The following is a 915,537-nucleotide window of genomic DNA, read 5'->3' on the forward strand; positions in this document are numbered from 1 at the left end:
CGCATCGGCGACCTCGGCAATGGCATCAGCCGGGATTTCCTCGTGCCGCTGCTAGCTGCCTGACCGTTGCAGGAACCCCCGGCGCCACGCGCCGGGTGTGCGGTATCCCCGTCTGGGGCCGGCATGCATGTGGCGCGAGATATACCCGTGAAATACAAGATCCACCATAAGACCATCTATCGATACACCGAGCCGGTGCGCCGCAGCGTGCATGAGCTGCGTCTGGCGCCCCGCAGTGGCCCACTGCAGTCCGTGCAGTACTGGACGCTTTCCGCGCCGGGTAACTTGTCCGAAGCGCGTGACGGTTTCGGCAATATCGTCCACAACTTCACGATGGCCGGCCCGGCCCGTACGATTGCGATCGTTGCTACCGGCGAGGTCGAGGTCAGGATCGATCCAGCCCCAACGGGCCAGGCGGGCGCCGAGGCCGGGGAGGGCGGTCATGGCGCTTTCCAGGACCTGCCCGAAGCTGGTGAGTCGCGTGTGTCGCCGCTCTATTTTCTATCGGGCACGCCGCTGACACAGGCGCCTGCGGACATGCAGGCGTTCGCAGCCCCGTACCTGGCCGCTGGCCACGAGGTGCCGGCCCTGCTGGCATTGGCCGATGGCATCGCCGAGCGGGTCCAGTACCGGGCCAATACGACCGATGTCGGCACGTCCGCCGTCGAGGCTTTCCGGCTAGGCAGCGGGGTCTGCCAGGATCAGGCACAGGTTATGGTGGCGGCATGTCGCGCGCTCGGTATTCCGGCGCGCTATGTCAGTGGCTACTTCTACGATGCGGCCGCAGCCTCGCTGGCCAGTCATGCCTGGGCCGACATCTGCCTGGATGCGGACCGCGGGCTCTGGTGCAGCATCGATGTCACGCATCGCTGCATCACCGATGGGCGCCACGTCCGCCTTGCTGTGGGGCGTGACTATGCCTCGGCCGCACCAATCCGGGGCATCCTCGAAGGCGGGGCGGGGGAAACAATGGAAGTCGACATCGAGATCACGCCGCTGGCCTGAAATGGCGAAGCCAGGTTGGTTCGAAGTGCGGCGGCAGAGTAATCCTTCGGTATTCATACACCGCCGTTGCGCCTGCCGTGCGGCTAGAATGGGGCGTTGCCGTCGCGCCTCTGTCAACCCGAACCCATGACGTACTGTGTAGCCATGCGGCTGGATGCCGGTCTGGTATTCCTGTCCGATTCCCGTACCAACGCCGGTGTGGATGCCATTTCCACCGCGCGCAAAATGACCGTATTCGAGGAGCCGGGCGACCGCGTCATGGTGCTGCTGACCTCGGGCAATCTCGCGATCAGCCAGTCTGTGCGCCAATGCCTGGCCGAGGCGCGCGACGAGAAACGTTCGCTGTGGACCGCGCGCGACATGTTCGAGGCGGTCACCATCGTCGGCGAGGCGGTGCGCGCCGTGCACAAGCGCGATGCCCATGCGTTGCGCGAGGCTGGCATCGAATTCAGCGTTAACCTGATTTTCGGTGGGCAGATCCGGGGCGAGCGCATGCGCCTGTTCCATGTCTACGCTGCAGGCAACTTCATTGAGGCCACGCCCGAGAACTGCTACTTCCAGATTGGCGAGGCCAAATATGGCAAGCCGATCGTCGACCGTGTCATCACGCCGTCGGTGCCGCTGGGCGAGGCGGCCAAGTGTGCGCTGGTCTCGATGGATTCCACGCTGAAGTCGAATATCTCGGTCGGTTTGCCGCTCGACCTGCTGGTCTACGAGGCCGATTCGCTCCGCGTGACGCGCTTCGTCAGCATCGACGAGAAGAACGCATACTTCCGCATGATCCGCGACACCTGGGGCCAGCGCCTGCGCCAGGTTTTCGGCGAGATCGCCAATCCCGAATGGGATGCGAGCCAGCAGGCCGAATTCCCGCTGGCGCGCGACGAAGCCGATCGCTGGGGCCAGCCGGTACGGGCCCGCCGCGACCGAAGCTGATTCCTTTCATTCCAGGTTTTTCCGACCCATTCCATCGATCTGCCGCCATGCGCGACATCCTGCTCTTTTCCCACGCCAACGGTTTTCCGGTGCCGATCTATCGCAAGCTGTTCGGCGCGCTTGAGGACACCTTCGACATCCGCGCCGTCGAGCGTTACGGCCACAATCCGAAGTTTCCGGTCACGCGCGAGTGGCCGCATCTGGTCGACGAACTGCTTGGCGAGCTGGATCGCCCGGGGCGGAGCGGTGCCGACGCGCCCAAGGTCTGGCTGGTTGGCCATTCGCTGGGCGGTTTCCTCTCGCTGATGGCTGCGCTGCGTCGGCCGCAGCGGGTGCGGGGCGTGGTGATGCTGGATTCGCCAATCATCGCCGGCTGGAAAGCGTCGCTGGTGCGCGCGTCCCAGATGCTGGGACTCGACGAGAAGCCGGGCCCCGCCGCCGTGACCAAGAACCGGCGCACCCATTGGCCCGATACCGACGCGGTCTGGAGTCATTTCCAGTCCAAGCGCAATTTCAAGGTATGGGACCCCGAGGTTCTACGCGACTACGCCGAGCATGGTACCGAGCCCACTGGTGTGGCCAACGAACGCAAGCTGCGCTTCGATCGTGAGGTCGAATACTGGATCTACAGGACGCTGCCGACCAGCCTCGGCCGCAAGGTCGCGCGTGGCGCGCCGATCCCGGTCAGCTTCGTTGCCGGCACCCGCTCGCGCGAGGTAAGACAGGCGGGACTCGGCGCAACCCGCAAGCTTGTGGGCGACCGGCTGCGCTATATCGAAGGCGGCCACTTGTATCCAATGGAGCGGCCCCTCGAGACCGCCGGCCTGGTGCGGGACCTGATCGAGGAAATGCGCAAGTCCGGGCGCTGAAGTCTGGGAAGCCGGCGCGCGCGGCGCCGGCTTGGCTTGTGGTACGGCGTGCAGTGCGACGTATGCGCCGCAGACCGCCATTGCGTGCCGGGCCGACACCTCGATTTCACAAATTCGGCGTCGGCGGGGATCGGGCTCTCATGTATAATCCCGATTTCCCCGGCAAGCTCGGTTTATGACCAAATTCGTCTTCGTCACCGGTGGCGTCGTCTCTTCTCTCGGCAAGGGCATCGCTGCTGCTTCGCTCGCGGCTATTCTCGAGTCGCGCGGCCTCAAAGTCACCCTCCTCAAGCTCGATCCCTACATCAACGTCGATCCCGGCACGATGAGCCCCTTCCAGCATGGCGAGGTGTTCGTGACCGAAGATGGCGCGGAAACCGACCTCGACCTGGGGCACTACGAGCGGTTCGTGTCGGCCAAGATGCGGAAGTCGAACAACTTCACGACTGGCCAGATCTACGAATCGGTGATCCGCAAGGAACGCCGCGGTGAGTACCTCGGCAAGACCGTTCAGGTCATTCCCCATATCACGAACGAAATCCAGGCTTTCGTCGAGCGTGGCGCTGCCGCGTCGCACGACGGCAAGGCCGACGTGGCACTGGTGGAGATCGGCGGCACGGTGGGTGACATCGAGTCGCTGCCGTTCCTGGAAGCCGCGCGCCAGATGAGCCTGCGCCTTGGCCGCAATCACTGCGCGTTCGTGCACCTGACGCTGGTGCCGTTCATCGCCAGCGCCGGCGAGCTCAAGACCAAGCCGACCCAGCACTCGGTGCAGAAGCTCCGCGAAATCGGCATTTCGCCGACCGCGCTGCTGTGCCGCGCCGACCGCCCGATTCCGGACGACGAGCGGGCCAAGATTTCGCTGTTCGCCAACATCCCGCAGGAAGCCGTGATCTCGGTCTGGGATGCCGACAGCATCTACAAGATTCCGCAGATGCTCAACGAGCAGGGCCTCGACCGCCTGATCTGCGAGGAACTGCGTCTGGACCCGAAGCCGGCTGACCTGTCGATGTGGCAGAAGCTGGTCAAGGCACAGGAAAACCCCGAGCACGAGATCACGATCGGCATGGTTGGCAAGTACGTCGACCTGACCGAGTCGTACAAGTCACTGATCGAGGCGCTGCGCCACGCTGGCATGCATACCGCCACGCGCGTGAACATCGAGTACATCGATTCGGAAGAACTCGAGTCGGGTCACCTCGAAGTGCTGCAGCCGCTGGATGCCATCCTGGTACCGGGCGGTTTCGGCAAGCGCGGTACCGAAGGCAAGATCCGCGCGATCCAGTATGCCCGCGAGAACAAGGTGCCGTACCTGGGCATCTGCCTGGGTATGCAGCTCGCCGTGATCGAATTCGCGCGTCACGTTGCCAGCATGGGCGACGCCAATTCGACCGAATTCAACCTCGACACGGAACACCCGGTAGTCGCGCTGATCACCGAGTGGGTCGATCGCGACGGCAAGGTGGAACAGCGTTCGGCAGACTCCGATCTCGGCGGCACGATGCGCCTGGGCGCCCAGCGGGTACCCATCAAGACCGGCACCAAGGCCTCGCAGATCTATGGCGCCGAAGTCAACGAGCGTCATCGTCACCGCTACGAAGTCAACAACCACTACGTGCCGGAGCTGGAAAAGGCTGGCATGGTGATCTCGGCCCGCACGCCGACCGAGAACCTGCCGGAGATGATGGAACTGCCGGAATCGATGCACCCGTGGTTCGTCGGCGTTCAGTTCCACCCGGAATTCACCTCGACGCCGCGTGATGGCCACCCGCTGTTCAAGGCCTACGTGGAAGCCGCGCTCGCCGCGCAACGCCAAGGCGCCTGAGGCGCTGGTGGGGAAGGAAACTGCCATGAAACTGTGTGGATTCGACGTCGGCCTCGACAAGCCGTTTTTCCTGATCGCTGGTCCGTGCGTGATCGAGTCCGAGCAGATGGCGCTCGATACGGCCGGCGAGCTGAAGGCGATCACGGGTGAACTGGGCATTCCGTTCATCTACAAGTCGTCGTTCGACAAGGCCAACCGGTCGTCGGGCAAGTCGTTCCGCGGGCTCGGAATGGAAAAGGGTCTCGAGATCCTGGCCACGGTAAAGCGTCAGATCGGCGTACCGGTGCTCACCGACATCCACGAGATCGACGAGATTAAGCCCGTCGCGGCCGTGGTGGATGTGCTGCAGACGCCGGCCTTCCTGTGCCGCCAGACTGATTTCATCCGTGCCTGCGCCCAGAGCGGCAAGCCGGTGAACATCAAGAAGGGCCAGTTCCTGGCACCGCACGACATGAAAAACGTGATCGACAAGGCGCGTGACGCCGCCCGTGAGGCGGGTCTGCCCGATGACGTGTTCATGGCCTGCGAGCGTGGCGTTTCCTTCGGCTACAACAATCTTGTCTCCGACATGCGCTCCCTGGCGATCATGCGCGAGACGGGCGCCCCCGTGGTGTTCGATGCCACCCATTCGGTGCAGTTGCCGGGTGGCCAGGGCACCAGTTCGGGCGGCCAGCGCGAATTCGTGCCGGTGCTCTCGCGTGCCGCGGTGGCTACGGGCGTGGCGGGTCTGTTCATGGAGACCCACCCCGATCCGAGCAAGGCGATGTCGGACGGCCCCAACGCCGTGCCGCTGTCGCGCATGAAGGAACTGCTGACCGTGCTGCGCGATCTCGACGGCATGGTCAAGCGTGCCGGCTTCCTGGAAGACAACTTCGGCTGGCCGGCCTGCGCCTGAGTCTGCCTTGGCAACTGCCGCCCGCGCCTGACGCGGGCGGTGCCGTTTCTGGTGCCTCTGCCGGACGTCCGGCATCAATGCCGACGAAACGGTATCGAAAGACAATACAAAAGATTCGGAGATAGCGCATGGCCGCCGGTTATATCATCGCGTACGTCGATGTGACAGATCCCCAGCAGTACGAGCAGTACAAGGTGCTTTCCACGAAAGCCATGCAGGCGCACGGCGCGGAAGTGCTGGTGCGTGGCGGCCAGACCGAACGGCTCGAGGGGGATTGGGGCCCCACGCGGGTCGTGGTCCTGAAGTTCCAGAGCTACGAAGCCGCCCGCGCGTTCCACGCCAGCGAGGAATACCTGGCGGCGCGCAAGTCCCGCGAGCATGCGGCGAAGATGAACATGATCGTCGTGGAAGGCATCTGACATATTCGTCGGGCATCCTGCGCGGTAAGAAGATTCACCAGATTCAACAGTCCAGAGAGGAAATATGAGTGCAATCGTAGATATCATCGGTCGCGAGGTTCTCGACTCGCGCGGCAATCCCACCGTCGAGTGCGACGTGCTGCTGGAGTCGGGCGTGATGGGCCGTGCTGCCGTACCGTCGGGTGCATCGACCGGTTCGCGCGAAGCCATCGAACTGCGTGATGGCGACAAGTCGCGCTACCTGGGCAAGGGCGTGCTGAAGGCTGTCGAGCACATCAACACCGAGATCTCCGAAGCGATCATGGGCCTGGATGCCTCCGAGCAGGCTTTCCTGGACCGCACGCTGATCGAACTGGACGGCACCGAGAACAAGGGCCGCCTGGGCGCCAACGCCATGCTGGCTGTGTCGATGGCCGTGGCCAAGGCAGCCGCCGAGGAAGCCGGCCTGCCGCTGTACCGCTACTTCGGCGGTTCGGGCGCGATGCAGATGCCGGTGCCGATGATGAACATCGTCAACGGTGGCGCGCACGCCAACAACAGCCTGGACATCCAGGAATTCATGATCATGCCCGTGTCGCAGACCAGCTTCCGTGAAGCTCTGCGTTGCGGCGCCGAAGTGTTCCACGCGCTGAAGAAGATCCTGTCCGACAAGGGCATGTCCACCGCCGTGGGCGACGAGGGCGGCTTCGCCCCGAACTTCTCGTCGAACGAGGAGTGCCTGAACACGGTTGTGCAGGCCATCGAAAAGGCTGGCTACAAGGCTGGCGAGGACGTGCTGCTGGCGCTGGACTGCGCCGCCAGCGAGTTCTACCACGAAGCCGAAGGCGTGTACTCGCTGGAAGGCGAAGGCCTGAAGCTGACGTCGACCCAGTTCGCCGACTACCTGGCCAACCTGTGCGACAAGTTCCCGATCGTGTCGATCGAGGACGGCATGGCCGAAGGCGACTGGGAAGGCTGGAAGACGCTGACCGACAAGCTGGGCAAGCGCGTCCAACTGGTGGGTGACGACCTGTTCGTGACCAACACGAAGATCCTGAAGGAAGGCATCGAGAAGGGCATCGGCAACTCGATTCTCATCAAGATCAACCAGATCGGCACGCTGACCGAGACGTTCGCTGCTATCGAGATGGCCAAGCGCGCCGGTTACACCGCCGTGATCTCGCACCGTTCGGGTGAGACCGAAGACAGCACGATCGCCGATATCGCCGTCGGCACGAACGCCGGCCAGATCAAGACCGGTTCGCTGTCGCGCTCGGACCGCATCTCGAAGTACAACCAGCTGCTGCGTATCGAGGAAGACCTGGGCGACATCGCCACGTACCCGGGCAAGAGCACGTTCTACAACCTGCGCTGATATCGCCGGTTAGTGTTCTGAGTTCCAGAAAAAGCGCCGCCCCGGAGCACCGGGGCGGCGCTTTTTTTGTTGTCAACTGGATGCCTGTTGCGCCGTTGTTTCGCTTTGTATCGTCTTTTGTTTTGCAATCTTTGGCGGCTTGGTGGATCATTGGTCCCGGCGGAAATCGCCAAATCATCCTTTTCCTAGCGCCTTCTTCGCCCCGATGCGCCTGATTTCCCTGCTGTTGTTCGTGCTGCTGCTCGCAATCCAGTACCCGCTATGGCTGGGCAAGGGCGGCTGGCTACGCGTGTGGGATCTGAATCGTCAGGTCAACGAGCAGACCGTGCACAACCAGGCGCTCAAGCTGCGCAATGCCAAGCTGGAAGGGGAAGTGAAGGATTTGCAGGATGGCACGGGTGCCATCGAGGAGCGTGCCCGCTATGAGCTGGGCATGGTCAAGGACGGGGAAGTCTTCGTCCAGTTCGTGGCGCCGGCTCCGAAAGTCAGCGCCACGCCGCCGCTGCCGCCGCCACCCAATTCCGTCGCGGGACGCGGCGGACATTAACCGGCTTTTCCGGACTATTCTGATGTCGATGCGCGACCTTGACCGCTAGGTCAGTCGCGTTTGCGCATTCCTGCGGCGCGGTTTCGATTTCTTCTGAATCACCACCAGTACGGGGAGCCGTACGGGTAACCGCCCCAGCCCCAGCCAGGCGAGCTAATTCCCACGCCGCCACCCCAGTGGCCACCGCCCCATCCGCCGTAGTACAGATTCCAGTTTGTGCTCGGGTAGGCGTAAGCTGCCCGCGCCCAGGCTTCGGCCTGCTGCTGGCTGGCGATCACATGCTCCTGCTCGCGCAGCACTTGCTGGTTCAGCTCTGTGAGCTGCTGCTTTTCTTCGTCAGTCAGTGGGGCGGGGGGAGTCGAACCGGGCTCCAGGCGCGCGGTGGCAGGGCTGCCATACATATCGCGTGGAACGGGCGCTGCGCAGCCGGTGATCATCGCCGCCATGGCAATGACCAGCCAGGGCAGTGCGCGGGAACGATACGTCTTGGTCATGTCGGCCTCCGTCCGGCAGCTGGGGTTCGGGAGTGTCATTGGACCCGCGAGCGCGGGTATGTGGTTCCGCGCATATCCGGAACCTTTGACATACCCGTGGTCTTTTCCCCTTCTCCCTGATGGGGCAGGGGAGTGGACTGATGCTCAGTGCTGCTGCTGCGCGCCTTCGCCTGCGCCCGTTGCCACGGGTAGCGTGAAGAGCTGCGCGGCATCCACCGGGTCGAACACGTAGCGCTGGCCGCAGAAGTCGCAATGGATTTCCACGTCGCCGCGTTCGGCAATGATGCTTTCGATTTCGGCCTGGCCCAGCGACTGCAACATGCCGGCGACCTTGGCGCGCGAGCACGAGCACTGGAAATGCGGCGTCATTGGCTCGAAGACCCGCAGGCCAGCATTCTGCAGTTCTTCCCAGAACAGGCGGCGCAGCAGGGTCTCAGGCGACTCGGCCAGCAGTTCGTCCTGCTTGAGCGTGGCGCCCAACTGGCACGCGCGATCCCAGGTATCCAGGTCCTGCGCCTGCACATCACCGGAGAGCGGCGAACCGGTTTCGCCAACCTGCGCTTCCATCGTGCCGCCGTAGGACGGCAGCTTCTGCAGCAACATGCCCGCGGCGACCTGCTCATTCGAGGCAAGCCACAGGCGGGTGTCGAGCTGCTCGGACGCCTGCATGTAGTGTTCGAGCACTGCGGCCATCGAGTCGAGCGGGCCGTTCTCGTCGGAAAGCGGCACGATGCCCTGGTAGGGTTGCTGGCCCGGCAGCTTGTCTTGCGGGTCTAGCGTGATGGCAAAGCGACCATGACCATGCGCGTTGACGAGCGTCGTCAGCGTGGCATCGTCGGTAATCGTGGCGTCCTCGGCAATCTTGGCCGTGGCGCGCATCGACAGGTCGGACAGGCACTCCACCACGAGCATCCGCACCGGGCCGTCGCCGTGCAGTTGCATCACCAGCGCACCGTTGAACTTGAGGTTGGCCGATAGCAGCGCCGCGGCCGCCATCATCTCGCCCAGCAGGCGCCGCACCGGTGCCGGGTAGGCATGGCGGTTCAGCACTTCTTGCCAGGTGGCCTCCATGCGGACCAGCTCGCCGCGCACGGGGGCAGCGTCGAACAGGAATTTCTGGAGTGTGTCGGGATTCGATGTAGCGGTCACGGTTCTATCAGTCTTTCGCGTAAAGCAATGTCAATCCGGCGTATCGGTATCAGCCGATACGCTTCAAATCGGTCTTGTAAGTGGCTTGCCGCTTCGCATACGTCTCCGCATTGCGATAGAGGTTGGCCACGTCGGCATCGGTCAGTTCGCGCACCACCTTGGCGGGCGCGCCCAGGATCAGCGAGCGGTCAGGAAACACCTTGTTCTCGGTCACGACGGCACCGGCGCCGACCAGGCACTCCTTGCCGATTACGGCGCCATTCAGCACCACGGCCTGGATACCGATCAGCGAGCCTTCGCCGACCGTGCAGCCGTGCAGCATGGCCTGGTGGCCGATCGAGACCTTGTCGCCCAGCGTCAGGGGACGGCCCGGGTCGGTGTGCAGCACGGAGCCTTCCTGGATGTTCGTATCCTCGCCCACCACGATCGGTTCGTTGTCGCCACGGATCACGACGCCAGGCCAGGCGCTCGCGCGTGCCTTTAGCGTCACGTTGCCGATAATGGTGGCTTCCGCGGCCACGTAGGCATCGTCGTGAATGGTCGGGGCGATCTCGCCGAGCTGGTAAAGCGCCATGGGGTCTCCTGCCTGAAGCAATGTAGGTAATTGGGGGTGGCCGTCGCGATTAAAAGAGCCGGTTCCCGTGGGCCGGCGTGGCACCGGCGAGGCTCTACAATGACAGCTTCCCGGATTTTACGCCTATGCCAGACATCGCACCCGCCGAAATCGCCGATTCGCCACTTGCCACGCGCCGCCGGGCGCTGGCGGTGCTGTGTATCACCGACGCCAGGGCCAAGGCGGCCGCTGCGCGCGCGCTCTATACCGATCTGCAGGCGCACGGGGGCACCGTAACGGATGTGGATGAAATTTTGGTGGCCGAAGGCTCGGCGGCGATCCCGGGCCGCCCGGAGCGGCCCGAACTGGTGCCCCCGCAGCAGGTGGACCGCAGGCGCTCGCTACACACCCTGGCCGGCCGCGCGGTGATGATCCATGCGCTGTGCCATATCGAATTCAATGCGATCAATCTGGCGCTCGATGCGGTCTGGCGCTTTGCGGGGATGCCGGAGGCGTACTACCGCGACTGGCTTCGCGTGGCAGACGAGGAGGCACTCCATTTCACGCTACTGGCCGACCATCTCGCCACGCTCGGGGCGACCTATGGTGACTATCCGGCACATAACTCGCTCTGGGAGATGACCGATCGCACCTCGGGCGACGTGCTGGCGCGCATGGCGCTGGTGCCGCGCACGTTGGAGGCGCGTGGGCTCGACGCCTCGCCGCCAGTGCGTGCCAAGCTGGCCGAGGTGGGCGATACCGCGGCCGCGGAGATCATCGACATCATCCTGCGCGACGAAGTCGGGCACGTGGCCATTGGCAATCACTGGTACCGCTGGCTCTGCGCCCAGCGAGGGCTGGACCCGATCGCCACGTACGCGCGGCTTGCCGAACAGTACCGCGCGCCAAAGCTGCGCGGCCCGTTCAATCTCGAGGCTCGCCGTGCGGCCGGTTTCGACGAGGACGAACTGGCCTGGCTCGAGGCCTCCGCGGGCTAGCCGGCTGGCTTTTCGGCGCGCTCCTGTTCCTGCAGCCGCAACACGCGGCGTTGGATCTTGCCGGTAGTGGTCATCGGCAACTGGTCGATGAATTCGATCGCTTTCGGGTACTCGTACGGCGCAAGCTGGCCTCGCACATGCTGCTGGAGTTCGGCGATCAGCGCCGCATCGTTATCGAAGGAACGCGTCACCGACGGCGTCAGCACGATGAACGCCTTGACGATCGAGCCGCGCTCGGGGTCCGGCGACGGCACCACGGCGCAGTTCGACACCGCCGGATGCTTGAGCAGGCAGTTCTCGATCTCGCTCGGCCCGATGCGGTAGCCGGATGACTTGAACACGTCGTCCGCGCGGCCCTGGTACCAGAGGTAGCCATCCGCGTCGATTCGCGCGAGGTCACCGGTGCGACACCAGCGCAGGCCGTCATATTCCGAATACTTGGCCGCGGTGGCCGCTTCGTTCTTCCAGTAGCCCAGGAAGAACACCGGATCGGGATGGCCGTGGATATCGGTCGCGCAGACTGCGACTTCGCCATCCTCGCCCGGCGGGCAGGGGCGGCCGTCCTCGTCGATCACGGCCACGCGATGGCCGGGGTAGGGGCGTCCCATCGACCCAGGTCGCGCAGGCCAGCCAAGGCGGCTTTCGTCGTACTGCGCGGTGCAGTTGCCGACGATGTAGTTGATTTCGGTCTGGCCGAACATCTCGTTGACGATCACGCCCAGCGCATCGCGGCACCAGGTGAAAACCGTTTCGCCGACGGCCTCGCCGGCGCTCATGATGGCCCGCAGCTTGAGCTGGTAGTGGTCCGACGGGGTCGGGCAGGCCTTCATCATCTGCTTGAGCGCGGTCGGGAACAGGAACGTGTTGGTGACACCGTAGCGCTCGAGCAGTTCAAACGCGCGCTCCGCAGAAAATCGCCCCTGATATCCGACGATCGGACGGCCGAAGTAGAGCGCCGGCATCAGCGCATCCCACAAGCCACCTGTCCAGGCCCAGTCCGCCGGGCTCCAGAACACGTCGTCGTCCTGCGGATACCAGTTCTGCGAACACACGAAGCCGGTCAAATTGCCGATCAGTGCGCGATGCGGGATGACCGCGCCTTTCGGGGGGCCGGTGGTGCCGCTGGTGTAGATCAGCACCGCGGCTTCCTCGGCCTTGGTCTGCTCGGCGGTGAACTCGGGGATCTGCGCGGCCAGCAGCGTGTCCCAGTCCAGATCGCCGCGCCCGGTTGCGTCACCCACGCCGATGACTGTCCGCAGCGTCGGGCAGTCGGGGCGGGCGGCGAGCATGTTGTCGATCGAGGTCTCGTCGGCGATGGCCACGCGGGTCTCGCTGTGGTCGATCCGATAGGACAGGGCCTCTGGGCCGAACAGCATCGACAGCGGCATGGCTACCGCGCCGAGCTGGTAGACGGCCATGCCGGCGATCACGGTCTCGATGCGCTGGGGCATGACGATGGCCACGCGGTCGCCACGCTGCACGCCGAGTTCGCGCAGGGCGCGCGAAAGACGGTTCGCCTCGGCCTGGATATGCGCATAGGTATGCGAGGCGCGTCGGCCGTCCTCGTGCTCCGTGTAGACCGCGATGCGGTGCATCGTGGCCGGATCGCGTGCCCAGCGGCCGCAGCAGACTTCGGCCAGGTTGAATATCTCGGGCACGTCCCAGTGAAAGGAATCGTGCAGTGCGCGATAGTCGTCGCGCCGCGTGGCCGGCAAGGCGGTCATCCGGTTGTCTCCAGGTTGTCGGTCGCGCCCGGATCTCGCGAAATGGCTATAATCCGGCAAGCGAACGACCGTTCTATTTTTATCCGGGCTGCCGCGTGGGTTTGAGCCGCGCGTGCCAGAAGACCCGGACACGGAGACAGAAACAATGACCATCACGGAAACCTCGCGTTCCGAATTTATCACGCTGCGGGGGCTCCGCACGCACGTGCGCCAATGGGGAGAGCCTGGCGCGCCCAAGCTGTTCATGCTGCATGGCTGGATGGACGTGGCCGCTTCGTTCCAGTTCCTGGTAGATGCGTTCCAGCGCGACTGGCACGTGATCGCCATGGACTGGCGCGGCTTCGGCGAGACGGATCATCCCTCGCGCTATCCGGGTACCGCGTCGTACTGGTTTCCTGATTACGTCGCCGATCTCGAGGGACTGATCGACCACTACCAGCCCGACGGACAGGTGGATCTGGTGGGACACAGCATGGGTGCCAATGTAGTGTGCATCTACGCTGGCGTGCGTCCGGAGCGTGTGCGGCGCGTCGTGGACCTGGAGGGGTTCGGGATGACGCGCACACGCCCCGAGCAGGCGCCGGGCCGCATGGCGCGTTGGCTCGACGAGCTACGCAATCCGCCCGAGTTGAAGACCTACGAGAGCGAGGCAGCGGTCGCGGCGCGTCTGCAGAAGACCAATCCGCGCTTGCCCGATGACCGGGCCGCATTCCTCGCCGCGCACTGGTCGCGTCGCAATGCCGATGGCAGGTGGGAAATTCTTGGCGATGCCGCTCACAAGATGACCAACCCGATGCTGTATCGCATCGACGAAATCATGGCGATCTGGGCCAAGGTCACGGCGCCGGTGCTGCACGTGGAGGCACGCGATTCCGCCACGCTCAAGCACATCGCGCACAAGCAGACCATCGAGGAGTTCAGGGAACGCTTCCGGGTGTTCTCCGACTTCCGCGAAGCCATCGTCGACGATGCGGGGCACATGCTGCATCACGACCAGCCGGCGGTGGTGGCCAGACTGATCGAGGATTTTCTGATCTGAGGCCGGTTGCCTCCCTCTTCCACGAGCGGAAGGGGGGCAGAGGCGTCACCCGTGCGTCACCCGTGCGTGAGCCTTTCCTTGAGCGCCGCGTTGTTGCTCGTATGCACGTGCACCAGCGACTTCTCGGGGAATGCGTAGTGATAGGCCTTGCGCAGCGCCAGCGCGGCCTCGTGGAAGCCCGACAGGATCAGTTTCTGCTTGTTCGGATAGAACGCGATGTCGCCGGCCGCGAAGATGCCCCGGCGGGAGCTTTCATACGTCGTGGTATCGACCGCGATACGGCCCGCGCGCATATCCATGTCCCACTGTGCGATCGGGCCCGGCTCGGACACCAGACCATACAGGGCGACAAGGTCGTCGGCGGGAATCGTCTGCTCGCCGTCGCGCGACTTGACCACCGCGCCGGTCAGCGCGCCATCCCCATTGGTCTGGAGCCCGCCAAGCATGCCGACCACGAAATCCATCTCGCCAGCGGCTACCGCGTCACGCATCGCCTTGACCGTGTGGTCGGCCGCGCGGAATCCTTCGCGCCGGTGCAGTAGCGTCACGCGCGCCGCAGTCTTGCGCAATGCCATCGCCCAATCCAGAGCCGAATCGCCGCCGCCGGCCACGATCACACGCTTGCCGGCGAAGCGCGATAGATCGCGCACGGCGTAGTGGAGGTGACGGTCTTCCAGCGCTGCCGCTTCTGGCAGCGACACACGTTGCGGTGCGAAGGCGCCGGCACCAGCGCAGATCAGCACCGCGGCCACGTCGAAGCGCTTGCCTGCGTCGGTGGTCACCAGCAGGCGCGGATGGCCGTTTGTGCAGGTGGTGTCGCTGACCGATTCGGCACGCTGGCTGAAGTGCATCGGAAACGCAAAAGGCGCGCATTGCTCCAGCAGGCGGTCGACCAAGTCCTGGGCGAGGCAGCCCGGGACGGCCGGAATATCGTAGATTGGCTTCTCGGGGTACAGCTCCGTGCACTGGCCGCCGGCGCGGTCGAGCACATCCACGATCTCGCATTTCAGTCCCAGCACACCGGCCTGAAACGCCGCGAACAGCCCCACCGGGCCTGCGCCGACGATCAGCACATCGGTCTGGGTGGTTTCTGGCGCGGAGGTGGGTGTCGTGGACATGGCGGACGAGGAAGGTATCGGTTTCGTAACGGTTCCATCATACCTTGCGGTCGTCGGCAATCCGGGCACGCCACCTTTGCTGGCAGGGCTAAAAAGCCCTGCCGGGAGTAGAATGGTTGCCATGCAAAATGCTCACGCCATCAACGCCGATCTGCATTGTCATTCCACCGTGTCCGACGGGCTGTTGTCGCCGTCCGACGTGGCGGCCCGGGCGCACGCCGGTGGCGTCGCGTTCTGGTCGCTGACGGACCATGACGAGGTAGGCGGACAGATCGAGGCGCGCCGCGCCGCCGAAGCACTTGGCATGCGATATGTGCCGGGCGTGGAAATATCGGTGACGTGGGCCGGGCAGACCGTCCACATCGTCGGCCTGCAGATCGACCCCTTTCATCCCGAACTGATCGATGGCCTGGCGAAAACGCGCGATGGCCGCGCGCGCCGGGCGCAGGATATTGGTGACGCGCTGGCGAAAGTCGGCATTTCCGGCGCCTACGATGGCGCGCTGCGCTACGTCGGCAATCCCGACCTGATTTCCCGTACGCACTTCGCGCGCTGGCTGGTCGACGAAGGACGTTGTGCGACGATTGGCGATGTCTTCGCCGAATATCTCTCCGAAGGGCGTCCCGGCTTCGTGCCGCATCGCTGGGCCACGCTGGCCGAGGCCGTGGGCTGGATTCGGACCGCTGGCGGTATTCCAGTGATGGCGCATCCGGGGCGCTACAACTACACCGATACGCAGCATGATGCGCTGTTCGACGAGTTCACGCAGCTTGGCGGCCGTGCCGTCGAGGTGGTGACTGGCAGCCACACGCCCGATCAGTTCCGCCGCTATGCCAACGTGGCACGCCACTATGGCTTGCTGGCGTCGCGCGGTTCCGATTTCCACGGACCTGGCGAGGGCCGTGTGGAACTCGGCGCGTTGCCCCCGCTGCCGGCCGATGTCACGCCGGTCTGGTACGACTGGTAAGCGCCCTCATAGCCAGCCCACATGTCCCAATACTTCGAGATTCATCCCGACAATCCGCAGGCGCGACTGGTCAAGCAGGCCGCGCAGATCGTGCGCCAGGGCGGCCTGATCGCGCTCCCGACTGACTCGAGTTACGCGCTGGCTTGCCAGATCGACGATAAGGCCGCCGTGGAGCAGTTGCGCCGTCTGCGCGAGATCGACGAGAAGCATCACCTGACGCTGATGTGCAGCGATTTGTCCGAACTTGGCAATTTCGCCCGGGTGGACAACCGCCAGTACCGCTGGATCAAGGGCGCGACGCCCGGACCGTATGTGTTCATCCTGGAGGCGACGAAGGAAGTGCCGCGCAGGCTGTCGCACCCGGCGCGCAAGACCATCGGCGTGCGCGTGCCCGAGCATCCGATTCCATTGGCGCTGGTGGCCGAATTGGGTCAGCCGCTGATTTCCGCCACGCTGCAGTTGCCGGGCGACGACGCGCCGATGAACGACCCGGCAGAGATCCGGGCGCGTCTGGAAAAGCGCCTCGACCTGGTGATCGACGGTGGTCCGGCGCCGGCTCAGCCGACCACGGTCATCGATCTGACCAGCGGCGAGCCAGTTCTGGTGCGGGCGGGCAGGGGCGATGTGGAGCGCTTCGGCCTGAATGCGTCGGACTTCGCCACGACCTGACACACATTCGATGCCTCCGTGGGCAGGTTGCCCGATAGAATAGTCCGCATGGATTCCTCCCTGATTCAGACCTTCGCGGTCTACGCCCTGCCTGTTCTGTTCGCCATCACGCTGCACGAGGCCGCGCATGGCTATGTGGCCAAGCATTTTGGCGACAACACCGCCTACCTGCTTGGCCGGGTAAGCCTGAACCCGGTACGGCACATTGATCCGATCGGCACGGTGGCGGTGCCCCTGCTCCTGTACTTCCTGACTGCCGGCCAGTTCGTCTTCGGCTTCGCCAAGCCTGTGCCGGTGGCGTTCGATCGCCTGCGCAATCCGCGCTGGCATGGCATGTGGGTGGCGCTGGCCGGCCCGGCCAGCAATATCGTCCAGGCGTTCGCGTGGGCGCTGGTGGCCATTGGTCTGGCGCTGGCACATATCCAGGAGCCGTTCTGGAGCGAAATGGCCCGTGCTGGCGTACTGGTCAATACGGTGGTGGCGGCGTTCAACCTGTTCCCGATTCCACCGCTCGATGGTGGCCGGGTACTGACGGCGCTGCTGCCGCAGCGGCTTGCCGGCGTCATGGCGCGCATCGAGCCCTATGGCATTTTTGTCGTTCTCGCGCTGGTGGCGGCGGGTGTGATCACCAAGATCTGGATGCGTCCGGTCATGAACGGGCTGCTATCGATCGTCGAGTTGATGCTGCGTCCGGTCATGTGGCTGCTCCAGTGACGCCAGTCTCCGTCTTTCCCAATCCTTGCCTGTCCCGCGCATGACCCTGACACACCCGCCGCTCGCGGCGCCATCGCCCTGGCTGACCCGCTGGGCGCATCTGATTCGACCTGGCGGCCGCGTGCTCGACCTGGCCTGCGGCAGCGGACGCCATTCGGCATGGCTGGCGGCGCAGGGGTTTGCCGTGCTGGCGGTGGATCGCGATGCCGAGGCCATCGCGGCGCTGCCGTCGGGCATCGAGCGCCGCACGGTGGACCTGGAGCAGGGCGCCTGGCCGCTGGCCGATGCCGGCCGGTTCGACGCTGTGGTGGTCACGAACTACCTGCACCGCCCGCTGTGGCCGCACCTGATCGAGGCGCTGGCGCCCGGTGGCGTGCTGATTTATGAGACGTTTGCGGCCGGCAACGAGACGGTGGGCAAGCCTTCCCGCCCCGATTTTTTGCTGCGTCCGGGCGAATTGCTTGAGGTGGCGCATGACGCGCTGCGCGTAGTCGGTTACGAAGATGGCACGCTCGATGTGCCCCGTACGGCGTTCGTGCAGCGCATATGTGCGGTGCGCGAAGCGCCGGGTGGCGTGGATGGCACTGCGCCGCCGCGTTACCGATTGCCCACCTGAAGCGTGGGCGCAGGTGTCAGCGCGGCGGCGCCTTCACACGTTACGCCCGCTAACGTTTTCCCTCATTCCGTGGGTGTCCGGAGGGCCTGACGGTTCCGGTACAATCGCGGATGTTCGAATTTCCGAATTCCTGAGCTATGACACAGATTACCGGCAGCATCGTGGCCATCGTCACCCCGATGCACGAGGATGGCAGCCTGGACTTTCCCGCGCTGCGCGCCCTCATCGACTGGCACGCGGCGGAAGGCACCGATGGCATCGTGATCGTGGGTACCACGGGCGAATCGCCGACCGTCAACGTCGACGAGCATTGCGAACTGATTCGCGTGGCCGTCGAGCAATCCGCGGGCCGTGTACCGATCATCGCGGGCACGGGCGGCAACTCCACCAGCGAGGCGATTGAGCTGACCGCCTTCGCCAAGAAGGTGGGCGCCAACGCATCGCTGCAGGTCGTGCCCTACTACAACAAGCCGACGCAAGAAGGCATGTACCGCCATTTCCGCACGATCGCGGAAGCGGTGGATCTGCCGGTGGTGCTCTACAACGTGCCCGGCCGTACCGTGGCGGACATGAACAACGATACGATCCTGCGCCTGGCGCAGGTACCCGGTATCGTCGGCGTAAAGGAAGCGACTGGTAATATCGACCGTGCCGCGCAACTGATCAATGGCGCGCCGGAAGGCTTCGCCATCTACAGTGGCGACGATCCCACGGCCGTGGCGCTGATCCTGCTGGGCGGCCATGGAAATATCTCGGTGACCGCTAACGTGGCACCGCGCAAGATGCATGAGATGTGTGTTGCCGCGCTCAAGGGCGATGTGGTGACGGCGCGTCGTCTGCATATGGAGCTGATTGACCTCAATCGCGCAATGTTCGTGGAGGCCAATCCGATCCCCGTGAAGTGGGCGCTCCAGCAAATGGGCAAGATGGAAGGCGGTATCCGCCTGCCGCTGACCCCGCTGGCCGAAGGTCAGCATGAAACCGTGCGCCGCGCGCTCGCCGCCGCCGGCCTGCTTGGCTAAGACTTACCGGCCCACATGCGGCGATGTGCCGACTCTTGAAACCAGGATTACGTGTCAATGAAACAGAAGCTTAACCGTCGCGGCGCGACGCAAGTCCGCCGTGTCGCTGTGGTTGCGCCGGTGCTGGCGCTGTCGCTGATTGCAGGCTGCAGCAGCATCAACGAGGCCATGCAGCCCGACAAGATCGACTACAAGTCCCAGGGCAAGAAGACTGCATCGCTGGATATTCCGCCGGACCTGACCAAGCTCGAGGGCGATCGCCGCTACACGGTGCCTGATGCCGCCGGTACGTCGACGCTGTCGAACTACAGCCAGGCCAACAAGACCCGCGAAGCCTCGCCGACCGACAACGTGCTGCCGAGCACGGACGGCATCCGCATGGAGCGCGATGGCAACCAGCGTTGGCTCGTGATCAACAACGGAATGCCCCCTGACAAGCTCTGGGAGTCGCTGCGTGGCTTCTGGCAGGAGAACGGCTTCCTGCTGACGCAGGACTCTCCTGAGACCGGCATCATGGAAACGGACTGGGCCGAGAATCGCGCCAAGATCCCGCAGGACATCATCCGCAACACGATCGGCAAGGTGTTCGATGGCCTGTATTCGACGTCGGAGCGCGACAAGTTCCGCACGCGCGTCGAGCGTTCGCAGAACGGCCAACTCGAGGTGTTCATCAGCCACCGTGGCGCGCAGGAACAACTGACCGGCGTGGACAAGTCGCAGACGGTCTGGACGCCGCGTCCGGCTGATCCGGAGTTGGAGGCCGAATTCCTCTCGCGTCTGGCGCAACGCCTGGGCGTGCAGAAGGAGCAGGCCGACAAGATGGCCAAGAACCCGACGCCGGCCGGTATCGGTACGGCCCAGCCGTCGGCTGCTGCTGCGGGCGTTGGTGCCGCTGCCGCTACCGGCGCGGCCACGGCAGCCGCGACATCCAGCAGCAAGTCGTTCCTGTCGCAGGTGAATGGCTCGCCCGCGCTGCAGTTGCCGGAGCCGTTCGATCGCGCCTGGCGCTCGGTCGGTCTGTCGCTGGATCGCGTGAACTTCACGGTGGAAGATCGTGATCGCGCTCAGGGCCTGTACTACGTGCGCTATGTCGATCCGAAGACCACGGTCGATGATCGCGGCTTCTTTGGCAAGCTCTTCACCAAGCCCAATGATGGCAAGACCGCGAAGAAGTATCGCGTGGCGCTGAAGGGCAACGGTACCGGCACCACCGTGACCGTCCTGAACGATGCTGGCCAGCCTGAGAACTCCGAGATCGGCAAGAAAATCCTGACTCTGCTTGACGAACAGCTTCACTGATGATCGTCCCAGGCAGTCAAGTGGCACCGACGGCGCGAGCCGTCGAGTGCCAACCCGTGCGAGCGCATCCATGATGCGCTTTGCTTTTTTGGGCAGCGGCAGCGAGGGCAACTCGCTGCTGATCGAGGCGAGCGATGGTGCGAGCGTGACGCGCGTCCTGCTGGATTGCGGTTTCGGCATCAAGGAGACCGCTCGCCGGCTGGAGCGGCTCGGCGTCGCGCCGGAGCAACTCGACGCGGTGCTGGTCACGCACGAGCATGGCGACCATGTCGGCTCGGCCTATGCGTTTGCGGCGCGCTACAAGCTACCGGTCCACACGAGCCACGGCACGTGGCTGGCGACGTCACATATGCGAGGCGCGGATGTGGCGGATGTGCGCGTGTGCTGCGCCGATCATTCATTCTCGGTCGGTGGCTTGCAGATCCATCCCTATACGGTGCCGCATGATGCGCGTGAGCCATTGCAGTTCGTGCTGACTGATGGCGATGCACGGCTCGGTGTACTGACCGATGCAGGGATGGAGACGCCGTATGTGACCGCGCGGCTGGCGGGTGTGCATTCACTGGTGCTCGAATGCAATCACGATCGGGAGATGCTGCGTAACTCGGTCTATCCGTATTCGCTCAAACGGCGCATCGGAGGTGATTTTGGGCATCTGGCAAATGACATTGCCGCGAGTATTCTGTCTCAGGTCATGCATGGGCAGATGTCGCGCGTGGTTGCAGCGCATCTGAGCAAGCAGAACAATACGTGCGAACTGGCGGCAGGCGCACTGGCCTCGGTGCTTGGCACATCGCCGGGGGATATCCTGATCGCGGATCAGGAAGAGGGATTGGGCTGGCAGGCGGTGCGCCCATAATCTCGGCATTCATCTTCCCCGCGAATGAGGGGTGAGAAAAATCCGAGAAATAAAAAAAGCCGACCCGAAGGTCGGCTTTTTTATCGGACGAATCCGATTACTGCTTGGCAGCCGGAGCCGAAGCGTCAGCAGCCGGAGCCGAAGCGTCAGCCGGAGCAGCAGCCGGAGCCGAAGCGTCAGCAGCCGGAGCAGCAGCCGGAGCCGAAGCTTCAGCCGGAGCAGCAGCAGCCGGAGCAGCCGTGTCAGCGGCGGGAGCAGCAGCTTCTTCTTTCTTACCGCAAGCGGCCAGAGCAACAGCAGCCAGCAGGGATGCGATCAGGAGAGACTTCTTCATTGTTCGTCCTTTAACTTTTAATAACGAAAACAGGCGATGAATAATTACCGGTAATTATCGCTCTTGAACTGCGAATTTGTGGCTCTCCCGGGTGCCGACAGTGCAGTGGTCCACAGTACTAGCCAGCGGGCGATTATATCCGCGTTTCCCCTGCTTGTGTACAGTCAAGATTTGCAGGTTTGATTTGTTACGCATTATTACACGCGTTTCGGTGCAATCTGGAGCCATCCTTCCATCGCCCAGTCGTGGAAGGTATCCATCAAGTCGGGCAGCGCAACACATGCCTCGACCTCGCTCGCGGTGAGCTGACGGCGGTCAGCCAGACGTCGCAGCCACTTGGCCAGCGATGCTGGCGGCTCGTAGGCTTCGCCGTTCAGGAAGAAGTGCGTGCGGTCATAGAGCGCAACGGAAGCGGGCGCCAAAACAACACCATGCGTGCGCGCCAGCTTCGTGAACTGACGCAGCGGAATTTCCTCGATTTCGTCGAATTGCACGGACGGTTTCGGCTCGGACAAATGCGTACCAAGGAATTCCGACACCATGCCGGCGTTCCATTTGAGTGACTGAAGGCGTTCCGCCACCGCCCGTGCCAGATTTGCCGGCAGTTGCGCAGGCGTCGAGGTCGCCGATTCGCCTGCATCGGCGTAACGTCCGTCGAGGCCTTCGTTGTCGGCAACGGTCTCCGAAAGCCAGGCCAGAAAATGACCTGCGAGCTCGCGATAGGCGGGGGCGCGGAAACCAATCGAGGCCGTCATGCATTCGCCTTCGGCTACGCCGTCGTGTGCGTACTGAGGTGGCAGGTAGAGCATGTCGCCGGGCTCGAGTACCCATTCCTGCTCGGCGCTGAAATCCGAAAGGATCTTGAGGGGCAGGTCGGGGATCAGGTCGAGCTTCGTCTGTGACGAAATGCGCCAGCGGCGCCGGCCCGATACTTGCAGCAGGAACACATCGTAGGAGTCGAAGTGAGGTCCCACGCCGCCGCCGTCGGTGGCATAGCTGATCATCACGTCGTCAAGCCGGGCATCGGGAACGAAGCGGAACTGGCTCATTAGCTCGGCTGCCGCGCGATCGTGCAGGTTGACGCCCTGGACCAGCAACGACCACTTGCCGGTCTTGCGCGAGGGCAGGTTGTCCTCGGAGAACGGTCCGTGTTCGAGCTTCCAGCGGTTGCGAAAGAACGACACCAGACGTGATTCCACGTCGTCGCGATCGGCAAGCTCGAAAAGCGCCTCGCGCGACACTGGGGGCACGATTTCCGGCACGGCCTGTCGAATCAGCAGCGGCTTGCGGTGCCAGATATCACGCATGAAGGCTGAGGGCGTCATGCCGCCGAGCAGGGTGAGCGGCGCGTCGGGATCGACAGGTTCCGGAGGCAAGGCCTGCGCGTATAATGCGGAATCGCTCATGGAGTCAAGAATTGAAAATCGCTAAGAATACGGTGGTGTCCGTGGTGTATAAGCTGTCGGACGCGCAGGGCAATCTGATCGAAGAGTCGGATGAGCCCATGGTCTATTTGCACGGCGGATATGATGGCACGTTCCCCAAGATCGAGGAAGCGCTGGACGGCCACGACGCCGGCTTCGAGACCGAGTTGCAGCTGGAACCGGAAGAGGCGTTTGGCGACTACGACGCCGAACTCGTGAAGGTGGAGCCGCGTGATCGTTTCCCGGAGCCGCTCGAAGTGGGCATGCAGTTCGAGGGCGTGCCCGAGGACGGTGACGACGAAGATTCGATCATCTACACGGTGACGGACGTCGCCGAGGACAAGGTCGTGCTTGACGGCAATCACCCGCTGGCCGGCATGGCGCTGCGCTTCTGGCTGAAGGTATCGGAAGTCCGCGAGGCGACGAGCGAGGAAGTCGAGCACGGTCACGCGCACGGCGCTTCGGGCATCGAAGTGGTGGACGAAGACGAGGACGGCGAGGACGAGGCTCCTCGCACGCTGCACTAAGTCTCACAACACGAGCGATCCGCGATAGGTCATCGCGAACATGAAAAAGCCGGCATTTGCCGGCTTTTTCATTTTGTCCTCTTGTTGATGAATATCAATTGCCCTTGGGCCCATCTTGTAGCTGAACCTGGAATACCGACCGTGTGCCAGGCGTGATCGTCAGCTCCGTCCATCGCGAAGGAGTGCCGATGGGCAGTGCGACTCGCGTGAAGTTGGCAACGATCTTCCCCGACGTGTCGCGTAAAGGCTTGTCGACGCTGAAGCCGTTATCGCTTGCATGGACCAGCAGCACCTGGCCAGAGAACTTCGAGGACAGATCACGAAGCTGACGCTTGAACTCGAGATAGCCGTCGCGTGCCCCGTGACGCACGAACGCGTCCAGCAGGCTTGGTTTGCCACGTTTTTCCCAGCCGTTCCCGAATAGCGGATCGGCGTGCGCGATGACCACGATGCCGGGCAGATCGCGCTGCTCGGCAACTGAGAATGCCCTGGCCAGCCATTGCCGGTTGGCTTCGCGCCGATCCTCGAATTCGCCATTGCGCCCGCCCTCGATGCGATAGTGGTTGTTGTCGCCGGGCAGGTTCAGGCCCACCAGCATCACGCCACCGGTGACGAGCCGCACGTTTTCCCGATAGCTGCGGAACAGCGCCTGATCCGACTGACGCACCACTGGCAATGTGCGTCGCCCAAGCGTGGTGTCGAGCGGGAAGAACAGCTCCCGCAATCGATTGAGCCGCTCCACGGCATCGAACTTCCCGTTTGAGGGCTTCTGGCACTCAGCCCAGTCGGTTTCGCCAGGTACGTAGAGCAGCGGTGTGGGCGAATCGTCGAGCACCTGCAGCCGCGCATTGAGAAGGGTGTCACCACAGGATTCGGTATCGCCCTTGATGCCACCAGCGTGGACGATCATCGCGACCTGCTGCGCGTTCATCATGTCGAACAGCGCAGTCGCGTCTGCTTCCGCGGCTGGCCATTGCGGGGTGTCGGCAATTAGGGCGATCCGGGTCATCTGCACGGTCGGCACTGGCGGCGGCGCAATGCTACCCGCCCGCGCCGCGTGCGCGAGCGCCGGCACCGCGAGCAACGCGCAGGCAATGGCCGCCAAGCAAGCGGCCGCCGAGCTTCGACCCCGGAAGCGTGCCGTCATACCGTTCGCGCGGTCTCCGAGATGGACTTGAGTCGGTACAGCGCCTCGAGCGCTTCTCGCGGCGAGAGGCTGTCCGGGTCGATATCGGCCAGCGCTTCCAGCGTGGCAGCCTGCGCGGGCGGCACGGCGGACTGGCCTGCCGATTTGTCATCTTCATCGTCTGCGGACGGTGAAGACTGCGCCGAGAACAGATCCATCTGCGGCGTGGGCGTGGCGTCCGCCGATTGTTCTTCCAGCCACGCGAGATGCTTGCGCGCTGCGCGAATGACCGGTTGCGGAACACCCGCCAGTTGGGCCACCTGCAGCCCGTAGCTCTGGCTGGCCGGACCGTCCTGCACCGCATGCAGGAATACGATGCCATCGCCATGCTCCACGGCTGACAGGTGCACGTTGGCAGCCTGCGGGAACTCGACTGGCAGTTGCGTCAGCTCGAAATAATGGGTGGCAAACAGTGTGTGGCTGCGGTTGTGGGATAGCAGATGACGCGCGATGGCCCACGCGAGGGCGAGACCGTCGAAGGTCGAAGTACCGCGGCCGATCTCATCCATCAGCACCAGGCTGGATGGCGTGGCGTTGTGCAGGATGGCTGCGGCTTCGGTCATTTCGACCATGAAGGTCGAACGACCGCCCGCCAGGTCGTCGGCGGCCCCAATACGCGTGAAGATGCGGTCCACCGGGCCAATCACGGCACGGCGTGCCGGCACCCAGGCGCCGACGCAGGCCAGCAGAACGATCAATGCGGTCTGGCGCATGAACGTCGACTTACCACCCATGTTCGGGCCGGTGATCAGCAGCAGCTTGCGGGCCTCGTTCAACTGACAGTCGTTTGCGATGAACGCGACGGACTCCGCGGCCAGCTGACCTTCCACGACGGGATGGCGGCCCTGCGAGATGTCGATGACGTTCTCCTGGACGCGTTCTGGCTGGACCCAGTCGAGTGTTTTTGCACGTTCGGCCAGTGTGGCAAGCACGTCGAGGCGGGCGAGCGCGCCGGCCACGCGGCGCAGACTGCCGATATGCGGCAGCAGGGCCTGCAGCAGACCGTCGTAGAGCTGCTTCTCGCGAGCCAGCGCGCGATCCTGTGCCGAGAGCGCCTTGTCCTCGAACGCTTTCAACTCGGGTGTGATGTAGCGTTCGGCGTTCTTGAGGGTCTGCCGGCGTCGATAGTCGTCGGGCACCTTGTCGGCCTGCCCGTTGGTGACTTCGATATAGAAGCCATGAACACGGTTGTATTCGACGCGCAGGTTCGTGATGCCTGTGCGCTCGCGCTCCCGGGTTTCCAGGTCGATCAGGAATTGACCGCAGTTTTCCGAGATATCGCGCAGTTCGTCGAGCTCACTGTCGTAGCCGCGCGCGATGACGCCGCCGTCGCGAATCACCGTTGAGGGTTCATCCGCCACGGCGCGGATCAACAGTTCCAGGCAGTCCTGCGGAATGTCGATTTCCTCAAGGGTCTGCGCCAGCAGCGGCGCATCCTCTGAGCTGACCGTGGCGGCCTGCACATCGGGCAGGGCACGCAGGGTGTCGCGCAGCGAGGACAGATCGCGCGGACGTGCCGACAGCAACGCGAGTCGCGCGGTGATCCGCTCGACGTCGGCAAGCTTGCGCAGCACGGCACGCAAGCCGTCCGGCCCTTGTGTGATCAGCGCCCCAATGGCCTGCTGACGCGCTCGCGGCAGGGCCGGGTCGCGCAACGGATGATGCAGCCAGTGGCGCAGCGCGCGGCTGCCCATCGTCGTCGCGCATGTGTCGAGCAGCGAGAAGAGCGTTGGCGATTCGGTGCCACGCAGCGTTTCGGTCAGTTCGAGGTTGCGGCGCGTTGCCGAATCGAGGCCGACAAATTCGGATTCCCGCTCGACAGTGACGCCCTGCACGTGCCGCAGAGACTGGCCTTGCGTGGTGGCTGCATAGTTGAGCAGCGCGCCGGCAGCGCCTAGGGCGGCACCCAGGCCCGAGCAGCCGAACGGCTCCAGGCTGGCCACGCCGATCTGTTCGCGCAGGCGGCGAGTACCGGCTTCCTGGTCAAAGTGCCATTCCGGCAACCGGGTGCGCGCGCATGTCAGCGTCGGAAGGTCCATGCCGTCGGTGTACAGCACCTCGGCAGGACGGATACGCTCGAGTTCGCGGGACAACTGCGCGGCGTCGCACTCCATGAGTCGCAGTTCGCCACTGGCCAGGTTCAGCCATGCCAGGCCCGTCTTGCTGACGCCGCGGCGTGTGGTCTGCTGGTGCACGGCCAACAGGAACGTGTCGGACTTGTCTGGCAGCAGGGCGGCATCGGTCAGCGTGCCGGGCGTAACGATGCGCACCACTTTGCGCTCGACCGGGCCCTTGCTGGTCGCTGGGTCACCAATCTGTTCGCAGATCGCCACGGATTCGCCAAGCTTTACCAGGCGCGCCAGATACTGGTCAGCCGAATGGAATGGGATCCCGGCCATACGGATTGGCACACCGCCAGACTGGCCGCGCGCGGTCAGCGTGATGTCGAGCAATCGCGCGGCCTTCTCGGCATCGTCATGAAATAGCTCATAGAAGTCACCCATCCGGTAGAAAAGGAGCGTGTCCGGGTGGTCGGCCTTGATGCGGTGGTACTGCAGCATCATGGGCGACTGCTTCTCGGCTTTCTCGGGCTTTTCCTGCTTGCCGACTTTCTCGGCCCTGGCGGAAGTCGCGGCAAGGTCGGGCGATTCACTCGCGGTCACGGTGTTCTCGCCTTCAGCGGCAGGTACGGATAGGGCTTCTGACATGCATTCCTCTCGGGCGGCAAGCGGCGCTGGTGCCGGGCCGCCGGTGTATCGGTTGCCGGCGGTCTGGTGGCGTCTGGATTACAGGCCCACCCTGTGCGCGGCGCAAAGGGGCATTTTACTGCGACCCCACACCTCGGCTTCGTGCCGAAATCTCATTTTTGCTGGGATTTTCCGTTCTGGACTCAGACGCTGCCCGCGATGGCGTCCAGCGCGACGCGCGCGAGGAACCCGCTCCGGGTTTCGTGGCGGCGTTCCACGAACATGTCGATCTTGTGCAATACGAAACGAGGCAGGCTGATATTGATTCGCTCCGGGCGTGCGTCGAGCTTGCTCATGTCGATGTCGGCCAGCGCCCAGATCGCGTCTGCGTACTCAGGTTGGGCCATCAGCGTGCCGATCGGCGTCGTTTTCAAAACAACCTCCTCGCCAAGGGAGAGCAGGGCCACCACGTGAGTCGTGATGGCCTCGCGTGCGTTGCGGACCGCTTCCTCGATCGATTCGCCGGCGGAGTAACAGCCCGCCACATCGGGCACCGTTACGCCGTAGACCGAGTTCGCATCCTTGTGAATGGCAATGGGAAAGTCCATGTCGTTCCTCTTTGTACACGGCGCGCCGCTCATAGTCCGGCCGTCCTCAGAATGTTTCGGACCGTGCCTGTCGGCAGATCCTTCTTCGGATGGGGCACGGTCACAATCAGCATGTGCCGCGGATGTTTGAAGGTGAAATGACTGCCATGCGTGCGCACCAGCTTCCACCCCTTCTGTTCGAGCAATCGGATCAGCGTGGACGAATGCAATTTCGAGCCCTGGATGATCCGTGTGTAAGTCTACACACGGCGTTAGGGGGCGCAAGTAAACTTGTGTGTCGCGAGCAACTTTATGGCGGGTGTATCGGAAAATCCCGGGCGAGATTCTGAAAGAAAGTGTGCAAAACGAAACAGGCGCCACCGGATCTCTCCGATGGCGCCTGTTTGGAAGCAGCCTGGGGGCTAGCTAAGGATCAGACGGCGGCGGGCTTCGCGTTGTCGAGCGAGAAGGGGGCCAGCAGGCGAACCATCTGCGCGAAGGCCTTCGGGTTGCCGGCCAGCACTTCACCCTGTTCCATCTGGCGCGATTCGCCGGCGTAGTTGCCGACCAGACCGCCAGCTTCAGTGATCAGCAGCATGCCGGCAGCCATGTCCCACGGCTTGAGGCCGCGCTCGAAGAAGCCATCCAGACGGCCGCAGGCGACGTAGGCCAGGTCCAGGGCGGCGGCGCCCGGACGGCGCAGACCGGCGCAGCTACGCGTCATCAGCGCGAACATTTCCAGGTATTCGTCCATGCCTTCCAGATCGCGGAACGGGAAGCCGGTGCCGATCAGGCAATCGGCCAGCTTGTCGCGGCGCGTGACGCGGATGCGGCGGTTGTTCAGGAACGCGCCCGCGCCCTTGCTGGCGGTGAACAGTTCGTCGCGGGTTGGGTCGTAGACCACGGCTTGCGACGGCACGCCCTTGTGCAGCAGGCCGATCGATACCGCGTACTGCGGAAAGCCGTGGATGAAGTTCGTGGTGCCGTCCAGCGGGTCGATAACCCAGGTGAACTCGCTCTGTTCTTCGCCGTCGGCCCAGGACTGACCGGACTCTTCCGCTAGAATGGCGTGCTCGGGGTAGGCGGTGTGGATGATGTCGATGATGGCCGCTTCGGCCGCGCGATCGACTTCAGTGACGAAATCGTTGTGTTGTTTGCGCGAAACGCGCACCAGATCGACGTCGATCGACGCGCGGTTGATGATGGACCCCGCCTTGCGGGCCGCCTTGACGGCGATATTGAGCATCGGATGCATGAATTTCTCCAGGCGGGGCAACCGCGCCACGACGCGACATGGGACGCCACAGAAACAAGGGCGAATCGCGCGGGCTGCCGGGGCCGCCAGACAACACAACGAATTGTAGAAGAACGGGGTGCGTCGCCATGTGAGGCGCCGCACCGCAATTGGAAGGCAGCATTGTATAGGAACCTGGCCTCTCGCACGAGTCGACAACCTCGATCGAGACGGCCGGGACGCTCCGGATGACCGAAGTGTTGAACTCTCAGATGGATCCGATCCCGCGCGGCGCGGCCGCAAGTGATCTTTCGGACATTTTTGCGCATGTGCGTGTGGTGCTGGTGGAAACCAGCCACCCCGGCAACGTGGGCTCGGTCGCGCGGGCGATCAAGACGATGGGCTTCGGGCACGTGCCGGGGAGCCTGGTGCTGGTCTCGCCGCGCGAGCCGGGCGTCGTGTCGCATCCCGATGCCGTCGCGATGGCCAGTGGTGCCGACGATGTGCTGGCCAGCGCCACGATCGTCGACAGCATCGAGGCCGCGCTGGCTGGCACGGCCTTTACCGTCGCCATGACCGCCCGGCAGCGCGAATTCGGGCCGCCGAGGCTGCTACCGCGCGCCGCCGTGGCCAAGGCGCGGTCGGTGCTGGAGGCGGACCCCGCTACCACGGTCGCCTTCGTATTCGGCAATGAACGCTTCGGCTTGCCGAACGACGCGGTATTGCGCTGTTCGGCGGTGACGCATATTCCTGCCAATCCGGTTTACGCCTCTCTCAACCTGGCCCAGGCCGTGCAGCTCATTGCCTATGAGATGCGGCTGGCCCTGCTCGAGGCGCAGGAAACGGCCGGCGGGCTCCCGGACGTCGCTGGCGATATCGGCTATGCTGGTGACCCCGCCACCACCGAGCAGATCGAGGCGATGTTTGGCCACCTTCAGGCCGGGCTTGCGGCGATCGGCTTTCTGGACCCGGCGAATCCGCGCAAGCTGATGCCGCGCCTGCGCCGGTTGTTCGCGCGGACGGGCCTGGAGCGCGAGGAAGTGAACATCCTGCGTGGCATCGCCAAGCGCATGCTGCTGACGGGCGATGCAAAGCACGACGACAACAAGGAAGACTAGTTCCGTGGCGATTTTCCCGGCGTACATCATGCAAGACCTCATCCGTGGCGCGGTGTCCGGTCGCTCGGTGGTGAGGCATGCGTGCGCGCATTTGCCGGAACGATGTTGAGCCTGGTGCTGACCCGGGACGTCGTTTCAGACCCGTTCTGAGGCGGCTTTCCAAGAAGCCCTGACGTCGTCAGGGCGGGGCGGCAGGCGCGCAAATCTCTTACACTCGCTGTCTCGCGCCAGAGCCGTCCCCCACACTGACTGCTCAATACCGGCCACTGACCTCGGCGGCGACCAGTTCCATGAACGGCGCACGCTGCGGCAACACGACACGAAGAAGATGTTCACTCGCCTGAAGGAAGATATCGATACGATCATGCTGCGCGACCCCGCCGCGCGCAGCCGTCTGGAAGTCCTGACTTGCTATCCCGGGCTGCACGCCGTGGTGTTTCACCGCGTGGCCAATGCGTGCTGGCGAGGTGGATTTCACTGGCTGGGGCGCTGGATCTCGCACTGGTCCCGCTTTCTGACCGGGATCGAGATCCACCCGGCGGTCAAGCTGGGTCGTCGCGTGTTCATCGACCATGGCATGGGCGTGGTGATCGGCGAAACCGCCGAGATTGGCGACGATTGCACGATTTACCAGGGTGTGACGTTGGGCGGCACGTCGCTGTACAAGGGCCAGAAACGCCATCCGACGCTGGGTGTCGGCGTGGTGGTGAGCGCCGGCGCCAAGGTGCTCGGCGGCTTCGAGGTGGGCGCGGGCGCGCGCGTTGGATCTAATGCCGTCGTGCTGAAGCCTGTGCCCGCTGGGGCGACGGCAGTGGGGATTCCGGCACGCATCATCATGCCCGATGCGCCTTCCACGCAGCAGGGCGCGAAACAGGAATTCTCGGCCTACGGCATCACGCCGAACGCGGACGATCCCGTGTCCCTGGCGCTCAAGAGCCTGATCGACAACGCGGCCAAGCAACATGACCGCATCGAGGCCGTGCTGGCCGCGCTCGACCGGCTCGGCGAGCATCTCGAGAACACGCCGAACGACCGCTTCGACGCGAGCGAGCTGCGCAAGCTGATGAAGTAGTGGAGGCGCACGCCGGTCTGCGTGGCGATTGGCGCGAGCCAGGCATCGTCAGTCGACCTGCGGCAGCACGCGGAAGCCGGTGCCGTCGAGTTCGAGCACGGCGGCCCTCGGATGGCGGCCATCGAGGTCCCAGTCCGTCAGCACCCAGCGCTCGCCCGCTTCGTGCGTGTGGCGCGCGGGATGGTGCGTGTGGCCGTGCACCAGCGTGCCGGCCCCGCTCGAGGCGAGCAGTGCGTTGACGGCGTCCGGTGCCGCATCGCCATAGGTGACCGGCGCCGCGTCGATGTCTTGGCGCGTGCGCCCGGCCTCGCTGTCCGCCCGAAGGCGTCGGGCGATCGACAGTCGCGTGCCGAGTGGCAGCAGCAGGAACAGCCGTTGTACCCAGCCCTTGCGTGTCCAGCGGCGAAAGCGCATGTAGCGCTCGTCGTCCGTGCACAGCATGTCGCCGTGGCTGAGCGCCACGCGGCGGCCAGCACAGACGATAACCGACGGGTCCGGCAGCAGCGACGCGCCCGCCCTGGCCGCGAATCGACGGCCAAGCAGGAAATCACGATTGCCGTGCATCAGATAGACCGGCACGCCGGCATCGGCAAGCCGGCGCAGCGCGGCGGCAACCTCGGCCGCGAACGGCGAGTCGGTTTCCTCATCCCCTACCCAGAACTCGAAAAAGTCCCCCAGGATGAACAGCGTGCGCGCATCCCGTGCCGCACGCTCGAGCACACGGTGGAAGGCCGCCAGCGTGCGCGGCATGTCGGCCGTCAGGTGGAGATCGGAAATGAACCACGCCGGCGCCTGCACCTCGATCGGGGCGGCCACCGGCGTGCGGGTGGGAGCGGTCATGCGGTCCGGATGTCTGTATTCACCACGAGCGGCATGCCGCCTGTCGTTCGAATCGACGTTAAGCGCGATTACTCGACAATCGTGGCTTTCTCGATCACGACGTCCTCGAGCGGCACGTCCTGATGGAAGCCCGAGCTGCCGGTGCGCACGCCTTTGATGGCGTCGATCACGTCGGTGCCTTCCACGACCTTGCCGAACACCGCATAGCCGAAGCCTTGCGGCGTGGGCGAGCTGAAGTTCAGGAAGTCGTTGTCCACCACGTTGATGAAGAACTGGGCCGTGGCCGAGTGCGGCGCGTTGGTGCGGGCCATGGCAACCGTGTAGCGGTCGTTCTTCAGGCCGTTGCCGGCTTCGTTCTCGATCGGCGCATCGGTGTCCTTCTGCTTCATGCCCGGCTCGAAGCCGCCGCCCTGGATCATGAAGTTCTTGATGACGCGGTGGAAGATCGTGTTGTCATAGTGGCCCTTGCGCACGTACGACAGGAAGTTCTCGACCGACTTCGGGGCCTTCTCGGCGTCCAGTTCGATGACGATGGCGCCTTGCGTGGTTTGGAGTTGTACCTTGCTCATAGGGTTACCTCTGTTCGATGATGCGATGACGGTTGTATTCGGGGTTGCCTGGGGTCACTTGGTGACCACGGTGGCCGATTCGATCACGATCGGCGCGGCAGGCACGTTGCGCATGGCGCCATACGCCGTAGTCGGCGTGGTCTTGATCTTGTCGATCGTGTCCATTCCCTCTACCACCTTGCCAAAGACGGCATATCCATTGCCGTCCGGCTGTGGGTAGTCGAGGTTCGGATTATCCACCACATTGACGAAGAACTGGGCGGTTGCCGAGTTCGGGTTCGACGTGCGTGCCATGGCGACGGTCCCGGCCTTGTTCTTCAGGCCGTTCTGCGATTCCAGCGCGATCGGCGCCAGCGTCGGCTTTTCCTTCATGTCGCGGTCGAAGCCACCGCCCTGAACCATGAAGCCGTTGATCACGCGATGGAAGATCGTGCCGGAATAGAAGCCGCTTTTTACGTAGCCCATGAAGTTGGCCACGGTCTTCGGGGCGGCATCGGGGTACAGCTCGATAGTGAACTTGCCGGCGCTCGTCACGAACTGCACGCGCTCGGTCTTCGGCGCGGCGGTGGCGGGGCTGGCGCCCTGGGCCATTGCGGCCAGCGGAGACAGGGCAGTGGCGGCGGCCATCAGGCCGGTCAGGACGATGCGGCGGGAAAGGATCATGTCTGGACTCCGGGTTGCAGGTCTGGCAGTCGGCAACGTCACTTGGACGTCGCCGGATAAGGCGTTGAATACTGTGCGAGTTCAGCGTGCGTCGGGCGTGCTGGCGGGCGGGGTAACCGGCGACGTGGCCGCCTTTGCCTTGCCCTTGACCGCCGCGGCGCCCGATGCCGGGGCGGGCATGGCGGATGGCGCGGATGCGGCGGCTGGCTGCAGTTCGCGTAGGCTCGCGGCGGCGCGCTTGTCGCCGGGGTTGCGGCGCGTTGCGTCGCCATAGGCCTGGACTGCCAGGGCCCGATAGACGTCGCCCAGGTTGCTATAGGAGAGCGCGTAGTCGGGCCGGGCCTCGATGGCCAGCAGCAGTTCGGCCTCCGCGCGCTTCAGGTCGCCGCGTTTTGCGTACAGCAGCGCCAGGTTATTGTGCGGCTCTGGCAGTTCGGGGAAATCTTGCGCCATCTCGGCAAAGGCCTTGATCGCATCGTCCTCGCGGCCGGCCTTGGCCATTGCCCATGCGCGCTGGAATCGAGCCTGCGCATTGCGCGGGTTGTCGGCCAGCACGCGGTCGAATCCGGCGATGGCGTCGTCATAGCGCTTCTCGTTGGCCGCCTTCTGCGCGGGCTTCATGCCGGGGTCCGCCGATTGCGGTCCGGTCGGCGCGGCCGGTGGCGGCGTCAGCGAAAGCGGCCCGTTCTGCGCGAACGCTGGCGCTGCGCTCAGCGCGGCGGCCATCGCCAGCGCGCTCGCCAGCGCGGAAAGGGGGCCGCCACGGCGGGACGAAACAATGGTCGGGATGGGCAGAGGCAGGCTCATGTAAGGGCGGTCCGTTATACTCCGCGGCATTCTAACAAAGCGGCGGGGCGTGGAGCACAGGTCGCAAGTTCGCGTGACATTGTCGGCAGCGCGTCCGGCCGCCGTTGATGGCTTCCGGTAAGATATGGGGCTCGCGCGCCATCGACATGCTTGTCAGCGCGCGGCAGTCTCGCTCGATGTCATCGACGCCGTATCCACTCACATCCGCTTCATGCAGCAATTGAACATCTACAACACGCTCGCGCGTGAAAAGCAGCCATTCGTGCCCATCGAACCCGGCAAGGTCCGCATGTATGTGTGCGGCATGACCGTGTACGACTACTGTCACGTTGGCCATGCGCGGGTGATGGTGGTGTTCGATATGGTGCACCGCTGGCTGCGCGCCGCCGGGTACGACGTGACGTACGTCCAGAACATCACTGATATCGATGACAAGATCATTCGTCGCGCCGCGGAGAACGGCGAGACGATCGGTCAGCTCACCACGCGTTTCATCCAGTACATGCACGAGGATGCCACGGCGCTGGGCGTGATCCGTCCCGACTATGAGCCGCGCGCGACCGAATACGTGCCGCAGATGCTCAATATCATCGAGAAACTCGAAGCCAAGGGCCTGGCCTACCAGGCGACGGACGGCGACGTGAACTACTCGGTGCGCAAGTTCCCGGGCTACGGCAAGCTGTCGGGCAAGTCGCTGGAAGATCTGCGCGCCGGCGAGCGCGTCAATGCCAACGATGCCAAGCAGGATCCGCTCGACTTCGTACTGTGGAAGTCGGCCAAGGCAACCGAGCCGCCCGAAAGCAAGTGGGACTCGAAGTGGGGCAGCGGCCGTCCGGGCTGGCATATCGAATGCTCGGCCATGAGCTGCACGCTGCTCGGTGAGCATTTCGATATTCACGGCGGCGGCGCGGACCTGCAGTTCCCGCACCACGAGAACGAGATCGCGCAATCGGAAGGGGCTTCCGGCAGGCCGTTCGTCAATATGTGGATGCACAACGGTTTCGTGCGTGTGAATGACGAGAAGATGTCGAAATCGCTCGGCAACTTCTTCACGATCCGCGACGTGCTGAAGGAGTACGACGCCGAAGTGGTGCGCTTCTTCATCCTGCGCGCGCACTATCGGAGCCCGCTGAACTATAGCGATGCCCACCTTGATGACGCACGCCACGCACTGACGCGCCTGTATACAGCGCTCAAGGAAACGCAGCCCGGCGGTTGCGCGGTGGATTGGGAAGAGTCTCACGCGAAGCGCTTTGCCGAAGCGATGAACGACGACTTCAACACGCCAATCGCCATGTCGGTGCTGTTCGACCTGGCCAGCGAGGTCAATCGCACCGGTTCCGTGGCCGCGGCGCATCAACTCAAGGCGCTCGGCGGCACGCTGGGTCTGCTTGAGCGCGATCCGCACACGTTCCTGCAAGGTGGTCATGTCGCCGGCAGCCTGAGCGGCGAGCAGATCGAAGCGCAGATCGCGGCCCGCCGTGCGGCCAAGGCCGCGCGCAATTTCGCCGAGGCCGACCGCATTCGCGCCGAATTGCTCGAAGCCGGCGTGGTGCTGGAAGACAAGCCAGGTGGTGCCACCGAGTGGAGGCGTGCTTGAACGCTGCCGCGCGCAAGCCGAAGGCGGTTGCACCTGCCCAGCCGAAGCCGGTGGCGGGGAAGGCTGCCGCCAAGGTCGCGCCAAAGGCCGGCGGCAAGCCCCGCAAATCGGACCTGCCCGAGGTGGATGCGGTACCCCTGCCGGTCGAAACCGTCGTCGACGCGGTGCGGCCCGCTTATTGGGACGAGGCGTGTGCTGACCTGATGAAGCGCGACCGCATCCTGCGCAAGATGATTCCTACCTATGGTCCGGCGCATCTGGTGTCGCGTGGCGATCCGTTCGTCACACTGGCGCGCTCGATCGTCGGCCAGCAGATATCGGTGAAGGCCGCGCAATCGGTCTGGGAACGGCTCGCCGCCAGGTGCCCGCGCCTGACGCCGGCGCAGTTCCTGAAATCCGGGTCCGAGGAGTTGGCTGGTTGCGGGTTGTCGAAGCGCAAGGCGGAGTACATCATTGATCTGGCCGACCACTTCAAGGCGGGGCGCGTGCACGTCAAGGAATGGGTGGCGATGGACGACGAGGCAGTGATCGCCGAGTTGACCCAGATCCGCGGCATCGGACGCTGGACGGCGGAGATGTTCCTGATGTTCAATCTGATGCGACCCAACGTGCTGCCGCTCGACGATGTCGGGCTGATCAACGCGATCTCCACCAACTACTTCAGCGGAGAACCGGTGACACGTAGTGAGGCACGCGAGGTGGCCGCCAACTGGGAGCCGTGGCGAACGGTGGCGACGTGGTACATGTGGCGCAGTCTGGACCCCCTGCCAGTGACGTATTAGGAATGCGGCAGGAGTGCGGTAGGGTAAATTTGGAGCAAAAACGGCGTTAATTTCTGCGATTTGTGCGCAAAAATCAACTTCCTGGGCGGTCGGAAACGGTATTTTTTCCGGTAGAATGCGCCCCTTCACAGACAGGTCCGCGTTTTTATGAAAACCACCTTCCTGGATTTCGAGCAGCCGATTGCCGAGCTCGAGGCAAAGATCGAAGAACTGCGTTTTGTGCAGGACGACTCGGCTGTCGATATTTCCGAAGAGATTTCCCGGCTGGCCGGCAAGAGCCAGCAGCTGACCAAGGACATCTACGCCAACCTGACCCCGTGGCAGGTGGCGCAGATCGCGCGCCATCCGCAGCGTCCGTACACGCTGGACTATGTGCGCGAGATCTTCACCGACTTCCATGAACTGCACGGCGACCGTGCGTTTGCCGACGATCTGTCGATCGTGGGCGGTCTGGCGCGCTTCAACGGCCAGGCTTGCATGGTGATCGGTCATCAGAAGGGCCGCGACACGAAGGAACGCGCGCTGCGTAACTTCGGCATGTCGAAGCCCGAGGGATACCGCAAGGCCAAGCGCCTGATGGAGCTGGCTGACAAGTTCGGCCTGCCGATCTTCACGTTCGTCGACACGCCGGGGGCATTCCCGGGCATCGACGCCGAAGAGCGTGGCCAGTCCGAGGCCATCGGCCACAACCTTTATGTCATGGCCGGCCTGAAGGTGCCTCTGATCGCGACGATCATCGGTGAGGGCGGTTCGGGTGGCGCGCTGGCGATCGCCGTCGGCGACGTGGTGCAGATGCTCCAGTTCGCAACCTACGCAGTGATTTCGCCGGAAGGCTGCGCGTCGATTCTCTGGAAGACTGCCGAGAAGGCGCCTGAAGCCGCCGAGGCACTGGGTCTGACGGCTCATCGACTGAAGGCGCTGGGCCTGATCGACAAGATCGTGAGCGAGCCGCTGGGTGGCGCGCATCGCGATGCGAAGGGCATGGCGACGATGCTCAAGCGCTCGCTGGCCGAATCGCTGCGCCAGTTCCAGGGCATGAGCGTCAAGGAACTGCAGGCGCGTCGTCACGAGCGACTGATGGCCTATGGCAAGTTCAAGGAAACCGGCGCCCAGGAATGATGTGAGCGCAGGGAATTCGACGCAACTGATCGCGCGTCTGACCGACAAGGTCGCACAGGCTCTACAGGCCAGTGCGACCTTTGTTGTTTCTGGCGATAGGCGGTTGGAGACTGGTAGCCAACGGGCTGCCGACGGGCAGCCCGTGACCGTCGCGGTGGCGCTGTCAGGTGGCCGTGACTCCGTGGCGCTGCTCCATGCCACGCGGGAAGCCCTGGCCGCCACGTGGCCGCTTGCGCGTCTGGTGGCGCTGCACGTGCACCATGGCCTGCAGGCGCAGGCTGATGACTGGGACCGATTCTGCACCGCGCGGTGCGGCGATCTGCAGGTGCCCTTGAGCAGCGCGCGCGTGACGGTGCAGGCGGCGACGGGCGAGGGCATAGAGGCCGCGGCGCGGCGAGCTCGCCATGAGGCGCTGGGCAGGATGTGTCGCGAGCAGGGCGCACGGCTGCTGCTGTTCGCGCATCATCGTGACGATCAGGTGGAAACCGTGCTGCTGCGGCTGTTCCGTGGAACGGGTGTGGCCGGCATGGCTGGAATGCCCGCGCGACGCCCGCTCGATGAACGGGGCGACATTCAACTGGTGCGGCCATGGCTCGGTGTGACACGCGCCGAGATCGACGATTACTGCGCGTGGCAGGGGTTGCGCTGGATCGACGATCCCTCGAACGCGGACACGCGTTTCGCGCGCAATGCGCTGCGCGCGCAATTGCCTGCACTATTACAGGCGTTTCCGGCCCTCTATGAGAACGTGGCCCAGGCCGCCACGCATTTCGCACAGGCGGCCGGCATGCTCGATGCGCTGGCCGCGCAATCGCTGGCTTCGCTGGTCTGCGCCGGGCGCGATGCCGACACCATTTCAGAACTTGATCTCGCGGGCCTGCGCGCCTTGCCATCCGAGCACGCGGATGCCGTGCTGCGCCACTGGCTGCGCGATCTCGGCACCCAGTCGCCGTCGACGGCGCGCCTGGCCGCGATGCGGGCCCAACTCATCCAGCATCAAGGTGGCGAGCCGGCCATCGCGCACGATGGCCTGGTGTTGCGTCGTTTCCGTGACCGGCTGCTGGCCTGCCCAGCCGTGTCCGCTGGAATGCCGGCGCCGTTTGCATTCGAGTGGCGCGGCGAATCGCGCATCGTAGTGCCGGCATGGCGTGGCGAACTGCACTTCGAGCGTGATGACACCTTTGGTGTGCCCGAGTCTGTGCTGCGCGTGCCGTTGAGGCTGGCTGGCAGGGTAGGGGGCGAGCGCATCGTCCTGCGTCCGGGTGGCCCGGCGCGAGCGCTGAAACAGGCCTATCAGGAGGCGGATATTCCCGCATGGCGGCGAGCGCATCTGCCGCTGCTATGGAGTGCCGATGTGCTGGTCCTGGCGGCCGGTTTGGGCATGCATCGTCGCTGGCCCAACGATGCGCCACATGCCCCGCGGTGGCGCGTGGAGTGGCTCGCACGGCCCGATCTGCGCGGCTAATCTCACGGTTTTCGGCGAAAAATGGGGACAGTATCATTTCGGCTTGTGAATTATTTTCACAAGAAAATGATGCAAAATCTGCGGTGTTTTTGCCGGATTTCCCCCCTTTGGCCTTTACGGGCAGCCACTCTTCGTGTAATTTCATTGGCTTTGCACAATCGCTGGCGTCGATAAGAAGATGGCTCTCATCGTTCACAAATACGGCGGCACTTCGATGGGTTCCACGGAACGCATCAAGAATGTCGCCAAGCGCGTGGCCAAGTGGCACCGCGCCGGTCACCGCGTTGTCGTGGTGCCTTCGGCCATGTCGGGCGAAACCAATCGCCTGCTGGGCCTTGCCAAGGAAATCTCCGCGCAGCCGGACCCGCGTGAACTCGATATGCTGGCGTCGACCGGCGAGCAGGCCAGCGTGGCCCTGCTGGCCATCGCGCTGCACGGCGAAGGCATCGACGCGGTCAGCTACACGGGCTGGCAGGTGCCGGTGAAGACGGACTCGTCCTATACCAAGGCCCGCATCGAATCGATCGATGACGAGCGCATCCTGGGTGACCTCGACGCCGGCAAGGTGGTCGTGGTCACGGGTTTCCAGGGCATCGACGGCGACGGCAACATCACGACACTGGGTCGCGGCGGTTCAGATACCTCGGCCGTGGCCATTGCCGCGGCGATTGAAGCCGACGAGTGCCTGATCTATACCGACGTGGATGGCGTGTACACGACCGATCCGCGCGTGGTCGAGGACGCCCGCCGCCTGGACCAAATCACCTTCGAGGAAATGCTGGAAATGGCCAGCCTGGGTTCGAAGGTTCTGCAGATCCGTTCGGTGGAGTTTGCCGGCAAATATCGCGTGAAGACGCGCGTGCTGTCGTCGCTGACCGACCCCCTGATGCCGCTCGAACAGGAAATGCATTCGGGCACGCTGATTACTTTTGAGGAAGAGTCTGAAATGGAAGCAGCCGTCATCTCCGGCATCGCCTTTGCCCGTGACGAAGCCAAGATCACTGTCCTTGGCGTGCCGGACAAGCCGGGCATCGCCTACCAGATCCTGGGCCCGATCGCCGACGCCAACATCGACGTCGACATGATCATCCAGAACCAGTCCGTGGACGGCAAGACCGACTTCACGTTCACCGTGCCGCGCGGTGACTACCAGCGTGCGCTGACGATCCTGAACGACAACGTGAAGGGCCATATTGGCGCCGAGAGCGTGTCGGGCGATCCGAAGGTGTCGAAGGTCTCGGTGGTGGGCGTGGGTATGCGCTCGCACGTGGGCATCGCCAGCAAGATGTTCCGCACGCTGTCGGAAGAGGGCATCAACATCCAGATGATCTCCACGTCGGAAATCAAGATCTCGGTGCTGATCGACGAGAAGTACATGGAGCTCGCCGTGCGCGCGCTGCACAAGGTGTTCGAACTGGATCAGGCGTGATCCGGAACTGAAAACGTTCTGGCGAGGGCGTGGCATTTTTTGCTGCGGGTCATCGAATTTTCATTGACCAGTAGCGACACCCTCGCTAGAATACGCGCTTCGTTGTGCGGCTCCCTCGCACAACGCAAGTTTGGGAGACGTGGCCGAGAGGTCGAAGGCACTCCCCTGCTAAGGGAGCATCCGGGCCAAAACCTGGATCGAGGGTTCGAATCCCTCCGTCTCCGCCACTACATCTGTATTGGCGGCGAACCCCGGAAGATCGCGGTCTTCCGGGGTTTTGTTTTTTCTGGGGGGCGATTTTCCGACCGTAGGTTGTGGTCCTTCGCTGCGTCCCTCTCGCGTCCCTCTCTGGTCCCTCAAAAGTCCCACGCGTTTCGCTCGTTGCCCGGCCCGCCCATTGGACCGGGCCCGTACTCTATCGCCATCTCTGAGCGCGTCCCTTGCGGCGGTATCCTGAGCGCGAGAGAGAAGGGCGCCAGGCGCTTCGGGGGCGCGGCTGAGGAAAGGGTCCAGATCAAAGGCTCACGGACACCCTACGATGACCAGATCGGAGTGATTGCGCTCCAGGCTCTTTCGGCCCGTCAGGTTTTCAGTGCAATGCTCTCTGGGCGCCTTGCCGTCTTGCCGAATCATGCTAAGAGCGTCGATGCGCATGGATCTTCTAGCTTGTCGCCAAGCTGACTGCCTGGCGTGGCGCATGAACTCTGCTAAGCCATGGTGCGAGTGTGCTCGCCGTCATCGCCTTGGCGTAATACCAGCCCTGCGCATAATGCACTCCTCTTTCGAGGAGCCATGCGATCTGAACCGCCGACTCCACACCTTCAGCGACGATTTCCAAGCCCATGTCATGAGCCATCGCGATAATGTGGGGAGCGACAACACTTGAGGCAGTGTCCTGCTCGATCGTGTCGACGAACGACTTGTCGATTTTCAGAACGTCAATCTCGAAGGATTGCAGATAAGACAGACTCGAGTAGCCTGTTCCAAAGTCGTCAATGTAGATGGGGTGGCCGGCTGCCCTGAACGCGGCAATGACACCTCGTGTCTCTTCCGTATTCATGAAACTGCGCTCCGTCGCTTCGATTCGGATCTGCCGGGGGGCGATGCCCGTCCCAGCGAGCGACGACGTGAGTTGGTTAAGGAAGCGTACGCTGCGCAGATCCTCGCTGCTCACATTGATCGAGACATAGAACGTGGGATTCGCGACGAGCATCTTGCCAAGCTGCGCGATGGTCTTCTCGAGGACGACGTCTGTCAAAGACTGGATGAGGTTATTTTCCTCGGCGACTCGCACAAATACCTCGGGTGAGATCGATTGACCGTGAAGGGTCCACCTCGTGAGCGCCTCGACGCCTACGCATTCGTTGTCGGCGATGCGGATGATCGGCTGATAGACAACGTCGATCTTGCGCCGTGAAATGGCCCATTCAAGGGTTGCCGGGAATGAGAACTGCCAGGAGATGCGTTTGTACGCAAGCCATCCAAGCAATGCACCCGCAGTGACGCCAATGGAAAGCCAGGCAGCCAGCAACTTCGGCCAGTTGCCGGCGATACTGCTGCGCGGGGATTTCACAACGACGGCGATCTGTCGTGTTGAAGACTGGGCTACGGCGTAATTCCATTCGTCACTCTTCACGTTGCCACTTTGCTTCCAGGCGTTGAGCATGTCGCCTGGGTCGGCGCCGGTTGAGACGGCGATCAGCGTTCCTGTGGGGATTTGGATTGCCGCGATGGGACGCTTGGCCGGGTCGATCAGGTCGACGTAAGAACCGCGATCGATGGAGACGTAACGGCCGTTGCGTCCGATCTGGAGGTCATTGCGCTCGTTGCTAAGCGGACTCTTCCGCCTGAACCACATGGAGTACCCCTCATTGTTCTGATAATCCGGGGGAGGCAACGTTAGATCCTTCGCGCGCACGTCGCCGAGCAGTGGCGAGCAGAGGTATAGCCCATCGGCGTATGCACCGGCATCCTGGACGTACCGGTAGTTGTAGATCACGCGTGCCGCATGTTCGAGGTTGGGGGGCGAGCAAGGCGCACCCGGCTGTTGGTCAAGATCATTGAGCGCGGCAAAGGCCTGGGACGTGACAACTTCCGCGCGCATGATCGCCTTATTGGCGAAGTCCTTAATCTCGGCACGCTCTCGTCGCTCGACGTCTTTTTTCGCGACATAGAGGCTGGTGAGGACTGGGACGACCGTCGCGAGACACCCAAGGGCAACCGAAGCCGAAACAACTGTGATGCGCTTGATCATTTCGTACCCCAGGATGGACGGCAGGGAGCCAAGGGTCGGCTGAAAAGCGGGCGAGCGCCGCATCTTCAAGTGCCAGGAAAGCGAAGGATCAGAGTAAGAATAGTCTCAGGCGCTTCGTCTGCAATGTGATGCCTGGGTGAGGCTCTCTGCCTACATTTGTCGTCCGCACCCCATGCGTATCCAGAGCCACCCAGGCCAGGCGGCCGTTTGCAATGGTCAAACCGATATTCCGTACCTAGCCGGCATCCTGGGGCGCAGACGTCTCGGGCACATACACATGAACGCGGTTTCGCCCCGCTGCCTTGGCACTGTAGAGGGCGGCGTCCGCCCGTTCCTGCGCTGCCGCGAGGTCGGATTCGTCCTCGCGGTACGCCGCGATGCCAATACTCACGGTCTGCGTGATTGCTTCTCCGGACTCAAGAATGATCGGCGTGTTCTGGATGGCAGCGCGGATGCGCTCGGCGATCACCTGCGCCTGTCCCAGCGCTGTATCGAACAGGATTGCGGTGAACTCTTCTCCGCCAATTCGCGCGCCAAGGTCAGTGCTGCGCAATGCGCCCTCGAATTGCCGCGCCACCACCTGTAAAACGCGATCGCCAGCGGCATGGCCGTAGGTATCATTCACCCGCTTGAATAGATCAAGATCGAGCGCGAGTATCGACAAGGCACTGCCTTGCTTGCGCGCGTGCATGACTGCCTTCTGGGCTGCGTTTTCGAAATAGCGGCGGTTGGCGAGCCCGGTCAGTGCATCGAGGTCGGCTTGGGTTCGCAACTCCTTGAGCATCTGTTGCTGGCTGTTGACGTCGACCAGTGTGACAAGCACCGCTTTTGACGCGACTGATTCACCTCCAAACTCAAGCTGAGCACAATGCACCAGCATGTATCGCGTTCCGTCGCGCGTGAGCATGGGAATGGCTTCATCCATACGGGTCGTACATACCTGCGACCAGTCTGCGGCGTTCGCAAAGAGCCGGGAGAATGATTGCCCCGCTCCGGCCACAGCGCCGAAGTCAGCGAGTAGGGCTTCGTTAGTCAGGAGGATCTGTTCCGTGTCATGGTCGACTACGGCAACGGGCGTCGGCATGTTCTTGACGACGGTTGACACCATGCTCGCGAATCTCTCGACCCGATCCTGCAGACGACGCTCGTGGAGGATCAGCAGAATGCCACTCACCAACATGAGAAGCATGACAGCGGCGCCGGCCGCATTGATGTAGGTGCTCCGCCAGAAGCCCTCCCGGAAATCGCTGACCGAATATCCGACCGCCACCGTCCAGTGGTCGGGGGTCAGCCGTGTCGCAATGCTTCGTGTGGACACCAAACGCTCGATACCGTCGATTTGCGAGGAAGCATATTGCGTTGCGGTTGTTGGTCCGGCCCGCCCGCGATCTTCACGCAGGACCTGTCCAACGGCTAGTGTCGGATGCTCCGGATCACGCATCACCAGGCGGTGTTCGCTATCCAATAGCAGAACGGAGGTGCCGGGTGCCAGGTTCACGCCGTCAAGCACAAGGCGTTCGTAGGTCAGGATGATGACGACCACCGCATCAAGGTCGATCGCCCGGTTCTGATGCCCTTTGGCGACCACGACCGCGCCACGCTCGCCCCACGCGACGGGGAGTATGACGGCGTTTGACGGATTGGCTCGCACTCTTGCCAAAATCTGGTCAAGCGGCGGCACTTCGTTCATGAAGCTTGGACGGGAACTGGCAAGCAGATGCTCACCCTGCGGATCGAACACCCCGATTAGCGCGCGTCTCAATGGGTTATCCAGAGCCTCGGTGAGATTGACAAGTGTGGCGTCCGTGAGTGTGCCCGTATCGAGCAGACGCTCCGTTCCGCTCGTTAACGCAGTTACGTCGCGAAACTGATCTGCAATACGTCCGGCCATCAGGGAAGATTGCACATCCAGTAGCCGGGCGGCCAGGGCGTTGATTGCACGAAAGTCATAGTAGGACTGCCATACATTCACCAGGATATCTATGGCCACCAGCAGGGCCAGAATAGGTAACGCCCGCCGAAGCCACGACTTCTTCATGCGCCGATCCATCGACCAGTAAGTAGCTGAACTCTGTGAATGGCCCATGATTCCCGCTGATGAAACGTCTACTGATTGGTCAGAAATGACTTGCTCACTCACCTGGACGTGGCGGATCTTCCCCCATGCCAAAGGCGATTTGTCGCGCGAAGTCAGCATATGTAGGCAAGGTGCTGCTTGCGGCACGCGTGGATGCCCGATCCCACGTGCATATTGACTCTCACCAGCCGGCGCGCCAATCAATCATATGTCCACGCGGGGCGCTTCCAAAATTGTGTGCAGCCAGCGCTGCAAGATGGACCGTCGCGCCTGTCGTCGGGCGAGCCTGATCCCTGACGGCAGGCGCCGTCTTCCCGGCATCACGGCCGAAGGATTCCCGGTTTTTAGTTTTTTCATCCAATTTTCGAAAAGATTCACTTCCGCTGGCGGAGTCCTTCAATCAGGATTTTCTGAGTGTAGGAAGTGCGCGGCACAGCCGGGTAGAGCTGTTCCTGTCAGAAGTTCGTGTCGGCAGACGCAGAGACATTGGCTGTCTTCATTTCGCCGTGTCCTTTTCGAGGAGGTTCGGAGATGTTCGCCAAGATCGTCGCGACATATCGCTACTTCATGTCCGTGGTGCCTTTTCGGCTGACGCCGGCCATCATCACCACGGTTGTGCTTGTCACGCTGCTGCTCACACCGACGCCGGCTGGTTTGAAGGACAACGCTTGGGATCTGGTCGCCATCTTTCTGACCACGATCGTCGCCATCATTCTCAAGGTGATGCCGATCGGTGTGATGGCGATGATGGCGATCGTGATCGTGTCACTGGCGCAAGTGACCTCGAACTCGTCCAAGGGCGCCATTGCCGATGCGCTGAGCAGTTTTGATAGTCCGCTGATCTGGCTGATCGTTGTGGCCATCCTGATTTCGCGCGGCCTGAAGAAGACGGGGTTGGGCAGTCGCATCGGCCTGATGTTCATCGCGCTTTTGGGCAAGCGGACGGTCGGCATTGGCTACGGGCTGGCGATCTGCGAGCTGGTACTGGCGCCATTCACGCCGAGCAACACCGCACGCGGCGGCGGCATTGTGCACCCGATCATGCGGTCGATTGCAGGCGCCTTCGATTCTGATCCGGCTAACGGGACGCAGGGAAAGGTTGGTACCTATCTGGCACTGGTCAACTACCACGCCAACCCGATCACTTCGGCCATGTTCGTGACCGCCACCGCGCCGAACCCCCTGGTCGTCGACTACGTGGCCAAGGCCAGTGGCCAGTCGCTTCACCTGAGCTGGACCACCTGGGCGCTGTGCATGCTGCTGCCCGGCCTCGTCTGCCTGCTTCTGATGCCGCTTGTTATTCGCGTGCTCTGTCCGCCCGAACTGAAGGCGACCCCCAATGCGATCGAATACGCCAAGGGTGAGCTTGCTCGCATGGGCCCCCTGGGTGGCAAAGAGCGCGTCATGATTGGTGTCTTCGCCATGATGCTGGTTCTGTGGGCCAACGTGCCGGCAATGATCTGGGGGCCGACGTTCACGCTCGACCCGACGGTGGTCGCCTTTCTCGGCCTGTTCGCGTTGATCATTACCGGCACGATCGACTGGGACGATGTGTTATCGGAGAAGAGCGCCTGGGACACCCTGATCTGGTTCGGCGCTCTGGTAATGCTCGCGGAACAGCTCAACAAGCTTGGCGTAATCGCATGGTTCTCGGCCGATATGCGCGATGCCATTGCCGCCAGTGGAATGGGTTGGCTCTCGATTGCCGCCATATTGGTGCTGGCGTTCGTGTTTTCCCATTACCTCTTCGCAAGTACCACTGCCCATATCAGCGCGATGATGCTGGCCTTTCTGACAGTGGGCGCGCAGTTGATTCCGCAGCCTTATATCGCACCTTTCATGCTGATGATGACCGCCGGCTCGGCGATCATGATGACGCTGACCCACTATGCCACCGGCACATCGCCGATCATATTTGGCAGCGGGTATGTGACGATGGGGCAATGGTGGCGGGTCGGCGCGGTGATGTGTGTCTTTGAACTTGTCATCTTCGCCGTAGTAGGAGGTATCTGGTGGAAGATTCTGGGGTTCTGGTAGTCCGGGGCCACGGTCTCGATCCACAGTCCGTGTTCAGTTCTGGACCATCCGGATCCTGATTCATATCATGACTCTGGCGTCCGACGCCGCGTGACTATGGCATGTTTCCCGCTGTTGACGACGCGCCACCTGTAGAAGGAGCCACATATGCCAGCCATGATGAAAGCCGCAGTCGTGCGCGCGTTCGGCGCACCTCTGACTATCGACGAGGTGCCCGTGCCGCAGCCTGGCCCTGGCCAGATCCAGGTCAAGATCGAAGCGTCCGGCGTTTGCCACACCGATCTGCATGCGGCGCAGGGCGACTGGCCGGTCAAGCCGTCGCTGCCATTCATTCCCGGCCATGAAGGCGTGGGATTCGTGTCGGCAGTTGGTGCCAATGTCAAACGCGTGAAGGAAGGGGATCGCGTCGGCGTGCCGTGGCTCTACAGCGCCTGCGGTTACTGCGAACACTGCCTCCAGGGCTGGGAAACGCTGTGTGAGAAGCAGCAGAACACCGGCTACTCCGTCAACGGTGGCTACGGCGAGTTCGTGGTGGCCGATCCGAACTATGTCGGTCTGCTGCCGAAGAATGTCGACTTCATCGAAATCGCGCCGATCCTGTGCGCTGGGGTGACGGTCTACAAGGGTCTCAAGGTCACCGACACACGGCCGGGGCAGTGGGTGGTGATCTCGGGAATCGGTGGTCTGGGCCACGTGGCCGTACAGTATGCGAGGGCAATGGGCCTGCGCGTGGCCGCCGTCGACATTGACGACGCGAAGCTCGCTTTCGCGCGCAAGCTCGGTGCCGAAGTTGCAATCAATGCTCGCACTACCGACCCTGCTGCTTTCTTGCAGAAGGAAATTGGCGGCGCGCACGGTGTATTGGTCACCGCAGTCTCGCCGCAGGCGTTCTCGCAGGCTATCGGCATGGTGCGACGCGGTGGCACGATCTCGCTGAACGGCCTGCCTCCGGGAGACTTCCCCACCCCGATCTTCGACGTGGTGCTGAAGGCCATCACTATCCGTGGCTCCATTGTCGGCACGCGTAGCGATCTGCAGGAAGCGCTCGAATTTGCCGCCAGCGGTGTGGTGAAAGCCACGGTATCCACGGAAAAACTGGACTCGATCAATAGTATCTTCGACCGCATGAAGGCCGGCCAGATCGAAGGCCGCATTGTGCTGGACTTCAGCCGCTGACAAAAGCCACTCGCGCTACTGGTGCCGGGGACGTCGGGTTTCGCGTTCTGTCGTTCTGTCAGACGATATTCACCCGACGTCTTGTGCTGCGTGCAACGTTAATCTGCAGACCAGGATGTGCGCCAGCACCGCCTCAAGCGGCTCGACTGCTCCAAAGGGCTACACGATCGAACCCCACACGGGGGCGCAGACGTAACGCGGAGTTGGCGACCGGACGGAAATGTCACATGGGCAGATCAGTATTGCGCGGAGTGCTCCCACGCTACCTTGTCTTCTTGGCGTTTGCCGCTAGTGCATTCGCGGCGCACGCCTGGACCGCCGGCAGCGATGGCGGTGCCGGAGCGGCTACGGCCAGCCCCGACACGGAGTCTGGACCCTATCGGGGCATCGTGGGACCGGTAGGTACGGCGGAGCCCGCACCAGAAGCACCGAAGGAGTGGGACAGAGCACTACCGTTCTTTGCGCAGCGCGTGATCGATAAAGGCTACAACCTTCCGAATCCATACAACATCGGCTATTCCTATTACAACGGATACCAGCGATATCAGCTTAGCGACCTCGCGGTTTCCGCAGGGAGCAATCCTCTACGCGCAGCGGATTTCGTCCAGTTTCAGCAATCCAAACTTCATAACGTCTCAAACCAGTTCCAGCTCGGGGCGTGGATATTTCCGTTCTTGAACGTCTATGGGATGATCGGCACGATCGAGGGGAATGGGGCGATCGATATTTCGTTCTCGTCCAAAACGGACTTGCAGCAGTTCTTCGGCATCAATATCGGCTGCGGCGGCAGTCGGCCCCGTCCGGAGTGTTCCAACCCCATCAAGCTGCCCACGCAATTCGCGAACTATAGCGGCCACACCTTCGGTGGTGGCTTTACGCTGGTTGGCACGTACAAGCAGCTTTTTTTCTCCTTGCCCGTAACCTATACCGTTTCGGACATTACGATGTCAGAGACGCCTGTGCAGTCCATCAACATCGGCCCACGCATCGGCTGGAATTTTCGCCTTGGTCCGGGCCTCGGTCTGTTGACGCCATTTGTCGGTGTGACCTATTTCAGGACTCATGCCAAGATCACCGGCCATTTTGACGTCCCGATCCAAGATGCTGGCGGCCAGACAGCGCGCTTGAACTACGAAATCAATCAGAGTGTGGTCGGGGCATGGAGTGGATCGGCAGGCGTGAGCTGGGCAGTCAACCGCAGTCTGGGGTTCATCATGGAGTTCGGTTACGGATACAACCGGAACAATATTATTGCGACCGGCTTCTTCCGCTTCTAGAAAGACTTCATGCGCTCGCATCCACAGACCATCTGCATACTCGTGATCGGCCTGTGGTGCGCTACGGCCATCTCGGCCGAGGTCAATCAACCAGACGACAGTGAGAAGCAAGGGTGGATTGACAGGCTTCTCAACAAGCTCGGCGCGTCCAAGGAGGTGGACGTAAGCAAGGGCATCGACTGGGGCGTCCTGCCCGGGCCGTTCTATAACCCGGAGATGGGGTTCGGAATAGGGGCCGCAGCGATCGGACTCTACAAGCCCAAGAGTGCGGAGGCCGAGACACAGCTCTCCACGCTGTCGATCCGCGGCTTCGGCACGGTCAAGGGGGCTTACGGCGTATCGGTCGAAAACAATACCTTCTTTGCGGACGACAGTTACCGCGTCACGATTGAAGCGGACCTTATCAATATGCCGACGGCATATTGGGGTATCGGCTACAGCAACGCCATCGACAGCGCCAACAAGGAAGCTTATACGCGCCAAACCGTGGCGCTACAGCCGAAGATCCTGTTCCGGGTCGCGCCGAACGTCTATATAGGGGCTGGATATAGCCTGCAGTACGACAACGCCACCAAACTCGAACGTGGCGCGGAAAGCGCGCTGGCGACAGATCCACACGGTCCGCGCGTGTTGAGTTCCGGGATCAGCGCGCACTTCTCCTATGACACCCGCGACTTTATCCCGAATCCCTACCGTGGCGAGTCGCTGCTGGCCAATGCCACGGTGTATCGGCGTGCACTGGGCAGCGATACGGACATGGAGAATCTCGAGATCACCGCCAACAAGTATTTCCGGATGCGCGAGCGCGATGTGCTGGCGTTCGATCTCTACGGGAACTTCAATTTTGGGGATGTGCCGTGGGACATGATGGCGACGCTCGGTAACAACAAGCGCATGCGCGGCTACTTTCTTGGCCAATTTCGGGACAAGGTCATGGCAGGCGTTCAGGCGGAGTACAGATGGCACATCGTTGGGCGGCAGGGCATGGTGTTCTGGGTCGGTACAGGGGCCGTGGCTCCCAATCCGGGCGCGCTCACTTCCGCGCACTGGCTGCCGAATGCTGGTGTCGGATACCGTTTCGAATTCAAGCCGCGCGTGAACGTTCGCTTTGACGCAGGTGTTGGCCGCAACACGAAGGGCGTCTATTTTCAGATCAACGAAGCGTTTTGATGTTGTCGCGCTAGCGCCGACCATGCTTCAGCCGTACTTCTCGCGCGTGGCATTGTCCCGCCAGGCTGCGCCTTGCCGATGGCCGCTTCAGCACTTGAGATGGGCCCTCCATCCCGACGCGAGCCATTGACGCACATACAGGTTGGACGCACGCGGCCGGCAATGGTCCTTGGTCCAATAGACGAAAGGAATTGATCGGATTTCTATGTTGAGGACACGCGAAAATTGAAGCAAACTACGGATCTGGGTGGGCGTATGAGAGGTATCGCTTTCAGGCGAAGTTCCTTACTGCTGGCAGCCATATCCCTGCTGCTCCCGTTCATCCCGATTTGTGCGAGTGCGCAATCGAGCTCGCCGAGCTTTCGCGACCCGGAAGACGGGGCGTTTGATCTCAGCAACTATCTGCTCGAACACAAGGGTGCGTTGCCCGTCCCGTTTGTGATTACCGAGCCGGCGGTCGGATACGGTGTCGGTATCGGGCTCCTGTTTTTCTCCGAGTCCATCGCGGAAAGCGAGGCACGAGCGAAAGAGCTTGGGCAGGAGCGGGTGCCGCCGAACATCACGGTGCTCGGTGGTGCTTACACCGAAAACGGTACGTGGGCAGGCGTCGTCGGGCACTTCCATAGCTGGGACAACGACAGATACCGCTATCTTGGTGGCGTCGCCAAAGTCGATGCGAATCTGGATTACTTTGGCGTGGCAAATCAGGCGCGTGCGTATGAACTGGATGGGGTCGGACTCTTCCAGCAGCTACTGGTCCGCATTGGAAACAGCCGATGGTTCGCTGGACCACGCTATATCTTTTTCGATGCCAACGCGATATTCAAGTTCGGACAAAACCCGTCTGACGTGACCGGTCAAGGTCGGGATCAGCGTATCAGTGCGGCGAGCCTTGTGATCGACTACGATTCTCGGGACAACATTTTCTTCCCTAACCGCGGCAGCTTTGCCGAAATCGAAACCCAATTCGCTCGCGACGGTATAGGTAGCACGCAGAACTACAACATGTATGCGGCGCGCGGCTACACCTGGCTACCTCTTGGCAAGTCATTTGTCCTGGGACTGAGAGCGGACACGCGTTTCTCGACAGGAGACGTACCGTTCTTCGTTCAGCCCTATATTGACCTTCGTGGCGTAAAGAAGGCGCGTTACCAGGACCGCAATGCCATTGCCACGGAGGTCGAGTTGCGTTGGGATATCAAGCCGCGTTGGTCTGTCCTTGGGTTTTCGGGACTCGGCAAGGCTTACGGCCGGCAATCGTTCTCGGACGCGGAAAACGTGGTCAGTGTAGGAATGGGCTTCCGATACCTGATAGCCAGAAGGCTTGGACTTGCTATGGGCCTCGATGTGGCGCATAGCAAGGATCAGAACGCCATATATGTCCAGGTGGGGACTGCCTGGCATTGAGAGTGACCATGGGGCCAGGCAGCACGTGAACTAGCCAAATCGATCTCGATTTGCAGTTCTCGACAGCAGCAACTCATTTGCCGAATCAAGGTTGCCGGTGTCGGGAACGATCGCGCCTGCGTGGATGAGCCGCTTGGCTCGCCAGAGTGGAATGCGATCGATGATGGAGGCGTTCTCTGGGGTCATCACCGCAACATGCACAACATGCCGGGTAATCGGTGATCGAACGGTAATCAGGCGATGGCCCGCTGCCATCAGGCCAATGATTCTGCGCTGAAGAATGGAGTTACCCACTTCGGATACGGGATCGATGACGGGAGGATCCATGCTGCAGCCCTTTTTCCCCATGCAGTTGACATCTGATGCCTCGGTCTTCGCATTTCATGTCATGGTGCTGTGGCAGATCGCCTGGCAGTACGGGACATCAACCCAAGTTGCATTCAGGCGACGCAGATAGACGGAGGCAGTGGGGCCCGCATGTCGATTTCGATCGCTACAAGCTGGCTCTGACTTCGACGGCGCTGTTGGTGTTGCCACGCTCGTCCCTTTGGGGACTTTGAAGATTTGGCTTGAAATGCAACAAGGTTGCATTTAAGATCTGTTTGCAACAATGTTGCATTAACCGATCGCCCGCACTTGGCAGGATGCCTTGCGGGCAAACCAAATCCCCATGCTTCCAGCCAAGCTTCCTGTCACCGTGCTCTCGGGCTTCCTCGGCGCGGGCAAGACCACCTTGCTTAATCACATCCTCCATAACCGTGAGGGTCGTCGCGTCGCGGTGATCGTCAACGACATGTCCGACGTCAACATTGATGCGGGGCTTGTCCGGGATGGCGGCGCCAATCTTTCGCGGACGGAAGAGACATTGGTGGAGATGAGCAACGGGTGCATCTGCTGCACGCTGCGCGAAGATCTGCTGCTGGAAGTCGAACGGCTGGCCAGGGAAGGGCGATTCGACCAACTGGTTATCGAATCAACCGGGATCTCGGAGCCCCTGCCGGTGGCGGAGACCTTTACGTTCGAAGGCGAAGATGGCCGCAGTCTCAATGAGGTGGCCCATCTGGACACCATGGTCACAGTGGTCGACGCCTTCAATTTCCTCCGGGACTACGGCTCGCGCGACAGTCTGCAATCGCGCGGCGAGTCACTGGGCGAGGAGGACGCGCGTACCGTCGTGGACCTCCTGATCGATCAGGTCGAATTCTGCGATGTGCTGGTCTTGAACAAGGTCGATCTGATCGCCGACGCGGACCGCGAGCGCCTCCTGGCCATTCTGCGCGCCCTCAACCCCAGGGCACGCATCGAGATCGCCGAGTTTGGCCGGGTGCCACTCGAGCGGGTGCTCGGCACGGGCTTGTTCGATTTCGAGGAAGCATCGAAAGCGCCCGGCTGGTTACAGGAAATGCGCGGCCAGCACGTGCCTGAGACCGAGGAATACGGCATTCGCAGCTTCGTCTACGGCGCCCGTCGACCATTTCATCCTCAACGCTTCCACGCGTTTGTCGCGGCCGAATGGCCGGGTGTGGTGCGATCAAAGGGGTTCTTCTGGCTGGCAAGCCATCCGACGCTCGCTGGAACCTGGTCACAGGCTGGCGCCGTTGCCAGGCACGGCCCGGCCGGTTACTGGTGGGCCGCGGTGCCGCCCGAGCGCTGGCCGGACGACCCGGAGTCCGTTGCCTTGATTCGCGCCAAATGGGACGACAGCGTCGGCGATGCGCGTCAGGAAATCGTGCTGATTGGTGTCGACATGGACGAATTCGAGCTTCGCAGATGTCTGGACGCCTGCCTGTTGACGGACGACGAGATGGCGCAGGGTCCCGATGTGTGGACCACCTGGCACAACCCCTTTCCTGACTGGCCCTGACACTTTGGGCTCCCCATGCGCCCAGGACATTGGGGATGCCTTCCCAATCCGAACGAAAGCATGAGCGCAGCCCTTCCCGACGTTTCCCTGACCGAAGCCTCCCCGACCTTCACCCCGCTCGAGTGGGTCGGCATGCAGGGCATTGACCTGCCAATCAGGCTTGTCGAGCCTGGCTATCGGCGTCAGTTGCATGCCCGCGCGGACATTCATGTCGACCTGCCCGCGCCCAGGGTCAAGGGGATCCATATGTCTCGCCTGTACGCGCTGCTTGATGCGCTGGACGACGGCGAGGGGCTTTCGCCCATCCGCATACGGCAGTTGCTTGAAGCGATGGTGGACAGTCATCGCGATTGCGAGACAGGCAGCGCGCGGCTACGCCTGCGTTTTGATCTGCTAGTCCGTCGCCCCGCATTGGTCACGGAAGGCATTGCAGGATGGAAGTCGTATCCGGTGCGGTTGGACGCATCGCTGGTCGGCAATGTCTTTGCGCTGACGGCTCGGATCACGGCAGGCTACTCGTCGACTTGCCCGTGCTCCGCGGCGTTGACCCGGCAACTGGTAGAGCAAGGGTTTGCGAAGGCGTTCGCGCATGAGCGTCGAGTCGACGTCGCCAGAGTCTCGGCCTGGTTGCGGCAACACGGCACGCTGGCGACGCCGCACAGCCAGCGCAGTGAGGCGTCGATCACCGTGGACATTGCCGTCGATTTGCCGAACCTGGGGCTTCTCGACCTGGTCGACCACATCGAGCGCGCGCTGGGCACGCCAGTACAGACTGCCGTCAAGCGCGCCGATGAGCAGGCATTCGCTGCGCTGAATGGCCAGAATCTCATGTTCGTTGAAGACGCGGCGCGCCGCATTCAGGTTGCGTTGGACGGACGTTTCGCGAATCCCAGAGTTCACGTTCGGCACCTTGAGAGTCTCCATCCTCATGATGCGGTGGCTTGGGCGGCGCCGTTGCAGATGAAGCATTCACGGGAGGTGGCCGCATGACTTCCGCGCTCAGCCTCTACAACTCGCTGACCCGCAAGAAGGAGCCCTTGCGGACCGGGCAGCCGGGCCGCGTCACGATGTATGTCTGCGGGCCAACGGTCTACAACTTCGCGCATATCGGCAATGCCAGGCCGGCCGTTGTCTTCGACGTGCTGGCGCGGCTACTGCGCGAGCAATACGCAGAAGTGGTCTACGCCCGCAACTTCACCGATGTGGATGACAAGATCAACGCGAGCGCGGCGGCGGAGGGCGTACCTATCGGCACCATTACAGCGCGCTATATCGATGCCTACCACGAAGACATGCGCGCGCTGGGCGTGTTGATTCCTGACCTGGAGCCGCGCGTCACCGAGCACATCCCCGCGATCATTGCGTTGATACAGCGGCTGATCGCAAATGGGAATGCCTATGTCGAACAGGATCATGTCCTGTTTCACGTGCCGTCCTTTCCCGCGTATGGCCAACTTTCGGGTCGCCGACCTGAGGACATGCTTGCCGGCGTGCGTGTCGACGTCGCACCGTACAAGCGCGATCCGCTGGACTTTGTCCTCTGGAAGCCGTCCACTGCCGAGGTTCCGGGCTGGCCGAGTCCGTGGGGACGCGGGCGACCAGGTTGGCATATCGAATGCTCAGCCATGATCGGGCAACACCTGGGAAGCACGATCGACATCCACGGGGGTGGTCAGGATCTGATATTCCCGCATCACGAGAATGAGATTGCCCAGGGCACTTGCGCGAATGGCGAGTTGTACTGCCGCACCTGGGTTCACAACAGCTTCGTTACCGTGGACGGTCAGAAGATGTCCAAGTCGCTCGGCAACGTTCTGCTGCTGCGCGATCTGCTGGGTCAGGCGCCGGGGGAAGCGATACGACTGGCGCTGCTTTCGGCGCATTACCGGCATCCTCTCGACTGGAACGCGCAGCGTCTGTTGACGGCGCGCCAGACGCTGTTGCGCTTCTACCGGGGGCTGAAGATGGCCGAACACATCGAGATCTCGCCCGGCGAAGAGCCCGACGAGGAGGTAATCGCGGCTCTCAACAATGATCTGAACATTCCGGGTGCGCTGGCGCGACTCCACGTGTTGCTCGCCGAGTTGGAAAAGGCAGGTGCTGATGCCAGCCGATCCGTGGCCAAGGCACGGATGATGGCGTCGGGACGGTTGCTCGGATTGTTCCAGCAGGATCCAAACTCCGCGCTCCGGGGACTGGCCGGGGCAGCAGTCACCCATGGAATCGCCACTACTGCGGACGCGGCACGGATCGACCATCTGGTCGCGGAGCGCGAGCAGGCCCGCAAGCGCCGCGACTTCGCACGGGCAGACGCACTGCGTGAGGAACTTGGCGCGGCCGGTGTCCTGGTTCACGACACGCCCAATGGGAGTACCTGGACCCTTGTCGATGGAACTCCAGCATAAGGGCGGCGGGTGTCATGTGACGAAGCCATGCTGATTCGCAAGCTCTTCCGCTTCGAGAACGCCCATATCGTGCGCGGATGCAGCACGAGGCGCTGCTCGCACTCCATCCACGGGCACTCGTACAAGATCGAATTACTGCTGGAGGCACACTCACTCGACCATGGACAGATGGTCTATGACTTCGGCCTGCTCAAAGGCGGCGCGTTTACGTTGATCGACGCCTTCGACCATGCGGTCACGCTATGGACCGGCGACGACCCAGCGTATCTGGCGGCCATGCGCCAGCATTCAGAGCGTTGGGTGTTGATACCGGTGTCGCCAAGCGCCGAACAATTTTCAAGGTTGTTCTTCTTGCTGGTGGATGCGGTGCTAGCCACAACCGCCTTGCGCAATGGCGAGGGTGACGTGCGATTGCACTCCGTCATCGTCCATGAAACGGAGACCGGCTATGCGCAGTGTTTCCGTGAGGATGCCGAGAATCCCCGCATGGGACGCATCGATCTTGAATCCATCGTCTTCGCCCCAGCCATCACGGCGCAATGGAGCGACCCGGCGTTGTTCGAACGGTTAAAACGCGCGCGTGCGGATTAGCACGCCAGGAATCCGCAACATGATCAGAAAGAATCCGAGCGGCGATCTGCCGCAGATTCATCCGAGCGCCTTCGTTGACCCGACGGCCGTCCTGTGCGGCAAGGTCGTTGTTGCCGAGAACGTATTTATCGGTCCCTACGCGGTGATTCGTGCCGACGAGGTAGATGCCACCGGCCAGCTTGAGCCGATCCTGATTGGCGCGCATTCCAACATCCAGGACGGTGTCGTCATCCATTCCAAGTCTGGCGCGCGTGTATCGATCGGGGAACGTACCTCGATCGCGCATCGTGCCATCGTCCACGGTCCGTGCCGGGTCGGCAATGGGGTGTTTATCGGGTTCAACAGTGTGCTGTTCGACTGCGTTGTGGAAGACGGCTGCGTGGTGCGCTTCAACGCCGTGGTCGATGGCTGCCACCTGCCGGCCGGCTTCCATGTTCCGTCGACGATGCGCATTGGACGGTCCACCGACCTTGCCACACTCCCCAAGGTGTCCGTCGACGCCAGCGAGTTTTCCGAAGATGTCGCGCTGACCAACAACGCGTTGGTGCGCGGATACAAAGCCATCCAGAACGAGTTCTGAAACATGTCAGTTGCTCCCACGCTCCACGCTGCCACGCGCAATCGTGGAGGACACAGCGTGACGGATGGAACAGTCCCCGGCGTTGGGCTGCCATCGGCACGCCGCCATGCGGACTTGCTGGTGATCGGCGGGGCCCTCGTCACCCCCAACGGTGTCGAGCGCGCCGATGTCGCATGTGCGGCCGGTCGCATCGTGGCGCTTGGAGACCTCCAGTGCTCGTGGACGGCCGATGCCACGCTCGACGCGAAGGGTCTGCACGTACTGCCGGGGGTTATCGATAGTCAGGTGCATTTCCGCGAGCCCGGTTTGACGCACAAGGAAACGTTGGAGGCGGGCACGCGCGGTGCGGCGCTGGGCGGCGTCACGGCGGTATTCGAGATGCCGAACACGCAACCGCTCACATTGCGTGCGGAGGATCTCCGGGCCAAGCTTGATGCGGCACAAGGCCGTGCGTGGTGCGACCACGCGTTCTACATCGGCGGGTCGTCGGTGAATGCCGAGCACCTGGAGTACCTGGAGAGTCTGCCTGGCTGTGCTGGCGTGAAGATCTTCATGGGCAGCTCGTTCGGCGACCTGCTGGCGGATGACGACGAGGTGCTATGCCGGATCCTGGCGCACGGTCGCCGCAGGATGGCCGTGCATGCTGAGGATGAGGCCCGGCTGCGCGAACGCAGGATCATCGCTGAGTCGAGCGGCGACGTGCGCCAGCACCCGGTCTGGCGAGACGCCCGCAGCGCATTGCTGGCCACGCAGCGCATCGTGAAGCTTGCTGGGGATACTGGCCGGCGCCTTCATATCCTGCATGTTTCGACTGCCGAAGAGATTGCCTTCCTGGCGGATCGGAAGGATCGCGTGACAGTTGAAGTGACGCCGCACCACCTGACCCTGGAGGCGCCAGAATGCTACGAGCGACTGGGGACGCTGGCTCAAATGAATCCACCAGTCCGTGAACGTTGCCACCGGAACGCACTATGGCAGGCGATTCGCGAGGGCGTCGGCGATGTCATCGGTAGTGACCATGCGCCTCACACGCCTAAGGAAAAGAGTCGTCCATATCCAGCTTCGCCCAGCGGCATGACCGGTGTGCAGACACTGGTGCCGGTGATGCTCGACCATGTGCATCGTGGCCAATTGAGTCTTCAGCGATTCGTCGACCTGACAAGCGCCGGACCGGCCCGGATCTTCGGTGTCGAAGGGAAAGGCCGTATCGCGCTTGGCTACGACGCCGACTTGACGCTGGTCGATCTGGCGGCTCGCCGGACCATTCGCAACGACTGGATCGCGAGTGTCAGTGGGTGGACACCCTATGACGGCATCGGCGTTACGGGCTGGCCGATCCATACCGTGGTGCGTGGCCACATCGTCGTGCGGGACGAAGCGCTCGTCGGGACGACCCCTCTGGGGCGACCGTTGCGCTTCCTCGAAGCGCCACCTCGAGTGCCAGCCGGAGTCTGAAATCAGGCGGCAGGGGGCCGGGCCAGGTCGGGGCAGCCAATGAATGCTGATGGTGCGCGTGGTCGTCAGAACTGCAGCGACGCGTTCGCCAGGAACGTGCGTGTTGACGCTGGCAGGACAAAGCCATCGTACGTGGTCGTCCAGTACCGCCGTCCAAACACATTGTTGACCACAGCGCGCACTGTCAGCGTCTTGCCAGCCATGCGCGTGGTGTAGCGCGCGCCGACATCGGCGGTGGTGTATGACGGTATGTGCTGTGTGTTGGCCGAGTTGACATACATATCGCCGGTTACCTTGGCGCCGGTCCACAGCGTCAGGCCGGGGGCGAACGGGGTGTCGTACTCGATGCGGCCCGTCACGATGTAGCTCGGCGTGGCAAACACGCGCTTGCCATTGACCTGGGGATCGTCGACGCCAGAGGTCTTCGTGTCGAGCCAAAGCACACCGCCCATCAGCCGTACATCGCGTGCTACGCGCAACCAGCCGCTTGTGTCCAGACCGGTGAAACGCTGGCTGCCGTCCTGCACGAAGTAGTTGGCCGAGTTGGTGTACTCGTAGCCCTTTTCGACGCGGAACAGCGCGACATTGGCGCCCCACTTGTCGCGGTCGGTCTTGAATCCCAGTTCGTATTGCCGGCTCTTGAGCGGACCAAAGGTCTGCCCGGCGTTGACATTGGTGACGCCCGCCGAGCCTCCTTGCTCCAGCGACTCCACGTAGCTGAAATAGGCCGTGGAGAAGTCGTCGGTCTTGTACATCAGCGCAACGGTTGGGGTGAACGGATTGGCGCTGTAGTGCGAGGTTTTGACTTGCGACGGATCGTAGTTGTCCTGCGTGAAGTCGTTGTAGCGAACGCCGGCCAGTACCGAAAAACGTGGCGTGAACTGGATCGTGTCGCTCAGGTAGACCGACTTCTGCTGAATCCTGTAGTCGCGGTACGGGATGTAGTCCTTGCCCACGTCCGGCTGCTCGGGCAGCGGCACCGGGTTATACAGATTGCTGGTGCCCATGGGTATGCCATTGCCGCCAAGACCGTTGTCGAGTTCGCGCACCTGCGACAGGTAGCCGATGCCGGCAACGATATCGTGCTTGATCGCACCCGTCTCGAACTTGCCCTGCACCATTGCGTCGTACGCCTGGTAGTAGTAGGCGGTTTTCCAGCGGTAGTTGGTGTCGGAGAAATCCCCGGCACTATTGGTGACGTACAGGAAGCTGTCGGCGTTAAGCCGGTTCTGGCGTGCGAATCGATACTTGAAGCTGGCCTGCCAGGCATCGTTGATACGGTAGTCCACGCCGGTGCCTACGGTAAGCGTGTCGGTCTCGTGCGACGACCACGGCTGTGCCAGATTCCGGGCCACGCTGCTGGCGGGCGGGATGGACAGGTCCGACGCGAACGACAGGCCGAAGATCGTGCCCTGCGACTTGCGCTTCCAGTACATGACGTCGGCATTCCATGTGAGGTCCGGGGTGATGCGGAAATCCGTGGCCAGCGAGAAGGCCTGGCGCCGCACATGCACGTTCGGCTCGTTGGTGTTGCCATCCTCGTTGACCGCATTGATCCGATAGCCGAAGCGATCATCCACGCCGAAGCGGCCGCCGAGGTCGACTTTCTCGCTCCAGACGCTGTTGGCCTGGTAGCCGACCGTGACTTCCCGCAACGGCTTGTCCGTCGGACGTTTCACCACATAGTTGATGATGCCGCCGGGCGAGCCGAAGCCGTACATGAAGCCTGACAGCCCCTTGAGCAGTTCCACCTGTTCGAATGGCTCGAGCGGAATGTCGGCATCCCACGTGACGAAGTTCTGCCCATCCACCTTGGTGCCATTGAGCATGTCCACGCGCATGCCGCGCACAGCGAAGTAGGAGTTCTCGGTCCGCGCGTTATCGCCCAGCACCGACACGGCCGGGTCGTACTTGAACACGTCGTTGGCCGTCTGCGCCAGGCGTTGCTGGATCTCGTCGCCCGATACGGCCACCACGGAGAAGGGGGTATCCACGGGCTTGCGGTCGCCCAGCGCGCCGCCATTGACCCGTTCCACCTTGACGGCCTCCCCCGAGCGGTCCGCCACCACGGTAGCAGCCGGCAGCATGGTCGCGTCGGCTGTGTCCTGCGACTGTGCCTGCGCTGGCTGCGAAAGGCTGAAGCCCAGCACGGCAATGGCTACCGGCGACAGGATCGGCAGCGGGCGTGCCGAGCGCGTCGAATTGCGCGCACGCAAGCTGGCGTGCCTGTTGGATGAATCAAGCATGGACATACGGACTTCCTGGATTGCTGTTGTTCTGGTGCGTGGCTCAGCACCTGGACGTGGCTGAATTCGACCGAAATACTAATGCGAATGCAAATGATTAGTATTTATAACAATGTTTGGATGAAGGTCAAACGGGGGACGATGTTCAGGTCGTTTCCAGCAGGTGGCGTCCGATCCACTATATAAGTGATCTTTGGTTATCTTTGTGCTGTGTGCGCGGTGCCGATTCGTCGAGAAAGCAACATGTCTGCCAATGTCTTACCCAACGTACAACCCTCGTTCATCGTTCCCGACTCAAATCCGTAATGCAAACCATTATCATATGCGTTTGTGTTTGTTGGGCCTGAACGGAAGTCGTCGAATCATGAAGCAGCGTGTGTCGGTCGGATATCGCATGGCAATCGGCTCGCGGGTGATTGCCGCCGTTGTTGGTGGCTATGCGGTGGCTGCCCTTTGTACTGGCTGCCTGTCGCTGGCACTGGTGCGGTGGACCGATGTCGCCCGGGCGGAAGCCGTGATGACGGCGACGTTGATGTCGTTCCTCTGGTTTGCGTTGGCCGTGATCTGGGTGTTCGCGGCCAGTACCGCGTGGCGCGCCTGGGTCGGGTTGTGTGTGCCTGGCGTGTTGATGGCCGCCGGGTGGTTGATCCTGCGCGGTGCGTGATGGCTGAACTGAAGAAGGGGCAGGGGTTGAGGCAGTCGATGGCCTGGCTGCATACGTGGTCGGGGCTGTTGGTGTGCTGGGTCCTTTTCCTGGTGTTCTGCGGCGGCACGGCAAGCTACGTCAAGGACGAGATCTCGCTATGGATGAAGCCGGAGCTGCACGCGTCGTGGGAGGGAGACGTATCCGCCGCTGACGTCGCGCAGCGTGCCTACGCATACCTGCAACGCGAGGCGCCTGGCGCCGAGCGCTGGTTCATCAATCTGCCGGATGCCCGGCGTCCCGCGATCTCCGTATTCTGGCTGCGCAAGCCCGGTCCGGCCGATGCCGGCAAGGGCAATCGCGCGCGCCTCGAATCACGCACGCTTGATGCCCGCACTGGTATGCCAATTCCCGGCGCCCGCGATACGCGTGGTGGCGAATTTCTCTATCGGCTTCATTTCGATCTGCACTACATACCTGCGGTCCAGGCACGCTGGATCGTGGGCATCTGCGCGATGTTCATGCTCGTGGCGATCATCAGCGGCGTGATCACACATCGGCGCATCTTCACGGACTTCTTCACGTTCCGTCCGCGCAAGGGCCCGCGCTCCTGGCTCGACGCGCACAACGCCATGGCGGTACTGGCGCTGCCATTCCATCTGATGATCACCTATACGGGCCTGGTGACTCTCCTGTTCATGTACATGCCGTGGGGCATCCAGGCTGTCTACAAGGGCGACGAGAAGGCGTTCACGGCCGAACTCGCGGCTCGCGCGCCGCGCGTCAAGGCGGCGAACGAAGCAGCGGTGCTGGCGCCGATCGCGCCGATGGTGGAGCAGGCCATGGCGCGCTGGCACGGCACGCCGCCGCAGCGGATAGCGGTGGAGCAGCCCAGCAATGCCAATGCCACCGTCTCCCTGACGCGTGCGGAGAGCCGCGATATCGGCACCACGCTGCCGGTCATGGTGTTCTCGGGCGCCACTGGTGTCGTTCAGGCCGCGCTTGGCGAGAGCGTGGCCGCGGCCAGCGCCACACGCAGCACGATGGTCGGCTTGCACGTGGCGCATTTCGCACCGCCGTTACTGCGCGCGCTGTTTTTTGTCTCCGGGCTGGCCGGCGCGCTGATGGTGGCCACTGGCGCATTGCTGTGGGCGGTCAAGACGCGCCAGAGTCATGCAAAGCGTATCGCCGCCATCGGGCGCGTGCCGTCTGGGCTGCGGCTCGTCGAGGCGCTCAACCTCGGTGTCATCGCTGGTTTGCCGATTGCCTTCGCTGCCTACTTCTGGGCGAACCGGCTGCTTCCGGCCGACATGGCCCAGCGCTCCGGCATGGAGATCCGGGCCTTCTTCAGCGCCTGGGCGGTGGCGGCGCTGCTGGCGCAATGGAAACCCACGCGGGAGATGTGGCGCGTGCTGCTGTGGACCGGCGCGGGTTTGTTCGCGGGACTCCCGGTGCTCAACGCCATCACCACTACCTCGCACCTCGGGGTGACGCTGCGCCACGGCCCGATTGCCGTCGCCGGTTTCGATCTGACCGTGCTTGCCATCGGCATTGGTATCGGTGCCGCCGCATGGATGCTTGGCAAGCGGGGCCCCGAAAAACGCGCAGCTCCTGCAGTCAGGCACCGCGCGGCGGAGGTGTCGCCATGAGCCTCGAGCCAACCGCGAGTGTCGCCGGCCTTGCCTTTGCCGTGGGCGGCTTTACCTGGCTAGCCCAGGCCATCGAGCGCCATCACGCCGACATGTTCGGGCGCGGCAGCGCGCCATCCCCCGCGCGTGTCGTACGGCTGCGCGTGCTCGGCACGCTGGCGCTACTGGCGGCGCTGGCCGCATGTGTGTTTGCCGAGGGCTGGGCTTTCGGCGTCATCTACTGGACTGGACTTCTGACAATCGGTGCGCTGACTGCGATCGGCGCATTTACCTGGGCGCCTCGTGCCACGCCACGTCTTGCACGCGTGGCGATTGGCATTGGCGTTACCACCGCCCTCGCATTGATCTGCTTTCAGTAGCGAACGGGTTGAAAAAAACATTCGCGGACACGGGTTATGCCTTGCCCCTACGGCTTTTGGATCGGGCCGTGGTGCAAGGGGGTTATTTCCTTTTGGAGTCTTATCTTGTCTTTTGCTGTAGAGCGTAGTGTTCAACCGCGTGCCTTGCGGCCATCCCCGATTTACCTGCGCCATCTGGTTGTGGCGCTGGCGGCAGCCGGCGTACTGCCGTCCGTGGCGCTGGCACAGGAAGATGCGCACCCCTCCCAATCGTCGGGTGTGCCGCAAGCCGCGGCGACGTTGCCCACCGTGACCGTGCACGGCGACGCAACTCCCGATCAATTGCCGCCGCCCTATGCGGGCGGGCAGGTCGCGCGCGGTAGCCGGCTTGGCGTGCTTGGCAATCAGGACTTCATGGATGTGCCGTTCAGCATGACGACGTACACGTCGCAGGCCATCCAGAATCAGCAGGCACGAAGTATTGCCGGCGTGCTGGCTGACGATCCGTTCATCCGCACCAGCTACGGCTTCGGCAACTTCTCCGAGACGTACATGGTGCGCGGTTTCCAGCTGACAGGCGACGACCTGGGCTGGAACGGCTTGTTCGGCATCGCGCCGCGTCAGCTCGTGGCGGCGGAAGCGGTCGATCGGGTGGAAACGTTCCGGGGCGCCAGCGCGTTCCTCAACGGCGTATCGCCAACCGGTACCGGCATTGGCGGGGGTATCAACCTCGTCCCGAAGTACGCCACGGTGGCGCCGATCACGCAGGCAACGATCGACTACACCAGTGATGCCCAAGTGGGTGGCGCAGTCGATGTCGGCCGCCGCTTTGGCAGCGCCAAGGAGTTTGGGGCGCGGATCAACGCGATGGCGCGTGGGGGCGATACCCCGGTCGACGCCGAGAGCCGCCAGCAGCGCCTGCTGACGCTCGGACTCGATTACCAGGGCGAGGCGTTTCGCGTCAATGCCGATTTTGGCTATCAGAAGCAGACGGTGAATCAGGGAAGAAGCACAATCCAGCTGGCTTCGGGAACGACGGCCCTGCCGCCCGTGCCGTCGGCGAGTTCGAATTTCGCGCAACCCTGGACGAACTCGATGCTCGAGGATACGTGGGGGACGATTCGCGCCGAGTACGACTTTGCGAAGGACTGGACGGCGTATGCGGCCTTCGGCATGCATCACAGCAACGAGATTGGCAACTACGGCGGTGCCACCGTCGGCAACGACGGTTTCGGCACCTCGCAGCGGCTCAGCGTGCCGTTCAAGCAGGACACAACCACCGGAGAGGTCGGGATTCGGGGTCGCTTCGTGACGGGTCCCGTCAAGCACAGCGTGAATCTGGGGTGGTCGGGATTGGAGCAGGAAAAACGATCGGCCTACGAGATGTCCCGCACGTACGCGACCAACCTTTACGATGCCCCTGTCGTTGCGCGTCCAGCCACGGCATATTCGGGCAGCAGCATGACCGATCCACAGGTGACGGGCCGTACGAACCTGAACGGCGTGTCGGTGGCTGACACGATGTCGTTGCTGGACGACCGCGTGCTGCTTACAGCAGGCGTCAGGCATCAAGTAATCAACACGCGTGGTTACGCCTACAACACCAACGCGGTCACCCCATATGGCGACTCGGCAACGTCGCCCATGTTCGGCATCGTGATCAAGCCGCTCCAGAACCTGTCGGTGTACTACAACCACATCGAGGGACTGGCCGCCGGGCCGACGCCGCCGTCGAGCGCGACAAACCGAAACGACGTATTCCCGCCGATCAAGTCGAAGCAGGATGAGGCCGGCGTCAAATACGATGCGGGCAAGTACGGCACAACGCTTGCGTTCTTCCAGATCAAGCAGCCCAACGGCATTACGCAAGGGAACATATTCTCGGTGGCCGGCGAGCAGCGCAACCGTGGCGTCGAGTGGAGCGTGTTTGGCGAGCCGGTGCGCGGGCTCCGGCTGCTGGGCGGCGTTGGCTATATCGATACGAAGATGTCGAACACCGGCAATGCCGCGACCGAGGGCAAGGAAGCGATCGGCGTGCCGAACTACACGCTGACGGCGAGTGCCGAATACGACCTGCCTTTCGTGCCGGGGCTGACCGTCTCGGGTCGATACATCCAGACCGGCAGCCAGCAAGCCAATGCGACCAACACGATCAGCCTGCCGTCCTGGAACCGTTTCGATCTGGGCGCGCGATACATGTTCAAGGCCGCGCAGATGCGCTACACGATGCGTGCGTCGGTGGAAAACCTTGCGGACAAGGATTACTGGGCCTCGTCGTATGGCGGCTATCTGGTGGTTGGCCAACCTCGCACGTTCAAGCTGTCCATGACCGTGGACTACTAAGCGTGCCTCGTCATGCCGGGCGGCGATGGGCCACCCGGCATGACAACGGCCCGGGCATCTACCCCACGATCCACTCGCGGGCTTCGCGGGACTGGCTCATTGGGAACGTGCGGATTTGCCCGGGCACCAGGAACCGGAACACATTGATCGAGTGCCGGACCCAGTCATGGTCCGTGACCACCACAACGGACTCCCATTTCAGGTAGTGCGACACGCCGAGCTTGAAATCGTCCCACAGGGCGCCGGGCTCCATACTCGTTATCGTGAAGTCGGGCCCCAGCTCGTAGTAGAGGCGCACCTTCTCGCGGCCGGTCAGCACGGCATCGATGGCGGGAATCAGCACCTTCTCGTAGTCATCCCGCGTCAGCTTGCCGTTGCCGTGCACCGCGACGACGTTTGCGGGAAAGCCGTCCAGAATTTCCATCATGGTTGTTCTCCTTGCGGAACGGCGCGCCGTGGCACGCGCTCCCGATCGTTACCGGACCGGCCGGTGAGCACGACACACCACCGGACCGTCCGGTTTCACCGTATATCGGGCTAGCCCCCGGGGCAAGCATTCCTTGCGAATCGTCCCGGTAGGATCAAGGTTGACCGCCGATGAAGACGCGCTCGGGGTGCGGATGGCTCAGGAAGTCGTGGTGCGAGATATGCCAGCCGTACGCGCCAGCCATGGTGAAAGCGATGCGATCTCCGACACGCAGCCGATCCACTGGCACCTCGCGCGCCAGCACATCCTTCGGCGTACAGAGTTCGCCACACAGCGTCACTGGCTGCCGCTCTACCACGGGCCTCGGAAACGGATAGTCCCAGTGGTCATTCGGCAGCACCTGGAACGGATGGTTGTGCTGCCATGACACGGGCAGCCGGAAGTGGTGCGTGCCACCGCGCAGCACCGCGAACCATTTGTCGTGATTCCGCTTCAGGTCGATGACCTCGGCAACATAGCAGCCACAGCCCGCGCTGATAAAGCGGCCGCACTCGAAGACGATGCGCGTACTCGGCGCTGTCTCCCGCAGCAGGGCAGCCAGTCCATGGCAAAAACGGTCCCAGTCGAAGTGGCGCTCCGGATTCTGATAGTCGATGCCGATGCCACCACCGACGTTCAGCCATTCGAGTGTCAGGCCGTGCAGGTCGCGCAGGCGCTTGGCCAGCGCGATATGGCGGTCGATCAGGGCCAGATGGGTGTCGGCATCGAGACTGTTGGACCCGGCGTGCACATGCAGGCCAACCACGCGCACATTGGGCATCGTGCGGGACTGCGCCAGCACATCGGGTAGCAGGGCCTCGTCGATGCCGAACTGCGTGGCGCCGCCGCCCATCTGGAGCGTGGCGCCGGGCAGACCGTAGGCGGGGTTCGCGCGAAGCAGCACATCGGCGCAGCGGCCTTGCCGTCGTGCTACGGCATCCAGCCGACTTAGCTGCAGCGTGCTTTCCACGTGAATCAGGCCGACGCCAAGACGCAGCGCGCCTTCGAGCTCGGCATCGGTCTTGCCCGGGCCGCCGAATGCGATGGGTACTTCGGCATCGACGCCGCGGACGCGCTCGATCTCGCCGAACGAGGCCACTTCGAAACCATCGGCCACACCGAGCAAGGCCCGAAGGACGGGCGCGTCGCTGTTGGCCTTCACGGCGTAATACAGTGCGCATTGCTCCGGCAGCGCCGCCCGCAAGCGTGTCGTGCGCAGGCGCAGATCGTCGAGATCGTAGAGATAGGCGCAGACCGGCTCGCGAGTATCCCGCCCGGCGATGTAGCGGGTAACGTGTGTCAGATCCATGGTTGTTCCTGTTCGAGGCAGCTTATGTCCTGCTGCTGCTAGGCAATGCACGCCTGCCGGTGGGCGGCCATCGCACGGCGGGCGATGCCGCGATCGTCGCCAAGCACCATCATCCGGGTGCCCCGTGCACGCCATGCGGCGGCGTCAGCGGGTGTACGGGGCAGGGCGCAGAAGTGTTTGTCATGACGCAACGCGGCGGCGGCGATCGTATCCACGGCGTCGCGCACGTGCGGATGGCGGGTTTGCCACGGCACGCCCAGCGACTGGGAGAGATCGGCCGCACCTTCGAGCAGCACGTCGACGCCCCGTTGCGCCGCGATGTCATCGGCGTTGCGCAAGCCCGCGGCGTCTTCGATCATCGCCACAACGAGCGTGTGCCGTGCGGCGTCCTCGGCGGCTTCGCACAGATCGTCCCGGCCGTAGCCGCTGTGCCAGGTGGCATTGAGGCCGCGCTTGCCTGCCGGGATGCCGCAGGTGTGGTGGCAGTATGCCACCGCTTCGCTTGCCCGCGCTGCACCGGTAATGCGCGGGAAGACAATCCCTTGCGCGCCGGCGTCCAGCGCCGGTGCCACCTGATGCAACGCTGCCACGCGCACCAGCGGAGCGATGCCACTGGCACGCGCCGCCAGCAGCATCGCGCCAAGCAATGCGCCATCGATCAGCGTGTGCTCCAGATCGATCACCGCGAAGTCGTAGCCAGCGGCGGCGATCAGTTCCACCGTGAGCGGTGCCGGTGTCGAGCAGAACAGGCCGACGATGGGTTCGCTGCCTGGTGTGAGCAAGCGCTGCTTCAACGATTGCACGATGCCTCCGTCGGTGCGTGGGCTGTCGTAAGCCTGGTTGCGGGCGCGGCTGTGGGCGAGCCGGTGAGCGCTGATGTGGGCGCACTTGCGAGCGGGTTCGGTGCGTCGCGTGTGCGCAGGCGGACTTCCGGCAGAAAGCGGCGGCTCGCCAGCAGCTCGATGGCAATGGTCGGCACAAAGCAATCGAAGCGCGCAAATCGTTCGGCCAGCTCCGGATGATCGGCCTGGTAATCGCGGATCACGCCGGCGACGATACGCCAGAACTCAGGTTCTTCCAGATAGCCATGGTCGGCCAGCATCGCGCCGAACTCGGCCAGATTGACGAAGAACAGGGCGTCGCAGGTGAAGTCGCGCAGTTCGTCGGCATCGTCGGTCTCGATAAACGAGTTTGGATTGACCAGCGCGTGCTCCGGCGGCGGGGCCGTCAGCGTGGGCGGCTCCGCCGACAGCCATTGGCGCGAGAAACGCACGCCGTCGTGGAAGTCCTTGAGCGCGACGCGCTCGGGCAGTCCATCCACGTGGATCAGCAGCATGTTCTGCGCATGGGATTCCAGGGCGATTCCATGAACCCACAGCAGGTGCAGCACCGGCAGCCATGCGCGTTCGATCAGCCGACGCACCCATGTGGCGGCACCGTACCGATCGAGCCAAGGCGCAAGCAGGGGCTCGCCATCGCTGTCGCGGTGGGCGAGGGCGGTCATCGGCAGCGCGCGCTCTCCCGGGGCGAGATGGCCGTGGATGCTTTCGCGCCAGATGCACGACAACGCGCCGTACTGTCCCTGAGCGGGTGCCGCCGGCATGTAGCTGACGCCCGCCACCTCGCGCAACAGGATCGGCGCGGCTATCGGGGGCGTCCACGTCGTGCCTCCCACCAGGCTGGCCAGCCAGTCGCTCAGCGGCGCGGCGTTGCAGACCGTATGCGGCGCCAGCACGCGCGACGTCGACGTGTTCACCATGTTCATGGCCAGTTTCAGCGATGGCGCTCCGGGGTGATCCAGACTGGCCAGCGTACGAATCGATTGCTGGGGCAGGTAGCGCTCGGGAAGTGTGCCGATGGCGATCAGATCACCTTGCGCGAAGGCGGCGTGGAACGTCGGCGCGGCAACCTCCGCCCATTGCCAAGGGTGGACCGGTAGCGGCAGGTAGTCGGCCGGGTCAGCGCCGTATCGGGCAAGCGCCGCGTCAAAGTGCTGACGCGCGGCATCACTCAGCAAGGCGCCAGCGCTCTGCCCGGGCACGGTGGCGCTGGCCGACGTGCGGCAACGATCCCGTCGCGCGGCCAGCAGCACGGGATGTACTGCCGAGGCGCATTCCGGGGCGAAACGCGCGTTGTCGATCATGGTGAAGCCAAGGCGCGACTTGTAGGACGGGTGGTAGGGATGCGCGCCAGTCAGGCGTGCCTCGACGGTGTCGTAGTCGGCGTCGCGCAGCAGTTGGCCGCTGGCGCCGTTCGCGTGGTGCGAGTGCGCATCCTTGAGCTGCGTGGATAGCAGTTCCATCGCGAACTGCTGAATGCGCTGGGGATCGGCGTCGAACTGGCCGGCGAGTTCGTGCAGCAGGCGCGATACATCGTCCGCCGCCGTCTCGTCGCCACCGTGCGCGCGTATCACGTTGCCCAGGCGGATGCGGCCAAATGCATCGATGCGCCTGACCGCGCAGCGGTACCGCACCGGTTGGCCATCGGCTGCAACGGCTGGGAGCGTGACGGACCCGGTGGTCCAGTGGGTGTCGCGAAACACGTCCTCGAACAGCAGCGCCTCCATGAGTTGGCGGATCACGCGTTGCGTGGCACGGCGATAGTGATCGCTCTGGATCAGGGCTTGATAGTCGTCGATCTGCATGGCGGTCACGCGTGCGGGTGATGAAGCGGGTTGGCGATGGCTACCCAGGCTGGTGTTTCGCCGTGCCGTCCGAAGCAGCTCAGCAGGTTGGCCTTGGCGGGCAGCGTGGGCATGGCTGCGAGCTGTGCCAGTACCGTTCGGGCGGTGGGGCCGTCGTCATGCAGGGCGCGGGCGGTCTGTTGCCACAACGTTGCCTCGTTGCAATGGCCGGTACGGGCGATGCATGCGATGCAATGGCCGATGTGGTTCACCATCACGTAATAGGCAAAACGGTGCAGCGCTGCGTCGTCGTCGTAGAGCGCCGGGCTGCCGTCGAGGTAGACCGCCCAGGGACACCGGCTCCGGCTGATGCTGACGCCCTCCATGTCACGCACATAGCCGTGCGTGGGCCAGCCTTCGTGGAAGGAAACCATGCTGTTCTGCAGATGCGCTTCGAGGCTGATGCCATAGTCACCGAACAGGCGCGTCAGCGGCAGCAGGGTGACTTCAAGATAGTGCGCCCACCAGCGACTGACGTCTTCCACCGTCGGTGATGCGCCCAGCGCCTGGCGCAAGTGGGTCGCAAGCAGACTCGTGCCATGCGGTGGGTCTTCCAGCACAGTCGCCAGCACCTGGGCCGTATCGCCATGTCGCTCGGGCAGGCCCTGACGATAGATGACCGCAGTGCTGGCACGGAGTCCGGGGTCGTCGACGGCCAGCACTGCGCCGCCAAGTTCGGTCAGTACCGTGAAGCGATCGTTGGCGCGGGCCGATGCCGGTACTCGCGCGATGGCGCGACTTGCATCGAGCGCGCGCAGCACGTGCTCGGGAGGATTGTTGCGGACGAAATTGGTGATCCGCACATCGATCGCGAGCTTCAGGAACAGGCGCTGGCGTGGCAGCCATACGGTACGTACCGAGGACGTTGGCCAGGCGAGTTCGCCCCGTTGTCCGAGCGACAGCAGCGCGCCACGCGCGATCAGTGCGCGGATGGCGGGTTGCTGCAGCAAGTGCCGAGCTTGCCACGGGTGGCAGGGCAGCAGCCGATACTCGCCGTCGCGCAGCAGGGGGGCGGCGAACGCCATGACCTCCGGATCAATCGGCAATGGTCCGTGACCGGCGCTGTGGGACGCGAAGTGCTCGTTGGCTACCGCCAGGTAGTGCAGCGGAAATGCGGTGCCGAACTCTGGCGCGTATCGGCGCAGGTCGTCTTGCGTGAATCCTTCGGATGCCTTCGATGTTCCATGGAAGGCATGGCCGAAGCGCAACCGCTGCTCGGCAGCGATGAAGGTCGACGGCGCGGAAGACGCGGGCGCATCGGCGTGATAGAGCCGGGCCTTCTGCGCACTGTTGCGCATCAACGCGGCAAAACGCGCGGGCCATTCGTCCGTGGCTGCAGCAGGAAAGCTGGTGGCCAATGCATCGACGATGGCGTCGACGAGGGGCTCCGCCTGGACCAGTGGCGTGGGCTGGCCATCCTCGGGGTCGAGCATAGCGGCGTGGGCGACCTGGTGGTATCCGATCGGCGACACGTAGTCGAGCGCGGCCGCGAGCCATCGGTGGTTGCCACCCGCGTGGGGCAGTGCGATCACGGCAGTACGGCGGCCCGACGCCTGCCATACCGACAGCGTTGGGTCGAGCGCTGCGGGAACAGGATGATCGGCCGACAGGTGAGCGCGGCCGCAGGGATCGTGGATGCCGTTTTCGCGGCAGTAGGTGTTGAAAAACTGTTCGATCAGGTGCCGCTCCACCGGATCGACAGATGGGGTTGTCGCGGAGAAAGCACGTTTGGCGTGCAGCACGGAGACTGCAGGTTCGACTGAGAGTATTGACACGGTGTTACCTCGCATCATGGACAGGGGCGAATGAAGGAGAACGGTCTGGCAGGATCAGCAGGGCAGATACGGCAAACATGGCGGCCGTTACCCAGAGCGCGGCGTTCGGGCCACCGAGCGGCAGACTGACCATCACGGCCAGCGGTCCGACGAGTTGGCCGGCCGTCATCGCGCTTCGCGCCACGCCCGTGGCGGTGCCGTGCAGCGCTGCGGGAAGCACCCGATGGCAATGGGCGAGCACGGACAGCGCCAGTGCGGCAAACAGCGCGCCGTGAATCACGCGGAGCAGCGCGATCTGCCAGAGCGCGGTGGCCAGCGGCAGCAGTGCAATGGCCGCCGCGCATCCGGATGCGGCAAGGAGAAAATGCCGCCCGGACGCCACGCGATCATTGCGCGCGCCCCACCAGGGGCTGGCGAACATCGCCGCGAGCCAGCCGAGCGCGTGGAGCGTGCCGGCTTTGCTGGCTAGCAGCGCATCGTGCGGCGCGCGCTGCTGCAGGTAGAGCACGAACACGTTGACGAGCGCGAACGCGCCCGCCTGCGACAGACAGGCGGCGGCCAGCCAGCGGCGCAGCATCAGCACATCGCGGATGGGCCGACGCTTGCCAGTGGAAGGCACCGGCGCGGTGTGCGCAGGCATGTCGCGCAACAGGGTCGACAGCGCTAACGTCAGCAAGGCATTGAGCGCCGCCACCGCAAACAGCATCGGACGTGGTGACCAGACATCCTGCAACACGCCGCCGAGCACCGGGCCCAGCAGTGCGCCGGCTGCCACCGCCGACTCCTGAAGGCCAAACGCCCAGTTGCGCGAGGCGGGCGCGCTAACGTGTCCGATGCATGCGGTCAGCATCACGCCGATGGCGCTGGCGCCTTGCAATACCCGACCGACGATGAATCCGGCGACATGCTGCGAAGTGGCCAGGATCAGCACGCTGACCGTGAAGACGACCAGTGACACGAGCAAGACCGGGCGATGACCGACGCGATCGCACCAGATGCCGGTGAACGGCGCCACCGCGAGCGCCCCGACCGCGGGCGCGGCCAGCGCGACACTGCTCCAGTCGGTGCCATGCGTGCCCGGCATGGCTTGCAGGTAGAGCGGCAGAATCGGCACGAGCGTCATCAGACCCGTGGTGACCACCGCCTGTGTGGTCAGCAGCACTGTCAGCGTTTGGGGGCGATTGGGACGCATGACTATGGCTCCGGCTGGCGTAGCGGATTCGGCAGGCTGCTCATCGCACTGGGCATTCCCGTGCCGATCGCTTCGCGGGCGAGCAATGGCGCGAGCACTTGCTTGAACGGCCACGTGTCGGCTTCCAGCAGCGCATGCCGGGCGATGGCCGCAACGTGAGGTCTGGCGATGACGCCTTCGCGTAGCAGGGCGTCGATCCGTTCACGCACGATGCGCCAGCCGATGTTCTCGTCGGCGCCATACGCGTCGGCAATGGCCACCGCCATTGCGAACAGGTTTACGCCAATGCCTAGCGTCTGCAGGTACGCAAGCAAGGCATCGGGCGCGTCCAGGATCAGCGTGTTAGGCGTGGAGCGATCGATGGCATAGTCGGGTGCCGGCACACCGGCGTCGGCCATCAACGCCGGGCAGATGCGCAACGTGTCGTGATCGCGCAGCACGAGGCCGTGCAGGCCAGGACCGTTTTCCGTCGGGGCGATCACCAGCAGCACGTTCTGGCCATGCAACTCAGGCATGACGCCGTGCGCGAAGCAACGCAGGCTGGCTTCCAGTAACAGGTGGGAGATACGCCGGAACCAGTCCCATGCCTGTTCAGAGTCGTTGGCACCCAGCGCACGCAACGCGGGGAGTTCGCCGTCGCTGGTGACAGCGGCGCAGGCTGCCATCGGCATCAACCAGCTACCTGGCGGCAGCTGCTCTGGCGCGGGATAGCGGCGTAACAGGCAAGCCAGTTCGCCGGGCTCGCGCGTCAGGACGTCATGCTGCCGCAAGGACCACCAGTCCTGCTCGTCGCACAGGAACAGGTGTTGGTCCAGCCACGCATCACGCGCCTGTAGCCGGGCAAGGCATGCCTGCGCGAGCACGCCGTTCTGGAGATACCGGGGTGGCAGTGTCCGCGTTGCGCCCAGGGCTTGCACGTTGAGCGAAAGCTTCACGTGCAAGGGATATGGCTCAGACGAGTCCGGGACGGCCATCGAACGAAGCGACGCGGTGGGCCACGCATCGCCGTGGTTGCCCAGATCAATCCACGACATGCCGGACAGATGACGCCGTTGCCACGGATGCATCGGAAACCAGAGGTGAGAGGCATCGGTCCGGGCCGTCTCCGCCCAGGTATGCAGCCGTTCGAAGGCGTGCGGGCTCAACAAGGCTTTGGCGATGGGTTGGCCGGTTTCCGGCACGCGTACGCTGCCGCGCACCTGATTGCGCGGTAGCGCCACCCATCGCAGCTGCAGCGGTTGGCCCGTTTCGGCGTGATACCCGGGCGTGTCGGGGCGCCCCTTGTTCCCCCAAGCCTTGGCGCGCGCGAGGGGGTGGAAGGGTCGGTCACGGAGGCAAGTCAGTGCTTCCCAATGCATCAGTGCTTCGGGGGCGACGCGCGCTTTCTCCACGATGGTGTCCTCGTGGCCGAATGTGTGGGCGGATTGGGCGCGAGCCAGTTCGAACAGTGCGCGCAAACGCTCGCTGCACTGCGGCCACCAGTCGGCGGCTTGTAGCGCCGCCAATGCAGCCGCGCCATCGACCGTGGTCTCCGCGCCATCGCGCCGCAGTGTCAACGTGGCATCCTTCACGGCCAACGGGCGAATGCCGTGCAAGCGCCGCCCGCTTGCATGAAGCTCTCCCGCCCGACCGAGCGCGATGACGAGCGACGCGCCTTGCCCGGCGTCGTGATCTACGATACGCGCGTGGTTGCGAAATCCATGCAGGTCCTCCAGCCACAGCGCGTCGATCAGGTCCTGCACCAGCAGGCGTTCGTGGAAGCCGCCACTCATAGCAGCGGCAGGCGCGTGCCGGCGTTGCGTTCCAGCGCCAGGTGGTAGAAGTGGCGTGCGCAGACCATGTCGTCGAGCGCCATGCCCATCGGATTGAGCAGGATGATCTCGTCGTCGCGCTCGCGGCCGGGCTTCCTGCCGATCACGATCTCGCCCAGTTCCGCGTGCAATTGCTCGCGGCTGAAGCGGCCTTCGAGCACAAGCTGGTTGATGATTTTCTTTTCGCGGTTGGACTGGTCCCAGTCGTCGACGATCACCTTGTCGACCTTCTCGTAAACATCCTTGTGCACGTCCATGATCGACACGTTGCAGACGAAGGCGCCGGTCTTGAGCCAGGCGTGTTCGAGGTACGGCGTATCGGTGACCGTGCAGGTCACCACCACGTCGGCGGCGCGTACGGCCAGTTCGGCGCTGCCGCACAGTTCCCAGCCCACGGCGGGAAAGCGGCTGCCGAGCATCGACCGCATCGCATGCATGGCGTCGCGCGAGAGATCGAACAGGTGCACGGCGCGGATCTGCGGGAATTGCTCGAGGAGCGTCTGCATCTGCATCTGTGCGATCGGGCCGCAGCCGATGCAGGCGACATCGGTGAAGCCGCTACGCGCCAGATGCCGCGTGGCCACTGCCGTGATGGCGGCGGTGCGCATGCCGCTGATCAGGCCGCCTTCCATGATCGCCACCGGGTAGTTGGTGGTGGCGTCGTTGAGCACGATCACCGCGCTGGCGCGCTCCAGGCCGAATCGCGCGGGGTTGTGCTGGCGGCTGCCGATCCACTTGATGCCGGCGATTGGGTTGTCGCCGCCGATGTAGCAGGGCATCGCGATGATGCGGTCGGCGATATGGTCGGCGCCGGACCAGCGCAGATAGGGCTTGAGTGGCTGCACATGCTCGCCGCGCGCGTGGATGGCGAGCCCTTCGGTAATGGCTTGCACGAAGGCATCGGAGTGGCCCGCGCCCAGCGCGATCAGGTCGTCGCGGCTCAGGTAGCGTAGTTCGGGCTTGGTGTGGGAGGGGTTCGATGCAGAGGGCAAGGTGGTGGCTGTGAGCGTGGGCGAGTTGGTCATGCGGACACTCCGGCGGGGATCAATGAGGCAACGGTAGGAAGAGCGGCGAGGTTCGGCACGGCGCGACGCGCGGCGATGCGTGCGAGCCAGGCGTCGTCATAAACGGTGTCCAGATAGCGTTCGCCGCGATCTGGGAACAGGGTGAGAATGCGCAGCGGTCGATGGCTGACCGGCGTGGCGTGTAGGACCTGCTCGATGGCAGCGACGACCGCGCCGGAAGATCCGCCCGCGAAGATGCCTTCGCGCGCCAGCAGGCGCCGGCACGCCGTGGCGGCGGTGTAGTCGTCGATATGGATCACTTCGTCGATCTCGTCCCGGCACAGCAATTCCGGCACGCGGCTGGCGCCAATGCCCGGCAGCTCGCGCGCTTGCGACGGTTGGCCGAACAGCACGGAACCGACTGCGTCGACGCCTACCACGCGCATCGACGGCCATGCCTTGCGCAGCCGTCGCGCAATACCATGCACGGTGCCGGACGTGCTGACGCCGAGCACCAGCACATCTGCCGGCTGGGCAAGCTGCGCCAATATCTCGGCGGCCTCGCCGTAGTAGTGGCTTTCCCAGTTGAGCGGATTGGCGTACTGGTTGATCCAGATCGCATCGCGCTGTTCGCGCAACATCTGACGCACCCGCTCGATACGCGTTTCCAGGTATCCGCCCTGGCTGTCCTTCGCGGTCACCTGCTCGATGCCCGCGCCGTAGCAACGCAGGATCTTCAGGTTGGTGGGCGAGATCTTGGGATCGACCACCGCCGTGAAGCGCAGCCCCTTGAGGCCGCAGATCATCGCCAGGGCGATGGCGAGGTTGCCCGACGAGCTTTCGATGACATGGGAGTGCGGCCCGATCGCTCCTTCGGTCAGGCCTTTCTCCACGATGTAGCGCGCGGGCCGGTCCTTGACGCTGCCGGCCGGATTGAGCAGTTCCAGTTTGGCGAAGACCTCCGCGTCCGCGCGGCCGAAGAGCCGGCGTAGCTGGACCAATGGCGTGTTGCCGATACTCTCGATGATGCTGTTGCAGACCATGGTGCAAATCTCCTTGCTGATAGGGCGCTGTAGTGCATGGCAATGAGAAGCATTACTAATTCTGACCGTGACAAGGCCCGAAAAAGCCTTGTCACGCCGTTACCAGCGGTGCTGGTAGGTGGCGGTGAGCGTGATGCCGGCCGCCGGGAGATGGCTTGTGTTGTTGCTGTTGCGCAGAAGTTGGCTGTAGAGCGGGTAGTAGTAGCGGTTCAACAGGTTCTGGATGCCAACGGTGACCGTGTCCTTCTTCGTGACCTGATAGCTGCTGATCAGATCGAGCGTGGTGTAGCTGCTCACGTCGCGGCGGCCGAAGCTCGTCACGCCGTTCAGTCGGTAGTCGTACCCAGCGAAGAATGTGGCTTGAAGCCGGTTGTTCCATTGCGGCACGGGACGGTATTGCACGTAGCCGGTCAGCTTGAGCGGCGGGATGCGGTAGCCGGTCATCTGTTGGCTATCACGGCCTTGCGGGGTTTCGCGGCCTTGCATCCAGGTGAAGGTGCCACCCGCGCCCCAGCGTTCGTCGGTGGACAGATAGTCGGCCGATGCTTCCACGCCATAGATCTTTTCCGCGGTGCGCGTCAGGATCAGACCGTTGTTGAAGCTCTGCACGTCGCCGAGGTCCGACGTGGTGTAGAAGATCGCCAGCGAGCCGAGCGTGTTGCCGAACGCGCCACGCCAGCCCAGTTCGTAGTTGTTGGTCTTGACCGGCTGCAGGTCGGACGAGCCGATATCGAAACCCGCGCGCGCATTGCGCACCTGCAGGCCGATATCGGGCAGGTTGAAACCCTGGCTGAACGCGGCATAGAACTCGTGGTCTTTCACCGGCTTGTAGGCCACGCCGATATTGCCGAGCACGGCACTGTAGTCGACCGCGCCGCCGCTGACGGTGGCGGGATTGGTCACGCGCGATTGCGAAAGCGGCACGAAGTCGCTGAAGCTCGCCCGCGCGTACTGGTAGCGCAGGCCGCCCTCGGTCGACCACTGCTCGTTGAACTTGTGCTGCAACTGGGCAAAGCCGCCGATGCTGCGCGTGGTGATCGGCGGCATGTAGGTCAGCGTGCCAATCTTGTTGAAGATCCGGCCGCCGCTGGCGTCATAGGCCTTCAGGTCGAAGATGTCGATCGGCATGTCGCTGGTCTCCTGCTCGAAGTCCATGCCCCAGATCACGCGGGTGCGCTTGTCCGCGCCGAGCGGCGTCTTGACGGTCAGGCGGCTGCCGAAGACCTCGGAATCCTGCATCGCCTGGTCGACGTTGCCGCCGCGCACGGGCACGGCGCGGGCGTCGAACGGCGTGAAGCGGCTGTAGTAGTTCCGGTAGTAGAACTGCGCCGACAACTGGCTGCCGAGCAGGTCGCGGTGTTCGTATTCGAGATTGACGAGCGTGTTGCGGATCTGGTTCTGGTCGGCAAGTTGCAGCCCGTCGAGCGCGCGCGCGGGCACGCTGCCCGGCGGCAGTTTGGCCACGCTCGGATCCGACGCCCAGCGCGTGTCCTGCTTGGCGTCAAAATGGCTGAAGGCTAGCTGGATGCGCTGGTCGGGCGCGAAGCGCAGGCCGAGCTTGCCGCCGACGTTGTAGTTGTTCGAGTCGAACAGGTCGCCCTGGCTTGGCTCCGGCGCAATGCGCTGGCCCTTCGCATCATACGAATTGCCGATATGGCGCGCGCCTAGGTCGAACGCATAGTCGAGCATCCCGCTGCTGCCCGAAAAGTGCTGCTGCACGTTGGCGCTCAAGCCGTCCGCGCGCAGGCGGGAGAGCGGCGTGGACATCGTCACCGTGGTATCGGCCTTGGGCTCGCCGCCGGCTGGCCGGGTGGTGATTGAGACGATGCCGCCCGTGGCGCCGCCGCCGTAGATCGCGCTACTGCCTCGCAGCACCTCCACGCGCTCCACCAGTGCCGGATCGATATTGGCCAGATTGCGCGCGGAGTCTCGATTGGTGTTCAGCGGAATGCCGTCGAGCAGCACCAGCATGCCGCGCCCGCGCAGTGTCTGGCCGAAGTCTGTCACCGTGTGGCTGGAGTCGGCCATGCCGGGGATCACCTTGGACAGCACCGTGGCCAGGCTGTCCGAGCCCGTTTTCAGTTCCTCGAGTTCGGTGCGTTCCAGCACCGTCGATTGCCGCGTCGGGCGGACCAGATCGCTCGATGTCCGTGACGCGGTGACTTCCACCGGGGCCAGCACGGTGGTGGGCTGGGCCGTGGCGTGGAGCGTATCGGATGGCACCGGCGGTGCAGCGGCTGGTGCCGCGGAAACCGGACGCAGCACGAAGCCTTGGTTGCCGCTGCGCTGGTACTGGATGCCGCTGCCTTTGAGCAGCGAGTCCAGCGCTGCCTCTGGACGCATGGTGCCGTTCACGGCGGGCGCCCGTTTGCCCGCCACCAGTTCTGGCGGGAAATACAGTTGCAGCGACGTCTGGCGGCCGAGTTGCAGCAGGGCATCGGCCAGCGGCTGTGCTTCGATGTGGATTGGCACGTCACCGCGCGGCGTTTGGGCAGCGACGGGTGCCACGGCCACGCTCATCAGGACGGCGGCCGCAAGCGCGGCCATGGACCCACGCCGTCCGTAATCTCGGGCGGCGGCGCCGACCCGGTTCCCCGTAGTCGAATATGAATGTGTCACGTCAGGTTTTCTTGGATTACTTCAGAACACGACAGCCGCGGCTTCGCTGGCTATCGGGAAGAAGACGAAATCCGGAAGAAAAACCTGAATGCTTAGTGCGAAAAAATTTCGGTGCTGCCGTCTGGCAGGTTGCGCACGCCCACCGGCAGCATCTGCGGCAACGCGGCCAGCAGGCCCGACGTGTCGTCGGCGCTGAACACGCTGCTGACGCGCAGGCTGCCCGTCGCGGCATCTGCCACGCGCACGGGCTGTTGCCGATAGCGGGAGACTTCGGCCGCCACGGCCGAGAGCGGCGCGTCGTTGAAGACGAGCTTGCCTTCGCGCCAGGCCAGGACGCCGGGCAGGTCGATCGAGGCCGCGCCGGTCACGGTACCGTCGCTGGCGATGCGCGCGCCGAGCCCTGCGGACAGGCGCGTGTCGGGTGTCCGGCCGGCGTTGCCTTTCACGCTGTCTTTTGCGCTGCCTCTCACGCTGCCTCTCACGCTGCCTCTCACGTCTACCGAGCCGGATTCGACCGATACGTCCACGCCCGATGTGTCACGTCGGACGTCGAAACGGGTGCCGGTTACGGTAACGGTGCCCATGCCCGCATCAACCACGAACGGGCGTGCGGCGTCGTGTGACACCTCGAACATCGCCTCACCTTCGCGCAAGGTCACGCGACGGGTGCCGGCGCTGTAATGAATCTCCAGGCGCGAGCGGGTATTGAGTTCGATGCGCGATCCGTCGTCGAGCGTCAGCGTCCTGCGTTCGCCCGGTGCGGTCTGGTATTCAGCGTTGGTGGCAACCGCCGCGTCATGCTGCCAGCCGATCCAGCCAATGCCGATGGCCAGTGCCGCGCACAGCCCGAGCAGGGCGGGGCGCCAGCCGGCCGATACCCGGCGCGATATTGGGGGCGATAGTGGGGGTGTCGGGCAGGCGCTTTCATCCACGGCCAGCTTGCGTAGCCTGTCCGGATCGATGGCTGCCGCGGCTTGCCAGACGCGTTCGAGCGCCGCGTACTCGGCGCGATGCTCGGCGCTGGCCGCCAGCCATGCGGCAAATGCCTGTTGCTCGGCCGGGCTGAGCGCCGGGGCCTGATTGCGCGAGAACCAGCGCGCCGCTGCTTCGCGGACATCGACGGATTGGCTCATCGGATTCTCGACCGGGGCGCAAGACCGCTGCATGGGCTGCTTGGGGGGGAGCAGACGCCGCCAGACGGATATGGGGCAGGCATCGACAAGATTGTTCTAGTGAGGTGAGAGTTGGCCCAGTTGGTCGCGCAGGTGTCGCATCGCGCGAATCATGTATTTCTCGACCATGTTCTTCGAGATATTCAGCCGCTCGGCGATTTCCTGCTGGGAGCACCCGTCCAGCCGTTGCCAGATAAAGACCTGGCGGCACTTCAAGGGCAGTTCGGCCAGCGCGCGCTCCAGCCCCGCGACCACCTGCACGGCATGCAGGTCCGCCTCGGGATTTCCGGAGGGTGCGTGAATCGACTCGATGCTGTCAAGCGGCAGGTGCTCGTGCCCGTCTCGTTTGCGGAAGGTGTCGATCGCGATATTGCGGGCGGTCTGGTGCAGATAGGCGCGTGGCTGCTCGGGCGTTACCCGGGCTTCCAGCACGCGCAGCATGGCTTCTTGCGACAGGTCCTCGGCCTCGTGCCGATTGCTGAGCCTGCGCGTCCAGGTACCGACCAGCTCCTGGTAGTGCACGTACAGACCGAGGGCACGCAGGCGCGTCGAGGCCATGGATGGAGTGTCAGCTAAGAGTAAGCGTTTTGATGCAAATGCGACCTATTATCATTTGTAGGTGATGAAGGCGTCAACCGCGACATGCAATGCGCGGCTGCATGTCGCGGATGCGGCGGTTGTGGCTTGTGCGGCGCTTTCAGGCGCCGGGTTCAGAGGCCGGAGCCTTGGCGGGTTCGGTGGTGGCGCGCGCTTTCGACCAGCGGGCGATCCAGGCATAGAGCAGCGGGATGACCAGCGTGCCGAGGATCGTCGCGCCGAGCATGCCGCCCAGCACGCCCGTGCCCACCGCACGTTGGGCGCCGGCGCCGGGGCCGGTGCTGATCGCCAGCGGCACCACGCCAAGGATGAACGCGAGCGAGGTCATCACCACCGGACGTAGCCGCTGACGTGCCGCCTGGGTGGCGGCCTGCACGCGCTCCAGTCCATTGCGCCGCAGTTGCTCGGCGTACTCGACCACGAGAATCGCGTTCTTGGCCGCGAGCCCCATGATCACGATCACGCCGACCTTGAAGTAGACATCGTTGGGCAGCCCGCGCAGCCATACGGCCGACGCGGCGCCGACCAGGCCGGCCGGCACGATCGCCAGCACCGCCAGCGGCAGCGTCCAGCTTTCGTACAACGCCACCAGGCACAGGAAGATGAACAGCATCGACAGCGCGAACAGCCACGGCGCCTGCGTGCCGCTTTGCTGCTGCTCGAACGCGCGGCCACTCCAGCGCACCTCGTAGTCGGGGCCGAGTTCACGCACCAGCGATTCAAGCCGCGTCATCGCGGTACCGGTACTGGTGCCCGGCGCCACGTCGGCATTGATACGTACCGAGATCAAGCCGTTGTAGCGTTCGAGCGTGGCCTCGCCGTTGCCCCATTCCAGCGTGGCGAACGCGCCGAGCGACACCATCTGGCCCTGCGCGTTGCGCACGTGCAGGCGTGCCAGATCCTCCGGCTGCATTCGGAACGGCGCATCCGCCTGAAGGATCACGCGCCGCACGCGACCGTCGCGGGCCAGTTCGTCGATGTAGCGGGAGCCGAGCGTGGCCGCCAGCGCGTGGTGGATCGCCTCGGTATCGACGCCGAAGCTCTCGGCCTTGCGGTAGTCGATCGCCAGGTCGAGCGCGGGCACGGGCTGGCCCGCCGTGGCGCGGACTTCGGCGAACACGGGGTCGGCCTTGGCGCGTTCGATCAGCTTGTCGCGCGCGGCGTAGAGGCTCGGACGTCCGCCTTCCAGTCGCGTGACGAGCCGCATGTCCAGCCCGCTGGTGCTGCCCAGTTCCGGCAGCGCAGTGCCGTTGTACGGGTAGAGCTGGGCATCGCCGCGTCCGGGCCATTCCTCGAGGCCCTTGGTCAGCCGTGCCAGCACGACGTCCGCCGCGTTCTCGCGGCCGCGCAGCTTCCAGTCGTCGAGCGACAGGAACACGCTGGCGCGTTGCTCGCCAGATCCGCCGCTGTTCCAGCCGAGCAGCGCGAACGACGTCTTGACCGGCAGGCGCTCCTGTTTCATCCACTGTTCCAGTTGCGCGATGGTCTCCCGTGTCTGCGCCTGGGTGCTGCCCGGCGGCAGTTCCACGTCGATCACGAGTTCACCAGTGTCCTCCTCGGGCAGAAAGCCACTCGGCAGTTGCCAGAGCCCAACCGCGCAGACCGCGGCCATGGCCAGATAGACCGCGAGCCACCGCAGGCGGCGTTGCTGAAGCCGCTGCACCCAGCCGGCATAGCGCGTGGTGAACGCGGTGAAGCGATGCTCGAACCACGCTAGCGGCCCGCGTGCGGGCTGGGCGCCGTGGCGTAGCAGCGAAGCACACATCGCAGGCGCCAGCGACAGCGCGAAGAACAGCGAGAACGCGATCGAGATGGCCAGTGTCATGGCGAAGTGGCGATAGATCACCCCCACGGCGCTGCCCAGGAAGGCCATCGGCACGAACACGGCGCAGAGCACCAGCGTCACCGCGAGCAGCGCGCCCGAGACCTCGCGCATCGAACGCGACGCCGCGGTAAAGGCATCGACGCCTTCCTCGCGCATGATCCGCTCGACGTTTTCGACCACAACGATCGCATCGTCCACCAGAATGCCGATAGCCAACACCACGCCGAACAGCGTGATCACGTTCAGCGACAGCCCGAACGCGTAGAGACATGCCACCGTACCGAGCAGCGACACCGGCACGACGATGCACGGGATCAGCGTGGCCCGCAGGTTGCCGAGGAACAGGTACAGGATCAGGAACACCAGCACCGTGGCCTCGGCCAGCGTCATCAGCACGCGCGAAATCGAGCTCTGAACAAAGTGCGCGGTGTCGTACGAGATGTCATACGCCACGCCAGCCGGGAAGGCCTTGGCGGCCTCGTCGAGCGCGTCCCGGACCGTGCGCGAAGTGGCCAGCACGTTGGCGCCGTCCGCGAGCTTCAGGCCCATCGAGGCGGCCTCGCGGCCATTGAGCGTGGAGCTGTAGCGATAGTCGGCTGCGGCCATCTCCACGCGCGCCACGTCGCGCAGCAACACGGCGGAGCCATCGGCGGCCGAGCGCAGCACGATGCGGCCGAACGCTTCGGGGTCAGCCAACGGCGCAGGCGGACGCACGACCGCCTGGTAGGACTGCCCGGGCTTCGATGGCGCGCCGCCAAGCTGGCCCGGCGTGACGCTGCCGTTGCGCGCGCGAATTGCGGCTTCCACATCGGCCGTGGTCAGGCCATAGGCATTGAGCTGGTCGGGATTGAACCAGACGCGCAGCGCGTACTCGGCGCTGTATGCCTCCACCTTGCCGATGCCGGGCAGCCGCCGCAGCATGGGCAGGACCGTGCCGGCGGCATAGTCGGCCAGCGCGGTCTCGGACATCGTGCCTGTCTTCGAGATCAGCGATACGTACATGAACGGGCTGGCGCTGGCCTGATCGACATAGACCCCGCCGCGCCGCACCACTTCGGGCAGCAGCGGCTCGGCCTGGGACACGCGGTTGCGCACGTTCACCTGCGCGAGTTGCGGATCGGTGCCTTGCCGGAAGCCGATGGTGACCGTGGCCGTGCCGGCCTCGCTGCTCGAGTCGATATAGAGCAGCCCCGGTATCCCATGCATCTGCTGTTCAAGCACGGCCGTGACGCGGTCTTCCACCGTGCGCGCGGTGGCGCCCGGGTAGTCGGCGTAGAGAATGACCGTCGGTGGGGCCACCGCCGGGTACTGGGCCACCGGAATGCTGTTCAGGGCAACGAGCCCCGCAACCATGGTCAGAATTGCCAGCACCCACGCGAAGGCGGGTCGGCGAAGGAAGAATTGCGCCATGTATGACGTGCGACTGCTGACGCCGGGTCATTGCTCCGCCTATGCGGCGGCGCACCGAGGTTCGGCGTGGGTTAGGTAGGTATGTAAATCGGCCGCCGGAAGAAATAGGCGGCACGCGGGCCGGCAAGGCCCGGGGGCACGGTCCGCGCGGCCCGGTGGCTCAGCCGGGTGGCGCTGCGCGCGCTTGTCGGTATGACGCTCCGGCAACGATGGATGCGGGGGCGAGTGTGGCGGATTATATACATGGCGCATGGGCGTCGCAATCGAGCCATGACGCGCGATGGGTCATCTGGACGCGCAGGTGTTTTCCGGGTTTGCGGAATTGCACCGGCACGTCCTATCGTTACCTAGAGTGCTGGCGCAGACGCAGGACATGCAGGCTGGCACGGCATGTATGACACGCAGGACACGCAGGACATCCGTATGGCCGCCCCCCCAAAGGAGATGTCATGAGCACGAAGTCCCATATCACGACCTGGATTCTGATTGCGATGATCCTGGGCGCCGCCGTTGGCTATGCGTGCTACATCGCGTTTCCCGACCCGAAGATGGCCAAGGAAGTGGCCGGGTACATCTCGCTCATCACGGATGTGTTCCTGCGGCTGATCAAGATGATCATCGCGCCACTTGTGTTCTCTACGCTGGTGATCGGCATCGCCCATATGGGGGATGCGGGCACTGTGGGGCGGGTGGGCGGCAAGGCGATGGCGTGGTTCATTACCGCGTCGCTGGTGTCGCTGACCCTTGGCCTGATCATGGCGACGGTGCTGGCGCCGGGCCACAACATCGGCCTGCCGTTGCCCGACGTGGGCTCCGCGACCAACCTCAAAACCAACGCCTTCACGCTGAAGGACTTCGTCACCCATCTGGTGCCCAAATCGGTGGGCGAGGCGATGGCGAACAACGAGATCCTGCAGATCGTGGTGTTCTCGATCTTCTTCGGCACCGCGATCTCGATGCTCGGCGAACGTGGCGCGCGCATGGCCGGCGTGATCGACGACCTCGCGCAGATCATGCTCAAGATCACCGGCGCGGTGATGTGGCTGGCACCGATCGCGGTGTTTGCGGCGATTGCGTCCACGGTGACCACGCAGGGGCTCGGCATCCTGGTGACCTTCGCCAAGTTCATGGGCAGCTTCTACCTGTCGCTGTTCGTGCTCTGGGCGCTACTGGCGCTGGCCGGCTACATTTTCCTCGGTAGCCGCGTCTTCACGCTGATCCGGCTCATCCGCGAGCCGTTCCTGATTTCGTTTTCGACGGCGAGCTCCGAAGCGGCCTATCCGAAGCTGCTCGATTCGCTCGACCGTTTCGGTGTCGATCGCAAGATCTCGAGCTTCGTGCTGCCGCTCGGCTATTCGTTCAACCTTGACGGTTCAATGATGTACTGCACGTTCGCTGTGCTGTTCATTGCGCAGGCGTATGACATCCACCTGCCGCTGGGCACGCAGATCACGATGCTGCTGCTGCTGATGCTGACTTCGAAGGGAATGGCCGGCGTGCCGCGCGCCTCGCTGGTGGTGATCGCCGCCACGCTGAACCAGTTCGGCATTCCGGAGGCGGGTTTGCTGCTGATCATGGGCGTGGACCAGTTCCTCGACATGGGCAGGTCGGCGACCAACGCGGTCGGCAATTCGATCGCCGCCGCTGTGGTGGCCAAGTGGGAAGGGCAGCTGTCATCCGGGCCGGTTGCCGAGACCGAGAGCGCGATCGCCGCGGACGATGCGAGCACGGCGGAGGCCTGACATCATGGCGGCGCGTTTGCCGGGAATGCTGGCCGCACTGTGGCTGGGGCTGGTCGCGACGTTTGGCGCGACGCTGGCCGTGGCCCAGGACGCCACCGTGTTGAGCGGCACGCTCAAGAAAGCCAAGGACACCGGCACGCTGGTGATCGGCTATCGCGAGTCGTCGCTGCCGTTTTCGTACCTGAACCAGGCCAGCCGGCCCATCGGCTACTCGATCGACATCTGCACGGAGATTGTGCAGGCCGCTAGCGAAGAGGTGGGCCGCGAACTGGCCGTGAAGTGGGTGCCGGTGACATCGGAGAACCGATTCGAGGCGATTACCTCGGGCAAGATTGATCTCGAATGCGGATCGACCACGCGCAACGCCGAGCGCATGCAGACCGTGGCGTTCTCCCCGGTGATCTTTATCGCTGGCACCAAGCTGATGGTGCCGCGCGCGTCACCGATCAAGTCGTTCCGCGACCTGAAGGGCAAGACCGTGGTGGTCACGGCGGGCACGACCAACGAGCAGGCCGTCGCGCAGTTGTCGAAGCGCTTCGACCTGAACATCAACCTGATCCGCGTGCGCGACCATGCCGACGCATTCGCCGTATTGAGTCGAGGCGGCGCCGATGCCTACGCCGGCGACGATGTGCTGCTGTATGGCTTTCTGGCCCATTACGGCGCCGGCAAGAAGTTCATCATCACGCGCGACTTCATTTCGTATGACCCGTACGGGATCATGCTGCGCAAGAACGATCCGCAGTTCGCGACGCTGGTGGGCAAGGCCGTGCGCGACGTGATCACCTCGGGCGACATGGAGCGGCTCTACAAGCAATGGTTCATGAACAAGTTGCCGACCGGGGAGCGGCTGGGTATTCCGATGAGCGCGGAGCTGGGGGGCATTATCGACGCTACACCGGAGCGACCGGAGTAAATGTGCTGATTTGCGCACGTATGCGGTTTTGATAAGCACAGTTCCAGATTGGTGCGGCGCGATGGCGCAAACTGTACTCTTCCTGGTGGGGTAATTCTGTACGTCACGGGCGTCACATCGAGGGCCTAGTCTCTCGTGCATTGCAGCAAAAGTCGCCCCCCGATGACTACCCCGACGCCCGAAAAGGGCCATGTTGCCCCCTATGCGCACCCGGCCGCCGGCTGGGGCGCGCTCAAGCAGGTCGCCATCAACCTCGTCAAGGAGAAGGTTGCCGGCGGCAAGTACAAGACGCTGTTCAAGCAGAACCAGCCGGACGGCTTCGACTGTCCAGGCTGCGCCTGGCCGGACCGTCAGCACGCGTCGACCTTCGAATTCTGCGAGAACGGCGTCAAGGCCGTGGCGGCCGAGGCCACCAGCAAACGCGTGACCAATGCGTTCTTCGCGCAATACACGGTTACCGAGCTGATGCGGCAGTCCGACTACGAGCTCGAGCAGCATGGTCGCCTGACGCACCCGGTGCGCTATGACGCCGCCACCGACAAGTACGTGCCGGTGGACTGGGACGAGGCATTTCGCCTGATCGCCGATCATCTGCGCCGGCTGGACGACCCCGACCGTGCCACGTTCTATACCTCGGGCCGTGCCAGCAACGAGGCCGCCTTCCTGTTCCAGTTGTTCGTGCGGATGTACGGGACGAACAACTTCCCGGATTGCTCGAACATGTGCCACGAGGCCACCAGCCGTGGCCTGCCGGTGACGGTTGGCGTGGGCAAGGCCACGGTGGTGCTCGACGACTTCCAGCTTGCCGACACGATCATGGTGTTCGGCCAGAATCCCGCCACCAACCATCCGCGCATGCTCAACGAGTTGCGCGATGCGGCGAAGCGCGGCGCCACGATCGTCTCGATCAACCCGCTCAAGGAGCGCGGCCTGCAGCGCTTTACGAGTCCTCAGCACGTCAGCGAGATGCTCACCGGCGGCAGTACGAAGATCGCCACGATGTTCGTTCGCCCGAAGCTGGCCGGTGACTTCGCGCTGCTCAAGGGCCTGGGCAAGCGTGTGATCGAGCTCGACGACGCGGCCATCGCCACGGGCGGCAAGCGTGTGGTGGACGTGGATTTCATCCGCGAGCACACCGCCGATTTCGATGCCTTCGCTGCGGATCTGCGCGCCGAGAGTTGGGCCGATATCGTCGCGGAGTCCGGCGTGACGCGCGCGGACATCGATGCGCTGGCCGACGTCTATGTCCACAGCGAACGCACGATTGCCTGCTGGGGCATGGGACTGACGCAACACAAGGAATCGGTGCGCACGATCCAGTTGCTGTCGAACGTGATGATGCTGCGTGGGAACATCGGCCGGCCCGGTGCGGGCCTGATGCCGGTGCGCGGCCATTCGAACGTGCAGGGCGACCGTACGATGGGCATCGAGGAGCAGCCCGACGACGCTTTCCTGGACTGCCTTGGCGCCGCGTTCGATTTCGAGCCGCCGCGCGCCCACGGGCAGGACGTGGTGGCCGCGATCAACGCGATGCTGGCTGGCAAGGTCAAGGTGTTCGTGGGTCTGGGCGGGAATTTTTCGATCGCCACACCCGATACGCCCCGCACGTGGGAGGCGCTGCGCCAGTGCGATCTCACGGTCAATATCGCCACCAAGCTCAACCGCAGCCATCTGGTGATCGGGAAGGATTCGCTGTTGCTGCCGACGCTGGGCCGCACCGAGATCGACGAGCAGAACGGCGTGCCGCAGGGCGTGACAGTCGAGGACTCGGTGTGCATGGTTCATCTCTCGTACGGCATGAACAAGCCGGCATCGCCGCACCTGCTGTCGGAGACCGCCATCGTGGCGCGCATGGCCGACGCCACGCTCGGCTCGGACAAGGTCGACTGGCGCTGGTACGCGCAGGACTATGCACGCATCCGCGACGCGATCGAAAAGGTGATTCCGGGCTTCGAGCGCTTCAACGAGCGCGTGGCGCATCCGGGTGGCTTTCATCTGACCCCGGCATCGCGCAACCGCGTCTGGAAGACCGCGTCGGGCAAGGCCCAGTTCCTGGTGCATGCCATCGACAAGGACACGCCGATCAAGCGCGCCCGCGCCCGCTACGGCGACGACATGATGGTCATGATGACCACGCGTTCGCACGACCAGTACAACACCACCATCTACGGGCTCGATGATCGCTATCGCGGCGTGTACGGGCTGCGCCGCGTGGTGTTCATCCATCCCGCGGACCGCGCGCGGCTGGGCTTCGCGGAAGGCGAGCACGTCGATATCACGAGCGTCTGGGAAGACGGCGTGACGCGCCACGTGCAGGATTTCCGTCTGGTCGATTACGACATTCCAGAGGGTTGCCTCGGCGCGTACTATCCGGAGACCAATCCACTGGTGCCGCTGGAGAGCATTGGCGACCGATCCGGCACCCCGACTTCGAAATCGATCCCCGTGCTGTTGCGGCGCGCGGGCTGACCGGAGGCAGGAGCATGGTGGAAGACGAGTATGGGCAGGCCGGCTACGTCGAGCGCGAGATCCGGCGCCACACCGGGCGCCACACCGGTGGCCACACCGTTCCCGAGATCGATGACGTGGCGGAAGAAGTGCCGGTCGCGCTGGTCTACAACGGCATCTCGCACGCCGTGATGATGGCCACGCCGCTTGATCTGGAGGCGTTCGCGATTGGCTTCTCGCTGACCGAGGGGATCGTCGACAGCGTTGCCGAGATCCGCGACATCGAGATCGAGCCGGGTTGCGACGGCATCGAGGTGCGTATCGAGATCGGCCAGCGTGCGTTCATGGCGTTGCGCGCGCACCGCCGCACGCTGGCCGGGCGTACTGGCTGCGGCGTGTGCGGAACCGAAAGCCTGGCGCTGCTCGATCTGGAGCCGACGCCGGTTGGCGTGCCCGCGCGACGGATTGAACCGACGCCTGCGATGCTCCGTCGCGCCACCGACGCATTGCAGGCGCGACAGGTGCTGATGGCCGCCACCGGAGGCGTTCACGCGGCTGCATGGTGCGACGCGCAGGGCGACGTCGTTGCCGTGTTCGAGGACGTGGGTCGCCACAATGCGCTGGACAAGCTGATCGGCCATCTGACCCGTACCCGCACGACGTTCGGCGACGGTTTTGTCCTGCTGTCCAGCCGCGCCAGCTATGAACTCGTGCGCAAGACCGCGCGAATGCGCATCCAGATGCTGGCCACGATTTCCGCGCCGACGTCGCTGGCCATCCGCATTGCAGCGCAGGCCGGCCTGCGCCTGCTGAGTTTCTGCCGCAAGGACGGTTTCGTCGAGTACACAGCGCCAGCAGAGAACGAGGGTTTCGTATTACGATCTGAGCCGCTGGCGGTACCGGGCTGACGCCCGGCCGGGCACCGCCAGCCAGATCGGAAATTACTGGCGAAAGGTTGGCGGTGTGACTCTCTACGAAAAACTTGCGACCGATATCGAGGCGCTGGTCCAGCAAGGCGTATTGCTTCCGGGCGAGAAGATCCCCTCGGTGCGGCAGGCGGCGCAGCATCATCGCCTGAGCATCACCACGGTCGTGCGTGCGTATCTGCTGCTGGAATCGCGCGGCATCCTGGAGAGCCGGCCGCAATCGGGCTACTTCGTGCGTGCCCGGCCCGGCGAGCCACCGATCGACCTGCTCCCGACCCGACCCGCGGCACGCCCTTCGGCGGTGGATGTGAGCGCGCTCGTGCTGTCGACGCTGCGCTCGATTCGTGTCGATGACGCGGTGCCGCTCGGCTCGCCATATCCCGACCCCCGGCTCTACCCGTGGCAGCGCATCACGCAGTACGCCAATGCCATCGCCAAGCGCTACGACACGTGGAGCGTGCTCGACGACCTGCCGCCGGGCGCGCCGCCACTGATTCGCCAGATCACGCGCCGTTACCTGGAGAACGGGCTGGCCGTCGATCCGAACGAAGTGATCGTTACGATCGGCGCCACCGAGGCCATCAACCTGTGCCTGCAGGCCGTGGCAAAGCCGGGCGACACCATTGCCGTGGAATCGCCAACGTACTACGCGATGCTGCACGCGATCGAGCGGCTGGGGATGCGTGCCGTGGAAGTGGCGACCGATCCCGTGAAAGGCATCGACGTGCAGGCGCTGGCGAAGCTGCTCGACGAGCGCCCCGTGGCCGCGTGCATGGTGATGCCGAATTTCCAGAATCCGCTTGGCTTCCAGATGCCGGACGAACGCAAGCAGGCGCTGGTGGAATTGCTGACTGCGCGCGATATTCCGGTGATCGAGAACGACGTCTATGGCGAGCTGTTTTACGGTGACGTGCATCCGACCTCGCTCAAGTCCTACGATCGGGCCGGCATCGTGCTGCATTGCTCGTCGTTCTCGAAGACGTTGACCAATGCGTACCGCATCGGCTGGGCGCTGCCGGGACGGTACCGGGAAAGGGTGGAGCGGCTCAAGTTCCTGAACACGCTGACCACCTCGACGATTCCGCAATTGGCCATCGCCGAGTTCCTGCGCAAGGACGGCTATGACTTTCATCTGCGGCGCGTGCGCAAGGCCTATGCGCAGCAGGCCAACATCATGGCGGCGGCGGTGCGTCGCTTCTTTCCGCAGGGCACGCGCGTGTCGCGCCCCGCTGGCGGGTATGTGCTGTGGGTGGAGTTGCCGGAGGAGGTGGACGCGATGGCCCTTTATCACGCGGCGCTGGAGCGACGCATCACGGTGGCGCCCGGCCACATCTTCTCGCCGGTGCCGACCTATGCCAACTGCATCCGACTTAACTACAGCAGCGCATGGACGCCAGACATGGAGGCGGCCGTCGTTACGCTCGGCAAGCTGGTGGCAACATTGCAGGCGCGGGAGGCAATATGAGCGATGACGTGAACGAACAGAATGGCATCGACCCGGTGCTGGAGGCGATCCTCCGCGCGCTTTGGGAACATGCACGGGAAGCCGGCGGCGACCTGTCGCTGGCGCGACTCAGCAAGCGGGCCGAGGCGCAGATGAGCGTGCTGAGGCGGGTGCTGACGCAACTGTCCGACGCGGGACTGGCGGTGATGACGCTGGAAGAGGATGGCCGGGGCGCGGCGCGGCTGACGGAGGAGGGCGAGGCGTTGTGCGGGGCGTTGTTCGAGGGGGATGACGGGGGGATGCCGCACTGACGGGGCATGTGGTTGCCATGCCCCGCCCGAATCCTCAAACCACCTTTCCGGGGTTCATCAACCCTTGCGGATCCAGCGCCTGCTTGATGGCCCGCATCATCGCCAGTTCCACCTCGCTCTTGTAGCGGCGGTTCTCCTCGCGCTTGAGTTGGCCAAGGCCGTGTTCGGCCGAGATCGAGCCGTTGTGGACATGCACGCTGTTGTGGACGATCAGGTTGATCGCATCCTGGTGCGACAGGAACTGATCATGATCCACGCCGACCGGCGGCGACACGTTGTAGTGCAAGTTGCCATCGCCAAGATGGCCGAACGTGACCATGCGCGCGCCGGGGAAGGCGTCTTGCAGCAGCGTGTCGGTGGTCTCGATGAAGTCCGCCACGCGCGAGATCGGCACGGCGATATCGTGCTTGATGTTCTTGCCTTCCTCGACCTGCGCCAGCGGAATGTGTTCGCGCAGGTTCCAGAAATCGCGTGACTGCTGTACCGATTCGGCCACCACGGCATCCTTGACCACGCCGGCTTCGAACGCTACCTCCATCATTTTTTCGAAGATCGTCCGCGCGTGTTCTTCGCTCTCGCTGTCGGACAGTTCCAGCAGAACGAGTTGCGGATGATGGGCGGTGAACGGGTAGCGCAACTGCGGGTAGTGCTTCGTCACCAGATCCATGCACATCGCGGACATCAACTCGAAACCGGTCAGCATGGCGCCCGCGTGCGATTGCGCGATGGCCAGCAGCGCCAGCGCGGCGCGTGGGCTTTCAACGGCGGCCAGCGCGGTGACCCGCGCGCGCGGCGCCGGAAACAGCTTCATGACCGCGGCGGTGATGATGCCGAGCGTGCCTTCGGCGCCGATGAACAGGTCGCGCAGGTCATAGCCGGTATTGTCCTTGCGCAGGCCGCGCAGGCCATCCCAGACCTCGCCCTTGATGTTCACGACCTCGAGCCCCAGGCAGAGTTCGCGCGTGTTGCCGTAGCGCAGCACGGCGGTGCCGCCGGCGTTCGTCGACAGGTTGCCGCCGATCGTGCAGCTGCCTTCGGCCGCCAGCGAGAGCGGGAACAGCCGGCCGTGTGTCTGCGCGGCCTCCTGCAGTTGCTGCAGGATCACGCCGGCCTCGACGGTGATCGTGTTATTGAGCGGGTCGACCTGCCGCACGCGGTTCATGCGCTGCAGGGACAGCACCACCGTGCCACGCGCGGCAGCATCGCCGGGTTCGGGGGTGGCGCCGCCGCACAGGCCTGTGTTGCCACCCTGGGGCACCACGGCCAGCTTGTGCGCATGGCAGGCACGCATCACCGCCGCGACTTCCTCGGTCGAGCCGGGACGCAGCACGGCCAGCGCGTCGCCGGTGTAGCGGCGGCGCCAGTCGGTCAGGTAGGGTGCCTTGTCGGCCGGGTCGGTCAGCACGTTCTGCGAACCGATGGCTGCGCGGCAAAGATCGAGGAAGGAATCGGAGTGCATGGCAGTCAGTGGTTGGATTGCGTTTTGGTTGCCGTCTTGGTCGCTGTTTTGGTCAATGCCTTGGCGCGCCGCTTGAAGGGTCGCAGATAGAGGATCGTGCTGAAGAAGAACAGCAGCGTCAGCGCTACCTCGCCCCAGGCCAGCCAGGAGGACGGGGCCCGGTCGCTGGTCGCGCGGACGATGCCCTCGGTGAAGTAGAGCAGGATCAGCATCGACGACCACTGCATCGTGTAGCGGTTGCGTGCGAGCACGCCGCGCAGCACCGGCAGCAGCAGCACGAATTTCAAGACCAGCCAGGAACCACCCGGACGCAACGGCGCCAGGAACCACTCCCATGCGATGCAGAGCAGCATCAGGGTGATCAGGCTGGCCAGGCTCAGGCTCCAGAGCGCCGGGTTGTGCAGGGCGTCGGGGGAGCCGTCCCGATGGGTGTCCGGTGAGTTCATCGCGCCAGCTTCAGTGCGGTTTCTGCCAGGCGGCGGCCCATCGCGGTGGCGAGCGATGCTTCCTGCTCGGTGATCGGGCCTTGATTGTCCACGTGGGCGTAATGGCTCGGGCCGTAGGGCGTGCCGCCCGCCGTGGTGGTCATCAGGCCGGACTCGGCGTAGGGCAGGCCGACGATCAACATGCCGTGGTGCAGCAGCGGCAGCATCATCGAGAGCAGTGTGGTCTCCTGGCCGCCGTGCAGGCTGCCCGTCGACGTGAACACGCAGGCGGGCTTGCCAGTCAGCGCGCCGGAAAGCCACTGGGCGACGGTGCCGTCGAGAAAGTACTTCATCGGCGCGGCCATGTTGCCGAAGCGCGTCGGGCTGCCCAGCGCCAGGCCGGCGCATTCCTCGAGGTCGCGCAGTTCGGCATACGGGGCGCCTTCGGGCGGGATGTCCGGCGCAGTGGCCTCGCAGACCGTGGAAACCGGCGGGACGGTGCGCAGGCGGGATTGGGCGCCGGGCACACTGTCGATGCCGCGGGCGATCAGTTCGGCGAGTTTGCGGGTGGCGCCGTGGCGGCTGTAGTAAAGGACGAGAATGTCGGTCATGGATGGATTGGCGGGGCGCGGTCGGCGCAAGTGCATTGCGCGTATTATATTTGCGAGAGTTTGCCATCATCCCATCGAGGAGAAAGCCCCCGCATGACCGCTGTACGCATCGCCCGCCTGCGCAGGGAGTGGAACCTGCAGAAAGTGCGTGCACTTGCCCGCTATGCGTTGCGCCGCGCCGGCGAGGACCGCCTGCCCCAGGTATCGGCCAGCCTGACATTCACGACCGTGCTGGCCGTGGTACCGGTGCTGACCGTTGCTTTCGCGCTGCTTGCCGCGTTTCCGGTGTTCCGGGATTTCCGCGGCCAGATCGAGATGTTCCTGTTCCAGAACCTGATTCCGGGCGGCAATATCAGCGATTCGGTGTCGCGTTATATCGGACAGTTCTCCCGCAGCGCGCGTGGCCTGACGGCATTGGGCCTGGCCGGGCTGATGGTGACTTCCGTGCTGACAATGCTGACCGTCGAGGACGCGCTCAACGCGATCTGGCGCGTCAGGCGGCGCCGGCCATTCGCGCAACGGGTGCTGGTGTTCTGGGCCGTGCTGACGCTCGGGCCGGTGCTGATCGGCGCGAGCCTTTCCGTCAGTTCGTACCTGATGTCGGTCTCGATGGGTTACGTCGGCAACCTGCCGTTTGGCGTCGGGTTCGTGATCAGTCTGGTGCCGGTGCTGCTCTCTGCGCTCGCCTTTGCCTTTCTTTACATGGCGGTGCCCAATGCCTACGTGGAGTGGCGCGATGCGATTGTCGCCGGCATCGTGGCGGCCGTCGCTTTTGAAGTGGCCAAGCGCGGCTTCGGCTACTTCATCACCCATATCCCCACCTACACGGCCGTGTATGGCACCTTCGCCGTGCTGCCGCTGTTCCTGCTGTGGATGTATGTGAGCTGGCTGGTGACGCTGCTCGGCGCGACGATTGCGGCCAACCTGCCGGTGATCCGCGAGGGACACTGGCGTCGGCGGACGTTCGCGGGTAGCGAATTCTTCGACGCGCTTGGCATCCTGTATCTGCTGTACCGCGCGCGGGACGAGGTGCCGCGCAGCGTTGGCGAACTGGATATGGGTCGCAAGCTGCGGATGGAGGCCGACTATCTCTCCGGCCTGCTGACCAAGCTCAAGGCCATGCATCTGGTGGGCAAGCTCCAGCAGGATCGGGGTCAGGCGCATTGGGCGTTGCTCTGCGATCCGTCGCAGGTCACGCTGCGCACGCTGCACGACAGGCTGGTGCTGAACATGGCACGCCTGCCGCGCACGGCGCTGGCCCAACAGATGCAGGGGGCGGAGGCATTGCGGTCGATCCTGGAGAATCCGCAACTCGAGCAGACGCTGGACGCGGTGTTCCGCCAGCAGACGGCCGGGGCGGCCGCGAACGAGGAAACGGGCCACCGCGATCGCAAGGTGGTGGAAGTCGTCCCGCCGGGCTGGCACGGACAGGTCTAGGAAACCGTTTTCAGATTGATTCTGGCGTCGTTGCGGGGCCTTGCCGTACCACCGGTACTGTTTGCGGCCCCGCGTCAAGCCAGAACGGCTGCGCTTCATCCCTATACGGCTTCCGTTTTTGGGTGGCAGGACAGCCGTTCAGAACCTGATCTTGCCGCGCAGGATGTCCGCGTACATGACCCAGTCGCCCATCAGGCTGTAGAACGGGTGCTTGAACGTGGCCGGGCGGTTCTTCTCGAAGCCGAAGTGCCCGACCCAGGCAAACGCATAGCCCGACACCAGGGCCGCCAGCAGCCACCACGCATTGCCGGTGGCCAGCAGCGTCACGAGGCAGGCCAGCGCGACCGTCGATCCGACGAAATGCAGGCGGCGGCAGGTGCGGTTCCGGTGCTCGTTCAGGTAGAACGGGTAGAAATCGGAAAAGCTGGTGAATTCCTTGGTGTGGGCATGGGCCATGGCAGTCTCCTGTTTTTTTCTTTCTAGTGTTTCCTAGCGGGCGGTCTTCGCGAATCCCGCCAGCGCGTCCAGCACCTCGTCGGGCTTTTCTCCCATCATGGCGTGTCCGCTCGGCACCGTGACGATCCTGGCGTTCTTCATCTTGCCGGCCAGGGCCTGGGCTGCCTTGGGCGACGTCATCATGTCCTTGGTCCCCACCACGAACAGCGCCGGACATGCCACCGCCGCTGCGGCTTCCTCACCATGCGCGTAGCCGTTGCACGCCGAGAAGTCGGTATGGAACACATGCGCCCCGGGATTGCGCGCCGAGATCCGCTCCATCAGACGCTGGCTGCCGCCGTGCATCCACGCGCCCGGGCCGGGGGAGGAGGGCTTGCTGGCAAGGCTCGAGATCGACCACTGGTTGACCATCGCGATGGCATCGCCCTCGCGGTTCAGGGCGGCGTCGAGCAGGGCGTCGGACACCTTCATCGGATAGGCGGTGGCCAGCAGGCCGATCGCGCGCACCGCCTGGGGGTGCCGCGCCGCGCATTCGAGCGCGATCAGGGAGCCCATGCTGTGGCCGAACACCAGTGCCGGCGCCTTCACGCCGGCTGCCGCGACCAGCGCCATCACCCAGTCGGCCATGTCCTCGACCGACGTCAGCGGCGCGCCTTCGCTGCGATTGTGTCCGGGCAGGTCGACGGACAGCACCGAGAAGCCGTGATTGGCGAACCAGCGCGTCTGCAGCCCCCAGACGCTGTGATCGTTCTGCGCACCGTGCACGAAGACGGCGCAGGGCAGGGCGGGGTCGAACGGCTTGCCGCCGGTGTAGGCGTAGGCCTTGTGGCCGGAGAGTTTCAGTTCCATCAGGCTTTCCCTCCCATGGCCTTCTCGGCGGCCTTGAGGCCGCGTTTCAGGTCGTCGATCAGGTCGTCCGGATCCTCCAGGCCGATCGACAGGCGGATCGTGCCTTCGCCGATGCCGGCCGCGCGCAGCGCCGCGGCGTCCATGCGGAAGTGGGTGGTGGACGCCGGATGGATCACCAGGGAGCGCGCATCGCCCACGTTGGCCAGGTGCGAGAACAGCGACAGGCTTTCGATGAAGCGCTGGCCGGCGGTGCGGTCGGCCTTGAGGTTGAAGCTGAACACCGCGCCGCAGCCGCGCGGCAGCAGGCGCTTGGCCAGTTCGTAGTCCGGGTGAGATTCGAGCTCCGGATACGCCACCGACTCGACCATCGGGTGGCTGGCCAGGAACTGCACCACGCGCCGCGTGTTGTCGACGTGGCGGCTCATGCGCAGCGGCAGCGTCTCGATGCCCTGCAGCAACTGCCAGGCAGCCATCGGATTCATGCAGGCGCCGAAGTCGCGCAGGCCCTCGCGCCGCGCGCGCAGCAGAAATGGCGCTACCGTGCTTTCCTCGGTGAACACCATGTTGTGGAAGCCCTCGTACGGCTCGGACAGTTCCGGGAAGCGGCCCGAGGCCTGGAAATCGAACGTGCCGCCTTCTGAAAGCACGCCGCCGATCGTCGTGCCATGGCCGCCCAGGAACTTGGTGGCCGAGTGGTAGAGCAGCCCGGCGCCGTGGTCGAACGGGCGCAGCAGGTAGGGCGTGGTGAACGTCGAATCCACCAGCAGCGGAATGCCGTGTTCCTGGCCGATCTGGGCCACGGTGGCGATGTCGAGCACGTCCAGGCCGGGGTTGCCCAGTGTTTCACCGAAGAGCAGCTTCGTCTCGGGGCGGATCGCGGCGCGCCAGGCGTCGATGTCGCGCGGATTGACGAAGGTGGTCTCGATGCCGAAGCGGCGCAGCGTGTAGTGCAGCAGGTTGTGAGACCCGCCATAGAGCGCGGTGGACGCCACGATATGGGAGCCGGCGCCCATCAGCGTGGCCACGGCCAGGTGCAGGGCGGCCTGGCCCGAGGCCGTGGCGATGGCGCCCGCGCCGTTCTCCAGAGCGGCCACGCGCTCCTCGAACACGGCGACCGTGGGGTTGCTGATGCGCGAATAGACGTGTCCGGCGCGTTCCATATTGAACAGCGATGCGGCGTGCTCGCTGTCGCGGAATACGAAGGATGTGGTCAGATGGATCGGTGTGGCGCGGGCCCCGGTGGTGGGGTCGGGCGCGGCGCCGGCGTGCAGGGCCAGCGTGTCAAAGCGGGTACCGGACATGGTGAAAAGGCTCGGTTTGCCGAGCCATGGGTGGTTGTCTCCGTCCGGCATCGTAGCACCATACGCCACATGCGTAACCCGGGAATCCACGGCGGGACGGGCGCTGGAAGCCGCGCTCGCTTTACTTGAGACGGCGGTTTGGGCTAGGATCGACCATCGGGCGCGCCCCTCACGAAACCAGCCTGAATACCATCAGGCACAGCAATACGCAAAGCAGCGGAGACACCATCATGAAAGTCAGCGATATCCTGCAGCTCAAGGGCAACACGCTCTTTACCGTCACGCCGGATACGCCACTGATGCAGGCCGTCCAGGCGATGGCCGAACACGACATTGGCTCGCTGGTGGTGATGGAATACGGCGATCTCGTCGGGATGCTGACCTTCCGCGAGATCATCGAGACGATGGCGGCCAACAACGGCACGCTGGGCACCCACAGCATCCGCAAGGTCATGGACGACGCGCCGCTGACCTGCACCCCCGAGACCGACGTCAACGAAGTGCGCCGCATGATGCTGGAGCGCCACACCCGTTATCTGCCGGTACTCGACAATCGCACACTGATGGGCGTGATCTCGTTCTACGACGTAGCCAAATCCGTGGTGGAAGAGCAGAGCTTCGAGAACAAGATGCTCAAGGCCTATATCCGCGACTGGCCCGAAGAGAAGGAAGAGCGCGCCAGCTGAGCCCACCCGGCAGTCCTGGCGCCCCCTGCAGGTATGATGGCGGCGGCCTGATGCCCCGGCGGGTAACCGGGGTCAATAAGAAACGCTGCTCATGAGCCAACAAAGCCAGTTTCGCCTGCTTGGCGCGCGCCGGTTTGCGCCGTTCTTCTGGACGCAGTTCCTTGGGGCGATGAACGACAACGTCTTCAAGGTCGCTTTCACTTCCCTGGTTACCTACCATGCCACGCTGTTCGAGGGTGTCGACCCCCACAGCGCGGCATTCCTGATTTCGGCGATCTTCATCGCGCCGTTCGTGCTGTTTTCCGCCACGAGCGGCCAGATTGCCGACAAGATCGAGAAATCGAAGCTGATCCGGCTGGTCAAGTCGCTGGAGATCGCGATCATGCTGGTCGGGCTGGCCGGCTTCTACCTGCACAGCGCCACACTTCTGTACCTCGGCACGTTCCTGATGGGGCTGCATTCAACCCTGTTTGGCCCGGTCAAATTCGCCTATTTGCCGCAGCATCTGGACCAGACCGAACTGGTCGGCGGCAACGGTCTGGTGGAAATGGGCACGTTCGTGGCCATTCTGTTCGGCACGCTGCTTGGCGGCGAGATGGCCGGCATCGCGCGTGGCGATGGCACCGTGATCGGTCCGCTGTATGTCGGTATCGCCTGTGTGGCTATCGCCGTGGCGGGGCGGACGGTGTCGCAGGGCATCCCCCTGTCGCCCGCTCCGCAGCCGGACCTCCGCATCAACTGGAACCCGTTCACGGAGACTTGGCGCAACCTTATGCTCGCGCGCGAGCGCCGCGTGGTGTTCCTGAGCCTGCTCGGTATTTCGTGGCTCTGGTTCCTCGGGGCCACGTTCCTGACCTCGTTCTTCAGCTTCGCCAAGGACGTGCTGGGCGGCGATCAGAACGTGGTGACGCTGCTGCTGGCCGTGTTCTCGATCGGGATCGGCACCGGGTCGCTGCTGTGCGAGCGGCTGTCCGGGCGTCACGTGGAGATCGGCCTGGTGCCGTTCGGCTCGATCGGCATGACGGTGTTCGCCGTCGATCTGTACCTGGCGTCGCACGGGCTAGCCGCCGGTGCCTCGCTGAACGGCATCCCCGGCTTCCTGGCTCAGCCGGGCTCCTGGCGTGTGCTGGTGGATCTGTTCGGCGTGGCGATGTTCGGTGGCTTCTACAGCGTGCCGCTCTATGCGCTGATCCAGAGCCGGTCCGCGCCCACGCACCGCGCGCGGATCATCGCGGCCAACAACATCCTGAACAGCTTCTTCATGATTGGCGCCTCGCTGCTGGGTGTGTACATGACCCAGGCCGGCTACACCATTCCGCAACTGTTCCTGGTGGTGGGGCTGCTCAACGCCGTGGTGGCGATCTATATCTACACGCTGGTGCCCGAGTTCCTGCTGCGTTTCGTCGCCTGGGTGCTGGTGCATACGATCTACCGCCTGCGCCGCATCAACGCCGAACGCATCCCGGAGGAGGGGGCGGCAGTGCTGGTTTGCAACCATGTCAGCTTTGCCGATGCGGTGGTGCTGATGGCGGCCAGCCCCCGACCCGTGCGCTTCTTGATGGACCACAACATCTTCAAGGTGCCGCTGCTGTCGTGGTTCTTCCGGCAGGCCAAGGCGATTCCGATTGCGCCCGCGCACGAAGATCCGGAGATGCTGGCGCGCGCCTACGATACCGTGGCGGCCGCGCTGGCCGAAGGCGACCTCGTCTGCATCTTCCCCGAAGGCAAGATCACAGCCACTGGCGACGTCAATCCGTTCAAGAGCGGTGTGCGCCAGATCATTGAGCGAACGCCGGTGCCGGTGGTGCCGATGGCGTTGCGCGGGCTCTGGGGCAGCTTCTTCTCGCGCAAGGGCGCGCCGGCGATGACCCGTCCGTTCCGGCGCGGCATCCTGAGCAAGCTGGAACTGGTGGTTGGTGAGCCGGTGCCGCCCGAAGCGGCCACGCCGGAGAGTCTTCAACGAATGGTGCTCGCGCTGCGCGGCGACTGGAAATAGCCATGATCACGCTTTTCACGTTCGGCCCGTCGTTCGGCCTGCCCGATGCGAGCCCGTTCGTTATGAAGGCCGAGTTGCTGCTGAAGATGGCCGGCCTGCCGTACCAGACCGCGCGCGGCAACCTGCGGCGCGCGCCCAAGGGCAAGCTGCCGTACCTGGACGATATGGGCCGGATCGTCGCGGACTCGACGCTGATCCGCTGGCATATCGAGAAGACGTACCACGTCGATTTCGACGAAGGACTCAGCCCGGCCGAGCGGGGTACCGCGTGGGCCGTGGAAAAGCTCATGGAGGACAACCTCTACTGGGCGGTGGCGCGTGTGCGCTGGCTGGAGCGTGACAACTTCGAGCGTGGTCCGGCGCAGTTCTTCAACGTCGTGCCTGGGCCGTTGCGTGGCCTGGTCAAGGTGCTGGTACGCCGCAAGGTGCGGCAGATGCTCTGGGCGCAGGGCCTCGGCCGGCATAGCGAGCAGGACATGACGGCGATGGCGGTGCAGGGCATCAAGGCGATCACCGACATCCTTGGTGACAAGCCCTACCTGATGGGAAACAACCCATGCGGCGCGGACGCCACGCTGTTCGCATTTGCGGCCAGCCTGCTGTCCCCGGTATTCGAGACGCCAATTCGCGCCGCGGCCGAGTCACATCCGAACCTGATCGCCTATATGGCCCGGATGCGGACCCGGTACTACCCTGATTTCCAGGGCAGTGGGGTCTTCGCGCCAGCCTCCGCCGCAACGGCAGGCCGGCCCGAGGCGGCTTTCGGGCAGCAATAGCCCTGCAAAATAGCCGTACAATGTAGGCCGTCCCCAATTCCTGTGCGGTTTCGATCATGTCTGGCAATACCCTCGGCCTGCTTTTCACAGTTACCACGTTCGGCGAATCGCACGGGCCCGCCATCGGCGCGGTAGTGGATGGCTGCCCGCCGGGGATGTCGCTGACCGAAGCCGACATCCAGATCGACCTGGACCGCCGCAAGCCCGGCACGTCGCGCCACGTGACACAGCGCCAGGAAGCGGATCAGGTGGAGATCCTGTCCGGCGTATTCGAAGGTAAGACCACGGGCACGCCGATCTGCCTGCTGATCCGCAACACCGACCAGCGCAGCAAGGACTACGGCAACATCGTCGAGACGTTCCGCCCGGGCCATGCCGACTACACCTACTGGCACAAGTACGGTATCCGTGACTATCGCGGTGGTGGCCGCTCGTCGGCGCGCCTGACCGCACCCGTGGTGGCCGCCGCGGCAATCGCGAAGAAATGGCTGAATGAGCAGTACGGCACCGAGATTCGTGGCTACATGTCGCAGCTCGGTGAGGTCGAAGTGCCGTTCACCGACTGGAAACACGTGCCGGAGAACCCGTTCTTCGCGGCGAATGCCGATATCGTTCCCGAGTTGGAAACCTACATGGATGCGCTGCGCCGCGACGGCGACTCCGTCGGCGCGCGTATCGAAGTGGTGGCCAGCCATGTGCCGGTGGGTCTGGGCGAGCCGCTGTTCGACAAGCTCGACGCCGATATCGCGCACGCAATGATGGGCATCAACGCGGTCAAGGGCGTCGAGATCGGCGCTGGCTTCGACAGCGTGTCCCAGCGCGGCACCGTGCATGGCGACGAACTGACGCCGGAGGGGTTCCGCACGAATAACTCGGGTGGCGTGCTCGGCGGGATTTCCACCGGGCAGGACATCAAGGTATCGCTGGCAATCAAGCCGACGTCGAGCATCCGTACCGCGCGCGAATCGATCGACAAGGCTGGCAGCCCGGCCAGCGTGGAAACGTTCGGTCGCCACGACCCGTGCGTCGGCATCCGCGCCACGCCGATCGCCGAAGCCATGCTTGCGCTGGTGCTGATGGACCACGCATTGCGGCATCGCGCCCAATGCGGTGACGTCCGCGTCGACACCCCGCGCATCCCGGCGCAAGCACCGGGCAAATCCTGAGCACTCGCGTTTCCGGGTCGATCGACCCGGGGACCTATCTCCGTTTCGGACTCTTCTATCTCGGCTATTACGGCTATGTCGGCGTGATATCGCCGTACGTCAGCCTGTTCTTCGCCGACCGGGGCTTTTCGCCGGTGCAAATCGGCGTGCTGATGGCCTGTTTCCAGCTATCCCGCATCGTGGGCCCGTACCTGTGGGGCTGGCTCTCGGACGTGATGCACACACGCGTGAAGCTGTTGCGGCTGGCCGCGGTCACGGCATTGCTGGCGTTTCTGGCCGTGCCCGGCATTCAGAGCTACGGCGGCATGATGGCGATGATGATAGGGCTTAACCTGATCACGAGCGCCATGTCGCCGCTGGGTGACGCGCTGACGATCTCGACGCTGCGCCGCCACGGCGCGTTCGACCATCGCTACGGGCGTGTGCGGATGTTCGGCTCGATCGGCTTTATCGCCGCGGTGCTGACGGGCGGCGCGTTGTTTGAGCGCTTTGGCATGCAGGCGTTTCCGTGGCTGGCCAGCACGATGCTGGCGCTGTTCGCGCTGGTGGTCTTCGGCATGCGCGACGCGGCCGACGAAGGCCCGCGCGCAGCACCCCCACCTGCGCTGCCGCTGCTGCGGCGGCCCGATGTGGCCTGGTTTTTCGCATCGGCCTTCCTGATGATGTTCGCCCACGCGGCGCTCTACGTCTTCTACTCGCTCTATCTGGAGCAGCTTGGCTACAGCAAGTTTGCGATTGGCGTGATGTGGACCATCGGCGTGGTGGCCGAGATCGTGTTCTTCTTCTATCAGGGCAAGCTGTTCGGCGCGCTGGCGCTGCGCACGATTCTGGCAGGCACATTCGTGCTGGCCGCGCTGCGTTTCGGCATGACCGGCTACTTCGCGCAGTACGCCTGGCTGATTGCGCTAGTGCAGATCCTGCACGCAGCCACCTTTGGCGCGCACCACAGTGCCAGCCTCAAGCGCCTGCAACGCTGGTTCGCCGGCCCGCTGCAGGGGCGGGGGCAGGCGCTGTACACAGGGATTTCCTACGGCGTGGGCGGCACGCTCGGCGGCCTGGCGATGGGCTGGACGTGGAAGACGCTCGCGCCGATGCACACGTTCGGGCTAGCGGCGCTGGCGGCGCTGATTGGCGCGGGATGCGCCGTGATGAGTTTTCGCGGGGAGCCCGAACGGGCCTGAGATCGTCGATCTGACGGATGTCCGGCGCTACGCGCACCCCTCTTCGGTCTTTACACCGCTCGCGGAAGAGGGGTGCAAACCATCAGTTCTCCAGCAACTCCGCCACGCGTTCCGCGATCGCCAGCGACGAAGTCAGCCCGGGCGACTCGATGCCGAACAGGTTCACCAGCCCCGGCACGCCATGCGTCCGAGGCCCGTCGATCCGGAAATCGGCCGCAACCTCCGTCGGGCCGCTGATCTTCGGCCGGATGCCTGCATAACCCGGCTGCAGTGCGCCGTCGGCCAGGCCGGGCCAGTAGCGGCGGACTTCGTCGTAGAAACTGTCGGCATCGTGCGGCGGCACGCTGTATTCGATCTCGTCGATCCAGCGCACGTTGGGACCGAAGCGTGCCTGACCACCCATGTCGAGCGTCAGATGTACACCCAGGCCGGCTGCCTCGGGCACGGGGTAGATCAGCCGCGAGAACGGGGCGCGGCCGGCGAGCGTGAAATAGCAGCCCTTGGCGTAGTACTGCGGCGGGATATGTTCGGGCGGAATGCCGTCGATGCGGCGCGCCAGATCTGGCGCGGTCAGCCCCGCCGAATTGACGACCGTGCGGGCGAGCAGCACGGTCGATCCATCATCGCTACCGACCTCGAGCCGGATGCCGTCCGGCGTCACCGCGCCCGACAGCACCGGCGACTGCACGGCCAGCATCGCGCCGGCCCGCTCGGCATCGCCAAGCAGCGCGGTCATCAGGCCGTGGCTGTCGATGATGCCGGTGGAAGGTGAGAGCAGGGCGGCTTCGCATTCGAGCTGGGGTTCCATCGCCCGCGCTTCGTCGCGCGTCAGCAGTTGCATGTCGTGCACGCCGTTGGCGGCGGCCTTGGCGCGAATGCCTTCCAGCGTGGCCACCTGGGCGGTGCTGGTGGCGACGATCAGTTTGCCGCAGCGCTGATGGGCGACATGGTGGCTGGCGCAGTAGTCGTAGAGCATCGTCTTGCCGCGCACGCACAGTTCGGCCTTGAGCGAACCTGCGGGATAGTAGATGCCGGCGTGGATCACCTCGCTGTTGCGCGCGCTCGTAATCGTGCCGAACGCGTTCTCGGCCTCGAGAATGATGACCTCGCGGCCCTGCGGCGCCAGCGCGCGCGCAACGGCCAGACCGACCACGCCAGCGCCGATCACGACGCAATCTACTTGTTCCATCTCTCTGCTCCTTGTTGCTCTGATATCTGTTGTTCAGTCGAGGCCCATCCGCGCAGCGGCGGCGGACAGGTGGGCGGTGGCCGCCGCACGGGCCGTCGAGGGGTCGCCGGCCGCGATGGCCTCGACCAGGGCCGCATGTTCGGCGTCGGCGGCGCGTGGTGTGCCATGCAACGTGCCGAGGCGGGCGCTGTTCTCCCAGGCGTGCTGGCGCGCCACGAGCAATTGCTGGCTGACAAAATCCGTTAGCCCGGTAAAGCAGGGGTTGTGGGCGGCCTGGGCAATTGCGTGGTGGAACGCAATGTCGGCGGCAGCCGCGCTCGGGAAGTCTGTGGCGTGGGTCTGCATCGTGGCCAGTGCGGCACGGATCGCGACCAGATCGACATCGGTGCGGCGTGCGGCCGCCATTTCGGCGCACGCGGTTTCCACTACGCGCCGTAATTCGAATAGCTGAGCCAGCGTCGGACCACCGTCCGGGGCGCTGGCTACGCGCCAGACTTGCCCGCCTGGTGTCTCCGAGACATAGGCGCCGGACCCCTTGCGAGTGACCAGTATCCCGTCGGCCTTCAGCAGGGCGATGGCTTCGCGCACGATCGGCCGGCTTACATCGAACGTCTCCGCCAGCGTGGCCTCGGCCGGCAACCGGGCGCCAGCCGCAAAGCGTCCGGCGGCGATATCGTCGCGCAGGGCCTGGGCGATGCGGCTGGCGAGGGAGGCGGGGCGGGAGAGACGATTCATTGGAATTGATATGTCAGGCTGTCAGACAGCTTTGCGCAAGTGGCTGATTCTGCAGCGATGATTGAGCCGCGTCAAGCGGCAAGCTGCCCGTGCGCTACAGGTGGCCGATGATCGCCCGCTAATTGAGGTGTGCTGTCTGCCGGGGCGTGTGCTCTCGGAAGGGTCAAGGTTTCGTCACATTGGCCGATAGCAGCCTTCAAGGGCCGGGAGTCCATCGGTTTGGCACGGCCGCCTTTCATACATGCATCGCGCCGCATTTCCGCTCGTCCGGTCCCGGCGCATCTCATGGAGCCGCGTTCACACCATGATTCTGCTATCTCCCCAGGACCTGCCAGTGGGGCAGCCATTACCTTGGTCGCTGCTCGACGAGCAGGGCAACCTGATGCTCGACAGCGGCAGCATCATTCCCGACGCCCGCGACCTGGCCCTGGTCTTCCGCCACGGACAGGTCTGCCGGCCAGATGACATACCCGAAGCCGGCAACGAACCCGAGGTGCAAACCGCTTCGCGCCTCTCCGCTGGCCCGCTCGGCTTGCAGGTTGGCACGCTGCTGCACGTGAAGACGCCAGGCGAGAAGTCGCGCGCCGCCGCCAGCCGCCTGATCGGGTTTGTCGATCAGGGATTGTTCATCACGTGGCCAACACTTGGGGGGCGGGACCTGATGCTGCAGGCCGGCGAGCCCTTGCTGCTACGCGGCTTCTCGGGCCAGGCCATCCACAGCTTCACCTCGACGATCACGGCGGTCTGCCGCAGCCCGTTCCGGTATCTCGTGCTGTCGGCGCCAGCGCAGACCGAGCAGATGCCCGTGCGGCGTGCGGCCCGTGTGCCTACGCGATTGGCGGCCTATTTGACCGAGGGCGGGGATGAGGATGGTCAGCCGTCCAACGCCGGCATGGATGATCGTATGAGCCAAGGGATGGCGCGGCTAGGCGTGCTGTCCGATCTCAGCACCGGCGGGGCACTTGTGCAGACATCCTCGCTGGCCCCTGCCGTGGGTCAGAAGGTGCGTCTGCGTTTTCGTCTGAAGACGGCTTCGCTCGATGCCGAAGTGATCATCGACGGCACGGTGCGCAGCGCGGCTTCGCCGGACGATGACGAATTCCCGGCCTTCGGCGTGGCATTCGATGCGCTGGGCGAGCGCGAGTTGACGCTGCTCCAATGCTTCATCTACGAGCAGTTGCTGGCCACCACCTGCATGCCGGTCTGACACGGCTCTGAAGCGAGACGCGCTCCAATCCACGCGCGTACTTCGGCTAGCTTGGAATGATCGTTACACTGCCTACGCGCAATTGCGGCAAGGGGTGGCGCAGGCAGCGGGGGCATCCGATGCTGATCGATGGCTACAGGTCAATCCGTTGCGCGCACGGATGTTTGCCGATCTTTCGGAAGTGCTACGGGCCTACGTCGTCGACAAGGCACCAGCGGACGAGGGCGGGGCGTGTTGACTTGAACAAGCGGGCGCGGCGCAGTGCCAACGACTTCGATATGGCAGCCCGTGGCATGGGCACATGGCACACCAGGTACCGTCGAACCTCACGCATCCTTGAGCGTGGGGCTCGACTTCAGGCAGTCAGCGCTGTTAAGGCGGCACCGTGGAATCGACCGCCGAATAAACCATAGCGCTGTCCAGGCGCCGCTTGACAGTGCGGCCTGCTGACGGATCGCGAATCGAATCTGTACCAAACTGTCATCGTTAAAGCTCGATTGTCGAGTATCAATTCACGCATGTTTTCGCAAGCGTAGCGTGATGGACGACTTGGGTTTCCCCAACAGAGGTCGTCAAACATGAAAAGCAAATGGTCCCTGCGCGTCGTCACGGCAATCGTGGCGATTGGCATCGTTGTCTTCCTCGCGCTTACTGCTCCCACCACCTGGAGATTGCTGCATGCGTCACGTGACCTGCCTGACGCATCTCCCCCCGACTTGAAGAACGGACGTGTCATGTTCGTCGCTGGCGACTGCGCGACATGCCACGCGTCGGTAGGCAAGGGCGACGATACGCTGCTCGGTGGCGGACGTTCGCTCGAAACCGCGTTCGGCACGTTCCACATGCCGAATATCTCGTCGCATCCGAACGACGGTATCGGCCAATGGAAGCTGGAGCAGTTCATCATGGCCATGCGCGAGGGGGTCATCCCCGGCAAGGGCAATGCCTATCCGGCCTTCCCCTATACGTCGTATCAACGCATGACGGCCAATGACCTGCGCGACCTGTTCGCCTACATGCAGTCGCTGCCGCCGGTGGCCGGCACGGTACCCGATCACGAACTCAGATTCCCGTTTTCAATGCGGCGCGGCGTCGGTCTGTGGCGGCTGGCTTTCCTCGATGGCAAACCGTTGCCGGAGGTTGCGGCGGACAAGAGTGAGCTCTGGCGGCGCGGCAGGTATCTGGTGGAAGGCGCGGGCCATTGCGTGGAATGCCACTCTCCGCGCAACGTGGCGGGTGCCGTGCCACTCGCGAAACGCTTCTCCGGTGGTCCCAATCCCGAAGGCACTGGATACATCCCGAATATCACGCCCGATGAGACGGGCATTGGGTACTGGTCCGTGCACGATATCGCGCGTTATCTCGAAGACGGTGTCGGCCCGATCGGCATGAAGGCTGGCGGAGACATGAAAGAGGTCATCGAGAACACCGCGCGGCTCTCGCACAAGGATCGACTGGCGATGGCCGAGTACCTGAAGTCCGTGCCGGCCGTCGAAGCACCGAACGCTGGTGCGCCGAAGCCGAACCGCACGGCAGAGGTGATCATGCTCCCGGCTGCCCACGCGGGGGCGGGGCCATCGAAACTGACTGCGCTGTTGGCATCGCCCGATGTGATCGGCAAGAGCGATGCGCTCTACGTCGTTTCTCCCGCGCCTTTCACGCTGGAGGCGAGCGGCACGGCCGAGGATGGCAAGCTGCTTGGCGCCACGAGAGTCGCCGTCCTGTCGAGAGACGGGGGGCGCATGCGGGTACGCGTCGACGGCTGGCAACTTGACGGCTCGGACAGCGCGGTCTACGCGCTCCCGGGGCAACGGATCCTGCAGGCCGTGCTGTCGCCCGAGGCGATTGCCAGGGTGAAGCGCTTGTCGTCGATCAAGGACGAGCATACGGGTCAGCAGTGGCATCAGGCCAGTCTGGAAGTATGGATCGCCCAGAAGGGATTGTCGGCGGATCTTGCGCAACTCTGGCATCACAGCGATGAAACGTATCGCGCGTCTTGCGCCACGTGCCACGCACTGCCACACAGCGAGGATTTCCTCGCGAACCAATGGATCGGGACGCTCGGCGCCATGAAGCGCTACACGTCGCTGGACGATGCCGAGTACCGGTTGCTGCTGTCGTGGCTGCAGTATCACTCGAAGGACGTCGGTACGTCGTCGAAGGGCAACCATCCATGACGAGCGCCACCGAAGATAGCGGAGTCCCGGACGTGACGGTGGCGCCGGTGCTCGAATGGATTGCGGGCTTGCTGGTGGCGCCACCGACCGGGAACCAGATCGCGCGATTGCGCTCGCCGGAGGGTTGCGCGGTTCTCGGCGCCATTGCGGCGGAATGGTCGAGTCATGCCGCCATGCTCCAGATTCGCCGGGCGCTGGACCCTTGCAAGCCAGCGGACACCGTGGCTGCGGATTTGTCCGTCAGCTACACGCGGTTGTTCGAAGGGGTTTGCGGCATCCCTGCCGTATCACTTTACGAGAGTACCTATGCCGTTGCCGCCCGCGAGGCGCCGGCGCAGCCGAGGCTGTACGGCCGCGCCGCAGGCGAGATGGATGCGCTGCTGCGGCAATTCAGGATGGGCCTCGGCGCCACGCGCGAAGCCTCTGACCATATATCGATCGAACTCGCGCTCCTTGCAGCGCTGCTGCGCAAGGGGCACATCGGCGGCGAGGTATTGATGCGGGCGCGGCTCGCAGGCTGGATGCCGGCACTGATCGAAGGATGTATCGCGCTGGACCCGGACGGCTTCTATGGCGGGCTGGCGCGGCTGCTGGGCAATCTGAATCTGCTGGAGGCGCTGGGGCCCGATGGCCGGCCCCGCCTCGTCTCCGTGATCGATGGACAAGACGGGAGTCACCATGTCGAATGAATTTGGGAAGTCGGACACGAACATTTCTCGCCGCCGCTTTATCCAGGGCGCGCTGGCCGCGGGTACATTGGGTTCCACTGGGGCCACGCTACTGGCGTCGGGTGCGCGGTCGGCGACGGCGGGCAGTCGCGAGGTCCTGACTGGATCGCACTGGGGGGCGTTTTACATGCGTGTGGACGATGGCCGGGTAACGGGCGTCCGGCCGTGGGAGAAGGACCCGAAGCCATCGCATCAATTGCCCGGTGTGCTGGACTCGATGTACTCACCGACGCGCATCCGCCATCCGATGGTGCGCCGGGCCTGGTTGGAACGTGGGCCCGGCGCCGATCCCGAGGGGCGCGGCAAGGGCGATTTCGTTCGGGTCAGTTGGGAGAAGGCGCTCGATCTCGTGGCTGCGGAGCTGATGCGTGTGCGAAAGAAACACGGGCCGACCTCGATCTTCGGTGGCTCCTATGGCTGGAAGAGTCCCGGCAAGCTGCACAATTGCCAGACTCTGCTGGCACGCGCGCTGACCGTCAACGGCGGATTCGTCAGCCGCAGCGGGGACTACTCGACCGGCGCGGCACAGGTGATCCTGCCTTACGTGGTGGGATCGATCGACGTCTACGAGCAACCCACCGCGTGGCCGGTGCTGGCCGAGCACACGGAACTGATGGTTTTCTGGGCGGCCGATCCGATGGTCACGAACCAGATCGGTTGGCAGGTGCCTGACCATGGCGCCTATCCTGGCATGGAAGCATTGAAGAGCAAGGGCGTAAAGGTGATCTGCATCGATCCGGTGCGAACGGACACCCGCCGCTATTTCGATGCCGAATGGCTGGCACCGCGCCCGCATACCGATGTCGCGATGATGCTTGGGATCGCGCATACGCTGTACACGGAAAAGCTGCACGATGCGAAGTTCCTGGCCCGCTATACCACTGGCTTCGATCGGTTCGTTCCCTATCTGACGGGGGAGTCCGATGGTGTGGCCAAGAATGCGGAGTGGGCGGCGGGCATCTGCGAGATACCTGCGGACACGATCCGCGATCTCGCGCGCCGATTCGCTTCGAAGCGCACGATGCTGGCGGCAGGGTGGTCCATTCAGCGTCAGCATCATGGAGAGCAGTCACACTGGATGCTGGTGACGCTGGCGTCGATGCTGGGGCAGATCGGATTGCCCGGTGGGGGCTATGGCTTCACCTATCACTATGCCAATGGCGGCAGCCCCACGGCTACCGGGCCAGTGCTGCCGGGTATCGTCGGCGGTGCGAAGCCGCCGCCAGGATCGGAGTGGCTCGAAGCGGGTGGGACGGAGACGATACCGGTCTCGCGCATCGTCGAGATGCTCGAGAATCCCGGCAAGCCGTACGACTTCAATGGCAAGCGCTCGAAGTACCCTGACATCCGGCTGGCCTACTGGGTCGGTGGCAATCCGTTCATGCATCATCAGGATCGTAACCGGATGATCAAGGCGTGGCGCAAGCTCGATACGTTCATCGTGCAGGACTTCCAGTGGACAGCCACCGCGCGTCATGCGGACATCGTGCTTCCGTGCACTACGACCTACGAGCGCAATGACATCGAAGGCATTGGCGACTACTCGATGAGCCACATCCTGGCGATGCGCAAGGTGGTGGACCCACTGTTCGAGGCGCGCGACGACTACGACATCTTCGCGGCGATCTGCGAGCGCATGGGTACCGGCAAGGCGTTCACAGAGGGGCGCGACGACATGGCCTGGATTCGCACGTTCTACGAAGCGGCGCGTGTTCAGGCACGCGGTAAGCGCATGGAAATGCCAGTGTTCGATGTGTTCTGGAACAGCAACAAGCCGCTGGCGTTCCCGATCGGCGAGGAGGCGAAGGGTTACATCCGGCACAAGGAGTTCCGCGATGACCCGCTGCTCAATGCGCTCGGCACGCCCTCGGGACGGATCGAGATCTACTCGTCGAACATCGCGCGCATGAAATACGACGATTGCCCGCCTCATCCCACCTGGATGGAGCCGCTGGAACGGCTGGGTGGGCCCACGACCAGGTATCCGTTGCATATCGACAGCAGCCATCCCGGAAGCCGCCTGCATTCGCAGTTGTGCGGCACGGTGCTGCGCGGGAGCTATGCCATCAAGGGACGCGAACCGTGCCTGATGCATCCGGAAGATGCCAAGATCCGTGGGATTGCCGATGGCGACATCGTACGTGTGTTCAATGATCGCGGGCAGATGCTGGTAGGCGTCAGGCTTACCGACGACATACGCCGTGGCGTTATCCGCGTGTGCGAGGGCGGGTGGTACGACCCTGCAGAGCCAGGCAAGCCCGGGACGCTGTGCCGATATGGCGACGTCAACAACCTGACGACTGGCATCGGTACCTCGAAGCTGGCGCAAGGCAATTGCGGACACACGGCCATGGCCGACGTCGAGAAGTACCGGGGACCGGCACCTGCCGTCGAGGTGTTCAAAGCGCCGCGCGGGGGCGACGCCTGAGTCGTGGTTCGCCCAAAAGAAGGTTCGCCCAATAGAAAACGCCGGCCATTGGCCGGCGTTTTCCTTGTCCTGCAATGCCGCCTGATCCTGTCTCGGGCGGCAGCGTATTACATGCCCACGTAGTTCGGGCCGCCGCCGCCTTCCGGCGTGACCCACACGATGTTCTGCGTCGGGTCCTTGATGTCGCACGTCTTGCAGTGCACGCAGTTCTGCGCGTTGATCTGCAGGCGCTCCTTGCCGTCATCGTTCTGCACGAACTCGTACACGCCAGCCGGGCAGTAGCGCGACTCGGGGCCGGCGTACTTTTCCCAGTTGATGTTCACCGGCACGTTCGCGTCCTTGAGCGTCAGGTGCGCGGGCTGGTTTTCTTCGTGGTTCGTGTTGCTGATGAACACTGACGAGAGACGATCGAACGTGAGCTTGCCGTCCGGCTTCGGATAGACGATCTTCTCGCATTCGGCGGCCGGCTTCAGGTACACGTGATCCGGCTTTTCGCGGTGGAGGGTCCAGGGCGGGTTGCGGATGCCCAGCTTCGGCAGCAGCCATTGCTCGATACCGGTCATCAGCGTGGCGGTAGTGCGGCCCTTCTTGAACCACTGCTTGAAGTTCTTCGCTTGCAGCAGTTCCTTGTGGAGCCAGCTCGATTCGAACGCGGCGGGGTAGGCGGTCAGTTCGTCGTGCTGACGGCCGCCCTGCAGCGCGTCGTAGGCGGCCTCGGCGGCCAGCATGCCAGTCTTGATCGCAGCGTGGCTTCCCTTGATACGCGAGGCGTTCAGGTAGCCGGCGTCGCAACCCACCAGCGCGCCACCCGGGAACACGGTCTTCGGCAGCGACAGCAGGCCGCCGGCGGTGATCGCGCGGGCGCCATAGCCGATTCGCTTGCCGCCTTCAAAGTAAGCGCGGATTTCCGGGTGCGTCTTGAAGCGCTGGAATTCCTCGAACGGCGACAGCCACGGGTTCGTGTAGTCCAGGCCAACCACGAAGCCCACTGCGACCTTGTTGTCCTCCATGTGATAGAGGAACGAGCCGCCGTAGGTTGCCGGGTCGAGCGGCCAGCCAGCCGTGTGCACCACCAGACCGGGCTTATGCTTGGCCGGATCGATTTCCCACAGTTCCTTCAGGCCAATGCCGTAGCTTTGCGGGTCCTTGCCGGCGTCGAGCTTGTACTTGGCGATGATCTGCTTGCCCAGGTGGCCACGCGCGCCCTCGGCGAAGATCGTGTACTTGGCGTGGAGCTCCATGCCGAGCTGGAAGTTCTCGGTGGGCTCGCCTTCCTTGCTGATACCCATGTTGCCCGTGGCAACGCCCTTGACCGAGCCGTCCTCGTTGTACAGGACTTCGGCGGCCGGGAAGCCCGGGAAAATTTCCACGCCCAGGGCCTCGGCCTGCTGGCCCATCCAGCGCACGAAGTTCGACAGGCTGACGATGTAGTTGCCGTGGTTGTGGAAGCACTCCGGCAGCAGCGCCGGCGGGGTGCCCTTGGAGCCGGATTCGTTCAGGAACAGGAACTTGTCTTCTGTTACCGGCTGGTTCAGCGGCGCGCCGAGTTCCTTCCAGTTCGGGATCAGTTCAGTGAGCGCGCGCGGATCCATGATCGCGCCGGACAGGATGTGAGCGCCGGGCTCCGAGCCCTTCTCCAGCACACAGACATTGACGTCGCCGCCTTTTTCTTGCGCCAGTTGCTTCAGGCGAATAGCCGTGGCGAGGCCTGCAGGTCCGCCGCCAACGATGACGACGTCGTACTCCATGGCTTCTCGCGGGCCGAACTGCTCGACGAGCTGTTGCTGATCCATTGTCTCTTACCCTCTGTTTCTTCTGGGCGGCAATACTGCCGCATGGGTCGCAGTCCGTCGTGCGGGTGCTGCGGTTTGTGGGAATGCGGTGACCGGGCTCCAAGAAACTGGCGGGGATTGGCGGGGCTTTGCGAAGTCTCCCGCATTTCCCCCTTTCGCTTTGGGGACCAAGTTCTTAGAATCTCCGGCATTGTCCGGGACTCGACACCCTCAGGCAAGATTTTTTTTTGAACGACCGTTCTTTTTTTTGGTAAGCTGCGGCCGCCAGCCTATGTAACGTCGGCGCCGCACGTCCGGCTGGGCCGGGCGCCCCCCAAACTCCGAGGTAACTATGGGTCTGTCGATTAATCTGGAAGGCAAGGTCGCGCTGGTGACCGGCGCGTCAAGCGGCCTGGGCACGCGTTTTTCCAATGTTCTGGCGGCCGCCGGGGCCAAGGTGGTACTGGCTTCGCGCCGAGTGGAACGGCTCAAGGAGCTACGTGCCTCGATCGAGGCAGACGGCGGCAGCGCGCACGTGGTGCAGCTCGACGTGACCGATCCGGACAGTATCCGGGCGGCCGTGGCGCACGCCGAAACCGAGGCTGGCGCGATCGACATCCTGGTCAACAATTCGGGCGTTTCCACCACGCAGAAGTTGACCGACGTCACCGCTGACGACTTCGATTTCGTCTTCGATACCAATACGCGGGGCGCGTTCTTTGTCGCCCAGGAAGTGGCCAAGCGCATGATCGCGCGGGCCAAGGGCGCCGAAAAACTGGGCAATCCGCTGCCCCAGGCGCGAATCGTCAATATTGCGTCTGTGGCCGGTCTCAAGGTACTGTCGCAGATCGGTGTCTACTGCATGAGCAAGGCTGCCGTGGTCCATATGACCAAGGCGATGGCGCTGGAATGGGCGCGGCATGGAATCAATACCAACGCGATCTGCCCGGGCTATATCGACACCGAGATCAACCACCATCACTGGGACACCGACGCGGGGCAGAAGCTGATCCAGATGCTGCCGCGCAAGCGCCTGGGCCAACCCGAAGACCTCGATGGCCTGTTGCTGCTGCTGGCGTCCGATGCCTCGCGCTTTATCAATGGCGCGGTGGTTACGGCCGACGATGGCATGGTCTGATCCTCCCGGATTGGACCGAGAAGAATAAATAACCAAATAAGAATCACCCCGGGGCGTTAACAGAACGAAGCGAACCAGTTCTGGGCAGGGAAGGTGGCGCGGCGAGACCATGGCGCCCGTACCACGGTGCCAGAATCGTTTTGTTAGCGCCTCGGGACCGGACCGGAGGCCGGGGAGGATGGAGCAAGACAATCAGGCACGGCGCGACGCCGTGCCGCAGCATGTCGTCGATTCGGTGATCATCCCCGAAGCCGCCGACGAAGCGCGGGACAGCGAATTCCGGGTTTCACCGCGTATCGAGGACTGGATCGGCGTGATCGTGATGGGGTTGCTGGTAATCATCACGTTCGCCAACGTGGTGGTCCGCTACTTCACCGACGAATCGTTTGCCTGGACCGAGGAGTTCTCGGTCTTCCTGATGATCGTGCTGGCGCTGGTGGCTGGCAGCGCCGCCGTGGCGCGCGATCGCAATATCCGCATCGAATTTTTCTTCGAGCGTGGCAGTGCCGCGCGGCAGAAGCGGCTGGCCATCGTTTCGGCACTGGCCGTCGCGGTCATGTTCCTGGCCCTCGCCGTGCTGGGTGTGCGGATCACGTGGGACGAGTACACGTTCGGTGAGACATCACCGGGCATCGGCGTGCCGAGCTGGTGGTACTCGGTCTGGCTGCCCGTGCTGTCGATCTCAATAACGCTGCGGGCGCTGGCTCTGGCCCTGCGCAATGTCCGGGCGCTGCGTGCCCTGAAGAACGATGGGGAGCGCGCGCAATGACGCTGATCGCCATCATTCTGTTCGTGGTTTTCATTGGCCTGATGCTGCTGGGCGCGCCAATTGGCGTGTCGCTGGGGCTGGGCGGTCTGGTCGCCATCGGCCTGTCGAACCTCGATACGCAAATGTTCGGCCTGCTGGCCGTGCCCCAGAACTTCTATGCCGGTCTTGCCAAGTACCCGCTGCTGGCCATTCCCATGTTCGTGCTGGTCGGTTCGATCTTCGATCGTTCCGGCGTAGCGCAACGACTGGTCACGTTCGCCATCGCGATCGTGGGCCGTGGTCCGGGCATGTTGCCGCTGGTGGCCATCCTCGTGGCGATGTTCCTGGGCGGCATCTCCGGCTCTGGTCCCGCGAACGCGGCCGCGGTAGGGGGCGTGATGATCGCGGCGATGTCGCGTGCGGGCTATCCGGGCTCCTACAGCGCCGCGGTGGTTGGCGCGGCGGCGGCTACGGACATTCTGATCCCGCCGTCGGTGGCGTTCATTATCTACAGCGTGCTGGTGCCAGGCGCATCGGTGCCCGCGCTGTTCGCCGCCGGCATGATCCCGGGCATCCTGGCCGGTGTGGCGTTGATCGTTCCGGCCGTCTGGCTGGCGCGCAAGCACAACATGGGGCATATCGAAGCCGGCTTGCCGCGCCCGCCGTTCTGGAAGAGCCTGCGCGAGGCCGCATGGGGCCTGGTGGCGCCGTTCCTGATTCTGGGTGGCATGCGCGCGGGCTGGTTCACGCCGACCGAGGCCGCCGTCGTGGCCGTGGTCTACGGGTTGTTCGTCGGCATGGTGATCTATCGCAGCATTGGCGTGCGCGACCTGTTCACGATTTTCCAGGAGGCGGCCGAGACATCGGCGGTGATCCTGCTGGTGGTGGCGCTGGCCGGCATCTTCGCCTATGCGCTGTCCACGCTCGGCGTAATCGACCCGCTGGCCAATGCCATTGCGCATTCGGGGCTGGGCGAGTACGGCGTGCTGGCGCTGATCGTGCTGTTGCTGATGACCGTCGGCATGTTCCTGGACGGCATCTCGATCTTCCTGATCTTCGTGCCGCTGCTGCTCCCGATCGCCACCGCGTTCCACTGGAATCCGGTATGGTTTGGCGTGGTGCTCACGCTCAAGGTGGCGCTGGGTCAGTTCACCCCGCCACTGGCCGTGAACCTGATGGTGTCGTGCCGCATCGCGCGCGTGCGCATGGAAGAGACCGTGCCATGGGTGATCTGGATGCTGCTGGCGATGTTCGTCGCCATGCTGATGGTGCTGGCCTATCCGCCGCTGGCCACCTGGCTGCCCGACTACCTGGGCTATTGATATGAACGAGAAAACGAAAAGAGGAGATTCCCGGATGAAACGCCGTGCCCTGATGCTGTCCGTTGCCGCTTCGATCGCCGCCGCCGCGCTTGCGCCGGCCGGTGCGATGGCGCAGACCTACAAGTCCGAATACAAGATGTCGCTGGTGCTCGGTCCCGCATTCCCGTGGGGCAAGGGCGGCGAGATCTGGGCAGACCTGGTGCGTCAGCGCACCAATGGCCGCATCAACATCAAGCTGTATCCGGGCACGTCGCTGGTGGCTGGCGACCAGACGCGCGAGTTCTCGGCGATTCGCCAGGGCGTGATCGACATGGCCGTGGGCTCCACCATCAACTGGTCCCCGCAGGTCAAGGAACTGAACCTGTTCTCGCTCCCGTTCCTGATGCCCGACTACAAGGCGCTGGACTCGTTGACCCAGGGCGATGTGGGCAAGTCGATCTTCGCCACGCTGGAGAAGGCGGGCGTGGTGCCGCTGGCCTGGGGCGAGAACGGTTTCCGCGAGGTCTCGAACTCGAAGCACGAGATCCGCAAGCCGGAAGACCTCAAGGGTCTGAAGCTGCGTGTGGTGGGTTCGCCGTTGTACATCGAGACGTTCAACGCGCTGGGCGCCAACCCCACGCAGATGAGCTGGGCCGATGCGCAGCCGGCCATGGCCTCCGGCGCCGTGGATGGCCAGGAGAACCCGCAGAGCGTGTTCGCCGCTGCCAAGCTCTACACGGTGGGTCAGAAGTTCGTGACGACCTGGGGCTACGTGGCCGACCCGCTGATCTTCGTGGTCAACAAGCAGATCTGGGAAAGCTGGACGCCGGCTGATCGCGAGATCGTCAAGCAGGCCGCCATCGACGCAGGCAAGCAGGAAATCGCGCTGGCCCGCAAGGGGCTGAACGAGGCGGGCGCGCCGGCATGGAAAGACATGGAGCAGCACGGCGTGAAGGTGACCAGCCTGACGCCGGCCGAGCACGATGCCTTCCGCAAGGCCACCACCAAGGTCTACGACAAGTGGAAGAAGCAGATTGGCGCCGATCTGGTGACCAAGGCCGAAGCGTCCATCGCCAATCGCCGATGAAACACGTCTTCACCTTCGTGATGCCGATACGGTGGGGTGACATGGACGCCATGGGTCATGTCAACAACACCGTCTACTTCCGCTACATGGAGCAGGCGCGGCTCGAGTGGTTCGCCTCGCTGGGCCGTAGCGGCAAGGACGCCAGCGGCCATGGGCCGGTCATCATCAACGCCAGCATGACGTTCCTGAAGCAGCTTCGTCACCCCGGCGACATCGAATGCCGCGTGTACGCGGGCAAGCTCGGTCGCACGAGTTTCGAAACGTGGACGGAGATCATCCGGACCGATCTGCCTGACGTGATCTGGGCGGAAGGTGGCGCGAAGGTGGTGTGGTGCGACTATGCGGCGGAGAAGTCGGTCCCGGTTCCGGACGAAATCCGTCGCCTGATCGAGGCGTAGGCTTTACATCCGCAATCGGCAGGTTCCCTCTCCCGTCTCGCGGGAGAGGGGGCGCATCCTCAGTGATTGACAAGGCGTTGGACCAGATCCACCGCCGTATGCGCGCCATATTTCTTCATCAGACGTGCCCGGTAGATGTCCACCGTGCGTGGGCTGATTGCCAGCAGCTTGCCGATCTGCTTGCTGGTTTTGCCCTCGACCAGCTGCGCGGCGATATCGCGCTCCCGCGCGGTCAGCTCGGCTGTTACGGGCCGCTTCTGGGATAGATCTTCGAACGTCCAGATGCCGCTGCCGAGTGGATCCTGCCGGTCCAGCGCGCGGCCGGTGACATGGCACCAGAACAGCTCGCCGTTGGCGCGCTTCATGATCCGCTCGTCCGAGTACATCCCCTTTGCATTCATGATTGGCACGATCCGCGCACCGGTTCGCTCGAACTCGTCGGCGGTGGGGTAGAGCACCTGGAAGGACTCGCCGACCAGGGCATCGCGCGTGGTGCCGAAGATCCGGCAAACCTCGTCATTGCAATCCTCGATCATGCGGGCGCGCGACAGCACCAGCCCGACGGGCGCAAGCTGGAAAGCGGTCTGGTAGTCGATGGACGGCATTATCCCTTATGTACTTTTACGTAATGGCGTTGGCAGTATGCGTTGACGTATGCTTTGGGGCGGCAACGGCGGGGCCTGACCGCTGATTGTACCGTTACAGATTCCGCGTGTGGCCGGTTGGCCATGTGGCGGACCAAGAACGTCGTCGGAAGGCTTCGAACCATCCGCGCGGGACTACCGAGGAAGGAGCAAACAATGAACAAGGTCTACGCCAGCGCTGCTGAGGCGCTCGCGGGCGTCGTACGCGACGGCCAGACGATCGCCGTGGGAGGTTTCGGTCTGTGCGGCATCCCCGAAGCGCTGATCGCGGCACTGCGCGATAGCGGCGCCAAGCAGCTTACCTGCATCTCCAACAATGCTGGCGTCGATGGTTTTGGCCTCGGCCTGCTGCTTGCCACGCGGCAGATCCGCAAGATGATCTCGTCCTACGTGGGCGAGAACAAGGAGTTCGAGCGCCAATACCTGGCTGGCGAACTCGAGCTCGAATTCACGCCGCAGGGCACGCTGGCCGAGAAGCTGCGCGCCGGCGGATCGGGTATCCCGGCGTTCTTCACCAAGACCGGCGTGGGCACGATCGTCGCGGATGGCAAGGAAATCCGCGAATTCGACGGCCAGCAATACGTGATGGAGCGTTCGCTGACGGCAGACGTGGCGCTGGTCAAGGCCAAGAAGGCTGACAAGGCAGGCAATCTGGTCTTCCGCCGCACCGCCCGCAACTTCAACCCGGTTTGCGCAATGGCCGGAAAGATCACGGTGGTCGAGGTGGAAGAGATCGTTGAAACCGGTGAGATCGATCCGGACGACGTCCACCTGCCGGGCATCTTCGTGCACCGCATCGTGCTGAACACGAACCCCGAAAAACGCATCGAACAGCGCACCGTGCGTGCCAAGTAAGGAGACAGATCATGGCATGGACACGTGATGAAATGGCCGCGCGCGCGGCCCGGGAACTGCAGGACGGTTTCTATGTGAACCTCGGTATCGGCCTGCCGACGCTGGTGGCCAACCACGTGCCGGAAGGCATGGAAGTGTGGCTGCAGTCGGAGAACGGCCTGCTGGGCATCGGCCCGTTCCCGACCGAGGAAGAAGTGGACGCCGACATGATCAATGCGGGCAAGCAGACGGTGACGACGCTGCCCGGGTCGTCGATCTTCTCGTCGGCCGATTCGTTCGCGATGATTCGCGGCGGCAAGATCAACCTCGCCATCCTGGGCGCCATGCAGGTCAGCCAGCGCGGCGACCTGGCCAACTGGATGATCCCGGGCAAGATGGTCAAGGGCATGGGCGGCGCGATGGACCTCGTGGCCGGCGTGGGTCGTGTGGTGGTGCTGATGGAGCATACCGCCAAGAAAAAGGATGGCACCGAGGACATCAAGATCCTTGAGGCGTGCAATCTGCCGCTGACTGGTGTGGGTGTGGTGAATCGCATCATCACCGACCTGGCCGTGATGGACGTGACGCCGGAAGGCCTGAAGCTGGTGGAAACCGCCCCGGGCGTGAGCCGGGAGGAAGTGCAGGCGAAGACGGGTACGAAACTGATCTGAGCCGCAGGTCCGGCCGCTTGGTACGGTGGCCAACGCACAGTAGCCAAATAGAGAAAGCCCCCGCCGGTTCATGCCGGCGGGGGCTTTTTTCTTGGCGAGGGTTGCCGTTCGCGGAGCCTGGCTCGCCCGAGCCTCAGGATTTCGCCTTGTTGTAGCTCGAGAAGACCGACGCCGCGCCATTGGCCTTCACCAGCAGCACGTCGAACGGGTCCTTGCGCGGACCATATTCCATGCCCGGAGATCCTACCGGCATTCCCGGCACGGCCAATCCAGCGGCCTGCGGCTTGCTGGCCAGCAGCTTCTTGATGTCGGCTGCCGGCACGTGGCCTTCGATACCATAGCCGGCGATGACACCGGTGTGGCACGAGCCGAATCGGTCCGGAATCCCGTACTTGGTGCGATAGACGCCAGTGTCCTCCACATCGTGCGTGGTCACCGTAAAGCCATTGGCACGCAGATGCTTGACCCAGTCTTCGCAGCAGCCGCAAGTCGGGCTTTTGTAGACGTCGATGGCCAACAGCTTCGGCGACTGCGCCATGGCCAACACCGGCGCCAGCGTCAGCGAACTGGCGCCAAGGATGCGCAGGAAGTTACGTCGGTCTGCCATTTACTGCACTCCTATTTCTCTTATTGGGCCACCCAGCCGCCGTCCATGTTCCAGATCGCGCCGCGCACCTGACGCGCGGCTTCGCTCGACAGGAACACCGCCAGCGCGCCGAGTTCCTCGGGCGTGACGAACTGGCCGGAAGGCTGCTTCTCGATCACCAGTTCGCGCTTGGCTTGCTCGACCGGAATCCCTTCCTTCTGGGCGCGGGCTTCCACCTGCTTCTGTACCAGTGGCGTCAGCACCCAGCCCGGGCAGATGGCATTGGCCGTGACGCCGGTCTGCGCCGTTTCGAGCGCGGTGACCTTGGTGAAGCCGACGATGCCGTGTTTCGCGGCCACGTAGGCCGACTTTTCCGCCGATGCCACGAGACCGTGGGTCGAGGCGATATTGATGACCCGCCCCCAGTTCTTCGCCTTCATCGAGGGCAGGGCCAGGCGGGTGGTGTGGAATGCGGAGGTGAGATTGATGGCGATGATCGCGTCCCAGCGATCGACCGGAAATTCCTCGATCTTCGCCACGAACTGGATGCCTGCGTTATTGACCAGGATGTCCACGCCGCCGAAGTCCTTCTCGGCATAGCGCATCATGTCCTCGATCTCGGCAGCCTTGCTCATGTCGGCGCCGTGGTAGCCAACCTGAATGCCGCTGCCGGATTTGGCGATCTCCGCCTTTGCGCCGTCCACGTCACCGAATCCGTTGACAATGATGTTCGCACCTTGCGCGGCTAGCGCTTGGGCGATGCCGAGTCCGATACCGCTGGTCGATCCAGTGACCAGTGCCGTCTTGCCTTTGAGCATGGATGCCTCCGTTGGGCGAGTCAGGATGTGCTGTGGCATTGTACTCGCTGAGCGTACAATCCTGCTTTGGCCAAAAGCCCGCAATTTGGTTCAACCGCCCGGTTCGACCGTCGTACTTTCCGAAGTAGTCATATCGCTTAACCTTTCGCGCCATCATGCCTGCGGCGCGAGATTGCAGGGAGTCCAGATGTCTTCCAGTCCGCGCCTCGGCTTCGTACAGTGCATCAGTGCCGCCGGCCTGCATCGCATGGCCTATCACGAGTGGGGAGATCCCGCGAATCAGCGAGTGCTGGTGTGCGTGCACGGCCTGACCCGTACCGGACGTGATTTCGATGCGCTGGCACGTTCGTTGAGCGACGAGTACCGCGTGGTGTGCCCGGACGTGGCGGGCCGTGGCCGCTCCGACTGGCTGGCCGACCCGCGGGGCTACGTGTTGCCGCAGTACGTGTCCGATATGGTCACGCTGATCGCGCGACTGAACGTCGAACAGGTGGACTGGTTCGGCACGTCGATGGGCGGGCTGATCGGCATCGGGCTGGCCGGGCTGGCCAAGTCGCCGGTGCGCAAGCTGCTGCTCAACGATGTGGGTCCGCGCATCACCGCGCAATCGATGGAACGGATTGGTGCGTATCTGGGTTTGCCGGTGCGCTTCAAGACGTTCGAGGAAGGGTTGGCCTATCTGCAAACGATCAGCGCTTCATTCGGCCGTCATACTCCCGAGCAGTGGCGCGAGTTGAATGGCGCGATCCTGAAACCGGTGCAGGGCGCCGAGGGGCTCGAATGGGGATTGCATTACGACCCGGCGCTGGCCGTGCCGTTCAAGGACGCGACGCCGGAGGCGATGCAGGCTGGTGAGGCCGCGCTGTGGGCGATGTTCGAGGCCATTCAAGGGCCGACACTGGTGGTGCGCGGCGCGCAGTCCGATCTGCTGATGCGCGAGATCCTGGCCGAAATGGTGGCGCGCGGAAAGCAGGTGTCGAGCGTGGAGATTCCCGATGTGGGTCATGCTCCGACCTTCGTCGATGCGGCGCAGATTGCCATCGCCCGTCAATTTTTCCTGGGGTCTTGAGCCCCGCTACTGAACGAAAACTGTCATGAGCACCAACACCCTGAAGCGCGCCCACGTGGGCAAGCGTCTGTCCGAATACGCGGTCTACAACGGCGTGGTCTATCTGGCCGGCCAGGTGCCCGAGGTCGACCCCAAGGCCGACCTGCGCGGCCAGACGCGTGAGGTGCTGGGCCATATCGACCGCCTGCTGGCTGAAGCCGGCAGCGACAAGACACGCATCCTGATGTGTCAGATCTTCCTGACGGACATCACGCGCATTGGCGAGATGAACGAGGTGTGGGACGAGTGGGTGGCGCAAGGCAATACACCGCCGCGGGCCACCGTCCAGGCGGCGCTGGCCAATCCCGACTACCTGATCGAAGTGGTGGTGACGGCCGCGCTCAACTGATGCGGGGCGGCAAGACATGGTGACATCGACGGAGCTGACGGGGCAGACCGCGGGCGTGCCCGACGCCGGGCTCGTCGAGCGCGCGCTCGCGTATGTGCGCGAGAAGGCCGACGGCGAGAAACCCACGACACTGCCCACCGGCGAGACCGTGCTGTCTCACGCCGAGGGGATGCTGCGTATCCTGGATGGCCTGCGCGTGGACGATGCCGCGCGTGCGGCGGCGTGCCTGTTCCCGATGGTGGCGTTTGTGCCCGGCGTCGAGGCGCACATCGAGGAGCGCTTCGGCGAGGACGTGGCGCGGCTGGTGAAGGGCGTGCGGCAACTGTTGCGGATTGGCGCGATCGCCACGCAGGCCGAGGCCGTCGAAACGTCGAAGTCGCAGGCGGCGGCGCGGCAGGAGCAGGTGGAGGCGCTGCGCAAGATGCTGCTGGCCTTCGCGCAGGACATCCGTGTGGTGCTGGTGCGGCTGGCTTCGCGTCTGCAGACGTTGCGCTGGCTGGCGCAGACCAAGAGCCAGCCGCTGCCAGGCGTGGCGCGCGAAACGCTCGATATCTACGCGCCGCTGGCGAACCGGCTGGGTATCTGGCAGATGAAGTGGGAGCTCGAGGATCTGGCCTTCCGCTTCGAGCAGCCCGAGACCTACAAGCGCATCGCCAAGCTGCTCGACGAAAAACGCATCGAGCGAGAGGGCTATATCTCGCAGGCGATCGCGCGGCTGCAGTCCGAGCTGGCGGCGGCGGGCATTCGCGCCGAAGTGACCGGGCGACCCAAGCACATCTACAGCATCTGGAAGAAGATGCGGGGCAAGGCGCTCGATTTCGCCGATCTCTACGACGTGCGCGCCTTCCGCGTGATCGTCGACGACATCAAGGACTGCTATACGGTGCTCGGTATCGTGCACCACATCTGGCAACCGATTCCGCGCGAGTTCGACGACTACATTTCGCGGCCGAAGGCGAATGGCTACAAATCCCTGCACACGGTGGTGATCGGCGACGATGGCCGAGCGTTCGAGGTGCAGATCCGTACGCACGAGATGCACCACTTCGCCGAGTACGGCGTGGCGGCGCACTGGCGCTACAAGGAGGCGGGTGGCAAGGGCTATAGCGGTCAGTTCACGGCGGACAACAGCTACGACGAGAAAATCGCGTGGCTGCGGCAACTGCTGGCGTGGAAGGATGATGCCGATCATACGGTCACGCACGAGGATTCGCCGTGGGAGCAGCTCAAGCACGCAGCAATCGACGACCACATCTATGTGCTGACGCCGCAGGCGCGTGTGGTGGCGTTGCCCCAGGGCGCCACGCCGGTGGATTTTGCCTACTACCTGCATAGTGACCTCGGTCATCGTTGCCGCGGTGCGCGCGTCGATGGCGCGATGGTGCCGCTCAACACGCCGCTCAAGAACGGGCAGACCGTGGAGATCGTGGCGGTCAAGCAGGGTGGGCCATCGCGTGACTGGCTGAACCCCGAGCTGGGCTACCTGGCCAGCAGCCGCGCGCGCGCCAAGGTGCGTGCATGGTTCAATGCACTCGACTCTCAGGAGACGATTGCCCAAGGGCGCGCCCTGATCGAAAAGACGTTGCAGCGCGAGGGGAAGACGGCGGTCAATCTCGACGATCTCGCCACCCGACTCAACTTCAAGACACCCGATGATCTGTTCGCGGCGGTGGCGAAGGAAGAGTTCAGCCTGCGCCACGTGGAGCAGGCGCTGCGGCATCCGGACGGGGAAGTGCAGCCGCAGTTCAGCGAGGAAGAGGCCGTTACCAAGAAGAGTCGCGCCACCAGCGTGGCGCGCGGCGCCAAGAGTGGCGTGCTCGTGGTGGGCGTCGATTCGCTGATGACCCAAATGTCTCGCTGCTGCAAGCCGGCGCCGCCGGACGATATCGTTGGCTTCGTGACTCGTGGTCGGGGTGTGTCGATCCATCGACGCAACTGCCACACGTTCCAGCAACTGTCGACGCGAGACCCCGAGCGGGTGATCCAGACGGAGTGGGGCAAGCGCAGCGATGCCGTGTATCCCGTGGACATCCAGGTGGAGGCGATCGACCGGCAAGGCTTGCTGCGCGATATTTCCGAAGTGCTTTCGCGCGAAAAGATCAACGTCACGGGTGTGAAGACGCTGTCGAGCAAGGGTGTCGCTCGAATGCAGTTCACGGCGGAGGTTGCCGAGGCCACGCAACTTCAGCGTGCGATTTCCCTGATCGAAGAAGTGCAGGGGGTGTTGCACGCGAAACGAAAATAAGGTTATACTTGCAGCTTCGCTAGGCTCGTAGCTCAGCTGGTTAGAGCACCACCTTGACATGGTGGGGGTCGTTGGTTCGAGTCCAATCGAGCCTACCAACGAACATGCAGTAAAACGTAGCACCCGTCGGCAATCGAAGGCTGGCGCTGGCAGATCCGAATAACCTTCCAAGGAACGGAAACGCATCATGAGCAAGACAACTCGAACTACTACCGCTGGTTAGCGACAGTAGTCGAGGTGCGCCTTCGACCCGTAGTGTGTGATACGGGGAAACACAGAAAAACGCGGCCTTGGCCGCGTTTTTTTTCGTCTGTCGTTTTCCAGCATCCAGTAAGCTGCCTCGTCGCTCGCCGTGAGGCAGCCAGAAAGATTCGTTGCTGGTCGTGTCCTATAGCCGTTGAGGCGATTGGATGGGCCGGCGCCACAAAAGAAGCTATGCTCCGCTCGCCACATCGCCTGAAGGCCGGTGCAGCGGAATCCTCGAGAGGTGCAAGATGATCGTAATCACGCTGCCAGACGGTTCCCGTCGTGAGTATCCCGGCCCCGTCACGGTGGCCGAAGTGGCGCAGAGCATTGGCTCCGGACTGGCCAAAGCAGCGCTCGCCGGCAAGGTCGATGGTCGCATGGTCGATACGAGCTTCAGGATCGACCAGGATGCGTCGCTGTCCATCGTCACGGACAAGGATGCAGATGGCGTCGACGTGATTCGTCACTCGACGGCTCACTTGCTGGCCTACGCTGTCAAGGAGCTGTATCCCGACGCGCAGGTCACGATCGGTCCGGTCATTGACAACGGCTTCTACTACGACTTCTCGTACAAGCGTCCCTTCACGCCGGAAGACCTTGCCGCCATCGAAAAGAAGATGACGGAACTCGCCCGCAAGGACGAGAAGGTGTCGCGCGAGGTATGGAATCGCGATGAGGCGGTGGCCCTGTTCGAGTCGATGGGCGAGAAGTACAAGGCCGAGATCATTGCGTCGATTCCCGCGGATCAGGAGATCGGCCTCTATCGCGAAGGCAGCTTCGTCGACCTGTGCCGTGGCCCGCACGTACCGTCCACGGGAAAGCTCAAGGTCTTCAAGCTGATGAAGGTGGCCGGTGCCTACTGGCGCGGCGACTCGAACAACGAGATGCTCCAGCGTATCTACGGTACGGCCTGGGCGAAGAAGGAAGACCAGGACGCCTACCTGCATATGCTGGAGGAGGCTGAGAAGCGCGATCACCGCCGCCTGGGCAAGACACTTGACCTGTTCCATCTGCAGGAAGAGGCGCCTGGCATGGTGTTCTGGCACCCGAAGGGCTGGCAGGTGTGGCAGGCCGTCGAGCAATACATGCGCGGCCGTCTGGGTCAGGCCGGCTATGAGGAAGTGCGCACGCCGCAGGTGATGGATCGTTCGCTCTGGGAGCGTTCCGGCCACTGGGACAACTATAAAGAGAACATGTTTGTCACGGAGTCGGAGAAGCGCGATTACGCGATCAAGCCGATGAACTGCCCGGGCCATGTGCAGATCTTCAACCACGGCCTGCGCTCGTACCGCGACCTGCCGCTGCGTCTTGCCGAATTCGGTGCGTGCCATCGCAACGAGCCCTCGGGAGCGTTGCACGGGCTGATGCGTGTGCGAGGTTTTGTGCAGGATGATGCGCATATTTTCTGCACGGAAGAGCAGATCGTCGAGGAGGCCAAGGCCTTCAACGAACTCGCGTTCTCGATCTATGACGACTTTGGCTTCAAGGATGTCGCGGTGAAGCTGTCGCTGCGCCCGGAAAAGCGCGCGGGTTCGGACGCGGTCTGGGATCACGCCGAGGATGGCCTGCGCCTGGCGCTGCGTGCCTGTGGCGTGGAGTGGGAGGAGCTGCCGGGCGAGGGTGCTTTCTACGGCCCGAAGGTCGAGTACCACATCAAGGATGCAATCGGCCGCTCGTGGCAGTGCGGCACGCTGCAGCTCGATCTGGTGCTGCCGGAGCGCCTGGGCGCCGAGTACGTCTCCGAGGATAATTCCCGGAAGCGACCGGTCATGCTGCACCGCGCGATCCTTGGTTCGTTCGAGCGCTTCCTGGGTATCTTGCTGGAAAACCACGCGGGTGCGCTGCCGGCCTGGCTGGCTCCAGAGCAGGTGGTGGTGATGAATATCGCCGAATCCCAGTCGGAATATGCTGAAAACGTTGTGCAACTCTTGCAAAAACAAGGGTTTAGGGCCAAGGCGGATTTGCGTAACGAGAAAATTACGTATAAAATTCGCGAGCATTCCCTCCAGAAGATCCCTTACCTGCTGGTAATTGGCGACAAGGAGCGGGATGCCAATCAAGTGGCCGTGCGTGCCCGTGGCAACGTGGATCTGGGTGTCATGCCTGTTTCCGCGTTTGTGGAGCGTCTGCAACAGGACGTTTCCAGCAAAGCCTGAGGGTGTCGAGCACGGCTTGTTTTTTTGTCTTCTTGAGGTAACGGAACATCGCTACAGACAAAGGTCACCGTATCAACCGGGAAATCAGCGCGCCTGAGCTGCGCTTGGTAGGGGTTGATAACGAGCAGCTCGGCATCGTCAAATTCATGGACGCACTGCGCCTGGCCGAGGACAAGGACTTGGATCTCGTGGAGATCGCGCCCAACGCGACTCCGCCCGTGGCCCGCATCATGGACTACGGCAAGTTCAAGTACGAGGAAGCCAAGCGCGCCCACGAGGCCAAGCTCAAGCAGAAAATCATCCAGGTCAAGGAAGTGAAATTCCGTCCTGGCACGGATGATGGCGACTACAACGTCAAGCTGCGCAACTTGCGACGCTTCCTGGAAGAGGGTGACAAGACCAAGATCACGTTGCGCTTCCGTGGCCGTGAAATGGCCCACCAGGAAATCGGCGCGCGCGTGCTCGAGCGTCTGAAGGCTGACCTGGAGGAACTGGGTCAGGTCGAGCAGATGCCGAAGATGGAAGGTCGCCAGATGGTGATGGTGCTGGCCCCCAAGAAGAAGAAGTGATTCTTGTGCGGGGTGGCGGCCGGGGTGCCATGTGCATCCCGGCGTCGTCCTGTGCGGAAACCGTGCGCGGCGCTTCGTGTGCTGCGTACAAAAACAAGTGGATACGGGTTTTGCAAGTGACGGCGTCAGCCGTCCACCTGTATGCATGTCATAGAGCTGGAGTTTTTCATGCCTAAGATGAAGACCAAGAAAAGCGCCTCCAAGCGCTTTACTGCGCGCCCGAACGGTTCGTTCAAGCGCGGCCAGGCCTTCAAGCGTCACATCCTGACCAAGAAGACCACCAAGAACAAGCGTCAACTGCGCGGCACCCAGGACGTCCATGAGACGAACCTGAAGTCCGTTCGCGCAATGATGCCTTACGCATAACCTCAAACGATAACGAAAGGAGTTTTATATGCCTCGAGTCAAGCGTGGGGTTACTGCACGGGCCCGTCACAAGAAAGTCATCGACGCTGCCAAGGGTTACCGCGGCCGTCGTAATAATGTCTATCGCATCGCCAAGCAGGCGGTCATGCGTGCTGGTCAGTACGCCTACCGCGATCGTCGCAACAAGAAGCGCGTGTTCCGCGCGCTCTGGATTGCACGTATCAACGCTGCTACGCGTGAGCATGGCATGACCTACAGCGTGTTCATGAACGGCCTGAAGAAGGCTTCGATTGAACTGGACCGCAAGGTGCTGTCGGACATGGCTATCCACGACAAGCCTGCCTTTGCCGCCATCGTCAACCAGGTGAAAGCCACCGTTGCCTGATGCCGGCTGCGGAAGCGCCTAGATCGCGCTTCCGGGCAAGCACCGACCGCAAGGTCTGCTGAAACGGGGCTCCTCACCGAGCCCCGTTTTTATTTCGAATGCCGTGTCGATCGGAGCGATCCGAGACGGCATTCGAAATAGATGCGCCGCACGCGCATTGCCGCGTGCAGTGTCAACCTTTCCACGTATTTGTCTACGTATTGCCGCCATGTCCCTGGATCTGGATCAAGTCGTCGCCGACGCCCAGGCTGCTTTCGCCGCCGCCAACGACAACGCCACGCTGGAAAACGAAAAGGCCCGCTTTCTGGGTAAGACCGGTGCGCTGACCGAGCTGCTCAAGGGCCTCGGCAAGCTGGACCCGGACGCGCGCAAGACCGAAGGTGCGCGTATCAATCAGGTCAAGCAGCAGGTGGAAGCCGCGCTGCAGGCCCGCCGCCAGGCGCTGGCCGATGCGCTGATGAACGCGCGTCTGGCCGCGGAAGCTATCGACGTGACGCTGCCCGGCCGCTCTGTTGCGCGTGGCAGCGTGCATCCGGTGATGCGTACCTGGGAGCGCGTCGAGCAGATCTTCGGCTCGATCGGTTTCGACGTGGCCGACGGCCCTGAAATCGAAACCGACTGGATGAACTTCACCGCGCTGAACAACCCGGACAACCATCCGGCGCGTTCGATGCAGGACACGTTCTATGTGGACGGCCGCGACAGCGACGACAAGCTCCTGCTGCTGCGTACCCACACCAGCCCGATGCAGGTGCGTTACGCGCGCATGCACGTCGAGAAGTACGCCGGCCGGGCCATGCCGCCGATCAAGGTGATCTGCCCGGGCCGCACGTACCGCGTGGACAGCGATGCCACGCACTCGCCGATGTTCAATCAGGTGGAAGGTCTGTGGATTGGCGATAACGTGAGCTTTGCCGACCTGAAGGGCGTCTACACCGATTTCCTGCGCAAGTTCTTCGAGCGCGACGATATCCAGGTGCGCTTCCGTCCGTCGTACTTCCCGTTCACCGAGCCGTCGGCTGAAATCGACATGGCGTTCGGCAACGGCAAGTGGCTGGAAATCTCCGGCTCGGGCCAGGTGCACCCCAACGTGCTGCGCAATATGGGCCTCGATCCCGAGCGCTACATCGGCTTTGCGTTCGGCTCCGGCCTCGAGCGCCTGACGATGCTGCGCTATGGCATCAATGACCTGCGACTGTTCTTCGAAGGCGATGTGCGCTTCCTGCGCCAGTTCGCCTGATATGGCGTACCGCCCGAAGCAATAACGCAGCTCCAACGTCCCAGACAACTCAGAATACCTACCGGATCAGAAGCGCCATGCAATTCTCGGAATCCTGGCTTCGCACGTTCGCCAACCCTGAAAAGATCTCCACCGACGCGCTGTCGCACAGCCTGACCATGGCCGGGCTCGAAGTGGAAGAAGTGGGCCCCGTTGCGCCGCCGTTCACGAAGATCGTGGTGGCCCGCGTGCTGGCCACCGAACGCCATCCCAACGCCGACCGCCTGAACGTGTGCCAGGTGGATGCCGGCACCGGCGAAACGCTGCAGATCGTTTGCGGCGCACCCAACGTCACGCCCGGCATCGTTGTGCCGTGCGCGCTGGTCGGCGCAGTGCTGCCGCCGGGCGAAGAGGGCGGCAAGCCGTTCGAGATCAAGGTCGGCAAGCTGCGCGGCGTGGATAGCTTTGGCATGTTGTGCTCGGCACGCGAACTGAAGCTGTCCGAAGATCACGGTGGCCTGCTGGTCCTGCCGGACGACGCGCCGGTGGGTCAGGACATTCGCCAGTACCTTGATCTCGATGATCAGGTCTTCACGATCAAGCTGACGCCGAACAAGGCCGACTGCCTGTCGATCCATGGTGTTGCGCGCGAAGTGTCGGCGCTGACCGGCGCCGCGCTGACGCTGCCGGACATGTCGCCAGTAGCCGTGACGATCCAGGACAAGCTGCCCGTCAAGATCTCCTCGCCGGACCTGTGCGGCCGCTTCTCGGGCCGGATCATCCGCGGCGTGAACGCACGCGCGGCCACGCCTGCATGGATGGTGCAGCGTCTGGAGCGCTCGGGGCAGCGCAGTATCTCGGCGTTGGTCGACATCTCGAACTACGTGATGCTCGAGTTAGGCCGTCCGTCGCATGTGTTCGATCTGGACAAGATCCACGGCGGCCTGGATGTGCGCTGGGGCCGCAAGGGCGAACAGCTCAAGCTGCTCAACGGCAATACCGTCGAGGTGGACGAGCAGGTGGGCGTGATTTCCGACGACAAGGAGATCGAGAGCCTGGCCGGCATCATGGGCGGCGACAGCACTGCCGTTTCGCTCGACACGACCAATATCTACCTGGAAGCCGCATTCTGGTGGCCCAACGCCATCCAGGGCCGCGCGCGCCGCTACAACTTCTCGACCGATGCCGCGCATCGTTTCGAGCGTGGCGTGGACTACGCCACCACCGTCGAGCATATCGAACGCATCACCGCGCTGATTCTCGACATCTGCGGTGGTCAGGCCGGCCCGGTGGACGACCAGACCGTCAATGTGCCGCAGCGCCAGCCCGTGAAGCTGCGCGTGGCGCGTGCCGAGCGCGTGCTGGGTATCGAACTGTCGTCGGCGGAGATCGCTGACGTCTTCCAGCGCCTGAACCTGTCGTTCACGCGCTCGCAAGGCGACGAAGGCGAGGTGTTCGAAGTCACGCCGCCGAGCTATCGCTTCGACATCGAGATCGAGGAAGACCTGATCGAGGAAGTCGCGCGTATCTATGGCTTCGAGCGTATTCCGGCCCGCCCGCCTGTGGCCGAAAGCGAAATGCGTCCGACCAACGAAGGCCGCCGCTCGCAACACGTGGTGCGCCACGCGCTGGCCGCGCGCGACTTCAACGAGGTGATCAACTTCGCCTTCGTGGAAGAGCAGTGGGAGCAGGACTTCGCGGACAACAACAACCCGATCCGGCTGCTGAATCCGATTGCGAGCCAACTGGCCGTGATGCGTTCCACGATGATCGGTGGTCTGCTCGACAAGGTTCGCTACAACCTTAACCGCAAGGCTTCGCGCGTGCGCCTGTTCGAGGTGGGCCGCGTGTTCCACCGCGATCCGAAGGTGGTCGACGGCGGCCTGACTGTTGCCGGCTACCACCAGCCGATGATGGCTGCTGGTATCGCCTACGGCCCGGCGTTCGATGAGCAGTGGGGCGTGGCCACGCGTCCGGTCGATTTCTTCGACATCAAGGGCGATGTGGAAGCGCTGTTCCACCCGCGCGTGCCGCGCTTCGAACCAGTGGCGCATCCCGCGCTGCACCCGGGTCGCGCCGCGCGTGTGATCGTCGATGGCAAGGCTGTCGGCGTGGTAGGTGAACTCCATCCTCGCTGGCTGCAGAAGTACGAGCTGACGCAGGCGCCGGTGCTGTTCGAACTCGAACTTGACGCGCTGCGCGGTGTAGGTCTGCCGGTGTACACGGAGATTTCGAAGTTCCCGGCCGCGGTTCGCGATCTGGCTGTGGTCGTGAAGCAGTCGCTGCGTGCGCAAGACATGCTGGACGCCATGCGCGCGGCGCTGGACAAGGGCGGCTTCGGCCATTTCGTCCAGAGCCTCGTGCTGTTCGACGAGTTCCGGCCGAAGGCCGCGTCGGCGGCCATTGGCGCTGACGAGAAAAGCCTTGCGTTCCGCGTAACGTTGCAAGATACTGGGTCGACCCTCCAGGACGAGACAGTCGACAGTGCGGTGCGCTGCATGATCGACGCGCTGACGGCAGGCTTCGACGCCCGCCTGCGCGCTTAAGCGAATCAGGCAGTCCACCTTCAATTGGAGCGCCCGGGCACAGCCCCCGGGCGGATCGCGGCAGATTTTACAGAGCGATCTAGGATGAACGATCGAGACACGATTTCCATGAATGCTGCAGACCTGGGCGATGCAAGCGACCGGCACGCTGCCTCCCTCGACGACGCATCGCCGGAAGCCCGTGCCGCCGAGGTGCCTACCCTGACTAAAGCCGAACTTGCAGAGATGCTGTTCGATCAGGTTGGCCTGAACAAGCGCGAATCGAAAGACATGGTCGAAGCGTTCTTCGACGTGATTCGAGAAGCGTTGGAGCGCGGCGACAGCGTCAAGCTGTCAGGCTTCGGCAACTTCCAGTTGCGCGACAAGGCGCAACGTCCCGGCCGCAACCCCAAGACGGGAGAGATCATCCCGATCACGGCGCGCCGTGTGGTGACGTTCCACGCCAGCCAAAAGCTCAAGGCACAGGTGGAGGAGCGCGCGGGCCTGGAAGCCTGACGCGCGAGGGCATGTGCCGCACGGGCAGTATCGTCGCGGCAGCCACACATCTGTAACGACGCGCAACCGGGTGATTGCCCGCGGCGATTGCAGTCTGTATGCTGCAATGCCGCGCGCAGTTCGCGTCCAACCGAGCCAACCGGCTCTGGTCCACGGCCTGACATCAGACTACCCAACGCATGACGGAAAAATCCAGCGAGCGCGTCGCGCTGCCGCCGATTCCCGCAAAACGCTACTTCACAATCGGTGAGGTCAGCGAGCTCTGCGCCGTCAAGCCGCATGTGCTGCGCTACTGGGAACAGGAATTCACCCAGCTCAAGCCCGTGAAGCGACGCGGCAATCGCCGTTACTACCAGCATCACGAAGTCCTGCTGATTCGCCGGATTCGCGATCTGCTGTACGAGCAAGGCTTCACGATCAACGGCGCGCGCAACCGCCTCGACGAAGGGCGCCATCACGGCGCTGGCGTCGCTGGGGGTGCCGAGCCCAGTGAGGTTCAGGTTGCCGTGGAGGAAACACCTGTGCTTTCTGTTGACCTGAATGCGCTGCGCAACGACCTGGTCGAAGTGCAGCACCTGCTGGCGCAATTGAAAGAGATCGCACGGCACCAATAAATTGGCTTGGAACTACTAGCCATCGTCGAATTGACGGTGATATACTCTCCCTTCTTCGGGGCGTAGCGCAGCCTGGTAGCGTACCTGCATGGGGTGCAGGTGGTCGGAGGTTCAAATCCTCTCGCCCCGACCAGAAAATGAAAGGCCTGACAGGTTTCCTGTCAGGCCTTTTTGTCATTTGTTGCTGTCGGTCCCGCAAATGGAAGGTTTGGAATCTGAGAGTCAATAGCGCCGTCGACAGGCTGGCTTCAGTATGCTAAAAACGCACGTCCAGAAAAACAGAGGAGAGTACCTATGCGTATCGCCATTTACGGCTGCAGCGGATTCGGTCGAGAAGTCGCTCCTATTGCCAGAGATACAGCACGTCGCATTGGTTCTGGCACTTTGAATGAGGCCGTTGTTTTTGTAGACGATGATGTCTCCAACATCGGGACCATCAAGAACGGGATTCACGTTATTTCCTTTGACGAGCTTCAGTCGAAGCAATCCGATCGCTTGGTAGTTGTTGCGGTTGGCTCCAGCACCGTGCGCCGGGCGATTGTTGCCAAGTGCGAGGCGGCGGGCCTGAAGTTCGCGAGCGTCAGCGCACCGTCGGCCAGATTCCTCGATGAGGTCAGTCTTGGCGATGGCGCCATTTTCTGCGATTTCTCCATGGTGACGTCCAACGTCAGGATTGGACGTCACTTCCACGCAAACATCTATTCCTACGTGGCGCATGATTGTGTGGTCGGTGACTTCGTGACGCTGGCACCCAAGGCCTGCGTGAACGGTAATGTGATCCTTGAGGATGACGTGTATGTCGGTACAGGCGCGGTGATCAAGCAGGGGACGCCTGAAAAGCCGCTGCGCATTGGTAAAGGTGCAATCGTCGGCATGGGCGCCGTGGTTACCAAAGACGTTCCGCCTGGCGCGGTGGTCGTTGGCAATCCTGCACGCGTCAAGGAGTGACTTCCGTTCGGCGATTTGCGGCAAGGGCTGCCAACTGATGTTGGCCCCTGTTTCCGAAGGAAACACGATGCCGGCACTCGCGTTGTAAATGCGAGCGGCAAGAATGCGGGGTAGGAACACCTCTTACCCCAGATGGAAAGCGAAAGGCCTGACGGGAAACCTGTCAGGCCTTTCGCTTTCTTTCATCTTGTAACGCTGTCCGAAATAAGCGCAGCACGCTGCAATCCTTCCTTACATTTCGGACATAGGTTCTCACCCTGTCATCGACTAGCCTTTCCCCATTGCATCGACACGGCAGCTTGCGCTGTCGGAGTAGGAACGGATGAACTGGCGAGACATATTTCTGATTGGTTTTGGATGGGTGGGGGCTTGCCTGGCTGCCGGCTGGTTCCTGACGATAGCGGTCAAGGTGCTGGGTTGACCCTGGCGCCATCTCTCACCGATCGCTTCAACCTCCCTTCGATACCAGCACCGCATCATTCCGATACACGTCCGGGAACATCGTTTTCAGATTGCCGATCTTCGGCAGGTCATTGATGACGATGTACGGATAGCTCGGATTCTTGACGAGAAAATCCTGGTGATAGTTCTCGGCCGGAAAGAACCCCTTGTAATCCTCGACGCGCGTGACGATCGGCGCGCGGTACGCTTTCGACGTGTCGAGCTGGGTGATATACGCCTCGGCAATCGAGCGTTGCACCGGCGAGCGCGGGAAGATCGCCGAGCGGTACTGCGTACCGTGATCGGGCCCCTGATAGTTCAGTTGCGTAGGATTGTGCGCGACCGAGAAGAAGATCTGCAGCAGCTTGCCGTAGCTGATCTGGGTGGGGTCGTAGCGGATTTCGACCGACTCCGCGTGTCCGGTCATGCCGGTGCCCACCATCTCGTATTGGGCGTTGCTGGCCGAGCCGCCAGAGTAACCGGACGTTACCCGTGTAACGCCGCGGACATGTTGGAACACGCCTTGCACGCCCCAGAAGCATCCACCGGCGAATACCGCGGTCTCGGTATGGCTCGTGCCGGCTTTTTCGTCGACGGCCGGCGCGGGGATCTTCACGGCGGCCTCGGCCGAGATCGCGGGTAGCTCCCACATTGCGGCCGCCACCATCAGCACGGCCAAGCTTGCGAGCTTCAGCGCGGTGGGGCGGGTCCAGCGTTGCAGTGTTGTCATGGCATCCATGGTCAGACTCCTTGAAGGAAGCGTAGATCAGCCGAACGTGAACGCATAGGCCTGCACGCCGGGGTCGAGGAATTCGATGGCGAACGTGCGATCGGCGACGTCGCCTTGCTGGCGTACGAGTTGATACAGGCGCTGTCCGGTGACGGTCCCGCTGCCATCCGCGGCGACATCGGTGCCGTGCGATGCGCCCGGGACCTTGCCGTCGATCGTCACGCGGAAGCGCACTGGCTTGCCGTCCGCAGCCGGGCCGAGCACCAGGTGCAGGTCGCGGGCGTGGAAGCGATAGACGATCTTCCCGCTGGCCTGTTCCAGCGTTGCCTGTTCCTCGCCAACCTTCCAGTTGCCCGCCAGGCCCCACTCATTGAGCGTGGGGTGGGCCGGCGCAGCGTAATCCTTCGATTGATCCGGCCTGGCGCCACCCGGAGACGCGAAGTTCTCGGCACGGGCGTAGCCCACATAGGTTTCCTGCGAACGTAGCGTGCTGGCATCGGCGGGCATCTCCACGCCGTGCATGGCGTTGTCCGCGGTCATTGCCACCTTCGTCACGTCCGCGTGCCCCGCTTCGGCCAGCAGTTGCCGGATCACGGCTTCCGATTTCTCGTATTCGCCTTCGCCGAAATGATGGAAGCGCACGCGTCCCTGGGCGTCGATGAAGTAATGCGCCGGCCAGTAGTTGTTGTTGAACGCGCGCCAGATCGCGTAGTTATTGTCGATGGCCACCGGGTAGGTCACGCCGAGATCTTTCGTGGCCTTGCGGACGTTGTCGATATTGCGTTCGAACGCAAACTCGGGGGCATGGACGCCGATGACGACCAGGCCTTGATCCCGGTATTTCTCCGCCCAGGCCTTTACGTAGGGCAACGTGCGCAGGCAGTTGATGCACGAGTACGTCCAGAAATCGACCAGCACGACCCTGCCGCGCAAAGCTTCCGCAGTCAGCGGCGGCGAGTTGAGCCATTCCACCGCGCCATTGAGGCCCGGGAACTGGCCTTCCACTGGCAGCGTGGCGGGGCGGTCGACGGCTCGCATCATCATGGCTCCGCCTTCTGCTGGAAGGCTGGTGGCGGCCATCATCGCGCCGCCGCTACGGTCCTTGTGTCCCAGTGCGTCGACCAGGCGCTGCTCCAGGCCGCCGGTGGCCACGGTCGAGACGCGTGTCAGGATGCCCGTGTCGAGTCCGAGCGCGATTGCCGCCACGCCGGCCAGCATCGCCACGCCGATCCCCCGGCGAACCCATTCGCCAGCGTCGAGCGAACGCTTCATCGCGGTGAATACGCGTCCGCCGATCAACAGAGCCACCGCCAACGATGTGGCCGCGCCTGCGGCGTAGGCCAACAGCAGCAGCGTCGTGCCCAGGCTTGCACCCTGAAGGGCGGCGCCGGTCAGCACGAGGCCGAGGATCGGGCCCGCGCATGGCGCCCACAGCAGGCCGGTGGCAATGCCGAGCAGGAACGACGATGCAGGGCTGGCAGGCTTGCCGTCGGCCTGCGCGAAGTTTGACAGCCGGCTACCGGCATTCACCAGCGGCCGCATCAGGCGTTCGGCAAGCCGGGGCAGCAGCAGCGTCAGTCCGAACACGGCCAGTAGGGCGATGGCGAGCCAGCGGCCATACTGGTTGGCTTGAGCGACCCAGCCGCCACCGACCGCGGCGAGCGTGGCCACGCCGGCGAAGGTGAGGCCCATGCCGGCCAGCAGAGGCAGGCCGCTGCGCGCGAATGGTTGATCGGCGCGCGCGAACACGAACGGCAGTACGGGCAGGATGCAGGGGCTCAGGATCGTGAGCGCGCCACCCAGGTAGGAGAGGATCAGTAGGAGCATGGCAATGGGTCCGCGATAGGTCTGCGAAGGGTCTGCGATGGGCCTGGTCAGGCGGATACGGGGCGGAACGTCATGGCTACGCCGTTCATGCAGTAGCGCAGTCCCGTAGGCTTAGCAGGCTGCTGAAATACCGGCAGCGAACGTCAGCGCGACGACTTGCTGAATCGTTAATCTGAGGACTCCATACAATCCCACGTTCATGCGCGGCGCTGACACCTTCACCGAAAGTTTGTTCACCATGCGGCGGCTGGAAGATTTCGTGCCGAAGTCCCACCCCCTGCGCGCGATCCGCACCATGGCGAACCAGGCGCTGGCGAAGATGGATCGGCTGTTCGCGCAAATGTACGAGGCCGATATCAAGGGTGGCCGGCCCAGCATCGCGCCGGAGAAGTTGCTGCGGGCCATGCTGCTGCAGGTGCTCTACAGCGTCCGGTCGGAGCGCCAGCTCATGGAACAGACGCACTACAACTTGCTGTTTCGCTGGTTCATTGGCCTGGCGATGGATGATGTGGTCTGGGTGCCCAGCGTCTTCAGCAAGAACCGGGAACGGCTGATCAAGCACGATGCTGTGATCGACTTCTTCAACGAAGTGCTGGCCATCGCGCAGAAGAAGGACTGGCTGTCGGGCGAGCACTTCAGCGTCGACGGCACGTTGATTAAGGCGTGGGCTGGCCACAAGAGCTTTGTACGCAAGGATGGCGACGACCAAGACGATAACGACGGTGCTGACTTCAAGGGTGAAAAGCGCAGCAACGAGACGCACGAGTCCAAAACCGATCCCGATGCCAAGCTGTACCGCAAGGGCAAAACCGCCAGTGAACTGCGTTACATGGGTCATACCCTGAGCGACAACCGCCACGGCCTGGTGGTGAGCGCCATGGTGACCAATGCGGACGGACACGCCGAGCGCGAGGCCGCGAAGGTCATGCTCAACGATGCCAGGCAGGTGATTGAGGACCTGAATGTGGAAGTCACCGTGGGTGCGGACAAGGGCTACGACGCGCACGAGTTCATTCAAGCCTGCCTGGAGTTGAAGGTGACGCCGCACGTCGCACAAAACACCTCTGGCCGCCGCTCGGCCGTTCCCGACGCCATTGCAGGCACCAAGGGTTATGCCATCTCACAGCAGAAGCGCAAGCTGATTGAACAAGGCTTTGGATGGGCCAAGACCGTTGGGCGCATGCGCCAGGTGATGGTGCGCGGACTAAAGAAGGTCGATCAAATGTTTGTGCTGAGCATGGCCGCCTACAACCTCGTGCGCATGCGTTCGCTGGGACAAATCCGTCCGCAGTTGCAGTAATCGCGGCAATGAGGCCGGAAACGGTCGCCAAATCAACGAAAAAGTCGGTGAAGTGACGATCAGCTTCCGGATTGTGAAAAATAGCGAGCCCATCAGCCTTGCAGAGGGAAGCTTCGCTTTTATGCGGCTAGTACTTCAGCAGCCTGTTAGGGCCGTCGTCGAACACGTGGCCAAGGTGGCCACCGCATCGGCGGCAATGCACTGCCGTGCGCACCATGCCGAACGTGCGGTCCTCGGTGGTGCCCACTGCGTTGGCCAGCGGCGCCCAGAAGCTCGGCCAACCAGTGCCGCTGTCGAACTTGGTTGACGACGAGAACAGGTCGAGCTGGCAGCCCGCGCACGAGAAAACGCCCTTGCGATGCTCATCATTGAGTGGGCTGCTGAAGGGGCGCTCGGTGCCTTCGTGGCGCAGTACCGTGTACTGGGCCGGCGTCAGCTTCTGGCGCCACGCCTCATCGCTCAATGTGACTTCGAAGGATTGGGCGCCGCTTCCGGCGGCGTTGGCATTGCCGGCGGCCAGCAGCCGCCAGCCGCCGACGGCGGCAAGCGTAGCGGTCAGCGAGCCGCCCGAAAGCAGAAAGCGTCTGGTGATGCGCATGGTGGTCTCCGTGCTCGGGATGGGTTGAACGCATGGTAGGCAACCATCCATGGCGGAGTCCTCGCCAAACCTTAAACAATTCGTGATAACTGGAATGGCGGATTTCTGCACAATAGAGCCAGTTCAGAACCGAGGGCCAAGCCGCCGCACCATGGAACACGCCAAACGCATCCTGCTGGTCGAAGACGATGTCGGTATCGCCAACGTGCTGGCCATGCACCTGCGCGACGAGCGCTACGAAGTCGTGCATAGCGCCGATGGCGCCGAGGGGCTGCGCCTGCTGGAGCAGGGCGGTTGGGATGCGCTGGTGCTGGACCTGATGCTGCCCGGCGTGGATGGTCTCGAGATCTGCCGCCGGGCCCGGGCGATGACGCGCTACACGCCGATCATCATCACCAGCGCGCGTTCCAGCGAGGTGCATCGCATCCTGGGGCTCGAACTCGGTGCCGACGACTATCTGGCCAAGCCGTTCTCGGTGCTGGAGCTGGTGGCGCGCGTCAAGGCGCTGCTGCGTCGAGTGGAGGCAATGGCGCGCGATGTGCGGGCCGATGCCGGCAGTCTGGAGCTGGCCGGACTGGCCATTGATCCTCTCGCGCGAGAGGCCGCTGTCGACGGCAAGCGCCTCGACCTGACCCCGCGCGAGTTCGACCTGCTGTACTACTTCGCGCGCCATCCGGACAAGGTGTTCTCCCGCATGGACTTGCTCAACGCGGTGTGGGGCTACCAGCACGAGGGTTACGAGCACACGGTGAACACGCATATCAACCGGCTGCGCACCAAGATCGAGGTCGATCCGGCGCAGCCGAAGCGCATCCTGACTGTGTGGCGGCGCGGCTATCGGTTCGTGGCCGATCCGCAAGCCGACGCCGCGCAGGACGAAGGGGAAGCATCGTGAACCTGTCCCTGACACAACGGCTGTCCGCCGTTTTCGCCGCGTTGTTGCTGGCCTGCTGCGGGGCCTCCGCCTGGCTGCAGGTGCGGGCCAACGCGATGCATGAGAAAGAGGTGGTCCAGGACATATCGCGCGGGCTCGCCGCATACATCGCGCGCAATGCGCTGCTGGAGGATCAGAGCGCCATCGCGCCGCAGGCATTGCGCCAGCTCTTCGGGCAGTTGATGGTCGTGAATCCTAGTGTTGAGGTCTATCTGCTCGACGATCAGGGGCGCATTCGCGGGCACGATGCGCCGGCCGGCCACCTGGTGCGCGATCACGTGAACCTGGCGCCGGTGAAGAAGCTGATCGACGGTGGGGCGCTGCCGATCTTTGGCGACGACCCGCGCAGCGACAGCGGGCGGAAGGTGTTCAGCGCGGCGCCGTTGCGGCAGGGCGGCTATATCTACGTGGTGCTGCAGGGCGAGGCGCATGACAAGCTGGCCGCGCTGGCATCGCGCGACGCGGTCATGCGGACCACGCTCTGGTCGATGGCGTTGGTGGCCGCGCTCGGGCTGGTGGCGGGTCTGGTGGCTTTCGGCCTGATCACGCGCCCGCTGCGACGCCTGACGCTAGAGATCCGGCAATTTGATTCGGGTGATGCCGGCGATTTGCGGAGATCCGGCATCCCGGGTGCCGGAGCTGCCGACCGGATACAAGAGCCGATGCAGCGCGACGAGATCGCCGCGCTACGCACGGCGTTCCGTCAGATGGCCGACCGGATCGAGACACAATGGCGCGCGCTCAAGCAGCAGGATCAGGAGCGGCGCGAGATGGTGGCCAATATCTCGCACGACTTGCGCACACCGCTGACGTCGCTGCACGGGTATCTGGAAACGCTCTCGCTGAAGGCGGACAAGCTCAGCGCCGAGGAACGCCAGCGCTACCTTGCCATCGCGCTGGCGCAGAGCGCCAAGGTGGGCGGGCTGGCGCAGTCGCTGTTCGAACTGGCGCGGCTCGAACACGGCATGGTCCAGGCGATGCCCGAGACATTCTCGATCGTCGACCTGACACAGGACGTGCTCGAGAAATTCGCCCTGCCGGCCGAGGCCAAGCATCTGCAATTGCGCGCCGGCGTGCCGCCTGTGCTGCCTGCCGTCACCGCCGACCTCGGCATGATCGAACGCGTGCTGACGAACCTGCTCGACAACGCGATTCGCCATACACCGGTGGGTGGCACTGTCGAAGTCGACCTGACCAGCCAGAATGGCAGCGTGGCGGTGACGGTCAGCGATACGGGGCCGGGGATTCCGCCGGCCTTGCGCGAGTCGCTGTTCCAGCGGCCGTTTCCATCGGGCGGCGCGCACCGGGGCGGCGGCCTCGGTCTGCTGATCGTGCAGCGAATGCTCCAGTTGAACGGCAGTCAGGCGCGGCTGGTGGAGGGGCAGGTGGGCACTACGCTCCGGTTTGTCCTGCCTGTCGCGGGGCGCGAGAGTCGACCGGCGGCAATAGCCGACGCTGCAGCCACGCGATAAACACGTCGGCATCGGCCGGCACGTCTCGCGTGGCCGGGACCGCCATCAGACCGCCGCCAAACGCGGTGAATCCGAAGGGTGCCACGAGGGTGCCTGCTGCCAGTTCCGCCTGGATCAGCCGTTGTTCGATCAGCGCCACGCCCAGCCCCGACAGGGCGGCCTGGATGCAAAGATGCGTGTGCGGAAACGTCAACCCTGCGCCGGGTGCGATGTGGTGACCGGTCAGCGCTTCCCACTGGTCCCAAGCGCTCGATGTGAAATCGTGCGTGATGCGCGCGCCGGTGGCCACTTCCGGTGCATAGGCGGGCGCGCAGACCGGGCCGAAGGCGACCGGCGCCAACGGGATCGCGCGTTGCCGTTCGGCGGCGGGGTACGACGACAGGTCCCAGGCAATTACCACGTCTGCGCCTTCGGTGCGGATCTCGCGCGCCGATGTCATCGAGAGCCGGATACGGATATCGGGCCGCAGCCGATAGAAATCGACCAATTCGGGTACCAGCCAGCGCATTGCGAAGGTCGCGCTACATGCCACGTGCAGCGTCGGCCCGCGCGCTTGGTCGAGCAGACGACCGTAACCTTGTTCGAGTTGGTCCAGCGCCGTGCGTACCACCTCATAGAGCGCCTGGCCGTGCTCGTTCAGGCGCAGGCCGGTCCCCTCGCGCTCGAATAGCTCCACGCCCGCATGTTCCTGCAGTTGGCGCAACTGCCGGCTGACTGCACCGTGCGTGCGAAATAGCTCTTCGGCGGCGCGGGTCACGGAGCCCGTACGGGCCGTGGCCTCGAACGCGCGCAAGGTTGACATTGGGGGTAGGGTTCGCACCGTACGCTCCGGCTATGTGAGAAAAGCTGACGAATTGAGGAAAATAACGCGATATTCAGCTTGGTCAAAGCCTTTTAGGATCGACGAATCTTCATTTTTCTCACAAAGGGAGTGCGCGAATGAGCAAGGTGGCTGAGATCCGGGGGCTGGAGGTGCTCGATAGTCGGGGGAATCCGACGGTGGAGGTGGAGGTCGTGCTCGACGACGGTGCGGTAGGCCGTGCCATTGTGCCGTCGGGGGCATCGACCGGCGCGCGCGAGGCCGTGGAGTTGCGCGATGCCGATCCGCGACGCTATTTGGGGCGAGGCGTGTTGCGGGCGGTTCAGGCCGTCAACACCGAGTTGTGTGAGGCACTGCTCGGGCGTGATGCCGGTGACCAACCCGAGATCGACACGATCATGATCGACCTCGACGGCACCCCGGATAAGCGTCGGCTTGGCGCCAATGCGTTGCTCGGCGTGTCCCTGGCCGTGGCTCACGCGGCTGCGATGTCGAATGGTCTGCCGCTGTTCGCCTATCTTGGCGGAGAGCGCGCTTCGTTGCTGCCCGTGCCGCTGATCAACGTGATCAATGGTGGAGCCCATGCCGACAATGCGCTCGATTTTCAGGAATTCATGATCGTGCCTGCCGGGGCACCGACCTTTACCGAGGCGGTACGTGCCAGCGCGGAGGTTTTCCATACGCTACGCGCCATGCTGAAGGCTGCCGGCTACACCACCAACGTGGGCGACGAGGGTGGCTTCGCGCCCGAATTTCACGCTGCCGAGGAGGCGTTGGACATTCTGGTCGCAGCCATCGCCAAGGCAGGCTATCGCCCCGGCGAGGACATCGCGCTGGCCATCGACCCTGCCGCCAGCGAGCTATATGTCAATGGCAGCTATGTCTATCAGGGCGAGGGCGTCGAGCGCTCGCGCGAGGAGCAGGTGGCCTATCTGGTACGCCTCGCGGACCGCTATCCGATTGTTTCGATCGAGGATGGCATGGCGGAAGACGATGCGATGGGCTGGCAATTGCTGACGCGGCAGCTCGGCAAGCGGTGCCAGCTTGTTGGCGACGATGTGTTCTGCACACATCCGACCTTGCTGAGGCAGGGGGTAGAGCAGGGCATGGCCAACGCCATCCTGGTCAAGGCCAACCAGATCGGCACGCTGAGCGAGATGCGCGAGACGGTTCGCGTGGCCCATGGTTACGCGTATTCGGCCGTGATGTCGCATCGTTCGGGTGAAACCGAGGATGTGACGATCGCCGACCTTGCTGTGGCGCTGCGATGCGGGCAGATCAAGACGGGGTCGATGTCGCGCGCGGATCGCACTGCCAAGTACAACCGCCTGCTGCGCATCGAGCGCGAGCTTGGGTCGCGTGCCGAGTACGCGGGCGCATTGCTGCGGCGCCGCTAGAGCACTAGAGCAGCGCGAAGCGCGCGGCCTGTGGCCCGATCACGGCGGGGCGGCTGACCGGGTAGCGATGGTGGTCGCCGCCATCGCTGAACGAGAGGTAGTCTGGCGTCCAGCGCAGCGCATGCAGTTGCCGGATCTCCACGCCGTCGACGAGAATTGCGCCGCTCTGCACCGTGACGCTCGCGCAAGGCAGGCGCAGCATCTCGGTATCGTCGCCGAAGTAGTGGGCTTCCAGCAGGATCGAGGCAGGCTGATAGGCGGGCATGGCAGGGCGGCGGAGAAGTGATGTTTCGGATATGTCTCGGAGATTTCCGATACTGTATGAATGTACAGTATATCGACCTTGTCCACCCATTGCACGTGCCGGATTCTGATTTTCATGGAGGACCGCGTGCGCGACGCGGGGCTGGCTTCGACGTCGCATTGGTGTAACCTGAAACGCAACGAAGCTCCGGACATCCGTCCGCAGACGGAGGTGCCGATGTTGCAGCGTGATGCGCAGTTCACGAGCAGGATCTGCTGGTTCGCGGCGGGCCTTCTGGCTGGCGCGTTGGCCGCCAGCCTGTGCGCCGCGCTAGGGATGCGCCGCGCGCGGCAAGTTGCCGATGACGATGACGCAGCCACGGCGCAGGACCCCCGCGCGATGGTGCGGGCGTCCATCTCGCCGGAAAGCGGTTCGGACATGTTCGAATACCGGGGGTTTGTCGTGCACCTGTTCTGGCAGGCGCTGGGCAGGGAACGATACAAGGCGTGGTGCGATATCTGGGAAGCCGGCGCGGTGGTGCAGGAGGCGGGTGGCCCGCCTGCCACGTACCCCACGGCCGCCGAGGCCCGCATGGCGGCCGGCGCATGGGCGCGGCACTGGGTCCAGAACAACGGCTAGGCCGCCACCGCAGGCGGGGCCGCATGTTACGATTCGCCGCAATTTCCGGAGTCGACAATGTTTGTTTGCCATAACCAGTCTTGCGGTGCGCGCTGGGCGCCCGACGAGGTGGATATCCACAACGAGGGGCAGGGCCCGCTTTTTCGCTGCCCGCTCTGCGGCGCGCGTAACCACCTGAAGGCCAATCAAGGGCGCGATGGCGCCGTCACCTACAAGCAGATTCCGCGCGAGCATGTCGCGAAGACGCCGCCCAGCGCCGAGGCGAAGCGCGCCACACCGCCGCGCCGGCGAAGCTGACTTCCCCTCCTAAGGGGGAGCGTTGCGGTTGCGGCTCAAGCCAGCGTGCACGGGGCCGTTAAGACAGCCATGGAAATCAGCGACCTATCCCACGACTCCGCTTCCAACGCCGAGGTCATCGGCTGGGCGGCCGCATCGCCGCAAGTCATCGCGCGCGTGCTCAATACCGCGCTCGCGGCGCAGGACCTGTCGGGCTTTGCCGCCCTGCTGTCCGACATTGCGCGCGATCGCGGGCTCAAGGGTGCGCGCGGCACGCACCAGTCGATCTACGACATGCCCTACGCCAGCCTGCTGCCACGGCAGAAGCATCTGCTGGCGGACGCGTTCGACCTGTTCCTGCGGCTTGGCCTCGAGTTTCGCGCGCGGGGCGGCGAGCCGGATGACCTTTCCGATGACGACGGCCTGGCGCCGCTGCGCGACATGGACGATGACGACGTCATCGATGACGAGGATCGTCACGCCTGAACCCACTGGTGGCAGCCGGATTCAGGCGCGTTCGAGCAAGCCAATCTCCCTGACCGCGACCGACAGCATCGACAAGGCCGCCACGCCTGAAACGCCCGAGGCGCGTTGGTCGGCCAGCATCTGGGCATAGCGATCCAGCGCCGCCTGACGGGTGCCGCGCCAGCCCTCGATGAGCGCCTGTGGGTCATCCGTGTCGCGCGACTGGCCCAGCACACTCGTCGTCAACGCCCGCTTGAGCCGACCCAGGTCGTCGAGCGTAGTCGTGCGTGCCAGCAGATCCCAGTGCGTCTCCGCGGGTAGAGACAACGCGCGCTCGCGCAGCCATCCGAAGTTGAGTTCGGTGTCCAGGGCGAAGTAGACCCCTGCCACGGCGCCAAGGCTGCGGCCACATGTTCCAGAGACCTCCGCGATGTCGAGCGCCGCCGCCGCGATATCGCTGGCCGCCACACGTAGCGCCAGATCTTCGTCGACGCCGGCTTCGGTCAGGGCCATGGCGCGTTCGGCCATGGCCTGCGATGGCTCGGGCGGCAGCAGCGTCGGCAATTGTGGCGTGAGCCAATGCGCCGCATCGACGAACCTGGCTGCGCCCGGCTCCACGGTACCGCCCGCGCGCAGATAGCGGATGAACCAGAGCGTGGCGCGTTCGAGCAGCCGCGCCAGATCGCCGAACATGCGCGCCTGCACGGCGTCTTCGACGCGATTGTCGAGCCCGTCGATCCGTTCCCATAGCCCGGTAAGCCCGAACACATCGCGGGCCAGCAGACAGGCGCGCACGATGTCAGCGGGCCGCGCGTCGGTTTCCTCCATCTGGTGATGGACGAACGTGGCACCGACGCGGTTCACCAGCATGTTGGTCAGGTGCGTGGCCAGGATCTCGCGCCGCAGCGGATGGCGCTGCATGGCCTCCGCGTAGCGCTGGCGTAGCGGCTGCGGGAAGTAGTCGGCCAGCAGCCCGGCCACGAGCACATCCTCGGGGATATCGGACGCAAGCAGTTCGTCGTAGAGCCACATCTTGCTGTAGGCCAGCAGCACCGCGCGTTCGGGTGATGTCAGCCCGGCGCCCAGCGCCTTGCGTTCGGTGATGTCCTCGTCCGTGGGCAGAAACTCGAGCGGCCGGTTGAGACGGCCCGCGCGTTCCAGCCAGCGGATCAGCCGCGCTTCGGCATCGACCAGCACCGGCGCCACGCGGCCCGCGACCGAGAGCGCCTGGGTCTGGAAGTAATTGTCCTGCAGCACCAGCAGGCCAACCTCGTCGGTCATCTCGGCCAGCAGCTTGTTGCGTTGCTTCTCGGTCATCTCGCCATCGGCCACTACGATGCCAAGCAGGATCTTGATATTCACCTCGTGGTCGGAGCAGTCGACGCCGGCGGAATTGTCAATGGCATCCGTATTGATACGGCCGCCGTGGCGGGCAAACTCGATACGCCCGAGCTGGGTGAAACCGAGGTTCCCGCCTTCGCCCACCACCTTGCAGCGCAGTTCGTTGCCGTTGACACGTACCGGGTCGTTGGCGCGATCGCCGGCTTGCTGGTGGGTTTCGGTACTCGCCTTGACGTAGGTGCCGATGCCGCCGTTGTAGAGCAGATCCACCGGTGCCATCAGGATCGCGTGGATCAATTCGGCGGGAGGCAGCGATGCCGCCGTGATGCCGAGCACGGCCTGTACCTGCGGCGAGAGCGCGATCGTCTTGGCTGTGCGTGGATAGATGCCGCCACCTGCGGAAATCAGCGTGGCGTCGTAATCGGCCCAGCTCGAACGCGGCAGATCGAACATGCGCGCGCGCTCGGCCAGGCTCTTCGCGCAGTCCGGATCCGGGTCAAGGAAGATATGGCGATGGTCGAACGCGGCCACGAGTTTGATGTGGGGAGATAGCAGCATGCCGTTGCCGAACACGTCGCCAGACATGTCGCCAACGCCGACCACCGTGAACGGCGTGGCCTGGATATCGGTGCCCATTTCCCGAAAGTGCCGCTTGACGCTTTCCCACGCGCCGCGCGCGGTGATGCCCATCTTCTTGTGGTCGTAGCCAACCGATCCACCGGAGGCGAAGGCGTCGTCGAGCCAGAAACCGTATTCGGCCGAGATGGCGTTCGCATAGTCCGAGAACGTAGCCGTGCCCTTGTCGGCTGCCACCACGAGGTATGGGTCCGAATCGTCATGACGCACCACCTCGGGTGGCGGCACGAGGTTGCCGGAGACGAGGTTGTCGGTCAGGTCGAGCAGGCCGCGCAGGAAGGTCTGGTAGCAGGCCACGCCTTCGGCGAGGAACGCATCGCGATCGGTGGGCGGCGGCGGCCGCTTGACGACGAAGCCGCCCTTCGAGCCGACCGGCACGATGACCGTGTTCTTGACCATCTGCGCCTTCATCAGGCCCAGCACCTCGGTGCGGAAATCCTCGCGCCGGTCCGACCATCGCAATCCGCCACGCGCCACGCGTCCGCCGCGCAGGTGCACGCCCTCCACCCGTGGCGAGTAGACCCAGATCTCGAACATCGGTCGCGGCTCGGGCAGCCCCTGTACCAGCGCCGGATTGAACTTGAACGAAATGTAGGGGCGTGGATGACCGTCCGCGTCGTGATGGAAGTAATTGGTGCGCACAGTTGCGCTGATTACGTTGAGGAACAGCCGCAGGATGCGATCCTCGTCGAGATTCGGCACCTGGTCGAGCGCGGATTCGATATCGGCCAGCAGCTTGCGGCAGCGGGCATCGTCGGGTGTGCCGGCGGCGGCAACGGCCGGGTCGAAGCGGGAGACGAACAGCGAGACCAGCATCGCCGCGATACGCGGGTTTGCCGCCAGCGCCTGTTCGATATAGGCATTGCTGAACGTGGAGCCCACCTGGCGCAGGTACTTGGCGTAGGCGCGCAGGATCGTCACGTCCCGCGCGGCAAGGCCCGCCCGCAGCACCAGCCGGTTGAAGTCGTCGTTCTCGATCTCGCCATTCCAGGCGCGTCCGAAAGCGTCTTCGAACAGCGGCTTGGCGCGCTCGATCTCGATATCGACTGGCTGGCCCTCATGGTCGGCGGCGATCTCCAGGCCGAAGTCGTGGATCCATATCGGGTCGCCGGCGTCGGGTTCGATCAGATAGGGACGTTCCTCGTCGACGCGCACGCCCAGGTGTTCGAGCATGGGCAGGCTTGCCGACAGCGCGATCGGCAGGCCGGCGCGGAATACCTTGAAGCGGAACGCGCCAGGGGCGGCTTCAATCGGGCGATACAGGTTCATGGCCAGTCCGTTCGGATGCTGGCGCGCGTGCTCCATCAGTTCGATATCGCGCACGGCGGTACGCGCGGGATAGTCCTCGCGATAGCCTGCCGGGAACGAGTCGCCATAGCGGCGCAGCAACCTGTTGCCGTGCTCCTCTCCGCGCGTCTCGTGCAGCGCGGCGGACAGGTCGTCCTGCCAGCGGCGCGTGGCCTGCACGATCCGCTCTTCGAGCTCGCGGGTATCGGCCTCCGGCATCGTGCCGGGCTGCCCGCGCACCGTGATCTGGATACGTGCCAGCGGGGATTCGGACAGTAGTGGCGTGAATTCGCAGCCCGTGCCGTTGAACGCCTGCATCAGCAACTTCTGGATGCGCTGGCGCAGGTCGGTGTTGTACTTGTCGCGCGGTACGAACACCAGGCAGGAGATGAAGCGGTCGAAGCGGTCGCGCCGAACGAACAGGCGCGTGCGCTGGTGTTCCTGCAGCCGCAGGATGCCGAGTGTGATGTCGAACAGCTCGTCTTCGTCGGCCTGGAACATGTCGTCGCGTGGGTACTGTTCCAGGATGGTGATCAAGGACTTGTACAGATGGCCCTTTGTCAGGAAGCCGGCGCGCGACAGGATGTTGGCGCACTTGCGGCGTACCAGCGGGATCTCGCTGGTGCTGACCATGTAGGCCGTGGACGTGTACAGGCCCACGAAACGGCGTTCGCCGAACAGCTTGCCGTTAGCGTCTAGCAGCTTGACCCCGACGTAGTCGAGGTAGCCGGGTCGATGCACCGTGGCGCGCGAATTGGCCTTGGTCAGGAAGATCGGCGTGGCGCCTTCGATGACGCTGCGGGCGGCCGCGGGCAGGGACGTGAGGTCTTCCGCCGCAGGGTCGCGCAGGGCCTCGCGCAGAATGCCCGCGCCGGAGCCGGGCACGCCGCGCAGCCAGAACTGGCCATCGCGCGAGATCAGCTCGTAGTCGCGATGCCCGAGGAACGTGAAGTGGTCGTCCAGCATCCATTCCAGGAACGCGCGTGCTTCCACCGACTCCGGCGTGGCGGCATCTGGGGCCTGGGCCATGCCGCCGATTGTGTCGCGCGCAATCTGTTGCATGCGCGGCCAGTCTTCCACGGCTACCCGCACATCGCCGAGGACGCGCGCGATGGCATTGCGCAAGGCTTCGAGTTGCGTGGCCTCGCCTGTGCGGTCGACTTCGAAATGGATGAACGATTCGAGCCGGCAGTTGGTGGCGCCCATCTCGCCCCCGCCAAGGCCGATGCTCTCGATGCCGCCGCGCGTGTCGCGGCAGACGCGAAAGACCGGGTGGATGGCCGAGTGCAGCGTCAGTCCGTGCCGGTTGATCTCCGTGGTGACCGAATCGACCAGGAACGGCATGTCGTCGTTGACGATCTCGACAATGGAGTGGTCCGAGTGCCAGCCGTGTTCCTCGAGGTTCGGGTTGTAGACGCGCAATCGAGCGGTGCCCGGCACGAACTTCTGCGCCGTCTGCCAGTGCGCCATGACGGCGCCGTAGAGATCGGCCACGTTGCGTGCGAGCAGGTCCTCGCCATCGGCCAGGTCGTAGTAGTGCCGCAGCAGGGGTTCGACGATCCCGAACGTCGCAGCCGGCAGCCGTTCGTGCGCGAACGCGACCAACTCATCCAGCAACTGCGCAACCTTTTCTTCGTTTTCCGGGGGCATGGCGTCTCCTCGGCGGCGTGCCGGTGCATGATCACACTGTAGGAAAGAATTGCCTTGCCCGGGTGACAAAACAGAAACGCCCCGCGCGGGGCGGGGCGTCATGGCTGCGGTGCGGGTCGGTCAGGCAGCGATAGCCTGTTGCGCGACGCGGCGGAGTTCGTCCGGCACGACCATCGACATCTCGTCGCGTTCCCACGCCGCATGGCGAATATGGCGCGCAACGTGGTCTTCCAGCGTGGTGGTCATGCGATGCAGCAAGCTGCTTAGCGCCGCGCGCTCCGAGGTGCTGAACTGGCCAGCGGATACCGAGTGCAGGGCCTTGATGGCCTGCGCCGCGCGTTTCATCCGCGCGACCGACGCCGGCGCGATGCGCGGCGTGCCGTCCGCATCGAAACTGAGCCAGCCATCGTCGCCCAGTTCGCGCAGCATATGCTCGCTCTGCGCGACATCGAGAAAGATGGCGGTTTCGCACGGCTTGCCGCGTACGAATTCCTCGTGGCGGATTGCCCGCAACAGCAGCCATTTGGGATAGGTCAGCCCCGATACGCCCAGGGTCTGTTCAAGCGCGCCTTGCCAGGCCGTGACGGCCTCGACCAGCGCGAGCACTACGGGTTCGTGGGTATCGAGTGCTTTGGGCTGCATTAGCTCAGGTCTCCCATATTAGGGTTGCCGCCTGATGCAATCTGGGCCGGTGCATTGGCCGGCCCGGGCGGCTTGGGTGCCTGCCTCTCAACGCGGGCAGGTCACGCCTGGTACTGCTTGAAATCATTGGTAGGCCGAACACTAGCAGCAATGTAGAGACATTGGTGTGACAGGTCGGGTATGTCCTAGTCAGTCTTTTGGATGAGGCGAACCGGGCGCCGCCTGGTGCGCTGGAAGGGGGCGGGAAACCTGCGTGACAGCGGCAACGCAGTGACGGATCTCAATCGCGTGGGAGCGACGGATAATTCACTCGTGGGAGGCGGGGAAGCGGTAATGCGGAAGGGGTAATGCGGGAGGGAAGAGAAACATGGCCCCCGCCTGAGAACGGGGGCCATGAAGGACGACGCTTACTGCTTCTTGGCGCCGTCGGTGTACGGGTCGAACTTGCCGGATTTCGCGCCGTCAGTGTACGGATCGAACTTGCCAGACTTCGCCCCGTCAGTGTACGGGTCAGCCTTCTTGCCCGGAGCCAGTTCCGACTTGGTCGACTTCTTGGCGCCTTCGGTGTACGGATCGAACTTGCCGGACTTGGCCGCGCTCTTGTTCGGGTTGGCCTTGTCCTTCGAGTGGGCCCCGCTGTAAAGATCGCCGCCGTCCGTGTAGTTCTTCTGCGCATGGGCCAGTTGCATGGTGCCCAAGGCAGCCAGGGCGGCAACAACCAGCGTCGGTACGGTCTTCTTCAGCATCATCATCCTCACAGGTAACCGCCGGGCTTACGGGCCCGGCAAATAGGAAAAAAATGACTTCATCTGTACTGTACCGGTGATCGTGGACACTCGCCTAGCGAAAGTTGTAGTAACAATGTTCAGGCGGCGAGACAGCCACGTCACAAGGCCTGCATACGGTACTTATTGCGCCATTTACTCCAGGGTAATGTTCTGATCGACGGCGATCTTCTTGCGCAGTTCCAGTTCACGCTTGATCTGTGCCGCGTACTGTTGCGGCGTGTTGCCGTCGGGGTAGGCACCGGCGTCGTGCAGACGCTTCTTCACATTGGGATCCTGCAGGGCCTTGACCGCCGCATCGTGCACCTTGGTGATGATGGCAGCAGGGGTGCCCGCCGGGGCCACCAGGCCATACCAGGCCATGTTGTTCATGTCCTTCATGCCTTCTTCCGCGAACGTCGGCACGTTGGGCAGGCCTTCCACGCGCCTCGGCGCGGCGACGGCCAGGGCGCGCAGCTTGTCGCTCTGGATGAACGGCATCGACGACGGCAGGTTGTCGAACTGCGCGTTGACCTGTCCGGCCAGCGTGTCATTCAGCGCCGGGCCCGATCCACGGTACGGGATGTGGACCATATCGGTCTTGGTGATGTACTTGAACAGCTCGCCATCCAGGTGCGAGATGCTGCCCTTGCCAGCCGACGCATAGCTGTACTTGCCGGGGTTCGATTTCACCAGGGCAATGAACTCCTTCAGGTTCTTTGCGGGCACCTTCGGGTTCACGGTCAGCACGTTCGGCACGTTCACCAGGTTGGTGATCGGCGCGAAGTCCTTGATCGGGTCGTACGGGTTCTTGGGGTTGGTGGCCGGATTGGTAGCCATCGTGCTGACCGTGGCGATACCCAGCGTATAGCCATCAGGCGCGGACTTGGCCAGCGCATCGGCGCCGATCGCGCCGCCGCCGCCGCCGCGGTTTTCCACCACCACTGGCTGACCCAGTTCACGGCCGATCGCATCGGACACGGCGCGGCCAACGATATCCGTGGTACCGCCGGCGGCGAATGGCACGATCAGGCGGATCGGCTTGGTCGGATACGCTTGCGCGTGGGCGATGCCGGTCTGGGTCAGGCCGAGGACGGCGAGGGCGGCGATGGCGCCCGTATTCAGAACTGCTTTCAAAAGATGCCTCCAGGTGTTGCTAGTACGTGTTGCTAGTTGTGCTGGTTCCGCAATACGGAACTTCGTTCCGTGATGTGCGTCGACGGGCATTCAACCGTGAAATGGCGGGGGCGGGGAATCGGGGAGAACCCGTGGGTGCGCGCGTGAGAGCGTAGCGGGTGAGCAATGACGCGCATATGAAGCAGGAAGCGCTGCGGGAGCGCCAATGCAAAAGGCCGAAAGCAATGCTGCTTTCGGCCTTTTCTGAATTCGCTGGTGGGGCGTGAGTGACTCGAACACTCGACCTACGGATTAAGAGTCCGCTGCTCTACCAACTGAGCTAACGCCCCAACGAAGAAAGAGATTCTAGCAAGGTACCGAATACTGCGCAAGCCCTTGTTCGCAATTTTTTCATCGGCATGTCAGGTGCCGCTTACAATGCGCCCACTGTCTCAATGGCTCCCATCCGTCATGCACGCCCGTGTCCTGCGCTATCTCGATGAAGTCGTGCGCCGTGGTTCGATCCGTCGCGCCGCCGAGCATCTGCACGTGGCGCCAACTGCGATCAACCGGCAGATCCTTGAGTTGGAGGCGGAGTTGGGGGCACCGCTGTTCGACCGGATCAACCGCCGCCTGCACCTGACGCCGTTGGGTGAGATGGTGCTCGCTCACGTGCGGCAGACGCTGCGCGAGCATGAGGCGCTGCAGGCGCGCGTTGCCGAGATCAAGGGCGCGCGGCGCGGCATGGTCACGGTTGCGACCACGTCGGGTCTGGCGGGCTCCCTGCTGCCATCTCTCGTGCACGACTTCCGCCAGCATCACCCTGGCATCGTGGTGCGTGTGGCGGACCTGCCCGTGGCCGGCATCGTGGCGGCGGTGGAGCAGGGCGACGCAGACCTGGGGCTCGGCTACGACTTGCCGGAGGTGGCGGCGTTCCGCGTGATGGCCAGCCGTGACTGGTCGATTGGCGCGGTGGTGGCGCCGGGGCATCCCCTGGCCACGCAGCCGTCGACACGGCTGGCGGAGTGCGCCGGCTATCCATTGATCCTCCCGGCGCCTTCGCTGTCGATCCGCGCGCTCGTCGACGACGCCTTCGCGCGCCAGTCGGTCGAGGTGACGTCCGCTGTGGAATCGACCTCGGTCGTGTTGATCCAGCGACTCGCGGCGGCCGGGGCCGGTGTGGCGCTGCTCAATCCGCTCGATGTGATGGATGAGCGCGCGCGTGGCGCCGTGGTCTTCGTGCCGCTGCGCGACAGCGATCTACGGCAGCAAGCGTTGAGGATGGTTGCGCGGGCGCGGGCGCCGCTGAGTCCCGCAGCCGAACTGATGGCGGAGCGTATCGGCACCGCGCTGGACGGCCTGTTCCGTTAATTCCGCCCGTCAACGGTTCACGATCCAGGTGTCCTCATTTTGTGGACACCAAGCGCGAAATTCTGCGCTTTGGGTGCGTACTGGCGTTGCGTAGACTGCGCAACGTTCACAACCGATGCACATCACTATGACTTTGATCCTTCAGCACGCCGACGTACTCGTCACCATGGACGCGCAGCGGCGCGAAATTGCCGATGGCGCGCTGGTCGCGAACGGGCCGGCGGTGGAGTGGGTGGGGCCCACGGCCGAGTTGCCCGAGCAATACCGTCGGCTTGTCGACGAGGGGCGCGCCGAGGTTGTCGATATGCGCGGGCATGTGGTCATGCCCGGGCTGGTCAACACCCATCACCATATGTACCAGAGCCTGACGCGCGCCGTGCCTGCCGCGCAGGATGCCGAGTTGTTCGGGTGGCTGACCAATCTCTACATGCTCTGGTCGCACCTGACGCCGGAGATGATCCGCGTGTCGACCCAGACCGCGATGGCCGAACTGATGCTGTCCGGATGCACGACTACCAGCGATCACCTGTACCTCTATCCAAATGGATCGCGCCTGGACGATTCGATCGACGCGGCGCGCCAGATCGGCATGCGTTTTCACGCGGCACGCGGTTCGATGAGTGTCGGCCGTAGCCAGGGTGGCCTGCCGCCCGATGTCGTCGTGGAAACCGAGGCAGCGATCTTGCGCGACAGCCAGCGGCTGGTCGAGCAGTATCACGATGCGTCGCGGCACGCGATGCTGCGTGTGGTGCTGGCCCCGTGCTCGCCGTTCTCAGTGTCGCGCGACCTGATGAGGGAGTCCGCGAAGATGGCGCGCCACTACGGGGTGTCGCTGCATACTCACCTTGCGGAGAACGACAACGACATTGCCTACTCGCGCGAGAAATTCGGCATGACGCCCGCGCAGTACGCGGAGGATCTGGGCTGGGTTGGGCACGATGTCTGGCACGCGCACTGCGTGAAGCTCGATGAGGAAGGGGTGGCGTTGTTCGCCCGTACCGGCACGGGCGTGGCGCATTGCCCTTGTTCCAACATGCGGCTGGCTTCTGGCATCGCGCCGATTCGCCGGATGCGTGACGCCGGCGTGCCCGTGGGGCTCGGCGTCGGCGGCAGCGCATCGAACGACGGCGCGCACATGCTTGGCGAAGCCCGTCAGGCGATGCTGCTGCAGCGGGTCGGGTACGGCCCGGCCGCGATGAGCGCGCGCGAGGCGCTCGAGATTGCCACGCTTGGCGGGGCCAAGGTGCTGAATCGGGATGACATTGGCGCGCTCGCGCCGGGTATGTCGGCGGATATCGTCGCCTTCGATATGTCGGGCGTCGGCTACGCTGGAGCTGGGCACGATCCGGTGGCGGCCCTGGTGTTCTGCACGCCGGGCAATGTGTCGATGAGCGTTATCAATGGCCGCGTGGTGATTCGCGATGGACATCTGCTGACCGCGGATCTGCCGAACGTGCTGTCGGATCATCGGCGCCTGGCGCGCACGCTGTTCGAGCGTGCGCAGGCGGCGGGTGCATGATTCGTTGAAAGCGCTCGGCGTTTGATGAGCGGATGACATCAAACGCCGGTCGATGCCGGAGCTGGTGTGCAGCGATGGCGCATGCGCTGGATGACACTGGCGCGACATCGGCGACTCGGGGCTCGGCGCATTGAGGTGCACCAAGCCACCAAAGCAAAAGGCCGGAAGCATTGCTGCTTCCGGCCTTTTTGGTGTCTGGTGGGGCGTGAGTGACTCGAACACTCGACCTACGGATTAAGAGTCCGCTGCTCTACCAACTGAGCTAACGCCCCGACGAAGACCGAGATTCTAGCAGCATTTTTGGCTTTGTCAAATCTTTAATGAGAGATTCTTCCACTAGCCTGCACATCGCCCTGACATATACGGCTGACATGCTCGTGCCCCGCGATGGGAAATCGTCCGACATCGTGACGAGCATTGAGACACATCGCATTCTCAAATTTCCACGCATGGGATCGAAGACGATTTCCGCCAAGCCATGTTAGGATGCTTTTCCACTTGCATATTGGAGGGCTGTGATGATGGAAATCAAATTCCAGGAGCAAGACCGCTACGACATCAACAACGAAGGTTTGCTGTTCCACGCGATTGTCGATGGTGAGCAAGTGACATGTGTCGTAACACGCGAGGCGCTGTGGGAAGGCTTTAGTGCCGACCAGGTGCTGTCGCTCGAAGAGGCGTTCCGTGCTGGTCGTGAAACGATCGAGCGCGCGGCCTTGGTGCTGATAGAGCAGGGCGTGCCGCAACCTATCGTGGTCAAGCGCGCGCACGTGGCGCCGGTCTGACCCGGCGGCGCACCCCTCCGCCGCCGGCTTCGGCTACGTCTCACGCGTAGACCGGCCGGCGCGCTCACATACCTACCGTCTTTCGTCTTACATCAACGTCTGGTTGTTCCGATTGCCGCTCAGGCAGAGGCCGCTGCGTCTGACGCGTTGGCTTGTGGCGAGCGCGGCACGGCTCCCGGGCGCTGCGCGCATTCCTCGAAGATGCGCGCCTGGCATTGCGCGCAGATGTCGGGCGAAAGACTGCCGATGATCGTGTGCAGCGCCTGTCGCTTGGTGGGGAAGATGTGGTCGTCGCCGAGCTTGGCGGTGAAACCGGTCTGTTCCCAGGTCTCGAGGACCTGCGTGCGCGGACGGTGGAAATAGAGGTTGCCGCCGGCTGCACGCCGCTCGGCCAGCTCGGCTTCCCACATCTCCGCGCCGGCCAGGTCGATGAAGTTCATGCTCTTGGTCATCGCCAGCAGATGCTTCTGGCTGGCGTTGACCGTGCGCAGCCAGTGCAGGCGATCGGTGACGTATTGCACGGCGCCGAAGTAGATCGCGCCTTCCATGCGCAGGAGCTTCAACTGCGGACATTCCGGTTGGGGTCGGCGCAGTTCGTCCAGCGGTGTGAAGCGGCGGCCAGGGTCATCGGCATCCGGCACGAGGCTGCGCACGGCGGGGCGCGAGGTGCGATACAGGTACGCGACGAGCGACAGAATCGTGCCGAGCAATACGGCCATCTCGAGCCGGATCGCCAGCGTGGCGACGAACGTGCCTACCGCAATCGCGAACTCGGTGCGCGAGAGTCGCGCGATACGGCGCAGGCGCTGGAAATCGAACAGGCCCCAGGCCACGAGCAGCAGCATGGCCGAGATCGCCGCCAGCGGAATCTGCGCCAGCAGCGGCGCGCTGACCATGACGAGCACGACCAGCAGCAGCGCAGAGAACACGCTGGCCAGAGGCGTCTGCGCGCCGGCCTCGAAATTCGGGACCGAGCGGTTCAGCGATCCACAAGAAATGTAGCCGGAGAAAAATCCGCCCGCGATATTCGACAGCCCCTGGCCGATGAACTCGCGGTTGGCGTCGATGTGCTGGCCCGAGCGCAATGCCACGGCCTTGGCAATCGAAATCGACTGGCCGAGCGCGACGATGGTCAGTGCCGAGGCAATGCCCAGCAGGTCAGGCACCGTGCGCCAGTTGATGTCGGGGATATGGAATGGTGGAATCGCCGATGGAATCGGCCCCACCACGTTCACATGCCTGGCGGCGCCCCAACCAGTGGAGTTGAGCAGCAGCGCAACGCCGTAGCCGGCGAGCAGGCCGATCAGCATGAAGGGCGCGCGGCGCGAGATCCGTTTGACGAGCAGCGTGACCGCCAGCGTCACGGCGCCGACGATCAACGCGCTACCGCTGACCGTGTCGAGATTGTCGAGCAGGAAGCGCACCACGCCGAATGCGCTCGTGCCGGTTGGCACGGCAAGCCCAAGCAGATCCTTCAGCGCGTGAAGTCCGATCAAGGTCGCGGCGCCACAGGTGAAACCGAGTAGAACCGATGGCGAAATGAAATTGGCGAGCGATCCGAGCCGGAGCGCGCCTACCGCCAGTTGCAGGATGCCGACCAGCATCGTGACCGCCAGCGCCAGCGAGATATAGGCGGGGCTGCCCGCAAATGCCACCGGACTCAGCATGGCGAACAGCGCGAGGGAATTGGCGTTGGTCGGTCCCGACATCACATGCCAGCTCGAGCCGAACAGGGCGGCGACGATGCAGGGGATCACGGCCGTATAGATGCCGTACTGGGGGGGTAGACCGGCCAGCGTGGCAAAGGCCACGCCCTGCGGTAGCACCAGCACCGCGCCAAGCAGTCCGGCAACCAGATCGGCGCGCAGCGTCAGCGGCGTGACGCGCGGGAGCCAGGGAAACCAGCGCGTCAGGGCCAGATTCGCACGCATCGGCTAGCCGAGCGTGAGCGTGGCCACGACAGGGGTGTGGTCAGACGGCTGCTCCCAGCGGCGCGGCTCCTTGTCGATGACACACGTCGCGCACTGCCGCGCCAGGTCGGCCGAAAGCAGGATATGGTCGATACGCAACCCGGCATTGCGGCGGAAACCCATCATTCGGTAATCCCACCACGAGAACATTTTCTCGGGCTGTTCGAACATGCGGAAGGAGTCAACCAGACCCAGGCCGATCAATGTCTGGAACGCGTCGCGCTCCTGCGGCGAGACCAGGTTCTGGCCCTCCCACTTGGCCGGGTCGTGGACGTCGCGGTCTTCCGGGGCGATGTTGAAGTCTCCCAGCAGCGCGAGTTTCGGATACCGGGTCATTTCGGCGCGCAGCCACTCGATCATGGCCTTGAGCCAGTCGAGCTTGTAGACGAACTTGTCCGAGTCCAGCGCCTGGCCATTCGGGAAGTACGCGCTAATCAGACGTACGTCGCCGTACGTGCCGGCGATCACGCGTTGCTGCGCATCCTCATAGCCGGGAATGTTGCGCACCACGTCAGTCGGCACGGGCATGGCCGCGTTGCGTGCCAGGATCGCCACACCGTTGTAGGTTTTCTGACCTGTGAAGATGCTATGGAAGCCGGCCGCTTGGAGTTCGGCCAGCGGGTACTTGTCGTCGGGCAGCTTTAGTTCCTGCAGGCACAGCGCATCGATCGGCGTGCCCGCGGCATCCTGCGCGCCTAGCCATTGCAGCACCTGCGGCAGACGTACCTTGAGGGAGTTGACGTTCCAGCTTGCGATTCTCATATCTCGTTTTTGTTTGGATTGTCGTTGTCGCCGTGCGCGTCGCCGATGGCGTCCATGCCGCCAAGCAGTCCGCGCTGGTCCAGGATCGCGTAGGCGATTTCCGGATGGGTATCCATGCTGCGGCGGATCGCGGCCGGGATCGCCTGCCGGGTCTTGCGGCACAGGCCTGGCTGGTCCGCAAGTTCAATGCGGAAGCCGCGCGTCGTGCGTACTACGTTGTCGCTCGGCGTGATGCTGACCTCGATACCGAGCAACTCGCGCATCCTCGCCTTCATCCGCTCGAGTTCATCGAGTGTGGCAACGTTCTCCAGCCGGTCCACCAGCTTTTTCTCTTCCTGCTGCGTCAGTTGCAGGATGCGCAGATCGGCGTGGGGGTCCGCAAGCAGCGCGTCGCGATTGCAGACACAGGCGCCCGGTGGACATTCCTTGCGAATCGGGAAAGGAATGTTCATGGTCCGGGCGCCTGGGGGCAGGGCGGGGTGGGTGGCGGTCAGGCAGCGACTGCTGCTTCCGTCATGCCACCGTGCCGCAGCAGTGCGTCGATCTGCGGCGCGCGGCCGCGGAACGCCACGAACGATTCCATCGCCGGGCGGCTACCGCCCACCGACAGGATCTCGCGGCGATAACGCTCGCCGGTGGCGCTGTCGAGCACGCTGCCGGAGAGCTGCGCGGCTTCCTCGAATGCTGCGTAAACATCGGCGGACAACACTTCGGCCCACTTGTAGCTGTAGTAACCGGCGGCATAGCCACCCGCGAAGATGTGGCTGAACGTGTTCGGCCAGCGCGACAGCGGCGACTGGGGCACCACATGCTTCGCGTCGTTGATCTGGCGCGACAGCTCGAGCACCGATACCGCGCCCTGCGGGTCGTAGTCGGTATGCAGGTGCATGTCGAACGACGAGAACACGATCTGGCGCAGCGTCATCATGCCGTTCTGGAAGTTCTTCGCGGCCAGCATGCGATCGAACAGCGCGCGCGGCAGCGGCGCGCCGGTTTCCACGTGGGCCGTCATCGTCGACAGCACCTCGTATTCCCAGCAGAAGTTCTCCATGAACTGTGACGGCAGCTCCACGGCATCCCATTCCACGCCGTTGATGCCGGACACGCCGAGGTCGCCCACCTGCGTCAGCATATGGTGCAGCCCGTGGCCGAACTCGTGGAACATCGTGATCACTTCATCATGCGTGAACAGGGCGGGCTTGTCGCCGACCGGCGCGGTGAAATTGCAGGTCAGGTAGGCCACCGGCGTTTGCACGGTGCCGTTGCCGCGTTCCTTGCGGCCACGCGCATCGTCCATCCAGGCGCCGCCGCGCTTGCCTTCGCGCGCGTACAGGTCAATGTAGAACTGGGCGAGCAGTGCGCCCTGGGGCGACACCACGCGGAAGAAGCGCACGTCCTTGTGCCAGGTCTGCGTCGTGTCCGGCTGGATGCGGACCGAGAACAGCTTCTCGGCGACGCCGAACAGCCCTTCGAGCACCTTCGGTTCCTGGAAGTACTGCTTGACCTCGTCGTCGGAGAACGAATAGCGCTTCTGGCGCAGCTTTTCGGACGCGTAGGCGACATCCCACGGCGCGACGTCGTTCAGGCCGAGTTCGGCCGCGGCGAACTCGCGCAGTTCGGTCCAGTCGTGTTCAGCGAACGGGCGGGCCTTGACGGCCAGTTCGTCGAGGAACTTGAGCACTTCGGCTGGCGACTCGGCCATTTTCGGCACCAGCGAGACTTCGCCATAGTTGGCGTAGCCCAGCATATGCGCCTCTTCACGGCGTAGCGTCAGTTGCTCGCGCATATTGGCCGTGTTGTCCCAGTCGGCCTGACCATTGCCGTGCTGCGGGCCCAGTTCCGAGGCGCGCGTGACGCTGGCCTCGTACATGGTCTGGCGCAGCGCGCGGTCGTCCGCATACTGCAGCACCGGGAAGTACGACGGAAAGTGCAGCGTGAACTTCCAGCCTGCCTTGCCATCCTTCTGGGCGGCCAGCGCCGCGGCTTCCTTTGCGTCGGCCGGAATACCGGACAGGCGTGCCTCGTCCTCGATATATAGGGCGTAGCCATTGGTGGCATCGAGCACGTGGTCGGAGAACGCCTTCGACAGTTGCGCCTGCTGTTCCTGGATCTCGGCAAAGCGCGGCTTCTTGTCCTCGGCCAGTTCGGCGCCGCCCAGGCGGAATCCGCGCAGCTCGTTCTCGAGCAGTTGCTTGCGCGCTGGCGAAAGGCCTGCGAACTCGGGGCCGGCGGCGACGGCCTTGTACTTCTCGTACAGGGCCAGACTCTGGCCCAGCGATGACCAGAATTCGGTCATGCGGGGCAGGTTGTCGGCGTGTGCCTTGCGCAACTCGGGGGTGTCGGCTACGGCGCTGAGATGCCCGACCACGCCCCAGGCGCGGCCGAGCGGCTCCGTGGCGACCTCCAGTGCCTCAACGGCGCTGGCCCAGGTGGCGGGGGTGGCCGGGTCCTCGGCGCGGGCGACGGCTGCCTGCGCCTGGGCGAGCAGCACGTCCAGCGCCGGGCCAATGTGCTCGGGCCGGATCTCCGCGAAGCGCGGCAGGTCGGAGAAATCAAGCAGAGGGTTGCTGGCGCGGTCGGTAGTATCAGTCATGGTGGCAAATTCCGATTGGCTGCCGGGATGCGGCATCACACGTGCAAGATGAGGCCTATGCGCCGAAATATCCAGTACGACTTAGCTATTGGCGCAATTGGCCCATCGCTCAGGCCATCACCTAGAGCATCACTCAGGCGATGCCGGCTTCGCGTTCCGCGGCTTCCAGCGTGTTGATCAGCAGCATCGTGATCGTCATCGGGCCGACGCCACCCGGAACCGGGGTGATATGGCCGGCCACTTCGCGCACACCGGCGAAGTCCACATCGCCGCACAGCTTGCCGGCGTCGTCACGGTTCATGCCTACGTCGATCACCACGGCGCCCGGCTTGACGATGTCGGCAGTAATGATGTTGCGGCGACCCACGGCAGCGACGATCACGTCGGCGTCGCGCGTATGGGCGGCGAGGTCGCGCGTCTTGCTATTGCAGATCGTTACGGTTGCGCCAGCCTGCAGCAGCATCATGGCCATCGGCTTGCCGACGATGTTCGAGGCACCCACCACCACGGCACGCGCGCCGCGCAGCGGGTACTGGATCGATTCGAGCATCTTCATGCAGCCGTACGGCGTGCAGGGGCGGAACAGGGGGGCGCCGGTCATCAGCGCGCCGGCGTTGGCCACGTGGAAGCCGTCGACGTCCTTTTCCGGGGCGATGGCTTCGAGCACCTTGTGGCTGTCGATATGCTTGGGCAGCGGCAGTTGGACCAGGATCCCGTGGATCTTCGGGTCGTTGTTCAGTTCGTCGATGCGGGCCAGCAGGTCGGCTTCGGACAGGTCGGCCGGGTAGCGGTTCAGCGACGAATAGAATCCGTTGTCCTCGCACGCCTTCACCTTGTTGCGCACATAGACCTGGCTGGCGGGGTCCTCGCCCACGAGCACCACGGCCAGGCCGGGCTGGTGGCCGGCCGCGGTCAGGCGGGCAGCGCGCTGGGCGGCCTCGGCGCGGATTTGTTTGGCAAGGGCGTTACCGTCGATCAGGTGAGCGGACATGGGGATACGTGACTGGAGAGGCTTGGGGAAACGGGGAGCGACGCCGGCGGGGGTCGCCAGCGTCGCTCGTGAAACCCGGATTATAAAGGGGTTGATCAGAATCAGAACGGGCTGCCTGGCTTGATCGGATACAACCCGGTTTCTGGCCGGGGCTGCTAGCATCCGCCCGATGCAGATCGACGATTCCTCACTTCAGGCCCTGTTGGCAACCTGGCCGCTTCCGACCCTCTCCGTGGCGATGCTCGCCTGGGTGGTGTCGCAGCGGCCATGGCGGCTGCTGCGGCAGGAACCGCTCCAGCACGCCTGGCTCGGCGGGCTCGTCTTCCTGACCTTGCTGTGGTCGGCGCGGGCGACGGTCGGGACCGGGGTCGTGGTCCAACTGATGGGGGCCCCGCTGGCGGTGACGATGTTCGGGCTGCCGCTGGCGATGCTGACGCTGGCCATTGTCGATCTGGTGTCGCTGCTGGGGCTGGCTTACCTGGCGGGGCAGGGCTGGGCGGATATCGCCTGGGTGTCCCTGGCGCCGCGCTTCATCTGGATGGCGGCGGCTCCGGGGTTGCTGACTGCCGGGCTACAGGCCGTGATGCGACGCCGACTACCGCGCCACCCGTTCATCTTCATTCTCGGTCACGGCTATTTCGCCCCGCTGGTGGCCGCCATCGTCGCCGGCGGCCTTCGCACGCTCTGGCAGTTCCATTTGGGACCGCCCCATGCCGGGCTGACGATCGGGGACAGCCTGACCGGCGCCGTGGTGATCGGGTTCGGTGAGGCATTCCTGACGGGGATGCTGGTGGCGATCTTCGTCGTCTATCGCCCGCAATGGGTGCTGACGTTCACAGACGAGGACTATCTGACGGGGAAGTAACGAGCGGCCAAGGGAAGGACAAGCGCCGTTCGGCCGGCAGTGGGCAGGGAGGCGGCTCCTTCCCCCGCGACGGGGAGAAGGAGCGGCAAGGCGGGACTCAGCTATTGCGCGAGAGCGCCAGGCGCAACAGATCCGCCACCGTGTTGACGTTGAGCTTTTCCATGATGTTGGCGCGGTGCGCCTCCACGGTCTTGATGGAAATGCCCAGGTCGTCGGCGATCTGCTTGTTCAGACGGCCTGCCACGATGCGCTCGAGCACCTGCTGCTCGCGCGTGGTCAGCTTGCTCAGCAGGTCCTTGGCGGCACGCTGCTCGCGCGCGGCCGAGTGATCGGTGCGGGCTTTCTGCAGCATCCGTTCCACCAGCGAGCGCAGTTCCGATTCGTCGAACGGCTTCTCGATGAAGTCGATCGCGCCGCGCTTCATCGTCGAGACCGCCATCGGCACGTCGCCGTGGCCGGTGATGAAGACGATCGGGATGTCGATGTTCTCGGCGATCATGCGCTCCTGCAACTCCGGGCCGCTCATGCCGGGCATACGGACGTCCAGGATCAGGCACGAAACCTGGCTGGCGTCGTAGGCGGACAGGAACTGCTCGGCGCTGTTGAAGCTGCGCACCTGGTAGCCGTTGCCCTCGAGCAGCCAGGTCAGCGAGTCACGCATGGCTTCATCGTCGTCGACGATGAATACGGTCTCGCCACGATGAGGCGTGGGGCTGGGCGTTGCGGTCATGAAATCTCCTGGGGCAAAGTCGTTTGCAACGAAGTGTAACCGCCAGCGGCAGTGCGCAACACCCCGGGTGAACGATCCGGACGACCTCCCGATGCCCCGCGGCAGAGGGTCGTCCGCTTCGCCCGAGGGCATCCCCGTTACTGTTCGGGTAGCGCAGGCTGCAGCGGCAGGGTGATTTTAAACGTACAGCCGATGCCGTCCACATTGTTTTCTACCCACAGACGGCCTTGATGGGATTCGATGATCGAACGGCAGATATTCAGGCCCATGCCCATGCCGTCCGCTTTGGTGCTGAAGAACGGCTCGAACAGGCGCTCCTTGGTGGCTTCGTCCACGCCGGGGCCCTGGTCGATCACGTCGATACAGACGCTCTGGCCAAATTCGACGTTTTCTACGCGCGCGTGCAACCGTACCACGCCCGCGGCGCGCAGGGCCGGCATGCCGGCCATCGCTTCCACGGCATTCTTGAGCAGGTTGACCAGTACCTGCTCGATCAGCACCGGGTCCACGTAGAGCATCAGCGGCGGGGTCGGCAGGCGGGTCAGGATCGTGACGCGGCGCCGCGCGGCCTCCAGGTCGGCCAGGCCGACGGCATCGGCCACGATGTCGTGCAGCGAGGCTTCGCGCCGCTGCGGCTGGCTACGCTTCACGAAACCGCGAATGCGGCTGATGATCGTGCCCGCGCGCACTGCCTGTGCCGAGGTCTTTTCCAGCACCGGGATCAGGTCTTCCGGCGTGCTCCGGCCCGAATGCAGGCGAGCCACGGCGCCCATGCAGTAGTTGTTGATGGCCGCCAGCGGCTGGTTCAGCTCGTGCGCCAGCGACGACGCCATCTCGCCCATTGTGGTCAGGCGGCTCGTGAACTGCAGGCGTTCCTCGTGCTGGCGCGCCATTTCCTCGGCTGCCTTGCGCACCGTGATGTCGGTGGCGATCTGCATCTGCGCGAGGTGGCCGTCCACCCACTGGATATAGCGGCGGCGCACTTCAAACCATTTCTGCATGTCCGGCACGAACACCTCGCGGGCGTCGGACGCGTACGGCATCAGTTCCGAGGCGGGCAGGCCGGCATAGGCATCGACGAAGTCGGTGTTGTCGCTCGACATCTGGTCCTTGTCGAAGTCGTCCCCGGCCAGCTTCAGGTGGCCCTCGGCTTCCCAGCCGAAGAGCTGCCGATAGTAGCGGTTGGCGAACAGCAACTCGGCCTTGTCCGTGGCCAGCACAGATACAGCCGCGTCCAGGCTTTCCAGCACCGTCGTGAAGCGGTCGTGCGCGGCGGCGAGTTCCTCGCGGGCGCGCTTCGGCTCGGTGATGTCCGTCATCGAGCTCATCCAGCCCGTATGGCGGCCACGGCCGTCTACCAGCGGCGATACGTACATGCGGGCGAAGAAGCTGCTGCCGTCACGGCGCATGACGCGCATTTCATAGCCGGTGGCCGGCGACTTGCCCTGCAGCGTCAGGTCGATCTGCTTCTGCATCTCCTGCTGGTCATTGGGCGGCCAGTACGGGAAGGGCGGCACGCGGCCGACCAGATCGTTCTCGGTCCAGCCGGTCATGCGGCAGAACGCGGGATTCACGTAGGTGATTCGCCCGTTCAGGTCCAGTGCCCGCAGCCCGATCAGCATCGAGTTTTCCATCGCGCGACGGAACGAGGTTTCGGCCAGCAGGGCGCGCTGGGCTTCGGAGCGGCGGCTGGTATGGCGCCACATGCTCCACAGACTCCACAGCAGGAAGCACGACAGGCCCACCACCAGCCACAGCAACATGTTGTTGGGCAGGTTCGAGGGCGGTGGGTAGGCGTCGGCGCGCAGGGACAGCGAATGGCCCGGCGGGTCGAGCAGGACCTCGTAGGACAGCGCATTGCCCGGTACCGGCCGTACCGAGGTGCTGGCCCGGGTCTGGTTGTTCTTGTCGATCAGCGAGAAGCGGTAACGCTCGGTCAGTTCCGGTGGCAGCAGGTGCGTCAGGATGCCGTTGATCGAGTAGAGCGCGCCCAGCGTGCCCAGGAACTCGTTATCGCGCACGATCGGCACTTCCATCAGCATGAAGCTGTCGCCGCGATCGTTCATCAGCGGCCGGGAATAGACCACACGCTGGGTCTCGCGCGCGGCGTCGAACGTGTCCAGGACCTCGGGCTCGAGCGGCTGATCGGCGGTTTCGCGCAGGCGGGCGGCGAATTCCGACGTCGATGGCAGCGACCAGCGGCCGCGCCGCGTGGCGTCGAGCCAGTTGATGAAGACGATCTCCGGGTTCTCGCGCAGGATTTCCTGTGCGGCCGTCCGGTAGGCGCCCTGGTCGAGCTGCGCGGCCGCGATATCCCGCGCCAGCGAGGCCAACTGGTCCTGGTTGCTCAGCAGGGACAGGCGCACGCGCTGCTGCGCCCAGGCGGCGTCGCGGTACAGCGCGTCGCGCTGCTGCTGGTGCTCGGTTTCGTGGAGCGACCAGAGGATGACGCCCATCGCTACCGTGAACAGCACGATGGCCACGAGCGGGATGAACATGAACCAGCTCGTAGCGACGAGATTGCGCCAGCGCGTGATCCAGAGGCGGCGGGGGGCGGCGGCCAGCGGCGTGCCGCCGTCCGTGCCATCGGTGCTGTCTTGTGCCTCGACCTGGGGGGTGCCATGAGCGTTGGCACCGTTGCTACGGTCGGCATGGACTACCCCGTGAGGGGCATCGCTGACGGCGCCGGCAGGGTTCGGAGGCAGAATGGCCGTGCGCAGGCCGGAGAGAATTCGTTTGAGAAACTGCATAGGGGATTGACGGCTGACCGAGCAGTTTATCCACTTTATTGCGGTGCGTCGCTTGGGGAAAGCGCCTACACGGCACAGTATTTGCGCGCTGGTCGCGAGGCCTTGCGAGACGGACACGATGCGATTTCTGATGCACTGCCGCAATATTTCACATTATAAGAAATGACTTCGTAATCTGAAAATTTAGCTTGTCAGCACTTGCTGTGCTTCCATAGAATCGCTTCGACCGATCAATGCGGGCGGGCGCACTGCGCTTGCTGAGTACAGGATCCGGGCGATGAACGCGTCATCAGCCCCACGGAGGATCCGGCTTTGGCCTACCGATGCCAGGGCAAGGCTTGGCGCTCCGCCGCGACGTCACAAACCGTCAAGACCGGCCGCTGGAGTCCCGCGCTTCGCTGTGTGGGCACCGGGCAGGAATTCACCAGGAGACAGTCATGTCCGCTGTACCAGAGCAGATCCTCGGCGCCAGCAGCGCCAACGACGCAGATCCCCAGGAAACGCACGAATGGCTGGACGCCCTGCAGGGCGTCCTCAACGCGGAAGGCACCGAGCGCGCCGCGTTCCTGATCGACAAGCAAATCGAATACGCGCGCGTGAACGGCGTTACCCAGCCGTTCCATGCCGAAACGCCGTACATCAACACCATCCCGGTGGAGCAGCAGGCCCGCATTCCCGGCGACCAGGACATCGAGCACCGCATCCGCTCGTACACGCGCTGGAACGCGATGGCCATGGTGCTGCGTGCCAACAAGCACACCAACGTCGGCGGCCACATCTCGTCGTTCGCCTCGGCGGCCACGCTCTATGACGTGGGCTACAACCACTTCTGGCGCGCCCCGTCGGAGCAGAGCGGCGGCGACCTCGTTTTCGTGCAGGGCCATTCGGCACCGGGCGTCTACTCGCGCGCCTTCCTGCTAGGCCGCCTGACGCCCGAACAGCTCGACAGCTTCCGTCAGGAAGTGGACGGCAAGGGCATCTCGTCGTACCCGCACCCGTGGCTGATGCCGGACTTCTGGCAGTTCCCGACCGTGTCGATGGGCCTGGGCCCGATCATGGCGATCTACCAGGCCCGCTTCATGAAGTACCTGGCCAGCCGTGGCCTGGTGAACGCCGGCGACCGCAAGGTATGGGCGTTCCTGGGTGATGGCGAGACCGACGAGCCGGAATCGCTGGGCGCGATCGGCATGGCCGGCCGCGAGAAGCTGGACAACCTGGTTTTCGTGATCAACTGCAACCTGCAGCGCCTGGATGGCCCGGTGCGCGGCAATGGCAAGATCATCCAGGAACTGGAATCGGAATTCCGTGGCTCGGGCTGGAACGTGATCAAGCTGATCTGGGGCAGCCGCTGGGATCCGCTGCTGCAGCGCGACACCAAGGGCCTGCTGATGAAGCGCATGATGGAATGCGTGGACGGCGAGTACCAGACCTTCAAGGCCAAGGATGGCGCCTACGTGCGCGAGCACTTCTTCAATACGCCGGAACTGAAGGCCATGGTGGCCGACTGGTCCGACGACGACATCTGGCGCCTGAACCGCGGCGGCCATGATCCGCACAAGGTCTACGCGGCCTACAAGGCGGCTAGCGAGCACAAGGGCCAGCCGACGCTGATCCTGGCCAAGACCATCAAGGGCTATGGCATGGGCGATGCCGGGCAGGCCATGAACGTGGCCCACCAGCAGAAGAAGATGCCGGTGGACGCGATCCGCGCGTTCCGCGACCAGTTCAACATCCCGGTGGCGGACGACAAGCTGGAAGAAGTCCCGTACCTGACCTTCCCGGAAGGCTCGAAGGAACTGGAGTACATGCGCAAGGCGCGCATGGACCTGGGCGGCTACCTGCCGGCCCGCCGTATGAAGGCCGAGGCGCTGAAGGTGCCCGAGCTGTCGGCGTTCGAAGCGCTGATCAAGGCCACTGGCGAAGGCCGCGAAGTGTCCACCACGATGGCCTTCGTGCGTATCCTGAACACGCTGCTCAAGGACAAGCAGGTCGGCAAGCACGTGGTGCCCATCGTGCCGGACGAGTCGCGCACCTTCGGCATGGAAGGCCTGTTCCGCCAGGTTGGTATCTGGAACCAGGAAGGCCAGAAGTACGTGCCGGAAGACCATGACCAGTTGATGTTCTACAAGGAATCGCAGACGGGTCAGGTGCTGCAGGAAGGCATCAACGAAGCCGGCGCCATGTGCGACTGGATCGCCGCCGCCACGTCGTACTCGACGCACGGCGTGCAGATGATCCCGTTCTACATCTACTATTCGATGTTCGGCATCCAGCGTATCGGCGACTTGTGCTGGGCCGCCGCCGACATGCGCTCGCGCGGCTTCCTGCTGGGCGGCACCGCTGGCCGCACCACGCTGAACGGTGAAGGCTTGCAGCACGAGGATGGTCACTCGCACGTGTTCCACGCTGTGATCCCGAACTGTATCTCGTACGATCCGACGTTCCAGTACGAACTCGCCGTGATCATGCAGGACGGCCTGCGCCGCATGTATGCCGAACAGGAAGACGTGTACTACTACCTGACGGTGATGAACGAGAACTACGAGCATCCGGAAATGCCGGCTGGCGTGGAACGCGACATCGTCCAGGGCATGTACCAGTTCCGCAAGGGCGTGGAGAACAGCAACGCGCCGCGCGTGCAACTGCTGGGCTCGGGCACGATCTTCCGCGAGGTGATCGCCGCCGCCGACCTGCTCAAGAAGGACTGGGGCGTGGAATCGGATCTGTGGAGCTGCCCGAGCTTCACCGAACTGGCCCGCGAAGGCCAGGAAGTTGAGCGTCACAACCTGCTGAACCCGACCGGCACGCAGCGCGAATCGTTTGTCGCCCAGAAGCTCAAGGGCGTGCGCGGTCCGGTCATCGCGTCCACCGACTACATCCGTGCGTTCGCCGAGCAGATCCGTCCGTTCGTGCCGCGTCGCTACGTGGTGCTGGGCACCGATGGCTTCGGCCGCTCGGATACCCGCGAGAAGCTGCGCCACTTCTTCGAAGTGGACCGCTACTGGGTCACGGTGGCCGCGCTGAAGGCGCTGGCTGACGAAGGCGCGATCGGTCGCGAGAAGGTGGCCGAGGCCATCAAGAAGTACAACCTCGACCCGAACAAGCCGAACCCGATGTCGGTCTGACCCCGGACTTGCACGACTGAACCCCCGCAGCGCGGCACCCGCCGCGCCGCAGTGTGCCACCGGCTGACCCGGCGGCGCACCACGGCGAATGGTGATGCGCGGCAGCGTGACAGATGCGTGTGGCGAGAGTAACCTCGCCGATTGCGTTTGTCGCGTTTGTCGTATCTGGCCAGAGTGCCGGCTGCCCAGGAGAGACACTGAATGAGTCAAGCGATTGAAATCAAGGTGCCGGATATCGGCGACTACGACGCCGTTCCCGTCATCGAAGTGCACGTGAAGCCGGGCGACACGATCAACGCGGAAGACGCGCTGGTGACGCTGGAATCCGACAAGGCCACCATGGACGTGCCGTCGCCGCAGGCCGGCACGGTCAAGGAAGTCCGGATCAAGGTGGGCGATAGCGTTTCCGAAGGCTCCGTGCTGGTGATGCTCGAGCCCGCAGGCGCCGCTGCCGCCGCTCCGGCTCCCGCAGCCGCTGCTGCTCCGGCAGCTCCGGCCCCTGCCGCCGCGGCACCCGCGCCGGCGGCTCCCGCTGCCCCGGCTCCGGCCGCTGCCCCTGCTGGTGGTGGCACGGTCGAGGTCAAGGTGCCCGATATCGGCGACTACGACGCCGTGCCGGTCATCGAAATCCACGTCAAGGTGGGTGACCAGATCAACGCCGAAGACGCGTTGGTGACGCTGGAGTCCGACAAGGCCACCATGGATGTGCCGTCGCCGCAGGCCGGCACGGTCAAGGAAATCAAGGTCAAGGTCGGTGATAACGTCGCCCAAGGCACGCTGATCCTGATCCTGGAAGCTGCTGGCGGCGCTGCCGCAGCAGCTCCGGCCCCGGCAGCCGCCCCGGCGCCTGCCGCAGCCGCTCCCGCGCCCGCACCGGCGGCCGCGGCGCCGGCACCTGTTGCCGCGCCGGCCGTCGCGCCAGCGGTGCAGGGTACGACCGGCAAGGCCGCTCACGCCAGCCCGACCGTGCGCAAGTTCGCGCGCGAGCTGGGTGTCGACGTGTCGCGTGTGCCGGGCACCGCTCCCAAGGGCCGCATCACGCAGGAAGACGTGCAGAACTACGTCAAGAGCGTCATGAGCGGCCAGACTGCCACGCCGTCCGCACCGGCTGCCGCCGCCGGCACCGGCGTGGGCCTGGACCTGCTGCCGTGGCCGAAGGTGGACTTCACGCGCTTTGGCGAAGTGGAGTCGAAGCCGCTGTCGCGCATCAAGAAGATCTCTGGCGCCAACCTGCATCGCAACTGGGTCATGATCCCTCACGTCACGAACTGTGACGAAGCGGACATCACCGAGCTCGAGGCATTCCGCGTGCAGCTCAACAAGGAAAACGAGAAGGCTGGCATCAAGGTGACGATGCTTGCGTTCATGATCAAGGCCACCGTTGCGGCGCTCAAGAAGTTCCCGAACTTCAACGCCTCGCTGGACGGCGACAACCTGGTGCTGAAGAAGTACTTCAACATCGGTTTCGCGGCCGACACCCCGAACGGTCTGGTCGTGCCGGTGATCAAGGACGCCGACAAGAAGGGCGTGCTCGAGATCAGCCAGGAAATGAGCGATCTGGCCAAGCTGGCGCGCGACGGCAAGCTGAAGCCTGACCAGATGCAAGGCGGCTGCTTCTCGATCTCGTCGCTCGGCGGCCTCGGTGGCACGTACTTCACGCCGATCATCAATGCGCCGGAAGTGGCCATCATGGGCGTGTGCAAGTCGTATATGAAGCCGGTGTGGGACGGCAAGCAGTTCGCCCCGCGCCTGACGCTGCCGCTGTCGCTGTCGTGGGATCACCGCGTGATCGACGGTGCCGAGGCCGCACGCTTCAACACGTACTTCGCGGCGCTGCTGGCGGATTTCCGCCGGATTCTGCTGTAAGCATCGGCAACGCCCGCCAGCGAACCTGGCGGGCGCGTCTGCATTGCATTCAAGGGGCGAGCCATGACTACCTGCGTTGTCGTCAGGAAAGGTGACGAGGTGGCGATCGGTGCCGATGCGCTGGTGACATTCGGCGATACGCGGCTGTCGCGCGCTTATGAGCGGAACCAGAAGGTGATTCCCGTTGGCGACAGCTTCGTCGGGCTGGCAGGCACCACCGCGCATTTCCCGGTCATGCGCAGCTTGCTGACGGGCATGGGCGAGGAATGCCGGCTGCATACCCGTGACGATGTGTTCCGAACCTTTCTCAAGGTGCATGAAAAGCTCAAGAACGAGTATTTCATCAACACCAAGGAAGACGAGGACGACCCCTACGAGTCATCGCAGATCGTCTGCCTGATCGCCAATTCGGGCGGCATTTTCGGCGTTTATTCGTACCGCGAGGTGTTTTCGTTCGATCGTTTCTGGGGCATTGGCTCGGGCCGCAACTACGCGCTCGGCGCCATGCACGCGGTGTATGACCGCACGGACCTGGATGCCGGAGCGATCGCGAGGATCGGCGTGGAAGCGGGTATCGAGTTCGACAAGAGTTCGGCGGCACCGATCGACGTGCACACGGTACGGCTGCAAGTGGCAACCAACAAAGACGGCGCGGCCTGATCCCAAGGCGGGCAGGGCGCGCATCCCAGGAGGAAGAACATGAGTGTGATCGAAGTCAAGGTGCCGGATATCGGCGATTTCGACGCGGTGGAAGTGATCGAGGTGCTGGTCAAGGCTGGCGACACGGTCGAGGAAGAACAGTCGCTGATCGTGCTGGAGTCCGACAAGGCCAGCATGGAAGTGCCGTCGTCGGCCGCCGGCAAGGTCGTGGACGTCAAGGTCAAGGTGGGCGACAAGGTCGCGAAGGGCACGCTGATCTGCACCGTCGAAGGTGGCGCGGCGGCGGCTCCTGCCCCGGCGCCGGCGGCGGCGCCCAAGCCCGCGGCTGCGCCTGCTCCGGCGCCGGCAGCGGCTCCGGCGGCCGCCACGCATGCCGGTGGCGCCGACATCCAGTGCGAAATGCTGGTGCTGGGCGCAGGCCCCGGGGGTTACTCGGCGGCTTTCCGCTCGGCGGACCTCGGCATGAACACCGTTCTGGTCGAGCGCTATGGCACCCTGGGCGGCGTTTGCCTGAACGTGGGCTGCATCCCGTCGAAGGCGCTGCTGCACAACGCGGCGGTGATCGACGAGGCCAAGGCACTGGCCGCGCACGGCATCCTGTTCGGCGAAGCCAAGATCGATCTGGATGGCCTGCGGCACTACAAGGAAAGCGTGGTCGGCAAGCTGACCGGCGGTCTGTCGGGAATGGCGAAGGCCCGCAAGGTGCAGGTGGTGCGCGGCATCGGCACGTTCCTGGATCCGCATCATCTGGAAGTGCAGGAAACGGAAGGCGACAGCAAGGCCACCAATGGCAAGAAGACCGTGATCCGCTTCGAAAAGGCGATCATCGCGGCTGGCAGCCAGGCCGTGAAGCTGCCGTTCGTCCCTGAGGATCCGCGCATTTTCGATTCGACGGGCGCGCTGGAACTGCGCGACATCCCGAACAAGATGCTCGTGATTGGCGGCGGCATCATCGGCCTGGAAATGGCCACTGTCTACAGCACGCTCGGCGCGCGACTCGATGTCGTGGAAATGCTCGACGGCCTGATGCAGGGCGCTGACCGCGATCTGGTCAAGGTCTGGGACAAGGTGAACAAGCATCGCTTCGATAACGTGATGCTGAAGACCAAGACTGTCGGCGTGGAAGCGAAGCCGGATGGCATCTACGTGAAGTTCGAGGGCGAGTCCGCGCCGGCCGAGCCGCAGCGTTACGACGCCGTGCTGGTGTCGGTGGGCCGTTCCCCGAACGGCAAGAAGATCGGTGCCGAGAAGGCCGGTGTAGCAGTGACCGACCGTGGCTTCATCGATGTCGACAAGCAGATGCGCACCAATGTGCCGCACATCTACGCGATCGGCGATATCGTCGGCCAGCCGATGCTTGCACACAAGGCGGTGCATGAGGCACATGTGGCCGCCGAAGCCGCGCATGGCGAGAAGGCCTACTTCGACGCGAAGCAGATCCCGTCCGTGGCGTTCACCGATCCGGAAGTGGCATGGGCCGGCAAGACCGAAGACCAGTGCAAGGCCGAAGGCATCAAGTACAGCAAGGGTGTGTTCCCGTGGGCCGCTTCGGGCCGCGCGATCGCCAATGGGCGTGACGAAGGCTTCACCAAGCTGATTTTCGACGAGGAAACCCATCGCATCATCGGTGGCGGTATCGTCGGCACCCACGCGGGCGACCTGATCAGCGAAGTCTGCCTGGCCATCGAGATGGGCGCGGATGCCGTGGATATTGGCAAGACGATTCACCCGCACCCGACCTTGGGCGAGTCGATTGGCATGGCTGCGGAAATCTACGAAGGTGTGTGCACCGACGTGCCGCCGCCGCGCAAGCGCTGATTGCTGGCGCCGTAGTGAGAGAACCCGCCGATTCGGCGGGTTTTTTTGTCTCGACTCTCCTGCGAGCACTGGGGGGAGAACGCGACGAAAAAAAGCCCGGCCTCTGGTGGTCAGAGGCCGGGCTTGAACGATACCTTTTGGAATCGGGTACCGAGGAGACACCGGTACGAGGCGATCGGGATCGCCTCCGTTGGCAAAACGCCCCGCGTGGGCGGGGCGTTTTGCCAACGGACCGGCCAGAGCCGGCGCGTTGGTATTACAGATGCTTAGGCAGCAGCAGCCGACTTCTTGGTGGCGGTGCGGGCCGTGGCGCTGGCTTGCTGGGCAGCCTTGGTCGCGGCGGTGGCAGCGGCCTGGAAGTTGCTCTCAGCCATTTCAACGGCTTGCTTGGTAGCCTTCTGCACCGACTCGTAGGCGTTGTTGGCCGCCGAGATCGCCGACTTCACGATCGCTACGGTCGACTCCGAACCCGCCGGAGCGTTCTTGGCCAGGTTGTCGACCAGGGCTTGCACGTTCTTCGTGCCTTCGGCCAGTTGGGCTTCAGCAACCTTGGTGAACTCGCTTTGGGTTTCCGAAGCGATTTCGTACAGGTGACGCGTGTAGGCCAGGGTCTTCTCGGCAACCGGCTGCACCAGCGATGCCTGGATGGCCAGCAGTTCCTGGGCGTCCTTGGCGGTCAGCGCCTTCTTGGCGTTGTCGGCGTTCTCGGCCAGGGTGGCCTTGACTACTTGCAGGTTCAGCTCAACGAGCTTCTCCACGCCTTCGAAAGCCTTCGAGGTCAGGCCGAACAGGGTTTCGAGGTTGGCTTTTTGTGCGGCTGCAACTTGTTCCGGGGTCAGGATCATTGCGGGTCTCCAGTGGTGAGCTTCAAGGTCAAGCAAAAGTGAAATTAAGCCGCCCAGATGTCAAAGCCATGACTTCAGTGTCCTGGCCAGCCCGAGCGTGTGTCTCGTTTCTCGGCGCTGCCCGAAGGCTTTGATGCGCCGCAACAATTGCAATTCTAAGAGAACAACGATGAGTGTCAAGCGGTTTTTGTGCATTGCACAAAAAATCACCCGGAACACCCCGTCGAAAGCGCATAGAAGTCGACGTATGGCGCGTAAATTAAGGGTTTTTCCTGAGTCTGTCGCTTGATGCGGCGCGGGAGATCCTGGCGTTTTCTGGCGGTTTCGGCGATTGGTGTGCCGCAGCGGGAGGGGAGTGCTACCATCGCTGACTGCCCGGTCGGATAATGATGTCATTCAGGCACTTTCCGGGCCGCTCATCCTGCCCCATCCCGATGCTTGCCTTTTACGCCGATCATTTCGTCCTGCCGTTGCCGCCGGGTCACCGTTTTCCGATGCGCAAATACAGCATGCTGCGTGATGCGGTGGTGCGCGAGGTAGGCGGGGTGGAACTGCAAGAGGCGCCGCGTGCCGACGATGCAACACTCGCATTGGCCCACACCGCTGCCTATATCGAGGACGTTTCCACTGGCCAACTCGATGCCGCGCGTCAGCGCGAGATCGGCTTTCCCTGGTCGCATGAAATGGTGGAGCGTTCCCGGCGCTCGGCCGGCGCGACGATTGCCGCTTGCAGGGTGGCGCTGGAGCAGGGTATCGCGGCGAATCTGGCTGGCGGCACTCACCACGCGTACGCGGACAAAGGGGCGGGGTTTTGCGTATTCAATGACGCGGCGATTGCGGCGCGTCGCCTGCAGCGCGACGGCAGCGTCCGGCGTGTGGCGGTCATCGATCTCGACGTCCACCAGGGCAACGGTACCGCATCGATCCTGCGTGATGACCCGACGATATTTACGCTGTCGCTGCATGGCGAGAAGAACTACCCGTTTCGCAAGGAAGCTAGCGATCTCGACGTCGGGTTGCCGGATGGGTGCGATGACGGTACCTATGCCGTCGCGCTGGCGTCCGCGCTAGAAACCCTGTTCGCACGATTCGATCCCGATCTGCTGATCTACCTGGCCGGCGCCGATCCTCATGAGGGTGATCGCCTGGGGCGATTGAAGCTCACGATGGCCGGTCTCGCGCAGCGAGACAGCATGGTGTTCGAAGCGGCACGATCGCGTGGGTTGCCGGTCGCCGTTGCCATGGCGGGTGGCTATGGCAACCAGATCGAGGACACGGTCGCCGTGCATACGCAGACCATCATGCTTGCCGCGCGGTATCACGCACAGCTTGCCGCCGAACGCGCGAGCGTGTCATGAATCGATTGCAATCCGTTGGAACCTTGTGGCGGCCAGTGCGCTCATATCGAGCTGTCGTGCATCTGGCCGGTGCCGTTTGTCCGAGCCATTCCTGACGCCAATAACAATGAAGCCCGAACCCGATTGCCGCAGTGCCTACGCACACTTCCAGCCGATCACGACGCGTTGGATGGATAACGATGTCTATGGTCACGTCAACAACGTTGTCTACTACAGTTATTTTGATACGGTCGTTAACACGTACCTGATCCGGGCTGGTGTGTTGGACATCGAGGCGGGCGAGACGATCGGTCTGGTGATCGAGACGCAGTGCAACTACTTCTCGTCCCTGAGTTTTCCCGACACAGTGGTGGCGGGGCTGCGCGTGGCGAAGCTTGGCAATTCGAGCGTGCGCTACGAGGTAGGGCTGTTTTGCAACGATGATGACGTCGCCGCCGCCCAAGGGCATTTCGTGCACGTGTATGTCGATCGCGAAACGCGCCGGCCGGTGCCGCTGCCGCAGCCTTTGCGCCAGGCGCTCGAGGCGCTGGTGATTGGCCAGCAGGCACAGTGACCACATTAACAAGAACAAGGAGACCGCAGAGCATGTCGACCCCTGGTGACGCAGCGATCGTCGATCGCGCCATCACAACGCGCCGTTCGATCCGCGCATTCCTGGATACGCCGGTACCACGCGAGACCGTCGAGGAGATTCTTGCGGTGGCAAGCCGCGCACCCTCCGGTACCAACACCCAGCCGTGGAAGGTGTATGTGCTGGCCGGCGATGCCAAGGCCCGCCTGTGTGCGGATGTGCTGGCCGCGTACGAGGATCCCGAGCGTGATGCCAAGTACCGAGAGGAATATCCGTACTACCCGCGCGAGTGGACCAATCCGTATCTGGCGCGCCGCCGCAAGGTTGGTTGGGATCTTTACAGCCTGTTGCAGATCAGCCGCGAAGACAAGGCGCGCATGCACGAACAACATGCGCGCAATTTCCGTTTCTTTGATGCCCCTGTAGGCATGATCTTCACGATTGATCGGATCATGGAACAAGGAAGCTGGCTCGATTACGGCATGTTCCTGCAAAGCATCATGGTGGCGGCGCGCGCACGTGACCTGGATACGTGCCCGCAGGCCGCCTTTACGCAGTTCCACAGGATCATTGGGCAACACTTGCGTTTGCCGGAGGAAGAGATGGTGGTGTGTGGCATGTCGCTTGGATATGCCGACCCCGAGGCTACGGCCAATCAATTGACGACGGAACGTGAACCGGTCAGCGGGTTCGCGCGTTTTCTTTCCTGAGTCGCTGCCGGTGTCCTCAGGAATCGACGAAATCGACCGATATGGACGCCGAGGGCACTTTGATTTTGTAAAGGGTGGCTGGCTGTGCGGGGATGTCGACATGGTTTGTCGACGTGATGCCGGTTACACAGCAGCCGACCCAGCTGTTGTTTTTGGAGTTGCGGAAATATGACGAAGTCGGCGCTTTTCCCGTGATGTGGAAATGTTTGCCAACCAAACTTTAACGAGCGCTTCTAAGTCATTAATCTTGCTAACAATTTCTTAATTTCCTAAACTAGCGCCATTCCGCAGCCGCGCTGATCAGATCATGTTCCGGATCGAATCTCTCATGCCCCGATTCTTCGGCCTACCCCAATTGACCGCGCTCGCCACTTCGGCGGTCGTGTCCATTGCCCTGCTGGCCGCGCCGGCCTCGTACGCAGCGACGTCGTCGACTGCGACGAAGTCGTCGTCGAAAAAGCAGGCAAAATCCACTAAAACCACCAAAAAGGTGGCTTCCGCGAAGGCGGAGGCGTCGCCGCGCAAGGTGATCGTCGTGCGCAACGGCAAACGTACCGTCGTTGCAAGCCGCGCGGCGCCAGTGCGTGCGGCGTTCGTGCCGTCCAAGCCGTCGCTGGGCGAGGCGATGGGCCTGCGCGATACCGAGGATGCGCTTGCCCTGCGATCGTCAGTGGCGCTGGTCATGGATCAGAACACCAATGAGGTGCTGTTCCAGAAGAATCCCACGGCTGTGCTGCCGATCGCATCCATCACCAAGCTGATGACCGCGCTGGTGGTGATGGACGCACGTCTGCCGATGGACGAGATGCTCACGGTGACCGAGGAAGACCGCGATACCGAGAAGCACAGCAGTTCGCGTCTGCGCTTTGGTACCCAGCTGACCCGCCAGGAGATGCTGCTGCTGGCGTTGATGTCGTCGGAAAACCGTGCTGCTTCGGCGCTGGGTCGTAACTATCCGGGTGGCCTGCCGGCCTTTGTTGGCGCGATGAACCGCAAGGCGCGCGAGCTTGGCATGAGTGACAGCCACTTCGTCGATTCGAATGGCCTGTCGAGCAGCAATGTGTCGAGCGCGATGGATCTGGCCCGCCTGGTCAATGCCGCCTATCGCAATCCGACGATCCGCGAGTACTCGACGCAACCCGAGCACGAAGTCACCGTGTTTGGCCGTCCGATGCACTACGTCAGCACCAACCGCCTGGTGCGTGGCGGCAACTGGGATATCGGTCTGCAGAAGACCGGTTATATCTCCGAAGCCGGCCAGTGCCTGGTGATGCAGACACGCGTGAATGATCGCAATGTGGTGATGGTGTTCCTCGACTCGGTTGGCAAGCTGTCGCGCTTTGCCGATGCCACGCGCGTGCGTAGCTGGCTCGAGCATCAACCGGCGACGTCGGCGCAACCGCGCCCTTTCCCGTCGAATCCCAATCTCACTCAGGGCCCTAAATCGCCCACGGCGATCCTGGTCTCGCAGCAGTCGCACGGAACCTGAGCGACGACATCCGAACGTTTGGGCCGTACAAGAAAAACGCGCCGCCGGGCGAAAACCCGGCGGCGCGTTTTTTGTTTGCCTCGGCTGCGATCAGGCGATCAAGCTGTAGGCTCGGGGACATATCCCATGCCACGCGAGATCTGCAGCGCGGTGTCCTTGAGGTTCTGCAGCCAGCTATCCTGAAGCCGATCGGCCGGGGCAGAGAGTGACAGGCCGGCGACAAGGCGCCGCGAGTCGTCATAGATGCCTGCGGCGATACAGCGGACGCCGAGTTCCAGTTCCTCGTTATCGCGTGCGTAGCCATTCGAGCGCACCCAGGTCAGTTCGCGTTCGAGCTTGGAGATGTCCGTGATCGACGTGCGCGTATGGCCGGCCAGTCCGGTACGGGTGGCGTAGTTGCGTACACGCGCGCCTTCGTCCGCGGCCAGGAACAGTTTGCCGACCGAGGTCAGGTGCAGCGGGGCGCGGCCGCCGATGGCACGCACCACCTGCATCCCCGAGCGCTCGCTGTAGGCGCGCTCGATGTAGACGATTTCGTCGCCCTGACGTACCGACAGGTTGACGGTCTGGCCGGTGACGCGGTGCAGGGCACGCATTGGTGCCAGTGCAGCGTCACGCACCGAAAGGCGTGCCTTGACCAGATTGCCCAGCTCGAGCAGCCGCATACCCAGTCGATAGCTGCCCGGATCGGAGCGGTCGACAAAGCGGCACGCCACCATGTCGTTCAGAATCCGGTGGGCCGTGGACGGGTGCAGGCCGGTGGCCAGCGAAAGCTCTTTCAGACTGACGGGGTCGGCGTGCTGGGCCAGCGCGTCCAGCAGCGTCATCATGCGCTCGATCACCTGGATCGAGGTCTTGCCGGGTGACTTGTCTGCTTCTGCCATGGAGAAAATTTGTGCCGTGCGGCAAATTAAGCGTTTGCCTGATTCTATCTCACATCGTGAAAATTTCAACTGATGAAACGCGATTACTGAAATCAACCTCCAATCGCTTGCGCGATGACCGAACATTTCGCGTGAGCCGCATTGTGCGGCGGGATGAACAAGATTGCGGCGCCGGATGCCCGCAGCGGCGGGGGCAAGGGGCATAATTGCGATGTTTCTGGGTCTGGAAAAAGGGAAGCGATGCGAATCGGACTGTTCGCCACCTGTCTGGTGGACCTCATGCGCCCCGAGATCGGGTTCTCGGTGCTGAAGCTGCTGGAATCGGCTGGCTACGAGGTCATGGTGCCCGAGGCGCAGACCTGCTGCGGACAGCCTGCCTACAACTCGGGTGAGCGCGCTGTATCACGTGACCTGGCGGAGAAATTCCTGCGCGAGTTCGAGATGTTCGACTACGTGGTGGTGCCGTCTGGCTCCTGCGGCGGCATGATTCGCCAGCACTATCAGGACCTGCTGCGCGACGATCCGGAACTGCATGGCCGCTACGAGCGCCTGCGGGAGCGCGTCTTCGAACTGACCGATTTCCTCGTCAACGTGGCAAAGATTGACCGGTTCGATTCCACGTTTGCCGGCCGTGTCACCTATCACGATTCCTGTTCCGGGCTGCGCGAGCTGGGCGTCAAGCAGCAGCCACGCGAGCTGCTGGGCAAGCTGCCGGGCGTGACGCTGACCGAAATGAAGGACTGCGAGGCGTGCTGCGGATTCGGCGGCACGTTCTCGGTCAAGTACGGCAACATCTCCACGGCGATCGTCGACGAGAAGTGCGCGAATATTCAGTCCAGCGGGGCCGATGCCGTGGTGCTCGGTGACCTCGGCTGTATCCTCAACATCGAAGGCCGGCTGCGCCGCACGGGCGATACGCGCACACGTGTGCTGCATATTGCCCAGGTGCTGGCTGGCGACGCCTGAAGACCCGCAACGAGCCCCCACGATGCAAGTCCACAGCATGGAATTCAAGGCGCGCGCAGGGCAGAAGCTTGCCGACCAGCGCCTGCAGCAGAACCTCAAGAAGCTCTCGACCAAGTTCGTCACCGCGCGCGCCGATGCGATCCGCGACATCGATTTCGATGCCACGCGCGCCGCGTTGAAGGAGCGGCGCAACCGGGCGCTCGAGAATCTCGACGTCTGGCTGGCCAAGTTCGAGGAGAGCGCGACAAAGCGTGGCGCCACGGTGTTGTTTGCCGAATCGACCGCCGATGCCGCGAGGCTAGTGGGCGAAATCGCGCAAAAGCATGGCGTGAAGAAGGTCATCAAGAGCAAGTCGATGGTGACCGAGGAGATGCGTCTGAACCAGGTGCTTGGCGAGATGGGCGTGCAGAGCATCGAGACCGACCTCGGCGAGTACATCCTGCAGATCAACGATGCCGAGCCGCCGTCGCACATCATTGCGCCGGTGATCCACAAAGACAAGGACGAGATTGCCGACCTGTTCGCCAAGGTCCATAACAAGCCCCGTCTGACTGATATCCCCGAGATGACGCGCGAAGCGCGCGAGGTGCTGCGGCCAGAGTTCCTGTCCGCCGACATGGGCGTCACGGGCGGGAATTTCATCATCGCCGAGACCGGCTCGGTGGCCGTGGTCACCAACGAAGGCAATGAGGGCATGTGCACGATCATGCCGCGCGTGCACGTGGCCGTGACCGGTATCGAGAAAGTCCTGCCGACGCTGGAGGATCTGGCCACCGTGATGCGGCTGCTGCCGCGTTCGGCAACGGGGCAGGCGATCTCGAACTATTTTTCGCTGCTGACTGGGCCGCGTGCCGAGGGCGAGCAGGACGGTCCGGAGCATATGTACTTCGTGCTCGTCGATGGTGGACGCAGCGGCCTGATCGGCGGAGAGTTCCAGGAGATGCTGCGCTGCATCCGCTGCGGCGCCTGCATGAACCACTGCCCCGTGTACCAGAAGATCGGCGGGCACGCCTATGGCTGGGTTTATCCGGGCCCGATGGGCAGCGTGCTGACGCCGAGTTACGTTGGGCTGGCGAATGCCCTGGACCTGCCGCAGGCAGCCACGCTGTGCGGCGAATGCAACCGCGTCTGTCCGGCGTCGATCCCGCTGTCCGATCTGCTGCGCAAGCTGCGCGAGAAACAGATGGAGCGACGCCTGCGTCCCTGGCAGGAGCGGGCGGCACTGCAGGCTTGGGGTTTTATTGCACGACGCCCGGATCTGTACGCGTTTGTCACGCGTATGGGTGCGCGCCTGCTCGCACGCATGGGCGGCCGTGGAAAGCTGATCGGGAGCCTGCCGATGGCGGGCAAGGGGTGGACGGACACACGTGACATGCCGGCCCCGAGCGGCCGAACGTTCCGCGAACTTTACAAGGAAAGGAGGGCGCGTTCATGAGCGCCAATCAGGAGACGCTGGCCGCAATGCGGACTGCGCTGGATGCACACGTCGCCGGCAGCCTGCCGGTGGGGGATCTGATCGAACAGTGGCGTGCCTCCGCATCGTCGCTGACGTTGCCGCCGGTATTCGGTCAGGCGATGGAAGAGTTGCTGCGCAGGATGGAGATGTCGGCCGTGTTCGCGCAGGATAGCTGCTCGTTCTCGAGCACTGCGGTGACCGACCAGCTCAAGAAGTGGCTGGATAAGGCGGGAACGATATAAGGCACTGCCACAGGTAAGCTCCCCTCCCGCAATGCGGGTGAGGGGAGCTTGCCTATTTACCCCAGCAGCAGCGCGTCGTCATCGAGCTGCTCATGCCGCGTCTGCTCGAACATCTTGAGCAAATCGGGCACGTCCAGCCCCTTGCGCTGGTCGCCGGACACATCTAGAACGACCTGGCCCTGGTGCAGCATCACCGTGCGCTGGCCATAGTCGAGTGCCTGGCGCATCGAGTGCGTGACCATCATCGTCGTGAGCTTGCTTTCCTCGACGATCCGGGCCGTCAGTTCGAGCACGAATGCCGCCGTCTTCGGGTCCAGCGCCGCGGTGTGCTCATCAAGCAGCAGGATGCGCGACGGCTGCAGCGATGCCATCAGCAGGCTTACTGCCTGGCGTTGGCCCCCGGACAGCAGACCAATCCGGTCCGTCAGGCGGTTTTCAAGGCCCAGGTTCAGCAGGCGCAGCTTGTCGCGAAACAGCTCGCGCGACGACTTGTTCAGCGCCGGGCGGAAGCCGCGACGCGAACCGCGTGCCATCGCCAATGCCATGTTTTCCTCGATCGTCAGCGCCTCGCAGGTGCCGGCCATCGGGTCCTGGAACACACGGGCCACCAGATGGGCGCGATCCCAGGCCGGCTTGCGCGTGACGTCGGCGTCATCGATCATGATTCGGCCGGTGTCGATCATCAGGTCGCCGCTGACCGCGTTGAGGAAGGTCGATTTGCCGGCGCCATTCGAGCCGATCACGGCAACGAACTGGCCAGCCGGAATCTCCAGGCTCAGGCCGCGCAGGGCGCGGTTCTCGATCGGGGTGCCCGGGTTGAAGGTGAGCTTCAGGTTTTCGGCGCGCAACATATCAGGCACCTCCGTTCTTGCGGGCGAACAGCTTCTTGCGCGTGGCCGGCAGCACCAGTGCCAGCGTCACGAGGGCAGCCGTCACCAGGTTCAGATCCTGTGCCTTGAGGCCGATGAATTCACTGTTTAGCGCCAGCGCGATGAAGAAACGATAGAGGATTGCGCCAACCACCACAGCCAGCGTGACGTACACCAGACGTCGTGCCGGAATGATCGTTTCGCCGATGATCACAGCGGCCAGGCCGATCACGATCGTGCCGATACCCATCGAGATGTCGGAGCCGCCTTGTGTCTGCGCGAACAGTGCGCCTGCCAGTGCGACGAGCGCATTCGAGAGCGCCATGCCGGCCAGCGTCGCGCGGCCAGTGGGCACGCCCTGGGCGCGGGCCATGCGCGGGTTGGCGCCGGTGGCGCGCATCGCCAAGCCAAGCTGCGACGAGAAGAACCAATCCAGGCCAATCTTGGCGATCACGACCACCACGAACAGCACCACAGGGCGCAGCACGTAGTCGGGCATCCATTCCGGCTGCAGGATCGTGAAGATGGTCGGTTCGGTGATCAGAGGCACGTTCGGGCGGCCCATGACGCGCAGGTTGACCGAGTACAGCGCGATCATCATCAGGATACTGGCCAGCAGGTCCATGATCTTGAGTCGCACATTGAGCCAGCCAGTGATGAAACCGGCCAGCGATCCGGCGATGATGGCCGCCACTGTGGCGGTGAACGGGTCGTGCCCGGCCGAGATCAGCGTGGCAGCCACGGCACCGCCCAACGGGAAGCTGCCGTCGACGGTCAGGTCGGGGAAATTGAGGATGCGGAAGGAAATCAGCACCCCGAGCGCCACGAGACTGAAGATCAGGCCGATCTCGAGGGCGCCCAGAAGGGAAAAGAGGGACATTGGGGAAAATCCTGTTGCTAGCCCGACCGGTTTGGCCCGGGTAGGGCCCTGGGGGCGCTCAAGGCCGCGCTCGTAGGGTAGGCGGCGCGGCCTCGTTGGGTCTTACTTGATGACGGTCTTGGCTTCCTTGATCAGGTCCGGCGACAGGGTGACGCCTTGCTTCTCGGCGGCGCCCGTGTTCACGAACAGCTCAAGGTTGTCGGAGGTTTGCGAAGCAATCGCGCCCGGCTTTTCACCCTTCAGGATGCGCAGCACGACCTTGCCGGTCTGATGGCCCAGGTCACCGTAGTTGATACCCAGGGCGGCGATGGCGCCACGCTTCACGCTGTCGGTGTCCGAAGCCACCAGCGGGATCTTCGATTCGTTGGCCACCTTGACCAGCGATTCATATGCGGACACGACGTTGTTGTCGGTGTTCGTGTAGATCACGTCCACCTTGCCGATCAGGCTCTTGGCGGCCGGGCCAATGTCTACGGTACGCGGTGCGGCGGCTTCCTTCAGGGTCAGGCCTTCCTTGGCCAGCAGTTCCTTCAGTTCCTTGACCACCACCACCGAGTTGGCTTCACCCGGGTTGTAGACCATGCCCACGTTCTTGGCCTTGGGCACCACGCGCTTGATCAGGGCGACCTGCTTGTCCAGCGGCAGCTTGTCCGACACGCCGGTCACATTGGTGCCCGATGCGCCCCAGCTCTTGACCAGCTGAGCAGCCACCGGATCGGTCACGCCCGAATACACCACGGGGACGGACTTGGTGGCAGCCACCACGGCCTGCGCCGACGGCGTGGCAATGGCCACGATCACGTTCGGCTGGTCACCCACGAACTTGCGGGCGATCTGGGCGGCCGTGCCGGTGTTGCCCTGGGCGCTCTGGTATTCCCACTTCAGGTTCTTGTCGGCGTCGTAGCCGTTGGCCTTCAGTTCGTCGCGCACGCCGTCACGAATGGCGTCAAGTGCCGGGTGATCCACGATCGACAGGACCTTCACAGTCTGAGCCTGCACGGCGCCGCCGTAGAGCAGAGCCAGCGCGACTGCGCTGCCGAGGATGGTTTTGGTGGATGCCTTGAGACGCAGCATGTATTTGTTCTCCCCCGAGGGTTCGGTGCTTTAGATCAGCCGCAAAAACGTGACCGCCGTCCTGACAGTAAGCCTGCTGGCACTGGAAACATGTCAGGCAGGGTGACCCGGTCGGTCCGCGTGCGGGCGCGCTGCGCCCGGCGGCAGGTGCGGGCGCGCGCGCGGTCGCAACGGATACGACGGCGCGAAGGCTCGCAGCATACCATTTTCACCGCCTGGATGGCTCGCTTTTAATGCCGCACCGCGCCATATCCTGCTGAAAAACACCTCTACTGGGGAGGTGCACCGCAAATTATTGCGCCGGATTGTGGATTTCGGCGTGAATGCGCTCAACGGCCGACAGCACCTCGGCCGAAAGTGCGGTATCCAGGGCGTCTACGTTTTCTTTAAGTTGCGCAAGGCCCGTGGCGCCGATGATCGTGCTGGCGATAAACCAGCGCGAATAGCACCATGCGAGCGCCAATGTGGCGCCCGACATCCCGTGCGCGCGGGCGAGTTCCAGGTACCGCGCGGCGGCCGCCATCGTCTCGGCTCGCATGTAGCGCGGGCTCCAGTCAGGGGAGAAGCGCGTCAGCCGGCCAACGGCGTCCGGGTTGAATACGGGGTGGTTTGCATCACCGGTCAGGTATTTGCCGGTCAACTGGCCGAACCCGAGCGGGCTGTACGCCAGCAGGCTGACCTCGGTGCGGAAGCAGGTCTCGTCCAGCCCCTGCTCGAAGCTGCGGTTGACGAGGTTGTACGGGTTCTGGATCGTGGCGATGCGGGGCAGGCCATGCCGCTCGGCCACATTGACGAACTCCGTCACGCCCCACGGCGTTTCGTTCGACACGCCGACGTAGCGGATCTTGCCGGCCCGCACCAGATCGCCCATCGCTTCGAGTTGCGCCTCGATTGTCGCGCACTGGCGCTCAGCTTCGGGGTTGAAGCGCTTCTGGCCGAAAATCGGCGCGTTACGCGCCGGCCAATGAATCTGGTAGAGGTCGATGTAGTCGGTCTGCAGCCGCTTGAGGGAATCCTCGACCGCGGCGCGGATGCTGTCAGGCGTCAGATCCCCGCCATTGCGTATCCACGGGTTGCGCGCCGGGCCGGCCACCTTGCTGGCGAGCACGACGCGATCGCGCGGCTGCTTCTTCAGCCAGGTGCCGATGATGCGCTCGGTGCTGCCGTACGTCTCGGCGCGCGGCTTGACCGGGTACATCTCGGCGGTGTCGATGAAATTGATGCCGCGCGAGAATGCGTAGTCAAGCTGGCTATGGCCCTCGGCCTCGGTGTTCTGCTCGCCGAAGGTCATCGTGCCGAGGCAGATGCGCGAGACTTCGAGGTCGCTGCGGCCGAGTCGGATCATTTTCATGGTGTTTCCCTGGATCGTGTCGGCCGACAGAATGCCTGAAAAGCGCTATCGGCGCAGGGCGCTGGCGCATTCGCGCACCAGCGTCGGCCCGCGATAGATCAGGCCGCTGTAGACCTGCACGAGCTGCGCGCCGGCGTCGATCTTGGCGCGCGCATCGGCGCCGCTGAAGATGCCGCCCACGCCGATGATCGGCAGCGCGTCGCCAATGACTTCACGCAACGCGCGCACCACCCGCGTGGAGGCTTCGAACACCGGCCGGCCGGACAGGCCGCCAGCTTCCTCGGCATGAGGCAGGCCCTTCACGGCGTCGCGCGAGATCGTCGTGTTTGTGGCGATCACGCCGTCAATCTTGTGGCGCACCAGCGCATCGCCGATGTTGCGAACCTGGTCATCGTCGAGATCGGGAGCGATCTTGAGCGCCACGGGCACGTAGCGCTTGTGCTGGTCGGCCAGGCGCTGCTGGGCAGCCTTGAGTGTGGACAGCAGGCTATCGAGTTCGCTGGCACCCTGGAGCTGGCGCAGGTTCTTCGTGTTAGGCGATGAGATATTCACCGTGACATAGCTTGCGTGCGGATAGACGCGCTCAAGACAGTACAGGTAATCGTCTGCCGCGCGCTCGATCGGCGTATCGGCGTTCTTGCCAATATTGAGCCCCAGCACACCGCCTTCGGCCTTCCAGCGGGATGCCTGGACATTTCGGATGAATGCATCGACGCCCCCGTTGTTGAAGCCCATGCGGTTGATTAGCGCGTCGGCCTGCGGCAGTCGGAACATGCGCGGGCGCGGGTTGCCCGGCTGCGCCCGAGGTGTGACCGTACCGACTTCGATGAAGCCGAAGCCGAATGCCGCCAGGCCATCGATATAGGCGCCATCCTTATCCAGGCCGGCCGCCAGGCCGACTGGATTCGGAAAGCGAACGCCCATGACCGTGCGCGGGTCGTCGGCGATGCTGTTGCCGATGCATCCGGCCAGCCCCATGCGCTTGGCGCGCATCAGGTTATTGAGCGTGAAATGGTGGGCGTCCTCCGCATCCATGGAAAACAGGGCGGGGCGCAGCAGGGGGTAAAGCGCGTTGAGCACGAGGGTGGGGCGCGGCCAGGGCCGGCGAGGAGTCGGAACCAAGGCGGCATTGTAGCGCCTCCTGCGCCCGTTTTTACTCCAGGGCTGGGTCGGGTGCCGGTTGCCCGGATGCTTCCGCCGGAGCCTTGAAGGTGTGCCACTGATTGCCAGTGAGTACCTGCAATGGCTGAAAGCGTGCCTTGTAGGCCATCTTGCGGCTGTCGGCGATCCAGTACCCGAGGTACAGGTGGGGCAGGCCAAGCTCGCGGGTCTGGTTGATCTGCCACAGGATGTTGTAGGTCCCGTAGCTCGCGCCCACGATCAGGGGGTCGTAGAACGTGTAGACAGACGACAGGCCATCGTCGAGCACGTCGATCATGCTGACCATGCGCAGGCGTCCCGCTTCCGGTGACCCCGGTGGTTCACGAAACTCCACCAGACGGGAGTTCACACGGCTCTGTAGCAGAAACTGCTCGTACTGGTCGCGGCTGTCCTGGTCCATGCCGCCGCCGGCATGGCGCATCGACTGGTAAAGCAGATACAGCGCGTAATGCTCCTCGACGTAGGTGAGCGGCGCCACGAGGGCCTGAAGGCCTTGATGGTCTCGCCATGCGCGGCGCTGGCTGCGATCGGGTCTGAACTGATCGACCAGCACCCGGCATGGCGTGCAGGCGCGGCATTCGTCGCAATAGGGGCGGTAGGTGAAGATGCCGCTGCGCCGGAAGCCAGCCCGCACCAGCCGCGAGTAGACGTCGGCATTGATCAGGTGCGCCGGCGTGGCCACCTGAGAGCGTGCCATGCGGCCTTCGAGGTAGCTGCAAGCGTAGGGCGCCGTCGCATAAAACTGCAGCGCGGAAAGCGGGAGTTCCTTCAGCTTGCTCATGGCGTCGGAGATGGACGGGGGCTTGTCTGGCAGTCTATCAGAGCGGGCCGGCGCACGTCTGCAAGGCGATGCCGTGGCCTGCTGGCGAGATGAGGTGCCATTTTGAGATTCCTCGCATGGTGCGGCGGATGGCGGACGCCTAGCATGTGAGTCATCTGACACAGCGGAGAATTTGCAATGACAGCCACGGTCATTCAGGCAGAGGCTATCGAGCGCAGCGTCGTAGACGCCAGCACTGACGGGCCGCGTGAATCGCGGCCGTCCAAGATCACGGAGATCGCCGCCTTGATCGCGGCGATCGCTGCGGGCGGCGCGACACTTGTCGCGGTGATGAGCTATCAGAATGCGGTCATGGAGGAAAAGCTCACGGCTGCGGTGAGTCCGCTTGCCACTTCGATCATTGAGATGGATAAGCGTCTCGCCACATCGATCGGCGAAATGGACAAGCGCCTCACCAATTCGATCGGTGAGATGGACAAGCGACTCACCAATTCAATTGACGAGATGGACAGGCGGCTTACCAATTCGATTGGTGAGATGGATAAGCGACTCACGGGGCGGCTGGACCAAGTCGATCGACGCCTGCATCAGATGGATCAGCGAATTGATCGGATCCAGGTGGGTAGACGAAATGTCCCATAGCCGCGCATACGTGGGGTGGGCTGCAGCGTGCACAATCGCCAGGTTACGCGTCGAGGGAGCGCTGATGCCAGTGTGGGCGCGTGACGCCGACACTTGTCCCCGATGATCCGTGCAATCAGAGTTCGGTGCTTGCCTGTGATGTCCAGCGCGTCAGTTCAGATTTGTCAAAACGCCAGGGAGAGATATTGGCTTCGGCAGCCGTCTGGCGAACGTGTGCAATGAACTGCTCGCGAGGGATTGGTTCGGCGCCGAGCGAGGCGAGGTGATCGGTCTCCTGCTGGCAGTCGATCATGGTTACGCCGTGGCGTTCGAGGAATCCGCATAGCGCCGCAAGGGCGATCTTCGACGCATCCGTGCGGTGGGCGAACATCGACTCGCCGTAGAACATGCGCCCCAGGGCCACGCCGTAGAGGCCGCCAACGCGTTCGCCGCGATACCAGGTCTCGACAGAGTGCGCGAGTCCGAGGCGATGCAGGCTGCCGTACGCTGCGACGATGTCGTCCGTGATCCAAGTGCCGAGCTGGCCATCGCGTGGGGTCATTGCGCAAGCCTGCATCACGGCGACGAAATCGTCATCGACGCGGATTTCCCAGTCGGGGTCCCGCAGGATGCGACGCAGGGTCTTCCGCAGGGACACCGAAATCTTCAGCCGATGCGGGGCCAGCACCATACGCGGGTCGGTGCTCCACCATAGAACGGGCTGGCCTTCCGAGTACCAGGGAAAGATGCCTTGTCGATAGGCTAGAAGCAGGCGCTGCGGTGAAAGATCGCGGCTGGCCGCAAGGAGTCCCGGCGCGTCACTTGCTGGTCCGAGCGCGCGCTCGACCGGTGGAAACGGGTCCTGCGGGTCGAGCCAGGTGATCATGCTCTGAGGCTGGAGTTGCGGCTGGAATTGCGGGAAACCTGCGGGTTGGACGTCGCCTGTTACGGCGTGACCGTGGCGCGGCTGGTCAGCGGACGCATCGGCTTGTCGATGTCGAGCGTATGCAACCTGAAGCTACTATCGGCGATCCGGCCGGCAGCGCGGTCGGCGAAGAAGCAGCGCAGCGTGTGGATGACCGTGGGGAATGCCAGATCGTCCCAAGGCACGTCGGCCTCGTCGACGAGCTTGACCTCGAGGCTTTCTTCGCCCGGGGCTACATCCAGATCCAGCAGGCGGGCCAGATAGAAAAGATGCACTTGATGCACGTGCGGCACGTTCAGCATCGAGAACAGTTCACCCACTTCCACGCGGGCGCCGGCTTCCTCCAGCGTTTCGCGCGAAGCGGCTTGTGCGGTGGTCTCGCCAATCTCCATAAACCCCGCCGGCAGCGTCCAGAAGCCATAGCGCGGCTCGATTGCGCGTTTGCAGATCAGGATCTTGTCTTCCCACACCGGGATCGTGCCCACGACATTGCGTGGATTCACATAGTGGATGGTGCCGCAGCTATCGCACACGCTGCGCGGGCGGTTGTCGCCTTCAGGCACGCGCAGAACTACCGCATGGCCACAGTTCGAGCAGAATTTCATGAGGGAAGCACTCGGGAGGAATGGCGGCAAGTGTATCACCGCGCCGGGGCGCTTCTGTATGGCGCCCGCCGTCCGGCGCGTCATGCAAAGCGTGCGCGCCATGGCAAACAAAAAACCCGCCAATAGGCGGGTTTGCTGTGCGACGGTCGGTTGGTTGCGGGGGCAGGACTTGAACCTGCGACCTTCGGGTTATGAGCCCGACGAGCTGCCAACTGCTCCACCCCGCGTCCGTCGAAGCTGTGATTATAGGTGAGTCGTTGACGCAATGCAACAGAAACATCCGAACAATTGCGGAGACACGCTGGATGGCCTGCTGACAAGGGTTAGATCGTTGCGCGTGGCAGTCGGTTCAGGGCGTGGAAGGACTTTCGCTTGTGCGCTGCCGTAGGGCGTCCCACCAGGCGCCTTCGAACTCGAAACTGTCGCGCTGCTGCAGGTCGTCGCGTTGCCACATCACGCGGTCGCGGCGTACGGTCAGCATCCAGGTGGTGGTGGCGAGCGGCTCGGGCGCGTCAAAGGCGCGGGGGGTGAGGATGGCAGCGCAAGCGCCGTGCACGGGGTCACGCGCCGATGTGTACCGGATCAGGCCGATGGCTGCCTCGCGCGCGGTGCGCCCGAACGCCTGACATTCATCGTGCTGGTTGGGGTCGGTCCAGCGCGCGCCGTCGTCCACAAACGGCGGCGTATCGAGTGCCACCCCGTCGGTCTTCACGCTGACCTGGAACAGGGTCTGCGCGCGTGCATCGATGCGCGGCAGCGCCGGGCTGTCCTGCAGGAACCGCCAGCGCCAGAATCCAAGCTCTGCGCAGGCTGTGCGAATGGCTTCGGCGCCATAGAACACACCGATGTCCTGGGGGCCGCGAAAGCGTGAGCCCTCGGCGGCGGGCGGGTAGCGGAACGGCGTGTAGATCAGATAGTGCAGATGCCGCGCATCGAGTGGCACGACGGGCTTGCCGGCGTCGAGGACGGCCTCCAGCACGGCCTGCTCCTCGAGTGTATCGACCAGCGGCATGGTCGACACCACGTGTTGCGCTTCTACCGCCCGCCAGAGCCTGAGCGCGAACGGCTTGCGCTCAGATGCGACCGCGGGTGGCGTCCAGGTAGTGAACGACACGTACGATGCCCTCCGTTGTGCGGATCAGTTCGAGCGGCTTGCCGCCGAGTGCGAGATTGTCGTGGGTCAGCCAGAGCCGCGCCTGTTCCTCGTGGCCAAGGATGGCATCGAGCGAGCGGAACAGGCGCACGAACAGGACGGCGAACTCCCATTCCTTGCGATGGACATCGAGCACGTAGCCGCCCGAGGCCATGCGCGAAACTGAAGCGGTGCTGATCCCCAGCACGCTGGCCACGATGGCCTGGCTGATGCCGAGAAAGCTAGCCGCGCGCATCACGGCCTTGGTGAGCGTCACGCCAGGATCGGGGGCACTTCCGGGGTCCGGCGTCGGAATCTGACCAGATTGCATCGCCTATGCTCCTGTTTCTTGAGAAACATTATAGGCACCCAGTTTCAGAAGGGAAGCTGCAAATGGTGTTGATTCCTGTGGCGATTCCGTTTCCCGATCCTGTTCCTAATACGTTTCGATATGCAGGCGACCTTCGGCACGCAGGCGCGGTTCGATGTCCTGCCACGACTGACCCGACGTGGCGCAGACCTCGGCGAATGCATCCAGCACGCCTTCCTCCATCCCCTTGAGTCCGCAGATGTAGATATGACCATGCGGGTCCGCCAGCAACGCGGCCACCTGGGCCGAGGCCTCGCGAATGGCGTCCTGCACATACCGGCGCGGTACCTCCGGATCGCGCGAGAACGCGAAGTGGATGTCCAGGAAGTCCTTGGGTAGCTTCAGCAGCGGGCCAAAGTAGGGCAGTTCCCGCCGATTGCGGGCGCCGAAGAACAGCAGCCGGCGACCGCTGAAGTGGTCCATGTTGCGGCGCATACGCTCGGTCATCGCCCGCATCGGCGCGGATCCGGTACCGGTGCAGATCATCATCACGCTCGCTTCGCGGTGGTTCGGCATCAGGAATGTGCTGCCGAACGGCCCGACCACCTGCACAGGGTCACCCTTGGCCAGGTCGCACAGGAAGTTCGACGCCACGCCGCGCACTGGGTTGCCATCGTGATCGGTGTCCACGCGCTTTACGGTCAGCGCGAGGTTGTTATAACCCGGCCGCTCGCCGTCGCGCGGGCTGGCCACCGAATACATGCGGATGTAGTGCGGCTTTCCGGATGCATCGGTGCCGGGCGGGACGATCCCGATTGCCTGACCTTCCAGCACCGGAAAGAAGTGATTGCCGAAGTCGAGCACGATGTGATGGATGTCGCTCGATGCATCCTCGGCGGTCAGCCGGTGGTTGCCGGCCACTGTGGCGGTCACCGGCTCGCGCACGCCATGCAGGTTGACGTACGGATGCGCGGCCGACCACGGCGCCCTGGATGACGTATGCCGACTGGCCTCCACCTCCTGAACGGCCACGGATTTGCTGCCGCGCGACGCTTCCTCGATGACCTGCCCGGCCGCAGCCGCTGCCTCGATCTCCGCTTCCGGCAACGGCACCTCTTCCGGCAGTTCGTCCCAGGTCAACTGGGCTTCGATGGTGTAGGCCTGGCCCTTGAGCATCGTGCGCCAGTTGTCGATGGCGCCGGTGGGGCAGGGCGACAGGCATGCATTGCACGCATTGCAGACGTCAGCCTTGACCACGTAGTTGCGGTCGTCGTGAGTGATGGCATCTATCGGGCACGTGTCTTCGCAGGTGTTGCAGCGAATGCAGATTTCCGGGTCGATCAGATGTTGCTTGATGATGTCGGCGGCGCCCATGATCGTCAGCCTCGATGGATAGGTCGTCAGTTGAAACGAACGTACTCGAAATCAATCGGCTGGCGGTTGATGCCACCAGCCGGCGGCGCGATCCAGTTGGCGTACTTGCCGGGTTCTACCACCCTCCCCATCAGCGAAGCCACGTACTTGCGATCTTGTTCGGTCGCCAGCCATTTGTCCTTGTTGGCTTCCCATTCGGCGGTCGTCAGTATTTCGCCGGTGGGCGACACGTGCAGGTTTGCGAAGGTGCCGATCTTGCGGTTGAACGCCTTGTGCGGCACGGTCAGGCGGAACGGGATGCCTGCCTTCTCGATGACCTTGTTCCAGCGCGCCACGCCGCCCATGGAGTCTTTAATGTAGTCGTCGCGCAGCACCTCGTTCAACGCATTCAGCATCGGCACTTCACGCTCGGTCAGCTTGCCATCCCGGACGTCGAGGATGCGGTACACGTCGCCCTTGAGCACGTGATCGTCGTCGCGCTTGCCTTCGTCGAACCGACCCTTGAGGCCGGCGCTGTAGAACGTGGCGGCGTTGGAAGACTGGTCCGCCCCGAACAGGTCGATCGTGACGCTGTAGTGGAAGTTCAGGTAGCGCTGGATCGTTTCCAGGTCGATCACACCAGCGGCGCGCACGTCCGCCGGGTCCTGGATGTCGCGCTCGCGCATGACCTCGCAGGTGCGCTGGATCACTCGTGAGACGCCGGACTCACCCACAAACATATGGTGTGCTTCCTCGGTCAGCATGAAGCGCGTGGTGCGCGCAAGCGGGTCGAAGCCAGATTCAGCCAGCGCGCAGAGCTGGAACTTGCCGTCGCGGTCGGTGAAGTAGGTAAACATGAAGAACGACAGCCAGTCCGGGGTCCGCTCGTTGAACGCGCCCAGGATGCGTGGATTGTCCTCGTCACCCGAGCGGCGGCCGAGCAGCGCTTCCGCTTCCTCACGGCCGTCGCGACCGAAATGGCGGTGCAGCAGGTAGACCATGGCCCACAGGTGTCGGCCTTCTTCCACGTTGACCTGGAACAGGTTGCGCAGGTCATAGAGCGACGGCGCGGTCAGGCCCAGATGCCGTTGCTGCTCCACCGATGCCGGTTCCGTGTCACCCTGCGTGACGATGATGCGGCGCAGATTGGCGCGGTGTTCGCCCGGTACTTCCTGCCAGGCCGCCTCACCCTTGTGCTCGCCGAAGTGAATCCGGCGATTGGGATCTGCCGGTTGCAGGAAGATACCCCAGCGATAGTCGGGCATCTTCACGTGCTCGAAGTGCGCCCAGCCTGACGGATCGACGGAGACCGCGGTGCGCAGGTAGACATCGAAGTTGTGCGAGCCGTCCGGCCCCATGTCGCGCCACCAGTCCAGGAACGCCGGCTGCCAGTGTTCGAGCGCGCGCTGCAGCGTGCGGTCCTCGGAGAGGTTCACGTTGTTCGGAATCTTCTGGCTGTAGTCGATGCTCATTGCGGGTCTCCTTTTATATTTGCCGTCAGATCGGACAGTCGTCAGACCCGATCCCAGTCGAAGCGTGCCTTGTTACCGGTGCCGAATACCTTGAGCGCGCCGTGTTCGCCGACCGCGTTGGGCCGGTTGAAGATCCAGTTCTGCCAGGCCGTCAGGCGCCCGAAAATGCGCGTTTCCATCGTTTCTCGCCCGCCGAAGCGCAGGTTGGCTTCCAGACCGGTCAGGGCGTCGGGGGACAGACTCGCGCGTTCCTCGGTGGCGATACGGATTTCGTCTTCCCAGTCGATGTCGTCGAGCGCGGCCGTGATCAGGCCAAGTGCTTCGGCGGCGGGGCCGTCTAGCGGCTTGCCGGCCTGTTCGCGCACGGCGACGATGGCGTCGACATCTTCATAGAAGCGTGCGGCCAGGCGCGTCAGGCCGTTCGGCATCGGATAGCGGCCGAAGTTGGCGACGTCGGCATGAACGCGAGGAGCTTCGTCCGGCGTGTCGGGCAGTTGCAGCATGTAGGCGCGGTCCGCGGCCAGCACCAGTTCCAGCAGCGTGCCGGCAAAGCAGGAGCCCGGTTCCACCAGCGCGAACAGACTGCGCGACGACACATCCAGGCGCGCCAGCGTGCGGCGCAGCATGCCGATCGTCTCGCGCACGAACCAGTGGCTGGCGTGCGCATCCATCAGCGCATCGGCCGCCAGCACCTGTGCGGCATCGCCGGTGGTCTTGAGGATCCACATGCCGATATCGAGATGATTGGTGCGCAGCGTCAGGATGGCGTCGTCTAGCTCGCGCGCCATCTTGAGCGGCCACCACTGGGCGCTGGCGGCGAGGATGCCGGCCAGATCCCGGGGTTGACCGACGTCGGGCGCCGACACGGTGATCGTTGCGCGGCGTGACTCATGGTCGATGTCGACGCGTACGGTTTCGTACCGATAGCCTTCGGGCGTCACGGTGCGCGTCAGTGGCGTCAGTCTCACGCCCTGTGCATCGGCGGGGCGGTCGCTCTGGGCGGCCAGCGCCTGCGCGCGTTCGCGCACGTATTCGGCAAAGCGTGCGGGTTTGACCACCTCGTCGACAAGCTTCCAGTCCTTGGCGCGTTGCCCGCGCACCCCTTCGGTGGTCAGGCAGAAGATGTCGGCGTGGTCGCGGCGCACATGGCGCTTGTCGGTGACGCGCGTCAGGCCGCCGGTGCCCGGCAGCACGCCCAGCAGCGGCACTTCGGGCAGGCTCACGGCCGAGGAGCGGTCGTCGACCAGCACGATCTCGTCGCAGGCCAGCGCCAGCTCGTAGCCGCCGCCCGCCGTGGTGCCGTTGCAGGCGGCGATGAACTTGATGCCCGAGTGGAGGCTGGCGTCCTCGATACCGTTGCGGGTCTCGTTCGTGAACTTGCAGAAGTTGACCTTCCAGGCGTGGCTGGACTTGCCGAGCATGAAGATGTTGGCGCCCGAGCAGAAGATGCGATCTTTCGTGCTCGTCATCACGACGGTGCGCACTTCCGGATGTTCGAAGCGAATGCGCTGCAGGGCATCGTGCAGTTCGATGTCGACGCCCAGGTCATAGGAGTTCAGCTTCAGCGCATAGCCAGGGCGCAGTCCGCCTTCCTCGTCGACGTTCATCGCCAGCGTGGCGACGGGGCCCTCGAACGTAAGTTGCCAGTGACGGTATTGCTCGGGATCGCGCTCGAACGTGACGGGGGCGCTGGATGCGATGGGGGCGGTGTCCGACATGAGGGCTGTCTCCTTGATGCACTATAGTGCCTTATCTTCTGGCATGAAATATAGTGCATCAATCGAGGCGATGCAAGATCGTGCAAGCCCGTTGCGAAGAAAAAACTGAAGGGAGGGGTGTCAGGCCCGTGTGTGCAGGATCTGCGCCTGCAGCGCGTGCAGTGACGTGGCGGCATCCTGGCCGCTCGTGTCGATCGTGGCGTCCGCGCGCGAATAGAGTGGCGTGCGGGCTTGCAGGATGCGCCGCAGGTCAGTCATCGCCTCGCGGTTGCCTTCCATCGGTCGCATGTCGCCTTGGGCCACCACGCGCGCCATGTGTTCCTCGGGTGACGTGCGCACCCAGATCGTGAAGCATCGCGATAGCAGCAGGTTGAACGTGGCGGGTTCGGAGACCAGGCTGCCCGGCGTGGCCAGCACCATGGTGTCGTTCTCGCGCAGCACGCGCTCCAGCGCGCGCATTTCGTAGCGGCGATACGCGGCCTGGCCGTACAGCGAATGGATCTCGGAAAGGCTGGCGCCGGCCTCCCTTTCGATGGCGGCGTTCAGTTCGACGAACGGCATGTCCTCCGCGGCCGCGAGCGCGCGGCCCAGCGTCGATTTGCCCGCGCCGCGCAGGCCGATCAGCGCGATACGGCGATGGCGGGCGTCACGGGATTCCGTTGGCGACAGCGCGTGCCGCGCGGCTTCCCGCACGCGGGCCAGATCGCTCGCCGGCAGTTGTGCGAGCCACTGAATCAGTTGCGAGAACTCTGTGGCGCGAGGGTTGCCCGCGCCGCCCGCATCGGCATGGCCGTCAACCTCCGCCAGCACCACGGGCAGTGGCACGTCCAGCGCGTTGGCGACCTGCCGCAGCAGCAGCACCGATGCATTGCCGGTGCCGGTTTCGAGATTGGCGAGATAGCGCTCCGATACGTCCGCGCCGCGCGCCAGATCCTTGCGCGACATGCCGCGTGCCGCGCGCAGTGAGCGGATGCGCTCGCCCAGATGCGTGAGATACGGGTCCCGTTCACCGGTCGCGCGGTTGTCCGGGCGGCCTTCGGCGGTCATAAGCGGATCAGGGTCGCGGCGCATGATTCAGGGCGGTTGGGGTTCCACAATCGGAGCGGCGGCATTATACGTGCAGGAAAGTGCGCGGCGGATCCGTGCCTCTGCGGTCATATAGTGCATACCCTTGCTTGCATAATAGTCGATATGCAATAAAATGCATCGCACATCGTCGGCGACCTCTCTTGGCTGTCGGCACAAAAAGACAAACCTGCTGGATGCCATGCCGCGCGCAGTGTTGTTCGAGAACGCCGGATGGCCAGAGGAGTGGAGACATGACGCCCCCGATCTCGAGCGCTGGCCAGGCCGGCTGCGCCACCGCATCGACCGACCCCCGTGCCGAAACGGCGATTGCCGCGTTGCCGCCGCGCTATAACGCCGCCGAGGATTTGCTGACACGTAACCTTGTCGCAGGACGGGGCGTCAGGACGGCATACATTGATGACGCGGGCAGCCTGACCTTCGCCGAACTCGACGACCGCTGCCGCCGTTTCGCCGGCGCGCTGTTGCGGGCGGGCTTCCGCCGCGAGGAGCGTGTACTGCTCTGCGCGTTCGATACGATCGACTTTCCCACCGTGTTTCTTGGCTGCCTGCTTGCCGGCGTGGTGCCGGTGGCGGTCAATACGCTGCTGACGACCGAGGACTACGCCTACATGCTGGAGCACAGCGGGGCGCGGGCGGTGGTGGTCTCGGCGCAATTGCTGCCGACGATGCGCGCGGCTATGACCAAGGCGGGTGTCACACCGGATCTGATCGTGGCCGCGCCGCATACCGAGGATTCGGCCAAGGCGGCCAATACGGTCAGCGCCATGGCGGCGAGCGCGCCGCCGTTGGCGCAATCCGTCGCAACCGGGCCCGACGATATGGCGTTCTGGTTGTACTCCTCCGGGTCGACTGGTCGGCCCAAAGGCACGGTCCACACGCATGGCAACCTGTTTCACACCGCCGATCTCTACGCGCGTCGCGTGCTGGGTATCCGTGAGGACGACACCGTGTTCTCGGCGGCCAAACTGTTCTTTGCCTATGGGTTGGGCAACGCGCTGACGTTTCCGCTGGCCGTGGGCGCCACCACGATCCTGATGGCCGAACGGCCAACCCCGCAGGCCGTGTTCCAGCGGCTGACCACCCATCGTCCCACCGTGTTCTGTGGGGTGCCCACGCTGTTCGCCGGTATGCTCGCCTCGCCAGATTTGCCGCCGCGCGCCGATGTGGCGATGCGTGTGTGCACGTCAGCAGGCGAGGCGTTGCCCCAGGACATCGGCAACCGCTTCCTCGCGCATTTTGGGTGCGACATCCTCGACGGTATTGGTTCCACCGAGATGCTGCACATCTTCTTGTCGAACCGGCCAGGCGAGGTGCGCTATGGCACCACGGGCAAGCCGGTGCCGGGCTACGAACTGAAACTGCTCGACGAGCGAGGCGAGCCCTGCGCGTCCGGCGAAGTTGGGGATCTCTATATCAAAGGCCCATCGGCCGCGCTGATGTACTGGTGCAATCGCGAAAAGAGCCGCGACACGTTCGTTGGCGCCTGGACGCGCAGCGGTGACAAGTACGTGTGCGATGCCGACGGCTATTTCACCTACGCGGGCCGCAGCGACGACATGCTCAAGGTCGGCGGCATCTACGTTTCGCCATTCGAAGTGGAGGCTGCGCTGGCTCTGCACCCGGCGGTGCTCGAGGCCGCGGTGATCGGCGTGGCCGATGCGGACGACCTGATCAAACCGAAGGCGTTCGTGGTGATGCGGCCGGGCCAGCAATGGCACGAAGGGATGGCCGCGGAACTGCAGGCGTTCGTGAAGTCCCGCCTCGCGCCGTACAAGTATCCGCGGCAGATCGAATGCGTCGAAGAATTGCCCAAGACCGCTACTGGCAAGATCCAGCGTTTCCGGCTGCGCCAGCGCGAGGAAGCCGCACGGCAGCACTGACATGGATACCGACATCGTTCAGATTCCGTTCGACGGACGCAGTATCGACATCGAGTACCAATGGCTGCGCGCGGAACGGATGACGCGGCCGCTCGTGGTCTTCCTGCATGAGGGGCTGGGCTCGATCAGCATGTGGCGCGACTTTCCGCGCCAGTTCTGCGAAGCCGGTGATTTCCGTGGGCTTGTATTTTCGCGCTATGGCTACGGCGGCTCCACGCCGCGCCCGCACGCAGAGAAATGGGGCGCCGATTTCATGCACCGGCAGGCGCGGGAGGCGTTGCCGGCCTTGTTCGAGGCGCTGGATATCGGGCCGGGTCGCCGCCATGGCAAGCCGTGGCTGCTCGGACACAGCGACGGCGGGTCGATCGCGCTGATTCATGCGGCGAGCTTTCCGGATGCGGTGGATGGCCTGACGGTGCTGGCGCCGCACATCATCGTGGAAGACCTGTCCGTGCGCAGCATCGCCGTCACACGCGAGACCTATCTGCAGACAGACCTGCGCGACAGGCTCGCGCGTCACCACCATGATGTCGATTCGGCGTTCTGGGGGTGGAACGACATCTGGCTCAATCCCGATTTCCGCCGCTTTGACCTACGCCCGTTGTTGCACGACATCCGCTGCCCGGCGCTGGCGGTACAGGGCGAGGACGACGAGTACGGCACGATGGAGCAAATCGAGGGTATCCAGCGATATGCGCCGCAAACTGTGCTGCTTAAACTCGCGCGGTGTGGACATTCGCCGCACCGGGACCAGTCCGGCGCATTGACGGCGGCGGCCGTGGCGTTTATAAACACACATACTTCAAATATAAAATAATTGGCCCGGACGGCAGGAACGCTGCCGTACCGCGGGCCAAATGGCTTGAAACCAAAGGCTTCAGACCACCAGGGAGGAGACCCCCATGCATCGCAATGCATCGCGCAGGCTATTGCCAGCCTGCCTCGCCGTCGCCACGCTGCTCGCCACGGGGTCCGTGGCACTGGCCCAGAGTGCGCCGGCCACATCCAGCAAGATCAAGGTCGGCTTCATGCTGCCGTACACGGGCACTTATGCCGCCCTCGGCGGGGCCATCGAGAATGGCTTCCGGATGTACGTGCAGGAGCAGGGCGGCAAGCTGGGCGGCCGCGAGGTTGAATACTTCAAGGTCGATGACGAGTCCGATCCGGCCAAGGCGCCGGAAAATGCCACCAAGCTGATCAAGCGCGACCAGGTCGACGTGGTGGTCGGCACGGTTCATTCGGGCGTGCAAATGGGCATCGTCAAGGTGGCCAAGGAAAACAATACGCTGCTGATCATTCCCAATGCCGGCGTGGACGAAGCCACCGGGCCGCTGTGCGGCTCCAACATCTTTCGTTCGTCGTTCTCGAACTGGCAGCCGGGCTATGCAATGGGCCATGTGCTGGCGGATCGCGGCCTGAAGAAGGTGGTCACGCTGACGTGGAAATACGCAGCGGGCGAGCAGTCGGTCAAGGGCTTCAAGGAAGCGTTCGAAGCCAAGGGCGGCAAGGTGGTGAAGGAGTTGAGCCTGCCGTTCCCGAACGTCGAATTCCAGGCGCTGATTACCGAAGTGGCTTCGATCAAGCCCGACGCCGTGTTCGTGTTCTTCGCCGGCGGCGGCGCGGTCAAGTTCGTCAAGGACTGGCAGGCCGCCGGTCTCAAGGACAAGATTCCGCTGTACGCATCAGGCTTCCTGACCGACGGCACGCTCGAGGCGCAGGGCGTCGCGGCGCAGGGTCTGGAGACCACGCTGCACTATGCCGATGGCCTGACCAATCCGCGCGACAAGAGCTTCCGGCTCGACTACGCCAAGCTGTACAAGCTGCAGCCCGACGTCTACGCGGTACAAGGCTACGATGCCGCGCAACTGCTGGCCGCTGGCGCCAATGCGGTCAAGGGCGACATGTCGCGCAAGCCGGAGGTCATCAAGGCGATGGAAGCCGCGAAGGTGGATAGCCCGCGTGGCGCCTTCACGCTGTCGAAGGCGCACAACCCGGTGCAGGACTTCTATCTGCGCAAGGTCGATGGCCGCGACAACAAGGTCAGCAGCGTCGCCGTGAAGGCGCTGGCCGATCCGGCGCGCGGCTGCCGCCTGTAATCGCACGTTGGAAAGCGGCATCGCGATGGACCTTGTCTCGTTTCTGATCCAGTGCCTGAACAGCGTGCAGTACGGGCTGCTGCTGTTCCTCGTGGCCAGCGGCTTGACGCTGATCTTCGGCATCATGGGCGTGATCAATCTCGCACATGGCAGCTTCTACATGCTGGGGGCCTATCTGGCATTCACGCTGGCCAGCCTGACGGGCAACCTGTTCATTGCGCTGCCGCTCGGCATCGTGCTGGCCGTGCTGTTCGGGTACGTGCTGGAGTGGGCCTTCTTCAGCTACCTGTATCAGCGTGACCACCTGCAACAGGTGCTGATGACATACGGGCTAATCCTGGTCTTCGAGGAGTTGCGCAGCATCCTGGTGGGCGACGACGTGCACGGTGTGCAAGTGCCGTCGCTGCTAGACTGGTCGCTGCCGGTGGGCAACGACATGACCTATCCGGTGTATCGCCTGTTCATCTCCGCCGTCTGCCTGTTGGTGGCCGGCGCGATGTACTACGTGATTCGCCGCACGCGTGTGGGCATGATGATCCGCGCCGGCGCCACGAACCGCGAGATGGTGCAGTCGCTTGGCGTCAACGTGACCGTGCTCTATCGTTTCGTGTTCGCGCTCGGCGTGGCCCTGGCCGTGCTGGCAGGCATGATCGCCGCGCCGGTTTCCTCGGTCTACCCGGGCATGGGCGGGCAGGTGCTGATCATCTGCTTTGTCGTGGTCGTGATCGGCGGTATCGGCTCGGTCAAGGGTGCGCTGGTGGCGTCGCTGCTGATCGGCTTCGTCGATACGTTCGGCAAGGTGTTCTGGCAGGATGCGGCTGGCGTGCTGGTCTACCTGCTGATGGCCGTGATCCTGCTGTGGAAGCCCCAGGGGCTGTTCCGCGCGGGCTGAGCAGGAAATCCTGACATGCATTCCGATTCCTTGACACCGCCACCGCAGGACATCCGCCGCCCGGCCTGGATGGCGACCGCTGGCTGGCTGGTGGCCTTGGCCGTGCTCTGCGCCATGCCGATGCTGCTGACCGCCGACAGCCACAAGTACTACATCGAGCTGCTCAGCAAGGTCATGATCATGGCGATCTTCGCGCTGTCGCTGCAGCTGCTGATTGGCTACACCGGGCTGGTGAGCCTGGGCCACGCCGCCTACTTCGCAATGGCCGCCTATGCCACGGCGATGCTGGCGCCCGAGAGCGGGCCGGGCAATGGCTGGCTGCTGCTGTTCGGCGCCGTGGGCGCGGCGGCCGCGCTGGCGCTGGTGGTTGGCGCGCTCGTGCTGCGCACGCGCGGCATCTACTTCATCATGGTCACGCTGGCCTTCGCGCAGATGGTGTACTTCGTGTTCCACGACACGAAGATCGCCGGTGGCAGCGACGGCACCTACATCTACTTCCGTCCCGAGTTCGGGCTGTTTTCGGCGCGACCGGTGACCGTGAACGACCCCGTGCAGTTCTATTGGCTGGTGCTCGTTGCGCTGGCGCTGACCGTGGCCGCGCTGACCTTGCTGCTGCGTTCCCGCTTCGGCCACGCGCTGGTGGGGATCCGGCACAACGAGCAGCGGATGCGGGCGGCCGGGTTTGGCACGTATCGCTATCAGCTCGGGGCGTTCGTCGTGGGCGGTGCGTTCGCGGGGCTGGCTGGGTACCTCTATGCGATCCAGTTCGGTTTCGTGAATCCCGAGATTGCTTCCTGGCATCAGTCGGGCAACGCGATGCTGATGGTGATTCTTGGCGGCGTCGGCAGCCTGGCTGGCGCCGTGCTGGGTGCATTCTCGTTCGTGCTGCTGGCCGAATGGTTCGGCACGTTGACCAAGCACTGGCAGCTGCTGATGGGCGGTTTCATCATCCTGGCGGTGGCGTTGCTGCCGCGTGGGCTGGTCAGCGTGCCGGCGGTGCTGCGGCATCGTTCTCCGCGTCGCGCGCGGCGGGCCGGCGCGGCCACCGAATCGAACACACGCAGCCGGGAGGCCGTATGAGCACGATCCCATCGGTTCCGGTACTCGATGCGCAAAGCCTCACGCGCCGATTTGGCGGGCTGACGGCGGTCAACAGTGTGGACCTGGCCCTGCATCTGCACGAGATCCATGCGGTGATCGGCACCAACGGTGCCGGCAAGTCGACACTGATCAACCTGTTGTCGGGCGAACTGCCGCCATCGGAGGGCCGGCTGCAACTGCAAGGGCGCGATGTCACGGGCTGGGTGCAGCCCAAGCTGGCGCGCCACGGCATTGGCCGCAGCTACCAGCGCAACAACATCTTCCTGCCACTGACCGTGCGCGAAAATTGCCGGCTTGCGGCGCAATCGCGCGCGCAGCGGGCCTGGCGGCTCTGGGAGCCGGCGCAGGGCTGCCGCACGAGCCGCGCGCTGGCCGACGAGGCGCTCGAACGGGCAGGGCTGATGCAGCACGCCGGTCGGCTTGCCAGCGATCTCGCGCATGGCCAGAAGCGCCAGCTCGAGGTGGCCATGTGCCTCGCGACCGAGCCCGTGGCACTGCTGCTCGACGAACCGCTGGCTGGCATGGGGGCGGAGGAGTCTGAGCGGATGCTTGACCTGCTACGCGGCCTGAAGGAGGGCCACGCGATCCTGCTGGTCGAGCACGACATGGAGGCCGTGTTTGCCGTGGCCGATCGCATCACGGTGATGGTGAACGGCACGGTGATCGCCACCGGCGATCCGGCCAGCATCCGAGCCAATCGGGAAGTGCAACTGGCCTATCTCGGCGAAGAGGAGGCCGCATGAGCCATGCCGCGATCATTGACGCAGATGGCGTCAACGCCTGGTATGGGTCGAGCCACGTGCTGCGCGGTATCGACTTTCGCGTCGGCGCCGGCGAGTCGGTTGGCCTGCTTGGCCGCAACGGCATGGGCAAGAGCACGCTGCTGCGGACGCTGCTGGGCCACGTGCGCGAACGTGAAGGCGGGATCCGCGTGGTGGGGCGCGATATGTCGCGGGCGCGGCCGCATGAGGTCGCCCGGCTCGGCATCGCCTATGTCCCGGAGGGGCGGGGGATATTTCCTAATCTGAGCGTCCGCGAGAACCTGCTGATGGCTGCGCGCGCCGGGAGCCAGGGCCGCAAGGACTGGGACGAGGCCCGCGTGCTGGACCTGTTCCCACGCCTGAAAGAGCGGTTGTCGCACGGCGGGCAGCAGTTGTCGGGCGGCGAACAGCAGATGCTGTCGATCGGCCGCGCGCTGATGACCAACCCGGATTGCCTGATCCTGGACGAGGCCACCGAAGGGCTGGCGCCCAAAATCGTCCACGAAATCTGGAATGTGATCGCCACGATACGGGCGACGGGGATCGCGTCAGTCGTAGTCGACCGAAACTACCGGGCCGTGCTGGCCCATGTGGACCGGGTGGTCGTGCTGGAAAAGGGGCTGGTGGTCATGTCCGGGCCCGCTGCCGATCTGGCCGCCGCGCCGGCGGCGCTGGACCGTTACCTGGGTGTTTGATTTCCAGATTCGGCGGCCCGCCATGGGGCGCCGTTGTGGCTTGTCCGCAACGCTCGTTTGGTGGGGCAACCCACTGCAAAGTGTGACCAGAGCTTGACCATGGCCCGGTTCGCTTCCATGCTTGTTCGGTCGCATTGGCAACACGGGCATCTTCCACAGTGGTCGTCTTACAGCACTTCATCTAGAATGCGCGCGTTTGTGCAATGCAATAGAGGTAGAGACGGCCATACCGCCCCATCGGGGACCGGAGCCGCTTGCGCGAGAGAATTTGTGCCTGAATCACCACATCGGTAGGTGTTATGCCCGGCAGCCCGCCGGGTGAGCCGAAGTCAGGCCGTAGAGGCGCGAGCCGGTCCACCAGACCCAAATCCATGACTCAATCCACAACCAGTCACTACTACGTCGAAAGCCCGAGCTCCCGTGCGCTCGTGGTCGGCGCGATCGGTGTCGTCTTCGGCGATATCGGCACCAGTCCCCTTTACTCGCTCAAGGAATGCTTCAGCCCGGAACATGGCATTCCGTTCAGTCCCGATGCGGTACTCGGCATCATCTCGATGCTGTTCTGGGCCTTTGTTATCGTCGTGTCGCTGAAGTACGTGATGTTCGTGATGCGCGCCGACAACAACGGCGAGGGCGGCATTCTGGCGCTGATGGCGCTGGCCTTGCGCACAGCGGCGCCACGGTCACGCATGGCCAAGCTGATCATGATGTTCGGCATCTTCGGCGCGTGCATGTTCTACGGCGACGCGGTGATCACGCCGGCCATCTCGGTGCTGTCTGCCGTCGAAGGCCTGGAGATTGCCGCGCCGGGGCTTTCCCACTTCGTGATTCCGATCACGCTGCTGATCCTGGCCTTGCTGTTCTTTATCCAGCGCAGCGGCACGCATGTGGTGGGCAAGCTGTTCGGGCCGATCATGGTGGTGTGGTTCCTGGCGCTCGGCGCGCTGGGCCTGATCCATTTGGTGCAGGCACCCGGGATCGTCAAGGCCATCAACCCGGTCTATGCGGTGTCATTCCTGCATGACCACTCGCTCCAGGCGTTCATCGTGCTGGGTAGCGTGTTCCTGGTGCTGACTGGCGCGGAGGCGCTCTACGCCGATATGGGCCACTTCGGCGCGAAGCCGATCCGCACGGCCTGGTTCGTGCTGGTCATGCCGTGCCTGATCCTGAACTACTTTGGCCAGGGGGCAATGCTGCTGGGCAACCCCGACGCGATCGAAAATCCTTTCTACCTGATGGTGCCGTCGGCGCTGCAATTGCCGATGGTGTTGCTGGCCACCGCGGCCACGGTGATTGCGTCGCAGGCCGTCATCTCGGGAGCGTTCTCGCTGACGAGCCAGGCCATTCAGCTTGGTTTCATGCCGCGGATGCGTATCCGCTATACCTCGGCGGCGGAAATCGGCCAGATCTATATGCCCGTGATCAACTGGATCCTGCTGGTACTTGTGATCTGCGTGGTGCTGGCGTTCAAGAAGTCCGATAACCTGGCGGCCGCGTACGGGATCGCCGTGACCACGACGATGGTGATCACCACGTTCCTGGCCGCGCTGGTGATGCGCAACGTCTGGAAGTGGAACCCTGCATTGGTGACGCTGATCAGCCTGACGTTCCTGGTGGTCGACATGTCGTTCTTCGCGGCCAACCTGCTCAAGATCGCCGAGGGCGGCTGGTTCCCGCTGCTGATGGGCGGTAGCGCGTTCTTCCTGTTGATGACCTGGCACAGTGGCCGGAAGCTGCTGCGCGCGCGTAGCCTGGAGGATGGCATTCCGCTGGAGCCGTTTATCGCCGGCCTGCTGGCGCACCCGCCGCATCGCGTGGAAGGTACGGCCGTGTTCCTGACCGGCAACACCGAATCGGTGCCGGTGTCGCTGCTGCACAACCTCAAGCACAACCGCGTGCTGCACGAGCGGGTGGTTTTCCTGCAGTTCGTGACGCGTGACATTCCGTACGTGGACGACGACGAGCGCCTGAGCTGCAAGGATCTGGGGGGAGGCGTCTACATCCTCAAGTCCGAATATGGCTTCAAGGAAACGCCTGATGTGCAGCGGGTTCTGGATCTGGCCCAGCGCAAGCTCGGCATGCAATTCGAGCTGATGGAAACCTCATTCTTCATCGCGCGTGAATCGGTGATTCCGTCGAAGCTGCCGGGTATGTCGATGTGGCGCGAAAGCCTGTTCGCGTGGATGCATCAGAACGGCGCCAAACCGTCGGACTTCTTCTCGATTCCGGCCAACCGCGTGGTGGAGCTTGGGACGAAGGTAGAAATCTGATTCCCGAGGTCCAGATGTGACAACGCCCCGCAATTGCGGGGCGTTTTGTTTTTTCCTCCTCTCCCGCGAGCGGGAGAGGAGAACTGCCGGACTTAGCGCTTCAGCTTGGCGAATGCCGCTGCCATCGCGCCTTGCTGCACCGCTTCACGACGGTTGCCGCCGTTGGAACCCTTGCCACTGCCGTTACGCTGGCCACCGCGATCATTCGAACGATCGGCGCCGCCTGCACGTGCCGTAGCCTGGCCCGGCTCGTCATCGAGGCGCATCGTCAAGCCGATGCGATTGCGCTTGACGTCCACTTCCATCACCTTGACCTTGACGATCTGGCCGGCCTTGACAACCTCGTGTGCATCCTTGACGAACTTCGTCGAAAGTGCCGAGATATGGACCAGGCCGTCCTGATGCACGCCGATGTCGACGAACGCGCCGAAGGCCGCCACATTCGTCACCACGCCTTCAAGCACCATGCCGGGCTGCAGATCCTTGACGTCCTCCACGCCATCCTGGAACGTCGCGGTCTTGAACTCGGGGCGCGGGTCGCGGCCCGGCTTTTCGAGTTCGGACAGGATGTCGCGCACGGTCGGCAGGCCGAACGTGTCATCGGCAAACTGCTGGGCCGACAGGCCGCGCAGGGCGTCGCGGTTGCCCATCACATCGGGCAGCCCCTTCTTGATGTGATCCAGGATGCGCTGCACCACCGGATAGGCTTCCGGGTGCACCGACGAGCGGTCGAGCGGGTTGTCCCCGTCGTTGACGCGCAGGAAGCCGGCGGCCTGTTCGAACGTCTTGTCGCCCAGGCGCGGCACCTTCTTCAGCGCATCGCGATTCGAGAACGCGCCATTGGCGTCGCGGTATTCGACGATATTGCGCGCCAGTACCGAGTTCAGGCCCGAGACACGTGCCAGCAGCGGGGCGGAGGCCGTGTTGACGTCCACACCCACCGCATTTACGCAGTCTTCCACCACGGCGTCCAGCGCACGCGCGAGTTCGCGCTGGTTCACATCATGCTGATACTGGCCCACGCCGATCGATTTCGGGTCGATCTTGACCAGCTCGGCGAGCGGGTCCTGCAGCCGGCGGGCGATCGACACCGCGCCGCGCAGCGACACGTCGAGTTCCGGAAACTCCTTGGCCGCCAGTTCCGAGGCCGAGTAGACCGATGCGCCAGCCTCGCTGACCACGATCTTGGTGAGCTTCAGCTCGGGCGCGCCCTTCATCAGGTCCTGCACCAGCTTGTCCGTTTCGCGGCTGGCCGTGCCGTTGCCGATCGAGCACAGCGCGACGTTGTGTTGCTTGGCCAGACGTGCCAGCGTGGCCAGCGAACCGTTCCAGTCGCGGCGCGGCTCGTGCGGGTAGATCGTTGCCGTTTCCAGCAGCTTGCCCGTGGTGTCCACCACGGCGATCTTGCAGCCCGTGCGGATGCCCGGGTCGACACCCATCACCGATTTCGGGCCGGCCGGCGCGGCCAGCAGCAGCTCGTGCAGGTTGCGGCCGAACACCTTGATGGCCTCGCCCTCGGCGGTCTCGCGCAGTTGCGTGAGCAGTTCGGTTTCCAGATGCGGCTGCACCTTGACGCGCCAGCTCCAGCGGCAGACGTCGGCCAGCCACTTGTCGGCGGGGCGATTCTGGTTCTGGATGCCGACGTGGCGCGCGATCATGCCCTCGCACGGATGCGGCACCATCGCGTCCTGTTCCTCGCCAAGGCCAAGCTTGACCATCAGCACGCCCGCGTTGCGGCCGCGGAACAGCGCCAGCGCGCGGTGCGACGGCACGGTGCGGATCGTCTCGCTGTACTGGTAGTAGTCGCGGAATTTCTCTTCCTCGGCGGTTTCCTTGCCCTCCACGACGGAGGACGTCACCACGCCGTTGCTCCAGAGATGCTCGCGCAGCTTGCCGAGCAGTTCCGCCGTTTCGCCGAACTGCTCCGACAGGATGTCGCGCGCGCCGTCCAGCGCGGCCTTGACGTCGGGCACGCCGCCGTCGGCGGTGGGGTTGCCGTTGACGTACTTGGCGGCCTCGGCTTGGGGATCGAGCGTCGGGTCGGCCAGCAGTGCCTGCGCAAGTGGTTCCAGGCCGCATTCACGGGCGATCTGGGCGCGCGTGCGACGGCGCGGCTTGTAGGGCAGGTACAGGTCTTCCAGCGTCTGCTTGGTCTCGGCCGCTTCAATGGCCGCGCGCAGTTCGTCGGTGAGCTTGCCCTGTTCCTCGATCGACGCCAGGATCGTGGCGCGACGATCTTCCATGTCGCGCAGGTAAAGCAGGCGCTCCTCAAGCGTGCGAAGCTGCGTGTCGTCCAGGTTGCCCGTGACTTCCTTGCGATAGCGGGCGATGAATGGCACCGTGGCGCCTTCGTCCAGAAGGTTGACGGCAGCCGCTACCTGGCGGGGTTGCACGGACAGTTCGGCCGCGATCAGCGACACAATCTTTTGCAGAACGGAAGCAGGCAGATTGGACATCGAGAATACGTGTCAGTCGAAAGCGGGGCATTGTGCCACAAGCGCGATGCGCGCCTGGTGACGGGGAGACACCTTTTGTGCCCGCTGTTTTCCGACGTGGTGGCGCATCCACGGGCAGACACAAGTTGCAACGTTCGCCCAGGGGTCCGAAGTGGCCCCGGATGTTAGAATTCCGCCATGATCGTCAAGCCCCATCCGGCCACCATGGCTGCCCCGGTTTCCCAAGTGCCCACAGTGTCTTCCACGGCTCTCACCATCGCGCTCGCGGCGCTACTGCTGGCTGCGCCGTTTCGGCTCGCCATGGCGCAGGCGTCCACGCCGGCTGCAGCGGCTGTGCCGCCGGCCCCAGGCGTCGCGCGCGATTTCGATGCCGAGCGCAAGGCGATCGACGACTCGCGGGCCTGGGCCAAATATCGTTACGCGGTGGCGGAACGTGCGTGCTACAGCAAGTTCCTGGTGAACAACTGCATCGACAAGGCCAAGGAAGTCCAACGCGGCGAGCTGCAGGTGCTGCGCGAGCGCGATCTGGAGGTGGGCGATGCCGAGCGTGCCTACCGTGCGACCCAGCGTGATCACGACCAGGCCCTGCGGCGTGCGGAGTACGAGGCCAGCCTGCCCAAGCGGGCCGCCGACGAACAGGCCAGCCGCGAAGCCTTCGAACGCAAGCAGCAGGACCAGGCGCTGCGTGATGCGCAGCACAATGCTGGCGCGCCGCAGCGGGCGGCCAATGCCGAGGCTTACCAGAAGAAGCAGGACGATTTCGCCACCAAGATGCAGGAGGCACAGCAGAAGGGTGCCGAGCAGGCCCGTCAGCACGAGGAGAACGCGAAGGCATACCAGCAAAAACAGGTCGATGCCGCGCAACGTCAGAAGGAACTGGAAGAACGCCGCGCCCGCGCCGCGGAAAAGCAGAATCAGGGGCAGTCGTCGAAGCCCAGCCCATTCGGATTCTGATCTGGCTCGAACAACACCCGGGCAATGGCCGCAAGGCAGGGCAGGGGAAGGCGCAACATGGACGAGAACCTCAATACGCTGGCGCGACAGATCATCGAACTGCAGATCGAGCATCGTGATCTGGATTTCATGATCGACCGCCTTGCGTCCGATCCGTCGCATGACGAATTGCAACTGCGCCGGCTCAAGAAGCGCCGGCTCAAGCTCAAGGACGCCATCACCCTGTTGCAAGTGCAGGTCGAGCCCGACGTACCCGCCTAGCATAGATATCCACCGGTCCCTCCGGCGCCATGACAAAAGCGTGCGCGACCAATCGCGCCACGCCTCAGGAAGTTCCAACTTGTCCGAACCGATCGAAGACACATCCTTATCCGACGGCCCCAATGTGGCCGGAGCCGCCGACATGCCGGAGTCGCTCGCGAACGCCGTTGCCGCGGCGGCAGCCGACCAGGCCGCGCTAAGGTCTTCGCAACTCGCTACGATCTTTGCCGAAACCGGCACGCTGGCCAGTGCGATCCCCGGCTACCGGCCGCGCGCGGCGCAGGAGAAGATGTCCGAGGCCGTGGCCAATGCGATCGCCGACAACGACACGGTGATCGTCGAGGCTGGCACGGGTACGGGCAAGACGTACGCCTATCTGGTGCCGGCCATGCTCTGGGGCGGGAAGGTCATCCTTTCGACCGGTACCAAGAACCTGCAGGACCAGCTTTACCTCCGCGACATTCCGACGGTACGCCATGCGCTGAACGTGCCGATCTCCGTCTCCCTGCTCAAGGGGCGGGCCAACTACGTTTGCCACTATCACCTGGAGCGGGCACAGGCCAACGGCCGGCTGGCGTCGAAGCAGGATGCGGCCTGGTTGCGCGAGATCAGCCGATTCGCCAAGACCACGACGTCCGGGGACAAGGCCGAGCTGGCCGAAGTACCCGAGAACGCGCCAGTGTGGCAGCTCGTGACGTCCACACGGGACAACTGCCTGGGCAGCGAATGTCCGAACTACAAGGAATGCTTCGTGATGCGCGCCCGCAAGGAGGCGCAGCAGGCCGACCTTGTGGTCGTCAACCATCACTTGTTCTTTGCCGACGTTGTGCTGCGCGATACCGGCATGGCCGAATTGCTGCCCGCCGCCAACACAGTGATCTTCGACGAAGCGCACCAGTTGCCCGAGACGGCGACGTTGTTCTTCGGCGAAACGTTGTCGACGAGCCAACTGCTCGAGCTGGCCCGTGATACCGTGGCCGAAGGGCTGTCGCACGCGCGCGATGCGGTGGACTGGGTCGCGCTTGGGGCACCGCTCGAACGGGCTGCCCGCGATCTGCGCCTGGCTTTCGGCAGGGAGAACGCCCGCCTTGCGCTGGGGCAGATCGACGCCGACCCGCGCATTCGCGAGCCGTTTCACGAAACGCTCGACGCGCTCGACACGGCGCTGTCCGACTTTGTCGAGGCACTGGAATCGCAGGCCGAGCGTGCCGAGGAGCTTGAACAGTGCCATCGCCGCGCGCTCGAACTCGCCCAGCGGCTGGCGGCATGGCGCGACGACCGGATTGCCGCATCCCCGGTGCCTGCGGCCGAGCCGGCCGACGATGCGGAAGGCGACCAGACTTCCCAGTCTGTCCAACCTGCCCAGCTTGGCCCCGAAACCGTACGCTGGGTGGAAGTGTTCTCGCACACGGTGCAGTTGCATCGGACGCCGTTGTCGATCGCGCCAATCTTCAGCCGGCAACGCGCAGGCCAACCACGCGCGTGGGTCTTCACCTCTGCCACGCTGTCCGTGAAGGGCAACTTCACCCATTACGCCGCGCAGCTTGGGCTGGATCGCGATCGGTCGTTGACACTGCCGAGCCCGTTTGACTATGCGAAACAGGGGCTGCTGTATGTGCCCCGGGATATGCCACCGCCGCAATCGCCTCAATTTACCGAGGCGGTGGTGGAGCGGGCGCTGCCGTTGATCGAGGCGGCAGGTGGTCGCACGTTCCTGCTTTGCACCACGTTGCGGGCGGTGCAGAAGGCGTCGGACATGCTCTATGACCTGTTCGCTGAGCGTGGTATCAACCTGCCGCTGCTCGTGCAGGGCCAGGCGAGCCGTACCGAATTGCTCGACCGCTTCCGCGAGCTTGGCAATGCCGTGCTGGTGGGCAGCCAGAGTTTCTGGGAAGGCGTTGATGTCCGTGGCGAGGCGCTGTCGCTGGTCATCATCGACAAGCTGCCGTTCGCACCGCCCGATGATCCAGTGCTGGCAGCGCGCATGGAAGTACTGCAGAAGAAGGGGCTCAGCCCGTTCGCGGTTCACCAGCTTCCGCATGCGGTGATCACGCTGAAGCAGGGTGCTGGCCGACTGATCCGGTCTGAGACCGATCGCGGCGTGCTGGCGATTTGCGATACCCGGCTCGTGGAAAAGCCGTATGGCCGGCAGATCTGGCAGAGTCTTCCGCCGTTCACGCGCACGCGAGAAGCCGACACCGTCATTCGGTTCCTGGAAGGGTTGGGGCGAGGTGAGGCACCGGCGTCCGAGTCCGACACGGATTCGGAGTAGCTGTCCCAGTTTGTACCAGGCAACCACGAGTTCGTAGCATCTGCCCGCCGGGGATGGTCTTCCCGCACCAGACTTACTCGATCGGCAGCGGCTACGAGATTCCGAGTGACCGCAGCCAGCGCATCCAAGCGGCTTGGTCGCCATGACGAGGCCTACGGCACGTACGATGGTTATCGTGCCGAGAAGGGGGCGTGTTCATGAGCCCAACGTCTGGCGTCAGGCCAAAAAAAACCGCACGGATCGCGTGCGGTTTTTTTGTTTCACGATGACTCCAGCCCGGTAGTTCGCTGGACTGCGCCGTAGCTCGATACAGCAGGTTTATCAATAGCTTACGCGCGTCCATCATATGCCGGTGCTTTCTGAAACTTGACCCGGTTTTCCCTCGTGCCGCTCCTATCTGGCTCTTGGAATCCGGGTCGTTCCAAGGAGTCATCATGGCAAAGATCAAGCTCACCAAGACCGCCGTGGAGGCGGCCCAGCCCCAGGCCAAGGATGTTGAACTGCGGGATACCGTGGTGCCCGGCTTCCTGTGCAAGATTACCCCGACGGGCCGCCGGGTGTTCATGCTCCAGTACCGCACGAACTCCGGCCAGCCCCGCAAGCCCTCGCTGGGGCTATACGGGGAGCTGACCGTCGAACAGGCACGAGTCAAGGCACAGGACTGGCTGGCCGAGGTTCGCCGGGGCGGCGACCCCGGCGGCGCCAAGGCCGAGGCGCGCAAGGCGCCCACGATGGCCGAGTTGTGCAAGAAGTTCATGGAGGACTACTCCAAGAAGCGCAACAAGCCCAGCACGCAGGACGGCTATCAGGGCGTCATCGACCGCAACATCATCCCGCTGCTGGGCCGCAAGAAGGTGCATGACGTGAAGCGGCCCGACATTGCCGGGCTGATGGAGAAGCTGGCCTACAAGCCGACCGAGGCGAACAAGACCTTCGGCGTGCTGCGCAAGATGTTCAACCTGGCCGAAGTGTGGGGCTACCGCCCGGACGGCACGAATCCGTGCCGCCACGTCCCGATGTACCCGCCGGGCAAGGAAACCCGGCTCATCGTGGACGAGGAAATGGTGCGGATCTTCCGTCATCTGGAGAAGCTGGAGGCGGAAGGGCTGGAGAACTACGTCATCCCGCTGGCGATCCGGCTGCAATTCGAGTTTGCCGCCCGGCGCTCCGAAATCTGCCCGCTCGAATGGAGCTGGCTGGACTTCGAGAACCGGCGCGTGGTGTGGCCCGACAGCAAGGTCGGCGGCATTTCCAAGCCCATGAGCGAGGAAGCCTATCGGCTGCTTTCGACGGCGCCGCGCCGGGAGGGCTGCCCCTATGTCCTGCCATCGCCCAACGACTCGACCAAGCACCTGACCTTTGGCGAGCACTATGGCGGCTGGTGCCGGGTGCTCAAGGCCGCCGGCGTCCCGCACGTCGGCACGCACGGCATCCGCCATCGCTCGACCACCGACATAGCCAATTCCGGCGTGCCGACCAAAGTGGGCATGAAGTTAACGGGCCACAAGACTGTGGCGATGTTCATGCACTACGTCCACACCGAGGACAAGCCGGTGCGCGATGCGGCCGAGCTGGTGGCCAGCCGGCGCCAGGCCATCACGGGCGCGCGCCAGCTTGCGGAGGCGGCAGCATGAACACGCGCCGGTCATCCGCAGCGTCGTCCGCAGCGTCGTCCGCAGCGCCTTCGGCGCTGCTGGGCGACATTCGGGCACTGATCGAGGCGGCGCGCAAGCGCGCCGCCTCGACGGTGAATAGCGAGCTGACGATGCTCTACTGGCGCATCGGCCAGCGCATCCGCACGCAGGTCTTGGACGGGCGCCGGGGCGCTTATGGCAAGGAAGTCCTGCCTACCCTGGCGGCGCAGTTGGTGAAGGAGTACGGCAACAGCTTTGCCGAGCAGAACCTGCGCCGCATGGTGCAGTTCGCAGCCACCTTTCCCGACGAGCAGATTCTCGTATCACTGATACGAGAATTGAGCTGGACGCACTTCATCGCCCTGATCCCGCTGAAAGACCCGCTCCAGCGGGACTATTACGCGCAGATGGCGAGCGCCGAACGCTGGAGCGTGCGGACGCTGCGTGAGCGCATCGACTCGATGCTGTACGAACGCACGGCGCTGTCCCAAAAGCCGGGCGAGACGATCGCACAGGAGTTGGCGAAGATGCGCGATGCGCAGCGCATGTCGCCCGCCCTAGTCATGCGCGACCCGTACATCCTCGACTTCCTGGGGCTGCGGGACACTTGGCAGGAAGGCGACTTGGAGGCGGCGATCATCCGCGAAATGGAGTCGTTCTTGTTGGAGCTGGGCGCGGGTTTCAGCTTCGTGGCCCGGCAGAAGCGCATCCAAATTGACGGCGAGGATTTTCACCTCGACCTGCTGTTTTACAACCGCAAGCTGCGGCGGCTGGTGGCAGTGGAGTTGAAGGTCGACGAGTTCAAGGCGGCTTTCAAGGGACAGATGGAGCTTTACCTTCGCTGGCTGGACAAGCACGAACGGGAGCCGGAGGAGGCCTCGCCGCTGGGGATCATCCTTTGCACCGGCAAAAAGCGCGAGCAGATCGAATTGCTGGAGCTGGACAAGTCGGGCATCCACGTCGCCGAGTATCTGACTGCCTTGCCGCCGAGGGGTGTGCTGGTGGAGCGGCTGCAACAGGCAACGCAACGGGCGCAGTTGCAGATCGAGCAGCGCAAGACCGACAACCAGTAGTCCTGTCCGAAGAAGTCGGGCGTCCCGGCGTGCCGCCGTCGCGCTGTCGTGCTGCGCATCGAGCCTCGCTGCGCGAGTCTCTCCCCATGCGGGCTTCCATCACTGACGCCTCCGGCCCGGCTCGCTGATCCGGGCCTGCGCGCTCCGCTTGCCAAAAGCCGACTGTGTGCAGTGGGCGGGTGTGGGCGGTCTTGCTGTTCCCTTCACCGTATCACGGCGTTCTCGCCGTCAAGGGCGGCGCGCGCCATGCGCGCTTGCGACCTGGCGGCCGTCTGCGACCCCTGACTGCTTGCGCTGCGCCGTGCTGGCGCCGGTTCCGGGCAATTCCGCCCGAGCAACCGGAGCACGATCATGTCGCAACTTTCCCTCTCTCTCGATACTCCGCTGATGGTGCGCGATGGCCGTGGGCGCTATCGGCCGGCGGACGCCGACCAGATTCTGGAGGCCGCGCGCCAGGTCATCGAACAGAAGATGCAGCGCGGCGAGGCGTTCACTTCGCCGGAGGCGGTGAAGGACTACCTGCGCGCCAAGCTGGCCGGCTTCGAGCACGAAGTCTTCGCGGTGTTGTTCCTCGACACGCGCCATCGGTTGATCGACTACGTGGAGATGTTCCACGGCACGATCGACGCCGCCGAGGTGCATCCGCGCGAGGTGGTGAAGCAGGCGCTGCGGCTCAATGCAGCGGCGGTCATCGTCGCCCATTATGTTCCGCGCCACATAATGGGCGTTATGTGCCCTGTTTTCTTATGTGCCCGGTCGTACCGATAGGGGCATATTTCAAGCACTTCTGAGCACGGCCTGGCCACATAATGGCGGGTGGCGCGCAACATGACATTTCCTCTACTTTTCCAGAAGGGTGATTGTCATGTTGGAACATCACTTCCGGTCGCTTAAGGCGATCGACCGCGTCAGAGCCCAGTGGCTGGGGCCACAGATTGAACGCTACGTGCAGTCGTTGGACGAACTGCATACCAGCAATGCCACGGTACGCCAGCATATCCGCGCACTTGGGCACTTCAATGATTTTGTCATTGCCAGGGGTGTCACGAAGCTAGAAGCACTTCCCGACCATGTTGATGCCTTTGTCGAGTATTGGCACGCCGGTCACGCAGGCTGGTGCAAGAACAACCAGGACCGAGCCGCTGTCACCGCACAGAGCCGTGTTCCGGTGGAGCGGATGCTTTGCCTGGCCTTGCCGGATTACACACGCCCGAACAACCGGCCAGCGATGCCGTTTGCCAATACGGTTCCTGGTTTCTTGCCTTTCTTGAACGATGAGAAGGGGCTTCGTCAGGAGTCGCAGCAGCGCTACCTCTATACGCTTCGTCCTTTTGAAGCCTATCTGAACAGGGGCGGCATTGCTTTGTCGGGATTGGAACCTGCCCACATCAGCCGCTTTCTCGAAGAACGCGCCAAGACACTGCACAAGGCCGGCATGCGAGACACCGCCGGCGCCCTGCGCATCTTCCTGCGTTATCTGCATCGAGAAGGCATCGTGGCTACGGATCTCGTACGTAGTGTGCCGCGCGGCCGTATCTACCGCCAAGCATCCATTCCACGCGCAATTGGATGGCAGGATGTTGAGCGGCTGCTGACCAGCATCGACCGCAGGTCCATCTTGGGCAAGCGCGACTACGCCATTCTGACGCTATTGGCCAGTTATGGGTTGCGCGCCAGGGAGATCGCTGCGCTGTGCCTGGACGATTTCGACTGGACACATGCCCAGATCAGCATCCCAATGCGCAAGGGAGGCCATTCGACGCGCTATCCCTTGTCGGCCACAGTGGGCGATGCTGTGATTTCCTACCTGCAAGCTCGGCGCAGTGATGTTCCTCACCGCCAAGTCTTTCTCACCGCCAGGTCTCCCTACATTCCCATGCGCCACTGGACCGTTTCGGCCATGGTTGGGATACGCATGCGAGACATCGGCATCCAAGTGACACGGGCGGGCTCTCACACACTGCGCCATGCCTGCGTGCAGCACCTCGTGGAAGCCGACATGCCCTTCAAGGTCATTGGTGACTACGTAGGCCATAGCCATCCGTCTTCCACGCTTGTCTATGGCAAGGTGGCGGTACACAAGCTGCGTCAGATCGTCCTCTTCCAAGGGGAGGACGTGCTATGACTGCCCACTGGAATGGTTATCACAGCGCGCTGGCCACACATATCGAACAATACCTTCGGGCCAAGCGCGCCATGGGTTGCAAGTTCGCATGCGAAGGCCGCCAACTGAGACTCCTTGATCGGTTCCTCGCTGAGCGCGGCATTGACAAGATAGACGTCATCGACGGCGCATGCTTGCAGGCGTTTCTGGACTCGCGTCACCGAACCAATCCTCGTAGTTATAACAATCTGCTCGGAGATGTCCGGAGATTGTTTGACTGGATCGTCGGTCAGCAGATGCTGCCCGCATCGCCATTGGTTGCAAAGGCCAAGCCGCAGAGAGCCCGGCGGATTCCCTTCCTGTTCTCACCCGAAGTGATCAGGCGACTGCTGGCCCTGGCCAGGGCTTTGCCGGATAACTCCCGTGCACCACAGCGCGGCATCACCTACGAGATGATTTTTGCACTGCTCGCCAGCCTTGGGCTACGAGTGGGCGAGGTGGCCGGTTTGCAGTGGGGCGACGTGGACCTGGAGCGCGAGGTCCTGGAGATATCCAACACCAAGTTCGGCAAGGACCGGCTGGTGCCCTTTGGCCCCAAGCTAGCAGCCAGGCTACGCGAGTATCGGCTTGAACGCGAGCGGCAGGGCCGTATCTGCACAGGCGCCCACCATCTGTTTTCATGGAACGGCCGCACACCGATCAGCACCAATAGCATCCGCAACACCTTCAGGGACGATCTGCTGCCACAGCTACACCTCACGGTGCCGCCTGGCTGCTTTGGCCCGCACGTCCATGGTTTGCGGCATTCTTTCGCGGTGCGAACGTTGCTGGGCTGGTACCGCCAAGGAATCATTCCCAGTGACCGCTTGCATCACCTGTCCACGTTCCTGGGACACGTCAATCCCAAGAGCACGGCGGTGTATCTGACGATCACCAACGAGCTGCTCGATGCCGCCAATGAGCGTTTCGAGTCATTTGCACCATTGTTGGCTGCGGGAGGTTCATCATGAAGGACTTCAACCTTCCGTCGATCATTCACCGCTACTTTCTGGAGTATTTGCCTCGGCACAAGGGGCTGCAATCGAGCTCAATCCGCAGCTATCGGGATAGCCTGCGCCTGTTCCTGATCTTTGTGGCGGGCACACACCGGCTCGGCGTCAGCGAACTGGTATTGGAGCACCTTGATTATCCCGCCGTGCAGGCGTTTCTGCACAGCATGGAGGCCGATCGAGGCAACGCCATCAGTACCCGCAACCAGCGCTTGGCGGCACTTCATGTGTTCTACGAATACGTGGGCCGGACCGTTCCAGAGATGTTGCCTACCAGTGCCAAGGTCGCTGCCATCCCGATGAAGCGTTGCCCACGGCCGGAGATGACGTTCCTTGGACGTGACGAGGTTCAAGCCATGTTCGCCTGCATTCCTGCTCAGCATCGCCTCTCATCACGGGATCGGGCGCTGCTTATGCTGCTCTACAACACCGGCGCGCGTGTTTCAGAGGTCGCGCATCTGAAGGTCGAACAACTCGACCTGCGCTCACCTGCGCGCGTCAGGCTATTGGGCAAGGGGTCGAAGTGGCGCACGTGCCCACTCTGGAACCAGACGGCCAAGGCGCTGCAGGCGATGCTGGATGAGCGCGGAACGAACTTGCCTCCCGAATCGCCGGTATTCGTTGGAGCTTCGCAGGCGCCGATGACCCGGTTCGGTATTTACAAGCGCATCCGCCACTATGCCACGCTCTGGGAAGCATCGGGGCACACAGCTTCCGCAGCCAAGGTAACGCCTCACGTATTTCGACACACCACAGCGGTTCATCTACTTGAGTCGGGCGTGGAGGTCAATGTCATCCGAGGCTGGCTGGGACATGTCAATCTGGAGACGACCAATCGCTATGCGGAAATCACCATTCGCATGAAGGCCGAAGCCCTGAAGTTGTGCGATCCGATCGTCGCAGGTGTTCCACGCAAACCCGCCTGGAAAGACGATGCTGCGATGATGGCCTGGCTGTCGTCCCTCTGACGCGACCACGATGCTGGGCGGCCAAGGCACGCTGCCCAGTGTCCAAAAACAATCATCTCTCTATCGAACGGGCGAGAATATGCGTACCCAGTCGGGCTTCCATTATGTGCCCAGCCAGTGCTTGGAGACCATTGCGGTATGCCATGTTTCTAATGCCCGGCCACATAAGAAAACAGGGCACATAATTCGCACAACCATCCGAGCGGAAGCCCCGAGCCGAGCGCGGCCGACAAGGCGATGACCTCGCAGCTTCGGCAGGCGCTGGCGCTGGTGGACGTTCGCACGCTGGATCACATCATTATCGCTGGAAGCCGTACCACGTCATTCGCCGAACGCGGCCTGCTTTGACCTTTGGGGGCTTCGGCCCCCTTTTTGCTGCGCCCGGCGGCGCAACTCCGGCCCTCGCGGGCCTGCGCGTGCTACGCACTTGCCAAAAACAGGTGTGGTGGTGTCGGGTTGGGGGCGGTCTTGCTGTGTCCCTTCACCGTATCACGGCGTGCTCGCCGTCAAGGGCGGCGCGTGCCAGCACGCTTGCGGCCCGTGGCCGTCTTCGACCCCTGACTGCTGCGCTGCGCCGTGCTGGCGACGGTTCCGGGCAATTCCGCCCGTGCAACCGGAGAACAGTCATGCACGACAAATCACACGTTTCCCTCGAACAGCACGTTTGCTTGGTCTGCGGCACAGCGTTCGATACCGGCGCCATCCTGTTGGACAAGCGCCTGCGCGCGAGCATGGAGCGCCATACGGCAACCGGCTGGGGCCTGTGCCCCGAGCATCAGAAGCTGTCCGACGATGGCTTTGTCGCACTGGTCGAATGCGATCCGCAGCGCAGCGGCTCGCAGGCCGGCGGGCGCATGAAGCCCGAGCAGGCGTACCGGACGGGCCGGCTGGCTCATCTGCGGCGCACGTTGTTCGCTCAGGTGTTCAACGTGCCGATCGCGGCCGAGCAGGCTTGCGTGTTCGTTGAGCCCGGCGTGATCGACCAGTTGCAGTCGATGACGGCGCCGGCGGCGAACTGATCGCGCCGTACAGCCTTCGGTGCGTCGTCCCTGCGGGGGCGGCGCACCTTTTTTTCTGCTGCGCCCGTTGCCGATACCTTCGCGCCTGGTGCGCTGCGCGCTTCGCTTGCCTCCAGGGGAAAGCCCTGCGGGCTATCCCCGCCGCGCGATGCTTGGCGCCCCTCAAAGACCGCCGAACCGGCTGCGCCGGATCGGCCAGACCACGGCAATCGCTGTCGAACCTGTTTCCCAATGACTGGCGCATGAGCTTGTGCATCGAGCCGCCTGCGGCGTCTCGCCCCTGCGGGCTTCCATCGTTCCCTCGCTCCGCTCGGCTGACGCCTCCGGCCCGGATTCCTAGATCCGGGCCTGCGCGCTTCGCTTGCCGTGCGGTCGGCGTGTTGAGGGGCCGTTGCCATGTCCAGCCGTCTCCCCTGACTTCATCACCTTCACCGCGACTGTAGCCCGCGGCCGGGGGCCGTCAAGGCGCGCAGGGCCGTGTCCTCGGCTGCGCCTGCGGGCCGCACCAACCCTGCGCTTGACTCCTTGACGGCCCCCGTCCGCGCGCTCCTGACCGTCGCGGGCGATGAACTCAGGAAAGACGGTGGCAACAGGGCCAACCGGGTTCCTCGTGCCGACCGCACCGAACAGCCAAAAGGCTGGGCTTCCGAATCTAGGAATCCGGTGTGCGGTGTGAACAGCAAACCTCTTTTTGTCAGGAGAAAGACCATGCAACTCGCATCCCGTTTCGCTTCCCGCTCCCCGGCACTGCGCAGCGATTACCCACTGTCCGATGACCAAATCCGCAGGGTGGCCCCGTCCATCTTCGCCGACGCCCCGCACGAAAGCCGTTCCGAGCGATACAGCTACATCCCCACCGCGACCGTCCTGCAAGAACTGCGCGGAGAAGGTTTCGAGCCTTTCATGGTGACGCAAACCCGCGTGCGCCACGACGACCGCCGCGACTACACCAAGCACATGATCCGGCTGCGCCACGCCAGCCAGATCAACGGCCGCGAGGCCAACGAAATCATCCTGCTGAACTCCCATGACGGCACCAGCAGCTATCAGATGCTGGCCGGGATGTTCCGCTTCGTTTGCAGCAATGGCCTTGTCTGCGGCGACACCGTGGCCGACGTGCGCGTGCCGCACAAGGGCGACGTAGCCGGGCACGTCATCGAAGGCGCTTACGAAGTCCTGCACGGCTTCGACCGGGTGCAGGAATCGCGCGATGCCATGCGCGCCATCACGCTCGACGCCGGGGAATCGGAAGTGTTCGCCCGCGCTGCGCTGGCGTTGAAGTACGACGAGGACAAGCCAGCGCCCATCACGGAATCGCAAATCCTGATGCCGCGCCGCCATGACGACGACCGCCGCGACCTGTGGAGCGTGTTCAACCGCACGCAGGAGAACTTGACCAAAGGCGGCCTGTCCGCCCGCGCCGCGAATGGCCGCCGCCAGACCACCCGGCCCGTGCAGGGCATCGACCAAAGCGTGCGCCTGAATCGCGCCCTGTGGCTGCTGGCCGATGGCCTGCGCCAGTTGAAAGCCTGAATCCCCACGCGGCAGGGGCAGGCAGCAGCCCTTGCCGCTTATCTCGCTGCTGCATCCCAACCGCTAGGAGAAATCACCATGAACGCCGTACTCAAAACCGAAGCCGTCGCCATCGAAGCCGCCGCACCGCTGGAAGTGGCCGACCCGACCAAGAACCTGATCTTGGTTCCCCTCTCGCAGTTGCTGCCGCGCCGCTCCAAGCGCAACGTCCGCACGACCCCGCGCCAGTCCATCCCCGAACTGGCCGCGAGCATTGCCCGCATCGGCCTGCTGCAAAACCTGATCGTCATCCTGTCCGCCGATGGGGAGCAATACGAAGTCGTCGCAGGCGACCGCCGCCTGACCGCCTTGAAGCTGCTGGCGAAGAAGAAGCGCATCCCCGCCGACTACGAAGTGCCGTGCCTGCTGGTGGCCGATGCTTCGGCCCGCACCGTCAGCCTCGCGGAGAACGTGCAGCGCGAGAACATGCACCCCGCCGACCAGTTCGCGGCCTTCGCCGCGCTGGTCAAGGAAGGACGCCCCATCGAGGACATTGCCGCCGACTTCGGCGTGTCCCCGCTGGTGGTGCAGCGCCGCTTGAAGCTGGCGAACGTCTCGCCGCGCCTCATGGCCGACTATCGCGCCGGTGGCGTGACGCTGGAACAGTTGATGGCCTTGACCATCACCGACGACCATGCCGCGCAGGAGGCCGCGTTCTACGGTGCGCCGGAATGGCAGCGCAGCCCGTCCGCGCTGCGCGAGCGCCTGACCGAGCGTGAAATCGACGCCACGCACGCGCTGGTGCGCTTCGTCGGGCTGGACACCTATCGGCAGGCAGGCGGCGGCATCCGCCGCGACCTGTTCGCAGAAGGCGATGCCGGAACCTACCTCACCGATACCGCAGTGCTGGAAACGCTGGTGCGCGACAAGCTGGAAACGCTGGCCGAGGACGTGCGCGCCGAGGGCTGGGCATGGGTGGAGGCCGTGCCGCATCTGGCCTACGAGGAACGGCAGGCTTTCCAGAACGCCCCGCGCCATCGCCGCGAGCCGACCACCCGCGAGGCCCGCCGCATGGCCTCGCTGGAAACCCGCCTCGAAAAGATCGACGCCGAACTGGAGGACGCTTGCGACGCCGAGGACGAGGCCAAGGCCGAGAAACTGGAACAGCGGCGCGATCAGGTGATCGGGGAACTGGAAGACGCGGAGGACGCCTTACAAGGCTATGCCCCCGAGGTGCGCGAGGTGGCCGGTGCCATCGTCACCATCGACCGCAACGGCGAGCCCGTCATTCATCGCGGCCTGCTGCGCGAAGCCGAGGCGAAGGCGCTGCGCACGCTGGAAAAGCTGCGGCGCGGTTTCGGCAGTACCGAAGGCGAAGCCGCTAACGACGAGCACGAGGACGCCGACGACGCGCCCAAGGCCGCGAGCCTGTCCGACCGGCTGGCGCAGCGGTTGAGCGCCCACCGCACGGCGGCGCTGCAAATCGAAGTCGCCCGGCATCCGCACGTCGCGCTGGCCGCGCTGGTGCATGGCATGGTGCAGACCGTCTTGCAGGAAAACCACTACGGGCACGATTTGCCGCTGGGCGTGAGCCTGAAACTGCAAGACCGGCTGGAAGGCATGGCCCCGGACTGGCCAGAATCGCCCGCCGCCGTGGCGCTGCGCGAACTGCAACAGGTAGCCGGGGAAGCCTTGCCGGAGGACAGCGCCGAACTGTTTGCCGCGCTGCTGGCGAAGTCGCAAGACGAACTGGTGCGGCTGCTGGCCGTGTGCGTGGCTTCCACGGTGGACGTGGTGACGCCCCGTGCCACGCCGCACCAGCCCGGCAAGGAACTGGCGCAGGCCGTGGGCCTCGACATGGCCGCATGGTGGAAGCCGACCGCAGAAGGCTACTTCAAGCACGTTTCCAAGGCTGTGCTTCTGGATGCCGTGAGCGCGTTTGCACCGGAATCCATCACCCGGCTGGCGAAGCTCAAGAAGGCCGACATTGCCAGCGAGGCCGAGCGGCTGGCCGATGGCACCGGCTGGATGCCCGCCATCTTCAAGGCCGAAGGCCCGCAGGAGACCGCGCAGGAAGAAGGCCCGGAGCAGGACGCCTCGGAGGATACCGAGGCAATGGCGGATGAACCCACCGAGGCACTGGCCGCTTGACCCGCGCCGAAGGCAAGCGCCCCGGCCTCGACCGGGGCGCTTCGCTTTGTGTGGTGGCGCATCGAGACGAAGGAATAACCGCGATCAGCACCGCGCCCAGGCCGTTCCGCCCTGGGCGCGGTGGACGCGAAATCCGGGTGCGACAGTGGCCGCGCCCGGTGTTCAAGGCCAATAGCCGAATCAGAACGCCGCCGCCTTCGCGCTGGCTCAGGCGGCGGCGTTGAAGGCATCGCTGTAGTGCGCGATGCCTTCCGGCACTGTCCCATGCAGGGCCAGCGCCATGAAATAGCCGGGCGGCACGCCCGGCAGTTGCAAGCCCGCATGGGCCTGGAAGCCAAAGCGCGTGTAGTACGTTGGATCGCCCAGCAGCACGCAGCCTGCGGCCTGCATAGCCCGCAGTTCAGACAGCGCCTGTTCCATCAGGCGCGAACCGATGCCTTGCCCCTGCCTTGGCGGCAGGACGGAGATCGGCCCCAACCTATACCAGCCCTCGGTCTTTCGCCCGTGCTCATGGGTGATTGTTACTGGCGACAGCGCGACGTGACCGACGACGCGCCCATGTTCTTCGGCCACGATGGAAAGCGTCAGTTCGTTGGCGGCACGCAAGGCGCGCACGATGAATTGCTCGGTGTGGCTGGTGTGTGGTGCATCAGCGAACGCGGCGATGGTCACGGCCTCGATGGCGGCAATGTCGTCCGGGGTTTCGTGTCGGAGCTGGAGGGTCATGGGCTTGTCTTCGATTGCTTCCTGAAAATATAGAACGGCCTGGGCGTGTCGGCGCACTGCGCCGCCGGGCTTTCGGGCTGCGCCCCGTGCCGCCTTTGCCGTCACGGCCATTCGGCTTCAATCCCTCACGCCTTCGCGCCTGCGGCGCTGCGTGCTTCGCTTGCCTCCAGGGGAAAGTCCTGCGGGCTATCCCCGCCGCGCGATGCTTGGCGCCCCTCGATGACGCCGAACCGGCTGCGCCGGATCGGCCCGGCCAGCGCCCCGCCGCGATGGGCGGGGCGCTGGCGAACACGCTGGCGCTCGCTGCGGCAGGTTGTGCAGGTGCGTGCCGTCCTCAACGCTGGCGGTTCCTGCCCATCACGTCACGAAGGACGGTTCACGGACAACCCGCCCGGCATCGCTATGGAGCTTCCACGCCACGCCTCAAGAGCGGCGCCGCAAGGTGCGGCGGGGGCGTTCTCGCCTGTCGTCGGGTGGTTGACCTGGCCCGCGTCAGTGGGCGAGCCGGAGAAGCCTTCGTGCGGGGATGCCGAGCCGGCCCCATCTCCTTTCGGAGCGGTCCGGCCCAAGGCGTCCTTGTCTCGTTGTGAATCCTGGCGGTGGCGCGGCTGCGCCTCGGGCTTCATGGCTGCAACCGTCCGGCGAAAACAATTTCCCCGCCTTCGTCACTGCGTTCGGCGGCTTCCTCGCGCAGCAAATTCTTTTCGCCTCCCGGCTCTCCACTGCGTTTCGACCGCAAGCGGTGCAGCCAGCCCGTCCCCCGCCGGCCGGATCACAACAAGGACGCGATGGGCGCGAACCTTGTTCAACCGAAAGGAGCAAACATCATGGCCAACATCGGCACCTTCACCGCAGACAAAGACGGCTTCACCGGCACGCTTCGCACCCTGACGCTCAACGTCAAGGTCAAGCTGCTTCCCAACGACAAGGGCAGCAGCGAGAACGCCCCCGACTTCCGTCTCCAGGCCGCAGGCCACGACATCGGCGCGGCGTGGAACAAGACCAGCGAGGCCGGGCGGGAATACAAGTCCGTGACCCTCGACGATCCTTCGTTCCCGGCTCCGATCTATGCCCGCCTGATCGAAGGCGAGGACGGCACGCACGACCTGATCTGGTCGCGCACCAAGCCCCAGGCGGCGTGACCGCCGCAGCGCCCCGCCCATCGCGGCGGGGCGCTGTGCTGCTTGTTCGCAGCACATCACCACGTCACGCGCGCGGCTTCGCCGCGTCGCGTTCCTTCAACACCGCCTCCAGCTCCCGGCGCACCTGCACCAGCAGCTCGTCGGCCTTGTGCGGGCTGTCGCCCGCATAGGCCAGCGTCAGCAGCGTGAGCGGGTGGATGTCCATCACCTCGCACAGCTCGGCCAGCTTATGCAGGGTCGGGCTTTTGAGGTCGCGTTCGAGGGTGCTCATATAGGTGCGACTGGACACGTCAGAGAAGGCTTCCTGACTCAAGCCACGCGCCTTTCTAACTGTCTTCAACGCCTTCGCCAATGAGTTCCCAGCCGCCACCTATGGTTTCCCTTGAAAAACCAAGATGACATCCCATTGCGCCCTATAGGACTACAATCTATAGTGTTCATTTGGCGTTGTTATCAGTGTTTGTGTCTTTACGGAAATCTGCATCGGCGGATTCCGGCAAAGCCACGCAAGCGCATCGGTGCTTGCGCACCAAGGCGCAAATCCGGTTTCGCGGCTCTGCGCTTTGGCGTGCAACCGCATTCGTGCATCATTGGATTTGTGGGATTGCCGACCATGCCCCTGCCACTCGCCACCGCCCCGGAGCGCGCGCAACTGCTCGCCAACGGCGAGGCCCGTGCCGCTGGCCGAGCCATCGACCCGGTGCCCGTGGTGCGGCTGTTCACGCCGGACGCGCACGTGACCTGGCTGCTGGCTGCGCTCGACCCAGCCGATGGCGACACCGCCTGGGGCCTCATCGACTTGGGGATCGGGATGCCGGCCCAGGGCACCGTCAAGCTGTCCGATCTGGCCGGCATCGTCGGGCCGCACCAGCAGCCCGTGATGCGCGACCTCTACTTCCGTCCCACACGCACGTTGTCGGAATACACCCGGCTGGCCGAGCGCGACGGAGCGATCCCGGACTGAATACGTCCTACTGTGACTTTTTCAGTCTGGTGTCATACCGGGTAAGTCTCAATCCACATTCTTGCGGCGTAGCCCCACCAGTCTGACCCAAATAGACAGGATGCCTGGCGCGGGCTGCGGCAGGCTGACTTGTGCAGTGCCCCCTTTCGGGCGCTGCCGCCGCAGCATTGAGACGAATACCGCAACGCATCGGAGCCAATCAGTCTTGACAGCCCCATCCACCTTTCTAACCCATGACGTTCCGACGAGGGCGATGTAGCGCGTAGTTGTCGTGTCCCGGCTGATTGGTAACACGTCTGTTGAACAGTTCGGGGTGTGATCGCTGCCATTGTTTCATGGCCTGGATGGGGCTGACATGCCCCAAGGCTTTCTGTGGCAGTTGGTGATTGTACAGCCAGACATACCGCAGGATGGTGGCCTCAAGTTCTTCGCCGGAATGGAAGTGATGGGTGCGCAGGATGTCGGCGATGCGCCCGTTGAAGCGTTCAACCATGCCGTTGGTCTGCGGGTGTTTTGGGCGGGTCAGGCGATGCTCAATGCCTAGCTCCTCGCAGAGCTGATCGAACTGATGCCTGCCGGTCGGCGTACGCTCTCCCCGTGTGATGAAGCGATCCGTGAATTCCTTGCCGTTGTCGGTCAGGATCGTTCGGATACGGAAGGCAGCGGCCTTGTGCAATTCCTTCAGGAAGCGCCGGGCGTTGGTAGCGCTCTTGCTGGCATAGACACGCACGAACACCCAGCGGGTGGCGCGATCAATGGCCACAAACAGGTAACGCCGCGTGGTTTCGTCCGCCATCTGCGGCAGGTACTTCACATCGATGTGGACGAAGCCGGGCTCGTAGGCCTTGAACGGCTTGGTCCTGGGGCGATCCACGCTCAATGCCTCGCGCGCCGACACTCCATGGCGTTTGAGCATGCGGTGCAAGGCAGCGCGTGAGACGGTCGGATGGATGAACTCGCGTACGACTGCCAGCAGGTCATCCAGCGAAAGGCCCAGGCTTTTACGCAAGACGAGCACGATGGACTCCTGGGCCGGCGTCAGCGTGGTTTGCAGTCGATGAGGGGTATGGGAGGCGTCATGAACCGATGCACGCTTCTTCCAGCGAGCGATGGTGGAGACACTCACGCCAAAGCGCTGGGCCAGAACCCTCATGGGCTCCTTGCTGACCTGGATCTCGGCGCGGATCCTGGGTGTCGTGGTGGCGTTCTTGTGCAGCCTCAGATGCATCGTTTCAGCTCCAGCATGACCTCTCGGGCCAAGAGTAAACCACGGCGTGAACCAATTAACCAATCATCAGGGACACGACACGTAGTTCTTCCGTGGCGGCGAGTCCTGTTCGCAGGAGGAGGCGTCATGGTCAATCTTCATCACTTCGCGCATTGGTATCCAACTGCGGCATACCTCTATGTTTTGTGGCTGGATGCGCTCTCGCTCGCTTGGGAATATCTGCGCAGGCATCCCGACTACCGGCTCGACTGGCTGCGCCGTCATCGCCGGCCTGAAGCAGCGCATCGCTGGGGCTTGCGCCTGCTGGAAGACCCGGCCTTGGATGCGCGTGACGCGCATCCCGCTTGGCTGCCTGGTCATGCGGCCGTGGTGCAGCTCTACCCCGACGCCGATCCGCCGGAGGACGCCACCGCCTTCGCGTTCTGGCGTATCCCTGGCCACAAGCACCTGCTCCACGACGGCAAAGGGCTGGCGCTGATCGCACGCAGCCCAGGCCATTGCCTGCGCTTCGCGCTCGCGCCCGGCCTGGAAGACGGCATGGCTGTCGCCTATGCCCACCGCGGCAGCGCTGTCGCGGCTGCGCGCAACCAGCCGTCCAGCGTGGGCCTCGCTGTCGTCAAACCCCGGCCCACATCCGCCGCGCTGCTGGAGCTGCACACCTTGCAGGCGCTCGACGCGATTCTTGCGGGCGCGTCCTTGCGCGATGTGGGCGAAGGGTTGTTCGGTGCCGACGCCGTGGCCGATTGGTACAGCGACGGCGGCCTGCGCTCCAAGGTGCGCCGCCTGGTACGGCGCGGCGACGCGCTGATGCGCGGCGGCTATCGCCGCCTAGCACAGCTTCCGCCGCTTGAGAAGGGTCGTTTTGAGGACGACGCAAAACGGCCCTGAGCAGGACAGCTTGGTTTTCTGAGACTGCCTCCATCCGGTCGCGCTGTGTGGCCGGGCGTTTTCAACCGATGGAGGTTCACATCATGCGTCCCGCTCCCTTGCGGCCTGCCGCCACTGTCTCGACTGCTGCCGCGCAGCCGCAGCGTTATCTCACCAACGACGAAGCCGCCGAGTACCTGCGCCTGTCGCCGCGCACGCTGGAAAAGCAGCGTGTGATCGGCGGTGGCCCGCGCTTTCGCAAGTTCGGCCGGCGTGTCATGTACGCCGTGGCCGACCTCGATGCCTGGGCCGCCGACCGCAGCTTCGAGACGACTTCCGATCCCGAATATGCCGAGCACCACTCGGCCGACAGCCGTGCGCGCTGATCGGCGGCGCGCGGCAGGCCATCGCCATGTCCAGCACCGCGCTGCCCATGCGGCAGCGGCCGTTGCAGGAGCGCGAACAGCTCGACCTGTTCCGCGCCTTGCCCGGCGACATGGCACCGCGCGACAGCCAGGATTTGATGGCCTATCCGTTCTTCTCGCTCGCCAAGTCCAAGCGGGTCAAGCCCATCGACTTCCGCGCGGGCAACGTGACTATCCGCGTGGAGGGCACGCAGGAGCACGGCATCGCCACGATTTGGGATGCGGACGTGCTGATATGGGCAGCTTCGCAGATCGTGGAGGCGAAGGACGCGGGCCTGCGCCCGTCGCGGCTGATGCGCGCCACGCCCTACGAGATCCTGCGCTTCATTGGACGCGGCAAGTCGCTGCGCGACTACCAGCGCCTCAAGGCCGCGCTCGACCGGCTGCAATCGACCACGGTGGCCACGTCCATCCGAGAAACCACTGGAAGGCGCTTGCATCGCTTCTCGTGGATCAACGAATGGAAGGAACTGGCCGATGCCAGCGGCACGCCGCTGGGCATCGAGCTGATCCTGCCGGACTGGTTCTATGCGGGCGTGCTCGACGCCGCCCTGGTGCTGACCATCGACCCGGCGTACTTCCGGCTCACTGGAGGAATCGAGCGGTGGCTGTACCGCCTGGTGCGCAAGCACGGCGGCAAGCAGGCATACGGCTGGCAGTTCGACTTTCGCTACCTGCACCAGAAATCCGGCAGCACCGCCAAGCCCTACGACTTCGCCTGCGACCTGCGCGCGCTGGTCGCGCGGCAATCGCTGCCCGGCTACGTCCTGGGCATCGAGCGGATGCCGGACAACGGCATGGAGCTGCTGACCTTCCGGCCCGTGCCGCAGACGGCATGGGGATAACTCCGGGAAAGCCTGTGGATGGTGTCGTGCTATCAGGCGTGCGGGGTATCGTGCTATCAGGCGTGGGACTATCGTGCTATCAGGCGTGCCGATCGGCCGAAAACCCGCGCCAGCACTGGGTTTGTTCGCCCTCTAACTTCCCTAACTTAATTTCTCTAACTTTTAGTAGAGAAACGCCGTTGCGGTGGACAACCACCACGCGGCCACAAGCGCAGCAGCCAAAGCCCGGCTTTCCAACACGGAGGGCCGCGCCATGATCGTCGCTCTGCTCAACCAGAAAGGCGGCGTGGGCAAGACCACGCTCGCCACGCACATCGCCGGCGAGCTGGCGATGCGCGGCCAGCACGTCGTCCTGCTGGACGCCGACCCGCAGGGTTCATCGCTGGACTGGACACAGCGCAGAAGCCAACAAGGCTTGCCGCGGCTGTTCAGCGCCGTGGGCCTCGCACGCGAAACGCTGCACCAAGAGGCGCCAGAACTCGCCAAGCGGGCCGATCACGTCGTCATCGACGGCCCGCCGCGCATCGCGGCGCTGGCGCGCTCCGCGCTTCTGGCGGCCGAGCGCGTGCTGATCCCGGTGCAGCCCAGTCCCTACGACCTGTGGGCCAGCGCCGAGATGGTGGCGCTGATCCGCGAAGCGCAGGTGTTTCGGCCCGCGCTGCGCGCGGCCTTCGTCATCAACCGGCGCGTCAGTACCACCGTGATCGGGCGCGAAGCGCGCCAGGCGCTGGCCGACCAGCCGCTTCCTGCGCTGCGCGCGGAAGTGCATCAGCGCATCGTGTTCGCCGACAGCGTGGCCGCTGGCCGGCTTGCACGCGAGACGGCGCCGGACAGCGCCGCCGCGCGCGAAATCACTGCGCTGGTGGACGAACTGCTGCGGTGGCCGACATGACAGCGAAGCCGCCACCTCGCGCAAAGCGCGTCGGCATCGGCGCGCGTCCACCGGCTAATCCGCACGCCGAGGCGTGGATTCGCCAGGGCGATGCCGATGCGCTTAACAAGGGCGACCTCTACACCGCCCGTCTGACCCTCGACATCACGCCCGCGATGCGGGCGCGCATCAAGGTATCGGCCTTCACGCAGGGCGTGACCGTGGCCGACCTGCTGCGCGGCCTGCTGGAACGGGAGTTTCCAGAGCACCGCAGGGAGAACACCCCATGACCGCATCCGCTTCGCCTGCCTCTGGCGCGGCCACGGCTGCGCTCGCAGCACCTTCCGGCCAGCTTGCCAGCGCGCCGCTGACGCGCGTGGCGCTGGCCTACATCGAACCGCGCTTCAAGCTCTACCTGCGCTTCGGCGAACCTGCGCGCACGCACCAGCTCGACCGCTGGCGGCGCTGCGCCGTGTTCCTGCCGGGCGCCATGTTGTGCCGCATCCGGTGGCAGGCCAACGACTACGGCACTGTTCGCTGGCAGCTCATGGTGATGCAGGCTTGCACGCCACTAGATGCGGCACAGCGCATCCCCGGCGTGCAGCCGGGCGCGCGCCTGCTGCTGCACGCCGAGGGCGAGAACCAAGTGCGCGCCGTGCTGGAGCGCATCGACGCCATCGAAGCGCTGGGTATCGCACCCGCCGCTGTCTCGCCCGCGTACTGGCGCACGCTCGCCAACCGTCTCGCTGCGCGCTTACCGCTGCCCGAATACACCGCCGAGCGGCACGCCGCCTGGCTCATCGGGAGGGAACTACCATGACCGCCGTTTCGACTGCCAGCACCGCGCCGCGTCCTCGCTCGCGCTTGCGCGCTCGCCTCGTGCTGGCGGGCCTGTCCGCCTGCGGCCTCGCTGCGCTGGCCTGGGCGTCCTTCGTGCATCCGCTGCCGCGCCTGATCTACAACCCATCCGACAGCGTGGCGGTCGGCTGGTATCGCGTCGATCCGCTGCACCACGGCACCGCCTCGCTGCCACGTCCTTTGTCCGTGGGCAGCATCGTCCTGACCACGCTGCCGCCAGACGCCGCCGTGCTGGCCGCGCAGCGCGGCTACCTGCCGACGCGCGTGCCGCTGCTCAAGCGCGTGGGCGCCGTCGCGCCGCAGGAGGTGTGCATCACTGGCCGCGTTGTCCGCATTGACGGCGTGCTTTCGGCCGCCGTGCTGCCTGCTGACCGCTGGGGCCGGCCGCTGCCATCCTGGCAGCAATGCCGTCGCCTCGAACCCGGCGAACTGTTCCTCTTGAGTGTGACCAACCAGGCGTCGTTCGACAGCCGGTATTTCGGGCCGGTCAGCACATCCGCCGTGATCGGCGTCGCGCATCCGGTCTGGCTGGAGTCACGCCCATGATGGCGGCTGATTCGCTGCACGTTGCCGTGCATCTCATCGTGCCATCGGGCGTGCCGCTCCAGTGGCTCTCCGCGTGTCGTCGCGCGTGCAGTGCCAGCGCATCCGCGCTGCACTTCGCGCAGCCTTCCCATGTGCAGGCGTCTTGCCTCGAACGCGCCCGGCCTGTGGCCGTCGCCGCGTTCGCCGGCGCGCTGGCTGCTCACGCAGCAGCGCCGCCGGGCCGCCGCTGCCCGGAGCGCCAGCGAGGGGCAAAGGCGGAAGGCAAGACAAAAGGACGCGGCACCGGGCCGCGTCGAAAGCCAGTCTGCACGTGGGGGTGGCGCAGCACGCAGCGGCTTCGCCGCCGTGCCGCTTGTGGCGCGAGGCCCGCGCCAATGCAGGCATGTCCGCGTGCTTTGCACGACCGGACACGCCAGAGGTTGCAGAGGGCATAACCATGACCGACCGCCGCGATGATGATTTCCGCATCCGCCCCAGCGCCCCGAAGAACCGAGGCCAGGGCTTCGTCTCCAAGGTGCTCAAGCAGGCGGGCAAGGCCAGCGGCGGCAAGTCCTCGGTGCGCCGTCCTGGGACGACTGGCGGCACCGGGAGGGGCACCGTCCAGCGGCCCGGCTCGCGCCTGGGTCGCGGCCACACGGCGGCGCGCTTCGCGGGGGCGAAGCTCACGCCCATGTCGCGGCGCGTGACCATCAAGACGCTGCTGGTCAACCAGCGCCAGGCCAGTCCGCAGTCGCTCGCCAAGCACCTGCGCTACATCGAGCGCGATGGCGTGGGCCGCGATGGCGAGCCGGGCCAAGCCTACGGGCCGCAGACCGATGCTGCCGACCTCGACGGCTTCAAGGAACGCTGCGCGGATGACCGGCACCACTTCCGCTTCATCCTCTCGCCCGAGGATGGCGCGGAACTCGAAGACCTGCGCACCTACACGCGGCATCTCATGGGCCGCATGGAGGCCGACTTGGGCACGGGCCTCGATTGGGTGGCCGTGAACCACTGGAACACCGACAACCCGCACACGCACATCGTCGTGCGCGGGCGCGACGACACCGGCAAAGACCTCATCATCGCGGGCGACTACATCACCGATGGTTTCCGCCATCGCGCCGCCGAACTGGCAACCGAATGGCTGGGGCCGCGCACCGAGCTGGAGATCAAGCAGACCTTGCAGCGCGAGGTGGAACAGGAGCGGTGGACGAGCCTCGACCGCACCCTCCAACGCGAGGCCGGCGAGGACGGCCGGGTGCAGACCGAACGCTTCAACGAACCGATGCTGCAACGCCAGCGCCTGCCGCTGATCGGCCGCCTGCAACGCTTGCAGCGCCTGGGCCTGGCCGACGAGCTGCGGCCGGGCACCTGGGTCGTCCATGCCGACGCGGAGAAGACCCTGCGCGCCCTGGGCGAGCGTGGCGACATCATCCGCACCATGCAGCGAGCCATGCGCGGCCAGCCGCGCGAGCTGGCGGTGTTCGAGCCGGGCGACGACGACCGCACCATTCTCGGCCGCGTGGCCGCGAAGGGGCTGGCCGACGAGCTGCGCGACCGGGGCTACCTGGTCATCGACGGCGTGGACGGCAAGGCCCACTACGTCGCGCTCAACGCCCGCGACGAGCTGGCGAACTATCCGACCGGCGCCGTGGTGGAGGTCAAGGGTTCGGCCGACGTGCGCGCGGCCGACAAGAACATCGCTGCACTGGCGAGCGATGGCCTGTATCGCACCGATCATCACCTGGCGATTGAGCAAGGCCGGGCCACGCATGGGCGCGATCCGCAGGAAATCGTCGCGGCTCACGTTCGCCGCCTTGAAGCCCTGCGCCGGGCCGGCATCGTGGAGCGCGTGGCCGAAGGTTTGTGGAAGGTGCCGGGCGACCTGCCCGAGCAGGGCCGCCGCTACGACGCGCAGCGCCTGGGCGGCGTGGCGGTGGAACTGAAATCGCACCTGCCTATCGAGCGGCAGGCCCGCGTGATGGGGGCCACCTGGCTCGACCACCAACTGATCGGCGGCGGCTCGGGCCTTGGCAACCTGGGCTTTGGCAGCGAGGCCAAACAAGCGATGCAGCAGCGCGCCGACTTCCTGGCCGAACAGGGGCTGGCCGAGCGCCGTGGGCAGCGCGTAATCCTGGCCCGGAACCTGTTGGGCACGCTGCGCAATCGGGAATTGGCGCAGGCCGCCAAGGACATTGCGGCCGAAACCGGCTTGGAGCACCGGCCCGTGTCCGACGGCCAACGCGTGGCTGGCATCTACAGGCGTTCCGTCATGCTCGCTAGCGGGCGCTACGCGATGCTCGATGACGGCATGGGGTTCAGCCTGGTGCCGTGGAAGCCGGTGATCGAGCAGCGGTTGGGACAGCAACTCGCTGCGACCATTCACAAAGGATCGGCTTCCTGGGAACTCGGAATTCGTCGAGGTATATCGATTGGATAGAAGTTAGTCTTCCGTCAACAGGTGTAGCCATCCCTTGCTAGCGGCTTCCATAGAACTTTTCCACGAACGAGCGACGGTAACTCTGGTGGCAGGCTAGGCAGCTTTGCTGGGTTTTGGAGAAAGCCGCGATGACTGCTTGGCCGTCATTCCGCTGTGCAGCCTCGCCCATGGCGGTCGCGGCGTCATGGACCTGTCCATCAAGACCCCGAAACTTTCCAGCGTCTGCCCCAAGCCAGGCAAGGATGCGCATCTTTTCCGACATGGGCGGCTCGGCATGCTTGGCGATTCGTGGTGCTAGCTCGGCGACCAGTGGCCAGTCTTCTTTGGAGATCGCGCCCGTGACGGCTTGCATGTCGCGACCGAGTCTTTCCATTATGGTACGAAGCGCCATTGGCTTTGCCGCCTCTACGGACTGCGCACCGAGTGCCGTGGCGAAGGTTGCCAAGAGCACGGACAGCGAGACGGTGAAGAACGATCTGGGTTTCAGGGGCTGGTTCACGAATTTCTCCATTGATGTTGTGACGAATGCTTTGGGTCTAACGAATGGTTGCAGGTGTCCTCAAAATTCCAGACTCAGCGCGATCGATCCGAATGCGTGATGGCCCGCCTGCTGGTCGAACTCGCGGGTTCTCCAAACGCGCATCACGGCGAGCCGCACGCCACGTCCAGCAACGATCCATTGGCTACTGATGCCGAGAGCTGCTTGCGCGACCCAAGGCCGCCGGCTGACATGATGGCTATGCCGGAACATGTTTCCGTCGAGTGAGAAGTCCCAGGCGACGGCTTTACCCTCCAGGCTCAGGAAGACATGTGCCCCAGGTTTGGGCGCCAGGACCGATTGCGGCGTTGTCGTGCGCAGATCGGCAACACCAGAGGGCGGGCGGTTCTCCGCGCCAGGGCGGATCGGATAGCTGCCGAAGTCGTTCGGTATGTTCCAGCCCGCGCGAAACTCCACGCCGGTACTGGCGGCGGTTTCGATGTTTCCGACCCGCAAGGCATAGCTGCCGATCACGTCGCTGCCCCATCCAGGACGGACGGCACCCTCCGTGTACGGCTTGAACTTGCGCTCCATGGCCATCTGAAATGCCGGCTCGTTGCGCAACTGGTTGTTCCAGCCGCGAAAGCGCTCAATGCCGCGTGCGCGATGCACCAGATCCTGAGATTGCTCGGCCAGCGACCAGGGGCCGACCACGCCCAGGGTCAACTCACGCACGTCAAGCATTTCGTAGCTGGCAGCTTGTGGGTGGATGCGGCGATTCCACGCCAAACCCAGGTAGAGCAAACCAGCGTACGGTCGGTCATCTGGAATCACATCGGTGCGCGTCTTGTTCTCGGGCGTGTACATGGCTTGGCCAAAGCGCACAACGAGGTTTTGCGACGACGAGTGGGCGCCGGCTTCGTGCCAGAAGCCTGGATCAGCCCAGCCGATGAAGCGGGCGTACAAACCAATCGGCTGGGGCAGGCACTCCGGACGGAGCCCGCCTTGCAGATCGCGTGAGACTGCTGTTAGCGCGACACCGTTGGTGTAGTTGCGATCGGAGCCGGTGAACAAATCGTTCTCCAGACGCAGGGTGCCGCCCCGCCAGCGCAGGGATTGCTCTGGCGAGCAGGAGGAAGGATTTGTAGAGAGCGAGACTTCGGAACCGAAAGTAGAGATCGGGCTGAACAATGCACCCGCAATCAACAAGGTGACGCACTGTCAACAGCAACTTAGAAGTGACCCACTTGGGCCGTTGTGCAGCACATTAGATTTGACCCACCTGGGTCACCAAGTTGATGCGGGGGTGTCAGAATTTCCGTGTTCAAGGCGGGTTGAGAATCACACGGATGGTCGAACGAATCGATCCTGGTAGAGGATAGCAAATTGGTTCATTGCGTCCTTCCAATCTTTTGCGGCACGACCCCAGTCAGAGGTGATATTGCGTAGCGCCAGCCAGATAAGCTTAGTCGCTGCCTCGTCGCTCGGGAAGTGGCCTCGGGTCTTGATGATCTTGCGTAGCTGCGAATTGATATTTTCTATGGCATTTGTCGTGTAGATCACCCTGCGCACCGCCGGCGGAAATGCGAAGAACGGGATCACGCGGTCCCAGGCGTTACGCCATGAAGCGCTGACCGTCGGGAATTTCTGCCCCCATGGTCCCGCGGCAAACGTATTGAGCTCAGCTTCGGCGGCTTCCGCACTCGGCGCGGTGTAGATCGGCCGGATCGCGGCGGCTAGCGCTTTGCGATCTTTCCAGCTAGCGTAATTCAGGCTGTTGCGGATCAGATGGACGATGCAGGTTTGCAGCGTGGTCGCCGGGAATACTGCGCTCAGCGCCTCCGGCATGCCCTTGAGGCCGTCGGTCACTGCGATCAGAATGTCGTTGACGCCGCGCGTCTTGAGATCGTTGAAAACCTTCATCCAGAACTTGGCGCCTTCGGTGTTCTCGATCCACAGCCCCAGAATCTCGCGCGTGCCGTCGGGCAGAACGCCCAGCGCCAGATAGACCGCCTTGTTGCGTACGACGGCATCCTCACGGATCTTCACTCGCAGTGCGTCGAAGAACACGACCGGATACATCTGCTCAAGCGGCCTGGCTTGCCAGGCGGTGACTTCGGCCATGACCTCGTCGGTAACCGAACTGATGAAATCGGGCGAGACCTCGGTGCCGTATTGCTCCTGCAGGAAACCCTGAATCTCGCGCACGGTCATGCCCCGAGCGTACATGGCGACGATCTTGTCATCGAAGCCCGTGAAGCGCCGTTCGTGCTTTGGAATCAGCAACGGCTCGAAGCTGCCGTCACGGTCGCGAGGCACCTCGATTCGGATTGGGCCATCTTCGGTCAGAACCGTCTTCGCACCTTTACCGTTGCGCTGGTTGGTGACGGCGGCTGGTTTGGCTGCGCCCGGTGAATAGCCGAGATGATGATTCATCTCGCCGCCCAGGGCTCGCTCGATCAGCGCTTTCTTGAGTGCCAGGGTCGCGGCATGGATGGCTTCGGCCGTCATCGGGCCATTGCCGAACTGCTCAAGCAGCTCGGCGGGGATCGCCGGCAGCTCTGCCAGCGGGGCTTTCGGTTTGCGAGGCATACATTCTCCTTGGGAGCATGTTATGCCTTAAACACGAAATCTCCGACAGTCCCGTTGATGCCCAGCATGTTGCGTGACCCTGGGTCAGCGTCAGTTGCTGGCCATCGGTTTCGCCTGACCCAGGGTCAAACGATGTTGCTGATCATCACTTACGCGTGCATCTCCAGTTGCTGTTCAGCACTTTCGGATGCACGGGATCGGATCACGCCGGCTTTTCGCTTGTCCTTCAGTCGGTAGCTTTCGCCTTTGATCTGTAGAACATGGCTGTGATGCAGGAGGCGGTCGAGCAACGCGGCCGTGAGCGTCTGATCTCCGGCGAACGTCTGGTCCCATTGCCCGAACGGCAAGTTGCTCGTTACGATCACGGAACCCTTTTCATACCGCTTGGCGATCACCTGGAAGAACAGATTGGCATCGTCCCGGCCGAGCGGCAGATAGCCGACCTCATCAATGATCAACAGCCGTGGGTTCATGATGTTGCGCTTCAGGAAGTCGGCCAATCGATCCTGCCGGGAAGCGGCGGCCAAGGCAATGACGAGATCCGCCGCAGAGATGAAGCGCGTCTTGATCCCCATCTGCGTTGCGATGTAACCGAGTGCGATCGCCAGATGCGTTTTGCCAAGGCCGCTCGGCCCGAGCAACACGATGTTCTCGGCGCGCTCGACGAAGGCCATCGACGACAGCTCCAGCACCGATTTCTTGGCAACGCCGTGAGCAAACGTAAAGTCGAACTCCTCCAGCGTCTTCAGCACAGGGAAGCCGGCCGTGCGCAGCAACATGGATTTGGTCCGCGTGTGCTTCGCGTCCATCGCAGATTTCAACAGCGCCTCGAAGAAGTCGGCAAACGTGAGTTGGTTCGCTGCCGCGCGAGCTGCCAACATGCTGTACTGCTCGCCCATCGTGTCGATCCGCAGTTGTCGACAGGCTTCGAGGATACGTTCGTGCTGGATGTCCATCAACGTGCCTCCGTCAGCAGGGCTTGATACACTGACAGCTGATGCTGCAGCGGCGTATCATCGAACCGCGACGGCGGTGGCATCGTCGGCACGGAAGCTGACGGCAGGTTCGCGCGCCACGGCTCCGGCAACTGCTGCAGCTTCGGTTGCTCAAGCAGGAGACGCTCGAGCGGCGACTGTCCAGTCGTGCCGTGGATGCGCACATTGGCGACATCTCTCAGCCAGCGCACGACCTCGGCGTTCGCCGTGGTCGCGTCAAGCGAGAGGCGATCCTGAGCGAGCCGGCTTGCCAGCGGATTGTAGAAGCTGCGGCGCAGGTATCCGTTGAAGCGCTCAACCTTCCCCTTGGTCTTCGCTCGGTAGGGCTTGCACAGGCGCGGCACGAAGCCGTGGTGCTTCGCAAAGTCGAGGAAGGCCGGTTGATAGCGATGCAGTCCGGGACCATAGGCGTCTCGGCCAATCACCACCGTCTTGACGTTGTCGTACAGGACCTCGCGAGGAACCCCACCGAAGAAGTCGAACGCGCGCTCATGGCATCCCAGCAGCGTCGGCAATCGTTCGTCGGTCACGAACTCGACGTAACTCGCCCGACTGTAACCGAGCGTCGCAACGAATGCCGACAGCGGCAGCTTGCCACGTCGAAACACGATCCAGTCGACCTGCATCTGCTGCCCCGGATCGGTTTCGAAACGTACCAGTGGCTCCGGCGCCTTGATCGACTTCAGCGACCGCAGATAGACCCGCAGCCGCGTCAGGCCTCCGTCATAACCCATCGCGCGAATCTCGATCAGCAGCGCGGTCGCCGGCAGCCAGGCCGGATGCGCTGCGCGAACCCGGTCATGCAGATAGGTTTTGAACGGATCGAGCTTCTGCGTGCGCCCCGATCGCGGCGCACGATCCTGCTCAGCACAACTGCGTAAGTATTTGCGCACGGTGTTCCTCGACAGCCCCAGTTCCCGCGAGATCTCCCGGATTCCTAATCCTTGGCGGGCCAACACACGTATTTCCACGATTACCTCCCTTGTAAGCACTGGCCCTCCAAAAAGGGCCCATCCTACCCGGGTGGGTCAAATCCAATGTGCTGCCGCTGGGTCATTTTCAACGTGCTGCTGACAGCACTGCATCGGCTGCTGCACTTTGGTGCCGCGCAGGCTCCAGCGATACCCGTCGATGCCAATCATGTTGCCCCATCGCCTGCTGCCCTGGTGACGTAAAAGCGTTCGAGGGCACTGACGATTTCCTCTGCTTTGTCTACGCAGGTGAACAAGTCGAGATCGGATGGAGAGACATAGCCTTCGTCGAGCAGAAGATCGAAATCAACTACGCGATGCCAGAATGCACGGCCGACCAGCACTACCGGAATACGCTGCATCTTTCCGGTCTGGATCAAGGTGAGCACCTCGAACAGCTCATCGAGCGTTCGATAGCCACCCGGGAATGCCACCAAGCCCTTGGCGTGCAACAAGAAGTGCATCTTGCGCAGCGCGAAATAGTGGAATCGGAACGCCAAATCCGGGCACATGTAGGGGTTGGGTGCCTGTTCGTGGGGCAGCGTGATGTTGAGGCCAATCGAACGTGCGCCAACCTCGAAAGCACCGCGGTTGGCGGCCTCCATGATGCCGGGCCCACCCCCGGTGACGACGACGAAATCACGGCGGTTTTGCTGCTGGAAACGCGCCGAAATAAGGCCCGAGAAACGCCTCGCTTGCTCGTAGTGACGTGCCTGTTCGACCCGGCGATTGGCTCGCGCAAGCTCTTGCCTCAGCCCGACATTCTCCGGAGTGACGAGCGCCTGACGCTCCAGCGCGCCAAGGCGGGCTTCTGCCGTCTCGGCATCGCTCACGCGTGCGCTGCCGAAGACCACTACCGTCGAGTGAATGCCTTGCTCGTGCAGGATGCGCTCAGGTTTGAGCAGTTCGAGTTGTAGTCGCAGCGGCCGCAGTTCGTCCTGGCCAAGCAGCTCGATGTCTTCGTACGCAAGACGGTATGTTGGTGACTCGCGGATGGCGCGCAGGCGTTCAGCGAGATCTTCTGCAGGTTTCATCACTCGTGCGCCAGAAAGTCCGGCCAGCGCAGCGCATGGCCATACTCGGGCACCGTGACCTGCCAGCCGAGTTGCTGCTGCAAGAGTTCAGCGAAGGCTTGCGCGGCCGACGATTCCCCATGCACCACGAAGGTTTGCGCCGGTGCTTGAATGAAAGCACGGGCCCAATCCAGCAGCGCCTTTTGGTCGGCATGCGCCGAGAGGCCGTCCACGCTGTGGATCGCCGCACGTACCGGGATGTCCTCACCGAAGATGCGTACACGTTCGGCCCCCTCGATCAGGCGCCGGCCAAGCGTCCCCTGCGCCTGGAAACCGGGAAACAAGATGCTGCATTCGCGGCGTGGCAAGTTGTGGCGCAGGTGGTGCCGGATACGCCCCGCATCGCACATGCCGCTGGCAGAAATAATGATGGCCCCGGAGCGAATCCGGTTCAGCGCCATGGACTCCTCAGCGCTCGCGGTGAAATCCAGATACGGGAGGTTCTCGCCGCGCGCATGCCATCCGGCCAACCGCTTCGCCTGTTCGTCGAACAATTCGAGATGCTCACGCGTGATGCGTGTGGCCTCGGTGGCCATCGGCGAATCGACAAACACCATTGGACGCTGCAGACGCCCTTCGCAGGTGAGACGATGTAGGTGGTAGAGCACCTCCTGGGTTCGGCCGACCGCAAAGGCCGGAACGATGACATTGCCGCCGCGCTCGAACAGGGTTTTCTCGACGATGCCGATCATGTCCGCTTCGGTCGCCGAAAAATCCTTGTGCCGGCGGTCGCCGTAGGTGGACTCGATGACGAGGATGTCCGCGTCCTCGATGGGTGTCGGGTCGCGCAGGATGGGGCGTCCCGGCTGGCCCAAATCGCCGCTGAACACGATCTTCGTGGGGTAACCGTACTCGGTAATCCACACTTCCACGATGGCCGAGCCGAGGATGTGGCCGGCATCACGAAAGCGGGCGCGCACCCCGACGCGGGGTGCGAACTCCCGGTCGTATTCGATGCCGCGTACCTGCTGCAGGCATTCGTGTGTATCCTGCAGGGTATACAGGGGTGGCGGCACGGTCTTCTCTTTGAACCGCTTGGCAACCCGCTTGGCATCGCTTTCCTGGATGTGAGCGCTATCGGGCAGCATCACCCCGAGCAGATCAACCGTCGCTGGCGTGGCGTAGATGGGCCCCTTGAACCCGGCGCGCGTCAGTTTGGGCAATAGCCCGCTATGGTCGATGTGGGCGTGGGTCAGCAGGACGAAGTCAATGGACGCCGGGTCGAACGCAAACGGCTCGTAGTTGCGTGCTGCTGCTACACGCCCACCTTGAACCATGCCGCAATCGACCAGGAAGCGGACATTAGCCGCTTCGACCAGGAAGCACGATCCGGTGACTTCTCGGGCTGCGCCCAAAAAACTGAGTTTCATAGGGCGTTCACTCGGGTTTTCGCATCGGGCAAGTGCTGAGGCCGAGCAGGCGATAGCCAGGACAGCGGCCTGCCAGGCCGGTGAGGAGCGGCATGATTCCAATGAGTCCCAGCCAACGCCAAGATGAGTCCAGCCACAATGGGAGACTGAGCAAAATCAGTCCGATGACGATGCGCACAATGCGGTCGAGATTTCCAACGTTGATTTGCATGACGGTCTCCTGTGTTGAATCAGCGGCTTGAAAACGCGACGGGGGCGGCAGTGCCCCGCAGCAGATGGGTTGCGCTGGATGCCGCCGTGGATACGTCCCAGCCGCCACCAAGGGCCTTGTACAGCGCCACCAATTGCACGGCGGCGTTGGTATGCGCGCGTGCCGCTGCGGTTTCGGCCTCGTGCAGGCTTCGCTGGGCGGCCAGCAGTTCGACCAGTGCAATGTCGCCCGCCGCGTAGCGCGCCTTGGCGTGGCCGTAGCTTGTGCGCGCGGCATCCAGTGCCATGCCACGGCGTTCCAGTGTGTCCAGCCCGCCGTGGTAGTCGCCCAGCGCGCGTTCGGCGTCGCCCAGCGCCGCCAGCACGGCCTGCTCGTAGGCCAGCGCGGCCTGCCGCTGCCCCGCCTCGCGCGCCCGAATCTCGGCGCGCACGCGGCCGCCGTCGAACAGGCGCCAGGAAATCAGCGGCAGGATGGAAAAACGCGAACTGGATGCATCGAACCAATCGCCCGTACTGAGCGCTTGGAACCCGCCGCCGACACCAATGGAGAGTTTGGGGAACAACTCGGCCGTGGCCACGCCGATGTCGGCAGAACTCGCCGCCAGGCGACGTTCCGCAGCCAGTACGTCAGGGCGCCGGCGCAGCATGTCGGCACGCTCGCCCACCGGCAGCGCCCGCAGCGTGCTCGGCGTCAAGGGGCCATCCAGCAGTGCCAGCTCCCGCTCCGGCGGTGCGCCCAGCAGCACGCCCAGGCTGAGTACCGCGGCGCGCTGGCGCGCCTGGATATCCGGGATGAGCGCGTTGACTGCTGTCCATTGGGCGTACGCCGCCTCCACGTCGGCGGTCGACGCGTCGCCCAGCGCATGCCGAAGGCGCACCAATTCCCAAGTCTGCTGCAGCGTATCCAGCGTGGCCTGTTGTGCGTGCAACTCGTAGCGGGCGCCGACGGCGGTGAACCAGGTGCGCGCGACCTCGGCCACGATGCGCATGCGTATGCCCTGTGCCTCGGCTTCGGTCGCCTGCAGGCGGGCGTTGGCGCCTTCCAGGGCGCGCCGCTTGGCCCCGAACAAGTCGGCCTCCCAGGCCGCGTCGAAGCCCGCGTCGTAGATGGTCTGCGTGGCGTCAAGGCCGGGGATCGAGCCTACGGGCAAGGGGCCGTTCTCGCTTTGACGGCGCCGGTTGACGCTCGCGCCAGCGGCGGCGGTGGGCAATGCCTCGCCGGCCACACGATCGCGCAGGGCGCGTGCCTCATCGATGCGTGCCGCAGCCTGGCGCAGATCCAGGTTCTGTGCCAGCGCCGTGGCCATCAGGCGATCGAGGATGGGATCGTCCAGTGCAGACCACCATTGGCTCAAGTCTGCGGACTGGGATTCGCTTGCCAACGGCAAGCTCCAGCCGCTGCCGACGTCGACCGGCGGCGGCTCGCGGTAGTCGGGGCCCACGCTTGCGCAGGCAGTCAGCAGCACGCAGGACAGGGCCAGCGCGAGCGGACGCGCGCGCCCAGGGGTCAGGCCGGTGACGGTTGCGCGAAGAAAGGGAGTGCGGGGCTTGGATTTCATTGCAGGCGTCCTCGGACGAATACGGTGGCCATCGTCAGCGTGGCCAGGGCGATGACCGCCAGCGGCCACAGGCTGGCGAGAATGTCACCGGGCGGCATGGCCTTGAGAAAGCTGCCTTCGACGATGATGAGGAAGTGGGTCAGCGGAATGGCCTGGGCCAGCCATTGCAGGACGACGGGCATGTTTTCCACAGGCGTCGCAAAGCCGGACATCAGCACCGCCGGCACGCCGATGGCGAACGCCCCCAGGATGGCCTGCTGCTGCGTCATGCTGACCGCGGAAATCATCAGACCGATGCCGACCACCGACAGGATGAACAGCACCAGACTGGCGAGCAGGAGCGCAAACGAGCCCGTAAACGGGATGCCGAACAGGAATACGCCCGCGCTGATCATGAACAGGCCCAGCGCGGTGCCAATTGCGAGTGCCGGCAGTGACTTTGAAATGATGATTTCGGGCGTCGAGGTGGGCGACACCAGCAACTGGTCGAAGGTGCCGAGTTCACGTTCGCGTGCAATCGACAGCGAGGTGATGAGCAGCGCGCTGAACAGCGCCAGGATGCCCGTCAGCCCGGGCACGATGAACCAGCGGTAGACCAGATTCGGGTTGAACCAGTGGCGCACGACCACGGGCGTTGGTGCCTGGGCGTCGGGCACGACCTCGGCGCCGACATCGGCGGCGATGGTGGACAGATAGGCCACGGTGATCTGCCCGGAGTTGCTGCGCCGGCCATCGACCAGTACCTGCGCGCGGCCACTTTCGCCGGCGGCGATGGAGCGCGAGAAATCCACCGGGATGGCGAGCGCGGCGATCACCTCGCCACGGTCGATCAGCTCGTGCAGCTGCTGCTGGCTGTCGACATGCCGGATGTGGGTGATGAAGCGGGCACTGTCCAGGCGCTGTACCAGCTCGTGCGACCAGCGCCCCGCATCCTGGTCGTAGACGGCGATATCGACGTTGCGCACTTCCAGCGTCGCGGCAAAGGCGAACACCAGCAACTGCAGGATCGGCGGCACGAACACCACCATGCGGCTGCGCGGGTCGCGCAGGACGCTGAGCACTTCCTTGATGAACTGGGCGCGCAGGCGGGTGAATGAAAATGCGGAGCTCAACACGGCCTTACTCCAGGTTCTTGCGCGTGGCGCGCTTGGCGATCACGAAGAACAGCACCCCGATCGCCGCCATGGCCGCCAGGTTGGGCAGGAACACCGCCCAGATGTCGCCGGCCAGGAACACCGTCTTCAGCGAATCGACGAAGTAACGCGCCGGAACCAGCCGGGTGATGGCTCGGATTGGCGCGGGCATCGCCTCGATCTCATACAGAAAGCCCGACAGCATGAAAGCCGGCAGAAAACCCGTGAACAGCGCGATCTGCGCGGCCAGGAACTGGTTGCGTGCCAAGGAGGAAATCAGCAGGCCCTGACCCAGCGCCGGCACCATGAACACCGCCGACAGGAGCAGCAGCGCCGCCAGCGAGCCCCGCATCGGCACGCCGAACACGAACACCGCCAGCACCGCCGCACCCAGCGTGGACAGCATGCCGAGCACGAAGTACGGCAGCAGCTTGCCGATCAGGATTTCGGCCACCGAGGCCGGCGTGGACAGCACCGCCTCCATGGTGCCGCGCTCCCATTCACGCGCCACCACCAGTGCAGTCAGCATGGTGCCGATGATGGTCATGACGATGGCGATGGCGCCGGGAATCAGTGCGCGGCGGCTTTCCAACTCGGGGTTGAACCAGTAGCGCGGTTCCAGCATGACGGCCTGTGCGGGCGCCGCGACATCCAGCCCAGCGCGCCAGGACTGGACCACGCCGCGGGCGTAGTTTTCGACGTAGTTGGCGGTATTGGGGTAGGAGCCATCGGTGACGATCTGCACCAGCGGCTCGCTGCCACGCTGGGCCAGACGCTGCTCGAAATCCTGCGGAATCACCACGTAGCCGCGCAGGTCGCCGGAGACCAGCTGGTCGGCCACTTCGCGCCGGTCATGGGCGAAGCGCGTATTCAGGAAGCGGGTGCCCGAAAACGCTGCGGCCAGCGACTGTGCCGATGCGCCGGGCGACTCCAGGACCACGCCGACACGGACATCCTTCGCATCCAGCGACACCGCATAGGCGAACAGCAGCACCAACACCACCGGCAGCACGAACGCGATCAGCAGCGTCGAGGGGTCGCGCAGCGCCTGGTAGCTTTCCTTGGTCACCAGTGCCATCAAGCGCCGCAGATCAAAACGGCGCAAGTCGGTCTGCAGGGGGCCACTCCCGTCTTTGTGCATTGTGGCGCCGTTCATATGGTGGCCTCCATCTCGCGGTCCGCCGACTCCACCAGGTGAATGAAGGCGTCCTCCATCGTCGGGTCGGGCCGTTCTGGGCTGATCGCCGAACGCTTGAGCGCGGTAAGCGATCCACGAAGGCCAGGATATTCAACTGCCGGTTTCGGTGGCTAAATCCGTGAGATGCATATTCCAAGGCAACAAGGCTTCGTAATCCTCGGCAGTGCGCGCCGTCGGCAACTGCCGCAGCACGCGGCGCAGCCACGTGTATGGTTCCAGGCCATTGGCCTTGGCCGTCTCCACCAGCGAGTAAATCAACGCGCTGGCCTGCGCGCCTGCCGGCGTATCGCTGAACAACCAGGCTCGTCTTCCAACGACGAAGGGACGGATGGCATTCTCGCATCGGTTATGCCGACTCCCCGATTATGCCGCGTCATGCATGCACGTGGCGGTGGGTCTGTCCTTTCATGATCGCTGTGTCGGCATAAATCTATGATTTCTCAGGCTGGCTATCGCGCTGGCCAGGAGAGATCAGATGAATGCGACACGCACAGTCAGCGAATCCGGCGGGCTACCGGCCCATCACATCGATGCATTTCTTGATCGTCTACGGACGGCTCACTACTCCGAGGTATCGCTTCGCAAGAAACGAAGAGTCCTGTGTGCGTTCTCTGGGTGGATGAAGCACAGGAACATCGACCTGATTGACCTCGATGAGTCTGTCACGGCTCGTTTTATGAAGCGCATGATCGACGCATCACGAGACCGCGTCCAGCGTGCTCGTCCCACATTGCGGCAGTTTCTCGCCTATCTGCGCGCGGAAGCCATTGTGTGTTCGCCGACATTAGGCAGCCAGTCCGCGATCGCGCACACTTATCGCCGATACTTGGACTATCTGAGGCAGGATCGTGGACTCGCGAAGAACTCTCTGCTCGTCTACGGCCCGTTCATTCGCGACTTTCTCGACAGTCACTCGGCCGGCGACGGAAGTTTATTGCCAGATGCATTTGACGCGGTAACGATCCGGAATCATCTTCTTGCCCGCAGCAAAGGCCGATCGGCGGAATACACGCGGCTGATGGCAGTTGCGCTTCGCTCGTTCTGCCATTTCCTCTTTCTGCGTGGCGATACGGCCCGAGACCTGGCTGGGTCAGTGCCCTCGGTTCGTAAGTGGCGACAGTCGACTGTGCCGACGTTCCTCACGCCTGAGCAGCAAGAAGCTCTCATTGCATCTGCAGACCGGTCGACTCCGACTGGGCTCCGTGACTATGCAATCCTGCTGTTGTTGGCGAGGCTCGGCTTACGTGCCGGAGAAATCATCGAGATCGAGCTCGACGACATTCACTGGCGTTCGGGGGAACTCGTCGTTCATGGCAAGGGGCAAATGGTCGAGCACGTGCCGCTCTCATCGGAGGTTGGAGCAGCAATCGCAACATATCTCCGCGATGGTCGCGGAGCGAGTGCATCGCGTCGCGTCTTCCTTCGCAGATTGGCGCCTCGAGTTGGTTTGGCGGGCCCGGCGGCGATTGGCAAGATTGTTTGTCAGGCCTTCGCACGTGTTGGTTTCCGCCCCGCGTGCAGGGGCGCTGCACATCTGTTCCGTCACGGTCTGGCGACGACGATGATTCGCCACGGGGCCTCGATGGCAGAAATCGCCGAGGTCTTGCGGCACCGCTCACCCGACAGTACCGCGATCTACGCAAAGGTCGCGTTTGAGGACCTGCGCGGTGTCGCGCGTTCGTGGCCCACGGCAGGAGGTGCAATATGACTGCGATCCACGAGTCTCTCGCCCAGTACGTGGCAGTCCGCCGTGCTCTCGGGGCGTCATTCTATGAGCCTGCGTTGGCACTCGGTCATTTCGTTGATCTGCTGGAACGCGAAGGCGCCGAGTTCATTACAACCGATCTGGCTCTGCGCTGGGCGACGACGCCCGAACTCGTCGAACGCGCTACGTGGGGGCGGCGCCTCTCTCAAGTGAGAGGATTTGCCAGATGGATGAACGTGATTGACAGTCGAAACCAGATTCCTCCAGCAGGACTCCTGAGTGCCCGCAGACGGCGCAACGCCCCGCATATTTACACTGAGCAGGAAATTGATCGGCTTATGACCCGCGCCTCTCAACTGCGATCCCGAACTGGCATCCGAGCACTGACCTATTCGACGCTCATAGGGCTTCTTGTAGCGACGGGCCTCAGGCCAGGCGAGGCGCTCCGGCTCGACCGGTCCGACGTTGACCTCGTCAGCGGGATACTCTCCATTCGGGAATCGAAGTTCGGCAAATCCCGCTTTGTTCCAGTAGCAGAGTCTTCCCGGGTGGCGCTCGAACACTATGCCCGGAAACGCGATCAACTCTGTCCTGTACGATTGAGCGAAGCGTTCCTGGTTAGTGAGCACGGCAAGCGACTGAAGGCAGGCACTGCACGAAGCATGTTCGTCAGAATGTCGCGCGCTGTTGGTCTGCGATCGGCGACAGAGGGCGGGCGCGATGGTTACGGCCCGCGCCTGCAGGACTTCCGGCATAGCTTCGCGACTGGAAGACTGGTCGAATGGTATCGCGCCGGTCTGGACGTAAGTCGGGAATTGCCGAAACTTGCCGCCTACCTCGGGCATGTCAACATCGGCCTTACGTACTGGTATATCGAATCGGTTCCTGAGTTGCTGGAACTCGCGGCAGCCTATCTCGACAAGGACTGTCCGGGAGAACGGACGTGAGCGCCGCCAGTCTCCCAGCCCTCGTTCAGCGCTTCTTCACCCAGCGCCTGCTCGAGCAGCAAGGTCTGAGTTCGCATACGGTGGCAAGTTACCGTGACACGTTCCGGCTGTTGCTGGCGTTCGCCACGAAGCATATAGGGCGCGCGCCGTCAAAGCTGCGAATCGAGGACTTCGACGTGTCGTTGATCGAGGAATTCCTGCAGCACCTCGAACACGGCAGAGGCAATTCGGTGCGCACACGCAACACGCGGCTTGCCGCCGTGCATGCCTTCTTCCGGTTCGTCGCGGTCAGCGAGCCTGCGTTGTTTCTGCTGTGTCAGCGCATTCTTGCAATCCCATCCAAACGCTGCGAGCACGGCCCGGTTGAGTTTCTGACCGAGAGCGAGGCCGCCGCTCTGGTAGGGGCGCCTGACGTACGAAACTGGATCGGCAACCGCGACCGAACGCTGCTTCTTGTAGCGGTTCAAACGGGTCTGCGCAATAGCGAATTGACCGCACTCCGGCGCCAGGATGTGGCGCTCGGCACAGGCGCCCACGTTCGTTGCCTCGGCAAAGGCAGAAAGATGAGATGCACTCCGCTGCGACCGGATGTAGTTGCCGTCCTGAAACAGTGGCTGCTGTATCAACCAGGCGAGCCAGGCGATCCGGTCTTCCCCAGTTCGCGCGGCGGTCATCTCAGTGCCGATGCTCTTCAGCAACTCGTGTCGCGCAACGCCGAAACCGCGCGCCTCTCGTGCCCCTCGCTGAAGAAGAAATCAATAACGCCTCATACGCTTCGACACACGGCCGCGATGAGCCTGATGCATCACGGCGTCGACCTGACCGTGATCGCACTCTGGCTCGGGCACGAGTCCTCCGAGACTACTCAGATCTATTTGCACGCCGACATGCAGCTCAAGGAACGCGCGCTCGCGCACGCGACGGCGAGTGGTGTTGCACCGACACGCTACAAACCTCCAGATCCGTTGCTCGCCTTCCTGGAGGCCCTCTGATAATGCCGACAACCGGAGCGACCGGGAACAGAGATCCGCCAACCGTTGTGTCCGTGGATGCATGACGCGGCATAATCGGGGAGTCGGCATAATTGGGTTCATGCCGCTAGCGGCATGAGCGATGTTGTTGTCGATGGGCAGATCGCCGCGTTCGGTATAGCGGCACAGCCGGCTCCAGTACTTGTCCAGGTACGCCAGCGCACGGCCCAACGCCGTCTGCGGCGCCACCACCGGCAACGCCTTGTCCAGCCATTGGCGCAACGCCCGCAGCACCGGCAGGCTGCGCGCCTGGCGCGCCGCATACCGCTGCGCGTCGGTCGCTTCCTTGAACTCGCGCTCGATCCGGTACAACTGCCCGATCTGCTCGATCGCCTGGTCCGCCCGTCCGCGCTTACCCTTGGGCTGCACCTTGGCCGCTTCGACGAAGCCGCGCCGCGCATGCGCCATGCACGCCAGGTGCTCGATGCCCTCGGTGCGCGCCACCGCGTTGTAGCCGTCGTAGCCATCGGTCATCAGGTACCCGCGCCAGCCTTCGAGCAGACGCACCGGCACTTGCCCCGAGCGGCTCGCATCGTAGTCGTACAGCACCACCGGCCTGCCGGGTGGGCCACCCGTCTGCACCCACATGTAGCTGTTGGATGTGGCCGCCTTGTCCGGCTCCTTCAACACCTGCACCACCGTCTCGTCCAGGTGGATCACCGGCGAGTCCAGCATCATATCGCGCATCAGGTTGTGCAAGGGCTGCAGTACTCGGGCTGCACCGATCACCCAGCGCGCCAGCGTCTGGCGCGGTACGCGCACGCCCGCGCGCGCCAGGATGTGCTCCAAGCGCGCCAGCGGCAGGCCGTCGACGTACTTCATGATCAACAGCATCACCAGCAGATCGTTGCTGGCATTGCTCTTGGGCAGGACCTGCGCCGGGACCGGTGCGGTGATGGGAGCCTGGTCACCGCCCGGGCATGCATAGCGCTTCCTGATGTGGCGCAGCACCCGGATCTGCATCGGCACGATGTCCAACTGCTCGCTGATCTGTTCGCCGATCACCACCATCGGCGTGCCGCAGGCGCAGATACGCTCGGCTTCGGGCACGTCGTGAACGATGTCCAGGCGCGGCAACTCGGCCGGCAGCGGCGAGCGCTTGCCGCGTGCCACTGAACTGCAGCGGGTCGGCACATTATCCGGCGCCTGCGGTGACGCGACAGGCGGGATCACGGCGGCATCATCGGCTTCGGTCGTCTCGGCGGCCAGTACCTCGGCCTCATCGAACAAGCGCGACTGGCCCGCGTGTGCCTCACTGCTCGGTCCGAACATCCGGCGCCGCGACAACAGCAATTGTTCGTAGATCGCCTGCACGCGCTGCGCGAGTTCGGCCTCCACGCGGATGGCCACCTCCCGCTGGATGCGCGCTTCGATCGCCTGCTCCAGGCCGATCTGGGCTTCGCGCTGCAGCGTGATGATGGTCTGCTGCTGCGCTTGCACGATCGCCTTGAGCGCGCCGACCTCGTTGGGCAGCGCCGCCGGTTCGCCCGGATCGGACGCACGGTGCGCATCACGTTGGTCGGGTCGATGAGTGGCAACAGGCATGCCCGCATTTTATCAAGAACCGCTACGTCACGGCCTCGTAGTGCAAGGTTTTATGCGGCTGGTGCGACCATAGGTCGAACCCTTCGAGCAGCCACTCCAATTCCTGCAAGTTCAGCGTGCACGTGCGCTGTCCCGGGGCCAGTGCCGGCCACGCAAACCGTTGGCGCTCGAGCCGCTTGTACCAAAGACAGAAGCCGTTGCGGTGCCAGTACAACGCCTTGATCTTGTCGCGCTGGCGGTTGACGAACACGAACAATGCATCGCCGAACGGACTCATACCCAGGTCCTGTTCGACCAGCGCCGACAGTCCGCCGATCGACTTCCTGAAGTCCACCGGTTCACGGCACAAGTACACCGATCCGAGGCGGCTGCCCGGGTGCATCAGCGCACCTGCCGGGCCACCGCCGCGGCGAGCTGCGCCAGCCACGCCGCCGAGGGCAGTTGCATCAGCTCCAACCGCACCCCGGGCGCCACCAGCAACGTGCAGCGCACTGGCTCGGGCGTCTCGCCCAGATGGACCGACACCAGCCGCGGCGCAGCCTCGATCGCCGCTGATGGCTGCCTCGACTTCAGTCGCCGGCGCCAGTAGTACAGCGATGCCGCTGACACACCCTCACGCCGCGCATACGCTTGCGCGCTGATACCCTCGGCCTCGATCGCCTCCAAGTGGCCCGCCCACTGCGCTACCGCTTCCGACATCCTCGACTCCGTTTTCAATCATCACCCAGTCAACTGTGCACGACTTCCCTCTAGGCAAATAGGATGCGGTTAATGGAGCTCATACTGAGCGCGTCGGGCGTATCCAGCGCAATCAGTTGCGCACGCGACAGCATGGCCACGCGATCGCAGTATTCGGCCTCGTCCATGAAGTGGGTGGTGACCATGATGGTCACGCCCTTGCGGGCCAGTCCGTTGATGTGGGTCCAGAATTCGCGCCGGGTGATGGGATCTACCCCTGAAGTGGGTTCATCCAGAAACAGAGACCGTGTCCGGTGAATCAAGGGGCTATCTCAAACTTGCTGTTTATGCTGTATCGCATGTACCGGATGGGTTTGCGGGAATTCGCGGGCTTCATGCACGACTATTGGCGCGGGCGTGGCGTCGAGCTGCCCGTACCCAGCTTTGGCCATCTGTCGGACCTGTTTGCTTCGCTGGACATCACGGTGCGCAGGAAGTGCGTGCGCGCGGCTGAGCGCCTCAATGAAGGCGAGCCGGTGACGGTGATAGTGGACAGCACGGGCTTGCGCTTTTCTCATGCCGGCGCATGGTACGAAAAGAAATACGGCAAGAAAGCTGAGCGTACGCCATGGCGCATGATGCATCTGGCCATGGATGCTGAAGGCGACGTACTCGACGTCCCCCCGTCTTCAGTAGCACCAGCCGTTAGAGTCCGGGGGTTAATGTAACGCTTTTTCGCTCAGTCTTTTGGCGTAGGATGCGGGCGTTAATCCGCCCAGTGATTTCTTCGGTCGCTCCTCGTTATATTCCCGCCGCCATGCTTCGATCACGACCTTGGCATGCGACAGGCTGGTGAACCAGTGTTCGTTCAGGCATTCATCCCGAAAGCGCCCATTGAACGATTCGATATAGGCATTTTGGTTCGGCTTGCCTGGCTCGATTAGAAACAGTTTCACGCCCCGCTCATGCGCCCAGGTCAGCATCGCTCGACCGCAAAATTCCTTGCCGTTGTCTGTCCTAATTGTCGTGTCCCTGATGATTGGTTAATTGGTTCACGCCGTGGTTTACTCTTGGCCCGAGAGGTCATGCTGGAGCTGAAACGATGCATCTGAGGCTGCACAAGAACGCCACCACGACACCCAGGATCCGCGCCGAGATCCAGGTCAGCAAGGAGCCCATGAGGGTTCTGGCCCAGCGCTTTGGCGTGAGTGTCTCCACCATCGCTCGCTGGAAGAAGCGTGCATCGGTTCATGACGCCTCCCATACCCCTCATCGACTGCAAACCACGCTGACGCCGGCCCAGGAGTCCATCGTGCTCGTCTTGCGTAAAAGCCTGGGCCTTTCGCTGGATGACCTGCTGGCAGTCGTACGCGAGTTCATCCATCCGACCGTCTCACGCGCTGCCTTGCACCGCATGCTCAAACGCCATGGAGTGTCGGCGCGCGAGGCATTGAGCGTGGATCGCCCCAGGACCAAGCCGTTCAAGGCCTACGAGCCCGGCTTCGTCCACATCGATGTGAAGTACCTGCCGCAGATGGCGGACGAAACCACGCGGCGTTACCTGTTTGTGGCCATTGATCGCGCCACCCGCTGGGTGTTCGTGCGTGTCTATGCCAGCAAGAGCGCTACCAACGCCCGGCGCTTCCTGAAGGAATTGCACAAGGCCGCTGCCTTCCGTATCCGAACGATCCTGACCGACAACGGCAAGGAATTCACGGATCGCTTCATCACACGGGGAGAGCGTACGCCGACCGGCAGGCATCAGTTCGATCAGCTCTGCGAGGAGCTAGGCATTGAGCATCGCCTGACCCGCCCAAAACACCCGCAGACCAACGGCATGGTTGAACGCTTCAACGGGCGCATCGCCGACATCCTGCGCACCCATCACTTCCATTCCGGCGAAGAACTTGAGGCCACCATCCTGCGGTATGTCTGGCTGTACAATCACCAACTGCCACAGAAAGCCTTGGGGCATGTCAGCCCCATCCAGGCCATGAAACAATGGCAGCGATCACACCCCGAACTGTTCAACAGACGTGTTACCAATCAGCCGGGACACGACACGATCTCGGCCTTGCCGCTTTCGGTCTTGCGAAACACCAGACTCGACATCACACGTCTCCTCGTCTCTTGTTTTCATCAGACCCCGCCCAGAGCGAGGTGCCCCTTCGAGGGGCACCGAGGAACCGGCTCCGCCGGGCCTCAGGTGCCGTCCCCCTGCCCAGCGCCGAAGGCGCGCCAGAGCGGGGGGAAGCCGCGCAGCGGCGCAGGGGGGTGTCAACAAATCCTCGGCAGCTGCTCCCCACTCAGCCAGTCCACCACCCGCCGCCCGCCGAAGCGCGTGGCCATCTGCACGAAGTGGTGCGGGTCGGTGGTGACCTCGCCGATGCGGGCCGCGTCCTGCCCCAGCGGGTGGGCGCGCATGGCGGCCAGCACGGCCTCGGCCGCCTCGGGCGCGACCACTGCGATCAGCTTGCCCTCGTTGGCCACGTAGAGCGGGTCCAGGCCCAGCAGCTCGCAGGCGGCGTCCACCTGCGGCTTGACCGGGATGGCGGCCTCCTGCAGCAGCATGCCCACGCCCGACTGGCGCGCGACCTCGTTGAGCGTGGTCGCCAGGCCACCGCGCGTCGGGTCGCGCAGCACGCGCACCGCGCCCGGCGCGGCCGCGAGCATGGCGGCCACCAGGGTGTGCAGCGCAGCGGTGTCGCTTTCGATCGTGGTCTCGAAGGCCAGCGACTCGCGCTGCGAGAGCACGGCCACGCCGTGGTCGCCGATGCTGCCCGAGACCAGCACCACGTCGCCCGGCCGGGCGTTGCGGCCGCTGATGGACACGCCCGGCGGCAGCACGCCGACGCCGGTGGTGCTGATGAACACGCCGTCGCCCTTGCCCTGCTCCACCACCTTGGTGTCGCCGGTGACCACTGGCACGCCGGCCTCGCGCGCTGCCGCGGCCATGCTCTGCACGATGCGCTGCAGGTCGACCAGCGGGAAGCCCTCTTCGATGATGAAGCTGGCGCTCAGGTACAGCGGCCGCGCGCCCGACATGGCCACGTCGTTGACCGTGCCGTGCACCGACAGGCAGCCGATGTCGCCACCGGGGAAGAACAGCGGCGAGATCACATGGCCGTCGGTCGCCATCACCAGCCGCCCCTCGGCCGGGTCGAAGGCCGGCAGCGCCAGCACCGCGCCGTCGTCGCCCTGGCGCAGGAATTCGTTGTCGAAGGCGGCCAGGAACAGCTCCTCGATCAGCTGCGCCGCGGCCTTGCCGCCCGCGCCGTGGCCCATGTCGATGCGGCCGTGTTTGATGTCGAGCGGGCGGATGTAGTTTTTCTTCACGGGCTTGGGGGCGGGGGCCTCGCCAGCGCCGGCCTGGTGGTGTTCGGTTCTCATGGGGTGACCTCCTCGGTGGCGGTGGCGGCGACGATGGGGATGTCGCGGAAGCGGCCATAGGTGTAGTGCGCGGCGCAGGCGCCTTCGCTGGACACCATGCAGGAGCCGACCGGGTTCTCGGGTGTGCAGACGGTGCCAAAGATCTTGCAGTCCGTCGGCCGTTTCACGCCGCGCAGGATGGCACCGCACTCGCAGGCCTTGTTGTCGGGCACCGACTGGTAGGCCAGGTCGAAGCGGCGCTCGGCGTCGAAGGCCGCGAAGGCCTCGCGGATCTTGAGCGCGCTGTAGGGCACCTCGCCCAGGCCACGCCACTCGAAGCTGGGCCGCAACTCGAACACCTCGGACACCAGGGCCTGGGCGCGCAGGTTGCCCTCGGGCGTGACGGCGCGGGTGAACTCGTTCTCGACATGGGCGGCGCCGCGGTTGACCTGGCGCACCAGCATCAGGATGGCCTGCATCACGTCCAGCGGCTCGAAGCCCGCAATCACCACCGGCTTGCGGTACTCCTCGGCGAAGTGTTCGTAGGGCTGGCTGCCGATCACGATGCTCACGTGGGCGGGGCCGACGAAGCCGTCGATGGGCACCGTGCCGAACTGGCGCACCTCGGGCGATTCGAGGATGTGGGTGATGGCCGAGGGCGTGAGCACGTGGCAGCACAGCACGCTGAAGTTGCTCAGGCCCTCGCGCTGCGCATCGCGGATGGCCAGTGCCGTGGGTGGCGTGGTGGTCTCGAAGCCGATGGCGAAGAACACGACCTCGCGCTGCGGGTTCGCACGCGCGATGGCCAGCGCGTCGGCGGCCGAATAGACCATGCGGATGTCGCCGCCGCGCGCCTTGGCCTTCATCAATGAAAGGCTGTCGCTGGCCGGCACGCGCATGGTGTCGCCGTAGGTGCAGACGATGGCGTCGCGCTCCAGCGCCAGGCGGATCGCCAGATCGATGCGGCCGATGGGCAGCACGCAGACCGGGCAGCCCGGGCCGTGGACCATGCGCACGTTGGACGGCAGCAGCTCGAGCACGCCGTAGCGGCTGATGGCGTGGGTGTGGCCGCCGCAGAACTCCATGAAGCTGTAGGCGCGGTCGCTGCGTGCCTCGGCATGGATGCGTTCGCCGATCTGTTTGGCCAGTTCGCCATCGCGGAACTCGTCGATGAATTTCATGGCTGCACCTACGCGCCGGTCATGGCCTGCATCTCGGCAAACAGCGCGAGGGTCTTCTCGGCCTCCTCGGGGTCGATCATGCCGATGGCGTGGCCCACGTGCACGATGACGTAATCGCCGACTTCGGCCTCGGGCACCAGGGCAATGGACACGGGCTTGCGGATGCCGCCGAGGTCGACCACCGCCTGGTCGTGGTCGCGCTTCTCGACGAGGCGCGCGGGAATGGCTAGGCACATGGAACGGTCTCCTCAACGTGGGGTTCTTGTCTTGGGGTCTGGAGCTGCTGCGCCGCCACCCAGGCCTGACCGATGGCCAGCCCGGCGTCGCCGCAGCCCCTGTCTCCGGTCTGAAACACTTGCAGACCGGCGGCCTGCAGACGCTGCACCGTACGCTCGCGCAGGATGCGGTTGAAGAAGCAGCCACCGCCCAGCGCGGCGGTGCGGGCGCCGCGCCCGCGCGCGGCAGTGATCAGTGCCTCGGCCAGCGCGTCGGCCAAGGCCAGGTGGAAGCCCGCGGCGCCGGTGTCGGCATCGGGGGCGTCGAACAGTTGCGCCAGCACGGCGCGCAGGTCGATGCGGCCGTCGTCGTGGCGCACCGCACCGGCCAGCGGCGGCAGATCGGGCAGCGCCGAGATGGCGCGGGTCGCGGCCTGCTCCAGCGCGATGGCCGCCTGGGCTTCGTCCTGCTGGTGGTGACACAGGCCCAGCGCGCCCGCCGCGGCGTCGAACCAGCGGCCGGCGCTGCTGGTCAGCGGGCAGTTCAGGCGCTTGTCCAGCATCTGGCGCACGCCCGCCGCCACGGCCTCGCCCACCACCGGTGCGAAGCGCGGCACGATCTCGTCTGCCCGGTCCAGCGCGTGCAGCGCGCTCGCGGCCATGCGCCAGGGTTCGCGCGCCGCGCGGTCGCCGCCAGGCAGGGCCAGCGGCTGCAGGTGGCCCAGGCGCTGCCACTGCGCACCCTCCAGCCACAGCAGTTCGCCGCCCCAGGGCGTGCCGTCCGTGCCCAGGCCCACACCATCCAGCGCGAGCCCGACCACAGGACCATCGATGGCGTGTTCGGCGATCACCGCCGCGAGGTGCGCGTGGTGGTGTTGCACGCCGATGGCCGGCACGCCCAGCGCATCGGCGGTGGCGATGGCCAGCTGGGTGCTGAAGAAGTCGGGGTGCAGGTCGTGTGCGATGGCCTGCACCGGCGCACCGGCGGCTTCCGCCTGCCGCGCCAGCGCCTGCACCGAGCGCTCCAGCGCGTCGCAGGCCGCCGGGTCGCTGAGGTCGCCATGCACCGGCGACCAGTGCGCGCGGCCGTCCAGCACGAGGCAGGCCGCGTTTTTCAGCCAGGCGCCGACGGCGAGCACGGTTGCGCTCATGGGGTCGTGTCTCTCAGATCGGGGTCTTGGCGGACAGGACTGCTTTCGCGCGGGCCAGCTCGGCTTCGAGCTGCTTCACGCGCTCACGCAGTGCTGCTTCCTCGGACACCGTTTCGTCGTGATGATGGTGATGGGTACTCATCGCGTGGTCCAGCCAGTGCAACCACGCGTCCATGCCCTCGCCGGTGGTGGCCGAGAGCTGAATCACCTCGATGGCCGGGTTCACGCGCCGCGCCAGGGCAATGCAGCGCGCCACGTCGAACTTCACGTGCGGCAGCAGGTCGGTCTTGTTCAGGATCATGAGCTGCGAGGCCGCGAACATGTCGGGGTACTTCAGCGGCTTGTCCTCGCCCTCGGTCACCGAGAGGATGGCCACCTTGGCGGCTTCGCCCAGGTCCCACATGGCGGGGCAGACCAGATTGCCCACGTTCTCGATGAACAGCAGACTGTGGGCATCGCCGTGGTGGTGATGATCGTGCTCATGACCATGACCATGACCATGGTGATGGCCGTGGCGGTCATGCACATGGTCGTGAGAATGCCCGTCTGCATGCTCATGCGTGTGCAGCTTCGCAAACGCCTCGGCCACCATGGGCGCGTCCAGGTGACAGCCTTTGCCTGTGTTGACCTGGATGGCGGGTGCGCCGGTCGCGCGGATGCGATCGGCGTCGAAGCTGGTCTGCTGGTCGCCCTCGATCACGGCCACGTGCAGGCCCGGTTGCCTTGCTTTGAGCGCCTCGATGGTCGCGCACAGCAGCGTGGTTTTGCCCGAGCCGGGGCTGGAGACGACGTTCAGCGCGGTCACGCCATGCAATTCGAAGTGGGCACGGTTCTGCTGTGCCACACGGTTGTTGGCGCCCAGGATGTCGGTCTCCAGTTTGATGGCGCGTTCCTGGCTCATGCCCGGCACCGACACGCGGGCCACACCGGCGCCGAAGTGAAGGTCGCCATTGGCCGGATTCACCGTGATCACGCCGGGCTCACCGCTGGCCTGTTGCACATGCCGCGCATGAGTCGGGCTGTTGTCACTGCATCCGCATACGACACACATGCTGGGTCTCCTTCAAACGGGTTTCAATCATCACTGACTTTCATGTCAATGATGCGCAATTCCATGCCGCCCGTGGGCTGCAGTTGGTAGCCACCGCAGGCAGGACAGGCGTCGCCGCGTTGCGCGATGGCTACCGTCTGGCTGCATGACAGGCACCATGCCTGACCAGGCGGCTCCTCGATTTCGATGCGTGCACCAGCCATCAGGGTACCGGGTGCGATGCTCTCCAGCGCAAAGCGCAGGGCTCGAACATCCACACCGGCCAGCTGGCCGGCTTCCAGCCGCAGTTCGAGCAGGCGTGCAAAGCCTTCCCGCCGTGCGGTATCTTCCACCAGCTGCAGCACACCGCCAGCCAGACTCGCTTCATGCATGGTTGACCTCCAGAGGCGCATCGTGCACCAAAGGCGCCGCGATCTCGAAAGGAACGCAGGGATCCAGCGCTGCCATCAGCAGGCGCACCCGGGCCGCAAGCCCGGGCATGTCTGGCGGCAGGGCGGCCAGCGCCTGTGCGGCCACGCCTTCGGGGTGGAAGTTCCATTCGGTAGGCGCCAGCACCTGGGCGGAGCGCAGCCGGTATGGCTGGCCAGGCAGTTTTTCGTCCAGCGCCACCTGGTGGATCAGAAGACCACGCGCCATTTCCACCCAGGCCAGGCCCTGCCGAGGCCCGGTGGCCAGCGCACCCCAGGCCAGCCTGCCGGCCCCGGTTTCACCCGGTGCATCGGGCAGGCACAGGCGCACCAATTCGGCCAGCCGGCTGCCCAGCAGGGCCCAGGCCGTCCAGGGCTGGGCGGGCTCAGCGTCGTGCAGACGATTCCAGGCGCCGGTGCAGGCCGTACACCCCTGCCAGCGCGGCTGCAGAGCGAAGTGATCGGATGCAGCCAGCGCCTCGGCCAGTGCCCGCAGGCCGGCCTCGCCCTCATGCGGACGCAGGGCCTGGGTGTGCGCCTGTGGCAAGGCCGTATCGCCCTGGCGAGTGGCTTGCAGCAGGGCCGGCAGCCAGCCGTTGTGGCGCCGGCTCCAGTCGTCGAGCCAGTCGGCGCCGCAGGCCTGCCAGGCCCGCAGCCAGGTGGCCGGGTTCATCTTCAGCCACTCGTCCTGCAACCACTGGCGTAACCGGGGCCAGGGCGCAACCTCCTGTGGCGCTGCGATAAGCGGACAGCGGCGCAGGCTCTCGGCTGCCTGAGCCGCCGCTGCCTGCGCAGCCGCTGGATCGGCCAGCAGGCGCGGCCAGTCCAGCGCGATTCGACGCAGGTGTTCCAGCGCAGTTTCGCGTTGCAGGATGGCGGGCACGGCGTCGGTCACGGGCAGCAGGCCGGGCGCAGCCGCGCTGATGGCCAGCTGGCTGGCGGTACGGTGCGCATGGCCGCACAGGCTGAAAAGCCCCGCCAGCAGGGCCGGCCAGGTTTCGACCGAACGACCGGGCGCGAGCTGCGCGGCCCAGGCCCGGCGCGTGCTGTGCAGGCTGTGGGGTACCGAAGCACCCGGGCGCAGCTGCAGGTGTCCGGCCAGATCGGTCACGACACGCCCTCCAGGACTGACGCGGCGCTCATGAGCGCACCCCCGCGCCGCGCGCAAGGAAAAAGGCCCGGCGCGCGGGTATGGTTTCGGCCACCGGTTTGGCGGCCGGCGGGGGCGGACGCAGCTGATCGAGCACCGCCAGTGCGGTGTCGCGCGCCTGATCCTGGCTACGGAAGTCTGCCATCGGCGAGAAGAGGGCGCATGCTTCATGGAAGCCGATGTCCGGGTCGTGGGCGCCGATGAAGTCGAAGCGTTCCTTGCCGAATGCCATCACGCGCTTGCGCCCGACCCTGCCTCCGTGGTCCTGCACCGCCAGCGGGAGCCGCACCAGGCTCATGAACCAGGGCGTGATGAGAACCCCCTCCGACACCGTCTCGTCAGCATCGGCGGGCCGGAAGCCCACCGCCTCCACGCTCAGCGCCGGGTTGAGGATGGGAATGCCCTGCATGCGTTTGGTTTCCACCTGACGGTAGAAACTGACCAAAGCCGCGACGCGCTGTTCCATCTCAGTCATTGAGCAGGAGAAACTGTTCGGCATCGCAGTCGCAGTTGGGGCAGCGCCAGTGCGGCGGCAGCTCAGCAAACGGCGTGCCGGGCGGGATCTGCCACTGAGGGTCGCCCACCGCGGGGTCGTAGACCCACCAGCAGATCTTGCACTCCAGGCGTGAACCGGGCTTGAGCACGTCCCGGTTGCCCAGGTACGAACCTTCGAAGCCCTCGAATCGGTCACCGTTCATGGCGTTCAGGCTTGCTCAAGATAGCCCAGCACGTCGGCCAGGCGTTCGTGCGAATCGCGCAGGTCTTCCGGTGCCGCCATGGCCACCTCGGGCATGTCGACCACCTCGACGGTGTTGAGGATCACGCTGTCCATGGAGTTGTAATAGACGACGCGCCAGCAGTGCGGGTGCCGGGTGTTGGTGATGCGGCAGTTGCCATAGCCGCGCGAGAGCAGCAGCACGCGGCCGGTGCCCAGCTGGTGGTCGAGGTAGGCGATGTCTTCCGGTGTCACCGGCAGCAGCGTGAGATTGACCACGTGCGGCGGTTGGCCTGGCTGCCAGCGCGCGATCTGGTCGCGGATCTCTTCGACCAGCAGCGGCGCGTTCTGTACATTGGCAGGCAAGAGACCCCGCCAGGGACGGTAGAGGCTCTCAGCGTCTTCGTCGGCCGTGATGCGCAGCTGCATGGGCACGGGGCCGACCTCGATCACATCGTCCACCAGCACGCTGCCGTTGAAACTCATGATGCGCCAGACACCGGCGAACACCGACTCCTGGATGCGCACTTCCAGCGACGAGGACTCCTCGCGCACGATGGCGCTGGCCTCGCCCTCGCCCATCACCTGGTTGACCAGCTGCCGGTCTTCCGGCGACAGCGACAGCAGACCCACCTGCCCGCCGGGCGCCCCCTCGGCGGCCTGGTCCAGCAGCGCCAGCACCTGGGCCAGGGCCTCGCGCGCAGCCGTGCGACCGGCGATTTCCTCCGGCTCAGGCAGCATGGGCGCGCGGTAGGTGTCCATGTCCTTGGGCATGGGCAGGTAGTCGAGGTGCTCGTCCTCGGTCTGGGTGCCGGGGCCGAGGGCGACGACGGGAATGGGGAAGGCTTTCATGCGGTCTCCTGTGGGGGTTCGGTCGGCGGGCTCAGTGGCAGCTGCTGCCGCCGGTCTGGCTGACGACAGGAATGCCGATGGTGGGCGGGCGCGAGGGCGGCATGGCCAGCGCGGCGGCGACGCCGGACAGGTACACGTCCCAGTCCTGCATGCCGGCGATGGCGGTCACGTACTGGCCGTCGCGAAAGAACAGCAGCGTGGGCCAGCGCTGAGAGCCGTAGCGCTTGGCCACCGCATCCTCGCTGTCGCGCGGCACCACGGCGATGCGGAAGCGGTTCGGGAACGACTTCATGAGTTCGGGCAGCACCGCCGCCACGTCCACGCCTTCGGGAAAGCGCACCGGGTCGCCGGCCAGCAGCACAACGCGGTCGCCGCCGCCGGCGCTCCAGTCGGCGACGCTGGTCTCGTCGACCCAGGTGGCACCGAACTCGCGCGCGAGGCGCTGGACCAGGGGGGCGTGGGCTTCTGTGGTTTCAATCATGGTGTCTCCTTGTGTTCAGGCGCCGGTCAGGGCGCGCATTTGTTCCGGGCTCATCTGCGACGGCAGGGCAAAGCCCGCGTCATCCTGCGCCTCCAGACCCTGCATGGCACCGAGCACCAGGTCCAGCGCCGCGTTCACCTCGGTCGCGCGGTCGGTATCGATGCGCTCGCGCGCGTCGTCGAGGAAGACCAGCAGCCAATCGCCGCTGGAGACCTCGCCGACCAGGGCGGTGTTGATGCGGCGGCGCTCGCCGCGGCCTTCGCACAAGGCGAAGCGGCCATCGGCCTCGACCACCTGCATGGGGATGCCGATGCACATGTCAGAGGTCCTTCACCAGGAGCCGGTCGTCGCCGATGCGGCAGGCTTCTTCCGCGGCGGGTCGCTGCGCTTCGTAGGCGGTCAGCGCCAGCTCGTCCAACGTCACGGCCTCGCGCGGGGCCAACGGGGTCCGGCGTTCGACGGGGCGTGCGCCCCAGCGTTCGAGTTCGGCCACGCCCAGCGCCAGTGCGTCCTCCATCGCGGCCTTGACGACCGGGCGCAGGCTGCCGCCGTAGTCTTCCAGCTCCTGCGGCTGGCAGCCGATCAGCAGCACCTGCTGCGGGTACTTGCCGGTCAGCGTGGCCAGCGACAGCACTTCCTGGAAACCGGTCTGGTGCAGGCTCATCTTCTTGGCGCCCATGAAGCGCGGCACGTCGTCGTCTCGCACCAGCTTCAAGGTGCCGGGCGCCAGGCCGTAGTCGATGGCGTCGAAGATGAGCAGGCGGTCGGCCTCCTGCACGTGCTGGATCAGGTACAGGCCCTGGGTGCCGCCGTCGATCAGCTGCACGTGGTCGGCGAACTCCCAGCGGCGCTGCAGGGCTTCGATGCAGCGCACGCCAAAGCCTTCGTCGGCCCAGAGCAGGTTGCCGATGCCCAGCACGACGATGCGGGCCGGCAGAGTGTCACCACCGGGGTGACAGGTGGATTCGGTCGGAGTGGTGCGCATGGCAGGCAAGCCTGTGTGAAATCAGCGGGGGAAAGGGGACGTGGCCGAACCCGAGGACAGGCGCTTCCAGGCGTGGAAGCTGTCCCAGGCGGCCTGCTGCGCGAGCCAGAAGCCGGCGTCGATGCCGAACTGACGCGCACAACGGATGGCGGTGTCGGGCGACATTGCGCGCTGGCCATGCACCAGCTCGTGCAGGCGGCGGCGCGAGAGGCCCAGCAGCCGGGCCGCCTCGCTCTGGTTCAACGCCAGCGGCAACAAGCAGGTGCGCGCCAGCAGCCGCCCAGGGTGCGTGGGCACGCGCAGCGGCACACCCACCGGCGGAAGAACCGGTGCGGCAGGGTGCGATGAACGTGGACCAATGCGCGTCATGATGAAGAAACAGAACGAGAGAGATGCCTTGATCAAGAGGTGCCGAGGAACCGGCTTCGCCGGGCCTCCAGCACCGCCCCCAGAGGGGGGGGTGACGCCGAAGGCGGCGCGGGGGGGAGTTACTCTTTAAACGTGCGGTGACCGGAAATCATCGTGCTCACGATGCTCTGGCGGCCCATGATGTCTTCCCGGATCGCCGCGTAGATGTGCAGCATCACGAACACCACGATGCCCCACATGCCCAGGCGGTGCCAGGTGTGCACGTCCTGGCTCTGGCCCATGAGCGGGATCACCCAGCCGAACAGGTGGTCTTGCCAGGAGCCGGCCTGCGCGCCTTCGCTGTAGAGCGCAAAGCCGGTCACGACCATGAACACCGACAGCATCAGGTACACGAAGAACATGGCGAAGCGCGCCAGCGGGTTGTGGCCCACGTACTGGTTCGGCTTGGGAATCATGAACAGGTACCAGCGCAGCATGTTGAAGGCCTGGACCCAGTAGGCCTTTTGAAACACCGGCACCCAGAACAGCTCCTTGGCGTGGTGGTTGCCCACCAGCGCCCAGTAGGCCCGCCCCAGAAGGCCCACGGCCATGATGTAGCCCGCCGCGAAGTGCGCAAAACGGATGTAGCCCATGAGGTAGTTCGCGCTGGCTTCGCCCGGCATGGTCGGCAGCGGCACGCCGATGAAGTAGCCGGTGATGCACAGGACCGTGATGGCGAGCGCGTTGATCCAGTGCCAGAGGCGCACCGGCACTTCGTACACGTAGACGGACTTGATGGTCTGGCCTCGCTGCAATTCCAGCGCGTCGTGATCGGCGGCGCTGGTGCGTGCGGAAGGGGATGTGGCGGACATGGCGATGACCTCCTTCGATGGCGGTTGTGCAGGGCGTTCAGGCGAGCTGGCCGAACAGGTAAAGGCCCGCCGCGCTCAGCATGGCGCCCAGGCCGCTGAGCACCCAACCGCTGCGCTCGGCCAGCCAGCGCCGAATGCCCAGGCCGATGCCGACACCGCCCAGGTGCAACACCGCTGTGGTGAGCAGGAAGCCGATCGCATAGCCGGCGAAACCGCTCTCCGGCGTTTCGGAGCCGTGTGCCAGGCCGTGCAGCGAAGCGGCTGCGGCGATCAGCCCCAGGCCCACCGCGGGTGGCACGCTGGCACGCCCTGCGAGCAACAGCATGGCACCGAACATCACCACGGAGAGCGAGACCCCGTGCTCCAGGTACGGCACCGTCACGCCGAGCATGCCCAGCGTTGCGCTCGCAATGAGCGCCAGCAGGAACACGGCCGGACCTTGCCAGGCCTTGTTCGCGGGCAGCGCCGAGACCGACCACACACCCACGGCGACCATGGCCAGCAGGTGGTCAGGACCGAAGGGGTGCACCAGGCCTTCGAACAGGCTGCTGGTGCCGTGGCCGGTGTGGGCCTGTGCGGCGCCGGCCACGCCGGCGAGCAAGGTGGCGGCCATCAGGCCGCGCGCTGTCTGTTTCTTCATCGTTGTTCTCCTCGTTGTCTGTTCATGGCGGTGCGGCGGTCTTGTCCAGGGCACCCTTGGAACCGGCTCCGCCGGACCACCAGGTGCGTCCCCCCTTCGGGGGGAAGACGCGAAGCGCCGCAGGCGGGGGCTCATCTCACCTTCACCCGGCTCATCTCCTGGCCGTCTTCGCTCATCACGTGGGTGGAGCAAGCCAGGCAAGGGTCGAAGCTGTGCAGCGTGCGCAGGATCTCCAGCGGCTGCTCGGGGTTGACCATGGGCGTGTTCATCAGCGAGGCCTCGAAGGCGCCGATCTGGCCCTTGTGGTCGCGTGGAGAGCCGTTCCAGGTGGTGGGCACCACGCACTGGTAATTCTCGATCCTGCCATCCTTGATCCGGATCCAGTGGCCCAGCATGCCGCGCGGCGCGCCCACCGTGCCCACGCCCTTGGCCTCCTTGGGCCAGGTCTTGGGGTCCCACTTCTCGACGTTGGCGGTGGACGTGTCGCCGGCCTTGATGTTCTGCACCAGCTGGCGGAAGTCGTCCATCATCATCTCGGCGGCGTACTGGCTTTCCAGCGCCCGTGCCAGCGTGCGGCCGATGGTGGTGGGCAGCAGTTGCTTGGCGCTGTAGTTCGTCTCGGGCAGGCCCAGCGCCTTGGGGATGGCGCTGTTGATGGCAGTGGCCGCCTCGTCCACCTGCTGCTTGACGCGCTGGCACCACTGGTTGCCCTGCAGCGCGTGCGCGTAGCCCAGGATGTAGCGCGAGAGCGGACCGACCTCGACCGCGTGGCCGCGCCAGCGCGGCGACTTGATCCACGAGTACTTGGCTGATTCGTCGAGCTGCTCGATCTTCGTGCGCGTGCCCTTGAAGTTCGGGCCTTCGGGCCGGTAGTTCGCCTCGGTCACGCCGTCCCAGGGGTGCAGGCCCTGGCTTTCATCGGCGTACTTGTACCAGGAGTGGGTCACGAACTCCTGCACCTGTTCCGGGTCGCGCGGGTCGATCTCGTGGATCTTGCTCCAGTCGCCGTCCAGGATCACGCCGCCCGGCAACTGGTGCGTGCTGTGGTCGTAGGGCACCTTCTCGTAGGTGCCGTAGTCGGCCACGTTGAGCGCGGAAAGCCCGCCGCCGTAGAGCCAGCCCGCCTGTTTGTAGAGGGTGCCGATGGCCAGCACGTCCGGGATGTAGACGTTGTTGTTGAAGTCGATCATCTCCTTGATGCGGGCCTCGACGAAGTTCAGGCGCTCCATGTTGATGGGCGCGCCGGCCGCGCCGTCGCCGTCGATGTTGATCGCGCAGGGCACGCCGCCCACCATGTAGTTGGGGTGCGGGTTCTTGCCGCCGAAGATGGTGTGCACCTTGACCCATTCCTTCTGCAGGTCCAGCGCCTCCAGGTAATGGGTCACCGCCATCAGGTTGGCCTCGGCCGGCAGCACGTAAGCCTTGGAGCCCCAGTAGCCATTGGCGAAGGGGCCGAGCTGGCCGCTCTCGACGAACTTCTTCAGGCGGTTCTGCACGTCGCGGAAGTAACCCGGCGAGGACATCGGGTGCGAGGGCGAGACGATGTGCTGCAGATCGCTGGTCTTCTTCGGGTCGGCGTTCAGCGCCGACACCACGTCCACCCAGTCGAGCGCGTGCAGGTGGTAGAAGTGCACCGCGTGGTCGTGCACCTGCAGCGTCTTGGCCATCATCTCGCGGATCAGGTGCGCGTTGAGCGGGATGCGGATGCCCAGCGCGTCCTCCACCGCGCGCACCGAGGCGAGCGCGTGGCAGCCGGTGCACACGCCGCAGATGCGCTCCACGAAGGCCCAGGCGTCGCGCGGGTCGCGCCCCTTGAGGATGACCTCCAGCCCGCGCCACATGGTGCCGGTGGAGACGGCGTTGCGGATCACGTTGTTGCTGTCGAGGTTGACCTCGCAGCGCAAGTGGCCCTCGATGCGGGTCACCGGGTCGACGACGATGCGCCGGCCCGTGTTGTCCATGCGGAAGCCTTGAGTTTCGTAAGCACCCATGTTCTTGTTCCTCGGTCGTGTCAGTGGTTGGCGGGTGTGGATGCGTCGGGCTTGCGGGCGTTGTTGTCGCGCACGCGCTTGGCCACCGAGATGGCCGCGTGGGCCGCCACCGCCGCGCCCACCACGCCGGCGGCCGTGCCACCGATCTGGTCGGCATTGGCTTCGATGCCGAAGGCGTGGATGTCGGTGAGGCGGTCGTAGAACGAACCCTTGTCCCAGAAGCCGTCTTCCGAGCAGCCGATGCAACCGTGGCCGGCCTTGATGGGGAAGCTCGTGCCCTCGTTCCACTGCACGGTGGAGCAGGCGTTGTAGGTGGTCGGGCCCTTGCAGCCCACCTTGTAGAGGCAGTAGCCCTTGCGCGCGGAGTCGTCGTCCCACGCCTCGACGAACTGGCCGGCGTCGAAGTGAGGGCGGCGGTAGCACTTGTCGTGGATGCGCTGGCTGTAGAACATCTTCGGGCGGCCCTGGCGGTCCAGCTCGGGAATGCGGTCGAAGGTCAGCATGTAGGTGATCACGCCCGTCATCACCTCGGGGATGGGCGGGCAGCCCGGCACCTTGATGATGGGCTTGTCGGTGATGACCTTGTGGATGGGCGTGGCCTGGGTCGGGTTGGGCTTGGCGGCCTGCACGCAGCCCCAGCTGGCGCACGAACCCCAGGCGATGATGGCCTTGGCGTCCTTGGCCACGTGCTTGAGCTTGTCGATGAAGGGCTTGCCCGACTGGATGCAGAACATGCCGTCTTCGTTCAGCGGCGGATTGCCTTCCACCGCCAGGATGTACTGACCCTTGTACTTGGTCATGATCTCTTCGAGGATGGCCTCGGCCTGGTGGCCGGCGGCGGCCATCAGGGTGTCGTCGTAGTCCAGGCTGATCATGGAGAGCACCACGTCCTTGGCCAGCGGGTGGGCCGAGCGGATGAAGGCTTCGGTGCAGCAGGTGCATTCCAGACCGTGCAGCCAGAGCACCGGGGTGCGCGGCTTGTTTTCCATCGCGTGGGCGATCTGGGGCACAAAGCTCGGTGCCAGCCCCAGCGAGGTGGCGGTGAGCGAGCAGTACTTCATGAAACTGCGGCGCGAAATGCCTTTGCGGCGCATGATCTCGTAAAAGGTTTCCATCGTGGGTTGTCTCCTCGGTTCCCCGCGTTGCGCGGTGCAGAGCACCGTTCGCGAGTGCCGACAATGTACGCTTTTGCACCAGTGCTGTGCGTCGGGGCTTACCCTCGGTCACCTGAGGGACTGGCACGGGAAATGCTCAATTCAGTGGGTCGTTGGAACAACAGAAAGCTGCCCATGCCCGCATCCGATTCCGATCTGCTGGCGGCCGCTGCGCACATGCACGTGTTGCTGCGCCGCAAGACCGGCCGTGTCACCGACACCGAATGGATGGCGACCAACGCCGAGTACGCGCGCGCCATGATCGAGTTCGCCCGCGAAAAGGCCCGCAGCGAGCAGATCGAGGAACTGCTGCCCCTGGCTGACCGGGTCGAGGGCCTGCTGGCCAGCCGCACCCCCCCTGCCCGCCCGGTCTGGACCGGCCCTCGCTCGCAGACACCCGCGCCGCCGGCGCCCGCCAGTGGTCCGGCCGAAGAAGGCCCGCTTTCAAGCGCACAGGCGGCCCTGGCCAGCCGCTACATCGGTCGGCTGCGCTGAACCGGCCGCAGCACTTCAGGCCCCGGTCAGGATCCAGCGCGCCGCCTTCTCCGCGATCATCAGCGTCGGGCTGTTGGTGTTGCCGCTGGTGATGGTGGGCATGACGCCCGCATCCACCACCCGCAGGCCGGCCACGCCGCGCACCCGCAGGTGGCTGTCGACCACCGCCATCGGATCACCGTCGCGCCCCATCTTCGTCGTGCCCACCGGGTGGAAAATGGTGCTGGCGATGTCGCCGGCCAGGCGCGCCAGCTCCTCGTCGCTCTGGTACTGGGGCCCGGGCTTGAACTCTTCGGGCCGGTATTTGGCCATGGCGGGCTGGCCCACGATGTGGCGGGTCACGCGCAGGCTGTCGGCCGCCACCTTGCGGTCTTCGTCGGTGCTCAGGTAGTTGGGCGCGATGGCCGGCGCGTCCTCGCAGCGCGGCGAGCGGATGCGCACATGTCCGCGGCTGCCAGGGTTGAGGTTGCAGACGCTGGCGGTGAAGGCCGGAAACGGATGCAGCGGCTCACCGAAGGCATCCAGACTCAGCGGCTGCACGTGGTATTCGATGTTGGCATGCGGCTGTGACGGGTCGCTCTTGGTGAATGCCCCGAGCTGGCTGGGCGCCATGCTCATGGGTCCGCTGCGCCTGAGCGCATATTCCAGTCCGATCAGGGCCTTGCCCCAGAGCGAGCTGGCCAGGGTGTTGAGGGTCTTGGCGCCCTGCACCTTGTAGACCGAGCGGATCTGCAGGTGGTCCTGCAGTGTCGTGTCCCTGATGATTGGTTAATTGGTTCACGCCGTGGTTTACTCTTGGCCCGAGAGGTCATGCTGGAGCTGAAACGATGCATCTGAGGCTGCACAAGAACGCCACCACGACACCCAGGATCCGCGCCGAGATCCAGGTCAGCAAGGAGCCCATGAGGGTTCTGGCCCAGCGCTTTGGCGTGAGTGTCTCCACCATCGCTCGCTGGAAGAAGCGTGCATCGGTTCATGACGCCTCCCATACCCCTCATCGACTGCAAACCACGCTGACGCCGGCCCAGGAGTCCATCGTGCTCGTCTTGCGTAAAAGCCTGGGCCTTTCGCTGGATGACCTGCTGGCAGTCGTACGCGAGTTCATCCATCCGACCGTCTCACGCGCTGCCTTGCACCGCATGCTCAAACGCCATGGAGTGTCGGCGCGCGAGGCATTGAGCGTGGATCGCCCCAGGACCAAGCCGTTCAAGGCCTACGAGCCCGGCTTCGTCCACATCGATGTGAAGTACCTGCCGCAGATGGCGGACGAAACCACGCGGCGTTACCTGTTTGTGGCCATTGATCGCGCCACCCGCTGGGTGTTCGTGCGTGTCTATGCCAGCAAGAGCGCTACCAACGCCCGGCGCTTCCTGAAGGAATTGCACAAGGCCGCTGCCTTCCGTATCCGAACGATCCTGACCGACAACGGCAAGGAATTCACGGATCGCTTCATCACACGGGGAGAGCGTACGCCGACCGGCAGGCATCAGTTCGATCAGCTCTGCGAGGAGCTAGGCATTGAGCATCGCCTGACCCGCCCAAAACACCCGCAGACCAACGGCATGGTTGAACGCTTCAACGGGCGCATCGCCGACATCCTGCGCACCCATCACTTCCATTCCGGCGAAGAACTTGAGGCCACCATCCTGCGGTATGTCTGGCTGTACAATCACCAACTGCCACAGAAAGCCTTGGGGCATGTCAGCCCCATCCAGGCCATGAAACAATGGCAGCGATCACACCCCGAACTGTTCAACAGACGTGTTACCAATCAGCCGGGACACGACACCTAATCGCCTTCGGCAGACCGCGATGCAATGCCACGCGTTCCAGAATGCGCGTCAGTCCGTGTCCGCTGATAGCTCGCTCCGGCACAATGGCCACGGCTTCATGCGTCGCGTCGTCGACCACGGTCAAGTTTTTGATCACACGGCCTTCCGCGGTTCGGTCAAACACGAAATCCATAGACCAGACCTGGTTGGCCGCCGACGGCCGCCCCAGCGGCTGACGATCCGAAACCGGCACCTTCTTACGCTTGCGGCGGCGCACCTGCAACTTCGCTTCTGCATACAGCCGCTCGACCCGCTTGTGATTCACCAACTGGCCCGACTGCCGCAGCTTCAGATAAATCATCCCCGAACCGTAGCGGCGATGTCGGTGAGCCAGCGCCACAATCTCCGCCCGCAACGCCAGATTGCGGTCCGGTGCTGGCTGATAACGATAGGCGCTGGCGCTCATGCCGATTACCATCAGGGCTCGGCGTTCGCTCAAGCCCTGATGAGTCATATGGCGCACCAGATCTCGGCGTGACGGTGCGCTCACCACTTTTTTCGTAACGCCTCGCGCGTGACTTCGTTTTCCAGCAGCGACTCGGCCAGCAGTTTCTTCAATCTGGCGTTCTCGGCCTCAAGCTCTTTCAGACGTTTTGCGTCGGCTACGCTCATGCCGCCCAACTTGCTTCGCCACAGGTAGTAGCTGGCCTCCGAGAAGCCGTGCCGGCGGCACAACTCCTTGATCGGCATGCCCGCCTCAGCTTCCCTCAGGAAGCCGATAATCTGCTCTTCCGTGAATCGCTTCTTCATGTCCAATCTCCTGACTACGTGATTGGACTCTAAATCCGCGCGCTACTCAAATCGGGGGAGACGTCGTACTGGCAGTGGAAATCACCGATACCGGCACTGGAGACAGTAGCGGCCTCGATTTGCTGTTGCCGCAAGTCGGTAAGATCGATCGACTCATTGCCGATACGGCGTATTACCAGATCGAGCGCAATGAACAACTGCTCGCCAGCGGCGTCGTGCCGGTGATTCCTCCCAAGGCCGATGCGGTCGATGACGCGAAGCAAAATCGTTGGCACGATCAACTTGTGCGTTATCTGAAAGAGAAGGGACAGTATGCATTCCAGAACAAATATGGCTATGGCCTGCGCGCTCGCGTTGAGGCGCAATTTTCGCGCATTAAGCGCTGCATCGGCGACACGCTGCTGACGCGTCGCATCGCGTCACAAACTCAGGAAGGCCGCGCTATCGCCAACCTGATCAATCAATGGAATGCATTTGGTCAGGCGAGGTGCGTTAAAAAAGCCTAATTGCGTCTGCACCACCAGCGCCCCTAACCTCCCGAACAAAGCCGAAGCAGATCTTCGATTCGGTTGATCCCAAACGCTGGTGCTTTGCGCTCTCTACTTCTCCGTCGAGATTGGCATTGAATTGTTCAACTTCTTGACACGGTAGTCGAGTTGCGCGCGTGTCAATCCGAGAAGACGTGCGGCTTCTGATATGTTCCCGTTCGCGGCTTTGAGTGCCGCGCGTACGAGCGCATCTTCGACCTCGCAAAGTGTCGCTTTGTTCATCTGTACAGCAAGCGCTGCCCAATCCTCGAGCCCCTCCGGGGCTTCTCCGCTCTTGCGGATCGTCTCGGGGGGAGCGCTCGTCGATATGGAATCGAGGGCAAGCGACCCAAGGTCGCTTAAACCAAAAGCACCCTTACATTCCACGGTGTCACCGCTACTAAACAAGTGGCATACATCGAGCGTACCGCCTTCCTCGGCGAGGATAACGCCACGTTCGAGCACATTTTCCATCTCGCGGATATTCCCGGGCCACGAGTAATCCAGCAATAGATGAAGCGCACGATTGGATAAGCCCTTGAGGGACCGACCATGCCTTTTTGAAAATTTCTTTATGAAAAATTCCAGCAAAACCGGGATATCATCCTTTCTTTCACGCAAAGGTGGAATAACAATTGGAAATACATTCAGCCGGTAGAAAAGATCCTCACGAAAACGCCCGCTTTTTATCGCCTGTTTGAGGTTGTCATTAGTCGCAGTAATTACCCGAACATTTACCTTAACCGTCTTTGAACTCCCGAGGTGCTCCATCTCCCCCGTTTGCAAAACTCTCAATAGCTTCGCTTGAGCGGTTAGACTGAGATTACCAATCTCATCCAAAAAAATGGTCCCTTCGTTTGCGCTTTCGAAACGCCCAACGCGGGCATCGGATGCGCCGGTGAATGCCCCTCGCTCCACACCAAAAAGCTCCGATTCAATCAGCGAATCGGGAAGAGCTGCACAATTTAATTCAACGAATGGTTTCCCTACACGCGAACTTCTGTTGTGCAGTTCCCGAGCAAACAGGCTTTTGCCCACGCCGCTCTCGCCCATCAGTAAAACGGTCGCACTAGTGGGAGCCACTCTGAATATTTTGTGCATCACTGCGTTGAATCCAGCAGACGCCCCTATTGGTCCTTCTTTGACAGGCACTTCGTCAGGCTTGCAAGGCACACACTCATGATCTGTAGAGTCAGTCGGGGCTGGCCCTGAACTTTTCAACGCGACAAAGCGACGTTTCTCCAGAGATTGTGGCAGCATATACCGAAGATCCGCATCGGGGGCGTCCCACTCGTCCACGGGCTTTCCAATGATTCGACATAATGTATTGCCCATCGCGCGGCATTCGACTTCCCGGTATAGAATACGCCGGCCCATGAAAGCGCTCGTGTAGCCGCACGCGTAGCCAATCTGCATCCAGCAGGCTGGTTCGGAGCCGATGCCGTACACGGATATGTGAGCCTCATCCTCGGACGAGTCTTTCCACAGAAATTCCCCGTAATACTGACCGGTGGTGCTGTCGATATCCACTCTGACAGGTTCTACCAGGACGATGCCTTCCAGGGCGTGAAGTTGAGGACCTACCGCGAAGGCATCAAATGCGCTGTCTTGCCCGCGAACCTTTCGTGCGAGCGCGGCATCCCGAGAACCCGATAGATATCCCATGCGGGTCAGCAATCCGCGCGCAGCATCGCTACCTAAAGCTTCGATGAGTTCCTGTCGCAGTGAAGCAAACGCGTCCGTATGGATCAAGACCATTCGACGATCGTCGAGCCAGATGCGACCGTCCGCAGGATTGAAACGAAGCCGTTCCGCCAGATCCCGAATGTCCGGAAAATGCAGATCAGCCACTACATCTGGCACGAAAAGCGGTATTCCTCTGTCTATTTCTCCCGCTTTCCCTTTCTCCTCCTTCATGTTCCCTCCTCAGGAAATCGCCAGTCAGGGCTCTTTCTTAAAAGTTCATCGTCTCGCACGCTCTCACCGGGTGCGTAAACCTGCCTGGAACGAAAACCTAATTGGGGGACCGTTCGTTGCCACATGCCGTTGGCGTCACTTGAACGCCCCCCAAAGGCCTCCGCGCGGAGGCTTAAAGCGCCTCTTCCGAGAAGAAGTCACCGACCAACCGGTTAAATCGCTCTCCATGTTCAATCTGCGTCCAATGGCCACAGCGGCCGAACACGTGCAGCTGCGCCCGTGGAATCAGTCTGAGCAGTGTATAGGAATTGGACAGCGGGATGACCTGGTCTTCGCGCCCATGGATGATGAGTGTCTCGTGCGGAAGCGAGCCGACGTCCTCCTCCCGGCTCGCCATAGCGTCCACCCAACGCTGGCGCGGTGCCGGAAACATACTTGAAAACGCTTCCTGAAAGTTCGGCCGGATGCTTGCCTCATAACGCAGGCGAGCGAGGTCGTCATTTACGAGATTGCGGTCGAACGCAAAAACATCGAGCAACTCTCGCATGTTGTCGATTGACGGAACGTAGCCCCAAACCTTGTCCAACCCCTCCGTTATCGGGAAGGAGATACCCACGCTGCCCATGAGGACCAATCGGCGCACTCTTTCGGGCGCCCGGATGGCCAGCGCCAAGGCCAGAGCCCCTCCGAAAGAGTTGCCCACCACGTGAGCCTTGTCAATGCCAAGCGCATCCAGCAACCCGAGCGCATGCCCGACCCAGGTATCCATGTCATACCGGATACCCACCGGCCGCTCGGTATATCCAAAGCCCACCATGTCCGGTGCGATGACGCGAAACTGCTTCGCGAGTTCAGGGATTGTGAGGCGCCAGTTCGCCCATGCGGTTACTCCAGGGCCCGATCCATGAATCAAAAGAACAGGCACTCCCTGACCACGATCGTGATAATTGGTTTTTATACCATTTGCGGTGACTGTATTCGCAATTTCTAAAGAATCCGACATTTGCAACTCCATATATCCAGTATCCGGCAACGAGCAATAACTTGATTTCCCTTAACAACCTCGTATGATTTTTCTTGGTTGAATCATCATCGATCTTTCTCAATGCTTCGCCGCAAAGCATGCTTGGGCGGCTTCCATTGGCATCAACCCTGCATTGAAGTAGCCATGCAAACGCTTGACGACTTCTTTGTCGGGTACATAGGGCCACCGGATAAAACCTAGTTCGACGGCCGCCTCAAACCAGGCGTTCGTCCACGCCTGCAGGTGCTTTGCATCCCCGATGCGTCAGTATATTTGACTCGTCAAACATAGTTTGTCGACCTCTGATGACTCGGAGCAATCATCTGCGCAATGCGACTTACGCTAGACCGCGCCCTCTGGGGGAAGTACCACTTCCTGAACGGCTAGCGGATTTTCGCGTAGATCTCATTGCACGAGCGTCCGCTTCCGTTTCCCTTCTACGAGCGTCAAATTCAGGACACTAGCCTCAAGCTTAACCCGCGTCGCTTGAGGTACGGCAGGTCCAATACATTATGTCTAAAAACGTCTTTGGTCATTCATGACTTCAATGTCCGGCTTCGTGAACACAAAAATTGCTGTTCCCGACTCACGCGACCTCTTGTGGGCTTAAATTTCGCCGATGAACGTGGTACGTCAATAATCACAATGTTTGCCTTTAACGGTGTCTGACAGTCCTGACCTACAGGGTCAACCCCACCCGCGCCCGCCTCTGCATCAAAACCGTTTTTGCCAGGCCACCGCTGCGTTGATCTGCGAGTGGGTCACCTTTATCGGCACGGAGGTGTTGGGCTGACTCGTGTTCGTCAAGGTCTTCTGCAGTGCGAATGATATGCCGAGGTCGATCTTGCTGTTTTGGCTGAACGCATAAGAGACGCCGCCGGTCAGGGTCGTGGTCGGGATGGCGGGAATGACGGCCAACAGCATATTGTTGGGTATGGCTTCCTGCGCATAATGGAAGCCCGCACGGAACGCGAGGCTCGCGTTGTAGCGGTATTCCGCCCCCACGCCAAACACGTTGATGTCACGGTAGTTCTGCGGCAGCGACAGGTTCAGGTTCGCCCCCGTGCCCGACTGCACGAAGCTCACGTTGATGTCCTTGAACACGCTCGCGAGAAACACGCGCTGATAGTCGGCCGAAACGCTCCAGTGATCGTTTAACCGGTGACTAATACCTGCCGTGAACTGCGCGGGCATTTCGAAGCTGTGGACCGTGATCTGACCGTCGAGCGGGATGTTTCCGGCAACGGAACTTACTGCCGACAACGTTGCATGGCCGCCCAGATCGCCCACGCGCGTCTTGAAGTTGTAGGCCAGGCCAAACACGGTGTCCGGCGTGAGGCGATACGTGAGGCCCAGCTTGCCGCCGATCCCCCAGGCATCGGCACCGCCGCCCACGATTCCGTTATGCGCGGAGTTGATATACCCGCCCGACAGGCCTGGCACGCTGGCGAGCGCGGGCAGCAGCGTGCCGGACGCGCGGTGCTGGGCCGCGAGCGTACCGATCTGCGAGGCATCCAGCAGCATGCCGAGATTCAGCGAGGTCCAGACCGCGTCGAGCGAGCCGCCGACCGTCAGCTTGTCCGTGACGTCGTAAGACATGGCAAACGGAATGCGCAACACCAGGAGACGCGAAAAATTGTCGAAGCCGGTGTTGATGCCGTTGGTGGTCGTGCGCGACAGAAAGCTGCTGCCGCCGTACTGCGTGCCGAGTCCCCCTCCCGCGAAGGCCCCCACGCCGAATGCATACTTCCCGGCCCGATACACGAATGCGGCTTCGGGCGCGAAGTAGGGGCCGTTGTTGTTGCCGTGATTGCCAGAAGAAACTGATTCCCCGGTGGCGGCGTTTCGTATGTTGATATCGGTGTTGATGACATCCAGCCCGAAATCTAGATAGGCCCCCTGCTCCATCAAGCCCAGCGTCGCCGGGTTCGTCATCATGGCGGCCGCGCCAATGTCGTACGCCACGCCTGTGCCCCCCATGGCGCGGGACACGGGGCCATAGCCCTCCAGATTGAACACGTCAGTAGCCTTCGCAGTGCCCATCGCAAATAACGCGACCGAAAAAACCACGATCACCCGCACAGCGACACAACTCTGATTGATCTTCAATTTCGTCTCCTTACCAGATTTTTTCTAATAATGGTATGAGCGTTCTCGCGCTCACCCTCGCTTTACGTCGAAGCAGCTTTATGGCCGGATCAGTACCTTCATTGCGCTGTCCGATTTCTGATGAAAGACCGAGAATGCCTTGTCGACATCAGCAAGTTCGAACGCGTGTGAAAAGTACTCTTGCGGATTGATCACACCACGCTCCATCAGCCGCAATGCCTCCCACATGTAAGGCTGGGCGTTAGCGAAGCCATTCATGTGCAAGCTGATATTGCGCAGAAACACATCGGCCAAATTCAGATTGAAAGTTGAGTCGCAGAAAACGCCGATCGCGGCAACCGTTCCGCCGGGGCGAACCAGATCGAGGCACATCTGTAGGGTTTCGGGATAACCGACCACCTCGATCACTTTGTCAAAGCCACGTCCGCCGGTTTCTGCCAGTGCTTTTTCTTTCCAGTCTTCCTGGTTCGCATCAATCGCCACGCCCCCTTTTTTGCGCACGACGTCAAGACGATGGGCAACCTTATCGAGCACAACCACGCGCCCTGGCCCTCTGTGCAGCGCGATATCGAGAGTCATCATACCCGTCGGCCCGCAGCCCACCAGTGCAACATTCTCCCCGACCTGGATATCGGCCAGGCGGTTGGCGATGATTGCCGACGGCAGGTTGCAGGAAAGCGTAACCGCCGCTTCATCGGGAATTCCCTTCGGCACATTCATCGCGTGACCATCCGCGTGAGGGACGATCAGGGCCTCCGCATGAGTTCCATTGATGCTGCCGAAAGGTATGCCGAATCCATAGACTGCGTTTTTGGTAGTCTCACAATGTGCGGTCTGCCCAACCTCGCACATGTAGCAGTGGCCGCATGAGACTGAGTACCCCATACTGACGCGATCCCCCTGCTTGAAGCGCCCGACGCTCTTACCGACCTCCACGACTTCGCCGATCAACTCATGACCTGTTTGGGACTTGCCTTTTTCCATGATTCCATCAAGCGCGCCCCGGTAAAGGTGCAAATCGGAGCCACATATCGATGTGGCCGTTACTTTGACTAGCATTTCGTGGTCGGAGCGAATGACAGGGTCTGGAATATCCGTACAGCGAATATCCTGCGGACCGTAATAGACTGCGGCTTTCATTTTGGATTCCTTATAGATTAGTTAGCATAAGTGGTGCTTTCACCTTCCCGTATCCTGATGTCTCAACCCCTCTTCATACTTAAGAGGCCAGTTCAAAAACCCCTGAGGCGGCTGTTTACTTTCTCGGTAAGCTGTTAACCTTGGATGTCTGAACAACGGAACCCAAGGGATGGAAGCGCCGATTATTGATGACGAATTGTGGACACTGATCGAACCGTTACTGCCGCCGCCCAAGCCCCGGCGCAAAGGGCATCCTGGTCGCCCACGCGTATCGGATCGGGCGGCGTTGAATGGCATCCTGTTCGTGTTGAAAACCGGACTGCGATGGAACCACCTGCCGACCGTATTGGGCTTTGGCTCCGGCGCGACCTGCTGGCGACGACTGAACGACTGGCGCAAAGCAGGCGTATGGGATCGACTGCACGAACTGCTGCTCGACAAGTTGCGCGAGGCCGGGCAGATCGATCTTTCATACGCTGCCGTCGATTCCTCGTCGGTACGAGCTGTTGGGGCGGGCGAAAAACTGGCCCGAACCCCACGGATCGCTCGCGACCCGGTTCCAAACACCACATCCTCGTAGACGCCAATGGCGTTCCCATCAGCGCCATCCTGACAGGCGCGAACCGCAACGACGTCACCCAGTTGCTGCCGCTCGTCGACGCGATTCCCCCGATCCGTGGCGCGCGCGGCCGACCACTTCAGAGACCCAAGGTCATCTATGCCGATCGTGGTTACGATTCCGATCCGCATCGTCAACGATTGCGCGAACGCGGCATCAAACCGGTGATCGCACGGCGCCGCACTGAACATGGCAGTGGTCTGGGCAAATTCCGTTGGGTCGTTGAACGGACTCACTCGTGGCTCCACAACTTCCGTCGTCTTCGCATACGCTTCGATCGTCGAGCTGACATTCACGAAGCATTCTTGAAATTCGGCTGCGCCCTCGTCTGCTGGAACATCTTCAGGCGTACGGAGCAGCCTTTTTGAACTGGCCTCTAAAGGAAAATCTTGAACCCCAAAACTCCGAAAAAGTTGGGGCAACAAGAACCGGTCTTCGTTAGATCAGACCCTCGGCTTTGAGCGCGGCCTGCACGGTCGGGCGAGAAGAAATTCGATTCGTATAGCTCTGCAAAGTCGGCCAGCGTCCGATATCTACGCCGACCCACTTGCCCCAAGACAGCACGGTGAACAGATAAGCATCAGCAACCGTGAAGTTATCTCCCATCAGATAGACCTGACCACCGAGCTTTTTTTCAACATAAGCCAGACGCGCCGCGATCAAATCATTTACGATGGCTTTCCATTCTTCCGGCGTTTTAGGATTGAAAAGCGGTGCAAAAGCCTTGTGAAGCTCGGTCGAAATAAAGTTTAGCCATTCCACCAAACGATAGCGCTCCATCGTCCCGGCTTCAGGCGCAAGCCGCGCTTCGGGAGCCCGATCGGCCAAGTACTGTACGATCGCCGGACCTTCCGTGAGCACCTGCCCATCGTCGAGAACCAGCAGCGGCACATAACCATTGGGGTTGACGCTGCGAAAGTCAGAACCGCTCTCGGTCTTTTTTGCTTTGCAGATCCACTTTTTCGAGCTCGAATGTCAAGCCCATTTCACGCAATACGATGTGCGGTGAAAGCGAACAAGCGCCAGGACTGTAGTACAGTTTCATCGATTACTCTCCTCTGATTAATAGACTTGCATTGACATTAATTCGCAAGTCGTGTGGACGCTTCATTAAAAGAAACGATCGAAATGAAGCTGTTCGAAAGGAACACAGTAGCCGATCATCAACATCTCCTGAAGAGCCTGAGTCATAGGTGGAGGACCGGCGAAATAAAACTCAAAATTTGACAGCGTATCCCCGAACACACGCCGAACCACGTCATGAACAAATCCCGTTTCACCGCTCCACTGAAATCCGGAGGCCTCACCCGGCAAAGACACGACGGGGTAAAAATGAATGCGTTCGTCGTAGCCACGTAACATGCGCAGGAACGATTCTCCGCAAATGTCTGACGGCGTTCTCCCACCATAGAAAAAATGGAGATGGCGTGTTTCCAGCATGCCGGACTGCGACGCGCCACGTGCAATTGACACCATCGGTGCAAGACCCGACCCGCCCGCTACGCAAACAATGTCGCGTGGGGCCTCCGTTCTCAAGAAAGCAAGGCCGTAAGGTCCATCGATCTCCAGTTGATCGCCCGCACGAAGGTGATGGAACAACTGCTCTGTCGCTTTACCTTGCGGCACGCGCCGGATCTGGAAATGCCACTCGCCTCGATCATTGCCGGTGTTAGACATGGAGTAGGCTCGCGGCGCGGTCACACCAGGGACCGAAAGCATCGCATACTGTCCCGCCAAGAAGGTGGCCGGGCCATCCGTCACAAAGCGAAATTCGCGAATGTCGTGGGTGACTTCATGCGATTCCACAAACTTGGCCAGCAGTCGCTTCGGCCTCACTTGAGCTTGATGGTCCGCCTCGACGCGCACCTTTATCTGTATGTTCCCCTTGGCTCTGCATTGGCACGCTAACAGACGACCTTTACGGCGATCGCGTTCGGTCAGCCCTGGCGCGTCTGGCCAAAGATTCTCGGCCTCTCCGTCCAGAAGATCAAACTTGCAGCTGCCACACCCGCCCGAGTTGCACTCATAGGGAAATCCTATTCCGGCGCGCAAAGCTGCCCGCAGGACAGTGTCTTCCCCCGCCTGGACAAAGGCATTTTTCTCTCCCTCTATGAGTATTTGATGTTCAGACATACATGAAATCCCTGTGATTACGCTGTCAAGATCACCAAGAGCGCGTGATCCAGGCGCTCTTGATGGTCCCCTGAGACAGCATCGGCTGGAAGTCTTTCCTTACAGACCCAGGGATCGACGAAACTCTCGAGTCGCCGACTTGGCCGACTCCGAGGCGTCTGGTACATCGGCAAGCGTGCTGCAATAGGCATCGATAGCCGCATCGCCGAGCGATTCCCAATTGGCAATCCAATTCTTGATAACTTCGGCGTTACCTGGCTTTTCGAGCGCCATCTTGACCAACGCCGTGGCCCAACGCCTGTGACGTGCCGCGTCGATGAGTTGGGCGTCCGTCAACAGGCCTAGCAAAGTATCTCCGTTATGGCGTCCGGACTCGCCCAGCTTGCGCAGCACCGATTCCTCCACCGCAGGCTTGGCGACCAGGTTGAGCGCCACAAACGCTTCGGCCCAGTCCCATGTTACGAGAACCTTTTCCATAAGCTCACGGAAGCCTTGCCAGGCGACGTCATCTTCCCAATATTTACGTTCGTCGCTACCAAAGCCCTTGTCCTGGAATGCTAGCGACAACTCTTTCGTACGATAGGCCGTATGGCTCAACCAGCGGAAAGAATCGGCCATCTGAAAATAGTTGCAGTTGGTGATAGTGCTCGCTGGAGCCATCTGGCCGACGTAAGCGGAGGCCATTTGCAGCGTGTGGAACAGGTAGCGGGCCGGGGTATATAGCCGGGCCAGCTTACCAGCCCAGCGGGGATCCAGCGACTTATCATGTTCACGGGAATTGAACTGGTCGAACAACCCGAAGACATACGTCTCCTGGCCGTCCTGCATCAGGTTGTACGTGCGATAGATGACTTCGTCCGGATCGCGGAACGCGTTCCAATCGTCGTGCTTGAGCGGACTATTGAGGGTGTGCTGCTTGAACCAGCGGCTCATCCACATATCCGGATCGAGCTCGTAGGGAGCATTCGGATCCCTCTTGTTGTAGTGCAAATTGGTGGAAACAATCTCGTATTCGCTCGGTTTGCGGCGCCGCGTCGCGAGATGACTCCAGGTCTTGAGCGGCTTGAGAACTTGAACTTCAGACATGCTTGTCTCCTCGAATCTTTACTTGGTGGGGCGGATGTTGTCCGGTACCGCTACTCAGACTTGCTTCTCAAAGTAGAAGCGGACCTGATCGGGCATAGTTTCAATACGCCCGGCAAACGAACTCAATTCAACCTCGAGGTCAGGCATTTTGAACGGCCGGCCCAGCGCCCGCTCAATCGTTTCGCGGCGCAGGATTAACTCCCCGTCGGTGTCGATGCGCAAATAGGCGCGCTTGTCGTCCACGCGAATTTCCTTGCCAGGGTTGTCCTCTCGCGCTGCCTCAACTACTGCCTCAGCGAGCTCGCCAGCACGCATGACCGGACCCACCCTGTTGTTAAAGTGGGCCGATGCAATATCGTTTTTAGTCACAGCTTTCTCCTTGCTTTCGAATTGGCGGACCGAATGCTGCTCACGTATGTGCGAACAGCGGCTTCACACCCTCGGTTTCCACAAATACCGCATCGCCTTCGATCTTGATTGGGTACTCGGCCAGCGCACAGTCCGACGGGTTGATACCTTTTCCAGAGCAGGCATCGAACTGCCAAAGATGCGCCCTGCAGATCACCGTCTTGCCGTCGAATTTGCCTTCAATGAGTGGAATGTCCTGGTGTGGGCAAATACCTTGGAACGCCTTCAAGTCGCCGCCCTGCGGCCAAACCATCAGAATTTCCTGCCCATCGACCTCGAACGACTCCATTTCGCCCTCCCAAAGATCGTCCAGAGAGCACACTTTCTTAAATGTCATGAACTTCCTTTCTATTGATGAAGGGACCCCAGCACATCAACTGCCGAATGCCTGGTTATTGCTGGGCGGGTTCCCAGATGACCTCAACACACTCGGTCGGCTTGAGGCCCGAATCGGCCACTTTCATCGTTCGGGGCAAACATTCCTTGCTACCTTGCTGGCGCACCCGCAGGATATGCCCGGGACGCGCTTTCACACGCCGTCCAACGGAGTGATGCGCAGCAGCGGCCGCCACTTCGTCCATGGTGTTCTCGGTATCGACCGCCACCAGCTGAAGCACGAAGTCGCCTTCGAAATTGGAGCTCAAGGGAAACAAAGCCATTTTGGAGTCCTCTGTTTGGTTGGTGGTTGCGCCGGTGGTCATACCACCGGCTCTTCAGGCAGCAGTGCTCAACTTGCCTTCTTCATGCGCATCTTCTTGTAAATGTCCACCCATGAGTAGCCGTGGGCGTCATCACCGATTTCGCCGGGTGCCAGACCCATGTAAGCCAATGCGCCCCCCAGATCCATCGGCTGCACCAAGCCAGCCAGGAAACGGTCCACCAAAGTCATATGGCCTGCATAACGCTCCGGCTCCTGCTCAAAGCACCACCGATCCGGCTCCGAGCCGAAGTGATACAGCCTGCCGTTGTATTCGAGCGGATAATCCTGCACGGCCCACCCGTTGCCCGGCGTGTAATTGATCGGCAGGTTGCACATGTTGCACACGATCGGCAACGTCTCCGGGTACGTTTGCGCGATGTTCCCGTCGACCAGATTGTCGATGATCACATCCCAGCACTGGCCCCAGGTGTCGTTCCAGCCAGGGTATTTTTCTTCCAGCCAATCCCGTTCTGCGGGCGTGACGCCGGCTGCCGGGTTCCACCAGACGGTAGGACGCCAATACCAGACGCCCAAATGCATGCCATGATGCTGCTGATCGAGCTGCTGCAGGAACGTGTCCCAATACCAAGGCTTGTCGAGCCCCAGATCGTTCAGTGCGCGTTCAAACTGCGCAACAATCCATTCCTGCATAAACTCCTTGAACGACTGCTTGCGATGCTCGAGCGGGGTGTAGTAGTCCATCACCGGCCCAGTCAGCACCGAAAACAGCCTCCACGCGCGCCAAAAAGCGATGTCAACCTTTTTCTGGGCCTCGGCTTTCTTGCCGTTCTCGATCAGAATCTGGAGCGTTGGACTGCCGATCTGTGCATGGCGCGACTCGTCGGTCTGCACACTCGAGATCAGACTGGAGAATGTGTGATCCCCGGCCTCCGTAGCGTCTGCCGCCAGCCCAAGAAACTGCATGTTGGTGAAGCCGGTTTCAAAGCTGAAGGTCAGCATGATGGCGACGCTGATCGCGTCGCGCGTCATCATGATGTCATCGAAGAAATGACGTGCGGCAATCGCTGCCCATTCGTTGGTATGGAAGGCCTTGGCAGCCCAGTCGAACTGACGGTCTTTCGAGACGTGCTCATGAGGAAAGTAGAGCTGGATCTGACCGTGACGAATTTCGTCCATACTTCCCAGGGTCGCCATATTGCGCATGCCCGGTGCCTTGGAGAAGCGCATCATACGTGCTTCGGCGCTCGAGGCGGAATATTCGGCGAGGGCAATGGCACCATAATGCTGCTTCATCACCGTAAGCCAACCCGGATCAGATCTTTCATAGATCTGGCTGCGCTCGAGCGCAGCCTTCACGGAGTACGCGCCAGCGTCCTTCTCGCGTTGGACTTTGACATATTCCGGGTAAGTCTGCTTGTATGGTTCGTCGTAGGTCTCCCACTTTTCCATGGGAATGCCGTGATCTCCACTGAGCTCGGGCGGAAAAAGCTCGCTCTCCGTGACGTACTTCGGCGACCAGTTAGTCGTCCTGGCAAGGTCGTACCAGTCCATCCGATTTAACAAAGCCATTTTCAGTCTCCATAATTTCTAAGGCCAACTGGCCCTCAACACACCAAACACACAACGTCCTAACGCCCTCGTTTCCTGGCGCTTTGACCCGCGATTCCAAAGTGTTCTTTCGGCATTTCGGTAATGAGCACGCGGATGGACTCCACCGGCGCATCAATCGCGCGATGGATCGCCTCGGTGACCTCGGCGATCAGCCGCTCCTTCTTTTCCGCATCGCGGCCTTCGATGATGTACAGCTGCGCAATCGGCATGGCTATCTCCTTTAAACGAAGCGCAAACCGGTGCTGCCCATCCCCTGCACCCGCAGGGCGATGGCATCCCCCGCTCGCACGGCAATGGCCTCCGTGATCCCCCCTGACAGAATCAAACTGCCCGCCGGAATCTCCTCGCCACGCGCGCCCAGATGATTGGCCAGCATCGCAATCGCCGCGGCCGGGTGGCCCAGCACCGCGGCGCCCGCCCCGAACGCAACCGGCTCACCGTTTTTCTCCAGCACGATGCCGACGATGCGCAGATCCACCTCAGACACTGGCAGTGCGCGCCCACCCACAACAAAGCGTGCGGCCGACGTGTTGTCCGCTACCACACTTTTGAGATCGAACTTGAAATCGCGGTAGCGCGAGTCAATGACTTCGATGCCCGGCATCACGAAGTCAGTCGCCGCCAGCACCGCTCCGATATGACAGCCCGGGCCTTTCAACGGCGCTTTAGTAACAAAGGCGATTTCCGGCTCGACTTTGGGATGGATCAGCGCCTCGGTCTTGCACGTGCCGCCATCGGGGATCGCGTAATAGTCGGCCATGAAGCCGAAGACAGGGCTCTCAACCCCCATCTGCTTCATTTTGGCGTGCGAGGTCAGCCCCGCTTTGAGCCCAACGATCTTCCCGCCGCGGGCCAGCTTGCGGCGGCGAATCTCGTCCTGGATCGCGTAAGCGTCATCCCAATCCATCTCGGGATGCTCATCGGTGATCTTGAGCGTGTCTTGCGCGTGGAGCTCGCAGTTCTCGAGGTGCTCTGCAAGGCGCGCAATGGTGGTGCGATCCAGTTTCATGCCGCCACCTTCTGCGCCTTTGACGCACGCGCTTTGGCCAGCGTGATGGCCGTGTCTTCAATCATATCTTCCTGGCCACCGACCATGCCCCGGCGCCCAAGCTCGACCAAGATCTCGCGCGCCGGTACGCCATACTTTCGCTCGGCGCGCTTGGCAAACAGCAGGAACGACCCGTAGACCCCGGCGTAACCCAGGGTGAGCGAGTCGCGGTCGATCCGGATGGGGAAGTCCATGATCGGCACAACCAGGTCTTCGGCCACGTCCTGAATGGCCCACACATCCACTCCGGTCTGAATCCCCATTCGGTCGCATACGGCGACCAGGACCTCCATCGGCGTGTTGCCCGCACCCGCACCGAGACCAGCCGAGGCGGCGTCGATGCGGGTGGCGCCACACTCAACGGCCGCAATGGAGTTGGCGATCCCCATCGCCAGGTTGTGGTGGCCGTGAAAGCCCAGTTCCGTCTCCGGCTTGAGCGCCTCACGCACCGCGCCAAGGCGGGCCCTGACATCATCGGGCAGCATGTAGCCAGCCGAATCGGTAATGTAAACACAGTTGGCGCCGTACGACTCCATCAGCTTTGCCTGCCCGACCAGCCCTTCAGGACTGTTCATATGCGCCATCATCAGGAAGCCCACCGTGTCCATCTCAAGCTTGCGCGCCAGGGCAATGTGCTGCTCCGACACGTCAGCCTCGGTGCAGTGCGTAGCCACCCGGATGGTGTGCACGCCAAGCTCCTTGGCCATCTTCAGATGGTCGACTGTGCCGATGCCCGGCAACAGTAAAGCCGAGACCTTGGCCTGCTTCATGAGCGGGATCACGGCCCCCAGATATTCTTCATCGCTGTGGGCCGGAAAGCCATAGTTGACCGACGAGCCGCCCAGGCCATCGCCGTGCGTGACTTCAATCAGGGGGACCCCGGCTGCGTCCAGGCCGCAGGCGATGCTTTTCATTTGCTCCAGCGTCATCATATGGCGCTTCGGATGCATGCCGTCACGCAACGTCATGTCGTGGACGGTGATTTTTTTTCCTTGCAGGTTCATCTCTGTTCTCCTTGACGGCTCAAGCGACAACCGGTTCGAGCGTGAGATTGCCGGCAATCATCTCTTCGGCAAACATCTCGGCGGTCCGGGCCGCGGCAGCGGTCATGATGTCCAGGTTGCCGGCGTACGTGGGCAGATAGTCCCCCAGGCCCGCCACCTCCATGAAGACCGTCACACGCTTGCCGTCAAACACCGGGCCGTTGACCAGCCGGTAACCGGGCACGTACTTCTGGACCTCTTCGATCATGGCGTGGATGGACTCGGCAATCCTTTGCTGATCCGGCTCGGTTTCGGTCAGGCAATGAATCGTGTCGCGCATCATCAGCGGAGGCTCCGCCGGGTTGATGATGATGATGGCTTTGCCCTTCCTCGCGCCCCCCACCTTTTCCACCGCGCCGGCCGTGGTCCGCGTGAATTCGTCAATGTTTTTGCGCGTGCCGGGCCCCACCGATCGGCTCGATACGGTCGCGACGATTTCTCCGTAAGCGACCGGCTGCACGCGCGAGACCGCAGCGACCATCGGAATGGTGGCCTGCCCGCCACAGGTGACCATGTTTACATTCATCTCGCGTTTGCCCAGGTGCTCTTTCAAATTGACCGGCGGTACGCAGTACGGGCCAATTGCCGCCGGCGTCAGATCGATCATCATCACGCCCAGCGCGTTAAGCTTGCGCGCGTTTTCCGCGTGAACATATGCACTGGTGGCATCAAACGCGATCTGCACACCATCGGCCAGCACATGCGGCAGCAGCCCGTCGACACCTTCCGCCGTGGTTTTGATGCCGAGCTCACGGGCTCGGTTCAGCCCCTCCGATTCCGGGTCGATGCCCACCATCCACACCGGCTCCAGCACCGAGCTGCGCTTGAGCTTGGCCAGCAGATCGGTGCCGATATTGCCTGGTCCGATCAGCGCACATTTGATCTTTTTCATGACCTTGTCCTTCCTATAAAAATGACTTTTACGCACGGCATCCGACAACGGCCGGGCGTGGTGCCTGGCCAGGCGCGTTCAGTGAAACCGGACCGAACAACCGCCCAGACCACCAATACTGACGCGGAAGCTGTCGCCCGCCTTGGCCGGGAACATCGCCGCCAGCGCGCCGGACAAGATCACCTCGCCCGCCTTGAGTGCAATGCCCAGACGCCCCAGCGTGTTGGCAAGCCAGGCCACGGCGTTGACCGGTGAGCCCAGTGCCGCCGCGCCGCAGCCCGTGGCGATAATCTCGCCATTACGCTCCATCACCATGCCGCACAGCGTCAGGTCGAGCTTGCGTGGATCGACCGCGTGATCACCCAGCACGAATACGCCACAGGAGGCGTTGTCCGCCACGGTGTCCTGAATCTTGATCTTCCAGTCGCGGATGCGCGAATCGACAATTTCAAAGCACGGCATCACGCATTCGGTCGCCGCCAGCACGTCCACGTTGGTCACCCCCGGCCCCATCAGGTCTTTCTTGAGGATGAACGCGATCTCGCCTTCGGCCTTGGGCTGAATCAGCGTGCCGATCTCGATCGACTGCCCTTCGTTGTAGATCATGCCGTCGAGCATGTAGCCGAAATCCGGCTGATACACGCCAAGCATGTTCATCACGGCCGCCGACGTGACGCCGATCTTCTTGCCGATGATGGTTTCACCAGCCTGCACACGACGCTCGATCATGCGCTGCTGAATGTGATAGGCGTCCTCGATCGTCATATCGGGGTGGCGCTCGGTCAGCGGATCGAGCACGGTTCGCGTGGTCAGTGCCTGATACAGGGCGTCGCCAAGCTGGGTGATTTGAGTTTTGTCCATGATCACAGTTTGATGCAAACGTTTTTGAGTTCCGTGTAGAACTCCAGCGAGTGGACTCCGCCCTCGCGCCCGATACCCGACTGCTTGGCCCCGCCGAACGGCGTGCGCAAATCGCGCAGGAACCAGGAGTTCACCCACGCAATGCCGACCTCGATGGCCCCCGCCACGCGGTGCGCACGCGACAGATTGGTGGTCCAGATCGCCGTGGCCAGGCCGTAGTCGTTATCGTTGGCACGGCGGATCACCTCTTCTTCGCTGTCGAATGGCATGACCAGCACGCAAGGGCCGAAGATCTCCTCGCGGGCAATTACCGAGTCGTCGCCCAAGCCCGTCCAGATGGTGGGCTGTACCCACGCGCCGCCTTTGAGCGCGTCCGGCATATCGGGTACACCGCCGCCCGCCACCACCGTCGCGCCCGCTTCAACCGCCTTCTTGTAATACGACAGCACCTTGTCACGATGCTCTTGCGAAATCAACGGGCCCATGCCGGTGGCCGGATCTTCCGGGCGGCCGAGCTGCATGCCTTCAGCGCCTTTTTTGAGCGCGGAGACAAAACGATCAAAGATGGGGCGCTCGACATATACCCGCTCGGTACCCAGGCAGACCTGGCCACAGTTGGCGAAGCACGAGCGCAGCGTGCCTTCAATGGCGGCGTCGAAGTCGCAGTCGGCAAACACGATGGCAGCGTTCTTGCCGCCCATCTCCAGACTCACGGGGCGCGCACCGTCAGCCGCGGCCTTCATGATGGCCGCACCCGTGCGGGTTTCACCGGTGAAGGTGATGGCGTTGATGCCGCGGTGGGTGGTGAGGAATTCGCCGGTGGAGTTGGGGCCGAAGCCGTGCACGACGTTGTAGACCCCTCGCGGCACGCCCGCCGCGTTCATCACCTCGCCCAGCAATGCAGCGGTCTGCGGCGTCTCTTCGGAGGGCTTGACCACAACGGTGTTGCCACAGGCCAGCGCTGGGCCGACTTTCCAGGTCATCAGCAGCAGTGGCAGGTTCCATGGACAGATCACCCCGACCACCCCGACCGGTCGACGCATGGCGTAGTTGATCGCCCCGACACCATCCGGTGTAGGCATTTCAAAAAACTCAGTGGGCACGTTCTTCACCACGTCGGCGAAGATCTTGAAATTGGCCGCCCCACGCGGAATGTCCACATGCCGCGCCAGGCTCATAGGCTTGCCCGTGTCCTCTACCTCAGCGGCCAGGAAGTCGTCAAAACGACGGTTGATGCCGTCGGCCACCGCGTACAGCACTTCCACGCGCTGGGCCAAGCTCATGCGCCCCCACGCTCCCTTGAGCGCGGCCTGCGCCGCAGCCACCGCCGCGTCGACTTCGGCACGGCCGGCTTCGGCCACCTTGGCAATGACCGCGTTGTTCAACGGCGAGCGCTTCTCGAACCAACGCTGACCCGGCACATATTCGCCGTTGATGAAGTTGTGGATTTCTTTAGCACGAGCGCCGGACTGGTTTCCAGTGCTCGCGGTCGCTTGGGGATCGGTAATCAGCATGATGTTTCAGTAAACTTCCTTGTTAGGCAAATGTGGTCGCGGCGGCAGTCGACTTTCCGGAAAGATTCAGGTTTGAGTTAGACCTAGCAGGCTCAATCCGGCTTGCGCACAGTGCTCGTCCTGCTCTTCGGTACCGCCAGACACGCCAATACCCCCGATGCGATGGCCACTTTCAACAATCGGCAAACCACCGCCGAAGGCGATGAAGCGGGGCCTTCGCACGATGCCTTGGCGGACCGCTTCGGAATGACTCAGCAAGGCCTCACTCCACCGACTGGTCGGTAAGCCGAAACTGGCTGCCGTGTATGCCTTGTCGATGGCGATCTCGATGGAGTGCAACGGCGCTCCAGGCATGCGCAGAAACGCGGCAAGATTCCCCGCCACATCGACCACCGCGATGTTCACGCATACGCCGAGGCGCTGCGCGTGCAGCGCAGCTGCCTCGACGACGCGGTTAGCCGCAGGCCAGTTGATCAGCCGCGCCTCGACGCTATGAAGTGAGTCAGCCTGAGTCATGTGCTATCTCCTGCGTGGCAGTCAGGTGTAAACCTCGGTGAATGACTGGACCAACTCACCGGTGTGATAGAAGATGCCGCTGCCGAGATGCTCTTCCGTCCAGGTCGTCACAGGCCGATCAGGTTGAGCGAGGTAGCCCAGGCCGGCAAAGGTCTCGTTGCGATTCCCACTTGGATCGAAGAAATAGATCGTCTCCCCGCGGGTAATCCCATGGCGAGTCGGCGCCACGTCGATCTTGACCTTGTTCTTGGCCATGACGTCAGCCGATTTCAGTACGTCATGCCACGAGTCGAGGAAGAAGGCAATGTGGTGCAAGCCATTGCGAGGCCCACCTACGAAAGCGATGTCGTGCGGCGTGGACGTGCGGAACATCCACGTTGCAGCCTGAATGCTACTATCCGGACCTACCATAACTTGCTCAGCCAGATAAAAGTCCAGGCATTCCTTCATGAACCGGGTATTTTCCGCCACCCGATTCACGCCCGTCTCCGGATTGAGTTCACACATCAATAGGCAGTGATCCAGCCAATGGGCGCCTGCCCCCTTGACGTCATCGGGCCACGGGTCAGGATTGGTCGTTCCGACTCCGGTGCCCACATATTCCTTCGTCGCAAACAGACGCATCTCATGTCCGCTCGGCAGGTTGAACTGCAGCATACGACCGGTCGAAGGAAGGGTACCTTCGGGGAGCATTTGTGTCTTGAAGCCATAGGCTTCGATACGCTTTTGCAGCGCGTCTAGGTCGGCGTCGTGCTCAACCTTGTAGGCGACATGGTTGAGCCCTGCTTGATCGGACGGCGTCAGAATAACGGAGTACTTGTCCCATTCGTCCCAGCACTTGAGGTACACGTTTCCATGTTCGTCCTCCATCGTCCTTTTCATTCCCAGGACGTTTTCGTAGTGCTTGATTGCCAACGCCATGTCCATCACTTTCAGACTGGCATGGCCGATTCGCATCACACCCATGGTCTATCTCCTTCGGCTTATTTCGTTGAATCTTGGGCTACCTGAAAGCTCAACCCTTTGAAAAAGGGCTTTTGCATCTTGCCGACCACCTCCAGTTCTACATCATCAGTGGGCGCCACCCGGCACGCCAGCACCACACCTTGCGCTTCTTCCGCCTCGGAAATGTGCGCACGGCTCATTGCTCCTGTTTTGCGCACGCTGCCTCTGCACACTGCGACCTTACACACCCCGCACCCGCCGCTAAGGCAACCAACTGGTATGCCGCGACGCCCAAGGCGTGCCATGCCGGCAAGCAGAGACTCACCGAGAGCGCAGCTGAAACGCTCGCCGGTCTGCTTGACGGTCACGTAGACCTTCCCGTCCTGAGTAGTCACGATCACACCCTCTTGAAAAGCGGACTGCGTACTTGTTGGGCGTCGGCTGCGGAAATGAACTTCTCAAAATAGATGTCGCGTTCGAACAACCGGCCCTGGATCAGGGTCGTGACGCAGGCGTCGATCATCGCCGGCGGCCCGCACAAATAGGCTTGGTGGCCGGAAAAGTTGTTCTGGAAATGAGCCTTGGCGACCTCGTGAACGAAACCCTGCGCCAAGGGATGCGTCGCACCTTCTGCTTTTTCCGATAGCGCCGGCACGTAGCTGAAGTTCGAATACCGCTGGCTGAGCTCGCGGAACTCGTCGTCGTAATACAGTTCTGCCTCATTGCGCTGGCCATAGACCAGAGTGATAGGCTTGCTCCATCCGCTTTGCAACAAGTCGAGAATCATCGACCGAGGGCTCGACAGGCCTGAACCACCTGCCATGAAAACCATGGGCTGGTCGGCTGACCTGCGCACGAAAAACCGGCCATAGGGACCCGTCACGTGCAGAATGTTCCCCACCGCCAGTTGTTCATGGATGTAACCCGTGCCCTGTCCTCCCGGAACCCGGCGAATATTGAGCTCGATCTCTCCCGTTGCTGCGACGTCCGCAGGTGAATTGGCGATGGAAAACGCCCGTGTCTGGCGCAACTCGGGAATTTCAAGTTGCACGTACTGACCCGCCTGAAAATGAATCGGTTGATCGAGTCTCAGGAAGACGGCTTTGATCGTCGGTGTGAGTTGCTCGATGCGTGTCACCTCGGCATTGAAATCCTCGACCGGGATGACTTCGGCGTCCGGGTCTTCCTCGATGTCGGCCTCGATGGTCGTGTCATCGAGCAAGGTGGCACAGCAGGCCAACGCCTTGCGCTCCTCGCGCTCGAAGTCCATCAGCGCGAAGAGATTCGCATCGCCGAGATCGACTTCTCCGTCACACACCTGCACCTTGCAGGTTCCACATAGCCCGTGACCACACGCGTGCGGAATGTAAATGCCTTGGCGCAAGGCCGCGTCGAGTATAGTTTGCCCTTCCTCCACCTCAATGGTGGCACCCAGGGGCTGAATGTTGAGTTGGTAGGTCATTGTTCAAATCGCCGGAGGCCAATCACACCGCGGCCTGTAACTTCGGCTGCAGTGTGATTGCGCTGCCATGACGCAATCTCAATTGCAGGAACCGCTCAGACCGTTCAAGCCAGGCGTGCGAAAGCGGATCACGTCTTTGTGCGTCAGACCGTTTTCAGCCAGCGACTTCGCTGGGTCGGGATGCCACGGCTGGCCGGACTTAAACCACTGCACCTGGCTCCAGTCGATTTTTGAGAAATCGGGGTGATAGCCATAAGTGCCGGGCAACACCTGGGTGCACAGCGCACCGAACAACGTGTCCGACGGCAGGGGCAAGGCAACAGGTGCCGCAAACAACAGATGGTCTTCCCAGCCGATAAACAGCAACGGCGCCGGAAAGTTTTCGCGCGCGTCTCGTGCCGGGAACTTGTAGGGTTTGAGGGCAACAACGCTCATTTGGCTTCTCCTTGCAAGACCTCTCCACGCCAGGCAGCAAAGTTCTTTTGGTCTTCCGACCCCTCGAAATCGAAGTTGTCCCGGCCTACATTCAGGTTGTAGTAGTCGAGCAAGGCCATCAAGGGATCGAAACCTTCCTTGGTCGGATCGGCATCCGGCTTGAAACAGTTTCCTTGATACACTTGCTGCGGCGGAAGCCATGACTGCACGAACTTCTCGGGTTCGTTGTCAAAAATCTCCTTGCAGTGGTCGCTGCAGAAGTGATACTTGTCGCCGAGGTAGTCCGACTCGCGATAGCAGATCTTGGTTGCGTCGCCAGGCTCGGTGAATATCATCGGAATCTGGCAGGTAGTGCAGAGCATCGGCAGCGTCTTGTTGTAGAAACGGTTGCCCTTGGCGGCCTGCTCGCGCCAGTAGTCCCAACGCGGACGGTAATACTTGTCGAACGTCTCGGGGTACTTCTCCGACAGCCACCCCATTTCTTCTTCTGTGGGAACCCAGGTGTGGATGGGGGCCGCGGCGTTATAGTTATAGAACACGGCGAAGGTCTGATGGCTGATGTGGTCCTTGCCTTCGCAAGCCTGGTCCCAGCCCTTGGGCTTGCGGATGCCGTAACGCGCCAGATCCTTGAACAGCGCGCCGCCGTTCTGCTCGACGTACATCTCCCAGCTCTCGCGCCAGCTCATCACCCGGTTGGGCAGCATGTAGTCCTGCATCATGGCCACGATGCTCAACAGCCGATAGCCGCGCCAGAACCACTTGTCGATCCAGCGCTGCACGATGGGCACGTTGTCCGGATCCTGTTCCAGCATGAACTTGATGCATTCGATGCCGAGTGTCATGTGGCGCGATTCGTCACTTTGCGCCGAAAAACCGAAGGTGACCGTCGACATGTCCCCGTTGTAAGCAGCACCCGACATGAAGGGGACAAACAGCAGGTTGGTCAACACATATTCGAACGAAAAGCTCACCGCGGTAAGAAACTCGAACGGTCCACCGGTGGCCGCGTCTTCAAAAAATGACTTGGGCACCGACAAATACCAGACCCGGTCGTACCAATGGATGGAGTTGTGCAGGCCGTTAAAATACTTGTTGTAGTGCGAGAGAGCATGCATTTCGGTCTGGAAGTGACGCAGCTCGTCGATGGACTGCATCTGGCAAGCAACACGCGCCCCTTCACCCGTAAAATGCCGACCAACGTGGGCAAAACCTCGGTGTGCCATATACTCCAGCGGTGTCACACCCTGGATAAACACCTTGAGTGCGTTGACATAGCGCGCGTCGGAAATGCTCAACTGCCCGTTGTTCTGCGCGAAAGCGTCGATGACGGCGTAAAGCTTTTTTTCCTTCTCGCCCTGATATTTCCAGTAGGCGTCCATGGTCAGGCGGAAGGGGTCTTCCCATTTATCCCAATCGTGGATCTTTATGCTTTCGTACTTGTCGTACGGAAACACTTTTTCCATCGGCTGGTAGCTGGTCTGCCAGCCAAGACCGCGGGTCATCGCTGCGTAGCGATCCTTTAAACCGAGTTTCTTCTTCTGCACAGAAGTGTCCATTTCAATTTCCTCTTTGCCGTGTTCAGTGTTTCCAGCTCAGCGTGAACTGTTCGTCATCCTCGTCGATATATCCGGACAAGGTGATTAGGTTGATGTGGATTTGCTGGAGATCGAACTTCATGCCGATCCTGTCTTCGATGCTTCGACGGTTTATTGTGAGATGCCCGGGCGCATCGATCTTCACCATGCCAGGCGACTCTGTGGCGACCGCATTAGGGTTATCAGCGAGAATCGCCTCCACCACCGATCGAGACTCCTCGTTAGCCTGAAACGCGATAAATACGTTAGACATGAACATTCCTCTATGACGGTCAGGAATATAAATTAGCGGTTACAGAACAATCCCGGCCTTCGCAACGCGGGCACGAAGTCGCTGCCTTACTTCTTCCAAGGCGTCGTGGCCGTTTTCCGCCAAAGCCATTTCAGCGACAGGCAACAACGCTGACGCCGCCTGATCTTCCCAGGTACGCAACCAGTGAATGAGCAGCGCTTTGTTATCCTCCGATTCCGTCGCCATGGTCTTCACTACCGCATCGACCCAGCGACTGGATTCGTCATGCCACGCGGGCATGAAAGTGGTTAGCATTGCCACTGCGCTACCACCGTTGAGTGCGATGTAATCGTCGACGAAAGCGCCGTAGATCATGGGATAAAGAAGACCGTCGAGCGCCAGATTTTGGGCGACGAACAGTTCCACCGGGTCTTGCAGCACCAGAGTGTTTTCCACATAACGACGCAACGGTTGCCAATCGGGACTCGTCATCCAGGCTTGCTTGGCTTCGTCAAGAAGATCGGGCCCGGACATTACCAGCGCCAGTCGTGTGAGATACTGCGCTACACCCAGATTGTCCATTGCGTGGAACATAGCCGGCGCAGTGAAGGTCGTGCCATAACCCAAGGCACAGATCTGGGAGTTGTTCATGTTCGCGCCCCAGGCCGCGTGGCGCAAAGGCACGAGAACGGAAAGCGCCTGTTGTCGAACCTCATCGGAAACGAGATCGATCATGCCGCGCGACTCGACAAACTCGAAGTTGGATTCCATCGCGTCTTGCTGCCGCGCTCGGGTCATCGTCCACGACGCGTAGTAGAACTGACGCGGGTCTTTCAGCGCATACCAGTCCTTCATTTGGATCGCGGTGCGCGACGTGTCGAACAGTTCATGCTCGGGATCCCACGTGGGCCGGTAATGAAAATTCGCTGCCGGTTGAGCACCTACAGTGCCTTCCTGATAGCGCGAAGCGGCTTTATCGGCTCCGATGTATTGAGCCACGTGCGTGTAGGTGTGACGCAGTGGTTTGATTTCCCGCGTCTTCAAATCGATGGTCATTAACTGCTCCTGTGGTTGTGAACCGGGATGGGATGCGATCAGACTAGGCGCGCTTCATCAGGCTGCTCGGCGCTGCTCACAAGAAAATCAATGCCGCACAATCTCGCCGAAGGCATCCAATCGCGTCACCTTCTGCGCGAGGCAAAATTCTTCGAACGCAGCAATAGGCAGCATGAGCTCGACACAGAGCTCGGGGGTGCCGACTGAAAATTCGAACTGGACGAATCCCTGTGTGTTGATGGCGGTAACGCTGACAAACCTGAGGTTCGGATCGAACCTGGGTTCCGCCTCAAGGGCTGCTTGCTTGTGCATCGCCTGTGTCTCCGATTCTGTGTTTTGATATCTCAAAGCAAGTCGCGTCCCATCGGCAGAAATGAGCCTTTATTGCTGCTTTGCAGCAATGCATTTACAGGTGAGCTGCTGCGGGATCGTCATCTGTCGCAATTCGGCCCAAGCATCCTGCGTTAAACGGCCAGATGCTTCCTGCGTTTGGGCGCCGCCTTCTGCCAGGCACAAACCGAAGGACGCAGGTCAGCACAACCGTCACACAGAATCGATACAACACAGGGTATCTACGGAGGTGCCAGCGAACGAGGTCAAGCTCATTGTGCAATCGCACATCGAAAAATCTCTGGGGTGCTGTCATAAAATTCGCGAACTAGGAAAGGGGCGCAGGTCGCTTAGATCAGAAATTTCTGAAATGCACACCCCAGCAAGGCTCTGTCAATTTGATGGCGAGGCAGCGGTAGAATGAAGTGGTGAAGAAAACGAAATCGCTTTATCACGGTCACCGTTTCCCTGCCGTCGTCATCAAATTGACAGAGCCCCTGTCGGTTCTGTTAAGCCATGCAACAGCTCAGCGCTGGCGGCGTGCTGGAGACCACCTCGCGCATCCAGGGCCTCCAACAGGCAGCCGACTGGCAGGCGCTCGCGACCTTGCCGTCCGAGGTGTTCTGGCGCCTGTGCCAAGGCCGCATGGGCGATGCCCAAGCGGTCGGGCAAGTAGCAGCCCAAAGCCAGGCGGCCTTTGCCAATGGTCTGCGCCAAGCGCTCACGACTTGGCAGGAATCTGTCTCCGAGGCATTCGGCGCCAGTGGCGACGCAGCCTCTTTCACGCAGCTTTGCCAGCGCTTGGCGCAGCCCTGGACCGCCCCAAGCGCCGTACCCCAGGGCAAGACCAAGAAATGAGGGGACGGCAATGAATACGACGCAACGGACGGCGCTCGTGACGGGAGGCAACCGGGGGTTGGGCGCTGCGATCGCCCGTGCCCTGCACGATGCCGGCCACCGCGTGATCGTCACGCATACCCCCGGCAACACCACGATTGGCCAGTGGCAGCAAGCGCAAGCGACACAGGGCTACTCATTTGCCGCCTACGGGGTGGATGTATCGGACTACGAATCAACGCAGGAACTGGCGCGGCGCATCCACGCCGACGGTCATCGGATCGACATCCTGGTGAACAACGCCGGCATCACCCGCGATGCAACGCTGCGCAAGCTCGACAAGGCCGGTTGGGATGCCGTACTGCGCACCAACCTGGACTCCATGTTCAACGTCACCAAGCCGTTCATCGACCCGATGGCCGAGCGCGGCTGGGGCCGCATCGTCAACATCTCTTCGATCAACGGCAGCAAGGGCCAGTTCGGGCAGACCAATTATTCGGCGGCCAAGGCCGGGGTACATGGATTCACCAAGGCGCTCGCACAGGAGGTGGCGCGCAAGGGCGTGACGGTCAACACCGTCTCGCCGGGCTATCTGGCCACCGAGATGGTGATGGCGGTGCGAGAGGACATGCGCCAGAAGATCATCGATGCGATTCCGGTTGGCCGTCTCGGCCAGCCGGCCGAGATTGCAGCTCTTGTCGCCTTCATCGCCAGCGAAGCCGCCGCCTTCATGACCGGCAGCAACGTGGCGATGAACGGCGGTCAGCACATGTCTTGAGCCCACTGCGCGAGCGGCTGACTTCCGACGCGGCAATCCGCAGCTCTTGGAGGAGTTCCATGTATTCACGATTTCTGGTGCCGCTTGATGGCAGTCCCACATCCCTTCTGGCCCTCGATCATGCGGCGGACATGGCACGCCTGAACGGCGCCACCGTGGTCCTGCTGCATGTCATCGAGCCGACCCGGCACAGCACGGGTTTCGAGCGCCCCAAGGTCTACATCGAGGACGTCCGCCCTCACTTCCTGGCAGCCGGGCATGCCTTGTTGGACGAGGCCGCAAACCGGCTGCGTCAGGACGGAATTGCAACAGAGACAGTACTGCTTGAAAGCACTGCAGAGCGGGTATCAGAGCAAATTGCCCGGCAGGCCAAGGAGAACGATTGCGACCTGGTCATCCTGGGCACCCATGGACGCCGTGGGGTGGACCGGCTGCTGCTGGGAAGCGATGCGGAACAGGTGGCGCGTATCGCACCTGTTCCCGTGATGCTGGTGCGCCAGTCGCGCAGAAAAGAGATCACATGAATCAACAGCCCGTGGAGGCGCTCGCGCAGGTGCTCAAAGCGGTGTCGAGCGCCTCGTCGCCCATTTCAAAACCATGGCGCCGGTACGCACTGCGGCGGCGCATCTTTGCGACGCGCTCTGGCGTGCTGTGCCATCGCACTCGTGCTAGTTGAGCGCGGAGAGTCACCGTCCGAACTATGAATCAATCAAATCCCGAAGGAGGACGATTCACTATGAAATACATCTTCAAAGGTGACAGCGCGCTGGTCAGTGGCGCCGGCTCGGGTATCGGCGAGGCAACGGCACACCTGCTCGCCATAAATGGTGTGCAGGTGGTTGCCTCCGACATCGACTTCGAGGCCGCCCGACGTGTGACACAGGCCATCATCGCCGCCGGCGGCCGCGCCGTGGCACACGAGGGCAATGCGGCCAAACCCGAGGACGCCGGTGCGGCGGTGCAGTGCGCACTCAAGCATTTCGGTTCTCTGCACCTGGCTTTCAACAACGCTGGCATTGCCGGAGAACTCAAGCCTGCAGGCGAACTGGCGGCCGAGGAATGGCAACGTGTCATCGATACCAACCTCTCGGGTGTGCAGCATGCCATGCGCGCGCAGATCCCGGCCATCCTGGCCGCCGGCGGCGGCGCCATCGTCAACATGTCGTCGGTCCTGGGATTAGTCGGCAGCGCGGACGCACCGGCCTACGTCGCGGCCAAGCACGGGGTGACAGGTCTCACGCGCTCGGCGGCGTTGGCCTATTCGGCACAGGGCGTCCGCATCAACTCGCTCCATCCGGGCTATATCGAAACTCCGCTGCTCAAGGCGCTCGACGAGGCCACACTGGCAGCGCTGAAGGGGCTGCACGCCATCGGGCGCCTGGGCCGGCCCGAGGAGATCGCCCACGCAGCCTGCTTCCTGCTGTCCGAAGGTGCCAGCTTCATGTGCGGCAGCGCCATGGTGGTAGATGGCGGTTATACGGCGGCTTGAATAGGAAGGGCACAGTGGAGTTGCGCCACCTTCGATGCTTCATCGCTGTCGCGGAAGAACTCCACTTCGCGCGCGCCGCCGAGCGGCTACATATCGAGCAGTCGCCATTGTCGCGGGCCATCAAGGAATTGGAGGAGGACTTGGGTGTGCAATTATTCGAACGCACCACCCGCAGTACCCGCCTCACCCGCGCGGGCCAGCTCTTCCTGGAACACGTGCCACGCATCTTTACTGCCTTGCAGCAGGCGCGTGACAGCGTGAAAGCGGTCGCCAATGGTTTCCACGGGCAATTGCGTGTGGCCTTGTCGGATGGCATCACGCCTTCGCGCTTACCGGCCTTGCTGGCGCTATGCCGACAAGAGGAGCCCGAGGTCGAAATTCGCTTCTTCGAGGTGCCGCTGTCGCAGCAGATCAAAGGGCTGCATGATGACCTGTACGACGTGGGATTTGCCCAATCCGATGAAGTGGGCGACGGCATCGTCGCTTTGCCCGCCTGGAGCGATGCGTTGATGGTGGCGGTGCCCGCCCGGCATCCGCTGCTGATCCACAAGCGCATCCCCTTGGATGAGTTACTGCGCTACCCATTGGTACTGTGCGATCCGCAAGTCTGTGAAGGCCTCGCGAAGCATGTTGAGCGGGTGCTTCGCCGAGTGGACATGGAGCCGCTGGTCGCGGAGCGAGTTGCCACAAGCGATTTGATGATGGCGTTGGTGTCAGCGGGCTTCGCACTTGGGTTGGCGGGTGCAGCTCACATTGCCGCCAGTCGTGAATCAGGTGTGGTGGCACGACCTTTGGCGTCACGCGTGCCACCGCTGACGACCTATTTGCTTCGTCTTGACAGTGATCCGTCCGATGAACTGGCGCGGTTCATTGAGCGCGTAAAGGCCATCGATCTGCCAGAAACTCCCAGACCCGCACGAGGCCGCAATCCCGATCACCCGGAGGAACTGATGCCATGAAGAAGATCATTCCGTTCTTGCTGGTGGCTGCCTTGACCGCCTGCGGTCAGTCCGAGACACCTCTGAACGCCACCAATTCAAAGGCAAGGATTCCGACAGTAGAAGAACTGGCGGCTAACCCAGAGCACCTCAAAGAACTGCGTCTGCAATGCAAGACCGACCGCCCCAAGTTGGGCGATACGATATGCGATCGGGTCGCCGAAGCCACGCGCAAACGGTTCTATGGCGACCGTGATACTCCGTACACGCCACCGAAACAATCGCCCAAGTTCTGATCGTCGGTGACGCGCCGCATCGGCTTCATATTCTTGTCCGACACGCCGCGATGCGCCTTCGCTTGCGGCGCTTTTCTTCGGCTCGCCGTCACACTAATTCTTTCTTTTTGCTCGACCATTCTGCTGAAAACGGTCTTTGACCGGCACTGACCCGGCACCGATCCTGACGCATGCGGCACGTTCCTGTGCCGCGATTTCCATGAGGAATCAGCGCAGGAGAAATCGGAGGCCAGGTCATGCAAGGGACGAACGTGCTGTTCGGTCAGATCGCCGTGGTGTTCGGCATCGTGATCGCCGGCGTGTGGGGCGCCACACAATGGACAGCAGCGGCCCTTGGCTATCAAGTACGCCTTGGCTCTCCCTGGTTCGATCTTCTTGGCACGCCGATCTACCACCCGTGGAAGCTGTTTGAGTGGTGGTTCTTCTTCGGCGCCTATGCGCCGGAAGTATTCGACACCGGCGGCGCCATCGCCGGCGCCAGTGGCATGGTCGCCGTGGGCGTTGCCATCGCCATGTCGGTCTGGCGCTCGCGCCAAGCTCGCCTCGTCACCACCTACGGCTCGGCGCGTTGGGCTAACGCGCAGGACATTCGCATGGCGGGCCTCACGCATCCAGCCGGCGTCTTCCTCGGCCAGCACGACCGCCAGTACCTGCGGCATGAAGGCCCGGAACACGTCCTGACCTTCGCGCCCACGCGCAGCGGCAAAGGTGTCGGCCTGGTGGTGCCGACGCTGCTTTCCTGGCCTGCGTCCGCCGTCATCCACGACATCAAGGGCGAGAACTGGCAGATCACCGCCGGCTGGCGCTCGCGCTTCTCGCATTGCCTGCTGTTCAACCCCACCGATGCGAAGTCGGCCGCCTACAACCCGCTGCTGGAGGTTCGCCGCGGCGCGCATGAGGTGCGCGACGTGCAGAACATCGCGGACATTCTGGTCGATCCCGAAGGCGCGCTGGAGAAGCGAAACCATTGGGAAAAGACCAGCCACGCGCTGCTGGTCGGGGCCATCCTGCATGTGCTCTACGCGGGCGAGGACAAGACGCTGCGCGGCGTCGCCAACTTCCTCTCCGACCCGGCCAGCCCCTTCGAGCTGACCTTGCACCGGATGATGACCACGCTTCACCTCGGCGATGGCCCACATCCGGTAGTGGCGTCCGCTGCGCGCGAAGTGCTCAACAAGTCGGACAACGAGCGTTCCGGCGTATTGAGCACCGCCATGTCGTTCTTGGGCCTCTACCGTGATCCGACGGTGGCCGAAATCACGTCGCGCTGCGACTGGCGCATTGCCGACCTGATCGCGGCCGAGCATCCGGTGTCGCTGTACCTGGTGGTGCCGCCTTCGGACATTTCGCGGACGAAGCCGCTCATCCGCCTGATCCTCAACCAGATCGGGCGGCGGCTCACCGAATCGCTCGATGGCTCCGACGGCATTCAGCGCCGCCACAAGCTGCTGCTGATGCTCGATGAGTTCCCGGCGCTGGGGCGCCTGGACTTCTTCGAGACGGCGCTGGCCTTCATGGCCGGCTACGGCATCCGCAGCTTCCTCATCGCGCAGTCGCTCAACCAGATCGACAAGGCGTATGGGCAGAACCATTCGATTCTGGACAACTGCCATGTGCGCGTGACGTTCGCCACGAACGACGAACGCACCGCCAAGCGGATTTCCGAGACGCTGGGCACAGCGACCGAACTGCGCGCCCAGCGCAATTACGCAGGCCACCGGCTGGCTCCGTGGCTGGGCCACCTCATGGTGTCGCGTCAGGAAACCGCGCGCCCGCTGCTGACGCCCGGCGAAGTCATGCAGCTTCCGCCTGACGTGGCGGTGGTGATGGTGTCGAGCGTGGCGCCGATCAAGGCGAAGAAGCTGCGCTACTACGCGGACGCCAATTTCAAGCGTCGCGTGCTGCCGCCGCCCACGCTGGCGAACGGGCAGTACGCAGACGCGCCGCCATTGCGATCCGACGACTGGAGTGGGCTGGCGATTCCTGCTGGGCCCACCGCACCAGCCACGGCATCCGCCGATGGCCTGGAGGACTTGGGTACGGCCGACGACGGCGGCCCGCGCCGTCAGCCCGAACTCTCCGAAACCGTCGCTTACGACCCCGAGCTGGCCGCTCCCGCGGCCGACCTTGGGCTGCTCGATGACGACGACGACCTGCCGCTTCCGCTTCCTCGCCAGCTCGATCTAGCCATGCATCGCACGGCCCGGCTGGCTTCCCTCGACCCCAACGACGGAATCGAGCTATGAGCCACTATCGCCTGAACCTCTTTATCCAGCCCGAGCACGCCAAGCGGCTCGACGAGCTTGCCGCCAAGAAAGGCGTGTCCAAGTCATCCATCGTCGCGGCGGCGCTCGCATCGTGGCTGTCGCCCGATGCCGCCGACCAGCGCGAGGCAGCCATCGCCAAGCGGCTGGATCGCCTCTCGCGCCAGTCCGAGCGCATGGAGCGCGACCAGAACATCGCCATCGAGACGCTGGCGCTGTTCATCCGCTACTACCTGACCGTCAGCACGCCGGTGCCGGAGGCCCATCAGGAGGCGGCGCGCGCCCAGGGCAAGGCGCGCTTCGAGCAGTTCACCGAGCAGCTTGGCCGCCAATTGCTGCGGGGCCGCAGCCTGGTGCGTGACGTGGTGGAGGAGTTGCATCCCGACCCGATGCGAATGGAGGACGCGGCGGCAGCCACGCAAGCGCAGGAGCGTGCGTCATGAGCGCCCGAATCTCCATTGAAGGGCAGTCCATGAGTGCCACGTCGCTCGACCGCCGCATCCAGATGCTGCGCACGGCGATGGGGCCGCTGATCGCCGCCGCGCTCGAAGACCCGGACGTGGTGGAGGTGATGCTGAATCCCGATCGCACCCTTTGGGTGGATCGGCTTTCCAGTGGGCGCGCGCCGATGGGCGTGGAACTGCCCGAGGCGGACGGCGAGCGAATCATCCGCCTCGTGGCCGCCCACGTTGGCGCGGAAGTCCATCGCGGCCAGCCGCTGCTGTCCGCCGAGTTGCCCGAGACGGGCGAACGCTTCGAGGGCATTTTGCCGCCGGCAGCGCCGGGGCCGGCCTTCGCGCTGCGCAAGCGGGCCATCGGCGTGATTCCGCTGGAGCGCTACGTCGTGGAGGGAATGATGACCGCCGCACAGGCGGGCTTTCTCGTTCGCGCCGTACGCGAGCGGCAGAACGTGCTGATCGCCGGCGCCACCAGCAGCGGCAAGACGACCTTGGCGAACGCGCTGCTGGCCGAGATCGCCGCCACCGGCGACCGCGTGCTGGTGCTCGAAGACACTGTGGAACTGCAATGCGCGGCCCGCGACCACGTTCCGCTGCGCACACGCGCGGGCGTGGTGTCCATGACGGAGCTGGTGCGCTCGTCCATGCGACTGCGGCCCGATCGTGTCGTCGTCGGCGAGGTGCGCGGCGCCGAGGCGCTGGATCTCATCAAGGTGTGGGGCACGGGCCACCCCGGCGGCATCGCCACGATCCACGCCGGCTCCGCGCTCGGCGCGCTGCTGCGCCTGGAGCAACTGATTCTCGAAGTGGCCGTGAATCCGCCCCGTGCGCTGATCGCCGAGGCGGTCAACGTGGTGATCCACATCGCCGGGCGCGGGCGCAAGCGCCGCATCGAGAGCATCGCCCGCGTCGTCGGCTTCGACGGCGTGGGCTACCAACTGGCGGACGCGCTGGAAACGTCGTTTCCCGAGCTACTGCCGATCCCCGATGCCGCATCCGCTGCGGCGACTTCCCCGTCCCCTGACCAACCTGGAGAACTGCCATGACGCAGATGACCATTTCTGCTTTCCGTGTTTCCGTAAATCCGGCTTTGCGCCTTGCACGGCTGCGTAGCCTGGCCCGCCCTGCTGGGCAAGGGCTGCTGCTGGCCGCGCTGCTGCTGTTCCTGGCCGGCACCGCGCAGGCCGCCGGTTCCTCGATGCCGTGGGAAGGCCCGCTGCAATCCATCCTCGAATCCATCCAGGGGCCGGTGGCGCGCATCGTCGCGGTCATCATCATCATCGCAACCGGCCTCGCGCTGGCCTTCGGCGACACGTCGGGTGGTTTCCGCAAGCTGATCCAGATCGTGTTCGGCCTGTCCATCGCGTTCGCGGCTTCGAGCTTCTTCCTGTCGTTCTTCAGCTTCTCCGGCGGGGCCGTCGTATGAGCGGCCCGGATACCTTCGCGGCTGGGTTCGAGGTGCCGCTGCATCGCTCGCTGACCGAGCCGATCCTGCTGGGCGGTGCGCCGCGCACCGTGGCAATCGCCAACGGCACGCTGGCCGCCGCCGTCGGGCTAGGCCTGCAACTGTGGATTCCTGGCGTCGTGCTCTGGATCGTCGGCCATTCGCTGGCGGTATGGGGCGCGCGCGTCGATCCGCAGTTCATGGCCGTGTTCGCCCGGCACATCAAGCACCGCCCGCTGCTGGACGTGTGAGGGGACGCCGCCATGCTGAACCTTGCCGAATACCGCCAGCGACCCGCATTGCTCGCCGACTGGCTGCCGTGGGCTGGATTGGTTGCGCCGGGCGTCGTCTTGAACAAGGACGGCAGTTTCCAGCGCACGGCCCGGTTTCGCGGGCCTGACCTCGACAGCGCGACGCAAGGCGAGTTGATCGCCACGTCGGCACGCCTGAACAACGCCCTGCGCCGCATGGGTTCGGGCTGGGCGCTGTTCATTGAAGCAGAGCGCCGACCCGCCGCCGACTATCCGCACTCGGAGTTTCCCGAGCCACTGTCGTGGCTGGTGGACGAGGAACGCCGCGCCACCTTCGAGGACTCGGGCAACCACTTCGAGAGCGGCTATCACCTGACGCTGGTGTACCTGCCGCCCGAGGAATCGCGCGCCCGTGCCGCCAAGATGCTCTACGAGAACACGCCGACGAATGGCGTGGACTGGCGCGAGCGCCTGCAAGCCTTCGTCGCGGAGACGGATCGCGTCTTTGACCTGCTCGATGGCGTGATGCCGGAAATCACCTGGCTCGATGACAGCCAGACGCTGACCTACCTACACGCCACCATCTCGACGCGGCGCTATCGCGTCGGCGTGCCCGAAGTGCCGTTCCACATCGACGCGCTGCTGACCGATTCCGCGCTGGTCGGTGGCCTGGCACCGATGCTGGGCGACCAGCACCTGCGCGTGGTGTCGGTGCGGGGCTTCCCGACCTCGACCTGGCCGGGGATTCTGGACGACCTCAACCGCCTCGGCTTTGCCTACCGCTGGAGCACGCGCTTCCTGTGCCTCGACAAAGCCGAGGCGGAACGGGAGTTGGGGCGCCTGCGCCGCCAGTGGTTCGCCAAGCGCAAGAACGTCATCGCGCTGCTGCGCGAAACGATCTTCCAGCAAGAAAGCCCGCTGGTGGATACCGACGCCAGCAACAAGGCGGCGGATGCAGACGCGGCCTTGCAGGAGCTGGGCAGCGATCAAGTCGCCTTCGGCTACCTCACCGCGACGGTGACGGTGCTCGATGCCGACCCGGCCGTGGCCGACGAGAAGCTGCGCATGGTTGAGCGCGTCATTCAGGGACGCGGCTTCATCACCATCCCGGAAACGCTCAACGCCGTGGATGCGTGGCTGTCGTCCATTCCGGGCAACGCCTACGCCAACGTGCGGCAGCCCATCGTCTCGACGCTGAACCTGGCTCACATGATGCCGGTGTCGGCGGTATGGGCCGGGCCGGAAAAGGACGAGCACCTGGACGGCCCGCCGCTGATCGTCACGCGCACCGATGGCGCCACGCCTTTTCGCTTGGTCACTCACATCGGCGACGTGGGCCACACGCTGGTCGCGGGGCCGACCGGCATGGGCAAGTCGGTTTTGCTCGCCACGCTGGCAATGCAGTTCCGCCGCTATCGCGGCTCGCGCATCTTCGCGTTCGACATGGGCCGCTCGATGCGCGCCACGGTTCTCGGGCTGGGCGGCGAGCACTACGACCTCGGGACGGACGGCGAAATCGCCTTCCAGCCCTTGGCACACATCGACCGCGAGGGCTACCGCACCTGGGCGGCCGAATGGATCGAAGGCCGCTTGCTGCATGAAGGCGTGGCGGTCGGTCCCGACGAGAAAGCGGCTATCTGGTCGGCGCTGGGAAGCCTCGCCGGTGCGCCGTTGGAGCAGCGCACGATGACGGGGCTTTCCGTGCTGCTGCAATCGAACACGCTGCGTCAGGCGCTGTCGCCCTATGTGCTCGGCGGTGCCCACGGCAAGCTGCTGGACGCCGACCATGACCGGCTAGGCATGGCCGACGTGCAGTGCTTCGAGATGGAGGAACTGATGCACAACAAGGCCGCCGTCATGGCCGTGCTGCATTACCTCTTTGCGCGCTTCGATGAACGCTTCGACGGTGCGCCCACGCTGCTGATCCTCGATGAAGCGTGGCTGTTCCTCGATGACCCGGTGTTTGCCGCGCGTATCCGGCAATGGCTCAAGACGCTCAGGAAAAAGAACGTCAGTGTCATCTTCGCCACGCAATCGCTGGCGGACATCAAGGATTCGAGCATCGCACCCGCGATCATCGAGAGCTGCGCAAGCCGCATCTTCCTGCCGAACCCGCAGGCGACCGAGCCGCAGATTCGTACGATCTACGAGGGCTTCGGCCTGAACTCACGGCAGATCGAAATCGTCGCCACCGCGCAGCCCAAGCGCGACTACTACTACCAATCCCGCTTCGGCAACCGCCTATTCGACCTCGACCTGGGGCCGGCGACGCTGGCCTTTGCGGGCGCTTCCACGCCGCAAGACCAGCGCGACATGGACCGCGTGCTGCTGGACGCCGGCACGCCCGGCTTCGCAGGCGGCTGGCTGCGCCATTGCGGCCTCGATTGGGCGGCCGATCTGCTGCCCTCGTTCCCCGGCCTCGCGCCGGGTTCCCTCCGTACCGCTGACCACCTATTGGAGAACCAGCTATGAAGATCCGTGCGCTTTCCATTTCTCTCGCCGCCGCGCTGTCGGTATCGCTGCTGGCCGTACAACCGGCATCTGCCATCACGGTGTTCGATCCGTCCAACTTCGTGCAGAACACGCTGACCGCGATTCGCACGCTGGAGCAGATCAACAACCAGATCCAGCAGCTTCAGAACGAAGCGCAGATGCTGATGAACCAGGCGCGCAACCTCGCCAGCCTGCCGTCCAGCGTGGTGAACCAGTTGCGCGCCAATCTGGCGACGACCGAGCGGCTGATCGCTCAGGCTCGCGGCTTGGCCTACGACGTGACGAACCTCGATCGGGAGTTCGCGCGCCTGTATCCCGAGCAGTACGCCGCCACCGTCAGCGGCGACCAGATGTACCGCGACGCGCAGGAGCGTTGGCGGAACACGCTCAACGGCTTGCAGACCACCATGCAGATGCAGGCGCAGGTGTCGCAGAACCTGGGCGAAGACGAAAGCGTGCTGGCCGACCTTGTGAGCAAGAGCCAGTCGGCCCACGGTGCATTGCAGGCCATGCAGGCCATGAATCAGTTGCTCGCCTTGCAGGCCAAGCAATCGATACAGGCGCAACGGCTCCAGATCACACAAGACCGGGCCGCCTCGCTGGAGCTGGCGCGACAGGCGGCGGCCACGGAACGTGCCCGCGAAGTGCGGCGGCGCTTCCTGGGCGAAGGCACGCCGTACACGCCGCAGACCGTGAACTTCTACCGCGACTGACGGGAGGCCGCCATGCGATGTGTCCTCGTCCTGTGTGCTGTGCTGCTGGCCGCTTGCAGCGAGCAGCCGGCCGACAATCTTGCCGATGCCTTGGCCGCCGATCCCGTGCGGCTCAAGGCATTGCGCGCGCAATGCGCGGCCGACCGACAGGCTACGGGCGAGGACGCCTGCCGCGCCGCTACCGAAGCCTTCCGGCGGCGCTTCTTTTCTGGCCAGGCCGGGCCTGATGAATACCTGACGCTGCCCGACCTGCCGCCGATCCCGCCGAGCTTCGAGGAATCGGCCGATGGCATGGCGCCGGCCGTTCCCGTCGAACCGGAGGACACGCCATGAATGACGTGACCATCATCGACCAGTTCCTCAACACCTTCGCCACCTACATCGACTCGGGTTTCGGACTGCTGCGGGGCGAAGTGGCGTTCCTCACGGCCACGCTGATCGTCATCGACATGACGATCGCCGGCCTGTATTGGGCCATGAGCCATGCCACCGGCCAGGGCGAGGACGTGATCGCCAAGCTGCTGCGCAAGGTGCTCTACGTCGGTGCCTTCGCCTATATCCTCAACAACTTCAACTGGCTGGCCAGCATCGTGTTCCGCTCGTTCGCCGGGTTGGGCATCACCGCCACCGGCTCGGCCATCACGATGGAGAACTTCCTCCAGCCGGGCCGGCTGGCCAAGACCGGCATCGACGCCGGGGCGCCAATTCTGGAACAGATCGGCGAGATGGCCGGGTTTCCCGAGGTGTTCGTGAACCTCGATCCCATCGTGGTGATGTTCCTCGCTTGGTTGGTCGTGGTCCTGTGCTTCTTCGTGCTGGCGATCCAGCTTTTCATCACGCTGATCGAGTTCAAGCTGACCACACTCGCGGGCTTCGTGTTGGTGCCGTTCGCGCTGTGGAACAAGACCAGCTTCCTCGCCGAGAAGGTGCTGGGCAACGTGGTGTCGTCCGGCGTCAAGGTACTGGTGCTGGCCGTGATCGTGGGCATCGGCTCGGGCCTGTTCGCGCAGTTTCAAGTCCATCCCGCCGAACCGTCCATCGACCACGCGCTGGTCATCATGCTGGCCTCGCTCACCTTGCTGGCGCTGGGGATCTTCGGCCCCGGCGTCGCCACGGGCCTCGTGTCCGGTGCGCCGCAGCTCGGCGCTGGCGCAATGGCCGGTGCTGCTGTCGGCGCTGCCGGCACGGCTGTCGCCATCGGCGCCGCCGCGACGGGCGTGGGTGGCGCCGTGGCTGCTGGCGCGCGCATGGCCCCGGCTGCCGCCAAGCTGGCCGGAAGCGGTGCGCGCGCCGCCACGACGGCGGCCGGCAGTGCGAAGTCGGCGTTCCAGGCCGGTTCCGCCGCCGCTGGCGGCGGCGCAAAGGGCGCGATGGCGGGCCTGGGCAACGTCGCCAAGACCGGCGCGCAGGCCGCCGGATACGCGGCTGCATCCCGTGCTTCCGCTGCCGGGCAGCGGATGGCCGCTCCGTTCCGTGCTGGCTGGAATGGCTCGATGGCCGACGCTGGCGCGTCAGCCGGCCAAGCCTCCGCAGGAGAAGCCCCCGCAGGCGACGCCGCTGCACAGAAGCCGGAACAACCCGCCTGGGCCAAGCGGCTGCATCGCCGCCAGCAACTCACCCACGCCGCGACCACCGCCGCGCACACGCTGCGCGGCGGTGACGGTGGCGGCTCGGGGCAAGGCCCGAGCCTGCGCGGCTCCGACGAGTAAAGCGATTCACAAGGAGAACTGACCATGCGATTCAGAAAACCGCAGGTGCGCTATGCCGACACGCCGCAGCCTGCCACGCCGTACCAAGCTGCCGGCCAGGTGTGGGACGACCGTATCGGCTCGCCGCGCGTGCAGGCGAAGAACTGGCGCCTGATGGCCTTCGGCTGTCTGACGCTCGCGCTGTTGATGGCCGGCGGCCTGGTGTGGCGCTCGGCGCAGTCCTTCGTGACGCCCTACGTCGTGGAGGTGGACAACGCGGGCCAGGTGCGCGCCGTGGGCGAAGCCGCCACGCCGTACCGGCCCAACGATGCACAGACGGCGCACCACATCGCGCGCTTCGTGACGCTGGTGCGCTCGCTGTCCATCGACCCCATCGTCGTCCGCCAGAACTGGCTGGACGCCTACGATTACACGACCGACAAGGGCGCGGCCGTGCTCAACGACTACGCGCGAGTCAACGACCCGTTCGCGCGCATCGGCAAGGAGTCGGTGACGGTGCAGATCACCAGCGTCGTGCGCGCCAGCGACACGTCTTTCAACGTGCGCTGGACGGAACGCCGCTACGTCAACGGCGCCGCGGCGGGCCTGGAGCGGTGGACGGCCGTGGTGTCCATCGTGCTCCAGCCGCCGCGCACCGAAGAACGCCTGCGCAAGAACCCCCTGGGCATCTACGTCAACGGCCTGTCGTGGAGCCGCGAACTGGATTCTTCCGAAGGAGCCAAGCCATGAATGATCTTTTCCGTAAATCCGCTTTGCCGGTGATCCTGCTTGCCCTCGTGGGCTGCGCCTCGCAGGGCAAGCCACCGCCGACCATCTCGCTCGATGAGCCGGTGCAGGCCCAGCCGCTGCCGGAGCCGCCCGCGCCGGTGGAGGTGGTGGCCGTGCCCGAGGTTCTACCGATGCCGGCGCAGTTGAAGCCGTTGCCCGAAGCTGAGGACGCCAAACCTGCGCCGGAGCCGGCTGACGAGAAGGTGCGCGTCTCGCGCGCCAATGCCGAGGCCCGCGTAGCCCCCACGCGCGAGGGCTACGTCAATGCGATTCAGGTTTGGCCCTTCACGGACGGGGCGCTCTATCAGGTCTATGCGGCCGTGGGCCGCGTGACCGTGGTTTCGCTCCAGCCGGGCGAGGAACTGGTGACGGTGGCCGCTGGCGATACCGTGCGCTGGATCGTGGGCGACACGTCCAGCGGCAGCGGTGCCGATCTGCGCGTGAACGTGCTGGTCAAGCCGATTCGCTCAGGCCTCAAGACCAATCTCGTCATCACCACCAGCCGCAGGACGTACCTGCTGGAGCTGGCTTCGACGGAAAAGACGTGGATGGCGTCGGTGTCCTGGGAGTACCCGCGCGACCGGATGCTGGCGCTACAGCGCCAAGCGCAGGCGGCCAATGCCGCCGCGCCGGTCGATGCCGGGCTGGCGCTAGAGAACCTGCGCTTCCGCTACGCAATCAGCGGCAGCAATCCGCCGTGGAAGCCGTTGCGCGCCTTCGACGACGGGCAGAAGGTCTATATCCAGTTCCCCGCTGGCATCGCGCAAGGCGAGCTGCCGCCGCTGTTCGTGATAGGGCCGGAAGGCGACGGGCAACTGGTGAACTACCGCTTCCGCTCGCCGTACTACATCGTGGATCGCCTCTTTGGCGCGGCAGAGCTGCGCCTGGGCGGCGACAAGGGCGCCATGGTGCGGATCGAGCGCACGGATGGCGTGGCACGGAGGAACTGACCATGATCCAGGACGACACCCCCGACCTCGCCAGGCCGCAAGCGGGCAAGGTCGCGCCCGAGGCGTTGGCGCTGCGCGCCCAGCCGCGCCCGGTCACGCGCCTGAACCGGCGCACGCTGGCCATCCTCGTCGGCGGCCTGTCGGTCGCCGTGCTCGGAGCCACGATCTGGTCGTTGCAACCGCAGCGGCGCAGCGCGGGCGAGCAGCCCGAGCTTTACAACGTCGATCGCGTCTCGAAGTCCGAAGGGCTGGACGGCCTGCCGGCCGACTACTCGAAGCTGCAGCCGAAGGTGCCCGAGTTGGGGCCGCCGCTGCCGGGCGATCTTGGCCCGGCCATCGTGAACTCGCAGCAGCCGGCCGTGGCCGCTTACGCGGCCCCCGGCCACCATCCCAACGATGCCTTGCGCAAGGAGGAAGAAGCCGCTGCGGCTTCGTCGGTGTTCTTCCGTTCGGGCGGCCAAGGCCCCACCGCCGCGGTGGCGCAGGCGACGCCGGGTGCGCCTGGTGGTGCAAGCGCGCTCGCGGCCTTCGACCCGCTCGCAGCCGGGTCGGCCTCGACGGCGGCGCAGCCTGGCGACCCGACCGCCGTGCAGAACCGGCAAGACCAGAAGGAGGCGTTCCTGAAAGCCGGTTCTACGGAAACCCGCAATTCCGGCAATCTGGCGCTGCCGGCGTCGCCCTATCAGGTGATGGCTGGAACCGTGATCGCGGGCGCGCTGGTGACGGGCATCAAGTCGGACTTGCCGGGCGACGTGATCGCCACGGTGACGGAGCCGGTCTATGACACGGCTACAGGCAAGTACCTGCTGATCCCGCAGGGGTCGCGCATCCTCGGGCGCTACAACAGCCAGGTCAGCTACGGGCAGAGCCGCGTGCAGGTGGTGTGGAACCGGATCATCCTGCCCGACACGTCCTCGCTGACGCTCGACAACCTTGTCGGCACCGATCCAGCCGGCTATTCCGGTCTAGAGGATGACGTGGATTGGCATTGGAATCGCATCGTCGCGGGCGCGGTGCTGACGACGCTGCTGGGCGTCGGAGCCGAGCTGGCCGCGCCGGAGAACCGCCAGGACGGCAACCGCATCGTCATCGCCGGGCGCGACAGCGCCCAGGACGGCATCAATCAGGTCGGCCAGGAGATCACCCGGCGCAACATGAACATCCAGCCGACGCTGACCGAGCGGCCGGGCCTGCCGGTGCGGATCATCGTCAACCGGGATCTAGTGCTGCGGCCCTACCAGCCGCTGTTCTTCAATCGGGGAGCTTCGCAATGAGCGCGACCAAGAAGCTGCGGCTCGGGCCGCTGCCCAAGACCGAGAACGTCAAGCTGACCTTTGCCTGCCCGGCCAGCCTGAAAGCCGACCTCGACCGCTACGCCGCGCTGCACGCGCAGGCATATGGCGAAGCAGTCGATGCAGAGAAGTTGATCCCGCACATGCTGGAGGCGTTCATGGCGGGGGATCGGGGATTCAGGAAGGGCACGACGACCCGGAGCGCGCCATCAAAGCCTACATGATGGCATCGCATTCCAACGGCATCCATCGAACGCGCAGCCCTCAGCTGCGCGTTCTTCATTCTGGAGGCCGCCAAGCCTCTTGGGCTATGATGACGCGACAGGCCCGCCGTTCCTCGGCAATCCAGCACGACACAGTGCGATGCGGCTTTCTCTCCCGACGCTCTTATGTGGCTCCTAGCCGACGAAGCCGCGGTTCTGCAAAGCGGCCCCGAAAAGAGCTAACCTACTGCCCCATATACGGTTTCAAGCCCTGCGTGATTTGCGCGAAAGACTTGACACCGGCACTTTTTTGTTGCTTGCATCGAAATGTCCATTGCGGACAGGTTCGGCAACCTCAGAACACTTCCCACCAGGACTTGTCCTTGCGGCGCTGCCCATATTTGATGTAGTCGCTGTTCGGATAGTTGCGTTCCATCACGCGGGCGGCATCGTCGCGCAGATCCTTCATGCCCAGCGCATCATACGAGCGGACCATGATATACAGCGCTTCCTCGTTGGCCGGCGCGCCGTCGTAGTCCTTCAGCGCCTGCTGCGCGCGGTTGACCGCAGCCAGGTAGGCGCCGCGGCGATAGTAGTAACGCGCCGCGTGAACTTCGTGCTGGGCCAGCGAGTTGACGATGTACTGCATGCGCAGCGTGGCGTCGGGCGTGTACTTGCTGTCCGGGTAGCGGGTGATCAGGATCTGGAACGCGTCATAGGCTGCTCGCGCCGCCTTCGGATCACGTTCGCTCAGATCCTGGCCGGAGAACCGGCCCAGCCAGCCCAGGTTGTCGTTGAAGTTGATCAGCCCCTTGAGGTAGTAGGCGTAATCGATGTTCGGGTGGCTCGGGTGCAACTGGATGAAGCGGTCGACGGCAGCCAGCGCGGCAGCGGTCTCGCCATCCTTGTAGTTGGCGTAGGCCGTATCGATCTGCGCCTGCTGGGCGTAACGGCCAAATGGATAGCGGCCCTCGAGCTTCTCGTAGAGCTTGACGGCGCGCGTGTAGTCGCCGCCATCTAGAGCATCCTTGGCTTCAGAATATAATTTGTTCGCTGACCAGCCAGCCGTTTCGTCCGGCTGGTCGCCCAGCAGGCCGCACGCGGACAGCATGACGCAGCCGCCTGCAAGCAAAATCGCTCCAAATCTCGCGCGCCAATTAGCGCGTCTCATGCTCTGCAATTGCATGGGCAACCTGTTCCCGGATGAAAAATAGCGCCAAGCATTATAGCCGAAGCCCCAAGCCCGAAACCGGGCCGGAGCGCCACACCGAATCCACCGCCGTAGCGGACGTCGATACGGAGGAGTTTGGCGACCTCGGTGAGTTCAACGACGATGTGCCGGTCTCGCCGCCGGCCGCGTCGGATTTCGTGCCACTGTACATGGAAGTCGATAGCGCGTCTCACGGCGAGCGCCTCGACAAGCTGCTCGCGCGGCACTTCAGCGAGTTTTCGCGTAGCCGTATCCAGCAATGGATCGAGGATGGCGCCGTAAGGGTCGATGGCGAGCCAAGCCGTGCCAAGGCATCGGTCCAGATGGGCCAGAAGATCGAGGTCCAGCCGCAGGCCGCCCCGGAGTCCATGGCATTCACGGCGGAAGACGTGCCCCTCGACGTCGTGTACGAGGATGATGCCATGTTGGTCATCAACAAGCCTGCCGGACTGGTCGTCCACCCCGCCGCCGGCAACTGGAGCGGCACCGTGCTGAACGGGCTGCTGCATCGCGACCCGTCTGCGGCAAGGCTGCCCCGCGCGGGGATTGTCCACCGGCTGGACAAGGAAACCTCCGGCCTGATGGTGGTGGCACGGACGCTGGTCGCCCAGACGGATCTGGTGCGACAGCTCGCCGCGCGCACGGTCAAGCGGACCTATCTCGCGCTGGTCTGGGGCGAGACCCCCGATGACGGCACGATCGATGCACCGATCGGCCGGGACCCTCGCGAGCGCACGCGCATGGCGATCGTGCATACGAACAGCGGCAAACCGTCGCGCACGCACTTCGAGACCCTTGGCACGGTGCCGCTGGGCCGGGGTAAGGTGTCGATGGTGATGTGCCAGCTCGAGACCGGTCGGACGCACCAGATCCGCGTGCATTTCGAGTCGATCGGCCATCCGCTGGTGGGCGATCCCGTCTATCACAAGGCCACGCAACGCGGGCAGCGCCCCGCGATCCGTGTGCCGCTGCCTGTCCCGTTCACGCGCCAGGCGCTCCATGCCTACCGGCTGGGGCTCGTGCATCCGGTCACCGGCCGCAAGATGTCGTGGGAAGCCGAGCCGCCTGAAGACCTCCAGGCCTTGATCGATGCCCTCGACTTCGAGGGGCATGCGCAGGACGATGAAGAGGAAGACGACTGGTACGAAGGGGACGACGATGACCAAGTCGACCACGACGACCACGACGACCATGACGACGAATGATCGCCCGGCCTGGATCGTGCCCGACTGGCCCGCGCCGGCGTGGGTGCGCGCATTGTCGACCACGCGCCATGGTGGTGTCAGTGCAAGCCCCTACGGCCTGGCCGATGGATCGACCGGTGGCCTGAATCTCGGCACGCATGTCGGTGATGACCCGGCCGCCGTGTCCGAGAATCGGCAGCGCTTGGCGGAACATCTGCCGGCTATGCCGCGCTGGCTCGACCAGGTGCATGGCTGTGGCGTGGTCACGGCCGACGGCGTCACGGATGGTGTGCCGCAGGCGGACGCGAGCATCGCCACCGAGTCAGGCCACGTCTGCGCGATCATGACGGCCGATTGCCTGCCAGTGCTGCTCTGCGATGCGGCGGGCACGGTCGTTGGCGCGGCACATGCGGGCTGGAGAGGGCTCTGTGATGGGGTCATCGAGGCCACGCTGGCACGCATGGCAGCGCGTGCCGGCCCCGATCCAACCTGGCTTGCATGGCTTGGTCCGGCCATCGGGCCGACGGCATTCGAGGTAGGTGCCGAGGTCCGTGCCGCCTTCATCGAGCGCGCGCGCGACGACGAGCGGGCAGGGGTCGAGGCAGCGTTTCTCCCGGGCGCGCCGGGCAAGTACTGGGCCGATATTTATGCGTTGGCCCGCATCCGGTTGGCACGCGCGGGTTGCGTGCGGGCTTACGGCGGGGATGCCTGTACCGTTACCGACGCCGATCGCTTTTTCTCCTACCGCAGGGACCGCACGACTGGCCGCATGGCCACGCTCGTCTGGCTGGAACGCTGACAGCCGCCGCCGGCCGTGGCACCGTCTATTGGCCGGCTTTCGACTCGGATTCCGCCGTCTTTGCCGCGGCGGCTTCGCCGGCTTCACGCGCTTTTCGCCGCCTGCGCCGGCCCGGCGTCCCCATGATGTACATCACGATCGCGACCGGAGCCAGTCCGTAAAACAGAAAGGTGGCCACGCCAGCCACCGCGTTGGTCTCGGTAATCGACATCATCAGGACGACGTAGAGCCAGCCAATTGCCACGATATACATCAGACTTTCATCTCTTTCGTGTATGAGTTCATGCTGCCTGGCACGCCGCGCCAGGCCTACCGTCCGGTAGGTCGGGATTTGGCGGCCAGGGAGTTACCTGTCGTGCGGATTTCCGCATTGACAGCGTCTACATTGCGAGGCAACAATGCCTTTAAATGTATCGAAACCGAGGAATTACTCTAGGGTTTCGCCGGCTAGCATAGCGTATGACGCAGGGCATCCGAGGTCGTTCTGCAGCAGTGTCAGACGCAACCCGGATCAGGGGCGGGTCGGGAGACAGTCACCCCGAGCCCGTCAACCAATACGACGGCAGAGAGACGAATACATTATGGCGACCGGCAAAGGTGCGGCAGCTTCCGCTAAGGAAGGCAAGTCCCAACCGTTTCAGTTCGTGCCGGGGCCATTTGATCCAGCCACCTGGCTGGAGTGGTCCCGTCAATGGGTACCCGAGGCCAACGGCGATATGCCGTCAGGTTTCCCGGCCGGTATGGCCGGCGCGTTTCCGGGTGGATTCCCGGGCGGCGAGGCATTCGTCCAGGCCTTCCAGAACGCTTTCCAGGGTGCCACCGCGCAGGGTGCGAACGGCATGAATGGCGCCGGCGGCGTGAAGATCGCGCCCGCGCAGCTTGCTCGTATCCAGGAACGCTTTTTCAGGGATTTCGCCGAACTCTGGCGAGAAATGGGCGAGGGCGCCGTGGCAGCCAGCACGCCTGCGCCCAACGGCGCGGCCAATGCCGATTCAGCCAGCCAGCGCTTGTCCGACAAGCGTTTCGCCAGCCCGGCATGGCGCAACAATGCCCCGTATCGCTATACCGCAGCCTTTTACCTGCTGACGGCCCGGGCCATGACCGAACTGGCCGAGGCGGTCGAGGCCGATCCCAAGGTTCGTCAGCGCATCCGCTTCGCGGTATCGCAATGGGTGGATGCCATGTCGCCGGCCAACTTCCTGGCGACGAACCCCGACGCGCAACAGCGCCTGATCGAATCCGGTGGTGAGTCGCTGCGCAAGGGCGTGCGCAATATGCTGGAGGATCTGGGCAGGGGCAAGATCTCACAGACTGACGAAACAGCGTTCGAGGTCGGCCGCAATATGGCCGTGACCGAAGGCGCCGTAGTCTACGAGAACGAGTATTTCCAGCTTCTGCAGTACAAGCCTCTGACCGACAAGGTCTACGAGCGGCCGCTGCTGATGGTGCCGCCGTGCATCAACAAGTTCTACATTCTGGACCTGCAACCCGAGAGCTCGCTGGTGCGTCATGCGGTGGAGCAGGGGAATACCGTCTTCCTGGTGTCGTGGCGCAACCCCGATGCATCGATGGCCGAGCGCACCTGGGATGAGTACATCGAGCACGCGGCGATCCGCGCGATCGAAGTGACGCGCGACATCAGCGGACAGGACAAGATCAACGTGCTGGGCTTCTGCGTCGGCGGCACGATCGTCTCGACGGCGCTTTCGGTGCTGGCCGCGCGTGGCGAGCGTCCCGCAGCCAGCCTGACATTGCTGACCACGCTGCTGGATTTCGCCGATACGGGCATCCTCGATGTCTTCGTCGACGAAGCGCACGTGCAACTGCGCGAGGCCACGCTGGGTGGGGCCGGCGGCGCGCCGTGCGGGCTGCTGCGCGGCGTGGAACTTGCCAATACGTTCTCGTTCCTTCGTCCGAACGACCTGGTCTGGAACTACGTGGTCGACAACTATCTCAAGGGCAACACGCCGGTTCCGTTCGACCTGTTGTTCTGGAATGGCGACGCCACCAATCTCCCGGGCCCGTGGTACTGCTGGTACCTGAGGCATACGTATCTGCAGGACGAGTTGAAGGTGCCGGGCAAGCTCACGGTCTGCAACGCGCCGGTGGACTTCGGGGCGATCGACGTGCCAACGTACATCTACGGGTCGCGCGAAGACCACATCGTGCCCTGGGCCGCGGCCTACGCTTCCACGGCGCTGCTGCGGAACAAGTTGCGTTTCGTGCTGGGTGCCTCTGGCCATATCGCGGGCGTCATCAACCCGCCGGCCAAGAAGAAGCGCAGTCATTGGACCAATGACAAATTGTCGGAATCGGCCCATGATTGGCTGGCCGGCGCGCAGGAGCATCCGGGAAGCTGGTGGCCGGACTGGGTGACATGGCTGGGCAAGCAGGCGGGTCAGAAGCGTGCCGCGCCAGCCGATTACGGCAATGACCACTACCGGGCGATTGAACCCGCGCCAGGGCGCTACGTCAAACAGCGCGCCTGAGCTTCATAAGGGCCGGCCCGCGACGCCGGCCCGGATTTCGAACCGTTCCGCATTCGTTTTCTCGAAAGGACATCAAATGACCGATATCGTCATCGTTTCCGCAGCCCGTACCGCAGTTGGCAAGTTCGGCGGTTCGCTCGCGAAGATTCCCGCGCCGGAGTTGGGCGCCATCGTGATCAAGGCCGCGCTGGAGCGTGCCGGCGTGAAGCCGGACCAGGTGAGCGAAGTGATCATGGGCCAGGTGCTGACGGCCGCCTCGGGTCAGAACCCGGCACGCCAGGCTTCGCGCAAGGCGGGCCTGCCCGACATGGTGCCGGCCATGACCATCAACAAGGTGTGCGGTTCGGGCCTGAAAGCCGTGATGCTGGCCGCCAACGCGATTGTGGCTGGCGAGGCCGAGATCGTCGTGGCCGGCGGCATGGAGAACATGAGCGCCGCGCCGCACGTGCTGCCGGGTTCGCGCGATGGCTTCCGCATGGGCGACACCAAGCTGGTCGATTCGATGATCGTTGACGGCCTGTGGGATGTGTACAACCAGTACCACATGGGTATCACGGCCGAGAACGTGGCCAAGGAATACGGCATCACCCGCCAGGCCCAGGACGAGTTCGCCGTGGGCTCCCAGAACAAGGCCGAAGCCGCCCAGAAGGCCGGCAAGTTCGACGAGGAAATCGTTCCGGTCCTGATTCCGCAACGCAAGGGCGATCCGGTTGCGTTCAAGACCGACGAGTACGTGCGTCAGGGCGCCACGCTGGAAAGCATGGCTAGCCTGAAACCGGCCTTCGACAAGACCGGCACGGTGACGGCCGCCAACGCATCGGGCCTGAATGATGGCGCCGCCGCTGTGGTCGTGATGTCGGCGGCCAAGGCGCGCGAACTGGGCCTGACCCCGCTGGCGACCATCAAGGCGTACGCCAACGCCGGCGTGGACCCGGCCGTGATGGGCATGGGCCCGGTGCCTGCCAGCAAGCGCTGCCTGTCGCGTGCCGGCTGGGAGGTCAAGGACCTGGACCTGATGGAAATCAACGAGGCCTTTGCCGCTCAGGCACTGGCCGTGCATCAGCAAATGGGCTGGGATCAGTCGAAGATCAACGTGAACGGCGGCGCGATCGCCATCGGCCATCCGATCGGCGCGTCAGGCTGCCGCATCCTGGTCACGCTGCTGCACGAAATGAAGCGCCGCGATGCCAAGAAGGGCCTGGCCTCGCTGTGCATCGGTGGTGGTATGGGCGTGGCGCTCGCAGTCGAGCGGAATTAAGCATCGCAATTGCATTGAGGGGTGTGCCGGCCGTGTACGTCCAGGACGGATGCGGCCGGCGTGAATAAGAAAGACCAAAGCTTCGACACGATCGGGCGAGCCAACTAGGAGTGGATATGACTCAGCGCATTGCATATGTGACCGGCGGCATGGGCGGCATCGGGACCGCGATTTGCCAGCGACTGGCGCGGGATGGTTACAAGGTGGTGGCGGGCTGCGGCCCGAATTCGCCACGTCGTGAGAAGTGGCTCGAACAGCAACGCGCGCTCGGGTTTGAATTCGTGGCGTCCGAAGGCAACGTCGCCGACTGGGACTCCACCAAGGCAGCCTTCGATAAGGTCAAGTCCGAAGTGGGCGAGGTCGATGTGCTGATCAACAACGCCGGCATCACGCGAGACGTAGTGTTCCGCAAGATGACCCGCGCGGACTGGGATGCGGTGATCGACACGAATCTGACGTCGCTGTTCAACGTGACCAAGCAGGTCATCGACGGCATGGCTGACCGCGGCTGGGGTCGAATCGTCAATATTTCGTCGGTGAACGGCCAGAAGGGTCAGTTCGGTCAGACCAACTACTCGACCGCCAAGGCAGGCCTGCACGGCTTCACGATGGCGCTGGCGCAGGAAGTGGCCACCAAGGGCGTGACCGTGAACACGGTGTCGCCGGGCTACATCGCCACGGACATGGTCAAATCGATTCGCCAGGATGTGCTCGACAAGATCGTCGGCACGATTCCGGTCAAGCGTCTGGGCACGCCCGAAGAAATCGCCTCGATCTGCGCTTGGCTGTCGTCGGACGAGTCGGGTTTCTCCACCGGTGCCGACTTCTCGCTGAATGGCGGCCTGCACATGGGCTGACCGGCGCGCGCGCCGGATGTCGCCGTTGATGCGGCGCATCCAGCGCAGTGCACAAGCATGACCCGGCCGGGCTCCGGCTGGCGTTTCTGGCGGGCGATGCCGCGCATTCGTGCGCGTTCATTGCCCGTTTGTCATCTTTCCACGCTGTTTTGCTGCGGGTTTTCCTTAAACCTTGCCGTCTTTTCTTAGTGCCTTGTTGAGCATAGAATCAGGGCAATAGCGCAACCGGCACCACTGTGGAGCCTTTCGGCTGTGTCCGGTCCGGTTGTTCTTGCGCACTGCATCGCACGCGGTGCAGCAGTACCGAGCGATGGCGCAGCAGCGATGCCGGACAACGGCATCAGCGACGACACAAGGATAGAGCACCGATGGCCACGAGCAAAAAAGGCGCAGAGCGACTGATCAAGAAGTATCCCAATCGCCGGCTCTACGACACGCAGACCAGTACCTACATCACGCTCGCGGATGTGAAACAACTGGTCATGGACAGCGAGGAGTTCAAGGTCGTCGACGCCAAGTCGGGCGAAGAACTCACGCGCAGCATCCTGCTGCAAATCATCCTGGAAGAGGAAACCGGCGGCGTGCCAATGTTCTCGAGCGCGATGCTCTCGCAGATCATCCGCTTCTACGGCCATGCGATGCAGGGCATGATGGGCACCTACCTGGAAAAGAACATCCAGGCCTTCATCGACATCCAGAGCAAGCTGGCCGAGAATTCCAAGGGTCTTTACTCGGGTGAGCCATTCAGCCCGGACATGTGGTCGCAGTTCATGAACCTGCAGGGGCCGATGATGCAGGGCATGATGAGCAACTACATCGAACAGAGCAAAAACCTGTTCGTGCAGATGCAGGAGCAGATGCAGAACCAGGCCAAGTCGATGTTCGGCACGTTCCCGTTCAACCAGCCGGACAAGAAGTAAGCAGGTTCGGTTTTCGCCGCGCAACAGCCGTGCAGTGGTGTCACCACCACGGACTGTTGTGAAAGCGTGGCAAATTCCCATATCCGTGCGTCATTCTCTTTGACGCGTCGAATCGGGCGAGAGGGCATGGTCCAATTGGCCATGCCCTGTTTGTTCAGGGGTCCTGTTCAGACATCATCTCCTCGTCGCCCGATGGAAATCGACAAATTTCAACCGTTCGTACTCGACCTCTACACCCAGCTCGGCCAGGTACAGCGCGACATTGGTTCGCTCACGGCCGGCCAGCAGGCCATGACGGAACAGCTTCGGCAACAAGAAAGCCAGATGCGGGAGTCCGAGTCGCGGATCATTCATGCGATGGACCAGTTCGAGGCTCGTCTCACTGCAAGGGTCGATAAAGTGGAGTCAGATCTATCCGGGCGCATCCAGTCGACCGAGGACAAGCTCTCCGTTATGAAAGACCGCGTCAACCGGGTGTTCTGGGCAACCGGTGGCGGCGGGGTCGTGTTGGGCCTGGCGCTCGGCTGGAGGCCGATTCTTGCCCGGGCCGCCAGTCTTCTTGGAACGTGATGCGCCCCGGGCACAGAACGAAGCCCGCCAAGGGCAGGCGCGCCAATATCGCTTGCTCAGGGTAAAATCACGGCCTTTCATGGCAATGACGGCGCCCGGCAGGCACGCCGGATGCCCTTGGCCCAGAGCGGCGCGCCACCGGGGACGGTCGGATGCGCCCCGAATCCCCCCTATTTGCGGTGCCCCATGTCGTCTGATACCAACTTGTCCAATCCGCCCAAAGTCGGCTTTGTTTCACTCGGCTGCCCCAAGGCCCTAGTGGACTCCGAGCAGATCATTACCCAGCTCCGTGCCGAGGGATACTCGATCAGCGGCACCTATGACGGCGCCGACCTTGTGGTCGTCAATACGTGCGGCTTCATTGACGAGGCTGTGCAGGAGAGCCTGGACGCGATCGGCGAGGCGCTGACGGAGAACGGCAAGGTGATCGTGACCGGCTGCCTGGGCGCCAAGAAGGATGCCGCCGGGCACGACATCGTGAGTGCCGTGCATCCGAAGGTGCTGGCTGTGACCGGCCCGCACGCGCTGGGCGAGGTGATGCAGGCGGTGCATACGCACCTGCCGAAGCCGCATGACCCGTTCACTGACCTGGTGCCGGCGGCCGGTATCAAGCTGACGCCGAAGCACTATGCCTACCTGAAGATTTCGGAAGGCTGTAACCATCGCTGCTCGTTCTGCATCATCCCGTCGATGCGCGGCGACCTCGTCTCGCGCCCCGTGGCTGAAGTCATGCTCGAGGCCGAAAACCTGTTCAAGGCGGGCGTCAAGGAACTGCTGGTCATCTCGCAGGACACCAGCGCTTATGGCGTGGACGTCAAATATCGCACCGGTTTCTGGAATGGGCGCCCGCTCAAGACGCGCATGACGGAACTGGTGGCCGCGCTCGGCGAGCTGGCGAGCCAGTATGGTGCATGGGTTCGCCTGCACTACGTCTACCCGTATCCGCACGTCGACGAGATCATCCCGCTGATGAACCAGGGCAACGTGCTGCCTTACCTCGATGTGCCGCTGCAGCATGCGCATCCGGATGTGCTCAAGCGCATGAAGCGCCCGGCGAATGCCGAGAAGACACTCGACCGCATCCGCGCGTGGCGCGAAGTCTGCCCGGACCTGACGATTCGTAGCACGTTCATCGCCGGTTTCCCCGGTGAGACCGAGGAAGAATTCCAGACGCTGCTCGATTTCATCGCCGAAGCCGAGCTTGACCGGGTGGGCTGCTTTGCCTATTCCCCGGTGGAAGGCGCCACGGCCAACGACCTGCCCGGTGCGTTGCCGGACGAAGTGCGCGAAGAGCGACGTGCCCGCTTTATGGAAGTAGCCGAGGAGGTCTCCGCCCGCCGTCTTCAGCGCAAGGTCGGCCAGACGCTGCGCGTGCTGGTGGACGAGGTCAATCAGGACGGTGGTATCGGCCGGTCGTCGGCGGATGCGCCGGAAATCGATGGTCTCGTCTATATCGATCCGGCGGCCAAGGCTTCACAGCGCTACAAGACGGGCGACTTCGTCAATGTGAAGATTACCGGCGCCGACGGTCACGATCTTTGGGGTGAAGTGGCGTAAGCCGTACTTGTGCATACAATTAGGTAAAAGTACGGTCGTTCGTTTTCCCGGGGTCGGGTCTATACTGTGCGGCGCAACATGAACGCATGGAGACAAGACATGGCACGTGAAGTGGTGGTTGTCAGCGGTGTGCGCACCGCAATCGGTACCTTCGGCGGCAGCCTGAAGGATCAGGCCCCGACGGATATGGGCGCTCTGGTCGTGCGCGAAGCACTGGCCCGCGCCGGCGTTTCGGGCGATGACGTGGGTCATGTGGTGTTCGGCAACGTGATCCAGACCGAGCCGAAGGACATGTATCTGGGCCGCGTGGCGGCTGTGAATGGTGGTGTGTCGATCAACGCGCCGGCACTGACCGTCAATCGCCTGTGCGGCTCCGGCCTGCAGGCAATCGTCAGCGCAGCCCAGACGATTCTGCTGGGCGATGCCGACGTGGCAATCGGCGGCGGCGCGGAAAGCATGAGCCGCGCGCCGTACCTGGCGCCGATGGCCCGCTGGGGTGCGCGCATGGGTGATGCCAAGCTGGTCGACATGATGCTTGGTGCACTGCACGATCCGTTCCACGCGATCCACATGGGCGTGACGGCGGAAAACGTCGCCAAGGAATATGACATTTCGCGCCAGCAGCAGGACGAAGCCGCGCTCGAATCGCATCGTCGTGCTTCCGCCGCCATCAAGGCAGGCTATTTCAAGGATCAGATCGTTCCGGTTACGCTGAAATCGCGCAAGGGCGACGTGGTGTTCGATACCGACGAGCACGTGCGTCACGATGCGACGATGGACGACATGACCAAGCTCAAGCCGGTGTTCGTCAAGGAGAATGGCACGGTCACGGCCGGTAACGCCTCGGGCCTGAACGACGCCGCCGCCGCCGTGGTGCTGATGGAGCGTGCCGAGGCCGAGCGCCGCGGCCTGAAGCCGCTGGCTCGGCTGGTGTCCTACGGCCACGCCGGTGTCGATCCCAAGACGATGGGTATCGGTCCGGTGCCGGCTACGAAGATCGCGCTGGAACGTGCCGGCCTGACGGTCAAGGATCTCGATGTGATCGAGGCCAACGAGGCATTCGCGGCGCAGGCCTGCGCGGTGACCAAGGCTTTGGGTCTCGACCCGGCGAAGGTCAACCCCAATGGCTCCGGTATCTCGCTTGGCCACCCGATCGGCGCCACCGGTGCGCTCATCACGGTCAAGGCGCTGTACGAGCTGCAGCGTGTACAGGGTCGCTACGCGCTGGTGACGATGTGCATCGGTGGTGGCCAGGGCATTGCCGCGATCTTCGAGCGCGTTTAAAGTCGCGGGCAGTCAATCTGCCCGAGGAAGTCCGTCTTGTCCCGTCCCGTTCTGCTTTGCCTGTTGGCCGTCGCGATGCTGTCTCTCCCAATTGCAGCGCGCGCGGCAGACGGAGCCGTTGTATCGACGGGGCAGGCGGTGGACGGGCAGGGCGGTGGGCTCGGTATCAATGACGCCATTCGTGCCGGTGAGGCCAAGCGGGGCACCTCGCTGTCCACCGGCTCGGCGGGCCCATTGTCACCGCGCCCCGAGTACGCGAAGTATCCGGTCTATACCGGCACGCTCGGCGACAAGCCGGTGCGATTGCGGGTGGCCCCGAAGACCGATACACGGGACAGCCTCCAAGGCGAGTATTCGATCGGGGATGGCAAGAGCGTGCGGCTGCTCTCCGGCGAATGGGAGGATGGCAGCTTCCTGATGGAAGAGTCGGACGACGGCACGCGCGTATCCGGCAATTGGGAAGGGCAGATCGACCAGCAGGGCGTGGTGCGAGGTACCTGGACCGATGCGCTCAACCCCGCGATCATCCTGCCGTTTGTTATCCGGCCGCTTGGCGGCTTCCTGGTGATCCCACCATTCGATAACCGCCAGGGCAGCGGCGCGACGTACGCCCCACCTTCGCCCAAGTCATCAATCTCGACTGAGAAGCCGCGCTGAATCCCCATCGGGCTCGGCTAGTCCGTCCGTCCTGACCTGACGTGTTTTCGCCGGCCTCGCACGTGGCCTGACTGGCATTTGCTGGTAAGCTCGAACGCCTGATTCGACTCCTCCAGGGAAATCGCCGTGTCCGCTTCCGACTCGTCCCGTTACATCAAGACCATTGCCGTCCAGCCAGAACTGGACATCGCGCCGGGCTTCGATTCGTTCTCCACGCCGACCTACCGCGGCTCCACTGTCGTCTTCCGCAACCTTGCCGAACTGCGCGCCTATGGCGACCGCAGCAAGACCTACTGGCGCTATGGCCTGCACGCCACGCCGACCAGCGAGGCGCTTTGCCAGCAACTGGCGCAGATCGAAGGTGGCCGTCACACGCTGCTGTTCCCGTCGGGCCTGGGCGCCATTTCGCTGGTCTATTTCGGCCTGCTGCGTACCGGTGACGATGTCCTCGTCCCAGAAAACGTCTACGGACCCAATCGCGATCATGGCGACTGGATGGCGCGGGAGTTCGGTATTACCGTGCGCCCGTATCATCCGTCGGTCGGCGCTGGAATCGCCTCGATGATCCAGCCGAACACGCGTCTGATCTGGATGGAATCGCCGGGCTCGGTCACGATGGAAGTGCCTGACACCGAGGCGATCGTGGCCGCCGCGAAGGCACGTGGTGTGCTGACCGCGATCGACAACACCTGGTCTGCCGGCGTCTACTATCGGCCGTTCGAGAAGGGCATCGATATCTCCGTGCAGGCGCTGACCAAGTACCAATCCGGTGGCAGCGATGTACTGATGGGCGCCGTGATCACGCGGGATGACCATCTCCACGACCGCCTCAAGCGCACCCGCATGCTGATGGGCTGGGGTGTCTCCGCCGACGATTGCTACCTGGTCCTGCGTGGGCTGGCGAGCATGCCGGTGCGCCTGGCCGCTCACGACCGCGCAGCGCGCGAGGTGGCCGAATGGCTGACGAAACGTCCGGAGGTCGCGCGTGTGCTGCATCCGGCATTGCCCGATTGCCCCGGCCATGCCGAATGGCTGCGGGATTTCAGCGGGGCGAGTGGTCTGTTCTCGATCATTCTGCACAGCCGCTATACGCGCGAGCAGGTCGATGCGTTCGTCGAGGCGCTAAAGCTGTTCGCGATTGGCTGGTCGTGGGGCGGTGCGCACAGTCTGGCTGTGCCCTATCACGTCGACACAATGCGCCCGGCTGGCACGTGGCCGCCCGCTGGATGGGAGAACGCCGGCGAACTGGTGCGGCTGTATATTGGTCTGGAAGACACCCGCGACCTGATCGCCGATCTGAAGCAGGCGCTGGAGTCTCAGCTGCGCTGACGAGCCAGAATGCGCCCGGACGCGCTAGACGCGTTCGAGCGCCGCGGGTTCTTCTGTCTTTTGGGTATTGGGTGATGCGCTACGCAGCGCCCATACCGATTCTGCCGGCCCGCCACGGGCGCGGCGTAGTGTGGCGCGGGCCAGCGCGACATATCCGGCGGCCAGCGCGATCGCGCCAATGTCGAAGCCCGCCACGGCCCAGCGGCCGTTGAGTGCCGCAACGATAAAGTGGTCGCCGGTCAGGATGGCATTCGACAGCGGCACGCTCAGCGTGGCGATCGCCGCAATCCACAGCAATTCCACGGCCGCGCGTGCGGGATGGCGAATCAGGGCCCAGCCCACGGATGCGATGAAGGCGGGCCAGAACACATGGCTGACGGCCTGATCCGGCCAAAGCAGCGCAGCCGGGAAGCACAGCGCAACGCCGATACAGGTGCCGATGCACACCCCAACCGTCGCCTGGGCGAGCAGTCGATGCACGCGAGGCTGTTCGGCCTGCCGCGTTTTGCGGCGTGTTTCGATCCACAGCAGATTGCCCGAGTAGAACAGGAACGCACCCGCCAGCCCCGCCAGCAGATAGACGATCCGCATGGCCAGGTCGCCATACGTGCCGTAGTGCAGCGCGAACATTGCGCTGTAGACCATGTGGTTCGTGTCGCGCGCGCCGGCGGTCTGGTTGGCGATCAGCTTGCCCGCCTCGGGCTCGGCTGCCGCGGCGTGAATGCCCACCGATCCGCCGTTGCCGAGCGTCCGGGTGCTGTCCCCGCGGACTTCGGCCAGCGCGTTCGCGTCACCGTAGTGCTGGAAGCGGATGGCTTCCGGCGTGAACCGATCGCCACCGTGTTCGCGGGCGATTGCCAGCAGTTGCGCCGCCGGCATCGTGGGGGAGGGGCGGCCTGCGGCGGTCACCTCGGGCGTGGCGCCTGTGACGCGTGGCACTACCTCCATCAACTTGCCGTCGAACGTCAGCACGTTGAAGACCATCACCATGATCAGTGACAGGCAGAAGAATGCGCCGGTGATTGCGAATATCAGGTGGAACGGCAGGCTGAACAGGCCAAGCACATTGTGCGTGTCCATCCAGAAGCGCTTGAGGTTGCGTCCCGGGCGCACCGCGAAGAGATCCTTCTTCAGACGCGGCAGATGTAACAGCACACCGGATACCAGCGCCAGGCCGTACAGGATCGAGATCACGCCCATGAAGTACATGCCGTTCATGCCCAGGCCGAGCGAGTAATGCAGGGCGTTCAGGAATGCCGAGAGTTCGCCGGTTGCATGGTCGAGCGAGGTATCGTTCCGCGCGGCGGCATCGCCGTTCAGGCGCGTGCCGTTCATCGTCTGCCAGGCGCCGGACTTGTCCTGCCAGTATGCGTTGAAGTCCGGTTCCTCCTTGCTCGGCAGGCCAACGTAGACACTGTTGGCGGCATCAGGGTGCGCGGCGATGAGTTGCTGTACGAAGGCATCAACGGCAGGGCCGTCGACCTGGACCTCCGTGACGTGCCGGCCTTCCAGCCGGGCAGGGTTCTGCCACACGTGCAGTTCGTGGTGGAAGACCGTGATCGCCCCGGCGAAGAACGCTATGAACAGCGCCCAGCCTGCCATCAGGCCGACCCAGGTATGGAGCGTATTGAATACACGCAGGGTGTTGGGTTTCATGCGGATGTCCCGGAGAGTCTCAGGCGCCCGAAAGCGGGGAGGCAGGCGGCATGAGGTGCATCACCCGTACGCCCCAGAGTACGCCGTAGCAGATCAGGTTGGCGCCAAGCAGCCAGAGCCACGCCGAGCGGCTCGATGCGAACAGCAGGCTCAGGCAGATGATCGCCACCCAGAGCATGAAACCGAGCATGATGGCCACCACCACACCGCTTTCCCGGCCACCGGGCAGCCAGAGAATGCCAAGCGTGCACAGGGCGATTGCCAGCGGCAGGCCCAGCAGCGACCCTGCAAGCCATCGGGTTCCCATCATGGCGTGTTCCTTTCCGCGACGGTGAGGCGCGTGGCGGAGCGCCGCTTCTGCATCCACGTGCCAATGAACGGCCAGACGGACAGGCAGCAAGTCATGGTGACCAGTGTGCTGGCGATGGCTACCGGCCAGCCTTCCGGCACGCTCATCGTCCACGCGCTGGCGAGCGTCAGCCCAAGGCCGAGCCAGCAGGACAGGTGCGGGCGGATCGGCGCAGCGCGGGTGAGAACCTGGTTGGGCGCGGCCAGATAGAGGCAGGCGGCGCCTGCCAAAGCGAGAAGTACGGCCAACACCTGCATGAATTGAGCTTTTGCGGATCGACAGAGAACGAAATAATAATGATTCGTATTTAATTGATCAAGCGTGGTAACGCGTGGAAGGATTGGTGAAGTGGCTGAAGAGGCGCTCGACGCCAGCGATGCGGCGAGGCTTGGGGATGACAGGGAGTGGTGCAGCAGACGGTGTCCGGCACCAGCAGCCGGACACCGGAAGGCGGGGACTTAATGCGGGAACAGATTCAGCAGGCCATCCAGGCCGACATGGTTGAACGCCACGCTTGCCTGCGCGCGCACCACGGGCTTGGCGCGGAATGCCACGGAAAGGCCGGCTACGGCCATCATCTTCAGGTCGTTCGAGCCGTCACCCATCACGATCGCCTGCGACGGATCGGCGCCGATCTGTTCGCACACCTCGCGCACCGTGCGCGCCTTGACGTCGGCGTTCACGATCTCGCCCACCACGTTGCCCGTCAGCTTGCCGTCGACGATCTCGAGCGTGTTGGCGCGGGTGAAGTCCAGCTTCAGGCGCGGCTTGAGCTTGTCGGTGAAGTGGACGAAGCCGCCGGAAACCAGCAGCGTGCGCAAGCCCAGCGCCTGGATGGTCTGCAGCATGTTCTCGGCGCCGGGCGACAGGCGCAGCCGTTCGTCGTACACGCGATCCAGCACGCTGGCGTCCAGGCCCTTGAGCAGCGCCACGCGGCGACGCAGGCTTTCGTTGAAATCGGTGATCTCACCGCGCATCGCGGCTTCGGTGATGGCCGACACCTCGGCCTTGAGGCCGCAGAAATCGGCGATCTCGTCGATGCACTCGATCGTGATCAGCGTCGAGTCCATGTCCATCGCCACCAGGCGGAAGTCCGACAGCTTGCGTCCACCCGGTACCACGGCCCAGTCGATGCCACGTGGCGCGCACGCCGCGTCGAGCGCTTCGCGCAGCGCGGGCGTCAGCGGCGCGCAATCGTCCGCGGTGGCCACGTTGTCGGCGCGGCGCTCGAAGGCGGAGGCGCCGGCAACGGTGCGCAGGGTGTCGAGGTCGGCATTGGCGAGCGGGGACAGGCTCTGGAGAATCAGCGGCATGGCGGGGGTAGGCAGGCGATGCGGGCGTCGCAGGGGTCGCGGGAGTTGAGAGGGCGAGCGGAAGCGCGCGGGAAAGGCGGTATTGTAACCAAGCCTTCCTTCCTGCTTCCGCCTTGCGCGGATATGTCGATATTGCCGTCCGATCTTATGCGGATTTCGTGCATGGATCGGCGAAACCATTCGTTCCGTTCAGATAGGCCCGTCGGTAGCCTTTCTCCCTGACACAAGCCCCGTGCTGCGGCGTGGGGCCCAAAACAGCAGGGCGCAAGATTGCCAACGCGCCACTTCACGACACCTGACGGGAGCAATACAGATGATTCGCAAACTGGCCATCGGCCTCGCCGTTCTTTCGGTACTCGGCGCCGCACAGACCGCCTCGGCCAACACCAACCTGCTCAATGTCTCGTACGACCCCACGCGGGAGCTCTACGTGGATGTGAACGCCGCGTTCGCCAAGGCCTACAAGGCGCAGTCCGGTGACGCCGTGACGATCCGCCAGTCGCATGGCGGCTCGGGCAAGCAGGCCCGCTCCGTGATTGATGGGCTGGATGCCGACGTGGTCACGCTGGCGCTCGGCTACGACATCGACGCCATTGCCGACAAGGGCCTGATCAAGCCCGACTGGCAGAAACGCCTGCCGCACAACGCATCGCCGTACACGTCGACGATCGTGTTCCTGGTGCGCAAGGGCAATCCGAAGCAGATCAAGGACTGGAACGACCTGATCAAGCCCGGCGTGCAGGTGATCACGCCGAACCCGAAGACGTCGGGCGGCGCGCGCTGGAATTACCTGGCCGCGTGGGGCTATGCGCTGCGCCAGCCGGGTGGCAATGAGGCCAAGGCCAAGGAATTCGTCGGCGCGCTGCTCAAGAACGTGCCGGTGCTCGATTCGGGCGCACGTGGCGCCACCACGACCTTCGTCGAACGCGGTCTCGGCGATGTGCTGATTGCCTGGGAAAACGAGGCGATCCTGGCCATCAAGGAACTGGGTCCGGACAAGTTCGACATCGTCGCACCATCGGTCTCGATCCTGGCCGAGCCGCCAGTGGCCGTGGTCGACAAGGTTGTCGACAAGAAGGGCACCCGCAAGGCCGCCGAAGCCTACCTGCAGTTCCTCTACACCGAGGAAGGTCAGGAAATCGCCGCCAAGAACTACTACCGTCCGATCTCGGAGAAGGTGGCCGCCAAGTACGCGGCGAATTTCCCGAAGGTGAAGCTGTTCACGATCGACGAAGTGTTTGGCGGCTGGGCCAAGGCTCAGAAAGCCCACTTTGCCGATGGCGGTTCATTCGACCAGGTCTATCAGCCTGGCAAGCGGTAACACGCGCGGCCGGGGCGGCCACGCTGCCCCGGCGTGCCAGTTGAAGGAGCCCGAAGATGTCCGCAGTTCTCAAGGTTTCATCCCGCATCGCCACGCGGCGATGTCCCGCCTGACCTGATTCCCGATCCACCCCGTCTGCCTTGCCGCTCGTGAAGCCGGCAGGGAGGGGTGTTGCCCGCCGATTCGGGCACAACGCCAGGACCCAAGAACTTCAGATCTCAGAACGCAAGGACACCCGTATGTCATCGCCCATCCGCATCTCTCTTTTCCACAACTCGCTGCGCCGCCGTCTGCTGACCGGTGTGCTGGTGGTTGCCACCGGCCTTTCCTATGTGCTGTTTGCCGGGCCGGCCAAGGCCCAGTCCCAGACCGTCAATCCCAAGCTGCTGCGCATCGGCTATCAGAAGTACGGCACGCTGACGCTGCTCAAGGCGCGCGGTACGTTGGAAAAGCGTCTGGCGCCGCAAGGTATCACGGTCAAATGGACTGAGTTCCCGGCTGGCCCGCAGTTGCTGGAGGGGCTCAACGTTGGCGCGATCGATTTCGGCACGGTCGGCGAAGCGCCGCCGATCTTTGCCCAGGCCGCCGGCGCGCAACTGGCCTACATCGGCAATGAGCCGCCCGCGCCCACGGCGGAGGCCATCGTCGTGCCGAAGAACTCCACGATCAAGAGCGTGGCCGATCTGCGCGGCAAGCGCGTGGCGCTGAACAAGGGCTCGAACGTGCACTACCTGCTGGTGCGCCAGTTAGAGAAAGCCGGGGTGGCCTATGGCGAGATCCAGCCCGTTTACCTGCCGCCCGCCGATGCGCGTGCCGCCTTCGAGCGAGGCGCCGTCGATGCCTGGGTGATCTGGGATCCGTTCCTCGCTGCTGCCCAGAAGCAGCTCGATGCCCGTGTGCTGGTCGATGGCCGTGGCGCGGATGGCAAGAACGTGGTCAGCAACCACCAGTTCTATCTGGCGTCGCGCCCTTACGCGCAAGCGCGTCCCGAGGTGGTGACTGCGATTCTCGATGAACTCGCGCAACTGGGCCAATGGGCCGAGAAGCATCCGAAGGACGCTGCTGCCGTGCTGGTCAAGGAGACTTCGCTCGACCCCGGCGTGCTCGATCTGGCCGTGTCGCGATTCTCGTACGGGGCGAAGCCGGTCTCGCCCGAGGTCCTGGCAGAGCAGCAGCGCATTGCAGATGTGTTCCAGACACTCAAGCTGATTCCCAAACCGATCAGAGTTGCAGACGCTGCGTGGCAAGCCCCCACCACGCAACAGGCGCAGCGCTGATTTTTATCGACCCGCAGGAGGCACGACATGCAAGTTCTCTGGTTCATTCCCACCCACGGCGACAGCCGCTACCTCGGCACGTCGGAAGGCGCGCGCGAGGTCAGCTTCGACTATCTGAAGCAGGTCGCCGTGGCTGCCGACACGCTTGGCTATGACGGTGTGCTGATTCCCACCGGCCGCTCCTGCGAAGACCCGTGGGTGGTGGCATCGGCCTTGGCCGCCGTCACCCGCAAGCTGCGGTTCCTGGTGGCGCTGCGTCCGGGTTTGATGACACCGACACTGGCCGCGCGCATGGCCGCCACGTTCGATCGCGTGTCCAACGGCCGCTTGCTCGTCAATCTGGTCACTGGCGGCGATGTGGCCGAACTGGAAGGCGACGGCTTGTTCCTGAACCACGCCGAACGCTATGAGGCTTCGGCGGAGTTCATCCGCGTGTGGCGCGACCTGCTGGCCGCCAGCCACGAGAACGGCGAGATCAGCTTCGAAGGCAAGCACGTCACGGTCAAGGGCGCGCGCGTGCTGTACCCGCCGATTCAGCGACCGCATCCGCCGGTGTACTTCGGCGGGTCCTCCGAGGCTGCGCACGACCTCGCCGCCGAGCAGGTGGAGACGTACCTGACCTGGGGCGAGCCGCCCGCCGACGTCGCGAAGAAGATCGCCGACGTGCGCGCCCGCGCCGCGAAGCACGGCCGCACGGTGCGCTTCGGCATCCGCCTGCACGTGATCGTGCGCGAGACCGACGCCGCAGCATGGGCGGCTGCCGACGAACTGATCAGCAAGCTCGACGACCAGACCGTGGCACGCGCCCAGGCCGTGTTCGCGAAGATGGATTCGGAAGGGCAGCGGCGCATGGCGGCGCTGCACGCGGGTGGCACCCGTCGCACGCGTGAGGCGCTCGAGATCAGCCCGAATCTGTGGGCGGGTGTCGGACTCGTGCGTGGCGGGGCTGGCACCGCACTGGTCGGCGATCCGAAGACCGTGGCGGCACGCATCGAGGAGTACGCGGCGCTGGGTATCGATACTTTCGTGCTCTCCGGCTATCCGCATCTGGAGGAGGCCTATCGTTTTGCCGAACTCGTGTTCCCGCTGCTGCCGCGCAAGGTGCGCGACAAGTTGCCGGGGCAGGTGCTGTCCGGTCCGTTTGGTGAAGTCATGGCCACCGGCATCGTGCCGATCGCCTCGCAAAGCTGAGGGAGGCTGACCATGAGCGCGCCCCATTCCATTGCGCCACGCCGGATCGACTGGCGCCAGGCCGCCCGCGCGATTGCGCCGTGGATCGTCCCGATCCTGCTGATCGTCGTCTGGCAGGTTGCCTCGCAGGCGGGCTGGCTATCCAACCGCGTGCTGCCAGCACCGTTGGCCGTGGTCGAAGCGGCCTGGACGCTGGCCGCATCCGGCGAACTCTGGAAGCACGTGTGGATCAGCACATGGCGCGCGCTGGTCGGTCTGGCCATCGGCGGCGGTCTGGGTCTCGTACTCGGGCTGCTGACCGGCACGTTTCGCACGGCTGCCACGCTGCTCGACAGCACGCTGCAGATGGTGCGCAACATCCCGCCGCTGGCGCTGATTCCGCTGGTGATTCTCTGGTTCGGCATTGACGAGACGGCCAAGTTATTTCTGGTGGCGCTCGGCGTGTTCTTTCCGGTGTACCTGAATACGTACCACGGCATCCGCGCGGTCGACCCGGCGTTGGTCGAAATGGCGCGCAGCTATGGCCTGTCGGGCTGGCGCCTGTATCGCGAGGTGATCCTGCCCGGCGCGCTGCCCGGCATCCTCGTCGGCGTGCGGTTCTCGCTCGGGTTGATGTGGGTGATCCTGATCGTTGCGGAAACCATCTCCGCCCAATCGGGTATCGGCTACATGACGATGAACGCGCGCGAGTTCCTGCAGACCGATGTGGTGCTGGTGGGCATCCTGCTCTACGCGCTGCTCGGCAAGCTGGCCGACGTGCTGTCACGGGCGCTGGAGCGGCACTGGCTGCGTTGGCACCCCGGTTACCTGTCTGCCTGAACTCTGCCTGAGATCTGTTTGAAGGATGAAGGAGCTTGCGATGATGCATACGCATCCGGTGGAACAGGCTGCGCTGGCCTGGCTTGACGCGAATCTTGCCCGACGTGATGCGGCGCGCCCGGCCGCGCGTGCTTCGCACGGTGTCGGCGGCATCGCGCTGCATGTGGAGCAGGTTGTGAAGCGCTACAACGGGCGCGAGGTGCTGCACGGTGTGAACCTGCGTGCGGCGCCAGGCGAGTTCGTGGCGATTGTTGGTCGTAGCGGGTGCGGCAAGAGCACGCTGCTGCGCCTGGTGGCGGGGCTGGAGTCTGCGGACGCGGGCGCCGTGGCGCTCGACGGTCAACCGGGCGGCACGCCATCGAGTGTCCGCGTGATGTTCCAGGATGCGCGTCTGTTGCCGTGGAAGCGTGTACTCGACAACGTCGCGATCGGCCTGCCGCGCGAACGCCATGCCGATGCGGCTGCGTTGCTCGATCAGGTGGGTCTGGCGGATCGCGCCAACGAATGGCCGGCGCGGTTGTCTGGCGGCCAGCGTCAGCGCGTGGCACTGGCCCGCGCACTGGTTCACCATCCGCGCCTGCTGCTGCTCGACGAACCGCTCGGCGCGCTCGACGCGCTCACGCGGATCGAGATGCAGGCGCTGATCGAATCGTTGTGGCGCCGGCTCGGCTTCACTGCGCTGCTGGTGACCCATGACGTATCCGAGGCCATCGCGCTGGCGGACCGTGTGGTGCTGATCGAAGACGGACGTATCACGCTGGATCAGCAGGTGACGCTGGCACGACCGCGCCAGCGTGGCACTGCGGATTTTGCGCAAATCGAGGACACGGTGCTGCGCCGTGTGATGCGGCAGGAGTCTCCGGCCGCCTCCGATGCCGAACTTCACTTTCGCTCCGCCGAGGAGTTCCTATCATGAGCTTTCAGGCGATCCGCTCGCATCGAAAGCTGTCTTGAAGTCGAATCCATCATGACCATCGATTCCGCACTTGAACGCTATCTTCAAACGTTGCCCCGTGAACCCGTGCCTGGCCGCGAGCTGTGGCGTGACGTGAACGGGCAGGTGCAGGGCCAGTATTTCCAATGCTCGCTGACCAGCGCCTTCGAACCGCTGGTCACGCTGGCTGATCGCGGCGTAGTGGCGCACGAAGGGTCGATCCGTACCTATGCCGAGGATGGCGTGGGGCTGGCGGCGTGGAAGCTGTTTGCGATGGCCGCCGACGACACATCGCTGGTGTCGCTGGATCGCCTGACGCGGCTGGTCCATGCGATCAACTACTTCGCGGCCGATGGCGAGCACAAGCTCGTGCTCAATGTGCACAACCGTTTGCTGGCCGCGGTTGCGGACGATCATGGAGCGGCCTTCCGTCGCGCGCTGGAGTCGCTGGGTTTGCCAATCGGGCGCTTTGTGATCCAGGTGCCTGCCAGCGCGAACGACGACCTGCCGCTGCTGCTGCACGTGGTGGGCAACTACCGGCGCAATGGTTTCGCGGTGAGCCTGCAGGCATCCGACCCCGCCGAGGCCGGCGCCCTGATGGCGCACGCCATGCCGGACTGGCTCAAGCTGGACATGCGCCGCACGTGGACCGACCGTCAACTGAGCGGGCTACGCGCCAGCGCCGAGGGCGCCGGCGTGACGTTGATCGGCCGGCGCCTGCAGGACGACGAGGCCGTCGAGCGCTTGCAGAACGCGGGCATCGTGCTCGGGCAGGGCAGAGTGATCGCCGATGAACCGGTGCCGGCACGCGGATTGCATGTCCGGGCGGTACCGGAACAACACAAACTGGAGAGGGCATGACGATATCGAAGCTGCCGGGCGGGGTGTCCCGGCTGGAAGTGCCACGCGGCTTGCAGATCCTCACCGTGCCGGGCTTGCATGGCAGTGGGCCCGCGCATTGGCAAAGCCGTTGGGAATCGCGCTATCCGGACTGGCAACGCATCGAACAGCACGACTGGAGCCGGCCGAGCCTGCCGCTCTGGGCGGAGCGGGTGTCCGAGGGCGTCTCGCGCGCGTCGCGCGTGGCGCGGCACGGCGCGGTGCTGGTGGCGCATAGCTTCGGTTGCCTGGCGACGCTGCGTCAGGCGGTGCTCGATCCGGTCGGCATTGCAGGGGCGCTGCTTGTGGCGCCTGCCGATCCGGACAAGTTCGGCGTGGCAGCGCTGCTGCCCACATGGCGGCTGCCATTCCCGACCATCGTCGTCGCCAGCACCAACGACCCATGGATGTCGCAACGCACTGCCTTCAGTTGGGGCACGCTGTGGGGCAGTGAACTGGTTGATGCCGGTGCAGCCGGTCATATCAATGCGGACTCCGGCCTGAACGATTGGCCGCAGGGACAGGCCTTGCTCGCCACATTGCTGCAGCGGATCGAGTCGGATGGCCGGGTTCTATCCCTGGGTGATGGATCGACCACCTGGGATATGTCGATCGAAGTGACGCAGGCAGCGCCATATATCTAAAACGTCTAAAGAAATTCGTAAAGATTCGTTCTGTTTATAAGGGCGCATCTGCAAAATTTGTCTCGTAGGCCGGCGCGATATGCGCCGGTTTCATAAGGAAGCGTCGGATGCGGCACAAATGCCCGCCGGCACAAGACCAGACGAGACACGCATGCCTTCCACGATTTCCCTGGCGGACGCCCCCCCGCCGGCCGCCGAAGCACCAAGGCGGCCCGTATCCGCGAGCCAGCGCTTCACGGTGTTGCCGGGCTTTGGCCTGTCGCTCGGCTTCACGATCTTCTACCTGACGCTTATCGTCCTGATCCCGCTGTCGGCCACGTTCCTGAAGACGTTCACGATGACGTGGGACGCGTTCTGGACCACGGTTTCGAACCCGCGCGTGGTGGCGTCGCTGGAACTCAGCTTTGGTGCGTCGTTGGTGGCCGCGATCATCAACACGGTGTTTGGCCTGGTCGTGGCATGGGTGCTGGTGCGCTATCGGTTCTTTGGCAAACGGGTGATCGACGCGCTGGTGGACCTGCCGTTCGCGCTGCCCACTGCCGTGGCCGGTATCGCGCTGACCGCGCTGTTCGCGGGCAACGGCTGGATTGGCCGCTGGCTGGAACCGCTTGGCATCAAGGTGGCCTTCACGCCGTTGGGCGTGGTGGTGGCCCTGACCTTCATCGGCCTGCCGTTCGTGGTGCGCACGGTGCAACCGGTGCTCGAGGATGTCGAGCGCGAACTGGAGGAGGCCGCCGCGAGCCTGGGCGCTTCCCGGCTGCAGACGTTCTCGAGGGTGATCCTGCCCGCCATCCTGCCGGCGCTGCTGACGGGCTTCGCGCTGTCGTTCGCCCGTGCCACGGGCGAGTACGGATCGGTGGTGTTCATCTCCGGCAACATGCCGATGGTCTCCGAGATCGCGCCGCTGATGATCTACTCGAAGCTCGAACAGTACGACTACGCCGGTGCCACGGCCGTGGCCGTGGTGATGCTGGTGATCTCCTTCGTGCTGCTGTTGCTGATCAACCTGTTGCAAGCCTGGACGCGCCGTCACCAGAGCGGTGTCCGTGCCGCCGCGCTGCCCGATGGCAATCCGGAGGTGAACTGAGATGGCTGGTGCAATTTCCCGTCTGGGTGGCCCAGGTGCCCCAGGCGCCCCAAGTGCCCACGTACAGGCCGCGCAGTTCCCGCACGACGCCACTGGCGAATCACGCTGGGTGCGGTACGGGCTGATCACGGTCGCGGTGCTGTTCCTGGGGCTGTTCCTGTTCATCCCGCTGGCGTCAGTGTTCTATGAGGCGCTGCGCAAGGGTGTCGATACCTATCTGGCTGCATTGACCGAGCCGGATGCCGTGTCGGCCATCAAGCTGACGCTGACGGTCGCCGCGATCGCGGTGCCGCTCAATGTGGTGTTCGGCGTGGCCGCCGCGTGGGCCATCGCCAAGTTCGATTTCCGCGGCAAGAACCTGCTGATCACGCTGATCGACCTGCCGTTCTCGGTGTCGCCTGTGATCTCCGGCCTGATCTACGTGCTGATGTTCGGCGCGCAGGGTTGGTTCGGACCATGGCTGGAGGCGCACGACATCAAGATCATGTTCGCCGTGCCCGGGATCGTGCTGGCGACGATCTTCGTGACGTTCCCGTTCGTGGCGCGCGAGCTGATTCCGCTGATGCAGGCGCAGGGCAGCGAGGAGGAAGAGGCTGCCATCGTGCTGGGCGCTTCCGGCTGGCAGACGTTCTGGCACGTGACGCTGCCGAACATCCGCTGGGGCCTGCTATACGGCGTGATTCTCTGCAACGCGCGGGCGATGGGCGAGTTCGGCGCCGTGTCGGTGGTATCGGGTCATATCCGCGGCCTGACCAACACCATGCCGCTGCACGTCGAGATTCTCTACAACGAATACAACTTCGCGGCCGCGTTCGCGGTGGCGTCCCTGCTGACGCTGCTGGCGCTGGTCACGCTCGGTATCAAGACGCTGGTCGAAATCCGCGCCAGCCGGGAACAACTGGAAGGGCAGCCATCATGAGCATTCAGGTCAGGAACGTACACAAGCGCTTTGGCGATTTCGTAGCGCTCAACGACGTCTCGCTGGACTTCGCCGAAGGCGAACTCACCGCGCTGCTGGGGCCGTCGGGCTGCGGCAAGACCACGCTGCTGCGAATCATCGCGGGCCTGGAGCGCGCCGACGCGGGACAGGTGGTGCTGGCAGGGCAGGATGCCTCGACCCAGCACGTGCGCCAGCGCAATGTGGGTTTCGTGTTCCAGCATTACGCGCTGTTCAAGCACATGACCGTATTCGAGAACGTGGCTTTCGGCCTGCGCGTGAAGCCGCGCGGCGAGCGTCCGTCCGAGGCGAAGATCCGCGAGAAGGTGAAGTCGCTGCTCGAACTCGTGCAGCTCGACTGGCTTGCTGATCGCTTCCCCGCGCAGTTGTCGGGCGGTCAGCGCCAGCGCATCGCACTGGCTCGCGCATTGGCCGTGGAACCACGCGTGCTGCTGCTCGACGAGCCGTTCGGCGCACTGGACGCCAAGGTGCGCAAGGAACTGCGCCGCTGGCTGCGCCGGCTGCACGACGATCTGCACGTTACCAGCGTGTTCGTCACGCATGACCAGGAGGAGGCGCTTGAAGTGGCCGACCAGGTGGTGCTGATGAACCGTGGCAGCGTGGAGCAGTTCGGCACACCCGAGGCCGTGTACAACCACCCGGCCACGCCGTTTGTGTTCGGCTTCCTCGGCAACGTGAACCTGTTTCACGGCCGGCTGGAGGTGGGCGACAGCGGCGGCCTGCTGCACACCGGCGAGGCCGTGCTGCCCGTGGTCGGTAGCGGCCATGAGACCGAGGGCGATGCGGTGGCCTATGTCCGTCCGCATGATCTCGACCTTGAACGCTATGCGCCGGGCACCGACGGCATCGCGGTAACGCTGCGTCGCGCGCTGACGCTGGGCCCGGTGGCCCAGCTCGAACTCGAACGCGAAGACAACCAGGACGTGATCGAGGTGGCGCTGCCGCTCGAGCGCTTCCGCCATCATGGTTTCAAGGAGGGCGAACTGCTGGCGGTACGGCCGCGGCAGTTGCGTGTCTTCAATCAGGGCCGGACAACACAAGAACAGGGAGCGGCACGATGAATTTCCAGCAACTGCGATCGATTCGCGAGGCGGTGCGCCGCCAGTTCAACCTCACCGAAGTGGCCAACGCGCTTTACACGTCGCAGCCCGGTGTGTCCCGCCAGATTCGCGAGCTCGAGGAAGAGCTGGGTGTGGAGATCTTCGAACGCTATGGCAAGCGGCTGACCGGCCTGACCGAGCCCGGCCGGGAGATCGTCCGCATCGTCGAGCGCCTTCTGCTCGAAGCGGAGAACCTGCGCCAGGCGGGCGACGAGTTCGCCGGCCGCCATACGGGCCGGCTGACTGTCGCCACCACCCACACGCAGGCGCGCTACGCGCTGCCCAAGGTGGTGCAGAGCTTCCGGCGCGAGTATCCGCATGTGACGCTGGCGCTGCAGGAAGCGTCGCCGGCGCATATCGTCGAACTGCTGCTGACGGGGCAGGCCGATATCGGTATCGCCACCGAGGCCGTGGCCAGCGAAGCCGGTCTGACTTCGTTCGAGGCCTATAGCTGGCAGCACGTGATCGTGGTGTCGCCCGACCATCCGCTGACGCGGCTGCCCGAGCCGACGCTGGAGGACATCGCCAACTTCCCGCTCATTACCTACGACGCGGGCTTCACAGGCCGCCGCAAGATCGACGGTGCGTTCGCCGAGGCCGGCCTGCAGCCGGAGATCGTGCTGACCGCGATGGACGCTGACGTCATCAAGACCTATGCCGAGCTGGAACTGGGCGTGGGCATCATCGCGTCGATGGCGTATGACGCGCGCAAGGACGAAGGGCTGGTGCGGATCTCGGCCGACCATCTGTTCGAACCGAACGTCACCAGCGTGGCCGTGCGACGCGGCGCTTATCTGCGCGGCTACGCCCATGCGTTCATCAACATGTTCGCGCCGCACCTGTCGCGCGACACGGTCTCCACGGCCCTGGCCGAATCCGCGCATCGCCCGGCGCTGGCTGCTGCCTGAGTTGGCGGCCCCGGCAGGCGTCGGGGCCATCGCCACGTTTGGCGCTTTCCGCTCGCTTGTCGGGCTCCACTACCTTTCGCGCCATCTGTCGCCGGTTCGTCGCACGGCGCTTCCGTCCCGGGCCGGTCCGGCGTAAAGTGCCCCCATCGCGGCCCGGCGGTGTTTCCTTGCCCGGTCTTGCGCGATGCTGCAGTGCATCAGAGATTTGCACGCGGTACCTGTAGCGAGAGGAGGGAGAGAACATGCGCCTATCGTGCGCGGGCCCGTCGCGGCTCAATATTCTTTGGCGCGACCTGCTGTTCGTGCTCTGCATGAACACGGTGATCGCCGTCAGCCTCAACTACGGCTTCCGTACCGCCGGAACGCTGCTCCAGAATTTTGCCTACAGCCAGCTGATCGGTCTCTCGATCTGGGTGCTGATCGATATCCCCCGCGTCCTGATCTGGTGGAACGATCGTCCGCGTCGATGGCCGTTCATGTGCCTGGCCGTGGTGGCGGTGCCAATGGGCGTGGTGATGGGTAGCTGGGCGACACGCGAATTGCTGGGGCTGCCGGAGAAGTCCGCGGCGGAGACCGGCGACATGCTGCGCATGTGCCTGATCGTCGGGATGCTGGCGTCGGCGAGCATGATCTACTTCTACTGGTCGCGCGAGAAGCTGGCGTACCTGGAGCGGCAGGCCGCGCTCGACGCCTTGCAGCGCGAGGAAGCCGAAAAGCAACTCGTGCGCGCCCAGTTGATGGCGCTGCAGGCACAGATCGAGCCGCATTTCCTGTTCAACTCGCTGGCCAATCTCGACGGCCTGATCGCCACCGACCCCCGCGCGGCGCGCCAGTTGCTGCAGCGGCTGATCGGTTTCCTGCGCATGTCGTTGTCCCACACCCGCGCTGAGCATTGCACGCTGGCGCAGGAGTTCGAGTTGCTGCGCAGCTACCTCGATATCCAGGGTATGCGATTTGGCGCGCGGCTCGATTACGAGATCGACCTGCCGCCAGCGCTGGCCGAGGCGGAGATTCCGCCGATGCTGGTGCAGCCGCTGGTCGAGAACGCGGTGACTCACGGTATCGAGCCGTGCATGCGCGGCGGGAAGATCGTGCTGTCCGCGCGCGAGACTGGGGACGGCAGCCTGCAGGTGGTCATCGCCGACACCGGCGTGGGATTCAGCCAGGGCAATAAGGGCAGCAAGGGCGGTTCCGGGCTTGGCCTGACCCATGTGCGCGAGCGCCTGGCACGGATCTTCGGCGCAGCGGCCACGATGCAAATGGAAGAGAACACGCCACGTGGTGTGGTAGTGCGCCTGACGTTGCCGCTCCAGCGCGGTTTCGAACCAATGTCCGTACCGGTTCGCGCCGCTGCGGGCGCCGCCGATCTGCAACATGCGCCTGCCGGTGTGGCCCCGGCAGTTTCCCGATCCTGATTGCACAGCCTGACAATTCATCCCCATGTCTCCGACGCTGCTGATCGCCGACGACGAACCGTTGCTCGCGCGCGTGCTGGAATCCGAACTGAAGGCGCTGTGGCCAGAGGCCCAGATCGTCGCCGTGGTGCATGACGGCGTGGCGGCGCTGGAGGCCACGCGCGATCAGCAACCCGATGTGGCCTTCCTTGATATCCGGATGCCGGGTATGAGTGGCATGGACGTGGCTCGCGAGTTGATCGAATTCGACCGGCCGCCGCTGGTGGTGTTCGTCACCGCCTATGACCAGTTCGCACTAGAAGCCTTCGAGCGCGCGGCGGTCGATTACGTGCTCAAGCCCGTGCAGCATGAGCGGCTGGAAGCCACCGTCGGCCGCCTGAAGGCGCGCATGGCCGCCCGGATCGAAGCGGAGGAAGAGGGCGATGCCGATAGCGACATCGGCACGATGGTCGACACGGACCGATTGGGGCAATTACTGCAGCGGCTGGAAATGCTGGAGAGACCCGCACAGGCACGGGGCCAGTATCTGCGATTCATCAAGGCGTTGGTGGGGCAGGAGGTGCGCATCATCCCGGTGGACGAAGTGGTCTATCTGGAAGCCACCGACAAGTACGTGAACGTGGTGTCCAGCAACGGCGAGGCGCTGATCCGCACGAGCCTGAGGGAGTTGATGCAGCAACTCGACCCTGACCGTTTCTGGCAGATCCACCGCGGCACGGTGGTCAATATCGACTGCGTGGCCAGCGCGGCGACGCAATCGCTTGGGCGCCTGTCGCTCAAGCTGCGCAATCGCCCGGAATCGCTGGCGGTCGCCAGGCAGTACGCCCATCTGTTCAAGCAGATGTAGCGCGGCCGAGTGTCTCCAAATTCCTCTAAGATGACTGCCTCGTCAGTTCCCATCCAGAGGAGTCAGAGATGAAGCCTGTTATGAAGCCCGTAACCACCGATATTTGCGACGCCAATGAAGACCGCCTGGCCGATGGCTCCCTGCGCGTTCTGACGCCGGGGTTCCTCCATTTCGGCAAGCGCATGGCCTTTTCGGGGCCTGCCGTGACGCTCAAAGTGTTCGAGGACAACTCAATGGTGCGCGCCACGCTGGAAACGCCGGGTGCGGGTCGGGTGCTGGTAGTGGATGGGGGTGGTTCGATGCGTTGCGCGCTGGTTGGCGGGATGCTCGGCGTGCTGGCCGAGAAGAATGGCTGGGCTGGGATCATCGTGAACGGCTGCGTGCGGGATTCGGAAGAGCTCAAGGTGTGCGACGTCGGCATCCGCGCGCTGGGCGTGCATCCGCAGAAAAGCCAGAAGCGCAATGTCGGTCAGGAGGACGTGACCGTGCAGATGCCGGGTGCGGTCGTGCGGCCGGGCAACTGGATCTACGCGGACGCCGATGGCGTGCTGGTCTCCGACGAGAAGCTGGACGGGGCCTGAGCCATGCCGCGAGTGTTTGTCTATGGCACGCTGCGTGCCGGCGAGGTCAATGACCTGAATCGCGCTGCCACGCGCCACGGCATCGAGGCACCCACGCTGGTGGGTACCGGGACGATTGCCGGTCGGCTCTACGATTTTGGTACCTATCCCGGGCTGGTGCTCGATGCCGCCGCTGGCCCGGTTGCCGGGGACATCTACGACATCCCCGATGCGCTGCTGCCGGTGCTGGACGAGATCGAAGAGGTCTACCCCGGGCAGGCCACCTTGTTCGTGCGCGAAACCCAACCTGTGGCGCTGGCCGGAGCGGCGACCGACTGCCTGCTGTATCCGGTTGCCGATAGCGCGGTGACGGGCCTGGTGTGCATCGATAGCGGTGACTGGGTTGCCTATCGGCGCGCGCGGGACGCGGCGGCTGCCTGACGGCAGAAGAATCGCGTTTCAAACGCCGTTGCCCGGTGCGCGGCGGCGTTAGCATGGCCGACGATGACATCCTTCACTGTCAACGGACGCCATGACCCCTGTAGATTCCGCACATCCTGAGTTCCCTCCGCCCGCTCCGACACACTTCGCCGTGCAGTCCGGCCCAGTGAGGCTGGCTGCCACAGCGTGGGGCGATCCGGGCCATCCGGTGGTCGTGCTCGTGCACGGCTATCCGGACAACAGCCATGTCTGGCATGGCGTGGCGCAAGCCTTGGCCGGCCGCTTCCGTGTGGTGGCCTACGATGTGCGCGGTGCTGGGGCATCCGATGTGCCGGCTGGCGTGGCGGATTACCGGCTCGAACGCCTGGCCGACGACTTCATCGCTGTCATCGACGCGGTGTCGCCGGATCGGCCGGTGCATCTGGTGGGCCACGACTGGGGTTCGATCCAGGGATGGGAGTTCGTGACTGATCCGCGTCTCTACGGTCGCATCGCCTCGTTCACCTCCTGTTCCGGGCCTTGCCTCGATCACGCCGCCCGCGCGTTGCGCGAGCCGCCCCGGCACTGGGGCGCCACGCTGCGTCAGGCACTGGCATCGTGGTACATCGTGTTCTTCCATATTCCCGGCTTGCCAGAGTGGAACTGGAAACTCTGGCTGGGACGTAACTGGACGTTCTGGCTGCGCCGGACGGAAGGGCTCCATACCGCCGCCAACCCGACGCAGACCGCCGATGGCGTCCATGGCCTGCGCCTGTACCGCGCCAACATCAGAACCCGATTGCGTCATCCGCACAACCGCCACGCGCACGCGCCGGTGCAGGTGATTGTGCCGACACGCGACCGCTATGTGCGCCCCGCCGTGACGGAAGGCGTGGGACGCTGGGCCGCACAGTCGTGGCGGCGTCCCGTGGATGCCCACCACTGGTTTCCACTTGCCGATCCTCACCGCATGGCGGCAATGGTGCGCGAATTTGTCGACCATCTTCAGGGCGCGCCAGCGTCCCCCGCGCTGCAATCTGCACGTGTTACGTCGGAGGCAGGCAAAATTTCATAATGCGGAAAGATGTTTTGTTTCGCAAAAATACGAGCGTGCGGGGCACAAGAGGGTTTCTCATGATGAAAGATTGCTTGCCGTATGGTGGAAAGATTGATCTAAGTCACTGTTTGTAAAGAGATAAAAAACGAGGTGATCACCACATAAGTCGCTTGTTGCAACGCGGGAGTCTTCTCTACACTCTTATATAAGACACATGACTTGAGACGCGAAATGCACAGCGTCCGGGTCGCTCGGCAGATGAGTACGGTGGGTGTCACAGAATCCAACGCCAATCGCCTAGTTGTTATCAGGAGAGTGAACATGACGTCGCGCCAACAACAGATTGAAGCCCTGCAGAAGGATTGGGACACCAATCCACGCTGGAAGGGTGTGAAGCGCAACTTCACCGCCGAAGATGTGGTTCGTCTGCGCGGCTCGGTCCAGATCGAGCACACGCTGGCCCGCCGCGGCGCGGAAAAACTCTGGCACCTGCTGAACACCGAGCCGTTCGTCAACACGCTCGGCGCGCTGACGGGCAATCAGGCCATGCAGCAGGTCAAGGCCGGTCTGAAGGCCATCTACCTGTCGGGCTGGCAAGTCGCTGGCGACGCCAATCTGGCCGGCGAAATGTACCCCGACCAGTCGCTGTACCCGGCCAACTCGGTGCCAATGGTCGTGAAGCGCATCAACAACACGTTCCAGCGTGCCGACCAGATCCAGTGGAGCGAAGGCAAGGGCGACATCGACTACTTCGCACCGATCGTGGCTGACGCGGAAGCCGGTTTTGGTGGCGTGCTGAATGCCTTCGAACTGATGAAGTCGATGATCGACGCGGGCGCTGCCGGCGTTCACTTCGAAGACCAGCTCGCTTCGGTGAAGAAGTGCGGGCACATGGGTGGCAAGGTGCTGGTGCCGACCCGCGAGGCTGTCGCCAAGCTGACCGCAGCGCGTCTCGCCGCCGACGTCTCGGGCGTGCCGACCCTGGTGATCGCCCGGACCGACGCGGAAGCCGCTGACCTTGTGACTTCCGACGTGGACGAGCGCGACCAGCCGTTTCTGACCGGCGAGCGTACCGTGGAGGGTTTCTTCCGTTCGAAGCCCGGCATCGAGCAGTCGATCGCCCGTGCCCTGGCCTATGCCGAGGTGGCTGACCTTGTGTGGTGCGAAACCGGCAAGCCGGACCTCGAGTTCGCCAAGCGCTTCGCACAAGCCGTGCACGCGAAGTTCCCGGGCAAGCTGTTGGCCTACAACTGCTCGCCATCGTTCAACTGGAAGAAGAACCTCGACGACGCAACGATCGCCAAGTTCCAGAAGGAACTCGGCGCGATGGGCTACAAGTTCCAGTTCATCACGTTGGCGGGCTTCCATTCGCTGAACTACTCGATGTTCAACCTGGCCCACGGCTACGCCCGCAACCAGATGTCGGCATTCGTGGAGTTGCAGGAAGCGGAATTCGCCGCCGCGGAGAAGGGCTTTACCGCTGTGAAGCACCAGCGCGAAGTGGGTACGGGCTACTTCGACGCCGTGACGCAGACCATCGAAGGCGGCCAGTCGTCGACGACGGCGCTCAAGGGATCGACCGAAGACGAACAGTTCTTTGAAAAGAAGGTGGCCTGATCCTGGTTTGAGACAGTAGAAACCTGAGGTTGCAGTACGCAACGCCGCGTCGTCCGGTAGGGGACGGCGCGGCGTTGTCTTTGGTGCGTGCTGGCCGGCTTACGTGTTCGCCGGGATGTAGAACTCTTCGAGTTCGAGCAGCGGCTGAAGCGCGTGGCCCCACTCCTTGTCCACATAGCCGCGCAGCTTGCCATCGGTCAGGAAGTTGGTCACGGCGCCGAGCGCCCACGCGTTGTTGTCATGCAGGATGCATTTGGCGACCGTGCCGCCTTGCACAGCGACGCTGTCCATCATGCCGTAGACCGGATGGTTCAGTGCCGGGAAGTTCTTGAGCAGCCGTTCCATGTTGGCCATGGTGGCCTCCGGTTGCTCCTCGATCAGCAGCAGCACGGAATAGATCGACACAACCGGCCCGGCGCGCGTGGATTCACGGTTCCCGTCTGGGCGGTAGCCGCCCACCGATAACGGCGGCGCGCCGAACTCCGTGTACCCGTTGGTGGACGGGATGGTGGCGGGCGAGAAGCCCCAGTAGCCATCGAATTTATCCTTGCCGTATTGGATGTGTGTCTTGGCCAAATTGGGGTGCGAACGGCCCCAGTTGTTGACGCCCCACTTGGCCTCGGAAATTACGACCGGCACCGCAAAGGTTTCGAATACGGAACCTCCGTTGGTCGGCATGAAGCGCAGTCCGCCGTACTGCCACGTGTCTTCATAGACGCGCACGCCTTCGTAGTTGCGGTATTTCGATTCGTCGATCTTTCCGGCAGCCCAGAGCGGTACCCGGTTGATGTGGAAGTACTGGCTGCGCGGCACCTGCCCGAGCGCGATGCCGGCGTAGGCCAGCAGCCGTGTTTCGCCCAGCAGCCCGTACGTGCCGCCCTGGTGCATCTGGGTCTTGGGGTTGTACGAAATGAAGTATCGCTGGTTGGCGGGGTTCACCATCGTGTCGAACCGCATCTGGCCGAGGATGGCCTGCGCTTGCCCGGCGAGCGGGGGGTACGCCTGTTTGGCCAAGGCAAGGCTGACGGCCAGCCACGCGTTCTCGATCGACCCGACATCGCCGTTCGGCTCGGCCGTGATGCTGTCCGTCGCGCCGAGCAGCAAGCCGCCGATAGCGCCCTTTTCCCTGGCTTTCTGCTGGAGTCTGGCGATGGTGGTCAGCAGGCGGGCGACGCGCTGCTCGGCCTCGTCGGCCGGAATGAAGCCGAGATCCCGTGCCGCCGTGAGGTTCTGGATGTGCTGGCCGATGTTGCCGGTGAAGATCCACGGATAGGCGGATGCCACGCCATGGGTGTTCAGGCATGCACGGTTGGAAGGCAGAGCACGGCCCTTCGGATCCAGCGTCTCGGAAGCCTTCCATAGCGCCAGCGCGTACTCGCGCGCCTGGACCTTGAGCGCAGCGTGAGGGGGCGCATGCTTGCCCGTGGACTCCGGGTCAGGTTCGCGAGCTGGCGGCTCTGGCACCGGGGCAGGCGTCGTCTCCGTATCGCCTTGCTTTGGGTCGGGCTGGGGAGCAGGTGCTGAATTGGGAGCATCCCCAGCGCCGGACGGGGCAGCGGGGGTGTCCGTCGTGACGGGGTCCGTGCCGCCGCCGCAGGCCATCAGCAGCGCGCTGATGCCGATGCAGAACGCCCGGCGCGCAAAGGAGAGTCCCCAGCTAAAGGAGAGTCCCGGGACATGGTGTGCCATGATCTAGCCAAGAATGCGTTGAATAACGCATTCTTGGCGGGATCGCGCACAATTAGAATCGTACTATGCCGATTTTTTGGCGCGTTATTGCTGCGAACTGAAACATCGAGGGTGTGTCATCGATAGACAATTACCGGGATGTCAGTGTGGGTCAGCACCTTCTGCGTTTCGCTGCCGAGTAGCAGGCCCGACAGGCCGCGCCGGCCGTGGGATGCCATGAAGATGACATCGCAGCCATGGCGTTCCGCCGCGTCGATGATGCCGAGATAGGGCACCGCAAAGGTGGTCATGTCGGCATCGAACGGCAGGCCATCCGCCACGGCGGCGTTCTCGATTTCCTTCAGGTAGAGCCTGGCCTGGTTCTCGATGCGTTCCTTGAACGCTTGCGGAGCCTCAACCACGATCTCGCTGAAGGGTGTGTACGGATATTCCTCGAGACAGACGTAGGCGGTCACGCGGGCGCCGATGGCCTTGGCCAGTTCAAGACCGCCGTCGATGGCTTTCTTGGACAGCTCCGAGCCGTCGGTGGGCAGCAGAATGTGCTTGAACATACCGGACCTCCTTTTGTGAGTAGATAGGGGACCAGGCCGTGCAGCGCCTGTCTGACTTGATTGTAGTCAGAGTGCGCTGTGCGCCATTGCGAAATATCAATGCGTGAGGGAAAGCACTAGACGCATCGTGACAGCGGCGCAGGCGGTAGCCATCGATCTAGGCAGGTGCGGTGATATCGACGCCGGCGTTTGTGCTGGGTTGCGCCATTTCGGCGCGGCGCCAGTAGGCGGGGTTGCCGTAGGTGTTCTTGAGGTGGTCGATAAACAGGCGGACGCGCAGCGGCAGGTGCTTGCGTTGCGGAAAGACTGCGTGGATGCCGATCGGCGGCGCCTGGAATTCGTCGAGCACGGTTACAAGTCGGCCGCTGGCGATTTCCTGGCCGACTTCCCACCATGAACGCCAGGCGAGTCCGTAGCCGCCGAGGCACCACTCGTGGAGCACGGCACCGTCGGTGCATTCCATGTTGCCGCCTACCTTGACGGTAGTGGCCCGGCCGTCCTGCTGGAAGACCCAGCCGCGCTGAACGTTGGCGCTGGCGCCGAAGGCCAGACAATTGTGACGTGCCAGTTCCTCGGGCTGTGTCGGCGTGCCGGCACGCGCCAGGTATTCGGGGGAGGCGACGACGACGCGGCGGTTTTCCGCCAGCCGGATGGAGACCAGGCTCGAATCGGGCAGGTCGCCAAGCCGGATCGCGCAGTCGAAGCCTTCGTTGACCAGATCGACAACGCGGTCGGATAAATCGAGCGTGAGCGTGACGTCAGGATGCGATTCGATGAACAGGGGTACCAGCGGTGCCACGTGCTTGCGGCCGAAGCCGGCCGGCGCGGTGATGCGCAGGTGGCCGCTGGCCTTGACGCCGCCGGCGGAGACGCTGGCTTCGGCATTGTGAAGGTCATTGAGGATGCGCTGGCAATCCTCCAGGAACGCCGAGCCTTCAAACGTCAGGGTGATCTTGCGTGTGGTGCGTACCAGCAACTTCACGCCGAGCCGTTCTTCGAGCGCATCGATGCGACGCCCGATGATCGCGGGCGCGACGCCCTCCGCGGCCGCGGCGGCAGATAGGCTGCCACGTGATGCGACCGATACAAAGGTCTCCAACTGCTTGAATTGAGCCACGGATGTTCGCCGGTTGATACATAAGTCGAGGTCAAGTTGGGCAAGATTAGTGGTGCAAAAGTAAAAGATCAAGTGACCAGCCTTGGCTTTGCCGCACTGCAACGTCTCACTACAATTCGATGCATTCAATCGTGTACAGGTCCATTCAGTCGATCCGGTCGTTAGATGAGCAAGATTCGCGCGGTAGTTTTCGATGCTTACGGCACGCTGTTCGACGTGTATTCGGTCACGGCGCGCGCGGAGCAACTGTTCCCCGGCAAGGGCGAGACGCTGGCCCTGCTGTGGCGCGAGCGGCAGATCGACTACTCGCGGCTGCGTTCGCTCGCCGCGCCAGACGGATCGCGCTACAAGCCGTTCTGGGACATCACGATCGATGCGCTGCGCTACGCGGCCGAACGGCTCGGACTGCCGCTCGACGAAGCGGCGGAAGCGCAACTGCTGAAGGAATACGCGTGCCTGTCGGCGTTTCCGGAGAACCTTGGCGCGCTCAAGCGGCTGCGCCGGGCGAATTTGCCGCTCGGCATCCTGTCCAATGGCAATCCGGAGATGCTCGACATCGCAGTGAAGAGCGCGGGGATGCACGGGCTGTTCGACCACGTGCTGTCGGTCGATCCGGTGCGCCAGTACAAGACTTCGCCGGCCGCGTACGCGCTGGGGCCGCAAGCGTTCAACCTGTCTGCTGGCGAGATCCTTTTTGTCTCGTCCAACTGCTGGGATGCCTGTGGCGCCACCTGGTTTGGCTACACCACTTTCTGGATCAATCGTGCCGGTCATCCGGCGGAGCGCCTCGACGTGGCGCCCACCGGTACCGGGCATGACATGAACGACCTGCTTGCTTTCGCTTCGCCACTGGTTACCGCCACTGGCGTTGCGCTCTGACGAGCCAGGCCAACCCTTAACACACCATCGCACCTACAGGAGATGACTGATGGCTATCACGCTGCCCGCGGGCATGAAGATTACCGGCGAGATTCTGCCGGCTTATGAAGACATCCTGACGCCGGAAGCCCTGGCCCTGGTCGACAAGCTGCACCGTGCCTTCGAGGCCCGCCGTCAGGAACTGCTGGCCGCGCGCGTGGCGCGCACCAAGCGCCTCGACGCCGGCGAACTGCCCGACTTCCTGCCGGAAACCAAGAGCATCCGCGAAGGCGACTGGAAGGTTGCGCCGGTGCCGAAGGCGCTGGAATGCCGCCGCGTGGAAATCACCGGTCCGGTCGAAGCCAAGATGGTGATCAACGCCTTCAACTCGGGCGCTGACAGCTACATGACCGACTTCGAGGACTCCAACACCCCGAACTGGCACAACCAGATGCAGGGTCAGGTGAACCTGAAGTCCGCCGTGCGCCGCACGCTGACGCTGGACAGCAACGGAAAGCACTACAAACTCAACGACAAGATCGCCACGCTGCAGGTGCGTCCGCGCGGCTGGCACCTAGACGAGAAGCACGTCACGATCGACGGCAAGCGCGTCTCGGGCGGCATCTTCGACTTCGCGCTGTTCCTGTTCCACAACGCCAAGGAGCAGATTGCCCGCGGCGCCGGCCCGTTCTTCTATCTGCCGAAGATGGAAAGCCATCTGGAAGCGCGTCTGTGGAACGACATCTTCGTGATGGCGCAGAAGGAAGTCGGTCTGCCGCAAGGCACGGTCAAGGCCACGGTGCTGATCGAGACGATCCTGGCCGCGTTCGAGATGGAAGAAATCCTGTACGAACTGCGCGAGCACAGCGCCGGCCTGAACGCTGGCCGTTGGGACTACATCTTCTCGTGCATCAAGAAGTTCAAGGTCGACAAGAACTTCTGCCTTGCCGACCGCGCCAAGGTGACGATGACCTCGCCGTTCATGCGCGCCTACGCGCTGCTGCTGCTGAAGACCTGCCACAAGCGCGGCGCGCCTGCGATCGGCGGCATGAGCGCGCTGATCCCGATCAAGAACGATCCGGAGAAGAACGCTATCGCCATGCAGGGCATCATCGGCGACAAGCGCCGTGACGCCACCGACGGCTACGACGGCGGCTGGGTGGCCCACCCGGGTCTGGTCGAGCCGGCAATGAAGGAATTCGTGGACGTGCTGGGCGACCGCCCGAACCAGTTCGACAAGCAACGTCCGGACGTCGAAGTGAAGGGTGCCGACCTGCTGAACTTCCAGCCGGAAGCGCCGATCACCGAAGCCGGCCTGCGCATGAACATCAACGTCGGCATCCACTACCTGGGCGCCTGGCTGGCTGGCAATGGCTGCGTGCCGATCCACAACCTGATGGAAGACGCCGCCACCGCCGAGATCTCGCGCTCCCAGGTGTGGCAGTGGATCCGCTCGCCGAAGGGCAAGCTGGAAGACGGCCGCAAGGTGACCGCCGAGATGGTGCGCGCGCTGATTCCGGAAGAACTGGCCAAGGTCCGCGAAGTGGTGGGCGCAGGCGCCACGTACGACCGTGCCGCGCAGATCTTCGAGCAGATGTCGACTTCGGAAGACTTTGCCGAATTCCTGACGCTGCCGCTGTACGAAGAAGTCTGAGTCCGGGCGTCAGCCTGAAAAAAATCCCACGGTGATGAGCCGTGGGATTTTTTTTGCCGCCGTGACTGGGTAAGAGCGTCGCGGTGGGGGCGTGTCCATGGCCAGCGCCCGCTCAGCGCTCCGCGTTGGCGCCGTAGCCATCGCCTTTCCACTCGATGAAGCAGAGTCCGTGTCCGAATGGGTCGGACAGCATGGCTTGCCGGCCCCAGTCGAAATCACGCGGCCAGTCTTCCAGTTCCGCTCCCGCGCCGAGCGCGCGCTCGATCGCCGGTTCCAGCGATTCGACCACGAAATCCAGATGCACCGGCGTCCAGTGGCGGGCGTAGTCGCGCCGGCTGTCGCTTCGCGTGGTGGCGAATGTGCCGGGCGGTTTTGCCAGCAGAAAGACCGGCGCGCAGGCGCCGTGCATTTCCGCCACCGTGCCGTCGAAGAGGGTGCGGGCGAGCCGCATCCCCAGTCCTGTTTCATAGAAGCCGATACCGCGTTCGAGGTCATCGACGTCGATGTTGATCAACAACTCCATGCCTGCCTCCTGAGCGCCTTCTGGGCGATGTTTCCGGTGCCGGGGTCATGTCGGCGGCCGCTCCTGACGGCTCCTGACTCCATGCCGGTACCGGGCGAGCATTGTGCGCCCGGGCTCCTGACAAAAGCTGTCAGGAGTGATGCACGAATGCCCACCCGCGATCGACCCGATCCGGGTCAAAAGCCACCGACGTTGGCACGCGAGAGGCCTCATAATACGGACATTCACGATTGGGAGAATCAAGTTGCGTTTCGAGCACCTGGTGGAGATCAATGACCCGGCCAACCCCACGCTGGAGCCGCTGACCGCGGACCAACTCTGGCAGGGACTGGTGTTGCGCGCGGAGTCGCCAGAGTTGTTCATGCTCGGGCTGGACCGGGCAGAGATCGTGGAAAGGGGTGACGGCTGGATCGAGCGCGTGCTGCATTTCGGTCAGGCCAACATACGCGACCGGGTCGTATTCGAGCCGCGCCGCGCCGTGCGGTACGAATCGGCAGCCACGGCCGAGCATGCGGGCGGCACGCTGACCATGATCATCGAGACCCCGGGGCCGGGCGCGTTGCTGGCGCGTTTCATCTACGAGACCACGATGCCGAACGTCGACGCTAGTGGCGATGACCGTTATGCCGAGATCGTCAAATCCGCCTACCACGAGGCCGACCTCGACACCGTGCGCAAGATCCGGGAGATCGCCGCGACGGGGCAGCTCGGGTGAAGCGCGAATCCACCGCGCCGGCAGGTACTGGCAGCGGGGAATCCGGAGGCGGCAACCACGGCGGTGGCGGCGGAGGGCCGCGCCGCGGTGGGCCCACGCGCGCGCAACTGCGCGCCCGCTATGGCGATCGCCTGCGCTGGCTGATCCTGTTGACGCTGATGCTTGGCACGGTGTCCTCCATCGTGTCATCGACCATTGTCAATGTCGCCATTCCGGACCTGAGCCGGCATTTCCTGCTCGGCCAGGAGCGCGCCCAATGGGTGGCGGCCAGCTTCATGATCGCCATGACGCTGTCGATGCTGCTCACCCCCTGGCTGCTGAACCGATATGGCCTGCGCAGGACCTTCATTGGTGCGCTGGCGCTGCTTGGTGCGGGTGGCCTGATAGGTGGTGTCGCGCCCACCTTCGGCGTGATGCTGGCGATGCGTGTGGCCGAAGGCGTCGCGGCGGGCATCATGCAGCCGCTGCCCAATATTTTCATCCTGCGCGTGTTTGACGAACGTGAGCAGGGCAAGGCCCTGTCGCTGTTCGGCTTCGGCGTGGTGCTGGCGCCGGCCGTCGGGCCCAGCGTGGGCGGCTTTCTCGTCGAGACATTCGGCTGGCGCTCGATTTTCTTCGTGGTGGTGCCGCTGACGCTGATCGCCCTGGCGATGGCGCGCCGCTTCATGGCGGTGGACTCCGCGATGATGGGTGAGCGCAAGCCGCTGGACTGGCGCGGCCTGATGCTGGTCGGCGTGGCTACTGTCAGCCTGCTCAACGGGCTGGTGGAGATGCGCGGCGACGTGCATTCCGGGATTGGACTGGTCGCCCTGGGCGTGGTCATGCTCGCTGGATTCGTGTTCTGGCAACTGCGCGCGCCGTATCCGCTGATGAACATGCGGCTGTACAGCTACCAGCAGTTCTCGGCCGGCGCCATTGTGGCGTTCATTTACGGGGCGGGGCTGTTCGGCTCCACGTACCTGCTGCCGGTCTATATGCAGATGGCGCTGTCCTATACGCCGTCGGCCGCGGGCATCGTGCTGATGCCGGCTGGCGTTGCGCTGGCGGTGACGATTGCCGTTGCCGGGCGCCTGACCAGCCGGGTCCCGCCGCACCGGCAGGTGTCGTTCGGGCTGGCACTGCTTGCGGGGTCGTTCCTGCTCATGGCCACCGGGTCGACGGCTACGCCATACCTGCTGCTGGTCTTATATGCGGTGATCGGCCGGATCGGCCTGGGCTGCGTCCTGCCCTCGCTGACAATGGGCTCGATGCGCGGGGTGGATTTCTCCATGATCGCGCAGGGCTCGAGCTGCATCAACTTCGTGCGGCAACTGGGCGGGGCGATCGGCGTGAGTCTGGCTGGTGTGGGGCTGCAATGGCGCCTTGCCGAACACGGTGCCGTGCTCGGCAAGGGCGGTGACGTGGCGGCCCAAGCCGCGCGCATCCAGGCTTTCGATGAGACTTTCCTGGCCGTTGGCGTGGTGATTGCCACGGCCATCCTGGCCGCCTGGCGCATCCGCCCGCGGCCAGTGCCGGCTGATTGATCAGCTGGCCTTGCCTTCGAGCAGGTCGGTCACGAGTTCAATGTACTTCTGCATCGCTTCCTCGCGGCCGGTGCCTTTGAGGGCTTCCCAGGCCTCGAACTTGTAGCGGCCCACGAAGTCGGTCATGCCCGGCTTGTCGCCGTGGGCATCGCCTTCAGCGCCTTGCTTGTACAACGCGTACAGACGCAGCAGCGTCATGTTGTTGGGACGCTCGCTCAGCGTCTTGACGTCAATCTGGGCCTGGTCGAAACGGGTCTGCAGGTCGCTCATGAATATCTCCGGTAAGGCGGTGGATCAGTACAGTCTGCGATGATAAGCGGCGACGTCGGCTGTTTCCGCGCAAAAAAACCGAGGAACCGCTCGGTTGCTCCGGTTGGCGCATGGCCGAAGCGATGCCGTTCGCAAGGCTGCCACCGGGCGTCGGCGCCTTACAGCTTTGGCCCGGCAACGGATACAATCGCGCCATGTCCTGGATTCTTGCTGTCGAAACCTCCACTGAGTGGTGTTCCGTCGCACTCGGACGCGCCGGAGCAGACGGTGCTATCGAGTGTTTCTCCCGTCATGAGCATACCGGCGCGCGGTCGTCGTCGCGCGTGCTGCCGGCCGTGGGCGAAGTGCTGGCCGAGGCCGGTATCCGCCTGGCCGATTGCGCCGCTATTGCCTTTGGCGCTGGCCCCGGTTCGTTCACGGGCCTGCGCACGGCCTGCGGTGTCACGCAAGGCCTGGCGTTTGGCGCCGGGCTGCCGGTCATTCCCGTCAATGTCTTGATGGCCTGCGCGGAAAGTGCGCGTGCGGGCACGCCGTTGTTGCCCGCCGGCACGGCGGTGCTGGTCGCGCTGGATGCGCGCATGGACGAAGCCTATGCCGCCGTGTTCCGCTGGGAAGATGCTGCCAACGAATGGCGCATGGACGGCGACATGCAGGTTGTCGCGCCGGAGGCCGTGGCGCGGCCCGACGGCGATTTCTGGATTGCGGGCAACGCGGCGCAGGTGTTCGGCGAGCGGCTGGTCGTTGCGGCCCAGGCAGGGCGCGTGATGCCGGAGGCCATGCCTGACGCGCGTGCCATGGTAACGATCGGCCTGCGTGCGCTGGCGCGCGGCGAGATCATCGACGCCGCGGATGCCATGCCGTACTACGTACGCGACAAGGTCGCCCAGACCATCGCCGAGCGCGAGGCGGTTGCCGCCGCCAAGGCCGCCGCGGCAAAAGTTGGAGATGCAGCGTGAGTGTCGCTATCGCGCCGGTTCCCGATCAGCCCATCTGGCCGGCGACCCCGACCATGCCTGCGCTGCCCGCGGGCTGGGCGCTGGATCGGATGAGCGCGCTGGACGTGGAGGCGGTGGCTGAAATCGAACAACGGGCCTTCAGCCATCCCTGGACACGCGGTAACTTCGAGAATTCGCTCAAGGCCGGTCATCTCGGGCTGACCTTGCGCGATCCGTCGGCGGCGCTGATTGGCTACGTCATGTTGATGCCGGTGGTCGACGAGATGCATCTGCTCAACATCACCATCGATCCGGTGTTCCAGCGGCATGGCTATGGCCGGTTGCTGCTGGGCATCGCGCTGGCTACCACGCACCCTCACCAGCTTCATACCATGCTGCTAGAGGTTCGCCCGTCGAATACCGGTGCGCTGGCGCTGTACCTGGATGCCGGGTTCGTGGAAATCGGCCGCCGCAAGGGCTATTACCCGGCCACGGCGCTCGGGCGCGAGGACGCGCTGGTGCTGCGGCGCGACTGGTCGGCGGACCCGTCGGCGGCATTGTCGACCGAGGAAGGTACGGTATGAACCGTCGGGCCATGTTCCTCGAAGTGCTTGGCATCCCGGCCGAATGGGTGCCCCGCAGGGCGCCGGAAACAACTGAACTTGCTCAGGCCGAAGTCGCCGAAATAGCTGAAGAGGTCGCCGGTGCCGCGCGCCCGTCGGCGGAGCCCGCGCAGGTTGCGGTGTCTTCGGCCGTTGCGCCGGGATTGGCGGACTTCGCCGAAGTTGCCGAAGTCACTGACATTGGCAAACCTGCCGCGGCACCGGATACCTTGCACGCCGTCAACGAGGCGGAGGTCGCGGAAACGATCGAAGCCTTCGATGCCCCTGGCCCAGCCCATGCCGTGGAAGTGCCGGTGCCTATCGCACTGGCGCCGGTGCAGGATGGCCGGGAAGCGTTGATTGCCACGATGGACTGGCCGGTGCTGGCCGACAGCGTTGCCGGATGCACGGCCTGTGGCTTGTGCTCGACGCGCACGAACACCGTGTTTGGTGTCGGTGATCAGCAGGCCGAATGGATGCTTGTTGGCGAGGCGCCTGGCGAAAACGAGGACCTGCAAGGCGAGCCGTTCGTCGGCCAGGCTGGCAAGCTGCTCGACAACATGCTGGGGGCCCTGGGCCTGGCGCGTGGCCGCAACGTCTATATCGCCAACGTACTCAAATGCCGTCCGCCCGGCAACCGCAATCCCGAGCCAGGCGAAGTGGCGCAATGCGAACCGTATCTGAAGCGCCAGATTGCGCTGATCAAGCCGAAGGTGATTGTGGTTCTGGGCCGCTTCGCGGCGCAGTCGCTGCTGCGTTCCACCACGCCGATCGGCAAGCTGCGCGGCGCGGTGCATAGCTATGAGGGCATCCCGGTGGTGGTGACTTATCACCCGGCCTATCTGCTGCGCACGCTGACCGACAAGGCACGCGCCTGGGAAGATCTTTGCCTGGCCCGCGAGGTACACGATCGTGCGGGACCTCAAGCCTGATCTCGCGCAGGGCATCGCCCCGGGCGGGCCGGCACTGACCGGCGCCGACGGGCAGATGCCGCTTTGGCGGCGCGCGCCCTCGCAGCGTACCCGCGATCTGGCGTGGAGTTCCTTGTCGCCGCCGCTGCTTTCCCGGCTGCCGGATGGGGCCGATGTTGTGCGCGTGGCGCAATGGCCAGCCGGTGTGCGCGCCGCATGGCAGGACTGGCTGGCCCAGGCCGATCCGTCCTCGCTCCCCGAGACCATCACCGAACTGAGCCACCACGCCGATGCCAACGACGGTCGCAGCCTCCGGCTGGGCCGCCATGCCGAACGGTTGCTGCACTTCGCCTTGGACCATGCGCCGGGCATCGAACTGCTGGCGGCCAATGTGCCTATCCGCCGCGCCAATGGGCATGGCGTGCAGACGCTCGGCGAACTCGACGTCGTCTGGCGCGATCCCGCCGTCATGGAAACCGTGCATTGGGAAATGGCGGCCAAGTTCTATTTGATGGTCGATGGCATCGAGGACCGGTGGCTCGACCTTCGCGCGTTTGTCGGGCCGAATCTCGTAGATCGGCTGGGCGACAAGCTCGACCATATCGTGCGCCGGCAATTGCCGCTGGGCCGCACCGCAGAGGCGAAGGCCGCGCTCGGTCACGCGATCGACCGGAGCGAGGTCTATCTGCTGGGCTGGCTATTCTATCGGGACGGGGTGACGCCGCCGGGGCTGGATGTGTTGGGTATCGCCCCCGATCACCAGCGCGGCTGGTGGTCCACGCTGGATGCCTGGATGGGCCGTGCGTCGGAGCGGGCAGGTCAGGGGAGTGGCGCGGCGCGCTGGTGTCGTCTGCAGCGTGCAGACTGGCTGTCTGGCGCGCGCGTGCCGGAGGCCGAAACCGAATCAGCCGAAGTGCTTCATGCGGTGCTGACGGAACGATTTACCGACGCGCATCCAGACCACGGCTGGCGGCGCGATGCGCCTGTCATGGTTTGTGAACTGGAGCCCGCCGGGACCGATCAGCCCGGCATTTGGGTGGAGCGTTCGCGCGGCTTCGTCGTGCCGCCCGGCTGGGAAGCGCGCGCCATTGAACGGGCGCGCAGGGATTGACCGGCGCGGGGTGATGGTCCCCGCCAGCAGGGCCGCGGGCCCCGCCTGGGTCAGTGGTGCTTGTCCTCGCCGATCATCGCCAGCGAGTTGTAGATCTTCACATTGTGCTTGTGCAGGCGCATGACCAGCAGCATGGTCGCGCAGATGAACAGGCCCAGCGCCACGATCACGAACCCGATCGGCACATTCAGTTTGATCAGCAGCGCGTACAGGCACAGCATCAGCAGCACCGACACATTCTCGTTGAAGTTCTGTACCGCGATCGAGTGACCCGCCGAGAGCAGCACGTGGCCGCGGTGCTGCAGCAGCGCGTTCATCGGCACCACGAAATAGCCGGACATCGCGCCGACGATCATCAGGAACACGTAGGCGATGGCCATGTACAGCGGCATGTGCAGGCCGAACAGGTCCAGCGTCACATCCGGAATGGTGTCCTTGGTATAGAACGCCATGATCATCACCGTCACGCCCATGGCCACGCCAAACGGCAGCACGGACAGCGACTTGCGCAGCGGAATCCTTGCCGCCGCCATGATCGCGCCCACGGCCACGCCCACGGCCACTACGGCTTGCAGCAGCGCGCCCTGCGACAGGTTCAGGCCGAGTGACTTTTCCGCCCATTTGAGCACGATGAACTGCAGCGTGGCGCCCACGCCCCAGAACAGGGTGGTGACCGCCAGCGAGATCTGGCCGAGCTTGTCGCGCCAGAGCGCGATAAAGCAGTCGCCGAACTCCGCGATCAGCTTGACCGGGTTCTTTTCCTGCTGGGGATAGCGGGCGCCGGTGTCCGGAATGAACAGGTTGAAGATCGACGCGATCACGTAGAAGAACATGATCACCACCATCGCCGCTTCGGCCGGCGTATTGATGCCGGTGTCGACGTACGGCATGTCGAAGTGCAGCAGAATGGTGGAGACGTGAACCGAGATCAGCGCCCCGCCCACTACGGTGCCCAGGATGATCGAGCCGACGGTGAGGCCTTCGATCCACCCGTTCGCCATGACCAGTTTCTCGGGGGGCAGCAGTTCGGTCAGGATGCCGTACTTGGCCGGCGAATAGGCCGCTGCACCGAACCCGACGATCCCGTAGGCCAGCAGCGGGTGCAGCCCGAACATCATGATGGCGCAGCCGACTATCTTGATCGTGTTGGTGATCGCCATGACCTTGCCCTTGGGCATCGAGTCCGCGAAGGCGCCCACGAAGGCAGCCAGCACCACATAGGACAGCACGAAGAACAGCTTGAGCAGCGGAGTCATCCACTGCGGGGAATGTAATTCGGTGAGAAGGGCAATGGCAGCAATGAGCAGCGCATTGTCGGCCAGCGACGAAAAAAACTGCGCGGCCATGATCGTGTAGAAACCCTTCTTCATACCTTCGACTTTGTCTCCATCGCGGAAGCTCGCCTGGGCGGGCAAATGCGCGCCAGCAGGCAGCGCCGCGGCTTGCAGGGAACCTGTCGCTCCAGCTTTGTCAAAGTGGGGCGGTTGCGCAACATTCGCGTGCTTTGCCGCCTGCCTGACCGTCATTGACATATTGCTTCTCTTTTAAAACATTGCCGGAGCGTCCGGCTTTATATCACGAAACCGCGACATTTCAGCACACAGGCAAACGCGCATTGGACAGCATGTCGCCGCTTGGATTCCCGGAATTTTCGTCCGATTGTGTTCAAATATCGACTGCGCGATGCGAGAGCCGCAGGCCGGCGTTTCTGCCGGCCATCCACCACCGCCCGGTGTCCCCATCAACGCACGAATCCCGCAGGTTGCTGACCGGGTCTTCCCTGAAATGGTGCAAGACCGATCCGGCAGCCGGCCCAAGTTGTCTATTCCATGCCAAGACCCATTCAAGCCGTCATCCACCAGCCCGCGCTGGCCAACAATCTTGAGGTGGTGCGTCGCCAAGCACCCGCATCCCGCATCTGGGCGGTGGTCAAGGCCAACGCCTACGGCCACGGCATCCGCCGAGTCTTTGCCGGCCTCAAGGCCGCCGACGGGTTTGGCCTGCTCGATCTCTCGGAAGCCGTGCTGTTGCGCGACCTTGGGTGGCAGGGCCCGATCCTGCTGCTCGAAGGCATCTTCCAGGCGCAGGATGTACCGCTGCTCGAGCAATACCGCCTGACCACCGCCGTGCACTGCGAGGAGCAGTTGCGGATGCTTGAGCTGGCCCGCCCCAAGGGGCCGCTGGCGATCCAGCTCAAGCTGAATACCGGCATGAACCGCCTGGGCTTCCGTCCGGCGCAGTACCGCGCCGCCTGGGAACGGGCCCGGACCATGTCCTGCATCGGCAGCATTGTCCACATGACGCACTTTTCCGATGCCGACAGCAAGCGCGGCATTGCGCATCAGGTGGAAGCCTTCGAAGCCGCCACGGCCAACCTGCCGGGGGAGGTCAGCATGGCCAACTCGGCAGCCGTGCTCTGGCATCCGCAGGCGCATCGCAACTGGGTGCGTCCCGGCATCATCCTTTACGGCGGATCGCCCACCGGGGTGTCGTCCGATATCGCAGAGACCGGCCTGCAACCGGCGATGTCTCTCCATAGCGAGCTGATCGGCATACAGGATCTGCAACCGGGCGATACGGTCGGCTATGGTTCCATGTTTACTGCCGACCGCGCGATGCGGGTCGGGGTGGTGGCGTGCGGCTACGCCGACGGCTACCCACGCCACGCGGTGGGCTGGGGCGAGCGCCGCGCGCCGGTGCTGGTCGACGGCGTGCGCACGCAATTGGTGGGGCGGGTGTCGATGGACATGATCTGCGTCGACCTGACCCCCTGCCCGAAGGCAAAGGTAGGCACGCCGGTCACGCTCTGGGGCCATGGTCTGCCAATCGACGACGTGGCCGCCGCCAGCGGCACGGTTGGCTATGAACTGATGTGCGCGCTGGCGCCGCGCGTGCCGACTTCCGTTGCCACGTTGACCACCGCCGACGCCGTATAAATGGCCAAGACCAAGACGGTATACACATGCACCGAGTGCGGCGGCACCACGCCGCGCTGGGCGGGCCAGTGCCCACAGTGCAACGCCTGGAACACGCTGGTGGAAACGGTGGCGGATTCGGGTTCGTCCGCGGCACGCCGCTTCCAGCCGCTGGCGACGTCCGCTGTGGTGCGCAAGCTGTCGGAAATCGAGGCGGCCGATGTGCCACGCTTCTCGACCGGCATCGACGAATTCGACCGCGTGCTTGGCGGCGGCCTGGTGTCGGGTGGGGTGGTGCTGATCGGCGGGGACCCCGGCATCGGTAAATCGACCCTGCTGCTGCAGACGCTGGCCAACCTGTCGGCCAGCCGGCGCGTGCTCTATGTGAGCGGCGAGGAATCCGCCGCCCAGATCGCGCTGCGCGCCCATCGCCTGGGCGTGGAGGCCGCCACGCTGGGCCTGCTGCCCGAGATTCAGTTGGAGAAGATCCAGGCCACGCTCGAGGCCGACAAGCCCGAGGTGGCCGTGATCGACTCGATCCAGACGGTTTACTCGGAGGCGCTGACGTCCGCGCCGGGCTCCGTGGCACAGGTACGCGAATGCGCGGCGCAACTGACGCGGATCGCCAAGAGTACCGGCATCACGATCATCCTGGTCGGCCACGTAACCAAGGAAGGCAGCCTGGCCGGCCCGCGCGTGCTCGAACACATCGTGGACACGGTGCTGTACTTCGAGGGGGACACCCATTCCTCGCACCGCTTGATCCGGGCGTTCAAGAACCGCTTCGGCGCGGTCAACGAACTCGGTGTCTTCGCGATGACCGAGCGCGGCCTGCGCGGCATCAGCAATCCGTCTGCGCTGTTCCTCTCCCAGCATGAGGAGCAGGTGGCCGGTTCCTGCGTGCTGGTGACCCAGGAGGGCACGCGGCCATTGCTGGTCGAAGTGCAGGCGCTGGTCGACACCGCCAACGTGCCGAATCCGCGCCGGCTGGCCGTGGGCCTCGAACAGAACCGGCTGGCGATGCTGCTGGCCGTACTGCATCGTCACGCGGGCATCGCGTGTTTCGACCAGGACGTCTTCCTGAACGCGGTGGGCGGGGTCAAGATCACCGAGCCGGCCGCCGACCTGGCCGTGCTGCTGTCGATTCATTCGTCGATGCGCAACAAGCCGCTGCCTCGCGGTCTGGTGGTGTTCGGCGAAGTGGGCCTGGCGGGAGAAATCCGCCCGAGCCCGCGCGGACAGGAGCGGCTCAAGGAAGCCGCCAAGCTTGGTTTCACGATGGCGGTGATCCCGAAGGCCAATGCGCCCAAGCAGCGGATCGACGGCCTGGAGGTCATCGCGGTGGACCGGCTGGAACAGGCCATCGACCGGGTCAGGCATCTGGACTGACGTGGAAAGAAAAAAAGCCCCGCCGAAGCGGGGCTTTTTCATTGGCGCCTTCTCTCGCAGCCTGTGCTGCCGGATCAGCGGTAGGTACCCACCACCCGCACGAACTTCTGGGTATCGTCGCCCGTGGTCGAGCGGATTTCGACGGTGCGCTGGTCTCCGGCCGAAGCGAAGGCCGGGAACGTAGCGCCGTTGCAGCTAACGAACGCGCTGGAGCCCTGCTTGGCGGTGCTGACCGTGACGGAGCGCTGCAGGTACGACGGCACGTTGGTCTGGATGAACGTGCGATCGCCTGCTGCGGGCGCGGGCGCAACTGCGGCGGCGAACTGGCGGCCGAAGGCGAGGGCGCGGTCCACGGGCTCGGCGTTCTGTGTCCAGTTCACATCGACCGTGGTCTGGGCGCCGGTCTTGCCGCCGCCCGTCGTCACGAAATCGAGACTGCCTTCCGCGATCTCGTTCCAGGTCTGGCGCGCGATGACAGACGGCATCAGCACGCCGCCCGACGACGTCACGGTGAACGAGTCGTCTGGCGTGGCCGGCAGAGCGGTCTTGTAGGACAGATCGTTGTTCAGATACCAGACGTCGAACGTGTAGCTGGCGAAGGTCGGGATCGCGGTGATGTCGTTGTCGGACAGCGGCGCCGACGCATAGGTGTTGGCGCCCGAACTCAGCGACGACCAGGTCAGCGCGTCTCCAGCTTTCAGCGGCGTCGCGGCCAGCACCACGGTGCTGCTGGACTGCCCTGAACTGCTGATGACCGCGTTGGGCGCCACGGGGTCGTTGGCGGCATACGTCAGCGAGCCGTTCAGGTTCTGGATCACGAGGTTGGCGCTTGAGCCGCATACGCGCGAACGGGCCAGCACGACACCCGCACTGGGCAGGCCGGGGCCCGTGACGCGTACGAGCTGCGCCTTGATGCCGAGGCCGGTCTGCGGATTCAGCAACACGCGCAGACTGGTTTCATACCGCGAAGCAATGCCTGCACCCGTATTGCGCTCGATCACCTTGCTGATGCGGCGCGTGACGGCAGCTTCGTACTGGCGCTGGTTGCCGGTCATCGTCCACGTGCCGGCGCGGTTGGTCACGCGGCGGGTGAACTGCGACGTGCTGCCGTCGGCACGCACGAACGGGAAGCGCACGAATGCCGTGGCCTCGCCGCTATCGGCCTTACCGTTGAACAACACGATCGGGGCCCGGAAGACGGCGCCGTTCATGTCGGTCGACGAGAACAGGGCAGAGAAATCGACGGCCGCCGAATAGCTGTTGTTCAGATAGTCGCTGGCGAATGCCGGTGCGCACGCCGTGAGCAGCGCGGTGGCGCTGGCACGTGCGGACGGGGCGGCGGCGAAGCAGGCTTGCAGGTTCGCGCGGATCGCTTCGAAGGTGCGGGCATTGGTGGAGGCCGTCGGCGTCGGCAGTGCGGCGGGCGGCTTGGTCAATGCGTTGGCGTCGAGCACGGCTTCCGGAATGGAACCGCCCGTGAGTTGCGCCCCCCGGGATGCCAGCTTGACGCCGTTGGCGGTCAGGGTCACGTGGACAAGGTCGATGACCGCGTCGGCGCCCTGGCCCTCGGTGGTGAGCGGGGTGGAAATCGGGTCGAAGCTTCCGGCGTTCATTCCGGCGCTGGTAGCGACATTGGCCAGCACGGCACGCAGGGCGGCCGTGGCTTGCTGCACGCCGGCGCTGCTGACCTTGCTGTTGAGCGCGCTGGCGCCGGTCAGGTCGGCCGGATTGCCGCCGGCCAACAATGCCGCAAGCGCGGTAGTCAATGGCGTCACGTTGGCCGTGACCGTGGAGCCGCTCGCGGGTTTGGTCGGCAGCACGGACACATAGGTCACGGTCTCGCCACCGGCCGTGCCGGTTGCCTGCAGGGCGAACGGCGCGCGGAAGCCGGATACGTCGAAGCTGTACCGTCCGTTAGCGTCGGCGACGCGGATGCCGACGGTCTTGCCATCGGCATCGAACATGGTGACCTGCGCGCCGCCCATGAATGCACCGGATGCCGCAGTGCCTTGCACCGTTGCGGCTGGCTGGCTGCCGCCGCCATTGCTGCCACCGTTGCTGCCGCTATCGCCGCCACCACCACATGCCGCCATCACCGCAACCGTCATGACGCCGAGCACGGGCGTCCAGATGCGCGAACCACGCCCGCGCAACGTCTCTTGAATCCCCATTTGATTTCCCTGAGTGCCGGATGGCGAGTCCGGCTGTCTTATTGGATTTCTTGCGTTCGCCGATCCGAGAGCATATGCAGGCGGCAATGATGCTGTTCCCCACTTTGGTGGGGTGTGGCGAGTGCGACACAAAGGCCGGCTGCGGCTTGACGGAGGACCATGCGCGGGCACCGGGTCAACGCCGAATCGGGTCGATGCGGCAATCCGCCACAGTTTCCGGCGAGGCCGGTTGCCGGGGCGCAACGAAGACATCGATGAAAATGGGTAATAATCGCGTCGAAGAAAATTCGCACCCGATGCCCATGCAAGCCAATTCCCGAACCTATTTCCTACTGATCGCCATCGTTTCCTTTGCGATGGTCGGTGCCGCGCTGTATATGCAGTACGCGGAGAACCTGCAACCGTGCCCGCTCTGCATCATGCAGCGCTTCGCGTTCATCGGTATCGGTATCTTTTCGTTGCTGGCGGTCATCGCGCAGAACACGCGCACGCTCTGGCAGGGCCTGGGGATGCTTTCCGGCGTGGGCGGCATTGCCGTGGCGGGCTACCAGGTGGCGTTGCTGATGAACCCGAAGGCGTCCTGCGGCATCGACCCGCTGGAGAACTGGGTCAACTCGCTGCCCACGGCCAAGCTGCTGCCGCAGGTGTTCTATTCGGATGGTCTGTGCACGGCACCCACGCCGCCCATCCTGGGCCTTTCGATCCCGGCGTGGTCGCTGATCTGGCTGCTGATTCTGACGCTGACGCTTGCCGTCGGGCTGATTCGCCGCGAGAAGCACTTCCGCTGAGCGGCGTGGTTCTTGGCCCTCTTGTCCCTCGTGCCCGAGCTTGTCCCCTCCCGCGTGTGGTAGAGGGGCACAAGCTTCAGGTCGATTGAGATGCCTCAGGCGATCTGCTCGATCTGCTCCTGCAGTTCGAGCCAGCGTTCCTCCAGTTGCTCGAGTTCGCCGGTGACTTCGCCCTGGCGCTTGAGCATGTCCTTCAGCTTCGTCTTGTTGGCGTCGTCGTAACTCGACGCGTCGGCCATGAACGTGTCGATCGTGGTCTTGTCGGCTTGTAGCACCGACATCCGCTTTTCCACCTTTTCCAGTTCCTTCGTCAGCGGCTTGCGCAGTACCGACAGGCGCTGGCGCTCGTCGGCTTCTGCGCGGCGCTGGTCCTTCCGGTTGACCACGGGCGCGGCTTCGGCGGCGTGCGCGGCCGTGGCCGCGTTGCGCTTGGCGGCCGCCTGTTGCAGCAGCCAGTCGCGGTAGTCGTCCAGATCGCCATCGAACGGGCGGATCGTGCCCTCGGCCACGAGCATGAACTGGTCCGAGGTGGCGCGCAGCAGATGTCGGTCGTGCGAGACCAGGATCAGCGTGCCTTCGAACTGGGCCAGCGCCATCGTCAGCGCTTCGCGGGTGTCGAGGTCCAGGTGGTTGGTCGGTTCATCTAGCAGCAGCAGGTTCGGCTTTTGCCAGACGATCAGGGACAGCGCCAGCCGGGCCTTCTCGCCGCCCGAGAACGGTTCGATCGGTGACGTCGCCATGTCACCGCGGAAATTGAAGCTGCCCAGGAAGTCGCGCAGTTCCTGCTCTCGCACATCCGGCGCCAGCCGCGCCAGATGCTGGAGCGGCGAATCGTGGTCGCGCAGCGTTTCCAGCTGGTGCTGGGCGAAGTAGCCGATCACGAGTCCCTTGCCGAGCCGGACGGTGCCGTTCAGCGGCGCCTGCGTGCCGGCCAGCGTCTTCACCAGCGTCGACTTGCCCTGGCCGTTCGCGCCCAGCAGGCCGATGCGCTGGCCGTTCTGGATCGACAGTGCAAGGTTGTGCAGGATCGTGACGGGCGGGTCGGCCTCGGCATAGCCGCAGTCCACACCTTCCAGCACCATCATCGGGTTCGGCGCCGAATCGGGCTCACGGAATTCGAAAGCGAAGCCCGCTGCCACGTGCACCGGCGCCAGCCGCTCCATCTTTTCCAGCGCCTTCACCCGGCTTTGCGCCTGGCGTGCCTTGGTGGCCTTGGCCTTGAAGCGGTTGATGAACGACTCCAGGTGCGCGATTTCCTTCTGCTGGCGCGCGTAGGCCGACTGCTGCTGCGCCATCTGCTGCAGCCGCATCGTTTCGAACTGCGTGTAGTTGCCGCCGTAACGCTTCAGTTGCTGGTTCTCGATATGCACCGTGACGTTGCAGATCGCGTCGAGGAATTCGCGATCGTGCGAGATCATCACCAGCGTGCCTGGGTAGCGCGCAAGCCAGTCTTCGAGCCAAACGATGGCGTCGAGGTCCAGGTGGTTGGTCGGTTCGTCAAGCAGCAGCAGGTCCGACGGACACATCAGCGCCTGCGCCAGGTTCAAGCGCATCCGCCAGCCGCCCGAGAACGATGCCACGGGCTGCGACACCTGCGGCAGCGTGAAGCCCAGGCCCAGCAACAGCGCCTCGGCGCGCGCGGCGGCGGTGTAGCCGTCGGCGTCGGCATAGGCTGCATGGGCTTCGCCTTCGGCCGAGCCATCGCCGCTGGCTTGGGCGGCGGCTATCCGAGCCTCGATCTCGCGCAGGCGGGTATCGCCATCGACCACATAGTCCACGGCGGAGCGGGCTACCGCGGGCGTCTCCTGCGCCACATGCGCAATGCGCCACTGGGCGGGCAGGAAGACGTCGCCGCCGTCGGCGTGCAACTCGCCGCGCAGCATGGAGAACAGTGTGGACTTGCCACTGCCGTTGGCGCCGACAAGGCCGACGCGCTCGCCCGGATTGAGCGTCACGCTGGTGTGGTCGAACAGCACTTTGGTGCCGCGCTGGAGGACAAGCTGGTCGATTCGGATCACGGAGGAGACGGGAGGCTAAAGCTGGAAACGGTTTTTCGGCAGGCCGGCATTGTATCGCGCCGGCATCCAAAGACTGTCGCCGCTGGCTATGTTCGGCCGCTTGTTCTGAGGGATTACCCCTAATCGGCCACTTTTCACTCTCCTGGTACAGCAATTGCGTGTAAATTTATTTACATAGATGGTTGCACCGGGAAAGTGCTTTTTCATCAAAGCGCGATGCCGGTCCTGGTGCGCCAATCATTGTTTCGCGCTGATTCGCGCGGTTTTGAATGGATCCTGTAGTCCCGAGATGCCAGACGGCCTGCTAATTTCCGAGCGTATTGCACGCGCCTTGCCAACGTTGACGCCCGCGCACCAGCGCATGGCGCAGTACGTGCTGGAGAACCCGTTCCGTGCCGCCACGATGCGGATCGACGAGTTCGCCACGGCCGTGGACGTATCGGTGGCCACGGCCAACCGCTTTGCGCGCGCGCTGGGATTCGAAGGCTATCCGCAGTTCCGCACCGAACTCGTACGCGGCTTCGAGGCCACGCTGGCCCCGGTGGAGCGATTGCGCGACGAACTGGCGCGGCCCACCACGGCGGCGGAGGTGTTCGCGGCCTCGCTCGAGGACGGCATCCGTAACCTGGAAGCCACGCGTCGCGCGCTGGACCCCGAAGCCTGCGAGCGTGCGGTGTCGGCGATCCTGGAGGCGGAGCGTGTCTACGTGATGGGTTTTGGCGCCAGCGGATTCCTGGCCGGGCTGCTGCAGCACGGTCTGGAGATGCATTGCCGCATGGTCACGTCGGTGTCCAATTCGGGTGGCGCATCCCATGCGGGACGGCAACTGTTCAAGTTGCAACCGCAGGATCTGGTCATCGCCATCGCGTTTCCACGCTACGTGACTGACACGATCATGCTGGCCCAGCGCGTCAAGGAGCACGGCGGCCGATTGATGGCGCTTACCGATGGCCCGGCATCGCCGCTGGCACCGCTGGCTGACTACACGCTTTACGCCAATACCGGATACCGGTTCTCCGCCAATTCCGATGCCACGGTTCTGGCGCTGATCGAGGCGCTGTGCGGCGCCGTGGCGCACCGGTCCGCGCGGTCGGTCAAGGCGGCCGCCGAAATGACCGAATTCCTGCTGCCCTGGCTCCACGGCGCGCCCGACGCGCGTGGTGGCCGGATTGCCCCGAAATCTCCCGACTGATCCCCGACCGAAGTAGAAGGACCCCATGCCTCAAGCTGTTATCGCCATCCACGGTGGCGCGGGCACGATCACCCGTGCCGCGATGAATGCAGAGCGCGAACGCGAGTACGCCGCCGCGCTCGAGCAGGTACTGCTCGCTGGCCAGCGCGTGCTGGCCGACGGCGGCAGCGCGCTCGACGCGGTCACCGAAGCGGTGCGCCTGCTCGAAGACAGTCCGCTGTTCAACGCCGGCCGGGGTGCCGTGCTGACCCATGCAGGCACTTTCGAACTCGACGCGGCAATCATGGATGGCCAGACGCTGGGCGCCGGCGCCGTGGCCTGCGTCAAGCGCTTGCGCAACCCCGTGCTGGCCGCGCGTGCCGTGCTGGAACGCAGCGAGCATGTGCTGTTTGCCGCCGAGGGCGCCGAGGCGTTTGCCGAAGCCCAGGGGCTGGAACTGGTCGGGCCCGAGTACTACTTCACGCAGGCCCGCCACGATCAATGGGTGCGTGCGCAAGCCAGTACCGGCATGGCGCTGCTCGACCATGACGCGGCTGCACTGGCCGCCAGGGCGGGGGCTGCCGATCCGATCGATCCCGACAACAAGTTCGGCACGGTTGGCGCGGTGGCCTGCGATGCCGCTGGCAACCTCGCCGCGGCCACGTCGACCGGCGGCGTGACCAACAAGCAGGTGGGCCGCGTGGGCGATACCCCGATCGTTGGGGCCGGCTGCTACGCGGACGATGTCGCGGCAGTCTCGGCCACGGGCACGGGCGAGATGTTCATCCGCACCGTGGCCGCGTTCGACGTCTCGGCGCAAATGCGCTACGCCGGGCTGTCGCTCGAGGAATCGGCGCGCCGCGTGGTGATGGAAAAGCTTCCCGCGATTGGCGGCCGTGGCGGCCTGATCGCGGTGGACCGTGCCGGCAACGTCACGCTACCGTTCAACACGGAAGGCATGTACCGAGGCGTGGCACGCGTTGGCGAGCCGGCCACTGTCTGGATCTACGGCTGATATGGCAAAGACCGTTTCGAAACAAGGCATCGTGCTGCCGCCCGAGCGCGTGGTGGCCGTCGACAACCTCACCGTGCGCTTCGCCACCTCGGAGCGTACCGTCGAGGCCGTGCGCAACCTGTCGTTCCATGTCGACCGTGGCGAAACGCTGGCCGTGGTTGGCGAGTCGGGCTCGGGCAAGTCGGTGACGTCGCTGGCGTTGATGCGCCTGGTGGAGCACGGTGGCGGCAAGATCGCCAATGGCGCCATGGCGCTGCGCCGGCGCAATGGCGAGGTGCTCGATCTGGCCAATGCCGGCGAATCGACGTTGCGCAAGGTGCGCGGCGCGGACGTGGCGATGATCTTCCAGGAGCCGATGACCTCACTGAATCCGGTGTTTCCGGTTGGTGAGCAGATCGCGGAGTCGATTCGCCTGCACCAGGGCAAGAACAAGGCCGCGGCCCTTGCCGAGGCGCTGCGTATGCTGGAACTGGTGCGCATTCCGGAAGCACGGCGCGTGCTCGACCGCTTCCCGCATCAACTCTCAGGCGGCATGCGGCAGCGCGTGATGATCGCGATGGCGCTGTCCTGCAAGCCGGGTTTGCTGATCGCGGACGAGCCGACCACCGCGCTCGACGTGACGATCCAGGCGGAGATCCTGCAGCTTATCCGCAATCTCCAGGCAGAGATGAACATGGGCGTGGTTTTCATCACGCACGACATGGGCGTGGTGGCCGAGGTGGCCGATCGTGTGCTGGTGATGTACCGCGGCGAAAAGGTGGAAGAGGGCACGTCCGACCAGGTGTTCCACGCGCCCGCCCACCCGTACACGCGCGCGCTGCTGTCGGCCGTGCCGAAGCTCGGGGCGATGGCCGGCACCGATCTGCCGGCCCGCTTCCCGCTGGTGCAGATGAGCGACACCGACAAGGTGGTCGAGGAAGCGCCGCAGGACACCATTCCGGCAGGCGCCGAGCCGATCCTGCGCGTACGCGACCTGGTGACGCGCTTCGATGTGCCAGGCGGCCTGTTTGGCAAGGTCACGCGCCGCGTTCACGCGGTGGAGCAGGTCAGCTTCGATCTCTACCCGGGCGAGACGCTGGCGCTGGTTGGCGAGTCGGGCTGCGGCAAATCGACCACGGGACGTTCGCTGTTGCGGCTGGTCGATTCGCAGAGCGGCACGATCGAGTTCGCAGGCCAGAACATCAGCCAGATGCGGGGACCGGCGCTTCAGGCGCTACGCCGCAATATCCAGTTCATCTTCCAGGACCCGTTTGCGTCGCTGGACCCGCGCGTGCCGGTTGGCTACTCGATCATGGAGCCGCTGCTGGTGCACAAGGTGGCCAGCGGCAAGGAAGCCGAGGCGCGTGTCGCCTGGCTGCTCGAAAAGGTGGGCCTGACAGCCGCGCACGCATCGCGCTATCCGCACGAGTTCTCGGGCGGCCAGCGCCAGCGGATCTGCATCGCGCGCGCCCTGGCGCTGAACCCGAAGGTGGTCGTCGCCGACGAATCGGTGTCGGCGCTCGACGTGTCGATCCAGGCGCAGATCGTCAACCTGATGCTCGGCCTGCAGCGCGAGCTGGGCGTGGCCTTCCTGTTCATCTCGCACGACATGGCCGTGGTGGAGCGCGTAAGCCACCGCGTGGCCGTGATGTATCTGGGCCAGATCGTCGAGATCGGTCCGCGTCGCGCTATCTTCGAGAACCCGCAGCACCCGTACACGAAGAAGCTGATGTCGGCGGTGCCAATTGCCGATCCGGCCCGACGCCACATGAAGCGCGAGCCGCTGTCCGACGAGATTCCCAGCCCGATCCGCGCGGTCGGCGACGAGCCAGTGGTCCAGCCGCTGGTTGCCGTGGCCGGCAGTGGCGCGCACGGACATTACGTAGCCCGGCACGCCGTCGGCGGCGCCTACTGAAGTTCGTTTTCCTCAAGGAGAAGTGAAGATGTCTGACCGCAAGGTTTCGTTCCGCCTGATGGCCGGCGCCACCGCAGTGGGCGCCATGGGCATGATGGCCGCCGCGCCGGCATTCGCCGCCAAGGACGCGGTGATGGCCGTGTACTCCACCTTCACCACGCTGGACCCGTACGACGCGAACGACACGTTGTCGCAGGCGGCGGTGAAGTCGTTCTACCAGGGCCTGTTCGGCTTCGACAAGGACATGAAGCTGGTCAACGTGCTGGCCGAGAGCTACGACGTCAGCAAGGATGGCCTGGTCTACACGATCAAGCTCAAGAAGGGCGTGAAATTCCACGACGGCACCACGTTCGACGCGACCGCGGTCAAGGCCAATCTGGACCGCGTGACCGATCCGGCCAACAAGCTCAAGCGCTACACGCTGTTCAACCGTGTGGCCAAGACCGACGTGGTGGACCCGAACACGGTGCGAATCACGCTCAAGGAGCCGTTCTCGCCGTTCATCAACGTGCTGGCCCACCCGTCGGCGGTGATGATCAGCCCGACCGCGCTGAAGAAGTACGGCAAGGAGATTGCCTTCCACCCCGTGGGCACCGGACCGTTCGAGTTCGTGGAATGGAAGCAGACCGATTACCTGAAGGGCAAGAAGTTCGCGGGCTACTGGAAGACCGGCTATCCGAAGATCGACACGATCACCTGGAAGCCTGTGGTCGACAACAACACGCGCTCGGCCGTGATGCAGACCGGCGAGGCCGACTTCGCGTTCAGCATTCCGTTCGAGCAGGCCGCGGTGCTCAAGGCCAGCCCGAAGGTGGACCTGATCGACGGGCCGTCGATCATCCAGCGCTACCTGTCGCTGAACACGATGGTCAAGCCGTTCAACGACCCCAAGGTGCGCCAGGCGATCAACTACGCGATCAACAAGGAGGCGCTGGCCAAGGTGGCGTTCGCCGGCTACGCCGTACCGTCGGCCGGCGTGGTGCCACCGGGCGTGGATTACGCCGAGAAGCTGGGCCCATGGCCGTACAACCCGGCCAAGGCGCGCGAGCTGCTCAAGGAAGCCGGCTACCCGAACGGCTTCGAGACGACGCTGTGGTCGGCCTATAACCACACCACCGCGCAGAAGGTGATCCAGTTCGTGCAGCAGCAGCTGCAACAGGTGGGCATCAAGGCGCAGGTGCTGGCACTGGAAGCTGGCCAGCGCGTGGAACGCGTGGAGTCCGTGGCCAAGCCCGAGGACGCCGGCGTGCGCATGTACTACGTGGGCTGGTCGTCGTCGACCGGTGAGTCGGACTGGGCGCTGCGTCCGCTGCTGGCTTCGGAAGCGATGCCGCCGAAGCTGCTGAACACGGCCTACTACAAGAACGACCAGGTCGATGCCGATATCGCCAACGCGCTGCGCACGACCGATCGCGCCGAGAAGGCCAAGCTCTACAAGGACGCCCAGGAACAAATCTGGAAGGACGCGCCGTGGGCCTTCCTGGTGACCGAGAAGGTGCTGTACGCGCGTTCGAAGCGCCTGACTGGTGCCTACGTGATGCCCGACGGCTCGTTCAACTTCGACGAGATCGATATCAAGCAGTAAGCGGTTGACATGTCTTCGGTGTTTGCCCCTCTCCCATGCATGGTGAGAGGGGGAGTACCGCAGTAGAGCAGTAGAGCAGTAGAGCAGTAAGAGTGGTTGCAAGTCGCGGTATCGCAGTACTTATAACAAGCTGTATGCAGTAAGCCGTGTGGCTGCCTGCCCGTATACGCGGGGTTGAGGGCGGGCGGCCGGCGGTCCTCAATTTTCCGTTGCCTGATGCTGAACTACTTCCTTAAACGACTTCTGGGCGTGATACCCACCATGCTGATCGTGGCGGTGTTGGTATTCCTGTTCGTCCATCTGCTGCCCGGCGATCCGGCGCGGCTGGCCGCGGGCCCGGAGGCCGACGCGGACACCGTGGAACTGGTGCGCAAGGATCTCGGGCTCGATCGCCCGATGCCGGAGCAGTTCGTGCGTTACTTCTCGAACGCCCTGCGGGGGGACTTCGGTACCTCGCTGCGCACCAAGCGACCCGTTTCGGAAGAAATCGGCGACCGCTTCCTGCCCACGCTGTACCTGACGATCGCGTCGATGGTCTGGGCCGTCATCTTCGGCATGACCATCGGCATCTGCTCGGCCGTGTGGCGGAATCAGTGGCCGGACCGCCTGGGCATGACGCTGGCGGTGTCGGGTATCTCGTTCCCGGCCTTCGCGCTGGGGATGCTGCTGATGGAAGTGTTTTCGGTGCAGCTTGGCTGGCTGCCGTCGATCGGCGCCGATAGCTGGAAGCACTACATCCTGCCGTCGCTGACGCTCGGCGCGGCCGTGGCCGCCGTGATGGCGCGATTCACGCGCGCATCGTTCATCGAGGTGCTGCAGGAGGACTTCGTCCGTACCGCACGCGCCAAGGGCGTGCGCGAGACCGTGGTCGTGATCAAGCATACGCTGCGCAACGCAATGATTCCCGTCGTGACGATGATGGGCCTGCAGTTCGGCTTTCTGCTGGGCGGCTCGATCCTCGTCGAGAAGGTGTTCAACTGGCCCGGCCTCGGCCGCCTGTTGGTGGATGCCGTGGAGATGCGTGACTACCCGGTGATCCAGGCCGAGGTGCTGCTGTTCTCGCTCGAATTCATCCTGATCAACCTGGTGGTGGACGTGCTGTACACCGTGATCAACCCCACCATCCGCTATAAATAAGGAGGCTGGCATGTCCGATATTTCCACGCCCGCCGCTCCCGAGGCCGCCAGCGTCCCGGAGGCCGTCCGCACGCCCTGGACCGAGTTCTGGCGCAAGTTCCGCAAGCAGCATCTCGCGCTGGCCGCCGGCGCGTTCGTGCTGCTGCTGGTGGTGGTCGCGATTCTGGCGCCGCACATCGTCCCGTACGACCCCGAGAACTTCTTCGACTACGACGCGCTCAACGCAGGCCCGTCGGCTGCGCACTGGATGGGCGTTGACTCGCTCGGGCGCGACATCTTCAGCCGCATCCTGGCCGGTACGCGCATTTCGCTGGCGGCCGGCTTCTTCTCGGTGATCATCGGCGCGGTCATCGGCACGGTGCTGGGCCTGCTGGCCGGCTACTACGAGGGCTGGTGGGACCGCATCGTCACGCGCATCTGTGACGTGCTGTTCGCGTTTCCGGGCATCCTGCTTGCGATCGCCATCGTCGCGATCCTGGGCAATGGCATGGTCAACGTGATCTTCGCAGTGGCGGTGTTCAGCATTCCAGCCTTCGCGCGCCTTGTGCGGGGCAACACGCTGATGCTCAAGCGGCTCACGTACGTGGAAGCGGCACGCAGCATTGGCGCATCCGACTGGACGATCCTGATGCGGCATATCCTGCCCGGTACCGTGTCGTCGATCGTGGTGTACTTCTCGATGCGGATCGGCACGTCGATTATCACGGCGGCTGGCCTGTCGTTCCTGGGCCTTGGCGCGCAACCGCCCACGCCCGAGTGGGGCGCGATGCTGAACGAGGCGCGCGCTGACATGGTGACCGCGCCCCACGTGGCGATTTTCCCGAGCCTGGCGATCTTCCTGACCGTGCTGGCGTTCAACCTGCTGGGCGATGGCCTGCGCGATGCGCTCGATCCGAAGATCGACCGGCGTTGATGGCACCTTCAGCACGCATTGAACACAAGTCGAGCACGATGATGGATATCCCCGTGATTGGCACGTTGCCGGTGGGCCCTCGCAATGCGATTACCGACGTGGCTGGCGTGACCGTCGGCCACTGCACGCTGGCCGACGGGGCTTGCCAGACCGGGGTGACGGTGATTCGCCCGCACGCGGGCAATGTCTACCGCGAGAAGGTGCCCGCAGCGGCCACCGTGCTGAACGGATTCGGCAAGAGCATCGGCCTGGTGCAGGTCGACGAACTCGGCGTGATGGAAACGCCGATCGCGCTGACCAACACCTTCTCTGTTGGCGCACTGGCACAGGCGCAGATCCGCGCGGCCATTGCCGAGAACCCCGAGATCGGCCGCGCCTGGCCCACCGTCAATCCGCTCGTGTTCGAGTGCAATGATGGCTATCTGAACGACATTCAGGCGATGGCGGTCCAGGGGATGCACTACGACAGCGCCCTGGCGGCCGCGAGCGTGGATGTCGCGCAAGGCGCGGTGGGCGCGGGGCGGGGCATGTCATCGTTCGGCGTCAAGGGTGGTATCGGCACCGCATCCCGCATAGCGGGCGGCTACACGGTTGGCGCGCTGGTGTTGTCGAACTTCGGCACACCGGATTCCCTGATCTACGGCGGCAGGCTGCTGGGCGCGGCGCTGGCTGGCCAACTGAGGCAGGAGATCGTCCCGGAGAAGGGATCGATCATCATGATCGTGGCCACCGATGCACCGCTCGACGCGCGGCAGCTTGGCCGGCTTTCGCTGCGCGCCGGCGCGGGGCTGGCGCGAACCGGTTCCGTATTTGGCCATGGCTCTGGCGATATCGCGCTAGCGTTCTCGACGGCGTACACCGTGCCACATCTGGCCGACGTACCGATGCCGGCCGTGCAGATGGTGCATGAAACACGGCTCGACCCGCTGTTTCGCGCCGCTGCTGACAGCGTGGAGCAGGCCATCGTCAATGCGCTCTGGCATGGCGAAACCGTTCATGGCCGCGATGGGCACACCCGGCGGGCACTACGCGAACTGTTGCAGGAACTGATGGCATGAAGATTCTGGTTTCCACGGACATCGAAGGCGTGGCCGGCGTATTCCACGCCGAGCAAACACGCGCGGGGAATGGAGAGTACGAACGCGCGCGTGCCTGGATGACGGCCGAAGCCAATGCCGCCGTGCAGGGCGCATTTGCGGGTGGCGCCACCGAGGTGTTGGTCAACGATTCGCACGGGGGCTTCCGCAACCTGCTGCCGGATCAGATCGACCCGCGCGCGCAACTGGTGCTGGGCAAGCCGCGCTATCTGAGCATGATGGCTGGCGTCGAGCAGGATTGCGACGGCGTGTTCATGATCGGCTATCACGGCCGGGCGCAGAGCCGTGGCGTGCTGGCCCATACGATCAACAGCGGCGCGTTCGCGCGCGTCTGGCTCAACGGGCTGGAGCTGGGCGAGGCGGGCATCTACGCCGCATTGGCCGGCGAGTTCGGCGTGCCGGTGATGCTGGCCAGCGGCGATGACGTCTTCATCGCGGAAACGCAGCCGCTGATGCCTTGGGTGCGCTACGTGCAGACCAAGGCCGCAGGCGGGCAGGGCAGTGGCACCTCGTTGTCGCCCGCTGCCGCTCGTGAAGCGATCGCAGTGGCCGCCGAGTCCGTGACGCGCGATGCGATCGTCCAAGCCAAGGCACGTTGCTTCGAACTGCCTGGGCCGGTGAGTTGCCGCCTGCAGACAACGACCACCGCCCACGCCGACCTGTTCTGCCAATGGCCCGAGTTCGAACGGGTCGACGGTGTCACGCTGACATTCACGGGGCCAACCGTGCAGGCTGTGGTGCGGATGCTGAACTGCTGCTCGGCGATGTCGTTCATGCTGAAGTAGTTGTTTTCCCCGTTTTCCCGCAACGCGGGAGAACGGAGCGAAAACAGTGGGACAATAGCGCCCGTTCCCGATTTCGCCCGACTTCCAATGACCCATCCGACGCACGGGAGCTGGACGCCCGTTCGCAAGGACTTCGTCGATCCGGCCAGCACGCGATGCCATGCGCGCAACGCGAAAGGCGGCCGCCACCACGGTTTTCCCGAGGGGCACGCCTATATCCTGCGCGGCCCGGATGGCCACGAGTACCCATTCGGCCCGGAATGCGCGCGCGAGGTGCTGGCCGTGCCCGAGGCGCTGGATCAGATCCCGGACTATACCGAGCGCGATGCGGTGAAGCGGATCGACGCCGATCTGCCCGCGCCGGTGAGGCGCAAGCCCTCGGCGGCCGAACTGGAGCTGGCGCGCCGCAATGCGGCCACGCGCTATGTGGTGCTGCGCATGGAGAAAGTGGCTGCCGTGCCGCGCGTGCAGCCGACAGTCCTGTTCCCCGCGCTCGATGAGCTTTATCAGCGGATCGCCACTGGCGGCACGCTCACGAACGCGCAGGTGCAACGCGTGCTGGCGATCGAACGCAGCAAGGCCACGCCGCCCAAGCTCAAGAGCACGAACCTGCTCGACGTCTATACGGCGCACGTCAAGCTCGAGTGGCTGATCGCGGGGGCAAACCGCGTGGATCAGATACGTTTCCTGCGCAGCCTGCATGACTGGCTGGCCAGACATCTGGTGCTGTCCGCCGCGCAGATTGCCGCTGCCGGCATCGTGATGCACCCGCACGCGTTCCGCAGCGCCTGGCCGTCCGAGGGCGGTCCGGCGGAGCTGTTCTGACGTTCGCTGGATAAAAACGCCGGATTGGCGTTACATTGAGGGCATCCCCACTCGGCCCAGGCCATTCCCGCCATGCCTGCCAGTCAGACTGCGCGCTACTTCGCACGCAGCTATGCCGAAGCCCGCCAGAAATTCCTGGCGGCCGCCCGCGCATGTGGTGCGGCGCTGACCGAGTTTCCCCACCCCACTGAAACAGGCAACGAGGGCGAGGCCCTGGCGATGGACGTCGCCTGGGTCGGGGCCGCCGATGCGTCGCGCGTGCTGCTGGTGACGTCCGGCACGCACGGCGCCGAAGGGTTCTGCGGATCGGGCACGCAGGTGGCGATGCTTGCCGACACGGGGCTGCATTCGGACTGCCACCGCGCCGGCTGCGCGCTGATGTTCATCCACGCGGTCAATCCCTATGGCTTTTCCCACCTGCGCCGTGTCAACGAGGACAACGTCGACCTGAACCGCAATTTCGCGGACTTCGAACGGCCACTGCCGGCCAATCCGGCCTATGCCGAGATTGCCCCGATGCTGCTGCCGAGCCAGTGGCCGCCGTCGTGCGACGAACACACCGCGCTGATGAAGCGGGTGACGGAGCGGGGCATGGGCTGGTTCCAGGCGGCGATCAGCGCCGGACAGTATCAGGACCCGGATGGCATGTTCTTCGGCGGTCAGCAGGCAACGTGGAGCAACTACACGCTACGGCGCATCCTGGCCCGCTTTGGCGCCGGACGGACCACTTTGCGATGGGTCGATGTGCACACGGGGCTGGGACCGTGGGGCTATGGCGAAGCGATCTACATGGGGCCCGACGAGGCGCGCCAGTTGAACAAGACGCGGGCCATCTGGGGCGGCAGCGTGACGTCGATCTACGACGGCTCGTCGACATCGGCCAACCTGACCGGGCTCGCGTGGGCGGCTGTGCCGCAGACGCTGCCGACGATTGACTACGCAGGCATCGCCCTGGAGTTCGGCACGCTGCCGTTGCCCGAGGTGCTCGATGCGTTGCGTGGCGACCATTGGCTGCATGTGCATCCTGAAGCGGACGAGAACCAGCGCGCACTGATCAAGCAGGCCGTGTGGCGTGCCTTTTATGGCGATTCGGACGAATGGCGCGATGGCGTGGTGGCCCAGGTGACCGACGCGGTGCGCAAGGGAATCGGCGCGTAGCGGCTCATGCCGATAGGCGGCGGTTCGTAATCGACTCATCTTTCGACTACCTTTCAACGACCATACGGAAGCGCTGATAGTCGTTATTGATCGTGCCCGGTTGAGACGTGGGGCGGGATGGCGAGACAATCGCCCGGGCGTGCCGGTATCGCCTGGTCGATGCCGCGCGCCATGACAGCACAGTAAGAAGAACAGGCGTCGTTGCCCAGCCCCACATCCTCAGCCGCACGCAAGCGAGAGCGCGTCGGCATCTCCCGCGTGGTTCGTGATCCGCGCCGGTCGAATGGACCGGCTGGCAGCGTTCGCCCGTCGCACTCCTCGAGAGAATCTCCATGCCCAGTTTCAATCCATCGCGCCGCACGTTCCTGAAGACGAGCGTCGTGGCCGGGGTATCGGTTTGCATCGTGCCCCTCGCGGACAAGGCGGCTCTGGCCGCGTTGTTCGAAGAGAAGCATCTGACGCCGGTGCAAACCGATCCCGCCACCGGCGCGCCACGCTTCCGTGTGGATGGCATCGCCAAGGTCAACGGCGAAAAAGTCTTCGCACGCGATATCCGCGCACGCGATATGCCACACTGGCCCGCGCAGCAATCGCACGCCTTCATCGTGCGCACGACCCGTGCGGACCGTACCTTCGACGGCATCGACCTGAGCCTGCTCGGCGATGAGCTGAAGCCCGACGTTGTGGTGACGGCCGCCGACCTGGAGCGCGACGGCGTGACGTTCCCGAAGTTCTACGGCGACGACATGCTGCTGCCTGTAGGCAAGACCCCGGCGTATCTCGGCCATGCGGTGGCTATCCTGATTTATCACGACTTCGCGCGCTTCCGCTTTGCCAAGGACAAGCTCAAGTATCGCGACGAGGTCGTGCGCTATGGCGCCCAGACTGGCGCGCTTGAACGCGATCCCTGGGGCACGTTCCGTTTCGTGCGCGTGGGCGGCGCCACGCCGTTCGACGACGACGTGTTCTCAAGCCTGAAGTTCGCGCCGGTGTTCCCCAGTGCGATGCGCAAGCACCAGCCCGTTTGGCCGGACGGCAAGGATCATGGGCAGGTGGGCGAGCAGGGTATGGCCCATGCGAAGTCGATCCGCGACGAACTGGCGAATCCGCCGGCCAACTGGCTCGTGCTGGATCGCGAGTACAACACGCAGTCGATCGATACCGCCGCGCTCGAGGCCGATAACGCCAACTGCTGGTACGACCGCGACAACCAGACGCTGCACATGGTGGTGCCAACGCAGGCGCCGTCGGAGGTGGGCGAATCGACCGCGGAAATGCTGGCGCGCTGCAAGTCCGCGTTTCCGGTGAAGCAGGTGGTCCTGCATCCGACCTACACGGTGGGCTACGGCTCGAAGGATCACTACAACTTCCCGTTCTACGGTCTGGTAACGGCGCTCTATGCCGGCAGCAAACCCGTGCGGCTGGCCAACGACCGCTACGAGCAGTTCCAGACCGCGCTCAAGCGCCACGCGTTCAAGATGCACTACCGCATCGCGGTGGACAAGGAAACCGGACTGCTCCAGTCGTTCCAGGGCGACTTCGAGGCCAACGGTGGTGGCCGTATGAATTTCTCGCCGTCCGTGGCCATGGTCGGCGCGACGGCGGCGCAGTCAATCTATTACTTCCCAAAGAACGATCTCGCCACGGTGGCCATTGCCTCCCGTGCGATCGACGCCGGTTCCGCGCGCGGGTACGGCACGCTGCAAAGCATGGCGGCGACCGAGATGATGATTGACGAGTTCGCCGAGCAGTTGAAACTCGATCCGATCGAGTTCCGGCTGAAGAACGCGCTGCGCTCCGGCATGAAGAACACGCAGGGCGCGATTCCCGCCGGGGCCATTCGCGTGGATGAAGTACTGGAAGCGTCGCGCAAGCATCCGCTGTGGACCAATCGCGCGAAGAAGAAGGCCGAGTACGAGACCGCGCATCCGGGTCATCGCTATGGCGTGGGCTTTGCCTGTGTGCAGAAGGACTTCGGCACGGGCGCGGAGACATCGTTCGCGCGTGTCGAGATCGATGCCGAAGGCCGTATCGCGCTGTACCACTCAGGCGCGGAAATCGGCACCGGCATGTCGACGTCGCAGGCCTCCGCGGTGTCACGCTGGCTGAGCCGCGCGGCTACGGACGTGCGGACGTCGATTACCGAGTGGCCGGACCTGCCTGTCACGACCAGTGGCGATCCCTACCTGATGAGCCAGGCGGATCAGGACAAGCTCTCGCAGAATCCGCGCTGGTCCCCGGGCTACGCGTCGCCATCCAGCGCGACGAACTCGGCCTATTACTTCACGCACAGCACGCGCGAAGCGGCCCGCGTGGTCTTCATGCATGGACTGTGGCCGGCGGCGATGGCGATCTGGAGCCAGGGCATCGGCGGCGGCCAGGCGGCATCGCTGGTGGTGCGTGTGGAGGATGCCCGCTGGGTTGATGGCAAACTCAGCGCCGGCGGCCTGCAGGCGCTGCCATACGAACAGCTCGTCAAGAAGGCGCACGAACTGGGGCTGGTCACCGGCGCCACGGTGCACGTGTTCAATCGCTGGCAGTGGACCGAAGCCGATTTCGTCGTCAACGGCCAGGCCGTGCGGATTCCGGTGGATGGTTTGTCGGTGCGCATGGGTGCGGGCGATGCCAACGGCAAGCGCACGACCAATGGCTATGACGTGCTTGATCGACGCAAGGTCTATATCGCGCCGGTCCAGCGCAACAATGCGTCCGTGACGTACTACAGCGCGGTTGGCACGCTGGTCGAGCTGTCGGTGCACGAGGCCAGCGGCAAGGTCAGCCTGCTGACGCACCATTCGATCATGGAGTGCGGCTCGCAACTGTCGCCCGCACTGGTGTCGGGTCAGTTGCAGGGCGGCATCGCGATGGGCATCGGCCACGCGCTGCACGAGTTCCTGCCGCTCTACGAGGATGGCCCCGGCAACGGCACGTGGAATTTCAACCGCTATCACCTGCCCCGTGCCAGCGACGTGGCTGTATGGACGCAGACCGGAACCGTGCTGCCGCCCATCTCCGACACCGACCCGCCCAAGGGTATTGCCGAGGTGGTGATGATTCCGGTGGTGGGTGCCATCGTCAACGGTATCGCCCACGCCATTGGGCACCGCTTCACCGATTTGCCGGTCACGGCCGAAAAGATCCAGGAGGTACTGGCATGATCGCCACGCAAGCATTGTCCATGAACATCAACGGCAAGGACGTCGGCCCGCTCGAGGTGCCCGTCGGCCTGATGATGATCGATTTCCTGCACGAGTACGTGAACCTGACCGGCTCGCGGCTGGGGTGCGGGCAGGGCGTCTGCCACGCCTGCGTGGCGATTCTCGACCACCCGGACGGCACGAGCGAAACCATTCGCACCTGCATCACTGGCGCGCATTTCTTCCAGGGCAAGCGCGTCCGCACCGTGGAAGGCCATGGCAAGCGCAACGACAAGGGCGAGGTCGTCGAGATGACGCCAGTGCAGCAGGCTTTCCTCAAGCACTTCAGCTTCCAGTGCGGCTACTGCACGCCTGGGTTCGTCAATGGTGCGACCGTGCTCGTGGAAAAGCTCAAGCGTGAGCCGGTAGCGGCGGACAAGGTCGAGCAGACCATCATGTCGTCCATGGACGAGCACATCTGCCGCTGCACGGGCTATGTGCGCTACTACGAGGCCATCAAGGACGTGGTCACCAGCACGCCGGGGCTGGTGAAGGGGAAGGGCGCGCAATGACGACAATCCGATGGATTTCCGCGCTGGCCGCTGGCTCGGCGCTACTGCTTGCCGGATGCGGATCGGGCAGTTCCGATGTGCCTCAGGCCGCCGACCTGGCGCCGGCCACGAAGCTGACCCCGGCCCAGCAGATCGAGCGTGGCCGCTACCTCGTGCGCGCGGCCGATTGCGCGGCCTGTCATACGGCACCGAACGGCGCGCCGTTCGCGGGCGGCGTGGAACTGGCTTCGCCGTTCGGCAAGTTCTACGGCACCAATATCACGCCGGACAAGGACCATGGCATCGGCAAATGGAGCGCCGCCGATTTCTACAAGGCGCTTCATGATGGCGTGGCGCCCGACAAGCATCTGTATCCGGCGATGCCGTACACCTCGTACCGGGGTCTGTCGCGTACCGATACCGATGCGATGTACGCCTACCTGATGCAGCTCAAGCCGATGGCGGTGCAGAATCGCGAGCCAGAATTGGGCTTTCCGTACAACCAGCGTTTTGCCATGGCAGGCTGGAACCTGCTGTTCCGCAAGGATGCGTTGCCCGATGCATCGAAGGGCGAGTCGCCGGTGTGGATACGCGGCCGCTACCTGACCAACGCGCTCGGTCACTGCGCCGAGTGCCACACGCCACGTGGCAAGTTCGGACAGATGGATGGTGGCCGTCCGCTGACTGGTTCGGCGTTGGCTCGGGTCGGGGCTCCCGATATCTCGCCGGCCGGGCTGGCGGCGCGCGGATGGACCGCGGCGGACCTGCAGACGTTCTTCTCCACCGGCATCGCGCCCCAAGGCTCAGCCTACGGCGAGATGTTTCCCGTGGTGCATCTGAGTAGCCGTTACCTGAATGCCGCCGATGTCGGCGCGATGTCCACCTACCTGCTCGGTGACAAGCCGCCGGTACCGCAACCGCTGAAGCCGGCTAACGCCGACGCGGGCGCCATGGCCACGGGCCGGCAGCACTATCTGGCGGTCTGCGCGGGGTGCCACGGACGCGAAGGCGAAGGCAAGCCTCACGTCGCGGTGGCGATGCTTGGCAATTCGACGGTGCGTAATGCGGATCCGCGCAACCTGATCGTGTCGATGCTTGACGGCATTGAGCGCCAGGACTTCCCGGGGCTGGAGAGCATGCAGGATATGCCGGGCTTCGCCACGCGCATGAACGATGCCGAGCTGGCGGCGCTCGCCAACTACCTGCGGGCCAGCTACGGCGGCCAGCCGGCCGATGTGACGGCTGACTCGGTCAAGGTACTGCGCGAGACGCCGAGTCATTGACGTCGCACGGCATCTGAACCGTCACCGCGCATCATCGAGGTCGGTGGATCGCCCGCTCTTTCACCATGTGGGAGAGCGGGGAGAATTCGCGTGTTTCATGACCGTAAAGTGGTATTTGCGGCACCCAGAGTGCGGCAGAACTACCGTTTTCCCCACAGTTGTTACTAAGCTTCAAGAGGATTGCCCGACTCTGGAGCAGTTCTTGTGTTCCATCTGTGGAGATCACGATGAAAACGAGGATGTTAATACCCATCGCCGTGGCAGCCGCCGGTATGCTGGCGGCGCCTTTTGCCCTTGCTCAGCACTCTGGTTCCATGAAGTCTTCTGGCTCGATGTCGTCATCGCCATCGTCATCGGGCACGGCGCCGATGGGTGCGGCATCGCCGTATACGCCTCAGAAGTGGAACAAGGGTGACAAGTTGCCAGCCGAGTTCCGTGACCGGCAGTACGTCATCGACAAGTACAAGGAATACAACCTTCCGGCGCCAAAGAAGGGCTACCACTGGGTGGGTATCGGTGCTGACTATTACCAGGTGTCGTCCAATGGGACGGTGTACTCGGTTGGGCCCGGAGGCTGATTGGCCGTTGCGGCCGTTGCTTTTCCGAGCTTGAGATGTGAAAAGCGCCGTGAGTGATCACGGCGCTTTTTTTGCCTGGAATCTTGCGTTTGGGGATGACTACCGGGGCCGCCCAGTCGCAGCCAGTTCTGCTCGGTCCGGTGTGTGCCGAAATATCCCCTTTCTACTTAACCCGGCAGTGCCTCGTAAGTGACAAGGAACACCTGGTCGTCGCCGGCGCTGACCGAAAGCCAGACGATGTCGAGATCGGGGAAGGCTGCTTCGACGTTCTCGCGCTCGTTGCCGATTTCCACCACCAGCGCGCCGCCCGGGTTCAGGCGCTTCTTCGCGCCGGCGATGATCCGGCGTACTACGTCCATGCCGTCGTCGCCGCCGGCCAGCGCAATGCGCGGCTCCGCCATGTATTCGGGCGGCAGGTCGCGCATCGACTGCTCGTTGACGTACGGCGGGTTGGTCAGGATCACGTCGTAGGTGGCGGTCGACGGCAGCGGCGCGTAGAGGTCGCCTTCGTAGAGCGTGATGCGGTTTTCCATCTTGTAGTCCGCCACATTGCGGCGGGCCACGGCCAGGGCGTCGGACGAGATGTCCACCGCGTCGATTCGTGCGTGCGGCCAGACGTGTGCGGCGATGATCGGCAGGCAGCCGGAACCGGTGCACAGTTCCAGTACCGGGCCGATTTGCCCGGTATCACCGATCCACGGTTCCAGTCCTTCCTGCAGCAATTCGCCGATGAAGCTGCGCGGCACGATCACGCGGGAATCCACGTAGAAACGCAGCCCGTGCATGAACGCTTCGTGCGTGATGTAGGCGGCCGGCACACGTTCGTTTACGCGACGATCGATCACCTTGTGCACAGCGTCGATCTCCTCTGGCAGCAGACGGGCGTCGAGGAATGGGTCGAGGGTGTCCAGCGGCAGGTTCAGCGTATGCAGCACCAGGTAGGCGGCTTCGTCATAGGCGTTGGCGCTGCCGTGACCGAAAGAGAGCTTCGCGGCGGTAAAGCGCGAAACCGCCAGGCGCAGCATGTCGCGGACGGTTTTCAGGGAAGAGGTGGTGGCCATGGGGATCAGGCAATCAGGCGTTCCAGCACGCCACGGTAAACGTTCTTGAGCGGTTCGACGAAGCGGACTTCCACGTGTTCGTCGATCTTGTGGATGCTGGCGTTCGGCGGGCCGAATTCGATGACCTGCGGGCAGATCTTCGCGATGAAACGGCCGTCGGAGGTGCCGCCGGTGGTCGAGAGTTCCGTCTTCACGCCGGTCTCGGCCGCGATGGCCGCGCCCAGTGCTTCGGACAGGTCGCCGCGCGGCGTCAGGAACGGCTCGCCGCCCAGCGTCCAGTCGAGCGTGTAGTCGAGCCCGTGCTGGTCGAGGATTGCGTGCACGCGCGACTTCAGGCCGTCAGGCGTGCTGGCCGTCGAGAAGCGGAAGTTGAAATCGATCGTCACGTGGCCCGGGATCACGTTGGTCGCGCCGGTGCCGCCATGGATATTCGACATCTGCCACGTGGTGGGCGGGAAATACTCGTTGCCCGCGTCCCATACCTCGTTCACCAGCGTGGTCAGTGCCGGCGCGGCAAGGTGGATCGGGTTGCGCGCCAGGTGCGGGTAGGCGATGTGGCCTTGCACACCTTTGACCGTGAGCTTTCCGGACAGCGAGCCACGACGGCCGTTCTTGACCATGTCGCCGAGCGTGTCGACCGAGGTCGGCTCGCCCACCACGCAATAGTCGAGACGTTCGCCGCGTGCCTTCAGCGCTTCCACCACCTTCACGGTGCCGTCATGCGCCGGGCCTTCCTCGTCGCTCGTGATCAGGAAGGCGATCGATCCCTTGTGCTCGGGGTGTTTCGCCACGAACTCCTCGACCGCCACCACGAAGCCGGCAATCGACGTCTTCATGTCGGCCGCGCCCCGACCGTAGAGCTTGCCATCGCGATGGGAGGGCTCGAACGGGTCCGATGACCATTGGTCGAGCGGGCCGGTCGGCACTACGTCGGTATGGCCGGCAAAGGCCAGCAGCTTGCCTGCCGTGCCCTGGGTGCCGCGCTTGACCGCCCACAGGTTGGTGACGCGGAAATCGTCAGGGCCGCTGACGATGTTCTCGCAGGTAAAGCCAAGGGCCTTGAGTCGGGTCTCGAGCACGGCCTGGCAACCTTCGTCGGCGGGGGTGACCGAGCGGCGGCGGATCAGGTCTTCGGTCAGGGCAAGGGTCGGGTTCATGGGGCGGGGGATGAATCGTTAGAACAGGGCGGCGTAGCCGTCAGCGGAAAAACCGACGCTGACCTTGCCGTCGCGGTCCAGCACGGGACGCTTGATCAGCGACGGGCTGGTCTGCATCAGCGCGATGGCGCCGGCTTCGGACTCCGCGCGCGTCTTGTCCGCATCGGACAGCGCGCGGTACGTGGTGCCCTTCTTGTTCAGCAACGTGGTCAGGGGCACGTGCTTGAGCCAGGCGCGCAACATCTTCTCGTCGACGCCTTGCTTCTTGAAATCGTGGAACGTGTAGTCGACGCCGTTCGACTCCAGCCAGGTGCGGGCACGCTTGACGGTGTCGCAGTTGGGAATGCCGTAGAGCAGGGTAGTCATGGTGTCAGGTTCGGGTTCAGCGGAACAGCAGGTTGAGCGCGATGACCAGTCCGCCCAGGCCAAGCGCCACGCCGGCCATGGCCACGGCCGTCATCAGGCGCAGGCGCCGGTCAAGGCGCGCGGCTTCGCGGCGCAATGCCTCGATCGTGATGGCGTGCTGCTCGGCCAGCAGCTTGACGGCCTCGGCCTGCTGCATGGCGGTGGTTTCCAGCTCCGCGATGCGAGCGGCCGGGTCGCGTGTGTCGGCCGCGCCGGGTTGCGCGCCTTCCTCGTCCTTCTTCTTGCCTTTCTTGAGCTTCTCGATGGTCTTGTTGGCCTGTTCGAGGATGGTCGGCAGGAGGGAGAGAACGGTACTGACGGTGGCGGGGTCGAGGGCCATGAGTCGCTTGCGGAGGGATGGCATCGGCTGGGCTTCGCGCCGCCGGGGCGTGCCCGGCGGCGGCATTGCTGTCAAGGCGCGATTCAGTCGCGCAGCAGGTCGTTCAGGCTGGTCTTGGCGCGGGTTTGCGCGTCCACCTTCTTGACGATCACGGCGCAGTACAGGCTGTACTTGCCATCCTTCGACGGCAGGTTGCCGGCCACGACGACCGAACCGGCAGGCACGCGGCCGTAGTGGATTTCGCCCGTTTCACGGTCGTAGATCTTGGTCGACTGGCCCAGGTACACGCCCATCGAGATCACCGAGTTTTCCTCGATGATCACGCCTTCCACGACTTCCGAACGGGCGCCGATGAAGCAGTTGTCCTCGATGATGACCGGGTTGGCCTGCAGCGGCTCGAGCACGCCGCCGATGCCGACGCCGCCCGACAGGTGCACGTTCTTGCCGATCTGCGCGCACGAGCCGACGGTAGCCCACGTGTCGACCATCGTGCCTTCATCCACGTAGGCGCCAATGTTGACGTACGACGGCATCAGCACGGCGTTCCTGGCGATGTACGAACCACGGCGGGCCACGGCGGGCGGCACCACGCGGAAGCCGGCCTTCGCGAAGTCGTCGCCAGTCCAGTTGGCGAACTTGGTCGGCACCTTGTCGTAGAACTGGGCAAAGCCGCCAGCGCTCATCGGCGCGTTGTCTTCCAGACGGAACGACAGCAGCACAGCCTTCTTGATCCACTGGTTGACGACCCAGTCCTTGCCTTGCTTCTCGGCCACGCGCAGTGCGCCCGAATCGAGTTGCGAGATCACGTTGGCCACCGCTTCGCGGATGTCGTTCGGCGCGGACTTCGGCGACAGGCTGGTGCGGTCTTCCCAGGCCTGGTCGATCAGGGCTTGCAGTGCTTGCGTCATGGTTGTGTTCTCAGTGGTGAATATGTATCGGGAGTGATGCCGGAAATCCTCGTTCCGGCTTCAGGACATTCGGTGATTCAGGGTGAAGCGTTCGCGCCGGTCAGCCCAGCGACTTGCAGAATTCGACAATCCGGCGTGCGCCTTCGAGGCATTCGTCCGGGGTGGCCACCAGCGCCATGCGGACCCGGTTCGCGCCGGGATTCACGCCGTGGGCGTCGCGGGCCAGGTAGCTGCCGGGCAGCACCGTGAGGTTCTGTTCGGCCAGCAGCCGCACGGCGAACTCGGTGTCCGACAGACCAGTGCGCGAGACATCGGCCCACAGGTAGAACGCCGCATCGGGCAGGGCCACGTCGAGCACCCCTGCCAGCATCGGCGTGACCTCGGCGAATTTGCGCACATAGGCCGCGCGGTTCTCGCGCACGTGCGCCTCGTCGCCCCACGCCGCGGCGCTGGCGGCCTGCACGGCCGGGTTCATCGCGGCGCCGTGGTAGGTGCGGTAGAGCAGGAATTTCTTCAGGATCTCGGGGTCGCCGGCGACGAAGCCCGAGCGCAGGCCCGGCACGTTCGAGCGCTTCGACAGGCTTGAGAACATCACCAGCCGTTCCAGGCCCCGGCCAAGCTTGTGGGCCGCTTCGAGCGCGCCGAGCGGCGGCTTTGCTTCGTCGAAGTAGATCTCCGAGTAGCACTCGTCGGAGGCAATCACGAAGCCATAGCGGTCGGACAATTCGAAAAGCTGCTTCCAGTCTTCGAGCGACAGCACCGCGCCGGTCGGGTTACCCGGCGAGCAGACGTACAGCAGTTGCACGTGCGGCCACACATCGGCGCCGATCTGGTCGAACGCCGGCGCGAAGTTGCGCGCCGGATCGCTGTTGGCGAACACCGGACGGGCGCCGGCCAGAAGGGCTGCGCCTTCATAGATCTGGTAGAACGGGTTCGGGCAGAGCACCAGCGGGTTGGGCTTGCTGCTGTCGATCACGGTCTGCGCGAACGCGAACAGTGCCTCGCGCGAACCGGTGACGGGCAGCACCTCGGTGGCGGCGTCGACCTTCGGCAGGTTGTAGCGGCGTTCGAGCCAGCCCGCGATGCACGCGCGCAGCGCGTCGCTGCCGGCGGTGCTCGGGTAGTTGGCCAGGCCGCCGAGCGACGCGGTCATCGCTTCCTTGATGAAGGCCGGAGTGGGGTGCTTGGGTTCGCCGATGCCGAAGCTGATTGGCGGGACGGCGGCCGGTTTCACATCGGCCACCAGCGCGCGCAGTTTCTCGAAAGGATAGGTTTGGAGCAGGTCGAGGCGCGGATTCACGGTGGCAGCGGCGGGGCGGTTGAAACCCAGCATTATAAAGGAATGCCGCCCATCGCCGCGCGCGTGAATCCGGCAAATCCGCTCCGACTGGCGCCGGAGATCAGTACAGCATCACCCGCGACACCACAGCCACGATCGGCCGGCGCAGAAACCGCTCCACGCGGGCATTGAGGTGCAGTGGGCGCAACAGCATCCTGACAGTCATCTCCAGCGGCAGATGATGCCGGATAACGGCGCTGCAGCGGGAATTCAGCGCCCTGACATCGCCCTCGGGCACGTCTTCGCGTTCATGTTCGATCCGCAGGACGTTGCGCAGCGCGATCTCGGCGTCCTCGTTCTTGATTTCCAGCAGCCGCCGGGCCAGCGCGCCAAGTACCTTGCCGCGGCCGAGTCGCTCGTGCTCGTGCAGCGCGTTGAAGTAGCGATAAAAGTGCTTGTAGTGGCGGACTTCGTCGTTGGCGATGCGGCGGGTCAGATCGCGCAGCACTGGTTCGTCGCTGGCCTGTTCCAGCGCGCGGTAGTAGGTGGCGGTGCCGGTTTCCACCACGCAGCGGGCGGCCATTTCCAGGGCCAGCGAAGGCTCGAAATTGTCGATCGAGCAGGTCACGCTGTATTCGTCGAAGAAGCGCCGGTATCCACGTTCCCAGTTGAATTCGGGCCAGACATGCTCCACGTAGCGGCGTAGCGCCTGCCCGTGCTGGAGTTCCTCGCACTCCCAGTGCTCGGCGAGCCACCGGGCGGCTTCGGGTACGTCGGCGTAGTACTTGGCGAGGTTGCCCGCGTAGGTGTCGGATCCGCTTTCGATGAACGAGGCGGCGGCGAGCAGATAGAACAGTGTGCGGTTGTTGCGTACCTTGACGACATCGATCGACGAATAGTCGATCTCCGATATGGACCAGGGCAGGTCCCCCGGCGCCTTGGCCGGGTGCGTTGCGGTCATGCTCAATCCTCCATCCAGACTGCTGCTTGGCGCTTCAGGCTGGCCGCTGTCACGTCGAGTGCGGAGAACGGCCCGGAAGGCGATGAGGCCGGAGGGGACTCCGGGATCACGCCGGCATAGTGAGAGACTAGCACTAACCCTAAGAAGTTTCCTGGCGGATCGGCCAGACTTTGACTGCGGCGCGTATTTGCCAAACAACGGCGTGCGCCTAGAAAATCCTTGCAGCAACGCTGGCAACTGACGGATATCTATAGGTTTTCGGCGCCGGGGGATAGCGACGTTACGACCCGCGCAACGGTAGATAAAGCGGCCGGCCGAGAGAATGGCGATGGTATGATTAGCGCCAATCTATCGGGCACCGGGGGCAGGATGCGGCGCAGGCGTCACGTCTGGGCGGCGGGCTCCGTATGGCCCGGCTTATCCAATTGCGTATCGCCCAAACCACACGACAACCGTGCGACTGTCCTCGATCAAGCTGGCGGGCTTCAAGTCCTTCGTCGATCCCACCAATTTTCAAGTGCCCGGCCAACTGGTCGGCATCGTAGGTCCCAACGGCTGCGGCAAATCCAACATCATCGACGCGGTACGCTGGGTGCTCGGCGAATCACGCGCCTCGGAGCTGCGTGGCGAGTCGATGCAGGACGTGATTTTCAACGGTTCCACGGCGCGCAAGCCGGCCGGTCGCGCCAGCGTCGAGCTGGTGTTCGACAACGCCGAAGGCCGCGCGGCCGGACAGTGGAGCCAGTACGCCGAAGTCGCGGTCAAGCGCGTGCTGACGCGTGACGGCACGTCCTCCTATTACATCAACAACCAGCCGGTGCGCCGCAAGGACATCCAGGACATCTTCCTGGGTACCGGCTTGGGTCCGCGCGCCTACGCCATCATCGGGCAGGGCATGATCTCGCGGATCATCGAGGCGAAGCCCGATGACATGCGGATCTTCCTCGAAGAAGCCGCCGGTGTTTCCAAGTACAAGGAACGCCGCCGCGAGACCGAGAACCGGCTGGGCGACACGCGCGAAAACCTGACCCGCGTGGAAGACATCCTGCGCGAACTCGGCAATAACCTCGATAAGCTCGAGGGCCAGGCCGAAGTGGCGCAGCGTTTCCGCCAACTGCAGGCGGAAGGCGAAGAGAAGCAGCATCTGTTGTGGCTCTTGCGCAAGCGCGAGGCCCAGGCAGAACAGGAGCGTCACGCACGCGCGATCGACCAGGCGCAGATCGACCTGGAAGCCCAGACCGCGCAATTGCGCCATGTCGAGGCCGAACTGGAAACGATGCGCGCGGCGCACTATGCGGCCTCGGACGGCATGCATGCGGCACAGGGCTCGCTGTATGAAGCCAACACCGAGGTCAGCAAGCTCGAGGCCGAGATCCGCTACGTCGTTGAATCGCGCAACCGTCTGCAGGCCCAGATCGCCGCGCTGACCACTCAACGCGAGCAATGGCAGGGCAAATCCGATCAGGCGAATGACGAACTGGCGCAGGCCGAGGAAAACCTGGCGCTGGCCGAGGCACGCACGATCGAATCGCAGGAAACCGTCGCCCAGAAGAGCGACGAACTGCCGACGCTGGAAGCCCAATGGCGCGATGCCCAGCAGATGCTCAACGAGCAGCGCGCCGGCATCATGCAGGCCGAGCAGGCACTGAAGCTCGAAGCCGCGCATCAGCGCAACGCCAACCAGATGCTCCAGCAACTCGAGCAGCGCAAGGAGCGACTGCAGGGCGAGGAAAAGGGCCTGGATCGTCCGGACGAAGTCCGTCTGGAAGAACTGCGCATGGATCTGACCGAGCAGGAAGCGCTGCTCGAGGAAGCGCAGGCCGTGCTGATGGACAGCGAGGAGGCGGTTCCCCGCCTGGACGGCGAACGCCGTGCCGCGCAGGAGCGCGTGCAGAGCGAGGCCGCGGCGATCGCTTCGCTGGAAGCCCGTCTGTCCGCGCTGCGACAGTTGCAGGAGAACGTGCAGACCGACGGCAAGGTGCAGCCGTGGCTGGAGCGCCATGGGCTAGCCGAGCTTCCGCGTCTCTGGAAGAAGGTACATATCGAGCCGGGTTGGGAAAACGCGCTCGAATCGGTGTTGCGTGAGAAGCTGGCCGCGCTGGAAGTGTCGAACCTCGATTGGGTCAAGGCATTCCTTTCGGACGCGCCGCCCGCCAAGCTGGCGTTCTACTCGCCGCCGCCTGCCGCGCGTCCCGTAGAGGCCCCGGCCGGGCTGCGTCCGCTGATGTCGCTGCTGCAGATCACCGAGCCCGGCATTCGTGCCGTGATGCAGGACTGGCTGGCCGATATCTATACCGCCACGGACATGACGCAGGCGCTGGCCGCGCGCGGCACCCTGCCCGAGGGCGCGCAGTTCGTGGTGGCCGAAGGCCATCTGGTCGGCCGCAATGCGATTCAGATCTATGCCGCCGACTCCGAACAGGCTGGGATGCTGGCCCGCGAGCAGGAGATCGAGAATCTGCAGAAGCAGGCCCGTGCCCAGATGCTGTTGTCGGACGAAGCCAGGACGCAGTCGGTGCGTGCCGAGTCGGCGTACACGCACGCCAGCGCGGTGCTGATTGACACGCGGTCGCGTGCCGAACAGGCCACGCGCCGGGTGCACACGCTGCAGATGGACGTGCTCAAGCTCTCGCAGGCGATGGAGCGGTTCTCGGCGCGTAGCAACCAGATTCGCGAGGAACTGGCCGAGATCGATGCGCAGATCGACGAGCAACGCGCGATCCGCGCCGAATCGGAAGCCAGCTTCGAGCAGCACGACGCCCAACTGGCCGATATGCAGGCCTCGCATGAAGACCAGCAGATGGCCTTCGAGGGCATGGATGCGAAGCTGAGCGGGGCACGCCAGCAGTTGCGCGACCTGGAACGCGCCGCGCAGGAAGCGCTGTTCGCCGAACGCAATCTCGCCGGCCGCATCGACGAACTGCGCCGTAATATCCAGATGGCGGGCGATCAGAGCGAGCGCATCGCCGAGTCGCTCGAAAACGCGCGCGCCGAACTCGAAACGATCAACGAGCAGACCGCCAACACCGGCCTGCAGGAAGCGCTGGAAGTGCGCGCCGAGAAGGAGCAGAAGCTGTCTGCCGCGCGTATCGAACTCGACGCGCTCTCGGCCCAGCTTCGCCAGTTCGATGAACAGCGCCTGGCCGCCGAACGCAGCCTGCAGCCGCTGCGCGACCGCATCACCGAATGCCAGCTCAAGGAGCAGGCCGCGCGCCTGAACCAGGATCAGTTCAAGGAGCAACTGGCCACGGCGGAAGTCGACGAAGCCGCGCTGGCCGAGAAGCTGACCGGCGACCTGAAGCCGTCCTATCTGCAGGGCGAGGTCACGCGCCTGAACAACGCCATCAACGCGCTGGGCCCGGTCAACATGGCCGCGCTCGATGAACTGACGGCGGCGCGTGAGCGAAAGACCTTCCTCGATGCGCAGACCGCCGACCTGACCGACGCCATCAACACCCTGGAGGACGCGATCGCCAAGATCGACCAGGAAACGCGGGCACTGCTGCAAGGCACTTTCGATCAGGTCAATCACCACTTCGGCGAACTGTTCCCGTCGCTGTTCGGTGGCGGCCAGGCACGCCTGATCATGACCGGAGAGGAAATCCTCGACGCCGGCGTGCAGGTGATGGCACAACCGCCGGGCAAGAAGAACTCGACGATTCACCTGCTGTCCGGCGGCGAGAAGGCGCTGACCGCGATCGCGCTGGTGTTCGCGATGTTCCAGCTCAACCCCGCGCCGTTCTGCTTGCTCGATGAGGTGGATGCGCCGTTGGACGATGCCAACACGGAGCGCTATGCCAACATGGTTGCGCGTATGTCCGACAAGACCCAGTTCGTATTTATTTCCCACAACAAGATTGCGATGGAGATGGCCCACCAGTTGATCGGCGTGACAATGCAGGAGCAGGGTGTATCGCGGATCGTGGCGGTGGACATGGATGCAGCCGTATCGATGGCGGAGGTCGCTTAAGATGGAACTGCAGAACGCATTGATCATCGCTGGTGTCGTATTGCTCCTGCTGCTGGTGGCCTATAACCGCTGGCAGATCTACAAGGCGCGCCGCGTACGGCCGCTAATGCCCGAGGACGACGTTCAGCCGATGCGGGAGCCGGTAGTGGGCAAGACCACCCATCCCGAGACGGCGGCCAAGCTCAAGGAGGCCACGCCGCCGGAACAAGTCTCGCGCCGCGAGCCGACGCTTGGTGGGAGCGGACAGCGTCCCGCCGAACACGACGAGGACAAGGACGTGGCCACGGTGGCGGCGGCAGCCCGCGCGGCAGCCAGCACCGCGGATGCCGACGAGGCGGTGGCCGACGAGGTTGCTGTAGCCGCCTCGCCAGCGGCGGCGCATGCCGCGGATGACGTGACGTCGGCCGAGGCCGATGAACAGGCGAAAGCCCCCGAGGTGCCTGCCAGCGCGCAGCCTGCCGAAGCCGAGTCCCTCAATGGCCAGCCCACGCCCGCGGTGATTGATCCGTTGATCGACTGCATCGTGCCGATGCATCTGGAGCGCAAAGCGTCGGGCGATCGCATTTTGCCGCTGACGGGCCGTCTGCGTCGCGCCGGTACCAAGCAGGTGCATATCGAGGGCCTGCGCGTCGAATCCAACGCGTGGGAAGCCGTGACCGCAGGTCACCAGTACGAAGACATCCAGGTGGCCGTGCAACTGGCGAATCGCAGTGGTCCGCTCAACGCGCTCGAATTCTCCGAGTTCGTCAACGCAGTGGAAGCCCTGTCCGAATCGCTCGATGCATCGGCGGACCTGCCGGACATGACCGAGACCGTCGGGAATGCGCGCGAACTCGACGCGTTTGCGGCGGGCGCGGACGTGCAGCTCGGTGTGAACGTGATCTCTGATGGCGCGCCGTGGTCGGCCGCCTATGTCCAGACGGTGGCGACGCAGGACGGGCTGGTGCTGTCGCGCGACGGCACACGCTTCATCCGCTATGAACCGGGCGCCGACGGCGTGCAGCGACCGCTGTTCACGCTGCAATTCGGCGATACCAACTTCCTGCGCGACGACCTGACGTTGAGCGCCGGCCGACAGATCACGCTGCTGCTCGACGTGCCGCAGGCATCGCAGGCGGCCAAGCCGTTCAAGACCGTGTGCGAGTACGGGTACAGCCTGGCCCAGCGCATGGGCGCGCAACTGGTCGACGACAATATGCGGCCGCTGACCGAGGCGTCGTTCGTGGCGATCTTCGGCCAACTCGAGAAGTTATACGAGAAGCTGGAATCGCGCGGAATGCCCGCCGGATCGCCTGTTGCCGTGCGCTTGTTCAGCCAGTAACGGAGCCAGTCATGACCGCCAAGAAACAAGGCGCGCAGGCTTCGGCCTCCGCGCCGTCCGGCGATTCCCCCGCCGAGCGCGCGCAATGGTTGCGCGAAGAACTGGAGCGCTACAGCTACCAGTATTACGTGCTCGATGCGCCGACGATTCCCGACGCCGACTACGATGCGCTGTTCATCGAGTTGCAGGCGCTGGAAGCCGAACATCCTGAGCTGCTGACACCCGATTCCCCCACGCAGCGCGTGGGTGGTGCGCCATTGTCGGCGTTCGACTCGGTGCGCCACCGCGTGCCGATGCTGTCGCTCAACAATGGCTTCGAGGACGAGGACGTCATCAACTTCGACCGGCGCTGCGCGCAGGGCCTCGGCCGTGCCACGGCCGCAGCACCCGCAGCATTCGCGACACCCGCCGCGCCGGCTGACGATCTGTTCAGCGCGGCCGATGCCGCCGAGGCAGCCGCAAACACCGCCGGGAATGCCGTCGAGTACGCCTGCGAGCTGAAGTTCGACGGGCTCGCGATGTCGCTGCGATACGAGAACGGAACGCTCGTGCAGGCCGCCACGCGCGGCGACGGCGAGACGGGCGAAGACGTGACCGCGAACGTGCGCACGATCAAGGCGATTCCGCTCAAGCTGCGCGGCACGGCCCCGTCCGTGCTGGAGGTGCGCGGAGAGGTGTTCATGTATCGCGCCGATTTCGACAAGCTCAACGCGCGCCAGGCCGAATCGGGCGAGAAGACATTCGTCAATCCGCGCAACGCGGCGGCGGGCAGCCTTCGCCAGCTTGATCCGCGTATCACGGCCAAGCGCCCGCTTTCGTTCTTTGCCTATGGCGTGGGCGAGATGGAAGGCTTCGACCGTCCGGGCACGCACAGCGCAATGCTTGACGGCTTTGCCAAGCTCGGTTTGCCTGTTTGCGACGAGCGACGTGTGGTCCGGGGCGCCCAGGGCCTGCTGTCATTCCATCGCGAGGTTGGCGAGCGTCGTGACCAGTTGCCGTACGACATCGACGGCGTGGTCTACAAAGTCAATGCGATTGCCGAACAGGAACAGCTCGGCTTTGTCTCGCGCGCGCCGCGTTTCGCGCTGGCGCACAAGTTTCCTGCACAGGAGATGACCACTACGGTCGAGGACATCGAGGTCCAGGTCGGGCGCACCGGTGCGATCACGCCGGTGGCGCGACTGGCGCCAGTGTTTGTTGGCGGGGTCACCGTGACCAATGCCACGCTGCACAACGAGGACGAGATCCGGCGCAAGGACGTGCATATCGGCGACACGGTGATCGTGCGCCGCGCGGGTGACGTGATTCCGGAGGTGGTTGCCGTGGTGCTGGAGCGCCGCCCGGCGGATGCCCGTGCGTTCGTGATGCCGACTGAATGCCCGGTCTGCGGATCGCACGTGGAAAGGCTCGAAGGCGAGGCGATTGCACGCTGCACGGGCGGGCTGATCTGCGCTGCGCAACGCAAGCAGGCGCTGCTGCATTTCGCGCAGCGTCGGGCAATGGATATCGAAGGGCTGGGCGACAAGGTGGTGGAGCAACTGGTCGACCTGGGCATCGTGCGCACGCCTGCCGATCTCTATAAGCTCGGCGTGGCGAAGCTCGCGGCGCTGGACCGGATGGCCGACAAGTCGGCATCGAACCTGGTGGCGGCGATCGAGCAGTCTCGCGAGACCACGATGAACCGCTTTATCTTCGCGCTCGGCATCCGTCATGTAGGAGAGGCCACCGCCAAGGATTTGGCCAAGCACTTCGGCAAGCTGGACAACCTGCTGGCCGCGGACGAGGCCGCCTTGCTCGAAGTCAACGACGTGGGCCCCGTGGTGGCTCAGTCGATCGCCAACTTCATTGCCGAACCGCACAATGTCGAAGTTATCGAACAGTTGCGGGCGGCGGGTGTGCACTGGGCCGAGACAGAGCCGACTGCGCGTGCGCCGCTGCCCCTGGCTGGCAAGACGTTCGTGCTGACCGGCACGCTGCCGACGATGTCCCGCGAGGACGCCAAGGAGAAGCTGGAAGCCGCTGGCGCCAAGGTGGCGGGTTCGGTGTCGAAGAAGACCGACTACGTAGTGGCCGGGGCCGAGGCGGGCAGCAAGCTCGAGAAGGCGCAGACACTGGGCGTGGCGGTGCTGGACGAGGAAGGGATGTTGAAGTTGCTGGCCGAGGTTGGCGCAGCCTGATACGGAGAGAGGGAGAACGCGCAATGATCCGGGACATTCTGAAGATGGGCGACGCACGCCTGCTGCAACAGGCGCGCCCCGTGACGCAGTTCAATACGCCTGAGCTGCGCCTGCTGATCGACGACATGTTCGACACGATGGAACATGCCAACGGCGCCGGCCTTGCCGCGCCGCAGATCGGCGTGGACCTGCAGGTGGTGATTTTCGGTTTCGATCGCAACCCGCGCTATCCCGACGCACCGACCGTGCCGAAGACCGTGCTGATCAATCCATCCCTGGAGCCGCTGTCCGACGAGATGGACGATGGATGGGAAGGATGCCTCTCGGTGCCGGGCCTGCGCGGCGTGGTGCCGCGCTACACGCGGCTGAAATACACGGGCTTCGACATGATGGGCAACAGGATCGAGCGCGTGGCCGAGGACTTCCATGCGCGCGTGGTGCAGCACGAGTGCGATCACCTGATCGGCGTGCTGTATCCGATGCGGATCAAGGACTTCACGCGCTTCGGTTTTACCGAGATCCTGTTCCCCGAACTACCACCCAATTACGACGACTGAGGCGAGGCGCACGCCGTGATTGCCGGCTGCCCATGCCGGTTGTGATAGACCAGCGCAGCGGCAACCAGGATCGTCATCAGGCACAACTCGGCGGCGAGGCTGGCCAGCGCCGCATCGAGATAAGTCGCGGCGTGATGCAGTCGCTGCGCGAATACCGTGCCGAGCAGGGCCGAGCCGAGCCCGAGCGAGGCCTGCTGAACCGTGGCCAGCGCGGCGCTGCCCGCGCCGGCCTGGTCGGTGGGGATGTCCGCCAGGCCAATCCGGTAGAAGCACCCGACCACCAGCGCATTGCCGAAGCCGATCAGCAAGCTTGGCGGGGCGAGCGTCAGGATGTCCGGGTGGGGCCAGGCTTGCCGCAGCACGTAGGCCAGCACCACAACGCCGGCCATCTGTGTCACGCATCCGACAATCAGCACACGCGTGCGGCCCCAGCCGTTCACCACGCGCGGGCTCGTCAGCGATCCCGCAATAAAGGCCAGCCCAAGCGGAATGAATGCGTTGCCCGCCATCGTGGGCGTCATACCGGCGCCGCTCTGCAGCGTTAGCGCCAGCACGAACATCAGGCCGCTCCAGCACGCATAGAACAGCACGGCGACGATAAAACCGAAGCGCACGCTTGGCAGTCGCAGCAGCGACGGCGGCAACAGCGGATGCACGCCGCGGCGTTCCTGGCGCAGTTCGATGTACCAGAGCAGCAGCATCAACGGCGCCGTGGCGGCCAGAACGGCCAGCACGGGCCACGACCAGCGAAACATGGGTCCCAACGCGATCGGAAGCAGAATTGCCAGGATCACGGCTGCCAGCAGCACGGTGCCTGGCGCATCGATGCCAGTGGCGTTCTCACGCCGGGTCTCGGGGATCACGCGCGGCGAAAGGACCAGGATGGCCAGGCAGATTGGCAGGTTGATGAGGAACGCGTTGCGCCATCCCAGGCCGTCGATGTCGGCATCGACCAGCAAGCCGCCCAGAACCTGCCCGATGATGAACGCGATGCCGCCAATCGACGCGAACAACGCCAGGGCACGGGAGTGAGCGTGTCCGCGCAGGCCGACGTGAATTGTCGCCAGGATCTGCGGCACGAGCAGCGCCGCCGCCGCGCCTTGCAGCGTCCGCGCAATCAGCAGCGACAGCATCGAACCCGCCACGCCGCACAGTAGCGACGCGACGCCGAAGAGCAGCACGCCGATGTTGAAGATGCGACGGCGGCCGTAGTTGTCGCCGAGCCGCCCGCCCATGGCCAGGAAGACGGCGAATGCCACGCCGTAGACGGCCACCATCAGTTCCAGTTCGGACGGCGTCGCTCCCAGGGAGTGCTCGATAGGGTGTAGCGCCACATTGACGATCGAAAAGTCGATCTGTGGCAGTAGCTGGCCGGCCAGCAGGACGTAAAGTCCGGCTCGGCCGAGGGTGGGGGCGGGGGATGTTTGCATGGCGGATCTGGCCTCGACAACGCTTGAGGACCGGAGTATGGTGGCCCGATCAGACTGGTACAAGAGTCCAGTTAGACTGGTATAAATTGTGTCAGCCTAGGCAAACGGAGTGAATCATCATGAATGCTCGCCAGGAACCGGGTGTCCTGCTCGATGTGGATGGCTACGAGGAGATCGAGGGCACCGGCAGGGAGCCGGAACTGGGCGCATTCCTGCGCGCCCGGCGCGAAAGCCTGGATCCGGCGCGGCTGGGCCTGTCGCGCATGGGCCGGCGGCGCACGCCTGGTCTGCGGCGCGAGGAAGTGGCCGCGATGGCCGACATCGGCATCACCTGGTACACGAAGCTGGAGCAGGGCCGTCCGATCCGGGTATCGCCGAAGGTGCTCAACGCGGTTGCCGCAGCGCTGCAGTGCTCGCCCTCGGAGACCGAGCACCTGTTCACACTGGCCGGCATGCAACGGCCGGCGCCACTTGCGGGGACGTCGGTCTGTGAAACGGTGTCCGCCACGACGCAACGGGTCCTCGATCAGCTCGATCCGATTCCCGCCCTGGTGCAGAACGCGAGATTCGACATCGTCGCGCATAACGAAGCCTATTGCCGGCTGCTTGGTGTCGATCTGCCGGGCCTGCCGGTCGAGGATCGCAACTGCATCTATCTGGCGCTGACACATCCGGCCTGGCGCGCGATCGTGGTTGACTGGCACGGCATGGTCGCGAACATGGTGGCGCTTTACCGGGCCGCGATGGCCGAGCATGTGCACGATCCTGTCTGGGACGCGCAACTCAAGCGCTATATGGCGGTGTCGGCGCTATTCCGGGATCTCTGGCAGCGCTATCAGGTGCGCGGTATCCAGAACCACGTCAAGCAGTTCACCCATCCGGAAACGGGGGCTTTCAACCTGACGCAGACCAACTGGTGGACCGCGCCGCGCAACGGCGCGCGGCTTCTGGTTTATGTGCCGGCCGATGAGTCGGCCGAGGAAGCGCTGCACAAGCTGCGGCCGGTGACCGGGCAGAGCGCAGGCATTTGAGTGATTGATGGCTATTCCTCCCTCCCGCTGACGGACGAGAGGAATAGCCGGCAGGCGCCCCTGTCAGAACTTCTCGAAGGCCCCCAGGAAGCGCCACTGGCCCGGCGGCAGGTCGCCGAGCACCACACGGCCCATGCGCACGCGCTTGAGGCCAACCACCTTCAGGCCAACCTGCTCGCACATCCGGCGAATCTGACGCTTGCGGCCTTCACGCAGCACGAAGCGCAGTTGCTCCTCGTTCTGCCAGCTGACCTTGGCCGGCTTGAGCGCCACGCCGTCCAGCGACAGACCGTGGCGCAGACGCTCCAGCAGGTCGTCGGGGAACACGGCACTGATATTGCGCTCGACCAGACCCTGCGGCGATTCCCACTCGACGCGCACCAGATATTCCTTCTCGACATTCGAATCGTCGCCGATCAGTGCGCGTGCAACGCGGCCATCCTGGGTCAGCACGAGCAGCCCGGTCGAGTCGATGTCGAGCCGGCCAGCCGGCGCGAGATTCTTGCGTTGCCACGGGGCGAAGCGCTTGCGGGTGGGGTCCAGTTCCCACTGGTTCTCAGGCGCAAACAGCACAGCAGCCGGCTCATAGCCGTCTTCGGCCTGGCCGGAGACATAGCCGACCGGCTTGTTAAGCAGCACCGTCACGCGTTCGCCTTGTTCCGAGCGCGCGGCCTGCAGGATTTCGATCTCCGCTTCGGGACGAATGCGCGTGCCGAGTTCGGTCACTGGCTTACCGTCGACGAGCACCCAGCCGCGCGGAATCCATTCATCGGCCTCGCGGCGCGAGCACAGGCCCAGTTCGGACATGCGCTTGGAGAGACGGACGAGGCCGTCTTCATGCTCGGAGACCGGCTGACGCGCTTCGGCGCGCGGCACCGGGCGTTCGGTACGTTCACCACGGGCGCGGTCGGCCGAATCGCTGAAGCGGCGTGCCGGGGCGTCACCACGACGCGGTGCGTTGTCGTCCTGGTGCTGCCGGCGCGGCGCGCGAGCTTCGTCGCTGCGGTGCGGGCGCTCGGTACGCTGCGTGCGCTCGTCATCGCCGTAGCGGCGGGGACGTTCGGCGCGATTGTCGTCGCCATAGCGGCGCGGTTGCGCGGAGCGGTTGTCGTCTCCAGCGCGGCGTTCACGCTGCGGGCGTTCCTCGTCGCCAAAGCGGCGGGGCGGGGCGGCGCGATTCTCGTCGCTGAATCGACGCGGACGCTCGGCGCGATTGTCATCGCCATAGCGACGCGGTTGCGCGGGGCGGTTGTCATCTCCGTAGCGCCGCTCGCGTTGCGGACGTTCCTCGTCGCCAAAGCGGCGGGGCGAAGCGGCGCGATTCTCGTCGCTGAATCGACGCGGACGCTCGGCGCGATTGTCATCGCCATAGCGACGCGGTTGCGCGGGGCGGTTGTCATCCCCATAGCGGCGTTCACGCTGCGGACGTTCCTCGTCGCCAAAGCGGCGGGGGCGTGCGGCACGATCTTCGTCGCTGAACCGACGCGGACGCTCGGCTCGATTGTCATCGCCATAGCGGCGCGGTTGCGCGGGGCGGTTGTCATCGCCGTACCGGCGCTCGCGCTGCGGGCGCTCCTCATCGCTGAACCGGCGTGGTGCCCGCTCTCCTTCGGCAAAACGGCGAGGTGCCCGCTCGCCTTCGGCGGGGCGCGGACGTGCCGGTCGCGCCGGTCGGTCCTGACGCTCATTGCGCGGCGCGCCATCGGCCGGCCCAGCCTTGCGCTTGTCCTTGTCGGAGGCGCGGTCCTTGGCCTGCTTGATCCCCGTGACCACTTCCTGGACACGCTTGCGGTTCAGGTCAGACACGCGCACCGGGCGGCTCGCCTTGCGCGTTGTGCTGGAGGAGGTGGTCTTGATGCCCAGCGTCTTGCGGCCGGGCGTATTGCTATCGGTCATATCGTTTCAACTACCGGCGTGCCGGCCTTAGATGGCCAGCGCGTCGAGCAGGTCCTGTTCAAGCTGAATCTGCAATCGGTTGTCGGCGGCCAGTCGCGAGCCGTCGACCAGGAACACGTCTTCCACGCGTTCACCGAGCGTATTGATGCGTGCCGAATGCACGGACACGCGATGTTTGGCCAGCACGCGCGCGATCGCGTACAGCAGGCCGGTGCGGTCGTTGGCGGATACCGACAGCAGGTAATACTGGCCGCGCTCGTCGGGACGCAGGTCCACGCGCGGCTTGATGGGGAAACTGCGCGACTGGCGCGACAGGCGTCCTTGTGTAGGGTCGGGCAGTGGGCACTCCAGCCGCACGCGCTCACCGAGTTCGTGCTCGACCAGCGTCAGGATGTCGCGGTAGTCACCGGCAAGGCCTGGGTCCGTGATCTGGAACGTATCCAGCGCGTACCCGTCGCGCGTGGTCTCGATCTTGGCGTCCTGAATCGAAAAGGCCTTGCGCTCGAAGTAGCCGCAGATACGCGCGAACAGGTCGGGCTGATCCTTGACGTAGACCGCCACCTGGAGGCCTTCGCCCGCCGGCGAGATGCGCGCTTTGACCACGGGGTTGGGACTGTTCACCTTGTTGAACAGACTGCGCGTGAGCCAGGCGATGTCGCGAGCGTCCTGCCGCATGAAGAACGACATGTCGAGCTTGTCCCACAGCGGCTTGGCCAGTTCGGGATCGAATGCTTTCAGTCGCAGTTGGGCGATCGTGTCGTCGCGCTTCTGCGCCCAGAGCGAATGCGTGTCGAGCCGCGCGCCGCCGAGCACGCGCAGCGTGATGCGGTACAGGTCCTCGAGCAGCTTGCCCTTCCAGGCATTCCAGACTTTCGGGCTGGTGCCGCGGATATCGGCCACGGTCAGCAGGTACAGCGCGGTCAGATAGCGCCCGTTGCCCACTACCTGGGCGAATGCCTTGACCACGTCGGGGTCGGTCAGGTCCTGTTTCTGGGCGACGTGGCTCATCGTCAGGTGATGCTCGACCAGCCACGCGATCAGGTCGGTGTCCTCGCGCGAGATGCCATGCTGCTTGCAGAAGCGGCGCGCATCGACGGTGCCGAGCTTCGAATGATCGCCGCCACGACCCTTGGCGATGTCATGGAACAGCGCCGCCACCCACAGCACCCATGGGCGGTCGAAGCCGGCCATCAACTGGCTGCAGAACGGAAACTCATGCGTATGCTCGACGATGGCGAAGCGGCGCATATTGCGCACGACCATCAGGATGTGCTGGTCCACGGTATAGACGTGGAACAGGTCGTGCTGCATCTGGCCGACGATGCGTCGGAAATTGATCAGGTAGCGGCCTAGCACGCTGGTCTGGTTCATCAGGCGCAACGCATGGGTGATCCCCTGCGGCTCCTGGACGATGGCCAGGAACAGGCGACGGTTCACCGGATCGTTGCGCCAGCTGGCGTCCATGACCGTTCGCGCGTTGTAGAGCCCGCGCAGCGTGCGCGGCGAAAGGCCTTTCACGCCGGGCGTGCGCTCATAGAGCAGGAACGTCTCCAGGATCGCGTGCGGATTGCGCTCGTAGAGATCGTCGCTCGTGATCTCCAGCATTCCCTGGCGTTCGACGAAACGATCGTTGATCTCGCGCGTGACCATCGACTCGCTCGGGAACAACATCGCCTCGATGTTCAGCAGCAGCACGCTGTTGAGCTGCGTGACTGCCTTGGCTGCCCAGTAGTAGCGGCGCATCAGCTGCTCGCTGGCGCGCTTGTTCGTGGTCTGCCGATAGCCGAATGCCTCGGCCAGCGCCGTCTGCAAGTCGAACACGAGCACGTCCTGGCGGCGGCCGGCCAGCAGGTGCAGGCGAGCGCGGATCGTGCGCAGCAGGCGCTCGTTGCGGGTGAGTTCCTGCGCTTCGCGCTCGGTCAGCAGGCCGCGCTCGAACAGTTGCTTCCAGCTGTCGCCGAGCCTGGCGGCCTCGGTCATCCACAGGATGACCTGCAGGTCGCGCAAGCCGCCCGGGCTTTCCTTGCAGTTCGGTTCCAGTGCGTACGGCGTGTCCTGGTACTTGGCATGCCGCTGACGCATTTCCAGCAGCTTGGCCTGGAAGAAGTCGGCCGCGTCCATGTCGGCCTGATAGCGCGTCTGCAAGGACTTGAAAAGCGCCTTGTTGCCGATCAGCAGACGTGCCTCGAGCAGCGATGTGCGGATCGTGATGTCGGCCGCCGACTCGCGGATGCAGTCGTCGACCGTACGTACCGACGAACCGATCTCGAGGCCCAGGTCCCAGCATAGGCCGATGAAGCGCTCGAGTTTCGCTGCCATTTTCGCATCGGGCTCGCCGGGCAGGAGCAGCAGCACATCGACGTCGGAGTGGGGGAACAGCTCGCCGCGCCCATAGCCGCCCACCGCCACCAGGGCGACATCGCCGGGCAGTTCCAGGCCGGTCCAGGCTTCCGTCAGCGCGACGTCGACGGCGCGGCGCAGCTTGGTGACGAGTGGATTGACCTGGTTGTTCGCGTCGAATTCGGCGAACAGCACCTGCTTGTCAGCTTTGAGCTTGTCGCGAATGCGCTGGCAGAGCAGCAGTTCCGGCGTGGTGTCCATGGGCGGGTCGATGGAGGTCGTAGGCACGGCTGCAAGAAGAAAGGGCGCCGTGGTTGGCGCCCTGGCGAACGATGCGGCGTCAGGCCGCCACGGTTTCCGTAATGAACGCAGGCGGCAACGGCGAGCCTTCGGAAAGCGTCAGCACTTCGTAGCCGGTTTCGGTCACGAGCACGGTGTGCTCCCATTGGGCCGACAGGCTGCGGTCGCGCGTCTTGACGGTCCACTGGTCCGGCATCGTGCGGATATCGCGCTTGCCTGCGTTGATCATCGGCTCGACCGTGAAGATCATGCCGGCCTTGATCTCCATCCCAGTGGCTGGACGGCCGTAATGCAGGACCTGCGGGTCCGAGTGGAAGACCTTGCCGATGCCGTGGCCGCAGTATTCGCGCACCACGCTATAGCCGGCGGCCTCGGCATGGGTCTGGATGGCATGACCGATGTCTCCGAGGCGCGCGCCGTTGCGCACCTGCTGAATGCCCTTCCACATGCATTCGTAAGTGATCTGGGACAGGCGCTTGGCCAGGATCGACGCCTCGCCGACCACGAACATGCGGCTCGTGTCGCCGTAGTAGCCTTCCTTGGTGATCACGGTGATGTCGAGATTCACCACGTCGCCGCTCTTCAGCACGCGATCGCCCGGAATGCCGTGGCAGATCACGTCGTTGACCGACGTGCAGATGGCGCCAGGGAAGGGCGGGTAACCGGGGGGCGCATAGTTCAGCGGCGCCGGCACGGTGCCCTGCACGTCGCGCATATACGCGTGGCAGAGGCGGTCGAGTTCGCCGGTGGTGACGCCGGGCTTCACGTGTGGGGTGATGTAGTCGAGGACCTCGGAGGCAAGGCGGCAAGCCACGCGCATTTGGGCGATGTCTTCGGCGGTGTTGATATGGATGCTCATGCTGCTTTGCCTGTAAGTGACGGCTCAGCCACTGGCCGCGCCGGAAACGATTCGCAAAACGGGATTATCGCACCATCGTGACGGGAAAGCAGGGGGAACACGGGGAATTGTCCGATTGACGGCGGCGGAGCGGGCTGCTCTTGGTCGATTTCCAAGGGGGTTGAGCCGACCCCGACTTTGTTGCTACAATCACGGGCTGACTTGCTCCGGGCTGCTCGACAAGCGTTGCGGTGGCTCAGGCGGGTCAGAAATCACTTTTTTGTAAATCGCTGGTCCGCCCATCCGGGGTGTTCCTTTTCAGGAATGTCGGGGCGGACTTCAGACCAAACCCTATTGGAGCACCTCTCATGTCCGTGACTATGCGCGAAATGCTGGAAGCCGGTTGCCACTTTGGCCACCAGACCCGCTTCTGGAACCCGAAGATGGCCCCCTTCATTTTCGGTCACCGCAACAAGATCCACATTATCAACCTCGAAAAGACCCTGCCGATGTTCCAGGACGCGCTGAAGTACGTGCGCCAACTGGCAGCAAACCGCGGCACCGTGCTTTTCGTGGGTACCAAGCGTCAATCGCGCGAAATCCTGGCTGAAGAAGCTGGTCGCGCTGGCATGCCCTACGTCGACGCCCGCTGGCTCGGCGGCATGCTGACGAACTTCAAGACCGTCAAGATCTCGATCAAGCGCCTGAAGGACATGGAAGCCGCCAAGGAAGCCGGCGCGCTGGAAACCATGAGCAAGAAGGAAGCGCTGATGTTCGAGCGCGAGATGGAAAAGCTGGAAAAGTCCATCGGCGGCATCAAGGACATGGGTGGCATTCCTGACGCCATCTTCGTGGTGGATGTCGGCTACCACAAGATCGCCGTGACCGAAGCCAACAAGCTGGGTATCCCCGTGATCGGTGTGGTCGACACGAACCACTCGCCGGAAGGCATCGACTACGTGATCCCGGGTAACGACGACTCGAGCAAGGCTGTGGCCCTGTACGTGCGCGGCGTGGCCGACGCGATCCTGGAAGGCCGTGCAAACGCGGTTCAGGAAGTCGTGGAAGCCGCACGCGGCGACGACGAATTCGTCGAAGTCCAGGAAGGCTGATTGCCCGCTGGCGTCTGAGGCCGGGGCACACCGGCCAATGACGCCTGCCTTGCGGCAACTAAAAAAGGGGGCACAGCTGGCGCCCCCTTTTTGCAAACAGAATTTGTTGTCATCCGCCGCGGATACCATTCGCCGCGGGTGAAGCCGGACTGAAGTGGATCTGATCCCGGCCGGCTGCCACGCGCGACGTGCTGGGCAGCCGGCCCGAACCAATCAAGGAGTGACAAATGGCGGCAATTACCGCAAGCATGGTTGCAGAACTGCGCGCGAAGACCGACGCGCCGATGATGGAATGCAAGAAGGCCCTGACGGAAGCCGACGGCGATCTGGGCAAGGCTGAAGAACTGCTGCGCGTCAAGCTGGGCAACAAGGCCAGCAAGGCTGCTTCGCGCGTGACCGCAGAAGGCATCGTGGTTTCGTACATCGACGGCACCACGGGCGCGCTGGTCGAACTGAACTGCGAAACCGACTTCGTGTCGAAGAACGACGACTTCCTGGGCTTCGGTGCCAAGGTTGCCGAACTGGTAGCCAAGCAGAACCCGGCCGATGTGGCTGTTCTGTCGGCGCTGGAGATGGACGGTTCGACCGTCGACGCCGTGCGCTCGGCCCTGATCGGCAAGATCGGCGAGAACATGACGATCCGCCGCTTCGTGCGTTACACCAACGGTGGCAAGCTGGTTTCGTACCTGCACGGCACCCGTATTGGCGTGATGGTTGAGTTCGATGGCGACGAAGCCGCCGCCAAGGACGTCGCCATGCACGTGGCCGCCATGAAGCCGGTGTCGCTGTCGGCTGACCAGGTGCCCGCCGAGCTGATCGCCAAGGAGCGCAGCATCGCCGAGCAAAAGGCTGCCGAATCGGGCAAGCCGGCCGAGATCGTCGCCAAGATGGTGGAAGGTTCGGTCCAGAAGTACCTGAAGGAAGTTTCGCTGCTGAACCAGTCGTTCGTGAAGAACGACAAGCAGACCGTGGAACAGATGCTGAAGGGCGTCAACACGACCGTGAAGGGTTTCACGCTGTACGTGGTTGGCGAAGGCATCGAGAAGAAGCAGGACGATTTCGCTGCTGAAGTGGCTGCCCAGGTGGCCGCCGCCCAGAAGGCCTGATGTCCTGGTGGCTGGGCGGATTTCCCCCTTGAGGGGTGACCACCTGGCCACCGTATAATGCAGAGGGGCGCCGAAAGGTGCCCCTCTGCACAAGTGCGGCCTTCAGTGGCGCCGCACCAGCCAGTTTTCGCAGTCACCGGCATTTCGCGCGTCTTTTGACAGATGTTGCGGGCAGATGACAGCGAAAACCGGCTTGTCTCAGTCAAGCGATCCGTATTTTTGCGCGGCCGGTGCGCAGATGCTTCGTGCCGCCCGCGCCCACCCTCCGTTCAAACGAGCGATCAAGAACCAGCCCGAGGTGAACATGCCTGCCTATAAGCGCGTCCTTCTGAAATTGTCCGGTGAAGCCCTGATGGGCGACGATGCCTTCGGTATCAACCGTGCCACCATCGAGGGCATGGTCAATGACATTGCCGAAATCGTGAAGCTGGGTGTCCAGGTCGCGGTCGTCATCGGCGGCGGTAATATCTTCCGCGGTGTCGCTGGCGGTGCTGCCGGCATGGACCGCGCCACGGCCGATTACATGGGTATGCTGGCCACGATGATGAATGCGCTGGCCTTGCAGGACGCGATGCGCCACGCCAGCATCGAAGGCCGTGTGCAGTCCGCGCTGCGCATGGACCAGGTCGTCGAGCCGTATATCCGCCCGCGCGCGATTCGCCAGCTCGAAGAGGGCAAGGTGGTGATCTTCGCCGCCGGCACCGGCAACCCGTTCTTCACGACCGATACGGCCGCGGCGCTGCGTGGCTCTGAAATCGGTGCCGAAATCGTGCTCAAGGCGACCAAGGTGGACGGCGTGTATACCGCCGATCCCAAGAAGGATCCGAGCGCCACGCGCTACACGACCATCTCGTTCGACGAAGCCATTTCCCGCAACCTGCAGGTCATGGACGCCACCGCGTTCGCGCTGTGCCGTGACCAGAAGCTGCCAATCAAGGTGTTTTCGATCGTCAAGCCGGGCGCACTGAAGCGCGTGATCCTGGGCGAGGATGAGGGCACGCTGGTGCACGTTTAAGGGGCGGGGACCGCATCTGGATGCGGATTCGGTCCTTCCTCAGAGTAGAATGTTTCATTTTCGATCCCGCTGGGCGGGATCATGTCTGGCCGTTTTTCGGAGGTAATCATGACCGTCGCCGACACTAAGAAGAGCGTCGAGCAGAAGATGCAGAAGTCGATCGAAGCTTTCAAGGCCGATCTGGCGAAAGTTCGTACCGGCCGCGCTCATACCGGCTTGCTTGACCATGTTCAGGTGGATTACTACGGCTCGATGGTGCCGATCAGCCAGGTGGCTGCAGTCAGCCTTGCCGACGCCCGCACGATCTCCGTGCAGCCCTGGGAAAAGAAGATGGTCCAGGCTGTGGAAAAGGCGATTCGCGACGGCGATCTGGGCCTGAACCCGGCCACGATGGGCGACGTGATCCGCGTGCCGATGCCCCCGCTGACCGAAGAGCGCCGCAGGGAGCTGACCAAGGTCGTCAAGGGCGAAGCCGAAGGCGCCAAGGTGGCCGTGCGCAACCTGCGCCGCGACGCCAACGAGCAGTTCAAGAAGCTGGTCAAGGACAAGGCAATTTCCGAGGACGACGAGCGTCGCGGTCAGGACGAAGTGCAGAAGCTCACGGACAAGTTCGTGGCCGAAATCGACAAGCTCGTTGCCGAGAAAGAGAAGGAGATCATGACGGTGTAAGGCCGTCCTGGCGGCCGAGCCGCCAGGGTTGCCGGATATCGTCCGCGAATCCATGCAGCACATCAGTTCGACGCTAGGCGTTCCCGATACCACCTATGTGCCTCGGCACGTTGCCATCATCATGGATGGCAACGGTCGCTGGGCGACGCAGCGTCATCTACCCCGTGTGGCCGGCCACAACCGTGGCCTGGACGCAGTGCGCGAGATCGTGCAGGCGTGCGCCGCTCGTGGCGTGCAGTACCTGACGCTGTTTGCATTCAGTTCCGAGAATTGGCGCAGGCCCGCCGACGAGGTGTCATTCCTGATGCGTCTGTTCATGACCGCCTTGCGTCGCGAAGTGGTCAGGATGCACGCCAACAATATTCGCCTGCGTGTGGTCGGCGATCTCAGCCGGTTCAGCCCGCGCATCCAGCAGGCGATCAAGGATGCCGAGGCGCGCACGGAAGGCAATACGGGCCTGACCGTGACGATCGCCGCCAACTATGGCGGCCGCTGGGACCTGCTCCAGGCGATGCGCAAGATGCTGGCGCGTTCGCCGTTGCTCGATTCGGACGCGATCGACGAGTCCGTTCTGGCGCCGCATCTGGCTATGGCCTACGCGCCCGAGCCGGACCTGTTCATCCGCACCGGCGGGGAGCAGCGCATCAGCAACTTCCTGCTCTGGCAGCTTGCCTACACGGAGTTGTACTTCACCGAAACGTTCTGGCCGGATTTTGATGCCGCCGAGCTGGACAAGGCCTTTGCCTCGTACCGTCAGCGCGAGCGGCGCTTCGGACGGACCAGCGCGCAGCTGGTGGCGCCAGGCCTGTCCGGTACAGCCTGACGCATCCAACGCCCAACAAACTCACGGGAACCCACAGCGCATATGCTCCTTACCCGCGTCATCACCGCCGTATGCCTGTTGCTGTTGATCCTGCCGATCCTGTTCCTGGCGCCGCCGGCGGCACTGGCGGGGCTGGTCGCCGTCATCGTGCTGCTGGGCGGCTGGGAGTTTGGTCGCCTGATCGGGTTGCGCGGGGCCTGGCCCTATGTGTACGCAGTAGCTTGCCTGCTGGTCCTGATCGGATGGCATGATGCGCCGCAGCGTGACGCGGTGACGTGGCTGCTGGAGGCGTCCCTGATTGCCTGGGGTGTGGCACTGGTGCTGATGGCGCGCGGCGTGCGAACTGCCACCCCCGCGTTCACGGCGCTAGGGGTCGTTCTGGGGCTGATCATGCTGCCGGCCTTCGGTCACGCCGTCATGGTACTTCGGGCTGCGGGCATTGGCGTGCTGCTGACGGCTGCCGTGCTGGTCTGGGCCGCCGATATCGGCGCATACTTCGTTGGCAAGGCCATCGGCAAGCGCAAGCTGGCACCCACGATCAGTCCGGGCAAGTCCTGGGAGGGTGCCATTGGCGGCTGGCTGCTGGCGATGATCGTGGCGCTCTCGCTGGCCGCGACGCACACGTTCGCCCCAACGTGGTACTCGTTGGTTGCCGACAAGGGCGGGCTGCGCCTCGTGGTTATCCTGACCACGCTGCTGGTCGCGGCCAGTATTGTCGGCGACTTGTTCGAGTCGCTGCTCAAGCGCCAGGTCGGCATGAAGGACAGCAGCCGTCTGCTACCCGGCCATGGCGGGATCCTGGACCGGATCGATGCGTTGATCCCGGTGTTCCCGCTGGCGGCTCTGCTGCTCGCGTGGATCTGAACAAATAATCTGATTTCGCATTCCAGCTTCTATGCAACGCATCACCATCCTCGGCGCTACGGGTTCCATCGGCGAGAGCACGCTTGACGTGGTTCGGCGCCATCCGGATCGCTACTCTGTCCACGCACTCAGCGCGCATCGGCAAGTCGACAAGCTGGCGGCCGCCTGCGTGGAGTTTCGTCCCGCGCGGGCCGTGGTAGGGTCGGCCGAGGCGGCGCGTGAACTCGAAGCCAAGCTGCGTGCCGCCGGTGTTCCCACCGAGGTGAGCTATGGCGAGACCGCGCTTGAATCCATCGCCGAGGACGCTGGCACGGATGCAGTGATGGCCGCCATCGTCGGTGCGGCAGGCTTGCGATCCTCGCTGGCGGCTGCTCGGGCCGGCAAACGTGTGCTGCTGGCCAACAAGGAATCGCTCGTGATGTCCGGCGGCATCTTCATGGATGCCGTGCGTGAGCATGGCGCCACGCTGCTGCCCATCGACAGCGAACACAACGCCATCTTCCAGTGCCTGCCGACCAGTGATCCGCGCTATGGCGCCGGGGTATCGAAGGTGCTGCTTACCGCCTCGGGTGGCCCGTTCCGCACGCGTGATCCGTCCACGCTGCACGACATCACGCCCGACCAGGCCTGCGCGCATCCGAAGTGGGTGATGGGGCGGAAGATATCGGTCGATTCCGCGACGATGATGAACAAGGGTCTCGAGGTCATCGAGGCGCACTGGCTGTTTGGCGCGCCGGCCGAGAAAATCGAGGTGCTGATCCATCCGCAAAGCATTGTCCACTCGATGGTGGCCTACGCGGACGGCTCCGTGCTGGCGCAACTGGGCAACCCCGACATGCGGACACCCATCGCCTACGGTATGGCCTATCCGGAGCGGATCGACTCCGGTGTAACGCCGCTCGATCTGACGGTTGCCGGTGGCCTGCATTTTGAGACTCCAGACCTTGAGCGCTTCCCATGCCTTGGGCTAGCCTTTGATGCATTGCGTGCCGGCGGCGTGGCGCCCGCAGTGCTAAATGCAGCCAACGAGGTGGCCGTGGAAGCGTTCCTGAACGGCAAGATCCGCTTCACCGATATCGCTCGCGTGGTGGCAACCGTGCTGGAGCAGCCGGCGGACGGATCGGCTGATACGCTCGAGGGCGTGCTGGCTGCCGATTCAGCAGCGCGTCGCGGCGCGCAGGCGCAGTTGGGAAGCCTGGCTGGCCGTTGAACCAGTCCGCCGTGGGCAGATTCTGAAAAGGGTGATTTGCCATGCAAACCGTAATTGCGTTCGTCGTCGCCCTCTGTATCCTGATCTTTGTGCACGAGATGGGGCACTACCTTGCCGCGCGCGCTTGCGGCGTCAAGGTGCTGCGCTTCTCGATCGGCTTTGGCCGTCCGTTGGTGCGTTGGGTCGGCAAGGGCCGTGACAAGACGGAGTGGACGCTGGCGGCAATTCCGCTGGGCGGCTACGTCAAGATGCTGGATGAGCGCGAGCGTGACCCGGAGACCGATCCGCCGATCGATCCCGCGGAGTTGCCCCGTGCGTTCAATCGCCAGCCGGTAGGCAAGCGCTTTGTCGTCGTGGCCGCCGGGCCGCTGGCGAATTTCTTGCTGGCCGTCGTGTTGTACGTGGTGCTGTTCGCGGGTGGGATGCGCGAGCCGGTGCCGGTGGTGGCCGCGCCGGCCGCTGGGACGCTGGCGGCGCAGGCCGGCGTGCGGGACGGCGATCGCGTGCTGTCGCTGACCGCAAACGATCATACTGAAGCCGTGCGCTCCTGGAATGATCTGCGCATGGCCGTGTTTTCCCAGGGTTTCGGGGATGCGCGGGCGGTACTGCGGGTGCGTGGGATCGATGGGGCCGAGCGCGATGTTGCCTTGGCACGCCTTCCGAATACTGGCGGAGATCCGGAGCAGGACCCGCTGGCCGTTCTGGGCCTGGCCCTCAAGGGCGGTCCGGTGACCATTACCGAGATCGTCCCCGATTCCGCGGCGCAGCGCGCCGGGCTCAAGGCCGGCGACCGGGTAGTGGCATGGGATGGGCAGCCCCTCACACAGGCCAGCGCGCTGATTCGCGGTGTCCGTGCCCGTCCCGGGCAGGAGGTCACGCTAGGTATCGAGCGGGCAGGGGAACGTATTGACGTCAAGGCGAAACTCGACGCGGCGCCAGCGCCCGAAGGCGAGGCCCGTGGAGGGTCTCAGGTCGGCAAGTTGGGGGCCGCGCTCAACCAGTCCGTCCAGACAGAGATCGTCCGGTACCCGCTGGTACAGGCGGTGGCGCGGGCTGCGGACCAGGTTTGGAACACCAGCGCGCTGTCGTTGAAACTGCTCGGCAAGATGCTGGTGGGGCAGGCGTCCCTGCAGAATTTGAGCGGGCCGCTGACCGTGGCTGACTATGCGGGACGCGCTGCGAACATGGGCTGGCAGCCATTTATCAGCTTTCTGGCATTGGTCAGTGTCAGCCTCGGCGTGCTGAATTTGTTACCTATTCCGGTTCTGGATGGTGGGCATTTGCTGTATTATTGCGTGGAATTTTTGACTGGCAGGCCTGTTCCAGACCATTGGCAAGCGATGCTGCAGAAGGTAGGCATCGCGTGCATCTTGCTCCTGACCTCACTCGCTTTGTTCAATGACGTCAGCCGACTGTTTCTGGCGCGCGGCTAATTTCGCGTAGCCGGAGCCCAAGTTGGCAGGGGGCGATCGTATCCCAGGGGAAGAACCTCGTCGGGATCGGGCAGCCGTGCCAGCATTGCCAGGCTTGGAGCCAATGCCCTGCATGAAATCGATGAGGAAGAGGGGATCGACTTTGATCAGAAATAAGCGCATCTCGCTGGGTCTACTGACGAGTGCCATTATTGCGGCTTGGAGCCCGGCGGGCTTTGCCGCCGATCCGTTCGTGGTCAAGGATATCCGTGTGGAGGGCCTGCAGCGCGTCGAGCCGGGCACGGTCTTCGGCTACCTGCCAGTTCGCGTTGGCGAAACTTTCACCGACGACAAGGGTGCGGACGCGATTCGCGCGCTCTATAACACCGGTTTTTTCAAGGACGTACAGATCCGCGCCGAAGACGGCGTTCTGGTTGTCCAGGTCGAGGAACGTCCGGCGATCTCGCAGCTGGAGTTCGTCGGCATCAAGGAATTCGACAAGGACACGCTGCGCCGCTCGCTGCGCGCCGTTGGCGTGGCCGAGGCCCGCTATTACGACAAGGCGCTGATCGACAAGGCAGAGCAGGAACTCAAGCGCCAGTATGTGGCTCGCGGCTACTATGCCGCCGAGGTGCAGACCACCGTGACGCCAGTGGACCGCAATCGCGTGTCAGTGGTGTTCAACGTTGATGAGGGCCCGGTCGCCAAGATCCGCCAGATCAATATCGTCGGCAACAAGGCATTCAAGGAAAGCACGCTGCGCGATGAAATGCAGCTTTCCACGCCGAACTGGCTCTCCTGGTACACCAAGAACGACCTCTATTCGAAGCAGAAGCTGACGGCTGACCTGGAGGCGCTGCGTTCGTACTATCTCAACCGCGGCTACCTCGAATTCCAGATCGAGTCGACGCAGGTGTCGATCACGCCGGACAAGAAGGACATTTACCTGACGCTGAATATCAGCGAAGGGGATCAATACAAGGTGTCCGACATCCGCCTGGCCGGCGAAACGCTCGGCAAGCAGGAAGAGATGGAGAAGCTGCTGCAGCTCAAGAAGGGCGACATCTTCTCGTCCGAAAAGCTGACGGCCAGCACCAAGGCAATTACGGACCTGCTCGGCACGTACGGCTACGCCTTTACGACGATCAACCCGCAACCGCAGGTGGATAAGGAAAAGCGTGAAGTGGCGCTGACCCTGATGGTCGACCCGGGCCGCCGCGTCTACGTGCGCCGCGTGAACGTGGTGGGTAACAGCAAGACGCGTGACGAAGTGGTGCGCCGCGAGATGCGCCAGATGGAATCGTCGTGGTTCGACAGCGAAAAGCTCCAGCAGTCGCAGGCACGTATCAACCGGACGGGCTACTTCACTGACACCAACATCACCACTGAAGACGTGCCGGGCGCGCCCGACCAGGTCGACGTGAACGTGAACGTGACGGAAAAGCCGACCGGCCAGATCAGTCTGGGTCTGGGCTTCTCGTCAACCGACAAGCTCGTGCTGCAGGCAGGTCTGCGCCAGGACAACGTGTTCGGTTCCGGTACCAGCCTGGGCCTGGATGTGAACACGGCCAAGTCGTTCCGTACGATTGCGCTGACGCAATACGACCCGTACTTTACGGTTGACGGCATTAGCCGATCGACAGACATCTACTACCGTACGTCGCGCCCGCTGTACTACACCGGTGATCAAGACTACAAGATCGTCTCGGCTGGCGGTGGCTTCAAGTTCGGGGTGCCGTTCTCGGAGAACGACACGGTGTTCTTCGGCATCGGCTACGAGCGGACGCAGGTTTACACCTCGCCCAACACGCCGAACCAGTACACGGCCTGGCTGCAGAAGATCGGTAAGGCCAGCGGTGATCCGATCAACAACTTCCCGTTCACGATCGGCTGGGCACGGGATCGCCGCGACAGCGCGCTGATTCCGACCAAGGGTCCGTACACGCAGGCCAACCTGGAGGTGGGTGTTCCGGGCGGCGACACGCAGTACTATCGCGCAAGCCTGCAGCAGCAGTATTTCTACCCGCTGTCGAAGTCCTTCACGCTGGCCTTCAACGGCGAAGTGGCCTATGGTCACGGTTACGGTAATACGCCGTTCCCGGTGTTCAAGTACTTCTACGCCGGCGGTATCGGCTCGGTGCGTGGCTACCAGACCAGCACGCTCGGTCCGAAGGACCAGAACGGTAACCCGGTGGGTGGCGCATCGAAGATGATCGGCAACGTGGAATTCGTGTTCCCGCTGCCTGGCTCGGGTGTTGACCGCACGCTGCGACTGTTCACGTTCTTCGACTTCGGTAACGTTTACCAGGAAGGGGCGCCGCTTTCGTTCAGCGATCTTAAGTATTCGACTGGTTTCGGTATGTCGTGGCTTTCGCCGATCGGTCCGCTGAAGGTCAGCATGGGCTTCCCGCTGAAGAAGGACGAAACTGACAAGGTTCAACGCTTCCAGTTCCAGATCGGTACCGCGTTCTGATCCCCACAGAGGATTTGTTTGATGAAAATTTACACTCCACTGGCGAAATCCCTGAGCGCGGCCGCGCTGGCCGCTGCGGCCTTGTGCGCGGCGGCCCCGGCGATGGCTCAGGAGGCGCGCATTGCTGCGGTCAACTCGGAACGTATCCTGCGCGATTCGCAGCCCGCGAAGGCCGCACAGGTCAAGCTTGAGCAGGAATTCTCCAAGCGTGACCGTGAACTGCAGGATATGGCCCAGAAGATCAAGGCCATGGCTGACAAGCTCGACAAGGACACAGCCGTGCTCGCCGACTCGGACCGCCAGCGCCGTCAGCGCGAAGTGGCCGATCTCGATCGCGAATTCCAGCGCAAGCAGCGTGAGTTCCGCGAGGATCTGAACCAGCGGCGTAACGAGGAACTGGCACAGGTGCTGGAGCGTGCCAACCGCGTGATTCGTCAGATCGCCGAGCAGCGCAAGTATGATCTGATCGTTCAGGAAGCCGTTTACGTGAATCCGCGCATCGACATCACCGACGACGTGATGAAGGCGCTGAACGCCGGCAGCACGGGCAAGTAAGCGACGGCGCCAAAGCGTCGTCTGCCGTTTCGATTCTCAAGGAAGTACTGCCATGAAGACACCCACACTGGGTCAGCTCGCCACCGAGAACGGCGCGCAGGTTGTGGGTGATCCCGACCTGGCCGTAGTCGGCCTGGCGCCGCTAGACCAGGCTGGTCCCGGCGACCTGTCTTTCCTCTCCAATCCGCTGTATTTGCCACAGGCGCTCGCCTCGGCCGCAGGCGCCGTCATCGTGTCGCCGGCAGACCTTGAACGCATTCGTGCGGATGGGCAAGCCGAAGGGCGCAATTGGCTGGTGGCACGGAATCCCTACGTCTGCTTTGCCCGTGTTGCGCAGCGCTTCGACCGCGCCGCTAATGCCGACTCACGTACGGGGATCGATCCCCGTGCCAGCGTGGCGCCCGATGCGGTGGTCCCGGCATCCTGTTTTATCGGCCCGAACGTGGTGATCGAGTCCGGCGCCCGGCTCGGCGAGCGTGTTCGGATCCTCGCAAATGCCTTTATCGGCGCAAGCGCGGAGATAGGCGAAGATACGCTCATCTACGCCAATGTTTCTGTATATCATCGTTGCGTGATTGGCGCGCGCAACATCCTGCATAGCGGGGCGGTGATTGGCGCAGATGGCTTTGGTTTTGCGCCGGACATCGGACCGACGGGTGTCGAGTACGTCAAGATTCCCCAGGTGGGACGCGCGGTGCTCGGCAATGACGTGGAAATTGGCGCCAATACGGCCGTGGATCGTGGCGCGATGGCTGACACGGTGATCGAGGACGGCTGCAAGATCGACAACCAGGTGCAGATCGCGCATAACGTGCATGTGGGTGCCCATACCGTTATCGCGGGAACGGCTGCGGTTTCGGGTAGCACAAAGATTGGCCGGTTCTGCGTGATCGGCGGCGCGGCCAACTTTTCTGGCCATTTGAATATCGCTGACCGGACCACAGTGTCCGGCGGTACGTCGATTACCAAATCGATTACTAAACCCGGTGGGCATTACACGAGCGTGTTCCCGTTCACGTCGCATGGCGAGTGGGAGCGAAACGCGGCAATCGTACGTGGCTTGTCAAAGCTGCGCGAACGTGTCGTGCAACTGGAACGCAGGCAGCGCGGTGAAAACAACGCCCCCGCACAGAACAAACAAGACGAAGAGAAATCATCATGACCGCATCCGAAATCGATATCCGCAAGATCCTGAAGCTGCTGCCGCATCGGTATCCGATCCTGCTGGTCGACCGTGTGCTCGAGTTCGAACCGCAGAAGCGGATCAAGACGCTGAAGAACGTGACGATCAACGAGCCGTACTTCATGGGCCACTTCCCGGACCAACCGGTGATGCCGGGCGTCATGATCCTCGAGGCACTGGCTCAGTCCGCCGGTCTTCTGACGTTCGGCGCCGATATGGAGCGCAAGGAAGGTGCGTTGTATTACTTCGTCGGGATCGACGGCGCGCGCTTCAAGCGCGTGGTGTATCCGGGCGATCAGCTTCACCTGAACGTGACCGTGGAGCGCTATATCCGCGGAATCTGGAAGTTCAAGGCCAGCGCGACCGTGGACGGTGAGGTGGCCTGCGAGGCCGAACTGATGTGCACCGTGAAGCAAGCCGAAGGCTAAGCACGGACCCAAAGCAGAACAGACCACAGGACAGCACGTATGACGCAAATCCATTCCACCGCACTAGTCGATCCGAAGGCGGAACTGGCTGACGATGTTACTGTCGGCCCGTTTTCGATCGTCGGCCCGAATGTGCGGATCGGTAGCGGCACGCGGATCGGTTCCCATACCACGGTCGAAGGCCACACCACGATCGGCGCCGGTAACCGCATTGGTCCGTATGCCTCCGTGGGTGGCGTGCCGCAGGATATGAAGTACGCCAACGAGCCGACGCAGCTCGTGATCGGCGATCGCAACACGATTCGTGAATTCACGACGATCCACACGGGCACCGTGCAGGATCGCGGCGTGACCAGTCTCGGTAACGACAACTGGATCATGGCCTATGTGCACATCGCGCACGACTGCTCTGTGGGCAACCACACGGTGTTCTCCAGCAACGCGCAGATTGCCGGCCACGTGGAGGTCGGGGACTGGGCAATTCTGGGCGGCATGAGCGGCGTGCACCAGTACGTCCGCATCGGTGCCCATGCGATGCTTGGCGGTGCTTCGGCATTGGTGCAGGACGTGCCGCCTTTCGTTATCGCGGCCAGCGACAAGAACGGCAACAAGGCGACCCCGCACGGAATCAACGTCGAAGGTCTTCGTCGTCGCGGATTCGATGCTGGCCAGATCGCGGCGCTGCGTCAGGCGTACAAGTTGCTGTACAAGTCTGATCTGAGCTTCGACGACGCGCGGGCGGAAATCACGGCGATGCTAGGTCAGGTCGACGCCACTACCGCTGTGCCGCTGCAGGCGTTCGTGGAGTTCCTCGCCGCGACCCAGCGCGGTATCGTTCGCTGATTCCGGCGCGACATGGTCGACACCGTGCAGGCAGTGCTTCCCGCCGATGCGGGTGCTAATGGGAACAAGCGAGGTAGTATCGCCATGGTTGCCGGTGAGGCATCTGGCGACCTGCTCGCTTCGCTGCTGCTGGAAGGCCTGCGCGCGAGGCTTGGCGAATCGGTGGATTACGCCGGTATCGGTGGCCATCGCATGATGGCGCAGGGATTTGTCTCGCATTGGCCGATGGAAACGCTATCGGTCAATGGCTATGTCGAGGTTCTCGGCTCGCTACGCGAAATTCTGGCCACGCGGCGTGAGATTCGCGAGCAATTACTGGCGCGACCGCCGCTATGCTTCATCGGCGTCGACGCTCCCGACTTCAACTTCGGTCTGGAAGTGCCGCTGCGCCGCGCGGGCATTCCGGTTGTCCATTTTGTCAGCCCGTCGATCTGGGCTTGGCGCGGAGGCCGCATCCGCACGATAGCGCGGGCCGTGGACCATATCCTCTGCCTGTTCCCGTTCGAGCCCGAGATCTATGCGAAGGCTGGCATTCCGGCGACCTATGTCGGCCATCCGCTAGCTGACGTAATCCCGATGGTGCCTGACGTAGCGGGTGCGAGGGCGAAGCTGGCTTTGCCAGAAGGCAAGCGGATCGTGGCGGTGTTGCCTGGCAGTCGGCAGTCGGAGGTGCGCAATCTCGGCGCGACGTTCTTCGCCGCGATGGACCGTATGCATCGCATGGACGGCAACCTCGCTTTCGTGCTGCCTGTTGCAAGCGCACCGCTGCGGGAGATCGTTGCTGGCTTGCACGCGCAGTATCCGGACATCGACCTGACCGTGGTTGACGGCCAATCGCATCTCGCGATGGAGTCCGCCGACGTGGTGCTGCTTGCAAGTGGCACGGCAACGCTCGAGGCCGCGCTGTACAAGAAACCCATGGTGATCTCGTACAAGGTGCCCTGGCTAACGGCGCAGATCATGAAACGGCAGGGTTATCTGCCGTATGTCGGGCTGCCCAATATCCTGTCGGGACGCTTTGTTGTTCCCGAACTCCTACAGGACGACGCGACGCCGGAGGCGCTGGCGCGCGAGACGCTGCTGCAACTCAATGACGAGGGCAATATTGCCTTCCTGCGGCAGCATTTCACGACGATGCACGAAACCCTGAAGCGCGACACGGCGAAGCTGGCTGCCGGCGTAGTCGTCGATCTGATGCGCAGCCGTGGAGTGGTCTGATGGCGCGAACGAAAGCTGCGGCTTCTAGCCAGTTGGGCCTGGAACTAACTCAAACCGTTGCTGTGGTGCAGCGCTTGTGTGGGGTAGATGAGGCTGGGCGTGGCCCCTTGGCGGGTCCCGTTTACGCTGCGGCCGTGGTATTAAATCCCGCGCGGCAAATCCGTGGCTTGGCCGACTCGAAAATCCTCAGTGCGGAAAAACGCGAGGCACTGTTCGATCGCATCTGCGACCACGCGCTGGGATGGCATATCGCATCCGCGTCGGTTGAGGAGATCGATTCGATCAATATCCTCCACGCGTCGATGCTTGCAATGCAACGGGCGGTGCAGGGCTTGGCCGCGAGCGGCGTCATTCCCGATCTCGTGCAGGTCGATGGTAATCGTTGTCCGCAGGTAGCGTTCCCGGTCGAGGCTATCGTCAAGGGCGATGCCAAGGTACGGGCAATTTCCGCGGCTTCGATCCTGGCGAAGGTGGCGCGCGATCGTGAACTGTTGAAGCTGCACCAGGAGTACCCTGAGTACGGGTTCGACTCTCACTTTGGCTATCCGACGCCACAGCATTTCACCGCGCTCGAACAATTCGGCGCGACGCCGCATCATCGGCGTTCGTTTGCGCCGGTGCGCAAGGTGCTTGAGCGTGGCATGGTACGCACCATGTCGTCCGAAGCGCCGCCTTTCTGAGGCAGACTCTTGAAGCATGTCACTTCGCGCGACAACGCGCTGTTCAAACAGTTAAAAGCCCTGACAGGGTCCACGCACCAGCGCCGCAAGGCGGGGCAGTCCGTGCTCGATGGCATCCATCTCGCGCAGGCCTACGTGGCTGCGCTTGGGCAGCCCGCGAGCTGTGTGGTGAGCGAGCGCCATTATGACCACGCCGAGGTGCGCGCGCTGCTCGAGAAGATCGACTCGGACAAGCTGGTTGTATTGGCTGATGCGTTGTTCGCGCAGATTAGCAGTGTGGTCAACGGCGTCGATCTGATGCTGGTGATCGATACGCCGGCCGGACATCTCCCGGCAACCATCGATACCGATTGCATCATTCTGGATGGTCTGCAGGATGCGGGCAATGTCGGCTCGATTCTTCGAAGCGCTGCGGCCGCTGGCATTCCACATGCGTTCCTGACCAAAGGTTGCGCATTCGCCTGGTCGGTCAAGACGTTGCGTGCCGGTATGGGCGCGAATTTCCACTTGAATATCGTCGAACATTGCACGCTTGAGATGCTTGAGAGCCGGCTGGCAGTGCCGTTACTGGCGACGTCATCCCATGCGGACGCGGCGGTGTTCGATACAGATCTGCGCCAGCCGGTTGGCTGGGTGATTGGCAATGAAGGGGGAGGAGTCAGCCCCGAGTGGATGGCGCATGTTTCCCGTACGGTTGGCATTCCGCAGCCTGGAGGTTTGGAGTCGCTGAATGTGGCCGCGGCAACGGCGGTCTGCCTGTTTGAAGCCGTCCGGCAACGCCGCGCTAGCGGCGGATAGCACGGACGCCAAGCCGCTTGGCGGTGGGCTGAGTTATCTGGCTCGCCCGGCAGCCGGCTGTCCTGTGCCAGCAGGCTGTTCTGCCTTCTGAGACACCAATTGAAGTAGCAGCTCCACCACGGTGTCGAGTTTCTGGTCGAGCTTGGTTTCGAGGCGCTCCAGTTTCGAATCGAATCTGGTCTCGAGGTGCTCAAGCTTCAAGTCGAACTTCGACTCGAGACTCTCGAAGCGCTCGTCGATCCGCTCAAAGCGCTCGTCGAACTTGTCGAGGCGTTGCTCGACCCGATTAAATCGCTGGTCTGTGGCGGCCTGCTGGGAGTCCAGCGGAGTATTGATTGCCCTGACCTCGGCTGAAACAGTATTGATGTCCGCAGCGATCAGTGCCCGCGAATGGCTGGACGAATACTCGATGATGGCGAAGATCCCGGCCAACGACAGTGCGACGCCGCTGAAGACCAGGCCCGCAGCCTTCAGGGCGTGAGAAGAGCCCGAATACGCCAGGTCGTTGGGCGCTTTCCGGCCTGCAGCCCGGTTTGGCGGGAGGGGCTGACGATCTGCTGTCATGAAGAACATCTATCCGATGCAGGCATGTTGGAACAGCCTTCATCGTGCCCCTATCGGTGCAGCGCCGATAGGGGGGCGATTCTGAAAACGCCACCGCTATTAATAGTTGTCCCGATCGACCTTGATTTCCTGGAGGATCGTCGTGGCGATCTCTTCGATCGACTTGTGTGTCGACGACAGCCATTTGATGCCTTCACGGCGCATCATCGACTCCGCTTCATTGACTTCGTAGCGGCAGTTCTCCACGGCTGCGTACTTGCTGCCCGGACGCCGCTCGTTGCGGATTTCCGTCAGACGCTGCGGATCGATGGAGAGGCCGAATATCTTCTGCTTGTATGCATACAGCGCCGAGGGCAGGCGGCCTCGCTCGAAATCGTCGGGAATCAGTGGATAGTTCGCCGCCTTGAGGCCGTACTGCATTGCAAGATACAGGCTGGTTGGCGTCTTGCCGCTGCGCGACACGCCAACCAGGATCACATCGGCGTCTTCGAGGTTCTTGTGCGACTGGCCGTCGTCGTGCGCCAGCGAGAAGTTGATCGCCTCGATACGGTTCTTATAGGCCTCGGTGTCCGCATTCTGGTGGAAACGGCCGATGGCGTGGGTGGATTTCAGGCCCAGTTCCTTCTCGAGCGGCTCGATGAAGGTCTGGAACATGTCGAGGATCATCGCCTTGGCCCGGCGAATCGCCTTGTTGGATTCGGCGTTGACCAGCGTGGTGAACACAATCGGCGGAACGCCCTCGTTATAGAACGCCTCGTTGATCTTGCCGACGGCCACATGTGCCTTATCGGGCGTATCGACAAACGGCATGCGCACTTTGCGGAACCGCATCTCGAACTGGGCCAGGATCGAATGGCTGAACGTTTCGGCTGTGATGCCGGTGCCATCCGATACGATAAAGACCGTGCGCACGGCAGGGCGATTCGTGGCGGGGACCTCAGCGGGCTGAGCGGTGGCGTCGGTCGCGCCAGAGGCAGCCGTGGGCTGTGCCAGCGGTTGTGTGCCTTCAGGCGTTTCGGGCAGGGACATGTCTGAACAATTATTTGAAGCCGCGGCTACGCGAAAGTGCGATGCGGCACGGTAGAATAACGGCGATCTTTTGGCTAAGCAATTCCGCCAATGCCGGCCAGGCAACGACTTGAGGCCGGATTGTCGACAATGTGCGCCGCAGCATCGGTACCACCGATAGCACACGGAATTGCTCAGCCAAGCGATCCGCCGGGAACAGAACGCCAAGAATATGCCGGTCGGTGCAAAAGATTTCTTACTTTGTTTTGAGGCTTTTATGACCAACCAGGTAGATACCGGCGCCTACGTGCTGCCGTTCGAGCAGCTACGGATGCAGGACGTGGAAGTCGTCGGCGGCAAGAACTCGTCGTTGGGGGAAATGATCTCCCAGCTCGCTGGTGCCGGCGTTCGCGTTCCGGGCGGTTTCGCCACAACCGCGCTCGCATTCCGCGACTTTCTTGCGCACAACAACCTGACCAGCCGCATCTCCGAACGTTTGAAGACGCTCAACGTCGACGACGTCAAGGCCTTGGCGGAAGCCGGTGCCGAGATTCGTGGCTGGGTAGCCGCGGCGCCGTTCCAGCCGCGTCTGGAGGCAGAGATCCGCGAGCATTACGCACGCGTGTCGGCTCGCGAAGGTGCCGAGGCATCGTTCGCAGTGCGTTCTTCGGCCACGGCCGAGGATTTGCCCGATGCATCGTTTGCCGGCCAGCAGGAGTCATACCTCAACGTCAGCGGCATCGACGACGTGCTGGACAAGATCAAGCACGTGTTCGCCTCGCTCTACAACGACCGCGCTATCTCGTACCGTGTGCACAAGGGCTTTGCGCATGACGTGGTGGCGCTCTCCGCCGGCGTCCAGCGCATGGTGCGTTCGGATCTGGCGTCCTCGGGCGTGATGTTCACGATCGATACCGAATCGGGCTTCCCCGATGTGGTCTTCATCACGTCGAGCTACGGCCTGGGCGAAACGGTTGTGCAGGGCGCGGTGAACCCGGACGAGTTCTACGTCTTCAAGCCGATGCTGCAAGCCGGCAAGTACCCGATTATTCGCCGCTCGATCGGTTCGAAGCTGATCAAGATGGAATTTACGAAGCCGGGCGAAGCTGGCCGCGTGAAGACGGTGGATGTGCCGCCTGAGCTGCGCAATCGCTATTCGATCACCGATGACGACGTGGCCGAACTCGCGCGTTACGCAATGATCATCGAGAAGCACTACGGCCGTCCGATGGACATCGAGTGGGGCAAGGACGGCAAGGATGGCAAGATCTACATCCTGCAGGCCCGCCCGGAGACCGTGAAGAGCCAGTCGGCCGGCAAGGCCGAGCAGCGCTTCAAGCTCAAGGGCACGGCACCGGTGCTGACCAGCGGTCGTGCGATCGGCCAGAAGATCGGTACGGGTCCGGTGCGCGTGATCAACGATCCGTCCGAGATGGAACGCGTGCAACCTGGTGACGTGCTGGTGGCCGACATGACCGACCCGAACTGGGAGCCGGTGATGAAGCGCGCTGCGGCAATCGTGACCAACCGTGGCGGCCGTACCTGCCACGCTGCGATCATCGCGCGTGAACTGGGCGTGCCCGCTGTGGTGGGTTGCGGCGATGCGACCGACTTGCTGAAGGATGGCACGCTGGTAACGGTGTCTTGCGCCGAGGGTGACGAGGGCCGGATTTACGACGGCCTGCTCGAAACCGAAGTGACCGAGGTCCAGCGTGGCGAGATGCCCGAGATCGCGACCAAGATCATGATGAACGTTGGCAATCCCCAGCTTGCGTTCGACTTCGCGCAGATTCCGAACCACGGCGTCGGCCTGGCCCGCCTCGAGTTCATCATCAACAACAACATTGGTGTTCACCCGAAGGCGATCCTCGACTATCCGCAAGTCGATGCCGACCTGAAGAAGGCCGTGGAATCGGTGGCGCGTGGCCACGCCAGCCCGCGTGCGTTCTATGTCGACAAACTGGCGGAAGGCATTGCGACAATCGGTGCCGCGTTCTATCCGAAGCCCGTGATCGTGCGTCTGTCGGACTTCAAGTCGAATGAGTACAAGAAGCTGATCGGCGGTTCGCGCTACGAGCCGGACGAAGAGAACCCGATGCTGGGCTTCCGTGGCGCTTCGCGCTACATCTCCGACGACTTCGCCGAAGCGTTCGAGATGGAATGCAAGGCCATGAAGCGCGTGCGCGACGAGATGGGCCTGACCAACGTCGAGATCATGGTGCCGTTCGTGCGCACGCTGGGCCAGGCCGAGCGCGTGATCGAACTGCTGGCCAAGCACGGCCTGAAGCGCGGTGAGAACGGTCTGCGCATCATCATGATGTGCGAAGTGCCGTCCAACGCGATCCTGGCCGAGGAGTTCCTGCAGTTCTTCGACGGTTTCTCGATCGGCTCGAACGATCTGACGCAGCTGACGCTGGGTCTCGATCGCGACTCGGGCATGGAACTGCTTGCGAAAGACTTCGACGAACGTGATCCGGCAGTGCGTTTCATGCTGCAACGCGCCATTTCGACGGCGCTGCGCCTGAACAAGTACGTTGGCATCTGCGGTCAGGGCCCCTCGGATCATCCGGACTTCGCGGTCTGGCTGGCCAAGGAAGGTATCAAGTCGATCTCGCTGAACCCTGATTCTGTGGTCGAAACCTGGCAGCAACTGGCTTCGTGAGGCATTTCGCGTCACAATAGAGAAGATCACGTATAGACGGCACTTGGCCTTCCGCCAGCGTGCCGCGTGACACCGGCCCTGCGGCAGGTGTTCCATCTGCCCCCGCAGACGCCGTAGGCGTTTGGCGGGGGTTTTGTTTTTGCGGGTGGGGTGTCTTGTTTCCTCCGGGAAAGGAGCGGGATGACGTCGTACTACCTTTGGTTTGCCGTTGCGGTCGTGCTGGTGATTGCGGAGCTGGCGACGGGGACCTTCTATTTGCTGATGATCGCCCTCGGGGTTGCCGCAGGCGGTGTGGCTGCGCTGCTGGGTGCTGACGAGCCAATACAGACGGTCGCCGCCGCGCTGGTTGCGATCATTGGCATCGTGTTGTTACGCCGCACGCGCTTTGGCAAGCTGAGGCGCCGCGACGCCGCATCCAATCCGGACGTCAATCTCGATATCGGTCAGGAACTCGAAGTGCCCGCCTGGGACGATTCCCGTCGCGCGCGCGTGCCCTACCGCGGCGCGGATTGGACCGTGGAGCTGGCGCCGGGCGCCGAGCCGAAACCGGGCCGCTATCGCATTGTCGAAGTGCGTGGTGCCACGTTGATCGTGGCGCGTCACTACACGGCCTGACTTCTTCCGCATTACCCAGTCGTCAATCCTCTCGAAGGGAGTCGTATATATGCTTGCCTATCAGCTAGGTTTGTTTCCGCTGATCCTGCTCATTGCCGCCATCGTGCTGATTGCGAAGTCGGTCAAGATCGTGCCGCAGCAGCACGCGTGGGTACTGGAGCGTCTGGGGCGCTATCACGCCACGCTGACACCAGGCCTCACCGTCGTCGTGCCTTTCATCGATCGAGTGGCCTACAAGCACATCCTCAAGGAAATTCCGCTCGATGTGCCTAGCCAGGTTTGCATTACGAAGGACAACACGCAATTGCAGGTGGATGGTGTGCTGTACTTCCAGGTGACTGACCCGATGAAGGCGTCCTATGGCTCGAGCAATTTCGTAGTGGCCATTACGCAACTGTCACAGACCACGCTGCGCTCGGTGATCGGCAAGCTGGAACTCGATAAGACCTTCGAGGAGCGCGAGTTCATCAACCACAGCGTGGTCAATGCGCTGGATGAGGCCGCGGCAAACTGGGGGGTGAAGGTGCTGCGCTACGAGATCAAGGATCTGACGCCGCCCAAGGAAATTCTCCATGCCATGCAGGCGCAGATCACTGCCGAGCGCGAGAAGCGCGCGCTGATTGCTGCATCGGAAGGCAAGCGGCAGGAGCAGATCAATCTGGCGTCTGGCGCGCGCGAGGCGGCGATCCAGAAGTCAGAGGGTGAAAGGCAGGCGGCTATCAACAAGGCCCAAGGTGAGGCGGCCGCGATTCTGGCCGTGGCCGAGGCAAATGCGCAGGCGATCGAGAAAATCGGTCACGCGATCCGGGGGGAGGGCGGTTCCGAGGCAGTCAACCTCAAGGTCGCGGAGGAGTATGTGGCGGCGTTTGGCAACCTGGCCAAGCAGGGCAACACATTGATCGTGCCGGGCAACCTTGGTGAGATGAGTTCGATGATCGCGTCCGCGCTGCAGATCGTGAAGGGCCAGAAGATGGAGAAGGCAGTCTGAGTGCCGCATGGGACCAATAGGTTGGCAGAAACAAAAACGGAGGCTCATGCCTCCGTTTTTGTTTATTGCTTATGCTGCGCAGCCATCATTCCTTCACGCCGCCCTTCATGATGCGAGCCTTCTCGCGATCCCAGTCGCGGTTCTTTTCTGTTTCGCGCTTGTCAAACTGCTTCTTGCCCTTGGCCAGCCCGATCTCGCATTTGACGCGGCCGCGCGTGTAGTGCAGATTCAGCGGCACCAACGTATAGCCGCGCTGCTCGACCTTGCCGATCAGCTTTTTGATCTCGTCGGCCTTGAGCAGCAGCTTGCGCGTGCGCACCGGGTCCGGATTGATGTGGGTGGAGGCGCTTTGTAGTGGGCTGATATGGGCGCCGATCAGGAACATTTCCGCGTCGCGTACCACGACGTAGCCTTCCTTGATCTGCACACGCCCGGCGCGAATCGCCTTGACCTCCCAGCCTTCGAGCACGATCCCGGCCTCATAGCGCTCTTCGATGAAGTAGTCGAAAAAGGCCTTCTTGTTGTCAGCGATCGTCATGCGGGAAGTGGTTCCTGAAGATATTTGTCGCGCCGGTCTTGGGCGACAGCGTAAGTCAGCCGGGGTGGGTGCGGCGGGCGCCGGACGTGCCGTACGCGCGGCTGTCGGCTAAAATTGCGATTTTAGCAAACGCCCCGGCCCCGGCCCAGCCCGCCGGTGCCCTGTAATCCGAATACATGGCAGACGTCCATAAATCCGTCCTGCTCGGCCACTCGGCCGAACAAATGTACGATCTGGTCACCCGCGTGGAGGACTATCCCAAGTTTCTGCCCTGGTGTGGCGGTGTGGAGGTGTTCGAGCAGACAGATACGCTGCTCGATGCCAAGATCCATATTCACTTCAAAGGGATCAAGCAGTTCTTCCACACGCGTAATGCTCAGGAACGTCCGACCCGCATTGATATGACGTTCGCCGACGGGCCTTTCAAGGTCTTCAATGGCTCCTGGCGCTTCACGCCGCTGCGCGAGGACGCGTGCAAGATCGAATTTCACCTGCATTACGAGTTCACCAGCGTCTTTCTGGAGAAGATCATCGGGCCGGTATTCAGCGTGATCGCCAATACCTTTGTTGATGCGTTCGTCAAACGCGCCGAGGTGGTTTATGCCAACAACGCCAACAACGGCTGAGGTGGGCGGTCTGGTGCGCCTGTCCGTTTGCTACGCGCGGCCGGATACCGTGTTCCTGAAGGAGCTGGATGTTCCCGCGGGGACGACGATCATCGGTGTGATCGAGGCCAGTGGCCTGACGCAAGCCTGTCCCGAGGTCGATCCGAGCACGCTGCGCGTTGGTGTCTACGGCAAGCTCAAGACGCTGGATACCCCGGTAAGGCAGGGAGATCGCGTGGAAGTGTATCGTGTGCTGACTGCCGACCCGAAGACCGCGCGGCGCAAGCGGGTTCAGAGGACGCGCGCGTCCGGCACGCGCGAGGGCCAGAAATGGCTGCGTGGCGGCGGGCAGGGCGCCTAAGAGGCGCTATCAAAATGATTCTGGCGTCGTTGCGCGGCCTTGCCGTACCACTTGTACTGTCTGCGGCCGCGCGCCTAGCCAGAACCGCTTCGCTTCATTTTGATAGCGCCTCTAAGTGGCTTGTTAAGTGGCGGATGAGTGGCGTGTGGGTCGCTTTGCGCCCTTTCAGCTATTGCACTGCTGCAATGCTTCGTTGGCGCGCGCAATCTCCGCGGCACGCTCGTCGTCGTTCAGACGCACCGGCACGCCATCGGGGCCCGCCTTCGCCGCGCGCATCCCTTGATTCAGCCCTGCCGCGTAGTTGCGCAATTCCTGGCAACTCTGTTGCCTGGCCAGTTGCTCGCGCTCCTTGGTGGCGGCTTCGAGATCCGCCTTCAAGCGCGCGTCACGTCTTTCCTGGAACTCGGTGTCCGCGTCCTTCGGCTTGGCGCCGCCGGCCTTGACGCTGGTGGGTTGCATGCGTGGGGCGTCGGCCTTTGCCGGTGCGTCACCTTTCGGCGGAGCATCGGCTTCCACCGCGTGATACATGCCCGGCGCGCGGCCCGGTGCCATGATGACGGCGCGGTCCGGCACGGATGGCGGTGGCGGCGTGTCGCTGTAGACCGTGCGACCGTTGGTGTCCTTCCATTGCCATTGGGAGAATGCGGTGCCGGGGACGGCAAGGCTTGCAGCAATCAGCAGGTACAGCACGGACGATCGGTTCATGGCGAAGGCGTCAACAGGTCGAGCGGGTTGCAGATGGGCATCAGACGGCAGTAGGGTTGACAGTGATGTGACCCGTGCGTCATGGCTCGTTAGTCTACTGAGACTTGTCGGTCGCGTGCAAGCGCACGGACCACGCCACGCCTGCCATCAACAGCATGATCGCGGCCATCTCGAGGGGCCGCGGCCAGCGATGATCGAATACAAACCCATATGCCAGCGCGAAGAGCGTCTCGAAAACGATCATCTGACCGGACAGCGTCAGTGGCAAACGGCGGCTTGAAATGTTCCAGAGGTTGTTGCCAATTAGCGACGCTCCGAGCGCCACGGCCGCATTGACCATCCAGAACAACTGCCAGTCGCGGCCGCTGTCGGGGGCGGTCAGGGTGTCGCCAAACATCGCCCAGCCGATTGCGGCGAGAACCGCCGATACCAGCCCAGTCGACAAGCCGTAGAGCGCGGACCATTCGTTGCCGCTGTAGTGTGGATTGCGCTGAAGGTAGCGGGCATTGTCGACGGCATAAAGCGTCCAGCAGACCAGGGCGCCAGCCGCGCAGATCACACCGGCGATTTTCTGCCAGACGGGGCGCGCCGCCGCGCCGATCGTGGCGCCGTGCGCGCTGCCGCCCCCGGCGAAAAGATCGATGTTGATGCAGGCGATCCCGGCTGCCACCACGAGCAGTGGCGGCACCAGCCGGCGCAGCTGCACGGCGCCATGGTCACGCCGGCCCATCAGCGTGACCGAAATCGGCAGGATGCCAATGATCAGCGAGGTCGGTCCGACGCCCGCCAACTGCACGCCGAAAGCCAGCAGCACGTAGTAGAGCAGGTTGCCGGTGAATGCCTGGCGCAGCAGGGCGATGCAGTCGGCGCGTGTCAGTTTGCGGGCGATGCGGCCCATCAGGGGTAGCGCTGCGACGAAGGCCACCAGACCGTAGGCCAGGTACCTGCCGATCGCGAGTTCCCAGGGGGAGAACACTGGCAGCAGCTTGGGCGCGATGAATACCATGCCCCAGAATGCCCCCGCCAACAGTCCGCATAACACCCCGATTCCCATGGTCTTCCCGCCTGGCCCCGAAGGGGCGTCTAAAAAGGAGGCCGAGATTAGCAAACGCCATGCGATAACGCATCAGCAAATCCTGCATTCCTGTATAATCTGCTTTTGCGCCTAGAGGATTCGCTATGCGTCTTGTCCAGAAAGCACTCACATTCGATGATGTGCTGCTCGTCCCGGCCTATTCGGCCGTCCTGCCCCGGGATGTTTCCCTCCGCACCCGCCTGACCCGTTCCATCGACTTGAACATTCCGCTGGTTTCCGCCGCCATGGATACCGTGACGGAAGCTCGCCTTGCCATTTCCATGGCACAGGCCGGTGGTATCGGCATCGTCCACAAAAACCTGAAGCCAGCCGACCAGGCGCGCGAAGTGCAGCGTGTGAAGCGCTACGAATCGGGCGTGCTGCGTGATCCGATCACCATTTCTCCGGAAATGAAGGTCCGCGATGTGATCGCCTTGTCGCAGCAGCATGGCATTTCGGGCTTCCCGGTGCTGGAAGGCAAGACCGTAGTCGGCATTATCACCAATCGCGACTTGCGCTTCGAGGAAGAACTCGACGCCCCGGTGCGCGCGAAGATGACGCCGCGAGAAAAGCTCGTGACCGTCGCCGAAGGCGCACCGCTGGAAGAAGCCAAGCGCCTGATGAACCGCCATCGTCTGGAGCGTGTGCTCGTAGTCAACGGCGCGTTCGAACTGCGCGGCCTGATTACCGTGAAGGATATCCAGAAGGCCGTGGAAAACCCGCTGGCCAATAAGGATGCGCACGGCCAACTGCGCGTAGGTGCCGCAGTGGGCGTGGGTCCGGACAACGACGAGCGTGTGGAGTTGCTGGTCAAGGCCGGCGTGGATGTGATCGTGGTCGATACTGCGCACGGCCACAGCCAGGGCGTGCTGGATCGCGTGCGCTGGGTCAAGCAGAACTTCCCGCAAGTGCAGGTCGTGGGTGGCAACATCGCCACTGGCGCGGCTGCGCTGGCACTGGTCGAACATGGCGCCGATGGCGTCAAGGTCGGTATCGGTCCGGGCTCGATCTGTACGACGCGTATCGTTGCTGGCGTCGGCGTGCCGCAGATCACCGCCGTGTCGAACGTGGCGGAAGCGCTCAAGGGCACAGACGTGCCGCTGATCGCCGATGGCGGCGTGCGCTATTCGGGTGACGTTGCCAAGGCACTGGCCGCTGGCGCCCACACCGTGATGATGGGCGGCATGTTCTCGGGTACCGAGGAAGCGCCGGGTGAAGTGTTCCTGTATCAGGGGCGTTCGTTCAAGAGCTACCGTGGCATGGGTTCGGTTGGCGCGATGAAGGACGGTGCCGCTGACCGCTACTTCCAGGAAGACAACACGGCCAACGTCGACAAACTCGTGCCCGAAGGCATCGAAGGCCGCGTACCTTACAAGGGCTCGGTGCAGGCGATCATCCACCAACTGACCGGTGGCATTCGTGCGTCGATGGGCTACTGCGGCGCAAGCTCGATTGCCCAATGGCACGAGACCGCCGAGTTCGTGCAGATCACCGCCGCGGGGATGCGCGAGTCGCATGTCCACGATGTGCAGATCACCAAGGAAGCGCCGAACTACCATATCGATTGATTTCGATCTGGTGCCTCCCACCACGGCCGCGCTGGTTTCGTCGATGCTGACGGGGCCGCGCGGCCGCGCTGCAAAAAAGGAGCGCTCATGAAGGTATTGCTGCGAGCCGTGCTGTTCTTCGACGCCTTGCTGGACTTGCTGCTTGGCATCCTGCTGCTGGCGTCACCGTTCACCACGCTGTATGCCGCGCTGCAATTGCCGCAGCCCCAGCCAGCCCTCTTCGGGCAATTGCTTGGCGTAGCGACGATTGGACTGTCCTGGCTGCTGTTCCAGGCCACCATCAACGGCCAGTTGACCGTCGCCGTGGCGCGGACCACGGGCTATGTGAATCTGGTCAGCGCGCTGCTGGTGACCGTATGGACGCTGTTTCTCGATATTCCGGTACAAGGCGTGGGCAAGGTCTGGTTGCTGACGCTGGCAGCCGTACTGATATTTTTTGCCATCGTGCAGATTCCCGCGGCCAAGAAGGTGCGGCTGCGTGAGCGGCAACAGGCCGAACTGGCTACGGCCGAGCGCGAAGCTGGCGCGGCCAATGGCGACTCCCCGAACAACGAACCCGGCGTGCCCCGCACGGCGCGCCCGAATGGATCCCCTGCATCTCCCGAATACCGGCGCGAGCCGGGTATCACGCCACCGCCTGGCTATGGTCCGGGCACCGAGGTGATGCCCGAACCCGATCCGGAAGCACTGCCAACTGCCAATCATGCACGACAAAATCCTCATTCTTGACTTCGGCTCGCAAGTCACACAGCTCATTGCCCGCCGCGTTCGCGAAGCGCACGTCTACTGCGAAATCCATCCGAACGACGTCACCGACGAGTTTGTGCGCGAGTTCGCGCCGAAGGGCGTCATCCTGTCCGGCAGCCACGCCAGCACCTACGAGGACCACCAACTGCGCGCGCCGCAGGCCGTGTGGGACCTGGGCGTGCCGGTGCTCGGCATCTGCTACGGCATGCAGACGATGGCCGTGCAACTGGGCGGCAAGGTGGAGTGGAGCGATTCGCGCGAGTTTGGTTACGCGGAAGTGCGCGCCCATGGCCACACGAACCTGCTCAAGGGCATCGAGGACTTCGCCACGGACGAAGGCCACGGCATGCTGAAGGTCTGGATGAGCCACGGCGACAAGGTCACGGCACTGCCGGCCGGCTTCAAGCTGATGGCCTCCACGCCGAGCTGTCCGATCGCCGGCATGGCCGACGAGGCGCGCGGTTACTATGGCGTGCAATTCCACCCGGAAGTCACGCATACGTCGAAGGGCCGCGAGATGATCGAGCGCTTCGTGCTGGAGATCTGCGCCACGAAGGCCGACTGGGTCATGCGTGACCACATCGCCGAAGCCGTCGAGAAGATCCGCGAACAGGTGGGCGATGAAGAGGTGATCCTCGGCCTGTCCGGTGGTGTCGATTCGTCGGTGGCCGCCGCGCTGATCCATCGCGCCATTGGCGACCAGCTCACCTGCGTGTTCGTCGATCACGGCCTGCTGCGCCTGGACGAAGGCAAGATGGTGATGGACATGTTCGCAGGCCGCCTGCACGCCAAGGTTGTCCATATTGATGCCTCCGAGCAATTCCTGGGTCATCTGACCGGCGTGACCGACCCCGAGCAGAAGCGCAAGATCATTGGCCGCGAGTTCGTCGAGGTCTTCCAGGCCGAAGCAAAGAAGCTGAGCAACGCCAAGTGGCTGGCGCAGGGCACGATCTACCCGGACGTGGTGGAGTCGGGCGGTACCAAGACCAAGAAGGCTACGACGATCAAGAGCCACCACAATGTGGGTGGCCTGCCGGAAACGCTGGGCCTGAAGTTGCTGGAGCCGCTGCGCGACCTGTTCAAGGACGAAGTGCGCGAACTGGGCGTGGCATTGGGCCTGCCGCCCGAGATGGTCTACCGTCATCCGTTCCCGGGCCCGGGTCTGGGTGTGCGGATTCTCGGCGAGGTCAAGCGCGACTATGCTGACCTGCTGCGTCGCGCCGATGCAATCTTCATCGAGGAACTCCGCAAGACGATCGCCACGGAGCAGGACGCCGCTGCCGGTCTGTGCGAAGCGAATCAGGTGGGCAAGAGCTGGTACGACCTGACCAGCCAGGCATTTGCCGTGTTCCTGCCGGTGAAGTCCGTAGGCGTGATGGGCGATGGCCGTACGTACGACTATGTCGTCGCGCTGCGCGCGGTGCAGACCACCGACTTCATGACCGCCCACTGGGCGCACCTGCCGTACTCGCTGCTGGGCCGCTGCTCGAACCGCATCATCAACGAGGTTCGCGGGCTGAACCGCGTGGTGTACGACGTCTCGGGCAAGCCGCCTGCGACGATCGAGTGGGAGTGAATTTACGTCCTTCAGGGACTATCGCCAGCCATCCGAAAACCCGTCGTAACGTGTTGATTTAGAAGGAAATACGTCGCGGCAGCTATCGGTGGCTATCGCCGACCAGCAAAAACGGTTGACGGTAGAGCTGACGGTAAGAACTGAGGCCGAATTAAGACACTCTCGTTCACTATTCAGACTTTTACCGTCTTTGACGGTAAAAGCCTTCTCGGGAAAGCTTATTGCATGCGGCTTTCCGGGCATCAGTGGGTCTCCTGGTCCTTGACGGTAAAAGCCGTCGCAAAACAGGAGGTAAACCTCGATGCTGACCGACACAGCACTGCGCAATCTGAAGCCTAAGTCATTGACTTATAAGGTTTCTGACCGGGACGGGATGTACGTGACGGTATCGCCCGCAAATACCGTCACCTTCCGCTACGACTACCGTCTCAACGGCCGCCGCGAGACCTTGACCATCGGCCGCTACGGTGCAGGCGGCATTTCGCTGGCAATGGCGCGTGAACTGCTTCTGGAGGCGCGCAAGGCCGTTCTCCAGGGCATATCGCCCGCGCTGGAGAAGCAACGCGACAAGCGCCGGGTTCGCGCCATCAAGACCTTCGGCGCGGCGATGGAGACGTATCTTGCCCACACGAGATGGGCCGACAGCACCCGCGCCGTGCGCAAGCACATCATCGACCGGGACATCCTGCCGGTTTTCCAGAATCGGCTGCTGACCGAGATCCAGGCCGAAGACCTTCGGATTCTGTGCAACAAGGTCAAGGAGCGCGGGGCACCAGCCACCGCGGTGCAGATCCGGGACATCGTGAAGCAGGTCTACGTCTACGCCATCGCCCACGGTGAGAAGGTGGTCAACCCCGCCGACAGCGTGGGGCCGTCCTCGATCGCCACCTTCGTGCCGAAGGATCGTGCCCTCTCGCCGCTGGAAATCCGTTTGATGGTGCAGCAGTTGGAGACGGTGGCGACCTATCCGACCATCAAGCTGGCGCTGCGCCTGATCCTGCTGACGCTGGTGCGCAAGAGCGAACTGATCCAGGCCACTTGGGATGAAGTCGATTTCGAGCGCAAGACCTGGACGATTCCGAAGCAGCGGATGAAGGGTCGCAATCCGCACGTGGTCTATCTGTCGCGCCAGGCGCTCGACATCTTCGTGACGCTGCACGCCTGTGCGGCTGGCTCAAAGTTCGTTTTCCCTTCTCGCTACGATGCAGAGCGGTGCATGTCCAATGCGACCTTGAATCGCATCACGATGCTGGTGGCAGAAGGTGCCAAGGCCAAAGATCTGCCGCTACAGCCGTTCACCGTCCACGATCTGCGCCGCACCGGCTCGACGCTGCTGAACGAAATCGGCTTCAACCGCGACTGGATTGAGAAGTGCCTGGCGCACGAGGAGGGGCGTTCCTCGCGTTCGGTCTACAACAAGGCCGAATACGCCGAGCAGCGGCGCCACATGCTGCAAGAGTGGGCCAACCTGGTCGATGCCTGGGGTGGCGGACAGACTTACGTGCCGAAGCTGATGCCGGAGAACGTGGTCGTGCCGGCGTTGAGCGCGATCGCGTAGGAGGGCCGCATCATGGGTTGCCTTGAATCGGTCTTTGCCGGGTTGTGCCAGGTTTGTTATTTCGAGGAAGCGATCACTTTGAGTGATCGAAAACGAGGAAATCTGAACTTCTCGCTGGTCGGCGATATGTGGCCTGATCTTGTCCTGGCAAGGTTGTCACTTGACAACCTTGCCGGCCATCCTCATACTGAAGGTCACTGATGGCTCGTTCCCCTCATCCAAAGAAAGAGGTCGAGGAAGCTCTCAGGCACGCCGAAGGGCAGGGCTGGCGCGTCGAAGTCGGTGGTAGCCATGCCTGGGGGCGGATTTACTGCCCGTACAACGATGAGGAATGCCGCTGCGGCGAGTTCTGCATCACCAGCGTGTGGAGCACGCCGAAGAACCCCGGCAACCACGCTCGCGCCTTGCGGCGCGTCGTGGACAACTGCACCACGCACCGCAAGCAGCACGAGGCTGACGACGGTTCCAAGGAGTAGCGCGATGGAATACACCTTCACCCTGAAATACCAGCTTGCCGACGACGACCGCGACACGGAGGCGTTGGTGGAGCGCCTGGGCGAAGCCGGCTGCGACGATGCCTTGGTCGGCATCGGGCAGCCGGGGCGCCTGGCGCTGGAGTTCACGCGCGAGGCGGCGGATGCGGATGACGCGGTGCGTAGTGCGCTGGCCGATGTGCGCCGTGCCGCGCCGTCGGCCAAGCTGATCGAGGTGGCGCCGGATTTGGTCGGCCTGACCGATGTGGCCGACATCGTGGGCGTGTCGCGGCAGAACATGCGCAAGTTGATGCTGGCCCATCCGGGCAGCTTCCCGGCGCCGGTGCATGAGGGCAGTGCGTCGATCTGGCATCTGGCGGACGTGCTGGCTTGGTTGCAGGCCAAGGGCAGTTATGCGCTGGCCAAGGACGTGCTGGAGGTGGCGCGAGTGGCTTTGCAGGTCAACGTGGCGAAGGAGGGGCGGCGGCTGCCGCGCTCGGCGTCAAAGGAACTGCAAGCCCTGGTCGGATGAGGAACGTCGCCGGCCTCATTTCTCGCTCGAACCCGCCCGGACAGGGCGGGTTTTTCGTAGGTGGACATCCGGCTTTGAGGTGCCGCCGCGAGGCGCTTGCTTTCGTTCTTCGACCCACGCTTCTACTTCGGCCAAGTCCCACACCACGCAGCGCGGCGTCAGATTGAATCGGCGTGGAAACTCGCCGCGGCGCTCCATTTCGTAGATCGTCGTTTCGGCCAAGGGGACTATCTGCCGCAGTTCCTGGCGGCGAATGGTGCGTCGGAAGGGGAGGGCGCTGCGCTTCGGAAATTGCGGCAGTGCCTCGTAGGCCTCCGTTCCCGGCAAGGGGAGAGACCGGCCGATGTCGTTGTCGATGCCGGCCGCGTTGGTCGTTTGCGATAGATGTTCCACCTCGGACTCCATGAGCACGCTGCATGGAGACATGGTGAAGTTCCGCAGCTATCGGGACAACTTGCTAGGGCGAACTGGGGAACACTCAAGCGGATGTAGAGTTCGCGCGGAGCGTTTCGTCTCCAGCTATCCGAGCAATGCTCGTAGGTTGTCACGAATAAGGCTGGCCATGTCGTTTGCAGGTAGCCGATGTAAACAGCCCAGTTCCTCGACGACGCTTACTACATCCGTCGGCTGCGAGGGCCTGTCGCCAGTGCGAGTGAAGGGACCATCAGTTTCCGTCAGCATCCGATCCAAGGGGATAGCCTGCACCATCGGTGCGTGCCTCTCATTGCCCAGCATTGCCGCGTTGATCGAGAAGTAGCAGCCCAATTCCAACGCACGCTTCGCCTCGCTCTTTGTTCCCGTGAACCAGTGGAGAACGATTTTCCCGCGCTCGGGCGGTAGATGTGCTTCGACAAGATCGAGTACCGCCTTGGCCGACCTGATGCTGTGAACCGTAATGATCTTGTCACCGGCCTGCGCGCAACGCTGCAACACGTGTTGGAACACACGCTTCTGCGCATCGAGCGATTTGAAGAACCGGGGGCCGGCGTCCAACCCGACTTCGCCGACATAGCGCGTCTCCGCAAGGTGTTGATCCCATAGCTCGATCTCGTTCTCGCGTTCTGCGACCAACTGCGGATGCAGTCCCAGAGCCGCTCGAACATGCTTTGTGCGCTGCGCGAGTTCGTGATTGCGAGGCCAGGCGCGAGGTGTCGTCGTCACCGCCAGCGTGAACACGCCAGAGGCCTCCGCGTCCTGGACTGCCGCAGCATGGTTCGGGTAGAGATCAAGATGGCAGTGGAAGTCCACGAGGCCTGCTGTGGCGATCATGTACTCACCCTCGTCAACTCGGTCTCGCTTCGGCACCGTCGATGAGCCGTGCAACCTCATCGAGGCCGCGCCGGTAGACATCGGCGAGTTGGTCTAGGTGTGCGGCTTCGTCGACAAGCGAGCCGGGCTTGTGGATTAAGAGGTTCGCAAGCTGCGGCTTACCTTTCAAGCGCTCGATCGCGTACTGAAACGACCGAACCTGTACCCCGGTGGCTTGGCGCGTGTCCAACGGCTGCGCATGAAGGTCTGGAACGGTATACGTCGTCGGGTCGTTCCCGGCCCCCCATGCTGCCGTCAAGGCTGCGCGACGGATCAGACATGGCAGGCAATAGCCACATTGCTCAATACCATGTCCTAGCCATCGGGCCTTGGCGGGGGACGAGCACGACAACGAATCCGTCGCCAGCTTCTTCAAGAGGTCCGGGTTGCGACAGGCTGCGGCCATTTCTCCCTTCGTCTTGTCCCAGTACGGATTCCGAATCTCGCCATCTATGTCGAGTGCGATGAGCAGGTCGTTCCACCTCGCCATGTAATACGGGTGTGTGGTGCGGGTGCTGTTTGATCCCAACCGCAGGGGGTCCAAAGGCACATTCAGCGCGATCAGTCCGTTCTCGGGAACACGCAGGACAAAACGGCGCCCAAGCCCTGTGCCCGCGAACACCCCGAGCGCGAAGAACAGGAATGACCTGCCGCGCGTGCTGTCCTCCGAACCAACGTCTGCCACGAGGCCTTTCTTGAAGGTCATGCCGACCCGCAAACGCTCGAAAGATGACTGGATGTAATACTTCTTCAAACCTGCAAACAGCTTGCCTTGAGCATCGCTCGTCGCCCCTTCCCCGAAGTGGCTCACCAGCAATGGCGTCGCGCCATCCTCCAGTAGGTCGATGGCACCAATAAGGCTGTCCAGTCCTCCTGAGAATAGGCTGACGGAATCAAAGGGAGGCGCGATCAGACTTGGAGGAGCCACTTGGGTGATCGTCGTGAACCGATCTGGACGTGCCCTGAAGCCGATCGTCCAGCGATCTCCCGTCAAGAAGTCCAGAGACCTCTTGAGCGTCGGCGCTGCTGCTCCCCAGCGAGTCGGATCGCTGACCGGCACGACCAGCCGTATCTCGCGCGTCCACGAATCCTGCGACTGCTCGGTGCGAGAGATGCGTGTGTCGGCTGCATGGACATGGGCGGCCAGTACCAGCAGGTCGATGCCGATTTCCGAAGGAAATACGCCGATCTTCTTCAGACTCGTCAGCGCGCCACTGATACCGTGATCCAAGGATTTCTCGCCGGCGACGAGTTGCAGGTAGGTCGTCTGTTCATCAGCGCCCGCCGTCACATCTAAGCGGTCATCCGGGCCAAAACGACCCACCAGGAGTTGTCGCTTCATTGATTGGCCTCCGCCTCGCCGAGGGTCTGCAAGATCGCAAATGCGGACTCATACACCGCGTCCACGAAGCCTTGAACCCGCTCGGGGGTGAGATTGGGTGTCTCCGCCCGTGCTCGCGTGAGCGCATCGCTCACTCCACCTCGGATGAAGTCGCGCAACTGCTGCTCGACCCGATGTGCTGCCTGTGCATCTGTCGGCATGGTCACGGCCTTGGTGCCGATGTCATTGCAGATGCGCGCCTCGATGGCATGGGTGGCATATAGCTCGAAAACCGTCTGCATCTGATCCGGGGTGAATGTGGCCAAGTCGGTGAGACCCTCGCTCGCCAATTCAACAATGGTTTCGATGTAAGCCTCGCGGGCGATGCCTTCATCGACCGTTCCCGCGCCTGGGCAGATGTAGTCGGCCAAGCCGACGAAAATCTCAGTGATCGGGCGACCTGCCAACGATTCTAGATCCAGGGCACGCAACGCTTCGCGCACACCCCGCGTTTGCGCATCGGCCAAGAAGCCGAGGAGCCGCGCGCCGGCACCCCGAGAGGCGCCCATGCGCTGGGCAGCCTGGCGTGAACCCCCGGCGGACGTTGAGATGTACCTTGAGACCGCACGGCCCAGGTTGGCTCGATCGCTGCCACCAGAGCCAGCGAATCGCGTGAAGCTGTTGCGAGCGCCAGAGAAGCGCTGCGGGTCCGCTGTCCTGGGAATAGGTGGGCGGTTTGGCGGCACCGGCGGTGCGGCGCCGTCCGCGGGCGGCTGGCCATCCGGTCCTGCACCATTTCCCGGAGCAGCAGGGGCGCCACCGCCATCGATGTCACCCAGCCATGATGGAACAAGTGGTGTCCCGCCACCTGGCCCGCCGTAAGCTGTCGAGGTTCCCATTAGCGGCCTCCCTTCAGATCTTTGAGCGCCGCTTCGGCGCTGGCCTTGAGACCGGGGTTGTTGGTGACTTTGCTCCAGTCTCCCAGCAGCTTCGTCAGGCGAGTGGCGCATTCGGTGTCTTGGATGACGCCTTGCCAGCCGCTGACAACCCAAGGCCCGCATTTGCTACTTGGCAACACCTCCAGGAAATCCAGCAACCGGCTCTGGAGGCTGGGCTGCGCCCTCACGAGGACGGCGAGACCATCGACGCCCGCCGGTTTGGTGTCGAAAACACCCGTGCCCATGATCTTGCTGCGCATGGCCTCGAACACTTTCTCGGCTTCAGGCTGCACGAGTTGCTTCAACTCGACTTCGTAGCCTTGGACGGTCATCTTGCCGCCGAACAGCTTCTCGACCACACCAGCCAAGTGACCCAACACCGACACCGGGCCGAAGTAGTCCTTCTTGTCCTTTGTCACGAACAAGTAGGGGCGCAGATCGAGTCCAGATAGCTTCGGCAAGAGGCGCGCCCAGTCGCACACCGTCTCCGACGATTTCCATTCGATCAATACAGCGTTATCGGGTGCAGGTGTGGGCTCTGCGGATTTCTGACCTTTTGACTCGCCATCTTTAGCGTCAATCGCCGCAAGGTTCTTCTCCAATGCTTCGAGGTCTTCGCACAGTCCTTGCGGATGGATCGCTGCAACGAACGCGATCTGCTCGAACAACCGTGGGATGAAGCGTTCCGCGAGCATGAGCTTTGCGAGCACGGGTAGCTTGATGTCGTCGCCGAAACCGCGCGCGGTCGCAGTGCGTTCGCGCAGCAACAGCGTATTGAGAAAGCGCTTGATCTGGCGCGGGTTGCCCTTTGTGCCGCTCGCCAGAATGGGACCGATCTGGTCGCTGAGCGCAAGAGCGTTGTTCGCCTTCTCGGCCTGCTTGCCGAGCGCCGTCTTGATCGTCGCGGCATCCAGACCGCCGCTGGTCCAAGGCCGTTTCAGCTTCTCCCGCGCCACGGCGATCAGCTTCCCGTAGTCCGCGTCGTCCTCGCCGACTTCGGCGCCGGCCAGCAACAACGCCACGTAGATTCGCGTCTCGGCTTCTCCCAGGGCCGGGATGCGAAACGGAACCTGGATGAGCTTTTCGAGGTAGTTGCGGGCGTAGTCTCGCGGCCCGGTGCTGTCAGGCAGGTCGGGAAAGTGCTTACGCACCGCATATTCGATCATTGCCTCGTCTGCCGCAACGACGAACGCTGTCTGCGCAGTGAAAACAAACAACCGGATCGCTTCGAGTGTTTCAATGGCTGTGTCAGGCAGGCAGCGGTCAAGATCGTCGATCAGGACAACGAGCTGCTTGATGCCAGCATCTTTCAGAAGCTGGTCGAACGCCTTGCGGAAAGCCTCCACTTCCTCTGGCACGTTCTTGGACTCGCCCGGCTTGAGCACGGCCTTCGCCTGGTCGATGGCCGCCGAAATGTTTTCCTTCGTTACGAGCTTGGCAGGGTCTGTCACCAGCGCTTCGAGCGAGCCGACAATGGCTCCGATTTGCTCCGGTGTCGGAATGCCAGTGAATGCGGTCAGGGCCAAGCCGCCGGATCGCTTGGCGACCTTCAGCCAGTCGATGCGACGGAAGACGTCCTTGATGGCTACTGCCGCTTTTTTCAGCGCCGGACGTTTCTCGATCAAGCCTGTGACGATCCCCTCGATCAAGGCGATCTTCGCGTCCTCGAAGCCCTGGAAACGCCATCCATTGAACTTGAGGCACAGAACATCGTCCTGGTCTGCGAAGCCGGCCTCGATCATTTCGAGCACGCTGGATTTCCCCGCCCCCCAGTCGCCATGCACTCCGATCGTCACTGGGTGGTCGGGCTTCGCACGAAGCAGCCCGATAATCGTGGTGGCAATGGCTTCGTTATTCAGCAGATCAACTTTGGTTTCGTTATCGGTCAGGATCACTTGTCTCCTCCCTCTCTATTAGGAGTGGGGCAGGGCTGCACCTGCCTCTTTGAGGGCTAATAGTCGCCTCTTCAGTGGTGCCGCATCGCCGGGATGAAATCTTTCCAGATGCAGAACTTGTCCCATTGCCTGGGCGTATGGGCCACGCTCAAACGAAAGCGCCTCGCCTTGCGCGATGCGTCGTTCAACGGCATGGACGACTGCACGAATCTTGTTGCGCGTGGCTTTGTCCAAGCCAGGCTTGTTGTTCACTGCGAGCTTCGTGACGGCCATGCGGCTGCCCGATGTGGCAATTTCATGCTTGGCTCGTTTGGCCTTATAGCCATGCTTGAGCAGCATGCCGTACACCTGCCGCACTACGTTCGTTTTTGCCTCGTTGGTCAGGAACGTTTTAGACGACACGGCGATGTCATCGACATAGCGAGAGTAGACAAGACCTTGGGCTGCGAACTTGCCGAACAACTCGGGCTCATCCCACCAGAACACGAGGTTGGCAAGGAATGAACTGGTTATCGCCCCTTGGGGCAGTTCGCCATGCCGGGTCGTCAGTTGTGTCAGGCATCGCGCCACGTCCTCGCTGAAGCCGAAGAAGCCGCGCCAGATGCTGAACACGCGGTCTGCCGACGTGGAAGGGAAAAAACCGCTGATGTCCTCGTTGATGACGATCCGTGCGCGGGCATGGAGCGAGGCGTTGACCTTGTAATCGCAGCCTTTGATACTCCCCGTCAAATAGGCCGGGTAGTTCACGTGGTCGAGGATCTGACTCTTGATCCTTCGATGAACTTCCTTCAATGGCTCCCGTGCATCGTAAGTATTACGGATGCTGCCGTCCGGTTTGGTGATGGACTTTGCGACTCGGTAAAGGTCGTTAGCACGCTCGGCCAATGTCGGGAGGTCGCCGACAGGCATTCCCAGCGCAACATGCAGGGCTTGCAGCGTGCCGATGCGGCGCTGGCTATAGGAGGGGGCGTTGGTCGCTGACTGGCTCATTGAGCAGTTCCAGTGCCGTGCGCGCAAGGTCTCCTTGCAGCGACTTGCCGATGCCCGTCAGATCATCCCCTTCAGCGCCGAGAAAAAAGATGATGCCCACGGGCATATGCAACGCATGGGCGATTTTGGTCATGGTGGAAAGCGTCGGATCACGCTTATTGTTTTCCAGCATGGAAAGATAGGAAACCGAGCATTCAGCCTGTCGCGCCAGATCAGCCTGGGAGATGCCCCGCCGAGTGCGGCATAGCTTGATGGCTTGTCCAACGTTCATGATCGACTCCGGTAATCAAATATTGGGCTTGCTGCGTCTTGGCCCACTTCCATCACTTCATCCAGTCAGTGAGATTGCTCACTGCGCGGATGACGATGTCAGTGATGCGCAGAGTCCGATCCAGGAGTTTCCCGTGATCGTGCTCCCGCTTCTCAGAGCTTTCAGACATATCGCGCAGTTGCCACAACACGTCATCCAGTTCAGCCAGAGCGCCAGCATCGAGTTGGCTGTAATGTGCATCGCGCAGCTTTTGGAGCGTTGCGATGCTGTTCTTCAAAGTTTCAAATTTCATGGATTGCTCCTTCTAAACCCGGCACAACGCCGAAGCCCCGTAACAAGGCGATTGGCCGAAAGGAGCCAACTCGATGCGCAAGCCCAACACCAGTCGTCGCGGTGATGAAGCCCCGTCCGAGCGTCTATCCGATTGCGCTTTGTGATTAGCAGATTACATCTGGCTAACCGTGGTGCGCGGGACGATGCGAGGGCGAACCTTCGCGGCGGACCGATCGTTACCGGCCTGCCTCACCTCAAAATCTCCAACACTGGATGAAGGAGCGGCCTGAATCACTTCAGGCAATACACTGACCTTTCGCTTTTACGGTAAGAGCAACACTTCAAAGAACGTGTACCTAGGCGATTCGCCTAGCCGAGGGCATTACAGCACAAGTCTGCGCGTAATGTCAATAGAATTTCACTGATGGTGAATTTATAGGTGTAGTAGTGGCGTCTCCGGCCAAGAAGCATGGCCGGTCGCGCTGTCGTGCTGCGCATCGAGCCGCCTGCGGCGTCTCGCCCCATCGGGCTTCCATCGTTCCCTCGCTCCGCTCGGCTGACGCCTCCGGCCCGACTTCATTCGGGCCTGCGCGCTCCGCTTGCCGAAAACCGGGGAGCGTGGAGGCGCGAGGGATGCGGTCTTGCTTTTCCCTTCATCGTGCCACGGCGTGCTCGCCGTCAAGGGCGGCGCGCCGATGGCGCTTGCGGCCTGCGGCCGTCGCTGTCCCCTGACTGCTTGCGCTGCGCCGTGCCTCGGACGGGTCGGGCAATTCCGCCCGGCAACCTTTCAGGAGTTCACCATGATCAACGCACTCATCACTGACGAACAGCGCATCGTGCTGCTGGCCAACGGCCGCGAATCTCTCCAGAACCCGGACTTCGATCCGGCGCCCGTGGTCAAGTTGTTCACGCCGGACGCCGGCGCGACCTGGCTGCTGACCGAGATTGATCCCGATGACCACGATCACGCCTTTGGTCTTTGCGACCTGGGGCTGGGTGAGCCGGAAGTTGGCTGGGTCAGCCTGGGCGAACTGGCGACGGTGCGCGGCGGGCTGGGCCTGCCGATCGAGCGCGACCTGTCGTTCCGCGCCGAGAAGCGATTGAGCGCCTACGCGCGCGATGCGCGGCTAGCCGGGCGGGTCATCGTCTGACCCGTCCTTGGGGCGTCGCGGGACGCCCCCTCGCATCGCGCCCATGTGACGCGATGCCTGCGCGCCTTCGGCTTGCACTCCAGGGGAAAGCCCTGCGGGCTATCCCCGCCGCGCAGGCTTGGCGCCCCTGAACACCGCCGACCCGGCTGTGCCGGATCGGCCAGATTTCATTCGCAGCAGATCCACGACGCCTTGCGTGTGCTCATCCTGATCCTGTGGTTCCTTCGCTTCTGAAGTCTGGGCGTCCCCGGCCACCTGGGAGATGGCCGGGCGCGCTGTCGTGCGCGTGGCGCATCGAGCCGCCTGCAGCGTCTCGCCCCTTCGGGCTTCCATCGTTCCCTCGCTCCGCTCGGCTGACGCCTCCGGCCCGGCTTCCAGCTTCGGGCCTGCGCGCTTCGCTTGCCGTGCGGTTCGGCACACAGGGATGGCCGTTGCCATGTCCAGCCGTCTTCCCTGACTTCATCACCTTGTCCGCGACTGTAGCCCGCGCCCGTGCGCCGTCAAGGCGCGCAGGGCCGTGTCCTCGGCTGCGCCTGCGGGCCGCACCAACCCTGCGCTTGTCTCCTTGACGGCGCCCGTTCGCGCGCTCCTGACCGTCGCGGGCGATGAACTCAGGAAAGACGGTGGCAACAGGGCCAACCGGGTTCCTCGTGCCGACCGCACCGAACAGCCGAAAGGCTGGGCTCCGAATCTAGGAATCCGGTGTGCGGTTTTCTTCAACAGCCTTTTTGTTCAGGAGAAAGACATGCAACTCGCATCCCGTTTCGCTTCCCGTTCCCCCTCGCTGCGCAGCGATTACCCGCTGTCCGATGACCAGATTCGCAGGGTGGCCCCGTCCATCTTCGCCGATGCACCGCATGAGAGCCGTTCCGAGCGGTACAGCTATATCCCCACCGCCGCCGTGCTGACCGAGCTTCGCAAAGAAGGCTTCCAGCCCTTCATGGTGACGCAGACCCGCGTGCGCGATGAAGGCAAGCGCGAGCACACCAAACACATGCTGCGCCTGCGCCATGCCAGTCAGATCAATGGCGCAGAGGCTAACGAAATCGTGCTGCTGAACTCGCACGACGGCACGAGCAGCTATCAGATGCTGGCCGGAATGTTCCGCTTCGTGTGCAGCAATGGCCTTGTATGCGGCGACACCGTGGCCGATGTGCGCGTACCCCACAAAGGCGACGTGGCCGGTTCCGTCATCGAAGGCGCTTTCGAGGTGTTGAGCGGCTTCGAGCGGGTGAAGGAATCTCGCGATGCCATGCGCGCGATCACGCTGGATGAAGGCGAAGCCGAAGTGTTCGCCCGTTCCGCGCTGGCCCTCAAGTACGACCCCACGAACAACAAGCCCGCGCCCATCACCGAATCGCAAATCCTGATGCCGCGTCGGTTCGATGACAGCCGCCCCGACCTGTGGAGCGTGTTCAACCGCACGCAGGAGAACTTGACCAAGGGCGGATTGCATGGCCGCAGCGCCAACGGACGTCGCCAGCAGACCCGACCCGTGCAGGGCATTGATTCCGATGTGCGCCTCAATCGCGCCCTCTGGATGCTGGCCGATGGCCTGCGCCAGTTGAAAGCCTGAACCGTCCCCCCGCCGGAGGGGCGGTTCCCCTCCATCCCTTGTTTCACTCGATTGGAGATTCACCATGAACACCGTTACCCAAACCGAAGCCCGCGCCGTCAATACCATCGCCGCTATCCCGCTGGAAGCAGCCGACCCGACCAAGAACCTGATTCTGGTTCCGCTGTCGCGGCTAGTGCTGCGCCCCACGGGCCGCAATGTCCGGAAGACCCCGCGCATGTCCATCCCCGAACTGGCCGCGAGCATCCAGCGCGTGGGCTTGCTGCAAAACCTGATCGTGATTGCATCCGCCGATGGCGAGCATTACGAAGTCGTGGCCGGTGGCCGCAGGCTGGCCGCGTTGAAGCTGCTGGCGAAAAAGCACCGCATCAGCAAGGAATGGGAAGTGCCTTGCCTACTGGTGGCCGATGGCACCGCCCGCACGGCCAGCCTCACCGAGAACGTGCAGCGCGAAGCCATGCACCCGGCAGACCAGTTCGAGGCATTCGCCGCGCTGGTGGCCGAAGGTCGGCCCATCGAGGACATTGCAGCGGATTTCAGCGTCACGCCACTGGTGGTGCAGCGCCGCTTGAAGCTGGCGAATGTCTCGCCGCGCCTGATGGCCGACTATCGTGCCGATGCCGTGAGCCTTGACCAGTTGATGGCCCTTGCCATCACCGACGATCACGCCGCGCAAGAAGCCGCTTTCTACGACGCACCAACATGGCAGCGCCAGCCGTCCGCGCTGCGCGAACGCCTCACCGAGCGCGAAATCGACGCCTACCGGCATCCGCTGGTGCGATTCGTCGGGCTGGACACCTACGAAGCCGCAGGCGGTGGCGTGCGCCGTGACCTGTTCGCGGAAGGTGACGCGGGCGTGTATCTGACCGATGCCGCGCTGTTGGACAGGCTGGCGCAAGACCGGCTGGCGGGCATCGCCGCCACCGTCCGCGCCGAGGGCTGGGCGTGGGTGGATGCCACGCCGGGCGTGACCCATGCCGACCTGCACGCCTTCCAGCGTGCGCCGAGGGAACGGCGCGAGCCAAACAAGCGGGAAGCGCAACGCATTGAGAAGTTGCAAGCCCGGATGCACCAACTGGCCGAAGCCGTGGACGCCGCGATGGACGCCGATGACGAGGAAAAGGCCGACGCCCTGCAGGAGGAAGGCGAAACCGTGGGCGAGCAGTTGCAGGCGTTGGAAGATGGCTTGCAGGACTACGGCCAGACCGTGAAGGCCGCAGCCGGTGCCATCGTCACCATCGACCGCAACGGGCAGGCCGTCATTCATCGCGGCCTGATGCGCGAAGCCGAAGCCAAGGCGCTGCGCACGCTGGAAAAGCTCCGGCAGGGTTTCAGCGACAGTGATACCGCCAACGATGACGAAGGCGAGGAAGGCGAAGCGCCCAAGGCCGCAGCGATTTCCGACCGGCTGGCCCAGCGTCTGAGCGCCCATCGCACTGCCGCGCTGCAAATCGAAGTCGCCCGGCATCCGCATGTCGCGCTGGCCGCGCTGGTGCATGGCATGGTGCAGACCGTCTTGCAGGGACGTCGCTACGGCAACGATCTGCCGCTGGGCGTGCGCTTGGCGGTACAAGACCGACTGGAAGGCATGGCCCCGGACTGGCCGGAATCGCCTGCCGCCGTGGCGCTGCGCGAACTGGAACAGGTGGCAGGCGTTGCCTTGCCGGAGGAAAGCGCCGAGCTGTTCGCCGCGCTGCTGGCGAAGTCGCAAGACGAACTGGTGCGACTGCTCGCCGTGTGCGTGGCTTCCACGGTGGACGTGGTGACGCCTCGTGCCACGCCACACCAGCCCGGCGTGGAACTGGCGCAGGCCGTGGGCCTCGACATGGCCGCATGGTGGAAGCCGACCGCAGAAGGCTACTTCAAGCACGTTTCCAAGGCCGTGATTCTGGATGCCGTGGGCGCGTTTGCACCGGAATCCGTCACCCGGCTGGCGAAGCTCAAGAAGGCCGACATTGCCAGCGAAGCCGAACGGCTGGCGGACGGCTCGGGCTGGATGCCTGCCATCTTCAAGGCCGCAGGCCCGCAGGAGGCAGGCCCGGAGCAGGGCGCCCCGGAGGATGCTGAAGCAATGGCGGATGAACCCGCCGAGGCGCTGGCCGCTTGACCGGCGCCGAAGGCAAGCGCCCCGGCTTAGACCGGGGCGCTTTGCTATTGGTGCGGCTCCATACCGGAAACGCCAAAAATCCGGGCGCGGCGGTAGCCGCGCCCGGTGTCAAAGCACAACAGTCTGAGCCGCAAAGGCGGCTCAGACTGTTGTGATGACGTCGCATAGTGCGCGATATAGAGATCTACGCAGCAGGAACGCGTTAGCCAAATACTGGCAGTGCCGGTGGCACTGCATGAATCCAGCATCCAGGACTTTCACTATCAAAAAAATCCACATGGACAGGCCCTAAATCATCCTGAATGACTTGGTACGCATAGTTGCAATAGACCTGATCGCCACGAAAAACAGAGACTGCCACTCGCTGGATGCCGGTTCCACGCATCCGTCGCAACAAATGTCGGTCGTGCTCTCCTAGTCCCCAGCCAAATAGTGTCAATGTAAACCGCTGCGAAGTGAGCACCTCACGATACACTGTAGAAAGGTAGTAGCTATTCTGGATAGAGGACACCTTCTGCGACATCGTTCCTTCGCTGACAAAGAGGGGCACAACTCGCTCGCTGCGCCACTCCGCAAGGATTGCCTCCAGCAAACCTTCGCCGGCATTGTGAATCTTGAACTCCTGCTCCACCACATTTCGGCACAGAGCCAAGCTTCCGTGCGGATAGAACACCAAAGTGTTCGTTCGCTCCCTTAAAGGTTCGCGAAATCTTCCCCAGGCATCGTCGAACATGCCGTTCCAAACGAAGCAATCCTTGAATACGTGATCGTCCTGAACGTTGAGTCCATAAGTCATCGTCCAGTAGACCAGCAAGTCATAGTTCAACGATAGAACCGTATCGAACCCTTTGAGGAATTGATACATGCTGGGCAGGTGACCACTCACTAGGTCGTATGCGGGATGCACGCCGCGAACGGCCTGAATCAGACACTCTCTGACATTCAGATAGGCTTGATGCGTTCGATCATCCGGTATCTGTAGCGACCTGTTGACGTTGGACGCTTGCCAGACCAGCCGCAGGATTAGCTCGAAATCGGATGTGCCGAAAGAGCGAAAAAGTTGCTGCACATCATCTGCAAGTAAACCGGCTTGCTGGGCGTGATCTAACAACGAGCCATAGCCAAAGCTGGATGAAACAGCGATGCTCGCCCCATTGCCCAAAAGAATCGTGCCGCGATGGTAGCCGGGTGCAATGTGTTCCCACGGCATAATTAGATATGGCATATATGGTTCTCCCTATTTCCTTCGCACTTCATCGTCGAACTGCTGTAATAGGTCATTTTCCGCTATCGCACTAGCTCGGTGTTGGGGCTGTGTGGGCGTGTCGGCGCGAAGCGCCACCGGGCTTTCGGGCTGCGCCCCGTGCCGTCTTTGCCGTCACAGCCATTCGGCTTCAATCCCTCACGCCTTCGCGCCTGCGGTGCTGCGCGCTCCGCTTGCCTCCAAGGGAAAGCCCTGCGGGCTATCCCCGCCGCGCACGGCTTGGTGCCCCTCGATGCCGCCGACCCGGCTGCGCCAGATCGGCCCGGCCAGCGCCCCACCATATGGGCTGGGCTGGGCAGGTACGCTTGGGCTTGCTGCGGCAGGTTGTGCGAATGCGTGCCGTCCTCAACGCTGGCGGTTCTCGCCCATCACGTAACAAAGGACGGTTCACGGACATCCCGCCCGGCATCGCTATGGAGCGTCCACGTCACGCCTCAAGACCGGGGCCGCAAGGTGCGGCAGGGGCGTTCTCGCTTGTCGTCGGGTGGTCGACCTGGCCTGCGTCAGCGGGCGAGCCGGTGCAGCCTTCGTGCGGGGATACCGAGTCGGCCCTGTCTCCTTTCGGTGCGGTTCGGCCCAAGGCGTCCTTGCGTTGTTGTGAATCCTGGCGGTGGCGCGGCTGCGCCTCGGGCTTCATGGCTGCAACCGTCCGGCGAAAACAATTTCCCCTCTGCTGCGCAGATTCCTCGCGGGCCAAATTCTTTTCGCCTCCCGGCTCTCCACTGCGTTGCGACCGCAAGCGGTGCAGCCCGCCCGTCCCCCGCCGGCCGGATCACAACAAGGACGCGATGGGCGCGAACCTTGTTCCACCAAAAGGAGATCCATCATGGCCAACATCGGCAACTTCACCGCAGACAAAGACGGCTTCACCGGCACGCTTCGCACCCTGACGCTCAACGTCAAGGTCAAGCTGGTGCCCAACGACAAGGGCGACAACGAGAAGTCCCCCGACTACCGCCTGCAGGCCGCCAGTCACGACATCGGCGCGGCGTGGAGGAAGACCAGCGAGGCCGGGCGGGAGTACATCTCCGTGACCCTTGACGATCCTTCGTTCCCGGCCACGGTCTACGCCCGCCTGATCGAAGGCGAGGACGGCACGCACGACCTGATCTGGTCGCGCAGCAAGCCCCAGGCGGCCTGACGGCCGCCAGCGCCCCGCCCACGCGGCGGGGCGCAGTGCTGCTTTTGCGGCGCTGCGTGGAGGCAGCACCATCGCCTAGTCTGCGCCGTATCGAGTTGCTTGAGTATGCGTTGAGTCTGCGGCAGCAAGGACGGCCGGGCGTGCGGTGCCTTGCACCGCCGGGCTTTTCGGGCTGCGCCCCGTGCCGACTTCGCCGTCACGGCCATCCGGCTCCAATCCCTCACGCCTCCGCGCCTGTGGCGCTGCGCGCTTCGCTTGCCCTCCGGGGATCGGCGCAAGGCCCATCCCCGCCGCGTTGCACTTGGCGCCCCTTGAACACCGCCGAACCGGCTTTCGCCGGATCGGCCGGGCCGTCGCCTACGGCTGGGCCGCTGCTGCGAGCTGGCTTTCAGCCTCGCTCATCAGCACGGCCGTGCTGCATTCGAGCGCGCCAGCTATCTTGAAGATGATCGCCAGCGTGGGCATGTGCTCGCCGCGTTCGATCTTGCCCATGTGGGAACGCTCGATGCCGGCCTGGTGTGCCAGCGATTCCTGCGCGATTCCGCGTTCCATCCGCAGCGCACGCACCGCCGCGCCGAAGGCGTGAGCCAACTCGGCGTCGTGGGTGGTGGAGCCGGCCGGTCGGCCGCGCTGGACGGTTCGCTTCTGCATGGACAGAAGCGTCAATTCGCAGCACAATTAAAACCACGTTATCTTTAACTCATTCATTCGATTCGATCCTTTTTTGTGGTTCTACGCTTTTACGGAAATCCGCCTCTGAGGCTTCCTACAAAAGCGCAAAGCCTCATCCGTGCATTTCTTCAAATCCGCCGATACGGCTTTACGCTTTGACGTTTCGGTGGATTTGTTCCAAGAAGGGGCCGCCCATGAACCGACTCATCACCGAGGACGAGCGCAGGCAATTGCTGGTCCACGGCCAAGCCCGTGCCGGTGGCGAGGCCATCGACCCGCTGCCCGTGGCGCGGCTGTTCACCCCGGACGCGCATCTCATCTGGCTGCTGGCCGCGCTTGATCCTGCCGATGGCGATACGGCCTGGGGACTGATCGACCTGGGGTTGGGGATGCCCGAGTTGGGCACCGTGAAGCTGTCCGATCTGGCATCCATCGTCGGGCCGCGCCAGCAGCCCGTGATGCGGGATCGGTATTTCCAGGCAGCGCGCCCGCTGTCGGAATATCTGCGGCTGGCCCAGGAGAACGGTTCCATCCTCGATTGAACCGTTCGCGCTCAGGCCAGACCGGGCGCATTGAGACTATTTCCGTCTTATTCCAGACCTGTCCGGTCTGAATCCGCACTCTTGCATCAAACCATTGCTGGTGTGACTCAATCAGTCAGGCTCTTTTGTGCGGAGTCGGGCACGGTGTTTTATGCCGCATGACGTTTTCAAGTCGAGCGGCCGTCGCATTCGGACGGGATTCGCAATACACCGGAGCCAATCAGTCTTGACACCGCATGTTACAGCTTGAATGGATACAGAGGACGGTTTTTGACCTGAATGCGGTAGCTCCGTTTTGATCTGCCCGTGGCGGCGTTCCTGCGGTTCGACAGGAGCTTTCGTCATGGTCAACCCTCACCACGTTGCCCACTGGTATCCCACCGCCGCCTATCTGTACATCCTGGGCTTGGACATGCTGGCGCTGGCCTGGGAGTACCTGCGCAGGCATCCCGACTACCGGCTCGACTGGCTTCGCCACCGCCGTCGGTCACAGGCCGCACAGCATGCGGCGCTGCGCTGGGGCTTGCGCCTGCTGGAAGACCCGGCCCTGGATGCGCGCGACGCGCACCCGGCCTGGCTGCCCGGCAATGCCGCCGTGGTGCAGCTCCATCCCGATCCCGATCCGCCGCCGGATGCGGCCGTGTTCGCGTTCTGGCGCATCCCCGGCCACAAGCAACTGCTGCACGACGGCAAGGGACTGGCGCTGATCGCGCGCAGTCCCGGCCATTGTTCGCGCCTCGCGCTCGCTCCGGGCCTGGAGGACGGCATGGCGGTCGTTCATGCTCATCGCGGAAGTGGTGGCGGCGGCGCTGCCGCGCCTGCCCGCGGCCATGCGCTTGTGCGGGATGCCGCGCTGGCCCATGCCATGCCCAGGCCACCTCCTGCCGCACTGTTGGAGCTGCACACCTTGCAGGCGCTCGACGCGACCCTGGCGGGTGCGTCCTTGCGCGAAGTGGGCGAAGGGCTGTTCGGTGCCGACGCCGTGGCCGATTGGTACAGCGACGGCGGCCTGCGCTCCAAGGTGCGCCGCCTTGTGCGGCGCGGCGATGCGCTGATGCGCGGCGGCTATCGCCGCCTAGCACAACTGCCGCCGCTTGAGAAGGGTCGTTTTGATAAGGACGCAAAACGACCCTGAGCAAGAGGGCTTCGTTTTCTCAGACTGCCTCCATCCGGTTGCGCTGTGTGGCCGGAGCTTTGAAAGCTATGGAGGTTCTCACCATGCGTCCCGCTCCCTTGCGGCCTGCCGCCGCTCCTGCCACTACCACTGCGCAACCGCAGCGTTACCTCACCAACGACGAAGCCGCTGACTATCTGCGCCTGTCGCCGCGCACGTTGGAGAAGCAGCGCGTGCTCGGCGGTGGCCCGCGTTTTCGCAAGTTCGGCCGGCGCGTCATGTACGCCGTGGCCGACCTCGATGCCTGGGCCGCCGAGCGCAGCTTCGAGAGCACATCCGATCCCGAATACGCCGAGCAGCATTCGGCGGACAGCCGTGCGCGCTGATCGCTTGCGCGCGGATGGCCTTCGCCATGTCCAGCCCTGCGCTGCCATCCCGGCAGCGGCCGTTGCAGGAGCGCGAACAGCTCGACCTGTTCCGCGCCTTGCCCGGCGACATGGCGCCGCGCGACAGCCAGGACTTGATGGCCTATCCGTTCTTCTCGCTCGGCAAGTCCAAGCGGGTCAAGCCCATCGACTTCCGCGCGGGCAACGTCACGATCCGCGTGGAAGGCACACAGGAGCACGGCATCGCCACGATTTGGGATGCGGACGTGCTGATATGGGCGGCCTCGCAGATCGTGGAGGCGAAGGACGCAGGCTTGCGCCCATCGCGGCTGATGCGCGCCACGCCCTACGAGATCCTGCGCTTCATCGGGCGCGGCAAGTCGCTGCGCGACTACCAGCGCCTCAAGGCCGCACTCGACCGGCTGCAATCGACCACGGTGGCCACGTCCATCCGCGAGACGACCGGGCGGCGCCTGCACCGTTTCTCATGGATCAACGAATGGAAGGAACTGGCCGATGCCAGCGGCACGCCGCTGGGCATCGAGCTGATCCTGCCGGACTGGTTCTATGCGGGCGTGCTCGACGCGGCCCTGGTGCTGACCATCGACCCGGCATATTTCCGGCTGACTGGCGGCATCGAGCGGTGGCTGTACCGGCTGGTGCGCAAGCACGGCGGCAAGCAGGCATACGGCTGGCAGTTCGACTTTCGCTACCTGCACCAGAAATCGGGCAGCACCGCCAAGCCCTACGAGTTCGCTTGCGACCTGCGCGCGCTGGTCGCGCGGCAGTCGCTGCCCGGCTACGTCCTGGGCATCGAGCGGATGCCGGACAGCGGCATGGAGCTGCTGACGTTCCGGCCCGTGCCGCATACGGCACGGGGATAACTCCGGGAAAGCCTGTGGATGGTGTCGTGCTATCAGGCGTGCGGGGTATCGTGCTATCAGGCGTGGGACTATCGTGCTATCAGGCGTGCCGATCGGCCGAAAACCCGCGCCAGCACTGGGTTTGCGCGTCCTCTAACTTCCCTAACTTCATTTCTCTAACTTTTAGTAGGGAAGCGCCGCTGCGGTGGATAACCACCACGCGGCCACAAACGCAGCAGCAACAGCCCGGCTTTTCAGCATGGAGGGCCAGGCCATGATCGTCGCTTTGCTCAACCAGAAAGGCGGCGTGGGTAAGACCACGCTCGCCACCCATATCGCCGGCGAGCTGGCGATGCGCGGTCAGCACGTCGTGCTGCTGGACGCCGACCCGCAGGGTTCATCGCTGGACTGGACGCAACGCAGAAGCCAGCAAGGCTTGCCACGGCTGTTCAGCGCCGTAGGGCTGGCACGCGAAACGCTGCACCAAGAGGCGCCAGAACTCGCCAGACGAGCCGATCACGTCGTCATCGACGGCCCGCCGCGCATCGCAGCGCTGGCGCGCTCCGCGCTGCTGGCGGCAGAGCGCGTGCTGATTCCGGTGCAACCCAGCCCCTACGACCTGTGGGCCAGCGCCGAGATGGTGGCGTTGATCCGCGAGGCGCAAGTGTTCCGGCCTGCGCTGCGCGCGGCCTTCGTCATCAACCGGCGCGTCAGTACCACCGTAATCGGGCGCGAAGCGCGCCAAGCGCTGGCCGACCAACCACTTCCTGCGCTGCGCTCGGAAGTGCATCAACGCATCGTGTTCGCCGATAGCGTGGCCGCTGGTCGGCTTGCGCGAGAGACGGCGCCAGACAGCGCCGCCGCGCGCGAAATCACCGCGCTGGTCGATGAACTGCTGCGGTGGCCGTCATGACAGCAAAGCCGCCACCAAGCAGCAAACGCGCTGCCAAGCGCGTCGGCATCGGTGCACGTCCGCCCGCGAATCCGCACGCCGAGGCGTGGATTCGCCAGGGCGACGCCGATGCGCTGGGCAAGGGCGACCTCTACACCGCACGCCTGACGCTCGACATCACGCCCGCGATGCGGGCGCGCATCAAGGTGTCGGCCTTCACGCAAGGCGTGACGGTGGCCGAGCTGCTGCGCGGCCTGCTGGAGCGCGAGTTTCCAGAACACCGCAGAGAGAACACACGATGATCGCATCCGCTTTGCCTGCCGCTGACGCGGCCACGGCTGCAACGTCGCCGTCACCAGCACGCGCGGCGCGGCCTATCTCAACGCTGCTGACGCGCGTTTCGCTAGCCTTCCTAGAGCACCGTTTCAAGCTCTATCTGCGCTTTGGCGAACCGGCGCGCACGCAGCGGCTCGACCGCTGGCGCAGTCTCGCCGTGTTCATGCCCAATGCCGTGTTCTGCCGCATTCGCTGGCAGGCCAACGACTACGGCACCGTGCGCTGGCAACTCATGGTGATGCAGGCTTGCACGCCGCTCGATGCGGCGCAGCGCATCCCCGGCGTGCAGCCCGGCGCACGCCTGTTGCTGCACGTCGAGGGGGAGAACCAGGTGCGCGCCGTGCTGGAACGCATTGACGCCATCGAGGCGCTGGGTATCGCGCCGTCCGCCGCTTCGCCCGCGTACTGGCGCACGCTTGCCAACCGGCTCGCTGCGCGCCTGCCGCTGCCCGAATACACCGCCGAGCGGCACGCCGCATGGCTGATCGGGAAGGAACTGCCATGACCGCCGTTTCCCCTGCCGACACCGCGCCGCGTCCTCGCTCGCGCCTACACGCTCGCATCGTGCTGGCGGGCCTGTCCGCCTGCGGCCTCGCTGCGCTGGCCTGGGCGTCCTTCGTGCATCCACTGCCGCGCCTAACCTACAACCCGTCCGACAGCGTGGCGGTAGGCTGGTATCGCGTCGATCCACTCGACCACCGCGCCAGCTCGCCGCCTCGTCCGTTGTCCGTGGGCAGCATCGTGCTGGTTCCACTGCCTGCCGAAGCCGCAGCACTCGCTGCGCAGCGCGGCTACCTGCCGACGCGCATCCCGCTGCTCAAGCGCGTCGGCGCGGTCGCGCCGCAGGAGGTGTGCATCGCTGACGGCAGCGTCCGCATCGACGGCGTGCCTTCGGCCGCCGTGTTGCCTGCTGACCGGCTGGGACGGCCGCTGCCATCCTGGCAGCAGTGCCGCCGCCTTCGGTCTGGCGAGCTGTTCCTGCTCAGTGTCATCAATCCGGCGTCGTTCGACAGCCGGTATTTTGGGCCGGTCAGCGCCGCCACCGTGATCGGCGTTGCACGTCCGATCTGGCTGGAGTCACGCCCATGATCGCCGCCGATTCGCTGCGCATCATCGTGCTATCGGGCGTGTCGTTCTGTTGGCCGTCGCCGTGTCGTCGCGCGTGCAGTGCGGGTGCCAATCCTGCGCATTGGGCACCGCACTTCGCGCTGCCTTCGGCGCAGCCGTCCAACGTGCAGGCGTCTTGCCTCGAACGCGCCCTACCTGCGGCCGTGCTCGCGTTCGCCGACGCGCTGGCTGCTCGCGCAGCAGCGCCGCCGGGCCGCCGCTGCCCGGAGCGTCAGCGAGGAGCAAAGGCGGAAGGCAAGACAAAAGGGGGCGGCACCTGTCGGGCCGCAAAGCCAGTCTGCACATGGGGGTGGCGCGGCACGCAGCGGCTTCGCCACCGTGCCGCTTGGGACGCGAGGCCCGCGCCGATGCGGGCATGTCCGCGTGCTTTGCACGACCAGACACGCCGGAGCTTGCAGGGAGCACAGCCATGACCGACCGCCGCGACGACGATTTCCGCATCCGCCCCGGCGCCCCGAAGAACCGGGGCCAGGGCTTCGTCTCCAAGGTGCTCAAGCAGGCGAGCAAGGCCAGCGGCGGCAAGTCCTCGGTGCGCCGTCCAGGCGGCAGTGGCAAGGGCGCTGGCACTGGCCAGCGGCCCGGCTCACGCCTGGGGCGCGGCCACACGGCGGCGCGCTTCGCGGGAGCGAAGCTGACGCCCATGTCGCGGCGCGTGACCATCAAGACGCTGCTGGTCAACCAGCAGCGGGCCAGCCCGCAGTCGCTCGCCAAGCACCTGCGCTACATCGAGCGCGATGGCGTGGGCCGCGATGGCGAGCCGGGCCAAGCCTACGGGCCGCAGACTGATGCCGCCGACCTCGATGCCTTCAAGGAACGCTGCGCCGACGACCGGCACCATTTCCGCTTCATCCTCTCGCCCGAGGATGGCGCGGAGCTGGAAGACCTGCGCACCTACACGCGCCACCTGATGGGCCGCATGGAGGCCGACCTGGGGACGCGGCTGGATTGGGTGGCAGTCGATCACTGGAACACCGACAACCCGCACACACACCTGATCGTGCGCGGGCGCGACGACACCTGCAAGGACCTCATCATCGCGGGGGACTACATCGCCGATGGCTTCCGTCATCGCGCCGCCGAACTGGCGACCGAATGGCTGGGGCCACGCACCGAGCTGGAGATCCAGCAGACCTTGCAGCGCGAGGTGGAGCAGGAGCGATGGACGAGCCTGGATCGCACGCTCAAGCGCGAACTGGGCGACGATGGCCTGGTGCATGTCGAACGGCTCAACGAGCCGAGGTTGCAACGCCAGCGCCTGCTGCTGGTCGGCCGCCTGCAACGCTTGCAGCGCCTGGGCCTGGCCGACGAGATGCAGCCGGGCACCTGGGCCGTCCATTCCAATGCGGAGAAAACCCTGCGCGCCCTGGGCGAGCGTGGCGACATCATCCGCACCATGCAGCGGGCCATGCGCGGCGAGCCGCGCGAGCTGGCGGTGTTCGAGCCGGGCGACGACGGCCGCAGCATCGTCGGCCGCGTGGCCGCGAAGGGGCTGACCGACGAGCTGCGCGACCGCGGCTATCTGGTCATCGACGGTGTGGACGGCAAGGCCCACTACGCTGCGCTCAACGCCCGCGACGAACTGGCGAACTATCCCACCGGCGCCGTGGTGGAGGTGAAGGGATCGGCCGACGTGCGCGCGGCCGACCGGAACATTGCCGCACTGGCGAGCGATGGCCTGTACCGCACCGATCATCACCTTGCCATCGCGCAGGGTCAGGCTGTGCCCGGCCGCGATCCGCAGGAAGTCGTCGCGGCCCATGTCCGCCGGCTGGAAGCCCTGCGCCGCGCAGGCATCGTGGAGCGCGTGGCCGAAGGGCTATGGAAGGTGCCGGACGACCTGCCCGAACACGGCCGCCGCTACGACGCGCAGCGCCTGGGCGGCGTGGCGGTGGAACTGAAATCGCACCTGCCCATCGAGCGGCAGGCCCGCGTGATCGGGGCCACCTGGCTCGACCAGCAACTGATCGGCGGCGGCTCGGGCCTGGGCGACCTCGGCTTTGGCGGTGAGGTCAAACAGGCGATGCAGCAGCGCGCAGATTTCCTGGCGGAACAGGGGCTAGCCGAGCGGCGCGGGCAGCGCCTGATCCTCGCTCGGAACCTGCTGAGCACCTTGCGCAATCGGGAACTGGCGCAGGCCGCGAAGGACATTGCCGCCGACACCGGCCTGGAGCATCGGCCCGTGTCCGACGGCCAGCGCGTGGCTGGCATCTACCGGCGCTCCGTCATGCTCGCCAGCGGACGCTACGCCATGCTCGATGACGGCATGGGGTTCAGCCTGGTGCCGTGGAAACCAATAATCGAACAAAGGCTGGGACAGCAACTCACCGCCACCGTGCGCAACGGTGGAGTGTCTTGGGGATTTGGCCGGGAGCGTGGTTTAGCGTGACGTAAGCATCAATCAGCATCTTCGCGCAGCGGATTTCTGATGGATCTAAGGGAGAACTGCTTCGGTGTGACGCCGAAAGTTGCACTGAATTTATCTATGAATCTGCTTGCTCCATCGTATCCGAGCGTATACGCGATGCTGGTCACGCTATGCCCCGCTGCCAACAATTGCACAGCCCGCTGCATGCGAGCGGCATCACGCCACTCCACGATTGACATCCCAGTCTCCGCCCGAAACTGGCGCGTGAGACTTCGCCTGGACATGAATGCTAGCGCGGCCATGTCGTCAAGAGAATTTGCTACTGCCAAGTCATCAATAATTTTTCTTGCGATATCCGCGAGCCTAGAAGTCTTAGGGTACGGCAAGCACATAGGCTGGGGCGGGAGCAAACCCAACTCATCGACGAGGGCCTCTAGCAGACGAAGCTCACGTTTGTCGCTCGCGGAGGACACTCCGCTCCCAGGCAATCTTTCAAGAATTGCAGCTGATAAGGCACTTTGCCTGAAGGCCGTCGGCCGGCCAGGGAGGTCCAAAGATAGCTCAGGGGCAAGATGGCCCACCCAGCCTGACATTGTCCCGTGAACACGTGCGCTGTGTGTCACCTCGGGTGGTATCCACCCAATTTGCCCAGGCGCTACTAGGGGTCTCCTCGTTTTCAGTGCAATAAGTGACGGTACGCAAAGCTAGCACTGGCGCGGGGGTGGTCTGGGTAGACCGTTGATTTCATTGACTTTCCTGTTCGCTTTGTAAACGGGTATGGTGGCCTCCCACTTTTGAGGTTCACGATGCAGGGTTGGCACACAACGTTTTTGGGGATGCGTGGGCTCCCCCGCGATATCAGCGACTTCGAGATGAAGGCATTTTTCACCTTCGATGGTGCCGAGCGCGACGCAATCAATGCACGCCGAGGTGATTCCCACAAGCTTGGTCTGGCGCTCCATATTGGTTTCCTGCGCATGAGTGGGCGTTTGCTCGGTGCCTTTCGGGTAATTCCAGTAGCCTTGTGGCGCCACCTTGGCAACGAGCTTGGCATTGCAGCACCAGAAGTCGCCTCGCTGAGAGCCATGTATGAACGCGGGCGCACGCTATTCGATCACCAACAAGTAGCCTGCACGGTCCTTGGATTCCAGTGGATGAGCGAGCACCAGCGCCGCTCACTGGTACGTGAACTGCGCGACGAAGTGGCGCGCTGCGCCGACCGCGATCAGCTACTCGTGCGGGCGCGTCAATGGCTGTACAAGAACAAGCTGGTGATCGTGCACGAGCGGGCAATTCGGACACTGATTGCGGCGGCACTTGCCCAGCTTGAAGTTGAAACAGGCACCGCCATCGCCGCCAGCGTTGATCCAGCAACACTTGATCGCTGGCGAGCCTCAGTTTCAGAGCTGCGCCCAGATGGACAAACCCAGCAGAGTTGGCTATGGGCTGCACCGGCGAAACACTCAACCCGCCAAATCAGCGAGGTACTGGAGCGCATCGACCTGCTTTACACGCTGGACGTTCATAAGCACCTGGCAGACATCCCCGATCTCATCTTGCGCCGCTACGCGCGCCGACTTGTCTCCAGGCCGCCCTCAGCCGGAGCCAAGATCAAAGAGCCAGCGCGCACCGTGGAGGTCGCATGCTTTCTTCGGTATTGCCTGTTCACCACCACAGACCAGTTGATCCTTATGGTGCAGCGCCGGATCGCCGATCTGTGGCGTCAGGCTGCCGCCGATGTCCCCGCTACCGTCAATTGGGCCGCAATGTACAAAACGCTGCTCGGCGAACTTGTTGCCTTGAGCGCGCAAGGTGCGGTGCCAGATGCTGAGTTGCGTGCCCGTCTTGAAGCCTTGATCACCGAAACCCAGAAACGCAAACCACCGAGCAGGGCCTCCCTGGTCCGCGAGGGATTGATTGATGGAATTCGCCCCGTGCGGTCGTTGCTCGTCGCCATTGCAAAGCTGCCCTGGCAGGCCACCGGCGAGCATCCTGCCATCGAGTACCTTGCCAAGCTGCAAGCTTTATATCTCAAAGGATCCAGAAAGCTGCCAGTTGAAGTGGTGGCACCAAGTCTGGGAATGATCTGGCAGGTTTCGATCTCCAGCCCAGACCGGGAACGGGCGTTTCAGGCGTTGGAGGTGGCCACCCTGTTTGCCCTGCGCCGCGCGGTGCGCAATGGCTCGGTCTGGATTGAGCACAGCCTGAGCTTTCGGGGTCGTGCGCGCTTGTTCTTCACGGACGAGCGTTGGCAGGCAGAGTCCAAGAAACACTATGCCCGTCTATCGTTACCCAGCAAGGCTGCCACTTTCTTGAAGCCTTTGCTGGCCAGAGTAACTGCCGGTGTCGATGCGGTGGCCGCTGCAGCCCGCAGTGGCGTACTGCGCGTGGATGATGAACTCCATTTGTCGCCATTGCCCGCAGAGGACGAAGACCCAGAAGTGACCAAGCTGCGCGCGGCTTTGGATCACCGCATCGGTGAGGTTCAATTGCCGGAAGTGATTCTGGCCGTTGACGCCCAGGTGCGCTTTAGCTGGATCATGCTCGGACGTGAGCCGCGCTCTACCGACGAGCTGCTGATGGTCTATGCCGGCATCATGGCCCACGGCACCAGTCTGACTGCGGTCGAATGCGCGCGCATGATTCCGCAATTGTCTGCCACCAGCATTCGCCAGGCCATGCGCTGGGCGCGGGACGAACGGCGTCTGAGCCAGGCCTGCCAGGCTGTGCTGGAATTCATGCAGCGACACCCGATTGCCGCCACCTGGGGGCGGTCCGATTTGGCATCTTCTGACATGATGAGCATGGAGACCACCAAACGGGTGTGGCAAGCCCGGCTTGATCCTCGGCGCAACACACCTTCCATTGGAATCTACTCCCATGTAAAAGACCGGTGGGGCATCTTCCATGCGCAGCCCTTTGTGCTCAATGAGCGCCAGGCGGGCGTGGCCATTGAAGGTGTCATCCGCCAAGAAAAGCTGGAGACCAGCCAGCTTGCTGTGGATACCCATGGCTACACCGACTTTGCCATGTCACATGCCCGTTTGCTTGGTTTTGATCTTTGCCCGCGGTTGAAGGAACTCAAACAGCGCCACCTCTTTGTGCCACGCGGCACCAAAGTGCCCGCAGAAATCGCTGCGGTGTGCGAAGCCAATGTCGACGTCGCTTTGATCGAAAAGCATTGGGATAGTCTGGTGCACCTGGCAGCCTCGGTCATGAGCGGACATGCCAGTGCGGTGGCAGCTCTTGCGCGGTTCGGTTCTGCCGCCCAGGGCGATCCAATCTATGAGGCTGGCGTGCAATTGGGGCGGTTGCTGCGTACGGCGTTTTTGGCTGACTACTTTGTCAAGGACGCTTTCAGGAACGAGTTGCGCCGGGTGCTCAATCGGGGCGAGGCTGTTAACGCCCTCAAGCGCGCCATTTATACCGGCCGGATCAGCCCGGCGCAGGCCAAACGTGTCGATGAAATGCAGGCTGTGGCCGATGCGTTGAGCCTGATGGCCAACATCGTGATGGCGTGGAATACCTCACAGATGCAGGCGGTCCTGGATCGCTGGTCGAACCGCCGCCAGGTCATTCCACCGGAACTGATCGGGAAGATTGCGCCCACCAGGCTGGAGAGCATCAACTTGCGGGGTGTGTTTCGCTTCCCGGTTGACCGCTATGCTGACCAAATCCTGCCTTCGCGGCCAAATGCATCGATAACTGGCACCAATGGATGAAACCGACCACGGTTTGACGCCACGAATCGCAGATTTGAAAGTGAACAGGAAAGTCAATGAAATCAACGATCTACCAACACCACCTCCGCGCCAGTGCTAGCTTTTCGTACCGTCACTTATTGCACTGAAAACGAGGAGACCCCAAGACCCGCAGGCAGCGTTCTACCTCGGCGGCGATGGGCTCGCGCACCCCGGCGAGCAGGGCCGTGTAGCTCCTCGCCCCGGCGCGAGCGGCGGCGCGGATGGCGTCCCCGGCGGCGTCGGCCAGCGCGGTGTAGTAATTGATCTTGGCCACGCCGAAGGTGATGAGCTTGCGGAACTGGTCATCGGACAGGCCGGTGCCGCCATGGATGACGAGGGGCAGCCCCAGCGCGGCGTGGATGTCCTTGAGCCGGCCCCAGTCCAGCCCGGGTTTGTCCTTCATGCGGCCATGCACGGTGCCGACGGAGACGGCCAGGCAATCAACGCCGGTGCGTTCCACGAAGGCCTTGGCTTCCGCCACGGTGGTGTATTGGACCGGGCCGGGATGGCGCTCGGCATCTTCGCCCTCGACACCCGGCACGTAGCCCAGCTCGCCCTCGACGCAGACGCCGCAGGCGTGGGCCATCGCGGTCACGGCCCGGGTCGCGTCGATGTTGTCGCCGATATCCAGGTGCGAGGCATCCACCATCACTCCGTTGGCCCCGAGACGAATGGCCCGGATGGCCGAATCGAGGCTCGCGCCGTGGTCGAGATGGATGGCCACCGGCACCTGGGCGCGCCGCGCCGCCGCTTCCACGGCGGGCATGGCCAGCTCGAGATCGAAGTGGCTGAAATGCGATTCGGCCAGGCTCAGGATCACCGGTGCGCGGGCGCGTTCCGCGCCGACGACGATGGCCTCCAGGAAATCCAGGCCAACCAGATCGAAGGCCCCCACCGCGTAACCGTGGGCATGGGCATGGTCGAGCATGTCCTTCATGTTGACCAGGGGCATGGCGTTTTCCTCCCAAAAAAACGAAGGGCCGCCCCGAGTTTTTTTGTCCCCCTCGGGGGGCGGAAACGGCCAAGCCGTTTCCTGGGGGCGCTCTTAACCGTCCTCGTCCTCGGGGGGCCACCAGCCGGCGGCACGGGCACGCGCCAAGGCTTCGGCGTAGATGCGTTGGTGGCGGGCGCGCAGGTCGTCCGGCAGCTGGCTGGGCAAGCCGCCCGAGGCGTCCCAGCGGGCACTGACCCGCTCGGCCAGGGTTTTGCAAGCGGCCAAGCCCCGAGCCGGCGCAGGTTTCGCTCTCCGGCGCCTGTGCGGTACTCGAAGACCTCGGCAATACGTCGCTGGATGATCTGGCCAGACTGGCAGTTTCCGGAAATCAAGTTCGACCCTGATCGGCGGACGGTCCGTTCGGGACTCGCATCACGCCCGTCCTTGATGCGCACGAGCGGCATCAGGCGCCGCCTCCATGCCACAAGCGCAAGGCAGACACGTTGGTCGCGCGGAGATCTTCCAGCACGGCTACTGCACCGGTGAAGTCCTCCCCGCGCGTCCAGGCATTGACGGTTACCAGCACTGGCAGTCCGGCACCACGTGCCGCACGCACGCCGTTCTTCGAATCCTCGACGGCGAGGCAGCTTGCCGCAGGCAGTTGCATTTGCGTCATTCCTCAAGTGTAGATGTCCGGGGCGGGTTTTTTTTCGAGCGCCTGTTCGCCGGCGCCGATGACCTCGAAGGTGTCAGGCGGCAAATCGGCCAGCGTGGTGGAAAGCAAGACAAATTCGCGAAACGTCGCGTTGAACGCCTGACGATGGACCTCCTCGGTATCCGCGAGCGTGCCATCGACATCGAAGATCACCGCCTGGAGCGTCATCGCGTCAGTCCGGCGTCAATCTGCGGCAGGTGTCCAGAGCCCTCGTCACAGGGTCTTGCGCACCGCATTGCGCAACCGTGCTTCCAGTTCCTCGGCCATCAGCAGCAGTGCCTTGTTGCGAACCTTGGCTGCGCCTTGGTGGTAATCACGCACGGTGCAAACCACCGGCTCATGCAAGGCGGTACGGCCTTTGTCCTGAAAATCCGTCCAGGAGATGACAGGCATGTCGTACAGGCTGGAATCAACCAGCACCCACTCCCCGTCGTCGAGCAGCATGGACATGGGCGGAAAATCTTCCAGACCGAAGCAGGTCTTCACCGGCTCGCGCATCCAGTAGCGCCGCCAAACGTTCCATACTGGTGCCGGGATGCTTGAGGAGTATTCATTCAGAGCGGGACAGTCGCGCAGACGCTCGTACATTGTCGGCCGCTCTCCTCACTCATCCTCGCCCAGTTCCGGGTCCCAGCCCTTGGCGCGGGCAGTCTGAATGGCCCGGTCATAAATTTCGACATGCCGCTTGAGCAACTCCGGCGGCAGGCGGCTGGGCAGGTTGCTGTACTTGTCCCATTCCACCTGCACCTGTTCCATCAGGGCCTGCATGCGGCCGCCCTGCCAGCCGGAGCAATCCTCCGTCTCCGGTATCAGGCCGAACAACCAGCCGTCGAGGACGATGCGGCCGAGTTGGGTGAGGCCGTGCTTGTCGCTGTATAAACCGGGGTATGTGTTTTCCATGGTCTTTCCTATCGGGTAAGGCCGGCATACAGCAGCGGCAGTTTCTCGGGCAGGCGCTGGACATGATCCACCACCATGTAGTTCTTCTGGCCAAAAATTCGTGAGACGTAATTATCAGCGCGTGGGTCCAGGCTCATGCAGTAGGTGGTGACACCAAGTTTTGCCACCTCCTCCACAGCCTTCTTGGTGTCGTAGCGCAAGTATTGCGGGTCGCGCACATCCACGTCGGCGGGTTCGCCGTCGGTAATGACGATCAGGAGTTTCTTGGCCGAACGCTGCAGTTGCAAATGATGGCCGGCATGTCGAATCGCTGCACCCATCCGGGTAGACAGCTGCCCGGTCATCCCGGCGAGCCGGGACTTGGGTGTCTCGTCCCAATGCTGGTCGAAGTCCTTGAACCGGTAGTACTCGACATCGTGGCGTCCGTCCGAACAAAAGCCGTGGATGGCAAAGGGGTCGCCGACCTTGTTTATGGCGTCGGCCAGCAGCACGCAGGCCTGCTGGGTGAGCTCGCGCACCGAATATTCCTGGTCCTGCACTTTTTCGTTGGTCGATTCCGACAGATCGAGCAACACCAGGATCGAAAAGTCGCGGGTCTTGCGCACACTACGCATCATGATGCGTGGATCGGGCTGGTTGCCGAGGCGGATGTCGGTAAGGCTGGAGATCGCTGCGTTGATGTCGATCTCGTCGCCGTCCTCGAGGCGGCGGATGCGCTGCACACCCTGCGGCTGCATGGCGTCGAGCAGGAATTTCATGCGATGGATTTCGCGCTTGTACTGTGCGGTAATCGCCTCGATGATCTGCAGGTCGCCGGCCTTGGCACGCTTTTCCAGCACGGTTGCCCAGGCCGGGCGCTCCAACTGGATCTGGTAATCCCATTCGGAATAATGGAAGGGGTCGGAGACCGGCTCCTTGCCTTCAAGTTCGTTGAAGCTCTTGCCGCCACTCTCGTCACCGATGTTTTCATACGGGAACAACTCGGTGCCGAGCACCCAGATTTCCTCGGCATCGTCGCCGGCCGTCTCGACATCGATCTCGTTGGCCATTTCCATCACGCTGACGTACTTGCGCACCTGTTTGATGGACTCGTAGCCGGCACTGGCTGCCTTGTTGAAATCGAATTCCTCGAACTCCCAGAAGTAGCGGTTGTCGTCGCGGTAGGGGGCGGTGAGCAAATCGGTACGTGGATTGAACGGAATCCGTTTCTGGCCGAAGCTGTGCGCAAGCTGGACGCCAATATCCCATGAAGTCAGGTTGCTATCGAGCTTCTCCTGCGCGAGCGCGAACAGCGCACGGGCCTCGACGATCCACGGGTCCTTGTCCTTGTATGACTCATCAAGCAGGGCGCGTGCAAGACGGTTGAGATAATCGCCCATGCTGCCATTCATCTCGGGCGTGGCCGTGTGCAGCTTGCTCCAGAGTTGCTTGAGGCCGGGAAAGCGCCGGATGGAGAGAGTCTCCACGCGCGCATCCTCGATGACGCTGATCACCGCGATCTGCATGGGATTGAGCGCCTCGGCGGAAATAGGCAGCTTCGTCTCGACCACGTGGGCGGCGCAATGGGCGGCCGTGGCGCGATATAGCTCCAGACCGGACACTGGCTCCTGACCTTCGACCGTGAAATCGTCGAACGCATCCGGCACGTGCAGCAGGTAGTCCTCGATGTAAGGGCGGTAGCCTTCGCGGGTCTCGAAGTCGCCTGACGTGGGGCGCATGAAGAAGTCGCGGGCCCACAGTGCGCGCAGATACATGTTGATGCGGCGCTGCACATCTACCAGCAGGGTGCCCTTGCGCTCCTTCTGCAGCATCGCCATCGACTCCTTGGAATCAAGGCTGAAATAGCGGATCTGTTCTTCGTAGTTGGTGCGGTGTGCATGGGCGCCCCAGAGCGCCCAACGGCGCAGGCCACCGAGGGTGAGGTGCTGGAACAGGACTTCCAGCTTGTCCAGCATCGGCCGCACGCCACGCGGCGCTTGCGCGATCAGGGTATTGATGAACTGCAGGTACTTGATGAAAAGTTCGGCATCACCCAGCCGATTGGCGGCGATGGCCGAAGTGGCGAGCAGCAGCTCGATCACCGTCCCCGAGGTTCGCGAGGCCAGTTCGAGGGAGGCAGTAGCCAGGTCGCCGACAACGTCCTCGCCGACCTCCTTGGCGACCATCGGCGCTTTCTCGATCCAGGTTTCCACCAGCGAATCACCCTTGCCGAGTCCGCGAATGGCGGCCGCACCCTTCAGGTAGTTGTCCAGACCACGCGGCGAGAACACCTTGGTCGCTTCGTGCCAATTGGCCTGCAACGCATTCTGGCTGTGCGGCGACAAGTCCTCCAGCAATTCGGCATAATCAGCAAGATTGAATGACATGGCAGGCTGCCTTTAGAAGAAGGTGGTTACCGCAGCATCGAGCGCATCGCGCATGTCGGGATCGTCGGTGATCGGGCGGACCAGCGCGACGCGGCAGGCGGCCTGCGGGTTGACACCCTTGGCAATAAGCGAGCCGGCGTAGATCAGCATGCGGGTGGACAGGCCTTCGTCGAGGCCGTGCCCCTTGAGGTTGCGCGAGCGTTCGGCAATCGAAACCAGCTTGCCGGCGATGTCGGCGTTGGCCCCCGATTCATGCGCCACGACCTCGGTTTCGATGGCGTGCTCGGGATAGGTGAAGTCGAGACCGCCGAAACGCTGCTTGGTCGACTGCTTCAGATCCTTCATCAGGGACTGGTAGCCAGGGTTGTAGGAAATCACGATCTGGAAATCGGGATGGGCATTGACCAGTTCGCCCTTCTTTTCCAGCGGCAGCACTCGACGGTTGTCGGTCAGCGGGTGGATCACCACGGTGGTGTCCTGGCGCGCCTCGACCACTTCGTCGAGGTAGCAGATCGCACCATGCCGTGCGGCGATGGCCAGCGGGCCATCCTGCCACTCGGTGCCCTGGGCTGAGAGCAGGAAGCGGCCGACCAGGTCAGAGGCGGTCATGTCCTCGTTGCAGGCGACGGTAATCAGCGGCTTGTTCAGCTTGTGTGCCATGTATTCGACAAAGCGCGTCTTGCCGCAGCCGGTCGGTCCCTTGAGCATCATCGGCATGCGCACGGAGTAGGCGGCTTCGAACAACTCGACCTCGTCGGCGACGGCGCGATAGTAGGGTTCCTTGGTGATGCGGTATTGATCGACGATATTGCTCATGCGGGGGCTCCTTGATGAGAACGCGGATTTATCCACGAATGACGCGAACTCGACGGCGCACCATTCGTTGGCAAACTCCTGGAAAACAAAAAGCCCCCGATTGCGCTTGCCGCGCAGCGGGGGCCAGATACTGCCAACCGCCGAGCGACTTAAACCGTCTTGCCGCGGTAAACCACCATGGCCGCGCCTTGCGACTGCTTGAAGTTGTCGTAGCCGACCAGGCGCACGTGGTTGTTGGGGTTGGCCTTGTGGCAGGCTTTGGCCTCGGCCAGAACGCGATCGACGTCGGTTTCACCGAACATCGGCAACTTCCACATGTACCAGTAGGAGTCCATCAGGTACTCAGGCTCGATATGCTCGATAGCCGGGTTCCAGCCCTTCTTCACCAGATACTCGACCTGCCTCTTGATGCTGGCCGCGTCCATCGCGGGCAGGTAGGAAAAAGTTTCGAACTTCCGGCTGGCGGGGTCGGAAAGGCGGGAGTTGTAATCCATTACGTCAGACATTTCATTTCCTTTCAAATTGGGTCCTGATCCCGGGTCGCCAATTGCGGCTCCGGGGTGTCATGCGCTCGGCGCAAGAATTACTTGTGGGCGACGTCCAGCTTGTCGACGGTGTCGAACTCGAACTTGATCTCTTTCCACGTTTCCATGGCGATCTTCAGTTCGGGCGAGTGCGTGGCAGCCTCGGTCAGGATGCTCTTGCCCTCCTTCTCGACGGCGACGCCCTTGTTGCGCGCCTCGACGCAGGCTTCCAGCGCGACGCGGTTGGCGGCGGCGCCGGCGGCGTTGCCCCAGGGGTGGCCGAGCGTACCGCCACCGAACTGCAGCACCGAGTCGTCGCCGAAGATGGTGACCAAGGCAGGCATGTGCCAGACGTGGATGCCGCCGGAGGCGACCGGCATGACGCCGGGCATGGAGCCGAAGTCCTGGTCGAACATGATGCCGCGGCTGCGGTCTTCCTTGATGAAGTCGTCGCGCATGATGTCGATCCAGCCGAGCGTCGCGTCGCGGTCGCCTTCCAGCTTGCCGACGACGGTGCCCGAGTGCAGGTGGTCGCCGCCGGACAGGCGCAGGCACTTGGTCAGCACGCGGAAGTGAATGCCGTGGTGCGGGTTGCGGTCGAGCACGGCGTGCATGGCGCGGTGGATGTGCAGCAGCATGCCGTTGTCGCGGCACCAGTTGGCCAGGCCGGTATTGGCGCAGAAGCCGCCGGTCAGGTAGTCGTGCATGATGATCGGCGCGCCGATTTCCTTGGCGTACTCGGCGCGCTTGTACATCTCTTCCGGCGTCGGCGCGGTGACGTTCAGGTAGTGGCCCTTGCGTTCGCCGGTTTCGCGCTGCGCCTTCTCGGTCGCTTCCTGGACGAAGTCGAAACGCTGCTTCCAGCGCATGAAGGGCTGGCTGTTGACGTTCTCGTCGTCCTTGGTGAAGTCGAGGCCGCCACGCAGGCACTCATAGACGGCGCGGCCGTAGTTCTTGGCCGACAGGCCGAGCTTCGGCTTGATGGTGCAGCCCAGCAGCGGCCGGCCGTATTTGTTCATGATGTCGCGCTCGACCTGGATACCGTGCGGCGGGCCGCCGCAGGTCATGACGTAGGCGATGGGGAAGCGCACGTCCTCGAGGCGCAGGGCACGCAGGGCCTTGAAGCCGAAGACGTTGCCAACCAGGGAGGTCAGCACGTTGACGATGGAACCCTCTTCGAACAGGTCGATCGGATAGGCCACGAAGGCGTAGAAGCAGGTGTCATCTCCCGGCACGTCCTCGATCCGGTAGGCACGGCCCTTGTAGTAGTCGAGGTCGGTCAGCAGGTCGGTCCACACCGTGGTCCAGGTGCCGGTCGACGACTCGGCGGCCACGGCGGCGGCGACTTCCTCGCGGGCCACGCCCGGCTGCGGGGTGACCTTGAAGCAGGCGAGAAGGTCAGTGTCCTTCGGAGTGTATTCCGGGGTCCAGTAGGTTTGGCGATACTCCTTCACGCCAGCGTTGTATGTCTTTGCGGCCATTCGTTTCTCCTCTATGTTGTCGGAAATCTCGCCCGATGAAATTCGGGCTGGTGCAAGTATGAGCAAGTTGCGCACTAATTAAAACTTAATTGATTTTATCTTTATCATTCACTATTATGAATTAATGCACTTGAGTCTGAGACAGATCCGTATCTTCGAAGCCGTCGCTCGGCACCGCTCCTACACGCGGGCGGCGGAAGAGTTGCGCCTGACCCAGCCGGCGGTATTTACCCAGGCCAAGCAACTTGAGGAAGGCGTCGGGCACCCCCTTCTGGAGCGCATCGGCAAGCAGATTTACCTCACCGATGCTGGCCGCGAGGTGCTCGCCACCTGCCGGGAAACGATCAAGGGGCTGGATTGCCTGGAGATGCGCCTGGCTGACATGCAAGGGCTGAAGCGCGGGCGGCTTCGCCTCGCCATGGTAACCACCGCCGAATACCTGCTGCCACGTCTCCTCGGGGAGTTCTGCGCCCACTACCCCGGAATCGAGGCGAAACTGATCGTCAGCAACCGGGAGCAATTGCTGGCCCGCATCGCCAACAACGAGGATGACCTGACCATCCTCGGTGCTCCGCCCGAGGGCATGGACGTGGCGGCCATTCCCATCGCCGACAATCCCTTGGTCGTCATCGCGAGAAACGATCACCCCCTGGCCGGGGAGAAGGCAATTCCAATGGCACGTATCGCCGAGGAACCGTTCGTTTTTCGCGAACCCGGGTCCGGGACACGTCTCGCCACTGAACGGCATTTTGCCGAGCACGGCCACAAGCTCAAGGTCCGCCTGGAACTGGGCAGCAACGAGGCGATCAAGCAGGCCATCGCCGGCGGCTTGGGCGTGTCCGTGCTCTCCGGCTACACGTTGGCGCTGGAAGGACTCAGCGGCTTGGTGCAACCTCTCGACGTGCAGGGGTTTCCTTTGATGCGCAAATGGTACGTCGCCTATCCGAAGGGCAAGCACTTATCGGCGGTGGCCGAGGCGTTTCTTGGCCATTTGCTGGGCAAGTAGAGGTCAGGAGCCTTTCTGAAAGCGGGGTATCCGGATGAGTGCGGTTGCTTAGCGGCGCCATGGGCTGCGAGGAATTTCCAGGTGGAGAGATGATGGTGCGCTTTTTGCGGAGCACGGAGGCGCAGGGGACTGTCGGAGATTTCGTGTTTAAGGCATAACATGCTCCCAAGGAGAATGTATGCCTCGCAAACCGAAAGCCCCGCTGGCAGAGCTGCCGGCGATCCCCGCCGAGCTGCTTGAGCAGTTCGGCAATGGCCCGATGACGGCCGAAGCCATCCATGCCGCGACCCTGGCACTCAAGAAAGCGCTGATCGAGCGAGCCCTGGGCGGCGAGATGAATCATCATCTCGGCTATTCACCGGGCGCAGCCAAACCAGCCGCCGTCACCAACCAGCGCAACGGTAAAGGTGCGAAGACGGTTCTGACCGAAGATGGCCCAATCCGAATCGAGGTGCCTCGCGACCGTGACGGCAGCTTCGAGCCGTTGCTGATTCCAAAGCACGAACGGCGCTTCACGGGCTTCGATGACAAGATCGTCGCCATGTACGCTCGGGGCATGACCGTGCGCGAGATTCAGGGTTTCCTGCAGGAGCAATACGGCACCGAGGTCTCGCCCGATTTCATCAGTTCGGTTACCGACGAGGTCATGGCCGAAGTCACCGCCTGGCAAGCCAGGCCGCTTGAGCAGATGTATCCGGTCGTGTTCTTCGACGCACTGCGAGTGAAGATCCGTGAGGATGCCGTCGTACGCAACAAGGCGGTCTATCTGGCGCTGGGCGTTCTGCCCGACGGCACGCGCGAGATTCTGGGGCTGTGGATCGAGAACACCGAAGGCGCCAAGTTCTGGATGAAGGTTTTCAACGATCTCAAGACGCGCGGCGTCAACGACATTCTGATCGCAGTGACCGACGGCCTCAAGGGCATGCCGGAGGCGCTGAGCGCAGTATTCCCGGCGACCACGCTGCAAACCTGCATCGTCCATCTGATCCGCAACAGCCTGAATTACGCTAGCTGGAAAGATCGCAAAGCGCTAGCCGCCGCGATCCGGCCGATCTACACCGCGCCGAGTGCGGAAGCCGCCGAAGCTGAGCTCAATACGTTTGCCGCGGGACCATGGGGGCAGAAATTCCCGACGGTCAGCGCTTCATGGCGTAACGCCTGGGACCGCGTGATCCCGTTCTTCGCATTTCCGCCGGCGGTGCGCAGGGTGATCTACACGACAAATGCCATAGAAAATATCAATTCGCAGCTACGCAAGATCATCAAGACCCGAGGCCACTTCCCGAGCGACGAGGCAGCGACTAAGCTTATCTGGCTGGCGCTACGCAATATCACCTCTGACTGGGGTCGTGCCGCAAAAGATTGGAAGGACGCAATGAACCAATTTGCTATCCTCTACCAGGATCGATTCGTTCGACCATCCGTGTGATTCTCAACCCGCCTTGAACACGGAAATTCTGACACCCCCAGGCGCAGGACTATCTTCCCCTGCTTTTCTGGGTCCCGGGTTTGCCACGAGGTCTCGACAGGAGATGGGATGCATAGCGACCGACTGCTCAAGGAGTCGGTAGAAGAGCATTCCCCTGGCGCGCGAACCTCTGGGGTTAAATCGGAAGGTAAACTCGTCCAAGTAGGCTTGCATATGATCCGCACTGAAAGAACCTTGGTGGGTGCCGAGCAGCCACCTTTTCACGAGAGACGCCACGCGGTGGACTCCGGGGAGAATTTCGTGCGCGTCCATGCCAGGGCCCTTGATGGATGTGCTTCGATGAACATAGTCACTCCCCGCTGCCAGCGGGTAGGAGGCCAGTCCGTCGGTGAGAATCTTGGCGCCGGGCTCTATATGATATGAGTAAGGAGAAAGGATCGCAGCGTATCAGCCTCCGCGTTGGGAATGACTTGAATGCGACAGCGACCGAATCCTTTTGGCGGGATCTGCTCCACGGCCACAGCAACGAGAACCTTGCCGGCAGCGCCTCTCCCGCGTTTTTGGGGGCGAGCACCGCCAATCATCGTTTCATCCACCTCCACATCGCCGGAAAGTCGCGTGCGTTCAGCGTGCCCAATGGCACCACGAAATCGGTGCAGCATCGCCCAAGCAGTTTCGTAGGATCCAAACCCCATAAGGCGATGGAGCGTTTTGGCCGAACCCCCGTTTTTCGCTGCTGTCATGTGCCAAGCGGCGGCGAACCATATGGTGAGGGGCGTTTTCGTGCGATGGAAGATTGTGCCCGCCGTTGCCGAAATCCTGCGACGGCACGCTTTACACCACCAACGGCCATCACTCATGCGCCATCCCGCATCTCCAGAACAGCCCGGGCAGGAAAAACCGTCCGGCCAACGCAACCAGTCCAGATAATCGAGGCAGGCAGGGGTCTCCTCGTTTTCAGTGCAATAAGTGACGGTACGAAAAGCTAGCACTGGCGCGGAGGTGGTGTTGGTAGATCGTTGATTTCATTGACTTTCCTGTTCACTTTCAAATCTGCGATTCGTGGCGTCAAACCGTGGTCGGTTTCATCCATTGGTGCCAGTTATCGATGCATTTGGCCGCGAAGGCAGGATTTGGTCAGCATAGGGGTCTCCTCGTTTTCAGTGCAATAAGTGACGGTACGAAAAGCTAGCACTGGCGCGGAGGTGGTGTTGGTAGATCGTTGATTTCATTGACTTTCCTGTTCACTTTCAAATCTGCGATTCGTGGCGTCAAACCGTGGTCGGTTTCATCCATTGGTGCCAGTTATCGATGCATTTGGCCGCGAAGGCAGGATTTGGTCAGCATAGCGGTCAACCGGGAAGCGAAACACACCCCGCAAGTTGATGCTCTCCAGCCTGGTGGGCGCAATCTTCCCGATCAGTTCCGGTGGAATGACCTGGCGGCGGTTCGACCAGCGATCCAGGACCGCCTGCATCTGTGAGGTATTCCACGCCATCACGATGTTGGCCATCAGGCTCAACGCATCGGCCACAGCCTGCATTTCATCGACACGTTTGGCCTGCGCCGGGCTGATCCGGCCGGTATAAATGGCGCGCTTGAGGGCGTTAACAGCCTCGCCCCGATTGAGCACCCGGCGCAACTCGTTCCTGAAAGCGTCCTTGACAAAGTAGTCAGCCAAAAACGCCGTACGCAGCAACCGCCCCAATTGCACGCCAGCCTCATAGATTGGATCGCCCTGGGCGGCAGAACCGAACCGCGCAAGAGCTGCCACCGCACTGGCATGTCCGCTCATGACCGAGGCTGCCAGGTGCACCAGACTATCCCAATGCTTTTCGATCAAAGCGACGTCGACATTGGCTTCGCACACCGCAGCGATTTCTGCGGGCACTTTGGTGCCGCGTGGCACAAAGAGGTGGCGCTGTTTGAGTTCCTTCAACCGCGGGCAAAGATCAAAACCAAGCAAACGGGCATGTGACATGGCAAAGTCGGTGTAGCCATGGGTATCCACAGCAAGCTGGCTGGTCTCCAGCTTTTCTTGGCGGATGACACCTTCAATGGCCACGCCCGCCTGGCGCTCATTGAGCACAAAGGGCTGCGCATGGAAGATGCCCCACCGGTCTTTTACATGGGAGTAGATTCCAATGGAAGGTGTGTTGCGCCGAGGATCAAGCCGGGCTTGCCACACCCGTTTGGTGGTCTCCATGCTCATCATGTCAGAAGATGCCAAATCGGACCGCCCCCAGGTGGCGGCAATCGGGTGTCGCTGCATGAATTCCAGCACAGCCTGGCAGGCCTGGCTCAGACGCCGTTCGTCCCGCGCCCAGCGCATGGCCTGGCGAATGCTGGTGGCAGACAATTGCGGAATCATGCGCGCGCATTCGACCGCAGTCAGACTGGTGCCGTGGGCCATGATGCCGGCATAGACCATCAGCAGCTCGTCGGTAGAGCGCGGCTCACGTCCGAGCATGATCCAGCTAAAGCGCACCTGGGCGTCAACGGCCAGAATCACTTCCGGCAATTGAACCTCACCGATGCGGTGATCCAAAGCCGCGCGCAGCTTGGTCACTTCTGGGTCTTCGTCCTCTGCGGGCAATGGCGACAAATGGAGTTCATCATCCACGCGCAGTACGCCACTGCGGGCTGCAGCGGCCACCGCATCGACACCGGCAGTTACTCTGGCCAGCAAAGGCTTCAAGAAAGTGGCAGCCTTGCTGGGTAACGATAGACGGGCATAGTGTTTCTTGGACTCTGCCTGCCAACGCTCGTCCGTGAAGAACAAGCGCGCACGACCCCGAAAGCTCAGGCTGTGCTCAATCCAGACCGAGCCATTGCGCACCGCGCGGCGCAGGGCAAACAGGGTGGCCACCTCCAACGCCTGAAACGCCCGTTCCCGGTCTGGGCTGGAGATCGAAACCTGCCAGATCATTCCCAGACTTGGTGCCACCACTTCAACTGGCAGCTTTCTGGATCCTTTGAGATATAAAGCTTGCAGCTTGGCAAGGTACTCGATGGCAGGATGCTCGCCGGTGGCCTGCCAGGGCAGCTTTGCAATGGCGACGAGCAACGACCGCACGGGGCGAATTCCATCAATCAATCCCTCGCGGACCAGGGAGGCCCTGCTCGGTGGTTTGCGTTTCTGGGTTTCGGTGATCAAGGCTTCAAGACGGGCACGCAACTCAGCATCTGGCACCGCACCTTGCGCGCTCAAGGCAACAAGTTCGCCGAGCAGCGTTTTGTACATTGCGGCCCAATTGACGGTAGCGGGGACATCGGCGGCAGCCTGACGCCACAGATCGGCGATCCGGCGCTGCACCATAAGGATCAACTGGTCTGTGGTGGTGAACAGGCAATACCGAAGAAAGCATGCGACCTCCACGGTGCGCGCTGGCTCTTTGATCTTGGCTCCGGCTGAGGGCGGCCTGGAGACAAGTCGGCGCGCGTAGCGGCGCAAGATGAGATCGGGGATGTCTGCCAGGTGCTTATGAACGTCCAGCGTGTAAAGCAGGTCGATGCGCTCCAGTACCTCGCTGATTTGGCGGGTTGAGTGTTTCGCCGGTGCAGCCCATAGCCAACTCTGCTGGGTTTGTCCATCTGGGCGCAGCTCTGAAACTGAGGCTCGCCAGCGATCAAGTGTTGCTGGATCAACGCTGGCGGCGATGGCGGTGCCTGTTTCAACTTCAAGCTGGGCAAGTGCCGCCGCAATCAGTGTCCGAATTGCCCGCTCGTGCACGATCACCAGCTTGTTCTTGTACAGCCATTGACGCGCCCGCACGAGTAGCTGATCGCGGTCGGCGCAGCGCGCCACTTCGTCGCGCAGTTCACGTACCAGTGAGCGGCGCTGGTGCTCGCTCATCCACTGGAATCCAAGGACCGTGCAGGCTACTTGTTGGTGATCGAATAGCGTGCGCCCGCGTTCATACATGGCTCTCAGCGAGGCGACTTCTGGTGCTGCAATGCCAAGCTCGTTGCCAAGGTGGCGCCACAAGGCTACTGGAATTACCCGAAAGGCACCGAGCAAACGCCCACTCATGCGCAGGAAACCAATATGGAGCGCCAGACCAAGCTTGTGGGAATCACCTCGGCGTGCATTGATTGCGTCGCGCTCGGCACCATCGAAGGTGAAAAATGCCTTCATCTCGAAGTCGCTGATATCGCGGGGGAGCCCACGCATCCCCAAAAACGTTGTGTGCCAACCCTGCATCGTGAACCTCAAAAGTGGGAGGCCACCATACCCGTTTACAAAGCGAACAGGAAAGTCAATGAAATCAACGGTCTACCCAGACCACCCCCGCGCCAGTGCTAGCTTTGCGTACCGTCACTTATTGCACTGAAAACGAGGAGACCCCTGGAGGTGTTGATGGCGAACTCCTGGGTCGCCGCGGGGATGCGCAGCATTGGATGGGTGAGGATGAACTCGCCGACATCCCGGTCGAGGGTGAAGCCGTGGGTGCCCTGACCGGTGGTGAGCACCAGCATGGTCGCCGGCCCGTAGAGGGCGTAACCGGCGCAGACCTGCCCGGCGCCCGCCTGCAGGAAGTGTTCGAGGGTCGGCGGCACCTCCGGATCGGGCGAGCGCAGCACCGAGAAGATGGCGCCCACCGAGATGTTGGCGTCGATGTTGGAAGAGCCGTCCAGGGGATCGAAGACCAGCAGGTACTTGCCTCGCGGGAAGGCCGCGGGGATCGGGTAGATCGTGTCCATCTCCTCGGAGGCGAGGGCGACTAGGTGGCCACCCCTCTCGGTGGCGTGGACGAGGATCGCGTTGCTGATCACGTCGAGCTTCTTCTGCACCTCGCCCTGAACGTTCTCGTGCTCCGCCGAGCCGAGCACGCCCGCCAGGGCGCCGCGGCTGGCCGCGGTGGCGATCACCTTGCAGGCGGTGGCGATCACGTTGAGCAGTCCGGAAACTCCCCGGTGGCCGCCGGGTGGGCGCGCTGGGACTGGATGATGAACTGGGTCAGGGTGATGCCGGTGGGGGTTATGACCCTCTCCTCGTCGGGGATCGTCGGTGTGGCAAAGGTGGCCGCTTGGCCGGAGTTCCAGAAAAACCCCCTCCGCTACAGCGGAGGGGGTGAAGGCACTTGCCGAGGAGAGTCGATGCAAGTGCGAGGGAGACCGGGCCAAGGGACTACCGTGCAAGGCACTATCGGGACGACAGCTTAGATGGAGGCAATGCTTAAAACAATTTGTAAATACTTTATCGGCAGTTTAGTTTGTCTTAATCAACCCGGCGCCCGGGCGCCATGGCGGAATCGACGGGGCCAAAACAAAGCCCCCGAGTTGCCGAAGGCAGTCGGGGGCGGGAGGCGGCCACAGGGGCGGAGGTTGTCGGCGTTTCAGCTTGTTAGCGAAATCGGTTCAGCTTGTCGGCGTAGAACGCTTTCAGGTCCTGCCGCTCCACGTACGCCCATACCCGTCGCGCCCGGTGCCCTTCCGGCAACACCGATTCCAGATCGCTCGCGCGAAACTCCAACTGGTTTCGGTTCGGCAACAGCACTCGGGCTCGTAACGTCATGGCCTTGGTCGGCCGACTTGCAACGGCTCGATTATACCACTGGCATTGCTGGTACTTTCACGGGCTCTCTGCGGAAGCGGCTGCGGCGACGTGCGAGGGTTGGTCATGTCGGATCGGCGACGTCGCTGTCGTCAGGACGCGTCGTGGCTCATCATCGCAGCAAGATGAGACTCGCCGTGCTCGAGCACGAAGTAGCGGAATGCCTCGGCCGCCGGCGACAACTGCTTGGCCGCAATGTTCACCACGTTCCACCGCCGCTCCAAGGGCAGGCCTTCAACATGAGGTACGGCGATCAGGCCGTTGGACCACTCCAGCGCGATCGTGTGCAGCGACAGAAGACTGACGCCCATGCCGGCCATTACCGCCTGCTTGATTGCCTCGTTGCTAGGCATCTCCATGACGAACGTGGGCTGAATTCGGTGCGCATCCAGGTACTTCTGAAGCGCCTCCCGGGTTCCCGAATCGGGTTCGCGCACGATGAACGGCTCGTTGGCGAGCGCCACCGCGGGCACAGCTTCGGCGCGCGCGAAGCGATGCTGTGGCGACACCACCAGCACATGCGGGTGCGACGCGAACGGTTCCGCTCGAGTGGGGGGATCCTGTGGCGGCCGACCCATGATGCAGAGGTCCACATCGTTGCCCTGCATCATCACGCCAAGCTTTTCCCGACTAGCCAGGCGCAGGCGCACGTCCACGGCAGGATGCTCGGCGTGGAACTTCGCCAGCAACTGCGGCAGGAAGTAGCTGGCGGCACCCACCATCCCGATCGTCAGTCGGCCGGACTCCAGGCGCTTGAAACGGGCCATCATATCCTCGGCGTCCTTCAGCGTCGCCAACAGCCGGCGCGCATAGACGAGGAAGTACTCCCCAGTCGTGGTCAGCGTCATGCGCCGGCCCGCGCGATCGAACAAGGTCAGCCCGACCTGCCGCTCGGCTTCCTTGATTTGCAGCGAAACGGCTGGCGCCGTCAGGTGTAGAGCCTCGGCGGCACGGATCACGCTCGAGTAACGAGCGACCTCACTGACAACCCTGAGTTGCCTGAAGGTGATCTGCATGATTTAGCAAAAGGTAAACGAAAACGAAAGAATATCAAACTTTCTTTTATTCATCACAGCGATTAATGTTCGTCCGTACCCCGGATCCCTTCTCAGGAGAGTTGAATGAACAGCCCGCTTGACTCCCGCTTGGCGGCCGACGCCACCCAGATCAACCAGCCGACGGACGAGCCCCGCGTCGGCCTCGCGCGCCAGGAGGGCGCGGGCCGCGACATTCGCTACACGGCGCATTCGTGCGCGACCGACCGCGCCGAAGCGCAGCGCTACTGAACGAGGACTGCCGCAGCATGACCATGCACCGCATCGCCCCCAGCATCCTCAGCGCCGACTTCGCATGCCTCGGTGACGAGGTACGCGGCGTGATCGCCGCCGGCGCCGACTGGATTCACTTCGACGTGATGGACAACCATTACGTCCCGAACCTGACGATCGGCCCGGCGGTGGCGAAGGCGCTCAAGCCCCACACGCGGCGCGCCGACGGCAGCTCGGCGCCGCTCGACGTGCATCTGATGGTGCACCCGGTGGACACATTGGCGGCCGAGTTCGCGCAAGCCGGGGCCGGCCTCATCAGCTTTCATCCCGATGCCAGCGTTCACGTGGACCGCACCCTGCAGCTGATTCGCGGGGCCGGCTGCAAGGCCGGTCTGGCCTTCAATCCGGCCGCGCCGCTGGACGTGCTGGACTGGACCCTCGACAAGATCGACCTCGTGCTGATCATGAGCGTCAACCCCGGTTTCGGTGGGCAGAGCTTCATCGACAGCGCGCTGCGCAAGATCGAGAGCGCCCGGCGTCTCATCGACCAGTCCGGCCGCGACATCCGTCTGCAAGTCGACGGCGGTATCAAGGTCGACAACATTCGTCGTGCCGCCGATGCGGGCGCCGACACTTTCGTGGCCGGCAGCGCGATCTTCGGCCAATCGAACTACAAGGCCGTCATTGATGCCATGCGGGCCGAACTGGCCGCGCCGATGGGCAAGGTGGCGTGAGGCTGGCGCATGGACGCACCCCTACCTCTGTATCGCATGCGCCAGACCAGCCGCCTGTTCGCCGATCGTAACCGCGTGCTCGACCAGGTCGCGCTCACGACTCTTGCCGCGGCGGACATCCGGGTCAGCCGGGTGTTCGCCGCGGCAACCTGACACTGAACCACTCCGAGGACTCACCCATGCCACTGTCCCACCGCCAGACCCTGACCCGCTACCTGATCGAGGAACGACGCCGCTTCCCCGAGGCCAGCGGCGAACTCAACGCGCTGATCCTCGATGTGGCGCTGGCATGCAAGGCGCTGGCCCGCGTCGTGTCGTTCGGAGAACTCGGCGACGCGTTGAGCGACGGTTCCGCTGCGCCCACGGGGGGGGGCATCAACGTGCAGGGCGAGGTGCAGAAACCGCTGGACGTGCAGTCCAACGAGATGTTCATCCGCATGAACGAGTGGAACGGGCAACTCGCCGGCATGGCCAGCGAGGAGATGGAGGAGCCGTACCTGATCCCGAGCTCTTACCCGCGCGGCAAGTACCTGCTCGTGTTCGACCCACTGGACGGCAGCAGCAACATCGACGTCAACGTCTCCATCGGCAGCATCTTCTCGATCCTGCGCGCCCCGGCCGACGTGGTAGCCAGCGGCCGCGACGTGACCGAAGCGGACTTCCTGCAGCCCGGCGCCGCACAGGTCGCCGCCGGCTACACGATCTACGGGCCGACGACGCAACTGGTGCTGACCGTCGGCAATGGTGTCGCGGCCTTCACGCTGGACCCCAACCTCGGCGAGTTCTTGCTGACGCGCAGCGACATCCGCGTACCCGAGCAGACGCAGGAGTTCGCAATCAACTCCAGCAACAGCCGGTTCTGGGAGCCGCCGGTCAAGCGCTACGTCGACGAATGCCTGGCCGGCAAGACCGGGCCGCGCGGCAAGGACTTCAACATGCGCTGGGTCGCGAGTATGGTCGCCGAGGCGCATCGCATCCTCATGCGCGGCGGTGTCTTCATGTACCCGCGCGACACCAAGGATCCCGCCAAGCCCGGTCGTCTGCGGCTGCTGTACGAGGCGAATCCGGTCGCAATGCTGATGGAACAGGCCGGCGGCCGCGCCAGCACGGGGCGCGAGCCGATCCTGGGGGTCAGTCCGACGGCGCTGCATCAGCGCATCGGCTTGATCTTCGGCAGCAAGGATGAAGTCGAGCGCATCGAGCGCTATCACCAGGAGCCGGCGTCCAACGAGGCCGCCGCACCGCTGTTCGCCGAACGCAGCCTGTTCCGCGACTGAACCGAACACGAGCCACCCTGCGAGTCCACACCATGTCAGAAAAACACCCCATCATCGCCATCACGGGCAGTTCCGGCGCCGGCACGAGCTCGGTGACGCGCACGTTCCAGAACATCTTCCGGCGCGAAGGCGTGAAGGCAGCCGTCATCGAAGGCGACAGCTTCCACCGCTACGACCGCAAGGGGATGAAGCTGCACCAGGCCGAGGCCGAGAAGTCCGGCAACACGCACTTCAGCCACTTCGGGCCGGAGAACAACTTGCTCGTCGAGCTCGAACAGCTGTTTCGCGGCTACAGCGAGAGCGGCACCGGCAAACGCCGCAAGTACCTGCACGACGACGACGAGGCCGCGCCGTACAAGCAGGAGCCGGGCACCTTCACGCCGTGGGAGGACCTGCCTGCCGACACCGACATGTTGTTCTACGAGGGACTGCACGGGGCGGTGGTGACGCCTGAGGTGAACATCGCCAAGCACCCCGATTTGCTGGTCGGCGTGGTGCCGGTGATCAACCTCGAGTGGATCCAGAAGCTGTACCGCGACAAGAAGATGCGCGGTTACTCGACCGAGGCGGTGACCGACACCATCCTGCGCCGCATGCCCGACTACGTCCAGTACATCGTGCCGCAGTTCTCGCAGACGCACGTCAACTTCCAGCGCGTACCGGTGGTGGATACGAGCAACCCCTTCATCGCGCGCGACGTCCCGAGTGCCGACGAGAGCCTGTGCGTAATCCGCTTCGCCAACCCCAAAGGCATCGACTTTCAGTACCTGCTGAACATGATCCACAACTCGTGGATGAGCCGCGCCAACACGCTCGTCGTGCCCGGCGGCAAGATGGAGCTGGCGATGCAGTTGATTTTTACGCCGTTTATCTGGCGCATGATGGAACGGCGCAAGCGCGCCCTGGGAGTCCTGTGATGGCCAGTACCTCTGCCGACCGCGTGCTGCGCCCCGAGAGCGGCCGCTACGACGAACTCGCCAACGCGCTGCGCGCCCTGGCCATGGACGCCGTTCAGCAGGCCAACTCCGGCCACCCCGGCGCGCCGATGGGCATGGCCGAGATGGCCGTCGCGCTGTGGAGCGGTCATCTGCGCCACAACCCGGGCAATCCCGGGTGGCCCGACCGCGACCGGTTCGTCTTGTCCAACGGGCATGCGTCGATGCTGCTGTATGCCTTGCTGCACCTGAGCGGCTACGACCTGCCGATCGAGGAACTGCAGCGCTTCCGGCAACTGCACAGCAAGACCCCGGGCCACCCCGAGGTGGGCCTCACGCCCGGCGTGGAAACCACGACCGGCCCATTGGGCCAAGGTTTGGCGAACGCGGTCGGCATGGCGCTGGCCGGGAAGTTGCTGGGCGACGAGTTCAACCGCCCGGGACATGTCGTGGTCGACCACCACACCTACGTCTTTCTCGGCGACGGCTGCCTGATGGAAGGCATCAGTCACGAGGTCTGCTCGCTGGCTGGCGTGTGGAGGCTCAACAAGCTGATCGCGCTGTACGACGACAACGGCATCTCGATCGACGGTGCGGTCGATGCCTGGTTTCGCGACGACACCGCGGCACGCTTTCGAGCCTATGGCTGGAACGTGATCGGCCCGATCGACGGCCACGACGTCGTGGCGATCGGGCGTTCCATCGCCGACGCGCGGCGCTCTGCCGACCGGCCCACGTTGATCGTGTGCCGCACCACCATCGGCCGCGGCTCCCCGGGACGCGCCGGTACGGCCAAGGCCCATGGCGAACCGCTCGGGGCCGACGAGATTGCCGCCACGCGCGCCGCCATCGGGTGGCACGAGGCTCCGTTCGAAATTCCGGATACCGTGCGTGCGCGCTGGAGCGCGCGCGATCTGGGCGCCAGGCGCGAAGCTCAGTGGCGCTTGGGCTTCGAGGCCTACCGGAGCGAATATCCCGCACTGGCCGCGGAGTTCGAGCGCCGGATTGCCGGCGACCTGCCGTCGTCGTTTCATGAAGCCGCGTCGGCAGCGATGATCGAACTCGGTCAGGCCACCACGCCGGTCGCCTCACGCAAGGCTTCGCAGCAAGCGCTGGCGATGCTGGCGCCCAAGATCCCCGAGATGCTCGGCGGCAGTGCCGACCTCACGGGCTCTAACCTGACCGACTTCCCGGGCTGCGGTGCCGTGCGGGCCGGCCAGCCCGGCGGGCGCCACGTCAACTACGGCGTGCGCGAGTTCGGCATGGCGGCGATCATGAACGGGCTGGCGCTGCACGGCGGCTTCATTCCGTACGGCGGCACCTTCCTCACCTTCAGCGACTACAGCCGCAACGGAATTCGCATGGCCGCGCTGATGAAGCTGCGCGTGGTTCATGTCTTCACGCACGACTCGATCGGCCTGGGCGAGGACGGCCCGACGCACCAGGCCGTCGAGCATGCCGCGAGCTTGCGCCTGATCCCCAATCTCGATGTCTGGCGGCCCTGCGACGCCGCCGAGACCGCGGTGGCCTGGGCGTTCGCGCTCGAGCAACGCACGCGCCCCAGCGCGTTGCTGCTGTCGCGGCAGAACCTGCCGCCGCAGGCGCGCACTGCGGAGCAGGTCGCGCAGATCCGTCGCGGCGGTTACGTGCTCTCCGACCGACCCGAGCCGCAGGTGGTGCTGATCGGCACCGGCTCCGAGGTGTCCATCGCGATGGAGGCGCAGCGCCTTCTCGATGCGGTGGGCATCGCGGCGCGGGTGGTCTCGTTGCCCTGCAGCACCCTCTTCGATCGGCAGGAGGCCGCCTGGCACGAGCAGGTGCTCGGCCGGGGAATCCCGCGCATCGGCGTCGAAGCGGGCGTCACCTCGTGGTGGGGCCAGTACCACTGCGTCGCCGCGCTGGGGGTGAACAGCTTCGGCGAGTCGGCGCCCGGCCCGCAGGTGTACGAGCACTTCGGCCTCGACGCCAAGGCGCTGGCCGACCTGGCACGCGAAGTGCTGGCGCGCGAAGTGCGGTTCGTCCGGTCCAGGAGCTGACATGCGCTACGACATCGTCAGTTTCGATCTCGACGGCACGCTGGTGGACACGGCCGCCGAGATTGCCGAGGCCGCCAATCGCGCGCTCGAGTCGCATGGGATCGCGCGGCGCCCTGTGTCGGAAGTGACCGTGCTGATCGGCGCCGGCACGCGCGAGCTCATGCTCAAGCTGTTGGCCCGCGTCATGATCGAGCAGCCCCATCTCGCCGACCGCGTGCACCCGGACCAGGTGCTCGCCAGCATGGACGAACACTATGCGGTGACCACCGGCACCTCCAGCGTGCCGTACCCGGGCGCGCTCGAGGCCCTGAGTGCGCTCAAGGCGGCCGGCATCAAGCTGGCCTGCGTCACCAACAAGGAATTCCGGCATGCCGAGCGCGTGCTGCGCGTGCACCGGCTCGACGCCTATTTCGACCTGGTGGTCGGCGGCGACTCCCTGCGCGTGAAGAAGCCCGATCCGGGCGTGCTGCGTCATGTCGTCGAACGACTCGGTGGTAGTACGGACCGAACCGGACACGTCGGCGACTCGCGCGTCGACGTCGAGGCAGCCCGCAATGCGGGAGTGACCGCATGGGCCGTCCCCTACGGCTACAACGCCGGGCAGCCGATCGAAGATGCGTATCCCGAGCGCCTGTTCCCGAGTCTCGCTGATCTTGCGCAGCATGTACTCGCCGGCCGGTCCGGCGCACCTTGCGTTTCGCTCACTTCAACCCAACCCACTATCTCATCATGACTATTCGCATCGGAATCAACGGCTTCGGTCGCATCGGCCGCATGGTGTTTCGCGCCGCCGTGCAGGACTTCAAGAACGACATCGAGGTGGTCGCGATCAACGACCTGCTCGAACCCGACTATCTCGCGTACATGCTGCGGTACGACAGCGTGCACGGCCGCTTCAAGGGCGAAGTGGTCGTCGATGGCGGCACGCTGGTCGTCAACGGCCGCAAGATCCGGCTCACCGCGGTAAAGGATCCCGCCGCGCTCGCCTGGGGCGATGTCGGCGTCGACGTGGTCGTCGAGTCGACGGGCCTGTTCCTGACGCACGACACCTGCCAGAAGCACCTCGACGCTGGCGCCAGGAAGGTGATCCAGAGCGCACCCAGCAAGGACGACACGCCGATGTTCGTCTATGGCGTCAACCACACCCAGTACGCCGGTGAGAAGATCGTCAGCAACGCGAGCTGCACCACGAACTGCCTGGCGCCGGTGGCCAAGGTGCTCAACGACAGTTTCGGCATCAAGCGCGGCATGATGACCACCGTGCACGCCGCCACCGCCACGCAGAAGACCGTGGACGGCCCGAGCAACAAGGACTGGCGCGGCGGCCGCGGCATCCTCGAGAACATCATCCCCTCGTCCACCGGCGCCGCCAAGGCGATGGGCCGGGTGATCCCGGCGCTGAACAACAAGCTCACCGGCATGGCGCTTCGCGTGCCGACCAGCGATGTGTCGGTGGTCGACCTGACCGTCGAACTCGCCCAGGAGACGAGCTACGAAAAGATCTGCGCGGCGATGAAGGCGGCGAGCCAGGGCGCCATGAAAGGCGTGCTCGGGTACACGCAGGACAAGGTGGTTTCGACCGACTTCCGCGGCGAGGCCTGCACCGCGGTGTTCGACGCCGAGGCCGGCATTATGCTCGACTCGACCTTCGTCAAGGTGGTGGCCTGGTACGACAACGAATGGGGCTACTCGAGCAAGGTGCTCGAGATGGTGCGCGTGATGGGAGCGTCGCGGTGAACGTGTTGCGCTTCGCCGACCTCGTCGCCCAGGGCCGCGTGTGCGGCCAGCGCGTCTTCATCCGCGCCGACCTCAACGTGCCGCAGGACGATGCGGGGAACATCACCGAAGACACGCGCATCCGCGCCTCGGTGCTCTGCATCCGCATGGCGCTGGACGCCGGCGCGGCGGTCATGGTCACCTCGCACCTCGGCCGCCCGACCGAAGGCGAGTTCAAGCCCGAGGACTCGCTCGCGCCGGTGGCCGCACGGCTCGCCGCGCTGCTCGGGCGGCCGGTGCCGCTGAAGTCGAACTGGGTGGGTGGCGTGGACGTGCAGCCCGGCGAGGTGGTGTTGCTCGAGAACTGTCGCCTCAACAAGGGCGAGAAGAAGAACAGCGAGGCGCTGGCGCGCCAGATGGCGGCGCTGACCGACATCTTCGTGCACGACGCCTTCGGCACCGCGCACCGCGCCGAAGCCTCCACCTACGGCATCGCGCAGTTCGCGCCGGTGGCTTGTGCCGGCCCTCTGCTCGCGGCGGAAATCGACGCGATCGGCAAGGCGCTGGCTGCCCCGAAGCGCCCGCTGGTCGCCATCGTCGCCGGCAGCAAGGTCAGCACCAAGCTCACGATCCTGCAAAGCCTGGCCAAGAACGTCGATGGCCTGATCGTCGGCGGCGGCATCGCCAACACCTTCCTGCTCGCGCAGGGCCTGCCGATCGGCAAGAGCCTCGCCGAGCCGGACTTGGTGGATGAGGCTAGGGCGGTGATCGACGCGATGAAGGCCCGCGGCGCCGAGGTGCCGATCCCGGTGGACGTGGTCTGCGCCAAGGCGTTCAAGGCCGACGCGCCGGCCACCGTCAAGGCCGTGGCCGAGGTGGACGACGACGACCTGATCCTCGACATCGGCCCGCAGACCGCCACGCTGCTCGCGCACAAGCTCGCGGCCGCCGGCACCATCGTCTGGAACGGACCGGTGGGCGTATTCGAGTTCGACGCGTTCGCCAACGGCACCAAGACCATCGCGCGCGCGATCGCGGCCAGCGACGCCTTCAGCATCGCCGGCGGCGGCGACACGCTCGCGGCGATCGCCAAGTATGGCATCGACAAGGACGTGGGCTACATCTCCACCGGCGGTGGCGCCTTCCTTGAGGTGCTCGAGGGCAAGACGCTGCCGGCCTTCGAGATCCTGGCCAGGCGCGCGCAATGACCACCGGAACGGCGGCAAGACCCAAGCTCGAGGCGCTGCTGTGGGACGTCGACGGCACCCTCGCCGAGACCGAGCGCGACGGGCATCGGGTCGCGTTCAACCTCGCCTTCGAGGCCTTCGGCCTGCCTTGGCGTTGGGACGATGCGCGCTATGGCGAGCTCCTGCGCGTGACCGGCGGGCGCGAGCGCCTGATGCACGACATGGACAGCCGGCCCGACGCACCGCCCATGGCGAGCGAGCGCGATGCGCTGGCGCGCGCGCTGCACGCGAAGAAGAACACCTTGTATGCTGAACTGGTTGCCGATGCCGGCATTCCGCTGCGCGACGGCGTTCTGGAACTGATGCGCGAGTGCCGCGACCACGGCGTGCGCATGGCCGTCGCCACGACCACCAGCCGCTCCAACCTCGAAGCCTTGTTGCGCAAGCACATGGGCAACCGGTGGGCCGGCTGGTTCGGTGCCATCGTGTGCGGCGAGGACGTGGAGCGCAAGAAGCCCGATCCCGAGGTCTTCGTCAAGGCCTTGCGGGCGCTGGGCGTCGGCCCACACCAGGCCGTCGCCATCGAAGACTCGCCCGGCGGCGTGGCGGCGGCGCGCGCCGCCGATTGCCCGGTGGTGGTCACCCGCAGCTTCTACTTCGCCAAGGCACCGATCGAGGGTGCCATCGCCGTCGGCCCCGGCCTGCACGCCCGCGAGGGCTGGCGCCCGGCGCTGGCCGCGCGGGTGAAGCCGCCGCAGTCGCAGGGGCAGCGCGTCGGCCTCGCCGACATCGCCGACTGGTTTGCGCAACGGGACACGATCTGCGACTACCCGTAGCGCACTTGCACTCGATCCAACGACTTCCTGAACCTTCAACGACTTACGGAGAATCCTTCATGGCCCTCATCTCACTGCGCCAAGTGCTCGATCACGCTGCCGAATACGGCTACGGCGTGCCCGCTTTCAATGTCAACAACCTGGAGCAGGTCCACGCCATCATGGAGGCGGCGCAGGAAACGCAGTCGCCGGTGATTTTGCAAGCCTCGGCCGGCGCCCGCAAGTATGCCGGCGAGCCCTACCTGCGCCACCTGGTGCTGGCGGCCGTGGAGATGCACCCCGACATCCCGGTCGTGCTGCACCAGGACCACGGCGCCTCGCCGGCGGTGTGCCAGCAGTCGATCCGCTCGGGCTTCACCAGCGTGATGATGGACGGCTCCCTGCTCGAAGACGCGAAGACGCCCGCGAGCTACGATTACAACGTCGACGTCACGCGCAAGGTCTGCGAAATGGCGCATTCAATCGGCGTCTCGGTCGAGGGTGAACTGGGCTGCCTGGGTTCGCTCGAAACGGGCGAGGCCGGCGAAGAAGACGGCGTCGGTGCCGTGGGCAAGCTCACGCACGACATGATGCTCACCAATCCCGAGGAGGCCAAGGACTTCGTGGCCCGCACTGGCGTGGATGCGCTGGCTATTGCCATCGGCACCAGCCACGGCGCCTACAAGTTCACCCGCAAGCCCACCGGCGACATCCTGGCCATCGAGCGCATCGCGCAGATCCACGCCGCGGTGCCGAACACGCACCTGGTGATGCACGGCTCCTCCAGTGTGCCGCAGGAGTGGCTGGCGATCATCCGCAAGTACGGCGGCGACATCAAGGAGACCTACGGCGTGCCGGTCGAGGAGATCCAGCGCGGGATCAAGAGCGGTGTGCGCAAGATCAACATCGATACCGACATCCGCTTGGCGATGACCGCGGCGATGCGCCAAGTGTTCGCCGAGCAGCCCAGCGAGTTCGACCCGCGCAAGGCGCTGCAGGCGGCCACTAAGGCCGCGCGCAGCGTGGTCAAGGCGCGCTTCGAGGCCTTCGGCTGCGCCGGGCAGGGGGCCCGCATCAAGCCGCTCCCGCTCGAAGTCATGGCGGCACGCTACGCGTGAAGGCCCGCCACACCATGCGCCGCAACCGCAACGCCAAGATCGTCGCCACGCTCGGCCCGTCCAGTTCCGACAAGGACACCATCCGCCGGCTGTTCGCCGCCGGTGTCGATGTCTTTCGCCTGAACTTCAGTCACGGCGACGAGGCGGCGCATCGGGCCAGCTTCGCCATCCTGCGTGAACTCGAGCGCGAGGCCGGCCGCCCGATTGGCATCCTGGCCGACCTGCAGGGTCCGAAGCTGCGCGTGGGCACTTTCGCCGCGGGTTCGGTGATGCTGGACGAATCGCAGCCGTTCCGCCTCGAGCTCGACACGGCGCCGGGTGACGCGCGCCGCGTCGGCCTGCCGCATCCGGAGATCTTCGCGGCGCTGGCGCCGGGCGCCGAACTGCTGCTCGACGACGGCAAGCTGCGGCTGATCGTCGAACGCTGCGGCGCCGACTTCGCCGATACGCGCGTGGTGGCCGGCGGCAAGCTGTCCGATCGCAAGGGCGTCAACGTGCCCGGCGTGCTGCTACCCATCAGCGCACTGACCGCCAAGGACCGGCGCGATCTGGCGCTGGCGCTGGACCTCGGTGCGGACTGGATCGCCCTGTCGTTCGTGCAGCGGCCCGAAGACGTCGTCGAGGCGCGAAAGCTGATCGGCGAACGCGCGGCCATCGTTGCGAAGCTCGAGAAGCCGTCGGCGGTCGAACAACTGGAAGCCATCGCCGAATGCGCCGACGCCGTGATGGTGGCGCGCGGTGACCTGGGCGTGGAGTTGCCGGCCGAGCGCGTGCCCGGGATACAGAAACGCATCCTCCGCACCTGCCGCCGGCTCGGACGGCCGGTGATCGTGGCCACGCAGATGCTTGAATCGATGGTGACGAGCCCGGTGCCTACGCGCGCCGAGGCCTCGGACGTGGCCACTGCGATCTACGACGGCGCCGACGCGGTCATGTTGTCCGCCGAATCCGCTGCCGGCCGCTATCCGGTCGAGGCGGTGGACATGATGAGCCGCCTGATCACCGAAGTGGAGGGCGATCCGCAGTACCTGCAGCTGATGAACGCGTCGCGCCCGAGCGCGCCGGCTGGCGCGGGTGCCGCCGACGCCGTGTGCTGCGCCGTGCGCCATGCCGTCGCGCTGATGCATGCGAGCGCCATCGTCTGCTACACGAGCTCGGGCCACACCAGCCTGCGTGTCGCCCGTGAGCGTCCCGAGGCGCCGGTACTGAGCCTGACGCCGCATTTGCGCGTCGCGCGCCGCATGGCGCTCGCCTGGGGCATCCACTCGGTGCACATCGAGGACGTGGCCGATGTCGATCAGATGACCGCGAAAGCCTGCGCGGTCGCCTGCCAGGAAGGATTCGCCCAGGGCGGGCAGACCCTCGTCGTCATTGCCGGCGTGCCGTTCGGCACGCCCGGCACGACGAATCTCATGCGCATCGCGACGGTGTGAATCCAGTCCCTCTTAACAGACCAAAGAGCCCCCCGATGGACCCGACCCCCCTCCCGCCGCACCCAGTTCGCGGCCAACGCCGACGACTGCTGGTGGCCGGCAACTGGAAGATGAACGGCAGTCTGGCCGGCGTACAGGCGCTGGCGGCGGCGATCGCCGACGGTGCCGTGGCACGCCTGGACCGTGTGCAACTGGTACTGTTCCCACCCTTTACCTACCTGCCCGAGGCGCAGCGCCGCCTGGGCGCCAGCGGCATGGCCTGGGGCGCACAGAACGTCTCGGGGCATGAAGACGGTGCCTTCACCGGCGAAGTATCGGCCCAGATGTTGCGGGAGTTCGGCTGCGCCTGTGTGCTGGTCGGCCACTCCGAGCGGCGCACGCTGTTCGGCGAGAACGACGCCGTCGTGGCGCGCAAGTTCCTTGCGGTCCGCCAAGCCGGAATGACGCCGGTGCTGTGCGTCGGCGAGTCGCTGCCGGAGCGCGAGCAAGGTGCGACCGAGGATGTGGTGGCGCGCCAGCTCCAGGCGGTGCTTGATCTGGCCGGGGCGAGTGCGTTTGCCGATGCGGTCGTGGCCTACGAGCCCGTGTGGGCGATCGGCACGGGCAAAACGGCCACACCCGCCCAGGCGCAGGACGTTCACGCCTTCATCCGTGGCCGACTGGCCGAGGCGGACCCGGCCATCGCAGCGTCGCTGCACGTCCTTTACGGCGGCAGCATGAAGCGAGCGAACGCACGCGAGCTGCTCGCCATGCCCGACATCGATGGCGGCCTGTTGGGCGGGGCGTCGCTGAACGTCGACGAGTTCATGGCCGTGGCCATCACGGCCCAGCGGCTCGCGCAGGAGAACACTTAATGACGCAGGACGAGATCAAGGCCATGGTCGCCCGTGCGGCGCTGCCGCACGTGCTGCCCGGCAGCATCATCGGCGTGGGTACCGGATCGACGGTGAACCACTTCATCGACGCGCTGTCCTCGCTTCGCGAGGGCATCGCCGGCGCGGTGTCGAGCAGCAATGCGACCACGGCCAGGCTGCGCGGGCATGGCATTCGAGTCCTCGAGGCCGGCGAAGTCGAACAACTGGCTCTGTACGTGGATGGCGCCGACGAGATCGACCCGCACGGTCACATGATCAAGGGTGGCGGTGCGGCGCTCACGCGCGAGAAGATCGTGGCCGACTTGGCGCAGCGCTTCCTGTGCATCGCCGACGCATCCAAGAAAGTCGAGGTGCTGGGACGGTTCCCGCTACCCGTCGAGGTGATCGACGTCGCCGCCACGCGCATCGCCCGCCGCTTCGCGGCGATCGGCGGCCGTGCCGTTCTGCGCAAGGGTGTCGTCACCGACAACGGCCACCCGATCCTCGACGTGCACGGCCTTGCCATCGCCGACCCGCCGGCGTTGGAGGCCGAGATCAACCAGTGGCCCGGCGTGGTGACGGTCGGACTGTTCGCGCGCCACCGCGCCCATGCGTGCCTGCTGGGCACCCCCGAGGGTGTGCTCACGCTGCAGTTCTGACTGCGTTAGAGATATGCGATCGTAATGCTCACGATTCGCTCATTGCAAGATCAGCGAAAAAGGGGCGACAATGCTAGCAGCGGGCGCCAGACCCTGAATCGCTTCGACCACCAAGGAGGAGACACATGAGCAAAGACATCCGGACAATACTTGAGCGTTACCGCTCAGACAGAGCCCGTCTGATGGACATACTTTGGGATGTTCAGCATCTGTACGGGCACATTCCCGATGAGGTGCTGCCGCAACTAGCGGCCGAGTTGAACCTGTCCCCACTCGACATTCGGGAAACAGCGTCGTTCTACCATCTTTTCCATGACAAACCGTCGGGAAAGCATCGGATTTACCTGTGCAATTCCGTGATTGCCAAGATGAACGGCTATCAGGCGGTGCACGATGCCCTCGAGCGCGAGACTGGAGTCCGTTTCGGCGAAACCGACCCGAATGGAATGTTCGGCCTGTTCGAAACGCCCTGTATCGGACTCAGCGATCAGGAGCCGGCGATGCTGATCGACAAGGTGGTATTCACCCGCCTGAGGCCCGGAAAGATCGCAGACATCATCGCCCAGCTGAAACAGGGGCGGTCCCCGGCCGAGATCGCGAACCCGGCCGGGTTGCCCAGCGACGATATCGCCTATGTCGATGCCCTGGTGGAATCCAATGTGCGCACGAAGGGGCCGGTATTCTTCCGTGGCAGGACGGATTTCAAGGCCGTGCTCGACCACTGCCTGACGCTCAGGCCCGAACAGGTGATCGACGAGATCATCGAATCCAAGCTGCGCGGACGCGGGGGCGCCGGGTTCACGACCGGGCTGAAGTGGCAGCTTTGCCGGCGTGCTTTGAGCGACACGAAGTACGTCATCTGCAATGCCGACGAAGGCGAGCCCGGGACCTTCAAGGACAGGGCCCTGCTGACACGCTCGCCCAAGGAGGTATTCATCGGAATGGCGATCGCCGCCCATGCCATCGGCTGCCGCCATGGCATCGTTTACCTCCGCGCGGAGTACTTTTATCTCAAGGATTATCTGGAACGACAGCTTCAGCAGCTCAGGGATGACGGGTTGCTGGGACGCGCTATTGGCGTCCGGCGGGACTTTGATTTCGATATCCGTATTCAGATGGGGGCCGGCGCTTATATCTGCGGTGACGAGTCGGCCCTCATCGAGTCCTGCGAGGGAAAACGCGGCACGCCACGGGTGAAACCTCCCTTTCCGGTGCAGCAGGGGTATCTGGGAAAACCCACCTGCGTCAACAACGTCGAGACCTTTGCCGCCGTCTCCCGAATCATGGAGGAAGGCGCCGACTGGTTCAGTGCGATGGGAACGCCGGACTCCGCCGGCACCCGACTGCTGAGTGTTGCCGGCGATTGCAGCAAGCCGGGGATCTACGAGGTGGAATGGGGCGTGACGCTCAACGAGGTACTGGCGATGGTCGGAGCGAAGGAGGCGCGGGCCGTTCAGATCAGCGGGCCCTCGGGTGAGTGCGTGTCGGTGGAGAAGGATGGCGAACGCAGGCTCGCGTACGAGGATCTTTCCTGCAATGGTGCGTTCACGATCTTCAACCGGAACCGTGACCTGCTGGACATCGTCAAGGACTACATGCAGTTCTTCGTCGATGAGTCCTGCGGCATTTGCGTGCCGTGCCGGGCCGGCAACGTCGACCTGCACAGGAAGGTCGAATGGGTGATCGCCGGCAAGGCGTGCCAGAAGGATCTGGACGACATGGTCAGTTGGGGAGCGCTGGTGCGCAAGACCAGTCGATGTGGTCTTGGCGCCACCTCTCCCAAACCCATCCTGACGACGCTGGAGAAGTTTCCCGAGATCTATCAGGACAAGCTGGTGAGGCACGAGGGCCCGCTGCTGCCGTCGTTCGACCTCGATACCGCCTTGGGCGGGCATGAGAAGGCGCTGAAGGAACTGGAGGAGGCAAAAAAATGAGCATTCAGATCACGATCGACGGCATCACGGTCACGACGGAGGAAGGGCGAACGCTGGTGGACGTCGCCGCAGAAAACGGCGTGTATATCCCGACGCTGTGCTACCTCAAGGACAAGCCCTGTCTTGGCACCTGCCGGGTGTGTTCGGTAAAAGTGAATGGCAACGTGAACGCGGCGTGTACGGTGCGGGTCTCCAAGGGCTTGAATGTCGAGGTCAATAGCCCTGAAATGGTCGATATGCGCAAGGCGCTGGTCGAATTCCTGTTCGCGGAGGGAAACCACAACTGCCCGAGCTGCGAAAAGAGTGGCCGTTGCCAGCTGCAGGCGGTCGGCTACGAGGTGGACATGATGGTCTCGCGCTTCCCGTACCGTTTCCCGGTTCGCGTACAGGACCAGGCTTCGGAGAAGATCTGGCTGGAGCGGGATCGCTGCATCTTCTGCCAGCGCTGTGTCGAGTTCATCCGCGACAAGGCGACCGGCAGGAAGATCTTCAGCATCAGCCAGCGCGGTTCCGAGTCGCGCATCGAAATCGATGTCGAACTCGCGAACGCCATGCCGCCGGAGCAAGTCAAGGAAGCGGTTGCGATCTGCCCGGTTGGCACCATTCTCGAGAAACGGGTCGGCTACGACGACCCCATCGGACAACGCAAGTACGAAATCCAGTCGGTGCGCGCACGCGCGCTGGGCCTGGAAGGAGTGGACAAATGAGCACCGCCGCAAAGAACGAGCTTGCGTCGCACGAGTTGCCTGCGACGCCGATGGATCCGGCGCTGGCCGCAAACCGCGAGGGCAAGATCAAGGTGTCCATGATCGGTCTGTGCGGTTGCTGGGGCTGCACCTTGTCCTTTCTCGACATGGACGAGCGGCTCCTGCCGCTGTTGGAGAAAATCACCATCCTGCGCTCGTCGCTGACCGATATCAAACGAATCCCCGAGCGCTGTGCGATCGGATTCGTCGAAGGCGGCGTTGCGAACGAGGAGAACATCGAAACGCTGGAGCACTTCCGCGAGAACTGCGACATCCTGATCTCGGTCGGGGCGTGCGCGGTGTGGGGCGGTGTGCCCGCGATGCGCAACGTCGTCGAGCTGAAGGACTGCCTGGCGGAGGCCTACGTCAACTCGGCGACCGCCGTGGCGGGCGCCAAGGCCGTCATCCCGTTCCATCCGGATATTCCCAGGATCACCACCAAGGTTTACCCCTGTCATGAGGTGGTCAAGATGGATTATTTCATCCCGGGGTGTCCTCCGGATGGAGACGCCATCTTCAAGGTCCTGGACGATCTGGTCAACGGGCGTCCATTCGATTTGCCGAGCTCGATCAATCGCTACGATTGATAAACGGAGGTAATGTCATGAGCAGAAAACTGGTTATCGATCCCGTGACCCGTATCGAGGGTCACGGCAAGGTCACGGTGCACCTGGATGACGACAATAACGTCATCGACGCCAAGCTGCACGTCGTGGAATTCCGGGGTTTCGAAAAGTTCATCCAGGGCCATCCCTACTGGGAGGCGCCGATGTTTCTGCAGCGTATCTGCGGCATCTGCTTTGTCAGCCACCACCTGTGCGGGGCCAAGGCGCTGGACGACATGGTCGGTGTCGGCCTGAAATCCGGCATCGATGTCACACCGGCCGCGGAGAAAATGCGCCGCCTCGGCCACTACGCGCAGATGCTCCAATCCCATACGACGGCCTATTTCTATCTGATCGTGCCGGAGATGCTGTTCGGGATGGACGCGCCGCCTGAGCAGCGCAACGTGCTCGGCCTGATTGAGGCCGATCCCGAGCTGGTGAAAAGAGTCGTGATGCTGCGCAAATGGGGCCAGGAAGTCATCAAGGTGGTGTTCGGCAAAAAAATGCACGGCATCAACTCGGTGCCCGGTGGCGTCAACAAGAATCTGAGCATTGCCGAGCGCGACCGTTTGCTGAACGGGGAAGAAGGCCTTCTGGCGATGGATCAGGTCATCGACTTCGCACAGGATGGACTGCGCCTGTTCTACGACTTCCATGAAAAGCACCGGGCGCAGGTGGACAGTTTCGCCGACGTACCCGCACTCAACATGTCCCTGGTCGATGCCGACGGCAATGTGGACTACTACCACGGCAAGCTGCGTATCGTCGACGACGACAAGAACATCGTCCGCGAACTCGATTATCACGACTACCTGGATCACTTCAGCGAAGCGGTCGAGGAGTGGAGCTACATGAAGTTCCCTTACCTCAAAGACCTGGGAAGGGAAAAGGGTTCGGTGCGCGTCGGGCCGCTGGGCCGCATGAACGTGACGAAGACGCTCTCGACGCCGCTCGCCCAGGAGGCGCTGGAACGCTTCCATGCCTACACGAAGGGGCGGGCGAACAACATGACCCTGCACACCAACTGGGCACGGGCCATAGAAATCCTCCACGCCGCGGAGGTCATCAGGGAATTGCTGCACGACCCGGACCTGCAGAAGGATCAGCTGGTGTTGACGCCGCCCGCCGGCGCGTGGACCGGCGAAGGGGTCGGTGTGGTCGAAGCGCCACGTGGAACCTTGCTCCACCATTACCGTGCCGACGAGCGCGGCAATATCACCTTCGCCAACCTGGTCGTCGCCACCACTCAAAACAACCAGGTCATGAATCGCACGGTGCGCAGCGTCGCCGAGGACTACCTGGGCGGGCACGGCGAGATTACCGAGGGCATGATGAACGCCATCGAGGTGGGCATACGCGCATACGATCCTTGCCTGAGCTGCGCCACCCACGCCCTGGGGCAGATGCCGCTGGTGGTTTCGGTCTATGACGCGGCGGGGGGGCTGATCGATGAACGCACCCGCTGAGTTTCCCCTCGTGACCCTTGAGGATTTCGACGATCCGTCGAGCCTGATTTATGGCATCGGCAACGTCGGTCGGCAGGACGACGGACTGGGCTGGGCCTTGATCGACTGGCTGGAAGCGGAGTCGCTGTGCCCGAAAGCGGAAATCCAGAGGCACTATCAACTGCATCTCGAGGATGCCGACCTCATCAGCCGCAAGAGGCGGGTGTTGTTTATCGATGCCACGAAGGACGCCTCGGTGGAATCATTCACGTTGGAGCGCGCAGAACCGAAAATGGACTTCAGCTTTACCTCGCACGCGATCTCGATTCCATCGATCATGGCGACCTGTCAACAGTGTTTTCAGCGCTTGCCCGAAGTGTATGTGCTCGCGATCAGGGGGTATGAATGGGAACTCAAAATGGGGTTGACCCAGAGGGCAAGGCAAAACCTGGACGATGCGACCGCTTATCTCGCGATGCGGCGGAGTGTCGAGTCTCGTGAATTTAGTTAGACGGAGAACGTAATGAAAGAACTGGAAATCGACAGGATCGCCACGATGATCTATGAAGCCCCATTGGGCGAGTATATCGGCCGAGATGGCGCCGGCATCCTTGCAGAACATGCCGTCAGTGAGTGCCGCCTCAAGGATGGTGAGTTTCTCTACCGACAAGGAGAGAGCGCGAGCAGCTTCTATATCGTGACCGAAGGGCGTTTGGCCCTTGTCAAGGCGCGAAGCGCCGTGGGCAAGGAGCGCATCGTGCACGTGTACGAAGAGGGCGATCTGGTCGGTGAGTTGAGCTTTGTCGACCAAACCCCGTATACGTTATCGGTTCGCGCGCTGGGCGAAGCATCTCTTCTCTGCTTCAACGCGGACGGCATCGAGCCGCTGATCACGGAACAGCCGTTGCTCATCTACAATTTCATGCGCGCCATCATCAAGCGCGTCCACCACGTGGTTGCCACCGTCGGAGAGCACGAGATGGAGTTGCAACAGTACATCTCGACGGGGGGCAAGGGACGGAGTTAAACGCCAACGCTGGGCGCATCCGGCGCATGCCTCGTTACCACGGCGGTGAATCAACTGCACGTCGCCGGTGGCCTGGATGTGATCTGCACCATGTGCATCGGGATCGGCCAAGGCATCGCAGCCGTGTTGGAGCGTGTCTGAAATCGTCCTGATTTGTATGCGTCGTCTCCTGGTGGCGTTTGCTTCCTCCCCGCCGCCGGGCTTTGGCCGGATCATTGAACGGCTCGGTGATCCGGCTGAGTCTTCCTAATGTTCGCTAGCGATATGACCCCCTTGAACTTGCTCGGTCCCGTCTGTAGCCGGGCGCGCAGCGATCAGCACAAGAGGATGAAAACCATGCCTTTGACAATTGGAGTGCCGACTGAAACTGTGCATGGCGAGCGTCGCCTGTGTGTCGTGCCGGACGTGGTCAAAAGATATCTCGGGCTCGGCGCGCAACTGCTGATACAGTCCGGTGCCGGCCAGCCCGCGCATCTGCGCGACGAGATGTTCGGGGACGTTCGCTTTGCCGCAAAGTCGGAAGAAGTGTATTCAACCGCAGATGTCGTACTGTGCGTGCAACCGCCGTCGGTAGAACTGATCGCAACGATGAAGCCGGGCAGCGTGCTGCTCGGCATGCTGCAGCCGTGGTCGGATGCGACACGCGCGCAGCAGCTGATGGACAAGCAGATCACTTCGTTTGCGCTGGAGCTGCTGCCGCGGATCACCCGCTCGCAGAGCATGGACGCGCTGTCGAGCCAGGCCGCGGTTGCGGGCTACGAGTGCGCGCTGATCGCGGCCGATCACTGCCCAAAGTTTTTCCCTATGCTGACCTACGCCGCGGGCACGATCCGTCCGGCGAAGGTGCTCGTGATCGGGGCGGGCGTCGCGGGGCTGCAGGCGATCGCCACGGCGCGGCGGATCGGCGCGATGGTGGAAGCCTATGACGTGCGTGCCGAGACGCGCGAGCAGATCGAGTCGCTCGGCGCGAAATTCGTCGACACCGGCGTGTCGGCAGAGGGCACGGGCGGCTACGCGCGCGAGCTCACGGACGAGGAAAAGGCGAAGCAGGCGGAGCGCCTCGCGAAGGGCGGTTTCAAGTCCAAGTGCAACAAAAACTCAATGCACTAAATCCGGCTGCTGGGCCAGCCGCGCCAAATGCTCGGCATAGACCTCGATGGGCTTGCGCCACCCCAGAGTCATCCTGGGCCGTCCATTGAGCTCATCGGCCACAGCGTCCAACTGCTCCTGGCTGTAGCCACTCAGATCAGTCCCCTTGGGGAAGTACTGGCGCAAGAGCCCATTGGTGTTCTCGTTGCTCCCCCTTTGCCAGGGACTGTAGGGGTCGCAGAAGTACACCTTCATGCCTGTGTTCTCGCTGAGCTGGCGGTGCTCGGCCATCTCGCTGCCCCGGTCGTAGGTCAGGGTCTGGCGCATCGGCTGGGCTATTGTCTTGAGCTTGTCGCTGAAGGCTTGCAGTACATGCGCCGCTGTGGCGGGGTTGGGGTGTGGCAGCTTGACCAGCACCACCAGACGGGTGGTGCGCTCGACCAGCGTGCCAATCGCACTGGCGTTAGCCTTGCCTTTGATCAGATCACCCTCCCAGTGGCCGGGCAACTGGCGATCCTCGATCTCGGGTGCTCGCACATGGATGCTCAGCAAGTCTTGCGTCTCCTTGCGGCGATCCTTTCCCCTGGAGCGGGGCCAACGTTTGGCGTGGGCCATGCGCAGGCAGGACACCAGCTCCTTCTTGAGCTCTCCCCGGGGCTGGGCGTAGATGCAGGTGTAGATGCTTTCGTGTGAGGCTTGCAAGCGGCGATCCTGTGGGTGAAGACGCTGGAGTTCGTTGGCGATTTGCTGGGGCGACCACTTGTGGCGCAGGTAGTCGCAAACCAGCGGGAACAAGGGCCCTTGGCGGTGCAGCTTGGGGCTGGGACGGGCTTGGCGTTTGCGATTGTCACTGCGCTGCTGGGCGAACTTGGAGGCGTAGCCCTTGCCGCCTGCATTGCGATTGCACTCGCGGCTGATAGTGCTCTTGTCACGCCCCAGGGCCCTGGCTATGGCGCTGAGGCTTTGCTTTTGCTGCAGCCCCAGGGCTATCGCATGGCGTTCGGTCTCACTCAACTGCTGGTAATTTTTCTTGGTCATCTTGGCCTCAATTCTCGGTGTTGCACTTCGGAATTGAGGCCGCCAAGGCCGTTGCGCAGTGCGACGCGTTGATCACGACCGCCGCCGTCCCCGGTAAGCGCGCCCCGCGCATCATCACCGCCGACATGATCGCGCGGATGAAGCCGGGTGCGGTCGTCGTCGATATGGCGGCCGAATCCGGCGGCAATGTCGAGGGCACGGTTGCGGGCAAGAAGACCTGGATCAACGACGTCCTCGTCATCGGCCCGGCCCACATCGCCAGCCGCATGCCCGTGCACGCGTCCGAGATGTACGCCAGGAACCTCTTCAACTTCCTCTCGCCATTCATCAAGGAGGGCACACTCGCGCTCGACTGGGAAGACGAAGTGATCGCCGGTACCTGCCTCACCCACGCGGGGGTGCTCAAACACGTGGGCGTGCGGAAGGCGCTGGGACTCATGGCCGAAATGGAGGTGGCTTGAATGGAAGGCATTGCCGCGTTGTATATCTTCATGCTGGCCGCGTTCACCGGTTACGAGGTGATCGCGCGCGTGCCGGTGATCCTGCATACCCCGCTGATGTCGGGCTCGAACTTCGTGCACGGCGTCGTGCTCGTCGGTGCGATGGTGGTGCTCGGCGACGCCGATCCGGCCGATTCGGTGCAACTCGCGATCGGCTTCGTCGCAGTGTTCCTCGGCGCGGCGAACGCTGCCGGCGGTTACGTCGTGACCGAGCGCATGCTCGCGATGTTCAAGCCGGGCGCCAACAAGGCGGGAGGTGCGCAATGAGCGACGTCATCCAGTTGGCGTACTTCGCAGTGGCCGTGGTCTTCATTCTCGGCCTGAAGGCGATGAGCTCGCCGGTCTCCGCCCGCAAGGGCATCGTGTGGGCCGGCTACGCGATGGTCGCGGCCACCCTTATCACACTGCTTAAACCGGGCATGGAAAATTACGGCCTGATGATCACCGCCATTGTGCTCGGCGGTGCCGTCGCGTGGTGGTCCGGCAAGGTCGTCAAGATGACTGACATGCCGCAGATGGTCGCGATCTACAACGGCATGGGCAGCGGCGCGGCAGCGGCGATCGCAGCGCTCGAGTTCGCGCGCGGCAGCATGCATGGCGGCTTCGCTGCGACGCTTGCGGTGCTTGGTGCGCTGATCGGCTCGGTGGCGTTCTCGGGGTCATGCATCGCCTTCGCAAAGCTGCAGGGCATCATGACCAAGGCGTGGCGGCTGCCGGCGCAGAACGTGGTGAATGTTGCGCTCGCCGGGATTGCCCTGGTGCTCGGCGGCGCGATCATCTTTGGCAGCACTCCGGCGTCAGAAATGGTGATCGCATTTTTCGTGGTTGCGCTTGCCCTCGGCGCAATCCTCACCAGCCCGATCGGCGGCGCCGACATGCCGGTTGTGATTTCGCTCCTGAACGCATTCACAGGCCTCGCGGTCGGTTTCGAGGGTTACGTGCTCGGCAACCCGGCGCTGATCGTCGCGGGCATCGTCGTCGGTGCGTCCGGTACGCTGCTGACGCAGTTGATGGCGAAGGCGATGAACCGCCCGATCAAGAACATCATCTTCACGCCGATCACCGGCGCGGCGGCGGGTGGTGGCGAGGCGATCGGGGGCTCGATGAAGGAGCTCTCCGCACTGGACGGCGCTTCGGTGATGCGCTACGCGTCCAAGGTCATCATCGTGCCGGGCTACGGCATGGCGGTCGCCGGTGCGCAGCACAAGGTGTGGGAGATGGCGCAGTTGCTGGAAGAAGGTGGCGTCGAGGTCGTGTTCGCGATCCATCCGGTCGCGGGCCGCATGCCGGGTCACATGAACGTGCTGCTCGCGGAGGCCGGCGTGCCCTACGACAAGATCTTCGACCTCGAGGAGATCAACGCCGACTTCCCGCAGGCGGATGTGGCGCTCGTGATCGGCGCGAATGACGTCGTGAACCCGGTCGCGCGCACCGACAAGTCGAGCCCGATCTACGGCATGCCGATCCTCAACGTCGACATGGCGCAGAACGTCATCGTCGTGAAACGCGGGCAGGGCGCGGGCTACTCGGGCATCGAGAATGCGCTGTTCTTCAAGGACAACTGCCGCATGCTGTACGGCAGTGCGCAGCAGATCATCGGCGAAGTCATCACCCATGTGAAGGCGCTGGAGGTCTAATTTGATACAGTCAAATTAAGATGAAGTAGAATTTCTTCATAACCTAGTCCAGGGGAGCGGAATGGAAGCACTGCCGAACGATTGGGTGGCCCTGGCCGCGCTGGTCTTCATGCTGGGCGTCAAGCACGGCTTCGATGCCGATCATCTCGCCACCATCGATGGCCTGACCCGTTTCAACCTGCGCCATGGCGCCCCCGTCGCCCGTGCCTGCGGCATCCTGTTCTCGCTGGGGCACGGCACGGTGGTCATCGCCATCGCCCTGGCCGTCAGCACCCTGGCCCGCCGCTGGCAGGTGCCCGGCTGGCTGGAGGCCAGCGGTGCCTGGATTTCCATCGGCTTCCTCGTCGCGCTCGGCGTCATCAACCTGCGCGCCGTGCTCACCACGCGGCACGACGAGGTGGTGCAGCCCGTGGGTCTGAAGGGCCGCTGGCTCGGTCGGCTGCAGCATGCCTCCCATCCCCTGGCCGTCGCCGCCGTCGGCGCGCTGTTCGCCCTGTCCTTCGACACCGTCAGCCAGGCCGCCCTGTTCGCCGCCGCCGGCGCGCAGTATGGCGGATGGGGCCACGCCCTGGCGCTCGGGCTGCTGTTCACCCTCGGCATGCTGGTGATGGATGGCATCAACGGGCTGTGGATCTCCCGCCTCATCCGCCGCACCGACCAGATGGCCCTCGTCGCCTCCCGCGTCATGAGCCTGGCGGTGTCAGGCACCAGCCTGCTGGTGGCGGCCTTCGGCGTCATGAGGCAACTGCTGCCCGCCGTGGACGCCTGGAGCGACGGCAAGGAGCTGGCCTTCGGGCTGTCCGTGGTGTGCGTCATCGCTGGTAGCTTTTTTCTTGCGCTGCGCCTGACCCGGGTGCCGGCGGTGGCAGCGGCGCGGCCCATGCGGTTCGTCGAATAGCCGGGCCGCATCCGGCCACGCGCCGCATTCGTCTACCCGGCTGGCAACGTAGCGTTTAAGCTGCGCAGATTTTTAACCGGACACTACTGAGATCCGATCATGTTTGAGCGATTGTTCAAATATCCCTCTGCCTCGGCGCGCCATCGTCAAGGGCCGTTGGCGGACGCCCGAGAGCAATTTCGGCAGCACTGCGCCGACCAACGAATGGCGCACGGTACCTCGCTTCGGATCGCCCGTGGACTACTGATGATCGCCCAGCAAATGGATACCGTCGCCGAGGCGCTGGTCACCCCCCGGCAAGCCGGACAAGGTCGTGGTCGTTGCCTGCTGCGCAAACTGCTGACTATCATGAATGCCATCCTCAAAACCCAGACGCCGTGGATAGCGAAATGCGCTTGATTTTGAACACGGTTGCTCCACGTCTGCCCCGATTGCTACCGGCCGGAGCGAAAGTGGCTGGGCGGGATTCGCACCCGCTGAAAGACAGCGCCTTTGCACGGCGCACTCCGACAGGCTGCTCGCGGGTGGACACGGCGCGTGACATGCTGCTACACTGCCTGCAGGCGAGCGGTGCGCACGTCCGGCGCTCCGCGATCGTTGCCTCCACTGAGTGGGATTTTCATCCGCAGGGTGCCTTTCGCATCGAGGCCCTCGGCAAGCGCGCGACCGACGACGAGACATTGAAAACCTATCTGGACGCCTTGGCGCTGACGCTCGATCCCTGCGTCGCTGACGAGGTCAGGCTGCACGATGCATGAGATGTCGCTGGCCGAGGGCGTGCTGCAGATCGTCGAGGACGCGGCACGGAGCCAAGGCTTCTCCCAAGTGACCGCGGTGAGGCTGGAGATCGGCCGGCTGTCCAGCGTCGAGCCGGAGGCGCTGCGCTTCTGCTTCGACGTGGTGGTGCGCGGCAGCCTGGCGGAAGGGGCGCGTCTGGAGATCGTGGATATCCCCGGCACGGGCTGGTGCCTGCAGTGCAGTGAGACGGTGCCGGTCAATGCGCTGTACGACTCCTGCCCGCGCTGCGGCAGCAGCCAGGTGCAGCCCACTGGCGGCACGGAAATGCGCGTCAGGGATCTGGAAGTGGCGTAACCTCACGTCAGGACAAGGAGACAGAATCGAATCATGTGTACCATCTGCGGCTGCGGCGCCGGCGAAACCCGCATCGAAGGCCAGGAACTGGAGCATACGCACGAGCACGTGCATGCCGACGGCACCGTCCATGCCCATGCCCACCCTCCTCACGAACAGGATCACCATTACGCGGATCATGACCACGACCACGCTCATGCCCACCGCGCCGTGCGCGGCACCGACCATCTGCACTACGGTCACGGACCCGCTGGTGCCCATGCCCCAGGCATGAGCCAGGCGCGGATGGTGAAAATCGAGCAGGACATCCTCGGCAAGAACAACGCCTACGCGGCGCAGAACCGCCGCTGGTTCGATGAGCACGGCGTGTTCGCGCTGAACTTCGTCTCCAGCCCCGGCTCCGGCAAGACCACGCTGCTGGTGCGCACCATCGAGGCGCTGCAATCCACCTGCGGGCTGGCCGTCATCGAGGGCGACCAGCAGACCTCCTTCGACGCCGAGCGCATCCGCGCCACCGGCGTGCGCGCCCTGCAGATCAACACCGGCAAGGGCTGCCACCTGGACGCCTACATGGTAGGTCACGCCCTGGAGCAGCTGCGGCCGCAGGACGAGAGCGTGCTGCTGATCGAGAACGTGGGCAACCTGGTGTGTCCTTCCGCCTTCGACCTGGGCGAAGCCCACAAGGTGGTGATCCTCTCCGTCACCGAGGGGGAAGACAAGCCCCTCAAGTATCCGGACATGTTCCGGGCTGCCAGCCTGATGTTGCTCAACAAGTGCGATTTGCTGCCGCACCTGTCCTTCGACGTGGAGCGGACCATCGAGTATGCCCGGCGCGTGAATCCCGCGCTGCACGTGATCCGCACCTCGTCCACCACCGGTGAAGGCTTCGCCGAGTGGCTGGCGTGGATCACTGAAGGACTGGTCGGCCAGCGCGCCAAGCGCAGCCAGAACGTGGACCTGCTGCGCGCCCGCGTCGCCGAGCTGGAAGCGGAGCTGGCGGTGCTCAAGCGCTGATCGCCGAGCCCGCATGCTGATGCCGCGAACCCAGCGCCAGCCCCGGCCCGTCCGCATCCGCATCCGCGTGCGCGGCGTGGTGCAGGGCGTGGGCTTCCGGCCCTTCGTTTATCGCCTGGCGCAGGAACTGGGCGTCGCCGGCTGGGTGCGCAACGACGGCGCCGGCGTGGACATCGAGGTCCAGGGGAGCGCCGCGGCCATCGCCGAGCTGCGCGAGCGGCTGCGCCGCGACGCGCCGCCCCTGGCGCGAGTGGATGAGATCGGCGAGGAACGCTGCGCGGTACAAGCCGACGCCGACGGCTTTGCCATCCTCGAGAGCAACCGTTCCGATGCCGCCGTGCACACCGCCATCGGCCACGACACGGCGGTGTGCGCCGACTGCCTGGCGGAGCTTTTCGACCCCGCGGACCGGCGCTACCGTTACGCCTTCATCAACTGCACCCAGTGCGGCCCGCGCTACACGCTGACGCGCGCGCTGCCCTACGACCGCGCCACCACCAGCATGGCGCCGTTCCCGCAGTGCCCGCCCTGTCTGGGCGAGTACCAAGCGCCGGAGCATCGCCGCTTCCACGCCGAGCCCAACGCCTGTCCGGATTGCGGCCCCAGCTTGATGCTGCTCGATGCGCAGGGCATGCCGGTGCCGGGCGTAGACCCGATTGCCGGAACGGTGGCGCGCGTGCTGCGCGGCGAGATCGTCGCCATCAAGGGCCTGGGCGGCTTCCATCTCGCCTGTGACGCGCGTAATGCCGAGGCGGTGGCGCGGCTGCGCGACCGCAAGCAGCGCGAGGAGAAGCCCTTCGCGGTGATGGTCGCCAACCCGGTGACGGCGGCGCAGTGGGGCGATGTCTGCAGCGGCGCAGAGATCCTGCTCGCGGCGCCGGAGCGCCCCATCGTGCTGCTGCGCAAGCAGCGCATCGTCGACGAGCAGCTGCACGGCGTGGCGCCGGGACTCGCCTGGCTGGGCGTGATGTTGCCCCATACGCCGCTGCAGTACCTGCTGTTCCACGAGGCGGCCGGCCGGCCCGACGGGCTCGCCTGGCTCACGCAGCCGCAGCCGCTGGTGCTGGTGATGACCAGCGCCAACCCCGGCGGCGAGCCGCTGGTCATCCGAAACCATGTGGCGCTGCAACGCCTCGCCGGCATCGCCGATGCCTTCCTCCTTCACGACCGCGAGATCCTGGTGCGCTGTGATGATTCTGTGGTGAGAGCCGAACCCACCGATCACCCATCGCAGCAATTCATTCGTCGTGCTCGGGGTTACATACCGCGTGCCATCAAGCTCGCCCGCAGCGGTCCGTCGGTGCTGGCGCTGGGCGGCTACTTCAAGAACACCGTGTGCCTGACCCGCGGTGACGAAGCCTTCGTTTCCCAGCATGTGGGCGATCTCGACAACGCCGCCACCTGTGAGGCGATGATCGAGGCGGTGGCCCATCTGCGGCAGGTGCTGGACATCCAGCCGCGGCTCGTCGCCCACGACCTGCATCCGGAATTCTTCAGCACGCGCCACGGGGCGGAACTGGCGGCGGAATGGGCCGTGCCCGCCGTCGCCGTGCAGCACCATCACGCCCACATCGCTGCGGTGCTGGCCGAGCACCGCTCGGACGGGCCCGCCATCGGCTTGGCGCTGGACGGCGTCGGCCTGGGCAATGATGGCCAAGCGTGGGGTGGCGAACTGCTGCTGGTGGACGGCGGCTCCTGCAAACGCCTCGGTCACTTGCGCCGGCTGCCGCTGCCCGGCGGCGACCGCGCGGCGCGCGAGCCTTGGCGCATGGCTGCCGCCGCGCTGCACCTGATGGGGCGTGGCGAGGAGATCGCAGAGCGCTTTCCGCAGCAGCCGGGGGCGAAGATGGTGAACCGCATGCTGGCCCAGCGGTTGAACGCGCCGCTCACTTCCAGCATGGGCCGCTGGTTCGACGCCGCCGCCGGCCTGCTGGGCACGCGCGAGACCATGGCCTACGAGGGCCAGGCGGCGATGCTGCTGGAAGGGCTGGCCGAGCGCTGGGGCGAGGGGCTGGCGCTGCGCGATGCCTGGCGCATCGGCGCGGACAACGTCCTGGATCTGCTGCCGCTGCTGGAGGCGCTGTCCGCCGAAGCAAACCCGGCGCGCGGTGCGGCGCAATTCCATGCTACGCTGGTGGCGGCGCTGGAAGCTTGGGCCGTCGCGGCGGTCCAGGACACCGGCGTGCGCACCGTCGCCTTCGGCGGCGGCTGCTTCCTCAACCACATCCTCGTCCGCAACCTGGGTCGACGCCTGGCGGCACGCGGCCTGACCGTGCTGACGGCGCAGCAGCTGCCGTCCAATGACGGCGGCATCGCCCTCGGTCAGGCCTGGGTGGCGCTGCGGTGGGCGCCTCAACTTATGGAAGAGTAGAAACATGTGCCTTGCTATACCCGCACGCATCGCGGAGAAACTCGACAACGACATGGCCCTCATCGACCTGGGCGGCGTGCGCAAGGAGATCTCGCTGGCGCTGGTGGATGACGTCGCCGTGGGCGACTACGTCATCGTGCACGTGGGCTACGCACTGACGAAGCTGGATCCCGAAGAGGCGGAACGCACCCTGAAGCTGTTCGCCGAAGCCGGCATGGTGCAGACGGAGGGTGCGTCATGAAATACGTGGACGAATTCCGGGACGGCGAGCTGGCCCGTACCCTGGCGGCGAAGATCGCCCGCGACGCCGACTCCGGGCGCAGCTACAGTTTCATGGAGTTCTGCGGCGGCCACACCCACGCCATCTCCCGCTACGGTGTCAGCGATCTGTTGCCCGCCAACGTGCGCATGATCCACGGCCCCGGCTGCCCGGTGTGCGTGCTGCCCATCGGCCGCATCGATCTCGCCATCAAGCTCGCGTTGGAGCGTGGTGTGATCCTCTGCTCCTATGGCGACACGCTGCGCATCCCCGCCTCCGAGAGCCTGTCGCTGCTCAAGGCCAAGGCCCGCGGTGCGGACATCCGCATGGTCTACTCGGCGGCCGACGCGCTGGCCATCGCCCAGCAGAATCCCCAGCGCGAAGTGGTGTTTTTCGCCATCGGCTTCGAGACCACCACGCCGCCCACCGCGCTGGTGATCAAGCAGGCCGAGGCGGCCCGCGTCACCAACTTCAGTGTGCTGTGCAACCACGTGCTGACGCCTTCGGCCATCATCACCATCCTCGAGTCGCCGGAGGTGCGCAAGCTGGGTACCGTGCCGCTGGACGGCTTCGTCGGCCCCGCCCATGTCAGCACCGTGATCGGCAGTCGGCCCTACGAATTCTTCGCCGAGGAGTACCGCAAGCCGGTGGTGATCGCCGGCTTCGAGCCGCTGGACGTGATGCAGGCCATCCTCATGCTGGTGACGCAGGTCAACGAGGGCAGAGCCGAGGTGGAGAATGAATTCACTCGCGCCGTCACCCGAGACGGCAACCAGAAGGCCCAGGCCTTGGTGTCGGAAGTCTTCGAGCTGCGCTGCTCCTTCGAATGGCGCGGCCTGGGCGAGGTGCCCTACAGCGCCCTGCGCATCCGCGCCAGCTACCGCCTGTTCGACGCCGAGGCCCGCTTCGGCCTCGCCTACCGGCCGGTGCCCGACAACAAGGCCTGCGAATGCGGCGCCATCCTGCGCGGCGTGAAGAAGCCCACCGACTGCAAGCTCTTCGCCACCGCGTGCACGCCGGAGAATCCGATGGGCTCCTGCATGGTGTCGAGCGAAGGGGCGTGCGCGGCGCATTACAGCTACGGGCGGTTCAAGGACATCGAAGTGGTGGTGGCAGCTTGATGAATTTAACCGCAGAGACGCAGAGGCGCAGAGTTTTCTCCGTGTCTCGGCGCCTCTGCGGTGAGGATCGACGATGAGCGAAGTGAAGAAAGGCTATATCCGGCCGCTGGATTTCAAGCACGGCCGCATTGACATGAGCCACGGCGGCGGCGGGCGCGCCATGGCGCAGTTGATCGACGAGCTGTTCCTGCGCGCTTTCGACAATGAGTGGCTGCGCCAGTTGAACGATCAGGCCTGTTTCGCCGTCACCACGGGGCGCATGGTGATGGCCACTGATGCCCACGTGGTGTCGCCGCTGTTCTTCCCCGGCGGCGACATCGGCGGCCTGTCGGTGCATGGCACCATCAACGACGTGGCCATGGCCGGCGCCCGGCCGCTCTACCTCGCCGCCAGCTTCGTCATCGAGGAGGGTTTTCCGCTGGCGGACCTGCGGCGCATCGTGGACTCCATGGCCCAGGCGTCGCAGGAAGCGCGGGTGCCCATCATCACCGGTGATACCAAGGTCGTCGAGCAGGGCAAGGGCGACGGTGTTTTCATCACTACGACCGGCGTCGGCGTCGTGCCCGAGGGCGTGAGTATCAGCGGCGAGCGGGCCCGGCCGGGCGACCGCATCATCGTCTCCGGTGCCATCGGCGACCACGGCATGGCCATCATGTCGCAGCGGGAGAACCTGCGCTTCGACACCGAGATCGTCTCCGACACCGCGGCCCTGCACGGCCTGGTGACGGCGATGGTGATGGCGGTGCCCGACATCCACGTGCTGCGCGATCCCACCCGCGGCGGCGTCGCCACCACGCTGAACGAGATCGCCCGGCAGGCCGGCGTGGGCATGATGCTGGACGAGGCGGCGATTCCGGTGAATCCGCAGGTGGCGGCCGCCTGCGAATTCCTTGGCCTGGATCCGCTTTACGTCGCCAACGAGGGCAAGCTCGTCGCCATCTGCGCGGCGGGCGATGCAGATCGACTGCTGGAAGTGATGCGTGCCCATCCCCTGGGGGCCCGCGCCGCCGTCATCGGCGAAGTCACCGAAGATCCTCATCACTTCGTGCAGATGAAGACCGCCTTCGGCGGACGGCGCATCGTCGATTGGCTCTCCGGTGAGCAGTTGCCGAGAATATGTTGAGAGGTTGATTTTGAAACGCAGAGACGCCGAGACGCGGAGGAATTCAGAACAGGTTTTCTCGGCGCCTCGGCGCCTCGGCGTTTAATGCAGCGTGATTCATGCGAATACTCTTCCTCACCCACAGCTTCAACAACCTCACCCAGCGCCTCTACGTGGAACTCACCGGGCGCGGGCACGAGGTGTCCATCGAGTTCGACATCGCCGACAGCGTGGCCGAGGAGGCCGTCGCGCTGTTCCGGCCGGATCTCATCGTGGCGCCCTATCTGCGCCGGGCGATACCCGAGTCCATCTGGCGCCAGCACGTTTGCCTGGTGGTGCATCCGGGCATCGTCGGCGATCGCGGTCCCTCGGCGCTGGACTGGACGATCCAGGAGGGTGTGGATGAGTGGGGCGTCACGGTGCTGCAGGCCAACGGCGAGATGGATGCCGGCGACATCTGGGCCACCGAGACCTTTCCCATGTGCCTGGCGAAGAAGAGCAGCCTCTACCGCAACGAGGTGACGGCGGCGGCGACCCGCGCGGTGCTGGCGGCGGTCGGGCGCTACGCCGTGTATCGTTCCGGCGCATTCCGCCCGCGGCCGCTGGACTATGCGGATCCAAACGTGCGCGGCCGGCTGCGTCCGCTCATGAAGCAGGAAGACCGTAGCATCGACTGGCAGCGCGAGAGCACCGAGCAGGTGTTGCGCAAGCTCCACGCGGCGGACGGTTTCCCCGGCGTGCGCGACGAACTGTTCGGCGTGCCCTGTCATCTCTTCGACGCCCATGCGGAGTACCGCCTGCGGGGCGAGCCGGGCGCGCTGCTGGGGCGGCGTGAGGGTGCAGTGCTGCGCGCCACGGTGGATGGCGCGGTGTGGATCGGCCATGCGAAGCGCGCCGACCGCGATGATGCGCTGAAGCTGCCTGCCACCCTGGCCTTCGCCGAGGAGACGAAGGATCTGCCCGAGTACACCGTGCCCCTGTGGCGCGAAGAGGAGGGAGACTGGAGCCCGCTGCGCTACCATGAGGCCGGCGGCGTCGGCTACCTGCATTTCGATTTCTACAACGGCGCCATGGGCACGACGCAATGCCAGCGCCTGCTCGCCGCCTACGAGTTCGCGCGCAGCCGGTCCACGAAGGTCATCGTGCTCCTGGGCGGTGCGGACTTCTGGTCCAACGGGATCCACCTCAATCTCATCGAGGCGGCGGACAGCGCCGCCGATGAGTCCTGGCGCAACATCAACGCCATCGACGACGTGGCCCGTGCCGTCATCGAGACCGGCGGCCAGCTCACCGTCGCCGCGCTGCGCGGCAACGCCGGCGCCGGCGGCGCCTTCCTGGCGCTGGCGGCGGACGAAGTGTGGGCGCGCGAGGCGGCGATCCTCAACCCCCACTACAAGAACATGGGTAACCTCTACGGCTCCGAGTACTGGACCTACCTGCTGCCCAGGCGGGTGGGCATGGCGCGCGCCCGCGCCATCATGCAGAACCGCCTGCCCCTCGGCGCCGCGGAAGCGGCGCGGGAAGGCGTGGTGGATGCCTGCCTGTCCGGCGACGTGGCGGCCTTCACCGTGCAGGTGGTGGCCCGTGCCGAAGCGCTGGCCGCTGCGGTGGACCTGGCACAGCGGCTCGAGGAGAAGCGCGCGCGGCGCGTGCGCGACGAGGCCGTGAAGCCGCTGGCCGCCTATCGCGACGAAGAGCTGGAACACATGCGGCGCAACTTCTACGGCTTCGATCCCAGCTATCACGTGGCGCGCTATCATTTCGTGCGCCGCACGCCGCACTCGTGGACGCCGCGGCATCTGGCCGCACACCGCGACATCGATTGGGGGACAGGCCGCCTGAAGGCCGTGAAGCCATGACGACAAAAACCAGGTTGCCCACCGTGCTGGTGGTGGATGACGAGGTGCGCTCCCAAGAGGCGCTGCGCCGCACGCTGGAGGAGGAATTCGAGGTGCTCACCGCCTCCGGCGCGGGGGAGGCGCGAGGCATCATGGAGCGCGACTTCGTGCAGCTGCTGCTCTGCGACCAGCGCATGCCCGGCATGTCCGGCGTGGAGTTCCTCAAGCAGGTGCGCAGCCAGTGGCCGGACGTGGTGCGGATGATCATCTCCGGCTACACGGACTCCAAAGACATCATTGCCGGCATCAATGACGCTGGCATCTACCAGTACATCCTCAAGCCGTGGCAGCCGGAGCAGCTACTGCTCACCCTGCACAACGCCGCCGAGCTTTACCGGCTGCAGAGCGAGAACCAGCGCCTGGCGCTGGAGCTGCGCACCAGCGAGCCGGTGCTGAAGAAGCGCGTCCACGTTGGCGCGGCTGGTGGTGGTGACAATGGCCGTTTTCAGGCCGGCGGCCTTCGCTTCGCCCAGCTGGCGCGCCACGCCGGGACGAATCTCCACGAGGCCGGCGATCACGGCCTCGGTGTAGCGGCGCGTCTTGTCCTTGTGCAGGGCAGCGACGAACCCGTCCACGTCGCGTGCGGCGAGCAGGTCCGGGTGGTCCTCGGCCAGGAAACGCCGGATGCGCTCCTTGCCGCCGGAGACCTTGAGCAGAACGCGATAACGCTCCAGGCTCCAGTGCCCCAGGTTTGCACAGCCCCCGGCTCGGGAATCCCACCCGAGCCGTTCCACGAGGGGGCCAGGTCGTTCTTGGGACGGTCCGGCGAACGACTTGCCGGGCCCATCGCGGCGAAGGTGGCATTGAACGCCTGGCGGTGTAGCTGCTCGGTTTCGGCGAGGGTGCCGTCCACGTCAAAAAGCAGCGCCTTGAGCGTCATGACGTGACGCCTTCGGTGACCGGAGCGCACGACAGCGGCAGCGTCGAGGCGCCGGTGACCCGGTCGGCGACGCGGAAATCGCTGGTCAGGCGGTCCGCCGCCGCCGGGCGGAACAGATGGTCGGCGAAGGCGACGTGGGTAGGGTGTTGCTTGTAGCTCTCGATGACCTCTGGCGCGGCGAAGCGGATCAGCCAGCAGTGACGGTACCGCGCGCTCTGGTCGGCGACGCTGCCGACGGTGACTTCGCGCACCCCGGGGATTTCCGACAACACCCGCTGCCCTTCCGCCATCAGGGCGCGCAGCCGGACCTCGTCGTGGTTGGGGGCGTTGTAGAGCACCACGTGCTCCACGTTGATCCAGGGGCGGCAACGATCCAGCACCTCCGCCGCCCGTCCGGCGGCGCCGAAGACGGGGTCTCCTCGTTTTCAGTGCAATAAGTGACGGTACGCAAAGCTAGCACTGGCGCGGGGGTGGTCTGGGTAGACCGTTGATTTCATTGACTTTCCTGTTCGCTTTGTAAACGGGTATGGTGGCCTCCCACTTTTGAGGTTCACGATGCAGGGTTGGCACACAACGTTTTTGGGGATGCGTGGGCTCCCCCGCGATATCAGCGACTTCGAGATGAAGGCATTTTTCACCTTCGATGGTGCCGAGCGCGACGCAATCAATGCACGCCGAGGTGATTCCCACAAGCTTGGTCTGGCGCTCCATATTGGTTTCCTGCGCATGAGTGGGCGTTTGCTCGGTGCCTTTCGGGTAATTCCAGTAGCCTTGTGGCGCCACCTTGGCAACGAGCTTGGCATTGCAGCACCAGAAGTCGCCTCGCTGAGAGCCATGTATGAACGCGGGCGCACGCTATTCGATCACCAACAAGTAGCCTGCACGGTCCTTGGATTCCAGTGGATGAGCGAGCACCAGCGCCGCTCACTGGTACGTGAACTGCGCGACGAAGTGGCGCGCTGCGCCGACCGCGATCAGCTACTCGTGCGGGCGCGTCAATGGCTGTACAAGAACAAGCTGGTGATCGTGCACGAGCGGGCAATTCGGACACTGATTGCGGCGGCACTTGCCCAGCTTGAAGTTGAAACAGGCACCGCCATCGCCGCCAGCGTTGATCCAGCAACACTTGATCGCTGGCGAGCCTCAGTTTCAGAGCTGCGCCCAGATGGACAAACCCAGCAGAGTTGGCTATGGGCTGCACCGGCGAAACACTCAACCCGCCAAATCAGCGAGGTACTGGAGCGCATCGACCTGCTTTACACGCTGGACGTTCATAAGCACCTGGCAGACATCCCCGATCTCATCTTGCGCCGCTACGCGCGCCGACTTGTCTCCAGGCCGCCCTCAGCCGGAGCCAAGATCAAAGAGCCAGCGCGCACCGTGGAGGTCGCATGCTTTCTTCGGTATTGCCTGTTCACCACCACAGACCAGTTGATCCTTATGGTGCAGCGCCGGATCGCCGATCTGTGGCGTCAGGCTGCCGCCGATGTCCCCGCTACCGTCAATTGGGCCGCAATGTACAAAACGCTGCTCGGCGAACTTGTTGCCTTGAGCGCGCAAGGTGCGGTGCCAGATGCTGAGTTGCGTGCCCGTCTTGAAGCCTTGATCACCGAAACCCAGAAACGCAAACCACCGAGCAGGGCCTCCCTGGTCCGCGAGGGATTGATTGATGGAATTCGCCCCGTGCGGTCGTTGCTCGTCGCCATTGCAAAGCTGCCCTGGCAGGCCACCGGCGAGCATCCTGCCATCGAGTACCTTGCCAAGCTGCAAGCTTTATATCTCAAAGGATCCAGAAAGCTGCCAGTTGAAGTGGTGGCACCAAGTCTGGGAATGATCTGGCAGGTTTCGATCTCCAGCCCAGACCGGGAACGGGCGTTTCAGGCGTTGGAGGTGGCCACCCTGTTTGCCCTGCGCCGCGCGGTGCGCAATGGCTCGGTCTGGATTGAGCACAGCCTGAGCTTTCGGGGTCGTGCGCGCTTGTTCTTCACGGACGAGCGTTGGCAGGCAGAGTCCAAGAAACACTATGCCCGTCTATCGTTACCCAGCAAGGCTGCCACTTTCTTGAAGCCTTTGCTGGCCAGAGTAACTGCCGGTGTCGATGCGGTGGCCGCTGCAGCCCGCAGTGGCGTACTGCGCGTGGATGATGAACTCCATTTGTCGCCATTGCCCGCAGAGGACGAAGACCCAGAAGTGACCAAGCTGCGCGCGGCTTTGGATCACCGCATCGGTGAGGTTCAATTGCCGGAAGTGATTCTGGCCGTTGACGCCCAGGTGCGCTTTAGCTGGATCATGCTCGGACGTGAGCCGCGCTCTACCGACGAGCTGCTGATGGTCTATGCCGGCATCATGGCCCACGGCACCAGTCTGACTGCGGTCGAATGCGCGCGCATGATTCCGCAATTGTCTGCCACCAGCATTCGCCAGGCCATGCGCTGGGCGCGGGACGAACGGCGTCTGAGCCAGGCCTGCCAGGCTGTGCTGGAATTCATGCAGCGACACCCGATTGCCGCCACCTGGGGGCGGTCCGATTTGGCATCTTCTGACATGATGAGCATGGAGACCACCAAACGGGTGTGGCAAGCCCGGCTTGATCCTCGGCGCAACACACCTTCCATTGGAATCTACTCCCATGTAAAAGACCGGTGGGGCATCTTCCATGCGCAGCCCTTTGTGCTCAATGAGCGCCAGGCGGGCGTGGCCATTGAAGGTGTCATCCGCCAAGAAAAGCTGGAGACCAGCCAGCTTGCTGTGGATACCCATGGCTACACCGACTTTGCCATGTCACATGCCCGTTTGCTTGGTTTTGATCTTTGCCCGCGGTTGAAGGAACTCAAACAGCGCCACCTCTTTGTGCCACGCGGCACCAAAGTGCCCGCAGAAATCGCTGCGGTGTGCGAAGCCAATGTCGACGTCGCTTTGATCGAAAAGCATTGGGATAGTCTGGTGCACCTGGCAGCCTCGGTCATGAGCGGACATGCCAGTGCGGTGGCAGCTCTTGCGCGGTTCGGTTCTGCCGCCCAGGGCGATCCAATCTATGAGGCTGGCGTGCAATTGGGGCGGTTGCTGCGTACGGCGTTTTTGGCTGACTACTTTGTCAAGGACGCTTTCAGGAACGAGTTGCGCCGGGTGCTCAATCGGGGCGAGGCTGTTAACGCCCTCAAGCGCGCCATTTATACCGGCCGGATCAGCCCGGCGCAGGCCAAACGTGTCGATGAAATGCAGGCTGTGGCCGATGCGTTGAGCCTGATGGCCAACATCGTGATGGCGTGGAATACCTCACAGATGCAGGCGGTCCTGGATCGCTGGTCGAACCGCCGCCAGGTCATTCCACCGGAACTGATCGGGAAGATTGCGCCCACCAGGCTGGAGAGCATCAACTTGCGGGGTGTGTTTCGCTTCCCGGTTGACCGCTATGCTGACCAAATCCTGCCTTCGCGGCCAAATGCATCGATAACTGGCACCAATGGATGAAACCGACCACGGTTTGACGCCACGAATCGCAGATTTGAAAGTGAACAGGAAAGTCAATGAAATCAACGATCTACCAACACCACCTCCGCGCCAGTGCTAGCTTTTCGTACCGTCACTTATTGCACTGAAAACGAGGAGACCCCACTTATCAATTAAAACCATTCACGTCTTGATGGCGATAGTTTCTGTCGGGAGCATGATGGCGCTTCCGGTGCTGACATATACGCGACCAAAAATGGCCTCGGCAGATTGGCAAAGGGCAACGACTCCAATTAGTCGAATGATATCCATCAGCGGAATCGCGCTGGCCCTATCTGGCTTTGCGCTGGTGAGCGTGATTGGCTGGGAAATAATGGCGTCACCTTGGTTAATTGCGTCATTAACTCTCATTGCGCTTGGATTGGTAGCCGGCAAATCAAGAAGAAGTGAGTGGCTGGAAAGCCAAATGCGCCGACACGTACCAGGGCGGCTGGGCGGGATTTTGATATCCAGCGTAAAGCCGGCGCTCTTCTTGGCAGTAGCTGCCCTTATGACGATCAAGCCCGTGTGACGTGAAGCCTTGAGCGGCAAATAGAAGAGCAGGTTGCAAGGCTTGACTGATACGAATGACCTCAGGGCGCGATTCCCTACGGCGGGCTTGTATGGATCTTAGGCATTTTAGGTACTTTATTGCCGTAGCCGAAGAGCTGCATTTTGCCCGTGCCGCGGAAAGACTGCATATCGAGCAATCGCCGCTATCGCGAGCCATAAAAGAACTAGAAGAAGAGTTGGGGGTGACACTCTTCTCACGTACCACGCGCAGCACTAGATTGACTCGCGCGGGTCAACTTTTTTTGGAGAGCGCATACAGGGTGATGGCTGCCTTTCAACAAGCCCAGGACAGTGTCAAGGCTGTCGCCAACGGCTTCCAGGGACAACTGCGCATTGCGTTATCGGATGGCATCACACCGTCGCGTCTACCGATATTGCTTGCGCTCTGTCGGCAAGAAGAGCCGGAAATTGAACTCCGGTTTTTTGAGGTGACGCTTTCGCAACAGATAAAAGGCCTTCAAGATGATTTGTATGACGTCGGCTTCGCGCAGTCCGATGAAGTCGGCGATGGAATTGTGGCAATACCTGTGTGGAGCGATGCGCTTATGGTGGCAGTGCCGGCCCGACACCCACTTCTGGCTCACAAGCGAATACCTTTGGATGAGCTATTGCGCTATCCGTTGGTCCTCTGCGATCCGCAGATCTGCGAAGGTCACGCAAAGCACGTTGATAGAGTGTTACGTCAGGCAGACATGGAGCCGCTGATTGCTGAACGAGTTGCTACTGGCAATTTAATGATGGCGCTGGTATCGGCTGGCTTTGCGTTAGCACTGACGGGCGCGACTCATATTGCTGCGAGCCGTGAACCAGGTGTCGTAGCACGACCACTGGCTTCGCGCGTGCCACCATTGACGACCTACCTGCTTCACACCGAAGGCGAACCCTCAGATGTATTGGCTCGCTTTATTGAGCGCGTGCAAGCCATCGAAGTACCTGATACCCCTCGATCCGCAATGGGCCACCGCCCCAATCCACCCGAGGAAGCTGTGCCATGAAGAAGATCGTTCCGCTGTTGCTAGGTGTCGCCTTGACTGCCTGCGGCCAATCTGAGGTGCCTCAGAAGGCCAATACGTCGGAGGCGGATATTGCAACGGTGGAAGAACTGGCGGCCAATCCCGAACGGCTTAAAGAACTGCGCCAGCAGTGCAAAACCGACCGCCCCAAGGTGGGAGACGTGCTCTGCAATCGAGTGGCGGAAGCCACGCGCAAGCGATTCTATGGGGACGGCGAAACGCCCTATACACCGCCGAAAGAGTCGCCAAAGTTCTGACTGTTGGTCGCTCGCCGATTCGCCTTCACTTTTTTTCTCGACACGCCGCAATGCGCCCGCGCTTGCGGCGTTTTTCTTTGGCTCGCCACCGCACTCATTCTTTCTTTTTCCTCGACCTTTCTGCTCTAAACGGTCTTTGACCGGCACTGACCCGGCACCGATTCTGACGCTTGCGGCACGTCCTTGTGCCGCGCTTCCCATGAGGAAAAAGCGCAGGAGAAATCGGAGGCTAGGTCATGCAAGGGACGAACGTGCTGTTCGGTCAGATTGCCGTGGTATTCGGCATCGTGATCGCCGGCGTGTGGGGCGCCACACAATGGACAGCAGCCGCCCTTGGCTATCAGCTACGCCTTGGCTCGCCCTGGTTCGATCTTCTCGGCACGCCGATATACCACCCGTGGAAGCTGTTCGAGTGGTGGTTCTTCTTCGACGCCTACGCGCCGCGCGTGTTCGATACCGGTGGCGCCATCGCGGGCGGCAGCGGCCTGCTCGCGGTGGTGGTTGCCATCGGCATGTCGATATGGCGCTCGCGGCAGTCGCGCCTGGTCACGACCTACGGCTCGGCCCGTTGGGCGAACGCGGGGGATATTCACAAAGCCGGCCTCACGCAGCCTGCCGGCGTGTTCCTGGGCCAGCACGACCGCCAGTACCTTCGCCACGAAGGCCCGGAACACGTCCTGACCTTCGCGCCCACGCGCAGCGGCAAAGGTGTCGGCCTGGTGGTGCCGACGCTGCTTTCCTGGCCTGCGTCCGCCGTCATCCACGACATCAAGGGCGAGAACTGGCAGATCACCGCCGGCTGGCGCTCGCGCTTCTCGCATTGCCTGCTGTTCAACCCCACCGATGCGAAGTCGGCCGCCTACAACCCGCTGCTGGAGGTTCGCCGCGGCGCGCATGAGGTGCGCGACGTGCAGAACATCGCGGACATTCTGGTCGATCCCGAAGGCGCGCTGGAGAAGCGAAACCATTGGGAAAAGACCAGCCACGCGCTGCTGGTCGGGGCCATCCTGCATGTGCTCTACGCGGGCGAGGACAAGACGCTGCGCGGCGTCGCCAACTTCCTCTCCGACCCGGCCAGCCCCTTCGAGCTGACCTTGCACCGGATGATGACCACGCTTCACCTCGGCGATGGCCCACATCCGGTAGTGGCGTCCGCTGCGCGCGAAGTGCTCAACAAGTCGGACAACGAGCGTTCCGGCGTATTGAGCACCGCCATGTCGTTCTTGGGCCTCTACCGTGATCCGACGGTGGCCGAAATCACGTCGCGCTGCGACTGGCGCATTGCCGACCTGATCGCGGCCGAGCATCCGGTGTCGCTGTACCTGGTGGTGCCGCCTTCGGACATTTCGCGGACGAAGCCGCTCATCCGCCTGATCCTCAACCAGATCGGGCGGCGGCTCACCGAATCGCTCGATGGCTCCGACGGCATTCAGCGCCGCCACAAGCTGCTGCTGATGCTCGATGAGTTCCCGGCGCTGGGGCGCCTGGACTTCTTCGAGACGGCGCTGGCCTTCATGGCCGGCTACGGCATCCGCAGCTTCCTCATCGCGCAGTCGCTCAACCAGATCGACAAGGCGTATGGGCAGAACCATTCGATTCTGGACAACTGCCATGTGCGCGTGACGTTCGCCACGAACGACGAACGCACCGCCAAGCGGATTTCCGAGACGCTGGGCACAGCGACCGAACTGCGCGCCCAGCGCAACTACGCGGGCCACCGGCTCGCGCCGTGGTTGGGCCACCTGATGGTGTCGCGCCAGGAAACCGCGCGCCCGCTGCTGACGCCGGGCGAAGTCATGCAGCTTCCGCCTGACGAGGCGGTGGTGATGGTGTCCAGCGTGGCGCCGATCAAGGCGAAGAAGCTGCGCTACTACGCGGACGCCAATTTCAAGCGTCGCGTGCTGCCGCCGCCCACGCTGGCGAACGGGCAGTACGCAGACGCGCCGCCATTGCGATCCGACGACTGGAGTGGGCTGGCGATTCCTGCTGGGCCCACCGCACCAGCCACGGCATCCGCCGATGGCCTGGAGGACTTGGGTACGGCCGACGACGGCGGCCCGCGCCGTCAGCCCGAACTCTCCGAAACCGTCGCTTACGACCCCGAGCTGGCCGCTCCCGCGGCCGACCTTGGGCTGCTCGATGACGACGACGACCTGCCGCTTCCGCTTCCTCGCCAGCTCGATCTAGCCATGCATCGCACGGCCCGGCTGGCTTCCCTCGACCCCAACGACGGAATCGAGCTATGAGCCACTATCGCCTGAACCTCTTTATCCAGCCCGAGCACGCCAAGCGGCTCGACGAGCTTGCCGCCAAGAAAGGCGTGTCCAAGTCATCCATCGTCGCGGCGGCGCTCGCATCGTGGCTGTCGCCCGATGCCGCCGACCAGCGCGAGGCAGCCATCGCCAAGCGGCTGGATCGCCTCTCGCGCCAGTCCGAGCGCATGGAGCGCGACCAGAACATCGCCATCGAGACGCTGGCGCTGTTCATCCGCTACTACCTGACCGTCAGCACGCCGGTGCCGGAGGCCCATCAGGAGGCGGCGCGCGCCCAGGGCAAGGCGCGCTTCGAGCAGTTCACCGAGCAGCTTGGCCGCCAATTGCTGCGGGGCCGCAGCCTGGTGCGTGACGTGGTGGAGGAGTTGCATCCCGACCCGATGCGAATGGAGGACGCGGCGGCAGCCACGCAAGCGCAGGAGCGTGCGTCATGAGCGCCCGAATCTCCATTGAAGGGCAGTCCATGAGTGCCACGTCGCTCGACCGCCGCATCCAGATGCTGCGCACGGCGATGGGGCCGCTGATCGCCGCCGCGCTCGAAGACCCGGACGTGGTGGAGGTGATGCTGAATCCCGATCGCACCCTTTGGGTGGATCGGCTTTCCAGTGGGCGCGCGCCGATGGGCGTGGAACTGCCCGAGGCGGACGGCGAGCGAATCATCCGCCTCGTGGCCGCCCACGTTGGCGCGGAAGTCCATCGCGGCCAGCCGCTGCTGTCCGCCGAGTTGCCCGAGACGGGCGAACGCTTCGAGGGCATTTTGCCGCCGGCAGCGCCGGGGCCGGCCTTCGCGCTGCGCAAGCGGGCCATCGGCGTGATTCCGCTGGAGCGCTACGTCGTGGAGGGAATGATGACCGCCGCACAGGCGGGCTTTCTCGTTCGCGCCGTACGCGAGCGGCAGAACGTGCTGATCGCCGGCGCCACCAGCAGCGGCAAGACGACCTTGGCGAACGCGCTGCTGGCCGAGATCGCCGCCACCGGCGACCGCGTGCTGGTGCTCGAAGACACTGTGGAACTGCAATGCGCGGCCCGCGACCACGTTCCGCTGCGCACACGCGCGGGCGTGGTGTCCATGACGGAGCTGGTGCGCTCGTCCATGCGACTGCGGCCCGATCGTGTCGTCGTCGGCGAGGTGCGCGGCGCCGAGGCGCTGGATCTCATCAAGGTCTGGGGCACGGGCCACCCCGGCGGCATCGCCACGATCCACGCCGGCTCCGCGCTCGGCGCGCTGCTGCGCCTGGAGCAACTGATTCTCGAAGTGGCGGTGAACCCGCCCCGCGCGCTGATCGCGGAAGCGGTCAACGTGGTGATCCACATCGCCGGGCGCGGGCGCAAACGCCGCATCGAGAGCATCGCCCGCGTCGTCGGCTTCGACGGCGTGGGCTACAGGCTGGTGGATTGGGAGGCGGATGCACTGGACACGCCGTTTCCCGAGCTGCCGCCGCTTCCCGATGCCGCACCCGCTGCGGCGACTTTCCCATCCCCTGACTCACTTGGAGAACTGCCATGACGCAGATGACCATTCCTGCTTTCCGTTTTTCTGCAAATCCGGCTTTGCGTCTTGCGCGGCTGCGCTGCCTGGCCCGCCCTGCGGGGCAAGGGCTGCTGCTGGCCGCGCTGCTGCTGTTCCTGGCCGGAACCGCGCAGGCCGCCGGCTCCTCGATGCCGTGGGAAGGCCCGCTGCAATCCATTCTCGAATCCATCCAGGGGCCGGTGGCGCGCATCGTCGCGGTCATCATCATCATCGCCACGGGCCTCGCGCTTGCGTTCGGCGACACGTCGGGCGGCTTTCGCAAGCTGATCCAGATCGTGTTCGGCCTGTCCATCGCGTTCGCGGCTTCGAGCTTCTTCCTGTCGTTCTTCAGCTTCTCCGGCGGGGCGGTCGTATGAGTGCCCCGGACACCTTCGCGGACGGTTTCGAGGTGCCGCTGCATCGCTCGCTGACCGAGCCGATTCTGCTGGGCGGTGCGCCGCGCACCGTGGCGATCGCCAACGGCACGCTGACCGCCGCTGTCGGCCTGGGCCTGCAACTGTGGATTCCCGGCGTGGTGCTCTGGATCGTCGGCCATTCGCTGGCGGTGTGGGGTGCGCGCGTCGATCCGCAGTTCATGCAGGTCTTCGCCCGGCACATCAAGCACCGCCCGCTGCTGGACGTGTGAGGGGAGGACGCCGCGATGCTGAACCTCGCCGAATACCGCCAGCGCCCGGCCTTGCTTGCCGACTGGCTGCCCTGGGCCGGACTGGTCGCGCCGGGCATCGTCTTGAACAAGGACGGCAGTTTCCAGCGCACGGCCCGGTTTCGCGGGCCTGACCTCGACAGCGCGACGCAAGGCGAGCTGATTGCCACGTCGGCACGGCTGAACAACGCATTGCGCCGGCTGGGTTCTGGCTGGGCCTTGTTCATCGAGGCCGAGCGCCGCGCCGCTGCCGACTATCCGCGCTCGGAGTTTCCCGAGCCGCTTTCGTGGGTGGTGGAGGAAGAACGCCGGGCCGCCTTCGAGGACTCGGGCAATCACTTCGAGAGCGGCTACCACCTGACGCTGCTTTACCTGCCGCCGGAAGAATCCCGCGCCCGTGCAGCCAAGATGCTCTACGAGAACACGCCGACGAATGGCGTGGACTGGCGCGAGCGGCTGCAAGCCTTCGTCGCGGAAACGGATCGCGTCTTTGACCTGCTCGACGGCGTGATGCCGGAAGTTGACTGGCTCGATGACGCGCAGACGCTGACCTACCTGCACGCGACCATCTCGACGCGGCGCTATTCGCTGGCGGTGCCCGAAGTGCCGTTCCACATCGACGCGCTGCTGACCGACTCGCCGCTGGTCGGTGGCCTGGCGCCCATGCTGGGCGACCAGCACCTGCGCGTGGTGTCAGTGCGGGGCTTCCCAACCTCGACCTGGCCGGGGATTCTGGACGACCTCAACCGCCTCGGTTTTGCGTACCGCTGGAGCACGCGCTTTCTCTGCCTCGACAAAGCCGAGGCGGAGAAAGAGCTTTCCCGCCTGCGCCGCCAGTGGTTCGCCAAGCGCAAGAACGTCATCGCGCTGCTGCGCGAAACGATCTTCCAGCAGGAAAGCCCGCTGGTCGATACCGACGCCAACAACAAGGCCGCCGATGCCGACGCCGCCTTGCAGGAGCTGGGCAGCGATCAAGTCGCCTTCGGCTACCTGACGGCGACCGTGACCGTCATGGACACGGACGCCGCCGTGGCGGACGAGAAGCTGCGCATGGTGGAGCGTGTCATCCAGGGTCGGGGTTTCGTCACCATCCCCGAAACGCTCAACGCCGTGGATGCCTGGTTGTCCTCGATCCCCGGCAATGCCTACGCCAACGTGCGCCAGCCCATCGTCTCGACGTTGAACCTGGCGCACCTGATGCCGGTGTCGGCGGTATGGGCTGGCCCCGAGCGCAATGACCACCTCGACGGCCCGCCGCTGATCGTCACGCGCACCGATGGCGCCACGCCGTTCCGGCTGGTGACGCACATCGGCGACGTGGGCCACACGCTGGTGGCCGGGCCGACCGGCATGGGCAAATCGGTGCTGCTCGCCACCTTGGCAATGCAGTTCCGGCGCTACCCCGGCTCGCGCATCTTCGCCTTCGACATGGGGCGCTCGATGCGGGCCACCATCCTGGGCCTCGGTGGCGAGCACTACGACCTGGGCACGGATGGCGAAATCGCCTTCCAGCCGCTCGCGCGCATCGACCGCGAGGGCTACCGCACCTGGGCGGCCGAATGGATCGAGGGCCGCTTGCTGCACGAAGGCGTGGCTGTCGGCCCAGAGGAGAAGGCGGCCATCTGGTCGGCGCTGGGAAGTCTCGCCGGTGCGCCGGTGGAGCAGCGCACGATGACGGGCCTGTCGGTGCTGTTGCAATCGAATGCGCTGCGCCAGGCGCTGTCGCCCTATGTGCTCGGTGGCGCCCACGGCAAGCTGCTGGACGCCGACCACGACCGGCTCGGTATGGCCGACGTGCAGTGCTTCGAGATGGAGGAGCTGATGCACAGCAAGGCCGCCGTCATGGCCGTGCTGCATTACCTCTTTGCACGCTTCGATGAACGCTTCGACGGGGCGCCCACGCTGCTGATCCTCGATGAAGCGTGGTTGTTTCTCGATGACCCGGTGTTTGCCGCGCGTATCCGGCAATGGCTCAAGACGCTGCGCAAGAAGAACGTGAGCGTCATCTTCGCCACGCAGAGCTTGGCCGACATCAAGGATTCGAGCATCGCCCCGGCCATCATCGAGAGCTGCGCGAGCCGCATCTTCCTGCCGAACCCGCAGGCGACCGAACCGCAGATTCACACGATCTACGAGGGCTTCGGGCTCAACAGGCGGCAGATCGAAATCGTCGCCACTGCGCAGCCCAAACGCGACTACTACTACCAATCACGCCTCGGCAACCGCCTATTCGACCTCGACCTGGGGCCGGCGGCGCTGGCCTTCGCGGGCGCGTCCACGCCGCAAGACCAGCGCGACATGGATCGCGTGCTGCTGGACGCCGGCGTGCCCGGCTTCGCGGACGCCTGGCTGCGCCATCGCGGCCTCGATTGGGCGGCTGACCTGCTGCCTTCGTTCACCGACCACCCACAGGAGAACCTGCCATGAAGAAGCGCCTTATCGCCGCCGCCATCGCGGCCATGCTTTGCACCGCCACCGCCCATGCGCAATGGGTCGTGATCGACCCCACGAACCTCGTGCAGAACACGCTGACCGCGATCCGCACACTGGAGCAGATCAATAACCAGATCAAGCAGCTTCAGAACGAAGCACAGATGCTCATCAATCAGGCGCGCAACCTGGCCAGCCTGCCGTCCAGCGTGGTGAACCAGTTGCGCACCAATCTGGCGACGACCGAGCGGCTGATCGCCCAAGCTCGCGGCTTGGCCTACGACGTGACGAATCTGGATCGGGAGTTTCAGCGCCTGTATCCCGAGCAGTACGCTGCCACGGTGAGCGGCGACCAGATGTACCGCGACGCGCAGGAGCGTTGGAAGAACACGCTCAATGGCTTGCAGACCACGATGCAGATGCAGGCCCAGGCATCGCAGAACCTCCATGATGATGAAGGCGTGCTGGCCGATCTGGTCGGCAAGAGCCAGTCCGCCGTTGGCGCACTGCAAGCCATGCAGGCCACGAACCAACTGCTGGCCTTGCAAGCCAAGCAGTCCATCCAGACCCAGCGGCTCCAGATCACGCAGGACCGGGCGGCGTCGCTGGAGCTGGCGCGGCAGGCGGCGGCCACGGAGCGCGCCCGCGAGGTGCGGCGGCGTTTCCTCGGTGAAGGTACGCCGTACACGCCGCAGTCCGTGAACTTCTACGGCAACTGACGGGAGGCCGCCATGCGATGCGTCCTCGTCCTGTGCGCCGTGCTGTTGGCCGCTTGCGGCAAGCAGCCGGCTAACAACCTTGCCGACGCCCTGGCTGCCGATCCCGTGCGGCTCAAGGCATTGCGCGCGCAATGCGCGGCCCATCCGCAACAGGTCATGCAGGCCACGGGCGAGGACGCTTGCCGCGCCGCCGCCGAAGCCTTCCGGCGGCGCTTCTTCTCCGGCGAGGCCGGGCCGGATGAGTACCAGACGGCGGCCGACCTGCCGCCGATCCCGCCGAGCTTCGATGAACCGGCCGATGGCGTGGCGCCAGCCGTTCCCGCCCAACGGGAGGACACGCCATGAATGACGTGACCATCATCGACCAGTTCCTGAACACCTTTTCCACCTACATCGACTCGGGTTTCGGGCTGCTGCGGGGCGAAGTGGCGTTCCTCACGGCCACGCTGATCGTCATCGACATGACGATCGCCGGCCTGTATTGGGCCATGAGCCATGCCACCGGCCAGGGCGAGGACGTGATCGCCAAGCTGCTGCGCAAGGTGCTCTACGTCGGTGCCTTCGCCTACATCATCAACAACTTCAACTGGCTGGCCGGCATCGTCTTCCGATCCTTTGCCGGACTGGGCATCACCGCCACCGGCTCGGCCATCACGATGGGGAACTTCTTGCAGCCGGGCCGGTTGGCGAAAGCCGGCATCGACGCCGGGGCGCCGATCCTGAAGCAGATCGGCAAGATGGCGGGCTTCCCCGAAGTGTTCGTGAACCTCGACCCCATCGTGGTGATGTTCCTCGCCTGGCTGGTTGTGGTGTTGTGCTTCTTCGTGCTGGCGATCCAGCTTTTCATCACGCTGATCGAATTCAAGCTGACCACGCTGGCGGGCTTCGTGCTGGTGCCGTTCGCGCTGTGGAACAAGACCAGCTTCCTGGCCGAGAAGGTGCTGGGCAACGTGGTATCCGCCGGCGTCAAGGTGCTGGTGCTGGCCGTGATCGTCGGTATCGGCTCGGGCTTGTTCGCTCAGTTCCAAGTCCATCCCGCCGAGCCGTCCATCGACCATGCGCTGGTCATCATGCTGGCCTCGCTCACCTTGCTGGCGCTTGGGATCTTCGGCCCCGGCATCGCCACGGGCCTCGTCTCCGGTGCGCCACAGCTCGGCGCGGGCGCAATGGCCGGTGCTGCTGTCGGCGCTGCCGGCACCGCCGTCGCCATCGGCGCCGCCGCGACGGGCGTGGGTGGCGCCGTGGCTGCTGGCGCTCGCATGGCCCCGGCTGCCGCCAAGCTGGCCGGTAGCGGCGCGCGCGCCGCCACGTCGGCGGCCAGCAGTGCGAAGTCGGCGTTTCAGGCCGGTTCCGCCGCCGCTGGCGGCGGCGCGAAGGGCGCGATGGCGGGCCTGGGCAATGTCGCCAAGACAGGCGCGCAGTCGGCCGGACGCGCGGCTGTGTCGCGTGCTTCCGCTGCCGGGCAGCGAATGGCAGCTCCATTCCGCGCTGGCTGGAATGGCCCGGCCGCTGACTCTGGCGCGACAGCCGGCGGAGCCGGGGCATCCGGCCAGGCCGCAACAGGCGAAGCCACTTCCGGCGCAGCCAACGCGCAACCCGCCTGGGCCAAGCGGCTGCATCGCCGCCAGCAACTCACCCATGCCGCGACCACCACCGCCCACACGCTGCGCGGTGGCGATGGCGGCGGCTCCGGCCAGGGGCCGAGCCTGCGCGATTCCGATTCATAAGGAGAACTGACCATGCGATTCAAGAAACCACAGGTGCGCTATGCCGACACGCCGCAGGCTGCCACGCCTTATCAAGCTGCCGGCCAGGTGTGGGACGAGCGCATCGGCTCGCCGCGCGTGCAGGCGAAGAACTGGCGGCTGATGGCCTTCGGCTGCCTGACGCTCGCGCTGCTGATGGCCGGCGGCCTGGTGTGGCGCTCGGCGCAGTCCATCGTGACGCCCTATGTGGTGGAGGTGGACAACGCGGGCCAAGTGCGCGCCGTGGGCGAAGCCGCCACGCCTTACCGGCCCAACGATGCGCAGACGGCGCACCACATCGCGCGCTTCGTGACGCTGGTGCGCTCGCTGTCCATCGACCCCATTGTCGTCCGCCAGAACTGGCTGGACGCCTACGACTACACCACCGACAAGGGCGCCGTGGCGCTCAACGACTACGCCCGCGTGAACGATCCGTTCGCGCGCATCGGCAAGGAGTCGGTGACGGTGCAGATCGCCAGCGTGACCCGTGCCAGCGACACGTCTTTCAACGTGCGCTGGACGGAACGGCGCTACGTCAACGGCGCTGCCGCAGGCACTGAACGCTGGAACGCCGTGATTTCCATCGTGCAGCAGACCCCACGCACCGAGGAACGCCTACGCAAGAACCCTCTCGGCATTTACGTCAATGGCCTGTCGTGGAGCCGCGAACTGGATTCTTCCGAAGGAGCAAAACCATGAGCCTGTCTTTCCGCTTTTACGCTTTGCCGTTGATGCTTGCTGCCCTTGCGGGTTGCGCCACGCAGGGCAAGCCGCCGCCCGTGATCTCGCTCGATGAGTCAGTGCAGGCCCAGCCGCTGCCTGAGCCGCCGACGCCGATAGAGGTGGTGGCCGTGCCCGAGGTGCTACCGATGCCGGCGCAATTGAAGCCGCTGCCCGAAGCCGAGGACGCCAAGCCCGCGCCGGAGCCGGCCGACGAGAAGGTGCGCGTCTCGCGCGCCAATGCCGAGGCCCGCGTCGCGCCCACGCGCGAGGGCTACGTCAACGCGATTCAGGTGTGGCCCTTCACGGATGGCGCGCTCTATCAGGTCTATGCGGCCGTGGGCCGCGTGACCGTGGTTTCGCTCCAGCCGGGCGAGGAACTGGTGACGGTGGCCGCCGGCGATACCGTGCGCTGGATCGTGGGCGACACGTCCAGCGGCAGCGGTGCCGACCTGCGCGTGAACGTGCTGGTCAAGCCGATCCGCTCGGGCCTCAAGACCAATCTCGTCATCACCACCAGCCGTAGGACGTACCTGCTGGAGCTGGCTTCGACCGAGAAAACGTGGATGGCGTCGGTGTCCTGGGAATACCCACGCGACCGGATGCTGGCCTTGCAGCGCCAGGCGCAGGCGGCCAGCGCCGCCGCGCCCGTGGACTCTGGCTTGTCGCTGGAGAACCTGCGCTTCCGCTACGCGATCAGCGGCAGCAATCCGCCGTGGAAGCCACTGCGTGCCTTCGACGATGGCGCGAAGGTCTATATCCAGTTTCCAGCGGGCATCGCCCAGGGCGAGCTGCCGCCGCTGTTCGTCATTGGCGCCCAGGGCGACGGGCAGTTGGTGAACTACCGCTTCCGCTCGCCGTATTTCATCGTCGATCGCCTGTTCGGCGCCGCCGAGTTGCGCTTGGGCGGGGACAAGGGCGACGTGGTGCGGATCGAGCGCACGGATGGCGTCGTGGGCTCGGTCGGGAGGAACTGACGATGAGCCAGGACGACACCCCCGACCTTGCCGCGCCTTCGGCGGGCAAGGTGGCGCCCGAGGCGGTGGCGCTGCGCGCCCAGCCGCGCCCGGTCACGCGCCTGAATCGGCGCACGCTGGCCATCCTCGTCGGCGGCCTGTCGGTCGCCGTGCTCGGGGCCACGATCTGGTCATTGCAGCCGCACCGGCGTGGCGCGGGCGAGCAGACCGAGCTTTACAACGTGGATCGTGTCTCGAAGTCCGAAGGGCTGGACGGCCTGCCGGCCGACTACTCGAAGCTGCCGCCGAAGGTGCCCGAGCTGGGGCCGCCGCTGCCGGGCGACCTCGGCCCGGCCATCGTGAACTCGCAGCAGCCAGCCGTGGCCGCCTACGCGGCCCCCGGCCACGATCCCAACGACGCCTTGCGCAAGGAAGCGGAGGCCGCTGCGGCTTCGTCGGTGTTCTTCCGCTCGGGTGGTCAAGCCGCGGCCACGGTGGCGCAGGCAGCGCCGGGCGTACCTGGCGTGGCAAGCACGCTCGCGGCCTTCGATCCGCTCGCCGCCGGGCCGGCCTCGACGGCGGCCCAGCCCGCCGACCCGACCGCCGTGCAGAACCGGCAAGACCAGAAAGAGGCGTTCCTGAAAGCCGGTTCTACGGAAACCCGTAATTCCGGCAATCTGGCGCTGCCGACGTCGCCGTATCAGGTCATGGCTGGAACGGTGATCGCCGGGGCGCTGGTGACGGGCATCAAGTCGGACTTGCCGGGCGACGTGATCGCCACCGTCACGGAGCCGGTCTATGACACGGCCACGGGCAAGTTCCTGCTGATCCCGCAGGGATCGCGCATCCTGGGCAAATACAACAGCCAGGTCAGCTATGGGCAGAGCCGCGTGCAAGTGGTGTGGAACCGCGTCATCCTGCCGGACACGTCATCGCTGACGCTCGACAACCTCGTGGGCACTGACCCGGCCGGCTACGCGGGCCTGGAAGACGACGTGGACTGGCACTGGAAGCGCATCTTTGCCGGTGCGGTGCTGACGACGCTGCTGGGCGTCGGCGCCGAGCTGGCCGCGCCGGAGAACCGCCAGGACGGCAACCGCATCGTCATCGCCGGGCGCGACAGCGCCCAGGACAGCATCAATCAGGTCGGGCAAGAGATCACCCGGCGCAACATGAACATCCAGCCGACGTTGACGGCACGGCCGGGCTTGCCGGTTCGGGTGATCGTGGCGCGCGACCTCGTGTTGCGTCCTTACCAACCCATGTTCTATCAGCTTGGAGGTGCGCGATGAGTACCGCCCGAAAACTCCGCCTCGGCCCGTTGCCGTCCAGCGGTAGCACGAAGCTGACGTTCACCTGCCCGGCCAGCCTGAAAGCCGACCTGGACGCCTACGCCGCGCTGCACGCGCAGGCGTATGGCGAGGCCGTCGATGCAACGACGTTGATCCCGCACATGCTGGAGGCGTTCATTGCTGGGGATCGAGGATTCCGGCGGGGCAGGGGAGACGACACCCGATCGTCTTCCCGCACGGCTGCGCCGAAGGGATGAGATTTTGAATATGTTGCCGTTGTCGTATCCAAACTACGACTGGGTTCGCCATATCAAATTGACTTCCGCTTGGGAAAGTTGTAAAAATCGTAGTATGACTACGACTAATTCAAGCAAGCTAAACGCGCTCTACACCCGGCTGGCACCGGGAGCGCCGCTGACCTCGGAGGACTTGGCGGCGTTGGGCATCTCTGCCGACCTGGCCGTTCACTACGTCCGGGCAGGGTGGCTGACGCGCTTGGCGCGGGGGGTTTTCTGCCGCCCGAACGATTCCCCGGCGCTCCATCCCAGCCTGCTGCTGTTGCAGCGCCAATTCGAGGGGCTGCACGTCGGCGGCAAGTCGGCGCTGGACTGGTACGGCGTGCGCCAGTACGTGCCGCAGCAGCCGGTGCTGCATCTGTATGGCTGGAAGGCTGCGCGCTTGCCGGAATGGTTCACCGAACGCTTCCCGGCCGAGTACCACCGCAAGCGCCTGTTCGATGAGCAGCCGGACGCCATGCTGCACGTCGGCCCGTTTGAGAAGCGCGGCGGGGCGCCGCAGGTGTCGGCGCCGGAGCGCGCCTTGCTGGAACTGTTGAGCGAGGTTGGCGTGCGCCAGCCCTTGCAGGAAGCCCGCGAACTCGTCGAAGGCGCGTACAGCCTGCGTGCCGATGTGCTGCGCGAGCTGTTGCAGCACTGCACGAACGTCAAGACCGTGCGGCTGTGCCTGCAACTCGGCCGCGAGGCGTCATTGCCCTGGGTGGCCAAGCTCGACTCGGCCTCGCTGCCGACGGGCAGCGAGCGGCCTTGGGTGTCTCGGTCGGCCGACGGCCTGCTGGTGCTCAAGCCATGAACCAGACCTATCTCGATACCGCGCGCCTGCTGACGCAGGTGGCGCCACTGGTGTTCGTGGATGACACCTTCGCCTTGAAGGGCGGCACGGCGATCAATCTGTTCGTGCGCGACATGCCGCGTCTGTCGGTTGATCTCGATCTGGTCTTTCCCGATCACACGCTGCCGCGTGACGAGGCGCTGGCGCGCATCAACGAGGCTGTTCGGCAGGCTGCCGAGCGGTTGAAGAAACGAGGCTTCCAGACGCACGCACCAGCGGCAGCAGCAGGAGAGACGAAGTTGCTGGTGCGTCGTGGCTCGATTCAGGTCAAGGTCGAAGTCAACTTCGTCATGCGTGGCACGGTGCAGCCGGTGCGCCGTGCTTCGCTGACGCCGGTTGCCCGCGACGTGTTGATGGCCGATCTAGAGATTCCGGTGGTGTCGCTGGAAGACGTGTACGGCGGCAAGCTGGTGGCGGCACTGGATCGGCAGCACCCACGCGATCTGTTCGACGTGATGCAGCTCTTTGCGCACGAGGGCATCACGCCTGGCATCCGGCGCGCCTTCGTGGTTTACCTCGCCAGCAGCAACCGGCCGATCCATGAAGTGTTGTTCACGCCGCTGCGGGACATCCGGCATGACTACGAGCACAACTTCCAAGGCATGACAGTCGAGCCCGTGCCGCTCGATGCGCTACTCGCCACGCGAGAACGCATGGTGCGCGAAGTGCAGCAGGGCTTGGACGACGACGAGCGGCGCTTCCTGCTGTCGCTGGTCGTCGGCACGCCGGAGTGGTCATTGCTGGGCATCGCACACCTCGAACATCTGCCGGGCATCCGCTGGAAGCTGCGCAACCTGGCGCAGTTGCAGAAGGTCGATGCGAGGAAGTTTGGCGAGCAGGCTGACCTGCTCGCCAAGCAGCTATCTGCGCTATGCTAGAAGGCGATTGATGATGGTGCCGCCAGCGTCGTCACCCCGCTAATCGCCCCATCTCCCGCGCCAGCAAAAGATGTCCGATGCAGACGGTAAAGACGACGGTAAGGCCCCATTTCGATCATCGCAAATCCCTTTAACCACGCGGACTTACGTGGCTCATTGATGATCGAGTGGGAGTGATTCGGCCTCTGGCGCTGGCCAGAGCCGAGTAGCACCAGAGAACAAAAAAGCCCGCGTAACTGAACTGCACCCCAAAGGTTGGACACCCGTTCAACCTTTGGGGTGTTTTTCATGGCGAAGTACGATGAGAGCTTCAAGCGCCAGGTTGTTGAGCGCTATCTGACAGGATCTTCCGGTTTCAAGGCCTTGGGCAAGGAACTGGGTGTGGACCCGGGAGCCATACGGCGCTGGGTTGGCAGCTATGCTCATCACGGTGCAGCAGGGCTGAGAAAGAAATCTGTCCGGTATGGCGCGAAGTTCAAATTGTCGGTGCTACGGCGGATGTGGCGCGACGAGTTGTCCTACCGACAGGTTGCTGCTCTGTTCGATCTGAGGGGCGGGACTGCTGTCGTCTCGGCGTGGGAACGCCAGTATCATTCGCAGGGAATAGACGCACTGGCGCCCAAACCACGAGGGCGTACGAAGACAATGTCGGCTCCTATACCTCCCAAGCCACCGGCCTCGAATGTCAAAGAGACCCGCACGCTGGAAGATCTGCGTAAAGAGAACGAATACCTGCGCGCGGAGGTGGCGTACCTAAAAAAATGGAATGCCTTGGTTCAGGCCAAGAAAGCGGCCGCACAGAAAAAGCGCGGCTAGTGCTCGAACTGAGGCAACACTATGATTTGGCGGCGCTACTGAAGGTTGCTGGACTGTCGCGCAGCACGTTCTATTACCAGGCCAAGGTTATCGGGGCCGGCGATAGGTACGCCGACTTGAAGGCGCGTATCCAGAGCATCTACGACCATCATAAGGGCCGTTATGGCTACCGGCGGATCACGGCGGCACTACGACGATCTGGCGAGACGATCAATCACAAGGTGGTCCAGCGGTTGATGCAGTCACTGGGCCTGAGATCCTTGGTTCGGCCAAAGAAGTACCGCTCATACCGAGGGCCAGGTCACGTGTCCGTGCCTAACCTGTTGCAGAGGCAGTTCCAAGCCAGGCGCCCGAATGAGAAGTGGGTGACGGACGTGACCGAATTCAATGTCGGCGGCGACAAACTCTACCTCTCGCCTGTTATGGACCTATACAACGGGGAAATCGTGGCCTATCAGACCAGCCGGCGACCGCACTTCAGCCTGGTTGGCACGATGCTCAGGAAGGCATTGAACAAGCTCTCCAGTGCTCAACGGCCGCTGCTGCATTCCGATCAGGGTTGGCAATACCAGATGCCGGCCTACCGGCGGGTGCTGGCCGAGCACGGGGTGACAAAAAGCATGTCACGTAGGGGAAATTGCCTGGACAACGCCGCCATGGAGAGCTTCTTTGGAACGCTCAAATCCGAATGCTTCTATCTGAGCAAGTTCACCGCCATTGACCAGTTGCAGGATGCCTTGCGCCGCTATATCCACTACTACAATCACCACCGCATCAGGACCAAACTAAAAGGGCTGAGTCCTGTGCAATACAGGACTCAGCCCTCTATGGCTTAGCCTACCGCCTTAACTGTCCAACTTCTTGGGGTCAGTTCATAACTGCGGGCTTTTTTGTGCCATTTTTCCGGCACCGGTCTGTCGACCACGGCCTGGCTCAGGCATTACCTGACGGACGATTTGCGTCGTAACGGAATACCCCATCCGTTAGGTCAATCTCGGGAAACTCATCCTTCTCTCCCCAGTAGTCTTGCGTGTGTTGCCACTCGCGCGTGTTGCCGCTCCTGGGCATGAGTTGGATGTCGCGCATGAGATAGCCGGGGTTGAAGTTGTCGGCGTCTATCCACTCGGATAGAGGCATGTCTTTCTCGTCTTCACGGAGTTGTGGGGTGACTTGCTTTGCTCCTGTGGCATCCATGTGCTTCAGCAGGCGGCAGACGAAGTCGGCGACCATGTCAACCCGTAGCGTCCAGCTGGCGCGGAAGTAGCCGAACACCCAGACCATGTTAGGCACGCCAGTGAACATCATGCCGCGATAGGTCACGGTTTTCGAGAAATCCAGCGATTGGCCGTCGACGCTAAACGGAATGTCGCCCAGCACACTGAGCTGAAAGCCCGTAGCGGCCACAACGATGTCGGCGTCTAGCTTCTCGTTGGACTTGAGCACGACGCCGTCCTCGACGAACCGGTCGATCTCGTCAGTGACCACGATGGCGTTGCCCTCGCGAATTTCCGCGAACATGTCGCCATCGGGAATGAACGCCACCCGCTGCTGCCAAGGCCGGTAGCGTGGTGAAAAATGCGGTTCGAGTTCGAAGTCCTCGCCAAGCTGCGCGCGAACCCCTGCAAGCAGTTCCTTGCGCACCTCCTCTGGTTCTTCACGTGAGCGGCGGGCGAAGATGGCGCCATCCATCAGGACTTTCTTCCGGATGATCGCGTGGATCCACATTGGGTCGATTTCGAGCCGGCGTAGCTCGTTTGCGAGATCGTTGGCGTTGCGTCCCGAGATGAAGTATGTGGGCGAGCGTTGCAGCATGGTGACCTTGGCACCCAGGCGGGCCAGTCCCGGCACGACGGTGGCAGCGGTAGCGCCCGAGCCGATGACGACCACACGCTTGCCCTGGACGTCCAGTTCCTCGGGCCAGGTCTGCGCGTGAATCAACGGGCCTTTGAAATTGTCCATGCCCGTCCACTCGGGCAGATAGCCCTGATCGTGGCGATAGTACCCCTGGCACATCCACAGGAAATTGGTGGTGAATCGTACGCGCTCTCCCGATTCCAGGCGTGTGGTATCAAGGGTCCAAAGTCCTTCGGCGGAAGACCAGGAGGCCGCGTCGATGCGATGGCGATAGCGGATGTGCTGAGCGAGGTCGTTTTCTTCGATTACTTCGGCCATGTAGCTGAGGATTTCCTCTGCAGTCGCAATGGGTTTTCCCATCCATGGCTTGAAGCGGTAGCCGAAGGTGTAGAGGTCACTATCCGAGCGCACACCGGGATAGCGGTGTGTGTGCCAGGTGCCTCCGAAGCTGTCCTTGCTTTCGAGCACGACGAAACGCTTGCCGGGGCATTGTGTCCGCATGTGATAGGCCGAGCCTACACCCGAGATGCCCGCACCGACGATGATCACGTCGAAATGCTCCGTGGCTACGGGTCGGGCAGGCTGGCGCCCGGACAAGATGTTGGCATTCATGGGGTTGTCTCCTGAGATATCGTATGTGGCCCTGGCCACTCACGTGAAGAACGCCGATGACGTCATGCGCCACCGTGTCGTTCTTCGTGGCAATGTCCTGTCGGACTATCAAGATGACTTTCAACCAGATCGAGCAGGGCACCGGGCTGTTCCAGCGTGACGAGGTGGCCGCAGTCGATCTGCTCGTAACGCGCGCCCGCTATGCCTGCAGCCAGATCGCGGCAATGCGCGGGCGGCACCAGTCGATCTTGTTGCATACCGATCACCAGGGTCTGGGCTCTTATCCTGGGTAGCTCGGCGCGAATATCGATCGTGGCATCGAGCTCGGCCTGGCGATCGCCTCCGGCAGAAAGCAGGTTGGCGATGCGGTCCAGTGCGGTCTGTATCGCCTCAGTGGAGTTGGCTTGAAAGAAGGTATCGGACACGCCGTTGACCAGCAGCAGTCTCGCAAGCTGGTGCTTGTCGGTTCGTGACAGCTCCGCCCAGAGGTCAAAAAGCACGCACATGCTTCTGCTGCTCTGCACCCAGCCACCTAGCAAGATCAGTCGGCGCACACGATCGGGCATTGCAGCGGCCGCGACCGCGGCGACGACGGCACCCAGCGAATAGCCGATGAGATCCAGAGGCTTGCCGTCTCCAGCAAGGTCGGCGACGGCGCGGACCTGCTCGACCAGCGTGGTCAGGGCGATGGGGCCGCCCGGGTCTTCGGTCTGGCCTGCGCCGACCATGTCGAACGCGAGGCAGCGCCGTTTGGCTGCCAGCCTGGGCAGCAACTGCGCCCAACCCATTTCGGCGCTTGAGGACGTGCCGTGAATCAGAATTGTGGCTCTGCCCTGGCCCGCGTCCAGCACACTGGTTCTGGGAATGCCGGGCGCGTCCACATTCAGACGTTGCATAGGAGTCCTTGAGTGAGGAAGAGAAAGGGATCGACCAGACTGCGTCAGGTCGCTTGCAGCCAACGCTCGATTTGCTGGCCGTTAATGCCTACGCGGATGTCTACGGCGTATGGCGGGTACGCGATGAGGTGGCGAGCTTCCTGGGGCGGCCGCCCTGATCCTTAGCGCCCTGGCCGACGCGCCCGATTGGAGGCAGGCCGAGATAGCTCACGATAAGTTCGTACAACACGTGAACCATGGCGACATGGCCCTTGGGTAGCGGCGCCTGGCTGTTGTACATCGCGTTGAATTGCGCGCTGCGCGCTGCGTACACGCCGAACATCAAGCGCGCTTCCCAGTCGGGGATGGCTACCACCTCCGGAAACCGGCTCAGTGCGGACACCAGCCGGCGCGTGGCGTCGTTTCCCAGGCGACCCACGGGCTCCCACGCTTTGGGGTCGACCAGCGCACGCTGCAGCACGGCACGGAATACGCCATGACTCTTCTTCTGTACGCGTACGGCCAGGTCCACAAAGGCATTGATGACTTCGTGCGGTGATGCATGCTCGGTAGTGACCTTGGCCAGCAAGTCGTCGGTATCCTGGCGGATCTGGTCGAAGCCGCGCTCCAGCACGGCCTGAATGAAGCCTTCGCGGTCTCCGAAGCGGAAGTACAAGGCGCCGATCGATGTGCCAGCGTATTCAGCCACCGCCTGCATCGACAAGCCCTCGAATCCGTGCGCTTCGAAGTGGGCCAGGCCTGCATCCAGCAGCGCTTTCTCTGTTGCCTGGCTGCGGGCTTGCAGGGCGAGTCTGCGGTTCTTGGGGGGTGTCGCATCTGTCTGGCGATCAGATCGATCTGATCGCTCAGGCGATGCCTTGGCGCTGCCGATGGGAACATCGAGCATGCTGTGTCTCCCAAATAGAATTCGATTTATGGTTCTATTTATAGTCCCTGTAGCCTATTGTGCAAGCCGGAACTGCGGGCCGGCTGCAATTTCCGTTCTGCCATGCAGTTGGGCGTCTGCCGAACCCATTTGGCGTGTTTGCCAAACCTGACCGGTTGCCGTCGTCAGGGGCGGAAAGTCGAAACCCGCAAGTGACTGCGGGTTTTGATTGCTGGTGATCGTCTAGGAAGGGGGGCTATCTTGACACTGGCCCCGCAGCGCTCTGGGCGCGTTCCCGCTCGACCTTGTCCGTGACATCCCGTGCAACGGCGACTGAGCCGATGACATTGCCGTTCGCATCGCTGATCAGCGCAAACGTCATTTCCACAAAGAGTTTGCGTCCGTCCTTGTGGATCGCCTTGGTCAGTGTCGGCTTGCCGGAGAGCCGGGTCTTGCCGGTGTCGATAGCGGCCTGAAATCCCTTCCAGTGCGCGGCCTGCAGGCGCTCGGGAATGATCAGGTCGAGACTTTGGCCCAGCGCCTCGTCCGGGCCGTATCCGAAGAGTTCCGCCGCAGCATGATTCCAGCCCGTGATTCGGCCGTCCGTATCGGCAAAGATGAGTGCGTCGGCGAGTTGTTCGAGGATTTGCGCTGCCGTGTTCGTTGAAATTGTCATGATTTCATCGTCTTGTGGGGTGGGGGCGCTCGCCCGGCATTGGGCCGTCTGATGCGGCCCGATTGCCAGTCGATATTCTCCGCTGCAAATCGCAGATGCCTGCGCTTTCTCTCCGGACTATCAATAGTCCGCCAGATGCAGCGCGTGGTCGCGCACGTCAGCCGGCCATCCGCCGATCAGTTCGCGGAGCCGCGATGCATCATTGCTGAACAGCGCGCGCGTAGCTTCTTCGAAGCCGGGCAGATCGCCGCCAATGGCCAGCATGAAGTGATAGGCACGCTCGTGGGCCTGGCGCATCCGGTCTTTCTCGCTGCCCGCGCGGCGCGCTTCCTCGACCAGCTTCCTGAGCGCCACGGAGGCGCCACCAGGCTGGCCGGCTAGCCATTCCCAGTGCCGGGGCAGCAGCGTGACCTCACGCGCCACCACGCCAAGCTTCGGCCGACCGCGGCCTTTGGGCTCGGAGGCTTCCGGCGCTTCCAATCCGGCGTCAGGATCTTTGTTGTGTGGCGTCGCCAGCTGTAAGCGGCTGGTGATCTCTTGTTCCGTGCCCCTGGTATCCACATCCAAGGTGCGGCCGGTTGCATCGTCGAAGATCAACACGGGGCCGGTCGTACCCTGCGCGAGCGCATGTTTGACGGCCAGGGCGTTCGCCAGCAGGGGGCCTGTGGCGATGCGTTGGTGTCCGTTGAAGCTGGTGTAGGAGGGTGGGTTTGTCATCGTCGTCGAATGAGTAGCTAGTCGGTTTGCAAATATTACCCGGATATAATTTGGCGCGCAATATCACCCGGATAAAAATATTCCTGTTCTGCGGAAAGTGGCCTATTTCGCAACTTTGTTGATGAGGCCCAGAACCTGGCGCAACGCGTTCGAGCAGGATCGCCGGCATCGATCTCAGCGGAGGCTCAGGCTCACATGTCAGGCTACGAAGGCATCGCATGCATTGCCGACCCGCAGGCCCCTGCGCGGGCCATTGAAAGGCTGACCGGGCAGTCGGCGGGATTCCGGTCTATGCTCTCGCCAGCGGGTGCCGGCAGGCCCCGGCTGGACAACAGCAACGCACGTTCCGTATTCACAGCCAAGGAGCCCACATGGCCCTCTCGATGTACGACGTATCGGTACCCGTATTCATCCGCGCGCTGACCAACCTGTCCGCGATCCTGGAAAAGGGCGCGGCCCATGCGAAGGCGCAGGGAATGGACGCCGCGGAGCTGATCCAGACGCGGTTGATCGCGGATATGGACCCGTTGCCGGCGCAGGTCCAGCGCGCGAGCGACGCGGCCAAGGGCTGCGCGGCAAGGCTGGCCGGCCTTGAGACGCCATCGTTTCCGGATACCGAGGCGACCTTCCCGGAGCTTCAGGAGCGCATCGCCAAGACCATTGGCTATCTGAAGACGATTCGGCCGGAGCAGTTCGAAGGCAGCGAGACGCGGACGGTGGAGCTCAAGCTGCGCCATGGTCCGATTACGTTCGACGGGAAGAACTACCTGCTTGGTTTCGCGCTCCCGAACTTCTATTTCCATGTCACGACGGCTTACGACATCCTGCGTCACAAGGGGGTACAGATCGGCAAGATGGATTTCCTGGGCGCGCCGCCGCGGTGAGTGATGATGGGTGGCGTCTGCTGCTCGCGGTGGCCGGCGCCAAGGTCGTCATGATTTCGGGTTCTCAGCAAAAACCCTAAGTTCTTGCTACAATCACCGGTTGCCCACCCATCGCATTTTGCTTATTTTTTAGGCAGGCGGGCGATTACGGACACCCCCAAGACCCAAAACCAACCGCATGACTTACGCCGTCAAGGAAATCTTCTACACGCTGCAGGGCGAAGGCGCTAACGCCGGTCGCGCCGCGGTGTTCTGCCGTTTCTCGGGTTGCAACCTGTGGACCGGTCGTGAGGAAGACCGCGCGCGGGCGGTATGCCAGTTCTGCGATACCGATTTTGTCGGGACTGATGGCACGCTGGGTGGCAAGTACAAGACCGCCGATGAACTGGCGGCAGTGGTGGCGGCCGAATGGCCGCAGGGTGCAGGCGGCAAACCGCTCGTGGTCTGCACTGGCGGTGAGCCGCTGCTGCAGCTCGACGCGCCGCTGATCGGCGCGCTGCACGCGCGCGGTTTCGAGATCGCCATCGAAACCAACGGCACGATCGAGGTGCCTGAGGGTATCGACTGGGTTTGCGTGAGCCCGAAGATGGGTTCGGAACTCGTGGTGAAGAAGGGCGACGAACTCAAGGTCGTGATTCCGCAGGATGGCCAGGATTTCGCGGCATACGAGCAACTGGATTTCCAGTATTTCATGGTGCAGGCCATGGATGGCCCGCTGGCCCGGCAGAATACTGCCGCGGCAGTGGAGTTCTGCCAGCGCCACCCGCGCTGGCGCCTGTCGCTGCAGACCCACAAGCTGCTGGGCATTCGCTGACACATGAGCAAACAAGTTTCGATTACGCGCCGGCTCGAATTCGACGCCGGGCACCGCATCCCAAGCCATGGCGGACAGTGCCGCAACATCCATGGCCACCGCTATCGTCTGGACCTGACGCTGTCCGGCGAAGTCCTGCACCAGGAGGGCGCGCCCGATGACGGCATGATCCTGGATTTCGGCGATATCAAGACGCTGGCCAACGAGCATCTGGTGTCGAAGTGGGATCACGCGTTCCTGATCTATCGTGGCGATACCGCGCTGCTGAATTTCCTGCAGTCGATGGACAACCACAAGACCGTGGTGATCGACAGCATTCCGACCGTTGAAAACCTTGCGCAGGTGGCGTTCGACATCCTGGCGCCGGTCTTCAAGGACTGCTTCGATCATCATCTGCAACTGACCCGCCTGGTGCTGTTCGAGACGCCGAACTGCTGGGCCGAGGTCAGCGCGCCGCTCAGCCTGCCCGCGCAGGACTGACGCGGGACTGACAGGCGCTTCATGGCAGACGTCCCCGTATTTGCCGACCCCGCGGAGCGCGACCGCTTCTACATGGCCGCCGCGCTCGACGAGGCACGGCTGGCCGAAGCGGCCGGCGAGGTGCCGGTGGGCGCCGTGGTGGTGTGGGACGACAAGATCATCGCGCGCGGCCACAATTTGCCGATCCGTTCGGTCGATCCGTCCGCTCATGCGGAGATGCAGGCGCTGCGCGCGGCAGCCAAGGTGCTGGGCAACTACCGGATGCCCGAGTGCGAGATTTACGTGACGCTTGAGCCGTGCCCGATGTGCAGTGGGGCGATTCTCCATGCGCGGCTGCGACACGTGGTATTTGGCGCGACCGACCCCAAGACGGGGGCGGCCGGCAGCGTGGTCGATCTGTTCGCGCAGGCCACGCTCAATCACCAGACCACACTCACGCGAGGCGTGATGGCTGATGAGTGTGGCCAGTTGCTGCGCGACTTTTTCGGGGCGCGCCGCAGGGCGCAGAAAGCGGCAAGAGCCTTGCAGGTCTCGCCAGTGGACGCAGATTCGGGGAAAATTCAGGCTTCAGACCCGAATTCCGAAACATGAGCCAGCCCACCGAAGTCCGTCTCATCGCCTCATCCGGCTACCCTCACGACGTTGCCATTGCCGCCCGCGGCTGTGCCTGGCTCAAGCACCACGGCTACCACGTCAACAATCCCGATGTGCTCGCGCGCCGCTATCTGCGATTCGGCGGTACGGATGCGGAGCGGTTGGCCGATCTCCATGCCATCGGCACAGGTCCCGCTCGGGAGCTGACGCTGGCGGTGCGCGGCGGGTACGGCCTGGGCCGACTGCTCGATCGCATCGAGTTCGGGCGCATCGCGGAGCAGGCCAGCGCAAGCGGCACGCCGATCGTCGGTCACAGCGATTTCACCGCGTTCCAGCTGGCCTATCTGGCCAAGGCTGGCGGGGTGTCGTTCGCAGGGCCGATGCTGCTCGCGGATTTCGGCGAGGAGCACGTCGATTCGTTCATGTGGCGGCATTTCGAGGGCATCCTGCGCGCCCCGGTCCACGACATCGAGGTCGAGGCGGCCCAGGTGGCCGCGCCGGCAACCGTGGAAGGCACGCTCTGGGGCGGCAATCTGGCCATGCTGTGCACGCTGCTGGGCACGCCGTACATGCCGAACATCGACGGTGGCATTCTGTTCCTGGAAGACATCAACGAGCCGCCGTACCGCGTGGAGCGGATGTTGCTCCAGTTGCTGCACGCAGGGGTGCTGGCCCGGCAACAGGCCATCGTGCTGGGCGACTTCTCGAATTACCGCACCACCGACTACGACAATGGCTACAACATGGATGCCGTATTCGACTATGTGCGCGAACAGTTGCGTATTCCGGTGCTCACGGGCCTGCCGTTCGGCCACTGCCCGCGCAAGCTGACTTTGCCGGTGGGCGGAAATGCGCGGCTGACGGCACGTGCCGACGGTTTCGTGCTGTCGCTGTCGGGTTATCCGACGTTGTAGGCGGCGTTGTAGTCGGCGGTCGCCCAGGGCGGCGACATGCCGCCCGCGACTTACCAGATACCCCCACGAGTGGTAAAATATCTGGTTATTTCCTCATTTCGCTGCGCCGGGCGCCAATGCCTGCCGCGAGCAGTCATCTCAGGGTGCCCACGCGGCACACCGACATTCCAGACAAGGTTCAGACGTGCTTTCTACCGCAAACATCACCATGCAGTTCGGCCCCAAGCCGTTGTTCGAGAATATCTCGGTCAAGTTCGGCGAGGGTAACCGCTACGGCCTGATCGGCGCGAACGGCTGCGGCAAGTCCACCTTCATGAAGATTCTCGGCAGCGATCTGGAGCAGTCGTCGGGCACGGTCATGCTGGAGCCGGGCATCCGTCTGGGCAAGCTGCGCCAGGACCAGTTCGCGTATGAGGACAACCGCGTGCTCGATGTGGTGATGATGGGCCATACCGAAATGTGGGGCGCGGCGAGCGAGCGGGACGCAATCTACGCGAATCCGGAAGCCACCGACGAAGACTACATGCACGCTGCCGAACTCGAGGCCAAGTACGCCGAGTTCGACGGCTACACGGCCGAGGCACGCGCTGGCGAACTGCTGCTGGGCGTGGGTATCCCGACCGATCAGCACCAGGGCCCGATGAGCGAGATCGCCCCGGGCTGGAAGCTGCGCGTGCTGCTGGCGCAGGCGCTGTTCTCGAATCCGGATGTGCTGTTGCTCGACGAACCGACCAACAACCTGGACATCAACACGATCCGCTGGCTGGAAGACGTGCTCAACGAGCGCAACTCCACCATGATCATCATTTCCCACGACCGTCACTTCCTGAACTCCGTGTGCACGCACATGGCGGACATGGACTACGGCACGCTGAAGGTCTACCCGGGCAACTACGACGACTACATGCAGGCGTCGATGCAGGCCCGCGAGCGCCAGGTGGCCGCCAACGCGCGCGCCAAGGATCGAATCACCGAACTGCAGGACTTCGTGCGCCGCTTCTCGGCCAACAAGTCGAAGGCTCGCCAGGCCACGTCGCGCCTGAAGCAGATCGACAAGATCAAGGTCGAGGACATCAAGCCGTCGTCGCGCCAGAACCCGTTCGTGCGCTTCGAGTTCGAGAAGAAGCTGCACAACCTGGCTGTCGAAGCAGAGGACATCACCAAGACCTACGACCGCAAGATCATCAACAATCTGTCGATGGCGATCCAGGCTGGCGAGCGTGTGGCCATCATCGGTGAGAACGGCGCGGGCAAAACCACGCTGCTGCGTTCCCTGCTGAACAACGTGGTGCAAACCGGCGTGCAGCGCGGCGTGGAAGTGGACCGCGGCACGGTCAAGTGGGCCGAGAACGCCAACGTGGGCTACATGCCGCAGGACACGTACGAGGAATTCCCGAACGACTTGAACGTGATGGACTGGATGAGCCAGTGGACCCAGGCCGGCGATGACGACCAGTCGCTGCGCGGCACGCTGGGCCGTCTGTTGTTCTCGGCCGACGATATCAAGAAGTCCGTCAAGGTGCTGTCTGGTGGCGAGAAGGGCCGCATGATCTGGGGCAAGCTGATGCTGGGCCGCCATAACGTGCTGGCGATGGACGAGCCGACCAACCACATGGACATGGAGTCGATCGAATCGCTCCAGATCGCGCTGGACAAGTTCACGGGCACGCTGGTCTTCGTGTCGCACGACCGTGAACTGATCAGTGCTCTGGCCACGCGAGTGATCGAAGTGCGCACCGACGGGCGGATCACCGATTACCTCGGCACGTATGACGAGTACCTGCAATCGCAGGGCATCGAGGCCTAAAGTCGGTAAGCCGGTAAGCCTGCGTCTTTCTCCCCTGTCCCGCAATGCGGAGCAGGGGAGCTTCATGGCTAGTGCTATCGCACCGGCGCCATTCCCATCTCCGCCAGCAGCTGATCCAGCTGATCGATGATCGCGCGCGCCGTGATCTCTCCCTTCGCCTTCTGAAGCGCAGCCCCCAGCATGTCACGCAGGGCGGCCAGTTCCACCAGCGTCGCCGCCTTTTCCACTTTGACTTGCAGCATATAGCCGCGCAGGCCGAGGTGATTGCCGATCACATCCGTAAAGAAGTGGTAAAGCCGCTGGTAGCTATCGGGTGCCGGCGTGGCTGGCTGCGTCGACGGCTTCGCGGCGGGCAGGGCGCCCGGGGCGATCGTGGTGTCCGCCAGGACGTCGTCGATGCCCTTGCCATCGGACGTGTTGAACGATGAATAGGCCGCGAAGAGATTGGTCTCGGCCGGGGCTCGCTGCGGAGCGGGTCGCGCCGGGCCGGTAGTTGGGCGAACCGTGGCCGGCACTGTCGACAAGGCAGGCTTCGCGCCCGCGGGAGCCGGTATTGGCTCGATCAGTCCGAGTGCCAGCAGCGTGTCCAATGCTTCCCCGGCCATGCCCAGGGCGCCGACTTGCGCCACCAGCTCCGATCTGGCGCGCTCCCCATTCACGATCAGCAATAGCGCGCGCAGTTTCTGATCCAGCTTTCGTTCGCGCGTGCGAATTTCTTCCTGTCCTGCCTCCGTCTTGCGAAAGATCGGATCGACCATGCCCCGCTCCTTGTTGTTTTGTTCTGTCTTGTTTTGTTATGTACCGGCCGCCCGACGCATACCCTCCCAAAGTCTGGTATGTGGCCGATAATCGCCGTCTCGATGTCAGTCGGAGCTTGCGGCACAGGAAATTCGAAACCGCAAACCGCTCTACAATGTGGTGCACCACGAAAGTAACAAAAAATATTGCAACCGCCGATTCACCTAACGAGAACTGTGGCCATGCAACAACGAGACAAACTTTTCATCAATGGTAGCTGGGTGACCCCCCACGGTACGGGGTTCATCGATGTCATTCATTCCGCTACCGAAGACGTCATGGGCAAGATCCCCGAAGGGGACGCGCGTGACGCCGAGAACGCCATCGCTGCGGCGCGCGCGGCATTTGAAGCCTGGTCGGCCACGCCGCCGTCCGTGCGTGCCGATTACATCCGGAAGATTGCCGAAGGCCTGAAGGCGCGCTGCGAGGAGCTCGCGCAGATGATTGCCGGCGAAGTCGGCATGCCGATCAAGCTGGCCCGCGCCATTCAGGTGGGTGGCCCCGTCTACAACTGGGGCCAGGCCGCGGCGCTGCTCGACCAGTTCGCGTTCGAGGAGCAGGTGGGCAATTCGCTGGTCGTGCGCGAGCCGGTCGGCGTGGTCGCGGCCATCACGCCGTGGAACTATCCGCTCAACCAGATCACGCTGAAGGTGGCGCCGGCATTGGCAGCGGGCTGCACCGTCGTGCTCAAGCCGTCCGAAGTGGCGCCGCTCAATGCCTTCGTGCTGGCTGAAGTGATCGAGGCCGCGGGGCTGCCGCCGGGCGTGTTCAACCTGGTGACCGGTTATGGTCCCGTGGTCGGCGAGGTGCTGGCCAGCCATCCCGAAGTCGACATGGTGTCGTTCACGGGTTCGACCCGTGCCGGCAAGCGCGTCTCGGAACTGGCCGCGCAATCCGTCAAGCGCGTGGCGCTCGAACTCGGCGGCAAGTCGGCGTCGGTGATCCTCGACGATGCGGACCTGCCGACGGCCGTCAAGGGCACCATCGGTGCCTGCTACCTGAACTCGGGGCAGACCTGCTCGGCGCACACGCGCATGCTTGTGCCGCGCAGCCGCTACGAGGAAGTCAAGGCCATCGCCGCGAAGGTGGTGGAAGGCTTCACCGTTGGCGATCCGCTGGCCGACACGACGAAGCTGGGACCGCTGATCTCCGCGGTGCAGAAGGAGCGCGTCACCGGATATATCCGTCGCGGGCTGGACGAGGGCGCGGAACTGGTGGCGGGAGGACCCGATACGCCGGCTGGTCTGGACCGTGGCTTCTTCGTCAAGCCTACCGTCCTCGGCAATGTCGATCCGAAGGCCACCGTGGCGCAGGAGGAGATCTTCGGGCCGGTACTGTCCGTTATCTGCTACGACACGGAAGACGAGGCCATCCGCATCGCCAACGACAGCATCTACGGTCTGGGCGGCGGTGTCTGGTCGGGTGACGAGTCGCGCGCGATCCGCGTGGCGCGCCGTATCCGTACCGGCCAGGTGGACATCAATGGCGGCCCGTTCAACATGAACGCGCCGTTCGGTGGCTTCAAGCAGTCCGGCAACGGGCGTGAAGGCGGCAAGTTCGGGTTGGAGGAATTCCTCGAGTACAAGTCGCTGCAACTCAAGAAGCCCGCCTGACCGAGGACGAGTTCGTCGTATCATCAATGCCCGGCATGTCCGGGCATTTTTTATTCCTGTCATTGCAGTCTTTCCTATCGGGGGGAGTTGGATGCGCTGGTTGAAACGGCTGGGCTGGGGTTTGCTGGGCATCGTGCTGTTGGCGGCAACCGGGTCGATCGGCGGCTATATCTGGTACCGGCAGGCGTCGCAGCCAGACGTGGCCGGCACCTTGCGACTGGCCGGCCTGCGAGACCGCGTGGTGGTGGTGCGAGACCGGAATGCCGTGCCGCATATTCAGGCGGCCAACTCACTCGACGCCTACTACGCGCTTGGCTACGTCCACGCGCAGGACCGCCTATGGCAGATGCAAATGAACAAGCGCATCGTCGCGGGCCGTCTTGCCGAAATCCTGGGTCCCAGCGCGCTCGAAACCGACCGCTTCCTGCGCACACTGGGCGTGCGGCGCAATGCAGAGGCGATCCTCGCACAGACACCGCCAGAGGGCCGCGCGGTGCTGCAGGCCTATGCCGACGGCGTCAATGCGTTCATCGACACGCGCAAGTCGGCGCTGCCACCGGAATTCCTGATCGTTGGCACCCGCCCCGAGCACTGGGAGCCGGTGGATACGATTGGCTGGCAGACGATGATGGCGTGGGATCTCGGGGGCAACTGGACGCAGGAAGTCCTGCGCATGGGGCTGTCCCAGCAGTTGCCGGCCTCTCGCATTGCAGAAATCCTGGCGCCGTATCCGGGCGAGAAGCCGTTGCGGACGATGGACTACGCCAGCTTCTATCGCAAGCTTGGCCCGGTGGCCACGGCCATGGCGCAAGTTGTCCAGCAGGCGCCGTCTGGCTACGTGGAGGGGATGGGCTCGAACAACTGGGTTGTCTCCGGCGCCCATACGCGCAGTGGCAAGCCTCTGCTGGCCAATGACCCGCATCTGGGGCTCCAGGCGCCCGCGCTCTGGTATTTCGCGCATCTGCAGGCCCCTGGCCTGGATCTGACCGGCGCCACGCTGCCCGGCGCGCCGCTGGTGGTGCTGGGTCACAACAAGCGCATTGCCTGGGGCTTCACCAATACCGCGCCCGATGTCCAGGACCTGTATCTGGAGCGGGTCGACCCGGCCAATCCCAACCGCTATCAAACGCCAGAGGGCTGGGCGGAGTTCAGCACGCGAACCGAGACCATCCAGGTCAAGGGGGCGCCGGATGTCACGCTGACGGTGCGCGGCACGCGCCACGGACCGGTCATGTCCGATGTGGCGGAGCCGATCAGCGCGGCCGCCAAGCCGCTGGGCGCGCAGTACGTGGTGGCGTTCCAGTGGGCGGCGCTGCGCGCCGACGATCGCACGTTCGTGGCCAGCCTGAACATGAGCCACGCATCGGACTGGAAGTCGTTCGTGGCGGCATTGCGTGACTTTCATTCGCCGCAGCAGAACATCGTCTATGCCGACGTCGACGGCAATATCGGATATATCGCCCCGGGCCGCGTGCCGCTGCGCCGCCCTGACAATGACCTGATGGGGCTCGCGCCAGCGCCGGGCTGGGATGCGCGTTACGACTGGCAGGGTTTCATTCCGTTCGAGCAGTTGCCGCGCCGCTTCAATCCGCCCGAGGGCATGATCGTCACGGCGAACCAGAAGATCGTGGGCGACGATTACCCGTACTTCATCACGAGCGAGTGGACGGTGCCGTATCGCTACCAGCGCATCCGCACGCTGCTGGAGGCCGAGCCGCACCATACGAAGGACACCTTCGCCGCGATCCAGAAGGACGTGGTCTCTCTAGCCGTGCGCGATGCGCTGCCATTGCTGCTGGCTGCCCCAGTGGCGACGGACGCCACACGCCCGCCGCGCGAGCGCGCGCTGCTCGACGCGCTGCGCAAATGGGACGGCACGATGTCGGCCGACCGGGCGGAGCCGCTGGTGGTGACCGCATGGCTACGCGAACTGTCGCGCCTGCTGTTCGAGGACAAGGTCGGCGAATCGCAATTCAACCGACTCTGGGAGCAACGCAACGTCCAGTTGCCGATGCTCAATGCGATGCGCGACCCGAAGGGCCTGGGTGCCTTCTGGTGCGACAACTCGCGCACGCCCGCCCACGAGAGCTGCGCGGACACGATCGGGCTGGCCTGGCAGCGGGCGATTGCCGATCTGGATCGTCGCTACGGCGAAGACACGGCCAAGTGGCGTTGGGGCAAGGCGCACACCGCTCGTTCCGAGCACAAGCCGTTTGGCAAGGTGCCGTACCTGTCCGGCCTGTTCAACGTGCGCGTGCCCACCGGCGGCGATACGTATACGGTGGATGTGGGCCGCCACAACCTCCGCGATGAGCACGCACCATTCGAGAGCACGCACGCGGCCAGTCTGCGCGCCATATACGATCTGGACGACCTGTCGGAGTCGCGTTTCATGACGTCGACCGGACAGTCTGGCAATGCGCTGTCGCCGCACTACCGCGACTGGACCGAGGAGTGGGCAGCCGTGCAGTTCATCACGATTGGCGCCCACCGGCGCAATCCGGGCGGTGACAGCTTTGACACGCTGGTACTGCGGCCGCTGAGTGATGGCAACTGATCGACGGCAACCGAGCGATGGCAACTGACCCGCCCGATGTTGTCAAAGATTGTGTCAATGGAAATCATTCCCGGTAAGCGGGCAGTACCATCACGGGACCTTTCCTTGCAGGAGTCATTCGATGAGCGATACCCATGCACCTCGCGGCCCGCGCCGCACCGATGTGATCCAGCACGTGGGATTCGAGCACGCCGGCGTGATTGCCGATGCAGCCCGCGCGCGTGGTCACGAAATCCGCATGTATCAGGCAGGCGTGGATGACCTTGCACTGGTGCAGGATGATCCAGCCGATCTGCTTGTGGTGCTCGGCGGCCCGATCGGGGTCTATGAGACCGAAGCCTATCCGTGGCTCGAAGCCGAGATCGCCGTCATTCGTGACCGTCTTCATGCACAGCGGCCAATGATCGGTGCGTGCCTGGGTGCGCAACTGATTGCAGCCGCTGCCGGTGCGCGCGTGTATCCGGGCACGCGCGAAATCGGCTGGGCGCCGATCACGCCCACGGAAGCTGGTCGGCGTTCACCGCTGGCCGCGCTGGCCGAGGCCGACTGGCAGGTGTTGCACTGGCACGGCGATACCTTCGACCTGCCCGCCGGCGCCGAACTGCTTGCCTCCACCGCTGCCACGCCGCACCAGGCCTATGCCATCGGCTCGCATGTGCTGGCGTTGCAGTTCCACCCCGAGGTCAAGCCGGGCGATATCGAAACCTGGCTGATCGGGCATACGGTCGAACTGGGGCGCGCCGGTATTGATCCGCGCACGATCCGTCGCCGTACCGGTGAAATCGGTGCCGTCGTCGCCAATGCCGGTGAGCGGATGTTTACACGGTGGATGGAAGAGGCCGGGGTTTGATGGAAGCGGTGATCAACATCCCGATTGCCGCCGTACTGGCGGGCAGGGTAAAGCCGTTCGGCCCCAAAGGGGTCCCGAGCGGGATCGAGAAGACAGTGGTCAGCGGGTCGGTTCGCATCACGAAGCTCGGCTTGGATATCGACGAGCAGGGCGATCCGAAGCATCACGGCGGCCCCGAAAAGGCGCTGCACCACTATCCGCGCGACCACTATCCGGTCTGGCACGACACGCTGGCAGCCCATGGCGGTAACGTCGACGTGCTGGATGCCCCGGGTGCCTTCGGCGAGAACTTCAGCACGCACGGTCTGACAGAGGCGGAAGTCTGTATTGGTGACCGCTTCCGTGTCGGCACGGCGCTGGTGGAAGTCTCGCAGGCCCGGCAGCCGTGCTGGAAGCTCAATCATCGGTTCGGCTATGCGGCCATGTCGCGCTCGGTGCAGGAACGTGGACGCACGGGCTGGTACTACCGGGTGATCGAGGAGGGGGAAGTGTCAGCCGGCGACAGGATTGTGCTGGTAGCGCGGCCTTATCCGCAATGGACCCTGCAGCGGTTGCTGCACGTGCTCTACGTGGATCGCCTCAACGACACGGCACTGGCCGAGATGGCCGATCTGGCGCCGCTGGCGGAAAGCTGGCGCAAGCTGGCCCGCCAGCGCGTGGCGAGCCATGTCGTGGAGGATATGGAGAAGCGGTTGGCCGGAGGCTAGGGTCAGCCAGCGCGGCGTATCTGCCGGTCAATCCGGCTGGAACCGACGCGCCGTGCCTTCGCGAGTGATCCGCTCCCAGATCACCTGCTTTTCCTCGTCGGAATAGAACACCCAGTTGCTGACCTCGGCGGCCGTGCGGCCGCAGCCCTGGCAGATCTCGTCGAACAAGGTCGAGCAGATGCCGATGCAGGGGCTGTCCGGACGGTCGCTCAACTTCGCCTGACCATCGGGATCGACGGTGGCGGACGGGGCAAGTGACGCGGACGGGTTGACGGGCATAAAGACGGAGTGACGGCGACAGGAACGACTGGCCGCACATTATAAACGTCTGTCCGATCCGGAATTACCCCCGACGTCATTGTGGTTGGCTGGTCACCCGTCTACGCTTGATGGGTCATGTTTCCAGCGCAACTGCTTACCGGGAGATTGCCGATGTCCGAGTCCGCCAATGCTGTCGACCCGCGCAATGCCGCAATGATCGAGTCGGTGCTGATTGCCTCGCCGGTGGCGCAAGCGCTGGGTATTCGGCTCGATGCGCTTGGTGCCGAGCGCGTGGAGATGCTGCTGCCATTCAGTATGAAGAACATCACTGTTGGCGATATCGTCCATGCGGGCGTCATTGCAACGCTGATCGATGTGGCGGGCGCGGCGGCCGCGTTTTCGAAGGTCGATCTGGATGTCGTCAAGACCGGGGCGACGGGTTCGCTGTCGATCCAGTATCTGGCGCCGGCGCGGGCAGCCTCACTGCGGGCCGTGGCCGAAGTGATTCGCCGTGGCAAACGGCAGGTGGCGACCGAGGTCTCGGTCTATGCGGAGGGCGATGCCGAGGCCGTGCTCGTTGCCAAGGCATTGATGAGCACGGCCCTGATCTAGTTCACACCAGGTTCACCAGGATCAGTACTTCCAGAAGATCTCTTGCAGTGCCTTCGGGTCGTTGGTCTTGGTCAGTGCCAGCGCCATCAGGATGCGAGCCTTCTGCGCGATCTGGTCGTCGGTGACGATCCAGTCGTACTTGTCGTCGGGCTGTTCGCCGTTACGGATCACGACGCCGCTGCCCGTGCGCGAGGCACGCACAATGAACACGCCCTTGGCACGGGCGGCCTTGAGCGGTTCGACCATGTAGTCGCCGACGCTACCATTGCCGGTGGCGTCGAAGATGATGGCCTTGGCGCCACTCTTCACAGCGGCATCGATCGCGGCAGGGTTCATGTTGCCGTACGCGTAGACCACGGCCACTTCAGGCAGCTTGTCGATCTTGTCGATGTCGAACTCCGTCTGCGTCGTGTGCGGCCGGGCCGGCAGGCGGAAATACAGCGTGCGGCCTTCCACCACGTAGCCGAGCGGGCCAAACGGCGAGCGGAACGTCTCGACCTTGAACGTGTTGGTCTTCGTCACGTCACGGCCGGTCTGGATCTCGTCATTGAGCACCACCAGCGTGCCCTTGCCCTTCGAGGCGGGGTTCGACGCCACCAGCACGGCGTCGTACAGGTTCAGCGCGCCATCGGCGCCCAGTGCGGTGCCCGGGCGCATCGAGCCGACCACCACCACCGGCTTGTCGCTCTTGAGCGTCAGGTTCAGGAAGTATGCGGTTTCCTCGATCGTGTCAGTGCCGTGCGTGATCACGATGCCGTCGACGTCGGGCTGCTTGAGCAGTTCGGAGACGCGCTTGGCCAGCTTGATCAGGCGCTCGTTGTTGAAGCTCTCGGAGCCGATCTGGAAGACCTGTTCACCCTTGACGTTGGCGATCTTCGAGATCTCCGGCACGGAAGCGATGATCTTGTCGACCGGCACCACGGCGGACTGATAGGCCGCGGTATTGGTGGCGGCAGCACCCGCGCCGGCGATGGTGCCGCCAGTGCCGATGATGACGATGTTGGCCTTGCGTGCTTCGGCGGTGGTGCCTGCCGGCGCATTGGCGCTGGCGGCCGGTGCGGGGCTGAGCTGGGCGTGAGCCACGCCAGTGAGCAGGCTGGCCGAAAGCAGCAGGGCGGCCAGGGGTTTGAGACGGGCAGTGCGTTGCATGATTCTCCTCATATCGGCGAACGGCGCGCGTCTTGTGGAAGCGCGAGAGCCGCAGGTTTTCGATTCATGGATTCCACTCGTCAAGCGCCGCAGGGTTTTCCAGCGGTCGTTGCCGAGAATGGAGCGTGCACTATACCGAGGCCCCGGTGTTGCGTCGACAACTGCACCAGCAGGGTCACAGCCGCATACGTATGCCTGAAAAGACAAAGCGGCATCCTCTGCCAGAGAGGATGCCGCTTCGTTCAAGCAGCGAGGACCTTCCGTCTGTACGCGCTTAGAACGCGTCGCCCGGTATGCGAACCCAGCCTTCCATCAACACGCGTGCACTGCGGCTCATGATGGCCTTCGTCACGGTCCATTCACCGTCGGACTGGACGGCCTGCGCGCCCACACGCAGCGTGCCGGATGGGTGGCCGAAACGCACTGCCTCGCGTTCGCCGCCGCCGGCCGCCAGGTTCACCAGCGTGCCCGGTACTGCAGCCGCCGTGCCGATGGCCACCGCAGCGGTGCCCATCATCGCATGGTGCAGCTTGCCCATCGACAGCGCACGCACCAGCAGGTCCACGTCGCCGGCATTGACGGTCTTGCCGCTCGATGCCGTGTACGTCGCCGGCTTCGCCACGAACGCCACCTTCGGCGTGTGCTGGCGACGCGCGGCTTCGTCGATGTCGCGGATCAGGCCCATGCGCTTGGCGCCATAGGCACGGATGGTCTCGAACATCGCCAGCGCCTTCGGGTCGCCGTTGATGGCTTCCTGCAGTTCCGTGCCGGTGTAGCCGATGGCCTCCGCATTGACGAAGATCGTCGGAATGCCGGCATTGATCATCGTGGCCTTGAGCGTGCCGACGCCGGGCACTTCGAGGTCATCGACGAGGTTACCGGTCGGGAACATCGCGCCGCCACCGTCATCGCCTTCCTCGGCGGCCGGATCCATGAACTCGAGCTGGACTTCGGCCGCGGGGAACGTGACGCCGTCGAGCTCGAAGTCGCCCGTTTCCTGCACCGCGCCGTTGGTGATCGGCACGTGCGAGATGATGGTCTTGCCGATGTTCGCTTGCCAGATCCGGACCGTCACCGTGCCGTTCTCGGGAATGCGCGCCGCGTCGATGAAGCCGTTGCTGATCGCGTACGGACCGACCGCCGCCGACAGGTTGCCGCAGTTGCCGCTCCAGTCTACGAACGGCTGGTCGATCGACACCTGCCCGAACAAATAGTCGACGTCGTGGTCCGGGCGGGTGCTCTTCGAGATCAGCACGGTCTTGCTGGTACTCGAGGTGGCCGCGCCCATGCCGTCGATCTGCTTGCCGTACGGATCGGGGCTGCCGATCACGCGCATCAGCAGCGCGTCGCGCGCCTTGCCCGGGACCTGCGCAGCCTCTGGCAGGTCCTGCACCCGGAAGAACACGCCCTTGCTGGTACCGCCACGCATGTAGGTGGCGGGAATCCTGATTTGGGGTACATGTGCCATTCGTCAGTCTCCCGTCAGGCCGCCGCGCGCGAGGACTCGAGGAAGTCCTGCGCAAAGCGCTGCAGCACGCCGCCTGCTTCGTAGATCGAAACTTCCTCGTCGCTGTCCAGGCGGCACAGCACCGGTACTTCCACGCGCTCGCCGTTCTTGCGGTGGATGACCAGCGTCAGTTCCGCGCGCGGCTTGCGTGCGCCGATGATGTCGAAGGATTCCGTGCCGTCGATGCCGTACGTGGCGCGGTTCTCACCGGGCTTGAACTCCACGGGCAGTACGCCCATGCCGATCAGGTTGGTGCGGTGAATGCGCTCGAAGCCTTCGGCGACGATGGCTTCCACGCCGGCCAGACGCACGCCCTTGGCGGCCCAGTCACGTGACGAGCCCTGGCCATAGTCGGCCCCGGCCACCACGATCAGCGGCTGCTTGCGGTTCATGTACGTCTCGATCGCTTCCCACATGCGCACGACCTTGCCTTCCGGCTCGATCCGCGTCAGCGAACCCTTCTTGACCGCACCTTCGACCACGGCCATCTCGTTGATCAGCGTCGGGTTGGCGAATGTGGCGCGTTGCGCGGTCAGGTGGTCGCCGCGGTGCGTTGCGTACGAGTTGAAGTCTTCTTCCGGCAGGCCCATCTTGGCCAGATACTCGCCGGCTGCGCTGTTCAGCAGGATCGCGTTCGACGGCGAGAGGTGATCGGTGGTGATGTTGTCACCGAGCACCGCCAGCGGACGCATGCCGCGCAGCGTGCGCTCGCCGGCCAGCGCGCCTTCCCAGTACGGCGGGCGGCGGATGTACGTGCTTTGCGGGCGCCAGTCGTAGAGCGGGCTGATCGACGTGTCGTTTTCCGCTTGCAGCGCGAACATCGGCTCGTAGACCTTGCGGAACTGCTCGGGCTTCACGCTCTGCTTGACGATGAGGTCGATCTCTTCGTCGGTCGGCCAGATGTCCTTCAGGTACACCGGCTTGCCGTCGGCATCGGTGCCCAGCGCGTCGCGTTCGATGTCGAAGCGGATCGTGCCGGCGATGGCGTAGGCCACCACCAGCGGCGGCGATGCCAGGAAGGCCTGTTTCGCGTACGGGTGGATACGGCCATCGAAGTTGCGGTTGCCGGAGAGCACGGCCGTGGAGTAGAGGTCACGGTCGATGATTTCCTGCTGGATCTTCGGATCGAGCGCGCCGGACATGCCGTTGCAGGTCGTGCAGGCGAACGCCACGATGCCGAAGCCGAGCTTTTCCAGGTCGGGCAGCAGGTTGGCTTCTTCCAGATAAAGCTCCACTGCCTTCGATCCCGGTGCCAGCGACGACTTGACCCAAGGCTTGCGCGTCAGGCCGCGTGCGTTGGCGTTGCGCGCCAGCAGGGCGGCGGCAATCACGTTGCGCGGGTTGCTGGTGTTCGTGCAGCTGGTGATGGCGGCGATGATCACGGCGCCGTCGGGCATCTGGCCCGGCACTTCTTCCCACTTGCCGGCGATGCCGCGGGCAGCCAGGTCGGAGGTCGGCAGACGCTTGTGCGGGTTCGACGGGCCGGCCATGTTGCGCACGACCGTGGACAGGTCGAAGTGGAGCACGCGCTCGTACTCGGCCTTCGTCAGCGCGTCGGCCCACAGGCCGGCGGTCTTGGCGTAGGTTTCCACGAGCTGGACCTGTGCCTCGTCGCGGCCGGTCAGTCGCAGGTATTCGGTGGTCTGGTTGTCGATGAAGAACATGGCGGCGGTGGCGCCGTACTCGGGGGCCATGTTCGAGATCGTCGCGCGGTCGCCGAGCGTCAGCGACGAAGCGCCTTCGCCACGGAATTCCAGGTACGCGCCGACCACCTTTTCCTTGCGCAGGAATTCGGTCAGGGCCAGCACGATGTCGGTGGCGGTGATGCCAGGCTGGCGACGGCCGGTCAGCTCCACGCCGACGATGTCCGGCAGGCGCATCCACGAGGCGCGGCCGAGCATCACGTTTTCGGCTTCCAGGCCGCCCACGCCAATCGCGATCACGCCGAGCGCGTCGACGTGCGGCGTGTGGCTGTCGGTGCCGACGCAGGTGTCGGGGTAGGCTACGCCGTGGTCGGCGTGGATCACGGGCGACATCTTCTCCAGATTGATCTGGTGCATGATGCCGTTGCCCGGCGGGATCACGTCGACGTTGCGGAACGCCTTCTTGGTCCAGTTGATGAAATCGAAGCGGTCTTCGTTACGGCGATCCTCGATGGCGCGGTTCTTCGTGAACGCATCGGGGTCGAAACCACCGCATTCAACGGCCAGCGAGTGGTCGACGATCAGTTGCACCGGCACCACCGGATTGACCTTGGCGGGGTCGCCGCCCTGATCGGCGATGGCGTCGCGCAGGCCGGCCAGGTCCACCAGCGCGGTCTGGCCCAGGATGTCGTGGCAGACCACGCGGGCCGGGAACCACGGGAAATCGAGCTCACGCTTGCGTTCGATCAGTTGCTTGAGCGATGCGGTCAGCGTGGCGGGGTCGCAGCGGCGCACGAGGTTCTCGGCCAGCACGCGCGACGTGTAGGGCAGCTTGTCATAGGCGCCCGGGGAGATGGCTTCGACCGCGGCACGCGCATCGAAGTAGTCGAGCTTGGTGCCGGGTAGCGGCTTGCGGAATGCAGTGTTCATGGCGTCGTGTGAGGACTGTTTCGCGCCGGCCGGCGCGCCCTGGGGCGCGGACGGCGGCACGTTTTTCTTGCGGATCTTGCGTGCCTGGGTATCGAATCAGGCGCGTTTTTCGATCGGCACGAACTTCAGGTTTTCCGGGCCGGTGTAGTTGGCGGTCGGGCGGATGATCTTGTTGTCGACCCGTTGCTCGATCACGTGCGCGGCCCAGCCCGAGGTACGGGCGATCACGAACAGCGGCGTGAACATCGCGGTCGGCACACCCATCATGTGGTAGCTCACCGCGCTGAACCAGTCCAGGTTCGGGAACATCTTCTTGGCGTCGGCCATCACCGTTTCCAGGCGCTCGGCGATGTTGAACATCTTCATCGAACCGGCGTCCTTCGACAGCTTGCGCGCCACTTCCTTGATCACCACGTTACGCGGGTCGGAGATCGTGTACACGGGGTGACCGAAACCGATCACCACTTCCTTGTTCTCCACGCGGCGACGGATGTCGGCCTCTGCCTCGTCCGGCGTGTCGTAGCGCTTCTGGATCTCGAAGGCCACTTCGTTGGCGCCGCCGTGCTTCGGACCACGCAGCGCGCCGATGCCGCCGCAGATGGCCGAGTACATGTCGGAGCCCGTGCCAGCCACCACGCGGCAGGCGAACGTCGAGGCGTTGAACTCGTGCTCTGCATACAGGATCAGCGAAGTCTGCATCGCGCGTTCCCACAGCTTCGACGGGGCTTCGCCGTGCAGCAGGTGCAGGAAGTGGGCGGCGATCGAGTCGTCATCGGTTTCCACTTCGATGCGGCGGCCGTTGTGGCTGTAGTGGTACCAGTACAGCAGCATAGAGCCGAGGCTGGCCATCAGGCGGTCGGCGATGTCACGCGCGCCCGGGGTGTTGTGGTCGTCCTTTTCCGGCAGCACGGTGCCCAGCACCGACACGCCAGTGCGCATCACGTCCATCGGGTGGGCGCTGGCCGGCACCCATTCCAGGGCGGCCTTTACGTTGGCGGGCAGGCCGCGCAGTGCCTTCAGCTTGACCTTGTAGGCGGCCAGTTCGGACTTGGTCGGCAGCTTGCCGTGGACCAGAAGGTGAGCGATTTCCTCGAATTCGCAGGTGTCGGCGATGTCGAGGATGTCGTAGCCACGATAGTGCAGGTCATTGCCGCTGCGTCCCACGGTGCACAGTGCGGTATTGCCGGCGGCGATACCTGACAGGGCAACGGACTTCTTGGGCTTCGGGGTGGCCAGCGGTTGGGCTTCGGACATTTGGGTCTCCTGGTTAAGCTTGGTGTGTTTGCGTGCGGTCATGGCGGTGGGTGCTGGATCAGCGGCCCTTGCCTTGTGCGAAGAGCGCGTCGAGCTTCTGCTCGAAGTCATGGTAGCCGATGCGATCGTACAGTTCGGCGCGCGTCTGCATCGTGTCGACCACGTTCTTCTGGGTGCCCTCGCGGCGGATCGCCTGGAAGACATTCTCGGCCGCCTTGTTCATGGCGCGGAACGCCGACAGCGGGTAGAGCGCCATGGCAACGCCGGCGTTGCGCAGTTCATCCAGCGTGTAGTACGGCGTGGCGCCGAATTCGGTCAGGTTGGCCAGCACGGGTACCTTCACGGCATCGACGAACTTGCGGTACATGTCCATGTCGGTCATCGCCTCGGGGAAGATGGCGTCGGCGCCGGCTTCCACGCAGGCCACGGCGCGTTCGATCGCGCTGTCGAGGCCTTCGACGGCCAGCGCGTCGGTGCGGGCCATGATGACGAAGTTCTCGTCCGTACGTGCATCGACGGCGGCACGGATGCGGTCGACCATTTCACCCTTGGTGACGATTTCCTTGTTCGGACGGTGGCCGCAGCGCTTGGCGCCGACCTGGTCTTCGATATGCATGGCGGCTGCGCCGAACTTGATCAGCGAGCGCGTGGTGCGGGCCACGTTGAATGCCGAGGCGCCGAAGCCGGTGTCGACGTCGACCAGCAGCGGCGTGTCGCACACGTCGGTGATGCGGCGGATGTCGGTCAGCACGTCGTCCAGGTTCGAGATGCCCAGGTCAGGCAGACCCAGCGAGCCAGCGGCCACGCCGCCGCCCGACAGGTAGATCGCGCGATAACCGGCCCGCTTGGCCAGCAGCGCGTGATTGGCATTGATGGTGCCCGGGATCTGCAGGGGGCTTTCATCGATCAGGGCCTGGCGGAAGCGTGCGCCGGCGGAGCGGGCGAGTTCGGTGGCGGTAAAGGTCATGGCGTGAATCCGTTATTCGTGAATGCTGAAACCTGTCGGGACAGGGTGGCCCTATGGCGCAAGGGGTGTGCCAGCTGCCAAGTGATGCTTGCGGCAGGTGTCGGTCGAGCCTGCTTTTCGACGATTTCTCCTTATTGATCAGTGGTTTATCCCATGTGGGTGCAGTGCGCGGCCCATGCTGGAAAGTGGCGTCGATGGCATTCCAGTGTTCGGCTTTGAAATTCACGCATTTCAAAGTTGAAATGCCGGGCTGGCCGGTGCAGAATCCAGATCGACTATACGCCCGCGTTGGAAGCTGTTCCATGACACCGTCGCACCCTACTGTTCCTCAGCCGATTTCCCTCAACCCCGCTGGCCCCGTCGCCCCTGGCGCCCGCCCGAGGATCTGGGCCATGGGCATCAGCCGTCTCTCTCGCGCCTTTGCCGAACTGATTCCGGCCTACGCGGGCCGGGCGGAATTCCGGATCGTTGGCCGGGCCTTCGAAGCCGCGGCCAGCGCCATCAACCGGGAGGCACGGGAGAACCGCGTCGATGTGGTGGTGGCGGGCGGATCGAACGGCGCCTACCTGCGCCAGCATGTCGACGTGCCGGTGGTGCTGGTCAAGGTGACCGGCTTCGACGTCATGAGCGCGTTAGCCACCGCCCGGCGCATTTCGCCGAAGGTGGCGCTGGTGACGCATGCCTCCACCTACGCCGAGGTCGACGAGTTTGTACGGGCCTTCTCGCTCGATATCCCGCGCTACACCTATCTGACTGAAGACGATGCGACCGCACGTGTACGGGCGCTCAAGGAGGAGGGCGTGCGCGTGGTGGTCGGCCCGGGCCTGGTGACAGACATGGCCGACAAGTACGGGCTCGTCGGCGTGTTTCTCTACTCGGGCAATGCCGTGCGGCTGGCGCTGGAGGATGCAATCGAGGCCGCGCGGTTGCGTCGTATCGAATCCACGCGACGCGAATACGTGAACACGATTCTTGCCCACCTGAACGAAGGCGTGGCTGCGGTAGACGGCGAGGGGCGGGTGCAGGCGTTCAATCCGGCGATGGAGCGATTCCTCGGCACGCCTGCCGGGGTTGCGGTGGGTCGCAAGCTATCCACGCTGGCGCCCGGACTGTCCCTCGACGGCGTGATGCAGAGCGGCGCGCGCGAGCTCGAAGCAATCCATCGGTTGGGCGACAAGATGGTGGTCGTCAACCGGATTCCGATCATGAGCGAGGCCGGCACGACAGGCGCCGTGCTGACGATCCAGGACGCCAACGCGATTCACCGCGCGGACCGCAACCTGCGCTCGCGCACACGCGCCCGGGCGGCGGGCGTGCGTTACAGCCTGGACGACCTGGCGGGCGATTCGCCGGCGATGAGCGATCTGCGTGCGCTGGCGCGGCGCTATGCGATGGTCGATTCGACCGTTCTGGTCAGCGGCGAAAGCGGTACCGGCAAGGAAGTGCTGGCGCAGGGGATGCACGACGCGAGTCCGCGCCGCGCCTTTCCCTTCGTGGCGGTCAACTGCGCGGCCTTCCCCGAGACGCTGCTCGAGTCCGAGCTGTTCGGCTACGAGGAAGGGGCGTTCACGGGCGCCCGGCGTGGCGGCAAGGCCGGCCTGTTCGAGTCGGCGCATAACGGCACGCTGTTTCTCGACGAGATCGGCGATATGCCGCCGGCGCTGCAAACGCGCCTGCTGCGTGTGCTGCAGGAGAAACAGGTGCTGCCAATCGGCGCGATCGAGGCCGTGCCGGTCAATGTGCGCGTGATCGCCGCCACGCACCGCGACCTGGCCGCGCTCGTGCGCGATGGGGCATTCCGCCAGGATCTCTACTACCGCCTGAACATCCTCCGCATCGAGATGCCGCCTTTGCGCGACCGCGCGGGAGACCTGCCCGTGCTGGCGGAACTGCTCTACCGGCGTGCGCAGGAACGGCTTGGCATGTCGGATGGGGAACCGCTACCCGCGATCGTGCGGGCACGCCTGGCGCGTTACGTGTGGCCGGGGAATATTCGCGAACTCGAAAACGTGACCGAGCGGATTGCAGTGCTTGTGGCCGGCGCGAACCTGACACCTGTGGCGCTGCAGCGGGAGTTGCAGGCGGCGGTGCCGGAACTGTTTTCTGGTGATCACGGGACGGCCATCGAAATGTCCGACGGCGTGCCCGCGCAATCGCTGGCAGGGGTGGCCAAGGCAAGCCAGGCCGAGCATATCCGCCGTGTGCTGGCCGATTGCGGCGGTAACCGCGCGGCGGCCTGCGCGCAGCTAGGCATCAGTCCGACAACACTTTGGAGACGGTTGCGCGAGGAGTGATCGATATCCGGTCCTTCATGAAGTCCGTTATTTCGCAATTAACGGCCAGAATTATTCGCCACCAATAATTTGGGCTAAAAGTCCAAGGCCTTGAAAGACCAATAGAAAGACTACAGGAAAGACCGAAAGGGACTGGCTTACGCGTCAGACATCGTCTGCAAGTCGCACCCCAGTGAACTGCCAGCGCTGGTGCGGATAGAAGAAGTTGCGGTAGCTCGCCCGGATATGGGATTCGGCGGTGACGCAGGAACCGCCGCGCAGCACCATCTGGCTGCTCATGAACTTGCCGTTGTACTCGCCCACGGCCCCCTCGCGTGGCCGGAAGCGGGGATAGGGCAGGAAGGCGCTGCCTGTCCACTCCCAAACGTCGCCGAACATCTGACGCAGGGAGCCGGCCGTGTTCTGGCGATCGGGCAAGGGACGTAACGCGCGGCCTTCCGCGAAATTGCCGGTGGCGGGCAGATTGTGCGCCGCGTGCTCCCATTCAGCCTCGGTCGGCAGGCGGCGCTCCGCCCAGCGCGCGAACGCGTCGGCCTCGAAGAAACTCACGTGCGTGACCGGGCTGTCCGGATCGACGGGCTGCATTCCGCGCAACGTCATCTGCCACCAAGTGCCATCGCGCTCTTCCCAGTACAGGGGGGCTTCGATCTGGTTGTCGCAGACCCAGCGCCAGCCGTCGGAGAGCCACAGGCCGGTCGACTGATAGCCGCCATCCTCGATGAATTCAAACCACTGGTGGTTGCTGACCGGGTGCGAGCACAGCAGGTATGGATGCAACAGTACCTGGTGGCGCGGGCCTTCGCAATCGAATGCGAAACCGTCTCCGCTGTGGCCGATCGTCACCACGCCGCCCGGAAAGGCGATCCACTCTGGCGCAGGGCGCGGGTCGGCGATAACCGGGGACGGCAGCGTCGGCGCATAGGCCGGGCGCAGTGGATTTTGCGCGAACAGATGCAGGATATCGGTCAGCAGGAGTTCCTGATGCTGCTGCTCGTGATGCAGGCCAAGCGTGATCAACGCCGCTTCGTCGTCGGTCTGGGCCCGCATTAGTAGCGATTCCATCGCTTCATCGACGGCTTCGCGATACGCCAGTACCTCGTCGAGCGACGGCCGTGTCAGCAGCCCGCGGCGCGGGCGCGGGTGGCGCGCGCCGACAGCTTCATAGTACGAATTGAACAGATAGCGATACTGCGGATCGACTGGCTCGTAATCGGGCAGCCGGGCGCCAAGCACGAACTCCTCGAAGAACCAGGTGGTATGGGCAAGATGCCACTTCGCTGGGCTGGCGTCGTCCATGGATTGCACGGTTGCGTCAGCATCTGACAGGTCCGCCACCATCGCTTCCGTAGCGCTGCGCACATGACGGTACTGGCTGAGCAGGGCGGGTTCTTGCGGTGGATGACTGGCGGCGGCAGGCAGCAGGGCTGAGGTCATGCAGACTCCTGGAAGGCGCGGCAAATGTCGAACAATCATAGACCCATCCGCATGTCGGGGCGAGCGGTAAGGCCATCGGAGTTTGACTTGGGAGGGCGTTTGCGAGGCCCACAAAAAAACAGGTGCCTGGGGGAGGCACCTGTCTTAAGGATCGCCGGCACCGGGGGAGGGCGCCGGGAACTACACGGAGAGGGAGATACTGTCAGGCTCAGGCAGCGGCGCGCAGCGCGGCGTCGTTGAGCGCGGCAATCTGCGAGCGGGCGGTCGTGAGACCGGCTTCGCGCGCGTCGGGGCCCATGGCCAGACCGTGAGCGCGGACGATGCTGATGTCGGTGATACCGAGGAAGCGCAACACCGCATCGATGGTGACTTCGTGCAGGTCCAGCGTGTTGGCGTCCTGACGCACGCCGCCTCGCGACGACACCACGATCACGCGCTTGCCGACTGCCAGGCCTTCAGGGCCGTTGGCGGTGTAGCGGAAGGTGCGGCCGGCTTGCGCGATGCGGTCGATCCAGGCCTTGAGCTGGCTCGGGATGCTGAAGTTGTACTGCGGCACGCCAATCACCAGCACATCGGCAGCCATGAATTCGGCCAGGAACGTTTCAGTGCGCTCGAGTTCGGCTTGCTGCACGGCGTTCAGGCCGTCCTTCGGGCCACCCAGCACCGGCAGCAGGTGGTTGCCGAGGTGGGCGGGGGCTTCCTTGTCCAGATCGCGCACGGTTACCTTGGCGCCTGGGTTCTTGGCAACGAGGTCGGCCACGATGCTGGCGGTCAGGGAACGCGATACGGAGTTGTCGCCCAGTACGCTCGAATCGATTTGCAGGATGTTCATGTCTGGCTCCACTTGGGAATTCGGTTTGGATGGCTGAAAGATAGAGGTTCCCCATTGGTGCCGGTAGTGAGGCAAAATGCAAATGATTGTTCTATCGCTGCAACGGCATGCGCCTCGCCGCCTACGTGCCGTTGCCGCCTTGAAGGAGCCCGCCATGCAGGATCTCAATGATTTGTCGCTGTTCGCCCAAGTGGTGCAGCACGGCAGCTTTTCAGCGGCAAGCCGGGCCACCGGCGTGCCGAAATCGCGACTTTCCCGCCGGATTGCACAGCTCGAAAAGGAATTGGGTGTGCAATTGCTCCGCCGGACTACACGGCAAGTGCGTGTAACGCCGCTTGGTGAGGCCTACTATGCCCGCTGCCGAGAGATGCTCGATGCGGCGGAGGCCGCCCGCGAAGTGATCGAACATGCTCGCGACCAGCCGGGAGGCTTTCTCCGAATCAGTTGCCCGGTCGGTATCGCACAGGTGCTGCTGGCACCTTCGATCGGTCATTTCATGCGGGCCAACCCCGGCATCCAGCTTGAAGTCGAAGCCACCAACCGCCGCGTCGACGTGATCGCGGAGGGATTCGACCTCGCCCTGCGCGTGCGAAACGTGCTGGAGGATTCAAGCCTGGGCGGTTTCAAGTCCAAGTGCAACAAAAACTCAATGCACTAAATCCGGCTGCTGGGCCAGCCGCGCCAAATGCTCGGCATAGACCTCGATGGGCTTGCGCCACCCCAGAGTCATCCTGGGCCGTCCATTGAGCTCATCGGCCACAGCGTCCAACTGCTCCTGGCTGTAGCCACTCAGATCAGTCCCCTTGGGGAAGTACTGGCGCAAGAGCCCATTGGTGTTCTCGTTGCTCCCCCTTTGCCAGGGACTGTAGGGGTCGCAGAAGTACACCTTCATGCCTGTGTTCTCGCTGAGCTGGCGGTGCTCGGCCATCTCGCTGCCCCGGTCGTAGGTCAGGGTCTGGCGCATCGGCTGGGCTATTGTCTTGAGCTTGTCGCTGAAGGCTTGCAGTACATGCGCCGCTGTGGCGGGGTTGGGGTGTGGCAGCTTGACCAGCACCACCAGACGGGTGGTGCGCTCGACCAGCGTGCCAATCGCACTGGCGTTAGCCTTGCCTTTGATCAGATCACCCTCCCAGTGGCCGGGCAACTGGCGATCCTCGATCTCGGGTGCTCGCACATGGATGCTCAGCAAGTCTTGCGTCTCCTTGCGGCGATCCTTTCCCCTGGAGCGGGGCCAACGTTTGGCGTGGGCCATGCGCAGGCAGGACACCAGCTCCTTCTTGAGCTCTCCCCGGGGCTGGGCGTAGATGCAGGTGTAGATGCTTTCGTGTGAGGCTTGCAAGCGGCGATCCTGTGGGTGAAGACGCTGGAGTTCGTTGGCGATTTGCTGGGGCGACCACTTGTGGCGCAGGTAGTCGCAAACCAGCGGGAACAAGGGCCCTTGGCGGTGCAGCTTGGGGCTGGGACGGGCTTGGCGTTTGCGATTGTCACTGCGCTGCTGGGCGAACTTGGAGGCGTAGCCCTTGCCGCCTGCATTGCGATTGCACTCGCGGCTGATAGTGCTCTTGTCACGCCCCAGGGCCCTGGCTATGGCGCTGAGGCTTTGCTTTTGCTGCAGCCCCAGGGCTATCGCATGGCGTTCGGTCTCACTCAACTGCTGGTAATTTTTCTTGGTCATCTTGGCCTCAATTCTCGGTGTTGCACTTCGGAATTGAGGCCGCCCTGGCCGTGCGTACGTTCGGCAAGAGCGAGTTGCGGCTGGTGGCCAGCCCGGCACTGCTCGACAGCATTGGCCGGCCGCGCACGCCGCAGGCGCTGGAAGGGATGCCCGGCGTCAATCAGAAGCCTCATGATGGCAAGCATGTGTGGCCGCTGGTCAGCAAGACCGGCGAGCAGGTCCATGTGAGCTACGACCCGAAGCTCATCTCTGATGAGTTTGCGCTGCTGAGGGAAGCGGCAGTTGCCGGCGTCGGCGTGGCACTGCTGCCGAGCATGTACTGTCGCGATGAAGTCGAGCGCGGGGAGCTTGAAGTACTGCTGCCGCAGTGGGACTTGCCGATGGGGGTGCTGCACGCGGTCTTTCCGTCGCGGCAGGGTGTAACACCCGCACTGCGCCGCTTTCTCGACTATCTGGGCGAAGTGTTGCCCGAATGCGCGCGCAAGATGGGAATGATTCCGAACGTCAGCCTGGGAATGCACGTGGCGCCACCGACCGAGCCCGCGCAGCGCGCCAGCGGCAAGGCGAAGGAGCTGGAGGCGCCCTGACCGTCCTGACCGTCCTGACCGTCCTGACAGGCCAGGCAGCGGGCAACCGGCACGGTGCTGCGCCTTTACCTTCACGCCAGCACGACCTAATGTAGGGAGTACAGGTCACATGCGTTCCATGTGATCCCGCATTGCCAAATGCAAGGAGCTGTCGAAATGAGTCACTCGCAAGGATCGCAGGATCTTGGCAAGGCCGTACTTCGTATCGTGCTGGGGGTGCTGATTCTGTTGCACGGTATCTCGAAGATCATGGCTGGCCCGGGTTTCGTGGTGAAGGTGGTCACCGACGCCGGCCTGCCGGTGGAACTGTCCTATCTGGTCTACGTGGGCGAGGTGCTGGCCCCCATCCTTCTGATCGTCGGTCTGTGGACCCGGGCGGCGGCGTTGATCGTCGTCGTCAACATGCTCTTCGCGTTTGGGCTCGTCCACACCAAACAACTCATGGAGATGGCGCCAACCGGTGGCTGGGCGCTGGAGTTGCAGGGGATGTATCTGGCGGGCGCGCTCGCCGTGGCCCTGCTCGGTGCCGGACGTCTGAGCTTCGGCGGTATCGATGGCAGGTGGAACTGACGGAGGCACCGCGATGCTGAGTCTTGGTGGAATTCGTCGTGCCGCGCCCTGGATGGTGGTGCTGGTGTCGCTGGCAGGCTGCGCGACTGGCCCTGATATTCGCGCCGACTACAACCATGCGAACGACTTCTCGAAGTACCGGACGTTTGGGTTCGTGGCGCATCCTGGCACGGACCGCAGCGGGTACGAGAGCCTGACTACGCAATACCTGAAGACGGCGGTCGAGCGGGAGATGTCCGCGCGCGGCTATCGGTATGCGGCTCATCTGCCCGACTTGCTGGTCAACTTCAACGCGCAGTTGCGCGAGAAAGTCGTCAGCAACCCGGCCCCGATGCCGCCGCCCGGATACGCCGGCTACTACGCGTATCGCGGCGGTCTCTATGCGCCATGGCCCGGTTACGGGTTCTACAGCGATACCTACACCTACACCGAGGGCACGCTGAATATCGATATCGTCGATGCGCAGAGGAACCAGCTTGTCTGGGAGGGCGTGGCGCAGGGCGATGCCAGCGACGTGGACCCACAGACCCGCCAGCAGGCTATCGACAAGGTCGTGACGCAGATTTTCCTCAAGTACCCGTTCCGCGCGGCGCAGTAACGCGTCGCTACGCGGCGCGGCGCACCTTCATCCCTGCGTCACCATCTTTTTTCACCAAATTAGGCGCTTTCCGCGACATCGCGTCACAAATTCGCGCATGGCACCAGAGCCAGACCCGCTACAATCGCTGCCCGTAGTTTTGAACGTGTCAAATTGATCATGGGTCTGGGCTGGTTCGGATTGTCGACCTTGTGGCTGTTGCCGCTCGTATGGCAAACAGTGGGGCGTGTGCTGGCTGGCGAGCGGCGGCTGCTTGGTCGTGGCTCGCTGCGCGTGCTGCTTGGCACGGTACTCGTGCTGGGTGCCAGCGCCACGCTTGAATCGCTGACTGGCGGCGAAGGCGAGACCGCGGGCGGTGCCGTCGGGCACGCGCTGGCCGGCGTGGTGTCCGGAATGCTCGGCTGGACCGGCGCGCTGCTGATGATGCTGGCGGTGCTGGGCCTGACCGCGCCCATGGTGTTCGGCGAGACATGGCGCAGCCTGTTCCTGCTGCGCAAGCCGCGCGTGGAAAGTGACGAGGACCGGGGCGACACCCGGACGAAGTCGCGCGCCGATTCCCGATTCGAATCACGAGGCAGCGCCCGTACAACAGATTCCCGTCACGACGCGCGTAGCGAACCGCGCGGCGATTTCCGTAGCGATAGCGCCGCGCCGCAGGCTTCGCCGCGTGATTCCGTCGAGCGCTGGGAGACCACTTCGCTGCCGGCGCAGTCGGCCGGCGGCTGGCAGGCCACGCAGACGCGCCAGAAAGGTATCGAGGCGGTTTCCGCCCGCCGTCAGCCCGCGTGGCAACCGCCGCCCCGCACGCGTGAGTCGCCCCCGCAACCGGGCGAGATCTGGCTGCATCATGCCGAGGCGCCAGGCGCGGTGAAGCCGGTGACGCCGAAGCCTGCTCCGTCTTCCGCCCAGAAGCCTTCCTCGACGCCACCCACGCCTCGCGCGGCCAACCCTGTGCCGACGGCCGCCCGTCCCGCCGCTGCCGCACCGGTCCAGGCGAAGGCGGAAGCCACGGTTGCGCCGAAGCCGGCAGCACCGCGCGCGACGGTGGTCAGCAGCCCGTTCCGTAATCCGCAGCTCGGCCTGCGCTCGGCAATTACCACGCTGCCCGAGCCTGCGGTTGCGACCACGGTGGCCGCGTCGGCAGCTACCGTCGCCCCGGCTGCCACGGCGGAGGTTGTCGAACAGGCGATAGATATTGCGGCTGTCGCGGCTGTTGCGACTGTGGCGGACGACCTTGCCGTCGAACGTCAGGATGCGCCCGCTGCGTTGGAAACGTCCGCTGCGTTGGAAACGTCCGCAGTGGACGGCCAATCCGAGGCGTCTGGCGAAATGCCGGAATCGTCAGTGACGATGGACGCGATTCGCGACGAGGCGCTGGCCCTGTTGGCGGAATTGCAGGCGCTGGCCGGCCGGCACGTGCAGCCATCGGTGGCAGTGGAGCCTTCGCCGGTGGCAGAGGCAGTGGCCGAGGCCGCGCCGATGGAAGCCGAGGCGCTGCCGGCACCGATCGCGGAGTCGGTATTGGCTGACGTCCCGGACGTGCCAGCCGAGCAGGGCGATGCCGACGACATGGCGATCCAGTTGGCCGTGGCGGCTTCAATGGCCGAGGCGGAGATCGCCCAAGCGGAAGCCATCGATGAGGCGCCAGCCGAAGCCGAAGCCGAAGCCGCAACTGCAACCGCAGAACAAGAGACCACCGAAGCGATCCTCGCCGAGGCCGTCCCGGCCAGCGACAAAGCCAGCAGGCCGGTGGTCGATGCCGGCGATCCCGAGTCTGACGAATCCCGAATCGAATTGCAGGCGGAAGCGGAGGAAGCAGGGGAGGGCGAAGATCAGGCCGACGACAGCCAGACCGACGACCCGTCCGCCGTGGTGGATGCCAACACCTTCGTCCAGCCAACGCCCAAGCCACGCATCGTCCTGCCGGCCGTAGTCGGGCGGACGGTGGCACTTGGCGCCCAGGCGCCGGCGACGGTTGCCCCGGTGATGGCCGCGCCTGTGCCGCCGTCACCCCCGGCAGCGCCCCCTGCGCCGCCAGCGCCGCGAATCGTCGACTACCGCCTGCCGGGCGCCAGCCTGCTGGAAGCGGCCGACGAGAACGCCGAGCAGGTGTCCGAGGAACGGCTAGAGCAGACCGGCGAGCTGATCGCCCAGCGCCTGGCCGAGTTCAAGGTGCCGGTGTCCGTGGTCGGAGCCAGCGCGGGTCCGGTCATCACACGATTTGAAGTAGACCCGGCGATGGGCGTGCGCGGCGCGCAGGTGGTGGGCCTGATGAAGGATCTGGCCCGCGCGCTGGGCGTGACATCGATCCGCGTGGTCGAGACGATTCCAGGCAAGACCTGCATGGGTCTGGAACTGCCGAACGCGAAGCGGCAGATGATCCGCCTGTCCGAAATCGTCAATGGCGGAGCTTTCCAGGCGCACGCGTCGAAGCTCGTGCTGGCCATGGGCAAGGACATCACCGGCAACCCGGTGGTGACCGATCTGGCGCGCGCGCCGCACCTGCTGGTGGCCGGCACGACCGGCTCGGGCAAGTCGGTGGCCGTCAACGCCATGATCCTGTCGATGCTGTACAAGGCCACGCCGGAAGACGTGCGCCTGATCATGATCGACCCGAAGATGCTCGAGTTGTCGGTCTACGAGGGCATTCCGCACCTGCTGGCGCCCGTGGTCACGGACATGAAGCAGGCCGCGCACGCGCTCAACTGGTGCGTCGGGGAAATGGAAAAGCGCTACCGGCTGATGTCGGCGCTCGGTGTACGCAATCTGGCGGGCTACAACCAGAAGATTCGCGTGGCGGAAGCCGCCGGGGAGAAGGTGCCGAACCCGTTCTCGCTGACGCCGGATGCGCCCGAGCCGCTGTCCACGCTGCCGCTGATCGTGGTGGTGATCGACGAGCTGGCCGATCTGATGATGGTGGCCGGCAAGAAGATTGAGGAATTGATCGCCCGGCTGGCGCAGAAGGCGCGCGCGGCCGGCATCCACCTGATCCTGGCTACGCAGCGGCCGTCGGTGGACGTGATCACGGGCCTGATCAAGGCCAATATCCCGACCCGCGTGGCGTTCCAGGTGTCTTCGAAGATCGACTCGCGCACGATCCTGGACCAGATGGGCGCCGAGAGTCTGCTGGGGCAAGGCGACATGCTGTTCCTGCCGCCGGGCACAGGCTATCCTCAGCGTGTGCACGGCGCATTCGTGGCCGACGAGGAAGTGCATCGCGTGGTCGAACACTGGAAGCAGTTCGGCGAGCCTGACTACGACGAGGCGATCCTGGCAGGCGACGCGCCCGAAGGCGCCGCGGATCTGTTCGGCGACAGCGGTGGCGACGGCGAGTCCGACCCGCTCTACGATGAGGCCGCCCAATTCGTGCTGACATCGCGGCGCGCGTCGATTTCCGCCGTGCAGCGGCAACTGCGCATCGGCTACAACCGTGCCGCGCGCCTTATCGAACAGATGGAAGCGGCGGGGCTGGTATCCCCGATGGGCCGCAACGGCACGCGCGAAGTGCTGGCGCCGGGGCCGTCCGACTAAGGAACTGACGATGACGGCGACCACCGGCAATCTACTGCGAGACGTACCGGTTCACGCATCGGCGGAGATCTTTGCCGATCTGATGGAATGGCAGGCGGCGGGCCGGGTGCGCATCGAGCGCATCGTCTCGAACGGCCAGGCCAGCGCGCCCGGCTTCTGGTACGACAGCACCGACGACGAGTGGGTGCTCGTGATCAGCGGCAGCGCCGCCGTGGAAGTCGACGACGGCACGACGCACACGTTGGGCGCCGGTGACTGGCTTCATTTGCCGGCCCACTGCCGCCACCGCGTGGCAAGGACCGATGCGGCACAGCCGACCATCTGGCTGGCGATCCACGTCTCCCCGGCGGCCACCTGATCCGCCTGACACGCTTGATCTGCCGCGGCGCTTGCCGGATGCCCTTATGATGGGGGGACATCACCGAGCGGAGGCTTCGGCTTGTCTCATTCATTCACGCGGTTCGCCCTCCGGCAATGCCGCTTCCTTGGCGCGCTGTTAGTGCTGTTGGTCATGGCCTGTGGTCCGGCTGCCGGCGCCGACACGCTGCGCATCGGTTCCAAGCGCTTTACCGAGTCGTACATCCTGGGCGAGATCCTGAGGCAGGTTGCCGAGCCGCACGGCCCGGTGCGATATCTGCCGGGGCTGGGCAACACCGCCATCGTGTTCCAGGCGCTCCAGGCCGGAAGCATCGACCTATACCCGGACTACACCGGCACGCTCGCCAGCGAGATCCTGAGACTACCCGGTACCGCCACGCTGGAGCAGATCAACGCCGCGCTGGCGCCAATGGGATTGGGCGCGGCCATCGCGCTCGGCTTCGACAATACCTATGCGATCGCGGTCTCCGATGCCCAGCCAGTCAGCCTGCGCGCGCTTGGCGACCTTGCGGGGCAGCCGGACCTGCGGATCGCCCTGTCGCACGAGTTTCTTGGCCGTGCCGATGGCTGGCCCGCGCTCAAGCGCGCGTATGGACTGCCTCAGCGACCATCCGGGATCGATCATGGCCTCGCCTACGAGGCATTGGCGCACGGACAGATTGACGCGACCGACATCTATTCGACCGATGCCAAGATCAGCAAGTACCATCTGCGCGTGCTCGAGGACAACCAGCGCGTGTTTCCGCGCTACGAGGCGGTGATCGTCTACCGGCTCGACGTGCCGACGCGTCATGCGGCGGCGTGGCAGGCACTGCGGCGTCTGGCTGGCACTATCGGAACGCAGGACATGATCGCCATGAATGCGGCAGCGGAAGTCGATGGGAAGACGTTCTCTGCTGTGGCCCGCAATTTCCTGTCCGGGCATCCAGGGGTATCGGCGGACGGTGTGGCGAGATCGGATCAGCGCGACAACCTGGCGGGGATGCTGACGAACGCGGATACCGGGCGCCTGACTGTCCGGCATCTGGCGCTGGTCGGCGGCTCGGTGGGGGCCGCCACGCTGGTCGGCGTGCCGCTGGGTGTGGTGGCTGCGCGCCGGCGCCGGTTCGGTCAGGTGCTGCTGGCCTTGGTCGGTATGTTGCAGACCATCCCGTCATTGGCGCTGCTGGCGATGCTGATACCGGCGCTGGGCCGCATCGGCATCTGGCCGGCACTGGTCGCGCTGTTCCTCTATGCTTTGCTGCCGATCGTGCGCAACGCGTGCACCGGGTTGCAGGAAGTGCCGGCGGGGATGCGCGATGCCGCCCTGGCACTGGGGATGCGGCCGTTGCAAGTGCTCTGGTACGTGGAGTTGCCGCTCTCCCTGCCGGTGTTGCTGGCCGGTATCAAGACCGCAGCCATCATCAGCGTAGGCACGGCGACCATCGCTGCGTTTGTCGGCGCGGGCGGGTACGGCGAGCGGATCGTGACCGGACTGGCGCTGAACGACGCCACCCAGCTTCTCGGCGGCGCGATTCCGGCCGCGCTGCTGGCATTGGTGGTGCAGGGTGGCTTTGGTCTGGCCGAATACTTGCGGGATCGAAAGCGTGCACGCATGGCGAAATTTGGGTAACAATGCGGTGTCCCCGAGGTGCATCACAACAAGAACGGTACCGCGATGCGTGGATTCGCAATCGGATGGCTGGCATGGATGACGTGGCTGTCGGTGAGCACCGCATGGGCGGCGCCGCCCACTGCTTCCCAAGCGCAGGTAGAGCGCGGCCGTTACCTGGCGCGTGTCGCCAATTGCGTTGCCTGTCACACCGCCGAGGGCGGGGCGCCGATGGCCGGCGGGTTGCCACTGCAGACGGGTGCCGGCACCGTCTACTCCACCAATATCACGCCTGAGGCCAGTACCGGCTTGGGCCGCTATTCGCTCGACGACTTTGACCGTGCTGTACGGCGCGGCGTGGCCCGTGACGGCCGGCGCCTGTATCCCGCCATGCCGTATCCGTCGTACGCGCGTATGACACGAGACGACGTGGCCGCCGTGTATGCGTGGCTGCGTGCCGAGGTCAAGCCGGTAGCGCAGACCAATCGTGATGCGCAGATGCGCTGGCCATACAGCATGCGGTGGCTCATGGTGCCGTGGAACCTGCTCCATCTGGAGGAAGGGCCGATACCGGCCAGCGCTGACCGGGGCGCGGCGTGGAATCGCGGCGCTTATCTCGTCCAGGCCGTGGCGCACTGTGGCGCCTGTCATACCCCGCGTGGCACGCTGTTCGGCGAGAAAGGGACCGATACACGCAGCCGCGAGTTTCTGTCCGGCGCAACGGTCGAGGGGTGGTCGGCCACGAACCTGACCGGCGACATGCTGACCGGGCTCGGCGCCTGGTCGCTGGCGGAGATCGTCGAGTACCTGCACACGGGGCGCAACGCCCATGCCACATCGTTCGGGCCGATGTCGACAGTCATTGCCTCGTCAACCCAGTACATGACCCCCGGAGATCTCGACGCCGTGGCGACCTATCTCAAGTCGATCCCGGGCGCGCGCCGGGAGGCTGAGCCGTTCCGTTATGACGCAACCGTCGCCACGCAACTCGAACAGGGCCGGTTTGATACCGCTGGCGCGCGCCAGTACGCGACCTACTGCATGCCGTGCCACAACGCCAGCGGCAAGGGCTACGAGCGGGTATTTCCGCCACTGGCCGGCAACCCGACGGTGGTGGACCCGAATCCCGCATCGCTGGTGAACCTGCTGCTCAACGGCGCAGTCACGGCGCGGGTCAACACCGCGCCCACGGACTACCACATGCCCGGCTATGGCTGGACCATGGAAGACCAGGAACTGGCACATTTGCTGACCTTCATCCGCAGCAGCTGGGGGAATCGCGCCGCGCCCGTGACGGCGCAAACCGTGGCGGAACGCCGCAAGGCAACAGGAAAGCAGGCGACGAACGCACGATGACCATTACTCGCAGAGACTTCCTGAATGGTACGGCGCTGACGATTGCCGCAGGGCTCGCGCCCACCAGCGTGCTGCGTGCCGCGGAGGCGCAGGGCCCTGCCTATCCTCCCGCGCTGACCGGCCTGCGCGGCAATCACCCCGGCACGTTTACGCTCGCGCATAGTCTGGCGCGGGAGGGTGCGAAGTATCCGGGCGTGCTGGCGCGCGAATCTTATGACCTGGTGGTGGTCGGTGGCGGCATCGGTGGGCTGGCTGCGGCGTGGTTCTACCAGCAGCGCTTCGGTGGCAACGCGCGCATCCTGATCCTCGACAACCACGATGACTTCGGCGGCCACGCCAAGCGGAACGAGTTCACGGTGCGTGGCCGCACGCTGGTTACCTACGGCGGCAGTGCCGAGATGCCGCCGTCGGCCAACGACAATGCGGCCGTCCGGGCGTTGCTGGCGGGGCTCGACCTCGCGCCGAGGATCCAGGCGCGCCCCGGGGACGACTATGCGCGGCGCGGCCTTGGGCGTGCTGTGTTCTTCGATGCCGAGCATTTTGGGCGCGATCAGTGGCTGGCTGGCGATCCGTTCGCGGCGCTGGTCGACGCGCGCAATGCTGGAGTGCGTCCAGCACCGGAAGATCTGGGCGCCTTCCTGAACGCCGCGCCATTGCCGCCAGCCGACCGGCAGGCGCTTCAGCGTCTGGCGCAAGGTGAGACTGACTATCTGTCAGGCATGGCTGGCGAGGCGCGCGCCCGTTACGCGCAATCCACGCGCTATGCGGTGTTTCTGCGCGAGAAGGCTGGACTAGGGCTACCGGGGCTGCGGTTCCTGCGCAGCCGCAGCCAGGACGCCTACGCGCTCGATGCCGACGGCATTACGGTGGCCCAGGCCATCTCGATCGGATTGCCGGCCGGTGCCGGCATGGCCGCCCCGGCGATCGACCCGAGGCTGGGCAAGTCACCGGCGTCGCGGCTTTGGTTCCCGGACGGCAATGCCACACTGGCGCGCGCGCTGGCGAGCAAGCTGGTGCCAGGCGTGGCGGCGGCGCAGGGGCAGGAAATCGTCGGCGCGCGTTTCGACTACAGCAAGCTCGACCGGGAAGGGAATCCGGTGCGTATCCGTTTGAACAGCACCGCCATCGCGATCGAACCAGACGTGCGGATCACGCGCGTGACCTACGGGTGGCAGGGCAACCTGCAACGCGTGGAAGCCGCGCACGTGGTCGTGGCCGGCTACGACATGATGGTGCCGTTCATTCTGCCTTCCTTGCCGGTGCCGGCCAAGGCCGCGCTGCGCGCGTGCGTGAAGGCGCCGCTCGTTTACACCAAGGTGGCGCTCGACAACTGGCGTGCGTTCGATGCGCTGAAAACGTGGCGAATCCATGCGCCGACCATGGCCTACTCGGACCTCTGGCTCGAATCCGCGCCGGGCGGCAAGGATGACCCGGTGGTGCTCCACATGCTCTATGTACCGACCGTGCCCGATAGCGGCATGTCGGCCCGCGAGCGGTTCCGCGCCGGTCGTGCCTTTCTGCTTGGTACGCCGTTCGAGGTGCTCGAGCGCGACATCCGCGCCCAGCTCGACCGTATGCTGGCTGCCGGTGGTTTCAAGTCAGCCCGGGATATCCAGGGCATTACCGTCAATCGCTGGGCGCACGGATACAGCTACATGCCATCCGGGCTCGCGCCCGACGACGCAAACCTGCAAGTTGCGCTGGAGCAGGCAGGGCGGGGTGTGGGGAATATCCGTATCGCGGGGGCCGATACGGCCGGGAGCCCGTCGGTAACCGCAGCGATCGAGCAGTCAATGCGGGCGGTGGGGTCTCTCAATCCCAAGACCTGAGTGAGTGCGGGGGCGGGTCAGCGCGACGGCTTGCGTCCGTCACGCGCTGACGCGAGGCGCAGCCGGCGCACGACCTGGCCGGTTGTGCGCGCAACTCGCCAGGAGTGGTCAGCCCATAACAAACTTCTGCAGCAGGCGCCGGAATTCGTCGAACTCTTCGGGCGTGAATTCCTTCAGTCGCTCATTCAGCACTTCCGGTGCGATCGACGGGATCTCTGCCGAAACCAGTCTGCCCTTGGAGGTCAGGGTCAGATTCACCACGCGACGGTCGTCGATGCTGCGGCTGCGTTCCAGCAGGCCTTTTTCCTCGAGCCGGTCGAGCATGCGCGTCATCAGGCCGCTGTCGATGCCGAGCAGCTTGCTGATCTCAAACGGCGTGCCCGCCATGCCGCGGGTCAGCGCCAGCAGGATACCCATCTGTTGCCCGTTGATATCCAGGGGACGTAATGCGGAATCCATTTCCAGAAGCAGGCTGTTGCGTGCCTTGTTCAGGTGGAAACCAATGCTCTGGGTGAGATGGAAGTTCTCGGGTGTGTAGTGTTTCACTATCGTGTCCTTTTTCGATGATCGAGAGACTTGTGATGCAGACACTTGCCGAAAAGAAGTCTGGCGAATTCGCGACAGAATGGGAATTTAGTTTTGTTGTGAGTCGATGTAGAAGAAATGAAATTGAGTGCGATTTCCCGAAACCGCCGTCTGGCGCGGATGTCCGGTCATTGGAAATGCCCCAATTGGGGTATTCGAAAAGGTGCGCGGGGAAAAAAGTCTAAATTCTGCGGACGAGAAAGTTCATGACGCATAGCGCCGCGTCGCGCGCGTTGCTCCGGTACAGTCGCGGATAAATCAGAAAAAGGGATCGAAGTGTCACTCCATTCGACCCCGGCAAACTGAGTAAGGGGCGGTGTCCCGCAGTGGACCGTCTTCGCCGGTTCCAATATGACATCTGGAAAATGACGCGCGCGATTCTGATATCTGCATTGGCGCTGCTGGCTGCCGCCGCCGGATCTCCCGTTTATGGGCAGGCCCAGCCTGAAGATCCGAGCCAATCTCAGACGCAAACGCAAACGGAATCCACAAAACCGCCCGAATCCGCCAAGCCGGCGGACCAGATGCAACCTCCGGCAAAGAAGAAACTGACGTTCTTCGATCCGGAAGACGGGAAGCTCGACATGAGCGACTTCCTGCTCAATCACAAGGGCGCGCTGCCGGTGCCGACGATCATCACCGAACCGGCGGTGGGTTACGGCTTTGGGCTCGGGCTGCTGTTTTTCTCCGAATCCATGGCGGATGCGGCCGCCGAGGCCCGGGCCAGTGGCAAGGGGCCGGCGCCGCCGAATATCACGGTGCTGGGCGGTGCCTATACCGATAACGGTACGTGGGCGGCCGGCTTCGGGCATTTCCACACCTGGGATGGCGATCGCATCCGTTATCTGGGCGGTATCGGCAAGGTGGACGCCAATCTCGAGTACTTCGGCGTCTCGAACCAGCCGCGATCCTATGAGCTGAGCGGCTTCGCGCTGGTGCAGCAGTTGCTGATCCGGGTGGGCGACACACACTGGTTCATCGGTCCGCGCTACGTATTTGCCGATACGTCCGCAACGTTCAAGTTCGGCAATTCGGCGCAGGAACTGGGTAGCTTCGAGCGCGACCAGCGTATCGGCAAGGGCGGTATCGTCATCGACTACGACTCGCGCGACAACATCTTCTATCCGAACAAGGGCAGCTACGCCGAACTGGAAGTGCAGTTCGCGCGAGCCGGCTTCGGCAGCACACAGACGTTTGACATGTACAACGCGCGTGGCTTCACGTGGATTCCGGTGGCCCGTACGCTGATTCTCGGCTTGCGTGGCGATACGCGTTTCTCCACGGGTGATGTGCCGTTCTACGCGCAGCCCTATGTGGACCTGCGCGGTGTGCAGAAGGGACGCTATCAGGACCGCAATGCCGTGATGACCGAAGTCGAACTGCGCTGGGACGTCACGCCGCGCTGGTCGCTGCTGGCGTTCTCCGGCGCGGGCAAGGCGTACGGACGGTGGAACGATTTCTCCGATGCGTCCACCGTGGTCAGCGTCGGTGGCGGTTTCCGCTACATGATCGCCCGCAAGCTGGGCCTGTCGATGGGTATCGACGTGGCGCACAGCCGTGACCAGAATGCGTTCTATATCCAGGTGGGTAGCGCATGGCACTAGCCGGGCAAGCGTGACGCCACGGATGCTGAAACGGGCCCATACGGGCCCGTTTCCTTATGCCACGGCCGGGAAGTCCAGGGTCGTGTCGTTGACGCGATTGATCATGTTGGTGAACAGGATCGCGCTGATGGCCTGAATGGCCTCGACGATCTGCCCATCGCTGTAGCCAGCGGCGCGTATCGCCTCCAGGCTTGCGGCAGGTACCGTGCCGCGCGTGCTCACCAGTTCCACCGCGAAGCGGGTCAGCGCGTCAATCTTTGCGTCCTCTGGGTAGCTGCCCCGACGGAGCTGGCACATCTGATCGCCGGTATAGCCGGCCATCTTGCCCGTCAGCGTATGTGCAGCCACACAGTAGTCGCAACCGCTGTGCTCGCTCACGGAGAGGTTGATGGCTTCCAGTTCACGCGCCGACAGGTTGCCCTTCTTGAGCGCCGCATTTGTCTGCAGCGCCTGCGCGAGCACAGCCGGCGCATTGCTGCCGATCGTCGCGTAGGCGTTCGGCACCTTGCCGATGGCACCGCGGAGCGCGCCAAAAAGTTCGGCGGTCTGGCCGGTGGCGTCCTGGACGGCGATGGTATGCAGGCGGGTGGTCATGGTCTTTCTCCTTCGTGTCACGGGTATCGGGGTTCGGAGGCGCTGGTATATGGCAGCGCTTCCATGGACTCCATGGTAGGTGCGAGTGCGATTCGGATGGATTAGAATCGGCTCATCTTTTTGCTCGATCGTCTCACGTCGGGGTGTGCTCCATGGACAGCCTTAGCGAACTCGTGCGCCTGCTGGCCCCAGCCGGCACGGTGGACCTCCATTGCCGCGTGGCGGGCGCGTGGTCGGCCCACAATGAACAGGCGCCACCCGGTCACGTGCCGTACCACGTGATCCTGGATGGGCAGGCCAGCGTGCAGGTGGGCAAGGAGACGCTGCAGGTTGGCATGGGCGATGTGCTGCTGTTTCCGCACGGCGCCGCCCATACGTTGCATGGCATGCAGGGCGGCCGGCGCAGGGCAGCGGAGTCGCGACAGTTCAACGGGGTGGTGACGGAAGTGTCGGTACCGGGCGCGGCGGCGCCGCTCGACATCCTGTGCGGCACGTTCGTGCTTGGCAGCGCGTCCAAGGTTCTGCTGAGCGCGTTGCCAGAGATGCTGTGCGTCGGCACAAGAGGCAACGGCGATGGTGAAGGTGAGGGCGGCGCGGACGATCTGGCCTGGCTGCGCGGCCTGATCGGCATGATGCATGCAGAAGCGGAGCGCCCCGGCCCGGGTAGCGCTGCGATCATCGCCGATCTCTCGACCGCGCTGTTCACCGTGCTGCTGCGCACGCTGATCGCCCAAGGGGGTGTTTCGCAGGGCGTCATTGCCTTGATGGCCGACCCTCGGATGGCGCGCGCCGTCGACGCTGTGGTCCGGGCGCCCGAGAAGCCGTGGACTCTCGACAGTCTCGCTCAGGTTTGCAACGTGTCACGCGCCACGCTGGCGCGTCGCTTCTCGCAACTGGGCATGACGCCGCTGGAACTGGTGACGACGTTGCGCATGGAACGCGCCGCGCGGCTGCTGCGTCAGGATGGCCTGTCGGCGGCGGCCGTGGCTGAACAGTGCGGATATGCGTCGCAGGCGGCGTTTGGCCGTGTTTTCGCGCAGCAGTTCGGCATCGGGCCGGGCGCATACCGGCGGCAGCATCGCGCGCTGCGCCATGGCGCCTGAGACCCTACTACCGATGATTTGACACCAACTGGATTGACGAATGCCCTCCGCGACCAGACCCAATGAAAACTGGGACGACTACCGGTACTTCCTGGCCGTTGCCCGATCGGGCACGCTCTCCGCGGCTGCCGAGCAACTCGGCACAGAGCACACGACGGTGGCACGCCATATCCACGCACTTGAGCGGACCCTCAATACGCGCCTGTTTCACAAGAGCCATACGGGCTATGCGCTGACCGATGCGGGCGAGCGACTGCTGGCCACCGCCGAGACGATCGAAGGCGCGCTACTTGCCTCGAAGGCTGCGGCGGCAGGCGAGCAGGAGATCGCCGGCATCGTGCGGATCGGCGCGCCCGACGGCTTCGGCAGCATGTTCCTGGCGCCGCGCATCCATGCGCTGACCGAACGGCACCCCAGGCTCGAGGTGGAAATCTTCGCCGCCGCCCGGATCTTCAGCCTGACCCGTCGCGAAGCCGATATCGCCATCGGCCTGTCGGGCGCGGAGCATCTGCGTGTGGCGTCGCACCGACTGACCGACTACCGTATGTTCGTCTACGGAACGAAGTCGTACCTGAAGCGCGCTGCGCAGATTCGTACCAAGGCAGACCTCGCGCAGCATCCCTTCGTCGGCTACGTGGAGGAATTGCTGTTCTCGCCCGAGTTAAGCTTTTCCGGCGCGGTCGGCGTCGAGCTTCCGGCGCGTGTGCGCTGCACGAACCTGCTGACCCAGGTTCACGCCACGCTCTCCGGACATTGCCTCTGCATTATCCCGGCCTACGTGGCGGCGGATTTCCCCGCGCTGGTGCCGGTGCTGCCCGATGCCGTGGCCGTGACGCGTACATTCCACATGCACGTTCACGAGGACCACTGGAAATCGGCGCATGTGCGTGCCGTGGCCAACTTTATCGCCGAGGAAGTCGAGGCGAATACCGGGCTGTTCCTCGACGGTACGGGCTGATCGGTCACTGTAGTGAAAGGGTGAGGTTGTGCATCTTTGCACAACCGATGCGGATTTGCGGCCTGTCGTTGTGCACGATCTCGGCGAATAATTGCCGCATGTCAGGTTTGCTGCCCACCGCCATGTCCGCCCCCGCATCCACGCCCCCGTCTTCTGCCGGTTCTGCCAGTGCCGCCAGTACCGCCACGTCCGCCATACCTGCCGGCTCGCGCCACCTGCGCACGCTCACGCAAGTTGGCGGGCTCCTCGTCGTCTGGTTTGCCGCCGATTCGCTCACCCGGGCGTTCGGGTGGTCGATGTCGCCAGGGGTGCTGGGGCTGCTGGGCGTGCTGGTCCTGCTGCTGTCCGGCCGCCTTCAGGTCGGCTGGGTCAAGGATGGGGCCAACTGGCTGCTTGGCGAGCTGGTGCTGTTTTTCATCCCGTGCGTGGTGGCCGTGATCAACTATTTGCCGCTGTTCCGGCGCGAGGGCGTCCAGCTCGCCATCGCCGTAACGGCAGGCACGGTGCTCGTCATGGCCGCCACGGCGCTGGCGGTCCATGCCGGCTGCCGGCTGGAGGCGCAGTTGGAGGCGCGGCGGGTGCGGGCGCGCTCGAACGGAGCACAGTGAGATGCCTGCGCTCTCCGGTTTGCATCTGGCCCCGTCCGTGGCGTCGTTTCTCTGCCTGGCATGGACCGTCGCGCTGTACTTCGCGGTCAAGCCGCTGTACCAGCGCCTGCCACGGATCTGGCTGTCGCCGGCGATCGTCGTGCCGGCACTGACCATCCCGCTGCTGCTGATCACCGGTATTCCCTACGCCGAGTACGTTGCCGATACCCGGTGGATGGTCTGGCTGCTCGGACCGGCCACGATCGCGTTCGCCGTGCCGATCTATGAGCACCGCGAGATCGTGCGCCGTCACTGGATCGCGCTGGCACTTGGCGTGATCGCCGGGATGCTGGTGGCGATGCTCAGCGCGCGGCTGCTGGCCGAGGCATTTCATTTCAGCAGCGAGGTGTCGAGCAGCCTGATGGCGCGTTCCGTGTCCACGCCGTTCGCTGTGGCCGTGGTCGCGCATACGGGCGGGTCCGCCGAACTGGTGTCGCTGTTCACCGTAATGACCGGACTTGCCGGCATGATCGTCGGGGACACGGTGCTCGGCCTGCTGCGACTGCGCTCGCCCGTGGCGCAGGGTGCATCGCTTGGCACCGCCGCGCATGGTTTCGGCACCGCGCGCGCCCGGCAGCGTCACGCCGAAGAGGGTGTGGTCGCCAGCCTGACGATGGTGCTGGCCGGCGTGCTGATGGTCATCGCCGGCCCAACCTTGACGGGCTGGGTCACGGCATTGGTGGGCTGAGGCTCCCTGGTTTCAGGTTGACGGCGACAGTCGACCCGTAGTTCATCTCAGGCAGGATCGAATACCCGCCCGGGGTTCAGAATCCCCTTCGGGTCGAGGGCTGCCTTGATTGTGCGCATCAGCGCCAGCTCCTCAGGAGTGCGCGAGTTGCCGAGGTAGGGCTTCTTGTGGATGCCGATGCCGTGCTCCGCCGACACGCTCCCGGCGAACTCGCGAACGATGGCATAGGCTACCGCGTCGATCTCGGCTTCTGGGAACGCCGCCGCGTCTACCCCGGGCAGGTGCACGCTGAAGTGCAGATTGCTGTCGCCGACGTGTCCGAAGTTCACCAGTTCGGCGCTCGGCCATCGTTCCAGGATGGCGCTACGCAACGCGTCGGCGAATCGGCCAATGCTGCCAATCGGCAGGCTGACGTCGAAAGCCGCGTTCGGTGCCCACATTTGCGGAAACTCGGCCACCGCATCGCGCAGCTTCCAAAAGCTCTCCGCCTCCTTACCACTCGCGGCCACCGCGGCATCGACAATCAGGCCGCTTTCCATCGCGCCTTCCAGCATCCGTTCGAACGCGGCGGCATCGGCATCAGCGTCGCTGCCTTGCAGGTCGACCAGCACATAGAATGGATGCCCTGCCGCAAGCGGTGCGCGTACGCCCGGAACACGCGTGGTCACTAGCGTGTAGTAGTCGGCCCACATCGCTTCGAAGGCAGAGACACGGCCGGAAAGCGCGCGCTGCGCGTGGCGCAGCAGGCGAACCACATCGTCGAAACTCTTCAGCGCGCAGAGCGCCGTTTGCGTGGCTGACGGCAGTGGTGCGAGCCGCAGGACCGCGCGCGTGATCACGCCGAGCGTGCCTTCGCTGCCCACGAAAACCTGGCGCAGGTCGTAGCCAGCGTTGTTCTTGAGCATCTTGTTCAGTGATGTCAGCACGGTGCCATCGGCCAGCACGACTTCAATCCCGAGTACCTGGTCGCGCATCATGCCGTACCGAATCACGCGATTGCCGCCCGCATTGGTGGCGATATTGCCGCCGATCTGGCAACTGCCGCGTGCGCCGAGATCCACCGCCAGCAACCATCCGGCCGCGCGCGCGGCTTCCTGCGCGGCCTGCAGCGTGGTGCCCGCCCAGACCGTCATCGTGCCAGCCTGCTCGTCGATCTCTTCGACGCCACGCATCCGTTCGAGGGATAGCACGACCTCGCCTTGCCCGGGCGTCGCGGCAGACGCCAGGCCTGTCAGGCCTCCTTGGGGAACGACTGGCTGGCCATGCCTGTGGCATGCGGCAAGGATGGCCGCGACGTCCGCCGTCGTACGCGGCCGCACGACGGCCAGCGGCGGGTTACCCAGCGGCGCGTACCAGTCCTTGCGGAAGCGTGTGTCGATGGCGTCGCCGGTTTGCAGGCCGGCAGGGTCGAGGATCGCGGCGAGTTCAGAGAGGAGGGCGGGTGTATTGGACATCGAGTAGCAGAATGGAAAGGGTCAGCGTATGCCGCGCGACAAAACCTGATCGTAGGAATCCATCACGGCAACGTAAAGTGCCATTCGTCACCTTCGTGATGGCACCAGACATCAAGCGCCGCTCCACGCTTCTGCATTGATCCTCGCGGCAATCGGTTTTGGCGGCTCCTGGGTGCGCGCCAGATGTTCCAGCGCCGGCTCGATGACTTCGGCCAGTTTGCGGAAGGCCGGACCGATCTCGGCTTCGGGCACGCACGCGTAGCCGAGCAGCAGCCCTTGTTGCGTCGCCGCCCCCTCGCTGTAGTAGCGCGAAAGCGGCCGGGCCGATAGCCCCTGCGTGCGCGCGGCCATGCTGATGCCAAGATCATCGGCGCCGCGCGGCAGATGCATCACCATGTGCAGGCCGGCCTCATGCGTGGATGTGGGCCAGTCGGCGCCGAAGCGGTTGGCGATGGCTTCGCGTAACAGCGCCTGGCGCTGCGCGTACCGCTGGCGCATCCGACGGATATGCGTGGCGTAGTGGCCTTCCTCGATGAAGTCCGCCAGCACCGCCTGCTGCACGAGCTGGCCTTCGCGATAGAGCTCGGACAGCCCCGTGGCGAAGTGGGGCGCCAGCGGCTTGGGCAACACCATGAAGCCCATGCGTATGCCCGGGAAGAGCGTCTTCGAGAACGTGCCCATGTAGATCACGCGATCGTTGTCGTCCAGCCCCTGCAACGACGCCACCGGCCTGCCTTCGAAACGGAACTCGCTGTCGTAGTCGTCCTCGATGATCCATGCACCGCGCTGCCGCGCGTATTCGAGCAACATGCGCCGGCGCGAGAGGCTCATCATCATGCCAAGCGGATACTGGTGCGAAGGCGTGACGAAGATGAAGCGTGGCGGATTCTGTAGCGTCGCGGGGCTTGGCGCGATCCCTTCATCGTCGACCGGTACCGGGATTGGCTCCACGCCCGCGCTTGCCAGCAGGCTGCGTGTGCCCCAGTAGCCGGGATCTTCCATCCATGCCTTGTCGCCGGGGTCGGCCAGCAGCCGGGTGGTCAGGTCCACGGCCTGGTGGATGCCGGTGGTCAGGATGATCTGGTCCGGCTCGCAGCGCACGGAACGCACTAGACGCAGGTGTTCGGCCAGCAGCTTCTTCAGCGGCAGGTAGCCGCCGTGATGCGCGTACGTCAGCAACTGCGGGCTTGGATTGCGCCAGTGCTTGTTCAGCAGGCGCGCCCAGACCGCGTGTGGAAATAGCGAGACATCAGGCACGCCTGCGACGAACGCGCCCCATTGGCGATCCGACGCGCTGGCGTGGGACACCAGATGCTGCCCGCGTCGCGACAGCGCGAATCGGTTTGGGTGTTGCTGCACTGCGGGCACAGTGATGGTGCCATTCGCCGCACTCCCGTTGTGCAATGCACGATGGTCGGGAACGGTATGCGACACGAAGGTGCCACTTCCGGTGGATGCGGTCACATAGCCTTCGGCCAATAACTGCTCGTACGCATACAGGACGGTGTTGCGCGAGACACCGATTTCCTTGGCCAGCAGGCGCGACGCCGGCAGCTTGCTACCCGCTGGCACAGCACCTGCAAGGATCTCCTGACGGATGATGGCGTAGAGCTGTCGGTTCATATGCTCGCCCGATTTGCCGGTGACTGCACCAGCGGGGCGCTCAAGTCGCTGAAGCAGCAGGTCGGAAAGAATCGTCTCTTTCAAAGTGGCTCCGGGCAAAAAACAGGATATGGACCTACCGATGGTACCAACCATCGGATAATTTTCCATCCGTGCTGATGCTGTTTTTTTTCGATGTCCCCATCGCGGAGCCCCCATGCCGAATGCAGCCACCGTTGCGTCTCCTGAATCGACAACGCTCACCACGCAGGCGATTGCCGATGCCGTGCGCGCACTCACGCCGTACATGGTGAAAACCCTGAGTGACTTCGTGGCGGCAGAGAGCCCGTCGGGTGCGGAGCAGCCCGCGGTGGACTTCATGGACGATGCGCTGCGCGAGCTTGGACTGGAGTCGGAACGCATCGTCCTGAACACGGCGCAGCTGAAAGACATGCCGCTGTTCTCCACGCCGTGCTGTCCCGATGGTGGACGCTACAACCTGCTGGCCACCCATCGTCCGCGCGAACGCGGTGGCCGCTCGGTACTGTTCAATGGTCACCTCGACGTGGTGCCAACCGGCCCCGATTCGATGTGGCGCGAGTCACCGTTCAAGTCGTATGTCGAGGATGGTTGGCTCTATGGTCGCGGCGCAGGTGACATGAAGGCGGGCATCGTCTGCGCGCTGGCCGCGTTCAAGGCACTGAAGGAACTGGGTGTACAGCCTGCCGGCAACGTCGGATTCAACGGCGTGCTGGAAGAAGAGAGCACCGGCAACGGCGCGCTGGCGACGGTGGCTTCGCTGCGTAGCGCCGTGGGCGCTGGCAAGCTCGCTTCGTTCGATACAGTGCTGATCCCCGAGCCGCTGGGTGAAGCCCTGATGAGCGCGCAGATGGGTGTGTTCTGGATGTATGTGGAACTGACGGGCCGCCCCGCCCACGCCGCGTATATGACTACTGGCGTCAATCCCGTGGAGGCCGGCATCGCGGTGATGGATGACCTGCGCCGTCTCGAAGCCGAATGGAACCTGCCGGAGAACCGGCCCGCCGCCTATCGCGACCACGCACATCCGATCAACTTCAACCTGGGCCAGATCCACGGTGGCGAATGGAACTCATCCGTGCCGTGTACCTGCACGCTTGGTATCCGCATCGGCTTCTATCCGCAGATGGATGTCAACGATGCCAAGGCCATCGTTGCCCAGCGCGTTCGTGATGCGCTGGCGCGTCTGGGTAGCACGCTTGACCTGAACATCCGCTACGAAGGCTTTCACGCGCCGGGCTGCGAGTTCGATCTCGATAATGCGCCGATGCTGGCGCTGGCCGAGGCGCACCGCAAGGCCCACGGCAATGCGCTGAAGCGTCAGGCCACCACGGCTACCACCGACGCCCGTCACTTCCGCATCACGCTCGATACACCCGTCACCTGCTACGGCCCCGAAGCTCGCAACATCCACGGCATCGACGAATCGGTGTCGATCGAAAGCATGGTGCGCGTGGCGACCACGTTCGCACAGTTCATGCACGACTGGTGCGGTGTAGAGCCAGCCGCCGACCAGACCTAGAAACCGGTTTTCCCTCGTTGCTGTACCGCCTGGGCAAATGCGCCACCACGTGGTGGGGCGTTGCCCGTTGCCCTCGCTTGTCCCAAAAATAGGAAACGACCGATGAAACGCATCACTGCCAGCGTCCAGTCGCGCATCAGGGGGAGCCTGATGTCGATGGCCTTTGTTGCCGCCGCCAGCCTCATGGCTGGCACCGCGCTTGCCCAGACCACGGGCGGCACGCTGTCCGGCATCGTGCAACCCGAGCCGCCGATCCTGGTCAGCGCGCTGAACTCGCAGGCACCCACGCAGTACATCGCCGGCAAGATCTATCAAGGTCTGCTGACCTATGGTCCCGACCTGAAGCCGCGCCCAGAACTGGCGAAGTCGTGGCAGATCTCGCCTGATGGCCTGACCTACACGTTCGAACTCCAGCAGGGCGTGAAATGGCACGACGGCAAACCATTCACCTCTGCCGACGTGGTGTTCTCGATCGACAAGATGTTGCGCGAGGTACATGTGCGCACGCGCGCCGTGATCAACAAGTACATGGCGTCGATCCGCGCGGTCAACGACAGTACCGTCGAGATCAAGCTCAAGGAGCCGTTCCCGCCGTTTATCTCGATGTTCGAAACCGGCACCATGCCGATGATGCCGAAGCACATCTACGACGGCACCGACTACCGCAACAACCCGGCCAACCAGAAGCCGGTGGGCACTGGCCCGTTCATGCTCAAGGAGTGGAAGAAGGGCGCCTATATCAAGCTGGCCAAGAACCCGAACTACTGGAAGAAGGGCAAGCCGTACCTGGACGAACTGGTGTTCTACGTAATCCCGGACTCGGCATCGCGGGCGGTGGCGTTCGAGAAGGGTGACCTTGCCCCTGTTCCACGAATCCCATAACCGAGGGAATTAGGCAGCCCGGTGTTGCTGAGCTGCGGACCAGTTTTTCTCGAACGTCATGGGGCTGACGTAGCCCAGCGTCGAGTGGAGTCGGCTGGCATTATAAAAGCCAAGCCAGTCAATTACCTCGTCCATTGCGGCGCGGCGGGTAGCGAACTGGCGACCGTGCAGGCGAGCGACCTTCAACGACCCCCACAGACTCTCAGTCGGCGCGTTGTCCCAGCAATCGCCCCTGCGGCTCATTGACGAGCGCATGCCATACGCCTTCAGGGCGTCTTGAAACAGATGGCTGCAATACTGGCTTCCCCGGTCGGTGTGCACAATCACACCGGCTTCCGGGCGGCGCCGGAACCAGGCCATGCGCAGCGCGTCCGTGACCAATTCGGCCTTCATGTGTGGTTGCATCGACCAGCCAACCACCTGCCGGCTGAACAGGTCGATGATGACCACCAGGTAGAGCCAGCCTTCGGCGGTCGCCACATAGGTTATGTCGCTCGTCCAGACTTGATTGGGTGCTGCTGGGCTAAAGTCGCGTTGCAGCAGATTGGGGGCCACCGGCAAATCGTGGTTCGAGTTGGTTGTCGCGATGTACTTGCGCTTGTGGCGGGCACGGATGCCGTGCAGCGCCATCAGCTTGCGAACACGCTCCTTGCCCACCCGCACCCCACGCGCCAGCAGTTCCTTCCACATGCGCGGCCAGCCGTACTCCCCCTTGACCCCGGCGTGAATCGCCTTGATGTGGGCCAACAAGGCATCGTCACTGAGTCGGCCTCTATCTGGCCTGTCGGTGCTTACTGTGCGTTGCTTGCGCTGGTGATAGCCGCTGGGGCTGACCCCTAACAGCTCACACAGGACCGAGACCGGCCAGTAACGTCGGTTTCGCTCGATGAACGCATACCTCACACCGACTCCTTCGCAAAGTATGCTGCGGCTTTTTTTAAAATATCGCGCTCCATCTTCAAGCGCGCCACCTCCGCCCGAAGCCGGGCCAGCTCCATCTGCTCCGGGCTGACCGGCTTCATACCCGCACCAGTCAGCTTGCCTTCCCGCTCCGCCTTGACCCAGTTATGCAGCGTCTGCGCTCTGATGCCCAGGGTCGCGCTAACCACTGCCATGCTCTGCCCGCTCTTCACCAGCCGTACCGCTTCCAGCTTGAATTCCAGCGTGTACTGCGCCCGCTTTGTCTTGCTTGTCATCACATCTCTCCTTGCTTCAGTTTAACCTCAGCAAGGGATTCGTTTTGCGGGGGCAAGCTCAGGGTGACGTGCAGGTGCTGCGCGGTGGCGACGTTGACAACGTCGACGTCAAGCGCCTGCGCGCGCTGCCCAACGTCGAGTACACGACCAAGGGCTGGGAAATGTTCGCGCCGATGACGAGCCTGCTGCTCAACGAGCGCAAGCCGCCGTTCAATAACGTGAACGTGCGCCGCGCCGTGATGCACGCGCTGAACCGCAAGCTGATCGTCGACAACATCTTCTTCGGCATGGGCAAGCCGGCTGTGAGCCCGTTCTCGTCGAGCACGCTGTTCTTCGACAAGAACATGCCCAACTTCGACTTCAGCATCAAGAAGGCGCGCGAGGAGCTCAAGGCATCTGGCGTGGACGTCAGCAAGTATCCGGTGAAGATCCTCTCCACGTCGTATGGCGCCAACTGGGACCGCCTGGACGAGTACATCAAGCAAATGCTGGAGCAGATCGGGTTCAAGGTCAGCATCGAGTCTGCCGACGCCGGTACGTGGTCATCGCGGGTCAGCAACTGGGACTACGACATGACGGTGACCTACACGTACCAGTACGGGGATCCGGCACTGGGTGTGGAACGTCTGTACGTGACGCGCAACATGGTCAAGGGCACGCCGTTCGCAAACGTTCAGGGCTACAGCAACCCGAAGGCTGACGATCTGTGGGCCAAGGGCGGCAACACCATGGACCCGGTGGAACGCCAGAAGCTCTACAGCGAACTGCAGCAGATCCTTGTGAGCGAGGTGGCCAATGCCAACCTGTTCGAGATCGAGTTCCCGACGCTGTATCGCAAGAACATCAAGAACCTTGTGACCACGGCCATTGGCCTGAACGAGTCGTTCGACAACGTCTCGATCGAGAAGAACTGATCGCGCCGCCAGGCTCCCCGGTGACAGGTTGCCGGGGAGCGACGGGGATGTGCACGCGGAGGTTATCGTGAATTTTCTGTCTTTCTTTCTATCCCGGCTGGTCAAGGCACTGGTGGTGGTGATCGGCGTGGTCGTCATCAACTTCTTCCTGATCCGCATGGCGCCCGGCGATCCGGCCACGGTGATGGCTGGCGAAGCTGGCGCTGGCGATGCCACCTATGTGACGCAGTTGCGTGAGCAGTTCGGGCTGGACCAGCCTGTGCTGACGCAACTGGGCATCTATCTCAAGGGGGTGGCGAAGCTCGACCTCGGCTACTCGTATCGTAACCACCTGCCGGTGCTGGACCTGATCCTCGATCGCCTGCCGGCCACCTTCTTGCTGATGAGCGGGGCATTCCTGTTCTCGATCGTGATGGGGGTGCTGTTGGGCGTGATTGCGGCGCGAACGCGCTACGAAAACCGCCGGCGCTGGATTGACAGCGCGGTGATGTCCGGCGCGTTGCTGCTGTACGCCACGCCGTTGTTCTGGCTCTCGCTGATGGCCATCATCCTGTTCTCCGTGGTGCTCGGCTGGTTGCCTGCTTTCGGCATGGAGAGCGTCGGGGCCGGATACACGGGACTGGCCCGCGTGCAGGATATCGCGCTCCATCTGGTGCTGCCGACGATTTCGTTGGGCTGCTTCTTCATGGCTGTCTACGTGCGACTGACGCGGGCTTCGATGCTCGAGGTCATGGGCATGGACTTCGTCAAGACGGCGCGCGCCAAGGGTGTGCCGGCCCGCCGCGTGATTCGTGTGCATGTGCTGCGTAACGCGCTGCTGCCCGTCATCACGTTTGCTGGCATCCAGCTTGGCCAGATGGCCGGTGGCGCGGTGCTGACCGAAACCGTGTTCTCGTGGCCTGGTATTGGCCGGCTGATGTTCGATGCGCTGCTGCAACGCGACTACCAGTTGCTGCTCGGCATCTTCTTCGTGACATCGGCGCTGGTGGTGTTCTTCAACCTGGTGACCGACGTGGTCTACCGCTTCATCGACCCCCGTATCGCCATCGGCGGCAAGGAGGCCACGGCATGAAATCGTTCCTCAAGCGCTATTGCCGCAACTACGGCGCCATGATCGGCCTGATCGTGCTGCTGGCGGTGGTTGTGGTGTCCTTCGTCGCGCCGATGCTCTACGAAGAGTCGCCCTGGATGATGGTGGCGGAACCGCTGATGAAGCCGTTCGCGGACATGGCCTATCCGTTCGGCACGGACATGCTGGGCCGCGACATCACCGCCGGGCTGCTGTATGGCGCGCGTGTTTCGCTGCTGGTCGGGGTGATCTCCACGGCGGTGGCGCTGGTCGTCGGCGTGCTCGTGGGGTCCGTGGCGGGGTACTGCGGTGGCCGGATCGACGACGCGCTGATGCGGGTGACCGAGTTCTTCCAGACCATTCCTCAGTTGGCCATGGCAGTGGTGATCGTGGCCATCTTCAATCCGTCGATCTACTCGATCGTTGGCGCGATCTCGGTCGTGTCGTGGCCGCCAGTAGCGCGCCTGGTGCGCGGAGAATTCCTGTCGCTGAAGCAGCGTGAGTTCGTGCAGGCCGCGATTGTGATCGGCCAGCGTCCACTGCGCATCATCCTGACGCAAATCCTGCCCAATGCGATGTCGCCGATCATCGTTTCGGCGTCGTTCATGGTGGCCACCGCCATCCTGACCGAGTCGGCGCTGTCGTTCCTGGGGCTTGGCGACCGCAACATGATGAGCTGGGGCTTCATGATCGGCGCCGCGCGCACCATGATCCGTGAAGCCTGGTGGATGAGCGTCTGGCCCGGCGTGGCAATCCTGCTGACGGTGCTGGCGATCAACCTGATCGGGGAGGGGCTCAACGATGCCCTGAACCCGCAACTGCGCCGCCGCGGCGAGTAAGGAGCGCTACGATGACGCAGACCAATTCCTCCCGACAACCGCTGTTGTCGATCCGCGATCTTTCCATCGCGCTGCCGGCGGGCGGCGACCGCGCGCACGCGGTCAAGGACATCTCGTATGACCTGCACGCTGGTGAAATCCTCTGCATCGTAGGGGAATCCGGCTCGGGAAAATCGATGAGCGCCAACGCGATCATGGGCCTGCTGCCGAGCTACCTGAAGCCTGAGCGCGGCGAGATCCTGTTCCAGGGGCGCGACCTGCTGAAACTGGACGAAACCACGCTGCTCGGCATGCGTGGCAAGGACATGGCAATGGTGTTCCAGGAGCCGTTGTCCGCGCTGAATCCCGTGATGACCGTTGGTGACCAGATCGCCGAAGTCATGCGTGTGCACCGCGCCTATCCGGGCGAAGCCTGCCAGCGGCGCGTGCTGGAACTGCTCGAGTTCGTCGGGTTGCCCGATCCAGCCACGCTGGTGCACAGCTATCCGTTCCGGCTGTCCGGCGGGCAGCGTCAGCGGGTGGTGATCGCGATGGCGCTGGCACTGGAGCCGACGCTGTTGATCGCGGACGAGCCCACCACGGCGCTGGACGTGACCACCCAGGCGCAGATTCTGGCCCTGATCCGGCGCATCCAGGCCGAGAAAGGCATGGGCGTGATGTTCGTTACCCACGACTTCGGCGTCGTGGCCGAGATCGCCGACCGCGTGGCCGTAATGGAAAAGGGCGTGCTGGTCGAGATCGGCACGGCGCAGCAGGTGCTCAATCACCCGCAGCATCCCTATACCCGGCGGCTGATCAGCGCCGTGCCACATGGCCGCGCGCGCGACGGCGGCCATGCGGACGACCGCACCGTGCTCGACGTGCGAAACCTGCGCAAGACCTACGTTTCCGGTGGCGGGCTGTTCTCGAAGAAGCGCGTGACTCACGCCGTGGATGACGTGTCGTTCAGCGTCAAGCGCGGCGAGACGCTCGGTATCGTGGGCGAATCGGGCTCGGGCAAGTCGACCATCGGCAAATGCCTGCTGCGCCTGACCGGCGTCGACGGTGGCCAGATGCTGTTCGACGGCCAGGACATTGCGCGCCTCTCCGAGCGCCAGTTCCGCCCGATGCGGCGCGACGTGCAGATGATCTTTCAGGACCCGTTTGCGTCGCTCAATCCGCGCCATACGGTTGGCCGCATCATCACCGATGGCCCCGTCGCCACAGGCGTGCCACTGGGCGATGCCCAGGCGCGGGCGCGCGAACTGCTGCAACTGGTTGGACTGGAAGCCTCCGCGTTCGACCGCTATCCAAACCAGTTCTCGGGCGGCCAGCGTCAGCGCATCGGTATCGCCCGGGCCCTGGCGCTGGAGCCGAAGCTGCTGGTGGCCGACGAATCGGTATCGGCGCTCGATGTCTCCGTACAGGCGCAGGTGCTGCAACTGCTGGCAGACCTGCAGAAGCGGCTCGATATCGCGCTGATCTTCATCACGCACGACCTGCGCGTGGCCGCGCAGATCTGCCATCAGGTCATCGTCATGCACCGGGGCCGGGTCGTCGAAGCTGGCCCGCCTTCGCAGATTTTTGATGATCCACAGCACGACTACACCCGTCGCCTGATCGACGCCATTCCCGGCAAGACCTGGGACCCGACGCTGATTCGCGTCGCGGCCTGAGGTCTGCCGCACACAGAACCACGAATTCACTGGAGCCAATCAATGAAGAACGCCGAACTGGTCCGTCGCAAGGATGCCGCTACCCCGCGTGGGGTAGGTGTGATGTGCAATTTCTACGCCGACCGCGCCGAGAACAGCGAAATCTGGGATGTCGAGGGCAAGCGGTACATCGACTTCGCTGCCGGCATCGCCGTGCTCAACACGGGCCATCGTCACCCGCGCCTGGTGGCCGCGCTGCAGGCGCAACTGAATCGCTTCACCCATACGGCGTACCAGATCGTGCCGTACGCCAGCTATGTGGAGCTGGCCGAGAAGATCAACCAGCGCGCGCCGGGCCGCTCAGCTCGCAAGACGGCCTTCTTCACGACCGGCGCGGAAGCGGTGGAGAACGCCGTCAAGATCGCGCGCGCCGCCACCGGCCGGCCCGGCGTGATCGCGTTCTCAGGCGGGTTCCATGGCCGCACGATGATGGGCATGGCGCTGACTGGCAAGGTGGCCCCGTACAAGACCGGCTTCGGGCCGTTCCCCGGCGAGGTCTTCCACGCGCCTTACCCGTCTGCATTGCATGGCGTGACGGTGGAGGATTCGCGCCGCGCGCTCGAACACCTGTTCAAGGCCGATATCGACCCGCGCCGCGTGGCAGCCATCATCTTCGAACCGGTGCAGGGCGAAGGCGGCTTCAACGTGGCGCCGCCGGAGTTCGTGCGGATGCTGCGCGCTGTGTGCGACGAGCACGGCATCCTGCTGGTGGCCGATGAGGTCCAGACCGGTTTCGGCCGCACGGGCAAGCTGTTCGCGATGGAGCACTACGACGTCGCGCCGGACCTGACCACGATGGCCAAGAGCCTGGCCGGCGGGATGCCGCTTTCCGCCGTGTGTGGCCGTGCCGAAATCATGGATGCGCCCGCGCCGGGCGGCCTCGGCGGGACCTACGCCGGCAATCCGCTGGCGGTGGCGTCCGCGCTGGCCGTGCTCGACGTGCTCGAGTCCGAGAACCTGATCGCGCGAGGCGCGGAGCTTGGCGAACGACTGACGGCCCGCCTGAACAGCCTCAAGCCGCGCGTGCCGCAAATCGCCGAAGTCCGTGGCATCGGCGCAATGGTGGCCGTGGAGTTCCGTCGCGCCGATGGCAGCCCGGATGCGGAGTTCACCCGCGAAGTGCAGAACCGCGCGCTGGAGAGGGGCCTGTTGCTGCTGTCGTGCGGCGTGTACGGCAACGTGATTCGCTTCCTGTTCCCGCTGACCATCCAGGACGCCGTGATGAACGAGGGCCTCGACATCCTGGCAGACGTGCTGACTCGCTGACCCGCCGAACGGAGCCACTGACATGACCCGACCCCAGGCAGTACCGACCGTCCAGGTCGACAACGAACGTGTGGCCGTGACCGAATGGCGCTTCGCCAAGGGCGCCGAAACCGGGCATCACCACCATGGCTATGACTATGTGGTGGTGCCGATGACCACCGGGCCGCTGCTGCTGCAGACGCCGGAGGGCGAAGTCACGAGCCAGCTCGTGGCCGGGCGCGCCTATTACCGGGCAGCCGGCGTCGAGCACAACGTGATCAACGCCCATGACGGTGAATGCGTGTTCGTCGAAATCGAAATCAAGCGTGGAGACCAGGCATGAGCGCGCCACGCGAACGGAATGGCGGCCAGATTCTGGTCGAACAGCTGCGCATCCAGGGCACGAAGCGCGTGTTCCTGGTGCCGGGCGAGAGCTATCTGCCGTGCATCGACGCGCTCTACGACCATCAGGATGCGATCACGCCGATCGTCTGCCGGCAGGAGAGCGGCGCCGGATACATGGCGGAGGCCTACGGCAAGCTGACCGGCGAGCCCGGCGTCTGTTTTGTCACGCGCGGCCCGGGGGCGACCAATGCGAGCATCGCGGTGCATACGGCGTTTCAGGACTCCACACCGATGATCCTGTTCGTCGGTCAGGTTGGAAACGACTTCTACGAGCGCGAGGCATTCCAGGAGATCGACTACCGTCGCATGTTCGGCCAGATGGCCAAGTGGGTGGCCCAGATCGATCGCACGGACCGGATCCCCGAGTTCGTGGCGCGAGCCTACGCGGTCGCAACCAGCGGGCGTCCCGGTCCGGTGGTGCTGGCGTTGCCCGAGGACACGCTCTGGGGCCGCGCCACGGTCGCCGACATGCCGCGTTATGAGCGCGTCCACGGCGCCCCGACGCCGGTGGCGCTCGACAAGCTCTCCACCTTGCTGGCTGGCGCGAAGCGGCCGTTCCTGCTGGTCGGGGGCTCGGGCTGGACGCCCACGGCCATGCGGCAGATCGAAGGCTTTGCCGAACGCTTCGGCCTGCCCGTGGGTGTGGCATGGCGACGTCTGGAATGCTTCGACAACGGACATCCGAACTTCGCCGGCCACGTCGGTTGGGGGATGGTCGATGCGCTGCGCCAGCGGATTCACGAAGCGGATCTGGTGATCGCCGTGGGCACGCGCATGGGCGAGGCCACCACGGAAGGCTACACGCTGGTGGAAAGCCCGCAGCCACGGCAGAAGCTGGTGCACGTGTATCCCGATCCGGACGAACTCGGCCGGGTATTCCGCCCGACGTTGCCGATTGCCGCCGATGTGGTGTCGTTCGCGGCGGCCGTGGCGCAGCTATCTCCGGCGCAGACGGTATCCCGAGAGGCGATGACGGCGGTGACGGCGGCCAATGCCAACTTCCTGGCGGAGCAGGAGCCCAAGGACGCCCCCGGCGCGTTGAACCTGAACCGGGTGGCCTGCCACGTGCGCGACCACGTGCCGGACGATGCCTGCATCACTGTCGGCGCAGGCAACTATGCGTTGTTCGCGCACGCCTATCACCGCTTCCATGGCGTGGGCACGAGCCTGGCGCCGACGGTAGGGTCGATGGGTTACGGCTTGCCGGCCGCAATCTCGGCCAAGCTCGAGAATCCGTCGCGTACCGTGGTCTGCTACGCGGGCGATGGCTGCTTCCAGATGAACCTGCAGGAACTCGGCGTGGCCATGCAGTATCGGCTGGGCATCGTGATCCTTGTTTTCAACAACGGCATGTGGGGCACGATCCGCGCGCATCAGGAACGCGAGTTCCCGGGCCGCACGATTGCGCTCGGCTTCGACAATCCCGAGTTCAGCCAGCTGGTCAAGGCGTATCACGGCCACGGCGAAGTGGTGGATCGCGATGAGGATTTCGCCCCCGCCTTTGCCCGGGCGCTGGAATTCGCCAATCGCGAGCAACTCCCCGCGCTGATCGAGCTGCGCTACGAACCCGATGGTATCGCGCCCGGCGTCACGCTCTCCGGCATTCGTGCCGCAGCGCTGGCGCGGCAATCCGCCTGAGCGACGCAACACGACGACAACCGACGGAACCACCCGTAATTCCCACCATGCGCGCCTTTTTCTCGGATGACCAGTTGCTGCACCAGCCTCGGCAGTTCATGCGCGCAGGCCGGCTGTGCGAGCCGACGGACGTACCGGCTCGCGCCGCCGTGCTCCAGCGGGCGCTCGACGCCCGTGGTATCGAACTCGTCGCGCCGCCCGACTACGGCCGCGCGCCGCTGGAAACAGTGCATAGCCCGGCGTACCTCGATTTCCTGACCAGCGCGTTCGAGCGCTGGATGGCGCAGGCAACGCCTACGCTCGAACCGGGCATCGAGGTGCTGCCGAACCTTTCGCCGTATCACAGCGGCAAGATCGACAAGACGCGGCGTGGCCCGTGTCCATCGGGCAGCGTGATTGCCGAAGCGGGCTACTACCTCGGGGACCTGAGCTGTCCGCTCGGGCCCCATAGCTGGCAGTCGATCCTGCGCTCGGCGCATAGCGCGGTGGCGGCGGCGCGGCATGTGTGCGCGCCGCACGACGGCAATGGCATGGCCTATGCGCTGTGCCGGCCGTCCGGCCACCACGCCCACGCTGACCGCGCAGGCGGGTTCTGCTACGTCAACAACTCGGCGATCGCCGCGCAGACACTGCTGGAGCGCTTCGACAAGGTCGCCGTGCTCGACGTGGACGCCCATCATGGCGATGGCACGCAGCAGATCTTCTACCAGCGTTCCGACGTGATGACGATTTCGCTGCACGCGGACCCCAGCAGCTACTACCCGTTTTACACGGGCTACGCCACCGAGCGCGGTCATGGCGCGGGCTATGGCTACAACCTCAATTTCCCGCTGCCGCACGGCACAGGCGATGCTGGATTCCTGTCGGCGCTGGACAGCGCGCTCGATGCGCTGCGCGACTACCGTCCGCAGGCGCTGGTGCTGGCGCTTGGCTTCGACACGTACAAGCACGACCCGATCAGCGTGCTGCAGGTGGGGCTGGAAGCCTATCGGGGCGTGGGCGAGCGTATCCACGCGCTGGGCGTGCCGACGGTGGTGGTGCAGGAGGGCGGTTACGAAGTGGATGCGATCGGTATCGCGCTGGAAGCATTTCTCGCGGGCTTCGTGCCTGCGATGGCATGAATCAGGAGTACACATGACGACTTTGAACATCGACGGCCAGCGGCTCTGGCAGTCCCTGATGGATCTGGCTGCCATCGGCGCGACGCCAAAGGGCGGCAACGCGCGGCTGGCACTGACCGCGCTGGACGGACAGGGGCGCGATCTCGTGACAGGCTGGATGCGCGATGCCGGCCTGACGGTGACCGTGGACCAGGTGGGCAACATCTTTGGCCGTCGCGCGGGCCGCAACAATGACCTGCCGCCTGTCATGACCGGCAGCCACATCGACACGCAGCCCACCGGCGGCAAGTTCGACGGGTGCTTTGGCGTGCTGGCGGGTCTGGAGGTGATGCGCACGCTCAACGACCACGGCGTGCAGACGGAGGCGCCGCTGGAACTTGCCATCTGGACCAACGAGGAAGGCACGCGTTTCGTGCCCGTGATGATGGGCTCGGGCGTGTTCGCTGGCGTGTTCCCGCTGGAAGTGGCCCTGAACGCCACGGATACGGCGGGCAAGCGCGTGGCGGACGAACTGGAGGCGATCGGCTATGCCGGCAAGCTGCCGGTTGGCGGGCGACCCGTGGGCGCGTACTTCGAGGCCCACATCGAGCAGGGTCCGATCCTGGAGGCTGCCGACAACGTGATCGGCGTGGTCACAGGCTCGCTGGGGCTGCGTTGGTATGACGTGACCGTGACCGGCATGGAGGCTCACGCAGGCCCCACGCCGATGCCGCTGCGGCGCGATGCGCTCTACGGCGCCACGCACGTGATGCAGGAGGTGATCCGTATCGCCAACGATTTCGCGCCGCATGGGCGCGGTACGGTGGGCGTGGTCAACGTTCACCCCGCCTCGCGCAATGTGATTCCCGGTGCGGTGACGTTCACGGTGGACCTGCGTCACCAGGACGCGGAGCAACTCAAGGTGATGGATGCGCGTTTCCGCGCGGCCTGCGCGGCGCTGGCCGAAGGCAAGACCACGGGAACGGCGCTCGACGTGAAGATCGAGGACGTGCAGTACTTCGCGCCCACGCCGTTCGCGCCGGAGCTGGTTGGCCACGTCCGGGCAGAGGCGCAGGCACGCGGCTTCAGCCATCAGGACATCGTGACGGGCGCGGGTCACGACGCGGTGTATATCGCCGGCGTGGCGCCGACCGCGATGATCTTCGTGCCGTGCAAGGACGGCATCAGCCACAACGAGGTGGAAGACGCCCGGCCCGAGCATCTGGAGGCTGGCGCAAACGTATTGCTTGGCGCCATGGTGGCGCAGGCGGGCAAGGGGCGTGACCAATGAGCGAACTCAAGGATCTCGAATACTGGCGGGGCCGGGCGCGGGCGCTGCCGATTCCGGCACACGCTTATATCGACGGCCAGTGGACCAGCGCGGCCGATGGCGCGACGTTCGACTGCATCAACCCGGCCACGGGCGAACAACTGGCGCGTGTGGCGGCCTGCGGCGCAGCGGACGTCGACCGTGCCGTGGCTGCGGCCCGGCGCGCGTTCGAGGCCGGAGTCTGGTCGGCGATGCCCCGGCGCGAGCGCAAGGCCGTGCTATTGCGTCTGGCGGCCCTGATCGAGACGCACCGGGAAGAACTGGCGCTGCTGGAGACGCTGGACATGGGCAAGCCGATCGGCGACACCATGCTTTATGACATCCCCGAAGCGGCTCGCACCTATGCGTGGTATGCCGAGGCGATCGACAAGGTCTATGACGAGATCGCGCCGACCGATGCGGGCGTGCTGGCCACGATCACGCGCGAGCCGCTTGGCGTCGTGGCGGCCGTGGTGCCGTGGAACTATCCGCTGCTGATGGCGAGCTGGAAGGTGGCGCCGGCGCTGGCCGCGGGCAACAGCGTGGTGCTGAAGCCGGCCGAGCAATCGCCGCTGACCGCGATCCGCCTGGCCGCGCTGGCGGAAGAGGCTGGCGTGCCGCCCGGCGTCTTCAACGTGGTGCCCGGGTTAGGCGCAGAGGCAGGGCAGGCGTTGGGCCGCCATCCCGATGTCGACTGCCTGGCGTTCACGGGTTCCACGGCTACCGGCAAGCGGTTTATGGAATATAGCGGCCAGTCGAATCTCAAGCGCGTCTGGCTCGAATGCGGTGGCAAGTCACCGCATATCGTGTTCGACGACTGCCCGGACCTCGACCGCGCCGCGCTGGCCGCCGCCATCGGCATCTTCAACAACCAGGGGGAGATTTGCATCGCGGGCTCGCGGCTCTACGTGCAGCGCGGCATCTACGACACGTTCATGGCGAAGCTGGAGGCGCATGCGGCGGCCATGCAGCCGGGGGATCCGCTCGACCCGCGCTCCGCGATGGGCGCGATCGTCGACGGGCGGCAGTTCGACCGTGTGATGTCGTATGTGGAAGCCGGCCAGAGGGAGGGGGCAAGGCTGCGTGCGGGCGGTCAGGCCGCGCGCGCCGATTCCGGGGGCTGGTTTGTGCAGCCGACGATCTTCGAGTGCCCGACGCAGTCGCTGTCGATCGTCAAGGAGGAGATTTTCGGCCCGGTGCTGGCCGTGACCGTGTTCGACACCGAGGCCGAAGCCGTGGCGATGGCCAACGACTCGGCGTACGGGCTAGGCGCGGGGCTGTGGACGTCGGACCTGTCGCGCGCGCATCGTGTCTCGCGCCGGCTGCGTAGCGGGCTGGTCTGGGTCAACTGCTACATGGACGGCGACATCACCGTGCCGTTCGGCGGCGTCAAGCAGTCGGGGTTCGGGCGCGACAAGTCGTTGCACGCGCTGGAGAAGTACCAGGACCTGAAGACGACCTGGATCCGGCTCGAGTAGTTGCTGCGGCCTGTCGGCGCACCGGTGACCTCATCAATCCATCGCCGCGTGCGCCAGGCTGTCGTCGGCGTGCTTCGCGCCGGGGCGGATCAACAGGATCAGCGGCACCACCACCAGCGTGGCGATGAACATCGCCTTGAAGTCGTTCAGATAGGCGATCATCGCTGCCTGCTGGTTGATGGTCTGGTTCAGCACCGCGATGTCGATCCGCGAGCCATGCGTGAGCATCGACTGCAGCGCCGGGTTGTACGGGTTGATATGCGTGACCAGGTCGCTGTGCGCCACCTGCGCGTTGCGGGTCATCATGGTCTGGATCAGCGAGATGCCGATGCTGCTGCCGATATTGCGCATCAGGCTGTATGTGGCCGTGCCATCGGCGCGCAGGGACGGCTCCAGTGTGGAGAACGTCAGCGCCGACAGCGGTACGAACACGAGCCCCAGGCCGAAGCCCTGGATGATGCCCGGTACGACGATATCCGACATCGAAAGCACCACGGTGTAGCCCATCATCTGCCACAGTGCGAAGGCGGAGATCAGGAAGCCGGCCAACAGGAGCAGCCGCGCATCCACGCGCCGCAGCAGCCGGCCCGCCAGCATCATCGCGATCATCGTGCCCAGCCCGCTTGGCGCGGTAACCAGCCCCGTGGTGGCCACCGGATAGCCCATCAGGTTCTGCAGCATCGGCGGCAGCAGCGCGCGGGTGGCATACATGACCGCGCCGATCACGAAGATGAAACAGGCCCCGGTGACGAAATTACGGTCCTTGAGCAGCGCGGAACGGAAGAACGACTTTTCGCCGGCTGTGGCCGTATGGATCAGGAAGTAGGCGAAGGCGATCACGCAGATCAGCGCCTCGACGCGGATTTCGAGCGAGCCGAACCAGTCAAGTTGTTCGCCGCGGTCCAGCATGGCCTGCAACGCCCCGATAGCGAGACTCAGCGTGGCGAAGCCGAACGCGTCGAATCTCATGCTGCGCGCCGGGGTGCGGTTCGGTAGCGAGGCCAGCACGCCGAACAACGCGAACAGGCCGATCGGCACGTTGATGAAGAACACCCAGCGCCAGTTGTAGCTGTCGGTCAGCCAGCCGCCCAGTGTGGGCCCGAGAATTGGCCCGACCATCACGCCCATGCCCCACACGGCCATGGCCTGCCCCTGGCGCGACGGTGGATTGATATCGAGCAGGATCGACTGGGACAGCGGCACCAGCGCCGCCCCAAAAACCCCTTGCAGCAGCCGCGCGGCCACGATCTGGGTGAGGGAGTCCGCCATCCCGCACAGCGCCGAAGCCACGGTAAATCCGCCGATCGAGATAGCCAGCAGCCGCTTGACGCCGAGCTGGTCGGACAGCCAGCCGGTCAGCGGCGTGGCGATGGCTGCGGCGACGATGTAGGAAGTCAGCACCCATGTGATTTCGTCCTGCGAGGCCGAAAGCGTACCCTGCATGTGCGGCAGGGCCACGTTGGCGATGGTGCTGTCGAGCGTCTGGATCAGCGTGGCCAGCATGATCGAAAGGGTGATCATCGGCCGGTTGAGCGGGGTGGCGGCTGGCTGTGCCGCGCCGGAAACCACGGAGGACATTGGGGGGGGCTGGAAGGGCTGGCGCAGATTAATAAGCGTGCTTATTATAATCATGGACTGGCGTTTTTGGGCGATCACGCGAGTTACGGACGGCCAGAAAAGCGGATCGAGCGCCCCGACTCCCTATAATCGCGCGATGGAAACAAATCTTGAAAGGCGCTTCGGCTTTCTCGTGGCGGACGTTGGCCGGCTGACCGGCAGGCGATTTGACGAGTTGTCCCGCGCGACGCTAGACCTGACGCGTGCGCAGTACCGTGCGCTTGCGTGTCTGACGCACTATGGGGAAATCAATCAGGCCTGCCTGGCGGACCTGATGGAAGTGGCGCCGATTTCAGCCGGGCGGCTGCTGGACCGGATGGAGGAGGGTGGCTGGATCGTGCGTCGGCCCAATCCGGCGGATCGCCGCGAGCGCATGGTCAGCGTGACGGAAAAAGCGGAGCAGGCACTGCATGCCGCGCGCGAGGTGGGGGATGTGGTGACATCGGAGGCGCTCAACGGCTTCAACGCCGAAGAAGCGGAGCAATTCATCGGCTTTCTGCAGCGCGCCCGGGGGAATCTGTCGAAGCCGGCCCTGGCCCAGACGCAAGCGCAGGCGCAGGGAAAGTAACCACCACGGTCAGGCCGCCGCCCGGCGTGCTTTCCAGCGCGACGGCGGCGCCATGAATGCGGGCGATCTCCCGCACGATCGACAGCCCCAGGCCGCTGCCATCGCGGCTAGCGCTCGACTCTCCACGATAGAAGCGCTTGAAGATCGACTCGCGCTCGAACGCGGGCACGCCGGGACCGTTGTCCTCTACGGCCAGCCGTTGCCCGTCGACGCGCACCGTGACCATCGCGCCGGCGCCCGCATAGCGGATAGCGTTGTCGATCAGATTCCCGAGCAGTTCCTGCAGCAGTTCGGTCTGGCCGTCGATGTCGGCCGGGCCGCGACCCTCGAAACCCAGATCCACCCCCGCGCGCCGGGCCAGCGGCGCCCATTCAAGCGCCACGTTCTGCGCCAGCGTATCCAATCGCAGGTGCCGCAGCGTGGGCGCGTAGCCGCTGTCTGGCTCGAGCCGCGACAGCGACAGCAGCTGGGCGACTTCCTTGGCGGCCTGCTGCACGGATCCATGCAGCCGCTCGACGTGCGCGCGCACGCTCGGCAGGTCCTTCTCGCGCAGTGCGAGTTCCGATTCGGCCTGGATGATGGCCAACGGCGTCTTGAGTTGGTGCGCGGCATCGGCAAAGAAACGCTTGCGGCCTTCTATCATGCGGTGCAGCCGGGCCACATACTGGTTCACTGCGGCCACCAGTGGCTTCATTTCGACCGGCAGCGCGGTGTCTTCCAATGGCTCCAGATCGTCGGGGCCGCGTGCGGACATGGCGTCGGACAGCCGTTGCAGCGGCAGCAGGCCCCGCCGCACGCCAAGCCAGACGATGCCCAGCGCCAGGCTGATCAGCATCAGTTCCTGCAGCAGCGAGCCGACCAGGATGTCGCTGGCAAGCTGCTCGCGCGGCTCGGTCGATTCGGCCAGCAGCACCCAGACCATTTGCGTGCGGGCCGAGCGGACGTCGTGCAGCGGCAGTGGCATGGCTGCCATGCGGACGGGCACGCCAAGGTACTCGGCGTCGTAGAACTGGGTGCGATAGAGCGAATTCACCGGTCCTTCCGGCATCGGCAGCCCTTCATAGCCGGTGATCGTCGTGCCACGCTCGTCGCGAATCTGGTAGTAGACGCGCGAGCCATCCTCGGCGTCGAAGACTTCCAGGGCCAGATTGGGGATTTCCACTTCGACGCGTCCGTCGCGCAGCGAAATCCCTTCGCGCATGGACTTGAGCGATGCGGCCAGCGTGCGGTCGAATGCCTGGTGGGCCGCGGACATCGCGCGCCGATCGGTCAGCCACGCGTCGAATGCCAGCAGCCCCAGCAGCGGTATCAGCAGCCAGAGCGTGATCTGCAGCCTCAGGCTGCCTGTTTTCATTGGCGCGCGTCCGACGTGGCGGTGTCGCGTGATTCCAGCAGATAGCCGAGCCCGCGCAGCGTGACGATGCTCACGCCGCTGCCTTCCAGCTTCTTGCGCAGGCGGTAGACGTAGATTTCGATGGCGTCGGCATTGACCGACTCATCGATGCCGAAAATCTTCTCCGACAGCGCGGCCTTGTTAACGGCGCGGCCATCGCGCATCAGCAGCACTTCCAGCACGGCGCGTTCGCGCCCCGTGAGTTGCAGCAGTTCACCGTGCAGCGTGAAGGCACGGCTCACGCTGTCATAGCGCAGCGGGCCGCATTCGAGCGCGGTGCGGTCATGGCCGTGGCTGCGGCGGATCAGCGCGCGCGCCCGGGCCTCCAGTTCGTTCAGCGCGAATGGTTTGGCCAGGTAGTCGTCGGCACCCAGGTCCAGCCCGCGCACGCGGTCTTCCACCGAGCCATGCGCGGTCAGGATCAGCACTGGTACCGGATTGCGCCGCTGACGCAGCCGACGCAGCACTTCCAGACCGTCCAGGCGGGGCATGCCGATGTCGAGGATGGCCAGGGCGTAGTCCTGCGTGGTCAGCAGATGATCGGCGCTGGCGCCGTCATGCATGCAGTCGACGGCAAAGCCACTCTGGCTCAGGGAATCCACCAGCGATTCGGCCAGTTTGAGATTGTCTTCGGCAAGCAGGATACGCATGGGAGGGATACAGCGGGCAGGTCTAAGTCTTGTCTCGGGCGAACCAGTGTCGCGCGACGAGTGATACCTGCATTGGGTCAGGTATGCCTAGTTAGGGAAATCCCGATCGTGGTGCATAACCCACGCCGCAGATACCCACGAATCGAAAGCGAACTGAAAGTGAGGCCCAAATACCATCCGTGCCGTTCCACAACTACAAGCAGACAAAGGAGACTTGTATGAAACGGAAGGCATTGGCCCTGGCTACGTTGGGTTGCGTGGCATCGGGTGGCGCAGCAGCTCAGTCGAGCGTGACCCTGTACGGTCTGGTCGATTCGGGTATCGAGTACGTGAGCCACGCAGGGCCAACCGGCAGCTCGGTGGTCAAGATGACGTCGGGCGGCAAGAACACGTCGCGTTGGGGTCTGCGCGGCACTGAAGACCTTGGCGGCGGGCTGAAGGCAATCTTCACGCTGGAATCCGGCATTGCCCTCGACACCGGCAAGCTCGACACGGACAACACGCTGTTCGATCGTCGCGCCTGGGTGGGCCTGCAGGACAAGACGCTGGGCAGCATCCGCATGGGCCGTGACTTCACCACGACCTATGACTTCATGCTCCCGTTCGACCCGATGGGTTACGCGCCGAACTATTCGTGGGCCACGTCGGCCACCGCCACGGGCGGCCGCAAGGACGGCATGTTCTCCCGCTCCACCAACGTGCTGCGCTATGACGGCAAGTTCGGTCCGGTCAAGGTGGGCGGCACGATGGCGATGGGCGAAGTGCCTGGCAGCTTCAAGAGCTCGTCCAAGTACGACCTGGGCGTGGGCTATGAAGCCGGCAAGTTTGCCGCGGCCCTGACCTGGGATCGCCAGAACGGCGCGGGCACCAGCACCACGCCGGCTGACAGCGTCGACTACATCCAGGGCATCCACGCTGGCGCCAGCTACGACTTCGGTTCGCTGTCCGTCTACGCGGGCTACCGGAACTACCGCAAGACGTTCACGACGTCGGCCGCCAAGCAACTCAGCGACATGTACTGGCTGGGCGCCGCGTACGACTTCACGCCGGCCTTCACGCTGTACGGCGCGATCTACAAGCAGAACATCAAGGGCGACACCGACGCAGATCCGATCCTGTTCTCGCTGCGTGCCCAGTACAATCTTTCCAAACGCACCATGGCCTATCTGTCCGCCGGCTATGCCAAGGCGCGCAATGGTCAGAACGTGAGTGTCTCGCGTGACAATATTGGCTATGCCAATAACCAGGTCGGCGTGACGGCGGGTCTGCAGCACCGCTTCTGATCTCGCTTTCTGATCGTTGTTTTCGACCGTCGTGGTGGACGGTCGCCCGGCGGTGCGAGGGGCTCGCGCCGCCGGTTTTTGCGTTTTTTTTTGCGTTTACGGCCCAACCGAATTTCGTTTCAGCCCAGCAGGCCATGCCGTTCGTGCCATTCCCGCAGAGACTCGGCCGGCCATGTGCGGGCGTGCCGGTGTCCCTTGCCGCGTGGCACGTCGACCCAGGGGGCTGCGTAATCGAGCGCTGCCTCGATGACTTCGGGGGGCTTCGGTAGCGGTGTGTCGATGGCGCTCGCGTTCGGGTGCACCAGTTCCGGCCAGCGCGGATCCCACAGCCATAGCGGGCTGCCGCATTTCACGCAGAAATGCCGGAACGCCTTCGATCGCACCGGTCGCTTGCCGGGCTCGCGAATTACCGCGTGAAACCGTCCGACATGGGTCTTGCCGCGCACGCGCAGCGTGCTGGCATCGCCCCCGAGATTGATCCCGTATCCGCCACCGCCGCCAGTCTTGCGGCAGATCGAACAATGGCAATGCATAAACGGGTAGGGCGAATCCGATTCCAGGCTGAACCGCACGGCGCCGCACTGGCATGAGCCTTCGAGATGCATGTAGCCTCCGGGAATGGGGTGTCGATGTGATCCAGTGTGGGTGACGCGATGCGGGGATTCAAGGCGGAACGTCCGCACTTCGGGTCACGCTCAAGGCTCGTCCTCGATCCAGAGAGGCATTGTCAGTGGATGCCGGCGTGAATATGATGGGGCGTTCATCGCCACGACGCGAATGTAACGACGCGGCTCCAGTGGTGCGCCGACCGGGTGACTATTTCTTCCACTGAAATGATCAGACCCGGCCGATTGACCTGACATGGAAGACGGCAACCATGGAATTGTTACTCCAGGCAGTGCTATTCCTCGCATCGGCCCTTGTGGTGGTGCCGCTCTCCATCAGGCTCGGGTTCGGTTCCGTCCTCGGCTATCTGGTCGCCGGGATGCTCATCGGTCCCTCCGCGCTCGGGTTCGTCACGGATGTCAATGCCGTGCTGCACATTGCCGAGCTCGGCATCATGCTGATGATGTTCATCATCGGCATCGAGATGGATGTTCGAAAACTCTGGAACCTGCGGCGATCGATCTTTGGCCACGGCGGTGCCCAGGTCCTGCTTTGCGCGGTACTGCTGGCTCTCGCATTCACCGCCTTCGGGGTGAACTGGCGTGTAGGGGTTGCCGCTGGCTTTGCACTGTCCCTGTCGTCGACGGCGATGGTGATCGCGATTCTGGAGCAGCGCGGGCTGATGCAGGCGCCGATTGGCCGGGCGAGCTTTGGCATCCTGTTGTTCCAGGACATGGCCGCCATCCCGATGATTGCGCTGTTGCCGCTGCTTTCCCCCGCACCGGCCACTACCAACACGATCGCGGGGTGGATCGTCGCGCTCGAGGCGCTGGGCATGCTGGCTGCCGTAGTGTTTGGCGGAACCATTCTGCTGCGGTATCTGTTGCCGATCATCCGGCGCAGCGGCACGCGGGACATGGTGACCGTATTCGCGTTGCTCTGGGTGATCGGCATCGCGTTGCTGATGCAAAGCGTGCATCTGTCGATGTCTTTGGGCGCGTTCGTGGCGGGGGTGTTGCTGGCGGGCTCCGACTGCCGCGAGGAAATCGAGGCGGACATCAGCCCCATCAAGGGCGTATTGCTCGGCCTTTTCTTCATGGCCGTGGGCATGTCGATCAAGTTCGATGTCCTGGCAAGCAAGCCGTTCCTCGTTGCCGTACTGCTCCTGGTGCTGCTGGTCGCCAAGATATCAGGCCTGCTTTTCCTCGCAAGGCAGATTCAGTTGCCGCGGGGTGACCGAGTTTACTTTGCGGTGCTTCTTTCACAGGGTGGTGAGTTCGCGTTCGTCGTGATGGCCGTGGCCGAGGCGGCACGCCTGTTGAATGGCGAGCAGGCGTCCATCGTGACCGCCGTGGTGGCGCTATCCATGGCCGCAACGCCGTTGTTGCTGATGGCATTGCGCACGAAGGAGGTCGCGAGGGACGTGGAGCGTCCGCTGCCGGCCGCCAACCGCCACGCTGACGCACCGGATGCCGATCTGCATTGACACTGCATGAACGCGGGATATCCGCACGATGATGGCCCGAGGGGGCTCGGATCTTGCTTAGATGAGCCGCGCCCCCGGCCAGGCCCCCGACATCACGATATTCCGGACCGAAAGCCGCACCGTCTGCATGATGTCCCAGAGTTCCGGCACAGGTGGCCGGTTCCGTGCCGTGGCCAGCGCTACCTGGCGGGTGACCACCGGATCGACCAGCCGCGCGGAATGCAGGCGGCCTTGTGCGACGCGGTCCGCCACTGCGGCGAATGGCAACAGCGTCGCGCCACAACCGTCTTCGACGAGCCGCATCGACACCGTGTTCGACGCATCGCATTCCAGCGCCATGTTCAGCGTGGTGCCGACCCGTGCGGCCAGCGATTCGGCCAGCACGCGCAGGCCGTGCCCGGTGCTGGGCAGGATCATCGGCACTTCACCCAGGCGGCGGGCCTGGAACGTCGGTCCGAGATGGCTCCACGACGTGGGCGTGACCAGTGTCAGGTCTTCCTCGAGCAGGATGTCGACCTTGAGCGCGCCTTGCTGCTCAGGCAGGTAGAGCAGGGCGACGTCGATCTCTCCGGCGGCTAGCCACGCCAGAATAGGGCTGGCCAGCCCTTCCACGAAACGCAGCTTTGTTGCCGGAAAGCGTGTCTTCAGCGCGGTGCCAATGGCCGCGAAGGCGGTGTTGGCGATGGTTGGCTGAGCCGCGATCACGAGCTGTGCCGGGCCCTGGGCGGTCGAGGCGCGCACGGCGGCGCGCGCCTCGGTCAGCGTGGCGGCCACCTGCCGTGCGTAGCCTAGCAGCGTATTGCCCGCTTCGGTCAGCACCACGCCGCGGCCGCTGCGGTGAAACAGGCGCGTGTCCAGCGACGCCTCGAGCCGTGCGATCTGCCGGCTTACGGTCGACTGGTCCGCGCCCAGTTCCAGCGCCGCGCGCGAAATGCTCTGCGTGTTGGCCACGCAGATAAAGCACGCGAGATCGTCGGAGTTAAGTGCCGACATCAGCCTTTGGTCGGAGCGTTGGTCGGCTTGTCACCGATCGCGAACGACGACATGTGCTCGATCGCTTTGACCAGTCCCGAGTGATCCCAGCCCGCGCCGCCCTGCGCCACGCATACGTTGAACAGTTGCTGGCACGACGCGGTGTTAGGCAGGCCCAGACCGAGCGCCTTGGCAGTGGACAGCGCCAGGTTCAGGTCCTTCTGATGCAGTTCGATGCGGAATCCCGGTTCGAAGGTGCGCTTGATCATGCGCTCGCCGTGCACTTCCAGAATGCGCGAACTCGCAAAGCCGCCCATCAGCGCCTGCCGCACGCGTGCCGGATCGGCGCCGGCCTTGGCAGCCAGCACCAGCGCCTCGCTGACAGCTTCGATCGTCAGCGCGACGATGACCTGATTCGCCACCTTGGCCACCTGTCCGTCGCCGGCATTGCCGACCAGCGTGATGTTCTTGCCCATCAGTTGCAGCAGCGGCAGCACCTTGTCGAAGACATCCTGCTTGCCACCGGCCATGATCGACAGCGTGGCGGCCTTCGCGCCAACCTCGCCGCCGGAAACCGGCGCGTCAACGTAGTCGCAGCCGAGCTTCTCGATGCGTGCCGCGAATTCGCGCGTCTCGATTGGCGAGATCGAGCTCATATCCACCACGATCTTGCCCGGGGACAGGCCCTCGGCCACGCCCTGTTCGCCGAACAGCACGCGTGCGACGTCGGGGGTGTCCGGCAGCATCAGGAAGATGACGTCGGCCTGCCGCGCCACATCGGCCGCACTGGCGCACGACTTGACGCCCGCATCCAGCAACGCCTGCGGCACGCCGCTGCGCGTATGAGCATGGACGGCGTGGCCGCCCGTTTGCAGATGCAGCGCCATGGGCTTGCCCATTACGCCGAGTCCGATAAATCCGATCTTGCTCATGTCGATATCCGGTTGAAGGGGAGTCACACGGTAAAGCGCTCGCGCAACGCGCGTGCCGCGTCGCGCAGCAGTGCGTTGTCGATACCCACCGCAACAAAATGCGCGCCCATGTCCAGGTAGCGCTTGGCGTCGGCTTCCACGGGCGTCAGCGTGCCAATGGCCTTGCCGGCGCGGTTGGCCGCTTCATAGATCTGCCGCACGGCTGCCTGGACCTCAGGATGGTTCGGGTTGCCCAGATGCCCGTAGGCTGCGGCCAGGTCGTTGGGGCCGATGAAGATGCCGTCAACGCCGGGTTCCGCGCAGATTTCGTCGGCCGCTTCCACGCCCTTGCGGCTTTCGATCTGTACCAGCACGCAGATATTGTCGTTGATGGTCTTGAAGAAGTCCGGCAACGTGCCATAGCGGTTCTGGCGCTGCGCGCCGGAGACGCCACGGATGCCGTCAGGCGGGTAGCGCGTGGCGCGCACGGCACGACGGGCTTCTTCCGCCGATTCCACGAACGGAATCAGGAAATTGTAGAAGCCGATATCGAGCAGCCGCTTGAGCATCACTGGGTCGTTCCACGGCGGGCGAACCACCGGCGCGCTGGTGCTGTCCTTGAGCGCCATGAGTTGCGGCATGAACGTCAGCACGTCATTGGGTGAGTGTTCTCCGTCGAGCAGCAGCCAGTCAAATCCGGCCAGGCCGATGATCTCGGTGGTCACGGGCTGGCCCAGCGAGCTCCACAGGCCAATCAGGCGCTTGCGCGCGAGCACGTCGGCCCGGAAACGGTTTGGCAGGGGGGTGATCTGCGGCAGATGTTGGGTCATGCGGTTACTCCTGGTTCAATCGGTCGCCAGCGCCGAGACCGGCCCCGGCGACTTGCCACGCGCCTGAAGCACGCGAGCGGCGGCATCGTCTAGCTGGGCCAGCGTGCTGCTGTCCACGGGGATGAAATCGGCGCGGGCGCGGCGCCATTCGCGTTCCGTGTCGCCGGGCAGGCGGATCTGGTCATTGCCCGGCTGCAGCCGTGACGCCTTGACCCATTCGACAAACGCCTCGACCTCGTGGCCGAAGGTGGTGCTGCTGCCCAGTCGTGCCGGATCGAAGATGATCGCCAGCATGTTGTTCCACACCGCATGTTCGTGCGTGAGCGTCTCCGGACGGATCGTATGGCCACCGGTCACCGCCGCGCCGAGCAGTTCGCACATCACGGCCAGCACGTAGCCCTTGTGCTCGCCGAACGTGCGCAGCGCGCCCTGCGGGCCGCCAGCGCCCGGGAACATGACCGAGGGATCGTCGGTGGGGTGACCGTTCGGGTCCATCAAGGAGCCCGGCGGTACCGCCACGCCCTTGTTGTGGGCCACGCGCACCTTGCCAAGCGCGATGGCGCTGGTGGCGAAGTCGAGCACCAGAGGCGGCTGCGCGGGTAGCGGCACGCCGATCGTGAACGGATTGGTGCCGAAGCGCGCGTCGTAGCCGCCGTGTGGCGCGACGATCGGCTTGGAGAGGACGTTGACGAAATGGATCGAGATCATGCCGGCTGCCGTGGCCTGCTCGGCCCAGTGGCCGACCCGGCCCAGATGGTGCGAGCGGCGCAGGCCAAGCACGCAGACACCATGCTCGCGGGCGCGTTCGATGCCCATCCCCATGGCCTGTTCGGTCACCGCCTGGCCCATGCCGCGATTGCCGTCCAGGCTCAGGATGCCGCCCGATTCGTGCACCACGCTGACCTTCTGGTTGAGCTGGAGCTGATCGCCTTGCCACGACATCACATACTTCGGGATCATCCCCACGCCGTGAGAGTCGTGGCCCGACAGGTTGGCGCCCACGAGGTGATCGGCGGTCAGCCGGGCCTCGCGGGCATCGGAGCCTGCCGCCAGCCAGAGATCGACCACCCACTGATGCAGGCCGGCGGTCGGAATACGGTGTTCACTCATGCTTACTCCAGGTGAATATTGGCCACCTTGATCAGGTTTGCCCATTTGGCAACTTCGCTTTTCTGGAAGTTGCCCAGTTCGGTGGGGCCGGCGCCCGAGGGTTCGATGCCCATCGCTGCCAGCTTGCTGCGCACATCGGGCTGGCGAATGATCTTGCCGATCTCGCCGGAGAGCTTGTTGATGATCGGCATCGGTGTGCCAGCCGGCGCGAAGATCGCCTGCCATGACACGATTTCATAGCCGGACAGGCCGGGGGCGGACTCGGCCATGGTCGGCACGTCGGGCAGTTCCGGCGCGCGCTTTGCGCCAGTCGTGGCCAGCGCGCGGAACTTGCCGGCCTGGATCATCGGCATCGCCGCCACGCTGTTCTCGAACACGATGTCGACCTGGTTGCCCAGCAGCGCCTGCACAGCCTGGCTGCTGCCTTTGTAGGGAACATGGGTCATGCGCAGCCCGGCCATGTTGGCGAACAGTTCGGCTGCCAGATGCTGCGACGTGCCGTTGCCCGACGACCCGAAGTTGACCGAGCCCGGCTTGGCCTTGGCCGCGGCGATCACGTCCTGCACGCTCTTCCATGGGCTGTTGGCATTGACCACCAGCACGTTCGGCAGGGTGCCGATCAGTGCCACAGGCTGGAAGTTCTTGACCGGGTCATACGGCATCTTCGGATACAGGCTGATATTGATCGCGTGGGAGCTGATCGTGCCGCCGAGCAGGGTATAGCCATCGGGGGCGGCCTTGGCCACGTAGTCCGAGCCGATGTTGCCGCCCGCGCCCGCGCGGTTTTCCACCACGATCGACTGGCCCAGCGTCTGCGACAGGCGCTGCCCGATCAGGCGGCCCAGCAGATCGGTAGTGCCGCCCGCCGCGAATGGCACCACGTAGGTGATGGGCTTGCTGGGCCAGTGATCGGCAGACTGCGCGCCGGCCTGCGTGGCGATGGTCATGCATCCGGCACAAAGCACGGCCAGCATGGGCCGCATCCGACGATGGGTGAAAAACATTGCGTTGTCTCCTGTTACGCGAACGGGTGAGTACGGCGTTGCGGTACGATATTCGCTGTGTTTTCTTCTTGTTCTGCCTGTCGGTTCCGTGGGCAGATCCGGGCGTCTTGTTCCGCGCCTCGCCAGCAAATCTACACGCGCGAGTGCCACGCTGACTTGCAGAATCTGCATAACAGAAATGCACGATAGACCGCGCGAGGGCGCGCGTCAAACGGAACAATCGCAGACATTCCATCGCAGGCTTTCGATATGACCGCTAACGCTTCTTCTCCCGTCGCCCGCACTGGCGGACGTGTCCTCGTCGATCAACTTCGCATCCACGGCACCGAGCGCATTTTTTGCGTGCCGGGGGAGAGCTTTCTGGATGTTCTGGACGCGCTGCATGACCAGCCGGCGATCGACCTGATCGTTACCAAGCACGAAGGGGCGGCCGCCAACATGGCGGAGGCGGACGGCAAGCTGACCGGGCGTCCCGGCATCTGCTTCGTGACGCGCGGACCGGGCGCCACGCACGCAAGCTGCGGCGTGCATATCGCCGCGCAGGATTCCACGCCGATGATCCTGTTCGTTGGCCAGATCGCGCGCGAGCACAAGGGGCGGGAAGCGTTCCAGGAAGTGGATTACGCCGCGGTCTTCGGCTCGATGGCCAAGTGGGCGGCCGAAATCGATGATCCCGCGCGGATTCCGGAGATGGTGGCCCGTGCCTTCCAGGTGGCTACGTCGGGCCGTCCCGGCCCGGTGGTGCTGGCATTGCCGGAGGACGTACTCGACAACATGGTGGACTGCGTCGACGCGGCGCCGTATCGCGCGGTGGCAGCGGCCCCGCGTGCCGAAGATGCCCAGGCGCTGGCCTCGGCCCTGCGCGCGGCGGAGCGTCCGCTCGTGATCGCCGGTGGCGCCAACTGGACGGAAGCCACTGTGCGCGACTTCGCGGCCTTCGTGCACGCATGGGATTTGCCGGTGGCCTGCGCCTTCCGCCGCCAGGACGTGCTCGACAATCGTGATCCGCATTACGTCGGGCACCTGAGCCTGGGCGTCAATCCGAAGCTTGCTGAGCGCGTGGAAACCGCCGACCTGATCGTCGCATTCGGCACGCGCCTCGGGGACATCGCCACCGATGGCTACACAATGCTCGAGGTGCCGCGGCCGAAACAGAAGCTCGTGCATATCCATGCCGACAGCTTCGAGTTGGGCCGCGTCTACCAGGCCGCGCTGCCGATCCATGCCGGGGTGGAACCCGGCGCGGCGATGCTCGCATCGCTGCAGCCGCCAGCGCAGGTACCGTGGAAGTCGTGGACGGCGGGCGCGCGCGCGGATCACGAGGCCTTTGTCACACCGCCGAAGCCGCATTCGGAATTGAGCGGCGTGAATATGTCCGCCGCGATTTCGCACCTGAGCAGCGTGCTGCCCGAGGATTCGGTCGTGACCAACGGTGCAGGCAACTATGCCGTCTGGCTGCACCGCTTCTACGCCTACAAGCGCCCCCGTACCGAACTGGCGCCGACCTGTGGCGCGATGGGCTATGGCCTGCCGGCGGCGATCGCAGCCAAGTTGCGTCATCCGGAAAAGACCGTGGTCTGTCTGGCCGGCGACGGCTGCTTCCTGATGTACCCGCAGGAGATCGCCACCGCTGCGGCGCATGGCGTCAACCTGATCGTGGTGGTGGTCAACAACCGTATGTACGGCACGATCCGGATGCATCAGGAGCGCCGCTACCCGGGCCGTCAAAGCGGCACGACGATCGTCAATCCGGATTTCGTTGGCATGGCGCGCGCCTGCGGCGCCTGGGCCGAGCGCGTGGAGAAAACCGAGGATTTCGCGGCGGCCTTCGAGCGGGCCCGCAATGCCGGCAAGCCCGCCGTGCTGGAACTGCTGACCGACCCGCTTCAGATCACGCCCGCCATGCGGGTGACCGAAATGCCGACCTGAAATCGGATCGGCCATTAAGGTCGGAAACGTCGGAAAGGTTGGGTTGCTCCGACTGATCCTAGAAGAGCGTTGCCTGCGGCCGGACTTCGTGTCCGGCCGTTTTCATTTGGGCAGCCGGCTGGTTCAGGATCTGGCGAATCTGCGCCAGATAGCGCTCGCCCACGGCGCGATGGGTCTTGCGCGCTTCCTCGGCGAAGCTCCGGCGCGATGGCGCCCGGATATTGAGCAGCCGGCAGATGGTGGAAAGATAAGGCTTCTTCCCATCCGCTGCGACACGCCTGGCGGCAGACATCAGGGCGGCATCGCCAATCCGGCCTCGCAGCCACACCAGTACCTGTCGGTCGTATTCGTTTTGCACGCGGATCAGGTGTTCCATCTGATACCTCCGAGAATTCCTAGGACTGTTCATCCATACAGTTACTGTAAATATATACAGTGATCAGGAATTTTCAAGGGGACAGTATAGGAATCCTGGCCGTGGGGTGGCCGGTATCAGCCTTTGCCCCCTTTACGTCCCGAAATAGGGGAGATAGCGGCAGATGGTGCCCATAACACCCTGCAGTCGGGCGCCATGAAGATGGGGGGCAAGTGGTGTCGCTCGGTAATGGCGGATTTCACGATTGAACTTATGAATTTCATTCCTGAAACCATCGCATCAAACCGCTGCGATTGATATTCCCTGACAAATCAACGAGATACGCGCACCGCCACCTTGTGGCCCGCTTTTTGCGTTTTCGACCCCTGCAGACGTACACGTGAATGTGCGCGCAAGTTGATCGTCAATCCCGCTCACCGTGCAGTGCCGACGGGCTGATCTCCGACTTCTCCGGCATGGGCAGGACCTGCCCACCGCCGTCTTCTGACTTCTGGCCATGGCGTGTCCCCACGCGTGGCCTGTTCGCTTAGGTTGCATGCCCTATGGACTTCGCCCCGATCAAGTCGTTGTTGATTGCCAACCGTTCCGAGATCGCGATTCGCGTGATGCGGGCCGCCGCCGAGATGAGCATCCGCACAGTCGCTATCTACTCGAAGGAGGACCGGCTCGCGCTTCATCGCTTCAAGGCCGATGAGAGCTATCTGGTTGGCGACGGCAAGAAGCCGCTGGCGGCTTACCTCGATATCGAAGACGTTCTGCGGATCGCCCGGCAGGCAAAGGTCGACGCGATTCACCCGGGGTATGGTTTTCTGTCCGAGAACCCGGACTTCGCCCAGGCGGTCATCGACGCTGGCATTCGCTGGATCGGGCCATCGCCTGAAGTCATGCGGATGCTCGGCAACAAGGTGGCGGCGCGTAATGCGGCCATTGCGGCGGGTGTGCCCGTCATGCCGGCGACCGATCCGCTGCCGCTCGATCTGGCCGAGTGCAAGCGCCTGGCGGCCGGCATTGGCTATCCGTTGATGCTCAAGGCGAGCTGGGGTGGTGGTGGCCGTGGCATGCGGGTACTGGAGAGCGAACAGGACCTGGAGCCTTCGCTGGCGGCGGCCCGTCGCGAGGCGCTGGCCGCGTTTGGCAACGACGAGGTGTACCTGGAGAAGCTGGTGCGCAACGCGCGCCACGTCGAGGTGCAGATCCTGGGCGACACGCACGGCAATCTCGTGCATCTGCACGAGCGTGACTGCACGGTGCAGCGGCGCAACCAGAAGGTTATCGAACGCGCGCCTGCGCCATACATGGATGCGGCCGGTCGCGCGTCACTGTGCGACGCGGCGCTGCGCCTGATGGGCGCGGTCGGCTATTCGCACGCCGGCACGGTGGAATTCCTGATGGATGCGGACACGAACAAGTTCTACTTCATCGAGGTCAATCCACGTATCCAGGTGGAACACACGGTCACCGAAATGATCACGGGGATCGACATCGTCAAGGCACAGATCCGCGTCACGGAAGGCGGCCGGATCGGCATGACCGAAGACACGCTCGACGAGAACGGCGATATCACCACGCGCGCGGCGGGCGTGCCGCCGCAGGCCCAGATTCCGCTCAATGGCCACGCGCTGCAATGCCGGATCACGTCCGAGGACCCTGAGAATGGCTTCCTGCCGGACTATGGCCGTCTCACCGCGTATCGCAGCGCGGCCGGCTTCGGGGTGCGCCTGGATGCCGGCACCGCCTATGGCGGCGCGGTGATCACGCCGTACTACGATTCGCTGCTGGTCAAGGTCACCACCTGGGCGCCGACGGCCGCCGAGTCGATCCGCCGCATGGATCGCGCCCTGCGCGAGTTCCGCATTCGCGGGGTGTCCTCCAACCTGCAGTTCCTGGAGAACGTCATCAACCATCCCGCGTTTGGGAGCGGTGACGTCACCACGCGCTTTATCGACCTGACGCCGGAACTGCTGGCCTTCACCAAACGGCGTGATACCGCCACCAAGCTGTTGAGCTATCTGGGCGACGTCAGCATCAACGGTCATCAGGAAATGACGGGCCGCGCGGTGCCGCAGTTGCCGCTTCCGAGGCCAGTCCTGCCGGTGGTTGACACCACCAGACCGCTTCCCCTCGGCACGCGCGATCGACTGCGTGAACTGGGCGCGGAGAAATTCGCAAGCTGGATGCTGGATCAGAAGCAGGTGCTGCTGACCGACACCACCATGCGCGATGCGCACCAGTCGTTGTTTGCCACACGGATGCGTACGGCAGACATGCTGCCGATCGCGCCGTTCTACGCCAGCGAGCTGTCGCAACTGTTTTCGATGGAGTGCTGGGGCGGCGCCACGTTCGACGTGGCCTTGCGCTTCCTGAAGGAAGACCCGTGGCAGCGCCTGGCGCAACTGCGCGAGCGCGTGCCGAACATCCTGTTCCAGATGCTGCTGCGCGGCTCGAATGCCGTCGGTTACACGAACTACGCGGACAACGTGGTGCGTTTCTTCGTCAAGCAGGCCGCCAGTACCGGCGTGGACGTATTCCGCGTGTTCGATTCGTTGAACTGGGTGCGCAACATGCGCGTGGCGATCGACGCCGTAGGCGAAACCGGCGCGCTGTGCGAAGGTGCGATTTGCTATACGGGCGATCTGTTCGATGGCTCCCGCCCCAAGTACGACCTGAAGTACTACGTGGGCATCGCCCGCGAACTGCAACGCGCTGGCGTGCACGTGCTCGGCATCAAGGACATGGCGGGTATCTGCCGCCCCCAGGCCGCTGCGGCGCTGGTCAAGGCGCTGAAGGAAGAGACCGGGCTGCCCGTGCATTTCCACACACACGATACCAGCGGCATTTCAGCGGCATCGGCACTGGCTGCCATCGAGGCGGGCTGCGATGCCGTCGACGGCGCGCTGGACGCGATGAGCGGGCTCACGTCGCAACCGAACCTGTCGAGTATTGTCGCCGCGCTGGCCGGCAGCGAGCGCGATCCCGGACTCAGTCTGGACCGCCTGCACGAAGCGTCGATGTATTGGGAGGGCGTGCGCCGCTACTACGCGCCGTTCGAGTCCGAAATTCGCGCTGGTACTGCCGACGTCTATCGCCACGAGATGCCGGGTGGCCAGTACACGAACCTGCGCGAGCAGGCTCGCTCGCTTGGCATCGAGCATCGATGGACCGAAGTGTCGCGCGCCTACGCCGACGTCAACCGGATGTTCGGTGACATCGTGAAGGTGACGCCTACGTCGAAGGTGGTTGGCGATCTGGCGCTGATGATGGTGGCCAACGATATGACGGCAGCGGATGTGTGCGATCCGAACAAGGAGGTGGCATTCCCCGAATCCGTGGTGTCGCTGTTCAAGGGCGAACTGGGCTTCCCGCCGGATGGCTTCCCGGCCGAGCTTTCGCGCAAGGTGCTCCGAGGTGAGCCGCCCGCGCCGTACCGTCCGGGCGACCTGATCCCGGCCGTCGATCTCGATGTCGTCCGCGCACAGGGTGAGGCCGCCTGCGAGCAGCCGCTCGATGACATGCAACTGGCGTCGTACCTGATGTATCCGAAGCAGACGGTCGAGTACCACGCGCATGTGCGCGCCTATAGCGATACATCGGTGCTGCCGACCCCGGCCTATCTGTACGGGCTGCAGCCCCAGGAAGAAGTGGCCGTCGACATTGCGGCGGGCAAGACACTCCTCGTCTCGCTGCAAGGCACTCACCCCGATGCCGAAGAGGGCGTGATCAAGGTCCAGTTCGAGCTGAACGGCCAGTCGCGCACGGCCCTGATCGAGCAGCGCAGTACGGTCAGCGTGGCCACGGCCCGACAGGGCCGCCAGGTTGCGGATCCCGAGAACCCGTTGCACATCGCCGCGCCGATGCCGGGCTCGATCGTGACCGTGGCGGTGCAGCCCGGGCAGCGTGTGGCAGCCGGCACGACGCTGCTCGCGCTGGAGGCGATGAAGATGGAGACCCACATCGCGGCCGATCGCGACGGCGAGATCGCTGCCGTGCACGTCAAGCCTGGCGACCGCGTGGCAGCGAAGGATCTGCTGATCGAGTTGAAGGGTTGAAGCGTTGAAGCGTTGAAGGGGGCGGGCGTTAAAGGGAAGGGCATTCGGCCAGACGCAAAAAAGGCCCGCCAAGGCGGGCCTGCAATGACGAAGGAAACCTCCGTCGTGGAGCGTGTCTGGTATGTGCTTGCCGATCAGAAGCGATGGCGGATGCCGATGATCGCGCCGAACTGGTTCTGGCCCGCACCGACCTGTTCGGTGGCGGCCGTCAGCGTGGTCGCGTTGGCGTTCAGCGACGGGCCGAAGCCGGAAAGTCCCATAGCCGATCCGTTGCTGTTCTGGGCGTAGGCGGCAATGGCGTAGAGGTCCGTACGCTTCGAGAACGCATAGGTACCCGAAAGCACGAAGCTGTACGGATCGCCGCTGCTGTTGCGCACGTCGGTGTAGTAGGCTGCGCCGGTCACGGTGACCGCAGGCGTCACCTGGTAGCTCGCGCCAAGCCAGTACAGGTTGGTGCGCAGCGAGCTGGTGGCGAAATCGCCGTAGTACCAGCGGTAGCCGGCAAAAGCCCGACCTCGGCCGAAGTTGTAGCTGGCGCCGATGCTGGCGCGGCGCTCGCGATTGTCATCGGTAGCAACGGTGCTGCCGCGCACTTCGTCGTAGACCACGCGCGCCGACAGCGGTCCCGCATCGTAGCCGGCCGCGGCCGACCAGTTGCGGCCAGCCTTGTAGTCGCCCGGAATCTCGCCACCGGCCTTGCTGTCGTAGCCGGTGCTGTAGAACAGCCCGTAGTAGACCGCGCCAAGCTTGCCGGTCAGCTTCAGCGAGTTGTCGGCCCGGCCCGACATCCACTTGTCGTGCATCAGCACCGAGTAGCGCGTGGCGATGGCCATCGGGTCATACGTGAGCGAGAAGTCATAGAGTACGGTCTGATGACGACCCAGCGTCAGCGATCCGTACTGGTTCTGCAGGCCCACGAATGCCTGGCGGCCGAACAGCCGGCCGGCCTGGTTGGCGTTGCCGGTGTCCAGGTCGAAACCGTTCTCCAGCGTGAAGATGGCTTTCAGGCCACCACCAAGATCCTCGCTGCCACGCAGGCCCCAACGCGAGGTCGACAGGTTGCCGGCCGACAGGCGGACAACGCTGTTGCTACCGCCGGCGGTGTTCGGTACGTGGGTCAGGTATTCCACGCCGGCATCGACGACGCCATAGAGCGTAATGCTGCCGTCGGCGTGGGCCGTGGCGGGCAGGGTGGGCAGAATGGCCAGCGCGGCCAGGCAGGTTATACGGGTCTTCATGCTTCGTGATCCTTGTTATCAGACGCACGCACGCCTCCTTGCGGGCTCGGGCGCGGTGCGGCGTCAGGAATGTAACGAGAGGAGACGAAGCAAAGAAGAGTGGAATTGGTGACAGTTTGTTCGTGGCTGTGAACAATGCCAGGGGCGTGTTGAAGGGAGAAAGGATGTCCAATCTGGTTGCGCGATGAAGGTGCCACACCTTTTCGCGGCCATTGGCGCGCTTTCCGATCCCGGTGGACGGGTCACCAAACCGTTTCAGTTTTCCGTTCAGGAGTAGCGCTGGCTCGATCAGGCCTATCGACGAATTGCCATACCACGTCGAGTCGCAGCATCATGCGCGGCGCGTCGACGCCACGCATGACTCTAAAGATGTTCGTTACTTCTTCAGCAACGGGCATTGCGACTTCGAAGGCGGAATGAACGCCTGGTCTCCAGGCACCGTGGCCAGTAGCTTGTAGTAGTCCCACGGATACTTCGATTCCTCGGGCTTCTTCACTTCGAACAGGTACATGTCGTGCACCATGCGGCCGTCCTCGCGGATGCGTCCGTTCTTTGCGAAGAAGTCGTTGATCGGCGTGGCTTTCATCTGCTTCATGACCGCCGCGGTCTCGTCGGTACCGGTTGCCTGCACAGCCTTCAGGTAGTGCGAGACCGATGAGTAGACACCGGCCTGGCTCATGTTCGGCATCTTCTTGACCTTCTCGAAATAACGGCGTGACCACGCGCGCGTGGCGTCATTCATGTCCCAGTAAAACGCCTCGGTCAGCACCAGACCCTGGGCGGTCTTCAGGCCGATGGCATGGATGTCGTTGATGTAAAGCAGCAGCCCGGCCAGCTTCTGATTGCCATTGCGTGTCAGGCCGAACTCGGATGCGGCCTTGATCGCGTTGACAGTGTCACCACCGGCATTGGCCAGTCCTACCACCTGTGCCTTGCTGGCCTGGGCCTGCAGCAGATAAGAGGCGAAGTCGCTCGTGTTGAGAGGATGCCGTGCGGCGCCCAGCACGCGGCCGCCGGCCTCATTGACCACGGCGGTGGCCGATTGCTGCAGTGTATGGCCGAAGGCGTAGTCGGCCGTCAGGAAAAACCACGTTTTGCCGCCACGCTCGACCATGGCGCGCGCGGTGGTGTTGGCCAGCGCGTAGGTGTCATATGCGTAGTGGACGGACACGGGCGTGCACAGATCATTTGTGATGCGCTCCGTGCCGGGGCCCGAGAACACCACGATCTTGTTCTTTTGCTTGGCGACGTCCAGCACGGCCAGCGCGGGCGCCGATGCGGCCACGTCGAGGATCGCGTCCACGTGGTCCTGATCGAACCATTCGCGCGCCTTGTTGGCGGCGATATCGGCCTTGTTCTGGTGATCGACCACCACCAGTTCTATCTTCTTGCCAAGTACCTTGCCGCCGAAGTCGTCGATCGCCATCTGCGCGGCGGCGGCACTACCGCGCCCGGTGACGTCGGAGTACAGGCCGCTCATGTCGAGCAGTAGTCCGATCTTGACGATATCGTCGGAGATACCGGGCTTGGGTTGCGCGTGGACGTGCGCGGCCACGCTGGTGAATGCCGCCGTGACCAGTACCGCGGCAGCGAGCTTTTGTGCTTTTGTTTTCATGCGTCTCCTCCTTGGTGTTCGGGTGTCCTTCCGGGTTCTTCTGGCTTTTTCCCCTCGCCCACGCGAGGGAGAGGGGAGCAAGTCAGACTGTCGCGATCGGCGTCGTCGGCGATCCCACGGCACCCGGCAGCCTGAGCGGTGGCGCGGTCAGCATGAAGCGGGTGCGACGATGCGCGCGCAGCCAGTCGGCCAGTTCGCGCAGATACCAGAGTTCGCCGAGCGGCAATCCCAACTTGAACAGGCAGTGATGATGCAGCGGCAGCAGCGGGTGGGTTTTCGCGTCGGCCGGCGCCGGGCGTGCCGGATAGCGTTCGACGGCATAGTTGTCCGCGATCAGCGCGGCGATGCCGGCATCGGTGATCCAGTTGAGCAGGCGGTCGTCGCGCCCATCCAGGGCGCAGCAGCTGTGGTGCAGCACATTCTCGTCGGGCTCGCGTTGCATCGACAGCACCACCTCGGCAAAGCCGGTGCGCAGCAGCAGCATGTCGCCGCGTTCCACTTCCACCTGGTGTGTCTCCATCGCCCGCATCAGGTCTTCGTAGCCCACATTGCGGTATCCGGTGCCGTAGACGTCGGCCAGATCGACCAGCACGCCTCGGCCTTGCATGCCCTTGACGGCGAAATTCTCGATGCCGAGCGCATCGGCATGGCTGCCGTGGCCGTGGCCGCAATCGTGGGCTTCGAAGTGGTCATCCTCGGCGTAGTCCACGGGTCCAACGATGTCGGCATTGGCCCGGTAGCCGTTGTAGTAGACCCGTTCCGGACGGCCATCGCCGTCGGCGTCGAACAGCGCGCCAACGTGGGCCAATGAGTCCCACTGCGTCGAATACTGCAGACACAGCAATACCTGATCGTCGCTGATCACATCGGTGGCGGCAGGGTCCACCTTGGCCAGCGGGAAGTTCAGATAGGGGATGTCGTCGCGGAATGTCGGGCGCAACTGAGGCGGGTGGCGTCGCGGATTGAGCTTGTTGCCACCGGGGTAATCGAGCGGTAGCGAGAGGCAGAAACTGATGCCTGCCTGTATCTCTTTCGCCCCTCTGATCACCTGCTCGGGCCCGATCAGATTGACGCGGCCGAGTTGATCATCCGGCCCGAATTCGCCCCAGTTGGAGCCTTCTGGACGCTGCTTCCAACGCATGCTTCGTGTCTCCTCTTGTCGGATTGATGCTTCGCCTTGATAACCGGCATGGTCTCGCCATGTTGCGCGTTTATAGACGAAAAGGCGACGCAAGATCATTTTGCGTCGCATCAAAACTATGCGGAGGGATGGCAGCGCAGGGCGGAATCCGGGAGGCCCGGAAAGCAAAACGCCGGTCTCGTGGACCGGCGTTTCGGCAAGGTGACGGTGCTTGCAGCGTCTGTGGCGCGTCAGGTGGGGTGATCTTCCGCGCGAGCGCCAGCTGCGGAGTCGAGTAGTTGTTGCTGCTTGAGCAGCGGGTCATTCTTGAGTACCCAGCGGGCACCGAAGGCCAATGCAACGATGCAGGCCAGCATATACGCAACTATCGCAGTGAGAGTAAGCATGATCTTCACAGGAAGCGGTTGCGACCGCATTGCCAGCGTTCGGAACATGATTCGATCATGTAAACGTGGCGGGCCGGATGGGAACGGATTGTATGTGAGAGAAGACCTGAATCCGGCCGGAAACCGCCTGAAATTTTCTGTATGCCGATCTAAGCGCATTTAATATCGGCGAAATATACGGTGTGCGGAGCTCCGGAAGCTCCGCGGCGGGGCGGCGAGGCTGCCGTCCCGCGACCCATCCGAAGTCAGAGGAAACATCCCATCTGGAACTGCGTCGCCCGGGCGGCGTTCACCGCCTCACGGTAGCGGTCTGCCCGGCTCCAGTATTCGGTGTGCTCCATGGCCCATTCCGTGCCTCGGATCTGGTAATCGAGAACGCGGCACTGGTTCCAGAACACATTCATCAAGCGCCAGTCCTGCTCGGCGTCACGTTCGTCCCAAGCCTGGATCTGCTGCGAAATCTGCGCCTGATGTTGCAGGTAGTCCATCTCCGCCTGTCGCGCCTTGGGTGTGGCGCGGGGGACGGTGACTACGCTGCCGCGCATGGTCCGCGTAGTGTTGGTGTAGCCGGCGGGGCATGAGGGCGTTGCCGTATAGAGCGTGTCCTGGCTGCTTTCACACTTGGTGACGGCAGTCGCGGCGCCCGCGCCTGTAGCGGTCAGCGTCAGCAACATCACGGCAAGGAGTCTGGACATGATGGCGCCTCCGATGCATCTCAATGCCATCAATGTAGGCAGCGCGCCGGCGTACCGCCAAGACCGGCGTGGTATCCAGATATTTCAAGCGATGGTGGCGGTTTTGCGGCGCCGCAGCAAGATGCCTGCCGAGCCGTTACAGCCCGCCCGGCAAGAGGTGCCAGATACCTTCCACCTCGCGTGCCAAGCCGTCGGCCTCCAGCTTGCGCAGATGTGCCAGCAGCGAGCGTTGGGCGATCGGGTGCTTGCCCGGAGGCACGTCGTCGTAGACGCTGGCGAGCAGCGTGGCGAGATCCGTCGGGGCCAGCGCGCGCAGCGCGTTCATGACCTTGGCTTCACGTTGCTGGCGATGCCGGATCAGCAGGCGGATCGCGTCATGCGGCCGGCCCATCAGGAAGCCATGACCGGGGGCAATCCACTCGATGTCCTCGTCGAGCAGCGCCCGCAGGGACCCCAGGTATGCGCGCATATCGCCATCGGGCGGGTTGATCACGACGGTCGAGCCCTGCATCACGTGGTCGCCCGTGAACAGCGTCTTCTCTTCCTCGAGCAGATAGCAGAGATGGTTCGACGCATGGCCTGGGGTGTGGACCACGCGCAGCGTCGTCTGGGGCCCAAGGGCGATACGGTCGCCGTGCCGCGGCATGTGGTCGGGCGCGAAGGTCGGGTCCTGCCGGTCAGTCACTGCCGTGACCAGCCCGATGACGGGCGCGCCCGTGGCGGCGCGCAGTCGCACGGCGCCCGGCGAATGGTCCATATGCGTGTGCGTGGCGAAGATCCATTTGACGGGACCAGGCGCGGCGGCCATGACGGCGTCGAAGTGGGCAGGATCATCGGGACCCGGGTCGATCACGGCCCAGGTGTTGTCCGCTCCGGCCACGAAGTACGTATTGGTACCCGGCCCGGTCATGACGCTGCCGTTGTTGGCCGTTACGCGCCAGACGCGATCGGACAGTTTTACGGCATGGCCCGGCTCCAGCGCGTAGCGGCCGTGCCCGGCGCCATCGGGGTCGATGCGGGAGATTTCCGCATACGGTGCCTCTTCCGGCATCACCGGGCGCTGGCCCTTGGGTCCGCTCGCCAGACGTGGCATGACCAGAGGGATATTGCGCTGCTGCTGCGCGAAATCGAAGCAAGTCTGCGCGTTCTGGAAATGCGCGATCGACTGCAGGATCTTGCGCGTGGCATTGACCAGCGTGAAATTGCTGGCCGGGTCGATAGCCTCGGCCGGACGCAGCCAGCGGTGCTCCACGGCTTCCACACCGTCGTGGAGAGCGGTCTGGCCAGAGGGCAGCATGGCCATGAAGAAGCGCGTGTCGAAGCGCTTGGGCAGTCCGGGTGGCGTGAGCCAGTAGGCGCTGTACGCCAGTCGGTCGACGGCCAGCCGCAACCCCAGCATCTCGCAAACGTGCGCCAGCCCCTTGCCACCGTAGCCGGCCGCCTCGCGCAACTGGCGGCGCACGCTTTCCGCCAGACTGTCGAGTTGCACCAACTGCCCGCGTGTGTCGTAGGCGAACAGCAGGTTGGCTTCCTCGAACGCTTCTCGCACCGCGCATAGGTAGTAGTCGAGTCCGTTCGCCGCGACGCTGAGCCGCGCGCTGGCGGCTGAGTCCTCGAGTCCGCTGCACAGGCTGTGCAACGTGGCGTCCTGCGGGTCGAGCGTGCCGCCGGGAAACACGAAGGCGCCGGCGCTGCGATCGTCGTCGCGCTGCGGGCGGCGCATCATCAGCACCTCCATGCCGCGTGTTCCGTCACGCAGTACGAGCATGCTGGCGGCGGCGCGCATGGCCTTGGAACGGGCAACCGGGGAAGTGGGATCGGGGAGGGTGGTGGACATGATGGACTGCGCGGGAAGTCTCTGCGGATTCTTGTTCTAAGTCGCCAAGCATACCTCAGCGAATGTGCCCGAAACCGTGCAACTAGGGAAGTTACTGGGGAAACAGCGTCATTTGCCCAGTCAGCAATGTCTCGAAATCGTCGTCCAGAAACGGCAGGATCGCATCGGCAATCGGCTGCAACTGTCGTGTGACGTAGTGCTCATAGTCGATTGGCGATGCGCGTGTTTCCAGTGGTTCGGGGCCGGCCACCGTCATCAGGTAGCTGATCCAGCCGCCACGCTGGTACTGGCGCGGCCTGCCGTGCAGTACGTTGTACTCGTCGGCGATGCGTGCCGCCCGTACGTGCGGTGGCACGTTGCGCTGGTATTCGTCGAGCTGGCGGCGCAGGCGCTTACGGTAGATCAACTGCTCGTCGAGTTCGCCGGCGAGCGTGCGGTGGACGGTGTCGCGCACATAGTCCCGATAGGGCTCGCGGTTGAAGATCTTCGCGTAGAGCGTCTGCTGGAACTGCTGCGCCAGCGGTGACCAGTCGGTGCGCACGGTTTCCAGGCCCTTGAACACCATCTCGGCCGTGCCGTCGGCGCGCATCACCTGGCCCGCGTAGCGCTTCTTGCTGCCGAGATCGGCGCCACGGATGGTCGGCATCAGGAAGCGCCGGAAATGGGTCTCGAACTGCAGCTCGAGCGCGGACTCCAGGCCGTAGGTCTGCCACAGATGATCTCGCCACCAGTCGTTCACGTACGCCACCAGGCTGCGGCCGATCTGCGCGGCGTCGGCCTCAGACCTCGCGCGACGCAGCCACACGAACGTCGAATCGGTGTCGCCGTAGATCACCTCGTAGCCCCGCGCCTCGATAAGCGCGCGCGTCTGGCGCATGATCTCGTGGCCGCGCATCGTGATCGACGACGCCAGTCGTGGGTCGAAGAAGCGGCAGCCGCTGGAACCCAGCACGCCGTAGAACGCGTTCATGATGATCTTGAGCGCCTGCGAGAGCGGCTTGTTCTTGTCTCGCTTGGCGGCTTCGCGGCCCTGCCACACGCGCGCGACGATGGCCGGCAGGCAGTGCTTCGTGCGTGAGAACCGCGCGCCCCGGAAGCCGGGCACCGATTCGGCATCGTCAGGGTGGGCCAGGCCCTCGACCAGTCCGATCGGGTCAATCAGGAACGTGCGGATGATCGACGGATACAGGCTCTTGTAGTCGAGCACGAGCACCGATTCATAGAGTCCGGGGCGGGAATCCATGACAAAGCCACCAGGGCTGGCTTCCGGCGCCTTCTCGCCAAGACTAGGCGCGACGTAGCCTTGCCGATGCATCAGCGGCATGTAGAGATGCGTGAAAGCCGCGACCGAACCGCCACTACGATCCGCCGGCAGGCCGGTCACCGTCGCGCGTTCCAACAGGAAGGGAAGCAGCTCCGCTTTCTCGAAAATGCGCGTGACCAGTTCGCAGTCGCGGAGGTTGTAGCGGGCCAGTGCCGGCTTGTCTTCGGCGAACATCCGGTCGATCGCATCCATGCGGTCGTACGGGTTGTCGATAGCCTTGCCTTCGCCCAGCAGCGTCCGGGCCACGGATTCGAGACTGAACGACGGGAAGTTCCAGGTGGCCGAGCGAAGGGCCTCGATGCCGTCGATGATCAGCCGGCCCGCCGCTGCCGCGAAGTAGTGCTGCTGCTGGTTGTGCTCGCGCCACTCCAGTTCCGCGCCGCCACGACCCAGGCGCAGCGGAATCTGGTGCTGGCGCGCGTGTTCGCGCAGCACACGCAGGTCGAATTGCACCAGATTCCAGCCGATGATCGCGTCGGGATCGTGGCGGGCCAACCAGTCGTTGAGGGCCTCCAGCAGCAGAGGACGGGTTGCGTGGTACTCGAGCGCGAAGTCGATATCCGCCGCCGGTTGCGCGGGGGTGGGGCCCAGCATGTAGACCTGCCGCTCGCCACAGCCCTCCAGCGCGATGGAATAGAGTTCGCCGAACGCATTAGTTTCGATGTCGAGCGAGACCAGGCGCAGCTTGGGCCGGTAGCCGGCCGCCGGCTTCATCTGGGCGTCGCGCAGCACGCCGTCCGCCCCGGGCTGGCCGTCGAACCAGACCGGGGCGGTGATGAACCGCTCCATCAGATAGCGCTCTGGCGGGCGGACGTCGGCCTCGTAGACGCTGACGCCCGCGTCGCGGAGCGCCTTTTCAATCCGCATGAGCTGACGGTGCTGGTCGCAGTAGATCCCTGTCACCGGGCGTCGCTGGAAGTCCTGCAAGTTCAGCGGGCGGAACTCGACATCGCGCTCGCCACGCAGCAGCGCCTCGGCCGTCTCGCGTTGCGCGGCCGGTATGAACGCCGTGGATGGCTGCCGGGGCAGGCGCAGTCGGCGCGGGCCCTCATCGGTGGCGAGCCAGAACTCGACTTCCGTGCCTGCGGGCGTGTCGCGCCAGTGACGGGTCAGGAGAAAACCCTGCTGTAGTGCCAACTTCGAAACCTTCGGGGGCCTGTATCTGGCGGGAATTCTAGCGGACGGACCGAACTTAAATCACAACACGAATGATTTCACTTGCCTGAGGCGCCAAACGTGGGTGATATCGGCGATTGTGAACGGCTAGGCGGATGCATGGAGATGATGGATTCACTGATACCACGGGGAGTGAAGCGAAGCAGCGGCGGCAGGGTGCCCGTCGCGCTATGGATCGCGCTGCTGTGGTGGCTGACCATGCCTTTCGCCACGTGGGCTGCCGAGGCGTCCACGTCACCTGCGGCGCCGCCCGCTGATCTGGTGCTGATGAACCTGCCGGTGGTGACGCTACGCGCGGAACTTGGTGGCACGCCACCCGCGGTGCGGGTCGCCCGCGCGCAGGAGCGGTTCGACAAGCTTGACCGGCGCGAGCTCGGCGAACCCGTGACCCAATTGCCGGGCCGACTGGGCAACGTGTCCGGCGTGGCAGTGCAGGTCGGTAACCGCATCCTGTTTTCGGTCGTCGATGGCGACCTGGACCCCGAACAGCCAGGGCAGACCGTGGAGTCCGTGGCTGCCACGGCCGCCGCGCAACTCCAGACTGCGCTCGATGCCCGCCGCGACCAGTTGCACTGGCCCACCATACTGCGTGGCACAAGCTACTCGCTGGCTGCGTTGCTGCTCCTGCTCGGCCTGTTGTGGTCCATCGCGCGCGGCCGTCGTCGCCTCGATCTGATGCTCCGCCGCGCGCTGGAATCACGCTTGCGCACACGGACGTCGGGTCGTTTCGACTGGTCCGGCGCGCTGCTGCAGCTTGCCAACAGCATCGCGCAGATCGTCGGCGCGGCGCTGATCGCGCTACTCATCTTCCTGTGGCTCGATTTCGCGCTCGAACAGTTCCCGCTGACCCGGCCGCTGGGCCAGCGCATGGGGGCGTTCCTGCTCGGCCTGCTGGGGCATGTCGGCACGTCCATGCTAGACGCCGTCCCGGGGCTGGTGACCGTGGCGGTCATCCTGCTTATCACACGTGCCGTGCACAAGCTGGTAGCCGCGATCTTTATTGCGGTGCAGCGGGGCCAGGTCACGGTGCCCGGCATGCACCCGGAAACCGCCGGCGCTACGCGGCGCATCGCGTCGACCGTGGTCTGGGCGCTGGGGCTGACGTTTGCATACCCGTACATTCCGGGCTCGCAGAGCGATGTATTCAAGGGCCTTTCGGTGCTGTTCGGGTTCATGGTGACGCTGGGATCGGCAAATATCGTCAACCAGATCATGAGCGGCATGGTGCTGGTGTATTCACGCGCGCTCCGGCGCGGCGACATGGTCGATATCGGCGGCACGATCGGCACAGTGACGTCACTGGATTCGCTGTCGGTCAAGATCGTCAACGTGCGGCGAGAGGAAGTGACGCTGCCGAACGCGGTGGTGGTCGGCAGCGCGATTCACAATTACTCTCGCCGGGGTGGTTCGGAAGCGAATGTGGGCGCGCTGGTCTCCACGTCGGTCACCATCGGCTATGACGCGCCATGGCGCCAGATTCACGGCATGTTGATCCGCGCGGCCGCCACCGTGCCGGGGCTTGGCAACAATCCGCCCCCTTACGTGCTTCAGCGTGGTCTGCAGGACTTCTACGTCGAATACGAACTGTTTTGCTCGATTGACGACCCACGGCGGCGCTTCGAGCTTCTATCGGTCCTGCACGCGGCGATCCAGGACGAATTCAACCGCAACGGGGTACAGATCATGTCCCCGCACTACATGGACCAGCCCGTCGCTCCGGTGGTGGTATCGCCAGACAATCAGTACGCGGCGCCAGGCGCGGAGAAGACGTAGCCGTAGTCACTCAGCCCGTCAGCGCGGGGATTTCAGCAAGGCGCCATGGAACACGACTGGCCCGCTCGGCCCATCCGGATTGGTGGACCCGCCGAGTGGCTCGATGCTGACCGCCAGGGTCGGCACGTTGGCGGGCAGCGTGGCCAGCGGCAGGCGAACCTGGCGCGCGCGGCCAATCACGCCCAGCGACTGAGGCTTGCCATCCACGGGGAGCGCCCAAAGCTGGAGGACCTGCTGGTTTGTCAGCGTCAGGTCGTCGAGCCTGCGAACCACCAGGGCGGGGCCGGTTGGATCCCAACTGACCAGCATGGCAGCCCGGGATTGTTGCGACTGCAGCAAGGCAACCACTGTGGAGGGACTCGGCCGTCGCTCGGGCCCGAGGCCTATGGTGGCAATAACGGCGATCAGCGCGATGACCGTCATCGCCGCCGTGGCGCCTCGCCAGAAGCTCGCGGCCTGCCAGACGTGACGCCAGCCAGTCGTGCGTGTCGGCTGTGCCTCGGCGGGATCGGCTTTCCAGCCTAGCCGTCGCTCGATGCCGCACCAGACGGCTTCTACGGGAACGGCCCGCGCTTGCAGCTCGGCCACCCCAGCCAGTCGTGCCTGCCAATGGGCAATCGCCACGCGCACGGCGGGCTCCTGGCGCGCCATTTGCTCCATGCGACGGCGCGCGCCACCGCGCAGCACGCCCAATGCGTACTGGGCGGCCATGCGGTCGAGCAGGTCAGGGTGGCGCACAAGATTCATGGCGTGGCCTCCAGGCAGGCGCGCAGCTTCTCCAGACCACGGCGGATCCACGATTTGATCGTGCCCAGCGGCACGCGCAGCCGCGCGGCCAGTTCGGCATGGCTGAGGTCCTGCAGGTAGGCCAGCACCACCGCCTCGCGCTGCTGGCCGTCCAGGCGCTGCAGGCAACGGTTCAGCGCGCGGGCTTGTTCGCTGGCCTGTGCCAGTTCGACCGGACCATCGTGTTCGTCTTCGAGATCGGCTTCCGGGGTGTCCTCCAGGGACGTGGCCGATGCCAGCCGCGCCACATGCGCCCGGCGCAGGCAGTCGAGCGCCCGGTTGCGCACAATCGTCGTCATCCACGTCATCGGAGCGGCCACTTGCGGTCGGTAATCGGCGGCGTGGTGCCAGATGCTGACAAAACTCTCCTGCACCACGTCCTCCGCCCAGTCACGCCTGCGAGTGATACGCAGCGCGAGGCCGAACAGTTTCGGCACGACCTGATCGTAAAGCGCGCGCAGCGCCAGCCGATCCCCCAACGCCACCCGGCCGAGCAATACATCAAGCCCCGTGGGTGCGTCGGGCAACGAAGAAGGAGGTTCCGGGGACAGGGCCACGCGGCACTCCAGGCTGATGGGGTTGGCGGGATTATAGGCAGCAGGGAGTCAGCGGTGCATCCGCCGGGTGGATGGCTGCGTATAAGCCGATAACGCACGGGCAATGTGTTTCGCCTGCCAGCGTTCATCGCCCAAATCAAGGAGGGTTCCCATGAAAACCAAGCCTGACCTTTCTTTGCCGTTCGCCGGCTCCGCCTGCGACGCCGACCTTGCTCCCGATCTGGTCCGCCGCGGCTGGCTCAAGGCACCGGGTGCATTCGCACTCGGGTCGCTGGCCGTGATGTCGCTTGGCGAGGCCATGCCCGCCTGGGGGCAAACGCATTCCACCAGCACGAAGGACGACATCAATATCCTCAACACGGCACTTGGCCTGGAGTACCAGGCGATCGCCGCGTACCAGGTGGGCGCCGAAAGCGGGCTGCTGCAGAAGCCGGTGCTCGACACCGCCGTCAAGTTCCAGACGCACCACAAGGCCCATGCGGATGTGCTGGCCAACACGGTGATGAAGCTGGGCGGCACGCCGGTCAAGACCCGGAAGGCCAGCGAATACAACTTCCCGGCTGCGGATCTGAAAACCCAGGCCGATGTCCTGCGGTTCGCCGCCGGGCTGGAGAAGGGCGCTACTGCTGCCTACCTGGGCGTACTGCCGAGCTTCCACAACCGGGAACTCGCCAAATCCGCCGGCAGCATCCTTGGCGATGAGGCCATGCACTGGGCGATTCTGCTGAGTGTGCTGGGCGAGGACCCGGTGCCGGGGGCGTTCGTGGGTTGACGAGGGAGCGCGAGTGAGTGGCCCGACCAGTCACAGGTTGCGCGAGCCATCTCACGTAAAAGGGGCGGAGGATCTGTCGCGTGGAAAAGCGCTACGCACCTCCTGATTGGGTGCAGGCGGCCTGGGCACTACTGAGCCACGCGCCCGTTATTACTTTTACCTTCGCCCCCTTCTTCCTCCGACCTGGATTGCATATCCCCGTTGTACCAATCCACGCGGCGTGTCACCGTCATAATGCTGGCCAGCACCAGGAAGAGCAGGGTCGAACCCAGCAGTAGCGCGTTGTCCTCGGAAACCAGAATGCCGTACAGCGCGCCATACAGCGCCGCAATCAACGCCGCGAAACTCGCGCCTCGGCGCCAGCTGTGGAGGACGAACGTCAGGTAGAAGGCGAGCAGTCCGATGCACGCGGCACTCGCGGCCAGATAGGCGAGCAGGAATGTCACGTGCTCGGAAAGGCTGACGAGCATGAGGAAGAACAGGGTCAGCGCCAGTCCAACGAGCAGGTACTGGATCGGATGAATCCGCAGTCCCTTGATCTGCTCGAATACATAGAAGCCGGCGAAGGTCAGTAGTACGAACAGCAGCCCATACTTGATGGCACGCTCGACGCGTACATAGCCGTTGACCGGATCGATCAGCGTGACGGAGATGGACTCCGCGGCGTTCGCCGGGGCGGTCACGGCTGGTTGCGTACGCTCGCCATTCTCCATGGGCAGAAGGCGCTCTCGCACGTGGGTGTTGAGCGCGTTGACCGACCATTCGGCGCGGAAGCCACTGGCGTCCACCGTGCGCTGGCGTGGCAGGAAGTCGCCATCGAAACTGGGGTGCGGCCATGCGGATCGCATACTGAACGTATTCATGTCCGCGACCGGCGCGAACGCGATGGAACGGCTTCCAAGCAGGGAAAGCGTGAGCGAGAACGGCACGACGCGCGCGTCGGCGGGCTTGCCGGCCGCACCGCGGAGGTCGAGCTCCGCATGGAGCCCCTGGCCCAACCCGTTGAGTTGCGCGCCTTGCTCCATTTCCAGCGACTTTCCGGCGAGTTGCATGACCGGCGCCGCAGCAAGGCCGCGCATGTCGGACACGCCCAGTGCCACGAACGGCTCGCCCAGTTCGAAGCGGACATGCCCGGCGGATTTCTCGAATGCGGTGGCCGCCTTCAGGTCAGGCAAGACGAAGGTGCCCGTCCACTGGCTCGCCGCCTCATAAACAATCGCCTTGTGGATGCCTCGGTACCGTTCGCTGGGCTTGATCTCGGTTTGAACCTGGAGGGACTTCGGGAAGACCAGCAACTGTCGCGTGGCCTCCCGGTACTGCGTCTGTGTCTTGCGGCCCTTGGCATCCTTTGCTTCGGATTCCACGAGGACTTCCTTGTAGGGCAGGACGATGATCGGGCCAGTCAAGGTTTGCGGGCCGGCATAACTACGCCAGATGCTTTGCTCGGCGGACTCCTGGAGCTGGCTGCGCTCCTCCACTAGATTGAAGACCATCTGCAGGGCGGCCCACAGCACCAGGATCAGGCCCGCCGCGACCAGAATCTTGTAGGGGTACGAGCGAAAGTTTTTCATGACTGTCTTGCGAGTGAAGATGCAGCAAGACTAGCGATCGCGGGTGAGGAGGGCGTGTGGTTGGCGTGAAGCCGTTGTGAAGGCTGCGCTCCGTCTTTCGCGTTACGTCATGTGTTGCGCGTCATGCGGAGATGGGCAGGACCATCACGGCGCTGGCGCCACCGCCCTCTCTGTTGGTAACGGTAGCGCTGCCGTGGTGCAGCAGGGCTACTTCGCGAACCAGACATAGGCCAAGCCCGGTGCTGCGCTCGCCGCCACCGGGGCGGGGCAGGGAATAGAAGCGCTCGAACAGCCGCGAAAGCGCGTACTCGGGGATGCCGGGCCCTCGGTCCTCGATCCTGAGCGTGATCTGATCCTGATGGGGGCCGGGTTCCAGGACCACGTCGACGTCGGTCCCCGACGGCGCGAAATCCAGGGCATTCTCGATCAGGTTGACGATTGCCTGCCGCAGCAGGAACACGTCGCCGGAGACGTCGAAGGATTGTCCCTGCGCCGGTGGCTGCCAATGCAGGCTTACGCCGCGTTGGCGCGCCCGTGGCTCCAGTGACGCAAGAATATGCTCGATCTCCTGCGCCAGCCGCACGGGTTCGCGCTTCTCCAGACGCTGGCGTTGTTCGACTTCGGCGAGTGCCAGAAGCTTGCGGATCAACAAATCGAGCCGCTGCGCCTGACTGCGGATATTGCCGAGAAAGCGTTGGCGGTCTGCCGTCGGCATGTCCTCCTGAAGCAGTTCCGCCGCGCCGCCGATGGCGGCCAGCGGGCTCTTCATTTCGTGCGTCAGCGTGTGGATATAGTGCTCAACGTACTGCTTGTCTTCCAGACGCACGCGCATGGTTTCCACCGCTCGGCCGAGTTCCGCGAGTTCGCTGGCGCCGCGCAAGGGCATCTCGGCGCGCTCGCCGGCCGCGACGGCCCGAGTATAGCGCTGCAGCTTGCGTAGCCCGTACACGAGCCAGAGCGTGCACACCAGTCCAATGACCGCGGCGCCGCCGATCAGCAACAGCCCGTACATCAGGATAGTCCGCTGACTGCGCGCGATGAACGGCGCCACGGTCTGATTCGGCTTGGCCACGGTCAGCACGCCGATGATCCGTTCGCCGTCGCGGATCGGGGCTGCCACATACATGATCGTGCTGCTGTCGTCGTTGGGGTCGGAGGGTGTGCTGCGAGCGCCATACTTGCCTTGCAAGGTCAGGTAGACATCGTTCCACCGGGAGTAGTCTTGCCCGACCGCCGCGCCGGACGAATCGAAGCGAACGATGCCACGATCATCGGTGATGTAGATGCGGTAACCGACGGCACCCTTGTGCATCCCCCACACGCTGGCTTCGACGGGCTGCTCATGCAGCCGCGCCAGATGATTCGCGAAACTGCCGTCGGAGAGATGACCGCTCTTGAAATCGTCGGTGGCCAGCACGGCGAGGACGTTGGCGGTGTCCACGAGGGTATCTTCCATGGCCTGACGCACGCCAGGTTTTACTTCCTGGACAAACACGCGCAAGGTCAGGAACGCTGCCAGCCCGACGATCAGGAAGAAGCCGAAGAAGATGCGCAGGCCGATATGCATGGAATGCCCTTATCTTCCTTATCGTGATTCGAGTGAGTAGCCCATGCCGCGATGGGTCCGGATCGGGTCGCCAGCGGGGGCGATCTCGCGGAGCTTGGCTCGGAGCGTCTTGACGTGCGTGTCGACGGTACGATCGACCGTATCGAGCGAATCGTGCCAGACCAGATCCATGAGCTGCGAGCGGGCGAAGATGCGCCCCGGGTGTTGCACCAGAAGCGCCAGCAGGCGGTATTCGTAGCGGGTGAGGTCCAGCCATCGGCCACGATAGGCCAGGCGGGCGCCGTCGGTGTCATGGACGAAATCGGCTTCCTCCTGGGCCATTGGCGATGGGTGGGGTGAGTCGCTGGCGCCCTTGGCGCGACGGAGGATCACGCGCACGCGAGCGGCAAGCTCACGTGGCGAGAATGGCTTTACCACGTAGTCATCCGCGCCAATTTCGAGCCCGACGATGCGGTCGATTTCCTCGTGCCGGGCAGTCAGGAAGATGACGGGAACGTCCGAAAACGTCCGCATCGAGCGGCAAACCTCAAAACCGCTGATATCTGGCAGCCCAACGTCGAGGATAACGAGATCGGGGCGTCGTGATCGCACGCGATCCAATGCCTCACTCCCCAGCGTGCAAGTCTCGACCTGCATACCTTCCGTGCGTAGGGCGTACAGAATCGTGTCCGCAATGGCTGATTCATCTTCCACTACAAGTACGGCTGGCTGTTTCATTACACAAGTCTCGCTATCAGGTTTAAATCTCTGCCGCGACGCCGCGTTTGTGGAAATAGATGCGTTCCGCGACCCATCGCAAAGGCGCCGAATGCAACAGGACATCGAACGCCCAATCCGACTGGAAATGGTCGAACGCCCAACGTAGCAGCCGCTTGGTCCGAAAACGCGGCGCGCTCTGTTCGGCCACCTGCTCTGGCGTTGCGGCGCCGGTCCGAAGGTGCGCCGCAATGGCCCGCCCGACAGCTTCGCCATGCCGCCACGCCGCGTGAATGCCGCCGGCCGTCACCGGCGACACGATACCAGCCGCATCGCCCGTTAGCAGTACGCCATCCCGGGCCAACGGATATACCGGGCCGCCACAGGGTATCAGGCCGGCACGGGTGGTGGTCGGTGCCGCGTCCTCCGGTACACCGAGCAGGTGCCGGACACGCCGAAGAAAGCCGTCGATATCCGGCGCTGCCCGACGCCGTGGCGCATGGCGCAGCGCCAGGCCAGCTTGCACACCGGTGGGATTCTGGGCCACCCAACCGATATACCCAGGCGCGAAGTGCTTGCTGGCGAAGCAATGCAGGGCATCTGGATCGGAGAGTTGCAGGCCGGCAAACTCGTATTCGACGCCGTAGAGGAAGGCGTTACCTTGCCCGAGTCCGGCGATCTGGGCCACCCTTGACCTCGCGCCGTCGGCACCTACCAGGTACCGCGTGCGGCCGACGCCCGGCACGGACCATCCGGCACCGGATCGTGACGCTTGACTGAAAGAGGTGCCGAGACGCAGGTCGACCCCGTGATTTACCAGCTCCGAGGCCAGCCAGCGCATCAGATTCGGCGTATCGGTGGTGAGAAAGTAGTAACCGGGCGCCGCCAACGCGAGGCTGCGCAGCGCCGGCGAATAGAGGTGAACCTTCTCGATGCGTCGCAGGCAATCGGCAGGAGCGCGGCCGAGCCATGTCTGCTCGGCCGCCTCCTTGACCAGGATGCCAGTGGTGTGAAGCTTGCTCCCGGGGTCTGTCTTTCGCTCAAGCACTACCACGCGCAATCCCGCGCGTGCCGCAGCCAGCGCGCAGGCAGCGCCTGCAAAGCTCGCGCCGACGATTACCACATCATGGTCAAAGTCCTGGGTTCGCGTCGCCATCTCGGTTCCTCTTTGGTGATTGGATGGCCGGGAGTATCCAGTGCGTGGGTGAAGGCAGGATGAGGTGAAAGTGAAGGGGGGAGGGTGCCGGGCACTTGGCACGAATTTGTGAAGTGGAGTCTACGCTTCCACGTCAGCATATAGCGACAAGAAGGCGATACTGGATTTGTTGAAGCCGTACTGCAATCTTCATGCTGTTGGCTCAGGAGGTTGGTGCTCGGCGGCGTTGGTGGGCGAACTCGCGTTCGCGCTTGGCAAAACCTTTCCGCGCCGCACGCCATCGATCTCGGCGATCAGTTCCTTTTCACTGGGCATCGGATCACTGTCAAAGCGCAGGAGTCTGTCGCCCGCGAAGTATGCGGTCAGTCGTCGTTGCTGCACGATATCGCGACGACCACGCCGGAAGGTGAAAACATAGTCCCAGCGATCTGCATGGAAGACATCGGTCAGCAAAGGCGTGCCAAGCAGGAAGCTCACCTGATCCCGGGTCATGCCGGGCCTGAGCTGGGCGACCGCCTCACGCGACACAAAGTTGCCCTGTTCGATAGTGATCTGATAGGGCGTGATGGCGTGTGCCAAAGAGAGTGAGCCGCGGTCATAGGCGGCGCAGCCGGTGAGCAGAGCCAATGCGATCCCATAGGACGCGGCGCGAGCGTAGTTGGAGGACATGTGTAGCAAGTTCTGTTCTGGCGGACAGCGCTCCGTCAGAGATAGCGAGAGACCAGGATGATGGCGGCCGGAATGCACACGAACACCGTGCTCAGAACGCCGCCAAATGCCCCGCCATGTTCGTCTGTGCTCGTTTTTCGCGAAACGAACCACGGCACAAGTAGCGCGCAGAGGAGGACGGCAACGGGCGTGACGTTGAGTAGGGCCAGCATATCGTCCATGGTGAGGCCCGCGGCGTGGGTTCTGACTCTTCCAGTATTGGTAAACGGCCGAGCCTGGAAACTCGGAAATTTCCGATTCATCGGATGAAAGGGTGGGCGGTCAGCCCGATGTCGTCCAGCCGCATGTTGTCGATGAGCGGATGACTGGGTAGCCGTAGGCTCGGCGTTTGATGACCCTGATGGTGTTGTTGATACCCTCGACCACGCTGGTATTGAGCGGATGCCCGCATCGGGCGAGGGTGCCGTGCCAATAGGTCTGCAGGCGCTGGCCGAACAACGCCATGGCCGGAATCTGACTTTGCCTTGTCTGGGTGCACCAACGTTCCCAATCCTTCTGGGCCCATGCCGGACGGCGGTAGAACCACAGGCGCTTGAGCGCGGGGCAAAGTACATTGCCGCAGAACTACCAGGATGCCCTGGAGGGGGTGATCGCCGCCAATTGGAGGTAAAGCGAAGGCTGGCTACTGCTTGGCGGCTGGCCGGCCTCGTCCCGCACCCCGATAGCTGTAGCCGTGATCGGCATACGTATGACATGGCAGGTGTCATGTGGAGCACAATGCAATCTCAAAGCAATGCGTCAGGCAAAGCGAGATGCTGCGGTAAAACGGAAAGGGGCGATCAATGGGACTCTTGGTGAATGGTGAATGGCAGGACAGGTGGTATGACACTACCTCCACCGGTGGCCGTTTCGTGCGTAAGAATGCGGCTTTCCGCAACTGGGTCACATGCGATGGCGCGGCGGGTCCCACTGGTATAGGTGGATTCCGCGCGGAGGTGGGCCGCTACCACCTCTATGTCAGTCTGGCTTGCCCTTGGGCACACCGGACACTGATCATGCGCGAACTCAAGGGGCTGGAAGACATGATCAGTTTTTCGGTCGTGCACTGGCTGATGCGCGAGGAGGGCTGGACCTTTGCCGACGGCCCTGGGGTGATACCAGACTCCGTCAGTGGCGCGCGCGTGCTGCATCAGGTCTACACATTAGCCAACCCAAATTACACCGGGCGGGTGACCGTGCCTGTGCTGTGGGACAGGCAGCAGGCCACGATCGTCAGCAATGAATCGTCGGAAATCATCCGTATGATGAACAGTGCATTCGACAGGCTTGGGGCGAGGCTAGGGGATTACTACCCGCTTGATCTGCGCGCGCAGATCGATGCCATCAACGCGCGGATCTACGACACCGTCAACAACGGTGTGTACAAGGCAGGTTTCGCCACCTCTCAGGCGGCCTACGAGGAAAGCGTGCGGTCGTTGTTCGATACGCTGGACTGGCTGGAGGCACAGCTTTCCCAGCAGCGCTGGCTGGTCGGAAATCGTTTTACCGAAGCCGACATCCGGCTCTTTACCACACTGATCCGTTTCGACGCCGTATATGTAGGGCACTTCAAGTGCAACCTGCGCCGAATCGTCGACTATCCAGCCTTGTCAGCCTATTTGCGGGATATCTACCAACGGCCAGGCATCGCAGGCACGGTCGATTTCCTGCACATCAAGGGCCACTACTATGAAAGCCATCGGATGCTGAACCCCACGGGGATCGTGCCGCTGGGTCCAATGCTTGATCTGTCCTCGCCGCATGGGCGAGAGCGGTTGGGGCAGGACTGACAGTTTGCTTTCGGCTGTCGCTTGTTCGGGCGGACGGCATTGCGCGCGACAGGCCTGTATTTTATGCATGGTGCAGATGACCGCGGTGGCGCATTGCCCGGTCGCGACCGCCATAAAAGGCCCGCCGGCGACCGGGGAACCTCCGGTGGGTGAAGGGCGCGGCGGTCTTGCGGATGATCCACGCCGATCGCAGCCCGCTGCATTGGGGCGCGGGAACTGTACGCTTGCGCATGCTCATTCCGGATGGCTCAGATTCGGCGGTCGGCATCGGCATTGGGTGGCCGGCATGGTGGTCTCCCGCAATTGGTCTGCTCGAAATAACTGAGAAGAGCCAATGGGCACTGTCACGTTGCGCGTGATAGCACCCGCGTGACACATTAATTTCTCATGGCCGTCGCCAAGTCCGCAGGCGGCTGGCTGCCTTCGTGTACCGCACGTGCCGCGCGCCCGGTGACCTGCAGATACCAGTCGCCCGGAATCTGGCAGCCGTCCAGCGCTGGTGTAACCATTTCCACTCCGGCTGGGAGGGCGTTCGGGTCAGCAAGTGTAGGGAGCAGCGCCGTACCTTCATCCATTTCGTCGAACATTGCCACGAAGATGCCCGTCCTCCCTGCGCTCAAGAGGTTCGTCACCTGATGCCATAGGAAGCGCCCACAGTTGCGAGGGATCTCATTCAGCGGTCTATCGGTACCTCGTTGATGCATCAGGTTGTGCCAGGAGAAGCCGGGAAACACCACGGGAAGGTATTCAATGCCAAGCCGCTGTGTTTCCTCCCTGTCAGGTATGACGAACGTTTCCAGAAAGGCATCGGCATTTACATCGTTGTCGAAGCTACCTACGCTCCACGGACTGATTACGTCATAGCTGCGATAGATCTGGCTCCAACTGGCATCGGATTTGGAACCCGCGCCCAGCGTCCGCCACGCTTCGGGCACACCACCGATTAGTGTTGCCGCCAGTAGTCCGCCGGCCCCGATGTGTAGATCGGAGATAAGCTGTGAGACGAGGGCAGGGTCGCCTGGACGATCGGGAAAGCCAAATCCCCATAGCTGCAGTACGGGGCGATCACGATCCCTGAGATAAGCGGTGCTGGCTGTCAGTTTCAGGTCGTTCACAACATGACGCCAGTCCGTCCGGATGGCGTCGGTGACCGTGGCGGCATCCGCGCCCGAAACGTCATAGGTAATATAGAAGACCCGTCCACTCGCTTGCGCAGCATGCATGGCATTCAGCAACACCGTATCGCTGCGCGCTCGCTTGACCGGGTCTGTCGTCTCCGATACAAAACGTTGTACGGCCGCGCCGTCGATCCCGTAAGTGCGCATCCACTCGAAATGCAAGGCCACTACTTGCGGGTTCTGTGCCGAATAAAGTAGCAGCGGCGCGCCGCTGCGGACAAACAGTCCGGTGTTGCACAACTGATTGGCCGGCAGCGCCTGCATATCGGGCAACTGATCCACGGTAAGCGACCCAGGGACAATGGCACCGACAAACCAGTGCTGCCAGAACAAGTTTCCCGATGCGTCATCACCCGGACAGCCATACCATCCTTGGTAACCAACCAACACAAGAGCCGAAAGGGCGCCTGCTGGCTGCTGCGTAGGCTGCGCGGTTTGAGCCGGCTGAGTTGGCGTCGCTGAAGGAGTTGGTGTAATGGTCTGGCCTGAGCCCGATCCCCCATCACACGCAGCCATTACGCCGGCAGCAAAGCACATTGCCCCAAATCGCGCCATGGCCCGCAGCAGTTCGTTCCAATGTCTGTGGTCTGCCATATCTGCACAAGCTAAGAGTGAGATCATCGGCCACGCACGCTAGTTGTATGTCACGCTTACTAACGCGCTGGCGAATCCGGGACCGGAGGTAACGAAAAGCGTGCCGCCATTCGGTCCGATGCGCTGGGAGGTTCCAGGAAGAAGGGCGGTGGCCGCCCCTTTGGCATCTAGGTAGCGAAGCGTCAAAGGCGCATGTTCGGGCAACCCTTCGACCTGCAGCTTGGCGCTTGGCCGGTTGGAGGGCGAACTCGAAAACACGAGATCGGCCCCGGAGGTTTCCAGTGCGGCCGTCCTGACGATTGCCGCTGGAACGGCACGTATCTCATAGGGTGGCGCAACGATGCGTCCCGAGAAGCGAATGACTCCGCTCTCTGCATGGCTTGCGACGGGCAGCGCGCAGATGGACAGCAACAGCGCGCCCATACGGCGTGGATATGCAATCAGTCGATTCATGTCAGCCCCTTGCTCTCGGCATTGCCATTGGCGTCGCGAGTACATGGGCGGCACAGAGAAGGCGCGCGCACGATACCTGCTCGGCCTGCGCTGGCGGGCCAAGTCGATGGATTCCGTTAGTGGATGCGGGAAGCTCTGGCGCAGTCCCCCGGACACGCCGATGTGTCCTGGATGTGCGCGATTGCGTGGCCGTGCTGGCCACGTGGGCGTCTAAGGTGGTTCGTGCATGCAGTGACCCCTGTTCAGCGATTGTCGTTATCGTCCGGAAGCCTGAGGGTCGGATCCCCTGCGGTTCGGAATTGTCCGAATTTTATGTCGGAAAATTCCCAATGCGACTCGCAATATCACAACTTGTTGCAAGTTCGATGTGCAGGATGCGCGCGTATCGAGAGGGCGCTTTGGCATAGGCTGTCCCAGCGTTGGCACTGACGCACGACGTCGATCGTTGTCTGACCATCGTCAACTTCGAGTACGGGCGAGACACCGAGCACCTCCAACGTCTCCCGTAGTTGGCGTCTTGCAGGTTTCATCCCCGATGTCGCCATTGAGATAAGAAAACTTATCGCAATGGCACCAAGATAGAACAAAAACTGGCTGCCCTGCTCAATTTGCGATGCCCAAGGAGGGCCTTGCTGCCGCGGCGGGCTACTTGTCGCCGTAATGCAGGCGACAGGCAATGATGGCTAGCTCCGTGTCATCGGCGAAATACACTAGGCGATTAGTGTCGTCAATGCGGCGCGACCAGTAACCTGACAAGTTGCCTTTAAGGGACTCTGGCTTGCCAATGCCTTCAAAGGGCTCACGCTGCGCATCCTGGATCAGTGCATTGATGGGTTCTGTCGCGATAAGGCCGGTTGGTCGAAGTCGGTGGGCTGGAGTGCGCTGGTCTATGAAACCAGGGAATGGAATTGCTGCGCGGCGGACAAGCGAATGCCTTCGGGTCCCCGCATCTGCCCTTGGCGATCATATGCATGGTTTCGATGCCGCCGATAAGGATGCGCGCGCAACGGAAATTCTTGAACCCGAGCATGGGTCGTGCTCGTCGTTTGATGGCCCGATGGTCCTGCTCGACGATGTTGTTCAGGTACTTGCGCTGACGGATCCTGATGGGCGTCTCTCGATGCGCATTCACGGCGTGCAGCGCGGCCAGGTTGGCCGCGCTTTTGTCGATAGCCACGGTATCAGGAGCGCCGTTCTGGCCGATGGCCTTTTCGAAGTAACGCCGGGCCGCAACCTTGTCACGGCGGGCACACAGCAGGAAGTCGATGGTGTTGCCGGCTTTGTCCACGGCACGATAGAGGTATGCCCACTTGCCCCGCACCTTGAGGTAGGTCTCGTCCATGCGCCAGCTCTTGCTAACCGACTGCTTGTGACGACGAAACGCCTTCTCGAACAGCGGCAGTAGCTTGATGACCCAGCGGCGGACCGTCGAATGATCGACCGCGAGGCCACGCTCGGCCATCATCTCCTCCAGATCACGCAGGCTCAGCGAATAGGCCACGTACCAGCGCACACACAGCAAGATCACGTCCAGCGGATGGTGCAGGCGCTTGAGCACCTTCGCTACGCCAGCAGGCAGCTCCTTTATCACAGATACTTTCTTCACGACGCGCTTCCGTTCCGGGCAATGTCTGCTGAAATCTCACCCCGGCACCCTTAGCGCGACAGAACCAAGAAGCTTGCCCCTGAACCACTATTAACTCAACCAAACCAGCCTCCACGGTTCCCGGGGCGGTTCAGAGGGGCGTCGCTAAAAGGCTGCTTACAGTGACAGCCATCGACGCAGTCCGTACAGGCCGACCACTCCCGTGACCGACAATACCATGGTCGCCGTATGATCCACATACCAAGTCGCAATGGCGGGACTGACCGCACCAGCGACTAACACACCAACGGTCACGACGCCAAGGAGAAGTGCGAAACGCTCTTCCTGCCGCGCTTGTTTGATGTTCCACGCATAGTCTTCGCGCTTTGAATCGGCGATATCCTCTTTCATGGTCTGCTCCCCCTATAAGTTGTTGCTCTTTTCGACATCGCCGGCGCACTCTAAACTCCTCTCAGAGTGGTGCCGTAATTGCCCAATGCAGGAGCGCGGCCGCAAGCCACTGGACCCAAACCTCTCCCGCGACGTCGTACGTCACGACCTGCCCGAGTCTGAACGCTTCTGCGCCAACGATGGTTGCGCAGCGAGCAACTCGGCGTGATTCCCGAACAGATCCGTGGCGCTCTATCCAACATCAGCACGTGAAGTACGCCTGCGCCCGTGTTGCGACCTGGGCATCAAGGTCACACCAGCGCTGGCACGCATCATTCCTCGTGGCCTATTCACCGAATCCACGCTGGCGTGGCGCGCCAGCTTGTGCGCCAGCGCCTTGATCGCGACAATCCTGTTACGTGCGCGTTTCTAGCGCTCGAAGAAGCGCCTGGCCTCCAGGCACAAGCACATGGCGAAGCTGGCCGCCTTGACAAATGCCCACGCCAGATACTTGTTGCCGTCCTTTGTGTCGACCTCGCCTTTCTTCCTTCTGTTGCTTTCGCGCCGACTGTCGACACAGCGGCAGTACGAAGGGAAATCACCAACCTCGGTGAAACGCGAGATGGTTCCGGTTCCCAGCATGATCGTGGTTGCGAGAACGGGACCAATGCCGGGCATCGAGGATTCCAATCTGCTCCTTCAAGGTTTGCATCACCGCCAGATTGGCCTGCATCGTGAGTGCCACATCCGGCGCAAAGCCGAATTCGCTGACCTGTGCCTGATCCAGATGCTTGACCCGTTCACTCGGCATTTTCCCACCAGTGTTGCGTGAGAGAAGGTTCTCGATCGCGAGGATCTGGGCCGTTCGACACTGCACCAATTGCATACGCTTGCGCGAGAGATCGTGCACCGGAAGTTCCTCCACTGCACAAATGTAGCCTTCTCGCAATAGCCCCAAACGCGGCAGTTGGGCGAAAGGGGAGGCATCCGCGAAGTCCTCACTATATTTCAGGCCCTCGTACTGCTTGATTGTCGCGGGGTTCGCCAGATGCACTTGGTAGCCATCTTTCATCAGGCAATCCACCAGCCAGTATCAATTGGACGTGGCTTCGATCACCACCACCACCAGTTCATCACGATGCAGCACTAGGGCCGTTCGGATCTAGACCGGATCGTTTGATAACCGCCGTTGGTAGATAACCCGGTCAGCTTCGCCGCTGACGACAACCACACGGTTGTTCGAGTGCAGGTCGATCCCACTAAACTTGCTCACGCCGGCACTCCTGTGCGTCAAGTCGGTGTTCGCAGCTTGACTCTACTCCAGCCGTTCGACCCGAACGGAAGGCGACTGGCTATATGACTATCAGAACCGAGCGATTCCTTCTTCATCCCCGCATCCTACGGCATCGTTTCGTCCAATGTGGCGGTGTCGACGGATTACATTCTAATTTTCAATATCAATATTTCGTTCTCCATAAAATGGATTTCCATCATCATCGATTAGAGAGAATCGGATCCTTGCAGAATTACCGATGCCTTTTACCTCGCCGAGATGGGCGATGGTCTGAGAGTAAGGCGCGATCATTTCTACAGATGAGACTTGTGATATTCGCCCGATATCGGTCTGAATTTTAGAAAATGTTACATAATATGGCGTTGGATTCCTAATCTCCAAGAGAGATTCATCAGTCATGATCTTGACAGAGAACGCAAGGCGCTTTGGGATCTCGTCCGATGAAAAGGGAAGCTTACGGGGTCGAACGAAAACTTTGATCTGCGTTCGCATCGTTACCGTAACCAACTGGCTCTCTGCCATGCTGCCATTTGGCGTTGAAGGTATCTCATAAATGTTGAGCCAAAATAATGACTCACGATCTGACGGAAGCGCGGCTCCAGAGTTTATTAATCGGAGACTTGTCTGATCACCGCGGCCTAAGCGAAAGATTGGCGGAATCACAACTATCGGCGCGGTTGATTCTTGTGGTAGGGCGTCTATCCTGCCGTCGTCGATCCAGGCCTGAGCAAGAACTGGATAATCGTTGACATTAAATACTTGTAGAGACTGCTCGGCAGCATCAGCTGCGTAAACAACCCGAGAGACTTCTGGTGTCACACCAGCAATTGCCTGCGGGTTCCACGCCTGCATAATCATCACACCGAAGATAATTACGAATCTAAGTGCATGGAACCCGGAGGGAAATCGCCAATCATTCCAGATTCTTTTGATTCGAGTTGCGCGAATCTTCGGTTCGTCGCGCCCTATTGGGGACATCGCTAATACACCTTGTAAGATAGGAGTGATTACTAATCTTTGAGTCCAGATATAAGTAACATAGTCACTGGACCCGGACGATCACTTGGGCGGTTGCATTGAATCGCCCGGCAGTCACCGGCGTAACGCCAGGCGCGAACGCCTTGAGGGTTGCATTGAAGGAGCGTGTATACGAAGTCACTCCGCCGCTCGCTGGCCCGTTCGCCGTTGCGTCGTTTAGCACGGAATCCCAACCGTCGATGGTACCGCCTGTTGTAACGTACTGATTTGTGAGCAAGTTCAATGGCGTGCCGTTTGGTCTGGACAGTGCTACGCCTACACCAGTCGCAACACTCAGATCGGTACCATAGCCATCGGAGAGTAGATAAGTTACGCCACTTCCTGCAGTTTTCAGGCCTGCCGCGACGGCGCTTTGCGCATTGGCGGGCTGGACGAGCACTCCTAGAGCAGTCTGATTCGCGGCTGTTCCACTTATGAACGCAGACAGTCCGGAAGGTGTTGAGCTCTGACACTGCATTTGTATAGTCACCGGCAGTTGTCTTGTGTTTCCCTGATTCAGTTCCCGAACAGATATTATTGGAAAGCGTACTAAAGGTGTCGCGTTGGTTACCGCGCAGGTTGCAGCCCTTCTAACTGTGACCGTCTGGTACGCATTGATTGCGCCTGGCCATGTGCTATACCAGCCTGAATAGTTGGATGCGGAGTCAGCGCCTACAGCAAGGTTGCCTTTGATGACCGTCCCAGTGGCTCCCCCGACGAAGGCGACATATCCTTGTGGCTGAGATTGCGCCCAGCTTCCTGTGCCATTCGTACCACCAGATTGGCAAACCGTACACTGAAACATCTCCAGCTTGTATTGGCTGAAGTTTTTTGCTTTGACGAGAATCCATCCCTGAGTGTCACGGTCGAGGCCGGTTAGGGGCCGGGCTTTCCAGGCCCGACTAAGATAATCGCCTGTAGCAATATTTGTTATCCGTGACGCGACCCCCGTATAGTACGAAAGGTAGGTTCCCGGGATGCCAGATTGCGCACTTACGTCAGTTGCGCCCGCGTAAGCGGCATCGCCGTTTGTCGCATAGTACTCGTACAAGGTTCCATCTGCATCCGGAGAGCATCGGAACAATACCTGCTCAGGGCTATAGCTTCCAACGCCACTTCCCCCGAGGTTATTGATTGACGAAACGCCGCTTCCAAGCAGCGTGCCATCTGGTACCAAAGCGGGTATGTTGACCGAGATGGTCATGGGATACGCGCCTTGCCCTGCCGTATCGGCTGCGCCAATCCAGCTCCTCGCAACAGTACCGGGATCGGTATAGAGGTAGGAGTTTGGATTCGTTGTCGTTCCCGTGATCGCCCAGCATCCTTTGGATGTCGACTGTGCCAACGCCAACATTGGTCCTGCTATACCGACAATAAAGAGCAGTGCAGCAAGTGAAGGAATGAGATTTCCTTCCCCGAAACGAATAGTGAATATCTGTAAGCGGCGGATCATGGGCGGTTATTCCGAGTTCCTGCCGGTTTCGGCAGATGTATTTGCCATTGACATTTGCTCTTGAACTCGCACGGCAGTTTTTTCCGTGTGAGCTGAACGGCATTTCCCCTCAAAGCGCTGCATTACGTTCTTCGCATCTGCTGTCTTGAGGTCATAGCTGATGACGCACAGATCCTCCTTCCGTTCGCCCCATTTGACGGTCAGTGTGCCTCGGTCGTCTGGCACACGCGCATAGACTTGATTGCCTTGGCCAACGACGCCAATCGTCGCGCCAGTACTGTCGAGAACAGTAGCGCCAAACGGCAACGGTTCTCCATCTGCACCCGTAGCGGTTATCAGCACTGCATGACCAGTGAGAGTCGTGAACTTGAGCAGTACAGAGGATCCGGCATATGGCGCGATCCTGACTTGGTTGCCAGTTAGTTCTGCGTTTGGATTGATTCCCTTGGAATCGAGCGCCACGTCGTTGTAGCGATATGGAGTTAGCGAAGGCACTATTGCGAAGCCGAACCGGTCCACGAATGTCCCTGGGGCATTACGCACTGCCGCACCTTCCGCACCTTTTGCTTCGATGACTCCGAAGGTATCGCTGAGGTATCTCCCAAGGGTGATGCCACCTCCGTGCACAACTGCGGCGCCGCGTGCATTCGCACCAGCCTGCCAATAGTTGTTGCCCTGCGAGTAGTTTGCACCGACTGTTACTGCGGACAGGTTCTTCTGCAGGTTGCCACTGAAGCTGCGCGATTCGTTTTGGGTCTGCCCGGAGACAGCGAATCCATAGCTCAGCGTCTGTGCCGTATCGGCGACGCCGCTTACGGATGTCTGATATGACACGCCTTGATCCGTGCTGTGTGCCACGCTGCCAGATACTGAAGCAGAGCGAGCCCCAAAATCGAGAGGTATGGAAACCGTAAACATCACGGCATTGGTCAACCTAGGCGGCGAACCTGGTGGCATCGCGCCGCCAATCAGGCCAGGAGTATTCCCACCGTAGAGGATGCCCGTTTGTTGGCGGATTACCGACAAATTGTAGCTGATGCGCCGATAATGGTTGTTGTAGCTGAGCTGGAATTGCGTATCGCGTGATCTTGAACCGTAAAAGCTACTGGTCGAAGCCGATAAAGACAATGAACCGAATTGGTTGAGATTCTGATTGGCATTGACGGTGAATTGATCCCGCTGATTATAAGTACCAGAAGTCCAATTTGTTCCGTTCTGCCAAGCTGCACGAGAGTTGATCGCATCAATAAAATCTCGATAGCCCTTTGTTGAATAGCGATAGCCTGCCAACGTGAACGTCGTCATTGTTTGCTGGATCGTATGACTGTAGTTGACGGAGCTACGCCAGCCGTTCAGCTGATTGCCTTGCGGATCTCGCGCTCTCGACCAAGCTGTGTTCAGACCGAATGCTCCGAGGTTTGTGCCAAACACGACTCCGCCAAGCACAGACTGATAGTCAGGTGAAACTCGCGCGCCGCCGTTTGCCGTCAGTAAATTGGTCACACCGCGTTCATAAGTGACATCGACAAATTTCGCGTGCGAGTCTGCCATCTGTCGTACTTGGCCAAGCGTCAGACTGTAGTGCGACAGGCCAGGGCGAAGTGAATTCGGTACCGCCGAAAACGGCACAGCGAACGTGGTGACTTCCCCATTGGCTTCAAATACCTGTACGGTCAGATTTCCTTGGTAGCTTGTCGGATTGAGATCTTTGATTGAAAACGGACCTGGCGCTACCGTGGTCTGATAGATCATTTGACCGTTCTGGCTGACTACGACGCGCGCGTTCGTATTCGCCACCCCGTTGACCACAGGCGCATACCCTCGCATTGAATCCGACAACATACGGTCATCGCTTTCGATGTGCACGCCGGTATATCCCACCGCGCTTAGGAGATTGCCCCCGGTGAAGCTCTGCCCAACGACGAGGTTGCTGCGCAGTGAGACTAGTGGCCGCTCCGCATAGGTGCGGATATTGTTCCAATTAGAGCGGCTTTCCCCAAGTCCACTTGTGTACGTGTAAGTCGATTGTTGGTGAAGACGCCACAGTCCAACGTTCAGACCCGCATTTATGCCTGCGTAAGCGGAGTTTGTCCGAGCGCCATAGGCTGACGAAGTGTAGTAGTTGGTGTCGTAGTTGACATATCCCATCGTCTGCCCGGCATTGAGATTGGCCGAGTCGACGAAACCGCGTGGCACTTGTTTCATCTGTGCCTGAGGAACGCTGATATCCAGGCGCAAGCGGGGAAGGTCAAACGAAGTAGATGCCCCCGGCACGCGGCGCTCAAGCGGCACACATTTCCCGGCTTGAGGAACAGGTGCCAGAGCTTCCGGAGCGGGCGCAGCCTGCTCCCTGGTTGGGGGAAGCGACCGAATCGATGTGCTTCCAGTTGCATTGCCGCCATCAAGGAGTATGCCACTGGAGGTCAGGAACTCGTCGTTCAAACAAGGGCCAACATCATCGCCTTCCATGACTCGGAAATCGATCGGCTTGCGAGCTGCGAAAACACCATTGACGTAGATGTCGACTGGATAAACGCCGGGCTCTACCGAACTTGCCTTGTTGAATCGTTCGATGTTGGCCACACCGAGCGATGAACCAAGAAGCAGTTTGCTATCGAAGTTGTACGCCAGAATCGCGCCGCCAGACACCTGCTTGTCACTGTTGACTGGAGCCGCCACAGCCTGCAACGCTGGTACGGCAATGCCTAGCGCACTCAGTATTGCGGAAAGCAGAACTGTTTTGTTATGCCTCCAATTCGCGGAATCACGAAAGCCACGGGCTCCCCGGTTAACCATTTTAGTGCACGCCTTCAACTGTTACCGGATGCTCCGATTCGCGAACTGCGCCGTAGTCATCTACATACTGCACCTTCGTGCGGATGGGCGATTTTTCAATAGGACAACGCCCCTTTACACTCCACTCCAGTTGGGAGTAGGGAGGGATCATGCCAGGGGTGAATGTCGCCACGTCTCCCCCGCAATTTAAATTCCCGCTCGCGAGCGATATGTGGTAGCTGGATTCGTTCTTGGCAACGATACTTACGTCAGCGCCTTGTCGAACTATCTGAAAGCTGAGCTTCTCGATTGCCTTCTGAGGACTTCCTTCTATATCAGTCGGTCGGTAGAGTATCTTGATTCTGTTGCGTAGCATTACCAGCATCTGATTCTGGTTTGCATATGTCGCATTTAACGAAGGAATCTCCAGGGTGTTCAAATAAAAGACAGATTCACGGTCTTTAGGTAAATCCTTACCCATATATAGAAGGCGAATTGTCTGGCCCGCGTTGGGGCCAATGCGGAATACCGGTGGAGTTACAATAAAAGGCGCGTCAGCAGTTTTTGGAGTGGATTGCTCGTTTCCAGAGTCAACCCATACTTGCATCACGCTGGGGCTGCTTCCTTGGTTAGTGAACTGCAGACTTTCTCCCGGCGACCGCCCGTCGTAGATCACGCGGGTGCCCGTCAGGGTTACGCTGCCGATGGCGACACCTGCTTGTAATGCAAGCGCGACGCTTAGCGCGGCGCATAGAGCAGGTATGGGGTGACGCGTGGCCATTTCAACAACTCTCAGTTTTCTCCGTCCGCAAGCTCCTGAGCCTGTCCGAAAAGATAGGCCCAGGAACTCCGGTCGCTATTTACAGATAACTCACTGCATACTGGACGCTACCCAGCACCGAACCGGAAGTTGCACCGCCTGGCTCTGAGATGTACCGAACGGCGAAATCATGCGTTGCTGATGTGGCACCGATTGGCAACGAGAGACCGGCGGCGGCGTAGCCACCGGGATTGTTCAGGTTGAAAGGCGCAGACGGCGTCGTCGGATCAAGCAACTGCAGAGCTACATTCGTAGCTGTGCCGGTATTGCCGAGGTTGCCGGCAGCCGTAACTTGGTTACCCACGAAGACAGTCTTGATTGCTTGCGCGGAGGTTGTCGGCGCTACACAGCCATTCACACCCACAGTGAAAGACGTCGTTCCTGCAGTTGCGCCCGCAGTCGTCAATACTGTCGATGAGACGGTTGGCAGCAGAACTGTCGAGTTGGCCGCGTTACCGTTGATCGTGACCTGGCAGGTTTGATCCGTAACTTCCCCTTGGAAATTGATCGTATTCCCACTGGCCGCATGAGCCATAATCGGTGCGACAGATGCTACTAGAATAATAAAATGCTTTTTCATGATCTCATTTCGTTTGATAATTGATATTAATCCCCACCTGGCAAGTGGTCGTTATTTACTCCATATCGCCTCCTTAGTACGCATTCCTGAACCGAGACTACAGCTAGCTGTCTGCCAAGCGGCTCTCATCTGTCCTCTGATCGAATAACCTCTCGATTGAGATTTACTCACTTCGCCCATCGACAAACCTTCACTTATACAGATAGCGGTTCCTGGAAATATAAAAATCTTGGGGCATTTGTATTATTCGCTGCAGGTAATGTTGGAGGCGCGCTCTGAAATTCGATCTATTAGATACTCCGACTGGGCCGTCATCACTGAGCTCGGAAACGCGGGTTGTCGAGTATGGAAAAGACAACGTTGCTGGATAGGCTTTGCGTCTAGGCTGGCTGGTGATAAGGAAATCTGTAATGGCCGTGCGGCGACCACCGGGGCCGCCACAAGCGCCGCGGGAGAGCATTTCAGTTTCATAGTGCGGCCTCAGGGGGGAATAGCGCCTCATTCACGCAAACCGATACGGCATTGGTGAGAACCCGCCGGATTGCTTAGTCAAGGGGATTCGCAGCAAGCACCAGCCTTGGGTAGGACTACCCTACGGGCGGGGCCGATCGGGAGGCCTACACAAAGAGCTCGGCGCCTGCTGATAACGGTGATTATCAGAGCGGAGATCCAAGTTGTTGTCTGCTACAAATCCTTGGAACAAATACTAGTTTCCTGGGAATTTGCGCGGACTAGGAAATTTCCGATTCCGGGGCTAGAGACATCGGATTCGCATCGGAATCCATAAACCAGAATTAAAGATTGTTTAGATTACTGCACGCGCGCGTGCTCGGCGGGGGCACGCGAGGGGCGTTGCACCCCTCGATCGGTCAAAACCACTAGAGCCACCGGGGCGCGGCTAGCGGTTCTGTCGCGCTAAGGGTGCCGGGGTGAGATTTCAGCAGACATTGCCCGGAACGGAAGCGCGTCGTGAAGAAAGTATCTGTGATAAAGGAGCTGCCTGCTGGCGTAGCGAAGGTGCTCAAGCGCCTGCACCATCCGCTGGACGTGATCTTGCTGTGTGTGCGCTGGTACGTGGCCTATTCGCTGAGCCTGCGTGATCTGGAGGAGATGATGGCCGAGCGTGGCCTCGCGGTCGATCATTCGATGGTCCACCGCTGGGTCATCAAGCTACTGCCGCTGTTCGAGAAGGCGTTTCGTCGTCACAAGCGGTCGGTTAGCAAGAGCTGGCGCATGGACGAGACCTACCTCAAGGTGCGGGGCAAGTGGGCATACCTCTATCGTGCCGTGGACAAAGCCGGCAACACCATCGACTTCCTGCTGTGTGCCCGCCGTGACAAGGTTGCGGCCCGGCGTTACTTCGAAAAGGCCATCGGCCAGAACGGCGCTCCTGATACCGTGGCTATCGACAAAAGCGCGGCCAACCTGGCCGCGCTGCACGCCGTGAATGCGCATCGAGAGACGCCCATCAGGATCCGTCAGCGCAAGTACCTGAACAACATCGTCGAGCAGGACCATCGGGCCATCAAACGACGAGCACGACCCATGCTCGGGTTCAAGAATTTCCGTTGCGCGCGCATCCTTATCGGCGGCATCGAAACCATGCATATGATCGCCAAGGGCAGATGCGGGGACCCGAAGGCATTCGCTTGTCCGCCGCGCAGCAATTCCATTCCCTGGTTTCATAGACCAGCGCACTCCAGCCCACCGGCTTCGACCAACCGGCCTTATCGCGACAGAACCAAGGGCGCAGGTGCTCCAGCCTTTGGAATTCAGACACCATTCGATAGCTCACGCGGCTCGTTGCTACTGCAATGGCAGGCCCGCTTAATGATCTTCGATGCCCTCTCACCCACTTCCAGATTTCACTCAGTGCCGGAGGCAATGCATCTTGGCAAAGTCGTGGTGGATCGCGGCTTCCGCCGCCCGCAAAGCTCATTGAGAGTCGACACCGCTTCATACCGGATCAACCTCGCAGGAGAAAGACATGTATCAAGAACACACCAATGACCGCGAGATTGTTGTCATGAGGAGCGCACGCAGTATTCGGACCTCACGTTCTGCTTGCCTGGCAGTGATCGTTGCGATTGCATGCCAGTTTGTGGCAGATATTGGAGGATCGCCCGCTCGAGCAGCCGAGTCGGGCAATGACGCCGCGTCAGCCAAGCCTGCTACACACGCCGAAACCGTCCTCATCCCGGCGCCTGGTATGGGCACGTTCGGCGGCACGGTCGACATGCACGCGGATTTGTTCAAGCCCGATGGCCCGGGTCCCTACCCGGTGCTCATTTTCTCCCACGGCCGCGCACCAGACCGGCTTGCGCGTGCCGGGCTGAAGCACCCCATCCAGGAATGGCACGTCCGGTATTGGCTGGAACACGGCGTAGCCGTGCTGGCGCCCGTCCGCGTTGGATATGGCGAAACGGGGGGGCCGGATCGAGAGAACAATGGCGCAATCTTCGACGCTTCGGGCCGTTGTACAAGCAAGCCAGACTACGCAAACGTGGCCATGGCGCTGAACGATGCCACCCTGACCACCATCAACTGGGTTCGGAGCCAACCTTGGGCAGACGGCAACCGCATAGTCCTGGAGGGCCGCTCGATGGGCGGGTTCGCCAGCGTGGCAGCTGCAGCCAGCCGGCCTGATGGGGTAGTTGGGTACATCAACTTTTCGGGTGGGGCAGGTGGTTCACCGGACCGCTCGCCGGGGCACAGTTGTGACCCGGACCAGATGCGAGAGGTGATGGCCGAATTCGGTAAGCGAGTGACCCTGCCTGGTCTATGGCTGTATGCAAGGAATGACCGGTACTTCGGCGCTGAGGCTCCGCTCGGCTGGTATGCCGCGTTTGCAGCCGGCGGCAGTCCCGCGAAGCTGATCAGTGTGCAAGAGGTACCTGGCAGGGACGGGCATCTCCTGCTTTCCTATGGTCAGGAGTTCTGGCTTAGTGACCTGGACGCATTTGTGAAATCTCTGGGCTTGTAGCACTGCGGTTCCGCTCGTGCCCTGGTCAACGCCAGCGCTCACAGCACACATATCCAGGTGCAGGTGAATCTGAAAGCCGCGCCGGCCGAGTCTGACAGACAGAGCTTTCTGGGGCGAGATTCGTCGGGGGAGTCCGCTACAACGAGGACCATGCGATAAACCGATGATCGAAAATTTATCGCAACAGTTCTGAATAAAGATGCAATAGGAATACACACCGCTGGTGTACCTGGTCATTGCCGTTCCCAAACTGCGGATGCGTGCCAAGGCCGATGCGGAGACTCGGAACATGCCTGTGCTCATGTGGCTCTACCCGTGGCTCACATGAGCAGGCATCCTGATCGTCATCGGCATGCTAGCGGCTCTGTTCCTTCGCCCCAATCACCGCATGGAGGTCACGGCAACAGCCGGGCTCGCGGCCATCGTGCTCGTAGCCGCGAGTGTTGCACGCAATGGCGGCTGAGACTTACTCGACCCTGACCTTCACGTACCGGCCGGGCGCGGGTTCGATAGGCTGGAATCGGCTGTCGCCGAGCTTCGCCGGCGCCGCCTTTTGCTTGCCGCCGTGACGCTTGAGCCAGGCGCTCCAGTGCGTCCACCAGCTTCCGGGCGTGGACTGTGCGGAAGCGAGCCAGTCCTCGGCATGATCTCCCTGCGCGCCGGCGCTCCAGTAGCCGCGCTTCTGCTTGGAGGCCGGATTGATGACACCGGCGATGTGGCCACTTTCGCCCAGCACGAACTCGCTATCGCCACCGAGCAGTTGCGTGCTGCGATAGGCTGACTGCCAGGGGACGATGTGATCTTCCTTGGTCGCCAGGATGTAGCTCGGCACCTTGATCTTGCCCAGGTCGATCGAATGCCCGCACATCGACAACTCGTCGCGTTTGCATAGCCGGTTTTCCAGGTACATATTGCGCAGGTACCACGCGTACATGGGGCCGGGCAGGTTGGTCGCATCGGCGTTCCAATAGAGCAGGTCGAACGCCGCCGGCGATTTTCCCTTCAGGTAGTTGGTGACGACGTACGGCCAGATCAGGTCGTTGGGTCGCAGGGTCTGGAAGACGAAGGCCAGTTCCTTGCCGGAGTAAATGCCACCGTTGCCAATGGTCTGCTCGCGCGCCACGACAGTGGCTTCGTCGAGGAAGAAACCGAGGTCACCCGGGTCGGTAAAGTCGAGCATGGTCGTCAGCAAGGTCATGCTGGCCACCATGTCTTCACCGCGTGCCTCCTGGACGGCCAGCGCCGAGGTCAGCAGCGTGCCGCCGACGCACCAGCCCAGCGCGTTCACCTGGCTTGCGCCACCGATGGCACGGCTGACCTCGAGCGCCTTGATGACACCTTCCACATAGTCGTCCCAGGTGGTATCGCGCATGTCTTCCTGCGGATTGCGCCACGAAGTGACAAAGACCGTGTAACCCTGTTCGCAGGCAAAGCGGACGAAAGAGTTCTCCGGCTGGAGATCGAGGATGTAGTACTTGTTGATGCAAGGCGGCACGATCACCAGCGGGCGCGACATCACCTTCGATGTCAGCGGCTTGTACTGGATCAGCTGCATCACATCGCATTCGAACACCACAGCGCCTTCGGATGTGGCGACGTCACGGCCCACCTCGAACGCCGACTCGTCGGTGATGGCGATGCGCCGCTGGCGCATGTCCTCGACATAGTTCACGAAGCCGTTCAAGAGGCTTTCACCGTTGGTCTCCAGTGCGAGCCGGATTGCTTCCGGGTTGGTTGCCAGGAAGTTGGACGGGCTCATGGCATCGACGAGTTGCCCCAGGAAAAAGGTCAGCTTACTCTTGTCGTCGTCGTCCAGATGGATCGACTCGGCCAGTTCGGCAAGCGTCTTGGCATTGAGCAGATAACCTTGCTTGAGCATCCGGTACCACGGGTTCTCGTCCCAGTCCTTCACCGCGAACCGGCGGTCCGGTTTTTGGTCGGCACCGGCCTGGCCGAATGCCGAGGCCAGTATCGAAAACTGACCTTCAAGGTGCCGGAAGCCGGACTGCATCAGGCGGGGCATGTCGATGCCGCTGGGCAGGTAGCGCGGGTAGGCGAATAGATCCGCGAGCGTCGTCAGCGGCGAGGGAAAACCGCTCAGCAGCGGATTGGCATGCGGTGTCGGCACAGGCATTGGAGTTCTCATGGCGAATGGCGTGTTGTTTCGGGCGGATGCGCGGCTCATTGCTCGCGTCGTTTTGCTGACGTCGGCATGATCAGGGCGTCACCGTCGACCACGACCTTGTCCTGGACCATGCAGACCGTGCTGAGCGCGACACGCCGTTTCTCCGGTTGGAGATCCGTGACCGTGACCGTCACGTGCACGGTTTCACCAGGCTTCACCGGGGCCCTGAAGCGCAGGTTCTGGCTCAGGTAGATCGATCCCGGGCCGGGCAGGCGACTGGCCAACGCTGCCGAGATCACGCTGGCCGTCAGCATCCCGTGGGCGATGCGCCCGCCAAACGGCGTGGTCTTCGCAAAGTCTTCGTCGAGATGGATGGCGTTGTTGTCGCCGGAGGCCGTCGCGAACAACTCGATATCGGTTTCAGTGATGGTCTTGGCGTAGCTTGCGGTCATGCCAAGCTGCAGGTCTTCGTAGTCATAGCCATTCAGGGTGTTCACGAGGTCTCCTTGATAGTGTTGAAAGCTGTTCGGGCGCCAGATCCAGGCGATACCCGCACGCCGGCGCGCGCGGCGCCGGGTATCGTTCAATGGTTGGTCGCGGTGTGTAGCCTGATCCCGCGCCCCAATGGGTGCGTGCCCCATCTTCAGTGCATGGAGCGCGCGTGCAGACTGTGTCGGGGACTAACGGACGATCGGTTCTTCATCCCCTGCAATGCGGGGTCTGCATATTGATCGACGATCCGGGCGCATTCACATGCGGAATGTCCGGGCGTGTGTCGTGGACGGGGTCGCTGACGGGGGCGCTCAAGCATGGACCAAACATGGATTCAAGAGCCCCCCCAGCATAGGTGGGCAACTGGCGATCGACTTTGCATGGACAGCCAGGGCGTTGACATTTCGTGCCATGCCATCCATGCATAGCGATGGAAATGGAGGGCGCGTTACCCGTGGCAGCGGGGTTGCCCACCCAATTTCAGACGTTTCCGGTCTGAATGCCAAACGTGAGGGGAGTACAGATTTACCACGACGTTTGTAACATTACCCAGATGTCGCCCCGACGTCTCTGCAAGCCACTAAAATCGCGGCACTTCTCTCTGGTGACTAACAATGCTCTGGATACTTGGCTTGATCGGCCTGATCGTGGGGGCCTCGGTTTGGGGCGGTGAAGGCGCTGTCGTCGGCGCCGCCGTTGGGGCAGCGCTGGGTTGGGTGCTACGGGAAAACGCCCAGCAGGACGCGTTGCCCGTGCGCAAAGGCGAGGGACCCTCGCTGGCGCAGCGGGTTTCCGCCTTGGAGCGCGAGGTAGCGGAGCTGAAGCGAGCGCTTGGCGCGGCCGGAGCCGGGTATGCGAATGGCGCCGTCGACTCGGAGACTTCCGACTATTCTGAGACAGTGCGGTCAGAGGTGCCAGAGCGGCCGCCGGTGATCCCCGTCCCGGCGAGCCATAGCGCCGTCGCCGCCACGGCGGTTTCCGCCGTTCCTATTCCCGTGGCAGCGGCACCGGGCTCTGCACCAGCCCCAATGTCGCGCACTCAGGTTGTCAGCCACCAGGACGTGCCAGAGATTGTGCCTGTATCGGCGGCCTCTCCCAGGCCGGCATCGTCGAGCGATATGCCCTTCGTCGTGGCATCGGATATTGATTTTGCCAAACACCTTTTCCGGGAAGCGCTCGACTGGCTGCTGGGTGGCAACAGCGTGGCGCGCGTTGGCATCCTGATTCTTTTCTTCGGCGTCGCATTCCTGCTCAAGTACGCGGCAGACAACAGCATACTGCCCGTGGAGTTCCGACTCGCGGGCGTGTGCCTGGGCGCGGTCGGGCTGCTCGCATTGGGCTGGCGCTTGCGCACCCGGCGCCCGGGATACGCGCTGGCGGTGCAGGGCGCGGGGGTGGGCGTGCTCTATCTCACAGTATTTGCCGCAGCCCGGCTCTATGACCTTCTGCCGGCCGGCGCGGCTTTCGCGCTGATGGTATTGGTCTGTGGTCTCGCGGCGGGGCTGGCGATTTTGCAGAATGCCTCGGTGCTGGCAGTGACGGGAAGCGCAGGCGGCTTTCTCGCGCCGGTGCTCATTTCCACGGGCGGCGGCAGCCACGTCATGCTGTTCAGCTACTACGCGCTCCTCAATACCGGAATATTCGTGATCGCCTGGTTCCGTGCCTGGCGTGTGCTGAATCTGCTCGGCTTCGTCTTCACGTTCGGTATCGCCACACTGTGGGGCGTGCTCAGCTACAAACCGGCGCTGCTTTCCACCACCGAGCCTTTCCTCATCCTCTTTTTCCTGCTGTATACCGGTATTGCCTTGCTGTATGCGCTGCGTCGATCCGTCCAGCTCACCGGATACGTGGATGGAACGCTGATATTTGGGACGCCGCTGGCAATGGCGGGCCTGCAGGCAGCGCTGATGCGTGGCACGCCTTTCGGCATGGCATGGAGTGCAGTGGCGATGGCGGCGTTCTACTTCGCGCTGGCGGCCGGATTGCTGCGGCACCGCCAACGGTTGGGCCTGCTGTTCGATGCACTGCTTGCCTTGGGCGTCATCTTCGCAACGCTCGCGATTCCGCTTGGATTCGACGGCCGGACCACGTGTGCGGTGTGGGCGCTGGAAGGTGCGGGTGTCGTGTGGATCGCCATGCGCCAGCAGCGCCGACTGCCACTGTGGTGTGGCCTGCTGCTGCAGTTCGCCGCTGGCTTTGCATTCCTTGCCGGGGCGCTTGGCGACACCGAACCGGGCGCGTGGCCGGTATTCAATGCCCGCTATATCGGCACGATGCTACTGGCGTTGGCGGGGTTCTTCAGCGCGTGGTGCCTGCTCGCGCGCGAGCAGGTCCGTACCTGGGTGCCTTTTGTTCAGGAGTGGGGTCTGATGGTGGCCCTGTGGGGCGTGTGGTGGTGGCTCGGCGGCGGTGTTTTCGAGATATGGCATTGGCACGTCGAGCAGGGCTGGTCCGTTCAGGACTTGCTGCGTGGCTGGCTGCTGTTCGCCGTGCTGTCGGCATGGCTGGCGCATCTTGGTAGCCGCGCCGCGGATTGGCCGTTGGCAGGTTTTCCTGCACTGGGGTTGACGCCGGTGCAGGCCTTGCTGTGCATCGCGAGTTGCGCCGTCTGGACTGGGCCGCCGCTGGGCGGCAGCGGTCTGCTGACATGGCCCCTGGCGTTCGTGGCCAGTTGGTGGCTGCTCAAACGCCAGGAGGCAGCCCATGCCGACACTTGGCTTGCGCCGCTGCATACACTGCTTTTCCTGACCCTGTGCGTGTTGCTCTCGGATGAAGGCTACTGGCGGTTGCGCGCGTTCGTGCCCGAGGGCGCCTGGAGCTGGGCCGCCTGGACATTCGGTCATGGCTGCTTGCTGGCGGTGCTCGCCGGTGCTGGATTGCGACTGCACTGGCCGGTGCGCCGTTTTGCGCGGGCCTACCTGCTGTGGGCAGCGTTGCCGCTGGCCGCGCTGCTATGGATCTGGTCGCTCGCAAGCCTCGTCAGCGACGGCGCGGCGGACCCGCTGCCATTTGTGCCATTCCTGAATCCGCTGGATGTCGGGCAGATGCTCGTTATCGTCGCGCTGGTGCTGTGGCGCAGGCGTGTGCTGGCGCTTGAGCTTGCCTCGCAGCCGCGAGGGTTGGAGTACGCGGCGCTCGGAACAGTATTCCTGTGGCTGAACGCCGTGCTGCTACGCACCCTGCATCATCACTTCGGCGTGCGTTACGCCGTGCCGGAGATTCTGGAGTCGTTGAACCTGCAACTGGTGTTCCTGGCAGGTTGGGGCGCCATCGTGCTTGCCGCACTCTGGCGTGTGCGCGAGCCCGCCGTGGTGCGCGTCGCGGCGTTTGCCAGTGCACCGCTGGTCCTGGTTATGCTGCTGTGGTCGCTCTACGCGAACCTGACGCAGCCGGGCACATTGCTGGGACGCATCCCGCTGCTCAATCCGCTTGATCTGATCATGTTGCTGACCTTTGGCGCGGCAGTGCTCTGGTGGTTGCGCGCGCCGGTGGCCGGTTTGCCAGTGGATCTGCATACACGCGCGGCAGGGGCGCTGGGCGCGGGGATCGTGCTGATTTGGCTGAATGCGGTACTGCTTCGCACGCTCCACCATTGGCAAGGCGTCCCCTATACCCTGCATGACCTGGCAGGCTCGACGCTGGTGCAGGCGTCACTGTCCGTGTTCTGGACCGTACTGGCGCTCCTGGCCATGCTGGTGGCGACCCGGCGCGCCGTGCGGTCGCTCTGGCTGGTCGGTGGTGGATTGCTGGCAGTGACAGTGATGAAGATGTTCCTGGTCGACCTGTCTTTCCTCTCGGGTGTGGCCCGCATCGTCTCTTTCATTGCGGTCGGAGGATTGCTGCTCCTGATTGGCTATCTATCACCCATGCCGCCTGCGGCAAAGGAGGGCGTGTGATCCGCAGCGTTGGATTCTGCTGGCTCTGCATGTGCCTGCTGCTTGCTCCGCAGGCACATGCAGAGCGCTTCGTGGTGGAGACATTCACCGCGGCACCGTACTTCACATTGACACTCGATGCGCGCGTCTACACGCACGCGCGCGGCGGACTGGCCGATCTGCGGGTACTCAACGGCGCGGGTGAGGCGTTGCCCTACGCGTTGGCGGTGCCTCGGGCCGAAGCTGTGCCGATGCGCACGTTGCATGATGTGCCGTGGTTTCCCGCGCCGGCCGCCGCGTCTAACCGTGCCGAAAGTGGGCTGGGTGTTGTGATCGGCGCCGACGGCACCCTGCATGCCGCCGGTCAGGCGCCGGGGGCGAAGACAACGGCCGACTGGTTGCTCGACCTGAGTCGCCTGACAGAACCCGCCGCCGCAGTCCAGCTCGGTTTGGGGGACAGCGATTTCGAAGGGGCGGTGGCGGTACAGGCGAGCGACGATCTGCAAGCGTGGCAGCCGGCAGGCACGGCCCGCATTCTGCGTGTAAGCCGTGGGGACAGCCAGCTCTTGCAGGAACGTATTGCCCTTGAGGCAAGGCGTACCCGCTACCTGCGGCTGCAATGGCAAGGCGCTGCACCAGAGGTAAAAGGCGTGCAGGTGGAGACGGTGACCGCCCAACCCGCGCCTCCCGCGCCTCTCCAATGGAGCCAGGGTGTGCCTGGCGTGCCGGATCAGGCAGGTGGTTACTCATTCGATCTTGCCGGCCGCTTCCCGGTGGAACAGGTGCGCGTGGGACTGCCGCAAGTCAATACCATCACACAGGCCACGCTTTGGTCGCGGCGAGATGCGCAGGCCCGGTGGGAGCATGTGTCGGATCTGCGTCTGTTTCGCTTGTCCGGACCCAACGGAGAGCAGGCGAACGAGTCAGTGACGGTGCCTCGCAATGACGACCGATACTGGCGCCTGAGCGTGGATCCTCGGTCAGGCGGGCTTGGTGATGGGCGCCCCCTGCTGTTCGTGGGCTGGCAGCCCGCCGAACTGACTTTCGTGGCACGTGGCGCGCCGCCTTTCCAGGTGGTGGTGGGTGAGGCCACCGAAGGCACGGTGCGCCTGTCCAAGGCCGACCTGCTGGCAGGTACGACACCCGCTATCGGCCAGGCACGGCTGGGCACGATGCAGGCATCGCCGGCGGGGCTGGTATCGCCACAGGTACCTCGACGTGAGGCATGGCGCAAGGCAGTGTTGTGGGCCGCATTGGTGGCGGCCGTGATGGTGCTGGGGGCGATGGCCTGGTTCCTGCTGCGTCAGTCGGGCAGATCGGACGAGAAGGGTGGTGCCGGCCACTAAGGAGAAGGCAAGCTTTGACGGGGTGATTTGCCGCTTCGCATCATGGGGGTCATTCTTGGTGCTTGGGGTCACGGCAGGACTTCCTCTCCGAAACGGATCTGCGCCGCGACGTACTGGAGAGAGCCAGCATCGGGACGTTGACTCCAGTCAAGAAGTCCAGGGCGGTGCGGGGATACTGTAACTAAATCGATTCAGTTTACGAATCGAGAAACGCTCCCCGCATGTCGTGCCGGTATCTCGTGCCTGAAGGCATAGGAACGCTGCCAGTTCGACAATCGGTCGTGCGTATGCAAACCGATTCGCCCTCAACCCAAGACCTCTATGTTCAAACACATCCTGCTGCCCGTTGACGGTTCCGACCAATCGCGCAAGGCTGTATCGGCGGCCATTGAATTTGCCCGTAGCACCAGGGCCCGCCTGACGCCATACATTTGCAAGGAAGAGCCTCGCTTGTCCATTTCGATGAGCGCGGCGGTTGATACCGGAAGTGTCGAGAGCAGGCTCGAAAGTGCGGCCCGGGAGGAACTCTCCCGGATTGAAGCCGCAGCCGCATTGGCGGGAGTACCGTGTATCGGAAAAACGTCCTCCGCCTCGGCACCACATCTTGGGATTATCGAGAAAGCCAATGAACTGCAGTGCGACGTCATTTTCATGGCGTCTCACGGTCGAAAGGGGTTGGGAAAACTGCTGCTTGGCAGCGTCACACAGGACGTGCTCTCCCATAGCACGATCCCCGTTCTCGTGTTCCGATAAGCGCAGTTCGCCAGACGATTCCACAAACAGAAGAGGAGGAGGTCATCGTGTACAAGAAAATCCTGTTGGCTGTTGATGATAGTGATGCCGCCGAGCTTGCCCTTGCGCAGGCCGTGACCGTCGCAAAAGCCATGAGCGCGGAGGTCAAGGCATTGTTTGTTGTCACACAGGCGCTCGGCAGCACCTTGACGCCTGCCGAGGCGGCAACCGCGGCCATCGGCAAGCGGATACTGGAACATGTCCGGTCGAAGATGGAAGCCAACGGCTTGCACTACTCCACCGAGTTGCTTGAGGAGGCGGGGTCGGCAGCAGGCCAGATTGCCGACACGATCACCAGCGAAGCCAATGACTGGGAGGCCGATCTGATCGTAATGGGAACGCATGGCCGACGCGGCATCAAGCGTATGGTGCTTGGTAGCGTTTCAGAGGGTGTATTAACGCAATCCCGGATCCCTGTGCTGGTGGTGCGCAGCGATTTCGAGGATTGAACGTCCGGGACGTGCTGACTGGCCGCTCATTGCCAATGTTGCGCTGACACCGTTGCTGAAAGCAGCATGCAGCATCGACATTGGGCAGCACTGCACGCCCCGGATAGGTCCGGCAGACGTTCGCTTTGCCGGCCAATTGTGACTGTTCCCGCCGGAGCTTGGGAAACATCCGTTCCTATCCAATTGCACTTGCTGTTGGTATACGGGTTTTCTTCAGGAACAGTCGTGCAGTCCCAAGTACCCATGCATCAAGCCCCACCTTCGCGCCTTGGCTGCGACGCGACCGATGCTATTCGTCAACTCAAGACGCTGACCGAGATTCTTCCGACCGCCAGTCTGCTGCGCAAGGCCGCGTTGGCCCTGCTGTTGGAAGCGAATGCCAGGGCGCAACCGGATGCCTTGCCAATGGCGTTGGCATCGCCTCCCGCACTGACGCCTGCGGTCCCGGAGATCACTGGGAGGCCCGCATGACAGCCGCCGAATTCCAGCAGCTTGTCATGCAGATGGGGCGAGCGCTCGCAATACTCAGTGTCATTCTCCTTGTCGTCATTCGACTGGCATACCCGGGCGAAAATGGCAAAAAGTAGCCGCCCCCGCAAGCCGTATCGCCCACGTCAGACAGAGGCCCATCTCACCGGACGCCTGCAGCCGTGGGTGCTCGACAAGCTCTTCGCACCGCTCGAAAGCATGTTGCAACACATCCGGGACGGCGGCGAGCTGGAGGTCGACGACGATGAGCAGCTTTGGTACTACAGCACGACGATGGGAGGCAGTTTCAAATGTGCAGAACTGCTCGAGTCGTTCGGCGACATCTTCGCCCGGCAGCGGCAGCGCGATACGCATGCACCGGATCCCGAAGCGCTGTATGCCATGGCGGCAAGCATGACGGCGGAAATCCTGGCGATGCGCGAGGTGGAGGCTGCCATTGCCTGCGCCAGCGAGATGCGCGGCTATATGGCCGCGTCGTCATTGGGGAACATGAAAGATGCGGTGCTGCTGGCATCGCTGGACAGTCACATGACGACTGTGTATGGGCAGGGCGACGCGTAAGCGCTGAGGGCGTGTCTCGCCTGTCCTGTCCTCCTGTCTCATGGGGTTGTGACGGACGACTCCTGTGAGGGGTGCTAAGCCGGAATCCCAGATTTGCTGGGATTCCTTACGATCCAGTGGGTTATCGGCTATTTTCGGGCGCCGAAGGCCTGCCGCATCTGCTTGGCGCGCTCAAGCTCACCGCCGCGCAAGTACATCGACGTTGTTGCGATCGACGCATGGCGCAGGTTGTCGCGTTCGGCCGTGAGTTCGACGCCGCGGGCCAGTGCGTGGCTGGCATGACTGTGTCTCATCCAATGGGGCGTTGCGCGGCGTAGCTTCTCCGTAGCCACCGGATGAACGCCTTTGATGACGTCTGCGGCCTAGTTAAAATCAGAATTCGAACGGCTGGGTCATCGAAACCGTGGCCGCCGCAAGCGCGCGACGCCACCATCCGTGATCGTGGGCAAGCACAAGCGTGGCTGGAGATGGCGGGCTACAAGCTGTCCGAAATGGAAATTGGCACGCTGACCCGACTCGGCGGGTGGATGTTCAAGGCCAACGTGGCATTCGATGATCACCCCGATTCCCTGCGGTTTGCGGGCCGGATCCGTACCGTGACCGTCGAATCGATCGAGACCTTCCTCAAGACCCAGCGAAAGGGCTGGGATATCTTCGAGATTCCGGGTCGGTGCTAGACATTAATCGCTGACAGAGATTTCCGCTCGAGGCTTGCCGCTTGTCAGATGGACATTGGCAAGCCCGGACCGGTCATCTCCCGTCTGGATCTCCGATTAAGCCTTCCTGTTTACCCCACGCCGTACATTTACCGCCTCGCTCAGCAGTTCCAGCACCGTCACGGAGTCCTCCCACCCGATGCAGGCGTCCGTGATGCTCTGACCATAAGTGAGACCCGATGGGTTGTGTTCTCCTGGGGTGAACTTCTGCGCGCCGGGTACCAGATGGCTCTCGACCATCAGGCCGAAGATCGACTGGCTGCCGCCGCTGATCTGCTGCGCCACGTCGCGTGCGACGTCGATCTGGCGTTGGTGCTGCTTGTTGCTGTTGGCATGGCTGCAATCGACCATCAACGAATTGCGCAGCCGCGCCGCTTCCAGTTCCTTGCACGCTGCGGCGACAACCTCCGCGTCGTAGTTGGGCGCCTTGCCGCCGCGAAGAATGACGTGGCAGTCCGGGTTGCCCTTGGTATGGACCGTCGCGACCTGGCCGTTCTTGTGCACGCCAAGGAAGTGGTGCGGGCGCGATGCGGCCTGGATCGCGTCGATCGCGATCTTGATGTTTCCGTCGGTGCCATTCTTGAAGCCAATGGGCGCGGAGACGCCCGAAGCCAGTTCCCGGTGTACCTGGCTCTCGGTCGTGCGGGCGCCAATCGCGCCCCAGCAGATCAGATCGCCGATGTACTGGGGCGAAATGACGTCCAGGAACTCGCCGGCCGCCGGCAACCCGAGGCGGTTGATATCCACCAGCAGGCTGCGCGCGATGCGCAGGCCTTCGTCGATGCGATAGCTCTCGTCCAGGTAGGGGTCGTTGATCAGGCCCTTCCAGCCGACCGTGGTGCGGGGCTTCTCGAAATACACCCGCATCACGATTTCCAGCGAGTCCGCGTAGCGCTCGCGTTCGGCCGCCAGACGCCGTGCGTAGTCGAGCGCGGCCTGCGGGTCGTGGATCGAGCAGGGGCCCATGATCACGAGCAGCCGGTCATCACTGCCATGCAGAATGCGGGAGATGCGCTGGCGCGTCTGGGTGACCAGCGATTCAACGGGGGTGCCACGGATGGGGAAGAAACGGATCAAGTGCTCGGGCGGGGGCAGCGGGATGATGTCCTCCACGCGCGCATCGTCCGTCACACTGGTGCGGTCCGGCGGCGCCTGCCAGCCTTCGGCAACGCTGGGCGGGGACTTTTGTGGATCATTCATGGCTGACTCCTGGGGGAAACTGGGGAATATTGTGCGGCGGCTGATGCCAACCAGGCTTTGTAGCGGAACTCGGCAAATCTGTCATTGCGATACCGCAGGCTAGATCGGGAGAGATTTTAAATGAGCGGAAGGCATGGAAGGCGCGAAAGGAACGAGGCAGGCATATGACCCGTCCGGTTTCTGCAGGGCAGGCCAGTACTGGTGTTCGGGAGCATTTCCTTGACGGCGCAATTAATGGAGAATGGGCGAACCTGTCTTCACCACGGCAGGACACAAAATAGAACCACGATATGTCCTCTCGATCCTCGCTGCGCCCCGTCTTGCCGATTCTCATCGGCGCGTCAGTCATGCTGTCCCTTGCCATGGGACTGCGTCAGAGTCTCGGAATCTTCGTGCCGCCGCTGACGCGGGACATCGGGATAACGGTGGGCGACTTCACCATCGCGGTAGCGGTGCAGAACCTCACCTGGGGCTTGCTGCAGCCATTCGCCGGCGCGCTGGCGGTCCGGACCGGTTTTCGTCCGCTGATGATGGGGGGATCGTTGCTGTACCTCATTGGCCTGGTGTTGCTGGCCACGGCTAATGGCTTGTGGGCCGTGGTGATTGGTGCTGGTGTGCTGATTGGCATGGCCATGGCCACTACTGGCACAGCCTTGGCCATGGCCGCGGCGTCGAGCGCGGTCAGTCAGAACGTGCGAAGCATGATTCTGGGCCTGGTGTCCGCTTCGGGATCGATCGGCGCAATGATCGCGGCGCCGCTGGGTCAGGGCATCACCGGGGAGTGGGGCTGGCGCATGGGCGTGGCAGCCTTTGCAGTGCTGGCGGTCGTGATGTTGCCCGCCGCATGGTTTGCGGGCCGCGCGGACAAGGTGCGGGAAGCGCCGGCGGCGCGGGCGCAGCCAGAACAGAGCGGCCGCCAGGCCCTGATGACCGCGCTGCGACACCCTCCGTTCGTCGTCATGGCGCTCGCCTATACGGTATGCGGCATGCAACTGGTCTTCCTGACCACGCACCTTCCCGCATATCTGGAAGTCTGCGGCATGGATCCGATGTTATCCGCCAAGGCGCTCGGCCTGATCGGCGGATTCAATATTCTGGGAAGCCTGTTCTTTGGATGGGCCGGCGGCAGGGTCAACAAGCTGCTATTGCTGGGTGGCATCTACATCTGCCGATCCATCGGCTTCATCTGGTTCTTCCATGCCCTGCCGACACCAGAAAGCACGATGATGTTCTCCGCGATCATGGGCTTTCTGTGGCTCGGTGTGTCGCCGCTGGTGCAGGGGTGGATTGCCCAGACGTTTGGTCTGCGCTGGCAGGCAATGATCGCCGGCGTGGCGTTCTTCAGCCATCAGATCGGCAGTTTCATTGGCGCCTTCGGTGGCGGCTGGCTCTACGACCAGATGCAGAGTTACTCGCTGGCGTGGAAGGTCGGTGCGTCGCTTGGCTTGACCCTCGGGCTGATCCAGGTTGCGTTCGCCTTTGCTTCCAGGCCGCGGGCGCCACGGCTGGTGCCCGCGGCGGAGTAGGGGCTATCGGCGTTGCCGGCCTCGCGGAGGTGTCGAGTTCGAGATCGGCGGTAGACGGAACGCCGTCCATCGGACGGCTCCCTCCTTTACGCCATCTGGCTGATCGTCTTGCGGAAGCGCCGCAGCGATATCACGAAAAACGCCGCCCCGATCACGAACAGCGCGACGAACTGCACCCACACGACCTCAAGGCCCGCACCACGGAACAGGATCGCCTGGCTGAGTTCCACGAAGTGGGTGGTGGGCGCCGCCAGCATGATGTACTGGACAATCTCCGGCATGCTTTCGCGTGGCGTATTCCCGCCGGACAACATCTGCAGCGGCATCAGCACGAGCACGAGCAGCATGCCGAACTGCGGCATCGAGCGCGCCAGCGTGGCCATGAAGATGCCCATCGAGGTGGTGGCGAACAGGAGCAGCGCGGCGCCGCACAGGAAGAGCGTTTCCGACCCGGCGATCGGCACGTGCAGGGCGCCACGCACGATCAACATCAGTGACATGGCGGCGGCGACCAGCACCACCAGCCCCATAGACCAGACCTTGCTGAGCATGATTTCCGACGGCGTGACGGGCATGACCAGCAGGTGTTCGATCGTGCCGTGCTCACGCTCGCGGATCAACGCGGCGCCAGTCAGGATGATCGACAGCATGGTGATGTTGTTGATGATCTGGTTCAGCGCGCCGAACCATGCCAGTGTCAGCGTTGGGTTGAAGCGCACACGCAGCGCCAGTTCCACGGGCAGCCGGGTGGTGGAGCGGTAGCGGTCCACGAACGTCTGGATTTCGCCCGAGACGATCTGCTGAACGTAACCGCTGCCAGTAAATGCCTGGCTCATGCGCGTGGCGTCGACGTTGAGCTGAATCTCGGCGAAGCGTCCGCCCAGGACATCCCGCTGGAAATTCGGGGGGATATTGAGCGCGAACGTGTAGTTGCCAGCATCCATGCCTGCGTTGACTTCCGACGACGTGATCATTTGCGGCATGGTGAACTGCGGCGGGAAGAGGGCGGAAGCGATCTGTTGCGACAGCGGCGAATGGTCTTCGTCAACGATGGCGATCGGCGCCATGTGCAGCGTATCGGGCTGGGCCGTGGCGGCCGTGTACACCGAAGCCGTGAACGTGTAGATGATCAGCACCAGCATGATCGGGTCACGCGCCAGGCTCCAGAGCTCCTTGACGCCGAGCCGGTAGATGTTCGCCAGATGGCGCAGCGTGCCGCGTCGTGCATCGGCGCGAGCGGGAGTGGCTGCAGGGGTGGAGGCGTTGGGCGCGGCGTCCATCATTTGTCCTGCTTGGCCAGCAGCGCCACCGTCAACCCGAGAATGACGGGGATGGCGATCAGCATCGGCCAGTACGAAGCGTGAAGGTCGGAGAAACCAAGCGCCTTGTTGAAGACGCCACGGCTGATGATGAGCATGTGCGTGGCGGGATAAATGCCGCCGATCACCTTGCCCGCGCCCTCCATCGAGGATACCGGCGTCAGAAGCCCCGAGAACTGTATGGTCGGGATCATCGTGCCGATCATCGTGAAGAAGAGGGCGGCGATCTGGCTGCGGGTGAACGTCGATGCGAACAGGCCAACGCCCGTGGACACGACGTTGAAGATCAGCGCCGCCAGCACCAGCGCCAGAAAGTTGCCTTTCACCGGTACCCCAAACAGGGTGACCGCCAGGAACGACATCAGGAAGAAGTTCAGCATCCCAAGGGCGACATACGGCATCTGCTTGCCCAGCAAGAACTCGGTACGCGTGACGGGAGTGACGTACAGATTCAGGATGGAGCCGAGTTCCTTTTCGCGCACGACCGACAGGGCGGTCAGCATCGCCGGCATCATCATCAGTAGCAGCGGAATCACGGCCGGCACCATCGCCGGCAAGCTCTTGACGTCTGGGTTGTAGCGGAAGCGGGTCTCGATCGATACATTCGATGTGGCTCGCACACCGTAACGCCGTAGCGCCTGATCCGCCAGCCAGATCTGGTGCATACCCTGGACATAGCCCTGAACGGTTTCGGCCCGCATCGGCATTGCGCCGTCGATCCACGCGCCGATCTGGACTTGCTTGCCACGCGCCACATCGCGTGCGAAGCCTGGCGGAATTTCGATAGCCAGGGCCAGCTTGCCGCTGCGCAGGCGCGCGTCCATGTCGGCATAGCTCTCAAGTGGCGGCTTCTGGACGAAGTAGCGCGAGCCGGCAATATTGAGCGCGTAGTTCTCGCTCAATGTGGTCTGGTCGCGGTCGAGGACCGCATAGGTCAAATCCTCAACGTCCATGCTGATGCCGAAGCCCATCACAAGCATCAGGATCACGGAGCCCAGCAAGGCCAGGGTCAGGCGCACCGGATCGCGTTGAAGCTCCAGCGACTCGCGCCACAGGTAGCTGTACATCCGGCCGAGCGAGAAAGACTGATGCTTGCTTTTTGCCTCGGCTTCGGCTCCGGCCTCTACCGGGGACGCCGGGGCCTCCGCGCCTTCCGAGGCTGCCTGCGTGCCGCCGCCGGCTGCCACGAGGTAGTCGATAAACGCGGCTTCCAGCGTATCCGCGCCGCAATCGCTGACGATCTTCTCGGGCGGATCGCTGACCAGCACCTTGCCCGCGTGCATCAGCGAGATGCGGTCGCAGCGGGCCGCCTCGTTCATGAAGTGCGTGGAGATGAAGATCGTGACATGGTCCTCGCGGGACAGCGCAACCAACAGCCGCCAGAAATTGTCACGCGCCACGGGATCGACGCCGGAGGTCGGCTCGTCGAGGATCAGCAGTTCGGGCTTGTGCACCATTGCCACGGCCAGCGAAAGCCTCTGGCGCATACCAAGCGGCAATCCGTCAGGCAGGCTCTCCATCACGTCCTGCAGCCCGAAGCGCTGGGCCATTTCCTCCACACGGACTTCGATGTCCTCCCTAGGCACGTGAAAGAGCTGGGCGTGAAGCACCAGGTTCTGGCGCACCGTCAGTTCGGTGTAAAGCGAGAACGCCTGTGACATGTAGCCCACGCGGCGGCGGGTGTCGATATCGCGCGGATCCACTTCCTGACCGAACAGCCACGCGCGTCCGTCGCTGGCGGGCAGCAGACCGGTCAGCATCTTCATCGTCGTGGACTTGCCGCAGCCATTGGATCCGAGAAATCCGAAGATCTCGCCCCGCCGAATCTTGAACTGCACGTGGTCCACCGCGACGAAATCGCCGAAGCGCATGGTCAGGTCTTTCGCCTCGATGGCGATCGGGGTGTTTTCGTCCACGGCCAACGGCGCGATCACCACGGGCTCGTAGCCACGCTTCTTCTCCTCGGGCAGCAGCCCGATGAACGCGCCTTCGAGATCGGCGGCGCTGGTGCGGGCCAGCAGTTCTGCCGGCGTCCCGGTATCGAGGATCTTGCCGCTGTCCATCGCCACCAGCCAGTCGAAGCGCTGGGCTTCATCCATATAGGCGGTGGCGACGATCACGCTCATGCCCGGACGATCCTGGCGGATGCGGGCGATCAGGTCCCAGAACTGGGCGCGTGCCAGGGGATCCACGCCGGTGGTTGGCTCGTCCAGAATCAGCAGGTCGGGGTCGTGGATCAGCGCGCAGCAAAGGCCAAGCTTCTGCTTCATGCCGCCGGAGAGTTTGCCGGCCGGGCGATCCAGGAACGGTTGCAGACCGGTGCTGCGCGTGAGGTCGTCGATGCGATGACGCCGTTCGGCCGCACCGTGGCCGAACAGTCTGGCAAAGAACTGCAGGTTTTCCTCGACCGACAAAGTCGGGTAGAGGTTCTTGCCCAGCCCCTGCGGCATATAGGCGATGCGCGGGCAGACGGCGTCGCGATGGTCCTTGCGCGACATGTCGCCGCCGAGCGCGGTGACCGTGCCTTCCTGCACGGCCCGTGCGCCGGCCACCAGCGACAGCAGGCTCGACTTGCCAACACCATCGGGACCGATCACGCCGATCATGCAGCCCGCGGGAAACTCCAGCGAGATGTCGTCGAGAGCAACCGTCTTGCCATAGCGCAGCGTGACATGCGCGACGCCGGCAACGTGTTCGTGCGTACCCGTCGAGACGTTCATTACGCGGTCTTCAAGGTAATTTTGTGGTCAGCGACGCCGGCCACTCTGCCTTGGCATCGAGCTTGACCCATGCCACCCCAGGAAGCCCCGTCTTGACCACTTTCAGATGCTTGCGCAGCAGATCCGGATCGATCTTGGCGCGAACCCGGAACATCAGTTTCTGGCGCTCGCTTTCCGTTTCCACGGTCTTTGGCGTGAACTGCGCGGTGCTCGAGACAAAGGAGATCTTTGCCGGAATCACATACTCCGGAGCGGCGTCCAGAATGATCCGGGCGTCTTGGCCGATGGCAAGCCGACCGGCCTGTGCTTCGGGCAGGAAGAAGGTCATGTACACATCCGACAGATCCACGAGGTTCAGTACCTTGCCGCCAGCGCCGAGCACTTCGCCTGGCTGCGCCACGCGGTACTGGATCCGGCCGTCGCGCGGTGCCTTCAGCTCGCTGTCGTCGATATCGGCCCGGATGCGGGCGATAGTGGCCTGCGTGGCGGCGACCGTCGACTGCGCGCCAACTACCTGTGCCTGGGCGGCCTCGATGGCCGACTGGGCTGCGGCCACCTGGGCGCGGGCTGCGGTCACGGCTGCCTGGGCGCTGCGCTCACGCGCGCGGTCGTCGTCCAGTTCCTGGATCGAGGAGGCGCCTTCCTTGGACAAGGTTTCGGAGCGGGCGCGCCGACGGAGCGCTGCGTCGAGTTCGGCCTCGCGCTGGCCGACCAACGCTTCCGACGTGGCCTTGTCGCTCTTGCGCGCCGCGGCCTGCGCCACAGCCGCCGCGGCTGCGTTGATGGCTTGCTGATGCTGGGCCACGGCTTCATCGTGCTGGGCCTCGAGCGTGGTGATCTGCATCCGGGCCAGTGGCTGGCCGGCCGTCACGAAATCGCCTTCAAAGACGAGGATGTCGCTGACCCGGCCAGCGAGCTTGGTCGCCACATCGACCTCGGTGGCCTCGATGCGACCGTTGCCGCGCGCGAAACCTTCGCCGGGGCCGTTGTCGCGCAGGCGATCCCATGCGTACCAGCCGCCGGCGACGGCAGCGAGCACGACCAGGGCGGGAACGAGCTTGTTGGTAGGAAGCTTCATGGGCCGACTTGGTTAACGAGCAGTAGAAGGTGTGGAGGGCTTGGCGTCAGGCGCTGCACTGGCGGGCGCACCTTCCGGAGCGGCCGCCTCCGGCGGCGAGGCAACGGCTGTGCCACCGCCCAGTGCGGCATACAGGCTGACGCGGCTGGCAAGCAGGGCGCGGCGCGATTGGACGGCCTGTTGCTCGATGGCAAGCAGATCGCGCTCGGCATCGAGGACTTCGAGGAAGGCTGCTGCACCATTGTCGTACCGCAGTTTCGCCAGTCGCCGGCGTTCGGCCTGTGCCGCCTGTGTGAGTTGCAGAATATCGACCTGTTCGGCCAGCCAGCGCTGCGCGCTCAGGGCATCGGCCACATCGCGGAAAGCATTCTGGATGGTTTTCTCGTATTGGGCTACCGCCTCCACGCGCCGCGCTTTCGCGAGGTCGAGGTTGCTACGCAACTGTCCGCCCTGGAAGATCGGAATGGAAATGCTTGGGGCGAAGGACCATACGCCACTGCCTCCACGGAACAGACCATCCAGGTCCGCACTGGCCGTGCCGGCGAAACCGGTCAGGGTCACTCGCGGGAAGAACGCCGCGCGCGCAGCCCCGATGTTTGCGTTTTCAGCCATCAACTGGTGCTCGGCCGAGACGATGTCGGGGCGGTTCTCCAGTTGCTCGGATGGCAGGCCAGCGTCGATCTGGCGCATCAGTTCGGCATCGTTGACCAGGCCGATGGCCGGCTTGACGTCGACCGGCGCGCCCACCAGAACCTCCAGCGCATGAGACTGTGTGGCGCGGTCCTGTTCGAGTTGGGTGACCAGTGCCCGGGCCTGCTGGTAAAGGGTGATGACTTCGGTCAGCTCCAGCTTGGATGCGGAACCGACTTGTTCCCGGCGCGTGAAGATACGCAGCGATTCGGCCCGGGTGTCCGTGGTCTGCTTTGCCAGAGCGATCCGTTCGTCGAGCTCGCGAATGGCCAGATACGTCTGCGCCACCTGCGTGATGATCGACAGTGTGACAGCCCGTTGCGCAGCATCGGACGCCAGATAGTTCTGCAAGGCGGCGTCCTTGAGACTGCGAATACGTCCCCAGAAATCGATCTCCCACGTGCTGAGTCCAACGCCAACTTGATATTGGCTGCTTATTAGAGGTCGACCAGTCAGATTCAGATCACCGGGTACCCGAGCTCGGGTTCCATCGGCGGATGCACCGATCCACGGGTATTGCTCCGCCCGCTGAATGCCGTAGGCAGCAAGCGATTGCGCGACACGCGCGGCGCCGATGCGCAAGTCCCGGTTGTTGTCGAGCGCTTGTCCGATCAGTGCCTGAAGCTCGGGGTCCGCGTAGAACTCGCGCCAGCCTATTGTGGCGGCTGGCGTGATGGCCGGCGCCGCGGCATCTGGCGACCACGTGGTCCGCACCGGTGCAGCAGGACGCTCGTAGGCGGGATCCATCGAGATGCAGCCGCCAAGCAGGATCGGGACGACTATCAGTGCCGCGGCAGGTCCGCGACGTGAGATTTGACGCTTGATGAGTAACTCTCTGGCAAAGGCAAGTGACATGCGTGGTAGCCATTCCATGCAGGCATCACCGCGCATGGCGCGCCGTGAAAAAATCCGGGGGCATGGGGCACGCGGAGTGCCCCGTCAGGGTTTCCCCCAGAATATCGCAGCTCTGCGTGGGGACTTTGATTCACGACATGAATCTTTTATTTGGCGAATTAAATGAATTCCTCATTGTGGTTGCGCCCGATTCCGAATTCAGGCATGTGGCAGTCGGCTTTCATTCCCTCACAGGCACTCGAGGTATCGGTTCATCTCGTCCAGAAGTGCGTGGTAGAAGGCGTCCGGCAGGGGCCGTTCGTCGGCGTGCGCGAGGATTCGTTCCGTACCGGCTCGCAGTTCGTTGGCGATTCCGGGCCGCAGCGCGGTCGGCAGATGGCTGCACAAGGCTCTGAGCAATTCTCGAATAACCAGCAGCCTGGCTCCGTAATGTAGCGACGCATCGCCCAGTACGCCGATATCGCTCATCATGGCACCGAGCGGATCAGCGGGCGTGCCACCTGAGCCTGGGTTCTCGCGGGTGGTGCAGGGAGGTGTCAGTTCGGCTCTTGCCTGAGTTGCCACGCCGAATGCGGCGGAGAATGGTTTTCGACTCATATTGATCTTCATGGATTAGGTTCGCCTGCATGGAGGCGAAAGTGCGGATAGGCCTCTCTATCGCGATAGCAGCCTACGCTGCCATCGCGCCACGCACGGCCACACTTGAGGTGTCTGGTGTTTAACCGATGGGATGCCGTGCTTCGGTTGCTAATAACGGCCTGCGGATCCAGATATGGGTCTGCGACATTGACCGTGGGCAATTCGCGGCAAGTTGTTGCTCGCCGGAGACGTCGAAGGCAGCGTGTCGCCGACGTCGTCCATGTTGCGCGAGCTCCTGCAATACATATTCCGGCTTTGCCTTGATGCGAATCAACATGGAAGATTGGGGAGGCAGCGAAGTCCCAGTATCCTGCCCACACTTCAACGTTCTTGTTGCAATTCGTCGCTGGCTTTGTGGAAACACCCAAGGCCTGCTGGCCACATTCGTCATTGGGAATGGAATCATATGCCCAACCGCTAAGGCGTCGAGGTGTCAAAGCCATAGCTGCCGGGGTCGTCGCCCTGACAGCACTGATCGGCGGAAGCACGTTCGTCATGTTGCGGTTTGACGGATACGTGAAGGCAATCTACGAGCACAACACCGCGCCGATCAGAGAACTCGCAGAAATCAGGGCACGTGCGACCGACATCCGCCGCTTGCTCTGGCGGCTTGTTGCCTTGCGCGGCCGCGAAGAGGAACGCCAGGCCATCGCGGCCATACATGTGAATCTGAGGGCCATCGACAACGCTTGGGCCCGGTATTGCGCGGATGCGCCAGACAATCAGCACGAGGACGTGCTCGCCACCGAGATCGGGCATCGGCTGACCTTGTTCAGCGGAATCGTCCGGTCTTCGCTGGAGCGGATTTCCTTCGGCGATCACGATGACACGCGCGACTGGCTGGAGCAGAACGTCGAGGCGCTAAATCAGCTGGATACGCTGATCGCGAGCGAGGTCGATCTGAACGTCGCCATGGCGGCCGCGCTTCGGCAGGAAAGTGCCACCATGCTGAGCGTGGCCATCACCACCGCCTTCGCATTTGTGCTGCTGGCGACTGGCGCGATGATTTCGATCGCTATCTTCACGCACCTGGTTCGCCAGCGTGACGACGCCATGGAGGAGTCGCGCTATCACCTCTGGCTGGCGGACCAGGCCATCGAGATGACCCTGGATGGCGTCATGATTACGAATGCGGAAGGGACGATAGAAAAGGTGAACCCCGCATTTTGCCGCCTCACGGGATACAGCCAGGCCGAACTGGTCGGCAACAACCCTCGCATGCTCAACTCCGGACGACAGACGAAGGAGTTTTATCGCGGACTCTGGAAAGCGCTGAGAGAGGCGGGCCAGTGGAAAGGCGAGCTGTGGAATCGGCGCAAGGATGGTGGCGTGTACCTGGAGTCGTTGTCGATTGCGGGCATTTGCGGGGCAAACCACGAGTACACGCATTTTGCTGCCATCTGCACTGACATTACGCATCGGCAACAGACTGTAGAGCGGCTTGGCCATCTTGCCACCCACGACATGCTGACAGGCCTGCCAAACCGGTTTCTGCTCGACGAGCGCCTCAGCCAGGCGCTTGCCCGTGCCAGGCGCATGCCACAGCCAGTTGCACTCATGTTCCTGGATCTGGACGGATTCAAGGCCGTCAACGATACGCTGGGGCATGGCGTCGGCGATGAGTTGCTCATCCTGATTGGGCGGGATCTCCAGAACGCGGTGCGCGATTCCGACACGGTTGCACGGATTGGTGGCGATGAGTTTGCCATCGTTTTGGAAGGCATCGCGGACCAGGACCATCTCCCAATGCTGGCGCGGAGCCTTCTCCGGATGATCCGGTCCGCGCGGCAGATCGGCGAACACCAGGTTTTCGTGACGTCCAGCATTGGCATCAGCGTGTACCCGACGGATGCATTGACACCCGGAGAACTGTTGAAAAAGGCGGATGTGGCTATGTACCACGCCAAGCGCAATGGAAAAGATGCGTTCTGTCTTGCCTCGTCAATCGGAAGTGCGGAGGCCACGCTGTAACAGGAACGCTGGCTCCACTGCCGTGCGGCAATACCGACCGCCAAGGAGGAGCATCAGCCACGGGATTACATCGCCGCGGCCAATTTGCGGCGGGCCGTCCGATACGCTAGAGCACTCACGCCGTCCCGGGTTGCCGCCTGCAGCAATTCGTTCACTTCCGAGCCAACGTTGGTCAGCGGCCCGAAGGTTGTGTGCACCTCGTCGCGGAAACGCGCGAGTCTGCAAGTCCGACATGTCTGCGCCATGCATGTATACGCCGAATCGTGTGCCAGACCGGCGCAGCGCAGGTCGACCACCGGAAAGTCCTGCCCACCCGCGAGTAGACGTTCCTCGGCGACAACAAGGTGTGCGAGTCTGCCAGGAGCGCTGCTGGAGGGCACGCTGGAAGGGGGCCCTTGTCGATTCTCCAGCCAGTCCGAAAGCTGCCGCGCTGGCATCGGCCGGGCCACGGCATAGCCCTGGGCGCCGTCGGCGCCAAGAGTACCGATTGCGTCGATCAGCCCGACACTATCGACACCTTCCACGATCACGGTTTTGCCCAGGGCATGTCCGAGTCGCGTGAGCTGATAGACAAAGTGCAGCGCATCCACATCGTCGACGGTACTCATTGCGACGATATCGCGGTCAATCTTGATGCAGTCGAAGGGTAGGCGCCGCAAACGGATCAAGCTGCTGTGTCCATAACCCAGATCATCCTCGGCCATGCATACGCCAAGCGTCCTGAATCGGTTGAACTGGGTCAACGCTTCATTGGTATCGCTCAGTCCTTCTGACTCAAGAATTTCGAGCGTAAGCAATTGCGGCGCGCGATCGTGGCGCGCTAGTGCCTTGACGGTTGCATCGTAGTAGCGCGGATCGTCAAGGCCGTCCGGAGGAACATTGATTGCAAATCCGATGGCTTTGCCATGATCCAGCCAATTTCGTTGTTCCTGCAGCGCCTGGTCCAGGCCAAGAACGTAGAGCTCAAGGAGATGCTCAGGGTCAAGATGGGGCAGGAAGGAGGCCGGAAGCAGGACGTCTTCGTCGTCCAGCAGCCGGGCAAGCGCCTCGATCTTGAGGATGCCGCCAGTCCTGAGGTCAAGTATGGGCTGGTACATCATCTGCAGCGCCCCGGACCGCAATAGCGCAACGGCCCGCCCGTGAGCAATGCAAGGCGGATCAGGCGTCTGGCCAGACAAGTGAGTATCGGCGAACTGCGGTGGGAAAATCATGGCTGAAAGCATTTTGACAGGTTAGGCACGATGCCCGCACTTGCGTGAGGCGGATATTATTTACGGAAGTCTGATCGTCAATTTCATTCTGCAATAACATGTATTTTGATTTGCATCAAAACTGATATCTATTTACATCAAGAAATATCACGATAAATGTAATGACGATGTCTTGTGACGAGTCTATTTATCGCATTTTGACAATTCACAAACTTCACCGTCAATCTTCCAAAGAAGAGTCTTTTGGTGGGCTAGTATTGGCGCATCAACCACGTAGTAATTAACTTAAAAATGGAAGTAGACGATAGGGTCATCAGCATTTCAGATTTCAATCTTTCTTATCTCTTGCTTGCCCAGCGCATGATTCTTTCGCATGACGCGGAAGCCATGTTCCGGCTAGGTGTCAGTCAGGAAGTGGCCGAGATCATTGGGGGGTTGAGCGCCGCGCAGTTGGTCAAGCTGGCGCGAACCAACATACTTCTTTGCGCCTTCAGATTCGATAACCATTCACTGCTCGCAACGCTTGCAAATGGGTCGCCGCAACACGATCTCCAGCAGATGCACATGGCTATTCTGCTCTCGGCGCACCCCTTGGACTCGATCAACTGACGATGCAGGAGGAACATGACGACTCGAAAGAGTGTCCTTAGAGAAGTAGAGGAGTTCCGGCTGGCGGTTGAGCTGGTTGAACTCGGCGCGCGGTTGCAGGTTTTGGAGTCCGAAGTCGCGATATCGCGGGACCGTCTTACCCGGCTCTACAAGGAGTTGCGAGGTGTCTCGCCGCCGAAGGGGCAATTGCCGTCCTCGCCAGAGTGGTTCCTGACATGGCGACCGAATGTGCACGCATCGCTATTCCTGTCCGCCTACAGGTTTCTGATGGCACAGGGCAAGCAATCGCGCATCCGCTGCATTGTTTCTGCCTATCGCCTGTACGTGGAGCACATCTCGCTGATAGGCGAGGATCTCACCTTGAGCTTTACACGAGCCTGGACCATGCTCAGGTTCCTGGACTCCGGTACGTTGGTCAGCTCCACATGCAAATGCTGTGGTGGTTCGTTCGTCAGGCACAAGTATGACCTGCAGACCAACTTTGTCTGTGGATTGTGCGCGCCGCCCCCACGCGCAGCCAAGGGGAAGAAGCTGGCTACGTCAGCGGAGCCCTTCGTTGTGCCAGAAGACTTGCAGCAAACGATATCCATCGAACCCGCGGCGATGAATCGCCCGAAGGACGCCCCCCTCCGTCGGATGGGCAGTTTGAAGCCCTGAGTTCTGCTTTACCCCCCCGGCAGTTTCACTTTTGGCGGCTATCTCTATAGACGAGGAGGCTTCGATTCTTCATGTCCAGACCCCAATAATCCATCCGCGAAAAATATTCTTCATTGTGCAAAAAAAATGCCCTCCAGAGGAGGGCATAAACGCGGATATAGCCAAGTCCAATGGGGAGAAAACCTGGCTACGTTTTCAAGTATATGTTTATTTACAATCAAACAAGAAAAATAAACGTTAAAATATTGCATTTGCGCAAAATTAATGAGTGCGTGAAATGCCAGAATCAATAGCAAATAAATCAGTATCAAAAATCATTTCAGTTCGCAAGACAGTGATTCTGGAACGATGCCAGAGCGCCCGACGATCCTTCATATATCAGGCGTAGTCCGTTGAGATCGTTGAGCTTCACGCTGCGGTGTCGTACGGTGATCAGTCCCGTCTCCGAAAGCCTGGAGAACAGGCGGCTGATCGTCTCGAGTTTCAGGCCCAGATAGCTGCCGATCTCCTCCCGGGTCATCCGCAGTTGGAACTCGCTTGCCGCAAAGCCCCTGGCGGACAGCCGCGCGGAAAGACTGAGAAGGAACGCGATCAGCCTTTCCTCGGCATTGAGCACCCCAAGCGTTCTCAGCATGGCATGGTCGTGACGGACTTCGTTTGCCATGAGCCGCAAGATGTTGTTGTACAACCCGGGCAGCGCGACAGCCAGATCGCGCAACGCTGTCAGATTGATGCGGCAGAGCCGGGCGTCCTCGAGGGCCACCGCGTGAGACATATATTGCGGGGACACGAGGCTGTCGAGGCCGACCAGTTCGCCGGGAAGATGAAACCCAACGATCTGTACGCGTCCATCCTGGGTGGAAACCTGACTCTTCAATGTGCCGACACGGATTGCATAGATGGATGTCACGGGATCACCCAGCCGATAGAGCGATTCGCCCTTGTGCAGGCTGATTCGGCCATGTACGACGGAGTCCAGGCGATCGATGTCGCGGCGATTCAATCCACCCGGGAGGCAAAAGCTGGCGAAGGTACATGCAGAGCAGCGAGGCATTTTCAAGTGAGGCGATGCGAGAGGGGCGCAATTTCCGTAACTTGCAGACCGTTGGCAGCGATGGCTACCCGGAAGGCGAGAGGCGGTGGCGGACACCTGGGTGGTGGCGTGTGCTTGACGCCACCCCCGGCTTTATTGCTTTGGACCCGCAGAGGAGACTCCCTCATGCGTGAGATCAGAAGGTTTGCCAGTCGTCGTGACCTGACTTGCCTTCCAGAGTGGCCAGCGCAAACTGGCTGGATGGGTTCATCACCTTGGTTTTCGCAACCTTCTTGACGATGGGCGCAACGGCTTTTGGCACGGAGGCGCGAGGCACGGTGACGGCGCCGGTACCGTTCGCGAGACGGAAGAACATCATGTCCTCCTTCATTCGCCGCGCCTGTTCCTGAAGAGACTGAGAGGCGGCCGCAGCCTCTTCGACCAACGCGGCGTTGTGCTGCGCGGCTGCGTCAATCTGGTTGATGGCGACGTGTATTTGTTCACCCCCACGGCTTCGCTTATCGGACGTGGCGGCGATCTCTCCAATAATGTCCGACATCCTGTTGATCACGCTGATGACTTCCTGCATGGATGCGCCCACGTCGCCAGCCTGGCGCGACCCTTCCTCCACGGTGGCGGAGAGCCTTTCATCCATCAACTTCAAGGCGTCAATAGCGCGACCAATCTCGTCCTGGGTATCAACGACGATAGGCTGGCCGAGCTTTCCTTTGGAGACATCGGCGGCATTATTCAATGCCTTGTCGGGCGGCTTTGTTACCCCACGCGTCAGCAAGGTGGCGATTACCAGCGACAACAGGATGCCAGCGGCCATCAGCAAAGCGGCCATCACCAGGATCGTCTTCGTCATGCCCGAGCTTTCCTTCACGGCCGCTTCCGCCTGCGCGGCGTTGTCGTTTATGGCCTTGTCGATCAACTCGTTCAGGCGGTCAGCTTGCACGGCGACGTTGGCGTCCTGATATTCCTTGGCCGCAACATAGTCTTCCGCACGAAGCAGGGCCAGCACCTTGTCGTTCTCCGGGAGGAGTTGCTTCAGTGCAGCATTGATCTGCGTGGCAAGTTCTCGTTCGCTGGGCGAGGTGATGCCGTCCGGGTAGTAGCGCGCCCAAGCATCTTCGATGGCGGCGCGTGACGCGGCGATGTCCTTCTCTGCCTGTGCGGTGGCTTGCGGCGAAGCTTCGACCTGTGCACGCCAGAGATTCATACGTATGCGCAAGGAGTGCGCCCTGACCGAAGCCACGCGAACAAGTGGTGTGGTATTGGACGCATAGAGTGCCTCGATGCGCTCACCAAGCGTGGACAGACCGTAATAGCCAAATGCGCCAACGCCGGTCAGCAGTAATGCAAACAATGCGAACCCCGCTATAAGCCTGGATTTGATGCCGATAAGAATATTCTTCATTTTATGAAAAACGAATCTTCTTTCGCTTGCATTTGTATGGAATATACCCACACCCAATGATGCGAAATAAGACCAGGAAATCCAGCGAGGTCCAAGGATGGACACTTCATTAAAGTCTTACGGATGACGGCCAACCCTCTTGAGGCGCTGATACTTGCGCAGATCAAAAATGCATTTGAATTTATTTCACACTCAATCCTATATAAACGGGATAGATGATGGTTGTAGATTATTGACTATGATCAACATTTGGGCGCGCCGTGCATCAAATAGCGCACATTAATGACATGAAACTGGCCGAAAAGCGCACAGCCATAGGGCAGACGTAAACTTGGTGTGATATGCCGCCGTCCGTTTTTGGCGGCGCTAATGAGAAATATCTGAATGCATTACGGCGCGCGTGAGCGCGGGCATTCAGCGCAAGACCGAAGTCCGATGACAGTTATGGGATTTGTTTGTTGCACCAAAATGGATCAACAATAACCATATTGGTGCAGGGTGGGGGAAAGTCGATCGCAACAACTCTCAAATGATCGGTTTTGCGATATCCGCCTCAGAAGCTCGCCGCCAGTCCGAGGGAAACGCCAGAGACATTATTGCCAAACACATATCGGACGACGGCCCGCACACGTGTCACATACACCTCGTGCGCGGTGGTATCCAGTTCCAGTCCTGCGCCCAGCGTTGTCAGGTAATTGAATCCCAATACTCCCGCCTGCGCGCCAAAGTAATGCGAATGGGAGAGTTCGAGTACGTATCTAAGCGGGCGATCAAGCGCGATCAGACCAGTCGGGGCGCGCCAGCGGGCATAGAGATTAGCGGTTTGTGAGGTAACGGACCCTTGGACCGCTGGTGCGGAACCGCCAAAGCTCTGCAAATGGATGCTGGTGTAGCGGAGCTCGATATCAATGTCGTGCTCTGGCCGGTAATGTTCCCAGTCCAGCATCAGCGCGCCACCCAGGCCGTAGGCATTCAACGTCCCACCGTTGAGGAAGTTGATGTCGCGGTCCGTCACGTGCTGGACGACCGCCGTGGCAAGCTTGAGGTCGCTCGATACATTGCCCAGCGAAGCGTTGAGGATCGGGCGGATGACCAGTTCCTTGTCGTCAGTTAGCGGAAAATCCCAGCCAATACCGACCGTTCCAGCGAAGGTATTCCAGCGTGTGGGAAGCAGCCGCGATTCCGCCCCGTCTGTCGATACAAAGGTCGGATCGTAGCGGCTGTACGCGATCGAGCCTTCGAGATAGAGCGGAAACGTCTTGCTCATCGTGAAGCCGCCACCAAGCTGGGACATGACAATGCCGGGGTTGTCCGTCTGGGCGCTTTTGATCGACAGCGAACTCGATGCCAGATCCGGCACGACCGAATAACTCATCAGCGACAGCACGGCGTTGGCCTGCCGTTGCACACCAGGCCCGAAAATTTGCGCCTGGGCGTGCGCGGCGGGCACGGCTGTCGCCATTACCAGAAGCAGCGCCCCCCTGCACGCGAGGGCGCTGAACATGCCGGGTCGATGTTGCCGTTTCGTGACACGGTCCATACGTTCGTCCGAGATGTCATGCAAGGCTTGTACCTGGCGGAAGCGTACCGTTGGTCCGTTCGCTCGCGTATTGGACCAAGGTTCCATTGCGGGCAGCAAACGGGGCATCTATAAGATCACCATGTTGGCATCGGTGCCGGCGAAACCGATGCGGTGTCAGGAGGGTGCCATGACGCGTTGCAGCGTGCGACGACTCAGTTGGATCGGAGCATGGATCATAGCTTGCTTCCTAGCAAGCATTGGTAGCGCCTGGGCGCAGGAAAATAGCGCCGGCCCGGCGTCATTCAAGCCAGAGGAGCTCGAAGCGCTGGTCGCGCCGATCGCGCTTTATCCTGACTCCGTGCTGGCGCAGGCGCTGATGGCGTCGACCTATCCGCTCGAGGTGGTACAGGCGGCGCGATGGGTTAAGGCCAACCCCAACGTCAAAGGGGATGCCGCCATCAAGGCGGTCGAGAGCCAGCCGTGGGATGTCAGCGTGAAATCGTTGGTCGCGTTTCCGCAGGTGCTGGAGCCGATGAGCGACAAGCTCGACTGGACCCAGAAGCTCGGCGACGCGTTCCTGGCGCAGGAGAAGGACGTGATGGCGGCGGTACAACGGCTGCGCGCCAAGGCCCAGCAGTCCGGTAACCTGAAATCCAACGAGCAGCAAAAGGTCATCGTGGAGCCGCCAGCGCAGGCCAGCGGCGGCACGACTGGTGGGGGAGGCACCACCCAGACCATCGTGCGGATCGAGCCGGCCAATCCGGAGGTGATCTACGTCCCGTCGTACAACCCCACCGTCGTCTATGGCGGGTGGAGCTATCCGTCCTACCCGCCGTATTACTGGCCGCCGTCACCTTATTACTATCCTGGCGGCGCCCTGATGACCGGCTTCGCCTGGGGCGTTGGACTGGCCGCCGCTGGCGCGATCTTCTCGAACTGCAACTGGGGCGGTGGCGACGTCAATATCAACGTCAACAAGGCGGCGAACATCGACCGCAACTTCGACCGGACCAAGGTCCAGAACGGCAACCGCTGGCAGCACGATTCCAGCCATCGCAAGGGCGTGGCATATCGCGATAACGCTACGCGGGAGAAGTTCGGCAACAACGTGGGCGGCGCCGACAGGCGCAATGACTTCCGTGGCCGCGAAGGTGGCCGCGATGGCGCGGGAGACAGGGCAGGTGACCGGGCCGGAAATCGGCAAGGCGACCGCGCAGGGGATCGTGCGGGCGACCGCGGTGGTGACAGGGGCGGTGATCGCGGCGGTGATCGTGGCGGTAACCGCGCCAGCACGGGTGACCGCATGGGCGGCTCGGATCGTGCGGGCGTTGCTGACCGGAGCGCCGGAGGCGGGGATCGTGGCGGCGCGGGTGTCGGAGACCGGAGTGCCGGCGTTGCCGACCGAAGCGCGGGCGGCGGTAATCGAAACAGCTACGGTGGCGGCGGTCGCGACAACGCATTCCAGGGCGTTGGCGGCGGTAGCACGGCCCAGCGCGACCTGGATCGTGGCCGGGCCAGTTCCAGCCAGGCAGGATTCAGCGGTGGTCAGCGTGGTGGTGGCGGCGGCGGCGGTGGCTTTAGCGGAGGGGGAGGACGCGGCGGTGGTGGATTCAGCGGCGGCGGCGGACGCGGGGGCGGTGGTGGTGGCCGTGGCGGCGGCGGAAGGCGTTGATATGCGACACACCAGGGTATGCAGAAGGGGACATTCATGCTCGCTTTGACCCGTATCTTGCGAATGGCCATCACGGCCACCGCGGTGCCGCTCATGCTGATGCTCGGCCTGGTGCCGGCCGCGCATGCGCAAAAGTCGTTCGCCACTCCCGAGGCCGCGATGAACGCGTTTGGCGATGCGGTCACCACGAGCAACGACACCGCCATCGACACCATGTTCGGGAATCAGGCACGCCGGCTGATCCCGCCACTGGGGGCCGAGATTCGCTACAAGTTCCTGTCCGCCTGGAGCCAGTCGCACTCGATCCAGAAGCAGGACGACAACACTGCCCGCATCGCCGTCGGCAATGATGGCTGGACGATGCCCATCCCGCTGGTCAGGCGCAACGGACAGTGGCAGTTCGATACGCAAGCCGGCTTGACCGAAATCCGCTTGCGCCGGATCGGCCGTAACGAGTTGTCGACGATCCAGACCATGCTGGCGGTCTACGATGCGCAGCGCGAGTACGCGAGCACCGATCATGTGGGCGATGGAATGATGGTCTACGCCGCGCATCTGGTCAGTTCGCCTGGCAAGCGTGATGGCCTGTATTGGCCGACGTCGGCCGGCGAGCCCGAGAGCCCGCTGGGGTCAGCCTTTCTGCGCGCCGTGGGCCGCAATGCCAGTGCAGAGGGCTATAACGGATACCGATACAAGCTGCTGACGTCACAGGGGCCTGCGGCACCGGGCGGACAGTACAACTACCTCGTGAATGGCCGGTTGTTTGGCGGGTTCGCGGTACTGGCGTGGCCTGTCAAGTATGGCGAGACCGGCATCAAGAGCTTCATCGTCAATCACGAAGGGCAGGTCTACGAACGCGATCTGGGCAAGAACACGAGCGCGCGCGCCGATGGCATCCAGTCATTCGATCCAGTGCCGGGCTGGAGCAAGGTATCCGCCACTGCACCCTAGCGGGAAATTTGCAGGCGGAAGTACCGCAGACTCCGCTTCGGACTTCCAGATATCTGACTAGTGAGATAAAGCTCGCAGTAATGCGAGCTTCTTTTTTTTTTGCACCGCGAAGTTGCGATTGCTTTCCCTAAAGGCCCGAGTTAATTTTGACAGGACGCAAAGTTAGAAACCAATGAAAACGAAGTGGCCCACATCTGCCTGGGTCACCAGCACGGATTCCTGGCCGGTTCCTCTGGAACTGGCGCCGGACGTTGAGTCGGATTTTGTCGTAGTCGCTTGGGGTAAGCGCTCAGGGATGCCGTATCGAGCTGGATAGCCGCGCGGGCTTGCTATGTTCGCGTGCGGCGACACGCCGTTATTCCGTTCCCGGGACATCCCCAGCATCTTGGAGGGATGTCATGTCATTTGTTGTCCTGCCTGTCGTGCTGTCGGCTCTGGCGTCCCTGGTTGCAGTGGCGAAACTCTCGCGTGTCCGCGCTCGGGCCAATGCCCGCAGTGGCCGTCATTTGCGGCAATGCAGCAAGTCTCATTCACTCCACCGCTGAAGGACAACAGCAATGCGATGGCTGTCCTTCCTGTTGGTAGGCATCTCCAGCGGCGTGGCGTTCGCCGCCGCGATCGTTCCCAGCTTCGGGCGTCGCAGGTCGCATTCCGGCGGGACAACGGAATCAGTGCAATCCAGCAACCATGCAAGGGAGATCGCCCATCTGTCGCCCGCACCCGGCATGAACGAACTAGCCGGCTCGATCGCGCATGAATTGAACCAGCCGCTGACGGCTATCACCAGCAATGCTCAGGCGGCCAGGGAGTATCTGGCATCGGGGCCATGCGACCCCGCCGAGGTGCGCGAGATCCTGGACGATATCGTCGCCGATGCGTCTCGCGCGAGCGAGATCGTCAGGCGGGTGAGGGCATTGATCCTGGGCGAAGCCCCTTCGGCGATCCACTTCAATGTCGGCGAGGTCGTCGATCAGGCGATAGCCCTCGTCGATGCCAATGCGCGGGCACGTAGTGTTCTGGTGTCGCGCGAAGTTGCCAATTCGCTTCCCCGCGCCGTTGGCGACCCGATGGAAATCCAGCTGGTGCTGCTCAATCTGCTGAGCAACGCCCTCGATGCAGTGGAATCCGTGCGCCCGCACGGCGAGCGCTCAGCGTCGATCCTGGCGCAGGAACGCAATGGAATGGTCGTCGTTTCGGTGCGCGACAACGGTTGCGGCGTCGAACCGGGGCAGCTCGAGCGTATCTTCCAGCCGTTCTATTCGTCGAAGCACAAGGGCATGGGGTTGGGGCTGTCTTTCAGCCGCGCCCTGGTGGAGCGCAATGGCGGACGCCTGTCTGCGATCCGCAACAGCAACACGGGTATGACTTTTGAACTATCGCTGCGCACGGAAGACGCGGCGCAGGACCTGCGCGGGTCGGTATTGCCACTCGCACCGCGCGGCATCCATCCGCTCCATCACGGAGGAAAGAACGATGAACGCAATGCAGCCAACGGTATGTATCGTCGATGACGACGACAGTGTGCGGCGTGCCCTGGCACGCGTCCTTGGCGCCCATCGGTATCACACCAGTTGCTTCGATTCCGCCAAGCGCTTTCTGGATAACGTCGAACTGGAGAATTCGCCGATCTGTGCCGTGGTCGACCTGCAGATGCCAGACATGGACGGCATCGCCTTGCAGCAGACGCTGAGCCAGCGAGTTCCCGTCGTCATCCTCACCGGACATGCCGACGTGTCCAAGGCGGTACAGGCCATGCAGGCGGGCGCGATAGATTTTCTCGAAAAGCCGGTGCAGGACGGGCTGCTTCTGGCTGCGGTCGAACGGGCGTGTGAACGCGCGCGGGAACAGTTCGCGCGCAAGGCCGAACTCCGCGTGCTGCGGCAGAAGATCGAGCGGCTGACGCCCAGAGAGCGTGAAGTCCTCGGCTGGATCGTGTCGGGCCTGCGCAACAAGCAGGTGGCCAGCGAACTCGGGACCGTGGAAAAGACCATCAAGGTGCATCGCGCGCACGTGATGCAAAAGCTCGAAGTGGACTCGCTTCCAGCCCTGGTCCGCATTGCCGACAAGATGGGCATGGGGATCGTCGCGCGCACCTGACCCTGCGCTGGCTCCCCCGTTTGGACCATCGTCCAATATCGCCGGACGCCGGTGTCTCGTAGCCTTGGGGAAGGCAACTTCTTCCCCGCGGTCTACGCGGTCGACGTTAACCTGGCGCGGATATGGGGTCTTCAGGACAATTTGCGGTGGTTATCGACGATGACGAGTCCGTTGCGCGCGCCATCTCGCGATTGCTGCGCGCCGCCGGCATCGCTGTCGATACCTTCACAAGCGGCACGGTATTCCTGGACCAGATCCTGTCACAGCCGGCTTATCGGCCTGCGTGCGTGATCCTCGACGTCAGCATGCCCCATCTCGACGGCCTTGAAGTGCAGCGCCGTCTCGGCGGATTGTCATTGCCGATCATTTTCATTACCGCCCACGACGTGCCCGAGGCCCGCAACAAGGCGCTCTCCGCCGGCGCAATCGGATACCTGCGCAAACCTTTCAATACGCAACAGCTCATCGAACTGGTGCGGGGTGTGATGACGGCTTGAGTTATCTGACGTGACGGTATTTGGTCCTTGGTCCAATTGCGATTTAGACTCAAAGCGGCACACTCTCAACAATACGGGGCCGACATGCGTCCGCCGCGCGTGGCATTGGCGCCGTGACAAGGATCGAACATGGCACTTCTGATGATTTCCAACCTCAACCCGGATACCACCGAGGACCAGGTGAAAGAGTTCCTCGGTCGTTACGGGTTTCCGGCGTACGACGAATTCGAACTCCAGGAAGGAGACGGTACGCGCCCGGCGGTCACACTGACATTCCATGCCGTGGACGAAACCGCGTTGCAGCATTTTGTCCCGCGCATCCATGACGTGTTCTGGAATGGCCACCGGATCAATGCGTTGGTGTTGAGAGAACGCTTCAACTGACCACGCAGGCAACACATCAACCACGCAGACGGCGAGGACGCGCCAGCAAGCAGGCGGGCGCGTAGCGGAGGAGCAAGCAATGGCGAGTGGACTGGAGTCCAAGGGCAGGCAGTATGCGTTCATGTTCCTCACCGCACTGGCAGTAGCGGGATGCGGAAAGCAGGAGGCGAAGGGGCCGGCCGCGCCGCCCGTGACCGAGGTTGGGGTCGTCAAGGTCGACCTCCACGACGTACCCGTCGCGTTCGAGTTCGTCGGGCAGACCGAGAGCTCGCAGCAGGTTGAAATCCGGGCGCGGGTCAACGGTTTCCTGGAGCAACGGCTCTATACCGAAGGCACGATGGTCAAGGCGGGGCAGGTGCTGTTCCGCATGGACCAGAAGCCATTCAAGGCCGCGCTGGACGCGGCCATGGCCGAACTGGCGCAGCAACAGGCGCGCCTCACCACCGCGCGCCAGAACCTTGCCCGCGTGCGCCCGCTGGCGGCCAAGAATGCGTTGAGCCAGAAGGATCTCGACGATTCCGTTGGGCAGGAGCAGGGCGCCGCCGCCGCGGTGGAGCAGGCCAAGGCCAACGTGACAAACGCCCGTCTGAATCTGGACTACACGACGATCACCGCGCCGGTCTCCGGGTTATCCAGCTACGCCAAGAAGCAGGTCGGTTCGTATATCGACGCGAGCAACAGCTTGCTGACTTATGTCGCCAAGCTCGACCCGATCTGGGTCAATTTCAGTTTGTCGGAGAACGAGGTCCTCCAGTACCAGTCCCAGCAAGCCTCCGGGCAGTTGAAGATGCCGCCGCGCGGCTCGATGGAGGTGGAGATCGTCTTGGCGGATGGCGCGACCTATGGCAAGCGTGGCCACATCACGTTTGCCGATGCATCGTTCAGCTCCGAGACTGGCACCTATCTGCTGCGCGCGGAATTCCCGAATACCGAAGGCGCGCTGCGTCCGGGGCAATTCGTGCGCGTTCGCGTGCTTGGCGCGGAGCGCACGCGCGCGATCACGGTGCCGCAGGCGGCCGTGGTGCAAGGGCAACGTGGACAGTTTGTCTGGACCGTCGGCAAGGACAACAAGGCAGAGACCAGAGTGGTGGATGTCGGTGAATGGGCGCAGGGCAACTGGATTATCCGCTCCGGCCTGCGCGAAGGCGATACCGTGGTGGTCGATGGCACGGTGCGCCTCGCTCCCGGCGCGCCCCTCAAGCCAGTGGCCGCGCCTCCCCAGCCGGTGTCCACCGAACGGCCGCCTGGCTCCCCCGGCGCCGCGCCCACGCCAGCCTCGGCCCCAACCGCCGCCCCTGAGAAGGGGGCGACGTCATGAAGCTTTCACACTTCTTCATCGACCGTCCGATCTTCGCATCGGTCCTGTCGATCATCATTGTCGTTGGCGGTCTGGTTGCCATGGTCAACCTGCCGATCGCGCAGTTCCCTGACATCACGCCCCCGACCATCACAGTGACCACGACCTATCCGGGCGCCAGCTCGGACGTGGTGGCACAGAACGTCGCGGCCCCGATCGAGCAGCAGGTCAACGGCGCGGACAACATGCTGTATATGTCGTCCACCAGTTCGTCCACCGGCAACATGACGCTGACCGTCTACTTCGAGATCGGCACGGACCCGTCACTGGCACAGGTGGACGTGCAGAACCGCGTGAACCTGGCGCTGCCGACGTTGCCGGACGCGGTGACCAAGCAGGGCGTGAGCGTGCAGAAGCGTTCATCGGCCTTCATGATGGTGATCGCGGTCTATTCGCCGGATAACAGCTATCCGCAGACCTTCGTCGATAACTTCACGAACATCTATATTCTCGATGCGCTCAAGCGCATCCCCGGTGCCAACCAGGCGTCGATCTTCGGCACGCCCGACTACGCCATGCGCATCTGGCTGAAGCCGGACCGGATGGCCCAGCTAGGCATCACCGTCGAGGACATCAAGAACGCGGTGGCCAACCAGAACGAGCAGTTCTCCGCTGGCCGAATAGGACAGTCACCCACCGACGGGCCGGTCACACTGACCTTCCCGGTGACGACGAAGGGGCGGATGACCGAGCCGGCCGAGTTCGAGAACATCATCCTGCGTGCCGCCTCGGGTGACGCGGCGCTGGTGCGCCTCAAGGACGTCGGCCGTGCCGAACTGGGCTCCAAGGATTATTCGTTGCGCAGCCGCTACAAGGGCAAGACCGCCACGCTGCTGGCGGTCTATCAACAGCCGGGCGCCAACGCGCTGGCCGTGGCCGAGCAGGTCCGGAAGACGCTGGAGGAAGTAAAGAAGAGCTTCCCGCCGGGCATGGAGTATGAAGTCGCGCTGGATACCACCGAGTTTGTGCATGAGTCGATCAACGAGGTGGTGCATACGTTGCGCGACGCAGTGATCCTGGTGATCCTGGTCGTGTTCCTGTTCCTGCAGAGCTTCCGCGCCACGCTGGTCCCGATTCTGGCCGTGCCGGTGTCGATCATCGGCACGTTCATGGCCATGTCGGCGTTCGGCTTCTCGGTCAATATGCTGACGTTATTCGGGATGGTGCTGGCCATCGGCATTGTGGTGGACGACGCGATCGTCGTGATCGAGAACGTCGAACGGAACATGGTCGAGTTCAAGATGCCGCCCAAAGAGGCGGCCAAGCACGCCATGGACGAGGTGGGCGGCCCGGTGATCGCGATCGTGCTGGTGCTGCTGGCCGTGTTCATCCCGGTGGCGTTCCTGTCCGGCATCACGGGCCAGTTGTACAAGCAGTTCGCCATTACGCTGGCGGTGTCGGTGCTGCTGTCCGGTGTCGTCGCGCTGACCTTGTCGCCGGCACTGGCGGCCATCCTGCTTAAACCGGGCTCCCACGAGAAGAATCGCTTCTTCCGCTGGTTCAACCGCAGTTTCGATCGGCTCGTGGAAGGGTACGGCAGGGCGATCCAGCTCATCATCCGGCGCTCGGTGATATCGCTGGCAATCGTGGCCGCGCTGATTGCAGTCAGCGTGCTGATGTTCATGCGCATCCCGTCGTCGTTCCTGCCGGTGGAAGACCAGGGTTATCTGCTGGGCGCGGTGATCATGCCCGATGCGGCCAGCCTGGACCGCACGTCCGCGTTGTCCTCGCGCGCCGCGGACTGGTTCTCCAAGCAGCCGGGCGTCAAGGCGGTGGCGGTACCGGACGGCTACAGCCTGATCGACTCGCAGAACAAGTCCAATGCCGGCACGCTGTTTGTCACACTGAAGGGCTTTGGCGAGCGCGGCAAGGGCGAAAGCGCGGCGGACCTGATCGCGAAGGCTAACAAGGAGTTCTCCACCTACCGCGAGGGAGTCGTGGTGCCGGTCAATCCGCCATCGATCCCGGGCCTGGGTACGACCGGCGGCTTCGAGTTCTGGCTGCAAAGCACCGGGGATGGCACGTATCCGCAACTCGAGGAACGCGTCAGGGCGTTTATCGCCAAGGCACATCAGCGGCCCGAACTGCGCGGCGTGACCAGCACGATCAATACGCGCTCCAGACAGTTGCTGGTGGACCTCGACCGTGAGCGCGCGGAAACACAGGGCGTGGCGGTGGAGTCGGTCTACTCGGCCTTGCAGACGATGTTCGGCTCGCTCTACGTCAGCCAGTTCCCGAAGAACAGTCGCCTGTTCCAGGTGATCCTGCAGGCGGAGCCCAAGTACCGTTCGCGGCCCGACGACCTCGACAATGTCTACGTGCGTAATGCCAAGGGAGATATGGTCCCGATCAAGGCCGTGACGAATTCTCGCTGGGTCTCTGGCGCGGATCTGGTCACGCGGTTCAACAACTTCCCCGCAGCGAAGATTACTGGCGACGCCGCACCGGGCTATAGCTCCGGGCAGGCGCTGGCAGCAATGGAAGAGGTAGCCCACGAAGTCCTTGGCGAAGGCTACAGCTTTGCGTGGAGCGGACAGGCGTACGAAGAGAAGAAGGCAGGGTCCACCGCCGCGCTGGTTTTCGCCTTCGCATTGCTGATGGTGTTCCTGATCCTGGCCGCGCAGTACGAGAAATGGTCGTTGCCGCTGGGCGTGCTGCTGGCGGTGCCATTCGCGTTGTTTGGCGCGCTAATGGGCATCTTGCTGCGGGGTATGGAAAACGACGTGTACTTCCAGATCGGGTTGACCGTGCTGATCGCGCTGGCGGCCAAGAATGCCATCCTGATCTTCGAGTTCGCCGTGGAAATGCAAGAGAAGGAAGGGCTGAGCCCGTTTGAGGCCGCGGTCAAGGCAGCCAAGATGCGTCTGCGTCCGATCATCATGACTTCGCTGGCCTTCATCCTGGGTTGCGTGCCGCTGGCCATCGCCAGCGGGGCATCCGCTGCCAGCCGCCAGTCGCTCGGTACCGGCGTGATTGGCGGGATGCTTGGCGCGACCGTCATCGCCATCTTCTTCATCCCGATGTTCTTCTGGGGCCTGGAGCAGCGCAGCGAGAAGAGGAAGGGCAAGCAGCCGGCTTCAGGGGCTGGGACCGGGCCAGGGGCGGGGCCGGCGAGTGACACCGAGGCTACTCCGGGAGGCACGTCATGAAGCGCCGCACGGTGTCCCGATTGATGCTTCTCGCCACGCTGGCCGCCGCCGGGTGCGCGGTCGGGCCGGACTACGTTCGTCCGCCTGTCGATGTTCCGCAGGCCTACCGCTTCGCGGACGAAGGTATCAGCGTGCCGCAGACACCGGCCACGTATTGGTGGTCGCAGATGAACGATCCGGTGCTGGACGGGCTGATTGCCACAGCGCGGGCCAACAACAAGGACTTGCTGATTGCCGCGGCACGGGTCGAGGAGTACTACGGCCGTGTCATGACCACCCGGTCTGGCCTGTTCCCTCAGGTGGGAATCGAGGCTGGCGGTGGGCGCCAGCGCATCAGCACCACCAATGGCACGGCGCTGCCGATCAACAACCCGTTCAACCAGACGCACGTCGCCGCCACCGCATCCTGGGAAATCGACCTGTTTGGCCGGATACGCCGCCTGACCGAGGCGGCCAAGGCTGACTGGCAGGCCAGCGAACTGGCGCGTCGGAGCACGGAAATCTCGGTGGTCGCCGCGACTGCCAGCGCCTATATCACGCTGCGGGATCTCGATAACCGCCTGCGTATCTCGCAAGAAACCCTGGAAAGCCGTCGGGGCGCGCTTGAGTTGTTCCGGGAGCGCTTCCAGGGCGGCGTGGTCTCCGAGGTCGAGTTCGCGCAAGCGCGGTCGGAATACGCATCGGCACTGACCTCGGTCGAGCAGTTCCGCCAGCAAGTCGCGCTGCAGGAGGATCTGCTGGCCGGTCTGCTGGGCGAGAATCCGCGTGAAATTCCGCGCGGCAAGTCGATCTCCGAGTTGACCTTGCCGGGCGTGCCGGTCGGCCTGCCTTCGACGTTACTGGAGCAGCGGCCGGACGTGCTCCTGGCCGAGCAGAATCTCGTGGCGGCCAATGCCCGCATCGGCGCCGCGCGTGCCGAATACTTCCCGACGATTTCGCTGACCGGCGCGTTCGGCGCTGCCAGCACGGCACTGTCGGGGCTGTGGACCGGTCCGGCACGGGCCTGGTCGTTCGCAGGGCTCATCAGTATGCCGATCTTCACCGGTGGCGCGATCGCCGGCGACGTCAAGCAGGCGGAGGCGATTCAGACGCAGTCGCTGCAGGCCTACCAGCAATCCATCCAGACAGCGTTCCGGGAAGTGGCGGATGCGCTGGTCAGCGTGCAGCGTACGCGCGATCAGCTCAATGCCAAGACCGACCAGGTCGATGCGCTGGGCCGTTACGCTTCGCTGGCACGAGATCGCTACGAAGGCGGTTATACGAGCTATCTTGAAGTGCTGGATTCCGAGCGCGCGCTGTTCGCCGCGCAACTCGACCAGTCCACCCTCATTGGTTCGGAGTTTGGCCAACTTGTCCAGCTCTACAAGGCGCTGGGTGGTGGCTGGCCCGTGGAGTCGGAAGCAGCACAGGCGCCTCAGGCAAGCCTGAGTCAACCGGAAACCCGTAACAAGGAGTGATTTCATGTCGAGGTCGATCATCAGGCCGGTCTTGTTGCTGGCCACGGCGGGCATCGCCCTTGGTGCGATGGCCCAGTCCAAGCCGATTGCGTATCCCGCCAAGGGACAGAGCGCCGCCCAGCAGCAACAGGACGACGGTTATTGTTATTCCTGGGCCAAATCAAATACGGGCATAGACCCAGCCGCCGTGTCCTCGGCGCCGCCGCCTCCCAGTGGTCCGGCAGTCGGCGGTGGCGAGCGTGTTGGCGGCGCCGCGCGTGGCGCCGCCGGCGGTGCGGTAATCGGCGCGATCACCGGCGATGCCGGCAAGGGTGCCGCCGTTGGCGCCGCGGCCGGCACGATGGTCGGTGGCTCGCGCGCCCGGCAGAACCAGCGCAACGCGCAAGCGAACGCCCAGGCCAACACCCAGGGCGCCATGTCCACGTACTACCGTGCTTATTCCGCGTGCATGGAAGGCCGTGGTTATTCGATCAAGTGAGTGAAGTAGGTCCCGGAGCGCTTTGCCAAAAGGAGTGCATATGCTCAAGAAAGTACTGATTCCCGTCGCGATCCTGCTTTCGGTGCCGGCCATTGGCTGGGCGCAGACCGACGTCAAGACTGATGTCACACGTGCCGACGGCTCGGTTACCGCCTCCGGCTCCGCAACGGCCGTTGCGACGATCACAGCCATCGACGCCGCAAATCGCAAGATCACGCTCAAAGGCGCGGGCGGCAAGGTCACCGACATGACCGTTGGCGACGAGGCTCGCAACTTTGATCAGCTACGGGTCGGCGACAAGGTCACCGTACAGTACAACGAGGCACTGACCGTTAGCCTCAAGAAGGGCAGCGGACCGCTCTCCATGCAGGAAAAGCCGATCGAGCAACGCGCCGAGGCCGGCGCCAAGCCTGGCGGCACGGTTGGCCGTGAGGTGACGGTGGTCGCCCAGGTCGTCGCGGTCAACAAGGACGCAAAGACTGTCTCGGTCAAGGGACCGAAGGGCCATGTCGTCGACCTGATTGTCGAGGACCCGGACCAGTTGAAGAACATCAAGAAGGGGGACCGCGTGCAGGCTGTCTACACCGAGGCTGTCGCGGTTTCGGTAACCCCAGGTGCAGGCAAGTAACCACCGAATGCCGGGCACCCGAACGGAACTGTCGTCATGAAGCACATTGCAGCATTGCGTTGTCTGGGGGCGGCCGTGCTGATTGCCAGCGCGCTGCCCGCCCACGCGTACTTTGACAACTATCTGAGCAGCACAATCGTTGGCACGCTCGCCAAGCAGCAGATGGCGACCTTGCGCGGCGTCTTCAACAAGACGCTGTCGGAGTCCGAGGATGGTGCCACCGTGCCGTTCAGTCTCCCTGCCGAGGGGCGGTCCAAGGCCACGGAGGGCACATTCACGCCCGTGACCACGCGCACCGAGAACGCCAAGCGCTGCCGCAAGATCCGCAGCGAACTGCGCCAGAATGGCAGGTCGGAACGCTGGGAAGGGTGGTACTGCCAGGACGCGGATGGCAACTGGAAAAAGACGCTACTGAAAGATTGAAGGATTGAAGATCCGATGCCGCAAACTTCAGGGGCCGCAATAACGCGGCCCCTGAAGATGCGGTTTGCGCCCGGAACTCAGAATTTCTCCGGGATGTACCGATAGGGGTAGTCGGGCTCCTTGTAGGAGCCGCGCTTCTGCCGGTCCGGGAGCGTAACCTTCTTGCGCGGGATGGGCTCGTAGGGAACCGAAGCAAGCAGATGGCTGATGATGTTGAGCCGGGCGCGTCGCTTGCAATCCGATCGTACGACATTCCACGGCGCGAAGTCGGTATCCGATGCCTCGAACATCGCGTCCCGCGCACGCGAGTAGTCATACCAGCGGCTGTATGACTTCAGGTCCATATCCGTCAACTTCCACGTCTTGCGGCCATCCAGAATGCGCTGCTCAAGGCGGCGTGTCTGTTCTTCGGGGCTGACTTCGAGCCAGTACTTGATGAGCTGAATGTTCGAGCCGACGATGGCGCGTTCCACCAGCGGCACGGCGCGCAGGAACAACTCAACCTGTTCCTCGTCGCAGAATTTCATCACGCGTTCGACGCCGGCGCGGTTGTACCAGCTACGGTCGAAGATCACGATTTCGCCGGCTGCGGGAAGATGCGGGATGTACCGTTGCACGTACATCTGGCTCTTTTCGCGATCAGTGGGAGCGGGCAGGGCGATCACCCGAAAGACGCGGGGGCTGACCCGCTCGGTGATGGCCTTGATGACGCCGCCCTTGCCGGCGCCGTCACGCCCTTCGAAGATGACGCATACCTTGGCACCAGTAGCCTTGACCCAGTCCTGCAGGTGCACTAGTTCGACGTGCAGCGAGCGCAGCGCCTTCTCGTACGTCTTCGAGTCAAGGTCTTGCTGCATTGCAGAATCCTCGTCAGTACGGCGCGAGTCCTTTACCATAAGTGTTTCTCCCGGCGCTTGCAGCAGGCCCCATTGCCTCAAGTATCAATCTCGGATACGGGCATGACCTTGGCAAGGGACTTTGGTCCAATGCTTGGCTCAAGCATGGCTTGGCCCAAGGACCAATTGCTTTGCGCACGGGCTTGGCTGACTCTTTCATTGGGAGCGTACTCAACCATGTTCAAGACTGGATACTGGCTGATCATTATCGGTTTCTGGGCGGCTCTCGCAGGGGTATTCCTGTGCGACCCGGTGGGCGGGCTGCCAGAGAATGTCAACCTGTTCAGTTTCGCCCTGCGTGGTCTCGAGATTCACTTGTTCAAGCTGTCAGAAGCGCCGCAGCACTACCTCATCACGGTTCTCGCGAGGGACTGGTTGATCGGCTGCTTCGTGACCATGTTCGTCGGCGCTGTCCTGCTTGCCCTTGGCTGGAGGCGCAGGCGCCAGAGCCGGCTCGTGTGAGAGGTGGCGCGGCAAAGGCGCGCGCCAGAGGTTCACAAGGAGGCCGCCGATGCTGCAAACACGTCTTTCGATCCCTACGATCTCTCGTACGCTGATCGACGTATATATCCGCTTCGGCCTGATCTTGTTGCTGGCGATATCTTGCTTCGAGATCTTCAAGCCGTTCATCAGCCTGATGGCGTGGTCAGTGATCCTGGCGATCACGCTTTATCCGCTGCAGACGTACCTGCGGGGCAAGATCTTTGATGGAGAGGGCCGCACGGCCACCCTGATCGTCTTCCTGGTCATCTGCATCATTCTCGTGCCCTCGTGCCTGCTCGGCATTGCATTGATCGACTCGGTCGAACACGCATTGGAGATCGCGCGCAGCGGCAACATCCGGATTCCGCCACCGTCCGAATCGGTAGCGGCCTGGCCGTTTGTGGGCAAGCAACTCTACGGCTTCTGGCACCTGGCCTCCACCGACTTCGCCTCGCTGGCTGAAAAGCTGGCGCCACAGATCAAGGTGGTGGCGCTGGCCTTGCTCGGCACAGCGCGTGGCGTGGGCGTCGGGCTGCTGATCTTCGTGGCGGCGCTCATGATCGCGGGCATCTTCATGGCCTACGGCGAACTCGGCACGCGCAGCGCGATTCAGATTGCCTCCCGCATCTCCGGGCCAGAGCGCGGCCCCCGCCTTACCGTGCTGTGCACGGCCACCGTGCGCGCGGTCGCGCAGGGTGTGGTGGGCATTGCATTCATCCAGATGCTGCTGATCGGTGTCGCCTTCGTTATGAAGGGTGTGCCGGGGGCAGGGCTGCTGGCGCTGGCGGTGCTGCTGCTCGGCATCATGCAGTTGCCGGCCACGCTGATCACCATTCCCGTGATCATCTTCGTGATCGCGACCGAGGGCGTCAGCGGCATGAACATCGTCTTCGCCGTCTACGTGTTCATCGCCGGCCTGGCGGATAACGTGCTCAAGCCGATGCTGCTGGGCCGTGGTGTGGATGTGCCGATGCCGGTGGTGTTGATCGGCGCGCTTGGCGGCATGGTCAGCGGAGGCGTAATCGGGCTCTTCGTCGGCCCTGTGGTGCTCGCGGTTGGATACCAATTGTTCTGGCAGTGGGTGGAAGACACCCAGCAGCAAGCCATCGAAGGCGGCGAGGCCGTGGCGAGTGGTGAGGCCGTGGAGGGTGGCCAGGCGTCGGGACGTACCGAAAGCGGTCCGGCTGCCGGATAGCGATGTTGCCCCAGGGCCGCGTGTTCCGTTGCTGGATGCTGGCCGCGACGATGCTCGCCGGCTGCGCGCGCGTTGGCCCGGATTTCCAGCCGCAGCACGAGACGTGGAGCGGCCAATGGACCAGCGAGGCGATCGGGCAGGCCAGCGAGGCGGGTGACCAACCGGATATGCGCCAATGGTGGCAGGTCTTCAACGACCCGGTGCTCGAACACCTGATCACCGAGGCCGATGCCAATGACGCCGGGGTTCGGATTGCCGGCCTGCGGGTCATGGAAGCCCGGGCGCAACTTGGCATGGCGCTGGCTGGCCGGTATCCCCAGATGCAGCAGGCGGGCGCGGATGCCATGTACGTTCACAGCCGCCAATCCGGGCCAACTGCGCAAACCGCTCGCGTCTGGGAGTACAGCGCGGGTGTCGATGTCGGCTGGGAACTCGACTTCTGGGGGAAATTCGCCCGGGCGATCGAGTCCGCCGATGCCGCGTACTTCGCGGCCCAGGCGAATCACGAGAACGTACTGGTACTGCTTCACGCACAACTCGCGCAGACCTATTACGCATTGCGCACCGCGGAAGCCCGCGTGCGGATAGCGCGGGAGAACGCCCGACTGCAGAAGCGCAGCTATGAGATCACCGAGCGATTGTTCAAGGCCGGCGAAAGCGACGAACTGGACCTGCAACAAGCCAAGACGCAGTACTTCGGCACATTGAGCAGCATTCCCGAACTGGAGCGGCAGATTGCGCTCTCGCGCAACGCCGTGGCGATCCTGCTGGGGAGGCCACCCGGCCCGATTCCCGAGTTGGGCGAGGCATCGGGCAAGGAGGGCGTGTTGCCCCGGATCGATCGGGCGATTCTGCAAGACGTGCCCGCCAACCTGTTGCTGCGCCGACCGGACATCCGGGCCGCCGAGTTCCAGATCGCGGCGCAGTCGGCCCAGATCGGCGTGGCGAAGGCGGACCTGTATCCATCGGTGACGCTCGTCGGCAGCATCGGCTGGTCCGCGACTTCGCTGCCCGGGACGCAGAACGGCCTGCTGCTGGTGGGCGGCCCCAGCCTTCGCTGGAACATCTTCGACTATGGCCGGATCCACAACAACGTGCGCGTGCAGGATGCCCGGCTCCAGCAACTGATCCTCACCTACCAGAACGACGTGCGCGTGGCGGCGCGCGAGGCCGACGATGCGGCCAGCGGCCTGCTCAAGGCACTCGAACGCGAAGAAATCCTGCGTGAGGCCGCGTATTCTGCGGAACGCTCGCTGACGCTGGCCAACACCCTGTTCAAGGAGGGGTACTCCGACTTCCAGCGCGTGCTCGATGCCCAGCGGGCGTTGTTCGCCCAGCAGGACGCCTATCTGGTCAATCGCAGCAACGCCGTTGGCTATCTGATCGACCTTTACAAGGCCCTTGGCGGTGGCTGGTACAGCGAGCAGCCGTTGGTCGACCCAGCCACCCGCGACCAGATGCGGCAGCGTACCGATTGGGGAGACCTGCTGGACGAGCCGCCGCGCACGCCGCCGACATCCAATAACACCACGGCCAAAGCCACCGGGAGCCAACGCCAATGAGTGACGCCAGTGATGCGAATGCGCCAGCCACGCCGCCTGCCTCGCCAGGCCCGGCGGCATCCGGAGACGCGTCGGGAAAAGGGGTGCGGTGGGTTGTCATCGCGATCGTGCTCAGTCTGGTCTGGTATCTGCTGGCCGACCGCTTCACGCCTTATACCCAGCAGGCGCGTGTGCAGGCGTTCGTGATTCCAGTGGCTTCAGAAGTGTCTGGCCGCGTCACCCAGGTGCCGGTTCACAACAACCAGAATGTGGAGGTCGGCACCGTGCTGTTCGAGGTCGACCCACAGCAGTACCGGATCGCGCTGGACCGCGCCCGCGCCGATTTCGAATCCACGCGCCGGCAGATCGGCGCGAACACGGCGGGCATCGATTCCGCGCGCGAATCGCTGCGAGCGGCGCAGGCCAACGAGCTCAAGGCGCGACAGGACAGCGAGCGGCTTGAGCGTCTGTATCGGGAAGACCCCGGCACGGTTTCCGTGCGGCGGCTGGAGGTGGCGCGCGCCACGCACACGCAGGCCGTCAGCCAGGTCGGCGCGGCCCGCGCCGAGGTCGAACGGGCCAAGGAGCAGCAGGGCGGCAGCGAAGAGAACAACGCCAAGCTGCGCAGCGCCGCTGCGGCGGTTGAAAAGGCGGAGCTCGATCTGTCCAATGCCAAGATCCGGGCGCGTACCGGCGGGCTGGTCACCGACCTGCAAACGGAAGTCGGCCGTTTTGCCGGCGCCGGCAGCCCGGTCATGACGCTGATCGCGATCCAGGATATCTGGATTACCGCCGACCTCACCGAAAACAACCTGGGCCACGTAGAGCCGGGCACGCCCGTGGCCATCGTACTCGACGCGCTGCCGGGCAAGGTGCTCGAAGGCAAGGTGCGCAGCATTGGCTACGGCGTGAGCACCGGCCAGAGCCCGCCACCAGGCAGCCTGCCGACGGTGCAGAACAGCCGCGACTGGCTGCGGCCCGCGCAACGCTTTCCGGTGATCGTCGATATCGATCCGGGGCAACTCTCTTCGCTGCGCGGCGTGCGCGTGGGCGGCCAGGCCGAAGTGATGGCGTTCCCGACCTCAGGCAACCCGCTCAATCCGTTGGGCCGGCTGTACATCCGCCTGATGAGCTGGCTGTCCTATGTCTACTGACGCAGGCGCATCGGCCGCCGCCACTGCCGCAACCGCGGCGCGGTCCCGGCGCGCGTTGCGCCTGGCTGTCGGCACCGCGCTCTGTCTGGCGACCAGCTTCGGTTTCCAATGGGCGATTCCGATGGTTGCGCCCGTGCTGGCCGTGTTCCTGTTCGCCACGGTAGGGCGCCCGCTGCCCGCCAAGGCGGGGCTGGCGCTGGCGCTGCTTGTCATTGCGACCACTGGAACCGGACTGCTGCTGATCCCGTTCCTGCGGCACGCGCCGCTGAGTGGGGTGCTGATGACCGCGCTCGGCCTGTTCCTGGCCTTCCGTTACGGCCTGCGCGGCGGCAACGGGCTCGTGTCGACGTTCCTTGTGGCAGGCATTGCGCTGATCTCGGTGGCCGGCACCGCCGACATGGGACTCGCTCTCAGCGTGATTGGCGCGCTGGCCCGGGGGCTGCTGCTCGGCGTGGTGATGTTGGCGGTCTGCCATTGGCTGATTCCGGAGCCTGGCACGGCCACGCCCGCGGCCAAACCACCCGCGCCGGTTGCCAGCGACGCGGACTGGATGGCGTGGCGCGCGACGCTGGTCGTCATGCCGGCCTTCCTGCTGGCCATGGCCGATCCGGCCGGCTACCTGCCCATCGTCATGAAGGCCGTCAGCCTGGGCCGGCAAAGCTGCACGACGGCGCGTAGCGCCGCGACCGAACTGCTCGGGTCCACGCTGCTTGGCGGGCTACTTGCGATCTTGTTCTGGTTCGCGCTTGGCCTGTCCGTCAATCTGTGGATGTTCTTTCTCTGGACGATCCTGTTCGCGCTGGTGGTTGCCCGCCGGCTCTTCGCGATCCGACCGACACGCGCCACCCCGGGATTCTGGCTCAACAGCCTGGTGACGATGATCATCCTGCTTGGACAGTCGGTGGAAGACAGCGCGGCAGGCAAGGATGTCTACCATGCGTTCGCCGTCCGCATGGGACTGTTCATCGGCGTGTCGCTCTATGGCGTATTCATGCTGCGATGGCTCGACCATCGGCGGCAGCGAACCGTGTCCACGGCATCGACAACGATCTAAGAAACTGAGGAGGCCCATGCGCGTACACCTGCTGGTCGCCGCACCCGTGATGCTGTTGTGCCTGATCCTGCAAGGCGTGGTGGTGGCGATCTGCCTGCGCCGCTATGCGCGCTATCGCAAACGCTGGGAAGGGCGCGAGGCGCTATGGATGGAGATCGCGCTGCTGATGGCGGTGATGCTGCTGACGCTGGTCTGCAACATCGTGCAGATCGCGATCTGGGCCGTGCTGTTCCTGATGCTGGGCGAGTTCCAGAGCTTCGTGCCAGCGCTGTATCACTCCAGCGTCAACTTCGCCACGCTCGGCTATGGCGATATCGTCATGTCCGAGCGCTGGCGCATGCTGGGGCCAATCGAGGCAGCCAACGGCATCCTGATGTTCGGCATGTCGACGTCACTGATGACGGCTGCCGTGCTCGATGTCATCAAGAGCAACATGGCCAGGCTGATGGATCAGGCGAAGCCCTGAGCCCTTACGTGCAGTTCGCGCGATAGGTATCTTCCAGCGCATCTCGCGACTTGTCCCGTTCGATCTTGGGCACCGCGCGACCCTGTGCATTCTGCGTGGCCATGCCTGGAGAGGTGTAGCTGTTGGGCCCATGCGCGCCAGCGGCGAACTGGTTCTTGAGCTCCTCGCACTTCGCCCGGCGGGCTTCCTCGGGGCTGACGCTGCTCGCCGAAGGCGGACGATAGGGGTTCGCTCCCTCCTGTACGGCATCGGAGATGGCCGCCGCGGCATTGCCCTGGGCGGGCGATGTGGACTGAGCCAGCGCAACGGCAGGCAGGCCAAGGGTGAGGGCAACGGTCAGCAGCACTGCATTAGGCATTTCCATGGGAGCTCCGATGTGGCGACGCACGCTCAGACTAGGCGAATTCGATGGTGCCGTGCAAGTCACCGGTTGACACTGTGGCGCCGGCGCCATGCCAGGGGGGCTTCCCCGAACTGGGTGGAAAACCATCGCGTGAAGGAACTGGCTGAACCATAGCCGAGCAATTCCGAAACGCGTAGCAGGGAGTAGTCCGGATTGCCGACGTACCGCTGCGCCAGATCGCGGCGCACCTCGCTCAGGATGTCGGTGAACGATTCGCCGGCTTCGTCGAGTTGCCGTTGCATGGTCCGCAAGCTCAGGCCCAGCCCCTGGGCCACGGCCTCGCAGCTGGCGCGACCCATTGGCAGCATCAGGTACACCGCATTGCGCACTTCACGCCCGATCGACGCCTCGTTCACACGGGGCAGGGTATCCACCAGTCGCTGCGCATGGCGAGCCATGGCCGGGTCGCCGGTCGGATTTGGCGCGTCGAGGTCTGCCGCCAGGCAGACAATGCCGCTGAACTCGCTGCCGAACTCCAGTGGGCATCCGAACAACCGGCGGTGCACCTGCAGGTCGGGCGGCGCGGCATGGGTAAAGTTGACGCTGAGTGGATGCCAATGCGCGCCGAGCAGGGCGCGGCACAAGCGAAACACCACGCCCAGGGCCAGTTCGGTGGCTTGTCGGGAAGGCGCGCCGAGCACCACCTCCTGCCGGATCATGACCACCTTGCCGGCCGACTCCACCATGATTGCCACGGACTCATTGACCAGGTGACGGTAACGAATGATCGTGTCGAGCGCGTCACGCAGCGTGGGCTGCTGGCTGATCAGCAGGCTCATCAGGCCGAAATCCGATAACTGCCGGGACTCCGCCATGCGCAGCCCGAAGGTGAGGCAGGACGATGCATCCGCCGCGGCCTCCAGCAATACCGCGCACGCGTCCACCGGAACCCGCTGCTCGGGATCGGTCAGCAGCGCGCGTGTCAATCCGGCCTGCCGGAGCAAGGGCTGTGGGTTCAGGCCTTCCGCCGCCGCCACCTCGAAGAAATTGGTCAGTGCCGCAGCGCGCACCAGTGTTCTCAAGCTTGTCTCCCATCTTGTTTTTCGCGCGTCACGTGCCCGGGGTGCCCTGGACCATGCCGCGTCGTACTCGGCGTGGATGATAGGCCGTGTTGGCATGAAATGCAAAGCCGGATGCAGCGATTGCAAAGCGGCAGTCAGCCGGGGCATCTAGATTGGCTGACATGGCGGCACACGTCGTGCGGCAACACACAACAGGAGACGATGCGATGGCAAAAGTCGTGCGCATGTATGAGACCGGCGGACCCGAGGTCCTTCGCTACGAAGACATGGAAGTGGGTGATCCGGGCCCGGGACAGGTGCGCATTCGCCACGTGGCGGTTGGCCTGAACTACGCGGATACATACTTCCGCAATGGTACCTATCCGGTACCGCTTCCCGCGGGCATGGGCGTGGAAGCCTCCGGTGTGGTGCAGGCCATCGGCCCGGACGTGACCAACGTCGCTGTCGGCGATCGCGTGACGTACACCGGCTTCCTGAACACGCTGGGCGCCTACAGCACCGAGCGTCTGGTGCCGGCCGCGCCGCTGATCCGCCTGCCGGAGAACATCGGCTTCGAGACCGCCGCCGCAATGACGATGCGCGGCCTGACCTCCGCCTACCTGATGCGCCGCATCTACGCGTTCAAGCGCGGCGATACGATTCTGCTGCACGCTGCGGCAGGCGGCGTCGGTCTGATCGTGTCCCAGTGGGCCAAGCTGCAGGGCCTTAACGTGATCGGCACCGTGTCGTCCGAGGCCAAGGCCGAGGTGGCACGCGCGCATGGTTGCGATCACATCATCAACTACAGCCACGAGGACGTGGCCAAGCGCGTGCGCGAACTGACCGATGGCGTGGGCGCCACGGTGGTGTTCGATAGCGTCGGCAAGAACACGTTCATGGCGTCGCTCGATTCGCTCAAGCGCCGTGGGCTGCTGGTCTGCGTGGGCACCGCGTCGGGCCCGATCCCGCCGTTCGATCCCGTACTGCTGGCCATGAAGGGCTCGGTCTACGTGACGCGTCCGGCATTGGCCGACTACATCGCGGACCCGGGCGAAAAGGCGGAACTGGCCGGAGAACTGTTCGACCACGTGGGTGCCGGCCGCATCCGTATCGAGATCAACCAGCGCTACGCACTGGAAGACGCCGTGCAGGCTCACCGCGACCTGGAATCGCGCAAGACCACCGGTTCGTCGATTTTCGTCGTCTGAGGAGCCTGCCATGCAAGTCAAACCACTGACCTGTGCCATCGGTGCCGAACTGGTTGGCGTCAACCTGGCTGACGCGATCAAGAGCGACGATCTGTTCGCCGAAATCCGCGCGCAGCTACTGAAACACCGCGTGGTGTTCCTGCGCGACCAGACCTTCAGCCGCGCCGAGCATGTTGCGTTCGCGCGCCGCTTCGGCGAACTCGAGGATCACCCAGTGGCGGGCAGCGATCCGGAGCATCCGGGCCTGGTCCGCATCTACAAGTCGCCGGACCAGCCGAACGACCGCTACGAGAACGCGTGGCACTCCGACACCACCTGGCGCGAGGCCCCGCAGTTCGGCGCAGTGCTGCGGTGCGTGGAATGCCCGCCCGTGGGCGGCGACACGATGTGGGCGAACATGGCCCTCGCATACGAGAACCTGCCCGACCATATCAAGTCCCAGATCGCCGACCTGCGCGCGCGCCACAGCATCGAAGCCAGCTTCGGTGCCGTGATGCCGATCGAGAAGCGGCTGGCGCTCAAGGAGCGCTATCCCGATGCCGAGCACCCCGTGGTCCGCACCCATCCGGACACCGGCGAGAAGATCCTCTACGTGAACGCCTTCACCACGCACTTCACGAACTACCACACCCCAGCGCGCGTGCGCTTTGGTCAGGATGGCAACCCGGGCGCGACGGACCTGCTGCGCTATCTGATCTCGCAGGCCTATATCCCTGAGTACCAGGTGCGCTGGCGCTGGCAGCCCAATAGCGTGGCGATCTGGGACAACACCGCCACACAGCATTACGCCGTGATGGACTATCCGCCTTGCTATCGCAAGATGGAGCGCGCGGGCATTATCGGCAGCGTGCCGTTCTGAGCAGTACCGGAGTCAATATGGAGAACCTGATCGTTTCCGCGCGTTCGGCCTACGCATACCCGTTGCTGATCAAGCAGCTCCTGATCAACGCCATGAGCCTGTATGGCGACCAGGAGATCAGCTACCGCGGCGAGCTGCGCTACACCTATCGCGAATTCCGCGAGCGCGTGGGAAAGCTGGCCAATTCGCTTTCGGCTCTCGGTGTGCATCACGGCTCCACAGTGGCCGTGATGGACTGGGACAGCCACCGCTACCTGGAGTGCTATTTCGGCGTGCCGATGATGGGCGCTACGCTCTTCACGGTCAACGTTCGCCTGTCGCCGCAGCAGATCCTGTACACGCTGAATGACGCGGGCGCTGACGTCGTGCTGGTGCATCCGGACTTCGTGCCCGTGATCGACCAGATCCGGGACAAGCTCACGTGCAAGCCACGCTTCGTGCTGATGGCAGACGGACAGACCGTGCCCGACACGGCTATCCCGTTCGCCGGCGAGTACGAGGCACTGGTCGGCGCCGCCTCGCCGGAGTTCGAGTTTCCGGAGTTTGACGAGCGCACGAAGGCCGCCACGTTCTATACGACAGGCACCACGGGCGACCCCAAGGGCGTGTGCTACAGCCATCGCGACATCGTGCTGCATACGCTGACCGCGACGGCCAGCCTGTGCTCGCCGCGCGAAGGCCAGCGTATGCATCGCGAGGATGTGTATATGCCGATCACGCCGATGTTCCATGTGATGGCGTGGGGCATCCCGTATGTTGCGATCACGCTGGGCCTGCGCACGGTCCTGCCGGGCCGCTACGCGCCCGAAATGCTGCTGAAGCTGCGCGCCCAGGAAAAGGTGTCGTTCTCGCACTGCGTGCCGACAATCCTGCAGATGCTGCTGCACGCCGCAGAGGCAGGCGGACAGGACCTGAGCGGCTGGAAGATCATCATCGGCGGTTCGGCGCTGCCACCGTCCTTGTGCGAGGCCGCGCTGGAGCGGGGCATCGACATCTTTGCCGGCTACGGCATGTCCGAAACCGGGCCGATCGTGGCGCTGGCGCAGTTGCCGCCGGGATACCAGCCGGCCAGCCGCGAGGAAGAAGTCCGCCTGCGCTGCTCGACGGGCCGGCCGGTGCCGCTGGCAGACTTCCGCGTCGTGGGGACGGACATGCGGGAACTGCCGCGCGACGGCCAAAGCCAGGGCGAGATCGTGCTGCGCGCGCCATACCTGACCCGCAGTTACTTCCGCAAGCCGAGTGCGTCGGAAGAACTCTGGGCCGACGGGTACCTGCACACGCAGGACGTCGCGGTCGTGCACGAGAACGGCTTCGTGCAGATCGTGGATCGCCTCAAGGACGTCATCAAGACCGGTGGCGAGTGGGTCTCGTCGATCGAGATCGAGAACCTGGTCACGCGCGTGCCAGGCGTGCGGGAGTGCGCCGTGATTGGCGTGCCCGACGCGCGCTGGGGCGAGCGGCCGATGGCCTTCGTGGTGCGGCAACCGGATTCGGAAGTGGGCGCCGAGGACATTCGCGCGGAGCTGATGAACCATGTCTCGGCCCAGCGCCTGAGCAAGTTCGCGGTACCTGAAGCCGATCGGATCGCCTTTGTGGCCGAGATTCCGAAGACCAGCGTTGGCAAAATTGACAAGAAGCTGCTACGGGGGAACAAAGCAGCCTGAGGGTAGGGCATGGAGTTAGGGAGCGCCCCGCACTGCGGGGCGTTTTTTTATTTGGCGACATGCAACCCGTGCATGTAGACGATGAAATCGGTGGATATGCGACCGGTATTCTCCAATTCCTGATGGTCGGCGCCGTGGCGGCATTGTCATACTGTGCGGACAACCTCGCAGACTGGACATGACAGATCCGGCAGACAAATCAGGAGACACCTTCATGCAACGACGTCGCTTCTTCCGTGTCGCGCTGGCCACCACCGGCCTGGCACTGACGGCTTCCCTTGGCACGCCGGCGCTGGCCGCCGACGAGTTCCCAACCCGGCCGATCCGGCTCATCGTGCCTTACGGCGCGGGCGGCGTCACCGATCAGGTGACACGTGCGCTTGCCGACGCGGCCGGCCGTGAGCTGGGCCAGTCAATCGTGGTGGAGAACAAGCCCGGTGTCAGTGGCACGCTCGGCGCCACGCAGATGGCCACCACCGAACCGGACGGCTACACGCTCAGCATGGCGCCCGTGGTGATCTTCCGCCTGCCGCATGTGCAGAAGATGCGCTATGACCCGCTCAAGGACCTGACGTACATCTCCATGATCGCGGACTACAACTTCGCGGTAGCCGTGAAGAAGGACGCGAAGTGGCAGACCATGCAGGAGCTGATCGCCGAAGCCAAGGCCAACAAGAAAGGCATCAGCTATGGCACCACCGGCATCTATGGCAGCCAGCACCTGACCATTTCCGAACTGGCGCGGGTGTCGCAATCGAACTGGACCCACGTCCCGTACAAGGGCGACGCCGAGGCGATCACCGCGCTGCTGAGCGGTTCGTCCGATGTGGCGGTGCTATCGAACACGCTGCTGCCCTACGTGCAGGGTGGGCAGATGCGCGTGCTGGCGACGCTGTCGGAGAAGCGCGCCGCGGACTTCCCCAATGCGCCGACGCTGAAAGAGATCGGCTATCCGGTGTGGTCGAACTCGCCGTTCGGCATCGTCGGCCCGGCAAACATGAAGCCCGCGGTCGTGAAGCGGCTGGACGAGGCCTTCCGCAATGCGCTGAAGGACCCGAAGTTCCTGAACGTAACCCGCCAGTACGGCATGGTCAGCAACTACATGAATCCCGAGCAGTACACCGCCTATGCGCAGAAGGCATTCAAGAGCGAGGGCGAGATCATCGCGCGACTGGCCGAGGCGATGAAGAATCAGTAAGCGGGAACATTGGCGGCTTCGGGGCTTAATCCGCGCCGAATGTCGCCTGCAATAACGCGCCGATCTCGTGACGTCGCGAAACGGGCATCCGTGACGCGGCGGACACGACGCTCACTGCCAGGTCGCCCTCCAGCGCCAGTGGCAACAGGTAGCCCACGCCGGCCACCCCGCCGGCACCGGCCAGCACATAACCGAGTTTGCGGCTGCGGTCCACGCCGCGCAACAGTGCCAGCAGGCTCAATCCACCTTGCTCGTACTCCGCCCGATGCCGGTTGTAGTGCTTCCGGATTTCGTCGTTATCCAGCCTTGCCATCAGCGCCATGCTCGCCGTGCCCTGACCCAGCAGCCGCGACGTGCCAGTCAACAGATCAAAGGTCTTGATGCGATGCGCGCCTTCCTCGGTGTGCAGGCAATGTCCGTGGTCGCCTAGACGCCCAATCAGGAACACCGCGTCGCCAGTCAAACGCGCCACCGCCTTCATCCGCGTGACGATACGGCTATCGGGAGGCGGTCGGTTCATTGCCCGCAGGCCCAACGCCATGGCCGCGCTGCCCAGGTGATAGCGCTTGCCGGCCGGTTCGCGCTCAGCGTATCCCGCCGTCTCAAGGAAACGGATCATGCGATGCGCGGTAGTGCGATCGATATTCGCCAGCGTGGCAAGCTCGGGCAGGGTCAATCCCGGGTCGTGGTGTGTGCCCAGCAGGTGCAGCAGCGCAAAGGCGCGTGCCAGGCTTTGCACACCGGGTTGGGGGAGGGGGGCATCCGCTTTGGCGCTCGAGGGCATAAGGAAACCAGCAGGGCGAGAGTAGGTTGCAGGGTTAATACCTAAGTTGTGCACATTATGCACAAGGACGCCCGTTGTGGTTGTCCAGCGGTGAAGGGTGGATTGCAATGGATTCACTTCGTACAACCCGTCACGCCAACACGCGCCATCGGACGCCAGCCGGTCTCCCACCATGATCACCATCGATACCCGGATTGATTCCACCTCGGATACCTTTGCCACGCAGCGTGCTGGCATGCAGGCGCTGACAGACCGGCTGCGCGCGCTGGAACAGCGAGCCGTCGACGCCTCGTCGCGTGCTCGCTCAAGCTTTCAGAAACGCGGGGCGCTGCTGCCGCGCGAGCGAGTTGCCTGTCTGCTCGACCCCGGCGCGCCATTCCTGCCGCTGGCCACGCTTGCGGGATATGGGCTGGACGATCCGAATCCCGATACGTCGATTCCCGGCGGCTCGCTGGTGGCTGGAATCGGCTTTGTGTGCGGCGTGCGCTGCATGGTGCTGGCCACGGATTCAGGCATCGACGCCGGCGCCATGACCGAGGCCGGCAACCTGAAGCTGATGCGCTGTCAGGACATCGCGCTGGAGAACCGGTTGCCGCTGATCCATCTCGTGGAGTCGGCCGGCGCAAACCTGCGCAAGTACAGGGTCGAAAAATTCGTGCGAGGCGGCACGATCTTCTACAACCTGGCGCGGCTCTCGGCAGCGGGGCTACCGGTCATTACGGTGGTCCACGGCTCGTCCACGGCCGGCGGGGCGTACATGCCGGGCCTGTCCGATTACGTCGTGATGGTCCGCAAGCGTGCCCGCGCCTTCCTGGCCGGCCCGCCACTGCTCAAAGCCGCCACCGGCGAGATTGCCACCGACGAAGAACTGGGTGGCGCGGATCTACACGCCACCGTCAGCGGTCTGGCCGAGTATCTGGCCGAGGACGACGAGCACGCCATTGCCACGGCACGGGACATCGTCGCCAGCCTTGACTGGCCCCGTGTGGATCAGACGCCGCCACGGCCGGCACGGGCGCCGAAGCTCCCCGCGGCCGAGCTCGAAGGTGTCATGACCCTGGATCACAAGCGTCCGGTCGATATGCGCGAGGTTATCGCCAGGCTGGTGGATGACTCCGCCTGGCTGCCGTTCAAGCCCGACTACGGACCGGGCACCGTCTGCGGTCATGCCCGCATCGAAGGCCATGCCGTCGGCTTTATCGCCAACAATGGCCCGATCGATCCGGCTGGCGCCACCAAGGCCGCGCAGTTTATTCAGGCCTGCAACCAGTCCGGCACACCGATCGTGTTTCTGCAGAACACCACGGGCTTCATCGTCGGCAAGGCATCGGAGGAGGCCGGCATGATCAAGCACGGCTCGAAGATGATTCAGGCGCTCTCCAACTCCACCGTCCCACATGTCACGCTGTACTGCGGCGCGAGCTTCGGCGCCGGCAATTTCGGCATGTGCGGCCGTGGCTTCCATCCGCGCTTCTGCTTCTCGTGGCCCAACGCGCGAACGGCCGTCATGGGCGGAGAGCAGGCTGCGATGACACTCGAAATCGTGGCCCGCCAGCAGGCCGCGCGCAAGGGCGTGCCCGTGGACGAGGCGGCGCTGGCCGCGCAGACCGCCGAGATCGTCGCCAACTTCGAGCGTCAGGGCAGCGCGTTCGTCACCAGCGGGTTGCTGCTGGACGATGGTGTGATCGACCCACGCGACACGCGCGCGGTGCTGGCCTTTGTGCTGGCCACAGCGCGAGAAGCCGCCGCCCGCACGCCCCGCGCGATGCAGTTCGGCGTTGCGCGTTTCTGACGCTTCCGACGCTTCCAACGCTTTCGCGCCTCATCAGATCTGAACAAACAAGGTACCCCGGAGACACAGATGCTTTATACCCAGGACCACCGCAGCATCATGGACAGTATTCGCCGGTTCGTCGCGGCCGAGATCGACCCGTTCGTCGACGAATGGGAAGCAGCGGAGACGTTTCCCGCCCACGCGCTATTCCGGAAGATGGGCGAGCTTGGATTCCTTGGCATCACCAAGCCCGTGGAATACGGTGGGCTGGGTCTGGATTTCTCGTACGCCGTCGCCGCCGCCGAAGCCCTGGGCCATGCGCGCGCACAAGGTGTTGGGATGGGTATCGGCGTGCAAACCGACATGGCCACGCCTGCATTGGCGGCATTCGGCACTGACGCGCTCAAGCGTGAATTCCTGGCACCAGCCATCGCCGGCGAGATGGTTGTCTCCATCGGCGTGTCGGAAGTCGGAGCGGGCTCCGACGTCGCGTCGCTGAAGACACGCGCACGTCGCGACGGCGACGATTACGTGATCAGCGGCTCCAAGATGTGGATCACCAACGGCACGCAGGCCGACTGGATCTGCCTGCTTTGCAACACGTCGGACGGGCCGGTCCACAAGAACAAGTCGCTGATCATCGTGCCGTTGAGGGAAAACGGCCGACTCGTGCGTGGCGTGGAAGTGCAGAAGATCCGCAAGATGGGCATGTGGTGCTCGGACACCGCCCAGATCTTCTTCGATGACGTACGCGTGCCGGCGCGCAACCGTATTGGCGATGAGGGCATGGGGTTCATCTATCAGATGAAACAATTCCAGGAGGAGCGCCTGAACGGCGCGGCCCGTCGGCTGGCGTGCAGTGCGCTGATCGAGGAGACCGCCGACTACCTCCGCCAGCGCGTGGCGTTCGGCAAGCCACTGCTCGACAACCAGTACATCCAGTTCAAGCTCGCCGAACTGAAGACCGAACTCGAATCGCTGCGCGCGCTGGTTCACGTGGCGACGCGAGCCTATATCCAGGGCGAGGATGTGGTGGAACTGGCGTCGATGGCCAAGCTGAAGGCAGGCCGCCTGTCGCGCGAAATAGCCGACTGGTGCATCCAGTTCCAGGGCGGCATGGGTTACACGTGGGACAACCACGCCAATCGCGCCTATCGGGATTTCCGGCTTGGATCGATCGGTGGTGGCGCCGACGAGGTGATGCTGCAAGTTATCGCCAAGCAGATGGGGCTGATGTCCCGCCACGACCGCTGAGACGAGCCATGACCAACCCAGTCATCGTACGTTGCGTGGAGGGCGTGTTGTTCGCCACGCTCAACATCCCGGCCACGCGCAATGCGCTCGCTCCGGAAGTGGTCGCCGTGCTGACGGACATCGTGGCGCAGGCTGAAGCCGACGTCGGCATCCGCGCGCTGGTGCTACGCGGTGCGGGTGGAACCTTCAGCGCGGGAGGCAACGTCGGCAATTTCCAGGCGCGGCTTGACGCCGATGTTGGCCACGAAGACCCGGTTGCCGCGCGCAACCGCCAGTTCGGTCATTTCATGACACGGCTGGCGACACTCCCGATACCCGTGATCGCGGCCGTGGACGGGCCGGCGATGGGCGGCGGCATGGGCATGGCATGTGCCGCAGACGTTGTGCTCGCAACGCGCGCGGCGCGGTTCGCCTTGTCGGAAACCTCGCTGGGCATCATTCCCGCACAGATCGCACCGTTCGTCGTCGGCCGTCTCGGCGCCGCGCTGACACGGCGCCTGGGCCTGACCGGCGAGCGTCTGGACGGCGTGGCGGCAGAGGCAGTCGGGCTCGTGGACCAGTTGGCCGATGACGCCGCCGGACTGGACGAACTGATTGCCGAGTGGCTGACCCGCATTGGCCGCTGCGGGCCACACGCCAACCGACAGTTCAAGGCATTGGTCGCCAGATGTGGCCAGACGCCGGTGGACAGCCTGCTTGATGACGCATCGCATCAGTTTGCCCAGTGCATGCGCACCGAAGGCACAGAAGGCATCGCGGCCTTCCGCGAAAAGCGCGAAGCGCGCTGGGTCACGCGATTTGATGCCGGCATCGTATGCGCCGCGCAATCGACAGACGCCTGAACGCGAGAAACTTTCCAGAGAGCATTCCATGTCAGCTTCCTGCCGACCCTTCCATACCGTGCTCGTGGCCAACCGGGGCGAGATCGCCATCCGCATCATGCGGACGGCCCGCCGACTTGGGCTTGGCACCGTTGCCGTCTACTCCGAGGCCGACCGCCACAGCCCGCACGTGGCCAGCGCGGATCGGGCCGTGTGCATCGGTGCTGCCGCGCCGCGTGAGTCCTACCTCAACATTGCAGCCATCATCGCTGCCGCGCGAAACGCTGGTGCCGATGCCGTCCATCCGGGCTATGGCTTCCTGGCCGAGAACGCCGAGTTCGCCGATGCTGTGACCGACGCCGGGCTGGTCTTCGTCGGTCCGCCGGCCAGCGCCATCCGTGCCATGGGCAACAAGGCCGAGGCCAAGCGCCTGATGCTGGCCGCGGACATGCCGTGCGTGCCCGGCTATCAGGGCGAGGCGCAGGACGACAAGACCTTGCTGGCAGAAGCCGGGCGCATCGGCTTTCCGCTCATGGTCAAAGCTGCAGCAGGCGGCGGCGGACGCGGCATGCGATTGGTGCCCGATGCCGCTGCATTGCCCGCGGCGCTCGCCAGTGCGCGGTCGGAAGCCGCGACGGCGTTCGGCAACGACGAACTGATCCTGGAACGCGCGGTCATCCAACCACGCCACGTCGAGATTCAGGTCTTTGCCGACGCGCATGGCAATGTGATCCACCTTGGAGAGCGCGATTGCTCGGTGCAGCGCCGCCACCAGAAGGTGATCGAGGAAGCCCCATCGCCGGCGGTATCGCCCGCGCTGCGCGGCAGGATGGGCGAGGCAGCCGTGCGGGCGGCACGGGCCATTGGCTACGTGGGAGCCGGCACGATGGAGTTTCTGCTCGATGCCGACGCCAACTTCTACTTTATGGAGATGAACACCCGGTTGCAGGTGGAACACGCCGTGACCGAGGCTATCACCGGGTTCGACCTCGTGGCATGGCAACTGCAAGTTGCCGCGGGCGAAACGCTGCCAGCGACGCAGGATCAGGTGACGTTCGACGGCCACGCGATCGAAGTGCGCCTGACGGCCGAGGACGTGCCTGCAGGATTTCTTCCCCAGGGCGGTCCGGTGCTGCGCTGGCGCGCCCCGGAGTCGGGCCACGACGTGCGTGTCGACCATGCGCTGGAAACCGGGGGCACTATCCCCACGCACTATGACTCGATGATCGCCAAGCTCGTGGCCCATGGGCGCACACGCGAGGAAGCGCGTCAGAAGCTGTTGCGAGCGGTGCAGGACTGCGTGCTGCTCGGCGTGCCATCGAACCAGCCGTTCCTGGCGTCGTGCCTTGCCAGTGCGGCGTTCGCTGGCAATGACGTGCACACGGGCTTCGTCGACGCGCATATGCAGGCGTCGTTGCAACCCACCGAACCATCCAGTCATGTGGTTGCCATTGCCGCACTGACGGCATCTGGTCAGTTGTCGCGGAGCGAGCCCGTCGCGCTATTGCGAATGACAACGTCGGTGAGACTGCACGCGGAAGGAAGACCGTGGGACTCGGCAGTGCAGGCGACAGAAGAAGGCTGGCGCGTTACCGTCAGCGCGCGCGGAGAGACGGGCGCGCAGCCAGTCCACGTGCGGATGCTCCGCGACCATGCGGCTGACGGGGCGGCATGGATCGAGTGCGACGGTATGGCTCGGCCTGTTCTCCATGCTGACGACGATCTGGCAATACATCTGTTTGCCGACGGTCGGGCCTGGCGCTTCACCCGACACGACCCGCGCCGTCGAAATACGGAAGGGGAGTCATCAGGCGCGCTCACCGCGCCGCTGACGGCCCGGATCGTGGCCGTCAACGTGGCGGAAGGTGATCGTGTGGAGGCGGGCCAGTCGCTGGTTGTGCTGGAAGCGATGAAAATGGAACACACGCTCGTCGCCCCGTTCGCCGGCGTCGTCTCGGAATTGTCGGCACGCGCTGGCGGACAGGCCAGCGCCGGCACCCTGCTGGTGCGCGTGGTTGCTGAGGAAGCAGGGGAGGGCAAGGCATGAAACGCGCCTCCGCCGCCGGCCGCCGGGGTATGGAAACCAGCCGGAGCCTGCCCCGCACGGTCCGCATCGGTGGCGCAAGCGGTTTCTGGGGCGACTCGGCCACCGCTACGCCCCAGTTACTGACGGTGCCCGGACTTCAGTACCTGGTGTATGACTATCTGGCCGAAACCACGATGTCGATCCTGGCCCGTGCCCGCGCCAAGGATCCGTCCCTCGGTTACGCCACCGACTTCGTTCACGCCGCGATCGCGCCCCATCTGGCCGCCATCCTGGAGCGGGGCGTGCGCGTCATCGCCAATGCAGGTGGGCTGAATCCGCAGGGCTGTCGCGACGCGTTGCTCAAGGTTGCCGCGCAACAGGGTCTGTCGCCGAAGATTGCCGTGGTCACTGGGGACGATGTGGGGGCCGCATTCCCGGGCTGGTGCGATGCGGGATTGACACAACTGGACGGTAGCGCCGTGCCAACCACCGAGCCATGGTCCGCGAACGTGTACACCGGGGCGCAGGGCATCGCGAGAGCGCTCGAAATGGGGGCCGACATCGTGATCGCCGGCCGTAGCGTGGATAGCGCGGTGGTGGTGGGCGCACTGGCGCATGAGTTCGATTGGGGCTGGGACGACTGGGACAGGCTCGCGGCTGGCACGCTCGCCGGGCACGTTATCGAGTGCGGAGCGCAGGCCACGGGGGGGCTGTTCACTGACTGGGAACGCGTGTCCGACTGGGACCGCATTGGCTACCCCGTCATCGATTGCGCGGAGGATGGTAGCTTCGTGCTGTCGAAGCCCGACGACACCGGCGGCCTGATCGATCCGCTGGCCGTATCCGAACAGATCCTGTACGAAGTCGGTGATCCAGCCAACTACCTGATGCCGGACGTGACCTGCGATTTCCGCCAGGTGCATGTCGAGGTCATCGACGAAGAGCATGTTCGCGTGCATGGCGCACGGGGGCGTCCGCCGGGCACGCACTACAAGGCCAATGCCACCTGGCAGGATGGCTACCAGATCAGCCCGATGATGGCGATTCGCGGCATCGACGCGCCGGCCAAGGCCCGCCGTACCGCCGAAGCGCTGCTTGCACGCACGCGCCGCATGATGGCCGAGCAGGGGTTCGGCGACTACAGCGCGACCATCGTCGAACTGCTTGGCTGCGAATCGCACTACGGCCCCCATGCGCGCGAGTTACCCACGCGCGAAGTGGTATTGCGCATCGGCGCCCGGCACCCTCGGGCGAAGGCGTTGGCCATCCTGCAGCGCGAATGCGCTTCCGCCGGCACGTCGATGGCTGCCGGCACGCGTTCGTCGTTCTCGGGACGCGTAGATATTCAGCCGGTGGTCAAGGTCTTCTCGTTTCTTGTGCCGAAGGATGCGGTGCCAATGACGGTCGAACTCGACAACCGCCGCGTGGCCCTGAGCATCGCCGCCGAGTTGGCTGCACCACAGGCTGCACCACAGGCCGCTGCGCCTGTGGCGCTAACCACCGCCCCAATCCCTGACGGCCCACGCGTGACATGCCCTTTGGTGGCGCTGGCGTGCGCGCGCAGTGGTGACAAGGGCGATGACGAGAACATCGGCGTGATTGCGCGCAAGCCCGAGTATCTGGCGTTGTTGCGCCAGCAACTGACGCCGAAGGCCGTCGGTCAGTACTTCGCGCATCTCGTGACGGGCGAGGTGGAGTGTTTTGAGGTACCCGGGTTGAATGCGCTGAACTTCCTGATGCATGACGCGCTTGCCGGTGGCGGCGTGGCGAGCCTGCGATCCGACCCATTGGGCAAGAGCTTCGCGCAGACGCTGCTCGATTTTCCGCTGTCGGTGCCCATTGCCTGGGCAGAGGAAGTCGGACGACGTGGAATGAACGAGGCGACTGGCGCCGGTATGTGACAACAGCGACAAGACCAGGAGGAGACAGTGGTGATGACAGCGCAGAAGGACTCCCGCCGTGCCGCAAGGCGGCGGCTCGTGCAGGCGGCAATACTCGCCAGTGGATTGATGCTGGCGGTGCCCGCCATGGCGCAGAGTGCCAGCACGCAGAATTGGCCGTCTCGGCCGGTACGTGTGGTGGTGCCATACCCGCCGGGTGGCGTGTCGGACGCGGTAACCCGCCTCGTCATGCAGAAACTGGCCGAACGCATCGGACAACCGGTCGTAGTGGAGAACCGCCCGGGTGCCAACGGCATGATCGGTTCAGACAACGTCGCCAAATCCGCGCCGGACGGCTATTCGCTGCTGGTTGTGGTGGCCGCGCACGCGATCAACCCGAGCCTGTACCAGAAGATGAGCTACGACCCGATCCGGGACCTGACTGGTGTGAGCGAGATTGGGCGTATTCCGCTACTGATGGTTTCGAGCGCGCAGTTGCCGCCGAAGTCGGTAAAGGAACTGGTGTCGTGGGGCAAGGCGCATCCGGACCAGATGACCTTCGCCTCGAGCGGCAGCGGGTCAGGCGCGCATCTGGCCGGCGAGCTGTTTTCACAGGGCACGGGCATGACGATGACGCACGTGCCATACAAGGGCATCTCGCCCGCGTTGCCAGACCTTATCTCAGGTCAGGTGGCCGTGATCTTCGACTCTGTGCAGACCATGATTCCGCTGGCGAAGGCAGGCAAGGTTCGCGCGCTGGCCATCACCAATCCGCGCCGCTGGCCGGCTGCGCCCGATGTGCCCACCATGGCTGAAGCCGGCTATCCGAACATCATGCCATCGAGCTGGATCGGCGTGCTGGCGCCAGCAAAGACGCCAACCGCCATCATTGACAAACTATCCGCGGAACTCGACGCCGTGGTCCACGCGCCGGACGTCCAGGCCAAGCTGATCGACTACGGCATTGACCCGGTTGGCGGCAAGGCGGATCAGTTCCAGGCATTCATCAAGGAAGAAGCTGGGCGCTGGGCCAGCGTGGTGCAGAAGGCGGGGATCAAACTCGATTGATGCGGATTGATGCGGACTGATGCGATATGCCGGTAGCGCCGGCATATCCCGACCACAAAGAAAAACGGGCTGCCTTGCGCAGCCCGCGTCCATTCCATGGTCCGTTGCGTCAGATCACGCCTCTCTCCCGGAAGGCCTCCACGTCCGCTGCCGACATTCCCAATTCGCTCCGGAGCGCGGCTTCGGTGTGCTGGCCAAGTTGCGGTGGCGCGGTCATCGTGACCGGCGTGGCAGAGAAGCGCAGTGGGCTGCGCAGCGTCGGCGCCTCGACACCACTGCCGTGCGGCAGGCGTACCAGCAGTTCGCGGTGCCGGACTTGCGGATCGTCGAAAACGTCGTCGATGTCGTTGATCGGGCCACATGGCACGCCTGCGCCTTCCAGGGCCTGAATCAGGTCGGCAAGACGCCAGTTCAGCAGACGCTCACCCAATGTCTCGCGCAGAACCGGGCGATTTCGTACGCGGTCCATGTTCTGCAGGAATCGCGGATCTTCGATCAACGACGCACACCCGATCACGCGGCACAACGCCGCGAACTGACCGTTGTTGCCGGCGGCGATGATGACGTGGCCGTCAAGGCAGGCGAACACCTCCGAAGGCGATGCCACCGGATTGGAGTTGCCGGCGCGCTGCGGCACCTTTCCCGTCATGTGATAGCCCAGCGCGAGATGGCCGTTGGCGGCCACTGCGGCATCGATCATCGCGGCATCGATGAATTGCCCCTCACCGGTAGCCTGACGGTGATAGAGCGCGCCCATCAGTGCCACCGATGCATACAGCCCCGTGAGGATATCCGTCAGTGGAATCGCGGTTCGCATCGGCGCCGCGCCGGGCGTGCCATCGGGCTGCCCGCAGGTGCTCATCAGCCCCGCCATGCCTTGCAGGATGAAGTCGTATGCGGGGCGGGGCGCGTAAGGGCCATCCGGACCAAAGCCGGTCACGGAGCAATAGATGATGTCGGGACGCAGCGCACGGATGCTCTCGTAGTCGAGTCCGTACTTCTTCAGGCTGCCCGCCTTGTAGTTCTCCACGACGACATCGCAATGCGATGCCAGTTGGCGTACCAGTTCGGCGCCTTCCGGCTGCGAAATATCGACGGTGACCGATTGCTTGCCACGGTTGCAGCAGAGGAAGAACGCGGAGTCGTTCGTCACGTTGCCATCGCCGTCGGTCAGGAATGGCCCCATCCGACGCGTGTCATCGCCATCACCGGGTTTCTCGATCTTGTAGACGGTGGCACCCATGTCCGCCAGGTTCTGAGTAGCCCACGGCCCGGCCACAACACGGGTCAGGTCCAGTACCTTGATGCCCTGCAGGATTGCGCTCATGCGATGACGAAAGGCGAGTCGATCGAATCAGCATGATGTGGCGCGCAGCACTCACCAGCAATTCGTCAATGCCAAAGGCAGGGTTTCCGCCAATACGTTCGCGACGCCTCTCACGTATCGCATTCGAGACTGAAGCGCGATGCCGTCATCCCCTGCGAGGCGGCTGCCTCACCCGTCGGAACCGTAACAGATTTGTTACTGTCTATACCGGTATATGCAGACAGGGGACGCATCATGGATCCCATGCAGTCGGGGGCAGTGCCCCTACCCGAAGCAGAAGCACGGCGGCAGTTGCGTCGCGCTGTCATCGCAAGCACCGTGGGTACCACGATCGAGTGGTACGACTTTTTTCTCTACAGCACGGTAACCGGCCTGGTGTTCGCCAAGCTGTACTTTCCCGAATCCGATCCACTCGTTGGCACGCTGCAGGCGTTCCTGATCTACGCGGTAGGCTTTGTCGCGCGCCCGGTCGGCGCGGCCATCTTCGGGCACTACGGTGACCGTATCGGTCGCAAGGCCACGCTTGTGGCCACCTTGCTGTTGATGGGACTGGCAACATTCGCAGTGGCCTTCGTGCCGTCCTATGCGCAGATCGGGATCTGGGGCGCCGTGGCACTGACGGTCCTGCGCTTCATCCAGGGGATTGGTGTTGGCGGGGAGTGGGGCGGTTCAGTGCTGATGTCGATGGAATGGGCACGCTCCGACTCGCACCGCGGCCTGGTCGCGTCATGGCCGCAGTTCGGGGTGCCAGCGGGATTGTTCCTCGCCAACCTGGCAGTATTGGGCATGAGTTGGCTGGCCGGCGATCAGTTCTTGACCTGGGGCTGGCGTGTGCCGTTCCTCCTGAGCATCGTTCTGGTCGGGATCGGGCTCTACATCCGCCTGAACATTCTGGAGACGCCGTCTTCGCGCGGCTGCTGGCCGAGCATCGGATCGAGAAAACGCCGATGCTGGAAGTGATCCGGCGCCAGCCGAAGGACATCCTGTTGTCGGCCCTGGTCCGCATGGCCGAACAGGCGCCGTTCTACATATTTACGGCCTTTGTGTTCACCTATGGTGTGATGACGCTGGGCATGTCACGCGATCTGCTCCTGCTGGCCGTGCTCGCGGCATCGGTGGTCGAGTTCTTCACCATTCCGTACTTTGGACATCTGTCCGACGTGCTGGGCCGGCGCCGCATGTACATCGCGGGCGCGATCGCAGTCGGCGTGTTCGGCTTCCTGTACTTCGCGATGGTCGACACCCGCAACCCGATGTGGGTGTTCATCGCCATCGTGCTGTCGCTTGTCCCGCACGCGATGATGTATGGCCCACAGGCGGCGTTGATCGCGGAGACGTTTACAGGTCGCCTGCGCTATAGCGGGGCCTCGATGGGCTACCAGCTAGCGTCCGTGATTGCGGGCGGCCCGGCACCGCTGATTGCCACGGCGTTGTTCGCCCACTATCACACCGGCTATGCCATTGCGGTCTATGTGCTGGTATGCGCAGCGCTCAGCGTGTTCGCGGCCGTGAAGCTGCGCGACTATACGAACAAGGATATTTCTCGGGAGTATGACGACGCGGATGTCGCGCATGTCACGCACGCGGTATGACGGACGGTGAATTCGACCGGGGGAACAAACGACCACCGAGAAGAGGAAAGAAGAGGAAAGAGGGAAGGGAAAAAGACCGGACCTGCCTGCTTTGGGCTGACTGGAAAGTGTCGAACAGATGTCGAACGTATGGCAGGTCCGGCGAGAAACCGTGGAAAGCGCCGCAAGGAGTGCGGCGCGTGGGTCAGGATGGCACCGATGTCGGCTGCTGTGATGCGCCCCTGCCCAGAGCGCGCAGGGGAAGGTCGGCCAGCACCTCGATGCGCTGGACTTCGGTCATGGTGTCCCAAAGACCGATCTCGACCGTGGTTCTGCGGCAACCCTGGCAGTACTTGCCTGCCAGGTCCATGCGACAGATGTTGATACAGGGGTTCGCGGCGGGCATGGTATGTCTCAGGCAGCCTTGCGCAGCGGCAGGTTCTTCTGACCCGACTTGCGGTTCGGGAGCATGCCATGGGCCGCCAGCGTTTCGTCGACGCTGTCGTACCAGGTGCCGATGCGATAGATCTCGCGTGCTTCCTTGCCCGAGGCGACCTCGCGGCCCAATTCCTTCGCCACGCGCACGCACTGCTCGATCTGCTGCACCGACGTCATGCGGTTGCCGTGCTGGTCGATGATCGTGTCCTCGATGCCGCAGCGCGGGTGCATGCCCATCGCCATTGCCATCATGTTGAACGGCAGCACGTTCTTGAGTAGCGACTCGGCGGTCAGCGTGCAACCATCCGGCGCGCGGTGGATGAAGTTGAAGAAGTTGAACGGGTTCGGACCGTCGAAGCCACCGCCGATGCCGATCCAGGTCAGGTTCAGCGGCCCCTTGTAGGCGCCGGCGCGCACCATGCGTTCCAGCGTTTCCATCGCGTGGATGCCGGTGAGCTGGAAGTGCGGCTGGATGCCGGAGGCGCTCAGGCGGCGCAGGTGCTCTTCCACCCAGCCCGGGCCAGCCGGCACGGTCATCTCACGGTAGGCTTGGATATACGCAGGGTTGGACAGCGACGTACCCTCGAGATACTCGGGGTAGAGCAGTTCCATGATGTTCATCTGCGTGGTGTTGATGGCCACGGTCACCTGGTCCGGCTTCGGGTCCAGATCGGCCAGCATGTGGCGCGTGTCGTCCGACAGCCATGTGGCGGCCTGGCCTTCATTCTCCGGCGCAAACGAGATCGAACCACCCACCTGGATGATCATGTCCGGCACGGCCGCGCGGACGCCAGCGATCAGTTCGTTGAACTTCGACAGGCGCTTGGAGCCCTTGCCGTCCAGTTCGCGCACGTGCAGGTGCAGCACCGTGGCACCGGCGTTGTAGCAGTCGACGGCCTTCTGGATCTGTTCCTCCATCGTCACGGGGATGTCTTCCGGGAAGTCCTCCGGCATCCACTCGGGGCCATACGGCGCCACCGTGATAACAACCTTGTCCATGTTCTCGGGGTGCAGGGAGTCGTCGAGGAACTGCATACTGTGTCTCCTGTTGTTCGAATGCGTACTTCGGTGCCGGAAGTATCGACGAACGGCATTGAAATATTTGACGACCAGGGACACACGATTTACATTTCGGGACACTCAGGGAAAACACGATGTCCTATTTTCTTCGCAGTGCCAGCCTGACCAATTACATGGAAGTTGCGCGCGCCGTAGGGCTCGATCCGCACCAGATGCTGCGTGCCGCCAAGATCAACCGGGACGTGCTGCTGGACCCGGATATCCGCATCCCCGCCGCATCGGTGGGGCGTCTGCTCGAGGCGTCGGCGCGCGACGGGCACGCGGAGGATTTCGGCCTGCGACTGGCGGAGTTGCGGCAGTTCTCGAACCTGGGGCCACTTGCCTTCGTGGTCCGCGAGGAACCCACGCTGCGCCGCGCGCTGGAGTCGATGGTGCGCTACATGGGCCTGCAGAACGAGTCCCTGGCAATGCGCGTGGAAGAGATGGATGGCTTGGTGGTGATCCGCCTGCAGATCCTCAGCGACCAGCCCGCAGGCTCGATGCGGCAGGCTACTCAACTGGCCGCCGGGGTGATGTTCCGGATGCTCAGCATGTTTCTCGGGCCCGCGTGGCGCCCGCGCAGCATCTGCTTTTCGCACGCGCCGCCCGAAAGCCAGACCACATACCTGCGCGTGTTCGGGATGCCCGCGCTGTTCAATCAGGATTTCGACGGAATCGTCTGCGTGGCCTCCGATCTGGAAGCGCCGCTGCCGTCCTATGACCCGGTGATGGCGCAGCAGGTCAAGCGCTACCTGGGCACGCTGCTGGCGCAATCGAATACCACCATGGCGGACAAGGTGCGCAAGCTCGTCTACGCATTGCTGCCAAGCGGCATGTGTTCGATCGACCGGGTGGCTCAGCACTTGGGAGTGGACCGGCGCACCATCCACCGCCGACTGGCGCAGGATGGCACCACTTATTCGCAGATCCTGAACGAGGCACGCGCAGGGCTGGCTACAAGCTACATCGAGAACCGCTCACGCCCGCTGTCCGAAGTTGCGACGCTGCTCGGCTTTTCGTCGCTGAGCGCATTCTCGCGCTGGTTTGGCAACCAGTTTGGCTGCAGCGTTTCGAAGTGGCGCACAACGCGAACGGGCGAACAGGTCGAGGAGACCTGATCGCCCAGAAGAAAATCGGCCACACGGACGGAGGCCCGTGCGACCAAAGGCGAACATCGAATCGGACCAGGCGAGGGGAACGGGTAAAACTCGCCTGGCCGATTCACGCCAGTAGAACCAATCCGAATTGGGTCAGAACTTGTGGCGAAGGCCCAGGCTCACACCCACCATGCTGCTCTGGCCGGTGCCGAGAATGTAGCTGTTGCCGGTGGCGCCGGTCGTGGCCAGCTGGTTCGTGTTCGCGGCGTCCAGCGTCAGGCCGGCATTCTTGGCGTATGCGGCGCTCAGGTACACGTCGGTACGCTTCGAGAAGCTGTAGTCCGCCACGAAGGCGATCTGCCACGGATTCGGTGCGTGGGTGTTGTTGAAGTAGTCGCGCTTGAGGTTGTCGTAGTCATACTCCAGCGTCAGGCCCACAGCAGGCGTCACCTGATAGTTCGCGCCGATCCAGTAGTAGTCGTCGCGCTGAAGCTGGGCGCCGGTACCGTTGTTATCGACCTTGCCCCAGCGGTAGCCAGCCATGATCTTGGCGACCTGGCCGATGGCGTAGCTGCCGGCCACCGAAGCCTTCTTCAGCGTGGCAGTGGTGCCCTGGTAGACGCCGGCGGCGTTGTTGACCGACGGGTTCCACTGGTCATAGGCAATCGCTGCACCAAACGGGCCAGCCGAGTACGTGAATGCGCCGCCGAAGGCGCTGTCGCGGCGGAATGCGCCCGGGACTTCACCGTTGCCACCGAAGGCGCTTGCACCGCCCTGGATCGCCAGGTTCGGCACACCAGCGCCGAACGAGAAGTGGGCCAGCGCGGTCACCGGACCGAACACGCCCGTGTAGGCAATGGTGTTGTCTTCACGGAAGTTGTTACCGGCCATGAATGCCGCCGGTTCGTACTGCGTGGCATACGCCGTCGGCATGAAGTTGGCCATCGCCACGAACAGCGAGGTGTACTGGCGACCCAGCGTGATCTGACCGTAGGTGTTGTGCGAGATACCGACGAATGCCTGACGACCGAACAGACGGTTGCTCTGCTGCATCGTGCCGTTATCGACGGAAATACCGCTTTCCAGCACGAAGATGCTCTTCAGGCCGCCGCCGAGATCCTCCGTACCACGAAGACCCCAACGCGAACCAGACAGGCCGCCGGAGTTCACGCGGAACACATTGTTGCCGGCGCCCGGATTCGCGGTAAAGCCCGCGGCCGAGTACGGCGCCACATGGTTTGCGAATTCCAGGCTGGTGTCGAGCACGCCGTAGAGCGTAACGGCAGACTGCGCGTAGGCGCTGCCGGTACAGGCGAGCAGTGCGGCCATGGCCATGCCCTTGAGCTTCATAGGTCAATCTCCTCTCTTTTTTCTCGATTGCTATTTGGGGGGTTCCCGTCGGAAATGGTTACTGCGGTTACTTCTGTGGACAAAACAAAAATCGGTGTGCCTCGAGCATGGTCAGGCGCGACGCATCAGGCGCTCCACGAGCGTCATCGCGTAGGGCCATTCGCCGTAGCCCGCGGCGGGGTTCAGGTGGCCGACCTCGCCGAGATCGACCAGTTCGCTGCCCCAGTCGCGCGCCATCTGCTCCACGCGATCGAAGCGCGCCAGCGGATCGTTGCGGCTGGCGCCAACAATGCTGGGGAAGGGCAGCGGGCGACGGGGAATCGGCAGCCAGCCGTGCTCGTCGAGCGTGGCGTGGGTGGGATAGCCGGCGGGCATCGGGTTTTCGAGGTCGGCCGGTGCGGCGAGCAGCGCGGCGCGGATCTTGCGGTGATGCTGGGCCGCCCAGTGGACGGTGATCATCACGCCGGCGCTATGCGCGACGAGGACCACGGGGCCGTCGATCTCGGCCAGGGCTTCGTCCAGCGCGGCCACGCGTGCCGCGCGGCTCAGCTTGTCATGCTCGAGCGGCTGTACCGATCGGGAGTTGGGGATCTGCGCCTGAAGCAGGGTCTGCCAGTGCTCGGGCACGTGGTCGCGCAAGCCGGGAACGAACAGTACGGTGGTGTCAGCCAGAAAGTCCATTGCGAAAACGGGTAAATGGTGTTGGGGTCAGCGATTGCCGGCGGCGGCACGCATACGCTCCAGGCGGTGTACGTCCGCGCTGTAGGTGCGACGCCCGATAACGAAGCAGACGGCGGCCAGCAAGCCAACCAGCGGCAGGAACTGCAGCGCGCCGCGCAGGCCGATGTGATCGGCGATCAGGCCGGTGAAGAACGGACCCGGCGCGAGTCCAAGCAGGTTGTTGACCAGCGTGAGCGTGGCAAACGCGGAGCCATGAATCGCAGGCGCGGTCAGGTTGGCCACCGCGGCGCTGGCCGGGCCGGCCGTGCCGCCTGCCAGCAGCATCCCGGCGCCGATCAGCACGAGCTGGGCCGTGCCCGGCGGCAGCTGGAAGGCTGCGCCCAGCAGCACGCAGCAGAGCACGCTGTAGGCGATGGCCACGATCCACTTGCGGGCCGGGATATGACGGGCAATCCAGTCGGTGAAGGCCCCGCACATGATCATGCCGGCGCCACCGATCAGCACAAAAGCGGCGGCAGTCAGGCCGGCTTGCGCGCCGCTCATGCCGTAGTAGCGGCCGAAGTAGCTCGGCAGCCAGGCCAGCATCGAAGCCATGACGAACAATTGCAGGGCGCTGCCCACATAGGCGCAGAGAATCGAACGGGTGGAGAACAGCGCGGAGACCAGCGGGCGAAGCTCCAGCTTGGCCTGCGTCTGGCTGGCGGAGACGTCCTCGCCGAGTTCCTGGCGGCGGGCCAGCAGGCCCTTCTCAGTAATCAGCAGGCGGTACAGCGCCACCAGGATCAGGCCGAAGAGCGCCATGCCGCCGAAAGCAACGCGCCATCCGAAGTGAGCGGAAATCACACCGCCCAGCCCCATGCCCAGTACCGAGCCGAATGCGCCACCGGCGATGAAGGCTGCGCTGAGGCTGGCACGCAGGTGCCGGGGGAATACCGAGACCACCACGGCAATGCCGACGCTGCCATAGGCGGCCTCGCCAATACCAACGCAAAGCCGTGCGAGGAACATCTCGCCGAAGGAATTGGCCAGCGCGCAACCGAGCGTGGCCAGGCTCCAAAGCGCTGCCATCAGCGTCAGGCTGCGCACGCGGCCCCAACGGTCAGCAAGGATCGACAGCGGGAAGGTCAGTACCCCCACCATCAACGCAACGACGCCGCCCAAGGCGCCCAATTCAGTGTCGCTGAGTCCCCACTCGAGCTTGAGCATTGGGAACAGCGCATTCAAAACCTGCCGGGACATATAGTCCGAGAGGAGCAACCCAAAGCTCAGCGCGAAGACCAGCCACGGGTAATATCGCGACAGCCTGGCCTTGGCAGGCGCGCCTGCCATTGGCGCAAGGGTGGAACGGTATCCGTGCATGTCTGCCTCCTAAATGACCCGTGACATCGTGATGACAGCGTCGGGTCGTGACCGGCGAAGTATCTAGGATTCGCAGCCTACGGTTTGATCATTCGGGACAACGTTTTTGCATCTTGGGACAGTCGGGGAAAACGAGAGGGTGCCCGGAAGATGTGCTGTGACGCTTGCTTCATTGCTGAAGTCAACGCTTTGCCGTTGACCTGTCACAAGCTGGGAGCGGTATTGAGGATTGATTCCGGACAGACATGACGCGCAGAATTGTTCTGTTGGAACAAAAGAGGACAAAAATGCATTTGACATCCCCACATACCCTCTCCCTGACCTTCCAGCCCAAATACTCCTTAGCCATGCGCGCGTTGCACTGGCTGGTATTCCTGGGCGCCGTGGTGGCGGTTGCGGCGGTGGAGTTTCGCGACGTGTTCCCGAAGGGCAGCACCGAGCGGGCCGCGATGATGGCAATTCATGAATCCGCGGGCATCACGATATTGGTGTTGATGCTGTTGCGTCTGCTGGTGCGAGTGAGCCAACCGCTCCCTCCGCCGCCGGCCGGGGACCCACGGTGGATGGACCGCGCGGCAAGCGCCATGCATTTCGTGCTGTATGTGCTGATGCTGGCCATGCCGGTGCTCGGCATGTTGGCGGTGGCGTGGAAGGGCAGGACCATCCCGGTCTATGGCTTCCAGCTGGCGCTACCGCTCGCGATCAATGAGCCGTACTCAAAGCTCGCGAAGGAGATTCACGAAACTGGCGCCACGTTCGTGTACATCTTCGTCGGCCTGCACGCCGCAGCCGCCTTGTGGCACCAGTTCGTCCTGAAGGACCGGCTACTTCGCCGGATGATCTAGGCTGGCCACCGTCTGCTGCGACCACCCGCCGCCCAGCGCCTTGTATAGGCTTGCGCGGCTGGTGAGTCTGGCCAGTTCGATCGTCACCATCTTCTTCTGCGCATCGTAGAGTTGCCGCTGCGCATCGAACACGGGGAAGTAGTCATCCACCCCGTTCTTGAAACGGATTTCCGCCAGCCGCTTGGTTTCGGAAACTTCCTTCGTCAGCGCCTCCTGCGCCACGGTCTGCCGGTCGTAGGTGCCGCGTGCAGCCAGGCCATCGGCAACTTCCCGGAATGCACCCTGGATCGTTTTCTCGTAAGCCGCCACGTTAATGTCCTTCTGCACCGTGGCAATATCGAGTCGTGCCTGGTTGGCCCCGGCGTTAAAAATCGGCAGTGTGATCTGCGGCGCGAACGCCCAGGCCATGCCGCCCGTGAACAGCGAGGCGAGCGCCGTGCTGGCCACGCCGACGGTGGCCGTCAGCGATATCTGCGGGAAGAAGGCCGCCCGCGCCGCGCCGATGTTGGCATTGGCCCCCTTGAGCTGATGCTCGGCCGCCATGATGTCTGGCCGTTGCTCCATCAGTGTCGATGGCACCCCGGCGGGCAACTCTGCCACGTACGAGTTATTCGCAAACGGCTGCGGGGGCGGCAGGTCCGCCGGTAGCTGGCCGCCGATCAACAACGCCAGCGCATTCTCGTCCTGCGCCACCTGTCGCGTGAACTGCTCCACATCCACCTGCGCGGTCTGCACCTGGGTCTGCCCGCGATGCATGTCGATCTCCGCCATGCCGCCGGCGCTCTTGCTGCGGCTGATCATCAGCGCGGCGTCCTGCTGGACCTTGAGCGTTTCCTTCGACAGCCTGAGCAGTTCCTGGTCGGCCTGCCATGTCAGGTAGGCGCTGGCCACTTCCGCCACGAGACTGATCTGCGCGCTGCGCCGCACTTCCTCGATTGCCAGATATTGCTCCAGCGCCTGATGCTTGAGGCTGCGCACCCGCCCGAACACATCGAGCTCAAATGCATTGAAGCCTACGCCCGCAGTCCAGGAGTTGATCACGGCGTCCTGTCCGGGCGCGCGCAGATCGCTGTTCAGCCGAGTACTGGCAAAGCCTGCATTGGCGTTGATCGCCGGAAACTGCGCGGCACGCTGGATCCGGTACTGCGCTCGCGCCTGATCGATGGACAGCGTCGCGATACGCAGGTCACGGTTGTTCGCCAGCGCCAGCCCGATCAGCGTGCGCAGGCGTGGGTCGGTAAAGAAGTCCTCCCAGCCAAGGCTCGCGGCGGGCGTTGCCTGGTCCGGCCGCGCCTGGCCCGCGGGCCCCTTGTTGGCGCTTTCATAGGCAGGGCCGGTCGGGTAAGCCTGCGGTACCGGTGACTCCGGACGTTGGTAGGTGGGTTCCAGCGAGCAGGCGGCAAGCGCCAGCGGCACGAGGAGGGCAGGGGTCCAGCGCGGCGGGCGAATCAGGGAGGTTGGCTTTCTTTTCATGGTTCATCCGGTAAATGCGCGACGCAGCAATTGCACGATGGCCACACGCGGGCGGCCGCGGTGCGCGATGTTGTGAGCCGGTTCGCCGAACAGCATCCGGATTAGCCGATGGCGTCCCGCCATGTCCGGAAACAGTTCGATGCCTAGCAGATGGCCTTGCGTGCGCGCCACGCGGCAGGTCACCCAGCCCAGTTCGGAGAGCCAGACCGCGCCCGTGGCGCCAGCTTCCACCCGACCGGCAGCATCGCTGATCAGGCCGATCCCGTTGCACGACATGTCCTGCGTGACGCCATCGAATTCACGTGGCAAGCCGTCGCTGCCGTAGATGCAAAGGCGGGCACGCTCGCGGTGTGGAAAGCGTTCTTCCTTGCGCGGCCGGGGCAGCTCGAAACAGACCAGCAACGAGGCCAGGTACAGGACCATCGAGATCACGGTCCATCCGATGTTGAAGACCACACCGCTGGCCGTGCCGTCGGCGGCCACGGCACGCCCAAGGCCCATGGCGGCCAGAACAAACAGTGCGCCATAGAACGCGGCGAACTTGCCGTGGACGACCAGCTTTGAACGGTCCAGCCCCTTGTTCGTGACCTTGAACGGCCTGCCGAACGGTTTGAAGATGGCACTGACCAGCGTTGCGGAAACCGCCATGGCCGCCACGATCTGCGTGACCTCGGTGAAGATCGGCATCGCACGCGCGCCTGTGATCCAGATGCTATAGGCCCAGTAGAGCAGCAACGCCGGCACGCCGAACGCGAGGAACTGCAGCGGCTCGCCGTACAGCGTCGGCACATTGAAGTACCAGTACAGCAGCGGCCCGGCCAGCAGCATCAGCGTGAACGGGCGGCTCAACCAGTGCAGCAGCCCGTGCACATAGTGCAGGCGTTCGCGCAACGTGTAGCCGGGTCCGCGCAGCGGCCCATCGGCGGTGAGCGCCACCTGGATCGTGCCCAGTCCCCAGCGGCTGCGCTGGCTGATGTACTCAGGCAGGCCCTCTGCCGACAGGCCCACGCTCAGGCGCTCATTGAGCCAGCGCGTGATATAGCCATGCGGCATCAGCTTGTAGGTCAGGTGAATATCTTCCGTCACGGTGCCGATCGGGAAACCACCGATCCGGTCCAGCGCCTCGCGGCGCACGACGAACGATGTGCCGATGCAGAACGCGGTACCCCAGGCGTCCTTCGACGGCTGCATGACATCGAAGAATGCGCGTTGCTCGTCCACCCAGCACTCCGTGGAGCGAAGGTTGTATTGGATCGGGTCGGCGTTGTAGTAGAACTGGGGCGTCTGCACCACGCCGACCTGTGGATCGTCGAACAGCCCAACGATACGTAGCAGGATGTTCCGGTTGGGTGCGAAATCGGCGTCGAGCACCATGATGAATGGCGCGCCGCCATCGAGTTCCGCGCTGTGCCGCAGGCCGTTGTTCAGGTTGCCGGCCTTGGCGTGGGCGTTATCGGGCCGGGTCACGTAGCGTGCCCCGACCTGATCGCAGAACTCGCGCAGCCAGTCGCGACGGGTGTCGTCGAGCACCCAGACCCGGAAGTTCGGATAGTCGATATCCAGCGCGGCAACGATGGTCTTCTCGAGCACGTCGAGGCCTTCGTTGTACGTGGCGATGAAAATGTCCACCGGCGGTGCTTCCCGCCCGCGTCGCAATGCGGTCTCGCCGGCGTCAGCCTCGGCGCTGTGATCGGACGTGCGGGTCATGATGCCGATCGAGATCAGCGTGTACGCGATGGTCAGGCTCTCGAAGCCGAAGAACGCATGCGCCCAAAGGCTCGGGAAGTCCATGCGCCATTCCGGCAAGGTGTCGGTGAATCGCCATACGTAATAGACCAGCAGCAGCACGCCGGCCGCGGCGCCGAAAAGCCAGCGGTCCAGGGTGCGCTGCCGGTCGCCGCGCAGGCAGAGCAGCGCGATCAGGAATGCGCCCGCATTGATCTGCATGAGCATACGGCCATCGAGATACTCGGCAAACATCGTTACTCCTATCGTCACTCGTTGGGTCCGTTGGCGGGACCATTGCTCGGACCACTGACGGACGCCGTCGTGGCTGCGCAGTTCGCCCGGCATCCTCGCGGCTGGAACGGATTCCAGCCCGTGGCGGCCAGTACGGCCCAGGCCGTGGCGCCAAGGTGGGGCAGGTGGAAGTAGTAAAAGTCCTCGGTCTTCGAATCAGGGCCGATCGATAGCCCCGTTTGAATCCGTTTCTCGGGTGTGGCGAAGAGCATTCCGTCCGGCGCGCGCTGTGACAACAACAGCGGCCAGAGCGGACCCGCGACATCGGCATGGTTGGTGGCCAGCAGCACCAGCGCGGCCTGGCCGGTGCCCTCCGTCCAGACGCCATCGGGATCGGCCTTGAAGCCGAATCCGCCATTGACGGCGTGCCGGGTGCGCGCCCAGTCCAGCGAGCGCTGCCAGGTGCCGGCGGCGTCCGGGATGGCAATCAACGGCCACAGCGATGCATCGAGCGCCGAGGGCCCGCCGTTCAGCGTCCGCCCGTCATCGCGGGTGCCGATCGCGAAACGCCCCTCGCGCGACTGCCACATGCTCTCGACGAAGTGCCGCGCCCGCTCCGCGTCCGTGTTCCAGCGCGGATCATTGCTGTATCTGGCCAGCCAGCGGAACGCGGCATAGGCATCGACGTTGTGCTCGGTGGATTTCCACCCCTGGCGCTCGGGATTCGGCTCGTGTCCGAAGTACCCGCCGATGTATGCGGCGGGACTGTCCGCGTTGAAGGTTTCCTTGTCGACCCATCCCATCAGCGCCTTGGCCCCGTCTAGATAGGCGGGCGCGCGCGTGGCCTCATATGTAGCCAGCAGAAGCAGGGCGGCCCAGACGACATTGCCGGTGGCGGTGCCCACCTGGTAGCGGTCCTCGAACCAGCGCTTGCTGGCGTCGTCCCACCAGCCTGGCAATGGCACAGGCCCGTTAGGTATCGCGCCCGCCCGGTAGGCATTGCGCAGGCGGCCGTCATGGTAGTGGCGGTCGCGGCTCATCCCCGCCAGCACGCCATCGGCAATACGCCGCGCCGCATCGCGCTGGCCGCAGGCGATCAGTGCGATGCCGGCCAGCGCGTTGTCGTAGACGAAAGCCGATTGACGCAGCGGCGCCGGCAACGGCTCGCCACCGGGCGCCGGCTCGTAGCTGGCCAGCCATATCGGACCCGAGCCCGGAATGGCCGTCACGCGCTGCGCCAGCGTCTGGCACCCGCTATCGCGCAGTTGCGTGCGGGTGTCGGCTGACGATGCTGCAAAGGTGGGCGATGTGGCCAGAATGCATGATGTGGCGAGGTAAGTAGCCAGCCGGATGCCCCCGGCTGCCAACCCCTTTGACGTATGACGCTGCACGGTTGTCTCCTTCCTGCGGGCGTTGCGTGAGTGGCTTCGCGCCTGCTCGATCAAACCGGATAGGCTCTGGTCAGATCAGGCGGGTGAACCACGGGCGATCGAGGCTGACCTTGGCCCAATGGCCAAGCGCGCACCGATCGGTACTGCCACTGCCGCGATTGCGCAGGTCGGGGAGCGGCTTGTTGAGCTTCGCGATCAGGTAAATCTCGTTCTTCTCGATGGGCGGGAAGGGAACGAAGTAGCGCGCCTGATCGCCTTCCGGCGCGCGCGGCATGATCTCTGCGACAGTGCCCGGCTGCGGCGTAGGAACACCATCGACCAGCACGGTCAGCTTCGCGCCCGGCAGCAGATCCTTGCTGAGGCTGCGCGGGAACACGGCCACGACGTTGGGCTGGCTGCAGTTGGTGGTGCGCATCAGCGTGGCGCCGGCGGCAACCCGCGTGCCCGGCGGCGTCAGCACATCCTCGACGATGCCACTCGCGTACGCCTTGATATCGAGGTTGGAGACCCGTTCGAGACGTTCCTGTTCCGCCGTCACGAGCTTGTCGACCTCGGCACCGTACTGTTCCAGTTGCGTGATCTCGGCCTGCGTCTGCGTGATCTCGGCCTTCAGCTCATCCTGCTTCTGCGACAGCGCGCCCAGCGCGCCGTCCGCGCTCGAACTGAATACCTTGCTACGCGCTGCTTCGCTGCTGTTGCGCGCGCTGTCGAGCTCCGCCTGGATGGCATCGCGCGAACCGGCCAGCACGGTAAGCTGGTTCCGTGACGCATCGGTATAGGCCTGGCTGACCGCGCCCGCCCATTGCATGGCCTGATTGCGATTGACCACGTCCTCCTGCGCGTCGATCTGCTGCTTCGCTACCGCCAGCCGGGCCTCGATGCCACGCACGCGCGAGGCGTGCTCGCGATCCGCCGAGGCCTGGTAACGCTTGATATCACCACCCGTCGACGCCATGCGCGTCTGGTCCGCCTCGAGCTTCACCTTCGCGGCCTCCAGGCGTTTCTGGTTATCGAGTTGTTTCCCGGTCAGTTCCACCAGCAGCGCGCGGTCCATATTCGGGTTCTGCAACGCCATCAGTGGATCGCCCGCTTTGAAGCTGCCGCCTACCGTCACCACCTGCTTGGTGACAACGCCTTCCACCGGCGTGGTTACGAGGGTGACAGGACTATTCACGATCGCGCGCTCGGACGACCGCGTGAAGATGTACGGGAACATCACCGACAGGACCACCCAGATGATGAACACCACCATCCCATAGCTGGCCAACCGAGGCACCACCCGCCACAAGGGCAGGCCTGGCACGCCCGCGCGCCGTTGCATTAACGAGTCGTGGTGCGGTGGGTGTTGAGACGGTTTGACCCGTGCGGGTACCGAGTCCTTCTGGTCAACTTTCTTATCCATGCCGCCTCCGGATAAAAGGTGGGCCACCCGAGATAGCCAAAGCCATCGCGGTCAGCAATAGGCAACAAGCTGCCGCCACGCGAGCGAATCCCCACCCGCGCAGTGCGCAGTGCTTCGTCCCCCAGATTGTTTGTTATGCGCCGTTGCCCCGGGCCGTCACAACGCCGCCGGAACAGGCTTCTGGATCGATACCGCCGACCCGATGAATTCACGCGCCCGATTGCCGATATGATTGTGGGCACGTGTAGATACAGTGAGGCGCAAGCGCCAGAGAAACTCAGGACACAACATCACTTGATTGATGCGATGCAGCGCAGGAGCGTTTCAAAGTTAGACAAGTTGAGCCCTGCGTGCTGTAAGAATGTGTAAGGCCTGCATTTCAAGTCGCTTACAACGCGGCAAGTTCACCGCTTGGCATTACACTTGCGCTGCGACACTCGAGAACGATAAGGAGCTTTGAATGACAGCGATCGTACTGGCGATGGATGGGTCCACCTATAGCCGACATGCGGCAACATGGCTTGCATCGACGACATGCCTGGCCCAGCCCCTGATCGTGCATGTGGTGCACGTGTCGCCGATACTCGGACGCACCGGCTTCAGCGCCGTCGATTTTGAAACCGAGAATCGTGAAGAAGCACGTGTGGTGTTCGAATCGGCCAGAGGTCTGCTGGAAGGACGAGTGAGCGAATTGCACGAGCACTGGCTGCGCGGCAATGCATCGGAGGAGATCCTTCGGTTCGCCACCGAGAACGCCGTGGACCTGATCATTGTGGGCGCCAAGGGGATCGGTGCGCTCCGGTCCTCGATCATTGGCTCGGTGGTATCGAAGATCGCAGCGCAGTCCACGGTGCCCGCGTTGATCGTCAATCCGAACGACCAGGAAGGCTAGGGCGGTTGCTCCCATCCTGCCATGGTGCCTGCATGGGCCTGGAGGCGCTATCAGACTGAAGCGAAGCGGTTCTGGCCAGGGTGACGCAGACGGTACGAGTGGCCGGGCCAACGCCGCCCAACCCCGCCCAAGGACGCCGGAATCATCTTGATAGTGCCTGTTACAGATTGGCGCGCGTCGCCTATCCTGATGAGACTGCAAGGAGACGCATCATGTGCCGCTGGCTGGCTTACTCAGGCAATCCCATCCAACTGGAAACGGTGCTGTTCCGGGCCCAGCACTCGTTGATCGATCAAAGCCTGCATTCGCGGCTGGGCCACACCACGACCAACGGCGACGGCTTCGGCATGGGGTGGTATGCCAAGCATTCCGAGGAACCGTTCCGGTACCGTTGCATCCACCCGGCTTGGAACGACATCAACCTGCGCGAGGCGGCGCGCGCCATCCGAGCCGCGAAGTTCGTCGCGCACATTCGCGCGGCAACGGACACCCCGGCCCAGGAAACCAACTGTCATCCATTCCGATACGGCAGATGGCTGTTTGCCCACAACGGGCTGATCCGCCAATACCCGGAGGTCCGGCGCGAACTGATGCTTTCGATCGCGCCCGAACTGTTTCGCTGGATCGAAGGCTCCACGGACTCGGAGGTCATGTTCTATCTGGCACTGACTTTCGGGCTGGAGCGGGACCCACGCGAAGCACTGCAAAGGACGGTGGGACTGGTGGAACATGTGGGCCGCCGCCATGGGGTCGATTTTCCCGTGAACATGACCATTTGCGCGACCGACGGCGATCAGATCGTTGCGGTGCGGTATTCCAGCGAAGGGGACTCGCGCTCGCTATTCCACAGCAATTCGTTTCGACACCTCCGCGAGTTATATCCGGAGAATCCAGGTATTGCCGCAGTGGGCGATGATGCCGTGCTGATCCTGTCCGAACCCCTGGTGGATCTGCCTGGCGCCTGGGCGGAGATCCCGGAAGCCACGTTCATGCAAGCCAGACAGGGGACGGTCGACTACTACCCGTTCATCCCGACGTATTCGGAGCCTTGATGGATCGGCATGGCATGAAGCATGGATTCTCAGGCGTGGATCGAACAGGAAATGCGGCCGCCGCACCGTACTGTCCGAGTGCACGGATCACAATGTTCGAGCGCAGTATCGCGATCACGACGCAGGATCTTGTGTCCGGGCCTGTGAGGCGCCCGGCAATCAGCGTGCTGCTCTCCCTGGATGACACGCCATTCTCCATTTCAATCAACGACGTGCCAGTGCCCAAAGCGCGGGCGTTCGTCGTGCGAGAGCTTGCGCCGCGCGCCATCCAGGCCTTGAACTGCCAGCTTCTGAGCCTCAGTCTCGATCCGGGGCATCCGCTTTTTCTGTCGACACGCAAGGCATTGGGAGACAAGGAGTTCCTTGCGCTTCCAGACGGACCGCTGCGGGCCTGCCGCGATCCACTGCGCGGAGAACTACTTGGCGCCGTGCCTCGCCAGCCGGATGACCGGCTCATCGAAGCACTGTTGTCTTCGGCGCCGGATTTCTCCCTCCATTTGCGGGCGAAATCGGCTTCGCGCCGAGAGCACCTGCTCGCGCAATTCGAATCGCAATGGACTGAACCGCATCTCGCGAGCAAGCTGGCGGCAGCGATGGACCTTTCGGTCAGCCGGCTGTCCCATCTTTTCGTGGAAGAGGTCGGCGTGCCGCTTCGGACCTATACCCTCTGGCGGAAGTACCGACACGCATGCGCCAGGCTGCAGTCTCCTGGCAACCTGAGCACGCTGGCGCAGGATTGCGGCTTCTCGGACGCCGCGCACATGACACGAACCTTCGTCAGCTACCTGGGCTTCTCACCAACCATGGTAAAAAGCCTGAGCCATATCCATCGACCAGTCGAAGCACACCGTGCCTGAGGTGGGGCAGCAGGGCGGGTAACCACCGGGAATCACTCGCGATGCAGCGCCCAGGTGAACGTATAGCCCTCCAGATGGACCTTCACGGCTTGTTCGATCTCGGCATCCGGCGCCACTAGTCGCACATCGACATGCAGACCGCGCTTTCCGCCCGCGCTCACTTCGACCGCTCTCAGCGCGGTGGACGCGATCGTCTCCAGTGCCGGTCGCAGCAGTAGCTCTGCGGCCTTGACCCGCAAGGCAGGCTTGAACAGCTTGCCAACGGCCGTAGTGGGCAACTGGTCCAGCACGTGGATCGCCTTCGGCCAGGCCGGCCGCTCCGCAATTCGCTCTTTGACAAAGGCATCGAGTTCTTCAAGATTGATGCCGACGCCAGGCTTTGCCACGACAAAGACGACCGGCAATTCGCCAGCGTACTTGTCCGGCAGCGAAACGGCCGCTGCCAGGACGACGGAAGGGTGCATCATCATCGCCTGTTCGATCATCCCCGGATCGATGTTGTGGCCGCTGCGGATGATGAGGTCCTTTGCGCGTCCAGCGATGAAAAGCTTGCCCGCATCGTCGAAGTAGGCGAGGTCTCCTGTGTTCAGCCCACCTTCGATAAAGACCCCGGCATTCTGGCTCGGATCACGATAGCCGTGCGAAACATGCGGCCCCTCGACAAACAGGACACCGACTTCATGCGGATCGCAATCGTCCCCCAGACCTTGCTCGGCGTCTTGGCGTCGCACACGCAGTCTCGTGAACGGGAGCCGATATCCCACGGAACCCACTGTCGGGCGCTGGCCTGCCGCATCCGCCGCCGTCGCACCGCCGGTTTCCGTCATGCCAAGCAGCTCGTGAAGCTCAACACCAGTTACCTCGGCAAAGCGCTTTGTCACGCTGAATGGACACGGTGCCGCCCCGGTCAGGCCGTATCGAATCGATGAAATATCGGCATCGACCGGGACGTTGAGGAGGGCGCCGAGAGCCGTCGGCACAGCGCCAAAAATCGTGATGCCGAACCGTTCGACGATCTTCCAGATCCCCGTCACCATGGCGGGATTCCGGAGTCCTTGGGCCGAGAGCATGATGATATGGCCGCCCGACAGCAGGACCGACAAGGTACTCACGATCGTCCCGCCAACGTGGAACAACGGCATGCCGTTGGTCACCCGGTCATCCTTGCGCATGCCAAGCAGGCTTGCAGCCCCCAGCGCCGCGGCAAGCTGATTCCTGCTGCTATGCGCGACAAGTTTGGGCAGCCCGGTCGTCCCTCCGGTGTGGAAATACGCCACAACTGCGTCGCTGTCGCCCGACGGCTCCCACGTTGCGCAGCCATGCGCGGTGCTGTCCGCCAGGACTGCATTGAAATCGATGGCAAAGTCCGGCGCAGAGCCTGGCCCGACCGCTACAAGGCGAACATCCGGAAGATTCGCCCGGATCGCCGCGACGCGCTCCGCGATGCCAGGGATCTCGCCCTTCGGAAACACGAGAACATCGGCAGCCGAATTACGGACAAGATTGACGATCTCATCGGGCTGAAGGAAGGGGTTGAGCGGCACCGCGAAACCACAAGCTTCGGCGCCCCAGAGCACATAGTGCGTTTCGACGAAGGACGGCAGGATATAGGCCACGCCACAGCCCGGGCCAGCCAGTTCCGAAAAGAACCGCGCTGCCGCCGTAATGTTGTCCAAAAGCTCCCGATAGCTCACCGTCCGGGCCGGCCCATCCGCCGCATCAATGTAGGTCAGCGCCGGCGCATCGCCATGCCGCTGGGCGCTAGCGCGAATCGCGCCGTAGACCGTGCCACCAATCGCGGCGTTCCATGCCTGAACCGCGACGCCGGAGCGCTCGATCGCTTCAATTTCCGTGAGGCTCGACACGAGAGGTATGCTGAATTCCATTGGCGTCTCCATGCTGTAAGTCGCTATCGTTGTTGTACTTTATGCAACACGATGCTGACAGACGAGGGCGGCGGCGTCTTGAAGATTTCAGCTATGGATGGCCGGTCGTGAGCATGGTTTTAGGTGCTTATATTATTTAACATAAGATAGATTATTGGTATTGAATCAAGTTTTAAGCAGCCATGGAAATCAAGGGTCAAGCCCCCGTCTACGGGGGTTCAAGACGTAAAAGCCAGCCCATAACTTGCTGCCTTCTTTGTTGCCGGAGACGACATGAAGAATCCGTCCAGGCGCTGGGTCAGTGCGATCGAATTTGAGAAGCACGCCTCGGGGCTGCAACGAAAACACCTAGTCCGTCTATTGCGCAGATGCGACAGAACAATCCGAGATTGGCAGTCCGGTCGCAGGCCCATCCCGGCCTGGACAATCGACGCACTCAAGCTCCATCGATACGAACGCCAGCAGGCTTTTCGGCAGATGGTTGCCGCTGCTTCGTGCCACCAGCTCCAGCGGCCACTGCCGTGATCGCCTCCTGAAAATCCCGCGCCAGCGTTGCTTCGTCGACCTTTACCGACGAGTAACGCTTAATCGGAATTCCTGCTGCCAGAAGAATTTCATTTTTTACCGCGTCGGCTTTCTGTGCTGCTGCGGAGTTGTGGCTCTTGTCGTCCAACTCGATCACGTAAAGAACTCGACAATTTGACGAGCAGACAACGAAATCCACGTATTTTTGGCTAAAGCGCCCCCTCGCGGCCAAGCCTCCGCGCTTCACATCTACGATGGCTGACATGGAGACTTGCGCGAACAAATGCGATTGCGGCAAAGACTTCTTTAGCTTGTGGAAAAAGCCGACTTCGCGCTCCGTCATCAACTGACGCCGCGCATAGGCGAAGTTGGTGCCTCTCTGCCGACGGCCGCGCGACGCCGCAGCTACAGCAAGCACGAGCACGAGAGCTAGGATCAGGAAAAAGAATGGCTTCAAGCGGCCTCCGGTCGATGCGATAACGTAACGACAAGGGTAACGGAAAAGTCGCTTATAGAGAGGGCTGGTTTGCTCGGGGACCTGCGCCTGACGGCAAGAAACTACGCCTGCACAAGATCAGCACCATAGAGGCCGCCAGCGCCTTCATGGCTACATCGAGGTGGCCGAGTACCCCGAAGGCCATGTCGAATTGTGGGCGGACGCTGCTCCCCTGCCCTACACGACTTATGACCGTTTCCCGGAGGTCGACCAGCGCGCGATCGTGGACAACAAGCGCCAGGGGCTCGCCCTGGCGAGCACGGCCGAAGGCCAGGAGCGAACCGCACACTCCCCTCTAACCGGGCACTCGAACGTCGTGAGTCCGCCTAGTAACGGACCTTCCCAGTCTCGTCATAGGTGATCAGATTGAAACCTTCGCCGTGCGCCGGGGGCACGAAATAGCTGGTTATCTGATCGAACTGCTCTTCTGATGTCTGGAAAGGATGCTCGCCTGACAGGTTCCTGGCCTTTAAGCGGCTTTTGCAGATCTCGTCGCTCACCTCCAGATAATGGAGTCGATGCTCGCAGCCGGCCGCTCGGTATAGTGAGGCGCCCCACGTCCGAGCACCGACGGTATTGAATGGGAAGTCCAGAACTACGGATGTACCCGCCGTGAGCAGCGACACGATGTGGTCGGTAAGAAGTGTTCTTATGCGCGCTGTGCGGTTCATGTAATCGGATAGCGTATGGATTTCGTCCGGGTAGAGACATGCTATCCATTTGTCCTCGCTCAGCAGAACTCTCCGAGGGGCGGCGGCCAAGCGTGCCGTCAGTGAGGATTTACCCGAAGCGATCTTCCCGCAAACCATATGCAAGGCAGCCGTATCGCTACAGGCGACTATGTTCGTTTCTTGATCCATTTCCAAGCGCTCCGTGTCGCCCCAGAAAGCAAAAAACCCGCCTTCTGGGCGGGTTGTGATTGCGTATTGTCAACTCAATAGCTATCCCGCCGAGATTCGCGCGGCGTAAATAATCGAGTTGACGGTCAAATGGGTCATGCGCCTTAGCTTAAATCAACCGGCGACGCCAGGCAAGCCTTGGCCTCAAAGCATGATCGGCACGGAAGAGTTACCGGCGTTCAGCGACAACTAACGCTTTAAATGCAGTCCTTCCGTTGCCGCCGGTTCTGACGTCGCCAACGGGTCGACAGCGGTACTCTGAGCGTCAGCCCCATCCTTAGCCTGCCAGCCTCCCCCAAGCGAGCGAAAGAGCGCTACGCTAGAGACCAACTGACGTCGATGAATACTCTCGAGAGTGCGTTCGTTAGTGAGCGTCGTTGCCTCCACCACATTAACGTCGAGGTATGCCGCCGCGCCTTTCTTGTAGCGATCCGTCGCCTGCGCGAGCGCGCGTTGCGACGCCTGGACTGCGGCTTCCTGACTCGATGCAGCCTCCTTCAGGAGTCTCGTGGCCGCGTAGCTGTCCTCCACGTCTTGGACCGCCGTTAGCACGGTCTGCCGGTAGTCGGCCGCAGCAGCATCGAATTGCGCCTGGGCACTGTCCACGCCGGCTTGGCGCTTCCCTCCGTCGAAGATTGTCGCAGCCAAGGCAGGCCCCACCGCCCAGAAGCGACCTGGGGCCGTAAGGAGTCCGGCCAAGCCTGAGCTCTCGACACCTCCGCTCAGGTTGAGCATGAGACTCGGAAAGAACGCGGCCTTAGCAACGCCGATTTGGGAATTGGCCGCCGAAACACGACGTTCTACTGCAGCTATGTCCGGACGTCGCTTCAATAACTCGCTGGGAACTGCGGCAGGTACTACAGGAAGTTGCGTTCCATAGGCGTCATGTGGTGCGATCGAAAACGTGCTGGCAGGCTCGCCCACCAGTGTTGCGAGCGCATGTTGCAGTTGGGTTCGCGCAAGAGTTAGGTCAGCCAATTGAGCTTTAGTACTGTCGCGCTGAGCTTGAGCCTGCGCAACATCGCTCTCAGCCGCAATTCCGCCCTTATATCTGTTAGTGACCATCGAGAGCACCGAAGAATAAGCGTCCACCGTCTGCCTTAGCAGCGATGCCTCGCGGTCAAGCGAGCGGATCGCAAAGTAATCCGTAGCGACTTCCGCCTGCAAGGTCAGCCGAACTGCGGCGACATCGTCCGCACTTGCTTGCACTCGAGACGTTGCCGCATCGACGGCATTGCCAATTCGCCCAAAAAGGTCAGGCTCCCAGGTCGCACTGAATCCGATAAGCCGGTCGGGCGTTGTCTTACCGGCCAGCGACCGTCCAACTACGTTTGCCGACACATGACTACTGGTAGCGCTGGCATTCGCGCCGGCTGTCGGAAAGTACGCTGCGCGTGCAGCATCGGCCTGGGCCCGGGAATCTTGCAGAAGGGCTATCGATCTCTTGAGCGTTTGATTTGTCACATCGATGCGTCGAATTAACGCATCAAGGTCGTCGTCATGGTAAGACGTCCACCACTCAGCGGGAATCTGACTCAGGACTGGATCGCTCGCTTCTGCATACTTCGCGGGAAGATCCATCTCCGGAATGTGGTAAGTCGGTGCGAAAGAGCACCCCGCTAGCCATATACAAACCGCACTTATGGCTAGCCTCATCACGATTTAGCTCCTTGCGACGCGACCGTCTGCGGCGAAGACACTCTCACACGCGCGCCGCCGGCAAGCCCATCCCCCGGGTTCACGATAACCTTGGCACTCGCAGCCAGTCCGCCCAAGACCTCTACGTGCGAACCAAAGTCACGTCCCAACTGGATCTTCTGAATCGCGACCTTCCCGTTTTGGTCGATGATTGCCACCGATGCCCCGCCGGCCGGAAACATAAGCGTACTCGCGGGTAGATCCAATCCCGCCCTATCCGCTTCCGGCACGATATGGACCTCGGCGTAGGCACCTGGGAGGATCTTTCCACCCTGACTGTCCACATCGAGCTCGACTCGGAGACTACGGGTCACCGGGTCCATTGCGCCCGCCGTCCGCGTAATCGTGGCCGGGAAGTGGTGGCCCGGCGATTGCGGTAGCGCCAACCAAGCCTTGGTGCCTGGCGCAACCGCTGCACTCACTGACTGTGGGACCTGCACATAGACACGAAGACGGTTGCCTGCCGAGATGTGAAACAGTTCACGCCCCTGGTTAGGCGCACTCCCCGCATCAATAAGCGCACCGGCGTCTACGTTCCGTGCGGTAATCACACCATCGAACGGCGCCCGAATCTGCGTGTACGAAGCCAGTTGCGCGACGCGCGCTGTATTCGAGCGAGCCGAAGCTAGCAATGCCGCTTTGGCCTGCATGTCAGCGACCTTCTGGTCGGTTTCCTGCTGCGCTACCGAGTTGGTGGACTGCAGATCCTTCCACCTGTCGGCCGTAGTCTTCGCGAGTGCGTAGTTGGCAGAGGCAGTCTCTTCGTCTGCGCGTGCTTGCCGAAGTTGGTCCGCGACTTCCGGAGCGTCGATTTCGGCCAGCAGCTGGCCAGCCTTTACCTCAGTACCGATATCCACATACCAATTTCGAAGGTATCCATTCACCCGCGCATGGATGGCCGCATCCTGATAGGCGCGCACATCGGCAGGCAGCGTGATCTCCTGCGAGGATGCCGCCGGCTTCGGGGAAACAATACCGACAACCGGAGTCTGTGCGTCGATACTGCGCTTTTGCAGGGCAGCCTCACCATGCACTCGAGGGACGATTCCCACAATCAGCGCTGCAGCTGCCACTACCCCCACCGCGATTGCTGTCTTGATGTGCCTGCGGGACAACGGCACGCGACTATTGTTCTTTCGTTCGATTTGGGTCATACCGGACTCTGTACTTTCACTGTGTTTTGGCGCGAGTTGGCTCGCTTTTCGAGCCAACCATGCAAGAGCGCGAAGAATGTGGGGACGAGCACGAGGGTCGCGACGGTTCCAAAGGCCAGACCGCCAATAACGACGCGGCCCAGCGGTGCGTTTTGCGCGCCCGCACTTCCCGCTCCCAATGCCATGGGAACCATGCCGAACAGCATCGCAAGGGCCGTCATCACGACAGGCCGGAATCGTCCGAACCCTGCCTCATACGCTGCTTCGACGGCTCCCTTCCCTTCGTTCAATAGCTCCCGGGCACGGCTAACAACGAGAATGCTGTTAGCCGTTGCAATGCCAACGCACATGATTGCCCCCGTCAGCGCAGGGACACTAATCGTTGTGTAGGTGGCAAATAGCATCCATGCCATCCCGGACAGCGCGACCGGCAACGCGCCGACAATGGCAAGCGGGTCCAGCCACGACTGGAAGTTCACGACCATCAGCAGGTAGACCAGCGCAATGGCCGCAGCCAGTCCCGTAAGCAATCCAGCAAACGAAGCCTGCATTGTTTGGACCTGGCCGCGAACCACAATGCGAGAGCCTGCCGGCAAGCCTGGACGGACACTGTCGACGACACGCTGCACGTCCGCAGACACTGCTCCCAGGTCGCGGCCGCGCACAGACCCAAACAAATCCAGTACCGGTTGTACGTTGTAGTGGGAAATTACACCCGGCTGGCTGCTTCGATTGACTGTGCCAAACTGGCCGAGCTGTGCCGCACCGCCCTGCCTAAGCGTCTCTGCACCACTCCCAAGCGGGATATTCGACAGTGTCTGGAGGGAGTCCATGGCGTACTGCGGAACCGAAATCAGCATCGGGTAGCTCACCCCATTCTTGGGGTTCAGCCAGAAGTTTGGAGACGTCTGGCTACTTCCCGACAACGCGATAAGAAGGTTCTGTGCCACGTCACGTTGCTGCATCCCTGCCTGCAGCGCTCGGGTGCGGTCTACGTTCACCGTCAATGCAGGCTGATCATCCGGTTGCTGCAGATGTAGGTCGCTAAGGCCGCGCACGGCCGACAGCTTCCGCAACAAGTCATCTGCGACCGTGCGGTTTCCGGCAGCATTATTGCCCACGATCTGCACATCAATCGGTGCAGGAAGGCCAAAATTCAGGATTTGGCTGACCATATCGCCGGACAAAAATGAGAAGCTCACTCCTGGGAATGCCACCGGTAACTCGGCATCGAGCTTTTCGATGAGCGCCGAAGACTTTCCAGCAGAGGGATTCAACGAGATCAGAATCTCGGCATCGCCGGTTCCGATGGGCAGCGCGGAGTCGTAAGTCAAGTTGATGCCGCTGACGGGGAGGCCGATGTTGTCCACAATGCTCGAAACATGAGTAGGACCCACCGTTTCGCGGATCTTCGTCTCAACCTGGTCAACCAGGCGCGCAGTCTCTTCAATCCGCGTACCTGTGCGCGCTCGCATATGAAGGCGGATCTCTCCACTATCCACTGCCGGGAAAAAGTCTTGGCCCAGAAACGGCACTAAAGTCATTGAGCACACGCAGAGCATTGCGAAAAGTGCCATAGCGCGCCGCGGCGATCCCAGCGCAAGCTCCAGAACATTTGCGTAGGACTGGCGGACACGCTCGAAACTCTGCTCGAATTTGGAATGCACGTTAGAAAACCAGCGGGCAAAGCGGCCTTCCGGATGATGCCCGCTAGGCTCCCGGCTGAAGAGATAGTGGGCCAACGTGGGGATCAATGTGCGCGAGAGGAAGTATGACGCCATCATCGCAAACACCACCGCCTCTGCGAGCGGAACGAACAGGTAACGAGCGACTCCGCTCAGCATGAACATCGGTAAGAACACGATACAAATGCAGAGGGTAGATACGAGCGTCGGCAATGCAATCTGTGCAGACCCATCCAGGATCGCGTCCTCCAGCGGCTTGCTCATCTCCCGGTGGTGCGTAATATTCTCGATCGCTACCGTCGCATCGTCTACTAGCACACCTACTGCAAGAGCCAAGCCGCCCAACGTCATGATGTTCAAAGTTTGGCCCAACGCCGACAAAGCAATGAGGGCAGCCAAGACCGACAGCGGAATGGTGACAGCAATAATGAGAGTGGCGCGCCAGCTTCCAAGGAATAGCAGAATCATCGCCGCAGTCAGGCACGCGGCTATCAATGCTTCATGCAACACGCCGTCAATAGCAGATGTCACGAAGATTGACTGGTCGGAGATAGGTTGTACCACCAGAGATTTCGGCAATCCGGCCGTCACGTCTGGAAGCATTGCCTTGATTTGCGAGATGATGGAGAGCGTCGACGCGTTCCCGCTCTTCTCGATCTCCAAGAGCGCCGAACGCTTTCCGTCACGCCGAACGACATTCAATTGAGGAGCGTAGCCGTCGCGTACCTGCGCGACGTCACGCACGTAGACCGTGCCTTCCGGCCCACTGCGAATTGGCAAGTCATTGAGCGCCGAGATGGTTTGGGTGCTGCCATTCAGATCCACCCGATACTCAAGCGCGCCAATCTTTGCCGTTCCACCCGGCAAGGTGAGATTCTGGGCATTAATCGCATTGACCACATCGAGAGGCGACAGACCTCGCGCCTGCAGTGCTTCCGTATTGAGGTCGACAGCCACCTGGCGGACCTTGCCACCGTATGGCAGAGGAATTGATGCCCCCTGCACGGTTGCAAGCTGAGTACGGATAAAGCTGTTACCCAGATCGTAGAGTTCTTGCTCGGGAAGCGTGTCACTGCCTAGGGCTAGCCGGAGGATTGGGACGGTCGAGGCGTTGTAGCTCAGCACCAGTGGAGCAGTCGTCCCTGGTGGCATCGTCTTCAAAAGCGATTGTGCACCGGACGTCGTCTGCGCTATAGCGCGATTTATATCTGCCCCTGGGTGAAAAAACACCTTGATAACGCTTACGCCCGGCAGCGTTTGGGACTCGATATGCTCGATGTCATCCACGCTGTTCGTAAGGGAGCGCTCATATCCTGTCACGATCCGCTGCGACATATCTTGCGCAGAAAGGCCGTTGTAGCTCCACACGACGCTAACAACTGGGATGTCAATGGAAGGAAAAATGTCTGTCGGCGTGCGCAGAATGGCCAACGGCCCGCCCAAAAGCAAAAGTATTGCCAAAACGACAAAAGTATATGGCCGACGTAGCGCAAGCCGCACAATCCACATGGTTCACTCCAGGCGCTGTCGGCGCCGGTCATCCAGAATTAGCGGCGATTCTATGTACGCAACACCCTTTCAAACGGGGACGAAACGATTACAGTCTTGTCATCCAATAGGCGAACCTGCGCCGTTATCATCGGCGGCATCGTTTGAGCTGTGAGCCCGTGCAGCTGAGGATGAAAACATGAAGATCTTGGTAATCGAAGATGAACCTAAGACTGGCGAGTACCTCCGAAAAGGCCTCACCGAGTCATCTTTCGTTGTCGATCTTGCGTCGACAGGACGGGATGGCCTGCACCACGCAATCGACGGGGACTACGATCTGGTCATTCTTGATGTCATGCTGCCTGGCATGAACGGATGGGAAGTGCTCAAGGAACTCCGGGAACACAAAGATACTCCCGTGCTCTTCCTGACCGCACGCGATGAAGTCGAGGACAGAGTGAAAGGGCTCGAGCTTGGCGGCGATGACTACCTCGCAAAACCCTTTGCTTTCGTCGAATTGCTGGCGCGGGCCCGGACGCTGCTGCGGCGCGGACCCACGCGCGAAGCTGAGCGCATCGAAATCGAGGACTTGGAGATCGACCTTTTGCGTCACCGAGTCTCCAGAGGAGGGATACGCATCGACTTGTCGCCCAGGGAGTTCGCATTGCTCCACTTCCTCGCGCGACGACACGGCGAAGTCCTTAGTCGCACGCAAATCGCCTCACACGTTTGGGATATGAACTTCGACAGCGACACGAACGTCGTGGACGTGGCGATTCGACGCCTTCGAGCGAAGATGGATGACACTTACGCTCCCAAACTTATCCATAGCGTCCGCGGCATCGGCTACGTCCTTGAGAACCGACAGTCTTGATGCGTAAAAGGTCGCTTACCGCTCGGCTCGCACTTGCATTTGCCCTGATCGCCGGACTAACTTTTTCCGGCGTGGGAATCTATCTGTATGGTTCCCTCGCAAGCCAGATCATCGATCGCGACGACGCTGAACTTCTCCGCAAAGCCGCGCGAGCCCAACAGGAACTAGCTGAGCTTCGAAGCTCCCCCACCGAAAACCGATGGGAGGAGGTACTTGGCGTGGTGAAAGGAAACGAGGAGTTCGGCATCCGCATATTGGATGCGCGCGGCGTGCAGTTGGCGGCGGCCGGTGCAAACTATGGGATAAAGCCGATTGGTGGCGGCGCTTACGCCAAAGTGCCGGACGCGGCCGGGTCAATTCAGGCCTGGAGCACACCGAGCGACATGCCGGTACGCATGACCACTATCAAGGCTAGCGTCAGCGGTGAGGCATCACCTGTAGTGGTGGAACTGTATCAGGTCGCTAGCAGTCGTGTTTCCCTCCTGCGAGACTATCGCTGGAAACTATTTATCGCAGTCCTTTTAGGCACAGTCGGTGCAGGCGGGCTGGGATACGCGGCGCTTCGGGCTGGCATGGCGCCATTGCGAAGTATCGCAGCCGGCACGGCCTCCGTGACCTTTACAAGTGGAGCGCTACCCGTTGATCCATCCAGGCTGCCTGCGGAACTAGATGATTTGGCGCGCGCCCTGCAGAGAATGATCGACCGTCTCCGCGAACGGTACGATAGGCTTTCGCAGTTTTCAGCGGACCTTGCCCACGACTTCCGTACGCCAATTACCAATCTGCTCGGACAGACCCAAGTCGCACTGAGCAGCGACCGATCTATTGAAGAGTACCAATCGCTGCTGGTCTCGAATGTTGAAGAGTATGAGCGCCTTTCTCGGATGATTGAGAACATGCTCTTCCTGGCAAGAGCCGACAATGCACGGGTAGCCATTCGCGCTACGGAGCTCGACCTTCGCGAGGAACTGCATCGACAGGCAGACTACTTTGAATCATTGGCGGAAGCACGGCAAATAACCATCCAGGTGAATGCGCAAGGGAAGGTTTTCGCAGACCCAACGCTCTTCCGACGCGCGTTAAGTAACTTGCTGTCAAACGCAATCCGCTATGCCAATGAGGGCACCAGCGTAACCGTTCACGGTCGACACACTGGAGGTGTCGCTCAAGTTAAGGTGGAAAACGTCGGACCAGGCATTGCCCCGGAGCATCTATCCCTCCTCTTCGACCGCTTTTTTCGCGCAGACCCCGCGCGCGCCAACTCTGGTGAATCATCGGGAATTGGGCTTGCAATCGTCAAGACCATCATGGATCTTCACCACGGAGCGGTTTCTGTCCGCTCAGTACTGAATGCCACTACGTCCTTCCAGCTGGAGTTTCCTGACAATAGGACAATTCCGCATACCTGACGGGCAACATCGTCGCTATCCGTGTAGAAAGCGGCTCCGCTTTCGAATCTTCATTACTACTTTCCTCCTCACAATGTCGGCACGATAAGCGAATCCGCAAGCGACGAGCGCAACGCTGGCTCGCCGCAGATGGGTGCGCCCTCTCGCCCTCGCCTTTTCCTATATCTCGCCGTTAGCGTTAGCCCTGCATTAAGACAAAAATTATTCACAATTACGTAAGCAATGTGAACCCACTCCTGCTCGCGGCGAGACCTTGCCAGGGTCGATTGGTATCGGCCAGAAAGCGATGTTCGTCTTGGCGGTAGAATTGTTGACGATTCACAGCCCCTTTTTGTGCATGGGAGCAATGAAAATGACGACGACCATGCTTGAGTCCGCGTTGACCTGCCCGCATTGCGGATACGTGTCGGTCGAAGTGATGCCGACTGACGCTTGCATCTATTTCTATGAATGCACGAGGTGCAAAGCCTTGCTTTCCCCGAAGTCTGGCGACTGTTGTGTCTTCTGTTCGTATGGCTCGGTCAAGTGCCCGCCCATTCAAGAAGGACGTGCTTGTTGCGCGGGTTCCGCTACTCCAGCCAAACGTTAAGGAACCTATCCCCTGCACCGGAGGGACTGAAATGCTTCAGGCATACATGCATAGTCCGCTTCATGTCGTGACTGACCTTGCACCGTCACCCAACCTGCGACCTTCGTAGGCTTATTTTCGTCGCATGTTAGCTTCTACGCACCCTCGCGACCCTGACAGATTTCGACGACCAAATCCCGCCGTCACGCAGGACATTTTCGCCGCGTCACCAATATTTCTGGTCACGCGCGAGACCCCGACCCGCCATCATCCAGCGTTCCCGCAGTACGGGTGAACAGCGCCCGAAACTTGTTCCAGAAATCACCGCCGAGCACGAAGAAGCTTGCGACCAGCATCAGGTCACCGACCAACTGTGCCTCCCACATCTTTGGCCGAAGCCCGGGCCAGATCGCATCCACGTAGGGTTCGAACATGGCCGAGGCCAGTGGCAGGCAGAACATCACGAGGCCGATGGCGTGACGTGCCGGCCCCACGGTGTCGCCGGGGGGGCTGAGGCGGCGCAACAGCAGAGCCTTCAGCCGCTCGAATCCCGGCTTGCCCATCACTGCGATGCTAGCCAGCAGCATGATCTTATTGACGACCACGATCCCGCCCGTCAGCGTCGCGATACCGGTGGCGGATACGCCCGCAAAGGCTGCGATTGGGACGAGGCCCCAAACCGCGTACGCGAGCACGAAGACACCAATGCCGGCGCGGAAGCGCCAGGTGCCCGGAGCGTGGGCTTCAGCCGGTGTATCGGGAATCGTCATGCGCAGCATCCTGGGTGAGGAGTCCGGCATCAGGCAATCGGGAAGCTTCTCCCGAGGTCATGAATAACGCCGAACTCGGACGAAACTCAGTGTAGCCGACGGTCAGCCAGGAGGGTTGGGCGGTTCGGCTGCGTCGGCGGATGGCCGTTTATGCTGCGGATTCAACCGGTCAATGCAACGGATTGGTGGAACCGTTCATAGAGGCTAACAACCACCGCTGACGAGCGTCAGCTTGCACTGATGCCCTTGGCCTTGACGATGGCGCTCCAGCGGTCGTAGTCCTTGTTGAGGCGCGCCTGCATCTCCTTGCCGTCCTGGAACGATGCAATCGCCCCTGCGCTGACCAGCTTCTGCTGCAACTCCTTGTCCTTGCCGATGATGTCGCGCGTTTCGCTGGCGATCCGGTCGACGATGGGTTGCGGCGTGTCCAGTGGCGCGATCAGGCCACCCCAGGAGTCGAAGTCGAAACCCGGGAAGCCCTGCTCCGACACGGTCTTCACGCCAGGCAACAGCACGCGGGCGTTGGGCGAGCTCAGCGCGATGGCCTTGAGCTTGCCCGCGCGGATATGAGGCAGGGCCGCCACGACGTCGGCGAACATGATGCCCACCTGGCCGCCGAGCAGGTCTGCCACGGCGGGCGCGCTACCACGGTAAGGCACGTGCAGCACATCGAAACCGCCTAGGTCCTTCAACTGCTCCATGGCCAGATGGCCGAAGCTGCCGGTGCCGGAACTGGTGTAGCTCAACGGCGTCTTGCTTGCCTTGGCGAAGCGGATCAGGTCAGGCAGCGTTTCGACATGGGGCACCACGGCCGGGTTGATGACGATGGCCATCGGCAGTACGTAGACCGTGGCCACGGACAGAAAGTCCTTCTTCACATCGTAGGCATTGGTCTTGTACATCAGCGGTGCCAGCAAGGCCGGCATGCCGAACATCGACAGGTTGTAGCCGTCGGCGGGGCTGCGGATAAAGCTGGCGGTGCCGATCGAGCCCGATGCGCCGGGCTTGTTTTCGATGATGACCTGCTGGCCGAGCCGTCCCGACAGCTTCTGCGCCACGATGCGCGCGGCGGTATCGGTGGGGCCACCGGCAGGGAATGCGACCACCATCTTGATGAACTTGTCGGGCCAGCCGGTCTTGGCCAGCACCGAGGGCATCACGGCGGCCATCGACGCGGCAGCGCCGGCCTTCAGTACCTGGCGGCGGCTGATTAGCAGCTTGGTCATTGTCTTGTCTCCTGTCGATCGAAAATTCGGGGTGTCAGATCACGCCTCTGGATTGCAGATCCGCGATGGCGCTGTCGTCGAGCTTCAGCAATTCCTTGAACACTTCATGTGTGTGCTCTCCCATGTGGGGCGGCGGCATGCGCACGGGCAGGCGCTGCCCATCGAGCGCATACGGCGGGGCGAGCACCGCCTGGGCACCGGCCTCGCTGTCCTCGAATCGATGCAGCAAGCCAGCCTGCGTGGTGCGTTCCGATTGCAGGGCATCCAGCATGCCCAGCACCTCGCCGCACGGAATCTGCGCGGCCGTCAGGCGTTGCAGCAATTCGGCGCGCGTAAAGCGCTGCAGCCGCTCCCGTACCTCCACGAGCAGTACGTCGCGATGAGCCGAGCGCGCCGTGTTGGTGGCAAAGCGTTCGTCATCGGCCCATTCCGGGCAGTCGATGACCTCGCGGCAGAAGCGCTGGAACTGTCCGTTGTTGCCGACCGTGATCACCAGCGGGCCATCGGCGGCCTCGAACACACCGTACGGCACGATGGACGGATGCGCATTGCCGAACTTGGGCGGATCGCCGGCCTTGAGCAAGGCTTCCATGCCGTAGTAGGACGTGATCATCACGCCGCAGTCGTAGAGCGCCATCTGCACGTGTCGGCCACGGCCGGTGGACTGGCGCGCAAACAGCGCAGCCAGGATCGCCTGGGCCGAATACATGCCCGTGAACATGTCGACCGCTGCCACGCCGAACTTCAGCGGCCCCTGCCCGGCCTCGCCGTTGGTAGCCATCACGCCGGACTCGCCCTGCACGACGAGGTCGTAGCCCGGACGTTCGGCTTCCGGCGTAAAGCGCGCATAACCGGAAATCGAGCAGTAGACCAGGCGCGGATTGATTTCGCTGAGCTGCTCGTAACCCAGGCCGAGCTTTTCCGCTCCGCCCACCTTGAAGTTCTGGATGACCACGTCGCACTGCGCAGCCAGTTGGCGTGCCAGCGCCAGACCGGCTTCGCTTTGCAGATCGAGTGTCACGGACCGCTTGTTGCGGTTCGCGCTATTGAAATAGGAGGTATTGCGGGTGCCGATGCGCACGCCCCAGTCTCGGGTGTCGTCGCCACGGGCGGGATGTTCCACCTTGATGACGTCCGCGCCCAGGTCGGCCAGCGCCATCGCGCACATCGGTCCTGCCAGGACACGTGACAGGTCCAGCACCCGCACACCGGCCAGCGGCAGCGATGCCATGTTTTCTTGCTTCATTGATTGCGTCTCCCCGCGTCCGGATCTGTGCCTGCAGGGAGGTCCGGTTTTCTTTACCAGCGGTGATTGTCCATATGTTCCGAATGCTTGACAATTGCAACCGGTTTTCAACATATATGAATACTCAAGGTTGACAATGGACCTGAACGCGCTGGCATTGCTGGTCGAAATCATCGACGCCGGAAACCTGAGCCGAGCTGCAAACCAGCTCGGCATGAGCCGCGCCAATGTGAGCAAGCGGCTCAACCATTTCGAGCGGCAGTTGGGCGCCGAACTGCTGAGGCGCAGCACCCGGCAGCTCGAACCCACGGAACTGGGATGGCAGCTCTACGAACATGGCCGCGCGATCCGCCACGAGTTGATGGCGGCCCAGGAGTCGGTGCAGAGCCTGGGCAAGCGCCTGAGCGGCACGGTGCGGCTCAGCGTGCCAAGCGGATTCGGCCAGCACACCATGTCAGCCTGGTTTATCGAATTCATGACGATGTACCCGGCCATCACGCTCAACGTGATTTTCGATAATGACATCGAGGACCTGATCAAGGGCGCGGTGGACTTCTCCATCCGTGTCATGGCGGAAACGCCCGCCAATGCCGTGGCCCATAGCCTGGGCGATGTCGAGTACGTGGCCTGCGTCACGCCGGCGCTGGTAAGCCAATACGGTATGCCGCACACCCTCGACCAGTTTCGAGACCTGCCGCTGATCACGTCGGAACTGACCGGCCAGAAACTCCACGCAGCGGGCCGGGCGGGCGCGGCCGGCGGGACACGGCCTATCCGACCCCGCCTGATGTCGGCCAATTTCTTCTTCCTGCGCGACGCCATCCTTCAGGGCCTGGGCGTCGGCCTGGTGCCCCGCTACATGGTGGAGCGCGACCTCGCCGCCGGCACCTTGCTGCAGTTGCCCCTGCCTCCGCAGGACCTGGCGTTCCTGCGCACCACCATGTACCTGCTGTACATGCCGGCCCGCTACCAGACGCGTGCGTTTACGACTCTTGTCGCCTTCCTGCGCGACAAGGCTGCAGGCCGATGAGCCGAGTTGTTCACATGAGTGCAAGGGGCGGAACCCCGCTACGTTGAGCACGGCACAACTGCCTGCCCTCGTGGAGACGGCAACGCGCAAGTGGTCCGCGGTGATCAAGCAATCGAACGCCCGGGTGGATTGATTGCGCGGAAGATATCGTCGCTGACTATCTCGCCAGGCCGGGCATTCGATGGCGTTTGTGTGCATGGTGATCGCACGAGGCATGTGCTTCGCGGATCCAACGCGCCCGTGTTAGTCTCATGGCACTTTGATCCGTGAGGCCGTCGGCATGGTCTGCCCTGGACGCACCCTGGTCACCTTGTGGATGTGGCTTGCCCTGTGGTGCTGCACAATGCCGGCCCACGCGCAAGAACTCGAGCCACGCAGCTATTCTGCCGCACCTGTCGGGACAAACTTCCTCGCCGCTACCTATACCCGGCTCTCGGGGGATGTGCTCACTGATCCGTCGCTGCCCATCACCGATGTACGCTCCAGAATCAACATCTTCGGGGCGGGCTATGTGCACGTGTTTGATCTGGCCGGGCGGACTGCCTCGATCGGCCTGCTTGCACCCTTCGCGAGTGGCGACGTCAGTGGCAACGTGCTCGACGCGCCGACCGCGGTCCATCGGGCGGGGATCGGCGACGCGCGCGTGCGCTTGGCCATCAATCTCCTTGGCGGCCCCGCGCTGACACCGGCCGAGTTCATGAAACGGGCGCCGGACACCATGCTCGGTGCGAGCCTCACAGTGGTAGCACCTACCGGCCAGTACGATGCCTCCCGGCTGGTCAACGTTGGGACCCACCGCTGGGCCTTCAAGCCGGAAATCGGCCTGTCTCAGCCGATCGGCAACTGGTTTAGCGAGTTGTCTGCCGGCGTGTGGCTGTTCGGCGACAACAACGCTTTTCTAGGCGATAAGCGGCGCGAGCAGTCGCCGCTCGGCGTGTTGCAGTGGCATGTCGGTTATCAGTTCCGGCCCGCCCTGTGGATCGCGGCAGACGCCGGCTTCTATAGCGGCGGCCGCACGTCGGTAAATGGCATCCCCAATGCAGATCGTCAGCAGAACTCACGCTATGGCGTCACGCTGTCCGTCCCGATCGTGCCTGGCTGGTCGGCCAAGCTGGCGGCATCGAAGGGCCTCATCACCCGGGCGGCAGGTGACTACACGGCAATCACGCTGGCGCTCCAATACCAGTGGATCAACCACTGAAGCGTCAAACCACCGAGAAGCAGGTCTGTCAGAGACGGCGGCAGCTTCGCGGTGAGCATCTGACCGACACCGGCCAGACTCAGCCATTGCTTTCAGGTCGGTGAGCGTCTGCAGTGCAGTCATGAACTGGCGCTGACTCGGGCTGCGGGCATTGAAATCATGGAAGGCATAGCATTTGTTCCGTAGAGGAGCTCTCGATGCGGAAGATGTGTGAGCTATGGACCTCCAGAAGTCCCCAAGGGGGGTAGATTTTGCCCTTCTCGAACATGGAAAATTCGCGTCCGAGAGTTTCCGCAATGTTCGCGTGCCCCGTCGCCGGAACGCCCGGCGCGGCCAGAAAAGCGACCGCCCTGCACGCCCGGTCGGCTATCATGCCTATCCTCTCCGAAGTAGCTCCCTATGATTTCCGTCCGTAATGTCACGCTGCGTCGTGGCGTCAATGTCGTACTTGACCGCGCATCCGTCACCTTCAACCCCGGCGAAAAGATCGGTCTTGTCGGCCGCAATGGCGCCGGCAAGTCATCCTTCTTCGGCCTTCTCAATGGCACGCTGCACGAAGACAGCGGCGAGTTCTCGATTCCCGCTGCATGGAAGATGGGCCAGGTCGCGCAGGAGATGCCAGAGACCGAGCAAAGCGCGACCGACTTCGTAGTCGAGGGTGACACCGCGCTGTTGGCCGCGCAGACCGAAGTCGCCGCCGCCGAGGCCTGCGACGACGGCATGCGCATGGCGCACGCCTACATGGCCCTGCACGACGCCGGTGCGCACGATGCCCCTGCCCGTGCCCAAGCGCTGATCCTGGGCCTTGGCTTCAGTGCTGCGCAGCTTAGTCAGCCGGTCAACAGTTTCTCCGGCGGCTGGCGCATGCGACTGCAACTGGCGCGCGCGCTCATGTGCCCGTCCGACCTGCTGCTGCTCGACGAGCCAACGAATCACCTTGACCTCGACGCGCTGGTCTGGCTGGAAGCCTGGCTCAAGCGCTATCAAGGAACCCTCGTAGTGATCAGCCACGACCGCGAGTTTCTCGATGCGGTGACGCAGGTGACGGTGCACGTCGACAACGCCCAGCTCGTGCGCTATGGCGGCAACTACAGCAAATTTGAAGACATGCGAGCTGAACAGCTCGTATTGCAGCAGGCCGCGATGGCCAAGCAGGCGGACAAGATCGCCCACCTGCAGAAATTCATCGACCGCTTCAAGGCCAAGGCCTCGAAGGAGAAGCAGGCGCAGAGCCGCGTCAAGGCGCTCGAACGCATGGAGAAGATCGCACCGGTGCTTGCCGACGCAGAGTTCAACTTCGAGTTCAAGGAGCCGCTCAACGTCCCGAACCCGCTGCTGTCGATGCTGGACACGAGCTTCGGCTACCCGGCGCCAGCCGGCGCACTGCCGGGCACGCCGCCCACGGTCATCGTACGAGGCATCAACCGTTCCGTGCTGGCCGGGCAGCGCATCGGCATTCTCGGTGCCAACGGCCAGGGCAAGTCCACGCTGGTGAAGACGGTGGCGCATGCGCTGGCGCCGATCGCCGGCGAAATCAGCGAAGGCAAAGGCCTGAATATCGGCTACTTCGCACAGCAGGAGCTCGACGTGCTGCGCCCGCTCGACACGCCGATGGAACACATGATCCGCCTTGCAAAGGGGACGCCGGCTCACATGCGCGCCCCCGGCCAGAGTGGAACCGAACAATCCCTTCGCACCTTCCTTGGCACCTTCAACTTCAGTGGCGACATGGTCCATCAGGCGGTCAGCACGATGAGCGGCGGCGAAAAGGCGCGGCTCGTGTTGTGCATGATCGTGTGGCAGCGCCCGAACCTGCTGCTGCTCGACGAGCCTACCAACCACCTCGACTTGGCCACACGCGAAGCGCTCGGCATGGCGCTCAACGAATTCGAAGGCACTGTGATGTTGGTCAGTCACGACCGCGCTCTGCTGCGCGCCGTATGTGACGAGTTCTGGCTGGTCACCAAGGGCGGCGTCGAGCCCTTCGACGGCGATCTGGACGATTACCAGCAGTTTTTGCGCGACGAAGCCCGTCGCATACGCGAACAGGCTGCCGCAGCGTAGACGCACATCGGCTGAAGTGGGCCAATGGGAACGCGTGCCCTTCACAGGATTCAGCGCAAAGGGAACCATTGAGGGCCTCGAGACTGATTCGAACTCGGACGTCGAGATCAATCACGGGGTTCGCTGTTCGAATCCAATAGGGAACGTCTGCGGGGCGCAGTGATTGAGCGACGGCAGTGGGGTTGGCAGTTGCCGTTGCCATTGCCGTTGCCATTGCCGCCGCCTGACTCGAACGCGGAGAGCGCCGCCGTTCACCCGCCCCACCTCTATTGCAGTTCAGCTGCATCAGGACGCCAGCGATCTTCTGGCTATTGTCCGAGGAAATCGACGATCGCGCCCACTGTGGCCTGTGGTTGTTCTTCCATCAGCCAATGCCCGGCATTCGGAATGACTAGTTCTTTCACGTTGGTGGCCGCATTGCGCATGACGATCGCTTCGTTCTGGCCAAAGGACTTCGCGCCGCCAATCGCCAGTACTGGCATGGTCAGCTTGGTCGCCAGCGATTTCTGATTGTCCTCGGCGTCTTGCGGAATTGAGAGGAATTGCGCGAACGCTGAATGCATCGCGCCCGGCTTGGCATAGAGCCGGGAATAGTGAACCCGTGTGGCTTCGTCGATCTTCGAAGGGTCTCCGGCGAACTCGTTCCAGAACCTGTCCAGGTAGATGCGTTCCCGGCCTTTTACCAGCCGCTCCGCATCCGGGCCGCCGAAGGAGAAATGCCAGAGCGCTGGCATTCGGACGATCTGTTCCCACGGCGGGACTCCTGGCACTGGCGCGTCCATGACGATCAGCCTTTTCGTTTTGTCCGGGTAGCGCGCCGCATAGGCATAGGCGACCATCGTGCCGATGTCGTGGCCGACCACGTCCGCTTGGTCGATGTTCAGTTGCGCCAGCACCGACCGGATGTCCCCAGCCTGTGTGCGCTTGTCGTAGCCGCCGTCAGGATGCGATGACAGCCCCATTCCGCGCAGATCCGGCACCACCACCGTATGGGTGCGTGCCAGTTCGGCGGCCAGTGGCGCCCACATGTCCCCTGTATCGCCAAAACCGTGCAGCAGGACCACGGCAGGCCCGCTGCCACCCACCCGCACATACAGCGTCGCGCCCTCGGTCTGGATATTCTGGTGCCGGAAACCTGGCGGAAATGGCTTCACCTGTGCTTGCAACGGCTGGACCATGGCAAGCATGAATACGACGGCTGCAAGGAGTCTTCGCATGTTTTTCTCCGGGGGCGGGAGTGGCCGGTGTCGGAAAGTCACGGTTATCGGATCGCCTGAATGGCTTCGCTTCGCACGAGCCCCCTGAAGCGTAGTGCAAGTCGCGCACAACGCAAGGCGCTGCCGCGCCTGATGTTGGATGTCGATGCATGAACCAATCGGCTTCACGCCTGCCTGCTGACGGCCTGCTCCCTGGAGAACCGGCGAGCACTGCTGATACCATGACGACCCGAAGACGCCGACACGTCAGAAGCGTCAAAAGAACAACGCCAATTCCTGTCAGATGCACCTACTTCGATCTGCCGCGCTGGCCACCGCCCTGCTCTCCCTGATGGCCTGCACGACCCGGCCGTTCCAACCGTCGCCGCCCCTGTACACCCTGTGGGCCAAGCCGGGGGTGAATGAGGCAGGCGTGCGCAGCGCCATGCTCGGCTGCGGATTCGTTCACGCAGGCCATGTCGACGGCACCACGATGACTAGCGACGACTATGCGCGCGCGCAGCTTTGCATGATCGACAATGGGTTCGTCTATCAAGACAGGCGCATCGTCTGCACGGACAGTCCAGATCTGCCGGCCTGCGCCAATGTGCCGCGTGGCAAAACCTTCGGTACCGACCCGGACTTCGACCCCACGCTGCTCAAACGTCGCCCATCCCGCCCACCCGCATATACGTACTGGAGCCGCCCCGGTACCGATACCGAAGGCGTCAAGCGCGCCATGGCGGCGTGCGGCTACTCAACGGTTATCGAGCCCATCAACACAATGCTGCTGAACGATATCGCGGCGGCCGAGCTTTGCATGATCGACAAGCAGTTCACCTATGCGCTTCCGGCCAACGCCCTGCTTTGCAAGAACCCGCCGGCGCTGCCTGCCTGCAGGAATCGCGTCATTGATGCCGTGCGCTGCTGCGCGCCACCGAAAGCCGCAGGGCAACGCTGAACTAAGGGCGCCAACCGTGCCGCCGGCGGTATCCGGCAGGTGCGCTCAGGCACCCGAGTCAATGGGCGCGCCCTCGGCATCGGCGGTAGCCCTTCCCACGGCCTGAACGTCGACGCGCTCGATCCGGCGATCGCTCACCTCCGTGACCGTGAAACGATAGCCCTCCAGATCGAGCGTCATCCGTGGTTTCGGCACCATGCCGAAGTGTTCGAGCAGCAAGCCACCCAGCGATGCGGCGCCTTTCGCCGAACTCACCCAGGCGGGGTCCAGGCCGAGCGCCTGCGCCACGCCGTGCAGATCCGCAGCGCCATCCATGAGCCAGTGCCCTTCGTCGATCTTCGTGATCGTGGCGGTCTCGTCCTCGTCGGGAAACTCTCCCGCAATGGCTTCGAGGATGTCGATCGGTGTCACCAGCCCAACGATCGCGCCATACTCGTCCGCCACCAGCACCAGACGGCCGCGCGAATGCGAGTCCTTCAGCGTATCGATCAAACGCAGGATATTGATCGACTCGTGGACCACGATCGGCTCGCGCAGGCTCTGTGTCTCGTCGATGGCGCCCTTGTCGAACAGGTCTCCGAGCGCATCCTTGCCGCGCACGACGCCAATCACGTTGTCCAGTTCGCCGCGGCATACCGGGAAGAAACTGTGCGGGTCATCAAGAATCTGTTTGCGCAGCGTTCCGCCATCGGCGTTCACGTCCAGATATGAGATATCGGCGCGCGGCGTCATCAGGGAGTGGACGGATCGTTCGGCCAGGGTCATCACGCCACTCACCATGCTGCGCTCTTCCGGCGCGAACGGCAGCGGTTCATCCCGCTTCACGGCCCCGCCTTCTGGCGTCTCCGATGCATTGGCGCGCCGGTCGCCGAGCAGGCGCAATACGGCATCGGCTGTCCTCTGCCGCATCGGCACCCGCGCCATATGACGCAGAAAGTTGCGCTGCGCGACCTGGTTGAATGCCTCGATCAGCACCGAGAATCCGATCGCCGAATACAGGTAGCCCTTCGGAATATGGAAGCCGAGCCCCTCCGCCACCAGGCTCATGCCGATCATCAGCAGGAAGCTGAGACACAGCACCACCACCGTCGGGTGCGCATTCACGAATCGGGTCAGCGGCTTGGAAGCAATCAGCATGACGCCGACCGCGATCACGACGGCGGCCATCATCACGCCGAGATGGTCGGCCACCCCCACCGCAGTGATCACGGCGTCCAGCGAGAACACCGCGTCGAGAATCACGATCTGGGTCACTACCACCCAGAAGCCGGCGTACTCGGTCTTGCCCCCCTCCATATGTGGCATGCCCTCCAGGCGCTCATGAAGCTCGAGCGTGGCCTTGAGCAACAGGAAGAAGCCGCCTACCGCCAGGATCAGGTCCCGGGCCGACATCGAGAGCGGCCCAATGGAGAACAGCGGCCGGGTGAGCGTGATGAGCCACGACATCACCGACAGCAAGCCAAGCCGCATGAACATCGCCAGCGACAGGCCAACCACCCGCGCCTTGTCGCGCTGGCTCGGCGGCAGTTTGTCCGCGAGAATCGCCACGAAGATAAGGTTGTCGATGCCGAGGACGATCTCGAGCACGACCAGCGTGACCAGTCCGATCCAGATCGAGGGGTCGGTCAACCATTCCATGACAGGATTTCACGTGGGGAAACGTGCACTGTAGCCGGAAATGACAGGCTGCCACAGCACGGCAGCCGTGAGCCCACGTTGACTCTCGGGCGACTTGACCATCCCTCGATAACCGATGGAAGTATCTAAACCGGACATGGCACCACACTGCGTCGTCGTGTACTATGCAACCAGTTGCATAGTACACGACCGTATCCAACCGGAGACGGCGCCACCATGAGGAGACACGACATGAATGCAGCGGGACTTTCCCCGGCAGCCGCAAAGACGCTGGCAACCTGGCATGACCTTCTGGCACGCAACGCCATGGAGGAGCTCGATCCCCTGCTGTCCGACAGCATCGTGTTTCGCTCGCCGGTCGCGCATACACCTTACCCGGGCCGTGCCGCGATCAAGCTGGTCCTGAAAACCGTCAACACGGTATTCAAGAATTTCACCTATCACCGCACGTTCGCCACGGCGGACGGGCTGGGCGTGGTGCTTGAATTCAGCGCCGAGGTCGACGGCAAGGCGCTCAAGGGCATCGACATGCTGCGTTTCGATCAAGCGGGAAAGATCGAGGAATTCGAAGTGATGGTGCGCCCGATGTCGGGCCTGCAAGCGCTCGGCGCGGCCATGGGCGCCAAGCTAGCTAGCCAGAAGCACGTACTGGCCGGACAGGACTGACGGGTCGCTGGCAATTGCTAAGGCGAGGGGCCCCTCGGCACTGAGTTTCGGCAAGACGCCAGCCACGCCAGCGTTTATGCTTCGGGCACCGGGATGGCGTCTCCCGCCAACGACGAGGATTCGAATGCATAGGTTTCGCTGGGCCGGCCTGCTGCTGGCATTGCTGTGCGGGATTGCTCATGCCTCGATGGGGCTGACCGAATTGCCGGCTAGCGGGGATGACGGCCCGGTGACCGTGTATTACCCATCGAATGATGCGAGCCACCCGGTAAAGCGTGGGCGATTCCTGCTCGACGTCGCGGTGGAAGGCCACCCGGTGGCGGGCAACGGCAGGCTGATTGTGATCTCGCACGGTTCAGGCGGCGCGCCGTGGGTCCATGCCGACCTCGCGCGAAACCTGGTCGACGCGGGATACATCGTTGCCATGCCGCTGCACAAGGCCGACAACTATCTGGATAGCAGCGATCCCGGCCCCGACAGTTGGACCATCCGGCCCGCCGAAGTATCGCGCGCCATCGACGCGATGGGCCGAGACGCGCGATTCGCGTCGATGCTTCGGTTGGACAAGGTCGGCATGTTCGGGATTTCTGCAGGCGGCCATACCGCGCTGAGCCTGGCGGGAGGACGCTGGTCACCGGCACGCTTCATGCAGCATTGCGATGCCCATATCGCAGAGGATTTCCAGACCTGCGTCGGGTTGATCACAAGACTGACGGGCGGCCCGCTGGACGGCGTGAAGGAATGGCTGGCCCTGCGCGTGATTCACCACCGTTTTGACGACGACACCCCACGCGCCACCTTCGATCCACGCATCGCGGCAGTAGTGGCCGGCGTGCCCGCCGCCGCGGACTTCGACATGGATTCACTGGTCCGGCCGGCCGTACCCCTTGGCCTGGTCACAGCCGAGCAGGACCGCTGGCTGATTCCGCGCTTCCACGCGGACCGGGTACTGGCGGTCTGCCAGACCTGCGAGCATGTCGCCGACATGCCCACGGGCGGGCACGGCGCGTTGCTGTCGCCGCACCCGCCGGGTCTGACCGGACTCCTGGGCGATCTGCTCAACGATCCCCCCGGCTTCGATCGCGCCGAGGTTGCCGAAGTCCATCGCAAGATCGTCGCGTTCTTTGGGCGACACCTGCTGCCATAACGCAGTGACTACTTGCGGGATTTCGACTGGTTGAGCACAACGGCAGCCTGGATAAGCGCTTTCAGCGAAGGCTCGTCGATCTCCTCGCCTTCATGAAAGTCGATCGCACGCCGCGTGTTGCCTTCGAGACTGGAATTGAAAAGCCCCGCTGGGTCTTCCAGCGACGCCCCCTTGGCAAAGGTCATTTTCACGACGTTCTTGTAGGTCTCACCCGTGCAGAGAATGCCGGCGTGCGACCACACCGGCACGCCCCGCCATTTCCATTCCTCGATCACCTCGGGATCGGCGGCCTTCACCACCGCGCGTAGCCGCGCCAGCATCGCGCCGCGCCAGTCACCCAGTTCCTGGATCCTCCCGTCGATCAATCGGGAAGCCGACTCGCTCTCTCGCGGTTCGCTCTTTGTCATCCAAGTTTCTCCTCGAAAACACGCCTTGGTAATACGGCAGATTCGGGCATGTCAGGCAGTCGAATTACGCACACCGGGTACCTGTCTGACAGCGGAGTCGAGTATAGCTTTCCCATCACCGCTGACCACGTCGTGCGACAGTGATTTTGTGCGCCCGTATTGGCCTAAAGCACAATGATTTGTCGGGGGCTTCGCTCCTATACTCGTGTCGAGCCGCGTGCCCGGGGTACGTCCACGGAACGCGGCGCCGCAGCCGGCGCCTGCCCTTCCCTCCCGCGCTTTCCGCACCCGTTCGTCTTCCTGTTCGGTGCCTTCGCGCCGTGACCGGGTATCGGGTCGCCGGTTCTCGCCATGTCAACGTTACGAGGGGTATCCATGAGCGACATGCAAGAGCACAAGGTCACACCGTACGACCAGTTCAACTACGAGGTGCCTGAAAACGTCTTCCCGCGCGAAGGCATCTCGGCGAATGCAGCGGCCGCGATCGTGATCAGTGACGAATGGACCGACACCAACCCCATGCTCAACATGTCGTCGTTCGTCACCACGTTCGCGGAACCGGAAGCCCGGGAAGTCGCCGCGCGCAATATCTTCAAGAACTATATCGACCACGACATGTATCCGCGGCTCTTCGCCATGGAAGGCCGCATGGTGCGCTGGCTGCATGAACTGTGGAACGGTCCGAAGGGCGTGGAGCCGTACGGCACGTGTACGGTAGGCTCATCCGAAGCCTGCATGCTCGGGGGCCTGGCGCACAAGTGGAACTGGCGCCAGCGCCGCCAGGCCGAAGGCAAGGATGCCACCCGCCCGAACATGGTGACGGGCGGCAACGTGCAGATCGTGTGGAAGAAGTTTCTGCGCTACTTCGACGTCGAGCCGCGCATCGTGCCGCTGAAGCCGGGCAACTACTGCCTGACCGCCGAAGACCTGGACAAGTACGTCGATGAGAACACGATCTGCGTCGTGGCCATCGCCGGGCAGACCTTCACGGGCGAGGATGACGACATCCAGGGCATTCACGACTGGCTCGATGCCTACGAGAAGCGCACGGGCATCTCGATCCCCATGCATATCGACGGCGCCTCCGGCGGCTTCGTCAACCCGTTCCTCTACCCCGACTACAAGTGGGACTTCCGCCTGCCGCGCGTGCAGTCGATCAACGCCTCGGGCCACAAGTACGGGCTGACGCCGCCGGGCCTCGGCTGGGTGGTGTTCCGCGAACGCAAGATCTTCAACGAGGAACTGGTGTTCTACGTGAACTACTTGGGCGGAGAAATGCCCACGGCCACGCTCAACTTCAGCCGCAACGCATTCCAGGTGGCCGTGCAGTACTACCAGTTCCTGCGGCTCGGGTTCGACGGCTACAAACGCGTGATGCAGCACACGCTGGACAACGCGATCTTCCTGCGCCAGCAGCTCGTCGACAGCGGGTACTTCGACATCATGAACACCACGCAGCGCATTCCGGTGGTGGCAGTGACGCTGAACAAGAAGTACAAGAACTTCAACGAGTTCGATGTCTCCAACAAGGTCCGCGAGAAAGGCTGGGTGCTGTCCGCGTACACGATGCCGCCCAACGCCGAATCGGTCACGAGCCTGCGCGTGGTGGTGCGTCCGCATGTGAACCACAACGTGGCGCAACTGCTTGCCAACGATATCATTAACGCCTGCAAGTTCCTCGAGGCCAACGGTGGCAATGCCAAGCCTCCCGCATTGCACAAACATGCCGAAGCGCAATCGACGTCGTTGAAGTGCTGATGAGTGGATGACTGGCCGGCCGAGGGCACGCAATGCCCTCGGCCGGCTTTTTCTTTTTTGGCAACGCCTACGCCAACCGCAGATCCCGCAACATATCAAGCACGTGTTGCGTGGAACGCTCAACGTACCCCGCACGATGCGCAATACCGAGCCGACGCCACAACGCCGGGCGCAGCGGACGCATGACAATGCGCTTGTCGGGCGATGGCGCCGTCTCCTCAAGGGGTAGTAGCGAGGCGCCGTAGCCGGCCGCCACCAGACTCTTGATCGCGTCGTTGTAGTTGAGCTGAATGCGGGGCGCGGGATGATACCCCGCAGTCGCGAACCACTCCGTAGTCAGACGTGAAAGTCGCGTGGTCGCGTCATTGAGAATGAGAGGTTGGGCGGCGAGCCATTCAGGCGTGACGCGTGCTGGGCACTCCCAATGCGCCGGCAAGAAAGCCATCACGGGGTCGCGGCGCCAAGGCTTGATCACGAGTCCGGCTACCGGCGGCTGCGGCAGTGCAACCAGCCCAACGTCCAGCGTCCCATCCGCCAGTCGGGACAACGTTTCATGTGAAGTCAGCACCGCCACCTGTATGTCGATCGCGGGATGGTGCTGGCGCAGCCCTTCGAGCGCTTGCGGCAACAGGTGCGCGATCGCGCCCGTCGACGCGCCGAGCCGCACTCGCCCTTCCAGCCCCTGCACCTGGCGTTGAATATCGTCCAGCGCCCGCTCCGCATCGGCCAGCAGCCGGCGTGCGCGCTCCACCAGCACCTCCCCTATTGCCGACGGCCTGACTTGCCCGCGCTTGCGCGACAGGAGTGGAGCGCCAATGCGGGCTTCGAGTTCAGCGATATGGAGGCTGACCGTTGGCGGCGCCAGATGCAACGCACGCGCCGCATCGGCAAACGAGCCGCGATCTGCAATGGCGACCAGAGTGCGCAAACGGTCCAGGCTGATCTCTCGCATGTCGGCGTCCTGATTCAGAAAAACTGAATGTTTATGTTATGAAATTCAACTTTCTCTATTGTAGCTATCCACGGAATATAGGGGCTCGCTCTTCGTTCTACTGCCTCCAACCCAAAGTCAGCGGAGTATTTCACCCATGAGCTCTCCTATTGTTTTCATCGACGGCGACCAAGGCACCACTGGGTTGCTCATCCACGAACGGCTGCGTAACCGGACCGATATCAGACTGATCACGCTTGCTGCCGCGGAGCGCAAGGATTTGCAGCGTCGCGCGGAAGCCATCAACGCCTGCGACATCGCCATCCTCTGCTTGCCGGATGCCGCCGCGCGCGAGGCTGTGGCCACGATTGTCAATCCTGCGGTTCGCGTCATCGACGCAAGCTCCGCGCACCGTACACAGCCGGACTGGACTTACGGGTTTCCTGAGATGGCGCCGGGGCAGGCTGAGAAAATTGCAAACGCGCGCCGGGTCACCAATCCCGGTTGCTATCCGACCGGTGCGATTGGCCTGCTGCGTCCGTTGGTGCAGGCTGGGCTCATCCCGGGCGATTACCCCATCAGCATTCATGCGGTATCCGGCTACTCCGGACGGGGACGCGCCGGCGTGGAGGAATACGAGGGACCGGGAGCCGCCAGCGCGCCTTCCTACCAGGTATATGGCCTGGAACTCGCGCACAAGCACACGCCGGAGATCCAGCAGCACGCCGGGCTCGCGCAACCGCCTATTTTCGTCCCCGCATACGGCGCGTTCCGCCAGGGCATCGTGCTGACTGTGCCGCTGGCGTTGCGGCTGCTGGCACCCGGCGTGGATGGCGCCACGTTACACGCCTGCCTCGCGCGCCACTATGCCGAGGCAGACCACGTGCAGGTCTTGCCGCTGTCAGAATCGTCCGCCGTGAAGCACCTGGACCCGCAATTGCTGAATGGCACGAACGACATGCGCCTGAGCGTATTTCCTGGCACGGAACACGGGCACGTTCTCCTGTCAGCCGTTTTCGACAACCTCGGCAAGGGCGCATCCGGCGCTGCGATTCAAAACCTGAACCTGATGCTCGCGTCGCGATAGTTGTGATTGGATTGAAATGACAGACGGCCACGTCCAGATGCCAGCGCATGGTTGCGCGGATCTGTTCGTGGCCGTCATGCGCGGGACACAAGCAGGCGATGAAACGCCCTAGCGTTCATCGCCCCCAAGCAGTGGCTGGCATCAGTCCTCTGCCACGAACCCGGTCGACTCGACGATCGGCTTCCATGCCGCGCGTTCTGTCTGGATGCGCTTGCGCGCGGCCTCGCCGGATTGGGCGTTCACCTCAAGCCCCAGCGTCTCCAGCTTGGCCGCGCTCGACGCATTGGTCGATGCCTGGAGGAACGCCTTTTCGAGCTTGGCCTGCTCTGCGGCGGGCGTGCCAGCGGGCACGAAGGCGCCGTACCAGCTCGTCGCGAATTCGTACTGGTTGATGCCCTGCTCCTTCATCGTCGGCACTTCCGGCAACGCCTTGGCACGTCGTGTGCCGCTCACGCCCAGAAGCTGAATCTTGCCGCCCTTGTACAGCGACATCATGCTGGCCACCGCATCCCAGCCGATCGACACGTTGCCGCTGATCACGTCCACCAGCATCGGCGATGCGCCACGGTATGGCGTGGGCGTGATGGCCACGCCCGATGCCTTGCCCAGCGCCACCGTGCCAAGGTGGCCCGCACTGCCGATCGTGGCCAGGCCCAGACTGGCCTTGGACGGATGCTGCTTGGCCCAGTCCAGGAATTCCTTCATGTTCTTGTACGGCTGCTGCACGCCTGCTGCCACGGCGGTCGGCACGTCAGTTAGCACCGCCACGGGCACGAGGTCCTTGTCGGCGTCGTAGCTGAGCTTCTTGTACGTGAGCGGGAAGATCGTGAACAGTGGCGACGGGCCGATGAAGATCGTCTTGCCATCGGGCTTCGACCGCTTGACGTAGTCGAGCGCCAGCCGTGCAGATGCGCCCGGGCGGTTCTCCACGATCACCGTGCCCTGCCCGTCCTGACGGAGTTGCTCGGCGTAGATCCGGGCCAGACTGTCGGCGGCACCGCCCGGCGCGTAGCCAACGATGATGTGCATCGGCGCATCGTCCGCGGCGGATGCTGGCGCGGCAACGATCATGAGGCCGCTGAACGCGGTGCCAAGCAGCCAAGTCAGGCGGCCGGAATGAAACTTGACGGTCATGAGGAAAGTCCTGTGGTGAAAGCGGGAAGCCTGGGAAGGGGCAAGCAAAGGGTGGTGATGTCGGCGTCGATCTCGATATTGAGATCGGTATCGGCATCGGCATCACGTAGCGTCACAGCGACGGCCACCGGTCGAGGAAGCCGTGGGCCGATTCGAACAATGCGGCGCAACGCAGCAGTTCCGTGTCGCGGCGGAACCGTCCAACCAGTTGCAGCCCGATCGGCAGATCGTCGCTGCCGAAGCCACACGGCAGGCTGATCGCGGGATGGCCGGTCATGTTGAATGGCATCGTCCACGGAAACCAGTTCGCGCGCACGTTCTCGTGTACATGCCCGTCGATCTCGATCGTGCCGAACAGATCCTGGTCGATCGGCAGCGCGGTGCGCATGATGGTCGGCATCGCCAGCAGGTCGGCGCGCTCGAGCAACGCCTGCACGCGCTGGAACAGCCGCGAACGGTCAAACATCGCCTGCTGGTACGCCACGCCGCTGACTTGCGCGGCCGACTCCACCTGACGTACGAACGTTGCGCTCAGTTCGTCGCGATGACGCTCGACGATCTCGACGAAGCGCGTGCGCCAGACGGTGTGGTTGATCGCGCGCCAAAGCGGCTCGATATCGTTGAAGCCGTCGCCATCGAACGGCTCTAGCTCCGCGCCGAGCCCGGCTAGCGCGGCCAGCCCCCGCTCGAACGCGCGTGCCACATCCGCCGCCACTGGGCGGCCCGGCGGCGCCAGGCAATAGAGGATGCGCTTGCCACGCAGATCGCCCTGGGCGCGCGCGGCATCGACATAGTCGGCCTTCGGCACGCCGATCGACCACGGGTCGCAGGCGTGCTCGCCCGCCATCGCCGCCATCATCAGGCCAGTATCGGCCACGGTGCGCGTGGTGGGGGTGACATAGGTCTGGTTGCCGTACAGGTCCTGCGCCTGGCTATGTGGAATCACACCGTTGCTTTGCTTGATGCCGACCACACCGTTACAGGCAGCCGGAATCCGCGTGGACCCACCGCCGTCGGTGGCGACAGCCAGTGGCGCGATGCCGCTGGCCACCGCCACGGCCGCACCGCCGCTGGAGCCGCCACTGGTCCGTTGCGCGCTCCACGCGTTACGTGTGCGCCCGAACAGCGGCGAATCGGTCAGGCACTTGGAGCCAAACTCGGGCGTGGTGGTCTTGCCGATCAGGATGGCGCCCTGTTCGCGCAGGCGGGCCACCGCGACGGCGTCCTGCTGCGGCACGTTGTCCCGCAACGGCGCCGCGCCGAAAGTCGTGCGCACGCCTTGCGTGTTGACGATGTCCTTGACCGTGAACGGCACGCCGTGGAGCAAGCCGAGTGGCCCGCCCGCCATGACCAATCGTTCTGCCTGGCGGGCCGATTCCATCGCCCGCTCGGCGTCGATCGTGATGAAGCAGTTCAGTTCAGGTTGAAGGCGCTCCGCGCGCGCCAGGACTGCGGAAGTGATGTCTACCGGGGAGACACGTTTGTGCCGGATGGCGTCGGCCAACTCGGTGGCCGACAGAAAGCAGAGGGACTCGCTCATTGTTTCGTGTAAGGCAACGTCAAGAACTGCAGCAACTTGCGCAGTCTGCCATGAGCGATACGGCAGGAGAAGCCGGGTAACCCCGCTGGCGCGGCTCAGCGATGCATGGCTCCCCCTCCATGGAAGCCACCCGGCGCCGCGCCGCCATGGAACCCGCCAGGCGCTCCACCGTGCACGACGCGACCGCCCCGCACGATCACGCCGCGACTGGGAAAGAACACATGGTGCATGACGTGCGGGCGATGATGGTGGTCGATGAAAATCACGCCGGCGAACCCCACATACGGCGTCCAGTACCACGGGTCGTAGTAATAGTCCCCGCCGCCATAGCCCACACTGCTGCTATCCACCATCTGCCACGTGCCATCGGGCTGCAGGCAGGCCACTCCCGCGATGGTCTGCATCACGCCGCCGATTTCGGCCTGCCCAACCACCTGCTGGCACATCGTCGACATGTCCTGCGCCCATGCGCCACCAACGCCACCGCCCAGGCCGAGTCCGGCGATTGCCGCTGCCACGGCCGCCAATCCCTTGCCCATGATCCTCACCCCGACTTCACCATCCCGACGTCACGACACGCGGTTGCGCATCACGCGGCACATCGGTTTGCCTGCGAGAGCGCGGCGGGACGTCATCGACCGCACGGCCTTCCCGCATGATGTAAACCACCCCCAGAACCACTTTATTCCACGCCAGTCGATGTTTGTAGCCGGCCCGCCGGATTTGGATTCCCGACGCCGCTTGCCTACCATGAATCAGCCCAAATGGAACCGAGCCATCACCCTATGCAAGCCACAGCCCCGACGTTGCCCACCTGTGTGACCCTGCGAAACGGCAAGCAGGTGCTGATACGAACGATCCGCCCGCAGGACAAAGGCGGCATCCTGACGGCCTTCCATCGCCTGTCTGATGACTCGCGGTATACGCGATTCATGGCGTCCATGCACGACCTGCCAGACGCGTTGCTGGAAACGGCCGTTCACCCGACGCCGGTCCGCGAATGCGCGCTGGTCGCCATGGCGGGGACGGAGGACAAGGGTGATCTGATTGGCGGCGCCCGCTTCACGATCGACCCGCACTCCGGATCCTGCGAATTCGCGGTGACAATCGTCGACGGCTGGCATGGTCTTGGCCTGGCGCGCCATCTCATGGAGATCCTGATCGCGACGGCACGGGCCGCCGGATACCACACGATGATTGGCTACGTGCTGGCATCCAATACCGCGATGCGCGGCCTGGCGCATCGGCTGGGTTTCACGGACACGATGTGCCCCGACGACGCCACCTTGCGCGTGGTCTCCCTGGATCTCACCGCATCTCCCGCGCCCTGAACCACCGACCATCCAACCATGCATCCTCGCCTCACGCTTCTCACGCTGGGTGTCGGCAGTCTCGAACGGTCGCTGGCGTTCTATCGCGACGGCCTGGGCTGGCCAACCAAGGGCATCGTCGGCACCGAGTTCGAGCACGGTGCCGTGGTCTTCTTCGATCTGGAGTCGGGACTGCGGCTGGCGCTCTATCCCCGCGAGTTTCTGGCCAAGGATGCCGCAACCAATACGCCCCTGGGCATCCCGTCGATCTCGCTGGGTCACAACGTCCGCTCCCGGGCCGAAGTCGACGCCGTCATCGAGCAGGCACGCCGTGCCGGAGCCATCATCCTCAAACCCCCGGTGGATACCTTCTGGGGTGGCTATGCCGGCTACTTCCAGGACCCCGACGGCTATATGTGGGAGGTCGCCTGGAACCCGGACCTGATACCGCCCGAGATGCCGCCCAACTAGGCCGGATGTTCGCCCGCCGGCGTCCCGGCCGTCGACAGCAGCCAGCCTGAAAAGCCCTCCACCGCTGCCAGATCCGGATGGCCGGCGGCATGGGCCACGTAGAAGCCGAAGCCGGGCAACCCCAGCGCGTGCGCCTTGCACAACGCGCCACTGCGCAGCAGGCCGTCCACCACCACGTTGCTGCATAGCGCCACGCCCTGGCCGGCCACCACCGCGTCGATGGCGTGCAGTTCCTCGCGAAAACTCAGGTCATGGCGGCCACGCCGAGCCGACGAGTCGCCTGCGGTGAGACCCGCAGCCGCGAACCACTGCGCCCAGGTCGGGGCGTGCGGGTCGCCGCTGCTCCATTCGTAGTGGATCAGGGGGATATGCGTGAGATCGCCGATATCGAATGTCGCCTGCCCTTCCCGCCCCGCCCTCGCCAGCAGCATCGGGCTGGCCACGGCGAAGAAGGTATCGCGCGCGAACTCTGTACTGACCAGCCCCTTGGGCGCGCATCGCGCGTAGCGAATGGCGACGTCAGCCTCGCCCGCAGCCAGATCCAGGACCCGGTCCGTGCCGATGATCTCCAGCGGCCATTCGGGATGCAGCCCCTGCCAGGCCGGAAGGCGCGGAACCAGCCAGCGGCTCGCGAAAGCGTTCGGACTGGTCACGCGCAGCGGGCGTGCCACACCGGGCTGCCCAACGGTCGCCACGGCCTCGGCAAACAGCGCGAAACCACTACGCAGCGCCGGATAGAGCCGCTCCCCCGCCACGGTCAGCCGGAGCGGACGCGGGCGTCGCTGGAGCAACGCCTTGCCGCAGATCTGCTCGAGCATCCGGATCTGATGGCTGATGGCGGTCGGCGTCACGTTTAGCTCCGCCGCTGCGGCCTTGAAACTGCGGTGACGCGCAACCGCCTCGAATGCCTGCAATGCGCGCAGGGGCGGCAGTTTTTGCATGGGTCCAGTCTAGGTGAGCTTTTCTCATCTACAAGCTGAGATCTTTGCCTTTGCACCCGACCGCCGCGCGCACCACCATGGTCTCGGGGGCGTGACCAACTTGGGGGGCGTGATGCGATCAGATCGGCAAGAGGCATCCGGGGACGGCGGCAATCCAGGGTTCGAGGCGTTCCGGCAGGCGTTGGGTGGCCAACTCGTCCAGCGCGGGGATCCTGACTACGATATGGCGCGCAAGGTCTGGAATGGCGCAATCGACAAGCATCCGGCGTTGGTCGTCTACTGCGCCGACGCCACCGACGTGGCAGGCGCCGTACGGTTCGCCCGGGCCACCGGCCTGACCATCGCGGTTCGCAGCGGGGGGCACAATCTCGCCGGACTTTCCACGTGTGACAACGGCATCGTCATTGATCTGTCGCGTATGAAGCGCATCGACGTGGATGTCGCGCGGCGCCGCGCCCGCGCGGAGGCAGGGCTCAATCTCGGTGAGTTCGACCAGGCAACGCTGCGGCATGGCCTGGCCACGACGATGGGGGTCAATAGCGATACGGGTATCGCCGGGCTGACGCTGGGGGGCGGGTTCGGCAAGCTGGGCCGCAAGTACGGGCTGAGCTGCGACAACCTGGAGGCCGTGGAAATCGTCACCGCCGACGGGGAACGGCTGCACGCCAGCACGACCGAGCACCCGGACCTGTTCTGGGCGATACGCGGCGGCGGTGGCAATTTCGGCATCGTCACGGCGTTCCATTTCCGTCTGCATCCGATTCCCGCCAGACTGCCGGTATGCGCCGTGGTCTACCCGTGGGATCAGGCTCGGGAGGCGATGCTGCACTACGATGCTTTCGCCCGCGCCGCCCCGGATGACGTTGCGGCCGACGCCGCGCTCGTCACCCAGCCATCGGGCGAGCGATGTCTCAGCATCTCGGCGTGTCATGTCGGGCCAGATGGCACTGAAGAGACAAGGCAAGCAGCGCTGCGCCCGCTGGTCGAGTTCGGCAATCCGGTCGACGCCCAACTCGACTTCGTTCCGTATCTGCAGATGCAGTCGGCCAGCGATGCGCTCTTCGCGCGCGGCCGGCGGTATTACTGGAAGGCCCAGTTCCTCCGCCAGATTCGCGCGGAGGCGGTCGACGCTCTCCTCGCTGCCTATGCCCTAGCGCCCTCGCCGGGCTGCCTGGTGGTGTTCCAGCAGGTCGGCGGCGCCATCGCCCGCGTACCCGACGAGGCCACCGCATATGGAAACCGGTCGGCGGACTTCGACTGCTTCCCGCTGGCCATCTGGGATGACCCGGCCGACGACGACAAACACCGGGAGTGGGCGCGCGGCCTGTGGGAAGCGGTCCAGCCGTACTCGACGGGCGGGGTGTACGCCAACAACCTCGGCGACGAAGGCGCCCAACGCACCCGCGCCGCGTATGGCGTCAACCATTCACGGCTGGTTGCCGTGAAACGCCAATACGATCCTGACAACGCTTTCAGGCTGAATCAGAACATCGACCCGGCCTGATCCCGACCCGATGCCCGATGCCCGATGCCCGATGCCCGATGCCCGATGCCCGATATCGGTGTCTACTGTGCGTCGAGCGCCTTCAGGATCTGGTACGCCGCCCGCACGCGCTCGGGGATCGGCAGATTGCGGTTCGCCAACATCACCACGCCGATCTGACGAGCCGGGACGAACACCACATAGGCGCCGAAGCCGTTGGTGGAACCAGTCTTATTGATCAGCACGTCGGCCCTGGGGGGCTGCGGCGGCGCCAGCCGTGCGACTTCCTTCGGCTCCAGCATTCCGGCGGCGTTGCCCGTCAGCAGATCCTCGAGCGAGGTTGGCCAGGTGTACATTTCCCAGCCCAGGCCTTGGGTCATGGGGCCAACGCGGAAGTAGCCGGTGTGCGTACCGGTAACCGCCCGCTGCAACGTCGGCTCCAGCCGCGCGCCATCCATATTGGCTTCGACGAACCGAATCATGTCGGCCGCCGTGGTCTTCACGCCATAGGCTTCCGAGTCGAACATGCCGGGGTTCACGCGGATCGGCTTGCCGTCCTTGTAGCCATAGGCATAGTCGCCCATGCGGGACTGCGGCACCCGGATGAATGAGTGCTTCAGGCCCAGGCCCGGAAAGATGCGGTGCTCCATCAGGTTGTCGAACGGCTCACCCAGGCTCCGCGCGGCCAGATAACCGAACAGGCCGATGCTCGGGTTCGAGTACTGCCGATGCGTGCCAGCCGCGTACGTCGGCTTCCATTCCTTGAAGTACGCCAGCATCCGGTCAGAGGTGGTCACCGCATCGGGGAACTGCAACGGCAGCCCGCCTGCCGTGTACGTCCCGAGTTCCAGCAGGCTGATCGCATCGAGGCTGCTACCCGCCAATCCGGGCAGGTACTGGCTAGCCTTGTCTGAGAACGATATGGCGCCACGCTGCGCCGCGTATGAGGCGAGCGTCGCCGTAAACGTCTTGCTGACCGACCCGATCTCGAACAACGTGTGTTCGGTGACCGGGGTGGCGTCCGCCTTCGATGCCAGGCCGAAGTTGAAGACCTGGGACTTGCCGCGGACTGTTACGGCCACGGCCATGCCGGGTACTTCGTACTGCGCCATGACGGGTCGGACGGTATCTGCCACCAGCCGCGCCAGACGATCCTCCCCGACGGGCACACCATCACCCGCGGCATGGGCGCTGGCCGTGCAAAGCGCCAAGGCGGCGGTAACGGTTCGAAGGCGGTAGGACGCGAAAATTTTCATGGTGGAGGCAAAAAAATCAATGGCGTGAAATGGTATAGGAAACTCGTACAATGGCACGGTCGCTGGCTTGCGTCGACCCATTGCCCGAAGCTGCCCATGCTCAATGGTCTGAACCTGAATCTGATCGAGATCACTGGCCTGCTCGTTGGCGGCCTGGCCCTGTTCCTGTTTGGTCTGGATCTGATGACCCGAGGCCTCAAGGCGATTGCCGGCGCGCGGCTGCAATCGCTGCTGGGCACCCTGACCGCCAACCGCTTTCGCGGCGTGCTGGCCGGCGCGGGCATCACGGCCCTGCTGAATTCCTCGACGATCACCACGGTGCTGCTGGTGGGCTTTGTCTCCGCCGGGCTGATGACGCTTCAGCAATCGATCCCGGTGATCATGGGTGCCAATATCGGCTCGACGCTGACCGCGCAGATCATCGCTTTCAACATTTCGGCGATCACGCCGTTCATGCTGGCTGGCGGCTTCCTGCTGCAAGGTTTCGCCAAGCGAGAGTTGCTGCAGCAGCTTGGCGGCGTGGTGCTCGGGCTCGGCCTGCTATTCCTTGGGATTGAATTCATGGGCGATGCCACGCGCCCACTGCGTAATTTCCAGCCGTTCATCACGGCGATGCAGGAAATGCGCAATCCGTGGATCGGCATCCTGATCGGCGCAGTCTTCACTGCCATCGTGCAAAGCTCAGCGGCCACGCTGGCTATCGTCATCGCGCTGGGTAGCCAGGGACTGATTCCGCTCGAATCAGGCATTGCGCTGATACTGGGCGCCAACGTGGGCACTTGCGGCACGGCGCTGCTCGCGTCGATCGGCAAGTCGGCCGAGGCGGCCCAGGTGGGCATCGTCCATCTGCTGTTCAACGTGCTCGGCGTGCTGTTCCTCGTCTTTATCATCCCGCAGTTCGCGGACTTCATCCGCGAAATCTCTCCGTCCTCGCCGGAGTTGACCGGCGCCGCCCGTCTGGCCGCCGAAACCCCGCGACAGGCCGCCAACGCCCATACCGTATTCAGCGTGTTAAGCACCGCCGTGCTGATCTGGTTCACCGGACCCATCGGCAAGCTCGCCCAACGGCTGGCGCCACCGGCGCGCGAAGGGTGGCAGGACCCTGGCCTGCCGCGATTCCTGGACGACACGCTGGCCGGGATGCCGGCGCTGGCCATCCCCCGTGTGCAGCTTGAACTGGTATCGCTGGGCAAGCAGGTCCAGGAACTGGTCGAACATAGTGCCGCGCTGGTCGTGGAAGGCGATTCGCAGGAGCTCGTCACGCTGACCGACCAGGACAAAGCTGCCGATTCGCTGAGCACGGCCATCCTGACCTATATCGGACACCTGTCGGACGCGGTTCACAACGATGATGAAGGTCATCAGCTTGTGGATCTGGCGCGGATCGCCACGTGCCTCGACGCCATTCGCGAGGTTGCCACCACCAGCATGCTGGCCCTGAGCCAACGACGGCTGTCGCATGGCGCGGATGCAGCATCGCTACGCAACCCGGAGTCGGCGGGCTTCGCGGCGATGGTGTCCGAATACCTGGCGCTGGCGGTGGAGACGATCGCGCATCCGGACACCGAAGTCGCCACGCGCATCGTCAATGCCAAGCCGGAAATCGAAGCGCAGGCCGGTGTCGCGCGGCAGGCCATCATGAGCGCCCTGCCATTGCGGAGCGCCGTGGACGCGATCAACTTCCGGCTTGCCAACGACATGATCGAACAGCTCAATGAAGTCGCACGGCTGTCGCGGGCCATCGCCAAGGCGAGCGGGACACTGAACGAAGTGAAGATGTCCGACTCGCCTCCCGAGCCGGCTGCTGTCGGCGCGGCTGTGGCCTAGTCCCTGGCCTAGTCCCTGGCCTAGTCCTTGGCCTGATCCGTGGCTTGATCCCGGTCTTAATCCTTGGCGAACTCGCAGAACCGCAGGCGGTTGCCGAACGGGTCGGCCACCTGCATTTCGCGGCCCCAGCCCACTGCCTCTACGCCGGGCCGCGCGTATCCATACTGTTTGGCAATCAGTTCGCGCTGCAGCGCGTCGATGTCCTCCACCGGAATAAATACAGCGGAACCGGGCGTGGCATCACCATGATGCTCGCTGAGGTGCAGGGTCAGCCCGGAGCGCCTGACCTGCATGTAAAGCGGAAGATCCGGCTCGAAGCGGTGCTCCCAGTCGACCTGAAAACCAAGGAAGTCGAGGTAGAACTCCCTGGCTTTCTCGACCGAGAAGATCCGGAGTATGGGAATGGCTGGCGAAAGTACCATGGGAGGCGCTCCATGCCGATACATTGGCGTGACAGAGAAAGTGGCAATCATGCCACTTTTCATCGCTTTTGCACGGCGGCCGCCCGACTTTTACTATGTTTTATGAAATACGTATAATTATTCCATCTGAATAATTCACGTTAATTCACACCAGGCGCCCGATGAGCAACATTTACCAACGGCCGGAACTCGCCAAACAGATGGCCAGGCAACTCCTGCAACCCGGGGTACTGGACGAGGGCCTGCGCTCGGGCCTGTTCCTTTCCGGCCTGCGCCGCACGGGCAAGACCACGTTTTTGATCAACGACCTGATTCCCGCGCTCGAAGACCTTGGCGCGATCGTGATCTATGTGGACCTGTGGAGCGACACGCAGCGCAGCCCCGCCCGGCTGATCCTGGAAGCCGTCAGGAAAACACTGACCGAGCTGGAGTCCCCGTCTTCCACGATCCTTCGCAAGCTCAAGCGTCTGGCCAGCGCCGACATCGCCGCCTTCGGCTTCAAATTCAGCTTCAAGCTCGACACCCTCGGCGAGGCTGGCGGCGCGACGCTGGCCCAGGCACTGAAAGAAGTCGTCGATCAGGCCGGCGCCGATGTCGTGCTGATCGTCGACGAAGTGCAGCACGCCATCACCTCGGACGAAGGCAATCAAATGCTGCTGGCGCTCAAGGCCGCGCGTGATGCCATCAATCCCCGCCCCGGCACCACAGGGCATTTCCTGTTCGTGGGAACCGGCTCGCATCGCGCGCTGGTGGGCGAACTGACCGCGCGACGCAACCAGGCCTTCGCCGGCGCCACGTCGGTCGCTTACCCGGTGCTCGACCGGGAATATATCGACTATCTGCTGGCGCGCCTGTCCTCCGAGGGCTTTACCGCCCTGCCCTCGCCCGACGTCGCCATCAAGGCGTTCCAGGCGCTTGGCCATCGGCCCGAGGAGATGATCCGGGCGCTGCGGCAATTGCATTTCCACCTGCCCGAGGGCAGCAATCCCGACGAGCACCTGCCGACCATCGCCAACACGCTGCGTTCGGCGGCTGCCGACGTGGAACTGATGAAGCTCGAACAACTTGGCGGCCTGGCAACCGCGATCTTCGACCGCATTGCCACCACGCAAGGCGACGCACGGGGTTTGTTCTCGGCCGACGCGGCCGCGGCGTACTCCTTGGCAATAGGCCGGGAAGTGAAGGTCGAGGAAGCACAGCCGGTGGTCAACGAACTGATGGCAAGCAACCTGATCATGCGCAAAGGGCACGGCCTGTACGGCATCACCGACCCGTTCGTGCAGGAGATGTGGCGCGAACGGAAGTCGCTTGAAGGAAAACTCTGACCATGCCCAAGACAAGCACGGCCGGTTATGGCGAACAGGCCAGCACCCTCGTCGTCCAGTACGAAAGCATCACGTTCGAGGATGTCCATCGCGACGTGCTCCACCTGTTGCCGGCGCCGCCGGCCCGCATTGTCGATGTCGGCGCGGGCACCGGGCGCGATGCCGCCGCCCTGGCACGGCGCGGCCATCAGGTCGTGGCGGTGGAACCGACCGCAGAACTACGCGAGGCTGGCCGCAAGCTCCACGCGGATGTGGATATCGACTGGCTCGATGACACCCTGCCCGCGCTGGCCAGGCTGCGCGAACGGCCGACGCGCTTTGACGTGATCATGCTGACCGCCGTGTGGATGCACCTCGATGCCGACGAACGCGCCCAGGCAATAGGTGCCGTCGACGCGCTGCTGGCCGATCACGGCCTGGTGTTCCTGTCCCTGCGGCACGGCCCGGTGCCCGCCGGCCGGCGCATGTTCGACGTGTCGGCCGCCGAGACCATCGCGCTGGCGGAGCCATACGGCCTGCGCAGCGCGCATTGCAGCCAGCGCAGCGGCCTGATGGATCGCACCGACGTGCATTGGACCAATCTGGTCCTGCAACGCTAAAGCCAGCGCGCGGCGAGGGCCGTCCCGAAACCCGGGTATCCAGGGCGACCCTCTCCAAACAACGGCGCTCAGGCCGCCACCGATGCCCGCTGTCGCGCCACCTCGGCCTGCGGGGCATCTGCCTGGTCCGCGTGAAGCGTGAAGTCGAAGCGGATCGACGCAAACGGCTTGTCCACGCCCAGCGCAGCCATTGCCGCCGCATCGCTCACGCGCGTGATCGGCGGTACCAACCCTTCGCGTGTGGCAAAAGCGAAGTCATCCCACAGGTACGGATCGCCATCGATGTTGATCTGCGTGGTCAGCTTGCGATGGCCCGGCGCCGAGACGAAGAAATGGATATGCGCCGGGCGGGTGCCGTGGCGGTCGAGCTGCTTGAGCAGACGGTCCGTTGCCCCATTCGGCGGCACGCTGTAGCCCACCGGCATGATGCTGCGGAAGCGATAGCGGCCCTGGCCATCGGTCACGATACTGCGACGCAGATTGAACGCGCTCTGCGTCGGGTCGAAGTACGAGTAGTTGCCGAGTGCGTTGGCGTGCCAGACCTCGACCACGGCATTGGCCAGCGGCTGCCCCGCGCCATCCTTGACCTGCCCTTCCATCACCAGCACCTCGCCCTCGCCCGTACCGTCGTCCAGGCGCGCCTCGCGCTGCGCCACCGGCGCGCCTGCCACGTAGAGCGGGCCTTCGATCGTGCGCGGCGTGCCGCCGGCAATGCCTGCCTGGCTTTCGGCCTCGTCCATGCGCAGGTCCAGAAAGTGATCGAACCCGAGCCCCGGCGCGATCAGGCCCAGTTCGCCCGAGCGGCCGGCTTCGGCCAGGAAATTGAGGCCGGACCAGAATTCCTCGGGCTGGATATCCAGGTCCTCGATCATGTGGAACAGGTCGCGCACCATCCGATGCACGATGGCCGCGATGCGCGGATTGGCGTGCTGGCCGGTGGCTTCCTCGATGCGGTTCAGAACGGTGTCGATCTGGATCTTGTCCATGGTTGTCTCCTTTGTGGTGGAAATACTTCAGAGTGAGCGGAACAGCGGACTGCGGGTGGCGTGGCTGGCGTCTGCCGCCGACAGGAACTTCTCGGTGAAGATGTCCTTCTCGAACAAGCGCCCCTGCATCAGCGCGGCGATGCACGACTCGATCATCGGCGGTGGCCCGCACAGATAGGCCCGCCAGCCACGGAAGTCGTAGCCGAAATGACTCCCGGCGGCCTCGTGCACGTAGCCGCGTTCGCCGGCCCATGCGCTGCCTTGCGCCTCGGCCGACAGCACGGGCACATAGGTGAAGTTGTCGTGCCGGGTGGTCAGCGCTTCGAAGGCATCACGGTAATACAGTTCGTCAGCGGTCCGTGCGCCATGCACGAGCACGATCTGGCGCTGGTCGCCGGACTCCAGCAGGTCGAGGATCATCGAACGCGGGCTCGACAATCCCGACCCGCCAGCCATGAACACCAGCGGGCGCGGATCGCTCTTGCGCACGAAGAAACGCCCGAGCGGCCCCGATAGCTGCAGACGCTCGCCCACGGCAAGTTGCTCGTGCACGTAGGTCGTGGCGCTACCGCCCGGCACCAGCCGGATATTCAGTTCGATCTCGTCCGCCGATGGCGCCGACGCGATCGAGAACGCGCGCGGCGTCGCTTCCTTGCCGATCCATACGTTGACGTACTGGCCCGGCTGGAAGCGCAGCGCATCGCCCCCTTCCACACCCTCCACCCGCAGGAACACACCCTTGATGGTGGGCGTCAACGCTTCAATGCGCGTGACTTCGGCGGTAAAGTCCATCAGCGGCAGGAACTGCGCGTCGGGCTCGGGATCGATGTCGGCCTCGATCGTCAGGTCGGACATCGGCGTGGCGCAGCAGGCCAGACACTTGGCCTCCTCGCGCTCGAAGTCCATCAGCGCGAACGGCGATGCTTCGCCGTGCTCGATCTCGCCGTCCACCGTCTGCACCTTGCAGGTCCCGCACAAGCCATGCCCGCAGGCATGGGGCAGCCACACGCCGGCGCGCAGGCAGGCGTCAAGCACGGTCTGTCCTTCGGCGATGTCGATGGTCTGGCCGAGCGGCTCGATGGTGAGCTGATAGGTCATGGCAACCTCCTGCAGCAAGTTCAGTTGGCCGAGCCGGCAATGCCCGGCAGGCCCGGGGTACGCAGGCGCAGCAGCGACTTGTGGCCAAGCCCGTTGTCGACCAGGCTTGCGGCCGCATCCGGCGTGAATGGCGTATCGCCACGCAACCACTGCACCTGCGCCCAGTCGATCCGGGCGCCTTCCGGGTGCGCGCCCAGCAGCGGCACGATGACATCGGAGACCAACGCGCCGAACGGCATGTCGGGCGGCAGCGGCAGCGTGAACGGGCTGCAGAACAGCCGGTGCTGGTCCCATCCGAAGTACACAAGCTGGTTGCCGTGGAAGTTTTCGATCCGGTCGCGGACCTCGCCGGTGTAGCCCGGTTCCAATGCGATGACTGGCATGATCTGGTCTCCTTGTTCACGAACGGTTGTTGCCTTGCCCGGTCCAGCGCTCCCAGTTCGCGCGGTCGGGCGAATCGGCGTAGTCGCCGCGATCCTCGGGCTTCAGGTGGTACCAGTCGAGCACCTCGGGCAGCGTTGGGCCGCCGCAGTTGCCCTGGAAAATCTGATGCACTGGCAGCCATGCCTGCACGTACTTCTCGGGCTCACCCTGGAATATGTCCCGGCAGCCATCCGAGCAGAAGTGGTAGTGCTCGCCGTTGTGCTCCGCATGGCGATAGCAAATCTGCGTCGGGTCGTCGGGTTCGGTGAAGGCCATCGGGATCTGGCACACCTGGCACAGCATCGGCAGGCCCGGGTTGGTCCAGCGCTGGCCGGCCTCCTGTTGCTGCTTCCAGTAGTCGAAGCGCGGCCGGTAATGCGTGTCGAAGCTGTCGGGATACTTCTGCGCCAACCAGTCCATTTCGTGCGGCTCGGGCACCCATGTGTGGATGGCCGCGGCGTGGTTGAAGTTGTAGAAGATCGACCATGCGATGTGCGACAGGTGATCCTTTTCCTTGGCGGCCTGCTCGTGATACTTGGGCATCCGGATGCCATAGCGCGCCAGATCGGCAAACAGCGCCCCACCGTTCTGCTCGAAGTAGATCTCCCACGCCTCCTTCCAGCTCATCACGCGCTTGGGGCACATGTAGTCCATCATCATCGCCACCAGCGTCAGCAGCCGGTAGCCGCGCCAGAACCATTTGTCGATCCACTTCTGGATAATCGGCCGGTTGGCGGGGTCCTGCTCGAGCATGAACTTGACCACCTCCAGGCCCAGCGTCATGTGGCGCGACTCGTCGGACTGCGCCGAGAAGCCGAACGTCACCGTGGCCATGTCCCCGTTGTAGGCCGCGCCGGACATGAACGGCATGAACAGCAGGTTGGTCAGCACGTATTCGAACGAGAACGAGATCGCCGTGATGAACTCGAACGGCCCGGCGGTCATCGCATCCTCGAAATACGACTTCGGCACGGACAGGTACCAGAGCCGGTCATGCAGATGGCGCCAGTCGGCAAAGCCGTTGAAGAACTTGTTGTAGTGGCTGATCGTGTGGATCTGGGTCTGGCAGTGCCGCAGTTCGTCGATCGATTGCATCTGGCACGCCACGCGTGCGCCCACGCCGCGCAGATTGCGGCCCGCCATGGCGAAGCCACGGTGCGCCGCGTACTCCAGCGGCGACACCCCGGTCAGGAACAGCTTCAGCGCGTTGATGTAGCGGGCGTCGGTCACGTTGAGCTGGCCGTTGTTCTGCTGGAACGCGTCGATGATCGCGTAGAGCTTGCGCTCCTTCTCGGACTGGAATTTCCAGTACGCATCCATCGTCAGGCGGAACGGGTCTTCCCAGCCGTCCCAGTCATGGATCACGATGCCTTCGAACTTGTCGTGCGGAAACACCTTGTCCATCGGCTGGTACGTGGTCTCCCAACCGAGGTCGCGGGTCAGTACCGCGTACTTCTCCTTGAGCGAGAGCTTCGGACGGGTCGCCGCGCGGGCGGCGGAGGCGATGGCAGTGGCGGTTGTCATGGTTTGTCTCCTGTCTTGGGGTTCTGGCTCAGCGCCACGCCAGTACGAACTGGTCTTCGGTTTCGTCGATGTTTCCTGCAAGGGAAATCAGGCCAAGCTGCAGCTCCTGCACGTCCCAGGGACGGCCGATGCGCTCCTCCACGCTGGCGCGGCGGATCTCCAGCCGCCCCGGCGCGTCGATCTTGACCATCGCCGGGTAGTGGTTGACGGTGGCGTGCGGGTTGTCGGCCTCGATCGCCTCGATCACCGGGCGCATGTCGTCGTTGGTCTGGAGGGCGATGAATACGATGGCGTCGCTCATGGTTGTCTCCGTCATTGACGTGCCAGGCCCAGACCGCTCAGGCGCTTGCCCAGCGCTTCGACGGCATTGGCCAGTTCGGACTCGGCATCCTCGCCGAACAGCCGGTACGCCAGCGGGCGCAGCGCGTGCGTGAAGCGATCGAGCCAGCCGAAGGCGTACCCAGCGATAACCGCCGCGTTCTCCGGGCTTTCCTGTGCGGCCGTTTTCACGGTGGCATCGACCCAGCGCGTGGTCTCGGCGTACCAGGCGGACATGAAATCGGTCACGAGCGAAAACGCGGGCCAGGTTGCGGAGAGGCGCGCGTCGAACTGCTGGTAGACCAGCGGATAGATCAGACCATCGAGCACCAGGTTCTGCGCCACGTGCTGCTCGAACCAGTCATCGCGCACCAACAGGTCCTCCGCCGCGTGTCGCAGCGGCTGCCAGGCCATGTCTTCCATCCAGGCGGCGCGGGCCTGGTCCACGGCGGCCTTGTCGCCGATCAGCAGCCCGATGCGGGTCAGGTACTGCGCGATACCCAGGCGGTCCATCGTGTGATACATCGCGGCCTGCGTGATGGCCGACCCGAAACCGTAGGCGGTAATCGACGCGTTGTTCATGTTGGCCGCCCATTCGACGTGGCGCAGCGGCACCACGCCCAGCGTGAGCAGCTCGCGCACATCGTCGGGCAACCGGCTCAGCAGCCCGCGCTTGTCCACGAACTCAAGGTTCTTCTCCATCGTCTCCTGCTGACGGGCGCGCGCATTGACGTAGCCGCCGTAGAAGTACTGGCGCGGGTCCTTCAGCGCATACCAGTCCTGCATGACCACGCGGGTGCGCCGGGCGTCGTACAGCTCGTATTGCGGCTGCCATAGCGGCCGGTAGTGGAAGCTCGTGACCGGCTGCAGGTCGTACATCGCCTCCTGATAGCGCGTGGCCGGCTTGTCGGCGCCGAGCCGGCGCGCGATATGCGCGAAGGTCTGCCGGATCGGAGTGACGCTGGCATCAGTCCGGATATCGATTTGCATGGTGGTTGTCTCCTCGGATGTCGAGTGGGGGCGTTTTTGGGTATCACTGCAGCAGCTCGGCCCGCTGCTCGGCGCAGAACGACTGGAACTGCTCGGGCGGCATGACCAGTTCGACGTAGATCTGTGGATCGCCGATCGAAAACTCGAACTCCACCCAACGCTCGCTGCGCCCGGTCACGCGCACGTAGCGCGGGGCATGGTGATGCCAGTGACCTTGAAGTGCCTGAGGGGGATATGTCATGTCTCGCTCCTGGTGCGCCGCACATCGCGGTGCGTGTGCGTTGTCTCGTGATTTCAGGTGGGAGAGCTATAGCGAATGGCGTGCCAGGCGATGCAGACCGTTGTGGCGCAAGGGCTTGCGGCCAATCGGCCGCATTCTGGCCGGCCAACCCGCTTGATGATTTGATGAGGTGATTCAGGCGGATTTGATCAAATGATCAAATCGTCTCGCGCTGCGCCGCAGCACGCGCTCCTGATGCGGGATTTCCGGGCTCCGGCAACGCCGGATGCCGTGCTAGGCTACGCAAAAACGAGGCTCGAAAGCCCGCCGGAATCTGGAGTGACAAGGATGACAACACCCCCCGCGCAGCCGCCGTTCGAGCTGGCTTCGCTACTGACCATCGACGCCAAGGCCGCGCAGATTCGCCTTGGCCAGTCGCGCATGGTGCTGATGCACACCGAGGCGCTGAGCTACCTGCGCAAGGAAATCCTCGATACGCTTGGCGTGGAGCGCGGCAAGGGGCTGCTGATCCGCATGGGCTACGCGCAAGGCATGCGCGATGCCGAGATGGTCAAGCGCGAGCGCAGTGAAGAACTGGCCAGTTCGCCCAACGATGCCTTCCTTTGGGGGCCGCAGTTGCACATGCTCGAAGGCGTCACGCGCGTGGACCCGGTTCGCCTGGAGATCGACCGCGACACCGGCCACTTCTATGGCGAGTTTCTCTGGCAGGACTCATGGGAGGGCGAAGCGCCCGTGATGGAGTCCCTGCCCCGCGAGGAGTCTGGCTGCTGGGTGCAGCTTGGCTACGCATCGGGCTACAGCAGCACGTTCATGGACCGGCTGGTCATCTACAAGGAAACCGAATGCGAGCGGCGCGGCGACAGTCTCTGCCGCATCGTCGGCAAGCCGGCCGAGACGTGGAACGACCCCGACTACCTGAAGTACTTCGAACCCGACTCCGTCATCAGCGACCTGCTCACCCTGCAGCAGGAAGTCAGCACACTGCGCGAAACACTGTGTGGCGCGAACCAGGGCAACCTGATCGGCCAGTCGCCGGCGTTCCGTGAAGCCTTCAACCTGCTTTCCGCCGCGGCAGACAGCCATATCACCGTGCTGCTGACGGGCGAGACCGGTGCCGGCAAGGAGATGTTCGCGCGCTGGCTGCACGATCACGGCCCGCGCGGCGAGCAGCCGTTCGTCGCGGTCAACTGCGCGGCGATCCCGCACGAGTTGATCGAATCCGAGCTGTTCGGCGTGGAAAAAGGCGCCTACACGGGCGCCCAGCAGTCGCGCCCCGGCCGCTTTGAACGCGCGCATGGCGGCACCCTGTTCCTCGACGAAATCGGCGACCTGCCGCCGGCCGCGCAGGTCAAGCTGCTGCGCGTGCTGCAGAACAACGAAGTGGAACGGCTCGGTGGCGTGGAGGCGCGCAAGGTCAACGTCCGCCTGATCGCCGCCACCAACGTCAATCTGGCGCAGGCGATCAAGCACGGCCAGTTTCGTGCTGACCTGTTCTACCGGATCAGCACCTATCCGATCTCGATCCCCGCCCTGCGCGAGCGCAAGGAAGACATCCCCGAGCTCGCCCAGTCATTCATCCAGCGCTTCAACGCGCTGTATCAGAAGCAGGTGCGCGGCTTGAGCACGCGGGCGCGCGATGCGCTGGTGCAATACCCGTGGCCCGGCAATATCCGCGAACTCGAAAACATGATCGAGCGTGGCGTCTTGCTGGCGCCTGCCACCGGGATGATCGACGTCGCTCATCTGTTTGCCAGCCAGCAGGCTGCCGGTAGCGAGGAGCCCAGCCAGGATGCCGACGCGCTGATCGAAAAACTGCTCAACCAGCAGGTGTCCCTGCCGCAAATCGAAGCCAAGCTGATGCAACTGGCGATGACGACGACGCGTGGCAACCTGTCGTCGGCGGCGCGGATGCTGGGGATCACGCGGCCGCAGCTGGCGTATCGGTTGAAGAAGTAGGGTTGGGACAGATGGCCCAGCCCGCTCGACACCCGAGTTATTAAGTATTTACCCTAGGTTTTCATATAACCAGAAAAGGGTAAGGTGTCGTCCCATGCAGACCCGACCCATCACCCTGACCGAGCGCGTCATCCAGCAGTTGCGTGGCGAGATTGCCGACGGCACGTTTCCCGTGGGCGCCCGGCTTCCGACCGGCAAGCAACTGGCCGAGCGCTACGGTGTCAGCGCTGCCGTGATCCGCGAGGTGACCGAGCATCTGCGGTCGCTTGGGATGGTCGAAAGCCGCCAGGGTCTGGGCAGCACTGTGCGTTCCCGCGTCAGTGACAGCGGTTTCCGTCTGAGCGGCGGCGCCGATAACACCGATCTGGCCGATATTTTCGAGCTGCGCCTTGATCTGGAAAGTGCCGCTGCCGCGATGGCCGCGTTGCACCGGACGGAGCAGGACATTGCCCGCATGGGCGCTCTGCTCGACGCACTGGCGGCCCAGCTTGATGATGCCGATCACGGCGTGGAACCCGATATCCAGTTCCATATCGCCATCGCCACGGCCACGCACAACAAGTACTACCTGCAGCTACTGCAGTACATGACGCTGCAATTGCATCAGGCGGTGCGCACCGCGCGCCTGAATTCCAGCCGGCAGCCGGGCCTGCCCGAGCAGGTCCATGCCGAGCACGTGGCGATCTTCGATGCGATCCGCGCCCGCGATGCCGCGCAGGCCCGCCTGCACGCCGCCGCGCACCTGCGCAACGCCGCCGCCCGGCTTGGCCTGCCCATGCGCCAGCCCCGCTGACGATTTCGCCCGATGCCCGCTTAACTTCTACTTATCTCCGCCTTTTCCCGACCGCAGATCATGTCCGATACGAACTTCGCGCAACGCCTGACCGAAACCCTGGGCCCCGACGTCGTGACCACCGCACCCGACGACGTGGCACCCTGGCTCTCCGACTGGCGTGGCCTCTACAAGGGCCAGGCGCAGGCGGTAATCCGTCCGCGCACAACCGAACAGGTGGCGCAGGCGCTGGCGCTGTGCCAGCAGGCTGGTGTGCCCGTGGTGCCGCGCGGTGGCAATACCGGCCTGTGTGGCGGCGCCGCTCCGGACGGCAACCAGACCAACGTCGTGCTCAGCCTCGATCGCATGGACAAGATCCGCTCGATCGACACGATCGCCAACACAATGGTGGTCGAGGCTGGCTGCATTCTCGGCAACCTGCGCCGTGCCGCCGAGGACGCCGACCGCCTGTTCCCGCTGTCGCTGGCCGCCGAGGACTCCTGCCAGATCGGTGGCAACCTGGCCACCAACGCCGGCGGCGTCAACGTGGTGCGCTATGGCATGACGCGCGAACTGGTGCTCGGCGTTGAAGCCGTGCTGCCGAACGGCGAGATCTTTCACGGCCTGCGCACGCTGCGCAAGGACAACACCGGATACGACCTCAAGCAGTTGCTGATCGGCTCGGAAGGCACGCTCGGCATCATCACCGCCGCCGCGCTGCGCCTGCTGCCGCGCGCCGATTCCCGCGCCGTGGTGCTGGCCGCGGTGGAATCGCCCAAGCAAGCGCTGGAACTGTTCTCGCTGCTGTTCGCGCGCTGCGGCGCACGGTTGCAGGCCTATGAGTTCTTTACCGGCGCCTGCCTGGATCTGGTGCTGACCCATGTCGAGGGCATTCATGCCCCGTTTGCAGAACGTTATCCGGCCTACGTGCTGGTCGAGATCGCGGACACAGCGCCCGAGGATGTGCTCAACGCCCTGCTCGAATCGGTCATCGGCGATGCGCTCGAACAGGGCCTGTGCCTGGATGCCGCCGTCTCGGCCTCACTGGCGCAGTTGCAGAGCCTGTGGCGTCTGCGCGAGGAAATCTCCGAGGCCCAGCGTGCCGACGGGCTGCACCTGAAGCACGACGTATCCCTGCCGATCGAAGCCATTCCGGACTTCATGACCTCGATGGAAACCCGTCTGGCCGCGCGTCACCCGGGCGTCCGCCCCTTTATCTTCGGCCACTTCGGCGATGGCAACCTGCACTACAACCTGTCCCGTCCGCTTGGCGCCGATCCGAAATGGGCGCTCAATGAAGGCAAGGCCGTCAGCGAGGACGTGCTGGAAGAGGTGGCCCGCTACGACGGCAGCATCAGCGCCGAGCACGGCATCGGCCAGCTCAAGCGGGAGTCGTTCCTGGCGCTCAAGGACCCGCTCGAATTGCGCCTGATGCGAGCCATCAAGCAGGTATTCGATCCGAGCGGGATCATGAATCCGGGCAAGCTGCTCTAAATTTGGGCCAGTCATCGGCCATTTTGCGACCCTTGTAACGGGCCGCCTGCCGGCCACCGCCACTCGCTATACTGGGGGCCTTTCTCGGCATTCGTCCGTTTTCGCGACGCATCTTAAATTGGCTGATCCAGACCTGAGCAAGCTGAAAATCGATCGTAGCGCCATGGCGCCCGCCCAGCGCCGCCGCCGTCCCTGGCTGCGCTACGCGATCATCGCGGTGGTGATCCTCGTGCTGGCCGGCATCGGCCTGAAGCTGGCCGGGCCCCAGACCGTGGAAACGGCGACGGTCACTTCGGCATACCCGTCGCAAAACTTCACGCTGCTCAACGCTACGGGTTACGTGGTGCCACAGCGCAAGGCGGCGGTAGCATCTAAGGCGCAGGGCCGGCTGGAGTGGCTTGGTGTGCTGGAAGGCTCCCGCGTCAAGAAGGATGAGATCATCGCGCGGATCGAAAGCCGCGACGTCGAGGCGTCCGCCGCGCAGGCGCGAGCCCAGGTCCAGGTAGCCGAAGCCAATCTGGCATTGCAACAGGCCGAACTGCGTGACGCCGATGTCAATCTGCGCCGGTCGAAGGAACTGCTTGCGCCGGCAGCGATTTCCCAACAGCAATACGATTCCGATCTGGCGCGCTACAACAAGGCGCGCGCGTCGATCAGCAATTCGGAGGCGTCGATCACCTCGGCCAAGGCCAATGCCCGCGCCGCTGAAGTGGCGGTGGAGCAGACCGTGGTTCGCGCGCCGTTCGACGGTGTGGTGCTGATCAAGCATGCCAACGTCGGCGACAACATTACCCCGTTCTCGGCGGCCGCCGACACCAAGGGTGCGATCGTGACCATCGCCGACATGTCCACGCTCGAAGTGGAAGCGGACGTAGCGGAATCCAATATCGCGAAGATCACGGTCGAGCAGCCCTGCGAGGTTCTGCTCGATGCCCTGCCGAACCTGCGCCAGGAGGGCCGCGTGTCACGCATTGTCCCGACCGTCGACCGGTCAAAGGCGACCGTGCTGGTCAAGATCCGCTTCGTCGATCGCGACCCGCGCGTGCTGCCGGACATGAGCGCCAAGATCGCCTTCCTTTCCAAGCCGGTGGCACCTGCCGAAAACAAGCCTCTGACGGCCATCCAGCCATCGGCCGTGGTCGAGCGCGACGGCAAGCCCGTGGTGTTCCTGGTGCAGGACGGCAGGGCAAAACAGGCGCCCGTGACGCGCGGCGCGAAGATCGGCGAACTGCTGGCCGTTCAGGGCGTGAAGCCGGGCGATGTGGTGGTGCTAGCGCCGTCCGAGAAGCTGGGCGACGGCAGCAAGGTCTCCGTCGCAAAGAAGTGACCGGAAGGAAGTGACCGCCATCATGTCCGCCGCTCCCCTCGTTTCGATCCGCCATTTGGCCAAGTCGTATCAGCGCGGCGCCCAGACCGTACCGGTGCTGTCCGATATCTCGCTCGATATTGCCGAAGGCGACTTTATCGCGCTGATGGGACCGTCCGGATCCGGCAAGAGCACGCTGCTGAACCTGATCGCCGGCATCGACCGGCCCGACAGCGGCGAGCTGATCGTGGGCGGCGTCGATATCTCCGACCTGCCCGAATCCGCGCTGGCCGACTGGCGAGCGGCCCATGTCGGCTTCATCTTCCAGTTCTATAACCTGATGCCGGTGCTGACAGCGTTCGAGAACGTGGAACTGCCGCTGATGCTGACCCGGCTGTCGCGCGCGGAACGGCGAGAGCGTGTGGAACTGGTGCTCCGCATGGTCAATCTGGCCGACCGGATGGATCACTACCCGTCCGAGCTCTCCGGCGGCCAGCAGCAACGCGTGGCGATCGCGCGGGCACTGATCACCGACCCGACGCTGATCGTCGCGGACGAGCCCACCGGCGACCTCGACCGCACCTCGGCCACGGAGATCCTGACGATGCTCCAGCGGCTCAACGCCGACGTCGGCAAGACCATCATCATGGTCACGCACGATGCCCATGCCGCCGAAGCGGCCAAATCGCTCGTCCATCTGGAAAAAGGCGAGCTGACCAACAGCGTCGCCACCACGGCATCGCGCTGATCATGTACCTGGCCAAGCTGATCACCCGCAATGCCATGCGCCACAAGCTGCGCACGGCGCTGACCGTGCTCGGCCTGGTGATCGCCGTACTGGCGTACGGGCTGCTACAAACCGTGGTCGATGCGTGGTACGCGGGCGCTTCGGCCGCATCGAATGCCCGGCTGGTGACGCGCAATGCGATCTCGCTGACCTTCACCCTGCCGCTGAGCTACGAGAACCGCATCAAGGGCGTGGACGGCGTGACCATGGTGGCGCGGTCCAACTGGTTTGGCGGGGTCTATCGCGACCCAAAGAACTTCTTCGCGCAGTTCGCCGTTTCCGACAACTACCTCGATCTTTACCCCGAATTCATCGTGCCGCCTACCCAACGCGCCGATTACGAGCGCGACCGCCGGGGCGCGCTGATCGGGAGGCAGTTGGCCGACCAGTACGGCTTCAAGATCGGCGACGTCATTCCAATCAAGGGCACGATCTACCCCGGCACCTGGGACTTCGTCGTGCGCGGCATTATGGAAGGCCGCGACGAAAGCACGATCACGCGCCAGATGGTGTTCCACTGGGACTACCTGAACGAGACCGTACGCAAGAAGACCGCCCGCCAGGCTGACCAGGTGGGTGTTTACGTGATCGGCGTCGACAATCCGGACAACGCGGCGGCCATCTCGCGCGCCGTGGACAACGTATTCAAGAACTCCCTGGCGGAGACGTTGACCGAAACCGAGCAGGCCTTCCAGCTTGGCTTTGTGGCGATGTCGAACCAGATCATCGCCGCGATCCGGGTGGTGTCCTACGTAGTGATCGTGATCGTCATGGCGGTGATGGCCAATGCCATGGCGATGAGCGCGCGCGAACGGATCACCGAGTACGCCACACTCAAGGCGCTCGGCTTTGGGCCGGGCTTTCTGTCGATGCTGGTATTTGGCGAGTCGCTGATCATCAGCGCTTTTGGTGGCGGGCTGGGGATGCTGCTGACCCCACCAGCGGCGCGATTCTTCAAGCAGGCCGTGGGCGGCGTCTTTCCGGTCTTCACCGTGTCACACGACACCATGGCCATGCAGGCCGCGTGCGCACTGGTGGTCGGCCTCGCGGCCGCCATCGTCCCCGCGGTGCAGGCGGCGCGCGTGCGCATCGTCGAGGGCCTGCGGGCCATCGGGTAATTCGGATGGTCATCCCGCTCCACTACATCGCACGCAACGTCTGGGCACGGCGCCTGACCACCACGCTGACCGCAGGCGGGCTGGCGCTGGTCGTGTTCGTATTCGCGACCATGCTGATGCTCGACGCCGGCCTCAAGCGGACGCTGGTGACGACTGGGGAACGTGACAACGTCGTGCTGATCCGCAAGGGCGCCGAAACCGAGATACAGAGCGCGATATCGCGCGATCAGGCGGCGGCCATGGAGATGCATTCGGCCGTTGCGTTGACCCCGGAAGGCAGGCCGATGTCATCACGCGAGGCCGTGGTGCTGATCTCGCTGACCAAGACCGGCTACACCACGCCTTCCAATGTGGTGATTCGCGGCATTACCCCGCTGGGGGTGGAGATGCGGCCGCAGGTCAGGCTGACCCGGGGACGCATGTTCAAGCCGGGCTCGTCGGAAATCATTGTCGGGAGCAGCATCGCCAAGGGTTATGACAACGTCAGCATCGGCGACCATCTGCGATTTGCCCAGCGGGACTGGACCGTGGTTGGCCACTTCGACGCCGGCGGCAGCGGGTTCGATTCCGAGATCTGGGGCGACGTGGACCAGTTGATGCAGTCGTTCCGGCGCACCAGCTATTCCTCTATGGCGGTCCGGTTGGCCGACTCGGACGCGTTCGATCGTTTTCGCGCCGATATCGACGTCGACCCGCGTCTGGCTAATGAAGCCAAGCGCGAGCAGCAGTTCTACAGCGACCAGTCGAAGGCGCTATCGGCGTTCATCAACATCCTGGGGCTGACGCTGACCACGATCTTCTCGGTCGCCGCGATGATCGGCGCGATGATCACCATGTATGCGTCGGTGGCGAACCGCGTTGGCGAGATCGGCACCCTGCGCGCGCTGGGCTTCCAGCGCATCAACGTGCTCGCGGCCTTCCTGATCGAGGCCGTGCTGCTCGGCCTGGTTGGTGGGGTCGCCGGTCTGCTCTGCGCCTCGCTGATGCAATTCGCGTCGTTCTCGACCACGAACTTTCAGACCTTCGCCGATCTGTCGTTCCGCTTCGTGCTGACACCCGGGATCGTGATCAAAACACTGCTGTTCTCGATGACGATGGGCCTGATCGGCGGCTTCCTGCCGGCGCTCAGGGCGTCGCGGCTGAATATCGTGGATGCGCTGCGGGCGCGTTGAGCCGACCCGCTGCCTTCTCCCGCTGTCTTCCCGCCTGCTTTCTCCCCCTTACCCCATCACCTCCTCGCAAACCTCCAGCCACGCCCGCGCGGCGTGCGACAGGTAGCGCCCCGGGGACCAGATATGGGCCAGCGCCCAGTCCACGGTCGGCTCGGTCAGCCGGGCGACGGCAAGCTTGTCACGGGACTCCAGGCGCGAGAGCAACGGTTCGGGCAGAAAGGTCGTGCCGAGCCCCGCCGCAGCCATGGATGCCAGGAAGTCCCAGTGCCCGCTCTGCGCCACCACATGGGGCTCGAAGCGAGCATCGGTGAATGCCTGCCGCAGCATCCGGGTCAGCGAGAACTCGTCGGTCAGCATGACCAGTGGCTCGTCGCGCAGCGCCGCCAACGTGACCGTGCGGCCACTTGCCCAGGCCGCGCGATGCGGGCCCACCGCCCAGATCGGGTACTTGGCGAACTGGCGCGTCTCCAGATTGAGCCCGCTGTCTCCGGGCAGCACCGTGGCCCCGACTTCGAGTTCGCCATGCGCCACCTGCTGCTCCACGATCTTCCCGCCGTGCTCGGAGAGATTCAGTTGCAGATTGGGATATCGTCGTCGAAACGCGCTGACGGCCGGGGAAAAGAACAGATTGACCATTGGCGGTACACCGACCGTCAATTGACCGCGCCCAAGTGACGAAAGATCCGCCACCTCGAGCGTCAGCCGATGCACCACGCCGAGCGCTTCCTGGCCACGGTCATAGACCACCTTGCCGACGTCGGTCAGGCGCACGGTCTTGCCCTCGCGAATCAGCAGTGGCTGCCCCACTTCGTCCTCGAGCTGCTTGACCATCTTGCTGATGGTCGATTGCGTGACGAAGAGCGAAGATGCGGCCTGCGTGAAGCTTCTCAGGCGCGCGGTCTCCACGAAGTAACGCAGCGCACGAATGTCGATCGGCATGATCCGTTCCCATGAAAATTCCGACTACAGACCGGAATTTTAAATCATGTTTGGAATGTTCGCAGGGCCGTTACACTTCCGCTCCTACGCCCCCACCGAGGTCCGGTCGCACCGGCCCCACACAAATCATGGCTAGCTGGCCGAATGCCCGACAGTGGCTGTTTTCGCTGAAGGCATTCGCTGCCGCGATGCTGGCGCTCTACATCGCACTGTATTTCGGCCTGCCGCGCCCCTACTGGGCCATGGCCACGGTCTATTTTGTCTCCCATCCGCTGACGGGCGCGACGCGCTCGAAGGCCGCCTATCGCGTGGCCGGTACCGTGCTCGGCGCCACCGCGGCAGTGGCGACGGTGCCGCAACTGGTCAATATGCCGATCGTGCTGATGGGCGCGATCTCCCTCTGGATCATGGTGCTGGTCTACCTGTCGCTGCTGCAACGGTCACCGCGCAGCTACGTGTTCCTGCTGGCCGCCTACACGCTGCCGATCGTCGCGCTGCCGGCGGTGATGCACCCGGGCGACATCTTCGACATCGCGGTGGCCCGGATCGAGGAGATCGTGATCGGGATCGTCTGCGCGGGGCTGGTCGGATCGATCGTCTTTCCCGCGAAAGTGGCGCCAGCGCTGCGAGACCGCATCCGCATCTGGCTGCACGACGCGGCCGCATGGGCCAACGATATCGTCAATGCCAGCCCCCGTGCCGATGCCAGCCGTCACCGTCTAGCCGCCGATATGCTGGCGCTCGACCAGTTGATCGCGCAGCTTTCGTTCGATACCGACAGCCAGCAGACGCTGCACCACGCCCGCGCGCTGCGTGCGCGGATGTCGGGGTTGATGCCGATCCTGTCGGCGCTGGAAAGCGTGCTGCATGCACTGCGCACGACGCCCGAAGGCAGCGAGCGCGAAGCCCTGACCCGTACCGCCACCCATCTGCAGGCGCAGTTCAACCGGCTGATGCGGACCTGCGAGAGGCTGCAGCACGGCATCAGCGACCACCCGCCCGACCTGCCCCCCGAGGAACCGGCAGGCGCCGAGCAGGCCGCGGACGAGGCGGCCGCGTATCACGACCACGCCATGTTGCTGTTCGGCGCGGTGTCGGCCGGACTGGCGGTGTTCTGCGTCGGGCTGCTCTGGATCTTCTCGGGCTGGGAGGATGGCGGCGGCCCCGTGGCCGTGGCGTCGATCGCAAGCTGCTTTTTCGCGACCATCGACGAGCCCCGTCCGGTGGCGCGCATGTTCCTGCGCTGGAGCGCCGCGTGCCTGCTGATTGCATCGTTCTACCTGTTCATGGTGATTCCGCACGCGCAGACGTTCGAGACCCTGGTGGGGATGTTGTCCGTGCCCTACCTTGGCATTGGCATGTTGATCCAGCGGCCAGGATTCAATCTGATCGCGATGCTGCTATCGGTGAATACGGCGTCGTTCGCCAACGTGCAGAGCGTCTACGACACAAACTTCCTCGGCATCTTCAATACGAGCCTGGCCAATGCGGCGGCCATGCTGTTCGCACCGGTCTGGGCGATGCTGGCGCGGCCTTTCGGCGCCCATGTGGCCGCGCACCGCCTGCTGCGCGCGAGCTGGCAGGACCTGGCGCACGCCGCCACGTGGCGCGCTGCGGACATCCATACGCAGCTTGGCGCCCGGATGCTCGACCGGCTGGGCCAGTTGATGCCACGCCTGGGCGCCAGCCGGGGGCGGCTGGCATCCGATGGGTTTACGGAGTTGCAGATCGGCTACTGCACGCTGGCGCTGCAGCGCGCGCTGCCGTCATTGCCGCCAGCTGCGCGCAAACCCATCAGGCGGGTGTTGAGCATCGTGGCACGCCACTTCCGGGCGCGCGCGCGCGCCGGGCATGTGGTACCCGTGCCGATGCCACTGCGGCAGTGGCTCGATACCTCGATCGGACAGGTCATGGCGGCGCGTGGCGATAACCAGCAGATGGCGGCTGTACTGAGCGCGCTCGTGGTGCTTCGCCTCACGATGCAAACGCATGAAAAAAACGACTGATTCGGAGATTTTTAAATCATCACCGGAATACTTCCGACTCACTACACTTCATCCCGTGCCGCACCTCCCCCCAAGTACGGCACCGCTCACAAGGCGTACCGGACGGCGCGTCTCGACAACACCCCCATCCATCCTGCCCGACGCGTCGTCCACCTTCAGTTGAAGTTCACCAGCACAAGAAAATGTTGAAAGCCCTGATTGCCACGACCATCACAACGACTCTTCTCGGCGCCAGCGCGCTGGCCGTGGCACAACCCCCGCAAGGCCTGCAAGACCGAGGCGTACCTGCCGACCGTTATGGCTATGAAATGCACATCGGCAAGCGTGACCCGTACACCGATGGCGCACATGGCATCCGTCAGCGCGACCCGTACACCGACGGCGCGCACGGCATCCGTGAACGCGACCCCTATACCGATGGCGCCCATGGCTCGGCCGGCATGAATCTGGCCGGCCTGGACCGCACCGGCGTATCCGCCCCGCCGGCGCACAGCGCCTGAAGTTGAAGCAGCAAGAAGTAGAAGCAGAGCAGTAGAAGAAGCAGAAGCACGCAGTAGCAGTAGCAGTAGCAGTAGCAGTAGCAGTAGCAGTAGCAGTAGCAGTAGCAGTAGCAGTAGCAGTAGCAGTAGCAGTAGCAGTAGCAGTAGCAGTAGCAGTAGCAGTAGCAGTAGCAGTAGCAGTAGCAGTAGCAGTAAATAGCAGTACGTAGTTCTTGTGGTCAGTCTTTTCCGGCGTCGCGCCTCCTCGTTCGACGCCGGAACCTCTCCTCTCGAAGCCTCAGCGCTTCGTCATCGCCTTCAGCCATTCCCCGATCGCATCGAGCAGCAGTCCGGAGCCATGCTCGCGCGATCCTGCATCGTCATAGCCATCGAGAAACGCACCCTGCTCGGTCATGACGAGCCGAGTACCCTGCCCCGCCCGCTTCAGTTCGAAGGTGGCCAGCGAGACCGAGATCTTGCGTTCACCCATATGCATCTCGTAGCTGTAGACCAGCCGCTCGTTGGGGATCACGTCGAAGTACACCGCGTCGAACGTGGACACCAGGCCGTTCTCCCAGCGCCCCTGCAGATGCTCGCGGCCACCGGGCCGCACGTCCATCGTGCGCTTGACCTCGGTATAGCCCGGGCCACCGTTGAACCACTGTGCCTTGGCGACGGGATCGCTCAGCGCGCGGAATACCAGCTCGGGACTTGCGTCGTAGGTGCGCTCGATCGTGAAAACGCCATGCGCGACCGACCGTGCCGGCGTGGCGGCCGCGATCCGCGCCACTTCCTTTTCCAGCCGGTCCAGCGTCTGCGCCCAGCCTTCCTCCGCGCCGCGCGTGAAATTGCCGGCTGACGGGTCCAGCGCCGTGTAGCGCTGGGTCACCGACATCTCCGTGCCACCGCACACGGTCTCGAACGTGACCGAGGTATTGGCATTGAACAGCGCCACACCCGCTTCGGTTACCACGGTCATGTCCAGCACCAGACGCGAATGAGGAATGATCTCGACGTAGTGGCCGCGAATCCAGTGCGAATAGTTGCCATCGAGCGATCGCATCCAGAGATCGAACTTGCCGCCCGGCCGGAATTCGACTTCGCACTCGGGAATCGTGAAGCCCTGCGGACAGAACCAGTGCTTCAGGTGCTCGGCGGCGCTCCATGCCTGGAAGACGAGGTCGCGCGGCGCGTTGAATGCCCGCGAGACGGTCAGCGATTCGCGATCCGCCGCGGCAGATGCCTGGGTCTTCGTAGTTGCCTTGGATGTTTCAGTTGCCGTTGCCATCGGATGCTGCCTCCTTTTTCATGGTTTCGAGGTACTCGCCCAACCGGTCGAAATGCCCTTCCCATTCAGCGCGACGCGCGTTGATCCACTGCTCTGCCTCACTGAGCGCTTTCGGCGCCATGGTGCAGGTGCGTACTCGCCCGACCTTCTCGGTCCGGACCAGACCGGCCTGTTCAAGCACGGACAGGTGCTGCATCACCGCCGGCAGCGACATCGCCAGGGGCCGCGCCAGTTCCGTCACCGAAAGCGGCCCGCGTGCAAGCTGCGCGAGCATGGTGCGCCGCGTGGTATCGGCCAGCGCCTGGAATGTGGCGTCCAGGGCGACGTGGGGATCGGAATAGTTAAGCATGAGCTTTAGTATAGAGAGCCACGATAGTTAAGCAAGGACTTTAGTGATTGAGCGGCAAAAAAGGCGGGACGCCGTATCCCGCCTTGATGACTGACCAACTGAACACGTCCGGCCCCATTTATCCGGGCCATTTGTCCGGCCCGTTTGTCCGGCCCGTTTGATTACCGTCTTGCTTTGGCCTTAGCGCTTCCGCCACACGTTCAGCGGATCTTCGAACGCCGGCGCATCGGCGGCATCGGACCTGTCCGCCAGGGGTTTCGCCGCCAGCAGCATCGTCATGGCCTGCGCATGGAGTTTGTCCAGGCAGCGCGAGAACATCTCCGCCTCATCCTCATTCAGGCAGCCCGCCAATTCCCGATTGAAATCGCGCGCCCGCGCGAAGGCCGCCGCGTACACCGACTCGCCCGCTTCAGTCAGCCTGAAGGCTGCCGCGCGCCGGTCGCCCTCGCGCGAATCCCGGCGTACCAATCCCTTGTCAATCAGGCCATGCACCGCGCGGCTGGCCAGCACCTTGTCGAGCCCCGCGCTGGCTGCCAGTTCGGTCAGCCGGGTGCCTGGCTGTTCACCGAGGAATGCCAGCATCCGCCACTCGCGGCGACTGACGCCCGCTGCGGCCCGCAGATGCAAGCCGCTCGCGGCCATCGCCACGCGGCTCAGGTGATAGAGACGGTAATTGATGAAGTCGACCAGCCGGCCCGGCGCCTGCAAGGTGCCTGAAGTTTCCTGCGCCATGAATTGTCGAGATTTCCGAGATAGTTGATTTTGTTAACTAATACCCTCGATGCTAGCTTTCGGGGCATACCGAGAACAATCACCACTTCCCCTGAGGAGACACAAGTGAGCCTGTCCCAGCCCCTGCATCTGCCGGCCCTGCTGCGCCGCCTGTGCGCGACGATCGGCGCCGCCACCGTCGTGACTGCCGTGACTGCCGTTTGCACCCTGACCCTGCCCGCCGCCCATGCCCAAAGCGACAAACCGATCCGCATCCTGGTGGGATACCCGGCGGGTGGCACGGCCGATCTGGCGGCACGGCTGGTCGGCGACAAGCTGCGCGAGGAGCTAAAGCAGACCGTGGTCATCGAGAACAAGCCCGGCGCGGGTGGCCGGCTGGTCATGGACTATGCGAAATCGCAGGCCGGCGACGGCAACACCATCGTACTGGCCAACTCGGCGGTGATGACCATCGCGCCGCTCGTCTACCGCAAGCTCAACTACGACGTCGCGCGCGATTTCACGCCAGTGGCGCAGGTGGCCAATTTCCAGCTTGCGCTGGCAACCGGACCGGGCACGCCGGCTAAATCCTTCAAGGATTATGTGGCCTGGCTCAAGACCAATTCGGTCGATTCGACCCATGCAGCCTACGCCTCGCCCGCACTCGGCAGCATTCCCCACTTCTTCGGACTGATGATCGGCAAGCAGGTTGGCGTGTCGATGCTGCACGTGCCGTTCAACGGTTCCGCGCCGCTGATGACCGCGCTGATCGGCGGTCAGGTGCCGGCATCGGTGGATACGCTGGCCGATCTGACCGAAATGCATCGCGCCGGCAAGATCCACGTACTGGCCACCTCGGGCACGCGCCGCTCGGCCGCCCTGCCCGACGTGCCGACGTTTACCGAGCTCGGCTACAAGGACATCGAAGGCGTGGGCCGCTACGGCTTCATCGCCCCGGCGGGCACCTCGCGCGCCACGATCGACCGGCTCAATGCCGCCGTCGCGCACGCCATTGCGTCGCCCGACCTCCAGCAGAAATTCCTCAAGCTCGGGCTCGAACCGCAGAGCGGCAGCGCCGACGCCTTCGCTGCCGTGCTGGCCGGCGACGCCACTCGCTGGGGTCCGGTGGTCAAAGCGTCGGGCTACGTCGGCGACTGAAGACGACCGGCGACGGCGAACCCAATCCGTATCAGAGCAACAAACATGTCAGTCCGTAACGTCCTGTTCATCATGTGCGACCAGCTACGCCGCGACCATCTCGGCTGCTACGGTCATCCCACGCTGCGCACACGCAATATCGACGCACTGGCCGCGCGCGGCGTGCGTTTCGACAACGCCTTTGTCACGTCCGGCGTCTGCGGCCCCAGCCGCATGAGCTTCTATACCGGGCGCTACGTCAGCAGCCACGGGGCCACCTGGAACCGCGTGCCGCTCTCGATCGGCGAAATCACACTGGGCGAGTACCTGAAGGATGGCGGTCTGGCGCTGGCCCTGGCGGGAAAGACCCACGTGATGCCAGACAGCGCCAACCTGAAGCGCCTGCATCTGGATGGCGGCGCGGAACTGGAAACGCTGCTGCGCAGCGGGCACTTCGTCGAAGTGGACCGGCACGACGGCCACCACGCCGAACCGCGCAGCCCCTACGCGGACTGGCTGCGCGCGCAAGGCTACGACAGCGCCGATCCGTGGACCGACTATGTCATCAGCGCCCAGACGCCGGATGGCGAGGTGGTATCGGGCTGGCACATGCGCAACGCAGGGTTGCCCGCCCGCGTGGCCGAGCCCCATTCCGAAACGGCCTATACCGTCGATCGCGCGATGGACTACATCGGCGCGCGGGGCGATGACCCGTGGGTGCTGCACCTGTCGCTGGTCAAGCCGCATTGGCCGTACATCGCCCCGGCCCCTTACCACGCGGCCTACTCGCTCGATGACTGCCTCCCGCTCAACCGGGACGATGTCGAACTCGAGCATCCCCATCCGGTGCTCGACGCGTACCGGACCCAGGAGGAATGCGCCAACTTCATGCGCAAGGAGGTGTCGGATACGGTTCGGCCGGCCTACCAGGGCCTGATCCAGCAGATCGACGACCGCCTTGGCCAACTCTGGGAACTACTCGAACGCACCGGCCGCTGGCAGGACACGCTGATCGTCTTCACCGCCGATCACGGGGATTTCCTCGGCGATCACTGGCTGGGCGAGAAGGAGCAGTTCTACGACACCGTGCAGAACGTCCCGCTGATTGTCTACGACCCGTCAGCCCAGGCCGATGCCACCCGGGGCACGGCCGACGCCCGCATGGTGTCCGCCGTGGACGTGGTGCCGACCGTGCTCGACAGCCTCGGCATGCCGGTCTTCGATCACCGCGTGGAAGGCCGATCGCTGCTGGACCTCACGCGCGCCCGCACCGATGTCTGGCGTGGCTTCGTGGTTTCCGAACTCGACTACGGCTATCGCGGCGCGCGCGTGGCGCTGGGCCGGCATCCCGGCGAGTGCCGCGCCTGGATGGTGCGCGATACGCGCTGGAAGTACGTCCACTGGCAGGGATTCCGCCCCCAATTGTTCGATCTGCTGAACGATCCGAACGAAATTCACGACCTCGGCGAGGACCCCGGGCACGAATCGGTCCGGGCTCAGATGCGCGGCAACCTGCTCGACTGGTTTTGCACGCTGAAGCCCCGCGTGACCGTCACCAACGAGGAAGTGGCGGCCAAGACCAACGTCTACAAACAGGCTGGCGTGTTCTTCGGCGTATGGTGAATCGGCCACACGGCGCGGGTCAGGAAATGACCCCGCGCCGTGCATCGGCTTGCAAATCGGCGTATTCTGGCAAACTTGTCATTCGCGCGTGGCAGGCGTAGTGTTGCGCATCCTCGCGCGCCAAATTGTGGCGCCCCCGCCCCATCTGATTGTTGACGGATGAACCAGAAGACCCATAAATTCCCGGATGAACCACCGCTGCCGTCCACCTGGGACGCGCGCCTTGCCCGCCATCTGGTGCGGCCTCTTAAAGACACCCGCGTTACCCCGAATCACCTGACCACGTTGCGCCTGATCATCGGCCTGGCAGGTATCGCCTGCATCGCCCAGGGCAGCTACGCCTGGACCAACTTCGGCGCGCTGCTGGTCGTGATTTCGAACTTCGTCGACCATACGGACGGCGAACTGGCCAGAATTAGCGGCAAATCGAGCAAGATCGGACACTTTTACGATCTGGCGAGCGATGCGCTGATCACCGTGCTGCTGTTCGTCAGCTTCGGCATGGCAGTGGCCGCGCAAGGCGCGGGCGACGGGCTCGGTTCGGTCTGGCGCGGTACCGTGGCAGGCCTTGCGGTGGCGCTGATCTTCTTCCTGCGGATGCGTATAGAATCGCGGGTTGGCAAAAGTGGAACGAAGCAGGCATCGGCCGGCGGTTTCGAGACCGAGGATGTGCTGTACCTGCTGCCTCTGGTCACACTCGCGGACGGCATTGAACCGTTCCTGACCGCGGCCTCGATTGGCGCTCCACTGTTTGCCGTCCTTGTCATCATCGATTACTGGCGAGTCATGCGGCGCCCCCAGCCAGTCGCGACAACCACGGAATAACGAGCACGCCCATGAGTGAGCACGCCTCCAGCGACATTGCCCTCGCCCCGCCGCCAGCCAGACCGGCCACCAGCCAGCCCGACGCCGCCGTCGCGCACGCGATCGAGCAACTCGACACCCCGGCCCTGCGCGCCGACTTCGAACGCCAGGGCGCGTTCCTGTACCTGGACAAGTTTCTCGCGCCGGACGAATGCGCCCAGCTCGTGGCGCTGACTCGCGCCATGCAGCCCGGCCTGAACCGCAACTACCTGCCCGGCCACAAGCAGGGCGGCAGCGTCAGCCGCCACACCATCGACGAGCAGGCGCCGTTCATCGCCGACCTGTATCGTTCGAAGGCCCTGATCGGCTGGCTCGAAAAGATTACCGGCGACAAGCTCCAGGTCTGCCCCGACACTGATCCGCACGCCTACGCACTCTATTACTACACTCGCCAGGGCGACCATATCGGCTGGCACTACGACACCTCCTATTACGACGGTCGCCGCTACACGCTGCTGATCGGCGTGCTGGACGATTCGTCGTGCCTGCTCGAGTACGAACTGCATACGCGCACCCCGGAGATTCCCGACGAGCCCGGCGCGGTGCAGATTCCGCCGGGCGGCATCGTGCTGTTCGACGGCGACAAGCTGCGCCACCGCGTCACGCCGGCCGGCCCGAATGAAACCCGCGTCTCGCTGACGTTTGAATACGTGACCGATCCCGGCATGCGCCCGTGGCTGCGCTTCATCTCGAACATGAAGGACGCCGTGGCGTACTTCGGCTTCCGGCAGGTCTTCCGGCGTCTGCTTGGCGGCGCGAACTCCAGTGGAAAGTAATTCGCGTGAGCCGTGCAGCATTCCTCCTGTTCTCGATCGGCGCGGCACTGTTCGTCGGTCTGCTTGCCTGGCAAGGCTTTGACGCGGTCACGACCACGTTGATGTCCGCCGGGTGGGGCCTGGCCGTGGTGGCCGCGTTCCATCTGCTCCCACTGTTGCTCGATGCCGGCGCCATCGCCGTGCTGCTGGACCGCAAGACCCGTCATGGCACGTTCTGCAGCGCGCTGCGCGCCCGCTGGACCGGCGAGTCGGTCAACAGCCTGCTGCCAGCGGGCCAGATCGGCGGGCCGGTACTGATGGTGCGCTACCTGTCCCATCGCGGTGCGCGGATGCGCGACGCGGCGGCCGCCATCACCGTCAGCACCACCACCCAGGCGCTCTCCCAGATGATCTTCGCGTTGCTCGGCATTCTGTTGTTCGGCGCGCAGGGCAACCTGTCGGACCAGCGCACCCCGATCATCGTCGTCACCGTCATCCTGGCCGCCTGCGTGCTGGTGTTCTGTGTGCTGCAGCGGCGTGGCATGTTTGGCCGCGTGCTGCGCATGGCGGCCAAGGTCTTCGGCAAGCAGAACTGGGATGGCCTGGCCCTGCGCGCCGACGCCGTGGATCAGGCGATCCGCGAGATGTATCGCGATCGTCGCAAGGTAGCAATTAGCTTCCTGCTGAACCTGGCTGGCTGGATCGCCGGTACCGGCGAGGTCTGGCTGATCCTGTACTTCCTGGGACACCCAGTGGGCTGGCATGAAGCCCTTCTCCTGGAAAGCGTGGGCCAGGCAATCCGGGGCGCGGCATTTGCCATCCCCGGCTCGCTTGGCGCGCAGGAAGGTGGCTATCTGCTGCTGGCGCCACTGGTGGGCCTGCCGCCCGATGCCGCGCTGGCGCTGTCCTTGGCCAAGCGCGTGCGCGAGCTGGTGCTTGGCATCCCGGGGTTGATTTATCTGCATTTCAGCGAGCGCAAGTTCCAGCGCCGCCGCGCCAGGGCGGCGCTCCAAGGCACCGACTAAGAGGCGCTTTCAAAATGAAGCGAAGCGGTTCTGGCTAGGGTGAAGCAGGGGTTTCGGCTCGCATGCGAGCCGCCTGCGGAACGGCATGTGCCTGCAAGCGTATGCGCGCCCTGCAAGGGCGGGGCCGCAGACAGTACAAGTCGTACGGCAAGGCCCCGCAACGACGCCAGAATCTTTTTGAAACGGCTTTTAAGCCCCCAGCAGTTTCTTTGCATGTGAGAACAAGTCAATGCGAGCAATCATTCTTGCCGCGGGCCTCGGCCTGCGACTTCAGCAACAGCCGGGCAAGCAGTTCCCGAAGTGCCTGTTGCGTTTTGACGGCGTCACGCTGCTCGAGCGTCATCTGCGTATGCTCGATGCCGCCGGCGTGACCGAAGTCGTGCTCGCGCTCGGCTTCGAGCCGGAACAGGTGCAGGCCGAGCTGGCCCGCCTGAACCGCTCGGCCGAAATCGTGATCAATCCCCGCTACGACCTGGGCAGCGTGCTGACCGTGCACACCGCGGCGGATGCCATGACGCGCGGTGGCGACGTGCTGCTGATGGACGCCGACGTGCTCTATGACGAGCGCATCATGAGCAAGCTCGTGGCCGGCGAGACCGTCAACCGCCTGCTGATCGACCGCGATTTCGAGGCTGGCGACGAGCCCGTCAAGCTGTGTCTGAAGGATGGCGTGCCCGTGGAACTGCGCAAGCAGCTCATGGCCGATCTCTCGTATGACACGATCGGCGAATCGGTCGGCTTCTTCCGTTTCAAGCAGGACTGCGCCCAACGTCTGGCCGAAATCGTCAAGGGCTATGTCGATGGCGGCCGCGCCAACATGCCGCACGAAGAAGCGGTGCGCGACCTGCTGCTGGAACGCTCCCACACATTCGATACCGCTGACGTCACCGGCGCGCCCTGGATCGAGATCGATTTCCCGGGCGATGTGGCCCGTGCCGCCGAAGAAGTCCTGCCCCAACTGCAGCCCGTAGGAATCGCCCAATGAACGCCCACGACCCGAACCTCCTCGCCACCTCGCGCAGCGCCCGCCTGCGCCAGATGCTGCGCTCGAACGAACTCGAATTCATCATGGAAGCCCATAACGGCCTGTCCGCGCGCATCGTGCGCGAGGCCGGCTTCAAGGGCATCTGGGCCTCGGGCCTGGCCATCTCCGCCCAGTTCGGCGTGCGCGACAACAACGAGGCAAGCTGGACCCAGGTGGTCGACAACCTCGAATTCATGGCCGATGCCAGCGATCTGCCGATCCTGCTGGACGGCGACACCGGCTACGGCAACTTCAACAACGTGCGCCGCCTGGTGCGCAAGCTCGAGCAGCGCGGCATCGCCGGCGTCTGCATCGAAGACAAGATCTTCCCGAAGACCAACAGCTTCATCGGCGGCGAGCAGCAGCCGCTGGCCGATATCGACGAGTTCTGCGGCAAGATCAAGGCCGGTAAGGATTCGCAGGCCGACGACGACTTCTCGATCGTCGCGCGTGTCGAAGCGCTGATCGCCGGCTGGGGCATGGAAGAAGCCCTGCGCCGCGCCGAGGCGTACCGTCAGGCCGGCGCCGACGCCATCCTGATCCACAGCAAGCTGTCGAAGGCCGACGAGATCGTGACCTTCGCGCGCGAATGGGCCGGGCGCGCGCCGCTGGTGATCGTTCCCACCAAGTACTACAGCACGCCGACCGACGTGTTCCGCAAGGCCGGCATCAGCCTCGTGATCTGGGCCAACCACCTGATCCGCGTGGCCGCATCGTCGATGCAGGCTGTGGCCCGGGAAATCCACGACAGCCAGACGCTGGTCAACGTGGAAGACCGCATCGCCACCGTCAACGAAATTTTCCGCCTGCAGGATGCCGACGAATACTCGGCCGCCGAGAAGATCTACCTGACCGGTGGCCAGGCGCCCAGCTCCGCCGTGGTGCTTGCGGCCGGACGCGGCAAGGGCCTGGAGGCCCTGACCGAAGACAAGCCCAAGATCATGCTGCCGGTAGCCGGCAAGCCGCTGCTGCGCTGGCTGGTCGACGGCTTCAAGAACCAGGGCATCAACGACATCACCGTGGTGGGCGGCTACAAGGCCGAGGCGATCGACGCGGCCGGCATCAAGCTGGTGCGCAACGAGCGCCACGCCGCCACCGGCGAGCTGGCTTCGCTGGCGTGCGCCGCCGATTCGCTCGAGACCGACACCGTCGTCTCCTATGGCGACCTGATGTTCCGCAGCTACATCCTGCGCGACCTGCTGGAAACCGATGCGCCGTTCAGCGTGGTGGTCGACTCATCCGAGTCCGCCCCGTCGAACCAGAGCGTGCGCGATTTCGCGTGGTGCTCGGCCGCCGACGACCGCGACCTGTTCGGCCAGAAGGTGCTGCTGCGCAAGATCTCCGACACGCCGGCCGCTACCGACGGAGAGCCGCATGGCCGCTGGATCGGTCTGCTCAACGTGCGGGGCGAAGGCCGCGCGCGCCTGCAGAAGCTGCTGGCCGAACTGCGTCAGCGGCCCGACTTCGACTCGCTCGACATGCCCGACCTGATCAACGCGCTGGTCGAAGCCGGCGAGAAGGTCGAGGTCCGTTACGTACATGGCCACTGGCGCGGCGTGAACGACCTGGAGGACTTCCGCCGGGCCGGAGACTTCGCGCACACGCAAACGCCGTACGCGCTGGGCAACAACGACGGAGAGACTGCCCGATGATCGAGGCCGTCCAGTTCGTGGAAGCCGCGCGCGAGCGCGGTTTCGAGTGGTACGCGGGCGTACCGTGCTCGTACCTGACGCCGTTCATCAATTACGTGGTGCAGGACCCTTCCCTGCATTACGTGTCGGCCGCCAATGAAGGCGATGCCGTGGCCTTTATCGCTGGCGTGACGCAGGGCGCGCGCAATGGCGTGCGCGGCATCACGATGATGCAGAACTCGGGCCTTGGCAACGCGGTGAGCCCGCTCACCTCGCTGACGTGGACGTTCCGCCTGCCGCAGTTGCTGATCGTCACGTGGCGCGGACAACCCGGCGGCGCGTCGGACGAGCCTCAGCACGCGCTGATGGGCCCGGTCACGCCTGCCATGCTCGACACGATGGAGATCCCGTGGGAGCTGTTCCCGACCGAGCCTGATGCCGTGGGCCCGGCGCTGGACCGCGCCATCGCCCATATGGATGCCACCGGCCGGCCGTACGCGCTGATCATGCAGAAGGGCAGCGTGGCGCCCTACCCGCTCAAGACGCAGACGCCACCCGTGGCGCGCGCGAAGGCAACGCCGCAAGTGTCGCGTTCCGGCGCCACGCCGCTGCCAAGCCGCCAGGAAGCGCTGCAACGCGTGATCGCCCACACGCCGGCGGATTCCACCGTCGTACTGGCCTCCACCGGCTTCTGCGGTCGTGAACTGTACGCGCTCGACGATCGTCCCAACCAGCTTTACATGGTTGGCTCGATGGGCTGCCTGACGCCGTTCGCGCTGGGGCTGGCCATGGCGCGTCCGGACCTGAAGGTCGTGGCCGTCGACGGCGACGGCGCGGCGCTGATGCGCATGGGCGTGTTCGCCACGCTCGGCGCGTATGGCCCGGCCAACCTGACGCACGTGCTGCTGGATAACAACGCACATGATTCGACCGGCGGTCAGGCCACGGTATCGCACAACGTCTCGTTCGCAGGTGTTGCCGCGGCGTGCGGCTATGCCTCGGCGATCGAGGGCGACGATCTCGACATGCTCGACCGCGTGCTGGCCAGCGCCGCCACGGCGACATCGGGCCCGAATTTCGTCTGCCTGCAGACCCGCGCCGGCACGCCTGACGGGCTGCCGCGTCCGTCGGTGACGCCGGTGGAAGTCAAGACGCGCCTTGGCCGCCAGATCGGCGCCGACCAGGGCCATGCCGGAGAGAAGCATGCTGCTGCTTAACCCGGGCCCCGTCACGCTTTCGGAACGCGTGCGCCGGAGCCTGCTGCAAACCGACCTGTGCCATCGCGAAAGCGAGTTTTTCGACCTGCAGGACGAAGCGCGCGATCGGCTGCTCAACATCTACGCGCTCGACCCCGCGGCATGGACGGCGGTACTGATGACCGGCTCCGGCACGGCTGCGCTGGAAAGCATGATCGCGGCGATGGTGCCCGCCAACGGCAAGCTGCTGATCGTGCAGAACGGCGTGTACGGCGAGCGCATCGCGCAGATCGCCGCGCAGTACCAGATCGCGCATGCGCTGGTGAAGCACGATTGGATGGAAGCGCCCGACCTGGCCCGCATCGACGCGGCGCTGGCCGAAGATCCCGCCATCACCCACGTGGCCGTGATCCATCACGAAACCACGACTGGTCGGCTGAATGACCTGTCGGCGATCGACCGTCTGTGCCAGGCACGTGGCGTGCGTCTGCTGGTGGACACGGTGAGCAGCTTCGGCGCGGAAGCGATCGACTTCAGCGGCAATATCGACGCGGTGTGCTCCACGGCGAACAAGTGCCTGCACGGCGTGCCGGGTGCGGCTTTTGTGATTGCGCGCCGCGCCGCGCTGACCCATGCGGCAACCCGTACGTACTACCTGGATCTCGTTCGCCTGGCAAAGCTGCAGGACCAGCGCAACACGCCGTTCACGCCGTCCGTCCATGCGTACTACGCGCTGGTGGAAGCGCTGCGCGAGCATCAGGAAGAAGGCGGCTGGAAAGGTCGTCACCAGCGCTATGCGGCGCTGGCCGAACAGGCGCGCGCCGGTCTGGCCGCGCTGGGCATCGAGGCACTCTGGCCCGCCGAGCAGTCGTCGGTGGTGCTGCGCGCCTACCGCCTGCCCAACGGCGTCACGTACGAGCAGCTTCACGACGGCCTAAAGGCCCGTGGATTCGTGATCTACGCTGGCCAGGGCGGCCTGTCTTCGCAACTGTTCCGCATCTCGACGATGGGCGCGATCACGGCAGCCGATATCGACAGGCTGATCGAGGGTTTCAAGGCGCTGGTGCAGCGCTGAGCCCACGGTGGTTCTTCTCCCCTCTCCCCGCCGTGCGGGAGAGGGGGAAAACAACACGCAAAGTCGTTCGCTACAACTGCGATTCCACCGGCAACATCCGCAACACGCCCTGTTTGATATGGTCCCAGGCGTTCATGTCGGGCTCGCTGCGATACGTGCGCAGGACGCCGTCCTCCTGGGTCACCCACACCATCTGCTCCTTGCCGGTCGCGGGATCGGTCTCGAGCACGACCTGGTAGGCGACGTCGAGCAACGCGGCGTCGATCACTTTGCCGAACATCTCGCATAGCGGCGCGCTGTCGACCACGATACCCATTTCGGTATTGAGCCGTGCCGAACGCGGATCCAGGTTCAGGGATCCGATAAACAACTGGTGTCGATCCACCATGTAGGTCTTGGCGTGCAGGCTGGCGCGGCTGCTGCCGCCCGGGCCGCTGCGGTGGGACTTTCTTTCCTTGGCCAGTTCGGCGTAGGCCGATGGCTTCAGTTCGTACAGGATCACCCCTGCCCTCAGCAGGGCCTCGCGCCTCGGCGCATAGCCCGCGTGCACCGCCGTCACGTCCGTCGCGCCATACGAATTGGTCAGGATACGAACCTGGACACCCCGCTTCTGCATCCCGGTCAGCCAGTCCATGGCGTCGTCGGGCGGCACGAAGTACGGGGATATCAGCGTCAGGTCATGCTTGGCGCTGTCGAGAATCTTGCCTAGCTGCGGGATGGCGTGCGTGGAATCGTCGTCGGGCGGCAACTGGATCTTGGCCGCCTTGTCGGCGATAACCGTCGCTCGGCCCCAGAAGGACGGCAGCGTGCCCTGGTGAAGCGCATGCACGACCCCGGACTCCAGCACGGATTTGCCATACGGCGTCGCACTCACGGCGATAGCGCGATCGTCGACGGCGTTGCGCAGTTTCTCCTGCTGCTCGGCGGCCTCCTTGCCCGTGAGCGGCTTGTCCAGGGTCGAGATCGGATAAGCGGCTTCGTTGTTCCAGTAATCGTCGAACACGGCCGACACCTCTGGCACCACCGGACCGGCCGCCAGAAGATCCAGGTCGCTGAAATCGGTTTGCGCCGCGCCGTAGTACTCGTCGCCGACGTTGCGTCCGCCGACGATGGTGAGCTGGTTGTCGGCAGTCATCGACTTGTTGTGCATCCGCCGGTTGATCCGGCTGAAAGCGGTGACGTACTCGAGCAGGCGCACATTTCGGCTGGCGAACGGATTGAACACCCGCACCTCGATGTTCGGATGCGCGTCGATCACCTGCAGCATCTTGTCCTGCCCGGCCAGATGAATGTCATCAAGCAGCAGCCGCACCCGCACGCCACGATCTGCCGCGGCCATGATGGCGGCCAGCAGCGTCAGGCCGGTATCGTCCGTTTCGTAAATGTAGTACTGGATATCGAGCGAGCGCTGCGCCACGCGAGCCAGTGCGATACGCATGGCAAACGCATCCGTACCTGCGGCCAGCGGATAGAACACGGACTCGCCCGGATGGGCGGCCAGTTGTGGCGCCAGTTCTCTGGCTATCGCCGTATCGCTGGTATCGCGCAGCGCCACTTCGGGCTGCAGTTCCGGCCGCTGCGGCAAGCCCGCGCAGGCCGTCAGGAACGCCGCGATCATGACAACCAGGAAACGACCAAACAGACCCGCCAATCGACGCGTGTCTCCCATTCGCCCCTCTCACCCGTAAATGTTGTGAATATGTCGCGCCGCGTTACGCGTACCTTGCCTGTCGACCGCCTCAAACCTGGGTCTCCAGCCGCTGGATCGGAATGACCGTGCGGCCACCGCACTCGCGCAGCAGATCGCGCAGATCGCGGATGACCGGGAATACCTCGTGATTCCAGTCCTCACCCTGGCGGTCATGGGCCTCCTGCTCGCGCTCGACGATCCAGCGGTCTTCCTTGAAGATCCGCTCGGTGAACCAGACCAGTAGCGGCCAGGCCAAGTCCAGCGCGAAAGGAATGCCAGGGCGGCGGATCGACAGCATACCGAACGTGCGGTTGGTGCGTTGCGCCGCGTCCAGCGGCACATAGGCGATCCAGAGATCCATCACGAGCGTGCCACTGCCAGAGCGGATTTTCAGCGTCTGGTACGGGTAGCCGGTGCGGACGGTCATCACGTCCTTATTGCCTTCGCCGCCTTCCTTGCTGAAGACAAGCGCCTCACCCATCGGCTGCTTGCCGCCTTCGCGCGAGAAGGTGTAGTCCACCTCCACGAAGTCGGCGCCACGGCGGCGGCCTAGCGACCGCGCGCGCATCATGCCCATCTGCCGCCGATGCAGGAACTGATGGTTCATGTCCATCAGGTTTTCGTGCATGAAGGAATAGTGACACTTGACCTCCCGGCCAAAGCGTCGTGTCTTGTAGTGTTTGTCCGCCACCGAGGCGAATTCGGGCAGCGGCTGCTGTCCGGCCAGCGCCGGATTGCCCGGAAAGACAAAAATCAGGCCCGCGCGCTCTTCGCACGGATAGGCGCGCACGCCGTTCGGCAGGCGCTCCTTGCCCAGATAAGGCACGTCGATGCAGCGTCCCGAACAATCGTATGTCCAGCCGTGATAGCAGCAACGAATCGACTCGCCATCCACCACGCCCGCGTGGAGCGGCACCTGTCGATGGGCGCAGCGATCCTCCAGCGCGAAAATCTTTCCGGTTGCGGTGCGCACGAGCACGATCGGGTCGCCAGCGAACTGGACGCCATGTGCCTGGCCGGCCTTGACCTCGCGGGACCAGGCCAGTGGATACCAGTGATCGGGGTGAATCGGCACGCGGCGAAGGTCCCGTGTGGCGGCCTCCGTCCGGGTTTCCGCTGGCGCGGCGGCCGGCGCGCCCGAAGGCGCGGGATCGGCGGTACGGTGGTCAAGCGCGGACTCTGCTGCGTACATGCGTGGCATCTCCTTGCGTCCTGGAACCCGAGCCACCGGGATTCGGGTATCGAACTCGCCGAGTCTACCCGATTGCGACACCACCAGTCTGTCGGCATTTCTCTGACCGGCCGTCCAAGTGCCGCAACGCAACAACCACGCCGCAGAGGGTATGTATGTTGTCGATGCAAGCCGTTGACCACAGCCCGCCTAGATCACCCCGCCCTCGCGCAGCCCGGTCAGGTCGGCGGCCGTCAGTCCCAACGCGCCGTAGACTTCCGCATTGTGCTCGCCGACCCCCGGCCCGCTCCTGGCTGGCGGTGGGGTGTGTCCGGCGAACCTTGGCACCACGCAGGGTGCCGGGATCGAGCCCAGGTCCGGATCGGGCAGCCTGACGATCGCCTGCCGTTCCTGAAAGTGCGGATCGTCGACGATATCGGCGATCGAGAAAATCTTGCTGAACGGAATCTCGTGCGCCTCGAGGGTGCTTGCCACATCCGCATAGGCATGGCTGCCGAACCACCTGGCGACGACTTCATCGAGCGCGTCCAGATGGCGCACCCGCGACGGGTTGGTGGCGAAGCGCGGGTCGTCGGCCACGCCCGGCTGCCCGATCGCCTGACACAGGCGCCGGAAGATCGGGCCCGACGATGCCACCAGCGATACCCACTGGCCATCGGCCGTGGCATACATGTTCGACGGCGCGGTATACGTGGCGCGATTGCCCGCGCGCTGGCGGACCTGGCCAAGCTGCTCGTACTCGACCGCCAGCGGCTCCAGCAACCGGAACAGCGCCTCGGTGGCGGCCAGGTCGATTTCCTGGCCCGGCATGGTCTCGTTGCCAGGCCGGCGACGTTCGGCGATGGCGCTGGCAATCGCGAACGCGCCGAACAGGCCGGCCACCATGTCACCCATCGGGTAGTTCATATGCAGCGGCGCCCCGCCCGTCTCGCCGGTCAGGTTCGTGAAGCCGCTCATCGCCTCGAAGATCCGCGCAAACCCGGCGCGCTGTGCGTAGGGGCCGGTCTGCCCGAAGCCGGTCAGGCGCAGCACGACCAGACGCGGATTGGCACGCCGCAGCGTGTCGATATCGAGCCCCCAGCGATCAAGCGTACCGGTCCGGAAGTTCTCCACGAGCACGTCGAAGTCCGGCAGCATCCGCAGGAACAATGCGCGCCCGGCCGGCTTGCGCACGTCCAGCGTGATACCGCGCTTGCCGCGATTGGTCACCTTCCAGTACAGCGCCAGATCGCCCTTGACCGGAGCCAGCCCGCGCAGCGGGTCGCTCCCATCGGGCAGTTCGAGTTTGACGACGTCTGCGCCCATGTCCGCGCACAGCGTGCTGGAAAACGGCGCGGCGATGACGGTGGCCATGTCGAGGATGCGTACCCCGGCCAGCGGGCCACCGGGTTGTTCTGCTTCGGGATTCATGCGATTGTTTGCGGTTGACTGCGGATTCACGGGCGCAGCCCGTGCTGGAAGATGCGACGTGCCAGCGTGGCACGATGCAGTTCGGACGCACCGTCGTAGATCCGGAACGGGCGTAGTTCGCGCTGGATCATCGAGACCGGGGTGTCATCGGAAATGCCGAGCGCGCCCATGATCTGCACCGCGCGGTCAGCCACGCGCCAGACCGCTTCGGACACGAAGATCTTGGTCATCGCGGAGTCGTGCTTGACCGATTCCCCGGCGTCCATCTTGCGCGCGCAATCGCGCACCATCAGCCGGCTGGCATGCAGGTCGATATGCGAATCGGCCACCATCGCCTGCACCTGCTGCAGATCGGCCAGCCGTTGCCCGAATGACTCGCGCTGCGCGGCGTACTGCTGCGCGATCTCCATCGCACGCGACGCGCGGCCGATGAAACGCATGCAGTGCGACAGCCGGGCGGGCTCCAGCCGCGCCTGGGCATAGGCAAAGCCCTGCCCGACCTGGCCAAGCACCGCGTCGTCATCGACCACGCATTGCTCGAATACGATCTCGCCGTGGCCGCCCACCTGATAGCCGTCCATCCCCGCGATGTTCCGCACGAGGCGGTAGCCAGGGTTGTCGGTATCGACGATGAACATCGTGGCGCCGGTACCGGCCGCCTCATCGGTGCGCGCCAGCACGATCGCGAACGCCGCATCCACGGCCCCGCTGATGAACCACTTATGGCCGTTGATGACCCATTTGCCGTCCTGACGCGTGGCGGTGGTACGCAGCATCGACGGATCGGAGCCCGCGCCGGGCGCCGGTTCGGTCATGGCGAAGCACGAACGGATCCGGCCCTGCACCAGCGGCTGCAGGTAGCGCGCCTGCTGCGCGGCGTTGCCGTGGCGCATCAGGTTGATCATGTTCGGCTGGTCGGGCGGCGCGCAATTCAGCGCCGGAGCGCCAAGGAAGCTGCGGCCGGCTTCCTCCAGAATCTCGGCACGCGCCTGCCAGTCGAGCCCGAGCCCGCCGTGCTCGGGCGGCAGATGGGGGGCGTAGATGCCCGCCTCCCGGGCCAGACCCTGCAGCCGCCGGACCACGACGTCAAGGCGCTGCACGTCATGCGCCAGTACAGGGTCTTCGCTCGGGATCGCGTGCTGTTCGACGAACTGCCGCACCTTGCCGCGCAGCTCCGCAATATTGGTTCCCATGGCCATCATTCCAGCGTGGTGCCGGTGGACTTGACCAGTGCGGCCCACCACGCCGCATCGGCACGAATCTGTTGTCCGAACTGCTCGGGCGTATCGCCCACCGGCTCCGCGCCCAGTTCCACCAGCTTCTTGCGCAGTTCGGGCCGCGCCAGAATCTTCACCATCGCCTGGTTAAGCTTGTCGACGACCGGACGCGGGGTATGCGCAGGCACCATCAGGCCTTTCCAAGCGGTCACGACATAGCCCTTGAGCCCGGCTTCCTGTGCCGTCGGCAGGCCCGGCGCCGCCGTAGCGCGTTTTTCGCTGGTCACAGCCAGCGCGCGCAGCTTGCCCGACTGAACGTGCGGCCAGAGCGCCGGCATATTGTCGATCAGCAGTGTGATATGGCCAGCGATCAGGTCTGCCACGGCCGGGCCGCTACCCTTGTATGGCACGTGCTGGAGCTTGATGCCCGCGGTCTGGTTCAACAGTTCCCCGGCCAGTTGCGCGGGGCTGCCGTTGCCCGGCGATCCGAACGAAAGCTGGTTCGGGTGCGACTTGGCGTAGGCAATGAACTCCTGCACGTTCTTGACCGGCAGCGACGCATTGACCGCCATCACGTTGTGCTCGCGCTCGATCATCGTCACCGGCGCCAGATCGCGCACCGGATCGTAGGACATCTTCGGGTAGAGGCTCGGATTGATGACGGTCGGCCCGGCGGCGGCCAGCAGCAGCGTGTAGCCGTCCGGCGCCGCCTTGGCGACGATGTCGCCGCCGATATTGCCACCCGCGCCCGGCCGGTTGTCGACGATTACCGTCTGGCCCAGTTCGTCGCGCAGCGGCTCGGAAATCAGCCGGGCGACGATATCGGTGGACCCGCCCGGCGCGAACGGCACCACCAGCCTGATCACCTTGTTCGGATAAGGGGTCTCGGCGTGCGCCGGGGCCATGCCGAAAAACAGGCCGAACGACATGCCGGCCGCCGCGATCAAGGGCTTGATCATGATTGTCTCCGTGAATCTGGGTTTTGGGGTCTGGGGTCTGGGGCCTGGATAGCCCGCTCAGCGCTGGCCGCCGGCCTGGGCAAAGGTCCGCTTGGCGATGTTGATCTGGTGAATCTGGCTGGTGCCTTCGTACAGGCGGAACAGGCGCACATCGCGATAGAAGCGCTCGATGCCGTAGTCGGCGATGTAGCCGTAGCCGCCAAACAACTGCACACAGCGGTCGGCCACGCGGCCGCACATCTCGGACGCGAAGTACTTGCAGATCGACGCCTGCATCGTCACGTCCTCACCCAGATCTCGCTTGCGTGCCGTTTCCAGAATCAGCGCCCGCGCCGCGTGGATATCGGTCTGGCAGTCGGCGATCATGGCCTGCACCAACTGGAAATCGGCCAGCACCTGCCCGAACTGCTTGCGCTCGGTGACGAAGCGCACCGCGTCTTCGAGCATCCGGATCGCGGGCCCGGTGCACAGCGCGGCCAGATGGATACGCTGCTTGTTGAGCACCTTCATCGCGGTGCGGAAGCCCTTGCCTTCCTCGCCGCCGATCAGGTTGACCGCCGGCACGCGGCAGTTGTCGAAATGCACCTCGGACACCGGCGATCCGGCCTGGCCCATCTTCTGGTACGGCCGGCCCGTGCTTAGCCCCGGTGTCTCGCGCGGCACGATGAAGGCCGAGATACCGCCTGCGCCCAGATTGGCGGGATCGGTACGTGCCATGACCGTGAACAGGCCAGCAATCGGCGCATTGGTAATGAAGCACTTGGTGCCGTTGAGGATGTAGGCATCGCCGTCGCGCACGGCCGTGGTCTGCAGCGCGGTGGCGTCGGAGCCGGCCTCGGGCTCGGTCAGCGCAAACGATCCGGTGAGCTGCCCGCTGGCCAGCAGCGGCAGATAGTGCTGCTTCTGCGCGGGCGTGCCATCAGCCACCAGCGCTTCTGAGCCGATGCCGGTATTGGTGCCGACCCGCGCCCGAAACGCCACCGAGCACTGCGACAACTCCATCGCCGCCAGCACCAACTCCTCGGTGGTCATGCCGGCGCCGCCGTACTGTTCGGGAATCGAGTAGCCGAACATGCCCTGCGCGGCCATGGCGTCGACCAGATCCTGCGCCACCTCGTCATGTTCGGCCACCTCGGCCTCGCGCGGCACGAGCTTCTCGCGCACGAAGCGCCGCAGGGTCTGCAGAAAGGCATCGAAAGCTTCGGGGTCCCGGATCATCGTCTCGCTCCACCATGATTTTTGATGTCGAGGAGCGTACGCGCGCCTCCCGAATGTCGGCACCGTTGTTTCGCTATCTTGAACAACCATTGCGCAATCGGCACATCGCTTCGGTAAGATGAACGCCAAACCAAACGCCAGATGCCAACGCGCCCCCATCACCCCGATCCCGCCTTTGCCACCACGCTGGCCCACGGCCTGGCGTTGCTGCAGTGCTTTCGCGTGGGCGAGACCGTGCTCGGCAATAAGGAACTGGCCGATCGCACCGGTCTGTCGAAAGCGACCATCAGCCGGCTGACCTACACGCTGGCGGCGCGCGGATTGCTGCTCTACGACACCCATTTGCGCCGCTACCGGCTGGGCTCGACCGCGCTCTCGCTTGGGTATCCACTGCTGGCCAGCCTGCGCGTGCGGCAGCTGGCCCGGCCGCTCATGAAAGCGCTGGCCGATCAGGTTGGCGGCTCCGTATCGCTGGGGCTGCGCGACCGGCTGCGCATGGTCTACGTCGAAACCAGCCGGGGTCACGACGCGATCGCATTTCGTCCGGACATCGGCGCATCCCTGCCGATGCTGGCCACGGCGATGGGCCGGGCATGGCTGGCATGGGCACCGGAAGACGTGCGCCACCGCCTGCTCGACGCGCTGCGAGAGGCCGAGCCGGACGACTACGAACGGCTGGCGGGTGCCGTGGATACGGCCATCGAGGAGTTGGCGACACTCGGCTTTACGCGGTCACGTGGCGACTGGCAGCGCGACGTTCACGCCGTGGCCGTGCCGATGCGGACTCCCATCGACGGCGAGATCCTGGTCTTCAACTGCGGCGTGCCCGCGGTGCGCATGACGCCCCGGAAGCTCGAACGCGAGATGGGGCCGCGCCTGCTGAAGCTGGTGGCGCAGGTGGAAACACTGGTGGCCTGGGAGTGACGATGAGCGCCACCGACATCCCTCCGGACGACGCCCGCGACCGCCAGTTCGCCACCACGCTGGCCAACGGACTGGACATCCTGCTGGCCTATCGGGCAGGCGAATCGCTGCTGGGCAACAAGGACTTTGTGCAGCGCACCGGGCTGTCGAAGTCGACCGTGGCACGTCTCACCCACACGCTCAGCGCGCTCGGCTATCTGCGTCATGACACCGCGCTTGGCAAATACCGGCTGGGTGCACCCGTGCTGGCGCCGGGCTACCCGCTGCTGGCCAGCATGCCGATTCGCCAGATTGCGCGGCCGCTGATGAAGGCGCTGGCCGACGAAGTGGGCGGCGCGGTCTCGCTCGGCATCCGCGACCGGACGCAGATGATATACGTCGAGACCGCGCGCTCGACGGACAACCTCGTGGTGCCGCCCGATATCGGCGCGGCACTGCCAATGCTGACGACGGCCATCGGCAAGGCCTGGCTTTGCCGCGCGCCGGCAGAACTGCGCGACCCGGTGCTGAACCGCCTGCGCCTGCAGGACCCCGACGCTTTCGCACGTGGTGCGCCGGGACTGTCCCAGGCACGCAAGGACCTCGAGCGGCTGGGCTACTGTACGAACCGCGCCGAGTGGCGCCATGACGTGTTCGGCTTTGCCGTTCCTCTGTGCAAGCCCGTTGACTCGCAGTGGTTCGTGATCAACAGCGGCATCCGGGCGCAGCCGGGCAGATTCCATGCGGTCGAGCAGTTTGTCGGCCCCCGGCTGGTGACGCTGGCCCACAACCTCGAAGTGCAGCTGGGGCTACGCTGATTCCCGTTCCGGCACCCCGCCGGGACGGGAAAATACAACAGACGAGACGGCCAAAGCGGCCAAAGCGGCCAAAGCGGCCAAAGCGACCTGGGCGGCAAATGCCGCTTTGGCAACAAGGGCTTGCTTGACGACTCAATGGATCACTGGGCATGATTCGGCCTCCCATAGTGTAAATACGAATTGTTCGTATTTACACTATCAACAAAAACCGAACGAGCCAGCTTCAATGTCATCCCGCCAGTTCCCGGCCGCCCGCCCCGTCCACCGGCAGCCTGTCCCGTCGCGCCTGCGCGCCACAGTCTTCATCGCCCGCGTGGCGGTCATCGCGGGCCTGCCGCTTGGCGCGTTCGCCCAGACCGCCCAGACCGCCCAGACCGCCCAGACCGCCCAGACCACGCAAACCGCACAAACGGCACAATCCGCCCCGGAACAGGCGCTGCCGACTGTAACGGTGAGCGCCGCGCAGGAAATCGACGTCGGACCGCACCTGGACAAGCCCATGACCAGTGGCGCGCTCGGTTCCCGGAAACAGCTCGACACACCGTTCTCGACCACGGTCATCACCGGCGACGACCTGGCCGAACGCCAGGTCACCAAGCTCGGCGACGTGTTCTTCACCGATGCATCGGTCTCCGACAACAGCAACGCGAACAATGCATGGGCGTCCTACCTGACCGTGCGCGGGCTGCAGCTCGACTGGCAGAACGGATTCAAGATCAACGGCATGCCGTTCGTGAGCTACGGCATCACGCTGCCCTACGAACAGCTCGAACAGGTGGAACTGCTCAAGGGCGCATCGGGCTTCATGTACGGCTTCGGTAACCCGGGCGGCACGGTCAACTACATTACGAAGAAGCCGACCGACGTCTTCACGGCCAGCGCGGAACTGGGCTATCGCTCGTCCCACCTGTGGAGCGAGCATGTCGACGTCGGTGGCCGGGCCGGCCCGGACAACATGTTCGGCTACCGACTGAACCTGACGCACGAGGAAGGCAAGCCGTCGAACGCCGTCGGGCTGAACCGCAACTCCATATCGCTTGGCCTGGACGCCCGCATCACGCGAGACCTGACCTGGACCTTCGACGGCATCTACCAGGACCGCAGCACCTTCGGCCAGACGCCCACCTTCACCACATACAGCCTTGCCCCCGGAAGCCAGTTGCCAGGCGTGGTCAGCGGCCGGGGTGGCCTGTTCGCAGGCCCGGACCAGCACTTCTACTCCAACCTGCAGTTCTACTCCACGGGCCTGCGTTACAACCTCAACACCGACTGGACGGTCAGCACGATCTACAGCTTCAGCAAGCAGTCGCGCAGCCGCAACGAGTCGAGCCTGAGCCTGATCGACAGCAACGGCGACTACACCGACCTGCGCTACGACGGCGCAGAGGGACACCAGTTCAACCAGTGGACGACCATGGTCGAAGGCCGCTTTCGTACCGGCCCGTTCTCGCACCAGTTCGTCGGCGGCGTGACGTGGCAGAACCAGGTCAACCGCTACAGCAGCAACCCGGTGTCGCTGAGTCTGGACCCAGGCAACCTGTCGCAGCCGTACACCGGCGTTTACTACAGCCAGGTTGCGTTCAACAAGTACCGTGCCAGCGACATCACGCAAAAGGCGCTGTTCATGAGCGACACGATCCAGCTGACCGAGCGCTGGTCGGTGCTGGGCGGGCTGCGCTTCACCAACTACGAGCAGAACAGCTACGGGACCGACGGCACGCGCACCACCCACTATGACAAGACCGGCCTGCTGACGCCGACCGTCGCGCTGATGTTCAAGCCGATGCCGAGCACCACGCTGTACGCCAGCTACGTGGAAGCGTTCGACGGCGGCACCACGGTCGGCACGACGTTCGCGAACGCGGGCGCGCAACTGAATCCGGTCAAGAGCAAGCAATACGAAATCGGCGCGAAGACGGATCAGGGTCTCTGGACCGGCACGGCGGCGCTGTTCCGCATCGAGCGCGGTGCCGAGTACACCAACTCGCAGAACGTGTTGGTGCAGGATGGCCTGTCGATCTACCAGGGCGCAGAGCTGGCTGGAGCCGCGCGTATCGGCTCCCAATGGGAAGTGGGCGGCAGCGCGATGTATCTGGACAGCTACTACGACAAGGGCCAGACCTACAACGGCAACCGCGTGGCCGGCGCGCCCAGCTTCATCCTGACCGGCCGGCTGGCGTATCGCATTCCGTACGTGCCGGGCCTGAAGGTGGGCATCGACGGCAAGTACACGGGCACAACCAAGCTGCGCCCGGCCGGCGACCTCACGCTGGGTGGTTACACGATATTCAACCTTGGCGCGACGTACAGCACACGCGTGGCAGGCAAGGAACTGACGCTGCGGGCAGCGTTGACCAACCTGACCAACAAACGCTACTGGGGCTTCCAGTACGCGGAGTACATCCAGCCGGGCGATCCGCGCGCGATCAGCGTCAGCGCGAAGATCTCGTACTGAGGAGCATAAGCGACGTCAGGGAACCGGGATGTCGCGCCGGGCATCGCCCGCGTATACAATCCCGGTTTTTCTGACCTGATCGAGCCGCCCCATGACCACCCTTGGAACGCCCCTCTCCCCGTCCGCCACCAAAGTCATGCTGCTAGGCTCAGGTGAGCTGGGCAAGGAAGTGCTGATCGCGCTGCAGCGCCTGGGCGTGGAGACGATCGCCGTCGACCGCTACGAGAACGCGCCGGGCCAGCAGGTGGCCCACCATGCGCGCACGATCACGATGAGCGACGGCGAACAGCTCAAGGCACTGATCGAAGCCGAGCGGCCGGATCTGGTGGTGCCAGAGATCGAAGCCATCGCCACGCCAATGCTCGAAGCCCTGGAAGCGGCCGGCGTGGTTCGCGTGATCCCCACGGCTCGCGCCGCCCGCCTGACGATGGACCGCGAAGGTATCCGCCGCCTGGCCGCCGAGACCCTGGGCCTGCCCACCAGCCCGTACAAATTCTGCGATTCGCTCGAGGAACTGCAAGCCGCGATCGACGGCGGCATCGGCTACCCGTGCGTGGTCAAGCCCGTGATGAGCAGTTCCGGCAAGGGCCAGAGCAAGATCGACGGTCCCGCGGACGTCAAGGCCGCGTGGGACTATGCCATGGCCGGCGGCCGCGTCAGCCACGGCCGCGTGATCGTCGAAGGCTTTATCGACTTCGACTACGAAATCACGCTGCTGACCGTGCGCGCCGTGGGCGCCAATGGCGAAGTGGAAACGCATTTCTGCGAGCCGATCGGCCACGTGCAGGTCGCGGGTGACTACGTGGAAAGCTGGCAACCGCACCCGATGCACCCGAAGGCACTGGAAACCTCGCAGCATATCGCGCGTGCCGTGACCGCCGATCTGGGCGGCCAGGGCCTGTTCGGCGTGGAACTGTTCGTCAAGGGCGAGCAGGTCTGGTTCAGCGAAGTCAGCCCGCGTCCGCACGACACCGGCATGGTGACGATGATTACGCAGTGGCAGAACGAGTTCGAACTCCACGCCCGCGCCATCCTCGGCCTGCCCGTCAGCACCGCGCTGCGCGCGCCCGGCGCGAGCGCCGTGATCTACGGCGGCGTTGAAGCCGAAGGCATTGTTTTCGATGGCGTGGACGAGGCGCTGCGCGTGCCGCAGACGGAACTGCGCCTGTTCGGCAAGCCGGAGTCGTTCACGAAGCGCCGCATGGGCGTGGCGCTGGCCTACGCCGAAGACGTGGATACGGCACGCGAGCGCGCCAAGGAAGCGGCGGGCAAGGTCAAGCCGCGGAAGGCGTAAGCGCTGCGCTTTGCTGACTCCCCTCTCCCGACGACGGGAGAAGGGAGAAGGGAGAAGGGACAGGGAGAAATCCCCCCCTAAGCCACCCTGTCGGCCCGATCCGTCGGGGCCGATGGCGGCTGGCGCATCCCCGAGTCCGCGGCGGCCACGGCCAGTGCGGCGTGCTGGTCGGCCATCGTCGCACCGCTGCGCAGCCCGCTCAGGTCCGCGCCTGACGGCGCCTGATACACCCGCAAACCCAGCTCCGGCAGAATCGCGAACAGGTGGTCGAAGATATCGCCCTGGATACGTTCGTAGTCCGTCCAGTTCGTGAGCGTGGTAAAGCAGTAAATCTCGATCGGAATGCCCTGCGAGTCGGATTCCATCATCCGCAGGTTCAGCAGCAGATCGTGATGAATTTCCGGATGCGCGCGCAGGAAGGCGATGCCATAGGCGCGGAACGTGCCCAGGTTGGTCAGCCGACGGCGGTTGACCGGGTCTGTGTCGGCACGCAGGATCTCCCGGTTGGCCCGATCGACCTCCTCCTGCTTGACCTCGAGATAGTCATGCAGCAGCTTGAACCGCATCAGCGCCCTGACCTCCTCCTCGTCCAGGAACCGCACGCTGGTGGCATCGATCCGGAGCGTCCGTTTGATGCGGCGCGCGCCGGACTCGAACATGTGCCGGTAGTTGCGGTAGCTCTCCGAGAACAGCTTGTAGGTTGGCACCGTCGTCACGGTGTTGTCCCAATTCTTGACCTTGACCGTATGCAGCGCCACGTCCATGACGAAACCATCGGCATTGGACTGGGGCATTTCGATCCAGTCGCCAATGCGCAGCATGTCGTTCGAGGTGAGCTGCGTGCTGGCCACCAGGGACAGCAGCGTGTCCTTGAACACGAGCAGCAGCACCGCAGATAGCGCGCCGATACCGGACAGCATCCAGAGCGGCGAGCGGTCGATCAGGATCGACAGCACCAGCACACCGCAGACCAGCCACAGCGCGAGCTGGGCCACCTGGATGTAGCCCTTGATCGAATGCGTCTGCGCGCTGCGGCTGCCGGAAAACACGGTCTGCCACGCATCGAGCACGCCAGACAGCATCAGGAACACGCTGATCCAGGTGCCGGCATGAGCCAGCCGCTCGATGGCCGCCGAGAACTTACCCAGGTTCGGCACCTGGCTGATGCCGACCGTGACCACGGCCAGGAATACCGCGTAGCCCAGCCGGCGATAGGTCCGGTGGTGCAGCAGCGCCCCGGCCCAGTTGCCGTGGCCGGAAAGACTCAATACGCGATAGACCACCCGGCCGACCACGCGCGCCACGAGCCATTGCGCGATGCCGGCCAGCAGGACCAGCGCCAGGACGTACAAGGTGATCTGTGCCCACGGGTGGGCCGGGATGCGTTGCTCGAACAGTTCAAGCAGGGCGTCGAAAGTCATATGCAGTGAAGCGGTACGGGCTGCCAATCGCCAAGTCTACTATTTCTGCCCGCCCCGCCCACATTTGGCGTTCGACGTCCGCCGCGCTCGACGCACGCGCTTTCTGTCTATTTCACGTGTGGCGCGTACATCGCCATCAGTTGCTCGTCGGTGAAACCCCACTGCCGGGCATCCTCGAAGGCAATGACGGAATCCTCGCTCTGAGTCAGGTCGAGAACCTCATGCGGCAGCGGCGCCGACTGTGACACCGAGTAGAACGTCATCACGCGGGGCCGCAGCGGTTCGTTCGCGTTCTGCCCGCAGACCACCGCCAGGCGTCCCGAGCGCAGCCGCAGCACGGTGCCCAGCGGGTAGATGCCGACCGTCCGTGTAAACGCCTTGAACACACGGCGATCGAACAGCGTGTCGACGCGCACCGCGATGTACTCCATCGCACGCGCCGGTGACCAGGCCAGGTGGTTGGGCCGCGGCGACGTCAGCGAGTCGTAGGTATCGCAGATCGCCGCGATCTTGGCGTGCACGCTGATTTCACTCTCGAACAGACCGAAGGGATAGCCCTTGCCGTCCACCCGCTCATGGTGATGCACGCACACGTCGAGCGGAATGTTCGTATACAGCCGCGCCTCGTTCAGGATGCGGTACCCGGCCGACGGGTGCCGCCGCATCTGCTCGTACTCGGCCGGCGACAGATCCCCCGCCTTCATCAGCAGTGACTCGGGCAGCGTCAGCTTGCCGATATCGTGGACCAGCCCGGCCAGGCCAAGCTCGCGCACTTCACCGTCGGGCAGTTTCAGCGTACGGCCCACGGCGATCATCAGCGCACAGACCGAGTACGAATGCAGGTACGTGTAGTCGTCCTTGGCCTTGAGCCGTGCCATGGCCAGCAACGCCTGCGAATGGCGCGAAAGCGATGTCGATGCCGAATCCACCAGCAGCAGCGCGCCGTTGGTCTCGAGCGCGTGCCCCATCCGCACGTCGTTGAAAATCGACCCGATCACCGCCCGGCCCGACTTGATCAGCTCGCGCGCATGTTCGAGTTCGTCCTCGAAACCCGACTCGGGCTGTGCATCCACCTCCGAATCGGCAACTTCCGGCGTGCTCTGCATCGGCAGGTTGCGCCCCTTCAGGATGTCGATCCAGACGTCCTGCACATTGGCCGCCAGGATCTGCTCGATCTGTTCGTCGCTACTGACCAGAAAGCGCGAGCGCCAGAATGGATGGTTGATCCATGGCCCGCCCAGCCTGGACACAAACATGCCCACCTGAAGCTGTTCCGCCTTGATTCTTCTCAGCATGTCCTTGCCCCCACATGAACTGCGGCGGAGCAGATGCCCCGCCATCCCGGAACTTTGGGCTCTTGTCAGGCCCTCGTCATTTGCCGCCTATATCGGCAGATTGCGGCGGAACTTTAGCCCGGCGATTGGAGGCATCCATCTGGTGGCCACGTCAAAGAACAGCGACAATGCGGAACGGATCATCGCGGACATGTCTGTATTTGTTGGCTAGCCCGCATACCCGCCCGCCAATTTGCGTGAATACTTGAGAATCGCGGCGCCCTGCCGTTATTTGTCGTCGAACACCGATATTGCGTCCTTCTTCGCCTGATGCATACCCATTACGACAACCTCAAGGTCTCCCGCGATGCGCCCGCAGAAGTCATTCGGGCCGCATATAAATCGCTTAGCCAAAAGTACCACCCGGACAGGCACGCCGATAGCGAACAGGCCAATCGCATCATGCGGCTGCTGAACGCCGCGTACGACGTGCTGAGCGACCCGGCCAAGCGCGCCGAGCACGACCAGTGGATCGCATCGCAGGAAAAGCTGGACGCCGAACGCAGGCAGCGCCAGGCCCAACAGGCGGCAGCATCCCGCACCGCTGCGCAGCCTCCACGGCCACAGGGGCGCCCCGCGCGTCCGGCACAGTCGGCGCAGGCATCGGCACGGGCCACCGGAGCCGCCGCACCCGGCCAATCCGCTGCCGACTCCGCCCAGAAGAAGAAGCGACGCAAACCCCGACAGGACGGCCAGCGCCCGGGCGAGCCGCTGGCCAGGAAATGGTCGCTCCTGCTCTATGCGGGCATCGGGGCCGCCATTGTCGTGCTGCTGGGAGACTGGGCCACGCCAACTCAGCCGGCCGTCGACAAGCCAGGCGCGGCGCTCGTCCAGCCGGCCGCGGCGGCGTCAATCGTCACCCCCGTCCCGGCTGACCTGCCGCGCGAGGCCCAATATTTGCGTCCGAGCCTGACTCCGCGCGGCCTGCCCTGGCCAACCAATTCGGGCTACCTGCCCGGCTATCCGGTGCTGAATACAAGCGGCCTGTCGACGCTGACCGTCGACAACTCACGCGGTCCGTCCGACGTGCTGCTCAAGCTCGTGGCCGTCAACGGCGGCATCCCGGTGCCGGTACGGACGACTTTCATCCCTGTCGGGTCTTCGTTCACGATGGACGCGATCACGCAGGGCAGCTATGACGTGCGCTACCAGAGCCTGGACACCGGGGAGATCTACCGGTCGGAGCGCTTCGTGTTCGAGGAAATGCGGGAGGCAGGCAGCACCAGCGCTGGGCGCAACGTGCTGACGCTGTATGCGGCCCCCGGAAAGTCGCGGTCGGTCACGATCACCGAGCGCGAATTCCCGTAATGCAAACGCCGCCCGGATGGGCGGCGTCTGGAAACGACTGCGTACCTGACAGCCTGACTACTTCGCCTGACCAGCAGGCGGCGTCCAGGGCTTCGGCTTCGGTGCCGGCGGCGGCACCGCGCCATACAGCTTCTGCCAGCGCGACTTGAGGCCGTCGGCAATCTCTTTCTGGTTGTACTGCTCGGCAAAGTCGATCACGGTCATGTTCTGCTGGTTCTTCAGGCGCATGTCCGCGCCTTCGTCGAGCAGCAGCTTGACGGTATCGATATGCCCGCCGCGCGCAGCCATCATCAGCGGCGTGGTGCCGTTCGGGCTTTCCGCATCGATGTAGGCCGCATGATCGACCAGATACTTGACGACATCGTTGTGCCCATTCGTCGCCGCGTAGTGCAGCGGCGCCCAGCCCTTCTTGTTAACCTCGGCCTCCATGCCGTCGACCATCAGCTTGACCATGTCCAGTTCGCCCTGAAGGCTGGCCATCATCAGCGGGTTCTCACCCGCCGGATTGGTCTTGTCAAAGTCAATGTTCTTGGCCTTGATCAGCGCCGTTGCCGCCTTGGTCGATTTCTCGCGCAGCGCCACCACCAGCATCGGATCGCCCCGGTTGTCGACCAGATTCGGATCCACGCCACGCGCCAACAGCTTCTGCACGGTGTTGGCGTCATCGAACTCGACGGCCTTGCGCATATCGTCGGCCGGAGCGGCCACACTCGCACAAGCCGCGCAGATCAGGGCCATTGCGGCGACCCCGCGTCTGATCTTAAAGTCAAGCATGAGAATTCCTGTCTATGTGCTTGAATAAGCGGAAAAAATTATCTGTAGTTTGTTCTGCGATCGTCTCCACGGGAACATCGCGCAGCTTGGCGATGAACTCGCCCACGTGACGCACCCAGGCCGGCTCGTTCGTCTTGCCGCGGTACGGCACCGGGGCAAGATAAGGCGAATCGGTTTCGATCAGCATGCGGTCGAGCGGTACCTTCTTCGCGGTTTCTTGCAGGTCAGCCGCGCTCTTGAACGTGACGATACCCGAGAACGAAATATGGAAGCCTTCGTCCAGCGCCTGCCGGGCGATGTCCCAGGTCTCCGTGAAGCAGTGCATGACGCCGCCAACCTCACCTGCGTTTTCCTCGCGCATCAGCCGCAGCGTGTCGTCCGCCGAGGATCGCGTATGGATGATCAGCGGCTTGCCAGTCTGGCGGGCCGCGCGGATATGGGTGCGGAACCGCTCACGCTGCCACTCCATCTCCGCGATGCTGCGACCATTGAGACGGTAGTAGTCCAGCCCGGTCTCGCCGGTACCAACCACTCGCGGATGCGCCGACAGCGTGACCAGCCGCTCGAGTGTCGGTTCTTCGGCGCCTTCCTCGTAGTCAGGATGCACGCCGACTGAGGCATACAGGTTCGGATGCTGTTCGGCCAGCGCCAGCACGCGCGGAAAGTCCTCGAGCGTCACCGAGATGCAGAGGGCGTGCGACACCTGATTGGTCCGCATGTTCTCGAGCAACTGCGGCAGCCTTTCGGCCAGCTCGGGAAAATCGATATGGCAGTGGGAATCAACAAACATGGGGATATCTCAATCGAGCCGACGTCGGGCGATCATCAGGTCTCGCTCGACGCCACGGTCACCGGCCCGGCATCGAACGACGATACCCGCGGCAAAACCAAAAACATTCATAAATTACAACAAGTTGCGACTAATATTTCGCGCAAGACAGCAACTCCAGATGGACTACAGGGTCTGGGTCGGTCGCCCGGATTCAATCGTCTTGCCAAGAATCTCTTCCACCGCGCGCTTCAGCGAACGGCCAATATCGTCGTCCGGGAGATGCACCCCCACGCCGGGCGTCTTCATCGGCGTGCCGACCGGCGTGATCCACGCGACAGTACCTTGCACCTGATACTTCTGCGGGCGATCCAGCAGCGACAGCACCAGGAATACCTGCTCCCCAAGCCTGAACGGCCGGTTCGAAGGCACGAAGATCCCGCCGCGCGCCAGGAACGGCATATAGGCCGCATACAGCCCTGCCTGGTCCTTGATCGACAGTGACAACACGTTCGGGCGGCCGGTCGTCGCAGGATTGGGAATCGTGGCGGGACCGACCGCTGGTCGTGTCGGCGCCGCTATGGCTGGTGTGTTCATCTTGACCCCTTGTTGCAGCGTTGCCCGCTTTGTGCGGGCTATTTGAAAGTCGCTTTGTTCGACTTGTACCACGTGTGCGGCACGATTCCTACCGCGAGACGCACGCTAACGGAACAATTGTCGGTAATCGAGCAACACCGACTCCATCACGAGGCGCGCCGCCAACGGATGGTTCTCATTGCGGCGATGTCCGACCAGCCGCGCGGCGAACGCCTGCAGCCGATGCGCGTCGGTTGCGCTGGCGCAGCGGGCCAGTGCCGTCTGCTCCTTCGGGAAGTAACGTGCGGCACCCGTACCCAGGCAGAGCGCCAGCAGATCGTACGTCCAGCGTTGCAGGGTGCCGAGCACGGCGGGAACCGGCAGCTTCTGCAATTGCTCCGCGGCGGCCAGGGCATCCAGCGCAGCCGCGCTACCGAGCTGGCCGACCAGCCAGCGCTGCAAGGGCTGTTCCTCGGCCTCGGCCGCGTGCAGCGCCGTCAGTGGCGCCCCCCCAGCCAGCGCCAGTTGCGCCTCCACATCGGCCACCCCCTGTCCGCGCAGCCAATCGAGCGCATCCGCGCTGGTCGGCCGCGTCATCGAGAATTGGCGGCAGCGGGACAGGATCGTCGGTAACACACGGTCGATACGATCCGTGACCAGCAGGAACACCGTGGACGGCGGCGGCTCCTCGAGCGTCTTGAGCAGCGCGTTGGCGCCTTCAGTCTGCAGCGCGTCGAGCGGATAGACCACCACCACGCGCAAACCCGCGCGGTGCGTGCCAACACCCACCGCTTCGATCAGCGCCCGCACCTGCTCCATGCGGATGATCTTGCTCGGCGCCTTCTTCTTGCTGCCGCTCTCGCCGTCGCCTTCGGCCTCTCCAGCGCCGGCTTCCAGTGCCTCGGGCCGAACCACCGTGAAATCGGGATGGTTGCCCTGACCAAACCAGTGGCAGGCGCTGCAGGTATTGCAGGGCTGGCCATCGGGCAGCGCGCTTTCGCAAAGCAGGCCCTGCGCGAAGTGCAACGCCAGATCGCGCTTGCCGATGCCTTGCTGGCCGTGAAGCAGCAGCGCGTGCGGCAGCCGGTCGCGTAGCGCGGTCAGCCGATGCCAGTCATCTCGTTGCCAGGGATAAAGCATTCAGGTTCAATCAGTTAGCGCAGCCATCTCATGTATTGTCGGAGTCAATGACATCGACATCACCACATGGATATAGCCATTAAAAATCAAAGCGTTGCAATAATTTCTTCAAGCGCCACACGAATCTCGTCGATCGAGCGCGTTGCGTCGATGACCCGAAAGCGCTGTGGCGCTTCCGCCGCACGGCGCAGATACTCAGTGCGGGTGCGTTCGAAGAAGGCGCGGGACTCGGCCTCAAACTTGTCGGGCTCACGGGCCCCGGCCAGACGTGCGCTCGCGGTTTCCAGCGGAACGTCAAACAGCAGCGTCAGGTCGGGCTGAAGACCGCTCTGCACCCACTGCTCGAGCGTGGCCAGCCGATCGAGCGCCAGCCCGCGGCCACCGCCCTGATAGGCAAACGTGGCATCGGTGAAACGATCCGAGATGACCCAGTCGCCGCGCGCCAGCGCGGGCTCGATGACTTCGGCGATGTGCTCGCGGCGCGCCGCGAACATCAGCAGCGCCTCGGTTTCAAGATGCATCTTCCGGTGCAGCAGCAACTGGCGCAGGTCTTCGCCCAGCGGCGTGCCGCCCGGCTCCCGGGTAGTGACGACATTTGCGCGCGCGCGCAGGCGCTCGGCCACCCACTCGATATGGGTGCTCTTGCCCGCGCCATCGATGCCCTCGAAGGTGATGAATTTTCCGCGCATGACCTTATGGTTTGCCGCGCTGGTACTTGTCGACCGCGCGATTGTGTTCGGGTAGTGAATTGGAGAAATGGCTGCTGCCGTCGCCGCGTGCCACGAAATACAAGGCGTCCGATGGCGCCGGCGTCGTGGCTGCGGCCAGCGACGCCAGACTCGGCAAGGCAATCGGCGTCGGCGGCAGGCCCGTACGGGTGTACGTATTGTACGGGGTGTCCGTCAGCAAATCCCTCTTGCGCAGGTTGCCGTCGAATTGCTCACCCAGGCCGTAGATCACGGTCGGATCGGTCTGCAGCATCATGTTCTTGCGCAGACGGTTGACGAACACGGCCGCGATCATCGGGCGCTCCGCCGCCTGCCCCGTCTCCTTCTCAACGATGGATGCCATCACCAGCGCCTCATACGGCGTCTTGTACGGCAGGTCGGGCGCGCGTGCGTTCCAGGCCTCGTTCAGCCGCCGCTGCATGGCGCGATAGGCGTGCTTGTAGAGTTCGATATCGCTGCTGCCGCGCGCGAACAGATAGGTATCGGGAAAGAACAGCCCTTCCGGCGCGGATTCGGCCGCGCCGATCGCGTGCATCAAATCGGCGTCGGACATGCCCACCGTGTCGTGCTTCAGCGCAGGGTTGGCATCCACGACCGCGCGCATCTTGCGGAATTCCCAACCCTCGATGACGGTCACGACGTAGTGCGTGACCTCGCCCCGGGCCAGTTTGCCGATCACGTCCAGCGGCGTGGCGCCCGTCTCGAACTGGTAGCCCCCGGCCTTGAGGTCCGGGCCGTGGCCGGTGATGCGGACCAGGATCTGGAACAGGCGCGGATCCATGCCCACGCCACCGCGCTGGATCTGCCGACCCACGCTGAGAACGCCGGAATTCGGCTTGATGACGACTTCGATGGGGGATGTGGTCAGGCCGAGTGGCTGGTGGGCCCACCAGGCAAAGCCACCGGCGGCGGCCATGGCGAAGACCACCAGAACCCCGACCAGGCGCAGGAACAGACGTTTCATGTAGTAGCAAGCAAAGACCGGCCGCGATGTCCCCGCCGGCGGGTCGGGATCATGGTGGCAGCCGGCCGGAATGGCGACAGGCCCATATAATACCGGGAGCCTTGTGGCCGATGTGTCACCGCAAGTTACGAGAACGCGCCGCGCACGGCGCCGCCCCTAATTCATACGCCATCCAGGACCGTCTGCATGTCCTCCACCGAATTTCCGTCCCTCGACCAAAGCCTGAAATCCCTGCGCGCCGCTGGTATCGTCACCGCGCCGGGCGGACTTGGCCTGATCCGCGTGGCTGGCGATGATGCCGCCACTTTCCTGCACAGCCAGCTCACCAACGCCGTTGAAGACCTGACCGCGAGCACGGCGCGCCTGGCCGGCTACTGCTCGCCCAAGGGCCGGCTGATGGCCAGCTTCCTGATGTGGCGCGACGCCGATGGCATCGTGCTGCAACTCTCCGCCGACATCCAGCCGCCAATCCAGAAGCGCCTGACCATGTTCGTGCTGCGGGCCAAGGCGAAGCTGTCGGACCTGTCCGCCACGCACCGCATCCTCGGCATCGCCGGGGCTGGCGCGGAAGCCGCGCTACAACAGGCCGGCCTGCCCACTCCCCAGGCACCGCTGGCCACTGCATCCGACGACAACGTGACCGTGATTCGGCTGGCCGATGCCGACGGCGAGCCGCGCTGGCAGATCGTCGCACCGGCCGCGCGCATCGAAGCCCTGCAGCAATCGCTCGGTGCTACGCTGGCCGTCGCCTCGCCCGCTTTCTGGGACTGGCTCGATGTCGCCTCGGGCATCCCCCGCATCGCCGCGGCCACGCAGGAGCAGTTCGTGCCGCAGATGATCAACTTCGAACTGATTGGCGGCGTGAACTTCCGCAAGGGCTGCTATCCGGGCCAGGAAGTCGTCGCTCGTAGCCAGTATCGTGGCACGCTCAAGCGCCGCATGTGGCGCGTGCGTGGCACGGGCGATGTCCCGGCGGCGGCGGCGGAGATTTTCCGTCCCGAGGATCCGGAGCAGCCGTGCGGTATGCTGGTCAACGCCGCGCCGGCGCCCCAGGGCGGTTGGGAAGGACTGGCCGAATTGAAGATCGACGCCGCCAATGGTGCGCTGCATCTAGGTGCCGCAAGCGGACCGGCCGTGTCCACGGGTGCGCTGCCGTACGAAGTGCCACTGCCAAACGAGGCGGAAGCGGCCGGGTGACCGCCACGGGAGCATCGTCATGAGCGATCATCTCTACGTCTACTTCAAGGTGCCGGACGACCGGGCCGCAGAGGCTCTGCCGCACTGGCATCGCTGGATGGAAACGGTCGCCGAGGCGACCGGAGTTGGTGGTACGCTGATGCGCAGGCCGGAAACTCGCGCCGGCCTGCAGACATGGATGGAGTGTTACGCCGACGTCCCCCCTGCATTCGACGCCGCGCTCGATGGGCTCTGGCGGCAAAGCGGGCTGACGCAGTGGATTAGCGGCGAGCGGATGAGCGAGCGGTTCGTCGATCTCGACGTACTCTGATTTCGCGCCCGCGCCGCCGCGCGAGTCACACGGCTTACGTGATTCGCGCGATGCCGAACCAGCTGTAAAGGAAGGAATATGTGTCTCATTCTGGTTGCCTGGCAATCTCACCCGGACTACCCCCTGGTGGTTGCCGCCAACCGCGACGAATTCTATGCCCGCCCCGCCGCGCCCGCGGACTGGTGGCGGGATGCCCCCGGAGTGCTGGGTGGCCGTGACCTCGCTGAGGTCATCGGTGATGCCGGCACATGGATGGGTATTGCCGGCGCCCAGCACGGACTGGACAGCCCTGTCGGCGCGCGGTTCGCCGCGCTGACCAACTATCGCGCGCCTTCGGAAAAACGTACCGATGCCCGCTCGCGCGGCGAGCTGGTGGCGCATTTCCTGCGCGGCGATCAGACGCCGGCCGACTATCTGCACGACCTGGCCGGGGACCACGGCGCCTACAACGGCTTCAACCTGCTGACCAGCGATCTGCATGACCTCTGGTGGTACAGCAACCGTTCGAAGTCCCGCGTGCCGCAGCGGCTCACGCCGGGCCTGTATGGCTTGTCAAATGCGCTCCTCGACACGCCCTGGCCCAAAGTGCGCAGCCGCGTGGGCGCGATGTGCGAAGTCCTGGCAGCCGATCGCGGCCAGATCGGATCGAACGTGGAGTCGTATCTGCAGTTGCTTGCGGACGATCGGCAGGCGCCCGACTGGGAACTGCCGAGCACGGGCGTCGCACCCGAATGGGAAAAGCTGCTGTCATCCGCATTCATCCGTTCGCCGAACTACGGCACGCGTGCCAGCACCGTGCTGCGCGTCATGCATGACGGCCGCTTCGACTTCGTCGAACGCAGCTTCGATGCCGATGGCCAGACCGGTGAGGTCTCCTATCGCGGACGACTCAATCTGGCGCGCGACACCGGCACAGTACCCGCGCCGCGCTGACTGTCTTCAGGCGGATCAGCAGATCAGCGGATCCGCTTGCGCATCTCGATGTGCGGAATGCCGGCTTCCTCGAACTCGTCACCCACCTGCTCGAAACCTACCCTCGTGTAGAACGGCGCTGCATGAGTCTGGGCGTTGAGGATCAGTTCGGGATAGCCCAGTTCGGTGGCCTTGGCCATCAGCGCGTCGAGCACCTTCGCGCCCACGCCGGTACCGCGCGCGGACTTGAGTACCGCCATGCGGCCAATGTGGCCATCCGGCAGCAGGCGGCCAGTGGCCACCGGCACGCCATCCACGGCGAACGCCAGCGCGTGCCAGCTCGGCGCATCCATCTCATCCCACTCCAGTTCTACCGGCACACCCTGTTCCTCGACGAAAACGGCGTATCGGATTGCTCGGGCGCGCTCGCGGGCTTCTTCCCAGAGGCAGACCAATACGGGGGCGGAGGTTGGCGTGAATGCGGACATGGTGATGAGCGGTTCGAAGAGCCTGAAATGAGGCGCAATGATACGCCCGGTGGCATCAAGGCGCCGAGCTACGTTGTGCGATTATCGGCCATGTGACGCACCACCATAGGGATTACCCTCCTGCCATCCTTCCGTGACATTTGTATGATGACCTGACTACCCGATGACGTGATGACGATGTTCCAAAAGATTCCTGCCCGTGCGCTGACCGACAGCGTTGCCGAACAACTGCTCGAGAAGATCGAGGACGGCATGTTTCCGCGCGGCGCCAAGCTGCCCACCGAGGCCGTGCTCTCCGAGGAGTTCGGCGTGAGCCGTACCGTGATCCGCGAGGCCATCGCGCGACTCAAGTACGAAGGCCTCGTGGAATCGCGCCAGGGTAGCGGCGTGTTCGTGACCGAGCAGGCCGGCATCCGCCCGCTGCGCATCGACTACACCGACGTGGGCACGCTCGAGTCGGTGCTGCAGATCGTCGAACTGCGACGCTCGATCGAAGCCGAAGTGGCCGCGCAGGCCGCCCGGCGCCGTACCGACGCGACCATGGCCAATATCGATGCCGCGCTGGCACGCATCGACGCCGAAGTGGCCGCTGGCGGCGATGGCGTCGATGCTGACGTCGGCTTTCATCGCGCCATCGCCGAAGCCACCGGCAATCCGTATTTCCTCAAGACACTGGCATTCCTGAGCCAGTACCTGGAAACGGCCACCCGCGTCACGCGAACCAACGAAGCGCGGCGCGAGGATTTTTCGCGCCAGGTTCGGGAGGAGCACCAGGCCATTGTCGCCGCCATCCGCGCCGGCGACCCCGATGCCGCGCGCAACGCGGCCCAGAACCACATGTACAACGCGGCGCGCCGGCTCTCCCAACTGGGCGAGGACGATTCCGCCGCTGGCCACCAGCCGGCAGGCCCGTCGCACTAACGCAGCAATACGCACCAAAACGCACCAAAACGCACCAAACACGCATTCAGGAGTTATCCATGTCCAGGAATATTGGCGTCATCGGCTTGGGCGCGATGGGCTACGGCGTGGCGCAGTCGCTGCTGCGCGCCGGCTTCAACGTTCATGCATTTGATTTGCGTGACGAGGTGCTGCGCCGCTTCGCGGAAGCCGGTGGCACGCCCTGCGGGAGCCCGGCCGAACTCGGCGAGCGTTGCGACGTGGTGATCACGCTCGTCGTCAACGCCGCGCAGACGGAAACCGTGCTGTTCGGCGACCAAGGCGCCGCGTCGAAAATGGCGGCAGGCAAGCTCGTCATTGCCAGCGCCACCGTGCCGCCCGGATTTGCCGAAGCGCTCGGCAAGCGCCTGGGCGAACGTGGCCTGCTGATGCTCGATGCCCCCGTGTCGGGTGGCGCGGCGCGCGCGGCCAGCGGCGAGATGACGATGATGACCTCCGGTCCCGCCGAGGCCTACGCCATGGCCGAGGACGTGCTGGCCGCGATGGCCGGCAAGGTCTATCGCCTGGGCGACGCGCATGGCGCGGGCTCGAAGGTCAAGATCATCAACCAGTTGCTGGCGGGCGTGCATATCGCCGCCGCAGCCGAAGCGATGGCCCTGGGCCTGCGCGAAGGCGTGAACCCCGACGCGCTCTACGACGTGATCACGCATAGCGCCGGCAACTCGTGGATGTTCGAGAACCGGGTGCCACACATCCTGGAAGGCGACTACACCCCGCTGTCCGCAGTGGACATCTTCGTCAAGGACCTCGGCATGGTGCTTGATACCGCGCGCACCAGCAAATTCCCGCTGCCGCTCTCGGCCGCCGCGCACCAGATGTTCATGATGGCGTCCACCGCCGGGCACGGCGGCGAAGACGATTCGGCCGTGATCAAGATCTTCCCGGGCATCGACCTGCCCGGCCCGAAGGCCAGGTAACCCAAGGCAAAGGAGTCAGACGATGAATCGTCCTCTGCTCGGCTGTATCGCCGACGATTTCACCGGCGCCACGGATCTGGCCAACACGCTAGTCCGCAATGGCATGCGGACCGTGCAGACGATCGGCGTGCCGGCGTCCGCCGTGGAAGCCGATGCCATCGTCGTGGCACTGAAATCGCGCACGATCCCGGCCAGCAACGCGGTGGCGCAGTCGCTCGCCGCACTGCGCTGGCTGCGCGAACAAGGCTGCCGCCAGTTCGTGTTCAAGTACTGCTCGACGTTCGACTCCACCGACGCCGGCAATATCGGCCCCGTGGCCGAAGCCCTGCTCGACGCGCTCGGCAGCGACTTTACGATTGCCTGCCCGGCCTTTCCGGAGAACGGCCGCACGATCTTCCGCGGCCATCTGTTCGTGGCGGACGCGCTGCTCAACGAATCGGGCATGGAGCACCATCCGCTTACGCCGATGACCGACGCCAACCTCGTGCGGGTGTTGCAGGGCCAGAGCCAGGCCAAGGTCGGTCTGTTGCGCTACGACACCGTCGCGCAGGGCGCAAATGCCGTGCGCGCGCGCATTGACGCGTTGCGTGGCGAGGGCGTGAAGCTGGCGATCGCCGATGCCATTTCCGATACCGACCTGTTCGCGCTGGGCGAAGGTTGCGCCGCGCTGCCGCTGATCACGGGCGGCTCGGGCATCGCGCTGGGCCTGCCCGAGAACTTCCGTCGCGCCGGACTGCTACCTGCGCGCACCGACGCCGCAGAAGTCCCGCCCGTGCATGGTCATGGCGTGGTGCTGGCGGGCAGCGCATCGCGTGCCACGAACGGCCAGGTGGCGCACTGGATCGCGCAGAAGCGCCCCGCCCTGCGGATCGATCCTCTGCGTCTGGCGCGTGGAGACACGGTCGTGGAGAACGCACTGGCCTTCGCGGGCAATCACGACGAGCCGGTGCTGATCTATGCCACCGCCCAACCCGATGAAGTCAAGGCCGTGCAGGCCGAACTCGGCGTCGCACGCGCGGGCGAGTTGGTCGAGCACGCGCTGGCGAGCATCGCCGCCAGCCTCAAGGCACGCGGCACGCGGCGCTTCGTGGTGGCCGGCGGCGAAACCTCCGGTTCCGTGGTGCAGGCGCTGGGCGTGCAGTCGTTGCGTATCGGTCCGCAGATCGCGCCAGGCGTGCCGGCGACGGTCACGCTGGACGATGCGCCGCTGGGACTGGCACTGAAATCCGGCAACTTCGGCGGCGAGAACTTCTTCGATGAAGCGCTGCAAGCGCTGGGAGCACCGCAATGAGCAACGAGAGCGCATTGCGCGAAGAGATCTGCCGCGTCGGCGCCAGCCTGTTCCAGCGTGGCTACACGGTGGGCACGGCGGGCAATATCAGCGCACGGCTCGACGACGGCTGGCTGATTACGCCCACTGACGCCTGCCTGGGCACGCTCGATCCGGCCAGGGTCGCCAAGGTGTCGCCCGATGGCGGCTGGGTGTCGGGCGACAAGCCGTCGAAGACGTTGACGCTGCACCGTTGCGTCTACGACAACAACCCGAACGCGCACGGCGTGGTGCATACGCATTCCACGCATCTGGTGGCCCTGACGCTGGCCGGTGTCTGGCATCCGGACGACGTACTGCCCCCGATCACGCCGTACTACGTGATGAAGGTCGGCCATATCCCGCTGATTCCGTATCACCGCCCCGGCGACCCGGCGGTAGCCGCGCGCGTGGCCCAACTGGCCAATGAGGTGCGCGGTGTGCTGCTGGCACGGCTAGGGCCGGTGGTGTGGGAAGACAGTGTGTCACGCGCTGCCTATGCGCTCGAAGAGCTCGAAGAAACGGCGAAGCTTTGGATGATGCTCGGCGAAAAACCTGCCCCGCTGGACGAGGCCGCGCTGACGGAACTGCGCGATACGTTCAAGTCGAGGTGGTGACACACGACTGATTTGTTTTTCCCCTTTCCCGCACAGTGGGAGAGGGGCCGGGGAGAGAGACAGCGCACCCCCAGGGCAACTCCGCAAAACAAAGCCCCTGCCCTCTCCCAAACCCTCTCCCGCCATGCGAGAGAGGGAGCAAACCGGCTGCATTTTCAATACACGTGGAGACTTCCAATGACCGCTTCCAACCCCGCGGTGGGGACCCCTGTTGCCGACACCCGGCTGGACGCCGACGGCACCATCGAGAAACGCGCCTACAACAAGGTGTTCTGGCGCATCATGCCGTTCCTGATGCTCTGCTACGTGATCGCGTATCTCGACCGCGTCAACGTCGGCTTTGCCAAGTTGCAGATGGCGCAGGACCTGCAGTTCTCGGAAACCGTGTTCGGCCTTGGCGCTGGCCTGTTCTTCATCGGCTACTTCCTGTTCGAGGTGCCCAGCAACCTGCTGATGCACCACATCGGCGCGCGCATTTGGATCGCGCGGATCATGATCACCTGGGGCATCATCTCGGCCGCCTTCGTGTTCGTGCAGACGCCAACGCAGTTCTACGTCATGCGCTTCCTGCTGGGCCTGGCCGAAGCGGGCTTCTATCCGGGCGTGATCCTGTACCTGACGTACTGGTATCCGTCGCACCGCCGCGCCAAGATGATCGCGCTGTTCATGTCGGGCATTCCAGTGGCCGGCATGTTCGGCAATCCGCTGTCAGGCTGGATCATGGACGCGTTCCACAACACCCATGGCTGGACCGGCTGGCAATGGATGTTCCTCATCGAGGCCCTGCCCGCCTTCGCGATCGGCATCGCTACGATCTTCGTGCTGCGCGATGGCATCGACCGCGCTCCGTGGCTCAGCCCCGATGAAAAGCACGTGCTCAAGCGCAATATCGAGGACGACGAACGCGCCGCGTCGGCTGCGGCCACCACGGGCGGCCAACGCCACGTGCATTCGCTGGGCGCCGTGTTCCGCGACAGCCGTGTTTGGTGGATGTGCCTGATCTACTTCTGCTTCGTGACCGGCCAGTACGCGCTGACGTTCTGGATGCCGACGCTGGTCAAGGCCAGCGGCGTGACAGGCAACTTCAACATCGGCCTGCTGTCCGCCATCCCGTTCCTCTGCGCCATCGTCGTCATGAACATCCTGGGCCACAGCGCCGACGCGCGCCGCGAGCGCCGCTGGCACCTGATCGTGCCGGCACTGATGGGTGCCACGGGCTTTGCGATTGCGGCGTCGTTCACCCACAATACGACCGTGGCCATCGCAGCGCTGTCGCTGGCCGCCGCTGGCGTGCTGACCTGCGCCCCGCTGTTCTGGTCATTGCCGACCGCATTCCTGAGCGGCATCGCCGCCGCCTCGGGTATCGCCGTGGTGAACTCTGTCGGCAATCTGGCAGGCTTCGTGTCGCCGTATATGGTCGGCGCGCTCAAGGACATGACGCAAAGCACGCAATTGCCGATGTACGTGCTGTCGGCGATCCTGGTCGTGGGCGCCCTGCTGGTCTGGCTGACCCCGGCGAAGCTCGTCAATCGCTGATATCGAATCTGAGGCTCAAGGAGACCTGACATGCCGCGCTTCGCCGCGAACCTTTCAATGATGTACACGGAGCACGACTTTCTGGACCGCTTTGCCGCCGCCGCAAAGGACGGGTTCCAGGCCGTGGAGTACCTGTTCCCGTACGACCATCCGGCCGCCGAGATCCGCAAGCGGCTCGACGACAACGGCCTGACCCAGGCCCTGTTCAACGCGCCGCCCGGTGACTGGGGCGCGGGCGAGCGTGGCATCGCCGCCCTGCCCGGCCGCGAGACCGAGTTCCGCACTGAGTTCGCGAAGGCCCTCGAATACGCTGCCGTGCTCGGCAACGACCGCGTGCACGTGATGGCAGGCATCGTGCCGGCCGACGCCGACCACGCCCGCTGCCGCTCCATCTATCTCGAGAACCTGGCCTATGCCTCTGCCTCGGCCGCGTCGCATGGCATCACGGTGCTGATCGAGCCGATCAACACCCGCGACATGCCGGGCTATTTCCTGAACCGCCAGGACGAAGGCCAGACCATTTGCCGCCAGGTGGGCGCGGCCAATCTCAAGGTCCAGTTCGATTGCTATCACTGCCAGATCGTCGAGGGTGATATCGCGAAGAAACTCGAACGCGACTTCGCTGGGATTGGCCATATCCAGATCGCCGGCGTGCCCGAACGCCACGAACCCGATATCGGCGAACTGAACTACCCGTACCTCTTCGACGTCATCGACCGGCTCGGATACACGGGCTGGATCGGCTGCGAATACCGCCCGCGTGGCGGCACGTCGGAAGGTCTGGGCTGGATCAAGCCCTGGCTGAAGCGCTGATCCGGGCCTGTCACGGCCGTTTCCGCTCCGTACCGACCACGCCAATGATGAACACTCCGCAACCATGAACGTACTGATTACCGGCGGCGCCGGCTTCCTGGGCCTGCAACTGGCCCGTCTGCTGCTCAAACGCGGCACGCTGAACCTGGATGGCAAGGCTGTCACGATCGACCGGCTCACGCTGCTCGACGTGGTGGCGCCGCAGATTGACGATGCCCGCGTGCGCGCGGTAACGGGCGACCTGTCCGATCCCGCCGTGCTGGCGCAGGCCATCGACCGCGATACCGGCGCAATCTTCCATCTGGCCGCCGTAGTCAGCGGTCAGGCCGAGGCCGATTTCGATCTGGGAATGCGCGTGAACCTTGACGCCTCGCGCGCGCTGCTAGAGACGTGCCGCCAGTTGGCGCATGCGCCGCGTGTGGTGTTCACCAGCTCGGTCGCGGTCTATGGCGGCAAGCTGCCCCCGGTGGTGCAGGACGACACCGCGCTGAATCCGCAATCCTCGTACGGCGTGCAGAAGGCCATCGGCGAATTGCTGCTGTCCGACTACAGCCGACGCGGTTTTGTCGATGGCCGCGTGCTGCGGCTGCCGACGATCAGCGTGCGACCCGGTAAGCCGAACGCCGCGGCGTCGTCGTTCGCCAGCGGCATCATCCGCGAACCGTTGTCGGGCGTGGCGGCAAATTGCCCTGTAGCACCGGAAACGCCGCTGTGGCTGCTCTCGCCGCGCGGCGCGATCCAGGCGCTGGTCAACGGCATTGAACTCGATGGCGCGCGCATCGGCAATCGTCGGGTGGTGAATCTGCCGGGACTGTCGGTCACAGCGGCACAGATGGTGGAAGCACTGCGGCGCGTGGCCGGTGACGCGGTGGCCGATCGCGTGACGTGGGAACGCGAAGAGCGCATCGAGAAGATCGTCGGCACGTGGCCAGCGGCGTGGGATGTGTCGCGCGCGCGCGAACTGGGTTTCGAGAGCGACGCGAGCTTTGACGACGTGATTCGGGCTTATGCGGAGGATGCGGCGGTCAAGCTCTGATCCGGTGAGGTCGCGGTTGACAGGATTGACAGGCTTGCCCTCTGCCGCTCGCGGGAGAGGGCAAGCACATCAAACATCATCCCAACTCACGCAGCAGGCTTCACAATCTCCCACGCTTCGATCCGCTCCCGCACCGATGCCGGGATCGGCGCCGATTTCTGCGTCTTCGGATCGGCGCAGACGTAGACCACCTCCCCGGTGATCAGGTGCTCGTCGCCGCGATACATTTCCACGCGGAACACCATGCTCGACCGGCCCAGCCGCGCCATGCGGCCGCGAATATCGAGCATCTCGTCAAACCGTGCCGATGCGTGGTACTCCAGCGTGGACTTGATCACGAAGATGTCCACGCCATGGGCGCGCAGCAAGTCCTCCGGATAGCGCACGCCAATCGCGCGCCAGTACTCGGTCGAGCAGATATCGCAGTAAGTCAGATAGTGGGCATTGAAGACGATCGATTGCGGATCGACCTCGGCCCAGCGCACGCGCAGCGGCATGCTGAGATGAAAATCCTCTTTGGCCATGGGGGGCGAAGCTCCAATGAAAAAACGGGCGCCCCGTGGGACGCCCGTGTTCTACGTACCTTACTGACCCTTGCCCAGGCCCAGTTTCTCGATGATCGCGCGTTCGCGCTTGACCGTATCGGCGGCAAACGCCTGATACTGGCTGCTGCTCATGTAGTTCGGCTCCATGTCGAACTTGGCCAGCGATTCGCGATAGTTCGGCATCTCCATGGCCTTCTTGAACGCGTCATGCAGCTTCTTCACGATCGCCGGGTCCGTGCCCTTGGGGACGACCAGACCGAACGGCGAAGCCTGGACGATGCCCATACCCAGTTCCTTCAGCGTCGGCACGTTCGGGAAGCGCGGCGAGCGCTTCTCGCCCCAGGTGGACAGCAGGCGCAGCTTGCCGGATTCCACGTACTGGGCCCATGCCGGGGTATCCGCCACCGACATCACGTGGCCACCCAGCAGCGCCTGCATCGATTCCGAGTTGCCCTTGTACGGGATATGCGAGAACTGCACGCCCTGGCGCATGGCCAGGTCTTCCATCGTCAGGTGGAGCGTGGTCATCGTGCCCGGCGAACCGTAGGTCAGCTTGCCCGGATTGGCCTTGGCGTAGGCGATGTAGTCCTGCATCGTCTTGATCGGCGAATCGGCCGGCACGACCAGGCCAAACGAGTAGCCCGCCAGGTTGATCACATAGGTCAGGTCCTTGACCGGATCCCAGTTGATCTTGGTGGTGTACGGCAGACGGAACACCGGCATGGACACCTGGGCCAGCGTGTAGCCATCGGGCTGGGTCGACTGCATCATCTGCGCGGGCAGCACGCCGCCGGCGCCGGGCTTGTTCTCGACGATCACGGGCTGGCCCAGGATCTTCGATGCATTTTCGGCCAGCACACGGAACGGGATGTCCGTCGAGCCGCCGGCGGTATAGCCAACGACCAGGCGGATCGGACGTTGCGGGAACTTGTCCGCCTGGGCGTGAGCCGGCATGGCGGCAAAGCCGGCCGCGAGAGTGGCGGCGAGCAGGCTGGCGCGAGCGATAAATTGGCGGCGTTGCATGTGTTGAGTCTCCTTCTGCTACAAGAATGCGCGATTGCGACTTGGTTTGAATCGTGAATCGGGGCTTCCCGCCCGCTTTTCTATGAACGGGTCAGATACTCGAAAGAGCCCAATGGCGCGAGGCCGGGGCCCTATATCCCGAACGCCCTTCGCAGGGCGGCCGTGGCATCCGCATGGGCGCCTGCCACCGCGCCGATAAAACGTCCGAGCTTGAAAAAATCGTGAATCATGCTGGGGTAGTCGGTCAGGCTGGCCACCACCCCCGCTGCTTCCAGCTTCGCGGCATAGGCCACGCCCTCGTCATGGAGCGGATCGTAGCCGGCCACCGCAATCCAGGCCGGGCAGCAGCCCCGCACGTCGGCACCTTCGCCGCCCCCGTCCAGCGGAGCAAACCGCCAGTCGTCACGGCTGGCGTCGACATCCAGGTACTGCGAAAAGAACCACTGGATCATCTCGGCGGTCAGCAAATAACCCTCGGCCAGCGCACGGTGCGATGGCGTATCCTGCCGCGCGCAGGTGCCCGGATAGATCAGCATCTGCAGCACCGGCGCCAATCCGTGGTCCCTGGCTTCTACCGCGCAAGCCGCCGCCAGCGTTCCACCAGCACTGTCGCCGCCCAGCGCGATGCGCGTGGCGTCGGCGCCAATGCGCGCGGCTTCCTCGAACACCCAGTGCAGGACATCGAAGGCATCGTTGGCCGCCACCGGAAATTTCCACTCCGGGCCCAGCCGGTAATCGACCGACAGCACCAGGCACTCCGCGCCATTGCAGAACATCCGGCACAGCGAATCATGGGAGTTGACGCTGCCCACCGTGAAACCACCGCCGTGGAAGTACACCAGAAGCGGCAGCGGATCGGCCCAGCTTGCCTCGCGCGGTGAGTAAAGCCGCACCGGAATGGCATGGCCGTCGCGCGCGGTCACCTGAAAATCCTCCACACCGTGCACTGGCGCGGGCGACAGGTCCAGAATCGGCGCGCTCTTCTCGTACGCGATCTTGGCGTCAACCGGGTCCATCGTATGGATGGCCGGCCGCTTTGCTCGCGCGATCAGGTCGAGCAACTGGGCGACCTGAGAGTCCAACGGCTGCGCGGGCATGTACTGGTGTTCTATTTCTGAACGGTCGTTCGATTTCCATATCATGCCAGTGATTCCGTAGAGCAGCATTACGTATTCAAGCGTTTATCCTCGCACAGACACACCTTTTGCGCGATGATCGGCCACACAGCGAAACGCCGTTTCGCGGCGTATGCTTGAGAACGGGCGCCATGTCATGGCCGCCCTAACCCGGAGACCAGGAGACACCATGACAGGGGAACACTTGCAGGTCGTGCACGGCGATATTACCCGGATGGAAGTGGATGCCATCGTCAACGCGGCCAATAGCGGCCTGCTGGGCGGTGGTGGCGTCGATGGCGCGATTCATGGCGCGGGCGGCCCGGCCATCATGGACGCGTGCCGCGCGATCCGTGATGCGCAAGGGGGCTGCCCGACCGGGGAAGCCGTGATCACCACCGGAGGCCTGCTGCCAGCACCCTATGTCATCCACGCCGTGGGGCCGGTCTGGCATGGTGGCAGCAAGGAAGAGGAGACGCAGCTGGCGAGCGCCTACCGCAACAGCATCCGTCTGGCGGGCGAGCACAATCTGCGCACGGTGGCATTTCCGAACATCAGTACCGGCATTTACGGCTTCCCGCGTGAGCGGGCCGTGGACATCGCCATTGCCGCGGTGCGCGAGGCACTGCCGAAGTCCCCGTCCATCGAGCAGGTCACCTTCGTATGCTTCGATGACGAGAACTATCGGCTCTATCGGGAGCGCTTGAGCTAAGCCCGGCGACAGGACCGGGAAGCTACGGGACTAGGGCAACGCACTGCGGATCAGCAGGTTCACGCGCTCCGGCTGTTCGTGGATGATCCAGTGCGTGCCCTCCGGAATGCGCTCGAGCCGCATGTCTGGCACGAATTCCTCCAGCCCGTCGACTAGCGATTTCGGCAGCGCCCGGTCGCTCTCGCCCCAGATAACCAGCGTGGGCACCCGCACGATGTACGCGGATGGATCGAGGCGCGAGATGTCGGGCGCCGGTTCTCCCGGCAAGGGCGGGTGCATCGGCGATGCCCGGTAGTAATTGACACCGCCCGTCAGCGAATGCGAGCCGCCATCGCCCGGTTGTGACCACGCCGCGTGATACTTCGCGCGAGTCTCACCCACGAACCACGCCGGCACCGTGGAGGCATCGCCGGTCAGCATCTTTTCCAGCAATGCGAAGTCGTTGGCGGCCATGGCCTGTTCTGAACCCGGCTTGCGCAGCCAGTTCATATAGGCCGAGGCCTGCTGCTGTGCCGGGTCACTCGCCAACGCCCGCGCGAACACATAGGGATGCGGCGAGTTGATGATCACGAGCCGCTCGACCGCTTCCGGGAACTGCGCCGCCAGGTTCCAGCAGAGCGCGCCGCCCCAGTCATGCGCGACGATGACGCACCGCTCATAGCCCAGCACGCGGATGAACTGCACCAGATCCTCGACCAGATGCTTGGGCTTGTACGCTGCCACATCGGCCGGCTTGCTGGACAGATTGAACCCGCGCAGGTCCGGCGCGACCGCAAAATGCGTCTGGCCGAACTCTGCGAGCTGGTTTTCCCACTCGTACCAGAACTCCGGAAAGCCGTGCACGAACAGGATCAGCGGCCTGCCCTGCTCGCCCGCACTCGCGTAATGCAAGCGCGTGCCGTTGGGCAGGTTCGCAAACTGCCTGTGGTGGATCACGGCGGGTGCGGTCATCATGGTCTCCCTGGCGGTCTCGGCCATATCGGTTGTCCGGTTCGTCCTGTTCGTGTTCGTGTACGCAAGTTCCTGGCCAGCTTAGCCGCGCAGCGCGGCGATCAGGCCCGCCCGCACTTCGCTCTTGTCACCGAACGGATCGCCCGGATTGCGCTGGTTGACGATCTCCTCCATGCGCCGCTGGACGGAATCCAGCGATTGCGGGTGGGAGTAGATATAGAAACCGTCCTCGCGGATCGCATCGAACGTCATCTGCGCCACGTCGGCCGCGCTAACCTTGCCCGAGTTGACCGCCTTGTCGGACAGCGCCTGCGACACCATCTGCGAGCGCGTGGGTGGTTGATCGTTGGCCATATTGGCCGGCCGGTTACGCTGCGACTGGCTGATGCCGGTGGGCACGTAGAACGGGCACAGCACCGAGCAATGCACCTGGTCCGTGACCAGGCTCAGATCCTGGTAGAGCGTCTCGGACAACGCGACCACCGCATGTTTGGAAACGTTGTACACGCCCATGGCCGGCGGATTCAGCAGGCCCGCCATCGACGCGGTATTGACGATATGCCCCTGATAGCCCGGGTCCTTGCGGGCCGCCTCCAGCATCAGCGGCGTGAAGATCCGCACGCCATTGACCACGCCGTAGAGGTTCACGCCGAGCACCCAGTCCCAGTCTTTCTGCGTGTTTTCCCAGATCAGGCCGCCCGCGCCCACACCCGCGTTGTTGAACAGCAGGTTGACCTCGCCGAACGCCGTCATCGCGGCATCGGCCAGCACCTGGACTTCCTCGGCCTTCGACACGTCCGTGCGCAACCCGATCACCTGGGCGCCCTGCGATTTGAATTCGGCCACGGTGCTGTCCAGCGAGTCCTCCTGGACGTCCGCCAGCACCAGCTTCATGCCCAGCGACGCACCGATTCGCGCGAATTCCTTGCCGAATCCTGAAGCACCGCCGGTAATCACTGCCACCTTGCTCTCGAACTGCTTCATGAAACGTCTCCCTCTACTTGTCGTTCGTAGTGAACGTAGTGTTCGTAGTTCTTGTCTGGATGGGCTATGCCTATGCCTATGCCGCTTGCACCTGGTAATGCTGCCTCGGGAAATGCACGTTGACGGCACCCGCGCGCGGGTCTTGCCTGCGGATCGTGACCACATCGGCGGAAAGCGTCATGAGCACTCCGGCCACAGGATCCTTCGCGTAGTCAGTTGGCGTAACGGTCACCGCATCACCGGCGGCGAATCCGCTATCCGGCTGGATCGTCGTGTCATGCGCCAACGGATCATTGTGAAGTGCCTCGGCCAGCGCATCCTCAGCCGGTATCACGCGCACCTTGCCGTGTCCGTAGGCCTGCATGCGCGCATACCACTCCTTGACCAGCGGATAGGCATCGAGGATCGCGGCCAGTGCCGTGGCGCGGCGGATGAACCAGATGTTGTGGTACAGCGAGAAATCTGCCACTGACAGCATCGGGCCAGCCACATGGAGCACGCCGGCCGCGAACTGTTCCTGCAGCCGCTCGAAGGTCTCGTGCAGCATCGCGTCGGCTTCAGGCAGTGGCATACGTAGCGCATTGGTATCGCCACGCATGGCCTTTCGATCGGCGACGAAGGCCTTGATCTGGTCCGGCGTCAGATGCGCGAGCATGGCCTGCACGCCAGCAGGCTGCATGGTGTAGGTGACCGACGCCGTAAACAACGCGCTGTCGAACCAGGCAGCCATGACGCTGGACGCCGCCGCCTGGTCGGGCGGATACAGCGGCGGCAGCGGCGCCATCCGGTCCAGTACCTCGCAGATCAGCGCCGTATCGCAATAGATGTCGGCGCCGATCTGCATGACCGGCGTGCGCCGGTACCCGCCGGTCAGCGCGACCAGATCTGGTTTTGGCAGGATCGGTGGAATTTCCACCGCGCACCAGGACAGATCCTTCGCGCCGAGCAGCAGGCGGATCTTTTCCGAGAAAGGCGACGTGGCGTACTGATGAAGAATGATGTCGGGCATCCGCGCCTCCCGTTGGAATCAGTCGAGCAGGTCCGGCTGCTCCTTCACGATGCGCGCATAGAGCGGCTGGAACTGGAACCACCCCGCCTGCGACGTACCAACGATCGAGTACGCCTGACGTGCGGCGGCGTCGCTGATCGCCTTCGGCACGTCACCGGTACGCGCAGCCGCGGCCTCCGCCAGCAACTGCACCTGGCACGACCGCTCCATCGTGATGAACCACCACGCGGCTTCGTCGACGGTCTTGCCGACGGTCAGGAGGCCGTGGTTCTGGAGGATCGCTGCCTTGTTGTCGCCTAGCGCGTTGGCAATACGCTGACCTTCGTCGAGCTCCACCACCACGCCACCGAAATCGTCATACAGCGCGTGGTCGTTGTAGAAGGCGCAGACGTCCTGCGTCAGCGGATCGAGCTTGCGCCCGAGCGTCGACCACGCACGGCCAAAGGTACTGTGCGAGTGCGCGGCGGCCACGGCATCCGAGCGGGTCTGGTGCACGCGCGAGTGGATCGCGAATGCGGCGGCGTTGACCGGATAGTCGCCCTCCACCACGTTACCGTGGTGGTCGCAGCGGATCAGGTTCGACACCTTGACCTGGCTGAAATGCACGCCGAACGGATTGACCCAGAAGGTATCGCCAAACTCGGGATCGCGCGCGGTGATATGGCCGGCCACGCCTTCGTCGAAACCGAACTTGGAGAACAACCGGAATGCTGCCGCCAGCCGCTGCTTGCGATGCAGGCGCTCCTCGGCCGGCGTGGCGAACTGGGGCGGGCGCGGCAGGTTGCGATAGCGGGCCTTGACCTCTTCCGAGAGACCGGCGCCGATCTCATCCTTGGCTTGCGGGGCATTCATGGTTGTCTCCTGTGCTTTCTTTGTCTATTTGTCTATTTGCGGGGGTGTACTGCGTCGAAGGCGGCTTTATGCCAGCTTCACGAGCTGCTTGCCGAAGTTCTTGCCCTTGAGCAGCCCGATGAATGCCTCGGGTGCGCTGGCCAGACCTTCGGCAATGCTCTCGCGGAACTTGATCTTGCCCTGCGCGACGTAAGTACCCAGTTCCCGCAGTGCCTGCGGCCAGAGTTCCATATGCTCGGACACGATAAAGCCCTCGATCTTCGCTCGCGCCACCAGAATCGCGCGCGGATTGCGAATCGGCATGTCCTGGCCGTCGTAGCCAGCGATCAGACCGCAAACCGCGATGCGCGCGAACGGGTTCAGGCGGGACAGCACGACGTCGAGGATGTCTCCACCAACGTTCTCGAAGTAGCCATCGATGCCATTCGGCGTGACCGCCTTGACCATCGCGTACAGTTCCTTCGCGTCCTTGGCCGCCTTGTAGTCCACGCAGGCATCGAAGCCAAGCTCGTTGACCACGTAGTCGCACTTTTCCTTGCCGCCGGCCACGCCCACCACGTAGCAGCCGGCCAGCTTGGCAAGCTGCCCCACCACGCTACCCACCGCGCCGGACGCCGCGCTGACGACAACCGTCTCGCCGGCCTTCGGCGCGATGATCTTGTTCAGGCCATACCAGGCCGTCACGCCGGGCATCCCCACCGAACCCAGATAGGCGGACAACGGAATGTGCGTGGTGTCGACCTTCTGCATCATGCCGCCGTCGCTCACGCCAAGCTCCTGCCAGCCGAACATGCCGATGACCTTGTCACCGACGTTCCACTTGGGATTCTTGCTGGCGATAACCTCGCCGACGGTACCGCCGATCATCACTTCATTGAGCGGCTGCGGATCCGCATACGACTTGCTATCGCTCATGCGCCCGCGCATGTACGGGTCGAGCGACAGGAAATGATTGCGCACCAGCACCTGGCCGTCGGCCAGTTCGGGGACCGGCAGTTCCTCGATACGGAAATTGTCGGGGGTGACCGCTGCTTCCGGGCGCGAAGCCAGGACGATGCGCTTGTACGTTTGCTTCGACATGATCGGTTCCTTCGCTCGTTTGAGGTTAGAGAGGTATTGCGCTGGCGCGACGGGATCAGCCGTCCGCGCCCGAATCGGCCGCGCCAGATTCCCGCTTGGGTGGCACGCGCTTGATGTACTTGAACGTCCCTGATGCCTTGGCGACGATCTTGCCTTCCGCGTCGACAATCTCGCCCTCGCAGAACACCATGGTCGAGGTGCGATGCACGGCCAGGCCGCGCGCGAACACCTTGCCGCGCCCGGGAGCCATGAAGCTCGTCTTCATTTCGATCGTGACCACGCCACGGCCTTCGGCATCCAACGAACGTCCGGCGATGGCCATCGCCACGTCGAGCAGGGTCATGGTCACACCACCGTGGGCCATGTCCCAGCTGTTCTGGTGGCGTTTCTGCAGGTCGAGTTCGATCTCGCTGCGGCCGTTCTCCATAAAATTGCAGAGTACGCCGAGATCAGCGAGGAATGGGATGGTGAGTTGGCGTTGCGTCATATCCTTGGGGGCAGTGAAAAACAGATTGCGCAATTATGCTCTTTGTCTCCTTCCCTTTCCCGCATGCGGGAAAGGGAAGCAGCCGCGCGTGATCAGACTGCGCTGACGCCCCCATCTACCGCCAGGATCTGGCCGGTGATGTGCTTGCCGGCATCCGAGGCAAACAACAGTGCCGCGCCCTTCAGATCGTCGTCATCACCCAGGCGATGCAGCGGAACCCCTTCGCACATTTTGTCCACGCCCATGCGGTCCAGCGACCCCTGCGTCATCTTCGACGGGAAGAAGCCCGGAGCCAGCGCGTTGACGGTGATGTTGTGCTCGCCCCACTCGCCCGCCAGCGTGCGCGTGAAGTTGACCACGGCGCCCTTCGAAGTGTTGTAGGCAATGGTCTCCATCGAACCCGGCGGGTTCCCGGCCAGGCCCGCGATCGACGCGACGTTGATAACCCGGCCACTGCGACGCGGAATCATCGACAGCTTGCCAATCCGCTGCGTCAGCAGGAACAGGCCACGGATGTTCAGGTTCATCACCTTGTCCCAGGCCTCGACCGGATGATCCTCGGCCGGCGCGCCCCAGGTGGCCCCGGCGTTGTTGACGAGGATATCGACGTGTCCGAGCTTCGCCAGCGCCTCATCGGCCAGCCGGGCGATTTCGGCATCGCGCGAACCATCCGCGGCGATCCACTCCGCCGCAATGCCACGCGACTTCAGGTGTTCCTGCGCGGTCTGGAGCTCATCGGCCTTGCGGGCCGACAGCACCACGCGGGCGCCCTGTTCACCAAGTGCTTCGGCAATCTGCAGCCCCAGGCCGCGCGATCCGCCAGTAATCAGCGCTGTACGGCCCTTGAGGTCGAACAATTGCTGGATGGTCCTCATGTTGTCTCCCGTTTTATCCTTCTTCGCCGCTACACAAATGAAGCGAAGCGGCTCTGGCTAGACGCCAGAATTGCCTCTTGGCGGCTTGCGTTCAGAACCAGGCGTCCTGCATGTCAAGCGTCGTACGATCGAGCGATGCAAGCAGCTCGAGTTGCGGGTACACCTTCGGCAACTCGAAGTTGAAGAAGAACGCCGCCGCAGCCAGCTTGCCGCGATAGAAATCGGCATCCTCGCCCTTGGCGTTCGACAGCGCGGCCTGCGCTACCAGCACCTGCTCAAGCCAGATCCACGCCATGACGACATGGCCGAATGCCTCCAGATATACCGACGCGTTGGCCAGCGTGACATTCGAATCTCCGGCCGCCCACAGCGTGCGCGTGACCTCGGCCAGGCGCGCGGTCGCAGCGCCAAGCGCGCGGGCCTGCTCGCCCAGCGTCTTGTCACCCGTGGCCTGCGCCCGCTGGCAAGTGTCCTGCACGCGCTTGCCGAGCAACTGGAATGCGGCGCCGTCCTGCATCACCACCTTGCGGCCCAGCAGGTCCAGCCCCTGAATACCGTGCGTGCCTTCGTGGATCGGATTGAGGCGGTTGTCGCGATAGAACTGCTCGACGTTGTACTCGCGCGTGTAGCCGTAGCCACCATGCACCTGGATGGCCAGGCTATTGGCTTCCAGGCACCACTGCGACGGCCAGCTCTTGGCGATCGGCGTGAGGATATCCAACAGCAGCGACAGTTCGCATTGCCGCTCGGCCTCGCCGGCCGCCTTGGCCGCGTGCTCGTCGTCGACCAGCCGCGCGCAGTACAGGTTCAACGCCAGACCGCCTTCGACGTAGCTCTTTTGCGCCAGCAGCATCCGACGGACGTCGGCATGTTCGACCAGCTTGACCTGCGGGCTCGCCGGATCCTTGCCCTGCGGCCCCACCGGGCGGCCCTGCGGACGATTGCGCGCGTAGTCCAGCGCGTGGAGGTAACCGGTATAGCCAAGTGCCACGGCGCCGAGGCCAACGCCAATGCGCGCCTCGTTCATCATGTGGAACATGCAGGCCAAGCCCTTGTGCGGCTCGCCGACCAGATAACCGATCGCACCCGCCTTGCCATTCGGGCGGTACTTCATGCCTTCGCCGAAGTTCAGCAGGCAGTTGGTGGTGCCTCGATAGCCCATCTTGTGGTTCAGGCCCGCCAGCACGACGTCGTTATGCTCGCCCAGCGAGCCATCCTCGTTGACGAGGTACTTCGGCACGATGAACAGCGAGATACCCTTCACACCCGGGATCAGCTTGCCATCCGGGCCCGGGATCTTGGCCAGCACGAGGTGGACGATATTGTCCGAGAGCTCGTGCTCGCCCGCCGAGATCCACATCTTGTTGCCGCGCAGCCGATACTGCTGGCCCAACGGCGACTCGCCTTCGTAGTCGGCGCGGGTGGTGATGTCCGATAGCGACGAACCCGCCTGCGGTTCCGACAGGCACATCGTGCCAAAGAAGCGACCTTCCAGTTCGGGACGCACGAACGTATCGATCTGTGCCGGGGTGCCGTGCGTGAGCAGCAGGTTCGAGTTACCGATCGTCAGGAACGGGTACGAACTCGTGCCAACGTTGGCGGCCTTGAAGTAGGCGAACGCGGCCTTCTCCAGCGTGACGGGCAACTGCATGCCACCGTACTCATAGTCCTGGCCGGCGGCCATCAGGCCCGCATCGCAGAAGGCCTTCAGCGCGGTCTTGACTTCGGGGATGATCGTGACCGTCTCGCCATCGAAATGCGGCTCCTGGGCATCGCTTTTCTTGTTGTGCGGGGCGAACAGATCAGTGGCGATTTTCTCGCACGTATCCAGCGCGGCGTCGAACGTCTCGCGCGAGTGATCGGAAAATCGGGGAATCTGTGTCAGTTCCTCGGCCTTCAGCCATTCGTACAGAACGAAGTTGAGGTCACGACGGGAAAGAATCAGCGACATGGAATAGGAAGCTCCGGGCTGAAACGAAAGGCGGCTTGGCCTTCAGTATGCGGTGGGGGAAAAGCGCCCCTCTCCCGCCAAGCGGCAGAGGGGTTGGGGGAGCATGCGCTGCGGCGCGGCTTGCGACAGATCGCCGCCTGAACCGGAAAGCTCGCTCCCCCGCCCCTCTCCCATTGCATGAGAGAGGGGGAACACAGTGTGTGCCCGAGATGCCTTACAGCACTTCGAACAGGCCGGCGGCACCCTGACCACCGCCGATGCACATCGTCACCACGACGTACTTGACGCCACGGCGCTTGCCTTCGATCAGCGCATGGCCGACCAGACGCGCGCCCGACACACCGTACGGGTGACCCACGGCGATCGCGCCGCCGTTGACGTTCAGGCGATCCATCGGGATGCCCAGCTTGTCGGCGCAGTACAGCACCTGCACGGCGAACGCTTCGTTCAGTTCCCACAGACCGATGTCGTCAACCTTCAGGCCAGCCTTCTTCAGCAGCTTCGGCACCGCAAACACCGGGCCGATACCCATTTCGTCAGGCTCGCAACCCGCCACGGCAAAACCACGGAAGACGCCCAACGGCTGCAGGCCCTTGGCGGCGGCCACGCGTGCGTTCATCACGACGGCTGCCGAGGCGCCATCCGAGAACTGCGAGGCATTGCCGGCGGTGATCACGCCACCCGGCATGGCCGTGCGGATCTTCGACACGGCTTCCAGCGTGGTGTCGGCACGGATACCTTCGTCGGCGTCGATCGTGACTTCCTTCGTCATCAGCTGGCCGGTGGCCTTGTCGGCCACGCCTGCCAGCACCGTCATCGGCACGATTTCGTCCTTGAACTTGCCGGCTTCCAGGGCAGCGGCGGCACGCAGTTGGCTCTGCACGCCGTACTCGTCCTGGCGATCCTTACCGATGTTGTAGCGCTTGGCCACGTTCTCGGCGGTCTGCAGCATGCTCCAGTAGATTTCCGGCTTGTTCTTGTTCAGCCAGCTTTCCTGAATCATGTGGCGGTTCATGTCCTGCTGAACGCACGAGATCGACTCCACGCCGCCAGCGACGAAGATGTCGCCCTCATCTGCGATCACGCGCTGCGCGGCCATGGCAATGGTCTGCAGGCCGGACGAGCAGAAACGGTTCACGGTGGCGCCTGGCACGGTCACCGGGCAACCAGCTCGCAGGGCGATCTGGCGCGCGATGTTGGCGCCGGTGGCGCCCTCGGGGTTGGCACAACCCATCAGCACGTCTTCCACTTCACCGGCTTCGATCTTCGCGCGGGCGATGGCGTGCTGTACGGCATGACCGCCCAGGGTCGCGCCGTGGGTCATGTTGAAAGCGCCCTTCCAGCTCTTGGCCAGCCCGGTGCGGGCGGTGGATACGATGACTGCCTCGTTCATGTGTTGCTCCTCGGTATCTTGGTGTCTCTTGCAAACTTGCGAGAAATATTCGGTGTGTTCGGCTTTCGTTGCGTGACGCTTCAGGACTCAGGGAGCCAGGGATTGTGCGTACCAGCACCAGACCGCAGTGCATCGGCAGTCGTACGACGAACACCGGCCGCAGCCAGTTCTCGCCATGCCCGGTCGAGCGATCCGTTCAGATCGATCGCGCGGCAGGCATCTTCCACGACCACCGCCTCGAAGCCCGCTGCGCGCGCATCGAGCGCGGTCCAGGCCACGCAGTAATCCGTTGCCAACCCGACGCAGACCACCCGGCGAACGCCCTGCTCGCGCAGGTAGCCAGCCAGTCCGGTCTTCGTCGCGCGGTCCGCCTCCATGAACGCGCTGTAGCTGTCCACGTTGGCGTGGTGACCCTTGCGGATCACCATCCGCGCGTGCGGGATGCGCAGGTCTGCATGCAGCGCGGCGCCGGGCGTGCCCTGCACGCAGTGATCGGGCCACAGCACTTGCTCGCCATACGGCAACATCATGGTCTGGAACGGCGCGGTACCGACATGGCTCGTTGCGAAGGACACATGACCGGCGGGATGCCAGTCCTGCGTCAGCACCACGTGCTCGAATGCCGGCGCCAACCGGTTGATGATCGGCACGACTTCATCGCCGCGCGGCACGGCCAGCGCGCCCCCCGGCATGAAGTCGTTCTGCACATCGATCACCAGCAGGCAATCCTGCGCGCCATAGGCCATGATTCGCGTTATCCCTTTGCGTTCACGCGGTCGCGATCAGCCGTTGAAGCCCTTGCCCTCGTCTGCCAGCTTCTGCAGCAGCGGCGCCACCACCCACGCTTCGCCGTGGTAACCCTTGGCATAGCGCTTCATGGACTGGGCCACGTTGTACAAGCCGACCTGGTCCGCGTACAGCATCGGGCCACCACGGAACAGCGGGAAGCCGTAGCCGGTCAGATAGACCATGTCGATGTCCGACGCCTTCGAGGCAATGCCCTCCTCCAGGATCTTGGCGCCTTCGTTCACCAGTGCAAACACCAGACGTTCGACGATTTCCTCATCCGAGATCTTGCGGCGCGTGATGCCGAGCTCCTTCGAGTGCTCGACGATCATGTCGTTGACCTGCTTGTTCGGGTACGGCTTGCGATCACCAGCCTTGTAGTCGTACCAGCCTGCGCCGGTCTTCTGACCGAAGCGGCCCATCTCGCAGAGCTTGTCCGCCGTCTTCGAGTACTGGATGTCCGGCTTGTCCACGGCGCGGCGCTTGCGGATCGCCCAGCCGATGTCGTTGCCAGCCAGATCGCCCATACGGAACGGGCCCATCGCGAAACCGAACTTCTCGATGGCCTTGTCCACCTGCTCGGGCAGCGCGCCTTCGTCCAGCAGGTAGCCGGCCTGGCGGCTGTACTGCTCGATCATGCGGTTGCCGATGAAGCCGTCGCAAACGCCCGACACCACGGCCGTCTTCTTGATCTTCTTGCCGATCTGCATGACGGTGGCCAGCACGTCCTTGCCGGTCTTCTCGCCGCGCACGACTTCCAGCAACTTCATCACGTTGGCCGGGCTGAAGAAGTGCATGCCGACCACGTCCTGCGGACGACGCGTGAACGAGGCAATCTTGTTGACGTCCAGCGTGGAGGTATTGGAGGCCAGGATCGCGCCGTCCTTCATCACTTCGTCCAGCTTCTTGAAGACGGTTTCCTTGACGCCCATTTCTTCGAACACGGCCTCGATCACGAGGTCGGCGTTCTTGATGTCGTCATAGGACATCGTGGTGGTCAGCAGGCCCATGCGCTGCTCGACCTTCTCCTGCGTCAGCTTGCCCTTCTTGGCGCTGTTCTCGTAGTTGCGGCGGATCGTGGCCACGCCGCGCTCCAGCGCTTCCTGCTTCATTTCCAGCATCGTCACGGGGATGCCGGCGTTCAGGAAGTTCATCGTAATGCCGCCACCCATCGTGCCGGCGCCGATCACGGCAACGCGTTCGATCTTGCGCACCGGGGTGCCTTCGGGCACATCGGGGATCTTGCTGGCGGCGCGCTCGCCAAAGAAGGCGTGACGCAGCGCGCGCGATTCCGGCGTGCCGACGAGGTACATGAAGCCATCACGCTCGTCCTTCAGGCCAGCCTCGAACGGCTTCAGCGAAGCCGCCACGGCATCCACGCACTTCAGCGGGGCCGGGAAATTCTTGGCCACGGCAGCCACGGTATTACGGGCGAAGGCCAGGAAGCCTTCGGCGTTCTCGTGGCGCACCTTCAGGTCGCGCACCTTCGGGTACGGTCCCGGCGCGGCAGCCACGCTCTGGGCGAACTTGACGGCGGCAGGCAGCACGTCGCCATCGACGATCTCGTCGAACAGCTTCGAACCGGCGAACTTCTCCGACGGAATCGCGGTGCCGGACACGATCATGTTCAGCGCGTGCTCCAGGCCGATCAGACGCGGCAGGCGTTGCGTGCCACCAGCGCCCGGCAGCAGGCCGAGCTTGACTTCCGGCAGCGCGATCTGGGCGCCCTTGGCGGCCACGCGATAGTTACAGCCCAGCGCCAGTTCCAGGCCGCCACCCATGGCGACCGAGTGAATTGCCGCCACGATCGGCTTGGTGGAGGCTTCCAGGGCGCGGATCACCGAGTGCAGCGTCGGCTCCTGCGTGGCCTTGGGCGTGTTGAATTCGCGGATGTCGGCGCCGCCCGAGAAAGCCTTGCCGGCGCCGGTAATGACCACTGCCTTGACGGCCGCGTCATCCAGCGCACGGGTCAAGCCTTCGACGATGCCAAGGCGGGTGCTGTGACCGAGGCCGTTGACGGGGGGATTGTCGAGTGTGATGACGGCTACGCCGTCCTGAACCTGATACTGCGCTGTCATACGCGTTCCTTTGGTGTCTGGATATTGTCTCGGGATTCGAATTCTCGAATGAAGGGGTACTGCCAGGACCGCGGGTTGATCGTGTTATGCCCCGCAATCCCTTGCCACACAAGCCATCTGGCTCGAAAGCGGATCAAGCATACACAAAATAGCACGGTCGTTCAATTTCATTTTTCGACCGCGCAAACCGCGTTATGCGCGGCCTTCATGCCGGCTTTATCCGGCGTTCATGGTGATCCTGCGCGCGGCCCAAATCCCTCAGGGGGAACCCGTAGAAACGCCCCATCCCTATGCCTGCCACGCCACTTCCGAGACGAATTCGACACCCTGCACTACTTTATTTGATACACGCCTCGAATCCATCGAATAAGGCACGGTAGACTCGCGCCTTTCGTTTTTCCGGGGTGATCCGGCCGGTCCACAAGACCTAGTCCAACCACACCCCTCCGACGATCCAGCGACCCTGATGTCCCATCCACACCCCCATCAACACCCGGTCGTCGAGCACGACGACCTGCACCGCAAGCTCAAGGCCCGCCACCTGACGATGATCGCCCTGGGTGGTGCCATCGGCACCGGACTGTTTGTCGCCTCGGGCGCATCCATCGCACAGTCCGGCCCCGGCGGCGCCCTGCTGGCCTACTGCCTGATCGGCCTGATGGTGTACTGCCTGATGACCAGCCTTGGCGAGCTCGCGGTGCACATGCCCGTGGCAGGATCATTCGTAACCTACAGCGCCCTCTACGTCGACGAGGGCTTTGGCTTCGCACTTGGCTGGAACTACTGGTTCAGCCTGGCCGTGACAATTGCCGTCGAACTGACCGCAGCCCAGTTGGTCATGCAGTATTGGTTCCCGGAGGTACCGGGCATCTACTGGAGCGCGGGCTTTCTGGCACTGATGTTCGCGCTCAATGCGTTCTCGGTGAAGGGCTTCGGCGAGGCCGAGTACTGGTTCGCCATGATCAAGGTTGTAACCGTCGTCGTTTTCCTGTGCGTGGGCGTGCTGATGATCCTCGGCATCCTCAAGGGTGGGCCACAATCGGGCTGGCACAACTTCACGACCGGCGAAGCCCCATTCGTCGGTGGCCTCCCCGGGCTGTTCGCGGTGGCGATGATTGCCGGCTTCTCATTTCAAGGAACCGAGACGGTCGGCGTGGCGGCTGGTGAAGCCGCGGACCCCGGACGCACGATTCCGCGCGCGATCCGACAGACGTTCTGGCGCATCCTGCTGTTCTATGTCGTTGCCATCCTGATCATTGGCGTGCTCATTCCGTATACCGACCCGAACCTGCTTCGCAATGACGTGACCGACGTTGGCGTCAGCCCGTTTGCACTGGTATTCCAGCACGCTGGCCTGGCTTTTGCCGCGGCGCTGATGAACGCCGTGGTGCTGACCGCGCTGCTCTCGGCGGGGACATCGAGCATGTATGTTTCGACTCGGATTCTCTATGGCTTGGCGGTCAGCCAGCGCGCCCCAAGGGCTCTAGCCAAGCTCACCCCGAACGGCGTGCCATTCAACGCGCTGCTGGTGACCACGGGCATCGGCGCGCTGTGCTTCTTCAGTTCGCTGTTCGGCGACAAGGCCGTGTACCTGTGGCTGCTCAACACATCGGCAATGACCGGCTTCTTCGCGTGGCTCGGTATCGCCGTCAGCCACTATCGTTTCCGCAAGGGTCTGCTGTACCAGGGCTACAAGGTCAGCGATCTTGCCTACCGCTCTCCGCTCTATCCGTTCGGCCCGATCTTCGCTGGCGTGCTGTGTCTCGTCATCGTGGGCGGCCAGAACTATCAGGCATTCACTGACATCCCCGGCCGTTGGCAAGAGATCGTCTCGACCTACATTGGCGTGCCAGTCTTCCTGGCGCTATGGCTCGGCTACCGCATCGTACGCGGCACGCGCATGATCGACTACGAAGACATGCCGTTTGAACTGGTAAAGAAGGACTGATCGCCGACGCTTGCTGGCGTCACGGCACCAAAAGCGCTAGCGCCCGCATTGCGGGCGCTTTTGCCTGGGGAACGAGATCACTCACTGGCTTCGCTTCAGCAGCTCATACATCGCTCCACCCATGGTTCCTACGGATACCAGTGTCAGGACGGTGAGAAAGCGATCCATGACCTTCGTGAAGAACACCTTGTCTTCATGCATCCTACTGAGAAATCTAATCATAGTTACTCCTGTCGAGTTGGAAACTACAAGGGCAAGTTCGGCCTGACTAGAGCCACGTAGCCCACAAAATGGACGCCCCGCTCATACAGGTGAGCCAGACCCAGGAACGTGGGATCCTTTGCGCTTGCGAATGCGCCAGAACGTCACGCTGATGCGCATCCATGGTGGCAAACAGCACAAGCACGGATGCCGCAACGATCACCACTACGTGGATCGCCATGACAAACCAGATGTAAGGCCGAAGAGCATCAGACACGCCGGGTATCTCGAGCGCGGTGGCCAGCAGGTGGCAGGCGCTGGCGCTCATCGGAATCACGGCCCAAAGCAATTGACCACCTTTGATGGCGTGCCAGACGATGCCCCGGCGATGCGCGCGAAAGAAACTCGGGACGCGAGCCAAAGGCAGCAGTGCTAACGGTGCGCCCAACGGCAACGCGACGTTGAACACAAACCAGCCGAATAGCTCGATAACCCCGTTCATATGAACCTTGAAGTGTGAGAATGGCGTGCCAGGCACGCAACCCGTACGCCGACGCGCGTCGACGACACGGGCAATCCTAGGCATCGTGGCAACGAGGGCCAAGTGCCAGAGTCTCAAAATGATGGCGGGGTGGATTGCGATTGCGCAGGGTCAATCGCGCGGCGTCAGAGCAACTCGGGGGGACGAGAACGCCAGCGCAGTCTGACGCGCATGGCAAAGCGCCTTGCTCACCTGCGTGAGAAAGACGCTTTGAATCTACAGCAGTGGATTGAACAACAGCCGGGCCGGCCATCGAGGCGCGACGCCGATATGTATCTGGTCTGGGATCTGAATCCCGGCTCAGCACCTACACCTCCAGCCACTCCTTCCGTATCTGCGCATTCGCCTTCAGTTCAACGGGGGTCCCCTCGAAGACGATATGGCCGTGGCCCATCACATAGACGCGCTGCGAAATGTCGAGCGCGATCGCCAGCTTCTGCTCGATCAGCAGCACCGAGATGCCGCGTTCCTTGAGCGTCTTCAGAAAATCTCCCACCAGCGTGACGATCATTGGCGCGAGGCCCTCGGTGGGCTCGTCGATCAGGACCAGATCCGGGTCGCCCATCAGCGTGCGGCATAGCGTCAGCATCTGCTGCTCGCCGCCAGACAGCACGCCGGCCGGCGTATTCTCACGCTCCTTGAGCCTTGGGAACATCTGATACATATCCGCGACAGACCAGCGTGGCTTGGCCTGTCGCGGATTGCGCTTCTCGCCGAGGGTCAGGTTCTGCCGCACGGTCAGCGTCGGGAAGATGTCGCGATTCTCCGGTACGTAGCCGATCCCCGCATGTGCGATCTCGAACGTGCGGCGCCCGAGCATTTCCTCGCCCCGGAACTTGACCGAACCCTCCGCCTTCACCATGCCAAGTATCGCCTTGGCCATGGTCGACCGCCCCACACCGTTGCGGCCGAGCAGTGCGACGATTTCGCCCTGATCCACATGCGCATCCACGCCGTGGAGGATATGGCTCTTGCCGTAGTAGGCGTGCAGCCCGGTGACTTCCAGCATCCGCGTGCTCATCCGTGCGCTCCCTCGGTGGCCGCCTCATCCAGCGTGGTACCCAGATAAGCCTCCTTGACCTTGCGATTGTTCCGAATCGCCTCGGGTGTATCGGTGGCGATGACCTCGCCGTAGACCAGCACGGAGATCCTGTCCGCCAGGCCAAACACGACGCTCATGTCGTGCTCCACCATCACCAGCGTCTTGCCGACGGTGACCTTCCGGATCAGTTCCACGGCATGGTCAGACTCGGAACGGCTCATACCAGCCGTCGGCTCATCGAGCAGGATGACCTCGGCCCCGCCGGCAATCGTGATACCGATTTCCAGCGCGCGCTGCTCCGCATAGGTCAACAAGCCGGCCTGCGTATTGCGCCGATGCTCCATGCCGATCAGTTCGAGCACTTCCTCTGCACGCTCGCGCGCATCGCGCAATTCGGACAGGCGATGCCAGAACGAGTACTTATAGCCGAGCGACCAGAGCACCGCACAACGCAGGTTCTCGAACACGGACAGCCGATGAAAGATGTTCGTGATCTGGAAGCTGCGCGAGAGCCCCATCCGGTTGATTTCGAACGGCCGCAGTCCGGCAATGCTCTGCCCGTTCAGCTTCACGCTGCCCGATGTCGGCGCGAAACGGCCGGAGATCAGGTTGAACGTGGTGGACTTGCCCGCCCCGTTCGGCCCGATCAGCGCGTGGCGCTCACCTTTGCCAATGGAAAGGGTGACGCCACGGATAATCTCGGTCTGGCCGAATCGCTTGCGGACGTCGGAAAGTTCAAGTGCGGGCGTCGTCATGCGTGTCCTCCGGTTTGCGTCTGGATCGCATCGAGCTGTGCGCGAACCTGCCCCGCCGCCCAGCGCCACGCCGCATACCCCAGCGCCCACAGCGCCGCAGCAACAATCCATGGCGCGAACGTGCCGGCATCGAAGCCGATGCCCACCAGCGACATTTCCGTGCCATTGGCGCTATCGACCTGCACTTTGTACACCATCTCGACCGTCAGGATCAGCGCGGCCAGCAGCACCGCGCCGGCCACTGCAGCCCGCCCGTAGTACGGCAGCATCCGGCCGAACTGCTTCTTTGCCACCAGTGGCATCTGCATCATTAGCAGGCTGGCAATGCCGCCCGGCACGAACATCACCATCATCACAAAGAACAGGCCCAGGTAGAGCAGCCATGCCTTGGTCAGATCGGAAAGTGCGACGGCGAACAGCGTGAACACGATGGCGCCAATCACCGGGCCGAAGAACACCCCCGCCCCGCCGATGAACGCCGCAAGCAACACGCCGCCCGAGCGCACGGCGCTGACGTTCTCCGCCGAGACAATCTCGAAGTTGATCGCTGACAGCGCGCCGGCGATGCCGGCGAAGAACGCCGACAGGATCAGCACCAGATAGCGCACCCGCTGCGTGTTGTAACCGATGAACTCCACGCGCTCGGGGTTATCGCGCACGGCGTTGGCGATACGGCCCAGCGGCGTATGGGTCCACGCATACATCGCCACCATCGACAGCAGGCACCATGCGGCGATCAGGTAATACACCTGACGGCCGTGGCCATATGTGATGCCGAGGAACGGCTCGCCGACCACCCGGTTGGTCGAGATACCGCCCTCGCCACCGAAGAAGTCCGGGAACATCAGCGAACTGGCAAAGACCATCTCGCCAATCCCCATCGTGATCATGGCGAATGTGGTACCCGACTTCTTCGTGGTCACGTAGCCGAAGATCACGCCGAAGAACGCGCCGGCCAGCCCGCCCACCAGCGGCAGCATCGACACCGGCAGCCAGACCTTGCCCGCGCCGATCATGTTCAGCACGTGCACCGCGATAAACGCGCCAAGCCCGGAATACACGGCGTGCCCGAACGACAACATGCCCGTCTGCCCAAGCAGCATGTTGTACGAAAGCGCGAAGATGATCATGATGCCCATCTGCGACAGCAGCGTCACCGCGAAGCCACCGCTGAAGATCAATGGCATCACCAGCATCAGCACCACGGTCACGCTCCAAATCAGCCAGCGCAACAGGTTCATCGGGCGGTAGCGCATGGTCCGCCCCGTGACCACCGGATCGGAGGATTGTTGCATCGTCGTCGACTCCATCGCTCAGCTCTCCCGGGTACCCATCAGCCCGCGCGGGCGGAAGATCAGCATCACCACCATCAACACGTAAGGCAGCACCGGCGCCACCTGGGCGACTGTGAGTTTCCAGAGCGAACTGAGCGGCGTGGCATCGGTGACTGTCATGCCAAGGCTGCCGAGCAGCCCCGCCATCGAGGCGTCGATCGTCACGGCGAAAGTCTGCAGCACCCCGATCAGGATCGAAGCGATGAACGCCCCTACGAGTGACCCCATGCCGCCAACCACGGCCACGACAAACACGATCGACCCGACCGCGGCCGCCATCGACGGCTCGGTCACGAACGCATTGCCGCCGATGACCCCAGCCAGACCGGCCAGCGCGGCACCGCCGCCGAAGACCATCATAAAGACACGCGGCACATTGTGGCCCAGGGCCTCGACCATCTCGGGATGGGTCAGCGCCGCCTGGATCACCAGACCGATGCGGGTACGTGTGAGCACCAGGTAGATCGCCACCAGCATCCCCAATGACACAAGCATCATGAACGCTCGGTACTTCGGGAACGACGAAGTGAAGACGGTGAAGAGCGGGCCATCCAGCACCTCGGGAATCCGGTACGGCACAGCGGCCAGGCCCCAGACGAGCTTGACCCCTTCCTCGATCAGATAGGCCAGTCCGAAGGTGAACAATAGTTCGGCGACGTGACCGAACTTATGGACGGTACGCAGGCCGAAGCGCTCCACCAGTGCCCCGGCACCAGCCACCAGCAACGGCGCAAAGATCAGCGCGGGCCAGAAGCCAACCTTGGTGGCAATGGTGTAGGCGAAGTACGCGCCCAGCATGTAGAAACTGGCGTGCGCAAAGTTCAGCACACCCATCATGCTGAAGATCAGCGTCAGCCCCGATGACAGCATGAACAGCAACAGCCCGTAGCTGACACCGTTCAACAGCGAGATGACAAAAAATTCCACGGCAACTCCTCGGCACCGGAGCATGGCCCGACAAAATCCGCATTGTCCAGGGTTCCCGCGCGAACGGGAACCCTGATCTGCCCTTCCTTCTCTTTGTCTTCCCGACTTAGTTCGGCCGTTTCATCTGACAGGAAGTCGGCTGCGCGGCCACGAACTGGTCGAGCTGCGCGTTGGTCTTCCAGCCATAGCCGGTGTTTTCCTGGTCAAACTTGATGTCCTTGCCGTTGACCTTGGTCCAGGTGGCCACCACCAGCGGTTGCTGGGCCTGGTGGTCGGTGTTACGCATTTCCACCGTCCCGTTCATGCTCTCGACCTTCATGCCCTCCATCGCCTTGGCCACCTTGACCGGGTCCGTGGAACCAGTGTCCTTCATGGCCTTGGCAAGGAAGGCAACGCCCGAGTAGGCCGCCATCACATAGAAGTCGTCGTTGTACTTCTTCTTGAAGCCTTCGACGATGTCGCCACCCTTGAAGGTGGGATTGTTCGGGTTGTAGTAGCCGACGTACTTCACGTGCTCGGCGCCGGAGGCACCCATCGCCGTCGGCACCCCGGTGGTGGCCGCGTAGTACGTGTAGTAGTTGACCGGCAGGCCGGCATCCTTGCCCGCCTTGATCAGCAGCGCAAGGTCGCTACCCCAGTTGCCGGTGATCACCGTATCGGCGCCAGACGCTTTGATCTTGGCCGCATACGGCGCGAAGTCCTTGACCTGCGCCAGCGGGTGCAGATCCTCGCCGACGATCTGGATGTCAGGACGCTTGCGCTTCAGGTATTCCTTTGCCGCGCGCGCCACCTGGTGGCCAAACGAGTAGTTCTGGTTGATCAGGTAGACCTTTTTGACGTTCGGGTCCTTGGCCAGATACGTCGTCAGCGCCTCCATCTTCATGTCGGAGTTCGCGTCGAGCCGGAAATGCCAGTAATTGCACTTGCTGTTGGTCATGTCCGGGTCCACCGCGGCGTAATTCAGGTAGACGATTTCCTTGCCCGGATTGCGCTCGTTGTGCTTGGCCACCGCGTCTTCCAGCGCCAGCCCCACGGCGGAGCCGTTGCCCTGGACGATATAGCGGATGTTCTGGTCCACGGCCTGCTTGAGGATGGTCAGGCTTTCCTGCGGCGACAGCTTGTTGTCAAACCCCACTACCTCGAACTTGTGCGCGCCCGCCCAGTTCTTCTGGTTAGCCACGTCGGCCACGTACTGCCAGCTCTTGAGCTGGTTCTGGCCCACGGGGGCCATCAAACCCGAAAGCGGATCGATAAACGCGATCTTCACCGTATCGGCTGCAGCCACTCCCGATACCAGCGCGGAACCCAGTGCCACAACTGCCGCCACCCCGGTTACCAGCGGACGCAACTTGGTCATACCTGTCTCCTTCACTTGTTGTCATTGGCGATGAGTGACCGGCCACACCCTCCTCGCGTGGCCGGTCACCGGCGCGCGGACTCCTTTCCCTGAGCCCGCGCAAATGCCTGCTGCTACCTGATCAGATGAATATCCCGCTGCGGTCGACCTCGATCGGCCTCAGGCGGTGGGCAGCTTGTAGTCCTTGAGTTGCTCCCGCAACTTGAGCTTCTGCATCTTGCCGGTAGCCGTGAGCGGAATCTCGCTGACGAACAGCACATCGTCGGGAATCCACCATTTGGCGACCTTGCCCTCGAAGAACCCGAGCAGTTCCTCGCGCGTGATCTCCATGTTCGGGCGCTTGACCACCACCAGCAGCGGTCGCTCGTCCCATTTCGGGTGATACGCGGAGATGCAGGCGGCCATGTGCACGGCCGGATGCGCGGCAGCGACGTTCTCGACATCAATCGACGAGATCCATTCGCCGCCGGACTTGATCACGTCCTTGCTGCGGTCCGTGATCTGCATGTAGCCCTCTTCGTCGATCGTGGCCACGTCCCCGGTGGGGAACCAGCCATCCACGAGCGGGCTGTTGTCGTTGCGGAAGTAATGGTCGATGACCCACGGGCCGCGCACGTAGAGGTCGCCGAAGGCCTTGCCGTCCCACGGCAGTTCCTTGCCTTCACCGTCGACGATCTTCATGTCGACGCCATAGATCACGCGGCCCTGCTTCTCCACGATCTTGTGACGCGCCTCCTCAGGCAGGTCCAAATGGCGCGCCAGCAGCTTGCAGGACGTGCCCAGCGGCGACATCTCGGTCATGCCCCATGCGTGGATGACTTCCACGTCCAGCGCTTCGAGCGCGCGGATCATTGCGGGCGGCGCCGCCGATCCGCCAATCACGGTGCGGCGGAACGTCGAGAACTTCAGCTTGTTGGCCTGGACGTATTGCAGCAGGCCCAGCCAGACCGTCGGCACGCCGGCGGAGAAGGTCACGCCCTCCTGCTCGAACAGTTCGAACAGCGAAGCACCGTCAAGCTTCGGCCCGGGCAGCACCAGCTTTGCGCCGACCAGCGGCACCGAGTACGGCAGGCCCCAGGCATTGACGTGGAACATCGGCACGACCGGCAGAATCACGTCACGCGCGGAGCATCCGAGCGCGTCGGGCAGTGCCGAGGCGTACGAGTGCAACACCGTCGAGCGATGCGAATACAGCGCGCCCTTCGGGTTGCCCGTGGTACCGGACGTGTAGCAAAGGCTGGACGCCTGGTTTTCGTCGAACTGCGGCCACTCGTAGTTTCCGTCCTGGGCGTCGATCAGGTCTTCGTAGCAGATCAGGTCGACCTTCGACTCGGCCGGCATGTGGGCGCGGTCGGACATCATCACCCAGCCCTTCACGTTCGGGCAATGCGGCGCCACGCCCTCTACCAGCGGCAGGAACGTGCTGTCGAAGAACACGTACTGGTCGTCGGCATGATTGACGATGTAGGCGATCTGTTCCGGGAACAGGCGCGGGTTGATCGTATGACAGACGGCGCCCATGCCGGACACGCCGTAGTAAATCTCAAGGTGGCGATAGCCGTTCCAGGCCAGCGTGCCAACGCGTTCGCCCTGCTGCACGCCCAGCGCGCCAAGCGCCTGTGCCAGCTTGCGCGCGCGCAGTTCGCAATCGCGGTAGGTATAGCGATGCAGGTCGCCTTCGGTTCGTCGCGAGACGATTTCGGTGCTGCCGTAGTAGCGCGCAGCGTGCCGGATGATGGAGGAAATGAGCAACGGTGCGCTCATCATTTGTCCCATCAAAGCCATGAAACTGTCTCCAGTCTTGAATGATCAGTCTGAAAAACGAACAATCGTGCTAATTTTTGGCCGATTGCTCCCATACTCCGCGAAAACAGAAACCGGTGACACTTATGTGTGATGGATCGCGCGAGCGCCGCGCTCGATGGCAGCGCTCCGGCCCCTGTCATGCATAGGATTGATGTCCGCTATTTGCATCGCTATTTGCGTGGTCTGCGATACAGCGGAGACCCTTGGGCTACAGGGGGAAACCGGTGCAAGTACAATACTGCGAGGCCAGATGTGTCTCAATATGTCGTTTTCCCCTAGCACCATGCACTTGATGCATGTGCACTCATACTGGGCATTCGGCAGCGCCATCATTGAGCGGTCTGATCGATGCGGAGCCCTGCCATTTTTGGCTGCCCCTGATGCCCAACGAACCCACTGACGTCTTGCCCCCGACCTCCTTCAACGTACCTTTTGGCACGCGCCCCGGCATTGCCGCGCTCGGCGAGCGCTTCTTCACGCGACTCAGCCCGACGCCACTGCCTTCGCCCTACCTTGTCAGTGTCGCGCCAGCCGCTGCGGCGCTGCTGGGCTGGAACGAGACGGACCTTCAGGATGCGGTCAAGGACCCGGCCTTCATCGACAGCTTTGTCGGCAACGCGGTACCAGACTGGGCGGACCCGCTGGCCACGGTTTACTCCGGCCACCAGTTCGGCGTCTGGGCCGGACAGCTAGGCGATGGCCGCGCAATCCGGCTGGCCGAAGCGCAAACGCCAGGCGGCCCGTGGGAGATCCAACTGAAGGGGGGTGGACTCACCCCCTACTCTCGTATGGCAGACGGCCGCGCGGTCCTGCGTTCCTCGATTCGCGAATACCTGTGCTCCGAGGCCATGTACGCGCTCGGCGTGCCGACCACTCGGGCGTTGTCGATCATCGGCTCCGACGCGCCGGTACGTCGCGAAACCATCGAGACCTCTGCCGTGGTCACGCGGCTGGCGCCAAGCTTCATCCGTTTCGGGCATTTCGAGCATTTTGCCGCACGTGAAGACCATGCGTCGCTCCGGCAACTGGCCGATTTCGTCATCGACAACTTCTATCCAGCCTGCCGGAACGCCGCGAATCCGTACCAGGCCCTGCTGCGCGACGTGTCCCTGCTGACGGCCGACATGGTCGCCCACTGGCAAGCGGTGGGCTTCTGCCACGGGGTGATGAACACCGACAACATGTCGATCCTGGGCCTGACGATCGACTACGGCCCATTTGGATTCCTCGACGCCTTCGACGCCAATCACATCTGTAACCACTCCGACCAGCAGGGCCGCTACGCCTACAGCCAGCAGCCACAGGTCGCCTTCTGGAACCTGCACTGCCTGGCGCAGGCGCTGCTGCCGCTCTGGCGCGACGCCAATGCGGCGGACCCCGAGGCCGAGAAGGCAGCAGCGGTGGAAGCCGCCCGTGAGGCGCTCGACCCGTTCCGTGACCGCTACGCGGAGGCATTCTTCCGTCACTATCGCGCCAAGCTTGGCCTGCGCAGCGAACAGGAGCAAGACGAGACGCTGATGACCAATCTGTTCCGTGTACTTCACGAAAATCGCGTGGACTACACATCGTTCTGGCGCAATCTTTCGCGCGTTTCCTCGCTGGATAACTCGCACGATGCAGCGGTACGCGACCTGTTCCTCGATCGCGCGGCCTGGGATGCGTGGGCAGCTGAGTACCGCGCCAGGCTCCAGAGCGAGCAGTCGGACGATGCGGCACGCACGACCGCCATGCTGGCCACGAATCCGAAGTACGTCCTGCGCAATCATATGGCCGAGACGGCAATCCGCGCCGCGCGCGACAAGGATTTCTCCGAAGTGGATCGCCTTATGGCCGTTTTGTCGAAGCCATTCGACGAACAGCCCGAAGCCGAGTCATATGCAAAGCTGCCGCCCGATTGGGCCTCCGGCCTTGAAGTCAGCTGTTCGTCGTAATCCAGACCAAACGCCCCCAAGAATGCCGCACTACCAGGAAGCACGATCATGACCACGACCAAGACCGACGCCGAATGGCGCTCCCAGTTGTCCGACATCGAGTACCGCGTCACGCGCGAGGCCGCCACCGAGCGCCCGTTCACCGGCCAGTACTGGGACCACTGGAACCAGGGCATCTACCATTGTGTGGGCTGCGGCACGCCGCTGTTCGAGTCGGCCACCAAATTCGACGCCGGCTGCGGCTGGCCGAGCTATTTCCGCCCGATCAACGGCGAAGTGATCGCCGAACACACCGACCATAGCCATGGCATGACACGGGTGGAAGTCCGCTGCAAGGAATGCGGCAGCCATCTGGGCCACGTCTTCGAGGACGGCCCCGCTCCCACCGGACTTCGGTATTGCATCAACTCGGCTGCGCTAAAATTCGATGATCGCGATCCGGAAGATCGTGGGTGACGACACCCGCACTCCGGTCGCATGACCGATCTGCCAGGCGGCGGATCGCCCGCGGGCCAGCCTGATCGCCGATCCGCCAACCTTATCGCATCCGCATGAAATTTCTTTTCGACCTGTTCCCGGTCATCCTTTTTTTCGTCGCCTTCAAGCTGTTCGGCATCTATCCCGCGACGGCCGTGGCGATCGGCGCGACGGTGGTCCAGATTGCCTGGGTTCATTTCCGTCACGGCAAGGCCGAGCCCATGCAATGGGTCAGCCTGGCGATCATCGCCGTATTCGGTGGCGCCACGATCCTGCTGCACAACGAGACCTTCATCAAGTGGAAACCGACGGTGCTCTACTGGCTGTTCGCGGTCACCCTGATCGGCTCGGTCATCGGATGGCGCAAGAACCTTATCCGCGCCATGATGGAAAAGCAGGTGACGCTGCCCGAACCGATGTGGGGCCGCCTCAACGTCGCATGGGCGGGCTTTTTCGCCGTGATGGGCGTGCTCAACCTGTATGTGGCGTACCAGTTTTCGACCGACACCTGGGTCAACTTCAAGCTGTTCGGCAGCATGGGCCTGATGCTGGTGTTCATTGTGGCGCAGAGTATCTGGCTGTCGCGCCATATCCAGGAAACCCCGTCCGAGTAAGCCACCGCGCCGCGGACTCATCGATTCAGAACAGAACAGAAGGAAATCCGGATGGCAGCTGACCCCGCCACCATCGAAGCGCTGCTCCAGGCAGCGCTTGATCCCACCCGCCTGGCCGTGCGCGACGACAGCGCCGCCCATGCCGGCCATGCAGGCGCTGCCTCTGGCGGCGGGCACTACGACGTGCTCATCGTCAGCGAGCGGTTCGGGGGTCACTCTCGCGTAGCCCGGCACCGTATGGTGTATGATGCGCTGCGCGAACTGTTCCCCTCGCAAATCCACGCGTTGGCTGTCAACGCGTACACCGACCAAGAATATCAATCACGCGAAGCAACCCGCGACGCTACTCGCAACTCTCAGACCTGACCCCATGAAGACCTCCGTCCTCTCGTTCAGCCTGGCGGCTGTGCTTGCTGCTGGCAGCCTGCCCGCATTCGCCCAGAACGCTGCCGTTGTGAATGGCAAGCCGATTTCGTCGGCCAAGGTGGACAAGCTGATCGCCAGCACTGGCCAGCCGGAAACTCCCGAACTGCGCGACCGTGCGCGCAACATGCTGATCGACCGCGAACTGCTGCTCCAGGAAGCCAACAAGCGCGGCATCACCCAGCGTGACGACGTGCAGGAGCAACTGGAACAGGCCCGCCTGAACGTGCTGGCCGGCGCGGTATTCGAGGACTACGTGCGCACCCACGGCGCCAGCGATGAAGAGCTGCGCAAGCAATACGAGAAGATCAAGGCGCAGTTCGGCAACGGCAAGGAATACCACGTCCGTCACATCCTCGTGGAGAAGGAAGCCGACGCCAAAGCACTGATCGCCAAGATCAAGGCCGGCGCCAAGTTCGAAGATGTGGCCAAGGCCCAGTCGAAGGACACCGGCTCCGCCGCGAACGGTGGCGACCTGGATTGGGCCAACAGCAGCAGCTACGTGCCCGAGTTCTCGGCCGCGATGACCAACCTGAAGAAGGGCCAGATGACCGATACGCCGGTCAAGACCCAGTTTGGCTGGCACATCATCGAACTGGTGGACACGCGCGACGCCAAGATCCCGTCGTTCGAAGAAGTGAAGCCGCAGCTTCAGCAGATGATGATGGGCGATCAGGGCTGGCAGCGCGAGCAGTTCCAGGCGATGATGAAGTCCCTCAAGGACAAGGCGAAGATTCAGTAATCTGTTGCCAATCCGATAAAAAGCCGGCGCTAATGCGCCGGCTTTTTCATTTAGAGCACTCTGGGCAGCCTTGCACGGCACGTGTTTGATCTTGATACGGGTGGCGGGTTTCCACTTGGCAACGGTCCCGGTAAGATCAGAACCCATGCGTTCCGGCGCAGGCTTCATGACTTCCATGGATATCAAGCAATGGGCGTGACCAGCGGCTATTGGCAAATGTGGCACATCTTCTCCAGCGGCATGGTCTATTGCGCGTTGGGAATGCCCAATATCGAATGTACCGGCGGTCGATGGCGTAGCCTGCTCCCTCACCTCCCCGTGCGTGACCGCTATGCGCAAGCGAAACTGCTACAGGCCACGGTCGCCTTCATGGAAATCCGCGGAGAAGTCAAAATTCCCCCTGGGTCCGATCGCTTGCGCCTCCTCTATTCCCGGTACCTGCCCTGGAGCGCCCGCCTGCAGACGCAGGAGTCCGCGCCTACGCCATCCGCCTCACCGCCATCCCCTGCGGACCAGCCCAGTACGGCTGTAGCTTGAACTCGCATCTCACCGTCTGACCGTCTGGCTGTTTGGCTGTCTGGCTGTCTGACCGTAATGCAGACGGCGGCTCCAAAAGAAAAAGGCGCCCGATAATCGGGCGCCTTTGGCATGGGCTGGATAAGAACTTAGCCCACCCACTTCCGTGCGTTACGGAACATGCGCATCCACGGGCTGCCACCATCGGCGATCTGCTTCCACGCGTCCGGCGCCCAGCTCATCGTCGCGGTACGGAACACCCGCTCCGGGTGCGGCATCAGCACGGTAAAGCGGCCATCGACCGTCGTAACCGACGTGATGCCCTCCGGCGAACCATTCGGGTTCAGCGGATACGTCTGCGTCGCAGCACCACGGTTGTCGACGAAACGCAGGGCCACGTTTGCCTTGGCAATGTCGCCTTGCTGCGAGAAATCGGCAAAACCTTCACCGTGCGCCACGACGATCGGAATGCGGCTGCCTTCCATGCCGGCGAAGAAGATCGACGGCGACTGCTGCACTTCGACGGTCACGAAGCGTGCTTCGTACTGTTCCGACTGGTTACGCGTGAACTTCGGCCAGGCGCCGGCACCCGGAATGATCGGGGCCAGGTTGCTCATCATCTGGCAGCCGTTGCACACGCCCAGCGCGAAGGTGTCCTGGCGATTGAAGAACGCCGCGAACTGTTCGGCCATCTGGCCATTGAACAGGATCGTCTTGGCCCAGCCTTCGCCCGCACCCAGCACGTCACCGTAGCTGAAGCCACCGCAGGCCACGAAGCCCTTGAAATCGGCCAGGTTCGCGCGGCCGGCAATCAGGTCGCTCATGTGGACATCGTGCGTGTCGAAGCCCGCCAGATCCATGCTGTACGCCATTTCGATCTGCGAGTTCACACCCTGCTCGCGCAGGATGGCCACGCGCGGCCGCGCGCCCGAAGCGATGAACGGCGCGGCGATGTTCTCGGCCGGGTCGAATGTCAGCACGGGGCTGATGCCGGGGTCGCCGGCATCGAGCACGCGCTCGTACTCGCTATCGGCACAGGCGGGGTTGTCGCGCAGACGCGCGATACGCCAGCTCACCTCGGTCCACGTACGCTGCAGATCGGCACGCGCGGCGCCGAACACCTTCTTGGCATCGCGATAGATCTCGACCTGGTCGTTTGTGTTCGGCTTGCCGATCACGTGGCTGCATGCCGACAGGCCTGCCTCGCGCAGCACCGCGAACACGGCGTCGCGCTCTTCCAGGCGCACCTGGACCACGGCACCGAGTTCCTCGGAGAACAGTGCGCGCAGCGTCTGGTCATTGCGACGTTCCGCGACCTGCTGCGCCCAGTTCTTGGCGTCGCCGTAATCCTGCTCGCCATTCGGATCGAGCGTGAGCATGTCGACGTTCAGCGACACACCGCAGTGGCCCGCGAACGCCATCTCCGCCACGGCAGCCATGAAACCGCCGTCCGAACGATCGTGATAGGCCAGCAGCTTGCCTTCACGATTCAGGCGCTGGATCACGTTGAAGAAGTTCTTGAGGTCTTCCGCGTTGTCGACGTCGGGGGCGCTATCGCCCACCTGCTGCGTCACCTGGGCCAGAATGCTGCCGCCCATGCGGTTTTTGGCACGCCCGAGATCGATCGCGATCAGCACGCTCTCGCCCAGGTCCGTGCGAAGCTGCGGCGTCAGCGTGCGGTTCACGTCGTCCACCGCCGCGAATGCGGAGATGATCAGCGATACCGGCGCTACCACTTCCTTGTCGCCATCGGCATCGGACCACTTGGTGCGCATCGACAGCGAATCCTTGCCAACCGGGATGCTGATGCCCAGCGCCGGGCACAGTTCCATGCCAACGGCGTGCACCGTGTCGTAAAGCTTGGCGTCTTCACCGGCCACGCCACAGGCAGCCATCCAGTTGGCCGAGAGCTTCACCTTGCCCAGGTCCTTGACCGGTGCCGCTGCCAGGTTGGTCAACGCTTCGCCGATCGCCATGCGGCCCGAGGCCGGCGCGTTGATCACGGCCAGCGGCGTGCGCTCGCCCATCGTCATCGCCTCGCCAGCGGTGCCCTTGTAGTCGAGCGTAGTCACGGCCACGTCGGCCACCGGCACCTGCCACGGGCCCACCATCTGGTCGCGGGCGTTCATCCCGCCCACCGTACGGTCACCGATCGAGATCAGGAACGACTTGTTCGCCACGGTCGGGTGACGCAGCACGTCACGCACGGCTTGTTCCAGCGAGATGCCGGTCACATCGACGGGCGGGAGCTCCCGCTCCACGCGCGTGACGTCGCGATGCATGCGCGGCGGCTTGCCCAGCAGCACGTCCATCGGCATGTTGACCGGGAAGTGTTCCTTCAGCGCGGCATCCACATGGGAGTCGACAAGCTGGAGTTGCTTCTCCTCTGTAGCGATACCCACCACGGCGAACGGCGAACGCTCACGCTCGCACATCGCCTGGAAAAGCGGCAGACTGTTCGGCGCGATCGCCAGCACATAGCGCTCTTGAGACTCGTTGCACCAGATCTCGGCAGGCGACAGGCCCGACTCTTCCAGGTGCACCTGACGCAGGTCGAAACGCGCGCCACGGTCAGCGCCGTCGACGAGTTCGGGGAAGGCGTTCGAAATGCCACCCGCGCCAACGTCGTGGATCGACAGGATCGGGTTCTCATCGCCAAGCTGCCAGCAGGCGTTGATGACTTCCTGCGCGCGACGCTCCATTTCCGGGTTGCCACGCTGCACCGAATCGAAATCGAGATCGGCGGTGTTCGTGCCGGTCGCCATCGAACTGGCCGCGCCGCCACCCATGCCGATACGCATACCCGGGCCGCCCAGCTGGATCAGCAACGTGCCAGCCGGCAGCGGGTCCTTGTGCGTGTGCGAACCGTCGATGTTGCCAATACCGCCGGCGATCATGATCGGCTTGTGATAGCCGCGCACGGTGCCACCAACGTTCTGTTCGTAGACGCGGAAGTAGCCGCCCAGGTTGGCGCGGCCAAATTCGTTGTTGAACGCCGCGCCGCCGAGTGGCCCGTCGATCATGATCTGCAGCGGGGATGCGATGCGGTCCGGCTTCCCGGTCACAACCGGCTTGTCGTCCGGATTGCGGTGGGACACCGGCTGGGCTGCGTCACGCGCGTTTTCCCATGACTCGACGGCATCGGGCAGCATCAGGTTCGACACCGTGAAGCCGGTCAGGCCGGCCTTGGGCTTGGCTCCACGGCCAGTTGCGCCTTCGTCGCGGATTTCACCGCCTGCACCCGTCGACGCGCCAGGGAACGGCGAGATCGCGGTCGGGTGATTGTGCGTTTCCACCTTCATCAGCGTGTGGGTCAGCGCCTCGTGGCGGCCGTACTTCTGGTCCGCGCCACGCGGGAACCAGCGCTCGGCGACGTCGCCTTCCATGACCGCCGAGTTGTCCGAGTACGCCACGATCGACCCCTGCGGGTTCAACTGGTGCGTATTGCGGATCATCGCGAACAGCGACTTGTCCTGGGACACGCCATCGATGGTCCACGTGGCGTTGAAGATCTTGTGGCGGCAGTGCTCGCTGTTGGCCTGCGCGAACATCATCAACTCGACATCGGTCGGGTTGCGTTCGAGCTTGCCATAGGCGTCCAGCAGGTAATCGATCTCGTCCTCGGACAGCGCCAGGCCCATTGCCGTGTTGGCGTCCACCAGCGCGCTGCGGCCCGCCGAGATGTCGATGAACTGCAGCGGCTTGGCCGGCAGTTCCTGGAACAGCGCGGCGGCCTCTTCACGGCTGCCGATCACCGTTTCGGTCATGCGGTCGAACAGATGTGCGGCCACAGCGGCGCGCGTGCCGGCATCCAGCGTCTTGCGGCCGCGCAGCAGCCCCTTCTTGCAGATGACCGTGATTTCGATGCCGCGCTCGATACGGTGAACGTGGGTCAGGCCGCAGTTGTGGGCGATATCGGTGGCCTTGCTGGCCCACGGCGAGATTGTGCCGAAGCGCGGGATCACGACGAAGCGGTCGCCCTCGGTCTGAGCGGTGAACGGCGCGCCGTAGGTCAGCATCGCGCCGATGCGGGTCTGATCCTCGGCGGCCAGTGGTGTGTCCGAATCGACGAAGTGCACAAACTGGCCGTGCACCGATTCAATATCGGCGTCGATCTGTTGGAGAGCGGCAAGCAGACGTTGCTGACGGAAGGCAGAAAGCGCCAAAGCGCCGGGGAAGCACGAGAAATGCGCCATGATCGTAACGGTCGGGAGGCGTAGGAGGGTCGGGGCAGGCGGCCGCCGACACTGCTGAATGGAATGCCGGCTGGCGGGAATCCGCTATTGTACCTTGTCGGCGACCGCTTTTTGCATTGCGCAATCGGGTACCGACGGACATTCCGGGAGAAAGCGGTCAAGGACGGCCTGACCGACGTCATTATCGGCAGGCCAAGCCTCGTTATAGAGCACAATGCGTCACATTTCTAAAGAGAGGTGGCGGAGCGCGCCGCCTGCTCGTAGAGACCGGTCAACACACGCAGCAGGCGTGCCAGTTCGCCGATCTCCAGGTTTTCCTCGCTACCCTCCGTGAAATTGCTCGTCAGGCACTGCTCGCGGATCTCGCGGTACCTGGCGCAGGCGTCGGCACCGGCCTGCGTGGTGGCGTAAGTGGCCTCCTTGCCAACCCGCTCTCCGGCCACCAGTCCCAGCCCCACGAGCTTCTTGAGCGCGTATGTCACCAGGTGGGTGTCTTCGACGTTGAGCACGAAGCAGATGTCCGCCAGCCGCTTGGCGCGTCCGCGATGATTGACGTGGTGCAGTACCAGCACGTCCAGGAACGTCAGGTCGCGCACGCCAGCGGCACCCATGCAGCGCACCACCCACCGGCTGTAGGCGTTGTAAGCGGTATTCAGCCCGAACTCGAATTCCGACAATTCCGGGCTACGCACCGAAACCAGATGCGACGACGACACAATGTTGACGCCGGCGGCGCGCGCCAGTGGCGCGGCCGGTGAGGGGCTCGCCACTGGCTCAGCGTTGGCGGGGCTGTCCGAAACGGGCTTGCGTGCCATGAAAAGCAGTCTCCTGGGGTGCGATTTTGGATCATTGGGCGCCCGGATTTGGGCGATTTACGCGACAGTTTATCGGCAATTCGAGGAGAAATCCGCCGCCATCACGTGCTGCCGGGCTGTCGCCCCACGGACGCGAAGATTTGCAGAACCGATCTAAAATTTTTCGACGGCCAGTCTCGGACGGTTTTGAATCCGGCACGATACGACTTCCCGTCGCACAAAAGCCATCACGTTCCAGATCGGGCACCGGCCATGGTCACGTATTGAAGAACAATCAACATGCACTCCGCCTCCGATACCGGACAACTGGTCCCGTCCGACAGGTTCCTGAGCCGGCTATGGCTTGCGCTCATCAGGCGCCCTCGCCGCTTCATTCTGATTGCGTTCAGCGCCGCCATTCTCCTGATTTTGCTGCTCATCTTCCGAGGCATGATGCTGTCGCGCGACGCGGAGATCGAGTCGGTCAGGCAAATGCAGGCGGTTCGTGCCGTGAGCATCAACGCGCTGCTTCAACTGGAGGCGGAGCGCCTGACGAACATCCGGAACTACGCCGAGCACCTGATGCAGATCCAGGACGAATTGCCAGCCCTCTTCGCCCACGACATCCAGACTGCCTTCGAGCACCGCAATGACGATGTCTGGGCGCTGCGGACACGTGACGCGGCGCCCGTCTTTGGCGTCAGCGCGGCGCAGCTCACTGGGCTGGATGGCTTCTTGCGCGACGATGCCAAGCTGATCCCGAGCATGGCGGTCGCAATCGCGCTCAGCCATATGTTCAGTGCGGGACACAACGAACCCGGGCTCCGGGAACGCATTGCCTATGTGTCCGGCAACGGCATCATCGTGGCTTACCCGGCCATTAGCGAACAGGACGTTAATCCCACCCTGCGGAGCCTCGCCTCCGCCGCGTACTTTCGCAATAACCTCCCCTTGGCCAATCCAACGCGAAAGCAGCAATGGAGCATCGCGCGGTCTATGGACGACATTGGCGAATCGTCACTATTCCTGAGCGCTCCTGTCTATGCCGGCAACGCGTTCAAGGCCGTTCTGATCCTGGAGATTCCGCGGCACAGTCTTGACGAGTCCCTCAACGTTGCCCCCCATCACGACGTCAACAACTACCTGGTGGACCACAACGGCGCGCTCGTGGGCGCCAGTATGCGAAACGTGCACCGGGGCGAATCGCTCGCCTCCGTGCTCATCAACAAATGGCCAGCGGACAAGCTCGCGGTGGCATTCAGGAGCGATGCCGGCATCCTGAGCAACGAGCATGGCAGCCGCCTCATTTATCGCAAGCTCGGAAACAGCGGCCTGATCATGGTCGACGAGGTCTCCACCCGTGAACTGCTACAGGCAAGCGTCGCCCGCCTGAGCGGCGCCATCGGCGCCGGCGCTGTCGCCCTGGGCCTTCTGCTCTGCTTCACGCTGGCAATTGTCCATACATTGTTCGGGCACTACATTGCCCGGGGCGAAGCCCTCCGGACCCTCGCCGAAACCGATGCCCTGACCGGGTTGGCGAACCGTCGCGTGTTCGCATCCCGATTCGCAGACGCCTACGCATGGTGCAAGCGGGACGCCGTTCCGGTCTCGCTGATCATGCTCGACATCGACCGTTTCAAGAAGATCAACGACCGCTGGGGACACGCCAGCGGAGACGTGGTACTGCGTACCCTGGCGGACGCGCTGCGCGCGAATGTCCGGAATGTCGATCTGCCGGCGCGACTTGGCGGCGAGGAGTTTGCCGTCCTGTTGCCACGCACGGGTATCGCGGATGCAGCCAACCTGGCCGAGAAGCTTCGCCTGGCCCTGCAGGCATTGGTCTGCGAACCGGTCGACAGCGACGACACGGCATCCATCCGTTTCACCGCGTCCTTCGGCGTGGCGCAGATTGCGCCGGACGAACCGGGCAACCTCGACTCGCTGCTGATGGTGGCGGACCAACGCCTCTATGCCGCGAAGGCCGGCGGCCGGAACAAGGTCGTCTGGGATGAGCCGCAGCCGGAGGAGATGGCTAACGAGAAGCCCGTCAAGGGGACCTGATCTCGTCTGCCTGATCGCCCGGGCGATTCGATCCTGGCATCGAATGGGGTTTCTTGCCGCGCGTGCGGATATAGCGTCCGTCCCTATGTCCCGCCGATGCGCTTCTTGCTACCCTTGTCGGATTCTTGAGCTTCTTGATTCACACAGGCAATGCGTGAATGTGATTTTGCTCCGCGGCGCCTGTCACTCTCGTCTCGCCCACGCAAACCGTCATGCTGCCTGACATCGCCTCCCTGAACGCCGCCGTCCGCGCCGGCACCACCAGCCGCGCCGACCTGCTTGCCGAAGCCGCCACCAAGGCCACCAGCGCCGCCGGCCACGCGGTCTATCTCCATACCACGTTCGATGCCGCCATCGAGGTGGCCCGCGCGGCCGATGCCGCCGACCGCGCCGGCAAACCGCTCCACCCACTGGCGGGCCTGCCTGTATCGGTCAAGGATCTCTACGACATCGCGGGCGAGGTCACGCGCGCCGCGTCTGCCGCCCGCCAGGACGCCGCCCCCGCAACGGCCGATGCCACCGTGGTGGCCCGGCTCCGCGCGGCCGGCGCCGCGCTGATCGGCCGCACCAACATGACCGAGTTCGCCTTTTCTGGCGTCGGCATCAATCCCCATTTCGGCACGCCGGTCAACCCATGCGACAGCTCGGTTGCACGGATTCCGGGCGGATCGTCGTCTGGGGCGGCGGTCTCGGTCGCGATCGGCACGGCGGTGGCCGGCCTCGGCAGCGACACGGGCGGCTCGATCCGCATTCCCGCCGCGCTATGCGGCATCGTCGGCTTCAAACCCACATCGCGCCGCGTGCCGCTGACGGGCGCGTTCCCGCTGTCCTACACGCTCGATACCGCGTGTGCGATGGCGCGCACGCTGACCGATTGCATCGCCGTGGATAGCGTCATCGCCGACGTCCCGTTCATTCCGCAAATGAAGGCCTCCACGGCGATCCACCTGGCGATTCCGCGCCAGCTGGTTCTCGACGATCTGGACGAGCCGGTCTCGAAAGCCTTCGACCGTGCCATCGGCCGGCTTTCCGCGGCCGGCGTGCGCATCGAGCACGTGGACATGCCCGAACTGACCGAACTGGCCAGCCTGAATGCCGCTGGCGGCTTTTCGGCGCCCGAGTCCTACGCGCACCATCGCGCGCTGCTCGCCATCCACCGCGATCTGTACGACCCGCGCGTGGTGACCCGCATCGAACGGGGCGCGGCGATGAGCGCGGCGGACTACATCGCACTGCACCGCGCCCGACTCGACTGGATTGCCCGCATGGAAGCTCGCATGGCACCGTTCGATGCGGTGGTCTGCCCCACGGTGCCAATGGTGGCGCCGCCGATCGCTCCGCTGGTGGAAGATGACACCCTGTTCTTCCGCACAAACGGGCTGCTCCTGCGCAATACGTCCGCGTTCAATTTTCTCGACGGCTGTTCGGTGTCGCTGCCCTGCCATGCGCCCGACGAACTGCCCGTCGGCCTGATGCTTTCCCAGGGACCGATGCGCGACGCGCAGCTGCTGGGCACGGCGCTTGCATTGGAATCGCTCGTGCACCCCTCACGGCGCGGAGGCTGAGCCGCCGCCGCACCGCGACACGCATTACCGCATTACCGCCGAGATCACCAACAACCCGGGAATCGGCGCAGGTAGTTCCAGGAGGATAGTCAAACCCGCGTAGTCGGGCAGGCGCCCGCGCGCAACATCAGGGAGAGATGGAAATGCGAGTCAAGGTATTGGCAGTTGCGGTGACGATGGCGGTGACAGGCGTTCTGCTGACCGCCACGGCGGCACGGGCGGATACGAAGTGGGACCTGCCCACGGGCTATCCGGCCACCAATCTGCACACGGAAAACCTGCAGCAGATGGCCAACGATGTCGACAAGGCCACCGGAGGCAAGCTCAAGATCGTGCTGCATCCCAATGGCTCGCTGCTCAAGGCCAATGAGATCAAGCGTGGCGTGCAGACCGGCCAGGTGCAGATGGGTGAAATCCTGATGTCGACGCTGGCCAACGAAAACCCGGTTTTCGGCGTCGACGCGGTGCCTTTCCTGGCCACGAGCTATGGCGATTCCTACAAGCTCTGGCAAGCCTCGCGAACCGTCACTGACAAGATACTCGACCGCCAGGGCATGAAACTGCTCTACGCGGTGGCCTGGCCGCCGCAGGGCATCTACGCGAACAAGCCCCTGAACAGTGCGGCGGACATGAAGGGCCTGAAATGGCGCGCCTACAACCCCGCAACGTCGAAGATCGCCGAGCTGGTCAGCGCCCAGCCGGTGACGATCCAGGCCGCTGACCTGGCGCAGGCGCTTGCCACGGGCACGGTCAACTCGTTCATGTCGTCTGGCGCAACGGGCGTCGATACCAAGGTATGGGAGTCGGTGAAGTACTTCTATACCGTCGATGCGTGGCTGCCGAAGAACATGCTCGTCGTCAGCAAGAAGGCCTTTAACGGGCTCGACAAGCCCACCCAGGACGCCCTGCTCAAGGCCGTGGCCGATGCCGAGAAGCGCGGCTGGCAGGTCTCCGAACAGAAGACGCGCGAATATCTGGCGACGCTCTCCAAGAACGGCATGACCGTGGCGCCGCCTTCGCCGCAGCTCAAATCCGACATGCAGAAGGTAGGCGAAGTCATGGTTGCCGACTGGGCGAAGAGCGCCGGCGACGATGGCAAGGCCATTCTCGACGCCTACAAGAAGTAGATCCGAGCCATTTGCGAAAGCAGGCCCGCGACAATCCATCGTGGCGCCCGCCTGCTTTCGCCCGTGCATTGCAGCAGGCGCGCGCCGCTGATCGCGCGCGCCCTCCCATCGCCGTTCCCGCGTCACAGGTAGCCCGTCATCACTATGGAAGCCCCCATCCTCCGCAAGCGTTGGCTCGACCATCTGCTTGACGTCTGCGCCGCGCTCGGCGCGCTCTGCATCCTCGCCGTCTGCATCGTGATGATCGCGATGTCGATCTCGCGCGAGACCTCGATCACGCTCAAGGGCGGCGACGACATCGTCGCGTGGCTGTGCGCCGCTTCCGCCTTCCTCATCCTCGGTCAGACGTTTCAGCACGGCGGCATCGTGCGCGTGGAGATGCTGCTGGAAGCCGTCGGCACCAAACGCCGCTGGCTACTGGAAGTCATCTCGCTCACCATCTGCCTGATCTTCGCCGGCTATGCGGCGTGGGCGCTCGGCTCGTTTGCCTGGCAAAGCTGGGATATCGGCGATGTGTCCCAGGGGCAGATCGTGATTCCGCTCTGGATTCCGCAGAGTTTCGCGGTAATCGGCGCGCTGGGTTTCCTGCTGGCCGTCGGCGACGAATGGCTGCGTGTGGTACGCCGGCAGAAACCGCGCTACCAGCTCGCGCAGGAGGCCAAGCTGGCCGCTGGCGACTTCGGGGAGACCGTCTGATGAGCACCGTTCTCGTTGCCCTGATCCTGCTGCTGGTGATGATCGCCTTCCTGGCGATCGGCGCGTGGATTCCCGTGGCGATCGCCGTGACCTCGTGGGTCGGCCTGGTGATCTTCTCCGACCACGACGCGCTGGTTAACCTGGCCAACTCCTGGTGGTCGTCCAGTGCCTCCTACACGCTGGCATCGCTGCCCCTGTTCGTGTGGATGGGAGAAATCCTGTTCCGCACCAAGCTCTCCGAGCAGATGTTCAATGGCCTCTCCCCGTGGCTCAACTGGCTGCCGGGCCGTCTCATGCACGTCAACATTCTCGGCTGCGGCATCTTCGGTTCGGTGTCGGGGTCGTCGGCGGCCACCTGCGCCACGATCGCCAAGTCGGCACTGCCCGAACTGACCCGACGCGGCTACGACGAGCGCATCACACTCGGCTCGCTGTCGACGGCGGGCACGCTGGGCATTCTGATCCCGCCATCGATCACGATGGTCGTGTATGCGGTGTCCGCCGACGTCTCCATCATCCGCGTGTTCCTCGCCGGGTTCCTGCCGGGCCTGTTACTGATGATCCTGTTTTCGGGATACATCGTGGTCTGGGCGCTGATGAATCCTGAGAAGACCCCTGCGGCCGAGACGTTCGGCTGGTCGGCCCGGCTCGCGTCGATCCGGCAGCTCATGCCCTGCATCATCCTGATCGCGTTCATCACGTGGATCATGATGGCCGGGTACTCGACGGCTACCGAGGCTGCCGCGTATGGCGTGGTGGCATCGCTCGCGCTGGCCTGGGCAGGCGGCTCGCTGACGCGCAAGGCATTCTGGGAGAGCCTGATGTCGGCCACCCGGCTGACCGCGATGATCATGTTCGTGCTCGGGGCGACGTCATTTCTGTCGGTCACGATGAGTTTCACCGGCATTCCGCGCGCACTGGCCGAATGGGTGGCGGCGCTGCACCTGTCGCCGTGGGCGCTGATCGCCGTCCTGACCATCATCTATATCCTGCTCGGCACGGCACTCGACGGCATCTCGATGATCGCGCTGACCACGGCCACCGTCCTGCCGATGGTACAGGCCGCCGGCTTCGATCTGGTATGGTTTGGCATCTTCATCGTGCTGCTGGTGGAAATCGCCGAGGTCACGCCACCCGTCGGATTCAACTTGTTCGTGCTCCAGAGCATGACCGGCAAGGACAGCAACTACATCGCCAGGGTGTCGTTGCCGTTCTTCATGATGATGGTGCTGGCGATCGGCATCATCACCGTGTGGCCCAGCGTGGTGACATGGCTGCCAGACGTGGTCATGGCGAAGGAGCTCAAATAGCGGCACTTCATCCTGAAGGGGGCAAAGCTAGCGGATGCACGTGATCATCATCGGCGCCGGCGCAATCGGCGTCTGCTCGGCCTGGTACCTGCGCCAGGCCGGCTTCGAAGTCACTGTACTGGAGCGACGCGGCGCCCCCGCGCAGGAAGCCAGCTTTGGCAACGCGGGCATGATCGCCCCCGGCTACGTCACACCCTGGGCGGCGCCCGGGATGCCCGGCAAGATTGTGCGCTCACTGTTCCAGCACGCCTCGCCGGTCGTGTTCCGCCCAAGCGTCGACCCCGCGATGTGGCGCTGGATCGTGCGCTGGCTGCGCGAATGCAACCCCGAAAGCTATCGCACCAACAAGCTGCGGATGCAGCGTGTGGCGTTCTACAGCCGCGCCTGTCTGCACGAGCTTCGCTCGGCGCTCGAGATCGAGTACGAGCAATCACGTGGCTACCTGCAACTGTTTCGCACACAGCGCGACCTTGATCTCGCATCGCCTGCATTGGCGCTGCTGCGCGAGAACAACGTCCCGCATCAGCTCATCGACGCCGCCGGTTGCCGGCGTATCGAACCCGGCCTGACCGACGACACGCCACTAGCTGGCGGCCTGCACCTTCCGGAGGATGAATCCGGCAATTGCCCGATCTTCGTGCGCAGACTGCACCAGCACGCGGAAGCCGCGGGGGTGCGGTTTCGCTTCCAGACCGAAGTTGCCCGGTTGCGCAGGACGGACGGCCGCCTGACAGTCGAACTCGCCGCGCTCCGTGGCCATGCCCGGGAAGTGCTCGATGCGGACCGCGTGCTGCTTGCCGCCGGCGTTGGCAGCGAGACGCTGCTGCGCCCGCTGGGGCTGCGCCTGCCGCTCTACCCGGTCAAGGGTTACTCGGCCACGGTCATGGTGACGGACGAACTACAGGCGCCGCTAGGCGCCCTGATGGACGAATCGTTCAAGGTGGCCATCACGCGCATGGGCAATCGACTGCGCGTGGCGGGCACCGCGGAGCTTGGATCGCGCAAGCTCGATCTGCGGCCGGCCGCGTTGCAAACCCTGATCAAGGTCGCGCGCGACTGGTTTCCGGTAGCCGGGCACTACAATGCCGCCACGCTCTGGGCCGGAGCGCGACCGATGCTGCCTGACGGCCCGCCCCTGATCGGCGCCACCCGCGTGCCGGGCCTGTTTCTGAACCTCGGCCATGGCTCGACGGGCTGGGCGATGAGCTGCGGATCGGGCAAAATTGCCGCGGACCAGATCGCCGCGAGCGCCGGCCAAGGCGACGGGCCAGCCATCGACATGGATGGGCTGACACCCGAACGTTACCGGCTGGGCCCCGCCTGATACCGATATGAGCACGACTGTCTCGCCTTCGACATCCCCGGACCCCGACGCGACGCCGGACCGCATCGCGCTGGATCCCGCCGGCACGGACGTTACGCCGCTTTACGACCTGACGACGATCCGTCGCGTGGAGCACGCCGGGCTGGCCGCGACCCCGCCTTTCACGTTGATGTCCCGCGCGGGCGCTGCGGCAGCGGACTGGCTGCACGCATGGGTGCCGAATGGCCGCATCCTCTGCCTGGCTGGCCCTGGCAACAACGGCGGCGACGCGCTGGTCGCCGCCCTGCGCCTGCATCAGCGCGGACGGCTCGTGGAAACCTGGCTGATCGGCGAAGCCGACCTGCTGCCCGCCGATGCGGCCCGCGCCTGGCTCGAGGCCCGCGCCGCCGGCGTGCCGCTCCTGGCGCTGCCCAACGATGCCGATACCGGGATTCCTCCCTGGCCGAATGGATGCGCGGCAATCGTTGATGGATTGCTGGGGATCGGACTCAACCGTGCGGCCGACGGCAATATGGCGCGTTGGATTGATCATCTCAATAACTCGCACCTGCCGGTATTCTCGCTCGATATCCCGAGCGGATTGTTCGCCGACACCGGCGCCGGCAACCCGGCGGTCCGGGCACAACGCACGCTGACGTTCCTGGCTGCCAAGCCGGGCCTGCTGACCCTGGATGGCCGCGATTGCGCTGGCGAGGTCGATATCGCACCACTCGGGCTCGACTATCCGCCAGCCGAACATCCCGTGGCGGTGGTCAATCAGCCGCCGGGTTTTTCCCATTCGCTGCCGCGACGTGAGCACGCGGATAACAAAGGCAGCTTCGGCAGCCTGGCAGTGATCGGTGGCAGCCATGGAATGACCGGGGCCCCATTGCTTGGCGCGCGCGCCGCCCTATATCTGGGCGCCGGTCGTGTCCATGTGGGATTCCTCGCGCAACCGGCACCCGCCATCGACCCGGTCCATCCGGAGTTGATGCTGCACGCCGTGACGGAGCTTTCGCCCGGCGCGATGTCCGCCTACGTGGTCGGCCCCGGGATGGGCACGGGTGCCTCCGCGCGCAAGCAACTGACGCAATTGATCGATATCTGCGCCAACGCGGCGACAGCCGCACCGCTGGTGCTCGATGCGGATGCGCTCAACCTGCTGGCTACCGATGGCACGCTGGCCCAGCAACTTGTCGAAAGCGGCGTGGCACACGTGATGACGCCCCACCCGCTTGAGGCCGCGCGACTGCTGGGCAGCACCGTGGCCGATATCCAGCGCAACCGGCTGGCGGCCGCCACCGCGCTGGCCACGCGGTGGCAGGCCACGATCGTACTCAAGGGCTCCGGGAGCGTGATCGCGTCCCCAGACGGCGCGCCGCCCGCGATCAATCCAACCGGCAATGCCGCGCTCTCCACCGCGGGCACCGGTGATGTCCTGGCCGGAATGATCGGCGCCCTGATCGCCCAGGGCATGCCGATCGTCGCAGCCGCGCGCGCGGCGGTCTGGATTCACGGCCGCGCCGCCGACAGGCTAGTAGCGTCGGGCACGGGCCCGGCTGGCATGACTGCCAGCGAGCTCTATCTTCCCGCCCGGGATATTTTCAACGCGTTGCTGCGCGGTGGCGGCGCGTGACGTCCCGCCAACGCCACCAACAATGCCGCGCGAATCACGCCAGACGCCGTCCAGGTGATCTCAGGTGATGCGCGCGGCGCGGCACGCGTCGGACAATTGCCGATAGGGGGCGTTGGCACCCTCTGCTAAGGTAACGACATCCCGACGTCGGAAACCGTCAATCCCGCAAGCCTCGTTACTTTTTGCTGCCACTTCCGGAATTTGCGATCACATTCTGACGATATACTTGCTGGCGCCTGCCTCGTGCGGGCGTTCGTGCCCGATTTCCCCCCAAGAACGAATGCCGACTGACCTCCAAGCCTGGAACGCCCTTCGCCAACACCATGACGTCGTCCGCGAGACGCCGATGCAGCAGTGGTTCGCCGAAGCCGGGGCTGCCCAACGGGTCGATGCCTTCTCGCTGGAAGCCTCTGGCCTGTATCTGGATTACTCGAAGAACCGCATCACCGGCGAGACCCTTGCGCTGCTGATGAAGCTTGCCGAGGAAGCCGGCGTGCCGGCGCGCCGCGACGCCATGTTCGCTGGCGAACATATCAACGCCACCGAAGATCGTGCCGCGTTGCACGTCGCGCTACGCGCCCTGCCCGACGCGCCGTTCAAGGTCGACGGCGCATCGGTCATGCCCGCCATCCACGATGTACTCCGCCGGATGCGCGAGTTTGCCGGCCGCGTGCGCAGTGGCGTTTGGACCGGCTCCACGGGCCAGGGGATCACCGACATTGTCAACATCGGCATCGGCGGCTCTGACCTGGGCCCGCGCATGGTATGCCGCGCCCTGGCGCATCTGGCCGACCCGCGCGGACCGCGTGTGCACTTCGTTTCGAATGTGGATGGCACCGAGCTTGCCGAAACGCTCCAGCGCCTGGATCCAGCACGCACGCTAGCGATCGTCTGTTCGAAGACGTTCACCACGCTCGAAACCATGGCCAACGCCTGCAGCATGCGGGACTGGTTCCTGCGCCACGGCGTGGCCGAGAATCAGCTCGCGCGGCACTTCGTCGCCGTGTCGACCAATCGCGACGCGGTGGTCGATTTCGGCATCGACCCGAACAACATGTTCGAGTTCTGGGATTGGATCGGTGGCCGGTTCTCGCTGTGGTCGTCGGTCGGCCTGTCGATTGCGCTGGCCGTCGGCTTCGACGCCTTCGAGGACCTGCTGCTCGGGGCCCGCGCGATGGACGATCATTTCCGCACTGCACCGCTCGCCCAAAACATGCCGGTGGTGATGGCGATGCTGGGCATCTGGTATCGCAATTTCCACGACATGCCGACGAGCTGCATGGCGCCCTATTCGACCTCGCTCGAACTGTTTCCGGCGTTCCTCCAGCAACTCGAGATGGAGAGCAACGGCAAGTCGGTCCAGCTCGATGGCCGTCCGGTGGACGCGGATACCGCGCCAGTGGTCTGGGGCACGGCTGGCACCAACGGCCAGCACGCCTACTTCCAGATGATCCACCAGGGCTCACAGATCGTGCCGGTCGATTTCGTCGCGCCGCTGGTGCCGCCGCGCGAACTGCCGGGACATCACGTCAAGCTGCTGGCCAACTGCTTTGCACAGGCCGAGGCATTGATGCGCGGACGCAGTGCGGAAGAACTCCAAGCGGCCGGCGTCGACGCAGCACGCATTCCGCATATGGTGTTCGAGGGCAACCGCCCCAGCAACATGCTGCTGATGGAAAACCTGACGCCGCACGTGCTGGGCGCGCTGATCGCGCTCTATGAGCACCGCACCTTCGTGCAGGGCATCGTCTGGAACATCAATTCGTTCGATCAGTGGGGCGTGGAGCTCGGCAAGATCCTGGCGCGCCCGATCGAGGCCGAACTCAGTGGCAATGCCACGGAAGCCCACGATGCATCGACCGCCGCGCTGATCGCGCGGGCACGCCGCTCACTGGCGCGCAGTTAACCCCGTCGACACCGCTCAGACGCCCACATCCATGAACTCATCGCTGGCTACACGGCCAGCCTCGATCGTCAGGATGCGGCCGCATCGCGCCGCCACCGAACGGTCGTGCGTGACCAGCACGAGTGTCGATCCCGCATCGCGATTGAGCTCGAACATCAGCGCGATGACCGCCTCGCCCGTGGCGGTGTCCAGACTTCCGGTCGGCTCGTCCGCAAACAAAATATCGGGCCGCGCAACGAAGGCGCGCGCCAACGCCACACGCTGCTGCTCGCCGCCGGAAAGCGTGCGTGGATAATGGGACAGCCGCTGACCGAGCCCAACTCGCTCCAGCATGTCGACGGCCCGCTCGCGCACGTGATCGGTCTCGCCACGCAACTCGAGCGGAAGCATTACGTTCTCCAGCGCGGTCAGATGGCCGACCAGCTGGAACGACTGAAACACGAAGCCAACGTGACGCCCGCGCAGCGCGGCACGCTGGTCTTCATCGAGCCGGAACAGATCCTGACCATGGAGCCGGACCGATCCCGTGCTCGGCAGATCGAGCCCGGCAAGCAGGCCAAGTAGCGTGGACTTGCCCGACCCAGACGCCCCGACAATGGCCAACGTTTCACCCGCTGTGACGGAAAACGTTACGTCGTGCAAAATCGTCAGCGAACCGGTCGTATCGGCTACGGTCTTTCCTAATGACTCGACGGCAAGAATGGACGTGGACATGCGAGAGAGGATGACAAACAGTAGGCGCCGGCAATGGCTGGCGGCGTTGGGTATCACACTGGCAACTGCCGTCATGACGGCAGTGCCGGCGCACGCGCAATCTGGCAACAAGCCCGCGCTGCTGGTACTGGGCGACAGCCTGTCCGCGGAGTACGGCATTGCACGCGGCACTGGCTGGGTCAGCCTGCTGCAGGACCGCCTGAGCAAGGAGCGGTTCGATTATAGCGTCGTCAACGCGAGCATCAGTGGCGAGACCACAATCGGTGGCAAAACTCGCCTGCCTGACCTGCTCAAGCGACACAAGCCGGCGGTGGTAATCGTCGAGCTGGGTGCCAACGACGCCCTGCGCGGCTTCCCGTTGCAGACCACCGAGGCCAATCTGAGAACGATCGTCAGCGATGCCCAGCGAGCTGGTGCCACTGTGCTGCTCGTGGGAATGCGAATCCCGCCGAACTATGGTCAGGATTACACCGAGCGATTCTTCGCACTCTACAGCAAGCTGGCCAAGGAAAAACGGGCCGCGCTGGTGCCCTTCCTGCTGGACAACGTGATCTCGCGTCCCGAATGGTTCCAGACCGATCGGATTCATCCGACCTCCGCTGCACAGCCCACGTTGCTGGACAATGTCTGGTCGCAGTTGAAACCGTTGTTGAAAAAGGCGGCGTAGGCATCGGACCTTAGGCCGAGCTGGACTTCCCGGTCCGCACCACGGCATCCCGAGCTGATCGGCAAGACCACATGCAAAAAAGCCCCTGCAGGCTCGCAACCGCAGGGGCTTCTTTACATCGCAGGTGACGTCGCGTCAGTGTGCAGCAGGTGCGCTCGCTGCCGCGTCGTCCGTCTTGGCCGGATGCAGGATCTTCACCTTCGCACCGGCCTTGAGCACGTCATAGAACGCTGCCAGTTCCGTCTGGCCGGCCATCTGGCCCAGTTGCTGCGCGTCAGCCTCACGCTGGTTTGCGTTGGCCTGCGGCGGCGTGCCAACCTTGGCGATACGGTAGATCGCGTACCCATCCGCGCCGAGGTCCACACCCACGAGCGAAGGCAGCTTCGAGGCATCGGCACGCATGATCGAATCGACAGCCTTCGGCGACACGCCATCAGCCTTGGCACGCGACACGGTCACCATCGAGCCGAAGCCATCAGCGCTGCCGCTCTTCTTCAAGGCATCAAGACGGGCTTCGCCATCCTTGCGTGCCAGTTCCGCCGCCTGCTGTGCGACGTAGGCCTGACGCACCAGCGCCTCTACCTCTTCGAACTTGCGCGCGGCGGCCGGGCGATAGTCGACGATGCGCGCCGACACCAGCGTAGTCGGGCCGACTTGCACGGCTTCCGTATTGCGCTTGTTCTTGATGGCGTCATCGCTGAACAGCGCCTTGAGCACCTTCTCGTTATTGAGCGGGTTGTCCTTGCCCAACACCGGATTCGGCGTACGCGTGACATTGTCCGCAGTCTGGATCGTCAGCTTGAACTTGTCGGCGGCGGGCTTGAGGCTCTCGGACTGCTCGTACACCATGTTGCCGAACGCATCGGCCTGCTCGGTATACGCCTTCGCGGCAAGCTGCTTCTTGAGTTCGATCTCGAGTTCGGGACGCACTGCCTCGAGCGGCTCGGTCGCTGCCGGCTTGATACCCGTCAGCTTGATGATGTGATAGCCGTAATCGGTTTCCACAACATCGCTGATCTGGCCATCCTTGAGCGCAAACATCGCGTCTTCAAACGGCTTGACCAGGGCACCACGACCCATGAAGCCGAGGTCGCCGCCCTTCTCCGCCGAACCAGGATCCTGCGAGTTCTTCTTCGCAACATCGGCGAACGTGTCTGGATGCTTGCGCAGGTCCTCCAGCAGCTTCTCGGCCTTCTCCTTGGCGGCCTTGCGGTCTGCCTCCTTGCCATCCTTCGGCGCGGCGATCAGGATGTGGCTGGCGCGACGTTGCTCGTCAGTATGGAAACGTTGTATGTTGCTGTCGTAATACGACTTCAACTGATCGGGGGTGATCGTCTGGCTGGCAGCCAGGGCATCACCCGACAGCACCAGATACTCGACCTTGGCCTGCTCGGGCATCGTGTACGCTGCCAGATGGGACTCGTAGTAGGCCTTCAGCGCGGCGGCGTCCGGCGTCACCTTGGCCGTGAAATCGGCCGGCTTGATCACGATGGCCTGCACATCACGCTGCTGGTCGCGAATCGCGATCAGGCGATCGAGCAGCGACTTCGGCACGAAAGCTGTCGTACCGATGGCACCACCCAGTTGCTGCGTGGAGAGTTCGAAACGCATCCGTGCGTCGAGCTGCTCGGGCGTCATACCTTGCGCCGCCAGCAGCTGCACGTAGGCCTTCTCGTCGAACTTGCCGTCCGCCGTGCGAAGCTGGGCGATGGCGGGAATGCTCTGGATCGCAGCAGCGATCTGCGCATCGGAAACCGTCAGGTGCTTCTTCTGAGTGGCTTCCGAAATAACACGCTGCTGGATCAACTGGTCCAGCACGGCCTGCCGCGCGGCAGGGCCTTCGAACATGCGCGGATCGTAGTTGTTGCCCAGCATCTGGCGCATCCGTTCGCTCTGGTCGCGCACCACATTGTCGACTTCCTGCACGGTGATGGCCCGGCCGTCGACCTTGGCAGCATCGTGCGAGCTGTCCATGAAGCGCGAATAGCTCTCCACGCCGAAGAATACGAACGACGGGAAGACAAGCACCAGCAGCAGAAGGAGCATCAGGCGCCGGTTGTTGCGTACGAAATCAAGCATGCTGATCCGGTTAAAGGGGTGGCTCGAAAGTCAAACCTTGCGATTCTATCAAAAGCGAGGAGTTGTACTGCTTGAATGTGCGTCGAGAGATCATGCGAAACCGCAATCTGTCGATCTTGCTGGAGTGGTCGCGCCAGCGAAGCGGAGGTCGCACAGGTGACTCGCCCCACTCCGATGCCAGAGGCCCGCCTGCAAGCCAGAATTGCGGACACAAAAAAGCCCGCTGACGCGGGCTAATTTTGTTGGCGGAGTGGACGGGACTCGAACCCGCGACCCCCGGCGTGACAGGCCGGTATTCTAACCGACTGAACTACCACTCCGTGTCGGCCCCCCAATCAGTGGCAACGCATCGCAATGGTGAAGTGGTGGGTGCTGAGGGGTTCGAACCCCCGACCTACGCCTTGTAAGGGCGCCGCTCTACCAGCTGAGCTAAGCACCCACTAGACCATCGCAAGCTGCCGCCTGCAGGGTAATCTCGCTTCGCACGATTCGGCGGTTACTGCTTCGTTGCCGCTGTTTGCGTTGCGAGGCCGCGATTGTAATACGAGACTTTTCGATTTGCCAAGCATTGATTGCAACAATCTTCTGCGCACCGCAAGGCACACGGTGCCGCGGGCATTGCGCAAACAAAAACGCCGCAGGTTTGACCCTGCGGCGTTCCTAACTACATCTCAGACTGACGTGTGCGTCGATCAGTGATGGATACGCTCCACCTGGGACGCGGCCTTGTCCGCCACCTCGGCGGGCTTGGCATCTTCCTCAGGCAGCGGCTCGGGCTTTCGCTCGAGCGCCAGCTCCAGCACCCGGTCGATCCAGCGCACCGGCATGATCTCGATGGCGTTCTTCACGTTGTCCGGAATGTCAGCCAGATCCTTGACGTTCTCTTCGGGGATCAGCACCAGCTTGATACCGCCGCGATGGGCAGCCAGCAGCTTCTCCTTGAGACCGCCGATCGGCAGCACCTCTCCGCGCAGCGTGATTTCACCCGTCATCGCCACATCGGCACGCACCGGGATGCCAGTCAGCACCGACACTAGCGCGGTCGTCATCGCGATACCGGCCGACGGACCATCCTTCGGCGTGGCGCCCTCGGGCACGTGGATGTGGATGTCGCGCTTCTCGAACATCTCATCCGCGATACCCAGACGACGCGCCCGCGAACGCACCACCGAGCGCGCGGCTTCGACCGACTCCTTCATCACATCGCCGAGCGAACCGGTGCGCGTGATGTTGCCCTTGCCTGGCATGATCGCGGCTTCAATCGTCAGCAGGTCGCCGCCGACTTCCGTCCACGCCAGACCCGTCACCTGACCCACCTGGTTTTCCTTGCCGGCTAAACCGAAGTCGTACTTGCGCACGCCAAGGAATTTGTCCAGGTTCTCGGAATCCACCTTCACCGCCGTGGACTCCTTCTTCAGGAGCAGCATCTTCACAACCTTGCGAGCGATCTTCGACACTTCGCGTTCCAGCGAACGCACACCGGCTTCTCGCGTGTAGTAGCGGATGATGTCGCGGATTGCCGCTTCGGTCACCTCGATCTCGCCTTGCTTCAGGCCGTTGTTACGGATCTGCTTCGGTAACAGGTAGCGCGTAGCGATGTTGACCTTTTCGTCCTCCGTGTAGCCTGACAGGCGGATCACTTCCATCCGGTCCAGCAGCGGCGGCGGAATGTTCAGCGAGTTCGACGTCGCCACGAACATCACATCCGACAGGTCAAAGTCCACCTCGATGTAGTGGTCCTGGAACGTGTGGTTCTGTTCCGGGTCCAGCACCTCGAGCAGCGCCGACGAAGGATCGCCACGGAAATCCATGCCCATCTTGTCGATCTCGTCGAGCAGGAACAGCGGATTGCGCACGCCAACCTTCGACAGGCTCTGCAGGATCTTGCCCGGCATCGATCCAATGTACGTACGACGGTGACCGCGGATCTCGGCCTCGTCACGCACACCACCCAGCGCCATACGCACGAACTTGCGGTTCGTGGCACGCGCAACCGACTGACCGAGCGAGGTCTTGCCGACGCCCGGAGGGCCAACCAGGCACAGGATCGGCGCCTTCACCTTGTCCACGCGCTGTTGCACGGCAAGGTACTCGAGAATCCGTTCCTTGACCTTCTCGAGGCCATAGTGGTCTTCATCGAGCACGCGCTCGGCGTTAGCCAGGTCGTTGTTGACCTTGCTCTTCTTGCGCCACGGCAGGCTGACCAGCGTGTCGATATAGTTGCGCACGACGGTGGCCTCGGCCGACATCGGCGACATCAGCTTGAGCTTCTTGAACTCGGCGTCGGCCTTCTTCTTGGCCTCCTTGGGCATGCGGGCGGCCTTGATGCGCTTGTCCAGTTCTTCCAGATCAGCGCCTTCCTCGCCCTCGCCCAGTTCCTTCTGGATCGCCTTGACCTGCTCGTTCAGGTAGTACTCGCGCTGGCTCTTTTCCATCTGGCGCTTGACGCGGCCACGAATGCGCTTTTCCACCTGCAGGATGTCGATCTCGCCCTCGAGCTGCGACAGCAGGCTCTCGAGACGCTCGGTCACCTTGACCATCTCAAGGATCTTCTGCTTCTGCTCGAGCTTGATCGGCAGATGCGCGGCGATCGTATCGGCCAAACGACCGGCCTCATCGATACCGGACAGCGACGTCAGGATCTCAGGAGGGATCTTCTTGTTCAGCTTCACGTACTGGTCGAACTGGGACACGATCGCGCGGCGCAGGGCCTCGGTCTCGGCCGATTCAACCGGTGCGGGCGGCACAGGCACGGCTTCGCACATGAAGTGCGAATCGTCCTCGCTCACCTCGGTGATATTTGCACGTTGCGTACCCTCCACCAGCACCTTCACGGTGCCGTCGGGCAGCTTCAGCATTTGCAGGATATTGGCGATGCAGCCGACCTCATACAGGTCATCCGCGGTGGGCTCATCTTTGGCCGCAGTCTTCTGGGCCACGAGCATGATGCTCTTGCCCGACTCCATCGCAGTCTCAAGCGCCTTGATGGACTTCGGGCGTCCCACGAACAGCGGGATCACCATGTGCGGAAACACCACCACGTCGCGCAGCGGCAACAGTGGGAGGCGAATCGGCTCAGCCGGGAGGAGTTGTGTTCCGGACATCATTTTCCCCAGTCAGTCATTTAAGGCGTAAATAGGGTCGCGGAATTCGATTGCAAGATGCCCATCATCGAATCTGTACGCAGAAAAACATGCTGCAAACTGCACTTGCGACCCCCAGTGAAACAGCATACCCGCGTTTGCTCCCGTTCGTTTGTGGAATTGAAGAAAAAAAGCCGTTCGCTTTGCTGCGAACGGCCGCTTGAAATTTGCCGGTGTGGTCGAGGCCACCCATGTGCGGCGCGATCGTCAGTTAGACCCCGCCACCTTGGGCTGCTGCTCCTCATAAACCAGGAGCGGCGCTGCGTCGCCGGTAATCGTGTTCTCGTCGATCACGACCTTCTGGACGCCCTTGTAGTTGGGCAGGTCATACATGACATCCATCAGCGATTGTTCAAGGATCGAACGCAGGCCGCGCGCACCGGTCTTGCGGCGAATGGCCTTGCGAGCGATCGCGGACAGTGCGGCCGGGCGGATTTCCAGCTCCACGCCTTCCATGGCCAGCAGCTTCTGATATTGCTTGACCAGCGCGTTCTTCGGCTCGATCAGAATCTGCATCAGTGCAGCCTCATCCAGCTTCGCTAGCGTAGCCACCACCGGCAGACGACCGATCAGCTCCGGAATCAGGCCGAACTTGATCAAATCCTCGGGCTCGGTCTGTGGCAGCACTTCGCTGACTTCCCGCTCTTCCTTGCTCTGCACCTGGGCGGCAAAACCGATACCGGTCTTGTCCGAGCGCTGCATGATGACCTTCTCCAGGCCGTCAAACGCGCCGCCGCAGATGAACAGGATATTGGTGGTATCCACCTGCAAGAAGTCCTGATTCGGATGCTTCCGGCCACCTTGCGGCGGCACCGAGGCCATCGTGCCCTCGATCAGTTTCAGCAGCGCTTGCTGCACACCCTCGCCGGAAACGTCGCGGGTGATCGACGGGTTGTCCGACTTGCGCGAGATCTTGTCGATTTCGTCGATGTAGACGATACCGCGCTGCGCCTTCTCCACCTCGTAATTGCAGTTCTGGAGCAGCTTCTGGATGATGTTCTCGACATCCTCGCCCACGTAGCCGGCTTCCGTCAGCGTCGTCGCGTCCGCGATCACGAACGGCACGTTGAGCAGGCGGGCCAGCGTCTGGGCAAGCAACGTCTTGCCGGAGCCAGTCGGCCCGATCAGCAGAATATTGCTCTTGGAAAGCTCGACATCGTCCTTCTTGCCGAGGTGCTTGAGGCGCTTGTAGTGGTTGTAGACCGCTACGGCCAGAATTTTCTTGGCCTGATCCTGCCCGATCACGTACTGGTCAAGGCTCTCGCGAATCTCGTGGGGCGTGGGCAGATCCGATCGCGTGGCGGCCGTGGCGTCCTTGTCGGTCGCGGAGGCCTCGTCACGGATGATCTCGTTGCACAGGTCGATGCATTCGTCGCAAATGAACACCGACGGGCCGGCGATCAGCTTCTTCACCTCATGCTGGCTCTTGCCGCAGAAGGAGCAATAGAGAAGCTTCTCGCTGGATGAACCTTTTTTGTCCGCCATAGGAATCAGTCACATTAGCAGTGTGTTCCCACCTGGCGGGAGACCGGGCGGGAAACGCATTAAACGCATCATACGCCAAAACAATTGGCACAGTCGGCGGCAACCCCTCCATGTGGGGCAAAACGCAAAAACGAGGCATACAGCCTCGTTCCGGTGTAGCCTTCGCCATTTACGGCGAGCGGATTCGTACAGCCTACGCCCGGCGTTACCGGGCGCCACCCGGGGCAATCCTTTCTGGATCGCACCCGGAATGGCCTACCGGCAAACCGGCCGATCCGTCTCAACTGCGACGGGTAATCACCTTATCGATCAGACCGTAATCCACAGCCTGATCGCCGCTCATGAAGTTATCGCGGTCAGTATCGCGCGCGATCTTCTCCACGGGCTGGCCGGTCACCTCAGAAAGGATGCTGTTCAGGCGTTCGCGCAGATACAGGATCTCGCGTGCCTGGATTTCGATGTCCGAAGCCTGACCACGCGCACCGCCCAACGGCTGGTGAATCATGATTCGCGAGTTTGGCAGCGCGCTGCGCTTACCCTTGGCGCCTGCTGCGAGCAGGAATGCACCCATGCTGGCAGCCATGCCCATGCACAGTGTTTGCACATCGGGCTTGATGAACTGCATCGTGTCATAGATCGCCAGACCGGCCGAAACCGAACCACCGGGCGAATTGATGTACAGCGACACGTCCTTATCAGGATTCTCGCTTTCGAGGAACAGAAGCTGAGCCACCACCAGGTTGGCAGTCTGGTCGTTCACTTCGCCGACCATGAAGACGACACGTTCCTTGAGCAGGCGCGAGTAGATGTCGTACGCGCGCTCGCCCCGGCCGGACTGCTCGACGACCATCGGCACCAGACCAAGACCCTGGGTCTCCAGAGCAGAAGCCTGCGTGGTGGCGAGACGATCAAGCAAATCATTGCGGGTCATGCAGGTTCTCCAGATATTCAGGAATGGCGTCAATCGGCCAGCGCGCGAGGCCGATTGACGCAAGCCAGCGCCGCGCCATACTCGCGCGGCTTCCGGCTTATGCCCAACCTCAGGCTTGTGCGGGCGCCGCGGTGAGTTCTTCGAACGACACCGTCTTGTCCGCGACCTTGGCCTTGTCGCACACGAAATTTACCACGTTGTTTTCGAGGACGTAGGCTTCCATCTCGGCCAGACGTTGCTGGTCACCGTAGTACCAGCGCATGACTTCCTTCGGGTCTTCATAGCTCTTCGCGAAGTCCTCGATTTCGGCCTTGATCTGGTCCGGCTTGGCTTCCAGCCCGTTGGCCTTGACGATCTCGGCCAGGATCAGGCCCAGCTTCACGCGGCGCTCGGCCTGTTGCGTAAACATCTCGGCCGGAATCGGCATGTCCTTGGCGTTCGGCATACCACGTTGCTCGAGGTCGCGACGGGCCATTTCCACCAGGCGTTCTTGATCCTGCTCTACCAGCGCCTTCGGCACGTCCAGCTCGCTAACCTTCAGCAGCGCTTCCATGACCTGATCCTTCAGCATGGAGTGCGTGCGGCGCTTGACTTCGCGCTCGAGGTTTTCACGGATGTCGGCGCGCATCTTTTCCACGCTGCCGTCAGCGATGCCAAGCGACTTGGCGAATGCATCGTCCACTTCCGGCAGGTGCGCCCACTCGACCTTCTTCAGCGTGACCGTGAATTCAGCGGTCTTGCCAGCCACTTCCTTGCCGTGGTAATCGGCCGGGAACGTCAGCGGGAACGACTTGCTTTCGCCCACCTTCAGGCCCAGCGTAGCCGTTTCGAACTCCGGCAGCATGCGGCCTTCGCCCAGCACGTACACGAAGTCCTCGGCCTTGCCGCCAGCGAACTCGACGCCGTCGATCTTGCCGACGAAGTCCAGCGTCACGCGGTCGCCGTTCTGGGCAGCCACGTCGGCGCCGCCGTCACCGTGGGCACCCGCATCGCCACGAGCGTGGAAGTGCACGCGCTGCTTGCGCAGGATGTCGACGGTCTTGTCAATCTCGGCGTCGCCGATTTCGGTCTTGGTGCGGGTCACTTCGGCCGACGCGAGGTCGCCAATCTTGACCTCCGGATACACCTCGAACGTGGCTTCGAAAGCCAGTTCGTCGTCAGCCACGCCTTCGGTCTTGATGTCGAACTTCGGCTGACCGGCCACCTTCACTTCCTGGGCCTGGGTGATGTCGAAGAACTTGCGGGCAGCCTTGTCGAAGCGCACTTCGAACTCGACTTGCTGGCCATATTGCTTCTCGACCATCTTCATCGGCACCTTGCCCGGGCGGAAGCCGGACATCTTCACGGTCTTCGACAGACGAGCCAGGCGTTCCTGGGTTTCCTTCTGCACTTCGGCCTTGGGAATAGCCAGGGTCACCTTGCGGTCAAGCTTGCCGAGGTTTTCAATGACGTTCGACATGGTCGTTAATCCAATCCAGAAATGTTGTTGTCAGCGCAACCGCCTGCATATCGGTCCACCCGCGACTGGCGCCGACGAGCGGGGGTCTCCGTGCAAACGGAAAACCGGGATTATCGCACGGTTTTGATTCGCTTCCGGCAGTTTTTACCCTAGCCGGCCGCATCCACCCCAGGCCCCGCCGATTCGGGCGCCTGCGCGTGACCGTGTCGGAGCGCGCGCAGCAGGAGCCGTGCGGGATCGATCGCATCTGCCAGATCGGCCTCGAGCGGCAGTGGTTCGCCCTCGATCTGGCTGGCGATCAGCTCCGCACACAAGGCTGCCCATGTGAGGCCCCGCGAGGCATATGCAAGGGCCGCATACAGACCGGGAAGCCGCGGCAGATCGCGTAAATGCGCGCCACGCAACGCAGCGGCACGGGACAGTGCCTGCGCATCGTCGGCAATGCGCCCGACAAGCGGAAGACGGTTATACGTGACCGTGCGCACGCCGACGTAACCCTGCAGCGTGGCGGGGTCGATCTGCGCGATTTGTGACGCCCGGTCCGGCAGCATCGATGCCAGACGATCGAGGTTGGCAGCGTGCACTTCCGGACGCTCGACCAGCGGCCCTTCGTCCGCTTCATAACTCGAGCCCATCCTTGCTCCGCCCGCCGCGTCACGCGGCAGTAGGTAACCACCGCCGGTCACGACGCAATCGGGCCAACCACCCAGCGCCTCTGCCTGCGCGGGTGCCAGATCCGTCAGTTGGCCACGCACCCGGCGCAGCGCCAGGAACTGGCCCGAGGTCAGCCGATCGGCTTCGTAGGCATTGGCGAGCACCAGAACCGGCGCTGCGGCCAATACCCCACCGTCATCGGCAAGCGCCTGCCACGCATCACCGATCCGCCTGATCGCTGCCACGCGGCAATTGAATAGCGCATCCACAGCCGCACCAGCTTTCGCAAGCTGCGCGCGGCAAATGTCGGGCGGCGCCACCCAGCCTCCCTTCGGAAACCACAAGCCGCCTCTCGGAACCGTTGCGCCATGCTGCTCCGTAGCCTCTTGCGGCGACATCCAGCGCACAAATGACTCCGGAAACCGAAGCTCCGCAAGTGCGGCTTGCTGCGCCGCGTTCTCAGCATCATCCTCGCCGATCTGCAGGACGCCAGTGCCGTGCCATCCCACGGGATAGCCAGCCGCCTCCAATGCGCCCCACGCGCGCAACGCATGAAGGTTGCCAGCACGGGACAGTCGCGAAAGGAAGCTGTCGTCGGCGGACACATGCGCATGCATCGCCGCGGCACGGTGGCACGATGTCTGTCGCGCCGGTCCGTCATGCGCGTCGAGCAATGTCACGCGCCAGCCACGCGCAGCCAGACGTTCGGTCACGGCGCATCCCGCCAGCCCCGCTCCAATGACGATGGCATGTCGCTCGGCCCATTGCGCTGCCTCGGGCGGCGCATGACGGCGGTTCTTCCAAACTGGCGCGAAACGCGCCACGGTCATGTCTCGCTTGCCACCAAATCCGGGCGCCTTGTGCGCCTCGAACCCGGCCGCCGTGAGCCCGCGCCTCACGAATCCCGCCGCTGTGTAGGTCGCGAGCGTCGCACCGATGCGGGCGAGACGCGCCAGGCCGCGGAACACGGTGTCGGACCACATCTCGGCGTTGCGCGATGGCGAAAACCCATCGAGGTAGAACGCATCGGCGCCAAGCACTAGCTTCGGCAACATCGTTTCCACGTCGCCCAACGCCAGCGTCAGCGTGACCGCCCCATCCTCGAACGACAGTCTGTGCAAGCCGGGCAACGCATCAGGCCATTGTTGCTGCAATTGGTCGGATAACGGCAGCAGATCACCCAGGCCAGCATGTGCATGTAATCGCGCCAGACCTTCGCGCGTGAAGGGATGTTTCTCGATCGACACGAAATGCAGCCGTCGGCAACGCTGCGGATCGCTACGCCATGCCTGCCAGGTGGCGAGGAAATTCAGGCCCTGCCCAAACCCCGTCTCGACAATGACAAACTGCTCGCGCCCGGCCCAGCCTTCGGGCAGACCATTGCCACCGAGAAACACGTGATGTGCCTGCGCCAGACCTCCACGCGCGCTGTGATAGACATCGTCATAGCGAGGCGAATAGGGAGTACCGTCATTGGACAGAATGGGTTCGGCGGGCTCAAGAACGCGCGTCATGGCAAGGATTCATACGGCCGGAAATGGCGGCGGATGGTAGCATAGCGCCCTCCCCGCGCACCGCCCTGAAAATGCCTTCAAGGCCGTATTTGCGCGAAGTTTGCGCGCCGTCATTCCCTCGCCATGCTCAGTTATCGTCACGCCTTCCACGCCGGCAATCATGCCGATGTCCTCAAGCACGCCGTCGTTGTCCAGTTGCTGGACTACCTGACGCAGAAGGACAAGGCGTTCTGGTACATCGACACCCACGCCGGCGCCGGGCTCTATGCCCTTGATCACGCCTACGCGCAGAAAAAATCGGAGTTCGAGACCGGCATTGGCCCGCTCTGGCGCGCCGCCGCGAACGGCCAGCCGATGCCTGCCCTGCTCGACGCCTATCTCGAACAGGTACGTGCGCTGAACGAGGACGGCAATCTCAAGCACTATCCTGGTTCGCCGTGGCTGGCGTGGCAAATGCTGCGCGATGCGGACCGCCTGCGCCTGTTCGAACTGCACAGCACCGAGATCCAGGTACTGCGCGACAATTTCCGCGGCGCGGGACGCAAGGTCATGCTCTATGACGGCGATGGCTTCAATGGCATCAAGGCTATCCTGCCGCCCCCGCCCCGCCGCGCACTGGTGCTGATCGACCCTTCTTACGAAGACAAACAAGACTACGCCCGTACGCTCGATACGCTCAATGCTGGCCTGGAGCGTTTCGCCACGGGCATCTATGCGATCTGGTATCCCGAGGTGCAACGACGGGAATCAACCCAGCTACCGGCCCAGCTGAAGCGCCTGCCGCTCAAGAGCTGGCTGCACGTCACACTGACAGTCAAACACCCGGTCGCGGGCGGTCTGGGCTTGCATGGCAGTGGTATGTTCATCGTCAATCCTCCCTGGACGCTCAAGGCGGAGCTCCAGGAAGCCATGCCGAAACTGGTCGAACTGTTTGGTCAGGACGGCGGCGCGAAGTTCACGCTCGAGTCGCTGGATGGCTAAATCTGCACTTTGACTATCACCATAAAGTGCTTCATGCAAATCTTTCTGACTGTAAGTTGGATAAAATTAACTCATTCGAGTTAATCCCCTCGTACGTAGGGCAGACGGCGAGAATACATTATCAGACAATCAAAACCGTCGTGATTGACCCCACGATAATTCATCCCGGCCCGCCTGCTTCGCGCAGCGGGCTTTTTTTTCGACTTTGAACATATGGGACGATAGGCTGCGTGTCTCGATGCGCCAGACTTGCAGGCGCAATCAGATTTCCAGTCTCTAGTCGCATGAACCGATTGATCCCAGTTTTTCTTGCCCTTGCTTCGGCAGCCTTCAGCGCAGGATGCTCATCCTTCGATTTTTGGCGCGGCACCTACGAAGGTGCCCGTAGCCACGATGCCGCCGTGAATCCTATGACTCCGGGAACGGTAAGGCAGACGCTTCCGCCCTATGAGGATTATGAGCGGGAGCGTAACCGGGCGCGTGGTGGGAATCCGTCTATCCAGGGCCAGTAACTGGCCGGTAGCTCGGTCCCCCACCCTGGTACCGACCATGGCGTGCCATGCCTTGCATAAGAACCGCGTCCATCCGCAGATATCCCGCTGCAAGAAGCACCATCCGAGACTGAGCAAAACCCGCCAGGCTTGCGCAAGGCGGGCTGATCTCGACAAATCATCGCAACGAATCAGCGGCGATCAGTAGGGAACATTGTTTTGGCCCATAGCACCCAGAAGAAACCGCGGTTGACAGGCAAGAACATGAGCGCCCCCTTCACTGCCGTGCCGCAGCCAACGGCTGCGGTACAAGCACTCCAACCTGCTGCGTGGCCGCCACGCGAAGTCGCCCAATAGCCTCAGACAACTCCACAGCCTCGCGTTGCTTTGGACCCAGTGGATCCACAGAGCAAATCGACACGCGTGCCATGATCTCTCGCCACTGGACAGCAGTAGGCGGTACAGCACCCCGGGCGTTCACAAAACCGCGCAACCAGCTCACAAATTCAACTTCACTCACTTCGAACCTCGACCATCAATGCCGGGGCATCACTTATCGATGCTCCCGCTTATTCAGCCACCAAAATTCTGGACTGGACGAGGTTCATTAAAGGCAAGGAACGACGACCGCCACATAGGAACTTTCCCAAAATACATCAACGCATTTCCGAATGATCTGGCCCTGATCAGTCGATCGTGCGACGCGCATAGCTAACGGCTTGCATCGACCAATTGATGCCCCGTACTTGCCGCCACACCTGAATGTTCCGAGCCGTCAACGCCCCCTACATCCCCCAACGATCCGCCAGCCTCACGACGCCCCAGAGCGCGAAGAACACAATGAAATAGGCGAACATGGCAAACTCCCTTAACTGGTTGGTACAACTTCATTTCAGCAACCAGCATGGGCGGATCCAACCATCCAACTCCGAATTGATCCCAGGAATCGTCCTATTGGGGGACCATCGGCCACGCCAACGCCGAGACAACCACTGCGAGCGTCCATGTACGTGAGCCATACCCCGTCCAGTGCCAGGCGCTCCGACCAAGGCCCTAACGCCATGACAAGAACCCGAAGCATCGCCCTT

816 protein-coding genes, 8 tRNA genes and 22 pseudogenes (2 of these 846 running past the window's edge) are annotated in these 915,537 nt (G+C 63.6%); 480 read left to right on the plus strand and 366 right to left on the minus strand.

Going from position 1 to position 915,537, the window contains the following annotated elements; translation table 11 throughout:
* From RMET_RS05270 to ftsB, 9 genes are all read left to right on the plus strand, one after another.
* A protein-coding gene (locus RMET_RS05270) for an alpha-E domain-containing protein (protein WP_011515840.1) crosses the window boundary here: on the plus strand, positions 1-63 show its final stretch. It extends 891 nt beyond the left edge of the window; the window shows 63 of its 954 coding nt (coding positions 892-954); the start codon falls outside the window, past its left edge; it ends in the stop codon at positions 61-63.
* A gap of 84 nt (positions 64-147) precedes the next feature.
* A complete protein-coding gene (locus tag RMET_RS05275; protein WP_196776406.1) occupies positions 148-1,005 on the plus strand; it encodes a transglutaminase family protein in 858 nt (285 codons plus the stop codon).
* A gap of 126 nt (positions 1,006-1,131) precedes the next feature.
* On the plus strand, positions 1,132-1,938 hold the full coding sequence (locus tag RMET_RS05280; RefSeq protein WP_011515842.1) for a hypothetical protein: 807 nt from the start codon (positions 1,132-1,134) through the stop codon (positions 1,936-1,938).
* A gap of 47 nt (positions 1,939-1,985) precedes the next feature.
* Positions 1,986-2,807 (plus strand): alpha/beta hydrolase, encoded by an 822-nt coding sequence (locus tag RMET_RS05285; protein WP_011515843.1) that lies wholly within the window; start codon positions 1,986-1,988, stop codon positions 2,805-2,807.
* 175 nt (positions 2,808-2,982) lie between these two features.
* Complete coding sequence (locus RMET_RS05290) at positions 2,983-4,632, plus strand: CTP synthase (protein WP_011515844.1); 1,650 nt, start codon at positions 2,983-2,985, stop codon at positions 4,630-4,632.
* 25 nt (positions 4,633-4,657) lie between these two features.
* Entirely contained in the window at positions 4,658-5,527 is an 870-nt protein-coding gene (gene kdsA / locus RMET_RS05295) for a 3-deoxy-8-phosphooctulonate synthase (protein WP_011515845.1), read from the plus strand.
* A gap of 128 nt (positions 5,528-5,655) precedes the next feature.
* Entirely contained in the window at positions 5,656-5,946 is a 291-nt protein-coding gene (locus RMET_RS05300; protein ID WP_008650103.1) for a DUF1330 domain-containing protein, read from the plus strand.
* Between the two features lie 64 nt (positions 5,947-6,010).
* Complete coding sequence (gene eno / locus RMET_RS05305) at positions 6,011-7,300, plus strand: phosphopyruvate hydratase (RefSeq protein WP_008650102.1); 1,290 nt, start codon at positions 6,011-6,013, stop codon at positions 7,298-7,300.
* 205 nt (positions 7,301-7,505) lie between these two features.
* Complete coding sequence (gene ftsB / locus RMET_RS05310; RefSeq protein ID WP_008650101.1) at positions 7,506-7,847, plus strand: cell division protein FtsB; 342 nt, start codon at positions 7,506-7,508, stop codon at positions 7,845-7,847.
* 98 nt (positions 7,848-7,945) lie between these two features.
* On the opposite strand, the gene RMET_RS05315 is transcribed toward ftsB, so the two are convergent.
* The 3 genes from RMET_RS05315 to RMET_RS05325 form a co-directional block, all read right to left on the minus strand.
* The gene (locus RMET_RS05315; protein ID WP_011515846.1) at positions 7,946-8,341 is read right to left on the minus strand and encodes a hypothetical protein; all 396 of its coding nucleotides are present in this window, start codon (positions 8,339-8,341) and stop codon (positions 7,946-7,948) included.
* 144 nt (positions 8,342-8,485) lie between these two features.
* Complete coding sequence (hslO, locus tag RMET_RS05320) at positions 8,486-9,490, minus strand: Hsp33 family molecular chaperone HslO (protein ID WP_011515847.1); 1,005 nt, start codon at positions 9,488-9,490, stop codon at positions 8,486-8,488.
* 49 nt (positions 9,491-9,539) lie between these two features.
* On the minus strand, positions 9,540-10,064 hold the full coding sequence (locus RMET_RS05325; RefSeq protein ID WP_008650087.1) for a gamma carbonic anhydrase family protein: 525 nt from the start codon (positions 10,062-10,064) through the stop codon (positions 9,540-9,542).
* Between the two features lie 125 nt (positions 10,065-10,189).
* Here RMET_RS05325 and RMET_RS05330 point away from each other — a divergent pair, with 125 nt between their 5' ends.
* Positions 10,190-11,041 (plus strand): ferritin-like domain-containing protein, encoded by an 852-nt coding sequence (locus RMET_RS05330; RefSeq protein ID WP_011515848.1) that lies wholly within the window; start codon positions 10,190-10,192, stop codon positions 11,039-11,041.
* Here RMET_RS05330 and RMET_RS05335 read toward each other — a convergent pair.
* A complete protein-coding gene (locus RMET_RS05335; RefSeq protein WP_029309929.1) occupies positions 11,038-12,765 on the minus strand; it encodes an acyl-CoA synthetase in 1,728 nt (575 codons plus the stop codon). The genes RMET_RS05330 and RMET_RS05335 overlap by 4 nt on opposite strands.
* Before the next feature lie 145 nt (positions 12,766-12,910).
* On the opposite strand from RMET_RS05335, the gene RMET_RS05340 reads away from it, so the two are divergent.
* Positions 12,911-13,804, plus strand: coding sequence for an alpha/beta fold hydrolase (locus RMET_RS05340; RefSeq protein WP_011515850.1), 894 nt, complete (start codon positions 12,911-12,913; stop codon positions 13,802-13,804).
* A 56-nt stretch (positions 13,805-13,860) separates the two neighbouring features.
* Here the strand turns inward: RMET_RS05340 and RMET_RS05345 are convergent, their stop codons facing one another.
* The gene (locus RMET_RS05345; RefSeq protein WP_011515851.1) at positions 13,861-14,922 is read right to left on the minus strand and encodes an NAD(P)/FAD-dependent oxidoreductase; all 1,062 of its coding nucleotides are present in this window, start codon (positions 14,920-14,922) and stop codon (positions 13,861-13,863) included.
* Between the two features lie 121 nt (positions 14,923-15,043).
* Between RMET_RS05345 and RMET_RS05350 the strand changes: the two genes are divergently transcribed.
* The 7 genes from RMET_RS05350 to RMET_RS05380 all read left to right on the plus strand — a co-directional run bounded on the left by RMET_RS05350 (position 15,044) and on the right by RMET_RS05380 (position 21,068).
* Positions 15,044-15,889 (plus strand): 3',5'-nucleoside bisphosphate phosphatase, encoded by an 846-nt coding sequence (locus tag RMET_RS05350; RefSeq protein ID WP_080710366.1) that lies wholly within the window; start codon positions 15,044-15,046, stop codon positions 15,887-15,889.
* Between the two features lie 21 nt (positions 15,890-15,910).
* Positions 15,911-16,558 carry an L-threonylcarbamoyladenylate synthase gene (locus RMET_RS05355; RefSeq protein WP_011515853.1) on the plus strand — a complete coding sequence of 216 codons (648 nt, stop codon included), beginning with the start codon at positions 15,911-15,913 and terminating at the stop codon, positions 16,556-16,558.
* 48 nt (positions 16,559-16,606) lie between these two features.
* Positions 16,607-17,272, plus strand: coding sequence for a site-2 protease family protein (locus tag RMET_RS05360; RefSeq protein WP_011515854.1), 666 nt, complete (start codon positions 16,607-16,609; stop codon positions 17,270-17,272).
* Between the two features lie 40 nt (positions 17,273-17,312).
* Positions 17,313-17,888 (plus strand): class I SAM-dependent methyltransferase, encoded by a 576-nt coding sequence (locus RMET_RS05365; RefSeq protein ID WP_011515855.1) that lies wholly within the window; start codon positions 17,313-17,315, stop codon positions 17,886-17,888.
* 137 nt (positions 17,889-18,025) lie between these two features.
* Positions 18,026-18,910: a 4-hydroxy-tetrahydrodipicolinate synthase gene (gene dapA, locus RMET_RS05370; protein WP_008650073.1), complete on the plus strand. Its 885-nt coding sequence runs from the start codon at positions 18,026-18,028 to the stop codon at positions 18,908-18,910.
* Between the two features lie 57 nt (positions 18,911-18,967).
* Complete coding sequence (gene bamC, locus RMET_RS05375; protein ID WP_011515856.1) at positions 18,968-20,209, plus strand: outer membrane protein assembly factor BamC; 1,242 nt, start codon at positions 18,968-18,970, stop codon at positions 20,207-20,209.
* A 70-nt stretch (positions 20,210-20,279) separates the two neighbouring features.
* On the plus strand, positions 20,280-21,068 hold the full coding sequence (locus tag RMET_RS05380; protein WP_011515857.1) for an MBL fold metallo-hydrolase: 789 nt from the start codon (positions 20,280-20,282) through the stop codon (positions 21,066-21,068).
* 97 nt (positions 21,069-21,165) lie between these two features.
* Here the strand turns inward: RMET_RS05380 and RMET_RS34090 are convergent, their stop codons facing one another.
* Both RMET_RS34090 and RMET_RS05390 read right to left on the minus strand, forming a co-directional pair.
* A complete protein-coding gene (locus RMET_RS34090) occupies positions 21,166-21,402 on the minus strand; it encodes a hypothetical protein (protein ID WP_080710365.1) in 237 nt (78 codons plus the stop codon).
* Positions 21,403-21,599: 197 nt separating this feature from the next.
* On the minus strand, positions 21,600-22,808 hold the full coding sequence (locus RMET_RS05390) for a cupin domain-containing protein (protein ID WP_175582354.1): 1,209 nt from the start codon (positions 22,806-22,808) through the stop codon (positions 21,600-21,602).
* Between the two features lie 11 nt (positions 22,809-22,819).
* On the opposite strand from RMET_RS05390, the gene RMET_RS05395 reads away from it, so the two are divergent.
* On the plus strand, positions 22,820-23,353 hold the full coding sequence (locus tag RMET_RS05395; protein WP_029308195.1) for an FKBP-type peptidyl-prolyl cis-trans isomerase: 534 nt from the start codon (positions 22,820-22,822) through the stop codon (positions 23,351-23,353).
* 94 nt (positions 23,354-23,447) lie between these two features.
* Here the strand turns inward: RMET_RS05395 and RMET_RS05400 are convergent, their stop codons facing one another.
* The 5 genes from RMET_RS05400 to RMET_RS05420 form a co-directional block, all read right to left on the minus strand.
* Complete coding sequence (locus tag RMET_RS05400) at positions 23,448-24,500, minus strand: hypothetical protein (protein WP_011515862.1); 1,053 nt, start codon at positions 24,498-24,500, stop codon at positions 23,448-23,450.
* A complete protein-coding gene (gene mutS, locus RMET_RS05405) occupies positions 24,497-27,103 on the minus strand; it encodes a DNA mismatch repair protein MutS (protein WP_035821829.1) in 2,607 nt (868 codons plus the stop codon). Before mutS ends, RMET_RS05400 begins: the two co-directional genes overlap by 4 nt.
* 326 nt (positions 27,104-27,429) lie before the next feature.
* On the minus strand, positions 27,430-27,834 hold the full coding sequence (locus RMET_RS05410) for a type II toxin-antitoxin system HicB family antitoxin (protein WP_029310017.1): 405 nt from the start codon (positions 27,832-27,834) through the stop codon (positions 27,430-27,432).
* Between the two features lie 29 nt (positions 27,835-27,863).
* Positions 27,864-28,043 carry a type II toxin-antitoxin system HicA family toxin gene (locus tag RMET_RS05415; RefSeq protein WP_011515865.1) on the minus strand — a complete coding sequence of 60 codons (180 nt, stop codon included), beginning with the start codon at positions 28,041-28,043 and terminating at the stop codon, positions 27,864-27,866.
* A gap of 203 nt (positions 28,044-28,246) precedes the next feature.
* Entirely contained in the window at positions 28,247-29,068 is an 822-nt protein-coding gene (locus tag RMET_RS05420) for an inositol monophosphatase family protein (RefSeq protein ID WP_011515866.1), read from the minus strand.
* Positions 29,069-29,319: 251 nt separating this feature from the next.
* Between RMET_RS05420 and RMET_RS05425 the strand changes: the two genes are divergently transcribed.
* Both RMET_RS05425 and cysE read left to right on the plus strand, forming a co-directional pair.
* Entirely contained in the window at positions 29,320-30,165 is an 846-nt protein-coding gene (locus RMET_RS05425; RefSeq protein WP_231138521.1) for an RNA methyltransferase, read from the plus strand.
* A gap of 328 nt (positions 30,166-30,493) precedes the next feature.
* Entirely contained in the window at positions 30,494-31,237 is a 744-nt protein-coding gene (gene cysE, locus RMET_RS05430) for a serine O-acetyltransferase (protein WP_011515868.1), read from the plus strand.
* A gap of 48 nt (positions 31,238-31,285) precedes the next feature.
* On the opposite strand, the gene RMET_RS05435 is transcribed toward cysE, so the two are convergent.
* The 4 genes from RMET_RS05435 to RMET_RS05450 all read right to left on the minus strand — a co-directional run bounded on the left by RMET_RS05435 (position 31,286) and on the right by RMET_RS05450 (position 34,116).
* Positions 31,286-32,077, minus strand: coding sequence for a UDP-2,3-diacylglucosamine diphosphatase (locus RMET_RS05435; protein WP_011515869.1), 792 nt, complete (start codon positions 32,075-32,077; stop codon positions 31,286-31,288).
* 68 nt (positions 32,078-32,145) lie between these two features.
* A complete protein-coding gene (locus tag RMET_RS05440) occupies positions 32,146-32,646 on the minus strand; it encodes a peptidylprolyl isomerase (protein ID WP_011515870.1) in 501 nt (166 codons plus the stop codon).
* Between the two features lie 54 nt (positions 32,647-32,700).
* Positions 32,701-33,309: a peptidylprolyl isomerase gene (locus RMET_RS05445; protein WP_011515871.1), complete on the minus strand. Its 609-nt coding sequence runs from the start codon at positions 33,307-33,309 to the stop codon at positions 32,701-32,703.
* Positions 33,310-33,390: 81 nt separating this feature from the next.
* Entirely contained in the window at positions 33,391-34,116 is a 726-nt protein-coding gene (locus tag RMET_RS05450; protein ID WP_049799662.1) for a tetratricopeptide repeat protein, read from the minus strand.
* A 211-nt stretch (positions 34,117-34,327) separates the two neighbouring features.
* Here RMET_RS05450 and cysS (RMET_RS05455) point away from each other — a divergent pair, with 211 nt between their 5' ends.
* The 6 genes from cysS (RMET_RS05455) (at position 34,328) to RMET_RS05480 (ending at position 40,738) form a co-directional block, all read left to right on the plus strand.
* A complete protein-coding gene (gene cysS, locus RMET_RS05455; protein ID WP_024569174.1) occupies positions 34,328-35,716 on the plus strand; it encodes a cysteine--tRNA ligase in 1,389 nt (462 codons plus the stop codon).
* Positions 35,713-36,498, plus strand: a complete 786-nt coding sequence (locus RMET_RS05460) for a DNA-3-methyladenine glycosylase family protein (RefSeq protein WP_011515874.1) — start codon at positions 35,713-35,715, stop codon at positions 36,496-36,498. Before cysS (RMET_RS05455) ends, RMET_RS05460 begins: the two co-directional genes overlap by 4 nt.
* Positions 36,499-36,645: 147 nt before the next feature.
* A complete protein-coding gene (locus RMET_RS05465) occupies positions 36,646-37,617 on the plus strand; it encodes an acetyl-CoA carboxylase carboxyltransferase subunit alpha (RefSeq protein ID WP_008644552.1) in 972 nt (323 codons plus the stop codon).
* Positions 37,583-39,082 carry a tRNA lysidine(34) synthetase TilS gene (tilS, locus tag RMET_RS05470; protein ID WP_409365160.1) on the plus strand — a complete coding sequence of 500 codons (1,500 nt, stop codon included), beginning with the start codon at positions 37,583-37,585 and terminating at the stop codon, positions 39,080-39,082. The genes RMET_RS05465 and tilS overlap by 35 nt, the downstream gene beginning before the upstream one ends.
* Positions 39,083-39,260: 178 nt before the next feature.
* Positions 39,261-40,511: an aspartate kinase gene (locus RMET_RS05475; RefSeq protein ID WP_008644554.1), complete on the plus strand. Its 1,251-nt coding sequence runs from the start codon at positions 39,261-39,263 to the stop codon at positions 40,509-40,511.
* A 133-nt stretch (positions 40,512-40,644) separates the two neighbouring features.
* Positions 40,645-40,738, plus strand: a tRNA-Ser gene (locus tag RMET_RS05480).
* 434 nt (positions 40,739-41,172) lie between these two features.
* On the opposite strand, the gene RMET_RS05485 is transcribed toward RMET_RS05480, so the two are convergent.
* A complete protein-coding gene (locus tag RMET_RS05485) occupies positions 41,173-42,765 on the minus strand; it encodes an EAL domain-containing protein (RefSeq protein ID WP_011515877.1) in 1,593 nt (530 codons plus the stop codon).
* A gap of 235 nt (positions 42,766-43,000) precedes the next feature.
* Positions 43,001-44,803: a diguanylate cyclase gene (locus RMET_RS05490; RefSeq protein ID WP_231138494.1), complete on the minus strand. Its 1,803-nt coding sequence runs from the start codon at positions 44,801-44,803 to the stop codon at positions 43,001-43,003.
* Positions 44,804-45,373: 570 nt separating this feature from the next.
* Here RMET_RS05490 and RMET_RS05495 point away from each other — a divergent pair.
* The 5 genes from RMET_RS05495 (at position 45,374) to RMET_RS05515 (ending at position 51,909) form a co-directional block, all read left to right on the plus strand.
* Positions 45,374-46,879 (plus strand): DASS family sodium-coupled anion symporter, encoded by a 1,506-nt coding sequence (locus RMET_RS05495; protein ID WP_011515879.1) that lies wholly within the window; start codon positions 45,374-45,376, stop codon positions 46,877-46,879.
* Between the two features lie 147 nt (positions 46,880-47,026).
* On the plus strand, positions 47,027-48,055 hold the full coding sequence (gene adhP, locus RMET_RS05500) for an alcohol dehydrogenase AdhP (protein WP_011515880.1): 1,029 nt from the start codon (positions 47,027-47,029) through the stop codon (positions 48,053-48,055).
* A 227-nt stretch (positions 48,056-48,282) separates the two neighbouring features.
* A complete protein-coding gene (locus tag RMET_RS05505; protein WP_011515881.1) occupies positions 48,283-49,332 on the plus strand; it encodes a hypothetical protein in 1,050 nt (349 codons plus the stop codon).
* A 9-nt stretch (positions 49,333-49,341) separates the two neighbouring features.
* Complete coding sequence (locus RMET_RS05510) at positions 49,342-50,502, plus strand: BamA/TamA family outer membrane protein (RefSeq protein ID WP_011515882.1); 1,161 nt, start codon at positions 49,342-49,344, stop codon at positions 50,500-50,502.
* A 255-nt stretch (positions 50,503-50,757) separates the two neighbouring features.
* Positions 50,758-51,909 carry a BamA/TamA family outer membrane protein gene (locus tag RMET_RS05515; protein WP_011515883.1) on the plus strand — a complete coding sequence of 384 codons (1,152 nt, stop codon included), beginning with the start codon at positions 50,758-50,760 and terminating at the stop codon, positions 51,907-51,909.
* 30 nt (positions 51,910-51,939) lie between these two features.
* Here RMET_RS05515 and RMET_RS05520 read toward each other — a convergent pair whose 3' ends face one another.
* On the minus strand, positions 51,940-52,236 hold the full coding sequence (locus RMET_RS05520; protein ID WP_011515884.1) for a hypothetical protein: 297 nt from the start codon (positions 52,234-52,236) through the stop codon (positions 51,940-51,942).
* Positions 52,237-52,579: 343 nt separating this feature from the next.
* On the opposite strand from RMET_RS05520, the gene zigA reads away from it, so the two are divergent.
* Genes zigA through RMET_RS05550 form a run of 6 tightly spaced genes read left to right on the plus strand, consistent with a single transcriptional unit; the run spans position 52,580 to position 58,804 of the window.
* Positions 52,580-53,773, plus strand: a complete 1,194-nt coding sequence (zigA, locus tag RMET_RS05525; RefSeq protein ID WP_011515885.1) for a zinc metallochaperone GTPase ZigA — start codon at positions 52,580-52,582, stop codon at positions 53,771-53,773.
* A gap of 60 nt (positions 53,774-53,833) precedes the next feature.
* Complete coding sequence (gene folE2, locus RMET_RS05530) at positions 53,834-54,763, plus strand: GTP cyclohydrolase FolE2 (RefSeq protein WP_029309978.1); 930 nt, start codon at positions 53,834-53,836, stop codon at positions 54,761-54,763.
* Positions 54,760-56,178 (plus strand): cysteine--tRNA ligase, encoded by a 1,419-nt coding sequence (cysS, locus tag RMET_RS05535; protein ID WP_011515887.1) that lies wholly within the window; start codon positions 54,760-54,762, stop codon positions 56,176-56,178. The genes folE2 and cysS (RMET_RS05535) overlap by 4 nt, the downstream gene beginning before the upstream one ends.
* Before the next feature lie 27 nt (positions 56,179-56,205).
* Positions 56,206-56,769 carry a 6-pyruvoyl trahydropterin synthase family protein gene (locus RMET_RS05540; protein WP_029309979.1) on the plus strand — a complete coding sequence of 188 codons (564 nt, stop codon included), beginning with the start codon at positions 56,206-56,208 and terminating at the stop codon, positions 56,767-56,769.
* A gap of 19 nt (positions 56,770-56,788) precedes the next feature.
* Positions 56,789-57,349 (plus strand): gamma carbonic anhydrase family protein, encoded by a 561-nt coding sequence (locus RMET_RS05545; protein WP_011515889.1) that lies wholly within the window; start codon positions 56,789-56,791, stop codon positions 57,347-57,349.
* Between the two features lie 57 nt (positions 57,350-57,406).
* On the plus strand, positions 57,407-58,804 hold the full coding sequence (locus RMET_RS05550; RefSeq protein ID WP_011515890.1) for a dihydroorotase: 1,398 nt from the start codon (positions 57,407-57,409) through the stop codon (positions 58,802-58,804).
* Positions 58,805-58,869: 65 nt separating this feature from the next.
* Here RMET_RS05550 and RMET_RS05555 read toward each other — a convergent pair whose 3' ends face one another.
* Complete coding sequence (locus RMET_RS05555) at positions 58,870-61,056, minus strand: TonB-dependent siderophore receptor (RefSeq protein WP_011515891.1); 2,187 nt, start codon at positions 61,054-61,056, stop codon at positions 58,870-58,872.
* A 358-nt stretch (positions 61,057-61,414) separates the two neighbouring features.
* Between RMET_RS05555 and RMET_RS05560 the strand changes: the two genes are divergently transcribed.
* From RMET_RS05560 to RMET_RS05575, 4 genes are all read left to right on the plus strand, one after another.
* Positions 61,415-61,714, plus strand: a complete 300-nt coding sequence (locus RMET_RS05560; protein WP_029309981.1) for a DUF3649 domain-containing protein — start codon at positions 61,415-61,417, stop codon at positions 61,712-61,714.
* Complete coding sequence (locus RMET_RS05565) at positions 61,714-63,342, plus strand: PepSY-associated TM helix domain-containing protein (protein WP_011515893.1); 1,629 nt, start codon at positions 61,714-61,716, stop codon at positions 63,340-63,342. Before RMET_RS05560 ends, RMET_RS05565 begins: the two co-directional genes overlap by 1 nt.
* Positions 63,339-63,701: a DUF3325 domain-containing protein gene (locus RMET_RS05570; RefSeq protein WP_011515894.1), complete on the plus strand. Its 363-nt coding sequence runs from the start codon at positions 63,339-63,341 to the stop codon at positions 63,699-63,701. Before RMET_RS05565 ends, RMET_RS05570 begins: the two co-directional genes overlap by 4 nt.
* Positions 63,702-63,806: 105 nt before the next feature.
* Positions 63,807-66,023 (plus strand): TonB-dependent receptor, encoded by a 2,217-nt coding sequence (locus RMET_RS05575; protein WP_231138491.1) that lies wholly within the window; start codon positions 63,807-63,809, stop codon positions 66,021-66,023.
* A 58-nt stretch (positions 66,024-66,081) separates the two neighbouring features.
* Here RMET_RS05575 and RMET_RS05580 read toward each other — a convergent pair whose 3' ends face one another.
* From RMET_RS05580 to RMET_RS05640, 13 genes are all read right to left on the minus strand, one after another.
* Positions 66,082-66,450 carry a SpoIIAA family protein gene (locus RMET_RS05580; protein ID WP_011515896.1) on the minus strand — a complete coding sequence of 123 codons (369 nt, stop codon included), beginning with the start codon at positions 66,448-66,450 and terminating at the stop codon, positions 66,082-66,084.
* Between the two features lie 154 nt (positions 66,451-66,604).
* On the minus strand, positions 66,605-67,798 hold the full coding sequence (locus RMET_RS05585; RefSeq protein WP_011515897.1) for a type III PLP-dependent enzyme: 1,194 nt from the start codon (positions 67,796-67,798) through the stop codon (positions 66,605-66,607).
* A 38-nt stretch (positions 67,799-67,836) separates the two neighbouring features.
* Positions 67,837-68,601 carry an HpcH/HpaI aldolase family protein gene (locus tag RMET_RS05590; RefSeq protein ID WP_029308159.1) on the minus strand — a complete coding sequence of 255 codons (765 nt, stop codon included), beginning with the start codon at positions 68,599-68,601 and terminating at the stop codon, positions 67,837-67,839.
* A complete protein-coding gene (locus RMET_RS05595; RefSeq protein WP_011515899.1) occupies positions 68,589-70,442 on the minus strand; it encodes an IucA/IucC family protein in 1,854 nt (617 codons plus the stop codon). The genes RMET_RS05590 and RMET_RS05595 overlap by 13 nt, the downstream gene beginning before the upstream one ends.
* Before the next feature lie 5 nt (positions 70,443-70,447).
* Positions 70,448-72,274: an IucA/IucC family protein gene (locus RMET_RS05600; protein ID WP_011515900.1), complete on the minus strand. Its 1,827-nt coding sequence runs from the start codon at positions 72,272-72,274 to the stop codon at positions 70,448-70,450.
* Complete coding sequence (locus RMET_RS05605) at positions 72,261-73,448, minus strand: MFS transporter (protein ID WP_011515901.1); 1,188 nt, start codon at positions 73,446-73,448, stop codon at positions 72,261-72,263. Before RMET_RS05605 ends, RMET_RS05600 begins: the two co-directional genes overlap by 14 nt.
* A gap of 2 nt (positions 73,449-73,450) precedes the next feature.
* Entirely contained in the window at positions 73,451-75,220 is a 1,770-nt protein-coding gene (locus tag RMET_RS05610; RefSeq protein WP_011515902.1) for an IucA/IucC family protein, read from the minus strand.
* Positions 75,217-76,284 (minus strand): 2,3-diaminopropionate biosynthesis protein SbnB, encoded by a 1,068-nt coding sequence (gene sbnB / locus RMET_RS05615; RefSeq protein ID WP_011515903.1) that lies wholly within the window; start codon positions 76,282-76,284, stop codon positions 75,217-75,219. Before sbnB ends, RMET_RS05610 begins: the two co-directional genes overlap by 4 nt.
* Positions 76,281-77,306 (minus strand): 2,3-diaminopropionate biosynthesis protein SbnA, encoded by a 1,026-nt coding sequence (gene sbnA, locus RMET_RS05620; protein WP_011515904.1) that lies wholly within the window; start codon positions 77,304-77,306, stop codon positions 76,281-76,283. The genes sbnB and sbnA overlap by 4 nt, the downstream gene beginning before the upstream one ends.
* Before the next feature lie 99 nt (positions 77,307-77,405).
* The gene (locus RMET_RS05625) at positions 77,406-79,853 is read right to left on the minus strand and encodes a TonB-dependent receptor (RefSeq protein WP_029309983.1); all 2,448 of its coding nucleotides are present in this window, start codon (positions 79,851-79,853) and stop codon (positions 77,406-77,408) included.
* Between the two features lie 164 nt (positions 79,854-80,017).
* Positions 80,018-81,058, minus strand: a complete 1,041-nt coding sequence (locus tag RMET_RS05630; RefSeq protein ID WP_029309984.1) for a FecR family protein — start codon at positions 81,056-81,058, stop codon at positions 80,018-80,020.
* 96 nt (positions 81,059-81,154) lie between these two features.
* On the minus strand, positions 81,155-81,655 hold the full coding sequence (locus RMET_RS05635) for a sigma-70 family RNA polymerase sigma factor (protein WP_011515907.1): 501 nt from the start codon (positions 81,653-81,655) through the stop codon (positions 81,155-81,157).
* 139 nt (positions 81,656-81,794) lie between these two features.
* Positions 81,795-84,929: a multidrug efflux RND transporter permease subunit gene (locus RMET_RS05640; protein WP_011515908.1), complete on the minus strand. Its 3,135-nt coding sequence runs from the start codon at positions 84,927-84,929 to the stop codon at positions 81,795-81,797.
* Positions 84,930-85,378: 449 nt separating this feature from the next.
* Here RMET_RS05640 and RMET_RS05645 point away from each other — a divergent pair, with 449 nt between their 5' ends.
* From RMET_RS05645 to RMET_RS05670, 6 genes are all read left to right on the plus strand, one after another.
* Positions 85,379-86,671 (plus strand): dicarboxylate/amino acid:cation symporter, encoded by a 1,293-nt coding sequence (locus tag RMET_RS05645; protein ID WP_011515909.1) that lies wholly within the window; start codon positions 85,379-85,381, stop codon positions 86,669-86,671.
* Positions 86,672-86,675: 4 nt separating this feature from the next.
* Complete coding sequence (locus RMET_RS05650; RefSeq protein WP_011515910.1) at positions 86,676-87,587, plus strand: amino acid ABC transporter substrate-binding protein; 912 nt, start codon at positions 86,676-86,678, stop codon at positions 87,585-87,587.
* Positions 87,588-87,749: 162 nt separating this feature from the next.
* Complete coding sequence (locus RMET_RS05655) at positions 87,750-90,056, plus strand: FdhF/YdeP family oxidoreductase (protein ID WP_029309985.1); 2,307 nt, start codon at positions 87,750-87,752, stop codon at positions 90,054-90,056.
* A gap of 14 nt (positions 90,057-90,070) precedes the next feature.
* Positions 90,071-90,943, plus strand: a complete 873-nt coding sequence (gene fdhD / locus RMET_RS05660) for a formate dehydrogenase accessory sulfurtransferase FdhD (protein WP_011515912.1) — start codon at positions 90,071-90,073, stop codon at positions 90,941-90,943.
* 55 nt (positions 90,944-90,998) lie between these two features.
* The gene (locus RMET_RS05665; protein ID WP_011515913.1) at positions 90,999-92,426 is read left to right on the plus strand and encodes an aminotransferase-like domain-containing protein; all 1,428 of its coding nucleotides are present in this window, start codon (positions 90,999-91,001) and stop codon (positions 92,424-92,426) included.
* Positions 92,423-92,716: a helix-turn-helix domain-containing protein gene (locus RMET_RS05670; protein WP_011515914.1), complete on the plus strand. Its 294-nt coding sequence runs from the start codon at positions 92,423-92,425 to the stop codon at positions 92,714-92,716. Before RMET_RS05665 ends, RMET_RS05670 begins: the two co-directional genes overlap by 4 nt.
* Before the next feature lie 34 nt (positions 92,717-92,750).
* Here the strand turns inward: RMET_RS05670 and RMET_RS05675 are convergent, their stop codons facing one another.
* From RMET_RS05675 to wrbA, 3 genes are read right to left on the minus strand one after another with little or no spacing between them, the layout of a single operon-like run.
* Positions 92,751-94,175, minus strand: a complete 1,425-nt coding sequence (locus RMET_RS05675) for an FAD-binding oxidoreductase (RefSeq protein WP_011515915.1) — start codon at positions 94,173-94,175, stop codon at positions 92,751-92,753.
* 5 nt (positions 94,176-94,180) lie between these two features.
* Positions 94,181-94,621, minus strand: coding sequence for a DUF2069 domain-containing protein (locus tag RMET_RS05680; protein WP_011515916.1), 441 nt, complete (start codon positions 94,619-94,621; stop codon positions 94,181-94,183).
* Complete coding sequence (wrbA, locus tag RMET_RS05685) at positions 94,618-95,211, minus strand: NAD(P)H:quinone oxidoreductase (RefSeq protein ID WP_029308146.1); 594 nt, start codon at positions 95,209-95,211, stop codon at positions 94,618-94,620. Before wrbA ends, RMET_RS05680 begins: the two co-directional genes overlap by 4 nt.
* Before the next feature lie 93 nt (positions 95,212-95,304).
* Between wrbA and RMET_RS05690 the strand changes: the two genes are divergently transcribed.
* Positions 95,305-96,648, plus strand: a complete 1,344-nt coding sequence (locus RMET_RS05690) for a YihY family inner membrane protein (protein ID WP_011515918.1) — start codon at positions 95,305-95,307, stop codon at positions 96,646-96,648.
* A 138-nt stretch (positions 96,649-96,786) separates the two neighbouring features.
* On the opposite strand, the gene RMET_RS05695 is transcribed toward RMET_RS05690, so the two are convergent.
* The 3 genes from RMET_RS05695 to RMET_RS05705 are packed head-to-tail and all read right to left on the minus strand — an operon-like array spanning position 96,787 to position 99,254.
* Positions 96,787-97,104: a DUF962 domain-containing protein gene (locus tag RMET_RS05695; protein ID WP_011515919.1), complete on the minus strand. Its 318-nt coding sequence runs from the start codon at positions 97,102-97,104 to the stop codon at positions 96,787-96,789.
* 33 nt (positions 97,105-97,137) lie between these two features.
* Complete coding sequence (locus RMET_RS05700; protein ID WP_011515920.1) at positions 97,138-97,953, minus strand: alpha/beta fold hydrolase; 816 nt, start codon at positions 97,951-97,953, stop codon at positions 97,138-97,140.
* Complete coding sequence (locus tag RMET_RS05705; RefSeq protein WP_029308144.1) at positions 97,953-99,254, minus strand: O-acetylhomoserine aminocarboxypropyltransferase; 1,302 nt, start codon at positions 99,252-99,254, stop codon at positions 97,953-97,955. Before RMET_RS05705 ends, RMET_RS05700 begins: the two co-directional genes overlap by 1 nt.
* 230 nt (positions 99,255-99,484) lie before the next feature.
* Here RMET_RS05705 and RMET_RS05710 point away from each other — a divergent pair, with 230 nt between their 5' ends.
* From RMET_RS05710 to RMET_RS05730, 5 genes are all read left to right on the plus strand, one after another.
* On the plus strand, positions 99,485-99,940 hold the full coding sequence (locus RMET_RS05710; RefSeq protein ID WP_011515922.1) for a CBS domain-containing protein: 456 nt from the start codon (positions 99,485-99,487) through the stop codon (positions 99,938-99,940).
* 91 nt (positions 99,941-100,031) lie between these two features.
* Entirely contained in the window at positions 100,032-101,936 is a 1,905-nt protein-coding gene (locus RMET_RS05715) for an MFS transporter (RefSeq protein ID WP_011515923.1), read from the plus strand.
* Between the two features lie 2 nt (positions 101,937-101,938).
* Positions 101,939-102,712, plus strand: coding sequence for a glutathione S-transferase family protein (locus RMET_RS05720; RefSeq protein ID WP_011515924.1), 774 nt, complete (start codon positions 101,939-101,941; stop codon positions 102,710-102,712).
* Positions 102,713-102,768: 56 nt separating this feature from the next.
* Positions 102,769-103,878: a chorismate synthase gene (gene aroC, locus RMET_RS05725; RefSeq protein ID WP_011515925.1), complete on the plus strand. Its 1,110-nt coding sequence runs from the start codon at positions 102,769-102,771 to the stop codon at positions 103,876-103,878.
* An 83-nt stretch (positions 103,879-103,961) separates the two neighbouring features.
* Positions 103,962-105,059, plus strand: a complete 1,098-nt coding sequence (locus RMET_RS05730) for an MFS transporter (protein ID WP_011515926.1) — start codon at positions 103,962-103,964, stop codon at positions 105,057-105,059.
* Positions 105,060-105,141: 82 nt separating this feature from the next.
* On the opposite strand, the gene RMET_RS34095 is transcribed toward RMET_RS05730, so the two are convergent.
* Together RMET_RS34095 and RMET_RS05740 are read right to left on the minus strand one after the other, a co-directional pair.
* Entirely contained in the window at positions 105,142-106,248 is a 1,107-nt protein-coding gene (locus RMET_RS34095; protein ID WP_011515927.1) for an NAD(P)/FAD-dependent oxidoreductase, read from the minus strand.
* A gap of 33 nt (positions 106,249-106,281) precedes the next feature.
* Complete coding sequence (locus tag RMET_RS05740; RefSeq protein ID WP_011515928.1) at positions 106,282-106,983, minus strand: FadR/GntR family transcriptional regulator; 702 nt, start codon at positions 106,981-106,983, stop codon at positions 106,282-106,284.
* Between the two features lie 304 nt (positions 106,984-107,287).
* Between RMET_RS05740 and RMET_RS05745 the strand changes: the two genes are divergently transcribed.
* From RMET_RS05745 to torA, 4 genes are all read left to right on the plus strand, one after another.
* Entirely contained in the window at positions 107,288-108,190 is a 903-nt protein-coding gene (locus tag RMET_RS05745; RefSeq protein ID WP_029308139.1) for a flagellar brake protein, read from the plus strand.
* A gap of 578 nt (positions 108,191-108,768) precedes the next feature.
* Positions 108,769-110,367, plus strand: coding sequence for a c-type cytochrome (locus tag RMET_RS05750; protein WP_011515931.1), 1,599 nt, complete (start codon positions 108,769-108,771; stop codon positions 110,365-110,367).
* Entirely contained in the window at positions 110,364-111,056 is a 693-nt protein-coding gene (locus RMET_RS05755) for a TorD/DmsD family molecular chaperone (protein WP_011515932.1), read from the plus strand. The genes RMET_RS05750 and RMET_RS05755 overlap by 4 nt, the downstream gene beginning before the upstream one ends.
* Positions 111,046-113,523, plus strand: a complete 2,478-nt coding sequence (gene torA, locus RMET_RS05760) for a trimethylamine-N-oxide reductase TorA (RefSeq protein ID WP_011515933.1) — start codon at positions 111,046-111,048, stop codon at positions 113,521-113,523. The genes RMET_RS05755 and torA overlap by 11 nt, the downstream gene beginning before the upstream one ends.
* A gap of 107 nt (positions 113,524-113,630) precedes the next feature.
* Here torA and RMET_RS05765 read toward each other — a convergent pair whose 3' ends face one another.
* On the minus strand, positions 113,631-115,316 hold the full coding sequence (locus RMET_RS05765; RefSeq protein ID WP_011515934.1) for an electron transfer flavoprotein-ubiquinone oxidoreductase: 1,686 nt from the start codon (positions 115,314-115,316) through the stop codon (positions 113,631-113,633).
* 331 nt (positions 115,317-115,647) lie between these two features.
* Here RMET_RS05765 and RMET_RS05770 point away from each other — a divergent pair, with 331 nt between their 5' ends.
* The 5 genes from RMET_RS05770 (at position 115,648) to RMET_RS05790 (ending at position 119,967) form a co-directional block, all read left to right on the plus strand.
* Positions 115,648-116,433 carry an SDR family oxidoreductase gene (locus RMET_RS05770; RefSeq protein ID WP_008650518.1) on the plus strand — a complete coding sequence of 262 codons (786 nt, stop codon included), beginning with the start codon at positions 115,648-115,650 and terminating at the stop codon, positions 116,431-116,433.
* Between the two features lie 178 nt (positions 116,434-116,611).
* Positions 116,612-117,202, plus strand: coding sequence for a TRAP transporter small permease (locus tag RMET_RS05775; RefSeq protein ID WP_011515935.1), 591 nt, complete (start codon positions 116,612-116,614; stop codon positions 117,200-117,202).
* Complete coding sequence (locus RMET_RS05780) at positions 117,199-118,503, plus strand: TRAP transporter large permease (protein ID WP_011515936.1); 1,305 nt, start codon at positions 117,199-117,201, stop codon at positions 118,501-118,503. The genes RMET_RS05775 and RMET_RS05780 overlap by 4 nt, the downstream gene beginning before the upstream one ends.
* A gap of 34 nt (positions 118,504-118,537) precedes the next feature.
* A complete protein-coding gene (locus tag RMET_RS05785; RefSeq protein WP_011515937.1) occupies positions 118,538-119,569 on the plus strand; it encodes a DctP family TRAP transporter solute-binding subunit in 1,032 nt (343 codons plus the stop codon).
* Positions 119,566-119,967 carry an acyl-CoA thioesterase gene (locus RMET_RS05790; RefSeq protein WP_011515938.1) on the plus strand — a complete coding sequence of 134 codons (402 nt, stop codon included), beginning with the start codon at positions 119,566-119,568 and terminating at the stop codon, positions 119,965-119,967. The genes RMET_RS05785 and RMET_RS05790 overlap by 4 nt, the downstream gene beginning before the upstream one ends.
* Before the next feature lie 59 nt (positions 119,968-120,026).
* Here the strand turns inward: RMET_RS05790 and RMET_RS05795 are convergent, their stop codons facing one another.
* Positions 120,027-120,572 carry a PAS and helix-turn-helix domain-containing protein gene (locus tag RMET_RS05795; RefSeq protein ID WP_008650510.1) on the minus strand — a complete coding sequence of 182 codons (546 nt, stop codon included), beginning with the start codon at positions 120,570-120,572 and terminating at the stop codon, positions 120,027-120,029.
* A 195-nt stretch (positions 120,573-120,767) separates the two neighbouring features.
* Here RMET_RS05795 and RMET_RS05800 point away from each other — a divergent pair, with 195 nt between their 5' ends.
* Both RMET_RS05800 and RMET_RS05805 read left to right on the plus strand, forming a co-directional pair.
* The gene (locus RMET_RS05800; RefSeq protein WP_008650509.1) at positions 120,768-121,466 is read left to right on the plus strand and encodes a CoA transferase subunit A; all 699 of its coding nucleotides are present in this window, start codon (positions 120,768-120,770) and stop codon (positions 121,464-121,466) included.
* A gap of 11 nt (positions 121,467-121,477) precedes the next feature.
* Positions 121,478-122,116 carry a CoA transferase subunit B gene (locus RMET_RS05805; protein WP_011515939.1) on the plus strand — a complete coding sequence of 213 codons (639 nt, stop codon included), beginning with the start codon at positions 121,478-121,480 and terminating at the stop codon, positions 122,114-122,116.
* A 133-nt stretch (positions 122,117-122,249) separates the two neighbouring features.
* On the opposite strand, the gene RMET_RS05810 is transcribed toward RMET_RS05805, so the two are convergent.
* Together RMET_RS05810 and RMET_RS05815 are read right to left on the minus strand one after the other, a co-directional pair.
* Positions 122,250-122,723 carry a DUF411 domain-containing protein gene (locus RMET_RS05810; RefSeq protein WP_011515940.1) on the minus strand — a complete coding sequence of 158 codons (474 nt, stop codon included), beginning with the start codon at positions 122,721-122,723 and terminating at the stop codon, positions 122,250-122,252.
* 20 nt (positions 122,724-122,743) lie between these two features.
* Positions 122,744-123,520, minus strand: a complete 777-nt coding sequence (locus RMET_RS05815) for a 3-hydroxybutyrate dehydrogenase (RefSeq protein ID WP_011515941.1) — start codon at positions 123,518-123,520, stop codon at positions 122,744-122,746.
* 187 nt (positions 123,521-123,707) lie between these two features.
* On the opposite strand from RMET_RS05815, the gene RMET_RS05820 reads away from it, so the two are divergent.
* The 14 genes from RMET_RS05820 to RMET_RS05885 all read left to right on the plus strand — a co-directional run bounded on the left by RMET_RS05820 (position 123,708) and on the right by RMET_RS05885 (position 136,766).
* A complete protein-coding gene (locus tag RMET_RS05820; RefSeq protein ID WP_011515942.1) occupies positions 123,708-124,589 on the plus strand; it encodes an alpha/beta fold hydrolase in 882 nt (293 codons plus the stop codon).
* A 25-nt stretch (positions 124,590-124,614) separates the two neighbouring features.
* On the plus strand, positions 124,615-124,977 hold the full coding sequence (locus RMET_RS05825; RefSeq protein WP_008650501.1) for a RidA family protein: 363 nt from the start codon (positions 124,615-124,617) through the stop codon (positions 124,975-124,977).
* A 16-nt stretch (positions 124,978-124,993) separates the two neighbouring features.
* Positions 124,994-127,222: a RelA/SpoT family protein gene (locus tag RMET_RS05830; RefSeq protein WP_011515943.1), complete on the plus strand. Its 2,229-nt coding sequence runs from the start codon at positions 124,994-124,996 to the stop codon at positions 127,220-127,222.
* A 21-nt stretch (positions 127,223-127,243) separates the two neighbouring features.
* Positions 127,244-127,320: transfer RNA gene (locus tag RMET_RS05835), tRNA-Val, on the plus strand.
* Positions 127,321-127,716: 396 nt separating this feature from the next.
* Positions 127,717-129,624, plus strand: a complete 1,908-nt coding sequence (thrS, locus tag RMET_RS05840; RefSeq protein ID WP_029308133.1) for a threonine--tRNA ligase — start codon at positions 127,717-127,719, stop codon at positions 129,622-129,624.
* Positions 129,625-129,671: 47 nt separating this feature from the next.
* On the plus strand, positions 129,672-130,193 hold the full coding sequence (gene infC / locus RMET_RS05845) for a translation initiation factor IF-3 (RefSeq protein ID WP_080672715.1): 522 nt from the start codon (positions 129,672-129,674) through the stop codon (positions 130,191-130,193).
* 168 nt (positions 130,194-130,361) lie between these two features.
* Positions 130,362-130,559, plus strand: coding sequence for a 50S ribosomal protein L35 (gene rpmI / locus RMET_RS05850; protein WP_006575466.1), 198 nt, complete (start codon positions 130,362-130,364; stop codon positions 130,557-130,559).
* Positions 130,560-130,587: 28 nt separating this feature from the next.
* Complete coding sequence (rplT, locus tag RMET_RS05855; RefSeq protein WP_008650487.1) at positions 130,588-130,944, plus strand: 50S ribosomal protein L20; 357 nt, start codon at positions 130,588-130,590, stop codon at positions 130,942-130,944.
* A 214-nt stretch (positions 130,945-131,158) separates the two neighbouring features.
* Positions 131,159-132,184, plus strand: a complete 1,026-nt coding sequence (pheS, locus tag RMET_RS05860) for a phenylalanine--tRNA ligase subunit alpha (RefSeq protein WP_175582381.1) — start codon at positions 131,159-131,161, stop codon at positions 132,182-132,184.
* A 77-nt stretch (positions 132,185-132,261) separates the two neighbouring features.
* The gene (pheT, locus tag RMET_RS05865; protein ID WP_011515947.1) at positions 132,262-134,709 is read left to right on the plus strand and encodes a phenylalanine--tRNA ligase subunit beta; all 2,448 of its coding nucleotides are present in this window, start codon (positions 132,262-132,264) and stop codon (positions 134,707-134,709) included.
* Between the two features lie 84 nt (positions 134,710-134,793).
* Positions 134,794-135,204 (plus strand): integration host factor subunit alpha, encoded by a 411-nt coding sequence (locus tag RMET_RS05870; protein ID WP_008650476.1) that lies wholly within the window; start codon positions 134,794-134,796, stop codon positions 135,202-135,204.
* Between the two features lie 179 nt (positions 135,205-135,383).
* On the plus strand, positions 135,384-135,818 hold the full coding sequence (locus RMET_RS05875) for a MerR family transcriptional regulator (protein ID WP_011515948.1): 435 nt from the start codon (positions 135,384-135,386) through the stop codon (positions 135,816-135,818).
* Positions 135,819-135,874: 56 nt separating this feature from the next.
* Positions 135,875-135,951, plus strand: a tRNA-Pro gene (locus RMET_RS05880).
* A gap of 161 nt (positions 135,952-136,112) precedes the next feature.
* Positions 136,113-136,766, plus strand: coding sequence for an acetyltransferase (locus tag RMET_RS05885; RefSeq protein ID WP_011515949.1), 654 nt, complete (start codon positions 136,113-136,115; stop codon positions 136,764-136,766).
* 448 nt (positions 136,767-137,214) lie between these two features.
* Here RMET_RS05885 and msrA read toward each other — a convergent pair whose 3' ends face one another.
* A complete protein-coding gene (gene msrA / locus RMET_RS05890) occupies positions 137,215-137,946 on the minus strand; it encodes a peptide-methionine (S)-S-oxide reductase MsrA (RefSeq protein ID WP_011515950.1) in 732 nt (243 codons plus the stop codon).
* Positions 137,947-137,973: 27 nt separating this feature from the next.
* Entirely contained in the window at positions 137,974-139,764 is a 1,791-nt protein-coding gene (locus RMET_RS05895) for a cytochrome c biogenesis protein DipZ (RefSeq protein ID WP_011515951.1), read from the minus strand.
* A gap of 199 nt (positions 139,765-139,963) precedes the next feature.
* On the opposite strand from RMET_RS05895, the gene RMET_RS05900 reads away from it, so the two are divergent.
* Positions 139,964-141,064 carry an IS5-like element ISRme1 family transposase gene (locus RMET_RS05900; protein WP_011515952.1) on the plus strand — a complete coding sequence of 367 codons (1,101 nt, stop codon included), beginning with the start codon at positions 139,964-139,966 and terminating at the stop codon, positions 141,062-141,064.
* Positions 141,065-141,191: 127 nt separating this feature from the next.
* Here RMET_RS05900 and msrB (RMET_RS05905) read toward each other — a convergent pair whose 3' ends face one another.
* The gene (msrB, locus tag RMET_RS05905; RefSeq protein ID WP_029310210.1) at positions 141,192-141,662 is read right to left on the minus strand and encodes a peptide-methionine (R)-S-oxide reductase MsrB; all 471 of its coding nucleotides are present in this window, start codon (positions 141,660-141,662) and stop codon (positions 141,192-141,194) included.
* Between the two features lie 151 nt (positions 141,663-141,813).
* Between msrB (RMET_RS05905) and RMET_RS05910 the strand changes: the two genes are divergently transcribed.
* A complete protein-coding gene (locus tag RMET_RS05910) occupies positions 141,814-142,557 on the plus strand; it encodes a response regulator transcription factor (RefSeq protein WP_029308127.1) in 744 nt (247 codons plus the stop codon).
* A complete protein-coding gene (locus RMET_RS05915; protein WP_011515954.1) occupies positions 142,554-144,068 on the plus strand; it encodes a sensor histidine kinase in 1,515 nt (504 codons plus the stop codon). The genes RMET_RS05910 and RMET_RS05915 overlap by 4 nt, the downstream gene beginning before the upstream one ends.
* On the opposite strand, the gene RMET_RS05920 is transcribed toward RMET_RS05915, so the two are convergent.
* Positions 143,989-144,870, minus strand: coding sequence for a LysR substrate-binding domain-containing protein (locus tag RMET_RS05920; RefSeq protein ID WP_224445964.1), 882 nt, complete (start codon positions 144,868-144,870; stop codon positions 143,989-143,991). The genes RMET_RS05915 and RMET_RS05920 overlap by 80 nt on opposite strands.
* Positions 144,871-145,007: 137 nt before the next feature.
* Here RMET_RS05920 and eno (RMET_RS05925) point away from each other — a divergent pair, with 137 nt between their 5' ends.
* Positions 145,008-146,285, plus strand: a complete 1,278-nt coding sequence (gene eno, locus RMET_RS05925; RefSeq protein WP_011515956.1) for a phosphopyruvate hydratase — start codon at positions 145,008-145,010, stop codon at positions 146,283-146,285.
* Between the two features lie 4 nt (positions 146,286-146,289).
* On the opposite strand, the gene RMET_RS05930 is transcribed toward eno (RMET_RS05925), so the two are convergent.
* On the minus strand, positions 146,290-146,550 hold the full coding sequence (locus RMET_RS05930) for a hypothetical protein (protein WP_011515957.1): 261 nt from the start codon (positions 146,548-146,550) through the stop codon (positions 146,290-146,292).
* 114 nt (positions 146,551-146,664) lie between these two features.
* Here RMET_RS05930 and RMET_RS05935 point away from each other — a divergent pair, with 114 nt between their 5' ends.
* From RMET_RS05935 to RMET_RS05945, 3 genes are all read left to right on the plus strand, one after another.
* Entirely contained in the window at positions 146,665-147,168 is a 504-nt protein-coding gene (locus RMET_RS05935; protein WP_035822627.1) for a hypothetical protein, read from the plus strand.
* A gap of 57 nt (positions 147,169-147,225) precedes the next feature.
* Positions 147,226-147,465: a hypothetical protein gene (locus tag RMET_RS05940; RefSeq protein WP_011515959.1), complete on the plus strand. Its 240-nt coding sequence runs from the start codon at positions 147,226-147,228 to the stop codon at positions 147,463-147,465.
* Positions 147,466-147,534: 69 nt separating this feature from the next.
* On the plus strand, positions 147,535-147,930 hold the full coding sequence (locus RMET_RS05945; protein ID WP_011515960.1) for a hypothetical protein: 396 nt from the start codon (positions 147,535-147,537) through the stop codon (positions 147,928-147,930).
* Between the two features lie 21 nt (positions 147,931-147,951).
* On the opposite strand, the gene RMET_RS05950 is transcribed toward RMET_RS05945, so the two are convergent.
* From RMET_RS05950 to RMET_RS05970, 5 genes are all read right to left on the minus strand, one after another.
* A complete protein-coding gene (locus RMET_RS05950; RefSeq protein ID WP_011515961.1) occupies positions 147,952-152,823 on the minus strand; it encodes an NAD-glutamate dehydrogenase in 4,872 nt (1,623 codons plus the stop codon).
* Positions 152,824-152,943: 120 nt separating this feature from the next.
* Positions 152,944-153,465: a hypothetical protein gene (locus tag RMET_RS05955; protein WP_011515962.1), complete on the minus strand. Its 522-nt coding sequence runs from the start codon at positions 153,463-153,465 to the stop codon at positions 152,944-152,946.
* A 407-nt stretch (positions 153,466-153,872) separates the two neighbouring features.
* Positions 153,873-154,211 (minus strand): hypothetical protein, encoded by a 339-nt coding sequence (locus RMET_RS05960; RefSeq protein WP_011515963.1) that lies wholly within the window; start codon positions 154,209-154,211, stop codon positions 153,873-153,875.
* Between the two features lie 174 nt (positions 154,212-154,385).
* Positions 154,386-155,366 carry a Bug family tripartite tricarboxylate transporter substrate binding protein gene (locus tag RMET_RS05965; RefSeq protein ID WP_029310209.1) on the minus strand — a complete coding sequence of 327 codons (981 nt, stop codon included), beginning with the start codon at positions 155,364-155,366 and terminating at the stop codon, positions 154,386-154,388.
* A 253-nt stretch (positions 155,367-155,619) separates the two neighbouring features.
* Positions 155,620-155,695: transfer RNA gene (locus RMET_RS05970), tRNA-Lys, on the minus strand.
* 121 nt (positions 155,696-155,816) lie between these two features.
* Here RMET_RS05970 and RMET_RS05975 point away from each other — a divergent pair.
* Positions 155,817-156,716 (plus strand): LysR family transcriptional regulator, encoded by a 900-nt coding sequence (locus RMET_RS05975; protein WP_029310380.1) that lies wholly within the window; start codon positions 155,817-155,819, stop codon positions 156,714-156,716.
* 127 nt (positions 156,717-156,843) lie between these two features.
* Positions 156,844-158,235, plus strand: coding sequence for an 8-oxoguanine deaminase (locus tag RMET_RS05980; RefSeq protein WP_029310379.1), 1,392 nt, complete (start codon positions 156,844-156,846; stop codon positions 158,233-158,235).
* 196 nt (positions 158,236-158,431) lie between these two features.
* Here RMET_RS05980 and RMET_RS05985 read toward each other — a convergent pair.
* Positions 158,432-158,507: transfer RNA gene (locus tag RMET_RS05985), tRNA-Lys, on the minus strand.
* Between the two features lie 249 nt (positions 158,508-158,756).
* On the opposite strand from RMET_RS05985, the gene RMET_RS05990 reads away from it, so the two are divergent.
* Positions 158,757-159,020, plus strand: a complete 264-nt coding sequence (locus tag RMET_RS05990; RefSeq protein ID WP_008650441.1) for a DUF1488 family protein — start codon at positions 158,757-158,759, stop codon at positions 159,018-159,020.
* A gap of 119 nt (positions 159,021-159,139) precedes the next feature.
* Here the strand turns inward: RMET_RS05990 and RMET_RS05995 are convergent, their stop codons facing one another.
* The 5 genes from RMET_RS05995 to folD all read right to left on the minus strand — a co-directional run bounded on the left by RMET_RS05995 (position 159,140) and on the right by folD (position 165,336).
* Positions 159,140-160,951, minus strand: coding sequence for a SulP family inorganic anion transporter (locus tag RMET_RS05995; RefSeq protein ID WP_011515968.1), 1,812 nt, complete (start codon positions 160,949-160,951; stop codon positions 159,140-159,142).
* Positions 160,952-160,954: 3 nt separating this feature from the next.
* Positions 160,955-161,752 carry an exodeoxyribonuclease III gene (xth, locus tag RMET_RS06000; RefSeq protein WP_011515969.1) on the minus strand — a complete coding sequence of 266 codons (798 nt, stop codon included), beginning with the start codon at positions 161,750-161,752 and terminating at the stop codon, positions 160,955-160,957.
* A complete protein-coding gene (locus RMET_RS06005) occupies positions 161,749-162,204 on the minus strand; it encodes a hypothetical protein (RefSeq protein ID WP_011515970.1) in 456 nt (151 codons plus the stop codon). Before RMET_RS06005 ends, xth begins: the two co-directional genes overlap by 4 nt.
* 38 nt (positions 162,205-162,242) lie before the next feature.
* Positions 162,243-164,345 carry a M3 family metallopeptidase gene (locus RMET_RS06010; protein ID WP_011515971.1) on the minus strand — a complete coding sequence of 701 codons (2,103 nt, stop codon included), beginning with the start codon at positions 164,343-164,345 and terminating at the stop codon, positions 162,243-162,245.
* Positions 164,346-164,478: 133 nt separating this feature from the next.
* Positions 164,479-165,336, minus strand: coding sequence for a bifunctional methylenetetrahydrofolate dehydrogenase/methenyltetrahydrofolate cyclohydrolase FolD (gene folD / locus RMET_RS06015; RefSeq protein WP_011515972.1), 858 nt, complete (start codon positions 165,334-165,336; stop codon positions 164,479-164,481).
* 169 nt (positions 165,337-165,505) lie between these two features.
* Here folD and RMET_RS06020 point away from each other — a divergent pair, with 169 nt between their 5' ends.
* Complete coding sequence (locus tag RMET_RS06020; protein ID WP_011515973.1) at positions 165,506-166,201, plus strand: energy-coupling factor ABC transporter permease; 696 nt, start codon at positions 165,506-165,508, stop codon at positions 166,199-166,201.
* A 97-nt stretch (positions 166,202-166,298) separates the two neighbouring features.
* On the opposite strand, the gene RMET_RS06025 is transcribed toward RMET_RS06020, so the two are convergent.
* On the minus strand, positions 166,299-166,931 hold the full coding sequence (locus tag RMET_RS06025; protein WP_008650428.1) for a response regulator transcription factor: 633 nt from the start codon (positions 166,929-166,931) through the stop codon (positions 166,299-166,301).
* A gap of 137 nt (positions 166,932-167,068) precedes the next feature.
* The gene (locus RMET_RS06030; RefSeq protein WP_011515974.1) at positions 167,069-169,681 is read right to left on the minus strand and encodes a PAS domain S-box protein; all 2,613 of its coding nucleotides are present in this window, start codon (positions 169,679-169,681) and stop codon (positions 167,069-167,071) included.
* Positions 169,682-170,118: 437 nt separating this feature from the next.
* On the opposite strand from RMET_RS06030, the gene aceE reads away from it, so the two are divergent.
* From aceE to lpdA, 4 genes are all read left to right on the plus strand, one after another.
* Positions 170,119-172,806 (plus strand): pyruvate dehydrogenase (acetyl-transferring), homodimeric type, encoded by a 2,688-nt coding sequence (gene aceE, locus RMET_RS06035; RefSeq protein WP_011515975.1) that lies wholly within the window; start codon positions 170,119-170,121, stop codon positions 172,804-172,806.
* Between the two features lie 201 nt (positions 172,807-173,007).
* Positions 173,008-174,672: a dihydrolipoyllysine-residue acetyltransferase gene (aceF, locus tag RMET_RS06040; RefSeq protein WP_011515976.1), complete on the plus strand. Its 1,665-nt coding sequence runs from the start codon at positions 173,008-173,010 to the stop codon at positions 174,670-174,672.
* 63 nt (positions 174,673-174,735) lie between these two features.
* Complete coding sequence (locus tag RMET_RS06045) at positions 174,736-175,332, plus strand: Ntn hydrolase family protein (protein WP_011515977.1); 597 nt, start codon at positions 174,736-174,738, stop codon at positions 175,330-175,332.
* A 39-nt stretch (positions 175,333-175,371) separates the two neighbouring features.
* Entirely contained in the window at positions 175,372-177,150 is a 1,779-nt protein-coding gene (gene lpdA, locus RMET_RS06050; RefSeq protein WP_011515978.1) for a dihydrolipoyl dehydrogenase, read from the plus strand.
* Between the two features lie 266 nt (positions 177,151-177,416).
* Here lpdA and phaP1 read toward each other — a convergent pair whose 3' ends face one another.
* Positions 177,417-177,995 (minus strand): TIGR01841 family phasin PhaP1, encoded by a 579-nt coding sequence (gene phaP1 / locus RMET_RS06055; protein ID WP_011515979.1) that lies wholly within the window; start codon positions 177,993-177,995, stop codon positions 177,417-177,419.
* A gap of 434 nt (positions 177,996-178,429) precedes the next feature.
* Between phaP1 and RMET_RS06060 the strand changes: the two genes are divergently transcribed.
* From RMET_RS06060 to pbpG, 4 genes are all read left to right on the plus strand, one after another.
* Positions 178,430-179,353, plus strand: a complete 924-nt coding sequence (locus RMET_RS06060) for a histone deacetylase family protein (protein ID WP_029310152.1) — start codon at positions 178,430-178,432, stop codon at positions 179,351-179,353.
* Between the two features lie 106 nt (positions 179,354-179,459).
* Positions 179,460-179,906, plus strand: coding sequence for an acyl-CoA thioesterase (locus tag RMET_RS06065; protein WP_029310151.1), 447 nt, complete (start codon positions 179,460-179,462; stop codon positions 179,904-179,906).
* Positions 179,907-179,938: 32 nt separating this feature from the next.
* The gene (locus RMET_RS06070; RefSeq protein WP_008648595.1) at positions 179,939-180,634 is read left to right on the plus strand and encodes a nitroreductase; all 696 of its coding nucleotides are present in this window, start codon (positions 179,939-179,941) and stop codon (positions 180,632-180,634) included.
* Between the two features lie 307 nt (positions 180,635-180,941).
* Positions 180,942-182,123: a D-alanyl-D-alanine endopeptidase gene (gene pbpG, locus RMET_RS06075; protein WP_011515982.1), complete on the plus strand. Its 1,182-nt coding sequence runs from the start codon at positions 180,942-180,944 to the stop codon at positions 182,121-182,123.
* A gap of 98 nt (positions 182,124-182,221) precedes the next feature.
* Here the strand turns inward: pbpG and RMET_RS06080 are convergent, their stop codons facing one another.
* Positions 182,222-183,007, minus strand: coding sequence for an IclR family transcriptional regulator (locus tag RMET_RS06080; RefSeq protein ID WP_008648598.1), 786 nt, complete (start codon positions 183,005-183,007; stop codon positions 182,222-182,224).
* Positions 183,008-183,247: 240 nt separating this feature from the next.
* Between RMET_RS06080 and RMET_RS06085 the strand changes: the two genes are divergently transcribed.
* The 3 genes from RMET_RS06085 to RMET_RS06095 are packed head-to-tail and all read left to right on the plus strand — an operon-like array spanning position 183,248 to position 185,671.
* Complete coding sequence (locus tag RMET_RS06085) at positions 183,248-183,973, plus strand: (Fe-S)-binding protein (protein ID WP_011515983.1); 726 nt, start codon at positions 183,248-183,250, stop codon at positions 183,971-183,973.
* Positions 183,974-183,995: 22 nt separating this feature from the next.
* A complete protein-coding gene (locus RMET_RS06090) occupies positions 183,996-185,408 on the plus strand; it encodes a LutB/LldF family L-lactate oxidation iron-sulfur protein (protein ID WP_011515984.1) in 1,413 nt (470 codons plus the stop codon).
* Positions 185,405-185,671 carry a hypothetical protein gene (locus RMET_RS06095; protein ID WP_008648602.1) on the plus strand — a complete coding sequence of 89 codons (267 nt, stop codon included), beginning with the start codon at positions 185,405-185,407 and terminating at the stop codon, positions 185,669-185,671. The genes RMET_RS06090 and RMET_RS06095 overlap by 4 nt, the downstream gene beginning before the upstream one ends.
* 56 nt (positions 185,672-185,727) lie before the next feature.
* Here the strand turns inward: RMET_RS06095 and RMET_RS06100 are convergent, their stop codons facing one another.
* The 6 genes from RMET_RS06100 to RMET_RS06125 all read right to left on the minus strand — a co-directional run bounded on the left by RMET_RS06100 (position 185,728) and on the right by RMET_RS06125 (position 191,787).
* Positions 185,728-186,522 (minus strand): ABC transporter ATP-binding protein, encoded by a 795-nt coding sequence (locus RMET_RS06100; protein WP_011515985.1) that lies wholly within the window; start codon positions 186,520-186,522, stop codon positions 185,728-185,730.
* Between the two features lies 1 nt (position 186,523).
* Positions 186,524-187,420, minus strand: coding sequence for an ABC transporter permease (locus RMET_RS06105; protein WP_011515986.1), 897 nt, complete (start codon positions 187,418-187,420; stop codon positions 186,524-186,526).
* Between the two features lie 102 nt (positions 187,421-187,522).
* The gene (locus RMET_RS06110; RefSeq protein ID WP_011515987.1) at positions 187,523-188,494 is read right to left on the minus strand and encodes an ABC transporter substrate-binding protein; all 972 of its coding nucleotides are present in this window, start codon (positions 188,492-188,494) and stop codon (positions 187,523-187,525) included.
* A gap of 292 nt (positions 188,495-188,786) precedes the next feature.
* Entirely contained in the window at positions 188,787-189,845 is a 1,059-nt protein-coding gene (locus tag RMET_RS06115; protein ID WP_011515988.1) for an aldo/keto reductase, read from the minus strand.
* A gap of 45 nt (positions 189,846-189,890) precedes the next feature.
* Positions 189,891-190,925: a quinone-dependent dihydroorotate dehydrogenase gene (locus RMET_RS06120; protein WP_017514992.1), complete on the minus strand. Its 1,035-nt coding sequence runs from the start codon at positions 190,923-190,925 to the stop codon at positions 189,891-189,893.
* Positions 190,926-190,998: 73 nt separating this feature from the next.
* The gene (locus RMET_RS06125) at positions 190,999-191,787 is read right to left on the minus strand and encodes an arginyltransferase (RefSeq protein ID WP_011515990.1); all 789 of its coding nucleotides are present in this window, start codon (positions 191,785-191,787) and stop codon (positions 190,999-191,001) included.
* A gap of 177 nt (positions 191,788-191,964) precedes the next feature.
* On the opposite strand from RMET_RS06125, the gene RMET_RS06130 reads away from it, so the two are divergent.
* On the plus strand, positions 191,965-192,429 hold the full coding sequence (locus tag RMET_RS06130; RefSeq protein ID WP_029310150.1) for a hypothetical protein: 465 nt from the start codon (positions 191,965-191,967) through the stop codon (positions 192,427-192,429).
* A gap of 115 nt (positions 192,430-192,544) precedes the next feature.
* On the opposite strand, the gene aat is transcribed toward RMET_RS06130, so the two are convergent.
* From aat to RMET_RS06175, 9 genes are all read right to left on the minus strand, one after another.
* Positions 192,545-193,294: a leucyl/phenylalanyl-tRNA--protein transferase gene (aat, locus tag RMET_RS06135; RefSeq protein WP_011515992.1), complete on the minus strand. Its 750-nt coding sequence runs from the start codon at positions 193,292-193,294 to the stop codon at positions 192,545-192,547.
* A gap of 59 nt (positions 193,295-193,353) precedes the next feature.
* A complete protein-coding gene (locus RMET_RS06140) occupies positions 193,354-193,938 on the minus strand; it encodes an NUDIX hydrolase (RefSeq protein WP_008652183.1) in 585 nt (194 codons plus the stop codon).
* Positions 193,939-194,089: 151 nt separating this feature from the next.
* Positions 194,090-194,165: transfer RNA gene (locus tag RMET_RS06145), tRNA-Met, on the minus strand.
* A gap of 122 nt (positions 194,166-194,287) precedes the next feature.
* Positions 194,288-195,052 carry an RES family NAD+ phosphorylase gene (locus RMET_RS06150; protein ID WP_029308111.1) on the minus strand — a complete coding sequence of 255 codons (765 nt, stop codon included), beginning with the start codon at positions 195,050-195,052 and terminating at the stop codon, positions 194,288-194,290.
* Positions 195,012-195,401, minus strand: coding sequence for an antitoxin Xre/MbcA/ParS toxin-binding domain-containing protein (locus RMET_RS06155; RefSeq protein ID WP_011515994.1), 390 nt, complete (start codon positions 195,399-195,401; stop codon positions 195,012-195,014). Before RMET_RS06155 ends, RMET_RS06150 begins: the two co-directional genes overlap by 41 nt.
* Before the next feature lie 105 nt (positions 195,402-195,506).
* Complete coding sequence (gene boxA, locus RMET_RS06160) at positions 195,507-196,754, minus strand: benzoyl-CoA 2,3-epoxidase subunit BoxA (protein ID WP_011515995.1); 1,248 nt, start codon at positions 196,752-196,754, stop codon at positions 195,507-195,509.
* A gap of 26 nt (positions 196,755-196,780) precedes the next feature.
* Positions 196,781-198,205, minus strand: coding sequence for a benzoyl-CoA 2,3-epoxidase subunit BoxB (gene boxB / locus RMET_RS06165; protein ID WP_011515996.1), 1,425 nt, complete (start codon positions 198,203-198,205; stop codon positions 196,781-196,783).
* Between the two features lie 41 nt (positions 198,206-198,246).
* Positions 198,247-199,923 carry a 2,3-epoxybenzoyl-CoA dihydrolase gene (gene boxC / locus RMET_RS06170; protein ID WP_011515997.1) on the minus strand — a complete coding sequence of 559 codons (1,677 nt, stop codon included), beginning with the start codon at positions 199,921-199,923 and terminating at the stop codon, positions 198,247-198,249.
* 120 nt (positions 199,924-200,043) lie between these two features.
* Positions 200,044-200,994 (minus strand): helix-turn-helix transcriptional regulator, encoded by a 951-nt coding sequence (locus RMET_RS06175; protein ID WP_011515998.1) that lies wholly within the window; start codon positions 200,992-200,994, stop codon positions 200,044-200,046.
* Between the two features lie 248 nt (positions 200,995-201,242).
* Here RMET_RS06175 and RMET_RS06180 point away from each other — a divergent pair, with 248 nt between their 5' ends.
* From RMET_RS06180 to RMET_RS06215, 8 genes are all read left to right on the plus strand, one after another.
* Positions 201,243-202,892 (plus strand): benzoate-CoA ligase family protein, encoded by a 1,650-nt coding sequence (locus RMET_RS06180; RefSeq protein WP_011515999.1) that lies wholly within the window; start codon positions 201,243-201,245, stop codon positions 202,890-202,892.
* 1 nt (position 202,893) lies between these two features.
* Complete coding sequence (locus RMET_RS06185) at positions 202,894-203,709, plus strand: alpha/beta fold hydrolase (protein ID WP_011516000.1); 816 nt, start codon at positions 202,894-202,896, stop codon at positions 203,707-203,709.
* An 85-nt stretch (positions 203,710-203,794) separates the two neighbouring features.
* Positions 203,795-204,988, plus strand: coding sequence for an ABC transporter substrate-binding protein (locus RMET_RS06190; RefSeq protein WP_011516001.1), 1,194 nt, complete (start codon positions 203,795-203,797; stop codon positions 204,986-204,988).
* A 25-nt stretch (positions 204,989-205,013) separates the two neighbouring features.
* Positions 205,014-205,880 carry a branched-chain amino acid ABC transporter permease gene (locus RMET_RS06195; protein WP_008652164.1) on the plus strand — a complete coding sequence of 289 codons (867 nt, stop codon included), beginning with the start codon at positions 205,014-205,016 and terminating at the stop codon, positions 205,878-205,880.
* A gap of 15 nt (positions 205,881-205,895) precedes the next feature.
* Positions 205,896-206,960, plus strand: coding sequence for a branched-chain amino acid ABC transporter permease (locus tag RMET_RS06200; protein WP_011516002.1), 1,065 nt, complete (start codon positions 205,896-205,898; stop codon positions 206,958-206,960).
* Positions 206,957-207,724 (plus strand): ABC transporter ATP-binding protein, encoded by a 768-nt coding sequence (locus tag RMET_RS06205; protein WP_011516003.1) that lies wholly within the window; start codon positions 206,957-206,959, stop codon positions 207,722-207,724. Before RMET_RS06200 ends, RMET_RS06205 begins: the two co-directional genes overlap by 4 nt.
* The gene (locus RMET_RS06210; RefSeq protein WP_008646845.1) at positions 207,721-208,437 is read left to right on the plus strand and encodes an ABC transporter ATP-binding protein; all 717 of its coding nucleotides are present in this window, start codon (positions 207,721-207,723) and stop codon (positions 208,435-208,437) included. Before RMET_RS06205 ends, RMET_RS06210 begins: the two co-directional genes overlap by 4 nt.
* Before the next feature lie 371 nt (positions 208,438-208,808).
* The gene (locus RMET_RS06215) at positions 208,809-210,707 is read left to right on the plus strand and encodes a potassium transporter Kup (RefSeq protein ID WP_008646843.1); all 1,899 of its coding nucleotides are present in this window, start codon (positions 208,809-208,811) and stop codon (positions 210,705-210,707) included.
* A gap of 92 nt (positions 210,708-210,799) precedes the next feature.
* Here the strand turns inward: RMET_RS06215 and RMET_RS06220 are convergent, their stop codons facing one another.
* Positions 210,800-213,163 carry a Tex family protein gene (locus tag RMET_RS06220; protein WP_011516006.1) on the minus strand — a complete coding sequence of 788 codons (2,364 nt, stop codon included), beginning with the start codon at positions 213,161-213,163 and terminating at the stop codon, positions 210,800-210,802.
* A gap of 177 nt (positions 213,164-213,340) precedes the next feature.
* On the opposite strand from RMET_RS06220, the gene RMET_RS06225 reads away from it, so the two are divergent.
* The 13 genes and pseudogenes from RMET_RS06225 to RMET_RS06280 all read left to right on the plus strand — a co-directional run bounded on the left by RMET_RS06225 (position 213,341) and on the right by RMET_RS06280 (position 228,160).
* Positions 213,341-214,117: a hypothetical protein gene (locus RMET_RS06225; protein WP_011516007.1), complete on the plus strand. Its 777-nt coding sequence runs from the start codon at positions 213,341-213,343 to the stop codon at positions 214,115-214,117.
* A gap of 57 nt (positions 214,118-214,174) precedes the next feature.
* Positions 214,175-214,378, plus strand: a complete 204-nt coding sequence (locus RMET_RS06230) for a YdcH family protein (protein ID WP_008646837.1) — start codon at positions 214,175-214,177, stop codon at positions 214,376-214,378.
* 142 nt (positions 214,379-214,520) lie between these two features.
* On the plus strand, positions 214,521-216,650 hold the full coding sequence (locus RMET_RS06235; RefSeq protein WP_224446137.1) for an ATP-dependent DNA helicase: 2,130 nt from the start codon (positions 214,521-214,523) through the stop codon (positions 216,648-216,650).
* Positions 216,651-217,084: 434 nt separating this feature from the next.
* Positions 217,085-218,284, plus strand: coding sequence for a tyrosine-type recombinase/integrase (locus RMET_RS06240; RefSeq protein ID WP_011516010.1), 1,200 nt, complete (start codon positions 217,085-217,087; stop codon positions 218,282-218,284).
* Positions 218,281-219,357 (plus strand): PDDEXK nuclease domain-containing protein, encoded by a 1,077-nt coding sequence (locus RMET_RS06245; protein WP_011516011.1) that lies wholly within the window; start codon positions 218,281-218,283, stop codon positions 219,355-219,357. Before RMET_RS06240 ends, RMET_RS06245 begins: the two co-directional genes overlap by 4 nt.
* Before the next feature lie 351 nt (positions 219,358-219,708).
* Positions 219,709-220,068, plus strand: a pseudogene (locus tag RMET_RS06250) (JAB domain-containing protein); the annotation flags it as partial.
* 154 nt (positions 220,069-220,222) lie between these two features.
* Positions 220,223-221,482, plus strand: a complete 1,260-nt coding sequence (locus RMET_RS06255; RefSeq protein ID WP_011516012.1) for a tyrosine-type recombinase/integrase — start codon at positions 220,223-220,225, stop codon at positions 221,480-221,482.
* Positions 221,479-222,471 carry a tyrosine-type recombinase/integrase gene (locus RMET_RS06260; RefSeq protein ID WP_011516013.1) on the plus strand — a complete coding sequence of 331 codons (993 nt, stop codon included), beginning with the start codon at positions 221,479-221,481 and terminating at the stop codon, positions 222,469-222,471. The genes RMET_RS06255 and RMET_RS06260 overlap by 4 nt, the downstream gene beginning before the upstream one ends.
* Entirely contained in the window at positions 222,468-223,478 is a 1,011-nt protein-coding gene (locus RMET_RS06265; RefSeq protein ID WP_011516014.1) for a tyrosine-type recombinase/integrase, read from the plus strand. The genes RMET_RS06260 and RMET_RS06265 overlap by 4 nt, the downstream gene beginning before the upstream one ends.
* Before the next feature lie 186 nt (positions 223,479-223,664).
* Positions 223,665-223,826, plus strand: a pseudogene (locus tag RMET_RS32045) (JAB domain-containing protein); the annotation flags it as partial.
* Between the two features lie 278 nt (positions 223,827-224,104).
* On the plus strand, positions 224,105-224,497 hold the full coding sequence (locus RMET_RS06270) for a hypothetical protein (protein ID WP_011516015.1): 393 nt from the start codon (positions 224,105-224,107) through the stop codon (positions 224,495-224,497).
* 708 nt (positions 224,498-225,205) lie between these two features.
* Positions 225,206-226,030, plus strand: coding sequence for a DUF932 domain-containing protein (locus tag RMET_RS06275; RefSeq protein WP_041240053.1), 825 nt, complete (start codon positions 225,206-225,208; stop codon positions 226,028-226,030).
* A 78-nt stretch (positions 226,031-226,108) separates the two neighbouring features.
* Positions 226,109-228,160 carry a ParB/RepB/Spo0J family partition protein gene (locus tag RMET_RS06280; protein WP_011516017.1) on the plus strand — a complete coding sequence of 684 codons (2,052 nt, stop codon included), beginning with the start codon at positions 226,109-226,111 and terminating at the stop codon, positions 228,158-228,160.
* A gap of 207 nt (positions 228,161-228,367) precedes the next feature.
* On the opposite strand, the gene RMET_RS06285 is transcribed toward RMET_RS06280, so the two are convergent.
* Positions 228,368-228,886: a GNAT family N-acetyltransferase gene (locus tag RMET_RS06285; protein ID WP_011516018.1), complete on the minus strand. Its 519-nt coding sequence runs from the start codon at positions 228,884-228,886 to the stop codon at positions 228,368-228,370.
* A gap of 827 nt (positions 228,887-229,713) precedes the next feature.
* Between RMET_RS06285 and RMET_RS06290 the strand changes: the two genes are divergently transcribed.
* Positions 229,714-230,028, plus strand: a complete 315-nt coding sequence (locus RMET_RS06290; RefSeq protein WP_041240055.1) for a DUF736 domain-containing protein — start codon at positions 229,714-229,716, stop codon at positions 230,026-230,028.
* A 64-nt stretch (positions 230,029-230,092) separates the two neighbouring features.
* On the opposite strand, the gene RMET_RS06295 is transcribed toward RMET_RS06290, so the two are convergent.
* The gene (locus RMET_RS06295) at positions 230,093-230,398 is read right to left on the minus strand and encodes a helix-turn-helix domain-containing protein (RefSeq protein WP_011516021.1); all 306 of its coding nucleotides are present in this window, start codon (positions 230,396-230,398) and stop codon (positions 230,093-230,095) included.
* Positions 230,399-230,641: 243 nt separating this feature from the next.
* On the opposite strand from RMET_RS06295, the gene RMET_RS06300 reads away from it, so the two are divergent.
* Entirely contained in the window at positions 230,642-230,992 is a 351-nt protein-coding gene (locus tag RMET_RS06300; RefSeq protein ID WP_021161698.1) for a DUF2958 domain-containing protein, read from the plus strand.
* Between the two features lie 226 nt (positions 230,993-231,218).
* Here the strand turns inward: RMET_RS06300 and RMET_RS06305 are convergent, their stop codons facing one another.
* The gene (locus RMET_RS06305; RefSeq protein WP_011516023.1) at positions 231,219-232,220 is read right to left on the minus strand and encodes an IS481-like element ISRme14 family transposase; all 1,002 of its coding nucleotides are present in this window, start codon (positions 232,218-232,220) and stop codon (positions 231,219-231,221) included.
* Positions 232,221-232,346: 126 nt separating this feature from the next.
* Between RMET_RS06305 and RMET_RS06310 the strand changes: the two genes are divergently transcribed.
* The 8 genes from RMET_RS06310 to RMET_RS06345 all read left to right on the plus strand — a co-directional run bounded on the left by RMET_RS06310 (position 232,347) and on the right by RMET_RS06345 (position 239,054).
* Complete coding sequence (locus RMET_RS06310) at positions 232,347-233,108, plus strand: DUF2285 domain-containing protein (RefSeq protein ID WP_021161697.1); 762 nt, start codon at positions 232,347-232,349, stop codon at positions 233,106-233,108.
* Between the two features lie 83 nt (positions 233,109-233,191).
* Positions 233,192-233,473 carry a helix-turn-helix transcriptional regulator gene (locus tag RMET_RS06315; RefSeq protein WP_003107109.1) on the plus strand — a complete coding sequence of 94 codons (282 nt, stop codon included), beginning with the start codon at positions 233,192-233,194 and terminating at the stop codon, positions 233,471-233,473.
* A gap of 26 nt (positions 233,474-233,499) precedes the next feature.
* Positions 233,500-234,357, plus strand: coding sequence for a replication initiator protein A (locus RMET_RS06320; RefSeq protein WP_011516026.1), 858 nt, complete (start codon positions 233,500-233,502; stop codon positions 234,355-234,357).
* Positions 234,358-234,610: 253 nt separating this feature from the next.
* Positions 234,611-235,249: a ParA family partition ATPase gene (parA, locus tag RMET_RS06325; RefSeq protein WP_011516027.1), complete on the plus strand. Its 639-nt coding sequence runs from the start codon at positions 234,611-234,613 to the stop codon at positions 235,247-235,249.
* Entirely contained in the window at positions 235,246-235,518 is a 273-nt protein-coding gene (locus RMET_RS06330; protein ID WP_011516028.1) for a hypothetical protein, read from the plus strand. Before parA (RMET_RS06325) ends, RMET_RS06330 begins: the two co-directional genes overlap by 4 nt.
* Entirely contained in the window at positions 235,515-236,048 is a 534-nt protein-coding gene (locus RMET_RS06335) for a DUF2840 domain-containing protein (protein ID WP_011516029.1), read from the plus strand. Before RMET_RS06330 ends, RMET_RS06335 begins: the two co-directional genes overlap by 4 nt.
* Positions 236,045-236,632: a S26 family signal peptidase gene (locus tag RMET_RS06340; RefSeq protein WP_011516030.1), complete on the plus strand. Its 588-nt coding sequence runs from the start codon at positions 236,045-236,047 to the stop codon at positions 236,630-236,632. The genes RMET_RS06335 and RMET_RS06340 overlap by 4 nt, the downstream gene beginning before the upstream one ends.
* A 436-nt stretch (positions 236,633-237,068) precedes the next feature.
* Complete coding sequence (locus RMET_RS06345) at positions 237,069-239,054, plus strand: relaxase/mobilization nuclease domain-containing protein (RefSeq protein ID WP_041240063.1); 1,986 nt, start codon at positions 237,069-237,071, stop codon at positions 239,052-239,054.
* Positions 239,055-239,091: 37 nt separating this feature from the next.
* On the opposite strand, the gene RMET_RS06350 is transcribed toward RMET_RS06345, so the two are convergent.
* The 12 genes and pseudogenes from RMET_RS06350 to RMET_RS06405 all read right to left on the minus strand — a co-directional run.
* Entirely contained in the window at positions 239,092-239,565 is a 474-nt protein-coding gene (locus tag RMET_RS06350; RefSeq protein ID WP_029310270.1) for a cytochrome c, read from the minus strand.
* A 48-nt stretch (positions 239,566-239,613) separates the two neighbouring features.
* Positions 239,614-240,723, minus strand: a complete 1,110-nt coding sequence (locus RMET_RS06355; protein ID WP_231138488.1) for a lipid A deacylase LpxR family protein — start codon at positions 240,721-240,723, stop codon at positions 239,614-239,616.
* Positions 240,724-240,873: 150 nt separating this feature from the next.
* Positions 240,874-242,124, minus strand: a complete 1,251-nt coding sequence (locus RMET_RS06360) for an IS256-like element IS1090 family transposase (protein WP_011515352.1) — start codon at positions 242,122-242,124, stop codon at positions 240,874-240,876.
* 149 nt (positions 242,125-242,273) lie between these two features.
* Entirely contained in the window at positions 242,274-243,080 is an 807-nt protein-coding gene (gene istB / locus RMET_RS06365; RefSeq protein WP_011516034.1) for an IS21-like element ISRme20 family helper ATPase IstB, read from the minus strand.
* Positions 243,080-244,111, minus strand: a complete 1,032-nt coding sequence (gene istA, locus RMET_RS06370) for an IS21-like element ISRme20 family transposase (RefSeq protein WP_035821749.1) — start codon at positions 244,109-244,111, stop codon at positions 243,080-243,082. The genes istB and istA overlap by 1 nt, the downstream gene beginning before the upstream one ends.
* Positions 244,112-244,257: 146 nt before the next feature.
* Positions 244,258-245,124, minus strand: a complete 867-nt coding sequence (locus tag RMET_RS06375) for an LOG family protein (protein WP_011516036.1) — start codon at positions 245,122-245,124, stop codon at positions 244,258-244,260.
* Positions 245,124-246,533 carry an MBL fold metallo-hydrolase RNA specificity domain-containing protein gene (locus tag RMET_RS06380; RefSeq protein WP_011516037.1) on the minus strand — a complete coding sequence of 470 codons (1,410 nt, stop codon included), beginning with the start codon at positions 246,531-246,533 and terminating at the stop codon, positions 245,124-245,126. Before RMET_RS06380 ends, RMET_RS06375 begins: the two co-directional genes overlap by 1 nt.
* A 7-nt stretch (positions 246,534-246,540) precedes the next feature.
* Positions 246,541-246,744 (minus strand): YgaP family membrane protein, encoded by a 204-nt coding sequence (locus RMET_RS06385; RefSeq protein WP_010792188.1) that lies wholly within the window; start codon positions 246,742-246,744, stop codon positions 246,541-246,543.
* A 19-nt stretch (positions 246,745-246,763) separates the two neighbouring features.
* A complete protein-coding gene (locus tag RMET_RS06390; RefSeq protein ID WP_011516038.1) occupies positions 246,764-248,302 on the minus strand; it encodes an efflux transporter outer membrane subunit in 1,539 nt (512 codons plus the stop codon).
* On the minus strand, positions 248,299-249,417 hold the full coding sequence (locus tag RMET_RS06395; protein ID WP_011516039.1) for an ABC transporter permease: 1,119 nt from the start codon (positions 249,415-249,417) through the stop codon (positions 248,299-248,301). Before RMET_RS06395 ends, RMET_RS06390 begins: the two co-directional genes overlap by 4 nt.
* A 4-nt stretch (positions 249,418-249,421) precedes the next feature.
* On the minus strand, positions 249,422-250,591 hold the full coding sequence (locus tag RMET_RS06400) for an ABC transporter permease (RefSeq protein WP_011516040.1): 1,170 nt from the start codon (positions 250,589-250,591) through the stop codon (positions 249,422-249,424).
* A gap of 132 nt (positions 250,592-250,723) precedes the next feature.
* Positions 250,724-250,984, minus strand: a pseudogene (locus tag RMET_RS06405) (transposase domain-containing protein); the annotation flags it as partial.
* A gap of 124 nt (positions 250,985-251,108) precedes the next feature.
* Between RMET_RS06405 and RMET_RS06410 the strand changes: the two are divergent.
* The 3 genes from RMET_RS06410 to RMET_RS32070 are packed head-to-tail and all read left to right on the plus strand — an operon-like array spanning position 251,109 to position 254,277.
* The gene (locus tag RMET_RS06410) at positions 251,109-252,341 is read left to right on the plus strand and encodes a site-specific integrase (protein WP_011516041.1); all 1,233 of its coding nucleotides are present in this window, start codon (positions 251,109-251,111) and stop codon (positions 252,339-252,341) included.
* Entirely contained in the window at positions 252,338-253,285 is a 948-nt protein-coding gene (locus RMET_RS06415) for a tyrosine-type recombinase/integrase (protein WP_011516042.1), read from the plus strand. The genes RMET_RS06410 and RMET_RS06415 overlap by 4 nt, the downstream gene beginning before the upstream one ends.
* A complete protein-coding gene (locus RMET_RS32070) occupies positions 253,282-254,277 on the plus strand; it encodes a tyrosine-type recombinase/integrase (protein WP_011516043.1) in 996 nt (331 codons plus the stop codon). Before RMET_RS06415 ends, RMET_RS32070 begins: the two co-directional genes overlap by 4 nt.
* Positions 254,278-254,385: 108 nt before the next feature.
* On the opposite strand, the pseudogene tnpC reads toward RMET_RS32070, so the two are convergent.
* From tnpC to RMET_RS33410, 4 genes and pseudogenes are all read right to left on the minus strand, one after another.
* A pseudogene (gene tnpC / locus RMET_RS34105) lies at positions 254,386-255,798 on the minus strand (IS66 family transposase); the annotation flags it as partial.
* An 85-nt stretch (positions 255,799-255,883) separates the two neighbouring features.
* Positions 255,884-256,210, minus strand: coding sequence for an IS66 family insertion sequence element accessory protein TnpB (gene tnpB, locus RMET_RS06430; RefSeq protein ID WP_198162176.1), 327 nt, complete (start codon positions 256,208-256,210; stop codon positions 255,884-255,886).
* Positions 256,211-256,242: 32 nt separating this feature from the next.
* A complete protein-coding gene (gene tnpA, locus RMET_RS06435) occupies positions 256,243-256,560 on the minus strand; it encodes an IS66 family insertion sequence element accessory protein TnpA (protein WP_029309997.1) in 318 nt (105 codons plus the stop codon).
* A gap of 50 nt (positions 256,561-256,610) precedes the next feature.
* Positions 256,611-256,862, minus strand: a complete 252-nt coding sequence (locus RMET_RS33410) for an ATP-binding cassette domain-containing protein (protein WP_011516046.1) — start codon at positions 256,860-256,862, stop codon at positions 256,611-256,613.
* A 24-nt stretch (positions 256,863-256,886) separates the two neighbouring features.
* Between RMET_RS33410 and RMET_RS33415 the strand changes: the two genes are divergently transcribed.
* The gene (locus tag RMET_RS33415; RefSeq protein ID WP_049799683.1) at positions 256,887-257,267 is read left to right on the plus strand and encodes a transposase; all 381 of its coding nucleotides are present in this window, start codon (positions 256,887-256,889) and stop codon (positions 257,265-257,267) included.
* On the opposite strand, the pseudogene RMET_RS06450 reads toward RMET_RS33415, so the two are convergent.
* Positions 257,259-257,561, minus strand: a pseudogene (locus RMET_RS06450) (integrase core domain-containing protein); the annotation flags it as partial. The gene RMET_RS33415 and the pseudogene RMET_RS06450 overlap by 9 nt on opposite strands.
* A gap of 80 nt (positions 257,562-257,641) precedes the next feature.
* Here RMET_RS06450 and RMET_RS32075 point away from each other — a divergent pair.
* Positions 257,642-258,601 (plus strand): annotated as a pseudogene (locus RMET_RS32075) (IS481 family transposase); the annotation flags it as partial.
* 215 nt (positions 258,602-258,816) lie between these two features.
* On the opposite strand, the gene hypE (RMET_RS06455) reads toward RMET_RS32075, so the two are convergent.
* From hypE (RMET_RS06455) to RMET_RS06540, 18 genes are all read right to left on the minus strand, one after another.
* Positions 258,817-259,929: a hydrogenase expression/formation protein HypE gene (gene hypE, locus RMET_RS06455; RefSeq protein ID WP_011516048.1), complete on the minus strand. Its 1,113-nt coding sequence runs from the start codon at positions 259,927-259,929 to the stop codon at positions 258,817-258,819.
* Positions 259,926-261,089: a hydrogenase formation protein HypD gene (gene hypD / locus RMET_RS06460; protein ID WP_011516049.1), complete on the minus strand. Its 1,164-nt coding sequence runs from the start codon at positions 261,087-261,089 to the stop codon at positions 259,926-259,928. Before hypD (RMET_RS06460) ends, hypE (RMET_RS06455) begins: the two co-directional genes overlap by 4 nt.
* A gap of 8 nt (positions 261,090-261,097) precedes the next feature.
* Positions 261,098-261,325, minus strand: coding sequence for a HypC/HybG/HupF family hydrogenase formation chaperone (locus tag RMET_RS06465; RefSeq protein ID WP_011516050.1), 228 nt, complete (start codon positions 261,323-261,325; stop codon positions 261,098-261,100).
* Positions 261,316-262,455, minus strand: a complete 1,140-nt coding sequence (locus RMET_RS06470; protein WP_011516051.1) for a Kae1-like domain-containing protein — start codon at positions 262,453-262,455, stop codon at positions 261,316-261,318. The genes RMET_RS06465 and RMET_RS06470 overlap by 10 nt, the downstream gene beginning before the upstream one ends.
* 13 nt (positions 262,456-262,468) lie before the next feature.
* Entirely contained in the window at positions 262,469-263,506 is a 1,038-nt protein-coding gene (gene hypB, locus RMET_RS06475) for a hydrogenase nickel incorporation protein HypB (protein WP_011516052.1), read from the minus strand.
* 23 nt (positions 263,507-263,529) lie between these two features.
* Entirely contained in the window at positions 263,530-263,877 is a 348-nt protein-coding gene (locus tag RMET_RS06480) for a hydrogenase maturation nickel metallochaperone HypA/HybF (RefSeq protein WP_011516053.1), read from the minus strand.
* Positions 263,870-265,081 carry a hydrogenase formation protein gene (locus tag RMET_RS06485; RefSeq protein WP_152560294.1) on the minus strand — a complete coding sequence of 404 codons (1,212 nt, stop codon included), beginning with the start codon at positions 265,079-265,081 and terminating at the stop codon, positions 263,870-263,872. Before RMET_RS06485 ends, RMET_RS06480 begins: the two co-directional genes overlap by 8 nt.
* Positions 265,053-265,529: a [NiFe]-hydrogenase assembly chaperone HybE gene (gene hybE / locus RMET_RS06490; protein WP_011516055.1), complete on the minus strand. Its 477-nt coding sequence runs from the start codon at positions 265,527-265,529 to the stop codon at positions 265,053-265,055. Before hybE ends, RMET_RS06485 begins: the two co-directional genes overlap by 29 nt.
* A gap of 1 nt (position 265,530) precedes the next feature.
* Positions 265,531-265,761, minus strand: coding sequence for a rubredoxin (locus tag RMET_RS06495; RefSeq protein WP_011516056.1), 231 nt, complete (start codon positions 265,759-265,761; stop codon positions 265,531-265,533).
* A 5-nt stretch (positions 265,762-265,766) separates the two neighbouring features.
* On the minus strand, positions 265,767-266,630 hold the full coding sequence (locus tag RMET_RS06500; protein ID WP_011516057.1) for a hydrogenase expression/formation protein: 864 nt from the start codon (positions 266,628-266,630) through the stop codon (positions 265,767-265,769).
* Between the two features lie 31 nt (positions 266,631-266,661).
* Positions 266,662-267,111 (minus strand): thioredoxin domain-containing protein, encoded by a 450-nt coding sequence (locus tag RMET_RS06505; RefSeq protein ID WP_011516058.1) that lies wholly within the window; start codon positions 267,109-267,111, stop codon positions 266,662-266,664.
* A 15-nt stretch (positions 267,112-267,126) separates the two neighbouring features.
* Positions 267,127-267,429 carry a HypC/HybG/HupF family hydrogenase formation chaperone gene (locus tag RMET_RS06510; protein WP_011516059.1) on the minus strand — a complete coding sequence of 101 codons (303 nt, stop codon included), beginning with the start codon at positions 267,427-267,429 and terminating at the stop codon, positions 267,127-267,129.
* Position 267,430: 1 nt separating this feature from the next.
* Complete coding sequence (locus RMET_RS06515) at positions 267,431-268,096, minus strand: HyaD/HybD family hydrogenase maturation endopeptidase (RefSeq protein ID WP_011516060.1); 666 nt, start codon at positions 268,094-268,096, stop codon at positions 267,431-267,433.
* A gap of 21 nt (positions 268,097-268,117) precedes the next feature.
* On the minus strand, positions 268,118-268,465 hold the full coding sequence (locus RMET_RS32080; RefSeq protein WP_080710402.1) for a HigA family addiction module antitoxin: 348 nt from the start codon (positions 268,463-268,465) through the stop codon (positions 268,118-268,120).
* A gap of 119 nt (positions 268,466-268,584) precedes the next feature.
* Positions 268,585-269,316: a Ni/Fe-hydrogenase, b-type cytochrome subunit gene (cybH, locus tag RMET_RS06525; protein ID WP_011516062.1), complete on the minus strand. Its 732-nt coding sequence runs from the start codon at positions 269,314-269,316 to the stop codon at positions 268,585-268,587.
* 37 nt (positions 269,317-269,353) lie between these two features.
* Positions 269,354-269,956 carry a HupE/UreJ family protein gene (locus RMET_RS06530; RefSeq protein ID WP_049799686.1) on the minus strand — a complete coding sequence of 201 codons (603 nt, stop codon included), beginning with the start codon at positions 269,954-269,956 and terminating at the stop codon, positions 269,354-269,356.
* Between the two features lie 131 nt (positions 269,957-270,087).
* Positions 270,088-271,947: a nickel-dependent hydrogenase large subunit gene (locus RMET_RS06535; RefSeq protein WP_011516064.1), complete on the minus strand. Its 1,860-nt coding sequence runs from the start codon at positions 271,945-271,947 to the stop codon at positions 270,088-270,090.
* A gap of 20 nt (positions 271,948-271,967) precedes the next feature.
* Positions 271,968-273,062: a hydrogenase small subunit gene (locus RMET_RS06540; protein ID WP_011516065.1), complete on the minus strand. Its 1,095-nt coding sequence runs from the start codon at positions 273,060-273,062 to the stop codon at positions 271,968-271,970.
* 174 nt (positions 273,063-273,236) lie between these two features.
* On the opposite strand from RMET_RS06540, the gene RMET_RS06545 reads away from it, so the two are divergent.
* A complete protein-coding gene (locus RMET_RS06545) occupies positions 273,237-273,596 on the plus strand; it encodes a hypothetical protein (RefSeq protein ID WP_029310277.1) in 360 nt (119 codons plus the stop codon).
* Positions 273,597-273,611: 15 nt separating this feature from the next.
* On the opposite strand, the pseudogene RMET_RS06550 reads toward RMET_RS06545, so the two are convergent.
* A pseudogene (locus tag RMET_RS06550) lies at positions 273,612-274,343 on the minus strand (GMC family oxidoreductase); the annotation flags it as partial.
* A gap of 80 nt (positions 274,344-274,423) precedes the next feature.
* Here RMET_RS06550 and RMET_RS06555 point away from each other — a divergent pair.
* Positions 274,424-275,389 carry an IS481-like element ISRme14 family transposase gene (locus RMET_RS06555; RefSeq protein WP_011516068.1) on the plus strand — a complete coding sequence of 322 codons (966 nt, stop codon included), beginning with the start codon at positions 274,424-274,426 and terminating at the stop codon, positions 275,387-275,389.
* Here the strand turns inward: RMET_RS06555 and RMET_RS33420 are convergent.
* Positions 275,385-276,178 (minus strand): annotated as a pseudogene (locus RMET_RS33420) (IS3 family transposase); the annotation flags it as partial. The gene RMET_RS06555 and the pseudogene RMET_RS33420 overlap by 5 nt on opposite strands.
* Before the next feature lie 74 nt (positions 276,179-276,252).
* Here RMET_RS33420 and RMET_RS32085 point away from each other — a divergent pair.
* The gene (locus RMET_RS32085) at positions 276,253-276,684 is read left to right on the plus strand and encodes a transposase (protein ID WP_080710382.1); all 432 of its coding nucleotides are present in this window, start codon (positions 276,253-276,255) and stop codon (positions 276,682-276,684) included.
* 93 nt (positions 276,685-276,777) lie between these two features.
* On the opposite strand, the gene RMET_RS06580 is transcribed toward RMET_RS32085, so the two are convergent.
* The 4 genes from RMET_RS06580 to RMET_RS06595 all read right to left on the minus strand — a co-directional run bounded on the left by RMET_RS06580 (position 276,778) and on the right by RMET_RS06595 (position 282,895).
* Positions 276,778-278,622, minus strand: coding sequence for a sigma-54-dependent Fis family transcriptional regulator (locus RMET_RS06580; protein WP_011516070.1), 1,845 nt, complete (start codon positions 278,620-278,622; stop codon positions 276,778-276,780).
* 172 nt (positions 278,623-278,794) lie between these two features.
* A complete protein-coding gene (locus tag RMET_RS06585; protein WP_011516071.1) occupies positions 278,795-279,625 on the minus strand; it encodes an alpha/beta fold hydrolase in 831 nt (276 codons plus the stop codon).
* 735 nt (positions 279,626-280,360) lie between these two features.
* On the minus strand, positions 280,361-281,755 hold the full coding sequence (locus RMET_RS06590; RefSeq protein ID WP_011516073.1) for an OmpP1/FadL family transporter: 1,395 nt from the start codon (positions 281,753-281,755) through the stop codon (positions 280,361-280,363).
* A gap of 78 nt (positions 281,756-281,833) precedes the next feature.
* Entirely contained in the window at positions 281,834-282,895 is a 1,062-nt protein-coding gene (locus tag RMET_RS06595) for an alcohol dehydrogenase (RefSeq protein WP_011516074.1), read from the minus strand.
* Between the two features lie 169 nt (positions 282,896-283,064).
* Here RMET_RS06595 and RMET_RS32090 point away from each other — a divergent pair.
* Positions 283,065-283,882 (plus strand): IS5-like element ISRme6 family transposase gene (locus RMET_RS32090; protein WP_085960479.1). Its coding sequence is split into 2 segments (ribosomal slippage): positions 283,065-283,413 and positions 283,413-283,882, totalling 819 coding nucleotides; the frame shifts between segments, so codons are not numbered across the junction.
* Positions 283,883-283,952: 70 nt separating this feature from the next.
* Here RMET_RS32090 and gstA read toward each other — a convergent pair.
* The 22 genes and pseudogenes from gstA to RMET_RS06715 form a co-directional block, all read right to left on the minus strand.
* A pseudogene (gene gstA, locus RMET_RS06610) lies at positions 283,953-284,559 on the minus strand (glutathione transferase GstA).
* A gap of 65 nt (positions 284,560-284,624) precedes the next feature.
* The gene (locus RMET_RS06615; RefSeq protein WP_011516077.1) at positions 284,625-285,647 is read right to left on the minus strand and encodes a 2Fe-2S iron-sulfur cluster-binding protein; all 1,023 of its coding nucleotides are present in this window, start codon (positions 285,645-285,647) and stop codon (positions 284,625-284,627) included.
* Between the two features lie 99 nt (positions 285,648-285,746).
* Positions 285,747-286,733, minus strand: a complete 987-nt coding sequence (locus tag RMET_RS06620) for an aromatic/alkene monooxygenase hydroxylase subunit beta (RefSeq protein WP_011516078.1) — start codon at positions 286,731-286,733, stop codon at positions 285,747-285,749.
* A gap of 54 nt (positions 286,734-286,787) precedes the next feature.
* Complete coding sequence (locus tag RMET_RS06625; RefSeq protein ID WP_011516079.1) at positions 286,788-287,102, minus strand: MmoB/DmpM family protein; 315 nt, start codon at positions 287,100-287,102, stop codon at positions 286,788-286,790.
* A gap of 40 nt (positions 287,103-287,142) precedes the next feature.
* On the minus strand, positions 287,143-287,478 hold the full coding sequence (locus RMET_RS06630) for a Rieske 2Fe-2S domain-containing protein (protein ID WP_011516080.1): 336 nt from the start codon (positions 287,476-287,478) through the stop codon (positions 287,143-287,145).
* A gap of 55 nt (positions 287,479-287,533) precedes the next feature.
* Positions 287,534-287,800 carry a toluene-4-monooxygenase system B family protein gene (locus RMET_RS06635; protein ID WP_011516081.1) on the minus strand — a complete coding sequence of 89 codons (267 nt, stop codon included), beginning with the start codon at positions 287,798-287,800 and terminating at the stop codon, positions 287,534-287,536.
* 68 nt (positions 287,801-287,868) lie between these two features.
* On the minus strand, positions 287,869-289,371 hold the full coding sequence (locus RMET_RS06640) for an aromatic/alkene/methane monooxygenase hydroxylase/oxygenase subunit alpha (protein ID WP_011516082.1): 1,503 nt from the start codon (positions 289,369-289,371) through the stop codon (positions 287,869-287,871).
* Between the two features lie 59 nt (positions 289,372-289,430).
* Complete coding sequence (locus RMET_RS06645; RefSeq protein ID WP_011516083.1) at positions 289,431-289,622, minus strand: 2-hydroxymuconate tautomerase; 192 nt, start codon at positions 289,620-289,622, stop codon at positions 289,431-289,433.
* 11 nt (positions 289,623-289,633) lie between these two features.
* Positions 289,634-290,422, minus strand: coding sequence for a 2-oxo-3-hexenedioate decarboxylase (dmpH, locus tag RMET_RS06650; protein WP_011516084.1), 789 nt, complete (start codon positions 290,420-290,422; stop codon positions 289,634-289,636).
* Positions 290,419-291,465 carry a 4-hydroxy-2-oxovalerate aldolase gene (dmpG, locus tag RMET_RS06655; protein WP_011516085.1) on the minus strand — a complete coding sequence of 349 codons (1,047 nt, stop codon included), beginning with the start codon at positions 291,463-291,465 and terminating at the stop codon, positions 290,419-290,421. The genes dmpH and dmpG overlap by 4 nt, the downstream gene beginning before the upstream one ends.
* Before the next feature lie 19 nt (positions 291,466-291,484).
* A complete protein-coding gene (locus RMET_RS06660; RefSeq protein ID WP_011516086.1) occupies positions 291,485-292,396 on the minus strand; it encodes an acetaldehyde dehydrogenase (acetylating) in 912 nt (303 codons plus the stop codon).
* A gap of 78 nt (positions 292,397-292,474) precedes the next feature.
* Positions 292,475-293,257, minus strand: a complete 783-nt coding sequence (gene dmpE / locus RMET_RS06665) for a 2-oxopent-4-enoate hydratase (protein WP_029310117.1) — start codon at positions 293,255-293,257, stop codon at positions 292,475-292,477.
* Positions 293,258-293,259: 2 nt separating this feature from the next.
* Positions 293,260-294,771, minus strand: a complete 1,512-nt coding sequence (locus RMET_RS06670; RefSeq protein WP_011516088.1) for a 2-hydroxymuconic semialdehyde dehydrogenase — start codon at positions 294,769-294,771, stop codon at positions 293,260-293,262.
* 66 nt (positions 294,772-294,837) lie between these two features.
* Complete coding sequence (locus RMET_RS06675) at positions 294,838-295,287, minus strand: GlcG/HbpS family heme-binding protein (protein WP_011516089.1); 450 nt, start codon at positions 295,285-295,287, stop codon at positions 294,838-294,840.
* A gap of 21 nt (positions 295,288-295,308) precedes the next feature.
* Entirely contained in the window at positions 295,309-296,253 is a 945-nt protein-coding gene (locus tag RMET_RS06680; RefSeq protein ID WP_011516090.1) for a catechol 2,3-dioxygenase, read from the minus strand.
* Positions 296,254-296,270: 17 nt separating this feature from the next.
* A complete protein-coding gene (locus RMET_RS06685) occupies positions 296,271-296,627 on the minus strand; it encodes a 2Fe-2S iron-sulfur cluster-binding protein (RefSeq protein ID WP_011516091.1) in 357 nt (118 codons plus the stop codon).
* Between the two features lie 2 nt (positions 296,628-296,629).
* A complete protein-coding gene (locus RMET_RS06690) occupies positions 296,630-297,694 on the minus strand; it encodes an NADH:ubiquinone reductase (Na(+)-transporting) subunit F (protein WP_011516092.1) in 1,065 nt (354 codons plus the stop codon).
* 78 nt (positions 297,695-297,772) lie between these two features.
* The gene (locus RMET_RS06695; RefSeq protein ID WP_011516093.1) at positions 297,773-298,129 is read right to left on the minus strand and encodes a phenol hydroxylase subunit P4; all 357 of its coding nucleotides are present in this window, start codon (positions 298,127-298,129) and stop codon (positions 297,773-297,775) included.
* Positions 298,126-299,685 carry an aromatic/alkene/methane monooxygenase hydroxylase/oxygenase subunit alpha gene (locus tag RMET_RS06700; protein ID WP_011516094.1) on the minus strand — a complete coding sequence of 520 codons (1,560 nt, stop codon included), beginning with the start codon at positions 299,683-299,685 and terminating at the stop codon, positions 298,126-298,128. The genes RMET_RS06695 and RMET_RS06700 overlap by 4 nt, the downstream gene beginning before the upstream one ends.
* Positions 299,686-299,707: 22 nt before the next feature.
* Positions 299,708-299,977, minus strand: coding sequence for an MmoB/DmpM family protein (locus RMET_RS06705; protein ID WP_011516095.1), 270 nt, complete (start codon positions 299,975-299,977; stop codon positions 299,708-299,710).
* A gap of 39 nt (positions 299,978-300,016) precedes the next feature.
* Entirely contained in the window at positions 300,017-301,012 is a 996-nt protein-coding gene (locus RMET_RS06710; RefSeq protein ID WP_011516096.1) for an aromatic/alkene monooxygenase hydroxylase subunit beta, read from the minus strand.
* 87 nt (positions 301,013-301,099) lie between these two features.
* A complete protein-coding gene (locus tag RMET_RS06715; protein ID WP_011516097.1) occupies positions 301,100-301,324 on the minus strand; it encodes a phenol hydroxylase subunit in 225 nt (74 codons plus the stop codon).
* 534 nt (positions 301,325-301,858) lie between these two features.
* On the opposite strand from RMET_RS06715, the gene RMET_RS06720 reads away from it, so the two are divergent.
* From RMET_RS06720 to RMET_RS06810, 19 genes are all read left to right on the plus strand, one after another.
* Positions 301,859-302,200 (plus strand): hypothetical protein, encoded by a 342-nt coding sequence (locus RMET_RS06720; RefSeq protein ID WP_035822233.1) that lies wholly within the window; start codon positions 301,859-301,861, stop codon positions 302,198-302,200.
* Positions 302,201-302,210: 10 nt separating this feature from the next.
* A complete protein-coding gene (phbB, locus tag RMET_RS06725) occupies positions 302,211-302,957 on the plus strand; it encodes an acetoacetyl-CoA reductase (protein ID WP_011516098.1) in 747 nt (248 codons plus the stop codon).
* Between the two features lie 59 nt (positions 302,958-303,016).
* Complete coding sequence (locus RMET_RS06730; RefSeq protein WP_011516099.1) at positions 303,017-303,481, plus strand: universal stress protein; 465 nt, start codon at positions 303,017-303,019, stop codon at positions 303,479-303,481.
* A gap of 212 nt (positions 303,482-303,693) precedes the next feature.
* Complete coding sequence (locus RMET_RS06735) at positions 303,694-304,446, plus strand: SDR family NAD(P)-dependent oxidoreductase (protein ID WP_021159342.1); 753 nt, start codon at positions 303,694-303,696, stop codon at positions 304,444-304,446.
* A 14-nt stretch (positions 304,447-304,460) separates the two neighbouring features.
* Positions 304,461-305,405, plus strand: coding sequence for a LysR family transcriptional regulator (locus RMET_RS06740; RefSeq protein WP_021159343.1), 945 nt, complete (start codon positions 304,461-304,463; stop codon positions 305,403-305,405).
* Positions 305,402-305,680 (plus strand): EexN family lipoprotein, encoded by a 279-nt coding sequence (locus RMET_RS06745; RefSeq protein ID WP_011516102.1) that lies wholly within the window; start codon positions 305,402-305,404, stop codon positions 305,678-305,680. The genes RMET_RS06740 and RMET_RS06745 overlap by 4 nt, the downstream gene beginning before the upstream one ends.
* A 236-nt stretch (positions 305,681-305,916) precedes the next feature.
* Positions 305,917-307,926: a conjugal transfer protein TraG gene (locus RMET_RS06750; RefSeq protein ID WP_041240082.1), complete on the plus strand. Its 2,010-nt coding sequence runs from the start codon at positions 305,917-305,919 to the stop codon at positions 307,924-307,926.
* Positions 307,923-308,387, plus strand: coding sequence for a ribbon-helix-helix protein, CopG family (locus RMET_RS06755; RefSeq protein ID WP_011516105.1), 465 nt, complete (start codon positions 307,923-307,925; stop codon positions 308,385-308,387). The genes RMET_RS06750 and RMET_RS06755 overlap by 4 nt, the downstream gene beginning before the upstream one ends.
* Positions 308,384-309,448, plus strand: a complete 1,065-nt coding sequence (gene trbB, locus RMET_RS06760; RefSeq protein WP_011516106.1) for a P-type conjugative transfer ATPase TrbB — start codon at positions 308,384-308,386, stop codon at positions 309,446-309,448. Before RMET_RS06755 ends, trbB (RMET_RS06760) begins: the two co-directional genes overlap by 4 nt.
* A complete protein-coding gene (locus RMET_RS06765) occupies positions 309,445-309,828 on the plus strand; it encodes a TrbC/VirB2 family type IV secretion system protein (protein ID WP_011516107.1) in 384 nt (127 codons plus the stop codon). The genes trbB (RMET_RS06760) and RMET_RS06765 overlap by 4 nt, the downstream gene beginning before the upstream one ends.
* Entirely contained in the window at positions 309,825-310,097 is a 273-nt protein-coding gene (locus tag RMET_RS06770) for a VirB3 family type IV secretion system protein (RefSeq protein WP_003138984.1), read from the plus strand. The genes RMET_RS06765 and RMET_RS06770 overlap by 4 nt, the downstream gene beginning before the upstream one ends.
* A 12-nt stretch (positions 310,098-310,109) precedes the next feature.
* Complete coding sequence (trbE, locus tag RMET_RS06775; RefSeq protein WP_011516108.1) at positions 310,110-312,569, plus strand: conjugal transfer protein TrbE; 2,460 nt, start codon at positions 310,110-310,112, stop codon at positions 312,567-312,569.
* A complete protein-coding gene (gene trbJ, locus RMET_RS06780; RefSeq protein WP_011516109.1) occupies positions 312,566-313,303 on the plus strand; it encodes a P-type conjugative transfer protein TrbJ in 738 nt (245 codons plus the stop codon). Before trbE (RMET_RS06775) ends, trbJ (RMET_RS06780) begins: the two co-directional genes overlap by 4 nt.
* A 12-nt stretch (positions 313,304-313,315) precedes the next feature.
* Positions 313,316-313,636 carry a hypothetical protein gene (locus RMET_RS06785; protein WP_011516110.1) on the plus strand — a complete coding sequence of 107 codons (321 nt, stop codon included), beginning with the start codon at positions 313,316-313,318 and terminating at the stop codon, positions 313,634-313,636.
* Positions 313,633-315,012, plus strand: coding sequence for a P-type conjugative transfer protein TrbL (gene trbL / locus RMET_RS06790; protein ID WP_011516111.1), 1,380 nt, complete (start codon positions 313,633-313,635; stop codon positions 315,010-315,012). The genes RMET_RS06785 and trbL (RMET_RS06790) overlap by 4 nt, the downstream gene beginning before the upstream one ends.
* A gap of 24 nt (positions 315,013-315,036) precedes the next feature.
* Positions 315,037-315,741, plus strand: a complete 705-nt coding sequence (trbF, locus tag RMET_RS06795; RefSeq protein ID WP_011516112.1) for a conjugal transfer protein TrbF — start codon at positions 315,037-315,039, stop codon at positions 315,739-315,741.
* On the plus strand, positions 315,738-316,730 hold the full coding sequence (gene trbG, locus RMET_RS06800) for a P-type conjugative transfer protein TrbG (protein ID WP_011516113.1): 993 nt from the start codon (positions 315,738-315,740) through the stop codon (positions 316,728-316,730). The genes trbF (RMET_RS06795) and trbG (RMET_RS06800) overlap by 4 nt, the downstream gene beginning before the upstream one ends.
* A gap of 2 nt (positions 316,731-316,732) precedes the next feature.
* Positions 316,733-318,004 carry a TraB/TrbI/VirB10 family type IV secretion system protein gene (locus RMET_RS06805; RefSeq protein WP_011516114.1) on the plus strand — a complete coding sequence of 424 codons (1,272 nt, stop codon included), beginning with the start codon at positions 316,733-316,735 and terminating at the stop codon, positions 318,002-318,004.
* Entirely contained in the window at positions 318,001-318,246 is a 246-nt protein-coding gene (locus RMET_RS06810) for a DUF2274 domain-containing protein (protein ID WP_011516115.1), read from the plus strand. Before RMET_RS06805 ends, RMET_RS06810 begins: the two co-directional genes overlap by 4 nt.
* Positions 318,247-318,580: 334 nt before the next feature.
* Here RMET_RS06810 and RMET_RS06815 read toward each other — a convergent pair whose 3' ends face one another.
* A complete protein-coding gene (locus tag RMET_RS06815) occupies positions 318,581-319,411 on the minus strand; it encodes an outer membrane protein assembly factor BamD (RefSeq protein ID WP_024570892.1) in 831 nt (276 codons plus the stop codon).
* A gap of 17 nt (positions 319,412-319,428) precedes the next feature.
* Here RMET_RS06815 and RMET_RS06820 point away from each other — a divergent pair, with 17 nt between their 5' ends.
* Positions 319,429-320,640 carry an RluA family pseudouridine synthase gene (locus RMET_RS06820; RefSeq protein WP_011516117.1) on the plus strand — a complete coding sequence of 404 codons (1,212 nt, stop codon included), beginning with the start codon at positions 319,429-319,431 and terminating at the stop codon, positions 320,638-320,640.
* Entirely contained in the window at positions 320,627-321,418 is a 792-nt protein-coding gene (gene pgeF, locus RMET_RS06825) for a peptidoglycan editing factor PgeF (RefSeq protein ID WP_011516118.1), read from the plus strand. The genes RMET_RS06820 and pgeF overlap by 14 nt, the downstream gene beginning before the upstream one ends.
* Positions 321,419-321,443: 25 nt before the next feature.
* Here the strand turns inward: pgeF and RMET_RS06830 are convergent, their stop codons facing one another.
* Positions 321,444-321,671, minus strand: a complete 228-nt coding sequence (locus RMET_RS06830) for a hypothetical protein (protein ID WP_011516119.1) — start codon at positions 321,669-321,671, stop codon at positions 321,444-321,446.
* A 328-nt stretch (positions 321,672-321,999) separates the two neighbouring features.
* Between RMET_RS06830 and phaC the strand changes: the two genes are divergently transcribed.
* The 9 genes from phaC to RMET_RS06875 all read left to right on the plus strand — a co-directional run bounded on the left by phaC (position 322,000) and on the right by RMET_RS06875 (position 332,339).
* Entirely contained in the window at positions 322,000-323,907 is a 1,908-nt protein-coding gene (gene phaC, locus RMET_RS06835) for a class I poly(R)-hydroxyalkanoic acid synthase (protein WP_029310215.1), read from the plus strand.
* 76 nt (positions 323,908-323,983) lie between these two features.
* Positions 323,984-325,165 (plus strand): acetyl-CoA C-acetyltransferase, encoded by a 1,182-nt coding sequence (locus RMET_RS06840; RefSeq protein ID WP_011516121.1) that lies wholly within the window; start codon positions 323,984-323,986, stop codon positions 325,163-325,165.
* Between the two features lie 116 nt (positions 325,166-325,281).
* Entirely contained in the window at positions 325,282-326,022 is a 741-nt protein-coding gene (locus RMET_RS06845) for a 3-ketoacyl-ACP reductase (RefSeq protein WP_008646821.1), read from the plus strand.
* Between the two features lie 368 nt (positions 326,023-326,390).
* Positions 326,391-326,942, plus strand: coding sequence for a polyhydroxyalkanoate synthesis repressor PhaR (gene phaR, locus RMET_RS06850; RefSeq protein WP_011516122.1), 552 nt, complete (start codon positions 326,391-326,393; stop codon positions 326,940-326,942).
* 192 nt (positions 326,943-327,134) lie between these two features.
* On the plus strand, positions 327,135-327,512 hold the full coding sequence (locus tag RMET_RS06855) for a hypothetical protein (protein ID WP_224445984.1): 378 nt from the start codon (positions 327,135-327,137) through the stop codon (positions 327,510-327,512).
* A 186-nt stretch (positions 327,513-327,698) separates the two neighbouring features.
* Positions 327,699-329,069 (plus strand): 30S ribosomal protein S12 methylthiotransferase RimO, encoded by a 1,371-nt coding sequence (gene rimO, locus RMET_RS06860; RefSeq protein WP_011516124.1) that lies wholly within the window; start codon positions 327,699-327,701, stop codon positions 329,067-329,069.
* A gap of 99 nt (positions 329,070-329,168) precedes the next feature.
* Positions 329,169-330,353 (plus strand): beta-ketothiolase BktB, encoded by a 1,185-nt coding sequence (gene bktB, locus RMET_RS06865; RefSeq protein ID WP_011516125.1) that lies wholly within the window; start codon positions 329,169-329,171, stop codon positions 330,351-330,353.
* A gap of 75 nt (positions 330,354-330,428) precedes the next feature.
* Positions 330,429-331,010, plus strand: coding sequence for a hypothetical protein (locus tag RMET_RS06870; RefSeq protein WP_011516126.1), 582 nt, complete (start codon positions 330,429-330,431; stop codon positions 331,008-331,010).
* A 120-nt stretch (positions 331,011-331,130) separates the two neighbouring features.
* Complete coding sequence (locus RMET_RS06875) at positions 331,131-332,339, plus strand: cystathionine beta-lyase (protein ID WP_024570889.1); 1,209 nt, start codon at positions 331,131-331,133, stop codon at positions 332,337-332,339.
* Positions 332,340-332,363: 24 nt separating this feature from the next.
* Here RMET_RS06875 and RMET_RS06880 read toward each other — a convergent pair whose 3' ends face one another.
* From RMET_RS06880 to serB, 4 genes are all read right to left on the minus strand, one after another.
* Entirely contained in the window at positions 332,364-333,995 is a 1,632-nt protein-coding gene (locus RMET_RS06880) for a PepSY-associated TM helix domain-containing protein (protein ID WP_011516128.1), read from the minus strand.
* Between the two features lie 19 nt (positions 333,996-334,014).
* The gene (locus RMET_RS06885) at positions 334,015-334,305 is read right to left on the minus strand and encodes a hypothetical protein (RefSeq protein ID WP_011516129.1); all 291 of its coding nucleotides are present in this window, start codon (positions 334,303-334,305) and stop codon (positions 334,015-334,017) included.
* Positions 334,302-334,601, minus strand: a complete 300-nt coding sequence (locus tag RMET_RS06890) for a hypothetical protein (RefSeq protein ID WP_024570888.1) — start codon at positions 334,599-334,601, stop codon at positions 334,302-334,304. Before RMET_RS06890 ends, RMET_RS06885 begins: the two co-directional genes overlap by 4 nt.
* Positions 334,602-334,802: 201 nt before the next feature.
* On the minus strand, positions 334,803-335,657 hold the full coding sequence (serB, locus tag RMET_RS06895) for a phosphoserine phosphatase SerB (protein WP_011516131.1): 855 nt from the start codon (positions 335,655-335,657) through the stop codon (positions 334,803-334,805).
* 313 nt (positions 335,658-335,970) lie between these two features.
* On the opposite strand from serB, the gene RMET_RS06900 reads away from it, so the two are divergent.
* The 17 genes from RMET_RS06900 to aceA all read left to right on the plus strand — a co-directional run bounded on the left by RMET_RS06900 (position 335,971) and on the right by aceA (position 352,691).
* Positions 335,971-336,978, plus strand: coding sequence for a sulfate ABC transporter substrate-binding protein (locus RMET_RS06900; RefSeq protein ID WP_008649171.1), 1,008 nt, complete (start codon positions 335,971-335,973; stop codon positions 336,976-336,978).
* Between the two features lie 239 nt (positions 336,979-337,217).
* Entirely contained in the window at positions 337,218-338,255 is a 1,038-nt protein-coding gene (locus tag RMET_RS06905; protein ID WP_011516132.1) for a sulfonate ABC transporter substrate-binding protein, read from the plus strand.
* Positions 338,256-338,282: 27 nt separating this feature from the next.
* Positions 338,283-339,446, plus strand: coding sequence for an FMNH2-dependent alkanesulfonate monooxygenase (gene ssuD, locus RMET_RS06910; protein ID WP_011516133.1), 1,164 nt, complete (start codon positions 338,283-338,285; stop codon positions 339,444-339,446).
* A 12-nt stretch (positions 339,447-339,458) separates the two neighbouring features.
* On the plus strand, positions 339,459-340,265 hold the full coding sequence (gene ssuC / locus RMET_RS06915) for an aliphatic sulfonate ABC transporter permease SsuC (RefSeq protein ID WP_008649165.1): 807 nt from the start codon (positions 339,459-339,461) through the stop codon (positions 340,263-340,265).
* Positions 340,266-340,308: 43 nt separating this feature from the next.
* On the plus strand, positions 340,309-341,181 hold the full coding sequence (locus tag RMET_RS06920; protein ID WP_175582382.1) for an ATP-binding cassette domain-containing protein: 873 nt from the start codon (positions 340,309-340,311) through the stop codon (positions 341,179-341,181).
* A gap of 51 nt (positions 341,182-341,232) precedes the next feature.
* Complete coding sequence (locus RMET_RS06925) at positions 341,233-342,060, plus strand: EAL domain-containing protein (RefSeq protein ID WP_011516135.1); 828 nt, start codon at positions 341,233-341,235, stop codon at positions 342,058-342,060.
* The gene (locus tag RMET_RS06930) at positions 342,057-342,722 is read left to right on the plus strand and encodes an RBBP9/YdeN family alpha/beta hydrolase (RefSeq protein WP_011516136.1); all 666 of its coding nucleotides are present in this window, start codon (positions 342,057-342,059) and stop codon (positions 342,720-342,722) included. Before RMET_RS06925 ends, RMET_RS06930 begins: the two co-directional genes overlap by 4 nt.
* A 151-nt stretch (positions 342,723-342,873) precedes the next feature.
* A complete protein-coding gene (gene cysT, locus RMET_RS06935; RefSeq protein WP_008649158.1) occupies positions 342,874-343,809 on the plus strand; it encodes a sulfate ABC transporter permease subunit CysT in 936 nt (311 codons plus the stop codon).
* A gap of 1 nt (position 343,810) precedes the next feature.
* Entirely contained in the window at positions 343,811-344,728 is a 918-nt protein-coding gene (cysW, locus tag RMET_RS06940) for a sulfate ABC transporter permease subunit CysW (RefSeq protein WP_011516138.1), read from the plus strand.
* Positions 344,725-345,828, plus strand: coding sequence for a sulfate/molybdate ABC transporter ATP-binding protein (locus RMET_RS06945; RefSeq protein ID WP_011516139.1), 1,104 nt, complete (start codon positions 344,725-344,727; stop codon positions 345,826-345,828). The genes cysW and RMET_RS06945 overlap by 4 nt, the downstream gene beginning before the upstream one ends.
* Entirely contained in the window at positions 345,825-346,775 is a 951-nt protein-coding gene (locus RMET_RS06950; RefSeq protein WP_011516140.1) for a CysB family HTH-type transcriptional regulator, read from the plus strand. The genes RMET_RS06945 and RMET_RS06950 overlap by 4 nt, the downstream gene beginning before the upstream one ends.
* Positions 346,776-347,017: 242 nt before the next feature.
* Entirely contained in the window at positions 347,018-348,190 is a 1,173-nt protein-coding gene (locus RMET_RS06955; protein ID WP_011516141.1) for a sensor histidine kinase, read from the plus strand.
* A gap of 25 nt (positions 348,191-348,215) precedes the next feature.
* A complete protein-coding gene (locus RMET_RS06960) occupies positions 348,216-349,037 on the plus strand; it encodes a LytR/AlgR family response regulator transcription factor (protein WP_011516142.1) in 822 nt (273 codons plus the stop codon).
* An 80-nt stretch (positions 349,038-349,117) separates the two neighbouring features.
* The gene (rraA, locus tag RMET_RS06965; RefSeq protein ID WP_029308091.1) at positions 349,118-349,618 is read left to right on the plus strand and encodes a ribonuclease E activity regulator RraA; all 501 of its coding nucleotides are present in this window, start codon (positions 349,118-349,120) and stop codon (positions 349,616-349,618) included.
* A 3-nt stretch (positions 349,619-349,621) separates the two neighbouring features.
* The gene (locus tag RMET_RS06970; protein WP_011516144.1) at positions 349,622-350,038 is read left to right on the plus strand and encodes a gamma-glutamylcyclotransferase family protein; all 417 of its coding nucleotides are present in this window, start codon (positions 349,622-349,624) and stop codon (positions 350,036-350,038) included.
* 91 nt (positions 350,039-350,129) lie between these two features.
* Positions 350,130-351,092: an alpha/beta fold hydrolase gene (locus RMET_RS06975; protein WP_011516145.1), complete on the plus strand. Its 963-nt coding sequence runs from the start codon at positions 350,130-350,132 to the stop codon at positions 351,090-351,092.
* A gap of 303 nt (positions 351,093-351,395) precedes the next feature.
* A complete protein-coding gene (gene aceA, locus RMET_RS06980; RefSeq protein WP_008649123.1) occupies positions 351,396-352,691 on the plus strand; it encodes an isocitrate lyase in 1,296 nt (431 codons plus the stop codon).
* 99 nt (positions 352,692-352,790) lie between these two features.
* Here aceA and RMET_RS06985 read toward each other — a convergent pair whose 3' ends face one another.
* The 3 genes from RMET_RS06985 to RMET_RS06995 all read right to left on the minus strand — a co-directional run bounded on the left by RMET_RS06985 (position 352,791) and on the right by RMET_RS06995 (position 356,048).
* Positions 352,791-354,380: a DUF3131 domain-containing protein gene (locus RMET_RS06985; protein WP_011516146.1), complete on the minus strand. Its 1,590-nt coding sequence runs from the start codon at positions 354,378-354,380 to the stop codon at positions 352,791-352,793.
* A 116-nt stretch (positions 354,381-354,496) separates the two neighbouring features.
* On the minus strand, positions 354,497-354,931 hold the full coding sequence (locus tag RMET_RS06990) for a universal stress protein (protein WP_008649117.1): 435 nt from the start codon (positions 354,929-354,931) through the stop codon (positions 354,497-354,499).
* 157 nt (positions 354,932-355,088) lie between these two features.
* A complete protein-coding gene (locus RMET_RS06995) occupies positions 355,089-356,048 on the minus strand; it encodes a LysR family transcriptional regulator (protein ID WP_008649116.1) in 960 nt (319 codons plus the stop codon).
* A gap of 165 nt (positions 356,049-356,213) precedes the next feature.
* Between RMET_RS06995 and RMET_RS07000 the strand changes: the two genes are divergently transcribed.
* Together RMET_RS07000 and aceB are read left to right on the plus strand one after the other, a co-directional pair.
* Entirely contained in the window at positions 356,214-356,927 is a 714-nt protein-coding gene (locus tag RMET_RS07000; protein ID WP_011516148.1) for a haloacid dehalogenase type II, read from the plus strand.
* Between the two features lie 49 nt (positions 356,928-356,976).
* Complete coding sequence (gene aceB, locus RMET_RS07005; protein WP_011516149.1) at positions 356,977-358,560, plus strand: malate synthase A; 1,584 nt, start codon at positions 356,977-356,979, stop codon at positions 358,558-358,560.
* Between the two features lie 112 nt (positions 358,561-358,672).
* On the opposite strand, the gene RMET_RS07010 is transcribed toward aceB, so the two are convergent.
* Complete coding sequence (locus tag RMET_RS07010; protein ID WP_008649113.1) at positions 358,673-359,083, minus strand: VOC family protein; 411 nt, start codon at positions 359,081-359,083, stop codon at positions 358,673-358,675.
* A gap of 244 nt (positions 359,084-359,327) precedes the next feature.
* Between RMET_RS07010 and RMET_RS07015 the strand changes: the two genes are divergently transcribed.
* Entirely contained in the window at positions 359,328-359,798 is a 471-nt protein-coding gene (locus tag RMET_RS07015) for an SRPBCC family protein (protein ID WP_029308086.1), read from the plus strand.
* Between the two features lie 107 nt (positions 359,799-359,905).
* Positions 359,906-361,321, plus strand: a complete 1,416-nt coding sequence (locus RMET_RS07020) for a DHA2 family efflux MFS transporter permease subunit (protein ID WP_224446140.1) — start codon at positions 359,906-359,908, stop codon at positions 361,319-361,321.
* Here the strand turns inward: RMET_RS07020 and RMET_RS07025 are convergent, their stop codons facing one another.
* Positions 361,322-361,591, minus strand: coding sequence for an acyl-CoA-binding protein (locus tag RMET_RS07025; protein ID WP_008649110.1), 270 nt, complete (start codon positions 361,589-361,591; stop codon positions 361,322-361,324).
* A 194-nt stretch (positions 361,592-361,785) separates the two neighbouring features.
* Here RMET_RS07025 and tsaB point away from each other — a divergent pair, with 194 nt between their 5' ends.
* Genes tsaB through RMET_RS07045 form a run of 4 tightly spaced genes read left to right on the plus strand, consistent with a single transcriptional unit; the run spans position 361,786 to position 365,150 of the window.
* Positions 361,786-362,547, plus strand: coding sequence for a tRNA (adenosine(37)-N6)-threonylcarbamoyltransferase complex dimerization subunit type 1 TsaB (gene tsaB / locus RMET_RS07030; RefSeq protein WP_029310170.1), 762 nt, complete (start codon positions 361,786-361,788; stop codon positions 362,545-362,547).
* Positions 362,544-363,110 carry a ribosomal protein S18-alanine N-acetyltransferase gene (gene rimI / locus RMET_RS07035; RefSeq protein WP_011516153.1) on the plus strand — a complete coding sequence of 189 codons (567 nt, stop codon included), beginning with the start codon at positions 362,544-362,546 and terminating at the stop codon, positions 363,108-363,110. Before tsaB ends, rimI begins: the two co-directional genes overlap by 4 nt.
* Positions 363,107-364,060, plus strand: coding sequence for a uracil-DNA glycosylase (locus RMET_RS07040; protein WP_011516154.1), 954 nt, complete (start codon positions 363,107-363,109; stop codon positions 364,058-364,060). Before rimI ends, RMET_RS07040 begins: the two co-directional genes overlap by 4 nt.
* Positions 364,041-365,150 carry a DUF1853 family protein gene (locus RMET_RS07045; RefSeq protein ID WP_011516155.1) on the plus strand — a complete coding sequence of 370 codons (1,110 nt, stop codon included), beginning with the start codon at positions 364,041-364,043 and terminating at the stop codon, positions 365,148-365,150. Before RMET_RS07040 ends, RMET_RS07045 begins: the two co-directional genes overlap by 20 nt.
* 50 nt (positions 365,151-365,200) lie before the next feature.
* Here the strand turns inward: RMET_RS07045 and lplT are convergent, their stop codons facing one another.
* A complete protein-coding gene (gene lplT / locus RMET_RS07050; RefSeq protein ID WP_011516156.1) occupies positions 365,201-366,520 on the minus strand; it encodes a lysophospholipid transporter LplT in 1,320 nt (439 codons plus the stop codon).
* A 459-nt stretch (positions 366,521-366,979) separates the two neighbouring features.
* Here lplT and alr point away from each other — a divergent pair, with 459 nt between their 5' ends.
* Both alr and radA read left to right on the plus strand, forming a co-directional pair.
* Positions 366,980-368,086 (plus strand): alanine racemase, encoded by a 1,107-nt coding sequence (gene alr, locus RMET_RS07055; protein WP_011516157.1) that lies wholly within the window; start codon positions 366,980-366,982, stop codon positions 368,084-368,086.
* A complete protein-coding gene (gene radA, locus RMET_RS07060; RefSeq protein WP_011516158.1) occupies positions 368,087-369,454 on the plus strand; it encodes a DNA repair protein RadA in 1,368 nt (455 codons plus the stop codon).
* Positions 369,455-369,528: 74 nt separating this feature from the next.
* On the opposite strand, the gene RMET_RS07065 is transcribed toward radA, so the two are convergent.
* Positions 369,529-371,625 carry a hypothetical protein gene (locus RMET_RS07065; protein WP_011516159.1) on the minus strand — a complete coding sequence of 699 codons (2,097 nt, stop codon included), beginning with the start codon at positions 371,623-371,625 and terminating at the stop codon, positions 369,529-369,531.
* Positions 371,626-371,927: 302 nt separating this feature from the next.
* On the opposite strand from RMET_RS07065, the gene RMET_RS07070 reads away from it, so the two are divergent.
* Positions 371,928-372,413, plus strand: coding sequence for a disulfide bond formation protein B (locus tag RMET_RS07070; RefSeq protein ID WP_008649101.1), 486 nt, complete (start codon positions 371,928-371,930; stop codon positions 372,411-372,413).
* Between the two features lie 95 nt (positions 372,414-372,508).
* Here the strand turns inward: RMET_RS07070 and RMET_RS07075 are convergent, their stop codons facing one another.
* Complete coding sequence (locus tag RMET_RS07075) at positions 372,509-374,431, minus strand: ATP-binding cassette domain-containing protein (RefSeq protein WP_011516160.1); 1,923 nt, start codon at positions 374,429-374,431, stop codon at positions 372,509-372,511.
* Between the two features lie 289 nt (positions 374,432-374,720).
* Here RMET_RS07075 and RMET_RS07080 point away from each other — a divergent pair, with 289 nt between their 5' ends.
* From RMET_RS07080 to RMET_RS07145, 14 genes are all read left to right on the plus strand, one after another.
* Complete coding sequence (locus RMET_RS07080; protein ID WP_029310235.1) at positions 374,721-375,623, plus strand: MurR/RpiR family transcriptional regulator; 903 nt, start codon at positions 374,721-374,723, stop codon at positions 375,621-375,623.
* Between the two features lie 25 nt (positions 375,624-375,648).
* Entirely contained in the window at positions 375,649-376,617 is a 969-nt protein-coding gene (locus RMET_RS07085) for an isoaspartyl peptidase/L-asparaginase family protein (protein WP_011516162.1), read from the plus strand.
* Between the two features lies 1 nt (position 376,618).
* The gene (locus RMET_RS07090; RefSeq protein ID WP_011516163.1) at positions 376,619-378,511 is read left to right on the plus strand and encodes a dipeptide ABC transporter ATP-binding protein; all 1,893 of its coding nucleotides are present in this window, start codon (positions 376,619-376,621) and stop codon (positions 378,509-378,511) included.
* 28 nt (positions 378,512-378,539) lie between these two features.
* Positions 378,540-380,096 (plus strand): glutathione ABC transporter substrate-binding protein GsiB, encoded by a 1,557-nt coding sequence (gene gsiB, locus RMET_RS07095; RefSeq protein ID WP_011516164.1) that lies wholly within the window; start codon positions 378,540-378,542, stop codon positions 380,094-380,096.
* 216 nt (positions 380,097-380,312) lie between these two features.
* Positions 380,313-381,233, plus strand: a complete 921-nt coding sequence (gene gsiC / locus RMET_RS07100; RefSeq protein ID WP_008649095.1) for a glutathione ABC transporter permease GsiC — start codon at positions 380,313-380,315, stop codon at positions 381,231-381,233.
* Between the two features lie 10 nt (positions 381,234-381,243).
* Complete coding sequence (gsiD, locus tag RMET_RS07105) at positions 381,244-382,146, plus strand: glutathione ABC transporter permease GsiD (RefSeq protein WP_011516165.1); 903 nt, start codon at positions 381,244-381,246, stop codon at positions 382,144-382,146.
* Positions 382,146-383,204 carry a DmpA family aminopeptidase gene (locus RMET_RS07110; RefSeq protein WP_011516166.1) on the plus strand — a complete coding sequence of 353 codons (1,059 nt, stop codon included), beginning with the start codon at positions 382,146-382,148 and terminating at the stop codon, positions 383,202-383,204. The genes gsiD and RMET_RS07110 overlap by 1 nt, the downstream gene beginning before the upstream one ends.
* Positions 383,201-384,028, plus strand: a complete 828-nt coding sequence (locus RMET_RS07115) for a M55 family metallopeptidase (protein ID WP_011516167.1) — start codon at positions 383,201-383,203, stop codon at positions 384,026-384,028. Before RMET_RS07110 ends, RMET_RS07115 begins: the two co-directional genes overlap by 4 nt.
* A gap of 87 nt (positions 384,029-384,115) precedes the next feature.
* Complete coding sequence (locus tag RMET_RS07120) at positions 384,116-384,853, plus strand: hypothetical protein (RefSeq protein WP_011516168.1); 738 nt, start codon at positions 384,116-384,118, stop codon at positions 384,851-384,853.
* A gap of 72 nt (positions 384,854-384,925) precedes the next feature.
* Positions 384,926-386,011: a M14 family metallopeptidase gene (locus RMET_RS07125; RefSeq protein WP_011516169.1), complete on the plus strand. Its 1,086-nt coding sequence runs from the start codon at positions 384,926-384,928 to the stop codon at positions 386,009-386,011.
* Between the two features lie 332 nt (positions 386,012-386,343).
* The gene (locus RMET_RS07130; RefSeq protein ID WP_011516170.1) at positions 386,344-389,169 is read left to right on the plus strand and encodes a xanthine dehydrogenase family protein molybdopterin-binding subunit; all 2,826 of its coding nucleotides are present in this window, start codon (positions 386,344-386,346) and stop codon (positions 389,167-389,169) included.
* Complete coding sequence (locus RMET_RS07135; RefSeq protein ID WP_008649088.1) at positions 389,166-389,720, plus strand: (2Fe-2S)-binding protein; 555 nt, start codon at positions 389,166-389,168, stop codon at positions 389,718-389,720. Before RMET_RS07130 ends, RMET_RS07135 begins: the two co-directional genes overlap by 4 nt.
* The gene (locus RMET_RS07140; RefSeq protein ID WP_011516171.1) at positions 389,717-390,982 is read left to right on the plus strand and encodes a cytochrome c; all 1,266 of its coding nucleotides are present in this window, start codon (positions 389,717-389,719) and stop codon (positions 390,980-390,982) included. The genes RMET_RS07135 and RMET_RS07140 overlap by 4 nt, the downstream gene beginning before the upstream one ends.
* A gap of 314 nt (positions 390,983-391,296) precedes the next feature.
* The gene (locus tag RMET_RS07145; RefSeq protein WP_369799881.1) at positions 391,297-391,560 is read left to right on the plus strand and encodes an RcnB family protein; all 264 of its coding nucleotides are present in this window, start codon (positions 391,297-391,299) and stop codon (positions 391,558-391,560) included.
* 167 nt (positions 391,561-391,727) lie between these two features.
* Here the strand turns inward: RMET_RS07145 and prmB are convergent, their stop codons facing one another.
* The 7 genes from prmB to RMET_RS07180 form a co-directional block, all read right to left on the minus strand.
* Positions 391,728-392,621, minus strand: coding sequence for a 50S ribosomal protein L3 N(5)-glutamine methyltransferase (gene prmB, locus RMET_RS07150; RefSeq protein ID WP_011516173.1), 894 nt, complete (start codon positions 392,619-392,621; stop codon positions 391,728-391,730).
* Between the two features lie 5 nt (positions 392,622-392,626).
* Positions 392,627-393,778, minus strand: a complete 1,152-nt coding sequence (gene dapE / locus RMET_RS07155; protein ID WP_011516174.1) for a succinyl-diaminopimelate desuccinylase — start codon at positions 393,776-393,778, stop codon at positions 392,627-392,629.
* A gap of 18 nt (positions 393,779-393,796) precedes the next feature.
* Entirely contained in the window at positions 393,797-394,144 is a 348-nt protein-coding gene (locus RMET_RS07160; RefSeq protein ID WP_008649082.1) for an arsenate reductase, read from the minus strand.
* 16 nt (positions 394,145-394,160) lie between these two features.
* Entirely contained in the window at positions 394,161-394,547 is a 387-nt protein-coding gene (locus tag RMET_RS07165; protein ID WP_029308066.1) for a hypothetical protein, read from the minus strand.
* 59 nt (positions 394,548-394,606) lie between these two features.
* Complete coding sequence (gene dapD / locus RMET_RS07170; RefSeq protein ID WP_008649080.1) at positions 394,607-395,431, minus strand: 2,3,4,5-tetrahydropyridine-2,6-dicarboxylate N-succinyltransferase; 825 nt, start codon at positions 395,429-395,431, stop codon at positions 394,607-394,609.
* 100 nt (positions 395,432-395,531) lie between these two features.
* Positions 395,532-396,731, minus strand: a complete 1,200-nt coding sequence (gene dapC / locus RMET_RS07175) for a succinyldiaminopimelate transaminase (RefSeq protein WP_029310236.1) — start codon at positions 396,729-396,731, stop codon at positions 395,532-395,534.
* Between the two features lie 100 nt (positions 396,732-396,831).
* On the minus strand, positions 396,832-397,671 hold the full coding sequence (locus RMET_RS07180) for a ferritin-like domain-containing protein (protein WP_011516176.1): 840 nt from the start codon (positions 397,669-397,671) through the stop codon (positions 396,832-396,834).
* A 454-nt stretch (positions 397,672-398,125) separates the two neighbouring features.
* Here RMET_RS07180 and smc point away from each other — a divergent pair, with 454 nt between their 5' ends.
* Genes smc through def form a run of 4 tightly spaced genes read left to right on the plus strand, consistent with a single transcriptional unit; the run spans position 398,126 to position 405,696 of the window.
* Entirely contained in the window at positions 398,126-401,641 is a 3,516-nt protein-coding gene (smc, locus tag RMET_RS07185; protein WP_011516177.1) for a chromosome segregation protein SMC, read from the plus strand.
* A gap of 1 nt (position 401,642) precedes the next feature.
* Positions 401,643-402,962, plus strand: a complete 1,320-nt coding sequence (locus tag RMET_RS07190; protein ID WP_011516178.1) for a cell division protein ZipA C-terminal FtsZ-binding domain-containing protein — start codon at positions 401,643-401,645, stop codon at positions 402,960-402,962.
* A gap of 11 nt (positions 402,963-402,973) precedes the next feature.
* On the plus strand, positions 402,974-405,139 hold the full coding sequence (ligA, locus tag RMET_RS07195; RefSeq protein ID WP_011516179.1) for an NAD-dependent DNA ligase LigA: 2,166 nt from the start codon (positions 402,974-402,976) through the stop codon (positions 405,137-405,139).
* A gap of 23 nt (positions 405,140-405,162) precedes the next feature.
* On the plus strand, positions 405,163-405,696 hold the full coding sequence (def, locus tag RMET_RS07200) for a peptide deformylase (protein WP_011516180.1): 534 nt from the start codon (positions 405,163-405,165) through the stop codon (positions 405,694-405,696).
* On the opposite strand, the gene RMET_RS07205 is transcribed toward def, so the two are convergent.
* Positions 405,684-407,126: an MFS transporter gene (locus tag RMET_RS07205; RefSeq protein ID WP_011516181.1), complete on the minus strand. Its 1,443-nt coding sequence runs from the start codon at positions 407,124-407,126 to the stop codon at positions 405,684-405,686. The genes def and RMET_RS07205 overlap by 13 nt on opposite strands.
* 119 nt (positions 407,127-407,245) lie before the next feature.
* Between RMET_RS07205 and RMET_RS07210 the strand changes: the two genes are divergently transcribed.
* The gene (locus RMET_RS07210) at positions 407,246-408,157 is read left to right on the plus strand and encodes a helix-turn-helix transcriptional regulator (protein ID WP_011516182.1); all 912 of its coding nucleotides are present in this window, start codon (positions 407,246-407,248) and stop codon (positions 408,155-408,157) included.
* Positions 408,158-408,220: 63 nt separating this feature from the next.
* On the opposite strand, the gene RMET_RS07215 is transcribed toward RMET_RS07210, so the two are convergent.
* From RMET_RS07215 to map, 3 genes are all read right to left on the minus strand, one after another.
* Positions 408,221-410,053 carry a pseudouridine synthase gene (locus tag RMET_RS07215; protein WP_011516183.1) on the minus strand — a complete coding sequence of 611 codons (1,833 nt, stop codon included), beginning with the start codon at positions 410,051-410,053 and terminating at the stop codon, positions 408,221-408,223.
* Between the two features lie 27 nt (positions 410,054-410,080).
* Positions 410,081-412,654 carry a [protein-PII] uridylyltransferase gene (locus tag RMET_RS07220; protein ID WP_011516184.1) on the minus strand — a complete coding sequence of 858 codons (2,574 nt, stop codon included), beginning with the start codon at positions 412,652-412,654 and terminating at the stop codon, positions 410,081-410,083.
* Between the two features lie 79 nt (positions 412,655-412,733).
* Positions 412,734-413,552 carry a type I methionyl aminopeptidase gene (gene map / locus RMET_RS07225; protein WP_011516185.1) on the minus strand — a complete coding sequence of 273 codons (819 nt, stop codon included), beginning with the start codon at positions 413,550-413,552 and terminating at the stop codon, positions 412,734-412,736.
* A gap of 347 nt (positions 413,553-413,899) precedes the next feature.
* Here map and rpsB point away from each other — a divergent pair, with 347 nt between their 5' ends.
* From rpsB to RMET_RS07305, 16 genes are all read left to right on the plus strand, one after another.
* The gene (gene rpsB, locus RMET_RS07230; RefSeq protein ID WP_008652266.1) at positions 413,900-414,643 is read left to right on the plus strand and encodes a 30S ribosomal protein S2; all 744 of its coding nucleotides are present in this window, start codon (positions 413,900-413,902) and stop codon (positions 414,641-414,643) included.
* A gap of 227 nt (positions 414,644-414,870) precedes the next feature.
* Positions 414,871-415,749, plus strand: coding sequence for a translation elongation factor Ts (gene tsf / locus RMET_RS07235; protein ID WP_011516186.1), 879 nt, complete (start codon positions 414,871-414,873; stop codon positions 415,747-415,749).
* Between the two features lie 304 nt (positions 415,750-416,053).
* Positions 416,054-416,764, plus strand: coding sequence for a UMP kinase (gene pyrH / locus RMET_RS07240; protein ID WP_008652269.1), 711 nt, complete (start codon positions 416,054-416,056; stop codon positions 416,762-416,764).
* A gap of 108 nt (positions 416,765-416,872) precedes the next feature.
* Positions 416,873-417,433, plus strand: coding sequence for a ribosome recycling factor (frr, locus tag RMET_RS07245; protein WP_011516188.1), 561 nt, complete (start codon positions 416,873-416,875; stop codon positions 417,431-417,433).
* Between the two features lie 52 nt (positions 417,434-417,485).
* A complete protein-coding gene (locus RMET_RS07250; protein WP_011516189.1) occupies positions 417,486-418,256 on the plus strand; it encodes an isoprenyl transferase in 771 nt (256 codons plus the stop codon).
* Between the two features lie 42 nt (positions 418,257-418,298).
* Positions 418,299-419,120: a phosphatidate cytidylyltransferase gene (locus RMET_RS07255; RefSeq protein WP_011516190.1), complete on the plus strand. Its 822-nt coding sequence runs from the start codon at positions 418,299-418,301 to the stop codon at positions 419,118-419,120.
* Positions 419,121-419,151: 31 nt separating this feature from the next.
* Positions 419,152-420,330 carry a 1-deoxy-D-xylulose-5-phosphate reductoisomerase gene (gene ispC, locus RMET_RS07260; RefSeq protein ID WP_011516191.1) on the plus strand — a complete coding sequence of 393 codons (1,179 nt, stop codon included), beginning with the start codon at positions 419,152-419,154 and terminating at the stop codon, positions 420,328-420,330.
* A gap of 41 nt (positions 420,331-420,371) precedes the next feature.
* On the plus strand, positions 420,372-421,763 hold the full coding sequence (rseP, locus tag RMET_RS07265) for an RIP metalloprotease RseP (protein WP_011516192.1): 1,392 nt from the start codon (positions 420,372-420,374) through the stop codon (positions 421,761-421,763).
* Between the two features lie 142 nt (positions 421,764-421,905).
* On the plus strand, positions 421,906-424,215 hold the full coding sequence (gene bamA / locus RMET_RS07270) for an outer membrane protein assembly factor BamA (RefSeq protein ID WP_008652050.1): 2,310 nt from the start codon (positions 421,906-421,908) through the stop codon (positions 424,213-424,215).
* Positions 424,216-424,236: 21 nt separating this feature from the next.
* Positions 424,237-424,770, plus strand: coding sequence for an OmpH/Skp family outer membrane protein (locus tag RMET_RS07275; protein ID WP_011516194.1), 534 nt, complete (start codon positions 424,237-424,239; stop codon positions 424,768-424,770).
* A 52-nt stretch (positions 424,771-424,822) separates the two neighbouring features.
* Positions 424,823-425,932: a UDP-3-O-(3-hydroxymyristoyl)glucosamine N-acyltransferase gene (lpxD, locus tag RMET_RS07280; protein WP_011516195.1), complete on the plus strand. Its 1,110-nt coding sequence runs from the start codon at positions 424,823-424,825 to the stop codon at positions 425,930-425,932.
* The gene (gene fabZ, locus RMET_RS07285; protein ID WP_008652053.1) at positions 425,929-426,381 is read left to right on the plus strand and encodes a 3-hydroxyacyl-ACP dehydratase FabZ; all 453 of its coding nucleotides are present in this window, start codon (positions 425,929-425,931) and stop codon (positions 426,379-426,381) included. The genes lpxD and fabZ overlap by 4 nt, the downstream gene beginning before the upstream one ends.
* A gap of 39 nt (positions 426,382-426,420) precedes the next feature.
* Positions 426,421-427,224 (plus strand): acyl-ACP--UDP-N-acetylglucosamine O-acyltransferase, encoded by an 804-nt coding sequence (gene lpxA / locus RMET_RS07290; RefSeq protein ID WP_011516196.1) that lies wholly within the window; start codon positions 426,421-426,423, stop codon positions 427,222-427,224.
* 12 nt (positions 427,225-427,236) lie between these two features.
* Positions 427,237-428,442 (plus strand): lipid-A-disaccharide synthase, encoded by a 1,206-nt coding sequence (gene lpxB / locus RMET_RS07295; RefSeq protein WP_011516197.1) that lies wholly within the window; start codon positions 427,237-427,239, stop codon positions 428,440-428,442.
* Positions 428,442-429,122 (plus strand): ribonuclease HII, encoded by a 681-nt coding sequence (gene rnhB, locus RMET_RS07300; RefSeq protein ID WP_011516198.1) that lies wholly within the window; start codon positions 428,442-428,444, stop codon positions 429,120-429,122. Before lpxB ends, rnhB begins: the two co-directional genes overlap by 1 nt.
* Positions 429,123-429,131: 9 nt before the next feature.
* Positions 429,132-429,920, plus strand: a complete 789-nt coding sequence (locus tag RMET_RS07305) for a TrmH family RNA methyltransferase (RefSeq protein ID WP_011516199.1) — start codon at positions 429,132-429,134, stop codon at positions 429,918-429,920.
* 33 nt (positions 429,921-429,953) lie between these two features.
* Here the strand turns inward: RMET_RS07305 and RMET_RS07310 are convergent, their stop codons facing one another.
* Positions 429,954-430,484 carry a hypothetical protein gene (locus tag RMET_RS07310; protein ID WP_231138486.1) on the minus strand — a complete coding sequence of 177 codons (531 nt, stop codon included), beginning with the start codon at positions 430,482-430,484 and terminating at the stop codon, positions 429,954-429,956.
* Between the two features lie 99 nt (positions 430,485-430,583).
* Entirely contained in the window at positions 430,584-431,513 is a 930-nt protein-coding gene (ppsR, locus tag RMET_RS07315) for a posphoenolpyruvate synthetase regulatory kinase/phosphorylase PpsR (protein ID WP_029310324.1), read from the minus strand.
* Positions 431,514-431,769: 256 nt separating this feature from the next.
* Here ppsR and ppsA point away from each other — a divergent pair, with 256 nt between their 5' ends.
* From ppsA to RMET_RS07330, 3 genes are all read left to right on the plus strand, one after another.
* Complete coding sequence (ppsA, locus tag RMET_RS07320; RefSeq protein WP_011516202.1) at positions 431,770-434,154, plus strand: phosphoenolpyruvate synthase; 2,385 nt, start codon at positions 431,770-431,772, stop codon at positions 434,152-434,154.
* A gap of 180 nt (positions 434,155-434,334) precedes the next feature.
* Positions 434,335-434,769, plus strand: a complete 435-nt coding sequence (locus RMET_RS07325; RefSeq protein ID WP_011516203.1) for an NfeD family protein — start codon at positions 434,335-434,337, stop codon at positions 434,767-434,769.
* Positions 434,770-434,818: 49 nt separating this feature from the next.
* Positions 434,819-435,757, plus strand: a complete 939-nt coding sequence (locus RMET_RS07330) for an SPFH domain-containing protein (protein ID WP_011516204.1) — start codon at positions 434,819-434,821, stop codon at positions 435,755-435,757.
* Positions 435,758-435,842: 85 nt separating this feature from the next.
* Here the strand turns inward: RMET_RS07330 and smpB are convergent, their stop codons facing one another.
* Complete coding sequence (gene smpB / locus RMET_RS07335; RefSeq protein ID WP_008652065.1) at positions 435,843-436,295, minus strand: SsrA-binding protein SmpB; 453 nt, start codon at positions 436,293-436,295, stop codon at positions 435,843-435,845.
* Between the two features lie 176 nt (positions 436,296-436,471).
* Between smpB and RMET_RS07340 the strand changes: the two genes are divergently transcribed.
* Together RMET_RS07340 and RMET_RS07345 are read left to right on the plus strand one after the other, a co-directional pair.
* On the plus strand, positions 436,472-436,921 hold the full coding sequence (locus RMET_RS07340; protein ID WP_011516206.1) for a type II toxin-antitoxin system RatA family toxin: 450 nt from the start codon (positions 436,472-436,474) through the stop codon (positions 436,919-436,921).
* Complete coding sequence (locus RMET_RS07345; RefSeq protein WP_011516207.1) at positions 436,896-437,261, plus strand: RnfH family protein; 366 nt, start codon at positions 436,896-436,898, stop codon at positions 437,259-437,261. Before RMET_RS07340 ends, RMET_RS07345 begins: the two co-directional genes overlap by 26 nt.
* Before the next feature lie 165 nt (positions 437,262-437,426).
* Here the strand turns inward: RMET_RS07345 and RMET_RS07350 are convergent, their stop codons facing one another.
* A complete protein-coding gene (locus RMET_RS07350) occupies positions 437,427-437,966 on the minus strand; it encodes a DUF4124 domain-containing protein (RefSeq protein WP_011516208.1) in 540 nt (179 codons plus the stop codon).
* A 94-nt stretch (positions 437,967-438,060) separates the two neighbouring features.
* Positions 438,061-439,020, minus strand: coding sequence for a DMT family transporter (locus tag RMET_RS07355; RefSeq protein ID WP_011516209.1), 960 nt, complete (start codon positions 439,018-439,020; stop codon positions 438,061-438,063).
* Between the two features lie 125 nt (positions 439,021-439,145).
* On the opposite strand from RMET_RS07355, the gene guaB reads away from it, so the two are divergent.
* The 6 genes from guaB (at position 439,146) to RMET_RS07385 (ending at position 445,495) form a co-directional block, all read left to right on the plus strand.
* Entirely contained in the window at positions 439,146-440,609 is a 1,464-nt protein-coding gene (guaB, locus tag RMET_RS07360; protein ID WP_011516210.1) for an IMP dehydrogenase, read from the plus strand.
* Between the two features lie 87 nt (positions 440,610-440,696).
* On the plus strand, positions 440,697-441,338 hold the full coding sequence (locus RMET_RS07365) for a hypothetical protein (protein ID WP_011516211.1): 642 nt from the start codon (positions 440,697-440,699) through the stop codon (positions 441,336-441,338).
* Complete coding sequence (guaA, locus tag RMET_RS07370; RefSeq protein WP_011516212.1) at positions 441,313-442,932, plus strand: glutamine-hydrolyzing GMP synthase; 1,620 nt, start codon at positions 441,313-441,315, stop codon at positions 442,930-442,932. Before RMET_RS07365 ends, guaA begins: the two co-directional genes overlap by 26 nt.
* A 301-nt stretch (positions 442,933-443,233) precedes the next feature.
* The gene (locus RMET_RS07375; protein WP_011516213.1) at positions 443,234-444,490 is read left to right on the plus strand and encodes a tyrosine-type recombinase/integrase; all 1,257 of its coding nucleotides are present in this window, start codon (positions 443,234-443,236) and stop codon (positions 444,488-444,490) included.
* Between the two features lie 200 nt (positions 444,491-444,690).
* Positions 444,691-444,966 (plus strand): hypothetical protein, encoded by a 276-nt coding sequence (locus RMET_RS07380; protein ID WP_011516214.1) that lies wholly within the window; start codon positions 444,691-444,693, stop codon positions 444,964-444,966.
* Between the two features lie 4 nt (positions 444,967-444,970).
* Entirely contained in the window at positions 444,971-445,495 is a 525-nt protein-coding gene (locus RMET_RS07385; RefSeq protein ID WP_011516215.1) for a helix-turn-helix transcriptional regulator, read from the plus strand.
* A 15-nt stretch (positions 445,496-445,510) separates the two neighbouring features.
* On the opposite strand, the gene RMET_RS07390 is transcribed toward RMET_RS07385, so the two are convergent.
* The 8 genes from RMET_RS07390 to RMET_RS07425 all read right to left on the minus strand — a co-directional run bounded on the left by RMET_RS07390 (position 445,511) and on the right by RMET_RS07425 (position 452,510).
* Positions 445,511-445,900, minus strand: coding sequence for a helix-turn-helix transcriptional regulator (locus tag RMET_RS07390; RefSeq protein WP_029310272.1), 390 nt, complete (start codon positions 445,898-445,900; stop codon positions 445,511-445,513).
* 114 nt (positions 445,901-446,014) lie between these two features.
* Positions 446,015-446,764: a Qat anti-phage system TatD family nuclease QatD gene (gene qatD / locus RMET_RS07395; RefSeq protein ID WP_011516217.1), complete on the minus strand. Its 750-nt coding sequence runs from the start codon at positions 446,762-446,764 to the stop codon at positions 446,015-446,017.
* Between the two features lie 13 nt (positions 446,765-446,777).
* Positions 446,778-448,145 (minus strand): Qat anti-phage system QueC-like protein QatC, encoded by a 1,368-nt coding sequence (gene qatC, locus RMET_RS07400; RefSeq protein ID WP_011516218.1) that lies wholly within the window; start codon positions 448,143-448,145, stop codon positions 446,778-446,780.
* Entirely contained in the window at positions 448,142-449,134 is a 993-nt protein-coding gene (gene qatB, locus RMET_RS34440; RefSeq protein ID WP_322790411.1) for a Qat anti-phage system associated protein QatB, read from the minus strand. The genes qatC and qatB overlap by 4 nt, the downstream gene beginning before the upstream one ends.
* Positions 449,023-450,957 (minus strand): Qat anti-phage system ATPase QatA, encoded by a 1,935-nt coding sequence (gene qatA, locus RMET_RS07410; protein WP_011516220.1) that lies wholly within the window; start codon positions 450,955-450,957, stop codon positions 449,023-449,025. The genes qatB and qatA overlap by 112 nt, the downstream gene beginning before the upstream one ends.
* Positions 450,958-450,975: 18 nt before the next feature.
* Complete coding sequence (locus RMET_RS07415) at positions 450,976-451,947, minus strand: reverse transcriptase family protein (protein ID WP_011516221.1); 972 nt, start codon at positions 451,945-451,947, stop codon at positions 450,976-450,978.
* Positions 451,913-452,218 (minus strand): helix-turn-helix transcriptional regulator, encoded by a 306-nt coding sequence (locus tag RMET_RS07420; protein WP_011516222.1) that lies wholly within the window; start codon positions 452,216-452,218, stop codon positions 451,913-451,915. Before RMET_RS07420 ends, RMET_RS07415 begins: the two co-directional genes overlap by 35 nt.
* A gap of 52 nt (positions 452,219-452,270) precedes the next feature.
* Positions 452,271-452,510, minus strand: a complete 240-nt coding sequence (locus tag RMET_RS07425) for a hypothetical protein (RefSeq protein ID WP_011516223.1) — start codon at positions 452,508-452,510, stop codon at positions 452,271-452,273.
* A 781-nt stretch (positions 452,511-453,291) separates the two neighbouring features.
* Here RMET_RS07425 and RMET_RS07430 point away from each other — a divergent pair.
* The 3 genes from RMET_RS07430 to RMET_RS07445 all read left to right on the plus strand — a co-directional run bounded on the left by RMET_RS07430 (position 453,292) and on the right by RMET_RS07445 (position 457,325).
* Positions 453,292-453,642 (plus strand): DUF2958 domain-containing protein, encoded by a 351-nt coding sequence (locus tag RMET_RS07430; RefSeq protein WP_011516224.1) that lies wholly within the window; start codon positions 453,292-453,294, stop codon positions 453,640-453,642.
* A gap of 745 nt (positions 453,643-454,387) precedes the next feature.
* The gene (locus RMET_RS07440; RefSeq protein WP_011516226.1) at positions 454,388-455,218 is read left to right on the plus strand and encodes a DUF932 domain-containing protein; all 831 of its coding nucleotides are present in this window, start codon (positions 454,388-454,390) and stop codon (positions 455,216-455,218) included.
* A gap of 64 nt (positions 455,219-455,282) precedes the next feature.
* On the plus strand, positions 455,283-457,325 hold the full coding sequence (locus RMET_RS07445) for a ParB/RepB/Spo0J family partition protein (protein ID WP_011516227.1): 2,043 nt from the start codon (positions 455,283-455,285) through the stop codon (positions 457,323-457,325).
* 202 nt (positions 457,326-457,527) lie between these two features.
* Here the strand turns inward: RMET_RS07445 and RMET_RS07450 are convergent, their stop codons facing one another.
* Positions 457,528-458,550, minus strand: a complete 1,023-nt coding sequence (locus RMET_RS07450; RefSeq protein WP_011516228.1) for a DUF4917 family protein — start codon at positions 458,548-458,550, stop codon at positions 457,528-457,530.
* An 865-nt stretch (positions 458,551-459,415) separates the two neighbouring features.
* Between RMET_RS07450 and RMET_RS07455 the strand changes: the two genes are divergently transcribed.
* Positions 459,416-459,730 (plus strand): DUF736 domain-containing protein, encoded by a 315-nt coding sequence (locus RMET_RS07455; protein WP_011516229.1) that lies wholly within the window; start codon positions 459,416-459,418, stop codon positions 459,728-459,730.
* Between the two features lie 357 nt (positions 459,731-460,087).
* Here the strand turns inward: RMET_RS07455 and RMET_RS07460 are convergent, their stop codons facing one another.
* Positions 460,088-460,381, minus strand: a complete 294-nt coding sequence (locus tag RMET_RS07460; RefSeq protein WP_011516230.1) for a helix-turn-helix domain-containing protein — start codon at positions 460,379-460,381, stop codon at positions 460,088-460,090.
* Between the two features lie 215 nt (positions 460,382-460,596).
* Between RMET_RS07460 and RMET_RS07465 the strand changes: the two genes are divergently transcribed.
* The 9 genes from RMET_RS07465 (at position 460,597) to RMET_RS07505 (ending at position 468,049) form a co-directional block, all read left to right on the plus strand.
* Complete coding sequence (locus RMET_RS07465; protein WP_011516231.1) at positions 460,597-460,944, plus strand: DUF2958 domain-containing protein; 348 nt, start codon at positions 460,597-460,599, stop codon at positions 460,942-460,944.
* 343 nt (positions 460,945-461,287) lie between these two features.
* Entirely contained in the window at positions 461,288-462,079 is a 792-nt protein-coding gene (locus RMET_RS07470) for a DUF2285 domain-containing protein (RefSeq protein ID WP_011516232.1), read from the plus strand.
* An 83-nt stretch (positions 462,080-462,162) separates the two neighbouring features.
* The gene (locus RMET_RS07475) at positions 462,163-462,444 is read left to right on the plus strand and encodes a helix-turn-helix transcriptional regulator (protein ID WP_029310327.1); all 282 of its coding nucleotides are present in this window, start codon (positions 462,163-462,165) and stop codon (positions 462,442-462,444) included.
* A 26-nt stretch (positions 462,445-462,470) separates the two neighbouring features.
* On the plus strand, positions 462,471-463,328 hold the full coding sequence (locus tag RMET_RS07480; RefSeq protein ID WP_041240493.1) for a replication initiator protein A: 858 nt from the start codon (positions 462,471-462,473) through the stop codon (positions 463,326-463,328).
* A gap of 253 nt (positions 463,329-463,581) precedes the next feature.
* Positions 463,582-464,220 (plus strand): ParA family partition ATPase, encoded by a 639-nt coding sequence (gene parA / locus RMET_RS07485; RefSeq protein WP_011516235.1) that lies wholly within the window; start codon positions 463,582-463,584, stop codon positions 464,218-464,220.
* Complete coding sequence (locus tag RMET_RS07490) at positions 464,217-464,501, plus strand: hypothetical protein (RefSeq protein ID WP_011516236.1); 285 nt, start codon at positions 464,217-464,219, stop codon at positions 464,499-464,501. Before parA (RMET_RS07485) ends, RMET_RS07490 begins: the two co-directional genes overlap by 4 nt.
* On the plus strand, positions 464,498-465,040 hold the full coding sequence (locus tag RMET_RS07495; protein WP_011516237.1) for a DUF2840 domain-containing protein: 543 nt from the start codon (positions 464,498-464,500) through the stop codon (positions 465,038-465,040). Before RMET_RS07490 ends, RMET_RS07495 begins: the two co-directional genes overlap by 4 nt.
* Positions 465,037-465,624, plus strand: a complete 588-nt coding sequence (locus tag RMET_RS07500) for a S26 family signal peptidase (RefSeq protein WP_011516238.1) — start codon at positions 465,037-465,039, stop codon at positions 465,622-465,624. Before RMET_RS07495 ends, RMET_RS07500 begins: the two co-directional genes overlap by 4 nt.
* Positions 465,625-466,072: 448 nt before the next feature.
* Positions 466,073-468,049: a relaxase/mobilization nuclease domain-containing protein gene (locus tag RMET_RS07505; RefSeq protein WP_041240104.1), complete on the plus strand. Its 1,977-nt coding sequence runs from the start codon at positions 466,073-466,075 to the stop codon at positions 468,047-468,049.
* 8 nt (positions 468,050-468,057) lie between these two features.
* Here the strand turns inward: RMET_RS07505 and RMET_RS34445 are convergent, their stop codons facing one another.
* Positions 468,058-468,621: a helix-turn-helix transcriptional regulator gene (locus RMET_RS34445; protein WP_080710407.1), complete on the minus strand. Its 564-nt coding sequence runs from the start codon at positions 468,619-468,621 to the stop codon at positions 468,058-468,060.
* Positions 468,622-468,834: 213 nt separating this feature from the next.
* Here RMET_RS34445 and RMET_RS07515 point away from each other — a divergent pair, with 213 nt between their 5' ends.
* Positions 468,835-471,750 carry a Tn3-like element IS1071 family transposase gene (locus tag RMET_RS07515; protein ID WP_003049965.1) on the plus strand — a complete coding sequence of 972 codons (2,916 nt, stop codon included), beginning with the start codon at positions 468,835-468,837 and terminating at the stop codon, positions 471,748-471,750.
* 112 nt (positions 471,751-471,862) lie between these two features.
* Here RMET_RS07515 and RMET_RS07520 read toward each other — a convergent pair whose 3' ends face one another.
* The 9 genes from RMET_RS07520 to RMET_RS07560 all read right to left on the minus strand — a co-directional run bounded on the left by RMET_RS07520 (position 471,863) and on the right by RMET_RS07560 (position 479,507).
* Positions 471,863-472,723 carry a class II fructose-bisphosphate aldolase gene (locus RMET_RS07520; protein WP_011516241.1) on the minus strand — a complete coding sequence of 287 codons (861 nt, stop codon included), beginning with the start codon at positions 472,721-472,723 and terminating at the stop codon, positions 471,863-471,865.
* A gap of 445 nt (positions 472,724-473,168) precedes the next feature.
* Positions 473,169-473,372 (minus strand): HAD family hydrolase, encoded by a 204-nt coding sequence (locus RMET_RS33930; RefSeq protein WP_049799700.1) that lies wholly within the window; start codon positions 473,370-473,372, stop codon positions 473,169-473,171.
* Between the two features lie 12 nt (positions 473,373-473,384).
* Complete coding sequence (locus RMET_RS33935; protein ID WP_049799704.1) at positions 473,385-473,588, minus strand: HAD hydrolase-like protein; 204 nt, start codon at positions 473,586-473,588, stop codon at positions 473,385-473,387.
* Between the two features lie 45 nt (positions 473,589-473,633).
* Positions 473,634-474,008: a hypothetical protein gene (locus tag RMET_RS31715; RefSeq protein WP_011516242.1), complete on the minus strand. Its 375-nt coding sequence runs from the start codon at positions 474,006-474,008 to the stop codon at positions 473,634-473,636.
* A gap of 15 nt (positions 474,009-474,023) precedes the next feature.
* The gene (locus RMET_RS07540; protein ID WP_011516243.1) at positions 474,024-474,320 is read right to left on the minus strand and encodes a hypothetical protein; all 297 of its coding nucleotides are present in this window, start codon (positions 474,318-474,320) and stop codon (positions 474,024-474,026) included.
* A gap of 8 nt (positions 474,321-474,328) precedes the next feature.
* Positions 474,329-476,686 carry a nitric oxide reductase activation protein NorD gene (locus tag RMET_RS07545; protein WP_011516244.1) on the minus strand — a complete coding sequence of 786 codons (2,358 nt, stop codon included), beginning with the start codon at positions 476,684-476,686 and terminating at the stop codon, positions 474,329-474,331.
* 12 nt (positions 476,687-476,698) lie between these two features.
* Positions 476,699-477,502, minus strand: a complete 804-nt coding sequence (locus tag RMET_RS07550) for a CbbQ/NirQ/NorQ/GpvN family protein (protein WP_011516245.1) — start codon at positions 477,500-477,502, stop codon at positions 476,699-476,701.
* A gap of 149 nt (positions 477,503-477,651) precedes the next feature.
* The gene (locus RMET_RS07555) at positions 477,652-478,008 is read right to left on the minus strand and encodes a ribulose bisphosphate carboxylase small subunit (protein ID WP_011516246.1); all 357 of its coding nucleotides are present in this window, start codon (positions 478,006-478,008) and stop codon (positions 477,652-477,654) included.
* A gap of 77 nt (positions 478,009-478,085) precedes the next feature.
* Positions 478,086-479,507: a form I ribulose bisphosphate carboxylase large subunit gene (locus tag RMET_RS07560; RefSeq protein ID WP_011516247.1), complete on the minus strand. Its 1,422-nt coding sequence runs from the start codon at positions 479,505-479,507 to the stop codon at positions 478,086-478,088.
* A gap of 124 nt (positions 479,508-479,631) precedes the next feature.
* Between RMET_RS07560 and RMET_RS07565 the strand changes: the two genes are divergently transcribed.
* A complete protein-coding gene (locus RMET_RS07565; RefSeq protein ID WP_011516248.1) occupies positions 479,632-480,513 on the plus strand; it encodes a LysR family transcriptional regulator in 882 nt (293 codons plus the stop codon).
* A gap of 178 nt (positions 480,514-480,691) precedes the next feature.
* Positions 480,692-481,942, plus strand: coding sequence for an IS256-like element IS1090 family transposase (locus tag RMET_RS07570; RefSeq protein ID WP_011515352.1), 1,251 nt, complete (start codon positions 480,692-480,694; stop codon positions 481,940-481,942).
* A 27-nt stretch (positions 481,943-481,969) separates the two neighbouring features.
* Here the strand turns inward: RMET_RS07570 and RMET_RS33510 are convergent.
* From RMET_RS33510 to RMET_RS07590, 5 genes and pseudogenes are all read right to left on the minus strand, one after another.
* A pseudogene (locus RMET_RS33510) lies at positions 481,970-482,883 on the minus strand (IS1595 family transposase); the annotation flags it as partial.
* Positions 482,884-483,230: 347 nt separating this feature from the next.
* A complete protein-coding gene (locus RMET_RS07580; RefSeq protein ID WP_003049965.1) occupies positions 483,231-486,146 on the minus strand; it encodes a Tn3-like element IS1071 family transposase in 2,916 nt (971 codons plus the stop codon).
* A 98-nt stretch (positions 486,147-486,244) separates the two neighbouring features.
* Positions 486,245-486,835: a class 1 fructose-bisphosphatase gene (locus RMET_RS07585; RefSeq protein ID WP_049799707.1), complete on the minus strand. Its 591-nt coding sequence runs from the start codon at positions 486,833-486,835 to the stop codon at positions 486,245-486,247.
* Between the two features lie 478 nt (positions 486,836-487,313).
* Positions 487,314-487,448: pseudogene (locus RMET_RS33515) on the minus strand (IS5/IS1182 family transposase); the annotation flags it as partial.
* 143 nt (positions 487,449-487,591) lie between these two features.
* Positions 487,592-488,515, minus strand: coding sequence for a LysR family transcriptional regulator (locus tag RMET_RS07590; RefSeq protein WP_011516252.1), 924 nt, complete (start codon positions 488,513-488,515; stop codon positions 487,592-487,594).
* Between the two features lie 105 nt (positions 488,516-488,620).
* Between RMET_RS07590 and RMET_RS33520 the strand changes: the two genes are divergently transcribed.
* From RMET_RS33520 to RMET_RS07685, 22 genes and pseudogenes are all read left to right on the plus strand, one after another.
* On the plus strand, positions 488,621-488,785 hold the full coding sequence (locus RMET_RS33520) for a hypothetical protein (RefSeq protein WP_155877857.1): 165 nt from the start codon (positions 488,621-488,623) through the stop codon (positions 488,783-488,785).
* A 17-nt stretch (positions 488,786-488,802) separates the two neighbouring features.
* On the plus strand, positions 488,803-489,501 hold the full coding sequence (gene rpe / locus RMET_RS07595; protein WP_011516253.1) for a ribulose-phosphate 3-epimerase: 699 nt from the start codon (positions 488,803-488,805) through the stop codon (positions 489,499-489,501).
* 9 nt (positions 489,502-489,510) lie between these two features.
* Positions 489,511-489,654 carry a hypothetical protein gene (locus RMET_RS33525; RefSeq protein WP_155877856.1) on the plus strand — a complete coding sequence of 48 codons (144 nt, stop codon included), beginning with the start codon at positions 489,511-489,513 and terminating at the stop codon, positions 489,652-489,654.
* Between the two features lie 26 nt (positions 489,655-489,680).
* Positions 489,681-490,778 carry a class 1 fructose-bisphosphatase gene (locus tag RMET_RS07600; protein WP_011516254.1) on the plus strand — a complete coding sequence of 366 codons (1,098 nt, stop codon included), beginning with the start codon at positions 489,681-489,683 and terminating at the stop codon, positions 490,776-490,778.
* Positions 490,779-490,810: 32 nt separating this feature from the next.
* Positions 490,811-491,695, plus strand: coding sequence for a phosphoribulokinase (locus RMET_RS07605; protein WP_011516255.1), 885 nt, complete (start codon positions 490,811-490,813; stop codon positions 491,693-491,695).
* Positions 491,695-493,749 carry a transketolase gene (tkt, locus tag RMET_RS07610; RefSeq protein WP_011516256.1) on the plus strand — a complete coding sequence of 685 codons (2,055 nt, stop codon included), beginning with the start codon at positions 491,695-491,697 and terminating at the stop codon, positions 493,747-493,749. Before RMET_RS07605 ends, tkt begins: the two co-directional genes overlap by 1 nt.
* 1 nt (position 493,750) lies before the next feature.
* Positions 493,751-494,482, plus strand: a complete 732-nt coding sequence (locus RMET_RS07615) for an HAD-IA family hydrolase (RefSeq protein WP_011516257.1) — start codon at positions 493,751-493,753, stop codon at positions 494,480-494,482.
* On the plus strand, positions 494,479-495,486 hold the full coding sequence (gene gap, locus RMET_RS07620) for a type I glyceraldehyde-3-phosphate dehydrogenase (RefSeq protein ID WP_011516258.1): 1,008 nt from the start codon (positions 494,479-494,481) through the stop codon (positions 495,484-495,486). Before RMET_RS07615 ends, gap begins: the two co-directional genes overlap by 4 nt.
* Positions 495,483-496,673, plus strand: coding sequence for a phosphoglycerate kinase (locus tag RMET_RS07625; protein WP_011516259.1), 1,191 nt, complete (start codon positions 495,483-495,485; stop codon positions 496,671-496,673). The genes gap and RMET_RS07625 overlap by 4 nt, the downstream gene beginning before the upstream one ends.
* Entirely contained in the window at positions 496,670-497,488 is an 819-nt protein-coding gene (locus tag RMET_RS07630; RefSeq protein WP_011516260.1) for an HAD-IA family hydrolase, read from the plus strand. The genes RMET_RS07625 and RMET_RS07630 overlap by 4 nt, the downstream gene beginning before the upstream one ends.
* 59 nt (positions 497,489-497,547) lie before the next feature.
* Positions 497,548-498,585 (plus strand): class II fructose-bisphosphate aldolase, encoded by a 1,038-nt coding sequence (gene fba / locus RMET_RS07635; RefSeq protein ID WP_011516261.1) that lies wholly within the window; start codon positions 497,548-497,550, stop codon positions 498,583-498,585.
* A gap of 14 nt (positions 498,586-498,599) precedes the next feature.
* Complete coding sequence (gene pyk, locus RMET_RS07640) at positions 498,600-500,018, plus strand: pyruvate kinase (RefSeq protein WP_011516262.1); 1,419 nt, start codon at positions 498,600-498,602, stop codon at positions 500,016-500,018.
* A 35-nt stretch (positions 500,019-500,053) separates the two neighbouring features.
* Positions 500,054-500,872 carry a triose-phosphate isomerase gene (gene tpiA, locus RMET_RS07645; protein WP_011516263.1) on the plus strand — a complete coding sequence of 273 codons (819 nt, stop codon included), beginning with the start codon at positions 500,054-500,056 and terminating at the stop codon, positions 500,870-500,872.
* Positions 500,872-501,531: a ribose-5-phosphate isomerase RpiA gene (gene rpiA / locus RMET_RS07650; protein WP_011516264.1), complete on the plus strand. Its 660-nt coding sequence runs from the start codon at positions 500,872-500,874 to the stop codon at positions 501,529-501,531. Before tpiA ends, rpiA begins: the two co-directional genes overlap by 1 nt.
* 125 nt (positions 501,532-501,656) lie before the next feature.
* The gene (locus tag RMET_RS07655; protein WP_011516265.1) at positions 501,657-503,465 is read left to right on the plus strand and encodes an NAD(P)H-dependent oxidoreductase subunit E; all 1,809 of its coding nucleotides are present in this window, start codon (positions 501,657-501,659) and stop codon (positions 503,463-503,465) included.
* Positions 503,462-504,172 (plus strand): 2Fe-2S iron-sulfur cluster-binding protein, encoded by a 711-nt coding sequence (locus RMET_RS07660; RefSeq protein ID WP_011516266.1) that lies wholly within the window; start codon positions 503,462-503,464, stop codon positions 504,170-504,172. Before RMET_RS07655 ends, RMET_RS07660 begins: the two co-directional genes overlap by 4 nt.
* Positions 504,169-504,798: an NADH-quinone oxidoreductase subunit B family protein gene (locus RMET_RS07665; RefSeq protein ID WP_011516267.1), complete on the plus strand. Its 630-nt coding sequence runs from the start codon at positions 504,169-504,171 to the stop codon at positions 504,796-504,798. Before RMET_RS07660 ends, RMET_RS07665 begins: the two co-directional genes overlap by 4 nt.
* A 17-nt stretch (positions 504,799-504,815) precedes the next feature.
* Positions 504,816-506,282, plus strand: a complete 1,467-nt coding sequence (locus RMET_RS07670) for a Ni/Fe hydrogenase subunit alpha (RefSeq protein ID WP_011516268.1) — start codon at positions 504,816-504,818, stop codon at positions 506,280-506,282.
* Positions 506,266-506,772 carry a hydrogenase maturation protease gene (locus RMET_RS07675; protein WP_011516269.1) on the plus strand — a complete coding sequence of 169 codons (507 nt, stop codon included), beginning with the start codon at positions 506,266-506,268 and terminating at the stop codon, positions 506,770-506,772. Before RMET_RS07670 ends, RMET_RS07675 begins: the two co-directional genes overlap by 17 nt.
* A 12-nt stretch (positions 506,773-506,784) precedes the next feature.
* Positions 506,785-507,288, plus strand: a complete 504-nt coding sequence (locus RMET_RS07680) for a Crp/Fnr family transcriptional regulator (protein ID WP_011516270.1) — start codon at positions 506,785-506,787, stop codon at positions 507,286-507,288.
* Positions 507,289-507,297: 9 nt separating this feature from the next.
* A pseudogene (locus RMET_RS32130) lies at positions 507,298-507,429 on the plus strand (3-oxoadipyl-CoA thiolase); the annotation flags it as partial.
* A 186-nt stretch (positions 507,430-507,615) separates the two neighbouring features.
* Positions 507,616-508,398, plus strand: coding sequence for a Rossmann-fold NAD(P)-binding domain-containing protein (locus RMET_RS07685; RefSeq protein WP_196776405.1), 783 nt, complete (start codon positions 507,616-507,618; stop codon positions 508,396-508,398).
* Here the strand turns inward: RMET_RS07685 and RMET_RS07690 are convergent.
* Positions 508,387-509,415, minus strand: a complete 1,029-nt coding sequence (locus RMET_RS07690; RefSeq protein ID WP_011516271.1) for an IS30-like element IS1088 family transposase — start codon at positions 509,413-509,415, stop codon at positions 508,387-508,389. The genes RMET_RS07685 and RMET_RS07690 overlap by 12 nt on opposite strands.
* A gap of 17 nt (positions 509,416-509,432) precedes the next feature.
* Between RMET_RS07690 and RMET_RS07695 the strand changes: the two genes are divergently transcribed.
* The 14 genes from RMET_RS07695 to RMET_RS34450 all read left to right on the plus strand — a co-directional run bounded on the left by RMET_RS07695 (position 509,433) and on the right by RMET_RS34450 (position 522,194).
* Positions 509,433-509,876 (plus strand): Rossmann-fold NAD(P)-binding domain-containing protein, encoded by a 444-nt coding sequence (locus RMET_RS07695; protein ID WP_269750009.1) that lies wholly within the window; start codon positions 509,433-509,435, stop codon positions 509,874-509,876.
* A complete protein-coding gene (locus RMET_RS07700) occupies positions 509,877-510,182 on the plus strand; it encodes an NAD(P) transhydrogenase subunit alpha part 2 (protein ID WP_041240119.1) in 306 nt (101 codons plus the stop codon).
* Positions 510,179-511,552, plus strand: coding sequence for an NAD(P)(+) transhydrogenase (Re/Si-specific) subunit beta (locus tag RMET_RS07705; RefSeq protein WP_011516272.1), 1,374 nt, complete (start codon positions 510,179-510,181; stop codon positions 511,550-511,552). The genes RMET_RS07700 and RMET_RS07705 overlap by 4 nt, the downstream gene beginning before the upstream one ends.
* A 61-nt stretch (positions 511,553-511,613) precedes the next feature.
* Complete coding sequence (locus tag RMET_RS07710) at positions 511,614-512,450, plus strand: HoxN/HupN/NixA family nickel/cobalt transporter (protein ID WP_011516273.1); 837 nt, start codon at positions 511,614-511,616, stop codon at positions 512,448-512,450.
* Positions 512,451-512,549: 99 nt separating this feature from the next.
* Complete coding sequence (locus tag RMET_RS07715) at positions 512,550-512,849, plus strand: hypothetical protein (protein WP_041240122.1); 300 nt, start codon at positions 512,550-512,552, stop codon at positions 512,847-512,849.
* Positions 512,840-513,208, plus strand: coding sequence for a hypothetical protein (locus tag RMET_RS33530; RefSeq protein ID WP_146209070.1), 369 nt, complete (start codon positions 512,840-512,842; stop codon positions 513,206-513,208). The genes RMET_RS07715 and RMET_RS33530 overlap by 10 nt, the downstream gene beginning before the upstream one ends.
* A complete protein-coding gene (gene hypA / locus RMET_RS07725; protein ID WP_011516275.1) occupies positions 513,201-513,542 on the plus strand; it encodes a hydrogenase maturation nickel metallochaperone HypA in 342 nt (113 codons plus the stop codon). Before RMET_RS33530 ends, hypA begins: the two co-directional genes overlap by 8 nt.
* Before the next feature lie 33 nt (positions 513,543-513,575).
* Positions 513,576-514,556 carry a hydrogenase nickel incorporation protein HypB gene (gene hypB, locus RMET_RS07730; protein ID WP_011516276.1) on the plus strand — a complete coding sequence of 327 codons (981 nt, stop codon included), beginning with the start codon at positions 513,576-513,578 and terminating at the stop codon, positions 514,554-514,556.
* A gap of 13 nt (positions 514,557-514,569) precedes the next feature.
* On the plus strand, positions 514,570-516,927 hold the full coding sequence (gene hypF, locus RMET_RS07735) for a carbamoyltransferase HypF (RefSeq protein ID WP_011516277.1): 2,358 nt from the start codon (positions 514,570-514,572) through the stop codon (positions 516,925-516,927).
* A gap of 4 nt (positions 516,928-516,931) precedes the next feature.
* On the plus strand, positions 516,932-517,168 hold the full coding sequence (locus RMET_RS07740; protein WP_041240127.1) for a HypC/HybG/HupF family hydrogenase formation chaperone: 237 nt from the start codon (positions 516,932-516,934) through the stop codon (positions 517,166-517,168).
* Positions 517,165-518,307 (plus strand): hydrogenase formation protein HypD, encoded by a 1,143-nt coding sequence (hypD, locus tag RMET_RS07745; RefSeq protein ID WP_011516279.1) that lies wholly within the window; start codon positions 517,165-517,167, stop codon positions 518,305-518,307. The genes RMET_RS07740 and hypD (RMET_RS07745) overlap by 4 nt, the downstream gene beginning before the upstream one ends.
* 73 nt (positions 518,308-518,380) lie before the next feature.
* Positions 518,381-519,430 carry a hydrogenase expression/formation protein HypE gene (hypE, locus tag RMET_RS07750; protein ID WP_011516280.1) on the plus strand — a complete coding sequence of 350 codons (1,050 nt, stop codon included), beginning with the start codon at positions 518,381-518,383 and terminating at the stop codon, positions 519,428-519,430.
* A 98-nt stretch (positions 519,431-519,528) separates the two neighbouring features.
* Positions 519,529-521,268 carry a hydrogenase maturation protein gene (locus tag RMET_RS07755; protein WP_011516281.1) on the plus strand — a complete coding sequence of 580 codons (1,740 nt, stop codon included), beginning with the start codon at positions 519,529-519,531 and terminating at the stop codon, positions 521,266-521,268.
* Positions 521,265-522,194, plus strand: coding sequence for a response regulator (locus tag RMET_RS34450; protein ID WP_011516282.1), 930 nt, complete (start codon positions 521,265-521,267; stop codon positions 522,192-522,194). The genes RMET_RS07755 and RMET_RS34450 overlap by 4 nt, the downstream gene beginning before the upstream one ends.
* Here RMET_RS34450 and RMET_RS07765 read toward each other — a convergent pair.
* Positions 522,184-522,525: a Dabb family protein gene (locus tag RMET_RS07765; protein ID WP_157139102.1), complete on the minus strand. Its 342-nt coding sequence runs from the start codon at positions 522,523-522,525 to the stop codon at positions 522,184-522,186. The genes RMET_RS34450 and RMET_RS07765 overlap by 11 nt on opposite strands.
* A gap of 217 nt (positions 522,526-522,742) precedes the next feature.
* On the opposite strand from RMET_RS07765, the gene RMET_RS07770 reads away from it, so the two are divergent.
* From RMET_RS07770 to RMET_RS33425, 20 genes are all read left to right on the plus strand, one after another.
* Complete coding sequence (locus RMET_RS07770; protein WP_003049965.1) at positions 522,743-525,658, plus strand: Tn3-like element IS1071 family transposase; 2,916 nt, start codon at positions 522,743-522,745, stop codon at positions 525,656-525,658.
* Between the two features lie 196 nt (positions 525,659-525,854).
* On the plus strand, positions 525,855-526,208 hold the full coding sequence (locus tag RMET_RS33535) for a hypothetical protein (protein WP_231138485.1): 354 nt from the start codon (positions 525,855-525,857) through the stop codon (positions 526,206-526,208).
* 91 nt (positions 526,209-526,299) lie between these two features.
* Positions 526,300-527,244 (plus strand): LysR family transcriptional regulator, encoded by a 945-nt coding sequence (locus RMET_RS32140; protein WP_023087427.1) that lies wholly within the window; start codon positions 526,300-526,302, stop codon positions 527,242-527,244.
* A complete protein-coding gene (locus RMET_RS07785) occupies positions 527,241-527,519 on the plus strand; it encodes an EexN family lipoprotein (RefSeq protein WP_011516286.1) in 279 nt (92 codons plus the stop codon). Before RMET_RS32140 ends, RMET_RS07785 begins: the two co-directional genes overlap by 4 nt.
* Before the next feature lie 236 nt (positions 527,520-527,755).
* Complete coding sequence (locus RMET_RS07790; RefSeq protein WP_041240133.1) at positions 527,756-529,765, plus strand: conjugal transfer protein TraG; 2,010 nt, start codon at positions 527,756-527,758, stop codon at positions 529,763-529,765.
* Positions 529,762-530,226 (plus strand): ribbon-helix-helix protein, CopG family, encoded by a 465-nt coding sequence (locus tag RMET_RS07795; RefSeq protein WP_011516105.1) that lies wholly within the window; start codon positions 529,762-529,764, stop codon positions 530,224-530,226. Before RMET_RS07790 ends, RMET_RS07795 begins: the two co-directional genes overlap by 4 nt.
* On the plus strand, positions 530,223-531,299 hold the full coding sequence (trbB, locus tag RMET_RS07800; protein WP_011516288.1) for a P-type conjugative transfer ATPase TrbB: 1,077 nt from the start codon (positions 530,223-530,225) through the stop codon (positions 531,297-531,299). The genes RMET_RS07795 and trbB (RMET_RS07800) overlap by 4 nt, the downstream gene beginning before the upstream one ends.
* Positions 531,296-531,679, plus strand: a complete 384-nt coding sequence (locus RMET_RS07805) for a TrbC/VirB2 family type IV secretion system protein (RefSeq protein WP_003103996.1) — start codon at positions 531,296-531,298, stop codon at positions 531,677-531,679. Before trbB (RMET_RS07800) ends, RMET_RS07805 begins: the two co-directional genes overlap by 4 nt.
* The gene (locus RMET_RS07810; RefSeq protein ID WP_011516289.1) at positions 531,676-531,948 is read left to right on the plus strand and encodes a VirB3 family type IV secretion system protein; all 273 of its coding nucleotides are present in this window, start codon (positions 531,676-531,678) and stop codon (positions 531,946-531,948) included. Before RMET_RS07805 ends, RMET_RS07810 begins: the two co-directional genes overlap by 4 nt.
* A gap of 15 nt (positions 531,949-531,963) precedes the next feature.
* Positions 531,964-534,393, plus strand: coding sequence for a conjugal transfer protein TrbE (gene trbE / locus RMET_RS07815; RefSeq protein ID WP_011516290.1), 2,430 nt, complete (start codon positions 531,964-531,966; stop codon positions 534,391-534,393).
* Positions 534,390-535,115, plus strand: a complete 726-nt coding sequence (gene trbJ / locus RMET_RS07820; RefSeq protein WP_011516291.1) for a P-type conjugative transfer protein TrbJ — start codon at positions 534,390-534,392, stop codon at positions 535,113-535,115. The genes trbE (RMET_RS07815) and trbJ (RMET_RS07820) overlap by 4 nt, the downstream gene beginning before the upstream one ends.
* A gap of 12 nt (positions 535,116-535,127) precedes the next feature.
* Entirely contained in the window at positions 535,128-535,460 is a 333-nt protein-coding gene (locus RMET_RS07825; protein ID WP_011516292.1) for a hypothetical protein, read from the plus strand.
* On the plus strand, positions 535,457-536,842 hold the full coding sequence (gene trbL / locus RMET_RS07830) for a P-type conjugative transfer protein TrbL (RefSeq protein ID WP_011516293.1): 1,386 nt from the start codon (positions 535,457-535,459) through the stop codon (positions 536,840-536,842). The genes RMET_RS07825 and trbL (RMET_RS07830) overlap by 4 nt, the downstream gene beginning before the upstream one ends.
* 12 nt (positions 536,843-536,854) lie before the next feature.
* Positions 536,855-537,559, plus strand: a complete 705-nt coding sequence (gene trbF, locus RMET_RS07835) for a conjugal transfer protein TrbF (protein WP_011516294.1) — start codon at positions 536,855-536,857, stop codon at positions 537,557-537,559.
* Positions 537,556-538,557 carry a P-type conjugative transfer protein TrbG gene (gene trbG, locus RMET_RS07840; RefSeq protein WP_011516295.1) on the plus strand — a complete coding sequence of 334 codons (1,002 nt, stop codon included), beginning with the start codon at positions 537,556-537,558 and terminating at the stop codon, positions 538,555-538,557. The genes trbF (RMET_RS07835) and trbG (RMET_RS07840) overlap by 4 nt, the downstream gene beginning before the upstream one ends.
* Before the next feature lie 2 nt (positions 538,558-538,559).
* Positions 538,560-539,828, plus strand: a complete 1,269-nt coding sequence (locus RMET_RS07845) for a TraB/TrbI/VirB10 family type IV secretion system protein (protein WP_011516296.1) — start codon at positions 538,560-538,562, stop codon at positions 539,826-539,828.
* Positions 539,825-540,085: a DUF2274 domain-containing protein gene (locus RMET_RS07850; protein WP_011516297.1), complete on the plus strand. Its 261-nt coding sequence runs from the start codon at positions 539,825-539,827 to the stop codon at positions 540,083-540,085. The genes RMET_RS07845 and RMET_RS07850 overlap by 4 nt, the downstream gene beginning before the upstream one ends.
* 94 nt (positions 540,086-540,179) lie before the next feature.
* On the plus strand, positions 540,180-540,917 hold the full coding sequence (locus RMET_RS07855; RefSeq protein ID WP_011516298.1) for a type IV toxin-antitoxin system AbiEi family antitoxin: 738 nt from the start codon (positions 540,180-540,182) through the stop codon (positions 540,915-540,917).
* Positions 540,914-541,834, plus strand: a complete 921-nt coding sequence (locus tag RMET_RS07860) for a nucleotidyl transferase AbiEii/AbiGii toxin family protein (protein WP_011516299.1) — start codon at positions 540,914-540,916, stop codon at positions 541,832-541,834. The genes RMET_RS07855 and RMET_RS07860 overlap by 4 nt, the downstream gene beginning before the upstream one ends.
* A gap of 288 nt (positions 541,835-542,122) precedes the next feature.
* A protein-coding gene (locus tag RMET_RS33425; protein ID WP_196776403.1) for an IS3 family transposase occupies positions 542,123-543,486 on the plus strand; the annotation gives its coding sequence in 2 pieces (ribosomal slippage) (positions 542,123-542,597 and positions 542,597-543,486; 1,365 coding nt in all).
* Positions 543,487-543,583: 97 nt separating this feature from the next.
* Here RMET_RS33425 and RMET_RS07875 read toward each other — a convergent pair.
* The 5 genes from RMET_RS07875 to RMET_RS07895 form a co-directional block, all read right to left on the minus strand.
* Entirely contained in the window at positions 543,584-545,116 is a 1,533-nt protein-coding gene (locus tag RMET_RS07875) for a flavin-containing monooxygenase (protein WP_011516302.1), read from the minus strand.
* A gap of 62 nt (positions 545,117-545,178) precedes the next feature.
* Complete coding sequence (locus RMET_RS07880; protein ID WP_011516303.1) at positions 545,179-546,012, minus strand: alpha/beta fold hydrolase; 834 nt, start codon at positions 546,010-546,012, stop codon at positions 545,179-545,181.
* 100 nt (positions 546,013-546,112) lie between these two features.
* Positions 546,113-546,898 carry a TetR/AcrR family transcriptional regulator gene (locus RMET_RS07885; protein ID WP_011516304.1) on the minus strand — a complete coding sequence of 262 codons (786 nt, stop codon included), beginning with the start codon at positions 546,896-546,898 and terminating at the stop codon, positions 546,113-546,115.
* A gap of 235 nt (positions 546,899-547,133) precedes the next feature.
* On the minus strand, positions 547,134-547,553 hold the full coding sequence (locus tag RMET_RS07890; protein ID WP_011516305.1) for a PAS domain S-box protein: 420 nt from the start codon (positions 547,551-547,553) through the stop codon (positions 547,134-547,136).
* 120 nt (positions 547,554-547,673) lie between these two features.
* A complete protein-coding gene (locus RMET_RS07895; RefSeq protein WP_011516306.1) occupies positions 547,674-548,270 on the minus strand; it encodes a DUF2239 family protein in 597 nt (198 codons plus the stop codon).
* 371 nt (positions 548,271-548,641) lie between these two features.
* Between RMET_RS07895 and RMET_RS07900 the strand changes: the two genes are divergently transcribed.
* From RMET_RS07900 to RMET_RS07925, 6 genes are all read left to right on the plus strand, one after another.
* Positions 548,642-549,154 (plus strand): DUF1993 domain-containing protein, encoded by a 513-nt coding sequence (locus tag RMET_RS07900; protein ID WP_011516307.1) that lies wholly within the window; start codon positions 548,642-548,644, stop codon positions 549,152-549,154.
* A gap of 178 nt (positions 549,155-549,332) precedes the next feature.
* Complete coding sequence (gene queE, locus RMET_RS07905) at positions 549,333-549,968, plus strand: 7-carboxy-7-deazaguanine synthase (protein WP_008649702.1); 636 nt, start codon at positions 549,333-549,335, stop codon at positions 549,966-549,968.
* A gap of 3 nt (positions 549,969-549,971) precedes the next feature.
* Positions 549,972-550,448 (plus strand): 6-pyruvoyl trahydropterin synthase family protein, encoded by a 477-nt coding sequence (locus RMET_RS07910; RefSeq protein WP_008649701.1) that lies wholly within the window; start codon positions 549,972-549,974, stop codon positions 550,446-550,448.
* A 21-nt stretch (positions 550,449-550,469) separates the two neighbouring features.
* Positions 550,470-551,039 carry a tRNA adenosine(34) deaminase TadA gene (gene tadA / locus RMET_RS07915; protein WP_011516308.1) on the plus strand — a complete coding sequence of 190 codons (570 nt, stop codon included), beginning with the start codon at positions 550,470-550,472 and terminating at the stop codon, positions 551,037-551,039.
* Positions 551,036-551,956, plus strand: coding sequence for a muramoyltetrapeptide carboxypeptidase (gene ldcA, locus RMET_RS07920; RefSeq protein WP_011516309.1), 921 nt, complete (start codon positions 551,036-551,038; stop codon positions 551,954-551,956). The genes tadA and ldcA overlap by 4 nt, the downstream gene beginning before the upstream one ends.
* Before the next feature lie 184 nt (positions 551,957-552,140).
* Entirely contained in the window at positions 552,141-553,763 is a 1,623-nt protein-coding gene (locus RMET_RS07925; protein ID WP_011516310.1) for an ABC-F family ATPase, read from the plus strand.
* Between the two features lie 74 nt (positions 553,764-553,837).
* Here RMET_RS07925 and RMET_RS07930 read toward each other — a convergent pair whose 3' ends face one another.
* The gene (locus RMET_RS07930; RefSeq protein ID WP_011516311.1) at positions 553,838-554,521 is read right to left on the minus strand and encodes a hypothetical protein; all 684 of its coding nucleotides are present in this window, start codon (positions 554,519-554,521) and stop codon (positions 553,838-553,840) included.
* A gap of 222 nt (positions 554,522-554,743) precedes the next feature.
* Between RMET_RS07930 and RMET_RS07935 the strand changes: the two genes are divergently transcribed.
* The 4 genes from RMET_RS07935 (at position 554,744) to RMET_RS07950 (ending at position 560,288) form a co-directional block, all read left to right on the plus strand.
* Complete coding sequence (locus RMET_RS07935) at positions 554,744-556,174, plus strand: aldehyde dehydrogenase family protein (RefSeq protein ID WP_011516312.1); 1,431 nt, start codon at positions 554,744-554,746, stop codon at positions 556,172-556,174.
* A 91-nt stretch (positions 556,175-556,265) separates the two neighbouring features.
* A complete protein-coding gene (locus RMET_RS07940) occupies positions 556,266-558,731 on the plus strand; it encodes a penicillin acylase family protein (protein ID WP_011516313.1) in 2,466 nt (821 codons plus the stop codon).
* Between the two features lie 121 nt (positions 558,732-558,852).
* The gene (locus RMET_RS07945) at positions 558,853-559,581 is read left to right on the plus strand and encodes a glutamine amidotransferase (protein WP_011516314.1); all 729 of its coding nucleotides are present in this window, start codon (positions 558,853-558,855) and stop codon (positions 559,579-559,581) included.
* A complete protein-coding gene (locus RMET_RS07950) occupies positions 559,581-560,288 on the plus strand; it encodes an MOSC domain-containing protein (protein ID WP_011516315.1) in 708 nt (235 codons plus the stop codon). The genes RMET_RS07945 and RMET_RS07950 overlap by 1 nt, the downstream gene beginning before the upstream one ends.
* A gap of 27 nt (positions 560,289-560,315) precedes the next feature.
* Here the strand turns inward: RMET_RS07950 and RMET_RS07955 are convergent, their stop codons facing one another.
* Positions 560,316-560,567 carry a DUF1289 domain-containing protein gene (locus RMET_RS07955; protein ID WP_011516316.1) on the minus strand — a complete coding sequence of 84 codons (252 nt, stop codon included), beginning with the start codon at positions 560,565-560,567 and terminating at the stop codon, positions 560,316-560,318.
* Between the two features lie 153 nt (positions 560,568-560,720).
* Between RMET_RS07955 and RMET_RS07960 the strand changes: the two genes are divergently transcribed.
* Positions 560,721-561,161: a PaaI family thioesterase gene (locus RMET_RS07960; protein WP_011516317.1), complete on the plus strand. Its 441-nt coding sequence runs from the start codon at positions 560,721-560,723 to the stop codon at positions 561,159-561,161.
* A 21-nt stretch (positions 561,162-561,182) separates the two neighbouring features.
* On the opposite strand, the gene RMET_RS07965 is transcribed toward RMET_RS07960, so the two are convergent.
* From RMET_RS07965 to prpB, 5 genes are all read right to left on the minus strand, one after another.
* Entirely contained in the window at positions 561,183-562,310 is a 1,128-nt protein-coding gene (locus tag RMET_RS07965) for an asparaginase (protein WP_011516318.1), read from the minus strand.
* Positions 562,311-562,584: 274 nt separating this feature from the next.
* Complete coding sequence (prpF, locus tag RMET_RS07970) at positions 562,585-563,778, minus strand: 2-methylaconitate cis-trans isomerase PrpF (protein ID WP_011516319.1); 1,194 nt, start codon at positions 563,776-563,778, stop codon at positions 562,585-562,587.
* A gap of 14 nt (positions 563,779-563,792) precedes the next feature.
* Entirely contained in the window at positions 563,793-566,390 is a 2,598-nt protein-coding gene (gene acnD, locus RMET_RS07975) for a Fe/S-dependent 2-methylisocitrate dehydratase AcnD (RefSeq protein WP_011516320.1), read from the minus strand.
* Positions 566,391-566,486: 96 nt separating this feature from the next.
* Positions 566,487-567,644, minus strand: a complete 1,158-nt coding sequence (prpC, locus tag RMET_RS07980; protein ID WP_011516321.1) for a bifunctional 2-methylcitrate synthase/citrate synthase — start codon at positions 567,642-567,644, stop codon at positions 566,487-566,489.
* A gap of 58 nt (positions 567,645-567,702) precedes the next feature.
* On the minus strand, positions 567,703-568,611 hold the full coding sequence (prpB, locus tag RMET_RS07985; protein WP_011516322.1) for a methylisocitrate lyase: 909 nt from the start codon (positions 568,609-568,611) through the stop codon (positions 567,703-567,705).
* Between the two features lie 302 nt (positions 568,612-568,913).
* Between prpB and prpR the strand changes: the two genes are divergently transcribed.
* A complete protein-coding gene (gene prpR, locus RMET_RS07990) occupies positions 568,914-570,905 on the plus strand; it encodes a propionate catabolism operon regulatory protein PrpR (protein WP_080710354.1) in 1,992 nt (663 codons plus the stop codon).
* A 144-nt stretch (positions 570,906-571,049) separates the two neighbouring features.
* On the opposite strand, the gene egtB is transcribed toward prpR, so the two are convergent.
* Complete coding sequence (gene egtB, locus RMET_RS07995) at positions 571,050-572,339, minus strand: ergothioneine biosynthesis protein EgtB (RefSeq protein ID WP_011516324.1); 1,290 nt, start codon at positions 572,337-572,339, stop codon at positions 571,050-571,052.
* A gap of 208 nt (positions 572,340-572,547) precedes the next feature.
* Positions 572,548-573,171 carry an FMN-dependent NADH-azoreductase gene (locus tag RMET_RS08000; RefSeq protein ID WP_008649655.1) on the minus strand — a complete coding sequence of 208 codons (624 nt, stop codon included), beginning with the start codon at positions 573,169-573,171 and terminating at the stop codon, positions 572,548-572,550.
* Between the two features lie 154 nt (positions 573,172-573,325).
* Here RMET_RS08000 and RMET_RS08005 point away from each other — a divergent pair.
* Positions 573,326-573,787 (plus strand): annotated as a pseudogene (locus RMET_RS08005) (LysR family transcriptional regulator); the annotation flags it as partial.
* A 30-nt stretch (positions 573,788-573,817) separates the two neighbouring features.
* Here RMET_RS08005 and RMET_RS08010 read toward each other — a convergent pair.
* Positions 573,818-574,846, minus strand: coding sequence for an IS30-like element IS1088 family transposase (locus RMET_RS08010; RefSeq protein ID WP_011516271.1), 1,029 nt, complete (start codon positions 574,844-574,846; stop codon positions 573,818-573,820).
* A 35-nt stretch (positions 574,847-574,881) separates the two neighbouring features.
* On the opposite strand from RMET_RS08010, the pseudogene RMET_RS08015 reads away from it, so the two are divergent.
* From RMET_RS08015 to RMET_RS08050, 8 genes and pseudogenes are all read left to right on the plus strand, one after another.
* Positions 574,882-575,433, plus strand: a pseudogene (locus RMET_RS08015) (LysR substrate-binding domain-containing protein); the annotation flags it as partial.
* Positions 575,434-575,589: 156 nt separating this feature from the next.
* A complete protein-coding gene (locus RMET_RS08020) occupies positions 575,590-576,003 on the plus strand; it encodes a DoxX family protein (protein WP_008649650.1) in 414 nt (137 codons plus the stop codon).
* A 13-nt stretch (positions 576,004-576,016) separates the two neighbouring features.
* Positions 576,017-576,601 (plus strand): DUF4136 domain-containing protein, encoded by a 585-nt coding sequence (locus RMET_RS08025; RefSeq protein ID WP_011516325.1) that lies wholly within the window; start codon positions 576,017-576,019, stop codon positions 576,599-576,601.
* A 159-nt stretch (positions 576,602-576,760) separates the two neighbouring features.
* Positions 576,761-580,132, plus strand: coding sequence for a DNA translocase FtsK (locus RMET_RS08030; protein WP_011516326.1), 3,372 nt, complete (start codon positions 576,761-576,763; stop codon positions 580,130-580,132).
* Positions 580,133-580,142: 10 nt separating this feature from the next.
* Positions 580,143-580,490, plus strand: coding sequence for a cupin domain-containing protein (locus RMET_RS08035; RefSeq protein WP_011516327.1), 348 nt, complete (start codon positions 580,143-580,145; stop codon positions 580,488-580,490).
* A gap of 81 nt (positions 580,491-580,571) precedes the next feature.
* A complete protein-coding gene (locus RMET_RS08040; protein WP_011516328.1) occupies positions 580,572-582,122 on the plus strand; it encodes a glycine betaine ABC transporter substrate-binding protein in 1,551 nt (516 codons plus the stop codon).
* A gap of 18 nt (positions 582,123-582,140) precedes the next feature.
* Positions 582,141-583,457 (plus strand): cytochrome c, encoded by a 1,317-nt coding sequence (locus RMET_RS08045; RefSeq protein WP_011516329.1) that lies wholly within the window; start codon positions 582,141-582,143, stop codon positions 583,455-583,457.
* The gene (locus RMET_RS08050) at positions 583,454-585,286 is read left to right on the plus strand and encodes an NAD(P)-binding protein (RefSeq protein WP_011516330.1); all 1,833 of its coding nucleotides are present in this window, start codon (positions 583,454-583,456) and stop codon (positions 585,284-585,286) included. The genes RMET_RS08045 and RMET_RS08050 overlap by 4 nt, the downstream gene beginning before the upstream one ends.
* 108 nt (positions 585,287-585,394) lie before the next feature.
* Here RMET_RS08050 and RMET_RS08055 read toward each other — a convergent pair whose 3' ends face one another.
* Complete coding sequence (locus RMET_RS08055) at positions 585,395-585,832, minus strand: MarR family winged helix-turn-helix transcriptional regulator (protein WP_011516331.1); 438 nt, start codon at positions 585,830-585,832, stop codon at positions 585,395-585,397.
* A 563-nt stretch (positions 585,833-586,395) separates the two neighbouring features.
* Here RMET_RS08055 and RMET_RS08060 point away from each other — a divergent pair.
* Positions 586,396-587,475, plus strand: coding sequence for a BamA/TamA family outer membrane protein (locus RMET_RS08060; protein WP_231138483.1), 1,080 nt, complete (start codon positions 586,396-586,398; stop codon positions 587,473-587,475).
* A gap of 54 nt (positions 587,476-587,529) precedes the next feature.
* Here the strand turns inward: RMET_RS08060 and RMET_RS08065 are convergent, their stop codons facing one another.
* Entirely contained in the window at positions 587,530-588,069 is a 540-nt protein-coding gene (locus RMET_RS08065) for a carboxymuconolactone decarboxylase family protein (protein ID WP_011516334.1), read from the minus strand.
* A gap of 152 nt (positions 588,070-588,221) precedes the next feature.
* On the opposite strand from RMET_RS08065, the gene RMET_RS08070 reads away from it, so the two are divergent.
* From RMET_RS08070 to RMET_RS08085, 4 genes are all read left to right on the plus strand, one after another.
* Entirely contained in the window at positions 588,222-589,172 is a 951-nt protein-coding gene (locus RMET_RS08070; protein ID WP_011516335.1) for a cupin domain-containing protein, read from the plus strand.
* 40 nt (positions 589,173-589,212) lie between these two features.
* Positions 589,213-590,130: a LysR family transcriptional regulator gene (locus RMET_RS08075; RefSeq protein ID WP_011516336.1), complete on the plus strand. Its 918-nt coding sequence runs from the start codon at positions 589,213-589,215 to the stop codon at positions 590,128-590,130.
* Positions 590,131-590,228: 98 nt separating this feature from the next.
* Positions 590,229-590,738, plus strand: coding sequence for a CidA/LrgA family protein (locus RMET_RS08080; RefSeq protein ID WP_231138482.1), 510 nt, complete (start codon positions 590,229-590,231; stop codon positions 590,736-590,738).
* A 1-nt stretch (position 590,739) separates the two neighbouring features.
* Positions 590,740-591,465, plus strand: coding sequence for an LrgB family protein (locus tag RMET_RS08085; RefSeq protein WP_011516339.1), 726 nt, complete (start codon positions 590,740-590,742; stop codon positions 591,463-591,465).
* A gap of 47 nt (positions 591,466-591,512) precedes the next feature.
* On the opposite strand, the gene RMET_RS08090 is transcribed toward RMET_RS08085, so the two are convergent.
* The gene (locus tag RMET_RS08090; protein ID WP_011516340.1) at positions 591,513-592,919 is read right to left on the minus strand and encodes an FAD-binding oxidoreductase; all 1,407 of its coding nucleotides are present in this window, start codon (positions 592,917-592,919) and stop codon (positions 591,513-591,515) included.
* Between the two features lie 111 nt (positions 592,920-593,030).
* On the minus strand, positions 593,031-594,626 hold the full coding sequence (gene pdxR / locus RMET_RS08095; RefSeq protein WP_029307968.1) for a MocR-like pyridoxine biosynthesis transcription factor PdxR: 1,596 nt from the start codon (positions 594,624-594,626) through the stop codon (positions 593,031-593,033).
* Between the two features lie 112 nt (positions 594,627-594,738).
* Between pdxR and RMET_RS08100 the strand changes: the two genes are divergently transcribed.
* Complete coding sequence (locus RMET_RS08100) at positions 594,739-596,082, plus strand: ArgE/DapE family deacylase (RefSeq protein ID WP_011516342.1); 1,344 nt, start codon at positions 594,739-594,741, stop codon at positions 596,080-596,082.
* A gap of 102 nt (positions 596,083-596,184) precedes the next feature.
* Positions 596,185-596,940 (plus strand): annotated as a pseudogene (locus RMET_RS08105) (ABC transporter substrate-binding protein); the annotation flags it as partial.
* 33 nt (positions 596,941-596,973) lie between these two features.
* Here the strand turns inward: RMET_RS08105 and RMET_RS08110 are convergent.
* A protein-coding gene (locus RMET_RS08110; RefSeq protein WP_085960481.1) for an IS3-like element ISRme13 family transposase occupies positions 596,974-598,160 on the minus strand; the annotation gives its coding sequence in 2 pieces (ribosomal slippage) (positions 596,974-597,905 and positions 597,905-598,160; 1,188 coding nt in all).
* A gap of 59 nt (positions 598,161-598,219) precedes the next feature.
* On the opposite strand from RMET_RS08110, the pseudogene RMET_RS08120 reads away from it, so the two are divergent.
* The 10 genes and pseudogenes from RMET_RS08120 to RMET_RS08165 form a co-directional block, all read left to right on the plus strand.
* Positions 598,220-599,074 (plus strand): annotated as a pseudogene (locus tag RMET_RS08120) (ABC transporter substrate-binding protein); the annotation flags it as partial.
* Between the two features lie 67 nt (positions 599,075-599,141).
* Positions 599,142-600,146: an ABC transporter permease gene (locus tag RMET_RS08125; RefSeq protein ID WP_024569757.1), complete on the plus strand. Its 1,005-nt coding sequence runs from the start codon at positions 599,142-599,144 to the stop codon at positions 600,144-600,146.
* Positions 600,143-600,982: an ABC transporter permease gene (locus tag RMET_RS08130; protein ID WP_011516345.1), complete on the plus strand. Its 840-nt coding sequence runs from the start codon at positions 600,143-600,145 to the stop codon at positions 600,980-600,982. The genes RMET_RS08125 and RMET_RS08130 overlap by 4 nt, the downstream gene beginning before the upstream one ends.
* 11 nt (positions 600,983-600,993) lie before the next feature.
* Positions 600,994-602,637 carry an ABC transporter ATP-binding protein gene (locus RMET_RS08135; RefSeq protein ID WP_011516346.1) on the plus strand — a complete coding sequence of 548 codons (1,644 nt, stop codon included), beginning with the start codon at positions 600,994-600,996 and terminating at the stop codon, positions 602,635-602,637.
* A gap of 42 nt (positions 602,638-602,679) precedes the next feature.
* Positions 602,680-603,942, plus strand: a complete 1,263-nt coding sequence (gene gabT / locus RMET_RS08140; RefSeq protein ID WP_011516347.1) for a 4-aminobutyrate--2-oxoglutarate transaminase — start codon at positions 602,680-602,682, stop codon at positions 603,940-603,942.
* 22 nt (positions 603,943-603,964) lie between these two features.
* Positions 603,965-604,264: a cupin domain-containing protein gene (locus RMET_RS08145; protein WP_011516348.1), complete on the plus strand. Its 300-nt coding sequence runs from the start codon at positions 603,965-603,967 to the stop codon at positions 604,262-604,264.
* Entirely contained in the window at positions 604,261-605,964 is a 1,704-nt protein-coding gene (locus RMET_RS08150; RefSeq protein WP_011516349.1) for a thiamine pyrophosphate-binding protein, read from the plus strand. The genes RMET_RS08145 and RMET_RS08150 overlap by 4 nt, the downstream gene beginning before the upstream one ends.
* A gap of 47 nt (positions 605,965-606,011) precedes the next feature.
* The gene (locus RMET_RS08155; RefSeq protein WP_011516350.1) at positions 606,012-607,085 is read left to right on the plus strand and encodes a histone deacetylase family protein; all 1,074 of its coding nucleotides are present in this window, start codon (positions 606,012-606,014) and stop codon (positions 607,083-607,085) included.
* A gap of 13 nt (positions 607,086-607,098) precedes the next feature.
* On the plus strand, positions 607,099-608,355 hold the full coding sequence (locus RMET_RS08160; protein WP_011516351.1) for a Zn-dependent hydrolase: 1,257 nt from the start codon (positions 607,099-607,101) through the stop codon (positions 608,353-608,355).
* Positions 608,352-609,851, plus strand: coding sequence for an aldehyde dehydrogenase (locus RMET_RS08165; protein ID WP_011516352.1), 1,500 nt, complete (start codon positions 608,352-608,354; stop codon positions 609,849-609,851). The genes RMET_RS08160 and RMET_RS08165 overlap by 4 nt, the downstream gene beginning before the upstream one ends.
* Before the next feature lie 33 nt (positions 609,852-609,884).
* On the opposite strand, the gene RMET_RS08170 is transcribed toward RMET_RS08165, so the two are convergent.
* Complete coding sequence (locus RMET_RS08170; protein WP_029307962.1) at positions 609,885-611,429, minus strand: DHA2 family efflux MFS transporter permease subunit; 1,545 nt, start codon at positions 611,427-611,429, stop codon at positions 609,885-609,887.
* 136 nt (positions 611,430-611,565) lie between these two features.
* On the opposite strand from RMET_RS08170, the gene RMET_RS08175 reads away from it, so the two are divergent.
* The gene (locus tag RMET_RS08175; RefSeq protein WP_011516354.1) at positions 611,566-612,036 is read left to right on the plus strand and encodes a MarR family winged helix-turn-helix transcriptional regulator; all 471 of its coding nucleotides are present in this window, start codon (positions 611,566-611,568) and stop codon (positions 612,034-612,036) included.
* Here RMET_RS08175 and RMET_RS08180 read toward each other — a convergent pair.
* Together RMET_RS08180 and RMET_RS08185 are read right to left on the minus strand one after the other, a co-directional pair.
* Positions 611,954-613,390 (minus strand): sensor histidine kinase, encoded by a 1,437-nt coding sequence (locus tag RMET_RS08180; protein WP_011516355.1) that lies wholly within the window; start codon positions 613,388-613,390, stop codon positions 611,954-611,956. The genes RMET_RS08175 and RMET_RS08180 overlap by 83 nt on opposite strands.
* Complete coding sequence (locus RMET_RS08185) at positions 613,387-614,079, minus strand: response regulator (RefSeq protein ID WP_011516356.1); 693 nt, start codon at positions 614,077-614,079, stop codon at positions 613,387-613,389. The genes RMET_RS08180 and RMET_RS08185 overlap by 4 nt, the downstream gene beginning before the upstream one ends.
* Positions 614,080-614,297: 218 nt before the next feature.
* Here RMET_RS08185 and RMET_RS08190 point away from each other — a divergent pair, with 218 nt between their 5' ends.
* Positions 614,298-615,362 carry a porin gene (locus RMET_RS08190; protein ID WP_008649596.1) on the plus strand — a complete coding sequence of 355 codons (1,065 nt, stop codon included), beginning with the start codon at positions 614,298-614,300 and terminating at the stop codon, positions 615,360-615,362.
* A 119-nt stretch (positions 615,363-615,481) separates the two neighbouring features.
* Here RMET_RS08190 and RMET_RS08195 read toward each other — a convergent pair whose 3' ends face one another.
* Complete coding sequence (locus RMET_RS08195; RefSeq protein WP_011516357.1) at positions 615,482-615,967, minus strand: GFA family protein; 486 nt, start codon at positions 615,965-615,967, stop codon at positions 615,482-615,484.
* A 272-nt stretch (positions 615,968-616,239) separates the two neighbouring features.
* On the opposite strand from RMET_RS08195, the gene RMET_RS08200 reads away from it, so the two are divergent.
* Positions 616,240-617,454 carry a monovalent cation:proton antiporter-2 (CPA2) family protein gene (locus tag RMET_RS08200; RefSeq protein WP_011516358.1) on the plus strand — a complete coding sequence of 405 codons (1,215 nt, stop codon included), beginning with the start codon at positions 616,240-616,242 and terminating at the stop codon, positions 617,452-617,454.
* Between the two features lie 57 nt (positions 617,455-617,511).
* Here the strand turns inward: RMET_RS08200 and RMET_RS08205 are convergent, their stop codons facing one another.
* Genes RMET_RS08205 through RMET_RS08225 form a run of 5 tightly spaced genes read right to left on the minus strand, consistent with a single transcriptional unit; the run spans position 617,512 to position 622,281 of the window.
* Positions 617,512-618,447 (minus strand): LysR family transcriptional regulator, encoded by a 936-nt coding sequence (locus RMET_RS08205; RefSeq protein ID WP_011516359.1) that lies wholly within the window; start codon positions 618,445-618,447, stop codon positions 617,512-617,514.
* Positions 618,447-619,358, minus strand: a complete 912-nt coding sequence (locus tag RMET_RS08210) for a 2-hydroxy-3-oxopropionate reductase (RefSeq protein ID WP_011516360.1) — start codon at positions 619,356-619,358, stop codon at positions 618,447-618,449. The genes RMET_RS08205 and RMET_RS08210 overlap by 1 nt, the downstream gene beginning before the upstream one ends.
* Before the next feature lie 23 nt (positions 619,359-619,381).
* On the minus strand, positions 619,382-620,167 hold the full coding sequence (gene garL, locus RMET_RS08215) for a 2-dehydro-3-deoxyglucarate aldolase (RefSeq protein WP_011516361.1): 786 nt from the start codon (positions 620,165-620,167) through the stop codon (positions 619,382-619,384).
* Between the two features lie 15 nt (positions 620,168-620,182).
* Entirely contained in the window at positions 620,183-621,277 is a 1,095-nt protein-coding gene (locus RMET_RS08220) for a malate/lactate/ureidoglycolate dehydrogenase (protein ID WP_011516362.1), read from the minus strand.
* 2 nt (positions 621,278-621,279) lie between these two features.
* Entirely contained in the window at positions 621,280-622,281 is a 1,002-nt protein-coding gene (locus RMET_RS08225; RefSeq protein WP_011516363.1) for a Bug family tripartite tricarboxylate transporter substrate binding protein, read from the minus strand.
* A 249-nt stretch (positions 622,282-622,530) separates the two neighbouring features.
* On the opposite strand from RMET_RS08225, the gene RMET_RS08230 reads away from it, so the two are divergent.
* Positions 622,531-624,210 (plus strand): thiamine pyrophosphate-binding protein, encoded by a 1,680-nt coding sequence (locus tag RMET_RS08230; RefSeq protein ID WP_011516364.1) that lies wholly within the window; start codon positions 622,531-622,533, stop codon positions 624,208-624,210.
* A gap of 58 nt (positions 624,211-624,268) precedes the next feature.
* Here the strand turns inward: RMET_RS08230 and RMET_RS08235 are convergent, their stop codons facing one another.
* Entirely contained in the window at positions 624,269-624,586 is a 318-nt protein-coding gene (locus RMET_RS08235; protein ID WP_008650745.1) for a hypothetical protein, read from the minus strand.
* 542 nt (positions 624,587-625,128) lie between these two features.
* On the opposite strand from RMET_RS08235, the gene RMET_RS08240 reads away from it, so the two are divergent.
* On the plus strand, positions 625,129-628,632 hold the full coding sequence (locus RMET_RS08240; RefSeq protein ID WP_011516366.1) for a pyruvate carboxylase: 3,504 nt from the start codon (positions 625,129-625,131) through the stop codon (positions 628,630-628,632).
* 134 nt (positions 628,633-628,766) lie between these two features.
* Here RMET_RS08240 and RMET_RS08245 read toward each other — a convergent pair whose 3' ends face one another.
* The 7 genes from RMET_RS08245 to RMET_RS08275 form a co-directional block, all read right to left on the minus strand.
* Positions 628,767-629,870, minus strand: a complete 1,104-nt coding sequence (locus RMET_RS08245; protein ID WP_011516367.1) for a porin — start codon at positions 629,868-629,870, stop codon at positions 628,767-628,769.
* Positions 629,871-630,246: 376 nt separating this feature from the next.
* On the minus strand, positions 630,247-631,485 hold the full coding sequence (locus tag RMET_RS08250; protein WP_011516368.1) for an ABC transporter substrate-binding protein: 1,239 nt from the start codon (positions 631,483-631,485) through the stop codon (positions 630,247-630,249).
* 82 nt (positions 631,486-631,567) lie between these two features.
* Entirely contained in the window at positions 631,568-632,626 is a 1,059-nt protein-coding gene (locus RMET_RS08255) for a cyclase family protein (protein WP_011516369.1), read from the minus strand.
* Positions 632,627-632,856: 230 nt separating this feature from the next.
* Entirely contained in the window at positions 632,857-633,012 is a 156-nt protein-coding gene (locus tag RMET_RS08260) for a hypothetical protein (RefSeq protein WP_223277318.1), read from the minus strand.
* 245 nt (positions 633,013-633,257) lie between these two features.
* The gene (locus RMET_RS08265) at positions 633,258-633,707 is read right to left on the minus strand and encodes a hypothetical protein (protein WP_011516371.1); all 450 of its coding nucleotides are present in this window, start codon (positions 633,705-633,707) and stop codon (positions 633,258-633,260) included.
* A 136-nt stretch (positions 633,708-633,843) separates the two neighbouring features.
* On the minus strand, positions 633,844-635,544 hold the full coding sequence (locus RMET_RS08270) for an MBL fold metallo-hydrolase (RefSeq protein WP_011516372.1): 1,701 nt from the start codon (positions 635,542-635,544) through the stop codon (positions 633,844-633,846).
* 91 nt (positions 635,545-635,635) lie between these two features.
* On the minus strand, positions 635,636-638,005 hold the full coding sequence (locus RMET_RS08275) for a DNA polymerase II (protein ID WP_011516373.1): 2,370 nt from the start codon (positions 638,003-638,005) through the stop codon (positions 635,636-635,638).
* A 171-nt stretch (positions 638,006-638,176) separates the two neighbouring features.
* On the opposite strand from RMET_RS08275, the gene RMET_RS08280 reads away from it, so the two are divergent.
* The gene (locus RMET_RS08280) at positions 638,177-639,817 is read left to right on the plus strand and encodes a mechanosensitive ion channel family protein (RefSeq protein ID WP_231138481.1); all 1,641 of its coding nucleotides are present in this window, start codon (positions 638,177-638,179) and stop codon (positions 639,815-639,817) included.
* Between the two features lie 18 nt (positions 639,818-639,835).
* Here RMET_RS08280 and RMET_RS08285 read toward each other — a convergent pair whose 3' ends face one another.
* Together RMET_RS08285 and RMET_RS08290 are read right to left on the minus strand one after the other, a co-directional pair.
* Complete coding sequence (locus RMET_RS08285; RefSeq protein WP_011516375.1) at positions 639,836-640,564, minus strand: anti-sigma factor; 729 nt, start codon at positions 640,562-640,564, stop codon at positions 639,836-639,838.
* Positions 640,561-641,160 carry an RNA polymerase sigma factor gene (locus tag RMET_RS08290; RefSeq protein WP_011516376.1) on the minus strand — a complete coding sequence of 200 codons (600 nt, stop codon included), beginning with the start codon at positions 641,158-641,160 and terminating at the stop codon, positions 640,561-640,563. The genes RMET_RS08285 and RMET_RS08290 overlap by 4 nt, the downstream gene beginning before the upstream one ends.
* Before the next feature lie 151 nt (positions 641,161-641,311).
* Between RMET_RS08290 and RMET_RS08295 the strand changes: the two genes are divergently transcribed.
* Positions 641,312-641,932 (plus strand): ferritin-like domain-containing protein, encoded by a 621-nt coding sequence (locus RMET_RS08295; RefSeq protein WP_011516377.1) that lies wholly within the window; start codon positions 641,312-641,314, stop codon positions 641,930-641,932.
* 128 nt (positions 641,933-642,060) lie between these two features.
* Here the strand turns inward: RMET_RS08295 and creD are convergent, their stop codons facing one another.
* The 7 genes and pseudogenes from creD to RMET_RS32145 all read right to left on the minus strand — a co-directional run.
* Positions 642,061-643,503, minus strand: coding sequence for a cell envelope integrity protein CreD (creD, locus tag RMET_RS08300; protein ID WP_011516378.1), 1,443 nt, complete (start codon positions 643,501-643,503; stop codon positions 642,061-642,063).
* Between the two features lie 121 nt (positions 643,504-643,624).
* The gene (gene creC / locus RMET_RS08305) at positions 643,625-645,070 is read right to left on the minus strand and encodes a two-component system sensor histidine kinase CreC (protein WP_011516379.1); all 1,446 of its coding nucleotides are present in this window, start codon (positions 645,068-645,070) and stop codon (positions 643,625-643,627) included.
* 18 nt (positions 645,071-645,088) lie between these two features.
* Positions 645,089-645,787 carry a two-component system response regulator CreB gene (gene creB, locus RMET_RS08310; protein WP_011516380.1) on the minus strand — a complete coding sequence of 233 codons (699 nt, stop codon included), beginning with the start codon at positions 645,785-645,787 and terminating at the stop codon, positions 645,089-645,091.
* 22 nt (positions 645,788-645,809) lie between these two features.
* On the minus strand, positions 645,810-646,922 hold the full coding sequence (locus RMET_RS08315; protein WP_029309879.1) for an NAD(P)/FAD-dependent oxidoreductase: 1,113 nt from the start codon (positions 646,920-646,922) through the stop codon (positions 645,810-645,812).
* A 189-nt stretch (positions 646,923-647,111) separates the two neighbouring features.
* A complete protein-coding gene (locus RMET_RS08320; protein WP_080710348.1) occupies positions 647,112-647,591 on the minus strand; it encodes an outer membrane protein assembly factor BamE in 480 nt (159 codons plus the stop codon).
* Positions 647,592-647,626: 35 nt separating this feature from the next.
* Positions 647,627-647,812, minus strand: a complete 186-nt coding sequence (locus RMET_RS08325; protein WP_011516383.1) for a hypothetical protein — start codon at positions 647,810-647,812, stop codon at positions 647,627-647,629.
* Between the two features lie 100 nt (positions 647,813-647,912).
* Positions 647,913-648,188: pseudogene (locus RMET_RS32145) on the minus strand (transposase); the annotation flags it as partial.
* A gap of 245 nt (positions 648,189-648,433) precedes the next feature.
* Here RMET_RS32145 and RMET_RS08335 point away from each other — a divergent pair.
* A complete protein-coding gene (locus RMET_RS08335; RefSeq protein ID WP_011516385.1) occupies positions 648,434-649,420 on the plus strand; it encodes a glutathione S-transferase family protein in 987 nt (328 codons plus the stop codon).
* A 377-nt stretch (positions 649,421-649,797) separates the two neighbouring features.
* On the opposite strand, the gene RMET_RS08340 is transcribed toward RMET_RS08335, so the two are convergent.
* The 5 genes from RMET_RS08340 to RMET_RS08350 form a co-directional block, all read right to left on the minus strand.
* Positions 649,798-650,880: a glycoside hydrolase family 71/99-like protein gene (locus RMET_RS08340; RefSeq protein WP_152560209.1), complete on the minus strand. Its 1,083-nt coding sequence runs from the start codon at positions 650,878-650,880 to the stop codon at positions 649,798-649,800.
* A gap of 351 nt (positions 650,881-651,231) precedes the next feature.
* The gene (locus RMET_RS33540) at positions 651,232-651,645 is read right to left on the minus strand and encodes a hypothetical protein (RefSeq protein ID WP_152560208.1); all 414 of its coding nucleotides are present in this window, start codon (positions 651,643-651,645) and stop codon (positions 651,232-651,234) included.
* 645 nt (positions 651,646-652,290) lie between these two features.
* Positions 652,291-652,536, minus strand: coding sequence for a Txe/YoeB family addiction module toxin (locus tag RMET_RS32150; RefSeq protein ID WP_051731327.1), 246 nt, complete (start codon positions 652,534-652,536; stop codon positions 652,291-652,293).
* Positions 652,533-653,233, minus strand: a protein-coding gene (locus tag RMET_RS08345; protein WP_196776417.1) for an IS6 family transposase whose coding sequence is annotated in 2 segments (ribosomal slippage) — positions 652,533-652,583 and positions 652,586-653,233 — 699 coding nt in all. Because the reading frame shifts where the segments join, the coding sequence is not laid out codon by codon here. Before RMET_RS08345 ends, RMET_RS32150 begins: the two co-directional genes overlap by 4 nt.
* 174 nt (positions 653,234-653,407) lie before the next feature.
* Entirely contained in the window at positions 653,408-653,641 is a 234-nt protein-coding gene (locus RMET_RS08350; protein WP_029307942.1) for a hypothetical protein, read from the minus strand.
* A gap of 88 nt (positions 653,642-653,729) precedes the next feature.
* Here RMET_RS08350 and RMET_RS34120 point away from each other — a divergent pair.
* Positions 653,730-653,993 (plus strand): annotated as a pseudogene (locus RMET_RS34120) (IS66 family transposase); the annotation flags it as partial.
* 59 nt (positions 653,994-654,052) lie between these two features.
* On the opposite strand, the pseudogene RMET_RS34590 reads toward RMET_RS34120, so the two are convergent.
* The 6 genes and pseudogenes from RMET_RS34590 to RMET_RS32175 all read right to left on the minus strand — a co-directional run.
* A pseudogene (locus tag RMET_RS34590) lies at positions 654,053-654,893 on the minus strand (IS110 family transposase); the annotation flags it as partial.
* Between the two features lie 171 nt (positions 654,894-655,064).
* A complete protein-coding gene (locus RMET_RS32160) occupies positions 655,065-655,772 on the minus strand; it encodes a fimbrial biogenesis chaperone (protein ID WP_232310523.1) in 708 nt (235 codons plus the stop codon).
* Positions 655,773-655,956: 184 nt separating this feature from the next.
* A complete protein-coding gene (locus tag RMET_RS32165; RefSeq protein ID WP_011516393.1) occupies positions 655,957-657,384 on the minus strand; it encodes a fimbrial protein in 1,428 nt (475 codons plus the stop codon).
* A 6-nt stretch (positions 657,385-657,390) separates the two neighbouring features.
* A complete protein-coding gene (locus RMET_RS08360; protein ID WP_152560295.1) occupies positions 657,391-660,198 on the minus strand; it encodes a fimbria/pilus outer membrane usher protein in 2,808 nt (935 codons plus the stop codon).
* Positions 660,182-660,940 (minus strand): fimbrial biogenesis chaperone, encoded by a 759-nt coding sequence (locus tag RMET_RS32170; RefSeq protein ID WP_011516395.1) that lies wholly within the window; start codon positions 660,938-660,940, stop codon positions 660,182-660,184. Before RMET_RS32170 ends, RMET_RS08360 begins: the two co-directional genes overlap by 17 nt.
* Before the next feature lie 79 nt (positions 660,941-661,019).
* Entirely contained in the window at positions 661,020-661,559 is a 540-nt protein-coding gene (locus RMET_RS32175; RefSeq protein WP_011516396.1) for a fimbrial protein, read from the minus strand.
* Between the two features lie 987 nt (positions 661,560-662,546).
* On the opposite strand from RMET_RS32175, the gene RMET_RS08365 reads away from it, so the two are divergent.
* Positions 662,547-663,247 (plus strand): IS6 family transposase gene (locus RMET_RS08365; RefSeq protein ID WP_196776416.1). Its coding sequence is split into 2 segments (ribosomal slippage): positions 662,547-663,194 and positions 663,197-663,247, totalling 699 coding nucleotides; the frame shifts between segments, so codons are not numbered across the junction.
* 299 nt (positions 663,248-663,546) lie between these two features.
* On the plus strand, positions 663,547-664,542 hold the full coding sequence (locus tag RMET_RS08370) for an alpha/beta hydrolase family protein (RefSeq protein WP_011516398.1): 996 nt from the start codon (positions 663,547-663,549) through the stop codon (positions 664,540-664,542).
* A gap of 466 nt (positions 664,543-665,008) precedes the next feature.
* Here RMET_RS08370 and RMET_RS08375 read toward each other — a convergent pair whose 3' ends face one another.
* Positions 665,009-666,676: a PHA/PHB synthase family protein gene (locus tag RMET_RS08375; protein WP_035820318.1), complete on the minus strand. Its 1,668-nt coding sequence runs from the start codon at positions 666,674-666,676 to the stop codon at positions 665,009-665,011.
* Between the two features lie 47 nt (positions 666,677-666,723).
* A complete protein-coding gene (locus tag RMET_RS08380) occupies positions 666,724-667,164 on the minus strand; it encodes a MaoC family dehydratase (protein WP_011516401.1) in 441 nt (146 codons plus the stop codon).
* Positions 667,165-667,773: 609 nt separating this feature from the next.
* On the opposite strand from RMET_RS08380, the gene RMET_RS08385 reads away from it, so the two are divergent.
* The 6 genes from RMET_RS08385 to RMET_RS08410 all read left to right on the plus strand — a co-directional run bounded on the left by RMET_RS08385 (position 667,774) and on the right by RMET_RS08410 (position 674,671).
* Positions 667,774-671,055, plus strand: a complete 3,282-nt coding sequence (locus RMET_RS08385) for a DUF2339 domain-containing protein (RefSeq protein ID WP_011516403.1) — start codon at positions 667,774-667,776, stop codon at positions 671,053-671,055.
* On the plus strand, positions 671,052-672,380 hold the full coding sequence (locus RMET_RS08390) for a DUF3999 domain-containing protein (RefSeq protein WP_011516404.1): 1,329 nt from the start codon (positions 671,052-671,054) through the stop codon (positions 672,378-672,380). Before RMET_RS08385 ends, RMET_RS08390 begins: the two co-directional genes overlap by 4 nt.
* A gap of 321 nt (positions 672,381-672,701) precedes the next feature.
* On the plus strand, positions 672,702-673,133 hold the full coding sequence (locus RMET_RS08395; protein WP_011516405.1) for a universal stress protein: 432 nt from the start codon (positions 672,702-672,704) through the stop codon (positions 673,131-673,133).
* A 47-nt stretch (positions 673,134-673,180) separates the two neighbouring features.
* On the plus strand, positions 673,181-673,621 hold the full coding sequence (locus tag RMET_RS08400) for a universal stress protein (protein ID WP_011516406.1): 441 nt from the start codon (positions 673,181-673,183) through the stop codon (positions 673,619-673,621).
* 243 nt (positions 673,622-673,864) lie between these two features.
* Positions 673,865-674,092 carry a hypothetical protein gene (locus RMET_RS08405; RefSeq protein WP_011516407.1) on the plus strand — a complete coding sequence of 76 codons (228 nt, stop codon included), beginning with the start codon at positions 673,865-673,867 and terminating at the stop codon, positions 674,090-674,092.
* 183 nt (positions 674,093-674,275) lie between these two features.
* Positions 674,276-674,671: a hypothetical protein gene (locus tag RMET_RS08410; protein ID WP_231138478.1), complete on the plus strand. Its 396-nt coding sequence runs from the start codon at positions 674,276-674,278 to the stop codon at positions 674,669-674,671.
* Positions 674,672-674,799: 128 nt separating this feature from the next.
* Here RMET_RS08410 and RMET_RS08415 read toward each other — a convergent pair.
* A pseudogene (locus tag RMET_RS08415) lies at positions 674,800-675,015 on the minus strand (integrase); the annotation flags it as partial.
* 123 nt (positions 675,016-675,138) lie between these two features.
* Between RMET_RS08415 and RMET_RS08420 the strand changes: the two are divergent.
* Entirely contained in the window at positions 675,139-675,348 is a 210-nt protein-coding gene (locus RMET_RS08420; protein WP_029307940.1) for a DUF2145 domain-containing protein, read from the plus strand.
* A gap of 96 nt (positions 675,349-675,444) precedes the next feature.
* Here the strand turns inward: RMET_RS08420 and RMET_RS08425 are convergent, their stop codons facing one another.
* Positions 675,445-676,587 (minus strand): 3-deoxy-7-phosphoheptulonate synthase, encoded by a 1,143-nt coding sequence (locus tag RMET_RS08425; RefSeq protein ID WP_011516410.1) that lies wholly within the window; start codon positions 676,585-676,587, stop codon positions 675,445-675,447.
* Positions 676,588-676,877: 290 nt separating this feature from the next.
* On the opposite strand from RMET_RS08425, the gene RMET_RS08430 reads away from it, so the two are divergent.
* Positions 676,878-678,113: an MFS transporter gene (locus RMET_RS08430; protein WP_011516411.1), complete on the plus strand. Its 1,236-nt coding sequence runs from the start codon at positions 676,878-676,880 to the stop codon at positions 678,111-678,113.
* 86 nt (positions 678,114-678,199) lie between these two features.
* Here RMET_RS08430 and RMET_RS08435 read toward each other — a convergent pair whose 3' ends face one another.
* From RMET_RS08435 to RMET_RS31730, 5 genes are all read right to left on the minus strand, one after another.
* On the minus strand, positions 678,200-679,324 hold the full coding sequence (locus tag RMET_RS08435) for an ABC transporter permease (protein ID WP_029309709.1): 1,125 nt from the start codon (positions 679,322-679,324) through the stop codon (positions 678,200-678,202).
* Positions 679,325-679,392: 68 nt separating this feature from the next.
* The gene (gene rbbA / locus RMET_RS08440) at positions 679,393-682,152 is read right to left on the minus strand and encodes a ribosome-associated ATPase/putative transporter RbbA (RefSeq protein ID WP_011516413.1); all 2,760 of its coding nucleotides are present in this window, start codon (positions 682,150-682,152) and stop codon (positions 679,393-679,395) included.
* A gap of 10 nt (positions 682,153-682,162) precedes the next feature.
* Positions 682,163-683,230, minus strand: a complete 1,068-nt coding sequence (locus RMET_RS08445) for an HlyD family secretion protein (RefSeq protein WP_011516414.1) — start codon at positions 683,228-683,230, stop codon at positions 682,163-682,165.
* A gap of 12 nt (positions 683,231-683,242) precedes the next feature.
* Positions 683,243-684,775, minus strand: a complete 1,533-nt coding sequence (locus RMET_RS08450) for an efflux transporter outer membrane subunit (protein ID WP_051723122.1) — start codon at positions 684,773-684,775, stop codon at positions 683,243-683,245.
* A 228-nt stretch (positions 684,776-685,003) separates the two neighbouring features.
* On the minus strand, positions 685,004-685,384 hold the full coding sequence (locus tag RMET_RS31730) for a hypothetical protein (RefSeq protein ID WP_011516417.1): 381 nt from the start codon (positions 685,382-685,384) through the stop codon (positions 685,004-685,006).
* A gap of 384 nt (positions 685,385-685,768) precedes the next feature.
* On the opposite strand from RMET_RS31730, the gene RMET_RS08460 reads away from it, so the two are divergent.
* Positions 685,769-687,385, plus strand: coding sequence for a diguanylate cyclase domain-containing protein (locus tag RMET_RS08460; RefSeq protein WP_409365163.1), 1,617 nt, complete (start codon positions 685,769-685,771; stop codon positions 687,383-687,385).
* A gap of 65 nt (positions 687,386-687,450) precedes the next feature.
* Here the strand turns inward: RMET_RS08460 and RMET_RS08465 are convergent, their stop codons facing one another.
* Positions 687,451-688,596, minus strand: coding sequence for an EAL domain-containing protein (locus RMET_RS08465; RefSeq protein ID WP_157139103.1), 1,146 nt, complete (start codon positions 688,594-688,596; stop codon positions 687,451-687,453).
* Between the two features lie 291 nt (positions 688,597-688,887).
* Between RMET_RS08465 and flhD the strand changes: the two genes are divergently transcribed.
* Positions 688,888-689,205, plus strand: coding sequence for a flagellar transcriptional regulator FlhD (flhD, locus tag RMET_RS08470; RefSeq protein ID WP_011516420.1), 318 nt, complete (start codon positions 688,888-688,890; stop codon positions 689,203-689,205).
* 15 nt (positions 689,206-689,220) lie between these two features.
* Positions 689,221-689,862 (plus strand): flagellar transcriptional regulator FlhC, encoded by a 642-nt coding sequence (gene flhC / locus RMET_RS08475; RefSeq protein ID WP_011516421.1) that lies wholly within the window; start codon positions 689,221-689,223, stop codon positions 689,860-689,862.
* Between the two features lie 319 nt (positions 689,863-690,181).
* Here the strand turns inward: flhC and RMET_RS08480 are convergent, their stop codons facing one another.
* The 3 genes from RMET_RS08480 to RMET_RS08490 form a co-directional block, all read right to left on the minus strand.
* Positions 690,182-690,916: a helix-turn-helix domain-containing protein gene (locus RMET_RS08480; protein ID WP_011516423.1), complete on the minus strand. Its 735-nt coding sequence runs from the start codon at positions 690,914-690,916 to the stop codon at positions 690,182-690,184.
* Positions 690,917-691,091: 175 nt separating this feature from the next.
* Entirely contained in the window at positions 691,092-692,315 is a 1,224-nt protein-coding gene (locus RMET_RS08485) for an MCP four helix bundle domain-containing protein (RefSeq protein WP_011516424.1), read from the minus strand.
* A 553-nt stretch (positions 692,316-692,868) separates the two neighbouring features.
* Entirely contained in the window at positions 692,869-693,819 is a 951-nt protein-coding gene (locus RMET_RS08490; protein ID WP_409365164.1) for a hypothetical protein, read from the minus strand.
* A 205-nt stretch (positions 693,820-694,024) separates the two neighbouring features.
* On the opposite strand from RMET_RS08490, the gene RMET_RS08495 reads away from it, so the two are divergent.
* From RMET_RS08495 to RMET_RS08550, 12 genes are all read left to right on the plus strand, one after another.
* Positions 694,025-695,509: a DUF3300 domain-containing protein gene (locus RMET_RS08495; RefSeq protein ID WP_041240527.1), complete on the plus strand. Its 1,485-nt coding sequence runs from the start codon at positions 694,025-694,027 to the stop codon at positions 695,507-695,509.
* A gap of 36 nt (positions 695,510-695,545) precedes the next feature.
* The gene (locus tag RMET_RS08500; protein WP_011516428.1) at positions 695,546-696,460 is read left to right on the plus strand and encodes a DUF2950 domain-containing protein; all 915 of its coding nucleotides are present in this window, start codon (positions 695,546-695,548) and stop codon (positions 696,458-696,460) included.
* A 557-nt stretch (positions 696,461-697,017) separates the two neighbouring features.
* Positions 697,018-697,971, plus strand: a complete 954-nt coding sequence (locus RMET_RS08505) for a sensor histidine kinase (protein WP_011516430.1) — start codon at positions 697,018-697,020, stop codon at positions 697,969-697,971.
* Entirely contained in the window at positions 697,934-698,557 is a 624-nt protein-coding gene (locus tag RMET_RS08510) for a response regulator transcription factor (protein WP_017513303.1), read from the plus strand. The genes RMET_RS08505 and RMET_RS08510 overlap by 38 nt, the downstream gene beginning before the upstream one ends.
* Before the next feature lie 122 nt (positions 698,558-698,679).
* The gene (locus RMET_RS08515) at positions 698,680-699,054 is read left to right on the plus strand and encodes a response regulator transcription factor (protein WP_011516432.1); all 375 of its coding nucleotides are present in this window, start codon (positions 698,680-698,682) and stop codon (positions 699,052-699,054) included.
* A 129-nt stretch (positions 699,055-699,183) separates the two neighbouring features.
* Positions 699,184-699,438 (plus strand): RNA-binding protein, encoded by a 255-nt coding sequence (locus RMET_RS08520; RefSeq protein WP_011516433.1) that lies wholly within the window; start codon positions 699,184-699,186, stop codon positions 699,436-699,438.
* Between the two features lie 79 nt (positions 699,439-699,517).
* Positions 699,518-700,756: an efflux RND transporter periplasmic adaptor subunit gene (locus RMET_RS08525; RefSeq protein WP_011516434.1), complete on the plus strand. Its 1,239-nt coding sequence runs from the start codon at positions 699,518-699,520 to the stop codon at positions 700,754-700,756.
* Complete coding sequence (locus tag RMET_RS08530) at positions 700,753-703,944, plus strand: efflux RND transporter permease subunit (RefSeq protein WP_011516435.1); 3,192 nt, start codon at positions 700,753-700,755, stop codon at positions 703,942-703,944. The genes RMET_RS08525 and RMET_RS08530 overlap by 4 nt, the downstream gene beginning before the upstream one ends.
* Positions 703,941-705,401 carry an efflux transporter outer membrane subunit gene (locus RMET_RS08535; RefSeq protein ID WP_011516436.1) on the plus strand — a complete coding sequence of 487 codons (1,461 nt, stop codon included), beginning with the start codon at positions 703,941-703,943 and terminating at the stop codon, positions 705,399-705,401. The genes RMET_RS08530 and RMET_RS08535 overlap by 4 nt, the downstream gene beginning before the upstream one ends.
* A 4-nt stretch (positions 705,402-705,405) precedes the next feature.
* Entirely contained in the window at positions 705,406-705,879 is a 474-nt protein-coding gene (locus tag RMET_RS08540) for a glycine zipper family protein (RefSeq protein ID WP_011516437.1), read from the plus strand.
* Between the two features lie 40 nt (positions 705,880-705,919).
* Positions 705,920-706,507 (plus strand): hypothetical protein, encoded by a 588-nt coding sequence (locus tag RMET_RS08545; RefSeq protein ID WP_011516438.1) that lies wholly within the window; start codon positions 705,920-705,922, stop codon positions 706,505-706,507.
* Between the two features lie 36 nt (positions 706,508-706,543).
* Positions 706,544-706,930 carry a hypothetical protein gene (locus RMET_RS08550; protein WP_011516439.1) on the plus strand — a complete coding sequence of 129 codons (387 nt, stop codon included), beginning with the start codon at positions 706,544-706,546 and terminating at the stop codon, positions 706,928-706,930.
* 77 nt (positions 706,931-707,007) lie between these two features.
* Here the strand turns inward: RMET_RS08550 and ppk2 are convergent, their stop codons facing one another.
* Positions 707,008-707,826: a polyphosphate kinase 2 gene (gene ppk2, locus RMET_RS08555; protein ID WP_011516440.1), complete on the minus strand. Its 819-nt coding sequence runs from the start codon at positions 707,824-707,826 to the stop codon at positions 707,008-707,010.
* 177 nt (positions 707,827-708,003) lie between these two features.
* Between ppk2 and RMET_RS08560 the strand changes: the two genes are divergently transcribed.
* Genes RMET_RS08560 through RMET_RS08585 form a run of 6 tightly spaced genes read left to right on the plus strand, consistent with a single transcriptional unit; the run spans position 708,004 to position 713,719 of the window.
* Positions 708,004-708,288, plus strand: a complete 285-nt coding sequence (locus RMET_RS08560) for a hypothetical protein (RefSeq protein WP_224446076.1) — start codon at positions 708,004-708,006, stop codon at positions 708,286-708,288.
* 49 nt (positions 708,289-708,337) lie between these two features.
* The gene (locus RMET_RS08565; protein ID WP_011516442.1) at positions 708,338-709,504 is read left to right on the plus strand and encodes an AI-2E family transporter; all 1,167 of its coding nucleotides are present in this window, start codon (positions 708,338-708,340) and stop codon (positions 709,502-709,504) included.
* Between the two features lie 2 nt (positions 709,505-709,506).
* Positions 709,507-711,066, plus strand: a complete 1,560-nt coding sequence (locus tag RMET_RS08570; RefSeq protein ID WP_011516443.1) for an efflux transporter outer membrane subunit — start codon at positions 709,507-709,509, stop codon at positions 711,064-711,066.
* Entirely contained in the window at positions 711,063-712,199 is a 1,137-nt protein-coding gene (locus RMET_RS08575) for an HlyD family secretion protein (protein ID WP_011516444.1), read from the plus strand. The genes RMET_RS08570 and RMET_RS08575 overlap by 4 nt, the downstream gene beginning before the upstream one ends.
* Positions 712,189-713,253 (plus strand): DUF2955 domain-containing protein, encoded by a 1,065-nt coding sequence (locus tag RMET_RS08580; RefSeq protein WP_011516445.1) that lies wholly within the window; start codon positions 712,189-712,191, stop codon positions 713,251-713,253. Before RMET_RS08575 ends, RMET_RS08580 begins: the two co-directional genes overlap by 11 nt.
* A 16-nt stretch (positions 713,254-713,269) precedes the next feature.
* Positions 713,270-713,719, plus strand: a complete 450-nt coding sequence (locus RMET_RS08585) for a potassium channel family protein (RefSeq protein WP_011516446.1) — start codon at positions 713,270-713,272, stop codon at positions 713,717-713,719.
* Between the two features lie 4 nt (positions 713,720-713,723).
* On the opposite strand, the gene RMET_RS08590 is transcribed toward RMET_RS08585, so the two are convergent.
* The gene (locus tag RMET_RS08590) at positions 713,724-714,083 is read right to left on the minus strand and encodes a hypothetical protein (protein WP_029307922.1); all 360 of its coding nucleotides are present in this window, start codon (positions 714,081-714,083) and stop codon (positions 713,724-713,726) included.
* 59 nt (positions 714,084-714,142) lie between these two features.
* The gene (locus RMET_RS08595) at positions 714,143-715,144 is read right to left on the minus strand and encodes an AraC family transcriptional regulator (RefSeq protein WP_029307921.1); all 1,002 of its coding nucleotides are present in this window, start codon (positions 715,142-715,144) and stop codon (positions 714,143-714,145) included.
* A gap of 206 nt (positions 715,145-715,350) precedes the next feature.
* Here RMET_RS08595 and RMET_RS08600 point away from each other — a divergent pair, with 206 nt between their 5' ends.
* The 4 genes from RMET_RS08600 (at position 715,351) to RMET_RS08615 (ending at position 720,052) form a co-directional block, all read left to right on the plus strand.
* Positions 715,351-716,331: a quinone oxidoreductase family protein gene (locus RMET_RS08600; RefSeq protein ID WP_011516449.1), complete on the plus strand. Its 981-nt coding sequence runs from the start codon at positions 715,351-715,353 to the stop codon at positions 716,329-716,331.
* Between the two features lie 10 nt (positions 716,332-716,341).
* Positions 716,342-717,190, plus strand: a complete 849-nt coding sequence (locus RMET_RS08605) for a TauD/TfdA dioxygenase family protein (RefSeq protein ID WP_011516450.1) — start codon at positions 716,342-716,344, stop codon at positions 717,188-717,190.
* A 17-nt stretch (positions 717,191-717,207) separates the two neighbouring features.
* Positions 717,208-718,854, plus strand: coding sequence for a fatty acid--CoA ligase (locus tag RMET_RS08610; RefSeq protein ID WP_011516451.1), 1,647 nt, complete (start codon positions 717,208-717,210; stop codon positions 718,852-718,854).
* A 214-nt stretch (positions 718,855-719,068) separates the two neighbouring features.
* Positions 719,069-720,052 (plus strand): tripartite tricarboxylate transporter substrate binding protein, encoded by a 984-nt coding sequence (locus tag RMET_RS08615; protein WP_011516453.1) that lies wholly within the window; start codon positions 719,069-719,071, stop codon positions 720,050-720,052.
* Between the two features lie 25 nt (positions 720,053-720,077).
* Here RMET_RS08615 and RMET_RS08620 read toward each other — a convergent pair whose 3' ends face one another.
* On the minus strand, positions 720,078-720,791 hold the full coding sequence (locus RMET_RS08620) for an IclR family transcriptional regulator (RefSeq protein ID WP_080711412.1): 714 nt from the start codon (positions 720,789-720,791) through the stop codon (positions 720,078-720,080).
* Positions 720,792-721,008: 217 nt separating this feature from the next.
* On the opposite strand from RMET_RS08620, the gene RMET_RS08625 reads away from it, so the two are divergent.
* The 6 genes from RMET_RS08625 (at position 721,009) to RMET_RS08650 (ending at position 729,659) form a co-directional block, all read left to right on the plus strand.
* Positions 721,009-722,628 carry an acyl-CoA carboxylase subunit beta gene (locus RMET_RS08625; RefSeq protein WP_011516455.1) on the plus strand — a complete coding sequence of 540 codons (1,620 nt, stop codon included), beginning with the start codon at positions 721,009-721,011 and terminating at the stop codon, positions 722,626-722,628.
* 69 nt (positions 722,629-722,697) lie between these two features.
* On the plus strand, positions 722,698-723,864 hold the full coding sequence (locus tag RMET_RS08630) for an acyl-CoA dehydrogenase family protein (protein ID WP_011516456.1): 1,167 nt from the start codon (positions 722,698-722,700) through the stop codon (positions 723,862-723,864).
* Between the two features lie 8 nt (positions 723,865-723,872).
* The gene (locus RMET_RS08635; RefSeq protein WP_011516457.1) at positions 723,873-724,706 is read left to right on the plus strand and encodes an enoyl-CoA hydratase/isomerase family protein; all 834 of its coding nucleotides are present in this window, start codon (positions 723,873-723,875) and stop codon (positions 724,704-724,706) included.
* 28 nt (positions 724,707-724,734) lie between these two features.
* Positions 724,735-726,732 (plus strand): acetyl/propionyl/methylcrotonyl-CoA carboxylase subunit alpha, encoded by a 1,998-nt coding sequence (locus RMET_RS08640; RefSeq protein WP_011516458.1) that lies wholly within the window; start codon positions 724,735-724,737, stop codon positions 726,730-726,732.
* Positions 726,729-728,612: an acyclic terpene utilization AtuA family protein gene (locus RMET_RS08645; RefSeq protein ID WP_011516459.1), complete on the plus strand. Its 1,884-nt coding sequence runs from the start codon at positions 726,729-726,731 to the stop codon at positions 728,610-728,612. Before RMET_RS08640 ends, RMET_RS08645 begins: the two co-directional genes overlap by 4 nt.
* A 33-nt stretch (positions 728,613-728,645) precedes the next feature.
* On the plus strand, positions 728,646-729,659 hold the full coding sequence (locus RMET_RS08650) for a tripartite tricarboxylate transporter substrate binding protein (protein ID WP_011516460.1): 1,014 nt from the start codon (positions 728,646-728,648) through the stop codon (positions 729,657-729,659).
* A 109-nt stretch (positions 729,660-729,768) separates the two neighbouring features.
* Here the strand turns inward: RMET_RS08650 and RMET_RS08655 are convergent, their stop codons facing one another.
* Positions 729,769-730,986 (minus strand): CaiB/BaiF CoA transferase family protein, encoded by a 1,218-nt coding sequence (locus tag RMET_RS08655; RefSeq protein WP_011516461.1) that lies wholly within the window; start codon positions 730,984-730,986, stop codon positions 729,769-729,771.
* 234 nt (positions 730,987-731,220) lie between these two features.
* On the opposite strand from RMET_RS08655, the pseudogene RMET_RS08660 reads away from it, so the two are divergent.
* Positions 731,221-732,578 (plus strand): annotated as a pseudogene (locus RMET_RS08660) (MFS transporter).
* A 184-nt stretch (positions 732,579-732,762) separates the two neighbouring features.
* Here RMET_RS08660 and RMET_RS08665 read toward each other — a convergent pair.
* Both RMET_RS08665 and RMET_RS08670 read right to left on the minus strand, forming a co-directional pair.
* Positions 732,763-732,963, minus strand: coding sequence for a DUF1289 domain-containing protein (locus tag RMET_RS08665; protein WP_011516462.1), 201 nt, complete (start codon positions 732,961-732,963; stop codon positions 732,763-732,765).
* Positions 732,964-732,971: 8 nt separating this feature from the next.
* A complete protein-coding gene (locus RMET_RS08670; RefSeq protein ID WP_011516463.1) occupies positions 732,972-734,030 on the minus strand; it encodes a beta-keto acid cleavage family enzyme in 1,059 nt (352 codons plus the stop codon).
* 119 nt (positions 734,031-734,149) lie between these two features.
* On the opposite strand from RMET_RS08670, the gene RMET_RS08675 reads away from it, so the two are divergent.
* On the plus strand, positions 734,150-735,172 hold the full coding sequence (locus RMET_RS08675) for an AraC family transcriptional regulator (protein WP_011516464.1): 1,023 nt from the start codon (positions 734,150-734,152) through the stop codon (positions 735,170-735,172).
* A 132-nt stretch (positions 735,173-735,304) separates the two neighbouring features.
* Here RMET_RS08675 and RMET_RS08680 read toward each other — a convergent pair whose 3' ends face one another.
* The 3 genes from RMET_RS08680 to RMET_RS08690 all read right to left on the minus strand — a co-directional run bounded on the left by RMET_RS08680 (position 735,305) and on the right by RMET_RS08690 (position 738,541).
* Positions 735,305-736,501, minus strand: coding sequence for a porin (locus RMET_RS08680; RefSeq protein ID WP_011516465.1), 1,197 nt, complete (start codon positions 736,499-736,501; stop codon positions 735,305-735,307).
* 111 nt (positions 736,502-736,612) lie between these two features.
* On the minus strand, positions 736,613-737,182 hold the full coding sequence (locus RMET_RS08685; protein WP_008644746.1) for an RBBP9/YdeN family alpha/beta hydrolase: 570 nt from the start codon (positions 737,180-737,182) through the stop codon (positions 736,613-736,615).
* Between the two features lie 27 nt (positions 737,183-737,209).
* The gene (locus tag RMET_RS08690; protein WP_011516466.1) at positions 737,210-738,541 is read right to left on the minus strand and encodes an MFS transporter; all 1,332 of its coding nucleotides are present in this window, start codon (positions 738,539-738,541) and stop codon (positions 737,210-737,212) included.
* Between the two features lie 347 nt (positions 738,542-738,888).
* Here RMET_RS08690 and RMET_RS08695 point away from each other — a divergent pair, with 347 nt between their 5' ends.
* Positions 738,889-739,386 (plus strand): cytochrome b, encoded by a 498-nt coding sequence (locus RMET_RS08695; protein WP_029309768.1) that lies wholly within the window; start codon positions 738,889-738,891, stop codon positions 739,384-739,386.
* Here RMET_RS08695 and RMET_RS08700 read toward each other — a convergent pair.
* The 4 genes from RMET_RS08700 to RMET_RS08715 form a co-directional block, all read right to left on the minus strand.
* Positions 739,366-740,859: an efflux transporter outer membrane subunit gene (locus tag RMET_RS08700; protein ID WP_011516468.1), complete on the minus strand. Its 1,494-nt coding sequence runs from the start codon at positions 740,857-740,859 to the stop codon at positions 739,366-739,368. The genes RMET_RS08695 and RMET_RS08700 overlap by 21 nt on opposite strands.
* 3 nt (positions 740,860-740,862) lie before the next feature.
* Positions 740,863-742,839, minus strand: a complete 1,977-nt coding sequence (locus tag RMET_RS08705) for a glycosyltransferase (protein ID WP_011516469.1) — start codon at positions 742,837-742,839, stop codon at positions 740,863-740,865.
* A 14-nt stretch (positions 742,840-742,853) separates the two neighbouring features.
* A complete protein-coding gene (locus tag RMET_RS08710) occupies positions 742,854-744,137 on the minus strand; it encodes a YyaL domain-containing protein (protein WP_409365165.1) in 1,284 nt (427 codons plus the stop codon).
* A gap of 142 nt (positions 744,138-744,279) precedes the next feature.
* A complete protein-coding gene (locus RMET_RS08715; protein ID WP_011516471.1) occupies positions 744,280-745,611 on the minus strand; it encodes an HlyD family secretion protein in 1,332 nt (443 codons plus the stop codon).
* 460 nt (positions 745,612-746,071) lie between these two features.
* Here RMET_RS08715 and RMET_RS08720 point away from each other — a divergent pair, with 460 nt between their 5' ends.
* The 3 genes from RMET_RS08720 to RMET_RS08730 all read left to right on the plus strand — a co-directional run bounded on the left by RMET_RS08720 (position 746,072) and on the right by RMET_RS08730 (position 748,412).
* Positions 746,072-746,503 carry a universal stress protein gene (locus RMET_RS08720; protein WP_011516472.1) on the plus strand — a complete coding sequence of 144 codons (432 nt, stop codon included), beginning with the start codon at positions 746,072-746,074 and terminating at the stop codon, positions 746,501-746,503.
* A gap of 212 nt (positions 746,504-746,715) precedes the next feature.
* Positions 746,716-747,555 (plus strand): class II glutamine amidotransferase, encoded by an 840-nt coding sequence (locus RMET_RS08725; RefSeq protein WP_011516473.1) that lies wholly within the window; start codon positions 746,716-746,718, stop codon positions 747,553-747,555.
* A 14-nt stretch (positions 747,556-747,569) separates the two neighbouring features.
* Positions 747,570-748,412: a helix-turn-helix domain-containing protein gene (locus RMET_RS08730; protein WP_231138475.1), complete on the plus strand. Its 843-nt coding sequence runs from the start codon at positions 747,570-747,572 to the stop codon at positions 748,410-748,412.
* 32 nt (positions 748,413-748,444) lie between these two features.
* Here RMET_RS08730 and RMET_RS08735 read toward each other — a convergent pair whose 3' ends face one another.
* The 6 genes from RMET_RS08735 to RMET_RS08765 all read right to left on the minus strand — a co-directional run bounded on the left by RMET_RS08735 (position 748,445) and on the right by RMET_RS08765 (position 758,264).
* Complete coding sequence (locus RMET_RS08735) at positions 748,445-750,298, minus strand: AMP-binding protein (protein WP_011516475.1); 1,854 nt, start codon at positions 750,296-750,298, stop codon at positions 748,445-748,447.
* Between the two features lie 436 nt (positions 750,299-750,734).
* The gene (locus tag RMET_RS08740; protein WP_011516476.1) at positions 750,735-751,280 is read right to left on the minus strand and encodes a DUF2726 domain-containing protein; all 546 of its coding nucleotides are present in this window, start codon (positions 751,278-751,280) and stop codon (positions 750,735-750,737) included.
* 365 nt (positions 751,281-751,645) lie between these two features.
* Entirely contained in the window at positions 751,646-752,179 is a 534-nt protein-coding gene (locus RMET_RS08750; RefSeq protein ID WP_011516478.1) for an ATP-binding protein, read from the minus strand.
* A gap of 228 nt (positions 752,180-752,407) precedes the next feature.
* Positions 752,408-753,874, minus strand: a complete 1,467-nt coding sequence (locus RMET_RS08755; protein ID WP_011516479.1) for an efflux transporter outer membrane subunit — start codon at positions 753,872-753,874, stop codon at positions 752,408-752,410.
* Complete coding sequence (locus tag RMET_RS08760) at positions 753,874-755,070, minus strand: efflux RND transporter periplasmic adaptor subunit (RefSeq protein WP_011516480.1); 1,197 nt, start codon at positions 755,068-755,070, stop codon at positions 753,874-753,876. The genes RMET_RS08755 and RMET_RS08760 overlap by 1 nt, the downstream gene beginning before the upstream one ends.
* The gene (locus RMET_RS08765; protein WP_011516481.1) at positions 755,067-758,264 is read right to left on the minus strand and encodes an efflux RND transporter permease subunit; all 3,198 of its coding nucleotides are present in this window, start codon (positions 758,262-758,264) and stop codon (positions 755,067-755,069) included. The genes RMET_RS08760 and RMET_RS08765 overlap by 4 nt, the downstream gene beginning before the upstream one ends.
* A gap of 178 nt (positions 758,265-758,442) precedes the next feature.
* On the opposite strand from RMET_RS08765, the gene RMET_RS08770 reads away from it, so the two are divergent.
* The 3 genes from RMET_RS08770 (at position 758,443) to RMET_RS34135 (ending at position 761,115) form a co-directional block, all read left to right on the plus strand.
* Complete coding sequence (locus tag RMET_RS08770) at positions 758,443-759,117, plus strand: heavy metal response regulator transcription factor (protein ID WP_011516482.1); 675 nt, start codon at positions 758,443-758,445, stop codon at positions 759,115-759,117.
* Positions 759,117-760,526, plus strand: a complete 1,410-nt coding sequence (locus RMET_RS08775; RefSeq protein ID WP_011516483.1) for a heavy metal sensor histidine kinase — start codon at positions 759,117-759,119, stop codon at positions 760,524-760,526. Before RMET_RS08770 ends, RMET_RS08775 begins: the two co-directional genes overlap by 1 nt.
* 352 nt (positions 760,527-760,878) lie before the next feature.
* On the plus strand, positions 760,879-761,115 hold the full coding sequence (locus RMET_RS34135; protein ID WP_080672850.1) for a GDCCVxC domain-containing (seleno)protein: 237 nt from the start codon (positions 760,879-760,881) through the stop codon (positions 761,113-761,115).
* 221 nt (positions 761,116-761,336) lie between these two features.
* Here the strand turns inward: RMET_RS34135 and RMET_RS08780 are convergent, their stop codons facing one another.
* From RMET_RS08780 to RMET_RS08790, 3 genes are all read right to left on the minus strand, one after another.
* Positions 761,337-761,864 carry a transporter suffix domain-containing protein gene (locus RMET_RS08780; RefSeq protein WP_011516485.1) on the minus strand — a complete coding sequence of 176 codons (528 nt, stop codon included), beginning with the start codon at positions 761,862-761,864 and terminating at the stop codon, positions 761,337-761,339.
* Between the two features lie 227 nt (positions 761,865-762,091).
* A complete protein-coding gene (locus RMET_RS08785; RefSeq protein WP_011516486.1) occupies positions 762,092-763,090 on the minus strand; it encodes a Bug family tripartite tricarboxylate transporter substrate binding protein in 999 nt (332 codons plus the stop codon).
* Between the two features lie 34 nt (positions 763,091-763,124).
* A complete protein-coding gene (locus RMET_RS08790; RefSeq protein WP_011516487.1) occupies positions 763,125-764,336 on the minus strand; it encodes a CaiB/BaiF CoA transferase family protein in 1,212 nt (403 codons plus the stop codon).
* 136 nt (positions 764,337-764,472) lie between these two features.
* On the opposite strand from RMET_RS08790, the gene RMET_RS08795 reads away from it, so the two are divergent.
* From RMET_RS08795 to RMET_RS08810, 3 genes are all read left to right on the plus strand, one after another.
* Positions 764,473-765,366 (plus strand): LysR family transcriptional regulator, encoded by an 894-nt coding sequence (locus RMET_RS08795; protein ID WP_011516488.1) that lies wholly within the window; start codon positions 764,473-764,475, stop codon positions 765,364-765,366.
* A 316-nt stretch (positions 765,367-765,682) separates the two neighbouring features.
* Positions 765,683-766,567, plus strand: a complete 885-nt coding sequence (locus RMET_RS08800) for a transporter (protein WP_224446092.1) — start codon at positions 765,683-765,685, stop codon at positions 766,565-766,567.
* Positions 766,568-766,966: 399 nt separating this feature from the next.
* Positions 766,967-768,631, plus strand: a complete 1,665-nt coding sequence (locus tag RMET_RS08810; protein ID WP_011516491.1) for an ABC-F family ATP-binding cassette domain-containing protein — start codon at positions 766,967-766,969, stop codon at positions 768,629-768,631.
* A gap of 308 nt (positions 768,632-768,939) precedes the next feature.
* Here the strand turns inward: RMET_RS08810 and RMET_RS08815 are convergent, their stop codons facing one another.
* Positions 768,940-769,848, minus strand: coding sequence for an alpha/beta fold hydrolase (locus tag RMET_RS08815; protein ID WP_011516492.1), 909 nt, complete (start codon positions 769,846-769,848; stop codon positions 768,940-768,942).
* A gap of 283 nt (positions 769,849-770,131) precedes the next feature.
* Between RMET_RS08815 and RMET_RS08820 the strand changes: the two genes are divergently transcribed.
* A complete protein-coding gene (locus RMET_RS08820) occupies positions 770,132-770,788 on the plus strand; it encodes a hypothetical protein (protein WP_011516493.1) in 657 nt (218 codons plus the stop codon).
* A gap of 45 nt (positions 770,789-770,833) precedes the next feature.
* On the opposite strand, the gene RMET_RS08825 is transcribed toward RMET_RS08820, so the two are convergent.
* Positions 770,834-772,426, minus strand: a complete 1,593-nt coding sequence (locus RMET_RS08825; RefSeq protein ID WP_011516494.1) for a TerC family protein — start codon at positions 772,424-772,426, stop codon at positions 770,834-770,836.
* A 231-nt stretch (positions 772,427-772,657) separates the two neighbouring features.
* Between RMET_RS08825 and RMET_RS08830 the strand changes: the two genes are divergently transcribed.
* Both RMET_RS08830 and RMET_RS08835 read left to right on the plus strand, forming a co-directional pair.
* On the plus strand, positions 772,658-773,092 hold the full coding sequence (locus RMET_RS08830; RefSeq protein WP_029309771.1) for a nuclear transport factor 2 family protein: 435 nt from the start codon (positions 772,658-772,660) through the stop codon (positions 773,090-773,092).
* Between the two features lie 124 nt (positions 773,093-773,216).
* Positions 773,217-774,239, plus strand: a complete 1,023-nt coding sequence (locus RMET_RS08835) for an alpha/beta hydrolase family protein (RefSeq protein WP_011516496.1) — start codon at positions 773,217-773,219, stop codon at positions 774,237-774,239.
* 8 nt (positions 774,240-774,247) lie between these two features.
* Here RMET_RS08835 and RMET_RS08840 read toward each other — a convergent pair whose 3' ends face one another.
* Positions 774,248-774,646 (minus strand): DUF1801 domain-containing protein, encoded by a 399-nt coding sequence (locus tag RMET_RS08840; RefSeq protein WP_011516497.1) that lies wholly within the window; start codon positions 774,644-774,646, stop codon positions 774,248-774,250.
* A 375-nt stretch (positions 774,647-775,021) separates the two neighbouring features.
* On the opposite strand from RMET_RS08840, the gene RMET_RS08845 reads away from it, so the two are divergent.
* Positions 775,022-776,404 carry a glutamate decarboxylase gene (locus RMET_RS08845; protein ID WP_011516498.1) on the plus strand — a complete coding sequence of 461 codons (1,383 nt, stop codon included), beginning with the start codon at positions 775,022-775,024 and terminating at the stop codon, positions 776,402-776,404.
* Positions 776,405-776,471: 67 nt separating this feature from the next.
* Here RMET_RS08845 and RMET_RS08850 read toward each other — a convergent pair whose 3' ends face one another.
* The gene (locus tag RMET_RS08850) at positions 776,472-777,356 is read right to left on the minus strand and encodes a LysR family transcriptional regulator (protein WP_011516499.1); all 885 of its coding nucleotides are present in this window, start codon (positions 777,354-777,356) and stop codon (positions 776,472-776,474) included.
* Positions 777,357-777,492: 136 nt separating this feature from the next.
* On the opposite strand from RMET_RS08850, the gene argC reads away from it, so the two are divergent.
* Positions 777,493-778,422: an N-acetyl-gamma-glutamyl-phosphate reductase gene (gene argC, locus RMET_RS08855; protein WP_011516500.1), complete on the plus strand. Its 930-nt coding sequence runs from the start codon at positions 777,493-777,495 to the stop codon at positions 778,420-778,422.
* A 141-nt stretch (positions 778,423-778,563) separates the two neighbouring features.
* On the opposite strand, the gene RMET_RS08860 is transcribed toward argC, so the two are convergent.
* From RMET_RS08860 to RMET_RS08870, 3 genes are all read right to left on the minus strand, one after another.
* Positions 778,564-779,556, minus strand: coding sequence for a Bug family tripartite tricarboxylate transporter substrate binding protein (locus tag RMET_RS08860; protein WP_011516501.1), 993 nt, complete (start codon positions 779,554-779,556; stop codon positions 778,564-778,566).
* Positions 779,557-779,668: 112 nt separating this feature from the next.
* Entirely contained in the window at positions 779,669-781,096 is a 1,428-nt protein-coding gene (locus RMET_RS08865; RefSeq protein ID WP_011516502.1) for an amidase, read from the minus strand.
* A 95-nt stretch (positions 781,097-781,191) separates the two neighbouring features.
* Entirely contained in the window at positions 781,192-781,635 is a 444-nt protein-coding gene (locus RMET_RS08870; RefSeq protein ID WP_011516503.1) for a hypothetical protein, read from the minus strand.
* Between the two features lie 246 nt (positions 781,636-781,881).
* On the opposite strand from RMET_RS08870, the gene RMET_RS08875 reads away from it, so the two are divergent.
* Entirely contained in the window at positions 781,882-782,427 is a 546-nt protein-coding gene (locus RMET_RS08875; RefSeq protein ID WP_029309772.1) for a GNAT family N-acetyltransferase, read from the plus strand.
* Between the two features lie 18 nt (positions 782,428-782,445).
* Positions 782,446-782,877: a VOC family protein gene (locus RMET_RS08880; protein ID WP_011516505.1), complete on the plus strand. Its 432-nt coding sequence runs from the start codon at positions 782,446-782,448 to the stop codon at positions 782,875-782,877.
* Here RMET_RS08880 and RMET_RS08885 read toward each other — a convergent pair.
* Positions 782,874-783,818 carry a LysR substrate-binding domain-containing protein gene (locus RMET_RS08885; RefSeq protein ID WP_011516506.1) on the minus strand — a complete coding sequence of 315 codons (945 nt, stop codon included), beginning with the start codon at positions 783,816-783,818 and terminating at the stop codon, positions 782,874-782,876. The genes RMET_RS08880 and RMET_RS08885 overlap by 4 nt on opposite strands.
* A gap of 112 nt (positions 783,819-783,930) precedes the next feature.
* Between RMET_RS08885 and RMET_RS08890 the strand changes: the two genes are divergently transcribed.
* Complete coding sequence (locus tag RMET_RS08890) at positions 783,931-785,322, plus strand: FAD-binding oxidoreductase (protein ID WP_011516507.1); 1,392 nt, start codon at positions 783,931-783,933, stop codon at positions 785,320-785,322.
* 62 nt (positions 785,323-785,384) lie between these two features.
* Here the strand turns inward: RMET_RS08890 and ampC are convergent, their stop codons facing one another.
* Positions 785,385-786,557, minus strand: coding sequence for a class C beta-lactamase (gene ampC, locus RMET_RS08895; RefSeq protein WP_011516508.1), 1,173 nt, complete (start codon positions 786,555-786,557; stop codon positions 785,385-785,387).
* A 96-nt stretch (positions 786,558-786,653) separates the two neighbouring features.
* Here ampC and RMET_RS08900 point away from each other — a divergent pair, with 96 nt between their 5' ends.
* Positions 786,654-788,384, plus strand: a complete 1,731-nt coding sequence (locus RMET_RS08900) for a Na/Pi cotransporter family protein (protein WP_035820684.1) — start codon at positions 786,654-786,656, stop codon at positions 788,382-788,384.
* Positions 788,385-788,440: 56 nt separating this feature from the next.
* Here RMET_RS08900 and RMET_RS08905 read toward each other — a convergent pair whose 3' ends face one another.
* Positions 788,441-788,806, minus strand: coding sequence for a glyoxalase superfamily protein (locus tag RMET_RS08905; RefSeq protein ID WP_011516510.1), 366 nt, complete (start codon positions 788,804-788,806; stop codon positions 788,441-788,443).
* A gap of 161 nt (positions 788,807-788,967) precedes the next feature.
* Between RMET_RS08905 and RMET_RS08910 the strand changes: the two genes are divergently transcribed.
* Both RMET_RS08910 and RMET_RS08915 read left to right on the plus strand, forming a co-directional pair.
* Complete coding sequence (locus RMET_RS08910; RefSeq protein WP_011516511.1) at positions 788,968-790,131, plus strand: AAA family ATPase; 1,164 nt, start codon at positions 788,968-788,970, stop codon at positions 790,129-790,131.
* A gap of 2 nt (positions 790,132-790,133) precedes the next feature.
* The gene (locus RMET_RS08915) at positions 790,134-790,730 is read left to right on the plus strand and encodes a class I SAM-dependent methyltransferase (RefSeq protein WP_011516512.1); all 597 of its coding nucleotides are present in this window, start codon (positions 790,134-790,136) and stop codon (positions 790,728-790,730) included.
* A 68-nt stretch (positions 790,731-790,798) separates the two neighbouring features.
* Here RMET_RS08915 and catA read toward each other — a convergent pair whose 3' ends face one another.
* The 7 genes from catA to RMET_RS31735 are packed head-to-tail and all read right to left on the minus strand — an operon-like array spanning position 790,799 to position 796,310.
* Entirely contained in the window at positions 790,799-791,716 is a 918-nt protein-coding gene (gene catA, locus RMET_RS08920) for a catechol 1,2-dioxygenase (RefSeq protein WP_011516513.1), read from the minus strand.
* 27 nt (positions 791,717-791,743) lie between these two features.
* The gene (locus RMET_RS08925; RefSeq protein ID WP_011516514.1) at positions 791,744-792,814 is read right to left on the minus strand and encodes an NADH:ubiquinone reductase (Na(+)-transporting) subunit F; all 1,071 of its coding nucleotides are present in this window, start codon (positions 792,812-792,814) and stop codon (positions 791,744-791,746) included.
* Positions 792,815-792,834: 20 nt separating this feature from the next.
* Positions 792,835-793,197, minus strand: a complete 363-nt coding sequence (locus RMET_RS08930; RefSeq protein WP_008643948.1) for a phenol hydroxylase subunit P4 — start codon at positions 793,195-793,197, stop codon at positions 792,835-792,837.
* 16 nt (positions 793,198-793,213) lie between these two features.
* Positions 793,214-794,761 (minus strand): aromatic/alkene/methane monooxygenase hydroxylase/oxygenase subunit alpha, encoded by a 1,548-nt coding sequence (locus RMET_RS08935; RefSeq protein WP_008643949.1) that lies wholly within the window; start codon positions 794,759-794,761, stop codon positions 793,214-793,216.
* A gap of 28 nt (positions 794,762-794,789) precedes the next feature.
* Positions 794,790-795,062 carry an MmoB/DmpM family protein gene (locus RMET_RS08940; RefSeq protein ID WP_008643953.1) on the minus strand — a complete coding sequence of 91 codons (273 nt, stop codon included), beginning with the start codon at positions 795,060-795,062 and terminating at the stop codon, positions 794,790-794,792.
* A gap of 11 nt (positions 795,063-795,073) precedes the next feature.
* A complete protein-coding gene (locus RMET_RS08945) occupies positions 795,074-796,069 on the minus strand; it encodes an aromatic/alkene monooxygenase hydroxylase subunit beta (protein ID WP_011516515.1) in 996 nt (331 codons plus the stop codon).
* 43 nt (positions 796,070-796,112) lie between these two features.
* Entirely contained in the window at positions 796,113-796,310 is a 198-nt protein-coding gene (locus tag RMET_RS31735) for a phenol hydroxylase subunit (protein WP_011516516.1), read from the minus strand.
* Positions 796,311-796,637: 327 nt separating this feature from the next.
* Here RMET_RS31735 and RMET_RS08955 point away from each other — a divergent pair, with 327 nt between their 5' ends.
* From RMET_RS08955 to RMET_RS08985, 7 genes are all read left to right on the plus strand, one after another.
* On the plus strand, positions 796,638-798,266 hold the full coding sequence (locus tag RMET_RS08955; protein ID WP_011516517.1) for a sigma-54-dependent Fis family transcriptional regulator: 1,629 nt from the start codon (positions 796,638-796,640) through the stop codon (positions 798,264-798,266).
* Positions 798,267-798,360: 94 nt separating this feature from the next.
* Positions 798,361-799,059: a FadR/GntR family transcriptional regulator gene (locus RMET_RS08960; RefSeq protein WP_011516518.1), complete on the plus strand. Its 699-nt coding sequence runs from the start codon at positions 798,361-798,363 to the stop codon at positions 799,057-799,059.
* A 60-nt stretch (positions 799,060-799,119) separates the two neighbouring features.
* Positions 799,120-800,532 (plus strand): FAD-binding oxidoreductase, encoded by a 1,413-nt coding sequence (locus RMET_RS08965; protein WP_011516519.1) that lies wholly within the window; start codon positions 799,120-799,122, stop codon positions 800,530-800,532.
* Positions 800,533-800,650: 118 nt separating this feature from the next.
* Positions 800,651-801,859 (plus strand): efflux RND transporter periplasmic adaptor subunit, encoded by a 1,209-nt coding sequence (locus tag RMET_RS08970; RefSeq protein WP_011516520.1) that lies wholly within the window; start codon positions 800,651-800,653, stop codon positions 801,857-801,859.
* A 22-nt stretch (positions 801,860-801,881) separates the two neighbouring features.
* Positions 801,882-802,586, plus strand: a complete 705-nt coding sequence (locus RMET_RS08975) for an ABC transporter ATP-binding protein (protein ID WP_011516521.1) — start codon at positions 801,882-801,884, stop codon at positions 802,584-802,586.
* Positions 802,587-802,588: 2 nt separating this feature from the next.
* Positions 802,589-803,743: an ABC transporter permease gene (locus tag RMET_RS08980; RefSeq protein WP_011516522.1), complete on the plus strand. Its 1,155-nt coding sequence runs from the start codon at positions 802,589-802,591 to the stop codon at positions 803,741-803,743.
* A gap of 5 nt (positions 803,744-803,748) precedes the next feature.
* Positions 803,749-804,915, plus strand: a complete 1,167-nt coding sequence (locus tag RMET_RS08985; RefSeq protein WP_011516523.1) for an ABC transporter permease — start codon at positions 803,749-803,751, stop codon at positions 804,913-804,915.
* Positions 804,916-804,963: 48 nt separating this feature from the next.
* Here the strand turns inward: RMET_RS08985 and RMET_RS08990 are convergent, their stop codons facing one another.
* Positions 804,964-805,854, minus strand: a complete 891-nt coding sequence (locus RMET_RS08990; RefSeq protein WP_011516524.1) for a LysR family transcriptional regulator — start codon at positions 805,852-805,854, stop codon at positions 804,964-804,966.
* A gap of 128 nt (positions 805,855-805,982) precedes the next feature.
* Between RMET_RS08990 and RMET_RS08995 the strand changes: the two genes are divergently transcribed.
* Together RMET_RS08995 and RMET_RS09000 are read left to right on the plus strand one after the other, a co-directional pair.
* Entirely contained in the window at positions 805,983-807,860 is a 1,878-nt protein-coding gene (locus RMET_RS08995) for an FUSC family protein (RefSeq protein ID WP_011516525.1), read from the plus strand.
* A 182-nt stretch (positions 807,861-808,042) separates the two neighbouring features.
* Entirely contained in the window at positions 808,043-808,360 is a 318-nt protein-coding gene (locus RMET_RS09000) for a hypothetical protein (protein WP_008651726.1), read from the plus strand.
* A gap of 277 nt (positions 808,361-808,637) precedes the next feature.
* Here the strand turns inward: RMET_RS09000 and RMET_RS09005 are convergent, their stop codons facing one another.
* From RMET_RS09005 to RMET_RS09015, 3 genes are all read right to left on the minus strand, one after another.
* Positions 808,638-809,627 (minus strand): SRPBCC family protein, encoded by a 990-nt coding sequence (locus RMET_RS09005; RefSeq protein WP_011516527.1) that lies wholly within the window; start codon positions 809,625-809,627, stop codon positions 808,638-808,640.
* A complete protein-coding gene (locus RMET_RS09010) occupies positions 809,611-809,976 on the minus strand; it encodes an ArsR/SmtB family transcription factor (RefSeq protein ID WP_011516528.1) in 366 nt (121 codons plus the stop codon). Before RMET_RS09010 ends, RMET_RS09005 begins: the two co-directional genes overlap by 17 nt.
* Before the next feature lie 180 nt (positions 809,977-810,156).
* Positions 810,157-810,708 (minus strand): MarR family winged helix-turn-helix transcriptional regulator, encoded by a 552-nt coding sequence (locus tag RMET_RS09015; RefSeq protein ID WP_011516529.1) that lies wholly within the window; start codon positions 810,706-810,708, stop codon positions 810,157-810,159.
* A gap of 162 nt (positions 810,709-810,870) precedes the next feature.
* On the opposite strand from RMET_RS09015, the gene RMET_RS09020 reads away from it, so the two are divergent.
* From RMET_RS09020 to RMET_RS09060, 9 genes are all read left to right on the plus strand, one after another.
* On the plus strand, positions 810,871-811,845 hold the full coding sequence (locus tag RMET_RS09020) for a Bug family tripartite tricarboxylate transporter substrate binding protein (protein WP_409365166.1): 975 nt from the start codon (positions 810,871-810,873) through the stop codon (positions 811,843-811,845).
* Positions 811,846-811,890: 45 nt separating this feature from the next.
* Entirely contained in the window at positions 811,891-813,447 is a 1,557-nt protein-coding gene (locus tag RMET_RS09025; RefSeq protein ID WP_011516531.1) for a sulfatase-like hydrolase/transferase, read from the plus strand.
* Positions 813,448-813,606: 159 nt separating this feature from the next.
* Entirely contained in the window at positions 813,607-814,272 is a 666-nt protein-coding gene (locus RMET_RS09030; RefSeq protein ID WP_011516532.1) for a CDP-alcohol phosphatidyltransferase family protein, read from the plus strand.
* 11 nt (positions 814,273-814,283) lie between these two features.
* On the plus strand, positions 814,284-815,087 hold the full coding sequence (locus RMET_RS09035) for a HalD/BesD family halogenase (protein WP_011516533.1): 804 nt from the start codon (positions 814,284-814,286) through the stop codon (positions 815,085-815,087).
* 5 nt (positions 815,088-815,092) lie between these two features.
* Positions 815,093-816,091, plus strand: a complete 999-nt coding sequence (locus tag RMET_RS09040; RefSeq protein ID WP_011516534.1) for a flippase-like domain-containing protein — start codon at positions 815,093-815,095, stop codon at positions 816,089-816,091.
* A gap of 229 nt (positions 816,092-816,320) precedes the next feature.
* Positions 816,321-817,076 carry a phosphocholine cytidylyltransferase family protein gene (locus RMET_RS09045; protein WP_011516536.1) on the plus strand — a complete coding sequence of 252 codons (756 nt, stop codon included), beginning with the start codon at positions 816,321-816,323 and terminating at the stop codon, positions 817,074-817,076.
* Positions 817,073-818,767, plus strand: a complete 1,695-nt coding sequence (gene aepX / locus RMET_RS09050; protein ID WP_011516537.1) for a phosphoenolpyruvate mutase — start codon at positions 817,073-817,075, stop codon at positions 818,765-818,767. The genes RMET_RS09045 and aepX overlap by 4 nt, the downstream gene beginning before the upstream one ends.
* Positions 818,764-819,963, plus strand: coding sequence for a phosphonopyruvate decarboxylase (gene aepY, locus RMET_RS09055; protein WP_011516538.1), 1,200 nt, complete (start codon positions 818,764-818,766; stop codon positions 819,961-819,963). The genes aepX and aepY overlap by 4 nt, the downstream gene beginning before the upstream one ends.
* Entirely contained in the window at positions 819,950-821,017 is a 1,068-nt protein-coding gene (locus RMET_RS09060; RefSeq protein ID WP_011516539.1) for a 2-aminoethylphosphonate aminotransferase, read from the plus strand. The genes aepY and RMET_RS09060 overlap by 14 nt, the downstream gene beginning before the upstream one ends.
* 70 nt (positions 821,018-821,087) lie before the next feature.
* On the opposite strand, the gene RMET_RS09065 is transcribed toward RMET_RS09060, so the two are convergent.
* From RMET_RS09065 to RMET_RS09090, 6 genes are all read right to left on the minus strand, one after another.
* Complete coding sequence (locus tag RMET_RS09065) at positions 821,088-822,686, minus strand: phospholipase D family protein (protein WP_011516540.1); 1,599 nt, start codon at positions 822,684-822,686, stop codon at positions 821,088-821,090.
* A 70-nt stretch (positions 822,687-822,756) separates the two neighbouring features.
* A complete protein-coding gene (locus tag RMET_RS09070; protein ID WP_017514376.1) occupies positions 822,757-823,899 on the minus strand; it encodes an aromatic ring-hydroxylating oxygenase subunit alpha in 1,143 nt (380 codons plus the stop codon).
* Between the two features lie 189 nt (positions 823,900-824,088).
* Positions 824,089-825,309: a CaiB/BaiF CoA transferase family protein gene (locus RMET_RS09075; RefSeq protein ID WP_011516542.1), complete on the minus strand. Its 1,221-nt coding sequence runs from the start codon at positions 825,307-825,309 to the stop codon at positions 824,089-824,091.
* Positions 825,310-825,335: 26 nt separating this feature from the next.
* Positions 825,336-826,511 carry an acyl-CoA dehydrogenase family protein gene (locus tag RMET_RS09080; protein ID WP_011516543.1) on the minus strand — a complete coding sequence of 392 codons (1,176 nt, stop codon included), beginning with the start codon at positions 826,509-826,511 and terminating at the stop codon, positions 825,336-825,338.
* The gene (locus tag RMET_RS09085; protein WP_011516544.1) at positions 826,508-827,485 is read right to left on the minus strand and encodes a Bug family tripartite tricarboxylate transporter substrate binding protein; all 978 of its coding nucleotides are present in this window, start codon (positions 827,483-827,485) and stop codon (positions 826,508-826,510) included. The genes RMET_RS09080 and RMET_RS09085 overlap by 4 nt, the downstream gene beginning before the upstream one ends.
* A 57-nt stretch (positions 827,486-827,542) precedes the next feature.
* Positions 827,543-828,703: an acyl-CoA dehydrogenase family protein gene (locus RMET_RS09090; RefSeq protein WP_029307846.1), complete on the minus strand. Its 1,161-nt coding sequence runs from the start codon at positions 828,701-828,703 to the stop codon at positions 827,543-827,545.
* Positions 828,704-828,844: 141 nt separating this feature from the next.
* Between RMET_RS09090 and RMET_RS09095 the strand changes: the two genes are divergently transcribed.
* The 4 genes from RMET_RS09095 to purT all read left to right on the plus strand — a co-directional run bounded on the left by RMET_RS09095 (position 828,845) and on the right by purT (position 834,173).
* On the plus strand, positions 828,845-829,627 hold the full coding sequence (locus RMET_RS09095) for an IclR family transcriptional regulator (protein ID WP_011516546.1): 783 nt from the start codon (positions 828,845-828,847) through the stop codon (positions 829,625-829,627).
* A gap of 2 nt (positions 829,628-829,629) precedes the next feature.
* Entirely contained in the window at positions 829,630-830,424 is a 795-nt protein-coding gene (locus RMET_RS09100) for an IclR family transcriptional regulator (RefSeq protein ID WP_011516547.1), read from the plus strand.
* 226 nt (positions 830,425-830,650) lie between these two features.
* Positions 830,651-832,879, plus strand: a complete 2,229-nt coding sequence (locus tag RMET_RS09105; RefSeq protein WP_011516548.1) for a TonB-dependent siderophore receptor — start codon at positions 830,651-830,653, stop codon at positions 832,877-832,879.
* Between the two features lie 91 nt (positions 832,880-832,970).
* Entirely contained in the window at positions 832,971-834,173 is a 1,203-nt protein-coding gene (purT, locus tag RMET_RS09110; protein WP_011516549.1) for a formate-dependent phosphoribosylglycinamide formyltransferase, read from the plus strand.
* A 77-nt stretch (positions 834,174-834,250) separates the two neighbouring features.
* Here purT and RMET_RS09115 read toward each other — a convergent pair whose 3' ends face one another.
* Both RMET_RS09115 and RMET_RS09120 read right to left on the minus strand, forming a co-directional pair.
* The gene (locus RMET_RS09115; RefSeq protein ID WP_011516550.1) at positions 834,251-835,594 is read right to left on the minus strand and encodes a mechanosensitive ion channel family protein; all 1,344 of its coding nucleotides are present in this window, start codon (positions 835,592-835,594) and stop codon (positions 834,251-834,253) included.
* Between the two features lie 107 nt (positions 835,595-835,701).
* A complete protein-coding gene (locus tag RMET_RS09120) occupies positions 835,702-836,889 on the minus strand; it encodes an HD-GYP domain-containing protein (RefSeq protein ID WP_011516551.1) in 1,188 nt (395 codons plus the stop codon).
* A gap of 309 nt (positions 836,890-837,198) precedes the next feature.
* Between RMET_RS09120 and RMET_RS09125 the strand changes: the two genes are divergently transcribed.
* Positions 837,199-838,236, plus strand: coding sequence for a J domain-containing protein (locus RMET_RS09125; RefSeq protein WP_011516552.1), 1,038 nt, complete (start codon positions 837,199-837,201; stop codon positions 838,234-838,236).
* Positions 838,237-838,293: 57 nt separating this feature from the next.
* Here the strand turns inward: RMET_RS09125 and RMET_RS09130 are convergent, their stop codons facing one another.
* From RMET_RS09130 to mltG, 6 genes are all read right to left on the minus strand, one after another.
* A complete protein-coding gene (locus RMET_RS09130; RefSeq protein ID WP_017513406.1) occupies positions 838,294-839,010 on the minus strand; it encodes an ankyrin repeat domain-containing protein in 717 nt (238 codons plus the stop codon).
* Complete coding sequence (locus RMET_RS09135) at positions 839,003-839,800, minus strand: TatD family hydrolase (protein WP_011516554.1); 798 nt, start codon at positions 839,798-839,800, stop codon at positions 839,003-839,005. Before RMET_RS09135 ends, RMET_RS09130 begins: the two co-directional genes overlap by 8 nt.
* Before the next feature lie 165 nt (positions 839,801-839,965).
* A complete protein-coding gene (locus tag RMET_RS09140) occupies positions 839,966-840,376 on the minus strand; it encodes a PilZ domain-containing protein (protein WP_011516555.1) in 411 nt (136 codons plus the stop codon).
* A gap of 105 nt (positions 840,377-840,481) precedes the next feature.
* The gene (locus tag RMET_RS09145; RefSeq protein ID WP_011516556.1) at positions 840,482-841,495 is read right to left on the minus strand and encodes a DNA polymerase III subunit delta'; all 1,014 of its coding nucleotides are present in this window, start codon (positions 841,493-841,495) and stop codon (positions 840,482-840,484) included.
* A gap of 86 nt (positions 841,496-841,581) precedes the next feature.
* Positions 841,582-842,184, minus strand: a complete 603-nt coding sequence (gene tmk / locus RMET_RS09150; protein ID WP_011516557.1) for a dTMP kinase — start codon at positions 842,182-842,184, stop codon at positions 841,582-841,584.
* A 4-nt stretch (positions 842,185-842,188) separates the two neighbouring features.
* Positions 842,189-843,187, minus strand: a complete 999-nt coding sequence (gene mltG / locus RMET_RS09155) for an endolytic transglycosylase MltG (RefSeq protein ID WP_011516558.1) — start codon at positions 843,185-843,187, stop codon at positions 842,189-842,191.
* Between the two features lie 186 nt (positions 843,188-843,373).
* Between mltG and ygfZ the strand changes: the two genes are divergently transcribed.
* From ygfZ to RMET_RS09170, 3 genes are all read left to right on the plus strand, one after another.
* Positions 843,374-844,384 carry a CAF17-like 4Fe-4S cluster assembly/insertion protein YgfZ gene (gene ygfZ / locus RMET_RS09160; RefSeq protein WP_011516559.1) on the plus strand — a complete coding sequence of 337 codons (1,011 nt, stop codon included), beginning with the start codon at positions 843,374-843,376 and terminating at the stop codon, positions 844,382-844,384.
* 19 nt (positions 844,385-844,403) lie between these two features.
* Entirely contained in the window at positions 844,404-844,694 is a 291-nt protein-coding gene (locus RMET_RS09165) for a DUF4936 family protein (RefSeq protein WP_011516560.1), read from the plus strand.
* Between the two features lie 78 nt (positions 844,695-844,772).
* Positions 844,773-845,627, plus strand: a complete 855-nt coding sequence (locus tag RMET_RS09170) for an NRDE family protein (RefSeq protein ID WP_011516561.1) — start codon at positions 844,773-844,775, stop codon at positions 845,625-845,627.
* A 23-nt stretch (positions 845,628-845,650) separates the two neighbouring features.
* Here RMET_RS09170 and RMET_RS09175 read toward each other — a convergent pair whose 3' ends face one another.
* The gene (locus RMET_RS09175) at positions 845,651-846,094 is read right to left on the minus strand and encodes a GNAT family N-acetyltransferase (protein WP_011516562.1); all 444 of its coding nucleotides are present in this window, start codon (positions 846,092-846,094) and stop codon (positions 845,651-845,653) included.
* A 177-nt stretch (positions 846,095-846,271) separates the two neighbouring features.
* Here RMET_RS09175 and RMET_RS09180 point away from each other — a divergent pair, with 177 nt between their 5' ends.
* From RMET_RS09180 to denD, 7 genes and pseudogenes are all read left to right on the plus strand, one after another.
* The gene (locus tag RMET_RS09180) at positions 846,272-847,015 is read left to right on the plus strand and encodes a FadR/GntR family transcriptional regulator (RefSeq protein WP_011516563.1); all 744 of its coding nucleotides are present in this window, start codon (positions 846,272-846,274) and stop codon (positions 847,013-847,015) included.
* Between the two features lie 35 nt (positions 847,016-847,050).
* Positions 847,051-847,971, plus strand: a pseudogene (gene ltnD / locus RMET_RS09185) (L-threonate dehydrogenase); the annotation flags it as partial.
* Between the two features lie 22 nt (positions 847,972-847,993).
* Positions 847,994-849,262, plus strand: coding sequence for a 3-oxo-tetronate kinase (otnK, locus tag RMET_RS09190; protein ID WP_011516565.1), 1,269 nt, complete (start codon positions 847,994-847,996; stop codon positions 849,260-849,262).
* Complete coding sequence (gene otnC, locus RMET_RS09195; protein ID WP_011516566.1) at positions 849,259-849,897, plus strand: 3-oxo-tetronate 4-phosphate decarboxylase; 639 nt, start codon at positions 849,259-849,261, stop codon at positions 849,895-849,897. Before otnK ends, otnC begins: the two co-directional genes overlap by 4 nt.
* 177 nt (positions 849,898-850,074) lie before the next feature.
* Entirely contained in the window at positions 850,075-851,433 is a 1,359-nt protein-coding gene (locus RMET_RS09200) for an MFS transporter (protein WP_011516568.1), read from the plus strand.
* A gap of 30 nt (positions 851,434-851,463) precedes the next feature.
* Entirely contained in the window at positions 851,464-852,246 is a 783-nt protein-coding gene (otnI, locus tag RMET_RS09205) for a 2-oxo-tetronate isomerase (RefSeq protein WP_011516569.1), read from the plus strand.
* 64 nt (positions 852,247-852,310) lie between these two features.
* The gene (denD, locus tag RMET_RS09210) at positions 852,311-853,282 is read left to right on the plus strand and encodes a D-erythronate dehydrogenase (protein WP_011516570.1); all 972 of its coding nucleotides are present in this window, start codon (positions 852,311-852,313) and stop codon (positions 853,280-853,282) included.
* Positions 853,283-853,368: 86 nt separating this feature from the next.
* Here the strand turns inward: denD and RMET_RS09215 are convergent, their stop codons facing one another.
* The 3 genes from RMET_RS09215 to RMET_RS09225 all read right to left on the minus strand — a co-directional run bounded on the left by RMET_RS09215 (position 853,369) and on the right by RMET_RS09225 (position 855,947).
* Positions 853,369-853,806: a YbgC/FadM family acyl-CoA thioesterase gene (locus tag RMET_RS09215; RefSeq protein ID WP_011516571.1), complete on the minus strand. Its 438-nt coding sequence runs from the start codon at positions 853,804-853,806 to the stop codon at positions 853,369-853,371.
* 60 nt (positions 853,807-853,866) lie between these two features.
* A complete protein-coding gene (locus RMET_RS09220; protein ID WP_011516572.1) occupies positions 853,867-854,850 on the minus strand; it encodes a tripartite tricarboxylate transporter substrate binding protein in 984 nt (327 codons plus the stop codon).
* 131 nt (positions 854,851-854,981) lie between these two features.
* Positions 854,982-855,947 (minus strand): alpha/beta hydrolase, encoded by a 966-nt coding sequence (locus RMET_RS09225; RefSeq protein WP_412854330.1) that lies wholly within the window; start codon positions 855,945-855,947, stop codon positions 854,982-854,984.
* Positions 855,948-856,155: 208 nt separating this feature from the next.
* On the opposite strand from RMET_RS09225, the gene RMET_RS09230 reads away from it, so the two are divergent.
* Entirely contained in the window at positions 856,156-856,677 is a 522-nt protein-coding gene (locus RMET_RS09230) for an O-acetyl-ADP-ribose deacetylase (protein WP_008650222.1), read from the plus strand.
* A 30-nt stretch (positions 856,678-856,707) separates the two neighbouring features.
* On the opposite strand, the gene RMET_RS09235 is transcribed toward RMET_RS09230, so the two are convergent.
* The 11 genes from RMET_RS09235 to RMET_RS09285 all read right to left on the minus strand — a co-directional run bounded on the left by RMET_RS09235 (position 856,708) and on the right by RMET_RS09285 (position 869,123).
* The gene (locus RMET_RS09235) at positions 856,708-857,628 is read right to left on the minus strand and encodes an alpha/beta fold hydrolase (protein ID WP_011516574.1); all 921 of its coding nucleotides are present in this window, start codon (positions 857,626-857,628) and stop codon (positions 856,708-856,710) included.
* Between the two features lie 81 nt (positions 857,629-857,709).
* On the minus strand, positions 857,710-858,612 hold the full coding sequence (locus tag RMET_RS09240) for an SDR family oxidoreductase (RefSeq protein WP_011516575.1): 903 nt from the start codon (positions 858,610-858,612) through the stop codon (positions 857,710-857,712).
* A 76-nt stretch (positions 858,613-858,688) separates the two neighbouring features.
* Entirely contained in the window at positions 858,689-859,621 is a 933-nt protein-coding gene (locus RMET_RS09245) for a glutathione S-transferase family protein (protein ID WP_011516576.1), read from the minus strand.
* 18 nt (positions 859,622-859,639) lie between these two features.
* Positions 859,640-860,473, minus strand: coding sequence for a class II aldolase/adducin family protein (locus RMET_RS09250; RefSeq protein ID WP_008650227.1), 834 nt, complete (start codon positions 860,471-860,473; stop codon positions 859,640-859,642).
* Positions 860,474-860,539: 66 nt separating this feature from the next.
* Positions 860,540-861,553 (minus strand): NADP-dependent oxidoreductase, encoded by a 1,014-nt coding sequence (locus tag RMET_RS09255; RefSeq protein WP_011516577.1) that lies wholly within the window; start codon positions 861,551-861,553, stop codon positions 860,540-860,542.
* A gap of 55 nt (positions 861,554-861,608) precedes the next feature.
* A complete protein-coding gene (locus tag RMET_RS09260; protein ID WP_024569840.1) occupies positions 861,609-862,040 on the minus strand; it encodes a PaaI family thioesterase in 432 nt (143 codons plus the stop codon).
* A 92-nt stretch (positions 862,041-862,132) separates the two neighbouring features.
* Entirely contained in the window at positions 862,133-862,915 is a 783-nt protein-coding gene (locus tag RMET_RS09265; RefSeq protein ID WP_011516578.1) for an SDR family oxidoreductase, read from the minus strand.
* 91 nt (positions 862,916-863,006) lie between these two features.
* Complete coding sequence (locus RMET_RS09270; protein WP_011516579.1) at positions 863,007-864,866, minus strand: acyl-CoA dehydrogenase; 1,860 nt, start codon at positions 864,864-864,866, stop codon at positions 863,007-863,009.
* A gap of 214 nt (positions 864,867-865,080) precedes the next feature.
* Complete coding sequence (locus RMET_RS09275; protein ID WP_008650233.1) at positions 865,081-866,259, minus strand: acetyl-CoA C-acyltransferase; 1,179 nt, start codon at positions 866,257-866,259, stop codon at positions 865,081-865,083.
* Between the two features lie 80 nt (positions 866,260-866,339).
* Positions 866,340-867,005 (minus strand): bifunctional nicotinamidase/pyrazinamidase, encoded by a 666-nt coding sequence (gene pncA, locus RMET_RS09280; RefSeq protein WP_011516581.1) that lies wholly within the window; start codon positions 867,003-867,005, stop codon positions 866,340-866,342.
* Between the two features lie 36 nt (positions 867,006-867,041).
* A complete protein-coding gene (locus tag RMET_RS09285; RefSeq protein ID WP_008650235.1) occupies positions 867,042-869,123 on the minus strand; it encodes a 3-hydroxyacyl-CoA dehydrogenase NAD-binding domain-containing protein in 2,082 nt (693 codons plus the stop codon).
* A gap of 466 nt (positions 869,124-869,589) precedes the next feature.
* Between RMET_RS09285 and RMET_RS09290 the strand changes: the two genes are divergently transcribed.
* The gene (locus tag RMET_RS09290) at positions 869,590-871,071 is read left to right on the plus strand and encodes an amino acid permease (RefSeq protein WP_011516582.1); all 1,482 of its coding nucleotides are present in this window, start codon (positions 869,590-869,592) and stop codon (positions 871,069-871,071) included.
* A gap of 81 nt (positions 871,072-871,152) precedes the next feature.
* Here the strand turns inward: RMET_RS09290 and RMET_RS33940 are convergent, their stop codons facing one another.
* From RMET_RS33940 to RMET_RS09325, 8 genes are all read right to left on the minus strand, one after another.
* Entirely contained in the window at positions 871,153-871,293 is a 141-nt protein-coding gene (locus RMET_RS33940) for a hypothetical protein (RefSeq protein ID WP_008650237.1), read from the minus strand.
* Between the two features lie 46 nt (positions 871,294-871,339).
* Positions 871,340-871,774: a hypothetical protein gene (locus RMET_RS09295; RefSeq protein ID WP_011516584.1), complete on the minus strand. Its 435-nt coding sequence runs from the start codon at positions 871,772-871,774 to the stop codon at positions 871,340-871,342.
* 346 nt (positions 871,775-872,120) lie between these two features.
* Entirely contained in the window at positions 872,121-872,834 is a 714-nt protein-coding gene (locus RMET_RS09300) for an ABC transporter ATP-binding protein (RefSeq protein ID WP_011516585.1), read from the minus strand.
* On the minus strand, positions 872,831-873,610 hold the full coding sequence (locus RMET_RS09305; RefSeq protein ID WP_011516586.1) for an ABC transporter ATP-binding protein: 780 nt from the start codon (positions 873,608-873,610) through the stop codon (positions 872,831-872,833). Before RMET_RS09305 ends, RMET_RS09300 begins: the two co-directional genes overlap by 4 nt.
* Positions 873,607-874,920 carry a branched-chain amino acid ABC transporter permease gene (locus tag RMET_RS09310; RefSeq protein WP_011516587.1) on the minus strand — a complete coding sequence of 438 codons (1,314 nt, stop codon included), beginning with the start codon at positions 874,918-874,920 and terminating at the stop codon, positions 873,607-873,609. Before RMET_RS09310 ends, RMET_RS09305 begins: the two co-directional genes overlap by 4 nt.
* A gap of 3 nt (positions 874,921-874,923) precedes the next feature.
* Entirely contained in the window at positions 874,924-875,871 is a 948-nt protein-coding gene (locus RMET_RS09315) for a branched-chain amino acid ABC transporter permease (RefSeq protein ID WP_029307826.1), read from the minus strand.
* Between the two features lie 106 nt (positions 875,872-875,977).
* On the minus strand, positions 875,978-877,228 hold the full coding sequence (locus RMET_RS09320) for a branched-chain amino acid ABC transporter substrate-binding protein (protein WP_011516589.1): 1,251 nt from the start codon (positions 877,226-877,228) through the stop codon (positions 875,978-875,980).
* 159 nt (positions 877,229-877,387) lie between these two features.
* A complete protein-coding gene (locus tag RMET_RS09325) occupies positions 877,388-879,013 on the minus strand; it encodes a 3-(methylthio)propionyl-CoA ligase (RefSeq protein ID WP_029307825.1) in 1,626 nt (541 codons plus the stop codon).
* A 401-nt stretch (positions 879,014-879,414) separates the two neighbouring features.
* Between RMET_RS09325 and RMET_RS09335 the strand changes: the two genes are divergently transcribed.
* The 5 genes from RMET_RS09335 to RMET_RS09355 all read left to right on the plus strand — a co-directional run bounded on the left by RMET_RS09335 (position 879,415) and on the right by RMET_RS09355 (position 883,221).
* Positions 879,415-880,965 (plus strand): protein adenylyltransferase SelO, encoded by a 1,551-nt coding sequence (locus tag RMET_RS09335; RefSeq protein WP_029310112.1) that lies wholly within the window; start codon positions 879,415-879,417, stop codon positions 880,963-880,965.
* 48 nt (positions 880,966-881,013) lie between these two features.
* A complete protein-coding gene (msrB, locus tag RMET_RS09340; protein WP_008650248.1) occupies positions 881,014-881,421 on the plus strand; it encodes a peptide-methionine (R)-S-oxide reductase MsrB in 408 nt (135 codons plus the stop codon).
* Between the two features lie 95 nt (positions 881,422-881,516).
* Complete coding sequence (locus RMET_RS09345) at positions 881,517-882,056, plus strand: septation protein A (protein ID WP_008650249.1); 540 nt, start codon at positions 881,517-881,519, stop codon at positions 882,054-882,056.
* A 51-nt stretch (positions 882,057-882,107) separates the two neighbouring features.
* Entirely contained in the window at positions 882,108-882,422 is a 315-nt protein-coding gene (locus tag RMET_RS09350) for a BolA family protein (RefSeq protein ID WP_011516592.1), read from the plus strand.
* 4 nt (positions 882,423-882,426) lie between these two features.
* Positions 882,427-883,221: a peptidylprolyl isomerase gene (locus RMET_RS09355; protein WP_008650253.1), complete on the plus strand. Its 795-nt coding sequence runs from the start codon at positions 882,427-882,429 to the stop codon at positions 883,219-883,221.
* A gap of 665 nt (positions 883,222-883,886) precedes the next feature.
* Here the strand turns inward: RMET_RS09355 and purL are convergent.
* Positions 883,887-887,933, minus strand: a complete 4,047-nt coding sequence (gene purL, locus RMET_RS09365; protein ID WP_011516594.1) for a phosphoribosylformylglycinamidine synthase — start codon at positions 887,931-887,933, stop codon at positions 883,887-883,889.
* 227 nt (positions 887,934-888,160) lie between these two features.
* On the minus strand, positions 888,161-888,748 hold the full coding sequence (locus tag RMET_RS09370) for a winged helix DNA-binding protein (RefSeq protein ID WP_011516596.1): 588 nt from the start codon (positions 888,746-888,748) through the stop codon (positions 888,161-888,163).
* A gap of 279 nt (positions 888,749-889,027) precedes the next feature.
* On the opposite strand from RMET_RS09370, the gene RMET_RS09375 reads away from it, so the two are divergent.
* The 8 genes from RMET_RS09375 (at position 889,028) to pgi (ending at position 900,331) form a co-directional block, all read left to right on the plus strand.
* Positions 889,028-890,788, plus strand: a complete 1,761-nt coding sequence (locus RMET_RS09375; protein WP_011516598.1) for a cellulose biosynthesis regulator YedQ — start codon at positions 889,028-889,030, stop codon at positions 890,786-890,788.
* 212 nt (positions 890,789-891,000) lie between these two features.
* On the plus strand, positions 891,001-892,353 hold the full coding sequence (locus tag RMET_RS09380; RefSeq protein ID WP_011516599.1) for an amidase: 1,353 nt from the start codon (positions 891,001-891,003) through the stop codon (positions 892,351-892,353).
* A gap of 143 nt (positions 892,354-892,496) precedes the next feature.
* A complete protein-coding gene (locus RMET_RS09385) occupies positions 892,497-893,480 on the plus strand; it encodes a TRAP transporter substrate-binding protein (protein WP_011516600.1) in 984 nt (327 codons plus the stop codon).
* 144 nt (positions 893,481-893,624) lie between these two features.
* Complete coding sequence (locus tag RMET_RS09390) at positions 893,625-894,176, plus strand: TRAP transporter small permease subunit (RefSeq protein ID WP_008651680.1); 552 nt, start codon at positions 893,625-893,627, stop codon at positions 894,174-894,176.
* The gene (locus tag RMET_RS09395; RefSeq protein ID WP_011516601.1) at positions 894,176-895,486 is read left to right on the plus strand and encodes a TRAP transporter large permease; all 1,311 of its coding nucleotides are present in this window, start codon (positions 894,176-894,178) and stop codon (positions 895,484-895,486) included. Before RMET_RS09390 ends, RMET_RS09395 begins: the two co-directional genes overlap by 1 nt.
* Before the next feature lie 34 nt (positions 895,487-895,520).
* Positions 895,521-896,810, plus strand: coding sequence for a D-amino acid dehydrogenase (locus RMET_RS09400; protein ID WP_011516602.1), 1,290 nt, complete (start codon positions 895,521-895,523; stop codon positions 896,808-896,810).
* A 7-nt stretch (positions 896,811-896,817) separates the two neighbouring features.
* Entirely contained in the window at positions 896,818-898,425 is a 1,608-nt protein-coding gene (locus tag RMET_RS09405; RefSeq protein WP_011516603.1) for a bifunctional ADP-dependent NAD(P)H-hydrate dehydratase/NAD(P)H-hydrate epimerase, read from the plus strand.
* A gap of 280 nt (positions 898,426-898,705) precedes the next feature.
* Positions 898,706-900,331, plus strand: coding sequence for a glucose-6-phosphate isomerase (gene pgi / locus RMET_RS09410; RefSeq protein ID WP_011516605.1), 1,626 nt, complete (start codon positions 898,706-898,708; stop codon positions 900,329-900,331).
* 15 nt (positions 900,332-900,346) lie between these two features.
* Here the strand turns inward: pgi and RMET_RS09415 are convergent, their stop codons facing one another.
* The gene (locus RMET_RS09415; RefSeq protein WP_029307819.1) at positions 900,347-901,045 is read right to left on the minus strand and encodes an ABC transporter ATP-binding protein; all 699 of its coding nucleotides are present in this window, start codon (positions 901,043-901,045) and stop codon (positions 900,347-900,349) included.
* Between RMET_RS09415 and RMET_RS09420 the strand changes: the two genes are divergently transcribed.
* On the plus strand, positions 901,032-901,712 hold the full coding sequence (locus RMET_RS09420; protein WP_011516607.1) for an arylesterase: 681 nt from the start codon (positions 901,032-901,034) through the stop codon (positions 901,710-901,712). The genes RMET_RS09415 and RMET_RS09420 overlap by 14 nt on opposite strands.
* A gap of 135 nt (positions 901,713-901,847) precedes the next feature.
* Here the strand turns inward: RMET_RS09420 and RMET_RS09425 are convergent, their stop codons facing one another.
* From RMET_RS09425 to mnmC, 8 genes are all read right to left on the minus strand, one after another.
* Complete coding sequence (locus RMET_RS09425) at positions 901,848-903,791, minus strand: SurA N-terminal domain-containing protein (RefSeq protein WP_011516608.1); 1,944 nt, start codon at positions 903,789-903,791, stop codon at positions 901,848-901,850.
* 243 nt (positions 903,792-904,034) lie between these two features.
* A tRNA-Asp gene (locus RMET_RS09430) sits at positions 904,035-904,111 on the minus strand.
* A 43-nt stretch (positions 904,112-904,154) separates the two neighbouring features.
* Positions 904,155-904,230, minus strand: a tRNA-Val gene (locus tag RMET_RS09435).
* Positions 904,231-904,483: 253 nt separating this feature from the next.
* On the minus strand, positions 904,484-906,895 hold the full coding sequence (gene lon / locus RMET_RS09440; RefSeq protein WP_011516609.1) for an endopeptidase La: 2,412 nt from the start codon (positions 906,893-906,895) through the stop codon (positions 904,484-904,486).
* Positions 906,896-907,141: 246 nt separating this feature from the next.
* The gene (clpX, locus tag RMET_RS09445; RefSeq protein ID WP_011516610.1) at positions 907,142-908,419 is read right to left on the minus strand and encodes an ATP-dependent Clp protease ATP-binding subunit ClpX; all 1,278 of its coding nucleotides are present in this window, start codon (positions 908,417-908,419) and stop codon (positions 907,142-907,144) included.
* A gap of 280 nt (positions 908,420-908,699) precedes the next feature.
* Positions 908,700-909,350 (minus strand): ATP-dependent Clp endopeptidase proteolytic subunit ClpP, encoded by a 651-nt coding sequence (gene clpP, locus RMET_RS09450; protein ID WP_008651661.1) that lies wholly within the window; start codon positions 909,348-909,350, stop codon positions 908,700-908,702.
* A 109-nt stretch (positions 909,351-909,459) separates the two neighbouring features.
* Complete coding sequence (gene tig / locus RMET_RS09455; RefSeq protein ID WP_011516611.1) at positions 909,460-910,809, minus strand: trigger factor; 1,350 nt, start codon at positions 910,807-910,809, stop codon at positions 909,460-909,462.
* 149 nt (positions 910,810-910,958) lie between these two features.
* A complete protein-coding gene (gene mnmC, locus RMET_RS09460; protein WP_011516612.1) occupies positions 910,959-912,977 on the minus strand; it encodes a bifunctional tRNA (5-methylaminomethyl-2-thiouridine)(34)-methyltransferase MnmD/FAD-dependent 5-carboxymethylaminomethyl-2-thiouridine(34) oxidoreductase MnmC in 2,019 nt (672 codons plus the stop codon).
* A gap of 123 nt (positions 912,978-913,100) precedes the next feature.
* Here mnmC and RMET_RS09465 point away from each other — a divergent pair, with 123 nt between their 5' ends.
* Together RMET_RS09465 and RMET_RS09470 are read left to right on the plus strand one after the other, a co-directional pair.
* Positions 913,101-913,958 (plus strand): 23S rRNA (adenine(2030)-N(6))-methyltransferase RlmJ, encoded by an 858-nt coding sequence (locus RMET_RS09465; RefSeq protein ID WP_011516613.1) that lies wholly within the window; start codon positions 913,101-913,103, stop codon positions 913,956-913,958.
* A 1,552-nt stretch (positions 913,959-915,510) separates the two neighbouring features.
* Positions 915,511-915,537 carry the 5' portion of a phospholipase D family nuclease gene (locus RMET_RS09470; RefSeq protein WP_029307814.1) on the plus strand. Its footprint extends 498 nt past the window's final position, so only the first 27 of its 525 coding nucleotides appear in the window; the start codon lies at positions 915,511-915,513; its stop codon lies beyond the right edge, outside the window.

The sequence above is a fragment of the Cupriavidus metallidurans CH34 genome, assembly GCF_000196015.1.
GTDB classification, from domain to species: Bacteria; Pseudomonadota; Gammaproteobacteria; order Burkholderiales; family Burkholderiaceae; genus Cupriavidus; species Cupriavidus metallidurans.

Bases quoted from the DNA above. Each gene is read 5' to 3' on its own strand.
- RMET_RS07895 (WP_011516306.1), bottom strand. From the start codon at position 548,270: ATGACAAACCCACCCTCCTACACCAGCTTCAACGGACACCAACGCATC.
- gsiC (WP_008649095.1), top strand. From the start codon at position 380,313: ATGCTGAACTACTTCCTTAAACGACTTCTGGGCGTGATACCCACCATG.
- RMET_RS09395 (WP_011516601.1), top strand. From the start codon at position 894,176: ATGAGCACCGTTCTCGTTGCCCTGATCCTGCTGCTGGTGATGATCGCC.
- RMET_RS08060 (WP_231138483.1), top strand. From the start codon at position 586,396: ATGCAACCTCCGGCAAAGAAGAAACTGACGTTCTTCGATCCGGAAGAC.
- RMET_RS08405 (WP_011516407.1), top strand. From the start codon at position 673,865: ATGCATCAAGCCCCACCTTCGCGCCTTGGCTGCGACGCGACCGATGCT.
- prpC (WP_011516321.1), bottom strand. From the start codon at position 567,644: ATGTCCGAAGCCCAACCGCTGGCCACCCCGAAGCCCAAGAAGTCCGTT.
- RMET_RS09220 (WP_011516572.1), bottom strand. From the start codon at position 854,850: ATGCAACGCCGCCAATTTATCGCTCGCGCCAGCCTGCTCGCCGCCACT.
- hypA (WP_011516275.1), top strand. From the start codon at position 513,201: ATGCATGAGATGTCGCTGGCCGAGGGCGTGCTGCAGATCGTCGAGGAC.
- RMET_RS08255 (WP_011516369.1), bottom strand. From the start codon at position 632,626: ATGCGTTGGAAGCAGCGTCCAGAAGGCTCCAACTGGGGCGAATTCGGG.
- RMET_RS06090 (WP_011515984.1), top strand. From the start codon at position 183,996: ATGCAAGTCCACAGCATGGAATTCAAGGCGCGCGCAGGGCAGAAGCTT.
- RMET_RS06840 (WP_011516121.1), top strand. From the start codon at position 323,984: ATGACCGATATCGTCATCGTTTCCGCAGCCCGTACCGCAGTTGGCAAG.
- RMET_RS06535 (WP_011516064.1), bottom strand. From the start codon at position 271,947: ATGGGTGCTTACGAAACTCAAGGCTTCCGCATGGACAACACGGGCCGG.
- egtB (WP_011516324.1), bottom strand. From the start codon at position 572,339: ATGACCTCAGCCCTGCTGCCTGCCGCCGCCAGTCATCCACCGCAAGAA.
- pheT (WP_011515947.1), top strand. From the start codon at position 132,262: ATGCAATTCTCGGAATCCTGGCTTCGCACGTTCGCCAACCCTGAAAAG.
- RMET_RS05715 (WP_011515923.1), top strand. From the start codon at position 100,032: ATGAGCCAACAAAGCCAGTTTCGCCTGCTTGGCGCGCGCCGGTTTGCG.
- tpiA (WP_011516263.1), top strand. From the start codon at position 500,054: ATGGACCCGACCCCCCTCCCGCCGCACCCAGTTCGCGGCCAACGCCGA.
- RMET_RS09025 (WP_011516531.1), top strand. From the start codon at position 811,891: ATGTCAGTCCGTAACGTCCTGTTCATCATGTGCGACCAGCTACGCCGC.
- RMET_RS34090 (WP_080710365.1), bottom strand. From the start codon at position 21,402: ATGAAGAAGTCTCTCCTGATCGCATCCCTGCTGGCTGCTGTTGCTCTG.
- RMET_RS05875 (WP_011515948.1), top strand. From the start codon at position 135,384: ATGACGGAAAAATCCAGCGAGCGCGTCGCGCTGCCGCCGATTCCCGCA.
- RMET_RS08995 (WP_011516525.1), top strand. From the start codon at position 805,983: ATGGCTAGCTGGCCGAATGCCCGACAGTGGCTGTTTTCGCTGAAGGCA.
- RMET_RS07475 (WP_029310327.1), top strand. From the start codon at position 462,163: ATGCGTCCCGCTCCCTTGCGGCCTGCCGCCGCTCCTGCCACTACCACT.
- RMET_RS07930 (WP_011516311.1), bottom strand. From the start codon at position 554,521: ATGGTCGATCCGATCTTTCGCAAGACGGAGGCAGGACAGGAAGAAATT.
- RMET_RS07515 (WP_003049965.1), top strand. From the start codon at position 468,835: ATGCAGGGTTGGCACACAACGTTTTTGGGGATGCGTGGGCTCCCCCGC.
- RMET_RS08490 (WP_409365164.1), bottom strand. From the start codon at position 693,819: ATGTTCAGCGCCCTCGCGTGCAGGGGGGCGCTGCTTCTGGTAATGGCG.
- frr (WP_011516188.1), top strand. From the start codon at position 416,873: ATGACCGTCGCCGACACTAAGAAGAGCGTCGAGCAGAAGATGCAGAAG.
- trbJ (WP_011516291.1), top strand. From the start codon at position 534,390: ATGAAGAAGCGCCTTATCGCCGCCGCCATCGCGGCCATGCTTTGCACC.
- RMET_RS08990 (WP_011516524.1), bottom strand. From the start codon at position 805,854: ATGCCGATCGACATTCGTGCGCTGCGTTACTTCGTGGAGACCGCGCGC.
- RMET_RS05700 (WP_011515920.1), bottom strand. From the start codon at position 97,953: ATGGAACTGAAACTCTCCGGCCACAAGGCCTACGCCTACACCGGCGGC.
- gsiB (WP_011516164.1), top strand. From the start codon at position 378,540: ATGTCTGACCGCAAGGTTTCGTTCCGCCTGATGGCCGGCGCCACCGCA.
- RMET_RS06635 (WP_011516081.1), bottom strand. From the start codon at position 287,800: ATGGCTTTGTTTCCCTTGAGCTCCAATTTCGAAGGCGACTTCGTGCTT.
- RMET_RS08880 (WP_011516505.1), top strand. From the start codon at position 782,446: ATGCATCCTCGCCTCACGCTTCTCACGCTGGGTGTCGGCAGTCTCGAA.
- RMET_RS07845 (WP_011516296.1), top strand. From the start codon at position 538,560: ATGAGCCAGGACGACACCCCCGACCTTGCCGCGCCTTCGGCGGGCAAG.
- trbG (WP_011516113.1), top strand. From the start codon at position 315,738: ATGAATGATCTTTTCCGTAAATCCGCTTTGCCGGTGATCCTGCTTGCC.
- alr (WP_011516157.1), top strand. From the start codon at position 366,980: ATGCCAAGACCCATTCAAGCCGTCATCCACCAGCCCGCGCTGGCCAAC.
- RMET_RS08550 (WP_011516439.1), top strand. From the start codon at position 706,544: ATGAAGCACATTGCAGCATTGCGTTGTCTGGGGGCGGCCGTGCTGATT.
- RMET_RS08085 (WP_011516339.1), top strand. From the start codon at position 590,740: ATGCCTGCGCTCTCCGGTTTGCATCTGGCCCCGTCCGTGGCGTCGTTT.
- RMET_RS08560 (WP_224446076.1), top strand. From the start codon at position 708,004: ATGTTCAAGACTGGATACTGGCTGATCATTATCGGTTTCTGGGCGGCT.
- RMET_RS07740 (WP_041240127.1), top strand. From the start codon at position 516,932: ATGTGCCTTGCTATACCCGCACGCATCGCGGAGAAACTCGACAACGAC.
- RMET_RS08755 (WP_011516479.1), bottom strand. From the start codon at position 753,874: ATGAGGCTAGCCATAAGTGCGGTTTGTATATGGCTAGCGGGGTGCTCT.
- RMET_RS09380 (WP_011516599.1), top strand. From the start codon at position 891,001: ATGCTGCCTGACATCGCCTCCCTGAACGCCGCCGTCCGCGCCGGCACC.
- RMET_RS06805 (WP_011516114.1), top strand. From the start codon at position 316,733: ATGATCCAGGACGACACCCCCGACCTCGCCAGGCCGCAAGCGGGCAAG.
- hypF (WP_011516277.1), top strand. From the start codon at position 514,570: ATGCTGATGCCGCGAACCCAGCGCCAGCCCCGGCCCGTCCGCATCCGC.
- RMET_RS07875 (WP_011516302.1), bottom strand. From the start codon at position 545,116: ATGAATGCCAACATCTTGTCCGGGCGCCAGCCTGCCCGACCCGTAGCC.
- RMET_RS09135 (WP_011516554.1), bottom strand. From the start codon at position 839,800: ATGTTTGTTGATTCCCACTGCCATATCGATTTTCCCGAGCTGGCCGAA.
- RMET_RS07345 (WP_011516207.1), top strand. From the start codon at position 436,896: ATGCCAACAACGCCAACAACGGCTGAGGTGGGCGGTCTGGTGCGCCTG.
- RMET_RS08505 (WP_011516430.1), top strand. From the start codon at position 697,018: ATGCGATGGCTGTCCTTCCTGTTGGTAGGCATCTCCAGCGGCGTGGCG.
- phaP1 (WP_011515979.1), bottom strand. From the start codon at position 177,995: ATGATCCTGACCCCGGAACAAGTTGCAGCCGCACAAAAAGCCAACCTC.
- RMET_RS05745 (WP_029308139.1), top strand. From the start codon at position 107,288: ATGATTCTGCTATCTCCCCAGGACCTGCCAGTGGGGCAGCCATTACCT.
- RMET_RS08625 (WP_011516455.1), top strand. From the start codon at position 721,009: ATGATCACCATCGATACCCGGATTGATTCCACCTCGGATACCTTTGCC.
- RMET_RS08155 (WP_011516350.1), top strand. From the start codon at position 606,012: ATGCGCGCCTTTTTCTCGGATGACCAGTTGCTGCACCAGCCTCGGCAG.
- RMET_RS08035 (WP_011516327.1), top strand. From the start codon at position 580,143: ATGACGGCGACCACCGGCAATCTACTGCGAGACGTACCGGTTCACGCA.
- aepX (WP_011516537.1), top strand. From the start codon at position 817,073: ATGAACGCCCACGACCCGAACCTCCTCGCCACCTCGCGCAGCGCCCGC.
- tsaB (WP_029310170.1), top strand. From the start codon at position 361,786: ATGTCCTGGATTCTTGCTGTCGAAACCTCCACTGAGTGGTGTTCCGTC.
- RMET_RS05810 (WP_011515940.1), bottom strand. From the start codon at position 122,723: ATGGCAGACCGACGTAACTTCCTGCGCATCCTTGGCGCCAGTTCGCTG.
- RMET_RS08075 (WP_011516336.1), top strand. From the start codon at position 589,213: ATGCCCTCCGCGACCAGACCCAATGAAAACTGGGACGACTACCGGTAC.
- xth (WP_011515969.1), bottom strand. From the start codon at position 161,752: ATGAGAATCGCAAGCTGGAACGTCAACTCCCTCAAGGTACGTCTGCCG.
- sbnB (WP_011515903.1), bottom strand. From the start codon at position 76,284: ATGACCAACTCGCCCACGCTCACAGCCACCACCTTGCCCTCTGCATCG.
- RMET_RS08025 (WP_011516325.1), top strand. From the start codon at position 576,017: ATGCTGAGTCTTGGTGGAATTCGTCGTGCCGCGCCCTGGATGGTGGTG.
- mutS (WP_035821829.1), bottom strand. From the start codon at position 27,103: ATGATGCTGCAGTACCACCGCATCAAGGCCGACCACCCGGACACGCTC.
- qatC (WP_011516218.1), bottom strand. From the start codon at position 448,145: ATGAAGCGACAACTCCTGGTGGGTCGTTTTGGCCCGGATGACCGCTTA.
- dmpG (WP_011516085.1), bottom strand. From the start codon at position 291,465: ATGAACCTGCAAGGAAAAAAAATCACCGTCCACGACATGACGTTGCGT.
- RMET_RS08835 (WP_011516496.1), top strand. From the start codon at position 773,217: ATGCATAGGTTTCGCTGGGCCGGCCTGCTGCTGGCATTGCTGTGCGGG.
- otnK (WP_011516565.1), top strand. From the start codon at position 847,994: ATGAATCGTCCTCTGCTCGGCTGTATCGCCGACGATTTCACCGGCGCC.
- RMET_RS09300 (WP_011516585.1), bottom strand. From the start codon at position 872,834: ATGAGCACGCGGATGCTGGAAGTCACCGGGCTGCACGCCTACTACGGC.
- RMET_RS06920 (WP_175582382.1), top strand. From the start codon at position 340,309: ATGCATACGCATCCGGTGGAACAGGCTGCGCTGGCCTGGCTTGACGCG.
- gap (WP_011516258.1), top strand. From the start codon at position 494,479: ATGACTATTCGCATCGGAATCAACGGCTTCGGTCGCATCGGCCGCATG.
- RMET_RS05600 (WP_011515900.1), bottom strand. From the start codon at position 72,274: ATGATGCGAGGTAACACCGTGTCAATACTCTCAGTCGAACCTGCAGTC.
- RMET_RS08815 (WP_011516492.1), bottom strand. From the start codon at position 769,848: ATGCGAAGACTCCTTGCAGCCGTCGTATTCATGCTTGCCATGGTCCAG.
- RMET_RS06695 (WP_011516093.1), bottom strand. From the start codon at position 298,129: ATGAGCGTTGTTGCCCTCAAACCCTACAAGTTCCCGGCACGAGACGCG.
- RMET_RS08640 (WP_011516458.1), top strand. From the start codon at position 724,735: ATGTCAGCTTCCTGCCGACCCTTCCATACCGTGCTCGTGGCCAACCGG.
- RMET_RS08945 (WP_011516515.1), bottom strand. From the start codon at position 796,069: ATGCAAATCGATATCCGGACTGATGCCAGCGTCACTCCGATCCGGCAG.
- RMET_RS08320 (WP_080710348.1), bottom strand. From the start codon at position 647,591: ATGTCCTCCAACTACGCTCGCGCCGCGTCCTATGGGATCGCATTGGCT.
- RMET_RS05675 (WP_011515915.1), bottom strand. From the start codon at position 94,175: ATGCACTCCGATTCCTTCCTCGATCTTTGCCGCGCAGCCATCGGTTCG.
- RMET_RS09350 (WP_011516592.1), top strand. From the start codon at position 882,108: ATGGCAGCTGACCCCGCCACCATCGAAGCGCTGCTCCAGGCAGCGCTT.
- RMET_RS09245 (WP_011516576.1), bottom strand. From the start codon at position 859,621: ATGCCCGACATCATTCTTCATCAGTACGCCACGTCGCCTTTCTCGGAA.
- RMET_RS08575 (WP_011516444.1), top strand. From the start codon at position 711,063: ATGAGTGACGCCAGTGATGCGAATGCGCCAGCCACGCCGCCTGCCTCG.
- RMET_RS05895 (WP_011515951.1), bottom strand. From the start codon at position 139,764: ATGCTCCTACTGATCCTCTCCTACCTGGGTGGCGCGCTCACGATCCTG.
- RMET_RS09145 (WP_011516556.1), bottom strand. From the start codon at position 841,495: ATGCTTTATCCCTGGCAACGAGATGACTGGCATCGGCTGACCGCGCTA.
- parA (WP_011516235.1), top strand. From the start codon at position 463,582: ATGATCGTCGCTTTGCTCAACCAGAAAGGCGGCGTGGGTAAGACCACG.
- RMET_RS33525 (WP_155877856.1), top strand. From the start codon at position 489,511: ATGGACGCACCCCTACCTCTGTATCGCATGCGCCAGACCAGCCGCCTG.
- RMET_RS05935 (WP_035822627.1), top strand. From the start codon at position 146,665: ATGGAGGACCGCGTGCGCGACGCGGGGCTGGCTTCGACGTCGCATTGG.
- RMET_RS05315 (WP_011515846.1), bottom strand. From the start codon at position 8,341: ATGACCAAGACGTATCGTTCCCGCGCACTGCCCTGGCTGGTCATTGCC.
- ampC (WP_011516508.1), bottom strand. From the start codon at position 786,557: ATGAAAATTTTCGCGTCCTACCGCCTTCGAACCGTTACCGCCGCCTTG.
- RMET_RS08865 (WP_011516502.1), bottom strand. From the start codon at position 781,096: ATGAGCGAGTCCCTCTGCTTTCTGTCGGCCACCGAGTTGGCCGACGCC.
- RMET_RS06020 (WP_011515973.1), top strand. From the start codon at position 165,506: ATGCAGATCGACGATTCCTCACTTCAGGCCCTGTTGGCAACCTGGCCG.
- RMET_RS06220 (WP_011516006.1), bottom strand. From the start codon at position 213,163: ATGTCCAATCTGCCTGCTTCCGTTCTGCAAAAGATTGTGTCGCTGATC.
- RMET_RS05605 (WP_011515901.1), bottom strand. From the start codon at position 73,448: ATGCGTCCCAATCGCCCCCAAACGCTGACAGTGCTGCTGACCACACAG.
- RMET_RS07465 (WP_011516231.1), top strand. From the start codon at position 460,597: ATGAACCGACTCATCACCGAGGACGAGCGCAGGCAATTGCTGGTCCAC.
- prpF (WP_011516319.1), bottom strand. From the start codon at position 563,778: ATGGCACATGTACCCCAAATCAGGATTCCCGCCACCTACATGCGTGGC.
- RMET_RS06270 (WP_011516015.1), top strand. From the start codon at position 224,105: ATGCACGACAAATCACACGTTTCCCTCGAACAGCACGTTTGCTTGGTC.
- RMET_RS33930 (WP_049799700.1), bottom strand. From the start codon at position 473,372: ATGCAACTGCCTGCGGCAAGCTGCCTCGCCGTCGAGGATTCGAAGAAC.
- RMET_RS08615 (WP_011516453.1), top strand. From the start codon at position 719,069: ATGCAACGACGTCGCTTCTTCCGTGTCGCGCTGGCCACCACCGGCCTG.
- RMET_RS07455 (WP_011516229.1), top strand. From the start codon at position 459,416: ATGGCCAACATCGGCAACTTCACCGCAGACAAAGACGGCTTCACCGGC.
- RMET_RS34135 (WP_080672850.1), top strand. From the start codon at position 760,879: ATGACGACGACCATGCTTGAGTCCGCGTTGACCTGCCCGCATTGCGGA.
- RMET_RS08165 (WP_011516352.1), top strand. From the start codon at position 608,352: ATGAGCGAACTCAAGGATCTCGAATACTGGCGGGGCCGGGCGCGGGCG.
- RMET_RS06515 (WP_011516060.1), bottom strand. From the start codon at position 268,096: ATGCGCACCACTCCGACCGAATCCACCTGTCACCCCGGTGGTGACACT.
- RMET_RS05515 (WP_011515883.1), top strand. From the start codon at position 50,758: ATGAGAGGTATCGCTTTCAGGCGAAGTTCCTTACTGCTGGCAGCCATA.
- RMET_RS09125 (WP_011516552.1), top strand. From the start codon at position 837,199: ATGCATACCCATTACGACAACCTCAAGGTCTCCCGCGATGCGCCCGCA.
- RMET_RS05740 (WP_011515928.1), bottom strand. From the start codon at position 106,983: ATGAATCGTCTCTCCCGCCCCGCCTCCCTCGCCAGCCGCATCGCCCAG.
- RMET_RS06950 (WP_011516140.1), top strand. From the start codon at position 345,825: ATGAATTTCCAGCAACTGCGATCGATTCGCGAGGCGGTGCGCCGCCAG.
- serB (WP_011516131.1), bottom strand. From the start codon at position 335,657: ATGCCGCTGATTCTCCAGAGCCTGTCCCCGCTCGCCAATGCCGACCTC.
- RMET_RS08010 (WP_011516271.1), bottom strand. From the start codon at position 574,846: ATGACCAAGAAAAATTACCAGCAGTTGAGTGAGACCGAACGCCATGCG.
- RMET_RS06680 (WP_011516090.1), bottom strand. From the start codon at position 296,253: ATGGGTGTGATGCGAATCGGCCATGCCAGTCTGAAAGTGATGGACATG.
- RMET_RS31735 (WP_011516516.1), bottom strand. From the start codon at position 796,310: ATGACATATCCCCCTCAGGCACTTCAAGGTCACTGGCATCACCATGCC.
- RMET_RS08510 (WP_017513303.1), top strand. From the start codon at position 697,934: ATGAACGCAATGCAGCCAACGGTATGTATCGTCGATGACGACGACAGT.
- RMET_RS07350 (WP_011516208.1), bottom strand. From the start codon at position 437,966: ATGAACCGATCGTCCGTGCTGTACCTGCTGATTGCTGCAAGCCTTGCC.
- RMET_RS07630 (WP_011516260.1), top strand. From the start codon at position 496,670: ATGACCACCGGAACGGCGGCAAGACCCAAGCTCGAGGCGCTGCTGTGG.
- RMET_RS07850 (WP_011516297.1), top strand. From the start codon at position 539,825: ATGAGTACCGCCCGAAAACTCCGCCTCGGCCCGTTGCCGTCCAGCGGT.
- trbL (WP_011516111.1), top strand. From the start codon at position 313,633: ATGAATGACGTGACCATCATCGACCAGTTCCTCAACACCTTCGCCACC.
- RMET_RS06640 (WP_011516082.1), bottom strand. From the start codon at position 289,371: ATGGCTTTGTTAAATCGGATGGACTGGTACGACCTTGCCAGGACGACT.
- RMET_RS05340 (WP_011515850.1), top strand. From the start codon at position 12,911: ATGACCATCACGGAAACCTCGCGTTCCGAATTTATCACGCTGCGGGGG.
- RMET_RS07430 (WP_011516224.1), top strand. From the start codon at position 453,292: ATGATCAACGCACTCATCACTGACGAACAGCGCATCGTGCTGCTGGCC.
- RMET_RS07685 (WP_196776405.1), top strand. From the start codon at position 507,616: ATGAAAACCATGCCTTTGACAATTGGAGTGCCGACTGAAACTGTGCAT.
- RMET_RS06945 (WP_011516139.1), top strand. From the start codon at position 344,725: ATGAGCATTCAGGTCAGGAACGTACACAAGCGCTTTGGCGATTTCGTA.
- RMET_RS07135 (WP_008649088.1), top strand. From the start codon at position 389,166: ATGATCGCCACGCAAGCATTGTCCATGAACATCAACGGCAAGGACGTC.
- RMET_RS08020 (WP_008649650.1), top strand. From the start codon at position 575,590: ATGAGTCACTCGCAAGGATCGCAGGATCTTGGCAAGGCCGTACTTCGT.
- RMET_RS05565 (WP_011515893.1), top strand. From the start codon at position 61,714: ATGGCTGAACTGAAGAAGGGGCAGGGGTTGAGGCAGTCGATGGCCTGG.
- RMET_RS09310 (WP_011516587.1), bottom strand. From the start codon at position 874,920: ATGGAGTCGACGACGATGCAACAATCCTCCGATCCGGTGGTCACGGGG.
- RMET_RS32175 (WP_011516396.1), bottom strand. From the start codon at position 661,559: ATGAAAAAGCATTTTATTATTCTAGTAGCATCTGTCGCACCGATTATG.
- RMET_RS06690 (WP_011516092.1), bottom strand. From the start codon at position 297,694: ATGACCTACCAACTCAACATTCAGCCCCTGGGTGCCACCATTGAGGTG.
- RMET_RS06750 (WP_041240082.1), top strand. From the start codon at position 305,917: ATGCAAGGGACGAACGTGCTGTTCGGTCAGATCGCCGTGGTGTTCGGC.
- RMET_RS06505 (WP_011516058.1), bottom strand. From the start codon at position 267,111: ATGATTGAAACCACAGAAGCCCACGCCCCCCTGGTCCAGCGCCTCGCG.
- queE (WP_008649702.1), top strand. From the start codon at position 549,333: ATGACTTACGCCGTCAAGGAAATCTTCTACACGCTGCAGGGCGAAGGC.
- RMET_RS05390 (WP_175582354.1), bottom strand. From the start codon at position 22,808: ATGAGCGATTCCGCATTATACGCGCAGGCCTTGCCTCCGGAACCTGTC.
- RMET_RS08770 (WP_011516482.1), top strand. From the start codon at position 758,443: ATGAAGATCTTGGTAATCGAAGATGAACCTAAGACTGGCGAGTACCTC.
- aceE (WP_011515975.1), top strand. From the start codon at position 170,119: ATGTCCGCTGTACCAGAGCAGATCCTCGGCGCCAGCAGCGCCAACGAC.
- RMET_RS07425 (WP_011516223.1), bottom strand. From the start codon at position 452,510: ATGAAATTTGAAACTTTGAAGAACAGCATCGCAACGCTCCAAAAGCTG.
- RMET_RS08480 (WP_011516423.1), bottom strand. From the start codon at position 690,916: ATGCCTCGCTGCTCTGCATGTACCTTCGCCAGCTTTTGCCTCCCGGGT.
- aceB (WP_011516149.1), top strand. From the start codon at position 356,977: ATGGCTATCACGCTGCCCGCGGGCATGAAGATTACCGGCGAGATTCTG.
- lpdA (WP_011515978.1), top strand. From the start codon at position 175,372: ATGAGTGTGATCGAAGTCAAGGTGCCGGATATCGGCGATTTCGACGCG.
- RMET_RS07495 (WP_011516237.1), top strand. From the start codon at position 464,498: ATGATCGCATCCGCTTTGCCTGCCGCTGACGCGGCCACGGCTGCAACG.
- RMET_RS06845 (WP_008646821.1), top strand. From the start codon at position 325,282: ATGACTCAGCGCATTGCATATGTGACCGGCGGCATGGGCGGCATCGGG.
- hybE (WP_011516055.1), bottom strand. From the start codon at position 265,529: ATGGAACAGCGCGTCGCGGCTTTGGTCAGTTTCTACCGTCAGGTGGAA.
- RMET_RS09230 (WP_008650222.1), top strand. From the start codon at position 856,156: ATGACAGGGGAACACTTGCAGGTCGTGCACGGCGATATTACCCGGATG.
- thrS (WP_029308133.1), top strand. From the start codon at position 127,717: ATGATCGTAATCACGCTGCCAGACGGTTCCCGTCGTGAGTATCCCGGC.
- RMET_RS06830 (WP_011516119.1), bottom strand. From the start codon at position 321,671: ATGTATATCGTGGCAATTGGCTGGCTCTACGTCGTCCTGATGATGTCG.
- RMET_RS05330 (WP_011515848.1), top strand. From the start codon at position 10,190: ATGCCAGACATCGCACCCGCCGAAATCGCCGATTCGCCACTTGCCACG.
- RMET_RS08750 (WP_011516478.1), bottom strand. From the start codon at position 752,179: ATGGATCAAGAAACGAACATAGTCGCCTGTAGCGATACGGCTGCCTTG.
- RMET_RS09045 (WP_011516536.1), top strand. From the start codon at position 816,321: ATGCGAGCAATCATTCTTGCCGCGGGCCTCGGCCTGCGACTTCAGCAA.
- RMET_RS06275 (WP_041240053.1), top strand. From the start codon at position 225,206: ATGCAACTCGCATCCCGTTTCGCTTCCCGCTCCCCGGCACTGCGCAGC.
- RMET_RS06085 (WP_011515983.1), top strand. From the start codon at position 183,248: ATGCGAATCGGACTGTTCGCCACCTGTCTGGTGGACCTCATGCGCCCC.
- purT (WP_011516549.1), top strand. From the start codon at position 832,971: ATGACCACCCTTGGAACGCCCCTCTCCCCGTCCGCCACCAAAGTCATG.
- RMET_RS08535 (WP_011516436.1), top strand. From the start codon at position 703,941: ATGAAGCGCCGCACGGTGTCCCGATTGATGCTTCTCGCCACGCTGGCC.
- RMET_RS05465 (WP_008644552.1), top strand. From the start codon at position 36,646: ATGAAAACCACCTTCCTGGATTTCGAGCAGCCGATTGCCGAGCTCGAG.
- RMET_RS06300 (WP_021161698.1), top strand. From the start codon at position 230,642: ATGCCCCTGCCACTCGCCACCGCCCCGGAGCGCGCGCAACTGCTCGCC.
- RMET_RS07445 (WP_011516227.1), top strand. From the start codon at position 455,283: ATGAACACCGTTACCCAAACCGAAGCCCGCGCCGTCAATACCATCGCC.
- RMET_RS05885 (WP_011515949.1), top strand. From the start codon at position 136,113: ATGCGTATCGCCATTTACGGCTGCAGCGGATTCGGTCGAGAAGTCGCT.
- RMET_RS09400 (WP_011516602.1), top strand. From the start codon at position 895,521: ATGCACGTGATCATCATCGGCGCCGGCGCAATCGGCGTCTGCTCGGCC.
- RMET_RS05545 (WP_011515889.1), top strand. From the start codon at position 56,789: ATGATCAGAAAGAATCCGAGCGGCGATCTGCCGCAGATTCATCCGAGC.
- RMET_RS07460 (WP_011516230.1), bottom strand. From the start codon at position 460,381: ATGCAGAAGCGAACCGTCCAGCGCGGCCGACCGGCCGGCTCCACCACC.
- RMET_RS06630 (WP_011516080.1), bottom strand. From the start codon at position 287,478: ATGACATTTAAGAAAGTGTGCTCTCTGGACGATCTTTGGGAGGGCGAA.
- RMET_RS08675 (WP_011516464.1), top strand. From the start codon at position 734,150: ATGTCCTATTTTCTTCGCAGTGCCAGCCTGACCAATTACATGGAAGTT.
- trbL (WP_011516293.1), top strand. From the start codon at position 535,457: ATGAATGACGTGACCATCATCGACCAGTTCCTGAACACCTTTTCCACC.
- tig (WP_011516611.1), bottom strand. From the start codon at position 910,809: ATGTCGAACGTCATTGAAAACCTCGGCAAGCTTGACCGCAAGGTGACC.
- rpiA (WP_011516264.1), top strand. From the start codon at position 500,872: ATGACGCAGGACGAGATCAAGGCCATGGTCGCCCGTGCGGCGCTGCCG.
- RMET_RS05365 (WP_011515855.1), top strand. From the start codon at position 17,313: ATGACCCTGACACACCCGCCGCTCGCGGCGCCATCGCCCTGGCTGACC.
- RMET_RS06975 (WP_011516145.1), top strand. From the start codon at position 350,130: ATGACCCCTGTAGATTCCGCACATCCTGAGTTCCCTCCGCCCGCTCCG.
- otnI (WP_011516569.1), top strand. From the start codon at position 851,464: ATGCCGCGCTTCGCCGCGAACCTTTCAATGATGTACACGGAGCACGAC.
- RMET_RS07675 (WP_011516269.1), top strand. From the start codon at position 506,266: ATGAACGCACCCGCTGAGTTTCCCCTCGTGACCCTTGAGGATTTCGAC.
- RMET_RS09085 (WP_011516544.1), bottom strand. From the start codon at position 827,485: ATGATCAAGCCCTTGATCGCGGCGGCCGGCATGTCGTTCGGCCTGTTT.
- RMET_RS08150 (WP_011516349.1), top strand. From the start codon at position 604,261: ATGAGCGCGCCACGCGAACGGAATGGCGGCCAGATTCTGGTCGAACAG.
- RMET_RS07190 (WP_011516178.1), top strand. From the start codon at position 401,643: ATGGAACTGCAGAACGCATTGATCATCGCTGGTGTCGTATTGCTCCTG.
- RMET_RS05690 (WP_011515918.1), top strand. From the start codon at position 95,305: ATGACCGCTGTACGCATCGCCCGCCTGCGCAGGGAGTGGAACCTGCAG.
- pbpG (WP_011515982.1), top strand. From the start codon at position 180,942: ATGTTCCGGATCGAATCTCTCATGCCCCGATTCTTCGGCCTACCCCAA.
- RMET_RS06955 (WP_011516141.1), top strand. From the start codon at position 347,018: ATGCGCCTATCGTGCGCGGGCCCGTCGCGGCTCAATATTCTTTGGCGC.
- RMET_RS08680 (WP_011516465.1), bottom strand. From the start codon at position 736,501: ATGAAGCTCAAGGGCATGGCCATGGCCGCACTGCTCGCCTGTACCGGC.
- RMET_RS06810 (WP_011516115.1), top strand. From the start codon at position 318,001: ATGAGCGCGACCAAGAAGCTGCGGCTCGGGCCGCTGCCCAAGACCGAG.
- hypD (WP_011516049.1), bottom strand. From the start codon at position 261,089: ATGAAATTCATCGACGAGTTCCGCGATGGCGAACTGGCCAAACAGATC.
- fba (WP_011516261.1), top strand. From the start codon at position 497,548: ATGGCCCTCATCTCACTGCGCCAAGTGCTCGATCACGCTGCCGAATAC.
- RMET_RS08930 (WP_008643948.1), bottom strand. From the start codon at position 793,197: ATGCCAGTCATCGCATTGGAACCGGGCTACACCGGCGAGGTCCGCGAC.
- cybH (WP_011516062.1), bottom strand. From the start codon at position 269,316: ATGTCCGCCACATCCCCTTCCGCACGCACCAGCGCCGCCGATCACGAC.
- map (WP_011516185.1), bottom strand. From the start codon at position 413,552: ATGAGCATCCATATCAACACCGCCGAAGACATCGCCCAAATGCGCGTG.
- kdsA (WP_011515845.1), top strand. From the start codon at position 4,658: ATGAAACTGTGTGGATTCGACGTCGGCCTCGACAAGCCGTTTTTCCTG.
- RMET_RS08780 (WP_011516485.1), bottom strand. From the start codon at position 761,864: ATGACGATTCCCGATACACCGGCTGAAGCCCACGCTCCGGGCACCTGG.
- RMET_RS08570 (WP_011516443.1), top strand. From the start codon at position 709,507: ATGTTGCCCCAGGGCCGCGTGTTCCGTTGCTGGATGCTGGCCGCGACG.
- RMET_RS05980 (WP_029310379.1), top strand. From the start codon at position 156,844: ATGACTTTGATCCTTCAGCACGCCGACGTACTCGTCACCATGGACGCG.
- RMET_RS06140 (WP_008652183.1), bottom strand. From the start codon at position 193,938: ATGAAATTCTGCTCGAACTGTGGCCATGCGGTAGTTCTGCGCGTGCCT.
- RMET_RS06200 (WP_011516002.1), top strand. From the start codon at position 205,896: ATGCATTCCGATTCCTTGACACCGCCACCGCAGGACATCCGCCGCCCG.
- RMET_RS08700 (WP_011516468.1), bottom strand. From the start codon at position 740,859: ATGAAAAGAAAGCCAACCTCCCTGATTCGCCCGCCGCGCTGGACCCCT.
- RMET_RS06260 (WP_011516013.1), top strand. From the start codon at position 221,479: ATGACTGCCCACTGGAATGGTTATCACAGCGCGCTGGCCACACATATC.
- RMET_RS06340 (WP_011516030.1), top strand. From the start codon at position 236,045: ATGACCGCCGTTTCGACTGCCAGCACCGCGCCGCGTCCTCGCTCGCGC.
- RMET_RS08650 (WP_011516460.1), top strand. From the start codon at position 728,646: ATGACAGCGCAGAAGGACTCCCGCCGTGCCGCAAGGCGGCGGCTCGTG.
- RMET_RS06675 (WP_011516089.1), bottom strand. From the start codon at position 295,287: ATGACTCAGGCTGACTCACTTCATAGCGTCGAGGCGCGGCTGATCAAC.
- RMET_RS06745 (WP_011516102.1), top strand. From the start codon at position 305,402: ATGAAGAAGATCATTCCGTTCTTGCTGGTGGCTGCCTTGACCGCCTGC.
- RMET_RS07770 (WP_003049965.1), top strand. From the start codon at position 522,743: ATGCAGGGTTGGCACACAACGTTTTTGGGGATGCGTGGGCTCCCCCGC.
- RMET_RS09250 (WP_008650227.1), bottom strand. From the start codon at position 860,473: ATGAATGCCCCGCAAGCCAAGGATGAGATCGGCGCCGGTCTCTCGGAA.
- RMET_RS08030 (WP_011516326.1), top strand. From the start codon at position 576,761: ATGGGTCTGGGCTGGTTCGGATTGTCGACCTTGTGGCTGTTGCCGCTC.
- RMET_RS09175 (WP_011516562.1), bottom strand. From the start codon at position 846,094: ATGTCCGCATTCACGCCAACCTCCGCCCCCGTATTGGTCTGCCTCTGG.
- RMET_RS08610 (WP_011516451.1), top strand. From the start codon at position 717,208: ATGGAGAACCTGATCGTTTCCGCGCGTTCGGCCTACGCATACCCGTTG.
- RMET_RS08985 (WP_011516523.1), top strand. From the start codon at position 803,749: ATGGTCATCCCGCTCCACTACATCGCACGCAACGTCTGGGCACGGCGC.
- RMET_RS09325 (WP_029307825.1), bottom strand. From the start codon at position 879,013: ATGGCTTTGATGGGACAAATGATGAGCGCACCGTTGCTCATTTCCTCC.
- RMET_RS07900 (WP_011516307.1), top strand. From the start codon at position 548,642: ATGGCCCTCTCGATGTACGACGTATCGGTACCCGTATTCATCCGCGCG.
- RMET_RS07825 (WP_011516292.1), top strand. From the start codon at position 535,128: ATGCGATGCGTCCTCGTCCTGTGCGCCGTGCTGTTGGCCGCTTGCGGC.
- RMET_RS06730 (WP_011516099.1), top strand. From the start codon at position 303,017: ATGTATTCACGATTTCTGGTGCCGCTTGATGGCAGTCCCACATCCCTT.
- RMET_RS05815 (WP_011515941.1), bottom strand. From the start codon at position 123,520: ATGCTCAAAGGCAAGACGGCACTGGTCACTGGATCGACCAGCGGTATC.
- RMET_RS07120 (WP_011516168.1), top strand. From the start codon at position 384,116: ATGACCCATCCGACGCACGGGAGCTGGACGCCCGTTCGCAAGGACTTC.
- RMET_RS08080 (WP_231138482.1), top strand. From the start codon at position 590,229: ATGTCAGGTTTGCTGCCCACCGCCATGTCCGCCCCCGCATCCACGCCC.
- RMET_RS05360 (WP_011515854.1), top strand. From the start codon at position 16,607: ATGGATTCCTCCCTGATTCAGACCTTCGCGGTCTACGCCCTGCCTGTT.
- RMET_RS07790 (WP_041240133.1), top strand. From the start codon at position 527,756: ATGCAAGGGACGAACGTGCTGTTCGGTCAGATTGCCGTGGTATTCGGC.
- RMET_RS07215 (WP_011516183.1), bottom strand. From the start codon at position 410,053: ATGACCGATAGCAATACGCCCGGCCGCAAGACGCTGGGCATCAAGACC.
- RMET_RS06005 (WP_011515970.1), bottom strand. From the start codon at position 162,204: ATGAACATTCCTTTCCCGATTCGCAAGGAATGTCCACCGGGCGCCTGT.
- trbF (WP_011516112.1), top strand. From the start codon at position 315,037: ATGCGATTCAGAAAACCGCAGGTGCGCTATGCCGACACGCCGCAGCCT.
- RMET_RS09415 (WP_029307819.1), bottom strand. From the start codon at position 901,045: ATGTCCACGTCCATTCTTGCCGTCGAGTCATTAGGAAAGACCGTAGCC.
- RMET_RS05510 (WP_011515882.1), top strand. From the start codon at position 49,342: ATGCGCTCGCATCCACAGACCATCTGCATACTCGTGATCGGCCTGTGG.
- RMET_RS07520 (WP_011516241.1), bottom strand. From the start codon at position 472,723: ATGCCCCTGGTCAACATGAAGGACATGCTCGACCATGCCCATGCCCAC.
- tilS (WP_409365160.1), top strand. From the start codon at position 37,583: ATGGCAAGTTCAAGGAAACCGGCGCCCAGGAATGATGTGAGCGCAGGG.
- RMET_RS33520 (WP_155877857.1), top strand. From the start codon at position 488,621: ATGAACAGCCCGCTTGACTCCCGCTTGGCGGCCGACGCCACCCAGATC.
- RMET_RS07795 (WP_011516105.1), top strand. From the start codon at position 529,762: ATGAGCCACTATCGCCTGAACCTCTTTATCCAGCCCGAGCACGCCAAG.
- RMET_RS08955 (WP_011516517.1), top strand. From the start codon at position 796,638: ATGACAACACCCCCCGCGCAGCCGCCGTTCGAGCTGGCTTCGCTACTG.
- RMET_RS34445 (WP_080710407.1), bottom strand. From the start codon at position 468,621: ATGTCAGGCTGGGTGGGCCATCTTGCCCCTGAGCTATCTTTGGACCTC.
- RMET_RS06320 (WP_011516026.1), top strand. From the start codon at position 233,500: ATGTCCAGCACCGCGCTGCCCATGCGGCAGCGGCCGTTGCAGGAGCGC.
- RMET_RS08185 (WP_011516356.1), bottom strand. From the start codon at position 614,079: ATGCGTATCCTGCTTGCCGAAGACAATCTCAAACTGGCCGAATCGCTG.
- RMET_RS05475 (WP_008644554.1), top strand. From the start codon at position 39,261: ATGGCTCTCATCGTTCACAAATACGGCGGCACTTCGATGGGTTCCACG.
- RMET_RS06175 (WP_011515998.1), bottom strand. From the start codon at position 200,994: ATGCGCCGCGACCCTGATCCGCTTATGACCGCCGAAGGCCGCCCGGAC.
- RMET_RS05440 (WP_011515870.1), bottom strand. From the start codon at position 32,646: ATGAGCAAGGTACAACTCCAAACCACGCAAGGCGCCATCGTCATCGAA.
- RMET_RS08070 (WP_011516335.1), top strand. From the start codon at position 588,222: ATGGACAGCCTTAGCGAACTCGTGCGCCTGCTGGCCCCAGCCGGCACG.
- RMET_RS06235 (WP_224446137.1), top strand. From the start codon at position 214,521: ATGCCGGAGTCGCTCGCGAACGCCGTTGCCGCGGCGGCAGCCGACCAG.
- RMET_RS06670 (WP_011516088.1), bottom strand. From the start codon at position 294,771: ATGCTGATTACCGATCCCCAAGCGACCGCGAGCACTGGAAACCAGTCC.
- RMET_RS06345 (WP_041240063.1), top strand. From the start codon at position 237,069: ATGACCGACCGCCGCGATGATGATTTCCGCATCCGCCCCAGCGCCCCG.
- RMET_RS05950 (WP_011515961.1), bottom strand. From the start codon at position 152,823: ATGCCCCCGGAAAACGAAGAAAAGGTTGCGCAGTTGCTGGATGAGTTG.
- RMET_RS05485 (WP_011515877.1), bottom strand. From the start codon at position 42,765: ATGATCAAGCGCATCACAGTTGTTTCGGCTTCGGTTGCCCTTGGGTGT.
- RMET_RS05830 (WP_011515943.1), top strand. From the start codon at position 124,994: ATGGTGACATCGACGGAGCTGACGGGGCAGACCGCGGGCGTGCCCGAC.
- RMET_RS08270 (WP_011516372.1), bottom strand. From the start codon at position 635,544: ATGTCCACCACCCTCCCCGATCCCACTTCCCCGGTTGCCCGTTCCAAG.
- RMET_RS07490 (WP_011516236.1), top strand. From the start codon at position 464,217: ATGACAGCAAAGCCGCCACCAAGCAGCAAACGCGCTGCCAAGCGCGTC.
- cysS (WP_024569174.1), top strand. From the start codon at position 34,328: ATGCAGCAATTGAACATCTACAACACGCTCGCGCGTGAAAAGCAGCCA.
- RMET_RS05770 (WP_008650518.1), top strand. From the start codon at position 115,648: ATGGGTCTGTCGATTAATCTGGAAGGCAAGGTCGCGCTGGTGACCGGC.
- RMET_RS09030 (WP_011516532.1), top strand. From the start codon at position 813,607: ATGAACCAGAAGACCCATAAATTCCCGGATGAACCACCGCTGCCGTCC.
- RMET_RS07205 (WP_011516181.1), bottom strand. From the start codon at position 407,126: ATGCAAACATCCCCCGCCCCCACCCTCGGCCGAGCCGGACTTTACGTC.
- dmpH (WP_011516084.1), bottom strand. From the start codon at position 290,422: ATGAAACTGGATCGCACCACCATTGCGCGCCTTGCAGAGCACCTCGAG.
- RMET_RS34450 (WP_011516282.1), top strand. From the start codon at position 521,265: ATGACGACAAAAACCAGGTTGCCCACCGTGCTGGTGGTGGATGACGAG.
- RMET_RS05570 (WP_011515894.1), top strand. From the start codon at position 63,339: ATGAGCCTCGAGCCAACCGCGAGTGTCGCCGGCCTTGCCTTTGCCGTG.
- RMET_RS07390 (WP_029310272.1), bottom strand. From the start codon at position 445,900: ATGGAGTCCGAGGTGGAACATCTATCGCAAACGACCAACGCGGCCGGC.
- RMET_RS06645 (WP_011516083.1), bottom strand. From the start codon at position 289,622: ATGCCGATTGCGCAGCTGTACATCATCGAAGGCCGCGATGCGGAAAAG.
- RMET_RS06500 (WP_011516057.1), bottom strand. From the start codon at position 266,630: ATGAAAGCCTTCCCCATTCCCGTCGTCGCCCTCGGCCCCGGCACCCAG.
- RMET_RS07310 (WP_231138486.1), bottom strand. From the start codon at position 430,484: ATGACAGCAGATCGTCAGCCCCTCCCGCCAAACCGGGCTGCAGGCCGG.
- rpe (WP_011516253.1), top strand. From the start codon at position 488,803: ATGACCATGCACCGCATCGCCCCCAGCATCCTCAGCGCCGACTTCGCA.
- RMET_RS07450 (WP_011516228.1), bottom strand. From the start codon at position 458,550: ATGCCATATCTAATTATGCCGTGGGAACACATTGCACCCGGCTACCAT.
- RMET_RS05750 (WP_011515931.1), top strand. From the start codon at position 108,769: ATGAAAAGCAAATGGTCCCTGCGCGTCGTCACGGCAATCGTGGCGATT.
- def (WP_011516180.1), top strand. From the start codon at position 405,163: ATGATCCGGGACATTCTGAAGATGGGCGACGCACGCCTGCTGCAACAG.
- RMET_RS06245 (WP_011516011.1), top strand. From the start codon at position 218,281: ATGAACACGCGCCGGTCATCCGCAGCGTCGTCCGCAGCGTCGTCCGCA.
- RMET_RS09240 (WP_011516575.1), bottom strand. From the start codon at position 858,612: ATGAAGCAGTTCGAGAGCAAGGTGGCAGTGATTACCGGCGGTGCTTCA.
- RMET_RS31730 (WP_011516417.1), bottom strand. From the start codon at position 685,384: ATGAAGATCAATATGAGTCGAAAACCATTCTCCGCCGCATTCGGCGTG.
- RMET_RS08485 (WP_011516424.1), bottom strand. From the start codon at position 692,315: ATGAAGAATATTCTTATCGGCATCAAATCCAGGCTTATAGCGGGGTTC.
- prpB (WP_011516322.1), bottom strand. From the start codon at position 568,611: ATGACCTTTACCGCCACCGAACTCGCCCGCTCCGCCGGCGCACGCTTC.
- RMET_RS05350 (WP_080710366.1), top strand. From the start codon at position 15,044: ATGCAAAATGCTCACGCCATCAACGCCGATCTGCATTGTCATTCCACC.
- RMET_RS05380 (WP_011515857.1), top strand. From the start codon at position 20,280: ATGATGCGCTTTGCTTTTTTGGGCAGCGGCAGCGAGGGCAACTCGCTG.
- RMET_RS08200 (WP_011516358.1), top strand. From the start codon at position 616,240: ATGGAATTGTTACTCCAGGCAGTGCTATTCCTCGCATCGGCCCTTGTG.
- RMET_RS07505 (WP_041240104.1), top strand. From the start codon at position 466,073: ATGACCGACCGCCGCGACGACGATTTCCGCATCCGCCCCGGCGCCCCG.
- RMET_RS34095 (WP_011515927.1), bottom strand. From the start codon at position 106,248: ATGGAACAAGTAGATTGCGTCGTGATCGGCGCTGGCGTGGTCGGTCTG.
- RMET_RS08265 (WP_011516371.1), bottom strand. From the start codon at position 633,707: ATGTCCAGACTCCTTGCCGTGATGTTGCTGACGCTGACCGCTACAGGC.
- RMET_RS06660 (WP_011516086.1), bottom strand. From the start codon at position 292,396: ATGAAAAAGATCAAATGTGCGCTGATCGGACCAGGCAATATCGGCACC.
- RMET_RS07325 (WP_011516203.1), top strand. From the start codon at position 434,335: ATGACGTCGTACTACCTTTGGTTTGCCGTTGCGGTCGTGCTGGTGATT.
- RMET_RS05765 (WP_011515934.1), bottom strand. From the start codon at position 115,316: ATGGATCAGCAACAGCTCGTCGAGCAGTTCGGCCCGCGAGAAGCCATG.
- RMET_RS07165 (WP_029308066.1), bottom strand. From the start codon at position 394,547: ATGCCATCCCTCCGCAAGCGACTCATGGCCCTCGACCCCGCCACCGTC.
- RMET_RS09215 (WP_011516571.1), bottom strand. From the start codon at position 853,806: ATGGCCAAAGAGGATTTTCATCTCAGCATGCCGCTGCGCGTGCGCTGG.
- RMET_RS32080 (WP_080710402.1), bottom strand. From the start codon at position 268,465: ATGACGCGCATTGGTCCACGTTCATCGCACCCTGCCGCACCGGTTCTT.
- RMET_RS06855 (WP_224445984.1), top strand. From the start codon at position 327,135: ATGGAAATCGACAAATTTCAACCGTTCGTACTCGACCTCTACACCCAG.
- hypD (WP_011516279.1), top strand. From the start codon at position 517,165: ATGAAATACGTGGACGAATTCCGGGACGGCGAGCTGGCCCGTACCCTG.
- folE2 (WP_029309978.1), top strand. From the start codon at position 53,834: ATGAGCGCAGCCCTTCCCGACGTTTCCCTGACCGAAGCCTCCCCGACC.
- RMET_RS05945 (WP_011515960.1), top strand. From the start codon at position 147,535: ATGGAAATCAGCGACCTATCCCACGACTCCGCTTCCAACGCCGAGGTC.
- RMET_RS08430 (WP_011516411.1), top strand. From the start codon at position 676,878: ATGTCCTCTCGATCCTCGCTGCGCCCCGTCTTGCCGATTCTCATCGGC.
- RMET_RS05930 (WP_011515957.1), bottom strand. From the start codon at position 146,550: ATGCCCGCCTATCAGCCTGCCTCGATCCTGCTGGAAGCCCACTACTTC.
- RMET_RS32140 (WP_023087427.1), top strand. From the start codon at position 526,300: ATGGATCTTAGGCATTTTAGGTACTTTATTGCCGTAGCCGAAGAGCTG.
- garL (WP_011516361.1), bottom strand. From the start codon at position 620,167: ATGACCCAACATCTGCCGCAGATCACCCCCCTGCCAAACCGTTTCCGG.
- RMET_RS09405 (WP_011516603.1), top strand. From the start codon at position 896,818: ATGAGCACGACTGTCTCGCCTTCGACATCCCCGGACCCCGACGCGACG.
- RMET_RS05650 (WP_011515910.1), top strand. From the start codon at position 86,676: ATGGCGGCGCGTTTGCCGGGAATGCTGGCCGCACTGTGGCTGGGGCTG.
- RMET_RS05995 (WP_011515968.1), bottom strand. From the start codon at position 160,951: ATGCGTGCGAATCTGGCCCTGACGCGCTGGTTTCCCTGGCTCCCGCGC.
- RMET_RS08725 (WP_011516473.1), top strand. From the start codon at position 746,716: ATGTGCCGCTGGCTGGCTTACTCAGGCAATCCCATCCAACTGGAAACG.
- RMET_RS08450 (WP_051723122.1), bottom strand. From the start codon at position 684,775: ATGTCACTTGCCTTTGCCAGAGAGTTACTCATCAAGCGTCAAATCTCA.
- RMET_RS08285 (WP_011516375.1), bottom strand. From the start codon at position 640,564: ATGAATCTTGTGCGCCACCCTGACCTGCTCGACCGCATGGCCGCCCAG.
- RMET_RS06870 (WP_011516126.1), top strand. From the start codon at position 330,429: ATGCTGTCTCTCCCAATTGCAGCGCGCGCGGCAGACGGAGCCGTTGTA.
- RMET_RS06555 (WP_011516068.1), top strand. From the start codon at position 274,424: ATGCATCTGAGGCTGCACAAGAACGCCACCACGACACCCAGGATCCGC.
- RMET_RS05780 (WP_011515936.1), top strand. From the start codon at position 117,199: ATGACGCTGATCGCCATCATTCTGTTCGTGGTTTTCATTGGCCTGATG.
- flhC (WP_011516421.1), top strand. From the start codon at position 689,221: ATGACGACTCGAAAGAGTGTCCTTAGAGAAGTAGAGGAGTTCCGGCTG.
- RMET_RS07380 (WP_011516214.1), top strand. From the start codon at position 444,691: ATGGCTCGTTCCCCTCATCCAAAGAAAGAGGTCGAGGAAGCTCTCAGG.
- RMET_RS08845 (WP_011516498.1), top strand. From the start codon at position 775,022: ATGAGCGACATGCAAGAGCACAAGGTCACACCGTACGACCAGTTCAAC.
- parA (WP_011516027.1), top strand. From the start codon at position 234,611: ATGATCGTCGCTCTGCTCAACCAGAAAGGCGGCGTGGGCAAGACCACG.
- RMET_RS09265 (WP_011516578.1), bottom strand. From the start codon at position 862,915: ATGAGGACCATCCAGCAATTGTTCGACCTCAAGGGCCGTACAGCGCTG.
- RMET_RS08180 (WP_011516355.1), bottom strand. From the start codon at position 613,390: ATGAAAACAGGCAGCCTGAGGCTGCAGATCACGCTCTGGCTGCTGATA.
- RMET_RS08705 (WP_011516469.1), bottom strand. From the start codon at position 742,839: ATGTTTGCCGAGTATCTCGATGGCCGTATGCTCATGCAGATCAATGCG.
- smpB (WP_008652065.1), bottom strand. From the start codon at position 436,295: ATGACGATCGCTGACAACAAGAAGGCCTTTTTCGACTACTTCATCGAA.
- phaR (WP_011516122.1), top strand. From the start codon at position 326,391: ATGGCCACGAGCAAAAAAGGCGCAGAGCGACTGATCAAGAAGTATCCC.
- RMET_RS08545 (WP_011516438.1), top strand. From the start codon at position 705,920: ATGCTCAAGAAAGTACTGATTCCCGTCGCGATCCTGCTTTCGGTGCCG.
- RMET_RS08195 (WP_011516357.1), bottom strand. From the start codon at position 615,967: ATGCATCTCGAAGGCTCATGCCAGTGCGGCGCCGTGCGGTTCAGCCTG.
- RMET_RS07955 (WP_011516316.1), bottom strand. From the start codon at position 560,567: ATGCCCGTCAACCCGTCCGCGTCACTTGCCCCGTCCGCCACCGTCGAT.
- RMET_RS06110 (WP_011515987.1), bottom strand. From the start codon at position 188,494: ATGCTGCGTCTCAAGGCATCCACCAAAACCATCCTCGGCAGCGCAGTC.
- RMET_RS09335 (WP_029310112.1), top strand. From the start codon at position 879,415: ATGCCCAACGAACCCACTGACGTCTTGCCCCCGACCTCCTTCAACGTA.
- RMET_RS05805 (WP_011515939.1), top strand. From the start codon at position 121,478: ATGGCATGGACACGTGATGAAATGGCCGCGCGCGCGGCCCGGGAACTG.
- RMET_RS08175 (WP_011516354.1), top strand. From the start codon at position 611,566: ATGGAAACAAATCTTGAAAGGCGCTTCGGCTTTCTCGTGGCGGACGTT.
- RMET_RS32160 (WP_232310523.1), bottom strand. From the start codon at position 655,772: ATGATTATGCAGGCGTGGAACCCGCAGGCAATTGCTGGTGTGACACCA.
- RMET_RS05585 (WP_011515897.1), bottom strand. From the start codon at position 67,798: ATGGATCTGACACACGTTACCCGCTACATCGCCGGGCGGGATACTCGC.
- torA (WP_011515933.1), top strand. From the start codon at position 111,046: ATGTCGAATGAATTTGGGAAGTCGGACACGAACATTTCTCGCCGCCGC.
- tnpA (WP_029309997.1), bottom strand. From the start codon at position 256,560: ATGTCGGAAGCGGTAGCGCAGTGGGCGGGCCACTTGGAGGCGATCGAG.
- RMET_RS05610 (WP_011515902.1), bottom strand. From the start codon at position 75,220: ATGAGTGGCGGCTTCCACGAACGCCTGCTGGTGCAGGACCTGATCGAC.
- RMET_RS08230 (WP_011516364.1), top strand. From the start codon at position 622,531: ATGACCGCTAACGCTTCTTCTCCCGTCGCCCGCACTGGCGGACGTGTC.
- RMET_RS08600 (WP_011516449.1), top strand. From the start codon at position 715,351: ATGGCAAAAGTCGTGCGCATGTATGAGACCGGCGGACCCGAGGTCCTT.
- RMET_RS33540 (WP_152560208.1), bottom strand. From the start codon at position 651,645: ATGAATCGACTGATTGCATATCCACGCCGTATGGGCGCGCTGTTGCTG.
- clpX (WP_011516610.1), bottom strand. From the start codon at position 908,419: ATGGCGGACAAAAAAGGTTCATCCAGCGAGAAGCTTCTCTATTGCTCC.
- RMET_RS07220 (WP_011516184.1), bottom strand. From the start codon at position 412,654: ATGGACACCACGCCGGAACTGCTGCTCTGCCAGCGCATTCGCGACAAG.
- RMET_RS08670 (WP_011516463.1), bottom strand. From the start codon at position 734,030: ATGCAGTTCCTCGACGACTCCCTGCACCCCGAGAACATGGACAAGGTT.
- RMET_RS07855 (WP_011516298.1), top strand. From the start codon at position 540,180: ATGACTACGACTAATTCAAGCAAGCTAAACGCGCTCTACACCCGGCTG.
- tsf (WP_011516186.1), top strand. From the start codon at position 414,871: ATGGCGGCAATTACCGCAAGCATGGTTGCAGAACTGCGCGCGAAGACC.
- trbE (WP_011516108.1), top strand. From the start codon at position 310,110: ATGCTGAACCTTGCCGAATACCGCCAGCGACCCGCATTGCTCGCCGAC.
- RMET_RS07560 (WP_011516247.1), bottom strand. From the start codon at position 479,507: ATGGCCGCAAAGACATACAACGCTGGCGTGAAGGAGTATCGCCAAACC.
- denD (WP_011516570.1), top strand. From the start codon at position 852,311: ATGAACGTACTGATTACCGGCGGCGCCGGCTTCCTGGGCCTGCAACTG.
- RMET_RS05870 (WP_008650476.1), top strand. From the start codon at position 134,794: ATGAACGATCGAGACACGATTTCCATGAATGCTGCAGACCTGGGCGAT.
- RMET_RS05495 (WP_011515879.1), top strand. From the start codon at position 45,374: ATGTTCGCCAAGATCGTCGCGACATATCGCTACTTCATGTCCGTGGTG.
- RMET_RS09140 (WP_011516555.1), bottom strand. From the start codon at position 840,376: ATGAACACACCAGCCATAGCGGCGCCGACACGACCAGCGGTCGGTCCC.
- RMET_RS05820 (WP_011515942.1), top strand. From the start codon at position 123,708: ATGTCTTCCAGTCCGCGCCTCGGCTTCGTACAGTGCATCAGTGCCGCC.
- RMET_RS06545 (WP_029310277.1), top strand. From the start codon at position 273,237: ATGCCCGCATCCGATTCCGATCTGCTGGCGGCCGCTGCGCACATGCAC.
- RMET_RS07180 (WP_011516176.1), bottom strand. From the start codon at position 397,671: ATGACCGCAACGCACCCGGCCAAGGCGCCGGGGGACCTGCCCTGGTCC.
- RMET_RS05680 (WP_011515916.1), bottom strand. From the start codon at position 94,621: ATGAACTCACCGGACACCCATCGGGACGGCTCCCCCGACGCCCTGCAC.
- RMET_RS08875 (WP_029309772.1), top strand. From the start codon at position 781,882: ATGCAAGCCACAGCCCCGACGTTGCCCACCTGTGTGACCCTGCGAAAC.
- RMET_RS06985 (WP_011516146.1), bottom strand. From the start codon at position 354,380: ATGGCACACCATGTCCCGGGACTCTCCTTTAGCTGGGGACTCTCCTTT.
- RMET_RS32170 (WP_011516395.1), bottom strand. From the start codon at position 660,940: ATGGCCACGCGTCACCCCATACCTGCTCTATGCGCCGCGCTAAGCGTC.
- RMET_RS09090 (WP_029307846.1), bottom strand. From the start codon at position 828,703: ATGATCCGGGACCCCGAAGCTTTCGATGCCTTTCTGCAGACCCTGCGG.
- RMET_RS05755 (WP_011515932.1), top strand. From the start codon at position 110,364: ATGACGAGCGCCACCGAAGATAGCGGAGTCCCGGACGTGACGGTGGCG.
- RMET_RS09010 (WP_011516528.1), bottom strand. From the start codon at position 809,976: ATGCTTAACTATTCCGATCCCCACGTCGCCCTGGACGCCACATTCCAG.
- RMET_RS06705 (WP_011516095.1), bottom strand. From the start codon at position 299,977: ATGTCTAACGTATTTATCGCGTTTCAGGCTAACGAGGAGTCTCGATCG.
- RMET_RS09320 (WP_011516589.1), bottom strand. From the start codon at position 877,228: ATGACCAAGTTGCGTCCGCTGGTAACCGGGGTGGCGGCAGTTGTGGCA.
- RMET_RS33415 (WP_049799683.1), top strand. From the start codon at position 256,887: ATGCTGTATCGCATGTACCGGATGGGTTTGCGGGAATTCGCGGGCTTC.
- RMET_RS05705 (WP_029308144.1), bottom strand. From the start codon at position 99,254: ATGTCCGGTACCCGCTTTGACACGCTGGCCCTGCACGCCGGCGCCGCG.
- RMET_RS07255 (WP_011516190.1), top strand. From the start codon at position 418,299: ATGCTCCTTACCCGCGTCATCACCGCCGTATGCCTGTTGCTGTTGATC.
- RMET_RS06030 (WP_011515974.1), bottom strand. From the start codon at position 169,681: ATGCAGTTTCTCAAACGAATTCTCTCCGGCCTGCGCACGGCCATTCTG.
- RMET_RS06350 (WP_029310270.1), bottom strand. From the start codon at position 239,565: ATGGAGAAATTCGTGAACCAGCCCCTGAAACCCAGATCGTTCTTCACC.
- RMET_RS08250 (WP_011516368.1), bottom strand. From the start codon at position 631,485: ATGAAAACAAAAGCACAAAAGCTCGCTGCCGCGGTACTGGTCACGGCG.
- RMET_RS05630 (WP_029309984.1), bottom strand. From the start codon at position 81,058: ATGAGCCAATCCGTCGATGTCCGCGAAGCAGCGGCGCGCTGGTTCTCG.
- RMET_RS06155 (WP_011515994.1), bottom strand. From the start codon at position 195,401: ATGCAATCTGGTCAGATTCCGACGCCGGACCCCGGAAGTGCCCCCGAT.
- RMET_RS09385 (WP_011516600.1), top strand. From the start codon at position 892,497: ATGCGAGTCAAGGTATTGGCAGTTGCGGTGACGATGGCGGTGACAGGC.
- RMET_RS06580 (WP_011516070.1), bottom strand. From the start codon at position 278,622: ATGAAGGAGGAGAAAGGGAAAGCGGGAGAAATAGACAGAGGAATACCG.
- RMET_RS08775 (WP_011516483.1), top strand. From the start codon at position 759,117: ATGCGTAAAAGGTCGCTTACCGCTCGGCTCGCACTTGCATTTGCCCTG.
- cysT (WP_008649158.1), top strand. From the start codon at position 342,874: ATGCCTTCCACGATTTCCCTGGCGGACGCCCCCCCGCCGGCCGCCGAA.
- RMET_RS08515 (WP_011516432.1), top strand. From the start codon at position 698,680: ATGGGGTCTTCAGGACAATTTGCGGTGGTTATCGACGATGACGAGTCC.
- tadA (WP_011516308.1), top strand. From the start codon at position 550,470: ATGGCAGACGTCCCCGTATTTGCCGACCCCGCGGAGCGCGACCGCTTC.
- RMET_RS07250 (WP_011516189.1), top strand. From the start codon at position 417,486: ATGCAGCACATCAGTTCGACGCTAGGCGTTCCCGATACCACCTATGTG.
- aceF (WP_011515976.1), top strand. From the start codon at position 173,008: ATGAGTCAAGCGATTGAAATCAAGGTGCCGGATATCGGCGACTACGAC.
- RMET_RS06710 (WP_011516096.1), bottom strand. From the start codon at position 301,012: ATGACCATCGATTTGAAGACGCGGGAAATCAAACCACTGCGTCACACC.
- RMET_RS06180 (WP_011515999.1), top strand. From the start codon at position 201,243: ATGACGCCCCCGATCTCGAGCGCTGGCCAGGCCGGCTGCGCCACCGCA.
- rraA (WP_029308091.1), top strand. From the start codon at position 349,118: ATGAAGCCCGTAACCACCGATATTTGCGACGCCAATGAAGACCGCCTG.
- RMET_RS08825 (WP_011516494.1), bottom strand. From the start codon at position 772,426: ATGGAATGGTTGACCGACCCCTCGATCTGGATCGGACTGGTCACGCTG.
- acnD (WP_011516320.1), bottom strand. From the start codon at position 566,390: ATGAACACTGCATTCCGCAAGCCGCTACCCGGCACCAAGCTCGACTAC.
- RMET_RS08315 (WP_029309879.1), bottom strand. From the start codon at position 646,922: ATGGCGACGCGAACCCAGGACTTTGACCATGATGTGGTAATCGTCGGC.
- RMET_RS06720 (WP_035822233.1), top strand. From the start codon at position 301,859: ATGCAACAGCTCAGCGCTGGCGGCGTGCTGGAGACCACCTCGCGCATC.
- RMET_RS06585 (WP_011516071.1), bottom strand. From the start codon at position 279,625: ATGTCGGATTCTTTAGAAATTGCGAATACAGTCACCGCAAATGGTATA.
- RMET_RS08245 (WP_011516367.1), bottom strand. From the start codon at position 629,870: ATGAAGACCCGTATAACCTGCCTGGCCGCGCTGGCCATTCTGCCCACC.
- RMET_RS06310 (WP_021161697.1), top strand. From the start codon at position 232,347: ATGGTCAATCTTCATCACTTCGCGCATTGGTATCCAACTGCGGCATAC.
- RMET_RS07065 (WP_011516159.1), bottom strand. From the start codon at position 371,625: ATGGGGATTCAAGAGACGTTGCGCGGGCGTGGTTCGCGCATCTGGACG.
- RMET_RS06900 (WP_008649171.1), top strand. From the start codon at position 335,971: ATGATTCGCAAACTGGCCATCGGCCTCGCCGTTCTTTCGGTACTCGGC.
- RMET_RS05825 (WP_008650501.1), top strand. From the start codon at position 124,615: ATGAGCACCAACACCCTGAAGCGCGCCCACGTGGGCAAGCGTCTGTCC.
- RMET_RS06415 (WP_011516042.1), top strand. From the start codon at position 252,338: ATGACTGCGATCCACGAGTCTCTCGCCCAGTACGTGGCAGTCCGCCGT.
- RMET_RS08860 (WP_011516501.1), bottom strand. From the start codon at position 779,556: ATGACCGTCAAGTTTCATTCCGGCCGCCTGACTTGGCTGCTTGGCACC.
- RMET_RS08980 (WP_011516522.1), top strand. From the start codon at position 802,589: ATGTACCTGGCCAAGCTGATCACCCGCAATGCCATGCGCCACAAGCTG.
- RMET_RS06700 (WP_011516094.1), bottom strand. From the start codon at position 299,685: ATGGACACTTCTGTGCAGAAGAAGAAACTCGGTTTAAAGGATCGCTAC.
- RMET_RS06390 (WP_011516038.1), bottom strand. From the start codon at position 248,302: ATGAAATCCAAGCCCCGCACTCCCTTTCTTCGCGCAACCGTCACCGGC.
- RMET_RS08940 (WP_008643953.1), bottom strand. From the start codon at position 795,062: ATGAGCGACGCCATCGTATTCATCGCCCTCCAGACCAACGACGACATG.
- pgeF (WP_011516118.1), top strand. From the start codon at position 320,627: ATGACGACGAATGATCGCCCGGCCTGGATCGTGCCCGACTGGCCCGCG.
- RMET_RS07555 (WP_011516246.1), bottom strand. From the start codon at position 478,008: ATGTCTGACGTAATGGATTACAACTCCCGCCTTTCCGACCCCGCCAGC.
- RMET_RS06330 (WP_011516028.1), top strand. From the start codon at position 235,246: ATGACAGCGAAGCCGCCACCTCGCGCAAAGCGCGTCGGCATCGGCGCG.
- RMET_RS05695 (WP_011515919.1), bottom strand. From the start codon at position 97,104: ATGGCCCATGCCCACACCAAGGAATTCACCAGCTTTTCCGATTTCTAC.
- RMET_RS08840 (WP_011516497.1), bottom strand. From the start codon at position 774,646: ATGACAAAGAGCGAACCGCGAGAGAGCGAGTCGGCTTCCCGATTGATC.
- RMET_RS07470 (WP_011516232.1), top strand. From the start codon at position 461,288: ATGGTCAACCCTCACCACGTTGCCCACTGGTATCCCACCGCCGCCTAT.
- RMET_RS06265 (WP_011516014.1), top strand. From the start codon at position 222,468: ATGAAGGACTTCAACCTTCCGTCGATCATTCACCGCTACTTTCTGGAG.
- RMET_RS09255 (WP_011516577.1), bottom strand. From the start codon at position 861,553: ATGTCGAAGCAAACGTACAAGCGCATCGTCCTGGCTTCGCGCCCGGAA.
- RMET_RS33530 (WP_146209070.1), top strand. From the start codon at position 512,840: ATGCGCTTGATTTTGAACACGGTTGCTCCACGTCTGCCCCGATTGCTA.
- rpsB (WP_008652266.1), top strand. From the start codon at position 413,900: ATGTCCGTGACTATGCGCGAAATGCTGGAAGCCGGTTGCCACTTTGGC.
- lplT (WP_011516156.1), bottom strand. From the start codon at position 366,520: ATGAAGAAGGGTTTCTACACGATCATGGCCGCGCAGTTTTTTTCGTCG.
- RMET_RS05490 (WP_231138494.1), bottom strand. From the start codon at position 44,803: ATGAAGAAGTCGTGGCTTCGGCGGGCGTTACCTATTCTGGCCCTGCTG.
- RMET_RS08690 (WP_011516466.1), bottom strand. From the start codon at position 738,541: ATGCACGGATACCGTTCCACCCTTGCGCCAATGGCAGGCGCGCCTGCC.
- bktB (WP_011516125.1), top strand. From the start codon at position 329,169: ATGGCACGTGAAGTGGTGGTTGTCAGCGGTGTGCGCACCGCAATCGGT.
- RMET_RS07145 (WP_369799881.1), top strand. From the start codon at position 391,297: ATGAAGTCTTCTGGCTCGATGTCGTCATCGCCATCGTCATCGGGCACG.
- RMET_RS05285 (WP_011515843.1), top strand. From the start codon at position 1,986: ATGCGCGACATCCTGCTCTTTTCCCACGCCAACGGTTTTCCGGTGCCG.
- ssuD (WP_011516133.1), top strand. From the start codon at position 338,283: ATGCAAGTTCTCTGGTTCATTCCCACCCACGGCGACAGCCGCTACCTC.
- aat (WP_011515992.1), bottom strand. From the start codon at position 193,294: ATGATCACCTGGCTCGACCCGCAGGACCCGTTTCCACCGGTCGAGCGC.
- RMET_RS08870 (WP_011516503.1), bottom strand. From the start codon at position 781,635: ATGGGCAAGGGATTGGCGGCCGTGGCAGCGGCAATCGCCGGACTCGGC.
- RMET_RS09095 (WP_011516546.1), top strand. From the start codon at position 828,845: ATGCCAACGCGCCCCCATCACCCCGATCCCGCCTTTGCCACCACGCTG.
- RMET_RS08905 (WP_011516510.1), bottom strand. From the start codon at position 788,806: ATGGTACTTTCGCCAGCCATTCCCATACTCCGGATCTTCTCGGTCGAG.
- purL (WP_011516594.1), bottom strand. From the start codon at position 887,933: ATGGCGCATTTCTCGTGCTTCCCCGGCGCTTTGGCGCTTTCTGCCTTC.
- lon (WP_011516609.1), bottom strand. From the start codon at position 906,895: ATGTCCGGAACACAACTCCTCCCGGCTGAGCCGATTCGCCTCCCACTG.
- RMET_RS05800 (WP_008650509.1), top strand. From the start codon at position 120,768: ATGAACAAGGTCTACGCCAGCGCTGCTGAGGCGCTCGCGGGCGTCGTA.
- radA (WP_011516158.1), top strand. From the start codon at position 368,087: ATGGCCAAGACCAAGACGGTATACACATGCACCGAGTGCGGCGGCACC.
- bamC (WP_011515856.1), top strand. From the start codon at position 18,968: ATGAAACAGAAGCTTAACCGTCGCGGCGCGACGCAAGTCCGCCGTGTC.
- RMET_RS06105 (WP_011515986.1), bottom strand. From the start codon at position 187,420: ATGTCCCTCTTTTCCCTTCTGGGCGCCCTCGAGATCGGCCTGATCTTC.
- RMET_RS09100 (WP_011516547.1), top strand. From the start codon at position 829,630: ATGAGCGCCACCGACATCCCTCCGGACGACGCCCGCGACCGCCAGTTC.
- RMET_RS08735 (WP_011516475.1), bottom strand. From the start codon at position 750,298: ATGGAATTCAGCATACCTCTCGTGTCGAGCCTCACGGAAATTGAAGCG.
- dapE (WP_011516174.1), bottom strand. From the start codon at position 393,778: ATGAACCCGACCCTTGCCCTGACCGAAGACCTGATCCGCCGCCGCTCG.
- RMET_RS06060 (WP_029310152.1), top strand. From the start codon at position 178,430: ATGCTTGCCTTTTACGCCGATCATTTCGTCCTGCCGTTGCCGCCGGGT.
- RMET_RS09060 (WP_011516539.1), top strand. From the start codon at position 819,950: ATGCTGCTGCTTAACCCGGGCCCCGTCACGCTTTCGGAACGCGTGCGC.
- RMET_RS08130 (WP_011516345.1), top strand. From the start codon at position 600,143: ATGAAATCGTTCCTCAAGCGCTATTGCCGCAACTACGGCGCCATGATC.
- RMET_RS06480 (WP_011516053.1), bottom strand. From the start codon at position 263,877: ATGCATGAAGCGAGTCTGGCTGGCGGTGTGCTGCAGCTGGTGGAAGAT.
- RMET_RS07545 (WP_011516244.1), bottom strand. From the start codon at position 476,686: ATGTCATTCAATCTTGCTGATTATGCCGAATTGCTGGAGGACTTGTCG.
- RMET_RS05355 (WP_011515853.1), top strand. From the start codon at position 15,911: ATGTCCCAATACTTCGAGATTCATCCCGACAATCCGCAGGCGCGACTG.
- RMET_RS06620 (WP_011516078.1), bottom strand. From the start codon at position 286,733: ATGTCTGAAGTTCAAGTTCTCAAGCCGCTCAAGACCTGGAGTCATCTC.
- pyrH (WP_008652269.1), top strand. From the start codon at position 416,054: ATGCCTGCCTATAAGCGCGTCCTTCTGAAATTGTCCGGTGAAGCCCTG.
- RMET_RS08795 (WP_011516488.1), top strand. From the start codon at position 764,473: ATGGACCTGAACGCGCTGGCATTGCTGGTCGAAATCATCGACGCCGGA.
- RMET_RS06195 (WP_008652164.1), top strand. From the start codon at position 205,014: ATGGACCTTGTCTCGTTTCTGATCCAGTGCCTGAACAGCGTGCAGTAC.
- clpP (WP_008651661.1), bottom strand. From the start codon at position 909,350: ATGACCCGCAATGATTTGCTTGATCGTCTCGCCACCACGCAGGCTTCT.
- RMET_RS09165 (WP_011516560.1), top strand. From the start codon at position 844,404: ATGAGCGATCATCTCTACGTCTACTTCAAGGTGCCGGACGACCGGGCC.
- RMET_RS07330 (WP_011516204.1), top strand. From the start codon at position 434,819: ATGCTTGCCTATCAGCTAGGTTTGTTTCCGCTGATCCTGCTCATTGCC.
- RMET_RS07690 (WP_011516271.1), bottom strand. From the start codon at position 509,415: ATGACCAAGAAAAATTACCAGCAGTTGAGTGAGACCGAACGCCATGCG.
- RMET_RS08135 (WP_011516346.1), top strand. From the start codon at position 600,994: ATGACGCAGACCAATTCCTCCCGACAACCGCTGTTGTCGATCCGCGAT.
- RMET_RS08420 (WP_029307940.1), top strand. From the start codon at position 675,139: ATGGCGGGCTACAAGCTGTCCGAAATGGAAATTGGCACGCTGACCCGA.
- RMET_RS06280 (WP_011516017.1), top strand. From the start codon at position 226,109: ATGAACGCCGTACTCAAAACCGAAGCCGTCGCCATCGAAGCCGCCGCA.
- RMET_RS08720 (WP_011516472.1), top strand. From the start codon at position 746,072: ATGACAGCGATCGTACTGGCGATGGATGGGTCCACCTATAGCCGACAT.
- tkt (WP_011516256.1), top strand. From the start codon at position 491,695: ATGGCCAGTACCTCTGCCGACCGCGTGCTGCGCCCCGAGAGCGGCCGC.
- fdhD (WP_011515912.1), top strand. From the start codon at position 90,071: ATGGTGGAAGACGAGTATGGGCAGGCCGGCTACGTCGAGCGCGAGATC.
- RMET_RS06960 (WP_011516142.1), top strand. From the start codon at position 348,216: ATGTCTCCGACGCTGCTGATCGCCGACGACGAACCGTTGCTCGCGCGC.
- RMET_RS07480 (WP_041240493.1), top strand. From the start codon at position 462,471: ATGTCCAGCCCTGCGCTGCCATCCCGGCAGCGGCCGTTGCAGGAGCGC.
- RMET_RS05280 (WP_011515842.1), top strand. From the start codon at position 1,132: ATGACGTACTGTGTAGCCATGCGGCTGGATGCCGGTCTGGTATTCCTG.
- RMET_RS06210 (WP_008646845.1), top strand. From the start codon at position 207,721: ATGAGCCATGCCGCGATCATTGACGCAGATGGCGTCAACGCCTGGTAT.
- ispC (WP_011516191.1), top strand. From the start codon at position 419,152: ATGCAACGCATCACCATCCTCGGCGCTACGGGTTCCATCGGCGAGAGC.
- RMET_RS07680 (WP_011516270.1), top strand. From the start codon at position 506,785: ATGAAAGAACTGGAAATCGACAGGATCGCCACGATGATCTATGAAGCC.
- RMET_RS05595 (WP_011515899.1), bottom strand. From the start codon at position 70,442: ATGCAGATCGACGACTATCAAGCCCTGATCCAGAGCGATCACTATCGC.
- RMET_RS05670 (WP_011515914.1), top strand. From the start codon at position 92,423: ATGAGCGATGACGTGAACGAACAGAATGGCATCGACCCGGTGCTGGAG.
- RMET_RS08785 (WP_011516486.1), bottom strand. From the start codon at position 763,090: ATGACCAAGCTGCTAATCAGCCGCCGCCAGGTACTGAAGGCCGGCGCT.
- RMET_RS05785 (WP_011515937.1), top strand. From the start codon at position 118,538: ATGAAACGCCGTGCCCTGATGCTGTCCGTTGCCGCTTCGATCGCCGCC.
- ftsB (WP_008650101.1), top strand. From the start codon at position 7,506: ATGCGCCTGATTTCCCTGCTGTTGTTCGTGCTGCTGCTCGCAATCCAG.
- RMET_RS07810 (WP_011516289.1), top strand. From the start codon at position 531,676: ATGAGTGCCCCGGACACCTTCGCGGACGGTTTCGAGGTGCCGCTGCAT.
- RMET_RS09370 (WP_011516596.1), bottom strand. From the start codon at position 888,748: ATGGCACGCAAGCCCGTTTCGGACAGCCCCGCCAACGCTGAGCCAGTG.
- RMET_RS09260 (WP_024569840.1), bottom strand. From the start codon at position 862,040: ATGACGCAACGCCAACTCACCATCCCATTCCTCGCTGATCTCGGCGTA.
- lpxA (WP_011516196.1), top strand. From the start codon at position 426,421: ATGACGCAAATCCATTCCACCGCACTAGTCGATCCGAAGGCGGAACTG.
- RMET_RS05975 (WP_029310380.1), top strand. From the start codon at position 155,817: ATGCACGCCCGTGTCCTGCGCTATCTCGATGAAGTCGTGCGCCGTGGT.
- RMET_RS09080 (WP_011516543.1), bottom strand. From the start codon at position 826,511: ATGATGGCCATGGGAACCAATATTGCGGAGCTGCGCGGCAAGGTGCGG.
- RMET_RS08760 (WP_011516480.1), bottom strand. From the start codon at position 755,070: ATGACCCAAATCGAACGAAAGAACAATAGTCGCGTGCCGTTGTCCCGC.
- RMET_RS08665 (WP_011516462.1), bottom strand. From the start codon at position 732,963: ATGCCCGCCGCGAACCCCTGTATCAACATCTGTCGCATGGACCTGGCA.
- RMET_RS05410 (WP_029310017.1), bottom strand. From the start codon at position 27,834: ATGGACTTTCCCATTGCCATTCACAAGGATGCGAACTCGGTCTACGGC.
- pgi (WP_011516605.1), top strand. From the start codon at position 898,706: ATGCCGACTGACCTCCAAGCCTGGAACGCCCTTCGCCAACACCATGAC.
- RMET_RS08915 (WP_011516512.1), top strand. From the start codon at position 790,134: ATGCCCAAGACAAGCACGGCCGGTTATGGCGAACAGGCCAGCACCCTC.
- RMET_RS06095 (WP_008648602.1), top strand. From the start codon at position 185,405: ATGAGCGCCAATCAGGAGACGCTGGCCGCAATGCGGACTGCGCTGGAT.
- cysE (WP_011515868.1), top strand. From the start codon at position 30,494: ATGTTCACTCGCCTGAAGGAAGATATCGATACGATCATGCTGCGCGAC.
- RMET_RS08525 (WP_011516434.1), top strand. From the start codon at position 699,518: ATGGCGAGTGGACTGGAGTCCAAGGGCAGGCAGTATGCGTTCATGTTC.
- RMET_RS08000 (WP_008649655.1), bottom strand. From the start codon at position 573,171: ATGAACATCCTGCAAATCGATTCGAGCGTACTGGGCGACAACTCCGTA.
- RMET_RS09355 (WP_008650253.1), top strand. From the start codon at position 882,427: ATGAAGACCTCCGTCCTCTCGTTCAGCCTGGCGGCTGTGCTTGCTGCT.
- msrA (WP_011515950.1), bottom strand. From the start codon at position 137,946: ATGGATGCCATGACAACACTGCAACGCTGGACCCGCCCCACCGCGCTG.
- RMET_RS07000 (WP_011516148.1), top strand. From the start codon at position 356,214: ATGAGCAAGATTCGCGCGGTAGTTTTCGATGCTTACGGCACGCTGTTC.
- RMET_RS06970 (WP_011516144.1), top strand. From the start codon at position 349,622: ATGCCGCGAGTGTTTGTCTATGGCACGCTGCGTGCCGGCGAGGTCAAT.
- RMET_RS09035 (WP_011516533.1), top strand. From the start codon at position 814,284: ATGAGTGAGCACGCCTCCAGCGACATTGCCCTCGCCCCGCCGCCAGCC.
- istB (WP_011516034.1), bottom strand. From the start codon at position 243,080: ATGGACATCCAGCACGAACGTATCCTCGAAGCCTGTCGACAACTGCGG.
- RMET_RS07375 (WP_011516213.1), top strand. From the start codon at position 443,234: ATGCTGACCGACACAGCACTGCGCAATCTGAAGCCTAAGTCATTGACT.
- RMET_RS06990 (WP_008649117.1), bottom strand. From the start codon at position 354,931: ATGTTCAAGCACATTCTGCTGCCCACCGACGGCTCGGAGCTGTCCAAG.
- RMET_RS08445 (WP_011516414.1), bottom strand. From the start codon at position 683,230: ATGAAGCTTCCTACCAACAAGCTCGTTCCCGCCCTGGTCGTGCTCGCT.
- RMET_RS06530 (WP_049799686.1), bottom strand. From the start codon at position 269,956: ATGAAGAAACAGACAGCGCGCGGCCTGATGGCCGCCACCTTGCTCGCC.
- RMET_RS06765 (WP_011516107.1), top strand. From the start codon at position 309,445: ATGACGCAGATGACCATTTCTGCTTTCCGTGTTTCCGTAAATCCGGCT.
- RMET_RS08605 (WP_011516450.1), top strand. From the start codon at position 716,342: ATGCAAGTCAAACCACTGACCTGTGCCATCGGTGCCGAACTGGTTGGC.
- rnhB (WP_011516198.1), top strand. From the start codon at position 428,442: ATGGCGCGAACGAAAGCTGCGGCTTCTAGCCAGTTGGGCCTGGAACTA.
- RMET_RS05325 (WP_008650087.1), bottom strand. From the start codon at position 10,064: ATGGCGCTTTACCAGCTCGGCGAGATCGCCCCGACCATTCACGACGAT.
- RMET_RS06315 (WP_003107109.1), top strand. From the start codon at position 233,192: ATGCGTCCCGCTCCCTTGCGGCCTGCCGCCACTGTCTCGACTGCTGCC.
- RMET_RS07125 (WP_011516169.1), top strand. From the start codon at position 384,926: ATGCCTGCCAGTCAGACTGCGCGCTACTTCGCACGCAGCTATGCCGAA.
- RMET_RS07440 (WP_011516226.1), top strand. From the start codon at position 454,388: ATGCAACTCGCATCCCGTTTCGCTTCCCGTTCCCCCTCGCTGCGCAGC.
- RMET_RS08885 (WP_011516506.1), bottom strand. From the start codon at position 783,818: ATGCAAAAACTGCCGCCCCTGCGCGCATTGCAGGCATTCGAGGCGGTT.
- rplT (WP_008650487.1), top strand. From the start codon at position 130,588: ATGCCTCGAGTCAAGCGTGGGGTTACTGCACGGGCCCGTCACAAGAAA.
- prmB (WP_011516173.1), bottom strand. From the start codon at position 392,621: ATGGCCACCACCTCTTCCCTGAAAACCGTCCGCGACATGCTGCGCCTG.
- RMET_RS06890 (WP_024570888.1), bottom strand. From the start codon at position 334,601: ATGCAGGTGTTGGCCGTACTTCTCGCTTTGGCAGGCGCCGCCTGCCTC.
- RMET_RS09305 (WP_011516586.1), bottom strand. From the start codon at position 873,610: ATGACGACGCCCGCACTTGAACTTTCCGACGTCCGCAAGCGATTCGGC.
- guaB (WP_011516210.1), top strand. From the start codon at position 439,146: ATGCGTCTTGTCCAGAAAGCACTCACATTCGATGATGTGCTGCTCGTC.
- RMET_RS05450 (WP_049799662.1), bottom strand. From the start codon at position 34,116: ATGAGCCTGCCTCTGCCCATCCCGACCATTGTTTCGTCCCGCCGTGGC.
- RMET_RS05900 (WP_011515952.1), top strand. From the start codon at position 139,964: ATGCGCGGCGCTGACACCTTCACCGAAAGTTTGTTCACCATGCGGCGG.
- RMET_RS07540 (WP_011516243.1), bottom strand. From the start codon at position 474,320: ATGGAAAACACATACCCCGGTTTATACAGCGACAAGCACGGCCTCACC.
- RMET_RS06925 (WP_011516135.1), top strand. From the start codon at position 341,233: ATGACCATCGATTCCGCACTTGAACGCTATCTTCAAACGTTGCCCCGT.
- RMET_RS08830 (WP_029309771.1), top strand. From the start codon at position 772,658: ATGAATGCAGCGGGACTTTCCCCGGCAGCCGCAAAGACGCTGGCAACC.
- tmk (WP_011516557.1), bottom strand. From the start codon at position 842,184: ATGCGCGGAAAATTCATCACCTTCGAGGGCATCGATGGCGCGGGCAAG.
- RMET_RS08910 (WP_011516511.1), top strand. From the start codon at position 788,968: ATGAGCAACATTTACCAACGGCCGGAACTCGCCAAACAGATGGCCAGG.
- trbJ (WP_011516109.1), top strand. From the start codon at position 312,566: ATGAAGATCCGTGCGCTTTCCATTTCTCTCGCCGCCGCGCTGTCGGTA.
- RMET_RS06495 (WP_011516056.1), bottom strand. From the start codon at position 265,761: ATGAACGGTGACCGATTCGAGGGCTTCGAAGGTTCGTACCTGGGCAAC.
- RMET_RS05990 (WP_008650441.1), top strand. From the start codon at position 158,757: ATGGAAATCAAATTCCAGGAGCAAGACCGCTACGACATCAACAACGAA.
- RMET_RS08630 (WP_011516456.1), top strand. From the start codon at position 722,698: ATGCTTTATACCCAGGACCACCGCAGCATCATGGACAGTATTCGCCGG.
- RMET_RS08890 (WP_011516507.1), top strand. From the start codon at position 783,931: ATGCGATCAGATCGGCAAGAGGCATCCGGGGACGGCGGCAATCCAGGG.
- RMET_RS06930 (WP_011516136.1), top strand. From the start codon at position 342,057: ATGACGATATCGAAGCTGCCGGGCGGGGTGTCCCGGCTGGAAGTGCCA.
- RMET_RS06540 (WP_011516065.1), bottom strand. From the start codon at position 273,062: ATGGAAACCTTTTACGAGATCATGCGCCGCAAAGGCATTTCGCGCCGC.
- RMET_RS08090 (WP_011516340.1), bottom strand. From the start codon at position 592,919: ATGTCCAATACACCCGCCCTCCTCTCTGAACTCGCCGCGATCCTCGAC.
- catA (WP_011516513.1), bottom strand. From the start codon at position 791,716: ATGGACAAGATCCAGATCGACACCGTTCTGAACCGCATCGAGGAAGCC.
- otnC (WP_011516566.1), top strand. From the start codon at position 849,259: ATGAGCAACGAGAGCGCATTGCGCGAAGAGATCTGCCGCGTCGGCGCC.
- RMET_RS07885 (WP_011516304.1), bottom strand. From the start codon at position 546,898: ATGCTCGATGTTCCCATCGGCAGCGCCAAGGCATCGCCTGAGCGATCA.
- RMET_RS08240 (WP_011516366.1), top strand. From the start codon at position 625,129: ATGGACTTCGCCCCGATCAAGTCGTTGTTGATTGCCAACCGTTCCGAG.
- wrbA (WP_029308146.1), bottom strand. From the start codon at position 95,211: ATGACCGACATTCTCGTCCTTTACTACAGCCGCCACGGCGCCACCCGC.
- rbbA (WP_011516413.1), bottom strand. From the start codon at position 682,152: ATGAACGTCTCGACGGGTACGCACGAACACGTTGCCGGCGTCGCGCAT.
- sbnA (WP_011515904.1), bottom strand. From the start codon at position 77,306: ATGGTCTGCAACAGCATCATCGAGAGTATCGGCAACACGCCATTGGTC.
- RMET_RS07140 (WP_011516171.1), top strand. From the start codon at position 389,717: ATGACGACAATCCGATGGATTTCCGCGCTGGCCGCTGGCTCGGCGCTA.
- RMET_RS08385 (WP_011516403.1), top strand. From the start codon at position 667,774: ATGCTCTGGATACTTGGCTTGATCGGCCTGATCGTGGGGGCCTCGGTT.
- RMET_RS08100 (WP_011516342.1), top strand. From the start codon at position 594,739: ATGCCGAATGCAGCCACCGTTGCGTCTCCTGAATCGACAACGCTCACC.
- msrB (WP_029310210.1), bottom strand. From the start codon at position 141,662: ATGCGCATCACCAGACGCTTTCTGCTTTCGGGCGGCTCGCTGACCGCT.
- cysS (WP_011515887.1), top strand. From the start codon at position 54,760: ATGACTTCCGCGCTCAGCCTCTACAACTCGCTGACCCGCAAGAAGGAG.
- eno (WP_011515956.1), top strand. From the start codon at position 145,008: ATGAGCAAGGTGGCTGAGATCCGGGGGCTGGAGGTGCTCGATAGTCGG.
- RMET_RS06715 (WP_011516097.1), bottom strand. From the start codon at position 301,324: ATGCACAAGCAAGCAGCCCTTGAGGCGGAACCCAGGTTCGATCCGAAC.
- RMET_RS06290 (WP_041240055.1), top strand. From the start codon at position 229,714: ATGGCCAACATCGGCACCTTCACCGCAGACAAAGACGGCTTCACCGGC.
- RMET_RS05505 (WP_011515881.1), top strand. From the start codon at position 48,283: ATGGGCAGATCAGTATTGCGCGGAGTGCTCCCACGCTACCTTGTCTTC.
- RMET_RS06130 (WP_029310150.1), top strand. From the start codon at position 191,965: ATGACAGCCACGGTCATTCAGGCAGAGGCTATCGAGCGCAGCGTCGTA.
- RMET_RS06115 (WP_011515988.1), bottom strand. From the start codon at position 189,845: ATGAAAATGATCCGACTCGGCCGCAGCGACCTCGAAGTCTCGCGCATC.
- phbB (WP_011516098.1), top strand. From the start codon at position 302,211: ATGAATACGACGCAACGGACGGCGCTCGTGACGGGAGGCAACCGGGGG.
- RMET_RS07570 (WP_011515352.1), top strand. From the start codon at position 480,692: ATGCCTCGCAAACCGAAAGCCCCGCTGGCAGAGCTGCCGGCGATCCCC.
- RMET_RS33940 (WP_008650237.1), bottom strand. From the start codon at position 871,293: ATGATTAGATTTCTCAGTAGGATGCATGAAGACAAGGTGTTCTTCACG.
- RMET_RS08850 (WP_011516499.1), bottom strand. From the start codon at position 777,356: ATGCGAGAGATCAGCCTGGACCGTTTGCGCACTCTGGTCGCCATTGCA.
- RMET_RS06230 (WP_008646837.1), top strand. From the start codon at position 214,175: ATGGACGAGAACCTCAATACGCTGGCGCGACAGATCATCGAACTGCAG.
- RMET_RS08145 (WP_011516348.1), top strand. From the start codon at position 603,965: ATGACCCGACCCCAGGCAGTACCGACCGTCCAGGTCGACAACGAACGT.
- RMET_RS07210 (WP_011516182.1), top strand. From the start codon at position 407,246: ATGAATGCTCGCCAGGAACCGGGTGTCCTGCTCGATGTGGATGGCTAC.
- RMET_RS08530 (WP_011516435.1), top strand. From the start codon at position 700,753: ATGAAGCTTTCACACTTCTTCATCGACCGTCCGATCTTCGCATCGGTC.
- RMET_RS08495 (WP_041240527.1), top strand. From the start codon at position 694,025: ATGACGCGTTGCAGCGTGCGACGACTCAGTTGGATCGGAGCATGGATC.
- RMET_RS06735 (WP_021159342.1), top strand. From the start codon at position 303,694: ATGAAATACATCTTCAAAGGTGACAGCGCGCTGGTCAGTGGCGCCGGC.
- RMET_RS07070 (WP_008649101.1), top strand. From the start codon at position 371,928: ATGCAAGCCAATTCCCGAACCTATTTCCTACTGATCGCCATCGTTTCC.
- RMET_RS06305 (WP_011516023.1), bottom strand. From the start codon at position 232,220: ATGCATCTGAGGCTGCACAAGAACGCCACCACGACACCCAGGATCCGC.
- RMET_RS05290 (WP_011515844.1), top strand. From the start codon at position 2,983: ATGACCAAATTCGTCTTCGTCACCGGTGGCGTCGTCTCTTCTCTCGGC.
- RMET_RS07590 (WP_011516252.1), bottom strand. From the start codon at position 488,515: ATGCAGATCACCTTCAGGCAACTCAGGGTTGTCAGTGAGGTCGCTCGT.
- gabT (WP_011516347.1), top strand. From the start codon at position 602,680: ATGAAGAACGCCGAACTGGTCCGTCGCAAGGATGCCGCTACCCCGCGT.
- zigA (WP_011515885.1), top strand. From the start codon at position 52,580: ATGCTTCCAGCCAAGCTTCCTGTCACCGTGCTCTCGGGCTTCCTCGGC.
- boxB (WP_011515996.1), bottom strand. From the start codon at position 198,205: ATGAGCATCGACTACAGCCAGAAGATTCCGAACAACGTGAACCTCTCC.
- RMET_RS08395 (WP_011516405.1), top strand. From the start codon at position 672,702: ATGTTCAAACACATCCTGCTGCCCGTTGACGGTTCCGACCAATCGCGC.
- RMET_RS09275 (WP_008650233.1), bottom strand. From the start codon at position 866,259: ATGAACGAGGCAGTCATCGTATCCACCGCCCGCACCGGGCTGGCCAAG.
- RMET_RS05300 (WP_008650103.1), top strand. From the start codon at position 5,656: ATGGCCGCCGGTTATATCATCGCGTACGTCGATGTGACAGATCCCCAG.
- RMET_RS07080 (WP_029310235.1), top strand. From the start codon at position 374,721: ATGCCAGACGGCCTGCTAATTTCCGAGCGTATTGCACGCGCCTTGCCA.
- RMET_RS08260 (WP_223277318.1), bottom strand. From the start codon at position 633,012: ATGCTTACTCTCACTGCGATAGTTGCGTATATGCTGGCCTGCATCGTT.
- RMET_RS06225 (WP_011516007.1), top strand. From the start codon at position 213,341: ATGATCGTCAAGCCCCATCCGGCCACCATGGCTGCCCCGGTTTCCCAA.
- RMET_RS07715 (WP_041240122.1), top strand. From the start codon at position 512,550: ATGTTTGAGCGATTGTTCAAATATCCCTCTGCCTCGGCGCGCCATCGT.
- qatB (WP_322790411.1), bottom strand. From the start codon at position 449,134: ATGCGCCACTCGCCTGACGAAGCTGCTGGGAGACTGGAGCAAAGTCAC.
- RMET_RS07420 (WP_011516222.1), bottom strand. From the start codon at position 452,218: ATGAACGTTGGACAAGCCATCAAGCTATGCCGCACTCGGCGGGGCATC.
- qatD (WP_011516217.1), bottom strand. From the start codon at position 446,764: ATGATCGCCACAGCAGGCCTCGTGGACTTCCACTGCCATCTTGATCTC.
- RMET_RS07500 (WP_011516238.1), top strand. From the start codon at position 465,037: ATGACCGCCGTTTCCCCTGCCGACACCGCGCCGCGTCCTCGCTCGCGC.
- RMET_RS07670 (WP_011516268.1), top strand. From the start codon at position 504,816: ATGAGCAGAAAACTGGTTATCGATCCCGTGACCCGTATCGAGGGTCAC.
- RMET_RS07950 (WP_011516315.1), top strand. From the start codon at position 559,581: ATGGAAGCGGTGATCAACATCCCGATTGCCGCCGTACTGGCGGGCAGG.
- RMET_RS06510 (WP_011516059.1), bottom strand. From the start codon at position 267,429: ATGTGCATCGGCATCCCCATGCAGGTGGTCGAGGCCGATGGCCGCTTC.
- RMET_RS07385 (WP_011516215.1), top strand. From the start codon at position 444,971: ATGGAATACACCTTCACCCTGAAATACCAGCTTGCCGACGACGACCGC.
- RMET_RS08050 (WP_011516330.1), top strand. From the start codon at position 583,454: ATGACCATTACTCGCAGAGACTTCCTGAATGGTACGGCGCTGACGATT.
- RMET_RS08370 (WP_011516398.1), top strand. From the start codon at position 663,547: ATGTATCAAGAACACACCAATGACCGCGAGATTGTTGTCATGAGGAGC.
- RMET_RS09375 (WP_011516598.1), top strand. From the start codon at position 889,028: ATGCACTCCGCCTCCGATACCGGACAACTGGTCCCGTCCGACAGGTTC.
- RMET_RS05940 (WP_011515959.1), top strand. From the start codon at position 147,226: ATGTTTGTTTGCCATAACCAGTCTTGCGGTGCGCGCTGGGCGCCCGAC.
- RMET_RS05790 (WP_011515938.1), top strand. From the start codon at position 119,566: ATGAAACACGTCTTCACCTTCGTGATGCCGATACGGTGGGGTGACATG.
- RMET_RS06820 (WP_011516117.1), top strand. From the start codon at position 319,429: ATGAAAAATAGCGCCAAGCATTATAGCCGAAGCCCCAAGCCCGAAACC.
- RMET_RS06285 (WP_011516018.1), bottom strand. From the start codon at position 228,886: ATGACCCTCCAGCTCCGACACGAAACCCCGGACGACATTGCCGCCATC.
- pyk (WP_011516262.1), top strand. From the start codon at position 498,600: ATGCGCCGCAACCGCAACGCCAAGATCGTCGCCACGCTCGGCCCGTCC.
- trbB (WP_011516106.1), top strand. From the start codon at position 308,384: ATGAGCGCCCGAATCTCCATTGAAGGGCAGTCCATGAGTGCCACGTCG.
- mltG (WP_011516558.1), bottom strand. From the start codon at position 843,187: ATGAAACGTCTGTTCCTGCGCCTGGTCGGGGTTCTGGTGGTCTTCGCC.
- RMET_RS08635 (WP_011516457.1), top strand. From the start codon at position 723,873: ATGACCAACCCAGTCATCGTACGTTGCGTGGAGGGCGTGTTGTTCGCC.
- RMET_RS07940 (WP_011516313.1), top strand. From the start codon at position 556,266: ATGCGCTGGTTGAAACGGCTGGGCTGGGGTTTGCTGGGCATCGTGCTG.
- RMET_RS08160 (WP_011516351.1), top strand. From the start codon at position 607,099: ATGACGACTTTGAACATCGACGGCCAGCGGCTCTGGCAGTCCCTGATG.
- RMET_RS05425 (WP_231138521.1), top strand. From the start codon at position 29,320: ATGGATCCGATCCCGCGCGGCGCGGCCGCAAGTGATCTTTCGGACATT.
- RMET_RS08465 (WP_157139103.1), bottom strand. From the start codon at position 688,596: ATGATTTTCCCACCGCAGTTCGCCGATACTCACTTGTCTGGCCAGACG.
- RMET_RS09295 (WP_011516584.1), bottom strand. From the start codon at position 871,774: ATGAACGGGGTTATCGAGCTATTCGGCTGGTTTGTGTTCAACGTCGCG.
- RMET_RS07010 (WP_008649113.1), bottom strand. From the start codon at position 359,083: ATGGAGTTGTTGATCAACATCGACGTCGATGACCTCGAACGCGGTATC.
- RMET_RS07660 (WP_011516266.1), top strand. From the start codon at position 503,462: ATGAGCATTCAGATCACGATCGACGGCATCACGGTCACGACGGAGGAA.
- RMET_RS07605 (WP_011516255.1), top strand. From the start codon at position 490,811: ATGTCAGAAAAACACCCCATCATCGCCATCACGGGCAGTTCCGGCGCC.
- RMET_RS06025 (WP_008650428.1), bottom strand. From the start codon at position 166,931: ATGACCGCAACGCCCAGCCCCACGCCTCATCGTGGCGAGACCGTATTC.
- RMET_RS07085 (WP_011516162.1), top strand. From the start codon at position 375,649: ATGCCTCAAGCTGTTATCGCCATCCACGGTGGCGCGGGCACGATCACC.
- RMET_RS05710 (WP_011515922.1), top strand. From the start codon at position 99,485: ATGAAAGTCAGCGATATCCTGCAGCTCAAGGGCAACACGCTCTTTACC.
- RMET_RS33535 (WP_231138485.1), top strand. From the start codon at position 525,855: ATGATGGCGCTTCCGGTGCTGACATATACGCGACCAAAAATGGCCTCG.
- RMET_RS05625 (WP_029309983.1), bottom strand. From the start codon at position 79,853: ATGGCCGCGCTTGCGGCCGCCGTCCTGATGAGCGTGGCCGTGGCACCC.
- RMET_RS06380 (WP_011516037.1), bottom strand. From the start codon at position 246,533: ATGAAACTCAGTTTTTTGGGCGCAGCCCGAGAAGTCACCGGATCGTGC.
- RMET_RS05960 (WP_011515963.1), bottom strand. From the start codon at position 154,211: ATGCTGAAGAAGACCGTACCGACGCTGGTTGTTGCCGCCCTGGCTGCC.
- RMET_RS09000 (WP_008651726.1), top strand. From the start codon at position 808,043: ATGTTGAAAGCCCTGATTGCCACGACCATCACAACGACTCTTCTCGGC.
- RMET_RS08800 (WP_224446092.1), top strand. From the start codon at position 765,683: ATGTGGCTTGCCCTGTGGTGCTGCACAATGCCGGCCCACGCGCAAGAA.
- RMET_RS06335 (WP_011516029.1), top strand. From the start codon at position 235,515: ATGACCGCATCCGCTTCGCCTGCCTCTGGCGCGGCCACGGCTGCGCTC.
- RMET_RS08350 (WP_029307942.1), bottom strand. From the start codon at position 653,641: ATGAAAGAGGATATCGCCGATTCAAAGCGCGAAGACTATGCGTGGAAC.
- RMET_RS05720 (WP_011515924.1), top strand. From the start codon at position 101,939: ATGATCACGCTTTTCACGTTCGGCCCGTCGTTCGGCCTGCCCGATGCG.
- RMET_RS33935 (WP_049799704.1), bottom strand. From the start codon at position 473,588: ATGACGCTCCAGGCGGTGATCTTCGATGTCGATGGCACGCTCGCGGAT.
- hypE (WP_011516280.1), top strand. From the start codon at position 518,381: ATGAGCGAAGTGAAGAAAGGCTATATCCGGCCGCTGGATTTCAAGCAC.
- RMET_RS09420 (WP_011516607.1), top strand. From the start codon at position 901,032: ATGGACGTGGACATGCGAGAGAGGATGACAAACAGTAGGCGCCGGCAA.
- RMET_RS05580 (WP_011515896.1), bottom strand. From the start codon at position 66,450: ATGATGGAAATTCTGGACGGCTTTCCCGCAAACGTCGTCGCGGTGCAC.
- RMET_RS08900 (WP_035820684.1), top strand. From the start codon at position 786,654: ATGCTCAATGGTCTGAACCTGAATCTGATCGAGATCACTGGCCTGCTC.
- RMET_RS09465 (WP_011516613.1), top strand. From the start codon at position 913,101: ATGCTCAGTTATCGTCACGCCTTCCACGCCGGCAATCATGCCGATGTC.
- RMET_RS05955 (WP_011515962.1), bottom strand. From the start codon at position 153,465: ATGCAGCCCAAAGCACTCGATACCCACGAACCCGTAGTGCTCGCGCTG.
- RMET_RS05345 (WP_011515851.1), bottom strand. From the start codon at position 14,922: ATGTCCACGACACCCACCTCCGCGCCAGAAACCACCCAGACCGATGTG.
- RMET_RS08810 (WP_011516491.1), top strand. From the start codon at position 766,967: ATGATTTCCGTCCGTAATGTCACGCTGCGTCGTGGCGTCAATGTCGTA.
- RMET_RS08190 (WP_008649596.1), top strand. From the start codon at position 614,298: ATGAAACGGAAGGCATTGGCCCTGGCTACGTTGGGTTGCGTGGCATCG.
- RMET_RS09270 (WP_011516579.1), bottom strand. From the start codon at position 864,866: ATGTCGCTGATTCTTTCCCGTCGTGACCTCAACTTCGTTCTGTACGAA.
- RMET_RS05520 (WP_011515884.1), bottom strand. From the start codon at position 52,236: ATGGATCCTCCCGTCATCGATCCCGTATCCGAAGTGGGTAACTCCATT.
- RMET_RS09390 (WP_008651680.1), top strand. From the start codon at position 893,625: ATGGAAGCCCCCATCCTCCGCAAGCGTTGGCTCGACCATCTGCTTGAC.
- RMET_RS05635 (WP_011515907.1), bottom strand. From the start codon at position 81,655: ATGGCCTCGACGCGCCTGCGTGCCCTCGGTCTGTACGTGCACTACCAG.
- rimO (WP_011516124.1), top strand. From the start codon at position 327,699: ATGTCGTCTGATACCAACTTGTCCAATCCGCCCAAAGTCGGCTTTGTT.
- RMET_RS08580 (WP_011516445.1), top strand. From the start codon at position 712,189: ATGTCTACTGACGCAGGCGCATCGGCCGCCGCCACTGCCGCAACCGCG.
- RMET_RS06065 (WP_029310151.1), top strand. From the start codon at position 179,460: ATGAAGCCCGAACCCGATTGCCGCAGTGCCTACGCACACTTCCAGCCG.
- RMET_RS05560 (WP_029309981.1), top strand. From the start codon at position 61,415: ATGAAGCAGCGTGTGTCGGTCGGATATCGCATGGCAATCGGCTCGCGG.
- gsiD (WP_011516165.1), top strand. From the start codon at position 381,244: ATGTCCGATATTTCCACGCCCGCCGCTCCCGAGGCCGCCAGCGTCCCG.
- RMET_RS09425 (WP_011516608.1), bottom strand. From the start codon at position 903,791: ATGCTTGATTTCGTACGCAACAACCGGCGCCTGATGCTCCTTCTGCTG.
- RMET_RS07365 (WP_011516211.1), top strand. From the start codon at position 440,697: ATGAAGGTATTGCTGCGAGCCGTGCTGTTCTTCGACGCCTTGCTGGAC.
- RMET_RS08335 (WP_011516385.1), top strand. From the start codon at position 648,434: ATGGGACTCTTGGTGAATGGTGAATGGCAGGACAGGTGGTATGACACT.
- RMET_RS05540 (WP_029309979.1), top strand. From the start codon at position 56,206: ATGCTGATTCGCAAGCTCTTCCGCTTCGAGAACGCCCATATCGTGCGC.
- RMET_RS06080 (WP_008648598.1), bottom strand. From the start codon at position 183,007: ATGGCAGAAGCAGACAAGTCACCCGGCAAGACCTCGATCCAGGTGATC.
- RMET_RS06880 (WP_011516128.1), bottom strand. From the start codon at position 333,995: ATGAAACCCAACACCCTGCGTGTATTCAATACGCTCCATACCTGGGTC.
- mnmC (WP_011516612.1), bottom strand. From the start codon at position 912,977: ATGACGCGCGTTCTTGAGCCCGCCGAACCCATTCTGTCCAATGACGGT.
- creB (WP_011516380.1), bottom strand. From the start codon at position 645,787: ATGAAACAGCCAGCCGTACTTGTAGTGGAAGATGAATCAGCCATTGCG.
- RMET_RS08205 (WP_011516359.1), bottom strand. From the start codon at position 618,447: ATGTCGGCACTTAACTCCGACGATCTCGCGTGCTTTATCTGCGTGGCC.
- RMET_RS07665 (WP_011516267.1), top strand. From the start codon at position 504,169: ATGAGCACCGCCGCAAAGAACGAGCTTGCGTCGCACGAGTTGCCTGCG.
- aepY (WP_011516538.1), top strand. From the start codon at position 818,764: ATGATCGAGGCCGTCCAGTTCGTGGAAGCCGCGCGCGAGCGCGGTTTC.
- lpxD (WP_011516195.1), top strand. From the start codon at position 424,823: ATGAAGACACCCACACTGGGTCAGCTCGCCACCGAGAACGGCGCGCAG.
- RMET_RS08925 (WP_011516514.1), bottom strand. From the start codon at position 792,814: ATGACCTATCAGCTCACCATCGAGCCGCTCGGCCAGACCATCGACATC.
- RMET_RS08585 (WP_011516446.1), top strand. From the start codon at position 713,270: ATGCGCGTACACCTGCTGGTCGCCGCACCCGTGATGCTGTTGTGCCTG.
- RMET_RS07710 (WP_011516273.1), top strand. From the start codon at position 511,614: ATGGAAGCACTGCCGAACGATTGGGTGGCCCTGGCCGCGCTGGTCTTC.
- RMET_RS09180 (WP_011516563.1), top strand. From the start codon at position 846,272: ATGTTCCAAAAGATTCCTGCCCGTGCGCTGACCGACAGCGTTGCCGAA.
- RMET_RS05775 (WP_011515935.1), top strand. From the start codon at position 116,612: ATGGAGCAAGACAATCAGGCACGGCGCGACGCCGTGCCGCAGCATGTC.
- RMET_RS05445 (WP_011515871.1), bottom strand. From the start codon at position 33,309: ATGATCCTTTCCCGCCGCATCGTCCTGACCGGCCTGATGGCCGCCGCC.
- RMET_RS09105 (WP_011516548.1), top strand. From the start codon at position 830,651: ATGTCATCCCGCCAGTTCCCGGCCGCCCGCCCCGTCCACCGGCAGCCT.
- ppsR (WP_029310324.1), bottom strand. From the start codon at position 431,513: ATGTCCCTGCCCGAAACGCCTGAAGGCACACAACCGCTGGCACAGCCC.
- aceA (WP_008649123.1), top strand. From the start codon at position 351,396: ATGACGTCGCGCCAACAACAGATTGAAGCCCTGCAGAAGGATTGGGAC.
- RMET_RS07160 (WP_008649082.1), bottom strand. From the start codon at position 394,144: ATGACTACCCTGCTCTACGGCATTCCCAACTGCGACACCGTCAAGCGT.
- RMET_RS06070 (WP_008648595.1), top strand. From the start codon at position 179,939: ATGTCGACCCCTGGTGACGCAGCGATCGTCGATCGCGCCATCACAACG.
- RMET_RS06255 (WP_011516012.1), top strand. From the start codon at position 220,223: ATGTTGGAACATCACTTCCGGTCGCTTAAGGCGATCGACCGCGTCAGA.
- RMET_RS07910 (WP_008649701.1), top strand. From the start codon at position 549,972: ATGAGCAAACAAGTTTCGATTACGCGCCGGCTCGAATTCGACGCCGGG.
- RMET_RS09200 (WP_011516568.1), top strand. From the start codon at position 850,075: ATGACCGCTTCCAACCCCGCGGTGGGGACCCCTGTTGCCGACACCCGG.
- dapA (WP_008650073.1), top strand. From the start codon at position 18,026: ATGACACAGATTACCGGCAGCATCGTGGCCATCGTCACCCCGATGCAC.
- RMET_RS08540 (WP_011516437.1), top strand. From the start codon at position 705,406: ATGTCGAGGTCGATCATCAGGCCGGTCTTGTTGCTGGCCACGGCGGGC.
- RMET_RS06885 (WP_011516129.1), bottom strand. From the start codon at position 334,305: ATGATGGGAACCCGATGGCTTGCAGGGTCGCTGCTGGGCCTGCCGCTG.
- RMET_RS09005 (WP_011516527.1), bottom strand. From the start codon at position 809,627: ATGGCAACGGCAACTGAAACATCCAAGGCAACTACGAAGACCCAGGCA.
- RMET_RS06815 (WP_024570892.1), bottom strand. From the start codon at position 319,411: ATGCAATTGCAGAGCATGAGACGCGCTAATTGGCGCGCGAGATTTGGA.
- RMET_RS07785 (WP_011516286.1), top strand. From the start codon at position 527,241: ATGAAGAAGATCGTTCCGCTGTTGCTAGGTGTCGCCTTGACTGCCTGC.
- RMET_RS06100 (WP_011515985.1), bottom strand. From the start codon at position 186,522: ATGTTGCGCGCCGAAAACCTGAAGCTCACCTTCAACCCGGGCACCCCG.
- dapD (WP_008649080.1), bottom strand. From the start codon at position 395,431: ATGACGCAAGCACTGCAAGCCCTGATCGACCAGGCCTGGGAAGACCGC.
- fabZ (WP_008652053.1), top strand. From the start codon at position 425,929: ATGACCGCATCCGAAATCGATATCCGCAAGATCCTGAAGCTGCTGCCG.
- RMET_RS08065 (WP_011516334.1), bottom strand. From the start codon at position 588,069: ATGACCACCCGCCTGCATACCATCGCCGTCCAGGACGCCACCGGCCAG.
- RMET_RS08210 (WP_011516360.1), bottom strand. From the start codon at position 619,358: ATGAGCAAGATCGGATTTATCGGACTCGGCGTAATGGGCAAGCCCATG.
- trbB (WP_011516288.1), top strand. From the start codon at position 530,223: ATGAGCGCCCGAATCTCCATTGAAGGGCAGTCCATGAGTGCCACGTCG.
- flhD (WP_011516420.1), top strand. From the start codon at position 688,888: ATGGAAGTAGACGATAGGGTCATCAGCATTTCAGATTTCAATCTTTCT.
- RMET_RS08565 (WP_011516442.1), top strand. From the start codon at position 708,338: ATGCTGCAAACACGTCTTTCGATCCCTACGATCTCTCGTACGCTGATC.
- RMET_RS06360 (WP_011515352.1), bottom strand. From the start codon at position 242,124: ATGCCTCGCAAACCGAAAGCCCCGCTGGCAGAGCTGCCGGCGATCCCC.
- lpxB (WP_011516197.1), top strand. From the start codon at position 427,237: ATGGTCGACACCGTGCAGGCAGTGCTTCCCGCCGATGCGGGTGCTAAT.
- RMET_RS06375 (WP_011516036.1), bottom strand. From the start codon at position 245,124: ATGAAACCTGCAGAAGATCTCGCTGAACGCCTGCGCGCCATCCGCGAG.
- RMET_RS08790 (WP_011516487.1), bottom strand. From the start codon at position 764,336: ATGAAGCAAGAAAACATGGCATCGCTGCCGCTGGCCGGTGTGCGGGTG.
- RMET_RS06615 (WP_011516077.1), bottom strand. From the start codon at position 285,647: ATGTCTGAACATCAAATACTCATAGAGGGAGAGAAAAATGCCTTTGTC.
- RMET_RS09290 (WP_011516582.1), top strand. From the start codon at position 869,590: ATGTCCCATCCACACCCCCATCAACACCCGGTCGTCGAGCACGACGAC.
- RMET_RS08225 (WP_011516363.1), bottom strand. From the start codon at position 622,281: ATGTTTTTCACCCATCGTCGGATGCGGCCCATGCTGGCCGTGCTTTGT.
- trbF (WP_011516294.1), top strand. From the start codon at position 536,855: ATGCGATTCAAGAAACCACAGGTGCGCTATGCCGACACGCCGCAGGCT.
- dmpE (WP_029310117.1), bottom strand. From the start codon at position 293,257: ATGGACAAAACTCAAATCACCCAGCTTGGCGACGCCCTGTATCAGGCA.
- boxA (WP_011515995.1), bottom strand. From the start codon at position 196,754: ATGGGCGCCGCCGACATCATCAAGCAACATCTGATCGACCCGGAAATC.
- RMET_RS08295 (WP_011516377.1), top strand. From the start codon at position 641,312: ATGAAAACCAAGCCTGACCTTTCTTTGCCGTTCGCCGGCTCCGCCTGC.
- RMET_RS07615 (WP_011516257.1), top strand. From the start codon at position 493,751: ATGCGCTACGACATCGTCAGTTTCGATCTCGACGGCACGCTGGTGGAC.
- RMET_RS08820 (WP_011516493.1), top strand. From the start codon at position 770,132: ATGCACCTACTTCGATCTGCCGCGCTGGCCACCGCCCTGCTCTCCCTG.
- RMET_RS31715 (WP_011516242.1), bottom strand. From the start codon at position 474,008: ATGTACGAGCGTCTGCGCGACTGTCCCGCTCTGAATGAATACTCCTCA.
- ppsA (WP_011516202.1), top strand. From the start codon at position 431,770: ATGACCAACCAGGTAGATACCGGCGCCTACGTGCTGCCGTTCGAGCAG.
- hypB (WP_011516276.1), top strand. From the start codon at position 513,576: ATGTGTACCATCTGCGGCTGCGGCGCCGGCGAAACCCGCATCGAAGGC.
- RMET_RS08935 (WP_008643949.1), bottom strand. From the start codon at position 794,761: ATGACAACCGCCACTGCCATCGCCTCCGCCGCCCGCGCGGCGACCCGT.
- RMET_RS06240 (WP_011516010.1), top strand. From the start codon at position 217,085: ATGGCAAAGATCAAGCTCACCAAGACCGCCGTGGAGGCGGCCCAGCCC.
- RMET_RS08645 (WP_011516459.1), top strand. From the start codon at position 726,729: ATGAAACGCGCCTCCGCCGCCGGCCGCCGGGGTATGGAAACCAGCCGG.
- RMET_RS08500 (WP_011516428.1), top strand. From the start codon at position 695,546: ATGCTCGCTTTGACCCGTATCTTGCGAATGGCCATCACGGCCACCGCG.
- creC (WP_011516379.1), bottom strand. From the start codon at position 645,070: ATGCATATCGGCCTGCGCATCTTCTTCGGCTTCTTCCTGATCGTCGGG.
- RMET_RS08325 (WP_011516383.1), bottom strand. From the start codon at position 647,812: ATGGACGATATGCTGGCCCTACTCAACGTCACGCCCGTTGCCGTCCTC.
- RMET_RS07960 (WP_011516317.1), top strand. From the start codon at position 560,721: ATGTCCGAGTCCGCCAATGCTGTCGACCCGCGCAATGCCGCAATGATC.
- RMET_RS07700 (WP_041240119.1), top strand. From the start codon at position 509,877: ATGGAAGGCATTGCCGCGTTGTATATCTTCATGCTGGCCGCGTTCACC.
- hypE (WP_011516048.1), bottom strand. From the start codon at position 259,929: ATGAGAACCGAACACCACCAGGCCGGCGCTGGCGAGGCCCCCGCCCCC.
- RMET_RS05435 (WP_011515869.1), bottom strand. From the start codon at position 32,077: ATGACCGCTCCCACCCGCACGCCGGTGGCCGCCCCGATCGAGGTGCAG.
- RMET_RS09225 (WP_412854330.1), bottom strand. From the start codon at position 855,947: ATGCCCGCGCAGCCGTTGGACTCTCAGGTCGCCCAGTTGCTCGACCTG.
- RMET_RS09345 (WP_008650249.1), top strand. From the start codon at position 881,517: ATGAAATTTCTTTTCGACCTGTTCCCGGTCATCCTTTTTTTCGTCGCC.
- RMET_RS07755 (WP_011516281.1), top strand. From the start codon at position 519,529: ATGCGAATACTCTTCCTCACCCACAGCTTCAACAACCTCACCCAGCGC.
- rpmI (WP_006575466.1), top strand. From the start codon at position 130,362: ATGCCTAAGATGAAGACCAAGAAAAGCGCCTCCAAGCGCTTTACTGCG.
- RMET_RS05910 (WP_029308127.1), top strand. From the start codon at position 141,814: ATGGAACACGCCAAACGCATCCTGCTGGTCGAAGACGATGTCGGTATC.
- RMET_RS08685 (WP_008644746.1), bottom strand. From the start codon at position 737,182: ATGGACTTTCTGGCTGACACCACCGTACTGTTCGTTCCCGGCTTGCGC.
- RMET_RS07565 (WP_011516248.1), top strand. From the start codon at position 479,632: ATGCACTTGAGTCTGAGACAGATCCGTATCTTCGAAGCCGTCGCTCGG.
- RMET_RS09170 (WP_011516561.1), top strand. From the start codon at position 844,773: ATGTGTCTCATTCTGGTTGCCTGGCAATCTCACCCGGACTACCCCCTG.
- RMET_RS09065 (WP_011516540.1), bottom strand. From the start codon at position 822,686: ATGGGAGACACGCGTCGATTGGCGGGTCTGTTTGGTCGTTTCCTGGTT.
- ppk2 (WP_011516440.1), bottom strand. From the start codon at position 707,826: ATGGTAAAGGACTCGCGCCGTACTGACGAGGATTCTGCAATGCAGCAA.
- eno (WP_008650102.1), top strand. From the start codon at position 6,011: ATGAGTGCAATCGTAGATATCATCGGTCGCGAGGTTCTCGACTCGCGC.
- RMET_RS06410 (WP_011516041.1), top strand. From the start codon at position 251,109: ATGAATGCGACACGCACAGTCAGCGAATCCGGCGGGCTACCGGCCCAT.
- guaA (WP_011516212.1), top strand. From the start codon at position 441,313: ATGCACGACAAAATCCTCATTCTTGACTTCGGCTCGCAAGTCACACAG.
- RMET_RS06465 (WP_011516050.1), bottom strand. From the start codon at position 261,325: ATGTGCCTAGCCATTCCCGCGCGCCTCGTCGAGAAGCGCGACCACGAC.
- msrB (WP_008650248.1), top strand. From the start codon at position 881,014: ATGACCACGACCAAGACCGACGCCGAATGGCGCTCCCAGTTGTCCGAC.
- RMET_RS08170 (WP_029307962.1), bottom strand. From the start codon at position 611,429: ATGTCCTCCGTGGTTTCCGGCGCGGCACAGCCAGCCGCCACCCCGCTC.
- RMET_RS07115 (WP_011516167.1), top strand. From the start codon at position 383,201: ATGAAGATTCTGGTTTCCACGGACATCGAAGGCGTGGCCGGCGTATTC.
- RMET_RS09115 (WP_011516550.1), bottom strand. From the start codon at position 835,594: ATGACTTTCGACGCCCTGCTTGAACTGTTCGAGCAACGCATCCCGGCC.
- RMET_RS06205 (WP_011516003.1), top strand. From the start codon at position 206,957: ATGAGCACGATCCCATCGGTTCCGGTACTCGATGCGCAAAGCCTCACG.
- RMET_RS07890 (WP_011516305.1), bottom strand. From the start codon at position 547,553: ATGACAATTTCAACGAACACGGCAGCGCAAATCCTCGAACAACTCGCC.
- rseP (WP_011516192.1), top strand. From the start codon at position 420,372: ATGCAAACCGTAATTGCGTTCGTCGTCGCCCTCTGTATCCTGATCTTT.
- RMET_RS05645 (WP_011515909.1), top strand. From the start codon at position 85,379: ATGAGCACGAAGTCCCATATCACGACCTGGATTCTGATTGCGATGATC.
- RMET_RS08695 (WP_029309768.1), top strand. From the start codon at position 738,889: ATGCGCGCGTTGCACTGGCTGGTATTCCTGGGCGCCGTGGTGGCGGTT.
- RMET_RS05655 (WP_029309985.1), top strand. From the start codon at position 87,750: ATGACTACCCCGACGCCCGAAAAGGGCCATGTTGCCCCCTATGCGCAC.
- ligA (WP_011516179.1), top strand. From the start codon at position 402,974: ATGACCGCCAAGAAACAAGGCGCGCAGGCTTCGGCCTCCGCGCCGTCC.
- RMET_RS05795 (WP_008650510.1), bottom strand. From the start codon at position 120,572: ATGCCGTCCATCGACTACCAGACCGCTTTCCAGCTTGCGCCCGTCGGG.
- RMET_RS07655 (WP_011516265.1), top strand. From the start codon at position 501,657: ATGAGCAAAGACATCCGGACAATACTTGAGCGTTACCGCTCAGACAGA.
- RMET_RS05420 (WP_011515866.1), bottom strand. From the start codon at position 29,068: ATGCATCCGATGCTCAATATCGCCGTCAAGGCGGCCCGCAAGGCGGGG.
- trbG (WP_011516295.1), top strand. From the start codon at position 537,556: ATGAGCCTGTCTTTCCGCTTTTACGCTTTGCCGTTGATGCTTGCTGCC.
- RMET_RS05920 (WP_224445964.1), bottom strand. From the start codon at position 144,870: ATGTCAACCTTGCGCGCGTTCGAGGCCACGGCCCGTACGGGCTCCGTG.
- RMET_RS06905 (WP_011516132.1), top strand. From the start codon at position 337,218: ATGTCATCGCCCATCCGCATCTCTCTTTTCCACAACTCGCTGCGCCGC.
- RMET_RS07025 (WP_008649110.1), bottom strand. From the start codon at position 361,591: ATGAGCGACCTGCAGACCCGTTTCGACCAGGCCCAGATTGACGTCAAG.
- RMET_RS06125 (WP_011515990.1), bottom strand. From the start codon at position 191,787: ATGAGCAAGCTGAAGGAACTCCCGCTTTCCGCGCTGCAGTTTTATGCG.
- RMET_RS06010 (WP_011515971.1), bottom strand. From the start codon at position 164,345: ATGACTGATACTACCGACCGCGCCAGCAACCCTCTGCTTGATTTCTCC.
- RMET_RS07355 (WP_011516209.1), bottom strand. From the start codon at position 439,020: ATGGGAATCGGGGTGTTATGCGGACTGTTGGCGGGGGCATTCTGGGGC.
- RMET_RS09070 (WP_017514376.1), bottom strand. From the start codon at position 823,899: ATGTACGCAGCAGAGTCCGCGCTTGACCACCGTACCGCCGATCCCGCG.
- RMET_RS07935 (WP_011516312.1), top strand. From the start codon at position 554,744: ATGCAACAACGAGACAAACTTTTCATCAATGGTAGCTGGGTGACCCCC.
- RMET_RS06595 (WP_011516074.1), bottom strand. From the start codon at position 282,895: ATGAAAGCCGCAGTCTATTACGGTCCGCAGGATATTCGCTGTACGGAT.
- RMET_RS32165 (WP_011516393.1), bottom strand. From the start codon at position 657,384: ATGATCCGCCGCTTACAGATATTCACTATTCGTTTCGGGGAAGGAAAT.
- RMET_RS08590 (WP_029307922.1), bottom strand. From the start codon at position 714,083: ATGGAAATGCCTAATGCAGTGCTGCTGACCGTTGCCCTCACCCTTGGC.
- cysW (WP_011516138.1), top strand. From the start codon at position 343,811: ATGGCTGGTGCAATTTCCCGTCTGGGTGGCCCAGGTGCCCCAGGCGCC.
- RMET_RS07110 (WP_011516166.1), top strand. From the start codon at position 382,146: ATGGCACCTTCAGCACGCATTGAACACAAGTCGAGCACGATGATGGAT.
- RMET_RS06385 (WP_010792188.1), bottom strand. From the start codon at position 246,744: ATGCAAATCAACGTTGGAAATCTCGACCGCATTGTGCGCATCGTCATC.
- RMET_RS08220 (WP_011516362.1), bottom strand. From the start codon at position 621,277: ATGAGTGAACACCGTATTCCGACCGCCGGCCTGCATCAGTGGGTGGTC.
- RMET_RS06185 (WP_011516000.1), top strand. From the start codon at position 202,894: ATGGATACCGACATCGTTCAGATTCCGTTCGACGGACGCAGTATCGAC.
- RMET_RS07860 (WP_011516299.1), top strand. From the start codon at position 540,914: ATGAACCAGACCTATCTCGATACCGCGCGCCTGCTGACGCAGGTGGCG.
- RMET_RS06045 (WP_011515977.1), top strand. From the start codon at position 174,736: ATGACTACCTGCGTTGTCGTCAGGAAAGGTGACGAGGTGGCGATCGGT.
- RMET_RS09285 (WP_008650235.1), bottom strand. From the start codon at position 869,123: ATGACAGCGCAGTATCAGGTTCAGGACGGCGTAGCCGTCATCACACTC.
- RMET_RS07880 (WP_011516303.1), bottom strand. From the start codon at position 546,012: ATGCAACGTCTGAATGTGGACGCGCCCGGCATTCCCAGAACCAGTGTG.
- pncA (WP_011516581.1), bottom strand. From the start codon at position 867,005: ATGGCCTATGGCGCGCAGGATTGCCTGCTGGTGATCGATGTGCAGAAC.
- RMET_RS06215 (WP_008646843.1), top strand. From the start codon at position 208,809: ATGACTCAATCCACAACCAGTCACTACTACGTCGAAAGCCCGAGCTCC.
- RMET_RS07600 (WP_011516254.1), top strand. From the start codon at position 489,681: ATGCCACTGTCCCACCGCCAGACCCTGACCCGCTACCTGATCGAGGAA.
- trbE (WP_011516290.1), top strand. From the start codon at position 531,964: ATGCTGAACCTCGCCGAATACCGCCAGCGCCCGGCCTTGCTTGCCGAC.
- RMET_RS05555 (WP_011515891.1), bottom strand. From the start codon at position 61,056: ATGTCCATGCTTGATTCATCCAACAGGCACGCCAGCTTGCGTGCGCGC.
- RMET_RS07090 (WP_011516163.1), top strand. From the start codon at position 376,619: ATGGCAAAGACCGTTTCGAAACAAGGCATCGTGCTGCCGCCCGAGCGC.
- RMET_RS08715 (WP_011516471.1), bottom strand. From the start codon at position 745,611: ATGGATAAGAAAGTTGACCAGAAGGACTCGGTACCCGCACGGGTCAAA.
- prpR (WP_080710354.1), top strand. From the start codon at position 568,914: ATGACACCGTCGCACCCTACTGTTCCTCAGCCGATTTCCCTCAACCCC.
- RMET_RS09235 (WP_011516574.1), bottom strand. From the start codon at position 857,628: ATGACCGCACCCGCCGTGATCCACCACAGGCAGTTTGCGAACCTGCCC.
- RMET_RS07945 (WP_011516314.1), top strand. From the start codon at position 558,853: ATGAGCGATACCCATGCACCTCGCGGCCCGCGCCGCACCGATGTGATC.
- RMET_RS08965 (WP_011516519.1), top strand. From the start codon at position 799,120: ATGTCCGATACGAACTTCGCGCAACGCCTGACCGAAACCCTGGGCCCC.
- RMET_RS07580 (WP_003049965.1), bottom strand. From the start codon at position 486,146: ATGCAGGGTTGGCACACAACGTTTTTGGGGATGCGTGGGCTCCCCCGC.
- RMET_RS09075 (WP_011516542.1), bottom strand. From the start codon at position 825,309: ATGAATCCCGAAGCAGAACAACCCGGTGGCCCGCTGGCCGGGGTACGC.
- argC (WP_011516500.1), top strand. From the start codon at position 777,493: ATGAGCTCTCCTATTGTTTTCATCGACGGCGACCAAGGCACCACTGGG.
- RMET_RS08235 (WP_008650745.1), bottom strand. From the start codon at position 624,586: ATGGAACACCTGATCCGCGTGCAAAACGAATACGACCGACAGGTACTG.
- adhP (WP_011515880.1), top strand. From the start codon at position 47,027: ATGCCAGCCATGATGAAAGCCGCAGTCGTGCGCGCGTTCGGCGCACCT.
- RMET_RS07275 (WP_011516194.1), top strand. From the start codon at position 424,237: ATGAAAATTTACACTCCACTGGCGAAATCCCTGAGCGCGGCCGCGCTG.
- RMET_RS06470 (WP_011516051.1), bottom strand. From the start codon at position 262,455: ATGAGCGCAACCGTGCTCGCCGTCGGCGCCTGGCTGAAAAACGCGGCC.
- RMET_RS06770 (WP_003138984.1), top strand. From the start codon at position 309,825: ATGAGCGGCCCGGATACCTTCGCGGCTGGGTTCGAGGTGCCGCTGCAT.
- RMET_RS05335 (WP_029309929.1), bottom strand. From the start codon at position 12,765: ATGACCGCCTTGCCGGCCACGCGGCGCGACGACTATCGCGCACTGCAC.
- RMET_RS07550 (WP_011516245.1), bottom strand. From the start codon at position 477,502: ATGAGCAATATCGTCGATCAATACCGCATCACCAAGGAACCCTACTAT.
- RMET_RS07340 (WP_011516206.1), top strand. From the start codon at position 436,472: ATGGCAGACGTCCATAAATCCGTCCTGCTCGGCCACTCGGCCGAACAA.
- phaC (WP_029310215.1), top strand. From the start codon at position 322,000: ATGGCGACCGGCAAAGGTGCGGCAGCTTCCGCTAAGGAAGGCAAGTCC.
- RMET_RS05400 (WP_011515862.1), bottom strand. From the start codon at position 24,500: ATGACGGCACGCTTCCGGGGTCGAAGCTCGGCGGCCGCTTGCTTGGCG.
- ssuC (WP_008649165.1), top strand. From the start codon at position 339,459: ATGAGCGCGCCCCATTCCATTGCGCCACGCCGGATCGACTGGCGCCAG.
- RMET_RS09120 (WP_011516551.1), bottom strand. From the start codon at position 836,889: ATGCTGAGAAGAATCAAGGCGGAACAGCTTCAGGTGGGCATGTTTGTG.
- creD (WP_011516378.1), bottom strand. From the start codon at position 643,503: ATGAAAAACTTTCGCTCGTACCCCTACAAGATTCTGGTCGCGGCGGGC.
- ldcA (WP_011516309.1), top strand. From the start codon at position 551,036: ATGAGCCAGCCCACCGAAGTCCGTCTCATCGCCTCATCCGGCTACCCT.
- RMET_RS07040 (WP_011516154.1), top strand. From the start codon at position 363,107: ATGAACCGTCGGGCCATGTTCCTCGAAGTGCTTGGCATCCCGGCCGAA.
- RMET_RS06785 (WP_011516110.1), top strand. From the start codon at position 313,316: ATGCGATGTGTCCTCGTCCTGTGTGCTGTGCTGCTGGCCGCTTGCAGC.
- RMET_RS07805 (WP_003103996.1), top strand. From the start codon at position 531,296: ATGACGCAGATGACCATTCCTGCTTTCCGTTTTTCTGCAAATCCGGCT.
- folD (WP_011515972.1), bottom strand. From the start codon at position 165,336: ATGTCCGCTCACCTGATCGACGGTAACGCCCTTGCCAAACAAATCCGC.
- ygfZ (WP_011516559.1), top strand. From the start codon at position 843,374: ATGTCCTCCACCGAATTTCCGTCCCTCGACCAAAGCCTGAAATCCCTG.
- RMET_RS08730 (WP_231138475.1), top strand. From the start codon at position 747,570: ATGAAGCATGGATTCTCAGGCGTGGATCGAACAGGAAATGCGGCCGCC.
- RMET_RS06755 (WP_011516105.1), top strand. From the start codon at position 307,923: ATGAGCCACTATCGCCTGAACCTCTTTATCCAGCCCGAGCACGCCAAG.
- RMET_RS06190 (WP_011516001.1), top strand. From the start codon at position 203,795: ATGCATCGCAATGCATCGCGCAGGCTATTGCCAGCCTGCCTCGCCGTC.
- RMET_RS08425 (WP_011516410.1), bottom strand. From the start codon at position 676,587: ATGAATGATCCACAAAAGTCCCCGCCCAGCGTTGCCGAAGGCTGGCAG.
- RMET_RS06400 (WP_011516040.1), bottom strand. From the start codon at position 250,591: ATGAACGGCGCCACAATGCACAAAGACGGGAGTGGCCCCCTGCAGACC.
- aroC (WP_011515925.1), top strand. From the start codon at position 102,769: ATGTCTGGCAATACCCTCGGCCTGCTTTTCACAGTTACCACGTTCGGC.
- RMET_RS08655 (WP_011516461.1), bottom strand. From the start codon at position 730,986: ATGAGCGCAATCCTGCAGGGCATCAAGGTACTGGACCTGACCCGTGTT.
- RMET_RS07415 (WP_011516221.1), bottom strand. From the start codon at position 451,947: ATGAGCCAGTCAGCGACCAACGCCCCCTCCTATAGCCAGCGCCGCATC.
- hypB (WP_011516052.1), bottom strand. From the start codon at position 263,506: ATGTGTGTCGTATGCGGATGCAGTGACAACAGCCCGACTCATGCGCGG.
- RMET_RS07130 (WP_011516170.1), top strand. From the start codon at position 386,344: ATGCCCAGTTTCAATCCATCGCGCCGCACGTTCCTGAAGACGAGCGTC.
- RMET_RS07705 (WP_011516272.1), top strand. From the start codon at position 510,179: ATGAGCGACGTCATCCAGTTGGCGTACTTCGCAGTGGCCGTGGTCTTC.
- RMET_RS09015 (WP_011516529.1), bottom strand. From the start codon at position 810,708: ATGGCGCAGGAAACTTCAGGCACCTTGCAGGCGCCGGGCCGGCTGGTC.
- RMET_RS08765 (WP_011516481.1), bottom strand. From the start codon at position 758,264: ATGTGGATTGTGCGGCTTGCGCTACGTCGGCCATATACTTTTGTCGTT.
- RMET_RS05640 (WP_011515908.1), bottom strand. From the start codon at position 84,929: ATGGCGCAATTCTTCCTTCGCCGACCCGCCTTCGCGTGGGTGCTGGCA.
- RMET_RS08520 (WP_011516433.1), top strand. From the start codon at position 699,184: ATGGCACTTCTGATGATTTCCAACCTCAACCCGGATACCACCGAGGAC.
- RMET_RS09130 (WP_017513406.1), bottom strand. From the start codon at position 839,010: ATGCTTGACTTTAAGATCAGACGCGGGGTCGCCGCAATGGCCCTGATC.
- RMET_RS08375 (WP_035820318.1), bottom strand. From the start codon at position 666,676: ATGCCTGTGCCGACACCGCATGCCAATCCGCTGCTGAGCGGTTTTCCC.
- RMET_RS08960 (WP_011516518.1), top strand. From the start codon at position 798,361: ATGCAGACCCGACCCATCACCCTGACCGAGCGCGTCATCCAGCAGTTG.
- RMET_RS07965 (WP_011516318.1), bottom strand. From the start codon at position 562,310: ATGCAACGCACTGCCCGTCTCAAACCCCTGGCCGCCCTGCTGCTTTCG.
- RMET_RS08975 (WP_011516521.1), top strand. From the start codon at position 801,882: ATGTCCGCCGCTCCCCTCGTTTCGATCCGCCATTTGGCCAAGTCGTAT.
- boxC (WP_011515997.1), bottom strand. From the start codon at position 199,923: ATGTCGGACACCGCCCCCATCGCATCCAGCGCCCCCGTCACGTTCGAG.